The organism is Pseudoalteromonas sp. LC2018020214, from assembly GCF_016598755.1.
Lineage (GTDB): Bacteria > Pseudomonadota > Gammaproteobacteria > Enterobacterales > Alteromonadaceae > Pseudoalteromonas > Pseudoalteromonas distincta.
In genome coordinates this window covers 403,701-1,326,446 of the sequence record NZ_CP066804.1, presented here as the reverse complement: position 1 = coordinate 1,326,446, position 922,746 = coordinate 403,701, and the positions used below count along the sequence as shown (strand labels likewise).

The following is a 922,746-nucleotide window of genomic DNA, read 5'->3' as shown; positions in this document are numbered from 1 at the left end:
AGCAGCTTTTACTCCCTGCATGCCCCTAAATATTTTAATAATGTTTGCCGACGCTTGGAACCGACTCCATTTTTTCTTCTAGTAGTGATTGCGTACGTTGTTTTTTTTGGCGTTTATTACGATGCCCTGCAATTGCAAAACGATGAGATTCATCACGTATATGCTGTATTAAATGTAGCGCTGGTGCATCTGAATCCATAGGAATGGTTTTTCGACCACCGTCAATTAATAGTGTTTCAAGGCCAGCTTACGGCTAGTACCTTTAGCGACACCTACTAATAAAGGCATTTTTGTATGTGGCCAGTTAGAAAAGTACTGCTCCGCGCGCCCAAGTTGTCCCTTACCACCATCAATAAAGATAACGTCTGGAATTTTGTCTTCATCTACTAATTTGTTGTAACGCTTATTAAGTGCAAATTCCATTGCAGCATAATCATCACCACCGGTTATACCCGTTACATTATAGCGCCTATACTCTTTTGTATTTGGGCCTTGTGAGTCAAATACAACACAACTTGCAACAGTGTTCTCACCCATGGTGTGGCTTATATCAAAACACTCCATTCGGGTAATATCATCAAGTCGCAGTGTTGCTTTTAATTGTGCATAACGTTTATTAATAGAGTCTTGGGTACTTTGCTTAACTGCAATACTGTTTAATGCATTTTTATTAGCCAGTTGTAAGTATTGAGCACGCTCACCACGGGTAACTACTTTAAGTGTTACTTTGCGCTCACTTATTTGTGTGAGTGCTTCACCGAGTGCCCCGCTCTCTTCTATTTCAAACGGTAATATGATTTCTTTTGCAATACGCCCTGTTGCTCCTGGCGCTAAATAGTACTGTCCTAAAAATGAAGTTAATATTTCTTGTTCGCTTGAATCTCTAGGTACTTTTGGAAAATACGTTTTACTACCCAATACTTTGTGATCGCGGATCATTAATAAATGAATACCATTTAAACCATTTAAATGAGCAAAACCAACTACGTCCATTTCAGCAAAATTACCTGATATAGACTGTTGCTCCTGCATTTTACGAAGTAGCATTATTTGGTCGCGAACTTTTGCCGCCAGTTCAAAATTTAATTGTAGGCTGGCTGGCTTTCCATTTTTTTATTAAATCAGCAATAACTTCGTGAGATTTACCCGTTAAAAACTTACGGACATAGTCAACTTGCTCGCTGTAATCATCATCCGTAACTTTATTCACACACGGAGCTGAACAACGCTTAAGCTGATATTGCAGACACGGGCGACTTCTTGCGCGGTAATAAGCATCTTCACATTGACGAACAGGAAATATTTTTGCATTAACCGCAAGCTTTCAGATACCGCTCCCGCGCTCGGAAAAGGCCCAAAGTACTCACCTTTAATTTTACGACTGCCACGATGAAACGCTAAACGAGGGTGTTTATGGCTAGTTAATAAAATATAGGGATACGACTTATCGTCGCGTAATAATATGTTGTAGCGAGGCTGGTATTTTTTATTAGATTATTTTCAAGCAGCAGCGCTTCTGTTTCAGTATTAGTGAGTGTGACTTCGATGTCACAAATATTACTCACTAAAACGCGTGTTTTGCTATCGGTAATGTTACTTCTGAAGTAACTGCTCACACGCTTTTTTAAATGCTTAGCTTTACCAACATAAATAACTTGTTTGTCACTATCAAGCATGCGGTATACACCCGGCTCACTTGATAGCGTTTTGAGAAAATGTACGTGATCAAATTCAGACATAAATTATAGTTAGTACGAAACGTCTATATCAATCATTTTATGACGAATTGCTAAATGGGTAAGCTCAACATCACCACCTACATTTAGCTTTTCAAACATACGGTAGCGATAGCTATTTACTGTTTTTGAACTTAGGTTTAAACGCTCAGCTATATTTTGTGCTTTTTCACCTTTAGTGATCATAAGCATAATTTGCAGTTCGCGTTCAGATAAGCTCTGAAAAGGATTTTCGTCTGTGCGACCTGTCACTTGCGCAAGTGCTATTTGCTGTGCAATTTCAGGGCAATATAACGCTGACCGGCATGAACACAACGAATGGCACGCACCATTTCGTCAGAACCTGCACCTTTAGTTAAAGCCATGTGCACCAATTTGCATTACTTTACTCGGAAACGGGTCTTCACAGTTAACGGTAAGCACAATAATTTTTACATCAGGGCAGTAACGACAAATCTTTTTAGTCGCTTCTAATCCGCCCATGCCCGGCATATTCATATCCATTAATACTATGTTTGGCGCATGCTGACGACAAAACTGTACAGCCTCTTCGCCAGTTTTAGCTTCACCAATTACTTTAAACCCTCGTACATCATCAAGAATACGCTTTATTCCTGTTCGTACAAGTTCATGGTCATCAACTAAAAGTACATTAATCAATGGAACATCCTCACTTACCTAACAACATGCAATTTAATTAAATTAATTTGCCACAGTAACATACATAAAGCGAAACAATAACTAATATTATTGCCTCGCCCTAATAGTTTAAGATGACGATTTTTTTTCGCTAAATCTGTCAACCCATAACGCAATGATACCATCACCCGTTACATTACACGCAGTACCAAAGCTATCTTGTGCCAAATAAAGTGCAATCATTAATGCAACCGCGCCTTCATTAAACCCAAGCATGCTTGTTAATAGACCAAGCGCCGACATAACTGCGCCACCGAGCACCCGGTGCTGCAATCATTACTACACCTAACATCATAATAAACGGTAGCATACCCATTAATGAAGGGACTTCCATGCTTGGCGATAAAAACATAACAGCCATTGCACAGGTTACTATAGTGATAGTTGAGCCAGATAAATGAATGGTTGCACACAGTGGTACGGTAAAGTTTGCTACATCTTCTTTAACGTTATTTGCTTTACTTGATTGAAGCGATACTGGAATCGTTGCTGCACTTGACATAGTACCTAACGCTGTAAAGTAAGCTGGTAGCATATTTTTAACTAATTCGATTGGATTACGTTTTAATAGTACACCTGTCGCTATATATAAAACGCTTAACCATAACCAGTGCATAACAAGCGCTGCAATTAGTACTACGCCAAATGTTTGCAGTGTATCTACCACAGTACCTGCTACCGTCATTTCGGCAAATACACCTGCAATGTAAAATGGTAAAGCAGGGATAATTACTTTTGATAATAATCCGTCAATCACATCACGGCCCTGATCAGACACCTTTTTAAGCGTATCCAGCTCTAATTGGCTCATGCCTATACCAAATACAAAAGCAGTTACTAATGCGGTCATTACCCCCATCAGAGGTGGAATTTCTAAATCAATAAAGCTGCCAATTTCTGTAGCAACTTCTGCCTCGAATGTAATACCACCGCTTAAAAAAGGGATAACAGCACTTACTAATAAAAATGCAAGCGTACCTGCAATAATTGTAGAGCTATAAGCAAACCCAACTGTTTTACCAAGTAAGTGACCAGACCCTTTTGGTAGGCCTGCAATACCTGATGCAATAAAAAATAATATAATAAGTGGAATGGTAAAGGAGATAATTTGACCAATCAGCTCTTTTACTGTGAATAAAAAAGTTCAACACCAGTTATAGGTACATATAGTCCAACTAGGATACCGGCCAAATACCGGCAATTAATTTTAAGATTTAATTTCATTGTGATTGCTTAATTGAATTTAGATACGTGTTTTTATCATGTTTTAGACGCATTGTGTGATAAAACTATTCAAGTTACATTCATATGCACAAATATTGAACAAACACAGCTTCAATACTCTTTTTTTGAACATTTTTGACTAAACGAAGTTTTACTCTTTAAATTTTAAATTAAGCCCGCACCTATAATAACTAAAGCACCGCTAATAATTGATTTTTATTTCGACTGGTTATAAGCCCAATAGATATATGTTATAGCCAAACTTTACTTTAGTTTTTAAACTCACAGTAAAGTGTGTTTATATAGTTAGTAGCAAAGGCTATTAACACGTTGATCAGATTGCATCCAAAGGAACATTATGTCTACTATTTTTGAAGATAACTCACTAAGCATCGGTAATACACCGCTGGTAAAACTTAACCGTGTTACAGGTGGGAATGTATACGCTAAAGTTGAATCTCGTAATCCAAGCTTTAGTATCAAATGCCGCATTGTGCATCGATGATTTGGGAAGCTGAAAAGTCAGGTCAGCTTGTTGAAGGTAAAGAAACTTATTGAACCAACATCTGGGAACACCGGTATTGCACTTGCATTTGTTGCAGCAGCACGTGGTTACAAGTTAACGCTTACTATGCCAAACACCATGAGCCTAGAACGTCGCAAGCTATTAAAAGCATTAGGTGCAAATCTAGTACTTACCGACGGTGCAAAAGGTATGAATGGCGCAATTGAAAAAGCAAAAGAAATTCAAGCAACAGCACCTGATAAGTATATTTTATTACAACAATTCGAAAACCCTGCAAACCCAAAAATTCACTTTGAAACAACAGGCCCTGAAATTTATGATGCGCTTGACGGCAAAGTAGACTTTTTGTAGCCGGTGTAGGTACTGGTGGTACTATTACAGGTGTTAGCCGTTACCTCAAAACAGAAAAAGGTCTAAACGTTAAGTCTATTGCTGTTGAGCCAACTAACTCTCCAGTTATTAGCCAAACGCTAGCCGGTGAAGAAATTAAACCAGTCCTCATAAAATCCAAGGTATTGGTGCTGGCTTCATTCCCGGCAACTTAGATATGGACTTAATTGATGGCGCAGAGCTTGTATCTAACGAAGACGCAATTGCAATGGCGCATCAGTTAATGAAAAAGAAGGTATTTTAGTAGGTATTTCGTCAGGTGCAGCGGTTGTTGCAGCTAAGCGAATTGCTGAAAAACCTGAAAACGCAGATAAAAATATTGTTGTTATCCTACCTAGTGCAACTGAGCGTTACTTATCAAGCCCAATGTTTGATGAAGAGTTTAGTGAACAAGAACTAGTACAATAAGTAATTTTAAGATTTTTAGAAGGATGCTTTAGGCATCCTTTTTTATTATTTATTATCCAATTTTCTATTTATTGCCTGCCATACCTTTACATCTGCATAGATAAACCACACACTTTAAAAAAACTAATTAATAATAATTAATATGAAAAAATCACGAGTTTATTAAGTTTGGTCATCTGTTTATTTTTATCAGCCTGTGGTGACGATACCAAAACACTTGGCGACACTCCACGGCGATACAGCAACCGCTTATTTTGATGCGCTTTATAACCAGCAAGACCTTCAAAAAGCCAGCACCATGGCAACCCCAACCTTACGCGTATAATGAAATCCTACGGCACCGCTAAACAGTTTTCCCGTAACTTAGTAAATATGCAATACGATGAAGTCACCATTGAAGTTGATATGACCAACATGAGCGTCCGTGAACAATACGGCGATAACGCTAAAATAAACCTTATTTTTACCGGCTATTTAAATGGTGATAAAATTGATGAAATGCGCAGTGTAAAAATGCTTCGTAAAAAGGGAAAATGGTACATAGATAAAATTGTTGCCGACCCTTACGCTCGTTAAAAATAAATGAATTAAACATAAAAAGGCCTTACATTTGTAAGGCCTTTTTCGCTTTAGCTAGGGCGTGTTGATCTTTGTGGATTGAAGTTTGTTCAATCTAGGGGCGATTTAATCGCGGCGCGGGGTTTGTAACCTAGTGGGCTAAGTAAAAACCGAGCAACAAAGAGTTAATCGTCCCTAGAAAGAACAAAGGCAGCAGCGTTTTGGCATTTATGCTGCGTTATCGCCGATTTATGGGGAATAACCACACTACATAGGCTCTGCCTTGCCTAAAAACCAAACAGCCTGCTGCAAATTCAACCACGAAGGGTCAACACGCCCTAGTATTTAAAGTACTGCGCTACAGCTCACCAGTTGAAAGTTATCAACTGCAATGGCTTTCTTACGTAGCTTATTAGCATGATGCATTGCATCAGCATCCGTTTGCTCTAACAACTTATTTTCAAGCGCATAATTTATAGCACCTTCAATATCAAGCGTTGCAGGCACACTGCCCTTACGCTGCCATTGTTTTAAGTCTTTAAACTGCGCTTGCATATCATGCATAGCTAAAAATGCGCTTTCCATGACCCCTGTACCTGCATTTTCATCTACATAACATAAATGCGTTAAGCGGTTTCTAAATACACCAGTTGAGTCATACGCTCGCAAATACTTTGTGCTATTTCATCACTTGGTCTGTGGTAATGGTTTCCAAGCGGGAACACGATACGTTTAAGGATAAAATTAACAACCGGATTTGAAAAGTTTTTAAAGAAGCCATTAAACGCTTGGCCAATTTCAAATAATGAGTTCTCAATTGCATATTTTACAAATGGTAAATCAGCTTGTTGGCGCCCTTCATCTTCATAACGTTTTAAAACAGTTGATGCTAAGTACAAATGACTTAATACATCACCCAAACGCGCTGATATCATTTCTTTACGTTTGAGCTCACCGCCAAGCATTAACATTGCAACGTCTGTACAAATAGCTAAGCCTCGGCTCATTCTACTCAGTTGTTTATAATAAATAGCCGTTTCACCACCTACAGGCGCTTTAGCAAAATAACTACGTGTTAAGCCATGCACAAATGCCATACCTGCATTACTTGCTGCAAATATTATATGGTTCATTAATAAACCATCAAATTGTTCAAGTGCTGCGTCGTCATCTTCCATTGCAGCGGCTTCCATTTCTTTTAAAACAAATGGATGACAGCGTGTTGCACCTTGGCCAAATATCATTAAGTTACGCGTTAAAATATTCGCGCCTTCAACCGTAATTGATACTGGAATCCCCATATAGCCATGCGCCAAATAGTTATTAGGCCCTACTTGAATTCCTTTACCTGAATGAATATCCATTGCATCATTCATTACCGTACGACCCATTTCAGTCATATGGTATTTAGCAATCGCTGTTACAACCGACGGGCTTAATTTTAAATCAATCGCACCTGCGGTCATTAATCTGCACGACTCAAGTGTGTAAGTTAAACCACCAATACGTGCAAGTGCCTCTTGCACACCTTCAAACTGCCCTATAGATACACCAAACTGCTGGCGTACCATGGCGTATGCCGATGTCATTTTTGAAGCTAAATGTCCAGTTGCTGCACTTAATGCCGGTAGTGATATACCACGCCCTGCACTTAAACACTCAACAAGCATTCTCCAGCCACGCCCTGCACACTCTTGACCGCCAATGATCCAGTCCAGTGGTATAAATACATCTTTACCGTAAGTGGTACCATTCATAAAGGCCATATTAAGCGGATAGTGACGCTCACCCGTTTCAACACCCGGATGATCGGTTGGTATTAGAGCACATGTAATGCCTAGCTCTTTCTTATCACCTAATAAAGCATCTGGGTCATACATTTTAAATGCTAAGCCGAGTACAGTAGCCACTGGTGCAAGCGTAATGTAACGTTTTGACCAATTTAAACGCAGGCCCATTACTTGCTCGCCATTGTGCTCACCCATACACACAACGCCTGAATCAGGAATGCTGCCAGCATCAGAGCCCGCCTCTGGTCCCGTTAGTGCAAAACAAGGAACATCTGTACCATTAGCTAAACTTGGCAGCCAACGATCTTGCTGCTCTTTAGTACCATAGTGAAGAAGTAACTCGCCCGGACCTAAGCTATTAGGCACCATAACAGTGACTGCGGCTGTTAGCTTTTAGTCGAAATTTTTGACACTATCGTCGAATTAGCAATTGCTGAGAACTCACGACCGCCAAATTTTTCAGGAATGATCAGCGCAAAAAAACCTTCTGTTTTTAGGTAATCCCACACTTCTTTTGGTAAGTCTTTGTCTTTTTGTACAATTTGATAATCATCAAGCATCGCCAATAAGGTTTCTACTTGGTTAGCCATAAATGCGTTTTCTTTATCGCTAAGCTCTGGTTTTGGAAAGTGGTGCAGTTTTTGCCAGTCTGGGTTACCACTAAATAACTCACCATCCCACCAAACATCACCTGCTTCCATCGCCTCTCGCTCTGTTTGCGATAATGGCGGAAGCACCTTTTTGAACATTTTAAACGTAGGACGACTAATCAAGTTTAGGCGAATATCTTTAACCGCAAAAATAACCACCACCACGACCAGCAATATTATAAATATTAACATGCGCACATTCCTTACACATTGAATGAAAATAGTAACTTAATTATGACCCATCTTTAAATACAATCATTGCACGACGAGTCGTGAGCCTTAACGCATTCATTTTATTGTTTTAAACATCACTGCTATTATCAACGTTTTAATAACAATAAATTAAAGGAATAGCATGACCCCTTTCGATTTAAACTAAGTATGAGCGCCTTAATGGTAGCAAGTACTCTTGCTTTAACGGCCTGCGATGCGCAAGTATCTATCGACACTACCGATTTACCACACACTAAAAAAGCTGTAACAGCTAAAGATGCAAATACATTCATAACAAACACAGAAAAAGAACTGAGTGCACTTTATTTAGAATCGAGCCGTGCAGAGTGGATTTACGCAAACTTTATTACTCACGATACATCTGCTCTATCGGCTGAAGTTAACCGTAAAATGACCGAAACAGTCGTGCGTTTAGCAAATGAAGCTGCAAAATTCGACGAACTAGAGCTTGATTACGATGCTCGCCGTAAGCTTGATAAACTAAAACTAGCACTTACACTTCCTGCCCCACAAGACGCTGATAAAACAGCGAAGCTTTCACAAATTGTCGCAGAGCTTGGCGGGCTATACGGTAAGGGTAAATACTGTAAAGAAGATGGCAGCTGTTTAAGCCTTGGCGACATGACCTCAAAAATGGCCACCAGCCGAGATTACAACGAACTACTTGATTTATGGCAAGGCTGGCGTGAAATATCAAAACCCATGCGCCCACTTTACGAGCAACAAGTAGCACTTACCAACGAAGGTGCAAAGGAGCTTGGTTATGCCGATACGGGCGCTATGTGGCGCAGTAAATACGATATGCCTGCTGATGACTTCACCACTGAGCTTGACCGTATTTGGGGCCAAGTTAAACCACTTTATAACTCGCTACATTGCCATGTTCGCGCAAAGTTAGGTGAAAAGTACGGCACCGACAAAGTACCTCAAGATCAGCCAATACCAGCACACTTACTCGGTAATATGTGGGCGCAAGCATGGGGTAACATTTACGATGTTGTTGCACCAGAAAATGCCGATCCGGGTTACGATGTAACCGAGTTATTAGCTCAAAATAATTACGACGAACTTAAAATGGTCAAAGGGGCTGAAAACTTTTTTACCTCAATGGGTTTTGATGCGCTACCAGAGACATTTTACGAGCGTTCATTGTTTGTAAAACCAAAAGACAGAGATGTGCAGTGTCATGCATCAGCATGGAATATCGATAGCAAAGACGATTTACGCATTAAAATGTGTATTCAGCGCACAGGCGAAGAGTTTTCAGTTATTCACCATGAATTAGGTCATAACTTTTATCAACGCGCTTATAATAAACAACCTTTATTTTATCAAGAAAGTGCAAACGATGGTTTTCATGAAGCCATTGGAGACACCATTGCCTTATCGGTTACACCGGGTTACTTAAAAAATCGGCTTACTTGAACAAGTACCTGACGAATCTAAAGATATCGGTTTGTTGATGAAAATGGCACTTGATAAAGTAGCCTTTGTACCGTTTAGCTTAATGGTTGATCAGTGGCGTTGGCAGGTATTTTCAGGGAAGTAGCACCAGAAAATTACAATAAAGCATGGTGGGAACTACGTGAAAAATACCAAGGAGTACAAGCGCCTATCGCACGTAGCGAAAACGACTTTGATCCGGGTGCTAAGTACCACGTTCCGGTAACACGCCTTATACACGTTACTTTTTAGCGCATATTTTACAATTTGAGTTTCATCGCAGCTTATGTGAAATTGCCGGTAACGATAAAGCCATTCATCGCTGCTCTATTTATAATTCAAAAGAAGCAGGGGATAGGCTAAACGCTATGCTTGAAATGGGTTCATCTCGCCCCGGCAAGAAGCGCTTGAAACTGTAACAGGTAAGCCGCAAATGGATGCAACAGCAATGCTCGATTACTTTGCACCATTACAAACATATTTAGATAAACAAAACGAAGGCCGCAACTGCGGCTGGTAATATAATTAAGCTCAAACATTAAAAACAACAAAGCCCGCTCAATTGAGCGGGCTTTTTATTCATATTCTAATTTTTAGTTAAATTAGAACTGTAAGCTTAGATTTGCGAAGTAAGCATCGTAATCAGAATCATCCCAGTTATTGCCGTAACCTGCTTCTAAACCAACATTATTATTGAAAAAGTGTTGAGCACCAAAAGCGTAATCATCGTTCTTGTTAACTGTAACAAACACTGATGTTGCTTTGCTGAAATAGTAGTTAGATGCTAATTCCCAGTTACTTGAACCGCCATCAACATCTTCAAACTTACCTTCAACAGTTAAGTAGTTACCTTGCTGTAAATCAACAAAGTACTTAGCTGCTACTGCACGGTAGTCAAACTCATCATCTGCTGTTACTGTAAAGCCGATATAATCAGTGCTGTTTAACTGGTGGTTATATGCCAAATCAAACACAAACTGGTTGTCAGCATCTTCAACATCTACAAACGTTGCTTTTAATACAAGGTTTGGGTTAAAGAAGTAACCAGCTGAAAGTTCAATTACATCCGTGCTTGAGCCAAAATCACTATCGAAATTATTGTACTGTGCACCTAATACAAAATCTTCTACAAAATACTCACCGCCAATGCTAGTAATGTCTAAAAATCATTATCACTGTATGCACCATAAACATTTGTTTGCTTATTGATGTACTCAAATTGATCATAAGGACCTAACGTCGCTTTTGGAGAAAAATAATAAGTTGAGTCAACACTTACAGTGTCATCACCATCTACATCCACGTATCCTACATGGCTGATTGATTGGTAAGTATCTGCGGCAATTGCAGTGGTTGCAGCGCTTGATAATAAAATGCTCGAAATGATAACGGCTAATTTTTTCATTTTAAATTCCCTATAAATATTACTTTTTATGCCTCAGCTGTCTAGCCAAAGTCGGGGCGCATCCTAACAGCAAAAAATGAACAAAAACTGAATTGAAGGCCAAACTAAAAGCAAAAACAATCACTTAAATTATTAATTACTACGCTCAAATGTAAACATTAAGAAAACTTTAAATATACAGAATAATAATATGTCATTATATAAACTTAAAAAGTAACAAATAAGGTACAAACTGTCGTTAAATTGGTACAACTAAACTATTCGATAAACCTCACCAATGTGGTTTCCTTCAATTATATTTTTCTCATTTTTCAAAAATTTTTTACTTTTTAATTTTAAGAAAGCTACTTAGATGAGCAGAACAAAGACCGTAATCGCGGCTGGTAAAACTTTTTCCACGGTTAATTTAAGTTAAAAACAACAAAGCCCGCTAATTAAGCGGGCTTTTTAATACTCTTGTTTTAACTAAATCAGGGACTTAATTAAAACTGAAAACGCATGTTAGCAAAGTACGCATCGTTGTCAGAATCATCAGCGTTGTTTTCGTAACCCACCTTTACACCAATATTTTTATTGATGAAGTGCTGAGCACCAAAGCTGTAAGTGTCTTGCTTGTTGTAGTTAGCAAATACAGATGTTGCTTTTGAGAAGTAGTAGTTAGTTTCTACCCCCATTGGGTTTTCTGCGTCATCAATGCTTTCGTATTTACCTTCAAAAGTTAGGTAGTTACCTTGCTGTAAATCAATAAAGTATTTAGCAGCAACTGCACGGTAATCAAAATCGTCGTCTGATGTAAGTGTAACACCTACGTAATCTGTGCTGTTTAGCATGTAGTTGTAAGCTAAATCAAATAATGCGTAATCGTCGCCGTCTTTGTTTTCAACTAGTGTTACTTTTGCAAGTAAATCAGGGTTGAAAAAGTAACCACCCGTCAGTTTATAAAGCTCACTGTTAGAACCTGAATCTGGGTCTAGGTTTTCGTAAGATGCGCCAACAACAAATTCATTAATGAAGTATTCACCACCAACCGATGTTAAATCGCCAAAGTCGTCATCAGCGTAGCCACCATATACGTTAGTTTGTTTATTGATGTATTCAAACTGATCGTACGGACCTAAAGTTTTTTAGGAGATAAGTAGTAAATAGAATCTACAGCAACGGTGTCGTTGTTATCGCTATTTTTTTGTAGCTTAGGTTACTAATTGAATTATAGCTGTCTGCAGCAGCCGCAGTGCTAGATAATAAAATGCTCGAAATAATAACTGCTAATTTTTTCATTGTAAGACTTCCCTATGTACATTGCTTTTTATGCTCTAGCTGTATTGCTAAAGTCGAGGCACATGCTAACGTTAGGAAACTGAATGAAAACTTAACTAACCAGTTGTATTTATTAAGTTAATTGTAAGGAAGTGTTGTAAACTGTAAAATTAAAGTAGTTGCAACATCTAGTCAACAACTACTTAAAACATGTACCGTATTAAAGCGCGTGTTGGCTAATAATTCGGTAAACATCGTTAATATTATCGCCAGACTTAAACTCTTTACTAATTGGTGTTGGATCTGAGCCAACCCATATTTTTAGCTCGGCATCTAAGTCAAAGTGGCCTGCACTTTCTTTACTAAACTTGGTAATTTTAGAGTAAGCAATACTCACCATTTCCATTTTAGAACCGGTCATACCTTGCTTATCAATTAAGATTAAGCGCTTATTAGTAAAAATAAACATATCACGTACTACTTTATATGCTTTTTCTACTTGCTCGCCGTCAATTAATGTATTGGCAAGGATTTTTCTAAATCAGAATCGTCAACTTCGCTTGCATTACCCATAAGTCCGCTAAGTAAACCCATTATACTTTCTCCTGTTTAAATATTTGATTCTCTAACGTATGACCATTAACTAACTGCCGGTACTGCCAGTGTTGTTGATGACAAAAGCTCAGTAGTGCAATATCAAGTGGATCGCTCGTTGGCTGATACTCAACTACATATTCTTTATGTTGGCTCATATACACCCGGCTCACACCTGCAATTGCTTGAAGCTGTTGCTCAACATTTTGATAAGCCTCGCTTAGCATTAATGTATAAAAGTGTTTATCTGTATTATTAGTTTTTGTTTGATGCTCGCTTAGTACGCCTTTATCTAAATGAAGTACCTGTGAGCATAGTCGCTCAAGCTCAGTTAAGTCGAGAGCTTAAAATAAATGTAGCCTGTTCACTTAATTCTGATACCAGCTCACGTACTTCTCTGGCATGAATCGGATCAAGGCCTGCGGTTGCCTCATCAAGCATTACAATTTGTGGTGCGCCAATAAGTGCTTGCGCTATCGTAACGCGCTTGCGCATACCGTGCGATAAGTCCCCTGCACGCTGCTTTGCAATTTCTTTTAAGCCAACTAAATCAAGTACACGTAGCGCCTCAGTTTGGCTTTGCTTTGCCCCCATACCTTGTAGCTTTGCATAAAAGGCGAGTTGCTTATCTATATTAAAACGGGGGTCAAGTTGTGCATCTTGCGGTAATGCACTTACTTTATTAAATAAAGCAGCGCTACCAGGTTTGTGCCCTAATATTTCAAGGCTGCCTTTACTTGGCGCAATATAGCCGCACAACAAACTAAATAAGGTAGTTTTACCCGCACCATTTGGCCCAACAAGTGCCACTGGCGCGCCTTTGTTAATTTCAAAGTCCACATTATTAAGCGCAAGTTTTGCACCATACGATTTACTCAAACCGCTAGCTGTAATTAATGGTCTCATAGTGAGCTCCTTGCAAAAATACCTTGAGCAACGCTTAGTAATACCGCAGTTTGCACAAGGGGAATAGCCACAGCGCTCAATAATGGTAAATTTTGCCCCGCTAATAGCTCTATTTGCACACCCGGAAATAAATAATCAAGCAGGCCTAATGCGGGTATTTGCCATTGCAATAAACCAACTACAATACCGCCTGCTGCAAAATATAAAATTGCCAATACAATAGATAAACGTGATGAGCGAGCAAACGTATTAATTAACGTCATTAGTGCTACAAATGGGCACAGAATAACTAATAATAAAAAAATAGAAAGCGCACGGGCAAAACCAGCCAGTAAACTTGGCTCTCTAAAACCCAATACCGCGAGTGTAGCTACAAGCGTTATACCCACCAAACATGCTAATACTCCTAGCTGCCCTAAAAACGGCCAAACAGTATTTCAAAGCGAGTGGAGCGCAGTGATAAAAACCTTAGTGTGCCGCGCTCTCTATCGCCTACCGTTTGGTCGCTACAAATAAATAAACCAAAAACGGGAAAGCTATATAAGGCTATTAACCAGTACATAGCAAATTCGGCCTCAGGCCAATCAAGCAGCTTACTTAAACCAATGGAGCCTGATATATCACGGGCTATTTGCTCAAAATCGGGTGCACTTACAATGCCTACTGCCTGCCCTATTGGGTAGCGCAGTATTATTAGCCACCAATGCAAAGGCTGCTAATGCAATAAGTCCACGTTTTGTTAAAAACATACGTACAAGCTCAAATCCCGCTATTTGCGTTAATCGCCCTACGTTTATCGGTAATGGTGTTGCCATTGACTATCCTTAATGACTTTTTATTTTCTGTGTATTTATCCACACTAAGTGTAAACACCTTGAATTACCAGCAAAAAAAAAAAAGCCACCTATGGTGAGCTTTGTAACAATACATTTAAATGTAACAGCATAAATTGCGATATAAATTATAAATGCTGCTTATAAACCTCAAGTGCTTGGCTTAAATCGCTAATTAAATCTTCAACATCTTCAAGACCAATATGCAAGCGAATAACCGGGCCTAAATCCCAACCTGTATTTGAGCGCAACCCTTTCATGGTTAAATTAGCCGTTACCAAACTTTCAAAACCGCCCCACGAAAAGCCCATTTTAATATGCTCAAGGCTATCTAAAAATGCATCAATCGCTTTTTGATTGCCGGTTTTCATAACAAATGAAAACAATCCATTACTGCCATCAAAGTCACGTTTAAAGAACTCATGCCCCGGCAGCTTTCAAATGCAGGGTGTCGAATATGATCAACAAGCTCATGTTGCTCAAGCCATTTAGCTACTTCTATTGCTGCTTTTTCATGTTGATTTAAACGCACACCCATTGTACGCAGGCCTCTAAGTGCTAAATACGCATCATCAGCACTGGTACATTGCCCTAGTAAGTATGAGTTTTCGCGCAAGGTTGGCCAATACTTTTTATTAGCAACAGCCACCCCCATCATCACGTCTGAATGGCCAACAATATACTTTGTTGCAGCTTGAATACTAATATCAACACCGTGCTCTAACGGGCGATAATGCAGACCGTTACCGTAGGTATTATCAAGCATGGTCATTACGTTGTGCTCATTGGCTACTTTTACCATAGCGGGCACATCTTGCACTTCCATCGTAATAGAGCCGGAGATTCTAAAAACAACACTTTAGTATTTGGCTGAATGTAATCTTTAATACCTGCGCCAATGGTTGGCGGGTAATAGGTTGTTGTAATGCCCAGCCCCACTAAAATTTTATCGCAAAAATCGCGAGTTGGTTCGTACACGTTATCAACCATTAAAATATGATCACCGGTTTTTAAAAACGATAAAAATACTTGGCTGATCGCCGCAGCGCCACAAGGTACACAATGCACACCCTTCGCCGCCTTCAAGTTCTGTAATCGCTTCTTGTAGCGCAAAGTGTGTTGTTGTTCCTCGGCGCCCATAAAATAACGTTTTATCGCCACGGGTTTTAGCTGCTTCTTTTAAATCGGCTACAGTATCAAATACAATGGTAGATGCACGCTGTACAACGGGATTTACTACGCCATGTGTATAGGTTTTTTCGCCCTGATGATACCAGCTGAGTGTTTTATTACTTTTTTACTCGACATTGTTAATCCTTAAGGGTTTGTGCGCCAATGCTCAATTAAATAACGAGAGATAGAATCGGTTCTAGGCAGCTTTAAATGCTCGCCTTCTTCGTGCCAATTACCAAATTGCTCTAAGTCTTCACGACTAAACCATTTTGCATCGTCTAGCTCTTCTTTATCTACGTTAATTTGCTCAGATGTCGCCTGTGCAAAAAGCCAAGCATAATTGACGATGGGAACGGCCATGGCTGAGATGCAACATAACGTACGTTATCAACTTCTATGCCTGCCTCTTCTTTAACTTCACGCGCAACAGCTTGTTCTAGTGTCTCCCCGGGTCTACAAATCCAGCAAGCGATGAATACATACCAGTGGGCCACGCAGCTTGGCGACCTAATAAACAGCGTTCTACTCCGTCAGCAAAGACTTTAGTAACGACCATAATTACCGCAGGATCGGTGCGCGGGAATGTAGGATGCTTACAGTTTTCGTTTTCACATACACGAGAATGCCCGGCTTCCACTGAACGGTTTTTACTACCGCAGCGCCCACAAAAACGGTGCGTGGCATGCCAATAACATAGCCCTCTCGCAAGGGCGGCTATTGAGGCATATTTAATGGTTACTTGAGGCCCATATTGGCGAATATCAAAAAACTGAGCGCCCTCTATTAAAGGCGAAAGTACGCTTTCATCCAGATCAGAAACATCCAATGCAAACACACCATGTTTAGCATTGTTTAAACCAACAAAAATAGCACTCGTTAAATCTAAATGTGCCACTTGTTGATACGTTAAATAGCTTACTTTAGGGGTATCTTTAATAAATAGGGTTTGATTATTTTTAACTAAAACCCATTTACTTTGCGCCGACATTTGCGCTTTAAGCCACGATGGGTCTTTACGAAAATTTGAGCCTCTATCTAGTGGCATGTTGCTGTAATGAAGCATGTAAGTCCTTGGTAACTCGTTATGCTTTAAAATTACCATAATCATTTAGCAAACCCAATTGATTACAGTAATAAAAAAAGCCTATATAAGGCTTAATTCATCTATACGGCTTTTTATTAAAAATCTCTCATGTTGCAGGCACTTAGCTTGCACTTTTTAACTATTTTTACTGTTAAAGTAGCAAAGTATTATCAATTAAATGAAATTGCTCTGCGCTTTGTTTTAATACCTCAGCAGTTAACCTGTCAGCACCGTATACATCGCACGGTACATTATATTGATTTTTAAATGCCCAAGTAACAAAGCAAAGTCACCATCGCCAGAAAGCAAAATAACTTTATCAAGATTTTTACCCTGCTCTAACATGTCTATTGTTATGCCTACATCCCAATCGCCTTTAGCACTTCCATCACGGCGTTGAATAAATGGCTTTAGCTTTACGTCAAAACCAATCGCACGCAAAATATTTTGAAACTGATTTTGCTTTTCATCTCCTCGATAAATTGCATACGCAAAAGCACACTCAATATTGTATTGCGCCTCCATCATTCGCCAAAACGCATTGTAGTCAAAATTTTTCCCGTAACTCTCACGGCACGTGTAATAAATATTTTGCACATCAACAAAAATACCGACCCGTGGTTTCGTGCTTTGCTGCTCGTTTTGTAAAGTCATTTAGTGTCCTAGTGAGGATTAATAGCAATAGAAGTAACGTTATAAAATAAGTGTACCTTGCAATTTATATTTAAGTAACCTAAATTAGTTACATGCCCTTATGTAACCAATATTGGTTACATATTAAAAGTAACCATTTTGAGATTTTTATGATTGGTGTGATCAGCGGCGATATTATTAAATCGCAAACAATCCCTAAGCAGCAATACGATGCCATGCTTTATCAACTAGAGCAAAGTTTGCGAAACATTTCAGTGTGAGCAAACCCTTTGGAATATATACCGAGGCGATGCCTTTCAGTTACAAGTTAATAATCCTGAGCTCCTTTTTAAAATGCCATACTTGTATATTTACACCTTAAATCGTCAGGTTATGAACTACGGCAAAGCTTGGCGCTTGGGCAAATAGATAACCCACGCAGCGATATAAAAACAGCAACCGGTTCTGCTTTTACTCTTTCTGGGCAAGGCCTTGATAAAATAGGCAATCAACGCTTTGTTTTTAATATTAACGAGCAGCAGCTCGATGAAAGCTTAAATCTTAATTTAGCTTTTGCCGACGTATTGCTCACTAAAATCACACAAAAACAAGCAAATGCCCTGTACGTCTATTTAACATCACCAGACAACAGCCACGCGGCACTGGCTAAAGAGCTTAAAACAAGTCGCGAAAACGTAACCAAACTACTAAATTTAGCGCACTACCAACTTATAGAGCGCTTTATTAAGCACACACAACACGTTATAAAAATATAATTAAAGGAGGTGAATAATGGAATTTTCACTTTTACTGGTCGCGCTTATTATTGGCCACTTACTCGCTGATTTTTACTGGCAACCTATGAGTTGGGTAAACGACAGAAATACCCGTCACTTTAAAGCCAGTAAGCTTTATTTTCATGTACTAGTGCATGTAACAAACAAGCACTCATTATTACCCTGTGGGAATACACATTCGGGTGGCAGCAACTAAGCAGTGTTTTAATTGCCACGGCGAGCATTATGCTGAGCCATTACTTTATTGATATAGCTAAATCGTATTCTAATAAAGGCGTGGTGCCTTTTTACTAGATCAAATAGCGCACATACTCGTTATTATTGCGCTCAGTATTTGGCTAACTGATAACAGTAGCTTTATGGCTGCAATTAATAATATGCTCACTGATCCCAACATACTGTGGGTGGTATGCGGTTATTTAATTATTTTGAGTCCCAGCGCAGTATTTATAAGAATGATGTTAGAGCGTTTAACAAGTAACTTTTCAAGTACTGGTAGCTTACCACTTGCAGGGCAAACATAGGTATGTTGGAACGCGTACTTATGCTGAGCTTTATATTGCTTGACCAATTTGCAGGGCTGGGTTTTTTACTTGCCGCAAAGTCGGTATTTAGGTTTGGTGATTTAAGTGCAAGCAAAGATAAAAAACTTACCGAGTACGTTATGCTCGGCACACTACTTAGCGTAAGTGTGACTTTATTTGTCGGCTTGGTATTAACTATTTAATCAGCTAATGACAAATTACAGGCAATAAAAAACGCGCTACTTCTATTTATTCAAAAGAAGTAGCGCGTTTTTTGTATCAGCATTTAACTAAATTAATTAAACGCCAATATAATCATTAATAATGATTAATCGTTATTTGTGCGACGACGGCGTTGGCCATTACCGCCAACAGATTCACGCTTTGCCCATGGGTTTTGCGCGCTGTCATCTGTTTTAGCAGCTGGCTTTTTTTAGAACCACCACGGCGTGGGCCGGTACCATTACCACCATTGTTCGGTTTTTTACTGTTAGGGCTTGCTGCTATCAGATTTAGGCTTATTAAAAGGCTGCTTTTTCTTAGGCTTTTTAGCCGGCAGTGGGCGAGCATCTAATGCGCGTTCAGCTACTGGATTAATAGGCTCAAAACCGTCTTCTTCAGCACGTGGTATAAGCTCACCAATAAAGCGTTCAATACCGTATAAATCAACAGCATCATCAACCGTTACAAACGAAATCGCATGACCTGTTGCACCAGCGCGGCCTGTACGGCCAATACGATGAACATAATCTTCATATACGTTTGGTAAGTCGTAGTTAACAACATGCGGTAATTCAACAATGTCTAAACCACGTGCAACAATGTCTGTTGCTACTAATACGCGTACTTCACCACTTTTAAAACCATCAAGTGCTTTAACACGTGCGCCTTGTGATTTATTACCATGGATAGCCGCGCCTACAATGTCATCGCGTTCAAGTTTGTTTAACTAAGCGGTTAGCACCGTGCTTTGTACGGCTAAACACTAATACTTGTTGCCAATCGTTAGTGCGAATTAAGTGGCTTAGCAATGCTGTTTTACGTGTTTTATCTACCGCGTAAACGCACTGAGTAACACTTTTTGCAGTGGTATTTTTGCTGCAACTGAAATTTCAACTGGGTCATTAATTAACCCTTTTGCTAATGCTCGAATTTCATCTGAAAATGTAGCCGAAAACATCAAGTTTTGACGTTTAGCAGGCATTTTAGCAATTAAGCGTTTAATGTCGTGAATAAAGCCCATGTCTAACATGCGGTCAGCTTCATCGAGTACAAGCACTTCAACGCTATCAAATTTAACTGCATTTTGATTATGTAAGTCGATTAAACGACCCGGCGTTGCTACTAAAATATCAACACCTTTACGAAGACGCTGCATTTGTGGGTTAATTTTAACGCCACCGTAAACTACAAATGAGCTCACATCAGAATGCTTAGCGTACTCTTCAACGTTTTCGCTTACTTGCAAAGCAAGTTCACGTGTAGGCGTTAAAATAAGCGTACGTACGTGATTCTTTTAGCTTTAGGACCCGACGACAAGCGCTCAATAAGTGGTAATGTAAAACCCGCTGTTTTACCTGTACCTGTTTGCGCTGCTGCCATAACGTCACGGCGTTCAATAATTGCAGGAATTGCTTGAGCCTGAATCGGCGTTGGCGTTTCATAGCCCTTTTCTAAAACCGCATTAACCAAAGACTGTGATAAACCTAAACCTTCAAAACTCATATAAACTCTCTTTTAAATTAGGCTACGTTAGCCAGTTGCGCGCATTATACCTGTAGTAGCTAAGAATGCATGCCATTATTTACGTTGCGAGCAATTGAGCATAGCTTAATAAAATTAAACCTGTGCTCAAGTTGTTTAAAAATGCAAAAAACGGCCATAAGCCGTTTTTTGTTTATACTGAATTACTCTAAGTATTAGAGTTACTTAACACCTAACTCACGCAAACGTTCTTGCAAGTAGCTATCAGCCGTGTAGCGCTCTGAAAGCACAACATCTGGATGCGGGTGTAAAATAACGGTAATGAAATACGCGATTTAGTAGATGCTTTACCCGTTGGGTTAATTACACGGTGAATTGTCGATGGGAAATACCCGCCCGACGCTTCTTGTAGCATGTCGCCGATATTAATAATTAAGCTACCAAAATCACATGGCACGTCTAACCAACCGCCATCTGTTTTTTGAACTTGTAAACCAGGCTCATTAGAAGCTGGTAATACAGTTAATAAATTAATATCGCCATGGGCTGCTGCGCGAATAGCACTGTGCTCTTCATCACCCGTCATTGGTGGGTAATGTAGGATACGTAACAATGTTTGCTCAGAATCGGCAATCATGTCTTTTAAATCAATCGAAAACTTAGCACGTACATCAGCTGGTGCTTCAGCCTGAACCCAGCTTAATAATGTGCCAGCAAATTCACTTGCTAAACGGTAGTATTGACGTACATCAGCTTCAAGCTGGGCAGGAACGCGACCTTTAGGGTACACATGAAAGTACTCTTTAATGTCTTATTGTAAAGCCTTTCGCTACTTCAGATACTGAAGGCGGAAAGTAACCGTCTTGAGTTTCTTTAGAGAATAAAAAGTCGTGCTTTTGCTCTGAGTTAAAAAAGTCTTGCCAATTTTTGTAAATAGACTCAACTAAAGACTGTGGGATTGGGTGGTTTTTTAAAAACGCCAAATCCAGTATTTCTTAACGATTCAACAAATTGTGCAGCCGCATCGGGAGCTTTATAATCAACAGTAGGTAATTGCATTGTACGTTCCAGTGAATAGGTTGTGTGAAGTGAGTTGCTTTTAATAGTGCTAAATTACTTATATAAAGTAGCAAAGCCTTCATTATAGCGCTATGTGAGGATAGACAAATGACCTCAAAAACATAAGGACATATGTCCGCAAAACATAGTCACCGTCACTTTGCTTGATCAAGATCAACTAATAAAAAACGTTGAATTTGCAAGGTTTAGTAACTATCTCTGGTCTACTATTAGAATATATTTTATTTGTGTAAATAAGGCTCCCCATGCGACAAAAAGTATCTTTTAAAAGCGGCGATTTAGAACTTGCCGGCCAACTTGAACTTCCCTCTGGTGACGTTAAGTTTTACGCGCTATTTGCACACTGCTTCACATGCGGTAAAGACATTGCAGCAGCTACACGGATTAGCCGTGCACTCACACAACAAGGTATCGCCGTACTACGTTTCGACTTTACCGGTTTAGGTAATAGTGATGGCGACTTTGCTAACAGTAACTTTTCATCAAACATTCAAGATTTAGTATCTGCGGCAAATCATTTACGTGAGCATTTTGCTCCGCCGCAACTACTCATTGGCCACAGTTTAGGCGGGGCAGCCGTTCTTGCTGCTGCTGAGCATATTCCTGAAGTATCGGCTATTACAACCATTGGCGCACCGTCAGACGCGCAGCACGTAGCGCATAACTTTGAAGCACACCTTGATGAAATTAACGCAGCAGGTGAAGCTAAAGTTAACTTAGCTGGTCGTGAATTTACCATTAAAAAGCAATTTATTGACGATATAGCCAAGTACGATAAAAGCCATATTAGTAAACTTAAGCGCGCATTATTAGTAATGCACTCCCCTATTGATGCGACTGTAAATATTAGTGAAGCTGAAAAAATTTATGCATCAGCTAAGCATCCTAAAAGCTTTATTAGCCTAGATAACGCCGATCACCTTTTAACAAATAAAAACGATGATGCCGACTACGCTGCACAAATAATTGCAACGTGGGCAAACCGTTATGTTAAGTACGACAAAAAACTAAATACACGGCAAGTTTAACGGGTGGAAATGTACTTGTTGAAGAAAAAGACCATGTATTTACTCAGCACGTAAGTACAAAAGATCATACTTGGCTTGCAGATGAACCAATAAAAGTAGGCGGTAAAAACTTAGGCCCCGATCCGTATCATCACTTATTAGCGGGGCTTGGTGCCTGTACGGCCATGACACTACGTATGTACGCTACACGTAAAAACTACCACTGGAGCGATTTAAAGTAGAACTTGATCACACTCGCGATTACAACAAAGATTGCGACGATTGTGAGCAAACCGGTAACCTTGAAGCCATTACCCGTAAAATCACCTTACGTGGCGACTTAACTGAGCCAGAGCGTCAGCGTTTACTCGAAATAGCCGACAAATGCCCAGTGCATAAAACACTACACAATAACCCAGTTATTGTAAGTGAACTGGTAGAATAACTGCCGTGAAATTAATATAGCGCAGGTAACACTGCGCTGTGATTTAACTTTTATAAACCTAATTTTTACTATCTAAAAATCCCTCTACTTCTTTTTCATTCTATCCACCAGCCATTTTGGCCCGCCATCGTACATATCGTTATGATGCGATTTTTCTATCATTATTTGCGTAACAGGAAACTTATTCAGCTCTGAATCGTTTAACAGCACATTCGCATCAGCTGGGTAATCACTACCGCGTAGAGTAAGTACGCGAATGTTTTTATTGCGCGGGATCAACATGCGGCGATGATCAAGCGTAATAATTTGGCTAACTTCGTTTGGATAAATAGAGCCATATAATGCGGAAATATCCCCGCCGTTTGAGTGCCCAAATAAGGTGAGTTTTGTAAAGTCGTATGCTGGGTATTTACTCGATAGCTCATTAACTAAAAACTTAAGCGTTACTACGCCACGATGCCAGTTTTCCATGCGAGTTGTTAAGTAAGGCTGCTCACGATTAAGATCAGGGTCACTTTTTAGCTCATGTGCAACGGCTATTGTTAAATATCCACGCTGATTAAACGCATTACTGGCAAATGTATACCCGTTATGGCTAATCCCGTAACCTGCGTTAATAAACGCTACAGAGCATTTTGCTTGCGCTGTACACTTAGCATTGTTACTTGGCAATGTAATATTAATAGCAATAGTGCGATTGCGGCTTTCATCAGTTATAACGCCATCGTTTGCATAGCTTGTTGCGCTTATTGCTGATGTGCTTATAACTGATGCACTTAGAGCTAGTGCGCTTAAACATAAAAGCTTTTTAGGTGTTTTTTGCATATTTAAACTTATATAAATTATTGTTTTTAATTAAAAATAATTTTTACTTTATAGGTTTGCATTCTCTATTGTCAAACTATGCGATAATGGCCGCCATTGTTTAAATATATTTAGTAAAAGATCAATAAATGAAATCATACAATAGCATTCAAGAACGTATAGAAATTTTAGAAGACAAACTAACGGCAATACATGACGAAATCGAAACACTAAAAACCCCTGCTAAAAACAACAATGAACGTATTATTTTTAAGTTTATTGAAACAGGCAGCACAGGTAAAACGAAGGATTTTGTTCGTGAGTTAGGTATTAAATCACCACGTGACGGTTTGTTTTCATCAGGTGACGTTACAAAACTAATTAAAGATGGCGCTGAAGATATTTCACCTGCGTTATTAGAAATCGCAAGACAGCTTGCCAGTGCACGTAATAAAAATGGCCCTAGCCGTTAATTACATAGTCACGCAGTATCTAGAAGCCCAGCCAAGCTGCCGCTTCTAGATATGTAATCATATTAAACTAAATTAATCACATAGTTCTATATTAAGGCTGGTAAGCAAGTTTAGTGCTTCGAAGCGATCAAACTTAGCATTCGCTAAAATATTATTATTCAAATCTATATTAAATGCTGTAGCACCTACAAAATCACATTTTGTTAAGTTAGTTTGAAAAAACTCACTATCGCGAAAATCTGTTCCTGTAAATTCACTACCCCTTAAATCAGCGTGTCTAAAATCAACATTTTTGGCAAAACAGTGTGTTAATTTGAGGGCTTTGAGGGTTAATTCAAAAAAGAACTATTACTGAGCTCGCAATAATTAAAACTCACCGGTGCGTTAATACTAAGCGCTGGCCAATCCACGTCAGTCCATTGCAGACTATTTAATTTACAGTGGCTAAAAGTTACATTTTCAAGTGAACTGTAGTTCCATTTAAGTGACGATAAATTACAGTTTTTAAAACTGCATTCTATAAACCGGCAATTTTTAAACTGCCCGCCTGAAAAGTCGCAATCGGTAAATGTGCACTCTTCAAACTCAGAATTTTCAGTTAGTTGCTCTTCGTGCTGCAAAGCATTAAATTGCTCGTCGAAGTAGTGATTATTATTTGAAATTGACACTATTAACCTAGTTTTTAATGGGCATAGACGCTATTTTTAGGTAAATCTTTTTAAGCGCAAGCACTGCAATAAAAATCAAAGCAAATAGTGGAAATAGCGCTAAACAGCCACCCACAAAAGCTAAAACCCCGGCATAGTACTTTTACGCTTACCTATTTTGTAGCTAATTACAGCAAAAATAGGAATACTCAGCACAATAAAAAAACTAAGAACTCACCAAATAAGGTTGCATTGATCGACATAATAATTCCTTTTTCGTCTGTTCGGTTAAAATACACTCTGCTGCAAATTTAACCACAAAAAACCCTAAGCATATAACTTAAGGGTTTTTAAATTTAGCTCAATAAGCTAAATAAAAATTACTCTTCGCTAGGTGTATCGCTTTTTCAACAACACTAATTGCAAGCTCAGCTAACGAATCCATATTAGGCTTACTAGGCGCGTTAGTTAATAAACACGACGCTTGTGTTGTTTTAGGGAAAGCAATAACGTCACGAATGTTATCGGTACCACATAAAAGCATTGCTAAACGGTCAAGACCAAATGCTAAACCAGCATGTGGTGGTGTACCGTATTTAAGTGCATCAAGTAAAAAGCCAAACTTGTCTTGTTGCTCTTGCTCGTTAATACCTAAAATTCTAAATGCAGTTTCTTGCATATCTGCATTATGAATACGTACCGAACCGCCACCCACTTCGTAGCCGTTTAATACCATATCGTAGGCATCTGAAATAGCTGCAGCAGGGTTTGCTTCAAGCTCACTTGCAGTAATATCTTTTGGTGCAGTGAATGGATGATGCACAGCATGTAATGTGCCCTCGTCATCTTCTTCAAACATTGGGAAGTCTACAACCCAAAGTGGTGCCCAGCTATCAAGGTTAGTGATTTCTAAGTCAACACCAATCTTAACGCGCAGTGCGCCCATTGCTTCATTTACTGTGTTGCGCTTATCGGCACCAAATAAAATGATATCGCCAGACTGAGCATTAGTACGCTCAAGTAATTTAGTAATTACGTCTTCGCTTAAAAACTTAGCCACTGGTGATTGAACACCTTCAGCGCCTGCAGTGTGGTCATTTACTTTCATCCACGCCATACCTTTAGCGCCGTAAATACCAATAAACTTAGTGTAATCGTCAAGCTGTTTACGAGAAAGCTTAGCGCCACCCGGTACAGTTAATACAGCAACGCGACCTTTTTCGTCGTTAGCTGGACCTGAGAAAACATTAAACTCTACGTCTTTAACTAAATCTGCAACATCAACTAACTTCATTGGGTTACGTAAATCTGGCTTATCAGAACCGTAAAGGCTCATTGCCTCGCTGTAAGGCATGATTGGAAAATCGCCTAAATCAACGTTTAACAATGTTTGCCACATCTCGCGGATCATTTTTTCAGTCATACCACGTACTTGATCAGAGCTCATGAACGAGGTTTCTATATCTATTTGGGTAAATTCTGGTTGGCGATCGGCACGTAAATCTTCATCACGGAAACATTTAACAATTTGGTAGTAACGGTCAAAACCCGACATCATCAACAATTGCTTAAATAACTGTGGAGACTGTGGTAAAGCGTAAAAACTACCTTTATGAACGCGGCTTGGCACTAAGTAATCGCGTGCGCCTTCTGGCGTTGCTTTAGTTAGTACAGGTGTTTCGATGTCTAAAAAGCCGTTTTCATCTAAAAAGCGACGAACAAAGCTACTTGCTTTAGCACGTAATTTAATACGGTCACTCATTTCTAGACGACGTAGGTCTAAGTAGCGGTATTTTAAACGACGCTCTTCTGAGTTTACTTGGTTAAAATCAAGTGGAAGCGGTTCAGAGCGGTTAATAATTGTAAGCTCAGTACCTAAAACTTCAATTTCACCTGTTGCCATATCTTTATTTACTTGGCTATCAGGGCGTGCACGTACAGTACCTTTTAGCTGAACACAAAATTCTTGGCGAAGTGTGTTAGCAGAACTCATTAACTCTTCAATGTCAGAGTCGAATACAACTTGTACTAAACCTTCTCTATCGCGTAAATCGACAAAGATAAGTCCACCAAGGTCACGTCGTTTGTTGATCCAGCCACATAGTTCAACTTCTTGATCTACGTGAGTTTTATTTAGCTGTCCGCAATATATAGAGCGCATAGTTTTCCTGTCAGATAAAAGGCTTAAACGGTTATATTTATTTGTTTTAAGGCGTGTGATTTAAAAAACAGGTCACCACAATACAAATAAAGCCGCTAGCAATCTAAAAATAATCAAATTAAGCCCTGCATTATACCCAAGTAGTATCAAGATGCTAGGGCGTGTGCCGCTTTTGCCCCTGAATTTACAGCAGCTCGTTTTGTTATTTGCTACACTATCGCCACTTTATAATAAGGCGCTAGTTTGTATGTTATATATTGGATGCCCGCAGTGGTCGAGTAATGCATGGAAAGGCAATTTATTTTCAAGCCAATGTAAAAACGCCGATATGCTTAGCCAATACGCCCAGCATTTTAACTCAGTTGAAGGCAATACCAGCTTTTACGCTGACCCATCGCCAAGTACCGTATTGCGCTGGGCAAACAGCGTACCCGATGATTTTAAATTTACGTTTAAGTTTAATCGTCGCTTTAGCCACGAGCTGCATCTTACTAATGTTCAAACCGAGCTTACTGATTGGCTTAACTTGTTCTCCCCTATTTTAGGAAAAACCGGGCAAATCATGCTGCAATTACCTAAAGCATTTGGCCCCGTGACTTACCCAAACTCGCACAATTTATTAGCCTATTACCAAAAGAGGTTAATTACGGTGTAGAGGTACGTCATACTGCGTTTTTCCAAAAGGGCGAAGCCGAAATAGCACTTAATCAGTTATTAATGGCACATAACATAAATCGCATATCGATGGATACTCGCGCCCTATTTGCGGTAAAACCAACAACCGAGCACTAATAGATGCACAGCAAAAAAGCCCCATTTACCGGTACATGCAATAGCTACTGGCTCAGAGCCTATGGCGCGCTTTGTAATAGCCGATTTACAAAACGACTATAAACCCTTTTATAAACCGTGGCTGAGTAAAGTAAAACAATGGCTTGATGAAGGAAAAACCCCTTATTTGTTTTTTCATACGGCAGATAACCGAGAAGCGCCATTAGCAAGGCAGTTTTTGCAAAGACCTTGGTTATGATCACAAAGCATTAAACCCATTTACTGGCGAAAAAGAAGCCCACCAGCCAGCACTTTTTTAAAAGTAAAACGACAGAGAAACAATAATGAGTGAATACGCACGTTACTTTACCGGCTACCCAGCTAACATTGTTGAGCAAGTATTAAGCCTTATAGATAACAACAAGGTATGTGACTACTTACTTAAAAAGTATCCGCTAGCACATACCATTACTAGCGATAAACTACTTTATAGCTATGCAACCGAGCTTAAAAACAATATTTAAAAATGCACCACCGTTTGGTCGCACTGCTTTTAAAAAGCAAGGCGACATGGTCACCAATGCACTTGGTACACATACGTATCGAATGCAAGGTAAAACCCGTAAACACGATTTAGCGATAAACAGCGACTTGCTGCGCGCTCCCGAGCCATTATTAAAAGCGTTAGTGGTACATGAGCTCGCCCACTTTAAAGAAAAAAAAGATCACAACAAAGGCTTTTATCAGCTTTGCTGCCATATGGAGCCGAGTTACCACCAGCTAGAGTTAGATTTAAGAATTTTTTGTGTGTAGTCGCAATGGGTGAAAAATCCTTATTTAAAATAAGGATTTTAGCGTTATTTAACTGAGTGAAAATAAAGCCCATGCTTAAGTTAATGTTTCCTTCCATACCCAGTCTTTTATCCCCGTAAGCAGCTCACAACTTAACGCCAGCCCTTAATAAAAAAAGTTTAAAACTACATAATTGCCCTACATTTGAGAACTACACTCTTAAAAGTTAATTTAATCTTTGGAGTTTTTAAATGATGAAAAATACCCATGCCATTTTACTCAGTGCACTGTGCTGCTTAACCTTAAGTGCCTGCAACGAGCAAAACAGCCAATCACTTGAACAATCAAACCTCAATGATTTTACTCTAACCAGCTCAAAAGTAAGTGATGGCGGTAATTTGCCTATTACTTATACATGCGATGGGCAAAGCATTAGCCCCCACTTAACTGGAGTGGAGCACCTAAGGCAACCAAATATTATGCGTTAATTATGGATCATAAAGCGCCAGAGGGAATGCATTGGTATTGGACCATGTACAATATTGCCGCCGATAAAACACAAATTAAAGCGGGCGAAACTCTCGGTGAAGTGGGCTCTAATAGCATAAACGATTTAAACCAATACGCGCCGCCTTGCTCTAAAGGCCCAGTGAAAAAAGCTATACTTATACTGTGTACGCGTTATCTGCACCGGTTACCTTTAATAGCGATACAAAGGTGAGATCGCTCAGCATTACTCGCTGCTGTAAAAGATATTACGCTCGATACTGCAAGTATGACGGTTAAATACTCGCGAAGCGCCAGTAGCGCCGAACACAAACCTAATACAAGACCAAAACCAAATGAGCAACCAAAGCCTGATAAATCATATTTAACCGCTAACGTAAAATCACCTCGTTGCGATGCTATTACACAATCAGTGAGTAATGCAGGGTTTGATAAAAGCGTATCTGTTACGTGCGATGAGCAATATGCTTATATTGCCTCACCTACTTATCCTGATCATGAAGTAATGACTGGTATTACAGGTACTAACGAGCAAATACCCGTTCCAGCTAAAGACTACGTAGCACCTATAAAGCTAAACCCGAAAAAGCAAAAACAATAACAACAATTGATGCAGCCGTAGGTGTTGCCGTTAATGGCGTACCAATATACGACTATTCTTCGCAAGGTGAGTTGGACGTAAATAGCTACGATGAAAAACACGACACGTTAGCACTCGGACAGTTAGATATATGTGGCGGACACGCAGGACGAGGTGATGACTACCATTATCATGTATCGCCAACGTGTATGATTGACACAATGAAAAACCAAACAAGCGATGCCATTATTGGTTGGGCTTACGATGGTTACCCGCTGTATGGCAGTAAAAACCCAGACGGCAGTGCAATTGCCAAAGGTGACCTTGATGTATGTAACGGACAAACCGACGACACATTTGGCTATCGCTACTCGCATCAGCTACGCCGCCGTATATATTATTCAGTTTAGTAGGTGAAGTAGATACAGCTAAATTACCAAGAGTGGCACCACTGGTGGCGATACTCAATAAGAGCCGACTTGCGCCCGCCACAAGGCGGCGTTGAAAACCTAACGCACACAATCTCTGAAAACGGCAGCCGTACAATGAGCTACTCATACAAAGGCGAGAACTACTTTACCACCTACAGCCCTGCATCACAGGGAAAAGACTGCTATAGCTTTAAACAAAAAAAACCATCAGTAATGGTGGCAAAGTTCAAACAGGTACATTTTGTAGAGGTCCGCACCAAATCACCTTACTCCTACAGTCACTAAGCAAAATACAAATCCTGCCATTACAGGCAAGCATAACTTAAAGCTAGAAGCATGGGCTGATAACTGGTTTACAGCCTACATAGGCGAGCAGTTACTTGTTGAAGATTCTGTGCCTATAACTACAGAGCGTTCATTTAATGCCGAAAGTATTACGTTTTCTGCAAACTACCCTTGAGCTTAATTTAATAATTAAAGACTTTAAGCAAAACGACACTGGGCTTGAATACATCGGCGCTAAAAATCAGCAAATGGGTGATGGCGGTTTTATTATGCAACTTACCGACACCGATACAAATAAAGTAGTTGCCGTAAGCGATAAAAGCTTTAAATGCGAAATACTTCACAAAGCGCCGCTCAACAAATTATGCGAAAGCGAATCAAATCCAGTCGCGGGCGAAGGCGTTTGTACGTTTATGTCAAAAGAAGCGCCAACTAACTGGCTGCAAAGTAACTTTGACGATACTAATTGGGCTAATGCAGTAGAGCACAACTTTGCTGATGTAGGACCAAAAGACGGTTACGACGATATTAACTGGGATGAAAACGCAAAATTCATATGGGGCGAAGACTTAGAAACCGACAACACCCTTATTTGTAAAGCAACTATTGAGCAACCTCAATAAATAAAAGAGCACAAGTTACATTGAACAAAGGTAGTAATTATGTATTTTTAAAAAAATTAAAATGGCTAATGCTCGCGTGTATTTTAACAAGTATGAGCGCTCAAGTGAGCGCCCATGTATTAAAAAAAAACACAACAGCCCAAGTAATTTTAAGAGACGGGCAAGTTGAGGTTAAAGTATTAACTAATGCTGAGCATTTAATTTCAGCGCTGCAAAGCGAGCAAGCATGGCTTATGGGCGATATTGATAAGCTTATGCCTACAAACTTAAGTGCAGAGCAACAGGAAGAGTTTGTAAAAAATGCACTTAAACAAAAAACGAGCTTACGTGTAAATCAGCAAGTTATCGTGTTTGAACGCGTCGCTTTTACCACCAGCAACAACAACGAAGCGCACGACCTAGAAATTGTTTTTCAAGCGAAGCACACATTTACAACAGTAGATAAGCTTGCCATATCGTTCCCTAAAAGTTTAGGTGCAGTACACGCAAGCTTTGTAAAACCACAATATAAGTTACTGGGTGCTGGCGATACCGCAAAAATAAAGTTCTAGTCCAAATATCAACATATCTAAAAAGCTTACTTAAAAAGGATTTTAGTAAGCAACTCCCCAAATACGCTAATTGTAGGCACATAATCAATATGCAATACTGCTTGGTACGTTAACACATGATTTTTACTATTTGCCAATCAGTGAAATTAATACATAAATTCTTTTTAGCTTTTTTATCACTAATATCGCCCTAGTTGGGCTTATGTTTGTGTTTATATACATGACCTTTTCGTCAGGGTTTAACGACTTTGTTGAACAAGAAGAAACAAAGCATGTAGCAATGGTTAAGCAGCAACTTATTGAGCTTTATAGCGAATTAGGCAGTTGGCAACCTATTACGCAAAACACGCAATTATGGCGCTCTATTGTAGAGCCGCAAAAAAACCAGTGAACCTAAAACGAATAAACACACAAGCACCCCACCCAAACCAAATAGCAGTAAAGCAACGCCCTCTTTATTGTGGGTACACTTACCTGCGGGTTCCTTAAAACAGGGCAACGTATAAGTTTATATGATCAAAATAAAAAAAGTTGTTGTTGGTAGAGCGAATTTAAACGACAACCCACATATAGAGCCTATTTTATTAAACAATAACGTTATAGGCTGGATAGGTTTAGTCCCTTCAAAACTTGTGCAAAGTAGCCCAGCTAAAGCGTTTTTAGCAGCGCAATTTCATAACTATTTTATGATTACGTTACTCGTTATTGCGCTCGCATTTATTATGGCTATTGTGTTATCTCGCCATTTAATAAAACCAATAAAGCAAATAGTGACTGGCACCGATGAGTTAACAAACGGAAACTTTGCCAGCAGAATAACCTCCTCTAGTAAAGATGAGCTAGGTACCCTATCCAACAACTTTAATGCCTTAGCCCACACGCTTGAGCAAAAAAACAAATGCGGTTTCAATGGGTGTCAGACACATCCCACGAATTAAGAACCCCGCTTACCGTACTACGATCGCACTTGTTAGCTGTGCAAGATGGTGTATTTACAGCCGACACAAAGCGCATTAATTTACTCATAAACCAAGTAGATAACTTAAGTCACATTGTTGACGACCTAGCCCAACTAGCACAAACAGATAGTGTTAATTTAACCTATAACAATGCGCGCACTGATTTAATAAGCATTTTTGAGCAATCAATTGAAAACTACACCGCTCGCTTTAAAGAGCGTGAATTAAATGTAGACAGCAAAAGCTTAACCAAAGCCGGCAAATGTATAATAAATGGTGATGAAGAACGCCTTATACAATTATTTTCAAACCTGTTAGAAAATACCTGCAGATACACGCATAAAGGTAAAGGTGGGCAAATAATACTTGCCAACAAAAGACCCAATAACATTGAGCTTATTTTACAAGATTCAGCCCCAAGTGTTTTACCAAACGACTTACAAAAATTGTTTGAGCGTTTTTATCGCGTTGAAAAGTCTCGAAGCCGAGAGCACGGCGGCTCGGGCTTAGGACTTGCACTTTGCAAACAAATAGTAGAGGCACATGGCGGTCAAATATCGTTGCACAACTCACAACTCGGTGGGCTAGAAGTTAAAATAACGCTGACACTTTTAGGTTAAAATAATGGCATCACAAACAATACTTATCGTTGAAGACCAAGAAAACATTGCAGAGGTACTTATTGCCTATGCTAAGCAACAAAATTACGAAACTGAGCACTTTAATAGCGGCAAAGTGTAGTTAGTTTTGTAAAACAAAACGCTGTAGATTTAATACTTCTTGATTTAATGCTGCCAGATGTTGATGGCACAGAGCTATGTAAGCAAATTAGAGCCTTTTCAAGTGTGCCTATTATTATGCTTACCGCAAAAAGTGAAGAAATAGACCGCTTACTGGGTTTAGAGCTCGGCGCCGATGACTACATATGCAAACCCTTCAGCCCTAAAGAAGTTATAGCACGCATAAAAGCCGTACTAAGAAGAACCAGCCAGCCTAAAACCAACATCATCAATCATAATAATTTCCAATTGCACAAAGACGATTACGAAGCACGCCTAAACGGCAAAAGTATTAGCTTTACCGCCGTCGAGTTTAAAATATTTTTACTATTTATAAGCCACGTAGGGCGTGTTTTTACCGAAGATATTATTAATAACGTATACAGTGACACAACCGACATATCCGATCGCAACATTGATACACACATTAAAAACATACGAAAAAGATTAACGACGTTCAAGCAGGGCTAAACCCAATAGCTGCGGTTTATAGTGTGGGCTATAAATTTAAAGAGTAGGTTTACTTATTCAAATAAAGCTAACATGACGCAAAAGCGCGATATAAATCGCGCTTTTATTTTAATCACTAACCTGAACACTCATAACTAAAGATTAATAGCTGAGCAGTCGTTGGGTTTCGTTTCTCTCAACCCAACCTACGTAAATAGACTTACTTAAAGCCCTAGGCCTGCCATAAAATCATCATCGCCATCATCTTGTTCTACTGCTTTAGATGATTTTTCTTTGTCCGCTTTTTTACGTGCTTCGTTTTCAATTATGTCATCTGGGTCTAGAGCTTCAATATCAAAGTCATGTAATTTAATGAACTCTTTTTTATCCATCGCTAATTCCAAGTAAAAAATTTTGCTTACTTGTGGTGAATGTTACGCGGCGGGCTTGCGGGCGATCCATTGTGGTATCTACCGATATTTGAACTTGCTTATTTATTGCCATCATTTTTGGCTGGTTTTGCGTAATAGAGGTATGTAATTGCTCACGCACTTTAGACGTAAAGTCGCCAACAATTTGATTCATCAACTCGCCTAGTACGTTTGATACGTCGTCTGATAAATGGCTATGCGCTATTTCATCTTCTGGCATTCCCATATTGCGCATGTAATCGCCATAAATTTCCATCGCCGCTTGCGAGGTAAAGTTGGTAATTACGAGCCCTGTAAAACCGCCGTCAAATAAAACAAAACAACCAATATCTGGTCGCATACATGTACGTGTTATTTTTTTTGCACCATGGCTGAGTAGCTAATACCATTGCCGCTGGCTGATGTGAGTACACCTGTCACTGAATGACAAAGGGTTGCTAATATATCGTCTGTGCTGATGACCTTACTTTTGCTCATTTAATCTTCTCTTTTGTACTTATTATTCATAATTCTAGTCAAGCTACTGAATTTATCACTGACTATCCAGTATAAAATGTTAAAATAGCGCCATTATTTACAAAGAGACTGCCTTCGTGACCATAAAAGACAGTATTTATGCCTCTGAGCAACAAGTAAAAGATTTTAGCTTTGACCAAAATGTAGTCGAAGTTTTTCCAGATATGATCCAGCGCTCTGTACCGGGTATGCCACCATTGTAAGCACTATGGGTAAACTTGCGGGTGAATACGCACAAAGTAACTCAAATCTTTATGATTTAGGCTGCTCTCTTGGCGCAGTCACGCTTAGCATGCGCCGTAATATTCGCACCGATAACTGCCATATAATAGCGGTAGATAACTCTCAAGCTATGGTTGAGCGTTGTAAGGTACATTTACAAGGTTTTAAATCAGATGTGCCCGTTACTGTTACTTTGGGCGATATTAACGAGCTTGAGATTCAAAACGCCTCAGTAGTAGCAATGAACTTTACACTGCAATTTATTCCACACGCACAGCGCCAAGCCGTACTTGAGAAAATATACGCTAATTTAAAACCCGTGGTGTATTGCTGCTAAGCGAAAAATTAAAGCCGAAAACGAGCAATGCGATAACCTATTAATTGATTTGCACCACGACTTTAAACGTCACAATGGCTACTCTGAGCTTGAAATAAGCCAAAAACGTACCGCCATCGAAAACGTTATGCGCCCAGATACACTAAGCGCTCACTTTACTCGCTTACAAGATATTGGTTTTAGCCAAACTCAAGTGTGGTATCAATGTTTTAATTTTTGCTCAATGGTAGCAATTAAATAAAGAGAGTCATCCATGTCTCAATGGTTTAACCAATTTTACGCATCTATCGCACAAAGCCCACTTAGTCACTGGCTAGAAACCCTCCCTGCTCAATTAAAACATTGGCAAAACGAGGCTAGCCATGGTGATTTGCCTAAAAATGGCAAAAAAGTACTTAAAAACTTGCCTGAGGTGGCAACTTCCCATGTTGATATTTCTACTAAGGTAGAAATTGGCGCCCCAGAGAGATGAGTGATGGCGAGCAAAAGCAAGCCATGCATTTATTAAAACGCATGATGCCATGGCGCAAAGGCCCATTTAGTGTGCACGGTATTGAAATAGATACAGAGTGGCGCAGTGATTGGAAGTGGGACCGCCTGCTTCCTCATATTGAGCCACTAAAAGGCCGCACTGTTTTAGATATTGGTTGTGGCTCAGGGTATCATTTATGGCGTATGCGCGGTGAAGGCGCAGAGTTTGTAGTGGGTATGATCCGTCTGATTTATTTTTATGTCAGTTTCAGGCAATTAAACACTATAATCCAGACGAAAACGTACATTTACTGCCACTAGGCGTTGAAGCATTACCCGAGCTTAAAGCGTTTGATACGGTTTTTCGATGGGCGTACTTTATCATCGTCGCTCACCTATCGACTTTTTAGCGCAGTTAAAAGCGCAGCTTCGCCCGTGCGGCGAACTCGTACTTGAAACCCTAGTAATTGAAGGCGACGAAAACACGGTATTAGTCCCAACCGACCGCTACGCTAAAATGCGCAACGTTTGGTTTATTCCAAGTACTGCAGCATTAAAACTATGGATGGAACGCGTTGGCTTTAAAGATGTGCAAATAAAAGATTGCGCTATTACCACGCTTGAAGAGCAACGCAAAACCGACTGGATGGAAAACGAATCGTTAATCGACTTTTTAGATCCAAACGATACAAGTAAAACAATTGAAGGCTACCCCGCTCCACTTCGAGCCATATTAACCGCAAAAGCATAGCTGTTAATTTAACGCCTTTAATACTAAAAAGCGCCTACGGGCGTTTTTTGTTTATTTAAACAACAAACAGCGGACAAGTGTCCTTGTTAATTATTTCAAAATTACATTTGAGCTAGCCGCGACCTTGCAATTGTTGTAAAATACGCGCGTTTCTAAGCAACCCAAAACAACTATTTTGAGGAAAACCTGTGAGCGAACAAAAACAGTCTCTAAGCTATAAAGACGCGGGCGTAGATATCGACGCTGGTAATGCACTTGTTGAGCGTATTAAAGGCGTAGTTAAAAAAACTCGTCGTCCTGAAGTAATGGGCGGAATTGGTGGTTTTGGCGCACTTTGCGAAATTCCTGAAGGCTACAAGCAACCAGTATTAGTTGCAGGCACAGATGGCGTTGGTACTAAACTACGTTTAGCAATCGACTTAAAAAAACGATACTGTTGGTATTGATTTAGTTGCAATGTGTGTAAACGACTTAATTGTTCAAGGTGCTGAACCCTGTTTTTTTTAGATTACTTACTATGCAACTGGTAAACTAGATATAGACACAGCAGCTGACGTAGTTACAGGTATTGGCAAAGGTTGTGAAATTTCAGGTTGTGCCCTAATTGGTGGCGAAACAGCTGAAATGCCGGTATGTATGATGGTGAAGACTACGACATGGCAGGCTTTTGTACAGGCGTTGTAGAAAAATCAAAAATTATTGATGGCACAAAAGTAGCAGCAGGCGATCAGCTTATTGCACTTGCTTCAAGCGGCCCTCATTCAAATGGCTTCTCTTTAATTCGTAAAGTACTTGAAGTATCAAAAGCTGATACCAGCGCTGACTTTGAAGGTAAAACTTTAGGCGAAACTTTACTTGAGCCTACTCGTTTTTACGTAAAACTTTACTTGAGTTATTCAAAAACGTTGACGTACATGCGCTTTCGCATATTACTGGCGGCGGTTTTGGGAAAACATTCCACGTGTATTACCCGCTTCAGCAAAAGCTGTAGTTAAAGGTGATAGCTGGCAGTGGCCACCAATTTTTAATGGTTACAAGAAAACGGCAATATTACTTCACACGAAATGTACCGTACATTTAACTGTGGTGTAGGCATGGTTTTAGTAGTCCCTGCAGACAAACTTGAGCAAAGCTTAACAATGCTAAAAGACTTGGGCGAAAATGCATGGCACCTTGGTGAAATTCAAGATGCAGCAGCTGGCGAAGAGCAAGTTGAAATTGTAGGTGGTGCTAAGTAATGGCACCGACTCGTCTGGTAGTTTTAATCTCAGGTAGTGGCTCTAATTTACAAGCCATCATAGATGCCTGCGAACGTGTGGCGAGATAAACGGGCATATAGCGGCTGTTATTAGTAATAAAGCAGACGCTTATGGCCTAGAGCGTGCAAAACAAGCAGGTATTGCTACAAAAGTGCTCAGTCATAAAGATTTTGACTCGCGCGAAGCGTACGATGCGCAATTAATGAACGTTATCGACTCTTTTATGCCAAATCTAGTTGTATTAGCTGGGTTTATGCGTATTCTTACTCCCGGCTTAGTGCAAAAATATGTTGGAAAAATGTTGAACATTCATCCATCTTTGTTGCCTAAGTATCAGGGGCTGAATACCCACCAAAGAGCAATTGATGCAAAAGACGATGTTCATGGCGTAAGTGTTCACTTTGTTACTGAAGAGTTAGACGGCGGTCCCGTTATTCTTCAAGCGCAAATACCTGTACTCAAGGATGATACAGCAGAAACATTAGCAAAACGCGTGCATGAGCAAGAGCATATAATTTATCCTTTGGTGGTCAAGTGGTTCAGTGAACACAGACTTACTATGGAAGCAGATTATGCAGTTCTTGACAAAAACAACTTCCTGCACACGGCGCGCACTACCCACAATAAAAAAATAAGTGCCCTGTTGTTATGTGCGGGCGCTTTACTTCCAACTAGCCTAATTGCAGGCGAATTGACCCAGTATCAAGCTAATTACGATATTTTACGCAAAGGTAAAAATCATGGTGAGGCTGTTCGTGAGCTCAAAAAAACGGGCGACGATACTTATGAACTTACTTACATACCACAGCAATATTGAGTGGATGATTTTCTCTGACTCTCGTGAAGAAACATCAAAGTTTACCTTTAAAGATGGCAAGGTTACCCCGCATCATTACAACATGATTCGTACAGGGACAGGCCCAGATAAAGATTACAAAATTGATTTTGATACAACAAACAAAGTAGTGACTAGCAGCGCTAGTGAATACCCACTTAAATGCGAATGGACTGATGAATTTCAGGATGCTATTTCGTACCAAGTGCAAGTGCGCGAAGGATTGAAAAAAAAGCGAAACAAGCTTTTCATTCCCGCTCATAGACAAAAAGGTAACCGCCGCGACTACAACTTTGAAGTTGTTGAAAAAGAGATGATCTCCTTACCTATCGGTAATGTAGAAGCCATTAAAGTGAAGCGTTTATACGATAACGATAAACGCCAAGCAATTGCATGGTTTGCGCCAGAAATGGATTACATGCTGGTACGTATGTGGAAAGGCGAAAAAGGTATGGAGCAGTTTGAAGTTCAAATGAATTCATTTACTGTTACTGCGCCTACAGCTGTTGCGCCTGCAACAGCACAACAACCTCAAGAAGCTAACTAAATTTAATTAAACCAAAGTTAAGTTAAGTTAAGTTAGTATTTAAAATAGGTGGGCTAAATTAGCTCACCCATTTTAAACAATGCAAATTCCCAGTGCTCCATTTTTTGCCAACGTTCATCATTCGTCAAAGGCCTTGTAGCTATAACTGTTACTACATCGTTTGGTGTGGTCTCTTGTTGAAAATCAACCACCATGTCGGCATCAATCAACGTTGCTTTACCAAAAGCGCACGGCGCGTTATGTAGTGTAAGTTATTAGTGCAATACGCTAAAACAAACACCCCATCGGTCAATAACATATTAAACACCCCTTTTTCACGCAGAGTTTGCGAAAGCTTAGCCGCGTATCTAAAAACCGACGCCATATTACTTGGACGCTTTGGGTATTTTTCACGAATTTTATCAAGTAACCAACAAAAAGCGAGTTCGCTATCGGTGTTACCTACTGGGCGATAGTACTGCGGTTTTAAATCATGATAATTAGATAGCTGCCCGTTATGAGCGTAAGTAAGCTCGCGCCCCCATAACTCTCGCGTAAAAGGATGAGTATTTTCAAGGCATACTCTCCCGCGGTTACCTTGGCGAATATGGCTAATAACCGAGACACTTTTAATGGGGTATGCTTTGACGAGCTTTGCAATTTCTGACTGATAACTCGGCTCAGGATCTTTAAAGGTTCTACAGCCTTTACCTTCGTAAAATGTAATACCCCAACCATCTTTATGTGGACCTGTATTACCACCACGCTCTAAAAGGCCTGAAAAACTAAAACAAATATCGGTAGGCACATTGGCTGACATGCCAAGTAATTCACACATTAATAAAATAACCCTTAAAAACCATACATTAAAATAAATAGCGTTATATTTGTGTATTAAGCGTACACTAATTTGCAGCCCGCTATAACGGCTATACTTACTTAAAAGTGTCATTTTGCTATTAGATTTATTTATTTTTACGTTAACACTACTTACGGTTAATGCTTTGACTATACGATAGTTATTGAGCGTTCCTCTGTCGGGTAATCAAATATCGTATTTAAGTTACTTTCTACTACAATTTAACATCGTTATGTACTTGAAAATTACTGTTACTAGCGCTACTCTAAGTGAGGTGGTCTGACCTCTATTAAGGAATAAAAATGACACTCATATTTACACTGGTTCTAATCGCGTTGCTTTGCACTGCGGTTTACCACAGAGCAAGTTGGAACACAGCACTTGGTGTTTCGGCTATAACTTTATTAATTGGTACCTTTGCGGGTGCATTTGGTTTAATTAGCTGGTTGATCTTTTTGATCATCGCGGTTCCTCTTTCTGTTACTGGCCTTCGTCAGCAATATATCATCAAGCCTATTTTTGCTACGTTTAAAAAAGTAACGCCAAGCATGTCTGATACTGAAAAATCAGCTATTGATGCCGGTACGACGTGGTGGGAAGCTGACTTATTTTGCGGTAACCCAGATTGGAAAAAACTTCACCAATACCCAGTTCCTAAACTTACTATTGAAGAGCAAGCCTTTGTTGATGGCCCTGTTGAAGTAGTATGCAGCATGTTGGACGATTGGGAAGCAACGCACGAACTAACCGACCTTCCTCAAGATGTATGGCAATATCTAAAAGATAATAAATTCTTTGCCATGATCATCAAAAAGAATACGGCGGTTTAGAGTTTTCTGCATTTGCACAGTCTTGTGTACTTCAAAAACTAACAAGTAAATCAACATTACTTTCGTCAATTGTTGGTGTACCAAACTCTTTAGGCCCGTGTGAATTATTACAACACTATGGTACAAAAGAGCAAAAAGATCATTACTTACCGCGCCTAGCGAGCGGTCAAGAAATTCCATGTTTTGCATTAACTTCGCCAGAAGCGGGTTCTGATGCAAGCTCAATTCCAGACTACGGTGTGGTATGTAAAGGGCAATGGAATGGTGAGGAAGTTGTGGGTGTTAGTTTAACGTGGAATAAGCGTTACATTACACTTGCCCCAGTGGCTACCGTACTTGGTCTTGCGTTTAAGTTACAAGATCCAGATGGGCTAATTGGCGACAATAAAGAGCCGGGCATCACCTGTGCACTTATTCCAACGGACACTCCGGAGTTGAAATTGGTCGTCGACATTTCCCGCTTAACGTACCATTTCAAAATGGTCCTACTCGCGGTAAAGATATTTTCGTACCACTTGATTATATTATTGGTGGTCCAGATATGGCTGGTCAAGGCTGGCGCATGCTGGTTGAGTGTTTATCGGTTGGTCGTGCAATTACATTGCCGTCAAATTCTGCCGGTGGCATTAAAATGATTGCCGTTGCAACGGGTGCGTATAGCCGTATTCGTCGTCAGTTCCGTTTACCTATTGGTAAAATGGAAGGTGTTGAAGAGTCACTAGCAAAACTTGCTGGTTACGCTTACAGCTCTGATGCTGCGGTTAGTATGTCTACGGGTGCGGTTGATTTCGGCGAAAAGCCATCGGTAGTTTCTGCCATTATTAAATACCACCTTACAGAGCAAATGCGTGATGCAACTATTCATGCAATGGATGTACTTGGCGGTAAGGGCATCATGCTTGGGCCAAATAACTATTTAGGTCGTGGCTATCAAGGTGCACCTATTGCCATTACCGTTGAAGGTGCAAACATCTTGACCCGTAATATGATTATTTATGGTCAAGGTGCAATTCGCTGTCATCCATTTGTACTTACCGAGCTAGGTGCGTGCGAAATTGAAGACCGCGAAGAAGCGCTTAACGTATTTGATAAAGCGCTAATGGGTCACATTGGTTTTACTATGTCGAACCTTGTACGTACTAAATGGCTTGCACTTACCGGCGCTCGTTTTACAAGTGTGCCGTACAACGACGAAACTGCTGAATTTTACCGTATAGCGTCACGCTTTAGTGCATCACTTGCTCTTATGTCTGACATTAGCATGGCAGTATTTGGTGGTTCACTAAAACGTAAAGAACGTATTTCAGCACGTTTAGGTGACTTACTTAGTTACTTATATTTAGTGTCTGCAACGCTTAAGCGTTACAACGACGAAGGCCGTAAAAAGAAGATTTTGCTCTAGTAAAATGGAGTTGCCAAGATCACCTTTACCATTGCCAACGTGCACTTGCTGATTTAATTAATAACATGCCTTCGGTTCCACTACGTGCCGTGTTAAAAGTATTGTTATTCCCGTTTGGTCGCCCTGTTCGTAAACCAACTGACCAACTTGAGCATAAACTTGCGCAACTACTACAAGTACCTAGTGAAACGCGTAACCGTTTAGCAAGCTACGTATACTTAAAAAAATGAGCCGCTTAACCTTGTAGGTCGTCAAGAGCAAACGCTTAAAGACATCCTAGACGTTGAGCCATTATTTGAAAGAGTATGTAAAGAGAAAGGTCTTAAACTGCCATTCTTCCAGCTTGATAAAGTAGCGCAAATGGGGCTTGAAGCAGGCATATTAAGCCAAGCCAAGCAGAGGCTGATAAACTAGCTGCTGTTGAGCAATCTCGTTTAGATGTTATTAACGTTGATGACTTTGACCCTGCTGACTTACTTGCAGGTAAAGCCGCACGTAATAGCGTTAAAAAAGAAGCTGATGCTGCTTAACTAACTAAGCTAAGCATTTACAGACCAAAAGCCAGCATATAACATGCTGGCTTTTTTGTGCATAATAAAAAGTTTTAACAACGTGATGGAGTAGTTTAATTCGTTAGATTGTTTAAATAATTATACAGTTTGGTATAACAGGCAGCTCTGACATCTAACCAACCCTAAAAGCTCTGTATTGATTAAATACCCTTAATTCATCACTATACTCCTGTAAAACTTAAACCCTCTCAAGAGCTCTACAAGTACAACACTCTAAAGTTAATGACTATACCAATTAGCAATAATACTTAGAGCCTGCCTAGCAGTGTTAAAAGTCTCTGATATACGACTGCATGGATGCAGGAGATAGAGCAATGCAGGATCATTTGCCGAAACAACTAAATAACGAATTATTCCTTATTATCGACATGCTTTTCTTACATCAAAATAGATTACTTAATTAAGCGAACTGGGGTTAAAACTGGCGTTAAGTTAACTGCGGTAAAAGTTTCAAAGTTACGAGAGGAGGGATACAGCGCAATGCACAAGCACTTCCCAGAGCATCGGCAGATTGATATAGGTATTGATACGGATAATAAGGAATATAAGCAGGTTTGTACAAGGAATGTGTTTGATAGCTGATAGCTGATAGCTGATAGCTGATAGCCAAAGAATGTTTTACTAAATTATTTAATCAAGGATTTTATAAACTTGTTATTGAGGAAATAACAAGTGGCGGAGTGGACGGGACTCGAACCCGCGACCCCGGCGTGACAGGCCGGTATTCTAACCAACTGAACTACCACTCCGCAGTGGTATGTGCATGGGGTAATGCACTTACTAATTTTAATCATGATATCAAATGGCGGAGTGGACGGGACTCGAACCCGCGACCCCGGCGTGACAGGCCGGTATTCTAACCAACTGAACTACCACTCCGCAGAGATATCATTATACTTGTTATTACTTAATTTGTTGGCGGAGTGGACGGGACTCGAACCCGCGACCCCGGCGTGACAGGCCGGTATTCTAACCAACTGAACTACCACTCCAGCATACAAATTTTGTAATATAACATTGTTTAAATAGTTGGCGGAGTGGACGGGACTCGAACCCGCGACCCCGGCGTGACAGGCCGGTATTCTAACCAACTGAACTACCACTCCAGCGCATATTTAAACTGTTATTTTTTCTTATTGGCGGAGTGGACGGGACTCGAACCCGCGACCCCCGCGTGACAGGCCGGTATTCTAACCAACTGAACTACCACTCCATAATAAGAATATGTTTTACAACCATACGTTGTGTAAGTGTTGGCGGAGTGGACGGGACTCGAACCCGCGACCCCCGGCGTGACAGGCCGGTATTCTAACCAACTGAACTACCACTCCAGCTTTTACTTACAAGTTTTACGAAAATGGCGGAGTGGACGGGACTCGAACCCGCGACCCCCGGCGTGACAGGCCGGTATTCTAACCAACTGAACTACCACTCCATATTTTCGTTGCTGTTTAGGTCTCCCTGACAGCGGCGTGAATAATACGAACCAACCCCTATTTCGTCAAGGGCTTTTTGTTTTTTTATAGGTTTTTAGTCATCTGTCATCGAAAGGTTTAAAATTTCACCTGATCTGTCATTTTTGAGCCATTTTTACCGACTTGATTTTTTCAGTGTCGGCAACATCACCTTCACTTGTTTTCTTTTTCTTTAAAAAAGGCAGCTTAACTTTAAATTTAATCGGTTTTTTCTGAACAAATATACGAATTAACAACCATCCGAGTAATAAAATGAGCGTATTGCAGCCTACAATTAAACTAATAATTGTTGATGTGGCCATTTTTTCTTCAGCAGGTTCACTCTCAATCATTTTATCTGGTGTAATAATCGTTGCCGGATCAATTTCGGGCACCGCTTCTATGGGTCGTTCTATCTCAAATTTATACGTTGGCAGCGTTGCCATAAATTCACGACCATTAATATTAGTGCCAAAAACAGACAGTTCAACACTATATCTACCCCAATCATAATTTTTAACACTAAGCTGACGTGAGTCTTTAGCTGTAGCATCTATGGTAAACATCTGCTCTTCGTTATTGGGATAGTAGATTTTTCCCCGGATGATGACTGTTTCTGGCTTAACGATACTTGGGTCTATATTTATAGTTAACAGATGCTCGTCTGTGTCTTGCTCTGCTAACGCGACTTCGGTTACAAAAGGTGGCTCGTGCACTTCTTGTATTTTGCACAATGCGACGCTGCAGCAGAGGTGTTGCCACGTAAAGCTCTGGTGTCCATTCACCCGCAGGAAAATCTAAAGTAAACTCGCCGGTAAACACACCATCTTTTTAGGACGCTCATCAAATCCACGTCCATCGTCTTTAAATTCCGCTACTTCTTGAATGCCTGCACCAAAGTTAGCAAAGTTTTCATTGTTGGTACTTACAAAGTCAACATTAAGGCTCACAACATCCCTAAATAGGTTTGTGTTAATTGGCTCACCGTCGTTTAGTATTTTCCCAGTGATTTTTATTGTCTCCCCTAAACAACATTGAAGGAAGAGGCTCTGCCTCAAGAGATATTTCGCCTAATACAACTATTCTGCTATCGGGCAAAATACTGCCTATTACTTGCCAAGGACCTGCCATAGGTTTTTTATGGTAACTAAATCGTAGCTGAGTTCGTCAAACCAATCTAAGTTAGGGTTTTTAACTGAGTCAGTAGCAAAGTACTTACTGCCATCGGGCCGCACTAAAATAACAGCAGGTGCACCTGATTTTCTAAAAACAGCAGTGTTATTTCATCTATTTTGCTATCTATGCGAAAACGATTATCAAGTAAAGGGATCTCATTTTGATGCCCATCGCGCTTGAGCACTTCTACTTGTTTTACGCCATATGCATTGCCAGTAAATAAACTAGCGGCACATAACGCTGTTACAAAATACATCGTTTTCATTAAATCGCCTTATTCAGCGCGCCATATACATTGGCCGCCTTCTTTGTTTAAGATCTAATCGTGCTTCGTGTGCGCTTTGCTCAGCGTCGCTTGCTCGCAATACAACTAATGGGGCTCTATCACTATTTAAACGCTTTATACCGCCTTTCTGTTGCTCGCTGCCATCATCTTTGTTTTGATTCAAATTCAGCTTTGTTTGACCACCCGTCATGGCAAGGTAAACATCGGCTAAAATTTCAGAATCCAGTAGCGCACCGTGAAGTGTTCGCTTTGCGTTATCTACATCGTAACGACGACATAATGCATCAAGATTGTTCTTTTGACTGGATGCAAGTCACGCGCCATTTTAAGCGTGTCGAGAACTTGACAAAGTCTCTGTTTTAGGATAGCCCTGATTAAGTAGTGCAAATTCATTATCCATATGACCAACATCGAACGGTGCGTTATGAATAACTAACTCTGCCCCTTCAATATAGTCGAAAAACTCTTGGGCAATTTGATGAAATAACGGTTTATCACGTAAAAATTCGTTAGTGATACCGTGAACGTCGATTGCTTCTTTCTTCTTCACTTGGTCGTTGTGGGTTTATATAAACGTGAAAATTATTGCCTGTTAAACGGCGATTTACTAACTCCACACAACCAATTTCTATAATACGGTGCCCTTGTTTAGGTCGATGCCGGTGGTTTCTGTATCTAAAACTATTTGTCTACGTGCCATATCATATCGATTTAGCCTGATTCTGGTATCTTTCTATAATCACTTTATTGTACATAAGATCAAGGTAAAACAGTGCAAAAAACCGTAGAGATTTACACCGATGGCTCATGTTTAGGTAATCCAGGCCCCGGCGGTTATGGTATTTTTATGATTTATAACGGCCACGAAAAAGAAATGAGCCAAGGTTATAAACTCACAACAAATAACCGAATGGAAATGCTCGCGGCTATTGTAGCCCTAGAATCACTCACTCGAGAATGCGAAGTAAACCTAACAACCGATAGCCAATATGTTAAGCAAGGCATTGAATCGTGGATCACTAATTGGAAAAAGCGTGGCTGGTTAACATCAGCTAAAAACCGGTTAAAAACGTCGATTTATGGAAACGCTTAGATAAAGCCTGTAGCGAGCACAATGTAACTTGGAAGTGGGTTAAAGGGCATAGCGGCAATAAATACAACGAAATAGTTGACGATTTAGCGCGCGATGCCGCTGGCAGTAAAGATTTACTAGAAGATGTAGGCTACCAGCCTTAAATTTATTCTAAGCTAGTTGTTATACCAATTTTATTAAAAACATGTTCATTCTATCGCATTAAATAACTCACTAACTGCGTTAAAAATTATTCATATAGAACAACTACATGTCACAATTTTCGCCTTGTTAATGTGCTATTTTTTAGCGCTATAATAGATCACTTATTTAATGCAATTGGTATTATTTTTTTGCTCGCACGATTTAAAGTGTTGCTTTGACGTTTGTCTAAGCCCTGCCCCTTTACGGTGCAAACTGCGGCCTAGCATGCCACTTAGGTTTTATTGGCGTAAGTGGCGCAACTCTTTTCGTGCCACCAGCATATAAACACTGCCCATTGGTTTTAAATACTGTTTTGCAAAAGTCCGCCAAAACTCAAATCTTGATAACCTGTTACCTCTTGCCAGTGATGAATAAATAAAACGTTCGTCACTTACAATTTCAAAACCCAATAAATTTAGCCAATCTTTAACCCTCGCAGGGGTAAAAAGCGCCCCGTCCATGGTAATTTCTGACCACTAAAAGGCAGCATTTGTGCAAGCCCACACAAACTAAACGGGTTAAAACCAGTCACTAGTATATAACCGCCCGGAATAAGCGTGCGATGTGCTTCTCGTAAAATGTGATGTGGGTCGGAATGATACTCTAAGCAGTGGCTTAGTATACAAGCATCAATACTGTGCTCGTAAAATGGCAATTCATCTATGTCAGCAACTACCCCGGTGTAAGGCCCAGCTCTGCAACACACACACGTGTTTAATCGTACTTATACTTGTGTTTAATTCGCCACTTAAATTACCCAACTTAAGCATATGATAGCCAAACATACGCGGTAGCCATTGCTCCATTTTACGTTCAATATCTGTGCGTAAATAATCCCCATGAGGAAACTGCTGCCACGACAGTGGTTTGGGTCCTTCTTGAAAACTAAGGGCTGGTTTCATTTTTTGAGCTCGTTATACTATGCGATAAGTGTCACTTTATAGAGCAATTTACCATGGTGCAAGTCAAAGCAATTAAAGCCTTTTCTGATAATTACATTTGGTGTTTAACTACCGATAACAGTAACCAAGCATGGGTAGTCGATCCGTGCCAAGCACATCCCGTATTAACGTACTTAGCTGAGCACAAACTAACGCTTGGTGGCATTTTAATTACGCATCATCACTACGACCACACTGATGGCGTAGCTGAATTAGTTGACGCCTATCCAGATATATCGGTTTATGGCCCTGCAAATAGTCCATTTAAAGGCGTCACTCACGCACTCACTGATGGACAAAGCATCAGTGTACTTAATATTAACTTTACTATTTTAGCAACTCCACGGGCACACGCTTGATCATATTTGTTACACAAATGATGAACTTGCTTTTACAGGCGATACATTATTTAGCGGCGGATGTGGGCGCTTATTTGAAGGCACGCCAGAGCAAATGTGGATATCTTTTAAATAAACTAAGAGAGCTGCCTGCAAGCTGTGTTGTGTATTGCACGCACGAATACACGCAAGCTAATCTTGCCTTTGCCAAAGCAGTTGAACCACGCAATCCAGAACTCCTTGCGTACAGTAAAAAGTAGATGAATTACGCAGTAATAATCAAATTTCTCTACCTACCTCTATTGGACAGGAGCTAAAAATAAATCCATTTATGCGTAGCGATTTGCCAACCATTATAGAGTTAGTGCCCGAGAAATTTATCTCGGTTACAAAAAACAATGAACCTTGGAAAACTTTTTGCGAGTCTGAGACAGTTCAAAGACAATTTTTAATGCAAAAACTAATACTTTAATATTTATTTTATTAGAATCATTAACTTAAGATATAGTGATGATTCTATTTCTGCGTTTTAAAATGTCATTAAGTGGCAATGTTAACTCATAACAGGTAGTATTCGCCGAGTTTTTTACCCGATGTATTGGTATTTATGAATAAATCTCCCTATTAGTAGCCTTGGCGTTAGCGCTAAGTGGTTGTCAAACACTGACAACATTAGAGTCAGACTCTCAAGTTGCCACGCAAGCAAACCAACAACTCGAAGGCGCAAGTCCTAACGACATTAACAATGCATTGATGGTAAACGCACAATATCAGCAAGTTGACTCTGATGAGCAAGAAGCTCCCGTGTTTGATGATGTGTGGGAGCGAATTCGCTACCAACTTTCTATCGAAATACCGCAAAACCGCCCTGTTGTTACTGAACGTAACTATTACGCTCGCCACCAAGCCTATTTAGATCGTATTTCTAAACGTGCAGAACCTTACTTACACTTTATTGTTGAAGAAGTAGAAAAGCGCGAAATGCCAATCGAAATTGCACTACTGCCTATTGTAGAAAGCGCATTTGACCCGTTTGGTTATTCTAATCGCAGCGCATCGGGCATTTGGCAGTTTATGCCTGCAACAGGTGAGCGATTCGATTTGAAACAAAACTGGTGGTACGACGGTCGTCGCGACATAGTGCAGTCGACTCGCGCAGCACTTGACTACTTATCGTATTTACATAAAACACTTGAAGGCGATTGGCTTAACGCGATTGCTGCTTATAATTCAGGTGAAGGGCGCTTGATGCGCGCGATTAAAAAGAAATCGTAAAAAGCATTTACCTACCGATTTTTGGTCTCTTGATTTACCAAGCGAAACAACAGCCTACGTACCAAAGTTATTAGCACTTGCCGATTTATTAAAACGCTCAGATGATTTTAACGTTACATGGCAACCAGTAATTAATACAAGTGGTTGAAGTGGTTGATGTTGGCTCGCAAATAGATTTAGCACTTGCTGCTGATATGGCCGATATGACGCTTACTGAGCTATACAGATTAAACCCCGGTTTTAACCGCTGGGCAACTGATCCTAATGGCCCATTCTTTTATTACTGCCAGTAGATAAAGCAGAGCAATTTAGCCAAAAACTAGCAAACACTGATGTTAAAAACAGATTACGCTGGCAACGTTATATTGTGGCTCGAGGCGACAGCTTATCAGTAATTGCCAAAAAGTTTACAACGAGCTCAAGTGCAATCCGATCGCTTAATAAACTCAAATCAAATACGATTAAAGTAGGCCAAGAATTATTAGTCCCGCTTACTGATGGCGCTATAAATAGCGAGCATTTACCAAAGCAGATGCGTTTAGCTGCTAATAAAGCAACTCGCACAAAGCTTTCGCATACAGTTAAAAGTGGCGACACGTTATGGGACATTAGCCGCGAATATGACGTAACTATGGATGAGTTGGCTAAATGGAATAAGCTAAAGAAAAACTCTGTACTGCGCCTAAATCAAAAACTTACTGTGTATAAGTCAGCTAATAAACCACAAGCAACGGCAAGTACCAACCGTACTATTACATACAAAGTACGCCGTGGTGACTCACTTGCACGTATTGCGTCTAAGTTTAATCTAAGCGTTAACGAAATTATTAAGTGGAATAATTTAGCCGGTCAAAAATACTTACAACCCGCCAAAAGCTAAAACTTAAAGTAGATGTCAGAAGTAGTTAATTTATAAAACTATATTAAAAAAGTAAAAGGAGCGCATGCGCTCCTTTTTAATACTTTAAAATTAAAGTATTAGGCAGGTAATTTTTCCAGCCATGCTTTTAACCAAGGCTCGGCTACCGGCCATGGTTCAAAATCTTCGCATGCATCTATTTCTAGGCGGTTGCCCACAGGCTTTGCTTGTAAATCGCGTAGTAGCTCGTCAAAGCTTCGCCCTGCGCCACAAAATGTATCGCCGTAACATCTGTCACCCATTGCAATTACACCAAACGGTTTACCGGTAAGCATTGGGAAAGTGCTATTCATTGCAAAGTACAATCCGGCCAAATTACCCGGTACATCACCTTGGCCTGTTGTGGAGGTAACAATTAAAATATGCGATGCATTTTTTATATCATCAAGCGATGCTTCTGTAATTACTGTAGCAGTATGACCCGCTTGCTCTATTGTGGCTGCAACTTCATCGCTTAAACGCTCTGCACCGCCATTAACGCTGCCTACAAAAATACTAATATGTGCCATTAATAATCCTTTTCTTGCTCTGGCCAACCTAGCTGCTTACATATTTCAAGCATGTCTTCACCTAGTGGCGCTTTAATTGTTATTGATTCATTACTATAAGGGTGCACAAAACTAAGCTCTGTTGCAAATAACATTAAGCGTCTTAGTTCAAAATGCTCTCTAAAAAATTGATTATGCTGATTATCACCGTGATTTACATCACCAATGATAGGCAGTGATAAGTGTTTTAAGTGTCTGCGAATTTGATGCTTGCGCCCGGTTTTTGGAAAACACTCAACCAACGAGTAACGCACTGTTGGGTACTTACCAATAGGAATAGGCAATGCAACTTGGTGCAAGCAATTAAACTGGGTTTGCGCTTCTTGCGGTGCTTTATCTTGATCTGCAAACTTATCAGCTATTTTATCAAGTTCTTCTTTAAGCGGTTTATCTAAAAATACCGACTCTGGTGCAAAACCGCGCACTAAGGCTAAATAGCGCTTAGCAATGGTACCTTCAATAAATAGCTGGTTCATATCGCGAGCAGCTTCAGAGCTCAATGCAAACAGTAATACGCCCGACGTAGGTCTATCGAGCCTATGTACTGGAAATACATGTTGCCCTAGCTGGTCGCGCAACATTTGCATAGCAAACTGGGTTTCGTGTTTATCTAAAAACGAGCGATGCACTAATAAACCTGAAGGCTTATTTATAGCCACATAGTTTTCATCTTGATACAAAATAGTCAGCTCGCCATATTCAATAGGCGCTGGACGCTCACTCATTTGGTTCTCCTAAAAAGGTATCAAGGGCTGTTAGTAATTCAATTATTTCATCGCTTCCGGCTTTATTCACAAGTGTCATTTGCGCCATAGGGGCAATAGCAAAGTTACGCGGCAGTGGTTGCCTATGTGTTATTAATTGCTGTATTTTTTCAATAAATACAAACTGTAACCACTGCTCAAACGCCATTGTATCGTGACAAAAAGGAGTATTTGAAAGCAGTGCCTCAGCGTCTATTGGCTCACTTTGCCAAAGCGCGTGTTTTTGTAAAAGTGCCGTTAGCTGCACTAAATAAGTTTGGGTTTGCTGGTACATAACCACCCTCTTTTATATATGTAATGCAATTATACCCTGTTCCCTCATAGGCGGCTATGACGTATAATTAATGTAATTTTGCAGTAAAAACAGTTGAGAAAACAATGAGTGATCAAATAGCTACATTAGGTCAGCTTTTAGATGGTGCGGGTACTCAGTGGCGTGCTTTTGATATTGGCAGGCACATTACTAAGCTTGATAAAAAACAATTTTTAGCTATTGAACAAGCTCAAGTGCCTTACCCTTATCCACTTGCTGGTCATGCATGGCTCGCTATTCAATTTTGGGATACTAAAGCCAGTAAAGAACCGTATGTATGGTTTTTAAAATTTCCACTTGATGAGCAAAGTATGCTGGTAAGTGCTAGTCGCGATCACTTTGCTGATATGGTTATTCAAGCGCTAGGCACTGAAATTACAGGCGAACAAGCCGATGGAAAGCTTGATAATAACCCTTATGTTTTTACACCAAACGCAAATAAATTAGCAGCATTTAACGCCCAAGTAAAAGTACTATTAAAACAGCCTGCATCGCAGTATTACGAGCATGCACAACTGTACTTTAGCGGTAAAATTGGTTTTGATAATTGGCAAAGTGTTGCACTACAGGGTATTGCCGATTTTGCACTACGCTTAGACAGCGATACAAACTTAAGTAATCTGCAAAAAGCATGGGCGCATTTACCTATTGAAGTACTACAACCACTCAGTGCCATGCTTGAACACGTTGAAATACCAACATCAATGAGTGAATTACTTGTTGATTACACACAGACCGCAATTAGTAACAACGACACAGTGGCTATAACCGCAGCACTAAGATCAGCTTCAAAAGGTCAAGCTCAAGGGTTATGCGCTCAATTAGTCGATACTGTACTAAGCTCACCAGTGAGGCACGACTCTGACGTGTTACTAACAATAGCTGGGCGGTGTTTTAAGCAATTAGAGAACCCTGAACGCTTACATGTATTTATGGATAATTGCGCGCATCATCAAAAAATTGAAGAATTGTTTCCAAGTATTTTTGCTGACTTAGTTGCAATACCGACTATTCGCCCGCATTTATTAGGCTTATTACGTAAAGAAAATCGTAGCGAAACCCTCGCGCGTGCAATTGGAAGGTTATTCTCTTAAATGGCAAGTTTATGGACGTTCATACTTATTGGTAGTGTAATTTACTTATTTTGGCTTAACCGAAAGGTTGCTGAAGCGGCGAACGTTCATGCTAAACGTCAAAGTGAGCAATTGCAGGTGCAGTTGATGAGTGTTGCATGCACAAAACGCCGCTTTGGTTTTTTAAAAAACGGCAAGCCAGGCATCAAAAGTGAATTTATATTTGAATTTTCAAGCGATGGTGAAAATGCTTATCAAGGTGTGTTAATTATGGAAAATGAGTTTTTGAAAAGTGTGGTTGTTCCACCGCATAAAATATAAAACTGAATATACTTTAAGAGTATGTGTCTTAAATTAATAAATTTAATTCAACACAAAAAACTAAGGCGTAACTAAAGTTACGCCCCAATTGGACTGCATCCTGCTAGATATCCATTATCTTAAATCCGTATTATCATCCCCTGAACGAGTAAACAACCTTGTTTACCCTCACATTGCATCCTGCAATATCCATGGCCACCTTGGCAAACCCACGAAATCTATCGTTTGGCTACATCTGTAGCATCATCCTTGGTAATCCTTTTAAGTAGCTCCTGCCACTTTTGCATCCTGCAATATCCATAGCCATCTTGGCAAACCCACGAAATCTATCGTTTGGCTACGTCCCGTAGCATCATCCCTGGTAATCCTTTAAAGTAGCTCCTGCCACTTTTTGCATCCTGCAATGTCCACTTGCCATCTTGGCAGTCCTGCGTAAACTAACGCTCTTGCTACTTCCTGTAGCGTCATCCGTGATTATCCTAAAGTAACTCCTAGCTACTAAGTGCTTCATGCACTTCCTTATTCTTCCTTGTATCCGTTTTAGCTTGTCCTTTATGCTTCCTGCTAGCGTCTGCTATGTTGCCTATTCCGTATCCTTGGCAGTAACTCAATCATTGAGCTATGTCGTCTTGACAAAGAGAAGTTTAAAGCAATCAGGGGGGAGAAATAGGACTTAACATTAAATAAATAAACGTCACAAAAATGAAAAAACAAAATAAACAATGCAGAACAATAACTTAGAACAAAAAAGGCTACTTATTAGCAGCCTTTAAGTGACAATGCTTACGATGATGTGAGATATATCTCACGGTCTTATGTCCGTTTGGGCGCATTGGCTTACATTATAATTTTAAATAGTTGGCTCAATTATTGATTTAAACAGTAACTCGCCCTCTACTTGGTTAAAAGTAAGGTGTTTAAATGCTTCAAACTTTTCAGTTTTAAAAAATTCAATGTGCTCCTTACGTGTTACAAATACAGCCATCCCTGTTGACTCAGCGTTACATTTAACTAAGTCGTCAAGCCCGCGTAGTAAGTAACGACCAAAGCCTTGTCCATGAAAATGTGGATCTACGGCAATAAAAGCTAAAAAATAGTAATTGCCTTTTTGTTTAAGGGCGTCTCTAATTGTTTGTTCTTTATCTATTAATTGATTTGTTTGTAAGTAGCCCGCACTCAGCATTAATTTTAAACGCCAGTGCCAATAACGCTGCGCTTGTAATTGGCTATTAGATTCAAATACACACGCTACTGCTTTTAATTTATCGTTGCGGTATAAACCAATTAATGGCTGTTTTTCTTGCCAAAAACTACTGAGCTCTTCGCGAATTAATGATCGTAATTTTTTTTCGTAAACTGATTTATTTTCGTCATTGTAGCTAAGCATGTTTAGTAATACAGGATCGTCATGATAAGCCTGATAAATTAGGCTCGCTGCAGTACTAATATCTTCTGCAGCTAAATACTGTACGCTGAACGTATCAGCTGGTGTGGTTACACTCATTGTATTTCCTTTATTATTTTAGCTATAGGCTGTTTAACTTTAAACCTAACTATATACCTAAAATTATTAACCGTAAATTCAGCGAGAGTTTAACTAGCAGGAGGTACAGTTAGGTACTAGTATGAATTTTCATTCATTTAAAGGAGCAATATCATGGATACGACAAAACACGACATTAACACACTTTTTGCACAGCTTGGATTACCAAATAGTGATGAGCAAATAGATGCATTTATTGCCTCACATGAATTAGAAGACACAACACTACTCCAAGAAGCTTCTTTTTGGGATGAGGCACAACAGCACTTTTTAGCTGAATCCCTTGCACAAGACGGTGATTGGAGTGAAGTAATTGACGAGTTAGATGTACGCATTCGTCAAAGTAAGTAATTTTATTTAATGTACCCTCCCTTATTTATTGCTAACATAGCATCTGCGCAGCATTTATATGCTGCGTATTTATTTTATTAAAGAGTTATATATCTAATGAATTCAGTTGTATTTGATGCAATCAAAGCCCTTCTCGATGAAGGCAAAACCCCTACTGTAGCACTAACTAAAAGCCGTTTGGCGCAACCGGTTCCAATGCCGATGATTATTGCAGCAGTAAGCCAATATAAAAACAATCCTGATTCAATTAATAACTTCATGAGAAACCCACAGCAGCCAGATAATACTGAGCTTAAAACAAGTCAATTAGATAGAATTGAGCAAAAACTCGATAAACTTCTTGCGCTGCTAGAACAAAAATAATTTGAGACTATAAATGTTCGTTGTTGATTTAACTTTTGATTGCTACCAAGACACCACCCTAGAACAAGCCGAACACGCAATAAATCGCTTAGTAAATGCACTGCGTTTTAATGGTCAAATAATGGGAGAAGAATTTCCAACCGTTTTAAAAGATGGATTTTTTATTACCCGCGTAATGTGCCCTACTGAAGATGCAATGCACCCGCTAAATAACAGCCCGTTTGTTAAGCACAGTATCGAAAAGTTACATAGTGCTGGGCTACTTGCGCCAAAAGTAAAAGTGATCGGACAAGATATTCACTCCAACGGCGCTGATTGCTGTAAAGAACCATCAAGTTATATTTTATATACAACCTATGTGCACACGTGCAGCCCGCTTTATTGTGGTGATGACTTTTTGCCTGTGCCGCTATTTCGTATTCCGGCAATTGCTAATGGTGACTATAAAACGCTTATAAAATGGCAAGAAGATTGGCAAGCCTGCGATCAAATTCAAATTAATGGCGCAACCCGTTGTGAATTTCCGGCGCTTGAAGAAATATCGAGTATCCAAAGCGACTTATACAGACGCGGAAAAGACATAACAAAACGGATTAGTTTTTTAACTAAAAAACCAACCTATTATTATTTATACCGTGTAGGCGGGGTAGATAAAGCGTCTGAACTTGAACGAAAATGCCCTAGTTGTAATGGCGACTGGAAATTACCTGAATCGTGGTTTGGGTTATTCGACTTTAGGTGTGAGCCATGTGGCTTAGTGTCTAATATATCGTGGGATTTTCAGTAATTACACTAAATTAATGAGCAACAATAGCTTGGTGCTAACTGCACCGAGCTGATTGTTGAATAGACTCTAAACCTCTAATGCCTTTAAAAAAGCATTAATGTTAGGTGCAAGTACATGATGTGTTTTTTTGCCGACAAACTCTAAACATACTTCACCAGTGTGCAGCAATACACTTACTAGTAAATCATCTTGATCTGTTAAACCAATAAATACTGTTTCTGGCTGCTTGAGCTTGCGTTTCATTAAAACGTGGCCCGTTATATTTTGCTGTAGCAAATTAAAGTCTTCTTCGTTCCATGCTTGTAGTAATTCAACCCGATGCCCATCAATACTTGCTAAAATACTTCCACCGTACATATGTCCGTATAGCTCGCTAAGCTCTTTTGAAAACTCAAGCTCAAGTGCACTGGCTAAATCATTAAGCGAACCTGCAGGTTGCTGACGCGCCCCCTGCCATTGAATGTTTCCTTGCTCGTCAACCTCACCAACTTCACATGGGCTTGGCCATTGCTCGTCGTGCGCAATAAGTGGGTACTTTGTAGTGCTTTTAAGGGTATTTTCGCTAAATGTTTGATGAAGTTGTTCTATAAGCAATGCAACAGACATACTGTGAAACTCATTTAAATTAGATATAATGTCCCTATTGTAACTATTTAAGAGCAAACATGACAGATTACAGCAATTCTCCAGACCTTAAAGGTAGCGTATTAGGCCAATCTACTGAGTATGTAGATGTGTACACGCCAAGCTTGCTTTTCCCTATTGCGCGCAAACTAAATCGTGATGCTTTAAATATTGACGAAGCTGAGCTTCCATTTAAAGGCCAAGACATTTGGACAGGTTACGAGCTTTCATGGCTAAACAATAAAGGTAAACCGCAAGTTGCCGTAGCCTTATTTACCTTTGAATGCCAAAGCAGCCATATTATTGAGTCAAAGTCGTTTAAACTTTATTTAAATAGCTTTAACCAAACCCGATTTGAAAGCATTGATGTAGTAAAACAGCACTTAATTGATGACTTATCAAACGCGGTTAACAGCCCTGTCAAAGTGACTTTATATAATCCTGATGATTACAATTGCTTACCGTGTACAGCGCTGCCTGGTGAATGTATTGATGATTTAGATATTGAAATTAATAATTACGATATTGATGCTAATTCACTTAAAGCAAAAAGTGATGAAGTAGTTACTGAAACGCTCTACAGCCATTTACTTAAATCGAACTGTTTAATTACCTCCCAGCCTGACTGGGCAAGTGTAATTATACGATACACAGGCGAGCAAATATGCCGTGAGTCGTTATTGCGTTATTTAATTTCGTTCAGAACACATAACGAATTTCATGAGCAGTGTGTTGAACGTATTTATAGCGATTTAACAACACAACTTAATATTAAAGAGTTAGAGGTTTACGCGCGTTATACTCGTCGCGGCGGGCTTGATATAAACCCGTATCGCTCTACACATTATAACGATACGCCATTTGCAGTTAAAATTAATCGTCAGTAGGTTATTTTAAACTGGAATATGAGTATTAAAAAAAGGAGCCTAGGCTCCTTTTTATATTTTTTAATTAACTTCGCGCTTAGTGGGTATGGGCATACCACACACATCAACGTAGTTGTGTGCTTTAACAAACCATGGTTCAACACGGTTTTTACGAGCACTGATTAAGTTTTTAAACACCGATGAGTTTGTTTTCATCACTTTAAATATACTTTTATCACTTTGTACATCGCCAAGGACTTGTATATTAGTAATTGGGTTAAATGCTTTTCCTTCAGTTGGTGTGCGCGCTAAACGGTTAAAATGCTCTATACCTTCTAGCACTCGACCAAACACCGTAATATTTTTATCAAGGTAGCGCGGGCCTTGCCCTATTGTTACAAAAAACTCCGTGCTCGCACTATTTATATCGTTATCGCGCGCCATTGCAAACACGCCACTACAATGCACTTGCCATGTTTGCGTATGTGCTGAGTTTTGAGCTACTGCAAAGCCGTTTAAAAAGCCGGTAACTGGTGCATATCCGTCGCCATTTAGCTCAGTAATTAAAAGTGGTTTGTTTGTTGTTAAATAAAACTCAGCAGGGACTGTTTTATCTGCCGTTTTAATTAACTTTTTACCCGAGCTGTCGCCACCTTGCGCTACAAAACCCTCAACAAACCGATAAACGCTGGTATTTTTATAAAACCCTTCTCGTGCTAACTTTTTAATATTTTGAACGTGCTTTGGGGCAAGCTGTTCATTAAGCTCAATGTACGCATCGCCCGTTGGCAGCGTTATCTTTAAAATATTTTGAGCGTTCACTACTCGCCAGTCATTGTCTGTTGCACTCGCAATTACCTCACTCGCGCTCAATAAAGGTAGCTCTTGATTAGCAACATCATCACCGAGTTGTTGGGCACAACCGCTTAATAAAACACTAAGCAGAGCTGGCAATATAATTTTTTTCATCACTCATATCCTTATAATTATTATAGTTTTGGTTATTCCCAGTCAAACTTATATAGCACATCAACATTTTGGTATAGCCCGCTCGTTATTTCTATGTATAACTGTGAAAGTAACTGATATCGCACAGCCACTTCACTGAGCGAATCAAATACACCCACGCTATATTTAACTTGTAAGCTGGGTGCTACGTAACCTGATATTTCTACTTTGGTGCTATCGCCACTACCTGATGAGCTTAAACTTACATCTGATAACCCAAAGGTTTCACCTACCTTAGAAACAACCCCTTCGCTGCGGCTAACACCTTGAGAGAGCAATAACTGCGTAAGCATAGCATCGCTTGACGAACTTTCTCCATCACCTAAAGGTTGGCCATTAAGTAAATATGCGAGTGCTTGTGCTTGATCCATCGCAGGCTCAGAAAATATTTTAAGCGTTGGTTGTTCAACATTACCCGTGAGCGTAACCCCTGCAATCACACCGTTTGCAGTCGTATCTGGGTTACGTATTGCTTTAATATTTAAAAATGGTTGTTCAATTGAACCGCTAAAACCGACTTGCCCGGTGCTGATTATTAAATCTTGCCCAAAGGCTAAGTAAGTACCTTCAATTAAGTTAAGCTCACCTGTGGCTATAATTGGCGCACCTTGACTCATTTTTATCGCTAAATCACCCGCAACTTTTGATTCCAAGCCAAACGACTCTACTTTTACATCGTTTTTAACAATCACTTTTAAATCTATGTCGTAATCAAACGGGACTGTCTCGGTGGCCTCAGTTTTTTGATCAACAATAATTTCATCATCGCTAACTTGCACCGCGCCCTCTGGGAGCTCTTCAATCATTATACGACCGTAAGGCACAATTACCTCACCAGCAAGCTTGAGTGCATTATTAGCCAAGCCTATTTTTAAATCCGGCGATACTTTAAAAGTAACCCCTTGCTGCGCGCGTACATAAAACTGCTCGCCAACTACCGCAACATTTACAGCAGGTTGCGCACCTTGCCAATCAACGTCACCGGTGAGATTTATTTTACCGCCCTGATTGTCGTTTAAGTTGCCTTTTATTGTGGCTGTTGTTTTATCAAACAATACGTTTATATTTGATTTTTGCAGCGCTATAGGTAATTGCTCGCCCTCTAAACTAATATCGCTCACATTAAGCTCGCCATTTAATAAAGGATCTTTTAACGTACCAGCTAACGCGACTTTTCCGCTAATATCACCTTTTAACTGCTCGAGGGTTTCAAGAAATGGTTGTAAGTCTGAAAGGAGTATTTTATCAATATTAATAGTGCCGTTAAGCGCTTGCGTATTTTGTATGTCGTCAATATCAATTTGTGTGTTTATTTTACCAAGCACACTTGATTCTAAATTAGCTTCAAGCTTGCCAACTTGAGAGTCAGAAAATGCACTAACAGTTAGAGTTTCGATTGGTAATTTAAAACGATCTTCTTCCGAGGTAAGCACCGCTTCTAAGTCGCTAGAATCGATATTTGCGCGTAATGTTTTAAGCGCACCGCTTTGCCAATTAAGTGCAACATCGCCAGCTATATTACCGCGAGTACGAATGCTATTAGGTAAAAAGTGCTTAAGCTCCTCAAGAGCTAAATTGCTTAGTTTAGCATTTAGCTGACCGAGGTTTTTTGACTGCGCTAAGGTGTCTATGCACAATTTACTTTGCTCAGATGCCCAACAATGTGCACTTACATCAAAGTCGCCACTTTGCGTATTAACCATAATGGCAATATTTTTAGTATTACTAAAACTAAGCTTTTTATCGCTGAGCGTTACATTACTAAGCTCGCCATTCCAAGTGGTATTATTAATTTTGCCATTAACTTCAAGCTCTACACTGCCTTGCTCGGCATCTACAGATGCCGTAAGTTGATGATCTGTTTTATCCCCGCTAATATCAATTTTAACGCTATTAATTTGCTGTTCGGCCACAAGCGCCGAACCAACACTTACCGAAACATCGGTTTGCCAATCGGCTGCGGTATCTAACTGCCCTTTTACTGATAATTTATTAATGTTTATTTCATCAAAAATAAAGCGATCGAGTATTAGTGCTAAATCAACAGAGGGCGTTAACCTTTCCCCCCTTACTTTTAAATTTGCGTTGCCGTCAGCAGTAAATGGAATATTAGCTTTTTCATCACTTTTTAGCGTTACTTTGCCATCAACCTGCCAAGTATCACCAACTTGCCCGCTTAGTGATAATTTATTGGTGCCGCTACTTAAATAAAAGCTATCAATATTAGCTTTTAACGTGTTGTCGAGCTTAAAGTTCGAGGCAAATTCTAGTGGCACGTCGTTAAGTAATCCGTTTAACTTTGTATTATTCATTTGTAGCTGCCACTTGTCGTCAGCTGCACTAAACGAGCCTTTAAACTGTCCCGAAATATCACTGGTAACGGCATCAGTTAAGTACTGCGCTTTTAAGTTAGCAAGCGTGCCATTAAAGTTAGCCTGTATGCCTTTTTGCCAATCAACATTGGCTTTTATAGTTGCACTGCTTTCGTTTGCTTTAATGCTTAGCGCTTGTAAAGTTGCTTTGGTGAGACTGCCTTTTAATTGGGTATTTAAGTCAACAGCTGGGTACGCGCCTAATTGGCTATTCCCCTGCAGGCTAAGCTGATAATCGTCGGCGTTACCTTGTGCATTGAGGCTTACATTTCGCACTTTAAGCTCATTACTTTGTGCATCAATAAGCCACTGTTTAATTTTGCCATTTAACTCAAACGGATAGTTTTTTTGCTTTAAATTTGCCGTTGCCGTTAAACTAAGCGGATATTGTCCCTGCGTTTCTAAATTTAGGTTTAAGTTTGATAAGTCTCCATTCAACTGCAAATTAGCTTGGTGCTCATCACTTTGTAAAACAACATCCCCTTTTACGGGCAAATTTCCTGCAAGCTCAGCGTTAAGATGCGTATTAAGCTGCCACTGCTCATACTTTGCTGAGAATGACTCTAAATTAATAACCGCATCTTCCACACTTAATTGCAGCGAGATGTTTTCAATAACATGCTGGGCTTCGTTTTGCTCAATCGTAATGTTAGCAATTTCAAAGTCTTCAACAACTAAATCAAGTGGCGAAGTAAATTCTATATTAGGTAATGCGGGTAGGTGCGTTAAAGGCGCTTGAGTATTTTGCGCCGTTAGTGTTTTCGCATCTTGTTCTTGCTCTTTTAAAGCAACAAGTATGGTGGGAATATTCAGGCTTTTAACCGTCAGCTTTGAACCATCTGCTTTTGCTGAGAGTTTAAAGTTATTAACGCTTACGTTTGCACTTGGGTGCTCTAGAGTAAATTTATTGATCGCAATGTTTTTTACAGCAATATTAAAAGGTAAGCTGATTTTTTCAAGCGGCTCTGCAGCGGCTTCTTCTTGTGACTCTGTAGTTTTTGGTAATGTTAAATTTATAGATTTAGCACTTAAGTTATCTATACAAATTCCATCGCACTGCCACCAAAACAAATCAATTTTCAATTGTTGTGCATTAAAATCCAATCCGTTGCTAGTAAAGCGCACATTAAAGGCATCATTATAAATAAAACGGCCATCTTTAATTTCGATATGTAGTCCATCTACCGCTTTGTTTGCACTATAAGCAATAAATTGATTACCGGGTGCGGTAAATAACAAACAAAATAGTGCGACAACTAACGTGACAAACATAGCACTTACGGCGGCTGTTATCTTTTTTAATACTGACATTAAATTTCTGGCCCTATGGTAATACTTAAACGTGTGCTTTTACTTTCTTTTGTTAATCCCCAAGCGTGGTCTATACGCACTGGGCCAACGGGTGTTAAATAGCGAAAACCAAAACCAGCGCCTACTTCAAAATCATCAGAAAAATCATTCGTCGCAGTACCACCGTCAACAAATAAAGCTGCGCGCCAGTTTTGAGCAAACTGATAGTTGTACTCTATTGTACTGGTTAGTAAATATTTACCACCGATGAGGTCGCCATCATCATTTTTTGGCGATATTGATTGATACGCAAAACCGCGAACACTTTGATCGCCACCTGCGTAAAAACGCAGTGAGTAAGGTACGTTTTCAATATCATCAACAAGCATTGCACCAACATTTGCTTTTAAAAACACTAAATGCTTATCTAAGTATGTACGTAACCACGCATGTTGCATTTGCACCCTAATCAGATTAGTACTCGAAAGCACATCATCTAAACCAAACTCAGCAGATATAAGCCACTGCTCTCCCCAGTATGGAGTCGTGCCGCCTTTTGATTTTTTGCGGGCGTAGCTAATGCCCGGCATTAACATTTCGGTGCTTTCTTCCTCTTCATCACCGATGCGGTAGGTTTCTTGGTCGCGGCGTAAAAATGCTGTACGCACCCACTTATTTTCGGTTAACCATTGGCGCTGAATTTGCCCCGTGAGTATTTCACTGTAGGTATCGTTTGTTAGTTCATCCTCTAATTTATATCCAGCAGAAAAACGCCATAAATCATCATTCGGATCATCAACTGGAATGGTATAAGCCATGGAAATATCTTGCTGCTTTTGCGCCACATTTAAATTAGTTTCGAGATAATGGCCGTCTTCTGTGATCCACGGTTTACTCCATTTAAAACGCACTTTGGGCCCTAAGTCAGTACTAAAGCCGCCGCCAATTTCATAGCTATTTGCAGGCTTGTGCAACACATCTACCTTAATAGGTACTTGGCCATTTTTACGCGCAGCAATATCGGCGTAAACGCGAACGCTTGCAAAATAAGGGGTGCTTGATAAATCCAAATTATAGTCAGCAATATGTGTTGATTTATAAGGTTGACCTTGAGTAAAAGGCGCAAGCGAGCGTATGTATTTTTCAGCAGGCGTATTACTGGCAATTTTTATATCGCCAAACTGATATCTAACCCCAGTATCAATTACAAAAGTAATAACAGCACTATTTTTCTTAAGTGACACTTCTAATTTGCGCGCTGGCCACTTTGCATCAAAATAGCCAAGTTCCAATAGCATAGATTCTAGTTTTTTATGAGCAGAGTCGTATCTACCATGATTTAAAACATCACCTTGTTTTAAGTTGGTATTTTTAATTAATGCCTGTAATTGAGTATCATTTTGGCCATCGCCGTTTAGCGTAATATTAATTGCTTCTATGCGAGTTGCAGGACCTCGCTCAACTTTAACAATTAGCTCGCTGTCGTCTTTATCATAAATAACCTCGACGGTCGGGCTATAATAGCCAAGAGCTTTGATGCTATTTTGTACTTGTTTTTGAGCATAACGGCGAAGTGTACGGGTTGGTTTTTCACCAATTAATTGCTTGAGATAAAGGGCTACGTTATTTTCTAAATCGCCACTTAACCCTTTAATTTCGTAATCTTCTATGACTTTTTCTGCCGCATAGCTATTTGTCGCAATTAAAGCGCTCACAACACATATGCAACGTAAAAACTTAATAAACAAGTAAATATCCTTACTTTTAATATCTTACATAAAACTGGCTGATTACGCGCATATTAGCATAGCCATAATGAGCAACACATTAACTTAATGACAATCTAACGCGTAAATTTAACTTTGAATAAGTATCAGCATAATTAAAATTAGTACGCGTTAAGACAATATTTTAGTTACAATAGTGCCTACGAATAAAAAATTAATTTTAAATGAGTTTTTAATGCAATTCCCTGATGATGATAACGGCCAACTTTTAGCCGAAATAGCCGCTGCTGGCATTGATTTAAATAAAATGCACCAAGTCGATTTTTTTATTTTATTTGAACAAGAAGCCGATGCTGAAAAATTTGCTAAAGAAATAGTCTCTGATGCATTAGTTCAAAAGGCTGAGCTTGAAAAATGTAAAGACACTGGCGTTTGGGAAGTAATCACTCAAGTACAAATGGTGCCAGAGCACACCCTTTTAGGCCAAGCTGAGCAATACATTGAAAGCATTGCTAATAGCTTTAATGGATATGGTGACGGCTGGGGATTAATGGACGGTGACGAAGCTTAATTGCCTTTTAATTGTATTAGTCCAATGTACTCTATCAGTTAAGCTTAACGGCTTAACTGATTTGCCTTCCTAAAATTGCCTTTATAGTCAAATAGCTTATCAGCCACTTTCCAGCCATACTTTTTGCTTTTTCGTGCAATAACAAAATCTGGTGGTACTAATTCAAATTGTGCGCTTACTACTTGCGCTGCAGTTTTAAAATTAATAGGTGTTTGTCCAAGTCCTACTCGTAGACCAAATTGCTTATTAAATATAAATTGCCCGCCTTTATTTGCGAGGTTATACACCTCATCGCAACTTGCGCCATCTTCATCAAAATACGTTACTTTAATAAGTTCATCTTTAATTTGAGTTACCGATAACCCACTACATCGAAGCACAAGTGCGTCTTTTAAGTTTAATGCATTGCGTAACTTATCATCAGGGTCGGCCATTACCGCGCCGCAATCATGGCATTTACGTGCAGCAATATCATTTTGGGCGCCGCACTGCTCACATTCTTTAAACCTAAAACGATAATCGCACTGCTCTTTATGCCCATCATCATCTTCTAACAGGCCTTGGCAACGCCTGCCAAAGTGCTCTATTACTTTGCCAATGGAGTCTGTTTTACCCCAAAATATATTCGCAAACCCACAGCCTGGGCAAAGTACCTGCACAGGTTCATTATCACTATCGCCTTTTTTATCACCTACCTCTGGGTGAAATAAATTAAAACCATTGCCAGCATAATCTATTACTAAGCAATCCGTTTTCGATTCAGATAACCTTAAACCTCGCCCCACAATTTGTTGATATAAACTAACCGATTCTGTAGGTCTTAAAATAGCTATAAAGTCGACATGTGGCGAATCAAAGCCGGTTGTTAGTACCGATATATTAACTAGATACTTTAATTGCTTAGCTTTAAATTGCTTAATGATTTTATCGCGCTCAGTGTTTGGCGTATCACCTGTGATTAGTGCACTTTGATGAGCTGGCAAGTAGCTTAATATTTCCTGGGCATGCATTACCGTGGCGGCAAAAACCATAACACCTTCGCGCTCTTCACTGTATTGAATTACTTGCTGTAATATAGCCTGCGTTGCGCGCTCACTGTTTTTTAAAAGCGCATTCATGTCATCAGTCGCATATTGCCCAAATGCATTGCTATCTAAGGACGAAAAATCATAATGGCTAATTGCTGCATCAACTTCGTTAGGCGGCGTTAAATAATTATGTTTGATCATATACCTGAGCGGCAATTCAAAAATACAACTTTTAAACGGACTTTCTTGAGTACCCTTAACAAAACCATGATAATGGTGGTGGTATATCCACCCCATTCCTAACCGATAAGGTGTTGCTGTTAAACCCAATACTTTTAACTGAGGGTTATACTCTTTTAAACTGTTTATTACTTTACCGTACTGACTTTTTTTATCCCCATTTACCCTGTGGCATTCATCAATAATAAGTAATGAATAATGCTCATTTAATTTATTTAAATTACGAGAAAGTGATTGCACACTGGCAAAGGTTACTTGATGGTTTAATGATTTTTCTTTTAAGCCTGCTGAAAATATACTCGCCTCTAAACCAAAACTTTTATATTTTTGCGAATTTTGCTCTACCAGCTCTTTTACATGAGCAAGCACTAATATTTTTTGCTTAGCTATACGCGCAAGTTCAGCAATAACCAAACTCTTACCTGCGCCGGTTGGTAGTACAATAACGGCAGGATCATTACTCTTTCTAAAGTGTAAAACGGTGCGTTCTACGGCTTCTTGTTGGTAAGGTCTTAGTTTATAGCTCATGGGAAAACAAATAGGTTCGAGTGAAGAGATTTTAGCAAATAATAGCTGGGAGTTTTAAACTTTAATTATATTTTATTGAGGGGTAAACAAAAAAGAGAAGCCGAAGCTTCTCTTATATTTAGCTTTAAGCTAAAAACTTTTCAAGCTCAACACCTTCAAACGCTTTAGGACGACGGCCACGGCCAGTCCATTCAATAGTCTCACCATTAAGTTCCATGCGGTACTTAGGCTTAACTTTAGTGCGCTTGTCTGATGCTCCATCTTGTAAATCTTCTAGCGTAAGTCCTTTTTCTTTTAAAAGATCCAAAACTTCCTGTTTCGCTTTTTGCTGCTGGGTATATTTTGAAATTGCATCATTGATAAGCTGTTGAGCTTTTTCAAGCTCTGTTAATGATGCTGTTTTAATAAAAGATCGGACTTCTTTCATCTATATCTCGCTAAATTGTGTGATAGGAATTATTTAAATATTCCTACTTAGTATAATGCTAAGTAGTTATTTTTTCCATGAGCAATTTTACTCCTGAGTAAAAGGTATAAAAGAAAATACTTTAGCATGGGAAGTCAGCATAAAATAAGTATAGTAATAGATATTAAATTTATAAATTTAAAGTTTATTTATCTATTTTTACACTGCCACGGGTCATCTCCCTCATAGCCTCTTGGCTCATTTTTTCTTGATAAGCAATTTGCTCAGGTGTTCTGCACACTCTTGTTGCAATGTTGCTACCTGTTGTTTTTTCGAGTTTACATATTTTGCCATCACTTTCACTGGCCTTAAGTGCTGAAGCACTAGTGCAACCTGAAGCTAAAATTACTAATAATACGATATAGAGATGTTTCATTGTTTGTCCTTAATTTAAGTATGTTGAGGGAGTATGTCATAAGCAATTGTTACTCGTTCCATTTGACTAGTTAGGCTATTAGTACCATGCCAAAAATAGGATGGAAATTGAATAAGTTTGCCTTCCTCGGGTTTTAATGTTTTCTCAGGTAAAAGCTTAGTGTGCATATTAAACCCAGGCTCACCTAGCTTTAACCACCCTTCTTGATTGGTTGATTCAGATATCAGCGTCGGTATAGATACATAAAATGGTGAACTCATCCAGCCTTGGCTATGATAATGATTTTTATGAAAACCTTTACCCTTCAAAATTACCGACCATGAATCAGTCACTTTAAAATCACCAACATTTCTTTTTAAAAAAGGATGTTGGTTATCTTTTGGAAGCCTTGATAAAAAGCATGATGTTAACTCGTATAGCTCCTGCTTAAGTAATTTGAGTATCGGCAGTTGGTAGTCAAATAACTTTTCTGCCGTTTGAGAGCCATTCACTAAAGATTGCTCTAAAGGATGGTTTTGGTAATAATGATACTGCCTTAGTGTATCTGTAAGCTCACTTAAAAAATCGCCTATAGAAACAAAGCCAATAGGTGTTGATATTTTTTCCTGCATAACAAATAAGTCATAATTGCAGTGATATGAGTAAAGTTCGCTTTTTAGTAATCTCAGTGCTGTACTTCTAACACACAAGAACTCTTGGTTATATTCATCTTGTTTTAATAACTTATTTATAATATCCAATGCTTGAGCTGGTTTATCTATCGCTATATAGCTTTTGGCTAATTCTATATATGCGTGATTATTCTTAAACCTATTACTTGCAGCTAAATGGGTCTCTAAAGATTCATCAAAGAAGCTGTTTTCACGTTCGTAATCACCCACTATAGAAAACGCCTTTTGAGGGCAATTGCTTTGAGAGAGTATTTGTTTTGCTATTTTGTATGCTTCAGCTTGCTTACCTGATGTATAAAGCTTTTGTGCAAGCTCAGCTTCAAGTGCAGTATTTTTTCCTACTATTTTTAAAGCATGGCTATATGAGGATAGAAAACCAGAGTCTGCCGTTTCCCATAACATTTGGTTTAGCCAATGATGACTGTCTAAATCTAGCGGGTTGATGGTTGTTAGTTCTGTATATATTGCTTTGGCTTTTTTAAACTTACCGGCTAAGTGATAGCAACTGGCCATATTTTTTTTAGCTTCAACTAAACCTGGGCTTAATATTAAACTGTGCTCAAAAGTTATAATTGCTTTATCCCAAAAGCATAAAGCTTTTAAAGCTAACCCTTTACTATTGAGAATACTAGCATCAGCACCAAAATTGCGAATATAATCATCTGTAAGCCTATCGACCTCTGTAAACTTATCAAGCTTTAAGTATGTTTTTATTTTTGCACTGAGAATAACTGCATTTTGAGGTGATAGTGCAAATGCTTTATCAATGTATTCTTTTGCTTTAGTAAATTCATTATTTTTAAAGTACAAAACAGAGATATTATAAAGTGTTTCTATATCGCCACTATATATAGCCAATACATTTAAATATTGTTTTATTGACTTATCAGGTTCACCCAATAAGTTATATAACTTTGCTTTATTTACATTTAAATGAAAGTGACGTGGATTGAGTTTAATGCCTTTTTCAATCTCAGATAAACACAGTATATAATCTTTTTTCTTTTGATACGCTATAGATTTTAAGTGATGAAGGTGCGCTATAATACTTGATTCATTACTTTTAATCGAATTAGCAATTTTTAATGCCTTAAGGAAATTATTATTATTAATTTCCTTAAGGATTAAGTTACTTACATCTTGAAATGACATGCCTTCGCTTTGCATATGTTCTCTTAAATAATAAAAAGGCCGATAATATACCGGCCTTAGCATTAAAGCTTATGCTTAAAATGAAATAGTTGTACCTACAAAGAAGTTACGACCGATGTACTTATACAACGTAGTATCTGTATTGGCATCATCATAATCGCTGTAATATGGAGGTTCTTCATCTGTTAGGTTATCTATACCACCGCGTAAAGATACATGCTCGTTTAGTTGGTAAGTACCACTTAGTGTATGCGATACAAACGAGTCTGCTTCTGGTGAATAGTAATCCGCAGGGTCTCCATCAAATAATGCAACTGATTCCGTAACAAGCGAATCTACATACATCACTTTGTATGAAACAGTCCAATCATCACCGGCTGCACGTAAGCTTACATTATGTTTCCACTCAGGAATTGAGCCAGAACCACTTGATGCCACACCTACGTAATCTTGAATAGGCTCGCCAGCAAACTCTTGTACTTCCCATTTAGATATGTAAGAAGCTTCCCAATCAGCTCTCCACGCTAAGCCTGCAGCGTCAAAGCTATATTGAGCGTTGAAATCTACACCCGATAGATTCCAAGTAGAAAGGTTTTGATCAAGTGATGGAGTACCGTCAAAGTTACCCGTTGCATCACGTACAACACCTTCACAAAGTGCAAAAGAACCACCTTGTCCACCTTCTTCACCCGCGCTATAACACTTATCTAGCTTAGTCGTAATACCAACAGAGCTTATTACGTTATCTACTTCAATATCGTAGTAATCAACAGTAAAGCTTAGGCCTTCAATAGGCTCAACAACAAGGCCAACTGTAAATGTATCAGCAGTTTCAGGACCTAAGTCTGGGTTACCGCCAACAACCGCACGAAGTTGACCACTGTTTTGAGCAAACGTACCATTAGAAGGGATTAGGCCTGATGCTGCATCAGAAGCACAGGCTGTTTGGTATCTTGAATCAAAGCCAGCACCACCAAAACCAGTACAAGGGTCAGTGTAATTGGTGAAGCTATCTGATTGACCACCGTAAAGCTCACTTACACTTGGTGCACGAAATGCTGTTGATAATACAGAGCGAAGCATAACTTCGTCTGTCATACGCCAAGTTAGACCCAACTTGTAAGTAGTATCTGAGCCAAACGTATCGTAGTCAAAGTAGCGAAGCGCAGCTTCTAAATCTAAAGACTGAACCATTGGTAAGTCATCCAATAGCGGAACAACTAGCTCTACATATGCTTCATCAACTTTGTAGCCACCAGAAGTTGGCTGTACTGCATTACCTGAACCGATACCTGATGAAGAGAATGCATCTGGTTGATTAAATGCTGATTCTTCACGGTGCTCTAGACCAAATGCAAAGCCAACAACACCAGAAGGCATTTCAAATAAATCACCCGAAATTGAAGCGCCTAAGTGGTGCATTTCTGTACCTGAAGTACCCTGATCAGTGTAACGCAAGTAATCAGCATCTGACTGTGAAAGAGCACCTTCACCGAAGTAGTTAATACATGGAGCTGATGCATCGTTGCCTGTAACCGTATAGTCACTAGACGAACCTGTTACCGAGACACCTTCACAGTTTTCATTTACTGACGCTATCATTTTATCTACGTTGATGTAGTTTTTAGAACGGTCAATAGCGCTATTTCGACCATATGTATAGAACACATTCCAAGCGTATTGATCAGCGATAAAGCCTTCTAAACCAGTTGTAAATTGTGCAGTATTTACTTCTTGCTCAAATACACGGCCACCCATTTCTGACATACGGCGCAGTGGTAACATGTCAACATTGTCGCCAGGAGTTGCAAAATCATACAAACCTGAGAATGGGTAAACATCTGGATTTTGACTTAATACCCAACTACGACCATCAACACTGTATGTGTAGTTTATAGGTGCTGGCGCCATTTGTTGCGTTGAGGTACGGTTTGTATAGTACGCTTCTGCAAAAAAGTTTAAGTTATCTGCTAATTCATAATTACCTAACACGCTCACATTATAACGAGTTGCAGGCGTAGATAAGTATGAAGCTGAAGAGTAGTTATAGGTATCGTTGCCTTCGCCACTACCCACATATGTGTGATAACCAGTATCAGTTGATGAACCGTTACCGCCAGGCTCAAACTGAACTCTTCTGCCATCATCTAAGATCGCATTCATACCTAAAGAGTTACCAGAACCGGCACAAAAACGCTCACCGCCACTTTCAGCGTATGGACATGCTGAATAATCACGGTCGCTAGCACGCACTGTACCACGATCGTAAAAACCAACGTTTACAACAACATTCCCTTTATCACTACTCACACCAAAGGTGCTACTTAAACTAGCTTCGTCACCGTCACCTTCACCTGTTTCTGCGTAGCTGGCATCTAACTCAAAGCCTTCAAAATCATCACGCATGATAATATTAACTACACCAGCAAGAGCATCAGAGCCATAGACAGCTGATGCACCGTCTTTTAAAACTTCTATACGTTTTACAGCGCTAAAAGGAATGGCATTAAGATCCACGGTAGAAGATGCACCAGTACCAGAGGCAATCATACGACGTCCATTAACAAGTACCAGTGTACGTGAAGAACCCATACCTCTTAAGTTAACAGTTGCATTACCATTACCGCCATTATTTACAGCAGCAGTTAAACCGCCCGACTGGGCGGTAAGGTTTTGTAACGCATCGGAAATATTTGAAATACCCTGAACTTTCATATCTTCGGTAGTAATAATGCTCACTGGTGAAGCGCTTTCAAGATCTGCACGTTTAATTCGTGAACCGGTAACCTCTATACGCTCTACCTTATCAACGCCCTCTTCAGCAGCAATTGAACTTGCTGAAAATACAGCAGTAGATGCCGTACCAAAAGCAATCGCTAAGCGCACCGCTTTTGAAATTCGGTTATTTAACATTGGATTCTCCCTGAAATAATTTTATTTATATATTTATTATTTTAGCCATTAAATAAATAGCTTAAGAAGTGAAAGTATCGCTTCTTTTGTTAATGTTAGTATCAACATATAAACATAGTCAACACATTAAAAACCAATAATTCACATCAATTTAAATATAATTAATATTAGTTTATTTCGATAAAAGGGACAGAAGATAAAATATGAATATACCAACAATCGGAACAATGCATTTTTAAGAATAAAACCTAAAATACTGCTACTTATTAACATTTTTAAAGGTGCTAACAAGGTAATTTAAAATTTATAAATAACAAAGTGACCAAGAACAATGTTTAACAAGTCGACAAAAAGCAGGGGGAGCGGGAGCTGCAGCTCGCATGGCCTTTGGAGCACCATCAAAGCTGCTAGATTATTGATGCACAGAACAGAACAAACTTGAGTGATGGGGCTAGCTATTTGCGTCCTTTGTAAAGCGTTCCGATATATTCATTATTAGAGTCAACTAAAGCCTCTTTAAATGTTTTATCGCCTAACAATAACAACTGGCTAATATCCTTAGAGTTTAACGCCGCTTGCTTTAAGTCACTTAACCTAAAGATCAGCCCTTCGAGTTCTTGGGTAAATAATTGATAGGCGCGGTCTAAATCAATTTTCCTATTATTCAAAATAAACCGATAAAAGTCAGGATACCGTGTTCCATTAACCGCATGAGGGTGTACTTGTCTTTCAATCTGGATAAGGTTATTTATTGTTTTTATCAAGTTGTCGACCTGAACATTATCATCTTTTTTCAGCCCATCAATTAGCTGTTTTAAAGGAGTTAACAAGTCACTACGTACACGCACAGCGGACTCCAATATAAGCATATTTGGTTTAACTATATCTGAGTCTATTTCATGGCAAACAATCTGATATAACCCGCCAGGTTTTAATACCCTAAATAATTCAGGAATGCTTATCAAAAGCTCACTATATTCAATTGCAAATTGAGCCACTATCGCATCAAATTCATTATTTTCAAAAGGTAAGGACTCCGCACTGACATTTGATAAAAGACTAGATTTGGGCACGCCTGTAACGCTCTTTGCCACTGTTGCTTTATCAATACCAATAAAGCTCAGCTGATCTTTACTACTATCGTGTATAAGCTGTATCAGTGCACCATTGCCTGTGCCTATGTCTAGTATTTTACACTGTGAACTAAGCTCAGTAGCAAAACCTGTCCAGCTCTGCTTGAGCTTGCCTGTATAGTTTTTTTTAATATCCTGCCCAAATGAAGTTAAATACCCTTGAGACCAATACTCACTCCAATAATTTTCCATAAAAAATCCCCATAAAAAAAGGCTGAATAAATTCAGCCTTATATATCAACCTGTTTCTAATTAATATTAGAAGCTAATTGAGTAGTTTAGACGGTAATCACGTCCAAAGTTGTTGTAAAGGTCTTGGTTATCCCATGTACCAGCTGAAGAAAGTACAGGGTCTTCATCTGTTACGTTACTGACTGTAAGAGTTACAGCGCCGTATGGACCAGCGTTATAGCTATAAGTTAAGTTATGGATTAACCAGCTATCTAACGAACCTTCTGATTCGTATTTAGCGCCTTCAACAATATCTCCATTAGTATCTACTGGAGCTGTTTCAAACTCTGATGTACTAGCTGTATATGTTGAATTCCACGATACTGTATGATCTTCAAATGACCAAGAAATTGTTGCAACTGACTTAAGGTCAGGTTGGCCAGACCAACCAGAAGTGTCTTGTACAACACCACCAACCTCTGAATCGTAAGATAATGTTACGCTGTTAACGTTGCTAAAGCGGAAGTCACCAAATTCTGTTTCAAGGTTTGCATTAATTGTAAAGTCAAAACCTTCAATCTCAAAACCTGCACCATTGAAGTAAGAAGTACCAGCTTCAATTAGAGTGCCAGAAGCTGAGCGCTTAAGGTAGAAAGTTTCATTATCAGTATCAGCATCAACACCTACCGCAGTGATTAAGCCAGCTGCCTCATCAGATAATAGTCCTTGAAGAGATTTAGATTGAATTACATTGTCAATTGAAAGCTGGAAGTAATCTAACTTAAAGCTTAAGTTATCGTTTACATCCCAAGCGACACCTAAATTGACGTAATCAGACTCTTCCGCTTCAAGCTCTGAATTCTGCGTATAATATGTGTTGTACTGACGTGATGTAGTAGAACCATTATTGAAATCGATTGCAGATTCAGCAGAGAAAGTACGTGCAGCATTAAGTAAATCAAGACCCGGAGCACGGAATGACTCAGAGTAAGAAGCACGGATAACTACGTTATCAGCTACCTGCCAACGAGCAGACACTGCCGGAGCAACATTGTCGCCAAAGTCAGAGTAATCATCGTAGCGAGCTTTTAAGTTAACTTCTATTGTATCAGAAATTGGTAGTACTGATTCGAAGAAGATAGCCGTAACATCGCGATCTCCCATTGAAGAGTTACCAGCAGAGCCACCAATTAAGCCAGCTTCAGATTGACCGTCGTAAATGTCTTCGTAAGTTTGCTCAAAGTATTCAACACCTACATAGTGTGCAACTGCACCACCAGGTAATTCGAATAAATCAAAGCCTAAACCAGCGAAGTATTGGTCAAAAGTAGAGCCTGAATTTTGTGATGTAGTTGACTTCATGTTGGCTATGCCTTCATCAGAGCCTAAGTCAATATCATTAGCTTCGTTGTACGCTAAACCACTATAAGAAAGGTAGTATTCACCGATTGATTTGTTATCAGCTTTATTGTGGTGGTAATAAACTTCCCAAGAAGCATTATTCCAATCTAAATCACCACGTAAACCAGCAGTTAAATCTTGGTTGTAATCGTCTACATTACCATCACGTGTACCAATACCAACCCAGCGGAATAAACCGTATGCACCGTCTTCACCATATGGGTTATGAGGGTTATCAGCTGACATATTTTCCCATGCAGCTGCAGGAGGAGCGTAACGACCAAATGATGAGTTTTGTACAAACATAGTTTGAGCAAAAAATTCAATATCATCTGTTAATTCATAGTTAGCACTAACATATAAAGTGTTACGGTCGATTGATGCTGTATTGTAAGATACATTTGCAAACGCATACATACAGTAATCAGAACCTGGGCCCCAATCTTCGTTAGCATCAACACGACGGAATGTATCTTCACCGTACTCAGAGATTAAATCATCACATAGTAGTGAAGCTGACGCTGTAGCAAAATCTGGTGAAAGTACAGTTGCTCCAAAGTATGACCAACCTACAGTATCAGCAGTATATGCTTCAATATCGCCATCGCCATCTAAATCGCCTAATTGCGCTTTAGTGTAATCACGGTCAGCATCTGAAATACCTTTACGAGACTGGTGATCGAAAGAGAATGTAATATTACCTTTGTCATTTGAAACACCACCAGTTACAGAAAATTCTGTAGAAGTAGTACCTTCATCTTGATCTCGGTGGCCTGCGCCGATATTAAACGTTAAACCTTCAAAATTATCTTTTAAGATAACGTTAACAACACCCGCCATTGCATCAGAACCATAAATAGAAGATGCACCTTCAGTCATAATATCGATACGTTCAACAGCAGCCATTGGTATAGCATTAAGGTTAGCAGAAGCACCACCTAATGTTGGTGACCCTGGGAAACGACGGCCATTAAGAAGTACTAGAGTACGACGAGAACCAGCACCACGTAGGTTAATAGTTGCTTGAGATTGAGCAGAACTACCAGATCGTTCTGAAAACGAACCGAATGAATTTAATGAGCTTGAGCGAAGCGCATCAGCAACGGTGTAATCACCTTCTAATTTGATATCAGCAGAAGTAATAGATACTACAGGAGAAGCACCTTCAAGGTCTGTACGTTTGATACGTGAACCAGTTACTTGAATACGCTCAACCTTTTCTACAACTTCTTCTTCTGCAGCAAACGTATTTGCCGAAAATGCAGCAGTAGATACTGCACCAAATGCAATCGCTAAGCGAACTGCCTTTGAAACTTGATTATTTAACATTTGATTCTCCCTGGTGTTACAACTTTATAGAAGCAACTATTATTTAATTATTTTTTATTATCACATGCCATTAACAGTGACTAAAACAAATAGTAAACAAAAAAAGCTAAAAAGCCAACCTTTGTTAATCAAATATTAACCACTAAAAGGTTTTTTAATGATATTTTTAGTGAAATCGGGGCTGTCGTACGATTTATAAGCATAAAAGTGGATTATTTAATCAAAAACATCCAATTAAGAAACTAATTAGAATAATAAAAACTGATTCTTCTTCAAATCATTTACATTTTGATTAATTATCGGCTCTACCATATCCAAAAGCGGTACAATCTGTTTTTCTACATAAATTGCATAGTCATAGCTATGAAGGTCTTGATACAGCTCAACTCCAGCGGTTGTGTAAACAAATGTAACAAATTCACCTCTATTGACCGTAAATTCGCTATTTTTTTTCTGGTGTTTTTTAACTGCTTGAACATGAGGGGGGATATTTTTCTTATAATCGATTAAGTTTTGACCTAGTCTCTTCTTAAAAACGAGTAAATGATCAAAATCACCTTGGTATAACTTTGTTGTATAGTCTTTAACAAGGTCATTTATGCTCAAGTTTCCATCAAAAAGACTAGTAAATAGTTCGAACTGGAACTGTTGAGCAAGTTTAGTCCAATCACTTCTTACTGTTTCTAATCCTTTAAATACTAATTTTGACTCGTTTGGTTTAATTAATTTACCGACATAGCGCTTTTTAGAGCCAACTAGCTTCCCCCTTATGGTTGGCAAAAAGAAAGGGCTATAAAGAGATTCAAATTCTATTTCTAAATGACTTGTTAAGTTGTGCGTTTGTTTAATCTCGTTAACCCAATCTGTAGTTATCTTTTTAGCTAAAAACACGCCAATCTCATTACACTCGTCGTGAGTTAAATCATCGTCCAGCTTAATAAATGTAGAATCGGTATCACCATAAATAACGCTATAGCCAAGCTCTTCTATCCATTTTTTAGTTTGTAGCATTATTTCGTGCCCTCTTAATGTAATAGAGCTGGATAACCTGGGATCGTAAAACCTGCATCCTTTTGAGCCTAAAACACCATATAAGCTATTCATTATTATTTTAATTGCTTGAGAAAGCATTTGATCTTGATTGTCTTTGGCAAGCTGTCTTTGTGAGGCTAAGCTTTTAATTAATAAAGGTAAGTGATGTTTATCGCGCGAGAATAGGGCTTCATTAAAACCCTGCACACTCTGGTTCGGATTTTTTAAACCTTCTATCAGTCCGAGTGGATCAATATAGAAAGTTTGCATAATACTGGGATACAAGCTTTTAAAGTCTAAAACAATGACATTTTTATAAAGCCCAGGAATGGACTCCATTACATAACCGCCAGGACTTTCGAATGTAAGCCCATGATCGCCCATATTAGGAGCAACATAACCGCTGCGATGCAGCATTGGTAAATACATATTGATAAAAGCAGCGACAGAGCCGCCCTTTTTTTCAAGCTCTAATCCTGTGAGCTTTGTTCTTATAATAGAAAAATCGAGTAGCTTTAATTTATCAAAAATTTTATTTACCAAAATACAGTCTTGTCGATTATATTTTGCTAAAGAAAGCTTATCTTCATTAAATTGCCTAATAATTTCCTGCAGACTATTAGCCGTGTCGATTAATTTGGACTCACCCAACACTTGATTTGAAACATTAGCTAAAGAAAAACTCTCAAAGCTATATGTAGCATTTTTTAAAGTGTCTATTCCATCAACCACACATCGCCCAGGGATCGATACTCGAGTAAAGTGTCCTTTGCGAACATATAAAGGTTGATCTCCCCTACCCAGTAATAACTTAATGCCTAGTGCTTCAGCTCTTTCATGAATAACCGAAAAATCGAACTCAATTATATTCCACCCAATTATGACATCAGGATCGCTAAGCTTAATAAAATGCTCTACCCCCCTTAACAGCTCAGCCTCATCTACACACCAAATAATATCAAACTCTAGGTTTTCAGTTTCCCTATCTGGCTCGCCAATCATTAAAACACAATCTAAATTGCAGCCCACAAGTCCAACAGAAAACAAAACGCCACTTTCGTTACATTCAATGTCTAACGAGAGCTTATTAAGAGCTGGGGAATACTCATCATTTGCTTTTAATTTTGCCTCTGTTACTAATGTATAACCATTTTGATAAAAAACATTACCCGTTATCCAAGCTCCTCCTTTTATAAAGCGCTCCATTAAATAACGCTCTATTGGTCGAATATCTTCTTCAAATAATACAACTCCACGTTGCTTTAAAGCTTTAGCAGCAGAATAAAAATGTTTTAGTGAGTTGAAATAACAAGCCGACATTTCTTCTTGCTGAAAGTTTTTTAGTCCAAGACTTTTAACATTAAAGGTAAGTGATTCAGCGGCTAATATTTCATTCACTATTTCAGCATCTTTGCTTTTAATAAAAAACAGCGCATTCTCGTTAACTGATGTTGTTTTTATAGGCCCTTTATCACTGCAAAACCATGCTTCGTAACATATGCCGCTTGCAGTATCATACGCATGAGAAGAAACAATAAAACCGTCTGTTAAGTACACTATTACTAAACCTTATACATATATATGTAAGTTTTTACTTAATTCAAAATGCTTTAAAGCCATACATCCAACCTAAATAAACACTCAGATACTTTATTTGCTAAATTAATCTCATCACTTCTTGTAGTTACACTCTTATAACTCTAAAATCCATAGCACTGTAATTATATACATACTTTAGGTAAATCATCCCATGCTTTCTGACTCACTAAAAAAAACAATTAGGCAAGTACACCAGCATGTGGCTAGTAACCTAAAAGATTATCGCCCTCGTAGCAGTCAAAATTATCTTGTAGCCGAAATAGCAAAAACACTTGCTGGCGAATACCATAAAAAGCAGCGCATTTGCGTAATTGAAGCAGGCACTGGTACCGGTAAGTCTCTTGCCTATTGTTTAGGCGCGTTGCCTCTTGCCTTAGCGCAAAAAAAGAAGTTAGTTATTTCTACCGCAACCGTTGCACTGCAAGAACAATTAATAGCAAAAGAGCTCCCATTTTTTAAAAAGCATTCAGGCCTCGACTTTAAATTTGATTTAGTAAAAGGTCGCCATCGTTATATTTGCGCTCACAAATTACATAATGCTGTAAATGGCGATAGCCAAACACAAATGGACTTTATGCCAACACTTACTTCACCATTGAGCGCAATGGAAACCAAGTGTTTAAATGAGCTATATAACGCCTATGTGAATAAAAAATGGCAAGGCGATAGAGACAGTTGGGCCGATACCGTACCCGATAGAGTGTGGAACTTAATAGCGTGCGATAAACATTCGTGTCAGCGCCAAATGAAGGCTCATCAAACGTGTCCGTTTCAGCTTGCTCGTAATCAATTGATGCAAATGGACGTACTGGTAATTAATCACTCATTACTACTTGCTGATTTAGATTTAGGCGGCGGTAAAATTTTACCAGAGCCCGACAATACCATTTATGTAATTGATGAAGCGCACCATTTAGCACATATAACACGCGATTTTTCATCTGCTGCTGCCACAATCAAAGGCACAATAGAATGGCTTGATAAGCTCACTAAGTTTAGCGGGAAAATGGCGAAGGTTTTAGTAGGGCAAAGAGCCATTGGGCAAAACTTTAAACTTTGCGACAGTATTAACGACGCAAATAAAGACTTAAAAGTAGTTCGCGATATTCTTGATAATGCCGACTTTGAATACTCAAAAGACGATACTTATCGCTTTGAGCACGGTGAAATTCCAGAATCGCTGCACAGTAAAGCAAAAGACATAAGCGAAGCCACGCAAGATGCGCTGCGCTGTTTAAACAAAATGCACGACACCCTTACCCAAGATGTAAGCGACGGCGATATAAAACCTTACGTTGCCGACCCATTACTAGGCGAAAGCGGTCAATACATAAACCGCTTAGAGCAACTAAACAAACTATGGTTTAGTTACGCAAAAAAAGGCGAAGGTGCTCCCCATGCACGGTGGATAAAACGTCTTGAATATAAAAGCCATCACGATCACTTATTAAGCGACTGCCCTATCGAGGTCGGTTATTACTTAAAAGATAAATTGTGGCGAGAATGCGCGGGCGCTGTTTTGTGCTCTGCTACATTAAGTGCACTGGGCTCGTTTGATCACTTTGCTTACGAAACAGGGCTTGCTAAAGAAGAAGGCGTTAAATTTATTAAAGTACCTTCTCCTTTTGATTACCCAAAACAAGCCACTTTACGTATTCCGGTATCTAAAGTAGAACCTACCGATAAAGACTTTAGTGATCACCTAGCTAAAACTTTACCAGAGTACCTAAATGATAAAAAAGCGAACCTTGTACTATTCGCTTCTTACTGGCAAATGGACCACGTAACAAAGTTTCTTAGAACAAAAGGTTTTAACTTATTAGTACAAGGTGAGATGTCGCGAGAAGCGTTGCTTAAATTACACACTAAAAATGTAGACGAAGGCAAAGGCAGTATTTTATTTGGAACTCAGAGCCTTTCGGAAGGTCTTGATTTACCTGGTAAATATCTAGAGAACTTAATAATCACTAAAATTCCGTTTGCTGTACCTACTTCGCCGATAGAAGAAGCGCAAGCAGAATTTGTACAAAGCAAAGGTGGTAACCCGTTTTTAACGATTACCGTGCCAGACGCCGCAAAGAAATTGGTACAAAGCTGTGGTAGACTGCTGCGAAAAGAGAGTGATGAAGGCTGTATTACTATTCTCGATAGACGCTTAGTTACTAAGCGATACGGTAAAGCCATGCTCGACACCCTACCACCTTTTAAAAGACAAATAGATTATTAATGTTTGAACTCGCACTCGATCCAACAACCTGGGCTGTTTTATGTGCTGTTGCACTTGCCGCAGGTTTTATAGACGCTATCGCCGGTGGCGGTGGCATGTTAACTGTACCCGCTTTATTAACTGCTGGCTTACCTCCACATTTAACATTAGGCACCAATAAATTAGCGGCTAGCTTTGGCTCGTTAACGGCAAGCTATACATACTATAAAAAGAACTTATTTAGTCCTAAATTTTGGGCAGCCTCTATTATTGCCACTGCAATAGGTGCATTGATAGGTACTGTTATTGTTGATCATTTAAGTATCGATTTTTTAAACAAACTACTCCCGATTATTATTATTTTAGTTGCTGGCTATAGCTTATTTGGTAATTTAAGTACTACCGAAGGCGATGAACTTCCTAAACTAAACAAAGCGATGAAAATAAAACAATGGCTACAAGGTTTAGCATTAGGCTTTTTTGATGGTTTAGCAGGCCCAGGTACGGGTACATTTTGGACTGCTTCTAATGGCATGCTTTACAAAATGAACCTGCTACTTAACTGTGGTTTAGCGCGTTCAATGAACTTTGTGTCTAACTTTATATCTTTAATTACCTTTGTTGCACTCGGCCATGTAAACTTTTTACTTGGCATAACAATGGGCTTTTTTATTATGCTAGGCGCATGGTTTGGGGCGCATTCAGCAATACGTTTTGGTAGCAAATTTATTCGCCCAGTATTTAATACTATGGTTATACTTTTAGCATTAAAACTAATTTACGAGGCTTACTTTTAATATGCATTCAATGGCTTTAGATAAACTACGTCAACAAGTTGCAACGCTAAAACAACAAGCTGAGCAATTTGATAAAGCTAAACTTTTTTCTAAAAATCGTTACATGCAAGCACAACCTAGCTTGTTTGACCGCGCAGTTTTTAGTACCAAAAGCATGAACCTAGTCGATTACGTGATAGAAATAGAAGATGAAGTTTCAAGGTTACCGCCAAGCGAGCATCGCCATGCTTATACCTACGCGCTTGAACGTATTGCAGCTCAAATACAAGCTGTATTCAATGTTATTAAATCTACCCCTATTTGGGTTAAAGAAAACAAAAGCCATTATAAACCACGCCCTAAGCAAACCGTTTATAAGCAAGCTGTGCAAAAAATAATGCAATCATCCCATGAGCTTTACGACGAATTAAAACAAAACCATGAGTTTGAACGCCGTTTAGTGCTCATGATTGAAGAGCGAAAAATGCAAATGGATAAAGCCTCACCTGCTAAAGCACAAAAGCTTAACCTTGAAATATTAAGCACACACGCTCGATTAGGCCGCTGCAGAAAAGCAATTTCTGCCACCGAAGATAAAATTCAACAAGTAGAAAAACAGCAGCTGCGTTAAGGCGCACTTTACTATGCAGCTTTATTATCATCCATTGTATTCAGACCTTATACTCCCAGAACGTCATCGATTCCCTATTCAAAAGTATAAGTTACTTAAAACAGAAATAGAAAAACTAGGTGTTTCGGCTATTCACTTTCAAGAGCCTAAAAAAGCAACCAAATCTCAACTTTCACTATGTCATAATCAAACTTATATAAATAACTTTTTAAACGGCACGCTTAGCAATAAAGCCATAAAAAAAATGGGCTTTCCTTATTCAAATGAATTGGTAGAGCGCACATTACTATCAGTTGGGGCAAGCATCCAAAGTAGTGAACACGCGCTAAAACATGGTTTTTCGGCTAATTTAAGTGGTGGCTATCATCATGCATACAGTGATTACGGTAGCGGTTTTTGTATTTTTAACGATCTAGCTATTGCAGCAGCACATTTAATAAATACAGAGCAAGCCGACACTGTTTTAATTTTTGATTGCGACGTACACCAAGGCGATGGCACAGCACAAATCACTCAAAATCATGACCAAATTATTACCTGCTCAATTCATTGTGAGCAAAATTTCCCTCGTAATAAGCAAGAGTCCACCTACGATTTTGCATTGCCCGCTAAAACAACCGACGCTGAGTACCTTGCTACATTAGAGCAAGCACTCGATTTTTGCGTGCGTATTCATAACCCCGATATTATTTTGTATAATGCAGGTGCTGATATTTACACAAAAGACGAGTTAGGCTTGTTTGATGTATCGCTCAATGGCGTATATAAACGCGACTTTTTTACTCTCAACTTTTGTAAGCAACACCAAATCCCACTAATGTGCGGCCTAGGCGGAGGTTATCAGCGTAATTTGAGTTCACTAATTAATGTTCATAAACAACTATTTAAAGCCGCTATCGATTTATAGCAAGCCATAGTATAGACTCAGTTAAACGGATTATTTTAAAGCGGTGGGAATATGCGATTACACGAAGACATACACAACTATTACGAAAAGATTGTAGTCGAGGAAGTTATCAAACTTAAACTTGATGAAAAATATGATGAAGATGTAATGGCTGACTTTTGTTGTACGGTACTAAATCAGCTCCCGCCACGATATATTCGCTACGATGTAGATATGGCGTTTTATTTACCGCAATCAGAACGCATACATATGGAACAACGTGTACAAACCGCAATAAACGTTGCCATTAGCCAAATATCAAAAAAGAAAGAGTTAAATGACAAGTCCACTTGATCAAGCCCCTACACATATTAAACTTGCAGTAGATTTAATTATGATACTAGAGCAACACGATGTTGCTCCAGAAGAAGTACTTAAAGCACTTGAAATAGTTAAAAGCGACTTTGAAAAGAAGCTAGAAAAGTCATAACTCTATTCTATTATTTGTATGTCGTGCTCGGTAACGCTACCTTCGTGCTTAGTGCAATCAATTTTAACTTCACCAAATGTACGCCTAGGCGAAGCCGAACGCCGACAGGTCATATTTTGTGCTTTAACGCCAAATTGCGTTATATATAATTCAACTGTTTCGTCTATTTGTTGTTTTTGCTGCGTAGTCGCTGCACTGTAAAATGCATCATATTGCGCAGACCAATTCTCAACCCCCGCTTCTTTTGCAACACCTAGCCACCCCATCCCTAGTTTAGTAGATTGCTCCAAGTATTGGCCTTTTAAAAACATGAATGCCAACGTGTATTGTGCACTTTTATAGCCAAGTGCTGCCGGCTCTTTTAAATCATAAAAAGCTTGCTCGTAGAGCCCCTTTTTATAAGCTTTAATACCATTGTATTCTTTTTTCTTCATTGTATTGTCGCTGTATAGGCTAACAGGGGTCGACCCACACCCACCTAATAAACCTACAGCCAAAATTGCTGCAACCGATATACATTTAGCCATAACTAGTCCTTTATTATTTTTTATATGCGAGTACCGAATCTGGCTTACACTCTTTGCAAAGCCTGCTATTGTGTAATCCTGTTTGTATAATTAAAATACTATCATGAGCTTAGCAAGTTTACTTCGGTTATTTTTTCTGGCTGCAATTTGGGGCGCGTCATTTTTATTTATGCGAATGGCAGCTAACAGCTTAGGCCCAGCGGTGTTAATAGAATTTAGAGTTGGCTTTGCCGCACTCACCCTCTTTATTGTGGCGCTTTACTTAAAGCGCCGCTTAGCGTTTGTCCAACATAAAAAACACTTTTTTATTATAGGCGCGTTTAATTCTGCTCTGCCGTTTTTATTTTTTGCTTACGCAGCCCAAACTATCAGCGCATCCACACTCTCAATTTTAAATTCTACAACACCAATATGGGGTGTTGTTGTTGGAATTTTATGGACAAAAACAAAGCCCAATAAAAGTATGGTGATTGGTTTACTGCTGGGTTTAATTGGCGTAGTTATTTTGGTTGGGCAAAATCATTTTGTGTTAAATAGCCAATCAATTTGGGCCATAGTCGCAGCATTAAGCGCATCACTTTGCTATGCCATTGCATCGCATTACACTAAAAACGCGCCTAAACTGGCCCCATTCGATAACGCACATGGCTCAATGTGGGCTTCAAGCTTTATGGTATTGCCGCTTATCTTATTTATGCCAATGCGTGAAGTTCCAAGCACCAACGTTATGCTTGGTGTACTCGTATTAGGAGTAATGTGTACCGCACTTGCTTATATTTTATTTTTTAAATTAATCGAAGATATAGGCCCTACCTCGGCGTTAACAGTCACGTTTTTAATTCCGCTATTTGGCATTTTTTGGGGGCATTTAATTTTAGATGAGCAAATTGGGCCAAATACGTTACTCGGCGCATTATTTGTTATTGTGGGCACTATGCTGGTTACTGGTTTTTTACCACGAAAAAAGCACTTAGCTAAAGTAAGTTAAGTACTTAAAAGTGCATACTACTTTTTACGTAAGGCTGCTGTTTATTCACTAATTTGGGATTGCTGAATAAGTAATAATAACTCAGCAGTAGCCGTTGCATCGGCCAATGCGCGGTGATGGCTGGTTAAATTTAAATTAAAATGCTTGCTAAGGTTACCAAGCGAATACGACTTTAAGCCTTTAAACGCTTTGCGCGATTCAACCACGGTGCACATTTTTGGCATTTTAAAAAAGTGCCCTGCCATCTCGCATTCTTTTTTAATAAAGCCGTAGTCAAAATTAACGTTATGGGCTACAAAAATACTGCCTGCGAGTATATCTAATAGCGGCTTAACTATATCGACAAATACAGGCGCGTTGTAAACCATACTGTCGCTAATACCGGTTAATGACGTAATAAAGCCAGGTATATGGCGCTCGGGGTTAACTAAGCTTGTCCAAGTATCAATGACTTTACCGTGCTGCACTTTAACTATGCCAATTTCGGTAATTCGGTTGCCGCCTTTTAAGCCGCCCGTGGTTTCTATGTCAACTACGCTGTAAACACGGTTTGGATCTACAAACCACTTAACTGCGGCAATATGTACCGTAAAGCCCACATTTTTTAAATTATCTATGGTGGTAAGTTGGTTGCGCCTAAGCTTATCGCCTGGAGCTTTTACTTCTTCAAAATGTACTTGGCCATTATTAATGACCATTAAATCGGGGTAGCCGTCTTTTAGCTGTAAATAATGTTTACTCATAGCCGTTAAGTGCGCAATTAGTGCCTCAAGTGGGCTGTTTAAAATAAGCGCTTCTAGTGGCTCTAATAAATTGCTGCGCCATCTAAATAAGCCATTGGGCTGATCAAAGTATTGCGCTGCATTTTTGCATACTAAATTAAGTAATGCTTGCGACGTTTGGCACTGAGCTAAGCGCTCATTTATCTGTGTTTGCTGCGCTTCATAAAAATTACCAAGCCTTAATACTTGCGGATAAATATCAAACTCATTGCATGGCGGATAAGGCGACTCCACAAATAACTCATGCCAAAACACTAAACCAAACAAACTTTGCCAAAGCGTGTTTTCGGTATTAAATACCTGCATACCTTGGCGAGTATAATAATCGTTTACGCCCTGCTCTACTTCACCTCGGTACAGTTCATCTATTTTTAGCACGCATTGGGTGTCGGCAAGCATGGCACTTAAACGCGAACGTGTTTTTTTATTAAACTTACGCATTAAAAAATCGTCAGCAAAATAAAGTAAATCATCAGTAAGTGGGTTTTCGATAATGGCTTCTAATCGTGCTTTTACCCACTCTTTATTGCCAAGCCTGTATTGCTCTCTTATTTGAATTTCTTGTGCTTCGCTATCATCCGCGCACCCTTCAAGTAAACTAAAAGCAAGTTCGCTATCAACTGTTTTTAGCTGCCTATAAAGCCTAACTAATAGTTTGTTTTTTAATACAACGGCTATTGCACCATGTGCAGCTTGCTCTAAAACCTGCGACGCTAAAGCGACGTAATCGCTCTCATCTGTAATATTTTTAAATGCTAACCGGTAACGGTTTAATAAATAGTTTGATTGCGCTTCGTCAAGTGTTTCAAAGCGCGACAAGCTCTCGCTGTGTCCTTCGCGCGTAGCGGTTAAGCCTAAGTCTCGCATTACAAAACGGTTTTGATGATTTACATCACCACTGCTTAGTTTACCTGCAAATAAAAACTCAAAATACTCGTAGTAATCACTGCGGTTATTAATTACGTACTGGCTATAAAGTGGCGCAAGCTCTTGTGGGCATGCTTTAAAAAACTCATGCGCAATATCCACCAGCGCGCCTTTAGCGGCGCTTTTTTTAAAGCTAATTTGCTCACTGTAATTACTTAGCAACTCAACCAAAGAAGGTTTGGTTAAGTGCGCTAAAAGCTGCGAATAATGCTGCTCGTTTGGCTCAAATAAAATACCCGCTTTTTTTAGCGTATAAATAGCCTGATGCGGCGAGGTTATTTCTTCATAATTAAGCGATTGCGCCTGCACTAAATAAGGCTTTCGCGAATACACACGCGCCAACATGCACTGGCTTTGCTCATCTAGCTGGTTAATTTTACTAATAAATTCGCTGTGTTTGGGCTCAAGTAAATGCATACATTTACTAGTTACAAACTCAATAAGCTCTCTAAAATGCGCTAAATAGTATTTTGCTGGTAATTCTTTTTTCATAATATCGCCACAACTGTATATAAAAACAGTATCTAGCATTTGTGCTTATTATTCAATCTTAAACTTGTAACTAAAACACGCTATAGTGAGCTTATTAAAGCAAATTCATTAAAAATAAAGGACTTACCATGAGCGCGCATCCGTACGATGTTTTATCACTTAATAACGGCGCAAATATTATTTTTACGCCTTGCCCTGGTACAAAAACACAAAACCTAGCTGACTCAATCGCTACATTAAAAGCTGCTGGCGCTAACGTGCTGCTGTCGCTTATGCCACAAAAAGAACTTGAAAAAAACAACGTAGAAACAATTAATAGTGAGTGCAATAAGCACGATATAACCTGGTTTCATTTACCTATAAATGACGACGAAGCACCCAAACAGCCTTTTACATCAAGCTGGAACACCCACAAAACCGACATATTACAGGCCATACAACACAAACAAACCATTGCCATACATTGCAAAGGCGGTACAGGCCGCACAGGGTTGGTCGCTGCGCTTATTTTAAATTCGGCAGGTTACATAAAAGAAGAAGTATACAGCCTAGTACAAGGCATTCGCCCTAAAGCACTCACTATAGAATTGCAAAAAGAGTACTTTGAGAGTTTTAAGGGGTAGGCTGTGATTTAGGAGGGTTTAGCACTATGAATAGTGCTAAAAATATTCTTTTAAATGTCATTCTACGGCCTCAATCAATCGTCCAGTCATTGAGATACCAACAAGACTAATTGGTGTGTCAGCAGCGAAAACGTAAAACCAAACTATTTGCATTTGCTGGTCTATTAAACAAACTTGGCTCTTTAGGTGAACAAATGCAAATATCACGTCTTCAACACTGTATTTATCACGAAGAAATGACATAACTTTTTCTGTTGCATTACCAATTGATATTGGTGGTTCGCCATCACCTAAGTCCCAATTAGGACGGTTTAACAAATCATCTGGTGTAATAAATAGCTTTTTCCCATATCTCTCAAAAGTAGAGGACTCAAAGCAGCTGGGAAAGTAAGCATCAGCACTTATATTTATAGAAACTAAAATTAAAAGTAGATAAAGTGCTCTCATATCCATCCGTGCTTATAACGTCCCACGCAGCTGGAAACGCGAGCGCTCTGACGCAGCCAGCAAGTGTTTTTCCGATGACTTGCCTTGTTAGTTTTCAATTTTTTCGGCAATTTTACCATTAATAAATAGTACTCCATTTTTTACAAGTACATCTCCATTCCAGATAGAACCATAGTATGCATCATCAAGATACAAGTCCTTCTCATACTTCCCAACGATCTTTAGCGTATGCATATTTTCGGAAGTCCCAAATTTTATCGTATGGTTTAAGGGAGAGGGAGAACTTTTACCAATAGTTTCTATAGGAATTAATTTTTCACTATATGGTTCAATGATTGTTACACCCAAGCCCGGATGGATAATATTGTACTTAAAGGAGTTGCCGACTCTTTTTCCTTCATCAGCACCAGTAATCCCATAAATACTTGCACATCCAGATACGAACATGATTAAAATAAGACAAAATAACCTCAAAATTGACTCCATAAGTTTATTTGAAAACTAACGCTTAGATAACAGGCTAAGTAATGGTTGGCTAAACTGTGTAGCGAAGCGAAACGTAGCCAACTGTTACTTATTATGTTTACCTACCACCAGAATCTTGATTGTTATTAGGTATATCATTACATACAGCACAATTAATATTTTTGCGATAATTGTAGAAACGCCTAATAGCAAAAATGGTTACCGATACTAAGGCCCACAAAATACCGAATTCAATAGAGTATTCTAGACTTCTGCCTTTTAAGTATTGAACGCCTGTCAACAGAGAAAAAATAATTGGTAGAGCTATAGCGTATTGAAAAATCCATTTTTTTATTGGCATAAATATTCCATTAACACTCTGAGCTTGAAGTAAACATAACAACTTAATCGACGATATTTGTCGTTTTATAAACCGACAATGTTCCTATATTCAATGCATATACCTTAACCACCAAATAACCGCATGTAAACAATTACTAAACCTCATATCAGTTTATGCAATTGCAAAAACACACCTAAAGGTACAGATAAGTAAGATTGGAAAAAACAGCCACTTCCTATACAAAGCATATTATTTATTGAAATTCAGCATGTGTTATTTAAAAGGCGCTACTTAATTTCAAAGTATTGAATCTAACGTCTTTAAGCTAATACCTTTAAATTAAAGCCCTTAAACTAAAGCCTTTAAAAATGGCTTAATTTATACTCGCCAAACCCTTTATACCTGTACAAATGTATTCAGCCATAGCGCTTTACGATATTATGCTCCTTTAAATTTAATTTAACTTTCAGGGCATATAATGACAACGCACACACCGCCTTCCCACTCAGCCAACACAGCTGAAAACACCTCTCTTTGTTACGTAATATTTATATCGGCCGTTGCTGCTATTGGTGGCTTTTTATTTGGTTTTGACTCGGGCGTTATTAACGGCACGGTGTCGGCACTCGGTAATGCATTTAATTCAAGCAGTGTAGCTACGGGCTTTAATGTTGCCTCGGTATTATTAGGGTGCGCCCTAGGTGCACTTGCTGCGGGGCCGCTGGCTGATAAATTTGGTCGGCGTGCAATTATGATCATCACTGCTATTATTTTTGCCATTAGTGCACTTGGCTCAGGCATTAGCGAAAGCTCTGCGGAGTTTATTTTTTACCGTTTATTTGGTGGTTTAGGTATTGGTGCTGCATCGGTATTGGCGCCAGCTTATATTGCAGAAGTTGCGCCACCAGCACTACGTGGCCGTTTAGCTACACTACAACAACTCGCTATTGTATTGGGCTTGTTTGCTGCTTTTTTAAGTAACTATTTAATTGCTGATGCAGCAGGCAGCGCGCAAAATATTTTAATGCTTGATATAGCCGCTTGGCGCTGGATGTTTTGGGCTGAGCTTGTGCCTGCTGTACTGTTTTTAGTCGGTGTTTTGTTTATTCCGGAGTCGCCTCGTTATTTAGTGGCGCAAGGTAAAGTGGATGATGCAAAAGCGGTATTTAGTAAAATATCGAACGACAATGTTGATGCGCAAATAAGCGATGTTAAACGCTCATTGCATAGCGATAAAAAGCCAAGTATTCGCGATTTATTTATTGATAACAGTAAAAAAGTACACCCAATTGTTTGGGTGGGTGTTGCGCTGAGTGTATTTCAGCAATTTGTGGGTATTAACGTGGTGTTTTATTACGGCTCTGAGCTTTGGCAAGCCGCTGGGTTTGACGAGTCGCAATCGCTATTTATAAATGTACTCGCAGGTACTACTAATATTGTATCGACCTTTATTGCCATTGCCCTAGTTGACAAAATTGGCCGTAAACCACTGCTATTAGTAGGCAGTATTGGTATGTTTATCAGCTTAAGCGCGCTTACTTATATATTTGGTAGTGCAGGCCTTGATGAAGCAGGCAAACTTGCCCTTAGCGATAACATGGGTACGTTTGCGCTTATTATGGCTAACTTATTTGTGGTATTTTTTGGCTTAAGTTGGGGCCCTGTTGTATGGGTATTATTAGGCGAAATGTTCAATAATCGTATTCGTGGTGCAGCGCTTGCTGTTGCGGCTAGCGCACAATGGATTGCTAACTTTGCAATTACCATGACCTTCCCTATAATGCTGGCTAACATTGGACTTGCCGGTGCTTATGGCTTTTATGCGTTATCGGCACTTATAAGCATATTTTTTGTCGTTAAATACATAAAAGAAACACGCGGTAAAACGCTCGAATCTATGTGATTTTTAAAAGCGGTGATATTAATCGCCGCTTTGCTTTTACATACAATGGCGTTATTTAAGAGTGATTGTTTGGATGAGCTAAACGTTAATTAATAAATATATTTTAAACTGCTGTTAATACGTAAACGCTCCTTTTACCAGCAAGCTTTTACTACCAAAGTTTATAGCTACCGATTGCATACTTAAATATCACTACAGCTCAATACGTTAGCGAAACTTTTAACTTAAGTTAAGGCTGAATAGCAATCTACGCTCATTTATTTTAACTTTATAACCATTGCCGTATTACCTTTTATTATAACTAATCTATTTAAATTCCTTTTTAGAATATCAAAAATTAGCTATTGTCCGCCCATTCCAACTTTATGTATTTACTAAAATGAAAAAACAGTTAATTTCAGGCTTAGCTTTAACGTGTGCGTTAGGTTCGTTCAGTGCATTTGCTACTAATGGTTATTTTACTCACGGCTATGGCATGACCCACAAAGGCATGGCTGGCGCAGGTGTAGCGCTGTCAGAAGAGTTAATGTCTGGCGCTAATAATCCAGCAACCTTTTTACCTAACGGAACAGAGCTATCACTGGGCTTAGAGCTTTTTTCACCTGAACGAAAATATACTGCATCAAAAGTAGATACTTTTTACCCTGGCGCATTTTATCTTGAAGCAAAAACACAAAAAAGCGACAACACCGTATTTGCAATTCCAGAGTTTGCTATTGGCCATCAATTAAATGAAAAAGTAAATATTGGTTTATTAGTGTATGGCAACGGCGGTATGAATACCGAGTACGGCGCAGAATCCTCTCCTGAGGGGACTTTTTACGCTGGTACAACGGGCGTTGATTTAAAACAACTCTTTATTAGCCCAACAGTAAGCTATGAGTTGAATGAACAAACACGCCTTGGTGTATCCCCTATTTACGTGGTGCAACAGTTTGAAGCGCAAGGGCTTGGAAACTTTGCTCCTTTTTCGCAATCACCCCAAGCGCTTACAAATAATGGCACCGATACAAGCACAGGCTTAGGCATTCAACTAGGTATTAGCCAAGATATAAATTCGTCATTAAGCTGGGGAGCAAGTTACCGCTCATCAGTGTCTATGCAAGAATTTGATAGCTATAAAGGTTTGTTTGCAGAGCAAGGCGGATTTGATCTGCCAAGTTCGTTTCAACTTGGTGCAGCTTATAAGCTTACCCCAGCTAATCAGGTTGTATTTGATTGGCAAAAAATAAATTACAGCGAAGTAAAAAGTATTGCAAATCCAATCAGTAACTTGATGTCAGCACCTTTAGGGGCTGATGCCGGCGCTGGGTTTGGCTGGAACGATATGACTATTTATAAGCTTGGCTATCAGTGGCAACGTACATCGCAACAAAAAATTCGTTTTGGGGTATCTTATACCGAGCAACCTATTCCTTCATCAAACGTTTTGCTTAATATTTTAGCCCCGGGCGTTCAAGAGTGGCATTTTACTACTGGCTTTAGCCATTCTTTTACCAACAAGGTACAATTAAACGCTATGGCTTTTTATTCGCCAGCAAAAAAAGTAACGGGTGCTAACTACTTAGCGCCTAATCAACAATTATCAATCGAAATGAAACAAACCGGTTTAGGCGTTTCTATTGTTTGGGAAATTTAAAAATGATAACAGAATTCACCCCAGTATCGGCTGCAATAGGCGGGGCATTAATAGGTATAGCGTGTACGTTATTACTGGTTTTATACGGAAAAGTTGCGGGCATATCAGGCATTGTTAAGTCTGTATTCGCTAAAGCAAATTCAGACTCTCGTTGGCAGTTATACTTTATTTTAGGGCTATTGTTGGCAGGAGTCGCTGTAAGGGTATTTGCGCCATCTTTATTAGAAGGCGAATTGCAATTACCGTCTTGGCTTATTGTTGTTGCAGGGCTTTTAGTTGGCGCTGGTACAACGTTAGCTAATGGGTGCACAAGTGGCCATGGTGTGTGCGGCATGTCGCGCTTTTCTACTCGCTCTTGGGTTGCAACATGCACATTTATGCTTGTCGCCTTCATTACAGCAAACCTTGTAGGATAAATAATGAAAGCAATTATGATGGTTGTTATAGGCTTTATATTTGGCTTAGGACTTATTATTAGCGGGATGACAAACCCTGCTAAAGTGATTAACTTTCTTACGTATGGAAATCAATGGGACGCAAGCTTAATTATAGTGATGGCTGTTGCCATGCTAATAATGATGCTTACATGGTTATGGGTTGCAAAAAAAGAGAAGCCACTTCTTTCAGGAACGTTTAATTTAAGTAATTTAAAAAATATTGATGCGCGCTTAATTATCGGCTCGGTACTTTTTGGTTTAGGCTGGGGTTTAAGTGGTATATGCCCAGGCCCGGGCTTGGTTCAATTAGTATCTCTTAAAATGGAGTTTTTATTGTTTTTTGCAGCCGTGCTAGGCGGTATGTGGTTAGCCAAAAAAGTATAATATTTGCTGCCGACTAAACTCGGCAGCTACTTTTACCCAAACAAAGGTACATAACTTGCTGCAATATATATAAAACTATATTGAACAGGTTTAAGTTATGCTAAATAAAGCGCTGGAATTTTCTAACAGCACACCTTGGTTAGGCGCAGCGTCCTCCCTTTTACTTATAGCTATACTACTGTTTTTAATTCGTTTTTTTGTAATGTACTGGCTAAAAAAATGGACTTCAAAAACCACGTTTATATTCGATACATTACTAATAGAGTCAATATCTAAGCCGCTTACACTGTGCACAATTATTGTGCTACTCACCATTTTAGAGCACGACACCTTCATTATTAGTACTTCTATTTCTCAGCAGATCCCTTTTAATAGCATTAATATTGTATTAGCGCTGCTTGCACTTATTATGTTTTTAGACCGCTTTATTATTGGCACTATTAATTACTATGGTAAACAATCTGCCGTGGTTTTTAATTCAAAAAGCATAATTAAAGGCGTGATACGCGTTACATTATCGTCAGTGGGATTGCTGGTATTAATGGGCACGTTAGGTATTTCTATTACGCCCATTATTGCCTCATTAGGTATTACATCACTGGCTGTTGCCCTTGCTTTGCAACCTACCCTCGAAAACTTTTTTTCTGGCGTGCAGCTAGTAATAGATAAACCCATAAGAGTGGGTGATTTTATTGAGCTTGAATCTAAGGAGCAAGGCTTTGTTGATCATATAGGCTGGCGATCTACATGGGTTAAAATGCTACCTAACAATATGATTATTATACCTAATAGCCAATTATCTAAGTCGCGTATTATTAATTACTTTTACCCTGAAAAAGAGCTAAGCGTGCCTGTTGATATAAGTGTGCATTACGATTCAGATTTAGAATTTGTTGAACAAGTAACACTTGAAGTGGCTCGTGAAATACTTATTTCACACGAATGGGGCGTTGATGATTACAATACCTTTGTGGTTTTTCATACCTTTGATAGATCAAGCATTAACTTTACGGTGATGCTTAGAGCTAAAGAATACTTTAATCGCTTTTGGGTAAAATCTGCTTTTATAAAAGCCCTGCATAAACGCTATAAAAAAGAAGGTATTGTAATCCCCTTCCCTATTACGGCTATTAACACTACTCAAGAAACCGCTAAATTTAATAGTGGTAAAAAGGTGCAAGGCGACACTTAAAAAAAGCGCGAGTAACTCTCGCGCTAATAAGTATTAAAACTTGTAAGTTATTTGCCCAATAATTTCACGAGGGCTGCCAGGAAAGTGGCCATTTCGCTCACTAAATCCACTTACCGCGTATTCTTTATCAAACAGATTATTAATATTTACACTCAGCAATACGTCGTCAAAGCGACTCGTCCAGCTCATATCAAATACGGTAAATGGTTTTACTTTTTGACCACTTGTACTAAGTTGCTCACTTACGTAATTTGCACCAAATGCAATTGATGAGTCAATTGAATCAATAGCGTAGCGAGTCCATAAACCTGCCTGGTGGCGTGGTGCATTAGCAAAGCGCGAACCGTCTCCAAATGTATTTGAAAGCGTATCACCCGTTACGCCGTCTACCACTTGTGTATCGTTGTACGCGTAGTTAGCCGTTACGGTCCAGTGCGCTGACAAATCGCCAACTAAAGTTGTTTCAAATCCTCGGCTTTCTACTTCACCTATATTTAAAAGTGCAGCAATGCCATCCCCCGCTCCCGTATCGTCAGGGTTGCTCATTACCACGTTTTCTTTATTAATTTGGTAAATTGCAAAGGTGCTCATTATTTTGCCATCAAGCCATTGGTTTTTCATACCCAGCTCGGTTTGCTTACCGGTTTCTGGTTCTAAATTACCTTCGCCTTCTACATCTTCTTGGTCGGCTGACGATGTAGGGTTAAAGCTCTCTGAGTAATTAATATATACCGATGTGTTTTCTACTGGCTGATAAGTAACAGCAACGCGCGGCGTTATGTCGCTATCTGAGTAACTAAAACCAGTTTCTTGATTAAACTCTTTAAAATGGTCATAGCGCAAACCTGCAATTATTGTCCACTGCTCGCCTATGCTAATTACGTCTTGCGCGTATACACCAAATCGGTCGGTATCTACGCCATCGCGGTTCATGTCGGTAAGGTTATAAGTACTTGGATCGGTTTCACCGTAGTTTAAATTAAAAATATTTAAATTAGCGACGCCATCGGCCTCATATCGGGCGCGAAAGTAGTCATATTCGGTATCAACGGTGTGGTAATCACCACCAAATAAAAACTGATGTGTTAATTGTCCTTGTCCAAAGTTATAAACAAAGTCGGTGGTTACACTTGCCTCTTTATTGGCACGAAATTGCTTACGGTATTCACGCTTAATCGTTTCATCGTCAATATTGGCAACGCCATCACCGTTTACATCTACCCAGCTTTGCGACTCATGGTAGGCTTGGTCTCGCTCGTTATCCATGTAACGAAACGTAGTACTTAACGAAAAATCATCATTAAAGTAATGGCTAAGTTCTGCTTGAAGCACCAAAGCTTCCATATTTTGATAATCAAACGACTCATTGGCGTTATAACTTGGGTCAACTAAAAAGTTACCGTTGTCATCTACCGGTACGCCACGTAAGCGGTTTCCGCCTAGGTCTTGTTTAATGTAGTCAACACTTGTGGTTAGGGTTGTTGAATCACTTAAATCAAATAACAATCCACCTGTCAGCTCGGTGTTTTTTGAGTCTGCATTGTTACGAAAGCTGTCTTGCTCTTCATAGTAACCACCCAATCTATAAGCCATTGTATCGCTTAAACCGCCGGTCATATCAAGTGATGCACCACGGGTGTTGTAGTTACCTAAAGTAAGCTTTAGTTCGCGTTTTTGTGTGTAGCTTGGCTTTTTGGTTACGTAATTAATCATCCCACCAGGTTCGCCACCGCCATACAAAGCAGAGGCAGGCCCTTTTAAAACTTCAACACGTTCAACATTAAATAACTGCGGTACACCAAAGCCCGAATATGGGTCGCCACGTACGCCATCGTAAAATACATTGGCATCGTCTCTAAAACCACGAAAAGTTACACCTGAGTAACTGTATTCACTCACTCCCGCAATTGAGCGGTATAAATCGGTAATGTCGCGCGCGGCTTGGTCAATAATAAGTTGCTCGGTTAATACCTGAGCCGATTGCGGAAGCTTAATAAGATCTAAATTAGTTTTGGTACCAATTTTAGTTTCTGTTTCTAGGTAAAATTGCTGGGCACGGCCAGTTACTTCTATTTTTTCAATATCGTTATTTTGCTCTGCAAATGCCATATTAGAAAAAGCAGAAAAAGACGCAGCAATACTTAATGCCAAATAATTAGGGTTAAACATGATAATTCCTGGGAGAAGTGTAGATAGCCAACAAGCTAAATGATAACTCTTATCATTTTCATAATCAACACAGGAGCAACTTTAATACATCTAAATATTAGAACTAATATTACTTAAAACAGAGCGCTAGCCCTTTTATTGCAGTTAAAATAAAACCCCTACTGCACTAAATGCGGTAGGGGTTATTAAGTAGTTCTTAAATTAGTATTTAGCGTGTAATTTATCCCGCAATATTACTAATTTGAATTACTGGAGACACGTTAGTAAAGTTAACTAAATCAGCGGCTATTACCTCTTGATGAGGTGCAAAGGCTTGCTGAAAAGATTCTACCGATTCAAACACTAAATGCCCCATAGCAATATAAGTTGGCGCTTCGCCCGGTGCGCCACCTGCTAAACCTGCATCGGCACTACTTGATATAAGCGCTTTACCAACTAACTCTGCAACTAGGGGTAAATGTGTTTTACAGTAGTAGTCCATATCGAAAGTAGCACTTTCATTCTTTGGGTATAGTACGCTTACTTTAATCATTACATTCTCTCTTTTATTTACTAAAAATTTAAAGCGTCTTTTGAAACAGTATGAATCATACATAAGTAAAAAACGCATAAGTGAGCAGTCGCTCAATTATGTAGCATTCATACTCATAGCGCCAGTAATTTGATTGCAGTGCTTATTTTAATTAAGGTGATACTTCGCTAATTTACTTGAGTGCGGGTCGTTTTTTAAAAGGTTTGGGTAGTAAAGGTTCTACAAAGTTAACGCACGTATTTATTCAATATGCTAAATCAGACTCAAAACCTTCAGGCAAAATATAAACCAAGCCCTTAACTGGTTTTACTGTAAGGTCGCTCTTGTAATCCTCTATAAAATGCCATTTAGTACCTGTATTTTTAATAATCACATTACACACTTAATAATGGTAGTAGCACTTAAACCTAAGTGAATAAAATAACAGTAATGAAGGTGATTAAGAAAGGTATGCAAAGAGTAGGTATAAAATTATTTTGGACTTACAGTTTTTATTAAACCGCACTAATCAAAGCTGATTGAGCTGACACTAGTGCGGTTCAAAAGTAAGTATAAAACTAACTAATTCAATTTTAATAAACCAAAATGCTTATGCAGACAGTTGCACTGGAGCATCTGTTGCAGATATTTTTTTCATGCTGCCTTGTTGTTCAAGGCGAATATGCCAACTAAACGCTTCTTCGAGTAAATGAGGGGTATGCCCGCCACGCTCACATGCACGATTGTAGTAATCTAACATATCGTCACGGTAATCTGGGTGCACGCAGTGCTTAATAACTTGTACAGCACGCTCACGCGGCGCTAAACCGCGTAAATCAGCTAAGCCTTGCTCGGTTACTAAAATATCAACATCGTGTTCGTTATGATCAACATGGCTCGCCATAGGCACTACGCTTGAAATAGCCCCATTTTTAGCAATTGATTTAGTCACAAATATTGCTAAATGAGCATTACGTGCAAAATCACCAGAGCCGCCAATACCATTCATCATTCGCGTGCCACAAACATGTGTTGAATTTACGTTGCCATACATATCAAACTCAAGTGCAGTGTTTATGGCAATAATTCCTAAACGGCGGACTATTTCAGGGTGGTTCGAAATTTCTTGAGGGCGTAGCACTAGCTTGTCTTTGTATTGCTCTAAGTTATTAAATACTTGCGCGTTACAACGCTCAGACAACACAATTGAGCTGCCCGATGCAAAACTAAGCTTACCTGCGTCAATTAGGTCAAACGTCGAATCTTGTAGTACTTCAGAGTACATTGTTAGGTCTTTAAAGTCAGAGTCGAGTAGTCCCATCATCACAGCATTTGCAATGTTACCAATGCCTGCTTGTAGCGGTCCTAAATTAGCTGGCAATTTATTTTGAGCCACTTCTTCTTTAAAAAAGTTAACTAAATGGCGCGCAATAGATGCGGTGTCTTCATCAGGGTCGGTAACGGTAGAAAACGAGTCGCTTTGGTTAGTAAAAACAATACCAACAATTTTTGCAGGGTCGATAGGAATAGCAGTGCTACCAATACGGTCGTCTACTTTAACTAACGGCATTGGTTGGCGAGTAGGACGATACGAAGGAATGTATATATCGTGCAAACCTTCAAGATTCGGGTTATGCAGCATATTAATTTCAACAATGACTTGTTTGGCAAAAATAGCAAAACTGGCTGAGTTACCTACCGATGTCGTTGGCACAATATGCCCTTTTTCGGTAATAGCGACGGCTTCAATAACAGCCACATCAGGCATGGTTAATTGATGATTGCGTAGATGCTCAACCGTTTCAGATAAATGCTGATCAATAAACATAACTTCGCCGTTATTAATCGCTTTACGTAAAGTGCTATCTACTTGAAAAGGCATACGACGCGCTAAAATTCCCGCTTCCGTTAATAGCTTGTCGAGATCATTACCTAATGACGCACCCGTCATTAAGTTTATTTTGATTGGATTTTTTTTGACTTGCTCAATTAATGCTCTGGGTACTGCTTTAGCTTCTCCGGCACGAGTGAAACCACTCATCCCTACAGTCATTCCATCTTTAATAAACAGACTAGCCTGCTCAGCAGACATAACTTTATTGTGTAGATTACTATTGCGAATACGTTCCAAGTTCATTTTGAGCCCCTTTCTAAATTTCACATTATTCTAATCCTAACTTCGTACTACACAATCTAGACTTAAGTCGTATTTACGAATCGAGGATGAGCAACATGTTTAAAAGGGAGGTTAATTTACTTTTAATTAATATTATCATGTAGTTATTAGTAATATTTTTTACAAAAATAACACAATAATTTATAAAGGAATTTATAAAGTAATCTATAAATAAATAGTATTATTTAATTAGAGGAATTATTTTTGAGGAGATAAATTTATTAGTTTAAACACCCAAATGAGGAATTTGGGTGGCAGTCTTACCAGCCACATCTCGGCACACACGTCACAAACTGTGGCTGCTCCCTTCCGGGCCTGACCAGGTTCGCCTGCTAGTGTTGCGAGAGGACCAATAAGACTACCATTGAGGGCCTTGGTTGGCGCGGGAAGGATTATCTCTACTTTTGCTCTGTTATTCAAGGGATAATCTAAAAAGAAAGTGCGATTGCATACTTCATATACAATCGCGACGTATTTAGCTGTTTTAGTGCGTATTAATTGTTCTCTAACTGCGCTTTTATATTACGAAGTGCTGCTTTTACTTTTTTCATGTTTTCTGGACCCATACGTAAAAGCTGTTTTTGCGCAGCAGGTAATTGCTCCCACTCCGAAAACGCATACTGATACGTCACTGAGTCGCGAAGTAACGGCAAGTCACCTTCAGGCTCTGGCGTATCAAGTAATAAATCGATTGCATCGGTTAGCGTTTGATTAAACTCATCATCGCCGTAGCCAATTTCACTGTATGCATTATTAATAAGTGGCTTGTACTCTTCGTACATGCGAACGGCTTGCGCTGCACTCATACTGGTAAATATTTTCACATACGGGGTATAACGCTCGTAGCTGTTAGGGTTAATTGTGAGGATATCCCCTTCATTAACGCTAAATTTCTCTTCTGGCTGTACAACAGGCGTGTGCTTTTTAGCTACCTTACCTTTAGCTAGGTTATCTACAAATACAACACCACGGCGAATTACATCATCGGTTACCATTAGGCTCATTACTGAGTCGCTTAGGTACTCATCCATTTTAGCAACCACAACTGCATCACTTTCGTTAAGCGTTGGTAGTGGCTCTACTTCAGGCTCTGGCTCGCTCGGGCTTTGTGCTGGTACTTCAAGCTCGGCTGGTTTTTCTGGCATTACAGATGGCGCGTCTACCACTGGGTCGTTCTCGGGTTTGAGCTCCATCATAGGTTGCTCTTTAACTGTGGGCTCTACCTCAGTGCGTGTTTCTTGCTCGTCACTTGGTGTGAGCAATACGAAGGCGGCCGCACATGCTACGACTATTAAAATAATAACGGCGAAAAGAATATTGTTATTAGGTGGACGTTTTTGAACATCTGATGCTTCTGGTTTATCTGACATACGAACTCCATAAAAATTAAAATGCGATATCACTTAGAGTACGCTAAGTGGATTAAATTCATTCTTACACAAATACTATGACATTTTATATTACGGCAATTATAGCAAAGTAAGTTACCTACTAAATTGGGTGATTAAATAATGTAATAAGCATTAGGGCAGTTATCCTTTGATTCTTCTAGCTTAAAGACTTACAGTTAATAAATAAAGTAAAGACGTAGAACAGTTTAACCACCAATATGAAAATCAAGCAAGTTGATCCACAAAAACCTAAAACTGCCTTATTACTTACAGGTGGTGGCGCACGAGCTGCTTATCAAGTCGGTGTGCTAAAAGCGCTAGCTCATAGTATGCCTCGTACTGCTCCATTGCCATTTAGAGTAATAAATGGCACCTCCGCTGGCGCTATTAACTCAGCTGCATTGGCATGTTACGCTTCTTGTGCGCATTTGGCTGTACGAAAGCTCGAATCAGTTTGGAAAAACTTTTCAACCTCTATGGTCTATAAAAGTGACTTTTTAAGCGTGTTTGGTCATATTGCTCGCAATATCTTAACGAGCTTTCAGTCAGAGCATATTAACCACCCGCCAGCGAGCTTACTAAATAACCGCCCTCTGCGTAGTTTATTAAACGAGATTTTAGATTTACACCGCATTGAGCGCAATTTACACCGTAATTATTTAGATGCGCTGTCTATTACAGCCTCAAGTTATACAACGGGTGACTCGGTTGCATTTTTTCAATCTAATACGCAAACATCGTGGCAACGTGCTAAACGCGAAGGCCGCGCAACTCGTATTAATGTTGAGCACTTAATGGCATCAAGTGCCATTCCTATGGTGTTTCCAAGTGTAAATATTTATAACCATTACTTTGGGGATGGCTCTATACATCAACTTTCTCCGTTGAGTCCGTCGATTCATTTAGGCGCTGAAAAAATATTTATTATTGGGGTCGATCAACCTAAAGAATTACACCCGCCGGGTTATTCGCCACATTATCCTGGACTCTCAGCTGTTGCAGGGCATTTACTAGACAGTGTATTTACCGACACTATGCAATCGGATTTAGAGCGTTTGGCTCGTGTTAACCGAACATTAGGGCTATTACCCGCTCGTGACAAACATCAAGAACTTAAACAAATAGATACCTTTGTAATTAACCCATCGCAAAACTTTAATGCTATTGCAGCGCAGTATTACGACGATATGCCTTGGGCTATTAAAGTATTGCTACGTACCATAGGTGTTAAAAAGCATTCGCAATCGAGCTTAACCAGTTATCTATTGTTTGAAAAACGCTACACCCAGCATTTAATGCAAATTGGCTATGAAGACGGTATGAAAAAATTACCGGAGATACGCACGTTTTTAGAACTAGATTAAGCCCAAACAGAAACGTTATTCTATTCCGTCGAGCAGGTAGTGCTCTACCCGCTCAACACGCCTTGGTTTACCTTGTAACACTAAAACGTCATTAGCCAATAAGGTTGTTTGTGCTGATGGCGTGTCTATTTCGGCCCCTTCTCTGCGCAGTGCTTTTACCAGTACTCGACGCTTTTCTAAATTTAGATTTTCGATTGTTTTATTAACTGCATAAGCTTTATCAGGCAGAGCAACCACATGTAAGTACTCTAACCGGTCACTTGATGTATCTTCGTTATCTTTAAAATAGCCTGCATAAAAGCTTTGCATTAACGGATAACGATTACGACGCTCTTTACTTACTCTTCGCACAATACGCGTCATCGGTACTCCCGACATAGACAACACATGCGACACGAGCATTAAGCTTGCCTCTAACGACTCAGGTACTACTTCGGTTACACCTAGCTCTTTTAAATAATCTAGCTGGCTATCGTCACGGGTACGAATGAGTATTTTAACATTGGGTGCTATTTGCTTTATGGCATCAATAACAACTTGTGCATGATCAAACTCTGTAAAAGTAATAATAACCAAGCGAGCTCGTTCTACTCCTGCGCACTTTAAAATATCTTTTTGTTTAACATAGCCAAATATGACAGGCTCACCCGCCGCTTTGCCTTCTTGTACTAAAATTGGGTTACTTTCAATCGCAACATAGTCAATTGCTTCGGGCTTTAAAAAACGCGCTATAGTTTGCCCAACTCGCGAAAAACCACAAATAACAACATGGTCACTATAAAGCGTACTACTTTGTGGCTCACTCTCGAGCGCCAAACTTGGGCGATCGAGTATGCCTAAACGCTTTAAAATAAATGGCGTTTTATCAATCAAAAATGGGGTAAATGCCATTGAAAGCACACCAAGGGCAATTAAAAATGAAGCTTGCTCTGAATTTAATAATTGATGCTGGCCAGCAAGTGCAATAAGTACAAAGCCAAACTCCCCCATTTGCCACAGCATAATGCCACAGGCGAGTGAATCTTGGTTTCGCTCATGCATTAGCCGCGCGCTAAAGGCTACCACTGCAATTTTTAATACCAGTAAACCCAGCAAGGCACCAATAATTATTACGATATGCCCCAGTACAAATAAAATATCTAGCTGCATACCTACAGTAACAAAAAATAGCCCCATTAAAATATCGCGAAATGGGCGTATATCGGCCTCTAACTGATGCCTGTAATGGCTCTCACCTAACATCATTCCCGCTAAAAAAGCGCCCAATGCCATAGACAAGCCAAACATATACGTTAAAAAGCCTGCAAACAACGCGACTAATATGGTGGTAAGTACAAATAACTCATCGGTTCGTACTTGCGCTATTTCTTTAAACACAATGGGCAATACCCATTTACCAATTGCCCAAAGAAGCACACATACAAATGCGCCTTTACTTAGGGCAAACGCTAAAGCCCAGCCAATACTTTGAGAGTCACTTGATGCAAATAAAGGAAGTATTATTAATAGAGGAACAACAGCAATATCTTGAAAAAGTAGAACACCAACGGCTAATTGCCCACGGCGCTGATTAAGCTCACCCGTTTCTTTTAATAGCTTAACTACTACAGCGGTTGAAGAAAGCGCCATAATTGTGCCGATGGTAAAACTGGTGAGTAATGAAAAGTTTAAGCAATATAGAATAATAATGAAGAGTAAACTGGTTATACCTACTTGTAATGAGCCCAAACCAAATACTAGGTTTCGCATTGCCATTAGCCGAGAAATAGAAAATTCTAGCCCTAAACTAAATAACAAAAACACAATACCCAGTTCAGCTACAAACTCTATTTCGTGAGATTGTGCAAGCCAGCCAATACCATGACTACCGGCTAAAACCCCCGTTGCTAGGTACGCTAAAATAGGCGGCAAGCCAATGCGCTTAAAAAACCACACAAAAAGAACTGCCGCGACTAATAAGCCAAAAATTTGAGCATTAATACTTTGCAAATGCAGCCTCGCGTTTAAATTAAACTAGTAGCTTGTAAGTAAATATAACAACCATATGTTTTTCATGCAATTTTAAAATATGGCACAAAAATAGCTTAGTTATTGCAAAGTAACACCCTCGGGGGAGAATTTAATGGAAAACGTCCATATTTTGACGCAGCGTGTGTCTGGTCGCGGTGATTTTTTGCCGTTTTCGGCTGAACACTCACCTACAAATGAAATAACTGAAACGCATGAACTCGTCGCAGAGCTACAAACAAGCTTAGTGATCGAGGATGTTCTGGCTATTTACGCTAAATTTGCAAAACAATTGCTCAATTTTTCTGGATTGCAGTTTCAATCAACTTTAGGTACTGCTCAAACATCACAAAGTGATACAAATAGTACACCCTATATTTTTGATTTAGCGATTAATAAAGACCACTTAGGGCAGCTAATTTATTTTAGTAAATTCCCGCTTGGTCAAGCCATTGAGAAAAAGCTACATACTTTGCATACTGCGCTGGTTTATCCACTTCGTAATGCGATGATGTATAGCCGAGTACTAAAGCTTGCCACAAAGGATGCGTTAACCGGTTTAAATAATCGTAGTCAATTTAATGATTTTTTACTTCAAAAGCTTGAAAACTGTCGCCGTTATCAACGTCCATTTAGTTTAATGTTGCTTGATTTAGATAACTTTAAACAAGTTAACGACAACTTCGGCCATAAAATTGGTGACGATACACTTAAAGAATTTTCAAAAGTACTGTGTAGTAGTATACGCGGCACTGATTCGGTATTTAGATTTGGTGGTGATGAGTTTGCTTTACTTATTGAAGACCCTGAGTTTACAACTAATAAAGTGATTGCTGAGCGTATCATGTGCTTAGTAAGAAAATCGCCATTAATGTCTAAATACAAAGTAACAACCAGTATTGGTTTTACTTTAGCTAACAGCCAAGATTGCGAAACTGAGATATTTGCTCGAGCCGATAAAGGTTTATACAAAGCAAAGGCATCAGGTAGAAACTGCGCAAAAGCATACTAGCCTTTACTTAACTGCATTAAATAAAAAAGCCTAGCTTCCCCCGCTAGGCTTTGCACTTACCAATTTATAAATAAACAACGCAGCACAAAAACCAAAAAAGAATCCGCTAATTAAATTAAGTAATGCAGTAATAGTAGCAAGCGGTGTAAATAATACTAAAAGCAGTGGCAAGCTCACGCCTAAAATAAAAAACAATCCACCTTTACCTAACCAATAAGCTAATAAAAGTACTGCAGATGCAATCCCACCAGCGACTGCATAACCTAACGTGACTATATTTAACTCAAGTAAAACATTAGCGATAACAGCAATAAGCGCTGTTATTAGCATACCCATTGGCGCTTTTGTTACTAACGATAAGCCAACATGCGGCTGTTTACTCATTTATTTACACTCCCAAAAAATACCATTTTCATCAACATGCTTAGCACTTATAAAATAACCAACCACTTGAACTAATTCATCATTATAAAAAATAAGTGGCACACTGGCGCGTAGCCACGGCGCTATTTTTGCATCTTTAAACCAATGCTTAACTGTATTACTACCAGGCTTTTTAAATGGTTTAATACGTGCGCTATTGCAATTAAAGCGCACTATTACTTGCTCATTTGAGTGTGGAGGTCTTACTCCAAAACCAATGCTTTTAATTAATAAGCGCCCGTCTGCAAGTTTTAGCTGTGAATGATTTAGCTCAATATCTGTTAATACTTCATTTGGTGTTACAAAATACAAATAACCTTGATGACGACGTATTTGCCCATCGAGCAAATCAATACGCATTTGTGCGTCGTTTTTTGCGCACATTGCTTGATTAATAATTTGCTCAAGCTGCCTTTGCGATGGCATGACTTGTGTAAATAATGCAAGCCACGCACGTACTATATTTGCAATACGCGCTGAGCTGTATTCACTTATTTGGCTAATGCACAGTGCTTGGTGCTCGTTAATACACTTATTTAAATCAAGCTGAGTGTACTCATCAAGTAGTGTTTGCTGCTGTTGTAGTAGCTCAATACTTCGTGCTGTACATTGTTCAAACCCAGTAAAGCGCTCGGCTAACACAGGTACTATTTTTGAGCGTAAAAAGTTACGGTCAAAACTTTCATCTGTATTTGAGTCATCAGTTATGTGGTTAATACTAAAGCGCGCTGCAAACGCTTCTATATCGCTTCGCTTTACGTTTAACAATGGCCTAAAACATACACGGCTACTTTGCAGCAAACGCGCTTGGTGCATGGCGCCAAGCCCTTTTAAACCCGAGCCACGCTTTAAGCGCAGTAAAAACGTTTCTACTTGGTCGTTTAAATGTTGGCCCAATAAAACAATGCTGCCTTGTGAGCTTAGCTCATCAAGTGCTTTGTAACGTGCATCGCGAGCTTGGGCTTCAAGGCTCGTACGCGACTGCTGCTCAATTACAACTTTTGCGACTTTAAAAGGCACATCAAGCTCAATACATACATTTTTGCAAAAGCGTTGCCAGTCATCGGCATACTGGCTCAAGCCATGGTGAACATAAATAGCCGATACATCAATTGCAGGGTTATCGGCTCTTAAAGCACGCATTAAATGCAGCAACACCACAGAATCAACACCACCAGAAAGCGCCACAGTAAAAACAGTGTTACCTTGCTCAATATAGCTATTTAGTGATTTTTTTAATTGCTGATAAACTGCTGTTGTATGCATATGGCCGCACTTTTATATAAAAACTCTGAGCATTTTAAAGCAAAAAAGCCGCATAAGCGGCTTTTTTTTAACAATTAATGTGTTTAGCAATAACCAAACGACATTAAACGTTTGTAACGTTGATCAAGCATTTCTTCAAGCGTAAGTGCTTGTAAGTCTGCTAGGTCACGCTTAAGGCGTACTTTTAAGTTACGTGCCATAGCATCGTAATTACGATGTGCACCACCTAGTGGCTCATCAACTAAGTTGTTGATTAAGTCTAGCTCTTTAACGCGCTCTGCGGTTACACCCATTGCTTCTGCTGCAAGCGGTGCTTTGTCAGCGCTTTTCCAAAGAATAGACGCACAACCTTCAGGCGAAATTACAGAATAAGTGCTGTACTGCAACATGTTAACTCTGTCGCCAACACCAATCGCTAATGCACCACCTGAACCGCCTTCACCAATAACCGTACATATTGTCGGCACTTTAAGTGACGCCATTACTTTTAAGTTACGTGCGATTGCTTCAGATTGACCACGTTCTTCAGCGCCAACACCTGGGTATGCACCTGGTGTGTCAATAAAGGTCATGATTGGCATTTTAAAACGCTCAGCCATTTCCATTAAGCGTAATGCTTTACGGTAACCTTCTGGCTTTGGCATACCAAAGTTACGTTTAATTTTTTCAGCAGTATCACGACCTTTTTGTTGGCCAATAACCATTACCGGTTCGCCATCTAAACGCGCAATGCCACCTAAAATAGCTGGATCGTTAGCAAAAGTACGATCGCCAGCAAACTCGTCAAATTCCGTGAAAATGCGCTCGATATAATCTCGAGTGTAAGGACGCAACGGATGACGTGCTAACTGTGATACTTGCCAAGCGCCTAAATTAGAAAAAATCTCCTGTTTTTGTTTGGCACTTTTTTCTTTTAATTTGCTGACTTCCTCTTCTAACTCAAGGTCTAATTCGCCAGCGCGGCTGATACTTTGTAATTCTTCAATTTTTGCTTCTAATTCTGCAATTGGAAGCTCAAAATCAAGATAATTGAGGCTCATGCTCTAAACTACCTAATTAGTTAAATTCTAGTTCTACATCTTGCGCAGCCATTAGTGATAACTTATGGATTAAGTCGTCACTTGGCGTAACACACCATTCGATCCCAAGAGTTAATTGCGCCAACGCATCTGGACGTTGGTAATAAACCTTGATCGGACACGTTCCCATTTTATAGGGTTCGAGTACTTTTTGTAATTTATCGAAGAAACCTGCCTCGATTTGCACCATGTTCAGCGTCATTTTAATCGCTTTAATACGCTTTTCACGCGCTTGAGCAATGGTGTTTATTTCTCTGGCGGTCATTGTAATACCACCGGAGAAGTTATCAAAGCTGACCTGTCCAGATATTACCAAGATATTGTTAACTTGGAGCATATCTTGGTACTTTTCAAACTCGTCTGAATACAAGCGTACATCAATCCGTGCACTCTTGTCATCTAAAGTTACTAAGGCCCAACGATTTCCTTTTTTATTAATTAATACTCTAGAAGCAATCACCAAACCAGCGGCCGTTGCAAACACATCACGATTAGTTGGCTGTAAATCAACTATTTTTCCGCTAGTGTAATGCCTAAGCTCACGGCGGTACTGATTTATTGGATGCCCAGTTAAATAAAGGCCTAGCGTCTCTTTTTCGCCATCTAACCACTCGTTATCAGTAAGCCCTGTGGCTTTAATAAAAGCTTGTTCAACTTCATCAGGCTCAGTGGCTAATAAACCAAATAAGTCACTTTGTCCTAATTGCTCAGCTTTGTTGTGTTGATCGGCCGCACGCATAGCATCTTTTAAACTAGCTAGTAATGTAGCACGCCCAGATTGGGTTTTCTCTGGTCCTAATTGATCCAAAGCACCTGCGTAAATTAATTTTTCAGTAACACGTTTATTTAAGCGTTTTAAATCAACACGGGCACAAAAATCAAATAAATCTTTAAATGGGCCGCCTTTTGCACGCGCTTCTAAAATTGCTTCAACCGGTGCCTCACCTACGCCTTTTATCGCGCCAATGCCGTAAACAATTTCACCTTCAAGGTTTACTGTAAACTTAAACTCACCTGCATTTACGTCTGGTGGTAATAAGGTGAGCTTCATGTTTTCACATTCATCCACCAAAATAACTATTTTGTCGGTGTTATCCATATCGGCCGACATTACCGCAGCCATAAACTCTGCAGGATGATGCGTTTTCATCCACAATGTTTGATACGATACGAGTGCGTAAGCTGCTGAGTGAGATTTGTTAAAACCGTAACCTGCGAACTTTTCTACCAAGTCGAAGATTTTTATCGCAAGCTCGCCGTCAATGCCGTTATTTCTTGCGCCATCTTCAAATGTTGAACGCTGCTTTGCCATTTCTTCGGGTTTTTTCTTACCCATTGCACGACGCAGCATGTCGGCGCCACCTAGCGTGTAACCTGCTAGTACTTGCGCAATTTGCATTACTTGTTCTTGATACAAAATAATGCCGTAGGTTGGATCAAGTATTGGTTTTAAGCTTTCGTGCTGATACTGCGCATCTGGGTATGAGATTTCTTCGCGGCCCAGTTTTCGGTCGATAAAGTTATCTACCATGCCTGATTGCAGTGGACCTGGGCGGAACAAGGCCACAAGTGCAATCATATCTTCAAAGCAGTCGGGCTTAAGGCGGCGTACTAAGTCTTTCATACCACGCGACTCTAGCTGGAATACAGCAGTCGTTTCGGCGCGAAGTAGCAACTCAATACTTTTTTTATCATCCAGTGGAATGGTGTTTATATCAACGGGGTCTTTACCTTGGCGCTTCATGCGCACATTGGTCATATCGACCGCCCACTGCAATATAGTCAGTGTACGTAAACCCAAGAAATCGAACTTAACTAGGCCGGCTGTTTCTACATCGTTTTTATCAAACTGTGTTACTGGAAACTTACCTTCGTCGTCGCAATAAAGCGCAGCGAAGTCGGTAATAGTGGTTGGCGATATTACTACGCCACCCGCATGTTTACCGGCATTACGTGTACACCCTTCAAGGATGCGACACATGTCGATTAAGTCTTTTACCTCATTGTCGCCATCGTAGGCTTCTTGCAAGCGCGGTTCTACATCAAACGCTTTGGCAAGTGTCATACCGGGGTCACCCGGAATCAATTTTGAAATTCGATCAACAAACCCGTAAGGATGGCCAAGCACTCGCCCTACATCGCGTATTACCGCTTTTGCAGCCATGGTACCAAAGGTAATAATTTGCGAAACCGCATCCCGACCATACAAAGCCGACACGTGATCAATTACTTCGTCTCGTCTATCCATACAAAAATCGACGTCGAAATCGGGCATTGATACACGTTCAGGGTTTAAGAATCGCTCAAAGAGTAAGTCAAACTCAAGTGGATCAAGGTCGGTAATTTTAAGCGCGTACGCAACTAACGAACCCGCACCGGAACCACGACCAGGTCCAACTGGAATATTATTATCTTTACTCCACTGAATAAACTCCATTACGATTAAGAAGTAACCTGGGAATCCCATTTGGTTGATTACACCGAGCTCAATTGCAAGACGCTCATCGTATTCAACACGTTTTACTTTTCTATCTTCTTCGTCGGGGAATAAAAACTGTAGTCGCTCTTCTAGGCCGTCTTGTGACACTTTAACTAAAAAGTCTTCAATTTTAAGCAAGCCGGTTGGGTAATCAGGTAAAAAGTAAGTACCTAATTGCACAGTTACGTTACAACGCTTAGCGATTTCTACGGTATTTTGTAGGGCTTCTGGAATATCGCTAAACAACTCAGCCATTTGCTCAGGTGTTTTTAGATATTGTTCTTCAGAGAACCGTTTAGGGCGGCGCTTATCATCGAGCGTGTAACCATCAAAAATAGCAACACGAATTTCGTGCGCTTCAAAGTTTTCGGGCTTTAAAAACACCACTTCGTTGGTCGCTACAACCGGTAGCTGCTCTTTAGCAGCAAGCTCTACCGCCATGTGCAAGTAATCTTCTTCAAGCGGTCGATTGGTGCGAACAAGCTCTAGGTAGTAGTTATCGCTAAAATGCTGCTTATAAAAACTAACAACCGATTCAATTACAGTCGGATTATTTTTTAATAACGCTTTACCTAAGTCACCGTCTTTAGCGCCTGAGAGAATAATTAAGCCTGCTTTTAGCTCAACTAACCACTCGCGGTCAATCACAGGGCGATGAAATACATGCCCACGCTGATACGCTTTAGATATCAGCAAGGTAATATTTTTATAGCCGTCGTTGTCTTTGGCTAATATGGTTAAGCGGCTTGGCTCATCAGGAAACTCTGGGCTACGAACCCAAAAGTCAGCACCCACTATAGGTTTAATACCTGCATTATGCGTGGCGCCATAAAAACGCACTAAACCACAAAAATTCATTTGATCAGTAATTGCAATGGCTGGCATTTGCAGCTCTTGCGCTTTTGCGACTATTGGCTTTGTTTTAGCAAGGCCATCAACCATCGAAAAGTCTGAATGAACTCTTAAATGAACAAAATCAGGAGCAGCCATGCTTAGCCCTCACCATTGGCTTGCGCCAAAACGCGCTGCACAGGTTTAAAGCTTTTACGATGCTCGTCAATTGCACCGTATTGTTCAAGTGCTGCAAAGTGCGCTTTAGTGGGATACCCTTTGTGCCCTGCAAAACCATATTCTGGGTGGCGTGCATCAAGTTCAAGCATTTCGTCATCGCGTGCTACTTTAGCTAAAATAGACGCTGCTGAAATTTCGGCCACTAAGCTATCACCTTTAACAACAGCTTGTGCTGGCATAGTGAGTTTTGGCAATCGATTACCATCTATAAATACAAATTCAGGTTGTGTGCTTAATGCCTCTACTGCGCGAGTCATGGCAAGCATCGTTGCGTGTAGAATATTTAACTCATCAATTTCTGTTGGACTGCAGCGTCCATACGCGTAGCACAATGCTTTTTCTTTTATTTCAACTGCAAGTGCTTGGCGTTTTTTATCCGTTAATTTTTTAGAATCTGCTAAACCTGCAATTGGTTTAGTGGGATCTAAAATGACGGCGGCAGTGACTACATCACCAACAAGCGGGCCGCGCCCTACTTCATCTACACCAGCAATTAAGGATACATTGGGTCTATCAATTTGCATTTATTAACTCCGCCACAGCATTGGCTGCTTGTTCACTGGCATTTAATCTGATTTTTTCGTGAATAGCTAAAAAGCGTGCTTTTAGCTCTTTGTTATCTGTGTTGAGCATAGGGGTAAGTGCGTTTGTTAAGTTAGTCACATTACACTCGGTTTGTAAAAACTCAGGCACTAGCTCTTCGTCGGCTAATAAATTAGGCAGCGAAAAGTACTTAATATTAAACGTAAATAAAGTTTTAAAAATCCAATAGCTCAAAGGCTTTATTTTATAGCCCACAACCATTGGTTTTTTATAAAGCATACCTTCAAGTGTTGCTGTGCCCGAGGCTAATAAAATAGCATCAGCAGCTTGCATCGCTAATTTTGATTGCCCATCAAGCAGGTTAACATTAAGGTTTGGTGCGGTAGCGTTTAATATATCACTAAACTGCGCTTTGCGTTTTTCGTTAACCAACGGCACCACAATTTTAAGATTGGGGTTTTTAGCTTGCAACTGCGCGGCTGTTTTAATGTAAGTCTCGCTTAGCAAACCAACTTCAGAGCCTCGACTACCAGGTAGCAGCGCCAGTACTTTGTCATCAAGGCTTAAGCCGAGTTCTTCTCGTGCTTTAGTATCGTCGTGCTCAAGTGCTATGTCGTCAGCCAAGGTATGCCCCACAAATGTACATGGCACTTGGTGCTTATCGTAGAACTCTTTTTCAAATGGTAATAATGCTAACACTAAGTTAGTGGCTGCACTTATTGTATGAATGCGCTTTTCGCGCCACGCCCAAACAGACGGACTTACATACTGCACGGTTTTAATACCCGCATCTTTAAGTGGCTTTTCTACACGTAAGTTAAAATCCGGTGCATCAATACCTATAAATACATCAGGTGGGTTATCTACAAAATGCTGCACGAGTTGTTTACGTATTTTAAGCAAACGTGGTAAACGCCCTAGCACCTCAACAAGCCCCATAACCGAAAGCTCATCCATGTCGTAAAGTGTTTTACAGCCCTGCGCTTGCATTTTAGGTCCTGCTATTCCTTCAAAAATAGCGTCCGGAAAGTGTTTTTTAAGAGCTTTAATTAAGCCTTCACCTAAAATATCGCCCGACAGTTCACCTGCCACAATACCAATACGTAGTTGTTTTTTATCTTTATTCATTTGATTTTATTTCACAAGTAAACCAGGCGTTCATGCTTGTTAGTTTACCGTGTTTTACTGTTTGGTTAAACGCTTTAAATAACTGGTTTTTTATCACCTAAGTTAAGGCTTTATGTTGTTTGTTTTTAATACTGATGTAGCATAGGAAATATATATTAAGTTTTACTAATATGTATGTTGACAAAAATTGCACAAAAGTAAATACTATTACAAACTTTCAGTAATTACTGAAAGTTCATTAAACCTTAACTTTGCCAATTAAATGTTGCCCTGTTAATCCGTCACTCTCAAGGAGCCAATAATGATAGATGAAACCTTTGTGGATCTATCGCGATTACAGTTTGCTGTTACCGCTCTCTTTCATTTCTTATTCGTACCGTTAACGATAGGTATGACCTGGATTTTAGTTATTATGGAATCGGTTTATGTTATGACCGGTCGCGAAATTTATCGTGATATGACTAAGTTTTGGGGAAAATTGTTTGGTATTAACTTTGCTATTGGTGTGGCGACAGGCCTTACCATGGAATTTGAGTTTGGTACTAACTGGTCTTATTATTCCCATTACGTAGGTGATGTTTTTGGGGCCCCCCTGGCAATTGAAGGTTTAATGGCATTCTTTTTAGAATCGACCTTTGTAGGTATGTTCTTTTTAGGCTGGGACAGGCTTTCTAAACGCCAACATTTAGGCGCGACCTTTTTAATGGCCATTGGTACTAACATGTCGGCGCTGTGGATTTTAATTGCCAACGGTTGGATGCAAAACCCAGTAGGCGCTGAATTTAACTATCAAACCATGCGCATGGAAATGACCAGTTTTGCAGAGCTTGTGTTTAACCCTGTAGCCCAAGTTAAGTTTATTCATACCGTATCGGCAGGTTATGTAGCAGCGTCTATGTTTGTGCTTGGTATTAGTAGCTGGTACATATTGAAGGGTCGTGATTTAGCATTTGCTAAACGCTCTTTTTCAGTCGCATCAGGCTTTGGTTTAGCGTCAATTTTATGTGTAATTTTACTCGGTGACGAATCAGGCTACGAAGTAGGCGAAGTCCAAAAAGTAAAACTTGCCACAATTGAAGCCGAATGGCACACAGAAGAAGCTCCGGCTGCGTTTACCGCATTTGGTTTTCCTGATTCAGAAGAGCAAGTAACACATGCGGCGGTTAAAATACCTTACGCACTTGGGTTAATTGCTACGCGCTCACTAGATGAGCAAGTAACGGGTATTAACGACCTAGAAAAACAACATGAAGTACGTATTCGCAACGGTATGATTGCTTATGAATACCTTACAAAACTCAGAAACGGTGAAGATACGCCAGATAATATTGCCAAATTTAATACTCTAAAAGATGATTTAGGTTATGGCTTGCTACTTAAGCGCTACACACCAGATGTTGTAGATGCTACTGAAGAACAAATTCAAAAAGCAGTTAAAGACTCTTTTCCTAAAGTAGGCCCTATGTTTTGGTCATTTAGGATTATGGTTGCCTGTGGTGTGGCCATGCTAGGTGTATTTATATTGGCATTTTACTACAACGCACACCGTGTTATTGAGCAAAAACGCTGGTTGTTATGGGCTGCCGTATTGAGTATTCCACTACCTTGGATAGCGATTGAATTTGGCTGGATTGTTGCCGAGTATGGTCGCCAACCTTGGGCTATATCTGAAATACTGCCGACCTTTTTAGCCACGTCGTCACTAACAGTAAACGATATTTTAATAAGCTTAACTGGGTTTATTATTTTCTATACTGGTTTAGCCATTGTTGAAGGCTGGTTGATGATCCGCTTTGTTAAGCAAGGACCAAGCTCGCTACATACTGGTAAGTATCATTTTGAATTACCAAACAAAGCTGATAAAACTGAAGGAGAGCAATCATGATTTTTGATTATGAAACATTAAAAATGCTTTGGTGGTTGATCATTGGTGTACTGCTTATTGGTTTTGCTATTACCGATGGCATGGATATGGGCGTTGCTATGTTGCTCCGCCTCGTTGGTAAAACAGATTCAGAGCGCCGCACAGTAATAAACACAATTGGCCCGCATTGGGATGGTAACCAAGTATGGTTTATAACTGCAGGCGGCGCGTTATTTGCGGCGTGGCCTATGGTTTATGCAGCTGCATTTTCGGGCTTTTACTTTGCCATGATGCTAGTACTCTTTGCTTTGTTTTTTAGACCACTTGGATTTGATTACCGCAGTAAAGTAGACTCAAAACGCTGGCGCAATAACTGGGATTGGGGCTTGCTTGCAGGCAGCGCAATTCCAGCATTAGTATTTGGTGTTGCGTTTGGTAATTTATTTTTAGGCGTACCGTTTAATATTGATAACCTTATGCGTGTTAGCTACCAAGGATCATTTTTTGGCTTGCTTAACCCATTTGGATTACTTGCAGGTTTAGTGAGTATTACCATGTTAGTTGCGCATGCAGGTATGTGGTTACAACTTAGAACAGCAAGTGTGGTCGCAGAGCGTTCGGGTCAATATGGTCGCTATTCTCTTATTATGTTTATCGTGTTATTTGCTGCAGCTGGTTTTTGGGTGGCTAACTTAACGGGTTACCAAGTTGTATCTATGGCTGATACACAAAGTCATGCAGACCCTCTAGCTAAAGTAGTCACTACAGCGCAAGGTGCTTGGTTAAGTAATTACAGCGATCGTCCGTGGACAATGACCTTCCCTATTTTAGCCTTTGCAATGGCATTAAGTGCACTTGTGTTTTCTAAATTAAATAAGCCAGCACTTGGACTTATTTCAACAAGCTTAATGTTAATTGGCGTGATTATGACAGCAGGTGTTTCACTGTTCCCATTTATTATGCCATCAAGCAATAATCCAAATATTAGCTTAACAATTTGGGATGCGGTATCGAGCCATAAAACGCTCAATGTAATGTTTGTTGCAGTGTGTATTTTTGTTCCACTTATTTTAGCTTATACCACTTGGTGTTACGTAAAAATGTGGCGCAGAGTAACGGTTGAAGAAATTGAAAACAACACTCATGGTAGCTACTAAGGAGACTAAACAATGTGGTATTTCGCTTGGATTTTAGGTGTACTTTTGGCCTGTACCTTAGGTGTAATAAATGTAATGTGGTACGAATTTCATCAAAATAAAAACAGCATTGCTGATGATGAACAAGCCATGCACGATTTATTAAATGATGCTAACAACACAAAAGATGACGACTAACCCCCGACCAGATCGCGCGCAGCAGCAATCACTGCGCGCTTTTTTAAAGCGTCAAAGTAAACCCGCTGCAGTGTGGTTAAAGTTAAGCATTGCACTGGGTACTTTTAACGCATTACTGATGATTGCAGGTGCTTATTTACTGGCTCAAGCTATTCATAATGTAATGTTTGAAGGTAATAATTTAGCCCAAGTCACTCATTTATTATGGCCCTTAGCAGGCATTATTTTATTGCGCGCGGTGTTTTTAGCGTTAAGTGAGCGCTTAAGTGCATTTGCTGCGCTTAAAATAAAATCGGCTATGCGCCAAACACTTCTTCATAAGCTCAGCTTACTTGGGCCTAGTTATATAGAACAACACGGCCAAGGCGCTACATTAAATACCCTGCATAATGGCGTTGAAGCACTTCACGACTATTATGCTAAATACTTGCCAGGTGTTGCTTACAGCGCGCTTATTCCGCTGGCAATATTGGTAGTTATTTTTCCGACAGATTATAAAGCTGGGCTGATATTTTTATTAACCGCCCCACTTATTCCTTTTTTTATGATTTTAGTAGGCTCTAAAGCCGAAGCTTTAAACCAAAAACGCTGGAAGCAACTTGCTGTACTGGGCAATTACTTTTTTGACCGCGTGCAAGGTTTAACTCAGCTAAAACTATTTAATGCAACATGTACCGAGCTTAAACAAATAGCTAAAATTTCAGATGATTTTAGACACGCGACACTCGATGTTTTAAAAATCGCGTTTTTATCATCATTTGCACTTGAGTTTTTAGCCACTATTAGCGTGGCACTCGTTGCCGTAATTATTGGTTTTAGACTATTTTTTGGCACTCTTGATTTTGCCACTGGCTTTGTGGTGCTACTTTTAGCGCCTGAATTTTATTTACCACTGCGCCAACTAGGTAGTCATTACCATGCACGTTTACAAGGTATTAGTGCGGCGGCCGATATGGTTGCGATTTTAAATGCCCCACTGCCAAGTGACGAAAATGCGTCAGTAACTACAAGCGCACCTGAAAACAATTTAACTTTAAATACAATTAATTCAATAAGTATTACCGACCTTAATTTTATATACCCTGGTAGTAACGAAGGGATTAAAAATATAAATTTAACATTGCCAAATAAAGGCTTAATTGCAGTTGTGGGCAGTAGTGGCTCAGGTAAAAGTACGTTGTTTGATTGTCTATTAGGGTTTCACCCTGAGGTGATTAACAACCTATCTATTAATGATCAGAGTTTAAGTACAACCGATATTACTTACTTGCAAAATAATATTGCATGGATACCACAACAAGCGACGCTATTTTACGACACCATTGCTGCCAACATTAAATTGGCCAAACCCACTGCCACACAGCAAGAGCTTGAACACGCGGCAAAACAAGCTGGTGTGCTTGAATTTATTAATACCCTACCCGATGGTTTTTACACGCTGATAGGTGAGCAAGGTGAAGGGCTTTCTGGCGGTCAAAAACAACGTATTGCACTGGCTCGCGCATTTATAAAACAAGCACCAGTCTTAGTGCTTGATGAGCCCACTGCGCACCTTGATAGTCAAACAGAGCTGCTTATTCAAGATGCTATTAATGAGTACGCTAAAAACAACCTAGTGTTAGTTATTGCCCATAGATTAAATACGGTTAAACATGCCAGCAATATCATTGTGATGCACGATGGAAAAATAGCTGAGCAAGGTGACTTTGAAACACTTGCAGCACAAAATGGTGTATTTGCTAACTTACTAAAAACGGCCAAACAAGGGGTGGCGCATGCGTAATTTTATTCGCTTACTAAAGCTTTGTGCTCCTCATTATAAAGCTATGCTATTGGGTACATTTTTAGCGACGATTACGGTATTAGCTAATGTGGGCCTGTTGGCTATATCTGGCTGGTTTTTAGCATCAATGGCCGCTGCTGGTATTGCGGGCGTACAAATGAATTATTTTACTCCTGCCGGCACGATTCGTTTTTTAGCAATTGTGCGAACAGCATCGCGCTATGGCGAACGACTAGTTACTCATAACGCCACGTTTTTATTACTAAGTGAAATACGTACCAATGTATTTGCAACGTTAAGCAAGCTTAACAATGTTGATTTAGCAATGAGCCGCAGCGCTGATCTAGTTAACCGATTACAAAACGATGTAGACGCACTCGACAAATTTTATTTAAACGTTTTACTTCCTATGCTGGTCGCTCTTTTAAGTGTGCCAATCATCATGCTGTTTATGTCGGCCTATAATGGCAACGTCGCCCTTATTTGCTTTACTGGCATTATACTTATTGGTGTGGTTATACCTGCCCTACTCAGCATAAAGCTCACTAAAAACAGCCATAAAGAAACACAACTTAGTGCACAACTTCGCTCTGAGCTTTCAGATACACTTACAGGCCTTAGAGAGCTTAGTATTTATCAAGCCCGTTCGCAGCAACTTAATAAGTGCGACGAATTAAGCGAGCAGTACAATCAGCAATTATTTATTCGCCACAAAGCACTGGCAAACTCAGATGGATTAAGCTTGTTGGTTGTTCAATTAGCCATGCTTGCTAGCGTAGTAACCATTGTGCCGCTGGTTTACGCAAGCAGTATGGTAAATGTAGAACTTGCTATGTTAAGTTTATTTGTACTGGCAAGCTTTGAAAGCGTATTACTACTACCCAACGCGTTTATAGAGCTTCCGAGTGTTTTAAAAGCAGCAGAGCGATTGTTTACACTTGAAGATAAAGCAGCTAGTACGCAAATTGAAAGTAAACATGTAGACATTGATGAAAACTTTAGCGCGCAAAATCACAAGTTAGTACTTAACAATATTAGCTACCAATATGGTGAACAAACAGCGCTAACTAATATCAGTTTTGAACTAATGCCTCAGCAAAAAGTAGCGATTGTAGGTAGAAGCGGCAGCGGTAAAACGACGCTTGTAAATTTACTTACTGGTTTATGGCCTTTGCAACAAGGCAGCATAACGCTAAACAATCAAAATAGCGTTGTTGACTTACATTCGTTAAATAATGATATACGCGCAAATGTTATAAATATACTCGCCCAGCAGCACCATATTTTTGATGGCACATTAAGTGAAAACTTACGTTATGCCGCGCCAAATGCAACTAAAGAGCAAATGATTGAAGCGCTCGCATTAGCTCAATTGAGCCCATGGTTTAATGAGCTAAAAGAAGGTTTAAAAACACGTTTAGGCACTGGCGGGCGTAACGTGTCGCAAGGCCAATCTAGGCGTATAGCCATTGCCCAAGCATTACTTAAAAACCCTGCTATTTTAGTACTTGATGAACCAACTGAGGGTCTTGATAATCAATCTAAGCAAGGGGTAATGCAAGCAATAATGCATGTTATGGATAACGCGAGCGTGCTGACAATTACGCACGATCCCGCTCTACTTGCTCAAATGGATAATGTTGTATGGTTAGAAGGCGGTAAAGTAGTCGCACAAGGCTCTCATAAAGAGCTCAGTAACACTTATCCCGACTATGTTGCGCTAACTACCCGGTTTTAAAACCGTTACTGATACATCAATAACGCCGACTTTAGGGTCGGCTATCTTTTTAAACATACTCTTTGATAAATCAATAATACGACCTCGCACATACGGGCCTCTATCGTTAATTCTTACCGTGACTGATTTATTATTAGCGAGGTTGGTAACAACGACCTTAGTGCCAAAGTCGAACTCTAAATGGGCTGCTGTGGCGGCTTGTTGGCTAAAGCGCTCTCCGTTGGCAGTTGTTCTCCCGTGATATTTGTCAGCATAAAAAGATGCTTTACCAACTTGAGTAACCTCTCCAGTAGATGATTTAACAATAGGTTGGCTACTACAAGCGGCTAACGCTGAAGTAATAAAAAGAGTGACAACTAACTTAGGTAAACGCATAGGATGACTTTTATTATACAAATTAGATGCATACTAACTTGAGCTCGCTGAGTATTAACTGAATTAGGTCTAAACCGTGGGCAATAAAAAACCACCTTCGATTTATCATCTAGGGTGGTTTTTTTATGCTTAGAGCAAAACGCGCGAATTATCTTACAATGCCGCGCTCTGAGCTTTTAACAAAGTCGACCATCAATTTCACAGCAGGGTACTTTTCAGCATCTTCACTAAGCGATTCAATCGCTTCGTCTGCACCTAAGCTTTTACGGTAAAACGCTTTGTATGCACGTCGTACAGCCATAATTTCATCACTTTCGAAACCACGACGTTTCATGCCTTCTTTATTGATAGCGGCAGGACCTGCTGGCATACCAATGGTAGTAACAAAAGGTGGTACATCTTTGTTAACACCTGAATACATACCAATAAAGGCATGAGCACCAATTTTACAAAACTGATGAACTCCCGAATTACCACCTAAGATAACCCAGTCGCCTACATGTACATGGCCAGCCACACTTGCATTGTTAGCAAAAATTACGTTATCGCCAATTACTGCGTCATGTGCAACGTGTGTATAAGCCATAAATAAGTTATTACTACCAATTTTAGTAACGCCTTGGTCTTGAATTGTACCACGGTGAATAGTGGCACATTCACGGATAACATTGTTATCACCCATGATTAATGTGGTTGGCTCGTTGTTGTATTTTTTGTCTTGGCAGGCTTCGCCCACAGACGCAAACTGAAAAATATGATTGCCAGAGCCAATAGTTGATGGCCCTTTAACAACAACATGAGACTCAATAATACAGTTATCACCGATAACAACATCATTGCCAATATAACTATACGGACCAACTGAGACATTGTTACCTAGTTTAGCGCCAGGTTCGATTATTGCTGTAGAATGGATCACTATTAAAACTCTCTTCTCGCACACATAATTTCGGCACTACACACTACTTTGCCGTCGACTCTAGCTTCTGCTGCAAACTTCCAAATGTTGCGACGTTCTTTTAAAAACTCAACATGAAGGTGCATTGTATCACCTGGGATCACTGGCTGTTTAAAACGTGCGTTATCAACAGCAGCAAATAAATATAATTCGTTTTCACTACGATTTTCTACTGTTTTAAAACCTAATAAACCCGTGGCTTGCGCCATTGATTCTAATATTAGCACACCAGGAAAAATTGGCTGATTTGGGAAATGGCCAGTAAATATAGGTTCGTTTATAGAAACATTTTTAATAGCATGTAAAGATTTGCCAGGTGTAAAATCAATAACACGATCAATTAATAGCATCGGGTAACGGTGCGGTAATAAACTTAAAATTTCTTGAATATCAAGGCTATTTAATTCGTTTGCCAAAATAGCATCCTTATTAGTGTTCAACGTTATGACTTAGCCAATGCTTCCAGCGCTTTAAGACGAGATTTCATGTCTGAAAGGTTACGCAAGTGAGCTATTGATTTACGCCATTCTTTGTTTGTTGTATGGGGCATACCAGATGAGTAAATACCTGGTTCGGTGATTGATTTTGTCACCATACTCATGCCGGTAATTATAACACCATCACATACAGACATGTGACCATTAATTGCAACCATGCCACCAATTTGACAGTTTTTGCCAATGGTAACGCTTCCTGCAAGTACGGTGCAGCCCGCGATTGCGGTGCCTGAATTAACTTCAACGTTGTGCGCTATTTGACACTGATTATCGATAATAACATTGCTATGGATAATGGTATTGTCCAGTGCGCCACGATCAATTGTCGTGCTTGCACCAATTTCAACTTTGTTACCTATGACCACTGAACCAAGCTGAGGTATTTTTACCCATTGCCCGCGTTCGTTCGCATAGCCAAACCCATCACTACCTACAACACTATTTGCTTGAAACAAACAATCTGAACCAATTTCAACATCGTGATAAATAGTCACACTAGACCAAAGCTTAGTGCCAGAGCCTATTTTAACACGTTCTCCGATAAAACTGTTCGGACCAATTTGCGCATTGTCACCTATCACCGCATCAGCTTCAATGACTGCATTAGCCCCTATAGCGGCGCTGTCACTAACAATCGCTGTTGAATGAACCGTAGCACTTGGATGAATACCCGTCGAGGCTGAGCGTGGTGTTGTATCCATAAATTGCGCTAATTTTGCGTAACTTACATACGGGTTAGCAACAATAATTTTGCTACCACTAAAGTACTGAGCATCGGCTTGGCTTACTATTACAGCGCTAGCTTGAGTAGTTTCAAGTTGCGAGCGATATTTTGAGTTCGCTAAAAATGCAATATGCCCAGAATGGGCATTTGCAAGTGTCGCTATTTTTTTTATTTCTAAAGCGCCATCACCCTGAAGTTCGGCGCCTAGAAGTTCCGCAATTTGCGAAAGCGTATAATTTTGCATAGAGTGATTATTTCTTACTAACTGCAGCTACAACTTTAGACGAAAGATCAGTTACTTCTTTAGGGTTAAAGTAAATTGTTGTGTCTTTTACTTTAACTTCGTCGAAGTCGCCGTCTTTAGCAATTTCTTCAATTGTTTTGATTATCACACCTTGAACTTTAGCAAGCTCTTGGTTTTGGCGCGCTTTGATTTCTTGCTCTAAAGGACGACCTTGTTCAGCAAGATTTTTTTGCATGCCTTGAATTTTATCACGTAGTGCATCTTTTTGAGCTTGGCTCATAGTTGTACTTTCACGTTTAAATTTTTCAGCTTCAAAACGAATATCGCCTTGTAACTTTTCAAGCTCTTGACGACGTTCAGCAAACTCAGTTTGTAAAGACTGTTCAATTTTAGCCATTTGAGGAATTTGCTTGTAGATTTCCTGCATATCAACAATACCTACTTTGTGTGCAAATGCATTCACAGAAGTACCCATCATTAAAGTTGCTAAAACTGCTACAGCTGTTGATTTAAATAATTTTTTCACAAAAAACTCCTTTAGAAAGTGTTACTAATGTTAAAGCTGATGGTTTTCGTATCGTCATCTTCTTCTTTTTGCAATGGATACGCAAAACTGATCAGCATTGGACCCATTGGAGAGATCCATTGTAATGAAAGACCGGTTGAAACCCTAAAGCGCATTGGGTCTGAATAGTCATCTAATTTAGCACGTTCATCAACGCCTAAGTTTTGATAGCGGTCTACGTTAAACTCAGTATCCCATACGTTTGCAGCATCAACAAAGAAGCTAGTACGTACAGAGCTGGTATTTTCTTCATCTAAGAATGGCGTAGGAACAATTAGCTCCATACCTGCCACTGCTTTAGCATTACCACCAATACGGCCTTGTGGCACTAGAATATCAAATTCTGATGCGCCACCAATGCTACCGGTTGTAGTACCGTCTGCACCTGGCGTACCCGGAATAGACTGCGGTATACGCGATACAGCACGTGGTAATATTGTATTACGGTCAAAGCCACGAAGTTCCATTTCCGTTATACGGAAGTATTCTTGGAATGGCAGTGTTTGCTCATACCCGTTTGTAGAACCATAACCATTACCATAACCAAGCGCTGCACGCGTTGAGAATACCCAACGGTGGTCATTTGATATAGGCCAGTAAAAACGCGAATCGTAATTCAGTTTAAAGTACTGAAGATCTGAGTTAGGCGTTGTTGCTGTTAAGTTTAGAGTTTGGCGCGAACCCGCTGTTGGGAATAAACCACGGTTAACTGTAATACGCGACCAACCAACACTCAGCTCATACTTAGTAAAGTCAAAGCCTGCATCTGGGTTGTCTGGATCTAAGAATGTTTCACGAAGTACACGCGTTTGCTCGTACTCTGCAATATCCGAAAGCTCTTCTTTAATCCAACGGGCGCCAAAGTTAACACGATTTACAGCATCAATTGGAAAACCAATATTTGTGCCTAAACCATAACTTTTTGATTTGTACTCAACAAGGCTAAATTTACTTGCATCGTAGTTTCTGTAAAAAATGCTACTGCCTTGCGATACACCATCTGGCGTAAAGTATGGGTCTGTGTACGATAAGCTTAAGCTTTCAGAACCTGTAGACGTGTTAAGGTTTAAACCAATTTGGTTACCTGTGCCTAAAAAGTTAGATTCTGTTACACCAATATTAAACTGCAGACCTAAGTAAGAACCATAAGCAAGACCAGCATTAAAGCTACCCGCTGATTGCTCTTTTACAGTAAAATCTACATCTACTTGGTCATCCACACCTGGTACAGGCACTACGTTAAAATCAACAGTTTCCATGTAAGGCAAACGTTGAATTTGTAGTTTTGAACGCTCAAGGTTTTGATTAGATAACCAGGCGCCTTCAAGTTGTGTCATTTCACGGCGAAGTACTTCATCAGCTGTATTTTGGTTACCACCAACAATAATACGACGAACATATACACGCTTACCTGGATTAACCGATAGTGTTAGTTGTACTTCTTGCTTTTCGTCGTCAATTTCTGGAATTGTACGTACTTCAGCGTTAGCGTAACCAAAACGTGCTAAATAGCTTTTAATAAATTCTTCTGACGAAGTAACGACTGAGCCATTGTAAAGCTCACCCGCTCTAAGTGGGATAACACTTTTAATTAAGTCTTCACGGCCAAGCAAGTCACCAATAAAGTCAAAGCCTTTAACGGTATATTTTACGCCTTCAGTTAAGTTAGCTGTAACGTAAACTGATTCACGTTCAGGGCTCACTGATACTTGCGTTGAATCGATATTAAAACGTAGGTAACCACGGTCTAAATAATAACTACGAATTTTTTCTAAGTCGCCTTCAATGGTTTGCTTTTGGTAGCGATCGCTACCCATAAACTGCCACCAAGGTAAATCTTGCTGCGATTCAGCAAGTTTAAGAAGCTCTTCATTAGAAAAAAGTTCATTACCCACTAAGTTAATTTGTCGGATAGAAGCTGCATCACCTTCATCAAACTCTAATTTAAGTTTAACGCGGTTACGAGGCAATTTAGTAATGCTGATATCTACTTTAGCGTTGTATTTACCAATACTGTGGAAAAACTCAACTAAGCCCTTTTCGATACTATCGATAACGGTTTTATCAAGTGGTTCACCTTGGCGAATATCTTGCTGATCAAGAGACTCATTAAGCTGCTCGTCTTTAATGTCTTTATTGCCTTCAAACTCAATGAAGCTGATGGTAGGACGTTCCGTTACTTTAAAAATAACGTTGTTGCCATCACGAAGGGCTTTTATGTTATCAAAGTGCCCAGAACGATAAAGTGACTTTATTGTTTTTGAAATCGTATAGTCATCAACATTATCGCCTACGTTAATAGGAATATGTGTTAGCGCTGCACCAAGTGCTACACGCTGCAAACCTTCAACTTTCAGGTCTTCAACAATAAAGGAGTTTTGGCCTAGGGCTGCAAAACTTGCACCCAATAAACTTGTTACTGCCAAATGTTTTTTTATAGCCATTTTATTATCTTTATCCTTTACAACTGTATTACCGCATAACACCCTACTAAAGTGGTGCTTTACAATCGTGTTCTAATTAGTAATTTGCCACGCTGTAAAACTACAAACGCGATACATCATTGAACAAAGCGAAACATGTTAGAAAAATGAGCAACAGGGCGCCCACTTTAAAACCAAACTCTTGTGTCTTTTCAGAGACCGGCTTTTTACGAAAAAGTTCAATTATGTAATACATTAAGTGTCCACCATCAAGCACTGGTAAGGGTAATAAATTAAATACACCCAAGTTAACGCTTATTAAGGCTAAAAAGCTTAAAAAGGCCACTAACCCATAGCTTACGCTAGTTCCAGCGCCTACTGCAATGCCCACAGGGCCACTTAAATTCTTAACCGAAACCTGGCCTGTAATTAAATTACCAATCATGTCAAAACTGAGTGTAATTAAGCGCCACGTTTCTTTTGTGCCTCGCACGATACTATCGAGCGGGCCGTAATGTCTAGTCTCTACATAACCATCAGGCCATTGCTGTACAACAGGAGCAACGCCTAAAAAGCCTTGCTCAATACCGTTATTATCAATGCGCCCTTTAGGGGTTACTGTAATGGCTTTTATAGTATCTTGTCTTTTTACACTAAATTGTAAAGATTTGTTAGCTGATTGCGTAATAAGATTAACTAATTGCTGCCAATTGCTTATTGTTTCACCGTTTACAGCCAAAATTGTGTCATTAACTTGTAAATTAGCGTGTTCTGCAGCTGAGTCTTTAGTTACGGCGGCAATTGTTAAAGTTGCTTGAGGTCTAAACGGTACAATACCTAACGAGCTTAATGGTGGCACGTCTTGCTGATCTAGTTTCCACCCCTCTAAATTAAGCGTTTTAACACGTGGTTGAAGGTTTTTATCGCGCACTATCACTTCAACGCTTTCTTCACCTAAATTAGACATAAGTGCAAACGTGGCATCTTGCCAGGTCGCTATATCATCATCACCAATTTTTATAATATGTTGAGAAGGCATAATGCCCGCTTGCTCTGCCCGGCTACCCTCGGTAATACTACCTACCACAGGCTTTACCGACTGCACACCCACCATATACATTACAGCAAGAGCAAAAATGGCAAACAAAAAGTTGGCCATTGGACCCGCTGCAACTATGGCAATACGTGCTTGTACAGATTTAGCGTTAAACGATAAATGACGTTGGTTTGCCGGCACGTCATCAACACGCTCATCAAGCATTTTTACATAACCGCCTAATGGAATAGCCGCAATCACATATTCGGTATTATATTTATCGTGCCATTTTAATAGTGGCTTACCAAAGCCAATTGAAAAACGCAGCACTTTAACGCCCATTTTTCGTGCAACCCAAAAATGGCCATATTCATGTATGGCCACTAAAATACCAAGCGCTAAAATAAATGAGCCAAGATTCCAAAAAAAATCAAACATATTAATGCGCCACTTTTGTTATAAATTCTGAAGCGCTAATACGCGCTAATTTATCGCACTCTAAAATTTCATCTAAGCTTTGTACATTGGTATACGTTGCAGATTCAAGCGTTTGTGCATTTATTTTGTATATATCAGTAAAACCAATTTTACCGTTTAAGAATGCACTTACTGCTATCTCATTTGCAGCATTAACCGTTGTAGTCGCGCCCTGCCCTGCACTACACGCATCAATCGCTAATTGTAAATTTGGATAGCGAGAAAAGTCAGGCTTGGTGAATGAGAAATCACATATATCAGAGAAGTTTAACGGTTTAACGCCTGCATTAATTCGCTCCGGGTATGCAAGTGCATGGGCAATTGGCGTGCGCATATCAGGGTTACCCATTTGCGCTAAAATAGAACCGTCATGATATTGCACCATTGAGTGAATAATACTTTGTGGATGAATCACTACGTCTATATCACTGGTGTCGCAATTGAATAACCACTTAGCTTCAATAAACTCTAAGCCTTTATTCATCATAGTGGCCGAGTCTACTGATATTTTTTGACCCATCGACCAGTTAGGATGCGCCACGGCTTCACTTACAGTTACATCTTTTAGTGTGTTTATATCGCGCGTTAAAAACGGGCCACCAGAACCGGTAAGCAAAATTTTACTTACGCCATGTTGCTGTAAATTTTGATCGCCTTTGGCACTTTGTAACGAAGAAGGTAGACATTGAAAAATAGCATTATGTTCGCTATCAATTGGCAGCAAGGTCGCTTTATGTTGTTTAACTTTATCAATAAACAACTGACCTGACATAACTAACGATTCTTTATTAGCAAGGAGTACTTTTTTACCTGCTTCTACTGCACTTAATGTTGGCAGTAAACCAGCGGCACCTACAATTGCCGACATCACGACATCAACATCTGGGTGAGCACATAAGTCGCACATTGCTTGCTCGCCGTGCATAACAAGCGTTTGGCATGGTGTATTAGCTAAATAAGCAGATAACTGCTCAGCGGCTTGCTGGGTAGCCATAATCGCATAAAGTGGTTCGTGTTCAATACACAGCTCAGCCATTTTTTTTGCGTTTTGCCCTGCAGCTAAAACAAAAACATCAAATAACTCTTTATTGCGCGATACAACATCTAGTGTACTTAAACCAATTGAACCTGTTGCGCCTAAAATAACCAGCAATTGCTTTTGGCTCATAAACTAAGAGTCCACGCATAGCACATTACAAACATTGGAGCTGCAGCCGTTAAGCTGTCAATGCGATCTAAAATACCGCCGTGCCCAGGTAAACAACGGCCGCTATCTTTTAAACCGGCTTCACGTTTAAACATGCTTTCCAGTAAATCACCTACCGCAGAGAACAATGCAATAAATGCAGTCATTATCGCGTAGATAGGCCAAACACCTAAATCAACATCGGTAAAGTGACAAAATGCTAAAACAAAAATGATAGAAGCGACTACACCGCCTGCTAACCCTTCAATTGTTTTATTAGGGCTCACTTTTGGCATAAGTTTATGCTTACCAAAGCTCTTACCTGAAAAATAAGCACCAACGTCTGCACTCCAAACAATACCCAATACGACTAAAATAAGTACAGAGCCAAAATGTGTTGATTCAGCATATTGCGCACTGCGCAGCGTATTTAGTGCAAGCCATAACGGCACAAGTGTTAATAAACCTGCAATGCCGCGCATTACTAAACCTTCATTCCACGCTTTAGCCATTTCTGGATAGCGCCAAATTAAATAACTAGCAACAATCCACCAAGCAAACGAAAGCGTAAATAAGTAATTTGCATCACCTACTAGCTTGCCATTTTCCCATAGTGATTCAATAGGCCAATGTAAATTAAGCAGGCCAAGTAAGGCTGCAATCAATACAACAAAAGCACCACGTTTGAGCTTATCGCATAAACCCATAAACGCAGACCATTCCCATGCGCCTAATAATACTATTGCACCGGCAAAGTAACTAAATAACGTAAGCGGTGTATAAAAAACCAAAGCTAATGCCGATGGTGCAAGCACAAGTGAGGTTAAAATTCGTTGTTTTAACAAAATGTGACCCTTATTCTATTTAGGTTTGAGCGAGTAATTGTTTTATTTGTTCGCCCGTACAACCAAAACGTCGCTCTCTGGCAACGTAACACGCTATAGCCTCAGCAAATGCTGCTTCATTAAAATCAGGCCAAAGTGTCTCGGTAAAGTAAAGTTCTGCATAAGCAACTTGCCATAGTAAAAAATTACTAATACGAACATCGCCACCAGTGCGAATAAGTAAATCAGGTTCAGCCTGATCTGCCATGCTCATATGCTGTGCTAAGCGCTCTTCTGTAATATCTTCTGCGTTGAGTGTGCCTTGCGCAACTTGCAAAGCAAGTTGTTTAGCCGCGTTAGCCATATCCCAACGACCACCGTAATTAGCTGCAACATTTAAGCGCAATCCGGTATTATTTTCAGTCAGCTTATGCGCAGCGTCTACCTTGCTACGTAATCCTTCAGAAAATCGTGATAAGTCTCCAATAATGGTCAGTTTTACATTGTTTTTATGAAGCTTTTTAACTTCCTTTGTTAAAACAAATAAGAAAAGCTCCATTAAAGTTTTTACTTCGTCTTCAGGGCGGCGCCAGTTTTCACTACTAAAAGCAAATAAGGTTAACGATTGTATCCCTAATTTAGTACAAAACTGAACAGATTGACGAACTGCGTCTACGCCTTTTTTATGCCCATACACACGAGGTCTATTTCTAGCTTGTGCCCAACGTCCGTTCCCATCCATGATGATAGCAACATGTTTGGGTAAACATTGCTGTGAAATTGTGTCAGCATCTAGAACCATAAATATCGAGTATCCCATAAAAAAACGCCGCCTAGTATACCCTAGACGGCGTTTCAAAACTAATAATTTTAATAGGTCCTGTCGACCTTTCAGGATTGTAATTTATTCAATCTAGGCAGAACCCTTTGAGCAGCGCGTTTTTAGATTTTATGCATTGCTATCGCCTAATAATGGGAAATAACCACACTACGTAGGCTCTGCCTTGCCTTAAAACCAAACACACTACTGCAAATTCAACCTCAAAAGATAAACAGGCCCTACTTAGATTTCCATTAACTCTGCTTCTTTAGCAGCTAATAGAGTATCCATTTCTTTGATAAACCTATCTGTAAGTTTTTGAATCGCATCATCTGATTGACGCGCTTCATCTTCAGATATTTCTTTATCTTTTAATAAACCTTTTACATCGCCATTAGCATCACGACGAATGTTTCGAATAGCAACACGACCGCCTTCAACTTCGCCACGTACAATTTTGATTAGGTCTTTACGACGCTCTTCTGTAAGTGGAGGAAGTGGTACACGAATAACAGTACCTGCCGACATAGGGTTTAAACCTAAGTCAGACGCCATAATTGCTTTTTCAACAGCTTGCGCTAAAGACTTATCAAATACACCAATAGCAAGTGTACGAGAATCTTCAATTGTTACGTTAGCAACTTGGTTTAAAGGCGTTGGTGCACCGTAGTACGACACCATAATGCCATCTAGGATTGCAGGATGTGCACGGCCAGTACGAATTTTAGATAATTGGCTACCTAGTGCAGTTACACTTTTTTGCATGCGCGCTTGCGCGTCTTTTTGAATATCGTTAATCACGGTTTAATCCTAATTATTTGATTATTTCATCTGAGGCTTGTGAAGAAATAAGTGTTCCTTCTTCTTCACCCATAATTACGCGTTTTAGCGCGCCTGATTTATTCATATTAAATACGCTCAATGGCATATTGTGATCGCGGGCTAGAGTAAATGCCGCTAAATCCATAACTTTTAATTCTTTTTCAATGATTTCATTGTAGCTTAAGTGGCTGTAAAGCGTCGCTTCTGGGTTTTTAACAGGATCATCACTGTACACGCCATCCACTTTAGTCGCTTTAATTACTGTATCCGCTTCAATTTCGATACCGCGTAAACACGCTGCAGAATCGGTAGTAAAAAATGGGTTACCAGTGCCCGCTGCAAAAATAACAACGCGGCCAGTTTTCAATAAACTAATTGCTTCAGCCCAGTTATAAGCGTCACATACACCATTTAGCGGAATAGCCGACATTAAACGACAGTTTACAAATGCACGGTGTAGCGCATCACGCATTGCAAGGCCATTCATAACCGTTGCAAGCATACCCATGTGGTCGCCTACTACGCGGTTCATACCTGCTTCTGCAAGTGAACCACCACGTAAAAAGTTACCTCCACCAATAACTAAACCCACTTCTACGTCAAGCTCTACTAGCTCTTTAATTTCTTGTGCCATACGGTCTAAAACTTTAGGGTCGATGCCGAAGCCTTCGTCTCCCATTAAAGCTTCACCACTTAATTTGAGAAGAACACGTCTAAAAATAGGTTTGCGATTGATAGTCATAGTATAGGGGCCAACTTTTATTGAATTATGGATAAAAAATAACCGCGCTTATGTTAAACATAAAAGCGCGGTTATTTTAAAGAATTTCTAGCTGTGAAGCAAAACCAAATAGTACTTTAATTGCATCTAATTTCCTTTTGCATCACAAATAGTTAATCTTACTGACCTTTAGCAGCTGCAATTTGAGCAGCAACTTCAGCAGCAAAATCTTCTTCTTTCTTCTCGATACCTTCACCAACTTCTACACGTACAAAGCCAGTAACTGTTGCGTTTTTCTCTTTAAGAATATCGCCAACAGATTTTTTAGGTTCCATGATGAAAGCTTGACCAGTAAGAGAAACCTCACCAGTGAATTTTTTCATGCGACCAACAACCATCTTCTCAGCGATTTCAGCAGGCTTGCCTTCATTCATCGCGATTTCGATTTGTACTTGCTTTTCTTTTTCTACAACGTCAGCTGGTACGTCTGAAGGAGTTAAGTACTCTGGACGTGAAGCAGCAACGTGCATTGCAACGTGCTTAAGTGTTTCTTCATCAGCAACACCTGCAACAACAACACCGATACGGTCGCCATGACGGTACTCAACTAGGTTTTCACCAGCGATGTACTGCAGACGACGTACGTTGATGTTTTCGCCAATTTTAGTTACTAGCTCAACACGGTCTTCTTCAAACTTAGCTTGTAAGTCTTCGATAGTAAGAGTGTCAGCAATTGCAGCTTCAGCAACTTTATCAGCAAATGCTAAAAAGCTTACGTCTTTTGCAACGAAGTCTGTTTGACAGTTAACTTCTACTAGTACTGCAACACCAGCGTTTTGCTTGATGATGATAGTACCTTCAGCAGCAATGTTACCTGCTTTTTTAGCTGCTTTAGCAGCGCCACTTTTACGCATGTTTTCAATCGCTAACTCGATGTCGCCATCAGTCTCAGTTAACGCTTTTTTACAATCCATCATGCCAGCGCCTGTGCGCTCGCGTAATTCTTTAACTAGGGCAGTAGTTACAGCCATTAGTAAATCCTCAAATCTGAAATCTGAAATCTGGTTTAGATAAGCGGGTTACCCGCTCTACAAGAATAACAAGTCTTCACCTTAAAAAGATGAAGACTTGATGATAGCTAATTACTCAGCTTCAACGAAATCGTCTTTCTCAGCTTGAGCAACGATGTTATTCTCGCGACCTTCAGTGATAGCAGCTGCAACAGCGCTAGTGTAAAGGCTTACAGCACGGATAGCATCATCGTTACCAGGAACGATGTAATCAACGCCGTCTGGGTTAGAGTTAGTATCAACGATTGCAACAACAGGGATACCTAGGTTGTTTGCTTCACGGATAGCAATGTGCTCGTGGTCAGCATCGATAACGAAAAGCGCGTCTGGAAGACCGCCCATGTTTTTGATACCACCAAGGCTCTTTTCAAGCTTTTCCATTTCGCGGTTAAGCATTAACGTTTCTTTCTTAGTTAATTTCTCGAAAGTACCGTCTTGGCTTTGTGCTTCAAGGTCTTTAAGACGCTTGATTGATTGACGTACAGTTTTCCAGTTAGTCAACATACCACCTAACCAACGGTGATTTACGAAGAACTGATCGCTTTCTAAAGCAGCTGCTTTAACTGCGTCGCTTGCTGCGCGCTTAGTACCAACGAAAAGAACTTTACCTTTGTTTGCTGCAGCACTTGATAAAAACTTAAGTGCGTCGTTGAACATTGGTACAGTTTGCTCAAGGTTGATGATATGTACACGGTTACGTGTGCCGAAGATGAAAGGCTTCATCTTAGGGTTCCAGTAACGTGCTTGGTGACCAAAGTGAACACCAGCTTGAAGCATATCGCGCATTGAAACGTTTGCCATTTTATAGATCCTCTATAGTTGTTTAGGGTTAGGCCTCCACATATCCCATAGCACCAACACCGAAGTAATTAAACTTCAAATGCACCCAAGTGTATGTGACGATACGTGTGTGTGTTAAAATAAAATTGTGTTTGCCTTAAATACAAAAAATCATTTAAGAATTTATTTGTAAAAAGACGGCGCGCTTTATACCATATTAAAATTAAATACTCAACGTCGCGTGCAAAATTTGTTCGGCGATAAATGTTAGAAACTCAACTTTGGAGCCTCAATGAGCGCTATTATCAAGACCCCTGAAGAAATAGAGAAAATGCGCGTAGCTGGGCGCTTAGCGGCCGATGTACTTGAAATGATCGGCCCTCATGTAGTGCCGGGTGTTACCACCGATGAGCTAAATACACTTTGTCATGATTATATTGTTAATGTGCAACAAGCAATCCCTGCTCCGTTAAATTATCATGGCTTTCCAAAATCAGTTTGTACGTCAGTTAATCATGTTATTTGTCACGGAATTCCAAATGACAAAGCATTAAAAGAAGGCGACAGCGTAAATATTGACGTAACTGTCATTAAAGATGGCTACCACGGCGATACTTCTAAAATGTTCCACGTTGGTACACCAAACATCCAAGCTAAGCGTCTTGCAGAAGTAACACAAGAAAGCTTATACCTTGCTATTAAAATGGTAAAACCAGGTGTGCGCTTAGGTGATATCGGCTCTGCTATTCAAAAATATGCCGAAAGTTTTAATTACTCTATTGTTCGTGAATATTGCGGCCACGGTATTGGCGCAGGATTTCATGAAGAACCACAAGTAATGCACTACGGTAAAGCGGGTACTGGCGAAACTTTAAAAGCGGGCATGTGCTTAACAATTGAGCCAATGGTTAATGCGGGTAAACGCCAATGTAAGCTACTTAAAGATGATTGGACTGTAGTAACTCGCGACCGCAGCTTGTCTGCACAGTGGGAACATACTTTATTAGTGACTGAAAATGGTGTTGAAATTTTAACGCTACGATCAGATGATACTATCGACAGGATCATAGAACACTAATAATAAATAAGAAATTAGGAGCCAGCCCACGTGGCATTACCCAACAAAGTAAAAAAGTTGCTCAGCGATGCTGAGCAACTTAGTGATTATCGCGATTGTTCTAGCTATTTTTATAAATGGTTACATAACGAATTTTCTAAACAACCGGTTGGGAATTTAATTAATGCCCGGGCTGAGTTTATTGACCGCCTACTAATTAAGCTTTTTCATGTTTACGACTTAGCGCGCGAACCTGATTTAGCATTAATAGCAGTAGGCGGATACGGACGTGGCGAGCTACATCCCTACTCCGACATCGACTTTTTATTGCTTGTAACTAAACCGCCAAGCGAAGAAATATGCGAAAAAATAGGCCAGTTTGTCACCATGCTATGGGATCTCAACTTAGAGATTGGCCACAGCGTGCGCACGATAGAACAAGCCATCGAGCAAAAACGTGAAGACGTTACTTTTGCCACCAGCTTACTTGAAAGCCGCCTTATTTTTGGTAATCATATTGAGTTTGAAAAACTCAAAACGCATATTCTAGAAACACCCGTATGGCGCTCCGGTGAGTTTTTTACTGCCAAAGTTCAAGAACAGAACTTACGTCACAAAAAGTGCCACGGCACCGCGTATAATCTTGAGCCAAACATTAAAGAAAACCCCGGTGGCCTGCGCGACTTGCAAACTATTATTTGGGTTGCAAAAAAGCACTTTAGAACCGAAACCCTACAAGAGTTAATAAGTCACGGCTACTTAACCCATGAAGAGTTTCAAGAGCTTTCAGAGTGCCTAGAAAACCTATGGAATATTCGCTTTGCACTGCATCTAGCCGCAGGTCGAGCTGAAAACCGCTTATTGTTTGATCATCAACCACAAGCAGCCGAAATTTTAGGTTTTGGTAGCGACGGTAAAGCCTCTGTTGAGCGTATGATGAAGCGCTTGTTTAGAATAATGAGCCGCGTTCGTGAACTTAACCAAATGCTACTTTCATACTTTGAGCAAAGTATCATGCCCGAAAGTAGTGAAAAAACGGTGATAGTACTCGACAGAAACTTTGAGCAAGTGGGTCATCAAATACGCGTAAAAGATCCATCTGTATTTTTTAGACGTGACCAACTTTTTGTATTGTTTGAGCACATAGCAGACAACCCTGCAATAACGCATATTTACCCAAGCACTATACGTACAATCCGCCAAGTACGCCGCCGTTTATTGGGGGATTTACAAGATTATGCAGCCTGTCGTGAAGCCTTTTTACGCTTAGTTAAACACCCTAATGGTATGGGCCGCGCATTTACGCTTATGCACAAGCACGGCATGCTTGCCGCCTACTTACCGCAGTGGCGTAATATATTTGGACAAATGCAGTTCGATTTGTTTCACGCCTACACCGTAGATGAGCATACTCACAAATTAATCAAAAATATTTACGAATACTTTGATAAAACAGGCATTAGCGAGTTTCCTATTTGTAGTGAAATAGTCACTCGCATGGATAAACCAGAGCTACTTTATTTAGCCGGTATATTTCACGACATTGCTAAAGGACGAGGGGGAGATCACTCAGAACTTGGCGCTGTTGATGCTATAGCCTTTGCTAAATTACATGGCTTTTCATCCTCTGATGCAAAATTAGTTGCGTGGCTTGTAAGTAACCATTTACTTATGTCGGTTACCGCGCAGCGTAAAGATATTAACGACCCTGCTGTAATAAAAGACTTTGCAACACGTATTAAAACAGAACGCCAACTCGACTATTTATATTGTTTAACCGTTGCCGACATCCGTGCAACCAACGACAACTTATGGAACGATTGGAAAAACACCCTACTGCGTGAGTTGTACTTGCACACGCAACGCGCATTACGCTTAGGGCTTGAAAACCCAATGGATCAGCGCGACCAAATTCGCGATAAAAAGCACCAAGCTAAACAACGTCTACTCAACTTAGGTTACCCTGAAAATAAAATTGATTTAATTTGGAGCCGCTTTAAAGCCAACTACTTTACCGCCTTTAGCGAACAGCAAATATCGTGGCAAAGTGAGCATTTATTAACTAGCACCGATTTAAGCCAACCCAGTGTAATTGTATCTAACAAAGCAATGCATGGGGGTACACAAGTATTTGTATACAGCCCCTACTCTGGTGCGCTATTTGCGAGATTAGTGAGTGTAATTGGCTCTAAAAAAGCACAAATACAACACGCGCAAGTACTGACCACAAAAGACGGTTACGTCCTGTTTAGTTTTGTAATACTTGAAGTAAGTGGCGACCCTATTGCAAGTGGTCGAGCGCAGTCAATTAAACGCGGGCTTGAGCAAGCACTTAGCGATCCGCGTAAAAAAATTCGCTTTAAAAAGAGCCGTTCTCAACGCTTTAAAGATTTTAATATTAAACCTAAAATTGTATTGCGCCCACATGCACGCAAAGACCGTAGCTTAATAGAAATTCAAGCCGTCGATATACAAGGTTTACTAACCAAAATAGCCGAAGTTTTCCAAGCGCATTTACTACACATTCACGCTGCCCGTATTACCACGGTGGGTGAACGTGCAGAGGATTTCTTTGTCGTATCTAATAACGAATACCAAGCGCTGACTGATGAAGAGCAAGCAAAAATTCATCAGGCATTACGTAAAAAATTCAACGCCGAAACAGAATAGAGGACACACATGTCAGATTTAAAAACGATGATCGAAAACGCATGGGACAACCGCGATAGCATTAGCCCAAGCACAGTATCAAGCGACGTAAAACAAGCCATTATTGACGCACTTGATTTACTTGATAGCGGCGCAGCACGCGTTGCTGAAAAAATATCGGGTGAATGGGTTGTACACCAGTGGCTTAAAAAAGCAGTTTTACTGTCGTTTCGTATTCGCGACAACCAACCAATGAACGACGGCGTAAACCAGTTTTACGACAAAGTACCACTTAAATTTAGCGACTACACGCCAGAGCAATTTCAGCAAGGTGGTATGCGCGTAGTACCAAACGCAGTAGCGCGTAAAGGCAGCTTTGTAGGTAAAAACGTCGTACTCATGCCATCGTACGTAAACATTGGCGCATACGTTGACGACGGCACTATGGTTGATACATGGGCGACTGTAGGCTCGTGTGCACAAATAGGTAAGAACGTACATTTATCAGGTGGCGTAGGCATAGGCGGCGTTTTAGAGCCTCTACAAGCTAACCCAACTATCATTGAAGACAACTGTTTTATTGGCGCACGTTCTGAAATTGTGGAAGGCGTAATTGTTGAAGAAGGCGCGGTAATTTCAATGGGCGTTTACATCAGCCAAAGCACCCGTATTTACGACCGTGAAACTGGCGAAATTCACTACGGCCGCGTACCAGCAGGCGCAGTAGTTGTACCAGGCGCACTACCGTCAAAAGATGGCACCCACAGCCTTTACGCTGCAATCATCGTTAAAAAAGTAGATAAGCAAACACGTGAAAAAGTAGGCATTAACGCCCTACTTCGCTCAATTGATGAGTAACACGTAGGTTAAGTTGAGTGAAACGAAACCCAACGATACGTTGAAGTTAAGTGTTTTAGCTAAACTTTAATTGTATATAGAAAAGCTCTAAGCCCTTTGGGTCTAGAGCTTTTTAAATTCTTCTAAATGAAGTTTGAGTCCTGGACACCTCTACATTAAAATTCAATGAACTCAAAAAAGACTTTAAGCCTTTAACAGCTAACTCATTATTTTCTGATGGTCCTATTATAATTTCTTCAATTGAATTTTTAGGAAAAGGTATCGCTCTATATGGGGCTATAATGCCAGACTTTAGGGTTCTGTAGCATAAAGGAAAAAACTCTTTCACTCCATTTTCAAGCTTTATAAAATCAATATTAGAGGAGTCTATAAAATCAAAATAACCCTTTTCAGTATTTTCATTTAATGAGACTAAACCAGGGTAAAAAAGAGTAAAACGATACTCTTCTTCATATTCGAACGCTTGATCTTTTATGCTAGCAATCTTAAAAATCGCTTCATTAAAAATTTCAATTGCAGCAATAGCACATTTTTCATTTAGATCATTTCCATTTAAATTTGGATCTAACACATAACTTAAAACCTCAGGCAGATAGTGTTCTTCAATTAAAGAATGAAGCATTTCCTCAGTTGGTTGGTAATCAACATCATCATAGCCACTCAAAAGTTTTCTTTGCCTAAAGTACTCATCATCAAATAGATTTTCTTTATTAAACTTTATGCAATATGAAGTTTGCTCTGACCCGTAAGTTAGCCAGTGGTTTAGGCTATCACGCTTAGTTGTAAATGAAGTGGTATAAATTTCATCAATGGTATTATTATCAATTATATTCCATAGAAAATTTAAAAAACGATTTGCGAGATGCACGTCCTTACTTCGCATTTCTTTTTGGGTAACATCTAAAGGTATATTTTTGTGTTTGGCATAAATTTCTTCGAGTTTGATTTGTGAAAACTCAGACAAACTCCCTCTGAGTGATTTTATTCTATCAATACCTTGCTTTATTTCTCTAAAATCATTTAGATATTCTGCGTTAGTAGCCCATAAACTTTTGCTCTCTAAAATCCCCTTTAAACCATCTGCAGAAGTGTAGTGATAAACGTATTCCATATTTAAAATCCCAAGTAATGTTAATCTTTAGTTTAACCTTGATAAGTAGCAACAATAAAATTTGATAATCTTAAACAAGAGACTGAATTAGCCAACGCACCCAAGATATAATAAGGTAGTAAAGCATAATTGAAAGTTAGCAATCAATATTAAGGATTAATATGACAAAAACTGCTTTACGCTCAACTATTTTACTACCTGTATTTTTGCCTGCAGTGTTTATTATTCTGCTCTTGGTAATTGGTACAAGTAGCAATCCTGAACTTGCAGGGCAAGCATTTAGTATCACCCTCAAGTGGATAACAGAAACCTTTGGCTGGTTTTATATGTTATCAGTCGCGATTTTCTTAGTTTTCATCGTTTGTGTTGCAGTCTCAAGTTGGGGAAATATTAAGCTGGGCCCTGATCATGCGCAGCCACAATACAGCTTCGCCGAATGGTTTGCCATGCTATTTTCGGCCGGCTACGGAGTCGCATTACTATATTTTGGTGTAGCAGAGCCCGTACTCCATTATGCATCTCCGCCCGCGGGCGCAGCAGAAACCGTCGATGCTGCCAAGCAAGCTATGCAAATTGCATTTTTTCATTGGGGTTTTCACATATGGGCAATCTATGGGATTGTCGGCTTAGTCCTTGCTTATTTTGCATTTCGCCATGGCCTTCCACTGTCGATTCGCTCAGCGTTGTATCCACTTATTGGTGATAAAATATATGGCCCTATTGGTCACACTGTTGATGTGTTTGCCATATTAGGCACGCTCTTTGGTATTGCTACAACACTAGGACTTTCCGTTACCCAAATTAATGCAGGGCTGCATTATTTATGGCCAAGTATTCCTATTAATACCACTGTACAAATTACTGCTATTGCCATTATTACCGCAGCGGCTACTTTCTCTGTAGTGGCTGGTATGGATAAAGGTGTAAAGCGCTTATCTATTGTAAACATGACACTTGCAGTGTCATTAATGGCCTTTGTATTTTTTATTGGCCCTACTATTCATATCCTTGAATCGTTTTTACAAAATACCGGCAGCTACCTAAGCGGTATTGTTGAGCGTACTTTTAATTTACAAGCATATAGCCGTAGTGATTGGATTGGTAACTGGACACTATTTATATTTGGCTGGACTATTGCTTGGGCGCCATTTGTTGGCATGTTTATCGCCAAAATTAGCCGCGGCAGAACCATCAGGCAATTTGTTGTAGGAGTGATGTTAGTTCCGACTATTTTTACCTTTTTGTGGTTTTCTGTGTTTGGTGATACCGCGTTAAATCTAATAATGAATGAAGGGTTCAATACTTTAATTACTGATGTTCAAGCCAACCAAGCTGTTGCATTGTTTCAGTTATTTGAGGTGCTACCGCTATCATTTATTATTTCGCTACTCACCGTTATTCTAATCATTACCTTTTTTGTAACCTCGTCTGACTCAGGATCATTAGTTATTGATTCCCTCGCCTCTGGCGGTAATATTAATACGCCCGCATGGCAACGCGTGTTTTGGGCTGTGCTAGAGGGCGCTGTGGCTGCTGTTTTATTAGTGGCAGGAGGGTTAAGTGCGCTACAAACTATGACTATAGCCAGTGCCTTACCCTTTGCGATTATTATGCTTATTGCAACCGCTGGGCTTTGGCGAGCACTCATTATTGAAGGCCATCGCGATACTAGTTTACAAGCACATGCGCTCAATGGCCGTAATATCAACTTATCTCATTGGAAGCGCCGTTTAGCCGCCATGGTTAATTACCCCAATAAAGAAAAAGTACACACCTTCATTAGTAGTGTGGTGGTACAAGCAATGCAAGCCGTTCAGGCTGAATTAAAAGCTCGACAATGGCATGCAGAGGTTGATTTTGATACCGACTTAGGCCGTGCTCATTTAACTGTGCTACGCCATGAGCATGTTGATTTTGTATATGACATTCGTCTAACCGAACACCCAATGCCAAGCTTTGCCTATTCAGAGCTAAAGCCCAATATTGATAAGACCGAAATGCATTACAAGGCTGATGTTTTCTTACGTCGTGGTGGGCAATCTTACGATGTGTATGGTTACAGTGAAGATGATATTGTGAAGGATATTCTTGATCAATTTGAGAGTTACTTACACTTTTTAGATAACAGCCCAGGTGAGCTACCTTGGGATATGGCCGAGCACGATGACATGTTAAATAGCGATAAATCTTAAATAAGCATCGTATTTAATACACAATTAATGCAATAAAAAAGGCACTGAAAAGTGCCTTTTTAGTTTGCTCAATTAATTTTTAATTACAGCGTGTTAAATACGTCGTCTGTTTTAGCTGCGCAAATAAAGTCGTTTTTGTGTAGGCCTTTAATTGAATGGCTCCACCATGTAACCGTTACTTTGCCCCACTCGGTTAATAAACCTGGGTGATGGCCTTCGTCTTCTGCCATGTCGCCTACTTTGTTAGTAAACGCGATAGCTTGCTTAAAGTTTTTAAATTTATAAACACGTTCAAGCTGCATAATACCGTCGCGTACTTCTGGTACCCAGTCTGGGATTTTAGTAATTAATTGTGCTAACTCTTCGTCAGATACTTTTGGCGCATCTACATGACAGGCTTCGCATTTTTGTGCACTTAATGAAGACATTCTAAATCCTTACTTTTAGCTTTTGTAGCATTAATATTTAACTGGCTAATTTTTCTTTTGGTGGAAATTTTGGGTCGTGCAAACCAAGCTCTTTAGCTCGCTCAACCAAAGTCATAATATCCATTTGTGATATATCAAACAGATCATGAATCGAATTTATGGTGTAGTACTGTGGTTGCATAATATCAATACGGTACGGCGTACGCAGTACATCAAGCACATTTATTGGACTGATTTCTGGCGTATTTGAGTATACGTACTGAGTCTCTCCTGGGCTTGATAAAATACCGCCGCCGTAAATACGCAGGCCATGTTCGGTTTGCATTAAACCAAATTCGACTGTGAACCAGTATATACGCGCAAGGTATACACGGTCCTTTTTCTGCGCTGCGTAACCTAATTGCCCGTACTTATGCGTAAACTCGGCAAAGTCAGGGTTAGTTAGCATGGCGCAATGGCCAAATATTTCATGAAAAATATCTGGCTCTTGTAGGTAGTCAAATTCTTCGCGGCTACGAATAAATGTAGCTACCGGAAACTGCTTGTTTGCCAGTAATCTAAAAAACTCATCAAAGTCGATAAGCGCAGGTACTGGTGCAACTTGCCAACCGGTAGTGGCTAGTAACACTTCGTTTAGCTCGCTTAACTGCGGAATACGATCGTGCGGCAGGTTAATCTTTTTTAACCCTTGCATGTACTCATCGCAGGCTTTGCCTTCAATGCACGCAAGTTGGCGCGCTACAAGCTCAGACCAAATTTTATTTTCTTCATCACTCCAATGTATAACACCATTTTCGTCTGGTGTTTTGGATGTGTATTTACTTGCTTTAGCCATAAGTACCTTCTTGGGTGTGAGCCCTAAATCGGTGTCAGTGTGATACTCAAGTCTATTGAATATCGAATGACCCCATACTATGCAAAAGTGAAGAAAAGTTTAATAGATAGGCTAACATCAGTATTTAGCGCGATCAACTAGATCGTAAAGTTAAAATTACACACGTGGCACATTAGAAATACAGACCTTTAAATAAAGGCCTGCAGCTTATTTTTATGTGTATACAATTAAGTACATCTAACCAATTTTAGTAAAAGCTTGGTCTAAATCACTAATAATGTCGTTAACATCTTCAAGCCCAACCGAGAGCCTGATCAGCCCATCACTTATTCCAGCGGCGGCTCGCTCCTCTGGCGTATAAGGCGAGTGAGTCATAGATGCAGGATGCTGAATTAGTGTTTCAGCGTCGCCGAGGCTTACTGCAAGTGTACAAAGTTTCATACTATCAATAAATTGAGCGCCATTATGTAGCGTGCCTTTTATTTCAAACGCAATAACACCACCAGCGGCTTTCATTTGATTACCAATAAACTTATAACCTGGGTGCGATTTAAGCCCCGGGTAATATACGGTGCTTACTTGTGGGTGAGCTTCTAGATATTGCGCTATTGTTTGTGCGCTTTGACAATGGCGTTCTATTCTAATAGCGAGTGTTTTTAGGCCTCGATTAATTAGCCATGCATCGTGTGGGCTTATGGTTGCACCAATATCTTTTAATACGGTCATTTTAATGTGTGTTATGTGCTCAAGCGATCCACATACAATACCCGCTACTACGTCTCCGTGGCCGTTTAAGTACTTGGTCGCACTGTGCATTATAATGTCGATGCCGTATTTTTTAGGCGATTGCAGTAGCGGCGTTAAAAAGGTGTTGTCGACCACACTAATTAAATTGTGTTCTTTAGCAACTGCGCCAATCAGTGCCAAATCAATAACCGCCATAGTGGGATTAATTGGCGTTTCTACAAATATCATTTTTGAATTAGGTTTGATGGCAGCGCGTAGTTCGTCCTCGTTGGTCATATCAACAAAAGTGACTTCGATCCCCCAGCGCGGCAACATATGCGAGAAAAACGCAAAGGTACAACCATACAAAGCACTTGAGGCAACAAGGTGATCTCCCTGCGATAAAAAGCTCAGTACTGAGGCTGATACAGCCCCCATACCTGTTGCGGTTGCAGCAGCTGCTTCACAGCTCTCTAGTTGAGCAACTTTTTGCTCAAGCTCTGTGGTTGTAGGGTTTCCTAAGCGCGTATAAATATAGCCAGGTTCGTCGCCTGCAAAACGCGCAGCACCTTGTGCGGCATTTTCAAAATGAAAGGTAGAGGTTTGATACAAAGGAGAAGTGAGTGCGCCGTGCGGGTCGTTTGCTTTTTGTGGTCCGTGAATACACTGGGTGTTTATATGATGCTTGCTCATTGTAGGCTCATTTTTTGATTATTATGTTTTTGCGATTCAACAATCAAAACGTATGCGCTTACAAACAGCAAGCATGCCGGATGCTCAGATGGCTATTTGTGTAAAAACCATGCAGCGCACGTTTGTACACAAATATTGCCACCAGGGCGTGTTGACCTTTGCGGATTGAAATTTGTTCAATCTAGGGGCGATTAAATCGCGGCGCGAGGTTTGTAACCTAGTGGGCTAAGTAAAAACCGAGCAACAAAGAGTTTATCGTCCCTAGAAAGAACCCAACGGGCAGCGCATGTTTGTCATTTATGCTGCGTTATCGCCTATTTATTGGGAATAACCACACTTCATAGGCTCTGCCTTGCCTAAATACCAAACACACTGCTGCAAATTCAACCATCAAAGATCAACACGCCCTCGTATTTTACTGCGTTGGTTCCGCCTTTTTACGGCTCATAATTTTACCTGCGATGCTTTGCACAGTGCCTTTTAGTAAGCTGCGTTTGTTTTCAAGCCGTGGTAATGGGCGACTAAGCTCCATTGCTTTGTAACCAATACGCGCTGTAAAAATACCGGCGCTGACCCCTTGCGCTGCCCGCCCCGAAAGCTTACCTAAAAGCTCAGCACTTAGTGCAGTTGCAGCAAGGTCAGATACAAGCTCTGCACTGCCTACAAACATTACTTGTTTTATCAGCATACGGTACAGCTTTATACGGCTCGCGTAGCCAAAACCAATGCCATAAATTTTACCAATTTGTTCAATTAACTTAGTACCACGCCAAAGCACAGCCATCATATCCACCAGCGCAAGTGGGCTTAGGGCAACTAGCAGTGCAGATTCAGTCGCAAAACGATTTATAAGCTTTTTAGCTTTGGTGTCTTGGGTTATTAATAAACTGTTGGCGTACAGCGTCATTATTTCTTTGTCGCTGTGATGCATCGCTACTTGGTTTTTAAAGGTTTCAAAGTTATCAAGCTCCTGATGTTTATTAAGCTTTTCGAGCCAAGGTAATGCACCGCCTACTTGCTCGCTGTTTAAAAGCCTGTCGGCTTCCACTCGGTGCAATTGGTTACGCTTTAAACTGCGCAGCATTCGGTACTCTCGCCACAATAAGCGCCCAATTAGCAGCACGCCACTTACAACTGCGGTTAAATAAACACTGCCTAAAATAATTGACTGCTCGAAAGCAAATACTAACGAGTACGCAAACTCTAAAAGCACCAGCACTATAAAACTAATAGCAAAAACACCTTTAAGTGTTTGCCACTTTGACTTTTTGTATACAGGTTCTAGATCTATTTCTGGCTCTAGTGCTTCATCTTCAAGTTCTTCGTAATCACTTTGTCCGTGCTGAATAATTTTTGCAGGTTCTAAAACGGGTTCGTTTTGCTCAATGCTTTGCGTATCTATACGACGCCCTGTTTGAAATGGTTGGTTTGACTCACTCATGTTAATTTGTCTCCTAGCAGGTACTGCATGACATGATCTAATCGAATATGTTTTAGTTGTTTATCGGGGCTCGGCATTGGAGAAAACGATAAAAACTCAAATCCCTGTGCTGGCCACTCATTTTTATTAAGCATTCGCGAGGGAGGTTGCGGCGGTAAATACGTAAGCCAATCTGGCTCGTTTAGCGGTTTACCGTAAATGCAGTCAAGCGTTTGGCCTTTGTCGGTAATCTGGCGCGGCTGCGTTGCTGTAATTGACGACATAGCCATGGTTTCTATTTTTACACCATCAAACTTTAAATGATTACTTTGCTCATGCACGAGCGAATCAAGTAGTAGTGCTAAATCTTTATGGTGTTTTGCACTTATGTGATCTGATTTATTAGCTGCAAATAATATTTTGTCTATGTTTGGCTTAAATAAACGTTTAAAAAAGCCCGACTCACCGTAATTAAAGTGTGCGAGTAATTGGTTTATTACACTGCTTTGCTCTTGGAGTGTTTCGTGCCCTTCGTTTAACGCACTAAGTACATCTACAAGTACAATTTGGCGATCGAAGTGCCTAAAATGCTCATTATAAAATGGTTTTACGACTTCTTTTATATAGGCGTTAAAACGCTTAATTAAATGCGCTAAATTAGAACCCGCAACGACATCGTCACTGTTTATTTCACCCGATACCGGAAAAAACAATAACAATGGCGCGCCTTGTAAATCACCTGGCATTAGCATGCGCCCAGGTTGTAACATGGCAAGTTTGGTGTCTTTTTTAAGCCCGACTAACATGCTTTGATAAAGCTGAGCAATATGAGCAAGTGCGTTTTCATCAACGGGAGCGTTTAAGTCAAGTTGCTCAACGGCCATTAAAAAATCACTTGATGTGTTTACGCGCGAAGGCTGAGTTAATAACGGATATTGCTGCTCGCACCATTGAGAATAGCTTTGCTCAAGCATAGGTAAATCAAGGAGCCATTCACCCGGGTAGTCAATAATATCTAAATAAAGCGTTGATTGCGGTGAAAAGTGCCCACGCAGCCCTGCATTACTTTGATACTTTATTGCTAAGCGTAGCGTATTAATACGCTCGGTAGATGCAGGCCATGTAGGCACCCCATCGCTTGGTAATAATGAATTTAGCGCGCGGGTATAATTAAACGTAGGGACTTTTAACGCCTCTTGCGGCACAACTTTAGTGGCCACATGGCGGTGCTCGCGCATTACATCAAAAAAAGGTAAGTTTTTATCGTCCGCTTGGGTTGTTAAGTGTTTAACAAGCGCGGTAATAAAGGCAGTTTTACCACTACCACTTAGGCCAGTTACGGCAAGCTTTACGTGTTGGTCTAAACTGCGATGAAGGGCTTTTTGTGCTTTGCCTTTAATGCTTTTAAAGGTCTTTTTTGCAAATGATTGGCTCATAAAGTGTCTTGCACCTAATTTGCCGTAATTTATCACGCTGCAAATAAGGTGCTATTAAATCCTTTAAAGTTTGTTAATTTCACGGCTCACCGTAAACTCGCTTGAAGTTACATGGCGCTCCATATCTTGAAGGCGAGTATCTACACGCGTTAAACGCTCTTTTAAATCTTGCAATGCGCGGCGCGGCGGCTCGCCCTTTTGCCATACTTTAAATTTTACTTCTAGCGGATCGTCATGTTTAGTTGAGCTTTTTGTTTGCGCTGTTGCGGGCTCTTTTTTATCTAAAATGAACCAGGCTGCAATATACGCTACCACAAATAATGGGCCACCCGTTAGCAGTACCGCACTAACAAATATAATGCGAACTAACCATAACTCCATATTAAAGTAGTCACTTAATCCCGCACATACTCCAGCTATTTTACCGCGTTGTGGGTCTCTTAATAATTCGCGTTTGGCACTCATACTTTGCGTCTCCATTGTGGTGACTCTTGATCAAGCAATGCTTCTAGCGTTTCTACTCTATCAGCCATTTTTTCAGCTTTGTGCGCTAGTTCAAGTAACTGGCGGTGTTCGTGTTCACTTAACCCTTGGCTTACTTGTTTTTTGCTACGGTAGTGTAAAATTAACCACAGCGGGGCAACAAAAATCATAAACATAACAAATGGAACAATTATTACATCTGAATCAAACATAATCCTCTCCTGACAATCCGTTTTGATGTTTTTAAGCTGGGGCACAAGGGCCCCATATATTTTTATATGTAATTATTTATCAGCTAACTTCTTTTTAAGTTCGGCTAGCTCATCATCTATCTTTTCATTTTTTTGTAGGTTAGCAATTTCATCCGCTAACGTCTTTTTACCTAAATCGTACGACTCAATTTGAGATTCTAGTCCATCAATTTTGGTTTCGTAACGCTCAAAGCGGTTAAGTGCTTCTTCTACTTTTGAGCTATCAAGTGTCTTTTTCACTTCAAGGCGCGACTCAGCCGAACGTTGGCGAAGTATAATCGCTTTTTGACGAGATTTAGCATCTGCTAGCTTTTCTTGTAGCGTCGTTACTTCTTGCTGTAATTTCTCAATATGAGACTCTACATGTTCAAGCTCACTCGCTACTGAAGCAACGGCATCTGCCGACTTTTGCTTTTCAAGTAAGGCTGAACGCGCTAAATCGTCGCGATCTTTACTTAAAGCCAGTTCGGCTTTATCTTGCCAATCACTTACCTGCGCTTTAAGTGTATCTAAACGGCGTACAATTTCTTTTTTCTCAGCCAATGTTTTAGCTGATGTAGAACGTACTTCAACAAGCGTATCTTCCATTTCTTGAATAATCAGACGAACCATTTTTTCTGGGTCTTCTGCTTTATCTAAAATGGCGTTGATATTAGAATTAACAATATCTGCAAAACGTGAAAAAATTCCCATAACATTTACCTCTGTAATTAAAACTTAGTTAGTCTGCTATAACTAGTATCAATATGCTTGCCAACTTTTTAAAAGTTAAAATACACTTTATTTTCATTATGTTAAACTAAATATACAAATTTCTTTAGTTATCCCTAATTATGAAATACACTAACTGTTAGTAAAAATGACCAAGAGTTAGGAAATATGAGCCAATATCGCCAACAGGATAATTTACTCGGCCAATCAGATAGCTTTCTGTCTGTATTAGATCAGGTATCGCAACTGGCTAATTTAGATAAACCGGTACTTATTATTGGTGAACGCGGCACAGGTAAAGAGCTAATAGCAGCACGCTTACACTTTTTATCAAAACGCTGGGATCAAAACTATGTAAAGCTTAACTGTGCAGCGCTTAACGAAAACCTACTCGAAAGTGAGTTATTTGGCCACGAAAGCGGTGCTTTTACGGGGGCAAGTAAACGTCACGAAGGTCGTTTTGAACGCGCTAACAGCGGCACACTGTTTTTAGATGAATTAGCTAATACCTCAGCTATGGTACAAGAAAAACTGCTGCGCGTTATAGAATACGGTGAGTTTGAACGTGTTGGCGGCAAACAAACTGTAAAAGTAGATACCCGCTTAGTGTGTGCGACAAACGAAGATCTTCCTTATTTGGCCGAGCAAGGTGAATTTAGAAGTGATTTACTCGATCGCCTTGCCTTTGATGTAATTACCCTGCCACCACTGCGCGAACGCCAAGACGATATTATGCTTCTTGCTGAGCAGTTTGCGATGAATATGGCGCGCGATTTAGAGTGGGAACTGTTTAGCGGTTTTACCCGAAGCGCAACAGAAACACTGCTCAGTTATGATTGGCCTGGTAATATTCGTGAACTTAAAAATGTGGTTGAACGCAGTTTGTATCGCCACGGTAGTGAACATATTCCCGTTCACCAGATTATTTTAGACCCATTCGATAGCCCATTTAGACCAAAAGCGCGTATTAAAGCACCTGTAGCGGCTCAAACGGTTAATGCAGAGCCTATTGTTGTTGCGCCGCCGATTACTCAAACAAGCAATGATTCAGCCGTTGATATTCAATTTCCGTGCAGCTTAAAAGAGCGTTCAAACGACTTTGAAATAAACATGATTAATAAAGCACTCGAACATAGCCAATTTAATCAAAAGAAAACTGCAGAAGTACTTGGTTTAACGTATCATCAATTACGTGGTTATCTTAAAAAATACAACTTGTTGGATCAACAATAGTCAGAGGTTATGCGGGTGCATAAATTATTACTTGTTTTGCTTACCACCACTTTAGTTGGTTGCCTTGATAGCAAAGAAGAAATCATAGAAGAAAAAAACCAAGGCTTAGTTTATTGCGCTGAAGCTAACCCTGTGTCGTTTAATCCGCAAGTCACGACCACCGGTTCAACTATTGATATAATTGCTAACCAATTATACGACCGCTTAATTAGCATTGACCCTGTTACGGCAGAGTTTCAAAGTGAGCTGGCGACCGATTGGAAAATTAGCAAAGATGGTAAATCGATTACCTTTACCTTGCGTAAAGATGTAAAATTTCATACAACTTCTTATTTTACCCCATCGCGAGACTTTAACGCCGACGACGTTATATTCACCTTTAGCCGATTATTCGATGTCTATAATCCATATCACTTTGTGGGCGATGCTGATTACCCGTATTTTCAAAGTGTAGGAATTGATCAACTTATTCGCAAAATTGTGCGCGTGTCTGACTACCAAGTCCGTTTTGAATTGTTTAATCCTGAAAGTAGTTTTTTAGCTAATATGGCTACCGACTTTGCCGTAGTGCTTTCAGAAGAATACGCCATGAAACTTAAGAAAAATAATCAAAAAAACTTATTTGATCAGTACCCTATTGGCACCGGCCCGTATATTTATAAAGAATACCGCCGGGATCATCTTGTGCGCTTTTACCGTAACCCACTTTATTGGAAGCATGACGTTGCACTTGAGCAATTGGTTTACGATATAACCCCTAACGGCACTACGCGCATAGCAAAAATGCTGACTAAAGAGTGCGATGTAACGGCTCATCCAAGTAGTGCACAATTGAGCATTTTAGCGCAACGTGATGATATAAACGTCGAAAAAGAAACAAACTTAAACATAGGTTACTGGGCATTTAATACAGAGCGTGCCCCGTTTGACGACTTACGCGTACGCCAAGCGCTTGCGCACGCAATAGATGTAGATAAAATAATGCAGGCGGTTTATTACGGTAACGGTACTCGCGCACAATCTATTTTGCCGCCAACCTCTTGGGCATTTGAGCCACAAGAAGATATACCTACGTTTGATCCAGAACTTGCTAAAAAGTTACTTATTGAAGCAGGGTTGCCTAATGGCTTTGATATGACGATATGGGCTATGCCTGTGAGTCGTATTTATAATCCCAACGCACGTAAAATGGCTGAGCTTATGCAAAGTGATTTACGCAAAGTAGGCGTTAACGTCAGTATTGTAGAATATGAGTGGAATACGTTTATTCAACGTATTGGCGAACATCGACACGACAGTGTATTACTTGGTTGGGCCGCAGATACACCCGACCCTGATAACTTTTTTAGCCCGCTGCTGAGTTGCACCGCTACTTTTAGTGGTAAAAACCCTGCAAACTGGTGTAATCCCCAATTTGATTTATTGCTTACTAAAGCACTAGACACCACTGATTTAAACAAACGTAAAAAATACTACGAAGACGCACAAAGCTTAATTATTAAAGAGTTGCCGTTATTACCTATTGCTCATGGCTTGCGCTTTCAAGCAAGTAGCGCTGATGTGGAAGGCATAACACTTGGCCCGTTTGGTGCTATTTCGCTTGCTAATGCGAGGAAGAAATAATGATCTTAGATTATATTTTACGTCGCCTTGGCTTGTTCTTTTTTATGATACTAATGCTCAGCGTATTTACGTTTTCACTGGCGTATTTATTTCCCGGTGATCCGCTAAGTAATTTAAGTGGCATACCAAGTGGTAACTTTGCACAGCATAGTGAGCTTGAAGATAAATATTTATACAACAGCAATTACTTTATGCAATACATTGCCTTTTTAGGGAGAATATTTCAAGGCGATTGGGGGCTTTCATTTGCCTCTGGTAACAGCGTGTTTAGCCATATTATTGACTTACTACCGGCTACTTTAGAGCTAAGCGTATATGCATTAATTGTATCGGTTGTTATTGGTGTACCTACTGGCATTTTAGGCTCTGGCTATCATAAACGCTGGCCCGATAAACTTATAAACTCTGTCACTATGGTAGGTTATTCAATGCCTGTGTTTTGGCTCGCATTGTTGTTAATAATGGTTTTTTCATTAAAGCTTGGCTGGTTTCCTATGTCGGGCAGAATGGGCCTCCTTTACGAAATACCCGCCAGTACAGGGTTTATATTAATTGATATTGCTCTAGCTGGGTTTCCATATAAAGGAATGGCCTTTGTTGATGCGCTGCGCCATTTAACACTCCCTACTATTGTACTGGCCATGTATCCAACCACGGTATTAGTGCGCTTTACTCGCGAGTCTATGCTTAAGGTAATGGATCAAAACTTTATTAAAACAGCTAGGGCAAAAGGCCTTAACCGTCGTCAACTTATCATGCACCATGCACTGCGTAATGCACTACTACCGGTAATTAAGCAAATTGGTTTGCAATTTAGCACTTTGATAACACTTGCGATGATTACTGAAGTTATTTTTTCTTGGCCGGGTATTGGCCGATGGTTAATCGATAGTATTTATCAGCGTGACTTTCCTGCAATTCAAGGTGGATTAATGGCGGTGTCTTTATTTGTTATTTTAGCCTCTATTACAGCTGAGCTTACTTACACTTTATTCGATCCACTCTCGCGGAATCAGGCCCATGGCAAAGTTTAATTTATTTTCTGAAGAGTCGAATAAATCGCCACTTGCGCGATTTTGGCGCAAATTTAAAAACAATCACCCAGCTTTGGTTGGTTTATGGATATTTATGGCGTTTGCATTATTGGCCGCCACAGCTCCTTTTTTAGCGCCCTATGGCGTAAACCAACAGCATAGTGATGCACTACTCATACCGCCTTCATGGCGAGAAATGGGCGATGTACGCTTTATTTTAGGCACCGATGATTTAGGCCGTGATGTACTTTCGCGCTTAATGAATGGTGCAACATATACGTTTGGACTTTCTGTTGTAGCTGCCCTGATCACGACTCTGTTTGGTGTATTAGTGGGGACTTTTGCAGGGATCAGTAAAGGGTTGCGTTCAAGCTTTTTAAATCACTTACTTGATATTACACTTTCTATTCCTTCTTTGTTATTGGCCATAATAATAATCGCCATACTTGGCCCAGGTTTAATGAATACCGTATGGGCAATTATTTTAGCGTTACTACCGCAGTTTATTCACTCGGTGCGCAACCTAATTGTTGATGAATTAAGTAAAGATTACATTACTGCGTTTAGACTCGATGGCGCGTCTAACTGGCATATTATATCGCGCGGTATTTTCCCTAATATTTATGAGCATATTGTGGTTATATTCACGATGGCGCTTTCTACTGCGATATTAGATATTTCAGCACTGGGATTTTTAAAATTAGGGGCTCAACCACCAACGACCGAATGGGGCGCAATATTAGCCGAAAATCTAGGCCTTATTTATTTAGCGCCGTGGACTGTAGCGCTACCTGGTGTACTGTTATTTTTAGCCGTGTTATCTACTAATTTAGTAGGCGATGGCCTGCGACAAGTGCTAAAAGCACGTAAGGCTGATTAAATGCAATTACTCGATGTTCGTAACTTAACAATTGAACTACGTACCTCTGAAACTGTAATTAGAGCCGTAGACAGAGTGAGCTTTAGCTTAAAAGAAGGTGAAGTACATGCGCTTGTAGGCGAGTCTGGCTCTGGCAAAAGCTTAATAGCAAAAGCGATTATTGGTGTATTAAACGAACGCTGGGACATTACTGCCGACCGTATTCATTGGCGCGGCGTAGACCTAATGCGTTTAAGCCCAGAGAAACGCCGTAAAATAGTAAGCCAAGATATAGCGATGATCTATCAAGACCCAAGTCGCTGCCTTGACCCAACCGCTAAAATATTTGACCAAATTGCCGAAACACTCCCAGAGGTCGCAACTAAAGGTTTCTTTTTAAAACGCAACCGAGAGAGAAAAGACAGAGTAAAAGCGCTTATTCATAAGGTGGGTATTAAAAACCACGAAGCGGTACTAAGTAGTTACCCTCATGAGCTCTCAGAAGGCGTATGTCAAAAAGTAATGATTGCGATGGCCATTGCTCGAACGCCTAAGCTTTTAATCGCTGATGAGCCCACTACGGCACTTGAAAGCACAACTCGCGCACAAGTATTTAGGTTACTAAAAAGCTTAAACCAACTAAAAAACATGTCTATTTTGATGATCTCTCATGAACTTGAAGAGATTGCACATTGGTCGCATGGCATTCATGTTTTATATTGCGGGCAAATGGTTGAAGCAGGCCCAACCCATGAAATATTTAAACAGCCTCGCCATCCATACACGCAAGCATTACTAAAAAGCTTGCCAGACTACGAGCAAGGCTTAGCACATAAAGAACCTTTTTATGCGCTTAAAGGGACTATCCCTACTCTGCAACATTTGCCTATTGGCTGTCGCCTTGGGCCGCGCTGCCCACAAGCGCAAAAAGCCTGTGTGGTTACACCAGCCCTGACTAAACATCATGGGCATAGTTATGCGTGTCACTTCCCGTTAATTAAGGACATGAAGTAATGCAGCCACTGTTAAAAGTACAAGCACTTTGTAAAACCTTTAATGTGCGAGCTGGGCTTTTTTCACGTAAAAAGTTTGAAGTCCTTAAAAACATTTCATTTTGCGTAGGTAAAGGTGAAAGCATTGCCATAATTGGCGAAACAGGCGCAGGTAAAAGTACGTTAGCAAAACTACTTTCAGGAGCTGATAGCGCTGATAGCGGGCAAATTTTGCTCGAGAATAATATTATCGAAGATAATGGCGTACGCGATAATCAATGTCGCCATATTCGTATGATTTTTCAAGATTCAGCTGCATCGCTCAACCCGGGCTTAACCATTGGCGAAATGCTTGATGATTGCCTGCAATATAATACTGAGCTTGATGCTAGTGAACGCACTGAAAAGATTGATGCAACGCTTTCAAAGGTGGGTTTGTTAATCGATCATAAACACTACTACCCGCATATGTTTAGCGTGGGGCAGTTACAGCGTGTAGCGTTTTCTCGTGCATTAATTTTAGATCCTAAGGTGATTGTACTTGATGAAGCTGTTTCGTCTTTAGATCCCTCTATACGGGCGCAAATAGTAAACTTGTTACTTAAGCTGCAGAGCGATACAGGCCTTACGTATGTGATGATCACTCATCATTTAAGTTTAGTACGTCACATTAGTGATTTTGTAGTTGTACTTGATAAAGGCGAAGTGGTTGAATACGGTCCTACTGAAGATGTTTTTCAAAACCCTCAATCAAAAGTAACGCAGCGTTTATTAAGCTGCTAAAGCAGATTATAAATACCTAACTTTTTGTAAGATAACCGTATTTAACTAGGTCTTCTTGTTAATTGTATTTAATTAACAAGAGATCTCATGCTTAAACAAAAGTTACTACTTAGCCTTTCCTCATTACTCCTTCTATCTGCCTCAGCTATTGCTGATACAAATTGGGTTGGTGGCGTTGATCATTTAGGTTTAACCGTATCAAACTTAGATGCATCCAAAGCATTTTTTACTGATGTACTTGGCTTTAAAACGCTAGGGAATGACCCAGCCTATCCTGCTTATTTTTTATCAAACAATAAAATAACCATTACATTATGGCGCGTGAAAAACGATGCAAAACGTGTGGAGTTTAATCGTGCAGAAAATGTGGGCTTACACCATTTAGCACTCAGTGTTGAAAGTATCAAAAAGTTAAGCGAGCTACATGAACACTTAAAAATGCAAAATAATATTATTATAGAGTTTGCACCCGAAAACTTAGGTAGCGGCCCAACCCAACATATGATGATAAGAGAGCCTAGCGGCAATCGGATTGAGTTTATTGCCAGAGGTAATTAAAAGACAATAAAAAAGGCGCTTTAAAAGCGCCTTTCTTTATGAGCTAAAATTAATTACTCAACAGTTTGTGTAGCCGTTGGTAAGTTAAGCTCAGCATTGGCTTTAAGCGCTTCAATAAATACCATGTAGTTTTTATTAGCTTGCGCCATAGTAATGCTTTGTTTTGCTTGAGGGTCAATATTAGCTGCAACTTGTGCATCTGTTACCGACTTAAGCGCAACAATTGCTGCATCACCATTATTTAAATTAACGAGATCGACTACCGCAGAATCCGCTGGGTGAGCCATTTTAAAAGCTTGAGTCACAATAGCAGGTGAAACAGTATAGCTTTGACGTGTTAACTTAGCTTCTTGGCGAAGTGTTAAGCTTTGCTCGTTAGCAACATCGTTTAAGCTCTTACCTGCTTGTACTTCTGCAAATAAGCTACGTGCCTTTTCTTTAGCAAGCTCAGATGATTTTTCATTAACTAAACGCGCTTTAATTTCCTCGCTTACTTCGTCTAACGGCTTAGTAGCAGCAGCTTTGTGCTCGTTAATACGAACAATGATTGCATGCTCATCGCCAAGCTCAATAACTTCAGAATTTACTTTATCTTCAAGTAAATCAACTGATGTTAGTGCTGTGACAACTGCAGGGCTGTTTAACGGCTCTGGTAGAGCATTAAGTGCTAAAAGAGGTGTAGATTTAACTTCCACTTCAGCAACTTCTGCAGCATCATCTAAGCGGTCTGAAATTTCAAATGCAAGTGCACCCATTTCAGTTTGCTTTTCGTAAAATGCATCTATTTTTTCAGCTTGTTCTAATTCAGCACGTAAGTCAGCTTTAACATCGTCATACGCTTTAACTTGTTGTGGTTGAATGTCAGTAAGTTTAATTATGTGATAACCAAACTCAGAAGTGACAACGTCAGAAATATCACCTTTATTTTCAAGCGCGAAAGCCGCGTCTTCAAATGCAGGGTCCATTACGTCACGCTCAATCCACTCAAGATCGCCGCCCATTTCGCCACTAACAATATCGTCAGACGATGATTGTGCTAACTCAGCAAAGTCTGCACCTTGCTCTAGCTGTGCATGAAGAGCATTGGCTTTTTCTTTTGCTGCATCATCGTCTTCACTGTTATCAATTAAGATATGTGATACGCGACGCTTTTCTGGCTCAACGTATTGTGCTTTGTTTTGCTCATAATACGCTTTAACGTCATCCTCGGTTACCGATTCAACATTGATATCTGCTGCTTTAAGCTCAATGTAACTTACTGAGATAAGCTCTGGAGATAAAAATTGAGATGCGTTTAAGTCGTAGTAATCAGATACTTCTTGATCTGATACTTCAACATTCGCCGCAAGTGCCTCTTTGTTTACAACTACGTAATCAATACTACGAGTTTGCTGCTGAAGAGCAATTGCGCTTTTCAGCTCGCTCTCTAGGGCAAAGTCTGTACCTGCAACAGCAGATACTACCTGGCTGCGTGTCATATCTTTACGTAAATATTCACGAAAAGCATCTGGTTGAAAATTCATTTGACGAATTACTTGTAGGTAACGGTCGTTATTAAATTTTTCACCAATTTGAAAGTATGGTAATTCTAAAATTGTTTTACGTACACTTTCGTCGCTTACGCGAAGGCCTAAATCAGCCGCTAGCTGTGATTGCAATTCTTGTTGTACTAAGCGGTCAACTACACCTTGACGAATTTGTGCCATGTAATTTGGATCAGCTGCAATTTGTGTAAAGTATTCACCAAATTGTTGCTCTAAACGGCTACGTTCATTTTGGTAAGCACGGTTAAAATCGGTTTGACTAATTTTAATTCCATTTACTTCAGCAACGGGTTGTTCTGTGGTTTGACCTAAGTAACTACCGATCCCTGCTAAGGCAAAAGATAAAATCACCGCGCCTAAAATTATTTTGGCTACAGGTCCTTGCGAACCTTCTCTGATTTTCTCAAGCATTTGTTTATCTCTTTTTGATCAAGGTATTTTACCTTGTCACATGTAAAAAAAGCGTATCTTACCAGATACGCTTTTTCACTTGAAGTAACTGGCGGAAAAGTTACTTAACTCATCTGTTGTGGTGAATCAGTAACTTTACACTCGCCATAACTAATGTGTTTAAAACAGTGATTAGTTTACTGCGTCTTTAAGCGCTTTACCGGCTTTGAAAGCTGGAATAGTTGCAGCAGCAATTTGGATAGTTTCACCAGTTTGCGGGTTACGGCCTGAACGTGCAGCACGTTCACGTACTGAGAAAGTACCAAAACCTACAAGTGCAACTGAGTCGCCATCTTTTAGCGCGCCAGATACAGATTCGATGAATGAATCTAGTGCACGACCTGCAGCCGCTTTAGAAATGTCAGCATCAGCTGCGATTTGATCGATTAATTGAGATTTATTCACAATATCATCCTCTTTCATTGTTATTATCAAGAGCGATGGTTTTTTAAACTAACATCACTTTTTTGAAAATTTTAGAGCAAACTTTTAATGCCCACATGATTATATTTTTCTTAAGCCTAGGCCCCGTAAGGGCTAGGCTTGAAAACCAGTGCTTAACTTATCATACCGTTTAGATTTGAAAAGCCCTAAAAAGCACTTTTTTTATGTTTTTTCTTGGTTTTTAGGTGTTTCGACCGAAAAACTCTCAACAGGATGCACTAAAGCAAGCTTTAACACCTCGTCAATCCAAGTAACTGGGTGAATATCAAGACCTGCCAGCACGTTGTCTGGTATCTCTTTTAAGTCACGTTCGTTAATTTTTGGAATGATCACTGTTTTAATTCCACCACGATGCGCCGCTAATAACTTCTCTTTTAAGCCACCAATCGGAAGTACTTCACCGCGTAGTGTAATTTCACCAGTCATAGCAACATCTGCTCGTACAGGATTACCCGTTAAGCTAGATACAAGACCCGTTACCATTGCTGCGCCCGCACTAGGACCATCTTTTGGTGTTGCGCCTTCAGGTACGTGTACGTGAATATCACGTTTTTCGTAAAAGTCGCTGTTAATACGGAAAGTATCTGCTCGATTACGCACAACCGTCATTGCCGCTTGAATCGACTCTTGCATTACATCGCCAAGAGAACCGGTGTAACTTAACTTGCCTTTACCTGGCACTGCCGCACATTCAATTGTTAGCAAATCACCGCCAACTTCTGTCCATGCTAAACCTGTAACTTGACCAATACGGTCGCCATCTTCAGCTTTGCCATAGTCAAAGCGCTGCACACCTAAAAAGTCTTCTAGGTTATCTTGATTGATGGTCACTATTTTAGTGTCTTTTTCAAGTAAGATATTTTTAACGGCTTTACGACATAGTTTCGAAATTTCGCGCTCTAAGTTACGTACACCCGCTTCACGTGTGTAATAACGAATAATGCCAATAATTGCGCTGTCTTCGATAACTATTTCAGACTCTTTTAAGCCGTTACGTTTAACTTGTTTAGTAATTAAGTGCTCTTTTGCAATGTTTAGCTTTTCATCTTCGGTGTAACCCGACAAGCGAATAACTTCCATACGGTCCAATAATGGACCAGGAATGTTAAAGCTGTTTGATGTTGCTACAAACATAACGTCAGATAAATCGTAATCGACTTCAAGATAGTGATCGGCAAAATGACTGTTTTGCTCCGGATCAAGCACCTCTAACAATGCTGATGCTGGGTCGCCACGCATATCTGATGACATTTTATCGATTTCATCTAATAAGAATAATGGGTTTTTAACGCCCACTTTTGTCATGTTTTGAATTAGCTTACCTGGCATTGAACCTATGTATGTACGACGATGACCGCGAATCTCAGCTTCATCACGTACGCCGCCAAGCGCCATACGAACATACTTACGACCAGTAGAACGTGCAATAGATTGCCCTAGTGATGTTTTGCCAACACCTGGTGGTCCAACTAAACATAAAATTGGCCCTTTGAGCTTATTAGTACGCAGTTGTACTGCGAGGTACTCAATAATGCGTTCTTTTACTTTATCTAAGCCGTGGTGATCGCTATCGAGAATTTTTTGTGCGCCTGCTAAGTCTTTTTTCACTTTAGAGCGTTTTTTCCATGGCACATTAATTAATGTATCTATGTATGAACGCACTACAGTTGCTTCTGCAGACATTGGCGACATCATTTTAAGCTTATTGAGCTCTGTAGTTGCCTTTTCTTTAGCTTCATCAGGCATGCCAGAATCTTCAATACGCTTTTTAAGCGCTTCAAATTCATCAGGCACATCATCAAGCTCACCAAGTTCTTTTTGAATGGCTTTCATTTGCTCATTGAGGTAATACTCGCGCTGAGATTTTTCCATCTGCTTTTTAACGCGGGTACGAATTTTCTTCTCAACTTGCAATAAGTCTATTTCGCCTTCCATTAGTGCCATTAAATATTCAAGACGTTCTGTGACACTTGAAATTTCGAGCACTTTTTGTTTTTCAGGTACTTTAAGCGGCATATGCGCTGCCATTGTGTCGGCAAGACGTGCTGGCTCATCAATACCTGAAACCGAAGTTAGTACTTCAGGTGGAATTTTTTTATTTAGCTTTACATAGCCTTCAAACTGGCTAATTGCGCTTCGGATAAAAATATCTTGCTCTTGTTCATCTACAGAATCAGATTCAATAAATTGAGCATTAGCGACAAAAAAGTCATCGTTATCTACAAATTCTTCAATTTGTGCGCGCTGTGTACCTTCGACTAAAACTTTAACTGTACCGTCTGGTAATTTTAATAACTGAAGTACAGTGGCAATAGTACCGATACGATAAATATCATCTTGCTCTGGTTCATCTACAGTTGCATCTTTTTGTGCAACCAAGAAAATTTGTTTGTCTTTGTCCATTGCCGCTTCTAGGCATTTTATTGATTTTTCACGGCCAACAAAAAGCGGGATCACCATGTGCGGGTATACCACAACATCGCGCAGTGCAAGGACTGGGATTTCGACTCGGTCGGTTCTCTCAAGCGTCATTATAGTTTCTCTTCGCACTTCATTTATTTTAAAGATTACTCAAGTATATGGGGATAACCTAATTAAAGTTCAACAATTTTCCCTAACTCGATTAAATTAATTATAAAAAAAGGAGCCTAAGGCTCCTTTTTCCATTCAAATAGCTTAAAAACTATTCTGATGCAGCTTTATCTTGTTTATTATTTTCATAAATCAAGATTGGATCTGACTCACCTTTAATAACGGTTTCATCAATAACCACTTTGCTTACATCATCCATTGAAGGAAGTTCGTACATAGTATCAAGTAATACACCTTCAACAATCGAACGAAGACCACGTGCGCCTGTTTTACGCTCCATTGCTTTGTGGGCAATTGCAGCTAAGGCATCATCGCGAAACTCAAGTTCAACGTCTTCCATACCAAACAATACTGAAAACTGTTTAGTAATCGCGTTTTTAGGTTCACTCAATATTTGTACAAGAGCTGCTTCATCAAGTTCTGTTAACGTAGCCACTACCGGCAAACGGCCTATGAACTCAGGAATTAAGCCATATTTGACTAAATCTTCTGGCTCTACATCTTTAAATGTTTCACTTAAAGAACGACTCGCCGCAGACTCTTTTACGCTAACGCCAAAACCGATACCGGTGTTTTTATGGCTACGTTGCTCAATTACTTTATCTAGGCCTGAAAATGCACCACCACAAATAAACAAGATTTTAGATGTATCTACTTGTAAAAACTCTTGCTGTGGATGTTTACGACCACCTTGCGGTGGAACAGAAGCAACGGTGCCTTCAATCAGTTTAAGTAGCGCCTGTTGAACGCCCTCGCCTGATACGTCACGCGTAATTGAAGGGTTATCTGATTTACGAGAAATCTTGTCAATTTCATCGATGTAGACAATACCGCGCTGTGCTTTTTCAACATCGTAATCGCACTTTTGTAAAAGCTTTTGAATGATGTTTTCAACATCTTCACCTACATAACCTGCTTCGGTTAATGTAGTGGCATCGGCCATAGTAAACGGCACGTCAAGTAGGCGCGCTAATGTTTCTGCAAGTAATGTTTTACCACTACCTGTTGGGCCGATAAGCAAAATATTACTTTTACTTAATTCAATGTCTTGCTCAGTCGATTGGTTACGTAGGCGTTTATAATGATTATAAACGGCAACAGACAATACTTTTTTAGCATGGTCTTGACCAATAACATAATCGTCTAAGTGTTTACGAATTTCTTTTGGTACAGGTAGTTTGTCAGACGTATCATGCTTAGGAGCAATGTCTTTGATCTCTTCCCTGATAATATCGTTACACAACTCTACACATTCATCACAAACGTATACTGAAGGGCCTGCAATTAATTTACGCACTTCATGTTGGCTTTTGCCACAAAAAGAGCAGTATAACAATTTATTACTTTTGTCGCCGTCTGTAGGAGTGTCAGACATTCAGCTACCTCATTTTATTACGTTGGCCACCAAAATTATTGGCGGCTATTTCAATACGCTTTAACTATACCAAAATTTATTGGTTTTCGCATAGTAACTCAAAGTGGCAAACAGGTAGTCCTGTTTACCAAGCGCTTACTTTTTGTCGCGATTTGTAAACACAGAGTCTACCAAACCGTAATCTACAGCTTGCGAAGCACTCATGAAGTTATCACGATCTGTGTCTTTAGAGATAATATCCAATGGTTGGCCTGTATGCTCAGCCATTAAGCGGTTAAGCTTATCTTTAATAGACAGAATTTCTTTAGCGTGTATTTCAAAGTCAGATGCTTGACCTTGGAAACCACCTAATGGTTGGTGAATCATCACACGTGAGTTTGGTAGGCAAAAACGCTTACCTTTAGCACCAGCAGTAAGTAAAAAAGCACCCATGCTTGCAGCTTGACCTACACATATTGTACTTACATCTGGTTTGATGAAGTTCATTGTGTCGTAAATAGCCATACCCGCAGTTACTGAACCACCTGGTGAGTTGATATATAAAAAGATATCTTTATCAGGGTTCTCTGATTCTAAAAATAGCATTTGCGCTAAGATCAGATTTGCCATGTTGTCTTCAACTTGACCTGTTAAAAAGATAATACGCTCTTTTAATAATCTCGAATAAATATCATACGAGCGCTCGCCTTTTGGTGTTTGTTCAACAACCATTGGGACCAATGCATTTAGGGGATCTGTAATACCAGTATTCATACTTATTTAATTCCTTATGCGCTTATACTTATCCTTATTATAAGGAAGCATAGTTATCGTTTTTCGCAAATTTAGAGCCAAAAACTAAAATGGCCCGGGCACGCTGTATAAACAGAGTAACACGAGCCATTTAATCGTTAGCGAGAGCTTAAGTCAATGACTTATTAAGCACCTTGCTGTGGATTCATGATGTCATCAAATGCTTTTTCAACATCAGTAACAACTGCTTTAGCTAAAATAGCTTCAACAGCTTGCTCTTCCATTGCTACATTACGCATTTGCTGCATAAGTTGATCATTACCTTTGTAGTATTCTACTACTTCAGTTGGATCTTCGTATGCAGAAGCTACTGTTGCGATTAATGCTTCAACTTTAGCATCATCAACTTTGATGTCGTTAGCTTTAATCACTTCACCTAATAAAAGGCCAGTTTTAACACGTGTTACAGCTTGCTCGTGGAACAATTCAGCTGGAAGCTCTGGCATGTTTTGAGCGTCGCCGCCAAAACGTTGAGCTGCTTGCTGACGTAGAGCATCAACTTCTTGATCAACAAGTGCTTTAGGCACTTCGATTTCGTTGTTAGCTAAAAGACCTTTGATTGCTTGGTCTTTAACGCTTGCTTTAACCGCTTGGTCTAGCTCACGTGTCATGTTCTTTTTAACTTCTTCTTTAAGCGCGTCTACGCCGCCTTCGGTAACACCGAATTTAGTTGCAAACTCTTCGCTTAATTCTGGTAATTCTTGCGCTTCAACTTTTTTCACTGTGATAGTGAATTGAGCCGCTTTACCTTTTAAGTTTTCAGCGTGGTAATCATCAGGGAAAGTTACATCAGCAACTACTTCTTCGCCTGCTTTTTTACCTACGATGTTATCTTCAAAACCTGGGATCATACGACCTTGGCCAAGTTCTAATGGGAAGTCTTCAGCTTTGCCGCCTTCAAATACTTCACCGTCGATAGTACCTACGAAATCAACTGTTACACGGTCGTTTTCGCCAGCAGCTGCATCAACATCAGCCCACGCTGCGTGTTGCTTACGAAGTGTTTCTAGCATGTTAGCTAAATCTTCGTCAGTTACTGTTACTGCTGGTTTTTCAACAGTAATTTTATCTAAACCTTGAACTTCAACTTCAGGGTAAACTTCAAACGTTGCTGAGAATTCTAAATCTTTACCTGCTTCAAGTGATTTAGGAGCGAATGTAGGCGCGCCAGCTGGGTTGATTTTTTCAGAAACGATTGCTTCAATGTAATTACGTTGCATTACTTCGCCAGCAACTTCTTGACGAACTGCAGGGCCAAAACGCTTGTTAATTACAGATACTGGAACTTTACCAGCACGGAAACCATCTATACGCTGTGTTTTTGACAGTTGTTGTAGGCGTTTTTTTACTTCGGTCTCAACGTTCTCTGAAGGAACGGTGATAGTTATACGGCGCTCAAGGCCTTGGGTCGTCTCAACAGAAACTTGCATGATTTACCTCAATATTCAATTTTGGCGACTGTTCGCCTTCCTTTACAAACAAAGTGTTCTGCATGAGTCTTGATAAAGTTTAAGCGGTTTTTCACACTTAAAAGCATCCGTCGCTACCATGAGACACCATTGCTGCTTTGCCCTTCGGGCACTATGTTAAACAATAGACGCGGCATTATAACCTAATATTTATGATAGTCGAGTATAGGGGGCAATTATTTGGACTAGATAAGGGACTATAAAGACTAACTGAATAAAAAACAGGCTAACTACGGACTAAATAGAATAAAATAGAAATTATTTAATAGAATTATAGGCTAACAGATTTAGATTTATAACTTAGAGGAGTTTACTTATTGTTCTTATTGGATAAGAAAATGGTCGGCGATGCAGGATTTGAACCTGCGACCCCTTGGACCCAAACCAAGTGCGCTACCAAACTGCGCTAATCGCCGACATTGAAGAGTTAACTTCTTTTTTCATACTGAACACTTAAACTGAGAGTTTAAGACCATTTTAAGAAAATGGTCGGCGATGCAGGATTTGAACCTGCGACCCCTTGGACCCAAACCAAGTGCGCTACCAAACTGCGCTAATCGCCGATATTCGTTGTAAATGGGGTGACTGATGGGGCTCGAACCCACGACAACCGGAATCACAATCCGGGGCTCTACCAACTGAGCTACAATCACCGCTATATTTACATGTTTTCAAATGGTGCACCCAGAAGGATTCGAACCTTCGACCGACGCCTTAGAAGGGCGTTGCTCTATCCAGCTGAGCTATGGGCGCATCGAAAACTTCATAGTTTACCAATAAGCTATTCGATTATAAAAAATTATAAAAAAATGGTCGGCGATGCAGGATTTGAACCTGCGACCCCTTGGACCCAAACCAAGTGCGCTACCAAACTGCGCTAATCGCCGAAACTTATTATTGCTAGCGAGTGACCTCGTTGACAACGGGGTGCATAATAGTGATTTGACGGGGTTAGGTCAAACGTTTTTTTAAGAAAACCAATCAAGTGCTCATTTTTAGTGCACAATGGTTAAATATTACAATAGTCGGCTGAATTTTAAACTATTTAACAGCTCAAACGTTATATACCTTAAAAGCAACTTGGCGCTGCTATGCTTTTCTGCGAAAATAGTAGGCACATTATAAAACGAGTTAAATAAAGAGCGTATTTTTCTTTATTAGCATTTTTACCCCTATTTTATTATGCATTCGTTTTTAGAGTATCGGTATCTAGTTAATTAACCCCAATTAAAGGTCACCCATGACGGCAAACATCATTGATGGTAAGGCAATCGCAAAACAAGTACGTAGCGCTGTAGCAGAACGCGTAAGTGAACGTGTAGCAAATGGTTTACGTGCACCAGGACTTGCAGTAGTACTTGTAGGACTTGATCCAGCAAGCCAAGTTTATGTTGGTTCAAAACGTAAAGCCTGTGAAGAAGTAGGTTTTATCTCTAAATCATTTGATTTACCAGCAGACACACAAGAGCAAACTCTTTTAGATTTAATTGACGAGCTAAATAATGATGCCGAAGTTGATGGAATTTTAGTGCAGTTACCACTGCCAAAAGGTCTTGATGCTGAAAAGATTTTAGAACGTATTACCCCACATAAAGATGTTGATGGATTTCATCCATATAACATTGGTCGATTAGCACAGCGTATGCCTGCCCTTCGCCCATGTACGCCTAAAGGTATAATTACATTACTTGATTCAACGGGTGTACGTTATAAAGGGATGCATGCAGTTGTCGTTGGCGCGTCAAATATTGTTGGTCGTCCAATGTCGTTAGAGCTTTTATTAGCAGGTTGTACTACCACTGTGTGCCATAAATTTACTCAAGACTTAGAAACACATGTTCGCCGCGCTGACTTATTAGTTGTGGCTGTCGGTAAACCTGAATTTATACCGGGAGATTGGATAAAAGAGGGCGCTATTGTTATCGATGTGGGCATTAACCGCTTAGATACGGGTAAATTAGTCGGTGATGTTCAATACAGTGTGGCCGAACAAAAAGCGCATTTTATTACACCTGTACCAGGTGGCGTTGGCCCGATGACTGTCGCAAGCTTAATTGAAAACACACTTGAAGCGTGTGAAAAGTATCACAGCTAAGCTGTTAAATAATTAAAAAAGGGGTTGCCATTTGGCAACCCCTTTTTAGTTTGACCTGAATTACTTTAAACGCTTACGCTTTACGCCACGTTGTTTTACCAGCTGAATCTTCAAGTATTACACCTAATGCATTAAGTGCATCACGTGCTTCATCAGCAGCAGCCCAGTCCTTACTAGCACGTGCTTCATTACGTTTTACAATTAATGCTTCAATTGTCGCAACTTCGTCGTCATCTTGCCCACCTTGTAAAAAAGCTTCCGGTGCTTGTTGAGCAACGCCTAACACTTCACCAAGGCTACGCAGTATAAACGCTAACTTGCCAGCTTGACCTGCGTCACTTTCTTTTACGCGGTTTAATTCTTTAGCAAGTTCGAACAACACAGGTAGTGCTTCTGGTGTATTAAAGTCATCATTCATTGCTTTTCTAAATTTAGCAACAAACTCATTGCCTTCTAAATCGCATTCTACCGGTACGACATCACGAAGCGCTGTATAAATGCGTTCAAGTGATGAGCGCGCTTGGTCTAAATTTTCTTGTGAGTAATTTAATTGGCTGCGGTAATGCCCTGAAATTAAAAAGTAACGAACAGATTCGGCATCGTATGCTTTTAAAACTTCACGCACAGTAAAAAAGTTATCTAACGACTTAGACATTTTTTCTTTATTTACTTGCACCATGCCAGTATGTATCCATGTATTTACATACTTGCCGTTGTTTGCACAGCACGACTGGGCAATTTCGTTTTCATGATGTGGAAACTGTAAATCAGACCCGCCACCGTGAATATCAAAATGCTCTCCTAAGTGTTTTGAGCTCATTGCCGAACATTCAATATGCCAACCAGGACGCCCATCACCCCACGGTGATGACCATGATGGCTCACCTGCTTTGGCTTTTTTCCATAACACAAAATCAAGTGGATCGTCTTTATCTTGCGCTACTTCAACACGAGAACCTGATTGCAACATAGTTAAATCTTGCTGAGAAAGCGCACCGTATTGCTCAAACGTTGATACATCAAACAAAACATCGCCATCAGCTGCAACATAGGCATGGCCTTTTTCAATCAAGCGCTTAACCATAGCGATGATTTCATCCATATGGCTTGTAACTGTTGGTTCAATATCTGGGCGTAGCATATTTAGGCTATCAAAATCTTCATGCATCGCTTTAGTCATGCGCACAGTTAAGTCGTTTATTGACTCACCATTTTCATTTGCGCGTTTAATTATTTTATCGTCGATATCTGTAATGTTACGTACATACTTTAAATCGTAACCAATATGACGTAAATAGCGCACAATAACGTCAAAACCAACAAAAGTACGAGCGTGTCCAATATGGCAGTAATCATAAATGGTGATACCACACACATACATGTCGATTTTGCCTTCGACCATAGGTTTAAATTGCTCTTTTTGTCGCGTGAGTGTGTTGTATATATTTACCATTTACCTTGAGTCCTTGACTATTTACTTGAACAGTTATGTTACCACTTGAAAAGCCCCTGCTCTAGCGCTTTATAACAAACCAAACATCTACTTTGTTAATCTTAGCCAACTACGATAAAATAGCGCCAATATTTAAACCAGATATAGGAAAACACATGGTTGTTCTACACACCAATTTTGGTGACATCACCATTAAAATGTTTGAGCAAGAAGCTCCAAACACAGTTAAAAACTTTTTAGAGTATGCAAATGCTGATTTTTTCAACGGCACTATCTTTCATCGTGTAATCGATGGTTTTATGGTTCAAGGCGGTGGTTTTGTACCAGGTATGGAACAAAAAGAAGTTAACGACCCAATTAAAAATGAAGCTAATAATGGCCTATCTAACAAGATAGGTACTTTAGCAATGGCGCGTACGCCTGATCCTCATTCAGCTACAGCGCAGTTTTTCATTAACGTGAATAACAACGACTTTTTAAACCACAGCAGCGAAACATCGCAAGGCTGGGGTTACTGTGTTTTTGCTGAAGTAGTAGAAGGCATGGACGTAGTAAATAAGATAAAAGGCGTAGCAACAGGTAGTACTGGTTTTCACCAAGACGTGCCTCTTGAAGATGTGATCATCGAAAGCGTTACTGTTAGCTAATAGTAAGTTTACCCACGTAATGTGGAGTATCAGCGGGCATTTACGCAATGTGTATACGCCCGCTTTATTTATATCGAAAAGACTGACCTATGACTCGCCAAACTTACTTTATTGCAGATTTACACCTAAGCGAAAACCGCCCCGACATTAGCGCTGCATTTTTTGACTTTTTAAATACGCATATACTAAATAAAGATGTAGATGCACTTTATATTTTGGGTGATTTTTTTGAAGTATGGGTTGGAGATGACTACATTACAGCGCTGAGTGCCGATGTAGCAAAGTATTTAAGCGCCGTTAATGATGGTGGGACACCTGTTTATTTTATACATGGCAACCGTGATTTCATCATGCGCAAGCAATATGCAGACATGGCCGCAATGACTTTACTCGAAGAACAAACTGTCATTGATTTATATGGTACGCCTACCGTTATTTTACATGGCGACGAAATGTGTACTCAAGATACTGAGTATCAAAAATTTCGTAAAAAAAGCCGTGGTTGGTGGTGGCCAAAATTAATGCTTGCAATGCCACTTTGGTATCGTAAAAAAATAGCGCGTAATGCCCGCGAAAAAAGTAAGTTGAGCCAAGCTGATAAACCTATCGAAATTTTAGACGTTGTAGATGAAGCCGTGCTTGCTACCTTTGCCAAACATAACGTTACTAATATGATTCATGGTCATACTCACCGCCCTAATGTTCATACCTATAAAGTTAATGAACAAACGCTTACTCGTACAGTGCTAGGTGACTGGTATACCCAAGGCTCTTATTTAGTCGTTACCCCTCAATCACAAGAATTAATTAGCACGCCTTTCGCATAATTTAAAATCCTGACTATTATTTAACTATATATTTGAATAATAGTGAGAGGTTTAATGATTAAGCTGTTAATTTTCATCGTAGTAATTGCCATTCCTACCAAAGTATTTAGCGAGCAAACATGGCAAATTGTTACTGAAAACTACCCTCCCTATTTTAGCGAAAACCTTCCTGATAACGGTTGGTTATACGAAATCACTCAATCAGCCCTTAAAACTCAAGGCATTAATAGCGAAGCCGAGTTTACGACATGGGACCGCGCCCTAAAGCTATTAGAAAAAAAGAGAAAAACAGCTATTTTAGGCGCTTTTTATTCATTAAAAAGAAATGAAGTTTTTTACTACTCTCGCCCACTTGCAGTTGCTCATTCAGGAATTTTTAAACGCAAAGAGAGTGCTATTAATTTCGATGGTACAGTCCAATCATTAACACCTTATAGTATTGGTACAGAAGATAATGCCTTTGTAAGCCAAGAGTTTACAAGAAATACTGAGCTGGCAATAACATCTACTAAAAGCCTTCCTACAAGTTTATACCTGCTACAACAAGGTCGTATCGATTTGGTCGCAGGCACTAAAGAAGTAGGGAAGTATTGGCTTGAGCATAATAACGAAGTTGATTTAGATAAGAATAAAATTGAGTACTTATTGCCAGATCTTGCTTCTCATAAACTATATTTAGTTGTCTCTAAATCAAATTACAGAGCAAAAGAGTACTTACAAAAATTTAATAGAGGGATTGATATAATAATTGAAAACGGAAGCATTGCTGAAATCATGAAAAAACACAATTTCAGCAATCAAAAAACAGCTGAATACATTAATTTTTTAAAAGAAAATTAGCTTTATGCTATTGGCAGGCCACTATGAAACTTAAAATCTTCATCCTGTGATGAAATTAATTCGGCTTCAATCTCGCCAAATTCTTTAACTCGTTCGGTAATATCAAAATCAGCAATTTCTTGCGCTAAAGTTAGATAATCTTGGTAGTGACGGGCTTCAGAGCGCAGCAGCGAAATATAAAAATCACCTAAACGTTTGTCAACATGCGGCGCAAGCTTTGCGAAACGCTCACACGAACGCGCCTCAATGTAAGCGCCTACAATTAATTTATCAACAAGGGCGTTTGGCTCAAACGTTTTAACATGACGAAGCATGCCTTTTGCATAACGACATGGTGTAATGCTTTGGTACTCTACACCGTACTCGTCCATAATTTCGAGCACTTGGTAAAAATGATGCAACTCTTCTTTTATCAACAATACCATTTTATCAATTAAATCTTGTCCATATGGCGAATTAGATTTAGGAATTATTGATTTAGTTAGCTTATTTTTAGCAGCGAGATCACGCCAATTTCCTTCACGCTTATAAATAAGCGTTTCAAATGGCTTTAGCCACTCGAGTAAGGCATCACTGCCCTCTTTATCAACAGCGTATTTACGTATTAAAAACATCGCACTTTGAGCCGCTTTTAACTCACAAATTAAGTGATCGATTAAGATTACTGATAAGTTCTCTTTTTTAATTGCCTGCTCCACCCACTGCTGCGGGGTTGTACACACTAAAAAGTTATTGATCGGCTCTAAAAGTTGGCTATGTGGCACGTTGACTGCTCATTACTAAATAAATTTGATAGAGCATTATTTTAACACGAAATTTTGTTTGGGATAAATCAAAGCCCTAACCTGTGCAAAATGTTAATAGTGAGTTAACTTGACTTTGCAAAATAAGTGAACCATAACTGTACATAGACTGTATAAAAATAAACCAACCAAAACAGTAATACGTTCCTTTTATGGAGTAAGCACTATGATACTAAATCATCTCTGGGGCATTTATGCTCACCCACTTGAAGAATGGCAAACAATAGATAATCGCCATGAAAGTTTAACCTATAGTTTGTCGCATATTTTACTGATTGCTTTGTTTCCTTCAATAATGGGTTATTACTCATCTGTTTATTTAGGATGGAGTATAGGCGCAGGCAATCCTGTATTTTTAACGCACGATAGTGCGCTATTAATTGCAGTTGCAATGTATTTTGCTTTAATAGCGGGTGTTTTTGCATTGGCGTATTTGGCTCATTGGATGGCCGTTACATTTGGCTCTAAGCCTACATTTACACAAACACTTGAACTTGCAGCTTATACTGCAACACCTGTGTTTATGTCGGCGCTTGCCGCCTTTTGGCCTGTACTTTGGTTTGTAGTGTGTATTGGAATTATTGCACTAGCTTACTCGGTCTACTTACTTTATACCGGCGTACCAATACTTATGCATATTCCACAAGAGCGTGGCTTTATTTATGCCAGCTCGGTTGTAACGTGTGGATTAATATTACTAGTTATTATTTTAGCTGTAACAGCTATGCTTTGGACAAATGGGATTGTTAGTCCAATGTTTACTTAATAAAGTTTAGCTAATAAAGAGTCGTGTTTGATAGAAATGTTCCCTTTCTTTCCTTCGCAAAAAAGGAGCTAATTAGCTCCTTTTTTTATGTAACGACTTTTTATTAACTAATTATTAATCAGCTTCGTTTTCGTCTTGGTTGTGAATCTCTAAACTTGAAGACATCGCACTTTCGCGGGTGCTTTTTGCTGAATCGTTACGTAGCTCATCAATACGGTTTAAATAGTTTTGATCAATGTCGCCTGTAATATATTGCCCATCAAATACAGAGGTTTCGAACTTAGTAATTTCAGGATTTTCTTGGCTAACCGCAGCTATTAAATCTTTTAACGATTGAAAGATTAAACCATCAGAGCCAATACTTGCGTTAATATCTTCCACTTCACGGCCGTGAGCAATAAGCTCAGCTGCTGAAGGCATATCAATACCGTACACATTAGGGAAGCGTATTTCAGGCGCTGCGGATGCAAAGTAAACATTTTTAGCACCAGACTCTCGAGCCATTTCAACAATTTGTGCTGATGTTGTACCACGAACAATTGAGTCATCAACCAATAATACGTTTTTGCCTTTAAACTCGCGATCAATTGCATTTAGCTTTTGACGCACTGATTTTTTACGCATCTCTTGGCCAGGCATAATAAATGTACGACCAATATAACGGTTTTTAACAAAACCTTGGCGATACGGTAAATCAAGCACACGTGCAATTTCCAGTGCTACATCGCATGAAGTTTCTGGGATTGGAATAACTACATCAATGTCTTTATCAGCCCATTCGCGTGCAATTTTTTCGCCTAGTTTTGTGCCCATGTTTACGCGTGTTGCATAAACAGACATACGGTCTATTGTTGAATCAGGTCGAGCAAAATAAACAAATTCAAAAATACATGGCGAGTAAGATGCTTTATCTGCACAACTAAGTGAATGAAATTCACCTTCTTCTGTAACATATATAGCTTCACCAGGGGCAACATCACGTACAAACTCAAAGCCGTCCGGTTTTAACGCAACGCTTTCAGAGGCGAACATGTACTCAGTGCCTTTTGCAGTCTCACGTTTACCAAATACAAGTGGACGGATACCATTCGGGTCGCGAAAAGCAACAATACCGTGACCAATAATCATAGCAATTGTTGCATAACCACCGCTTACTTTATTATTTACCTCGGTTACCGCAGTAAATATATCTTCAGGGTCTAAATGCAACTTATCAGATTTACTTAGTTCATGTGCCATGATGTTGAGTAAGATTTCTGAATCAGATGTTGTATTTACATGACGACGTGCTTCTGAGAATAACTGCTCTTTTAAAGCTTCTGCATTAGTAAGGTTACCATTATGGGCAAGCGCTATACCAAACGGTGAGTTAACATAAAAAGGCTGTGCTTCAGATGAGCTTGAAGACCCTGCTGTAGGATAGCGCACATGGCCAAGACCAATCGTACCTTGTAGTCGTTTCATATGACGAGTGTGAAAGGCATCTTTCACTAAGCCATTTGCTTTGCGTAAGCTGAACGTATTATTCTCAATGGTAATGATACCCGCGGCATCTTGACCACGGTGCTGCAAAACAGTTAAGCCATCATAAATCGCCTGATTGACAGGGGATGTTCCGACTATTCCAACGATACCACACATGTAATTTATCCTCGCCGATTAACGGTTTACTGAATTTAAAAAGCTCGAGTTGTTTTCTAGGTACGAAAAGAACCATTCAACAACAAAGCCAAATTCTGGAATCAAAATAGAATTGCCCCACCAGTGCGTATTGGGTGCACCAGTAAAAGCATCAAGAAAGAAGAGTAACGCGCTCACGACCAACACGCCTCGTAGAGCACCAAACACTATGCCAAAGACACGGTCGGTACCCGATAAACCAGTACGATGTACGAGCTCACCTAAAATGTAGTTTAGTAAACCGCCTAACAGTAGCGTCGCAAAGAATAATATGGCTATGGCCGCCGCATTTCTTAAAAGGGGTTCAGAAATGGTTGTTAGGAAGGAAGCTAAATATTGGTAAAATAAGCTAGAGATGATAAAGGCGCCAGCCCATACCGCTAATGACATTGCTTCTTTTACAAAGCCGCGTATTAAACCGATGATGGTAGACAATACAATGATGCCAATAATGGCGTAATCAACCCAGATCATAAGAACCAATTAGTCGCTAATTTGGGGCGCATTCTATACCCAAACATCGTTAGTATGCAAGTTTAAACGGGAGATTACTGGGTTGTAGTTAATACAAAAAATTAACATTCTAGTCTAGGTATTGTGAGATAAAGATAATGATAAAAAAAATATAAATAAATAAAAAAAAGGCTTGTTATACAAGCCTTTTTAAAATTATTTTGTTACTTCGTACTGCGTAACTTTACCATTTAATTTAGTAAGCTCTTTGAGCTGGGGGAGCTGCTTTTGTAATTCACTTTTATCAAGCGAAGGACCAACAAATACTTTGGTTAGTGTCCCATTTGGGGTTTTAATCGGTTTAGTAAACGTTTTAAACCCTTCAGCCTTTAATTTAGCCTGTAATGCTTTAACGTTTGCAACATGTGAAAAACTACCTAATTGAATAACATAGGCCATACTCGTTAGGTTTTCATCACTTTTACGTGGTGCAATTGGCTCTGGCTTAGCTTGAACAGGCGCTTTTGTAATTGGTGTAGCTTTGGGTTCTATAGTTGCTTCAACAACTTTATCTTCCACAGCGTAATCACTCTCATCCATCGCGCTTTGCTGCTCAAAAGCTTCATCGTCAGCTTGAATGTGTTCAATTTCATCTTGCTTTAGTGGCTCAGCATTAGCCATATTTTCATCAATTGACTCTTGAAGATCGATTGTTTTGAACTCAGGGCGGTCTGGGATCGCTTTAAAGCCTTCTTTATAATGCACTTTTTCGCCATCGAGTATATTAGGGATAAACACAATTGCTGCGATCACCACTATACTTGTTCCGACTAAGCGATTAATAAAACTTGAGTTCACCGACATCCTCTCTATTTTTTAAAGTAATTAATAGCGCCAGCAACTGTAAAAAATGAACCAAATATAATCAACATAGTATCACTTTGTTGTTCTGGTAAAATTACATTCAGTGCTTGTGCCACACTATCATAGCTATTAATAGTATTATGATGAGACAATTCGTGCAGTGCATTTTGTAAATTACTTGCAGTGTCGCCTCGCGGGCCACTTAAGCTCGCTAATGACCACTCATCGACCAAGTGACTTACTTCTTTAAATACACCCGCTTTATCTTTATCAGCAAGCATAGCGGCTAATGCATGAATTTTAAAGCCTTTATCTTTATAGCTTGATAACTTATTGGCTAAATAACGCGCCGACTCAGGGTTGTGTGCTACGTCGGTAAAGACTAAAGGCTCAACACTTAACTGTTGAAAGCGCCCTTCGACAACTAAATTAGCTAAACAACTTCGTATAATTGATTCACTAGGTAATAAGTTTAAAACACTTAGCGTAGTTAATGCGGTAGCTGCATTTTGACACGGTATTGCAGGCTTATCTATTTCAAGATTATGTTCTTTATATTGCCAATTAAAGCTCTCAGCATTTTCTTTAAAAATAAAGTCACTGCCCGACAGCGTCATGTTGGCATTAATTTCTTTGCCGTAATCAGTCATTGTGTGAGGAATATTTAAATCCCCTATAATAGCGGGCGTATTTTCACGAAAAATACCGGCTTTATCATAAGCCACTAACTCACGGGTATCACCTAAGTACTCTTTATGGTCTAAGTCTATAGTGGTGATCACGCTTGCAAAGGGAGTGACTATATTTGTGGCGTCAAAGCGCCCACCTAAACCAACCTCTAGTAATACATAATCGACGTTACAGCGTTTAAAAATTGCCAACGCCCCCAAAGTACCATATTCAAAATAAGTCAGAGCAGTGTCTTTACGGCCTTGCTCAAGCTGGTGAAAAGCATCTATATGAAATTGGTCTGCCAATTCTTCCCCATTAACTCGTACACGCTCGTTATAACGAATTAAATGTGGAGATGCGTAAGTACCCACACTGAAACCTTGCGCTAGCAATAGCGACTCTAAGCAGCGTGCTGTGGTGCCCTTACCGTTTGTACCGGCAATAAGAATAATTTTACTTGGAGTGTTTAACAGGCCAATATTGTTAGCAACATTAGCAACTCGCTCTAAGCCCATAGCAATGTTAGCTGGGTGAACACTTTCTAAATAAAAAAGCCAATCATCAAGGCTTGATGATTGGCTAGGAATTTTTTTTGTCATAGCGTGTAATCAGTAAAGCTGAAATTTACGCTACTCTATGCTCTTGTTCCGTAGAAGGCAAGTTCATAAATTTAGCTAAAATGCGTGCAAGGGTATCGCGCATTTCACGGCGGTCAATAATCATGTCAATTGCACCGTGTTCAAGCAAAAATTCACTACGCTGAAAGCCTTCAGGTAATGTTTCGCGAACTGTTTGCTCAATAACACGAGGACCCGCAAAGCCAATTAACGCTTTAGGTTCTGCAACGTTAATATCGCCCAGCATAGCAAGTGATGCAGATACACCACCCATAGTTGGGTCAGTCATGACTGAAATAAACGGAAGACCTTTTTCAGTCATTTTTGCAAGTGCAGCACTTGTTTTAGCCATTTGCATAAGCGACATAAGCGCTTCTTGCATGCGTGCACCGCCTGATGCAGAAAAACAAATAAGCGGCATGTTATGCTCTAAACATTGATCAACAGCATCAACAAAGCGAGCGCCAACAACAGAAGCCATTGAGCCACCCATAAATGAGAACTCAAATGCTACTGCTGCAACTGGAATGCCTTTTAATCGGCCTTTCATAGCTACAAGTGCATCTTTTTCACCACTTGCTTTTTGGGCTGCACTGATACGATCAGAGTATTTTTTAGAATCTTTAAACTTAAGAATGTCTTTAGGCTCATGTTGTGTGCCAAGCTCTTGACGGTCACCTTCATCTAAAAAGTGCTCCAGGCGCTTACGGCCACTAACACGCATGTGGTGGTCACACTTAGGACATACGTTTAATGACTTTTCTAATTCAGCTTTATATAAAATTGAATCACACGATGTGCACTTAGCCCAAACACCTTCTGGGATTTCTTTACGACCTGATGATTTTGTCGTTTTAGGTAAGATTTTTTCTAGCCAACTCATTTGCAACTCTCTTAATGCTGTTCTGTGTCGCGAGCCTGCCAATAGCAATTAGCAGACAAATTTTTTCAATTAAAACATGAATTACACTAACGCGGTATAAAAAACTGGTCTTAGTAGTTAAAAGTGTTCATAAAAAGTACTAACGACAACCATAACTAAATTTCAGCGTCAGGTAAAAACAATGGACCTAAAGGCATTTTAGGAATATTAAACTCTTCAGGATAATCGACATCAACTAAGTATAAACCTGCAGCTTTAGCTGTAGCACTTGCTTTAGCACGCTCTTTACAATCAAGTAATTCTTTCAACCAAATAGGCTGTTGCTTATGTATGCCAATATCCATCAAGCTCCCCGTTATATTACGTACCATGTGATGTAAGAACGCATTCGCCTTAATATCAATAATAACGTAACACCCTTGGCGCTGTACCGATAAATGATGAATAGTGCGAGTCGGTGTATTCGCTTGACAATGGATCGCTCGAAAAGATGTAAAATCGTGTGTCCCGATCAAATACTGACAGGCTTCCTGCATTTTAACTTCATCTAATGGGTGATGAAAATGCGTAACCCCTTCGCTTAACACTGCTCCTCGAAAAGGAGAGTTATAAATAATATAGCGGTATCGGCGAGCGGTTGCACTAAAACGAGCATGAAAATCGACAGCAACTGGTTGTGCAAAGCGAATAGCAATATCTTTAGGCAATAAGGTATTCATACCCATTGTAAATGCGACCATGTCACGCGAAGCTTCAGTTTCAAAATGTATTATTTGACCTGTACCGTGCACACCCGCATCAGTTCGCCCCGCACATACTACTTCAACTGGGTGATTACAAATACGCGACAATGCCTTTTCTACTTCTTGTTGTACGCTATTTACATGTGATTGACGTTGCCACCCACTATAGCGTACGCCGTTGTATTCAACTCCAAGTGCTACTCGCATAATTACTGCTTTACCTACTGTGCTAATGAACACGGCATTTTATGCTATCTCTCGACGCAATAAAAGGAGGTGTGCGGTAATACCCTTTTTATTAAAAACATGATCATTTTAATGAATCAAATAACTTAATAATCACGATGTAAATTATTCTTTTATAACAATTACATACTATAAAATTCGCTTCATTAATGCGTTGCTTTTCCTTGTTATAATTAAACTAACTTCCATAAAAAAACCCTTAATTAGAATAACCAATTAAGGGTTTTTTAAAACAATTTGTTATTTTAGTTTCGCTTTTAAACTAAGTGCCTCTTCTTGAACTTCTTCTGGGCCTTTGTTGATGACATCCTCAATGACCTTGAGCGCAGAATCAAAATCATCAATTTCAATATAAGCACGCGCTAAATCTAGTTTAGCTGAGTAGCCACCACTTTCAGCATCAACATCGGTTGGGTTATCACCAGCAAGTAATGCATCAAACTCACTCAAACCGACATCCATATTAACGTCGGTGTAAGGTTCGTGTTCAAGTTCAGCCTCTTCACTTTCTTCTAATAATGAATCTATATCTACAAATTCATCATTATCAAGTTGCTCAATATCACTACTTTCAACAAGTGGCTCTTTTGTAGTTAATGTGTCATCTTCCTCTAAGTCTTCTTTTAGCAAGCTGTCAAAGTCGACATCAAATTCACTGCTATCCTCAGCACTTAATTCTTCAGGCTCCGCTAACTCACTAAGTAATGAATCAAAATCAGTTTGCGTCAAATTTGACATAAACTCTTCATCAAGTTCATCGTCAGAGCTAATATCAGTGCTACCTGCTTCATCTGAGTTTGTTAACTGTGCTTCGCGCTCTGCATTTGTTTGCTCTTGCTGCTCGTCTGATAACTCATCAGTTAGCGCTTGCTCTAAAGTATCTTCGTCAAACTCAACATCTAAGTCAGAAAAATCGTCTTCAATTAAAATTTCATCATCAAAATCGTCTTCTAAACTATCTAAATCAGTATTTTCAGAAAGCGCATTTGATAAGTCCTGCTCAGCTTGGCTGGAAGCGACTCCCTGCGCATCACCGTCTAAATCATCACCTTGTAATTCTTCGGGGGTAAATGGCAACTCACTTTCTAGTGTTTCTTGAACTTCATCAAGGTTAAGAGGTTTGGTATCCTCTTCTATACTAACTGGTTCAACAGAATCAATTCCGTCATTAATTTCTTGCAGTAAATCATCATCAAACGACTCGTCTTCAACCTTAGCTTCTGATTCAGAGAAGTCATTATCAATTAATAGTTCATCATCAAAATCATCTTCTAAGCTATCTAAGTTAGCATTTTCAGAAAGCGCATTTGCGAGATCTTTCTCTGTTTGACTAAGTGCTACTGCATTTTCTTCACTCGGTGCATTTTCTTTAGGTTCTTGCGGCTCAAACGAAGGTCCATTATCCAATAATGAATGATCATCATCTAATTCAAGTTCAGGATATTCATCTAACTCTTCACTTGGCGTTATAAGATCGCTATCTAGCTGCTCTTCAACTTTTGTAAGATCTGAGTCATCGTCGCCCGCTAACGGATCGTCACCAAGATCTACTTCTATTTCTTCAAGATCGTCGTCAAGCTCATCTAATGACCAATCTGGTGTTTCTATATAGTCATCATCCGTCGCTTGTTGTAGCTCATTTAAAAGCTCATCAACGCTCTTTAAAGTATCATCTGTATATTCTTCAAGCGCATCTTCTGGATCAAGAAGCGACTCTGATGTATCTGAAAAATCATCAACCGTTACATCTATAAGTTCAGGTTCTTCTTTTAGCTCAGGTTCTTCTTCAAGCACAGGTTCTTCTTCAAGCTCAGGTTCTTCTTCAAGCTCAGGCTCTTCTTCAACCTCAGGTTCTTCTACAAGCTCAGGCTCTTCTTCAAGCTCAGGTTCTTCTACAAGCTCAGGTTCTTCTTCAAGCTCAGGTTCATCGTCAAGCTCAGGGGCTTCTTCAAGCGCAGGCTCTTCTTTAAGCTCAGGTTCTTCTACAAGCTCTGGTTCTTCTACAAGCTCTGGTTCTTCTTCAAGTTCAGGTTCATCGTAAAGCTCGGGTTCTGCTAAAAGCTCAGGCTCATCGTCAAGCTCAGGCTCTTCTTCAAGCGCAGGCTCATCGTAAAGCTCAGGCTCTTCATTTAATGATGAAGCAAGCGACTCAATATCATCAACATTTAATTCTTCTTGAGCATCTGCTAAATCCTCAACTGAGTCTGCCAATGCATTATCAATTTCTGAATCTCTTACATCTGAATTTTTTACTTCATCATCAATTAAGTTATCTATGTCGTCTAAATCAAAATCATCGCTTTGTTCAACTAATGAATCATCTACAGTATCTACTGCAGCCTCATCAATTAAGCTATCTATGTCGTCTAAATCAAAGTCGTCACTTTCCTCAACTAATGAATCATTTGCAGTATCAACTGCTGCCTCATCAATTAAGCTATCTATATCGTCTAAATCAAAGTCGTCACTTTCCTCAACTAATGAATCATTTGCAGTATCAACCGCAGTCTCATCAATTAAGCTATCTATGTCGCCTAAATCAAAGTCGTCACTTTCCTCAACTAAAGAGTCATTCTCAGTATCAACCGCAGTCTCATCAATTAAGCTATCTATGTCGTCTAAATCAAAGTCGTCACTTTCCTCAACTAAAGAGTCATCTGCAGTATCGACTGCAGCCTCATCAATTAAGCTATCTATGTCGTCTAAATCAAAGTCGTCACTTTCCTCAACTAATGAGTCATCTGCAGTATCATCCGCTGCCTCATCAATTAAGCTATCTATGTCGTCTAAATCAAAGTCGTCACTTTCCTCAACTAATGAATCATTTGCAGTATCAACTGCTGCCTCATCAATTAAACTATCTATATCGTCTAAATCAAAATCGTCGCTTGTATCAAGTTCAGCTGAAGTGTTATTTGAGGTATCTAATTCTGTTGATGTTTGATCTAATAATTCATCTATATCAAAATTATCTTCATCTGCAAGCTCTTCACTTAAAGCCGCCATTTCATCATGAGATTCTAAGCTGTCATCCTCTACAGCTTCGCTTGTTTGCGGTGCATCAAATTCAGGTAGACTATCGTCTTCATCAAACAAGCTATCTAAATCGTCATTAGTTAGGATTTCATCATTGTTAATTGAGTCATCAGATAAGTCTAAATCTATATCTTCAGCGTTTTCATCTGAAGGTTGATCAAACCCTTGCTGCATAAAAATATCGAGCTCATCATCGTCATCGGTATTTTCATCATCAAAAACAATGTCATCGCTTAGCAAGCTTTCGAGCTCATCCTGATCAAGTAAATTTTCGTCGCCAGAAAAATCATCTAAGCCGTCGTCTAAATCATCATTAGGCAACATATCACTTTCGAGACTATCATCTAATTGAACACTCAAGTCATCTAAAGGGTCAGGTACAATTGGATCGTCATTTAAGCTTGGGCCTAAATCATCATCGCCAGCATAGGTTGGGGTTTGTGGTAAAAAGTCATCATCGTTTTGCGGCTCTTCTTGATTACTTGCTCGTTTGCGTAAAAACATAACGATTGCAAAAATAATCAGTAACCCAGGAATAAACATTAACAAGCCCAGTACTATGGGATTTGAAAATAATGAGCCAAAATCAAATGACTCTTTTGGTATTACTTCTTGTTTTTTTTGTTGGGCAATAATCTCGTTTTGTTTAACAATGAGTTCTTTTAACTGATTTTGAATTTCGCTGTCTTGTCCTAATTGCAAACGTAAGTTTTCGAGCTCTTTTGATATTCCTGATAACTGTTTTTTAAGATTATTATTTTCAACTAAAATCTCTTCTACATTACTAACTGAGCTTTTAAACTGTTGTTGTAACTCAACTAGCTTAGTACCTTGCTCTGTTTTTATTTCATTTAATTCTTTCTGTATCTCTTTTTTAGCATCGTCTACATCAATTTTACGCGCTTGAGTTACTTTTGTTTGCGCTGAGTTAATTTCGCTTTGTGTAAGCGTGCCATTTTTTTTCTTTTCCCATAATGCATCATCTTGCTCAGAGCGTTGCTTTGCGAGCTGCGTATTTACAGCTTTTATTTCGGCTAAGGTAGGGATTTTTAAATAGGCACCATTTTGAATGTGGTTAAGATTTTGTTCTAAAAATGAATCGGGATTTTTGTTATACAAAGCCTGCATAACTTGATAAATACTGACAGAATTGTCTGGGCGCACTTTAGCTGCTATACGCCAAAGCGTATCAGTTGGTTTAATTGGCCCAATTGATCGCCCTTGCGCACCATAGTCAACGCCTTTAGGCCCCTTTAATTGGGTACTGTCCTGAGAGTAAACTGGCGTTACTATCAATGCAGACGCTAATATAATAAGTGTAGCTAAACCGCGCATGCTGATCCTTTAATATTTAAATATTAATAAAACACCTAAAACTTAAGTGCATAAATATTGTTTATTATTGCTATTATCAGCCAAATGACTGACTCGCATTTATTATTACAATCTATTTTTATTGCAAGCTCTATTCCAATTACAAACTATAAACCAGTTAGAGCGTAATATCCATCGCAACACCTTGAAAATAAATGCCTTAAAACATCTTTATAAATATTAATTTATTGAGTGTTATCAATCAGTTTTTGTATTTTTAAAATTAAACGGCAAAAATTTGACAAGCCATATAAACAAAAAGCGGCAAACAACTACTGTTTACCGCTTTAAAAGCATGTTTAGCGCAATTAACTATTACATGTAATTGGCAATAAGCTCTTCTGCAATTTGAATGCTATTAGTTGCAGCACCTTTACGAGTGTTGTCACTTACAACCCACATGTTTAGTCCATGAGGATGAGAAATATCAGCACGTAATCGACCTATATACACAGTATCGTTACCACTAGCGTCAGACACTGCTGTTGGGTAGTCACCTTCATCATCAATTAGCTCGACACCAGGCGCGTCTTTTAAAAGTTGCTTAACGTGTTCAAAGTCATAAGGCATGCGCGTTTCAATATTAATTGATTCTGAGTGCCCAAAAAATACGGGAACACGTACACACGTTGGGTTCACTGCAATAGTGGTATCACCCAAAATTTTATGAGTCTCGTTTACCATTTTCATTTCTTCGCGCGTATAGCCATTATCTTCAAAGCTATCAATTTGAGGAATAACGTTAAATGCAATTTGCTTTGGAAATACTTTATTATCCATAGGGCGTGCATTCATCAAATTAGCTGTTTGCTTTGCAAGTTCATCAACCGCGTCTTTACCTGCACCCGATACAGCTTGGTATGTAGATACGTTAATACGGTCTATTCCGTAAGCATCATAAATTGGTTTAAGTGCTAACATCATCTGAATAGTTGAACAGTTAGGGTTAGCAATAATATTACGATTTCTAAAATCAGCTAGGCTTGAAGCATTAACTTCTGGCACCACGAGTGGGATTTCAAAATCATTTCTAAAGTGCGATGTATTATCGATTACAATACAGCCGGCATCAGCAGCAATAGGAGCATATTTTTCAGATACACTGCCACCAGCAGAAAACAAACCTATATGCGCTTGGCTAAAGTCAAAGCCTTCAACGTCAAGTACTTCAATGGTCTCACCACGAAACTTTATATCTTCACCTGCGCTGCGGCTGCTAGCAAGTAAAAAAAGCTGATCAACAGGAAACTTACGATCTGCTAGCGTTTCAATGATTTGACGGCCTACTAAACCAGTAGCGCCAAGTACGGCAACGTTATATTTTTGCGACATATTTCTTCCTCTATAAACGACATTAAAACAACATCGTTAGTTAAATAATTATTCAGCTATGCTAAAGCCAAGCTGGCTAAGTGCTGCTAGTTGTGGGCTATCACCTTGTAGAAATAAGGTGCTAAATTCTCGCCTTATAGGATAGTTTTTACGTAAACTATCAAAGCCGTCGCTCTCTAGACGACGAAGTAATATTCCGTCATCGCGGCGAACGTCATAAATTAAATGCACTAAACGGGCAATATCTTGCTCATTAAGGCTTTGCGTAACAGTTGCATTTGTAACGGCTGGTGTTGGTAAAAAATCATCCAACGATTTAATCGCCTCAACACCTTTGAGCTGACACAGTTTTTGATACAACATTTGTGTACCACGAGCTTTCCCCTCAAGTGTATGCCCTGCAATATGCACACTAGCGTAACGAACATGCTCTAGTAATTCAGTTAAAATATTGGGTTCTTTCTCCCATACATCAAGTACTAAATCTAAATCAGCCCCAGCTTCCATTACCTCAAGCAATGCTTGGTTATCAATTACATCGCCACGGCTTGCATTAATTAGCGTGCTTCCTGGCTTAAGTGCTTTTAAACGCTCTTTACCCATCATGTGCAGTGTTTTATGCTCGCCACTTTTAACAAGGGGAACGTGAAAAGTAACAACATCTGACTGCGCTAATAACTCATCAAGCGCTACATGCTCTTGTAATAAGCCTTGTTCGTGCTTAATCGGATCGCACAGCAGTACAACTACGTTTAATGCTTTTAATTTTTGCGCCAAACATGTACCAATGTTGCCCATCCCTACAATACCAATTGTTTGACCACACAATGGACGCGCATTTTCTTGGCTTAATGCAAATAAGCTACTAATTACATATTCAGCTACAGCAACAGCATTACAACCAGGTGCACTTGTAAAAGCAATATTTCTATCATGCAGTAATTGCGTATCAATATGGTCAATGCCGATTGTGGCAGTACCTACAAAGCTCAACTTGTTAGCTTGTACCAAAAGCTCATGATTAACATTTGTCACCGAACGAGTAAGAAGAACATCTACATCTATTAATTGTTCAGGCGTTAATTTACGACCATCAAAACGCTCAACCTCACCAAAGTCTGCAAAGTACTGCTCAACTAAAGGCATATTTTGATCGGCAAGAATTTTCATTACAGAGTCCGTTTGGCAATTAAGAGGCGCCATTGTAGCGAACAACCTAGCCTTTACACAAACTAAAAAGGCGCATTTTAGTTAATACAAACACTCAAAAATGGGGATGTGGATTGTTTTAAATCAGCAATTAAAATTAGGAATTTAAACGATGCAAATAATAACCTTACTATTGAATACACAAAGGCCGAATCACAGCATGATTCGGCCTTTATTATGCAAAATAAACTTCAATTACATTTACTTGATTTTAGTTTATAGCTCAAAATCTTTTTTGAATTTCAAACCAAATTCACTTCGATCATTACTGCGCATTACGCCAACAAAACCTGATTGTTGAAGACGACCAACATCGTAAACTTCGTTTAGAACGTTTTCACCATACAGTGTAACTTCCATATCGCCATATGGATTAGTGTAGGAAATATTAAAACCAACTAGTTCACGAGAATCTATTGTCTCACTTTGGTTATAAACTGATTGCCCTTGCATCTCGCTTCGGTACGAATAGTTAGCATTAAACGCAAGTGTTGCGCCGCTCTCTAAATCCATAAAGTAAGAAGGTGCAACCATGACAGTCCAGCGTGGTGTAAGTGCTGGTGAATCGCCTTTACCTATACCTTGTACACCCTCAGCCACTTCTGTTATTTCAGAATCTAAATAACCAACTGCACTGCGAATAGTAAAGTCATCAGTAATAGCGACTGTTGTTTCAAGCTCAATACCTTGTGCTTTAGACTGACCCGCATTTTCTACAATTGTAACGAAACCGCCACCTGCTGTTGGGTCTGAAAACGGTAATGCTAAATCAGTGTAATCAGTCACAAATACCGCAAGCATCATAGATACATTTTCGTGTACTTGGCCTTTTAGACCCATTTCGTAGTTAATCGCTTTCGTTTCGTCAAATGATACAAACTGGTCTGGTCCACCAAATGGGCGCGGTGGAAAACCACCTGTTTGGTAGCCTTTTTGAATCTGGCCATACACATTCATATTATTGCTAAGCTGATAAGATGCATTTACATCCCAGGTAACTGCATCAAAATCTGCACTTACATACTTACGAGTAGGAAATGATGGGAATGTAGCATTTGCATCTTTTTCATCTTTTGAATAACGAAGGCCACCACCTACCGCTAAATCGTCAGTTAAATCGTAGCTTGCATTAAAGTAGGCTGCGTAAGAATTAGTTTCTTGGTTAATTTCAAAATCGCCGTAACCACCAAATGATTCTGTCACTCCGTCATTCAATAAGCCATTGGGTGTATTAAATGGGCTGAATACAAATGGGCCTGAACGTGTAAAGCCATCTTCATTAAAAAAGTAAAGGCCTGACACAAAGTCCATATTATCAAATGTTGCATTTAGTTGAATTTCAAACGAGTACTGATCAGCTCCGCCCTCTTCTGGAAACTCAGATAAGTTTAAAGGTGATGCATCGTCATCTAGGCCACCTTCATACTCAGATGTACGGTAGCTTGAGATAAACTTAGTAGTATAAGTATCGTTAATTGCCCAATCAGCCGAGAACGATGTGCCCCAACCTGAGTAAGAAGTTGATTCAATACCTGCAACGGTTGTGCCTAAATCATCAGGGTCTGATGGAATTAAATCTTGAGTCAATAATGGGAAGTCGCCATTAAACACATCGTTTGCATCTAGCGGGTCAGTTAATTCAATTGTGTAAGGCGATTGACCTGACTCATTATCAACTCCATCTAAAGAAAAAGTGAATGCTAAATCGCCGTTAGCTTGCCATTTAAGGGCTACACGACCACTAAATTCTTCTTCCTCACCAATTTCTTTCTCTGGATTTGCTAAATTAACAGCTTCACCAACACCATCACGTGTTTTGTAGGATGCACTCGCAGACATGCTTAGTTCATCGTTTAGTGAGTTATTAAAATAAACATCACCAGCAATACGTCCACGACTTCCCAGCTTAGCTGAAGTAGTTACAATACCTTCATCACCAGGTTGCTTTGTAATTACATTTACAGCGCCACCTAACGTATTACGGCCATATAAAGTACCTTGTGGACCACGAAGCACTTCAACACGCTCAACATTAGGTAATGATAAATTAGAACCCATTTGACGACCTAAATAAACGCCATCTAAGTATACGCCTACACCTGGATCAGTAGTTATTATGTGATCTTGCAGACCAATACCACGAATGAACACAGACGCATGTGCTGCATTACCAACACCGTAACGGGTGATGTTTAAGTTTGGAACATATTTACCAATATCTTCAAGATTACTCATATTGGCTTTATCAATTAGGTTCGCCCCAATTGATGTGATAGCGGTTGGAGATTCAAATAAGCTCTCTGTACGTTTACGAGCTGTGACCTCGATTTTTTCAAACGCGTCTTGTTTTGCTGTTGTTTTGGCTTCTTCAGCATTTACTGAGGTAGATAGTGCAGCGACAATTGCTAGGCTTAACTGTGAGAGTGTGCGTAGTTTCAAAATATTCTCCAAAGGATACCGTGTGATTTTTGTTATGCTTTTATATTGATAATATAAATTTTAGGCATAAAAAAAGACGCTAAATAGCATCTTTCCTCTGGACAGGTATTATATGACATTATTGTGAATAAATGTATAAAATTATTTAAATAAATTCATAGAAAATGACAGTAATTTAAGCATTGTTAGCTTTAAATGAATTATCATAAATAAACCCCTTTGATATTTACCTCAGTAATAAACTGTTTTAAAACAAAAAATCGCATAAATACCATTTTAAAAAGCGCATAAAATATACTTATACATGTACTTAAGTGTATAAAAAAAGAGCTAAAACACATTCAGCAATCATTGAAATTAACTAAAAATAAGAATATAGTGCTAAAATGTAGTCTATGGATAGAATATTATGAATATTGAAAATACAGCCAATAAAAGCCCCACATGCTTCACCAGCCCAAATTACACGTCACTTTTTTGTGTTGCAGCTGACTTCAACGTCCTACTTGTTAATTATCAAGCTTTAAACGTTATTACAAACCATGAACTTATAAATCAGTTTATGCTAAAAAACGGTCATCAAGGCCTCGTTATTTTTGACGTGCCCAAAGACGGTGATGTTTTGGCATTAAAAGAGTGGCCTAATTTAAAAGGTTTGTTTTATGAAGGCACTGACGAAGTACTACTGCAGCAAGGATTAGAAGCAATAGAACAAGGAAAACTTTGGTTTCCACGTGCGGTAACTGATGGTTGGATGAGACAAATGCTAGCGAGTGAACAACAAACTACGCTGCAATCAAATAACTTAACCTGCAAAGAAATGAAAGTATTAAACTTATTATTTTCTGGCTTACATTCAAGCGCAATTGCAGACACTTTATTTATCAGTGAAGCTACAGTTCGTGTACATTTACACAAGGTGTATCAAAAAATCGCTGTAAAAAACAAGCAACAAGCATTGCTTTGGTGTCAAAAAAACTTAAATAAGATTAATAGTTAAAAACCGATTAAGCAAACTTGATAATAGCCATTGTAATTACCAGCAACATTCGTTCTAACTCCTTAACCAAAGAACGTAAAAAGAAAATTTAGTTATAATATTCCCGCCACTTTAAAAAAGCCTTATTAACTAGATTTAAAATTTATTCTAATAAAATCATACTATTCTGTTTTTAATACATACATAAAATATATATGTTACAAAATTAAAAAGCCGTTACTAAATTTATTTTTATTAACTCCCTAAATTTATTAGATAAAAAACACTATCACTTCTATAATCCTATTGAAATCAACATCTAAATAACAAATAGGAAATACATATGAAAAAGCTATCTGTAGCAGTAGCTGTATGTGCTGTACTTGCATCTAGCTATGCAAGCGCTGAAGTACGTATTAATGGTTTTGCATCTATCGTGGGTGGTAAAAGCCTAGACAGTGATCAAACCTTATACGGATATGACGACGATATCTCATTTAAAAATGAGAGTAAGTTCGCTTTACAACTATCTGCTGATCTTCAAGAGAAGCTAACGGCTACGGCTCAAATTATTGCGCGTGGAGAGGACGACTTTGACGCCACATTCGAATGGGCATATGTTACTTATGAATACAGCGATGAACTGCAATTTAGCGCTGGTAAAATGCGTGTTCCCTTCTATAAATACTCAGATTTCTTGGATGTTGGCTATGCTTATCGCTGGGTACGTCCACCTCGCTCAGTATACGGTATCCCATTTTCGACTTATGAAGGCTTGAGTGTTGTTTACAACAATCAATTAGGAGATTGGGACTCTACTTTGCAAGGGTTTTACGGCGCTTTTGATGGCGATATAGATGTATTTGGAGATAGCTTACCTGCTGAGTTAAATAATTTAGGCGGTATAAACTGGAGCCTATCATACGACTGGTTCAGTGCACGAGCTGCATATATTGTGGCCGACACTAGCATTTCTATTGATAGCAGTGACTCAAGTAACTTAAGTGCCTTAAATGGAATTATTGATGTACTCAATACTAACGGTTTAACCAGTACAGTAAATGATCTGATTACTGACGAAGATGAAACAACTTTTGTTGGTATTGGCTTCTCTATTGACTATGATAACTTCTTATTTGATGCTGAATATACACAGTTTGAAGTAGAGGGAAGTATTTTGGCTGAACAATCACAATACTATGCCTCTGCGGGTTATCGTATAGATGATGTTATTGTTCACTTCACCTATGAAAAAAATGATGATAAGCATGATTCGTCACGTTTTAATACTCTTGAATCAATTCCTTTATTAAATACTACTGTGAACTTTGCCCTCGAGAGCATGCGTGCAGAGAGTAACGTATACACAATTGGCGCACGTTATGACTTCCACCCTTCAGCTGCATTTAAAATTGACTTCAGTCGATTTGATGATGACATCACTGACACTGAAACGGATATAGTCGCCGTTGGTGTTGATTTAGTATTTTAATTGGAGCGGAATATGAAAAAATTAATCCTAGCTAGTGCGCTTTCATTATGTTCTTTCGGTGCTTTGGCTGAAGTTGCAGTAATTGTAAATCCTAGTAATGCAAATGCACTTGATGCAGAGACTATTAAGAAAATTTACTTAGGAAAGGCCAAGTCGTTTGATAACGGCAATAAAGTCAACCCAGCAACTCAAAACGGTACCGCTATTGCTGATGAATTCAATTCTAAAGTGGTAGGCAAATCGAGCAGCCAATTAAATGCCTATTGGTCAAAACTTGTTTTTACAGGTAAAGGAACACCGCCTGAAAAGTTTGATTCAGATCAAGCTGTCATTGACTTTGTTGCCGCTAATGGTGATTCAATCGGCTATATAGATAGCAGTAAAGCAACTGACAAAGTTAAAGTGATTGCTACCTTTTAATTGCTATTATTAAATTAAAAAAACCACCTAATCGGTGGTTTTTTTATAACTAAACTTTAATAACAATTCGCTCAATTAAGTAAGATATTTTGAGGGAGAAAAACTGTTCAATAGCAAGGCAAAAATTTCTTATTTAGTATTCTAAATAAGAAATTTTAACACAGCTAGCGTCTGACCTGCCCTCTCAAAATGAATAAGCATTACTGCGAATTGGTGTAGTTACATTACTCAACTTTAAATTTAGCCGTGGCATCTAATAGGTTATCTGAAAGGTAATGAAGGTTTTTAGCTACATCCCTCACAGCCGTTAGCGAGTCCATTGTATCTTCAAATGATACGTGCATATTTGTCACGTTTTCTACAACCATAGCAGCAACTGATGTTTGCTCTTCTGTGGCAGCAGCAATTTGTGAGTTCATCCCATTTATTTCTAGCATTTGCTCTGCAATTTTCTCTATAGAAATGCCCGTTTTTTCTGCTGCAGTTGCATTATCTGTAGCCATATCTCTTGCAGTCGTCATTGCAGTAACTGATTCGTTAGCCGCTTCAGTTAAAGTAGTCAACAGCTCTCGAATCTCATTTGTAGAGTGAGCAGTTCGCGATGCAAGCTCTCTAACTTCATCAGCGACAACAGCAAAGCCTCGGCCATGCTCACCAGCACGAGCAGCCTCAATGGCAGCGTTAAGTGCAAGTAAATTTGTTTGCTCCGCTATTGATGTAATAACATTTAATATTTGCGACACATTTTTTGTATCGTCTGCTAATTTATTGATAGTTGTAGCAGCGTGATTAATCTCATCACTTAACGTACGAGAAGCGGTTACTGATGTTCGTACTTGAGTTCGACTTTGCTCAACTTCTTTCTCTGCCGTTTGCGCTGCATGAGAAGCACTTGCAGCTGATTGAGAGATATCTCCTACACTCTGTTTCATCTCTTCCATCGATTGCTTTACAATCTCAGCATCAGTGGTTTGTTTGGTCGTTGCACGCTCCGCTTGTTCCATCCCCTGCACTAAACGAGTAGAGTTTTCCATTAACGGTTCGCAAACCGCGATAATTTCTAACACCGTTTTTTTCAATATGCCAATAAAAGAGTTGAAGTTTATAGATACTTGACCTATTTCATCTTCAGAGTTAACTGTCAATTTAGTGCTTAGCGAGCCTTTACCACTTGCTAATAAGCTTAAATTATTTGCCGCATCACTTGCCGAAGAAGCAATTCGCTTAGCTATCCAAATAGCCATAAAGAGTAATAAAATAAGCGATACAATAGAAACAACTAACATTAACGTAAGGGCGTAATCAGAACGGTCTTTTGTGCTTGCAACAAGTTCAAAAAAGCGATCGTCAGCTTTGACTTGTGCTGCCTTAAACTTTTCTAGGACATCGGTATAAAGCGCTGTTTTCCTCTGTGCTTGTTGTTGAATTTCACTAAAATCTGCTGTTCCATTTACCATGCCATTTGCGATAGTCGCTGATATTTTTTCGTAATTTGCGAGCTGCTCTTTAGTGTCACTGTGAATGTAAGAGGCATTTATTTTTTCTATCGCAATAATATTCAACTCAAGTTGCTTGTATGTGTCAGATGCTTTCTCGACTAAATCTTGCTCACCAAATGTTACGGCTTGGGTGTAAAGTTCGTCCAGCTTCTCTAAAATGCCAACATTAGCTGATGTTAACTTAACAACTTTGTAGGATGATTTTTCCATTTCATCAAGTGCAATTCTATTATCATTCATAGCAAAATAGTTGATCAGAACAATCACTAAAAATGCAACGACAGCAATACTCGTAATCGCATGTATTTTTTTACTTATGCTGAGATTTTGAAAAGAGAAGCCTGAAGCCATTGTGAATACCTTATTTTATTGTCTAAATCTATTATCGGCTTATTACTCATAAGTGTTAACTAAATTTGTAATATTTCTAGTTTTTTTTACAAATAATTCAAAATTTTACATAACTAATTGCTCTTTAAAAAAGAAAGTACAAATAACATTCAATTTAAATCGCAGGCACAAAAAAACCAGTAACATTTCTGTTACTGGTTTCTAAATTTGGTGCGGATGGGGGGACTTGAACCCCCACGCCCGAAAGCACCACCCCCTCAAGGTGGCGTGTCTACCAATTCCACCACATCCGCATTTTTAAGCTTTCGCTTATTTGTTAAACATATGATTTATTTGAGGAGTATAAATCGTTTAACGATAACATTACGCTAAATTAGTTCGGTACGTCAGAGCTTTGCTCTTTCGTAGATGTTACCGGAACATCTTCTTCAACAGGAACTACAGTTTCCACTGCAGGAGCAGCTTCTAGGTTTTCCCACTCATCAGTCTTTTTAATTTGACCTGCAGTTAGGTTACCTAGCACAATGCTTAAAACAAAAAATACTGTTGCTAAGCTTGTGGTTGTTTTTGTCATAAAGTTACCAGCACCTGACGAACCAAAAACCGTGCCTGATGCACCAGCACCAAATGAAGAACCCATATCTGCGCCTTTACCTTGTTGAATTAAAACCATTCCAACTAGAGCTAAAGCCACAACTAAATAAACTACTAATAAAATTTCGTACATCTTATACAGTCCCTTTTGCACTGTTACAGATTGCAGTAAAAGATTCTGCTTTTAGACTTGCGCCGCCAATTAAGCCGCCATCTATATCTGTTTGTGCAAATAATAATTCGCTATTTTTTTCATTAACGCTACCACCATATAAGATGGAAAGCCCTTGTGCTAAAGTGCTATCAAGTGCAGCAATTTTATCACGGATAAATTTATGAACAGTTTGTGCCTGCTCTGGCGATGCAGTCTTACCTGTGCCTATGGCCCAAACGGGCTCGTATGCTATCACAGAATCTTTCAGTGCTGCTACACCTAATTTTTCAATTACTGCATCAATTTGTGCAGCAACTACTTGTTCGGTTTGACCGTTTTCTTGCTCACTTTCACTTTCGCCAACACATAAAATTGGTGTTAACCCAACTTCTTGTGCTCTAGCAAACTTTTCAGCGACAGTTTCATTACTTTCGTTATAAATACTACGTCGTTCAGAGTGACCAACGAGTACGTAAGTTGCACCTAAATCTTTTAGAAGCTGTCCATCTACTTCACCGGTAAACGCACCAGGTGTATTTTCAGAAACAGTTTGAGCGCCTGTAGAAACACCACTAGCTATCATCGCTGGTACAAGTGGGAATGGAGGAAATAAAACAATGTCCATCTCTTGTGATTTTACATCGTTAATAGCATCAGACATTTGTTTAACTAGCTCTAACGAACCATTCATTTTCCAGTTGCCTGCGACCATCGCCTTGCGTATTGCCATTTTCCACTCCACATTAGAAAGCGGGCGAGATATTAACTTTTCTCGCCCAAAGTTACAAGAGGTTATTGTTATTAATCAGTCTGTTTGCTCATAGATTCTACAACAGCTGCAATTTTTTGAGCGCTGTCTATTACAATTTTTTCCTGCTCGGCTTCAACCATAACACGAACAACAGGTTCAGTGCCTGATTTGCGCAGTAAAACTCGTCCTTTTTCGCCTAAAGCAAGCTCAACTTCTGCTACAGCTGAAAGTACCTCTGGCGCTTTTGTCGGATCTGTTCCAGCGGTATAACGCACGTTAATCATTTTCATTGGATATTTAGTAAAACCAGCACCCAAATCTTGTAGTGTACGGTTTTGTGCAACCATAGCTGCAAGTACTTGCAAACTTGATATAATGCCATCACCCGTGCTAATTAAATCTAAATTTAATACATGGCCTGAGCTTTCACCGCCAATTTTCCAGCCTTTTTGCTGTAGTAATTCCATTACATAGCGGTCACCCACTTTACTGCGAGCAAACTCGATACCTTTCGCTTTTAAAGCATTTTCAAGACCCATGTTAGACATTACAGTGCCAACTACACCTCCACCCAACATATCATCTTCGGCAGCTTGGCAAGCAATAATATAAACTAGATCGTCACCATCAAATACACGACCATTATGATCAACCATCATTACACGATCGCCATCCCCATCGTATGCAATACCTACGTCAGCTTTAAATTCAAGCACTTTGCGCTTAAGAGTATCTACATGAGTAGCGCCACATTCATGATTTATATTAACGCCATTAGGCTCGCATGCATGTGTTATAACTTCAGCGCCAAGTTCACGCATGACAGAAGGAGCTATATGGTATGTAGCGCCATTTGCGCAATCGACAACAATTTTAAGACCTTCTAAAGATAACCCTTGGGGGAACTGGCTCTTACAAAACTCTATATAACGGCCGTCTGCACTAACTAAACGCGAAGCTTTACCTAGTTTATCTGAAGCAACACATGTCATTTGCTCATCAAGCATCGCTTCAATTTGAAGCTCTACTGCGTCATCAAGCTTTAAACCTTGACCATTGAAAAACTTAATACCATTATCGTAATAAGGGTTATGTGAGGCACTAATTACTATGCCTGCCTCTGCACGAAATGTTTGCGCTAAATACGCAACTGCAGGTGTCGGCATTGGACCCAGTAATACAACATCAATACCAGCGGCAATTAAACCAGCCTCAAGTGCAGTTTCAAGCATGTAGCCCGAAATACGCGTATCTTTACCTATAATTACTTTTTTAGTGCCACTTTGTGATAATACGCGTCCGGCAGCCCAACCCAACTTCATTGCAAACTCAGGATTAATTGGTGACGTTCCTACCAGACCACGTACGCCATCAGTACCAAAATATTTTCTTTCTTTCATTATACAAATCCTTTCTCGCAGGCTTGATATACACCAAGTACATCTGCGGTTTCTTTAACGTCATGTACACGAATAATTTTTGCGCCATTTTGCGCCGCGATTAACGCACCAGCTAAGCTGCCCGCTAATCGCTCATTTGTTTCTCTATTTAATAGATTACCTATCATCGACTTACGAGATAATCCGGCCAATAATGGCAAACCTAACTTATTAAAATCATCAAACTTAGCCAATATTTGATAGTTATGGCTAAGTGTTTTTCCAAATCCAAAACCAGGGTCTAGAATAAGTCGCTCAAACTTAATCCCTGCTGTTTCACATGCTTTAATACGTTCACTAAAAAACATATTTATATCTGCAAACAGATTGTCGTAATGAGGTGCGCACTGCATGCTGCGAGGTTGCCCTTGCATATGCATTAAACAAATTGCTACATCTTCATACTGCGCAACCGTTTCTAAGGCGTTTATTTCTTGTAGAGCTCTTACATCATTGACTATATCTGCCCCAGCGAGTATTGCTTGCTCCATAACTTGCGCTTTACTAGTATCAATTGAAATAACGCAATCACTGTACTCACGTATCGCTTTAATAGCAGGAATTACTCGGGAAAGTTCATCTTTTAAACTCACATCTGGCGCGCCGGGCCGGGTAGACTCCCCCCCAATATCTAAAATTTGCGCACCATCCTCTAACAATTGCATTGCGCGCTTTAGCGCTATTTTGGGGTCTAAAAACTGCCCGCCGTCAGAAAATGAGTCAGGCGTTACATTCAATATTCCCATAATAACAGGCTTTTCAATATTGAGCGTACGTCCTCTGGGAAGCTTTAATATATTAGTCATTGCCAACCTTTATTCTTTTTCTAAATAGCTGATACAAAAAAGCCCCGAAATTCGGGGCTTTCACTAGCTATTTTAACGATTACTCAGCTTTATCATCAAGGTTTGTTTCATCTTTTTTCGATGAATCATCCGCTTTTTGACTTTCATCAAGCACTGGCTCTTGCTCTTTTACCGGCTTAGCTTCATGGCGGTCATGAGCATCGCGCGGCTCACGCACTGGTTGGCGCGCCATTAAATCATCAATTTGCTTAGCGTCGATTGTTTCGTATTTCATTAACGCGTCTTTCATTGAGTGAAGAATATCAATATTTTCTTTTAATATTTCTTCTGCTCTTTGGTAGTTACGATCTGAAAACAAGCGTACTTCAGCATCAATTACTTTAGCTGTATCATCCGACATACTAGATGCACGGCTTCCGCCACCACCCATATACATCTCGTTTTGATCTTCAGCGTAAAGCAATGGACCTAGCTTTTCACTTAAACCCCAATGTGTAACCATTTTACGTGCAATATCAGTTGCGCGCTCAATATCGTTACTTGCACCCGTTGTTACTTTGTCAGCACCATAAATAAGCGCTTCAGCAATACGGCCACCATAAAGGCTTGAAATCATTGATTCTAAAAGCTCTTTTGAATGACTAACACGGTCTTGTTCAGGCAAGTACATTGTTACACCTAGCGCACGACCACGTGGGATAATAGATACTTTGTAAACTGGATCATGTTCAGGAACCATACGGCCCACAATTGCGTGGCCTGCTTCGTGATATGCTGTCATTTCTTTTTCTTGCTCGCTCATCACCATGGTTTTGCGCTCTGCGCCCATCATGATTTTATCTTTAGCAGCGTCAAATTCAGCCATACTTACAACACGTTTATTACCACGTGCAGCATAAAGTGCAGCTTCGTTTACTAAGTTCGCTAAATCAGCGCCAGAAAAACCAGGTGTTCCACGCGCTATAAGAGCCGCTTCTACGTTATCGCCTAATGGCACTTTACGCATGTGTACTTTAAGTATTTGCTCACGACCACGTATATCAGGTAAACCAACTTCTACTTGGCGGTCAAAACGACCTGGACGAAGTAATGCAGGGTCTAGAACATCTGGTCGGTTAGTTGCCGCAATAACGATAATACCTTCGTTACCACCAAAACCATCCATTTCTACTAGCATTTGGTTGAGTGTTTGCTCACGTTCATCGTTACCGCCGCCCATACCTGCGCCACGTTTACGACCAACCGCATCAATCTCATCTATAAAGATAATACAAGGTGCCGCTTTTTTAGCTTGTTCAAACATATCACGTACACGTGACGCACCCACACCGACAAACATTTCAACAAAATCTGAACCAGAAATTGTAAAAAACGGTACTTTCGCTTCACCCGCAACAGCCTTTGCAAGTAACGTTTTACCAGTACCAGGAGGACCAACCATTAGTACGCCTTTAGGAATACTACCGCCAAGCTTCTGAAACTTAGAAGGGTCACGTAAAAAGTCTACCAATTCGGTAACATCTTCTTTCGCTTCATCACAACCAGCAACATCTGCAAACGTTGTTTTAATTTGATCTTCGCTCATTAAACGAGCTTTACTCTTACCAAATGACATAGCGCCTTTACCGCCGCCGCCTTGCATTTGACGCATGAAGAATATCCATACACCAATAAGCAGTATCATCGGGAACCAAGAAATAAATATGCTCGCTAAGAATGATTGTTCTTCAGGTTGTACACCCTTCACATTTACATCATTTTTAAGTAAGTCATTTATTAAGTCTTCATCGTACATTGGCATCGTTGTTTGAAAACGCTCACCACTGCTTTTAGTACCAGTAATATTTCCTGTACCGCGGTCGATAATAACTTCTTGTAAAGAGCCACTGCGGACATCTTTAACAAATTGAGTGTAACTTGTTTGACGTTCAACTTGCTCGCCACCATTAAAGCTCTGAAAGACTGACATCAGCACAACTGCAATCACCAGCCATAGTATTAAATTTTTCGCCATATCGCTCAAGGGGTTAACCTCTTGTATCCAATTAATTTAAATTCAACTAAACGCCAAGCAACTGTACTACAGTTTGTATCCAGTCGCTACTATATATACTTCCCGAGAACGGGCACGTGAGGCATCAGGTTTGCGTATTTTCACTGCTTTAAAACTATTACGTACATCTTGCAAGTATTGATCAAAGCCTTCACCTTGGAAAACCTTAACAATAAATGCGCCATTTTTCTTTAGTACTTGACTACACATATCCAGCGCAAGTTCTACCAAATACATACTACCCGCTTGATCTACTGAGTTATTACCACTCATATTTGGTGCCATGTCAGAGAGTACCACATCAACATTTTTACCATCAATACGTTTTAGCAACGCATTTAACACAGCTTCTTCACGAAAGTCGCCTTGTAAAAAGTCAACACCCGCAAGTGAGTCCATAGGTAATATGTCACAGGCAATTACTTGACCTTTGTCACCTACTTTTTCTGCCAAATATTGTGACCAGCTTCCTGGAGCTGCTCCTAAATCAACAACGGTCATACCAGGGCGAAGTAACTTATCTCTATTTTGTACTTCATCTAATTTAAAAACCGCTCGGGAACGCCAGCCTTTTTTTTGCGCTTCTTGAACATATTTATCATCAAAATGTTCTTTCAGCCATCGCTGTGAACTGGCTGACTGTTTTTTATTTGTCATAAATTAACACGCAACTAATTAGTAATATTCTCTAGATGGCGTTAGAATACCCTTAATTCAAGCCATATTCAGCAAAATTTGTATAAACATGACATTATCAAACAAACAAAAGCAGTTTTTAAAAGGTCAGGCACATAGCCTCAAGCCTGTAGTTTTACTAGGTTCTAACGGTTTAACCGAAGGCGTAGTAGTCGAAATTCAAAGTGCATTAGAAATTCACGAATTAATCAAAGTTAAAGTTCCAACTGATGATCGTGAAACAAAAGCACTTATTTTTGAAGCAATCGTACGTGAAACTGGTGCGACTAAGCTACAAACGATAGGCCACACTATTGTGCTTTATCGTCAAAGTGTTGAGAAAAAAATACATTTACCACGTAACTAATTAATCCTATTTAAAGGATTTAGTACGTTTAAATTAAAAAACCAGCTCAATGCTGGTTTTTTGTTATATAACACTTTTTTATTTTAAAAGCTCATTGTATGGTGCGTTACATCATAATCAGTGCCATTACTTCTGGGCTTATTATGCAATATAAAATACTGAGTAAATTGTGTTTCACTCATAGCTGGCACTTTTTCATTGGAGAGTAGTTCAGCCAGTTGCGGCATCGTATTACTGTGCCCAATAACAACAACTACACCTTTTAGTTTGAGTAACTCATTTTTTAAATCACCTAGCTCACCTGCGTTATACACATTTAATTTGGTATTAAAATGTGCCTGCAAAGGTGCGGCTGTTTGCAACGTGCGTTTATAGTTGCTGCTAAAAAGATGTATATTTTGATGTTCTTTAAACAAAGTAACTAAATTATTTGCACGTGCCTTACCCTCTTCTGAGAGCGCTGGGTTTTTCCCAGTTAACTTTTCGCTATGACGAAACAAATATACCTCATCAGGTGCGGCAAATGCCAAACTACAATTAAATGACAAGGCTAAAAAAGTGATTGCTAATATTATTTTATTCATATTTTTTCACCTCGTTTGTATTCTAATAGCCTGTCGATAAATTCAGTTGTTAATTCATTTATTACGCCGGTTTCAGCATTAACGATTAAACTATAACCAACATTTAAGTGGGGAAACACAACCACATCGCTTCTATATCCTTGCACCCAGCCACTATGATAGTAAAGCGTTTCATCAGCGTAATTATAAACCCGCCAACCTAGTCCGTAATAAGCCTCATTAAGGTGTTTTTTCCACACCCTGCGATGCATTTCTTTTTTTGTATGTGTATAAGGACGCGTTTGCTTTGCGAGAGTATCCAATGACAAAACATCAGGGTATTGCCCTAGCTGGGCTTTTAACCAAATGGCCATGTCACTTGCACTTGCGTTTACACCCGCTGCAGGTCCCACTTTATAATAATTTTTTTTAAGCTTAGCGCTATACCAACGTTTTGTACCGCGCACGTGTGGTAATGCGTAATTTTCATCCTGAACCATAGATTCAAAACCTAAGCTGGCATCACTCATTTTTAAAGGCGCAAAAATAGTTTCTCGTAACCACTGCGCGTAACTTTTACCACTGCTTTGTAATATCACATTACCTATAAGGCTAAACATAACATTTTGATAACCATAACATTCGCCTGGTTTGCAAATAGGTTTAACACTAAGTAATTTTTCAACAATACTGGGGTAATCCATACGAGACTCTATCAAATTATCGTACGCATTAGGCACCAACCCACTTGCATGACTTAGAAGGTGAAATACCTTTAAATCATCTTGATAAACAGTCCCTTTGAACTCAGTTATGTAATCGCTAACAGCTTTATCTAATTTAAGTAAACCCTCATTGGCTAATTTAGCAGATAACGAGCCTGCAAATGTTTTAGAAACAGACGCGAGCCTAAACCGGGTATGCTTATTTACTTTTTGTCCATTTCGGGTTTTAGTTACACCCATGGTGTGGATGTAGTCTGAGTTGTTTGTACTTACAATCGAAAGTGCAGCGCCTGGTATGCCTTTATTTTTCAGTTTTTTTTGCGCATAACGGCCGTACTTTTTTACAAATGCATCCCAATCAGGATCTGCTTTTGCTGCAAAACTCACAGAGCTGAACAACAAACACAAAGCAGGTAGGCTATACAATAAAGATTTGAGATACTTCATTTTTATAAATTTTATCTTTTTAACTACATCTATGTAGATAATATCATGAAGTTTTGTTTGGACTAACGTACAATACGACGATTATTTGGTTTTTAGTGAGTGTTTAGTACTTATGCGTTTTTTAGTTGTGTCACTTTTTGTTATATTATCAACTGGTTGTACTCTTACAAAGCAGCCGGCCGAGCCACTGGCTATGCCATTAAAGCCAACATTAAAAAGTCAGACCTACCAGCTTGAGTACACCACAGAACACTCATCCCCAAAAGTTAAATCCGTTCAACTTCCTGCACATAAGGTAGTTAGAAACCAAACAGTAAAAATTATTACCGATAAGGCAAGTGTAACCGATAAACTTTTATCGCAAATTAGCCAAGCACTTAACGATAAACAGCTAAAAGTAACCACTAAAAATAACAGCGACTACACACTAACTATTCAGCAACTTGATTTAACTTTCACTGACGATGTTAAGTACGCAATAAAGCAACCTGAGAACCCTTTTACATTATATTCAGATATTGCTCAGCAATACCCAACTCAGGAATGTGCTGCAATATTCGCACAAGTAAGTATGCGCCTCACACACAAAGCATCGGGTGATGTTGTTTGGTTTGCTAAATCTTCTATTGATAGTGCAAGTTTTCATCGTGAGCCACTAGTTTATAGTTTCACCGAAGAGCAAAAAATAACTAATGAGCTTGAGGTTGTCGCTTTTGTCCATCAGCAAAACACTGATGAAGCCCGCATGGAAAGACTTGGAAAAGACATTCAAATTCCTCAGTACAAAACGTTGTCAAAGTTATCTAGCCTTGCCAAGCTTAGTGGTCCATGTAACAGAACAGAAGTAAGCGCATTAACGCCTATGATGCAGTTTTACTTAAGCAGTATATTAATCGATAAAATTAAAGTTCAGTAAATTAGGGTCTGTTGTTCTTTACGGATTAAAATTTGTTCAAACTAGGGGCTATTTAATCGCGGCGCGAGGTTTGTAACCTAGTGGGCTCGATAACTGCTCCTGCGTTATTCTAATGGCTTACATCCATGTAAGAATAAGTAAAAACCGAGCAACAAAGAGTAAATAGCCCCTAGGAAGAACCCTTTGGGCAGCGCCTGTTTGGCATTAATGCTACGTTATCGCCCATTTATGGGGAATAGCCACACTGCATAGGCTCTGCCTTGCCTAAATACCAAACAGACTGCTGCAAATTTAACTTTGAAAGTTCAACAGACCTAACACTTACTACATTTTTTTACAGATTAAAGGAACGAATTAACAATATACTACGCTTAATAACAAATAATAATTAGGCCCCATAGGGATGAGAAACACTTTGCTTAACCATACTTTACTGAGCATAACATTGCTTTTTTGCTTTATTTTTAGCACCACAAGTATGGCAAGTAATCGCTATTATGCAGACAATACGTTAGAACCAACCCAAGGCTTTGCGTGGGATTGGAGTGCCGGTGCGGGCTTTTATATTGAAGATTCTTACCTAATCGGTATCGAATCTTACGATAAGGGCGTTGAGCTTGATTTAAGTCTTGCTGTTTCTTACGATAAATTTTATCTTGATTTTGACCACAATCAACTCAGCGGTGGCCTTGTAATTGGTTACAGCCTTATAGATAAATTTGATTGGGGCTTAGATATACTTGGCACAAATACTCAAGCCGGGTTTGACGAAAAAGGCCTCGGGTTTTATAACCACGGTGTTATAAAAGAACTCCAAGGTATTAAAAAACGTAATTACGATTTTGATGTTGGTCTTAGGCTCTCGCGCCGATTTGAAAACTCACAATTCTCCTTTGAATACCTTCATGACATATCTGGTGCCCATAATGGCTGGGTTATAAATAGCTTTTTTAGCCACATTTTGCCATGGCGAAACTGGGAGTTTAGGTCTGGTGTTGGTTTAAGCGCCTACTCTGCTGACTTTACCAATTATTACTTTGGCATTGATAGCGATGAAGCCACCAGCCTTCGCCCGATTTATACCAGCAATACCAGTACTAGTATTATCTTTGAGTTCCATGCTGAATATCCAATAAGCCAAGATTGGGTGTTTTTATCCGGTTGGCTTACTACATGGTTTTCAAAAGAAATTGACGACAGCCCAATTATTTCCCAAGGATATCAACATAAAGCCAAGGTAGGCCTACGTTATGTATTTTAGATGGATCTGGGTATTACTGATCTTTCCCAGTACCTTTACTGTTAAAGCGCAGGACCCCCCTGAAGCACTCATAGCACTACCCGACACTTGCGTTGCACTGCGCGAAGGGCGTAATTGCTATGCCGATGTTACACTTACGTGGGAGCAACCTATCATTGGTAATTACTGCTTACGCGATGCAACTTCAAAGTACATTATGCAATGTTGGCTAAAGCAACAAAGTGGTACTTTTAATTATGCTTTTGACTCACAGCAAAGTATTTCATTTGAACTATTTGATAGCAATACATCCAAAGTCATCAGTACAGCAGAAGTAAAACTACAATGGGTTTATCAAAACAGACAAAAAAAACGCCGCTGGCGACTATTTTAATACCAATTGCATTAGGGATATTTTATGGATAACTACGGCACTATTTTACTTGTTGAAGACGATGCATCACTAGCGCAATGGGTTGCTGAATATTTAACAGAGCAAGGCTATACAACGCATGTTTGTCATCGTGGTGACGAAGTTGTTAGCCAGGTCAAAACGTTAAACCCAAATATTGTGCTCCTTGATATTATGCTCCCGGGGCAAGATGGTATAAGCGTATGTAGAGAGCTTCGTAGCTTTTATAATTCGCCTATTATAATGCTCACCGCACGCGATGAAGAGATGGATGAAGTTATTGGTTTAGAAGTTGGCGCAAGCGACTACATAATGAAACCGGTGCGTCCGCGTGCATTGCTAGCGCGCATAAAAGCAGCACTGCGTCAAAACAATGAGCCAAATAAGCCACAGGTTAGCCAAAGCGTTATTCAAGTTGGTGCACTTAGTATTAATACCGAATCTAGAAATGTGACCCTTAACGAGCAAGATATAAACATATCAAGCGCCGAATATCTATTATTACACTACCTTGCAAGCAATGCAGGTCAAGTTGTCTCACGCGATGCCGTATTTAAAGCGACGAAAGGTAGAGAGTACGACGGGCTTGATAGAAGTGTTGATGTACTTATTTCTGCACTTCGTAAAAAATTTAATGATGATCCACAAAACCCTGAAAAAATTAAAACTATTTGGGGCCGTGGATATTTACTTGTTTCTACCGCGTGGTAATAGAGCGATGAATAAATAAATGAAAAAGTTTTATATATCGCTTCTAGGCAGTGCACTTTTATCTATTGTGGTATTGGGCTGGCTTATTGATGCTTTTAGTCAACAAGCGCATACCCCACAAGATGAATTTAGTCAGCAAAGTAAAATGATCATGGGTTTTAATAAGCAGTTAGCTAACATACCTACATCTGAGCGCAGCGATTATGTAAAACAACTAGCCCGAGAGTTTGATGTTTTAATTGACTACAAGCCAAATGAGTCACTCGCTTTACCACCTTCTTTATTATTACAAATGCACACGCCAGGTGGGCTGATTTTAGAAGATCAGCAAGGCTTTTATATGCTTTATAGTAGCGACGTTTTAAATCCTTTTCACTTATCAATGCGTTTAGATAAAATTTTTGATAGCGAGCAGCATAACGACATTATATTAACTCTACTATTTTACGCAGGCCTATGTGTATTTATGGGGTTTATTATCGCGCCCTTAGCTAAACGGCTGACAGTCTTAAATGAAGCCGCTAAAAAGTTTGCCTCTGGTAATGTTCAAGCCCGAATAAAGGTATCGCACTTTACCTATATAAAAGATGTAGAACTTACTTTTAACCGCATGGCTAGCCAAATAGAGAAACTTGTCGCCGAAAACAAACTAATGGCCTCAAGTTTGTCTCACGACATCCGCACCCCTATCGCGTGCCTGCGATTTGGTTTAGATGCGGCATTAGATAGCCATGATGAGCAAAAAGTAAAACAGTATTTAACCCGTATGGAGAACGATTTAGATCATATGGAATCGATGCTTAGTAGCTATTTAGCATTTGCTACATTAGAGCAAAACGCGAATAAACTAACCTATTCATCAACCAATATTAAATCCTACCTTGAAGATATTTTAGTTCAACTTGCACCAAAACTTGAAATGCAAATGCTCAACGTACAACTCAATAGTACAGATAAAATAATAAATGCAGATCTTCACTGGCTGGCTCGTGCAATTACTAACTTATTAACTAATGCATGTGATTTTGCAAACCAACATATTTACCTCAGTGCAAAGTTACACGAGCAACAGCTTATAATAACGGTAGAAGATGACGGCCCTGGTATCGCACAAGAGAACTTTAGTAATGTATTTAGCCCATTTTTTAGAGAGGAAGATCACCGTAATAGAGCCGATAAGAGTTATGGCCTTGGCTTAGCCATTGTTACCAAAGTAGCTGATTGGCATCATGGCAGCGTTAAAGTAAGTAAAAGCACCCAGTTAGGTGGTGCGTGCTTTACTCTCACTATTGCACAGCACCATAATCCGTAAAGCAATAGTTACAGACTGTAATTAACAATTATTAAACAAAATCAACTCGTTATTTTAAACGACTTAATAACAACAATTAAAATCGATGGTTATAACATACACTTTACTTATTAATTTGTGCTAGATCAGCAAATAAGCACTTTTTATTTTTTTACATTTCCAGTAGATTGTCACCGCCGTCACACAATAGAGAAGTACAATAATATGAGCGCAGTTAGAGGCGAGTTTAGCTCTCGCTTTGGTTTTATTATGGCCGCCGCGGGTTCTGCCGTTGGTTTGGGCAATATTTGGGGATTCCCTACACAAACAGCAAGTAATGGCGGTGCTGCATTTTTAGTCGCATATTTAGTCCTTGCGTTCTTTTTAGCCTACCCCGCTTTAATGGCTGAACTTATGATTGGACGTCATGGCCAAGCAAACGCAGTGTCATCACTTCAAAAAATATCTAATAAGCCATGGCAAAAACACTTTGCCTTTGCTGTTGGTTTTGGCGGTATTTTATGCGCTGGCTTTATACTAAGCTTTTACGCCATTGTTGCCGGTTGGATGCTCAGCGCCACAGCTGAACCCATAGCCACTTTAGTTGGTGCCAACACAGCATCTACATGGTTAAGCGAGCAATCACTTACTCGAAATATTATATTTACTATGATTTTTATCGTACTAACTGTCGCTATTATAAGTAGAGGCGTTGAAAACGGTATTGAGAAGTGGTCTAAGCGTTTAATGCCTGCACTTTTAGGCATTTTATTTGCACTTATTGCCTACGTAATGACGCAAGATGGTGCTATGGAAGGCTTAAAAGCCTACTTAGTTCCTGACTTTTCATCTATTTTTGACGCAAAACTATTAGTAAGTGCACTAGGTCAAGCTTTCTTCTCTTTATCGCTTGGCACTAGCGTAATGATTATTTACGGATCGTACATTAGTAAAAAAGAAAACCTCGTTTCTTTAGGTGCCTATGTGACCCTTATTGATGTATTTATAGCCTTTGTTGCAGGTTTACTGATTATTCCGGCCATGTATGTAGCACAAGCTCAAGGCGTTGAAATATTCTCGGCCACAACGGGTAAGCTACTCTCTGAAGATACATTAGTGTTTCAGGTACTCCCTGCTTTATTTGATGGAATGGGCGAAGTTGGCTTATTTGTGGGCTTTTCATTTTTTGCGTTAATGAGTATTGCCGCTTTAACATCATCTATTTCAATGTTAGAGGCGCCAGTATCATACACCGTAGAGCGCTTTGGGATGAAACGCGTTCAAGCAACGTGGTTAATTGGGGCGCTAATCGCTGTCGTCAGCATTACAATTGTGTGTAACCTTAGCAGCTTATTTGGCTTAGTAATCACTCTCACTACAAAAGTAGCTCAGCCTTTACTTGGTCTTATGTGTTGTATATTTGTAGGCTGGATTTGGTATAGAGGCTCATTACTAAAAGCAATTCAAGAGGGTAACCCAGAGGTTCACAATACATTGTTTTGGAAAATATGGCCTTGGTATACTAAGTTTGTATGTCCACTTGCTATTGGCATGGTGTTTTTACATTCACTATTGAGCTAAATGATACCTTAGCCTTAAAATAGTTTTAAATAAAATAGCCCACATTAGTGGGCTTTTTTATAGCTACTTAAATTGGATTTATTGAGTGAGTTTTAAAATCATATCTTGATGAGGTATACCGTCTTCTAGATATTCACTTTTGTAATCTTCAAAGCCAAAGGAGCGGTAAAAATCAAGTAAGTAGGTTTGTGCGCCAATATAAATATCTCGTTCAGGCCACCGCTCTTTACAGCACTCTATAGCTTTACTTACAAGTAAAGTGGCGTCGCCTTTGCCACGCGCGCTTTTACTTACCAGCACGCGTCCTATTGCGCTGTATTGCTCATTTTTTTCATAGCATCGCGCATAAGTGTGTAGCCGCCCATTGTCTAATGTATATAAATGCTGTGTATTTAAATCAATATCTACATCATCAAGTTCAGGGTAAGGGCACGCCTGCTCTACAACAAATACGTCTACACGTCCTCGCATAATAGTAAAAAGAGTATGCGCATCTAAAGCATTAAACTGCTCACATTTAAATTGCATTTTAAATCCTATAAACAATAAACCCAGCCTAGGCCGGGTTTAATAAAATTATTCACTTGTTAGTTTATATTAAGCAAATAAGCGCTCTAGTTGGTCGCACAACTGCGATAAATTCACGTGGTCATGCTCTATGGTTAAATCTACATAACCATCGCCTCTAAAGGCCCTGTCTAGCTCTATAAGCACATGTGTTTTATGTGCCTCTGGTACAAATGACAACTCGATCTCTTGAATGCCAAATAAACTACGGCTATTTGGCTTATATTCAAGTTCCTGATAACAACCCGATAACGATTGAAATGTTGAAGCGCGCAAATGGCCTTTTTCTACATCAGCCTTCATTAAGCTAAAACCTAGCTTTTCCATCGCCTGCATGCACGTTTTAACAGCTTCATTAGGGTAAATATGTAAATGGTCTTTATCGCTCGGATCAAGTGCTAAATCAATATCTAAACCTGTTTCAAGCCACACATGAGATTGATTGTAACCTGCATTAATTTCTGTAATAGGTGTTTCAGAATGAAGGCGTGCTTCAAAAGGAATACTTTTAATTTCGCCCGGCTCAATTGTACCTATATCTGTAATTCGCCATTGGTCAATCACATGATTGGTAAAATAATCGCCATCATCACCTGCCACTTTAACACGGGTCATAAGTAATAAATCTAAGCCTGCAATATCTTGGCTAACATCACCTGCGGTAATGACTATTTGTGCGTTAAAAAGCTGACCAGGTTGTAGGTGTTCAGTCTCTAAAACAGTATCTACTTTTGCAGCACCAATACCTACCGACGCTAAAATCTTTTTAAACATATATTTCTCCTTAAGCTGAGCGGTTCTATTATTTGCTCTCGCTTAAACTTCTTCGTTATCGCATCTTAACCATATTTAAAAGCCAATGTCAGTGAAAAAATGTTATTTACATACTATTTACTATTAAATATATGTTTGATGCGCATTTTTTATACACAGATAGGCAAGTATCTGATTAGACGCGTTCATTTTTAGGTCTATTTTTATTTTCAATGGTATAAATTTTTCGTTACACTGCAACCCCAAATGAAGTGATATTAAGAATTATGGAACTAATCTATTTTGCCGCCGCGTTTGTGTGTGGTTTTGCTGTTTATCAGTTAAAGCTGCCTCCTCTTATTGGATTTTTATTAGCAGGTTTTGCTTTAAATTTATCGGGTTATAAAAGTACAGAGTTGCTCGATACAATAGCAGCACTTGGCGTAACCCTTCTTCTTTTTAGTATTGGTTTAAAGCTAAAGGTAAACAGTTTAATTAAACCCCAAGTGTGGGCGCCTGCAACATTGCATATTATTTTTAGCAGCGCGCTTTTTAGTGGCTTTATGTTATTGCTTGGTGTTTTCGCTATTCCACTGTTTATTGATTTAAGTTGGCAAAGTGCTTTATTAGTTGGGTTTGCGCTTAGCTTTTCAAGTACTGTCTTTGCAGTAAAAGTGCTTGAAGAACGCGGAGAAATGGCAAGCCTACACGGTAAAATAGCCATTGGTATACTAGTCATGCAAGATATCTTTGCTGTTATCTTTTTAGCGATTAGTACAGGTAAAATTCCAAATGTATGGGCAATTGCATTAATAATTGCTCTGCCTTTATTACGACCTGTCATGTATGGCGTATTAAATCGCTCTAAACATGGTGAACTATTACCACTATTTGGTTTTTTCTTTGCTTTAGTTGCTGGTTATCATGCATTTGAATTTGCAGGATTAAAAGGCGACCTAGGCGCACTCATAATTGGGATGATGTTTGCACCACATAAAAAAGCAGGAGAACTATCAAAATCTCTACTTAATTTAAAAGACATATTATTAGTCGGTTTTTTCTTAAGTATTGGCTTGAGCGCAGAGCTAACCACTAGCTCATTAATCGTCGCCATTATACTTGTTTTAGTTTTACCTATTAAAATAGCGCTTTATTACGTGTTCACAAATATATTCAAACTACGCGCGCGTACATCATTACTTACCGCCTTTAGTTTATCTAACTACAGTGAATTTGGGTTAATTGTATGTGCAGTAGCGGCTAGCACAGGCATGATCACTTCAGAGTGGCTGGCCGTAATGGCAATTGCTGTTTCTATTACCTTTGTAATTGCCTCGCCGTTAAATAAGCGCTCAAACGAGCTATACGTAAAAATAGAGCACTGGCTATTAAAGTTTGAAAGCAAAACTCGTTTAGCTGAAGAGCTACCCGTTAACCTAAACGATACTAAAATAGTCATTTTTGGTATGGGACGTATTGGTACTGGTGCTTATGAGACAATCAACGCGACTCACCCAAATGTTGTTGCAGGCATAGATATAAAACCTGAAGTGGTAGATAAACACGTTAACAGAGGCCGCAACGTATTAATTGCTGATGCAACAGATCCTGACTTTTGGCAACGAGTAAATCATTCGCAAGTAGAAATGGTCATGCTTGCAATGCCAAAGCATATGCAAAATATTTTTGCGCTAGAGCAACTACAAGCCTCAGGTTATAAAGGCCAAGTAACAGCTATTGCAAACTACCCTGATCAACAAAAAGAGCTAGAAGAAATGGGTGTTCATTCTACTTATAACTTTTACTTAGAGGCAGGTAGTGGTTTTGCTGAGCACGTTAAACAAGAGCTATTTAACGAATAATCACTTTTTATAACGTCTATAAATAACAAAGCCTTAAAATCATTAAGGCTTTGTTATTAGTTTTTAAATGAAAAGCAATTCTATTTACATTCCTTTACAAGCCATTTCACCACGACCATAAAAAACAGGTAGACTATCCATGTTGGTTAAATAAAACCCCATGTTCTAATAATAACTTAATTAGATCCCAGCTAATTAAAGTTCAACTAGGTTTATATTAATCAACAAAAAATTATTAAATCAGAGGGCCTACTCCCTCGCAAAATAGGCTGTTTCTTGCCCGTCACAGCCTATTTTATATTTCTAAAATCCCTTACACTTACGCAGACTTTAAAACCTAAGTAACTCTTATGGATCCAAAACAATTAAAAATAGCTGTGAATACAACGATGCCTTTTGGGAAATATGCTGGGCGCCCTTTATTACTACTACCAGAACCTTATTTGGTGTGGTTCAAACAGCAGGGATTTCCTGACTCAAAACTTGGTAGCCAACTAGCGATGATGTATGAGGTTAAACTAAATGGCCTTGAGCAAATGTTAATGCCATTACTTGAAAAAAATAAAAAATAATTGAGAACTTTTTTAAATACTTGCGGTCTATTATATTGCTACTTGTTGATTTTGGTTTTTAACCGCAAAAAAAGCGCCTTAGGCGCTTTTTTTATGTCTTAAATTTGATAGGTAAATATACAATAAATTTAGCACCACCTAAGCTTGAGCTTTCTGCTTTACACTCTCCTTGGTGCCACGACACAATTTTAGCCACTATAGCAAGCCCTAAACCAAAGCCACCAGTGTCCTTGCCTCTACTTTTATCTAATCGAGTAAAAGGCTTAAATACGTTTTCTCGCTCAACGGGGTCAATCCCTTCACCATCATCTTCAACAATCAATACTATGTGAGTTGCCTCTTGTAGCAATGAAATTTTGACTTGCTGATGAGTATATTTGAGCGCATTGCCAATTAAATTTTGAAATACTCGCGCCATAAAATGGCTATCACAGTAGTAATTTAAATGCTCAGGGAGGTTTATAGAGAGTGTTGTTCTAGCTTCAAAATTTAGCTTTTCAACAGTGGTTTTTACCAGCCCAGCTAAATCGCAGTTTATTGGCTGTAAACTTGGTTGTTGAGAGTCTAATCGCGCGTATTCAAGCATTTCAGAGACTAGTGACTCAAGCTCACTAATATCAGTTTGCATATTGGTTAGGTATTTTTCGCCTTTTTCATCAAGCATTTGATCTTGTAACATTACAATTGCAAACTTTAAACGTGCTAATGGCGTTCTAAACTCATGCGATACCGATGAGGTAAGTTCTTGCTGTGCACTAAGCAAAAACTCAATACGTTGCTGCATTACCTTTAGTGTATCAGTTATAGGTAAAAAGAAAGACTTAGAAGAGTCATTTAGTTGAAAGTCTTGCAAACCCTCTACCGCTTCACACGCTTTACGTAGCTTTGCAAAGTCACGCCAGAGTAAAAAGCTCCATAGCCCAACTGGTATACCTACAATAATAAGTAGTAATAAATACGGCCAAACTGAAGATGATTGCTGCGTTAATACACCTACCGGTCCTACTTGAAGTAATGAATCATTACCGAGATCTACATACCAAACAATGCGTTGTTGCTTATCATACAAATATAAGTAGTGGTTTTTATTTAGCTGCGATTGTTGTTTTTGAGGGAGTATTAAATCCCGTCGTTCAATCACTTTACTTTCAAAGTTATGCTTTAGCTTTTTAAGACCATTTGGGGTTTGCGAAAGCAACCAGAGTGATTGCCCAAACTCATCGTCTAAGAAGACCTGCTGCTGTGACTCTTCATAGGGCCACAGCTGCTCAATAACACCACTTACAACAAATAATGAAACAATGATATATAAGTATAAGCTGGTAAACAGTTTTCCCATTACAGCCGATTAACCTTAAATAGTTCTAGAGATCCCACGCATCAGAAACAAATAAATAGCCTTGTCCCCATACAGTTTTTATGCGATACGGCTTATCACTATTATCGCCTAATTTTTTACGAATTCGAGATACACGTACATCCACAGTTCTATCAAGTCCGTCGTATTGGCGGCCAATCATATGTTGGTGCACATGCTCTCTGCTTAGTACTTCACCCGCATTTGATGCTAGTAGCCATAGTAGTTCAAACTCGTGCGAAGTTAATACAATCTCTGAATCACTTAGTTTTACAATACGACTTGTTTTATCGATGACTAAATCACCAAACTGCAGTTCTTCACTAGATTTTACTATTGGTTGCCCACGTCGTAGTAATGCATTGATCCGCGCTAGTAATACACGCGGCTCTGCTGGTTTTATTACATAATCATCTGCACCAAGTTCTAAACCAAGTACTTGGTCGAAGTCTTCACCTTTAGCAGTCAACATTAAAATTGGTAGAGTAAATTTATCTCTTACTTGGCGGCAAACGCTAAAGCCATCTTTACCTGGCAGCATAACGTCTAGAATCATTAAATCGGGTGTATTGTTTTCTAGGTAATTAAACACTTCGTCACCACGCTCTAACACTTCGACTTCAAGGCCATTATGTTCAAGGTAATCTTTTGTTAGCTGTTGTAAACCGAGATCATCTTCAACAAGTAAAATTTTTGGCATTAGTTGCTCCTAAATTAAAAAAAGCTCCACGGAGAGCGAAGCCTACGCCTATTTTTTTTAGCATGGGCGCTTTGTACTTCAACCTGTGTTTTTGCTATTAACACACCCGTATGAGGATTGATTAAGGAGTATATGGTCTCCACCTGAACACGCGCTTTATAATTAAATTGCCCAGAACGCTGCTGCTGCCAGCATTGAAGTAGTTGTTCTTGTTGATACAAACAGACATCACTATAGGTGTTTAATAGCCATTTAAACTGTAAATCAAGATCGCAAAAATCCTGCTGTTCGGAAACCACGCAGACTTTAGGAGAAACACTAAAAACAGGGGTTTGTGCCACACTAAAACCACTAAAAAAAGTGGTAATAAACACAACTAATATTGAATACTTCATATTAAAAAGTACGATCGAATCCTATAAATGCAGTCATTGAATAAGTACGTTCAAAGAGCGGACTGCCATCCATAGCCGAATAGTCGTAATATGCTACATGAAAACGAAGAGAGTCAGCCTTACTCAGTGGCCAACGGGCGTCGATTTTAGCATAAGCTTGCCAACTACTACCAACGTCTATTTTGCCAAATTGAGTTTCACCCTCATTAAGTCCATAAAAATAGCTATTTAGTTCCGCAGATTTATAGTTTATTCCAAGTGTTGGCTTTATTTTAAGCTTTCCTAGCACAGTATGATATTGCCACTGCAATGCACCGCGTACACCTCGATAAACATCGGTTATATCATGCAGAGCCTGAACTGAAAAAACATGGTCTTCATTTACATAGTGATATGCAATACCCGCATCCAAGGCAATTTGCCGTTTATGCAAATTATCAATATCAGCGTAGCGAGAGGACGAGGCTTCATTTTGCATTGCAAACTGATTGTTAAGTACACTACTTTGCAATGCAAATACATTTTTAGGGTGCCAGTCTATAAAAAAGCGAGATTCAGAGTTGAGTTCACTAACTAGATTAAAGTGATGCTTTGGGGATTGTGAAAATGAATAGCCAAGGCGGCCATTATCAAAAAACCATTGCTCTGCATAAAACGCAATTTGTGGAATAAGCACAAGGGGAATATTATCTCCACCATGCAAAGGGTTGGTTATAACTCCAGCCCCCACGCTTAAACTCAAATGCAGACGATCGGTTGTTATATCTTGCTCTGTATAATCGTCAGCATGCTTGCTTGCCTGTGTTGCTTGCACCGAAAGGCAAGCAAACAAAGTGCTAAAACATAGAGCAGTTAATAAGGAGAAGGAATACCGCATCAGCGTACATCAAAGAATTAAATTAAGTAAGTTCCCCATACTAGCAAGGTCTTTTTAAACTAGCTCTAGCTGGTTACAATTATTCACAATTTGTATACACAAATGTTAACTTTTATGTTTTTAAAGTGACAAACCCTTCAAATTAGTTATGTGCGTTGGCTAAGCTAGTAGTGCTTTGAGAAACTTTGGAAATGAGGGATAACCTGGCAAATGCTTTAATTTAAATAAAATCTGCAGGAAGCCAACTCTAACAACTTTATTTTATTAACCTTACAGCCTACTAGGTTACCAAAGTTAATAGCGGCTTTAGCCGTAATAAATCAAGCATCTGATGCTTATTAAATATCAGGGGCTATTTCTATTCGGTTTCGTCCATGTGTTTTGGCAATGTATAAGGCTCTATCTGCACGCTCAACTAAAACTGAGCTATTAGTAAATGGACGTAAAATAGCTAAACCAAAACTTGCAGAAATAGCACGTTTAGCTGTTACATCATGCTTTTTACGAATCGCTAATTTCGCAATAGCTAAACGTATACAATCGGCAAACGCTATTATATCGTTAATAGTGTCAAAATAAGCTGTTATACAAAACTCTTCGCCACCGTATCTATATATATTTGCTGTTTCAGTTGTATTCTCTCTCACTTTTTTGGCAACTAACCTCAATACTTCATCACCCTTTTGATGACCAAAGTCATCGTTAAAACGTTTAAAGTGATCAATATCAAACATAATTAGTACGGCAAGAGAATCTTCCTGTGCTTTCTCTGAGTATTCAAAACAAAATTTTACGATATCTGAATCAAACTTACCTCGGTTATAAAACCCCGTAAGCGTGTCGGTATCAGCTGCTTCTTTTGAAATGTTAAGTGCTTCTTTTAAATCTTTTATTTCGTTGTAAGCAACAGCTAACTTAGTTTGAAATTCTCTAGCATAATCCTGCATAGCAATAGAATCGTCGGTTAAGCGCTCTACACAACCTAATATTTCATTATAAGAATTTACATCAGCAAGCATATTTAATTCATTTTGTGAATCAACTAAACTTGTTGTAAAGCTTTTGGAATGCTCAAGCGTGGTGCTTATATCTTGCTGGACTTGCTCCATAGTTGTATGGAACTTTTCAGTCATTTCTTGAAAGAAAGCCAGATCGTCTTGCGTTAAATGCTTATCAAAAATTTCTTTTGCTTTGTCTTGTGAGCATGTTTGTTGCTCAGCAATAACATGGTCTAATTCAGCATTTAATGAAGGGTTACTCCCTTGAATGTAACAGTACCAAATTGCATAGTTGATAGGCGTAACCGGCATGCGGTATTTTACCATCAAAGGAATCGCCTTTTTAAGGCATTGAGCAGAATGAGCAAGTGATACGGCGTGGTTCATAAATAAACTCTCAAGCGTCATTGTTTTTATTATTAGCACTCAATGTTAAGTAATAGTAAACTCATACGCAACCTATATTAATACTATTTAACTAATTTGCTTGCTCTGTGTGCATATTAAATTGCTTTTGCTTCTAAAGTTTGCGCAATATTCCACAACGCACTGATTGCAGGGTCATTTAACTCTTTTCTTAATACCGCCAAACCGATATCAAACCCTTCAGGTGCTTGCATTTTTGGTGTTAGTATTTGTACCTTATCCTGCAGCGGGCTATTATCTAGCACTATTTTAGGGACCATAGCGACACCTAACCCTAAGCTCACCATAGATACCATTGCTTCATGTCCTGCAACTTGAGCGTAGATTTTTCCGTGAATATTATTTTTGCGCCACCAGTGCTCTAACCTTTGGCGAGAAAAACCTTGTTCTGGGACAATAAACTCTAAATCAGACCAATTAATGCCATCACTATTTTGTGTAAGCTTTTGTGTGATCGGACATTGAATTTTTGGGCCAATTAATAAAAGTGGTGAGTGCCCAATATCAACAAAGGCAATTTGCGACGGTAATTTATTAGGCTTAGCTGCAATTGCCATTAATTCGTGGCCATCAAGCACACGATTTATAGCAAGTGCTGGGTCGCCTGTATTTAATGTTATTTCTATGTACTGATGCTGCGCACGAAGTTGTTCTAATATTTGATGTAAAAAACTATAAGATGCAGTTACAGAACAATAAATACTTACTTTGCCGTAAATATGCTGTTGTGGGTCTTTTACATTCGTTTTAAAACGTTGCCAATTAGCAAGCGTTGCCGTTGCGTAATCAATAAAGGACTCCCCCTCACGCGTTAATTTAACACTTCGGTTATCGCGGATAAACAATGCCACTCCAACTTCTTCTTCCAAATGTTTTATATTTCGGCTCAAAGTGGGTGCGCTTATGTGGCAAAGCTCACTTGCGCGCCCAAAGTGAAGTGTTTTAGCCAACGCTAAAAAGTAGTTTAAGTGCTTATGTTCCATCCAACCCCCTGTATTTCATATTATGAAACACTTTAATTCAAATATATCATTTTACGCAAGCAACGATTTTACATATGGTGTTTGTAAGCGCAGTAAACATTGCGCATCTAACAAACATGACTTTATAGGACACTAACAATGGCGAATTATTTCAATACCTTACCTTTACGCGAGCAATTAGCGCAATTAGCGCAATGTGAATTTATGGACGCAGGCGAATTTGCCGATGGCGTTGATGCACTTAAAGGTAAAAAACTAGTTATTGTAGGCTGTGGCGCACAAGGTTTAAACCAAGGCTTAAACTTACGTGACTCTGGTTTAGATGTTTCTTACACATTACGCGCATCAGCTATTTCTGAGCGTCGCCAATCATTTTTGAACGCATCTGAAAACGGCTTTACTGTTGGCACTTACGAAGAACTAATCCCAACAGCTGATGTAGTACTTAATTTAACACCAGATAAGCAACATACTGCTGTAGTAAGTGCAATTATGCCGCTTATGAAAAAAGGCTCTACACTTGCCTACTCTCATGGCTTTAATATTGTTGAAGAAGGCATGCAAGTACGTGAAGACATTACTGTAATCATGGTTGCGCCTAAGTGTCCTGGTTCTGAAGTACGTGAAGAATACAAACGCGGTTTTGGTGTACCAACTCTAATTGCTGTTCACCCAGAAAATGACCCTCAAGGTCATGGTTTAGCACAAGCTAAAGCGTATGCAGCAGGGACTGGCGGACACCGTGCAGGTGTACTTAAATCATCATTTATTGCTGAAGTTAAGTCAGACCTAATGGGCGAGCAAACCATTTTATGTGGCATGTTACAAACTGGCTCTATTTTATGTTTTGATAAAATGATAGAAAAAGGCGTTGATGCGGGTTATGCATCAAAGCTAATTCAATACGGCTGGGAAGTAATTACCGAAGCACTTAAGTACGGCGGCGTTACAAACATGCTTGACCGCCTTTCAAACCCTGCAAAAGTAAAAGCGTTCGAACTAAGCGAAGAGCTAAAACTAATTATGCGCCCGCTTTATAATAAGCATCAAGATGACATCATCGACGGCACTTTCTCACGCACTATGATGGAAGACTGGAATAACGATGACGTAAACTTACTTAAATGGCGCGCTGAAACAGCAGAGACTAACTTTGAAAAGACCCCTGCTGGCGATGTAGAAATCTCAGAACAGGAATTTTTTGATAACGGTATTTTAATGGTAGCAATGGTAAAAGCAGGTGTTGAACTTGCTTTTGAAACCATGACAGCAGCCGGTATTATTGAAGAGTCAGCTTACTACGAGTCTTTACATGAAACGCCATTAATTGCTAATACTATTGCACGCAAAAAGCTTTTTGAAATGAACCGTACAATTTCTGACACTGCAGAGTATGGATGTTACCTATATAACCATGCATGTTTGCCATTACTTGCAGATTTTATGAAAAAAATTGATACAGATGTTATTGGTAAAGGCCTTGGCGAGCACAGTAACCAAGTTGATAACCAAACATTAATTCAAATTAACGCCGCCCTTCGTGAACACCCAGTTGAAAAAGTAGGTGCTAAATTACGTGGCTACATGTCAGCAATGAAAAAGATTGTTTAACCCTAAACGATAAATGTTTCGCTTGTTAGAAACCAAGCCCATATGCTTTGCTTATGGGCTTTTTTATGCATATTCATAAAACTTTAACCATAACACGCTACCTTCTATTCATTTCACAGTAGGCAATATCTAGCTCTAAATAAATAATGTGCTAGTATAGTCCTCTACTCAGTTGTAAAATTAATTAATATCATGACGATACAAAACCTTTCTATTACTCAAAAAATCACAGCTTTAGGCAGTGTTATTGCTATATGCGTAGCGGCACTGATTGGCTTGACCTCTTTATACAGCTCTAAAGACATAATTGAGCAACGTATGATCGAGTCAGAGCTACCTAGTAAACTGCAAACAATCAGCAATCACATAGGCGGTGAAATCAACGAGTTACTTGGTGCTGCTCAGCAACTATCATCAAACGAATTTATTTTACAATGGGCTCAATCAAACAACCAAGACGATACATTACTATTAAAAGAATTAAATCGCGTTGCCCAGCAATACGATTTAGCCACAGCATCTTGGGCAAATAGAGACACTGCACAGTACTGGAACCAAAATGGGTTTTTGCGTGTGTTAAAAAATGATGCAGCCGATGGCTGGTTTTTTGCGTTCAAACAATCAAAACAACCTTACTCTATCAGTATTTATCAAGAGTCAGCCAATGATGTGAAAATGTTTGTAAATCATCAGCAGGCTAATGGTACTGGTTTAGCAGGTCTTGCAAAAAGCATCACTGATATGCAAAAGCTATTACAGCAATTTAAAATTGAGCAGACAGGTTTTGTATTTATTGCAGATAAAAATGGATTAATTCAACTTCATAAAGATGCCAATAAAGTAGCAAAAGCAAATATTGACGATTTATATACTGCAAATATCCACAACCAACTATTTAATAGTAATGGCTTTGCACTAGAAGAAATTAACTTAAATGGCGAACCTACTCTTATAGCTGCAACCCCAATTAAAAACACTGACTTATATGTTGTAGCTCAAGTACCAAAAAGTGAAGTATTCGCAAGTGTAAACACCCTACAATGGCAAATATTTACTTTTACAGTAATCACCGCGTTAGTTGCTAGCTTGATTAGTTACTTACTTGCTCGCTCTCTTTCATCTCCACTTTCTAAAATGGCTGAGTTATTTTCACGCTTAGGTTCTGGCGATGCAAACTTAGCGTACCGCTTACCAGAATCAAGCCAACCAGAGCTCAACAATCTAAGTAATGGCTTTAACCAGTTTATAAATAAAATAGAAACAGCTATTACTCAAGTTGCCAGTGAAAGCCACGATATTCGCCAAAGTTCTGATCATGTATTTGAACAGGCAAAACGAAACTCGCAAGCAATTGATAATCAAAAAGAGCAAACAATATCTGTCGCAGCAGCTATCAACGAAATGGGTGCTACAGTGCAAGAAATAGCACAAAGCGCAGCGAATACAGCTAAGTTAACCGATAACAGCCGTGAGAACACCATTCAAAGCCACAAACAAGTATTACAAAGCCAGGCAACTATATCAGCCCTAGCTAGCGATATTGATGGCATAACAGAGCAAGTTACTTTGCTTTCTAAAAAAACGGTTGATATAGCAAGTATTGTGGATTCAATTAGAGGGATATCGGATCAGACTAATCTACTTGCTTTAAACGCGGCAATTGAATCTGCTCGCGCAGGTGAGCACGGTCGAGGCTTTGCTGTTGTTGCTGATGAAGTACGCGCTCTGGCAAACCGTACATCGCAATCAACCACCGAAATTCAATCTATGATTGAAGAGCTTACAAGAATATCTGATGATGTAGTTAACGATATTAGCCAATCAAAAGATAAAGCGCAGCAAAGCGTTGGAGCCATGCAAAGCTCAGTAGAATTACTCGATGCGATAGCCGAAACAGCTAATCAAATAAACGATATGGCTACGCTTATTGCAACTGCAACTGAGCAGCAAAGTAATGTGGTTGCTGATGTAGGTCGTAACATAGAGCAAATAAGTGAAATTAGCGATAAAGCAATGAGCGAGCAAATCAATACAGAGCAAGCTATTAGTGACTTGGCAAACAGCGCTCAAACACTCGATGCACTTGTCGCTACCTTTGAAAAACATCGCTAAGCAGCTATAACTGCTATATTTCCTTTGTGAGCAAAAGCTATATTAAAAGCTAGCTTTTGCCCACAGCGAATACGGTTTAATCTAAGTAAATTAACTAAATGATTTTAGTGTCGCCGGTATTAAATGCTAAAACGTATGCTTCTTTTTTGGCTCTAGAAAGCTTTTTTAATTGATACTCAAGTTTACTTGCTTCACTTTTATTACCAACTTGTTGTTGATGGATAAGTAAAAGCGGCCCTTTCCCTCTAAGGTTTTTGGCCCCTTTGCCGGCTTGATGAGTTGCAAAGCGTTTTTCAACATTAGTCGTGATCCCTGTGTACCAATGACCAAATCGTGTCTCAACTATATATAAAAACCAAGTAGACTCCGTTTTTAAAATATTCGTTTCGATGTGCTGTAAACTTTTTTCATTATTAATGGTCAAAACATTACCTTAACGCCCTTAACAGAAAACAATTGCTTAAAAGGGTTTTACCTTCAGTGACTAATCGGTATCATGCAGATTATAAAAAATAAGGATCACAACTAACAATGCAGTCGTTAAAAACTTTTTCTCTTTGGCTTATCGTTGCTTTAACACTTAGCTCAGCAGCAGGTTGCTCTAGCTGGGTATACCGAATTAACATCCCACAAGGCAACTTTTTAGAGCAATCGGATGTTGAAAAACTTCGTGTAAATATGACTCGAGAGCAAGTTGTTTACGTATTAGGCAGACCTATTGCCGAGGACGCCTTTGATAACAATACTTGGCGTTATATTTACAGCTTTAATAAGGGCCGTAAAAACGAGCAAAATAAAGAGTTAGTAATTAACTTTGAAAATGAAAAGTTAGTTTCAATCTCAGGTGATTATGACCAACCTGAAAACTTTACTACACCGCTCGAGCAATAAATTTCTCAAGTGGTAAAAAAAGGTGAGCATGGCTCACCTTTTTTATTGGTTTATTTAAAAGCTTTTACCATTTTAAACAACGTTAGCGTGTGATTTAATCCGTTAAATTTTCCACGTTTATACCGATCTTCGTTACTTTTCGAGTGGGCGGCCACCCGTTATTTTATTTGCACGCCCCTCTTCTTTAGCTTTTTCTGCACGCTTTCTACGCGCATCTTTAGGGTCTGCAATTAATGGACGATATATTTCTATACGGTCACCGTCTTTTAACTCATAGTTAGCTTTTACAGTTCGATTCCACACACCTAAAGTTAGCGATGTAGCATCTATCTCAGGGCACTTTTGTATAATACCTGACTGAATAACAGCCTGTTCTACTGTAGTCCCTTGTGGCACTTCAATTGATAAACACGTTGCCGTGGTTGGTAACGCAAATACCACCTCAACATTAATCATGCTCTCGCTCCATAAACCTGTTTTGCACGTTGAGTAAATGCACTCACCATATTTTTTGCAACATCGTTAAAAATCTTACCAAAGGCAAGCTCTATTAACTTACTTGAAAATTCAAATTCTAGTTGCAAGTGAACTTTACATGCTTTGGCGTCAAGCTCTTGAAAGTGCCAGCGCCCTTTTAACGTCTTAAATGGTCCATCAACAAGGCTTAGCAACACGGTTTGCTCATCAACAAAGGTGTTTTCGGTGGTAAACCACTTTTTTATACCCGCCTTGGATATTTCTAAACTCGCGGTCATGTTATTATCATGCTGTGAAACAATTTTTGAGTCTGAGCAATTTGGTAAAAACTGCGAATAAGCTTCTACATCATTAACTAGATCAAACATCTCTTTAGTGCTGTACATAACCAGCGCACTTTTTTCTATTTGTGGCATACTCACTCCCAACTGTGTGGGCGAATTTTAGCAAGCTTTGCGCGTTTCCCCAAATTTTCATGCTGCTTAAATTAAAGCTTAATTTTTAAAAGCATTATTAAAAAATCGATGTAAAACATCTCACATTACGTATATTATAGGGCACTATGGCTAAGAAAAATTCATCAAAATCGACAAGTAATACCATCGCGCTAAACAAAAAAGCGCGACATGAGTATTTTTTACACGATAAGTTTGAAGCAGGTGTTGAATTACAAGGCTGGGAAGTAAAAAGTATCCGAGCAGGTAAGGTAAACATCACCGAAACTTATATTCATCTTAAAAATGGCGAAGCATTTTTGCTTGGCGCGCAAATCCAGCCACTTAATAGTGCATCAACCCATGTAATTTGCGATCCGTTGCGTTATCGTAAGTTACTATTAAGCAGACGCGAACTTGACCGTCTACTCGGTGCAACAGAGCGAGATGGCTATTCATTAATAGCTACAGCTATGTACTGGAAAAAATGTTGGGTGAAACTTGAATTTCATCTAGCAAAAGGTAAAAAGTTGCACGATAAACGTGACGACGGGAAAAATAAAGATTGGTCTCGCGAAAAAGAACGTTTAATGAAACACAAAGTATAAGCACAGCGCCTAACTAACAAGTTAGGCGTTTTTTTTATTAAAAAGCCAACTATTATTTGTTTTATTAATATACAATAAGATTACTATTCATTCAGATTATACATGTAAATAATTTACTACAATTTTATTGTGAATTAATTAATTTAATTATTACTCGCATTTAGGCTGTATTTGTTATTTCCAAAATAAAGCATGTGCGCCTATTTCAACCTCCTTCAGCGCATAACATCTGCTTTAAAATCATCCAAAAGCATACAAAAAACCATACTAAAATCACATTTCAGTCTAATTGCCAACGCTTAAGTTACATAATATTAACGTCGTCGCTTGTTATATCAATCCGCTTAAATATGGGATTTATTTAACAATTTAAAAAGGATTGGTATAGAGCAACTAAATTTATAACATATCAACAAGGACTTAAGGATGAAGCAATCAATTGCATTTACACCTAGCTTAATTGCAGGTGCTACAATCGCACTTTCAGCAGGTTTTACAACAACAACTTACGCTGCTGAAGAAGCTAAAAAAGTAGAGCGCATTGAAGTAACTGGCTCACGAACAAACGTTCAGATATCGAAGGACCTTCTCCGGTTCAATCAATCGCAAGAGCTGATATTGAGAACATGGGTTATGACAACCTACAACAACTCCTCGAAAGAATGCCTGTCGCGGGTAGCGGTACTTTCTCAACACGTGGTAACAACCAAGATTCAACTGCAAATGGTTCTGCTGCTGTTAGTTTACGTGGCTTAGGTGCTGATGCTACGCTCGTACTAATCAATGGCCGTCGTGTATCTATTAGTGCATTTGCCGAAGGTATCACAAACTCACTTGTAGATATTAACAGTATCCCAGTTTCTGCCATTGAGCGAATCGATATACTAAAAGATGGTGCTTCAGCTATCTACGGCTCAGACGCAGTGGCGGGTGTTGTAAACGTTATCTTGAAAAAAGACATTGACGGTGTTGAAGTTAATTTGGGCTACGGTGGTACTGATGGTCCCAATTATGAAGAAACAACAGCAAGTTTAGTATGGGGTACTACTAGCGAGAAAAGTAGCGCGTCAGTTATTATCGATTACTTCAAAAATACATCTCTTTCTTCTGATGAAATGGGCAGCTTAGGTACAGCAAATCAATCACCTTATGGTGGTGAAGATTTTCGCTCATCTCGTGGCTTCCCTGGATATTTTTATGTAGACGGTGTTAAAACAATTGATCCGGCTTGTCCTGCTGAAAATGCAACTTCAAGCGGCAGTTGTTTATTTGATTACGGCCCTTACGGTTATATCGCACCAGCGTCTGAACGCGTGGGTGCTATTTCTCAATTTGAATATAACTTTGATAATGGCATTACGGGCTTTTTAGAAATGGCAGTACAGCACAATACGTCTGTTGCGGCCGGAGCCCCTACTCCACTTGATGAAGATGCAGGCTTAACTGTCCCAGCTAGCCACCCTAACAATCCATTTGGTGAAGACATTCAAATTGGTCGTTACCGTACAGTTGATGCTGGCGCACGCCAATGGGATATTGAATCAGATACTCTTCGCTTTGTTGCAGGGCTTAGAGGTGAATTTAATGACTGGAGCTGGGAAACAGCTGTACAAAAAGGCCGAAGTAAATCTCTTCAAACAGGTGATAGAACACAAGGTTGGGTGCGTACTGATTTCTTACAACAAGAAATTGATGCAGGAAACTACAATCCATTTGGTGGCACATACAACGACCCTGCTGTAATTGATCGTATTACAACAAGTTTAGTGCGTCGTGGTGAGTCTCACATGACCTCCTTTGATGCAAACATTACAGGCGAAGCATTTAGTTTTGGCGATGATGTAGTAATGATGGCTGCAGGTATTGAGTACCGTGAAGAAGACGTTAATGACATTCCTGATGATCAATTTCAACGTGGTTTAATATTTGGCACAGAGTCTGTATCTGCATCTGCAGATCGTGAACAATACGCTGCCTATGTCGAGTTTTCTATCCCTCTTGCTGATAATTTAGAGCTACAACTTGCTGGCCGTTACGATGACTACAGTGACTTCGGTACAACAACAAACCCTAAAGTAGCTCTTCGCTGGGCGCCTACTGATAAAATCACAGTGCGTGGCTCTTGGGCACAAGGCTTTAGAGCGCCTTCCTTGGCACAAGTTGGTTTGGGTCCATCTCAAGAAAGCCAATTCTTTGTAGATACATACCGATGTGAGGCAACAGGCCTTGATTGTGATGCACTTGATTACAACATTGAATTTGCTGGTAACCCTGACCTTGAAGCTGAAGAATCAGAATCATGGAATGTCGGCTTTATTTGGGCGCCTTCTGCTGAGTTTGGTTTAAGTGTCGATGTGTGGAGCATCACTCAAGATAACAAAATTGATGAGCAAGAGTTTGGGCCAATTTATAACTCTGAGTGTAATAACCAAGATAGTACTGTATGTGTACGCTTAACACCTACAGGTGGCGATAGCTTAGGAACAATTCAAAAAATTTACAGCACATTTGAAAACGTTTCTTCGCAAGAAGTATCTGGGGTTGATGTTTCAGCTAACTACAATCACTCACTTGATGGCTTAGGTTTATTGAAATTTAATTTAGAATGGGCATACCAAGATAAATTTGAAAAAGATGGCCGCGATTACACCGGTGAGTATGGCTATCCAGAGCACCGCTGGATTTTCTCTACAAACTGGGAAATTGGCGAGTTTAATACAAACGTAAACATCAGTTATGTAGGTGAGTTTGAAGATACCCCAGATATTGATTTTGACGGTAATTTAGACTTTGATAGCAATACATCACGTATGATTGATTCGCAAACATTGGTAGATTTACAAACATCTTATCGTGTTACTGACTCAACTAAAGTATCGTTAGGTGTAAATAACTTATTTGATGAAGAGCCACCATTTGCAATTGGTGATGGCGACGCTGATCTATACGGTTATGCCTCAGGTGTACACAACCCTAGAGGCCGATACTTCTACACTAAAGTTAGTTTCTCGTTTTAACTTTGCGAGCTTATTTTAAAGTGAGCTAACGCTACAAATAAAAAAACCGCCAATTGGCGGTTTTTTTATTTAAAACTAAGGGCTAAATTATAGCTCGCCTTCGTTTTCAGATAAGAACTTAGCAACGCCTTCAGGGCTTGCGTCCATACCTTTTTTACCTTCAGTCCAACCAGCAGGACATACTTCACCGTGCTCAGTGTGGAACGCTAGCGCGTCAACCATGCGAAGCATTTCGTCGATGTTACGACCTAGTGGTAAATCGTTCACTACTTGATGGCGTACGTTACCTTCTTCATCAATTAAGAAAGAACCACGGAACGCAACACCCGCTTCTGGATGCTCAACGTCGTATGCTTTACAAATTTCGTGTTTAACGTCTGCAACTAGTGCGTATTGAACTTTACCAATACCGCCGTCAGCTACAGCAGTGTTACGCCATGCGTTATGTGAGAATTGTGAATCGATAGAAACACCAATTACTTCTACGCCACGCTTTTGAAACTCTTCAAAACGCTTATCAAATGCAATAAGTTCAGAAGGACATACAAACGTGAAATCTAGTGGGTAAAAGAAGATAACTGCTTTTTTACCTTTAATTGTTTCATGAAGGTTATAGCTATCTACAATTTCACCGTTACCAAGAACAGCTGCAGCGGTAAAGTCTGGTGCCTGGCGGCCTACTAATACACCCATTTTATTCTCCAAATATTTTGAGTTTGTTTTCAATTGCTTTCGCAATGCTGGTACTTATATGGGCGCTAAAAATTAAAAACCAATAGCGCATACATATAATTAATTGGCATTCTAAAGTTATTCACTACAAAAGAACAATCGCATTTAACGATGTGAGCAATCGAAAATAACGAACACTTGCAACTTGCACTAATCTGCTTAAATAATAGGTCTATTTTAAAGGGTAAGTTGCGTTGTAACTAAGTAGAAATTTTAAAAATATCGAAGTGGTTTATACATTAAACTTTTTAGAGTTTAATGTACGGTGGCGCTAAATTTTACAGATATAAAAAAACCTGCAAATACAGGTTTCTCGCTTAGACTTAGTCCATTATATCTGAGGGCATATCACCACGGATTTTTTGCCAAATCTCACCCGTTTGATGACCATATTTACGCATCATAGAAATAGCACCATCATGCTCTTTATTTTCTGCCAAAATGGTTAAATCTTTATAAAACTGACGAGCAAGTTCACGAGTTCCGGCATCAGAGAAGTAATGACAACCAATCTTTGAATAAAAGCCTCTAAAGCCATTAAGTATTAATACATAAATACGGTTATTACCCGCAACGGCTAATTCGTGATGCACTTTATAATCATAGTCAGCAAATGCTTGTGCGGTGTCTTCTAGCTCATGGCTTTGCGATAAAATTTCAATCACGCGTTCAGGATTTAACTTAATTGCAGCACGTGTATAAATAGCACTAATATTAGTACGTGCAGATAAAAGCTGATCTGTCAGCTCTGGCATCTTGTCTTCATCTAAGCGCGCTAATGTTTCAAGAATGTTTAAGCCTGACGTCTCCCAAAAGTTATTTACTTTTGTAGGTTTACCATGCTGGATTGTGAGCCAACCATCACGCGCTAAACGCTGTAACACTTCTCTCAAGGTTGTTCTTGTAACACCAATTAACTCTGAAAGTTCTCGCTCGGCAGGTAAAATTGAACCTGGAGGGAAATCGCCGTTCCAAATGGACTCAACTATATATTCTTCAGCAAATCCTGCTGGGCTTTTCGCTTTAAAAATTCTCATCCAGTTCCCACTCGAATTAATCAACACTCATCGTTTTACACGAATAACTGACTGATTGTACCAGACGAAGCACAACTAACAAGTAAAGTAATATATATTAATAAAGCAAATGGGTAGAAATTTAAAATTAATAAATAATTAAATTTGGGTTTCTCTAATTTAGCTACAATGCATGAATATCTAAAGCAATATTCATTGTAGGTACATTGTTATTATGGAGATATTTTTATTTACGCAGCGCCTGAGCTTAATTAACTTATCCCGCACTTGCCATAAGAAAAAGTACAACCATAAAAAATTCTTTAGATGATGCATCACCTTAGTATAAGTAAGCAATATAACTGAGCTTATGTATCGATGGGGAAATAATAGAACGTCTTTAACCTTTGCTAAGGCTGAATTGAGTAGTCATTAATTTCATCTTATAAAAAGCGACTTCGGTAGCTTTTTTTTCCTTTTTGTTGCTGCATACTTTATCCTACGTCATAATCTAACGTCCTATTAAAACGCGGAATTTTTATGAACTGGCTTGCACAATTACCTACCAAACGAACCCCGTGGCTTTTATTTACAGCTATCGTTTTTTTACTTGAAGTTACCGCTCTTTTCTTTCAATACAAAATGGGGTTAGCGCCTTGCATAATGTGTATATATCAACGCACTGCAGTATTGGGTTTATTAGGCGCAGGGATTGTAGGCTCGAGTAAACCACAAAGTAAAACTGTGCGTATGATAGCGTATGTTATTTGGGGGATATCGAGTGTTTGGGGATACTTAATTGCTCGCGAACATATTGATATGCAAACCACCACAGACCCTTTTGCATTTAGCTGCGAGTTTGAACCAAATTTCCCATCATTTATGCCACTACATGAATGGATACCTAGCTTTTTTCAAGCTACCGGAGATTGTGGAAATATAGATTGGCAGTTTGTTGGCATGAGCATGCCTGCTTGGATGGAAGTGATATTTGGGATTTTCTCACTAACGCTATTTATTATAATTATTGCCCGTTTGTTAATTAAAAAGTCGATTTGATATGTTTACATTTTTTTCAAGCCAATTAGACCAGCTTAAGCATTTAAAAGTACGCCAGCGTCAAGACGTAATTGCGCTTGCATTAAGCAAGCTATCGCCAACTGATAAAGTTCTATTGCGTATTATAAAGTTGCTATTACTTAGCCCACTATTTTTAATATTCACTGTATTTAAAGGTTGGATATTAATACCATTTTTGATACTTGGCGGATTGTGCTATCCACTATTAACTACACCTATTGAAATTAACTTTGCTAAAAAGCACTTAAGCGATGCACTAAAACAATTTAATCAGGGCGCCTAGCACCCTGATTACTATTTAGAAATATTAAAGTGAAAGTTTCCCCTCTAATTTAGCTAAAAGTTTTTTGCCAATCCCTTTAACTTGCGATAAATCACTAACGCTTTTAAATTTGCCATTTTCTTCACGATAATCCACAATTGCCTGCGCTTTTTTCTTACCTATACCTGGTAACTTAGCAAGCATCTCTGTATCAGCATTATTTATACTAATTGCCTCAGCTTGAGGCATTTGCTTAGTTACTTCTGATAATTGTGCGTACGCGGTAGTCGCGGGTAGTAAACATAATAAACTTATGATGAGTAAATTTTTTAACGTTTTCATTAAACTTGCCCTTATTCTTCTTTTCTTAATTTTGAGTATTGCTCAGGAAATCAATAAATAAGGAACTGTAGAGTTCATCACTTAAAGTGTACCTAAACGCATTATCACTATGATCCGAAATCCTGAAAATGCAGCTGGTACAACAAAGTGATTGCTTAACTAAAGTAAAGTTACCGTTTTTTGTCAAATTTAAGACACCTAAAAATTAATACTTCGCGCTTGCAAATTTACTTACAAACCATTACTGTACATAAAAACAGTAATCTAATGGTTTTTTAAAAACCACGGTGCCAAGCAATTTTGCAGGAGAAATCATGGCTGTTGTTGTTAAATATGTTGTAGAACGAAACGGAGTCGAGCGTATGACGTTTACTACCAAAAAAGAAGCGGATGCTTATGACAAGATGCTCGATATAGCAGAATCACTTGAGCTGATGCTAGAAAAGGTAGACGTACCGCTTAGTGAGCAACAAATTGAATCACTTGCTTTAGAAATAGCGAAAAGCAAAGATGATTTTATGACCATATTAAAAGGTGGCAAAGATCCAGCTGTTACCAAAGCGCCAGCAAAAAGTAAAAAGTCAGATAACGTTGCATCAATTGAAGATAACAACGATAAAAAAGTAAGTTAATTCATAGAATGTTCCCTCCTCGAACGGGACAAACTAAATAAAAAAGGGAGCAACTAAGTTGCTCCCTTTTTTTATTATACCAATTCGCTTAATTAAGTGATCTCTTTGAGGGTGGAAAAACGTGTTGGTAGCTAGGCAAAAATTCGATATTTAGTTATTCTAAATGAGAATTTTTTAACACCGATAGCAACACGTTTAGCCCCGCAAAATGATTAAGTATTATTGCAGATTGGTATTAATTACTACTCATTTTAAAATAAATAGTAATTGCTAATTAAAGCTCTTTTTCTACTTCATCAAATAAAGCAGTGATGTTTTGCTCAGGCTCTTTTGTTACTAAGCTAACAACAACAATTGCAATACTTGCTAAAATAAAGCCAGGTACTATTTCGTACATAAAGCTACTTAAGCTTTCACCATTGATAGTAAATGGTCCATATATCCAAATTAGCACAGTAAATGCGCCTACTAACATACCAGCTAACGCACCAGCAAAGTTCATGCGTTTCCAATAAAGGCTAAACAATACAAGTGGTCCAAACGCAGCACCAAAGCCAGCCCACGCATTACTTACTAGGTCTAAAATAGAGCTATCTCTGTCGTAAGCTAAATAAATAGCGAACATAGCAACTACGGCAACACTTATACGGCCAACAGCAACTAGCTCTTTATCACTGGCATCTTTACGTAAGAATGTTTTATAGAAATCTTCTGTTAATGAACTTGAACTAACCAATAATTGAGATGAGATAGTACTCATAATCGCAGCCAAAATTGCAGCAAGTAAAAAGCCAGCAATAAGTGGGTGGAACAGCAATTCAGAAAGAATTAAGAAAATTGTTTCAGGGTCTTCAACTACAATGTTGTTCTCATAAGTATAAGCTGCACCAAATATACCAGTACCAACAGCACCAATGGCAGCAACAATCATCCATGTCATACCAATACGGCGTGCTTTAGGCATATCTTTAACACTACGTACCGACATAAAACGAACAATGATATGTGGTTGGCCAAAATAACCTAAACCCCAAGCCATTGCAGAAATAATACCTAATGCAGAACCTGCACCAATCCAGTTAAGCATATCTGGATTTACGCTATGTAAAGTTGATTCTAAAGGTTGTTCAAGCAAAGAGTATGCAACCGTTGGTACTAGAATAAGTGCAATAAACATAATACAACCTTGCACAAAGTCAGTTAAGCTTACAGCTAAAAAACCACCAAACAAGGTATATAAAACAACTACGCCCGTTGTAATGTATAAACCCATCTCATAAGTTAAACCAAATGAACTTTCAAACAATTTACCACCAGCGACAACACCAGATGAAGTATAAAGAGTAAAGAAAACAATAATTACCACAGCTGATACAACACGTAATAGGTTGGATTTATCATTGAAGCGATTTGAAAAGTAATCTGGGATGGTTATAGAGTCATTTGCTTTTTCAGTGTAAACACGTAATCTCGGTGCAACTAACAGATAGTTTAACCAAGCACCAATCACCAAGCCAATTGCTATCCATGTACTACTAAAACCAGTAACAAACATCGCACCAGGTAGGCCCATTAAAATCCAGCCACTCATATCAGATGCACCTGCAGACAGTGCAGCTACACTTGGAGATAGATTTCGTCCACCTAACATGTAACCAGATACATCGTCAGTAGATTGCTTATATGCATATAGTCCGATACCTAACATTACAATAAAATATAATGCTAGTGAAATAATCATTCCTGTTTCCAAATTAGCCTCCGCATAATTAATAATAATAGGCTTTAATCCAAATAATGACTCTTAAAATTTTATAGTTAAGACACTATTGGGGTAAAAACCATTCTCGCTGACTATATCATGCTTGATAATAAAATCTCCAACTTGTTGCCCTCACCTGATACAAAAATACTCATGTTGAATAATTTTAAAGCGAATTGGTGAAATATAATAAATTAAATACTAGAAACACCTTAATTTTTAATGATAATTTATTAATCTAGCAAATATACGTAATGCTATTTTGAGTCTTTTGCCATATATTATTACAATACCTAATTAGATTACTCTTACGGAACTGTTTATGTATTTTTACGCTGCACGCCAACCTATTTTAGACAGAGATAAAAAGCTCATCGGATATGAACTTTTATTTCGCGATGGCGTTGATAACGTATTTCCCGATATAGACGGTGACGAGGCAACTACACGACTAATTGAAGGTAGTCAGTTTAATTTCGGCTTAGAAGATTTAACCGACAATAAACCCGCCTATATAAATTTCACCCTAGAAACGCTATCAAAGGGCTACCCAACACTATTGGGCAAAGATACTGTAGTTGTAGAAATCCTTGAAACTGTGCAACCTGGGAAGCGATTATTAGCCATAGTGAAAGATCTAAAAGATAAAGGTTACACTATTGCTCTTGATGACTATATTCATCAGCCTGTTTGGCGCCACTTTTATCCATTTATTGATATTATTAAAATAGACTTTTTAGCATCTGATATAGATACAATAAAAACGGTTCTTAATGATTTAAAACTGCACTCGCATATTAAGTTACTTGCCGAAAAAGTAGAAACCTATGAAATTTACCAACAAGCTCTAGAGCTTGGTTTTGATTATTTCCAAGGATTTTTCTTCTCCAAACCGGAAATGGTACAAAGTAAGGCTCTACCGCCTTCAGAAATGGCATTAGCTGAATTACTTTACGAAACATCAAGCGTTGATATGGATCTTAAAAAAATCACTGATGTGTTTGAGCGTGATGTAAACCTATCTTACAAATTACTTAGGTATTCAAATTCTGCTGCCTTTGCAAGGCGTGCTGAAATAAGTACCATTAAGCAAGCCCTTATAGTGCTTGGCGCTAACGAAATTAAAAAGCTACTATCATTATTATTTGCAGCGCAAGTATCAGCAGATAAACCTGTAGAGCTAATTAGGCTATCGCTTACGCGCGCTCGTTTTGGTGAGTTACTCGCTATATCCCATGGACAATTTAAAGATACCGGCATGGCATTTTTAACCGGTATGATGTCTCTTATGGATGCTATTTTAGATGAGAGTATGGAAAGCGTTATGAAAAAGCTTCCACTTTCGAATGACATAAAAGCAGCGTTATTAAACGATGAAGGCTTGCTAGCAAAATATTTAAACTTAGTTAAGTATTATGAACAAGCTAACTGGTCAGCCGCAAACGAATTAACGAAAGAGCTAAACCTAGGTGAAAAAGTTCCTGATGCCTATCATGAAGCACTCACTTGGGTTAATGAGCAAATGCAGTTAATAGTTAACGAAAAATAAGTAACCCGAACTCTGGTTAAGGTATTTACTAATATATTGAATTATAATGATACTTAAGTCTATTTTTCTCTAGCCAAAGTTCAGGTTCTATATAAACAGTAAATAAAAACGCCAGCATATAGCTGGCGTTTTTATCAGTGGCTTCAATTATAAACTTTCTAAAAAGTCTTCATCAAAATCAGTTGGCTCTTCTTTTATAGGTGGATTGCCATCGTACAGCTCATAAATTTGACGCTGGAAGTAAATATCTTTTACAAATAAGTACGGATCAAGTGAATCATTTAATAGCCCTTCTTGTGGGATTAATGATGCACGCGCCTCAACTGCTTTTAAAACAAATACTAAAATAGTTTGTGGAGTCGTTAGCGCAACTTCAGGTAATACAAAGTTGTCGACTACATCACCGGTCAGGTTACGTGCTGTTGTTGGCCCCATACCTGGTAGCATTAAATAGGCGCCATCACCTACGCCCCATACACCCAACGTTTGTCCAAAGTCTTCATCGACTATTTCAAGACCTAGTGAGCTTGCAACATCAAAGATACCAAACAGACCGACAGTAGAGTTAACTAAAAAGCGTGCTAAGCTCACACTTGCATTACCCGGTTTACCTTGCAAACCCGCATTGATCATATCTACAGGTGCGGTGATATTACCTGTAAAATTAACAATACCGTTTCTTACCGGTACAGGCGTTACTTCAACATAACCTACAGCAACTGGGCGCAATAAATAAGCATCCAGTACATCCATATTAAAGTCATATAATGGACGATTAATACTTTGCAGCGGATCTCTGTCATCTACTTTGCTTTGAGGTACTTGAGCACAGCCGGCTAGTATCAATAAACATAAAAAAGTAAAACTGTGTTTTAACATCTAACGTCCTTAAGGTATTAATGTATCAATTTGAAGTTGGTAGTCACTTACACTTTCACGCTTTAACGCCTGTGAATGACCTTCTAGCTCACCAGAGCTTGGCATAACAGAGTCATCGATAGAAATACGCGCCGAAATAATAATATTTTCTGCACTAGATAAGTTAAGCCCTGCAACCATTGCACTACTATCACTCAACTCAACTGTAATTGGAAATGAATATTTAGTCAGCTTAACAGCAGCCAATGGCATAGGTGAGCCAGTTGCAGCTTTTGCAAATATAAACAAAATACCGTCTTTTGGCTGTTTATCAATAAGCTCTTTTGCAATGTCGACTGTAACTGCAATAGCAGCCGTTGTAGTAGTCACTGGCATAACTGAGCCTTCACTTTGCATTTGCTGCTCAATATCAGCAATACGTTCTGAGATCATGTTATAACGTGAATCATTTTTTTCCATGCTCGCCAATAAAACTTCAAATGCAGTTTTAGCTTGCGGCCAATCTTTACGCTCATACGCTATCAGCGCTAGTAACGAAATAGCATCTAAATTAGTAGGCTCAACGTTAAGCACTTTTGAAAGCATACCTGCCGCACGAGTCATATTAGCTTCGCTACCTTCAAGTAATAAAACCTGACTGTAACTAATAAGAACCTGCATATTATCAGGGTTCATACGTAGTGCTTTATCAAATGACTGCTGCGCCATGTCAAATTCATTAAGCGACATAGCCACTCGACCAAGTAGCATCCAAGCAACTTCATCATCGCCAGAGCGGCTAAGTTTAGTACGAAGCGCCAATGCAAAAGCCTGCAGCTCATTTTGGCTAAGCGGCTCACCTTTTTGCATTACAGCACGCTCGCCATAATCAGCTAAATTATCCATTGCGTCATGCCAAGCCGAAATTTGCTGCTGACTGCCTGTAAAACTATAAAAAATCCCTGTAAGTGCAAGAACAAATGCACCGCCTGTTAAAGCAAAAATACGGTTATTACCTTTGCTGTTAAGTGATTTCTCTGGTGATAGCTCGTTCAATAAGCGACGTTTTAATTCAACAATTGATTCTGCGTGATTTACGCTATCAATGCGTTGATTATCTAAATCAGTTTGCAAATCGACTAAACGCTGCTCATAAATACTAATTAATTCAGCATTGGCGTTATGAGTAATCGTTTGAACACGCTCTTTTTTTAAAAAAGGTATCATAACAAAGCTAAGAGCAACCAGTGTGAGTAAGGCAAAACACGCCCACATTAAAATCATTTAGCTTTGCTCCTGACGTTTATTTTGTTCAATTAGCTTCGCTAGCAGCATTTCATCGTCGCTGCTCCATGTTTGTTTTACTGATGCTTTTCGTTGGCGAATAACAATAAAACCAAAGCCAACAATTACAATTAATACCGGTAGTACCCACAGCACTAAAGTCGCTGGTGTAACAGGTGGGTCGTAATGAACAAAATAGCCAAAGCGGTCAATCATATAATCAATCACTTCGTCTTTGCTTTTACCTTCTTTAACCAATACGAGCACTTTATCGCGCAAGTCTTTAGCAACAACAGCGTCGGAGTCCGCAATGTTTTGATTTTGACACTTAGGGCAACGTAGCTCTTTGGTTAACTCTTCAAACAATATTGCTTGTTTGTTGTTATCAAATTGATAGCGATCTTGCTGTGCAAACGCACCCATGCTTACAAAAAGGCTAAGCGTAAGTAGTAACCACTTCATTATTTAAGCTCCTGCATAATTGGCGCAAATTTAGCTCGCCATACTCGCGGATTTATATCACCGGTGTGATGTAACAAAATAGTGCCGTTCTTATCGACTAAAAAAGTTTCTGGCGCACCCGACACGCCTAAATCCAACGACAAAGTACGGTGTAAATCTAAAATATTAAATTGGTAAGGGTCACCTGCACGTTGCAGCATATCAGTGACTTCGCTGCGAAGTGATTGCATATCAAACGGGCCATCAAAATCAGCGTCGTAACCTTGTACGTAATATAGTCCAATAATTTTAACGCCTTGCTCACGTAACTTAGTTAAATAACCAAGCTCGACTAAACATGTTGGGCACCACGTACCCCATACATTTAATAAGTAAACTTCACCTTTTAACGACTCGTTGGTCCACTGCTTATTGTCTTGCATTAAATCAGGTAGATTAAATGCTGGCATTTCTTGACCTAACCGCCCTGTTTGAATTTCACGAGGGTTGGCAAAAAGACCTTGGTATAAAAATACACACACAAAAGCAAACACTAAAAGCGGCGCAATAGCTAAAATTTTACGGTTCATAAAACACTCTCCGGTACATCTTTACGGGCTGTTTTAGCTGATGTACGGTAACGTTTATCAAACAAAATCATGAAACCTGCAAATGACATAAGCACGCCACCAATCCATATCCAGCGTACAAATGGTTTATGATAAATGCGAAGTGACCATGCATCACCACTTAATTGCTCACCTAATGCTAAATATAAATCACGTTTAAAACCGGCATCTATTGCCGCCTCAGTCATAAACTGCATACCAATGTCATATTTACGTTTTTCGGCGTGTAAACGTGTTACTAGCTCATTATTTTTAAGCACAGATACAACGCCCGCATGACCGCTGTAGTTTGGCCCACGAATAGTTTTAACGCCATCAAAGCGATATTCATACTCATTAAGCTGTGCTATTTCACCCGGTTTCATCGATACATCACGCTCTACTGAATAAGCAGAGGTAAGTGTTACGCCCGCAATAATAAATGCAATACCAATATGCCCAAGTACCATAGCCCAGTAACTTACAGTAAAGCGTTTTAAGCCTTCTTTTAAGCTCCCGTGCACAGCTGCTTTGGTGTAAATATCAATCCCTGTTGATATTGCAATCCAAACCGCCAGTGTTGTCGCTAATAACGTAAGTGGTTTTACTAAATCGTAACTTGAGAACAACCAAGCGCAGGTAATCACAACACTTGCTAATACGCCCATTAATATTTTGTTTTGCAAAAAAGCCCATTTGTTTTGCTTCCAACGTAAAAGTGGTCCTATACCCATCAAAATAGCAAACGGTACTAAAATTATTGCAAACATCTTATTAAAAAACGGTTCGCCAATAGAAATGCTACCTAAGCCCATTTCTTTATGAACCATTGGCAACAATGTACCTAACATAACAATTAATGTAGCAACAACTAAAAATATATTATTGAGCCATAACGCCACTTCGCGCGATACCAGCTTGTATCGTCCTTCACTGTGAACTTGTGACACACGCATTGCATATAACGCCAAGCCACCACCGACAACTATGCCTAAAAAGGCGAGTATAAATAAGCCTCTATCAGGGTCTGTAGCAAACGCATGTACCGATACAATAATACCCGAGCGTACAATAAACGTACCTAGCAAACTTAAAGAGAATGCTGCAATTGCGAGTAATACTGTCCATGATTTAAATATACCGCGCTTTTCTGTCACACTTAATGAATGCAGTAATGCGGTTGCAACAAGCCAAGGCATAAGCGCTGCGTTTTCTACTGGATCCCAAAACCACCAGCCGCCCCAGCCTAGTTCTGAATACGCCCACCAGCTACCAATAGTAAGACCTAAACCTAAGAAACCCCATGCAGTCATCGTCCACGGGCGTGACCATTTAGCCCATGTGTTATCAAGTTTACCAGTTAACAATGCAGCTATAGCAAAAGAGAAAGCAACCGACAGCCCCACATAACCCATGTACAGTAATGGTGGATGAATAATCATACCTGGATCTTGAAGCAGCGGATTCAAATCACGCCCTTCTACCGGAAAATAAGGAAGTAGGCGCTCAAACGGGCTTGAAAGCAGTAAGGTGTACATCATAAAACCTACACCTAAAAAACCAAGTACACCCAGTACGCGAGCACGTAATACCCAAGGTAATGATTTAGAACGCGCTGCTACAGCAGCAGTCCAACCCGCTTGCATTACTAACCATAATAAAATAGCTCCTTCATGACCGCCCCACGTAGAGGTAATTTTATAGTACCAAGGCAGCGTACTACTTGAATGATACGCTACGTAAGATACGGTAAAGTCGTCTGTTAAACTTGCATAAATAAGTGCAGCAAATGAGATTAGTACAAAAGCAAACTGGCCTATTGCTAAAGATGGAGCCGCACGCATTAATCGAAGATTACCAGTATGCGCGCCCCAAAGAGGAAAAATACACAGTAAAACGCTTAGCACCATGGCAAGCGTTAAAGAAAAATAACCAATTTCTGGGATCATAGCTAATTACCACTATCTAAGTTGTATTTTGGTTTTTCGTGCTTAATACCTTTAACTGCCTCTGCAACTTCTGCTGGCATATATTCTTCGTCATGCTTTGCAAGCACTTCAAATGCTTCAATAACATTAGGCTCGACTAATACGCCCTGCGCTACAATGCCTTGCCCCTCACGAAACAAGTCTGGCAATATGCCTTGATAACGCACAGTCACTAATGGGCCTGTATCTATCAACTTAAAGCTTACTTGTAAGCTTTGTTCATTACGCTCAACCGTTCCTGGCACAACCATGCCGCCAATACGTAACTTTTGACCTATATGTGGTTTTTCTTTGTTAGGGCCTTTGCCATCAATTAATTCGCTTGGCGTATAAAAAAGATTAATATTTTCTTGCAGTGCATAAAGCACTAAACCAATTGACCCACCAATACCAAACAGTACGGCAATGATTACCAATAGGCGCTTTTTACGTCTTGGATTCATGAGATTTGTTCCTGCTTAGCTTTTTTAATTCGCGCTTCACGTATTATTTGTTGCTCAACTGAAGCCATAATACGTTTGGTGTCTCTCAAAGAGTTCACTAAAATACCGAGTAAAATAAGTGCGCATGTACCAAAAGAAAGCCAGACATAAAATCCATAACCTCCCATTGCAATAAAATCAGAAAAAGAGTCAAACTGCATAATTACCCCTTATTTAACAACGAGCGCACCCACGGTCGGTGCTTTTCTCGTTGTAAAATTTCATTTTTAAGACGAATTAAAGTCACTGTTCCAACAAAAGCAGCAAAGGCTAAAATATTAACCATAAGAGGCCAAAACATACTTGGATCTATTGCTTTTGTATCCAGCTTTGTAATGCTTGCACCTTGGTGTAACGTATTCCACCACTCAACAGAGTAATGAATAATAGGTAAATTAATTACGCCAACAATTGCTAAAATAGAAGCCGCACGCCCTGCTGACTTCTTATCTTCAAATGCATGGTAAAGCGAAAGCACGCCAAGATATAAAAATAATAAAATAAGCTCAGACGTTAAACGTGCATCCCATACCCACCAAGCACCCCACATAGGTTTGCCCCAAGCAGCGCCAGTAATTAGCGCTATAGCAGTAATACATGCACCAACAGGCGCAATAGCAATAACAGCAAGCTCGGCATTTCGTAGCTGCCATACAAGTGCAACAATGGCGGCAATAGCCATTGAGGAATAGGCGCCCATAGATAAAATGGCAGAAGGCACATGAATAAAAATGATACGGTAGCTGTCTTTTTGTTGGTAATCGGCAGGTGCAAAACCAAGCCCCCATACCCATCCAACAATCATACTAACTACGGTAACTACGGCAAAATATGGCAGTAACGTATTGCATAACTGGTATGCACGCTCTGCTTTAGCATAGGGATGTAACCACTTCCACATTAACTTACACTCACTTTTAAAGCTGACGATATGGCAATTGGTGCGCTAATAATAGCAATAAGTAACATTGCACCAAGGATGGCAAGCTGCCCACTATAATCCAGCGACATGGTGCTGGTATCGATAGCCGACGTTGCAAAAATCAAAACAGGAATATACAAAGGCAGTACGAGTAAACTCATCAAAATACCCCCTTTTTGTAATCCCACAGTAAGCCCAGCGCCTATTGCGCCAATAAAGCTCAATAATGGTGTGCCTAATAATAATGTTAAAACGGTTGCTGTTAACGCCGTACTTTCTAGGTTTAACAACAACGCAAACAACGGGGTCATTAATACAAGCGGTAAACCTGTTACCACCCAATGAGCAGCCACTTTAGCAAGTACGGTTAGCGATAATGGATAAGAGGATGCAATTAACTGCTCCAACGAGCCATCGTTAAAATCATCCCTAAACAACTTATCTAAACCCAACATGGTAGAGAGTAATGCGGCAACCCAAATAATACCTGGCGCCATTCTCGCAAGTAGACCGGGCTCAGGCCCTATTGCTAACGGAAATAATGAAATTACAATTAAGAAGAATAAAATAGGATTTACAATTTCGGCGCGCTGGCGAAACGCAAGTTTTACATCTTTGGTAAATACCGCACTAAATAGCAACCAATAAGAGTGTTGACGAGTCATTAGTGGCGATACTCCAATGTAACCGTTTGTAAGTTACTAAAGTGGGTCGTTAAGTCTTGGTGGGTCGTTAATAAAATGGCACCACCGCTTTGTAAGTGTTCAGTAAATCGCTGCTGTAAAAAGGCGACACCGCTTTTATCAAGCGCGGTAAATGGCTCATCAAGTACCCATAATTTAGCATCACTTAACCAAAGCCTAACTAGCGCTACACGTCTTTGTTGTCCAGCAGATAGCATTCTAACGGGTACATCTTCAAGTCCAACAAGGCCAAGTTGCGCTAAAATAGGATATAAATCAGGCTCATTTATGTAGCCATTGATTTGTAACCAGTGGCGAACATTTTCAACTGCACTAAGCTGAGTACTTACACCTGTTTTATGCCCTATAAAAAGCAGCTCTCTGGCATACTCTTCATAGTACTTAGATATAGGTTGTTCTTGGAACAGAACAGACCCTTCATCAGGCACAGAAAAGCCAGCAATAATACGCAATAGCGATGTTTTACCAGCCCCATTAGGACCCGCTAATTGCATGATTTGACCGCTATTAAGGCTAAAATTAAGATCCGCAAACAAACAACGATCTTGCTTGATGCAGGTGACGGACTTAATGTGTAACAAGATGACGATTCTCTCTGCCAAAAATTAGGCGTTAGTCTACCATAATGATAGGGTAATACGAATATTGCTTTATAATCGATTAACAAAAACTTGATTTAAAATAATGAATACACCAACGCAAATAACATTATCTAACTCATTGGTTATCAATCAATCTGCTCACAGCCAGACCAATGAGTTACCACAGTTACCTAGTGAGGTACTTGCGGCTAAAAACATCCAATTTTCGAAAGACTCGATTACGCTTGATGTATTTATTGATAAGCATTGGCAAACATTAAGGCTTGGCACTACAAGCACACCACAAAACCTGCAAAAAATAGTCAGTGCTAACATACAAATCAGCCCTGATGGTAAGCAGCTCAACATATCGCCAAACAGTACAACCCTTACTTTAAATCAGCCGGTACAATTGCAGCGCTTGTTAAATTATGTAAGCACGGGCACTGAGGTACAAAGCCAACCAATGGATGTAAAAGTTGCTGTATCCCCGTCTCCCAAGTTAGTTATTGATAAACTCAACGCAAGTATTGCCATAAATAAAGACGTAGCCCAGTTACTTACAACTGAACAGCCTTTAAAAGTAGTTGTTAGTACGACTAATAAAGGCGCACAGATTAATGTTATTAACCGCTTTGTTGATACGGTTCACTCGCAACCACTTAGCCAAACTAAACTTACTAATTTACTCGCGGCCTTATTACCCAGTGCGCAGCTTCAAGTAACACCAAAACTGGCTATTTTAACTCATCCTCAAAAGTCAGGTTCATTTACAACACCTATCACTAATCAACAACTTGCCGAACTACCGAATACACCTATTAAAGTAAATTTAGTGAACCAGGCAGATAAATTATTTATTAAAACCGATACAAACAATATAAAAGTAACGCTTAACAACTCATTCTCAAAACCATTCAACGAGTTACTTTTAGCGCAAAAAAGCAATGCACCTGAAGTAGCCGTTTCTGCAAGTAATGTAAAAGTAAATCCATTATTGACCCTAAATAGTCCAATAAAATCGTGGCTACAAAGTAGTTTTAGTGATTTAAAAACGCGAATTAATGATGCGGTTAAATATTTTGAAAATAAGCCTTTTGCTACAGTAAGTAAATCTGAGTTAACGCAGCTATCAACTTCGCCCGCGCAACAAAAAACGTCTTTAGCTATACAACTGAGTGAATCACCGCTAAATAGAGTTAACATTACTCAAAGTGTGAGTACTGCGTTAAATAACAATACGAGCAATATTTTGCCAGAGCACTTTTCAAGGCTCCCGCCGATTGTACAATTAACGCAACTAGTAAAAGGAAGTGTTAGTGTTTGGCAAACACCTGCAAACACAGCAACAACCTACACGCCAATAACAAATAATACTACCCCAGGTGAAGTGGCGAGCGCTAAGCCAAGTGATTTAAAAGCAAGCCAATTAAAACCCCTTATTACTAGTGAAAACAGTAAACCGAACGCCTTGGTTAACCTTACCAATGAAGTAGTCACTAAGGGACTTACCACCTCCTCAGCACAGCTTGCAATAAACGATAATAATCAAAACAACACAAGCACAGTGAACAGTAAAAGCATTACCTTGTTAACTGAGCCGTTATCTAATGCGCCCTCTCGTAGTCAAATGCTACAACCAATAGAAGCAAAACTATTAAGTACATTATTAAAGCTTCCTGATGCCACAACCCCTACAGATAGGCTGGCTTACAATAAACAACTTTTAAGCAGTCAAATTACTGATATTACAGATAAGGCAACAAAAGACACCCCTGATTTAACTCGCTTAATTAATCAGGCATTTAACCGTATGGTTTCAAGTAATAACATAAACCCTGCAACCATACAGCGTGAGATACTTGCTACTTTACAGCCCACTCAACTAGCGGGTGATATGCTACAAAGTAGTTTCACTAAAGGGCTTGAACAGGTGGCTGTGAGTATTTTAGCTGCGCCTCTGATTAGCCAATCAGTAACGCCTATCAGTTTTAATAATCAAACTGGCTTAGATGCTCTCTTACAAGTGCTTATACCTACTTTTAAAATGGGTAACACGGGAGCAAAAATGCTTGAACAGCTTCAACAAGCTCAAGTACAAGCTTTGGCCAGCGAAATCGTACACGTTAAAAACACACTTACCCAAGTAAGTGTCTCAACACCAAATCAACAGCCAGACACAAACCCGCTTGCACAATTTTTATTACCGATGAGATTACCTCCAGAAGCAGCCCAAACAGAAATAACACTTGGACAGTATAAAAAGCCAAGCGCCGGTAAATTAGAAGATAAAAATGTATGGTTTGTCAGATTAAACTTTGATTATGCCCAACTTGGGCAGCTACAAATTACTGCTGAGTTAATGGATAAAGCACTCGATTGCCAGCTATTAGCCTCGAGCCAAGAAGTAAGTGCAATTGCTCACCCTCACTTAGATAATTTAAGATCAAAACTAGCTAAACATGGCTTACAAGTTGGGGAGCTCAACTTAAAGAGAGGCGATGCCAACAATCAGGCATTCTATAAATCTCACGCAATTATTAATATTAAGGTTTAGCTATGAATGAAACACCGATTAATAAATCAGCCATTGGGCTTTTGTACGAAGCTGGAAACACACCCACTGTAAGTGTTAAAGGGTTTGGTGAATTAGCTGATGAAATAATTGCAGCGGCTAAACTAAAAGGAATTATGATCCACGAAGATGCAGCACTTGCTAAAACGTTGTCGCATTTAGAGTTAGGAGAAGAAATTCCTAAAGAGCTTTATTATGTTATTGCAGAGCTTATTGCGTTTTCGTATGTATTAAGAGGTCAATTTCCGCCAGGTTGGCAGGATTTTCAAGGTAAGTTAAATATTAAGGCTTGAGCCAATTTATCCGCACATAAAAAAAGGCGCTAAGCACCTTTTTGTTTATGTAATGAAAATAGTAATTCGGCTTCTGCTCGTGGTAGTTCGCACTCGCGTATTACTTCATCAAGGTCTGCACCTAACTCAACCATTTTTACAGCACGAGAGTAAATTTTAGCATCAGGGTCATCGTATTTTTGCGCCGCTTGCTGTTGCATTAAATCTTGGTTTTGTTGTTCGACTTCAAGCACTCGCTTACCAATACTTAAGAGCCCGGTTCTAATCTCCGAAATTTCACTGCGCAAAATATGAGTCTGCTCAGAGCTATCTTTAAGCTGCTGCGATACAGCATTAATTTCATTCGCGTGTTTATTTTTTAATGCAATAATTAACGCCAGCGATATAAGTCCTACCGCTAACGCTGATATAGCTATACTAAGTAACACCATAATTTATTTGGTAAAGCTTATATATCGCTTAACTCATCCCATTCGTCATCACTGAGTAACTTATTTAAATCAACCAAAATCAGTAATTCATTATCGCGGTTACAAACACCTTGAATAAACTTAGCGCTTTCTTCAGTACCAACATTTGGTGCACTGTCGATTTCAGAGCTGCGCAAGTAAACCACTTCCGATACACTGTCGGCTAAAATGCCAATAACTTGCTCTTCAGCTTCAATAATTAAGATGCGAGAGTTGTCAGTTGCATCAGCAGCTAGCAAACCAAAACGTGCGCGAGTATCAATAACGGTAACAACGTTGCCGCGTAAGTTAATAATACCAATCACATATGAAGGTGCACCTGGTACAGGAGCTATCTCTGTATAACGAAGTATTTCTTGTACTTGCATTACATTTACGCCGTAGGTTTCTTCCTCTAGCTTAAACGTAACCCACTGTAAAATTTCATCGTTATTATCTGCGTTTTTATTTGCTGACAGTAATTTATCTTGATTCATGCTATTACCCCGTAATGGTCATTACTACTGACGGCTATCTAAGCCTTTCTCTAATAATATATTTAAATTATCTACGTCTATCAAAGCACACATTTTTTCTTTTATAACGCCAGCAAGCCATGGGCGCTTGCTTTTATTTGTACGCCATTTTACATCTTCTTTACTCAATGTAATGTTATTTATCAACTTTTCAGCTAATAAACCCCACTGGCTATCACCTAGTGTAATCAAATATTGATAATCTAAAGATGCCTCTAATTTATCATCATATTTTTCTGGCATAACCCAACGCGCAGTATCAACAACATTAAGCTTTTCTTCTCTGTTGAGCATAACGCCTTTAAACCATTTCGGCTTACCAAACAAATGATTTACTTCACCTAATTGATGTATTCCGCCGAGTGCTTTTAATGGCACAGCCAAGGTCAAGCCAGCAACTTCAAAAAACAGTGCCTGAAATTCACCATCAAAATAGTCTGATTGGCTAGTAGTTACAATCTCCAGCTCTGGCTTTTCTATAGTAGTAATTGCAGGTGCTATTACTTCCTCGTCAACCACTTCATTAACTTTTTCAGTTTCAAACGCTGGCTCAGCTATTGGCTCAATTTCAACATTGAGCAAGTCATTATCAAATGTACTCTCTGCTGCTTTTAATTGTTCTTTAGGTTTTGAATGAATATGATGTTGTGAATCATCTGGGATTTGCTCAAGTAATTTTGCAACTGGCTCAAGGTTATCTACAGGCTCATCTTCACATAACAAAGCCCCTAGGTATTGTTTCATTACTTTTTCATTAGCAAACAATTGCTTACTCATTCATTAACCTTGTTCAATTAAATATTCTAGCAGTGCTTTATATGCGTATACACCGCGCGAGCGAGGACAATACTCTACAGGTACTTTTTGTGCAAAGCTTGCATCTCTAAATTTGGTATCCACCGGTATCACACCTGGCCAAACTTTATCACCATATGTACTTTGCAATGTTTTGTATGCTTCTAACGATGCTTTGGTACGTTTGTCGTACATGGTAGGAATTATAGTATATTGATAATCTTTTGCTTGAGAGGATTGCATCAAATCCATAGTACGCATCATTCTATCAAGCCCTTTGAGTGCTAAAAACTCCGTTTGCACTGGCACTAAAATTCGCTCACTTGCTGCAAGCGCATTGACCATTAACACCCCTAAAACTGGAGGGCAATCTAAAATGGCATAATCGTAATGTTCGCTAATTTTTGCAAGCGCTTTTTTTAGTATTAACCCCATCCCTGTTTTATTACCCATACTTCGATCAAGTGTAGCTATTGCCATAGTCGCAGGTAAAATATCCAGGTTTTGAAGTGTTGATGGACATAAAGCTTGGAGTATCTCTTCACTTTGCATACTTGTACCACGGGCAAAAATATCGTACACACTGACTTCTAAATCCTCTGAGTCAATGCCAAAGTAATAAGTGAGAGACGCATGAGGGTCTGTATCTATAAGCAATACACGTTTACCTTGTAATGCCAAAATACCGGCAAGGCTCACTGCGGTTGTTGTTTTACCAACCCCTCCTTTTTGATTAGCGACAGTCCAAATCTTCACATTACATCCTAATTACTGTTCATTGCGCGTTGTTATGCGAATACCGCCATGAGGCAAACGAATTATTTTTATTGTATCGTCATCTGAAGGAAGTTCAATTTCAGGTTCAATCACTGCAGGCTCATCAGCTTGCCCGTCACTTTTAACCTCTTGTTTTGGCGGTAATCCATACTTAGAAAGTGCGATAACAACTTTACGATTTTCTGCGCGCCCTTGTTCTGTATCGTTACTTGCAAAAGGTGAATATTGGCCATAACCTTCTATCGCCATTCTAGCTGAATTAATGCCTAGTGCTTCCAGCTCTACTAAAATTGACGTGGCTCTAGCTACCGACAGTTCCCAGTTCGAACGAAATATCTCATTACGAATACTTTCATCATCAGTATAACCTCGTACTCTTACATAGTTATCTACTGGTGCAATAATATCTTTAACAATCTTGACGACCTGTTTTGCTCGAGAGTGTGCAACTGAACTACCACTTGAAAATAACATACCTGAGCTTAGCTCTATAATCAGCCAATCTTGGTTAAGCTCTAAACTGGCTTCTCCATCACGGATTTCATCAATAAGCGCTGACTGTAATTTAATTAGTAAACTATCAAGAGGTTTGCCTAAATACTTTTGCTGGATGTTGCTTGTATCACTTTGGCCGTCGAGTAGCTCAGGACCTTGCTCTTCTTTTAATATACTTTCGCCATAAAGAACTTCTTGTTCAGGTGTCACTCTATCTGTCAATATTCCATTACCGTTGACACCTTCACCTTGCTGGGAGTATTGGCGAGCTGACTTATCAAAAACCTGTTCAAGGGAATCTGACAATATTTGGAATTGTTCTTCTTTATTAATCGCTATCGCATACAGAACCACAAAAAAAGCAAACATAATAGTCATGTAATCGGCATACGATACAAGCCAACGTTCGGTATGTTGACTTTTAGCAGCAGAGTGACGAAGTCGTCGGCGTAACATGTTATTCGTCCACTAAATTAGGGCGCTCTACACGATAGGCTTCAAGCTTTAATTCTATATTTACTGGGCTTTCACCTATGCTTATTGCAATAACGCCTTCAGCAAGCATTTCATGGTAAAGCATTTTTTGCTCTACACGCTGTTTTAACTTATTTGCCATAGGTAAAAACAATAAATTAGCTAAGCCAACACCATAAATGGTCGCAATAAATGCCGTTGCAACGCCGGCGCCAAGCATTTGTGGATCGGTAATAAACGACATTGCCTGTATTAAGCCAAGCACCGCACCTAAAATACCTATGGTAGGGCTGTAACCCCCCATTGCTTCATAAACACGCGCGGCTTCAAGCAAACGATCGCGCTCTAGCAGTAAATCAATTTCAAGTGTGTCACGTAGTTTTTGCTCTGAGCAGCCATCGACAAGTAAGCTTAAACCTTTTGCTGCATACGCATCTGGGTGAGCTAAGGCTTCATTCTCAAGCGCTAAGTAACCTTCTTGACGTGCTTTATGAGACCATCGTTTAACTTGCTCTATTGCGTCTTCAATATCGTATTGTGGTGCAACAAAAACCCACGAGCTCATATTTATCATTTTTTTGAATGTGCTAGCAGAGGTTTGCAACATAACAGCGCCAAGCGTGCCACCTAGTACAATAATAAGCGCAGGGCCATTAAATAAAGCTGAAACAACACCGCCTTCTAAAGAATAACCTAGACCTATTGCACTGAGTGCTACCAATAGTCCAAATATTGAGAGTTTATCCACAACCTACCTCTCTCATTATACGCGCTGCAACATCGCTCAATGCTAAGCTTTCACTTGAAAGCCCCGCATTAGCAATTGCTTGGGGCATTCCATAAACGACACAGCTTTTCTCATCTTGTGCCCAAATAGTTGCCCCCGTTTGTTTTAACATTCTTGCACCATCACGACCATCAGCGCCCATACCTGTTAAAACAATAGCAAGTACATCACCTTGGTACGCTTTAGCTGCACTAGCAAACGTTACATCTACGCTTGGTTTATAACTTATTCTCTCGCTATGATCTTCAAATACGCGCAGCGTTCTATTAGCTCCACGCCCCTCTACCATCATCTGCTGCCCGCCAGGCGCTAAATAAGCAGTTCCTGGTTGTAAGCGATCGCCCTGTTGTGCTTCTTTCACTTTTATTTGGCACAAACCATTTAAGCGCGCTGCAAACGCGGGTGTAAATGCAGCTGGCATGTGCTGAATAAGTAAAATAGGGTGAGGAAAATTAGCAGGCAATTGAGTCAATATAGTTTGCAAAGCAACAGGACCACCTGTAGAAGTACCAATAGCTAAAAGTTGATATTGTTTTCCACTTGCTCGCATTGAGGCAACATTTGAACTTGTCGATGCAGCAGGCGCAGCTCTTTGAAAGCTTCTATCAGGCTGCTTGATTTGAGTTGTTGATGTGCTTGCTCTTTGCGAAAGTGAACTTGTTGGTTTAGTTGAAATGGATGGTTTAACTGGTGTTGCCGCTCTAAATGTTCGCGGTAAACGTCTTCGCCCTATATCTTTTACTTTACTTTGCAAAAGCTTAATTGCATCTTCATTATTGCGTGCAATATCTTCAAATTTTTTCGGTAAAAAATCCATTGCGCCAGCATCTAACGCATCAAACGTTGCTGTTGCACCATCACGTGTAAGTGATGAAAACATTAAGATAGGAGTTGGGTTACTCGCCATTATCTCTTTAACTGCGCTAATACCATCAAGCACAGGCATTTCGACATCCATGGTGATCATGTCAGGACGCAATTGAGCTGCTTTCTCAACAGCCTCTCTGCCATTAACAGCAAAGCCTATAACTTGTATATCGCTATCTTGCTCAAGGATTTCGCTTACTCTACGGCGAAAAAAGCTTGAATCATCAACAACTAAAACTTTAACGGCCATTTAGCTCTCTTATTAAATTTATGCGTAGGTATATATTAAATATATACCTACTTTATTATTAGCCTGCGTAATGTTTTAACATGTTTGGAACGTCTAAAATCAGTGCAATGCCGCCATCTGAAGTTATTGTAGCCCCTGCCATACCTGGCGTTCCTTGAAGTAACGCATCAAGCGGCTTAATCACTACTTCTTCTTGGCCAATTAATGAGTCAACAACAAAACCAATTTGTTGCGTACCAATTTGTACAATAACGACGTGACCTTTAGATTTTCGCTGAGAACGATCTGAGCCTTTTACTAACCAATGCTCAAGGTAAAATAACGGTATCGCCTTTTTACGCACAATAATTGTTAATTGCCCATCAACTACATTCGTCTTCGTTAAATCTAAATTGAATATCTCACTAACACCAGCCAGTGGTAACGCAAATGTTTGTGCGCCAACAACGACCATTAATGTCGGTAATATAGCTAAGGTAAGTGGTACTTTTATTTCTAAAATAGTACCAACACCAAGTTCAGACTGAATGCTTACTGAGCCATTAAGTTGCGTGATCTTAGTTTTAACTACGTCCATTCCTACACCACGGCCTGAAATATCAGATATTTCTTCTTTTGTAGAAAAGCCAGGTGCAAAAATCAGGTTATATGCTTCGGTGTCAGAAAGTCGACTCGCTTGGTCATGATCGAGTACGCCTTTACTAATTGCAATTTTTTTCAGTTTTTCAGCATCCATACCTGCACCATCATCTTTGATGGTTAGCAAAATATGGTCGCCCTCTTGAGACGCTGATAAAGTAACATTACCTGTTCTAGACTTACCTGCAGCTTCACGAACAGCGGGCATTTCAATACCATGGTCAACTGAGTTTCTAACTAAATGCACAAGCGGATCGGCAAGTGCTTCAACTAAGTTTTTATCTAGATCGGTTTCTTCACCAATAAGTTTTAAATCAATATCTTTATTTAAGCTACGTGCTAAGTCGCGTACAACGCGAGGGAAGCGACCAAATACTTTCTTAATTGGTTGCATTCGCGTTTGCATAACCGCACCTTGAATATCCGCAGTCACTACATCTAAGTTAGAGATTGCTTTACCCATCGCTTCACTGTCTGAGTTAGTCGCTAAACTAACCAAACGATTTCGTACAAGAACTAACTCACCAACCATATTCATAATTTGATCGAGTCGTTTTGTATCTACGCGAACAGTGGTCTCTGCTGCTGGTGGCGCTGATTTTTTTGGAGCTGCTGGTGGTACTTTAGCTACTGGCTTCTCTGGCGCTTTTTCAACTGGTTTTGGAGTAGGAGCTTTAGCTGGCTCAGCTTTTTTTACTGGTTCACTCACTTGTTTAGCTGGCGGTGAAACAGGTTCAGGTTGTTTTGCAGCTGGCGCACTTTCTATCGATTTAGGAGCAGTGCCTTTACCATGAAGTTCGTCAAGAAGCGCTTCAAATTCGTCATCACTAATTTCATCATCTGATGAATTAACTGTATTTACAGCTGGTATAGCAGATTCTACAGGTGTTTTATTGGCATCATTTTGTTCAGGTTTGCTCGTAACTTCACCAAAACTGCCAACACCATGTAACTCGTCTAATAAGCTGTCAAATTCATCATCAGTAATATCACCACTAAAATCACTACTACTTGCTACTGGTTTTTCAACTGCAGGACCTTGTCCTTTACCGTGCAGCTCATCAAGTAAGCTTTCAAATTCGTCTTCAGTGATTTCATCTATTTCAGCATCGCTAACCGAAGGCGCTCCGCTAAATAGTTCATCAAATGCAAACGGATCTTCATCATCAGCTACCGGTGTATCCACCACTTCATTATGAGGTTGTTCAACCTCTGTTTGTGAAGAGGCTTCAGTGGCTTCGGCTTCTGTTGGAGGTAGACCTAAGATATGAAGAGTATGAAGTAATTCAGGATCTGCAGGTTCAGGCTTGTCTCTGTTTTGGATAGTCGCAAACATCTCATTAATGGTGTCTAGTGCTTGTAAAATAACATCCATTAACTCTGAGTTGACTGTTCGCACGCCTTGACGTAGTAAATCAAATACGTTTTCAGCACCGTGACAAGCATCTACAAGTTCTGTCATAGCTAAAAAGCCTGCACCACCTTTTACAGTATGAAAACCTCTAAATATAGCGTTTAGTAACTCGGTATCTTCTGGATTATTTTCCAGCTCAACTAACTGTTCAGATAAAAGCTCTAGGATTTCTCCAGCCTCTACAAGAAAGTCTTGTAAAATATCTTCATCGACTTCAAACATGCAGTTACTCTCCTCTTAGAAGCCCAAACTTGATAAAAGATCATCAACTTCATCTTGATCAGATACAACATCATTACGCGATTCTTTATCAATAATAGGGCCTTCAGGACCTGCTAAAGTTTGTGTGGCAACTGGTTCTTTTATTTTTTGTTGTTCTACTTTATTCGCGGTGCTGTTACTGTCGTCTTGTTCAGCAAACGCAGTTAAAAGATGAAGTAAACTTTCTTCTACTTCCCTAACAAGTTCAATAACACGGCGAATAACTTGACCTGTTAAGTCTTGATAGTCTTGAGCCATTAGTACATTTGTCATTAAGCTTTGAAGCTCATCAGTCTTATGATGAGAGTTGTTCATAAACTTATCGATGCTATGGCAAAGTTGCTTAAACTCACCAAGCTCAATCTCGCGGCTCATTAAACGATCCCATGTCGGTTTGATATGAGATATTTCGTCCGCTAACTGTTGGGCTATAGGAAGACTCGCTTCCACTGCATCCATTGTTTTATTAGCCGCATTTTCTGTCATTTCTATAACATAATTAAGCCGCTTTTTAGCATCTGGAATCGCATCTGTAGTTATGTCACTTAAGCGAGTATCAAGCTCAAAACTTTTAAGAGCTTCGTGAAGTTGACGAGTCAACTTTCCAACTTCAGCAAATAATTCAGACTGCTCTTTAGAAGCAGCCTCTAAAATCAACTGATTTGCTTTGTCTTGCTCATCATTTTCTAAAAAAACAACGAGCTGACGAGCTTGTTCTAACGTTATTTGAGGCGCAGCTGGTGCTGGCATAAGCCTCTCCCCCATCATTAGCCTAAGCGTTCAAATACTTTTTCTAATTTAGTTTTTAATGTTCCAGCCGTAAATGGCTTAACAATATAACCATTCACGCCAGCTTGCGCCGCAGCTATTATTTGTTCTTTTTTAGCTTCTGCCGTTACCATTAATACAGGGATATGTTTTAACTTCTCGTCTGCACGTATTGCTCTTAAAAGATCAATACCCTGCATTCCAGGCATATTCCAATCCGTAACTACAAAATCAAACACTTGATTTTGCAACATAGGCAAAGCTGTAGACCCATCATCAGCTTCTTGAACGTTAGTGAAACCTAAGTCACGTAACAGGTTTTTTATAATGCGTCTCATCGTTGAAAAATCATCAACTACAAGAATTTTCATGTTTTTATCCAAAACATCCCCCAGTGAGGTATTAACCTTTGTTTACTTACTACTAATTTATCCAGTCATTGATTTTAGCTTTAAGCTTAATCATCGCCTGACCATGTATCTGACTTACACGCGATTCACTTACATCGAGTATATGTCCTATTTCTTTTAAATTCATTTCATCGTTGTAGTACAAAGAAAGCACCATTGCATCACGCTCTGGTAATGACTTAATTGCACTTAGCAAAGACTCATTAAACCTATCATTTTTAACATTATTAAAAGGTTTATCTTGTGCTAAATCTTGGCCTACAGGAGTAATAACATCCTCATCTACACCAAGGTCTTCAATGCCTAATATTTTACTCGTATTCGCATCATTTAAAATATGATGGTACTCATTGAGCGAAATTTCAAGTTTTTCAGCAACTTCTATGTCCGTTGGTTCGCGGTTCAGACTACTTTCGAGCTCAGTAATTGCTTCTGCAACTTGCCTGTTTTTACGGTGAACTGAACGAGGAGCCCAATCACCACGGCGCATTTCATCAAGCATAGCACCGCGAATACGAATACCGGCAAAAGTTTCAAAGCTTGCGCCTTTTGTTGCATCAAAGTTTTTCGAAGCTTCTATTAAACCTATCATTCCTGATTGAATTAAATCATCAAGTTGAACGCTAGGTGGTAATCGAGCAATTAGATGACATGCCACTTTTTTAACAAGTGATGCATGCTTCTCAACAATCACATTTAAATTTTGTGTTGATTGATATCCCATAGCTCTATTCACCAGTGTTGTCATAATTAACCGTTTACTAGTTTCTCAATGAAAAACTCTAAATGCCCAGATGGTTGGTTGGGTATTGGCCATTTAACTGCTTTTGTTGCCAGCGTTTTAAACGCAAGAGCGGCTGGCGAATTTGGAAAGAGCTCTACTATTACTTTTTGACGACGTGTTGCTTTGCGCATATTTTCATCATAAGGAACCGTTGCTACTAGTTCCATTGATACATCTAAAAAGCGGTCGGTAACTTTAGATAGCTTTGCAAACAATTCAGTGCCTTCACGCATACTGCGCACCATATTGGCAACAATTTTAAATTTATAAACGCCGTGCTCACGACTTAATACTTTAATAAGTGCGTAAGCGTCGGTGATTGATGTAGGCTCATCGCATACAACAACCATTACATCTTGCGCTGCACGCGAGAAGCTCAGTACCATGTCTGAAATACCAGCAGCTGTATCTACAATTAAAATATCAAATTCGGTATTCAATTCGCTAAACGCACGAATTAGCCCAGCATGCTCAGATGGTGATAATTCAACCATACTTTGCGAACCCGATGTAGCGGGTACAATTTTAATTCCTGCAGGGCCTTCAACTAAAATTTCATCAAGCTCACATTCACCAGACAAGACGTGTGACAAGTTACGCTCTACACGTAAACCAAGCATCACATCACAGTTTGCTAAACCCAAGTCAGCATCCAGCACTAATACTCGATTACCTTGCTGCCCAAGTGCAATAGCTGTATTTAGAGAAACATTTGTTTTCCCTACTCCACCTTTACCACCGGTTACAGCGATAACTTTTACGCCGTTGTTATTGTTTTGACTCATTTTGCGCAGGCCGCTTGCTTGATCTAATACTGTGTTAATCATACATCCCTACTGTGCTTGGCGCCACTGCTTGGTGCCTTGAATGTTGTTCTTTTGTTCTTTTTAAATATAATTGCTCAGCCTTTTTAACTAGTTTCTCAGCATTTGCAACACGAATATCCTCTGGTACTCGTTGACCATTAGTAAGATACCCTATTGGAAGGCGATTTTGAATCGCAATACTAATAATCTCACCCAAACTTAATGATTCGTCTAACTTAGTGAAAATACAGCCACTTAACTGTACTTTTTTAAAGTGACGTACAGTTTCTTGCAATACATTAATTTGTGCTGTCGCGCTAAGTACTAAGTAGCTGCGAATATCTACACGTTGGTTACGCATTAACGTGTTTAATTGCTCAGTTAAACGTAAATCTCGCTGGCTCATACCTGCTGTGTCAATTAATACTAGACGTTTATTTCGTAAATGATATAAAACTTCAGCTAATTCATTAGCATCTTTAACTTGCTTAACACCACAACCAATAATACGACCATATGTTGCAAGTTGTTCATAAGCACCAATTCTGTATGTATCAGTGGTTATTAACGCCACTTTATCGGCACCATATTTTTGTGCGCCTAGAGCTGCAAGCTTAGCAACAGTCGTTGTTTTACCCACACCTGTTGGACCCACTAACGCATATACACCACCTTGGCGAAGTATTTCATTATTGGTTGTTTGCATTTGATCTTCGACCATAGTTAACAATGCTTTCCAACCTTGCTTACGAGACACATCATCAGGTACAAAACATGCCATTTGCTGTGCTACTTCTTTATCGATACCCATACCGACTAAACGGTCAACCATACAAGCGCGTGTTGGATCGCGACGCGCCATATCTTGTTGCATCAAGCCTGATACTTGATGCTCAAGTAATTGACGAATTGCGTTCATTTCTTCACGCATTGTTGTCATTTCTTCGCTTTCATTATTAGGTGCTTGTTGGCGAGTGGTTACTGGGCTATCTAAATCATCAAAGTCGCGGTCTAAATCATCAAAACCTAAGCTATCCGCTTGAGTTTGTGGACGAACTGGCGCAGCAGCTTCAGGAGCAAACATATTTTTAGTACGCTGCCCCATATCAGGTTCTTGATAGTTATCAGTAGTATCAATACCCGATTGTGAAAACATCGATGCAAGCTCAGGAGAACGAGGACGCGGTGATTGACGCTCTAATAATGCTTGTAGGCTGTCAGCAACTTTTGCTTGAGGCTCAGGCTTGGCACGCTGTGGCTCTGGTTTTACAAAGTTATGCATGCTTTGTTGTGGCGCCTGAGTACGCGGCTCTGCAGGGCGTTGTGGTTGCGCTGCTAATTTAGGGGCTGCTTTGTCATAATCAACTGCCGCTACAATTTCTACACCGTTAGCCAGTTTTTTATTTGACATAATAACCGCATCAACACCTAACTCATCTTTAACTTCTTTAAGTGCTGTGCGCATATCTTTAGCAAAAAAACGTTTAATTTTCATGATTCAACCCCTGTTAAAATCTTATTGTTGGCCTACCGAGCTTACAATTTTGATCTGTCTTTCGTCTGGTACCTCTTGATAAGACATCACTCTCAATCCTGGAATGGTGTACTTAACAAAACGAGATAACACAGTGCGTAACATTCCTGACGTTAGCAATATAGAAGGTTCGCCGGCCATTTCTTGATTTTGATGCGCTTGTGTCAATGACACTTGAAGTCGCTCTGCAAGTCCTGGCTCAATACCGGCACCTTCATCGCCTGCATTTTGTAATGACTGATGCAACATCTGTTCCAACTCAGGCGCCAAGGTTATGACAGGGATTTCTGATGACATTCCCACCGCATCTTGAACAATTAATCTACGTAGTGAAATACGCACTGCAGCCGTTAATACATCAGGGTCTTGACTACGTGGGCCATACTCAACAAGGGTTTGAACAATTGAGCGCATATCGCGAATAGCCACGCCTTCATTTAATAAATTTTGTAGTACTTTTACAATAGCAGTTAATGGCAATACATCAGGTACTAGTCCTTCCACTAAGCGAGGATGGCTTTTAGCAAGCATATCAAGTAGGTTTTGAACTTCTTCATGCCCTAGTAATAACGCTGCACTGTTAGTTAATAACTGGCTAATATGAGTGGCAACTACCGTGGCTGAATCTACTACGGTATAACCTAGTGATTGTGCTTCATCTTTTTGATCTGGCTTGATCCATACTGCATCAAGGCCAAACGCAGGATCTTTTGTTTCAACCCCTTTAATTGGACCAAATACTTGTCCTGGGTTAATCGCTAGCTCGTCGCCATGCTTAAGCTCGCTTTCACCGGTTGAAACACCCATTAGCGTTATTCTGTAAGCATTAGGGTCAAGCTCTAAGTTGTCGCGTATATGTACCGGAGGTACTAAAAAACCAAGCTCTTGAGAAAGCTTTTTACGCACACCCTTAATACGATTAAGTAGCTCACCACCTTGTGATTGGTCCACTAACGGAATTAATCTATAACCGACTTCTAAGCCAATTACATCAACCTGTTGAACGTCATCCCAGCCTAGTTCTTTTTGTTCTTGTTTATTAGCAACACCCGTTGCAACGCTTCCGCCATTAGCGGCCTCTTCAGCTTCTGCCGCAGCAGCTTTTAATTTACTTTGCTGTGTGTAGTAAGCTAAGTAACCCAGTAACGCACCTAAACTTAAAAAAGCAATATGCGGCATACCAGGCACTAAGCCCATGATGATCAAAATACCAGATGCAATAAAGAGTGACTTTTCGTTGCCTAGTTGTTTCTTAAATTGGTCCCCCATATTGAGCGACTCATTTTGGCGTGTTACAACAATCGCGGTACCAATTGAAAGCAGTAAAGAAGGGAGTTGAGCAACTAAGCCATCGCCAATGGTAAGTAATGTATATACTTCCATTGCATTGCCAAAACTCAAATTGTGCTGGATCATACCGACAAATAAACCACCAACAATATTGATGATTAGTATAACAATACCTGCAATCGCATCACCTTTTACAAATTTACTCGCACCATCCATTGAGCCGTAAAAATCAGCTTCGCGAGTTACTTCCTCGCGGCGGTCACGCGCTTGTTCTGCGCTGATAAAGCCTGCGTTCAAATCGGCGTCAATTGCCATTTGTTTACCCGGCATTGCATCAAGGGTAAAACGCGCAGATACCTCAGAAATACGACCAGCACCTTTAGTAATTACTACAAAGTTAATAATGATCAGGATTAAAAACACAACCAAACCAACAGCGTAGTTACCACCAATAACAACTGAGCCAAACGCTTCAATTACTTTACCGGCAGAATCACCACCATTATGGCCTTCAAGTAATACAACTCGAGTACTGGCAACGTTAAGTGCTAAGCGCATAATTGTAGCGATTAGTAATACAGAGGGGAAAATACCAAATTCAACTGGCTTCATCGTGTAAACAGTTACAAGTAAAACCACTAATGCGAGAGCAATATTAAACGAGAAAAGGATATCGAGTAAAAATGGCGGTAGTGGTAAAATCACCATTCCCAAGGCAGCAAGCACAAGCAAAGGTGTACCTACCCCTTTGGCATAGTCTTTTTTATCTCTGTTAAGTTGTTGTAATACCGCTTTAAAACTCATAATTCTACAATTTCAAAAAATTGACACTACGTAGAATTTGCAATAACTATTCCAAGTTACTCTGTTAACGGTTTAATACTTGTAGGCATCGGGGATTGGCAGCTTTTTATTGAGCTTAGTTGGACGTTTTCCGCGCCCTTTATTAAAGCGCTTAAGCTGAAATACATACGCTAAAACTTGCGCTACTGCGGTAAATAGCTGATCGGGTATTTGCTCTCCTACTTCAGCCGTATGATAAAGCGCTCGGGTCAACATGGGGGATTCTAATATAGGTACTTCATTCCCTATTGCTACTTTTCGAATTTGCATCGCCATTTCATCAATGCCTTTAGCAAGCACTATAGGCGCACCTGCGCGCTCCGTGTCGTATTTTAATGCTACAGAGTAGTGAGTTGGGTTGGTAACAATAACATCAGCGTCAGGAACATCTTGCATCATGCGGTTTTGCGACATTTGCCTTTGTGTTTGCCTAATGCGCGCTTTTATTTGTGGGTCACCTTCAGAATTTTTATACTCATCTTTAATTTCTTGCATTGTCATTTTAAGTTGTTTGTTATGGTTGTAACTTTGAAATGGTGCGTCAATGGCGGCAATAACAATTAAAGTGCACGAAAGGCCTAAAAACATCCACCCTAAAATCTCTAAGGCATGAATAATATTACCCGGTGCACTTTCTAAACTTAAATGCAGTATTTCATCAAAATAAGTATTAATTAAAAACACAGCAAAACTTGCAACCAAACCAAATTTTAAGAGTGACTTTACAAGCTCAATGGCCGCTTGTGGGCCAAACATCCGCTTAAAGCCCTTCATTGGCGACATTTTACTTGCTTTAGGTGCAGCAGCTTCCCAGCTAAAGTTAAAACCACCGAGTAACGTATTACCAATAAATGCAGCCAAAACGATAATTAATACAAACATAGCCATAGGAAACATTAACGCGTCTGCAACCTCTCCCCACACGGCAAACATTTTAGTGGTATCAAAGGCTTCGTTGCGGTTTAAGCTAAGGGTTCGGCCCATTACATTGTATAAACCTTTACCAATTTCAGGACCATACATCAAAAGCGATATAGCCGAAAAAATAAGCACAAACATGGTACCTAACTCTTTTGAGCGTGCTATTTGGCCTTTCTTTTTAGATTCTTCAAGCTTTTTGGATGTGGGTTCTTCTGTTTTTTCTTGTCCTGAGTCTTCAGACATGACTTTCTCCTAAGGTGAGCAACCAACTAAAGTACACATTAGCTCAACCATTTTTAACCATTGAAACTCAAACTGAGTAACAAAGTTACCTAGTGTCGCCCAAATAATAATAAGTCCCGCTACCAAGGTAAACGGAAAACCAATAGAGAAAATATTTAATTGCGGCGCTGCACGCGTCATAATCCCAAACGACATATTAATAACGAGCATTGCGGTAAGCGGTGCAAGTGAGAGTACCAGTGCGGTAGTAAACATCCAGCCGCCCCAGGTCACTATGTCCCAGTAATGATCTACAGACCACCATGTGCCATCAATAGGTAGCACTTGAAAGCTATGTACCACCATTTGAATCATCATTAAATGACCGTTAAAAGCAAAAAATAACAAGGTAGCCAAAATAAGGAAAAACTGGCCAACCGCTGGGACGCTTGCGCCATTAGAGGGGTCAATAACCGAAGCAAAACCTAAACCGGTTTGCATCGCAAGTATTTGCCCTGCTAACACAAAAGTATTTAATAAAAGTATAGATGCAAAACCAATAGCAACACCAATCAGCATTTGTTGAATAACGACTAAAATCATCTCAAACGAAAATAAATTAGTGAATGTAGCGGGCGGTAGAACAGGAACAACAAGAAAAGTTACAACAACTGATAACCCCATTTTTATACGCGTAGGGACATTTTTAGCACCTAAACCAGCCATAATCATAATCATTGAGCTAATGCGTACCAGGGGCAGCAAAAAATCGCTCAACCATTGAATAACGACAGCAAAGGGGTATTCCACGTTTAACCTGCAATTTCAGGAATAAGTAATACTAGGCGAGTAAAAAAATCCATCAGTTCTTGAGTAAGCCAGTGCCCACCTACAATTAGCGCACTAATGGTAATTAATAAACGAGGTAAAAAGCTCAACGTTTGTTCATTGATTGATGTTGCCGCCTGAAATACAGCAACCACTAAACCAATAATTAAGCCTGGGACTACAATTGCAGACACCAATTTAATAACTAAAAACAGCGCGTCACTTAGAATATCAACAAAAATTTCCGGTTCCATGTTGTACTCCTATTGTTGGGTCATGTTAATGCTTTGCATACTAAGTCCCTAAACCAAAGCTTTTAGCTAGAGTCCCCATCACTAAGCTCCAACCATCAACAAGTACAAACAGCATAATTTTAAACGGTAAGGACACTATCATGGGAGAAAGCATCATCATACCCATCGCCATTAAGACCGAAGCGACCACTAAATCAACAATTAAAAATGGGATAAAAAACATAAACCCAATTATAAATGCCGTTTGCAGTTCGCTGGTTACAAAGGCCGGTATTAACACTATTAATGGCGTATCTTGTGGCGAATTTAGCTGATCGTAACCAGCAATTTTAGCAAACGTTTCTAAATCTTTTAAACGCACCTGTGAAAGCATAAATGCTTTCATTGGCTCTTTAGCAAGCTCTAAAGCCTCTACTGATGTAACCTGCTCATTTAAGTAAGGCTCTATAGCTCGCTCGTTTACCTGCTGATAAATAGGCGCCATTATAAAAATACTTAAAAAAAGTGACATACCTAATAACACTTGGTTTGACGGTGTTTGCTGTAAGCCAATTGCTTGGCGCAAAATGGCGAGTACAACAATAATTCGTGTAAAAGAGGTCATCATAATTATGGCGGCCGGTATAAAACTCAGCGCCGTCATAATTGCTAAAACTTGTAACGTTACTGAGTAATCTTGTGTGCCATCAGCGTTTGTTGTAATAGTAAGGGCATCAATTCCTTCTGCACTTACATTTGGTACAAACACCATGGCAAAAATAATAAGCAGCCACTTTGTCATAGGTTTAATTCTTTTTATTTTGGTTTGATTGCGGGTTTAAAAGTTTACCAAATCGTTTAGCGAGTTCAGGCAGTTCTTTTTCACTTAATGGGGTTTCTAACTTGTGTAAATAATTAATACTGTGGGGAGTTACACCAAGCAAATGCTGAGCATTATCTATCTCAACAACCATTAAACGCTCGCGAGAACCTAAAGGTAGACTTCTAACTACTTTAAACTCATCACTATTTGCTAAATTAGGGTTAAGCTTTTTAACAAAAAATGCCAGTACAATAATCAGTACTAGCACCATTACAAGCGACAGCACCATAGAGAGTATATCCCCAGTGGGTGTTGCCACATCTGCTTTTGAAAAAACGGTAGTCGTTAAAGCAACTAATAAGCTCATCGTAATTTTTTGATCCGCTCTACTTGGCTTATCACGTCAGTTAAGCGAATACCAAATTTGTCGTTTACTACAACTACTTCGCCATGAGCGATTAAAGTACCATTAACTAGCACGTCTAGCGGCTCACCCGCAACACGGTCAAGCTCAACAACAGAGCCTTGATTAAGTTGCAGTAAGTTACGAATATTGATTTTAGAGCGCCCTACTTCCATTGAAATAGTAACGGGGATATCTAAAATAGTGTCGAGTTTTCGTTTTTCATCACCACTCATTTCGTGTTTTGAATCACTTAACTCATCAAGCTCTGCAACATGTGCTTCGCCACTATCATCTGGACCTTCGGCTTCTGCTAATGCTGCTGCCCATTCATCCATTGTGTCTTGATCATCGCTCATACTTTTAACCTTTTAATCAATTACCAGTCTAAGTCTACACCGTCAGAGAGGTGTAAATCATCTTCTAGTTCTGCTAATTCTGCATCTGAGTCAATTTTCTTGCCGCCTTTGGTAAATACATGCAGCTCAGATTTAACTGAATCAGGTCGTTTAATTTTTTCACTAATTTGAAGCGCAACATTATCGCGAGAGCGACCCATCTTGGCTCTAAATGTAGGGAGTTCCTCAACAAATACGGTTATATGCTCAGGCATTTCAACCGGAATAATATCACCCGCTTTTAATTCCATAATTTGCTTTAAGGTCAAATCAACTTCAAGTAACTGAGTCGACATATCAACCTCAACATCCATTATTTCATCGCGAAGTGCTTTGCTCCAACGTAAGTCGGTATCCTCTGTATCAGATTGAACACCCGCATCTAAAAGCTCTCGGATTGGCTCAAGCATCGAATACGGAAGTGCAATATGAAAATCGCCACCACCGCCATCAAGCTCAATATGAAAAGAGCTAATAACCACAACCTCTGTTGGACTTACAATATTCGCCATAGCTGGGTTTACTTCTGAATCGAGATATTCAAACGATACATCCATAACCGGTGCCCATGCTTCTTTATAATCTTCAAAGATTATTTTAAGGAGCATTTGTACAATCCGGCGCTCTGTTGGGGTGAACTCTCGGCCCTCTATTTTTGCATGATAACGCCCGTCACCACCAAAAAAGTTATCTACCAAAATAAACACAAGTCGTGCTTCCATGGTAATCAGGCCTGTGCCTTTTAAAGGCCTAAAACGGACCATATTTAAACTAGTTGGAACAAATAAAGTATGAATATACTCGCCAAACTTAATCATTTGCACGCCGTTAATAGACACCTCTGCGGTGCGACGCATCATGTTAAATAGGCTAATTCGCATATGACGAGCAAAGCGTTCGTTAACAATTTCCAGCGTCGGCATACGACCACGCACGATCCGATCTTGCGAAGAAAAATCGTACTGAAGCGTACTCCCCCCGCCATCTTCACCTTCGTGTATATCTTCCTCTTCAACGTCATCAACGCCGTGTAATAGAGCATCAATTTCGTCTTGGGATAATAAATCGCTCACGCTAACCCCTTATTGCATCACAAAGCCGGTAAACAATACCCGCTCAATTACTTTGCTGCCTTCAACATCATTTAAAGCCGCTTGGACTTTTTCAAGTGCAGAAAAACGAAGTGTTTCTTTACCCGTACTCGTACTTAACTCATCAGCAGTTGTAGTAGAAAATACACTCAATAGCGTACCTTCTATCAGTGGAATATGTTTTTTGGCTGTTTCCTCGTTTACTTCACCACGCACTAATAACTGCACTTTAATTTGTACAATTCTATCGCGACTTGAACCTGGCACATTAAATACAAATGGGCGTGGCATAGCCACATATAAAGCACTACCAATTTCAGCTGAATCAGTAGGCTCAGCTGAAGCTGCATCTGTTGATATTGCAGTCTCTTCATCTAAGCTTTCAACTGACGCACCCGAACCTGACATAAAGAAGTAACCCGCTGCACCACCTACAATAACTAGTACAGCTAATATGATTATTATTAGTTTCTTTTTACTTTTACCGGTTTCTTCGATTTCTAAACTTGCTTCTTCAGCCATCATGATTCCTTTAATCGCAAAGGTACTTGCTTGTTTTAACTATTATAATAGCAGTACTTAGGCATAGTAATCTATTGATGATGAAGTTTGTTGTCGAGAACTTTGTGCAGTGTTATTTGCTTGCTCGTCGTTTTCATCATTAACTGACTTATTATTAGCCAAATTACCTTGGGCTCCACTCTCACTTTGCTCAGCTGTTTCACCACCTGATTGCCCATAAGAAATAGTGCTTTCACCAAGCTCTAGTCCTTGTTGCGCTAACATTTCACGTAAGCGCGGCATTGATTGCTCAAGTGCTTCTTTTGCTTGCTGGTTTTGTACAACAAAGTTTATATGTGCTTGTTCTGCATCGCTACGAATACGTATTTGCATGCTGCCCATTTCTGGAGGATCGAGGCGAATTTCTGCTTCTTTATTATTAATGCTCAGCATTGAGCTAACGCGCTCTTGCAGTAATTTAGCTGCATCACTTTTAACAATATTAATTGCCTGCATTACACCTGGATCAATACTTACTTGCTTAACTTGTGATGTACTTTGTAATTGTTGAGTTTGTATTACTTGGGTATCAAGTAAGCTCTGCTCGTAATTTAATGAGTCGTATTGGCTTAATGTGCTCATTTGTTGAGTATTTATAGCGGCTGTAATTTGCGTAAATACTTGTGCTACGCGTGCAGGCGTTTGTTCTGCCGTTATTTTTCTAAGCCCATCTTTTTGTAACTCTTCAAATGATTTTAATAAATCATCACGCTTAGTTGGGGTTATTGCGGCTTTATTTAAATCCGCGCCTTCGTTTGTCGATGCCTTTAAGCTTAACTTTTGTGGATTATATACTGTATTAGGAGTCTCTGACGCCACAAACGTTTTTGAGTCTGATTTAGCGGTATCAGCAAGCCCTATTTCAATAGAAGCTTTTAACTCATTAACTGTTTGCTTAAGCACTGACAACTGCTCACCTTTAGGCTGCTCTGTTTTAATATAAGCGTTTAATTGCGTTAATAAACTTTGTTTTTCAGTTGTATTAAGTGAATTGATTTCTGCGCTAAAAGGATGTTTTGTTACCGTGCTTTGCGCTTTTTCGTTATCAGTAATAAATTGTGCAAGCATTTGCTTAAGATTTGAAGTACTACTAGCTACGCTATTTGTTGAATCAGTATTCTCTAATACCGTAACTTGCGCGTTAAGTTGTGAGCGTTGCTCAGGCGTTAAACTAGCAATAACGCTATTAGCTTTAATTAAGCTCGCATCTTTCGTCATTAGAGTATCTATTGCTACACCTTTTTCACTCTCAGATGTCTGTGAACTTGCTTGTGTCGTTTGTGATTCAGTTAAAGGAGGTGGCGATACAGATGGAGCTTCTGTAAGTATTGCTGTTGGCAGCACTATATTCTTTGCACTTTTACTGACAGGTTTATCTTGAGCTAATTGATCCTTTATATCCATTGAAACTAATTCAGTGTCATCAACTATAGGGCCTAGACTGTCATCGGGCTTTTTATTTATAGAATTTAATGGGCTTTCAATAGCTTTGGCAACATCACTTTTACGATGCTTGCCTTCATTTAATGGTAATGAATTCAAAGATGCTGAGCTTAAGCTATCACTTTTTGAATCAGTTAATTTAGCCGTTTTAGAGTCTACATTAGTGGCAATTAGATTTTGCACTACACTGGCTGTATTCGCTTCTTCAGGCGATACTTCATCACTTGTATTAGTGGATGCAATTACTCGTGTGCTTTGTAATTCTGAATTCTCTATTTCTGTGTTTTCTATGTCTGTATTCTCTGCTTGTGTAGCTTCTAACTCTGCATTTTCTGATTCTATACTTTTAGTTGCATCGAACGGCTTATTAATCGAGGTGCTCATTGCTTGTGCTGAATTAATTTGATCAAGCATCTCAACAGATACAAAAGTAACTTCGTCTGTTGTTATTTCATCTAGCTTTACGCTCAGATTTTCATTTTCTTCTGGCTGTTTATGCTTAGGTATGGCAATCGAGTTTTCGGCATCGGGATTTTTATTGCCCTTAAGCAAAGGCCCCATAGAGTTATGCGCTTCATTTAGCTGGCTTAAAAATTCCTCGCCTAAATTTCCTTCGCCATTAGCTAAGCTATTGTCTTTAAAAGCTAACAGTGAATCTTTTTCAGAAGAAACTAAAAACGAAATGTTGTTCATCGCCATAAATCACCTAATACCATTACGGCAATATGCCACCGCATACCGCCAAAAGTTAAATACCACTAAGTAACAAAGCAATTAACGTGCCTGAATTACAAAGCTTTCCGACGTTGAAAAAACTGATTAGCTGAAAACTCATCTAACATTTTTTGCTCGTTTTTAGCCATTAATGCATTTGCTTTGAGTTTTTGATTCTCGATTAATTTGGCAACTGCTTTAGCTTTAATTTGCTGCTTAAGCCATAGCGTTTTACGTTGAGTAACAACTTGCTTAGCGGTATTTACTGTACTTGCTTGTTGGCGAATTGCCTCTTCAATTTTAGCTATAAAAGCATGGTACTGACCAAACCCTGCACTAGATAAACCCGACTTACCTTTTAGGTGTAACTGCTGAGAGTATTCAAGTCTAAAGTTATTTAAACCTTGCAGTTTTTGTTGATTTGCTTGCAAATTTTGATTGGCTTGTAAGTAACTCATGCGCAAATTTTCTTCTTTATCATTTTCAATTTTGAGCAATAAATCGAGTTTATTTTTAGCCATTATGCTTGTCCTAGTAACTGAGCAAGACCTTGCAGACCATCATCGTAACTAATGACATCTCGCATACCTTGTTGTAAAAATGCATTTACTCTTGGCATCATATTTATGGCTTGGTCGAGCATTTGATCGGTCCCTTTTTGATAAGCACCTAAAGTAATCATATCTTTGTTTTGTTGGTACATTGAATAAACTTGCTTAAGTACACGGGCTTGTTGCATGTGTGGTTCAGAAACGACTTGAGGCATAACACGCGAAATCGATTTTTCTATATCTATGGCGGGATAGTGCCCGCTGTCGGCTAAATCACGCGATAATACAATGTGGCCATCTAAAATAGCTCGCGCTGCATCAGCAATAGGGTCTTGCATATCATCGCCTTCACTCAACACAGTAAAAAAGGCGGTAATTGAACCCTGCCCTTCACCGCCATTACCAGCACGTTCCACCAGCGCAGGTAATTTAGCAAACACCGAAGGCGGATAACCCTTTGTCGCAGGCGGCTCGCCTACAGCAAGTGCAATTTCACGTTGCGCCATTGCATAACGCGTTACCGAATCGAGTAACAATAATACGTTTAAACCCTGATCTCTAAAATACTCTGCAATAGTTACAGCGCTCTCACAGCCTTTTAAACGCATAAGCGGTGATGAATCAGCGGGCGCTGCAACTACAACTGAACGTTTGCGCCCCTCTACACCGAGTATTTCTTCAATAAATTCTTTTACTTCGCGACCACGCTCCCCCACTAAGCCAACAACAATTACATCGGCTTCGCTACCTCGGGTCATCATACCGAGAAGTACTGATTTACCCACACCAGAGCCTGCAAACAAGCCCATGCGCTGGCCTTGCCCTACTGTAATAACCGAGTTAATAGCACGCACACCTACATCCATAGGCTTAGTGATTGGTCTTCTTGAAAGCGGGTTTATAGTATTTTGTGCAAACTTTAAATGATGCTCAGCATTAATTTTACCAAGGCCATCTAGCGGTCGCCCTAAGCCATCAACCACGCGCCCTAGTAAACTCATCCCTACAGGTAAACCTAAGTTATTAACTTGAGGAATTACACGCGCACCAGGAAGTACACCAGAGATATGATCATTAGGCATTAAATACAGAGTTTGATCGTTAAAACCGACTATTTCGGCGTCTACAAAGCCGTTCATAGTTTCTATTTTACATTGGCTACCAACGGGAGCACGTAAACCTCTAGCCTCAAGGGTAAGGCCAACAACACGCGTTAAAATACCTGCCACAGCAGGCGCTGGGGTTTTAATATGTTGTTGATATTGAGATAAGCGTTCGCTTAAAGGTGCACGTTGAGTTGACATAACACGCCAATAAAATAGTTAGATACCACTATTATGCAAAAAACTATCCAACGTTTCTTTGACACGTGTTTTAAGGGTCATATCGAGTGATGATTGCGCTGTTTTAACTTCACAGCCACCGCGCTCAAGAGTGGGCTCTGCCATTAATTGCCAGTTATTATCAATAATGGTTTGTTCGCCGTAACTCTCTTTTATGAGCTCTAAATCTTCGGGGTTTAAATGAATTCGTACTTTTTCTTGCTCGGCATTAAGAGAATCTATACTTTGCTTTAACGTATGTAAAATCACACCTGGCGATGTTTTTACTTCTTGATAAATAACAGCTTCCGCTAACATGCTAGCAAGTTGTACTAATTGCCTTTCGGCTTGTTCATCTACTTTATCTAGCGGTGCAGTAAGTCCCTCTAAAATAGTTTTTAAACTTGTTAACTGCTCTTCAATTAATGGTTTTACGTCATCAAGGCCTTTGGTTTTGCCTTGCTCTAAGCCTTCTTTGTAGCCTGCCTCTTTGCCTTCGCCAACGCCTTTTTCAAAACCGTCTATGTAGCCTTGCTCATGACCTTGCTTAAGGCCTTCTTCGTAGGCGTCTTGCCTAATGCGTTCAAGCTCAACCATAGTAAGCGCAGGCAATTCTGGTTCTTGTGGCTCATCAATTGGCATTTCTTCAGCTAATTCTTTTTTATACAGATCACTAAGCGGTGTGCCGTAAGCCGTAGAGCGATTGCCAAAGCTGCTCTCATCTGGTGCTACATCTGGAATAGCCCAGTTTTTTAATAATTCATCTGCTTCATCAGCCCGAAGTGTGCGCCCTTTGAGTTTGCTCATGGCTTACAAGAACTCCTCGCCACCGCCGCCGCCCAGCTGAATTTCACCTGAGTCAGATAAACGACGCGCTGTTGATAAAATCTCTTTTTGCGCCGCTTCTACTTCACTTATACGAACAGGTGCCATAGCTTCTAAATCATCAGCTAGCATTTCGGCTGCACGCTTAGACATATTGCCCAGTATTTTATCTTTAAGGGCATCGTCTGTGCCTTTAATTGCTTTCATTAATACGTCTTGTTGTACTTCTCGTAGGATTGCTTGAATACCACGGTCTTCAACATCCATTAAGTTTTCAAACACAAACATTAAGTCTTGAATTTGCTGCGACATCTCTTCGTCATGCTCACGGATAGAGTCCATTAACTGCCCTTCTACATTGGTATCTAGGTAGTTCATAATATCTGCAGCTGCTTTTAAGCCACCCATTTTAGCGGCTTGTGCACCTGCTTGGCCGGCAAATTGTTTTTCCATAATTTCGTTTAGCTCTTGCAGTGCTGCTGGCTGAACTTCTTCAAGGTTTGCAATACGCATTGTTAAATCTAAACGCACTTTTTCAGGGAACTGAGCAATAATCTCAGCTGACTGTTCTGGCTCTAAATACGATAATACAATAGTTTGAATTTGCGGATGCTCATTACGAATAATGTTTGCTACCTGCTTAGAGTCCATCCATTTTAATGAATCCAAGCCTTTAGCACCTGAGCCCATAACAATTTGGTCAATAAGGCTAGCGGCTTTGTCTTCACCAAGTGCTGCTGTAAGCGCTTTTTTAATAAAGTCTTCTGACTGAAAACCAATGGTACTAAAGCTTTGAATTTGTTCTATAAACAAGTTGTGTACAGCGCTTATTTTAGCTTGAGATAAATCCTGTAGCCCAGCCATCGCCATACCCACTTTTTGCACCTGTTTAGGTTCTAAGTGTTTAAGGATTTGCGCGGCATCTTCTTCTGATAAACTCAAAAGTAATATAGCGGCTTTATCTACCCCATCTAGCTTATCAACATCAAAGGCTGGCGGGAGTTGTTTTTGTTCTTGATCAGTCATCTTCTGTTAACCACGCTTTCACTACTTGTGATGATAGTTCTGGTTCGTTAGCTACAAGGGCACGAATTGCTTTGAGTAAATCTTCGTCGCCATGTAAATCCGGTAACTGCAGTGTACCATCACTTGAGAAACCAACCGAAGCAGAATCAAAGTCTTTATTTAGCATATCAAGTGTATTGTCGCCAATATCTACGCCTGAACTTAATGCATCTTCGTCGTATTCTTCTAGTGTATCGTCTGGGTAAATTAAGCGCTTAAGCATTGGTTTTACTACTGCCATTATCAATACAATGATAACTAAGGCGCCTAGTACAAGGCGGGCTATTTTCATAAACCAGTCTTGTTCCCACAGTGGCACTTCTATTGCTAAATTTGTTGCTTCACGTACAAACGGCACTGTTACTACTTCAAGTGCATCACCACGTTGCATATCAAAACCTACACCACCTTGTAGTAAGCGACGAATATTTGACAATGCCTCTACCGAGCGCGGGGCCATTGTTGTTTCGCCGTTTTCTCCCACTTTAGGGACGTAATCAACAGCAACTGACACACTTATTCTGCGTATTACACCACTTTGCTGGCGCTTGTGAGAAATTGTTGTATCGAGTTCATAATTACGTGTTGCTTCTTTGTGGCTACGTGTTGGTGACGTAGCTGTGCCTGCGCCGCCCTGCCCCGCAACCTCAGGAATGTTTGAGTTTAGCGGTGGTTGATTTGTAAGCGCACCAGGAATACCAACAGCTAAACCACCAATGTTGTTTTCTTCAAATGTGGTTTCGCTTCTAACCGCTGGTAGGTCTGGGTTATAACGCTTTTGAGTTTCCTCAACTGAGCTAAAGTCCATGCTCAAATCAACTTGAGCTGTATAGTTTGCAAGCCCAACAACCGGTATTAAAATACTGTCTATTTTTTCAAGATACTCTTGTTCGCGCTTACGTTCTAAATCGTATTCTTTACGAGAGCGTGCTGCTAATGAGCTTTGCGAACCTGAGTTTAATAATCGACCATTTTGGTCAGTAACCGTAACACGTGCAGGCTCTAAGCCTTGTACTGCTGAAGCAATCATATCAACAACAGAGTCTACTTCTTCACGGTCAAGTGAGCGGCCACGCTTAAGTGTTAATACAACAGTAGCGGATGGTTTTTTCTCTCTGCGGGCAAATACGTTTTCTTTAGGGATGGCTAACAATACTTTGGCGCGAGTAATGTTATTTAGCTCTTCAATGGTGCGTGCTAATTGCTGTTCACGACCATGTTTTAAACGTTCACGCTCCAAGCGTTGGCTTACACCAAAGCCCATATCTTGCATAATTATGTCAGAGCCAGATGCAGGGCCTTGCTCTAACCCTTCGCGGGTCATTAGCAGTTTAATGTTTTGGTATTCGCTTTCATCAACCGATACAACATTGCCATCTAGTTGGTATTCAATTTTTTGAGCATCTAAAAAGTCTAATGTTTGAATAAGCTCTTCTGTTTGCATTTTGCCTAACGGGCGCATATCTGGCTGACGAGCCCAAATAATAATAAAAATCGCGATAGCTAAACAAATAGCCAATGCTATAACCAATGTTACTTGGCGCAATACATCAACACCATTTAAAGCACTTAAGTAGCCTGACTTTTGTTCTTGTTGATCATCACCACCACTTTGGTCAATACCGCCACCAGCAAGTGCTAGGTCTGTAGATTGGTTAGATTGCGCCACAATAATTCTCCACTACCTAATTAAACAGGCATGTTCATGATTTCTTTATAAGCTTCAACAAGTTTATTACGAACCTGTACTGTAGCCTCAAAAGCAACTGACGATTTTTGAGAAGCAATCATCGCCTCAGCAAGGGATACACTTCGATCCCCCATCTCAACTGCTGTTACTTTTTGCGCGGCATCTTGTTGTAATCCGTGCACTGAATTTATTGCATCACTTAGCATGTCGCCAAATTGTGCTGTAGAAGTAGACTGCACCTGAGTTGGCAGTTTATTAGTTTGATTATTACGGCCGGCTTCTAAAGCCATTGATTGCATTTCTTGAAATACAGCACTGTTTTGAATTTTCATAATTTATCTCTGACACGCAGTGAACTCTTATAAGTAATAAAGCACAAAGCATGCCAAATAATTAATCATTAAAATACAACGAGTTAACTTTAATTTGTGTGAGTCAGAGTTTTGACAACCCTAAGCTCACAGCGCAAACTTAGGGTTTATAGGAGGTTATGCAGGAAGTGAAATACCTAAATCGCGCATTTGCGCTAGTTTATAACGTAAAGTTCGTGGGCTTATGCCCAACGTTTCGGCAACGTCTTTACGCTTACCTTGGCAACGTGCAAGGGTTTCTAAAATAATGCGATGCTCTTTGTCTTTAAGCTCATCTTTATAGCTACCGGTATCTGCCGCTAGCAAACCTTGTTTAGGCTCATACTCTGCATGCGATTTTTCATCATAATATGCAGAGCTTAACGTGCTTTTATCAACACCTTTATCTGCGTGAGCTAATTCTGTTGGCGATACAGTTTGCGCCGGTGCCAATGAAGGCTCCATAACAAAGTTATTAGATACTAAGTTTTCAATAAAAATAGCATGCTCGTTTATTGTATCGCCACTTCGCAGTATAAGTGCACGCTGTATAACGTTATCAAGTTCGCGCACATTACCAGGCCACGCGTGAGCCAGTAACTTTTGCTCGGCAGCTTTATCTAAATACGCCATAGGCTCCTTGCTTTTACTTATATGGCGCTCAATTAAATGCTTAGCCAATACAATAATATCGCCAGGGCGTTGGCACAATGGTCGCCACATAAGTGGAAAAACATTAAGCCTGTAATATAAATCTTCTCTAAACTGATTTTCAGACACAGCTTCTTTTAAATCACGATTACTGGTTGCCAAAATACGTACATCAAGCTGAATTGTTTTACGCCCCCCTAAACGCTCTACTTCACGTTCTTGCAGTACGCGTAAAAGTTTAGCTTGTAGTCCTAAGTCCATCTCAGTAATTTCATCAAGTAAAATAGTACCGCCTTGTGCTTGCTCAAACTTACCCGGACATGCTTGAATCGCCCCCGTAAAAGCCCCTTTTTCGTAACCAAATAACGTGGCTTCGAGCATATTTTCAGGAATAGCCGCGCAGTTAATCGCTACAAATGGCTCATTACATCGGCTCGACTTATCATGAATATAACGCGCAAGTACTTCCTTACCTGAACCACTTGGACCAAGTACCATTACACTTGCATCAGAGCGTGCTACTTTACTTGCAAGCTCCAATAATTGAATACTAGTTGGATCAGCAATAATGGGGCCGTCGGTTTCTTTTTCTTTTTCAGGCAAATAACGGCTCACCATATTTAACAGCACTTCAGGTGCAAATGGTTTTGCCATGTAGTCAATTGCACCTAGGCGCATGGCCTCTACCGCATCGTCAATTGTGGCATAGGCCGTCATCATCAATACAGGTAAATCAGGGTGGTTTAATTTAATACTGCGTAGTAAATCCAGTCCACTCATTGCGCCCATTTGCACGTCGCTTACAACAAGCGAAAATTGATCCTTTTTAAGCAGTAACATTGCTTGCTCAGCACTGCTCGCTGCAACACATTCAATACCCGACATTTCAAGGGTATCTATTAAGGCTTCACGAAGCCCTGCGTCATCTTCGACAACTAAAATAGTGTTACTCATAATGACCCCTCTAATTTAGATGTTGCCTTAATAGGCAGTAACAAGCTAAAGCAGGCACCACCCTGCGTATTATTAGTCACATCAACACGGCCTTGGTGCGCACTAGCCACCGAACTCACTACAGCAAGCCCTAAACCTGTGCCCTGACTTTTTGTAGTAAAAAATGGTTCAAAAATTTTATCGCTTTGGCTTAAATCAACACCTGGGCCATTGTCGCTCACACTAATACGAACCATATCTAAATCTTTTAAATCTCTTTGTGCGCTAATTTTTACTTTTGCGCCGCCGCCAATAACTTGAATACTATTGTGCACAAGATTTTGAATAGCACTGGCCAATGCCGTTTTATTACCAACTATTTGTATATCGGGTTCTGGTAAGCTTACATCCAATTCACTTTCATTAAGTGCGACCATCGCATCAGCGCCCGCTTTAACTTCTGTTAAAAGCTGCTGCATTGAAACTTGCTCAACAACTTGCTGATCGCCACTTTTAGCAAATAACAGCATGTCGTTTACTTGAGTTTCTAAATCTTTTAAACGCGACATTAACTTTGTTTGAAAATTATCGCGAGATGCTTCGGGTAAGCGCTTAGACCCTAAATTAGCAGCGTACAGCATAGCGGCTGAGAGCGGCGTGCGTACTTGATGCGCTAATGATGCAACCATTTTACCCAGCGCGCTTAATCGCTGCATATGTGCAACACGTTTTTGTAAGCGGCGAGTTTCGGTTAAATCCGTCATTAAAATAAGTTGCCCAGGCTCTGGTGCTAAAGCAGTAATATCAAGCTTTATTAGGCGCCCGTCCTTTAAAGACACTTCATGGCCATCATCTTGATGTGGCCTAAAAGAGCGCTGAATAACATTAAACCAGCGTTCGCCTTCAAGTGGCTCGCCAAGCATATCAATCGCTATTTGATTCGCTTTTGCAATCAACCCTTTGCCATCAAGTACAACCACACCTGCTGGCATGGTATCAACCAAGTGCGAAAGCCAACTTGCTTGCTTGCGCAGATCGCTTAATTCACCAATGTACTCCTCTTGAAGTAAACATGGGTTATACTGATTTGCAGAAAAAAACTGTGGTTTTAGCACGCTAGCAAGGGCCATAATCAAATCTCGAATTGATGTAGATACATGTCTAAATGCACGATTTATACCAAAATTTATTTACATACTTATCATTAAGTTACATCAATAATTTGAGCGACATAAAAATGACGCACGCAAAAAGGAATAATAATGAGTGAGCAAATAAAGTGCCGTTGCCCGTGGCTCGACACCACTAAACCCGACTACGTTATTTACCATGATGAAGAATGGGGCGTCCCCCTTTATGATGATACAAAGCTGTTTGAATTTATCACTCTAGAATCAGCGCAAGCAGGCTTAAGCTGGTACACAATTTTAAAAAAGCGCAGCGGTTATAAAAAAGCATTTGCTAATTTTGATGTAGATAAAGTGGCACAATTCACACAAGATGACATTGAGAGATTAATGCTTGATGAGGGTATTGTGCGCAACCGATTAAAAATTGCGGCAACTGTTAACAACGCAAAGTGCTTTATAGAAATACAAAAAGAATTTGGAAGTTTTAGTAACTACCAATGGCAGTTTGTCGATAATAAACCGATTATAAGTAATTTAAATAACGCTGAGGATTATCCTGCAATTACAGAGGCATCAACTGCATTTGCTAAAGATTTAAAAAAACGGGGTTTTAAGTTTTTAGGCCCTACAACGGTTTACGCTCATATGCAGGCCTGCGGTATGGTTAACGATCATAGTAATGATTGTTTTAGAAAAGAAGAAATTATTAAGGCTTCTAGTGAGTAAGTGATTTATAACCATAAAAGTGATTAGTTCACAAAGAGGTTAAGAGACGCTGCGCTTTAGAGAAGTAAAGCGTAAGTTGACTATGGTTTCTCATTTACCTTCGTTTTTCTCTTTGTGAAATAACGTTTTATTTAAATGATTAAAAGCTTCGCTTTTCACGCGAGCAAGCTCAGCGTCTACCGCCAAGGTTTAAGTTTACGATTATCTTGTAGACGCCAAGCTTGCTTGCGTGACGGGCAAAGCCCGTAAAGTGATTGATCACAAATGAATAATAAATAACGAAAAGTATTTCACCATTTTCGTACTTCTAATCTCGTGAAAGATTATACTTTTTCATTTTCTCAACGAGTGTTGTTCTGCGAACCCCTAATATCTCTGCAGCGCGAGCTACAACGTAATCATAGCGCTCTAACGCTTGGGTAATTAAGCTAATTTCAAGCTCTGCTAAATAATCTTTAAGTTCAATACCATCATCAGGTAATAGCCCACTACCCGTTTGGCTAAACTCAGCGTCTGGCTCAGTTTCGTAATCACTAAAGCCTGTGCTAAATATGTCGTTAAAGGCGTCTTTTTCCATTAACTCTTCAGGGTATTCTGGCTCGTAGGCTTCAACTTCAATGTAACGATATTTGTTAGGTAAATCAGGAATATCGACCACTTTGTCAGGGAACATAATAACCATACGCTCCACCAAATTAGCAAGTTCACGAATATTACCAGGCCAAGCATGTTCTTTTAAGCTCTCAACTGCGCGCTCGGTAAACTTAGCGGTAGAACCAGTCTGGTCGTTAACACGGCGCATTAACTCCTTTAAAAGCAGCGGAATATCATCAGCACGTTCACTCAGTGATGGGTTTTCGATAGGAAATACATTTAAGCGGTAATATAAATCTTCCCTAAAACTGCCCTCTTCAATCATTGTTTCAAGATTACGATGCGTGGCTGCAATAACGCGTACATCAGCCTGAATAGCCTTTGTACCACCAACTCGTTCATAACTTCGTTCTTGCAATACTCGCAGCAACTTAACTTGCATTTGCAGTGGCATATCGCCTATTTCATCTAAAAATAGCGTCCCACCTTGAGCTAGTTCAAACCGCCCTTTACGCGCCGATATAGCACCAGTAAACGCGCCTTTTTCGTGGCCAAATAGTTCACTTTCGAGCAGCTCAGCCGGTATAGCACCACAGTTAACTGGTACAAACGGTCCATTAATACGCTTTGAAAGCAGGTGTACATTACGGGCAACCACTTCTTTACCAGTGCCTGATTCACCTAAAATTAAAACATTAGCGTCGGTTTTTGCCACTTGTTCAATTAAAAAGCGAACATCTTTTACGGCCTCTGTTTCACCAACAAGTCCATCAAAGATTTTATGCGGTTTAGTATGCTTATGCTCATTAGGCAGCATACGCTGATACTGCTGGCAATCGTGAAGTAACTGCGTTGTCACTTCGTGATTAAATGGCTCGCAAATAAGCCCCACTACATTAGCTATACTTAATAATGGTTTTAGCGTTTCGCCAATTAATAAAAACGGTAATGTTGGATAGCGTTTAATTAAGCTTTCGTGGTCAAGTGATTGCAACGCTCCTAAAATAATCATGCATTCTTGCTGCTGATATTTTTTGCATTCTTGTTCAAAGCAGTCTTCGCTTAATAGTTGAGCAGCTTCACCAATAAAGCCAAGTGAAGCATTTAATCCTATTGCGCGGTTGTTATTATTATCTAAAATCAAGATCATATTTAGCGAGCCGTACTTTCACTAATTTGTATAATTAGTTAAATTGTAAGCCAGTTCAGCATGGATGCAAGTGATAGCGGCAGTTTTTTGACATAAACGCCAAAAAACAGACGGGCTAGTTAAGTCAATCATACTTAATAGTTAATCATTAAGTATGGGTTATAGTTTTAACTTAGTTATTACCTAGCTATAACTTAGCTCTAAAAATTAATTTACTCGGCAATAAAAATGCTATTGTTAGTAAATAAACTCAATTATAAATTTAAGTTGAAGTTACAAATGCCGATACATAAATAAGTGAAAATGCTTGGCATTAATATTGCTTTGTTCTCATAAAAGTTTTATTACATTTTTATATTAGCTTTCACATAATTTTATTGTTTTAAATTTTAGGATCTTCCCATGGCTCATGTCTCAGTAAAAAAATACGGTCAAGTTCGTGCTAGTAGTATTGCCGAAATGGCTCCTTATGAACAAATAAACCTTATATTCAGTAATATAATCGGTCGCTTAGCAGCAACAAAAGGGTTTATTGAGCGCAAAGAAATACAAAAAAAAGGTGAAAATATTTCAGCCTGTGTTTTATTATTTGGCGCACTGCAAGACGCACTTAATTTAGAAGTAGAGCAAGACCCTAGTATTTCTAACAATTTATTGGCACTTTACGATTACTGCCAACGCCGTTTAACGCAAGCGAACATAAACAACGATATTGAAGCAATTGTGGAAGTATCAAGTATTGTTAAAGAAATTAAAGAAGGCTGGGATAACATTCCGCTAGATCAACGAAGTCCTGCGGTTTAATTTAAATTATGGACTCGCCAACATCTTCAGAGCAACTAACAAACAGCTCTGAGCTCATACAAACGTTGCTTAGTAAAATTGAAGTGTTAGTAAATGATGATAACGCAGACGAAGCTCAGCCTCTTTTAGACGCTTTAAATACTGAAATAAAGCAATGGTGCGAACGTAGCGAAGGTCCAAGTACAGAGCAATTAGAATTAATTCAGCTTCGTATAAATACTATTTTAGTAAAAGCGAATAGTGCTAAAAATGAATCGTCAAAAGCTATTATTAAACATAAAAAGTCAGGAAAAGCGATAAAAGCTTATAAAGCCATCTAGTAAATGGGTTTAATAAACTACCTTTATGCTAACTAAATACATGGCTATATCTTACTATTTGAACTAAAGAGCAATACACAATAAAAAACCGCTAAGTTTAAACTTAGCGGTTTTTTATTGACTCTGTAATACATTTAACTCAGCTATTAATTTGATTGCCTAACTACGCCTGGCATGTTCTCTAATTGAGCTTGAACATAACTACTGGTGTTATTAAGGCTCGCTACTAATAAATCCATCGCATTATATTGAGCGTATAATCGAGACGATAGCGACTCCATTTTACTAGCAAGGCTCACGCGCTGATCATCTATGTCATCGAGTTGATTTGTTTTACTATCAATTCGGTTTTGGATAATGCCGTCAGAATCTGTATAAAAGCTCATTAGCTCATCAAAAGACTGCGCAAAACCATCATCGTCATCACCTACAAAAAACTGCTGCACTAAATTTACATCTGCATCTATTTGCTCATCGAGTGTTTCTGTATTTAGCGTTAAAACACCGTAGCGATCTGTTTCAACACCTAATTGCGAAAGCGATAATGAATTACCATCGCCTAAATCAACTGATTCGGTGATTTCACTACGTAGTTTTGACATAACACCACGAAGTAATGAATCCCCAGCCATAACTCCAGCGCCAGCTTCACTTGAGGCACCCAAGTTATTACTAAGCTCCAATAATTCATTATAGCTTTCAATAAAACTATTTAAGCCTGTTTTAATATTATTGTTATTCTCAGTAACTGATATATCGCTTAAATCGTCATCGGTACTATGTAACTTTTTAACAGTCACATCTACACCGTCAATAACACTACTAAATTTGTTTGTATTGCTTGATACAGTTAACGTGCCATCAATTGTTATTTGTGCATTTTGAGCAGCGTTAACTTGCGTTATGTTAGTTGTATGATTAGCAGGGTCTGCGTCTGATACATCATAAGCTAATCGAGACAATCCACCTGTATCGGTATTACTGCCGTCATCGTCTTGTACGGTAATTGTTATTGCGTTGTCTTCGCCGGTTTCTTTACTAGTGAGCACTAAATGCTGACCGGTATCACTGGTTACTATAGTGGCAATAACAGAGTCATTGCTATCACTGCCAGTAAAAGGGCCGTTATTAATTTGGTCTCGTAAGTCTTCTAGTGTATTTGTAGCCGATAAAACCGTAGAAAAACTATTTGCACCAGAACCGATTGTAATCACGCCAGCTCCAATTGCCTCGTCTGCTGCAAATGCAGTGGAAGACAACTTATGCGCTTGTGCTAATGCGTCTACTTTTACATTGTAACTGCCTGGCTGAGCGTCTTTATCTGAGCTAATAGATATAAAATCATCATTGCCAGATGCAGTTCGCTTTTGGTAGTTATCACTATCGCCCAATGCTTCCATTGAGGTTTGTACTTTTTCAAGTGCTGACTTAAGTGCCCCAACAGCAGAAATATCCGTTGTTAACTTACTTTCTGTAGTATTTAAGCGAGCTTCAGCAGGTGCTTGTTCAGCATTAACTAGTGCATCAACAATATCTGACACCGCTAACCCAGAACCTAAGCCATTAAATGTAATAGACATACTTCACCTCTTAAATACTCAAAAATAAACTAACTCAATATTAGTAATGCAAACTACCGACTAAACTGTTTGATCAATTAAAATACCTGCCGACTCAGAGAGTTTAGACACCAAACTTAATACTTCCTCAGAAGGATATTGTTTAATAACCTCACCGCTGTCTTTATCGAGTACTTTAATAACATCGCGACCTGAATCTTCATCAACCTTAAATTGTAAACTTCGGTTCATTTCGCCCATAAAATCCTGCAATTGTTGCGCCATTTGTTCTAGTTGTTCGCGCTCTAACGGCTGAGCTTTTTCATCTTGGTTATTATTTTTGTATTGATTTTGCTGTAACTTTTGTTGATTGAGCACTTCCGTCTGCTTTACATCATCAATCGCTCGCTCAGTTAAAGTGTGAGCTGCTTGCCCTACTTGCTTATCATCACCAGCAACGGGAGTCGGTAATGTTGTAACCTCTGCGTTTGAAGAAATTGTATTCATAACAGATTCCTATTTTCACTTAATTAAACCAACAATAGCTTAGTTTATATTCTTAAACCACAAAAGGAGGTAGCTAAAGCCACCTCCTTTTTTAAAATACTAATACTGACTTTATGTATTAGTTAGCTAACCATTAAGCTATTACTTTTAACTTATTAACCTAATAAGCTAAGTGCTGTTTGTGGTAACTGATTCGCTTGCGATAATATTGATGTACCCGCTTGTTGCAAGATTTGGTTTTTAGTCATTTCTGCAGTTTCAGTTGCAAAATCAGTGTCTTGAATACGGCTGCGTGATGCAGATACGTTTTCAGAAATGTTTGCTAGGTTACTAATGGTGTGATCAAAACGGTTTTGAACCGCACCTAAATCAGCTCGCTGTGAATCTATTTCTGCAATTGCACTGTCAATTATAGATAGTGCGCTCTGAGAACCAGCTTGAGTAGAAATATCGAGTTTATCAATTGTTACTTTCGCAGCAGTTCCTGTTACAGTAGCAGCCGTAGTTACTCCACCAGTAACTTGAAATGACTTTTCTGATGAAAATTCTAGTGCAGAAGTAATGCTTGCTGCAGCATCTGTAGTTATTGCAGTACTGTTTGTGGTGTCACCTCTTGTATTAACTAGGACGCTATTTGTAGACGTATCATCTGTGTTAATGACTATGCCATCAACTCCTGACGCATTTAATTCCAAAATAGAGCCGTTCATTTCCGCGTCATAGCCTAAGTCTTTAAGCTTTGTTTGCAAAGTGGCTGTTGTATCACCATTTAGCTCTATCTCATGGTCGCCAATTGAAATCGTACCTGTTGTAGCTGTAGCTAGCGTAATGTCAATTTCAGCTACAGCTGCTGCCCGAACATCAGAGCCTGAGGCATTTATTTTATTTGCTGCCTCAGTCGCTGATGAACCAGCTGCAATTTGTACATCAACAGCCTTACCTGCAGCTGTTAGCTTTAGGGTCTCTGCGCTTGCTGTAGCTAATGTACCTGTTGCTGCACCCAAAGCGCCGAATGAGGATCCTGCAGCAGTAGCTTCCGCATAAGTACCGCCAATTTTGTCTGCAGAAATATCTTTGAGCGAAACATTAATAAGCTCGTTTGCATTCGCTCCGATTTGAAATGATTTAGTTCCAAAACTGCCGTCTAGCAATTGTTGACCACCAAACGAAGTCGTTTCGGCAATACGCGTTAACTCTGTTTGAAGTGCTGATACTTCTTTTTGCAGTGAGTCGCGGTCTTCTTTAGAGTTTGAGCCATTCGCAGATTGAAGCGCAAGTTCACGCATACGTTGAAGTATATTGGTTGACTCACTCATAGCGCCTTCAGCTGTTTGCGCCATTGAAATACCGTCATTAGCGTTACGCTGTGCTACTGCTAATCCGTTTACTTGTGACGTTAAACGGTTTGAAATTTGTAGGCCTGCCGCATCATCTTTTGCGCTGTTAATACGCATGCCTGATGATAAACGTTCCATTGATGTTGCAAGGTCTGAACCTGATTGAGACAAGTTACGTTGAGCATTTAGTGAAGATACATTTGTGTTTACTGAAATCATAATAAAACTCCTGATTACTTTCGTAATGTTGCTATTTTAATTTAACCAAGAGCTGTCACAAATGTATGCTCAGCTCCGTACTGATTAAGTTAACGGCAGGAGATAAATTATCTTTAGAAGTATTTTAAAAATAAATTAGTTTATTTACTTAGAAAAAGCTAACTGACTGTTTTAAATGATTAGTTATTTTAAATTGATTTAAAATACGGTTTGAATATTATGCTTTTAGTGGTTTTAACAACCTAAAAACAAAAAACGCACTTAATAAAGTGCGTTTATATATTTAGTTATTAGTTGAACTAATAATTAACCACCTAATAAACTAATGGCTGCTTGTGGTATTTGGTTTGCTTGCGAGAGTATTGACGTACCCGCTTGTTGTAAAATTTGGTTTTTAGTCATTTGTGCGGTTTCGGTTGCAAAGTCAGTATCTTGAATTCTGCTTCGTGATGCAGATACATTTTCAGATATATTAGCAAGATTACTTATAGTGTGGCCAAAGCGATTTTGAACCGCACCTAAATCAGAACGCTGGCTATCAATATCAGCTATTGCAGCATCAATAATTGAAATTGCCGTTTGTGACCCTGCTTGTGTAGAAATATCAATTTGATCTACATGAACATCTGTCGCAGTAACCGATATTGGACCAGCTGCAGTTAACTGCCCACTAGTATTAGCTACAGTGAAGCTTTTCTCTGATGAGAACTCAAGCGATGAAGTGAAGCTAGCAGCAGCATCAGCACCTGTTACAGCCCCAGCAGTCGGGGTTCCACCACGAGAAGTAATAGAGAAATCATTACTAGCGGAGTCGTCTCCTTGGATTATTATGCCATCAACTCCTCTAGCATCGAGTTCAATAGTAGTCCCATTCGAATTAACTGTATAACCCAATTCTTCAAGCTTAGAGGCCAAGCTATCAGTAGTTTCATTTGATAACGTTATCTCATGGTCGCCTATCGACATCGTTCCTGTTAGAGAAGCGTTAACCTCAATATCAACCATAGCAACAGCTTCTGCTCGAACATCAGCTCCGGTTGCATTAATGATAGAGGCGGTCTCTGTAACACTTGAGTTAGCACTTATAGTTACGCTTTCTGCTTTCCCCGCAGCCGTGATCGAGATTGATTGAGCTAAATTACCGGAGTCATTCAAAACAGCTCCAGCAGCATCAATGCCAAAAGAACTACCTGCATCATTCGAAGCAGCGTAAGTACCTCCAATTTGATCTGCAGAAATATCTTTAAGAGTCACATTTATGAGTTCATTAGCATTTGCGCCTACTTGGAATGATTTGGTGCCGTAACTACCATCTAACAACTGCTGTCCGCCAAACGAAGTGGTTTCTGCGATACGGGTTAATTCAGTTTGCAGCGCACTTACTTCTTTTTGTAATGCATCTCTGTCTTCTTTTGAATTTGAACCATTGGCTGATTGTAATGCAAGCTCTCGCATACGCTGTAATATATTGGTCGATTCGCCCATTGCACCTTCAGCGGTTTGCGCCATTGAGATACCATCGTTGGCATTACGTTGGGCTACAGCTAAACCATTTATTTGTGAAGTTAAACGGTTAGAAATTTGTAAGCCAGCCGCATCATCTTTTGCGCTATTGATACGCATACCTGATGATAAACGCTCCATTGAAGTAGCTAAGCCTTCACCTGATTTATTAAGGTTACGTTGTGCGTTTAGTGACGACACATTAGTATTTACTGTTAATGCCATTTTACCATCTCCTAGGTTTAAACAGAGTGTGGTTCAACACGATTTAACAGGAACCACTGTTCGATAATTTCTTACAATAAGAAAAGCATTTACTGTGCCAACTTTAATTTATTTTTAAGCGATTGTTTTTATAGACAAAAATAGGTTCTGCTGAATTGTAAATAATTAGTGAAGTTATTTAGAAGGGGGTGACATTTTTTTGCCGCGGTTTTGCAGCCAATTTTTGCCGCGATTTTGTAGATAGTTATTGCCGCTTTAAAGTAGGTAAAGCGGCAAGGTACTTCTGCTTACAATCTGCTTAAAACTTGCTTATAAGTAATCGAATAATGAAAGGTTAGTTAAACGGCCAAAAGTTGCTTGCGATGCTTGCAGTGCCGTTTCTTGTTTAGTGAGTTCGCTAATAGCTTCTGCCATATCAACTTCAACTAAGTTAGAGCGATTACTTTTATTTTGAATATCGAGTGCTAAGTTTGAATCGCTTACTCTTTCAAGCGCGTTCATACGACCGCCTAAACTTGCTTGGGTAAACACCACTTGCTCACTCGCATTTTGTAATTGCACTAAGCCATCAGCAAGTACTTGCTGAAAGTCATCACCTTCAAGTGTGCCATCGTTAAGGCCGGTAATAAGTGCTTGTAGTGTATTGAGTACGTTTTCTTTGCCTGGCTTTTCAAGGCTAAAATCTAGTTGACCAGGCGCACTACCCTCAAATTGAATTTTCATACCTGCAAATTCAATTGTATCATCTGTAACTTCACCAGTTTGAGGCGGGGTAAGCGACACGCCATCTTGTAAAACTTCGTATGTATCTGGATCGTTTGTTGTCGCACCAGCGGTTGTAACTACACTAAAAGTATTTGCTGTAGGTGAAACTGGAGTCGTTGGATCAGCATTGTATTGAGCTTGATGGAACTTATCGAACTCGGCTTGGCCATCAACATAAACAGTGCCACTAGTAATATTATTGGTCGGTGTTGTTGTTGGTATGTCTGCTTTATTATCGAGTACATTTAGTCTGGCATCTGTTTTTTCAAACGTATCAAAGCCGTTATCACTCGCTTTAATTGATACACCTTCAGCTATTGTAATTTGGTGCTGACCTTGGTCGCCTTTATAGCTATATTCACCTGATTCGAGCTGATAAGGCTGCGTGCTGTCTTGGTAACCTGAAAATATAAATTTGCCGTCTTCTGAACGGGTATTCATTAAGTTAGCTAACGTTTGTTGAATGCCACTAAGTTCTGATGCAATCGATTTTAAATCGTCTTTAGTATAAACACCATTACCTGCCTGAATAGTCAGCTCTTGCGCTTGTTGAATATTACTATTTATGCTTTGTAATACGCTTTCTTCAGTTTCTAGGCGCCCATTTAGCTGATCGATATTTTTAGTGTATTGCTCATTAGTTTGTATTTTATTTGAATACAACATAGCTTGCGAAATAGCAGCTGGCGCTTCTGAGGTGGTTAAATACTTTTCACCTGTTGTTACTCGCTCTTGCGCGCTGGCAACACCTTGTTGGTTGTCGAGTATTTTATTTATGTTGTTTTGGTACATTAAATTATTAGATAAACGCATAATTACCTCGCCGCATTTAATAAGGTGTCAAAAATTTCTTGAGCTGCTGCTAAAACTTGTGCTGATGCTGAATATGATTGTTGAAAACGCAGTAAATTTGCGGCCTCTTCATCAAGGTTTACACCCGATAGTGATTCATACCATGCCTCAGACTGCTCTGCTAATGCATTAAACGCACTACCGCTTGTGATTGCTTGGCCAGTTATAACACCTATATCACTCACTAATCCTGAATAAGCTTGGTTAAAGGTTTTATGGTTGTCGGCCGTTGCTGTTGTTTCTACATTTAAACGGACTAACTCGCCATTCTGTAAGTCAGCTAATTTTAAACCATTGCGGTTATCGTCAAAGCCACCTTCGTTAAACTCAAGTGTAAAGGTGTCGCCTGTTGCTGGTGTGCCTTCTATATCAAAGTCAAAACCATATGAATCATAAGGGGCACCAAGACCTGCTAAAACGTTTTTACCTGGGGGCGCTATAGTTACTGCCACATCAGTGCCACTACCATCGCTAATTAAATAATCATTGGTACCTGTAGCTTTAACAATTTTAATATCACCATTAGCAAGTACTGGTGGATTAACTGGTATAGGCGGTGTAGTGAGAGGTGTTTCTAAAGTAAATCCACCTGAAATAACGCTACTAACTGTACCCACTGAAATAGTTGCAGTACCTGTATTATCTATACTGTTAGATGTACGGATAGGTGAAGCTAATGCTAAATCTTCGCCGCGCCCTGTTGCAAGCGTGATGCTAGAAGCCGAGTCGGAATTAAGTTTAATTTGAAACTGATCTCCCACGTTACCTGTTTTGGTTGTATCTATATTTAATTGTAGTCCGAAGGAGTCTTTTACCGTTGCTAACACTTCTGATGTTGTAGCTGTTGCCGCTTGATAAGGGACTGCATTTCGAATATCGTCTGCATTTATGATCCCATCAGCTGGGATATCTGCAACTGATGGATCACCTAGCGGCTCGCCTTTATTATCTACTGGTTGAATAGAAACCGATGTCGCACTGGTATAAGTAATAATAAAGTCACTAGCAGGAAGTTCACTACCTTTACCGGGCTCTACAGTTGCAGTCATACCAGCATCACCAGTATTCGCTTGATACGCATAAGCGCCAACGGTAGGTATATTAAAAATATTACCCCCTAGCTGGCCCGTTGCATCCATACCCAATTTGTTTTGCTCGTTAAATGCATCAGCTATCGCTAAGCCCATTTGGCCAATTTGGTTTTGCGCAGGGACTAATATGTCATCTCTAAAAGCAAGTAAGCCGCCAATTTTGCCTTTAAGCTTACTTACATCAACTTCAAGCGGCACAGCTTTGCCACCATCAACATCAAGCGTGAATTCTTTAAAATTAGGATCAGGATCCCCTGTCATCGAAAATAAGTTAAATGCGCCATTTTGCATAACCACCGCTTCGCCTGTGCCCATAAAAACGAGTTTTTCGCCATTTGGACCATCAAGCGTTTCAATGTCTATTAGCTCTGATAAGTCGCGTATTGCTTTATCGCGTTCGTTATAGGTAGAGCTGGCATCTGCGGCGTTATTAGTGCCATTAACTGCTGCAATATTTTGATTTAGCGTGCTAATACTTTGAATGAGTGAGTTTGCTTCATCTGAAAATATTTCGAGCTGCTCGTTTACTATACTTTTTTGATCAAGCACGATGCCCGAAAGCCTATCCATTTGATCAATTAAGCTTTGCGCATCTGTCATTACTAATGAGCGAGCAACAGTAGATGAGGGCTGATTTAGCGCTTCTTGCACGTTATTAAATAAAGAGTTAATACCAGTCGAAAGGTTGTTCGACTCTTCAGAAAAAATAGTATCAACTCGATTAGCCTCAGTAATAAACTGATCGAAAAACGATTTATTAGAGGTGTCACGATTTAGCTGTGACTGAGCAAACTCGTTTAGTAATCGGTATGTTTCGCCTCGCCCTACTTGGTTGTCAACCATAGTAGTAAACTCTGTACGCTCACGCACATAGCCTTCGGTATTTACATTGGCGATATTTTTACTTGTCGTTTGCAGTAGCTCCGAGCTTGATCTAACCCCAGAACTGGCAATGTTTAATAAATTAAACGACATGTTACTCTACTCCTTGGCGGATCACGTTTGCCGCAATGTCTTTTAGCTGACTGCTATTGAGCACTTTTTTTATTTTGCTGGCGTAATTTGGATCGGTTGCATAACCTGCTTTTTGTAATGAATCTAAAAAGTCGTTTGGTTTAGCTGTATTTTGTAATGCTTCTTTGTAGCGTGGGTTTTGCGTTAAAAAATCAACGAAGTCGTTCACGCTGTCTTTAATTGAGTCGTAGGCTCTAAAGCTGGCTTGTTTTTTAACGGGTGTACCTTGCTCAAACTCAAGCGTTATTTTGCTTGCTTTATCGCCTTCCCAGCTTTTATCTGACTTAATATTAAATAAGTTATTTGAGCTGCCACCGTCACTTTTGTTAATAATGTGCTTACCCCAACCGGTTTCAAGTGCCGCTTGTGCAACCATTACCGCAGGATTTAAACCAATTTTTTGCGCTGCAGTTTTAGCGTGTTCCCACACTGAACTTACAAACTCTTCTGCATTTTTAAATGTTGGGCTATCGGTTTTAGACTCTGCAGTATCGACTTTAGGCTCAGCAATATCGGCTTTAGTACTCTTAACGATAAGATCGGGTTGCTTATTTTTTTGCTCATGAGGAAGAGCAGAACCGACTTGCGTATCGCTAAAAATATCGTTAGTTGTTCTAAGCACCGAGCCTGGCATAAAGTTTTTAGACTCAGGCGATAACTGCTGAACTATTAAATCGGCAAGGCCTAACGAGCCATTTGATGAAAGCTCTGTTGAAAGTTGCTGATCGTGCATTTCTTCAAAAAACTTTACGCCACTTGAATTAAATGGGCTGTCTTTGTCTTCAAATGCTTCGTTAGCTTTGCGCATTCCTTTGAGCAACATTTGCGTAAAAATAGCTTCAAATTGTGCGGCCGCTTTTTTGAGCGCAGCTTTAGAGGCATCAGTTGATGCATCGCCACTCGTTAAGGCTTCTTTACGAAGTGAATCTAAGTTGCCTAAATCAAAAAAGTTTTGTTTATCGAGATGATTAGTTTCCATCGGCTTTTTGACACAAAATGAATAATGCAGTTAAAAATGCAAAAATTAAGCCACTACCGATAAAACAAGGAAGATAAAAATAATAAACTTAAGTTGCTGTAAATAAAAAGCCCTAATTTCAAAAATATAGGGCTTAAGTAATACGTTATTTAATGGCCTGGGTTATTTATATAACAACTAACTGTCCGTTAATTGCGCCAGCTTCTTTTAGTGCTTCTAAAATAGCCATTAAGTCACCAGGCGCTGCGCCTACTTCGTTAATTGCGCGAACTAAATCGTCAAGGCTTACACCAGGGTTAAATACAAAGGCGCGCGAGTCGTCTTGGTTTACATCAATAATACTTTGCTGCGTGACAACTGTATCACCGTTTGCTAGCGGATTTGGTTGTGACACGTTTTGTTGTTCTGCAATTGTTACTGTTAAGCCACCATGAGTTATAGCCGCAGGCTGAAGCTTAACGTTTTTGCCAATGACAATTGTACCGGTGCGCGAGTTAACTATAATTTTAGCGGCCATGTCAGCTGGTTTAAATTCTAAGTTTTCAAGTGTCGATAAATACGATACACGCTGGGATGCATCGCGTGGTGCTATAACACGAATAGAAACAGAATCTATTGCTTGTGCGCTATTTGGGCCAACTAAGTCATTAATTGTTTTTTCTAGGCGTTTTGCCGTTGTAAAGTCTGGGCGGTTTAAGTTGAAGGTAATGTAATCGCCTTGCATAAATGGGCTTTCTACGGCGCGCTCAACTGTAGCGCCATTTGGTATACGGCCAACTGTAGGGGTGTTAATTACAACTCTACTGCCATCAAGGCCTTGTGCGCCTAAGCCACCGACAATTAAACTACCTTGTGCAATTGCATACACGTTACCATCTACACCTTTTAAAAAAGTTTGTAGTAAAGTACCGCCACGTAAACTGCCTGCACTACCAATAGAAGAAACCGTAATATCTATTGTTTGCCCGGGCTTTCTAAATGCGGGTAACTCTGCATGCACAGCAACAGCGGCAACATTTTTAATTTTAGGACTTTGAGTTGAAGGCAGCGTAATACCAAAGCTGTTCAACATGCCTCTAAAACTTTGTTGTGTGTATGAGTTTTGCTCGCCAGTGCCTGGTAAACCAACCACTAAGCCATAACCGACTAATTGGTTAGAGCGTACGCCTTCAACCATAGACACATCTTTTATGCGCTCAGCACTGGCAGTAAACTGCCAACCTAATAACACAACTAAACATAAAGCTTTAAGGCTATTCATGTTGTTACCCTCTAAAATGGAAACAGCGAACTGCTAAAGAAACGTGTAAGCCAACCAGGACTTTGCGCCTCTTGCGTTTGCCCTTTACCTGAGTATTGAATACGTGCATTAGCAATGCGGTTTGATTCAACCGTATTATCGGCGCTTACGTCTTGAGGGCGTACTAGCCCTTCTAAACGAATAAACTCTTCACCGGTATTAAGCGTTAGCCATTTTTCGCCGCGAATAACTAAATTACCGTTAGGTAAAACGCGCATTACATTAACCGAAATATCGCCCACTAAGCTGTTTGACTGGTTAGATTTTGAATCGCCCGTAAACGACGAATCACTACCAATACCAAACTGAATACTATCGCCACCTATATTTACAGGTAGACCACCTAAGCCAATCACTGGGTCTAAGCTTGCGTCAGTTTCTTTGTCTGTTTCTGTTTTAGCGGCTTTTGTTGCTTGAGTAGACTCTTGCAATTTAACCGTAATTATATCGCCAGTACGTAGCGCTTTTTTATCAGAATATAAGTCGTTTGATGTATGAGTATTAAACAATGAACCTGTGGCTACCAGCGGCTCTAGAATAGGCTCGGGGTACATAGGTGCGTAGTAAGGGTCGTCCTGCACTACCTCACTATTTTGCGTAGACATACAGCCACTTAAAAATAATGTGCCCGCTGCAAATAAAATAATATTACGCATAATTCCCCCTACTCTATTAAAGCTGTTGATTGATATAACTCATCATTTCGTCAACGGCCGAAATTACTTTTGAGTTCATTTCGTAAATACGCTGAGTTTCTATTAGATTTACCAGCTCTTCAGTCACATTTACGTTTGAAGTTTCGAGTGAGCCTTGAATAATACTACCTAACCCTTCAACACCAGGATTACCTTGTACAGGCGCACCACTTACAGCCGTTTCGGTATAAAGGTTTTGACCAATTGGCTCAAGACCCGATGGATTAATAAAGTCACTAATAGTCAGCTGACCAATTACAACGTTATCGGCTTGGCCTGCAACACGCACAGATACTTCGCCGTCTTGCGAAACCGTAATTGATTGCGCGTCATCAGGTACATTCATTTCTGGCTGAATAACGTAACCTGCGCCCGATGTTACAATTCGTCCATCGCCATCAGTAGTAAACTGACCATTGCGCGAGTAAGCAATATTGCCATCTGGTTGCAGTACTTCAAAAAAACCTTCGCCAGAAATCATCCAATCTAGTGAGTTTTCGGTGGTCAACATGTTGCCTTGCGTAAACTCTTTTTGGTTAGCTACAACTTTAGCACCCGCACCTAACATTAAGCCCGACGGCATTTCGGTATCTTGCGATGAACGACCACCCGGTTGATTAATATTTTGATAAAGTAAATCTTCAAATATAGCGCGGCTTTTTTTGTAACCTACGGTACTCGCATTCGCTAAATTATTTGAGATAACCGATATATCGGTTTGTTGAGCGTCTAGCCCAGTTTTACTGATCCACAATGCTGGATTCATAATCGTGTCCTCACTTTAAAGTTAAACTATGCGTAATAACTGATCTTGACGCTCGTCAATTTCTTCAGCTGTTTTCATTAATTTCACTTGTAATTCAAATTGGCGCTGGTGGCTTATCATGTCGACCATTTCGTGAACCGGATTCACATTCGACATTTCAAGCGAACCACTTAAAACTTTTACATTGGCAGAGGTATCTACTGTTACATTTGCTTTTGGTCTAAATAAACCGTCGTTACCTTTTTCGAGCTGTGAGCTATTTGCTTCTACCACTCTAAGCGTGTCGATTTCTTCTAAAAAGTTAGCGGGAGCGCCTTGTGGTCGAACTTGAATAGCGCCATCTTGGCTAAACCCTATTTTTTCGACTGGGACGGGTAAAATTACAGGTCCCCCTTCGCCAATAACTTGACGACCATGACTGGTTACAAGCATGCCTTGAGCAGTAACGTTTAACGTACCCACTTTTGTGTAAGCTTCATTACCGGAGGCATCTTGCACAGCAAGCCATGCGTTATCGCTCATTGCGATATCTAAGTCTCGCCCGGTTTGCACAATGCCACCCGATACCATGTTTGAACCCGGACGCTCTTGCATTGAAAATACACGTGTAGGCAAACCTTCGCCAAACGCTTGCATAGAACGCGCCTGGGCAAAGTCAGCTTTAAATCCTGTTGTATTTGCATTCGCCAAATTATTGGCTTTAAGCGCAAGCCCTTGTAGGCTTTGCTTAGCGCCAGAGGCCGCAATGTAGACCATTTTGTCCATAGTATCGACTCACATAAAAAATCTCTGAACTTATAAATGCAAAATAGGTGCCAGATTAAATTTGACGCAACATTGAGAGGTTTTTAGAAGGGCTTACAAAGAGGACTTACAAAAAAGGCTGCAAAAGTGCAGCCTAATATATTTAATGGGGTTTAGCTTATCGAATCTGCAAAATACTTTGCTGAATAGTTGAGTTAACTTCAAGCGCACGTGAGTTTGCTTGGTAATTACGCTGTGCAGTAATTAAGTCTACTAGTTCATTAGTAAGGTTTGTATTTGATTGCTCAAGCGCTGATGAATTGATCGATCCTAAAGTACCTGATCCTGGTTCGCCTGCAATTGGATCACCAGATGTTAAACTTTTTTTCCAAGCGGTATCACCGACTTGCTGTAAGCCTTGTGAGTTAGAAAAACGAACCATAGCGACTTGACCTAGAAAAGTTGAGTCACCATTACTGTAAGATGCAACTACTTTACCATCAGTACCAATATCAATACCGGCTAAACGGCCAACAGTAGCACCGTCTTGCTCAAGCGCTTTTACTTCAAAGTTACCTGCATACTGAGTGGGAACTTTATTACTGGTTCCCGCTTCATCACGCCAACTGACTGACACATCATCAGGAAAACTTGCACCATTAGTCAAAAGAGAAGTCAAACCTGTAGTCGCATCAGAAGATAAGTCTATATCATCAAAAGTTGTAGCCGGTGATGTTACATTAGGCAAACCTGCTGATGTAAATTCAAAAGTATCTATAGGAGTATGTGAACCTGCGACTGTTTCAACTCCATCTGTCCCAAAATTTTTCCCGTCTAAAGTTCCATAAACTTGCCATTGATTTGGTGTTGTCGTTGGGTCTTGCTTTACAAAGAAAAGCTGTAAAACATGTGGCTCACCTAATGAGTCATAAACTGTAGTTGATGTAGAACTATTATAAGAAGCACTCGTACTTGAATCAAAAGGAGTTACTGTAGGTTGAGTTTCTCGTGAATCTAAGTTAAATGATGAGTACACTTTACTTGTTGCGCGAGGAGAACCAGACGAATCCGGTATCTGTAATGGTGATGAAGTACTCAAACTTACTGATGTAGTGGCACCTGTAGCTTCATCAACAGGGAAACCTTGTAAAAAATTACCTTTGGCATCTACTACAAAATTATCTTCATTTAATTTGAATGCACCTGCACGAGTGTAAGAAAAATCTTGAGAACCTAAGTCTTCACTCATCGCGAAATAACCTTCACCAGTGATAGCCAAATCAAGTGAGTTATTTGTAAATTGCAGTGAGCCTTGATGAAACTGCTGTGCAACCATAGCGGTTTGAACACCATCACCATTTTTAGTCTTACCAGAGCTAAATACTGATGAAGCGTAAACATCGGCAAACTCAGCGCGTGACTCTTTAAAACCTGTTGTATTTACGTTTGCAATATTATTTGCAGTTACGTCTAAATCTTTTTGTGCGGCAGCTAGGCCGGTTAATGCAATATTGAAGCTCATAATTCACCTCTAACCTGTTAATCTGTGGCCTGCTGGCAGGCAAGAAATATTAAATTTGTTACGCGATTTCTGCAATGTCGGTTAACCTAACCGCACCTTCTTTGGTGTTCACAATGATGCCGCTTGAGCCGTTAATGTTTACACTTTCAATATTTTTGAAAGTTGCAATAGGCAAGCTAGAAAACTGGCCATTGGTACTACCTTGTGCCGATAATGTGTATTCCCCTTCAGGTAAACGCTCACCGCTTTCATTATTACCATCCCAAGCGAAGCGAACAGCGCCCGCAGGCTGAGAACCCATATCAATTGTTCTCACTAGCTGTCCTGAAGCGTCAGTTACACTAAGTGTTAAGCTTTCAACTGCACTTTCAGCAACGATAGACCCTTTAGCATCACCTGATTCATTTAAATCAACAGTATTTGACTCTAGTAAAGCCTGCTTGCCAACAAGCGTTGAAGCTTGCAGGGCTGAGTTTGATGTCATCGAAGTAGCCAACGTATCAAAATTTGAATTCAAATCACTGATACCTTGCGCCATCGTAAAGCTAGTCATTTGAGCAATCATTTGATCGTTATCCGCAGGGTTACTGGGATCTTGATACGATAATTGCTGAGTTAACAAAGAAAAAAAGTCTTCTTGCGTTAACGCATCACTCTCATTGTCGCTGGTCGCTACTTGCGATTCTTGCCAACGCAAAGAGTCTAAATAGGATGAAGATGTACTAATATCGTTACTCATAACCTACCCTCGGTTACCGCTGCCCTAGCAACAGTGTTTTACTTAGCATTTGCTTAGCTGCATCAGCAACTTGCACGTTTGTTTGGTAAGAACGAGAGGCAGAAATCATATTTGCCATCTCCTCTACAACATTAACGTTGGGTTTATAGATATAGCCATTTTCATCCGCACTTGGATGGTTTGGGTTATATTCAATTTGCAATGGCGCATCGCTTTCAACAATGCCCAAAACTTTAACACCAACTGCGGAGCCCTGCTGGTTACTTACTGATGCTGAAGCCTTTGTTAGCTCAGCCGCAAATACAGGTTGGCGCGCTCGGTACGTTTTGTCTTGAGATGAACTAATGGTATTAGCATTAGAAATATTACTAGCTGTCGTATTTAAGCGAACGTTTTGTGCGCTCATACCCGAACCTGCAATATCGAAAACATTATATAAACTCATAATTTTTATCCTTGACTACCGAGAGCTTTATTCAGGCCTTTAAATTTGCCGCTTAAGAACTGCAAGCTGGCCTGATACTCCATAGCATTCTGTGTATACAAGTTTCGTTCCACTTGTATATCAACCGAGTTACCATCACCAGTATCTGATTGATTTGGCAAACGAAATGATTCTGAACTGCCCATACTATGAGTACCTCCACCAATGTGTTTATCATTAGTTCTTACCATAGTATTGCCGCTTTGCTGGGTTGACCTTGCCGCTTTTAAAGCAGAGGCAAAATCAATATCTTTTGCTTTATAGCCAGGCGTATCAGCGTTAGCTATATTAGTTGCAATTAATTCTGCTCGCTGTGAACGGATCAACATGGCTTGCGGATGCACACCTAATGCTTTATCAAAACTGATAGCCATAACCTTCTCCAAAAAATTGACTTACCCATTAATAAAGCAAAAAATAAGCCATTAATATTAGAGCATGCTATATTTTTATAAGACTATGTATCTAAATAGAAAAACGACGCTAGGTGCGTCGTTTTAGGGAAGGGAGTTAGCTTAATTACTTCTTTTGGTAAATAATACCAGGGTTGCACCTAACCATATCAAATTCAGTACTTAGGCCAGTTAGGGACTCTGACGCGCCTAAAAATAGGTAACCGTTTGGATTTAACGCTTGTGCAAACTGGTTAATAATTTTAGCTTTTATTTCAGGCGCAAAATAAATTAGTACATTTCGGCAAAAAATAATATCAAACTTGCCCATTAACGCGTAAGAATCAAGCAGATTTAAATGCCTAAAACTAACTTGTTTTTTTATTGTATCGTTTACTTGTGCCATACCGTTGCCGCTGTCTTTAAAAAACTTTTTACGACGCTCTGCAGATAACCCTCTGGCAAGTGCCAACGCGTCATACTCTGCATTTTTACACATATCAAGCATGGTATTAGATATGTCGGTACCAATAATTTGTGCCCCCATACGAAGCACACCTGGTTGCTTAGCATTAAATTCAGCAACCGACATAGCTATTGAGTAAGGTTCTTGGCCTGACGAACTGGCAGCAGACCAAATTTTTAAAGGTCTTCTTAAATCTTTAAATTCTGGGAAAAGCTTGTTTTGGAGTAACTCAAATGGGTATTGATCTCTAAACCACAAAGTTTCGTTGGTGGTCATTGCATCAACCACAGCGGCTCTTAATTGCCGCTCATGAGGCCCGAGAGTTTTACTAACCAATTCCGATAAAGATCCCACATTAAATCGAGTCATTAACGGAGCAAGTCGGCTTTTAACTAAATACTGTTTATTTTCACCTAAAACAATGCCGCATTGCTGCTCTAAAAACGAACGAAACTGGTCGTATTCACTTTGCTGCAAATCTTTATTATTCAAGTTAGTAGCACCTATTTTTGTTAATCACAATGAACCCACTTTTTAACCGCTGTTGCTAATTCATCTGGGTTAAATTTAGCAATAAAGTCATCTGCCCCTACTTTTTCAATCATCGCTTGGTTAAAAACACCACTCAAAGAGGTATGCAAAATAACATGCAAAGGTGCAAGTTTGGGATCTGCTTTTATTTCAGCTGTTAAGGTATAGCCGTCCATTTCTGGCATTTCAACGTCTGAGATAAGTAATGCTACTCGCTCTGTAATATCATTTTTACAATCAAGCTCTGCTATTTCTTTAAGCCTAATTAAAGCTTCCTTACCATTTTTAGCAAGCTCTGTTTGAACACCTAGCGGCTCTAAGGCTCGTTTAACTTGATTACGGGCAACAGCAGAGTCATCTGCAATAAATACGATACGTTCGCCTAAATCTCTTTGAATATCGCCACTTTGTGCAACTTCAGCACTTACTTCTGTGTTTACTGGACAAATTTCGTTGAGAATTTTTTCTACATCGAGAATCTCGACTAATTCATTTTCGATTTCGGTCACTGCCGTTAAATATGAATAACGTCCGGCGCCTGATGGCGGTGGCATTATTTTTTCCCAATTCATATTTACAATGCGTTCAACTCCGCCCACTAAAAACCCTTGCACAGAGCGATTGTATTCAGCAATGATTATAAAGCTGTCTTTAATGTTGTCGATTGGGCGCCCACCTACAGCCATTGATAAATCAATAACCGAAATGGTTTGACCACGAATATGTGCAACACCACGAATATACGGATTAGATTTTGGCATGCTTGTTAGTGGAGGGCATTGCAGCACTTCTCTCACTTTAAATACATTAATACCAAAACGCTGACGCCCTCTGAGCTTAAATAAAAGTAATTCTAGGCGGTTCTGCCCAACCAACTGTGTGCGTTGGTTTACTGAGTCTAAAATGCCTGCCATTCAAATCTCCTAAAGAAAACAAATAATACGGAACGATAATTGCTTTCTATTTATAAAGCTACATAACATCGCGGGTGCGTCTACTTTTTGACGCAAAATATTTATACCCTGTTTGAAACCATAAGCATAGTCGAAACATTATGAGTTTGTTAAAAAAAATCAGAAGATACAGTGTTTTTTATTTTGTTACTAGCTTGTGCTTTGTATTCCCTTTGCAAGCTAAAGTGTTTAGTAAAGATTTATTACAAGACATGGCCGTTGCTTACATAGCTAAGCAAATTGGTACATTACAAAATACTAATACTCAATTAAGTGCTCTGCCTTTAGACAGTCGCATTCCTGATCGTGTCTGTAATACAGAGCTTGAATTATCAACATCCGATGAGCCACCATTTAACCGCCAAGTAACCTTACAAGCCAAGTGCAATGATGCGCCAACGTGGGCTCAATACGTTCATGTAAGAGTTGTTGAAATGGCCCCAGTTGTTGTTGCCACTGCTAATTTAACCCGCGGTGAAGTAATAACTAAATCGCATTTAAGTATTGAAATGAAACCAACTCACTTTGTACGAATACAGTACTTAGATGATCCCACAATGCTAATAGGTAGTAGAAGTAAACGAAATATTAGAAGTGGTATGCCAGTATTACTAAACCAAATTTGCATGGTGTGTAAAGGTGACTCTGTTAATATTTACGCAAACCTGAGGGGTCTTAGAATTAAAACCACAGGTATTGCTTTAGAAGACGGTACTTTGGGCGAACAGATACAAATAAAAAACAAAAAATCAGGTAAAGTTTTAAATGCGCGAGTAGATGGTGTAGAGTCTGTTCAGGTGAATATTTAATTTAGATTTATACTAAAGTATCCTACGTATATGCCGATAAGATGGCATAAGTTGGGTAATATACGGGTTTATTATTATGGTTAATCAAGTTAATGGCAGTAATCAACAAGCTAATGCGTTAACAAATGCAAAGCAGCAACAAGTTGATTTAAAAAAAGATAACGCAAATACACAAGCTGCTCAGGCCCCTTCGCCTAAAGCTGCAAGTGATTCTGTAAGTTTAACGCCGCAAGCGCAGCAATTAAAAACGCTTCAAGATAAAGCACAGCAATCGCCTGGCTTTGACAGCGATAAAGTTGCTGAGCTAAAAAAAGCAATAACTGAAGGTAAATACCAAGTGGACAGTGAAAAGCTTGCTAAAAACTTAGCTGATTTTGAGTTTAACGTGTATGGCTGATCATAATAGTTTAATTAGCGTAAAGCTAAACCAACAAGTAAGTTGTTTAGACTCTTTACACACGCTATTAAACGATGAGCTTACTGCTATTGCCTCACGACGTGGTGCTGGTCTAAAAGAAATTGCCCAACAAAAAATGTCTTTTTTAACTAAGCTAAGCACTCTAGATAAAGAGCTAAGTAAGCTAATTGCCAGTAACGATACACAAAGCCCTGAAATATCTGAGCTAATAAGCCAAGTTAAAACTCAACTTGCACAATGCCAAAAACAAAATAATGTTAATGCTCATGCTGCCCGTCAAGCGCAACTTAGTGTTAAACAATTAAAAGAGATATTAATTGGCGCACCAACGTCAATGACCTACGACCAAGCCGGTAAATCTGTAAATACCGAGAGTAAACTGGTTCGTAATCTAAAAGCGTAAGCCCAAAATTTTACATTAAAAAAGCCTTATTGATAAATCAATAAGGCTTTTTTAATGTCCTTTGTTCTTAAATTTCGTTATAAATAATATCAATTTGCTTAATAATGTAAGCCCCCTTAAAAAATAATTAAGAGGGCTTTATTAATATTAAATATCCGTTTGATTATTACTACCTTCAATTAAGTGTTTAATCATCTCTTCCGATTGATTTTGTACATCAACCGCAGGTGCTGCTGCATCAATGCTTCCCCCACTTTGAGCTGGAGTATAAGCAATTGCAGAGCCTTCATCCTCAACCAGTGTATTTAGCGCTATAAGCTGCTCTGCATCTTCGTTAATGATTACGTCATTAATGTTAAGTGGCTCCGCCGAACTCACTTGCACCGTTTGCTCAGGTGTTGATAGACCACTCAAGTTACCTAAATCAATCGTTTCAGTGCTTAATACGTTGTTGCTTGAAACTTCATTAGGGGTTGTATCGCCTAAAGCCGACTCCTCACTAAATGATTCAGGAATTGTGTCGCCGGAAGCAGCGCTTGCACTGCTTCCTGCGCTAGCAAGTTGTGGGTCGTTTCCTTGGTCAATAATATTGTCATTAATATCCTTAATTAAATAATTACCGGCTTCATCAACTGTGATAAAACGATAATCAGACCAAGAACCTAAATCAAGAACTGATAATAATGAACTCCAATTTCCATTCTCATCAGGTTGAATTTCTCTAGCGCTTTCTAGCACATTTAAGTTTAGGTTTAACACCTCAAGGCCAAGTAGGTTTGCTCCTACAACATATACACTATTTCCTTCTTCTACTGTGCCTTCTGCAGTTAAACCTATTCCTAGAAAGCCCCAGTAATAGTTAGACACTTCGAAGTCTACCGGCGTTGAGTCAATCACTAACCCAGATAAGCTTCCACTTGAAGTAACATTTCCAGATTCATCAGTAGCGGTAGCCGTTACAGTGTATGCTCCATCAAGTAAGTCATTGTCTGGTGATACGCTCCATACACCTGTCTCACCCGCTGTTGTATCCTTGGTTACCACAGTACCGCTTTCATCTATAAAGCTTACGGTAATATCTTCATTTGCTCCTGCGGTACCGGTGATCTTAGGTGTGCTATCGGCTGTTAATTCTAAACCAGAGTTAATTACTATGCCTGAATCAACTATGCTGCTTATTGATTGCTCGCCAATATTACCTGCATTATCAAGTACGCTTACATCAACGCTGTAATTCCCTTCACTAAGAGGCTGCGAAGCTGTAACAATCCACGACCCGTCTGTGTTTACTGTTGTTGAAACATTGTGTGTTTCACCTAGTGCGTCAGTAAACATCACCATAACTGCAGCTCCCGCAAAACTTCCGGTTACCGAGCCTGTAATAGTCGGTGTGGTATCTTGGCCTACTGCAATAGAGTCTATAAATACAATAGGTGCTGTGTAATCAGTACTTGAAACCATGGTATCGCTTGATGAGTTTCCTGCAGCATCACTAACTGTTGCAGTAGCAGTAAAACCGCCTTCACTAAGCGGCGTAACAGCTGTGACTGACCAAGTTCCGTTACCTGCCACTTGCGCAGTTAATGTTTGCGAATCACTATTAGCATCAGTAAGTACTACGCTTATGGTTGTACCTGCTGGAGCATCACTTGTACCTGTAATTGTTGGCAGTGAGTTATTCGTAACTGCAAGTTCATTAACTTCAATTGTGGGCGGTGTTAAATCAACTATGCCATCAAGGCTTGTAGAGCTTGTAAGGCCAAAGTTTTCGACTGTCGCATCAACTGTAAAAGCACCTTCAGCTAGTGGCGTGCTCGGTATTAATGTCCATACACCAGCAATAGCTTGAGTATTATAGGTTGTTGCATTACCACTGCTATCTGTAATAACAACTTCTACATTACCGTTTATTACATCGGTAGTACCACTAATAATAGGGGTTGTATCGCTTGTATCTATTATTGGATTGATTAGTAGGCTCGGTAAAGTGGTACTAACAGTGCCAGTTTGCGTTACTGTGGCTATATTTCCAGCATCATCAATACTAATAGCTTCTATGGTTAAATCGCCCTCAGCAAGTAAAGGGGTAACAACAAACCACGTGCCATCTCCTAATACCGTTGTGGTAACTTCATAAAGTGTGTTTGTAGAGTCGGTAACATTAACCGTAATTAAGCTACCTATTTCTTCGTCACTGGTGCCAGTAATAGTAGGCGTTAATGTATTAAGTACACCAAAGGCGTCTATTTCTAACGATGGCGGTATGGTATCAATCGTCACTTGCTCAGTAACAGACTGGCCTACATTACCCGCAGCATCAGTAATACTTGCGAATACACTATATATACCATCAGGTAGACTAGTGGTTACTAATGACCACGTGCCATCGCTACCAACAAGGGCATCAAATACTGTTGCGTTCCCGTTACTATCTATCAAAGTTACATCAATGTCTGTGCCTTGAGCTTCTTCAGAAGTACCAGAAATAGTTAGAATGTCAGTATTGCTGATGCTCAACGGTAAAATATCTACCACAGGCACTAACGTATCAACAACAAACTCGAGCGTTTGTGTTACTACATTGCCGGCATCATCAGTGATACTCACGTTGGCAACATGCTGTCCTTCAGTCAGCGCATCAACTTCCAGTGAAAATAGCCCTGCTGCATTCACTGTTGTTGTTAGTACTGAGCCTCCGTCCAGCTGAATCTCTACCACACCATTAATTAAATCGCTAGTCCCTTGAATAATTGGAGTAGAATCTGACGTTGTACCAATCACTTGCAAATTAAGCGTTGGCGAGATGGTATCTACTACACTGCTTAGCAGCTCTGTAGCTGTGATCCCTACTTCACTTAATACATTTACAGTTACAGTAAACACGCCCTCAGCAAGTGATTGAGGAACCTGTACAGCCCATGAATTATCTGCCTGCACTATTGCAACCAAATCTTGTGCTATGTTATCGCTATCTACCACTCTAACTAGCACTTCAGTGCCTGGTGCTTGGTCGGTCGTACCGCTAATTATCGGCAAATCTCCCTGGCCAGTTACAAAATCGACTACCGCATTAAGTAATGGCGTTGAGGCATCTACATCTGCAGTCGTTATAGTAGTGGTGTTACCCGCTTCATCGGTTGCAGAGGCTTCAACAACGGATAGGCCAATAATATTAACTGCCAGGCCTAATAACACCCAATCGCCATTGGCATCGGTGGTTACATCGTATGTTAAGTTAGCCAAATCACCTGCTAATTCTAAATTAACAGTGACTGTTTTACCTTCACCTAAATCAGAGGTGCCAGATAAAGATACAAGCTGCCCTAACAAGAACGAAGGCACAATAGTAAGCTCTGGCCCTACTGTATCTACTTCGCCACCCGTTTTACTATCAACAGAGGTATTTCCTGCGCTATCAGTAATCGTTGCCGAAACACTGTAAACACCTTCTGCTAATTCGTTGTCTGCAGCGGCTTGCCAGTCTCCATTAGCATCCGTTTGCACGGTAATTTGATGAGAAACTCCAGCAGAATCAGTAAAGGTAACAATAACGTTTGTATTTGCCTCGTTAGACGTACCTGTAATCAATGGAGTGCTATCTTGAGTTAGTATTAATGAACTTTGATCAATACTAATTTCGGGAGCAATTGTATCAATGGTTGCTGTATTTGTTGCGTCCCCGGTATTACCCGCGCTGTCAGTAACAAATACTTCAACTGAATAATCTCCTTGTGATAGAGAGCTAGTTGCCTCTACAGACCATATTCCACCAGTCTGAACTGTTGTATTTACAGTATGCTTATTCCCGAGTGCATCGGTAAATACCACAGCAACTGCATCACCTACCATGGCACCTGTCACATTCCCTGAAATACTTGGAGTTAGATCGGTACTTCCAGCAATATCGTTAATAGTCACAACAGGCGCTGTTATATCAACTTCCCCTGTAATACTTATGTTTACAGGATTCCCTGCAGTATCTGTTGTTGAAGCTAAAACCGTGTAAGTGCCCTCGCTCAACTCAGTACTTGCAGCGACTGACCATGTGCCATTTGCACCAACAGTAGCATTAACCGTTTGCTCTGCACCTAAGCTATCTGTAATTAAAATAGCGACTATGGCGCCTTGTGGAGCTGTAGTTGTGCCTGAAATTGTTGGCGTTGTATCATTTGAAATTGTAAGCGGTGTAATATTAAGGGCTGGTGGAGTTAAATCGATAACACCGCTACCTGTTGTATTACTCGTTAAGCCTCCTTCAGTTACACTTGCCGAAACAGTAAATTCACCTTCAGGTAGAATATCTGTCGCATCAACACTCCAGATCCCACCTACCACAGTTGTAGTTACAGTATGTGAAACGTTATTAACGTCAGTTATGACAACCGTGATTTCTATATTATCTGCCGCACTACTTGTGCCTGATATTGCTGGTGTTTGATCGTTTGTATCAACAATTGTATTAATATTAATTGTAGGCGCATTGGTATTTAACATTGCGGTACTATTTGCAACTGATTCATTCCCTGCGGCATCAGTAACACTTGCAGAAACTGTAACTTCACCATCAGTCAGTGCATCTGTAATATCTACAGTCCAAGCACCACCTGCACCAACAACAGTTGTATAAGTCTCGGTACTATCTCCATCGGTCACAGTTACTGTAATACTCGTGTTTTCAGGTTCATTGGATGTGCCTGAAATAGTTGGCGTGCTGTCATTAATTGTACCTAATGCGTTTATAGTAATACTTGGTGCTTGAGTATCAATAAAGCTAGAGCCTGTATCCACCCCTTGATTGCCAGCATCATCGGTAATACTTACCTCTACATCATAATTACCATCAGGCAAGCTTGGCGCCGTAACTTGCCAATCGCCGCTAGCATCAACTATTGCGGTTAAAGTATGTATATCACCGTTGCTATCTGTAATAACTATATCGACCACCGTATTCTGTGGTTCAGTTGAAGTACCACTTATAATTGGTGTATTAGTGTTAAATACAGTTGTGTCATTAAGTACAATAACAGGTACTTGGGTATCAATTGTTAAATCAATAGTCGTGCTGCTGGTATTATTAGCGTCATCGGTAATGCTTACTTGCGCCGTATAATCACCATCAACAAGTGCTACGGGGACATCTACTTGCCAATTGCCATCAGTACCCACAGTTGCTGTTAGTGTTTGACCACCAATAATAATGCTTACATCTGCACCTATCTCATTACTTGTGCCTGAAATTGTAGGTGTTGTATCTATTGTCGCGTTAACTTCGTTCACAATTAATGTAGGATCAACACTGTCTATTTCACCTTGAGCCTGCTGCGTTGTTAAATTACCAACACTGTCTCTAACCTCTGCAACAACAGTGTATTGACCTTGCGCTAGCTCTGCTGGTACATCTGCTGACCAACTGCCATCGGCTTGAACTGTCGCAGTAAACGCTTGGCTTTCTCCTTCACTATCAGTCACGGTTATATTAATTACAGTGCCTTGCCCCATATCGGTGGTGCCGCTAATTACTGGCGTACTGTCATTAGATAAAGCATCGACACTAACTGTTAGGTCTGGCGCTACGTTATCAAAATCAAGTGTATTGATTGTTCTGACATTACCAGCTGCATCCGTTGCACTGGCAGTCACATAGGCAAGGTTTAGTAAAGGTACTGTTATGTTTGCAAGCCCCCACGTGCCATCAGGATTTGTCGTGGCTGTATAAGTTGCGCCAACTAACCCACCAACTAGGTACTCTGTGATAGTGATCACAGAACCCCCTGGTAGATCAGAATCCCCCGAAAGAGAAACTAAATTACCTAATAAAAACGATGGAATAATTTCAAGATCCGGAGCGGTTATATCCACTTCGCCAGTGTCAGTACCCGTGCCTGTATTGCCCGCTGCATCAGTGATGCTGGCGCTAACACTGTAGTTGCCTTCTGATAAGTCTGTCGCTGGAGTGGCACTCCAGTTACCATTGGCATCGGTTTGTACATCAATGCTTTGAGTAGCATTTGCTGCATCTGTAAACGTAACCGTGATGGTGCTGTTAGGTGCATCACTGGTGCCTGTCACAGTTGGCGTGCTGTCGTTTGTTAATACTGGCGCATCTACACTCACACTTGGTGCTGTGGTATCAATGGTGCCGTTACCGGTAATATCGGTGCTGTTACCTGCCACATCGCTAATACTTGCTTCGATGCTATATGGTCCCTCTGCCAGTGCAGTCGGTACTTCTATAGAGAAGTTGCCATCGGCATCCACAGTGGTGGTGAACGTTTGTGTATTGCCTTGATCGTCCACCACCGTGAAGTTAATAACGGTGCCTTCAACCGCATCACTTGTTCCACTGAGTGTCGGGGTGATGTCATTACTTGAGCCTGGGCTGGTAAGTACAAGTGTCGGTGCAGTGGTATCTATTTCACCTGCGCCTGTGGCGGTGGTGTCGTTGCCTGCGGTATCTTCAACACTCGCGCTAATAGTGTATGTACCTTCTGCAAGTGCTACCGGTACAGGGATTGACCACGTGCCATTGGCTAGTACGGTGGCGCTCATTGTTTGCGCTGCGCCGCTGCTGTCGGTGACAACAATGGTTACTTCACTGCCTTGCGGTGCATCGCTGGTACCTGCAATCGTTGGCGTGGTGTCGTTCCCTACACCGTTGTCTGTAATAACAAGGCTCGGGCCAGTAAGGTCTATCTGACCTGTCTCGGTGGCGCTGCCGATATTACCTAGACCATCATCTACCTGTGCGGTGACAGTATATTCGCCTTCGGCTAAATCAGTTGGTGCATCGACACTCCATACTCCACCCGTTACGGTTGTATCAACAGTCGTAATATTCCCTGCACTGTCTTCAAACGTTAAGCTAATGGTGGTGTTATCTGCCGCATCGCTTGTACCATTAATGGTTGGGGTGGTGTCGTTGGTGTCAACCAGTGCATTAATACTGATACTTGGCGCAGTGGTATTGAGTGTCGCGGTTTCACTTAATGTAGTGGTATTACCGGCGTTATCACTAACGCTTGCTTCGATAGTGAGTGGACCATCAGTTAACGCGTTCGGTACATCTGCTGACCAGCTGCCATCGGCTTGCACTGTTCCGGTAAACGTTTCTGTATTATCTGCATCCGTGACGTTAATCGTTATAACCGTGCCTGCTGGCGCGTTCGATGTCCCGCTGATTGTCGGCGTGCTGTCGTTGGTTGCGCCGACTGTGTCTAACGTCAGTGTTGGCGCTAAGGTATCTAGGTTGCCTGTTTGTGTCGCACCGCCGGTGTTGCCTGCATCATCGGTGATACTGGCTTGCACGGTGTAGCTTCCATCCGGTAATTCAGGGCTGGTTGCTTGCCAATCACCGTTTGCATCCACGGTGGCGGTGATGGGGTGTTCATCACCGTTGCTGTCGGTAATAACAATGTTTACAACCGTGCCTTCAGGCTCTGTTGAAGTACCACTAATCACTGGGGTGCTGTCGTTACCCAAGCCCAGTGCATCAACGGTGACAACTGGCGTAATAGTATCCACATTACCACTGCTGTTTGCTGTGCTCTCGTTGCCTGCCGCATCGGTAATACTCGCGCTTACAGTAAAGTCACCTTGTGCAAGGGCACCTGGAATTTCAATGTTCCAGTGGCCATCGCTGCCAACTAGGGTCTCAATGGTTTGCACAGCGCCTGCGCTGTCGGTGATGGTGAGTGTAACAGTGCCACCAATTTCATTACTGGTGCCCTGAAGCTCTGGTGTTAAGTCGCTGACATCGCCTACGTTTTGAATGGTGAGTATTGGCGCTTGCGTGTCGATGGTACTGGTATCACTCACTGTAGTTTCATTGCCGACACTGTCGCGTACACTTACTTCAATGGTGCTTTGACCTTCACTTAATGATGTGGTTGGAGTGGCACTCCAATTACCATCCGCATCAACAAGGGCGGTGATGGTTTGTGGGTTGCCATCGCTGTCAGTCACCACAATAGTGACTTGCGCGCCTTCGCCCGCATCGCTCGTGCCGCTTATGATTGGCGTGTTGCTATTACTTTGTGCATCCACGTCAACCGTCAGCGTAGGCGGTGTATTATCAAAGTCATCTGAGCTAATTGTACGGGTATTACCTGCGGCATCGGTCGCTGTGGCGATCACTGAGCCAACATCAAGTAACGATACATCTAATCCGACTAATGACCAGTTGCCATCTGCATCTGTTGTGGTGGTGTATGTTGCACCAATACCACCGCCTACCAGTTGCTCGGTAATGGTAATTTCACTTCCTGCTGGCAAGTCAGACGTACCACTTAAAGTAACCAATAAACCAAGTTCAAACGTTGGCGTAAAGGCAAGCGCCGGTGGAGTAATATCCACTTCGCCACTGTCTGTGCCCGTGCCGGTATTGCCTGCTGCATCAGTAATGCTGGCGCTAACACTGTAGTTGCCTTCAGCTAAATCAGTCGTTGGTGTCGCACTCCAGTTACCATTGGCATCGGTTTGTACATCAATGCTTTGCACTGCATTCGCTGCATCTGTAAACGTAACCGTGATGGTGCTGTTAGGTGCATCACTGGTGCCTGTCACAGTTGGCGTGTTGTCGTTGGTGAGTACTGGCGCATCTACACTCACACTTGGTGCTGTGGTATCAATGGTGCCGTTGCCGGTAATATCGGTGCTGTTACCTGCCACATCGCTAATACTTGCTTCGATGCTATATGGTCCCTCTGCCAGTGCAGTCGGTACTTCTATAGAGAAGTTGCCATCGGCATCCACCGTGGTGGTGAACGTTTGTGTATTGCCTTGATCGTCCACTACCGTGAAGTTAATAACCGTGCCCTCAACGGCATCACTTGTGCCACTGAGTGTCGGGGTGATGTCATTACTTGAACCAGGATTCGTTAGGAGCAGTGTCGGTGCAGTCGTGTCAACTTCACCAGTGCCTGTGGCAGTGGCTTCGTTGCCTGCGGCATCGCTCACACTGGCGCTCACTGTAAAGGTGCCTTCAGCCAGCACTTGCGTGGCAGCTACGCTCCATGTGCCATTAACCCCTAATGTGGTCGTTACGGTATGAGTGATGTTATTACTGTCGGTGATTTCAACGCTCACGGTGCTGCCTTGTGGCGCATTCGCTGTGCCGGTGATCGTAGGTGTTGTGTCATCAGTCACTGTTACATCATTTACGGCAATATTAGGAATGGTCGTATCCACTACGCCATTTTCTGTTGCTATACTTGTATTGCCGCTTCCATCTGTAACACTCGCTTCAACTTCATAACTGCCTTCAGCCAAGTCAACAGGAGCTTCAACACTCCAGATACCGTCTGTAACAGTTGTTTGTACCGTGTTTGTTATGTCATTACTGTCCGTGAAACTGACGGTGATAATAGTGCCATTTGCTGCACTGCTGGTACCGCTCACATTCGGCGTTGTATCATTTGTATCCATTAATGCATCAATATTAATACTCGGTGCATTGGTATCCAATGTTGCGCCTTCACTTAACGTAGTGGTGTTGCCTGCACTGTCACTAACGCTTGCTTCAATAGTGAGTGGACCATCAGTTAACGCGTTCGGTACATCTGCTGACCAACTGCCATCGGCTTGTACTGTTGCAGTAAACGTTTCTGTATTATCTGCATCCGTGACGTTAATCGTTATAACCGTGCCTGCTGGCGCGTTCGATGTCCCGCTAATTGTTGGCGTGCTGTTATTCGTGGCGCCGACTGTGTCTAACGTCAGTGTTGGCGCTAAGGTATCTAGGTTGCCTGTTTGTGTCGCACCGCCGGTGTTGCCTGCATCATCGGTGATACTGGCTTGCACGGTGTAGCTTCCATCCGGTAATTCAGGGCTGGTTGCTTGCCAATCACCGTTTGCATCCACGGTGGCGGTGATGGGGTGTTCATCACCGTTGCTGTCAGTTATAACAATGTTTACAACCGTGCCTTCAGGCTCTGTTGAAGTACCACTAATCACTGGGGTGCTGTCGTTACCCAAGCCCAGTGCATCAACGGTGACAACTGGCGTAATAGTATCCACATTACCACTGCTGTTTGCTGTGCTCTCGTTGCCTGCCGCATCGGTAATACTCGCGCTTACAGTAAAGTCACCTTGTGCAAGGGCACCTGGAATTTCAATGTTCCAGTGGCCATCGCTGCCAACTAGGGTCTCAATGGTTTGCACAGCGCCTGCGCTGTCGGTGATGGTGAGTGTAACAGTGCCACCAATTTCATTACTGGTGCCCTGAAGCTCTGGTGTTAAGTCGCTGACATCGCCTACGTTTTGAATGGTGAGTATTGGCGCTTGCGTGTCGATGGTACTGGTATCACTCACTGTAGTTTCATTGCCGACACTGTCGCGTACACTCACTTCAATGGTGCTTTGACCTTCACTTAATGGTGTGGTTGGAGTGGCGCTCCAATTACCATCCGCATCAACAAGGGCGGTGATGGTTTGTGGGTTGCCGTTGCTGTCGGTAACGACTATCGTCACTTGTGCCCCCTCACCTGCATCACTTGTGCCGCTTATGATTGGCGTGTTGCTATTACTTTGTGCATCCACGTCAACCGTCAACGTAGGCGGTGTATTATCAAAGTCATCTGAGCTAATTGTACGGGTATTACCTGCGGCATCGGTCGCTGTGGCGATCACTGAGCCAACATCAAGTAACGATACATCTAATCCGACTAATGACCAGTTGCCATCCGCATCTGTTGTAGTGGTATATGTTGCACCAATACCACCGCCTACCAGTTGCTCGGTAATGGTAATTTCACTGCCTGCTGGCAAGTCAGACGTACCACTTAATGTGACTAATAAGCCAAGCTCAAAGGTCGGCGTAAAGGCAAGTGCCGGTGGAGTTACGTCTACTTCGCCGCTGTCTGTACCTGTACCTGTGTTGCCTGCGGCATCGGTGATGCTGGCGCTGACACTATAATTACCTTCGGCTAAATCAGTCGTTGGTGCCGCACTCCAGTTACCATTGGCATCGGTTTGTACATCAATGCTTTGAGTAGTATTTGCTGCATCTGTAAACGTCACCGTGATGGTGCTGTTAGGCGCATCACTGGTGCCTGTCACTGTGGGCGTGCTGTCGTTTGTTAATACTGGCGCATCTACACTCACACTTGGTGCTGTGGTATCAATGGTGCCGTTGCCGGTAATATCGGTGCTGTTTCCTGCCACATCGCTAATACTTGCTTCGATGCTATATGGTCCTTCTGCCAAGGCAGTCGGTACTTCCATTGAGAAGTTGCCATCAGCATCCACAGTGGTGGTAAAGGTTTGTCTATTGCCTTGATCGTCCATAACCGTGAAGTCAATAACCGTGCCTTCAACCGCATCGCTTGTGCCGCTGAGTGTCGGGGTGATGTCGCTACTTGAGCCTGGACTGGTAAGTACAAGGGTCGGTGCAATGGTATCTATTTCACCAGTGCCTGTGGCAGTGGCTTCGTTGCCTGCGGCATCGCTCACACTGGCGCTCACTGTAAAGGTGCCTTCAGCCAGCACTTGCGTGGCAGCTACGCTCCATGTGCCATTAACCCCTAATGTGGTCGTTACGGTATGAGTAATATTATTACTGTCGGTGATTTCAACGCTCACGGTGCTGCCTTGTGGCGCATTCGCTGTGCCGGTGATCGTAGGTGTTGTGTCATCAGTCACTGTTACATCATTTACGGCAATATTAGGAATGGTCGTATCCACTACGCCATTTTCTGTTGCTATACTTGTATTGCCGCTTCCATCTGTAACACTCGCTTCAACTTCATAACTGCCTTCAGCCAAGTCAACAGGAGCTTCAACACTCCAGATACCGTCTGTAACAGTTGTTTGTACCGTGTTTGTTATGTCATTACTGTCCGTGAAACTGACGGTGATAATAGTGCCATTTGCTGCACTGCTGGTACCGCTCACATTCGGCGTTGTATCATTTGTATCCATTAATGCATCAATATTAATACTCGGTGCATTGGTATCCAATGTTGCGCCTTCACTTAACGTAGTGGTGTTGCCTGCACTGTCACTAACGCTTGCTTCAATAGTGAGTGGACCATCAGTTAACGCGTTCGGTACATCTGCTGACCAACTGCCATCGGCTTGTACTGTTGCAGTAAACGTTTCTGTATTATCTGCATCCGTGACGTTAATCGTTATAACCGTGCCTGCTGGCGCGTTCGATGTCCCGCTAATTGTTGGCGTGCTGTTATTCGTGGCGCCGACTGTGTCTAACGTCAGTGTTGGCGCTAAGGTATCTAGGTTGCCTGTTTGTGTCGCACCGCCGGTGTTGCCTGCATCATCGGTGATACTGGCTTGCACGGTGTAGCTTCCATCCGGTAATTCAGGGCTGGTTGCTTGCCAATCACCGTTTGCATCCACGGTGGCGGTGATGGGGTGTTCATCACCGTTGCTGTCAGTTATAACAATGTTTACAACCGTGCCTTCAGGCTCTGTTGAAGTACCACTAATCACTGGGGTGCTGTCGTTACCCAAGCCCAGTGCATCAACGGTGACAACTGGCGTAATAGTATCCACATTACCACTGCTGTTTGCTGTGCTCTCGTTGCCTGCCGCATCGGTAATACTCGCGCTTACAGTAAAGTCACCTTGTGCAAGGGCACCTGGAATTTCAATGTTCCAGTGGCCATCGCTGCCAACTAGGGCCTCAATGGTTTGCACAGCGCCTGCGCTGTCGGTGATGGTGAGTGTAACAGTGCCACCAATTTCATTACTGGTGCCCTGAAGCTCTGGTGTTAAGTCGCTGACATCGCCTACGTTTTGAATGGTGAGTATTGGCGCTTGCGTGTCGATGGTACTGGTATCACTCACTGTAGTTTCATTGCCGACACTGTCGCGTACACTCACTTCAATGGTGCTTTGACCTTCACTTAATGGTGTGGTTGGAGTGGCACTCCAATTACCATCCGCATCAACAAGGGCGGTGATGGTTTGTGGGTTGCCGTTGCTGTCGGTAACGACTATCGTCACTTGTGCACCCTCACCTGCATCACTTGTGCCGCTTATGATTGGCGTGTTGCTATTACTTTGTGCATCCACGTCAACCGTCAGCGTAGGCGGTGTATTATCAAAGTCATCTGAGCTAATTGTACGGGTATTACCTGCGGCATCGGTCGCTGTGGCGATCACTGAGCCTAAGTTCAGTAATGAGATATCAATACCAGTCAGTGACCAGTTACCATTGGCGTCAGTGGTTGTGGTGTAACTTACGCCCACACCGCCGCCAACCAGTTGCTCAGTAATGGTAATTTCACTGCCAGCCGGTAAATCAGAGGTACCGTTTAATAACACCAATGAGCCTAATAAGAAGGTAGGTGTAAACGCTAAATCTGGTGGGGTAACATCTACTTCACCACTGTCAGTGCCGGTACCAGTGTTGCCTGCGGCATCGGTAATGCTGGCGCTGACGCTGTAATTACCTTCAGCTAATGTGTCTATTGGTGTCGCACTCCAGTTACCATTGGCATCGGTTTGTACATCAATGCTTTGCACTGCATTCGCTGCATCTGTAAAGGTCACCGTGATGGTGCTGTTAGGTGCATCACTGGTGCCTGTCACTGTGGGCGTGCTGTCATTTGTTAATACTGGCGCATCTACACTCACACTTGGTGCTGTGGTATCAATGGTGCCGTTGCCGGTAATATCGGTGCTGTTACCTGCCACATCGCTAATACTTGCTTCGATGCTATACGGCCCTTCTGCCAGTGCAGTCGGTACTTCTATAGAGAAGTTGCCGTCTGCATCAACCGTGGTGGTGAACGTTTGTGTATTGCCTTGATCGTCCACCACGATGAAGCTAATAACGGTGCCTTCAACCGCATCACTTGTGCCACTGAGTGTCGGGGTGATGTCATTACTTGAGCCTGGGCTGGTAAGTACAAGTGTCGGTGCAGTGGTATCTATTTCACCTGCGCCTGTGGCGGTGGTGTCGTTGCCTGCGGTATCTTCAACACTCGCGCTAATAGTGTATGTACCTTCTGCAAGTGCTACCGGTACAGGGATTGACCACGTGCCATTGGCTAGTACGGTGGCGCTCATTGTTTGCGCTGCGCCGCTGCTGTCGGTGACAACAATGGTTACTTCACTGCCTTGCGGTGCATCGCTGGTACCTGCAATCGTTGGCGTGGTGTCGTTCCCTACACCGTTGTCTGTAATAACAAGGCTCGGGCCAGTAAGGTCTATCTGACCTGTCTCGGTGGCGCTGCCGATATTACCTAGACCATCATCTACCTGTGCGGTGACAGTATATTCGCCTTCGGCTAAATCAGTTGGTGCATCGACACTCCATACTCCACCCGTTACGGTTGTATCAACAGTCGTAATATTCCCTGCACTGTCTTCAAACGTTAAGCTAATGGTGGTGTTATCTGCCGCATCGCTTGTACCATTAATGGTTGGGGTGGTGTCGTTGGTGTCAACCAGTGCATTAATACTGATACTTGGCGCAGTGGTATTGAGTGTCGCGGTTTCACTTAATGTAGTGGTATTACCGGCGTTATCACTAACGCTTGCTTCGATAGTGAGTGGACCATCAGTTAACGCGTTCGGTACATCTGCTGACCAGCTGCCATCGGCTTGCACTGTTCCGGTAAACGTTTCTGTATTATCTGCATCCGTGACGTTAATCGTTATAACCGTGCCTGCTGGCGCGTTCGATGTCCCGCTGATTGTCGGCGTGCTGTCGTTGGTTGCGCCGACTGTGTCTAACGTCAGTGTTGGCGCTAAGGTATCTAGGTTGCCTGTTTGTGTCGCACCGCCGGTGTTGCCTGCATCATCGGTGATACTGGCTTGCACGGTGTAGCTTCCATCCGGTAATTCAGGGCTGGTTGCTTGCCAATCACCGTTTGCATCCACGGTGGCGGTGATGGGGTGTTCATCACCGTTGCTGTCGGTAATAACAATGTTTACAACCGTGCCTTCAGGCTCTGTTGAAGTACCACTAATCACTGGGGTGCTGTCGTTACCCAAGCCCAGTGCATCAACGGTGACAACTGGCGTAATAGTATCCACATTACCACTGCTGTTTGCTGTGCTCTCGTTGCCTGCCGCATCGGTAATACTCGCGCTTACAGTAAAGTCACCTTGTGCAAGGGCACCTGGAATTTCAATGTTCCAGTGGCCATCGCTGCCAACTAGGGTCTCAATGGTTTGCACAGCGCCTGCGCTGTCGGTGATGGTGAGTGTAACAGTGCCACCAATTTCATTACTGGTGCCCTGAAGCTCTGGTGTTAAGTCGCTGACATCGCCTACGTTTTGAATGGTGAGTATTGGCGCTTGCGTGTCGATGGTACTGGTATCACTCACTGTAGTTTCATTGCCGACACTGTCGCGTACACTCACTTCAATGGTGCTTTGACCTTCACTTAATGGTGTGGTTGGAGTGGCGCTCCAATTACCATCCGCATCAACAAGGGCGGTGATGGTTTGTGGGTTGCCGTTGCTGTCGGTAACGACTATCGTCACTTCTGCACCCTCGCCCGCATCACTTGTGCCGCTTATGATTGGCGTGTTGCTATTACTTTGTGCATCCACGTCAACCGTCAGCGTAGGCGGTGTATTATCAAAGTCATCTGAGCTAATTGTACGGGTATTACCTGCGGCATCGGTCGCTGTTGCGATCACTGAGCCAACATCAAGTAACGATACATCTAATCCGACTAATGACCAGTTGCCATCCGCATCTGTTGTAGTGGTATATGTTGCACCAATACCACCGCCTACCAGTTGCTCGGTAATAGTAATTTCACTGCCTGCTGGCAAGTCAGACGTCCCACTTAGGGTAACCAATAAACCAAGTTCAAACGTTGGTGTAAAGGCAAGTGCCGGTGGAGTTACGTCTACTTCGCCGCTGTCTGTACCTGTACCTGTGTTGCCTGCGGCATCGATGATGCTGGCGCTGACACTATAATTACCTTCGGCTAAATCAGTCGTTGGTGCCGCACTCCAGTTACCATTGGCATCGGTTTGTACATCAATGCTTTGCACTGCATTCGCTGCATCTGTAAAGGTCACCGTGATGGTGCTGTTAGGTGCATCACTGGTGCCTGTCACTGTGGGCGTGCTGTCATTTGTTAATACTGGCGCATCTACACTCACACTTGGTGCTGTGGTATCAATGGTGCCGTTGCCGGTAATATCGGTGCTGTTTCCTGCCACATCGCTAATACTTGCTTCGATGCTATATGGTCCTTCTGCCAAGGCAGTCGGTACTTCCACCGAGAAGTTGCCATCAGCATCCACAGTGGTGGTAAAGGTTTGTGTATTGCCTTGATCGTCCACTACCGTGAAGTTAATAACGGTGCCTTCAACCGCATCGCTTGTGCCACTGAGTGTCGGGGTGATGTCATTACTTGAGCCTGGACTGGTAAGTACAAGTGTCGGTGCAGTGGTATCTATTTCACCTGCGCCTGTGGCGATGGTGTCGTTGCCTGCCACATCTTCAACACTCGCGCTAATGGTGTATGCACCTTCTGCGAGTGCTATCGGTACAGGGATTGACCACGTGCCATTGGCTAGTACGGTGGCGCTCATTGTTTGCGCTGCGCCGCTGCTGTCGGTGACAACAATGGTTACTTCACTGCCTTGCGGTGCATCGCTGGTACCTGCAATTGTTGGCGTGGTGTCGCTGCCTACACCGTTGTCTGTAATAACAAGGCTCGGGCCAGTAAGGTCTATCTGACCTGTTTCGGTGGCGCTGCCAATATTACCTAGACCATCATTTACCTGTGCGGTGACAGTATATTCGCCTTCGGCTAAATCAGTTGGTGCATCAACGCTCCATACCCCACCGGTGACGGTCGTATCAACAGTCGTAATATTCCCTGCACTGTCTTCAAACGTTAGGCTGATGGTGGTGTTATCTGCCGCATCGCTTGTACCATTAATGGTTGGGGTGGTGTCGTTCGTGTCAACCAATGCATTAATACTGATACTTGGGGCCGTGGTGTTGAGTGTTGCGGTTTCACTTAACGTGGTGGTGTTGCCTGCACTGTCACTGACGCTTGCTTCGATAGTGAGTGGACCATCAGTTAACGCGTTTGGTACATCTGCTGACCAACTGCCGTCGGCTTGCACTGTGGCGGTAAACGTTTCTGTATTATCTGCATCCGTGACGTTAATCGTTATAACCGTGCCTGCTGGCGCGTTCGATGTCCCGCTAATTGTTGGCGTGCTGTTATTCGTGGCACCGACTGTGTCTAACGTCAGTGTCGGCGCTAAGGTATCTAGGTTGCCCGTTTGTGTTGCGCCGCCGGTGTTGCCTGCATCATCGGTGATACTGGCTTGCACGGTGTAGCTTCCATCTGGTAATTCAGGGCTGGTTGCTTGCCAGTCACCGTTTGCATCCACGGTGGCGGTGATGGGGTGTTCATCACCGTTACTGTCGGTAATAACAATGTTTACAACGGTGCCTTCAGGCTCTGTTGAGGTACCACTAACAACTGGGGTGCTGTCGTTGCCAAGGCCCAGTGCATCAACGGTGACAACCGGTGTAATAGTATCCACATTACCACTGCTGTTTGCTGTGCTCTCGTTGCCTGCCGCATCGGTAATACTCGCGCTTACAGTAAAATCACCTTGTGCAAGGGCACCTGGAATCTCAATGTTCCAGTGGCCATCGCTGCCAACTAGGGTCTCAATGGTTTGCACAGCACCTGCGCTGTCGGTGATGGTGAGTGTAACAGTGCCACCAATTTCATTACTGGTGCCCTGAAGCTCTGGTGTTAAGTCGCTAACATCGCCTACGTTTTGAATGGTGAGTGTTGGCGCTTGCGTGTCTAACGTAATTGTATCTGTAACTGTTGTCGTATTTCCTGCTTCGTCAGATACACTCACTTCTATGGTGTTATCACCTTCATTTAAATCTGTTTGTGGCGTTACTTCCCAGTTACCATTTGCATCTACTGTGGTGCTAAGTGTTTGTTCAACTCCATTTTCATCTGTAATAACAACTGTGATACTGGTACCAACGTCTGCATCACTAGTGCCTGAAATAGTAGGTGTTGAGTCGTTAGTTACAGTATCAAAGTTAACGGTTAAGCTAGGTCCTGATGTATCTATAATGCCTGTAGCAGTATCTGAAGCGCTATTTCCTGCAGCATCAGATACTTCAGCTTCTACAGAGTAATCGCCCGAGGCCAACTCTTGGGAAAGTTCAACACTCCAATTACCATCGGCATCTGTTGTTGTGCTAAATGTGCGAACAACCCCTTGAGAATCAGTAACCGTTAAATTTATAACTGTGCCTGCAACTACGTCAGTTGTGTTACCAGAAATAACCGGTGTTGTATCATTACTTGTTTCTAGTTCATTTACTTGTATGGTTGGAGGCGTAATATCAATTACAGCATCAAGCTCTGCATTCGCAGTTCCACCACCTAGGTCTGTTACTGTTGCACTAATTAAAATTGTGCCCTCAGCCAAATCGGCAGGCGGAGTCACACTCCATAGCCCGTTTTCATCAACAGTTGTAGTTAAAGTAATTACTGCACCCGCAGAGTCAGTGATCTGAACTTCAACCGGCGAGCCAACTTGTGCATTAAAAGTATCACCATTTATTTGAGGGGTTTGATCGTTAGTTTCGCCGATAACATCAATGGTAATAGTCAATGCGCTTGTATCAATTGTGCCTGAAGCACTTGCTGTGCCTTCATTACCAGCGCTATCACTAATACTTGCATCTACAGAGTAGGTCCCTTCAGCTAAAGCCGCAGGTACTTCTACTGTCCAACTTCCGTCTGCAATTACTTGTGCTGAAATTGTTTGTACTGCACCATTAGCATCGGTCACTGTTAAAGTTATGGTTGAACCAGCAGGCTCCCCGCTAACCGTGCCTGAAATGGTCGGTGTTGTATCACTCGTATCGCCTAGTGCATTAATAGTAACTATTGGCGCTGTGGTATCAACCTCTCCCGTTGTTGTGGCTGTGGTTTCATTACCTGCGTTATCGGTAACCGATACTTCAACAGTAAATTCACCCTCACTTAATTCGTTCGGTACATCAACACTAAAGGTGCCATCGGCTTGTACTTCTGTGGTAATGATTTGTGGGTTACCTGCTTCATCAGTAACTGTAATAGTAACAACCGTGCCCTCTGGCTCCCCCGTTGCGGTGCCTGAAATAGTTGGGGTGGTGTCGTTACTATCAGCCAGTGCATCTATCGTGATCACCGGTGCTAAAGTATCAACCTCACCAGTCGTAGTTGCTGTGGTTTCATTGCCCGCAGTATCGGTAACCGATACTTCAACGGTAAATTCACCTTCACTTAATTCGTTTGGTACATCCACACTAAAGCTGCCATCGGCTTGTACTTCTGTGGTAATAGTTTGTGGATTACCTGCTTCATCAGTTACGGTAATAGTAACAACTGTGCCCTCTGGCTCACCCGTTGCGGTGCCTGAAATAGTTGGGGTGGTATTGTTAGTATCACCTACGGGGTCAATAATAACTGTTGGCGCGGCAGTATCGACTTCGCCTGTTGTTGTTGCGGTAGTTTCATTACCTGCAGTATCGGTAACCGATACTTCAACAGTAAATTCACCCTCACTTAATTCGTTCGGTACATCAACACTAAAGGTGCCATCGGCTTGTACTTCTGTGGTAATAGTTTGTGGATTACCTGCTTCATCCGTAACTATAATAGTAACAACCGTGCCTTCTGACTCACCCGTTGCGGTGCCTGAAATAGTTGGGGTGGTGTCGTTAGTATCACCTACTGGGTCAATAATAACTGTTGGCGCGGCAGTATCGACTTCGCCTGTTGTTGTTGCGGTAGTTTCATTACCTGCAGTATCGGTAACCGATACTTCAACAGTAAACTCACCTTCACTTAATTCATTTGGTACATCAACACTAAAGGTGCCATCGGCTTGTACTTCTGTGGTAATAGTTTGTGGATTACCAGCTTCATCAGTAACTGTAATAGTAACAACCGTGCCCTCTGGCTCCTCCGTTGCGGTGCCTGAAATAGTTGGGGTGGTATTGTTAGTATCACCTACGGGGTCAATAATAACTGTTGGCGCGGCAGTATCGACTTCTCCCGTTGTTGTTGCGGTAGTTTCATTACCTGCAGTATCGGTAACCGATACTTCAACAGTAAATTCACCCTCACTTAATTCGTTCGGTACATCCACACTAAAGCTGCCATCGGCTTGTACTTCTGTGGTAATAGTTTGTTGATTACCAGCTTCATCAGTAACTGTAATAGTAACAACCGTGCCCTCTGGCTCCTCCGTTGCGGTGCCTGAAATAGTTGGGGTGGTGTCGTTACTATCAGCCAGTGCATCTATCGTGATCACCGGTGCTAAAGTATCAACCTCGCCAGTCGTAGTTGCTGTGGTTTCATTGCCCGCAGTATCAGTAACCGATACTTCAACCGTAAACTCACCTTCACTTAATTCGTTTGGTACATCCACACTAAAGCTGCCATCAGCTTGTACTTCAGTGGTAATGATTTGTGGGTTACCAGAGTCATCAGTTACTGTAATAGTAACAACCGTGCCTTCTGGCTCCCCCGTTGCGGTGCCTGAAATAGTTGGGGTGGTGTCGTTAGTATCAGCCAGTGCATCTATCGTGATCACCGGTGCTAAAGTATCAACCTCACCAGTCGTAGTTGCTGTGGTTTCATTGCCCGCAGTATCGGTAACCGATACTTCAACAGTAAATTCGCCTTCACTTAATTCATTTGGTACATCAACACTAAATGTGCCGTCGGCTTGTACTTCTGTGGTTATGGTTTGTGGGTTACCTGCTTCATCCGTAACTATAATAGTAACAACCGTGCCTTCTGGTTCGCCCGTTGCGGTGCCTGAAATAGTTGGGGTAGTGTTGTTAGTATCAGCCAGTGCATCTATCGTGATCATTGGCGCTGTGGTATCGACTTCTCCCGTTGTTGTTGCGGTAGTTTCATTACCTGCGGTATCGGTAACCGATACTTCAACGGTAAATTCGCCTTCACTTAATTCATTTGGTACATCAACACTAAAGGTGCCATCGGCTTGTACTTCTGTGGTTATGGTTTGTGGGTTACCTGCTTCATCCGTAACTATAATAGTAACAACCGTGCCTTCTGGTTCGCCCGTTGCGGTGCCTGAAATAGTTGGTGTTGTATCGTTGCTATCCGCCAGTGCATCAATCGTAATATTTGGTGCGGTATTATCGATAGTTCCCTGTGCAGAAGCTTCACTTTGGTTACCTGCTTCATCACTAACGATGGCATTAACACTAAAGTCACCTTCAGCTAACTCATTAGTAGTATCGACTGTCCAGCTACCATCGGCTAGCGTTTGTGTTGTAATTGTTTGTGTATTACCACCAGCATCTGTAACGATTAACGTAACAGTTGTTCCGGCTGGTACATTTTGTACAGAACCTGAAATTGTTGGAGTAGTATCGGCGCTATCTGGGATTGTATTAATTGCTAAAATTGGAGCTGATAAATCAATTGTTCCACTAACAGTATCGCTTGCTTCATTACCCGCAGCGTCTGTTGCTGTTGCTGTAATTGTAAAATCGCCTTCAGCAACAGCTTGAGTTGCACCTACTTGCCAAGTTCCATCTTCTGAAACAACCGCCGTCAATGTTTGTGACTCACCATTTGCATCAGTAACTAAAACACTAACAAGACTACCCGGTGCTACATCACTCGTTGTTCCGCTAAATATAGGTGTTGTATCGTTTGAATCAGCAAAGTCATTTATTACAACTAAAGGAGGGGTGGTATCAACTGAGCCTAATTGTGAATCTTGAGCTGCGTTACCCGCATTATCAGATACATTAGCTGTTACTGTAAAATCTCCCTCGCTTAAAGCAGTTGGAATCTCAATACTCCAAGTACCATCAGCACTTATAGTAGTCACTAACTGTTGCTCTGCTCCTAAACTATCGGTAATAATTAAAGTTACTTCACTGCCCGATGCTAATCCTTGGGTAGAGCCTGTAAGAGTAGGTGTTGTATCGTTTGTATCTGCAATATTGTTAATAGTCACACTTGGTGCAGTTAAATCAACTGTACCTGTAACAGTTGCAGTACTGCTATTGCCAGCAGTATCACTAACACTCGCTGTTACTGTGAAATCTCCTTCACTGAGATCTGCAATAATATCCGCTGTATATGTACCATCGGCATTTGTAATTGTTGTGAGTGTTTGTTCATTGCCTTCGCTGTCAGTTATTACTAAGGTAACTTCTGTTCCTGCTGGTACATCAATTACGTTGCCACTTACTGATGGAGTTACATCATTCGTATCCTCAATAGGATTAATCCTGATTACAGGATCTGTTAAATCAATTTCTCCAGTTTCACTTGCAGAAGCTGTATTACCCGCAGCATCAGTTACAGTTGCAATAACACTAAACTGGCCTTCAACTAATTCATTACTTGCTTCAATTGACCAGCTTCCGTCAGCACCAGTAACTACTTGCACGGTTTCTGCTACACCATCGCTTCCTGTAAATGTAACGGTTACTACCGCACCAGGCTCTACGTCTTGGGTAGAGCCGCTAATTGTTGGCGTTGTATCGTTAGTATCTATAATAAAATTAATGCTTACAGTTAAATCAACATTACCTACTGCACTTGCTTGCGCCTCATTGCCCGAGTCATCTATAACCGCTGCAACTACAGTAAAGTCGCCCTCAGGCAGAGGGGTTGTTACTTGTGCAGACCACGAACCATCTTCTTGCGTCACTGCCAGTAATGTAAATGTGCTGCCATCGCTTGCAGTAATAGTTAAAGTGATGGTTGTACCTGCAGGCACATTACCGGTGTTACCACTTAAAAATGGAGTGGTATCGTTAGTATTAGCAATTGCATCGATTTGAATTGAGATAGGAGCAAACGTTATTTCGCCGTTTGTTTGCGCAGATGCCTCATTACCCGCAGCATCTGATACTGACGCAGTTGCGGTAAATTCACCACCTGGCAAGATGTCATTAGCATCAACACTCCATGTGCCATCTTCATTTAATAAAGTAGTTAAAGTTTGTACGTTACCGTTAATATCGGTTACTAATACTGTAATAACAGAGCCCGCAGGAGCGTCTTCCACCCTACCTACAAATGTTGGTGTAGTATCGTTAGTATCAGCAATTGCAGTCACGGTAATATCTGGGTTTGTTAAATCAACAACACCTTGGTTATTTGCTTGGGCTTGATTACCTGCAGCATCACTTACATTTGCATCAACCTCAAACTGCCCTTCAGCCAATGGCGTAGTTACGTCGATAGACCAATCCCCATCAGCGTTAGTTTGGGTTAATAATGTTTGAGTTTGACCATCAAAATCGGTAATAACCACACTAATAATAGAGCCTGCAGGTACATCTTGCGCGTTACCTGTAATCGTTGGCGTGGTGTCTTGAGTGTCGTTAATATTATTAATTTGTACCGAAGGCGCCGTTAAATCAATTACTCCTGAATCACTTGCTAATGCTAAGTTTCCTACACTGTCGCTTACTTGTGCATCAACAGTAAAATCACCTTCAGGTAAAGGAGTCCCTACTTCTACACTCCAGCTTCCATCAGCTTGGGTAACTGCAGTTAATGTTTGTATTTGTCCTGCACTATCTGTAACAGTAATTGTTACTTGCGTGCCCTCAGGAACACCATTTGTTGTTCCAACAAGTGGTGGTGTTGAGTTATTTGTTTCATCAGTTACATTTACGGTGATTACCGGAGCAGTTAAATCTACATTCGCTAAAGCTTGGTCTATAGCTTGATTTCCAGCTGCATCAATCGCAACAGCGCTTACGTTAAACTCCCCTTCAGATAAAGGTGAGGTGGTAGTAATTACCCAATTTCCTTGAGCATCAACTTGAGTAACTATTGTTTGTACCGTACCTGCACTATCCGTTAACGTGACTGATACATTATCCCCAGTATTCAAACCAGATACTGTCCCTGTCACTGTCACTGTTTGCGAAGCAGAATCGGCAACAGGATCAATAGCAATAAGTGGAGGTGTTGTATCAACCTCAATTGAAATAGTGTCGTTTATAGGATTACCAACAGGATCTGTCGCTTCAACAACAACCGTTACAGGGCCATCAGCAATTGGTGTTGGTAGGGTTATTTCAAAGGTACCATCAGGGCCAATTACAACACTAACTACTTGAGAGTTTCCATCAACATCAGTTACCGTTACATTAACCGTTTCGCCAATTAAGTTATCGCTCGTACCGGTGATTGTTGGTTGTGATGAGTTAGTAATACCTAGCTCATTAAGTGAAATAGAAGCAGTAGTTGAATCAGGCACAATACCGTCAGAGGTATCTCTTAAATTAAAAGCTTCAGTAGCGCCTTGATCAAAAGATGAATCAAAAGTAACACTACTAGGATCAACACTTTCAGAAATTCGGGTTAGCTGTACAAACGAACTGCCTCCATCTGCACCCGCAGCGTTACCGCCACCAGCGGCTGTTGCCTCTAAATTATCTAAAATGTCCCCATCACCTTCTAACGCATCTAAAAAATCTGTTACATCAGAATTAGCCGCTGTTGATGGGTCTTGCTCTGCCCCTAAATCTAAGCTTGCGATTGCTTCATCTAAACTTTCATCAAAAACAGTTGTTTCGCTAGAATCCCTGGCTTCTTTCGCTAATAAGTCTGGTGTTATTTTTACCTTTTGATTTGCGGGTATAGATAAGGTTTCACCTTGCACATCAATTTGTAGAGACGATTTAATAGCAGTAACAACTAAATCCCCCACTGTGATAGTGTCACCAACATTTAATGCTCTTACTGACCCATCATCCAACACCACACCTGCCGAACCTTGAATATCAATAACTACCAGTTGATTTGCTTCCATTTTGGTACCCTCAAACTTTTTAAAATAACAATCTAATAAGTTAAAGGTAGGACAAAAAAGCCACATAGATACTGTACTCAAGTACAGGTTTAGAAGAAAAATTCAAAAATAAAAAATCAACAAGAAAGTGGTAGAAATTTTTTTTTATGCTAACCAAAACGATTACTTGCAAAAATAGTATTCCTTTACTAAATACTTAAGGGAGTATTTTCGGTCTTAACAGGATCTAAGAGGAAGAAATGATTACAAAAAACACTTTTAAGAAACATCAAGGGACTATGTTAATCGGACTAACGATTACAGCCGCAACTCTACTAAACTATGTGCATGCAAATGAACAATCAGCAATGCCACTTACCTATGTCTCAAGTAAAGCGATTGAAAACAATCCTGAAGTACAAGAAGCATGGCATGCTTTTAAATCTTCGATTTATGGAGTAGATGCAGCCCGCTCAGGTTATTTACCAAGTGTTGATGTATCAGCAAGCGCGGGGTATGAAAGAAGAAATTACGGTGTTGAAGAAGAATATAACCGTAATACGGCCGAGTTAAGTGTTACTCAAATGCTTTACGACGGTTTTAGGACCTCTAATACTGTTGATCGCTTTAAACGCATTCAACTCATTAGGTACTTTGAGCTTATTTCTCAAACAGAACAAACAGCACTTGAAGCCTCAATAGCCTTGCTTGACGTACAAAAATTCAAAGAGTTAGTACAACTTGCAGAAGCAAATTTACAAGAGCACGAGTCTGTATATCAACAAATAGAACAAAGTGTAGGAGCTGGTGTAGCGCGCGCTGCCGACCTAGAACAAATTAGTGGGCGCTTATCTTTAGCACAATCTAACGTATTAACGGAGTACTCAAATTTACATGATGTAAGCGCTCGCTACTTAAGGGTTGTAGGAGAGCTTCCTATGAACGACATAAAGCAAGCTGACCTTGATGAAAAAAATATACCAATTTCAGTTAATCAAGCGCTAGACGTCGCTTACAAAAATAGCCCTTCGTTTTACGCCTCTTTGTATAATATTGAAGCACAAAAAGCGAACGCAAAAGCACAAAAAGCAGCGTTTCATCCTAACGTAGATTTATCTGCCCGCTACGGTAGCCAAGATAGAGATGAACTTGGTCAAAATGAAACCAGAACAGAAGCGCGAGTCGGCATCGATATTAGCTATAATTTATATAATGGTGGTCTTGATAATGCCAATTTAGAACAAGCCTATCAGGATATAAACATTGCAAAATATCAACGCGATCAGTCTTGTATTGATATTCGTCAGAGCCTGCAAATTGCTTATTACAACGTTACTATATTAGAGCAAAAGTTACCGGCGCTTGATCAACACCGCGAATCATCAACTAAAGTTAAAATTGCATATAAGGATCAATTCGATATAGGCCAACGAACTCTACTAGACGTACTTGATGCCGAAAACGAATCATTTCAATCAACACGTTCATACATAGTGGCGCTTTATGACCGTCAATCAGCTATTTTAACTATGCTAAAAGAAATGGGGAAATTACTGCCAGCACTTAACGTGATGTCAGATAAATACCCTACATTAAAAGAGCTAACTGACGACCCTATTGTTCATAACGCACAAAATATCTGTCCGAGTTACGATGTAGCAACCACCTTTAGCCGCAAGGCATTTCTTCAAAAAAAAGCTAAGCAAGATAATGCATACATGAGTGTAACGGCTATGCCAAGGTACTTAGATATACCGCTGGAAACCGACACGACAGCAAGCAGCTTTACCGATGATGATGGTGACGGTGTACCAAATGAGCAAGACACTTGCCCAAGCACACCTTTGAGTACAAATGTAGATTTATCTGGTTGCACAATTTATAGCGCATCAACCTCAAATATAGAAATTGGTATTCCTTTTTCTGCTGATTCAAGCGATGTAAGGTCTCAATATATTCAAGAAATTAGTCGGCTTGCAGATTTTTTAAAAGAGAACCCAACTAAACAGGTTGAAATACAAGGTCATGCCTCTTTAGATGGAGACCGTATATACAACCGTAAACTATCAGAAAAACGTGCGTTTGCCGTAGCTGAAATTCTGATTAAGCAATTCGATGTAGAACCTAAACGTGTTAAATCGTTTGGGTATGGCATCGATCAACCACGTGTAAACGAAATATCAGTAAGAGCAAATGCTGCGAATCGACGTATCGAAGCTGTAATTACTGATATCTAAGTCAATTAACGTTATGTAAATAACCTAGACTCGACTTGAAATATTTAAGTCGAGTTTAGGTTTACTAGTAACAATCGTATGCAGTTCTACATAACATTGGATGGTGTATGGAATTAAACGATGTACTTGATCATGGTGGCATCCTCGTTGACTGCCTAGCAGTTTTATGTCGTCATCATGGTAAAGAGTTTTCAAGAGAAGCACTATTAAATGGACTTCCTCTAACTGATGGAAATCTTACTCCATCAGGTTTTTCGCGCGCAGCAAAGCGCATTGGCTTTAAATCAAAAGTAGTTAATAAGCCACTACAAAAAATTAATACAGCACTGCTACCTGCCATCTTAATTTTAAAAGATAACCAAGCCTGTGTTATTAATTCTATTGATTACGATAAACAGTTGGTGAGTGTAATTTACCCAGAACTTACAGAATCAGTTATCGAACAAAGCATTGATGAGTTAGCTGCTAACAGTGTAGGTTTAGTTATTTATGCTCAACCAGAGTTTGCATTTGATGAGCGAACACCTGTACTTGAAAAACTATCAAAAGACGGATGGTTTTGGGGAGTAATTAAAGAATGCCGCTCACTTTATAAAGACGTAATTATTTCGGCTGTTGCTTTGGGCTTTTTGTCGGTTGCTATGCCTTTATTTGTAATGAACGTATATGACCGCGTAGTGCCCAACCACGCAACAGAAACCTTATGGGTACTTGCCATTGGCATTTTAATAGCACTCACTGCTGACTTTGTTTTGCGCTTAGTAAGAGGCTACTTTGTAGAGCTTGCTGCCAGTAGAATAGATGTCAAAGTATCGGCTGTAATAATGGAGCGGGTATTAGGTATGAAACTAAAAAACCGCCCATCATCCGCAGGCTCCTTTGCTAGCAACATTCAATCATTTGAAGCTGTACGTAACTTTTTTAGCTCCATAACACTTGTCGCATTAGTCGACTTACCATTCGTAGTTTTGTATTTAATTGTTATTGCCATTATTGGCGTACCTCTAAGTTTACCTATTATCGCGGGCGCACTTATATTATTAGCTTACGCTATAGCCGCACACCGCAAACTTGAGGCTCTTTCAGAACAAACAATGAAAGCAAGCTCAATGCGAAATGCAGTATTAGTCGAAAGCTTAACCAATATTGAAGATGTAAAGAGCTTTCACTCAGAGTGTAAAACACAGTCTATATGGGAAAAGTCGACCATTTACATTGCACAAGTAAACGCACATAGCCGACTCGTTTCAAGCTCCATATCAAATACAGCATCATGGATACAGCAATGCGTAGGCGTAATAATAATGATAATAGGCGTGCACCTCGTTATTGAAGGTGAGCTAACTCAAGGCGGGTTAATTGCAGCCTACCTATTATCGTCTCGTGCTATGGGCCCAATCGGGCAGTCGGCCGCTGTTTTAGCACAATATCATCATGCCGCAATAGCAATGCAATCACTGAACGAGATTATGGAAAAAGAGGTCGAGCGTCCACCTGGTAAGCATTGGTTAAGCCACCCTATTTTGAAAGGCGATATAGAATTTAAAGATGTATGTTTTAAATACTCTGACGAATCTCATAATGCGCTCAACGGCGTTAGTTTTAAAATTAAAGCCGGTGAAAAAGTCGCCATTTTAGGACGTAATGGCTCAGGTAAAAGTACATTAGAAAAGCTTATTTTAGGACTATACGACCCCTGTTCAGGATCAATTTTGATGGACAATAATGATATACATCAAATTGACCCAGCTGAGCTTCGTCATAATATTGGCTACCTACCACAAACCGTTGCTCTGTTTTATGGAACCTTGAAAGACAACCTCACCATGAGTGCTTGGCATGCCAAAGACGAGCAAATTATTGAAGCTTGTGAGCGAAGCCAATTATTTGATTTAATTAATTCGCACCCAGACGGATTTGATTTACAAGTAGGCGAGCAAGGTCGTCAATTATCAGGTGGGCAGCGCCAAGCTGTAGGTATGGCAAGAGCCATAATTAACGACCCTCCAATACTATTACTAGATGAGCCAACCTCATCACTAGATCATAATAGTGAAAGTAAAATTATTAATAATTTAAAGGGTTATTCTAAAGATAAAACCTTAATCGTGGTGACTCACCGCTCATCATTACTTGAGCTTGTTGACCGAATTATAGTTTTAGATAACGGAAAAGTAGTTGCTGATGGACCAAAACAAAAAGTAATTGCAGCGTTAAATAATAAGACAGTGGAGCAAGCCTCATGAGTGACAATAAAAAACCACTTGAACAGCGCTCCTTTGAATCTGTTAGCAGAGCAATAGAAGCAAGAAAACAAGGCAAGCAATCAATATTTAATAAACTATTTAAAGGATGGATTTCTCCGCCTAACAGCCAAGACTGGGTAGTCGATGCGCAGTGGGAAAAAATGCAACAGGAGCCAGCAAGCGCTAGGTTATTGCTCTATTTAATTTGTTTAACGTTTATATGCCTTATTGTGTGGTCTGGCTTTGCTAATTTAGATGAAGTTGCTCGTGGTGAGGGGCGTGTTATTCCCTCCAATAAATTACAACTTATTCAATCTTATGATGGTGGTATGGTCGAAAAAATAAATGTAAAAGAGGGGCAAATAGTAAATGAGGGTGATGTACTCATTAAAATAGACCCTACCCGCTTTATTTCTAGCTTTAGAGAAAACCAATCCAAAGTTGAGTCGTTAAGCGCAAAAGTAGCGAGACTCAGAGCACTCACTCAAAAAAAGGAGCTCGTATTTAGTGAATCTGTTATTAAAAATGCGCCTAGAGTTGTGCAACATGAACGTTCTCTTTATTTGAGTAACAGCCAAGAATTAGAGCAACAAGTAAGTATTCACAAACGCCAACTAGAGCAGCGACACCAAGATTATATTGAAGCCAAAGCGGCACTTGAGCAGCATACGAGCGCGCTGCGCTTAACAAACAGAGAGCTCTCTGTTACTCGCCCATTGTTACGCACGGGCGCTATCTCAGATATAGATATTATTCGTTTAGAGCGCCAAATAGTTGATCTAAACGGCGAGATAAACAGAACCAAGGCAGTTATAAATAGGAGCCTTTCGGCCATTAACGAAGCTAAAAATAAAGTAACCGAAGTTGAACTCGTTATGATTAACCGTTGGAACAATGAACTATCCGAAGCGCTACTTAGACTAGATTCAATTAAAGAAACTGAATCTGGCTTGGCCGATAAAGTAACTCAAACCGAAATACGTTCTCCTGTTAAAGGCACTGTACAGCGATTATTAGTTAATACTGTTGGCGGTATTTTACAGCCCGGTAGTGATGTTATGGAAATTGTCCCGCTTGACGATCAACTTGTAGTAGAGGCAAAAATTCCGCCTAAAGACATTGCATTTTTACGCCCTGGGCAATCTGCGATGATAAAATTTAGTGCCTACGACTTTGCCGTATATGGAGGCCTTGAGGCAGAGGTTTTACATATTAGCGCCGATACCATTACAGATGACCGTGAGAATACCTTTTATTTGGTGCAACTAAAAACCACCAAAAATAACTTTTCAAAAGAGCTGACTATTATTCCAGGAATGACCACTCAAGTGGATATTATTACCGGTAAAAAAACCGTACTTGAGTATCTTTTAAAACCAGTTCTTAGAGCTACATCGCAAGCAATGACAGAGCGTTAAGCATTTAATAAATGGAGAAATAATGCGCCAAAGTATTTTTATTACACAGCCTGAATTTGAATCGAAGCACTGGCGAGCAGCGTTTCCTGGTTGTTTAATATGCACAAAAGAACCAAACAGAGTAACGGCATCAAGTATTATTTGGGTTTTAGCCGGTACACCGAACTGGCTTGAGCTCGTTAAAAAGTATTCTCAACAACGTTTACTCGTTATTGTTATGACCAACGAACTTGAAATAAATCAACTTAGGAGTGCGCTTGAAGCAGGAGCTAAAGGATACGTAGAAGCACTCGCCACCAAAGTAATTATTGAACAAGTACTTGAGACAATTTGTTCTGGCGGAATATGGTTACCAGGACAATTACTATCTAATTTAGTGGGAGCTTTATCAAATACACCGTTTAAATATGCGAGCACATGCGAGCTTGATTTACTCACCAAAAGAGAACGCCAAGTAGTTGATATTGTTGTAACTGGCGCTACTAATAAACAGGCTGCAGAGTCTTTAAATATTACAGAGCGTACGATTAAAGAGCATATGGGTTCTATATTTAATAAGCTAAAAGTACGCGACCGCATCCAATTAATGTTAGTTGTAAAAGGGCATTAACCGCACGGTTAATGCCTACTACTTACTCTTTAATAACCCCATCAAAGCCTAAGTTAATAAGTGTATCGAGGTCATCTTGACTGGTAACACCTTGTGCGACCACTTTAATACCAATAGAGTGCGCTAACGTACACACCCCTCGCAGGAATGTTTGGTTATCTTGGCTGTAACTAATATTGTGCCCATAAACGCTATCAACCTTAATCATTTCAAGCCCAAACTCTTGAATTTTTTCAATTTTAGTAAACTCAGGGCCTACACGTTTTAACGCCACCTTAGCGCCCATACACCTTACATCTTCACAAAAGCCTTTAAATATTTTAATTTCGCTGACGGCAATACTTTCTCGTATATCAAAGCAAATTTTAGAGGCTAAATCAGGAAATGCTGATAGATAGGTAAGAATTGAAGCAAGCGCAGCATCATCAAGTAATGTTTGGGCAGATAACTCAACCGAAATCAGCTCACTTGGTGGCTCAATACTATACTGAGCAACCAACGCCTTAATTAATCCCCAATCTAAACGCGCTAATAACTTTAAGCGATTAGCCCATTGGTAATAATAACCTGCCCTATATACTTGCCCGCCAAGCTCTAGGCTCAGTCCTAATTGATTTTGCATCAACTGCCCCGTAAAACTCGTTACTGGGTATGTGTTAATTTCTAGCGCTTTGTTATCTAGAGCTTCTTCTATTGCATTTTGCCAACTTGTTGCATCATCAAATAACTCGCTTTTTTGTTTATTGTCACTTACTTTTGCTTGAACACCTGGTTTATTATCGGCTGATTTTAAAAGTTCATCGGCTCGTTTTAATACATCAAACCGCGTGTCATTCTTTTGTATGTAAGTGCAACTATGCGGTATAGCTAATTCAATATTTTTATACTCTTCAATAAAAGATTCATGAAGCCTAACTACTTTTTCACTCAATACCTCAATATCATCAGTATCACTAAACAGTACTGTAAAGTCATTATGTGATATTCGGGCTATGTAGTTTTCTGAAAAGTGTGCTTCATTTGATTCTAAAAACTCGATTAAAACCTGCGAAAAACGACGTAAGAAATTAACCATTTCTACACGGCTAATTTGTTCGCTCATTTTATCTAGGTTTACAACCCGAAATAAAAACAAGGCGCCATGGGCATGATCTTTCGATTTTTGTAAGTGGGCCTCAAGCGTTGCACCAAAGTATTCTCTATTTGCTAAACCAGTTAGCTCATCATGTTGTGATTTAAATCTAAGCTCTTCTAAACGTTTACTATCTTCTTTAATAATACGACTAAAACGGGTAGATAATTGGTTCATAGATTGCACTAAACGTGCAAACTCAAATGTACGAGGGACGGTGGATTTAATAAAACGTTTTTCACCAAATGCATTAGCCTGATACACAACATCATCTAGTGGTTTTAATATCCTACTTAAAAAGTAAGCACTAACTATACAAGCAAAAAAAGCGACAATTAAAAAACTAAAAAATAGTTTAAGCGCACTTTCCCATAAGGCTTGCTCAGCATATTGACTATGGCTTTCTATAAATAAAGTACCAAATTGCTGCCAACCATTATTTACTTGCCCAACCCCTGGTTGAACATTTAATCCATACATTGCCCTAAACCACTGTGGAGCCGTCGCTTTAAGCTCATCGGTAAATGTGCGTTTAACAATCACCTCACCATTAGGGTTTTGTAGTTCTATTCGCTTATAGTGACCGGTATCAAATGTGGCTGAAACTAATAATTCAAGCTCAACAGGGTCTTTGTCTAATTGACTGATCATCAACGCAAGTGAGCTGGCGTTATCTACATTTTTTAAGTACAGCTGGGTCGAAAAATAACTTTTAGCCGAATTAGTACTAATTAAAACACTACTTATAAAGCCCACAAAAATAACAATTAATAATGCAATCCATAGCTCTTGCCTGAGTGTTATTTTTCGTTTTTTAAGATACTTAGATAAGGAAAATGATGCCATTACCACATAACTCCTTCTTTGGTTGTCTGCTCCAAAATTTTACGCCAGCGTGAAAGTCTTGCTGTTGGGCTGGCTACACTTTTGGTTGAATTATTAGCCCATAAACCTTGGCTGTTAAAGCTAAAAACAGGGCTTAAATCTACACGTTTTGCAGCAGGTAAAACCTTTGTTATTAAACTGTCTAAAATAAGTGGCTGAGCGTTTGGTGTAGCAAAATAACCTAACACCATATGCGCTTGCGTTTTGTTAGTGCCCGCAATTTTTGCTTTTACATAAATAAGGCGTAACTTGTCGTCGCTCACACCTAACGCTCTTAAGCTTATATACTTTGCTATTGCGTAATCTTCACAATCACCGAGGCCTCTGCCTAATGTTTCTAAAGGGGTTGCCCAATAATCGTTTTGTTTCCAAAGCAAAATATCTGTTTGGTAGCGTAAATTACGCGCAAAAAAATCATTAACAATAAGAATTTGTTGTTGCTCTGGCTTGTTTTGAGTTTGCACCAACATGCTTTGCCAGTTGCGTGCAACCGCCGCTCGCGCAGGCCCGTATTTTTGACCCATGAGCTCTATAAAGGTATTAAATTGAATAGTTAGTCGGCTTGCAAGCACACCACTGGAGAGTACAAAAAACAGCAATAGGTAGCGCAAATTGGCTTTGCACCATATAAATAATTGAGGATTTAAATGACTTGGCTTAATCGCCATTTACAGAGCCACTGTTAATATAAGTGGCAATAAAATACATCTGTTGAGCACTACGCAATCTGCTTAAAATTAATCCTAACAACAGCATAGCACTCAATATAAGAGGATGAGATATTTTGAATAACTTTTTTAGTAGTACGTTACTTTTTTAACTTCGCGTGGTTTTACTTCACCTATGTATAAATCGTGCACACGCTTCATATTAAGCTCAAGCTCGGTCACGTAAGTATCATCTACTGCGTAAGTTTTAATTATTTGTGCACCTTTAATAAGCCCCTGCACTTTACTTTCTAAGTAATCGTCTTGAGCAATTGAGCCTTCCACCGTTGTTCCTGCGGTAATTTTTTGCCCATAGACTTGCTCAGTAAGCTCGCGGTAAGCTTCAAGCTTAGAAGCCTTAATGGCCATAAGTTGCTTTTGCGACGCGTTAGCGCCTTTTTGCAAGCTAATAGGCGCATACCCTATCGCTTTTAAGACGGGGTAATTATTTGGCTCTACATATTTATATTCAACATGCTTATCAAAAACGCTGCTACAACCACCTAAGGTTAAACACCCAAGTGTAATAAGTAATGAAATTGCTCGCATAGCATTTAGCCCTTGTATAGTAATTAGCAGTACATATGCACGTTTAATGCCATTTATGGCATTACTAATAATTACCAAATAACATTGGTACAGTCCTTGCTCTACCTAGTTAATAGCTAACGTTTAATTGGAGTAAAAGTATGAAGTCGTTTTTATCATTGGCATTTGCAGGATTAAGCGCAACGGCATTATTAACGTTCTCCCCTTTTACTAAAGCACAGTGGTATGAATCAACGGGTCACGCGAACGTCCAAAATGGTGATACAAGCGCGGCTAAATCTGCCGCTATAAAAGATGCGATTACACAGGCGTTAGTATTCTCTGGCGCACGGGTTAGCTCTGTGCAAACCTTGGTAGATGGCGTGTTGATGCAAGATCAGCTAAAAATTAGCAGCCACGGAGAAATTCAAAAAATTGAACTGGTCAGCGAAAATAAATACGACAATAAATTTGCCGTTACATTACGACTCGATATTTTTTCTCAAACAGAGCAATGCCCACAAAATAGTTTTAATAAGTTTGTGGCCGTTACACAAAGCCAACTTGTTCATCGTGAACACGCCAAAATGGGTCAAATATTTGACGTAAGCAAAGCGATTAGCAAAAATATTTTTACTTCCCTGCAAAAATCAAAAATGAGCGCAGTACCTATTGCTTACTATAATAATGCAATAAGCGTTGATAAGTACTTTTCGCAGCAGCACGACTATTCAAATGCCCAATTAGAAGAAATATCTTCGCGCAGTAACGCTCAATATGTACTGCTTAGCCAAATAACGAGCCTTTCAACTAGCGACAAACTCAATAACGATTATGCATTTTGGCAAGACGAGGCGTATGAGCGCAGTTACAACATTGAATTTGTATTATTTGATGGCACTACCTATGAGCAACTTTGGCAAAATAGTTACCATACTCAAGCAATATGGCCGTTTGAAAAAACAACCATAGTTGACGTTAATAGTGATAGGTTTTGGCAATCGCCTTATGGGCAAAGCATAACTGATATCAACCAATCAGTAAGTTATGACATTCAAGCAGCTATGGCGTGTTTACCTACTCAAGGTAAAATAATGCATATGGAAAATAGCAAAATCGTTATTAACTTAGGTAAAGCTCATGGGTTAAAAAAAGGCCAAATGCTAAGCATTGCGCACCATAACTATTTAACCGACGCGGCAGGTAATGTTATGCCGCACACCATCACCACGCTTAATAAAATTCGCGTAGAGCAGCTTTATCAGCAAACTGCAGTAGCAGTCAGTATTGATGATAAACCACTACCTGGCGTGCAAATTAACGATGTTGTAGAAATAATCAGCCAAAACCTTTAAATATTTAATTAACTTTTTTAGTTAATTTAGCTTTTAAATTAGGGTGAGTCGATAACCACTCGCCCAATTGTTCTACACCAGATAAATGCGGATAATGCTTTCTGCATGCAAACACCACATTACGCTGCTGATTAGGGAATATAGGCAAGTAATCAATCCCTACACGGTCGGTACATGCCAGTTTTGGTACAAATGTAATACCGTCATCCATGGCCACTAACGCTAATAATGTTTCTAAACTATTACCTTTATACTGGTTAGATACATCGACTCCCGCAGAAAAACAAAACTTTTGGGCTTGATCTTTAAAGCAATGACCATCACTTAACATTAGTAGGCTGCATCCTTGAAGGTCGCTCAACGCCACTTTTTTATGCTTAGAAAGCGCGTTATCTTGTGATACCGCCACTAAAAAATCTTCTTTGTATAAAGCAACCGTATGGTAATTAATAAGCTCTGGCACATCGGCTAAAATAGCAAAGTCGAGTTCGCCATTATTTAAAGCTTCTAAAATTGTTGCTGTTTGCATCTCAATAAACGAAAACTGACTATCAATAAATGCCGCTTTCATTGATGTTAATAACGCAGGCAACAAGTAAGGCGCAATGGTAGGAATAATACCAATAGTTAATTTACCTTGTAGAGGCTCATTAGAAGTAGCAGCAAGTTCTTTGAGTATTTGCGTTTGTTCTAAAATAATCTCTATTTGCGTCAACAAACGTTCACCTTTTGCTGTTAACGTAACTTGTTTAGTTGAGCGGTCAAATAAAGTAACGCCAAGCTCATGTTCGAGTTTTTTTACTTGGCCACTTAATGTAGGCTGACTTACAAAACATGCATCGGCAGCTTTGCGAAAGTGCTTGTATTGCGCTATTGCTTTTACATATTCAAAATCTTTTAAGTTCATATTCAGCTCTACGTGATAGTTTATAACTATCAGTTTAATACAAACAAACGATTGGAACTATATTTAATTGTTCGCCATAATGGCTATCAACAAATCAAGAGGAACAAAAACTATGTTAAACAATATCGAAGGTCAAACAGTCCCAAGTGTTACATTTGCAACTCGTCAAAATAACGAATGGAAATCAGTAACAACAGATGAAATTTTTAAAGGTAAAACGGTTGTAGTGTTTTCACTACCTGGTGCATTCACACCAACATGTTCATCAACTCACTTACCACGTTACAACGAATTAGCGGGCGTACTTAAGCAAAATGGCGTTGACGAAATTGTATGTTTATCAGTAAACGATACCTTTGTAATGAACGCATGGGCTGAACATCAAGAAGCGCAAAACATTACTTTATTACCAGACGGCAACGGCGAATTTACTGACGGCATGGGCATGTTAGTAGACAAAAACGACCTAGGCTTTGGTAAGCGCAGCTGGAGATACTCTATGCTGGTTAAAGACGGCGTGATTGACAAAATGTTCATCGAACCAGATTTACCAGGTGACCCGTTTGAAGTATCTGATGCAGACACAATGCTTGATTACATCAACCCTAAGCAAGCTAAACCAGAACCTGTAAGCATCTTTACTAAACCTGGCTGTCCTTTTTGTAAAAAAGCAAAAGAGCTTCTTGCAGAAAAAGGCTTCGCATATGAAGAGATTGTTATGGGTGCCGGCGCATCACTAACAAGTCTAAAAGCTGTATCTGGTCGTGACACTGTTCCACAAATATTCATTGGTGGTAAACACATCGGTGGTTCAGACGACTTAGAAAAATACTTTGCTTAATTAAGTAAAAAATAGCAGGGGCGTACGCGCCCCTCTATATCAATCTCATCGCTTAGATTGAAAATAATAAAGGATACCACTATGAAAGAATTGCAAACCGATGTTGTTGTTATAGGCGCTGGCACTGCCGGTTTAAGTGCTTATCGTAATGCTAAACAGTTCACACAAAATGTATTAATGATCGAATCAGGTCCATACGGCACCACATGTGCACGTGTTGGTTGTATGCCAAGCAAGTTATTGATTGCAGCCGCCGAAGCCGCACACGCAATTGAAATGGCACCTGCATTTGGTGTTCATAGCTCAAAGCCAGTCATTGATGGCAAAGCAGTTATGGCACGCGTTAAAAGTGAACGAGATCGTTTTGTAGGATTCGTAGTAGAAGCCGTAGATGAATTACCAGATGGTGATAAAATTCGTGGTTACGCTAAATTTTTAGACGCAAACCGCATACAAATAGACGACCATACAATTATAACAGCAAAACGCTTTGTAATTGCCACCGGTTCACGCCCTTCATACCCTGGCGTATTTAATAACTTTGGTGACAAACTTATTATAAACGACGATGTATTTGATTGGGATGACCTACCAGAATCAGTCGCTGTATTTGGCCCTGGTGTAATAGGTCTTGAAATTGGCCAAGCACTTAGCCGACTAGGCGTAAATGTAAAACTATTTGGTGTAGGCGGCGCAATTGGCCCACTTACAGATCCAGTAGTAAAAGACTACGCGAATACTGTTTTTGCTGAAGAATTTTTTGTAGATACCGACTCAAACGTATCTGACATGATGCAAGTTGGCGACAAAACACAGCTAACTTACACCGACAAACAAGGTGAAAAACACACCGAACAGTTTGACTACGTACTTGCAGCCACAGGCCGAGTACCTAACGTAGATAAACTAGGCCTTGAAAACACCGGCATTGAACTTGATGAACGCGGCGTACCGCACGCAGACACACATACAATGCAATGTGGTGAGTCGAACATATTTATAGCCGGCGATGCAAGTAACATGCTCCCATTGTTACACGAAGCATCTGACCAAGGTGCTATTGCAGGTCAAAATGCAGGGCGCTTCCCAGATGTACGTATAGGTCTGCGCAGAGCAAAAATTGCAGCTGTATTTAGCGACCCACAAATAGCCATGGTCGGCGAAAGCTACAAGCAAATTACTGACCGATTAGGCCCATGCGGTTGTTTTGAAGTAGGCGAAGTAAGCTTTGAAAACCAAGGCCGTAGCCGAGTAATGCTTAAAAACAAAGGTCATATGCGTGTATATGCAGAGCAAGGTACAGGCTTATTTTTAGGTGCAGAATTTATTGGCCCACAAGCCGAACACATCGCTCACTTATTAGCTTGGGCTGTACAAAACAAAATGACCGTACCAGAAATGCTTGATATGCCATTTTACCACCCAGTAATTGAAGAAGGGTTACGTACCGCCCTTCGCGACTTAAACGCCAAACTTAAATTTGGCCCAGACATTGTAAATTCATGTATGGAATGTGGCCCAGGCGCATAACCTATTTACCACACATACAAACTTGCTAAGCAAAAGCCAAAACTAACGTTTTGGCTTTTTTTTATAATTTTTTTAAGCTGACCTCTCAAAAAAAAATTTAGCTGTTACACTTAATTGATAATTCAATTAAAAAGATGGAATAGCTATGCCCAATAATAAATTTAGACTAGTCACTCGCAGCGATTTTGATGGCTTAGTTTGTGCCGTATTGCTCAAAGACTTAGACCTAATTGACGATATTTTATTTGTTCATCCAAAAGACATGCAAGATGACAAAATAGACATTACCGAAAACGACATTACGACCAACCTCCCCTACGTTGCAGGCTGTCATATAGCATTCGATCATCACCTTAGTGAAACCGTTCGCAACTCAAGCGACATAAAAAACCATATTATTGACCCAAAAGCACCATCAGCAGCTCGCGTAGTTTATGACTATTATGGCGGCGCTGAAAAACTTCCAAATATTTCTGTTGAAATGATGGACGCGGTAGACAAAGGCGATGCTGCTCAGTTTTCAAAAGACGAAATATTAAACCCAACTGATTGGGTATTAATGAACTTTATTATGGATGCACGAACTGGACTAGGCCGTTTTCGCGAGTTTAAAATTTCAAATTACCAATTAATGATGAAACTGATTGATGCGTGTAAAGATCAGAGCATCGAAGAAATCCTACAAATGGAAGACGTAGCCGAACGTGTTGCTTTATATAACGAGCATAACGAAAAAGCCAAAGAGCAAATTTCTCAATGCGCTACCGTCCATAAAAACTTAGTGGTCCTTGATTTAACTCAAGAAGAAACAATTTACGCCACAAACCGATTTGTTATTTATGCCATGTACCCCGACTGCAATATCTCGATTCATAAAATGTGGGGCCTTAAAAAGCAAAACGTAGTGTATGCCATAGGTAAATCAATCACTAACCGCAGTTCAAACACCAATGTTGGCGAACTGTGCCTTAAATACGGCGGCGGCGGCCATTTAAATGCAGGTACTTGCCAAGTAGAAACAAGTAAAGCTGAAGCCGTGCTTAGTGAGTTAATCGATAAAATTACTAGTGATGGTTAATATTAATTTACAATAACCAGAGTCATATCATAGCTCTGGTTATTTTATTTTAGTAAAGAGAGTTTTAATCACTCTCTTTTTCATATAAATTTCTGTAATCATAAAAGAAATAATGGCCTCATGTTAGATACTAAAAACTTCGAAAAAACACTTTATCAAGATACCAAAAAAGCATTTAAAAACATTATACAAAAATACGGTAACGATCTTTATGTAATGGGCTTTTACCACACAGGTAGCTACTCACTACTTCCAATGTTTAATACCTTATCGGGTTTAAAAAAAGTATTTGAAGAAGAGTACAGCAATGATGTAAGTAGTTTCTACTTGGCTAAATGGAATCCAGAAGACTACCCTACGCTTGAGGATTATTCCGAATACTTTGATGAAACAACTCTAGAGTGTCAAAAACTAGAAAACAGCATTGATTTGTTTCAATCAGATATAGAAGCAATGGATAATTGGCATCAATGGCTTACAACTATGGAGAAAGTACTCATACAATTAGATGCAGAAGGAATATTTTCAAATGGTATTGAACGCGAAAAAATCACTTTAGCAATACTCGCCTATGATGAAGAAGAAAGCATTCAATTTAAAAGAATCAAACGACTTAACCCACCAACCGTTCTAGCACAGATTCAAGCTGACTTTGAAGCCATGATTACAGAGCGTGAAGAATACGAAAAAGAAGCTTCAAGCGCCTTTAATTAAAAAAGCGCAACACGACTACATATACGCTATACACAAAGTATAAGGAAGGGAAGTGAAGATATAAATCATTGATTTAATTGGTAGCCCCTGCAAGAATCGAACTTGCAACTGCCCCTTAGGAGGGGGCCGTTATATCCATTTAACTAAGAGGCCACAAATAAGCTGTGTGCTTAGAGGTGTGAATTATAACGGCATCTGGTTTTTTATATCAAGCGACAACTGAACTTAATTACTTGATAAGTATATATCTTCTTTATTTAGTACATAAATTGGGATTAGTTTTCGACTACTCGCGACGATTTTTTTTGTATGCGCGTTAATTACACGTGTATTTACAACAACAGCATCACTGCGATAAATTAATGTACCCGCTAATACATGGCTCGCCATTTGCTCTTCGCTAAGCTTTTCAATATCACGCGAGAAAGCAAAATCACCACGGCTATTTACATCTATTGTTTGGGTTGTTTTAAAATCAACCACGCCATAACCAAACTTTTGTAACTGATGAATTAACGTTTCAGAAATTTGATTACCCAATTGGTTGCTTTTAGTAAGCGATGAATCAAGATCTACTAAGGTAGTAACGGCAATATTAATATTGGTGTCGGTATCACTTTCATACTCAAGCGTATCAACCAGATCAAGTGCCATTTGCTCTACATAGTTAGCAAGTGTTTTATGGTGCTTAAGTGGTGTGAACTGCTGAGATGGATCGTATTCAACTTGCGATTGTATCGCTTGATTATTATAAGCAATATTAAGCTGATCATTACCACCGTTTACTGTGTAATCTGTTCGTGTTGTGCTTTCGTTATGCTCATTATTATGCGTCATTGAGCAGCCTGTTAACCCAATTAAAGTAGTAAATCCAACGATAGTAATTAGTATATACGACATAGTTAGCCTCACTTGCTTGCTTGCTTAAGCATTATGCCATCAGTGCGGTAGTTACTATTAAGTGCATCAACAACTGACTGCGGAATAAAACCTTGCGCAGTGCCTACTACGGCTTTGCTTTGCAGCCCAATAATACGTGCATTTACAAGGACTCCTCCTTGACTACTCACTAATGTTCCAGCGAGTACGTATTTAAAGTTTTGATCTTGGTTAAGCTCTAAATAATCTCGACTAAATACAAAGTCTCCTTCAGCTGTAACACGCATGTAGTCGGTTGTTTTAAAGTCAATAACGGGTATACCAAAATTATGTAGCTCGTGCATAAAACTTTCTGATATTTGATTACCCAGTAAACTACTGTCATTAAAATCATCATCTAAAAATACAAAACTTGAAACAGCTAATGGTGTTTTTCCATTAACATATTGCAGATTTTCAACCATGTCTTGCATTATTCCGCGTACATAATGATTTATGTTCTTTCGCATTGGCGGAGTCGGCTTAGTATGACTATTTTTTTGAGCAAAGTCCGATTGAAATAAACGGTCATTGGATACTGGATCTGCAACATCACGCTGATTATTAACGAGTTGCATTGTTTGGTTATTATTTTGAACCTGGGCCTCGTCTGTACCTGTATTCATACCATTTAGTATATGCGAACAGCCAAAGCCCAAAGGTAAACAGAGGGTAATTAATAGGTTTCTCATTTTGTGCTCCTGATTAGTATTCGCTGCGGTATAAGTAGCCATCGCGTTGCTGTATTTTTTCATTGCCCCACATTACATTAATTGGGATCTCGGTACTTCCCGCAGAGAGCACTTGTTTATTTTCAATATTCACAAGCCGTGCATTAACTATGTATGCATGCTGCTGACGAGTCACTGTTCCTGTGATAACTAAGTCAATATTTTGGCGGTTTCGTAATTTACTTAAATCGCGACTTAAAATACTGTCTGAGTTTTCTGATAAAGAGAGGTTATTCCCAAGTCTGTACTCAACGGTGTGATAACCCAGTTGAGTAAATTGTGTAAGCAGACTTTCTTGGATCTGCTGACTTAAGCCTGAGGCCTGCCCTGTCACTAATTTTGTATCTAGTGCATCTGCATAAAAGAAGCTACTAACGCCAACACGTGCATTAGCATTTAACGCTCCATTTAGGTGGTTAAGTTGCGACGTTAAATTAACTACATAATCATTAACCGTAAAAGGAGCCATGGCCGCTTTAGGTGCATTTGTAGGCACACTTGGTTCTGGTGGTGGCACCAAGTTACAAGCAGCTAAATTTAAAAATAATAAAGGCAGTAAAAGGCGCATAATTGCCATCCTCTTCAAAACATACTGAGGATGAAGCAATTTGTATGCCTATATCGTACTTCTGTAAGGTTGTTGAACATAATAGCTAACAAAACATGTTACTTGTTGCTTTATAAGGGCTAAACAATCACTTTTTGCGTCCGCTGAATTACTATAAGCACCTAACTTCAATCGATAAAAAGTTGTGTTATTAACACTTACGGTTTCTACATTTATCTCAGTGGGTGAGATAATATTTTGTGGTATTTTTTCTTGGAATTCGCTGAGCTTCTTTTGCAATGCATTTTTATTTTTAAAAGCGGCAATTTGTAAAGCAAACAATGCCGTGTGGGTTTTTAATATACTTTCGTTATTAACTTCATCATTTACACGAGTATTTAGAGCATCAGAATCATTTAGTTGTTTTAGATTAGTAGCAAGCTGCGTTAATTTATTTTCTAACTTGAGTAGCTCCTCTACTTTTGGTTGAGAGCTTTCCCATTGTGCAGCAGAAATTTTGAGCTGCTCTAAATCAGACTTTTGAATAAGAATCGGTTGCGGGGTTGCTTGAGTCACTTTAACTTGTTGAGATGAGTTACATGCAGATAAAACAAGTACACCCATTAGCATCATGCATTCTAAACTCCATTTTAATAACATTTAACTTCCCTAAAATGACGTTGTTTAGGGGGTTGTTTATCCCCTAAACGTATTTAATTATGAAGGGTGTATTTTATGGATAAACAATTTTTAAGCAAGTTTCTTAACTACAGCCTTACTGGCTTATCGGTGTAGTTACTTACTATGCAATCGAGTTTATACAGCTTGAATACGTCACAGTCTGCTTTTGCATTTTTAAAGTTTTGGTAAGAGCCAAGTTTTAGCCTGTAAAACATTTTGTCGTTTATTTTGGCGGTTTCTACGTTAGTCAATATTTTGTCTCTAAACAACGGTGCTGCTTTAGTATTTAGCTCTTGCCATGCTTTAGCCACACCTTGCTCTGAGTCAACCGAAGCTACCTGCAAAGCAAATACATGTTTTGGTTTATTTAATTTTACAGCTTGTTTTTTATTACTGTAGTTTTGTTTAACTTGTTGGCGTGATTTAACATTACGTGTGTTTCGAGGTGAGCGTACAGACTTGCTGCTATACCCTTGATTAGACTGCGCAATAGCTTTGCTGTTTATAATATCAATATGATTTACGAGGTAAGTTATTTCTTTTTCTAATCTTAAAATTCGCTCTATACCTTCGCGTGCTTGTTGCCACTGCATTGCAGCATCTTTTAGTTGAGCAAGCTCCAAGGCTGTAATTGACACGTAGTCTGGCGAGTTACTTTGAGGTTGTTCGTCAATGGTTTTTATTTCAGGCGTAACGCTGCATGCTGTGCCAAATAAAAGCATTAGCAAGCTAAGTAAAAGCCCAATGTTATTTTTTTTATATATAAACATGTATTTGCTGTCCTGAAAGCAGTGTTTTTCACTACATTTCAGTTAAACATTCTCACAAGAAAGCGTTTAACTTTATTTAAGCTGTGAGCTATAAAACTTAGCTCTTCGCATGCTTGTCAGTGTTTTGTAAAACACAACGTTGCATACTCCCACCCTTCCTTGAGAGCATTATTTAATACAAATTCAATGCCAGTTAACACAAACTTTACAACATAAATAACAATATGTCTGTAATGACTTAAAAACTTTTATTTTAGAGCTATTCCTTTCCTTATTTTATTCTAGGGCCTGTTGACCTTTCAGAATTAAAATTTGTTCAATCTAGGGGCCATTTAATCGCGGCGCGAGGTTTGTAACCTAGTGGGCTCGATTACTGCTCCTGCGTTATTCTACTGACTTACATCCCTGTAAGAATAAGTAAAAACCGAGTAAAGCTTCCGCGTCCTGCTCACGCCACTTACCTACATCCATGTAGGCAACAAAGAGTAAATTGCCCCGAGGCAGAACCCTTCGGGCAGCGCATGTTTGACATCTATGCTACGTTATCGCCTATTTATGGGGAATAACCACACTACATAGGCTCTGCCTTGCCTAAATACCAAACAGCCTGTTGCAAATTCAACCTCGAAAGATGAACAGGCCCTGATAAAACTCATAAAAAAGGCGCCGATATAGGCGCCTTTCATGATTTACATTAACTGTTAAATCAGTTTTTTAATAAATGACTTTAATTCATCAGCAAATTCATCGCGACGAAGTGCAAATTCAATAGTCGCTTTTAAATAACCAATTTTACTTCCACAATCGTGGCTACGGCCTTTTATAGCGTATGCATCTACTTTTTCGTGTTCCATTAACATCGCAATTGCGTCAGTTAATTGAATTTCATTGCCTGCTCCTTGCGGAGTTTTTGCAAGTAACGGCCATATGTTTTCGCTTAATACGTATCGACCCACTACAGCTAAGTTAGATGGTGCTTCGTCTACTGGCGGTTTTTCTACCATATTAAAGATTGCTGAGCTTTCACCTTGCTTTAGGTCAACATCGCCTAAATCAACCACACCAAACTTATCTACTTCATCCATTGGTACTGGCTCAACCATTATTTGGCTATGCTTGTTTTGCTCAAAATTAGCGATCATTTCTGCTAAGTTATCTTTTTTAAGATCGCTCTCTACATCGTCAATAATTACATCCGGTAGAATAACTACAAACGGTTCGTTACCAATAATAGGCGCAGCACAACTTATAGCATGGCCTAAGCCTTTTGCTTCACCTTGGCGTACGTGAATAATGGTTACGTCTTTAGGGCAGATTGCTTGCACTTCGGCAAGTAGTTGCCGCTTTACACGCTTTTCTAAAGTAGCTTCTAGTTCAAAGCTCGTATCGAAATGATTTTCGATTGAATTTTTACTTGAGTGAGTTACTAACACTATTTCTTTAATGCCTGCAGCAACGGCTTCGTTTACTACATATTGAATTAAAGGACGGTCTACCACTGGCAGCATTTCTTTAGGAATTGCTTTAGTGGCTGGTAACATACGAGTACCAAGGCCTGCTACTGGGATCACTGCTTTCATTTTATGTTTTCCTTAATCTTTTATTATACTGAAAATGGGTATTGAATCGCTTCGTGGCATTGATAGCCTGTTACTTCAAAGTCGTCTCGTGTTACCCACGTTTCTATGTCTTCTAATGATTTAATTTCTGGATTAATTTTTAACTGAGGTGATGCAAATGGCTCACGCGTTAACTGCACATCACGCATCAGCTCAAGTTGGTTTTCGTAAATATGTGCATTAGCAATTTTATGATACGCCTTACCCGCTTTGTGGCCTGTAATTTGAGCCACTAGCGCAAGCAACACAAAACACTGAATTTGATTAAAATTAAGGCCAAGTGGCACATCACAGCTTCGCTGATATGATGTTAAATATAGCGTATCGCCAAGTAACGAAAAAGTGTGTGTATGCATACACGGGCGCAAGCAACCAAGCTCAAACTCACCTGGATTATAAAACGTGATTATTTCACCACGGTCATCAATGCCATTTTTTAAGTTATTAATAACTTTTGAAAGCTGATCAAGCGTTGAGCCATCTGGTCGTTGCCAACCACGGCCTTGTACGCCATAAACACGCCCCATGTCATCCTCACCTTTACGGTTAGGGTTATTAAGCCATGCATTGTTATCGTTTGCGTTAGCATCCCATGTTTTACAGCCAATTTCACGAAACTGCTCAGCGCTGTCGTACCCGCGTAAATATCCTAGCAATTCAGCAATCGCTGCTTTGTAGTAACTTTTGCGTGTAGTGATCATCGGAAACTGATTATTAGCCACATCGTATTCTAAATCAGCATTGATAACGGTTAAACAACGCGTACCTGTACGTTTATTTTCGACCCACTGCCCTTCGTCAACAATACGCTGACATAATTCTAAATATTGTTTCATGCTTTTCTTATTATGCCTTAGCTGGTGTAACGTGTTGTGGTTTCTTATATGCCCAAATTAACAAGCCTAAACCACCCACTATCATAGGTAACGAAAGTATTTGTCCCATTGAAATAAAGTCTGCAAATAAACCTAATTGTGCATCAGGTTGGCGGAAATATTCAATACAGAATCTAAACACGCCATAGCCTAATAAAAATACACCGGCTACACTGCCTGCTGGGCGTGGCTTTTTAATAAACCATTGCAGGATTAAAAACAGCACTAGGCCTTCAAAAAATGCTTCGTATAATTGCGATGGGTGACGCGCAAGCGGACCGCCCGTTGGAAATACCATTGCCCATGGCACGTCGGTAACTCGGCCCCATAATTCACCGTTTATAAAGTTACCAATACGTCCAGCTAAAAGCCCTACAGGAACCAGTGGTGCAACAAAGTCGCCCACTTGAAGAAGCGACTTTTTACGCGTCCACGAAAAAATTGCGACGGCAGTTATAACGCCAAGTGTTCCACCATGAAACGACATACCGCCCTGGTCTATTCTAAATAAATACAGTGGGTTTTCTATAAAGTAACTAAACTGGTAAAACAATACGTAGCCAATACGCCCGCCTAGTATTACCCCTAACATGCCGTAAAACAGTAAATCGCTTACTTGCTCTTTAGTCCAACCCGAATTTGGCTTTGATGCTTGACGATTTGCAAACCACATCGCAAATGCAAAACCTATTAAATACATTAAGCCATACCAACGTACGCTTAGCGGTCCAACAGAAAAAATAATTGGATCAATTTGAGGAAACTCAAGTGCCATAAAAAATAAACCTTTAGCTAAAAACCATTTTAATTGCGATAACTACAAGCAGCACCGCGAAAACTTTTTTAATTGTATTAACAGGTAAATAGTGAGTTGCTTTGGCGCCAATAGGCGCAACAAACCACGAGGTAATAACAATTCCAAATAATGCAGGTAAATAAACAAACCCAGCAAAACCATGCTCTAAATCGGTAACATGCCAACCTGCGCTGATGTAACCAATAGAGCCAAATAATGCTATAACAATTCCGCACGCGGCTGCGCAGCCAATTGCTTTTTTTATATCAACCGAGAAATAATTAAGCATAGGTACTATTAAAGCACCACCGCCAATACCAATTAAACCTGATAATCCGCCCATTATCGCAGAAAATCCACCTAAAATAGGACCTGCCGGTAACGGTTTATCTGACATCGGTTTATTACGCGCGGATAGCACCATTCTTGCTGCAATAAATACAACACTTATAGCAAACACTGTACGCAATATTTGTTCAGGGATTAAACTTGCTGCAAAGCCACTAATAAGTGCACCTAAAGCCACGCCCGACATAACCCATGGGGCTATATCCCAAGGTACATTATCATTTTTATGATGAGCCAACGCTGAAGACGTTGAAGTAAATAAAATAGAAGCGAGTGAGGTTGCAATAGCAATTACTAATACATGATCAGCTGACGTTACATTAAATGAGAGTAGCAGAGTGCTTAGAACTGGAACGATAATTAAACCGCCACCAATGCCTAGTAACCCAGCTAAAAACCCAACAATACAGCCTAGTAGTGCACAGCTTGCGACTAACAAACCTAAGTCATACATAGTAATCTCAAATACCCTTTTAAGGTTTATATATTAAAGGATTATAAAACTAATAGCATCTGTGTATTGCAATTAATTAGGCGTATAAGCTTATTTAGGAGTGTAAAACAAATCACCTAATTTATGCTCTAGCATAAAGCTTCGCGTTAAACGTAGTACTTGTTTGGCTGTAGATTGCGCTAAGCATTCACTTAATAGTTGTTCCATGTCACTAACATTTAAACGTCTAAGTACCCATTTAACTTTATTAAGCGATGATAAATTCATACTAAGGCGCCTGTAACCCATGGCAATAAGCAAAATAGCTCCTTCAGGATCGCCGCCTAGTTCACCACACAAACTAAATGGCAGTTCATATTGCTCACATTCGCGCGCTACTTTATTTAGTACCCTGAGTACGCCCGGGTGATAAGGGTTAAAAAGTTCGGCAACTCGTGCATTAGCCCTGTCTACTGCTAATAAATACTGTGTTAAATCGTTACTACCTACTGAGCAAAAATCGACTTTTTTTGACCACTCTGGAAGCATAAATACACTTGAAGGTACCTCTAGCATTATACCTATGTCGGGTCTTTCTATGGTTTGCTCTGGGTATTTTTCACTTAACTCAAAATAAGCCTGTTCAAATAACGCAAGTGACTCATCAACTTCTTCAGTGCCGCTGATCATAGGGAGCATTATTTTTAAATTACCCAAACCAATGTTTGCTTTAAGCATCGCTTTTAGTTGATCTAAAAATAACTCTGGATGATCAAGGCTAATACGAATGCCACGCCAACCTAAAAATGGGTTTTCTTCGGTAATGTTAAAGTAATCGAGTACCTTATCGCCCCCAATATCCAATGTACGCATAACCACAGGATTAGGATGATAGCTAGTTAGTACTTCTCGGTACCAGTTTTCTTGCTCTGATTGCGAAGGAAACTGACCTTTTTGCATAAACCACGCTTCGGTTCGATAAAGCCCCACACCGTCACAAATATGCGCGCTACTTTGCTCGGTATTAAGCTCAAGGCCTGCGTTTAATAATAAGCTAACATGTTCACCGTCAAGCGTAATTGATTCTGAGTCTTGCTCTGCTAAAAAGCGGTTATTAAGTAGGTTATCTTGATGCTGTAACTCTGTGTATTCATCCATCAACATTTGCGAAGGCGATATATATAAACGCCCAGCAAATGCATCTAAAATCATCGGTTTGCCATTAAACTGCAGTAGAGGTAAATCTTCTATACCCCAAATGGCAGGGATCCCCATCGCACGCGTTAATATAGAAGCATGGCTATTTGCAGAGCCATTTACGCTTACAACGCCTGTTAAGTGACCTTTTGGCACCTCAGCTAGCATGGCGGGTGTTAAGGTATTAGCAATTAAAATAGTGTTGGCCGGATAATTTTTAACAGCGTGCTCGGTATTTACAAGATGATGTAATACGCGAAGACCAATGTCTTTAACGTCAACAGCACGCTCTTTTATATAAGGGTCTTGCATGGCATTAAATTGAGATATTAAACGCTCTATTACAATTTTTAGGGCGCTTTTAGCACACCAGCCTTCTTGTAATTGCATTTCAACATTATGCCCTAAACTTTTAGCGTCAAGCAGTTGTTGATACACATCAAATACCGCAAGAGCTTCGTGCGGAATAGAATCGCTTAGCGTCATAGATAGGGTATTAAATTCTTTGCGTGTTGCAGCTACAGCTTGAGTAAACAAACGGCGCTGCTCAGTAACGTCACTGTCTTTTAAAAGCTCAATAGATTTAAAATCGAGTTTTGGTAATACAACAAATGCTTGCCCTATACCTATTCCAGGCGCGCTCGATACGCCTTTTAAAACAGACGTTTGATGAGATGACTCATCTTGGCGGAGTATTTCTTTAATTTCAGCATGCGCTAATTGTGAAGCAAGTTGAGCAGAAAGCGTTATTAAAAACGACTCTTCGTCTTGGCTAAATACACGTGCCATTTTTTGTTGAACAACAATAACACCCAGTACTTTTTTTTGATGAACAACGGGTACAGATAAAAAAGCGTTGTAGCCTTCTTCATTTACTTCGGGGGAAAGCTTAAAACGAGGATGCGATTTAGCAAATGCAATATTAATAGGCTCTTCGCGTTGCGCTACTAGGCCAACCAAACCTTCGGTAAAACCAATTCTAAACTTACCTACCGCATCGGGGTTTAGTCCTTCGGTTGCCATAAGTACAAAATTGTCTTGGCTGTAATCTGCAAAATAAATGGAGCAGCACTGGGTTTTCATGGCATCTTTAACCATTTGCACAAAGCACACTAATGCGCTGTCTAAATTCGCTTGTCGCGATACAGACTCCGCAATAGATCTCAGTGTAGCCAGCATACCCTGCTCCTTTATTGTATCGAGAAATTACTACCTTTTACTTCGCCAATGATCTTTATGTTGTTCTCTCTTATTAAAAGGCATAGCGAAAGGAGCAAACTCTTTCATTACTCGTCGATAAACATCCCGTTTAAACGATACAACCTGTCGTACAGGATACCAATAACTTACCCAGCGCCAATCATCAAACTCTGGATGATGGGTTTTAAGTAAATTTACATCTTCGTCTTTACAGCGTAATTTTAGTAAAAACCATTTTTGTTTTTGCCCAATACACACCGGACTAGAGTCTCGGCGGATTAATCGTTTGGGTAATTTATAGCGTAACCAATGTTTTGAGCTTGCGACTATTTCTACATCTTCTGGTCGCAACCCTACTTCTTCGTGTAATTCACGGTACATGGTTTGTTCTGCAGTTTCGCCATCATCAACACCACCTTGGGGAAATTGCCAAGAGTGTTGACCATAACGTCTGGCCCAAAAAACCTGTCCCTGATTATTGCAAATCACAATTCCGACATTGGCACGAAAACCTTCGGCATCAATCACCTTAGTGCCTCATTTGTAAGTCGATTTTTAATGATTGTTCCACATTAGCCGCAATACGGCAAATACTATTATACCCAAGCCAATTAGTGAGCTAAGTTTGAGCTTTTAGTATGTTGATAAATTAATAGAGAATAGGTAAATATTTAGAAAATAACTCAGCAAAGCTATTGCGGTTCTTGTTTTCCTCTAGTTACTCACAGTTTGTGCATAACTTTTGTAAAACACGCTCATTTTGCAAACAAATCCACAATATTAGATCTTAAAACTTAGCTTCTCCACAGATTCTGTGGATAAACATGTTCATATAGTTGTATTTATCCTTACAACTTTTAAATGGCTTAATCAAAACTGAACGTGCACATTTAAAAAAACCTGCAGAGTCAGTAACTTAAAGTAAAGTAGCTTAATTTCAATATGTGCAAAATTAACACAAACAACAGGCGGGCAAAAAACGTACAACCCTAAAGATATCCACGGCTTAGCCTATTTGCTATCATGGCTATGGTATTTATACAACCGAAATTAAGAATATGCGACCTACAAAACCACACTCAATAAACGACTTAATGCAGCGCGTTAACAGTATTGCCGGATTAACACTTGGGCAACTTGCAAACCAGTACCATTTTAAAACACCTGATGATTTACTACGCGAAAAAGGTTGGACTGGTCAGTTAATTGAATACGTACTAGGTGCTACTGCGGGCTCAAAACCCCTCCCCGATTTTGAAGATTTAGGAATTGAGCTAAAAACACTGCCTATTTCTTATAAAGGTAGGCCACTGGAAACTACGTTTGTATCGGTTACACCTTTAATGAACGTGACGGGAATGACGTGGCATACCAGCTCTGTGCGTAAAAAACTAAATCATGTTTTATGGCTGCCAATTTTAAGCGAACGTGATATTGCGCCGTTTGACAGAACCATCGGCAGCGGCTTTTTGTGGCAGCCTTCACCTGAACAAGACGCTTTGTTACAACGCGACTGGGAAGAGCAAATGGAGCTAATTGCGCTAGGTAGAGTCGACGAAATATCAGGCCATTTAGGCGATGCTATGCAAATACGCCCTAAAGCTGCTCATAGTAAAATAGTGACTGATGCTATTGGCCCAAATGGGCAAATAATTAAAACCCTACCCCGTGGTTTTTATTTAAAAACCAGTTTTACAGGTGATATTTTAAAGCAGCAGTTTCAACTATGAGTGCGTAAGAAATTAAAGTATGAATAAAGCGTTATACTTTTGTGTTCCACTCTTTAGTGCTGCGTACATCAACAAGCTTAAAGTCTACAATTTATTTTCATCTCTTTGGAAAAAGTATCAGGCATAAAAAATCCCCGCATAGGCGAGGATTTTATCATCTAAATTAAAAGTTAGATTCTATATTAAATAGAATTACTGACCTTTAACTTCTTTAAGACCGTTGTACGGTGCTTTATCACCTAATTGCTCTTCAATACGTAGCAATTGGTTGTACTTTGCAACACGGTCAGAACGGCTCAGTGAACCTGTTTTGATTTGACCTGCAGCAGTACCCACTGCTAAATCAGCAATTGTTGAATCTTCAGTTTCACCAGAACGGTGAGAAATAACAACAGTAAAACCAGCATCTTTAGCCATTTTGATTGCAGCTAAAGTTTCAGTTAAAGAACCGATTTGGTTAAACTTAATTAAGATTGAGTTAGCAATACCGTTATCGATACCACGTTTTAAAATCTTCGTGTTAGTTACAAATAAATCATCACCTACTAATTGGATTTTATCACCCATTAGTTTAGTTTGGTGTGCAAAGCCATCCCAATCAGACTCATCAAGACCATCTTCAATAGAAACGATTGGGTACTGATTAGTAAGATCTTGTAAGAAGAAGTTAAATTCTTCAGAAGTGAATTTTTTACCTTCACCTTTAAGATCGTAGATGTTTGCTTCTTTGTCGTAAAACTCAGATGCAGCACAATCCATCGCTAAAGTAATATCTTTACCTAGCTCGTAACCTGCGTTTGCAACAGCAACTTTGATTGCAGCAAGAGCCGCTTCGTTAGATGCAAGGTTAGGTGCAAAACCACCTTCATCGCCAACCGCTGTTGAGTGACCATCAGCTTTAAGCACTTTAGCAAGGCTGTGGAATACTTCAGCGCCCATACGTAGGCCTTCGCGGAAGTTTTTAGCGCCAACAGGTTGGATCATGAATTCTTGAATATCTACAGAGTTATCTGCGTGCTCACCACCATTGATGATGTTCATCATTGGAAGTGGCATAGAGTAAACACCTGGTGTGCCATTTAAGTCAGCAATATGTTCATAAAGCTCAACTTTTTTAGACTGTGCAGCTGCTTTCGCAGTTGCTAGTGATACAGCTAAGATTGCGTTTGCACCTAATTTTTCTTTATTTTCGGTACCATCTAAATCTAGCATCACTTTATCAACAGCGTTTTGATCTAATGCATTTTGACCAGCTAAAGCATCAGCAATTTCTTTATTAATATAACCAACTGCTTTTAATACGCCTTTACCTAAGTAACGTGATTTATCACCGTCGCGTAACTCTAATGCTTCACGAGTACCAGTAGATGCGCCTGAAGGTGCTGCTGCACGACCCCAAGAACCATCTGCTAAATGTACGTCTGCTTCAACAGTTGGGTTACCACGCGAGTCCATAATTTCGCGACCGATTACTTTTACGATTTCTGACATCTTGATTCCTCTATATTCCCAAAATGGTGAGTTCAGCTAACTTTACTACGTTTTATATAGCTTAGTCAGCCCTTAAAACAAAAAAGCCGTGCAATATGCACGGCTTTTAAAATTACGAATTCGCTTTTTGGTGGATGTGCGCAGCTGCTACAAACCCTTCAAATAACGGATGACCATCACGTGGCGTTGACGTGAATTCCGGGTGGAACTGCGCGGCAATAAACCATGGGTGATCTTTATTTTCGATAATTTCTACCAGTTTTTTATCTTCTGATAAACCAGTAAAGCTTAAGCCTGCTTTTTCAAGTATTTCTACGAAGTTATTATTTACTTCGTAGCGATGACGATGACGTTCAACAATTTCGTCGCTGCCATATACTCCATGTACTTTAGAACCAGGCGTTAAATGACATTTTTGTGCGCCTAAACGCATAGTGCCACCTAAATCAGATTTTTCGCTACGTGTTTCAACATTACCTTCAGCATCTAGCCATTCAGTAATTAAGCCAACTACCGGTGCTTCTGAATTTGCATTAAATTCTGTAGAGTTTGCATCCGTTAAACCTGCAACATTACGTGCATATTCAATTAATGCTACTTGCATTCCTAAACAAATACCTAAGTATGGTACTTTATTTTCACGTGCATATTTAGCTGCTAAAATTTTACCTTCAACACCACGTCCGCCAAATCCACCTGGCACTAAAATAGCATCTAAGTGTGAAAGTAATTCAACACCTTTGCTTTCTAAGTCTTGTGAATCTACGTATTCAATGTTGATTGTTAGGCGGTTTTTAAGACCTGCATGCTTTAATGCTTCGTTAACCGATTTGTACGCATCTGGTAATTCAATATATTTACCAACCATACCAATGGTCACTTCACCCGTTGGGTTAGACTCTTGATAAAGTACTTGTTCCCACTCAGCTAAATCAGCTTCTGGTGGATCTAAGTGAAAACGACGACATACAAAGTTATCTAATTCTTGTGTTTTTAATAACGCAGGAATTTTATAAATGCTGTCTACATCTGGTAGTGAAATAACCGCTTTTTCTTCTACGTTTGTGAATAATGAGATTTTTGCACGCTCATTATTAGGTAGTTTACGGTCTGAACGACAAATAAGAATATCTGGTTGAATACCTACTGAGCGCAACTCTTTAACAGAGTGCTGAGTTGGTTTCGTTTTCACTTCACCGGCAGGGCCTAAAAATGGCACTAGCGTTAAGTGAATAAATAGCGCGCGTTCGCGACCAATTTCAGTTCCCATCTGACGAATTGCTTCAATAAACGGTTGTGATTCAATATCACCTACAGTGCCGCCAATTTCTACAATAGCAATATCATAACCTTCAGCACCGTCGTATACACGTTGCTTAATATCGTTAGTGATATGTGGAATAACCTGAATAGTAGCACCTAGGTATTCACCACGGCGCTCACGACGTAATACGTCTTCATATACACGGCCTTGTGTGAAGTTATTACGACTAGTCATTTTGGTACGGATAAAACGCTCGTAGTGACCTAAATCAAGGTCAGTTTCTGCGCCGTCTTCTGTAACGTAAACTTCACCGTGTTGAATTGGGCTCATTGTGCCTGGGTCAACGTTGATGTAAGGATCCAGCTTTAAAATGGTAACATTTAAACCACGGGCTTCTAAAATAGCGGCCAGTGAAGCTGCGGCAATACCTTTACCCAACGAAGAAACAACTCCGCCAGTAACGAAGATAAATTTTGTACTCATGCGAACCCTAGAATATCAGGAATTAAAAGGAATATAACACCCAAAGAAGAGCCTAAGGGTATATCATCAAGACGGGGCGAAATTGTACCAAAACACTGCTTATCAATCCAGCTAAAATTAGCTAATACGCGCACAAAAAATGTGCACTATTTAACATTAAGCCTATTTTACTTTTTTAATCGCATCCCACGCACTATCCATCTCTTCAAAGGTTGCTGTATCTAAGCTTTTACCTTGCGCATGCAAATAAGCGTTTACCTTTTCAAAACGCGCTGAAAACTTATCATTAGCGCTACGAAGCAGTTGTTCGGGATCTCGTTTAACATGGCGTACAACATTAACAGTGGCAAAAAGTAAGTCGCCGAGCTCTTCCGCTGTATGATCAGATAGCGGGTCTTGCTCAATCGCTTCTTTTACTTCTAGCACTTCTTCACTCACTTTATCTAGTGCACCATGATACGTTGGCCAATCAAAGCCAAGGGAAGCCACGCGTTGTTGAATTTTTTTGGCTTTGCTTAAGCTTGGCATATTGCCAGGGATATCTTGCCAAAAAGAAGGGGATTCGGTTTGCGCTTTAGCACTTCGCTCCTGTGCTTTGATTGCTTGCCACTGCTGCGATAATTGATCGTCTGTTAACTCTTTTTTTTCACCAAACACATGCGGATGACGACGGGTAAGCTTATCGTTTAATTGCTCTACTAGATCATTAAAATCAAATAGATTTTGCTCTTGTGCAAGTTGCGCATAAAAAACTATTTGAAATAGCAAATCACCCAATTCACCTTTAAGCTCATCTAAGTTGCCTGATTCAATACAGTCGGCAACTTCGTACGCTTCTTCTAGCGTATGCGGCACAATAGATTTAAAATCTTGCTTGAGATCCCACGGACAACCGCTCTTGGGATCTCGCAGCGTTTTCATTATGCTAAGAAGTTGTGTAAGCGCTGTATTATCATTCATGATTAATGACCACGCTTGGCATCATGTACACCTTCAATTTGGTGTAATTTAGAAAGAACACGGTTAGTCCCCGATAAGTCATGTACTTCTATTTGCATTGTAAATATAGCTAACTGATTATCTTCAACCGTATTTACGTTCATGTTTAAAACATTTACTTTTTCGTTAGCAAGTACTGAGCTTATATCGCGTATCAGCCCTGAACGATCGGTGGCTTCTATTTTAATACTTAGTGCGTACGAGCCGTTAATATCATCAGACCAACTTACCGAAATAACACGCTCAGGATGCTGGTTTTTTAAGTTATTAAACGAATCACAGTCTTCCTTATGAACACCTATTCCTCGACCTTGCGTTATATAACCTATTATTTCATCGCCAGGTACTGGGCGACAGCACTTGGCTACATGGCTCATTAAGCTGCCAACACCATCAACCACAATGCCGTTTTTATCACCAGTTACTTTGCTAGGCGCTTTAATACGAATAACCGGCTCATCTTCAGTCCGATCACTTACAAAGTTAAGCATTTGATTGAGGCGAACATCGCCCGCACCAATTGCAACCATTAAGTCATCCAGCTCTTTAAAGTTAAAACGCTTAATGGCTGGCTCTAAATCTTTATATGTTAAATTGAGCTTTTGTAATTCACTGTCGAGAATTTCTTTCCCCGCACTTAAGTTTTTGTCGCGGTCGAGCTGTTTAAACCAGTGATGGATTTTAGCTCTAGCACGGGATGACTTAATGTATCCTAATGACGGGTTTAACCAATCACGACTTGGATTTGGTTGTTTTTGGGTGAGTATTTCTACCTGATCCCCTGTTGTAAGTTGATGCGTAAACGGCACTATTTTGCCGAATATTTTTGCACCAATACAACGATGCCCCACATTTGAGTGAATGTAGTAAGCAAAATCAAGCGGTGTAGCGCCTAGTGGTAAATCGATAATATCGCCGCTTGGGGTAAATATGTATACGCGATCTTCTACTACTTGGTTTTTAAGCTCTTCTGCTAAATCGCCACCATCAACAACTTCTTCTTGCCATTGGAGTAGCTTACGCAACCAGCTGATTTTTTGCTCATAACCCGAGCCGCGCCCTGGTAATGCACCTTCTTTGTACATCCAGTGTGCAGCCACTCCTAACTCAGCATCTTGATGCATGTCGCTGGTACGAATTTGTATCTCTACCGTTTTACCTTCAGGTCCAAATACCACGGTATGAATTGACTGATAGCCGTTTTGCTTTGGGGTTGCTACATAGTCGTCAAACTCTTTATTAAGATGACGCCAATTGGTGTGTACAATACCAAGCGCACCGTAGCAGTCTTGCAGGCGTTCAACGACGATACGCATAGCCCGAATATCAAAAAGCTGATCAAACTCGTAGTTTTTTTGCTGCATTTTTTTATAAATGCTGTAAATGTGCTTAGGACGACCATAAACTTGGGCTTCTATGCCCGCTTCACTTAAACGGCTTTTTACTTGCTCAACCATATCTTCCATGTAGGCTTCGCGTGTAAGGCGTTTGTCGTCAAGTTGTTTGGCTATGCTTTTATAGGTGCCTGGGTGCAAATATCTAAACGATAAATCTTCCAGTTCCCATTTTAATTGCCCTATTCCTAATCTGTTTGCCAATGGTGCAAAAATATCAGCAGTTTCTTTAGCGGCAATGACGCGGTCTTCTTCATCCGCATTTTTTACATTGCGTAAATGACATACCTGCTCTGCAAGCTTAATGACCACGGCGCGCACATCTTCAACCATGGTTAATAACATTTTTCGAATATTATCAACTTGCATAGTACCTTTACCTTGATGCGATAAAGTACTAATAGTGGCCATTTGTGCAACCCCAGTTAGCAGCATGGCAATGTTATTCCCAAGCTGCTCTTCGATGGTTTCAAGCGATATTAAGTCGTTTAAAAAATACGGGGTTAAATACGCAGTAGCTAACGATTCGGGGTCGAGATTTAGCTCAGCTAAAATTTCAACCATTTCGATTGCAGTAGTTTGCCTGCTTTCACTATCACATTTTACGCAGAGCGCTTGGGCTTTAGTAAGTAGCTCTGTTTTTTCTTCAGACAAGGCAAGAAATGAAAGCCGAGTGCTAAAATCTGTTGTCTCATCTTGTTGATGTGATTGTCGTGTAGCTACCATAATGCGTTCTACCTCCGTTGAAATAACGCCATAGTTTCAATATGCCCTGTATGAGGAAACATATTCATTAGCCCAATTTTATTAAGATCAAAGCCTGCTTGCGAAATAATTGCGCTGTCACGGGCTAAAGTAACAGGGTCACAAGAGACATATAAAATAGTTTTAAACTGCTTTAAAGGTAATTGCTCTAATACAGCCATAGCACCAGTCCTAGAAGGATCAAGTACAAGCACATCTAAGTTTTTGCTAAACCATGGGGCGCTCTGTATGCTTTGGGTTAAATCAAAGCAATGAAACTGCGCATTGGTAATAGAGTTAGTTTGCGCATTTTGAGCAGCCATTGCAACCGCTGAAGTCACACCTTCTACACCAATTACAGATTTTGCTTGTTTTGCTAACACTAATGAGAAATTACCAATACCACAAAATAAATCCAATAAATTTTCATCACCTTTTAAATCAAGCCAATTTGCAGCTTGCTTTAACATAGCTTCGTTAACTTGTGCATTTACCTGAATAAAATTACCTAAACCAAATTCAAATTTTAGATCAAATTCTTTAAGATAATAAAATGGCATGGCTAAGTGTGAATGTTCTATTGCATCGCTCTCGCTTTGCCATACAATTTCAAATTGCTGGCTTTTTGTTATGTGCTCAACCAAAGCCTTTGTATCATCATTAATTGCTTTAGTGTGACGAATAACAACAAAGTTTTGTTTATCACTTTGGCATAACTGTAAATGGCTTATACTGTGCAGTGCTTTGTGTTGATTAATTAAATCATCAAAAAGTGTAAAAACATCTGTAAATACTTCATCAAGTACTGCACATTTATTAATACTCACAATATTTTTTGAGCCACTTGCTCTGTAACCCACGCGCATTTTTTTAGCTGCTTTATCAAACATAACAGCTATACGAGCGCTGCGTCTGTAATGCACAGGTTTACTTAATAATGGGGTTTGCCAGTTTAAGCTGTTTAATTTAGCAAACTTACTAAATAACTGAGTAACTGCAGTTTGTTTTTCTACAACTTGTTGGCTTACTTCTAAATGCTGTAATTGGCAACCACCACACTGATTATAGTGCTCACAAAAAGCATCTACTCTTGATTCACTCGCTTGAATAACTTTAATTACTTTTGCACTGCTGTATTTAGCTTTATCTTCGACGAGTGTTGCTTTGACTGTTTCGTTTGGTAATGCACCGCTTACAAAACATACTTTATTGTTATGTTTAGCAATGCCACGCCCTTGATGATCCATTCCCGTTATAGTTAATTCTAGTGTTTGTTGCTTTAACGGTTTTTTTTTCGCTTTAAAAATTTGCGCCATTAGGCATTACCTTAACTTTATTTATGAAGCACCTATATTTAGATGCTTTAGAATGCGTGTTGAACCGTATATACTCAAGCCATACTAATAACGATAAAACGCTCTCATTATGACCAAATTAGGCTTACGCGATTCTGTTTTAACACTGACCCTGATCCCAACGGTGATCATAGGATTACTACTTGGTGGCTATTTTACAATAAATCGTTACATTGAGCTTGATGAAATTTTATATCAGCAAGGCACTACTATTTCTGAGCCCCTTGCTATTGCGCTTGAGCAACCCATGCTCGAAAAAAACAAACAGCTATTGAATCGCCTTATAAGCTACACACATAACAAGCACTCCCCTACAATTAAGTCGATTGCAATTTTTGATAAAAATAATGCGCTATTAATGACCAGTAATTATCACCGCTCATTTGAAAAGTTAATTAGTCAAAAAACGCTCATAAATTTAAAAACCACCCATGTGCAAAAGTCAGATGAGCTTGTTACATTTTTCACCCCCATTATTAACCATACAAGTCACGATTCTAAATGGGACCCGTCGGCTTTTCAGTCATCTCTAGGCACCGTTATTATACAGCTAAACAAAGACCAAGCTGTTATAGGGCAACAACGAGCTTTATTAATTAGCGGTATTGTAATTATTTTATCGTTGGTGTTTGCAGCTATTTTAGCTTTAAGGTTAAGCCGCATGTTTATGACGCCGCTTAATAAGTTAGTACTTGCAACCGACAAGTTAGTTGAAGGTAAAAGAAGTACTGGCCTTAACGACAACATGATTGGTGAGTTTGAGTTACTTCGAGAAGGCTTAAACACCATTGCTCACACTATGGTGATGCAAAAAGATGAAATGCAAAAAAATATTGATCAAGCAACAAGCGACTACCGCGAAACACTAGAGCAATACGAAACGTCAAATATAGAGCTCTCGTTTGCAAAAAAAGAAGCGCAAGATGCTAACCGTGTAAAATCAGACTTTTTAGCTAAAATGAGTCACGAGCTTCGTACTCCGTTAAACGGTGTTATTGGATTTACACGCCAGCTTTATAAAACACCGCTGAATAAACATCAAAAAGATTACCTCGACACTATTATGCTCTCAGCAAATAGTTTAATGACTATTATTAGCGACATTCTAGACTTCTCCAAACTAGAAGCCGGGGCAATGGAGCTTGAGTCGATTCAGTTTCAACTTCGTGATGCTGTAAATGAAGTAATGACACTACTCGCTCCTAGCGCACACGATAAGCAATTAGAGCTATCCATTTACATTAACCAACAAGTACCGGATGACTTAACAGGCGATCCCACTCGCTTTAAACAAGTCTTAATAAACCTATTAAGTAATGCGATTAAATTTACCGAAAAAGGCTCTATTAAGGTCGACATAAGCCATCGGTTACTCGACGACGAACGCACTTCTTTACTTGTGTCAGTAACAGATACTGGCGTGGGTATACCTATGGATAAGCAAGACTCTTTATTCACTCCATTTGGGCAAGCAGACTCAAGCATTACACGTAAGTTTGGTGGTACAGGCCTTGGTCTTATTATTACCAAGCATATTGTTGAAGCAATGAGTGGTCGTATAACGTTAAATTCTGCGCCTGGTAACGGTACCTGCTTTACATTCAATAGTGTGTTTAGTTTGCCAAATCACGTATTTACAAATGACTTACCGACTAAATCGCTCATTGGTAAGCGTATCTTATATTTAGAGCCACATGAGCATACGCACCATGCCGTACTTTCGTTATTAACCCAGTGGGAATCAAACGTTACGGCATGCTTTAACGAAACTAGCTTTTTAGACGCTATAAAAAATACTGAACATAAATATGACGTTTGCTTAATTGGCCATATGGCATCAGTTGATGATATGCAGCAACTAAAAAGCTATGTAAAAGCCGTGCGTGAATCTACTGATTACTTATATTTAATGCTTAATACTGTATCGCACAATATGCGAGAAGCCTTTATAGGCAGCGGAGCTGATGCATGTTTAAGTAAGCCACTTAATCACCGTAAGTTATGTGAAGTACTTGCAGCACCTTACAGACTTGACCACCCGACTCATAATATTGAACAAAACGATCAAGCTTTGCTGCCGTTAAAAGTATTGGTTGTTGATGATAACGATGCCAATTTAAAACTTCTCCATACTTTATTAAGTGAACAGATTGAAGTAATAGAAACGGCTCATAATGGTTCACAAGCATACAGCTTAAGTAAAAGTCATAAATACGACATAATTTTTATGGATATACAAATGCCAATTATGGACGGTATAACCGCATGTAAGCTTATACAAGAATCATCACTTAATGAAGATACACCCATTATCGCTGTAACGGCACATGCCCTTCAAAGCGAAAAAGAGCAACTACTAAAAGATGGCTTTAAAGGCTATTTAACTAAGCCTATTGATGAAGATATGCTTAAACAAATTATTAGCGACCATAGCCCACAGACTCCTGTTAATCGTGACAAAGCTAAAACAGATACACCGCAAAGTCCTGCACCCTTTCAAAGTAGTAGAATTGATTGGGCACAAGCCCTGCAGCGTGCTGGCGGAAAGAGCGAGTTAGCGCTAGAGATGCTTAACATGCTACTTTTAAGTGTCCCTGAGACCCTTACATTACTTGCTAAAGCAATAGAGAGTAACGATTGCCAGCAAGTGTTAAGTATTGTTCATAAATTTCATGGTGCATGTTGTTACACTGGTGTACCTAAACTTAAATCACTCGCAGAAACAATCGAAACATCGCTTAAAAATAAATGCTTGTTAGAGAATATTGAACCTGAATTATTTGAGTTACAAGATGAGCTTGAAAACCTACTTGCGGATGCAAGTGTGACCGAACTACAAAGATAAGCTTTGAATTTTAGATACAAAAAACGCGGTATTTACCGCGTTTTTTAATTAAGCTTTTTAAATGCTTATGTTTGCTTATCTTACATTCTTGCTTCAATCATTAATCGTTTCATGTCTCGTACGGCTTTATCGAGCCCATCTATCGCTGCACGAGCAATAATAGCGTGACCAATATTTAGCTCATAAATCTCAGGCATTGCAGCGATTGGTTTCACGTTATGATAATGAAGACCATGGCCAGCGTTAACAATCAAACCTAAGCTTGCTGCGTATTTAACACCTTCACGAATGTGCTCTAACTCTTTGTGTAAATCAGTATCATTTGTGGCATCAGCGTACGCGCCTGTGTGTATTTCTACATAAGGAGCACCACATTCTTTGGCTGCATCTAACTGTGCTTTATCTGCATCAATAAATAGCGATACTTTAATACCCGCTTCGGTAAGCGTTTTTGTTGCTGCTTTAATTTTATCTATATTACCGGCTACGTCTAAGCCACCTTCGGTTGTTAATTCTTCGCGCTTTTCAGGTACTAAACACACGTACTCAGGTTTTACTTCAAGCGCTATTTGTATCATTTCATCGGTAACAGCGGTTTCAAGATTCATACGAGTTTGAATGGTTTTAGCCATTACATAAACGTCGCGATCTTGAATATGGCGTCTGTCTTCACGTAAGTGAATCGTAATACCGTCTGCGCCTGCATGCTCTGCTACACTGGCTGCATGAGCGGGATCTGGATAGCTTGTTCCACGCGCTTGGCGAAGTGTTGCAATATGATCTACGTTTACACCCAAAAGAATATCTTTCATTTTCTTACCTGTAAAATTACGTTTATTGAGAGGCCATAAATAGCTCGCGGCTTTTTAATGGTTTACTACCTAATAAGGGTTTTAATAAATAGCGACTTAATTGCTTTGCCATATATAGCACATCACTTTGGCTAAAGTCATGATTTGCTATGGCGTTGAGTTGTTTGCCACTAAATCCAGAACGCGTATCTTCTTGTACTAAAAAACCAAGTTCGGGGAAATAACTATACGTCTTCTTTTCATCTATTGGTTCACCACTGGCGTCAAAACTAAAATCCACGCCATAACCGAGTAATTCCAATAGTTGAAACTCGTATGAGCGAAGCACTTCTTGTAAATTGGCCCCGCTGTTTAGGTTTGATAGATGAGTTTTATATAGCTCAAATACTTGTTCAATTGGCTCGTTAACAGGAACGATACGATTAGTAAGCTCATTTAAATAAAAACCACAATAAAGCTCATCATCTTTTAAAAAGTGCGAGTTCCCATGCAGTTCAAACTTATTGATATATTTTAAATCGTACTTGCCACTGTAATTAACAAGCAGTGCCTGAAACGGCTGAAGTTGTGCTTTATGTTTAGTGGCCTGGCGACCACTAATTCGGGCCAGCATTCTTAGCTGACCAACGCCTTCTACAAGCATATCTAACATTACTTGGGAGTCACTATAAGGACGCCGATGTAATAAATACGCGGTGTAGAAGTCGCTATCCATTCACTAAGCTACTGCTTGGTTTAGTCTTCACTGTAACCTAAGCTTCTTAGTGCACGTTCATCGTCAGCCCAACCCGACTTAACTTTAACCCAAAGCTCTAAAAATACTTTGTTATCAAGCATTTCTTCTATGTCTTTACGGGCTTCACGGCCAATGGTTTTTAGCTTTTCGCCTTTATTACCAATAACCATGCGTTTTTGTGTTTCGCGCTCAACAAGAATTAACCCGTTGATATGCCAAATACCGTTGTCTTGCCATTTAAACTGCTCAATTTCAACAGTTACAGAATACGGTAATTCTTCGCCCATAAAACGCATTAGTTTTTCACGAATTACTTCAGCTGCCATAAAGCGCATTGAACGGTCAGTTACATAATCTTCCGGAAAGTAAAATTCGCAAGGAGGTAAGCGTTTAGTTACTTCTGCTTTGATTAAATCAACATTTTTACCTTGCGTTGCCGATACTGGCATAATTCCAACAAAATCAAACTTGTCACTTAACCACTTCATATGAGGCAACACAAGGTCACGGTCTTTAACTTGGTCTATTTTATTAATAACCAATAATACCGGCTTACCACTTTGCGATACTTTATTAAGTACCATGTCGTCATCGGCATTCCAATGAGTGCCCTCAACTACAAAAATAATAAGCTCAACATCACCAATAGAACTAGACGCGGCACGGTTCATTAAACGGTTAATCGCACGCTTTTCTTCAACGTGTAGACCTGGTGTATCTATGTATACCGCTTGGTGTTTACCTTCGGTATGAATACCCATAATACGATGACGCGTGGTTTGTGGTTTACGTGAGGTAATACTCACTTTTTGCTCAATAATTTCATTAAGCAAAGTCGACTTACCTACGTTTGGGCGCCCTACAATAGCAACCATTCCACAAAACGTATCTACATCACCTTCATGAGGCTGTATTAGGGTATCAAGGTTCATTTTTAAGTATCTTCAATGCTTTTTCAGCAGCTTTTTGTTCGGCTTTACGGCGCGAGCTACCTACAGAAATTATGCTATCCATTCCATCAACAATACATTCGACCGTGAATGTTTGATTGTGTGCTTGGCCTTTAGTATCAACCACAGTGTAACCCGGTAAAGATAATTTACGGGCTTGTAAATACTCTTGCAGCAGGGTCTTCGGATCTTTTTGGTTAAGCCCTGGTGAAATAGCATCTAATCGTGATTCGTACCATGACAATATAAGATCGCCACAGCTATCAATACCTGAATCTAAAAATGCAGCGCCAATAATAGCTTCTACTGCATCAGCAAGCGTTGACTCGCGACGGAATCCGCCACTTTTAAGCTCGCCCGGCCCTAAGCGTAAATAATCGCCTAGGCCAAATTCAAGACCAAACTCGGCAAGTGTTTGACCACGCACAAGCGTTGAGCGCATGCGGCTTAAATCGCCTTCACGCGCTTTAGGAAATTTGGCATAAAGTGCATTGGCAATCACAAAGCTTAAAATAGAGTCGCCTAAAAATTCTAGTCGCTCATTATGCTGGCCTTTGTGGCTGCGGTGCGTCATTGCTTGCTCAAGTAAACCTTGATCGGCAAATTCATAGCCAATTTTTTTATATAATTCTGTTACATTTTTTTTCATCGTTACTGAATATTACCTAGGCGCTCAAAGCGAACACCAGTTGGAACCCATCCTGGTAAAATATCATCAGGGCCATTCTCAAATTCAAAACTCATCCATATAAAGACAGCTTTACCCACCAAGTTTTCTTTTGGTACAAAGCCCCAAAAGCGACCATCTTGGCTGTTGTCGCGGTTATCACCCATCATAAAATAATGATCAGCAGGAACAGTCCATTCATCAGAAGGCGTGCCCGGTTGCTGGTAGTAACGCCCTTTTCTCTCAGGCGCTTGTGGGTTGATTAATATATCATGCGTAACTGTTGTTAAATTTTCATTTACACGAGCTAGAGGCATTGGGCCTTGTTTAAATTCGTTATCATTAATTAGTTTAAAATCAATTTTATTGAATTCATTACATAAAAGCTCACCCTGCTGGGTTTCGCCTTCTTTACAATTTGGCTGAATATATAAACGTTTATCGCGATAAACAATTTTATCGCCAGGTAAACCAATTGTACGTTTAATATAGTCAACATTTTCATCTAAAGGGTATTTAAAAACAACAATATCACCACGCTCAGGCTGCCCAATATCAACTAATTGAGTACGCCAAACAGGGTCTTTTATTCCATATGAATACTTTTGCACTAAAATAAAATCACCTACTAATAGTGTAGGCATCATTGAACCGGATGGAATTTGAAACGGTTCAAAGATAAATGATCTAAAAATAGTAATTGCTGCAATCATCGGGAAAATCGACTTTGCTGTTTCTGTTAGTACTGGTTCTGGTGCAATTAATGCCGCCGTTTCTTCATCTAACGGAGCTCCAGCAGACGTTTGCGCTATCGCTAAGCGCTCCTGTCTTTTAGGTGCATACATTAAGTGATCTATTAACCATATTAAGCCTGAGCCTAAAGTTAATAACACCAATAAAACTGAAAAATAACCAGCCATTTATAATCCTTTGTTTTTATTTGCCAACTTTTAAAATAGCTAAAAACGCTTCTTGAGGCACTTCAACATTACCTACTTGCTTCATACGTTTTTTACCATCTTTTTGCTTTTTAAGTAGCTTTTTCTTACGGCTCACATCACCACCGTAACACTTAGCAATTACGTTTTTACGTAATTGTTTTACCGTGGTACGGGCAATAACATGTTGTCCGATAGCAGCTTGAATCGCTATATCAAACATTTGACGTGGGATAAGCTCTTTTAACGCATCAGCTAACTGGCGACCACGAGACTGTGCACCATCTCTGTGAACAATTATCGCAAGTGCGTCAACGCGCTCACCATTGATTAAAATATCAACACGCACCATATCTGATGTTTGAAAGTGTTTAAAGTTATAATCAAGCGACGCAAAACCACGGCTAGTTGATTTTAATTTATCAAAGAAATCCATCACCACTTCAGCCATAGGTAGCTCGTACGTTACAGCTACTTGCTTTCCGTGATAAGTCATTTTTGTTTGGCTACCACGTTTTTCAATACACAAAGTAATAACGTTACCTAGGTATTCTTGTGGTACCAAAATATTAGCTTCAACAATCGGCTCTCGAATCTCTACAATATCGTTTACTGCAGGCAAATCAGATGGATTATCAATCTGAAATGTACCTTCTTTAGTAACTATCTCATAGATTACCGTAGGTGCTGTTGTAATTAAATCAATATCGTATTCACGCTCTAAACGCTCTTGAATGATTTCCATGTGTAGCATACCTAAAAAGCCACAGCGGAAACCAAAACCTAGTGCAGTTGAATTCTCTGGTTCAAAGAATAACGACGCATCGTTTAAGCTTAATTTATTAAGTGCATCACGGAACGATTCATACTCATCGGATGCAATTGGGAACATACCCGCATAAACCTGAGGCTTAATTTTTTGAAAGCCAGGTAAGCGAAGTGGAGCTGCATTTTTTTGATGAGTAATAGTGTCACCTACTGGCGCACCATGTATCTCTTTAATACCAGCAATAACAAACCCTACTTCACCTGTTCTTAAAATACCGGTGTTGGTTTGCTTAGGTGTAAACACACCTACTTGGTCGGCAGTATGTATATGCTCGTTCGACATTATTTTTATTTTGTCGCCAGTGCGTAATTCACCGTGCTTAATACGCACTAGTGATACAACGCCTTGGTATGGGTCAAACCAAGAATCGATAATAAGTGCTTGTAAAGGTGCATCTTTGTCGCCTACTGGCGGCGGTACATCTTTAACGATCATTTCAAGAACTTCGGCAATACCTACACCTGTTTTAGCGCTACACTGCACTGCATCAAGGGCATCAATACCAATAATCTCTTCAATTTCTTCTGCAACACGTAAAGGATCCGCTTGCGGTAAATCGATTTTATTAAGTACTGGAATTACTTCTAATTCCATTTCAATAGCGGTGTAACAGTTAGCTAGAGTTTGTGCTTCAACGCCTTGGCCTGCATCAACAACAAGCAACGCGCCTTCACAAGCAGCTAAAGATCGTGAAACTTCATACGTAAAATCAACGTGTCCTGGAGTATCAATGAAATTAAGTTGGTAGGTTTCGCCGTCGTTCGCTTTGTAATTCAACGTTACACTTTGCGCTTTAATGGTAATACCACGTTCGCGCTCAATATCCATTGAATCCAAAACTTGTTTTTGCATTTCACGGTCGGTTAAACCGCCACAAACTTGGATCAAACGATCTGAAAGGGTCGATTTACCATGGTCAATATGGGCGATGATCGAAAAATTACGGATATGCTTCATAAACTGGATTCTATACTTCTATTTTAATGGACTAAATATGAATACCTAAGTGACTTGAAAATACTTGCTTTAGGATGCCATAAGCTAAATTTGTATATAACAAACTGTACTTACGCTTTTTAAGATGGGTTACAACCATTTTATGTATTGAATAACAATAAGTTATATTTACTTAACTTAAATAATTCAGCCAGATAAAATAATTTAAAAAACCACGATTCCCTGTATTTCCAAGTTACTTTGGTATAAAACGGCAATTTTACATTTAATTGGCGTCAATCACCATCTATTTGAGTTAAAGGGATACTAATTGGGTGAATTTTTATAACTTTTATATCGTGCTTTAGAGATTTCACGCGAGTTTTAGCTATAAAAAAGCCAGTAACACCACCTATAGCAGCAGCTAAAATCTGCCAGCCTTCGGAAGTCATAAACAATTGCGCCGTAACAAATGCAAAAACAAGACTCAAAAGGAGCGGTAGCATGTAAACCGCAAAAGCATGCTTAACAACATGACTATCATCTAGTGACAAAGTGACCTTTTGCCCTATTTCTACAGAGGATTCAAATTTATAAGGAAAGGTTTTTTTTGCAGTGCCAAATAATTTACTAAACACTTGTGAGCCGCAACGACCATTGCAGCCTTCACAAGCTTGTTTTTGCTGTGCTTCTAAATGAGCAATGTGGCCATCGAGGGCCACAACAGTGAGGGTTTGTTCAATCATAACAATCCTTACGGAATCGTCTATAGTGCGCGAGTAACTGACTCTGCAATCGCTTTTGCGGTCATACTCGGTACATTACCAACAACCGATACATCAAAATTACCGCCATTATGCACATATACTGTCGTTGCACCAGAAGTGAGTGCTCCACTTAAACGCTTACCTGGTAATGGGCGCTGAATAAATACAGACACCTCAACAAAACCATCAGAGAACAAGTAATAATCAGTTAATTCGTTATTTAAATCGAGCTTATGTCTGTCTGATTTTAGTAACTCAAAGCCATCTGGTAACCAGCTGATTTTCCAGTTTGTGGCAGTACTATCTTCATTTATAAGTGCATTGTTTGGCAAAGGCGTTGGAAAGTTTCGATTGAGCACTTCAACTAGCATACCGGCTGGCTGCTCTGTCACGCTAATGTGTGTAAGCTGTAACTGCTCTAAGGCTTCACCTTCATGGTTAACGTACGCGGCTTTTAGTAACAACGACGATTCCATATCCAACCAAATCCAGTAATTATATTTATACTCGTCTTTAGATTCAATTCGAACAAGTTGCGCTGCACGCCCTGCAATACGACCTTTTCCGCCTAGTACAAAATCATAATGCGCACTTAAGCGATCTATATCTTTAAAAAGTACTTCAGGGATTGGACCTGCTATTGAATCTGTTTTTAGAGAATATGGTTCAGACTGAGGTTCAAAATAAGTTACTTGATTATCGATACGGACCATTTCAAGCCCAGCACCGTTAAGTAAACTTAAATGCTCAAGTTCGGTGTCACCTTGTAAAGCATGCACCCATCGGTAGGGTTCCATTGTTTTACCTTTGACAACCACAAACGAGGCGTCAAAATTACGGGTGTGAACGGCATTAGCCATTTTGAGTAATAAATCTTTGGCAGGATTTGTGTCGTTGGCAAATGCATTAAAGCTTACTACCAACGACAGAACAAAAGTGATTACTTTCATTTAATTAGTTTTTTTCCTCAGACGCTTTGGTATTAGTTTGCGCTGTTTCTAAAGAATTCGCAACTCGTGCTTGGCGTTGATGCTCAAGAACTAACGCACCAATACGCTGTTGCTGTAGTTCACGTAAACCTTGCTCAGCATTTTCAAGCGCAGGCTCAGACGAATAACTTACTGGCGAGGCCATACCTGCTAGCGGTGTGGTTTGCAGTAATGGAATTTCACTTTGCTGCTCATTGTTACTTTGAGGAAGCGTATTAACGCCCACAATAGCAAACATCGCTACACTTGCTGCAATAGCTAATTGAGCAACTGGTTTGCGCCAATTAAAAGCGACTACTTTATTATCTTGTACTGTTTCAGTGATTGCTCGAGGCTGTGTTTTTGACTGACTAAAGTCAGCATAAACAGGCTCGCTTTCTAGTGCTAATGCAACGCGATCGCTAATATCAATATGTATGTCGTTATTATTTTTTTGAGCACGCATCGCATCACCAATTAACGCATAACGGCCAAACGTAGTTACATCTTGCTCTGCAATTTTTGCATCATTTAGATGTTGCTCGCCATCAAGTAATGCCGATAACGCTTCGTTATCTAACTTGTTAAGGTGTGCTTTTGTCATACTAAGACTCGCCTATTAATGGGTTTAATTTGTTATCTATTGCTTCACGGGCACGAAATATACGCGAACGCACAGTCCCGACTGGGCAATCCATTACCACTGCTATTTCTTCATAGCTCATCCCTTCTATTTCTCTAAGGGTGATTGCGGTTTTAAGATCTTCAGGCAAACTATCAATCGTATTAAAAATAACAGCGCGTACTTCTTCGCTTAAAAGTAGGTTTTCAGGAGATGCATTCGATCGCATTGAATCAGCACAATCATAAAACTCGGCATCTTCAGCGTCTATATCATTTGCTGGCGGCTTACGCCCCTGGGCTACTAAGTAATTTTTAGCACAATTAACGGCAATACGGTATAACCACGTGTAAAAGGCGCTGTCACCTCTAAAGTTAGGAAGTGCACGGTAAGCTTTAATAAAAGCTTCTTGAGCTACATCAGCAATATCGCCTTGGTTAGATACATAACGTGAGATCAAACCTGCAATTTTGTTTTGATACTTCTTTACTAATAGGTTGAAGGCGTTTTTATCTCCTTGCTGGACCCTTTTTACTAGCACTAAATCTAATTCCTGCTCGCTCATTCGAGCCGGTACTCCTATGTCTGATTTTTGCTTGTTATTCATATTGTCGTCATTGTTCACAAATACTCTGACCTCTTTATGAATAAAAAGTTCTGCTTAATATTATTTTTTTATAAAATAGATGATAATAACGGCGCTAAGCCTTTAAAATCACTACGTAGTAGTATGACAAATATGATACAACTACAGATATTAAAAACAAATATTGCTCTATATGAGCATTGTAACCGCAAAGTACCTCTGACATGAACCAAAATAAACATCACATTGCAGATGTCGCTATTATAGGTAGCGGCGCAGCAGGCTTATCACTTGCATTATCTCTAGCTAATTATTGTAACGTTACCGTGATCAGTAAAGGAGCGCTTACCGAAGGTTCTACTTTATATGCCCAAGGCGGTATAGCTGCTGTATTTGATAAACAAAACGACAGCATAGAATCTCATGTTGAAGATACACTCGATGCAGGCGGCGGTTTATGCGATAGAGACGCTGTTCATTATACCGCCAGCAATGCCCACGATTGCCTACAGTGGTTAATCGACCAAGGCGTACCCTTTGATATGGAGTTTGATAGCAAAGGAAAAGAGCGTTTTCATTTAACTCGTGAAGGTGGTCACAGCCATCGCCGTATATTGCATGCAGCCGATGCAACAGGCAAAGCGGTGCAAACAACACTTATCAGCCAAGTTAAAATTCATAAAAATATAACGCTTTTAGAGCAATACAACGCCATTGATTTAATCACAGATAAAAGCGCCGGAAAAACAGGTTCACACATTGAAGGCATGTATGTGTGGAACAAAAAAGCTAAAAAGGTAGAAACCATCTCAGCTAAATTTGTTGCTCTTGCAACCGGTGGTGCAAGTAAAGTGTATTTATATACATCCAATCCAGACGTATCAAGTGGTGATGGTATTGCAATGGCTTGGCGTGCAGGTTGTAAAGTTGCCAACATGGAATTTAATCAATTTCATCCAACAAGTCTTTACCATCCAGAGCTACAAAACTTTTTAATTACCGAAGCCATGCGCGGTGAAGGGGCTTATTTAAAGCGACCTGATGGCACTCGGTTTATGAAAGACTTTGATAGCCGTGAAGAGCTTGCTCCACGCGATATAGTGGCACGCGCAATCGATTTTGAAATGAAGCGCTTAGGCGCTAATTGTGTTTATTTAGATATTAGCCACAAAGATAAAGACTTTATTATTGAGCACTTTCCTACTATTTACGCAAAATGCTTAAGTGTAGGCCTCGATATAACGAAAGAAGCAATCCCAGTTGTGCCTGCTGCGCATTATACCTGTGGTGGTGTAATGACTGACTTTAACGGCAAAACAGATCTCGATAACTTATATGCTGTAGGTGAAGTTGCTTACACAGGCTTGCATGGTGCAAACCGTATGGCAAGTAATTCACTATTAGAGTGCATTGTATTTGCCCACGCTGCAGCTAAAGATATTTTAAGTAAAATTGAACATGCACCAGAGCCGATGGCGCTTCCTCATTGGGATGAGAGCCGTGTTAGTAACTCAGATGAAGAAATTGTTATTACCCATAACTGGCATGAACTACGTTTATTTATGTGGGATTATGTAGGTATTGTACGCTCTACTAAACGCTTAGAACGAGCGCTTCATAGAGTTGAGTTGCTACAGCAAGAAATACACGATTACTATGCAAACTTTAGAGTAAGTAACAACTTACTTGAGCTTCGTAATTTAGTGCAAGTATCAGAGCTAATTATTAGAAGTGCTATGGAGCGAAAAGAAAGCAGAGGCTTGCATTACACTATTGATTACCCTGAACAAAGTGAAAACCCAACGCCGACTATTTTGACTCCAAAACGCAATTAATTGCGCCGACAGTGGCACGTTTTAGACGCGCATAACTTTGCTCATTAACGCCATTGGCTGAAATTATAAGCCAATGGTTGTTACTAAAACCTTTAATATGAAGCCATATATTATTACCATAAAATCGGCTTTTGTTACTTATTTCACCCTGAATTTTTAAGCTCTCGCCCTCAAACCTAAATAACTTTGGTTCTAATATTATAATTCCCTCATTTGGGTGAATTGCTAATACTTTGCGCCACATTATCAAGCCAGCTAGTGCATTTAGTATTAAACAAAAAAGCATAGCTAATAGTGAATCTAAAAATAAACATAATATAAAACTGAGCATACAAAAAAAGACCACAATTGGTTTGTGGTCAGCTTTATTATTTGTAACCGTAAACCTATACACGAACTCGGTCTAAGATCAGCGAAACCATACCGTTTAACTGCTCGTCTTTACATTCTTCATGACCCATAAACCATGCAAATAAGTCAGGGTCTTCTTCTGTTAGCAAACGCTGAAAGATAGCCTGTTGCTCTGCGCTCAAAGAGTCGTATGCTTCTTCTACAAACGGCATAAACAAAACATCTAGCTCTAACATGCCACGACGACAAGCCCAACGAATACGTGCTTTACTATGAATTTCAACCATTTTAAACCTCATACTTAATTGACTCGAGTTTAACAAACACAAGCCTATTTAGCAGCTATTAATCTCTCATTAAATAATAAACCCGCACCAATAAGCGCTTGTCTGTACCATACGTAACAACTGCGTTATTATGTCACTTCATTTATATTGCAAAGAAGGTTTTTATGTCGAGCGTTTATGCATGTCCGTTATCTCATCAACTTATTAGCCTCTGCGGTGCTGATAAATTATCTTATTTGCACGGACAAATCACTCAAGATCTAAATAAATTAACCAGCAGTAATTATTTGTGGGCTGGCCATTGCAGCGCCAAAGGTAAACTTTGGGGTGTATTTAAATTATTTTCTTACCAAGATAGTTACTACCTTGCGGGTAGCCAAGCTGAAGTTGAAAAATCATTAGCTGAACTTAAAAAATACGCTGTATTTGCAAAAGTTGATATTACTGAATGCTCAAAGCGTTTAATTGGTTTAATTGGTGATGATTTATCTGATGTACTGGCACAACTTGATATTAGCTTTGAAGGCGATGCAAGCGCGTGTGATTTTACGAATGGTAAAGCGCTAAAATTAGCTGATAACCGTGTTTTAATAATGGTTGATAACCAATTTAGCATGCCTGATAACGTATCCACACTTGATAACGAAGCCCCTTGGCAACAAGCAGCGATGCTTGCCGGTGAGCCTCAGCTAAGTGCAGATGCAATTGGCGAGTACGTTCCTCAAATGGTAAACCTACATGCTATTGGCGGTATAAGTTTCAAAAAAGGGTGTTATACAGGTCAAGAAACCGTAGCCCGTATGAAGTACCTTGGTAAAAATAAACGTGCAATGTATATCGTTTCAGGGCAAAGCGAAGGGATTCTTTCAGAGCCTGATTTAGAAACCCAATTAGGCGAAAATTGGCGCCGTGCAGGTAAACTTATTGCACAAAGCTTTGATGAGCAAACAAATAAATTAACAGGCCTCGTTGTGTTGCCAAACGATACTGATGTAACTCAGGTACTTCGTGCAAAACACACACCTCAGGTGGAGCTAAGCATTCTGCCTCTACCCTACTCTCTTGAAGATGAATAAATAGGAATGACTATGATCGTTGCGGCAAACAAAGTGGTAAAAATGCATTATTCAGTAATGGATAATGATGGCAATAGCATTGATAACTCGTTCGGTGGTGAGCCACTACACTTTATCATTGGCACAGGCTATTTAATTTCAGGCCTGGAAAATGCTTTGCTGGGCAAGCAACCAGGCGACACGCTTAGCGTAAAGGTTGAACCTGAAGAAGGTTACGGCGAGCGCCACGAAAACCTAATGCAAGCAGTACCTAAATCAATGTTTGAAGGTATGGAAATTGAAGTTGGCATGCAATTTCGTGCATCAACAGATGATGGTGACCAATCAGTAATGATCATCGATATCCAAGATGAAGAAGTGATTGTAGATGGTAATAACCCACTTGCAGGTATAACACTTAACTTTGATGTAGAAATACTAGAAGTACGTGATGCGACAGAAGATGAATTAACTCACGGCCACGTACATGGCGAAGGTGGGTGTGGCCACGACCACTAATGCACTGCTAAACAGATAAAAAAGCGCCTAAGGCGCTTTTTTTATATCATATTGTTACGCTTAACCGTTTCAGCTTTTGGCTTACTAGGCAGCGCGATTGATACGTTTTTTTTCTTTTAAAGCAGCTAGTAAAGCTTTTTGATCGTTGGTACCAACTCTATACAAGGTGCCATCTTTGAGCGTTAACTGTATTGCACTAAAGCCAGATACTGTATACACCCAACCATCATGAGTAATTCGCATACCAATACCGTGCCTGTAAGAGTTTTGAACTGCTTTTGCTTCTGCTACTTCGCTAAGCTCAATACTTTGCCCAGCAACGCCTGGACCAAACGCCCAGCTAATATTTTTATCATCTACTTTTACTGTTAGGCCATGGAACAAAAAGCCCACCAGCACTAAAATCCCAGTAAATATTATTAAAGGTCCATCAGCGCCTAACAAGTTCCACGCAAGCGCCACAAAACCGCCAATCCACGCTAATACAAAAAAGATAAACACCGCATACTGTTTATGCTGATACATAATATTCTCTAAATTAAATAAATACTTAAAAGCTGTATACCAATGTAGCACTCAGCTCTGAGTCAAACTTGAGTTTATCATCTTCGGGTTTTGAATTATAACGATACATGTAGGTAAATTTGAGTGATACCGCGCCAATCACTTGGCTTATCAGTGCGGTTTCCGATTTTAAGCGAGAATTAAGACCTGAAAGCGACTGCTCTATACTCACATCTTGATTAAAACGAGTACGCTTAGAAACTAAGCGTTCCCACTGCATTGCTACACGTACTAAATAACCGGTTTTATCAATTTCATCTTCGCTCACATCCGAATCTTCATCGGCGACTGAACGGTATAAACCAGGTCCTATATCAATATCTACTTTGTTTTTAGAGCCTTGATATACACGCGCACCATAGCCTGTCGCCACCGTGCTTTTAAAATCAAGTCCACTAAACTCATCTTCTTCGTAATCACCGTAAATAAAAAATGAGGAGTTTTTAACACCTACTTTATAGTTACCTTGCGCTGATACAAAAATACGATTAGCTGTAACATCAGTGCCACCGCTTTCATCGTTCTCATCACGCTTATAAAGAGAGTCTATTTTGAATTGGTTACGCCACTTTTCAAAATCTTGGTATAAATTACCTTTGAGCTTAAAACTGGTCGAATTGGTGTTACCTTTACTTAGAATAAAACCAAATTCAGTATCACCGTAAAGCATATCACCTTTGTGTAACTCATGAATTTCTTCATCAGAGAGCTTGCCATATTCATGAAAATCTTCAAATGGATCAACAGCCCAACTTGGGCAGCTAATTATTAAAAAAATTAAAAATAAATACTTACGCACAACACTCTCTCTGCACACAATTATAAAAATAAGCGGTATTGCTTATTCACTCTCTTTCCATAAAATATGACAAAACGGAGCATCTTTATCACGACTAATCAAAATTTTAGCAAACAAAACATCATCATTTTCAAATTCTAAACCAACTAGCACCTGAATAAAGTGCTCAGGCTCTATCTCAAGGGCAACAAAATCTTGCCACTGATCGTCTGGCTCGTCTTCTTCAATAAAGCCTAGGTCTTCTCTAAACTCATTAAAGTCTTCAACATCTTTATCACTCAAGTTATTTGGCGCTAGCTCTAAAAAAATATCATAAGCTTGGTGAGTAGCTTCTTCTACCGTATATAAACGTGGACCCGACATATGTGCTTAACCTTAAGCTTTTAAGTTGCGCTATATTATCAAATCTCATCATCATTTTGATAAAAAAAAACGTAAAACACTGACTTTTTTGTAACTGAGTCATGCTTTATTCAGCATACAACTCAAACAATAAATAACAATTTAACTAACCCATTGAATATCAAGATTACTTTTTTAATTTAAGCTTAAAATAACAACGTAAAAAATTTTATTATCTCAAGTTCTAATTGCTTAGCTTTTTCTCATCTAAATCTAACCCTTTAAGACTACAGCTTTAGCAATAAATTCCATTTATTTATAAAATACCGTCACTTTACTTAATTCTTATAACAACATAAGCTCAACTAACAGGTCAGAGGAGTGTGTAATGATAAAACTAAAAAAACAAAATGGCATTGCAACCGTCACGCTTAGCAGAGCAAAAAAACAAAATGCATTAAGCTTTGAAATGTTTGTAGAGCTAAACAAAGCCATTAAAAACATAAAAAGAGATCGCAGTATTCGTGCTGTAGTAATAAAAGGCGATGGCGAGCATTTTTGTGCAGGCCTTGATATATCAGCCGTAATGGCGGAACCATTGAATATTATAAAATTATTACTTAAATGGTTACCTGGCAATCAAAATTTAGCGCAAAAAGTAGTATTAGGCTGGCAATCACTCAGCGTGCCCGTTATTGCACAAATTGATGGCAACTGTTTAGGCGGAGGATTACAAATAGCACTAGGTGCCGATTACAGGATTGTTCATATTGATGCCAAGCTTGCCATTATGGAAGCGCGTTGGGGGTTGTGCCCCGATATGGGCGCAAATGTAATGATGAGCGGTTTAGTTAAGCGTGACCAAGCCCTTTGGCTTGCAAGCCACGCAAACCTAATCACAGCACAACAAGCAAATGAGCTAGGTTTAGTTACTCAGCTTACCGATGATACTCAACAAGCCACGCAAAACATGCTCAATACATTACTTGAGCGCTCACCCGATACGCTTGCTGCTATTAAACGTGTTACACAACTTAGCTATAAACCAAACCAACGAAAAATACTCGCTAAAGAAACCTTTAGCCAAATTCGCTTATTGCTAAACCCAAACACTAAAAAAGCAATTGCTAAAGCAAAAGGAAAAGCGGATATAACCTACGCAAATACAAAGCACTGGTAGACTATTGCACAATGCATAAAAGAGTTTGATTTGTTAAAGTTAAGCTCTTATCTTTTCTGTGAGCCACTTTGATGAAATATCTGCTCAGTAGCGCTATTATTTTACTATGTTTAGCCTGCGCTAAACTCATTATGCACTTTATTGGTGGAAGCTTTCCTGCACCGTTACTCGCTATGGTTATTTTATTAGTTTTACTCTTGTCGGGTATTGTAAAAGAGCAACATATAAAACCATGCGCCTCCCCTATTTTAAATATTATGCCTATATTTTTCATTCCTGCTGGCGTGGGATTTATTGAACATCTCGGCCTTATAAAATCGCACTGGGCATTTTTAGCATCAGTTGTGGTGCTTGTCCCTATAACTACCTTATTGCTTGTTAGCAGTGTAATTGCGTACTTTAAGGGAAGAGAAAATAATGACTAATTTTACTTTTTCCGCTATTTCAGAGCTACAGCCTAATTTATGGTGGCTAAGTATTCCTTTTATTATTGTATTATTTTTAGCACTAAGGGCCGTAAACCAAAGTATAAAAAACAGCGTATTTAAATCGCTCACCAACCCCGTATTTTTAAGTATTAGTATTATCGCTTTACTACTCGTTAATCTAAATTTGCCTTATACGCAATTTGCCACGCACAGCAAATTACTAAGCTGGTTATTAGAGCCCGCAATTGTGGCTCTAGCGCTTCCTTTATATCAGCAGTTTACACACGTACGAAAAAATCTATTACTCATAGTCGCAACATGTAGCTTAGGCATTGTTAACGCAACCGTTGTGGCATTTTTGCTAAGCATATTATTTAACGCACCTGCACAGCTAAGTGCATCTGTTGCCGCACTCAGTGTGACGACCCCAATATCTTTAATTGTTACCGACTCGTTAGGAGGGATTAGCTCACTTGCTGCGGCTTTAGTTATTTTTATTGGTTTACTAGGCGCTTTATTTGGTTTTATGCTTTTTAAACTCATTAATATTTTTAATCACGAATCTCAAGGCGTTGCCATGGGCACAGCTTGCCATGCAATTGGGACCGCTGCTGCTATTGCTGAGCATCCAAAAGTAGGCGCTTACTCATCAGTTGCAATGGCACTAAGTGCTTTATTAACAGCGATTATAGTGCCGCTGTTATATCCATTTTTAGTCAACATTTTGCTATAGTTGGAAAAATACAACATAGCCCTAACATAGAGCGCTTTATGATCAGTTCTGAAATCGAACAGTTTGAAAAATATTACACCATGCTTACTGAGTATATGGTTACCTACAGTATGCAAATTGTTGGCGCTATTTTTATCGTCCTCATTGGTTTGTGGATAGCACAAAAGCTTGCCAAATTTGTAGCCGCGTTAATGACCCGTCATAACGTTGATATTACGCTCACAAACTTTGTCAGTAGCGTGGTAAAAGTACTGCTCATTGTAATGGTTATAATTATTGCACTTGGCAAAATAGGTATCAGCGTTACGCCATTTGTAGCAGCCATTGGTGCTGCATCTTTAGGTGCTGGTTTAGCGCTGCAAGGAATGCTTTCTAATTATGGTGCAGGCCTTGCCATTATAGCCACTCGACCTTTTGTTGTTGGTGATACTATTGAAGTTAAAAATGTAAGCGGCCAAGTTAAAACAATTGAGCTTGGCTACACTATTTTAATCAATGAAGAAAAAGTAGAAATTACTATTCCAAATAAGCACATAGTGGGTGAAATACTTCATAACTCATTTAGTTACTCATTGGTCAAAGGTGAAATAGATATAGCTTATAGTGCATGCTCTGATAACGCGATTAGCCTCATTGAAGACGTACTTAAAGCACATGAATTAGTCGCACAAAATCCGTTATCACAAGTGGGTATTGAACGCTTCGCCGATAGCGGTGTTACAATAAGCTACCGATATTGGGTGCCTACTACTAAAATTATCGAAACCAAACTGGCTATTAACGGTGGTGTTTATAAAGCAATTAATAACGCTGATATTGAAATTCCATTCCCTCAACGCGTCATTACAATTAACAAAGCCGACCTAGAAAGCTAATTTATTTTGAGCTTGCATATCTGCAAGCTCATCCTTTACTACCCCCCTCTGCTCAGAATAAACTCAAATAGTTGTGTTATAGATTTATTTGCCATATAAATAGTGTTAATAAATATCAATACGCACTTAATTTTAATAATAAAAAAACAATAATGAGTAATGATGATGCGCAACCCCTTCTACCTAGGCGATTGGCAAGTAACACCTTCAACTAACTCAATTCAACTCACTGGTAAAGCCAAACAGTTAGAGCCCAAAGCGATGGAAGTTTTATTGCATTTGTGTCAACAAAGTGGCGACATTGTAAGCAGCGATGAATTGCTCAATAAATGCTGGAAAAATACTGATATTGGCGATAATCCATTACATAAAACTATCACTCAGCTAAGAAAAGCGCTCGGTGACAAAGCCAATGAACCACATTACATTGAAACTATCCGTAAACGTGGCTACCGCATTATTGCAAAATTATCTTTTCCGTTAGCAGATCCTATCCCAAGCACTAAGAGTACATGGCAGGGAGGATCCCCTTTCTTAGGCCTGCGTGCATATAACCCAAATGATACCCACGTTTTTTTTGGCCGTACCCAATCTATAGCTACCCTACTGGAAAGGATATCTAGCCAAGTAAATTACGGTCGTGCTTTTTGCTTAATACTTGGCCCTAGCGGTACGGGTAAATCTTCGCTTGTTAATGCTGGGATTTTACCAAAACTGCTAGATGAGCGAGGCTATAATGGCATCGGGGTTATTTCCTACACCCAGATCGACTTTGCAGATGTGCATAAAAATAGACTTTTTCTAGACTTAGCTTCTGCATTACTTGATTGGGATATAAACGCCCAGCCTGTGTTTGAAGGATTAAGCGCGCAAACACTTGCAGAGCAACTAGAATTGGCAATAGATGGCGTAATTAACGCCATACAAGCCGCACTTAGTAAAGCCTCTACACAACTTAAAACACCCCAGTTATTTTTATTTATTGACCGCTTAGAAGTACTGCTTTCTTCTCCTATATTTAGTAGCGAAACACGCAGCCATTTTTTATCGGTTATTGAACGCTTAGCAATCTCTAAAGCTGTGATTGTATTTAGTGCGTGTCGTAACGACTTTTACCCTTTAGTGGTTGAACAACCAAGTTTAATGGCAGGCAAAGCTCATGGCGCGCACTACGATTTAACACCGCCAAACCGCCAAGAGCTTCAACAAATTATTCGCCTGCCAGCGTTAACCGCTAATTTAACGTTCTCCAATGACCCACAAACTCAAACACCACTGGATGAAATATTGTGCGCCGATACCGCCAATAACCCCGATGCATTGCCCATGCTGCAATACACATTGCAAGAGCTGTACTTACAGCGCAGTGATAATAACGAGCTACTGCACAGTGTTTACAAAAAACTCGGGGGTATTGAGGGCGCCATAGGCAAAAAAGCAGAAGATATATTTATTGACCTTAGTAATGAGCAACAGCAGCAACTAAAAAGCGTATTATCACAACTGATCACTTTAAACCCAGATGGTAAAACCATTACGAGCCGCGCTGCCCGCTGGCAAACATTAACAAACACAAGCCAAAAAGAGCTTGTGCAAGCCATGGTCGATAGCCGTTTATTTGTATCGCATTTACAAAACCAAGAAGCCTGTTTTAGTCTTGCTCACGAGGCATTATTGCGTCAATGGCCGCGCGCAAAACAATGGATTAATGATCATAAAGATGCCTTAGCAATAAGAAGTCGTTTACAACATCAAACACAAAATTGGTTAGATGAAGGTAAAAGTAGTGCTTACCTCCTAGCGCCAGGTAAACCGCTACAAGAAGCGCAGCTATTACTTAACGACAAACTGTTTAAATTAGATGATAACGAGCATGCTCTTATCAAAAGCTCTGTAAAAAAAACAAAAACAAAAATAAGAGCAAAACGAGTGACCGTTGCTTTATTGTGCTTACTTACATTTACCGCGTTATTAATGAGCTTCACTAGTTTTAAAGCCCAACAGCATGCGCAAAAAAAGCAGCTTGAGGCCGAAAGCTTACTAGGGTTTATGGTCGGCGACTTTGCCGATAAATTACGTAGCGTTGAACGTATGGACTTACTTGATGGTATTAGTAATAAAGCACTTGAGTATTTTACTGATCAAACTGACGATTCAAGTTCACTTTTTAGCTTTAGCGATAATAAAGCACAATTTAACAAGCGTTTTCAGTACGCACAAACCCTCGAAGCAATGGGTGAAGTAGCTTATTCGCGCGGTAAAACCGATGAAGCCTTTACCGCCTTTGAAAACGCCCGCACCCGCCTTGAGGCATTATTAAAAATACAGCCTAACAACTTAGAGCTACTAACGCTTGCAGGCGCCAATGCCTTTTGGCTAGGTCAATTAGCTTATGATCAAAATGATCATCAAGCTACTGAGCAAATGTTTAAAAAATACCACGCTTACAGTAAAAAAATGTATGCGCTGGCAGCCAATGATTTTAACTCCATTATGGAATTATCGTATTCATCTAATTCTTTAGGTTCTTTATACATAGAAAAATCCAACTACAGCGCTGCAAAAAAGAACTTTGCAGAGTCACTTTTACTTAAAAATAAAGCGCTTAAACTGAAACCTAATAACAAAGATTTACTTCGAGATAAATCCGATACGATTAGTTGGCTTGCAAAAACAGAAGAGAAGCTAAGTAACTTTAATGAAGCAGTTAATATATTGGAAGGTGCAGTTGGCGTAATCACAAAATTGATTGCTGACTACCCTAGTGATGCAAGCCTTTTTTACACGTCAGCAAACCTATATATGCAACAAAGTTATTTACTGAGCTATTTGAGTGATAAACGGATGGCCCATAAAAAAGCCAGCTTGGCTAATCAAGTTATCAATGAAGCTTTAGTACAAGATCCAAAAAACAATAAATTTCAGCTTATGTATTATCGCTCTTTAGCACATTCACTAATGCTATCTACTGATGAAGCTACTGACTCAACAATTGAAAAAATAATTAATTTTTCAAAATCTCAAAATTTTAAAAATACCAGCACTATTAATACACAAATTACACTGGTTCAATATTTTATAAATAGACAATCACCACTCAAAGCGCAGGAGTTATTAACTGAGCTTGAGAATAATGAAAACTACAAACATCAATTAGCCAACCTAACTAAAACTGGTGATTACTTAGTATATACAAGAATAAACTTAATCAAAGCAAACTTAGCTACAACTAATAAACAGCGAGAGCAATTTTGCTTAAGTGCTATCAAAGCTATTTCTGAAGCTGCAAAAATAAGTCAGAGCGTAAAAATAACATACCCACTAGTACAAGCTTATACCTGTTTAAACAGGGAAGACGAGATATCAGAAATAAAAACAAGCCTAGTTAAATTAGGTATTACGAACTTCCAACTATAATTACTCATAAAGGAAATGATATGAATAACACCCTAGAAAATGTCGACTTTCAAGTAAATATTAAACTTAACAACGGTAAAGCTATTTTTAGCTATACAAAAAATGGCGAACCCGCTACTGGCGGTGGTGTTGTAACAACTGAAACCGCTGGCAACTACAATTTAGACGATGCCACAATTCAAAATGGTTTCGTATTTACTGGCGCTACTATCACCGATATCGACACACAAAAACCATGCGCCCAAGACTTCAGCTATAAAGTAAGTGACAACGGCCACACAATTATCATTACCGACACAGATGAAAATAATGGCTCTGTATGCTTAATCTTTAACGTTGAGTGTAATGGCAATAAATATGAAAGCGCAGATCCTCAAGTTAAGAATGAAAAAGAACTCTAATTAGTAATGCTTATTTTTAAATTGCACAGGCATATTAATTGCGGTGCAATTTATTTAAAAACGCCCCTTAAATAAACATAAATAACAACAACTTAAATCAGAAGGTTACCGAAAGGTTTAAAAACGATAAATTGAATAAACTGCTAGACATAAAGTTTCATTAACAATAAAAATGAGCAACACCATGTCTAACAATAATGAAAATAGCAGAGCAAACAATACCGACAGCGCTGTATCTGCATTAATCAGCAGCATTTCTAATACCGTTAACAATGAAAAAATAAGCGCAATTATTAATGTCACTAATGTCATGGCCGATGCTATTTTTATTGTTAATGCAGATGGGGTGTTTGAATCAGTAAATCCCGTTGCAGCGCGTTTTTTCAATGTAACGTCTGATTCATTAATAGGTAAAAAATGGCAAGATTGTTTACAAGAACAGTATCGCGATGACTATAAATACATGTTTGAAAGTTGGAAAAACAACTATCAAACACCACTCAATCATGGTCCAAAAGAAGTTAAAATAAGAAAAAACAATGGTAACTGTTTAGATGTTGAGTTATCTATATCATGTTTACCCGAATCGGTAGTCGCAAGTACCCCACTTTTTATTTGTATAATGCATGATATTTCAAAGCACGTTAAAAAGTATAAAGTACTGGAAAACGTAGCCAAACTTGATCACCTCACTGGTATTGCTAATCGTTGTACTTTAGAAAAAACCATCATTAAAAATTGGCAAGAGTGCATAGTTAACAAGCAGCCTCTTAGCTTTATACTTATCGATATTGATTACTTTAAATTATTTAACGATAACTTTGGCCATGTAAAAGGTGATAAGTGCCTTCAAAAAGTCGCTCGTACAATTGAAGAGTGCTTACCATCTAAAGACAGTTTAGTAGCACGCTATGGTGGTGAGGAGTTTGCTGTTGTGCTGCCTCGTTCGCACATTTCAAATGCACAAATGATTGCTAAGCGTATTCAGGAAAAAATACTCAACATTAATTTTAGAGATCTCGGTTTACCAGCGAATGTAAAAATAAGTGTAAGTCAGGGTTTAGCGTGTGAATACAATAATCAATACAGAACATCTGAGGCATTAATATGCGCGGCGGATACTGCCTTATACAGGGCGAAGTCGGAAGGGCGTAATAAATTATGTATAAGATGATGTACTAACTATTTGGTATAGCATTTATCTACTAAAATAAAAAACCGCAATTGCGGTTTTTTTATTACTTGAGAAAAGCTTAAATATCGATTAGCAATCCTTCGTCCTTTTTAATCTTTTCGATCACCATATAAGTATGATGAGTACCCACGCCGGGAATATCTACTAAGTCGCCAAGAACTTGTCTGTATTCTTCCATATTAGAAACGCGAATTTTTAATAAGTAATCATAACCACCAGCAACCATGTCACATTCGACTACTTGTTCTATCCTTAATATGTGCTCTCTAAATACTTTAAATACAGCTGTATTTGAAGCAACAAGCGATACTTGAACATGCGCTACTAAGCTCTGATTAAGTTTAGCTTCGCTAAGCTTGGCATAATAGCCTTCAATATAGCCTTCTTGCTCTAATCGTTTAACCCGATCTAGGCACGGGCTGGCACTCAAATTAACCTGTTTTGCGAGGTTAACATTAGAAATTCTGCCGTTCTTTTGAAGAACGTCTAGTATGGCTAAATCAATACGATCTAGCATGCGTAATCTATTTGGAATTGTCATAACAGAATTTTATGCGGATAAGTTAAATTTATACCCTGTAAATTATCGTAAATCGCGAAATTTAACCAGCATATTCTGCTGAATTTTAATTAGAATGCACTCACAATATCACTGGTAATTTATTGGTAATTAATTTTACTTTAATTCTTAACATCCTGAGGGTTGCTTATGTTATTCAACGGCGATTTAACTACTACTTGTCCTATCAGACAAAGAATCCGTGACTTTTACCGCATAGATGAAAATGCAGTTATTGATCATATTTTACCGCTTGCAGAAGTAGGCGTAAAAGCACGAAGTCGTGCCTGGGAAAGAGCCCGCCAGATTGTTTTGAACATTCGTAAAGAGCAAGATGGGCAAGGCGGTGTTGATGCGCTTTTAAATGAATTTTCACTCTCTAGTGAAGAAGGCGTTGTATTAATGTGTTTGGCCGAAGCACTGCTTCGCGTACCAGATAAAGCAACTCAAGATGTACTTATTCGTGACAAGTTAGCCAAAGGTGATTGGAGCTCTCATTTAGGAAGCAGCGATTCTTTATTTGTAAACGCATCTTCTTGGGGATTATTAGTTACCGGTAAAATGGTTAACTACACAGACAAAACTAAAGAACAACAGTTCGGCATGCTTAAAAAGACCATTGGTCGTTTAGGTGAGCCAGTTATTCGTAAGTCTGTAAACTTTGCTATGAAAATTATGGGCAAGCAATTCGTAATGGGTCGTACCATTGACGAGGCAATTGAACGTGCTGCCGAAACCGAGCAAAAAGGTTATGTGTATTCTTACGATATGCTAGGCGAAGGCGCGCGCACAATGAAAGATGCGAAGCGTTACTTTGACAGCTACATGAATGCTATACACTCAATTGGTAAAGCGGCTAATGGTCGTGGTCCAATTAAGAGCCCTGGCATTTCAGTTAAGCTTTCTGCTATTCATCCACGCTATGAGTTCACTCATAAAGACCGTGTGATGGAAGAAATTGTACCAAAGTTAAAAGAACTTGCTCTTGCCGCTAAAAAATACGATATCGGCTTTACCGTTGATGCAGAAGAAGCAGACCGTTTAGATATTTCATTAGATGTAATTGAAGCGGTATTCAGTGATGAAGATCTTGGTGATTGGCAAGGATTTGGCTTAGCGGTTCAAGCGTATCAAAAACGCGCTATTTTTGTAATTGAATGGCTAACTGACCTTGCAACCCGCGTTGGTCGCAAGATGATGGTACGTCTAGTAAAAGGCGCATACTGGGATACTGAAATCAAAACCACACAGCAAGATGGTTTAGATCACTACCCTGTATTTACCCGTAAAGCAACAACAGACGTTTCTTACAAAGCGTGTGCTATTAAAATGCTTGAAGCGCGCGATGTGCTTTATCCGCAATTTGCTACACATAACGCTTATACTGCCGCAACTATTTTAGAAGTAGCCAAAGGCGACAATACAGGTTTTGAATTTCAACGTTTGCACGGCATGGGTGAGTCATTATTCGACCAAATCGTTAACGAAGAAAAAATTCAGTGCCGCGTGTATGCCCCAGTTGGTCAACATGAAGACCTCCTTGCGTACCTTGTTCGTCGTTTATTAGAAAATGGTGCTAACTCATCATTTGTAAACGCAATTGTTGATACAACAAAACCTGTTGAATCATTACTTCCAGACCCTGTAGAAACATTGCAAGGCTTGCGTAATAAGTACAATACGCAAATCAAAATGCCAATTGATTTATACGGTGAAGAACGTGCTAACTCAAAAGGCATGGATTTAACCGACATTAACGTTATTACCCCTTTCAAAGAGAATCTTGAAACATGGTTTAACGAGCACTTAATTGAGCAAAGCCAAGTACCTGAAGGCTCATTAGCTGTTAAAAACCCAGCAAATCACAAAGAAATCATCGGCCACGTTAAATTGCAAACTGGCGAAGAGATGAAAGTATTACTAGCTAACGCAGAAGCCGCACTTGAATCCTGGTCACAAACACCAGTAAGAGAGCGAGCTAACTTACTGCGTCGCGTTGCTGACATTTTAGAGCGTCATCACGACGAACTTGTTGCCATCTGTATTAAAGAAGCAGGTAAAGTAGCGCAAGATGGTATTGATGAAGTACGTGAAGCGGTTGATTTTTGCCGTTACTACGCGGCGCGCGCTGAGGAGCTATCGCAAGATGAGCGTTTTGAAGCCCGTGGCGTTATTTTATGTATTAGCCCGTGGAACTTCCCGCTTGCAATATTCTTAGGCCAAGTTGCCGCTGCGATTGTTACAGGTAACACTGTAATTGCAAAGCCTGCTGAGCAAACAAGTTTAATCGCCCTTCGTGCTATTGAACTAATGCTGTCTGTTGGTTTACCTGAGCATGTTGTTCAACCGGTTATTGCTCGTGGTTCTGAAGTAGGCAAAACAATTGTTCCTGATGAACGCATTCAAGCGGTTATGTTTACAGGCTCTACTGAAACAGGCACATTAATTTCTCAAACACTTGCTGCACGTAACGATATTCAAGTACCGTTAATTGCAGAAACAGGTGGCCAAAACTGTATGATTGTTGACTCAACGGCGCTTCCTGAGCAAGTAGTTGACGATGTGATCAGTTCTGGTTTTCAAAGTGCTGGGCAACGTTGTTCTGCTCTTCGTGTTTTATTCATTCAAGATGACGTAGCAGATGGCATTATCGAAATGCTTAAAGGGGCTCTAGCTGAGCTACACATTGGCGACCCATCGTTACTATCAACTGATGTTGGTCCGGTAATTGATGAAAAAGCACTTAAAAACTTAAACGAGCACGTTGAGTACTTAAAAGGTAATTCTATACTTCATTACGAGTGTAAAATCCCGGATAACACGCAAAATGGCGCATACTTTTTTGCACCTCGTTTATACGAAATCAAAGATTTATCAGTACTTAAACGTGAAGTATTTGGCCCATGTGTTCATATTGTGCGTTTTAAATCGAGCGAACTTGATGATGTGATGGATCAAATTAATAACACAGGTTATGGCTTAACAATGGGTGTACATTCACGTATTGAAGAGCGCTGTGAGTACCTTGCTAAAATGTCACGTGCAGGTAATGTTTACATTAACCGAAACATGATTGGTGCTATTGTTGGTGTGCAACCATTTGGTGGCCGTGGTTTATCAGGTACTGGCCCTAAAGCCGGTGGCCCTAACTACCTTCAACGTTTAGTAAAAGAAAAGGCATCACCAGATAACGTGCAAATGACAAACCTGACGCCAGATGAGCTTGATTTACACCACTATAGCGGTGCAAATGAGCAAGTTAAAAAGCTAATGGCTAACTCAATGCGCGATGAAAAAATCTGGCGTGCAACACCACTAAACGACCGTGTTTCAGCTGTGCGTCAGTTGCTTGCTAAAATCGCGACGGTAGAAATTATCGACGATTTAGCAGACGATTTAGCATTAACATTATCAGAAGCTCGTGCACAGCTTAACCGCCTTGAAAAGCACATGCGTAAATTTACTACCCTGCCAGGGCCAACGGGTGAGTCTAATACACTTCATCTAGAAGCGCGTGGTTGTGTAGTGTGTTATGCAGATAAGAGCACATCATTTAACTTCTGGGCATTGTCTATCATTACCGCTATTGCCGCAGGTAATACGGTAATTACTGTAGCGTCTGAGCTGTTTTACGATGAAGCTGTTGCCTTTAAAGATAAATTTATCTCTACAGGTGTTGCTGAAGGTGTTTTCCAAGTAGCTAAACCTAATCAGTTACAAGCTATCTTGGCTCACCCTCATTTAGCTGGTGCGGTAGTTGCTGCTCGCTCGTCTCGTTTAGGCTACTTTAGCCAACAGCTTGCACAGCGTAAAGGCGCAATTTTACCGGTAATTAGCTCTGAGTATTACGATACATTAATCAAGCGCTTAATTACTGAAAAAACAATTAGTATTGATACAACAGCATCAGGCGGTAATACCTCGCTAATGACGCTTGTTGAAGATGATGAATAATTAAGCTAATGCTTTTTTACTAAAAAATAAAATAAGGCACTGTAAAGTGCCTTTTTTATTTGGTCGTTACGTATAAGTTTGTTAGTTTAAAAGTAGATTAACAACTGAAGCCGTAAAATTGAAAACCATCCCTATTACTAAGTTAGTCCCAGGTATGTTTGTGCAAAGCGTTACCAAACAAACTGGCAGTATTAAAATTAAAAACCAAGGCTGGGTTAAAACTCAAGCTGGTATTAATAACCTGATAAAAGCAGGTATTTTAGAAGTAGAAATCGACCCAGATAAAACCCTCATTGATTCAGTCCCTGAAAAAGATCCTATCGCTACACCTACAACAAAAATAAAGCGTGATCCTTGGCAAAAAATAAACAGCGCTGAGCAAGAAATGGGAAAAGCAAAAAAGCTTTATGACGAAGCAAAAACACTGCAAATAAAAGCATTTAAAGATATAAAAGCTGGCCGTGATATAGATATAGCGCCGTTTAGAGAACTGGCAAGTGGCTTTATGGATTCTGTTTTTAGAAATCAAGATGCCCTAGCCTGCCTTACTCAAATGCGCCAAAAAGATGCCTACCTACTTGAGCACTCAATTAATGTATCAATATTAATGGGTATTTTTGCAAAACACTTAAATATAGAGAAAGATACTATTGTTGAGCTGACTACCGGCGCGCTATTACACGACATTGGTAAAATAAAAATCCCTGATGAAGTGCTAAACAAACCTGGGCGCTTTACAGACGACGAATTTAAAATAATGAAAATGCATTCGCTTTTCAGTAAAGAGATATTAGAAGACTCTGGCTTAACAGGAATCGCGGTAGATATTGCAGGTATGCACCACGAAAGACTCGATGGTAAAGGCTACCCGTTTGGTAAAAAAGGTGACGAGATAAGTCAGTATGTGCGTATGGCGTCAATTGTAGATGTTTATGATGCACTTACCGCAGAACGTGTTTATAAAGCAGGCATGGAGCCAATAAAGGCGTTTAAAATATTAAAAGACGGGTGCCCAGATAGCTTTGATCCTGTGCTGCTTAATAAATTTATTCAATGTATTGGCATCCATCCGGTAGGAACGCTTGTCAGGTTATCGAGCCAAAGAGTAGGTTTGGTCACCGAGAGTAATCCGGGGGCACCACTAAAACCTGTCGTTAAAACATTTTACAGCGCTAAGCATAGCCGCTACACCGAAGTAAAAGATATTGATTTATCTAATAAAAAAACTGTAGACACTCTTGAGTCAGCGGTTAAACCTAAAGAATATAATATTGATTTAGAACGCTTTTATAAAAATTCAATATTATCCTAAGCACTATTGAGAGCTCGGTATTCTACCGAGCTCTCAACATGATAACTAAGCGCTTACTGCGGCCAGTCTTGCAAAGCTTTTAAGCTAAACTCATAACCATCAAAATCTAGCACACTTTGCTCAGGTGTAATTTCTGTGACTGTTAGAGCACCTATGCTTTCTCCTTCGTGTAATTCTCGGCCATTTAGCTTGATCCAGCGTTTATCAGCACTCGATGAATATATATGCGCTTGATATTTAATACTAGGTAACATTGATTGCAAACCATCTGGTAGTAACTCTACAGGCTCAACACGTGATGACGTTTTTGACGCTTGAGTAACTTCATAATCTTGGTTTTTTTCGACATCTTGTATAGCTTGCGCAAATGCATTTTTAAGAGTTGTAGGCACGGCATCAAGCTCAGGGTCACTCGTCTGTTGGGATTGGGTGCTGCCATTAATTGGCTTACCCAATACTTTATATTTACTCATATCAAGTTGAGCCGATGCGGTATTTTGATTTTGCCCAAATACCGCAGTGTTTTGTGCATTGTTTGGATTGTTTGGATTGTAATTACTTTGTGGGTTAAACGCTGGCTGATTATAATTTTGAACAGGCATTACTTGTTGCATGTTTTGCTGATTATAACCTGCTGCGCTCGTGACCTGGCTCGACGGCATAGGAATATACTGACCATTTGGGGTTAATAACATTTGCTGTACACCATTGGGGGTTTGCACATGCACAAGTTGCCCTTCAATCGTTGCAGTATTTGTTGGAGCTACTTTAGCAGGCTCCAACTTAGCTACTTGCTGTTTTTCAGCTTCAGCTTCAGCATCTTCCTCTTTAACGTCTTTGTTAGGCGATGATTTTTCGCTTTCCACCACCTTAATTACAGCGGGTTCCGCTGCGTTTAATAAAGTCGTACTTTGAAACCACTTTCCGGCGGTAAAGCCACCCGCTACCGCAATAAAAGCAGCTAAGCTTGTACCAAATACTAATGCTAATCGTCTATAACGCTTAAGTGCTTGCTGTTGCTTTAACTGCTCAGATTGTAAGTCGTACTGTTCAGCACTCATATCTGATTGCTGCGACTGCTTTAGCGCATCTAATAAATAAGACATAACTTACCTAACTATAAAATAAATGAAAGCCCAATGCCTACGGCAAATAAAGCAGCGAATACAAGGCTATAGGGTACAAATGACGTTGCTTTGTTAGCTTCGCTAACCGGTGCTACAAAATCCATGGGTAATGACTCATGGGCTGATTTTTTTATTATATCGCTATCAACTATCAACTGCTGCTTTGCAAAAGTCCCAACTAAAGCACGCTCACAGACCAAGTTCATTAATCGTGGCACACCGCCAGTTAATTGATGAACAGCTTGCATGGCATCCATCGAAAAGATTCCTTTATCGCACCCTGCAATATGTAACCGATGCTTTATGTAAGCGACTGTTTGGCCTTGCGTAAGTGGTAATAAATGGTAACGAGCCGTTATCCTCTGGGCAAGTTGCCTTAATTCGTTGCGCTTCAAAAGGTCTTGCAGCTCAGGTTGACCAACCAACACTATTTGTAATAATTTTTTATGATCGGTTTCTATATTTGTCAGCAAACGTAATTGCTCAAGCACGTTAGGGGCAAGTAATTGTGCTTCGTCGATAATAAGTATAGTGTGCCCGCCCGATTTATTATTAGTCTCTAAATGCTTTTTTATAATATCGGTAAGACTTTTAAGCGTCGCATTATGAACATCGTAACTAATATTGAGCTCATCACAAATACTGGCTAATAACTCCAGCTCTGAAAGCGCTGGGTTATGGATCATCGCTACTTGAGTGTTTTCAGGAAGCTGCTCTAACATACTGCGGGTAATTGTAGTTTTACCTGTACCTACTTCACCTGTTAATAATACAAAACCACCGTCTTCACCTAATCCATAGGTAAGGTGTGCTAAGGCTTCTTTATGTCGTTCACTTAAAAATAAGTAATGAGGGTTGGGCGAGATCGAAAAAGGTTTTTCGTTCAGGCCAAAATAGCTTAAATACACCGTGATGTTCCTTCGTAATTAAATCACGGCCTATAATGGCAAAAAAATGCGCTGAGTGACAACGTTGTAAGCGCTTTATTATTGAAATAACGTAAATTTATGTAAAACAAAAAAAGTGCAGCTGTTTTAAGGCTGCACTTTTGTCTGTCTAATCTTAGTATGCATTTTACTCTTCGTAGCGCACTAACCGTAAATACACATTACTGGTTTTAGCATGTAAGCTATTCAACCCGCTATCAAATTGATAAACCCACGCTGAGCTCATCGTGCTTACACCCGATGTATTTGACCAATAGTTTTGAAGCTTAGTGCCCAAAAATACGTCTTCATTAATACTCGGCTCTGTGCAACTGTGCTCTAAAATACTCGCCAATTCTTTAATGTTAGGCATTTGCCAATCATCGTAATCTGCGGTTGTATCATTTTTAGCACCGCGTAGTGCCTCTTGCCAAGTAAGAGAAGGTGTTGAGCCTTCACAAAGTTGTGTCTCTGTATTATAAGTTTGCCCATAACTACAGCGTTGCCACATAAGGCCTGTTTCACTATCAGACACTGTGCCATCTGCATTTATGGTAAATCTATCTGTCGGTGTTGTGGTATCTGCACCGTCGTAGCACGTTTGCGACGCTGCAATATTAAAGCTCAAGCTTATAGTTGCTAGTGCATAGAGTAATTTTAATTTCATTATTTTCTCCTAACGACTTCTAACTAAACGTACATAAGCAGTATTTTCTTTTGGATAAGCAAGGTCGTTACCATCACTCATATCAATGATATACGCTTGAGATAAACTGGTACCATCAGCTGCTGTTTGAGAGGTCCAGTAACGTAAATGGCTTAATGCACTTTCACTTGGCATATTAGGAAAAAATGCCTCATCAATTAATATACTTTGCCCTTGTTTACCGTAATCAATTAAGCCCAAAAGCTCTGTATAAGTAGGTAATCGCCAGTTTGTACCACCACAAAAATCTAAATCATTAACTTCGTTTATATAACTTTGTACTCCACAACTTGTATTGTCCGGACACGTTGAATTGGCGGTACTGGTATCGGTAAAAGTCGTATTCCCTACATCCCAAAAGTAATGATTTTGACCATCACGTAACGAAGTATTTGGTACCGTGCCAGATGCCACACTTTTCACCTCCCATACAAGCCCAGTAACATTATCGCGTATACAGGTAAAGTCACTACTATCATCACCAACTTCATCAGCAAACTGATTAAGTTTAGTGTAATCAAACGCTAAATTACCTTTGCCAACTTTATCTAAGCGGTTTGCATAGCTATCGCGTCCAAGCTCTGCATCTTGCGCTGGAAAGTCATCACTCTCACAATTAATACGTTGAGTATTGTTATAACACTCACCAACACCACTATCGTTGATGAGTCCAAGTGCTTTGGGTGATACATCAACAAATAAAGAGTCTGTATCGGTGCGCCCCTTTGAATCGGTTACCGTGACTTCAAAGCTCAATGTAGACTCAGTATCAACATCTGAGGCAAAAAATGTCGTTATACATTGGTCGCTATTGCTTAATGTTTCGGTATTACCGGTAAGTTGTTGCCATTCACACTTATAGGTATCGGTAACGGTTTCGCTATTTGTAGCATCAAGCGTTACTTGCTCAAACTCTTCGACATTTTGATCTGCGCCTGCATTTGCATCCACTAACTCATTTGTTTTGTTGAGGGTCATTGAATATTGAGTGCTCGCCTCGCCACCTTCATCATCAGTGACAGTTAGCTGCCAAGATAAATTCACGTTACTTTCAAGTAGTGGATGAGAGAAACTAAGAGTCGATTCATTAAAACTCTCAATATCTAAATCAGGACCCGATAGCAATTGCCACAAATAACTATCAATTTGGCCATTATCATCAGGATCGCTCGACTCTAGGGCACTCAAAGTCACTGTATCTTTGTATACAGAGGGAAGTGTTTCAGGAGATGTTTGTGTAACAACAGCAAGAGGTAGTTGGTTATTAGAGCTCACTGAAATAGAAATGTCGTCACTAACAGCGCTACTACCTGTACTTTGATAGCTCACTCTTAATATTATTTCACTATCAGTTTTTACGTCAGGTGCAGTAAGTGTTTGCTCAGCGCCTTCAAGCGGAAAACCTTCTATGCTTGGGCCGCTAACTTGTTGCCATGAAAACGTACCATCAGCGGGGGAACCTTGTGCTGTGATGGTAAATTCAGATTTTTCGATAATTTGTAAATCGGCTCCAGCATTAACAGACGTTTCAACAACTGTATTATCGCTATCACCGCCACCGCCTCCACACGCACTCAGTAAACCACACGAAATGAGGGGGATTAAAGCAAACGCTTTCATACGCAGCACCTTATTATGTCAAATAATTACTATAGTGTAATCACTAGCAATAAAGATGCCATTAAAGTACTACATATATGTATCTTGATGAATGCGTACAAACAACTTTGTACCGATTTTACTGTAATCTATTTTGTATTCACGCCCGTCTAGAGCTTGAATAAACAGCAACTGCTTTTCTTCGCCAAATACATCAGCGCTACTTACATAAACCATTTCTAAATAACGCTCTTTTGCATCACGGCGGTTTTTAGGTAATTCTTCTTTAAATGGCTCCAGGCCATGTTGCGTTACTTTAATTCGAGGATGAATTTCAGAGTTTACAATCACTAAATCATGCTTTTTATCTTTATGTATTATGGTGTTTCGACCACTTTTTAAAAAGGCTCTGTCTTGACTCATTTTTCTTTCCTACAGTCGTAGCTTAATTACTAAGCTGCGACGCTATAAACTGACTAGGCTCGCGCTTCCACTTATTTAAGTTAGCACTAAATGCCCAAATATCTCTATCTAACACGCTGGCAGGCAATAATAAATCGTAACCTGTTAGCTGCTGAAGGTGCTTAGTTCTATTAGCAAACATGGCTATAAGCCCAGTATAGCTTATCCCTTTATGGGATGTGTAATGTGTATCTTCTATTAACCATTCTGATGGGCAATTGCCATTTTTGCAATGTTTTTGAACAACTTGCATAAATAAATTACGCTGCTCTATTAATAATTTCCCTGCTATTCTAGGCGCTATGCTTGATAAAAAGTCGTCTATATCATTTACCTTAACGCCAACCGCATTTAATTCTAAATAGTCAAAGCCATCTTCTACTTTGGGTATTCCACTGTGATGAAAGTTACTATGAGGCATACACCAAGCTCCGTACTTGTGGCAATAAACGAGCTCAGATTCGCTTAATATAAGGCTATGGTATGGTTCTTGAGATTTTAAAAATCCAATAAAAATAGCCACAAGGCACAAGCTCACTAAAAATATTTCAAGTATGCTAATCTCACCCGGCCTCAGTAAATTAAATAACATAATAAAGACTAAGCCTATAGCACCTACAACAATCACCTCAATTGCGTTTCGCGCGCCTTGTGCCCGAAACTTAATGACATTGTCAGATTTATCCATATCGGTAAAACACCATATAAAAAACAAACATAATAATGCCCCAAATTATGACCTTTCTTGTTGTTATACATAAGTTACAGCTAGTTTTAAATTTCATACATTACCGCTTTTTCCTCAACAAAATAGGAACAATGAATAAATCTTATTTACTTTTACGCTTAACGCACAAATTTATGAGATACATAACCGTCTTTTCACGGTCTTATTTCGTACAATACTTACAATTCATTTTCAGGTATGAAATCAATGTACTCAAGACAATCAGGTAAAGCACTTTTTCCATTTATTATTACGTTACTTTTAATATTTAGCGTTTATTTATATTTACCCGCTAGCCACGGCGAACAAGCTGATTCATCTCAAATGTCTACCCAGGTAACGGCTCATACTGTTACCTCTGAGGAAAACGCAGTGATGATAGAGGCCATCGGTAGTGCACGTGCAAACCAAGCTATTTATATAAAAAGTGCGCAAAACGATTATGTCACAGATATATATTTTAAAGATGGCGACTTAGTCAGTAAAGGACAAAAATTAGTACAGTTACAAAGCCAACAAGAGCAACTTGCAGTTAAAGAACTCGGTATTAACTTACGTGAGGAAAAACGTCAGTTAGATCGCCTTACCGAACTTTCACGCTCGCAATCAACGGCAAAGTCATTACTTGAAGAACAATTATCTCGTGTTGATGCCACTGAAGCTCAACTAGAAAGCGCTAAAACAAAGTTAAATGAAATGACTATTACCGCGCCATTTTCGGGCCTATTAGGTAAGCGTGAAATATCAGTTGGTGCCTACGTAAGCAACACAACAATAATCACCACACTTGATGATATTAGTATTATTAAAGTTGACTTCAAAGTACCTGAAAAATATTTAGCACAATTAAACATGGGTATGAAAGTACTTACCCAAAACGATGCCTACCCAGGGCAGACATTTAACGGCAAGGTAACGCATATTAGCTCGCGTATTGATTCGGTAACACGCAGTGTTGAAGTAACTGCAAGTTTTGCTAATAAATCAGGATTACTTCGCCCTGGTATGTTACTAAATACAGCACTTGAGCTAAGCAGTAACCAAGCTTTAATGGTGCCAGAAAAAGCAGTTATACCTTTACAAGACAAACACTTTGTTTTTCAAATTCAAGACGGAGTAGCCAATAAGGTTGAAGTGCATGTTGCTGGCAGAAATAATGGCTGGGTTGCTATCGATGAAGGTTTAAATGATGGCGAGCAAATTGTTACTGAAGGGCTAATAAAAATTCGCTCTGGTAGTAAAGTAAGCGTAAAGGGGTAATACGTGAAAATTACTGATACTAGCGTTAAACGCCCCGTTTTTGCCATAGTAATTAATTTACTACTTCTTACTTTTGGTCTGGTTGCATTTACTATGCTGCCACTTCGTGAGTACCCTGATATTGAAACGCCAATAGTAAATATCAGCACTGAATACACAGGTGCTTCTGCCGAAATTATAGAAACCAAAATAACGCAAATAATAGAAAATCGAATTTCCGGTATTGAAGGTATTAAAAGTATTAACTCTTCGAGCCGTAATGGGCGCTCAAACATTACCATTGAGTTTGATATTAACCGCGACATAGATGCTGCATCTAACGATGTACGTGAACGTGTAGCACGTGCACTTGATAGTTTACCCGATCAGGTACGCCCACCAGAAGTGTCTAAATCAAATAGTGATGAAAGCCCAATCGCCTGGTTTGTATTAAACAGTGAAACAATGGACTCGTTACAGCTCTCTGATTACGCGCAGCGCTTTATTGTTGACCGCTTAGCCGTAGTAGATGGTGTATCTAACGTGCGTATTGGTGGTGAGCGCCAATACGCTATGAAAATTTGGCTAAACCGCCAAGCAATGGCTGCACGCGGTATTACCTCAAGCGATATTGAAAATACACTGCGTACAGAAAACGTTGAATTACCTGCTGGCGAAATAGAATCAATAGATCGCGACTTTACCGTGCGTACCGCACGTAGTTATAAAGATCAGCGCGATTTTAAAAACCTTGTTATTAAACGTGGTGAAGAAGGTTATTTAGTGCGTTTAGGTGAAGTTGCCGACGTAAAATTAGAAGCTGCCGATGACGAAAGCTTATTTCGTGGTAACGGGCGCAACATGATTGGCCTAGGAATTGTAAAACAAGCTAAAGCAAACACGCTTACCGTAGTAGATAACGCACGCAGCGAACTTGAAAAAATCAAACGTAACCTACCTGAAGGCACCACAATTCAAGACAGCTACGATTCATCTGTATTTATTAAAGAATCAATTAATGAAGTTTACAGCACACTTGCCATCTCTATGGGTTTAGTCGTACTCGTTATATTTTTGTTTTTAGGCAATATACGAGCAACGCTTATTCCTGCGGTTACCGTACCGGTCGCACTTGTTGGTAGCTTTATGTTTTTATTAGCAATGGGTTACTCAATCAACTTACTAACTTTACTTGCCTTAGTACTGGCTATTGGTTTAGTAGTAGATGATGCCATTGTAATGCTTGAAAACATTCACCGTCGTATTGAACTAGGTGAGCCGCCATTACTAGCTGCATATAGAGGTGCGCGTGAAGTTGGTTTTGCCATTGTCGCAACCACGCTTGTACTAATATCGGTGTTTGTGCCATTGGTGTTTATGGATGGCCGTATAGGGGCATTATTTACTGAGTTTGCAATGGCGGTAAGTGCTGCCGTATTTTTCTCAAGTGTTACAGCGCTTACACTTGCACCAGCTTTGTGTTCTAAAGTACTTAAAGTATCAGACAAACCAAATAAATTTAGCCAATGGATGGACCGCCAGTTTACTAAAATTGAAGTAAGTTACCGTAATTCGCTCTCCACTAACATAACCCGTAAATGGGGCTTAATGGTGAGCTTATTATTAGCGGGCTTTGTTAGTTACTCATTGTTTTTACAAGTTCCCTCTGAGCTAACGCCAAAAGAAGACCGTGGCACGTTCTTTATTATGATGAGCGGCCCTGAGGGCGCAAGTTATGAAAATAATGCCGCTAATATGGCTAAAATTGAAGAACGCTTAATGCCTTACTCGCAAGCAGGTGAGCTAAGTCGCGTACTTGTTCGAGTACCTGGCTGGGGTGGCAGCGGCGGTGTTGCAATTGTTGGCATGGCCGATTGGGATAAGCGCAAACGCTCAACATGGGAAGTAATGGACGAAATAAGCGTTAAAATGCAAGAAGTTACCGATGTTCGTGCATTTGCCATTATGCGCCGTGGTATTGGCGGTGGTGGTTCATCTCGCCCTATTGAGTTTGTATTGCAAGGCAATGATTACGCTCAACTTGCCGATTGGCGTGACCGTATAATTAAGCGTGCTGAACAAAACCCAGGTTTAGTAAGAATCGATCATGATTATAAAGAAACCTTCCCGCAGTTTTTAGTCAGCATAGATAAAAACAAGGCCGCTGATTTAGGCGTTTCTGTATCTGATGTAGGCCGTACACTTGAAACAATGCTTGGCCAGCGCCGTGTTACAACCTTTATTGACCGTGGTGAAGAATACGATGTAATTTTAAAAGGGACTAAAGAAGACTTTACTAACCCTACTGACATTTCAAATATATACCTTAAATCACGAAGCGGTGAACTAGTCCCACTTGATAGCCTTATCAGCTTAAAAGAAGAAGCAACCGCATCGCGCTTAAACCGATATAACCGTATGCGCGCAATTACATTAAGCGCCAACTTAGCCGACGGTTATACGCTTGAGCAAGCGCTTAACTTTTTAAACGAAGTAGCCGCGCAAGAAAACGATATAGATGGCGCCGTAGATTACAAAGGCGAGTCGCAGCTTTATTACGAAGGCGCATCAGCGATGACCTACGTATTTATACTTGCACTCACCGTTACCTTTTTAGTACTGGCAGCGCAGTTTGAAAGCTTTATGCATCCGTTCGTCATTATGCTTACCGTACCACTTGGTTTAATGGGCGCTATGTTCGGACTTTGGGCTACAGGACTTACTTTAAATATTTACAGCCAAATAGGTATTGTCATGCTCATAGGGCTAAGTGCTAAAAACGGTATTTTGATTGTAGAATTTACTAACCAACTGCGCGATAAAGGCGTTGAATTTAGTGAAGCTATTTTGCAAGCAGCAACTCAGCGTTTGCGCCCTATTATTATGACCTCGCTGACTACGGTTATGAGTTCGGTACCTTTAGTACTTGCTTCAGGTCCGGGCGCTGAAAGCCGTATGGTGATAGGTGTAGTCGTGTTTACTGGGGTTATTGTATCGACCCTACTAACTCTTTTTGTTGTACCTGCTGCATATTATGCACTTGCACGTAACACTCAATCACCTGAGTTTTTACAGCAAAAATTAGACAAACAAGCTGCTGAAAAACCTTTCGAAGAGATCTAGCCTCTTAATTGCGCCGTAACCTTGTTGTTGCGGCGCATACAATTTATGCTCGCCCTTAAACCCCATATACATTTTAGGAATACTTATGAGCTCAACAACGCAAGTAGCAACATTTGGTGGCGGCTGTTTTTGGTGTATAGATGCTGCATTTAGACGTGTAAATGGCGTACTAACCGTAAGCTCTGGCTACACCGGCGGTGAAACAAATAACCCAACATATGATTCTGTATGCTCAGGCACAACCGGTCACGCTGAGGTTGTTAAAATTGAATTTGACGCGACTGTAGTTAGCTTTGAAACACTCTTAGCAATGTTTTTCACACTGCATGATGCAACACAATTGAATCGCCAAGGTAACGATATAGGCACACAATATAGAAGTGTGGTTTACTATCGCGATGAAGCTCAACTTAAGCAAACCAACGAAATGATAGCTCAACTGCAAAGCCATGTTGCTGAGCCAATCGTGACAGAAGTCAGCCCTGCCACTACGTATTACCCAGCAGAGCATTATCACCAAGATTACTATAACGAAAACCCACAGCAGGGTTACTGTAGTATTTTAATAGCACCTAAGTTACACAAGTTTGAAACCGTATTTAAAGAGTTCTTAGCTGACTAGCTAATTTGAGTAGTTAAACTTAGCTACACATTAAAAAGCCCGACATATGTCGGGCTTTTTAATATTAATAAATACCGTTAAAACTGGTAGCTTGCGCCTGCAAAAAAGCGACGCTCTGGCGTGTTGTAGTAATACACTTCACCCGTTGTAAAATCAGCGTTTGAATCAACAGCGTTATACTCTTTATCAAATAAGTTTTCTACACGAAGCGAAACTTCAATATGTTCATTTACTTGATAATTACCCGCTAAGTTCCAAAGTGTATAAGAGCCTAAGCGAGTCACAGCACCTTGTCGGTCGCTACGGTATTGCATGTCTAAGCTTGCATCAAAAGCACCAAACTGTTTTGCAAGTTCCCAGTTAAAAGTACGTTTAGCAACATTACGTAACTCTGCGCCCGTTTCTTCGTCTTCAGCGCTTAAGTAAGCAAAGTTAAGGTTGCTATCAAAACCAAAAAACTGCTGAGATAAGCTAAATTCAACCCCTTCGTAGCGTGCTTCATCGATATTAGCCAATGCAAAGTTTGCATCGTAATCAATCTTATCTTCTATATCGTTTCTAAATACTGCAATATCAACTTGCGCGATATCAAAATCTACACTCAAACCTAACTCACGGTTTACTGATTTTTCAGGTTGTAAATCAGGGTTACCATAAAGTGGATAATATAAATCGTTAAATGTAGGAGCTTTAAAGCCAGTACTTTGGCTTATACGAAATGTTGCATCTTCAGATAAATGATAACCCGCAGCGGCGGTATACGTTGTTTCATCGCCAAATTGCTCGTCGTCATCTTGGCGAACAGTTAAATTAGCCAATACTTTATCTGCATCGTAGTAAGCACCTACAAACACGGCAAGTACATCTCGGCTGTCTTCAACAAATAGTTGCGAACTATGAGATACATCATCGTTGTACCAATTAATACCACCACTAATGTTAAGTTCATTAGATAACAAGTACTGGCCGTTATAATCAATTTGTGTACGTTTAGTTATAAAGGTACTTGTTGTTGGCCCAACTAAAAAATCAACATAAGTGTTATCTGAATCATCTGTTGAAAGCGCTAAATCAATACTATGCGTTTGGTTAGTGTAGTTTTTACTCCAACCTGCAGAAAGTTGATAGTTTTTAAAATCATCTCGTTCAATCGTACTGTCTGCTGGGCTAAAGCTACTGTCGTAATCTGCATAGCCTTCACTGTATTGGCCTAATAACTTAAAGTCGCCGTAATGTGTATCGGTGTAGTTAACTTTAAAACCAAGGTTTTTATTTTCATAGCCATCTTCATCTGGTGCTACGCCTTGCAGTACATCAAAGTTATCTGTTTTTTCAAAGCCTGCGTTAAATGCTGTTGTTATATCATCTGATTTTACAGAGCCTGCAACTTGATAATTTTGATAAGAGTCAGAACCAAATGTAGCGCTTAGGGATAAGTTATCTGACTCACGCGTAATAATATTAATAACACCAGCGAGTGCATCAGAGCCATAAACAGCCGCGCGAGAGCCTTTAATAATTTCTATGCGTTCAATACTATTTAGAGGAACATTATTTAGTGCTTTTTGACCTAGTGTTGCTGAGCCTGTACGTACACCGTCAATTAAAATCAACGTATCGCCAGAGCCCGTACCACGAAGTGACACACCTGTATTTTGACCAAAACCACCGTTTGGATTAACCTGAAAGCCCACTCGCGTGCTTAAAAGTGTAGGTAAATCGCGTACGTTACTAGCTTCTATTTCAGCACGTTCAATAACATTTACACTCGCTAAAACGTCGTTAATTGATTGCTCGAACTTATTAGCTGTAACGGTTATTTTTTCAATTGATTGCTCTGCAGCAGACACAGAAAATGAAAGCGCAGCAGAAATTGCAACGCCTAGAGTTGTTTTGTTTAACATGAGGTCCCCTACCTTTGCCCACCGCAAAGATTTAAGTAAGTAAGATTGCATCAAGGCCGGTCTCCGGACTCAGTAAGCACATAAAAACATGCAATACTCTACCGTTGCGGGGGCAGTGTTGGGCTTGTAGTCATCATGAAAACGCACCAACTTCCCGATTATCCTGCTAAAAAAATCATTACATGAAGTGGCTAGCAAGCACCTTGAAAATATGCCGTCATTGTGAGCATTTTGTTTACAAATGTCAATGGACGTCTATATAGCTAAAAGCTATTTCAGTTCAGTGCTGTATTATTATAGCTTGACGGAATACCGTACTTATCAAGTAGCTTCTGAAGTTGCATTTGTGTAGTAGGTAAATTTAATATTTCATCCATTTTGCGACTAGATATTTTATTTGATTGTGAGTTAATCAAAAAATGTGTTTCATACACTGCATCTGGTACGTCACTCTTAAATAGTAAATCCATATTTAAGATATTCTGCTTTTTAAAATACTGATAAGCAATACTGTTTAAAACCCCGACTTCAGCGCGCCTTAATAGCAGCATTTTAACTACATTGAATTCATCGATTGTAAGGCTTACCTGGTGCTCTTCTCTCAAGTATTCGGCATTTGTATTAAATCCTGCAAATTGATACGAGTACCCTAAAACCCCAACTTTGGTTAATTTGTCCAGATTTTCAAAATAAGTTTGTTCTGATGCATTCTCTTTGAGTGTATAAATCTCGTTTTTGGTGATGGTATAAAATTCAGTTTTTTCAATATTCTCCTGCGATGCTTGTGGCAACCATTGCATTGCCATTAAAAATAAAACGTCGAAGTTATTTTTTTCAACAGACAAAGTAAGCCTTTTTACAGGTAAAGAAATAAGTATAAAGTTAAATTCCTCCTGTGCGTCGTTTAAAATATTAATAAACTCAGGAGCAAAGCCTTGCTTTTTTTGCGCGTTAATAATAATCGGAAAGTAGCCATCTTCGACCAATACATCAATATCAACTGGCTTTGATAAGCTTGGCTTGGTAAATATAAGCAAAACAAATAACAGAAATAATTGATGGGGTCTCATTTTAATACCTTCTAGGGTGAAATTTTTATTATATTCAATTAAATATAATAGCTTAAATATCAAAAAATGGATTAATACATGCAGAACTACGAGAGGATAAGGTGGGAAAGTTGTAAAAAATTAAGTAGCTTTAATCTGTCTGCAAATATAGACAAATTAAAGCTCTTTTATTAAAAACAGTTTATAAATTAGTCGCGAAAGTTTTTAAACTGAAAAGGCTGACCTAAATCGGCACTGCGCACTACCTGCATTGCTTCTTGAAGATCGTCACGCTTTTTACCTGTCACACGTACTTCTTCGCCTTGAATAGCAGCTTGTACTTTAACTTTTGAATCTTTAATGGCTTTAACCACTTTTTTGGCCATGTCTTTTTCGATACCTTGCTTTAACCCAACGTTACGAAATACATTTTTTCCTGCACGGCTAATATCTTGAAGTTCTAAACTAGCTACATCCATACCGCGCTTTGAAATTTTTCCCGCTAAAATATCGAACAACTGCATAACTTGAGAGTCAGCTTCTGCCTTAAGCTTAATTGTTTTATCGTTTAGCTCAATAGATGCATCAACGCCTCTAAAATCAAAGCGAGTCTCTAGTTCACGGTTTGCGTTATCAACCGCATTTTTAGCTTCGTTCATTTCTACTTCAGATACAATATCAAATGAAGGCATTAGTATACTCCTAACTATTTAATCTTAATTTTATGTGGCAATTATAACGCTAAAATTATAAATCTTTACATTTTTCTGCATCTTGTTCAGGTGCGATACTAAATTAGTTTGATATACTTGCGCCTCTTTTTTAAGCGATTTTAGGATTTGTCGTGACAAGGCGTGTTTATCAAGCAGTTTTTTTAATCAGCATAGTGGCTTTCACCTTTTTATTTGCTAAAGAAATAAAAGGTGGCGTTGTAAATTTATTCCCTCATGTTGATAAAGTCGCCCATTTTGGGATTTTTTTTATATTAGCCATAATAATGGATAAGGCTTTTAAGCTTCCTTTATATGCTCAAATACTCTTATTAGCAGGCTATGGCGCCTCGATAGAAATAATGCAAGACGCACTTCCTTATAGGCAAGCATCACTTGGTGATTTTTTTGCTGATTTTGCAGGTGCTGCAAGCTACTTTTTACTTAGAGTAATTTTTACACCTCGAAAAAAGAACCCACATGGCTAATATTTTAATCGTTGGCGATGGCGCTATTGGCTTATTGCTGAGCCACTTTTTGAGCGCATCGCATAATGTCAGTGTTTTGACTCGTAAAAACCCAACAAACACCCGCTTTTACAGCAGAGGTAAGGGTGCATCAAAAAAAGTTGACGCAAAATTTATTTCATTAAATCAGCTAGATAAAGCAACTGAATTTGATGTAATTTTATTTACCGTTAAAGCTTTTCAAGTGCTTGATGCGTTTTCTCAAATAAAGCCATTTTTACCAACACATTGCTCTGTTGTACTTTCGCATAACGGAATGGGTAATGTTGATGAGGTAAATAGCCAGCTAAGCACTCATCAAGCACTCTACTTTTTAACGACAAGCATAGCGGGCTTTAAATCAAACCAATATATTGTGCAACACACAGGTGAAGGACAAAGCGTTATTGGTGGCTGTAATGAGCTTGCACTTCAAAATAGTGCGCCAATAGCTGATATTTTTAAAGTAATACCCAACCTAAAGTTTACTAATAACATTCAGCAGCTTCGTTTTGAAAAGCTACTCGTCAACATTGCCATTAATCCATTAAGCGCTTTAAGTAATGTAAAAAATGGCGAATTACGTGCACCTAAGTACAATACAATAATTTTTAATGCACTCACTGAAGCATGCAATATTGCAAAGGCTCAAGGGCTTAATATCCCATTAATTAAAGCTCTCAATACCGCTTATAAAATAATGGAGTTAACCGCAAATAATTACTCATCAATGCAGCAAGATATAACTCACAATAGAGAAACTGAAATATCAGCTATATGTGGCTATATTAGCCAACAAGGTAAATTTCACGGTATTCCAACGCCTTACAACGATGAGTTGTTAGTCAAAATTCAGGCAAAAAAAAGCGTGGTATAAACCACGCTTATATAAGCTTTTAACTTTACGGGCGATAAACTTTTACAGTTTCGAAGCCCTGTTCGTGTAGCATAAGTGCCTGTAGTTGGCTCATTACGCCTCTGTCACAATATAAATAGTAGTCAGTGTCTTTTGGTAAATCACCAAACTTAGTAGCTAAACGGAAGAACGGCAAATGCACCACTTCAACACCATCGATTGCAAGCGGTGCAGCTTCTTCTTCTTCTGGTGAGCGAATATCAATTACTACAGAGCCTGCAGGTAAATCAGCAACCGACTCAGCCTCTTTTAGCTCTTGCTTGGCTTCTACGTCAATATCGCGTACATCCATTATGCGCGCGTTATTTACTACGGTATCTAGCACATCAAAATCGAACTTTTCTTCTTCGGCTTCTATTACTTCAATTTTGGCTTTAACTGTCGGCTTTTTAGAAATAACACCACAATATTCAGGCATCGTTTCAGCCATTTCAGCTGTACCAATTTGGCGAGCAAGATTAATAATTTCTTGTTTATCATTTTGAATTAGCGGGCGTAAAATAAGCGTTTCGGTAACGCGGTCAATCACGCTTAAGTTCGCTAATGTTTGACTAGATACTTGGCCAATACTTTCACCAGTGACAAGCGCCTGAATGTTTAACTTTTCAGCCACTACACTTCCTGCTCGCATCATCATACGTTTAAGCACAACACCCATTTGGCTGTTTTCAACGTTTTCTAAAATTTCAGCAACAACAGGTTCAAAATCAACCGTTATAAATTTCACTTTATGTGTTGAGCTGTATTTTTTCCATAAAAAATAGCTCGCTTGCTTAACACCAATCTCGTGCGCTGCGCCACCTAGATTAAAGAATAAAAAGTGCGTACGTGCGCCTTTACGAATCATTTGGTAACTTGCTACGCCAGAGTCAAAACCACCCGACATAAGCGAAAGCACGTCTTCTTGCGTTGGTAGTGGAAAGCCCGCCATACCAAAATGCGTTTGCGAAACAATGTAAGCTTTATCGTCTTTTACTTCTAAGCGTATTGTCACTTCTGGACGGCTAAGCTTAACGCTTGCGCCTTCAATATGTTGATTTAGCCCACCACCAACATAACGCTCTAAATCAGTCGAGGTAAAGTCGTGTTGGCCTATACGCTTAGCACGCACACAAAAAGTTTTACCCACAATTGTGTGACCCACTAACGCTATTGTTTTTTGATAGATATCATCGAGAGTTTCAAATTGCGTTTCAGTTACTTCAATAAACTGAACGATACCAGGTATGCGTTTAAGGCTGTCGATAAAATCAAGGCGAACTTGTGCATCTTCAAGCTTTGTAACAACTGAAATATTATCCCAGTTATTTCTTACTTGTACTTTTTCGTCAAGACGTCGCAATACAATTTTAATGTTATTTTCTAACACTTTAGTAAAGCGTTTACGGACCGAACGGCTTTTGATGGCTATTTCAGGATGTAGTTTGACGATAAATTTAAGCATAGTTCACTCTTAGACTGCGGGAATTCGCGCTCCCAGGCATTTGGCGCGCGATTATAGCAAAAAATTCAGCGTCTAGGAAACAGCCAAAGGACAACGGCTAAACAACAGTTGGGGCTTGTTGTGCTAATTCAGTGTATTTTTCGCGTAATAGGTTCATTTTATCAATACTTTTATCGGTACTGTACGCTCTAAATAATGTAAGTACTTTTAAAATACCGTGATATATATCTTGCTCAGCAAGGGTACCGCTTGGCCTACGAGCCTTAATATAAGGCGTCCAAAAGCTAACAGTTAACTTTAGTGTATGGGCTAAATCAATGACATCTTGCTCATCAATAGCAATCATTTCACTATCGCGAAGACCTAGAATAATTTTACGAACTTGCTCTAATAATTCTAACTGAAAATCAATGTAAGCTTGTTTTAGCTCAGTGTCTCTGGCGAGTATATCGCCAAGATTGTCGTAAAAAAAATGGTAACGCCACATCAATTCAAATAACGAATCTAAATAAGCCGTTAAATGATTAAATGCATCATCATCTTTATTAATAGGTTTAAAGTGAGTATTTAAATGATCGCGATACAACGCAAAAATATGACGGATAATGTCTTCTTTATTTTTAAAATGATAATAAAGATTACCCGGGCTCATCCCTAAGTTTGATGCAATATGATTTGTCGTTATTGCACGCTCACCATTTTCGTTAAACAACAAAATACTGGTGTGTATTATTTTATCCTTGGTATTCATATGCTAATACTCAAATTATCTATAGGCTACATTACACTCAAAAGAGGTAAACAGTATAAACAAATATGAATCATTAAAACACTCAAACCTTGGACTGACCTGTTCAAAGAAAGTAAGTGTTTATATGCTTTATTAGCTAGGCTGCTTTGTGGCATAAACACTGTTAAACTAGCGCTAAAATCATAAATAGTGAACATTATGAAAGTTATTGCAATTTACCCGGGCACCTTTGATCCACTAACCAATGGTCATACAGATCTTATTCAACGTGCAGCTAAAATGTTTGATACCGTATTAGTTGCGGTTGCGAACAACCCAAGTAAAAAACCCTGTTTTAACCTTGAAGAACGTGTTGAACTTGCAAACTCTATTTTAAGTCACTTAGATAATGTTAAGGTCATTGGTTTTTCTGGCTTATTGGCTGACCTTGCGCGCGATCACAATGCTAATGTGCTTATTCGTGGTATTAGGGCTGTATCTGATTTTGACTATGAATTTCAATTAGCTAACATGAACCGCCGCCTGAATCCTGATTTAGAAAGTGTATTTTTAACACCCGCAGAGCGAAATTCATTTATTTCATCAACGCTCGTTAAAGAAGTAGCACGTCACAATGGTGATGTAAGCGAGTTTGTAGATCCTGTAATTGTCGAAGCTCTAAAAACTAAACTGGGCTGTGGTGCCAGTTAATAATAAATAAGGCCTGTTAGCACTGAAATCCATTACTAATAGGCCCTTTTATTAAACACTTTATTTAGCTTTCCTTCTAACCAAGCAAGTTTTAAAACATCTTTACCTATAAAGAAAACTAAAACCATGGTCAAATCTGTAAAATTTATACCTACTATGTACACCCACCAGAACCACCAAAATTCATAATGGTGCATAACATCATTATCTATATACATTGCAAAAAATAATAAAGTGTTTATACCTAAACCAAATAATAAATAAATGTATACACCGCTAATTTTTATAAAAAAACCAGATAAAATAATAACAAATAGAGTAATACTATCGAATAAGAAAAAATCGAAGTAAGTTATCGAATCCATATCAATAAAAATACTAGAAGAGTAAGAAAGTGCCATGATGAAAGATAGCCAAACAATGCTTTTATCTGCGTTATTTATAGAGCTTACTAAAGAATATAGAAAAGCCATCAAAAAGCCCCACTGTACAAAAGCACCTATATAAAAAGAGATATTTGTATTTAAAAGTAGCTCAATCATCTCACCCCAACACTATATAAAACGTTATTGTACCGCTTAACATATAACGGCATCATAAAAAAATGCACAAAATCACTCTTCTTTTAAGTTGAGCTTTACTGCCTCAGCGATCTAAACTTAACCTTCCAACACACCTTAAAAGCTTGTTCAAGCCTAAAACATCCTTATTGATGATTAATACCAATGCCATTGTAAAGTCGACAAAATACATTCCAAAAATATAAACTGTCCAAAACCACCAATAGTAAAGAGTACCTGCAATTTCAATATCGTAATGCATACCTAAAAATAAACATGCATTAATAAAAAGCCCTACAATTAAATAGTCAAAAGCAATTGGTACTAATTTTTTATATATAAATCGCCAAAGTATCAGGGCGCTAATAGTAGCAAGATCATAATAGAAGTAATTTAGGTGAGGATTTTCAATCAGTGGATCCATAAAAAGACTAGATATATATGAAACCATCATTATAAATGAAAGATGCGCTCTACTTTTATCATTTTTATTAATACTCGCTGATAGGTTATATAAAAATGCGATTAGGAAGAACCATGTAAATAGTATTGCTACGTTATATCCTAAATCTACCAGTGCCCAAAGTATGTCAGCTACCACTATTATTCCTTTTCATAATACTATTGTGGAACCATATTTTAATTGCAGCTAAAGCTAAAAAATCTTTGTTTATAAAAAATATAGCTAGCATCATAAAGTCGGCTAAATTAATAACAATTGAATAAAAAAACCAAAACCACCAAGGTTCGTAATTATTAAAAACTGACACATCTATATACATACCAAGAAATAATGATGAGTTTATAATCAACCCTAACAACAAGTAGATCGATATAAGATTTTCAATAATGAACAACCTTAAAATAATAATGGCGAAAATAGTTGTTATATCAAACAAAAAGAGCTGAAGATACGATATGTGTTGTATATCTATAAACAGGCTTGAGGAGTAAGAAATTGACATAACAAATGATAACCATACAGCTTCTTTTCGAGGTTTGTTAATACTTATAACTAATGAGTACAAAAAAGCCATTAAAAAGCCCCACTGTACAAATGCACCTATGTAAAAAGAAATTGCTGGATTAACTAGAATATTATCCATTATTTTTGAGACTTTTGTTGAATACTAGTGACAAAATCATTAAAACATCGAACATATTTACACCAATAGAATAAACACTCCAATACCACCAAGGCTCATAGTTATACAAGACGTATAGATCGTAATGTAATATTAAGGTAAGCACAGCATTTATTATTAACGCAAAGATGATGAAGTGAAAAGCCATAGAGCGGTGAAGTACTTTAAAGTACTCTAAAATTAATAAAGCTAAAATAGTAACAAAATCGTAGAGCATCGAGTTTAAATATAAACCTTCTAATAAGTTTATATAACCACTAGAAATATATGAGCAGAGCATAAGCGCAGATAAATAAACAGGAGACTTATTTTCTTTATTTATCGTAGAGGTCAAACAATACAGGAAGGCCATTAAAAAGCCCCACTGAGTGAAGGCTTGTACATAAACCATTAGGGGTTCAGTAACGTACATTAAAACTAGATTACTTTGTGGGTATCGTTTGATTTGAAGTAGCTAAGGGTTTTGTTTTTTAACTTATGAAGACCTAGGAAATCTCGATCTACTATTAATGCAACAATCATAATAAAGTCAACGATATTAACTGTGAATGTATAAACATCCCAGAAGAACCAGGGTTCATTAGTTTCATTTATAAATATATCACCGTACATCAGCAAACTAAAAATTGAATTTATTATTAGTCCTGAAGTTATATACATCATAGACGGTGATGTTTTCTTTAATAGTTTGTATGCTAGAAACAAAGCAGTAACCGTGGCATAATCATAAAGAGCCCAGTCAAGATAAACAGTGCTTTTAAGTGACAACCAATTAAAAAAATAGTCTGATACAGTATAAGAAACCATCATAATAAAAGAACTGAGTAATAGTGTTGTTTCTCTTTTTAGGCCTATCGAGTAAATAAATACGTTAAAAAAGAAGGCCATCAAAAACCCCCACATAGTAAAGGCCGATAGAGAGAAAAAGCCAAAGAACTCAGTTAAAAACATTCATAACCTTTTATTATTTAGGTTTTATAGGAACTATAATTCCACCACGCTGTAAATCAGTACTCGCAGCAGTCATCGCCTCTTGAGAGAAACTCACTGTATCAGATTGTAGGGTTTTAGGGCTAGCAGTTTGTTCCATTGCAGGCTTTAATTGTTGTGTTTTGTTGTATGCTTGCATTTGTAATTGGCTATTAGCTGAAACTTGCATGTTATTGATCCTTATAAAAGTTTTAATTATATTTGGTGAAACTTTTAACCACATTATTATGTAGATAAATGCATTACCTGTTTTAAGCAGTGATAGCTATTTTGCTATCTATCTTATACAAAGCAACCAATGTGCCAACTTTTTTTGACGCATTAAAATTCACTCAAAAAATATAATCAAACTAAACAACTCCGACCAGTTTACTGCAAATATAAAAAAACGCACAGGGATAACCGTACGTTTTTTGTATCCAGGGAGTTTAAGCTACGTATTTACACGGGATCTCCGCACGTGTACTTAGCTTCAAAATATATTCCATTGCTACTTCGTCACAATTTTCTTTACGAAGGCAAAGTTCACAATCTTTCATTACTTTTTCAGGCAAAGAGTCTTTGCTACAAAAAGTAAAACGTTGCTGTTCAAAAAAATCGGGTACACGGGTCAATACAATAACTCGGTTAAGTGCCAATTTTTTGGCTTTAGCAAGTAGGTGCTCTACAAGCTGTCTACCCTGCCCCGTCACTTTACTTTTTGGGTCTATACCCAATGAGCGTATTTCAGCAAGGCCGGTATCGTAAATGTATAACGATGCACAACCTGACACTTTTCCATTTATTTCAGTAACTGCAAACTCGTTAATAGAGTGCACCATATCGCTTTTTGCACGAGGTAGGTTTTCGCCTACCGTTGCCCAGTGCTGTATAAGTGTGGCTATTGCCTCTACATCATCTAAATTTGCATCACGTACCGTTATTTGCTGTTTTTTTTTGGCTTCTTTAACAGCATTAGTTACTTGCTCAATAGACGTCCCACCAAGCGCTTGACGCGCTTTTATACACGCATCAATTTCAAGTACTGGGTAAACATCGTCTTCAAATACAGTGTTTACTGATTTGTACTGCTCAAGTGATAGCTCCTCAAGCGTTTTACCTTCGCTAATCGCAAGCTGTACAAGTACACCCACAATGTGATGCCCTTCTCTGAATGGCACACCTTTAGCAACTAAGTAATCAGCAAGCTCGGTGGCATTAGCGTGGCCGCCTTTTGCCGCTGCTAACGTTTTATCGCCATTTACTTTTACGCCTTTAATACATGCTTGCGCCATATGAATACATGCAAGCCATGTTGGCATAGCGTCAAACAGGCCTTCTTTGTCTTCTTGCATATCTTTATTGTATGCAAGTGGCAGTGCCTTTAATGTCATCATCATAGCGCTAAATGCACCAAATACACGTCCGGTTTTACCGCGAATAAGCTCGAGTGCATCAGGATTTTTTTTCTGAGGCATGAGCGATGAGCCTGACGTGACGTTATCAGCAAGCTCTATAAATCCGGCTTCACCCGAATTATAAAAAATCAGATCTTCAGACATACGAGATAAGTGAATCATCGAAATAGACGCACAACTTAAAAGATCTAACACGAAGTCACGATCAGATACGCCATCAAGGCTATTTTTTGTAGCCGCTGTAAAACCTAATCCGTGGGCTAATGCTTGGCGATCAATCGGATAAGCTGTACCTGCTAATGCACCACTGCCTAATGGGCAAAAATTCATGCGCGCTTTAGCATCTTGCAGGCGGCTTTCATCGCGCTCTAGCATTTCTACATACGCCATACACCAGTGGCTAAACAATACTGGTTGTGCGCGCTGTAAATGCGTGTAACCTGGTAATATTGTGCCAAGCTCTCGCTCTGCAAGCGCTACAAACTCGCCTTTTAGCTGTGCAATGGCATCTAGTAAATGATCGGCTGTATCACGGCACCATAGTCTAAAATCGGTGGCAACTTGGTCATTACGGCTTCGGCCTGTATGTAATTTTTTAGCTAAATCACCTACTTTTTCAATTAGAGCAGCTTCAACATGTGAATGAATGTCTTCTGCACCTGAAGTAGCAACTGATTGTGGATCAGCTTTAACTTCTTCAAGTAGCTCATTTAATGCAGCAACTAATTTTGTATGCTCATCACTTGAAAGTACATTTACCTGTTCAAGTGCACCAGCCCATGCCACAGAGCCAATAATATCTTGCTCTGCTAACTGGTAGTCAAAGGGAAGAGAGTCGTTAAATTGCTTAAACGCCTCATCTGGACCCGTAGAAAAACGTCCGCCCCATAATGCCATGAAATCTCTCCAAACCCTGTAGTGCCCCTTTTATAAGGGGCTATAAATAATTTACTTTTTAGCCAATGCTGAAATTCTGCTTGAAAGCGAGAATAAACGAATAAAGCCTTCAGCGTGTGACTGGTCATATACATCATCTTCGCCAAATGTAGCAAATGCTTCGCTGTATAAGCTATTTGGTGATTGCTTTTGAACCGCAGTTACTTGACCTTTATATAGCTTAAGTACCACTTCACCTGTTGCCACTTTAGAAAGTGCTTCTGCACCGGCTAATATAGAATCTTTAAGTGGTGTAAACCAACGTCCGTCGTACACTAAATGTGAAAATTCACCACCTAGTACTTCTTTCCATTTACGGCTTGCTTTATCAAGCACTAGCTCGTCAATGGCTTGAAGCGCAGCCATAATTACTGTGCCACCTGGTGTTTCATAACAACCGCGTGACTTCATACCTACTAAACGGTTTTCTACAATATCAACACGTCCAACGCCATGAGGCGATGCAATATCGTTTAATTTAACTAAACAGTCATATGGTTTAAGTTCTTCGCCATTTACAGCAACCACTTCGCCTTCAACAACTTTTAAAGTTACTAGTTCTGATTTATCTGGTGCTTGCTCTGGAGAGTTAGTCCAAGTCCATACTTGCTCAGTTGGTTGACACCATGGATCTTCAAGCTCACCACCTTCGTGCGAAATATGCCAAGCGTTAGCATCACGGCTATAAATTTTTGTAGCAGATGCTGAACACGGAATGTCACGCTCTGCTAAGTAATCAAGTAATGATTCACGACTCGATAAGTCCCACTCACGCCATGGCGCAATTACTTTTAAATCTGGAGCAAGGGCTGCAAAACATGATTCAAAACGAACTTGGTCATTACCTTTACCAGTACAACCATGAGAAAGTGCATCAGCACCTACTTTACGTGCAATTTCAACTTGTGCTTTAGCAATAATAGGACGCGCCATAGACGTACCTAGTAAATAAGTACCTTCGTAAATTGAGCCCGTTTTAAGTGTTGGGTAAATGTAATCACTTACCATTTCATCTTTTAAATCAACTACGTAACATTCTGAAGCACCTGAAGCGATTGCTTTAGCTTCTACGCCTTCAAGTTCTTCTGCGCCTTGGCCTACATCCGCTACAAACGCAACAACTTCACAACCGTAGTTTTCTTTTAACCATGGCACGATAGCCGATGTATCAAGACCACCTGAATAGGCTAAAACGACTTTTTTAATTGAACTCATAGGTGTTCCTTAACAAAATTTGGATTTAGTAATGTAACTAGCAAAGCATTTTGCGCGTGCATGCGATTCTCTGCTTGTTGAATAATTTTCGATGCTGGACCATCCATTACCTCAGAGGTAATTTCAAATTCACGGTGTGCCGGTTGGCAATGTAATACCGTAGTTGCACCTGTTTGATCTAGCAATGCCTGATTTAATTGATAAGGCATATATTTTTCTTTAACTTGCTCAAGCGGTGTTGTATCACCCATTGATACCCAAGTATCTGCATATACAACGTTTGCACCCACAGCCGCTTCAACACGGTCACTTACCATCACTGATGCGCCATTCATTGCCGCTATTTGCTCTGCCTTTTTAAGGATTTGCGAATCAGGCGAGCTGCCTTTTGGCGTTACAGCAACAAAATCAGTGCCAAGCGTTGCCGCTAAAAGCATTAATGAATGAGTTACATTGTTGCCCTCACCTAAGTAAGCCACTTTAAGCTCGCTCACATCGCCGTGAACTTCTTGAAGCGTTAAAAAATCAGCAAGAGCTTGGCATGGGTGGTATAAATCACACAAACTATTTACTACCGGTACTGATGCGTATTCACCTAATGTAGTTAATGTGCTGTGCTGATTTACGCGTGCAACAATACCATCAGCCCAAGTAGAAATATTAAGTGCGAAATCTTTAATTGATTCACGTGCCCCCATAGCGCCATTTTGCTGATCTAAATAAACTGCATGGCCACCAAGGCGGTTAATACCTATATCAAACGATAAGCGAGTACGTAAACTTTGTTTTTCAAACAATGTTACGATTGATTTTCCCGCTAATACGTTGCTGTATTTTTCTGGTTTTGCTTTTATATCTTGCGCTAACTTTAATAAATTAAGTGCGCCTTCTTGGTCTAACTCTAAACCCGTTAAAAAATTCTCAAACATAATAAACCTATGGTGTAATCTTAGTTCCGACATGCTCGCCTTGTAGCAGAGCAGTTAAATTTTCTGGCTTTTGCCAGCTGGAAATATACACACCGCGTCGTAAATGTTGGGCAGCGTGAAGGCTGGTCTTAACTTTGACCTCCATCCCGCCCACAATTACTCCATTTGTAATTAAAGTATCAATGTGTTTTGTGTCAAGTTGATGTAACGGCTGTTTATTTTCGTCAAGCACTGCTTCAACATCCGTCATAAAAATAAGCTCAGCATTTAAGTTACTAGCAATAGCCGCTGCTGCTTCATCTGCATTTACGTTGTACCAAAGCCCTTGCTCATCAAAGCCTATAGAGCTAACAATCGGTAGGCGACCGATTTTAAGTAAATCATTAACAATAGAATCGTCGTTGCTTTTACATTTACCCACTAAGCAAAGCGCTTTTAGCTTTTGAGTGGCAGTAACACCTGCCTCAAAAAGGCTTAAGCCCACAGGCTTGTGCCCAGCACTAATAGCTTGAGTCATTAATTGTTTATTAGCGCAACCTGCGAGTGCACCCACTATATAAGGCATTTGCTCTGCTGGGCTAATACGTAATCCTTGGTGTTTAGCACTGGCAAAACCCGCTTGTTTTAACCATGTATCAACTAAAGCGCCACCGCCATGTACAATGACAAATTCATCATTTGTTTGCTCACTTAATACATCAAACAACGCTTTTGCTGCATTTTCTGTATTAAGGACTGCACCACCTAGTTTAATTACCCACGTTTTTTTACTCATTTAAAACGCTCCTTTTAAACCAGTGGTATGATCTAAATTCATAGAAATATTAATACACTGCAAAGCTTGTCCAGCAGCGCCTTTTAATAAGTTATCAATAGCAGACATCACAATTAACTGCGTTCCTTGTTGCTGCCAGCCAATATCAACAAATGGCTGCTTAGCTACACCTTTAATTGAAGGTACTTTATCGCCTAATAAACGAATTAATGGCTCGCTCGAAAGTACTTGATAAGCCGATGCAACGTTTTCCTTGGTAACGTCTGGCTTAAGCTGTACATAAATAGTTTCTAAAATACCGCGCGGAAAATTACCTAAGTGCGGTGTAAACAACACTTTGTGGCCAAGGTGTTGTTCAATTTCAGGGCCGTGGCGATGGTTAAACAAACCATAAGGTGCAAGCGACACTTCACAAAAATGCGTTCCTACACTGGCTTTACGCCCTGCGCCTGTAACGCCCGAAACCGCATTAATAATAATACTTTCGCTGCTCAATAAGCCTGCTTGCTTAAGCGGTTTTAACGCATTAAGCGCTGCTGTTGGGTAACAACCTGCAACAGCAATTAGCTTTGCATTAGCGATAGCATCATGGTTCCACTCAGCTAGACCGTAAGCCGCTTCATTTAAAAGCTCTGGATGTTGATGCTCAAAACCATAGTAAGTAACGTAGTCGTCATTGTTTGCTAAACGATAGCCACCAGATAAATCAAATACCTTTTTACCCATAGCTAAAAATTGCGGCGCTAAATCAACACTTACTTTGTGATCGGTACATAAGCATACGTAATCAGCATCACTTTGAATGTCATCAAAAGCTGATACGCTAAGAGGAAGTAAAGGGCAGTCTAGTAAGCCAAGGTGCTCTGGGTATAAATCACTTAGCAATTTATTTTTATCTAAGCTACCCTCAGATACATAACAGCCTGTTAAAGTTAAGTTTGGATGCTTAGCAACTAAACTTGCTAACTCTGCGCCGCTGTATCCGCTTGCGCCAATAATCACTACATTCATTTGTTACTCGTTATCTTAAAATTAATTACTACTTATCTATAATGTTCGCTTAAACTAGCTTAGACGCTAATTAAGTCTTTTTTATTAATGAATTTTGATTATCGTCGCATTATTTTCATGGCGTTACTTTTAATATATTTATGCTTAAAAAGTGAATTGATATTCATCATAAATACTTTTATATTGTTATGCAATTAAATTGAATAATAATTTTGGATTTTTTTATGCCTTTGCCTTCGTTTATTTCCATGTACCAACAATTGATTGCAGCCCCTTCTATTAGTGCGATTGAAGACAACCTGTGTATGAGCAATAAAAACGTAATTGAACTCCTAGCCAGTTGGTGCGAAACAATCGGTTTTACGTGTGAAATTATAGAATTAGAAGGAGGTAAAGGGCGCTATAATTTATTAGCAAAACGCGGAGAAGGTGATGGCGGATTAATGCTAGCTGGTCATACCGACACAGTGCCTTTTGATGACAGTCGTTGGAACCATAATCCATTTAAACTTACCGAACTCGATAACAAATTGTATGGGCTAGGAAGTATTGATATGAAAGGCTTTTTTGCTTTTGTATTACAAGCGATTAGTGAACTTGATGAAAAGCAGCAAACTCAGCCTATTTTAATCCTTGCCACCGCCGACGAAGAAACAACGATGGCTGGTGCACAACAAATATGTAAGCACCCTAATTTAAAACCTGCGCGTTGTATAATAGGCGAACCTACTGATATGACGCCAGTATTTATGCACAAAGGCCATATGAGTACAGCAATAAGAGTAGTTGGTCGCTCTGGGCATAGCTCCGATCCCGAACGTGGTCTTAACGCCATTGAAGTAATGCATAAAGTGATTACAAAATTGATGATCTTAAAAGAACAATTAAAGCATAAGTATTCAATAAACCACTTCGAAATCCCTTATCCAACATTAAACTTAGGTAATATTCATGGCGGCGATAACGCGAATAGAATTTGTGGTTGCTGTGAAATGCATATAGATATGCGCCCATTACCAGGTTTAAGTGTACAAGAACTACAAGCATTAGTACTCGATGCAACGAAAGAGATAAATCAGCAATACCCAAATGCGGTGAGCGTTATTGATTTACATGAACCAATACCGGCATTTAGTGGGAGCACCGACAGTGCTTTAGTAAAAATGGCTGAAAAAATAGCGGGGCAAAAAGCGGTCGCGGTAAATTACTGCACTGAAGCGCCGTTTATCCAGCAACTCGGTTGTGAAACGATTGTAATGGGCCCAGGCTCAATTAACCAAGCACACCAGCCTGATGAATTTTTAGCGATGGAAAAAATAAAACCATCACAACAAATAATCACTGATCTTATAAAAGCAAATTGCTTTAACTAATAAGATTACAATAAAGGCGCCAATTGGCGCCTTTATTAATACAGAACTAAGGCCTAATCACCTTTAACTTCTAAGTTAATAAACTTAACTAGTTCTTCAGGTTGCCCTACTAGCATCATAACTTGTTGGTTAATTTCCATCATAGTTTTACCTTCAGGTAGCTTTGCAGACACACTGAATGAATTTAAACCTTTCGCAAAGCTGGTTAAAGCCTCTGCAATATCTTCAGTTACAGGAGCTTGTTGTAACTGTTGCTCTAGCGTCATTCCCATTTGCTCAAGCGTCATACCTTGCTTTTCAAGCTCGCTTGATAGTAAATCTTTTAATTTACCTTGGTTATTTAAGGCAAAGCTAACATTACGCGGCTCTAATTTACTCATTGCTTGCATAACAAGTGTTTGCTGCTGTAATTCTTGTTCATACGTCAGCGGTTGATCACCCGCTTCTTGCTGCGCCTTGCTAATAGCTAATGAAGCATCCATTAACGCTTTTGAATTAGCTAAACCCATATCCATATTAAAACTAACAATGTCTTTTGCATCAAGCTTAACTACTACATCACTATTGCCAGACTCTTCATCGTAATCAAGTGATGAATGTAAGTCGTAACTTGCCGACGCTAACATTTCGTTTGTATCAGCTGGTAATTTTGATACGAAGCTTTTATCAAACTGAAAGCTTTTTACATCAAATGATGTATGTGGTGATATTTTATCCGGCTCGTAACCAGTTATTTCAATGCTTTGAATATTAGCAACATTGTCACCTTCAGGGCTTATTACTTCCATGTTTGTTATTTCTACACTCTTTGAAATAACACTTGCCGATAAACCAGCGTATTTAAATGTAGCGCCAGTTTGCTCGCTTACTAAAGCAAGTTGCTTATCTACTTCTGCACGCACTTCTTGAGTTGCTACGTAGTTTGCGTAACTAACACCACCCACGCCTGCGGCCACAAGAGCTGCAACTATAACTAATTTTTTCATGTCATTTCCTTATTTAATTCTTTCTATAAAGTGTCTCAACTTAAGAGTAACACTGAAGAACATCACCGATAAGTGTTAATTAATCAAACTAAATAACTCATGTACGGTTTTTACAGGGGTAATTTTAGCGCCTAGCCCTTCCATCGATTTATGGTAATTGCGAAATGGAATATATATTTCTGTAAAACCATGTTGTGCAGCCTCTTTAACACGCGGTACACCACTGTCTATTGGGCGTACATCGCCGTTTAAGCTAAGTTCTCCCATAATACACGTGGTACGAGGTACAACAAATTCGTTTAAACTGCTAAGTAACGCGGTTACTAATGCTAAATCGATGCAGGTTTCTGTCTCATCAATTCTTAAACCACCCACAATATTAAAAAACGTATCGTGAAATATTTTAGTTTTAGTATGCTTACGTAATATACCGGTCAGCATTTTTATACGATTCATATTTAAACCAACACAAACACGCTGCGGAAATTCAGCTTCTGTTTCGGTAGTTAAACATTGAATCTCAAGCAATAAATTACGATTCCCTTTACGAATACAGGTAATAGTAGAGCCAGGTGAGTCGGTAGTTGAACCCGATAAAAATATTTCACTTGGATTATCAACGCTTAACATTCCACGTTCACACATTTTAAAAATGCCAACAGTATCAATATCACCAAAGCGGTTTTTATTTGCCCTAAGGGTTCGTATTTGCCCATCGTTGGTATCTATGTGTAAAAGCGCATCAACAATATGTACAAGTGTTTGAGGGCCTGCTATTTCGTTATTTTTATTTACGTGAGCAATAATGAACATGGTTACATCATTTTGCTTACAGTACTGAGTTAATGCTTGGGCGGCGCTTTTTACTTGCGAAGGCGAACCTGGGCTACCATTTGCCGTATCGGTTACAACAGCTTGAATAGAGTCAATAACAGCAAACTTAATTTTATTTCTCTCGAGCTCTTCGATGATGGTTTCAACGCTCGTTTCAGAAAGTAAATAAAGCTCGTCCGGGTTATAGTTTAACTTTAAACGATTTACCCTGTTTTTAAACTGCGATAAAGATTCTTCTGCCGTACAGTAAAGTGACGGCATCCGTTGTGACATTCTCGCCACTAAGTCAGATAGCAAAGTTGTCTTACCCGCCCCCGGATCGCCCGAAATTATATTAACAGAGCCAGTAGTCACCCCGCCGCTTAGTACGCGATCAAGCTCGCCGATTTCAGTTAGCTGCTTTTCAGCCTCTGATGTAGCAATATCATTGATTTTTTTAGAGCCACCACCAACACCACCAGCATAACCACCAACGTTCGCTCGTATTGATGCTTTTTTACTGTGCCCTGCTGAAGGCTTAAATTCCGCTAATGTGTTCCACGCACCGCAGCGACATTGACCCTGCCAACGTTGATAGTTCATGCCACATTCGGTACAAACAAATTCTACTTTTGCCGCTTTAGCCATTGATAACTTTACCTACTATTCTTTAATTAAAAAAATTCTTACTATTAAGCGCTTATTTTGCCATTTCAGGCATTTACTTAGCAACAAACTCTTGCCTGCTTAAAAATCTAGCGTCACAATCAATAAATACACATGGTGTTTCTTTTTAGCTATAATTTAGGGCATACTTTTTGCTTTGTAATAGTTTAAAGTAACTTGCCAATAAAATGGCAAATAACACATACATAACAAGAGCTAAACAGTAGTAACTCAAATAATTGTACCTATATTAATAACATAGAGCGATTTAACGTTTATTGAACTTCTAATAAATGGACTTAACAGTATACCTACTTTTTCAATTAGACGGTGATGGTTTTATAAATGGCTGATGACATAATGCTCAAACACGAAGACCTCGTGAATGAGTTAAAAACATATTTAGGCAACGCTAAATTTGATCTAATTTTCAAATCAAAAACCGCAGGGTTAACCAAACCTGAGCAATTTTTAATGAAAATGGAAATGTCGCGTTTATCTCAGCCAGTGGCACGTTTTGTTGATCTTCGTGGATTAGTGACAGGCCAAGTAAAACCATATGAGCATAACGGCAAGCAACACTTTATGGATGACACAGCCATTGAAGTGTTTGAAAAAGCGCTTAAACAACATGGTGAATACACCTTAGCTGTTTACGAAGCCGTAATGAATACAGAAAATAACCACCGCGTATTACAAAAACAAGCAGCCGAAAAATCAGAGTTACAAGAGCTAGAAAATAACTTAAACACTGAAGTAATTAAGTTTGCCTCTTACGAGAGCCGCCGTGAAGAACGGATGAATTACTCAATAAAAGTAACGATTGATTACAAAGATAAAAAGAACATTGCTGCTAGCACCTCAGATATATCTTTAAGCGGTTGTAAAGTTAAGCTTGCAACGCGCTACTCTATAAAAAAAGGCGAACTCATCGCAATGCGCTTAGTAGGCCTTGAGCAAGACTTTGAACTTGGCCTAAAAAACGGTATTCAATACGAAGTTGTTGCAGTAGAAAATATCTCTCGTGAATTTAATCACATCCGCTTAAAGCGCACTTATATAGAAAACAACGATGCCTTTAATGACTTTTTAGAAAGTTTTATTCATGGTAATAAGCGTCGTTATAAAGTAAATCTAGATAATACGCTCGATGCTGTAGTATCAAAGGGGTATGAGCAGTACTACATTCCTCGCGTAACGTCATTATATGTGTTTTTAAGTAAAAAAAAGGAGCAATATTACCCAAGCCTCAGCCTTACCACTGAAAATAATATTTTTATTCAGCGCTACTTTACCGATGAAAAAAAAGTACCGTGCTTGTACAATATTCTTAATCATCAGCGTATTACACAATTACTAACTCAAATTACCGCAGTAAAAGAAGATTACCTCTATACATTTACACATATATCATCAGGTAAAATTTATTACTACTCAGCGACGCGTACAGAGTTAAATAACAACCCTAAATTACGTGATCTATTTTTAGGTTTTGGTAGCCAAAAAGAGAGCTGGCAGTGCTTTAAAATACAAATAATGCCAAGTCATCCAGATGATTCTTTTATACCGCTTTCACTACCCAATAGTGCCGGTGAAAATATAGAAAAATTAAATAAGCCACCTTCACCTCGTGTAAAAGGCCTTATAAAAGATGTTAAGTATATTGTTGTACTTACAAATATTGGCAATAAAGCTGAGCAAGAAAATTATAAACAACTTACTTTTGATAAAGCATTAGTAAATCAGCTTAAGCACTTTGGCCACGCAAAACACAAAACACCACCCTACTTAGATATTGTGCCACTTGAATACGTAAATTTACGCTCGCATAAGCGCTATCTTTATAAAACACCAGTTAGTGTTACTATTAATGATGAGGTATTTAATGGCTATACACGTGACTTTTCGGTAATGGGTTTGCAGTTAGAGTGCGAACAACCTGCCACATTTAAAAAAGGCGATATAGTACTTTTAGCATTCCCTGAACTTCAAAAAATAACTAAAAAGCATAAGCTTAGTGAACTAAAGTACGAAGTAATGGCCATCAGTAAGTCATTTACTACTATTAACCTAAAAGCAAATCGTATTGCTGATTTACCCCATGCTGGCGTGACCTTTTTCACTCAGCTAATAGAAGGTAATAAAGACAAACTTAAAGTATCTGAAGAAGCACCTAAAGTAGAAGGCTTATCTACCGCACTTAGAAATATGGTTACAAAAAGCGTTTGCCAATTTCCGCTATATTTACACAAAGAAGCTGCACACTTTAAAACCGGCGCAATTGGATATGGGTTATACGCCAGCCCTATTCACGTAATTTTGCAAAACTTTGGTTTATTAAGTAACAAAACTGACTTTTCGAGCATTCTGACTGAAGAGCAAATTATTAATGTAATAACACCAAATATCAAAGATCGCAGCCGCCAAGATGCACCACTTGCTTTTACACTTGCTATTAACTTCGACCCTCGAAAAGGCAGTATTGAAGAGGCTATTGTTAGCCAATGCGCTTTAGGTGAAGACTACTCAAGCTTTTATAAACAAATTAGTAAAGGCATTACATCGCAACTTATATTCGTAATGCGTTTGTATATATCGCGCACAGGTCGCCCCGATACTGATTATCTTTCTAATGAGCTAAAATACGTAAGTCAGTACGCAATGCACAAAGCTAAAGATTTAGAAGAAGCCTTATGGGCCGTAGCTGGTGTGGGTGATGTAGTAGATATAACTGAAGAAGCGCTAAGCCATTTAGAACTTAAAAAAGAGCAAGTTGCACAAATGAGCCGCCGTAAGCTAATTTGGTTAAACCGCTTACGTTAAGCGGTTTAACTTAATTTATTTTAAAGTGTTGGTTGTTTTTCTAACGGAATAGCCAACATATACAACAATTGCAATAATGACCCTTCACAAATAGCCGCTTGTGCTTGCTCAACCACTTTAGGCTTACCATGCACGGCCACACCTAGGCCTGCTTTTGCCATCATCACTAAATCATTTGCGCCATCTCCAATAGCTACAGTTTGTGCTTTTTTAAGCCCTAGCTTTTGCTGAAGCACCTCTAATACGACCGCTTTTTGCTGCGCATCGACAATCGTACCCAGTACTTTACCTGTTAGCTTGTCGTCTTCAAATTCGAGCACATTAGCGTGCACTTCATCTAAATTAATCAGCTCTTGTACACGCTCTGCAAAAGGCACAAAACCACCTGAGGCAATCGCCAAATACCAGTTATGTTGCTTTAAAATTTGGCACAGTATTTTAATACCAGGCATCAATGGTAATGTACTTTTCAGTTCTTCAATTAAGCTTTTTTCAATACCTTCAAGCTTAGCTACACGCTGATATAAACTCTCACTAAAATCAAGTTTACCCGCCATTGCAAGTGCAGTTACAGAAGCAACTTCATCGTATACGTTCGCAAGGCGTGCTATTTCGTCTATGCACTCAATAGTTATTGCAGTTGAATCCATATCCATAACCAATAAACCAGGCTCATATAAATTAGGCGGCGTAGCAACTTGCACTAATTGACAATCAAGCGTGTTTGAAAATTCTCGTAGTACTAACGGGTTTATAGTTTTATCTGCATTTTGCGCGTAAAAACACAGTGCTGGTGCAAGCCCTAAATCAGGTTGGTATTGGCATATAGCGGTGACTTTTTGGTTATGTGTCGCTAAAAAGTCAACAATACTGGCAATGTGTTTTTCTGCAAAATCACCTGCAAATGCGATGCTAAATAACCCTAATGCTTTGTTTGGAATATAATCGAGAGGTGTAGATACACCACCACTATAGCTAAACCATTTATTTAGAGTTAAGTGTTGTAATGGTTGCTCAGCAGCTTGCTGTGCCATGTTGATTTGCGACATGGGATCTCCGTGTTTATTTTTATTTTCCTGATAGTTGGCATCTCAAAACTGCTATTCTCAACACTAAATTCGCCATCAGGTGGGGTTTAAGGTTATAGTTAGTGTAGTTGTAACATCAAATCAAAATGCTGTCAGTAGCATAAACGGTGACTATGAAAAATAACCATATTAAAAACCCTATAAGCGCATCCCAAAGAAAGCGACTCGTTCGCTTAATTCTTGCGGCTGGCTGTTTTGTATTACTAAGCTGGGTGGGTGTTAATAGTAGTTTTCAGAGTCACCAGTTACTGTACGATAGCGCCGACAGCACCGCAAAAAGCCTCACTCAGTTTATGGCTTTAAATGTTAAAACACCTTTAATCGAAAAAAACAAACCCCAGCTCAATGCAATTTGTAACGATATAAGTAAAGATGAGTTCGTGCTTTCGGCCACTATTTACGATCAACAGGGTATTTTATTAGCCAGTAGCGACAATTGGCAGTCGCATCATGTTTATGGTCAACTTTCTGATTCTACCCCCGGAATAAGTAAGTTAAAAACACCTTTTATGGAACCTGTTATAAGCGATGATGACCGCCCTATAGGTTTTGTATCTATTACTTATTTAACTCGCGCTGCAATATCCGACAGCCATAATCATTTTCATGACTTAGGCAGGCAGGTTTTACTAATGCTAGTGATTGCTTGTATATTTACGTGGCAGTTAGGCCGAGGGTTAAAACGTTGGCAGGTAAACCGCTATATGCAAAAAACATCTGAACAAGAATCATAAAGCTGCTTTGCAAGCGTCTCTCTTTCATTATGTGGCTTTAAACTACATAACGCGTCAAACACATCAGGTATATGTAATGGCGTGTTAACCTCCCCTTGGTAGCCACTTAACGGCATTGAAGGTGAATCTGTTTCAAGCACTAAGTACTCGGGCTCAATAGCGGCAATAACAGCACGGGTTTTAGTTGCACGTTCATAGGTAATAACACCGCCTACGCCAAGCTTAAAGCCCTGTTTGATATAGTACTTCGCTTGTTGGATTGAACCTGAAAATGCATGAATCACTCCCCCATTTTTTGGCTTACAACGTTTAAACGCTTGCGCAATTAAATCATGGCTTTGCCTGTGATGTACAATGAGCGGTAAGCTTAGCTCATTAGAAAGCTTTATTTGCTGTTCAAATAAATAAGTTTGTTTAGAGAGGTTTTCAATGCTTCTATCAAGCCCACACTCACCAATAGCCACCAGCTGATGCTTATTTGTAGTTGCAAAGTCAAATAACGCTTCTATGTGCGATTCTTTATGTTGCTCTAAGAAGTAAGGATGTAGCCCTGCCGCTATTTTTATACTTGGATAGGTTGCTTTGAGCTCTATAAGAGTATGCGATTGAGCAAGCGTAATACCCGGTACAACAAACTGATTAACTCCCTTTGCGACGCACTCGCCTATGAGCGATTCACGACTTGAATCAAACTCACTAAAATCGAGGTGGCAATGAGAGTCAATAAATTGCACGGTTACTTACTCATCTATTTATTAAGGATTTAAGCGTGTAATTTGCCAGCTATTATCTGCTTGGCGTTGATACATAAAACGATCATGTAAACGATGCGCCCCACCTTGCCAAAACTCAATTTTAGTGGGCACTACACAATAACCGCCCCAAAAATCAGGTAATGGAATTTCACCTTTAGCAAACTTATTTTTCATATTAGCAAAGGTTTCCATTAGTACTTTACGTGATGACACCGGACGACTTTGCGCTGATGCCCACGCTGCTAATTGGCTTTCTTTAGGACGAGATAAAAAGTACTTTGCCACAGCAGAAGTTGGTAATGGTTTAGCCTCGCCATAAACAATAACTTGGCGTTCCATGTGATGCCACGGAAAGTGCAAGGAAATTTTGTTATTGCCTTTAAGCTCCTGCGCTTTACGCGAACCTGTATTGGTAAAAAATACAAAGCCGTTATCATCCAGATGCTTTAAAAGCACTATACGCTGTGAAGGCTGACCGGTTTCATCAACAGTTGCTACAACCATCGCTGTTGGGTCGGGTAATTGGCTTGCTACAGCATGCTCAAGCCATGTTTCAAACTGCTTGAATGGGTCATCTTGCAAGTTATCTTCGCTTAACGCGTCTTGCAGGTATTCACGGCGGATATCTTCGAGTTTCATAACAAATCCTTTAAATAAAGACTTAGAAAAGAGCTTAGAGTAGCGCGCTTAAAACAATAGATATTGAGTAATAACAAATATTAAGATTCAGGTGTATACGATAGAAATAGCACCGAGTCTCGAGTGTATTCGATAGCAGTAAACATAGAGTCTCAGGTGTATCGTTGGGTTTCGTTTCACTCAACCCAACCTACAACGCAAACTACACATCTCTGCAAGTGTAGGAGTGCTAGCAAGGCGGTAAAACTATTTATGCCAAGTAGCATACGGTTTGTATGTGACTTAGGCTAAATAGTTTTACCAACGCAGCTAAAGCGAACTACACGCAGCAGACGGTTCACCTAAGTAGTTTAGCCTAAGACAAGGCATCCAACCCGACTTATCCCTATGAGCATACGGTTTGTATGTGATTAGGGTAAGTCGGGGTGGATAACGCAGTATTAGGTTAAAATACGACGGTGATTACATTTGCTCCATAACTTCAATGCCTAGCAAATCCAATCCCGTTTCTAGTGTTTTAGAAACCAAATTACACAACACTAAACGGCTATCGCGCACGCTTGGCTCTACGCCTTCTTTAAGTACTGGGCAAGCTTCGTAAAATGTCATGTATAAGCTTGCAAGCTCGTATAAGTAACCACATAGTACGTGCGGTGTTGCTTCGCTGATCATTAAATCAAGTACTTCTTCGAGCTGTAGTAGCTTAAGTGCAAGTGCTTTTTCTTGAGGCTCAACAATTGCAACGTCTGAATTTAATGTAGCAGCATCAACGCCTGATTTGCGGAAAATACTGCGTACACGTGTATAAGCATATTGTAAGTAAGGAGCTGTTGCGCCTTCAAAACTTAGCATGCTGTCCCAGTTAAAAATGTAATCACTGGTACGGTGCTTAGAAAGGTCGGCATATTTAACTGCGCCAATACCTACTTTACGTGCAATTTCGCTGCGATCGCTATCACTTAAATCAGACTCACGTTCAGCTAATTTTGCTGCTGCGCGGTTAATTGATTCTTCTAATAAATCAGCAAGTTTTACTGTGCCGCCAGTACGTGTTTTAAATGGTTTATTATCGGCGCCCATCATGGTGCCAAACGGGCAAAACTCGTAACTTGTTTCGTCTCTTAATAAACCAGCTTTACGCGCTGTTAGCTCTACTTGGTTAAAGTGTAGATTTTGACGTGCATCTACAAAAATTAAGATGCGATCAGCACCTAATTTGTTTGAACGATAGTCACATGCCGCTAAGTCTGTTGTTGCATATAAAAAACCACCGCCAGATTTTTGTACGATAAACGCTGATGGCTCGCCATCTTTATTAGCTAGCTCATCTAAAAACACCACTTGCGCGCCTTGCGACTCCACGGCAATGTTTTTATCTTTAAGTAGGCTAATAATATCGTTAAGCTCTGCATTGTATGCGCTTTCAGCCATAATATCGGCTTGAGTAAGCGTTACATTCAAACGCTTGTATACTTCTTCAGAGTGTTTAACTGAGGTGGCTATAAATAGTTTCCAAAGTTTTTCACAATGCGCATCGCCGCCTTGTAATTTAACAACGTAGTCACGTGCTTTATCTGCAAAGCCTTCTTCGTCGTCAAAGCGTTTTTTAGCATCGCGGTAAAAAGTTTCTAAATCAGCAAGCGCAACAGTATCTAAGTCAACGCCTTGGCTAATTTGATCTTCTAAATGCGCGATTAACATACCAAATTGCGTACCCCAATCACCCATGTGATTTTGACGCACAACCGTATCGCCTCTAAATTCAAGCGCACGTACAATTGAGTCACCAATAATAGTTGAACGTAAATGGCCTACGTGCATTTCTTTAGCTAGGTTTGGTGATGAATAATCAACAACAACTTTTTGTGGCTTAGCGTGCTCGTTTACAGCTAGTTTTGCATCATTGTTAGCCGCTTTAACGCTTTGCGCTAAAAACTCAGGCTTTAAATGGATATTAATAAAACCTGGGCCTGCAATTTCAGTCTTTTGTGCAATATCGCTTACATCAAGGTTATCAATAATTTTTTGTGCAAGCTCACGCGGGTTGCTTTTCATTTTTTTAGCTGCGCCCATGGCTGCATTAATTTGGTAATCACCAAATTGTGGACGCGTGCTTTGCGTTACTGCCGGGTTTGTGTCTTCAGGTAAGCCTGCACCGACCATAGCTGCAATGGCTTTTTCAATTAAAATAGTACGAATATTCATATTTTTTTACCTTTATAAACCCGCCAAAGCAGGTTTTCTTTTAATTCTTGTAAATGAGCTCTAGTTTTCGCGTGTATGGCTAAACGTTACTTCTGGGTAACGTTCTACCGATAAGTTAAGGTTTACACGGCTCGGTGCAATGTAAGTTAAGTTATCACCGCCATCGAGAGCTAAATTGCTTTCGCATTTACGTTTAAATTCTTCAAACTTTTTAACGTCATTACTGCTTACCCAGCGTGCCGTATTCACGTTTACGCCTTCATAAATAGCATCAACGTTATATTCTGCTTTTAAACGCGCTACAACCACATCAAACTGAAGTACGCCTACCGCGCCTACTATTAAGTCGTTATTAATAAGTGGTCTAAATACCTGTACAGCCCCTTCTTCAGAAAGCTGTACTAAACCTTTTAGCAATTGCTTTTGCTTAAGCGGATCGCGAAGGCGAATACGACGAAATAGTTCAGGGGCGAAGTTAGGAATACCACTAAATTTAAGTTTTTCGCCTTGCGTGAACGTATCACCAATTTGAATTGTACCGTGGTTATGCAAGCCAATAATGTCGCCAGCGAAAGCATCTGCGGCACGTTCACGATCGCCCGCCATAAAGGTTACCGCATCAGAAATGCTCACTTGCTTGCCAATTCGCACGTGATTCATTTTCATGCCTTGGCTGTACTTACCCGATACAATACGCATAAATGCAATACGGTCACGGTGTTTAGGGTCCATGTTGGCCTGAATTTTAAATACAAACCCGGTAAAGTTTTCTTCAGTTGCAACAATTAGTCTGTCTTCGGTTTCACGTGGTAATGGCGTTGGCGCCCACTTAGTTAAACCATCTAACACGTGATCAACACCAAAGTTACCAAGTGCGGTACCGTAATAAACTGGCGAAAGCTCACCGGCTAAAAACAGATCTAAATCAAATTCGTTTGATGCACCAATAACAAGCTCAAGCTCATCACGTAACTGCGCAGCTAAGTCTTCACCAATGGCAATATCTAACTCTGGATTATCAAGGCCTTTAATTGTGCGAACATCTTGAATTTTATGACCTTGGCCCGTTTTATATAAAACAGCTTCATCATTATGAATGTGATAAACACCTTTGAACTCTTTACCACAACCAATTGGCCAAGTAATGGGTGCACAGGCAATATTTAGCTCGGTTTCAACTTCGTCCAGCACTTCCATTGGGTCGCGAATATCACGGTCACATTTGTTCATAAACGTAACAATAGGTGTGGTACGCAGGCGTGTAACTTCCATTAGCTTACGGGTACGGTCTTCTACACCTTTAGCTGCATCAATAACCATTAAGCACGAATCTACTGCCGTTAATGTACGGTACGTATCTTCAGAGAAGTCTTCGTGTCCTGGCGTATCAAGTAAATTAACAAGTGCGTCGTTATATGGAAATTGCATTACAGACGTAGTAACTGATATACCACGCTCTTTTTCCATTTCCATCCAGTCAGATTTAGCATGCTGGTTAGAGCCGCGACCTTTTACAGTACCAGCTCTTTGAATAGCTTGTCCGAATAACAATACTTTTTCGGTAATCGTTGTTTTACCAGCATCCGGGTGAGAGATGATAGCAAAGGTCCTTCGCTTGCTGATTTCATTGATAATAGTCTGGTCTGCCATTGATAAATTCTTTTAGTTTATATGCGGGGTTGAATGCATTTTAATAAGCGTCTGCGAGTAAACCCGTTATGTTGATCGTAATTAACTACTATTCTCGCTGATTTTCACGTTGCAAACAGCTGATAATAAAGCGTCAATAGTTGATTTTTTAATAATGGCAATTGTAACAGGAGTCGGTATAAAAGTGTGCTATCTACTTAAAAATATCTTAGCTTTAAAATAAATGTGTACAGCAAGCGATATTTAAACGACCTACAATTTGCTCGTAGATCGCTTAAATAAAAATGAGTAGTTACTTAACAACATCAATAGTAGGTACAACCGACATTCCAACACGTAGTTGACTAAGTAAAGGCTGCTTAGCATCTAAACTAATCTTTACCGGTAGGCGCTGCGCTATTTTAGTAAAGTTGCCTGTTGCATTATGTGCACCAATAGTGGAGTAACTTACACCACTTGCTGGACTTAGACTGTCAACGTGTCCTTTTAATGTCACGCCTGGCAATGCATCAACTTTAATTTCAACCTGTTGACCAACTTTTACATTAGCTAGTTGTGTTTCTCTATAATTTGCACTTATAAACACTTTATCCAGTGGCACAATAACGAGAAGTGGCTTACCTGGGCTTACAAAGCCACCTACACGCACAGCCTTTTGACCAACAATACCGCTAACAGGTGCTTTAATTTTTGTGTAAGAGAGCTTTAATAATGCTTCTTCTAATGAGGCATTTGACTGAGCTAATAATGCTTTTGCTTTATCTTGATCAGCATTTAAAATAGCTGTTTGCTGCTTTGCTGCAACTAGTGCTGCTTCTTTTTTATGTAAGTTAGCCTTTTGAATTGCTAGCTTTGCTTGTGCTTCTTGAAGCGCTTGAACAGTGCCCGAGCCATCAGACGCTAAATTACTGTATCGAGTTAGATTTACATTTGCTAATTCAAGCCCTGCTTTTTCAGCTTCAATACCGGCCTCTGCTTGTAATATTACAGACTCCTGATAAATAATTTTTGCTTTTAGGCTTTTAATATTTGCCTGTGCACTATTAACCCGTGCTTTAGCTGCGTCAATAGCAACTACATAATCGCGGTCATCAATCGTTGCTAACACATCGCCTTTTTCTACACGCTGATTATCTTTAATTAATACCTCATTTATGACACCTGATATTTTAGGCGATACAAACGTAAAGTCGGCTTGTATATATGCGTCATCTGTTGTTTGCGTTGAAGCCGATGACTCTGGTGTATTTAAATAAACAATACTACCTGCAACAACAGCAAATAAGGTTGCTACCACGGTAAATTTAACTGCTTTTGATAATGCCATAATTTATTACTCAATTTTAAAAATAAGGTTTAAGATTTATTTAGATTCGGTGCAGGTACAAAGTCCATGCACAGTGCCAACGGAATTAAGACAAGGGCTATAATTCCCAACACTAAATACGCATCAGCAATAGATAAAACTAAAGACTGCTGAGCAATAACACTACCAAGCTCCGTAGGTGTTGCGCTTTGTGGTAGAGAGTTACCAGCTAGTGAAGCATGATCTAATAACATTTCGTTATGAAAACGACTTCGAACAACGATCAACTGTCCAACAACTGCACCACCAATTAGCGATCCAAAAACACGTAAGGTATTTATAGTTCCCGAAAAGTACGGGCCCTCACTTGGGTCTAACACGCTAGTCATTAAGAATAATATAGGGACAACGGCCATTGGCTGGCCAAATGCCTGCAATAACTGGGCTGTTAAAAATTGATCGCCATGCCATTGCGGCGTTATTTGAGTACCACTAAAACAAGCAAGAGAAATTAAGAACAGGCCTATTGCCATAACAAATCGTGCATCAACCCATTTTTTATATAAAAAAAGTGCAACAACAGATCCCAGCACTAACTGCGGTAAAGCAATAAGCAACCCAATAGGCGCTAACTGTAATGCTCGATAGTTATGTAAATTTGTTAAATGAACTGAAGGAAGCATTGAACCCGACATAAAAACCACCAACAATAACGTTAGTATCACCGCGCCAATACCTAAATTACGTTTACCGATTAGCTGAGGCTTCATAAATGGGGTTTTATGATGCCACTCCGTAAACAAATAACATCCAAACAAAACAATTCCAGCACTAAAGCATACGGTAATAAGTGATGAATTAAACCAGTCAAGCCGAACTCCTTGATCGAGAGCTGTAGCAATTAACGCAAGTGATGAAACCCCGCATATTAGACCTAACCAGTTACCTTCTTTAAAGCGAGCATACTTAACACCTTCTTTTGGTAAGCCCCATGCTGTTAGAGAGCCGGCTACAAGACACAATGGAATAACTTGCCAGTAAATTAAGCGCCAATCAGATAACCCATCAACCCATTGGCCACTTAACCAAATAGCTAAATTAGGTGCAAATGTAGCAGTCATTGCATATAAAGCTAAACCATGTAAACGAATATGAGGAGGTAGAAACTTAAGTGCGGCCATCATTAAAATAGGGATTAACGCGCCACTGCTTACACCTTGGATAAAGCGTAAAGCGATCAGTAAATCTAAGTTGTGAATAAACGGCAATATTGCGGCTATAAAACCACATACTGTCACCATACTAATATGAAAACGCCTAACCGATAACGTAATAGCAAACCATGAAGCAAACGGCATTGCTATTAATTCTCCTACGGTGTAAGCGCTCGATAGCCACGATGCATCATCAAGGCTTGCGCCCAACACGCCACGAATATCAACAAGACCTAAAGAACCGACACGATTATTTAAACCAGCCATCATTGCCGCAATAAAAATACCTAAGAGCCCGGCAATTGCTTGTTTAGAAGGTCCTGCGGGTCTTACAATGGGATCCGCGTTTTGTATGGGCACATTAATTGTGGCTGCATTCATTACTCCCCCTCCGCAACTATTTCATTTCTCGCTGATGTTTTTTTAGGCAAAACATCAGGATTCCAGCCTCCACCTAGTGATTTATATAAGCTAACCACCGCAAGTGATGCATTAGTGGCGCTATTGTTTAAATTAGTTTGGCTTGCCAGTAAGTGGCGCTGTGCAGTGAGTACACTAAGATAATCTGCAGCACCTTGCTGGTAAGCTCGCTCAACGCTATGTAGTGCTTTTTTATTAAAGTTATATGCTATTTCTACTTTATCGTGGTGGTTTTGCTGTGCCGCCCAGCCATCTACTGCGTTATCTACTTCATGCCATGCTTTGAGTACTGTTTGGCGATAATTTAATGCCGCATTTTTCTCGCGTTCTTTTGTTAATTTAAGTTGTGACTTTAAGCGTCCACCTTGAAAAATAGGCAAATATACATTGGGCCCAACAGAAAATACGCGTGAGTCCCACGTTGATAAATCGTGCTGCGCATAACCTTCAACACCTAATGTACCCGTTAACGTAATACGCGGGTAAAAATCTGCTTGTGCTGCACCAATAGCGGCTACGGCACTGTGTAAATTTGCCTGAGCTTGTAAAATATCTGGGCGACGTTTTACAAATTCAGATGGGATCACCTTAGGTATGCCAGTAGGAATATGTGGCTGTGGTATACGTGCTGCTAATAAAGCATTTAATGCACGCGGTTGCTCCCCAATTAATAATGCAAGTGCATTCATTAAAGCATTACGACGCTGTGTTACCTCTGGTAATCCCGCATTAATTGTTGCGAGTTCTGCCTGGGCGCTAATAGTTTCAAAGCGCGTGCTTACGCCATTTCTTTCACGACTTTGCACAAGGGTTAATACACGCTCTGCAATGCTTTTGTTTTCATGTGTGATTTCTAATTGTGTTTGTGCACTTCGCAGCAACAAGTAGGTTTTAGCAACTTCGCCCGCGAGGCTGACCCGCACAGCTTCACGTTCAAATAATGACGCTTGCAACATAGCGATTGCGCCCTCTTCTATTCGTTTATTACGACCCCATAAATCCAGCTCCCAACTGGCATCAAACCCTAGCTGCCAAAAGTTATCAGCATCTGGTGGCGCACCAAGTGCGACAAATTTACCGTTTTCGCTAAGACCTTCACGTTTGTAATCAAATCCAGCAGATACGTTTGGCAAACGCTCTGATGATGCTATACCCAACGCAGCTCGACTTTGTGCAATTCGACTTGAAGCCATTTGTAAGTCAAGATTACCCAGCTGCGCTTTTTGCTCTAATTCAGTTAAAATAGGGTCGTTTAATATAGTCCACCAGTTCCATACTAATTCAGCTTTGTTGCTTTGCTCGCCTTGGCCAAAGTCGGCTGTAGGCGTTACAACCGTGTTATTTATGTTTGCATTAGGCTCTTCAAATGTAGGACCTACAACACACCCCGATAAAATAGCAATTGACGTAAGTGCTATGGCTGTGTGCCGTGAATAGTTAAAAAGCCTTTTATTAAAACGCAGAATTGCCATTTCGATATCCCAAATTTAACAATGCAACAAACATGTACTGTACCGCTCGGTTTGACTTATTAACAGAAAAATTCAACAAATCAATATTAGCAAGCTCACAATCATGAATGTATTTTAGAAACAATTAGCTAAGTTATATTAGCGTTACTGAAGTGGACTAGTTACAGAAAACTCAAAGCTTAAATTGAACTGTACCGCTCGGTTTGGTATGCTATTCGTAATTTAATATCATGTCAAGGTGAAATGTAATGACAAAAGAGCTTACTAATTCCCAAAGCACTACGCCTCCTAGTGAGCTAGAGCTTGGCGCAAAAGCAAGGACAGTATTACAAGCAGCTCGTAAAATATTTTTAACTCATGGGTTTAACGGTGCAACTACTGATATGATCCAACGTGAAGCAGGGGTATCAAAATCGACGGTTTACGCTCACTTTGCAAATAAAGAAACATTATTTTTAGCAGTCATAAAAAGTGAATGCGAAGTATTTACGGCTTCAATTCATAATATTACTTTTAAACCGGGCAACTTAACTGAAAACTTACGCCACTTAGGGTATGCCTACTTACAAGTCGCCTTGGCGGAATCTGCAATGGCGCTATACCGCGTCGTAATAGCTGAAGCTCCCCGCTTTCCTGCTCTTGGTCATATGTTTTACAACTCAGGTCCGCTTGTAGTTAAAGGTAAAGTTTCTAAGTACTTAACAGATGCAGTCGCTTCAAACGAGCTTAACTTTGAAACTATTAGCATTGAAGAAGCTACCGATGTATTTGTTGCGTTAATGCGCAGCGAACTGCATTTGTTATATCTAACTCATCCGGATAAACCAATAACTAAAGATGCGATTGATCGATGGGTTGAAATAACCATCGACTTTTTAGTACGCTCATACGGCTGTTAAATATGTAATTATTTAATAGGTAATAACATTATTACGAATGCGTATTTCTTACACGTGTTCGTTTTAAACAAACACTCAAAATCATCGTATTAAACCTTGCTATGCCTTCTCAGCCTCACAGCCTTATTTCACCTATGCATCAATATATAAACTCGTGGCAGTAAATCGACTATGGAGAGCAGCTTGGCAAAAATATAAAAGCATGTGGAGTGTTTTGTGTGCAAATTTCGCTCTACAAAAGATGCTTCCCAATTTGGCAATAAATTCGTAACTTTAAAAAATGTAAAACTATGTAAGTTTTTTAAACACTGAATTGATATTATTCAGTGTAATTTGTTAAATTTAAATAACTTAAACATAAAAAAAAGAGCTAAAGATCATGCAACTAATGATTGTAATTTAGCCACCAAGACCGCTATAAGCTTGTGTAATCAGGTCGTAACGCATATTATTGGCAGATTGCATGGAGGATAAGTCGTTTGGTCATGAAAACCAGTAAGTTAAGTATAAGATTATTATGGTATATAACACCTCTTGTTATTCTACCACTGCTATTTTTAGGTGGCTTTACGCTCACCAATGTCACTAATTCAACACAAAAACAAGCTGATTTAATAATGAGCCGTTTTGTTGAGCAACAACAGCAAAAAATATTCAACTATATCGACTCTTTTCACTCTACTGCAAAACTACTTTCAAATTCGCCAGTACTTAGTGACTTTTTAGCAAACGATATTAGCGCCAACGGTAATTACACCCGAAAACTTGGCGCGCTTATGGATGTATTTGCCAGTTACAGCGAAGCTTATCCAGATATAATTAGCATTAATTTAGTTTCAGCAAGTGGGAAAAGTGATGCCTACTACTCTAATAACCTAACAACAGCGCCTAAAAGCTATCCATTTTTTAATCGAGTATTGCAAAGTAATTTAAGTACACAGCAATTTATGATTCAAAAGGACGATGGCACCACGAGCTTATATTTCATTCAACGAATTGACAGCGTTGATTACTACTTGAAACGTCCACAGCAGCTTGGTTTTATTGTAATACATATAGAGCCTTCAATACTCAACTCCAGTATTTTAGAAGCGCCATATAACAACACACTTAATTTAATGTTGACCAAAGACGGGAAAATTTTATTTAGCTCCGACTACAACATGCGCGGCCAATACATAAGCGAATATGAACTTAACCAAGTACACGATCTTGCCGATATAGGCATGCTTTCTACCATTGAACTCTCAAGCATAGATAAAATAGAGCGAATGATTTTTGCCGTACAAATGCCCGGTGGATATTATTACGTTTCAACCATTCCCAAAGGTGTGCTTTATCAATCAGGTAAAGCCATAAGCTTAATAACAGGCTTAATTGTTATTATTTCGATAATCACCCTGCCAATATTAATTTTTATAGTGGTACGTAATTTATTACTTAACCCAATTGAATTATTAGGTGCTGCAAGCCACCGTGTTGGTGATGGCGATTTGTCGGTGCACTTACCAGCTCATACAAATGACGAAGTGGGTGTTTTGTTTAACGACTTTAACCACATGGTTAATCAAATTAGACACTACCAGCAGCAGCTTGAAGAATATAAACACCACCTTGAAGATAAAGTAGAAAGTCGTACTAAAGCACTTGAAGCCATGAACAGCCAACTAGAGCTTGCAATTGGCCAAGCCGAGCAAGCTAATCAGCTTAAAAGTCGTTTTTTAGCTAATATGAGTCACGAAATACGAACGCCACTTACGGCTATTATGGGCTTTACAGAGCAATTACTCCACAACGACAAAGTAGCCAACGACAAACAACATCTAAGCACTATTTTACGTAATTCAAAACACTTACTAGAGTTAATAAATAACATACTCGACTTATCTAAAATTGAAGCTGAAAAGCTAGCTGTCGATTTGTCTGCGTTAAACGTAGTGCAGCTTGTGCATGACATTGAATCGATTATTCAACCACTGGCACAAGAAAAACAATTAACCCTTAATATTGATTACCAACTGCCGCTACCTCGCACCATTTATAGTGATGTGACCCGCTTAAAACAAATACTTATAAATATTGCAAATAACGCTGTTAAATTTACCGAAAATGGCAGTGTGTCTATTTGCGTGCATTATTTACAAGCAAGTCAAAAGCTAGAATTTGTAATTAAAGATACCGGCATTGGTATGTCTGAGCATCAAATAGAGCGTGTGTTTAAACCGTTTGAGCAAGCCGATGCCACAACCACACGTCGTTTTGGTGGTACAGGCCTTGGGTTGTGTATTTCTAAAAATTTAGCACTGTTACTTGGTGGCGATGTAACGCTTGAAAGTGAAGTTGGCGTTGGTAGCCGCTTTACAATTAGGGTGTCGTGTCAGTTATCTGATGATCAACCCATGCTTGAGTTTTTAACGCAAGAAAGCCAGTTAATACCAGAGAAAGACCCTCTCTTATCGTTTGCGACCAATAACTTTGAGGCTAATATTTTAGTCGCTGAGGATAACCCTGATAACCAACTATTAATTAAATTATTACTGCAAACTTGGGGCCTTGAACCCGATATTGCTAGTAATGGCGCACAAGCTGTAGAAATGGCACTCGTTAATGACTATCAGCTTATTATAATGGATATGCAAATGCCTGTAATGGGCGGATTAGAAGCGACTAAAATGCTTCGTCATGCAGCATACGATGGCCCTATTATTGCCCTTACTGCTAATGTAATGAACCACGACATAGGTACTTACCTAGAAGCTGGCTGCAACAAAGCACTCGCTAAACCCATTGATAAAGATGCTCTGGAAAATGTACTCGTAAGCTACCTACATCTTGAAAAGGATAATCAAAATAAGTGGGACAGCTTATTAAAAAGCGAAAAGTTTCAGCAAATTACTGATAACTATTTAGCCAACTTACCTACTTATTTAGAAGAAGTTAAAACTCTGCAACATTGTAATGACTGGGAAGCATTAAGAAGTATAGCGCACAGTATTAAAGGTAGTTCTGGGTGCTTTAATTTTGATGAAATTTATCACAGCGCTGCGGCACTTGAAGAAAATTTAAAAAGTAACAATAAAGTGCCAAGAGACGAGCTAGTAAATAAATTAATAGCAGCCATTGAGCAAGCAATTAGTGGCAAAGTAACCTAAAAGAAAACTTACAAAATAGTACAAGTTCGGTGCGTTAGTGCTCTATGATTAAAACGCTAACCACCGACTTAAACTATGAAAAGTTTAAACCTAATGCCATGCCCATTAAAATAGCGTCTTCAAAGCCATTTTTGGCCGGATTATCACTTGGATAGTAGTTTTTACGCACTGACATCTCTGTAAAGCCAGCGTTCTCGTATAGCGCAATAGCCCGCGTATTAGATTCGCGTACTTCTAAAAAGAGGTTTTCAGCATTTTGCTGTTCACCATATTCAATAAACTGGGCTAACAACTGCCTTGCAATACCCTTACCCTGGTGGCTTGGTGTTACACAAATATCCATAAGCGTAAAATCAGGCCCTGCTTTTTCACCAATATAAAAACCAATCATGCTCACCTCATCAAATGCGGCAACATTAAAATAGCGCCCGCCTATACATGAACTCATTGTATTTAAAGTCCACGGATGGCTATGACATGCTGTTTCGATGGCCATTAATTGAGGTATTGCAGTTTCATCTACTGATTTAAAGTTTATCAAGGTGTTCACTCATTAAAGCCCATAAAGCGCGCTTCTCAGAGGCGTTGAGCTGTGGGGTTGGCAATGTAAGCTGATTGTCGTTTAATTGCATCTCACTGCCCTGTACAACGCTATTTATAATAATAGGTTCTGCACTGAGTTTAATGTCTGCAAGTAGTTGCTCATTTAGCGTTAAAGAACTAGCTATCGTGCTTTGCGATAAAGTATTAGCTTGGTCATTTGCTTGAGGACAATAATGCTGATTGAGTTCAAGATTTTCTATATCAAAAATAGCTGCGTAACGTGGATGCATAACAACTCAGTAGATTAGACATTTGAACAATATAAGAAGTAATAAAAACGATGTAAAGAAGAAATGGCAGGGGCGGAGAGATTCGAACTCCCAACCATCGGTTTTGGAGACCGCTGTTCTACCAATTGGAACTACGCCCCTGCAATGACGACGAATTATAGAGAAGTTTCGCCAAAGGTAAAGAGAAAAATCACTCTTTTAGTTTAACTGCTTTTTAAATAAACAAAACGGCGGATTAGCATGCTAATTCGCCGTTTTTTAATCACTTAAAATTAGTTAATTAAAACTAAAATCAATTATTCCCATTCGATAGTTGCAGGTGGTTTACCTGAAATATCGTAAACTACACGAGAAATACCATCAATTTCGTTAATGATACGGTTTGAAACCACACCTAAAAATTCATATGGTAAATGTGACCAGCGTGCTGTCATAAAGTCGATTGTTTCTACACAACGAAGTGATACAACCCAATCGTACTTACGTGCATCGCCCATAACCCCTACCGATTTAACTGGTAAGAATACAGTAAACGCTTGGCTTACTTTATGGTAAAGCTCAGCTTTGTGTAGCTCTTCGATGAAAATCGCATCTGCGCGGCGTAGTAAATCACAGTACTCTTTTTTGATTTCGCCAAGTACACGTACACCTAAGCCTGGTCCAGGGAAAGGATGACGGTAAAGCATGTCGTACGGTAAACCAAGTTCTAGACCAATTTTACGCACTTCATCTTTGAATAATTCACGCAATGGCTCAACAAGGCCCATTTTCATGTCATCTGGTAATCCGCCCACATTGTGGTGAGATTTAATAACATGCGCTTTACCTGTGGCAGATGCCGCAGATTCAATAACGTCAGGGTAAATTGTACCTTGCGCTAACCATTTCGCATTTTTAAGCTTTTTGGCTTGCTCATCAAATACATTAATAAACGTGTGACCAATGGCTTTACGTTTATCTTCTGGGTCTGACTTACCAGCTAAATCATTTAAAAACTGCTCTTCAGCTTCAACTTTTACAATGTTTAAGCCAAATTTATTACCAAACATGTCCATCACTTGCTGACCTTCGTTTAAACGAAGTAAACCATTATCAACAAATACACATGTTAGCTTTGCGCCAATTGCACGGTGAATAAGCATAGCCACAACTGATGAATCAACACCACCAGAGAGACCTAAAATAACTTCGTCATCACCTACAGTTTCTTTAATACGCTCAATAGCATCATCAATGATTTTTGCAGGAGTCCATAATTTTTCACAGCCACAAATATCAATAGCGAAACGCTCAAGCAAACGTAACCCTTGATGAGTATGCGTTACTTCTGGGTGAAATTGTACGCCGTAAAAACGCTTTTCTTCGTTAGACATTGCAGCATGTGGACAAGTAGATGTTTTAGCTGTTGTTGTAAAATCAGCTGGAATGTCCATTACTTTATCGCCATGACTCATCCATACGTCAAGTACGCCGTTGCCGCCATCAGTAATATGGTCTTCAATTGCATCAAATAATGCACAGCTGCCTACTTTTTCAACTTGTGCGTAGCCAAACTCTTTTTTATCAGAGCTGTGTACACTTCCACCAAGTTGAGCTGCCATTGTTTGCATACCGTAGCAAATACCTAGCACAGGAACGCCTGCATTAAATACATACTCAGGAGCGCGCGGGCTGTTTTCAAGTGTTGTTGATTCTGGACCACCAGAAAGAATAATACCTTGTGGGTTGAACTCGCGGATTTGCTCTTCAGTCACATCCCATGCCCAAAGTTCACAGTAAACACCAATTTCACGCACACGACGGGCGATTAATTGAGTGTATTGTGAACCAAAGTCTAAAATGAGAATTCGTGAATCGTGAATATCTTTGCTCATGGAGTATCTCGTAAAGTCTGATGCTAAATGCCGTTTGTTAATGTAAACGACTAAAAAGAGGGCTTGCAAAGCAAGCCCAGTATATTAAATTAATTACGCTGCTTAACCTAAGCGGTAATTTGGTGCTTCTTTAGTGATTTGCACATCATGAACGTGCGACTCACCCATACCCGCTGAAGTAACACGTACAAATTGTGGTTTTGTATTAAGCTCTTCAATTGTTGCACAACCCGTTAAGCCCATAGCACTACGTAAGCCACCTACTTGCTGATGAATAATCGTTGCAATAGGACCTTTGTAAGCTACGCGACCTTCAATACCTTCAGGTACTAACTTGTCAGCTTCATTTGATTTTTGGAAGTAACGATCTGATGAACCTTCTTTTTGATCCATCGCGCCCAATGAGCCCATACCACGGTAAGATTTGTAATAACGGCCTTGGTACAATTCAACTTCACCTGGTGCTTCTTCTGTACCAGCAAGAAGAGAACCCACCATTACACACGATGCACCAGCAACAAGTGCTTTAACAATATCACCAGAAAAACGAATGCCACCATCAGCAATAACAGGAATGCCGCGACCTTTTAAGCCTTCAACAGCATCTGAAATAGCGGTAATTTGTGGAACGCCACAACCGGTAACAATACGTGTAGTACAGATAGAACCAGGGCCGATACCTACTTTAACTGCATCCGCTCCGGCATCAGCTAGTGCAATCGCACCTTCAGCTGTTGCAATGTTACCTGCAATAATTTGTAAGTCTGGGTACTCTTTGCGAGTTTTAGTAACACGGTCAATAACGCCTTGAGAGTGACCATGCGATGTATCGATAAGTAAAACATCAATACCCGCTTCTACTAATGCAGCAATGCGCTCATCAGTACCTGCGCCAACACTTACAGCAGCACCTACACGTAAACGACCTTGGTCATCTTTACATGCGTCAGGTTTGTCTTGGGCTTTTTGGTAATCTTTTACTGTGATCATGCCTTTGAGTTTAAATTCATCATCAACAACTAAGATTTTTTCAATGCGGTGTTCGTGCATTAAGCCTAAAATCTCTTCGCGTGCTGCGCCCTCTTTAACGGTAACAAGCTTTTCTTTTTTAGTCATAACGGTAGAAACAGGCTGTTCAAGCTTAGTTTCAAAACGCATATCACGACTAGTAACAATGCCTACAAGCACATTATTGCTGTCGGTAACCGGAAAGCCTGAAAAACCTTTTTCGTGCGAAAGCTCAATTGCATCTGCAATTGTTAAATCGGCAGTAACCGTTACAGGGTATGAAACAATACCTGCTTCGTAGGTTTTAACTTTACGTACGTTTTTCGCTTGTTCTTCAATAGTCATGTTTTTATGAATAAAACCAAGACCACCTTCTTGCGCAAGGGCAATAGCTAAACGAGCTTCTGTAACAGTATCCATAGATGCTGAAATAAGCGGCAAGTTAAGTTTGATACCACGCGTTAAGCGAGTTGAAATATTTGCCGTGTGTGGCAAAACAGTAGAATGACCAGGTACTAAAAGTACGTCATCAAAGGTAAGAGCTTCTTTAGCGATTCTAAGCATTTTGGCAACTTCTCACATGTGGATCTAAGATAAGGAATTGCGGCCAAATTTTAACAGCGTTGTTGGCATGAGTAAATAATATTTCGCAAATATTTATGATAAAGTAGTGCAATAAATAGTTTTAGGTTGTTTTTTATGTTTTCGAAGCCTTCGCAAACGGTTTACACCGTGTCGCGCCTTAATAGAGAAATTCGCACAATCCTTGAGCAAGGTTTTGCATCTTTAGTGCTCACGGGCGAAATTTCTAACTTTATTACCCCTGCATCTGGACATTGGTACTTTTCGTTAAAAGACGATAAAGCACAAATTAAAGCCGCTATGTGGCGCGGGAATAATCGCAACCAAAGCTATCGCCCTACAAATGGCGCGCAAGTTACAGTAAAAGCACGTGTATCACTTTATGAACCTCGCGGTGACTACCAGCTTATTGTTGAGCATATGGAACCGGCCGGCGAAGGTCAGCTAAAACAAGAATTCGATGCGCTTAAAATGCGTTTGGCCGCCGAAGGATTATTTAGCTCTGCGTATAAAAAACCACTTCCGCAAAATATTAATCGTATTGGTGTTATTACCTCAGCAACCGGCGCTGCTATAAAAGATATTTTAACGGTACTTAAACGCCGTGCGCCGCAGTTAGAAGTAATCATTTACCCTGCTATGGTACAAGGCAAAGAAGCACACCTACATTTAATTAATCAAATTGAATTAGCTAATGCTCGTGATGAAGTAGACGTACTTATTTTAGGACGAGGCGGCGGATCACTTGAAGATTTATGGTGCTTTAATCACGAACAGCTCGCACGGGCTATTTTTGAAAGTGAATTACCTATAGTAAGTGCAGTAGGCCATGAAATAGATACAACCATTAGCGATTACGTTGCTGATGTTCGTGCAGCAACTCCATCAGCCGCAGCTGAGCTTGTAAGCCCAAATACGCAAGAGTTACACAACAAAGTAACACAATTAGTTAATCGTTTATCTAACGCGTTTAAGCACGGTATTGCCGATAAACGCGCATTAGCAACGCAGTTACAACACCGCCTTAATTTGTGTCATCCGCGTAATCAGCTGAGTCAAAAATCACAACGTTTGGATGAGCTAAGCATTGCGCTGCAACAAGCTATGCGTAATCGTTTATACCAACAAGAACGCACACTCAATAACTTAACGCCGCGTTTGATGCGCCAATCACCTGATAAAAAACTCACTTCAGCAAGCCATCAACTCTCGCAATTACAAGCTAGGCTACACCAAGCTATACAGCATCAGTTACAACAAGCGAATAATAGCTTAGCACTGCAAGCAAGCAGGTTAGACTCGGTAAGTCCGCTTAATGTTTTAGCGCGCGGTTATAGCATCACTAAAACACAGCAAGGGAAAGTAGTTAAATCTGTGGGGCAAATTAAAACAGGCGATGTTTTAGTCACAGAGTTAGTCGATGGCTCTATAGAATCACAAATTATTTAAAGCTCTGTACTTAGCAACATTTTAAGTTCGCTATCGCTCGATGTGGAGGTAGTGCTTTTAAATTGTTGCCAAAACTCTTGTTCCATCAACTTATCGTTTAACTCTCGCCATTGAGCATTACCAAATCTGTCGTTATCAGTAGGAGCGGCAAGTTCAAATTCACATACTGTTTTTTTACATTTTGCACTAACAACGTCAGGAATAATTGATAAATCAGCTGTTAATAAAAAATCTTGTAATGCCATTTCAGTACGATAAGCCCATTCTTCGTCGCGCGTTTGCTTTTCAAATTTATCACGTAAAATCTGCTCAAAATCTGAAGGGCTCCTCATTTTCTTTAAAACACTTTTGAGCGCCGCTTTCTGTTCGGCGAGTTGCTGCTTAAGCTGAGTTACTTGCTCTTCTAAAGGTAGTTCATCAAGCATTTGGGTTTCTGAATTGGTTGTAGGCGTGTCTTCAGCGGGCTCTATACTAGCGACTTGCTCAGGTACTACAGAGTCTGCATTACTTAATACCTCATTACTTTGTTGTTCAGTATGAAGCTTTTGCTGTTTTTCATAACTTGGCTGCGACTTAACAGATTCTGGATGACTTGAAGCTGCGTTAAAGTAGCTCCAAGTTAAACCTACACCCGCAATAAACCCAATCCCTAGAGCCAATAAACTATTCTTGTTCATGTTAATTCCTTTTAAGTTTTATTATTTTTAATTACTTATAACATTGCACTCGTGTGCGATTCGTTTTCAGGCTCAGGATTTGCTAAAAAATTTTGGTTCATACTTTGCGCCGGACACTCACAATCCGGTCGACCAATAATTTTAGCGGGTACGCCAACAGCGGTTGTGTGTGGTGGAACATTGCTAAGTACAACTGAGCCCGCACCAATTCGTGCGCCCTCACCTACTTCAATATTACCCAGTACTTTAGCGCCGGCGCCAATTAATACGCCCGCTCTAATTTTGGGATGACGATCGCCCTGCTCATTGCCTGTACCGCCAAGCGTTACAGATTGCAAAATTGATACGTTATCTTCAATTACCGCTGTTTCACCAATAACAATACCGGTTGCGTGGTCAAACATAATGCCTTTACCCACTTTACATGCAGGGTGAATATCGACCCCAAACACTTCAGAATTACGGCTTTGAATAAAGCGCGCTAACTCTTTGCGGTTTTGTTGCCACAAGCAATTAGCCAAACGGTGCGCCTGAATAGCATGAAAACCTTTTAGATTTAATATAACCGTAAGATAGGTTTCTGATGCAGGGTCGCGGTCTTTTACAGCTTTAATGTCCTCAGCAACAAAAGATAGCATACGGTCACATTTTACAAATGCTTGGTCAAACAGCTCTCGGATAGTGAATGCAGATACCACCGCATCAGCCAACTTATTAGCAACAATAAAGCTCAATGCCGAACCTAAACAATCATGATTTAAAACACATGAATAAACATGACTTGCTAATAATGGTTCACGTTTTACTACATCGTTAGCTTCGTCGCGAAGCTGTTGCCAAATTGCATGACGCATAATACTGCACTGCCTTAAGTTGATATAAAATAGCCTTTTCCCAAGTCTAACGGATTTAACCACTAAGGTGTTAATCCCTTAGTTATTTGTTCTGGTTATTAGGTATAACTGTTTATTGAGTTTCATTATTAAATAATAAAAATGCCTCGATGCTTATAGCACCGAGGCATTATTTTAACGCTTAAAAAACACTTAAATTATTGAAATACTTTATCGACTTTCATCACTTCAATATTTTTTGCAGGAATTGCTAATTTATAATCAGCAATCACTTTATCTTCAGCCACTAATTCGGCAGGTTTATTAGTGTTGTAAATCATTGGCGATGTTTGCTGCGATGCTAAACGTTTTTGCATATCAGCGCCGTCACCAGTAATAAATACATAGTGAACATTGTCTGTTTGTAAGTTTTCTTTAATAACGCGATTTACATCAGCAAGCGTTAGCGTTTTAAGTTTATTAGTTACGTAACTTACAAAGCTATCTGTGTTGTAAAATTCGCTATCAAGTGCGTAACCTAATTGGCGATTTTGACTTGCCACCATTTGCGGCACAAAGTTAATTAAAAAGTTACGCGTAGCTTCAAAGTCATCTTCGCTCATACCATTTTTAATTAGCTTATCTAGCTCAAACAAGGCGGTACGTGTTGCAAAGTGCGCATCGTTATTAGAGCGAAGTGGGCGTAACCACACTTGAAATATTTGCTCAGAGCGCCCTAGGTTTGCATCTGGCTTGGTTTGAAACATACCACGTGGAAAGTATTCAATGTATGCGTAATCGCCATAGTTCATGCCGCGAGTTTCACGAATGCGCTCATATAAAAAGCTGTTAGAACTACGGTGCTCACCAAAGTACGAACGCACAAGCCAAAGGGCTGTCCAGTCTTCGCTACTTCTAATTGTATCAATAGGGAAACCAAACGATACCGCCGTCGATTGCGCTGACTTTTCTACAATAGTTGCATGATGACCTTTAAGCGCTGGCGCATCAGGAATACTTAAACGGCTTTGCTCACCCTTTGGTAGCGTTGCAAAATCGCTCATCATTTTAGCTTTAAGGTTTGCAGGCACAGCCCCAATTAAGCCAACCGTGAGTTTAGATTGCGTAAGCTCGCTGTTATAAAATGCTTTAACATCATCCAGCGTCAACGCTTCTAAATCCGAAATATCACCGTAGTTGTAACTTTCGTAAGGGTGATTTTTGTAAAGCGCACTGTATAGCACTTCTTTGCCTAGCTCTTCATCGTTAGATGCTTTTAAGCCTGATTTAATACCATCGATCATTTCTTTTTTAAGGCGTTTAAAGTCGTCATCTCTAAAGCCTGGGTTTAATAATTGATCGCTCACAAGTGAATACCACTGCGCTACATTGTCTTTATGAATACGTCCTTGAAACGACAGCATTTCTTTATCTATTTGATAACCAAAGCTACCTGCAAGCGGATAAAGTGCTTTTTGAATATCTTTATAGCTTGTCGCCTCTGAGCCACCTTGTGCAAGCATAGCCGCAGTTAACGCAGCAACACCTTTTTTGCCTTGAGGGTCGGCAGCCGCGCCGGTATTGAATAAAAAGTTAACATCGATTAATGGCGAGCTATTGGTTTTATCAAGTACTTTAAATGCAGGCTTCGCAGGTGCTTGTTCAAGCTTTGCAGTAAGCGCATTTAAATCAACTTCTTGCTCGAAACCTGGGGCTTTATCAAGTGCCGACATCGTTAAAGTGGTACGTGCGTTATCAGTAAAGTATTTATTAGCAACGGCTTTAATATCTGCGCTGGTAATGTTATCTGCCGATTTATACAGCTGGTTTATAACCTCAGGATCGCGCTCAAAATGCATGTAGCTTGCAAGGGTTGATGCAATCGCTTGCGACGAATCTAAGCCATTAATAAAGCTGTACTTAAGGTTCGATTTTAAATCACTCAACTTTTGCTCATCAACAAGCTCAGTGCGTGCTTTTGCATAAGTTCGGTTAATGGCATCGCGCGCAGTGGCTAAATCGTCTGCGTTTTCTACTTTAACAAATACGTGTAATAAACCCGGATCTTTGGTCTCTGGGTTATAGGTAAACATTTGGCTAGCAATTTGTTTGTCGACCACTAGCTCTTGATATAAATCTGAATTACTAGAAAAATAAAGCTGTGAGATTAAATCGAGTGCCGCTCTGTCTTTTTTAGCAGGCTCCCACGCAGCGCCTTTGTACGATACAAGTAACCAGTGTCCTGGTAGCGCTTCATCTTGCTGGTGCAAATATTTTGGTGCTTGTTGAACAGGTTCTGCTTTAATGTCAGCAACATAGTTACCCTTTTTCCAGCTGCCCCAATGCTTTTTAACCATTGCCATTGTTGCTTGTGGGTCTACATCGCCCACAATAACAAGTGACACATACTCAGGCTTATAAAACTTAGCAAAAAATTCTTTACCATAGGCCATTTGATCAGGCATGGCTTCTATGTCTTTAAAAAAGCCCATAGTGGTGTGTTTATACGTGTGCTTATCAAACGCTTCTTCGCGTACAGCGCTTAATAATTTACGAATTGGGCTCGCGTTGTTTTTTAAGTACTCACCTTTTACCGTTTGTGCTTCGGTTCTAAATTGCTCTTCGGTGTAGGTTAAGTTTTGAAAAATATCAGCTTCAAGCTCAAGTACTTTATCAAGGTGCTGCTTCGAAAAGTTTAAATGGTAATTTGTGTAATCGTTTGTTGTATAAGCGCGGTTATCAACACCTGAATTTTTTAATATGTCTGAGTACACATCTTCAGGGTATTTTTGTGAGCCTTTAAACATCATGTGTTCAAAAAAGTGAGCAAAGCCTGTTTTACCCTCTTCAACTTCGTTACGCGACCCAACCGATACCGGAATTTGCAGCGACACTACATCAGGGTAATCGGTTTTAACAACCATGACACGTAAGCCGTTTTCTAGCTCTTCAATTAAGTAATCTTGCGAAAAAACACGGTCATCAGCTTTATTTACTTGTTCTTTTTGTGCTGTTGTTTGCGTGCTTTGGTTTTGTTGCATGGCGCAACCTGTTAACGCCAGCGATACCGCTAAGCTGGTTGCTAATAATTTAAATTTCATTGTTGTCCCTTTTTAAATTGAGCAAATTTGTTGTCAGATTTAACTCTTTAATTATGCCCCAAAGCCAATAAATATAAGAGCCCCAAGGGAATTTATTATGTAAACAACTGTGTCAATTATAAATTATGGGAACAAGCACTATGAATAAACATCATGTTAATTGAAAAACTTTCATTAAATAAATCTATCTAGACGTCTAAATGGCTGCTATATTAAATCCATCAAAACAAACTTAGCTGGAATGAGGATTATGGCTTTATCACTAAAAGAGAAGATAGTGGACACCAACCAAGGTGTTTATCTTATTGGTACTACCCCGCCTAAAATTGGCACCGATAAAGCGCAATTAAAAACCATTGCAGAAAAGCTATTAGGTCGCTTACACGAAATTGAATACGACGGCGTGATAATTTACGACATTCAAGACGAAAGCAGCCGAACTAATCAAGACCGTCCATTTGCGTTTAAACAAACCGTTGATCCGCGTGAATACAGCCATTTACTTCGTAATTTATCTGCACAAGATGTAATTACTTATAAAAGTGTGGCGCAGCGTGGCGTAGGCGAATTTAAAGATTGGCTAAGTGAAACTAAAAACGACTACGATTTACAAAATGTTGTTTTAGTAGGTAGCCCATCATCGATAGGCGATATAAAGCTAAGCCTGCCAGATGCGTATAAAGCAATGGCTGAGCAATCAGATGATTTCTTTTTAGGTGGCGTTACTATTGCCGAGCGCCATTCAAGTAAACGAAATGAGCACGAACGATTAATAGAAAAAACAGCACAAGGTTGTCAGTTTTTTATATCGCAAGCTGTTTACGATGCACAAGCGACTATAGAGCTAATCACTAGCTACGCACGTACATGTAAAGCACAGGGTATTACACCTCAACGTATTATATTAACGTTTACCCCGTGCGGCGGCGAAAAAACCTTAGAGTTTATGCAATGGTTGGGTATATCAGTGCCAGAGGCAACTAAATGGCGCATGCTCGATGCAGACAATACATTAAGCGAATCCGTCCGTATTTGCCGCGAAAACCTCGACTTAATACTTAAAAGCTGTGCGCACCTAGACGTGCCACTGGGCTTAAATATTGAAAGCTTAACAAACCGTAAAGAAGAAATTGACGCATCAATTAACTTATACCGTTTATTAAAAGCTATTATGGAATTAAACCTTGCTGAAAAATTAATAGCTTAAAGGCTAGGTAAGAGCTAATTAACACCCTTCTTGGCAAGCCTCATGGCTTGCTTTTTTATGTCCGTACTTTGAAAAATAAATTAATAAGTACAAGTAAAAATTTGCAGCTTAAGCTATCCATGAAAGCTATTTTTGGTTATTACTCTCAAGCCTTTTTAAGGCAAACCCCATCGATGAGCACATAACACCAAAAATAATTCCCTCATCAGATATAAATCTAATGCTAGGAAGCGCTTCAAATAAGCTTATTATTGCTAATGAAAAAATAAAACCTATCGCAGAAAAAACCAGCCAAGTTTTTGTGGCATGAGTCATGACGAACTTCCTTTTATTATTGTTCTTTTTTAGCGAGCCTATACGCTTGTTTATTTTTATACATTGCGTGGTCTGCATCATTCAATAGCGCTTCAAAGGGCTGCTTTTGTTTATTAGTAAAACTATAACCTATGCTGAGCGATAAATCGCAAACGTCTTCTTTGAGTAAAGCTTTTGAATACTCAGAGGATATTTTATCCATGATGTAATTAATTTTACTCTTATCGCTTAATTGCATTACTGCAACAAACTCATCGCCACCTAAGCGCCCTACTATATCGGCATCTCTTAAATGCGTTTTTAGCGTATCTGCCAAAATAATTAAGGCTTTGTCACCTACTTCATGACCAAAGGTGTCGTTTAATTTTTTAAAGTCGTTTATATCTATAAACAAGCAACATACGTCGAATCCTAAACGCAGTGCTAAATTTAGCTTTTGCTGAGCGAGTAAGCTAAGTGCCCGGCGGTTATAAATATCTGTTAATGAGTCTAACATGGCTATTTCGCGCATTTGCTCATAGCTATACACAAGCGCTAGGTCGTCTTCAATTAAATCGCGTAGTTGCTCTATGAGCTCAAAGTATTCATCGGTATAGCTTGTTTTTTTAGTATCTTTTAAACACAACGTGCCAAATACTTCGCCTTCAGGCCAATGAATAGGTAAGCCTAGGTAGGATTCAACGCCATCCTCAACTACTTCTGGGAGAGTGTTCCATGCATCGTTATTGCTTGCATCATTAACATATAAAATATTATTAGTTTCAGCGACGTGCCGACAAAAAAGAGGAGTTTGAGGGGGAAGTATCGGGTTGGTTTCAAAGCTTGAGCCACCTTCGTTATTTCTAATAACAACGCGATAGCCTTTGCTTGTTGCCTGAACTATATAACCAGACGGGGCTGAAAAAAGCCCCGTGATAAGGTCCATTGTTTTTTGCCATTTATGCAAAGATATTTGGCCATCAACACCAGAGAATGCCCATTTATCAGTTTCAAACATTAACTTTACCTCGGCTATTTAATAGCTCCAGTATAGGCAAAAAAGTAAAGTAAAAGCTATTATTTACGACGTCTACTTGGCTCTCTTTTACCTGTAATGCGTTTTTTATCGCGATCTTTTCGAGATTTATTAGTATTTTTACGATTATCTTTGGGCTTTTTATTTAAGTCAGGCTCGTAACCTTCTAACCACTGCGGCGTTAAACGCGTATCGAGTAATACTTCAATTTCTTCTAGCAGCCATTGCTCATCAAGACTTACCAATGACATAGCAAGCCCTTGTTCACCAGCGCGACCTGTACGGCCAATACGGTGTACGTAATCCTCAGCAATGTAAGGCAGCTCAAAATTAATTACGTATCTAAGTGTAGAAATATCTAAACCACGCGCAGCGACGTCGGTTGCAACAAGTACGCGTGTAATACCCTCTTTAAAGTTTTGCAATGCACGGTCACGTGCGCCTTGCGATTTATCGCCATGGATTGATTCGGTTTTTAACCCATCTTTACACATTTCTTTAGCAAGCTGATCGGCCATTTGTTTTGTGCGAGTAAAAATAAGCACTTGGCGCCAGTTTTTCATGCCAATCATGTGCGATACAAGTTCGCGCTTACGATCCTCATCTACAGCGTAAATAACTTGCTCTACTTCAACCGCAGCTGAGTTACGTTTATCAACTTCAATTAGCTCTGGGTTTTTAAGTAGTTTTTTACTGAGTTCAAACACGCTGTCATCAAACGTAGCTGAAAAGAGTAAAGTTTGGCGATCGCCCGGTATATGTCGCAATATACGTCTAATTTCATCAATAAAACCCATATCAAGCATGCGGTCGGCTTCGTCAAACACTAAAGAGTCTACGCTTGAAAGTACCACACTGCCTTTAACTATATGATCAAGCAAACGCCCTGGTGTGGCCACTATAACTTGCGCTGTTTTAAGTGCTTTAATTTGAGGGCCAATACTTGCACCACCATAGGCTAAAGCACCATTGATATTGGTACCTTGTGCGTACTTTTCAAAGCTGGCAAATACTTGCTGAGCAAGCTCTCGTGTTGGCGTTAAAATTACAACGCGGACAAGGCCTTGCTCATCTTTTTTAGGGGTATTTAAAAGCTTATGCAATAGAGGTAAAACAAAGGCGGCGGTTTTACCCGTACCTGTTTGCGCGCTGCCCATTACATCACTTCCGGCTAAAATAGGCGGAATAGTTTTAATCTGAATTGCGGTAGGCTGAGTGTAATTATTTTGCTCAATCGCTGTTAATAATAACGGGTCGAGATTAAGTGATGAGAACGTAGTGGCAGACATAGGCTTAGCTTTAAAATAACAAAGAGCGCTATTGTACGCATATTACTGTACTGCGTAAATTAACCAGTCCAGAAAAGTATTTAATCGTGATTGCTCTCTTTCGCTTTAGCGCAAAAACAATAAAAAAGGCGCTAAATAACCGTTGTATTTAGCGCCTTTTATAATTTACTGTAGCTTTAAGCTGGCTTTAGTGTCGCTTTACGTTCGTTGTAAAACGCTATTAAATCGTCAACTGTTGCTTGGCAGTATTCGCGAATACCCGAAACCACCATGTGCTTTTCACCACTACCCACTTTAACGCCGTTTTCTAACAGGTTAAAACGTAGTGTAATTTTTCCGCGCTTACCGGCGTACTCAAAACTAGGCTCTGCAAATTCAAGTGTCGGCGCTGTAATATCAAGGTTATCAAGATTGATAAGCATTGATTCGTAAATTACCATTGGGCGCGCAGGGTTTATCATTACCTCTTGCTTGCCCATTAATGGAATAATTACATGCGGAAAAGTTGTACCAGAAAACTCAACATAATTTTTTATTAGACTATTAGTTAGTGCTGGGCATTGGCTGGTTTTACCGCTGCGCTTTACCTTTAAAATTACTTTTTCGCCATTGGTAACATCAAACTCATCGGCTCCCTCAGGGAAATGTAGTTTGGTGTTTTCATCAACCATACCGGCAAAAGTAAATTCCATTTGTTCACTAATACCGTAGCGGTCTAGTACCAATGAAAAAAGTAAGTCTCCTGGCGCGCAAAACTTTTTGGCATCTTTGTCATGAAGTGGATTAAAATCGTCAGCAACGCATTTAGCGAAGCGACAACCCTGCTCACGAGAGATAGAAACATAATCAGCATGCTGCTGAAAAAAAGGACTTAACATAGTTTGTTCACTGCTTAAACTGCTTATAACCTATCTATATTACCAGAAAAAAAATATTGAGAGGTCGAATCTGTTAGATTAATGGCTAAATAAAACAGAGTAATAAAAAACAATGACCTTTTATTTATTAGCACTATCAATTATATGTGTTTTTCCGCACTACAAAATATCAATAATGCGGCAACCCCTTTGGCACTACTTAATGGCTTTAAGTGTAGTAAGTGGGTATTTTCAAGGTTATATAAATTTGTATGCTCTGCTCAGCACTGGGCTTTACGTTGTTTTATACTACTGTGTGCTAAATGCAAAGCGGGCAATAATACGCGCTATTTTAGGTACTGTTTTTATAATTTCCTCACTGGTATTAGCACTTCATTGGGTGCCTGGTTTTAATAACCTCCCTATTGTTATAGATGAGCGTATTACAAACGATGCGATTACTTTTACCCTTTATGCTAATTTTGATAAAGCTATGGCTGGGTTATTCCTTTGTGCTTACTTTTATTCGAATAAAAAAGCTTTAAAAGCAGACTCTAATAAAGCAGGCCCATTAAACGTTAAACAACCTATTTTTATAATTATTGCTACTGTTTTAGCTTCGCTCACTGCGGCTTTAACACTTGGACTTGTAAGCTTTCACCCAAAAGTGCCCAACTTTTGGTTAGCCTTTATTGCTATTAATCTTTTATTTACCTGTGTAGCTGAGGAAGCTTTGTTTAGAGGTTTATTACAAACCAAACTTAGCCAAATAATCACATCTACTCGCCTAGCGCTACTTGCCCCAATAATGACAGCAGCAGTGTTTGCTTTGGCGCATTTTGCTGGAGGATTTAACTATGTATTGGTTTCATTTATTGCAGGCTTAGGATATAGCTATATTTTTTATAAAACGCAGCGCTTAGCGTGGGCTATTATATGTCATTGGTTAGTTAATGTTTGCCACTTCTTTTTGTTTACTTACCCTATGCTCAGTAAAATCTAAATACATTTACAAATGCTAACAATTTACCCGTTAGCAAACATTGCCAGCATTTGATTTTGTTAGTAATTTACTACTTTAAATAATAAATTAAAGGACTAATAAATATGCTACGTTTTATAATGGCAATAACAGTGCTGGCCACAATAACTGGTTGTTCAGGAATGACTTATCATACAAATATAGACAACGGTGTTTTATCTCAAGAAATTGGCACCTACGTTAATAAAAGAGATTTACAGCAATTTTATAGCGACCAAGAAGCACACGAAAGTGGCGCAACACTCCTAGGCCGAATAGAAGGTGAAAGCTGTGATGGCGACGGTATGGGCAGCAATAATGTAAGTTACAATCGCTCTAAATCAAACGCGATTGATTTACTTAAAGCTGATGCTATGCGCAGGGGCGGGAATGCTTTTACTATTAATTCTTGTAGTGAAACGTCTGTATCGTACTGCGACTTATCTGTTTTATGCACCGGACAGGCCTACGACTATTAATAAGTAAAAGTGCAAATTATATATTAAGCGCAAAGCTCAGTAGCACACGCTTTCCAGACTCGATTTTAGATACGCTGTGTTCGTACTTATCGGGTCTGAACAAATACACGCGATTAAATAAATTTATAATGCATTTTGAGCATTTAAATACCCCACCCGCTTTAGGTTTCTCTAATACAAAATTAAGCTTGTAATAGCGCCCTTGCTGCACAGGGTCAATATGGTTCATTACGCTATGATTGGTTGGGTAAGTAACAAGGTTTATCGAAAATGTGTTACTGCTAAAAATGGCTTTGTTTTTTACAGGTGCAATCATACTGCCTCCTATGAGTTTATATTCCCTATTGTATCATTGGGCTAAGTACTAATACTTTAGTTAAACAATATCAAAATACGATGTCATATAGCTAAACAGCCTGAAACAAAAAAGCCGAACTTATTTTACTAAGCTCGGCTTTTAAAAGTACATTGTTTAGCAATTATGCACTTGGGTATTCGCGGTACGCACGCTCTATATTTTTAGCCTGCTTTTTAGAAATACCTAAATGAGCAAGCGCTACACGTAAACGAGCACGTGATAAGTCAGAGCCTAATATTTCCATTGCATCAAGCACTGACGTACTTGATGTTTTGCCTGTAATTGCGACAAAAATTGGCTCTAAAAAGTCTTTAATTTTAAGCTCGTGAAATGTAGCCACTTCTTTTGCAATTGCAAAAATAGCGGGCTTATCAAAGCTACGTAAGCCTTCAAGCTGCCATACAAAAAATTGTAGGGCTTGGCGTATTACGTTTTCGTCTGCTTTACCAGCTGTTAATAGCGCAGGATCGTAAGTTGGAATACCACCTACAAAGTGCCCTGCCAGCTCAACCATATCCGAAAGGGTATTAATACGCGTTTTAGCCTCTGGTAATACTTTAGCTAACATTTCACCGTTAAACTTCCAATCAACAAAGCGCTGAATTAACTGCTCGTCGGTTAGATTTTCACGGATCCACATGCCGTTTAACCAGCTTAATTTATCCACGTCGAATACTGGGCCACCAAGCGATACGCGCTTCATGTCAAAGTTTTCAATCATTTCATTAAGTGTGAACTTTTCACGCTCATCTGGCATTGACCAACCCATACGACCTAAGTAGTTAAGCACGGCTTCTGGTAGGTAACCCATTTCTTTATAGTAGTTAATAGACGTTGGATTTTTACGCTTAGATAGCTTTGATTTATCTGGGTTACGTAGTAATGGTAAATGACCAAGTACCGGCGCTTCCCAACCAAAATCTTCGTAAAGTTTTAATAACTTAGGTGCTGAGTTAATCCACTCTTCGCCACGGAAAATATGACTAATTTGCATATGGTGGTCATCAACTACGTTCGCTAAAAAGTACGTTGGGAAACCATCCGCTTTTAAAAGAACTTGCATGTCTACGTTTTCCCACGGGATCTCAATTTCATCTCGTAGGTAGTCGTTAAACTTAAATGTGCCTTCGCTTGGGATTTTCATACGTATAACGTAAGGTTTGCCTGCCGCTAAGTTTGCTTTAATTTCTTCATCTGTATGGTTTAAACCACGACCGTCGTATTTAGGGCGCAAGCCTTCTGCCATTTGCTCTTCACGCATTTGATCAAGCTCTTCGCTTGTTGCAAAGCAGTAAAACGCTTTACCATCGTCAACTAACTGATGCGCGTATTTTTTATATAAATCGCTACGCTCAGATTGACGGTAAGGACCAAATTCGCCACCCACATCAGGACCATGATCCCACTCAAGCCCTAACCAGCGTAAGCTATCCATAATCGCAAGTTCAGACTCTGGCGTGCTACGTACTTGGTCTGTATCTTCTATACGAAGTACAAATTCACCGCCTTGTTGTTTAGCAAAACAGTAGTTAAATAAGGCGATATAAGCGGTGCCAAGATGCGGGTCACCAGTTGGCGACGGGGCAACACGGGTGCGAATTGTCATGGTAAATTCTCTTTAAATAAGTGAGATAATAAAAGTGGTTTATGCAGCTACTTTGTTTAAGTAAGCAATAATATCGTTTGATTCATACAGCCATTGTACTTGGCCATTTTTCTCTATACGCAGACAAGGCACTTTAACTTTGCCGCCTTGCTCAAGAAGCTCTTGACGATATTGCTCATTATTTTTTGCATCACGCGTTTCTATGTTTAAGCCTTCGCGCTTAATAGCGCGGCGTACTTTTACACAAAACGGGCATGCTTTAAATTGGTACAGTTTAAATTGTGAGGTTTGCTGATCAAGCTGTGCTTGCTCGTCGCTTGCACGCTTTTTACTGCGAGGAGTAAATACAAAATTAAAGAATAAGATTATACAACCTAAAAACCAACGAACTAATTTCATGTTCTGTGCTCTGCTTACAACAATTTAAGGAGCCAGATTTTAGCACAAATTTACAATCAAAAAAGTGTAATACTGCGAGAATTACACTCACGTAATTTAATTTACTAAAAGTGCTGCTATAGCAATACCATATCATCCCTATGAAGTACTTCTGCGCCACTATCGTAATCGAGTAATTGGCCTATTTGACTAGAATGCGCACCCTTTATTTTATTTACCTCGGTGCTACTAAAACGCGTTAAGCCACGTGCAATCACTTGATTTTTAGTATCTATTAAATCAATTAAATCGCCTCTTTCAAAACGTCCAAATGCATTAGTAACGCCTTTAGCAAGTAAGCTTGCACCTTTATTTTGAAGGGCACTAATAGCACCTGCATCTATAACAATTTGGCCGGTACTTTTAGGCCCAGCGAGTAGCCATTTTTTACGGCCATCTTTTGGGGCGGTGAGTTTTAAAAAGCGTGTACCAGGTAACTCGTCACTCATACATTTTAAAATAACGTTTTTACCTGCGCCTTTAGCAATAATAACTTCAACACCTGCGCGCCTTGCAATGTCAGCGGCTTGCAGTTTAGTCGCCATGCCGCCAGTACCTAAATTTGTGCCACTGCCACCAGCAAGTTGGCGCAGCTCATCGTTTATATGTGTTACTTCGCCAATGAGGGTGGCATCGGCGTTTGTGCGCGGATCGCTGGTAAATAACCCTTCTTGATCGGTAAGTAGCAGTAACTTATTAGCATTAGCCAAAATAGCGACAAGTGCCGATAAATTATCGTTGTCGCCTACTTTTATTTCGCTGGTTGCGACTGCGTCATTTTCGTTAATGATGGGTACAACGTCGTAATTTAATAACGCATTGAGTGTATCGCGGGCATTAAGGTAGCGCTCTCTGTCGTCTACATCGGCGCGAGTAAGTAGCATTTGCCCTACGTTTACACCGTATAAAGCAAATAGGCTCTGCCAAATATGAATAAGTTGACCTTGTCCAATTGCAGCAAGCATTTGTTTATCAATTAAGCTTCTGCCACAGGGTTTTAATAGTTGTTCGCGCCCAGCAGCAACCGCGCCGCTCGATACTAAAATAACGTGATGACCCTGCTTTTTAAGCTCGCAGCATTGGCGTACTAATTCAACCATATGTGCTTTGTCTAGCTTATCGGTGCCGCCAGTGAGTACGCTTGTACCAAGCTTTGCAACTATTACCTGTTCCCTTTGCATGTGCTTTTTACTACTGATTAATTAAAGATGAATTAATTTATACCAGCTCGGTATTTTTGAACAAGTTAAAAATATTCATGCTAGGATCTGATTTTATTAAATTATGTAAATTACTCTCTATGCCTGCCAGTTTATGTTTAATTATTGCCACCTTTTTATGGGGCAGCTCTTTTATTGCGCTCAAATACGCCATTGCCATTTACGACCCTGCATTGGTGATATTTTTACGCATGCTCACTACGTTAGTTTTGTCGCTTTGTTTATGGCGCTACGTTATTCGGTTTGAGTACTTAAAAGGTGACTGGAAGTATTTAGTGGGTATGTCGCTTGCTGAGCCTTGCTTGTACTTTTTATTTGAAGGCCATGCAATGGAATACACATCAGCCTCGCAGGCCGGTGTTATTGTCTCTTGCTTGCCTATTATTATTGCGCTGCTTGCCTTTGTATTACTTAAAGAACATATAAGCAAAGCCATTGTTGTCGGCTTTACGCTGTGTATTGGCGGCAGTATTTTACTTACGCTTCTTTCACCAAGTACCGACCAAGCACCTAATCCGTTACTAGGTAACTTTTTAGAGCTTATGGCTATGGTGTGCGCTGCATTTTATACCGTAAGTATTAAACATTTAGCTAATCGCTACTCGCCCCTGACTTTAATTGCGTTGCAAGGTATTAGCGGCAGCTTGTTTTTTGCGCCGTTTTTGTTTTTTATCGACCTACCAAGCGAAAACCAACACGACTTAACCGCGCTTATGAGCATTTTGTATTTAGGTTCGTGTGTAACCCTTGGCGGGTATGGCATGTACAACTATGCAATTAGCAAGGTATCGGTATTAACCGCTGCTGCGTACTCTAATTTAATTCCTATTTTTACACTTATTTTGTCAGCTATTATTTTGGGCGAAGTGCTCAACGTTTGGCAATGGCTGAGCATATTTGTGGTATTTATTGGCGTAATGGTAAGCCAGCGCCATCAAGAACTTATGGTTGATATACCGCTTAGTGAATCGGGCGAAGACATTTGCGCAGATATAAGCAATCTTAAATCAGTACCCGAGGCAAGCGAATCAAAAGGGTAACAGGTAAGCAAATACAGCCCGGGTGTTTGTAAAAATGTGTTTTGGGATTGATGAATAACCTCAATCCCCGTTACCTTATAATTTTGAATCACCCCACTTTGCAGTTGCAAAGTAAACGCCTCCCCCACTTTGGCGTTTTGTAAAAATGCAAAGTGGGTGTCGTTATGCCCGGCTATTAGCGCGCCCTTTTCGTTTCCAAACTCTTTTCCGCCAAGCTCCCCTGCGGGTAAAAATTGGCTAGGCGCAAACGCTAAGTTACGGCCACTCGCTCCAGCCAATACACTTAATGTTTTATTATGACTTGGCCAATCAAGCTTTGCAGTAACGTAGCTGTCGGCGTAATACCACGGTTTTACTTTAGTGCCGGGTGATTTAAGCGCCTCTTGCCATGCTTGCTCAATTAATACTTGAGCAAGCCACGCTTTTGCCTGCATATAAGCGCCGTGACCAAATAATCCAAGCCCAGCTATTAGTAAGCCCACGCTTAGCCACTTTTTCATTTACGTGCCCTGCTTAATTTAAGCCCTCGATTTATTTTAAGCACGCTAAATCCCAATAATAAAATACAGCCTAGTAATATATGTAACCTGCTTTGCCCATCGGTTTGCGGTAAACGCATTGCCATACCTTGTGGTAATGCATTAGTAGCTTGCGCCGTTTGCTCTGCCACTTCTTTTATTTGAGTTTGTTCAATCGCTATAAAAGCAGTAAACGGACTAAGTAATTGATGAGTAAGCGCAAGATCCTGTACTTCATCTTTAACTGTACTTTGCTCGTTGTATAAAAGTAATGACTTGATTTTTTGGCGCGCCCACAGTTTTGCTATACCTTGAGCGCTTGAGCTATTTTGTGTACTTAATTTAATACTTAAAGGCCCTTGTGCTGTTTGCCCAGCAAGTACCACATTTTTAGCATTATTAAGTTTTATAGCGACCATGATAGGCTCGCCAAAATATAAATCAGGAAGTGGTGATGGCCAAAAATCTAAGCTATTACCGCTTTCATCGCTTAGCGCCAAGCTAGTAATAGCCGGATGTGCAAGCTTATCAAACAACTGCTGCATTTTAGGTTGCACCTCGCTTGTGCTGCCTATAAACGTAAATGAGCCTTTGCCTATATCTGCCGCTCGGCGCATAAAAAAGCTATTCGGTGCGCTGCCAATACCCACTGTGAATAAGCGGCTATCGCCTAACTTACTTTGAATATTTTTAAATAATGCATCTTCGTTGCTTACGCTGCCATCAGTTAAAAATACAACTTGGCGCACAAAACCATCAAACTCGCTACCATCAAGTACGGCATTAAGCGCACCTTGTATTTCAGTGCCACCGTCGGCCTCTAGGCTATAAATAAATCGCTCTGCACGGCGTAAATTAAAGTCACTGGCTATAAGTGGTTTATCGCTCATTGGAGTTACTATGTTGTCAAAACCAATAATGTTAAAGCTGTCGTCGCTATCAAGTAATGACAGTGCATAAAACAACGCTTTTTTAGCTTGCTCCATAGATTGCCCGTGCATAGAGCCTGACGTATCAACTACAAATACCATTTCGCGAGGTAAGCGCTGTGTTTGTGTAAAGTGATCCCCTGGTGGCATTAGCATAGCAAGCCCGTATCGGTCACCATTTTCAAACTGCTGAGTAAAAAAAGCGGCCTGAGCTTGCTCTTTTTGCAGCGGTTTAAACTCAAGTACAAAGTCGCGATTAACTGCATTTGTCTCATTTAACGCTATTTTATATTGTCCAAACGCAGTGTTTTGCACATCAACATTATGAAATTTAGAACTGATATCCACCAGCTCTAAGCCTACGTCTATATCAATGTTTAAGCTAAATTGGCTGCTTGGTACGTTATCATTTTGAGTACTATTTTGAGTGATGCTTTGAATGCTGTAAACAGGGCTTAACCATCCCGTTGGGAGTGAGTTAACGTGCTCTTGATTTTGAGTACTAACCTCAACCTCACCACTAATCGCGTGATAACGCGGTGTAATGGTAGTAGGAAACCTAATAGCGAATGTACCGCTGCTGTAGTCAATTATTTCTTGATACTCAAGCTCAATAATCACTTGCTCCCCAGGGCCAATATTAGCCACATTCGTAATAAACATATTCGCACGTTGTTGGCGTACAAGGGCCGCTTGCTTGCCTGCTTTTTTAGCCTCCTCGTATTTTTTTTCGGCTTCCACTTTTTTATCAATTTGGCCTTTAATGACTCGCTCACCTATACGCATTGTCATGGCGTGCACAGCGCTTTCATCTGGCAATGGAAAAACGTAGCGCGCGTTAACTGCAAACGGGTTTTCGTTTTGATAGGTTTGCGTAACTACAACATGATTAATTAGGCCAGTTAAGGTCATATTGGCGTCGCTTTTTAATATTATTGCGGGGCCTGCTGGCGCACCATTGCTATCAAAAAGCTCTAACTTGGGTGATTGCGCATGGCTTTTAAAGCTAGCTAACAGCACAATCGCTATGAATATAAAAATGCTTACTTTAGTAAGCATTTTGGTCGGTTTACTCAACATAAAATCACTCCATCGAACGCTTTGTTTTACTTAGATTCAGTTAGATTTAGTTACTCGCCGTTTGGCCATTTACAGGGTTCATTGAGCGAGTGGTAAGCGTTACGCGTCTATCAAAAAAGTTATCTTCCACCGAGTTGCTGTTAGCCAATGTTTGCTGCTCGCCAAATGCCTGCGTACTTAAGCGTTTGTGGCTCACACCGTGTTTTATTAAGTAGCTTTGCACGGCATTTACACGCGCTTTAGAAAGTAAAAGATTAGCTTGCTCATCGCCGCGTTGATCGGCAAAGCCACTTAAATCAAGTGCGAGTTGTGGTTGGTTGTTTAACAAGGTAACCAGTTGGTCTAACTGCAGTGCAAAATGCGGGGCAATAACACTTGAACCTGTTTTAAATTGCACCGTCATCGCCAATAAGTTATTAATTTGAACTTGAGTTAACTGCTCATTTTGATTGGCAAGCACTTCTAGCTGTTGCTCTAACATATTATTGTGGTTAAGCACGTGTTGGTAATCGCTGGTTTTTTCTTTCATAACCGTAATTGCACGCTCTTGCTCTGCAATTTTGTTATCAGCTACTTTTGAATCACCTATTAAACCACCGGCAAATGCCCCAATAAACGCACCAATTGGCCCGCCCACTACGCCGCCAATAATAGCGCCTGCACCTAGCCCAATAGCCGTTTCTTTATGGGCTTCTTTTGATGGCGTGTTAGATGTTGAGGCAATTGCTGGAGTACAAAAACTAGCAACGAGTGTTAACGCAATTAATGTCTTCTTCATGATTTGATCCTTAAACTTACTTTTTAATTTGTGATGTTTTGTTTTGATGGGTGTATTAAAACAAGCTCAAGTGGCAGCAAAGGGGATCAAAAATGGCAAACTGCTGAGCAATTGTGGCAAAAAAATGGCAATTGCCTTTTTAACCTTACTTAGCTTAAAAACTTCGATATAGTGCACAACAGAGCCGATAGGATAATGATTAAAATGAAAAAAATAGCCATCGTTGAAGATGAACCCGCAATCCGCGAAAACTACATAGAAATGCTGAGCGCACAGGGCTACCAAGTAAGTGGCTTTGAAAATCGCGCCAGCGCTGAAGCTGCATTTAAAAACGCCCTGCCCGATTTAGCCATTGTTGATATTGGCCTAGGCCATGAAATAGATGGTGGTTTTTTACTGTGCCAAACATTGCGTTCGCTTTCTAAAACACTGCCTATTATTTTTTTAACCGCCCGCGATAGCGAAATAGATACTGTATGCGGCCTGCGCATGGGCGCCGACGACTACCTAACAAAAGACATAAGCTTGGCTCACTTAGCTGCACGTATTGGTGCGCTGTTTCGCCGAATGGAAGCACTTGAACAACCCGCTGATGCAAACGCCCTCATAACACGCGGGCAGTTAACGCTCGACACGCAACGTATGCAGGTATTTTGGCAGCAACAATTAGTTGATTTAACCGTAACCGAATTTTGGATGCTGCATTCACTCGCCCAGCGACCAGGCCATGTTAAAAGCCGTAACGATTTAATGAGCGATGCAAAAATTTATGTAGACGACAGCACTATTACTTCACACGTAAAACGTATTCGTAAAAAGTTTATAGCACTCGATAGCACCTTTGATTGTATAGATACCGTGTATGGCATGGGCTATCGGTGGGAACAACAGTAATGCTACGATTTGGTCTGCGCAGTAAATTTATATTACTTTCATGTTTTTTGTTTTTGCTACCGTGGCTTGGCTACGAGTACGTATGGGAAATGGAAAAGTTTTTACGCCAAGGCCAAGAAAAAACCCTCGTAGGCACCACTCGCGCACTTGCTACTGCATTACATGAGCGCCCTGCATTATTTGACGAGCAAACTAACTTTTTAGACCAAGTAGTAAAAGGCCGCGATTTATACGCTTATAATCTTAAAAACCCTATTCAGCTCGACGGTAAACTTAACGATTGGGACAGCTATCAACCGCTATTTTGGCATTACGATAAGCGCTACTTACAAAAAACAGATAACAAACATCAAGCCAGTGACTTATCGTTTGATCATATGGTGGGAAAGTTTGATAACTACTTATACGCCGTATTTAAAGTAACCGACAATACCCTTATTTATCGCGCTAAAAATAGCTTAAGTATTACCAATAACGATTATTTACAAATTGGCTTAAAAACACCTGACGGCCAATTTAATACCTATATAATTGCGCCACGCCAAGATGGCTGGGTTAATGCGTTTGATGCAAATACCAAAGCCCCTTTTACAAAAATTCAGGGCTATTTTGAAAGCACCGAATCAGGTTATAACGTAGAGCTGCGCTTTCCTATTAGCATGCTAGGCAACAAACTTGGCTTTGCTATTGTTGACGTAGATAGTAAAGAGGCATTGTTAGAACCTAAAATAATGTCGACCTCAAATTTAAATAACCCAAACGATTTAGGCTCAGTATTAGTCCCTTCTCCAGAAATTAGCCGTATTTTAAAAGGCATGGGCCACAGTGGTAGCCGCATTTGGGTGGTTGATAACCATCATCGCGTACTTGCGCAATCGGGTACTATTCAAAATGCAGATGGCGTATGGGCTGATGGGCTTGCTAATAAAGCACCTGAAACTTGGTGGCAGCGCTTTGAGCAAAATTACTTACACCCTATTTACTATAAAATATTAACGCGCCCCGAAAATGAGTTTTTAGATACCCTGCACGATGTAGCCTCTATGCAGGGCACACATTTAGCGAAAGCATTAAAAGGACAACCAGCATCGTCTTGGCGATTAACACCCGACAGTAAAGCCGTTATTTTATCGGCCGCTTACCCTATTTGGATTCAAGACCAAGTAATTGGCGCGGTAATAGCAGAGGAAACCACAAACGGCGTACGTACGCTGCGTAACAAATCGCTCGAAAAGCTCTTTAACGTTATTTTAGCTGTGATGCTAATTGGTACTGTGACTTTATTCTTTTTTGCCTCACGTATATCGAACCGAATTAGGCGGCTGCGCGATACCGCTGAGCAAGCAATTGATGCACAAGGGCGTGTTACCGGCAGTATTAATTACAGTGATGCTAACGATGAAATTGGCGACCTATCACGTAGTTTTTCAAATATTGTAAGCCGACTTGGCGGCTATACCGATTACTTAGAAAATATGTCGTCACGGTTGTCGCATGAGCTGCGCACGCCAGTTGCCGTAGTGCGCTCATCACTCGAAAACTTACAAAGCTTGCCACAAAACGAGCTGAGTCAAAAATACCTCGACCGCGCCAGTGAAGGCGTTGAACGCTTAGGTAAAATAATAACCACCATGAGCGAAGCCACCCGCCTTGAGCAGAGTATTCAAAGCAACGAGCCTGAGCCTTTTGATTTACAAAAAGTAATAAATGGCTGTATGCAAGGCTATCAGCTTACTTACCCAAACCAGTTATTTACGCTTGATGTATGCCAAAGCAAATTACCAATGCAAGGTGCACCGGAGTTTATAGCTCAGCTGCTTGATAAACTTATTAATAACGCGCTGGAGTTTAGTGAAGCCAATACGGCTATTAATGTAGGCCTTAAGCAGAGCGAAAATAAAGCAACATTAACAGTGAGTAATACTGGTCCCGCTTTACCTGAAGGATTAACTGAGCATATTTTTGACTCTATGGTTTCGGTACGTAGCCAGCAAATGCAGCAACAGCCACATTTGGGGTTAGGTCTTTATATTGTAAGGCTGGTGTGCGACTACCATAAAGGCAGTGTAACCGCGCAAAACAACGAACAAGGTGATGGTGTCGTGTTTACCGTAACACTGCCGTTAGCTAATAGTTAGGGCTGTATTTATACCGTTATATTTGTACCGTTATATTTATAGCCACAGCATTATATGCAAATAGTAAGTACGTAATAAATTAAGCTGTATATTTTTAGTTAAAAAGAGTTACTTTAATTTATCTTAACTCTATATAATTTAACAAATAACCCCCTCTCATCCCTTAAAAGCTGCCGGTTACAATTTAGTACAACTTCAAATGTAACTATTCACTTTTTATTCAGTCGAATGACCATACCCTACATCATATTAAAGTATTAAATTGAAGGAATACTCATGAAACCATCACTAGAGCGTGAAGAACTAGACTTTATTTTCGACTTATACAGGCCCTCTAAAAAGCCCAAGTCTGAAGAGGTAAAACCAAAAAACACCAATTACAAAGAGCTAAGAAAGCACGACGCGACTAAAAACCAAGGCGTATCGCACTACTTAGTCTAATTTTATTACGCTTGGGACTTCTCATGTTCTAAAAATGCTTTAATGCAGTTTATTTCTGCAAGTTTTACTTCTTCGCCTATTTCAGGGCCTTTTTTGCCATTTTTAAGTGCATCTTGCACTACTTGTTTCTTATCCATTTTTTGCAGTTCAGTATGAATTGCTCGCAGCTTAGCTGCTTGCGGGTATGGCTTATCGACCAGTGTTTCACCACGCCCTTGTGCATCGCATTGGCATGCTTGGGTAAACGCTATAAAACGTTCTGGGTGTACCAACGCATTTAGGTTAGTCACTATTAGCTTGTGAATGGTTTGCGGCCTTAACTGATCAATCGTGTGGCAAAGGGTGTGATTATCACTGGTGAGTACACCAACATCGCGAAAACGGTTAGGCACTTTTAAGCGCTCACAAAACGCCTCAATAACTGCAACACCTTCGCGTTCGTGCCCACGTAGGTTTCCATGCTTTTTAAAACTAAGCGCTTTTCCAAAATCATGGGTAAGTGCAGCAAAACGTGCTTCTAAGTTAAAATTCAAATCCGCTGCACGTCTAAGTACCAACATAGTATGCACAAATACATCCCCTTCAGGATGATGGTTTGCCGGTTGCGGTACATTAACCATGCGCTCAAGTTCTGGAAAAATACCCAAGCCTTGCAATGCTTCAAAATAAAGCTCAGGGTGCTTTTCACCCAGTGCTTTTTCGGTTTCAAGCCACACGCGCTCAGGTACTAAATGATTTAGCTCACCTTTATTTTTAAGCTCGCGCATTAATGCATAGGTACTTGGGTGAATACGCCAATCACTGCCATAGCGCGCTAAAAAACGGGCAATACGCAGTACTCGAACAGGGTCTTCTACAAATGCCTCAGTGGTGTGGCGCAGTGTTTTATTTTGTAAGTCAGTTTGGCCATTAAACGGGTCAATAATATTACCGTGTTCATCAAGCGCCATTGAATTTATGGTCAAATCACGCCTTGCTAAATCTTCTTCGAGCGTTACCGTTGGGCTGGCATCAACTACAAAGCCAGTATAGCCTTTGCCACTTTTACGCTCTGTGCGCCCTAGTGCATATTCTTCTTTTGTTTTTGGGTGTAAGTAAACCGGAAAGTCACTACCTATTGGCACAAAACCAAGCGATTCCATCGTTTTTGGTGTTTCCCCAATCACTACATAGTCGTTATCTTTTGATTTTATATTTAGCAGTTTGTCGCGCACTGCACCGCCAACGAGGTAAACTTGTTTTAAGTTACTTTTCACTTTATTCCCAATAACACTTGCCCAATTGTTTGACGCTAATCATATCATTAATTAAAAAATTCTGCGGTATTTGCCAAGCTTAAGTAAGCTCATTACAATGGCGCATTATTTTTAGCTATAGCCTCATAATTAATGAAAAACCATTCATCAAAAAAAGAACTCATGTTACTACCCATTTTATTAGTGGTTATTTTGATGTGTGTGGCGGGTCACTTTTTACTACAAGCAAATTTTCAAGACAGTAATGTGGTTGAATACATGTTGGCAGCACTGCCGTTTGCTATGTTTGGGTTGGTTATTGTGGCGTTTAAAATGGCGGCTAAAAGCGAAAAAGATGAGCAAAACGAGCAGGATTCTTAATCCTGCTTTATATTTTTAGAGCGCTCTCTTTATTTAAAGTACGTGGTACCCAAACCAATCTGGTTTAATTGCTTGAGCTTGCCCACTAGGCGTGAGCTTAATGTTTAGCTGGCTGTCGAGTAAATCAATGGCAAAGCAATCGTCCACATCATGTAAATCATCGTTATGAATATGACTAAGCCCTGCGAGCAAATCGTTTTTAGCTCGCTCTTTAGCTTCATGGCTACTGCTTGCAACATACAGCGCAAAGTCATGTTGCTCAGCCATTGAATCACTTCTGTAAGCGCCTAAATTTACAAAATAGAGTTGTTTATTTTGCTCCACATAGCTATCAACAACTTCTACTTTAAAGCCATCAATATGATTAATTGCCATGTAGCTATCCATGTGAACACTACTTCTGTCGCCTACCCATTGGCTTTTTAACTTTGAATAGGTTTGCTCTATATTCTCCCCTACTACAAAACGAATATCATGCATTTCAATGTGGCAACCTTGAATCCGGCCACCTAAATACACCATAAATAACTGCATGCTTTTCCTTAACCTAAATTATCAACATCAATATTATGCTTTTTAATCAACTTATAAAAATCTGAGCGGTTGCGCTTGGCAAGCTTAGCGCCTTCAGCTACGTTACCACCTGCCATTTTTAAAGTGTTAATTACATAGTCGCGCTCAAACTCTTTTTTAGCGTCGTTTAGTGATAATGGTTCTACGTTTGTTTCGTTACTATTTAGCGCAGCTAACACTAAATGCTCTGAAATAACATCGCTCGGTGTTAATGCTACAACCTGCTCTACTACGTTTTGTAATTGGCGAATATTACCTGGCCAGTCGTAACGCACAAGTGCATGCATAGCATCGCTTGCAAAGTGTTTTTCAGTCTGGTTCATGCGCTTAGCAATGCTTGCACTAAAGTGCTGTGCTAATAAGCTTATATCTTCGCGGCGCTCACACAGTGGCGGTAATTTTAAATTAACTACGTTTAAGCGATAGTATAAATCTTCTCTAAATTGCTGGTTTAAAATAGCTTCAGGAAGATTTTTATGTGTTGCCGACACTATGCGTACATCAATTGCTATCTCTTCTTGAAAACCTACTGGGCGAATTGTTTTTTCTTGTAATACGCGCAGTAACTTAACCTGTAAGTTAAGCGGCATATCGCCAATTTCGTCTAAAAATAACGTGCCACCCTGTGCTTGTTGAAACAAACCTTGGTGATCTTTAATTGCACCCGTAAACGAGCCTTTTTTATGACCAAACAATTCAGACTCTAAAAGCTCCCCAGGTACAGCACCGCAGTTAATTGCAACAAAAGGGCCACTGCTTACATGGCTATGCTGATGAATCGCCTGTGCGAGTAGCTCTTTACCAGTACCACTAGCCCCCGAAATAAGTACATTAACTTGCGTTGGCCCAAGTAGTTTTACTTGCTCTAACAAGTGCAGCATTGCACCACTGCGCGTAACTATATTACTTTTAGGTGCAGCTTCATCGGCGTTAACACCATGAATTTCTATCGCTTTAGCAAGGCTGTCAAATAGCTCATCTTTATCCACTGGTTTAGTTATAAATGCAAAAATGCCCTGCTTAGTTGCCTCTACGGCATCAGGAATTGAGCCGTGCGCTGTCATCATAATGACAGGTAATGCTGGGTAGCGGCTTTGCAGCTGACGATGCAGTGCCATACCATCCATTTCATCCATGCGTAAGTCGGTTATTACGGCGTCAAACACTTGGCTTTTAAGTATTTGTAGTGCGGTTAAGCCGCTTTCGCAGGTTGTTACTTCGTATCCTTTTGATTCGATACGAATAGCGAGCAGTTTTAATAAGCTAGCGTCGTCGTCTACGAGTAATACTTTTGCACCTTGTACTTTAGTTGCGGCCATCGTTACTGCTCCTTCGTTTCTTCTCGTAGTAAAAGTTGCTGCTCAATCGTTGCTAACGATGAGAGGGTTTCTTGCATTTTATTATTAAGTGCTTGCTGCTCTTTTTTAGCATTTATTTGCATAGTTACTTGCTGCTTTTGAAGCCATAAATATTGCTTTATGTCATCAGGCCAAAAGTAAGCAAGATCGAGCTTTAACAACTGAGTCATTACCGTATTTGGATCATCATTTATGTTTAAGCACATGAACTTAAAAAAGCGTTTAAGCTCGTTTTCGCCTGTAAAAACATCTTTGCTAGGTACCAATTTGAATCCACCACACTGATTAGCATGCCATGCAATAACCTGCTCTGCAGGAGGATAGCTTGGCTCAATTTTTGGTCTAGGCTTTGGACTAGGGTTACTGTTTTTATCGTTCGCTTTTTTTGTATCGACCACAGGTGCAGGTGTAATTGACACACGCTCTTCTTGCCCATTATTAATTTCACAACCTGATATAACCATGCTGCTACTGAGCACACATAAAATAGCGATTAAACGCAAGCGCATGTTAATTAACTCCTAGATTTTTTGTTATGGGAATTTTAATTGAAAACCGGCAACCATGTGGCTCGTTATGCTCAACACTAAGTGTACCTCTTAGCTGTTCAACAGACTCTTTTACAATAGTTAAACCCAGTCCACTGCCTTGCAGCGTAACATTTTTACTGTGTTTACCTTGATAAAATGCGCTGAAAATTTGAGTTTTTTCTTGCTCTTTAATACCGCAGCCTTTATCAATCACAACGATACAAAGCTGGTTTTGCTCAAGCGCTAAATTAATAGTAACGCTTTGCTTATCCTCTGAAAATTTTAAGCCATTTGAAATAAGCTGAATTAAAATCATCTCAATAAGCTCACTAGGTAAAGCAAGCGGTTTGTTAGGTAAAGTATTTTGCCACTGCAGAGCTTGCTGACGCGCAGTTAAGCGATGCTCAAAATGGCTATTAATTTTATTAATAAGAAGACTAAATTCAACTTCGCTTAAGCTGTCTTTACTGGTGCGAATCGCATTATAACTCAGCAAACTGTCAATCATTGTACGAAGGCGCACCATAGATTGGCTAATGAGCTCAAGCACCGCTTTTTGCTCAGCGGTAATTGGGCCTACTATTTCATCAGTTAATAAATCAGTGCCTTCAACCATTGAAGCAAGCGGCGTTTTTAGCTCATGAGTTACATGGCGTAAAAAAGTATCTTTTTGCTGCTCAAGCATATGAAGCTGCTCTTGTACCCATTGGAGTTTTTCTCCTAGCTCAACAAGCTCAGCTGAACCTTTCACAGATATTTTTTGCTGCCAATGCCCCTGCCCAAGCTTATCAATAACCGTAGTTAACCCTTTTAGCCGCCCACTTATGCGCCATAAAAAACCTCCCCCAACAATTAAAGTCAGTGGAATAAGTGCCACCAGCCAGTTTATAAATGACGCTTGCAGGCTTGTAAGCTCATTTTGGTTATTGGTAATTTGCGCTTCGTTTTTATCACGTAACCATAAAGTAAGCTCAGCAACTAAATCGCTCACTGGCACAAATAGCTCAGCTTGTTGTTGTTTTTGCTCAACGAGTTTTACATGCGCGGTTTGTAAGGTGGTATATAAGCGTTGCCATTGGTGAATATACTCCTTATTCGTGTTTACAAATTTGAGTTCATCAATGCTTTGTAGGGATGATTGCCATTTATCGACAATGAGCTTATCTAGCGATTCACTTTTTAATACCCAGTTTTGCCTAGTGGCGCGCTCAAGGCTGTTGAGCTCTTGCTTTAAAGTGTTAAACGATTTGGTAACTTGGTAGTTGCTACTCACAATACTTTGAGTAACCGCTAATTGCTTATTAAGCGCATTTAAAAATACGATCACCACTATAGAAAGCGGCAGTAACGAAAGCAGCATACTCATTGCAAATTGCCCAATTAAATTAGGCCGCCAGTTAAGCATTGCTTGGTATTTTTTAGCTATGGTTGCTGGCATTTCGTTTAGTCCTTTTAAGTTAAGCGTTCTATTATTAAGTGCTTACCTTATACACTAGCTGAACCAGCAATTATATTTAATACGATTAACAGCCAGCACTACAAAACAATGTGTCGCCAAATAGAGACAACGTAACTCTTTGATTTTAATAAACTCCCTTTCAACCTCACTAAATAGTGTTGCAAAAGGCGCACAAAAATTACAATAAACCCAGTAAAAACTTCTCACTGGCTTAAAGCTAAAACAATAACCAGTTGAAAAATAACAACAATTATTATTGGCACCATTTTTGTAATAGGAGTAATAACTTTAATCAATAAGGAAATAATTATGAACAAACGCATTTTAGTAATTTCATCATTACTGGCTTTAGGCTTTTTAGGCGCTAATGCACACGCAATGGACGTTCACGCGACTTTTAACGAACTTGATAAAGACAGTAACGGCACATTAAGTGAAGCCGAAGCAGGTGAAGATGCTGTGTTACACGAGAATTTTTCTCAAATTGATACTAATCAAGATGGGCAATTGTCGCTAGATGAATTCAAAAAATTTATTCAATAAACTCATTTAATAAGGAACGTGATTATGAAACAACTTATAGCCGCTTTTTCATTAATGTTTTTAGCAATTAGTGCCACCGTAATTGCATCGCCAACAAATGTGCGTTTTGCCCACTTAGATAAAGACATGGACGGACAAATATCAATTGCAGAAGCAAAGGAAGACAAGGAAGTAATGAGACAATTTGCCGACTTAGATGAAGACGGTGATGAAAAAGTCTCAAAAAAAGAATTTGAAAGCTTTAAACCTTAATGAGTAATTACTGATTAAGCTTTACTTAAGCTTGTTATAGGTAAACTGGAATTAAAAGCATTTGCCATAATCCCTGAGGGAGTGTGTAAAAGGATTTAATGTTGGGAGTTAAATTACGGCAAGTGCTTTTCCTTTTCACTTTATTTTAGCCACAAACTTTAAATACATCTTTTGGAAGGAACACCATGAAGATATTTCCCCTTATTATAAGCATCTTAATGCTATTAAGCTTTGATGCCGCTGCACTTGATGTAAAGCAACGCTTTGATCACCTCGATAGCGACAAAAGTGGCTATTTAACGCATGACGAACTTGATCCCCAACCACAACTATTAAACACATTTGTAAAATGGGACAAAAACCAAGATAACCAAATTTCGTTAATCGAATTTAAAAATTACCTTACCAATAACCTCTACTGAGTATTTTTCATGAAAAAAACAAGCTATATAGCGCTTTTTGCGTTTAGTATTTTTAGCACATTAGGCTTTGCTGCAAGCAACAATGTTGCAGAGCAATTTGAAAAACTTGATAGAAACCAGGATGGTTTTTTAACACGTTCAGAAACCGCTGTAGACCCCGCTTTGTGGTCTCGGTTTTCAAGCTACGATCAAGACAAAGACGGCAAGCTAACGCTAAGTGAATACAGTTTATACGCTAGTAAATAAACCCTTTCAAAAGCTAGATATTTTATGTTCTAGCTTTACTGCTTTTTTCTTCATCATAATTTGTCTCACATATTGGTATTATAAAGTTGGGTTTGCTAGTGTTAACGCACTAACAATAAAAAATAATGCCTTATGTCGCTCAAAAAAATAATCAAACCACTCATACTAGCCAGCCTTTGCGCTAGTTCTAGTTACACTCTTGCACAAACAAAAGTAATTTATAACGCCAATGGTTATACCCCTTTATATCAAGGTGAAGTACAGCAGTTTACTACCCTCGTTATTAAAAATGGCAAGGTAGTAAAACTAGGTAGCGATACACTTAAAGATAGCTACCCAGATGCCAAGCTAATTGACGCGCACGGTAATACCTTATTACCAGGCTTAATTGATGCTCATGGGCACGTTATTGGCCTTGGCGATAATTTATCGCAACTTGATGTACGCGGTGCAAAATCGGTTGATGAAGTAACGAATAAACTAAAAGTATTTGCCGATAACAAACAAGGTTGGATTATAGGACGAGGCTGGAACCAAGAGCTTTGGGCTGATACACGCTTTCCTACGGCTAAAGATTTAGACAAAGTAGTTAACGATCGACCTGTGGTGCTTTCTCGAGTTGATAGCCACGCCATTTGGGTTAATTCAAAAGCGCTCGAACTTGCTGGTATTACCGCCCAAACAAAAGCACCTGAAGGCGGTGAGATAATTAAAGACGAATTTGGCAATCCTACGGGTATATTTGTAGACAAAGCAGAATCGCTAATTACCCAGCATATGCCAGCCCCTTCAAAACAAGATATAAGTGACTCACTTGATGCAGCAGGTAAACATTTATTAAGTTTAGGTATTACCTCTACTCACGATGCAGGTATTGATAAAACCACATGGGAGGTTTACAAAGAGCGCGGCGACCTTGGTAATTTACCACTACGTATTGTGGCAATGTTAAGTGGTGCAAGCCCTGATTTAGACACAATGTTAAAGGCAGGCCGGTACCACGACAAAAATGACTTTATGGAAATTCGCAGTGTTAAAGTTTACGCCGATGGCGCATTGGGCTCTCGTGGTGCAGCACTTATTGAAGAATATGCAGACAGACCTGGTCACCATGGTTTAATGCTTGAAACACAAGAGAAACTCGAAGCACTCTTTACACAAAGCTTTAAAAGCGGCTTTAGCGCAAATACTCACGCCATTGGCGACAAAGCAAATAAAGTAGTACTTGATGCCTATCAAAATGTGTTTAAAAAAACGGGCGGTATATTACTACGAAACCGAATAGAGCACGCCCAAATTGTAACCACTGATGATATCCCTCGCTTTAAAGCGTTAAAAATAATCCCTTCAATGCAGCCGGTGCATGCCACTTCAGATATGCATATGGCAGAGCAGCGTTTAACTGAAAAACAACTAAGCGGCGCCTACGCGTGGCAAACATTTTTACAGCAAGGTTCGGTTGTTGCAGCAGGCTCTGATTACCCTGTAGAGCTTGCAAATCCATTTGATGGTTTGTATTCAGCCATTACACGCATGGATCATAACAAACTACCGGAAAACGGCTGGCGCGCAAGTGAAGTACTAAGCCGCGAAGATGCATTACGTGCATTTACTCTTGGTGGCGCCTATGCAGCTCATCAAGAATTTAAGGTGGGTAGTTTAGAAAAAGGTAAATGGGCCGACTTTATTTTAATTGATAAAGACTACTTTAAAGTACCTGTTGAGGAGATATACAAAACAAACGTACTGCAAACATGGGTAGCAGGTAAGCTTCGCTATAAAAAAGAAGAGGTTACAAAGGCACCATAATTAAAAATAAACAAATTAATTATTAAATTTAATTAAAGTAATCAAAAAGTGTGTCGATAAGGAGGGGTATTTATAAAATCCCCTTATGTTTCAGGAAGAAAACATGTTATCAAAAAAAATAACTCTTACTTTATCGGCACTTTTTACACTATCACTCTCAGCTTGCTCTACCCATCCTGTTTACAATGGACATGCACCACATAACAATATTGGCTATAATCATGCCCATAATCGCTATGCTGAAAATAATCAGCCGCGCGTGAGTAATTGGCAATTTCCAGAAAATAATTACCGCCCAATTAACAGCAGTAAGTTACTAAGTAATTACACAGAGCAATTAGCAATGAAGCTAATTGAAAATATGAATTACATAAATAGTAGCACGCCTATCGCTATAACTTCGTTTGTAAATTTAGACGACAACCTGCAAACTACTAATATTTTTGGCAATCATTTAGCTGAAAGCTTTATTACTGAATTACAAGAGTTTGGTTTGTCTGTTGTTGATTATAAGCACACAGGCACAGTGCACGTGACGCCGATGGGTGATTTTTCATTTAGCCGTAATGGCAAAGATATTAAAGGCTACCCACATATTGAATACACTTTAACTGGGACGCTTACATACACCAACCGCGGTGTTATTGTTAATGCTCGTATTATTGGCGCTAAATCTAAAGTAGTGGTGTCATCAGCTAAAGGGTTTATTCCCAGCTTTGTGGTTGAATCGCTATACCCTACTCGCAGAACCGATGGAATAGTACTAGACGCTATTCAATAGAAATAAAAAGGGTTAACGCAAGTTAACCCTTTTTGTTTGTGTAATAAAACATGTTTAGCTAAACATGTTTAGCTAAACATGTTTTTCACATCTTTTAGCATGTCGTTGTACTCATCACTTGTGAATAGCTGCATAGACGGTATAACGCCTTTGTCTATATACGTTTGCAGCGCTGCAGACTTATCAGAAACCTGTAACGTGCCCTCTAAAATAGCCCCTACTCGAATAAAATCCACGTAACTTACTTTTTCAGGTTTGTAACTTGGGTCAGCCCAGCTCTGAGCTACATCAACAAACTCTTTAGGGAATTCCCACGCTTGCATAATAGATGAGCCAATTTTTCCACTCAGCTTTTGAATTGCATGAGCCAAAAAGCTTGGATTAGCAAATACCTCTGGGTGGCGCTCAGCTTCGGTTAAAATTGGTAATACACCAATATTATAAACAAGTGCGGCGAGTGTAATAGAATCGCGGTTTAGTGACGTGTGCTTACTATTTTTTAAATAAAATTCCATGAGTGATATTGAATGGCTAGCAACAGTTAATGTTTTTTGCCATGCCTTACCCATGTAGCCTTTAATTAGCTCATTATTTGATACAAATAATTGTTCCATAGCCATAGCTGTAGCAATGTTTTTAATTTGACGTAATCCAATACGAGTCACTGCTTGTTGTAAATTAGATACTTTTACAGAACGTCCCATAATCGCACTATTAGCTACTTTTATCATACGAGCTGAAAGCGCTGGGTCTTGTGAGATTACATCTGACATTTGGATTAAATTCACATCTGGGTTATCTGCAGCTTGGCGAACCTTAATCGCTACTTCAGGTAGCGTTGGTAAAACCAACGTATCGTTATTTATTCTATCGACTAGAATCGTTAATAAAGCGTTTTCTGTAGACATAAAGCTGCCATCCTTTTGTGTTCAGCCTGTAAAGTAACTGCAAACTCAGGCAGTTAATTTTCGTATTAGTAATATAATTAGTATTGTCTAACTTACCGATAAAGTTAAGAAAATTATAGAAGTTTATTTTTATTTATAATGCTTTACCGCTCATGCTTGCCTTACAACGCCAAATACTTGCTATTTACCATTTAGTTTTGCTTTAATGCACTCACAATAAGGAAGCGTTTGTACATACTTAATATTTAACTAAAGCAGTACAAATTATTAAACTTACTTTTTAACAGGCAATATAATGATCTTAAATAAAATTAGCCAAGCAATTATGCTCTCTGGTGTTGTTTTTCTTAGCGCATGTTCTGAACAAGCGCCGTCTTCTACCGACAACACAGCCGTAGAGCTTGCTCAAAAAAGCAGTGCACAGTCAGGCCCTAAGCTTATTAATGCAGATACACAACGTTTAGATATTTACACCGACTTTAGCTTACAAAGTGATTTATCGCACTTAAGCGATAATCAACGAGCAATGGTTGCAAAGCTTATTGACGCTTCAAAAATAATGGATGAGTTATTTTGGAAGCAAGCATTTGGTGAAAATAAAGATGCTTTTTTAGCAAAACTAAACGATGAAAAAGTACGTAAATTTGCTGATATTAACTATGGTCCATGGGATCGTTTAAATGGTGATGAAGCATTTTTATCCAGCTATAAAGAAAAACCTCTTGGCGCACAGTTTTACCCTGCTGATATAACCAAAGAAGAGTTAAACAATGCAGACGTTGAAGATAAAACAGGGCTTTATTCTGTAATTAAGCGTGATGAGCAAGGTAAGCTTTACAGCGTGCCTTATTCAAAAGAATACGCTGATGAGCTTGCAAAAGCCGCTGATATTTTACGTGAAGCAAGCAAACTTGCTGACGATAAAGAATTTGCTAACTATCTAAACTTGCGTGCCGATGCTCTACAAAAAGATGACTTCCAAGTATCTGACTTTGCTTGGATGGATATGAAAAATAACCCAGTAGATGTGGTTATTGGTCCAATTGAAACTTATGAAGATCAATTATTTGGTTACCGCGCAGCTTATGAATCTTACGTACTTATCAAAGATTTAAAATGGAGCGAACGCTTAGCTAAGTTTGCAGCATTTTTACCTGAGCTTCAAAAAGGCTTACCTGTAGATGCTAAGTACAAACAAGAAGTACCAGGCTCTGACGCCGACCTAAATGCATATGATGTTGTTTACTACGCTGGGCATTCAAACGCGGGTAGTAAAACAATTGCAATTAACTTACCAAACGATGAGCAAGTACAGCTAGAAAAAGGAACTCGTCGTCTGCAACTTAAAAACGCAATGCGTGCTAAATTTGATAAAATTTTAGTGCCAATTTCAGAGCAGTTAATTGTACCAGAGCAGCGTAAACACATTACTTTTGACGCATTTTTTGCCAATACGATGTTCCATGAAGTGGCTCACGGTTTAGGTATTAAAAATACAATCACAGGTAAAGGTACTGTTCGTCAATCACTACAGGAACACGCAAGTGCCCTTGAAGAAGGTAAAGCCGATATTTTAGGTCTATACATGATTGAACAGTTACTTAAAAAAGGCGAAATTACTGAAGGCACTCTTGAAGATTATTACACGACCTTCATGGCAGGTATATTCCGCTCAGTTCGTTTTGGCGCATCAAGCGCGCATGGTAAAGCAAATATGATCCGCTTTAACTTTTTTGCTCAAGAAGGTGCTTTTTCTAAAAATGAAGAAGGCTTATACCGCGTTAATATGGAAAAAATGAGCATTGCAATGGCTAAGCTTTCTCGCTTAATTTTAACCTTACAAGGCGATGGCGATTATGAAAAAGTAGATCAACTAATTGCAACGCATGGCGACATTAAAGAAGAACTTGCTAAAGACTTAGAAAAACTAAGCAAAGCTAATATCCCTGTAGATGTAACATTTAAACAAGGTAAGAAAGTACTAGGGCTTAAATAAGTTTAATTAAACTTAGTTAAACCCTAAAAAAGCGTTGCAGCTTATAAATGCAGCGCTTTTTTTAGCTCTGTGATTTGTAGATCTGTATAAGGCACTGCTGGGTGTTTACCCCATATTGGCGCAGGCCATGCAGCATCACTCGTAAAACGCGCAATATGATGAATATGCAATTGCGGCACCATATTACCTAAAGCCGCTATGTTTAATTTATCAGGTTTAAATACATCCATTAATAATTTACTTAGCTTGGCTGACTCTTTTAAATAAACAATTTGATCATCCTCAGATAAATCAATTATCTCTTTTAAGTTAGCCTGCCTAGGCACTAATACAAACCACGGATACAAGCTGTCGTTCAATAAAAGTACTTTACACAACGGCCAATCGGCAAGTTCTATACAGTCGCGTTTAAGTTCTGGCGCTAGTTTAAATTCAGGGTGAGTCATTGCTATGTCCTACTTTGTCTTTGATAATCGCCACTTTATAGCATTTAGTTGCAGTTGCACACGCTTGGCTTTACCATCAAAGCAATATTTATAATAAGCTAAGGCAACCTTGTGCTAAAAAAAATAAAACACCTCTCACTAGCTATACCGTTAATGGTTGGCGCTATTAGTGTTCAAGCAAAACCTTTATCGCTGGAGCGAATTTTTGACGATCCGAGCCTTTCTGGTAAATCACCTGTACAACTTAAATTTTCGCCTGACGGCAGCCGTGTAACTTACCTACAAGGCAAAAGCGATGACTACAACCGCTACGATTTATGGGAATACAATCTAAAAGATAACACCAACCGTGTGCTAGTTGATTCGGCAAAGTTATTTTCAGGCCCAGAAAACCTATCAGATGAAGAAAAAGCACGCCGCGAACGCCAACGTATTTTTGGTAAAGGCATACTTGAATACAAATGGTCTAAAGATGGCAAAGCACTTTTATTCCCACTCAATGGAGACCTTTATTATTACGATTTAGCCTCAGCTAAAAGTAAAAAACTAACCGACACTGAAGCATTTGAAACCGATGCACGCTTTTCACCTAAAGGTAACTACGTATCGTTTATTCGAGAGCAAAACCTTTATGCTTTAGAGCTTGAATCAGGTAAAGAGATTCAGCTTAGTAAAGATGGCGGCGGCGTAATTAAAAATGGTATGGCCGAATTTGTTGCTCAAGAAGAAATGAGCCGTATGACAGGTTACTGGTGGTCAGGTGATGAAACTAAAATTGCCTATACCCGCGTTGACGAAACCCCTGTAAAAGAAGCTATCCGTAACGAAATTTACGCTGACGAAGTTAAATTATTTAACCAGCGCTACCCGTTTACAGGTACCGATAATGTTAAAATTCAACTTGGTGTGGTTAAGCTAAACGACCAAAAAGTAGATTGGATTGATTTAGGTAAAGATGAAGACATTTACATTGCACGCGCTAAATGGCTAAAAGACGGCAATACACTGTCGTACCAATGGCAAAATCGCTCGCAACATAAATTAGAACTGCGTTTTTATAACAGCGAAACTAAAGTCCAAAAAGTAGCGCTGACCGAAAACAGCGAAACGTGGATTAACCTACATTTTGATCTTGAGTTTTTAAAAGACAAAAAACATTTTGTATGGGCATCTGAGCGCGACGGTTTTAAACACTTATATCTGTATCGCACAAACGGTCAACTTGTTCGTCAAATCACCTCTGGTGATTGGGCTGTTGATAGCTTAAAAGGTATTGATGAGAAAAAAGGCATTGTTTACTTTGCCGGTCGAAAAGATACACCGCTTGAAAGCCATTTATACAGCGCGCCTTTATTTAAAAAAGGCGATTCTAAACGTATTACCGAAAAAGGTCAGTACCACAATGTTGTGCTAGCAAAAGACAATAAAACCTTTATCGATAATAGCTCTTCTGATAATAAACCAAACTCAGCAGCGCTTCGTAAAGTAAACGGTGAATTCATTACCTGGCTTGAAGAAAATAAGCTTGATAGTAGCCACCCCCTTACTCCTTATTTAAGCGACTTAACAAAACCAGAATACGGCACAATTAAAGCCGATGATGGTCAAGTTATGCATTACCGTTTATTTAAGCCTAGCACCATTGCTGATGGCAAAAAGCACCCTGTTATTGTTAACGTATACGGCGGCCCGCATGCTCAACGAGTGACGAATAGCTGGCGCAGCAAAAACTTGTACTTTCAGTACATGGCGCAACAAGGTTATGTGATTTTTCAACTGGATAACCGTGGTTCGTACAACCGTGGTAAAAAGTTTGAAGATGCTATTTATAAACATTTAGGTGTGGTTGAAGTTGCCGATCAAATTAAAGGCGTAGAGTTTTTACGTACACTTGATTACGTTGACCCACAACGTATCGGTGTTTATGGCCACAGCTACGGCGGCTACATGGCGCTTATGACTATGTTTAAAGCGGGCGATTACTTTCAAGCCGGCGTATCAGGTGCTCCAGTAACCGATTGGGCTCTATACGATACACATTACACAGAGCGTTATTTAGGTCACCCTGATACAAATGCTAAAGGCTATGAAGACAGCGCAGTATTTCCATATGCTGATGGCTTAAAAGGCCCATTAATGATTTACCATGGAATGGCTGATGACAACGTATTGTTTACGCATTCAACTAAGTTATTTAAACAACTGCAAGATAACGAAAAACAGTTTGAAATGATGACCTACCCAGGATCTAAGCACAGCCTACGCGGTAAACAAGTGCAAACACACTTACATCAAACAATTACAAACTTCTTTAATCGTCATTTTGACGTTAAATAAGCAAGTAAAGTAATAACAGACTAAAGGCTGATTGATAAATCAGCCTTTTTTTTGCATTAATAGGCGTTAAGCCTAGATTAAACTCTTTTTTTAGCTACGCTTATTCTATGCGCTAAAGCGCACACTTTTTGAGGATAAATGTATGCCTAATCTACGAAGTTTTAGTATATCCCAGCGTTTTTCACTGTTAATAGCCATCGTTGTATTTGGACTAATAATACTTAGTATATCAAGCCTAACTCATCAATATAGTTCGCTAAAAGACGAGCAATACATAAAAACACAAAATGTAGTAGAAACGGCGTACAGTATAATCGAACACTATTATGCGCTTGAACAAGATAACACTCTCACTCAACAACAAGCTCAATCACAAGCACTTAATGCAATAAAAGCACTGCGCTACGACAAAACCAATTACTTTTGGATTAACAATTATCAGCCAACAATGGTTATGCACCCTATAAAACCTGCGCTTGATGGAAAAGATTTAACTAATAACAAGGACCCTGACGGCAAAGCATTGTTTGTTGATATGGTAAATATAGTTAAACGCTCTGGCGAGGGATTTATCCCTTATAAATGGCCAAAACCAGGTAAAGATAAACCGGTTGAAAAAATCGCATTTGTTAAAGGTTTTAATCAATGGCAGTGGATTATTGGCTCGGGTGTTTACCTTGATTCAATTGACGAAGCATTTAGTGAGCAACGTAACCTTATAGTCATCAGTGCAATAATTATGATTATTGCTGTTATTTTACTTAGTTACTTTATAGGTAAGAGTATTTTAATACCGACTCGCTTAGCGGCCGATATGATGAAAGATATTTCACAAGGCGAAGGCGATTTAACCCGTAAATTAAATGAATCCGGTAATGATGAAATATCTGAACTATCACGTTCATTTAATTTATTTGCTCTAAAAATGCGAGAGTCACTTGTTCATGTAGCACAAAGTGCAAACGATGTAAGCGAACATGCGCATACAGTTGACGACTCAAGTAGAACAAGCCACTCATTTATTGAGCTTCAAAACGATAGTTCAACCCAAGTTGCAGCTGCCATGGAGCAAATGACTCACCAAATACACGATGTGAGCCGTAACGCTGAAGCAGCAGAGCAAGCAGCTAAGGATGCAGCACAAAACGCATCAACGGGTAAAAATGTGGTTGCGCAAACAATTACAGCAATAGAAACACTCTCAAGCAACATTGAAACAGTCAGCCGTGTAACAGAAGATTTAGCCAACGAGAGCCATAATATAGGCTCTGTGCTTGATGTAATAAGAAGTATATCGGAGCAGACAAACTTACTGGCATTAAACGCTGCCATTGAAGCTGCTCGCGCAGGAGAGCATGGTCGAGGATTTGCTGTTGTTGCAGATGAAGTAAGAACACTGGCCAGTCGTACAGGGCAAAGTACTGACGAAATTCAAACCATGATCACTAAACTACAAGAAGGTGCAAAAGCAGCAGTAGAAGCAGTTAAATCAAGCCAAGCACTTTCAGTTTCTACCGTGGAGCAGGCGTCATCAGCCAATACTTCACTTAATGAAATAGAACGACTTGTTTCAATTATTACCGAAATGAACAGCCAAATAGCACGTGCCACAGAGCAACAAACGCAAGCTGCCGACGAGGTTAATTTGCGTATTAATGAGCTATCTCAATCAACTGAGCAATCATTAAATAATACTAAGCAGCTTACCGATGCCAGTGATAACCTTAAACAAAGTAGCGAAGGTCTTTCGAGCGTAGTTAATCGTTTTAAATTAGATTAATCGATAGCGTTCTCATAAAATGCAAAAGCCCTGAATTAACAGGGCTTTTTTATTACATGTAATTTTTTAGCTTACAAACAATAACGTGCAAACAAGCTCGTTACTGATGCAGCTGTTGGCTTACCATGCTGCCAATCACCGCCTTCAACACCGCTACCTGCAATATCCATATGCACATAAGGTAGAGGTTGTGCAGAGTCGTTACCGTGCTTATCAAGCCCACCAACAATAGCCATAAACGCCATAGGGAACTGATGTCCACGAGCAGTAACGGCAGATGCTGCGTTATTGCTAGATAAAACATCGTCAGCTAGCGTACGTGGTTTAATAAAGTCGTAGTCTTCACGGCGTGAACGCGATACTTCAGCGCCATCGGCCCACAAATCTCCAAGGTCAGCTATTTGACGTGAAACACCAGCACTACGAGCTGGACCATTTTCAACATACGCACCGTATGGACCCATTGCGCGAGCTGCATGACCCGTTAATGTAGCTACAGTAAATAACGTTGGATTAACCTCACCTTTAGCTAAATCTTTCATTTCGCTAAGCAGGTCGCCCATTGCTAAACGCCCTTCTGCATCGGTATTACCAATACGTACACGAACACCTTCACGGCTAGTAATAATTTCATCTGGCACAAAACAATCTGAGCCAATAGAGTTGCGAACAACAGCTAAGTACGATACCACTTTAACGCCTTTAGGCTGATAATCAGCAACGGCTTTCATAAAGCCCGCAACAGAAGCTGCGCCGCCTTTATCACGGCTCATGCCTGCCATATGGCCGCCTACTTTTAAATCTGCACCGCCTGTATCGTATACAAGGCCCTTACCTACAAACATAAGTGTGCGAGTAATTTCGCCCTCTGGTACATATTCAAGCTTAACAACACGTGGGTGATGGCGCTCAACTGCATACGATGCGCGAGCAACTGTACTTAGCATTGGATAGTTTTTATCAATAGCTGCAATATCATCAATTACGTCAACTGCAATGTTTGAGCCTTTAAACAATTCAACGCAGTAATCAGCAAAACGTGGAGGAGCCATACGCTCAGGTTCAGTACCACACAGGTCACGCGCTGCATATTGGCCAGCTGCAATGGCATTAACAGCTTTAATCGTTTGCTCGCTTGCGCCAACTAAACCAATCTGTGTAATAGGTTCAATGCTTTCACCGTGATATTCACGCGCTTCTAATGGCTGCCATAAGGCTTGGCAAGCGCCTAAATAAGCAACTTCTAAAGCATGCTGATAACGGCTATCGCCATTTAAATTTGGTAAAAATAATGCAGGGTTAACACTGCCCGACGCTTTTGCTTCGTTAATTGCTAATTTAGCAGCATCAAAATAACGACGCACGTCGTCGTAATCTCTATTTAACGGACCGGTTGGAGCAAGTACAACGCGCTTGTTTTCAATTACTAATAAAGTAACTTGCTTACCGATGCGAGAATCTACGTTTGCTTGAGCTAAAATAGCATCACGTAATGAGTTATTTGGTAATAGAGAAAAGTCATCACTAATAATAATAAGCGCATCATGAGATGTGCATTCAAGGCTTGCACTAACCGCTTGAGGGTATGCCATAAATAAGGTCCTGTTAGAAAACATAAGCCCCTATTATCGTCGATTTAAATATTGAAGACCAGTAAGGAGCGATGAGCTAATCACATAACCTGTCAATAAATGGCAACTTGGAGTTACAGGCTTTACAGCTTAATCGAGAATACTAAGTTGAAAGTTTTGTTCTGGCTCGTTTTTAATCCCAACGCCTATGCCAAGTAATCTTACAGGCTGTTGTAGCCCTCGCTGGTAGGCCTTAGTAAGTAGTTGAACAAATATTTCTGTATTTAGCTCGTGATATACCTGATCGGCAGAGGTCACTACAAAATTTGCAAACTTCACCTTAACACTCAATTTATTAATACGATTTTGTAACTGCTGTTTATTAAGCCTTAAAATTAATTCCTCTAACAACCTTGGCAGCTCATCTAAGCACTCCTGTAAACTCGTTTTGTTGTACTCGTAGGTATGTTCAACACTCAGCGATTTTCTTATGCGATCTGTGGATACTTTACCAACATACTCACCTGCACATTTTTGATATAGCGACACACCAAAATTACCCACATGTTGCTGCATCCAGTTAACGCCTTTTTCACGTACATCCTTGCCGGTATATAAGCCTTTTAAATTTAGCTTTTCGAGCGTTACTTTGCCCACTCCTGGAATTTTCCCCAGCGGTAATTGCGCTAAAAAGTCATCGACCTCATCAGGCAAAACGACAAATTGACCATTCGGTTTGTTTTCGTCACTGGCTATTTTGGCAATAAATTTAATCGGTGCAATACCTGCTGATGCAGTGAGCCCTGTAGCATTGTAAATATCGGCTCTTATTTGCTGTGCAATAAGTGTGGCACTGCCTTTACAAGCGGTGCTGTCTGTTACATCTAGATAGGCTTCGTCTAAAGACAGGGGTTCAATTAAGTCTGTGTAGCGGCTAAATACTTCACGTATTTGGTTTGAAGCTTCTTTGTATACAGCCATGCGCCCTGGGACAATAACTAAATCGGGGCATAATTGTTTAGCATGATAGTTCGACATAGCCGATCGTACGCCATACTCTCTAGCTATATAGTTAGCGGTCGAGAGCACGCCTCGTCGGCTATTGCCTCCAATAGCAAGCGGTACACATGCAAGTTTTGGATTATCTCGCATTTCTACTGCTGCATAAAAGCAATCCATGTCTATGTGAATAAACTTCTTCATCACCACAACAACAACTGGTTATTTATACAGTCATTATTATAGAATCACATGCGATAAGCAAGCCTAGGGCCTGTTTATCTTTCGAGGTTAAATTTGCAGCAGTATGTTTGGTATTTAGGCAAGGCAGAGCCTATGTAGTGTGGTTATTCCCCATAAATAGGCGATAACGTAGCATAAATGCCAAACATGCGCTGCCCGAAGGGTTCTGCCTAGGGGCAATTTACTCTTTGTTGCCTACATGGATGTAGGTAAGGGGCGTGAGCAGGACGCGGAAGCTTTGCTCGGTTTTTACTTATTCTTACAGGGATGTAAGTCAGTAGAATAACGCAGGAGCAGTTATCGAGCCCACTAGGTTACAAACCTCGCGCCGCGATTAAATAGCCCCTAGATTGAACAAATTTTAATCCTGAAAGGTCAACAGGCCCTAGTTAACGATTAAAAAAAGTGTTTATTATCCTCCGTTCTCTTATAACCACGTAGCCAATACATAACCTCAAATAAAAATCCTGCCAACATTAAAATAATAGCGCCAGATTCATTCCCCATCGCGTAACAGGTAAAAGAAGCTATAAAAACCAAACAAGCTAAGGACCAATTAATTATATTCTGCATATTTTTACCTTTGTGTGTTTTTGTGTTTGTCTGTGTAATTTAACTGTAGACCTAAAATTAAACAGGTACAATCATCTTATAAAAAAAACATGCCATTAATTACCTTGAGCTCGTAACACCATGTTGATAATCTAAGTACTTTGAAAATCAAGGGCCAATAAATAATGCAAACGTTTAAAGATCAGCACCCTATTCATACCGATATCACCGTAGCATGGGCTGATATGGATGCGCTACAACACGTAAATAATGTAGTGTATTTACGTTACTTTGAAATAGCCCGAATCGACTTTTTAAATAAAATAAATCTGTTCGACACAATAAGCCCAAACGGTGTGGGCCCAGTAATAAGCGAAAATAACGTTCGCTATAAACGCCCAGTAACTTTTCCCGACACACTCACTGTAGGCGTTACAATTACAGATCTTAAAACAGATCGCTTTACCATGAACTACACCGTTTACAGCCATGCACAAAAAGCAATAACGACTACGGGTGCATCTAAAGTTGTAATGTTTGATTTTACTACAGGGCAAAAAGCCCCAATCTCCGAGCCTCTTTTATCGGCTTTAATCAGCCATGCTCAAAACTAATTTAGTTAAGGAGTTTTTATGCAATACAACCCACTAGGTAGCAGTGGCGTAAACGTATCTCGAGTGTGCCTAGGGAGTATGACTTGGGGTAAACAAAATACTCAAAGCGACGCTGATGAACAAATAGCCTACGCGCTAGAGCAAGGCGTAAACTTTATTGATACAGCCGAAATGTATGCTGTGCCTCCTTCGCCAGAGACCTATGGTAAAACCGAGGAAATTATTGGCAATTGGCTATCGCGTAATCAGCAAAAGCGCAGCGAAGTGGTACTAGCTACAAAAATTGCAGGCAATGGATTATCGTGGGTACGTGATGGCGGCAATATTACTCGCCAAACAGTAATAGAAGCCGTGGATGATTCACTTAAGCGACTTCAAACAGACTACATCGATTTATATCAACTACATTGGCCAAACCGCTCTACCCCTCACTTTGGCAGACAATGGCCCGGCACTCTTAAATTTACCGACGTAAATACACAAGAGCAACAAGCTAGTATGCTTGATATTCTAGAAGGCCTTAATGAATGTGTTAAAGCAGGTAAAATTAAGCACTGCGGTTTATCTGACGATACGCCATGGGGTATAAGCCAGTTTTTAAGTTTGGCCAAAGAGCATAACTTACCGCGTATGGTATCTATTCAAAATGAGTTTAGCTTAGCGCACGCTAAAGACTGGCCGTATTTAATAGAACAATGTGTACACGAAGATATTGCCTACTTACCGTGGTCGCCTTTAGCAGCCGGTTTATTAACGGGTAAATACCTAAACGGTGCTCGCCCTGAAGGTTCTCGTTGGACCTTCATGCAGCGTAACGGTATTTTTAGAAATACACCCAATGCAGAGCAAGCAACTAAGCAATATGTTGAGCTGGCTCATGCAAACAATATTACTCCAGCACAACTAGCCTTAGCATGGTGTAACCAAGTAGATGGCGTAACTTCTTCAATTATTGGAGCAACATCTATAGCTCAATTAAAGGAAGATATAGACGCATTTAGCATAACGCTAAACGACGAAATTCTTAGTGAGATTAACACTATATTTAGAAACCACCCGATGCCTTATTAAGCATGTATGAGTTAAAAGCAGCCTTGAATGAGGTTGCTTTTGACTAAAATATTTGACCCTACTACAACCAACACTATACTTTTATTAGGTTTTCTTAATTCAACGAACACTTATCAATGCTGAAAAACGGATACTATGCATTTTGCTTATTAATTGTATTTAACGCGTACGCTGTTGAGCAAAAAGTACAGCCTCTAGAAGAAATTATTTGGCTGCAAAGTTACACGCCCCCTTTTCATATAGCTAAAAGCGAAAGTGCACCACAAGGTGGAATTTGCGACAACCTAACCGAGCAACTCATCAGAACCATAACTGATGTAAAACATACCCGCTTAATTGTTCCTCAGCAGCGTATAAATAAATATTTAAATGAAGGAAAAAATGTATGTTTTCCGTGTGTTATTTATAAAAAAAATAATAACCAACAGCTTAACTACTCAAATCCAACAACGGTATATCCCCCATTTTCAATTATCACGACTAAAGAGCTAAAGCCGCAATTAGAAGAAAAGCACGGCTCGCCTATTCACCTTATTAATTTATTAACCGACCCGCAATATGTATACGGGCAAGCGGCTGCTCGTAAATTTACAACTAAAATTAATACAATTATTGAAAATACAAAACGAGATAAAGAGTCTTCGTTAAGTTGGAGTAGCGAAAATGAAAGTCAGGCTGTTATAGCACGCTTGAGTCACGGCTTTTTAGACTACTCAATTGATTACCCGTTTATGGCTGATTACTTTAATAAACAAGGGGAGTATACGAATATAGAAAGTGTGCCAATTGCAGAAAATGACATTCAATTTATAAGAGGAGCAATAGGCTGTGCGGCTAAAGCACCTAATAATTTTGCAGAGCAAGCCCTTAAAAAAATTAACCGCGCATTAAAAAATAATGTACTTCAATCGCCTGAGTATCAACAAAGTCAGCATAATTGGCTTAAAACCACCTTTACTGACTTTGATAAACACTACCAACAGCAAGTCATTAATTTTTACTTACTTGCCACTGATGCTCAAGCAAACACTGATCATTAGCATAAAGCGCCACTGCAAAAATACTTTTAGCTGTTACCTCACCTACGCCCGACGGTGTACCTGTCATTATTACATCACCGTCTTCTAAGCTCATAAATTCACTAATTTCTTGTAAAATTGAGTCAGGGTTGTGCAGCATAAAATGAGTATCACCTCGCTGAATCACTTCATTATTAATTTTAAGTTCAAAGGTAAAGTGCTTCATTGCATCAGTTAGCGCTACAAAATCAGTTAAAATTACAGAGCCGTCGAACGCTTTAGCGCGCTCCCATGGAAGCCCTTTATTTTTTAATTTACTTTGCACAGTACGCTTAGTTAAATCAAGGCCTAGTCCAACACCTACAAATTTTTTATTTTTAACTACAAAACATAGCTCGGTTTCATAATGCAGCGTATCGCCGTTGTGAGCTGCAAATAACGTATTAGTAATTGCGCTATTTGGCTTATTAAATAAAACCATTTGATCTGGCGTTTCGTTATTTAGCTCTGCAATGTGTGCTGTATAATTACGACCAACACACACTACTTTTGATGGTGTTAATTCTTCAGATACTAACTTTATTGAATGCATATAAATAATGTCTCAGTTATTGGACCTGTTGACCTTTCAGGATTAAAATTTGTTCAATCTAGGGGCTATTTAATCGCGGCGCGAGGTTTGTAACCTAGTGGGCTCGATAACTGCTCCTGCGTTATTCTACTGACTTACATCCCTGTAAGAATAAGTAAAAACCGAGCAAAGCTTCCGCGTCCTGCTCACGCCCCTTACCTACATCCATGTAGGCAACAAAGAGTAAATAGTCCCTAGCTAATAAGCGTTTCAAGTAAGCTCAAATTAATAGGTTTAAGTAAAACTCGGTCAATATTTAAATCTTTTATTTCTCTTGGATCTGGCTCTGCGCCACTTACAATCACTAAACGTAGATCTGGATATCGTTCATTAATTTGCTGACCTAAGTCAACGCCACGACCATCAGGTAAATGCATATCTAACAATACCTTATTAAATTGCTGGTCGTGATTAAGTATTTGCAAACATTGTGCGCAGCTAGACGCAATGACGGTTTCAACGCCTAAACTTTCTAAAAGTAGTTGCGTAATTTGCGCTGCATCGTGATCGTCTTCCACAAGTAAAAAGCGCTGCTTTTTCTCGGTTAAGCCATTACTACAATTTATATCTTTCGCTTGCGGTGCATGCTCTGGCGCTACCAAGTAATCTTGCAAACATTGATATAAAGCCGCGCTATCAACAGGCTTTGGTATTACATCGTTAAAACCAAGTGCAGCAAGCTCCTCATGTATGCCTTTCATCGTAGCGGCAGTGAGCGCAATTATTGGGCCTTTGTAGCCCATTTTTCTAAGCTCTATGGTAGCTTCCTTGCCGCCCATCACAGGCATATGAATATCAATAAAAATAATATCGTAAGGCGCTTTATACGCATCTGCTATGCGTACTTTTTCAAGTGCTTGCTGGCCATGTTCGGCATAATCTACGCGCGCACCACAGGTACTGATCATATGACCAACTAGCATGCGTAAATCACGTAAATCATCAACCACTAACACTCGCCCATGCACTTTGCATGGAGCCGATTTACTTTGTAATTGTGGGGCACTACTAAAATTAAGTACTTGTCGTTCTACTTCGCTAATATCACCTGGATATACCGAAATCGTAAATGTAGAACCTTTGCCTATTTCAGAGTGCAAACTAATATCACCGTGCATACGCGCTAACAATTCAGCACATATTGCCAAACCTAAGCCTGCGCCACCTACAGAGCGTGATTCTACATCGGCTATTTGTTCAAATGGCTTAAATATAAGTTCTTGTTTTTCAGGGGCAATGCCCATACCTGAATCTTTAATGCTAAAAAATAGCATTTCGCGATCATCAACCCATTGCGTCCACGCATTAACAACAATTTCGCCTTTATCGGTAAATTTAACCGCATTGTTTATTAGATTTATTAAAATTTGACGAACTCTTGTTGCATCAAGTCGTGCAACCAAAGGTAATGGCTGATGAGATTCAAAGCGCAGCGTAAGACCTTTATCAAGCACCGATACGCGCATTAGCGTGTATACATCGGCAAGCATGCTATCAAGGTTAACTTCGCTTAGGGTAAGTTCCAGTTTATCGGCTGCTATTTTAGATAAGTCGAGCACGTCGTTTAACAAGCTCAATAAGTGTTTACCATTTCGATAAATAACACCCAATTCATTTTCAGCTTGCTGACTAAAATCGCTCTGCATTAACAGTTCGGTGTAGCCTAAAATAGACGATAGAGGAGTACGTAACTCATGGCTCAAATGAGCTAAAAATCGATCTTTTGAACGGTTTTCGGCTTCAGCTTTTAAGCGCTCTACTCTCTCGCCTTCAACATCTTTACGTGCCAAAGCATAACGAATAGCACGTGCAAAGCGGCTCGAACTCATTTCTGTTTTAATTAAGTAATCTACTGCACCGGCATCAAGCGCCGCCGAGTCTAACTCGTCGTTTGACTGCCCGGTAAGCATAATAATGGGTCCGCTAAAGCCATTGGCAATTGCTTCTTTTAATACATCTAAACCATTCGATGCACCCAAGCGGTAATCAAGCAGGCAAATGTCGTGCTCATTTTTGCTAAGCGTTGCAATTGCCTGCTCAGGGGAGCTTATCCATTGAATGTTAAACGTGTGTGAATCCAATTGGTCCAGATAGTCGCAGGTGAGTATGTAATCATCTTCATCGTCTTCTACAAGCAGCAACTGAGTCACTTTATCTAACATACAATCTCCATTAATCGTTAAATGTTGTCGGTAGCTCTACAAATTCTACCCAGTATTTTCCTAGCGTTTTCATCAAATCAACCAAACCATCAAACGTTACTGGTTTTGTAATGTAAGATGCAGCACCTAAGTTATACCCTTTAACCATGTCTTCTTCTTGTTTAGACGTAGTTAATATAACAACCGGAATTCCCTTTAAGTTAGGGTTTCCTTTTATAGCTTCAAGCGCTTCACGGCCATCCATTCTAGGCATATTTAAATCAAGTAATATAAGTCCAGGACGCGGCGAAACTGCTTTGTCTTCAAACTTACCTTTACGCTCTAAATACTCAAGCAACTCAACGCCATCTTCAACAAAATGAAGCTCGTTAAGTACACGACTTTCAGCAAGGGCATCTTGTGTTAACAAACGATCATCTTCATCGTCGTCTGCCATTAAAATAGTAATCGGTTTTACTTTTGAATAGGGCATTTAAGCCTCTCCTTGCAATGTGAAAAGCTCAGCTTCCACAGGTAGTTTTATAATAAAGGTTGCACCTTCACCGTCTTTACTTTGGGCTGTAATTGTTCCGCCGTGGCGCTCCACAATACGCCTACATACAGAAAGGCCAATACCCGTGCCTTTATATTGTGAGCGTCCATGCAAGCGCTGAAACGGTACAAATATTTTATCGGCATAGTCTTGTGAAAAACCAATACCGTTATCTTCTATGGTAATAACTTGAAAACTTAAATGAGTATTATGATCAGAGCTGAAAATATCTTCATCTTGATAACTAATTTTTATGTGTGGGTTTACGTTGGGACGCCTAAATTTAACAGCGTTCGACAACAAATTTAAAAACAGCTGCTGCATTTGGCTTTTATCTGCCTGAATAACTGGCAAATCATCTACATCAATTTGTGCTTCAGACTCTTTTATCGCTATCTCTAAATCACTTAATATATCAGCTACAACTTCATTTAAATTCGTGTCATCAAAATCTTTACCACGCGTTGTAATTCGCGAAAACTCTAATAAGTCGTTTATTAAATTAGACATACGCTGCGCTGCATTTTTCATGCGCCCAATGTAATCCATCCCCTTTTCACCCAATTCATCTTTAAACATGGTTTCAAGACGGTCGCTAAAGGCTTGGATTTTTCTAAGAGGTTCTTGTAAATCATGGCTTGCTACAAAAGCAAACTCTTCAAGCTCTCGGTTACTACGGCTCAATTCATCTGAATATAATGTTAGCTCTTGTGTCCGTTCAGAAACCTTCATTGCTAATGTTTCGTTTTGTTTTTCAAGCTCAAAACGATATTGTGCTGCATTTCTTAAATTAAGGCGCGTCATAATAAACATACCAATAATCAGTAACGCACTCGTTATTGCTGTTATAGCGAATGTAATTTTAGCTTCATTTTTAATCTGTGCTAATTTAGAAAAATGGCTTACTTTAAAGAGTAATTCGCGGTCTTGAATTTCATTAACATACTCTCTAATTTGCTTATAAAGCTTTCTTCCTTTATGCGTATTTAATACATACAACGCACGTCTTTCTTTGTCATCTAGCGCAAGGTTTACAGTTTGTTTTAATTCTTTAATTTTACTATCTACAAGAACTAACAACTGGGCTATACGCTCAGCTTGACCGTCAATCTCAGAGTGAAGCGACTTGACATGACCTGTTTGCGCTTCAATTTGGCCTACAGCATCGTAGTACGGCGTTAAATAATCAGACTCTTCTGTCAATAAATAACCACGCTGTCCTGACTCAGCCTGCACTATGGATAGATGCAGCTTCTCAATTGCAGTGGTTAGCATGCTAGTGTTGTCTAAACTTTTTTGGGTTTGTGTTAAGCCTTGAATCGTATTCAATGCTAAAAATGCGTTGCCCACAATAATACCTAGCACAACCACCATAAATGTTGCCCAAGTGATATTCGCCTTACTTTGCTGTTTTTTCTTGCTCATTTAGCTTCCCGAATTAAAGTTTATACAACACTTAATATTTATTGAGAGTCTGATATTTTTTGCAAACTTTCGCTGCACTGTTGGCAATTATTGATAATTTTATCAAGTGCATCTAACGCTTTTTCTTTTGGCATATCGTTTTCAAGTACCAATTTAATCAGCTCAGCATTCATCGAAATACGATTTAGCGGCCCTCTTGCATCGTGTACTAATTTATTGAGTTGCTCTGTTTGGTTATCGGATGTCATGCCCTTCCTCAAATCTATTTATATTCGCCAATACCGCCATATGCATTAAGGCGGTTATAAAGTGTTTTAGTACTAATACCCAGCATTTGTGCAGCAAGCGTTTTATTACCTTGCACCTTATCAAGCGTTGCATGAATAAGTTCTTTTTCAACTTCTTCAATTGTTTGCCCTGCTGATACAGGCTTTTCGGCAGCTTGATTATTAACGCGCGAAAAAGGTGACTCTAAGTTATCAGGTAAAGTAATGTCGCTAGTTTGTGGGTCGCTCATAATAAATGCACGGTGTATAGCATGGCGGAGCTCTCGCACATTACCCGGCCATTCATAGCTTTGCAGCTCTTTGAGCTGTGCGGCAGTCCAACTAAAGGCAGTGCCGTTTTCGTCATTAAGTTGATCTAAAAAGGCTTTTGCTAATAAAGGTACATCTTCTTTTCTATCGCGAAGTGGCGGTATATCAATAGGAAAAACAGCCAACCTAAAGTAAATATCTTCACGAATAACATTATTTTGTGCTAAATCGGTAAGCGAGCGGTTAGTAGCTGAAATAACACGGCAATTGGTTGGTATTTCTCTGTTACCACCTACGCGTGTTACCTTTTTAGTTTCAAGCACTCGCAGTAAATTTGGCTGCATATCAATTGGCATTTCAGTTACTTCGTCTAAAAACAAAGTACCGTTATTTGATTGCTCAAATACACCTTCTTTACGTGCAATTGCGCCTGTAAATGCGCCTTTTTCGTGGCCAAATAACTCACTACCAATTAACTCTTTTGAAAGTGCGCCACAGTTGCTAGCAACTAATGGCCCTTCGCACTGGCTTGCGTTATGAATAGCTTGAGCCACTACTTCTTTACCTGCACCACTTTCACCCATAAGCATCACGTTAGCATTTGTTTTAGCTACGCGTTCAATCATGTTGTAAAGCTTTTGCATTGGCTCAGATTCACCAATTAAACCGCCAAAGTGGCGTACAATACCGCTCGACTTTGCTTTTTTAACTGCTTTTTTAGGGCCATTTAAAACGAGTTCTAAATCTTCACGTTGTAATGGTTTTAATAAATGCCCTACATTTGGCTCACACATATCAGCTAAAATACCTTTAACTGAAGGGTGGCCCGAAATAAGTGTAATTTTTGGAGATTGCCCAATCGTTTTTAAGTGATCAAGTAAGTGCAAACCGCTACCATCAGGCAGCATAAAATCAAGCAGCACATGATCAAAGGCATTATTTTCAAACCATTGATGTGCTTCTTTTAAACTGGTAGCTGTGCTTATATTGTGGCCGAGGAATTCGACTATGTGGCAAACAACGTCACTAAATTCAACGTCGTCATCTACTAAAAGTATGTCTAACATGATAAATCCCTATGCTTTTTTCTTATTCTACGCATCCTTGATATTAATTTAAAGGTGCGCCCAGAATCTAATTTTTAAAATAAACTTAAGCGATTAAATGCTATTAATGTTACCAACCTAATATTTACGTATGCTGAAAAAAATCGATCACAAATTATGATTAATAATTAAAATCGTTTCTATTTATAGAATGGTAGCAACTATTATTATTAAAAACCTAAAAAAGGAGACGAAATGCAGCAATTAAAAACCTTAATACATTCAGGTATTAATATTGACCAAGGTACTCAATTTACACGCTTAACAGCTCGCGCCATTGTAATTAAAAATAATAAAATACTTTTAATGTATACAAACCGTTATGAAGACTACAGCCTGCCCGGCGGTGGAGTAGATGACGGCGAAAGTATTGAGCAAGGCTTAATTCGCGAACTAAGCGAGGAAACCGGTGCACAACAAATAAGTGTAGTTAAAGCTTTTGGACTCTATGAAGAGTATCGCCCTTGGTATAAAGACGATTTTGATATTATTCATATTAAATCGTATTGCTTTGTATGCAGTATTGCCGACGAGTTTGGCAAAGCGCAGTTAGAGCATTACGAGCAGCAAAATGGCATGACAGCCAAATGGGTTGATATTAACGACGCAATTGCACATAACGAGCGCACCATTGCTAACAGTGAAAAACAAGGGCTTTCTATTTTACGAGAAACTTACTTATTAAAGCGTATTGCAAAGGAGCTAATATAAAGCTCTGTGTTTGCCCCAGAGGGTGTTGTAAATTTTGCAACGCCCAGAATATTTTACTGCCTCGAGCACTTCAATTTTTATATTTAAAAAATACCCCCTTCAACAAAAATATAAATTTAACTAATAAAATCAGATGGATAAAAACAAAATCAACTTATGATAAAAACTGGCTCTAGCCTTGCACCTTTTAAATAACTAAATTTGTAAGGAGATAGAAATGAGTAACAAAGTTAAAACGATTAATCCCGCAACTGAGCAAACCATTGAAACCTATACACTACTTTCTCAAAAGGAAGCAGAACAGGTAATCGAAAAATCTCACGAAACATATTTAAAATGGCGATTAACGTCATTCACTGAACGTGCAAAATGCCTTAATAAGTTAGCCTCACTCTTTGAAGATCAAAAAGAAGCTATTGCAAAACTCATGACCGAAGAAATGGGTAAAGTTTATGAGCAAGGCTTTCAAGAAGTTGAACTATGTGCAGGAATTTGTCGTTATACAGCCGAACAAGGCCCACAAGTACTTGCTGACGAAGAACGTGATATGGACGGCGGCCGCGCAATTATCAGCTACCAACCAACAGGTGTACTATTAGGTATTCAACCGTGGAACTTTCCGCTTTATCAGGTAATTCGCTACAGTGCTGCTAACATCATGGCGGGTAACACAACCGTATTAAAGCATGCTGGTAATGTATTTGGCATGGCTGAAAAAATAGAAGAGCTATTTAAACAAGCTGGTTTCCCAGAGTATTGCTTTAACAATTTACTTATCGACGGCAAAACAGCCAGTTCTTTAATTTCGCACAAAGCAATTAGCGGCGTAACCTTTACCGGTAGTGATGCGACAGGTAAAAAAGTAGCAGAAGAAGCTGGTAAACACGTTAAGAAAACAGTGTTAGAGCTTGGTAGTAACGACGCTTACTTAGTACTTGATGACGCAGACCTAGAGCTTGCAGTTAAAACCTGTGTAACCGGGCGCATGATCAATAACGGTGAAACGTGTGTTTCAGCTAAACGTTTCGTTGTTGTAGAGTCACTTTACGATGACTTTAAAGCGCAAATTAAAGAGCAATTTGAAGCCATGAAAATGGGCGACCCAATGGCTGATGACACAGACTTAGGTCCAATGGCACGTGAAGATTTACGCGACGGGATTCACGACCAAGTCATGGAATCAGTTAAAGCAGGTGCAAACATAGTTACGGGCGGCGAAATACCTTCGCAAACAGGCTATTACTACCCACCTACTCTATTAGATAACTTAGCCCCTGGTATGCCAGCCTATGACGACGAATTATTTGGCCCAGTAGCTTCGCTTATTAAAGCCAAAGACAACGACGATGCAATGCGCATCGCTAACGACTCTCGCTACGGTTTAGGCGGCGGTATTTTCTCTAAAGATGAGAAAAAAGCCATTGAACTAGCTAAAAAATACTTTGACACAGGCATGATCAATATTAACGGCTACGGTTTAGCACAACCTAACCTACCGTTTGGTGGTGTTAAAGAAAGTGGCTACGGCCGAGAGCACGGAGGCTTTGGTATGCGCGAATTTGTGAATATCAAATGTATTATGATCAATAGCTAATTTAGCCCTAATACATTAAAAAACCTAAAAGCGGGTAACCGCTTTTAGGTTTTTTTTTAACTTTAAATGAGCAGTTTGCTTTTTAATCATTATCAACATAAAAGAATAATATAATAAATTCAGAGGCACTAATTGCAGCTAGCTGCATTATCAGCAAAAACATAATACCAATCCCAGCCTGAGGGTCAGGTTCAATACCAAAGACAAGTACTGGCGCTAAAATAATAGTGCATAATGCAGCTATAATTCTAATAAAAATGAGCCGTTTATTTTTATAGTTTTTAGCGTTAGCTAAAAAATATAGAAGCAAATAAGGCAACAGCATAAACGCAAAGCCAATTTCAGTTGGCATCCAGTACTTAATAGCAACAGCAACTAAAGATAAAACAGCAAGCGCCTTAACTGGGTAGTACATTTTTTTATAATTCACATGCTTTCCTTTGCACGCAGTGCTTTATTAGCACCCAATAAAATATTGCCGAACAATATAAAAACTTTAACTATGCAATGCAATCTATTTCACTAGACTTAACCTGACAGGCAACAATGAGCGCTAACCGGACAATGAAAAAGTTAAGTTTATTCCTGTGTTTTGAGTAGAATCTAATTTTGTCCAATAACATTATTAAACGCCGTTTTGGGGCAAAATAACATGCCTAATTCCGAGCTGTTTTAATCACATGTTTACAAAAGTAATTATTGGTGAAATTATCAGGATATGTAATATACGCCGTTTTGGTGTGTTATAAACCACCAAAATGGTGTTCAATAAGCCGTTATGTTTCAAATGGAATCTATGAATTTAACCGATTTTCAAAAAAAAGTACTTAAAGAAGCTAGTTCCACTTCTGGTTATGGTGGCTTTGCAGTGAAATCTAGCATCCGACACATGGAACGCTCCGTATTGTTGCGTGAAAGTATGCCAGAAATAGCAGCTTTTGTTGCAATTACCGCAGAGGAAGAGTCAGCAACGGCAATATTTGCAGCGTTAAAAAAGCGACGATATGCTAATGCTAATAAATTGAAATCTTGGGATCACAAACACAAATCAGGTATTTCACCATTCTTTGATTTAATTGGTGGCGCGCTGGGTATTTTAAAAAATGAAATTCCATTGGAGCTTTTTTTTGACTCTTTAAACGGAAACAAAAAAGAAAAACTGTGGGTTAGAATGCCAATTGGTGAAGATGGAGACAAAAAGATATGCATTGTTCCACAGCCACCACTAAATCTTGTCTCTGTAGAGCCTAACGGAAAAGCAACCGATTATTTACTGAAAGTTCGTGAAATAGCATCTGATCGTGGCATTGACTCGATATTCAAATACATTCAAGAAATTGCAAATGAAAGAAATAAAATGCTTTATGCATCAAATTCCTCAGTTTCTAAAGTTACTAACATCGATGAAGTCCTTACAAAGCACTTGAGTTCTGCATACCGTAATCATCTTATTTATTTACTCATTGATCAGCATGCACATCAAAATTTGGTTCAAGAAGCTTTAGATGTATTTCTAATTATTCTCAAAAGAATCGACGAAAAAGAAACATAATCGAGGTGCTAATTGTGGGCCTGCACCTGGTAAACTATCAAAGACTATACATGGCACTTTCTAGCCACTCGACAACATAAACGTGGTAGTCGTGTTGTTGCTAGCCAATTCATTATTTTTGTCGGATGGCGTGGCTTCGCCACTTATCCGACCTACACTGCCTAATAGCTATAACTCTTCCTCAAACCTCGGCACTTTTCGCTTATCTGCATTATTCATAGCAAGCTCTTGAATTTCTTCTTGCTTAAGCTCATCGGATTTATCTTCTAATGATTGCTGATTAGCGTTTTCGTAAGAAAGCTCAGTCAGTAGCGCAAAGTGATCAGAGCCATACTTAGCTAAGCGCTTAATACGCTTTACTTTAAATCCTTCGCTGTGAAATAAGTGATCGAGCGGCCAACGCATAAAAAAGTAACTTGCATGAAAGGTGTTATAAAAACCACGGCCTTTTCGAGGGTCTAAAAAGCCACTTATCTGCATAAACAAACGGGTGCTACGCGACCATGCTACGTCGTTTAAATCTCCGGCAACTATGGTAGGTCGTGTTGGGCTTTTAAGTGCTTTAGCCACCATTATTAGCTCAGAGTCGCGCGGACGTGATGAGTCTTCCTCTGTCGGGCTTGGTGGTGCGGGGTGAATAAAGTGACCTTGCATTTGCAGGCCTTCATTGTTTTCAAACAGAATATGAATTGAAGGAATATCTTCTTCTATTAGCTCACATATTTGTGCATCGAGTATTTTAAACTTGCTGTATAAGTGCATGCCGTAACGATTATCTTTAGGGCATTCTATGTAATACGGGTAATTTTTTTTAATGACTGATAATTTATTTTCCCACCAGCTATCACTCTCAAGTGTAATAAGTAGGTCGGGTTGGTGCTCATCTACAAGGCTAATTAGCTGCTCGCTTTTATGGTTCGACATCAGTACATTTGCCGACATAATTCGTACGCTGTGGTCTATATGCTTTGGTGCGCTTTGCACTTCTTTTTTAGCAAGCCACGTATACGGGTAAATCCATTTACCTTGTAAAATCATTATAAGTAATGAGGTTAAGGCTATAAATACATAACCTATTGCGCTACTTTGCCATAATAAAAACAACGATGTAACGGCTACAAAACTGGCAATATAAAATACTTGTAAGCGCACAAAGTCGCAGCTACGCACTAAGTAATGCTGGCTGTACGACATAGGCAACAAGGTAACCAATAAAAAAAAGCCAATAATTATAGCCAGCGCAATGAGCATTTTAATATCCTTATAAAGTTAGTTTAGCGACTTAAAATTGAAAGTATTTCTCGGGTGTCGTGCACCATGTGAATAACTGTACGGTCTATTTCAATACTCACTGTACCATTATCTCTAGAGCGTTCAATCACTCTACCTCGTTTATATAATTTACGATCTAAATAGTCGCCTCGGTGGTAGCTTTTACTTAGCCCTGGTGGCGTCCAACCTGCGCGAATTAACTGCTTTGCCTCTTTTTTAGAAAGGTAGTCATTGTCATTGTGTTTATGTGAATGATGCTTATTATGGCCGTGTTTATGACCATGCTTATCTTTATGCGGTTTTGCGTCTGCGCTTATTGAACATAAAGCCAATGCTATTAGTGCTGTGTATGTTAGTGCTGTGTATGTTAGTGCTCTCATAAATAATCTCTAGCATAATTAATAGCTAAAGATTAACAAACACGGCTGAACATCATATGAAACAGCTTACACTTATTTAACGTTGTTTATATTGTGTTTTACAGTGGCTTCGCATAATAGCGGGATCGCGTAATTTTAAGTGTTTTGTTTTACGACCAGCATGGCGTTTACGCCACACTTTAAAACTGCCTTTTGAAATATGTTCGCGCATAAATACCACCAGCTGTGGGTATTTTAATCCGTATAACTGCTCTATTGCCTCAAAAGGGGTTCTATCTTCCCACGCCATTTCGATAATGCGTGACTCCTGCTCTGCGTTAAACATGGTATATCTCACAAAATTTAACTTATACGCTAAGTAAAAATACTTAGATCAATGCAATTAAGCTCAGTAACTGTATAATTGGCGTTCAATATATGTATTTTAAAAGATATCGAATTTTTATTTATGCGCGCAATATTTCTGTTTTTAGCTTTAACTTTACCTTCATTATTACTTGCAGCGCCAAGTAATACTTTGCGCTGCGTAACAACTCACTACCCGCCTTTTACTATATTTGATGAGAAAAGCGATACGTTCACAGGTTTAGATATTGAATATTTAACCTTTATTGAGCGTAATTTAAATCTTAAAATTGACGTAATTCATCTGCCATGGGCGCGCGTAAAAAAAGAAATGGCGCTGGGCTACTACGACTGCTATTTCTCTTTGGCCAATACAAAAGAGCGAGCAAAGTATTTAGATTTTACAAGCGTGCCCTTGCATACTACTAAGTATGGTTTATTTGCTTTAAACAAAGATAAATTGCTCACTGATGATTTATCAAATACCCCAATAGCGATGCTACGCGGCGTTGCTTTGCCTGAGGTTATTGCTAAAAAGTACAGCCTTGATGAGAATAATCTGCTTCGTTCACTTTCAACTAAAGACACTTTTGAGCTGCTAGAAAAAAAACGCGTTGAATACGCAATAACTAACTATCAAGCGGGTTTGTGGTACTCAAAGGAATTTAAAAACGTATACGCTAGGCAGTTCAATGAGTTTACGTTTCCTACTTACATTGCTTTTAAGCGTGGCGTAATAGATACAAAATTAGTTGATGAGCAAATAAAGCGTTTTAAAGCACAAACTCAATAATTAACACTGCACACGTTAAGAGATAACCAATGTTTACAAAACTACCAAAGTGGGTTGAATATGGCGCGTTTACGCTCGCATTTATAGCGGGCATAGTAAACGCTGTAGGCTTATTAGGGTTTGAGCACCAGGCTATTTCGCATGTATCTGGCTCTGTTACTTTACTTGGTATTAAAGCAATAACTAATCCCAGTACTGCCTTATTGTTACTTTCAATAATTGTTAGCTTTATGTTGGGTTCGGCACTGTCGGGCTTTTTGCTCTCTGGTGGCTCATTAAAACTTGGTCGTCATTACGACACTTTGCTTTTTATTGAAGGATTGCTACTACTTGCGAGTGCTTATTTACTCAAAAACACATTCGTATACGCCATTGTTTTAACGTCTGCTGCGTGTGGGTTACAAAATGCGCTAGCAACTAATTACAGTGGTGCAGTTATACGTACGACACATTTAACCGGTATTTTTACTGACCTTGGTTTAATGCTAGGCAAAGCGCTTAAAGGTGAGCAATTTGATATCCGTAAAGGCGTTATGTTTTTACTCATTATTGCAGGCTTTTTACTAGGCGGTATAACCGGCTACGTTTTATTTAAGCATTACTTAGTGCTGGCTTTGGTGGTTCCTGCTGTGGCTTGTTTTGTTTTATCAATTACGTATCGGATTTATAGGCTGCGTACGCTTTAACGCAACAAGTTTAAATGCATATTAAAACCGCATATTATAGAGGCAATGCAATATAGATTACTTTCAAGGAATGTATGAAACCTTATTTTTTGCCGCTGATATTACCCTTTAGCCACGCTGCGTTTGCTGATAATCAAAACAACGATGCAATAGAAACCATAACAACTACGGCATCACGTATTGAAGCGCTATCTACCCCACTCCCTTTATCAATAAGTACACTCAGCGAAGCGCAGCTAAATAGCATAGCGCCTACCCATATTGAAGAAGCCCTGCAACGTGTAGCAGGAGCTAATATTCAACGCGGAAATGGCCAAGAATACTTACCCGCACTTCGCTCTCCGGTACTTTCGGGCGCTGGCGCTTGTGGTGGCATATTGACTTTGGAGGATAGCATACCACTGAGAGCCGCTGGGTTTTGTAACATAAACGAGCTATTTGAGGCGCACAGCGAAATGGCGCAGCGCATTGAAGTACTAAAAGGCCCTGGCTCTGCACTTTATGGCTCAAACGCCGTGCATGGTGTTATTAATGTAATAACGCCCGACACCACACAAGGCGGTGGCTTAGTAGGCTTAGATTATGGCTCATACGGTTATGCTCGCTACAAATTACGCGCAGGACAAGATTACGGCAACAGCGGTATCGGCATTAACGCAAGTGTTACCGACGATAGCGGTTACCGCGACGACGAAAGCGTAGAGCAACAAAAAGTAAATATTCGCCATCGCTATTCAAATAATAATTTATTACTTACCTCAGGCCTTACTTATACAAATCTTGATCAGCAAACGGCTGGATTTATTACAGGCTTTGAAAGCTATAAAAACGAAGACCTCGCGCAAAAAAACTTTGACCCTGACGCATTTAGAAAAGCACGCGCATTTAGAGCATGGAGCAATGCAACATGGCAATTAAATAACAATGATGTACTCTCTACTACGTTATATTTTCGCGACCAAAACATGGACTTTTTTAAGCACTTTTTACCCGGCACACCGCTTGAAACAAACAGCCAAACCGGCTTTGGTGTGCAATCGCTTTATCAACATAATTTACAAAGTAATATAAAAATAAACCTAGGGCTTGATGGCGAATACACGCAAGCCGACTTTACTCAAAGCCAAAATGAGCCCACTCAAGGTTCTGCATTTTTAGTTGCTACAGTGCCACAAGGTAAGCATTACGATTACGATGTAAACGCCACACTTTATGCCCCTTTTGCATCGGTTGATTGGCAATTAAATAAGTGGTTACTTACCGTAGGTGTGCGCTACGAGCATATGCAGTACGACTACACCAATAATATGCTAGCAGGTAGAACAAAAGACGATGGCACAGAATGCGGCTTTGGTGGCTGCCGATACAGCCGCCCTGAAAGTGGAAAAAATAGTTTTAGTAATCTATCGCCAAAGCTTGGGGTTAGTTATCAGTACAATACAAATAACACGCTTTATGCAAACTTTTCTCGCGGTTACAGAGCGCCACAAGCGGCTGAGCTATACCAATTACAACGCGAGCAAACCACTGCAAATTTAAGCGCCGAAATAGCGAATAACGCAGAGCTGGGTATTAAAGGGATTTACGAAAAACTACGTTATGGCGTGTCGGTTTACGCTATGAGTAAACACAATACGATTTACCGCGATAGCGACTTTTTTACGGTAAATAATGGCAGCTCTCGTCATCGTGGTATTGAGCTTGAGCTTAACTACCAGCTCACCAAGTCGCTTGCGCTTAACTTTGCAGGCACTCACGCAAAGCATACTTATACTAACAACCAAATACTTAACGGTTTAAATATAAACGGCAACGACATAGATACCGCGCCGCGTAATATTGCTAATATCGATTTAACATGGCAGGCATTAAACAACGCGCAATTTGCTTTGCAGTGGCACCGCGTTGGTAACTACTACACCGACCCAGAAAACTTAAATAAATACCAAGGGCATGATGTTTTAAGCCTGCGCGCTCAGTGGCAAGTTACTAATAATCTTGAGCTACTTGCTCGTATTATTAACTTAACTGATGAGGCTTATGCGGAGCGCGCCGATTACACCAGTTTCACCGGTGACAGATACTTCCCTGGCAAACCACGTAACGCGATGCTTTCGGCAACTTATACGTGGTAGTGCTTATTTAAGGACTAAACTTATTTAAGAGCTAAGCTAATTTAGCTGATTTAAGTCGCTCATGTATTTCATGGGCGACTTTTTCATTACCTTTTTAAACATAGTAATAAATGCACTCACCGACTCATACCCTAATAACTCCGACACCTGCTGCACACTTTGCTTATCAGAAAGCGCTTTTAAGGCTGTAATTATATGCAATTGCGTACGCCATTTTCCAAATGTCATGCCTGTTTCTTTTTTAATTAACCGCGCTAATGTACGCTCTGTTAATGCAAACTGCTTAGCCCATTGTGGTAGTGTTTTTCGGTTATTTGGCTTGTTTATAAGCTGATCGCTCATAGTTTGAATTACCTCGTTTTTAGATAATACAAAATCAAGTGGTTGTACGGGCATATCAATAAGTTGATCAAATAACACCTGAGCTAAACGCGCTGTTTTACTATTTAAAGTATAGTGCTGATTATGCCCAGCCAACTCGCACATTAGCTCTTTAACCAGCGGCGTAATGGCTAACGTGCAGGTATTTAACGGCATACCGTTTTTACTACTATCAATAAATAAATGACAAAGCTGCGCGTTATCAGACGCCCTATTACTATGCACCTTTTGTGCTGGGATCCAAATTGCACTGTGCGTAGGCACCATCCACATTTTTGCCGACACTTCACACGTTACATAACCATGTAGCGCTAAAATTAATTGCCCTTTTGGATGAGTATGTAGTGGTATTTCGTGACTTGCATGGGCATGCTCTATTTTGGCTATTATGGGCTGCGCCATAGTTTCAAAATTTTTAATGTCGTCCCAACCAATTGCATCAAACATAGTTTTGTCTGTTTTTAGTTATTTAATGTCATTATCTCTAAATTATAGTTTTTGCTAAGCCTTTATACTAGCGCCCATTAAGTATTAGCTTTAATGGTCTTCCCTTTTGTTAAATAACACACCTAAATCACGCTTTGCTGGCATATTACTTGTGCTTGGCATATTACTTATTGCCGCAAATTTACGCGCCACATTTACAGGTATTGCACCTGTGCTTGAACAAATTATTAATCACTTTGGGCTTAGCGCATCGCAAGCTGGTTTTTTAACAACATTGCCACTCATTGCCTTTGCGGTTGTATCGCCAATGGCCGCAACTCTTGCTAAAAAGCAAGGGTTAGAGCGCACCTTGTTTGTGGCTTTGTTATTTATACTTGCAGGGGTTGCAGCGCGGGTAATAAATACCTCAGCTATGCTTTTTGTAGGCACCGCTATTATTGGTGTGGGCATTGCCATCGCAAACGTATTATTACCAAGTTTAATTAAGCGCGACTTCCCTGCAAAGGTTGCGTTAATGACCTCAGCCTACGTGCTTACTATGGGCGTGGTATCGGGTGGGTTTTCTACTTTAGTATTTCCGCTTAGTCAGTTAAACGGATTAGGATGGCAACTTGCGCTGGGCTCATCAGCTCTTATTACTTTGGCGAGTATTATTGTATGGATGTCGCAATTAAGTAAGCACACAAAACCTGTCAGTATTGCTCAACACACCGACACGTCAAAAAGTGTATGGCGTTATTTACTAGCATGGCAAATTACCCTACTGCTGGGCTTAAACTCGTTTTTAAATTATATAATTATTACGTGGTTACCAAGCATATTAACCGAAACCGGTCACTCAGCTACTCAAGCAGGTGCTTATCATGGGGCTTTTCAAATAGCGACTGCATTACCGGGTTTAATATTAATTCCGTTACTTGCCAAATTAAAAGATCAAAGCGCGCTTAGCTTTATTTTAGCCATGTTGAGTGCACTCAGTGCTTTGGGGCTGCTTTACATGCCTAGCTTTGCTTTTGTTTGGACCCTAATGCTGGGTTTTTGCTCTGGAGCGTGTTTTATATTGGGGCTGTCGTTTATTAGTTTACGAACCGATGATTCGCAACAAGCAGCGTCGCTTTCAGGTATGTCGCAAAGCGTAGGTTATTTGCTCGCGGCTATTGGTCCTATGCTAGCTGGTGCATTACACACTACAACAGGCAGTTGGAGTGCGCCATTGTGGTTGTGCGCTATTGCCGGAGTACTGTGTGCTTTATGTGGTTTGGGCAGTGGTAAAAACACTACTTTAGCTAAATCAGCTAACTAGCTGCTGTAACCACGAAAATAAACCAGACGAAGGTTTACTACTCGCGTGCTTTTGCTCATAGCGTTTATTAGTTGCTTCGCGCTGTTCACGGCGCTCTTGTGCTAAATTAGCTTTTGCAGCAAAACGCAAGCGCTGCTCTTGAGTAAGCTCATCATTAAAACTAATGGCTGTTTTTTTCACTGCTCGGCTGCTTTTAGGTGAACTACACATATTATTCTCCAAATGACTGACTTATAAGTAGACAGTCATTTGGTTAAATAAATTTCAAACCGCTTACTAAAAAAGTAATACTGATAACCCCAACTAACTAGTTTTGTGGGGTTGTATCAAACGCAGGCACTTCGTGTAAGCCGCTCAACCAGCTCAATGTTGACTTAGCCCAAATTTGTGCTGTTGGCGTAAACTGATCACGCTGATCAACTGCACCAATACGCAAGCCATATACACGGTCAGTTTTAGCTTCGTTAGTTGCATAAAGTGTTGTACCACATGTGCCACAAAAACCTTGCGCACGCTTGTTACCGCTTTGCGCTGTTTTAACAAACTCTTTTGGCTCACCTTGGGTAAACACGACCGAATTTGGCTCTGCAATTATAACTGCTCTAAATGGGCCGCTCGACATACGTTGGCAATCGCTACAATGGCAAACAAGTGCGTTGTTATTTTGAGACTTTGCTTGGTATTTAATTTCACCACAGTAACAGCTTCCAGTAATTTCCATTATTTAAATCCTTAATGCTTATGAAGATTGAATCGAGATATAAGACCGGCAATATCGATTCATTATTTTTAAAATATAAAAAAACTGCTCGCCGGTTCATGTGTATGTTCGGTTAGATTTTTAATTTTTGAGAGTGATTTTTTAAAAGTTGAGCAAGTGCTAAAAACATGATCCGATGTTTTAAATCAAACAGCAATACCACGTTAAGCTAATAGCGTAACGTGGTGTGTTTAAGCTATCTTTTATGTGCGTTTAAATAATCAACAGCTAACAGGCTAAGCGCCTTAGTGCCTACTTTAAACGATGATTCGTCGGCATAAAAATAAGGTGAGTGATTACTAGCCACTGTATTTAAATCTTGCTCACTTGGTGTGCCGCCTAAAAATACAAACACACTCGGCACTTCTAATGCGTAAAACGAAAAGTCTTCTGCGCCGGTTATTTTTCCCATTTCAACTACGTTTCCATTACCTGCTGCTTTTTTAAGGCTAGGTAACATTTGCGCAGTTAACTTTGGGTTATTAATCGTTACCGGATAACCTTCGTGAATGTGTACCTCTGCAGTAGCACCTGACGATTTAGCAATGTGCGTGGCTGTGGTTTTTATTTTTTCAAATATTTGTGCTCGGTTATCCATATCAAAGTTACGAATTGTGCCTACCATTTCGACTTCTTCAGGAATAATATTATTACGTACCCCACCCGCTATCTTACCAAACGAGACAATAGCGGGCTCTTTGGTAATGTTGATTTGACGACTAACAATATGATTTACGCCTGTTACTATTTGCGCAGCTGCGGCAATGGGGTCAACCCCAGTCCACGGTGCAGAGCCATGTGCCTGCTTGCCATGTACAGTTATTTCAAATCGGTCTGCACTGGCCATTGCAGGGCCACTTCTATAACCAATTTTACCGCTGTGCAAACTAGATGTTATGTGTAACCCAAAAGCAGCCTCTGGTTTGTATTGTTTAAATATGCCTTCTTTAAGCATTAACTCAGCGCCACCCTCTTCCCCCTCAGGTGCGCCTTCTTCTGCAGGCTGAAATACAAACATAATATTACCGTGTAGCTCATCTTTCATGTTTGCAAGCACTTGTGCAGCGCCCATTAGCATAGCAACGTGCGTGTCGTGCCCACAAGCATGCATTATGCCTACATCTACACCACGGTAATTAGTGGTTTTAGTTGATTTAAAATCAACATCTGCTTTTTCAGTAACTGGCAGCGCGTCCATATCTGCGCGTAGCATTACTGTCGGGCCAGGCTTTGCACCTTTTAATAGCCCCACAACACCTGTATAAGCAATCCCTGTTTGTACTTCCATACCCAGCGACTTTAAGTGCTTAGCGACAATACCTGCTGTGCGGGTTTCGCGATTTCCAAGCTCGGGGTTTTGATGAAAATCACGTCGCCAATCAATAACCTGTTGCTCTACCTTTTTCACTTGCTGATCAATGTTTGCATTGGCATTAAACGCACTAAGGGCAGCAAAGCCCAACGCTATTGAAATTAGTGATTTTTTCATCCTGTTTGTCCTTATTATATTTATTGGTTTTATAATATTGATGAGCACGAGCCCTTATGTATTATTGAGAACATAATTAGTTTGCTCTATAACCACTATTACTGAAGGCTCTACAATAATCAATCCCATTTAAGCTAGATGCCCAACTATGAAGGGCCACTTCACTTTTCACTGGTTTTATCTATTTTTAGTTTGAAGTTTTAGCGCTAATTAAGCCTACCACTTTTGCTTTTGTTGATTTAAAAATGGCACTAAATAGTCCACCAAAGCGCGGACAGTTGGGCTTAATAAACGTTGCGATGGATAGAGTAAATTCACGGGTAATGGGCTTGGCACATAATCGCTTAATATTTCTATTAACTCACCGGATTGAATTGCCGCATCAACGTAAAAACTAGGCAGCTGAGCAATACCTTGATTAGCTATAGCAAAGGCTTTTAAGCTTTGAGAATCGTTAACTTCAAGGCTACCAGCTACTTTTATTACTGTGCTTTTTCCGTCAATTAAGTACGACCATCGCTTGGCATTAGTTACTGCGGTATTTATTAAACATTGATGGTTTTTAAGATCTTTAGGCGTACTGGGCATGCCGTGAGTGTTAATATAGTGAGGGCTTGCTACCGTTTTAAAGTGCATATTACCAATATTACGCGCGACCATTGTTGAGTCGTTTAAGTGCCCTACGCGTATAGCTAAATCAAAGCCTTCTTCCACCAGCTCTACTTTACGATTCATAAGTGAAATTGCTAAATCAACGCCCTGATGCAGATCTTTAAATTCAGCTAATGCAACCGGCAGCATATATTGCCCAATCATTATGGGAGCTGTAATTTTTATAAGCCCTTTGATTTGTTGTAGCTGTGTTTTGGAGCGGCGAAGTTCGGTGACTTGTGCACGAATATCACTGAGCTTAAGTAAATATGCTTTACCGTCTTCGGTTAAACTTAATGAGCGTGTAGTACGGTTTATTAACCTAATATCGAGCCATTTTTCAAGCTCGTTAATTTGCCTGCTAACGGCTGAGGGCACTAAATTTAAACTCTCGGCAGCGCGGCTAAAGCTTTGCTGCTGGGCTACTTGCTCAAATACCTGAATTGATTTTAATAAATCCATTACTTACTCGCTAAATTACACTTGGCTATTATTCTAAAAATATCACAAATAATATTATTTATTTGTTATTTTTCACCTTTACTGATGAGTTTATTATTACCTTACATTCACAAAATACATTGTTAAAGGTAATAAAAATGAAAGTATTATTAATAGGCGCATCAGGCATAGTCGGGGCAGCAATAGCGGCAGACCTTCATGATCATCAAGTTATTAAAGCGAGCTTTAAAAACAGCGAACACACGGTAGACATTCAAGATAAAGCCTCTATAGAAGCATTATTTAAAAAAGTAGGAAATGTTGATGCGGTTATATCTACTGCAGGTTTAATTGCCTTCGCACCTATAAACGAGATAAGTGAGCAAGATTACACAACAACTGTAGGTAATAAATTAATGGGTAATATTACACTATTTCATGTGGCAACTAAGTACATTAATCAAGGCGGTAGTTTTACTTTTACTTCAGGCTTTTTAGCACAAAATCCTGCGCCTGGTTCAGCAGCTGTAAGCATGGTAAATGCAGCGCTAGATTCATTCGCTAAAGCGGCGGCATTAGAACTTGAAGGCATATTACGCGTAAATACCGTAAGTCCTCATTTTGTAAAGGAAACGATGGAGATAATGGGTATGGATAGCACCAATGGTATAACCGCAGCTGATACCGCTAAAGCATTTAGACACGCAATTGACAGTAACCAAACAGGTAAAGCTTTTGATGTAGTCGACTATATTTAGAGCTAAAGCAGATTGCTTGATGTAACAATTCAACCAGGTTATTAATTGAAGCCCTGTTATCAAAATAGCTGCTCTAAGCAGCTATTTAAATTAGTAACTTTAAACAGCTAGCAATCTGTTATTTAAGCTTAATTACCGATAAAGTATGTGGATTGTCAGCTTTTTTGTTAACCATATTAGGACTGTCGAACACGGCGTCAAAATTCATAATAATAATATCTTTACCACGAACAATTAATTCAGATGGAGCATCAAGCTCCCCATGAAGTCCTGTGGTATTGCCATTTTGTGCCAGTAACTCTAATTTACCTTGCATATCAATACTATAAATAGCGTTAGCAAATAAGTCTGTAATATAAATTTTGTTAGTACGCTTGTCCCACTTTAAACCGTCGGTTGCAACTAGGCCTTTTGCAAATAGCTCTGTTTTAACTTTTTCATTGCGCTCGTTCATAGTGGTTTTAATTACGCTGCCATCTTCCATAATGCTAGTGTATAAATTACCTTCTCCATCAAATGTTAGGCCGTTAGCGCCAAACTTAAGTGTCGCGTTAGAGGCAAATGTATCAAACAGATGTGAGTCATGATTTTGAGTACTTAAAAAAGGTTTTATATGCGCTGGTTTTTGATCATTTAACTCACTCATGCCAACCTTATACACACCACTTAACTGCTTAGTACCTTCAAGCTTTAATACTGTTTCTGAAATAAACAGATCATCGCCTTTAAATACCACTGCATTAGGAAATAATAACCCTGTTACAACAACATCCGTGCTTACAGCTTTTCCATTTACGACATTAATACGTAGTATTCGCGATTTATAACTGCCATCAAACCACATTTGCATATCAGCTACGTAAGCATTGCCATCTGGGCCGAATGCAATTCCCATAGGTGCAATTTTACCTGTTGATGGCGCCATATCTTGTTTAGTAAAAGTATACCAATTACTAAAATTGTTATTTTTATCAAGCATGCCTATACGGGGCGCAGCAGGTGTTTGCATCTCGCCAATTTTAATCAGTGCATCGTTATGAAAGTTTGGCGAGGTAATATATACATTGCCCTCTTTATCCATATCGCTACTGGCTGGCGAATTAAAGGTATTAGGTAAATCGACTAATAACTCAGGCGTTAATAATTCTGGTTTTGTAGGCTCAGCTAATGCGCTATTAAAAAACCCTGTTGCTAGCAGCGCTGCTGCAAAATAAAGTGGTTTCATTGTGTTGTATCCTGTTAGTTTAATTTGATACAACCAGTATATTGTTTACTTTAAGGTTTGATAATCAGGGTAAATAGCAAATCACTTTATACATTTCATATATAATTAACGTTGTTTTTCATTTTTAAGAGTCATGTTTAAATTCCTAAAAATAAAAGACCTATACGTACTTCTCAAATATAAATGCTAGGATAACAGCTTGTAATACAGGCTAATTATAAAACCAAATTATGAATTTAAATCAGCTCGACCTAAACCTACTCATTATTTTAAAACAGCTATTAAACGAAAAACACATTAGTAATACTGCGTTGACGTTAGGTATGAGCCAACCTTCAATTAGTCGGTCTTTAAGTAAGTTACGTAGTTTATTTGACGACCCATTACTAATTAGAATGGCCGGTGGATATGAACTAACGCCTAAAGCACAGTCGATTCAGCAAGATTTAAACTCTATTTTGAATATGGTCGAAACACTGGTTAATAAGCAAACCTTTGATGCTAAAACCAGCCAAGCCATTATTAAGTTATTTGGCTTGCCACCACAAATGCACTTACTAATAGAAACCATTATTAAAGATGTGCGCGAACAAGCACCTAATATCACTCTTGAAATAGACACGTTACCAAAACCGCAATTTTCAGATTTACTAAAAGGCGAAACTCATTTTGTAATAACAGGGCACAAGCCTACAAGCTCTGAGGACAAACTGTATCGCCAAGCGTTGTTTGAACGCGACTTTAAATTAATAATGGCAAGTACTCATCCACTAGCTAATACAAAGCTGAATATTGAATTATTACGTAACTGTAACTTTGGACAAATATCGATTCAGGGAGAAAAGTCACTTTCTATTGCCCACTGCTTTGCAGCACTTGGGATTGATAATGTTAATACGCCAATACGCTTAAAAAACTTTTATAGTATTGGCACCATTGCACAAAATACCGATTTAATATTTTTTGTACCGGACCATTTTGCTAATGATATTTGTCGCCATCATGATGTAGTTGCAAGAGTGGTCCCTCCAGAACTAGATTTAGAGCACGATGAAGTCTATTTATATTGGCATCAACGCCATCATAATGATCCTGTTTGCCAATGGTTTAGAGAGCTAGTTAAAAGCAAAGTATTTAAAATATAAATAACCGCTATTCATTATGAGCATATTCTTTGAATTGCCATTCACCATTACGATCTATTTAATACGAATCATTCTTAATAATGTTAAAAATTAAATAAAAGATCAACAATGATAAATATGCTCCCATTTAATAAAAAGTCTCTCCCTCTTATTGTCAGTACTTTATGCGCCAGTATGTCATTCGCTAGCTTGGCCGAACAGACTCCCAACACATCAGAAACAATCGAAGTATGGGGCACAACTATTACTAACAATTCGTTATTACAAGACGACATTGAAAGAAAACAAGCAAATCACTTAAGCGACTTATTACGCGACCAAGCTGGTATTGATGTGGGTGGCTCGCATTCAATAGTGCAAGGCATTAATATTCGTGGCGTTGACGACCTAGATTTAAATATTACCGTTGATGGAATTAGCCAAAACAACAACATGTTTCATCACTCGGGTAACTTATTAATTAACGCTGATATTTTAAAAGCGGTTGATATAAAAGTAGGTACTAACTCAGTGCTTACCGGAGGCCTTTCAGGCGGTGTTGCCTTTGAAACCAAAGACGCTAAAGATTTACTAGAGCCAGGGCAAGGTTTTGGTGCTCGTTTATATACAAATTTAGGCACTAACGACTATGCTGGAGGCTCTGCCGCATTATATGGCCAACTAACTGATAATGTTGATGCCTTAGCCTACTACACCTCAACAGACAGAAATAATTTTGAAAACGGCAATGGCAAAGAAGTAACCGGTAACGAAGGTCGTACAATTGACGGAATATTCAAACTTGGTTGGGATGTAAACGAAAGCAATCGTTTAGTATTTTCTTACGATAGATATAACGACGAAGGCGATTACTACGTAAAAACTAACTTTGGTGCTGGCTTTGCTGAAGACTCAAACGCTAAAACAGAAGATATTGACTACACTCGCACAAGTACATCACTTGCTTATGAGCTAAATAAAGGCGATGCAATTACTCTGCGTGCCAGCGTTTACCGTAACGAATTGAGCTATATTGCATTAGGCACAGAAGGCAACTCTGAGCATACAGGTTACACAGCGCTTGCCACTTCAAAAATTGCTCTTGCTGGCTTTAACCATACATTGCGCTACGGCGGTGAAGGCTATGAGCAAGTATCAAAACGTATTGCAAACCACGTTCAAACTAACAAAGACACAGCTGACTCTCATGCTATTTATATTGAAGACGAAATAGCCCTAACCGAACAGTTATTTGTGACCCCAGGCGTGCGCTACAACTATTTTAAAGTAGATATGTACTCTGCTGGTACTAACGATTCATTAAATAAATCGTGGAACGAACTAACGTTTGGTTTAGCTGCTAAATACCTTGTTAATGATAACTGGAGCATAAGCGTAAGCTCTACTGAGTTATTTCAAGGGCCTGGCCTTCGTGAAAGTTACGTTGATTACAGCACTAACTTTGATAAAAACCTAAAAGCAGAAACAGGTGTAAATAACGCCATCGGATTTGCCTTCAAAGAACGTAATGTATTGGGCTTAGATTCTTTAGGCTTTTCACTTAATGTGTTTAAAACCCGCATTGAAGATTACATAGATAACTGGGCTATAGGTAAAGGTCGCCCAATTGGTACGTACGCAAATTCAGGCGATTACGATATTGATGGCTTTGAATCCACGTTTTCACTTCGTAAAGCGCTCTTTAGTGCGCGTTTAAGCTACTCGAAATCTGATTCAGAACAGTTAGAAACGCATGAACAATTACGCTACGAAGTAGGCGATAGTATTTCATTAAATTTAGGCTACGAAGTCCCGCAGTATGATTTAAAGTTTAACTGGACCAGCCTAATTAACAGAACGGATGATTCGGTATCAAGCGGTGCTGATATCCATAAAGTAGGCTATCAAGTTCATAACATCAGCATGCAGTGGCTACCAAGTCAGCTTGAAGCACTTAGCATGACCTTAGGTATTGAAAATATTTTTGACAAAACCTATTACTCACACGCGTCATACTCAAGCGACACCGTGCAAGATTACGAAGCAGGTCGCAATGTAAAGTTAAGCGCGTCGTACGTTTTTTAATTTAAAAGCTCAGTAATAATTTAAGGCTCAATATTTTATTGAGCCTTTTACTGTTTAAGGAGGGTGTACCTTAAATAGTGGCAATCAAAAAGTAATTAAAAATTAGGGTCATATTACAATGTCTAACTGGAAGCAAAACTTACAAAAATTCCGCTATGTAATGGATGCACTACTCCTTATAAGCTTTATGCTAGTAAGCGCACCACAAGCGACGGGCGTACCTTTACATGAATGGCTTAGTTTGTTTTTTATAGTGCCATTTTCAATTCACTTATTACTACATTGGGATTGGATACAGCGCAGCTTTAAGCGCTTATTATCTAAATTAAGTGCTCGAGAACGTTTTAACATAGTGTGGGATTACCTACTTTATATAATGATGTTACTGGTATTTGTGAGTGGTTTTTTAGTGTCGGTTGCTTTACTACCTGCGCTTGATATTAGTTTAAATATTCAAGACTTTTGGTCAAAGATACATCATGATTCGGCCACTTTTATTATGCCAATGCTAGGTGTTCATTTAGCTCTTAATTTGGGGTGGATTGTAAAACTAACCAAACGTATGTTTGCAAAGGAGGCTAAATAATGAAGCACTTAAAACAACAGTGGAAAACCCGCACCAGCATCGTTTTAATTGTATCTGTTTTAGTAAGCCTGATATTGGTGACTTTGGAGCGAACAGATTGGGCTATGCAAATAAACCTACAAGGTTATAGCCACGGCTCACCTGAAGGAGAAAAGCCAAATATAGCACCGATATTGATGTATATTTTACCTTTTGTAAAAGAGCTTATTTTAATAGGCGTACCGATGTTACTTACTTTAGGGGTAGCCAAACTAGCAGGCTTAATAAAAGGAATGTTTAAAAACAAAGCCTGAATACGAATGCAACATATATCAAAATCCGGCGTTTATAGATACATTGAAAAATTAGTATGTCTATAAGCGCAGCTTTTTATGAATTATAAACCAAGTATTAACACACACCAATACACCTATTTTATATTTATCGCGTTCATAATGTGGACGGCTTTAATTAGTTTTAAAGCCAATGCTGAAACGCTCATTCCTTTTCAGTCGCAGTGGTTAAAAAACCACTATGGCGAGCGCACAGCGCACTTTAAGCTGCAACCTTTACGTAAAGGCGATATTGTATTTGTTGGTGATAGCATTACTGAGCAGGGATTAAATTGGGCCATTAGGTTTAACGACCTACGCGTAAGAAACCGCGGTATTAGTGGCGATATGACCTACGGTGTTTTAGCGCGTTTAAACGAATTAAAAGCAGCCCCTCCTAAAGCTATATTTTTAAAAATTGGCGTAAACGATATTTTTAATTTTCACTATATAAAGCAAGTAAAAAACCTATCGTCGATAAGTGAAAATATCGAAAAAGTAGTGACTCAGCTCAATGAGGCGCTACCTAATACACAAATTTATGTACAAAGTATTTTGCCAGATCATCGCGATTTTATAACTCAAATGGCGCAAACGGTTAACAAGCAAATTAAAGCAATTAAGCACGCACGATTTACCTACATAGACTTACACCCAGCATTTTTAGGCGCACAAGGCACGCTTAATGAAGCGCTCACTACCGATGGTACCCATTTAAACGAGGCAGGCTATGCCCTCTGGGTTAAGCAACTTGCACCTATAATGAAGACATTAAAATGAAGTACTTATTAATTGGTATGTTAATGGCGGTAAGCTTTACTTGTACAGCCAATAAAGTGCCTGCAAAAAGCTACCCTAACGGCGCGACTAAAGCCGTTATTTTTAGTTACGACGATGGCGTTACACAAGACAGAAAGCTCGTGGCGCTATTTAATAAATACCAGGTTGTTGGCACATTTAATTTAAACTCAGGATTATTTGCTAAAAAGCTACCATGGATGAAAGCCTTTACCGGTAAAGAAGGCGAATATATTAAACAAAGTGAAGTAAAAGCACTTTATAAAGGTCATGAAATAGCAAGCCATAGTTACTCACACCCCGGCTTTGCGGACTTAGATACAGCAGAGCTGAAATTACAATTAGCCCGTGATAAGCAAATTTTATCGCCAATTAAAGGCAGCCCTTTGCAATCATTTGCGTACCCTTTAGGCTCGTACGATAAAGCTGCGATGAAATTAGTAAAGCAAGCTGGCTTTACTAATGCCCGAACAGTAAACGACACCCTTAATTTTGAACTCCCTACTAACTACATGGCGTGGCACCCAACCGTTCACCACTCAAACGCAATGCCATTAATAGAGCAATACTTAGCGCTAAACAGCAATAAACTCACTGTGATGATGATTTGGGGCCATTCGTGGGAGTTTGATAAAAATACAAAAAACAATAACTGGGATTACGCCGAGCAGCTTATTCAGACACTCTCAAATAAAGATGATATTTGGTATGTATTGGCTGGAGAGTTCATCGCGTTTTTAGAGGGTAAGTAAGCGTACGGAGCTTTTAGTGCTAAGTAAAGCTCACATAAGCACATTCAAATGTAGTAAGAGTAATTAATTCATCCAGCGGGCAGGCTCGCACCGACACACCTTTCGCTAGGGGGTTTTGAATTCCCCACGCCTACCACTTTCATCACGCTGGCGTCATTTTGCTTTAACTTTCTAAACACGAGAAGATAAAGACAAACCACTTTAGAGCTAAGGATTATTTATATGCCTTCGTCTCTATGCCAAGAATTATACAAACAATGGCGTCAGCAGAAAGCCTTTTATAACATTAGCAATTAAACCACTCATGTAATAATGTTTGTCTGTTTTCACTGCGTTAATTGCACTTAGCTTTATCTAGGCTTTATAAGCATTCGCATTTTTAATGCTATCAAAATCGTTAAAGCGCACGTTATGCTGCGCCATTACTTTAAGTATTTTTTTACTTAGCATTTGGCGTAAATAAAACGGCTGATTTGGCACAAAATGATGAATGGTATGTGTTTTACCAAAGTTAAAACAAAATAAGTGAAACGGCATAAATAAACGACTCGTTAGTACATGAGTTTGCTCAAGCATGTTATTAACGCCGCCATAGTAATGCATGCTTGAGGTAACAAAATTAAGCGAACTTGAACGAATAATATTAGGCACAATGAGCACGACCATTAAAAATTCAAACACGTTCATTATACTTAGTACCCAGCTAGGCGAATTAAGCGAAAGTGGTATAAATAAATCAACAATATGAAATACAATAACGCTATATAAAATAGCAAAATACGCAGTCGCTATCGGAAACCCCGCATTAAAAACACTCGAAAAACTAAAGCCATTAATTTCTTTTCTAAAACGTTTAGTAGAAATAATTAGCCCTAATAACCCATCTACAATAACTAGCGCACGTAAAAATGGATTTTTAATACCGTTTCCCACCAAGCGTTCTTCTAGGTCTTGTTGTGTGCCTGAGGCTTTGTGATGGTGTAAATGCATTTTACGTCGGTACCATGGGCTAATAGTATTTGGCCGCATTAACCATACTGTTAGCATCATAAAATTATGCATAAACGGCTGATTGCTAAAGTATTGTTTATGTATAAGGTCGTGCTCTAACTCATGGGAAATAGACGCAGCAATAGCCGCAAGCACTATACACACCCAAGCGGGTATTAGGGCCAAATAATATAAAACCCCAACGCCAATTAATGCACTAAGCGACAGCAATAAAATGATCAACCCTAAGGTATTTTGATGTACAAGTAATGGATGCTTTTGGCGAAGTGATGCTTCTTCCGCTTTTATGGCTTTCACAATCGCTTGAATATTTTGCTTGGCACTTAATTGAGTCATATTTAATGTCTTAAAAACCTTGTTGTACAAATAATACCTGAATCAAGCGCAAAATCGGCATAAAGCAGGAATAATTATTATAATACGATTCACTATTATCAATAGTTCAATTGCTTATTTATTCAATCGCATAACAGTTTAATAGCACTCATAAACCAAGATATTCGCTTTATATATCAGCCCAAAAAGACTTAAAAAATTTACCGGTGGAGTCTCCTTGCTATAAACGATTAATTATCAACCAGTTGTTTATACAAATAAAAGAAAAGGCTTGCCGCCCCCTCTTTTGTTTGTATAATGCGGATACAGAATAAGAGGTATACAAGTATCCTTTTTATTTTAAGTGGTTTTTCTTTATCTTTTTATGCTTAAAAGATTAAAGAAAAATTATGCCAGCGTGATGAAATTGGTAGACATGGGGGATTCAAAATCCCCTTCCGAAAGGAGTGCCGGTTCGAGTCCGGCCGCTGGTACCACTTTTTGAACCTCAGCTAATTATTGGCTGAGGTTTTTTTATGCCTAAAATTTAACTAGTAATCTATACCAATTCGCTTTACTAAGTGAGCTACTTTTAGGTAAGAAAACCGTGTCGATAACAAGGTAAAACCTAGTTAAGTTGAAGCAAAAGCCACAAGCCTTCCATTAAAGCCATCAATGTAATTAGAAAGGTACATAAATCTAATTAGCATGCGAATTATGCGTCTTGCTCTTGATTTGTTATATTCCCAATTCGATTATTTAACTCTTCGTCACTAACATCTTCTTTGTGTGTACCAATGATCCATATATGACCAAATGGGTCTTGTAGTGTGCCGGTCCTATCACCATAAAACTGATCATGTACGGGTCTTATTAGTGTTGCACCAAGCTCAATTGCTTTTTTAAATACGGTATCAACATCTTCAACATAAAGCATAAGGCTTAGCGCTGTACCACCGAGCTCTTTTGGGTTTTTTAAATGCTCTTCAGAACCATTATCTGAAAGCATAATATGCGAATCACCAATTATTATTTCTGCATGGGCTATTCCACCATCAGGTAAAGGCATCTGCATTACGTGTTCAGCATTAAATGCATCACAATAAAAATCTATCGCTTTTTGTGCGTCATTCATAATTAAATAAGGTGTAACTGAATGAAACCCTTTTGGTATTGCTGAGACTGCCATAATATTCTCCTTTACTTACGCGGTGATTTTTAATATTTAATTAACTAAATATGCGTTTAATTGCCCCTAAATTTAAGCTTAGCTCATACAAAAAATTGCGTTACTTTTCGAGGTTTAAACGCTTATGCCAAGCAGCAATACTTTCATCAGGGTATTCTTCAAACTGCTTGTCACCTTTATTAATGGGCGCATTTACCCAATTTGCTTTACTACCAAGCATTAAATGAGTGCGCTCTGGCGGTATGGGTAACTCACTATCTATTGCACCTGCAAAGGGATGAACTTGCTCAGGCCAACGTGCATCGTATAACCACAAGTTAGCACTACAATGCTTACAAAAATGACGCTCTGCAGGGCTGATTTTATCGCCTATTTTTGCATGATAAATAGTTATGTGTTCAAGCCCTGTAACCTCAAGCGTGCTGTATTGCGCGTTTAAATTAATAACAAACCCGCCGCTCCCTGCGGTTTTACGGCATATAGAGCAGTAACATAAATTGTAAGGATAAGGGTGTTTTGAGTTGACCGTAAATACCACTTTGCCACAGTGACAAGCGCCATTAAGCTTCATAATATATCCAATTTTTTATTGTTGGCTTGAACTAATACCTTAACTAGGTGAGCTAAAAAAAACCACAACAATTACATGCTGTGGTTTTTTTAATTATTGAGCTTACTAACGCTCCCAATATCTTAAATTACGCAATGTATTTATAAATTTATCGGCTGAATGTGCCGCTAAATCTATCCAACCATCATCTACTTTTCCATCAAGGCCTGCCGCTTTAAATAAAGGCTTAGCCTCATTTGTAAAGCCTATAAATTTCATATGTGCGTACGCATCACTTACAAAGTCTTTAGCTTCTGCTATGGCAGCTAGTTTTTCAGCTCCATCTTCGGTGGTGAGTACAAGTACCGCATCGTATAAAACCGATGGACCACCATTAATAACCTGATCAGCTTTAAAGTGCTTACCTTTACTGCATTCAGCACCGCCAACTTGCGGGGCAATAATTTCAAAGTTTGCACCTTCACTTTTAAGTGCATTGGTAACCGATTCAAAAATTTCTGCATCAAAGCCATCACTTACTAAAATACCTAATTTACGGCCTTTGAAGGTGTTGGGCGCATTTTTCAAAATACTTAACGCATCAGATACAGGTAAGTCTTTACGAGTTGGCATTGCTGCTTCAGCTGGGCCTGGCATTTCTTGCAAGCCAAGTCCTTCGGCAACTTTATTTGCGAGGGTTTCGTCAATATTTAACAAGTGCGATACCAAACGTTCTCGTATTGGCAAATGCTCAACTTTAGACAGCTCAAACACGTACGCAGATTGAATATGCGCCTGCTCTACCTCTGTTTGACTTAAATAAAATTGACGAGCTTGACTGTAATGATCGCTGAATGTTTCTGAGCGATAACGCAGTTTGTCACCGCCGCTTACTTCAGGTTCCTTTGAGCTTTTAAAGCCATGTACTGGGCATTCGCGCGGGTTGTTTTCGCCTGCGCTCCATGAGTTTGGCTCATAATTAACACGCCCTTTTGGATTGTGCATTGCCATGTGGCCATCTTGCTGAAAATGACGCATTGGACATTTAGGCGCATTGACCGGAATATGCGTAAAGTTAGGACCACCTAAACGCTTGGTTTGAGTATCTAAGTATGAAAAGTTACGACCTTGCAGTAGCGGGTCGGGAGTAAAGTCGAGCCCCGGTACAATGTTTTGAGTACAAAATGCTACTTGCTCTGTTTCTGCAAAAAAGTTGTCTACAACACGGTCAAGCACCATACGGCCAACAATTTGCACTGGTACTTGCTCTTCAGGTATAAGCTTGGTGGCATCAAAAACATCAAATTCAAATTCATCAGCAAATTGCTGATCAAACACCTGTACACCTAACTCCCACTCAGGGAAGTCGCCGTTGCCAATAGATTCCCACATGTCTCTGCGATGAAAATCAGGGTCCGCGCCGTTTAGCTTAAGTGCTTCGTTCCATACTACAGATTGCATTCCGCCTTTTGGTTTCCAATGAAATTTAACAAATTTCTCATCACCTTTGGCATTAATAAATTTAAAGGTATGAACACCAAAACCTTCCATAAAGCGCAAAGAGCGTGGAATAGCTCTATCAGACATTGCCCACATAACCATGTGCATTGACTCAGGCGATAAGCTCACAAAATCCCAAAAGTTATCATGTGCTGTTTGCGCTTGTGGAAAACCACGATCAGGCTCGGCTTTAGCTGAATGAACTAAGTCTGGAAACTTCATCGCATCTTGAATAAAGAATACCGGTATATTGTTACCCACTAAATCCCAGTTTCCTTCTTGGGTATAAAATTTTACCGCAAAACCACGTACATCACGTGCTAAATCTGGAGACCCTTTATTACCTGCAACCGTAGAAAAGCGAGTAAATACTGGGGTTTTTTCACCTTTTCGCTGAAAAATATCTGCACAGGTTAAATCTTCAAGCGTGTCGTAAGTTTCAAAATATCCGTGTGCACCATAGCCTCTGGCGTGCACTACACGCTCAGGAATGCGTTCGTGATCAAAGTGAAAGATCTTCTCGCGCATTATGTGATCTTCTAATAATCCGGGGCCACGCTTGCCTGCACGTAATGAATTTTGATCGTCACTTACAGGGCAGCCCTGCGCGGTGGTCATGGTAGGGTGTTCATCCGACGCTTTTTGATGCAATTCACCGCCATGCCCTTTATTACCTGAGTATTTAAATGATTCAGCCATGTTTAGTCCTTCATACAGTTTGATTTAATGGGTCAATAGTTTTTATGAGCTTTAAAGCTAAAAGCGACTATGCAAATGCAAAATAAAGACCAGCCATCCAACCTAGCAAAAAAGGGCTGTACAGATAACAATGTAGTATTTGAGGTGATTTATAAAAGAAAAGGTTACACAGGTATGTAACTTTTTCACACAAAAAAAGAGCACTTAAAAGTGCTCTTAGGTTTAAACCGTTTTAAATTTAGTTAATCTTTGCTTTCGTTAACTAAAATAACTTTACGATGTGGGAAAGGTATTTCGATGTTGTTTTCATCAAGTGCTTTTTTAATTAACTCTGGCACCGTGTAAAGAATATCGAAGTAATGCTCGCCCTTACAAAAAGGTCTTACTAAAAAGTCTACTGAGCTGTTGTTAAGTGTTTCTACTTCAACAAAAGGCGCTGGATCTTTTAATATGTGTGGGTGCGCTGCAAGTACGGCATCTATAACTTTACGTACAGCCGTTGTATCTTCACCGTAAGCAACACCAAAATGCATATCCACACCACGAATTGGATGATGTGAATGGTTTATAATTTGCGCGCCCCAAATTTGACTATTTGGAATAATAACCTGTTGGTTATCGAACGTTTGTAAAATAGTAGTAAACATATCTACTTCTGTTACTTTACCAAAACGCCCTGCAGCCTCAATAAAGTCATTTACTTTATAAGGTCTAAATATTAGCAACATAACGCCTGCGGCAAGGTTCGACATTGCACCTTGTAACGCCAAGCCTATAGCAAGCCCCGCAGCACCTAGCAAAGCAATAATAGAGGCTGTTTGTACACCAAAGCGATTTAACACAGCAATAATAACGAACGCTAATATTATGTAGCGAGCCATGCTGCCTAAAAAGCGAAAAAGCGTGTCATCAAGATGAGTGTATTTATGACACAAGCCAATAATTAAATTGCGTACTTTGCCCGCTAACCATAAGCCCGCAAGCAAAATTGCAATTGCTAGTAATATGTTGGTTGCCCACGTAATTGCAGCGGGTAAATATTGATTAATATCAATGTTGTTTATTATGTCTTCCATTATTTTTCCTGTTTTAAAAACTTTTAACTAATTTTAGCTAGTTTTGCTATACCAAGCGCAACAGTTTAACAAAAAATTAACCAAAGTACGAATATAGGTTCAGTTTTACATGTATAAGCACTTTGAAGGAGGGATTTCTTAACTACTGCTTTTAAAACGATGGATTAATAAAATATAATTTTAAGCCCTATTTAGCACCAATATTTAATTAAAGATTATACCCAGTAATATCTTGCTATAACGCAGTTTGACTCATATAGTCAGCAAATTATCACACCTTATTTTTAACATCTTTGTTTATGAAATCTTCTGCTCCTGTTAGTGATTTTGGTACTTTATTAGGTTATGCACCTGGTAATGTTGCTGTTTACTCATCTGATTATGATACGGCTGACGAAAGCATTTATCCTAATCGTAGCGCCTATCGTAGTTACCTAGACGGTATTTACATGGGCTATAAATGGCAATGCGTTGAGTTTGCCCGTAGATGGATGTACCTCAACCATGGTTATATTTTTGATGACATAGCCATGGCTTACGATATTTTTGAGCTGCGTTCAGTACGCGATGTAAATAGCCAAAATAGACTGCCACTAAACGCGTTTAAAAATGGTGCTAAACATCACCCTCAAGTAGGTAGTTTACTTATATGGGAAGAAGGCGGCGAGTTTGAAGAAACAGGCCATGTTGCTGTCGTTGTTGAAGTGCATGAAGATAAAATACGCCTTGCTGAGCAAAATGTAGGACATCAAATATGGCCAACAAATCAAAACTGGTGCCGAGAACTAAAAGCAAAAGTAACTAAAGATGGCGACTATTGGATTGAGTGCTCTTACAGCGACGCCACTATTTTAGGCTGGATGACACAAACTGATGAAACAGAATATGCTGAGCCAACGTCTGAGCTAAACACTGATTTATTTATTATAGAAGCCCATAAAGCAGTAGATACAGGCCAAGCAAACAAGTCATGGTTAAATATTGCGAATGACGATGAAGCTGCCTACGTAGAAATGATGCAAGGCCATAAACTTACATCAGTAGATGAAGAACAGCATAATTACTTTGCGATATCTCAAACGGCGCAGCAAAGCATTGAGCATGCAACAAATGAGCTGCATGGCTTATTTATGCATGCAACCGACTATGTATTGCAGCACCCTGAGTTATTAAAAAAGTTTAATTTACCCGATGTTGTGCTTAATAAAATTCGCCAATCGTGGGATAACCGCTTAAACCAATTAATAACCAGCCGGTTTGACTTTGCCTTAACAGCAGCAGGTTTAAAAGTTTACGAATACAATTGCGATTCGGCATCGTGTTACATGGAAAGCGGCAAAGTTCAGGGAAAGTGGGCAAAACACTTTAGTGTTAAAACAGGTGTAGATGCAGGCCAAAATTTATTTAAAGACCTCGTAAAAGCATGGCGTAAAAGTGAAGTAAAAGGTCTTGTTCATATTCTGCAAGATGATGAACCAGAAGAACATTACCACGCATTATTTATGAAAGAAGCTATTGAAGCCGCTGGCTTTGAATGTAAGTTAGTAATTGGCTTAAGCAAACTTAGCTGGAATGAGTCAGGCAACATAGTAGATGCAGATGGCGCACAACTGAGTTATGTATGGAAAACCTGGTCGTGGGAAACCGCACTTGATCAAATTCGTGAAGAGTGTGAAGCCGACCAATCATTAGGTGATAACTTTGAACCACAATTCAAAGCTGGTGAAACGCCGCGCTTAGTCGATGTACTACTGCGTAAAAACGTGATGGTGTTTGAACCGCTGTGGACATTAATTCCAAGTAACAAAGCTATTTTGCCAATACTATGGAGCTTATTCCCTAATCATAAATATTTACTTAATACCGCGTTTGAGCTTAACGACGAGTTATTACAAACCGGTTATGTAGTTAAACCAATAGTAGGACGCTGTGGCGCTAATATTCAACTTGTTGATGAACAGCAACAAGTTATAGAAAAAACAATGGGGCACTTTGCAGAGCAAGACCAAATATACCAACAACTATTTGCACTGCCTAAAGTAGACGACTACTTTGTACAAATATGTAGTTTTACAGCCGCCGGTAAATACTCTGGTGGTGGCGTGCGTGTTGATAAAAGCATGATCATAAACGGTCATAGCGATTGTATGGCGCTGCGTATTAAATAATAAACAATACTAAGCCCGCAATTTGCTGCGGCTTAAGTTTGTGTAGTCCTTCCCTCTTTTAAGTTTTATAGCTATCTCAAGCGAGTTACTCCTGATAGAGTAAATTTATTAAACACCACAAATTAAGGTATTTCATGGCGAATCAATTTAATGTACTCGGCACACGCTTAAAACTATGTTGCGGTAATGGTGGCTACACACGTGAAGGGTTTTGTTATGTACCAGAATCAGATCTTGGCAATCACAGTGTGTGTGCAATTATGACTGATGAGTTTTTACAATTTTCAAAATCACAAGGTAACGATTTAATAACCCCGAACCCTCTTTACGATTTTGAAGGTTTAAAAGCCGGTGATAAATGGTGCTTGTGTGCGCTAAGATGGCTTCATGCTATTTCAGCAAACGTTGCGCCACCGGTGGTACTTGAATCCACAAATAAAAAATCATTAGAAATAGTGCCGCTCGATGTTTTAAAAGTGCACGAATATAAAGCCAACGTTTAAATACACTTAAGCGTTATTAAATTAAAGTCTGCATATTTTACAAATATATGCAGGCTTTTCAAAAATCCAATCTCCTCTGCAGCCTTAAAAACCTTAACTAAAAACATAACCACCTGTTTTTTAATCACTTTTAAAATAAAGCAACTTACGGCATAGCAGTTGCTTTATTAAGTTTAAGTCACGCTCATCACGCAACATATTATATGAGCAACACATTACTTAATGTAGGAGAAATTATGAGTAACAATAACGAATCAAACAAAACAACTAAATTTACCGCGCCAGGTATGAGTGACGAATCAGCTCAAAAAACAATAGCTACCCTCGATAACCGCATGGTTGCATTGATAGATTTACAGCTTACTCTAAAGCATATTCACTGGAACGTAGTGGGACCTAACTTCATTGGCGTACATGAAATGATAGACCCGCAAGTAGACATTGTACGCGAAATGACAGATACAATTGCAGAGCGAATTGCGACACTTGGTGCAGTACCTGTTGGCACACCAAAATCAATTGTAGATCGCCGTACTTGGGACGAATACCCTGTAGGCAAAGGCCTAGTCACCGAGCATTTGGCTGCGCTTGATAAAGTATATAACGGCGTTAATGCCGATCACCGCAAAGCAATTGAGACTCTTTCTGAGCTAGATCCGGTCTCTGAAGATATGATCACCAGCCAACTAGCCGATTTAGAGCAATTTCAGTGGTTCATACGAGCACATTTAGAATCATCTACAGGCGAATTACAGAGCTAATACATCTAAAGTAAGAAAGCCCAGCATTATTATGCTGGGCTTTTTTTTGCGTAAAAATCTATTTATCACTACCTAGCTTATCGCCCCCACCCCAGCTAGTACAAAATCAATATAAAAACAATAGAAAATTGGTATTACCAAAATGATTTTTAATTATTTTAACCTCTCCACTATTTCGCAAATTTATAAATCATTTCGAACTTTTAATGGTCGCTCTTCCAATTCAATATCACTTAAAAAGTAAACTAAACACGTATAAAAGTACGGCATAAAATTTAAAAATAGTACTAACAAATGTATTAAATAGTACAAATAATATATAAAAATGCCTTTGGTAAAGATACTTCAATAAAATCCATTCAAAATACAAAAAATAAAAACATGCTATAAGCCATTAAATTTATTAAATATAAGCAAAATAAAAGAGGTTTTTGTAATACGCATTGTGAAATTTTGGTAAACAAAGGTTGTAAATAAAGTTGAATTGGATTAATTTCAACCATACCACCTGTATGACACACTACAGGAAAGCAACAGTTAAATTGGTTAACCAAACCAAGTAACAACACACACACAATGACGCAAGTCGTACCCAAACGGGAGAGATACATGAAACTCAATCAAATTACTTCAACATTAATTAATAAACATAAAAGAAGTAGCTCTACAGCAATCAGTGCCGCAGCCCTTTTACTAATGGCTTCTTCAAATATTGCAGCGCAAGAGGCTCCCGCAGCTTCAGAAACGGCAGCTGCAGACATCGAAGTAATTGAAGTAAAAGGCATGCTAGGTAGTATGAAAGCCGCCGCTATGCTTAAGCGTACTGACGGACGTATTGTAGATGCAATTGTTGCTGAAGACATTGGTAAGTTACCTGATAATAATATTGCAGAAGCACTGCAACGTATTACTGGCGTATCTATTAATACCGATTTTGGTGTGGGTGACAGTGTTTCTATTCGTGGCTTACCTCAAAACCGTGTTGAATTAAATGGTCGCTCTACTATTGGTGACTCTCGTGACGGCATTAGCTTGCAAGATTACCCATCAAGCTTCTTAAAAACAGTAGAAGTAGTTAAGTCTCCTACTGCCGATATGATTGAGGGTGCATTAGGCGGAACAGTTAGTTTAAAGACAGTTCGCCCATTAGAGTTAGATAAATTAACAGGCGCAGTTTCATTAGATGGCGAATACGCTGATAAAACAGAAAAAGTAGCACCTATTTTTAGTGGTTCAATTGGTAACAACTGGGACTTTGACGAAATGGGTACCTTTGGTGCCATTGCTATGTTTTCATTCCAAGATCGCGAAATTCGCCAAGATGAAACATCTAGCCGTGTTAAACCTCAAGATATCGAAATTAATGGCCAAGAAGGTAATACACCTAGTGGCAACGCTATCGTAAGAGACGAGCACAGTGTTGAACAATATGTAGAACAACGTAAACGAACTGCTGTAAATTTATCTCTTCAATGGGCACCACAATCTGGTAATGGCATGGTGTATCTTGATTTAAGCGGCACAAAGCGCTCAGGTGAACAAGCTGGTAACTCTATTTTAGGTGTCGCAGGTTCGTTATCAACAGATGCAAATACAACTCAAGATGCTAACGGCGTAAATAATTACACGTTAACAAACGAGTTTGGTATTCCTAAAACATACAGTGACTTTCGTGAAACTGACTCGTTTTCAAATGCACTTGGTGCAGAGTGGAACCTTACTGACAGCATCAAAATCTCTGGTGAAATTGCGGTAGCATCATCAGAAAGCGTAAGACCTGACTCTGAATTTACACTTCGCCCAATCGAAAAATCAACATTTGAAGCAAGTGGCGGAACTCAGCTAACAAATCATTTATATGATGGTGCATTCTCGCAAGACGGTAATAAATTACCAAGCATCATTCATTCAGATCCTAATGCATTTACTGACCCACAAAACTTAGCACTTCGTACGTTTAAAAGTGAAGATAGAAGAACAGACAATGACGAAACAGCTATTCGTTTTGATGTTGAAATGTTTGAGCCACTCAGCAGCTTAAGCTGGGTATCTAAAGTAAAAGCGGGTGTACGTGTTACTAACCGCGATTACGAATATGAGCAATACAAAGTAGAAATTAAAGACATTTATAAAAATGCATTTAACGACTCAGACGGTTCGTTAGCCACTTTATGGGTTGATGACTACAACGCTGCTTTTTCAAATAGCTTTACAACAGTTAGCCACGACAACTCTTTTGACCAACTAGGTCATTCGGGACAAAACGACCTACTAACCTTTTTAAGCTACAACGGTTTATCTAACCCGGCCAATACTTACGCTCAGCTTCAGCAGTTACTTGCAGGTACTAACTTGGCGTCAACAGGTAGCCTTTCAGATAACCAAGAGTTCCAAGAAAGCGCATACCGCAACGTAGTTGAAGATACAGCTGCCGTGTATATATCAGCCTACTTAGACTTTGATAACATCACTGCAATTGTGGGTGGTCGTTATGTAACTACAGATTTAGAATCAAGCGTATTTCTTAATGGCGAAAAAGTAACTGGCGACAATGACTACAGCGACTTTTTACCAAGCTTAAACGTAACGTATAACTACTCAGACGAAACATTATTCCGCTTTGCTGCTGCAAAAGTTATGCGCCGCGCTGACTTTAGCGAACTAAGCCCTGCATTTGACGTTAATAACGACATTACAGGTGCAACGCAAGGCTCTATTGATTTAGAACCATATCGTGCAACGCAATACGACTTATCTGTAGAGCATTACTTTGACCAAGGTAACGTAATTTCTTTCGCAGTATTTTATAAAGATGTTGAATCTTTCTTAAGTAACGAAAGTAGCTGTGTAGCGGCATCAAGCACTTCAACAGGCCAAAACGTAACTCAATGGAACCAAGTATGTCAGCTTGAAGTTGCAGGTGTTTCACAAGATAACCTAGTTTACTCGGATGCAACTGACTTCCCAGTAGATGCTGATGGCTTCAACCATGTTGCAGGCTTACGTGACGCAGGACTAACGGGTATCGATACTGTTAAAAATGTAAATGGTGAAAACGGCTCAGTACAAGGCTTTGAAGTTGGTTATCAACAGTTCTTTACAGACCTACCTGGTGCATTTTCTGGCTTAGGCATTAACGCAAACTACACATACGCAGACAGCGAGCAACCAAACGGTAACCCGTTATTAGATATTTCTAAAAATACGTATAACTTACAAGTATTTTGGGAATACGAAGGTTTCTCTACTCGTCTAGCTTATAACTACCGTGACAGTTTCTTAGATACTGAAAACGAGAAACGTGTAGAAAATATTAACTCAGACGGCAGTATTTCAGCAGAAGGTACTGTTTACGGTAATAACTACCGTGACGACCGCGGCCAGTTAGACTTCTCAGCAAGTTGGGATATTAACGAAAACGTGACCTTAGTAGGTAATGCGACCAACTTAACGGGCGAGCCTTCTATTTACCTATCTGAACTAGGTGGTGCTTGGAAGTACACTGAAGCGGATCGCCGTTACAGCTTTGGTATTCGCGCTAAATTTTAATTTTCCCTAGAAACTAAAGCCTGCTTTTATGCAGGCTTTTTTACGTCTATAAAAAAGTGGCTTTATATTACGTAAAAAACACACCCACCTAGCTATACTTATTTGAATATTAAATTTACTATCAAAACGTTGTAACTATTAGCAGGAAAACTAAAGTGCTGTCGCGTTTATATAATTTTATGCCCGGTTTAAATACATTGCTGCACTATGAACGCCAATGGTTTGCTGATGATGTAAGGGCAGCGCTATCAGTAGCTGCAGTGGCTTTACCTGTTGCCATTGCTTACGCACAACTAACCGGTGTTAACGCCGCCGTAGGGTTATACTCTTGCATACTGCCAATGATGCTATATGCACTTTTTGGTACTTCAAAACAATTAATAGTCGGCCCTGATGCCGCAACTTGCGCCGTTATTGCCGCTGTAGTAACACCTCTTGCTGCAGGTGACAGCTTTAAGCATTGGCAACTTGTTGTCACCATGACCGCTATGACCGGCTTTTGGTGCTTTATAGCCAGTAAATTTAAGTTAGGTGTATTAGCCGACTTTTTATCTAAACCTATTTTAATGGGCTTACTAAACGGCGTAGCTATCACTATTATTGTTGGTCAATTTTCTAAAGTATTTGGTTTTACTTTTGATGAGCGCTACTTACTTGAACGCCTCGGTGGTGTGCCCACGTACCTAGCGCAAACACACGTTCCAACCTTATTAATGGCTTTGTTTACACTGGTGGTCTATTTTGCCATGAAACGGATAAAGCCCACGTGGCCTGCATCTATGTTTGCTATTGCTTTTGGTGCGCTTTTGGTATGGATTTTTGATTTAAAACAATTTGATATAAAAACCATTGGCACCGTAACTGGCGGGCTTCCCGTTTTTAATACCCCTGTTTTTGATTTAGGGATTATTCGTGAGCTGGTGGTACCCGCACTTAACTTAGCCATCGTGAGCTTTGTTAGTATGATGCTAACTGCCCGCAGCTTTGCTGCTAAAAATGGCTACGACATAGACGCCGATAAAGAATTTAGAGCGTTAGGTATTGCCAATATAGCGTCAGCTCTTTCGCAAGGTTTTGCAGTCAGTGGCGCCGACTCACGCACCGCTGTTAACGATGCAACAGGTGGTAAAACACAGTTAGTATCAATAATAGCAGCAGCTATTATTGCGCTCATAGCTGTATTTTTAACAGCCCCACTTGAATTTATTCCAAGCGCAGCGCTAGGTATTGTACTTATTATTGCCTCTGTTCATTTACTCGATTTAAAAGCGGTTTGGCAATTAAAACGAAAAGACAAACACGCATTTTATCTCGCCTCAGCCACCTTACTTGCTGTGTTATTTATTGGCGTTATACCAGGGATCACACTTGCTGTATTACTGGGGTTATTTCAATTTATTCGCACTGTTATGCGCCCAACAGACAACATATTAGGCGTAGATGTTAACGGTGTAGTAAGAAGCTTAGACGCCACAGATAAAGCAAAATCGGTGCAAGGCGTGTTTATCTATCGCTTTAATTCACCTTTAACTTACTTTAATGCCAGCTACTTTAAACGCAGATTACTTGAGCAATACGCAAGGCAAAAAGACGACACTCAATGTGTAATAATTGACGCTGTGCCCTGCTTTACTCATTTAGATTTAAGTGTAATGGCCATGCTTGCAGATCTCGACGTTATATTTAAAAAGCGCGATATAAGGCTTGAGCTTGCAGGTAGAAAACGTCAGTTACTTTCGTGGTTTGATATTGCAGGAATGAAGTCAGGAAAAGAAGGTATATATATTCATTCAGATTTATACATCGCCCTAAAAAGAAATAGCGTAAGCAAGCACACGCAAGAGGTTAGCTTGTTTGAGTCAGACGAAAATAAAGAACCGCTCACACAGCAATAAAATACAATAAGCAGATCAGCTAACTGATCTGCTGTTTAGTATTAATTACTTTTTATACTTTTGGGTAGTTTGAAGGAAAAAACGCTTTTTTAGCGTCTTCATCAAACTCTTTTTTAAAGGCTATATCAGTACCAATTGCGCGTGCGCGTGCAACCGCTGGGCGGCTATCAATGCTTTCAAACCAACGCTTAAGATTTGGGTACGGTGCTAAACCCTCTTTACCTAATACAACCGTTGCTTTATCAATCCAGCCCCATGCAGATACATCAGCAATGGTATATGTATCACCCACAATAAAGTCACGACCTTCAAGGTGAGTATCAAGTACTTCGTAATGGCGCTGCGCTTCACGTAAATAACGATTAACCGCGTAATCAAGCCCTTCTGGCGCCATGTGTCTAAAGTGTACACTTTGCCCTGAATACGGACCTAAACCCGATGCGATAAACATTAACCACGACAGCATTTCAGCGCGGTCATCGCCCTTGCCTTCAAGCTTCCCATATTTTTCAGAAAGGTACATTAAAATAGCATTCGAATCGAACACACGCGTTTCACCATCAACAATTGCTGGCGCTTTAGCGTTTGGATTAATTGCTTTAAATTCAGGTGTATGTTGCTCACCTTTTAAAGTATCAAGAGGAACAAGTTCAAACGGTAAGCCTGTTTCTTCTAAAAAGAGCGCAACCTTCATTGGGTTAGGAGTATGGTGAAAATAAAATTTAATCATGTAAAGTTCCTCAATAATTGAGCAATGATTAAACCACAACTTGAGCGGGTGTTCAAATTAAGTTTTAACTAAGTAAAATACACAGTTAAAACGTGATCTAATTGTGAGTACTTCGTGATACTTCAATCGTAAAAATCACTTATGCTAAAGAAAAAATAAACTTTTGTAAGAAGTAATATGCTAAAAATCAATTGCAGAAGCAACAAACTAAAAGCATGGCAAGTATTAGCACTACTCATATTTGGCCCATTAAATAAAAAGCCGATATTGAGCAACGCTCAATATCGGCTTTATTAATCATTTAATTTTGTCTAAATTAATCGGCTAAAGTTGGAACTGTAATAGGAATTACAACCCTTCTTACAACTGCGCTACCATCACCTCTTATCCAAAGTATCACTTCGTAATTTAATTCCTCAAGAGAGGCATTTTTAATCCCTTTCAAATTAATTTCAAAGGTCACTTCTTCATTTGGTTTAACGTTCTCAATTAATACAGGGGTAACAGTTTCAACCCACTGCTCTCCTGAAATCACTTCAATTGAGAGATCGATTTCTTTTAAAGCCTCATCAAGAGCTGAAGAAATAGCCGCTGCAATTTCGTTACTATCATACGACAATAAAAATGTTTGTCCTTTGGTAGCTAACACAATTGAATCTAAATCATCTGTAGCTAAGCCAATTGAGCCGCTTTGCAATCCAAATACAGTCACACCTTTTTCTTGTAATACATTGATGACCTCAGTTTTGCCCGCACCCGGGTAATTCTCATCTATATCTGAATCATGAAATGGCGCGTCTGTCGCTAATAAAATAACTTTTAAAGCACCTTCACGCCAACCAATATTCATAGGTTCAATATCACCTAAACTAGTATAATTTCCATCGTTGTCTATATCTCTACCAGCTCCAGTTACAGCTTGGTACAAACCTTCTAACTGTGATTCTTGATAATCATTACCTGAATAAATGGTTAAATTATTGATTCCTGTTTTTGCGGCATCTATATCTGTAGTCACCGACTGTAATAAATAGAACGCTTCATCACCATCGTATTCATGGCCGTATCCATCAATAGGAAAGTCTGAGAAAGCAGAAACCCCAAAAGCAACATTAATTCCACGACCAGATAAGTTTTCTAATATATTGTCAGCTTGCTCTTTTAAGCTGGCTATATCATCAGTATAACTACCGCTAACATCAATTAAAAACATGACATCAATTGCTGTCACAGTAGTTTCAGGTAAGGTAAAGCTTAACTGCGAAGTAGTTTTATCCCCTTTAGATAAAGCAATTGGTGCCTTAACATCTAAAACAGAATCAACAGTTAAATCGGCTGTTTGTATTGCAGAGTGAATATTTAGTAACTGCGTAGGACCGGTTGTGCCTAGAGCTTTTGACTCTTCAGAAAGCGTTAAATTAGAAGATGTAGCAACTAAAATATCTTTAATCTCCGCTGCTTTTAATGAACTATTAATTCCTTTCACAATCCCTGCAGAGCCTGTTACTAAAGCGGCTGAAAATGATGTACCTACGCCTAAGCTACCATCAGTATTCCCCCACCCCATTTGATCACCAGGAGCCGCAATATTTACGACGTTACCCATACGTGTAAAATCAGTTTCTTTATCATCTGCATCTGTTGCCGCTACAATCAATGTATTTGTTTGCCAAGCATCTTGGGCGATATCATTGATATCAACTAAAAGTTGATCATCATTTTTTTCACAGTTATTACCAGCCGAATAAACTAGTAATACATCTTTTTCTTTTGCGTATTCCACTAAGTTAGTTTGTTGTAGACGCCAATTTCTATTACTTTTTAATCTAACTTGTGAGTCGTCAGCACAAGTGCTTGTATCACCCCAAGATATATTTACAATGCTCGCACCGCTATCTATAGTCGCCTTAGTTCCTGCTATTAAATCTGTTATATAAGTTTTAATAGGAGATTCAGATGAACACTCTTCAGTAGTTGATCCATCCTTACAACGCTTAACATAAATATCGGTATGTATTAAGTTGGCACTGTGATCAACACCATACACAGCACTGCCTTCACTCGTGTTATGTCCTGCAATAAAGCTAGATACCCACAACCCATGAGAACTATCAGTTTCTGTATCATCACCTTCAACAACACCAAATTGGCCATTCTCTTGTGCGCGTAGACGAGTTAAGCGAGAGCTTTCAATGCTAATTTGTCCTGCACCTATACCGGTATCAACAACACCTAATGTCACTGGCGCTAAAGTACGTTCTTGTAATGCATCCCATGCTTTATCTGCGGCTACAGCTTTAACCCAATAATCTCCAGAAAAAAGAGACTCATCAGTGCTTTCCTCTGCAATATATTGTATTACAGTGTTTTTATTTTTGATTACATGATTATAATTACTAATCAGACTTAAGTTTTTTGACTCTATAACAGTATTTAAACCTGCATGCCTAACGCCACCCATTTCCCCAATTTTTGTTATCAAGCTATTTTCAGAAGCGCCTTCTCTAACTCTTATCTGTAATACTTTTAATGCATCATCAAAACTTGCGATTCCAGCATCATTATTACTAATCTCATCAAAAACAGCTTCTAATTCAGCTTCTGTAACATCATCGTTTAAATGTACTAATACTTCATTCAGCGCTGCTTCAACGGTTTGCCCATCTATAACAATATTTTCACTACCACCAGGTATAGACATAACACTTGCGGCAACATTAGTCACATCAACAAAAACACTACTTGTAGCTGTTTGACCATCATTATCTGTCACTGTTAAGTCAAAAGTTAACGTTGTATCAAAATCAACTTCTGGAGCAATAAATTTTAAAGAATCATTAGTTAAGTTATCAATTTCAATGATAATGCCGTCAGTTTGTTGCCAAGCATACGACACTATTGAGCCATTAGAATCCTCTGCTATGCTTGTAATTTCTACTTCTGTATTTTCTTCAACAGTGACTCTTTCGTTTAAGCTCAATGTTGGTTCTACTAGTACATTTTTAATAGTAATTGAAATAGAGTCAGATGCAGTCAAACCACCATCATCAGTAGCAACTAATTCAAATACAACAACTTGCTCTTCATCTACTTCTGGCGCTGTAAAAGAAAGGGTGCTTGTATCTAAGCCGCTAAGCTCTAAATCAATCCCAGAGGTTTGCTGCCATGCATAGCTTACTATTGTACCGGTTGAGTCTTCAGCTGTTCCTGTAAATGAAATAGATTGATTTTCATCTACGATAAGATCAGCTCCTGCATTTACTGAAGGTGCTGTATTGGCTACTACTTTAGGTGTTTCACTAGTACTAGATGGGTCTTTATCACTGCCACACGCAGTTAAAATAGAGGTTGCGATTAAACACAATGCAAAGCACTTTGTCTTTTTCATTTAATAAATCCTTTTGAAATTTACTGATTTTTAGTAAATCAAACATCCGTTTAAAACTAAAATCGGGTGTTTTGACCCAATAAAAAGTTATACTGAAACCTTATTTTAACTAAATGACACTTAAAGGCAACAATTAAAAGTCAAATAAAACAACAGGATAGCAACTTAAGCAACACAATACCGTACCACTTATCAGAACAATAAAAAAATAAAACACAAATAATTAACTTAATTAAAATAATAAAACGAAGCGATACTTCCTAAAACAACTCACTCCCCCCTTATTTCTAGATAAAAAGGCTAAAAAACTAATTAGCATAATATTTATTAGGTAAATATAACCTTGATAAATATCGCAACTTTTATTGCCAATAACTAAATAAAAACTCAAAATTTGATAACCTCTATATAAAAAAAACACTTACACACTAAAGGTTGACGCTTTCAACTAACAAACCATCAAATTAAGTATAATATTTCCTAAAAATAAAATTTAGTCATGTAAAGTATTTCAATAATTGAGCAGCTAAATAAAATACACAGTTAAAACGTGATTTAATTGTGAGTATTTCGTGATACTTCATTCGTAAATATCATTTAGGCTGAATGCAATATCAGCCTTTGCGAGAAGTAACATGCCTTTTAAAGCAATATCCCGTCCATTTTTAATCTCACTTGTTGGGTTAATAATTTTTTGCTTTCAAAGCCAAGCTGCTGAGCAAGTAACTATTTCCAGTACAGCTAATCCGACTACCTTTTTAGAGCTTTACACATCGCAAGGTTGCAGTAGCTGCCCACCAGCAGAGCGCTGGATTTCAACGTTTACAGATGATGAAAAACTATGGACTGATTTAATCCCTATTAATTTTCATGTTACTTATTGGGATTATTTAGGATGGAAAGACCCGTTTGCCTCTGCTGTTTTTAGTAAAAGACAACGCACGTATAAGGCACTCGGTAAAAGTAGGATTGTAGCTACTCCAGGATTTATGGTTAACGGCAAAGGGTGGCAAGGTTGGTTTTATAAACAAGCTATTCCTGTAGCTAAAGCCCGTTATTTAGGTAATTTAAAAGCGACTATAAACAACAGTAAAATTAATCTCGAATACGATACTGTTAATACCGAAGATAATACTAACCAAAACTTAATAGCCCATGTAGCTCTGTTAGGCTTTGGCATAGAAACACAAATACACAGCGGCGAAAACGCAGGCCATAAGTTAAAACACGACTTTGTTGTTATTGGCTACGAGCAAAATAACATGCAGACCAAGCAGCAATTATCATTAACTGACTTAACCATGCCTCGCGCTAAAAAAATATCGCCAACAAAGCAAGCCTTAGTGTTTTGGGTATCTAAAAAAGGCAACCCTACTCCACTACAAGTTGCAGCCGATTGGTTTTAAAAATTAAAGTTAATTGAATAAATTTACTAATTAATAACTCAGCGCGCAATAAATGTCCCTGTATATCAACTATAGAAAAAGGCTTTCAATAATTTAAAAACTAATGAATTAGCATTGTTATTACAAAGAATTTATTCTTTTTTATTGTGTGCATCTGTATAAAACATAAATAACATTGTATTTACATCGACTTTTGTTTATAAAGTAAGTTGAATGGACTCTTGAAATAAGTAATTGACTTATAAGTATAAAAATCAAGCGCCTATCAATAAAAATTTCTGCAATTATCTATATGGACAAAAATTTATGCGAATTAACCAAAGCCACATTAAAACAATTGTAATCGCTGCAATTACAGCTTCGTCTTTAGCTGGGTGTGCTACAACATCATCAAAAGTAGTAGAAACACCAACTGTTGCTAGCTATAACACAACCTACTCAGGTACAAAAAGCAAACTAGTCGTAGGTCAGTTTGTAAACCGTTCGAGCTTTCAAAATGGTATATTTTCATCAGGCCAAGACCGTTTAGGCAGCCAAGCAAAAACAACACTAATGAGCCACTTACAACAAACAAATCGCTTTAGTGTGCTTGATCGCGACAATATGGCAGCCCTTGCGGAAGAGGCAAAGTTAACAGGTACAAAACAAGTTCTTAGCGGTGCTAAATTTGTTGTAACTGGTGATGTAACAGAGTTTGGCCGTAAAGCCATTGGCGATCGCCAGCTTTTTGGTTTATTGGGTAAAGGTAAATCGCAAATTGCTTATGCTAAAGTAACGCTAAATGTTGTTGATGTTACTACATCAGAAGTTATTTATTCAGTGCAAGGTGCTGGTGAATACAGCCTATCAGAACGTGAAGTTATTGGTTTTGGTAGCACAGCTTCATACGATGCCACATTAAATGGCAAAGTACTTGACCTAGCTATTCGCGAAGTCGTTAACAAGTTAGTTACTGGTCTTGAAGCTGGCCAATGGGGCAATAAATAATGAAAAAGCTAATTACCTTAGCATTTGTTTGTATAGCCCTAACGGGTTGTAACTCAACGAAAGAACCTATTTACTATTACGGCGACTATAGCACTGCCGTATACGCCTATTTAAAAGCAGATGACGTAACAGCCGAAGAGCAAATTAGTATGCTTGAGCAAATTATTGCCGATGCCGCAAACAAAAGTAAGAATGTTGCACCTGGCCTACATGCTCACCTAGGTATGCTGTACTTTGAAACGGGTAATCCTTCATTAGGCACTACTCACTTCGAAACTGAGAAATCACTTTTCCCAGAATCAGTTCATTACATCGACTTCCTTCTAAAATCTGCGAAAGGCGCTTAATATGCTTAATTTAAAATCATACACAGCGATCGCATTACTCGCATTACTCGCTGGTTGTGTTTCACCTCCACCAGCACATAACTACACAGCATTTAAACAAGCAGACCCTCACTCAGTTATTATTTTACCTCCGCTAAATAATACACCTGAAGTAATTGCACCATACAGTGTGATGACTCAAATGGTCGCGCCTATAGCTGAGTCGGGTTTTTATGTTTTTCCTGTAGCTTTAGTTGATCAAACCTTTAAAGGTAATGGCCTCACTGTTGCAAGCGACGTACACCAAGTACCGGTGAATAAATTACATGAAATTTTTGGTGCAGACTCTGCGCTTTACATCACTATTGAAGAATACGGCACTAGCTATGTTGTAATTTCTAGCGAAACAGCTGTAACTGTGTCAGCCTCACTAGTTGATTTACGCACTGGCGAGCAATTATGGCAAGGCAAAGCAAGAGCCTCTTCAGCTGAACAACAAAGTAATGGCGGTGGTGGCCTTGTAGGTATGCTTGTTATTGCAGCAATCAATCAAATTGCTGAAACGGTAACCGATAAAGGCTTTGAAATCGCAGCAATGACTTCAACACGCTTACTTTCTTCAGATGTTTACAACGGCTTATTATATGGACCTCGTTCACCTAATTATGGCCAACCAGCACCAAGCGAAAAGAAAAAATAACTCTTATTGTTATTAACCTAAATATTAAAAAGGCCGAATCATTAAATGGGATTCGGCCTTTTTAATAAAAGCTTACCTAGCTAAAAACCTTAGCAAAGTTACTTTTAAGTATTTAGAGCAGATTTTAAAATACGAGTTTAAAAACCAATATTAGTCACAATAGAAAAAACATTTCAAAAAATAATAATAGAGTAGCAAAATGCAATGTCTTTTTTTTAGCCGGTTCTACATGTTAAAGTTGTCATTATCACTAAATTACTCTTATAGTGAATCTATATAAATATTGAGCAATACTATGATAAAAGCACAAATACCAGCTGACGAAGAATCTAGATTAAAGGCCCTTTACGAGTATGAAATATTAGATACTGAAGCCGAAAAAGTATTTGATGATTTAACTCAACTTGCTTCTGATATTTGTGAAGCCCCCATATCACTTATAAGCTTAGTTGATCCACAAAGGCAGTGGTTTAAATCAAAGTATGGTATCGATGTAGACTCCACCGAAAGAGATATCGCATTTTGCTCTCATACAATACTGCAAGACCAAGTATTTGAAATACAAAACGCTCTACTTGATGAACGTTTTTATGATAACCCTCTAGTAACCAGCGATCCAAACATTCGGTTTTATGCGGGCACACCGCTAGTTACACCTAGTGGCAGCACAATTGGTACATTATGTGTTATCAGCGACCAGCCTAAAAAGCTAACTCAAACACAAATTAACGCACTGAAAATACTTGGCAAAGAAGTTATCGCGCAACTTGAGCTCAGGTTAAACAACAGAAAGCTGGCCACTGCATTAAAACAGCAACAAATACATAATAAAAATCTTGAAGAACTAAAAAAAGAAGCTGACACAGCTAACACTCTAAAAGGTCGATTTTTAGCAAATATGTCGCACGAGCTAAGAACCCCGCTGCACGGCATTTTAAATTTAGCTGAGTTTGGACTAGCAGAAACTTCAAATATAGAAAAAGATAACGCCCTAAAAAGTATTTTAAGCTCCGCGAATATACTCTCAAATATTGTAAATGACATTTTAGACTTTTCAAAAATTGAAGCGGGTAAATTAAATATTGAGAATATTAACTTTAACTTGAGCGAAGTCATTAACAATGTAATTAATCCACTAATGAAACAAGCCACAGATAAAGGCATAAAATTTATTCCATCTATAGATAAAAATATCGCCACAACCTTAAAAGGCGACCCTGTCAGAGTTTCTCAAATTTTAAATAACTTATGTTCAAATGCGATTAAATTTACACAACAAGGCCAGGTAGAGTTTAAAGTCACTGTAAAAGAGAACTCCTTAAACACGCAAAATATTGTATTTGAAATAACCGATACGGGTATTGGTATTAGTAAAGCTGCGCAGCAAAATTTATTTCAAGAGTTTCATCAGGCTGATTCATCTACATCTAGAAAGTACGGGGGCACGGGCCTTGGCCTCTCCATTTGCACCAAGCTAAGTGATTTAATGAATGGCAAAATCAACTTCACGAGTAAAGAAGATAAAGGTTCTGTATTTACTTACCAACAAAGCTTTGAAACATCAGAACTCGATGAATTATTAAAACCAAATAAAGAAATAACCGATTTACAAGGGTGCACTATTTTGGTTGCCGAAGACAATAAAGTAAATCAAGTTGTCGTAAGTAAAATGCTACAAGCTCATAATGCGAAAGTAATATTTACCGAAAATGGCAAAGAATGCGTTGATTACTTTTTTGCCAACCATGTTGATTTAATTTTTATGGACATTCAAATGCCAGTGATGGATGGAGTGCAAGCCACTAAGATAATTAGAGAGCAACAAACAGGTAAAACAACGCCAATTATTGCCATGACAGCCAACACCATGAAACCAGATATTAAACACTATTTAGACATTGGTATGGATGGCTATTTAACGAAGCCATTTAATAAAGATCATTTAAATAGCTTGCTCAATGTTTATAATCCAAAAAACTCAAATCTCAAAAATTTAGCAGTTAAAGTTAGTAACCCAAACATTACGAGTGAACGTAAGCTAAAACAGATATGCAATGAGCTAAAAAAGTTAATTTCAAATGCCGACAGAGTCAGTCTATGGTTGTTTAATCACGACTATACTGCCATTAATAGCTTAATTTTCCTTGATGAAAAAAATGAGATAGTAAGTAATGCAGTTTTAAAAGCTGAAGACTTTCCTGCATACTTTGACTATATTTTAGAGCATAAAGTATTAGACGCATCAGATGCGAGAAACCACGAAATCACTAAAAACTTAACCAAGGTTTATTTTGAACCATCAAACATTTACTCCTTGCTTGATTACATCTACTTTATTGATAACAAACCGCTAGGTGTTATTTGTTGTGAAAGTGTTGGCTCAAAAATTTCATGGAGCCATGCAGATAAACTGTCACTTATTAAAGTAGCTGATGTAACAACCTTGTTTTTATCCAAACAGTTGAAATCATAGTAGCTACTTTGATTTACTAAGCATCGCTTTTAAATCGGTAAATGGAGAATGTGTTGCAGCCTCAACTTTTCGCTCTGTAGTCGACCCGCCATACATAATATGTTCGTGGTATTTATTGTGCTCATTGTCGTGGCAATAAATACACAATAACTCCCAGTTACTGCCATCCTCTGGATTATTACTATGGTTATGATCTATATGATGCACCGTTAACTCTCGTAAATTAGAGTACTCAAACTCACGGGCACAACGCCCGCATACCCAAGGGTATAATCTTAAGGCTTTAATTCGGTAACCTTCCTCTTGCTTCACATAAGCCTGAGGTACTGCGTTATTCTTACTCATAGTATTCCTGGTAAATTTACTATTTCGGTGATCAATACTAAAAAAACTTAATTACTGACAAATCACCAAAAGAAGTATCTATATGCCGGCCTGTTTGCTCCCACGCGCGTAGTACGACCATAAGTTTTTTATTGTCGGAAGTCCAAGAAATTCCACCGCCGTATGCTTCAACTTTTTCGGCGCCCGAATCTTTTAACCCCAACCCAGGGTTTGTGTTTTGAATATGCCCTTTACCTACTTTGTATTCAGCAAATACGTGAACATTATGCGGTAACGAAAATGATAAAAGCGAGCCAATACTCGCCCCGTACGAATTAGAAATTAACTTAGTGACCTGTGGTGCAGACGAATTTAAAAAATCAGCCTGAAACACAATATTATCTTTATTCTCAAGAGATACATGCTTGAAAGACCACGCGCCAACAATACTTAACGACATATCAAATTTGTTACTTAGCTTTGGCCTATTAAGAAAAAAATGCTCAAACAAAGACGCTTTATTATTGAAGGTATAAAAGTTGTGTTGGCCAGATAGCTCAAACTTGGTTGAACGTGTATTTTGCGAGAAAATTTGATCCGTTTGATTGCCGCTTAAATTGCTAGCCGTGCTTTGCAGCCCTTCAAGCGTTTGATAGTTAAATGTGATTTTAGAATTTTTAAATTTTCTATACGAGAGCAGTATATCTTGTGTTTTTGTTTCAACATCATCTTCAAAAATATCGGCAGAGTAGCCAATTTCAATATCGTTAATATCAAAAAACACACCCACACGCTGGTTATTTATGGGCTCTAACGAAAACAGTGTTTTTTGATTACTCTGCGCCAAGTCATCGTTTATTAGCGCGTGGCTAGTGCTTGGGTTTGAAATAGTGGTTCGTACCGATTTTAAGTCGAAGTCAAAAGCTAATACAGAACCAGATAGAAATGCCGATAAAACGGCAAAGCCCACAATAACTAAATAATTGCGATTCATTAAAAACACTCAAAGATTAATTTGTATTAGAGTAGCGTTTTTTTCACCTTAACTTATCACAAAAGATTAACAATTTATGAAAACTTTAAATAAAGTTCTTTATCTAACTTTTTTAAGTGCTTTCAAGGTCAAACTCATTCACATGCTTAACCAGCTCCGGAAAAAACGTTAAAAACACGTTTTCTAATTCATTGTAGTTACGCTTTATATCATCAGCCGCGCCCGCAAAAGTGTTCGTAAAACGAATGCGTTTGGCTATGTTATCGAGCGCAAGCCCTACTCCCTCAACGGTTTCGTACTCTTTAAACCAATCGTTTTTAGTCATACTTGTTACAACGTGCTGCATTCGCGCTGGCATAACAGGTATGCGATTATTCAAAAGCTGATAGCTGGTGTACTTAAAATCACTTAAAGGTTGCTTGCTAAATCGCTGCCAATGCACAATTAAAAAATGATCAAACACCACATCAATAGCCACACCAGCAAAGCGTTTACGCTCAGGTGAAAAGTATTGTTTAGCGTGTTTTACTTCGCGGTGAGAGTCGGTAAATTTATCAACTAAATAATGGTTATCGAGGCCATTTTTAACTGTGTTTGGTAAGTGTTTTACATATCTTTTTCCACCAAAGTCACCCAACAGGTTCCCAAAGTGAGAATCGGCTGTGGGCTGCGCTAAATAAAGATGAGCTAAATAATTCAAAGTGTTCTCTGATTGGCCAATACAAATAAATAATAACGCAAGTTTAAACTAAACTCACATTCGTGTTTAAAGCAGTACTTATGGTTTTGCTTACCAATTTCACTCAAACACGCCGTAAAGTATTGTTTAAACAGGTAAATATAAAACGAGTATATAAAAAACCGTTAAATCAGCTGTAGCGGCTTTTTAATACTTCAGCCTTGTTGTTAGTTTGATCAAAACTAATTACTCGACTTTACCCAATTTCCATTATCATTTTTGCTATAACTATTTTTAACCGCCGACCAAGCTACTTTGTGCGCTGTTGTTTCGCGGTCATCATCGTTTTTTCTATCGCTAGGGTCCTTATAGGTATCCCACGCACTATTAAACGCCTCTTGATATATCTCTTGAGCATGTTTAGGTAAGTTACTTTTTACCGACTCAGGTAATTCATCACGATTTTTATATGGCATAACTTTCTCCTTATATTTACTCAATTACGCCACAAGCAACACGTTTGCCACCGCCACCTAATGGCTTTGGCTTATCTGCATAGTTATCACTTCCTTCGTGAATCATTACTGCGTGTTGTTTAAGTTTTTCAAGCGTGAGCCTTGGTGCTAAAACAGGCGATTTAGCTTGGCCACTTTCATTTACATACAACGCCGGTAAGTCGCCTAAATGGCCATCCCCCCAAGGAGCATCATGATGCTCGCTAGCTTTTGGATCGAAATGCCCACCAGCGGCGCCTCCCAGCACAACTTTATCGCCTTTTTCCTTGGGTTCACAACTAGCAAATTGGTGAACATGAAAACCATGCTGCCCCGGTGTTAAACCTTTTAAACTTGGTGTAAAAACAACGCCGTTATCATTTTCTGTTAGTGTAATAGTACCTAGTGATTGCCCTTGGCCTGACTTAGTTACTTGGTGCATTTGAACTTTTACATTAGCCAGTGCGCTATTTTGTAGTAACACACCGGTAAGTAGTATCGCAAAAGCTGGTTTTAAAACACGGGTTGAAGGTCTTTTAGCGTTTGAATCAAACTGCAAACAATTCATCGTCATCTCCTCGTTTAGTATCAAATTAATAAAGCAATAACGCTAAATTAAGCGACTATTAAACAAGTAGTTTCAATGTATATACCAGCCCTACGCGTAAACATGATTTTATGTATTATTTATTTTTAATTTATTGATTAAAAAGTAAATTTATAGTTTTTATTACGTTTAAATAAATAGCTAATTAATTAAAAAAACTGACTTTCACCCAAAAGTTAAGCAAAAACCAAGGCATATTTACAAACAGAATGGCAACTTTACAAAACTCATAAAAGAAGATTACCGACGATCCAACCCAAAAAGACAAGCCAAGTTAAAAAGTAGCTATTAAAAAGGCCGTTATTATATAGGCGGTAGTCTCGAGAGTTGGTGTTGTTAGGGAGGCCTTACGACATGTAATAAAAAGCGCCTATCTAAATAAGTCTTTTCTATAATCAAAGCATGTTTAAAACCAATTTACTTATATATGGAGTTTATTTAATGACAAAAAATTACGTTAATATTTATAATTGCTCCGCCGTTAAAAACGAAAAAAAGGTGAAACTAAGTTTCACCTTTTTAATTAATTTTGAAACTAATTAGTTAGCATTAAGCCGTAGAAACGTTACTTGCGCCTGCATTGTTAAGTATTTCTTCAATAGCGTTTTTGTTGTCACTATCGTACTTAACACCAATTAATATAGAGCCCTTTTCAATGGCATCTTCATAATACTTAATTTCGTGCTCAGGAATAAATGCACCAATTGCAGCACCTAAAGTACCACCTACTGCGGCGCCTGCGCCACCAGCAGCAAATGCTGCGACTAATGGTCCGGCAACTAATAAGCCCGTACCACCTGTTGCTACAGTACCTACTGCAGTAAAACCGCCAATAATTGCAGCAAGAATACCACCTGAAGCCGCGCCTACAAGGCCACCTTCAGCGGCTTTTGTACCTTCGTCTACAGCAAAATCTTCCTTTGCGTATGAGTCGTTGGCTACAATGCTTATGTCAGCTTCATTAATACCTAAAGCTTCTAATCTATAAATTGCGAGTGTTGCTTGTGATGCACTTTCGAATAACCCAGTAATAACGGTACTCATAATAACTCCTTTATTTTATTTAAGAAAATACACTTACTACAAAGCAAAACCCGAACCAAAAATTTAACTATTAAAAATCAGTGCCTTACATAAATTATTGTATCAATTTACTTATTTAAAAGGTAAAAGTTGCTAAGCTTTGTAAAAAACTCCTACCTAATATAAGAAAACTTACTAGTAAGCAGTACGCAGCTTTAACATAAAATAAATTATTACTTACTCCACGTAATTTCAGCTAATTGGTTGGTCGCTGTTTGATGAATGATCAACCCATTATTCCCCATGCGCATATGCCTAATTAAGCCAGAGTAGACTCCTTCTTTACTCGGAATTTGCCAGCTTTGCATGGTTTCGGTATTAAGGTCGAACCTTACTAAGGTTTCAGGACGCTTGGCTGACTCGTTAAACCAAATGGCGTTATCTGCATATTCAATTGCATACGGGTGGCTGTTTTCACCACTGGGATTATCCCACTGCGTTATTTTACCGTTTTTGGGGTTATAGCGGCCAAGTTTACCCATACCAGAGTTAACATAAAAAACCATATCGTCAGGTGTAATGGCTAATCGCCTAGTATGCGTTTTAGCGCCTGGGAGTTTAATCTCACTAAGCTCCATGGTATTTTTATCAACTTTAACCAAACAGTTACTACCATTACACGACACCCACGGCGTGCCTTTTGAATCGAGCTTAATACCATATGGGCGTGAGCCTTTAGTGGGTAAAGTAGCCAATTGAATATCGCCAGTTGTAGGGTCTAGCTTGCCAATCATATTGCTATGCTGGAGGGTAAACCAAAATATTCCGGCTTCATCAAATACACCAGTATGCGGGTCGCGGGCATTTTTATTTGGCATTTTAAACACTTTAAATTTTTCGGTTTTTAAGTCTAAATATCCAACCGTGCCATTTTTATTGCCTAAAAACCAAGGGGTTTGATTTTTATCAAGCGACACACTGTGCGCATAGGTGCCACTTGGCAGTGTGTACTCTTTCATATCGCCGGTTTGAGGGTCTAACCTGCCTAAAATATTACCCCACTGGCCAACCCACCAAATAATGCCATTTTTGCCTTGCACCGGATCGCGAGCCCGTTGCCCAAGCGTTGGCACTTGCCAGTACTTAAAATTGAGCTTTAAATCGCCCGTAACAACCTTAGACTCGCGCTTAGTGTTAACAGGATAATGCTCAGCTAAATAAGCACTTATATCTTTATTAAGCGCGGTATCTGCGCCCGCATCAACCATATAGCTTATTAATGTTTGCCAGTCCTGCTGGCTATAACCCGCGCTGCGCTCAAGGTTAGTTAAACTATGGCAACTAGCACAAAGCTGCTCAACTACTGGCCCCTTATCGTTGCTCAGCACTGGTAGCGGTGCAAACAAAGTGCCCGACACAGCCATTACCAAAACGTATTTATTAAATAAAAATCGATTTTTACTCATAACGCCCTCCCTTGTTTTTTAATATTAAAGCATAGGGTGAAAGTGTTTACTATCTGTACAGCAATGAGTGCGATAAGCCGCCTAGAAGGTAAGTTAAATTGCAGAGTTAATATCTAAAAAGAAGATTTTGAGCAGAGTTGCGCACGCTCTACAATGGTTATTTAGCTTGTGTGTAAATGTGGTGAAAGTGTGATGTGAGTGTGGTTTTAAACGACTAATTTGCATAAAACAAGAACGCCCTGATTTAAAAGCGCCTCAGCCTATCGGTACATAAATTGCTGTTATAAATATTCTTACTTAAAGAGTTATACATAAATAACGCTGCCGTTAATTATAAAAAGGAGAACATTATGAGTAATAAACAACTAATTACGACAATAGGTATAGGTCTCGCCGCTGCATCAGCAGGTATGTTAACAAGGAAAACTTTACAAAAATCGTGGGAAAAGGTTACCAACGAACCAGCTCCAAAAGATAGACCAAGCGAAGAAACAGATCTTAAAGAGGCCGTTACATGGGCAGTAGTCTCAGGTATTGGTGCGGGTGTTGCAAGAATGGCCGTACGTTATGTACTAGACAAGCGCCGATCCAAATAAACCTTCCCTATTAATACCTCTTATAAGTATTAAGCGTAATGTGGTGAGGCGCTAAAGGCGCCTTGCGACAACCACTCCCCAGTTGTCGCAAGCAACTTAAAAAGACCTCAAACAAGGTTATTTAACCATAGAGTTAAATGTCCAAATTAAGGCTCTGTAATAAAATTTGAAATGTCGGATGGCACGGCTACGAAGCTTATCCGACCTACGCAAGTTGTAAAAGCCAAAGTCGCCTTCCAACATGCACTCCTAAATTTTAAGCAAATACACTCTATTGAACATTAACTCCCTTTCAAAGTTGTTGCCTGCCTACAAGCTTGCGTATAATGCCCATATTCCGGCTGCACTTTTTAGCCGCTAACTTGGATTTTAATAATGAAAAAACTCTCTGCAGTGCAAATAAAACAGCAAGCGCTTGTACTTAATACTGCTGAAAAATTAGAAGAGCAAGGCCGCACTGAGCTACCTGGTATGTTGCAATGCTGGTTTGATGTGGAATATCACTTATTTCCAAGTTCACTACTGTTGTGTTTTCAGTTTGAAAACGAGCAAGCCTTAGCAGCCGCAGAGCCTGATTTATTAAAATGGCAAAAACGCTTAAGCGGCGCAATGCTTAAAAAAGGCGTGATTTTAAAAGATATGCGTAAACATTTAGTGTTTACCTTAAAAGGGCCAGATGATTAAACTAAGCTTAAGTAATAGCAGGTAACCCTTAACTAATATCCACAGTAAAAAAACGTGGATACTACCGCGCTCGTTTATAAATCGATATTTGAGTCTGTAATACGAGCAAAATCTGCTTGAGCTTATATAGCGGCAATTAATTACTCAATTTCTCATATTGTCCTAAGATCAACTGCTGATCTTTTTGTTCAGCAACCACAAACGAAAACACATAGTTGCCCTCTCCCCCATTCTTAAATCACTAATAACAACCTGTTTATTTTGTTGATAAACACCGTATAGTCCTTTGGTAAATCGTTTTAATAACACGGCTCGCTTTGTATCATTGAGCTTAGTTAGCAACGCGTTTTCTGTAGGTAAAATTGAATATCAATGTTTTAACTTCATCAAACACAGATACATAAACCTCAAGGTGGCATTTTGGCGATACATTTTAAGTAGTAATATTTACCTCGTTTAAATTTGTAAGCCCTGAATACGTATGTAGTGGGTATCTATCGCACCACCTGAGCAGTAACATAATTATAACGTATATTTAACGATAGATGACTCTGCCTATGTCTTCACATATTTATCATTTACAAGCCTTTAGAGGCATTGCGATCTTAAGTATTGTCGCAGCTCATGCGTGGTCATTTGCTATTTTTTGGACTGGCGATTTAGATTCTCTCGGTTTAAAAGCGCTGTTTTACTCAACTGAATTATTGTTTCACGGCAGCACACTATACTTCGCCATTATCTCGGGATTACTTTTCAGCAAAGTTTTACAGAATAAAGGATGGATTTCATTTTATAAGAGTAAAGCACTAAATGTTGTTTTACCCTATGTTGTCGCAAGCACAATAGCGACAGCTGTGTACTGGCAATATTACCTTGCTGATGGTGCAGCAACCGATATATCGTTTATTACCACTGTCGCCACAAATCTAGTATCCGCAACCGCAGCTATTCAATTTTGGTACATACCGATTTTATTGGTACTTTTTATATTGACACCATTGCTAAATTTTGTGAATAAACGCGCGCCAAAGCTTATGCTTCTTTTTGCATGTGTGCCCTTAATTATATCTCGCAGCGCCTTTCCTGATTTTTTAAGCATGCAGAGTTTGGTGTATTTCTGTGGTGCATATTGTTTCGGAATGATAATAGGGAGTCATTACGAAAAGACAATGGCTACGGTCAATCAATATAAAACGTGGTTAATCGCTTTTACTGCCTTAATCAGCGCAGCCATCCTTATCCAATATATTAATGAATATAAAGTAGATGGATGGTATTCATCCCGACAAACTCTTTTCTACATTCAAAAAATCTTAGCTTGTTTACTAATCTTAAAGTGGCTTCAAAATATTGAAACACGTCTCCCCAAAGCCATATGCAACATTGGTGAATATTCGTTTTCTATTTACTTTTACCATGTGTTATTCGTTGGCTTTCTAATTATGGGCCTGCAAGACTATATTCAAAGTCATCGAGATGCTTTCATTATCGGCTTATTAGGTATTGCAAATATGATTGTTGGAGTCGGTACAACGATGGCCCTCGCATGGCTAATAAAGAAACCAGTAGGGCGACACTCACGAAAGCTAATCGGCTCCTAACGTATTGGTATATATACTTTCATAGTGCTATTTGCCTAATCCAAAGTGCATATTCACACCAATCGACGCCATTACTAGGTGCGTAGTCATATTTAAATTGAGTTTAAATAATAAGAACACTTGGTTTTTGAATAAAAAGATCAAGAAAACACAGCTGCCTGCTTAACCGGAACTTTCTAATGGGTGCCCCTTTGATTTTTCTATCGGCTAAAGTAATTATTCACAAAATAATATAGGTAAAAAAATTAAAAGTACGCAAAGCATAAAAATTACAAAATACACTTTAAATAGTATGGAGACTTGAGCTGGTACCTTGTTTCTATCATTTAATAAATTATAACGTTTTGCATAACAATCAAATAAAAATACACTGCCTAATGAAGTAAACCATGAAGCGCTATAAAAATATTTAGAGAATAATAGCGGTTTCCTGACTCTAAAATATCTTCAACTGTTCTGAGCTTTTTCCCTTTTAAATAAAAGGCTAACGGTAAAAGAATGATAAAAATGACACTTAGACCAATCCCAAATAAAAGTAAGCCAAAAAGTTCGATATCAATAGTCACTTTTCAACCTTTTCATATAAAACCCCTTCCAATTTATCTCCTTTTTATGAGAAATATTTTCCACCTAAATACCCGCTACCTTCTCCAACAACAATACCACTACAGTACGCAATTAAGTTAAAAGTGCAATTGTATAACAAACAACAAAAGCAAATTTCAGTCGATTCAACGTTAATTGGTTGCCCTAAGTTAGCAATAGTAGGATAGTAAATTACACATAAAACAATAGCTTTATCTTAGGAGTATTATGATCAAAGTATTATTAGCGACCAGCTTAATTGCCTCTTCATTCGCTGCTTTAAGTAATCCTTTAACTGTTGAAGAACAGCGTATCAACAAAGCCCAATCAGCAATGCCAAATGTTTTAAATGCATTTACCCCACAAGTATCAAGTTTTGAGCAACAATTTAAAGATTTAAACGACTTTAAAAGTGCAAAAATATTAGTACAAAGCTTTAGCTTTGAACTGTGGGAAAACGCCAAGCAACGTATAGTAAAAACTAATAATTACGACGACCGAGAGCTCTACTGGGCGCGCCTGCTTTCAAGTAAAGTAATACGCACAACATCACCTAAATTTTTAATTACGCAGGCTCAACTAAATACTTTATTAACCCTACTTGAGGAAGGCAGCAGAGGACGTACCGACCTTGATTTTTCATCAGGCAGCACTAAAAAAATATTACTTACAGGCTTTGACCCTTTTTTACTCGATAGAAATATAAACCAAAGTAACCCCTCAGGTGTTGCGGCGTTATTACTCGACGGGCAAGTTATTAATTACAACGGCGTGAGTGCAGAAATTAACACCGTTATGGTGCCTGTACGCTACGAAGACTTCGATCAAGGTATAATAGAATCACTACTTGCCCCCTACTACGCACTTAATAATGTAGACATGGTAGTAACCGTAAGTATGGGCAGAACAGAATTTGATTTAGAACACTTCCCGGGTAAACGCCGCAGCGTAACCGCCCCCGATAATGCCAATATTGTGTATGGTGGAACGCAAACAAGCCCAGTAATACCAAAACTTAATGGCCGACCACTCCCGGGCAACGAGTTTGTAAAATTTAGCTTGCCTGTAACTTACATGCAACAAGCCAAAGGCCCTTATAAAATTATCGACAATCACGAAGTCACCACGCTTGAAAAAACCTATAAAGCGGGTTCGTACGGCGAGCTTAAAAATAGTATTGCGGTAAATGGCGGCGGCGGTGGTTACTTGTCTAACGAAATATCGTACCGAAGTATTCGCCTGCGCGATGCGCTTAATTCAAGTATACCTACAGGGCATATTCATACCCCACGTATACAACAATTCGAACCTGAAACAGAAGCTAAAATAGTAAAACAAATAAAGGCAATGCTAGAGCAAAGCTTAGTAGCGCTATAGTTTATAAAAACAAATTTAAGCGCATAAAAAAGGGCAATAACATTGCCCTTTTATAAATGGGGTTACTAGGGGCAGGTTTTGCATTTTTCCTTAATTTCAAAAGGCAAAAAGAAAGAGCTGGTCCTGCCGACTTTACTGCTTAGGTTCTCTAGAGGAATTATAGCTTTGCCGCATTTATGAAGTATTTATCAACTCGGCCGAAAGATTCAATTAAAGGCTGAGCGGCCTTGATTGCAAGGCTAATATCATCCACGGATGTGTCATCTACATTTACCAGCTTTTCTCGAAGAAGTTTGAGTGTTTGATGTGGCACACCCATTTCATGTATAGCTGCATAACCCGCAGTAAGCTTCTGATGTTCCATGTCACTAATTATGTGGCTGTAATCAAAGGTCAAGCCTGTAATGTTTTTCTTATTCAAGTAATACAAAATATCCGCAAATAATGACAAAAAGTTAGGGAAACTAAACCCATAAACATTTGAGATGATTTTGAGCTCATCATCAATTACACCTGACATTTGCTCATCAAACTCATTTTGAGAATAATCACCTTCTAGAAGCTGCTCGTGTTTCCATTCCATCTGTTGTTTGAGATAACCTTCAACAGAGTCCGCCGCTAAAAATGCTCGAAATTTCCCACAAATGGATGTTACAGGATCTTTTCCGTCTTTTGGCGTTACTGAAAAGCCATTTCTTGTCAGTACTTTTTTTCTAGCTTCGACAAATTGTTCCATAATAAAATATAGTGCTTCTGTGGTTGGCATCTTAAAAAAATTCAACCGCTTATATAATTCAAAATCAAAGAGCTGAACATTCTCTAATGTCTTTAACAAACAGCCTATCTTTTCTACCTCAAATGAAGAGTTATTGCGGATTATCTCTATAGGTATATCAGTCTCTTGACTGAAATTTTCCCATGCCTCTAAACCTCCTGAAGATAAATGCTCACTATCTATAGAGCCCAATAAGTTCAAAGGGCACTTACTGTCTTCATCTCCTATTGGAATAACCAACTCATCAGAGGCGTCATCTTCAGGTTGAGATTGCAGGCAATATACTCTACCAACAAAGTGCTTATACATCCTCCCAGCTCTGCCTTTTATGTTGTTATGCGTAAATTTATCTATGCTTTCAATCCCGTTATAATTTTCGTATATAACAACATTCTTAGCTCGGGTGTTTACTCCTTCTATAATTGTAGACGTACAGATTAAGACATTGTGTCTCCTTGACCTATTAAAGATATCAACAGAGAAATGCTGAAACGCTCGTGGCAATACACCATGATGCAATACAACCCCATGCTTCAAAGCTTTACAATAGTTCCATCTAGGGTCGTAGGTTTTCGACAACCAATCGATAAACTCACCTTTATACTGCTCTTCAAACTCACCTTCAGTCATCAATAACTGAGCTAGTTTATTAGCGGATTTTGGAGAACGGCAGTAAACAATCGTCTTTTCTCCCTCGCACTCTTTTAAAATTTTTAGCAGGGTTTTTTTCTTCATTTCTGCATCGGTTGGAGCAATATCATAATCCTTAATATCGACTGATACAGTCCGAAAGTCGCTACAAATAAAATTAAAGTCTCCAACTAAACGTGATAAGCCCTTTACGTTCGTTATACTGGGTCCAATAAAGAACCACTGCTTAGACTTCTTAAGTAGCTGAGACAAGGAAATATTTAGAGATATAGCTCGTTCGTCATACTTCAGTAGGCCTTCATTGTTGTACTTAAAACCCAGCTTATAGAATTCGTCAATAATGAAAAGGTCCACACTCTCAATATCACTTCTTTGGTTGGCTCTCTCCTGAGTTAGAACGAAAATTGTGGGTACGATATCATCATAGTGTTGACTGTTATGGTGAATTATCCGATATAAGCCATCTAATGAGGTTGCCAACTTTTTTCTTGTCTCATCAATGAGCGCTATAGTAGGGACTATTAGGACAACCGTATGATATCTATCTACACTAAGTATATTTGCTAGTATTTCACTTTTACCCATACTAGTAGGGGCACTCAGTACTACGTTTTTGCTATCACGTAACTGGTTAAAAACCCGCGTCTGAGTAGCATGAAACACAATATCATGACCTGCCACAGGTTTGTTTGCTTCAATCGTTACAATGTCTTCAAAATCATGCTCATCAAATTCACTCTGAAGGTAAGGAAACAATCCAGCCTTCTTAACTAAATGTTTCAGAATTGATTCGTAGCGATAGTATCTACTCCTCTCATCTAACGCCCGTATAACCATATCACGCCCACTTGCAGCACTTATTGGGTTAGATAGAAGCTCTGAAGCAGTTTTTAGGTAAACAATTGGATTAATACTATCTTTAACGTCAATACTCATGAAGATATCTTGCCTTTCAATTTACTTAATATCGTATCGTTACATGGGGTTGGAAAAACATAGAACCCTAGCCGAATTTGATTGAAGAAAGAACTCTTAGTAATCATTAAATCATACATATATTTGATTTTATCTTTTATTTCTTGGGTTAAAACATCCTCACTAGTTTTGTAGTCATATGAAGGTAGCCTGTAAGAAATAAAAACAACAAACTTGAATCGTTCTAGGTGAGAAGAAAAACTATTTGAAGTATCTAGGATGGTATCAATATCATGCTTAAACAGATACTTATCATCTTTACCTTCCAGAATTATTTGTCGATCTTTGTCCATGTCAATAAATACTAGTTCACTCATCTTTTCACACAAACGTTCGATGACCTCAATAATGTCATCGCTATTCTCTATAAATTCAGTTACGCCAACCCACAATTCATGGTTATCATCATTTCCACGCACTATGTGTACAGAATCAAACTTCAGGCATTTATCACTATTTGCAGCAAACATAACCATTGGTATTGGCTGTGCAACATGCTGCTTTCTTATAATGCTGTTCAAGATTGTTCTAGATACAACTACTTTTAAATCAAACTGCGTAATTCTAGAACGAAGATCCGTCGACTTGCTTATTACTTGAGAATTTGCCGTAAGTTCCGACGGCCTAAGAAATACTTCATCAACCCAATCGACGAGCATGTCTATCACATGATCATACCTATATGCATTAAAATTAAATCCTTGTACGAACCCTTGTTTTCTCCGGTTCTCTACACGTTCATCAAACAACGGAGTAACTATATCTGCTAAGTCAACGACGGGATAAGCTTTGGGTAGTAAAGTATTCTTCAGAGCAAAGTCGCGTAACAGGTCTATAGCCTCGTTTCGAGATAGAGTTTTATCTTGAGCTGAATACGTTTTCTTACATAATTGACTCTTTCGATAAATTCTATTGCATAAAATTTCACCGAGTTGTTTCACTGATTCATTTGTAAGTACGCAATTTAATAACTCTTCGCTTGCAGCTCGTAAATTGTGCTCAACTTGAAGGATAACTAGCTCTATAGAACAGAATACTCGCCATAATGTGTTATCAACCCAATAATCTCCTCTATTGCCATTCTTAGAGATAAAGTTTTTCCCTAATGCCGAGTTGATAGAGTTAACTAATTTCTTCCGCCCAGTTTTGGTCACTCGGTTCCCTAAAGGTATCTCTAAAAAGCATAAAGGCCCTTTTACTGAACGATCAGTAACCATCATAAACTTGCTTGTCAGATTCGTATCTTTGTCTAGCTCCAAGCTTTTGTGTAATATAGATGAGTAACTTTTTGGTTTCTTATCTTGAGTTAAATTGCGACTCTTTTTTAACTCCGTCAAATTCCAGTCCTTGTCTACAGTACCTGTTTTTACCTGTACGTGCGTAACGACTTTCTTTGGGTGAAAAAGATCTATGTCATCTCCGATTTCACAGCCCACTCCACTGATTCGATTATCAAGAAGCATCTCTGAGGCAAATAGCGTTGCAACGTAGTCTTGAAAGAAAAAACCTTTCTTTGCTCCTACTCCGCCGCCATTATTCTCATCCATTTGATACATTCATAGTTCCTTAATAAAAATCGATAAAAAATACCTTACACTAGCTAATAATTAAAAAGTATACAAATAAAGAAAGATCTATATATAAATATTACAAAATCACTAGAGTTGTGACCTTACTTTTCATCCAGAACTCAATAACCTCTGTATTTTATAGTTCTGCGTAAAATAAAATACAGAGGGTCAGGACTTGTTTCATGCCAAGACCAAGCACCAATATCACGTCTAATACCCCTCCCCATCATCACGCCCTGAAAATAAGCAATTGATGAGTAATTCATTTCATGGATGAAATGAAAGCCATGCTTGCACATGGATGTGCTTTCATGGCGTTTACGTTCACATCAATTGTGGTTTTAAGGAAGCAGCGTGATGCTCGGGTGCGCTGAGAGGTGACGAATAACCGAAGCGCAGCTTCGCAGTATGAGGAAGTGAAGGCATGGATGCCGACAGTAACCCAGCTTCAGGGATGAATTACTTGCAGCAGCGTTAAGTTTGAAAATCTATAGCCCCTCTTTCGCTGCCGTCGCCAGCGCGACAAAACCTTGAATAAGGTTTCTAATTTCTAGAAGTACCAAACGTATTCGCGTTATCTGTAATAGTAACCTCAAACACCTATTCAAATACTTATTCGGGCTGCCGCCCGCGCGTCAGCAAGCTAAACGCCTACAACTAATAACATATACTCTTGCCTTTTGAGCGAGTGAGTATATTTGTGATTCGTTGGGTTTCGTTTCACTCAACCTAGAGGAAATACAGAGGGTCAGTCTTGCTTCTTGCCAAGACCAAACACTAACCTCACGTTTAACACCCTTCCCCGTCATCACGCCCGAAAATAAGCAATTGATGAGTAATATCGCGCATGGATGCGCGATAAGGCGAAACTAGGCCATGGATGGCCTATCTTCGCCGTTTACGTTCACATCAATTGTGGTTTGAAGGATTAAGCGTGATGTTCGGGTGCGCTGAGAGGTGACGAATAACCGAAGCGCAGCTTCGCAGTATGAGGAAGTGGAGGCATGGATGCCGACAGTAACCCAGATTCAAGGATGAATTACTTGCAGCAGAGTAAAATTTGAAAATCTATAGACCCGCGTTGGCTCACCAAGCCAGCGCGACAAAACCTTGAATAAGGTTTCTAATCTTTAGAAAGTACCAAACGTATTCGCGTTATCTGTGATGATAACCTCAAACACCTATTTAAATATTTATTCGGGCTGCCGCCCGCGCGCCAGCAAGCTGTACGCCTACAATAAATAACACATACTCTTGGTTTTTGAGGGAGTAAGTATATTTTTGATTGGTTAGGTTTCGTTTCACTCTACCTAGCCTATGCTACTTGTGTTGTAAGGCGAAAATTAAGTGCTTTCATCACTTTAAAAATAGTTTCCCAACGTGGTTTAGTTTTACCGTTAACTGCTTTATATAAGCTTTCACGGTTTAACCCCGTTGCTTTAGCAATATCACTCACGCCATGTTTTTTAACTAATAAGCCAAGTGCTTCAATAAAGGTATTTGGATCATCATCAGCTAAACACTCTTCTAAAAATGTATTAATTTCTTGCTGTGTTTCCATATAGTCAAACGGGTTAAAATCTGATGTTTGTAGCGTCATAGTAATTACTCCAATTTATTCAACTTGCTAAATAAATGTAGCCTAAAGGCTACGAGTGCACAATGTTATTTATAACTTTTGGGCTGCCACCCGCGCGTCAGCAAGTTAAGCGCCTACAACTAATAACACATACTCTTGGCTTTTAAGCGAGTAAGTATATTTGTGATTTGTTGGATTTCGTTTCTCTCTATCCTACCTACGCCATACTATTTATGGCGAATCACCACACACAAAAAAGCCGTTGCATTGCTGCAACGGCTTTTTTAATTTTGATAAATCCCCAAACTATAATGGAACTTACTACCCATTAAAGTTCAAAAATTAGTCTGTCTCTTAGTCGCGATAAGTCTCTACCGCAGGGCATGAACACACTAAGTTACGGTCGCCGTACACGTCATCAATACGTGTAACGGTTGGCCAAAACTTGTTTTTAGCCACTGCAGGCACTGGGAATGCAGCGTAAAAACGGTCGTATGCGCGGTCCCATTCGTTACCTAATACGTCGCCTTGTGTATGCGGTGCAAACACTAGCGGGTTGTTTTCGATTGACCATTCGCCAGAGATTACTTTTTCAATTTCGCCTTTAATTGACACCATTGCTTCGATAAAGCGGTCAATCTCACCTTTTGATTCAGACTCTGTTGGCTCAATCATTAATGTGCCAGCTACTGGGAACGACATAGTTGGTGAATGGAAGCCGTAGTCTTGCAAGCGCTTAGCTACGTCCATTTCAGTAATGCCTGATTGCTCTTTAAGCGGGCGTAAGTCAACAATACATTCGTGAGCAACACGGTTGTTACGACCACGGTATAAAATTGGGAAGTGCTTGCTTAGCTCATGCGTTAAGTAGTTAGCATTAACAATGGCCATTTCAGTAGCTTGTTTTAAGCCCTCTGAACCCATCATGGTAATGTAAGCCCATGAAATAGGTAAAATAGCAGCTGAGCCATAAGGCGCTGCCGAAACCGCACCGTTACCAATGTTAGTACCTGGTACGTTAATTACGCTGTGGTTTGGCATAAATGGCGCAAGGTGCGATTTAACACCAATTGGGCCAACACCTGGACCACCGCCGCCGTGTGGAATACAAAACGTTTTATGCAAGTTTAAGTGCGATACGTCTGAGCCAATAAAGCCTGGGCTTGTTACGCCAACTTGCGCGTTCATGTTAGCGCCGTCCATGTAAACTTGGCCGCCGTGCTCATGAATAATGTCACAAATTTCACGAATTGTTTCTTCGTAAACACCGTGCGTAGACGGGTATGTGATCATGATGCACGATAAGTTTTCAGACACTTCCTCAGCTTTCGTTTTAAGGTCTGCCATGTCTACGTTACCGTTTTTGTCGCAGTTAACTACCACAATTTTCATGCTCGCCATTTGGGCTGATGCAGGGTTAGTACCGTGCGCAGAGCTTGGGATTAAACATACATTACGGTGTGCATCGCCGCGTGACTCGTGGTATTTACGAATCGCGATTAAGCCTGCGTATTCACCTTGTGCACCAGAGTTTGGCTGAAGTGATACTGCATCGTAACCGGTAATGTTTACAAGCCAGTCGTGTAGCTCGCCAATCATTATTTGGTAACCCTCTGCTTGATCCAGCGGGCAGAATGGGTGAAGGTTTGCAAACTCAGGCCACGTAATTGGGATCATCTCAGCAGTCGCGTTTAGTTTCATGGTACATGAGCCTAACGAGATCATTGAGTGATTAAGCGATAAGTCTTTGCTTTCTAGTCGCTTAATGTAGCGAAGCATGTCTGTTTCGCTGTGGTAGCTGTTAAAGTTTGGATGCGTTAGTACTTCGTCATCACGTACTAAACTTGCAGGAATTGACTCGCTGCCATTTGCTTCAACGTCTGCTGCAATAGCGTCAACACTTAGGCCATGGCCTTCGCCTAAAATAATATCGAATAACTCAGTAATATCGGCGCGTGTTGTTGTCTCTGATACCGAAATTGAGTACTCGCCTTCGTGGTTTGTTGCAAAGTTTACGCCTTTTGCAATTGCACGCGCTATTACGTCGTCTTTGTTGTCGCTTACTACTGTTAGCGTATCAAACCAAGTGCTGTGCTTAAGTGCGATGCCTTTAGCTTTTAGGCCACTTGCTAAAATATCAGCAAAGCGATGTATACGCTGCGCGATAGTTTTTAAGCCTTGTGGGCCGTGGTACACCGCGTAAAACGCTGCCATGTTGGCAAGTAATACTTGTGCTGTACAAATGTTTGAGTTGGCTTTGTCGCGGCGAATGTGTTGTTCGCGCGTTTGCATTGCCATACGTAGTGCGTCGTTACCTAAACGGTCTTTAGATACACCAATAATACGACCTGGTAATGAACGTTTGTATGCGTCACGTGTTGCAAAAAATGCAGCGTGTGGGCCGCCGTAACCCATAGGTACGCCAAAACGTTGAGCCGAACCAAGTACTACGTCTGCGCCTAGTTTACCCGGTGCTTTTAATAGTAATAAGCTCATTATGTCGGCAGCAACACAGGCAATGGCCTTTTTGCTTTGTACGCCAGCAATTAGGTCAGTTATGTCTACCACTTCGCCTGATGTAGTTGGGTATTGGAACAATGCGCCAAAAATGTCGTGGTTTACGGCATCTTCTGCTTTACCTACAATTATTTCAAAACCAAACTGCTCGGCACGCGTTGTTACTACGTCGATTGTTTGTGTATGTACGTCGTCGGCAATAAAAAAGGCATTTGCTTTTTTAGCTTTTGATACGCGTTTTGCAAGGCCCATAGCCTCTGCAGCGGCTGTTGATTCGTCAAGTAGTGATGCACTTGCTAAATCAAGACCAGTTAAATCTAGGGTCATAGTCTGGAAGTTTAATAATGATTCTAAACGCCCTTGTGCAATCTCTGGCTGATACGGTGTGTACGCTGTATACCAACCTGGATTTTCTAGTACGTTACGTAAAATTACGTGCGGTACGTTAGTTGGGTGGTAGCCTTGGCCAATGTACGATTTGAAAACTTTATTTTTGCTTGCTACTGATTTTAAGTAGCTTAGTGTTTCAACTTCAGTACGGCTTTGTCCAACTGTTAGCGGTTGCTCTAGACGAATGCTAGCCGGTACAGTTTGGTCAATGAGCTCTTGCACACTCGATACTTCTAAAGCACTTAGCATATCGCTTACTTGTGCTGGGCTTGGCCCAATATGGCGGCGAATAAAATCTTGCTTTTGCTCTAGTTCTTCAAGAGATTTGGCGTTTGACATGTGTCCAGATTCCTATGATCCAAAAAATGTGGCTACTGCTGATGGGTAAACAGCAATAACTTAAAGTTCTTATGATTTAACAGCCCACTTTGTATGGAAAAGTTAACTGTAAAATCATAAAAGCCCCGATATCTAAATAAAACACGCGGGGCTTTTAGTTATCTACAAAGAATAATTATTCTTCGTCGATAGTGTGCGAGTAACCTTCAGCGTCTAATAAGTTGTCTAGCTCAGACTCGTCAGATGCTTTAATACGGAATAACCAACCGTCGCCGTAAGCGTCGTTGTTTACTGTTTCAGGTGAGTCTTCAAGTTCTTCGTTAATAGCAACAATTTCGCCACTGATAGGTGCGTAAATGTCTGATGCTGCTTTAACTGACTCTGCTACTGCACAGTCTTCGCCAGCGTCTACTTCGTCGCCAACTTCTGGCAATTCAACAAATACCATGTCGCCAAGAAGTTCTTGTGCATGCTCAGAAATACCAACAGTAAATGTACCGTCGCCTTCGTTACGAACCCACTCGTGTGAAGGTGCGTATTTTAACTCGCTAGGAATGTTGCTCATTTTATTTGTCCTTTGGTTTATATTGGGAGGATATCAATCACTGTAATTACACTGATTGATATAACCAAATTATTTAAATTATTGATTTACCGTTACGTACAAAGCTAGGCTTTACTACTTTAACGTTTACTAATTTTTTACGCATTTCTACTTGAGCTGTATCGCCTGTTGAACGTGGTACACGTGCAAGGGCTACACTAAAACCAAGTGTTGGTGAGAAAGTACCTGAGGTAATAACCCCTACCCCACCGTCAACAATTACTTTAGAACCGCTACGCAAAACGCCTTTTTCTTCAAACACTAAGCCAACGAGTTTGTCAGTGCTTTTTTCTGCGCGTTGCTTAACAAGTACGTCACGGCCAATAAAGTCGCGATCTTCTGGTTCCCATGCAATGGTCCATGCCATGTTAGCTGCAAGTGGTGATACGCTTTCGTCCATATCTAGGCCGTAAAGGTTCATACCTGCTTCTAAACGTAGCGTGTCGCGTGCACCTAAACCAGCAGGCTTAACACCTGCGTCTAGCAGTTGTTGCCATAAATCGGCTGCTTGGTCGTTCGGTACTACTATTTCGTAACCGTCTTCGCCAGTATAACCCGTTGTGGCAATAAATAAATCACCTACTTGAACACCAAAAAACGGCTTCATACCTTCAACAGCGGCTTGTTGCTCAGCATTTAAAAGAGTGGCTGTTTTTGCTTTAGCGTTAGGGCCTTGTACTGCAATCATTGCAAACTCTGGGCGCTCTGTAACAGTTACGTCAAAGTCGCTCGATACGTTAGCTAAATGCGCTAGGTCTTTTTCGCGCGTTGCTGAGTTAACAACTAGGCGGTAAAACGTTTCACTAAAGAAATAAATAATTAAGTCGTCTATTACACCGCCTTGCTCGTTAAGCATGCCTGTGTAAAGCGCTTTGCCTGGTACGGTTAATTTTGCAACGTCGTTAGCTACTAGCTTACGTAAAAATGCTTTTGCTTGAGGCCCTTCAATATCAACAATAGTCATGTGTGATACGTCAAACATACCAGCGTCGGTACGTACGCTATTGTGTTCTTCTATTTGTGAGCCGTAGTTGATTGGCATTTCCCAGCCATGAAAATCAACCATTTTTGCGCCCGCTTCTAGGTGCTTAGCATGTAGTACAGTTTTAGAAGTCATAACATTCCTTCACGTTTAAATTAACCCTGTTTAGGGCGTGGCTTAAATAGATATAAAAACAGGTAAACATTGTTATGCTCGCCTGTTGTTTTTATTCGTTATGCGGCTTCACTATGCATAAGTGCAAAGCCTTGCGCTTGCATGTAGCTTTGCCATTTTTGTAATTCTTGTTGTTTAGCTACTAATACAAAGTGTTGTTCGTCGTTTTTATCAATGGCGGTAATAAATACATCACCGCTTTGTGCACCGTAGCAAAGTTGCGCGTCAGAAAGGCGCAAACCTGGTGTTAATTTAAAAGCATTAACTAGGGTATCAAATGCGTTGTCGCCACTTAAAATAAAGCTTGCTAGGTCGGTGCGTACTACATAATCAATATCAAAACGTAATTGCTGCTCGTTTATAAGCGCTTGTAGTTGAAGGCTTGCGTTGTGTGGTAGTACGAATCTAAAGGCGGTTTCGCTAAAGTAATAAACAGCAAAACTGTAGTCAGAATTATAGTCGCCATCAAGCGTGCCTTTTAAGCCTAAACCGCTGGCGGTAAGCTTAGTTAAATCAAGGCCTAAAATAGTGCTTAAAAATACACTGGTTTCGGTGCCGCTAAAATCCATTACAACGTGATTGTTGTTAGTTTGCAAAGCGTTAGTAACCGCACTACTTGCGTTGCTGTGGCGGGCAAACATTATTGGGTTAAAAGTCATAACAAACACCTGTGTATTTTCGATTACAAAAGTATATTGCCCACGCCTATCAACAACAAATTGTAATTATTTATCAATTGATAAATAATACTTATATATATGGCTATATAAATTGTAATTTTAAATATGAAAAACATATCAACAGACGGTTTACGTACTTTTGTAATGGTAGTTGAAATAGGTGGCTTTGCTAAAGCAGGCGATTTACTTGGCCTGTCGCAACCTGCTGTAAGTTTGCAAATCAAGCGTTTAGAAGACGTGCTTGGCTATAAACTATTTAAAAAACAAGGGCAGCGCCAAGTATTAAACCAATACGGCGAGCTATTATTGCCTATGGCAAAACAAATGATGCAACACAACGATGCTATTTTGCAGCAGTTCACCTCAGAAAACATCGCAGGTAAAGTGCGCTTGGGTATTCCGAGCGAATTTGCAGCGCGCATACTACCTTCTATTATTGGCGACTTTGTGGCGCTCTACCCTGAGGTGTCGTTAGAGGTTAAGTCGCGTTTAAGTAAGCATTTGCTTTCGGCCTCAAGGCAAGATCAGTTTGATTTAGTACTTGCGCTAAATGAGCGACTCAACTCTGATAAGTTTCCTATTTTTATGCAAGACGAACTAGTGTGGGTGGGCGACCTGTCACTTGCGCATAATGAGGTGGTTACCCTAGTTACCGCACCAGAGGGGTGTATTTATCGTCGCCGTGCTACTGATGCATTAAAAAGTGCAGGCATTAAATACCGAATAGTTTATAGCAACGCCGATTTAACCGGCCTTATAGCAGCATTAAAAGAAGGCTTAGGTATTACGGTACTTGCCAAAAGTACAGTACCGAGTGAGCTTAACTATCAAGTTCAAACCAAGCATTTACCAGCTCTTGGTAATATTGGTATTAGCTTGGTTAAAAGTTCGGGTGAGTCGGAAAATGCGGTAGATAAACTCGCTGAATTTATAGCTCTACGCTTGGGCTAGCGCTTACGTAGCACATATAAATCGTTCAGCCTTTATAGTTAGTAAAACAATTACAAAATAATACAAAAGAAATAATTTAGTTAATTAAGTTGCATAAGCAGGTGTTTTTAGTTCTATTAAACTGAATAATTAAATAGTTAATAACATTGATTCGTATTCGTTAACGTGTTCAAATTACGCCAATTAAGATAATTGACATGATTAGGAACACAATGAACCCTAAGTTTTTAGTATCTACTTTGGCAACTGCGGTTGCTTTGTCTTTTAGTGCTACTGCAATAGCAAAAGACACCAGCAATAAAGAACAACGCTTTGAACAAATTACTGTTATTGGCTCTCAGCAAGCAATTAACGATATTCCTGGTTCGGCTACGTTTATTTCTGAAGAAGAGCTTCAAAAATTCCAGTTTACCGATATTTCTCGCGTTTTAGCGTCTGTTCCGGGCGTTTACGTGCAAGAAGAAGACGGTTATGGCCTTCGTCCTAATATTGGTATGCGCGGTACAGGTACTGGCCGTAACGATAAAATATCAGTAATGGAAGACGGTGTATTAGTTGCACCAGCACCATATTCAGCACCTTCTGCATACTACTTCCCTACTATGGGTCGTATGGAATCTATTGAAGTATTAAAAGGCGCAGCCTCAGTTAAGTACGGCCCGCGTACTACGGGTGGTGTTTTAAACTTACTTTCGCGCAGCTTACCAACTGAGCCAAATAGCTCAAAAGGTATGGTAGATGCAGCCCTTGGTAGCGACGGTTACTACAAAGGCCACGCTTACTTTGGTAAAGAAAAAAATAACACAGCAGGTTTAATTGAAGTATTTACTTACGGCGCAGACGGCTTTAAAGAGCTGCCAGTAGGCAATGACAACACCGGCTTTGAAAAAACAGATTTACTATTAAAGTTTGGCCATACGTTTGGTCAAAACGATGCGCATAATCTTGAGCTAAAAATTAAGTACTCTGACGAAACATCAGACGAAACATACATGGGCTTAACTGACGAAGACTATCAAGAAAGTCCTTATCGTCGTTATGCTGCATCGCAAAACGATGAAATGAATACGCGCCACAACGCATACCAACTTAACTATGCGTACCGTTTTGGTGATGGCTATGAGTTTTTAGCTACGGCTTACTTAAACGATTTTCATCGTAACTGGTATAAAGCCAGCAAAGTAAGCGAAAGCTACCTTGAGCAATACAGTGAATTTGAAGCAAACCCAACAAGCGAAGGCATTGAAGGTATTGGCGTTAAAGCTAATAACCGCGACTACCAAGCTAAAGGTATTCAGTCTGAATTACATATTCCTGCAGGCGATCACTATGTGACTGTTGGCGTACGTTACCACGAAGACGAAATGGATCGTTTTCAATGGGAAGACAAATACACACTTAATCAAGACCTAAGCTTAACACTTACAGAGCAAGGCGTTCCGGGCTCTGATAGCAACCGCGTAGATAGCGCAGAAGCAAGTACCTTGTTTATTCAAGACGAGTGGACAATTGATACATTAGTAGTAAGTGCAGGTCTTCGTTATGAAGACATTACTATTACGCGTGAAGAGTGGTCTAAATCAGATCCAACACGCAGCAACGGTTTAACTAAAGATGTGTCGAACGACACTGAAATTTTAGTGCCGTCACTAGGTGCTACTTACACACTTAACGAAAACGTAACGCTACTTGCGGGCATTCAAAAAGGTTATGCACCAGCAGCACCTGGTAATGCTGACCAAGAAGAAGAAGAAAGTGTAAACATTGAGTTTGGCTCTCGCTTCAATATGGATGGCTTTAGCGGTGAAGTAATTGCCTTTTACTCAGATTACGACAACATGCACGGTAACTGTACTGCAGCGGTTGGTTGTAGCGACGACAACATTGGCGACCAATACAACTACGGTGAAGTAGAAGTAGCGGGCTTTGAATTTAGTGCAGCACGTACTTTTGCAACTGATACAGCTATGTTCCCAGTTAAATTAACGTACACCTACACAGACTCTGAGTTTAAAAACGATTTTGATTCAGAAATTTGGGGCGCGGTAGAAAAAGGCGATGCAATGCCTTACGTACCAGAAAACCAAGTAGCGTTATCGTTAGGTGCTGAGTTTTCTGCGTTTGTAGTTAACAGCCAAATACGTTACGTATCTGACGCGCATGCTAACTTAACTGAGGCGGGCTTAAACGCAATTGATAGCCGCGTAGTATGGGATTTAGCTGCTAAATACTTAATCGATGAAAATCAAAAAGTATACCTAAGCGTTGATAACTTGTTTGATAAAACATACGTTGCTAACCGCTCAAACGGTGGCATTCAGCCAGGTAAGCCACGTACTGTACAGATGGGCTACACTTACTCATTCTAAATTGAAAGCTGGTTAAACGGTTCACTAACAGCGTTAATAATTTTTTATGTAAGACCACTACACATCTAAATTATTGCCTTGTTATTAAACCGTTTACCAAAGCTTACAAAGTTAAAGCGTAAATTACAGACACAAAAAAGCCGAGATTGAATTTCAATCTCGGCTTTTTAATACATAAAACTTATCGTTTTATATATTAGTTATTTGCGTTACGTTGGCGTAATACTTCAAACAAACAAATACCCGTGGCTACCGATACGTTTAAGCTTGAAACAGTACCCGCCATTGGAATTTTAACAAGCATATCGCAATGCTCACGCGTTAAGCGTCGCATGCCCTCGCCTTCTGCGCCCATAACAATAGCCATTGGCCCCGTTAAGCTTGCATCAAATACGTGGTTATCAGTTTCGCCAGCGGTACCTACAACCCATACGCCTGCATCTTTAATTTCGCGAAGCGTACGTGCAAGGTTAGTCACTTGAATAAGCGGTACTGTTTCGGCTGCGCCACAGGCCACTTTACGTGCAGTACCGTTAAGCTTAGCAGACTTATCTTTAGGTACAATCACAGCGTGAACACCTGCCGCGTCTGCACTACGTAGGCATGCACCTAAGTTATGCGGATCGGTAATACCATCAAGCACAAGTAAAAACGGTGTGTCTTCACGAGCGATTATCGCATCAAGATCTTTTTCATTAAACGTTGGCGCTGCTTTTACGTTGGCAATAATACCTTGATGCTGCTCACCCTTTGATTTGCTATCAAGGGCTTTACGCTGCATAAACTGTACTGAAATACCAAATTTACGTGCTTCATCAATAATCGGAGTTGAGCGTTTGTCGTCACGACCTTTAAGGGCGTAAATTTCTACAAAGCGCTCTGGTTCGCTTTCTAAAATTGCTTCAACAGAATGAAAGCCAAAAATTAATTCATTACTCACGTATTGTCTGCTCCTGGGCTAGTACGTTTGCGGGCATTTTTGCCTGCTCTTTTAGGCTTTTTAACGGCCTTCTTCTTCGGTTTTTTCTTTACGGCAGTGTCTGCTGCTTTTTTATCTGCAGATTTTGTTGCAGACTTATTTGCAGGCTTGCCTTTATCTTTATTTGCTGGCTTTTTTTTACCTTTTGGTTTGTCATCGCTGTGCGACTTTTTACCTGGTACTTTGCCTGCTTTTAATTGCGAACGCACACTTGCTGGCGCATGCTCAGACTTACCTGAACCTTTTTTTGGTGCTCGACGACGTGAGTATCTGTCTTGTGCAACATCGCCTTTAAGCGTTAAATTTATACGGCGATCGTCTAAACTAACCGACGCAACTTTAACTGTTACTTTATCGCCAAGGCGATAAACTTTGTGAGAGTGCTCACCTATTAGGGTGTGTTTTGCAGCATCATGCGCAAAAAACTCGTCGCCTAAATTAGTAACGTGAATAAGCCCATCAATTTGTAAATCGTCTAAACGAATAAACAAACCAAAATTGGTAACCGATGAAATAACACCATCAAACTCTTCACCTACATGGTCTTGCATAAACTCACATTTAAGCCAATCAGCTACTTCGCGAGTTGCATCATCGGCGCGGCGCTCTGTTGTAGAACACTGCTCACCTAGTTGATCAACTTCATCGTCGGTATAAGCGTATTCGCCAGACGTTTGCTGACCTTGTGCTTTTATTACTGCTTTAATAGCACGATGTACTACTAAATCTGGGTAACGACGTATTGGCGATGTAAAATGCGCGTAAGCCGATAACGCTAAACCAAAGTGACCAATGTTATCTGGCTGATATACAGCTTGTTTCATTGAACGCAGTAACATAGTTTGAATAAGTTCAGCTTCTGGGCGGTCACCTAGTCGCGCTAATACTTGCGTTATTTCTTTTGGTGTTGGCTCGTCGCTTAATGTGCTTTCAATACCTAACTCGCCTAAAAACTTAGTAAAGTTACCTAGTTTTTCTTGATCTGGTTCGTCATGCACACGATAAAGCGCGCTTGCTTCGTGCTTTTCAAGAATTTTAGCCGCTGATACGTTGGCTAAAATCATACATTCTTCAATGAGTTTGTGCGCGTCGTTACGAATAACAGGCACTATTGATTCTATTTTACGCTGAGCGTTAAATACAAAACGTGTTTCTAGGGTTTCAAACTCTATGGCACCACGGTCTTGGCGTGCAGCTTTAAGTGCCATGTACATTTGCTGTAAGTCAGTTAAATGTGGCACAACCGCTGAGTATTCTTCGCGTAGTTTTTCGTCGTTTTGTAAAATGGCATTTACTTTGGTGTAAGTTAAACGTGCGTGCGAGTTCATTATCGCTTCGTAAAACTTATAACCCGAAAGTTTACCCGCGCTCGACACGGTCATTTCGGCAACCATACATAAGCGATCTACTTTTGGATTAAGCGAACATAATCCGTTAGAAAGCACTTTTGGTAGCATCGGAATAACTTGCTCAGGAAAATACACTGAGTTACCACGCAAAATTGCTTCTTTGTTAAGCGGCGTGTTCATTCCTACGTAATGCGATACATCGGCAATAGCAACCCATAAGCGCCAGCCACCTGATTTTTTAGGTTCACAATATACGGCGTCATCAAAGTCGCGTGCATCTTCGCCATCAATAGTTACAAGTGGTAAATCACGTAAATCTACACGACCTTGTTTGTCAGCTTCTTCAACAAATTCACCTAGGTGAGCAACTTGTGCTTCAACTTCTTCTGGCCATACATGTGGAATATCGTGATTGCGCAGTGCAACTTCAATTTCCATACCTGGGGCTAAATGCTCACCAAGTACATCTATAACTTTACCTACCGCGTTCATGTTACGGCTTGGATTTTGCGTAATTTTAACCTGCACCATTTGGTTATGGCGGGCACCGTTTTCGTTGCCTGGTAAAATCATTATATCTTGCGTTATGCGCGGGTCTTCAGCGACTACAACAGCAACACCGTGCTCAACAAAGTAACGGCCAACAATTGGCGCGCGCTCGTTAGTAAGCACTTTTATAATACGTGCATCGCATTTTGAGCCAGAACCACGTTTAGTGCCTTTAGCTAGTACAATGTCGCCATGTAACACCATATTCATTTGGTGCTTAGCAATAAACCAATCTTTACTCTCGCCTTCAACTTCTAAAAAGCCGAAACCGTCTCTGTGGCCTATTACTTTGCCTTTGGTTAAACCGGCTTCGTCAATTAGGGCGTAGCATTTAAATTTATTGAAATACAGCTGTCCGTCACGCTCCATAGCGCGAAGGCGGCGTTTAAATGCTATTTGGCGTTCGTCATCGTTTACTGCTAGTTCTTCACATAATTGCGCGTAGTTAGCAGGCTTTGAACGCTCTTGAAGGTGAGTAAGTATAAACTCACGACTAGGGACTGGGTTTTCGTACTTTTCTTGTTCTCGACTGAGATTTGGATCTTGGTTTGACATTCACTATCTTGTTAGTTGGTTATGTAGGTATTTTAACCCATATAGTTATAATGAGACAGGTAAAAGCTATTAAACTTTTAAGAAAGCACTTTTACCTTACTGTATAGTTTAAAAATCTAGCGCAATGGGACTTAACGATCCCTTAACTGCATAGTGTTTAGTCATCTCGTAGCAATGCTAAAACCTATACTATTTTTTTTGTAGGTTTTTCCACAGCAGTTTACTTATATTATCAATAAAGCTTGGATCTTCTTCTTTCATCGTAAGTAAAATCTGCTTATTCATTTGTGTTTTATTTTGAGCGTAAATCCAACGATTTTTATTAAATTGCTGGGCAAACTCAAGTACACCCGCTTGTAGTTCGTCGTTATTTGTAAACACAGCTTCAACTACTTTGTTCTCTAGTAACTGCTGTGCCCCAACCCGCTCTCCTGACATAGCTAGACGATTAAAGAAGGTTTGCGAAATAGCTTTATTAATTATAGGAAACATCGACGGAACAAATGGCACCATTACATCCACTTCAGGAAAACAAAAAAAGCCTTTGTCTGATTTCATAAATCTAAAGTCGCACGCACACGCAAGTACAGAACCATTACCATAGGTATGCCCGTTTAACGCAGCAATAATAGGCATAGGAAAAGTAACTATGCGTTTAAATAAGTCACTTATTTGAATCATAAAGTCTGAAATTGCTGCAGGTAAAATACTTGGATTAGACATCCATTGAAGGTCGATACCCAATGACCAGTTTTTATCACTTGAAGACGTTAAAATAACTGACTTAATATTTTGTTCTGCTTCAATGTGGTCTAGGTGTAAATTAAACTCAGCCAAAAACGCTGGGTTGTGGCGGTTTTCAGCGGTATTCATGGTGAGTATAGCGATATTATTTTTAGTTGTTAGTTCTATTAAATTTGCCATTAAAACCTCTTTTAGCGCTTTTTAAGCTAATTTTAAGCGCTGTTCGTTACTTTTACATATCATAGTAATACTTTGCTTATAATTTATAAACCCACTAATTAAAGCCACCCTTTTTGTTTAGCTATACGTGCAGCATCTATGCGGTTAGTGGCGTTTAATTTTGCAATGGCATCCGATAGGTAGTTACGCGTAGTCCCTTCGCTAATAAATAACTGCTTGGCTATGTCGCTTGTTTTAAGGCCATCGCTTGCAAGTTTAAGAGCTTTGCGTTCTTTATCGGTAAGTGGATCTGCATCGTCCAATGCATTAATAGCAAGCTCTGGGTCAATTACCTTTTGTCCCTGCATTACTTTTTTAAGCGCATTTATTAACTCTTCACTTGGTGCTTCTTTTAAAATAAAACCTTTAACGCCTGTCGTAAGCGCTCGCCTAATATAACCCGCACGAGAAAATGTAGTCATAATAACCATTTTTATAGCAGGAAATTTAGCGGCTATTTTTTCGCTAAGCTCTATACCATTCATGGTTGGCATTTCTATATCGGTTAAAATTATATCGGGATGTAAATCACTATCAAGTGCCTCAATTGCATTAAGTGCATCCTGCCCGTTACTTGCTTGCCCAATAATCTCAATATTAAAATCAAGCCCTAACAATGCTGCTACTGCGTCGCGCACAAGCGCCTGATCTTCCACTAAATATACTCTGATCATTATAAATCCTTAGCTGTAATTGGCAGCACTACTTTTAAAGTAAAATTATCGCCACAGGTAAATGCTGCACTGCCATTTAGTTGCTCTGCTCGCTCTTTAATACCATTTAGGCCATTGCCCGAATTCAATGTACTACACGGACCATGATCAATTACGGTTATAAATAACTGCTGCGCTGTTTGTTCTATGTTTATTTCGCAATTTTTTGTGTTGCTATGGCGTAATAAGTTAGTAACTGCCTCTTTAATTATAAGGCCTGCTATACCCTCTACTTTAGCGGGCAGAGCATTTAAAACCACATTAAATGATACGTTAAATCCTTGCTCTATTAACCTTTGCTTTAACTGTGCTACTTGGCTGACAAGATTAAGCTGTTTTAAATCACTTACGGCGCTTCTTACATCGCTAAGTAACTGCCTTGCCAAATCGGCCACTTGTGCAATTTCGCTATTTGCTTGAGCGTAGCGCTCTCCTTGGTTTAATTTATTAGCAAGCTCAGCTTTTAAAGCAATAGATGAAAGTGAATGGCCTAAAATATCATGTAAGTCGCGAGCTATTCGTTCTCGCTCTGCAATAGCTGCTAATTGCTCTAGTTGGTTAGCGCTTTCTTGTTCGCGCTTTTTGTATAAGCTTTCTCTTTTTGCTGCAATACCGTAACTAAATAATGTGGCGCATAGAATCAAAGCAACGCCTAAAAAGTATTGAACCTTACCTATATCTCCAATATATGTGCTTAATAAAACCGTGAATATAATTGCGATCGCAGCATAAATTCTTTGACGGGAGCTGTAAGAGTAGCCTGCTATATAAGCTACGAAACCAAATAAAGTAGGCGTACCTGTGGTGTAAAAAGTAGCGCAAAAACAAATTAAGAGCATGGCTAAAAATAACTTAGTCACCCCTGCACTTTTACAGTTTATTGCTTTTATATACAAAAGAATAAAAGCAACATAGAAGGCTAAAGACATAACAATTTGGTTAACTGTAAAGCTCGCAAAATTAATTATTAGCGGGAGTAAATAAAAGCCGGTAAAAATTAAATGCCCATATTTCCAAAAACCTTTATCGCTTTGTTGAGAAAAGCTGCTTAACGAGCTCATACTAATACCTCAGGCATATTATTTTTACTTATAGCACTATTTTTATTAATTAATATAAATAACATAAAAATGCATACCAGCATAAAGCAATCTGCGTACGTAATCGTAAAACTTAACGCCTCTAGCACTTCATTAATAGTTAAGCTGATTAAAATTAAAGAATTCATAATTATCTCCTGTTGAGTAAGGTAACTATGCCCGCGTACAAAAATAATAAGAGTGTGAAGTGTCATCAACTTTAATGACTTTTGTCATGCGGTAAAAAATTCATCTTAAGAATTTTTAAGCAATGTTAATATATTCAAAAAGTACAACAAGGAAACTAAATGCAGCCTCAGCAACAAAGTTTAATTTATTTACACATAGCGGTATTACTTTTTGGCGGGACCGCTCTATTTGCCAAACTTATTGGGTTAAATGCTTTAGATATTACCGTTTACAGAACTGCAATTGCAGGAATGGCTATTTTAGCCATGCTTTATTTTCAAAAAAAACAAATTAAACTCAACAAACCTAAAGACTATCTTATTGCATTATTTTTAGGTGTTGCGGTGGGTATTCACTGGGTTACCTATTTTGCTGGTATGCAAATGGCCGGTATAACTATTGGAATGCTGGCATTTTTTAGCTATCCCGTAATGACGGTGTTTTTAGAACCCTTATTTAATAAAAGCAGGCCAAAAGCAAAAGATATAATAAGTGCAGCGGTGGTTGTTTTAGGTATTTACTTATTAGTACCAAGTGCAAACTTAGGCGATGATGTAACCCTAGGTGTAATAACAGGTGTGATATCGGCATTGTTTTTTTCAATAAGAAACATTACTCATAAGCGCTACTTTAGCCAATATGGCGGGCCGCAAACGATGTTTTATCAAACCTTAGTGGCAAGCATTATGTTGTGTGCATTTATAGAAGTACCAGTGTATGAGGTTAGTAATCACGACCTGATTTTAATTGCTGTAGCGGGTGTTATATTTACAGCTACACCGCACTCGTTATTTGCAGCAAGTTTAAAGCATTTATCAGCGGCAACTGCGGGGTTAATTTCTTGCTTGCAGCCACTTTATGGCACCATACTGGCTATAGTAATTATTCATGAACGTCCTACTGTTATGACGTTAGTTGGTGGAGCACTCATAGTTAGTGCCGCTTGTTTTGAAACGTGGTCAATCACTAAAAAGGCTCGACAATGAAAGTATTTGCACACCGTGGTGCCAGTGGGGATTTTCCTGAAAACACCAAAAGCGCTATTTTAGAAGCGTTAAAAGTAGGTGTTGATGGTATTGAAGTAGATATTCAAAGTTCCTTCGATGATTACATGGTAATACACGACTCATGGCTTGATAGAACCACCAGCGGTAAAGGCCGGGTGAGTAACTTTACCGCTCATGAGCTCTCTAAGCTTGATGCTGGAAATGGTGAAAAAATCCCTACTCTTCAGCAGCTGTTTGATTGGAATAACAATAAATCTTTATTAAATATTGAGCTTAAACACACGTTTGCACTAGAAAGGTTTGTGGCTCAATTAGAACAAAACATTGAAGCTAAAAAAATATCGAAAGCCAATATTTTAGTATCATCGTTTGATCACCATCAACTACAGTGGCTTAAAAAAAGACTACCATGGCTTAAAATAGGCGCCCTTACTTCTTCTATTCCAATTAACTATGCAAAGTTTGCTAGTGATTTAAACGCTTATAGCGTACATGCAGATAAAACCTTTATAAATAAGGCTTTTGCCGACGATGCAAAAAAAAGAGGCCTAAAGATTTATGCTTATACAGTCGATAGGGAAGAAGATATAGCGCTAATGCTTGAGTATGGCATAGACGGAATTTTTACAAATTACCCAGCGCGAACCAAAGCTTACTTGTTGTCGTTACAAAAAGGCTAACTTACATTCCCCTCACTTAAATAACAATCGTAGGGCTTGAGCATAATGAGTGGTTTTATGAAAATTTATAACTATATAGAGCAAACATTCTTTTTTACGTTAACCCGTAAAATAGTCGGTAATTTAAGTTTTGTATTATTGTTCCAAGCAATTACGTTATTTTGGCTGCATCAGAGTTTAAGCGAACAACAGCAAAGTACAGGGCTATTTTGGCTGCTTACGCTTGTGATTATATCTGGTTTTATTTTTACTCTTTTTTATATGCGTTTTTTAATTGTTCGCCCTGTTACTGCTATGCGCGATACTTTGATAGAAATAAACCAACAAGATGCAAATTTAGCAGCAAAACTTCCCCACTTTTCGTATGACGAATTTAAAGATTTAAGTTCACAATACAATATATTTACTGCCCATTTAAGTGAGTTACTCAGCACAACATATAACAGTGCTCAAGCTAGTGCACACAGCAATACACAAGTCACTGAATCGATGAAAAATACTGAGCAATCAAGTGAGCAACAAATACAGTTAAGCCACAGTATTATTAATGCCAGTATGCAAATAACCCAAAGCTTACAAGACATAGTAAATAATACAGATAGCGTACATAACGTTAATAATGAACACCTTAACTTTGTAAAACTATCTGCGTCAGAACTCGCTGCTTTAGTAGAGCAGGTAAAACTTATTACTAATATGCTAGGTAGCTTTTCAAATACAATTGCGGGACTGAAAGAAAACAGTGAAAACATTCGTAGTATTTTAAAAATGGTTGAAGAGTTTTCTGATCAAACTAATTTGTTAGCCCTCAACGCCGCAATAGAAGCAGCTAGAGCGGGTGAAGCTGGCAGAGGATTTGCCGTAGTTGCAGACGAAGTACGCACGCTTTCAATAAAGGTAAGTGGCGCAACTAGGCAAATTAGCGACTTTATAAGTCAGATGAATGATTTGGTAAACGAGACAAATAAAGAGTCAGAGCAATTAATGACTCACTCTAATAACGCACAAAGCTCAATTAGTGCAACCTGTGATGGCTTTACTAAAATGCTTAGTGAGTTTGAGCACAACCAGCAGCAGCTGCAACAAATAGCCAGTGCTGTACATTTGCTTGAGGGCACCCAAAGTACGACTCACCAATCGGTAGAGCAAATCGTAGCTTTAGGGGAGCAAGCTAAACAACAAATAGATACGGCATTAGCCGATAGCGAGCAATCTCAACAGCTAAGCTTACAAACCCAACAACAGTTAAAGCGCTTTGTGCACTAAGAACCGTTTTCGGGCTCAGAGAAATATGGTAAATTACGCAGCTATTAATTTAAGTGTGTAAAGCGTGTGAGCAACCCTACCCCAGACTATGAAAAACTAACCCTGCAAATAAAAAACTGGGGGCAAGAGCTTGGCTTTAGCGAAGTGGGCATTACTGATATTGACTTATCTAAGCACGAAGCCCAATTGCAACGTTGGCTTGATGCAGGCTACCACGGCTCGATGGATTATATGGCTGCCCACGGTATGAAACGCGCCCGCCCTGCTGAATTAGTGCCTGGTACACAGCGTGTTATATCTGTAAAAATGAATTATCTGCCTCCCGATGCTGGCTTTGCAAAAACCTTAAAAAATAAAGAAAAAGCATATATAAGCCGCTATGCATTAGGTCGTGATTACCATAAATTAATGCGTAATCGTTTAAAAAAACTCGGCCAAAAAATAGAGCAAGAAGTTGGCGAGTATGGCTTTAGACCCTTTGTAGATTCAGCCCCTGTACTTGAGCGTCAACTTGCCGAAAAAGCCGGTTTAGGGTGGCGTGGTAAGCATTCTTTATTAATTAACCAAGAAGCTGGGTCGTGGTTTTTTTTAGGCGAGCTATTTATTGATTTACCTCTACCAATTGATGCAGAAAACACCTTTGAAGGCTGCGGTAAATGCGTTGCTTGTATTACTCTTTGCCCAACAGGTGCAATTGTAGAGCCCTACGTTGTTGATGCACGTAAATGTATATCGTATTTAACCATAGAACACCAAGGGCCAATACCAGAGCAATACCGAACTTTATTAGGCAATCGTGTTTATGGTTGTGATGATTGTCAGTTAGTATGCCCTTGGAATCGTTATGGACAAATAACTGACGAAAATGACTTTCATCCTCGCACTCAATTAAAAGATAAAGATTTACTTGAGCTGTTTGCCTGGGATGAGCCTACATTTTTAAAAAACACCGAAGGCAGCCCTATTCGTCGCATTGGTCACGAACGTTGGTTACGTAATTTAGCAGTTGGTTTAGGTAATGCAGAGTTCAGCCCCGCTATTATTAATGCCCTACAAGATAAAAGCCAAATATGCAGCGAACTTGTTTTAGAGCATATTGAATGGGCACTTGCTCAGCAAAACGATAAACAACGATTACAAATTCGTAAAACAGCTAGGTTAATTAGAATTGTAGAAAAAGGCTTACCAAGGGATGCATAGCACCGCTTAAGTAAACCTTTATATTGCGAAGTAACTAGTTTTTCAAAAGTAACGATAGATCTTGTTCTATCTCTGTAAAGGCTGCTTTGACTTGTTTAACAGACTCTTCTCTTGCTACTGAGTTTTGGATAGTTTCATCTACTTTTTTATAAATAAACACCTCCTGATCTTCATCCAGTCCCATTGATGGGATACGTTCTTCGAGCTCTTCTTGTAACTGTTTAAACACTTTTTCGTTGTTTTGACGGTTTTCATTCAACAAGCTAATTAAGCTATGAAACTTACTATGAACAGTACTTGCTACGGCATTAAGTTTCGCTCGTTGTGATTCAAGCATTTTCTTGGTCATGATGGCGCGTAGCTGCTGCTCGGTAACACTGACAATAAAACATACGTGGTCGCGTATACGGCCATGCTTATCAGGATCATGATCGGGCATATTTAAAATAAGTAAGCTAATCAATTCATAGTTAACTAAAATTCGGTGCGAAAACTCATGTAAGCGCCCTTTGTTTTTCAGCATTTCAAACAGCTCCACCACAATAGGTGAACACACGCCGTTTAGTGCAAAGTGGCTAATTTCATTATTTTCTCTAAATTCTACATTGCTTTGTAAATCAAAAGACTGAAGGCAATCTACAAGCGCTTTACCTAACTCTTGAGGATCGTTAATAAAGCCAATGTTTTCAACGTAGTTAACTATTTGCCCCATTTCACTGCTATTGGCCATTGCATTAAATGCAGTTGATGTTGCATCTTCAACTTGCTTTTCTAGGCTTTGCTTTTCAACGAGTACTTGATTTAAATTTTTAAGCTTAGATTTAAGTTCGTCATGGCCAAAAGGTTTTACAATATAGTCTTCTGCGCCAACAGAATAGCCTTCCATGCGTTCTTCAACAGTGCCGCGAGCAGAAACAAACATAACAATAATGTGTGCGGTATTTGGATTTGCTTTAAGTGCTTTACATACTTCATAGCCGTTCATTTGCGGCATACTTACGTCGAGTAATATAACCTGAGGCATATAACCTTCAACCATGTTTAAACACTCAGGACCACTTGTTGCTACTTGTAATTCAAAATCAAGCTCCTCTAAAATTTCCTCAATAATTTCAAGGTTAAAGGGTTCGTCATCAACGGCAAGTATTTTAGTTAAGGCCATAATTTATCATCCATTCAAATTCTTTAAAAAGTTACTTGGTATGCCAAAAAACAATTAATTACTGTGTTGTATTAACTGATCTTCAGCTAAATGCTCGTCTAAGTTTATTTCTAATGGCACTTGTATAGATATAGTTGCACCACCATTTTCGTTGTTACGTGCAGAGATTTCACCTTGGTGTAAAGATACAAACTCTCTACACAATGCAAGGCCTAACCCTGTACCACCGGCACCACTATTTGTTTTACTGCTTTGCACAAACTTAGTAAAAATATGCTCCAACTCATCTTCTGGTATACCGACCCCATTATCGGTAACCTCTATAGTAGCAAGCTTATTATCTGACTCTAAATTTACCCGTATTTTACTTTTAGGCTCGCTAAATTTAAGTGCGTTACCTAGTACGTTTCGAAGTAACTGGTTTATTTGCTCTTCATCACATTGTGCAATTACAGGTAATGGCTGTGCGGTAAATATAATCTCAATTTCTTTTTCCATTGCCGTACCAGACACATCATCAATACTTGTTTTAATAATATTCGCTAAATTATAGGGACGAGGGTTAAATGGAAACTTACCTACATCTAGCTTAGATAGGTCGAGTAAATTATTTAGTAACGACAGTAAACGCTCACCACTACTCTCTATTCGCGATAAATACTTAATGAGTTTTTCTTTTGCAAAATCTCCAGTTTCTAATTTGCTTAAACCAAAACGCGAAAAGCTTAAAATAGAGTGCATAGGAGTACGCAGTTCATGCGACATGTTTGCTAAAAATTCTGATTTACTTAAGTTTGCAGCCTCAGCCACATTTTTAGCATGCTCGAGTTGTGAAGTACGCGCTCTTACTTGCTCTTCAAGAACATCTTTTGCTTCAAGTAATAAATCCTCTTTTTGCTTAAGATGAGTTACATTTTTAAATATGACCGCAAGTGCTATTTCGCCATGGTGATCTATCTCATTAAAAGAGCCAACTAAGGGTATATAACCTCCTGCTGTTTTAGATAAACGTAAATCGCAGCTAAATTGTCGATTACTATTTAATGTCGAAATCTTATCTTTAATACCTAAAATTGAATCATCGTCTAAAAAATCAAATACTGATTTACCTTCGAGTTCATTAAACGGTAAATTAAATAGTCTCAAGCAAGCATCATTAGCTTCTATCACTCTACCGCACTTTTCAAATAACATAATTGCATCGGGCGTATGTTTATAAATAACCTGAAGTAGGCTGTCTTTTTCAATCAGGGCATCAACCGTATCTTGTAGCCTTTCTACAAGCTCTGCGTTATGACGTTTTAATAACTCTGTTTGCCATAATTTATGTATTGATTGTAATAGTGAGCTATCGTTTAAAGGTTTAATGAGTACATCTTCTACGCCTTGACGAATTGCTTCGATCATTGAAACTTGATCAGGGCGTGAGGTAAATAACAAACAACGACAATGCGGTTGGGTTACTTTTAAATTTGAAAAAATTCCTAAACCTGTTCCGTCATCTAAAACAAAATCGCTTATCAGTATATCTATTTGCTTTTCTTTACTAATTTCTAAAGCTTCTGCGGAGGTTGTTGCAGTATGAGTCTCGATATGAGCACCGATTAAGCTATTTTTCATTTTTTCGAGACGTTCAGGAACATGGTCGACGAGTAAAATAGTAGGTAATTGCAAAATATGGTTAGAGCCTAATTCTAATAGGCTCTCTAAAAGAGAAGTAATTTCTTTATTAGAAAAAAATGGGTAGACCACGGTTGCGTCAGGCGCAATATGATTTAGCTCGCTAAACGCAGTTAGTTGTTCACCGCTTTGTGCTTTTGGCGCAAGCAGCATAAAGCGCTCTTGCGCTACTTCGCTTACAAGCGGTTTTATAGAATCAACAGGCACACCATGGGCAACAACAACTAAGTCGTAATCGCCTATATTGGTATACATGTCTAGCATGCTGAAATGAATTAATTCGACCTCACACCCTATTAATTCTAAAAGCACTTTCACACGCATCGCGATGACACTACTACTATCAATAATTAATATTTTTCGAATCATCAAGCCACACTTCAAATTAATAAACTTAATATCCTAATAGCGTAGTCTATTTTTATTTAATTGGCATAAAGCCCTATCGTTATTTTGTAAAAAAATATTACAAGCTTTCAAAAAACAGTTTATTTAAGATGCTTTCCAAAAATAGTCAGGCTGTAGGGCTTGTTATCCATTATGGCAACGCTTGGCAACTCGCCCCATATTTCAAAATCAAAATGCTTAAATAATTTAACACTGGGTAAATTATGACTAAAAATAAAACCAAGCAATACTTTAATATTTAATTGCTTAGCTTGTGTTTGAGCAAATATCATTAGCTTTTTACCAAGCCCTTTACCTTGTGCTTTACGGGTAATGTAAATGCTCATCTCTACTGTGCCATCGTAAGCAGGACGCCCATAAAACGATTTATAACTTACCCAAGCAAGTACTTGGTTATTTTCGCAGTAAACATAAATAGGCCTTTTATCGTTATGGCTATTAAACCAGTCACGCTTTTCGTCAACAGTAACTTCTTCGGTATCTGCAGTTACCATTCGCCCTGCAATGGTTTCGTTATAAATGGCTACAATTTCATTAAGATCATCAATAGTTGCTAAACGGGTTGTCATAGGTCATTCAAAGGTTGATCAATTTGTTTCATATTAGCGTATGATTATCCAATCAAACAATTGAAAAGTTTAGGTAATGTAATGCTAAAAAAAATTATAATAGGATTAATGGCTTTATTTATTAATGCCCCACTCCACGCTGAAACATCATCAACTATCAACCAAACCTCTACCCAAGACTGTCAAGATTTTACCAATGTCGATATTCGAAAGCTTCGCTCAAAAGAATCTATTGATTTATGCCAATTTAAAAATAAGCCTTTATTAATAGTAAACACGGCAAGCAACTGTGGTTTTACACCCCAATTTAAAGGCCTTGAAGCGCTATATCAACGATACAAAGAACAAGGTTTAGTCGTATTAGGGTTCCCTTCTGATGATTTTTTTCAAGAAGAGGATAGTGAAAAAGAAACTGCAAAAGTATGCTTTGTAAATTATGGTGTAACCTTCCCTATGTTTGCTACAAGCGAAGTGCGTGGTAGTAAAGCGAATCCAATTTTTAAATATTTGAATAAGCAAACTAGCTCTCCAAATTGGAACTTTTATAAGTACTTAGTGTCTGCTGATCGTGAGACGGTTTTACGGTTTAACAGCAAAGCAGCACCTGATTCAGAACAAATGATTGCTGCAATTGAAACTGTGCTTTCTGATAAATAAGTTTATACTGGTACAATTAGTTGAAACTAACTAGAATGATATTTTAATTCGGTTAAAAAAACACCACACTATACTCGGGAGATTTTATGACAGTAGCAAGCGCACGACATATACTTGTAGACAGTGAAGCACAATGCTTAGACTTAAAAACAAAAATTGAGCAAGGCGAAGACTTTGCTGAATTAGCCAAAGCGCATTCAAACTGCCCATCAGGTCAAGATGGCGGTGCTCTTGGTGAGTTTGGTCCTGGTATGATGGTTCCAGAGTTTGATAAAGTTGTGTTTTCAGCTCCAATTAACCAAGTACAAGGCCCTGTGCAAACTCAATTTGGTTATCATTTACTTGAAGTTACTAGCCGTTCAGAATAAATTTAACTGTATCGTAAGTAACGTTTTATAAAAGCCGCTTATGCGGCTTTTTTATGGAGTAATTATGCAATTAATTGGTTCTGTACCTTCACCTTACGTGCGCCGAATTAGAATTTGGGCACAACAAAACAACTGTAAACTAGAGCTTGTGAGTCTTGATATATTTTCTGAGCAAGATCGCCCTACTATGGCCAGTAAAAATCCAGCTCGAAAGATTCCCATTCTGGTAGATGGCAACTTAACACTTAGTGACTCTAATTCTATATTGCGCTATTTACTTGAAAAAACAGGTCAACCAAAACTAACGTGGCCGCAAGAGCACTTACTTACGACTATAAATGCCTGTAACGATTCGCTAGTAGAAATGCTGCTATGTGAACGCTCTGGATTTGACACCAAAAGCGATAAACTCTTTTTTAATTTGCAAAACGAACGAATTGAACAAACATTAAGCTTTTTAAATACCCATTTAAGCGATGAAGAATTTAAAAGCTGTGAATACCTCAACATCAGTTTATACTGCCTGCTTGATTGGATTTGCTTTCGTGAATTAACTGACTTTAGTCAGTATTCAGAGCTTGTTGCTTTTCATAAGCAATATGGCAAGCGTCAAGCAGCAATAGATACTAATCCTCGTCACTAATTTAAAAAGGTAAACACATGAGCGATATCGAAATTGAATCACAACTAGTTAACTTTGTAGAAAAAGTACGTGTTAGCGAAGTAATTTGGGCACTTGGTGCAGAAGATAATGGCTTTGTAGTGTGCGATTCTAACCAATTTGACGAAACTGACGTACTACTGCTTTGGGAAAGTGAAGAAGCAGCTAAAGCGCAATGTAAAGAAGAGTGGAAAGACTACAGCCCTGTAGAAATAAATCTTGATGAATTTTTAGATGCATGGGTTGAAGATTTAAATGAAGATAACGCACTTGTTGGCATTAACTGGAATGATGACCAAGTATGTACAGAGATTGAACCTACTGGTTTAGCTCGCGCTTTAAGTGAGTAATACTTTATACGCTTTATTTTAAGAGCGGATAAAACCCGACTAGCATCTACTGCTAGTTGGGTATAAAATAAAACACATCATTATTTTCAAGGTATTACGTTGAAAACCCATCTTGGTCGCCGGCCCTTTTCAGCCATGGAACTGCACACTCTTTATAATGGATATATATACGGTGATTTTAAAGTTGCACGTGAGCAACCAAAACACTGGCATTTTTGGCTTCCTCTAATTGCATATTACAGTGGTGCATATAGCGATGAAATTGGCTATCTAACGCTTGATGATCTGTCTCTTGAAAAAGATGTCTTATGTTTTAATTTTCATACTCACGGTAAGATAAAACCTCGCTTAGTTCCTGTGCATCAGGCACTTATAGATGCCGGGTTTAATGAATATTTAGCATTCATAAAATCACAAAATCAACAACGATTAATGTTCGACTTACCCGCTAAAACTGGCAGATACAGTGAAAAAGTCCGTATTTGGTTTTCAGGTGAAGGTGAGCGAGCCGGCTATTTACAAAAGTGTGATATACCAAACGTTGATCAACTCGGTATGAAAACAGCAATAAGCAGCCTTCGTCTTAACTTTGAGCAACAAGTGCGTATACATGCTCTGCAAGCCAACTCTAAAGACGCCTTTAATTACCTCATGGGATTTAACGAATACCCACATAATGAATTTAAGGACGTGCTTTTATTAAATAACGTGATCCAAAAAATACGTATTATTAACTCACACCTGCATTGGCAGCGTTTTATAACACGCGAAAGCCACTGACAAACTTTGTTACTATTTCCCCTTAAAGTCATCGTTATAATCAATTACTCTATTAAAAAAAACTGTTAGGATATCTAACCCCCTAATAATATGAGCATAAAAAAGCCTATTTAGGGTAGTTTCTAACAACAACAATCTAGGGATCACTATGTTTCTTAAAAGCCTCTTAACAGTGAGCGTTGCTTTGGCAATGGGTGCTGCAAACGCTAACGAATTCGTTATTGAAAAACTCGCAAAACCAAGTTCACAACAGGTATCGTTAACACTCGATCCGAGCCAAGATACATTCACAGGGATGACTGAGATTTCCCTAGAAGTACTAAAACCAACAAAATACATTGAATTAAATGGCGTAGCTTACGCTGTTAAAATGGCGCAACTGCTTGGCGACGAAAACTGTGACTTAAACAACGAAATGCTTAAAACAGGTAAAGTTAAATTTAGCTGTGATGAGCAAATTCAACCAGGTAAATACACCCTTAAAGTTGATTTTTCAGCGCCATATAACCGTCAAAGTGTTGGTTTATACAAAACGTTAGACCAAGGCACACCTTATTTATTTACTCAATTTGAAATGAGTGATGCACGCCGTGCATTTCCTGTTTTTGATGAGCCAAGTTACAAAATTCCATTTCAGTTAACGATTACTGCGCCTACATCACAAAAAGTATATTCAAATACGCCTGAGCTTAAAGCAATCGTTAATGGCGATATGACCACACACTACTTTGATAAAACGCCGCCAATTCCTTCATACCTAGTCGCGATGGCTGTTGGCCCGTTTGAAGAATTAGATATTAAAGGCATGCCAATTCCTGGCCGTGTAATTACCCCTCAAGGTAAAATCCACTTAGCCCAATACGCAAAAGAAAACATGCCAAAAGTACTGGGTGCACTTGAAGCGTATTTTGGTATTCCTTACGTTTACAAAAAATTAGACTCAGTAGCGGTACCAGAGTTTCCATTTGGCGCAATGGAAAACTCCGGCTTAGTAACCTACCGAGAAGATATTTTATTAGTTGATTTAGCTGCAGCAACACGCAGTAAAAAACAGCGTAATGTATCAATTATTGCTCACGAACTTGCTCACCAATGGTACGGTAATTTAGTAACCATGAAATGGTGGAACGACTTATGGTTAAACGAAGCGTTTGCTAGCTGGATGGCTGCAAAAATTACTAAGCAGCTTAACCCTGAGTTTGAATCGCACTTAGACCTGCCACAAAACAACGTAATGGCACTTGATGCACGCCTAAGCACCAAGCCTATTCGTAAGCCAATTAAAACTGAAGCCGACATTATGGACGGTTTAGGTCTTGCTTACAGTAAAGGCAGCTCAGTACTTGCTATGGTTGAAAACTGGATTGGCGAAGATGCATTTCAAAAAGGTATTCAAAGCTACTTAAAAGAGTTTTCATATAAAAATGCTGAAGCAGCCGACTTATGGGAAGCACTTGGTAAAGCGTCAAATAAAGACGTAGCGAGTGTTTTAAAATCGTTTATTGAGCAATCTTCTTTCCCACTAGTTAAAGTAACTCAACAAGGTAGCAAAGTAACTATTTCACAAAGCCGCTTTGTAAACGCAGGCGTTGATGCGCCAGAGCAGTTATGGAATGTACCAGTTGCAATTAAATATGGTGCCGGCGATAAAGTAAAAACAGCAAACGTTTTACTTAATAAACAAAGCCAAACACTAGATTTAGACTTTGAACCAGAGTGGATTTATCCTGACCAAGGTGCATTAGGCTACTACCGCTGGGTAATGGATGATGCACAATTTAGCGCACTTGTTAAAAAGGCGCCAAGCGTACTGAGTGACCGTGAACGCTTAGCGTTACTATCGGCTACTGATGCGCTACTTGATGCTGGTGTTATATCTGCTGCTAAGTTAATGCAAACACTTGAAGTGTTCGTAAGCGATAGCCACCCTCGCGTAGCAAATACCGCGCTAGGTTACTTAGTATCGCAACAACGTACTTTTAAAGACGATAGCAATAAAGACCTATGGCCTGAATTTATTCGCGGTGCAGTAACGCCTGCAGCTAAAAAATATGGTTTAGAAGCAAAAGCGGGTGAAGACGGAGCTATTGCACAACTTCGTGCAGCCGTTGTATCACGCTTAGGTTTTGATGGTGAAGATCAAAACGTCATCAATAAAGCCAAAGAACAAACGCAAGTTTATTTAAATGATCCACAAAAAGTAGACCCATACTTAGCGGGTACGTACTTAACTCTTGCTGCTTTTCATGGTGACAAAGCGCTACTTGATCAGTTTATGACGACGTTCAAAACGACTAAAGATCCGCAAGTACGCACAAACATGCTTGCAGCTATGGGCTTTTTTGGTAAACCTGAGTTACAAAAAGCGGTATTAGCTTATAGCTTAACGGATGAAGTAACGGCATCTGACATGCGTACTATTTTGTCAGGTCAAAGTTACACAGATGAGCGCCAGGCATTATTTATTGATTGGGTTTACAGTAACTACGATAAAGTAACAGCAAGTTTACCGCCTTTCTTTATTCCTAACTTGCCGTACTTTACAACTGCAAGCTGTGATGCAGAAAGCTTAGCGACAACAAAAACCTTCTTTAACGAAAAAGTAGCTGATGTAGCTGGTTACGCTCGTACACTAAGTAAGCTTGAAGAAAGCACAAACGATTGTATCGCGCTTAAAACACGTGAACTTGAATCGGTTAATAGCTTTTTAAAAAGTAAGTAATTATTAGGTTTATTGAGCTATAAAAATACAAAAGCCGCTGAATATAAATTCAGCGGCTTTTTACTTTTTATATAAAATTAATTACCAATAATCATAGTTAGCTTGGCTATAAAATCTTTGGCTGCTTGCTCAGAATTTATTTTAAACGCAACACCGTAGTGAATAGGTTGGGCGCTTTTAAAAATGCGCGTAGGAAAGCGTGTCATCTCACTGCTATGGAAGTACCCTTGCGCACGTGTTACGCCACCTATATCATTAAAATCATCGCTAAATACTTCAAATGCTGGGCGAATTACTATTTTACCCTTGCCGCTTTCGCTGTGGGTATAAAATGCTTCTTTAGAGTTTACTAACATGTACTCTGCAATATTTTTAATCTTAAAATTACTTCTGCACTGTAATTTAATGAGCTGTTCTGTCAGCTCGTCTGCACTATAAGCCACGTGTAATCCCTATTAGTTAATTTGCGTATTAGATTAACGCATACACACAATAAAATCTGAATTTATTTGCCTGCTTTACTTTGTTATATCACATACAAAAGCGAGTTTTTCATTGTTGTAACTCATTCTTGTTATATTTGTTTCGCAGTAGGTGCTTAAATTAAGCCATTGCGATACTTCATCACTTCCATCAAGTTTACGCTGATAAACGCGGTTTTTAATAGCATAAGCAATGGTCGTATTATCTTTTAAAATAAAATCTTGAACTTGAGCCGGTAACCTTAATAGGTCTTCAACTTGTTTATCTTGTGGATTAAAACTCGCTAAAATGTGTTGCTCGTTTTTAGTGTAACTAAATAAAAATGCAGCCATTGAGTTGTTATAAATAAGCGTTCGGCCAATATTACTGGCAGCTATTTCCCCCTTCGCTTGTGCAACAGAAGTATATTGAAGAGTGTGAGGCTTTCCTAAAATAAACATCACTAAATCATTTTGGACACCCCATGCATGGTATCCAACAGGTTCAATCCAATCAAAAATACGACTTGGCGCATCTTGATTTTTGAGTGGGTATTGCCACAATTTTTGCTTACCGTCAGCTTCTACAACAATCGCTGATATCGCACCACCACTTGGCATAACCGTTGGTGAATATTCGCTTACAGGAGAGTTAGTTATATTGGTAACTTTTTTTGACGTGAAATCATAATAAGCAATATCAGTTTGGCTTTGCCCTTTATTAATTACTTCATGAGTAAAGTATAAACCTGTACTTGTTAAGTGCGGTTGGTTGTTATAACTATTTTTATCGCTCACTATACTAACTTGTACCCCGAAAGGTGTATTTAAATCAGCAAGTAATACTTGGCTTTTTGGCATGCTAGCCTGCACCACTATTGGGCTCAGCGCTGCTACAGAAAATAATCCAAGTAATGGTTTAATAAGTTTCATGCTTTCTCTCGTTTTAATTTTAAGCACCTCATGATAACGTTATTTGCTGATGGCGTCACTTGAGCTAAGTCAGTCAACTCTTAAGATACCCAAACGACTTAAAATAATGTTAAGTTTAGTCTGGTTATAAAACCTGGTCCTAAAAAAGAGAATTAACATGTCAGCTAAAAATCCTATTATTGCGATTACGGGTTCATCTGGTGCGGGTACAACCACCACAACGAATGCAATTAAACATATTTTCCGTAGCCTTAATATTCAAGCGGCTTTTGTCGAAGGAGATAGCTTTCATCGTTACACTCGCCCCGAAATGGATAAAAAAGTTCGAGAAGCACAACAAGAAGGTAAACATATTAGTTACTTTGGCCGAGAGGCCAATGACTTTGGCGCTTTAAAAACGTTGTTTGAAAACTATAGCGAAACAGGTCAAGGAAAGTTACGCCGCTACTTACACACCTTTGATGAAGCCGTTCCGTACAATCAATTACCAGGTACATTTACACCTTGGCAAGATCTTGACCATAATACTGACATTTTGTTTTATGAAGGATTACACGGTGGTGTAGTTGATCAAGATGTAGACGTTGCAAAGCATGTCGATTTATTAATAGGCATGGTTCCAATTATTAACCTTGAGTGGATTCAAAAATTAATACGCGATACATCCGAACGAGGCCATTCTCGCGAAGCGGTTATGGGCTCTATTGTGCGCAGTATGGATGACTATATAAATCATATTACCCCGCAGTTTTCTCGTACCCATATTAATTTCCAACGCGTGCCGACCGTTGATACATCAAACCCATTTAGCGCCAAAGATATTCCATCTCTTGATGAAAGCTTTGTAGTTATTCGCTTTAGGGGTATTGATGATGTTGATTTTCCTTATTATTTACGGATGATCGAAGGCAGTTTTATGTCTCGTATTAATACGCTTGTAGTACCAGGGGGCAAAATGGGCTTAGCTATGGAGCTGGTTCTTACTCCACTTATTAAAGATATTATTTTGAAAAAGCGTGCACTGGAAAACTTAGCACCTTTGGATATACCTATTTAACTCCTCTTCTAAGATTGAGCTCTCTCACGTACACTGCTGATTTTAGTAACAATAAGGGACATTGTGTTGTACTCATTAAAAATTATTGTGGGTTCTAAAAACCCTGTAAAAATTAACGCTGCTAAACATATTTTTGCAATGTATTTCCCTGAACATGAAATTGATTGCCAAGGTGTTGATGCTCCATCCAATGTGCCAGATCAACCTATTGGCGAAGAAGAAACACGTGTTGGCGCACAAAACCGTGTTAATTATTGCAAAGAGCATTACCAAGCTCACTACTACGTGGCAATGGAAGGTGGTGCAGAGCAATTTAGCTATGGTGCAGCAACCTTTGCTTACGTAGTTATTGATAATGCCTTAAATCAGGTTGTAGGGCGCAGCAGCAACCTCCCCTTGCCTCAAGTGCTTTATAACGCATTACTTAATGGCGAAGAGCTTGGCGATGTAATGGACAAAGCATTTAATACCACCAACGTTAAACAAAAAGGGGGCGCTATTGGGTTACTTACAAACAATTACGCCACGCGCGAAAGCACCTATACACAAGCACTCACTTTAGCTATGGCGCCCTTTCTACACGTAGATCTCTACAGCCAAACAAATTAATTTAGGAAGTTTAATGAAATACAACTATGTATTGTTTGATGCAGACGAAACCTTATTTAGGTTTGATATTTTAGCGGGCATGACTCGCATGTTTAAAGCTTACAACGTAGATTTTAGCCAAGACGATTATGTTCATTATCAAAAAACCAATAAGCAGCTGTGGGTTGATTATCAAAATGGCACTATTAGCGCAGATTACTTACAAGTAACACGCTTTAATGAATGGGCTTCAAAACTTAATGTACCCGCAAAAGAGCTAAACGATGCTTTTTTAGATGCTATGGCGCAAATTTGCGAGCCATTACCTGGTGCTATTGAGCTTTTAAATAAACTTAAGCCAAATGCTCGATTAGGTATTATTACTAACGGATTTGCCCGCTTACAAACCGTACGCCTTGAGCATACTGGCTTAAAAGATATGTTTGAATGGTTAGTAATATCTGAACTTGTGGGTATAGCAAAACCAAACAAAGCGATTTTTGAGCACACATTTGAGCTAATGGGTAACCCTGATAAAAGCGAGATACTTATGGTGGGTGATACTGCTGCAAGCGACATACTTGGCGGCAACAATGCAGGTATTGATACTTGCTGGTTACAACACCCTGGTGAGCAATTAGCCGATGGAATAAAACCAACCTATTCAGTAACTCATTTAAATCAGTTACAAGATCTTTTAGAGTTATAATAGAGTAAATTTTACGCAAAAAAATGACGCTAATTAGCGTCATTTTTTATAACTGTTTGCGAGCTGTTCTTTTACTGCTTTTAGGCTGGAGCTAACTCAAGACCGGGTGCAGGCATCGTCACAGGCGTTTCAAATGTTGCCCACTCCCATGCTGACTCTGTAGCCATAATTTTACGTAGTAATTTATTATTTAAATCATGACCCGATTTAAATGCTGTTACTTTACCTAAAAGATTATGACCTGTCATAAACATGTCACCAACACAGTCTAATATCTTGTGCTTAACAAACTCATCGCTATAACGTAAGCCATTAGGATTTAAAACTTTGAATTCATCAAGTACCACAGCACTATCCATGCTACCACCTAGCGCTAGGTTGTTTGCATGCATGTATTCAATATCTTTCATAAATCCAAAAGTACGCGCACGGCTAATTTCTTCAATAAAGCTTTGCGTTGTTATATCCAACCCAATACGTTGGCGACTTTCATTGATAGCTGGGTGGTTAAATGCAATCTCAAAGTCGATATGAAAACCATCATATGGTTCAACTTCAGCCCACTTACCATCTTCTTCAATGCGTACTTTTTCTTTAATACGGATAAAGCGTTTAGCAACGTTTTGTTCTTCAATTCCGCCTTTTTGTAACAGATATATGAATGGTAATGCACTACCATCCATAATAGGCACTTCTGAGCTATCTAATTCTACAATTAGATTATCAATCCCCATTGCAGCAACAGCTGCAATAAGATGCTCAGTAGTTGATAAGCGAACACCATCTTTGTTAATTAAACAGGTACACAACTGCGTATCACCAACGGCTTCAGGTGTTGTTTCAAAATCAACAACCGGATCAAGGTCGACACGACGAAATACAATCCCAGTATTTGCGCTCGCAGGTCGGAGAGTTATTGTGACCTTCTCACCTTTATGAAGTCCAATTCCTATGGCTTTGACTACTTGTGCAATCGTACGCTGTTTAATCATAGGTATGCTCACTTTTAAATCAGTTACAGTTAGACGGCGGAGTTTAACATAAATCCTTTTGCCTTTCAATATTTGTACATATTTCAAACAAAAGTATTATTAAATGTTAATCTGCCTGCTTACGTAAAAAAGCGGGAATATCAAAATAATCACCACCTTCTGATTTATCTGCTTTTTTACTATTTTGCGCTGAAGAACTTGAACTACTTGAACTCGTTGAAGGCGCTTTTTCTTTGCTTTGCGCTTGCTCTTTAGTCGTGTTTTCTTCAGCGTTTGTATCTTGGCTTGCAAAGCTTGGTACGTACATGCTGCTCGTTTGGTTTGATGTGCTTGCAACATCAGAACCTGATGCTTTTTTAAAGCCGTTATCAACAATACCAAACTGTGGACGACGATCGCCGCCTAAACCAGTTGCAACAACCGTTACACGTAGCTCATCAGTCATTTCTGGGTCGATTACCGCACCAACAACAACCGTTGCGTTTTCTGACGCAAGTGCTTTAACGTGATTACCAACAATTTCAAATTCTTCAATCGCAATGTCCATACCAGCGGTAATATTAACTAAGATACCTTTAGCACCTGTTAAATCAACGTCTTCTAGTAGTGGGCTTGAGATAGCGGCTTCTGCAGCTTCTTGTGCACGATCAGGACCTGACGCAGACGCCGTTCCCATCATTGCAGTACCCATTGCAGACATTACAGTTCTAACATCGGCGAAATCCACGTTAATTAAACCAGAACGTGTAATTAGCTCTGCTATACCTTGTACCGCACCAAATAATACGTCATTAGCTTTAGCGAAGGCATCTAGAAGTGTAGTCCCTTTCCCTAAAACTTTAAGCAATTTATTGTTAGGAATTGTAATAAGTGAATCTACAATTTCTGACAATTCATTAATGCCTTGTTCAGCGGCTGCTGCACGTTTTTTACCTTCAAAATCAAAAGGACGTGTTACAACTGCAACAGTTAAAATACCGAGTTCTTTAGCAATTTTAGCAACTACCGGTGCTGCACCAGTACCTGTACCACCGCCCATACCGGCTGCAATAAATACCATATCGGCGCCTTCAAGGCTGGCACGAATTGTATCTGCATCTTCTTCAGCCGACTTACGGCCTACTTCAGGGTTTGCGCCCGCACCCAACCCAGAGGTTATTTGCGTGCCTAGTTGAACTGTAATATCGGCAGCAGAGTTACGTAATGCTTGCGCATCCGTATTAGCGGCTATAAAACGCACGCCTTCTATTTGTTGTTTTACCATGTGCTCAACAGCGTTACCGCCACCACCGCCCACGCCGATTACTTTTATTACAGCTTCTTCGCTGTGTTGTTCCATTATATCAAACATGTTTACTCTCCGACTTGAGTCTTAAAACTCGCCTTGGAACCATTTAGTAATGCGGTTCCACCAATTATTGTTATCCTCTGCTTTCGACTTTTGTGCATTCATCGATTGCATGGTACGCCCGTATTGTAACAAACCAACAGCGGTTGCGTACGAAGGATCATCTACATAGTCTGTCAAACCAACCATCCCGATTGGTTTGCCTATTCTTACTGGCATTTGGAAGATGTCTTCTGCCACTTCCATAGCGCCAGTCATTTTAGCAGTTCCGCCTGTTATAACGAGACCTGCCGCAATTTGGTCTTCTAAGCCTGAACGACGAATTTCTTCCATCGCAAGCTCAAATAATTCTCTAAAACGAGGCTCTACCACCTCAGATAATGTATGGCGCGACATTAATCTTGCTGGTCGCCCGCCTACACTTGGTACTTCAATTGTGTCTTCGCTACTTGCCATTTGGCTACTAGCACATGCGTATTGTACTTTGAGTGACTCAGCATGTGATATAGGTGTGCGAAATATTTTTGCAATATCACCAGTAACTTGGTTACCCGCTACAGGTATAACCGCAGAGTGACGAAGTGCGCCATTGATATAAATGGTGATATCCATAGTGCCGCCACCAATATCAAGTACTGCAACACCTAGCTCTTTTTCGTCATCTGTTAGTACAGAATAACATGACGCAAGTGCAGTAAAGATAAGTTGATCGACTTCAAGACCACAGCGTTCTACACATTTTTCGATATTTTTTGCCATGTCGTTTGAGCACGTAATGATATGTGCACGCGCTTCCATACGAACGCCGCTCATGCCTAGTGGGTTTTTAATGCCCTCTTGCATATCGATGCTGTATTCTTGCGGCAATGCATGCAGCATTTTACGCTCTGCTGAAATAGGCACAGAACGCGCAATATGTATTACGTTTTCAATATCTTCGTCAGTGACTTCGGTGTTATTGATTGCCACCACACCACTTTCGTTTTGACACTGTATATGTTTGCCAGAAATCCCCAAATACACAGAGCTTATACGACAATCAGCCATTAACTCGGCCTCGTCTATTGCTCGTCGAATAGACTCAGACACTAAGTTTAAATCGTTAACGCCGCCTTTATCCATACCATGAGATACTTGGCTGCCCACACCAACAATGCTGAGCTTGTTATCTGCGGTGATTTCACCTACCGTGGCAACCACTTTCGAGGTGCCAACGTCTAATCCTATTACTAGGTTTCTTTCTGCTGACTTAGTCATGCCTTACTCTTATTTTGTAATTGTTCTTCTTGCATTGGCTTAAAGCTTACTGCAAGGCCGGTATCATACCGTAAATCGATTGTATCTACTTGTGCATCTGCACGTTGTTCCATTCGTGGATAAACGTCTATAAAACGTTGTACACGCTTGGCTTTATCTTTACGCCCTAAATTTAAGCGAATCCCGTTATCTAGCCAAAGTTGCCACGAAAAACGCTCCGATAATGCCAAACTTGTTAATGTTAAACCATTAACTCTGAGCATTTCATCAAATTGCTTAAAAGCAACCCACGCCTCTTCTTCACTACCTTCTGGGCCATATAACTGCGGTAAGTTATCATCTAACTTATCGCTGCTGGCTTGAAATGCTTGGCCACTTTGGTTGAGCAACAAGTCGCTATTCCAGTGGGCAACTACTTCATGTTCAACTACATACACCTGTATAGTATCAGGCCATTGTTTACGTACCGAAGCGGTAGCAACCCAAGGCAAGTCTTGAACTAGCTGCTGCACGTGCTTAACATCAAGTTCAAAAAAACTACTTAAATCGGCTTTTTTAATTGCTTTTATAATTGCCGTTTCATCTGTGTATTTGGGATGCCCTTGCACTGTAAGGTGCTTAATTTGAGCATCTTTATTTTCAACTAACCAATCAGATACACCTGTGGTTATTTGTACTAAGCCTATAACCACAACCAGAAAAAAACTCACTCCAAAAATCAGCGACCAATTAAAGTTAAGTTGCTGTTTTAGTTGTTGAGCTTTTTCTAAAAGGGGATGCATATTAAAGCGTTTGCTCTAAAATGCGAACAACTAATTGCTCAAAAGTTGCCCCGTTCGCTTTTGCAGCCATCGGTACTAGTGACTTTTCAGTCATGCCTGGTACTGTATTTACTTCAAGCAGGTAAAAATTCCCTTGCTCGTCTTGCATAGCATCAACACGACCCCAACCACTTGCACCCACTAAATCAAACGCATCTAGCGATATGGCTTGTAAGTACTTAGTATCTTGCTCTGATAAATCTGCAGGGCAATGATACTGGGTTGTATTTGATTGATACTTAGCTTGGTAATCGTAAAAACCATTAGGTGTCGTCATCTCAATGACTGGTTGTACATCGTCGCCAAGTACCGTAATTGTAAACTCACGACCAGTGATCCACTGCTCTACAAGTACTTGGTTATCAAACTTAAATGCATTAGCTAGTGCATCTTCAAGCTCTTGTGTTGTACTTGCTTGCGCCATACCTATGCTTGAACCTTCATGCGATGGCTTAACCATTACCTTTTTAAACTCATCCATAATGGCTGCAGCATCAAAACCTTTTTTAGCATCAACTACGGTATAAGGTGCAGTACTTAAACCCGCTGATTTAAATAAGTGCTTACAACGTACTTTATCCATAGCAAGTGCTGAACCGAGTACATTACTGCCCGTGTAAGGCAAGTTCATAAATTCAAGTGCACCCTGCACTGTGCCGTCTTCGCCACCACGGCCATGCAAAGCGATAAAAACGCGATCTACATTTAATTCTTTTAACTCCCACAAAGAACGACTTTGTGGGTCAAATGCAATTGCATCAATACCACTATTTTGCAGCGCATTTAAAACAGCCTGACCCGATCGTAAAGACACTTCACGCTCTGCTGAGTTACCACCTAGCAGTACCGCTACTTTACCAAATTGTGTGTTTACCTGAGTCATACTTCACCTTGCTTAAGTTTTTCTATCGACATACCCGTTGCAGCTAATGTTTTAACTAACTGACCTATATTACCAGCGCCTTGGGTTAATACTAAATCATTGTTTTGTAAATTTGCGGCCAAAACACCTGCAAGCTCAGCATTTGTTGCTACGTGAAGCGGCTCTTTGCCACGTTGGCGAAGGCTACGGCATAAGCTTTTGCTGTCGGCCCCTACAATAGGATCTTCACCAGCGCTATACACATCAAGCAATAGTAACTGATCTACATCAGCAAGAACTTTTACAAAATCTTCGTATAAGTCGCGTGTACGAGAAAACCTATGAGGTTGATAAACCATTACTAAACGCTTATCAGGCCAACCTTCACGCACTGCTGCAATTGTTGCTGCAACTTCTGAAGGGTGATGCCCGTAATCATCAACTAACATCACGTTGCCCCGCTCGTTTTCAAATTCACCATAGTGCTGAAAACGACGACCAATGCCTTCAAACTTCTGCAGCGCTTCTAAAATTGCATGATTCGCAATGTTTTGATCTTTTGCAACAGCAATCGCAGCGGTTGCATTAAGTGCGTTGTGTCTACCTGGCATATTCAATGTGGCAGTTAAACACTCACCTTGTTTGTTAGTTACTGTAAATGTGCACGTATTAGCTGATTGGCTAAAGTCGCTCATGCGATAATCAGCATCCTTCGATTCACCATACGTAATAACTGGGCGACCAAAGCGCGGAATAAGCTCAGCTGCAACTTCAGAATCAATACATACAACAGCTAAACCATAAAACGGCAAGTTATGAATGAAATCGACATAAGTGTCTTTCATTTTTTCAAGACTGCCGCCATAAGTATCCATGTGATCTTCTTCAATATTTGTGATCACCGAGACCATTGGCTGCAAGTGTAAAAACGACGCATCGCTTTCATCAGCTTCTGCTATTAAAAAATCACTTTTGCCTACTTTTGCGTTACTACCTGCGCTATTTAACAAGCCACCAATAATAAAAGTTGGATCGAGCCCTGCTTGTCCATAAATACTCGCAATTAGGCTTGTTGTCGTTGTTTTACCATGCGTACCCGCAATGGCTATACCGTGGCGAAAACGCATTAGTTCTGCGAGCATTTCTGCGCGGCGCACAACAGGGATTCTTGCGGCTTTAGCTGCAATAATTTCAGGATTTGTTTCATCAATCGCGCTTGAAACAACCACTACATTGGCATCTTTCACGTTATTTTCATGATGGCCAATAAATACCTCAGCACCGGCTTTAATTAAGCGATCTGTCATAGCGCTATGAGCAATGTCAGAACCTGTAATACGGTAGCCTTCAAAAGCGAGTACTTCAGCAATACCGCCCATACCGGCTCCACCAATACCAATAAAGTGAATGGTTTCTATTCGGCGCATTGCTGGGCGCGTGTGTTTTTCTTGTACTGACGTTTCTTTCACTTATTTTCTCTTATTTGTTACTTGCTCACAGTGCGTTGCTACGCTTGCTGTGGCATCTAAAATGGCTTGTTTTTTTGCATTTGTAGCCATTTCAGTAATTAATGAAGGTTGGGCTAAATATGGGCTTAATAGTTCAACAATTGATTGTTTATTAAACTGCCCTTGTGGCATTAATAATGCGCCATTAGCCATCACTAAATATTGTGCGTTTGCTGTTTGATGGTCATCCACGGCATGTGGAAAAGGAACAAAAACAGCCATTTTACCTGCCGCTGCAATTTCGCTAACAGTTAATGCACCAGCGCGGCAAACAACAATATCAGCCCAGCTATACGCCGCGTCCATATCATCAATAAATTCAGCTATTTTTGTATTACCATCCGTAAAGCCCTGCATTTTATAAGCTGTTTCTACAGTAGATAAATGACCTTTACCTGTTTGATGCCATACGCTTATAGGAGCTGAATTATTTAGTACTTTAAATGCTTCAGGTAATGTTTGATTAAGCACTTGTGCACCGAGCGAGCCCCCTACCACTAAAATATTAATAGGGCTTGATACATCGCGTTTGGCTATATTCATAACGCTTTGGCGAACTGGGTTACCTACTAGCTCGGCTTGACCCTGTGCAAAAGCACTTGGAAATGCTGCTAATACACGTGTAGCCACCTTAGCTAGCAGTTTATTGCTCATACCCGCTACAGCGTTTTGCTCGTGAATAACTAACGGAATACCTAAACTCTTTGCGGCAATTCCCGTGGGTCCCGTAACATAACCGCCCATTGCGAGTACTACATCAGGACGCTGTTCTTTCAATACCTTACGCGCTTGCAATACTGCATTAACTACCATGAATGGGGCTTTAATAAGACGTTTTAATCCGTTACCACGAACACCTTTTACATTAATAAAATCAATATCTATATTATGCTTAGGTACAACGCTTGCTTCCATTCGATCTGGTGTGCCAATCCAGCTTACTTGCCAGCCCTGCTGTTTTAAATAATCAGCCACTGCAATGCCAGGAAAAATGTGTCCGCCAGTTCCACCAGCCACTACTACTAATTTTTTACTCATCGCTTGCCTCCACGTGAGGTGGCTTGTTTGGTTGCCATTTTGGTTTCAAAATCAACGCGCAATAAAATGCCCGTGGCAATGGTCATAATTAACAAGCTTGAACCACCATAAGAAATAAATGGCAGGGTTAAACCCTTAGTTGGCAAAATACCCGCGCTCGCACCTACATTCACCATGGTTTGAAATGCAAACCAAATACCAATGGCAAACGAAAAATAGCCTTCGTATTCTTTGCCACACTTAAGCGCTTGTTGGCCTATTAATAACGCTCTAAATACTAAAGTAGCTAATACCATTAAAATACTTACAACGCCTATTAAACCAAGTTCTTCACCTATTACAGCAAAAATAAAATCGTTATGCGCTTCAGGTAAATATTGTAGTTTTTGTACACTGTTACCTAAGCCTTGGCCAAACCAACCACCTTGGCTATAAGCCATTAGCGATTGAACCAACTGATAACCTTTACCAAAAGGATCATCCCAAGGGTCTAAAAAGCCAACAACACGCGCCATTCGATATGGTTCAACAATAATCAGTAATACAACCAAACCGACGCCAGTTAGAATAAGTACAAAAAACTGCCATAATTTAGCGCCAGCTAAAAACAGTAAACCAACCGTTGTTACAAACATAACAACCACTGTGCCTAAGTCGGGTTGCAGCAAAATAAGCAGCGCATACACTGCAAATACAGCTATTGGCTTTGCAAAGCCTTTAATATTTTCTTGTACTTCTTCGCGTTTTCTTACCAAATAACCCGCAATATAACTAAAAAAGTATAATTTAGCGGCCTCAGCAACCTGAAAACCAACAGGACCAATAGGTATCCATCGTTTAGCACCATTCACTTCACGCCCAACAATCAATACCGCAATTAACAGCACCATGCCTAGTATTAATAAATAAGGGTTGGATCGTTTCCACCAATCCATTGGCACACAAACACTTATCCAAAAAAGCACAAAAGACATTGCCAAAAACATGCTGTGGCGAATAGTAATATGGTATGGGTCATCAAATAACCGCTCAGCGGTCGGCATTGAAGCGCTGGTTACCATGATAAAACCAACACCAATTAACATAATTACGCAGTATAGCAGCGGTACATCATACAACTGACCTGAAGGTTTTGGTGTTAATGCATCTCTTATATCGGCAAAAGCAATCATAGTTGCCCTGCCATAACACATTGAATAAAGTCATCACCGCGCTGCATATAGTTGTTATACATATCAATGCTGGCACATGCAGGTGCTAACAAAACAATATTGCCTGTACTACTCAGTACGTTGGCCAAAGCAACGGCTTCTTCCATGTTGTTAGTTAAATAGCTCTTATTGGTAATCGCAGCTAAGTCACTTGCATCTTTACCAAAACAAATTAATGCTTTTACATGCTGTTCTATGTAGGGTTTAAGTGCATTTAAATCAGCGCCTTTAGCATCGCCACCTGCAATAACAATCAGGTTTTCACCATCACTAGCCAAGCTATCTATTGCAGCAATGGTCGCTCCAACATTCGTTGCCTTTGAATCGTTAAAATACTTTACACCGTTAAGCTCAGCTACAAATTGGCAGCGATGAGCCAACCCATTAAATTGACCTAACGCGTTCTTATATTGATCTTTACTTACTTCAAACGAACTTAAAAGCGCCATTACTGCAAGCGTATTTAAATAATTGTGCTTACCCACTACCGCAAGCGTATCAACAGGTAAAAAGGCATCGCCTTTAAGCATAAAATGAGTTTCGCCATTATGCTGCGCTAAATGGTAATCACCTTGTTGAGCACCAAAGCTGATTAGGGGAGTTGTACCGCGCTCAACTGGATGTGTTTGAATATCGTCTGCATTGACAACAATAAGCTCTGCACCGTCATAAATACATAGCTTTGAGTCTATATAAGCTTGGTAACTGTCGTATCGGTCAAGGTGATCTTCTGACACATTTAATACCGTTGCACTTACAGGTTTTAAACTCGTTGTGGTATCTAGCTGAAAACTAGATAACTCAAGTACATACACATCAAAATCATCGTTGAGTAAATCAAGCACCGCTGTGCCAATATTTCCACCCAAAGCAACTTTATAGCCGGCTTCTTTTAATACTTCATAAGCGAGCGTAACCACGGTTGATTTACCGTTAGAGCCCGTAATAGCAACAACTGGTTTTGTATTAATACGAGCAAATAACTCAACGTCGCCAATCACTTCAACACCTGCGTTAATTGCATTTGCAACAGCTGGTATTTTTAAGCTAAGCCCAGGGCTTATAATAATCATATTGCTTGAACAAAGCTCAGCATCATCTAAATTACCAAAGTGGGTATCTAGATTTGGCGCATGCTCTTTTAACCAATCAATCCCCGGCGGGGTTGCTCGGCTATCAACGACCTTGGGGGCGAGGCCATGAGATAATAGAAAACGCACAATGCCCAGACCGGTTACACCGAGTCCGAGCACTGTTATTTGTTTGTTTTTTATCTCGTTTAAATACTGCATTTATCGAATCTTTAAAGTAGCTAAGCCAGCAAGCACTAGCACAACAGAAATAATCCAAAAGCGCACAATAACGCGAGGCTCTGGCCAACCTTTTAATTCATAATGATGATGAATCGGCGCCATTCTAAAAATACGTTGACCGCGCAATTTATACGACCCCACTTGTAATATTACCGATAGTGCTTCCATTACAAATACACCGCCCATAATAATAAGCAGTAATTCTTGGCGTACTAAAACAGCAATAATACCTAATGCACCACCAAGTGCTAATGAGCCAACATCGCCCATAAATACTTGTGCTGGGTAAGTGTTAAACCATAAAAAGCCAAGCCCTGCGCCCACAATGGCAGTACACACAACTACAAGCTCACTCGCTAGCGGTAAATGTGGGATATGTAAGTAAGCCGAAAAGTTAATATTACCTGTTAAGTAAGCAATAATTGCCAATGCTGCAGCCACCAAAATAATTGGCACAATCGCCAAGCCATCTAAACCATCTGTCAGGTTTACCGCGTTTGATGTACCTACTATCGCAAAGTACGTGAGCACAATATAAAACAAACCTAATTGCGGTAATACGTCTTTAAAAAATGGAACAACAAGAGATGTCTCAGATGCTTGAGCACTGGTAAAGTACAAAGCAGTAGCTACAACTAATGCAATGACCGATTGCCAAAAGTACTTCCACTTAGCAATTAAACCTTTTGGGTCTTTACGAATAACTTTACGGTAATCATCAACAAAGCCAACAATACCTAATGAACCAATTACAAACAGTGTTGCCCACACATATTTATTTGATAAATCGGCCCAAAGTAGCGTGCTGGTAAAAATAGCCGCTAAAATAAGTAAGCCACCCATAGTCGGTGTACCCGACTTAGACAAATGCGATTGCGGACCATCGTCGCGAACTGTTTGACCTATTTGCATACGTTGCAAACCACGAATTAACTTAGGCCCTAAATAAAGAGACATAATTAGCGCAGTTAAAATACCTAAAATGGCACGTAGCGTTAAATACGAAAAAACATGAAAACCACTAAAATACTGTGTTAAATACTCTGCCAGCCAAACTAACATTATGATACTCCATTGATGGCTTGTTGCTGGCCATTAACTAAATCGGTTACTAATAATTCCATGCGAGAACTGCGCGATCCTTTCACTACTATTGTTGTTTTTTTATTCACTTTATTAATGCTTTCTTGAATTTTTTGCTGCATCTGTTCGCGGCTCGAAAAGTGACGATTAGGGAGTTCAAACACATCACTTGCGTATTTACTTAACACGCCTAATGTAAATAACTCATCAATCCCTTGTTCAAGTGCATACTCGCCAACTTCTTGATGGTACTTACGTGCATCTTCACCAAGCTCACCCATATCTCCGAGTGCTAAAATGCGGTGACCTTGCATATCACTTAACAAGTCAATCGCAGCCTTTACCGACTTAACATTGGCATTATAGGTGTCATCAACCACGGTAAGTAAATCAGACACTTCAATTAAATTAACGCGCCCTTTTACATCACCCATTGTGGCAAGTGCATTGGCTATTTCTTCAAGGGTTACATCAAATTCACTGGTCAGCGCCGCAGCGATAAGTGCATTACTAATATTATGCTTACCAGGTAGTGCCAAAGTAACAGGCACTTGCTTGTTTTTAGTGCAAAGCTTAAAGCTTGCACGTGCATTGGCATCAAGCGTGATGTTCTCTGCCCAAATATCTAGTTTTTCGGTTGTAGAAAAGCGTTTAACATTACGCCCTTCAAGTTTATCTAACCAATACTGGCTAAATTCACTATCGCAATTAACAATGGCAACACCGTCATCTTTTAGGCCATCAAAAATCTCACCTTTAGCTATTGCAACGCCCATTAAGCTACCAAAACCTTCTAAGTGAGCTGCTGCGACATTGCATACAACGGCCACATCAGGCTTTGTCATTGCAGTAGTGTAAGCAATTTCACCTAAGTGATTTGCACCTAGCTCAATAACAGCAAAACGATGTTGAGGCTCTAAGCGCAATAACGTAAGTGGGACGCCAATATCGTTGTTAAAATTACCTTTAGTAGCTAATACATCACCGTGAACCGACAAAATTGCCGCACACATTTCTTTTACGGTGGTTTTGCCTACACTCCCTGTAATTGCAATTGTTTTAGGCGCCACTTGTGCCATAACAGCGGTGCCAATTGTACCTAGTGCAATACGTGTATCGCTTACTATAAATTGTGGAATATCTACATCAACTTTGTGCTGAACAATAACGCCTATAGCGCCTTTTTGTTTAGCCTCAGCTATAAATTTATGGCCATCAAAATTTGGCCCTTTAAGTGCTAAAAACACTTCGCCATCGCACACTGTACGAGTATCAGTATTTATATTAAGCACCTGTTGATTATCACCTTGATAATCGGTTGTTAGCACATTAGCTAACCAATCAAAATCCATTGGGATCATTGTGTTATCCCTCTTACTGCTTTTTTTAGTTGTTCTTGTACATAGCGGCGATCGCAAAAGTCGATTCGCTTACCGCCTATAATTTGATAATCTTCGTGGCCTTTACCTGCAATCAAAATAACATCATCAGCTGTAGCGTTTTCTATAGCAAAACGAATTGCAGCTGCTCTATCAGCCTCTAAATGTGCATTTTGAGGATGGGTTAGACCGCCTGCTACATCTGCAATAATGTCATCAGGATTTTCAGATCGAGGGTTATCGCTGGTAATAATCACTTTATTAGCGTTTTGCTCTGCAGCTTGCGCCATTAATGCGCGCTTACCTTTGTCTCTGTCGCCACCGCAACCAAATACACAACTTACACCACCTGGCACATGCAACTGCAATGCTTGTAATGCAAGTGCAAGTGCATCGGGTGTATGGGCGTAATCAACAACACACGTTGGCATGCCAGCTTGACTAAATGCTTGCATTCGACCAGCGACTGGCTGTAACTGCGCACAACCAGCAACTAGTTGCTCAAGCGGATAACCTAGCCCTAGTAATGTAGCGAGCGCTGCCGTTAAGTTATATAAGTTGAATTCGCCAAACAGAGGCGATTTAATTGAAATATCACCCCAACTTGTCGACAACTGCGCTGAAATACCTTCACTTGAATATTCAACATCAGAAAAATAAACGTATCGGGCATTCTTAGGAGCTAAGTTTTTGCGGCCATAACAAATTAGGTTATTAAAATCATACTTTTCAAGCCATTGCTCAGCTTGAAAGTCATCTTGATTGAGCACTACAACTTGCGGTTCAAAATCACGGAAAAGCATTAATTTCGCATCACCGTAACTTGCCATATCACCATGGTAATCTAAGTGATCGCGCGAAAGATTAGTAAACACAGCCGCTTTAAACTGACATTTAGCAACGCGTTGTTGCACTAACCCATGAGATGATACTTCCATGGCTACCAGCTTTTTATGCTGCGAATTTAAATCGCTTAAAATATGCTGTAAATCAACTGTTGAAGGCGTAGTGTTTATCAGTGGAATTAAGTTATCAGGATGGCCATAACCTAAAGTGCCTATAATAGCCGACTCAGTACTACAAAATTGTGCTAAGTGGGCAATCATTGCTGTGGTGGTAGATTTACCATTTGTACCTGTCACACCAATTAAATCAAGAGTCTGACTTGGTTGGCTATAAAAGCGACTAGCTAATTCTGGAAGCTTTTTATCAAGCTCTGAGACTAAATACAGTGGCTCAAAACTGCTTTCAAATTCACATAATCTGTCAGCAATGATAGCTATTGCGCCATTTTCAATTGCTTTAGCAATAAATTGTCCGCCATCAAGTGTATGGCCTTTAATAGCAACAAATACATCACCTGGAGTTACTTCACGGCTATCAAGGCGTAAATGCTTAACCAATTGCGAGGGCGCATCTATTTCGATGTATTTTAAAATATCCTTTAAATCACGCATCGTTATCTTTACCTTGTACGTACGCAACCTCTTCCTTGTCAGGCGCTACGTTTAATATTCTTAATGCGTTAGAGATGATTTCTGCAAATGCAGGGCCAGCGGTGGCACCTCCATAGTACACATCACCACCTGGTTCATTAATCATAACTACCACGGCTAAACGAGGATTACTTGCCGGTGCTACACCTGCAAAATAACCTACATATTCATCACCATAACCACCTGCTACGGCTTTTTTAGATGTACCTGTTTTACCGGCAGCACGATACCCATCAACTTTTATGTTGCGAGCAGTACCGTCTTTTTCAAATACACTTTCCATCATGTGGACTACGGCTTCTACGTCTTTTTGTTTAAAAATACGTTCGCCTTCAGGTATATTATCTTGCTTTAAAATAGTCAGTGGTCGATTAACACCACCGGCGCCTAACATGGTATAAAAGCGCGCCATTTGCGCAGTACTTACCGAAATTGCATAACCAAATGATAAAGTTGCAATTTCAAAGTCAGACCAACGACGATTTGGATAAAACAAACCGCTGCTTTCACCTACCATTCCAGTACCGGTGTCACTGCCAAAGCCTACTTTTTGATATAAGCCAACAAGGTAATCTTTAGGCACTAACTGAGTAACCTTCGCAACCCCCATATTTGAGGAGTACTTTAGTATTTCGCGCAGTGTTAGTTCGCCGTGATTACGAGTATCTCTAACTAAACTACCACCTAAACGCATCCAACCTGGGTAGGTATCAATCGTGTCATCTGCCTGAATGGCGCCGTAGTCTAGCCCAGCCAAAATGGCTAGAGGCTTAACAGTTGAGCCTGGTTCAAACAAATCTGTAATTGCGCGATTACGACGCTTATGAGGTGCAGCATCGCTTAAGTTATTTGGATTAAATGAAGGACTATTTACCATTGCCAGCACTTCACCGGTTTTAACATCAACTACCATAGCTGAGCCCGATGTGGCTTTGTAAGTCAGTACAGCTGATTTTACAGCTTTGTAGGCAATAGCTTGAATTCGTTGGTCAATACTTAGTTCTATACTTTCTGGCTCTACGCGCTCACGCTCGTCAAGCACTTCTACTTCACGCCCTTGTGCGTCTTTACGTATAGTGCGGCGGCCTTCCTCGCCCGTTAAAGCGTTTTCGTATAGCTTTTCAATGCCTTCAATGCCTTTACCGTCTATATTAGTAAAACCAATAACATGCGCGGTAACTTCCCCTGCAGGGTAATAGCGTTTAGATTCATCTAGTAAATGAATACCTGGTAGGCGTAAATCGCCAATATAATTTGCTACAGCAGGAGTAACTTGGCGCTTTAAATAAACAAAGCGACGCGAGGGATCGTTTAATAGTCGAGAGTTAATCTTCTTAGGATCAATGCGCAATACATCAGCAAGCTCACGCCAGCGTAAATCGTTTTTATAATAAAGTGCAGTACGCTTATCAAGCTCAGCGGTATTTTCAGCTAAAGATAAATGATCTTCGCCGCTTTTACGTGCTTGTTTAATTACTTTAGAAACAAGCGACTTGTGCAATGCTTTAGGATCAGCATATACACTTACCACAGGCACACTTACCGCTAACTCTTTACCATTACGGTCAAAAATCATCCCGCGTTGCACATGTAGTTTTTCAACGCGCACGGTACGTTTGTCACTTTCTGAACGTGCTTTATCAGGTTCTATTACTTGTAAATAAGCAGCGCGAGATACGAGTGTTACAAACACCATAAACACAACTGCACACACCAGCATAAAGCGCCATGTGATTAAATTAGTGACTGGTTTTTTGCCTCTATTTCTCATTGTACTATTATTACCTGCTCATCTTGACTCGTAGGTCTTTTCATTTTCAATTGTGATGTAGCTACTTCTTCAATGCGTGCATGTTGCGAATAAAATTCTTCTTCAACAAGTAAGTAGCGCCACTCTAAATCGAGCTCATCGCGTTCTTGTAATAATTGATCTTGCTGTATAAGTTGGCCACGAGCTAAGTGGGTTGTTTGCACAACAGCTAAACTAGAAGCGAATATCACAACCAACAAGGCCGAGGTTAGCTTATTAGCTCCTAGGCCTTTTAATATTTCAAAGAATAAATTAGGTTGCCGATAGCTCGCTTTTTTACTCATCCCAACCTCTGTGCAATCCTAAGTACAGAACTACGAGAACGTGGATTACGCTCTACTTCTGCAGCACTTGGCTTAATAGCTTTACCCACTGCTTTTAACGTCAGATTTTTATTTATTTGTGCATCAGTTAAAGGCAGACCTCTGGGTAATGCTTCTCCCTTACTCTGTTTTCTAATAAACTGTTTTACAATACGGTCTTCTAAAGAATGAAACGAAATCACCACTAAACGTCCGCCTGGCTTTAGCACTTTAACTGCAGACTGTAGCGCAGTTTGAATCTCTTCAAGCTCACTATTAATGTAAATACGAATAGCCTGAAAAGTACGGGTAGCTGGGTGTTTAAACTTATCTTTTACCGGTACAGCTTCATCAACAAGGTCAGCAAGCTGCTTGGTAGTTGTGATTGGCGTGTGCTCACGAACTTCAAGTACTTTGTGTGCAATGCGTTTACCAAACTTTTCTTCGCCCAATTTTTTAATTACGTGGGTAATATCATCCAACTCAGCCTCTGCTAACCACTGTGCTGCACTGCGACCTGTTGTAGGGTCCATACGCATATCGAGTGGGCCGTCTTTCATAAAACTAAAGCCACGCTCAGCGTCATCTAGTTGTGGTGACGAAACACCAATGTCTAATAAAATGCCATCCACTTTACCAATTAGATCGTTTTGCTGTGCTACTTCGTATAAGTTTGAAAAGCGAGTATGTGCAATTGCAAAACGTGGGTCATCAGCAAATTTTTCAGCTGATTGTATTGCTTGTGGATCTTGGTCAATTGCTTGCAGGCGACCTTCATCACCAAGGCGTGCTAAAATTTGCCCAGAGTGGCCACCACGTCCAAATGTACCATCCATGTATATACCGTCTGGCTTAATTGCAAGGGCATCGATGGTCTCATCCATTAATACGGATACGTGTTCAAATTGCGCTGTCATTAGCTATTGTGTGCCTTTTTTTGTGCCGTTAGAGTGTAAAATTATCTAAATCTTGGTTAGGTTCAAAATCACCAAGCCTTTCAAGCTCAGTATCTTGCTGCATTTGCTCGTGCCAACGCGCCTCGTCCCAAATTTCAAACTTATTCATCAAACCAACCAGCATGATTTTTTTGCCAAGAGATGCATGGGCACGTAATGACGGCGCAAGCAAAATTCGACCATTTTTATCAAGTTGATACTCTGTAGCGTTACCTAGCAACATACGTTGCATTCGTCGAGCTCGTGGATTCATATTAGATATTTTCGCTAAACGGCTTTCTATTTCGAGCCACTCAGCCAATGGATATAACCATAAACACGGTTCATTTAATGCGACGGTACAAATAACTGTCCCCTGATCTTCAGACAACAGAGATTCTCGGTACTTTGTCGGTACCGCAAAACGCCCCTTATCATCCAAACTCAGTGAACTCGCGCCACGAAACATAAAAAACCTACTTTGAAATTGTTTTATTCAATTTTTTGTTTATTTTATCCAATGAGATCCACTAAAAACCACTTTTTACCACAGTGCTCCAGTTTAGGGCTTGACAAGCCATTTTGTCAAGTAAGCTGACCAGCTTTAGTGAGTCTCAAAGCTAGAAAAAATAAGGGCTCAAGCGAAGCGTTTGAATTACGTGGGAAAAAGTGGGATTGAGGTAAAGAAAAATATCAGCTTTGCTTTTATAACTTTCTGTTTACATGCATTGCTTACTGAATAACCAATGAATATTTACAATTTTTAAGGCGTTTTTATCCTCTTTGTAAAATTTACCTAGCCGTGTAGTAATAGTTACTGTTTATTTTAAAATACTAATTATTAAAAATTAAAAAATACAAACAAAACCCATCAAATTCAGTCAGTTAAAATAAATAACAAGTTTGGTTTAATCATTGCATCATCTAAATCACTATTTAAATTTTTAACTTATTAAGGATTGATTATGGCTACTGCAACGAATACGAAACCAAATACAACTTCAGATGTTAAGCCTGACGTTAAACTAACAAATACTGAATCTCCTCTTACAGAGAAAGCAACATCAGCGGCGCACGATGCTGTAGATGCACTTTCTAGTAAAGCTGCAACAGCTGAAAGCAGTGTGCGTAAAGGAGCTTCTAGCTCAGCAGATGCATTAAGCGAAAAACAACTTATTGCACGTGAAAAATTAAGTGAATGTACTGCAAAAACTCGTGCTTTTGCTTCTGAAAACCCATTAGCAACGGCGGGTATTGCTTTTGCTGCGGGTATGCTAATCACATCACTACTTCGTCGTAAGTAATTAGTGATGAATAACCCACAAACAACAGCAACCAAGGATGGTAATGCGCAAGACCAAACTACTGAGCAACATAGCCAAAAGGACGATTGGCAAGATCATGTTGCAATGCTTTTAGAGTATTCTAAGCAGCTCAAGGATGATTACCAAACTCAAGGAAAGATCACCCACCAGCTTGCTAAAGCTGAATGGCGGTTATCGCTTAGATCGCTTGCATTGATTACTATATTTTTAGGATGCTTTGCCAGTGGTTTGGTTTTGTTGTGGGCAGGATTTCTAGGTGCTGTTGGATACGGTGTATACGATGTTTTTGGGTCGGTATGGCTAAGTATTGCAACAGCTACTTTGCTACAAGTTGCTTGTTTAATATGGCTTTGGAAAAATACAGTTTACTTAAGCAATAAAATTGGCTTTAGTAAAACACTTAAAAGTTTAAAGCAGCTATTTAACTTACAAGGAAATTAGTATGTTAGTTAACTACTTAATTAAAGCACCTAATGAAAACGTTGATGCTCTAAGTAAGCAAATGGATACGCGCAGTGAATTGAAACGCCAACATCATGCAGCGTTCCAATATAGACTAAAGCGTTTTGCCGTAACCAAAGTTGGGCTTTCAAGTGCCTTTATCGCAGGTGCAGCAGTACAAGCGGGTAAAAGCGAAACCAGCTTCGTAAGAAAATACGGCTGGCTAGTGAACTTGATAGCTTAAGCGCTAAACATTTCTACCGTGATCAGATAAGTAATCAATACTTGGACCACTTGGCACAACTTGTGTTGGGTTGATCATTGTGTGACTAAAATAGTAATGACGCTTAATATGATAAAAATCAACTGTTTCAGCCACTCCTTTAACTTGATATAGCTCTCTGAGGTATCCACTTAATGCAGGATAGCTTTCAATTGTGCGTAAATTACATTTAAAATGGCCAACGTACACACTATCAAACCGAATGAGTGTAGTGAATAATCGCCAATCTGCCTCGGTGAGCCTATTACCTGTTAAATAACGCTGCTTGCTCAGTATCCCTTCTACTTTATCGAGTGCTTTGAATAAATCGTTAAACGCCTCTTCGTATGCATCTTGAGTTGTTGCGAATCCCGTACGATAAACACCATTATTTATATTTGGATAAATCAACGCATTTAATTCATCAATTTTTGGTCGTAGTGCCTCTGGGTAGTAATCATCGTTATTACCTGTTAATTCATTAAATGCACTATTGAACATACGTATAATATCGGCAGACTCATTACTGACAATTTTATTTAGCTTTTTATCCCACAATACGGGTACGGTGACTCGCCCGGAATACTTAGGATTATTTTTTGTATACACTTGATGTAAGTAGTTACTATTAAATAAAGCATCACCAGTACTGTGGTTTTGCGTATCAAAAGCCCAACCACTATCAAGCATATCAGGGCTAACAACCGACACCGTAATTAAATCCTGCAACCCTTTTAATGCTCTAAATATAAGCGTTCGATGCGCCCAAGGACACGCAAGTGATACATATAAATGATACCTGTTCGCTTGTGCTTTAAAACCGGCCTCGCCCGTTATTCCAGCGCTACCATCAACAGTTACCCAGTGACGTAACTGCGCCGTTTCACGTTCAAACTTACCGTTACTTGAATCTGTGTCGTACCATTTATCTTGCCATTGGCCGTTAACTAATAATCCCATAAAACTCTCCTAAAAATACCGTTATATTTTGCCAAACTCGCCGTTTTGATAATCACGCACTGCTTGCTGTACTTCAGCTTGCGTCGTCATTACAAACGGCCCCATATGAGCAATTGGCTGATTAAGCGGATCGCCTGCTAAAACCAAAACACCAGCGCCGTGCTCAGAGCTAATATTAATATCACTGCCTGGCTCTAAAATAAGTAGTTTACCCGCTGGTATTATTTGATTGTCGCTCATTATTAGTGAGCCGCTATGAATATAAAGCATTACTTTTTGTTGGCTAAGAGGCTCTAAATAAGTGCTTTTACCAGCAGGTAATGTAATATCAGCGAGCGCCGCATTAGCAGCTAAACTTTGCAGCTCGCTTGCAAGCGTTTCACTTTCGAACTGCCACGATCCCGCAAGTGCTTTTAACGTCACGCCTTGCGTATTTGTAAAACTAGGGGCTGGGTTTTTAGTCGTATCTTGATAACGCGAATCACGCATTTTTTCTGCGCTTGGCATGTTTATCCAAATTTGAAAGCCATGCAAACCGTCAACAGCATCAGCGAGTGGCATTTCACTGTGCATGACGCCGCGCCCTGTGCTCATCCATTGCACATCGCCTGCTTTAATTGCTTCTTTGTTACCCATTTGGTCACGATGTTCAAAGCCACCTTTTAGAATATAAGTAAACGTTTCAATTCCTCGGTGCGGATGCTCAGGAAAGCCTCCCATATAATCTTTTTTGTCGTCTGACTTGAGTTCATCAATCATCAAAAATGGATCTAAATATTTACCATCAAACCCAGGTATACGGCTAATGCTCACGCCATCGCCATCTTGAGTTGCATAAGCTGTAAGTATTTTTGATATTTTCATTTTTTAATTCACTCTAAAGAATAAGTTTATGAGGCTATTAAATCATTCATTAAACAAAACAACTATGTCTTTAAATCGAGCTTAAAGTTCTAAAAAACAGAATAACATTGATTCATTGGTTACATTTTCAACCTTATAATTATTATGGTTATTTGGAGTGAATTTGGCTACAATTGTTATTGCAAAATACAAAACTAAGGAATGGTTATTTTTACTTACTCTCTCAAACATCAGCTTTATCGTTTACTTATATTGCTAAGTATTCCAGGCACAGCTGTAATTATTTTTACCCTGCTGCTTGAACGCCACCATTCTATTGAGCAAAGTGAAAAAAAAGTAGAGAACATTGCTAAGCAATTAATTTTGCAGCAAAAGTATTTAGTCGATGATATTGACCGTTTAGCGCGTTATTTGGCTAAAGAGGAAAGTAAAAAAGAAAATCTAGCAACGTCCTGCCCTAATTATTTCAAACAATTTAGAGCTATTTACGCGCATGTTGCCAATATCGGGATTATAGATCCAAATGGCATTGTTATATGTACAACAAGCGGATTAGCCAAAACAATAAATATTGCAGATCGTGCGTATTTTCAAAATGCCTTAAAAAGTAACCAATTGTCGGTAGGTTATTTTCAGCACGACCGAAGCCTGCAAAAAAACACCCTTAACTTTGCGTTGCCTATCATTAATAAAAAAAATGTAATTCAGGGCGTTGTAGTTATCGTTGTTGCGCTTGACTGGTGGAACAATGCTTTTAATAATATTGAACTGCCGACTGGCTCTATTGCTGCAATCGCTGATTCTAATGGAAAAATTTTAGCGCGCTACCCACCAACAACTGCAGCCCTTGGCGATAATATTGCAAAGACTTTATTAGCAAGTGATTCTTCGATTGATAATGAGGCATCAACAAAAATAAAATCGATTGAGGGTGAAGATCGAATGCTTCATCACTCTACTATTTATAAAGATCCGAGTAATAACAGCTTAAATATACATATTGCACTTCCTATTACGCATGCTTTAAAGCAAATAAATAATAATTTTTTTATAGCGATTGGTGTGTTTATTTTATCACTGCTAGTGCTATGTTTAATTGCACGTAAGCTGCTTAAAACCAGCATTATCGACCCAATTAATAATCTAACAAACGCAACAAACGTGTTGGCTAAGGGCGAAATGCCGTCACAAAAAACACAGCCAAATAATCCAGAGCTAAATACTCTCTATCAGCGCTTTAAATCAATGGCGCAAACTAGGTTAACAGCTGAAGCTAATTTAAAAAACAAGCACGATGAGCTTACCAGCTTGCTTAATACTCTACCCGACAGTTACGTTAGAATTAACATCCATGGCGATATTCTCAACATAACGGGGCAATTTAAGCCTCAAGTAAACCCAAACAGCACTGCAGCACCTCATTTATCATCAATACTTTCTCACAACAATGTGCAGCTTTTGTTATCGCAGTTATCTAAGCTTGATGTTTCGAGTAATTTAGAATTTACACTCGAAAAATCAGATCCTAAACGCAGCTTTGAAGCGCGTATTAGTGCAATGCAAAGTAAAAATGAATACGTTGTTGTGCTAAGAGATATAACACAAAGAAAAATAAATGAAGAAGCACTTCACCTTGCCTCGCTAGTATATAACAACAGTAGTGAAGGCATGGCAATCACCGATCCAGCGGGTATAATATTTGATGTAAACCCTGCGTTTTGCAAAACGACTTTATATAATAAAGAAGAAGTTATTGGGCGCTCCTCTTCAATTCTTTCATCAGGAAAACATGATAAGAATTTTTACAATAAAATGTGGTCTGAATTACAGCAAACAGGCCGCTGGCAAGGCGAGGTTATTAACCGCAAAAAGAACGGGCAGCTTTACTCTGAGTGGCTCACAATCGATACGGTTTATGATACAAACAACGCACCTATTCGTCGAATCGCGATATTCACAGACCTCACTGAGAAAAAACAAGCCGATGAAACAATTTGGCGACAAGCTCACTATGATCACCTAACTGACTTACCAAATCGTTTAGAGTTAAAGGAGCGATTAAGTCAACGATTTTCAAGCATTGTTACTCCCGACAATCAATTGGTTGTCATGCTTTTAGATATAGATCACTTTAAAGATATTAATGACACATTAGGCCACCACTATGGCGATAACTTATTAAAACTCGTATCGCAACGCATAGTTCAGTCGGCAAAAAATGCTGAGTTTGTGGCACGTATTGGTGGTGATGAGTTTGTTATTGTATTTAATCGTATAAAAAGTACGCGTCATATTAATCAAATTGCCAGTAATATTTTGCTTAGCCTATCGTCGGCTTTTCATCTTGAAAACGAAGAGTTATTTATTAGCGCCAGCATGGGCATAGCATGCGCCCCTAATGATGGTGAAAATACTGAACAGCTTTTAAAAGCAGCCGATCAGGCTATGTATAAAGCAAAAAGTAATGGGCGTAACTGTTTTGAATTTTTCTCTGCTGACATGCGCGAATATGCACACGCACGCATGGTGCTATTAAAAGACTTACGAAGTGCCATAGAACTTGAACAGTTTGAGTTATTTTATCAGCCCATAGTTGCTTTGAATGATTTACATATTCATAAAGCTGAAGCACTTATTCGTTGGCAACATCCCGAAAAAGGCCTAATTAGCCCTGTCGCATTTATTTCACTTGCTGAAGAAACCAGGCAAATAAATGCAATTGGCCAATTTGTATTTGCTCAAACCTTGCAAACGCTTAACGATATAAAAACCCTAACCGATGATACTTTTCAAATAAGTGTAAACGTGTCGCCAGTACAGTTATCCACGCCAGAAAGTGGTATAGATGAATGGTACGATATGCTAAAAGCTGCAAAATTACCTGCATCCTCAATTGTGGCAGAAATAACTGAAGGCCTAATGATTAACCCCGAAGCATTAACGCAACGTCGCTTAAAAGAAATAGTAAAATCAGGTATGCAGCTTGCCCTTGATGATTTTGGTACAGGATATTCGTCACTCGCTTACTTACAAGAAATGGATACCGATTATTTAAAAATAGATAAACGTTTTGTTGATAATATCCAAGTAGGCAGTCAAGAACTTGCACTGTGTGAAGCAATAATTGTTATGGCGCATCAACTGGGCTTAAAAGTAATCGCCGAAGGAATTGAAACTGAATTACAAATGCAGCTATTACTTGAAGCCGGATGTGATTACGGACAAGGTTATTTATTTTCAAGACCTTTAAATAAAAGCAGCTTTATGGCACTTCTAGCTGATAAAAAAGTCGCTTTATTAAAATAAATAAACAAAAAATTACTGTTACGCAATAAATAATGCGTCTGCGCGGTCAAGTTAAGCAATCAGATATAAGTAGTAACAGGATTTAAAAATGGCAAAAGCAACATTAGAGCAATGGCGAATGTTTAAAGCGGTTGTGGATCACGGCGGATTTGCAGGCGCAAGTGCGGCTGTACATAAAAGTCAGTCAACCGTACACCATGCTGTTCAAAAACTTGAAGCCGCCTTGCAAATTAAGTTGCTTGAAGTAAAAGGTCGTAAAGCATTTTTAACCGATAGCGGTAAACTAATTTTACGCAGAGCTGAATTTTTAATTGAAGAAGCAACTAAAATAGAATCGGTAGCGAGCACACTAAGCGAAGGCGTAGAAAGCACGTTAAAAATAGCTGTTGATGAAGTTTTTCCACACACCATTTTATACCAGGCACTTGCTAAAACGAGTGAACTTTACCCGCTTTTAAAGATTGATTTAGTAGAAAGCGTGCTAACCGGTGCAAACGAATTACTACATAACTCAGTGGTTGATTTAGCCATTTCATCAATTCCTATCTATGGAATTAGTTGCAGTACGTTATGCGATATAGAGTTTATAGCCGTTGCGCATAAAGACCATGTATTACACCAACAGACTGAACAGCTCAACTTTCGTGATTTAAAGCTACACCGGCAAATAGTAGTTCGCGACTCAGCAACCCACACCAGTCACAATGATGGCTGGTTAGGTGCTGATATGCGCTGGACAGTCAGCCATTTACGCAACTCTATTGATATGGTTAGTCAAAATTTGGGTTACGCTTGGCTACCAAAAACACAAATAGCACATTTAATTGAAAATAAAACGCTCATCCCACTTAATTTAGACCAAGGTACAACCCGTACTCTTAATTTATATTTAATGTGCAACGACAACGACAGGCTTGGTCCTGCAGCACAAGAGTTTAAAGAGCAGCTTACGGCTCTCACTAACTTAGCTAGCTAATAGCTATTCATTTTTTACATCGAGGTGATCTGCTACATAGGCGCCTCGCTGTCCACGCTCTTTAGCCGGTCCTACAGTGCTATCTTTACCTGTTTGCTGCTCAGTAGCTGCATTAATTACAGCACCTAATGTGATTATATAAGCGCTGATATACAACCACATCAGCATGATCACTACACCACCTAGTGAGCCATACGTTTCGTTATAACTAGAAAAACGCGACACATAAAAAGAAAAACCTATAGATGCCAAAATCCAAAGCACGGTAGCAATAGACGACCCCATTGTGATCCAACGCCATTTAGCCGGTTTACGATGTGGGGCATAACGATATAAAAGTACCAATGCGAAATTAAAGGTAAAAGCCAATAATGGCCAAGAAATGAGTTTAATTAATAAATCTATACTTTCTTTTAGTCCCACTAAATTAAGTACAATAGGTAAAATACCAATAATTAATAGCGCAAAAATTGCGACTACAATCGCTCCTACCGAAAATAAAAAGCGTACTAATTGAGCTTTAAAAAATGAACGCTTTTCATATTCACGATAACTAATATTACACGCAGTAATAAGTGCTTGGCTGCCCTTAGAACTACTCCAAATAGTAAGTATAAGCGTACCGATTGCACTTAAGCTCAAGCTTGCACTTGATGTTTTTGCAAGGCTAGAAACCTGAGATAAAATTAGTTCACTGGTACTTGGTGGGAGCAAAGTAACTATTTTACTTAAATGATCACTTATATCTGCAGGGGATGAAAAGTACGCATACACAGATACCATCGCCGCAATGGCCGGAAAAATAGCAAGTAACGCATAAAATGCCACACCCGCTGCCACTATAGATAAGTTATCTTCACTCATTTGCTTAAAAATGCGCTTAACAATATCCCACCAACCTATAAAAGGGATATGACCAGGCTGCTCAGCTTGCTGTCCTCGTTTAGCTTCTTTCATTCTAAACCTCAATATTTGTATTACATTACTACAGCAAAATGTTTGCCAAGTTAAATAAAATATTTGGTACTAAACTTGCTGTTACCTAATATTAACGATTATAAAAACCAAACACGGACGATAAGCCATGCCTAGTAGCCAATCAAACATTATAGCTTTAAACAATACGCCTCCCAGCACGCAAAGTTTTCAAGGCGATGTGTTTACGTGGCAGTTTTTTCATGAACAAGCTGTGCAATTACTTCATGCAACAGCGCAAATATTACCCACACTATTACTCGGTATAATACTTTTAGCATTAAGCTATTTAATTGCAGGGCCACTTTCTCGATTGCTTATAAAGCCTATTGACTACATGACTGACAGTAAACTAGTTCATCTAGTTGTAAGGCGCAGCATAAGCACTTTAATTATTTTATTTGGCGTGTACTTATTCCTGCGCTTAGCAGGGCTTACCGAGTTTGCTGTTGCCATTATGAGTGGCACGGGACTAATAGGACTTATATTAGGTTTTGCCTTTAGAGACATAGCTGAGAATTTTATCGCTAGTTTATTACTGAGCATACAAAGGCCTTTCAAAATCGACGATGTAATTGAAGTAGACAATCGTTTAGGTGTTGTTAAAAAAGTAACCGCAAGAGCAACCACACTTGTTGATTACGATGGCAATCATATTCAAATACCCAATGCGACGGTATATAAAAATACCATTAAAAACCTGACTGCCAATCCAAAAATGCGCGGAAAAGTAGAAATTGGTATTGGCTATGATAACGATATACGCAGCACACAAACCCTCGCCCTAGATATTGCCAATCAACAAAATGCGGTGCTTAGCGATCCACCCGCGCAAGTTTTAATAAAAAACTTAGGCTCATCTACTATTAACTTCGTTTTGTATTTTTGGGTTAATAGCGAGCAACACAGTCCATTAAAAGTAGCTTCCCAGCTTATGCGCGAATTAGTCAATGAATTCACAAAACAAAACATCAGTATGCCTGATGACGCACGAGAAAGAATTATACTCACCGACCCTAGTGAAAATGTTTCTAGCTTAGAGGAAAAACAACCATCGCAAATACAAAGCGAAAAAAATGAAACTGTTGATCAAACTAAAACGCTTGATGATGTGAGCAGTGATACCGACGAAATACGTGAACAAGCAGAGCAATCAAGAGACCCAGAACAAGGTAAAAATATTATTTAAAGATGCTTAAATTGTATTAACTAAAATTTAGACACAAAAAAGCCCGCAGCGTTAACTGCGGGCTTTTTATTGAATGAGTGAGTCAGCCTATAAGCCGGGTTTTGTCCTTTCCGAAGAAAGTGATAATCATTCGTCTAGGCCATAAATCGCTCTATGGCTCAAGCAACCTACCCGGTTCTCACGTGGGCCACGCGTTCATTATTTAAAATGATAGAACCCTATTTGGTCTTGCTCCGAGTGGAGTTTACCTTGCAACCGACTATTACTAGCGGCCCGGTGCGCTCTTACCGCACCCTTTCACCCTTACCAACCGAAGTTGGCGGTCTCCTCTCTGCTGCACTTGTCGTGGGCTCACGCCCCCCAGCCGTTAGCTGGCACTCTGCCCTATGGAGCCCGGACTTTCCTCCCCCTGATCATTTTCGTCACAGGCAGCGATCATCTTGGCTGACTCGGCGCGCAGTATACATGAGGCTAATACCAAGCGCAGTAAAATTTACTCTTTTTCTTCAATAATTGTTTTGTATAAAGCGTTTTTCTTCATACCAAAGTATTCGGCTACAACGCCACAGGCTTTTTTCATTGGCATTTCACTTTCAAGAAGTGCCAACATTTTGCGCGCTTCAGGCGGAACATCGTCTATTTGCTTTGGTTTGCCCGCAAGCATCAGCACTATCTCGCCGCGCTGCTTGGTAGGATCATCAGTTAAAAACTGTTTAAGCTCACTTACACTACCATTAAAAAATGTTTCAAAGGTTTTGGTTAGCTCTTTAGCAAACACAACGTGTTGATCGTCGCCAAGTGCTAGTGCTAAATCATCAAGGCTTGCCATAATACGGTGCGTACTTTCGTACATTATGCTGGTAATGCCTGAGTTAACAGCTTCGGTAAAAAAGTCTTGGCGAGCTTTGCTTTTAGCTGGCGTAAAACCAATAAACTGAAAACGGTCGGTTGGTAAGCCTGAACAACATACGGCTGTAATTGCAGCACATGCACCTGGAACAGGTGTAACATGAGCGCCTTGTTCGCGACATAGATTTACAACCGCGTAGCCTGGATCACTAATTAGTGGCGTACCAGCGTCAGATACTAAAGCAATATTTAAACCTTGATTAAGTTGATCAATAATTTGTTGTGCTTTTTGCTTTTCGTTGTGGTCGTGTAATGCAAACGTTTTTGCCTTAATTCCAAAGTGGCTAAGTAGCTTGCCGGTATGGCGAGTGTCTTCAGCAGCTATTAAGTCAACTTGCGATAATGTCGCAATGGCACGGTGACTTAAGTCGTCATAATTGCCAATTGGGGTGGCAACAATGTAAAGAGTGCCAATTTTCTGTGAATTCTCCTCATTTAACATTGAGGTCTCCTGCGTCAGTCAGTAATATAAGCAAATCGCGTTAACGTATTGGGAAATCATTGTGCGACTTAAACTAGTTAGTCTATTAATTATATTGTCAGGGTTATCGGCGTGTAGCACAACCGAAAAACCAACTAAAAACAGCGATAACGTAAGTAACCGCACTAATGCACTGCAAAATCAGGCAACCAGTGCGCAATCTATCTATCAATTGGCGCAAAACCGCCAAGGTGCCGATAAAATACAGTTATTGTATAGCGCCCGTGATGCAGCAATTAGTGAGCAAAACTGGCCTTTATTAGAGATAATTGGGAATGAGCTTGAATTAACCGCAAGTGTTGATCAAATCCAGAACCGTCTTTATATTGCATTTGCACAAAAACAACAGAATAAAAATGATCAAGCTTTGGTTATTTTACAGTCGCTAGACGGACAACTTACTCAACCTGAGCATTTTGCTTGGCATCAGTTTTTAACGGCCAGCATTTACGCATCGCAAAATTTTCCTAAAAAAGCTGCACCCTACTTTTTTAGAGCCTCTGAAACAGCCACAAAAAACAATATAGAAATCCCTCAGCTCAATCAAAATTTGTGGGATAACTTAAAACAGCTCTCTTCATATGCGCTTGAACGTTTTAACCGTGGTTCGGTTATCCAGCAAGGCTGGGTAAACCTTGGTCTATACTATCAAGTATATGCAAGTAGCGGCGTGGAGCTAGACCAAGCAATTAATAATTGGCGCAGGCGCTATATTGGGCATCCGGCTTTTTCTGTTTTACCTGAACAAGACGAAATGCTTACTGAGCTCGCCCCTATTAATATAGAGCGTTTAGTTGTGTTGTTTCCACAATCAGGCCCTAACGAACGCTTAGGTGATGCGCTTAAAGCGGGTGTGTTAGCTGCACTTGATACGCAAACTATCAACGACACTATTTTTATTGATGAAAACCTAAGCACTGAGGAAATCGCAGCGCAACTTGAAGAAATAAAGCCTGATTTTGTAATTGGTCCTCTACTTAAAGCAAATATTGATAAACTAGCCAATGCACAAACTCTTATTGATACTCCGGTACTGCATTTAAACACCTTTGATGGTGAGCGCATTTCGCTTCAGCATTATTACTTTGCATTGAACCCTGAGCACGAAGTACAACAAGCTCTGGAACACTTTTTAACTAAGGGCTATCAAAAGCCTATGCTGCTTGCGCCAAATAATGCAAATGGCCAACGTTTAGTTGATTATTTTAACCTACAGTGGCAACGCTACAGCGAAACCAAACCACAAATCGGTTTTTATAACGATAAAAAAGATATGCCAAACACAATTACCAGCTTATTAGAAGTTGATAAGTCAAAAGATCGCATACAAACAGTTAAAGCATTATTTAAGCAAGAAGTAGAAAACGAAACGCGTTCACGCAGTGATATAGACGTTATTTATATTTTGGGTGATGCCATAGAAACTCGCTTAATTAAACCTTACCTTGATGTAAACGTCAGTACATTTGCTGATCGTATCCCACTTTATGCAAGCTCTAAAAGTCATAGTAAACAAATTGACAGTACAGACAAAGGCGACTTAGACGGCCTATACTTCACTGAATTACCGTGGATGCTTGATTCACAAATTAAACAACATAATTTACGCCTGCAGTACAACTCTCTATGGCCAGAGCAAATTGATATTAGCCAACGCTTATTTGCAATGGCATACGATGCAGTATCAATATTACATGACATTAGACAGTTAAGCGTAATGCCAGGCAATCAATATAGTGGCTTAAGCGGTAAGCTATCTGTTAATACCAGCGGCCATATAGAACGTATGCTCGACTGGGCTCAATATACAAACCGTCGCATTAAGCCGGTGCAATTAGAAACACAACGCCCGGTACCATTGTTTATGCAATCAGCGGGTGATATACAAACTATAAATTAAACTTTATTAAGTTAAGGGGGCGGCATGTCGTGGTTTAAAGAGCTGTGGCACAATAGTCGCGAAAAAGGCCAGTATTATGAGCTTGAAGCGCAAAAATACTTAGTTACTCAGGGCTTAACACCCATTGAACGTAATTATTACTGCCCCTTTGGCGAGCTTGATGTCATTATGAAAGAAGGCGACACCCTTGTATTCATTGAGGTCAAGTTTCGCAAAAATAATGCCCGTGGCGGTGCCAACTATGCACTTAGCCCACAAAAACAAGCTCGATTAAAACGTAGTATTTATCATTACTTAGCAGCTAAAAATTTAACTAACCAAGCACTAAGAATTGATTATGTAGCCATTACAGGAGAAGCATCTCCTAATATTAATTGGCTTAAAAATGTATTTTAAACGCAAATACAAAGATAAATTATTGGTAGGCTATGCAAGACACAATTAAAGAAATTTTTACAGAAAGCATTCAAGTTCAAATCGCTGCTGGTGAAGTGCTACCTAGTGCGCTTGAGTCAGCTGCATTTACTATTGCACAAAGTCTGATCAACGGAAATAAACTCATTTGCTGCGGTACTGCAAATTGCCACATGCTCGCCCAGCACATGGCGGGTGTATTGGTTAATCACTATGAAACCGAGCGTCCTTGTTTACCCGCAATTGCTCTATCGCAAGAAAACGTTAACCTTGGACAAAGTACTCAGGTAGACGATCACGATACATTTGCTCGTCAAGTCCGCGCTTTTGCTCAGCAAGGTGATTTATTGCTTGTACTGGCTATTAACGGTAACGAAAAACATGTTATTTCTGCCGTTGAAGCTGCACTAACTAAAGATATGAAGGTCATAGTTATGGTTGGTGATGATGGTGGCGAGTTGGTTGGCCTACTTGGCCCTAACGATGTTGAAATTAGATCCCCATCTAAACGCCCTAGCCGCATTATCGAATCCCATTTAGTTAACTTACATTGTTTAAGCGAACTGGTTGATTTAACGCTTTTCCCTCAGGATGAAAATTATGTTTAAACGCTCTCTTATTGTTTTAGGTACTGTTGTATTACTACAAGGCTGCGCAGCTGCTGTTGTTGCAGGTACAGCCAGTGCAGTAACTGCAGCGAACGATCGCCGTACCATTGGCTCTCAAATTGACGATAACAATATTGAAATAAAAGCGAGTATTGCACTTAGCGAAATAGAACGCCTTGAAAAGTTTGCCAATATAAGCGCTGTAAGCGTTAACGGTATTGTTTTACTTGTAGGCCAAGTATCTAATGAAGAAATGAGAAACGAAGCACAGCGTACCATTGAGGGCGTTTCAGGTATTCGTAAGATACATAACCAAATTCGTATTGGCTCAAATATTGGTATTACTACACAAACGCATGACTCTTGGTTGACTTCTAAAGTAAAAGCTCAGCTACTAACAGCAAAAGACATTAGCAGTAATAACATTAAAGTAGTTACTGAAAACGCTGAAGTATTTCTAATGGGTTTAGTATCTGACTCTGAGTCTACTCAAGCTGTAAACATTGCCCGAAATGTATCTGGCGTAGAGCGGGTAATTAAAGTATTTGAATATATGTAAACACAAAATACAGACATAAAAAAACCGCTTATTAAGCGGTTTTTTTTTGCATTTACTTATTATTTAATAACGCGTAAATGAGAGCCTTTTTTCTTCTGTGGCTTTTCTGGTGGTGTTTCATCAATAAATTCAGCTGATGAATCAACACTTTCAAGCTCAGGCACAAAATCGTCTTCGTCCTCTAAAAACTCATCTGCAGTAAAGACTGTTCCTTCGCCATTTTCACGCGCGTATATTGCAAGCACAGCACCTAGAGGCACATACACTTGCATTGGCTGACCACCAAAGCGCGCATTGAAGCTAAGTTGGGTTAAGTCTAACGAAAACTGTGTGACCGCTGATGGACTTATGTTTAAAACAATTTGTCCGTCTTGAACAAACTGTGTTGGCACTTGTACATTTGCAAACCCAGCGTCTACCACTAAATGCGGTGTACACTCGTTATCGACTATCCAATCAAAAAAAGCACGTAATAAATAAGGACGATTAGGCGTCATTATAAACGGATCTCACGCTCAGCTTCAGTTAAAGAGGCTTGGAATGACTCACGTTCAAATAAACGGATCATGTACTCTTTAAGCTCTTTAGAACCTGCACCATTAAGCTCAATACCAAACTCTGGTAAACGCCATAATAGTGGAGCTAAATAACAATCTACTAAGCTAAACTCTTCACTCATAAAGTAAGGTGCTTCGCTAAAAATAGGTGCTACAGCAAGTAATGCTTCTGTTAGCTCTTTACGAGCTTGAGCAGCATCTGACGTGTTGTTACTGATTTTGTCAGCTAGGCTGTACCAATCAGTATCAATACGATGCATCATTAAGCGGCTACGACCACGCATTACCGGGTAAACAGGCATTAGTGGAGGATGAGGAAAACGCTCATCAAGGTATTCCATGATGATGTTTGCCTGGTATAAACCAAGCTCACGGTCAATCAGTGTTGGCACTGTGCCGTAAGGGTTAATTTCGTGAAGTGCTTCTGGCAAGTTATCTTTTTCAGCCAAATGAATATCTACACTTACACCTTTTTCCGCAAGTACAATACGTACTTGGTGGCTATACATACAGTTAGCACCAGAAAAAAGGGTCATTACAGGGCGCTTATTGGCAGCTACGGCCATGCCTATACCTCCATTAAATAACTAAAACAGCAAAAGGGGCTTAAGCCCCTATTGCAAAATTACCTTTAAAAATGTTCAACTTAATGAACATCTCTCCAGTATTCTTTCTTAAGCATAAATGCCAAGATAAATAGAATTATTAAGAATCCTATTACCTTAATACCTAGCGCTTCCGATTCAAGACGTGAAGGTTCACCCACGTACTCAAGGAAGTTTGTTAAATCACGAGCCGCTTGGTCGTATTCATCTACGCTTAATTCACCCGTACCATCAGTTTCAGTAGCAATAACTTTGGTCACAGTGTGGCCATGTTCTTCTACTTCTTTAGTGATAGGCGTTGGTAAACCTTGTAGTTCTTGAAGAACATGAGGCATACCTACCGATGGAAAAACAATATTGTTAACTCCAAACGGGCGAGATTCATCTTTATAAAACGATTTTAGGTACGTGTAAATATAATCTGGTGATTTTACACGTGCAATTAGAGTTAAATCCGGCGGAGCCGCACCAAACCATTTTGCTGCATCGTCTTTTGTAATTGCGTTGGTGATATGGCTACCTACTTTAGAGCCGTCAAAAATTAACTGCTCTAAACCAACTTCTGTTGGGATACCGATATCACGAAAAGTACGTTCATAACGTTGATACTGCATTTGGTGACAACCAAGACAGTAGTTCATGAACAACTTTGCACCGCGTTGTAAAGATGGTTGATCAGTAAGGTCGTTATTCGCTTCCATTAAAGGAACCGACGGACCTGCTGCCATAACCATGTTAGGCAACAAGTTTACTGATAAAGCAAATAAACCAATAATAAGCTTCTTCATCATTTCGTTAACCTCTCTGGCAATGGCTTAGTTTTTTCGTTCTTACTGTATACAAACAACAGCACGAAGAACATAAAGTAAGTCACAGTACAGATTTGAGAAATAATCGTTTTCATATCAGTTTGTGGAGTTGCACCCACCCAACCAAGAAGAACGAAAGTTACAACAAAGCCTGCAATGTTCCATTTATGGAAACCACAACGGTAACGAACCGATTTAACTCTACCACGGTCTATCCAAGGTAGTAATGCAAGTACTACAATCGATGCACCCATCGCCGCAACACCAATTAACTTATCAGGGATTGCACGTAAGATTGCATAGAATGGCGTAAAGTACCAAACCGGGAAAATATGCTCAGGTGTTTTAAGTGGGTTAGCTGCCTCGAAGTTTGGACCTTCTAAAAAGAAGCCATTCATCGCCGGCATAAAGAACACAACCCAACAAAACAGTATTAAGAAACCAACCACACCCACAATATCTTTAACTGTGTAGTAAGGGTGGAACGGTATCGCATCAACAATGTCTTTTTTGTTAGTGTAATACTCATGGAATTTAAATTTAGGCTTATCTTCTTCAGCTACTGAGCCTTTCTTACGTTTAATCTCAATACCTTCAGGGTTATTTGAACCCACTTCGTGTAGAGCAACAATGTGTAAGAAAACTAAGATTACAATAACCAGTGGTAGTGCAATTACATGTAATGCAAAGAAGCGATTAAGCGTTGCACCTGATATTACGTAGTCACCACGGATCCAAAGTGTTAAGTCATCACCAATAACCGGAATAGCACCGAATAATGAAATGATTACTTGTGCGCCCCAGAACGACATTTGGCCCCATGGTAATAAGTATCCCATGAATGCTTCAGCCATTAGCGCTAAGAAAATGAACATACCAAATAACCACAGTAATTCACGCGGTTTTTGGTAAGAACCGTAGATCATGCCACGGAACATATGCATATATACAACGATGAAAAACGCTGATGCACCTGTTGAGTGCAAGTAACGTAGTAACCAGCCATATTCTACATCACGCATGATGTACTCTACCGAAGCAAAAGCACCTTCAGCAGACGGAACAAAGTTCATCGTTAACCAAATACCTGTTAGGATTTGGTTTACTAGTACTAACATGGCTAGTGAGCCAAAAAAGTACCAGAAGTTAAAGTTTTTAGGTGCTGGATACTGTGCAATGTGCATGTTCCAAACACGTGTCATTGGGATTCGGTCGTCTATCCAACCAATAATCTTACCAAACATTAGGCTACCCCTCTTTCTTCGCCCACTAAAATAGTGGTGTCATCTAGAAAAGTATAAGGTGGTATTTCTAAGTTTAATGGTGCAGGTACCGATTGAAATACTCGACCAGCCATATCAAATTTAGAACCGTGGCACGGGCAGTAGAAACCGTCATCAGTCCCTTCTACTTTCTCACCAAAATTACCTTGTAAAAAGCCTGGTGAACATCCTAAATGCGTACAAATACCTACAGCCAAAAATATTTCTGGACGTAATGAACGGTAATCATTTGTTGATGATTCTAATTGTTGTGGCTCTTGCGATTGCGGATCACGAAGTTGACCTTCATGTTCTTTCATCTGCTCAAGCATTTTTGGGGTACGTGATACAACCCATACAGGTTTACCACGCCACTCGACACGTATTAATTGTCCAGGCTCAAGTTTGCTGATATCTACTTCTACAGGCGCACCCGCAGATTTAGCTCGCTCACTTGGATTCCAAGACGCAATAAAAGGAACAGCAGCCCCAGCCGCACCAACACCACCTACAACAGAGGTAGCTATGGTTAAAAAGCGACGTCGGCCATTGTCTACAGGCGCATTGCTCATCCACTTATCTCCACTATGATTCTCAACACTTGCTATATTGAGAACATCAGTTACAGCAGGTTAATTATTCGAAATTTTTAAAATAGAAGCGATCATAATTAAAACCCTTGATTAAAACAAGGTTATTCAAAGCCCCATGCTCGAATAAACCTGACTTGATCAAAAATTTGATTAAGCTAGCTCGAGAATAAAGCCGAACGACTATAATAACGCTTCTGTAAAAACAATATACTGACCGAGATCAACACCACTAAGAGGAAACAGTAAAAACTGTACATAGTGTCGTTAAACTCACTCATTTTACTTCCACGCCAATTGTAGCAAAAAATTCCACCAATTAACTGATGGATTTAAACTAATTACGATAATTATTTAACTTTTTTGCAGCTATCTGAGTGTTTTTTAACTTTCGTTCGATTAATACGCAGTTATTGATAAATTTGATCATCATTAATTACAGCAATACCAAGTATGGCGACCGCTATAAACAAATTTAAATTAAGTAGCAAATGTAAACTTTTTGATTTGAAAACAAAAAACCCAGCATAAGCTGGGTTTTTGAATTCTTGATAACGTATAGATTAACGTTTTGAGAACTGTGGACGCTTACGCGCTTTCTTAAGACCCACTTTCTTACGTTCAACTTTACGTGCATCACGTGTAACAAAACCTGCTTTACGAAGTTGTGGACGTAGTGACTCGTCAAACTCCATAAGTGCACGAGTGATACCGTGACGGATAGCACCAGCTTGACCAGTTGTACCACCACCAGAAACGGTGATGTAAAGGTCAAATTTTTCAGTCATATCAACTAGCTCAAGAGCTTGATGAACAACCATGCGTGCTGTTTCGCGACCAAAATACTCTTCTAGAGAGCGTTTGTTGATTACGATGTTACCAGTGCCTGGGCGTAAGAATACGCGAGCACTTGAACTTTTACGACGACCTGTACCGTAGTATTGATTTGCCATGATGGTGCTCCTTAAATGTCTAGAACCTGAGGCTGTTGTGCAGCATGGTTATGCTCAGTACCTGCGTAAACTTTAAGTTTACGGTACATAGCGCGGCCTAAAGGACCACGTGGCAACATGCCTTTTACAGCTTTCTCGATGATCATTTCAGGCTTTGCAGCTTGAAGTTTATCAAAAGTAGTAGACTTAAGGCCACCTGGAAAACCAGAGTGAGCGTAGTACACTTTATCTTTGAATTTGTTACCAGTTACAGTAACTTTTTCAGCGTTGATAACGATGATGTAATCACCAGTATCTACGTGAGGAGTGTATTCAGCTTTATGCTTACCGCGTAGGCGGTGAGCGATTTCAGTAGCGATGCGACCTAAAGTTTTACCTTCAGCGTCAACTACGTACCAGTCACGTTTTACTGTTTCTGGTTTAGCAACAAACGTTTTCATTTATAAAAATCCAATGTTTTTCAATTAAAACCACAAGTAGTTAATATTAACTACTGCTCTAAGTTTGCTATAACCCCTTCGAGTTTTAGACTTTTGCGCCGCTCACAAGTGGCTAGACTATATGAGGACATAGAACGCAACGTGGCAGACGCGGGAGTATACCAGCACTTAAAACACATTGCTACTCGCCGGTTGTTTTTTCCACAAGAAATTTCAGAAATAAGAAGTACTATATATGTACCTTTTTTTTTATAGTTGCCCTATTACACATTTACTTACTTATTTAAACTAAATGCTCTCTAGCTAAATATTCTAAGGATTGCATTTCTTGTAAACGACTAATACAACGCTTAAATTCAAAGTTTAAATTACCTTGGGTATAAAGTTCGGTAATAGGTTTTTCAGCCGATATAATTAAAGTTACATGGCGCTCATAAAATTCATCCACTAAAGCAATAAAGCGTCTAGCAGCATCATCATTAGTTTGCCCTAGCTGTTTTACGTTAGAAATAATCACCGTATTGTATAAGCGGCTAATCTCCATGTAATCGACCTGGCTACGTGCTGTTTCGCACAATTCACTAAACTCAAACATCACAACGCATTTAGCTACTTTACGCGTTTTGATTTTTCGCCCTTCTATTTCTATCGGCTCATCTAATTGCCCTGGCTCTGGCGATAACTTATCGAAGTACTCAAATAGGTTCTTATCCGCATCTTCATCTAACGGACTATGAAAAATTTCAGCTTGCTCTAAAGTACGTAATCGGTAATCGATACCTGAATCTACATTAACTATCTCGGTATTTTTTTTAACAAGCTCAATGGCTGGCATAAAACGCGCTCGCTGTAAGCCATTTCTGTAAAGCTCATCTGGCACTATATTAGAGGTTGCTACAAGTACTATGCCCCGTGCAAATAGCGCTTCCATTAAGCCACCTAATAGCATGGCATCAGTAATGTCTTGTACAAAAAACTCATCAAAGCAAATAATGTCTGTTTCTGCTTTAAAAGTGTCAGCAATTTTTTCTAATGGATTAGCCGTATTATTTAGCTTTTTAAGCTCGTTATGCACTCGGTGCATAAATCGATGAAAGTGCACACGCATTTTACGTGTGCCCGGTAATGATTCGTAAAAAGTGTCAACTAAATAAGTTTTACCACGCCCCACTCCCCCCCAAAAGTACAAACCTTTTACAGGCGCAGGTTCTTCTTTACTAAATAACTTAGCAAAAAAGCCTTTTTGTTTTGGCTTTGTCTGAGTTAGGTCATCGTATAGACGTTGTAAATGGCGCACAGCATTTTCTTGTGCTGCGTCGTGTACAAAGTCATCTCGCTTTAAGTCTTGTTGGTATGTTTGCCAAGGAGTCATATCTATTTACAGTTAAAACACAGTTTAATTTGCAAAGCATATTAACACGCATCATAACTCGGGGTATATTACACTTAGTATGATTTATAATTGAATCGGCATTCGTTAGTTATTTTCCCAAAGGGGTAGTTTTTATGGGCACAGTTATGTGGGTAGGTTTGATTGTTATTGTTGCTGTTGTAGCATTTTTTATTGGCGCATTTGTTACTAAAAAACAGTTCAAACAAGATGAATTAAAAGAGCAAGCAGAGCAAGCTGAAAATGCGTTAGAGCAGTATCGCCAAGATGTAGCTGATCATTTAGCGAATACTGGTAAGCTCGTAAATAAAATGAAAGAAAACTATGATCAACTGCTTAGTCACGTTGAAGAAACAAACCAGCTTCTTCTAGAAGATAGAAATAAAGCACCAGCTGAACCATTCTTTTCAAAAGAAACAACAGAACAACTGCAGGCTTCATTAAAAGAGCGTCAATGCGATCGTTCTACAGCCGCAGCACAACCAGCTGATTATGTATCAGGTGAATCAGGTTTATTTGCTGGTCAAAATAAAGTTTCAGAACATTCTAAAGCATCTTGATGAACTTTTTTTTGACCCCATAGTCTTTAGATATAACAGCTTTGTTGTTTTATCTTAATAAACCGAAAAGGGCTGCTGTAAAGTAGCCCTTTTTGTTTTGCTTTATCTTAAGTGGAGTTACCCCTGACTATGAAAATGAAATTATCACTTATCAGCGCAGCTATTCTATCTACAAGCTTGTTAATGAGCCCTGTAGCGTCTTATGCAAAAATGCCAATTGCAGTAAATGGTCAACAACTACCAACTCTTGCCCCCATGCTAGAGAAAATATCTCCAGGTGTTGTAAGTATCCAAGTTTCAGGCTCAAAAGAAGTACGCCGCCGTGCAGATCCGCTTGAATACTTTTTTGGACAGCAACAGCCTCGCAGTCAAAAGCGTCAATTTAGTGGATTAGGCTCTGGGGTAATTATTGATGCTGATGAGGGTTATGTAGTCACTAATAATCACGTAATCCAAGATGCCGAAAAAATGGTAGTAACCCTCGAAGATGGCCGTGAATTTGAAGCAACTAAAATTGGTACTGATACAGAATCAGACATCGCTCTTTTACAAATAGACGCTGATGACTTAACTGAAATAAAACTCGCAAATTCAGATAGTTTACGAGTGGGCGACTTTGCTGTCGCTATTGGTAACCCATTTGGACTTAGCCACACAGTTACATCTGGTATTGTTAGTGCTCTTGGCCGTAGTGGTCTAAATATTGAGGGCTACGAAGATTTCATTCAAACCGATGCTGCTATTAACCAAGGCAACTCTGGTGGTGCATTAGTTAACTTAAACGGTGAATTGATTGGTATCAACACTGCTATTTTAGGTGCTTCTGGCGGTAACGTGGGTATTGGTTTTGCCATTCCATCAAACATGATGAAAAACTTAGTTGATCAAATTGTTGAACACGGTGAAGTACGCCGAGGTTCGCTGGGTATTTCTGGCCGCCCACTTGATGCAGGCCTTGCTAAAGCGCAGCAACTTGACGTTAAACAAGGTGCTTATGTAATGCAAGTAATGGACGACACTGCTGCAAGTAAAGCAGGTATAAAAGCAGGTGACGTAATTGTTAGCATTAATGGCGGCGATATTAGTGGCTTTCATGAACTGCGCAGCAAAATTGCTACGCTAGGTGAAGGCCGCGAAATAAAACTAGGTATTTACCGCGATGGTAAAATTAAAACGGTAAAAGTAACTCTTGATGGTGCATCAGGTGTTACAGCGACAGGCGAAGAGCTGCATCCTGCGTTCCAAGGCGCGACACTTGAAAACGTGCAAAAAAACAGTAATAAAGGTGTTGAGGTTACGTCTGTAGACCCTCGCTCACCTTCTGCCCGTGTTGGCCTTGAAGAAGGTGATATTATTATGCAAGTGAATCGTCAACGAGTAGAGACTATTCGTGATATGAACAAGATTATCGAAAACACCAAAGGTAATATCGTACTTGGCGTGCAACGTGGTCGTGAGTCTATATTTATTTTAATTCAGTAATAAATAGCACTATTAATGTAATAAAAATAACAGTGGCACTTGCCGCTGTTATTTTTTTTATGTCATCATAAAGAGATTGCTCACTTACATAATAAGAAAACTGTGCTGAAATTAATAAAATTTATTCTTCCCCCTTTATTTGCAGGTCTAAGTATTGCTTTTTTAGTGGTTTTTTTCAGCCCTAATATGCGAGCCGCCTTACTTCCTAATGTTCCCCTTCCAAGCGCGATGAGTGCGAGTCATCTGAGTTTTTCTGATGCAGTTAAACGAGCAGCTCCTTCTGTAGTTACTATTTTTTCAGAAAGCATTTCCAAAGAACCTCGTTATAAAAGAAAAAACACGGTACAAGAGCTAGGCTCTGGCGTCATTATGTCGCAAGATGGTTATATTCTTACTAACTACCATGTTGTGAATAATGCAGACCAAATTATGGTTATCTTAACCGATGGCCGACGCTTTTTTGATGTGCAACTAATTGGTTTTGATACCATTACTGACTTAGCCTTACTTAAAATCAATGCAGATCACCTCCCGGTGATTCCCGTAAACGATAGCTATGTATCAAATGTAGGCGATGTTGTACTTGCTATAGGCAACCCGCTTAACTTAGGGCAAACAATCACTCAAGGCATTATTAGTGCAACGGGTAAGCAAAAAATTACAGATAGCCCTTACAATAACTTATTGCAAATGGATGCAGCTATTAACGTGGGCAACTCCGGCGGCGCATTAGTTAACTCCAATGGTGATTTAGTCGGCATTACTTCTGCACAATTTAAAACGCGTGAGAACTTGAATATTCAAGGAATATTTTTTGCGGTTCCTTACTCACTTGCTAAAAAAGTGATGGGTAAACTCATTCGTCACGGTCGCGTTGTACGCGGCTATTTAGGCTTTGAAGGCACAGCAGTAGATAGTACAGGTAAAGAAGTAAACGACAGCCTAACGCCGGTTACCGGCATGCGCATTACTAATTTAGACCCTTTGGGGCCAGCATGGCAAGCAGGCATTGAAGAGCAAGATATCGTCATTAAAATTGCAGGGCTTTCGGTAGCAAACCCGCAAAAAGTGCTTGAAAAAATAGGTAATACGGAGCCCGGTAAAGAAATAGAATTTGAGCTATACAGAGATGGGAAAATAGAAAAAATCATGGTGGTGGTAGCTGAGCTTGAAACAAAGCTTTAATAAAGAGTAATACCAATCGTCAATAAAAAGGTCGGATAGCAATTTGCGTATCCGACCTTTTTAAAATAGCTTAACTAGTTATCTACTTAGCTACTTCTACGTTTAATGTTTGCGCCTAATGCACTTAGTTTATCTTCAATGCGCTGATAACCTCTATCAACGTGATAAATACGGTCAACAACCGTTTCACCTTGTGCCACTATACCCGTTAAAATTAAACTAGCTGAAGCGCGTAAATCGGTTGCCATCACTTGCGCACCCGTTAAACTTTCAGTCTCACCACAAATTGCGGTATGCCCTTCTAAACGAATATTAGCGCCCATACGCTGCAACTCTGGTACATGCATAAAACGGTTTTCAAAAATCGTTTCTGTGATCGTTGCACTACCATTTGCTACTACATTCAATGCTGTAAACTGAGCTTGCATATCCGTAGGAAAACCTGGGTGTGGAGCTGTTTTAATATTCACGGCTTTAAGTTCTCGGCCGCGCATATCAAGATAAATACTATCGTTATGTACTTCTAGGTGTGCATTCGTAGCACGTAGCTTTTCAATCACAGGCTCAAGAGAATGAAAGTCTGTATTTTTACAAAGTACTTCACCGCCAGCCATTGCTGCTGCGACTAAAAACGTCCCAGTTTCAATTCGGTCAGGTAAAATACTGTGTTCACAGCCTGCTAAACGCTCAACGCCCTCAACTTCAATGCGGCTAGTACCTGCACCTGTGATTTTAGCGCCCATAGCAATTAGGCAGTTAGCTAAATCAATTATTTCAGGCTCGCGTGCCGCATTATCAAGTATGGTTTTACCATCAGCGAGGGCCGCTGCCATTAATAGGTTTTCGGTAGCGCCTACGCTTACCATTTCCATAAAAATTTCAGCGCCCTTTAAGCGACCATTTACCTTGGCATTAATATAACCATTTTCAACGTTTATTTGTGCGCCCATGCGCTCCAAACCTTGAATATGAATATCAACTGGGCGAGCACCAATGGCGCACCCACCAGGTAAAGAGACTTGAGCTTCACCAAAACGTGCAACTAAAGGGCCTAATGCAAGCACAGAGGCGCGCATTTGCTTTACTAAGTCGTAAGGCGCTAATGTTTTATTAACCGTTGCACCGTCAATTACTAGCGTATCGCCCTGCCAATTAACATCTGCACCTAAAGTTTTTAATAAAGCTTCAGTGGTCACTATGTCGCGAAGACGCGGTACATTAGTAAATATACTTTTACCATCAGCTAATAGTGAAGCAAATAAAATAGGAAGTGCGGCATTTTTAGCGCCCGAAATAGTCACTTCACCAGCAAGTGAAGTGCCACCTTGAATTACAAATTGATCCATTAGGAGGCCCTAGTTATTGCGGTAAAATGAATTTTTGTTCACGCTTCCACTCTACAGGAGTAAATGCACGAATAGATACTGCGTGAATTGTCCCATCTGAAATTGTATTCATTAATGGACCATAAACTAGCTGCTGCTTTTTAACTCGGCTTAAACCGTCAAAGCATTCGCCTACCGCAACAACTTCATAATGACTACCATTGGCTTTTACATGTACTTCAGCTAATTGAAGTTCTTCGCGTAATAATGTTTCGACTTGGCTAGTTTCCATAACTCTCACTCAAATAGGGTTGTAACCTGACCCAATTGCATTAAATTTTGCAATTGCTCAGGTAGGTTTTGCAATTCAAGGCGAATGCCTTGCTGCTTTAATTCTGCAAAAGAGTGAATTAACCAAGCTAAGCCTGCTGTGTCAACCCTTGATACTCCACTTAGGTCGAAATAGATGATTTTATGCTTAGTTAATAACTTATTGTTCAGAAGCTGTTCATCGCCAATTGAATTTCGAGTAAGCTCACCGCTTACTCCAAAATGTTGTCCATCAACTTGGCTTATTGCCAATTTAGTCATTCGAGTTACTGCCTCTAAACTGAACTGGTAGCTGACTCTTTTGCTCTAAAAGGTTACTTACATTATCAATACCTTGCTGGCGCAAAATACCTTGCAGCTCGCTTTGCTTTGCGTCCAGTAAACTAATACCTTCGGCAATCATATCGTACGCGCGCCACTCACCGTCGCGGTCTTCGCGTACTTTAAAATCGATTCTGATATCAGGTTTACCGTCTTCAATAATTTTAGTCTTAACAACAACAACGTCTTTGCCTTTAAACGCTTGCTCTGCACCAAACTCAACTTTCTGGTTTGTGTATTGAGTAAATACACCTGCATAAGTAGCAACTAAGTACTCTCTAAATACACCAATAAAGCGTTGAATTTCTTTAATTGCTTTGGCCTTTTCAGCCTCGTCGGTAATTGCACGTACTTTAGATACTTCACTGCCAAGTACACGAAGTGCTGCATATTTATAGTCGATATAAGGCATTAATTCCTCTTCGACTATTACGCGAAGGTATTCTTGATCTTTAACAATTAATGGCTGATCTTTTTTAATGCGCGCAAATGTATTATCGGCAACTTGGCGTACCATTTTATTAGGATCGACTAATTTCACATCTGCTGCACTTACGCTTTGAGTTAGCGTCATTGTGCCAATTGCTACAATAGCTAAAAACTTTTTCAACATAATAATTACTCACTACCTTGGTTGAATAAAAACTGCCCGATTAATTCTTCAAGTACAATGGCAGACTTAGTATCAGTGATTGAATCGCCATCACCTAGTGCTTTACTTTCCACACCAAATAAATCGTCAATTGCTTCATCTTGCTTGTTTTCTGTCACTGTTTCGCCTAAACAACGTTGCTTAGCAGAATCTGGAGAAATTACAGGGTGAATACCCAAGTACTGCTCACCTAAAATACCCGACGTTAAAATAGAGATTGAGCTTGTGTCTGAAAAACGACATAAGTACTGTGCGTCAATGGTCATATTAACGACTGGTAAAAACTCTTGTGGGTGAACATAAATTGATTCAACACGACCAATTACAACACCACCTACTTTTACCGGCGCACGCGCTTTTAACGAGCCGATGTTTTCAAACTTGGCATTAAGCGTATATGTTTCGCCAGAGCCACTAATACCTGAATTGGCAACTTTAAGTGCAAGCATCGCAAAAGCTAAAATGCCAAGTGCTACAAAAAAACCAACTAAAATTTCTAATTTCCGTGAATTCATTATCTATACCCTATTAGCTGGTAAACATTACCGCTGTCAAAATAAAGTCAAAACCTAAAACTGCTAATGACGAATGAACAACCGTTTCGGTGGTTGCTTTGCTGATCCCTTCTGAGGTCGGCACACAGTCATATCCTTTATAAAGCGCAATCCAGGTCACCACTATGGCAAATACAAAGCTTTTAATAATACCGTTTAGTATGTCTTGCTGAAACGACACTTGCGATTGCATGATTGACCAAAAACTACCTGTATCAACCCCCAGCCAATCTACGCCCACTAAATGAGCGCCTATAATTGCTACAGCTGAAAATATCAATGCAAGCAATGGCATGCTTATAAAACCCGCCCAAAAGCGCGGTGCAATAATACGTTTTAGCGGATCGATTGCCATCATCTCAAGTGATGAAAGTTGCTCTGTTGCTTTCATTAAGCCAATTTCAGCTGTCAAAGCGCTACCTGCACGTCCTGCAAATAGTAATGCAGTAACAACCGGGCCCAGTTCTCGCAATAAACTCAGTGCCACTAACGGCCCTAAACTATCCTCAGCGCCATAACCAACCAATACGGTGTAACCTTGTAAAGCCAACACCATGCCGATAAACAAACCCGACACCATAATAATGAGTAACGATTGCGAACCAACCATATAGAGCTGGCGAACAAGTAACGGTGTGCCTTTTTTAAAATTAGGAACATGCGCTAATGCACTAAACAGCATATAAGCAGAACGACCAAGGGCCGCAAAGCGTCCTAGCGTTTTATGTCCTAGCTTTTGAAATAAATCCAACATTATGCTTTTTCTCCAAGTAGTTCGTCTGCATAAGCCTGAGCCGGAAAATGAAATGGTACTGGACCATCCGACAAGCCTTTTAAAAACTGTTGAACTAAAGGAGATTCATGATTACGCATTTCATCTGGAGTACCAGAACCAATTACCCCTTGATCGGCGATAATTATAACGTGTTCGGCAATACTCATTACCTCTGTTACATCGTGCGTCACGATTAAAGACGATAAACCTAATACTTCGTTAAGCGACTTAATTAGCTTAACCAATACGCCCATCGAAATAGGATCTTGCCCTGCAAATGGTTCATCGTACATGATTAGCTCTGGATCAAGTGCTATAGCGCGTGCAAGTGCAGCACGCCTTGCCATACCGCCGGATAACTCAGAGGGCATTAAATCTTTAGCGCCACGTAGTCCAACCGCTTGCAATTTCATTAACACAACTAATCGAATCAGGTCTTCACTTAGCTTTGTGTGCTCTCTTATAGGAAACGCGATATTGTCAAATACCGACATATCAGTAAACAACGCACCACTTTGAAAAAGCATACTCATTTTAGTACGTGCTTCGTATAACTCTTTACGAGACATTTTAGGAATGCTGCCACCTTCAAATAAAATATCACCTGAATCTGGTTTAAGCTGACCACCAATTAAACGCAACATAGTGGTTTTGCCAATTCCGCTTGGCCCCATAATCGCAGTAATTTTACCTTTAGGAACGCTAAAACTCATATTTTTATATATGGTTCTATTGCCTCTCGAAAAGCTAACATCCTTGACTTCTACTATTGATTGCGACAAGTCGCTCTCCATAAAAATGTTCACTAGTGCCCCTATTTTAAAGCTTTTTTGTCAAAGATGGAAAAAACAATTCGTAAGATTTTGTAATACACCCATGAAAAGGATTATAAGACTCGCTTAAAACAGCTTAACCCCGGCTTAAATTTTTAAATTAGCTGTTTAAAAGCAACATTGTTACCTAGTTGACCTTACTCTTTTATTTATACTTTCATCTTGGCTTTTGTTACTATTCGCGCCATCCGTATTTTGTATAACTGGCTTAACACAATGGTTACCTCGTTTGTTATTTTAATTCTTGGTTTTGCAGCTCTTGTTTGGAGTGCCGATAGGTTTGTTTATGGGGCTGCGGCTCTTGCTAAAAACTTTGGTGTACCTACACTTATTGTTGGTTTGACCGTTGTAGCCATGGGCTCTTCAGCCCCTGAAATGATGGTTTCAGCCTCTGCCGCTCTAGCTAACAAAACCGACACAGCGGTTGGCAATGCTGTTGGCTCTAATATTACAAACATTTTACTTGTGTTAGGTATCACGGCTCTATTTCGCCCTCTTTCAGTTTCATCTAGTACGTTAAAACGTGAAATGCCATTAGTGATGCTCGTATCTTTAGCTACTTGGTATGTGTTCTCAGATAACTACTTTTCATTTAGTGAAGGTGTTGCGCTTTTAGTTGGCTTTATCGTATTCATCGGTGGGTTAATCATTGTATCTATGCGTGCAAAAAACCAAGATGACCCATTTGTCTCAGAAGCCTGCGACGATGTACCAAACGATGTACCTACTAAAAAAGCGGTATTTTGGTTAATTGTCGGCATGATACTCCTGCCGGTTAGTTCTCATTTTTTAATCGGCTCAGCTGTTGATATTGCTAAATACTTCGGCTTAAGCGACTTAGTCATTGGTTTAACAATTATTGCCATTGGTACTAGCTTGCCTGAACTTGCCGCCTCGGTTGCAGGTGTACTTAAAAATGAAGATGATTTAGCACTAGGTAATATTGTTGGCTCAAACATATTTAATATTTTAGCTGTATTACCTCTAGCAGGTATTATTAATCCTTCAGCAATTGATCCATCGTTAGTAAGCCGAGATATACTAATTATGATTGGTGCAACACTTGCTCTTATTATTATGTCATTGAACTTTAGAGGCACCCAGCGTATCAATAGGGTAGAAGGCGGCTTATTGCTAATAGCGTTTTTGGGTTACCAAGGGTATATTTTTAGTCAAGTAGGGTAAATGATGGCAACGCTAAACTTTATTGAACAAGGCCTTCGCGTTTTAGATGTTGAGCGCCAAGCACTTAGTGATATTGCACAATATGTAGATGAAAATTTTCATAATGCGTGCCAATTAATGTACGATTGTGAAGGCCGTATTATTGTCATTGGCATGGGAAAATCAGGCCATATTGGCAATAAAATAGCGGCAACCCTTGCAAGTACTGGCAGCCCAGCGTTTTTTGTTCACCCTGGTGAAGCAAGTCATGGTGATTTAGGTATGATCACTAAAAATGACGTGGTTATGCTTATTTCTAATTCAGGGGAAACCAGCGAAGTTTTAAATATCATTCCGGTTTTAAAACGACTTGGTGCCAAAATGATAGCAATGACTGGCAATACACAATCAACCATGGCGACCCTTGCTAATGTACATGTGTGTATTAAAGTAGAAAAAGAAGCCTGTTCATTGGGTCTAGCCCCTACATCAAGTACCACTGCAACGCTTGCGATGGGCGATGCCATGGCAGTTGCATTATTAGAAGCTCGCGGCTTTACAGCTGATGACTTCGCGCTATCTCACCCAGGTGGTAGTTTAGGCAAGCGCTTATTACTTACTTTAAAAGATGTTATGCACAGCGGCGCAAATACACCTATTATTGATGTTTCACAAACAGTTAAAGATGCCCTAATAGAAATGTCAGCTAAAGGGTTAGGTATGACAGCCATTGTTGATGAAAATCAGCAACTCGTAGGGTTATTTACCGATGGTGACTTACGTCGCATTTTAGAGCAAAGAATTGACATTCATACAACACAAATAGATGTTGTTATGACTAAGTCATGCACTACAGCTACACAAGATATTTTAGCCGCTGAAGCGCTCAATATTATGGAACGTAAACGTATAAATGGCCTAATCGTCGTCAATGAGAAAAACCAACCTATTGGCGCATTAAATATGCAAGACCTATTAAAAGCAGGAGTGTTATAAATGCAATTTGAAGAACTCTATCAACCGCTGAGCGATGATGCAAAAGCACGCGCTAAAAAAGTAAAACTACTTATATGCGATATTGATGGTGTATTTTCTGATGGCCGTATTTACCTTGGCAATCAAGGTGAAGAGCTAAAAGCATTTAATACAAAAGATGGTTTTGGCATTAAAGCACTTATAAACAGTGGCTTTGAAGTAGCTGTTATTACTGGTCGTCATTCACAGATAGTACAACAACGTATGAGCAGCTTAACCGTACAGCATATTTATCAAGGCCAAGAAAATAAGCTCATTGCCTATCAAGAATTAAAAGATAAACTCAACCTTAGCGATGAACAAATTGCTTATATTGGTGATGACGGTCCTGACATGCCTGTTATGGAGTTAGTAGGCTTTGCCGTTGCAGTAAATGATGCCCACCCACTTATTAAGCGTTTGTCACATTATGTAACGCAAATGCCTGGCGGTTTTGGTGCTGTGAGAGAACTCACCGATTTGCTCATGCTTGAAAATGGTAAAACATTGACTACACAAGGCACTAGTTCATGAATGCAGCGCGCATAATATTAAGCGTTTTATTCATTAGCTGTATGGTTTGGCTTTGGTACCCTTATTTTACACAAACAAATATTGTGCCTCAGGCTGAGCCTGAAGTTGTTGCTAAGCCTGATTACATAGCTATTGAGCTCAAACAGACAGCCTATGATGAGCAAGGTAAAATTAGCCACAAAGTCACTGCGGCTAAAATGGAGCTATACCAGCAATTAGGTTTCACGTTTTTCGAAAAACCCATTTTTACTTTATATAACGAACAACAAACGTGGCAAATAAATGCAGACGAAGCAACATTATACGAAGATAAACAATTAATTTTAGAAGGTAATGTGGTTGCCAAAAATTTAACCGATAACGCCATGATAGACAAAATCAATGCTGATAATATTCAGGTAGATATAAAGCTATTAACAATGCGTTCGGAGCAACCCGTCATTATCACTGGACCGAATTTAAAAATCACCGGTAAAGGCCTAGAAGCCGACTTGAAAACCGAAGTGATAAAACTAATTAACCATACGCGAACCATATATTATGACCAATAAAATATTAAAATCACTTATAATTCCTACACTTATACTAGCGTTTAATAGTAGTGCTGCAGAACAAAACACGCAACCTGCTGCCAATCAAATTTCAATAAGTGCCGACAAGCAAGAAGGTCAATTAAAAGCTAATGTGGGTATTTTTGAGAAAAACGTTGAGATTATTCACGGTAATCGCCGCATTACAGCCGATCGCCTAGAAGTACACAAACGTGATGAACTTGGTGATAATAAACAATTATTAATTGCCACAGGTAGCCCTGCGCACTTTGAAGAAAAGCAATCAGATGGCACGACTATGAGCGCCAGTGCTGACGAAGTGCGTTATGATGTATCTAAGCGTTTTTTAACGCTTGTTGGTAATGCACAAGTATCGCAAGCGGGACAAAAAATAAATGCTAAAAGCATTACCTACGATATAGAGCAGCAGCTAATCAGTGCCGAAAAAGATGAAAACTCAACTGACCGCGTTCACACAATTTTAGTACCGATCGAAACTAAAAAAAGTAAAAAAGGCGATAAAGGTCAACCATGAGCACATTAAAAGCAGAACTATTGGCAAAAAGCTATAAAGGTCGTGAAGTTGTAAAAAACGTCGGCCTTGAAGTACAAGCTGGCAGTATAGTTGGCTTACTTGGCCCTAACGGTGCTGGTAAAACAACGACTTTTTATATGATTGTAGGGCTTGTTCCTAGCGACAAAGGTAAAATATCTATTGATGATAACGATATTACTCTTTTACCTATGCATAGTCGTGCTAGATTAGGCATAGGCTACTTACCACAAGAGTCATCGATTTTTAGAAAGCTGACTGTTTATCAAAACTTAATGGCCATTTTAGAAACGCGCAAAGAACTAAATAAACAAGCCAGAGAAGACACGCTCAATAACTTATTAGATGAATTTAGCATACAACACATTCGTGATAGCCAAGGTATGGCATTATCGGGTGGAGAACGTCGTCGTGTAGAAATAGCACGAGCGCTGGCAGCAGATCCTAAATTTATACTACTGGATGAACCGTTTGCCGGTGTTGACCCTATTTCGGTATTAGATATAAAGAAAATAATAGAACATCTTAAAAATCGTGGGATTGGTGTCTTAATTACCGACCATAACGTAAGAGAGACCCTTGATGTTTGTGAAAAAGCCTACATTGTTTCTCATGGGGAGCTGATTGCATCAGGTACTCCAGAACACGTATTAAATGATAAAACAGTACGCGATGTTTACTTAGGCGAGCAATTTAGGCTGTAACATTTACGCCATGTCTTTAAGCATCTGCTAGTATTAATTATAACAACATAAAAGGATTGTTAGAGATACATGAGGCAATCACTACAGCTGCGCATGGGCCAGCAACTTACAATGACTCCACAGTTGCAACAAGCTATTCGTTTGTTGCAACTCAGTACATTGGATCTCCAGCAAGAAATACAAGAAGCTCTCGACAGTAATCCACTATTAGAGGTTGAAGAGGCAGACTATTCTGAAGACGCTGCTGGTAAAAACGAGCAAAAAGCTGATACCGATGACATAACTGTTAGCGCATCTGCTGATGATGCTCCGAGCGAATACGAACAAGATACTGGTGAAGCACTTGCAAAAGACACGCTAAGTGACGACATGGCTATGGATGTTAGTTGGGATGAGTACATGAGTGCCGCCCCAGCAGCCTCATCAGGTCCAATGCCTGAAGACGAATCAATATACCAAGGCGCCTCTACTGAAACGCTCCATGAGTATTTAATGTGGCAATTACAACTAACGCCATTTAGCCCTACCGATGAAGCCATCGCTATTGCGATTGTAGAGGCCGTCGATGATTCAGGTATTTTAACACTAAGCTGCGAAGAGATTTTAGAAAGCTTTAATCAAGAAAACGAAGATGATAACGAAGATGATAACGAAGTTGAACTTGATGAAATTGAAGCGGTATTAAAACGCATCCAACTGTTTGATCCTGTTGGTATTGCTGCACGTAGTTTACAAGAGTGTTTGTGTATTCAGCTTAATCAATTTGATAAAGAAACACCTTACATTAATGAAACGAAAATGATTTTAACCGAGCATATTGATCTATTAGCAGCTCGCGACTATCGTACATTAATGAAAAAAACTAAGCTCAAAGAAGAAGAGCTTAAAGAAGTAATGACACTAATACATACTCTCAACCCAAAACCTGCAGATACTATTGTAAGGGAAGAATCTGAGTATGTTATTCCTGATGTGTCAGTTAAAAAAATTAAAGGCCGCTGGGTTGTCGAATTAAACCCAGATAGCATGCCTAAAATTCGTGTTAATAGCCAATACGCGGCAATGTCTCGCACTGTAAAATCAAGTGGTGACAGCCAGTTTATTCGCTCACATTTACAAGAAGCTAAATGGTTTATTAAAAGCTTAGAAAGTAGAAACGACACGCTATTGAAAGTTACTAATTGTATTGTTAAGCAACAACAAGGCTTTTTTGAACATGGCCCTGAAGCCATGAAACCAATGGTTTTAAATGATGTCGCTGAAATGGTAGAAATGCACGAATCGACAATTTCACGCGTAACTACTCAAAAGTACATGCATACACCCCGTGGTATATTTGAGCTTAAATACTTTTTCTCAAGCCATGTAAGTACTGAAAACGGTGGTGAATGTTCATCTACAGCAATACGTGCGCTTATCCGAAAATTAATCGCAGCAGAAAACTCAGCAAAACCATTGAGTGATAGCAAAATAGCGGATATATTGGCTGAGCAAGGAATTAAAGTAGCAAGACGTACAATCGCAAAATACCGCGAATCTCTTGCTATTCCACCGTCAAATCAGCGTAAAAGTCTGATTTAAGACGCTAAACTAAGAGGGTAATGCTTATGCAACTAAACTTAACTGGTCGTCACGTAGAATTAACCGATTCACTAAGAGACTATATTAATACTAAATTTGCGAAGCTTGAAAGACACTCTGATCATATAAATAATGTTCATGTCATTCTCGATGTAGAAAAATTAAATCAAAAAGCAGAAGCCACAATACACGTAAGCGGTGCTGAGCTATTTGCCTCTACAGAACATCAAGATATGTATGCCGCTATTGACTCGTTGATCGACAAGCTCGATCGCCAAGTAATCAAACACAAAGAGAAGCTTGCTCGACACTAATATGATGAAATTAAGTTCACTTATATGCCAGGACTGCAGCAAAGCTGCGGTCCTTTTTAATAGCAAAAAAAGAATTTTAGAGTTCATTAGCGAACTTGCTCACGACAAACTTCCGTATTTACCGCAACAAGATATTCTTAATGCTTTAATGAGCAGAGAGAAATTAGGTAGTACAGGTATAGGGCGTGGCATTGCTATTCCTCATGGAAGAATGAGCGGTGCAGAAGAGCCTTTGGCTTTAGTGCTCGTTAGCGAAACTCCAATAAACTTTGATGCAATCGATAATCGCCCTGTTGATATTTTTGTCGCACTCATCGTACCAGATGGCGATAACCAGCAGCACTTAAAGACTCTAGCAACCATTGCTGATAAACTAAACAACAAAGATTTTTGTAAACAGTTACGCAGTGCAAAATCTGATACTGAGCTTTACCAAGTTATTGTCGATCAATCATAGTTTTATAAAGGGTGTTAAATGGAGTTAATTATCATAAGCGGTCGTTCTGGTTCTGGAAAGTCGGTTGCTTTGCGCGTTGTAGAAGATTTAGGTTATTATTGCGTTGATAATATTCCAGTAAACCTACTACCTTCATTAGTTCGCAGTGTGTCTGATAGCTACGATAAAATTGCTGTTAGCATTGATGTGCGCAACATCCCTAAAGAACAAGATGAATTTAACGATATTCTTGAATACTTGCCTGGCTTTGCAAACCCTACGTTGTTTTATTTAGATAGCGACGATCAGACATTGATCAAACGCTTTTCAGAAACACGCAGATTACACCCACTATCAATAGACTCGTTGCCGCTTGATTTAGCCATCAAAAAAGAAAAAGAATTACTTGATGTATTAACCACTCGCGCCGACTTTATGATAGATACGACTGATTTAAGTGTTCATCAACTCGCTGAATCTATTCGTGAAAAGATTTTAGGTAAAAAAGATAAGCAACTGATTGTCACATTTGAATCATTTGGTTTTAAACACGGTATACCAAAAGAAGCAGACTACGTATTTGATGCACGCTTTTTACCAAATCCACACTGGGAACCAGAGTTGAAGCCTTTAAATGGGTTAGATCAACCGGTTAAAGACTATTTAGCTAATCACAGCATAGTGCAAAAATTCACATGGCAAATTCAAACATTTGTACAAACGTGGTTACCGCATTTAGAAAGAAATAACCGCAGTTATTTAACCATTGCTATTGGGTGTACAGGCGGGCAACATCGCTCTGTGTATTTAGCGCAAACTATCGGTGAAAGTTTTGCAATGACACATCCCAATGTAAAAATTCGCCATCGCGAGCAAGAAAAATAATATAGCTGAATAATCACCTGTTCAGCTTAGGTAGAGTAAGTTATGCATTGTGAAGATACCTTTTTAATAAAAAACAAATTAGGCTTACACGCCAGAGCAGCTACTGTGCTTGCGCAATTAGCAGTACAATTTGATGCGACAATCACATTATTCCAAGATGACAAAGAAGCCGCAGGCGATAGCGTACTTGCATTAATGTTACTTGAAAGTAGCCAAGGAAAAGAAGTTAAAGTTGTTTGTAAAGGCCCTGATTCTGAGCAAGCTTTACACGCTGTTGGAGAATTAATAGCACAACGCTTTAATGAACAAGAATAACCTGTTTTATAAAAACAATATTCGCATTACTAATGCTTCAATTAAAACAGACATATAAAATAAATAGGTTAGTAACGCCAGTTAACTCACCTCCCCCCATAAAGTAATATAACAATTTATAAAGGACGCCAATGCCAGAAGCTTTTGAACAAGATTACCCACTACAGCAACTAAAACAGGTGACGAAGTCACTCAATAGTGGTCAGTTTGTTCAAGTTAGGCGCATGCTCGCAAAAACGGCTCCTTGTGATACCGCATTATTATTAGAATCATCACCGCATAAAATTCGCCGACTGCTTTGGCAATTGGTCGATCCTGATGTGCAGGGTGATGTTCTTGAAGAATTATCTGAAGATGTTCGTTTAGGCATTATTGCCCAAATGGAACCTAAGCACATTGCCGCCGCAACTGAAGATATGGGCCACGATGACTTAGGTGAAGTATTACGTAGCCTGCCAGATACCGTCTATAAAGACGTTGTTAGCGCGATGGACATTCAAGACCGTGAACGTGCCACGCAAGCACTGTCATATCAAGAGCGTTCAGCTGGTGCACTAATGAACACCGATACGGTGACCATTCGCCCTGATGTAACACTCGATGTTGTACTTCGTTATATTAGACTGCGTGGTGAGCTACCAGAGGGTACAGATGATTTATATGTTGTTGATAAACATAACTGCTTTATAGGCGCTTTATCGCTGAGTACATTATTAACTAATCCGCCAGAAAAAATTGTCCGCGATTTAATGGATGAAGATTGTGAGTCTATCCCAATCTCTATGGATGAAAGTGAAGTAGCGCAATTATTTGAGCGTCATAATTGGATATCGGCCCCTGTAGTGGACGATAACGACCAACTCCTCGGTCGTGTTACTATCGATGACATCGTTGATGTAATCCGAGAAGATGCCGAGCATAGCTTATTAAGCCTAGCCGGTCTTGATGATGAAGAGGATACATTCGCGCCTGTACTAAAAAGCTCTAAAAAACGCTCAGTTTGGCTAGGAGTTAATTTACTAACCGCACTTGCAGCTGCTTTTGTAGCTAGCTTTTTTGAAGGCACTTTAGATGTGCTCCCTATTTTGGCTGTGCTTAACGGTATTGTCCCTTCTATGGGTGGTGTTGCTGGTAGCCAATCATTAACGCTTGTTATCCGCGGTATTGCAGTAGGTCATATAAACCAAACAAACCAACGTTTCTTGATGATGAAAGAACTGGCCATTGGCGCGCTAAACGGTATTTTGTGGTCACTATTAATTGCGGGTGTTATTGCGCTATGGCAGTGGGACTTTATGCTTGGTGGCGTACTCGCCTTCGCTATGTTTATGAACTTAGTGGTGGCAGGTGTTGCTGGTGCAAGTATTCCAATAATTCTTAAGAGAATGAATATAGACCCTGCTCTTGCAGGGAGTGTGGTGCTAACCACGGTGACTGATATTGTTGGCATATTCGCCTTTTTAGGTACTGCTACATGGCTGCTGATATAAATTAAACGCTTTAAATGTAAAGAACTACAGCAAAAATACTTAGGGTAAATCAGTAGCTATGGCAACGGATACCAAACATAAAAATGACATACCTAAAAAAACGCTAAAACAAAAAAGCGTATCCATATTAAAAAGTGTATTGGTATATGGCTCTATATTTTTCGTCATTTATACCGCCGTCAATTGGTGGCGGCAACCTGTCATGCCAGCAAATCCTCAATTACAATTAATCGATTATAAAGCGCAAAACATTGATTTAGCAGCAATGAGCCAAGATAAACCCACGCTTGTGTATTTTTGGGGAACTTGGTGTCCTATTTGTACTATTACCTCCCCTGCCATAAACGAACTCGCAAACGAGAATAAATACCCTGTTGTGAGCATCGCGATAAAATCAGGCTCTGATCAAGAGCTGCATGATTATTTAAATGAGCAAGGCTACAGCTTCAGTACTGTTAACGATCAACACGGGGAGATATTTTCCGATTGGCAGGGACAAGTCACGCCATCTTATATAATCTTAAAAGATAATAAAATGACGCAAGGACTCACCGGCATTCAGCCGTTATGGTCACTTAAATTGCGTTTGTGGTTATCATCAATGCTTTAAAAAAAAGCTAAACTTAGCACAGGATATCTAAAGAGAGGGGCTCTAAAACCTCACCCTTTATCACCTACAATAATATAGATAATAAAGAGCAAAGCTGACTTAATTTACATATAAAAAAGCTAAAAAACGCGTACCGCAATTAGCCTTATCTATTAGCAAATAAAGTTACTAACGTGTGCTTTGACGATTACCGCCTACTTTTGGCTTAGTGTTTGCCTTTTTAAATTGGCTAAAACCGGTATGTCGCGTTAGTGCCGGACGCCCACCTTTTTTACCACCTTTACCTGATTTTTCATCGCGCCCTTCTTCTGGCACTAAACAGTTAGGCCCTTTACCAATTAAATTAGCTTTACCCATTTTACGTAGAGCTTCACGTATCATTGGCCAACCAGCTGCATCGTGGTAGCGTAAAATAGCTTTATGTAATCTACGTTGGCGTGCGCCTTTAGGTACTGGAACAACTTCTGAGTTGTTTTTTATATTACGTAAAGAGTTCATCTCTGTATGGTAAATAGTCGTCGCATTAGCCATAGGTGATGGGTAAAAATTTTGTACCTGATCAAGCTTAAAGTCGTTTGATTTAAGCCATAAAGCCATGTTTACCATGTCTTCATCTTTTGTACCTGGGTGAGCAGATATAAAGTAAGGAATTAAATACTGCTTTTTACCGGCTTCTTTAGAGTACTTATCAAATAGTTCTTTAAATTGATCGTACGCTCCCATACCTGGTTTCATCATTTTTGATAATGGACCATCCTCTGTATGCTCTGGCGCTATTTTTAAGTAACCGCCTACATGGTGCGTTACTAATTCTTTAACGTAACGCGGGTCGCGTACAGCTAAATCGTAACGTACACCTGAAGCAATCAATACCTTTTTAATACCCTTAACTTCACGTGCTTTTTTATACAAATCTATTGTTGGCGTATGATCTGTATCCATGTGTTTACAAATATCTGGATACACACATGATAAGCGTCTACAGGTACTCTCGGCCTTTTTGCTCGTACAGCGCAGCTTATACATATTCGCCGTTGGGCCACCTAAATCAGAAATAACACCAGTAAAGCCGGGAACTTTATCTCTAATTTGTTCAATTTCTTCAATAATAGATTCTTGTGAACGACTTTGAATAATGCGCCCTTCATGCTCTGTAATTGAGCAAAACGAACAACCACCAAAACAGCCACGCATAATATTAACAGACGTTTTAATCATATCGTAAGCAGGGATTTTAGCATCACCATAACTTGGGTGAGGAATACGCTGATACGGCAAACCAAATACAGCATCCATTTCATGTGTTTCTAATGGATATGCTGGCGGGTTTACCCAAATAGAGCGATCGCCATGTCGTTGGTAAAGCGCCCTTGCACAACCAGGGTTTGTTTCTTGATGTAAAATTCGCGAGGCATGGGCGTATAAAGGTTTGTTAACACTTACTTGCTCATAAGCAGGTAACTTAACATAGGTTTTTTCCCACGGCTTAGGACGTGCAGGCTGAACCATGATTGGTTTTGCCGCTTCTGCTTTTAAATCAATACCCGCTTGTTTAAATTCAGATTTACTACAGCCAACATCATCCGCGCCATATGGGTTTGGAATAGGGTCTATTTTACCAATTTTATCAATAGCGGTAGAATCACTGCCACGCCAACCAGGTAGAGGCTCTTTTCGAATAACAGCGGTGCCGCGAATATCCTGAATCGTATCCATCGTTTCACCCGCCGCAATACGGTGTGCAACTTCAACTAGCGGGCGCTCTGCGTTACCGTAAATTAAAATATCGGCTTTTGCATCAAACAAAATACTACGACGTACTTTTTCCTGCCAATAGTCGTAATGAGCAATACGGCGAAGGCTGGCTTCAATACCGCCAATAACAATTGGGATACCTTTGTATGCTTCACGGCATTTTTGCGAGTAAATCATCACGGCGCGATCTGGGCGCTTACCGCCAACGTTATTAGGCGTGTAAGCATCATCGTGGCGCATGCGTTTTTCCGCTGTATAGCGGTTGATCATCGAATCCATGTTGCCGGCTGTTACACCAAAAAATAAATTCGGTCTGCCGAGCTCCATAAATGCATCTTTAGAGTCCCATGCAGGTTGGGCAATAATACCCACTCTAAAGCCTTGCGCTTCAAGTACACGGCCGATTACCGCCATACCAAAACTAGGATGGTCAACATACGCATCGCCACTAATTATTATTATGTCGCAACTATCCCAGCCAAGTGCATCCATTTCTTCACGTGTAGTTGGTAAAAATGGCGCGGTGCCATAACATTCAGCCCAGTATTTAGGGTATGAAAATAAGGCGCGCTTAGCTTTGAGTGTGCTCATAATTGTGGCCGTAGAATAACAAAAGGCGCGAATTATACCCTACTAAATTCTTTATATATACAAAGTAGTCAAAGCATATCGCGCTTTAAATTCTAAATCGTTCATTAGCTTAAATAATAAGTTAATCTTTTTTAGCGTTTATTTATAAATTCTATCAATTCATGCTCAGGCATGGGTTTAGCATACATAAAACCTTGTACCTCATCACAGCCTAAGTTTTTTAAGAACTGGGCTTGTTCTTGTGTTTCAACGCCTTCAGCAATCGTTTTTAAACCCAACTTAGCACCAAGAGAAATAACTAAGGCAGCAATAGCGCCAGTGTCATCATTTGGCAGATCTTTAATAAATGCACGATCTATTTTCAATCTATCCAAGGGTAAACTTTGTATATAACTAAGCGATGAAAAGCCAGTCCCAAAGTCATCAATAGCAACTTCCATCCCTAGCTCTTGAAGCTCTCTAAGTGTATTAATAACAGTTTCGAGTTCATCCATTACTACGCTTTCAGTGACTTCTAATTCTATGTTTTTTGGCTTAACACCATATTTTAATAATGTATTTTTAACGTTTTGAGCATAACCTTTTACTTTAAACTGCGGAACAGACACATTAACCGCAATACAAATTTCGGTACCCATATTTTCTAGGCGCTTTTGTTGTTGGCAAGCTTGCTCTAAAACCCACTGCCCTATATCAACAATCAAACCCGCATCTTCTGCAAGAGGAACAAATACCGCTGGCGATATATATGATCCATTACCAGTGGGCCACCTAAGTAATGCCTCACACCCAATTAAAGACAAGTCTCCTAATGAAAGTTGAGGTTGATACCATACCTCTAACTTGTTTCGAGCAAAATCATGGCGTAATTGTCTAATAATTCCTATGCGCCAAGCCATTTTATCTTGCATGTCTACACTGTAATAAATTCCCTCTTTGTGTTTTGTTTTTTTAGCTTGATTAAGTGCAATATAAGCAACTTTAAGTGTATCAATCCCGCTACTTTGAAAGTCTTGCTGTTGGCATAAACCCAATCTAAAATCGATAGGCAATGTATGCTCTTCTGCGCAAAATGGAACACCTAACTGCTCATTCAATTTTTTTAAGTCGAGTTCGCCTTGACGAATAATAAAACCAAAAACATCAGCACCAATACGAGATAGTAATTTAGCTGTTGGGTAGTTTTCTTTTAACCTTTGCACAATGCCAATTAATACTTTATTGCCGACCTCTTGCCCTAAGCCGTTATTAATATCTGCAAAATTAACTATATCAAGTAGTACAAATACATAATCATTCACGTGCGGTTTTTGATAACGCTCTACCCGTTCAATAAAATTGGTACGATTTGAAATACCTGTAAGCACATCTTTATAAGCTGCATCCCTTAACTTTACAAACAGCCTTATATTATCCAGGGCCACACTCACATTTGTTAAAAAGATTTCAGCAAACTGCAACTGCGCTGGCAAAGGAACATGGTCACATTCTATATATAAAGCCGCTTTTCTATGCTTACTTTTTAATACAAATGTTGCACTTGAGTCTGTATGTTGATGCTTTGATAAATCAAAACACGACTCGACTTGTTTAAATACTTTGCTATCAACATTAATTAATTTTTCACCAAAGTAGTTTTCGTAATGCCCACAACCACCTAAGACTTGAATAAAGTCATCGCCATCTAATTTGCTGCACACAAGCCCTCGAGGTGAACACTTTAAAATAATACTCATGTGCTTGATGATTTCTTTGCATAGTTGCTTAATATCAGTAAGCCCTAAAATAGACTTTGATGCAGAAACAATCGTGTTCATTGCATCACTTTGATATTCAAGCTGGCATACCTGCTCGTAAGAGCGAATAGCGGTTATGAGCGATGTTACTAATTTAGAGCGAGTGAGTTCTGTTTTAGTTTTATAATCATTTATGTCGTACTCACGTATTACTTTTTCCTCTGGTGTATTACCAGCTTGCCCTGTTCTTAAAATAATTCTTACATGTTGATTATTTAATTCGTCACGCACCCTTTTTACAACCTGTAAGCCAGCATCGTCAGTTTCCATAACAACATCTAAAAAAATAACTGAAATATTGTTATTTTTAGCTAAAATCTCTATTGCTTCAGCGCCCGAATAGGCATCATGAAATCGCAAGCCTGCCCCCCAGAACTCAACCCCAGACAAAGCCAACTTTGTTACAGAGTGGATCTCAGGTTCGTCATCAACAATTAAAATATCCCAAAACTTAGTCGGCTCAATTACTGCATCATCTTCATAGTCTTGTTCAAAAAATAAAAAATCGTTTTGATCTGACGACATTCGCTCTCCTAGGTAGCAATTTATAAATTATTTTTGGTTTATAATCTAATTCATACTATAGTCGATTAATAAAAAGTTGTTGTATTTCAACTCAAAAAATTAATAAAAGGTGTGCTTATTAAACCATTAAAAATATTAATCAAAGGCGTACTGTTATTGTTATTGGTATTAGTGCTGGTAGGGCTGATACTTCCCCAAAGTTATAATGTAAATAAAACAATAGAAATCAATGCAAATATTGACGCAGTAAAACCGCTTATTACTGACTTTAATCAATGGCAAAAATGGTCTCCATGGGAAAAAGTAGACCCCAGTATACGTTTTACCTTGGGCGAACCGAGCTCTGGTCTGGGTGCTCATCAGTCTTGGAAGGGCAAATGGGGATATGGTGAAATGATCATAACTTCGGTGAGTCAAAATAAGGTCAGCTTTAATATACTTTTAAATGCTGAGCATATTATTAGGGGGACTTTTAATTTTAGTGAGCAAAACGGTATCGTCACTTTAATATGTAAGATTAACGGACAAACAACCGCCCCTTTAATATCGGGTTACACCGCAATTTTGAGCGAATATGTGCTCCGTAATACAGTTTCAATGGGGTTAAATAACCTTAAAACTGTTGCTCAGCTTAGTCATTCACAAAGGACAATGCACAGCCATGCCAGTCAAGACAGCACAAGCGAGAATTAACCTTGCTAACATTATCGAATCCTTACTTGGTTACCCTATAACAAAAATAGGCAGTAACGGAATATTGCCTACCCCCGAACAAAATTACGATATTAAAGGCCAAGTTAAGCCGCTTTATCATATCAACAGTGAAAACTCTGTTTTAGCTCGTGCCCAAAAGCGCCAAGATTTACTACTAATAAAACAACAACAAAATATAGAGTCAATTTTAGCAATGGCTATGGGGTTTTGCCCCGATGTAGCAAGTACTAAACAACCCGATGCTGACTGGGTAGAGCATTTTATCGCACTGTGCGAAGATACTTCAAATGCGTCAATGCAAACTTTATGGGCCAAAATTTTAACGGGAGAAACACTCAACCCTGGTACGTTTTCAATTAAAAGCCTGCAAACGTTAAAGCATATGACACAGCGAGAAGCTGACTCTTTGCAAAAATGTGTGTCGCTCTCAGGCTATAACGAAAAAGACGACAGCCACTTTATATTACTCGGCTTTTACAAAAAGCCGTCATTGTTTGATTTGCTACGAAAAGGCAATAAAGTGTCTCTAAATTTAGGTAAAACAGGTATTAGTTTTCCTGATATTTTAACACTTATGGATCTTAATTTACTGTATAGAAAAGAAATTGAATCTGCAGTGCTTAAAGCGGGACAAGAACTTACCCTTTCATTTTTATCGCAAAAAGTAACGTTAAAAGCAAAAAGCAGTGACTTGGTATTAAGCTATTATAAATTCACGCAAACAGGTGATGAGTTATCTAAACTCATTAATTTTCCTGTAAATAAAATTTATAAGCAGTTAATTAATAATGCGCTGGAGGGAGAGTTTGATTTAGCGTGGCACGCAATAAAATAATATGCCACGCTTTGTTTAATTAGAAAATACTAATTAAAAGTGAACCTGAATACCCGCAAATGGGCCAGATGCATCAATATCAGTAGTAATATCATCTACATCATCAAGTTCTAATACCATAGAGCGGTAACCTGCTTTAACAGCAACATCTACTGCTAGGTTATCAATAAGTTCCCACGCTACGCCTACTTGGTAATCTTGTACTTTGCTATCGTCAATAGCCAAAAAGCTACCTTCAAAAAATACACTTAAGCCAGTAAATGGTAAGCCAGCTTCGGCACGGCCGTATGCAAGAGGAACAAAACCAGAGAAGTCTTTTGTTTCGGTAAAGTTAGTACCACCATTTTGAGTAGTACCATTTACAACAATATCACCATCAAACTGCTTAGCATTTAAACCTAGGTCTATTGAAATTAAGTCATTATCAAAAATTTCATAATAAAAAATATAATCAATATGCGTTAAATCACTTACCGTATTTACAGTAGAACCAACAACATAATCAGAACCATTGAAGCTAAATGTATCTGTAAGCAGCGCAGAACCATTTAACTCAAGCTCTGTATACTTTAATTTAATATTTGGAACTAATGGTACAGGGTGCTCAAGGGCTGCGTAGTAACTTACAAAAGTCTCATCTTCAAAATTAAAATCTTGAGATGCATTATTTTTATAAGAAAATTGACCATCGTTATCTGACTTCCACCCATCAACACCTACGTATAAACCTAGTAGAGTGTCAGCTTGCGCTGCTGGTGCTAAACATGCCATTGAAAGGGCTGCTGCTAAACAATACTTTTTCATTTTTTATCCTTGAGCTAGTAGTTCGCTGAGTTCGATTAAAGCCGCATTGGCTCTAGAAATATAATTTGCCATAACTAAAGAATGGTTTGCCACATAGCCAAAACCATTGCCGTTTAAAATAAGTGGGCTCCATACTGTTTCTTGAGTCGCCTCAAGTTCACGTATGATTTGTTGTAAGCTTACACGTGCATTTTTCTTTTCAAGTACGTCATTAAAGTCATACTCTATCGCTTGTAAAAAATGCAGTAATGCCCAAGTTGCACCGCGCGACTCGTAAAACACATCGTCAATTTCTAACCATGGTGTTCTTACTTGCTGCTGCAGTGGCGCAAGAGTTGCTTGTTTATTAGATGAATTACCCGCTAAATCGGTGTTCACTTTTTCTTGGCCTACACTGGCACTTAAACGTTGGCTTAAGCTACCTAAACGTTTTTCAGCTTCTTTAAGCCAACTACGTAAGTTATCTGCTCGTGCGTAAAATTGGCTATCGCGCTCATGCTCATTAGCAATTTGTCCACGATATACCATTAAGTAGTCAATACCTTTTTGGTACTCACCTTCGGCACTTGGCCATGCCCATGCCTCAGAGCTTATATTAAACTGCGGCTGCGCCTTTTTAAGGGCTTCATGTTCCGTTGATTGTGATTGAGAACGGCTAAAATCTTTTCGCATAGAAAGCGATAAATCACGTACCATTTCTAGTGCGCCATATTCCCACGCTGGCATATCATCCATAATAATACTTGGTGGTATTACATCATTTGATAAGTAGCCACCCGGTTTATCTAGTAAGGTATTGGCTACCGTAATTAATGTAGAAGTAGTTACATAACCCGTTACTATTTTTTCATTACGAAGCTGCGCTTGCTCTTTCGCGTTTGCAACAACGTCAAAACGTGAAGGTTCTGTGCTCCAATAAACAGCAATTGCGTAAAAAATGATAAGCAGTAAAACAATTATTCCTGCTATTTTTCCTTTATGTTGCGACATGTGTACTCCTAATGATGAGCGTGTTGAGTAGATGGTTTTGACTGCTTAGCTTGCGCTTCAAGCGACACGACTTGAGCATTAGTAAATAAGCGATTACCGTCACTAAAATATAGTGTGAGTTTACGTTCTTGTCCTACTTTTAATGGCTCTTGTGGTTCAAATGCCATTAAATGATAACCGCCAGGCTGAAAGCTGACACTTTCGTGCGCCTTAATTTCAACCGATTCAACTTGTTGCATTTTCATCATGCCGTCTACATGTGAATGCTCGTGTATTTCAACACGCCCTAAGCCATCAATAGTTGCCTTAGTTAAAGTTGCTGCGGCTCCACTGTGATTAATAAGGGTTAAATAACCTACAGTTGAAGTACTGCCAGGTAAAAACTCTCTAACTTGCGCGTTAGTTACTTCGAGCACAGCCACATCAGAACCATGATCATGCCCTGAGTGCGCCGCCAACGATGACGAAAAAAAACTAAATATTAATGCAGAAGCCATCGAAAAACATAGTTTCGTCATCATTCTTATCCTTATGAAAACTTTAAATTACAGGCTAAATTTAACATAGTTAACCTATAATAGTCAGTCAAATTAAGGATTAAGAGGCTACTTTTTTGTTATCGGCAACAAGCCAACACAACACTGCAACAAATAGTAACGGCCATGCAATCATTATAGATCCGAATAAAAGCGCTAAAACAGTCCCTGCTAATGCCACTACACCCGCACCAACTAATCCCATAGTAATTAAAGCCACTACCGCAACTACAACAATAATTGCGGCCAAAGCACCTACAAGCTCGAGCCCAGCCCAACTAATGTCAGCAATCCATAACGGCAACTGCCAAGAATCAATCTGCACAAACGTTATTAAATCAGTAAACAGTAATAAATAGATAAATACACATACTGCCAAAGCTTTCATAGTAATTCTCCTTATACCAACCGGCTTATATATGAGGCCTATTTAACGATAAGAAAATTGCGCTATAACTAGGCAAATATTTTTATACCTAGTTGTTCTATATAAAATTTTAACAACGTTATAGAGTGATTTAATTCGTTAAATTATTCAAATATTTATGCCTGTTGGTATTAATACTCTTTATTTTCAAGGCAGCAATGCGCTATAAAATAGCCGAGTGAAACTGCAAACGGAAAACTCAAAAACAACAAGATAGTAACTAGGCGGGTTGCCCAAACCGGAAAGTCCAATCTATGGGCTAAACCACTACAAACACCCGATATTTTTTTATTCAGAGTATCTTTATACCAACCTTGTTGACGATTAAAGCTGTTCATAGCAATCTCCTAAGCAGTGTGTTTTAAATTAGTATTTAAGTTCGCCTTTAAGCGAGCCAACTCAGCATCAATTTTTTCATTTTTAACTAACGACTCAATTTGGGCACTGGTAGAGCTTGCTGTATCAGTCAGCTCATAAGCCTCTACTTGAGCTTCAATACCTTCAACACGCTGCTCTATTTGTTCAAAACGAGACAACGCATGAGCTACTTTATCGCTTTGTAGTTGCGTACTGATCCGCCCTCTAGCAATAGCAACATTATGGCGTTGCATTAACTGAGCTTGCTTAGTTTTAGCCATAGCCATTTTTTGCTGCAAGCGTTCACAATCAGACTTAATTTTTGCAATAGACTCTTGCAATGTTTCTAGTTGAGTTTGCTTATTTTCAATGCTTTCGTTAACGCGTTGCTTCTCAAGTAAAGCTGATTTAGCAAGGTCATCACTGCCCTTCTCAACCGCACGTTCTGCTTTCATTTGCCAAGCTGCTAATTCTGTTTTTTTAGTATCAATTTGGCGATTAATTACTTTCTCTTCACACAATAAAGCGGCTGCTGTACTACGACACTCATTCAATGCATCTTGCATCTCGGTAAGCATCAGGTTTAAAAGTTTTTCTGGATCTTCTGCTTTATCAAGCATGGCGACAATGTTTGATTGAATTACATCATTTACGCGGTTAAATATTCCCATGGTATTCTCCTGTTAATTTTTAATTAATTTCAACAAGAAGATTCCAAGAGTTGTGCCAAGTCCATCAAAAAGAAAATAAAGCATTTAAAATCATAATGGTAAGTAACAAATACTCTAAACTTTAGTGACTTTAAGCTGAACAACATAGAGTGGAATTGGCCAATAAATTATGATTTTGACTAATTTTTAGGATCAAAAAAGCCACTCGAAAGTGGCTTAAATTTAGAATTTTTAAAGCTTAGTTTTATTCTGGTACAAAGCTTAATGCTTTATCCATTACCGATAAATCAGCTTGCTTACCGTGACCACTTTCAGAAAGGTGGCGTCTAAAACCTCGCGCACCAGGCTGCCCCTGAAAAATACCGAGCATGTGACGTGCAATATGCCAAAAATTAGCACCCAAACGCATTTCTTCTTCAATGTAGTCATACATTGAACGCACTACGTCGTGGCGTGACTGCGTGTTTGCAGCATCACCATAAATTTTCTCATCAACGTCATTGAGCATAAATGGGTTGCTGTAAGCCTCACGCCCAATCATTACGCCATCAATATGTTGCAAATGTTCTAGGCTCTGCTCAATTGTTTTAACACCGCCATTTAGGCTTAAGTCTAGCTGCGGATAATCTTTTTTAAGTTGATAAACACGTGGGTAATCAAGCGGTGGAACTTCACGATTTTCTTTTGGACTTAAACCATTAAGCCATGCTTTACGAGCATGAATAATAAAATCATCACACCCTACTTTATGCGACGCTTCAATAAGCGCACATAAAAACTCATACGAATCTTGCTCATCAATACCAATACGCGTTTTAACGGTAACAGGAATGCTTACTTCGTTTTTCATTGCTGCAACACACTCAGCAACTAATTGAGGCTCAGCCATTAAACATGCGCCAAATCGACCATTTTGAACTCTGTCTGACGGACAACCTACATTTAAATTTATTTCGTCATAGCCACGCTCACCTGCGAGCTTTGCACATTGCGCAAGCGCTTTAGGATCAGAGCCACCAAGTTGCAGTGCAACTGGGCCTTCGTGTTTATTAAAATGTAAGTAGTCGCCGCGACCAAATAAAATAGCCCCTGTGGTTATCATTTCAGTATAAAGCACAGTATGTTTAGTCATTTTGCGATGAAAAGTACGACAATGGCGATCAGTCCAATCAAGCATTGGGGCCACAGAAAAGCGTCTATCCAAAGTACATTTATTCAAAGCAAACCTCAGGGTATTAAAGTTATTAAGCACAGCTTAAAAGGCGCTGCATTTTACACAAAAGCCTAGCGAGCATCAATGTTAAGAGAAAACCTGCAAGCCAAAATAATGGGCTATGCCATTTAAAATATTGGTAACCGCAACCGAGCTTAAAATAAGCCCCATAATTCTACTTATTATACTTGCACCACTGTCACCAATTAATTTATGTACATGCGTTGCAAGCAGTAACAAAACCAGTACAACAGCCAATACAGCAAGCATCATCGAAGACGTTAGTAACTGCTCAACCCAAGTATATTCTTCATTACGAGTCATTAATACTGCGCCTAACATAGCGCCAGGGCTCGCGATAGAGGGAATCGCAAGCGGAAAAATAGCGGTTTCAGTGCTGTCGCGTACACTTTTAATTTCGGCTTCTGGTTTACTTTCACCAAATATCATTGAGAGCGCGAAAATAAGTAATATGATACCGCCGGCTATTTGAAAAGCCGAAAGCGGAATTTCAATTGCGTTAAGTAATTGCTCACCTGCAAGTACAAAAAATAAGAGCACTAATGCAGATACGCCTACCGCTTTATATATAACTTTACGTTTAAATCTCTCATCATCACCACGTGTGACTGCAATAAATACAGGTACAGTACCAATGGGGTCAATAACCGCAAAAAAGAAAATAAATATAGCTAATAGTTCGTGCATTACTGGGTTTCCTAGGTAAAAAGCGCTTAATAAAAACGCTGCAACTACAACACAGTATGTTAGTATATCACGGTAGCATAAGGATAAGAGTAATGATGAATATAGAATCACTCGTAAGTAAAGCAAAACAAGTTTGTGACAACCGTGGCGCGCGTTTTACGCCTATCCGCGAGAAAGTATTTCGCCTATTAGCCAGCGCACAAGGTGGTGTTGGTGCATACGATTTGCTTGAGCAATTAAAAATAACTGAAACGGGTGCTAAACCTGCAACTATTTATCGTGCATTAGACTTTTTAGCTGAGCTAGGTTTTATTCATAAAATTGAAAGCACAAATGCATTTATGCTGTGTCATCATTTTGATCATATACACCCAGTACAATTGTTAATTTGCGATACCTGTGGTTTTGTCAAAGAATTACACTCGAGTGTAATTTCGCATGAGCTAAATAATTTAGCTGCCGAAGGTGGCTTTGTTGTATCAGGGCAAACAATAGAAGCACATGGTAAATGTGAATCTTGCAGAGCATCATAATCCTTCAAAGTTATCCTTAGTGACTATACTCAAACTATATAGTCATTTCACAGAACAAATTTAAGAGTAGCCACTATGAATGTAGAATTCATCAATCCCTTTTTATCTTCTTTAATTAATGTTTTGAGCACTATGGCTCAAACTCAATTGAAGCCAGGTAAACCTCGCATTAAAACTGATGAGATAGCCTGTGGTGATGTATCAGGTTTGATTGGGATGGTTGGCCCGCAAACGCGAGGATCATTTTCAATTACATTCGACGAAGAATTAGCACTCACCATCATGGAGCGTATGCTTGGCGAACGCCCTGATGCTATAGATGAAGAAGTTACCGATATGGTTGGCGAAATAACCAACATGGTGACAGGTGGTGCTAAAAATTTACTTGGCGAGAAAGGCTTCGACTTTGATATGGCAACGCCTATTGTGGTATCTGGTAAGGGTCATACAATTACTCACAAAAGCCAAGGTAAAAAAATCATCATGCCATTTAGCTGTGATGCTGGTAATGCAAACATTGAAGTTAGTTTCGATAAATTATGAGTTGGCAGCAAAAGCAAATTACATTAAAGCCTCGCCCGCGAGGTTTTCATATAATAGATGACGAAATATTGTCTCAGCTTCCAGAACTGGCGAGTTACAAAATAGGCTTGTTGCACTTATTTATTCAGCATACCTCAGCGAGCCTTACAATAAACGAAAATGCAGACCCCACTGTTCGTATGGACATGGAGAGCCATTTCAATAAATTCGTTCCTGAGCGTCAACCTTATTATCGCCACGATTATGAAGGTGACGACGACATGCCTGCACACATAAAAACCAGCACGTTAGGCTGCGAGTTAAATATTCCTATTTCAAATGGTTATTTAGCGTTAGGTACATGGCAAGGTATTTATTTAGGTGAACATCGCGATTCTGGTGGTTCTAGACGAGTTATAGCAACTATTCAGGGGGAGCTATTCTAATAAAAGCTCTCGGTTTCAAAGTATTGACTCTTTACCTCACTCATACCTCATAACTTCAAAGTACAACACCTTTATTGTAGGCGTATAGCTCGCGCGAGAAACCATAGCTTCTAACAACCAAAACTTTAATGCTGAATATTGCACAAAGAATAAAGTAGATAAGAGAGATTTTAAATTATAATTTTATTTATAATTTTTAATACAGAGAATTTTGAAAGGATATAAAAAGATTGGAGCGGTACACGAGGCTCGAACTCGTGACCTCGACCTTGGCAAGGTCGCGCTCTACCAACTGAGCTAGTACCGCATTACATTTTCATTCAACACTACAATTTCTTTTGGTTAGAAATTGGAGCGGTACACGAGGCTCGAACTCGTGACCTCGACCTTGGCAAGGTCGCGCTCTACCAACTGAGCTAGTACCGCATTATATTTTCATTCAAACACTACAATTTCTTTTGGTTAGAAATTGGAGCGGTACACGAGGCTCGAACTCGTGACCTCGACCTTGGCAAGGTCGCGCTCTACCAACTGAGCTAGTACCGCATTTTAATTATGGATGTAAAACGACCACAATAAAAACAACTCAAACACACTAACCCCGCGAGGGTTATCGTCTTGAGCGGGGCAGGATTCTACAATAATCCGATGTGTTTGCAAGTGTTTTTTACAAATTAAAGAAATTTTCTCTATAGACTTTTAATTCCATAATCGAATCTTTAATATCATCCAAAGCAAGGTGCGAACCTTTTTTGTTCACTTTTGCAAGCACTTCGGGTTTCCAGCGACGTGCTAATTCTTTAATAGTACTCACGTCAAGATTGCGATAATGAAAAAAATCTTCAAGTTCACGCATGTATTTATTCATAAAGCGGCGGTCTTGCCCAATTGAATTACCACACATTGGTGATACACCTGCAGGCACCCACTGTTTTAAAAAATCTAACGTTTGTGCCACGGCATACTCTTCATCGAATGTACTTGCTTTACAGCGCGCTGTTAAACCCGACTTACCATGCTGCGTAGTACACCACTCGTCCATACCATTTAGTAATTCATCACTTTGATGAATAGCTATGGTTGGCCCTTCAGCTAATATATTCAGGTCTGCGTCAGTGACAACCGTCGCAATTTCGAGTATTTTATCGGTCTCTGGTTCGAGTCCTGTCATTTCAAGATCGAGCCAAATTAAATTTGATTTATTAATAGTCATAATTACCTAAGCGGTGCTTTCCTTTAGATCCAACGCATTTCGATATATCATATTAGCATCAACCGTCGAGCTAAAGCTTTTTTTAGGAAAAGCGACATTTAACTAAGGTTATAGGCCTCCAGTGGCAAAACAGAAAAAATTAAGTAAAGGCCAATCGCGTCAGATCAAGGCCAACCACCAAAAGCGCATTAATAGCGCAGACTCAAGACCAGCTAAAAAAGGCGCGCAAGAGTGGCAAACCGATAATTTAGGTCAGGTCGAGAGCGCAATTGTGATCAGTCGTTTTGGCCAACACGCCGATGTCGAAACTGAAAATGGCGATGTACTTCGTTGTAATATACGACGTACCGTGTCAAATTTAGTGTGTGGTGATGAGGTATTGTTTCGCCGTGCCAAAGTAAGTGAAGGTGATTTAGCCGGAGTAATTGAAGCCACGCAAGAGCGTCGCTCGCAACTTACCCGCCCTGACTTTTACGACGGCGTAAAAGTTATTGCAGCTAACATTGATCAAATACTCATGGTATCGGCGGTATTACCTGAGTTTACCCCAAGTATTATCGACCGCTATTTAATAGCCTGTGAAGATATGGGTATTGAGCCAATTTTAGTACTCAATAAAATAGATTTAATTGATGACGCAGGTCTTAGCGAAATACAAAAAGTTCTCGATATCTATCGTAAACTTGATTACCAAGTACTCCTTGTTAGTAATATATCGGGTAATGGTATTGATGAATTAAAAGAAGTGCTTGTTGGTAAAAATAACATTTTTGTTGGCCAAAGTGGTGTGGGTAAATCAACCCTCGTTAATACTGTATTACCTAACGCTGAAATATTAACTAAAGAAGTATCTGAAAACAGCGGCTTAGGACAGCACACAACAACTGTTTCACGCCTTCACCATTTACCAAGTGGCGGTAACCTAATCGACTCACCAGGAATTCGTGAGTTTGGTTTATGGCATTTAGATGTTGAGCGTGTAACCTGGTGCTTTAAAGAGTTTAGAGAATTTATAGGCGGATGCCGCTTTAGAGACTGTAAACATTTAAACGATCCGGGCTGTATAGTTAAAGAAGCTGTAGCAGATGGCAAAATTTCTCAATTGCGCTTTGACAGCTACCACCGAATTTTAGAAACAATGGCCGATGGCCGTGCAGGCGCCCGTGCGCCTCGCGTATAATTTAGGATAAATACTGTGAGTTTAGACAAATTTAAAATCGCAATGCAGTACGCAATGCCAAAACATTTTATTTCACGCGTAGTCGGTAAATTAGCCGCAGCTAAAGCAGGCGCTTTAACAACGACTTTAATTAAACTATTTATTAAGCAATATAAAGTAGATATGAGCGAAGCCCAATACCCAGATCCGGCTCATTATAAAAGCTTTAATGAATTTTTTACTCGCCCTTTAAAAGACGGCATGCGCCCAATGGTAGAAGATAGCGATATCATCATTCATCCAGTGGATGGCGCAATCAGCCAGCTAGGCGATATTGTTGACGGACAGCTAATACAAGCTAAAGGTCACGATTACAGCTTACAAGCGCTACTAGGCGGCTCACAAGATGATACAACACCATTTTTAGGCGGTAAGTTTGCCACTATTTATTTAGCACCTAAAGATTACCATCGTATTCATATGCCAATTGATGGCACACTAAGCAAAATGATTTACGTGCCAGGTGATTTATTTTCAGTAAACCCACTTACCGCGCAAAACGTACCTAACTTGTTTGCGCGTAATGAACGAGTAGTAGCAATTTTTGAAACTGAGATTGGTCCGCTTGCTATGGTACTCGTTGGCGCAACAATTGTAGCCAGCATAGAAACTATTTGGGCAGGTACTGTCACGCCACCAGCAGGTAGCGATGTATTTAGTTGGAAATACCCAACCACTGGCGATAACGCCATCACGCTTAAAAAGGGTGAAGAAATGGGTCGCTTTAAATTAGGCTCTACTGTAGTACTAGCATGGGGTGCTGATAAAGCTGAAATACTGGATGACCAACTACCAGAAGTGGTTACTCGCTTAGGTACTGCGTTTGCAAAAATTAACGACTAAATCAATCGTTAATTAGAAATCAAAAAAACGCGTTATTTAAACGCGGTTTTTTATTTTTGAAGGGGTAAAGCCTGCACACGCGTAAAGCGCCGCTTTTAATATTTATAACTGATACTTTACTTACTTATTGGCTTCTCTAAAGCGAAGCACCCTCTCAACCTCTTTGTGAATAAATCACTTAAGGTCTTATTGCACAAAGAGAAGCAAAAGAGGAGTAAATGAGAAGACATAAAACATAGTAATTATTTATTTTTACTTCTCTAAAGCATAGCGCCCTCTTAACCTCTTTGTGAATAAATCACTTAAGATCTTATTGCACTAAGAGAAGCAAAAGAGATGTAAATGAGAAGACATCTGGCATAGAAATTACGAGCTTTGCTCGTCACGCCAGCAAGCTGTGCGTATACAAGTTTGGTGTAAGAATTTTGATGTACTGTAGGCGTGAAGCTTGCTCACGCGAAAAGCGCAGCTTTTAATTCTTTAACGCTACATTTAATAAAAGGCACAACTCCCTCAAAAACCTATTTACCACACTCTTTACACTCTGAATCTTTAATCACTTTGAAATGCTGCTGCTTTAAAGTAAGCGCATCAAAGGTTATAAATTCACACCCCTCTGCATGCCCTAGCAATAAGTTAAGCGTAAGTTGCGCCTGCATAGAGCCTATTACACCAAGTAGCGGGCTAATTACTCCTGCGTTACTGCAATTTATAACTGGTGTAGCTTCGCTTTGTGGAAAAACACAGCCATAACATGGGCTATCACTTTGCCTAAAATCAAAGCCCATTAACTGCCCTTTAGTTGCGAGTGCAGCACCCGAAATTAACGGTGTTTTGTTGCTAATACAATAACGATTAACGCAATAGCGAGTGCTAAAGTTATCAGAGCAATCAAGTACGATGTCAGCACCTTTTAGCATGTTAGCTGCATTACTCTCATCTAACTTTTGGCAATGCGTTGCTATGTCTATTTGATTATTAAGGCTCGCTAATACTTTACCTGCGGCGGCGACCTTGTTTTGCCCTAAGTGATTTATTTTATAAAGCACTTGGCGCTGTAAATTTGAAAGCTCAACCTCGTCATCGTCAATTAAAATAAGCGTTCCAACACCCGCAGCGGCTAAATATAAAAGCGCGGGGCTACCTAAACCACCAGCCCCCACTACTGCAACCGTTGAGGATTTAAGTGCTAATTGCCCTTCAAGCCCAACTTCTTTAAGCAATAAATGGCGGCTGTAACGCAGGGTTTCCTTATCGCTTAGCTCACTCACGTTTATCAGCCTTATTAGTATTACCCTTGTTAGTTTTAATTGGCACTGCTTATGGCCACTTGCAGAGCGCTTATAGCCTCTACGTAATTATCAGCTTCGGTAATCGCACGCACTACGGCAACACTGCCCACGCCTGTTTTAGCTACCTGCTCAGCACGGCTTAAATCAATGCCGCCTATTGCTACTGTTGGGTAGCTTTGCATAAGTGGTACAAACTTAATCAGCTTTTCAAGGCCTTGTATTTGCCCTGTCATGTCTTTAGTGGTGGTTGGGTAAATAGCACCAAATGCCATATAACTAGGGCGATAATTATGCGCACGTAGCATTTCATAAAAACCATGAGTAGAAAGCCCAAGCCTTAATCCAGCGTCTTTAATTGCCGCTAAATTAGCAATGTCTAAATCCTCTTGCCCTAAATGCACACCATACGCACCATGTTTAATAGCTAACTGCCAGTAGTCGTTTATAAATACCTGTGCGTTGTATTGCTTGCCCAGCTCAACAGCATGCTTAATGAGCCCATCAAGCTCATCTTGCGTTTTATTTTTAACGCGTAACTGCGCTGTTTTAATGCCTTGTTGTAAGCACTTTTCTAACCAATCGGTACTATCTACAACTGCATATAAGCCCAGTGATTTACTTTCACAAGGTGAAAAATCAGCAGCCATATTAAAATCAAGCGGTACATCAAAATCAAGCTCATCACCCAGCCAACTACCAGGCTCAATCACTTGTGGGTAGTCAGCTAAATTAGTGGGGAACGATGTATGAGCAACCGGTCCAATCCCTTCGCCGTAGCGTACCGACTGTTTTAGCCCTTGGTTTATATACGCTTTAGCTAAAATAAAGGCATCTTTTAATGGATAGTCTTTAGCTAAACACGCTGCAATTACCGAAGCCATGCTACATCCGGTGCCGTGGTTATGCGGGGTTTGTATTTTTTGATTACCTAACCAGTATTCTTCACCATTTTGCATATTACTATCAATACAATAATCAATGCAGTAGCCACTTGGGTAATCCCAATGTCCGCCTTTAATAACAACGGCTTTTGCGCCCCAGCTTAATAGCTTATTAGCCGCTTCTTTTATTGCAGCCGGGCCAATTAAATACACACCGGTTAATAACTGTGTTTCATGGGTGTTTGGGGTTATTACATCCACCAGCGGCAGTAAACATTCTTTTATTGCACTTACCGTGTCCTCTTCTGTTAGTAAGTCACCGCTTGAAGCAATCGCAACAGGGTCATATACAATAACGGGAGGCACAGTCCACTTAGCTTTATAATGACTTATATGTTCGCTGATCAACTGAATTTGCTGCACATTGGCTAACATGCCAATTTTTATTACTTTGGCTTTCATGTCTTTTTCAAGCGCAAGTAACTGCGATTCAATAATATCGGTAGACACCGCATTAATAGCTTCTACGCCTAAACTATTTTGTGCAGTAAGCGCCGTAATTGCCGTGCAGCCATGTACACCAAAACTTTGCATTGCTTTTATATCAGCTTGAATACCTGCACCGCCGCCCGAATCAGATCCGGCAATTGTCCACACTACGTTATTCATATTCTTTCCTTCACTGCTGATGCCAAAATGGCATACCCATTGTAGGGGTTGATGGGGCTGCAACGTCTTTTTCAGGCATTGCTTTTGCTTGATATGCAAAGCGCCCTGCTTCAACTGCGGCTTTAAATGCGCGGCTCATAGTAATTGGGCAGCCCGCCCCTGCAATGGCTGAATTTAATAATACCGCATCATACCCCATTTCGAGTGCTTGGCAGGCATGCGATGGCAAACCTAAACCTGCATCTACTATTAATGTGGTATCGGGTAAACGCTCTCGGATAGTTTTTAAATTATAGCTATTTAACAAGCCTTTACCTGTGCCTATTGGCGCCCCCCACGGCATAAGCACCTCACACCCTAGCTCATTTAAGCGCTGGCAAAGTACTAAGTCGTCGGTGCAATAAGGCAATACTTTAAAGCCATCATCAATTAATATTTTTGTAGCTTCAAGTAACGCAAAAGGGTCTGGTTGTAAATTGTAATCATCGCCAATCAGCTCCAGCTTAATCCAGTCGGTGGCAAATACCTCTCGGCACATTTTTGCAAGTGTAATCGCCTCTTTTACACTGTGGCACCCTGCAGTATTAGGTAGTATTTTTAAGCCTGTATTTTTTATTAACTGCCAAAAGTCATCACCGGCTGCTGCACTTTGTTGGCGCCTAAGCGACACGGTTACAATTTCAGCACCAGAGGCGACTATCGATTGGGTCATAATATCAGGCGACGGATAAAGCGCAGAGCCTATTAATAAACGGCTATTTACTTGCTCACCATAAATAGTTAAACAGTCTTTAGTTTGCATGAGCTTTATCCGCCTTGAATGGGTGACAGCAACTCAACACTGTCGCCTTCATTAAGTACATAGTTACTGTGCCGACTTTGTGGAATAAATTCGCCATTAACAGCCACAGCAAAAGGCGCAACTGCACCAAAACTTTGAAGTACCTCAACGAGCGCTTTGCTATTAACATTAAGTAGCTCGCCATTAATTGTAATGTTCATTTTATTCTCACTCTATTCGTGAAACTGCTTGCGCCACTAATGCCGGTGCCAGCATATAACCGTGGCGATATAAGCCGTTAATGCTAATTACATTGCCAACTTGTGATACTTCTGGGCGGTTATCGCTAAATGCAGGGCGTAATCCGGCTTGAATATTAAGTAGTCGTGCTTCGGCAAATCCGCTGTGTACGGTATAAGCCGCTGAAAGTAACTCAAGAGTTGATCGCACTGTTGCGGCGCCGCTATCTTGCGATTCTATTTCGGTCGCACCAATTACATATTCATGATTAGGTTTAGGCGCTATATAAATTGGGTAACGCGGATGCATTAAACGTACAGGTCGCGTTAAATTTACTTCAGGTGCATATAGTCTTGCTACTTCACCGCGCACACCTCTAAGCGGTTTATCGCTTTTAGCACCAAGCCCACGACAATCTATAATATAGTCAAATGGCCGATTATTTATTTCGCCGTTTTTAATGGTTACGCGCTGGTTAAACACACACTTAACTTTGCGCTTGTTGAGCATGGTAAAACTTGCTTTATAAAAGGCTTGGTTATCTATTTGCCCCTCGCAGGGTAAAAATAGACCTTGATTAAACCGATTAGCAAGCTCTGGCTCTAACAGCGCTATTTGCTGAGCATTCAATGCCTGAGCGCTTTGCCCTGCTATAGGCTTTATTCTCTGGGTAAAGCTTTGTAAATCGCCTTTATCTTGCTGATGCGCAACGACCAATGTGCCTTGCTGCTGAAAAAACACATCCCCCTCAAGTCCACTCACTATTTCTGGCCAGCGCTTCATTGAATCAAGCCCCATTAAAGCTAAATCAGCCTCGCATAACACCGACTCAGCCAGCGGTGCCAGCATGGCTGCTGCCACTTTACCGGCGCTATTTGGGGTTTGCTCATCGTCTGCTTCAAACACCGTTACATGATGTAACTTACTTAGCTCAAGGGCAGCTAAGCGCCCAGCTAAACCAAAACCCACCACAGCAATGTTATAAAACATAAAACCTCCAAAAGCAGTTATTAGTAGGTGCGAATTCACTCGCACTTCTTCAATATTTAAAGAAGCGAGGTATAAAACCTCACCTACATCTGTATCTAACTTCTTGCTATACCGCTTTGTGGTAAATTTCTGAGCCTGTTTGCTTAAACTGGGCAGATTTAGCTTTCATTTCGGCTTCTACATCAATCATTTTTATTTCAATAGCGTCGCCAGCGTCATTTGGATCAATACCGCGTGTTTCTAAATCTTTAGCGTAATCGCGTACTTCTTGGCTAATTTTCATAGAGCAAAATTTAGGGCCACACATAGAGCAAAAGTGAGCCACTTTGCCTGATTCTTGTGGAAGGGTTTCGTCGTGATACTCGCGAGCTCGGTCTGGATCTAAACCAATATTAAATTGGTCATGCCATCTAAACTCAAAGCGTGCTTTTGATAGCGCGTTATCGCGCTCTTGCGCGCCGGGGTGACCTTTTGCTAAATCGGCGGCATGTGCAGCTATTTTGTAGGTAATTAAGCCTTCTTTAACATCTTCTTTATTTGGCAGACCTAAATGCTCTTTAGGTGTTACATAGCAAAGCATTGCACAGCCGTACCATGCTATTTGAGCGGCACCAATACCAGAAGTAATATGGTCGTACCCTGGTGCAATATCGGTCGTTAACGGGCCTAAAGTATAAAATGGCGCTTCGTCACAATGTTTTAATTGCTCGTCCATATTGGCTTTAATCATGTGCATTGGCACATGCCCTGGGCCTTCAATAAATACTTGTACGTCGTGCTTCCACGCAATTTTAGTCAGTTCACCTAATGTGCGCAGCTCACTAAACTGTGCTTCATCGTTGGCATCAGCAATCGAGCCTGGACGAAGTCCATCACCGAGTGAAAAACACACATCGTATTGTTTTAAAATTTCGCAAATGTCTTCAAAGTGCGTGTATAAAAAGTTTTCTTTATGATGCGCTAAACACCACTTAGCCATAATTGAGCCACCGCGCGACACAATACCGGTTACACGTTTAGCCGTCATTGGTACGTAACGAAGCAGTACACCGGCATGAATAGTAAAGTAATCAACACCCTGCTCGGCTTGTTCAATAAGCGTATCGCGGAAAATCTCCCACGTTAAATCCTCAGCCACACCATTTACTTTTTCAAGCGCTTGATAAATCGGTACTGTGCCAATAGGTACAGGCGAGTTACGTACAACCCATTCACGCGTTTCGTGAATGTAACGTCCCGTTGATAAGTCCATCACGGTGTCTGCGCCCCAGCGGGTAGACCACACCATTTTTTCTACTTCTTCTTCAATAGATGAGCTTACTGATGAGTTACCAATGTTGGCGTTAACTTTTACTAAAAAGTTACGGCCTACAATCATAGGTTCTGTTTCTGGATGGTTTATATTATTTGGTAAAATAGCGCGACCACGGGCTATTTCATCGCGTACAAATTCTGGGGTAATAAATTCAGGAATACTCGCGCCAAACGACTCGCCTTTATGCTGCGCTGCTAATAATTCTTTACGAATTTCTGCACGTCCCATATTTTCACGAACAGCTACGTATTCCATTTCAGGGGTAATAATCCCTTGGCGTGCGTAGTGCATTTGCGTTACGTTTTTACCAGCGACACCACGGCGAATTTTTGGAAGGTGATCAAAGCGAATATGATCCAACCCTTCATCTGCCATGCGCTGCTGCGAAAACTGCGACGTCACTGATTCTAAAATTTCAGTGTCACCACGGTTTTCAATCCATTGCTCACGAAATTTTGGTAAGCCTTTGCGCACGTCTAGTTCAAAATTAGGATCGGTATACGGGCCCGACGTATCGTAAACACGTAGCGGATCGTTTGACTCATAAACAGGGTTTTCATCTGTACCGCCAATAAACGTATCACTTAACGTGATTTCACGCATACCAACGCGCACGCCTGGTTGAGTACCTTCAACGTATACTTTATGAGAATTTGGGAACGGTTGACCCGTTAAGTTATAAATATATTCAGACGCGGCAGCACGAGTTTCTCGGCGTGACGCTTTATTTGTAGTATTTGACATGACTTGCCTCATTGCTTAAGGGTTGTCTTGTCAGATATTCCGAGGAATAGAGAAAGATCGTAAAGTAGCGTACATGCTACTTTGCAGCCTAAAAAATAAATCACTTTATTGTGCGCATAAAAAAAGACGCACAAGCGTCCCATTTTAGGCAGCTTGTTCCCTACGCAGGTATTAACCTGATCAGGTTCACGGATCCCGCTTTCGCGATCTCAGCCAAAAACTAATTACTTAGCTTTGGCACTCCGACAAGTATTGATATATAAATTTTGTTCGTCGATTCGAAGATATTATTCAACAAATCTGCGCTGAGTGTACGTCAGTTAAAAACTGCCCGCAAGGGGCTGTTTTTCAAAAACTTAAAATTATTTAGGGATAAACACAAATGTTTGCTCGCCTTGCATGACTAATTGCTGGTCTTGCATTTTAAGCTCGGCACCTTGCTTTAAGGCTTGTAATAACTGCTGCTCAAACTCATCAAGCTCTTCGCCGCACGACTTGCGCGTCATTCCTAATTTACTTACGGTAAGGTTACTTTCTTCAAGCGAGCCTTCACCAAAAAATTTGTTACAGCCAGCAAAACCGTTTACTTGCAGTGCTTCAATAAAGCTCATTGATGCATTAAACGAAGGTGGAATTGCTAAACCATCAACACGTGATAATTGCCATTGGGTGTATTTAAGCTGCTCACTGGTAACCGTCCCTGTTGATGCGCAACCAACACATAAACCGACTATAAGCATCGGTATTGCTGCTAATTTCATGCTACTACTAACTAATTGTCTAATTAATGTAATTGTAACAATATTTATGCCCTTTATCCGTTAAAAATGCATGTTTTAAATGTAAATTTTTGTTCTATGATAGTTCAAAAGTTATGCGTTTAAGTACTAAGTTGTAGTTTTAAATACGTTATCTATTTGCTCAGGTAAAAACGGTCTACCTTTTTCATTAACAGACGTTCCTATAACCAGTGCATTGAGCATTACTTTTTCATCACTTTTACGTATAACCGTTTGCTTAAACGCAAATTTTAAACGACTAATACGCTGCGGCTCCACAGCCACATAAAATTCATCACCTGGTAATAGTGAATGTTTATAGTCCATTTCGCTGCGCGTCACGACTAGGTTAATTTTATCTTTCGCTAATTGAGCAAAATCAATACCGTGTGCGTACAAGAACTCATGTCGAGCATGCTCTAAATAATTAAAATAAACACTGTTATTTACGATACCTTGTAAGTCACATTCGTAATCACGTACTTTGAAGTCAACTTTAAAGGTCATATTAGTAATCCTGATTATTTAACGTATAATTGCCGCGTTTATAGCACATGTGTTTAAATAATTGCTACCATACGAGTCCCTAAAATGGAGTTAAGTAACCCAATGAACTTACGTTTGTCTTTAATTACTGCCGCACTTTTACCGCTGCTTGGTGCACCGATTGCAGCTAACGCTGATGATAGCGACCTAGAAAGAATTGTTGTAACTGGCGATTTTCAGCGCGAAAGCATTCAAACTTTAAGCGCGAGTGCGAGCTTATTCAGCGAAGATGAAATTAATCAACGTGGTGCAAGTTACTTAGACGAAATGTTAGGCAGTACCGCCAATGTAAATTTTGCATCTGGTGCATCACGTGGTCGTTATATTCAAATTCGTGGCGTGGGACTTCGTTCACAATTTGTAGACCCTATTAATCCATCTGTAGGCTTAGTTATTGATGGTATTAACTATTCTGGCCTTGGTGGCAGCTCATTATTATTTGATATAGACCAAGTAGAAATTTATCGTGGCCCACAAGGTACACGCTTTGGCGCAGACGGTATGGCCGGTATGATCCAAATGGGTTCAGCTAAAGCCACAAGCGATCCAAGCTTAAAATTACAAGTAGGTGCTGGCACATACAACACCCGCGAAGCAGGCATTGCAGCAAGCACAGGCTTAACAGATGACACTAGCGCACGCGTTAGCTACTTTCGCAGAAAGTCAGACGGTTACGTAGATAACTTGTACTTAAATGACGAAACACAAAATCAAGACGAACAAGTAGCCCGCTTTAAATTAAACAGCCAGCTTACAAAGCATTTAAATACTGAGTTAAACCTTCACTATATTGATATAAACAACGGCTATGATGCGTTTACGCTTGATAACAGCCGCAATAGTGTTGCCGATGAACCAGGACAAGATAATCAACAAAGCTACGCAATAGGCGTTAATAATACTTACACGGGTTTTGACGCTTTTGATGTAAATTTAAACCTGTCGGCTATTGATACCGAATTACTTTACAGCTTTGACGAAGACTGGGTATGTAACGATACAAGTGAGCCAAAGTTATGTGCTGCAGGTTTACATCCTGATGGATACAGCTCAACCGACCTTTACAGCCGCGATCGCGACGATCAGTCTGTAGATTTACAATTTAACTCTAAAACAGGTAACTGGGTTGCGGGTATTTATTACCAAAACCGTGACGTTGATTTAGAGCGCCAATACACATGGTTAGCAAGCCCATTTTCTTCAACTTACGAAACGAGTAATGTTGCAGTATATGGTCAAGTAGCGACACCAATTGGTCCTAAAACAACATTAATTACAGGTTTACGTGTAGAGCAATACCAAGGCGACTACACCGATAGCAATGGCTTTATACAAGATACTGACGATGTAATGGTTGGCGGTAAAATAGCGCTTGAATATCAAGTAATTGATCGCACTATGATCTACACCAGCATAACCCGTGGCTACAAAGCCGGCGGTATTAATTCAGAAGCCCTCGCTAAAGCAAAAGATGAAGGCTTAAACCTAAGCGCTGATTTTTTCCAACAGCACACCAGTTTTGACCCTGAATATTTATGGAGCGGCGAATTTGGTGTTAAAGGTTCATCACTTGATGACAAATTTACACTTCGCTTAGCTGCATTTTACATGCACCGCGACGATATTCAGTTAAAAGCATGGCAAGTAGAAGGTCAGCAATTTACCGGTTATGTTGATAACGCAAGTTCTGGTAGCAACTACGGACTTGAAGTTGAAGGTAGTTACCAACTAACTGATAATCTATTTTTAACAGGTAGTGCTGGTTACTTAAACACTGAAATAGACGACTTTGTGACACAGTCAGGCTTAAATCAAGACGGTCGTGAGCAAGCACAGTCACCTAAATACCAGTATGCGTTTACTGCTCGCTATAACTTTACTAATGCATTTTACGGTATGGTTGGTATTGAAGGTAAGGACGATTACTACTTCTCAGATAGTCATAACTCACAGGCACCAAGCAGCAACTTAGTTAATTTAAGCTTTGGCTACGAAGCTGACATGTGGGCAGTACGCGCATGGGCTCGTAATGTGTTTGACGAAACAGTCCCTACACGTGGTTTTGAATTTGGTAATGACCCACAAGATGGTTACACAACGCATACCTATACACAATTAGGTGAGCCTCGCGTAGCAGGTGTTACGTTTACACTTAATCTGTAAAGCATAGCCGTTGGCTTTCAAATGAAAGCTACAGCAAGCAATAAAAAACACCGCGTTTAATTTAAACGCGGTGTTTTTATTTGTAGGGGAGGTTTTATACCTCGCTTATTTATAAAGTTAAATTACATGAGCGCGAAATAAATTCGCACCTACAGGTTTGCCGTAGGTTGTTGGGGTTGATGTTTATTGTAGGTGAGGTTTTATACCTCGCTTATTTATAAAGTTAATTTACATGAGCGCGAAATAAATTCGCACCTACAGGTTTTCCACCTACGCCTACAAGTCAAGCATCAGGCTCTTTGCACATCAAACGCGATTACGTCTTTAATTTTTTCTTTATTTGTAGCGAGCATTACAAGCCTATCTATACCCAAAGCCACCCCTGCGCACTGAGGTAATCCATGCTCCAGCGCTTTAATTAAACGCGTATCCATTGGCACTTGCTTTAAACCGTTTTCAGCACGGTATGCGTTATCTTCATTAAAACGCTTAGCTTGCTCGCTGGCATTTGTGAGTTCGTTAAAGCCATTCGCCAATTCCATATTTTTATAATAAAGCTCAAAGCGCCCTGCTACGCGTGTATCGTGTTCACAAATTTGTGCAAGTGCCGCTTGAGAAGCTGGAAAATGATACACAAAACATGGCTTATCTTGTCCTATTGTGGGCTCCACTTTCATACAAAATAATAATTGCAGTAAAGTATCTTTATGCGTTTCATTTTGGGCTATATCAGCAAATCCATGCTCACACGCTAGTTGCTTTAATTGCTCTATGTTCGCTGTTAGCGGATCGAGCCCAAGTGCTTGTTCAAACGCTTGCTGATAGGTAAGTCTAGTTGCAGGCTCGACACCTAAAACAAGTTGCATTAGCTCATCCATTTCATCCATAAGTGCAAATTCATCAAAGCCTGGGCGATACCATTCAAGCATTGTAAATTCGGGATTGTGATGGCTACCCGCTTCTTCATTTCTAAATGCTTTACAAAGCTGAAAAATAGCGCCTGAGCCTGCCGCTAACAAGCGTTTCATAGCAAACTCTGGAGATGTTTGTAAAAAAAGAGGGAGCCCACCTGCGTGCCCTGGACCTACAAATGTGGTGTTAAAACTGGCCAAATGCACATCGGTTACACTGGCACTGCTTAAGCTCGGCGTTTCTACTTCCATTACATCACGCGTATAAAAAAACTCACGAATGCTACGTAATATCGCTGCACGTTGTTTTAGTGTTTCAATGCTTGCGCTTGGGGCCCAAAGATCTGCTGACATATTTTCTCCAAAAAAAATCCCAGCTTAAGCTGGGATTTTATAAACAATGTTAAAGCTTACTTAACACGGCTTACGTATTCACCGTTACGAGTGTCTACTTTAATTACTTCGCCAATTTGTACGAATAATGGAACTCGTACCACAGCGCCTGTGCTAAGCGTTGCTGGTTTACCACCAGTACCCGCTGTATCACCCTTAAGGCCAGGATCTGTTTCTGTGATCTCAAGCTCAACAAAGTTAGGTGGTGTAACAGCAATAGGGCTGCCGTTCCATAATGTGATTGTACATAAATCATTTTCAACTAACCATTTAACTGCATCGCCTAGTGCTTTTTCGTCAGCAGCAATTTGCTCAAATGTTTCGTTGTTCATGAAATGCCAAAATTCGCCGTCTGTGTATAGATACGCTAAATCTGTATCCATTACATCAGCACCTTCAACTGATTCACCCGATTTAAAGGTTTTTTCAAGCACCTTACCAGAGATAAGTTTACGGATACGAACACGGTTGAACGCCTGGCCTTTACCAGGTTTTACCATTTCATTTTCTAAGATACTGCAAGGCTCGCCGTCCATCATAATTTTTAGGCCGCCCTTGAACTCGTTGGTGCTATAATTCGCCATCGTTTCCTCTATTTATATTTTTTCGAGTAATCTACATGCCAATGATACAAAGAAATGAAGCAAATTTGCATAAAAACTGGCAAAAAGAATTAGCAAATGTAGTTACCTGCCCAAAAACCTTGCTTGAAATGGTCGGTTTATCGAGCCAAGTCCATGAAAACGACCTAAAAGCCCGCAGTTTATTTCCGGTACGCGTGCCTATCCCTTTTATAAAAAAAATACGCAAAGGCGATCCAAACGATCCTCTTTTGCTACAAGTCATGCCACGCCATCAAGAATTTTTAAGTAAGTCGGGCTTTAATAAAGATCCCCTACTTGAGCAAGATAACGAACAACCCGGCCTTTTACATAAGTATAAATCACGTGTTTTAGTAATGTTTAAAACCGGCTGTGCAGTCAATTGTCGTTACTGCTTTAGAAGGCATTTTCCGTATCAAGAAAACCAACTTAATAAAAAAAGCCTGCTTGAAACACTAAGCTACATAAAATCAGATGCCAATATAAACGAAGTGATTTTAAGTGGTGGCGATCCGCTGATGGCCAAAGACGATGCAATAAGTTGGTTTTTAGATGAGCTTGAGCAATTACCACAAATTAAACGAATGCGAATTCATAGCCGTTTACCAGTAGTTATACCGACGCGAGTTACCGATGAGTTATGTGAGCGATTAGCAAAATCGCCATTAAAAATTATTTTTATTAATCACATAAACCACGCCAACGAAATAGACGCTGACTTTAAAGCAGCTATGCAAAAGCTTAAACAAGCAAACGTAACGCTTTTAAACCAAGCTGTAATTTTAAAAGATGTGAACGATACGCTCGATGCGCAAATAAATTTAAGCGAAGCGTTATTTGATGCAGACGTATTACCGTATTATTTGTATTTGCTCGATAAAGTTGAAGGGGCAAGCCACTTTGATATTAACGAAGAAGACGCAATAAAAATAATGGCAGAGCTATTAAAAGCCCTGCCTGGATTTTTAGTGCCTAAGTTAGTGAGAGAAATAGGTGGTCAAAAAAGCAAAACACCTATCGATCTTAAACTAATTTAAACATATATATTTACGTTGTTACCCAATGATGCAGTTACCGACTTAGCCGGTGTTTGTGCACTTGACGATTGTGCAGCACCTTCAATAAGTGCAAGTGCTGCTGCGCCATCTGCTAGTTGCTGCTTTTTAGATAAAGCAGCGCTATAAAGCTCACTGCCTTGGCCTGAGCCAGAAACAGCGGGTAAACTTGTGCCTGATATATTCATATAACAAACCTGACTTTTAAATGTAATCCAAGTATTATGTCGGCCATGCAGTACAAAGCTTTAGGAAAACCATGGATTCAATTATTGAACAACTCAATACTAATTTAAAAATTGTTTATCGTCAGGCGCTTGATGCCGACAAAAAACTCGATGAACTACAACAGCAAGGCCATGGCAAATTTAAAGCCTTATTTGCACAAGATGCTGGTTTTAGCTTTGAAGCTAAACGTTTTAAGCCGTATGTTCTTGACGTAGCCGCTGACGTTGAAAGCTTATCTAACGATGGTTTTGATGAAGAAAAACTTAAAACAACCGTTATTAAGTTACAACAAATACTCACGCTGTTAGCTACTTTTAAGTAAAGATTAAAAAGCAAAAATGCCGCTATTTAGCGGCATTTTTATTTTAAGTTAATCTAAACTTGGTAATATTTGCTCACCAAACCACTCTGTTAATAAGCGTTTTTCGTAATATAGTGATTCTTCGCGGCCCATTTTAATTTTATCCATAAAGCCCATATCTTTGAGCTCCACATCAGTATCTTTACTAAGCACTGTACCGTCGTTATCGGTTAACGAATAATTAAGCTTAATGCGTGGAAAGTATATTGGTTTTACTACACGAATTTCCTCCATACCACCATAACGCACATCTCCCGCTAAATCTAAATCAGTAAACTCTACGTTTAACTTATAATCTTTTGGTAGTTGCTCAGCTAATTTAGACATATGTTTTTCAAAACTTGCCGCAATACTTTTGTGATACGAGCCCTTAGCTTGGTTAGACGCTCGCACATCACGATAATCATTAAAGTCATTCCATTTAACAACAGACTCACCAGCATGGGCAAGCGCAGGTAATGCGATACACATTGTTGTTGCTATTTTTTTAACTAAATTCATATCTTTCTCCAAAGAGGTAACCAATCACAAAAGTGTGGATTGGAGTAAACCTAGTATTAGCTATTACTAGAGCTATTTTAGCACTTGTTTATTAACTATAACTTAATCTTACAAATCAAGTGTTACTTGTTTTGCACAAAATGCAATCAAAAGTATTTAATGTGCTGATATAAAAAAATACGATTAAAATCATATAAATTACAGATAAAACATGTAAATCACCTCTATTTATGGTGAAATTAACTTAATTGATAAAAGGTACCCACGGAGCTTTCATGACTATTTTAGTAACCGGTGGCGCAGGCTATATTGGCTCGCACACTGTTTTAGAACTTTTACAGCAAGGTAACGATGTTGTTGTTATTGATAATTTAAGTAACTCATCACAAGAATCACTTGCGCGCGTAAAAAATATAACAGGTAAAGAAGCCACTTTTTACCAAGGCGATATTCTCGATAAACCCTTTTTAGATTCTGTATTTGCAAAACATACGGTTGATAGTGTTATACATTTTGCGGGTTTAAAATCAGTAGGCGAGTCGGTTGCAAAGCCAGTTGAGTACTATCAAAACAACGTTCAAGGTACGCTTACACTTGTTGATGCGATGCGCGATGCGGGTGTATTTAAATTGGTATTTAGCTCGTCAGCCACGGTTTACGGCGACCCAGCAAGCTTACCAATCAAAGAAGACTTTCCTGTAGGCGGGACTACCAACCCTTACGGCACATCGAAGTTAATGGTTGAAATGATGCTACAAGATATCGCTAAATCAGATGAGCGCTTTGCGTTTGCTATTTTGCGTTACTTTAACCCAGTGGGTGCACATGAGTCGGGCTTAATTGGTGAAGATCCTAATGGTATTCCAAACAACCTTTTACCTTTTATCGCACAAGTTGCGGTAGGTAAATTAAAGCAACTCGCTGTATTTGGTGATGACTACGACACAGTTGATGGCACTGGTGTGCGCGACTATATACATGTTGTAGATTTAGCGATTGGCCACTTAAAAGCGCTTGATAAAATTGCCAGCAGCACGGGGGCATTAGTTTATAACCTAGGTACTGGTAATGGTTACTCTGTACTACAAATGGTTAATGCATTTATTAAAGCAAGCGATCAGGCTGTACCCTATCAGGTTTCACCTCGCCGCCCTGGTGATATTGCAGCGTGTTATGCAGCGCCAGAAAAAGCACTTAATGAACTTGGCTGGGAAGCAGTGCGCGGTATTGATGAAATGATGCAAGATACCTGGCGCTGGCAGTCAAATAACCCTAACGGTTATAAGGGTTAAGTAAAAAGCGCAAGTGAGAAAACATAGAAATTACGAGCTTCGCTCGTCACGCCAGCAAGCTGCGCGTCTACAGGTAATTTAACCACAGCGTTAAGTTTTGGCTGTAGGCGTAGCGCTTGCTCTCGCGAAAAGCGCAGCTTTTAAAATTGATTGTTACTTACTTTTTACTTCTCTAAAGCGCAGCGCCCTCTTAGCCTTTTTGTGAATAAATCACTTAAAACCTTATTGCACAAAGAGAAGAAAAAGAGGAATAAATGAGAAGAAACCAAAACCTAGAAATTACGAGCTTCGCGCGTCACGCCAGCAAGCTGCGCGCCTACAGGTAATTAAACCATAGCGTTAAGTTTTGGCTGTAGGCGTAGCGCTTGCTCTCGCGAAAAGCGCAGCTTTTAATTACTTATATTTAAATACTTATATCCAGTATTTAATAACGAGTATATTCGTTATGTCTGTGCCCACTGTCTTAGTAAGTTATGGTACACACCTGTTAATTGAATAATCTCTGGGCTATCTTCTACTTTGCTGCGCAAACTTTGAATCGACATATCTAAATCAAATAACAAACCACGTTTTTCGTCGCTGTTTACCATGCTTTGCAGCCAAAAAAATGAGGCTAATCTGCGCCCACTCGTTACAGGCATTACACGATGTAAACTCGTTGAAGGGTACAACACCATACTGCCTGCGGGCAGCTTTACACTGTGTGAGCCATAAGTGTCTTCAATAACAAGTTCACCGCCCTCATAGTCTTCAGGGTCGTTAATAAATAACGTCATTGATACATCTGTACGAATTTTTACTGGCGTACCCGGCACTTGTCTAATTGCATTATCTACATGCACACCAAACGATTGCCCGCCTTGATAGCAATTAAATAACGGAGGAAAAATTTTTGCAGGAAGTGCAGCCGACATAAACAAATTACTACGCGCAAGTGCTGCCATAATAATATCTCCAAGCTCTTGGCATTCAGGACTATTTTCAGGTAGCTGTAAGTTATTTTTTGCTTTGGTTGATTGATGACCTGCGGTAATACTGCCATCGGCCCACTGCGCTTTAAGCAAAACCTCATGGCAATACGCCACTTCTTCTTTCGTTAATAGCTCTGGAATTTTAACTATCATGTGCGCCCTCTCACATTTTCATCAAATAATTAAGGGCAGGTAATAGGCCTGCCCTTATGCTTACTTTTATTTTTTAATTTGTTTTAAAATTAAAAAGAGTAGCTCGCTGTTAAACTAAACTTACGACCATCACCTGGTACAAAGTGTCCACCACCTAACTGATCAACGTAATCTTTATCACCTAGGTTTTCACCATTAAGCTGCAGGCTCAAATCTTTTGATATGTCATACGCAACCATCAGGTCAAAAATAGTATAACCTGGCGCACGAGAGCGTGTTGACGTAGTGCCGTTGTAACGCTCACCTACATACTGCGCACCTAAACCAAACGATAACTTATCCGACATATCGTACGTAGTCCAAACACTCGCGCTATTTTTAGGCGTACGTGCAAGCTCGTTACCGATTTGAGTTGCGTCGTCGCCTAATGCTTCTGTTACTTCGCTATCTTGGTAAGTGTATGAAGCAATTACAGTCCACTCTTTAGTAATTAGGCCCGTTGCTGAAAGCTCTAAACCTTGAACGCGCTGTTCACCACCAAGTATTTCGTCACTTGAGCTATCTGCAAATGGGTCATCAGTACGGGCATTGGTTTTTTCAGTACGGAAAAGTGCAGCATTAGTTTGCAGGCGGCCATCCATTAGGCTCCATTTAGTTCCTAATTCATAACTGCGACTTTCTTCTGCGTCTAAATCAGCTGCATTTGAACGCGTAGATACCGTTAGGCTTTCCGCCGATGGGTTAAATGAATTCCCCGCGCCTAAATATACACTGCCGTTTTCTGTAGGTTTATAAACTACAGCTGCATTCCAGCTAAATAAATCGTCACTTGTAGAAATTAAAGCGCTTGGATTATTGTAATCGTTGTGATAATCCGTAGTGAAGCTATCAAAGCGAATTCCACCTGTAACTTCCCATTGCTTGTTAAGCGTCACTGTATCAAATGCATAAATAGCTTGGTTTTTAGCTTTAGCTTCAATGCTTGTACCGTCACGGCCGTACACACCCGTAAATGCAATTGTTGCATCAGGGTTGTATAAGTCGTTACGTATTCCATCTTCAATTAGGTTATCAGGCGTAGTTGCAACAAAGTTATGGCGTGTAAACGTTTCATTTGCAAGTTCAACACCCACTACAACATCGTGAGTAAAGCCAGCAAACTCATAGTTACCAATTAAATCAACTTGAAGTGCAGCAAGTGAATTTTCAGTATCACGTGTTTTTTCATCTGCAAAGGTAATATCAGTGTCTGTTGTAACCGAGAAATAACGCGGTGCAGTTGTTACTGATTCACGCTTAACTTTACCTAAACGACCTTGCACACGTAACGTAGTATTTTGAGAAAAATCATACTCATAACGAGCTGTTGTTGAGTAAGCTTCAATATCTTCGTAATCACGGTAAATATTACCGTAAAAGTTATCAAAGTCGACAGGAGAAGGTGAGCGTGCACTATCTGCTAGTTCAGCTACTGGCGTATCACTGTAAACCCAAGGAATACCATAATCTGGTAAATTGTCTTGGCGTTGATACTCTAGGTTTAAATCAAAACGGCTGTTTGTACCAAGCCCTGTTGCAAATGCAAACGCAACAGCATTTGTTTCGTTTTCAACATGATCACGACCTGCAACATCACCTTTATCAGTAAGAAGATTAATACGTAGTGCGCTTGTGTCGTTTACTTGGATGTTAGTATCAAAACGACCACGGTAATCGTTTTCTGTACCTAAACGTAGAGAAACGTCGTTAAAGTTGTCTAACTTCGCTTTTTTACTTTCTAAATTAACACTACCACCTGTTGCGCCACGACCAGAAACTGCAGAGCCTGGGCCTTTTGCAACTTCAACGGCTTCAATGTTGTAAATATCACGTGTGTAACCTGCAACATCGCGAATACCATCAACAAAAATATCATTTGTTGCACTAAAACCACGAATCGACATGCTATCGCCAGTAGGTGAGCCACCCTCACCTGCTGCTAAAGAAATACCTGAAACATTACGCAAAGCATCACGTAGGCTATCTACGTTTCTGTCTTTCATTACCGCTTGGTTGATTACTGTTACCGTTTTAGCTGTATCGAGTAGCGGTTGAGTGTATTTATGCGACGTTGATTTTTCTACAACATAACTAGACTCAGTTTTAGTTTCTGCTTTGGTTACCGATAGTTCTTGAACATCCTGTGCACTTGCCCAAGTTGAAAGCGTAGCTGTAACAACCGCTGCAATTGGCTTCACGTACGCATTTCCTTTATTCGATGGCTTACTCATGGTTACTCCGTAGTTTTTATTAAGCACTTAACTATTGTTAATTTAAGGTACATATTTAATTTCGGCGAAATCCTACCACTCAAACAACGCAATGTAAACGATAACTGTTATCAATTGCATTGTTATGTAAATTCCTATATTGTATACACACTCAAAAATTAACAGTAATTACGTCCCTGTAATTGCTCGTCGTAACTTTCAGGATTGTTGTTAAGTAATGCGAAGCTTAATTAAACCAATTAGCGTAGTTATCGCGCTTTGTAGCACTATGGCAGTAAAAGCCGACACTGTTAGTGAGCTAGAACAACTCGTTAATAAATGGCTACAAATAGAAAATCAAAACACAGAATTAAATACTCATTGGCTTGAACAAAAAAGCAGTATGGAGCAAACCTTAACGCTTCTTAATGCCGAGCAGCAGCAACTTAGCGAGCTTAATCAGCGTAGAAAAAAAAGCACCAGTGAACTTGCCCAAAAACGCGAACAGCTTGTAACTCAGCAATCAGCACTTGAAAATGATCAACAGCAATTAAATGATCAACTAGCACTTATTTCTGGGCAATTACTTTCATTACAAGTGCAATTACCCCCGCCACTTTTGAGTAGTTGGAAAAACGTCGGTGATTTAAGCGATTCAAAACTCAGTACAACTGACAAATTACAAACAGCACTAAAAATGCTGACTCTACTTAATGATTTTCAACAACGTATTTCTATTCACGAAATGGCTATTAAACATCCTGACGGGCAAGAAGTATGGGTTAAGCAGCTTTATTTAGGTGCAGCTCAAGCATGGTTTGTAAGTGAAGACTTAAGTTATGTAGGTATTGGTTTTCCAAGTGATTTAGGTTGGCAGTGGGAGTTTGATTCAAGCATTAATGCAGAACAAGTTGCACTGGGTATTGCTGTACAGCAAAAAAAGCGCGCTGCTGATTGGGTAACACTCCCAATATTAAGTTATGTAAATAAAAACCAGCAAGGGGCTAAATAATGGCGACTAACAGCATAATTAAAGTATTTAGCGCCACGGTTTTACTTTTTAGTGCAAACATATCTTTTGCAGCTAGCAGTGATGATGCTAAGCAAAGTATTTTAAGTGATATTAAAACAGCGCAGCGTACTCTAAGTAAAACTCAAAATAGCATTTCAAAAGAGCAAGCGACCCTTGCAAAGCAAATTTTTACCAAGCAGCAATCGCTCAGTAAATTACGCGAACAAGCCGCCGTTAATCGCCGCCTAGCTGACGAAAACACATTAAGCCTTGATCAGTTACAAACCCGATTAGACACTTGGCAACAGCAGCAGCAATATCAATTAAACTTACTTAGCCGTTTTGTACGCCAAAACACCAGCAATAGTGCTAGCAGTAACGAGTCGGCTAATAGCCAAAACGAGTTATTAAACCGTGTTGTATCGCAAATTAATAATCAAGAGCAGGCACTTTATCCACAGTTTAAAAAACAATCGGTTGTGCTAAGTAATGGCGAATTAAGCCAAGCTAATACCCTTCAAATCGGGCCTGTTGCATGGTTTAGTACGCAAACACCTAAACTTATGGGTTTATTAAATTTAGATGATGAATCTAATGCATTAAAAGTAGTGTTAGTACAATCAACAAGTGACGACAACCCACTCGATAATACTTTAAAGCAAAACGGTGTAGGCTCTACATTACTTACTTTTGATCCTAGTTTAACGCACTTAGTAACTAGCCAAGCCCAACAAGAAAGTCCGCTTGAACACCTAGAAAAAGGCGGTTTGTGGGCTATCCCTATTATTTTATTTGCCTGCTTTGCACTTACCATTGCGCTATTAAAAGCCGCACAGCTACTGCGTTTAAGTAAAATTAAAATGCACTCTCAAATGCAATTACAGCAATTTTTTAAAGCTGAAAATAGCAGTGAATTTGCAGGCATGCAGCAGCAGCTATTTAACTTAACGCTGCAAAGCGAAAAAGGCCAAGTACGAGACGATCAATTATTTAATCAGTTAATTCATGATAAGCATAAACTCGATAACTTTATTGGCGCTATTGCAGTTACTGCAGCAGTAGCCCCACTACTCGGGTTATTAGGCACTGTTAGTGGCATGATCGAAACTTTTAAAATGATGACCTTGTTTGGCTCAGGCGACCCAGAAGTTGTATCGGGCGGTATTGCACAAGCACTTATAACAACCGAACTGGGTTTAGTCGTGGCCATACCAGCACTCGTTTTAAATGCGCTGTTATCGCGTAAAGCAAAAGCGTATTACAGCCAACTAGAAGGCTTTGCATTACAGCTAAGCCAACTAGAAAAAGGAGATAACAATGTTTGAAAAAATAGTTAGTAACCCTATTTGCTGGTGTATTCTTTTACTCGCTTTATTTGTATACCAGCTGATTTTTCATGACTTACTGCACCTTAAACAATACCAAGCGCAGCGCAAAGGTTATTGGCAAGAAGTTAGCTCTATTTTAACTGCAGCGCTTCCGCTACTTGGTTTATTAGGCACCATTGTTGGTTTGCTTGATACATTTAAAGTAATGGCGCTGGGCCATAACGAGTTAATGAGCGACGCCATTGGTGACGCATTGCTAACAACTCAATTGGGCCTTGTGTGCGCTATTCCTGCGTGGTTAATGCAAGCTTACTTAGCATATTCGCAGCGTAATCCTAAATTACATACGTTAAGTAAACAGTTAGGGTAACACTATGCAATCACGATTAAAGCACAAGCTAGAGCAAGAAGCGGGGCAACATATTGATATGTCGCCGCTACTTGATGTGGTATTTATATTGCTAATATTTTTTATTGTTACAACCGTATTTGTACGCGAAAGCGGCGTTGAGGTTGATAAACCACAAGCCGTATCGGCCAGTCGTCTTGAGCAGCAAGTTATATTTTTAGCAATAACCGACAACCAACAAGTATTTTTTGATGGCAGCCAAATTGGTGTGGCTGGCGTACGTAGTAGTGTCGAGCAAATGTTAAAGCAGCAACAACGCCCTGTGGTTATTCAAGCTGATAAAACAGTACCTACTGAGTTACTTGTTCAAGTAATTGACGAAGCAAAGCTGGCAGGCGCAGCGCAAGTTAACTTAGCTACGAAACAATAATATGCACACGATTAACCCGCTTCAAAAAACAAAAAACAATCGCCATCCGCTGTTTGCATTTGGCCTTAGCCTCATTGTGCTTAGTGCTGCATTACTGCTTTTATGGCTTGGGCAACTTGCTGAACACCATATACAAGACAAAGTGGTTGTACGTGAGATTGCCATGGTGGCACTGCCACCTCCCCCTCCTCCATCAATATCGCAACAGCAAACAAGTGAGCCAATGCAAAGCTTAGCGGTAGAAGGTGCAGGCGCGTCAATCCAAGCCGTAAAAATTAAGATAAAGAGTGATTTAAGTATTGTAAAACCCGATACACCCAACGTAAAAGTAAGCGCGCCACAATGGCAATCAATGAGTGTAAATTGGGATGCATTTAGCTTAAATCAACTCGATGGTCTCCCCACTTTACTTACTCCCGTCAAGGCCGTTTTACCAAAAAGCTTAACCCGCCGAGGTGTTGATGTATTTACTGTAAAACTCGATGTATTTATTGATGAAAGTGGCAAGTTAAGTTTAATTGAGGTAGTCCAAAACCCATACCCTGAACTTAAACCAGCTATCAACAAAATTATTAAACAAAGCCGCTTTAGTGCACCTAAAAAAGAAGGTGAAACCGTACGCGCTCGCTTTATTTGGCCAATCGAATTTAAACCTTAAGCCTATTAAAATGAAAAATATGAATATATTTAAAACGCTAAAACCATTAACTTTCGCACTGTTTACGACTGTAATGTGCTCACTCCCTTTATTAGGTGTAAGTAGCGTGCATGCAAGCGCTGCTAGTACGCCATTAAAAAGTGCGCCACTAAAAGTAACGTTATCGCCTAGCGATCCAACATGGCAGTTGGCTATAAATAATAAATTACTAGGCCCCACAGAGGTTCTTATTGAGCCGACCGAGCGCGGTTTTGCTCGCCAAGTACAACCACTATTACAAGCCGGTAATTACAGTGAAGTTGCGGCGCTATTTAAAGGCCGTGATATAAGCCAAGATAGCACTGCTTTAAACTTATTACGTGCACAAGTTTTGCTTTCAACAAAAGACTTTAATAACGCTGAACTAGCTTACTTAGCGTGTTTAAAAGCTTCATCTGATTTAGTAAAAGCACACCAAGGTTTGAGCCTTTTATACATGCAACAAGCAAAGTATGACAAAGCACAAACACACTTAGTACGCACTATTGAACTTGGTCAGGCTGACGCACAAAGTTATGCGCAACTTGCTTATATACACGTGCAGCATAGCCAACCTTGGAGCGCAGTAGCGGCGTACCGCCAGGCGCTAATGCTAGCGCCAGAAACAAGCCAATATCAACAAGGGCTATTGTTTGCGTTAATTGAATCGGGTGATTTAAGTCAGGCAAGTGCATTACTAAAAGAATTACTTAATAAAAGCCCTGATAAAGCTGAACTTTGGCTGCAACGTGCACAAATAGCGTTACAGCTTGATCAAAAAAAGCAAGCGCTTGCTGCTATTGAAGTGACCTTAAAACTCAACCCTAAAGATACCAGTAACCAGCTTTTAGCAGCCCAGCTGCATTTAACTGAAGGCAGCACTGAACGCGCAGTGAGTTTATTAAAGCAAGGTTTAAAACACGCCACTAAACAGCAGCAAGTTGAAGTTATTAATACCACGATGCAAACTTTAGGCTGGCTTGTATCTCAACAAAAATGGGATTTAGCTAAAGATCTAATAGGCAGCGCAAAAAGATTAACTAAGCAGCTACCCCGTGATGAACAAGCGCAGTTTTCAGTATACAGCGCACAAATTGCTATGCAACAAGGTAATACTAAACGTGCTCTTAAAAGCTTAAATAATGCACTTAAAATAAACCCGAATTTAGGTGATGCCCTACTTAGTTTAGCAAGTATATATCGTAGTAAAGGCCAACTCACCCAAGCTAAACTTATGTATGTTCGTGCACAAGCTCTACCTGATTACCAACTATCGGCATGGCTTGGATTATCGCAAATAGCGATCGATTCTAAAGACTACCCGAGCGCGCTAAAGCATCTTAGAAAAGCATTACAAGCCAACCCACAACGCCAGGACTTAATTACTAATATTCGCGCCCTTGAGAATATAGTGCGCCAAGAAGGGTAAGTTTGACGCCGTGGTTAAACTGACTTGTAGACGCACAGCTTGCTGGCGTGATGGGCAAAGCCCATAAAAAAACAAACGGTGCAGCTCGTAAGTAGAATAAATTAAAAGCTGCACTTCTCACTTGAGCAAGCTCGTTTACAATGTATATTAAAGCGTTACCAATTTTGCATTTCGACTATACGTGATTGCGTGCGTGCATATTTAAAGCTCAACTTTTTACCTTTATATAAATGCTCAATGTCGGTTTGCGCATTTATTACCAGCAATTTATGGCAATCGTAAAACTCATCGACTAAGGCAATAAAGCGCCGTGCTTCGTCGTCAAAAGTATGCTCATCAAGCGTTTGTTTTTCGCGTTGGTAACTATCTTCTATACCGTGAACAATAACTTTACCCGTTGCTTTAGCCCCCATTTGCGGCACGTTCGATACATATAACACATCAAATTTGGTTGCTAAAAACATATAATCGTTAGCACTGCGTGGGCCTGAACATAGCGCCATAAAATCAATCATCAAGGCATTATCGGCTCTTAATAAATAAGGTAAATCGCGCCCATGCACACTAACTGTATTGCTGCATGTTACAGCCGGATACAAAGCTAAAAACTCATTTTGAAAATCGCGTTTAGGTAAATTAATAAAATAGTGACGACTGTTTTTACCATATCTAAAGCGGTGATCATCCTCCCCTGCAACGTTAATTATATGACAATGGTTATTAATTAAATCGATAGTAGGTAAAAATCGCGCTCGTTGCAGGCCGTTGTAATAAAGCTGCTCTGGCTTTGCGTTCGATGTGGCCACCAGCACAACACCTTGTTCAAACAACGCATTGAACAATCTGGCCATAATCATGGCATCGCCAATGTCGCTCACAAAAAACTCGTCAAAACACAGTACTCGAATATTTTTAGCCCACTGTTTTGCAATTAGAATAAGTGGATTTTTTTGACCTTGTAGCTGTGAAAGTTGGGTATGCACTTGTGCTATAAAATGATGAAAATGCAGCCGTTGCTTTTGCTCAATAGGTAGGTTTTTATAAAATAAATCCATTAACATGGATTTACCGCGTCCTACGGGTCCATATAAATAAATGCCTTTTATTAAGGGCGCTTTTTGCCACCATGATGTGTGAGCTTGAAGTTGCTCGCTTAGCGTATTTAAAGCTTCCACCGCATTTTGCTGCGCTGCATCAAAACACAGTTCACCTGTGTCTATTTTTGCTTGGTAAAGGCTTAAAATTTGTGTGCTGTGCACTGTCATGGTATTTCACTATCGGCTATAATCGCGCCCATTGTAGCCGACTAAAAATGTGAACCAAAATGAAATTCCCTTGCCGCTTAGATAAATTTATTAGCCACTTAGCTGAAATACCGCGCACCCAAGCTCGCGCTAGTATTAAGCGAAAAGAAGTAAGCGTTAATGGCGAAGTAATCACATCACATAATTTTCAGCTAGCCCAGCAAGATGAAGTACTGCACCAAGGTGCGCCTTTGGTATTTTTAGGTAAGCGCTATTACATGCTAAATAAACCTGTTGGCTATGTATGCGCTAACAGCGATGAGCTTCATAAAACTGTTTTTGACTTACTTGATGAGCCAAATATGAGCGACTTTCACGTGGCAGGTCGTCTTGATATAGATACCACCGGGTTAGTTATTATTACTAATGATGGCGATTGGTCACATAAAATTACGTCGCCTAAAAACAATAAATTTAAAACCTACCTAGTAGAAACTCAAGAGCCTATTACCGATGAAGCACTTGAGCAATTACGTACAGGTGTCATGCTGCATAACGAAAAAGATTTAACCCGCCCAGCTATTGCCGAACGACTTGCTAATTACGGACTGCGTTTATCAATAAGTGAAGGAAAGTATCATCAAGTTAAGCGTATGCTTTACGCGGTAGATAACAAAGTGGTTGAGTTACATCGCGAGCAGATTGCGGGGATTACCCTAGATGAAAACTTGGCTAGTGGTGAATATCGATTATTAACACCCGAAGAAATTAAGTTATAAAAGCGCTTCAAAGGAGCTAAGGCTTGGACTATTAGTTAAAACAATATAGCCAAACTTTTACTTGAGCCTGTTGGCTTGCTCTACTAAAATAGCGCCCTTCAAAATTACTAAGGTCGGCCGTGTTAGTTAACTACAATCCCCCTATGAGTCCGTATTTAACGATACTTTTTCAGGATGACGACTTACTGATAGTTAATAAACCAAGTGAGTTATTAACTGTCCCAGGTAAAGATCCTAAACATGCCGACAGCTTAATTAATCGTGTTAATCGTGTTTTTCCAACCGCAAGAATAGTGCACCGCTTAGATATGGCGACTTCTGGCATACTGTGCCTTGCCATGAATAAAGCAGCGCACAGACATTTAAGTATGCAGTTTCAAGAGCGCGAAACAGCGAAACGTTATATCGCACGTATATACGGACACCTTGAAGCTGAAACAGGATCAGTAGATTTACCCCTTATTTGTGATTGGCCTAATCGCCCTAAACAAATGGTTGATCACGACAGAGGTAAACCTTCACTTACGCATTTTAAAATACTTGAGCGTGAAGAAAATGCAACCCGTGTAGAGCTAACTCCCATCACTGGTCGCTCGCATCAGTTACGTGTGCATATGTTAAGCTTGGGTCACCCTATTTTAGGTGACAGGCTTTACGCCCATAAAGAGGCACTTGCTGCGGCTCCTCGCTTGCAATTACATGCACAAATGCTGAAGTTAAAGCATCCCGTAACTGAGCAAGTACTTACTTTTGAAGCTGAGCCAGAATTTTAACCGGCGCAAATACTTCGTAAATTATTAAACTTTTAGATAACCTTGCCGATACCTAACTAATTGTCATTAGTTAGGTGCGTTATGCTATTTTCACGGTTTTTAAAGGCAGCTTTTTATATACAGCTCAGCTGTGCGCTACTTTTAGCTAACCCAGCCTGCGCGGCTGAACATATTGCCCCACCTAGTCTATCAAGTATTGAAAATAGCGACATTGAGCGACTACTGCCAAGTGATGAAATAAAGCCAATATTAGCGGGTGAAACGGAATTTTTAAGCCTTTACAGCGAGTATATGAGTAGTAATTTTAGAGGTATCGTAATACTTATACCCGACTGGCATTCTTCACCTACCAATAACTCCGGTATGGGCTACTTGCGCAAAGAGCTTAATAATTTAGGCTACAGCACCTACGCAATGACAGTGCCCGACATTGACTGGCAAGCAAGTAAAATGGCCGAAGCAATGCCCAGCGAAACCGAAGCTGCGCCTAGTAAAGCCGATGAACCTGCATCACCCGACACAGCAACAAACGCACAATCACAGCCTGCAAAAATCAAAGATGAGCCTCATTACGTAAATGCAATTGAAAAAGTAACTGACGACATACTTGATGACTATAAAATAAATCTCATTTCTCGGTTTAATGCGCTGTATCAAACCGCTATGGAAGATTCGAGTAATATAGTGGTTATTGCACAAGGTACAAGTGCGGGTGTGTTGTTGGAGTACTATGCAGATTTTCCAGATGAGAGACTAGATGCGTTTATAAGTTTGAGCAGTTACTTACCTAATACTAAACGTAACGAAAGTTTGAGCCAAACAGCGTCACTTGTTACACCCGCCTTACTTGATATTTACTACGCAAATGACAGCACAGACATTTTAATGAGCCTTAAAAGTCGTCAGCGCTGGGTTAACCGAAATGCAAAATTTGATTACCGCCAACGCCAATTGTTTGGCCTGCGCGATCAACCTGGTCAACACGCACGCCTAACAAAAGAAATAGACGGGTTTTTACGCCGACTTTTTTAAATACTCATAAGCGGCTTGAATATCTTGGCTCTTTTTAACTGCCAATTCCATCATGTGCTTTGGTAAACCTTGCGATACTAATTTATCTGGATGATGTTGCGACATAAGTTTACGGTACGCTACTTTTATATCACGTTGCGTTGCATCGCTATTTAAGCCTAATAACGCCAATGCTTGCGCACGGTTCATATTATTATTTGGCGGTACATGATGGCCAGAACCCTCACGGTAACTACTACTTTGACCTTGGCTTTGTTGCTGCTGATTAAAGCGCTGTTGTTGCTTTCTAAAGTTAAACTCAGCTTGATAACGTTTTAATACAAATGCAAAGTGTGTTTTAGAAATGCCTAGCTGTTTACTTACTTCTGCTAATAATTGCTTTTCTTGTTCGGCTAATACCCCGTCAGAAAACGCCATTTGTATTTGTATTTCTAAAAACAACTGTATTAGATCGCTTCGTTTAGCAAAGCGTTCTTTAAAATCGTGTACTGTTTCTTTAAGTGAAAAGTCGCTCTCTTTACCTGACTGAAATGCATGTTGTGCTTCGCGGCGTTCTTCGCCCTTTAAGCCCATTTCGTCCATGAACAAGTTAGCCGCTTTTATATGTATTTCGCTCACTCGGCCATTCGATTTTGCAATGTGCCCCATAACAGCAAAGCAACTTGAAAAGAATAAAGCTTGGCGCTCGTGAACATCGTCACCACTAAATAAGCTAGAAAAACCGCCTGCTTTATCAAAGTTATTTTTTAAGCTTTTATCAAATAAATGACCTAGGTATAAACCTAAAATAGCACCAAATATTTTGCCAAACATAAAGCCAAAACAAAAACCGAGAATTTTTCCCCACATCTATAATACTGCCTTCTTAAAAATTGAGTTGTTACGCCTCAAGGCGCGTGTTTAATTGGTTTAAACGCTCTGGTGTACCAATGTCATCCCACTGCCCTATGTAGAGCTCAGTAGAGACTAAATGTTCATTTAGCTTTTCACGTAAAATAGGCCCTAAAGGGCGAATACCTTGCGTTAATCCTTTAAAAAAATCAGCCTTATAGCGGCCAATCCCTGAAAATGTATATTTTTGACTCTCAGCCGGCAAATGGCTCAACGCAAAGTCGCCATCTGGATTGTGTGGCGGGTTTTCTATAAGCACTATGTGCGCCTCACCGGGTTGTAAATGAAGTTGCATTAGCGCACTTACATCATAGTCGGTGTATACATCGCCATTTATTACAATGAACGAGTCGCCCAACAACGGTAACGCTTCAATAATACCGCCGGCAGTTTCAAGGCCACCTTCAACTTCTTGGCTATAAAGTATATTTACGCCAAATTGTCTGCCATCTTTAAAGTAGTCTTTTATTTTATCCCCCTGCCACGCAAGGTTTATTACAATATCGGTAATGCCGGCTGCTTTAAGGTTATTTATATGGTGCTCAATAAGTGGTTTTTCTGCCACTTTTAACATTGGCTTTGGCATATTTTGCGTTAGCGGCATCATTCTTTGCCCGCGCCCTGCAGCTAAAATCATCGCTTTCATGAGCGCTCCTTTGCTAACTTTTCAGTCACTTTTGGTACTATGGTATTTTTTGTCCACTCACTCAATGCTTTAAGCTCTGGGTAAATTGCTGCTACTTCAATAATGTAATCAAGCGTCGGTAAAATATTATCTAAATAACCTGTTTTACCATCGCGTAAATACAATCGACAAAATATACCCGCAGCCTTTAAGTGGCGCTGTAATCCGGTTAAATCAAACCAATATTTAAACTCATCGAATGAAGTGTTAGCCAGTAAATTTTGAACTGTAAATTCTTGATAAGCAAAATCAAGTAAACTTGTTAACTCTTGCTCTGGCAATTTAAAGTAGCAATCGCGCAGTAGCGATACTAAGTCGTAGCAAAGCGGCCCGCGTACAGCATCTTGATAATCTATAATGGCCCACTGGCCGTCACTATTCATAATATTACGGCTATGGTAATCACGATGAACGGTAACCGTAGGTTGCTCAAGCATCGCCTTTATTAATAGCTCTGAACTTGTTTGCCACATTATTTTTTGTTCGGTACTGAGTGACTCATTAATAAAGTCGCTTACTAACCACTGGCTAAATATATCAAGCTCTAGCTTTATAAAATCTTCGTTATACGCTTGCATAGCAGAAGCTGTGGGCGTTTTTGCCCACTGAGCACTTAAATTAATTAATGCTTGGTAATGCTCGGTGCGATTTGCATCATCAAGCATGTCAGCTAGGTGCGTACTGCCTAAATCACTGAGAATAAAAAAGCCCTGTTTCTCATCGCTTGCAATAATAGTGGGAAGTAAAAAACCTTGCTCAACAAACACCTGGTTTAGCGAAATGTAAGGTTCGTTATTCACTTTTTTTGGATCTGAGTCCATCACTATTAAATGTTTATTATCGTGATTTAAACGATAATAACGGCGAAAGCTAGCATCACCCGTGATCGCGTTTAAAGTATGCGACTTGGCATTAAGGTGTGTGTTTATAAATTGTTGTAAATTCTCAAAGCGTGTCATTTTATTAGATATCTATTTTTATAGGTCAATTACTGTAATTGCCATTATTTTCCTTTATTATGTGTATATTATATTAAACACAAAGTATTAAGGTCGATAAATGAGCAAAACCTGGGGCATATTGATGCTAAGCGTAGTTAGCGCACCATCGCTTGCCGAAACTGAACTGGCACACAACCTTTGTGGCATTTCAATGCAAACCAGAGCTTGGCAACCACTTGAAGGCCTTAACCTTGGTGAAGTTGATATCCAAGCTGATGATGTTGAGCTACTTGGCACTCAAAGCGCTGAATTTACCGGCAATGTTGATATTAACACCCTTAAGATGAGTTTGTCCGCACAAACTGCGTTGATAGACAAACAGCGTGGTTTATTAAATGCAACGGGGCCAATTACTTATCAAGACTACGTAAGTAAAGTAAACAGCACCGGATTAAATGCCGATTTAAATAATTCAGAAGTCAGTTTGTTAGGCGCCGACTACAGCCTAACCGAACAACAAGGTAAAGGCGGCGCTGAAAAGCTCACTGTTAATCAGTCTGGCCTATTACTCATGAATGCAAGCTTTACTACTTGCCCAAGTGACACCCCAGCATGGGAAATTGAAGCTGACGAAATAAACCTTTCACGCGAAGAAGGCTGGGGCGAAACATATAACGCCGTATTGCGTATTTTAGATACACCAGTTCTATATTTACCTTATTTTACATTCCCGCTAGATGAACGCCGTAAATCGGGCTTACTTACCCCGACCATTTCAAGCTCTGACAAATACGGCCTTGAAACAATTACGCCGTACTATTTAAATATTGCACCTAACTTTGATGCCACTATTACGCCTCGTTATATGTCTAACAAAGGGCTGCAATTACAAACAGAGTTTAGATACCTAACAGAGCAACACGAAGGCTTAGTAGGGATTGAATACTTAGATAGTGATGATTCTGAGCCTGATTTGAATGAACGCTACATGTTTCATTGGCAACAGCAAAGCTACCTAGGTGAAAACTGGCGCGCAAACGTTGATGTAACCAATGTGAGCGATGATAACTACATCACCGACTTAACTTCAAACTACGCAAGTAAAACCGATACTCAATTGTATCGTACTGGTTCACTTACCCATTTAGGTGATACATGGCGCACCGATATTAAAGTGCAAAACTTTGAAGTACTCGGCGATCACTTAGAGTCATACACTGCAATACCACAAGTTAATTTTACGCAAACAGCGCCTTGGCGTTTTGATAATTTTGACTTTAGTGTGTCGGGCGAGATTAGTCATTTTACTAATGATTCATCAGAAGTGGCCATAGACAGCGCAACTCGTGTACACGTAGAGCCAAAAGCACGCTACAACTACGCTACGCATGCGTGGTCTTTTTTGTCTGAAGTGAGCTTATTACAAACAAATTATAAGCAAAGCGGAAACTTAACCGGCACGCAATATAGCGATACCGTATCGCGTACTATCCCAAAAGTACGTTTGTACTCTCAGCTTAACTTTGAGCGTGACGCATCTTACTTTTTTGAAGATGGTATACAAACACTAGAGCCGCAAATTCAGTATTTATATACACCTAATAAAGATCAGTCAGATATTGGCTTGTTTGATACAACCAAACTGCAAGATGATTATTATGGTTTATTTAGAGACGTGCGCTTTTCGGGTGTTGACCGTATAGCAGCTGCTAATCAGTTTACTTTAGGTGCTACAACGCGCTTATTTGATAAAAAACAAGAAGAAGTGTTTAACTTTAGTGCGGGCCAAATATTTTATTTAAGTGACGATGCTAAGCCAACAGAGCAAGGCTTAAACTCAGACACTAATTATAATGCACTATTTGCAGCTCAAACCATGTTACATTGGCACCGCCGTTGGTACCTCGCTGGAGGTATTCAATACGATACAGATGGCAAGCAAATGGTACAGTCAAATGTAACGCTTGATTATAAAGGTGATAATAATCAGCTAGTACAATTGAACCATCGCTATGCAAATGATGTCTCAGGAAATACAATCGAGCAAGCAGGTGTATTTACAAGTATTCCTATTAGCGACGAATGGCAATTTATTGCGAGCTATCATCGAGATCTTGAAAACAACAGAAGTATCGAAGTATTGAGCGGATTACAGTATGAATCATGCTGTTGGGCTATCCAAATTACTGGCCATCGCCAAATTGAAACTGATTTAAATCAGTCAATAGGACAAGAACAAGCAACTTTTGATTCAGGTATTAGTTTGAATTTTGTATTAAAAGGACTTGGCAGTAAAAGCCGTTATGATGCACAAAAATTATTACAACAAGGTATTTTTGGCTATCGTAGACCGTATTTTCTTAGTAACTAGAGTACTATCAGCAAGAGTAGTAAAAAGAATATGAATTTAAAAAAATTATTAACATCAGCAGTTTTAAGTGCCAGCCTTTGTCAAAGTGTAATGGCTGCACCAGTAGAAATAGATAAAGTTATTGGCGTTGTAAACCAAGGCGTAATTTTAAAAAGCGAAGTAGACACCATAATTGATCGTGTTAAAAAGCAAGCACAAGAACAAGGCCAGCAATTACCAAAAGATGAAACACTTCGTGTACAAGCTGTAGAGCGTTTAGTTAATCAAGCGCTTATGATGCAAATGGCTGAGCGTATGGGGTTACAAATCTCAGACAGCCAACTCGATCAAACTCTCGCTAACATGGCAAAAGAGCAAGGCGGAACAATTGCCGACTTACGCCGCACTATTGAAGGTTCGGGCGAAAGCTTTCAAGCTTACCGTGAAGAAATTCGTAAAGAAATCACAACGCAGCAAGTAACACGTGCAAGCGTTGATCGTCGTATTTATATTAGCGAACAAGAAGTTGATAACCTTTTAAAAATTATGGAAACCCAAGGTCAAAGTGCTGAAGAGTACGACATTGGTCATATTTTAATAGATATCCCTAACGATGCGACAGCTGACGAAATTGCTGATGCAAAAACACGTGCAGATAAAGTTATTGAGCTATTAAACGATGGCCAAGAATTTAAGCGTATTGCTATTTCATCATCAAGCGGCTCTAAAGCACTTGAAGGTGGACAACTTGGTTACATGGGCATTAACGAAATGCCATCGCTTTTTGCTGAAGCAGTAAAAGGCCAAAAGAAAGGCGCTATTGTTGGCCCACTTCGCTCTGGTGCTGGTTTTCATATCATTAAAGTACAAGACGTTCGTGGTCTACAAGTTGTAGAAACAACTGAAGTACGTTCACGCCATATACTTATTAAACCTTCAATTATTTTAAGTGAAGAAAAAGCACGCTCAATGCTTGCAGGCTTTGCAAAAGACTTACGTGCAGGAACAGCCGACTTTGGTGAACTTGCTAAAGAGTACTCAGAAGATCCAGGCTCTGCACTTAAAGGTGGCGAGTACGATTGGACAGATCCAACTACCTACGTACCTGCGTTTAAAGATACATTACTTTCTCTTAAAGAAAATGAAATAAGCGAACCGTTTAGAACACAGTTTGGTTGGCATATCGTGCAGTTACTTGGCAAACGTGTAGCTGATAAAACTGAACTAGCTAAACGTAACCGTGCTCACGGTATGTTGTTTAACCGTAAATTTAAGGAAGAAAGTTTTAACTGGCAGCAAGAAATGCGCGAGCAAGCTCACGTTGAAATTTTCCCTATAGACCAATAAATATGACTCTAAGAATTGCTATTACACCGGGTGAACCAGCCGGTATTGGCCCAGATTTACTACTCACGCTTGCTCAGCAAGCGTGGGACGCTCAACTAATAGCGATTGCTGATGGCAAACTATTAAAAGAGCGTGCAAAGCATTTAGGCTTAACAATAAACTTAATTGAATTTGATGATAATGCCCCTGCCATAGCAGCACCTGCGGGCAGTTTGTATATTCATCAGGTTGATTTAGGTGCGGATGTAGAGCTTGGCGTACTAAACGACGGTAATGGCCAATACGTGTTAGATACCTTGCGTATAGCAAGTGAAAAAAACATGGATGGCACGTTCGATGCGGTTGTTACGGGTCCTGTTCACAAAGGTATTATTAACAAAGCGGGCATTTCATTTAGCGGACACACTGAGTATTTTGCGCAGCAATCAAATACTGCAGATGTAGTTATGATGCTTGCAACTGAAGGTTTACGCGTTGCACTTGTAACCACGCATATTCCACTTGCGTATGTATCGCGTGCCATTACTCCTGAGCGCTTAACTAAAGTAGCGGGTATTTTAAATCACGACCTACAAACTAAGTTTGGGATAGAAAAACCACGTATTTTAGTGTGTGGCTTAAACCCACATGCAGGTGAAGATGGCCATTTAGGCCGTGAAGAAATAGAAACAATCACCCCAACGCTTGAAATACTTAGAAGCGAAGGGATGAATTTAATTGGCCCACTACCCGCCGACACCTTATTTCAACATAAATACCTATCTGAAGCAGATGCAGTACTTGCTATGTATCACGATCAGGGATTACCTGTGCTAAAATACAAAGGATTTGGTAAATCGGTAAATATTACCCTTGGCTTACCATTTATTCGCACCTCAGTTGACCACGGTACTGCTCTCGATTTAGCAGGGACTGGTACAGCTGACGTTGGCAGTTTTGAATTAGCGATCCGCGAAGCAATTAAGCTCGCCCAAGAAAAAGCACAAAATCAATGACCGATAAAGTACATTTAGGACACCGCGCTCGTAAGCGTTTTGGGCAAAACTTTTTATTTGATGAATCTATCATCGATAAAATAGTCTCTGCGATTGATCCTAAACCAGAAGACAACTTAGTAGAAATTGGCCCCGGCCTTGGCGCAATTACTGAGCCAGTAGCCGACTTAAGCGGCCATTTAACGGTTGTTGAATTAGATAAAGACTTAGCACAACGATTAATTGAACATCCATTTTTGGGTCCTAAATTAACGGTTAACCAAGGCGATGCAATGACGTTTGACTTTGCAAGCTTGGTTCGCGATGACAAAAAATTAAAAGTGTTTGGTAACTTACCTTACAATATTTCGACACCGTTATTGTTTCACCTTTTTGAATTTTCAGATCATATTGAGCACATGCACTTTATGCTTCAAAAAGAAGTAGTAAAACGCATGGTAGCAGGCCCAGGTAGTAAAACATTTGGCCGCTTAAGCGTAATGACTCAATACTACTGTAATGCAATGCCGGTTGTTGAAGTGCCACCTGAGTGCTTTAAACCAGCGCCAAAAGTTGACTCTGCTGTTATTCGTTTAATACCTAAAAAGCCAGAGCAACGTACAGCAAAAAGCGTTAAAATTTTAAACACCGTGTGTTTAGAAGCATTTAACCAGCGCCGTAAAACGCTACGTAATAGTTTAGGTAACTTACTTACCGCAGAAGAACTAACTAGCATTGGCATTGATATAACGCTGCGTGCTGAGCGCTTATCTTTACAACAATTTATTGATATAGCTAACTGGATTTATGACAACAAGCAGTAACATTGGATCGCCTGTAAAGGTATCTGTAGAAACATTTTACGTAGAAGGCCAATCTCAACCTGAGCTTGAAAAATACGTATTTGCTTACTCGGTAACAATTAAAAACCATAGTTTATGCAGTGCAAAATTACTGAGCCGCTATTGGTTAATTACCGATGCAAATGGCAAACAAGTAGAAGTTGAAGGCGAAGGCGTTGTTGGCGAAATGCCAGATATTGGCCCAGGCGAAAGCTATAAATACACCAGCGGTGCAATTTTAGATACACCTGTAGGCACTATGCAAGGCCATTACACGTTACGCAACGAGTTTGGCTCTGAGTTTCAGGCGCCTATTAATGTGTTTCGTTTGGCTTGCCCTAACATTTTGCATTAAGCACTTAGATGGCAGATTATGCGATAGGTGATTTACAAGGGTGTTTTAGTGAATTTAACACCCTTTTACAACGGGTTGATTTTAACCCAAGTAAAGATCACCTATATTTAGTTGGCGACATAGTTGCTCGCGGGCCAGACTCCCTAGCCTGCTTAGACTATATTTACCAACACCAAAATAGTATGACCATCACTTTAGGCAATCACGACCTTCACATGATTGCCTGCTACTTTCTTAACAAACCCACTAATCCAAAAGATAAATTAAACTCAATATTTGAAAGCCCTAAATTGGCTAACTACATCGCTTTTTTACAAACCCAGCCATTGGCTTTAGAGCTTATAAAACATAACTGTTTTATATCTCACGCGGGGTTAAACCCTGATTGGTCTGTTGAAGATGCGCTAAAACAAGCTCAATTTGCACAAAGCTGTTATCAATCAAGTAACGCAAAAGCGTTTTTTGAACACATGTACCAGGCTCACCCCGCTAGGTGGTCTAACACCCTTGATGACTTTGCAAAGTTTAGATACATAGTTAATTACTTTACCCGCATGCGTTTTTTAACAAGTGATAACAAACTCGAGCTTAATGCAAAGGGTGCAATAACCGACAGCGAAACTCTCATTCCTTGGTTTAACCACCCCAATATAGCTAAATCTAAACACGATATTATTTTTGGCCACTGGGCCGCACTTGAAGGTAGAACAGGTAATTCACGGGTTCACGCCCTAGATACAGGCTGCGTATGGGGTAACACCATGACCCTAATGGAGCTGAGTACTAAAAAAGTAATTGTAGAAAAATCCCACCTTTCGTCTAAATAAACTGAAAAAAAACAATACATCTGTTAGATTTATCAATTAATAGTTAAAATTAATTAAAGTAATTGATTTTAATTACTTAACTTATTGGTACAAACGCCGATAAGTCTTAATTGAAGTACTTTTTGAGTGGAAATCTTATGAACCTGACAGTAAGCCAGCGTATTTGGGGTGGTTTTATATTTATCACACTATTATTATTAATAATTGGTGGTAATTCCCTGATAAAAATTGCAAATATTGACCGTTCCACTCAAAAAGTGAACCAACTATCACTCCCAGCATTAAATAAAAGCTCTGAGCTACAAGCCGAATTTATTTTAATGAGTAAATCAGCTCAAGCGAGCTTTTACACGACATCAGCCAATGAGCTTGCGCCAATAAAAGCGCAGGTCTTTGAGCAAAAACAGCAATTCAACACGCTGCACCGTGAGCTTCAAGACGTAGTAAAAAACGATGCTGCACTTAATCAAAGCAGCCAAAATGTAGAAAAAACTTATTTAAGCTTTTTAAGCACCGTTGAAAATTTATTAGAAGACAAAGGCAAGCAACTAGCATTAAATAAAACATTAAAAGCACAATTAGAAAACATAGAGCTAAGTGCAGAAGATGCTAACTCTGTTGTACTCGATATTATCGACATTGACGGGTTTGAACAAAACCACCCTCGCGCTTATCAAGCTGCAAATAATTTAGAAAACAACTTTATGTCGGTAGTTAGTAACAGCACCGACATGCTAACCGTTAAAACGCTTAACACTCTCGATATTGTTAAAAACGAGCAAACGTATTACCTTGAAGAAGTAATACGTACCGTTGATTTAATTAAGCCAGCAATAGAGCAAACGCATAGCGACTTATATTCAAGCCTAAAAGAGTATGTTGATGTTTTAGAAAATAACATAAAGGGCAGTAACAGCTTAGCAGCAAACAAAAAACGTTTAATTGATTCGATTACGCTTACGCAATCAGAGCTTGCACAGTCAGAGCAAGCCACCAAAATGGCACTTAACCAAATTGACGAGCTAGTTAATCAAGCAAGTGACGTTGCGTTTAAATTGCAACAAGGTGTGCGCAGCGATGTAGACTCAGCTAATTTATGGACCTGGGTTGGTATGGTTATAGCCACTCTTTTAGCTATTGTGATTGCCATTATTACTGTTAGCCGCATTACTAAACCACTTGCCGAAGTTAATCGCATTTTAGATATTGTTGCCAGTGGCGACATGACACAACGTTTAGACGACAGCGCTAAAGACGAGTTTGGCGAACTATCTAAAAGTTGTAACACGCTAATTGACAGCCTGCGCAGCCTAATTAAAGGTATTATTTCGCGCTCTACTCAGCTTGCAGCAGCATCAGAGCAAACATCAGCCATTACCTCAGAATCAAGCCAAGCAATTCGTAACCAGCAAGCACAAGTTGAACAAGCAGCCACTGCAACAACCGAAATGAGTAGTACATCGCAAACGGTTAGTAACAGCGCTCAACAAGCACTTAGCGAAATTAAAAATGCTGATAAAGAAGCTGAACGCGTTAAAGGTATTTCGAATAACAACAAAGCAACGATTGAACAGCTAGCACGTGAAGTAGACGACGCCTCACAAGTAATTAATAAACTGCATCAAGATAGCGCATCAATAGGCAGCATTTTAGATGTAATACGCGGAATAGCGGATCAAACGAACCTACTTGCTCTAAATGCCGCAATTGAAGCTGCACGAGCTGGTGAATATGGCAGAGGCTTTGCTGTTGTAGCTGACGAAGTACGCTCTCTAGCGAGTAAAACTCAAGAGTCGACCCAAGAGATACAATCAATGATTGAGTCGCTACAAACAGGCGCAGAGGCTGCGGTAACGGCTATGAGCAAAGGTAAGCAACGTGCGGTATCGTGTGTTGAACAAACCGACCTAGCAAGTAGCGCACTTGATTCGATTACATTTGCAGTTTCGCAAGCCCACGACGTAAGTGAAGAAATTTCGACTGCCGCACTTGAGCAACAACAAGTAGCACAAGAAATTAGCGAACGCCTTGAGTCGATTGTAGCCATCGCAGAGCAAACAGCCGAAGGCGCAAACCAAACCAACATCTCAAGTTCAGAAGTAGCAAAACTTGCTGAAGAGCTTCGCTTGTCGGTAGACGAATTTAAAGTTTAAATTTATTAAAACAATTAAAAAACCCCGATGGTACACAGTACCATCGGGTTTTTTGTTTATAAGACCTTTAGAAATGAGATGTAAAACCTCACCTACAACATACACACACCCTGCAGATGCGAATTTACTTCGCGCTCATCTAACCTAACTTTACCAAAGCGAGGTATAAAACTAAAACCTCACCTACAACATGCACACACCCTGTAGGTGCGAATTTACTTCGCGCTCATCTAACCTAACTTTACCAAAGCGAGGTATAAAACCTCACCTACAACATACACACACACCGTAGGTGCGAATTTATTTCGCGCTCATCTACTTTACCAAAGCGAGGTATAAAAGCTCACCTACAATATATGCCACCTGTAGGTGCGAATTTACTTCGCGATCATCTACCTTAACTTTACCAAAGCGAGGTATAAAACCTCACCTACAACATCCCCCCTGTAGGTGCGAATTTACTTCGCGCTCATCCAACTTAACTTTACCAAAGCGAGGTGTAAAACCTCACCTACAATATGCAAGCCCTGCAGATGCGAATTTACTTCGCGCTCATCTAACTTAACTTTACCAAAGCGAGGTATAAAACCTCACCTACAACATGCACACACCCTGTAGGTGCGAATTTACTTCGCGCTCATCTAACCTGACTTTACTTCGCGCCCTCTTAATTTGAAACCTCTGCTACCTTTAATAAAAAGTATTGAAAGACTGTAAAAATGTATCGTTCTGATTTATTGCGAAAAGGCAGAGTATCATTAACAAATCGATTTTACTCAATCACACTAGTGGCACACAAAAGAGAAAACATATTTATTTCTATGGATATTAATCGTTTGATAATCACAGAAATGAAAAAGATAGAAACGCAAGAAGCAGCTAAAACAATAGCATTTGTAATTATGCCAAATCATATACATTGGCTAATTCAATTAGGAACTAAGAAAACGCTGTCTGATGTAATTAAGTTATTTAAAGGCCGTTGCTCTAAAGTAACCCGTGACGACTTAGGTATGAATAAATTATGGCAACGTAACTACTATGATCACATGATTAGAAATGAAAATGATTTACTAAACAATGCTAGATATATTATTGCTAACCCTTTGCGGGCTAAAATCGTAGATAAAATTGCTTTATACCCTTACTGGGATTGTATTTATATAAAATAAAAAGCGAGGTATAAAACCTCACCTACAATATATGCTTCCTGTAGGTGCGAATTTACTTCGCGCTCTTATAATTTAACTTTAAAAAAGCGAGGTATAGAACCTCACCTACAATATATGCCCCCTGTAGGTGCGAATTCACTTCGCGCTTATGTAATTTAATTTTACCAAAGCCAGATAATAAAACCTCATCTACAATTTATATACATCAATTACTAACTACTAATATATCGCTTTTTTCTTCCTTACTTAGGCGTTTATTGCTAACCTCGCGTTAACGTTTTTACTTAAACAATTTTTTGCTAACGGAATAATTATGCTCAAAAAAATATCACTGTTTATCGGGATGGCAATCAGTGCAAATGCTGTTGCTAAAGGTGGCGTATCACCCTACTTACCTTTAAATCAAGCCCCGGAACTTGAGCACCAAGTACAACGACTTTTAGCCGTAAGTAAAAACACACACATTATGAGTAAACCTTATAAGTCTCACGACATTTATCGAATATTACAAACCATAAGGTATGACTACCCTGAGCTTTACCACACACTTACTTATCAAATTAATCCTTATATACAATCAAGCGCAACCACTCTTGCTAAAGTAACTTTATCAGCAGGCACGAATGAAAAGAACATACCAAATCAACGCGGCCAAACAACAAAAACAAACTTAATAGTTGAAGGTGGTGCTTATTCTAATTTTGGTGATTACTTCGGTATGAGTGCTGTGGGTATAGCCAACGAGGATGAAATATTACTAACGCAAAGTATCATGTACTTAGGCTTCAAATATGCACAACTTGATATCGGTTATAGAGAGCATTGGTATTCACCTTTTAACAACAGCGCAATGTTACTCAGCACACAAGCCGAAACAACTCCATCTATATCCATAAGTAATGTAGCCCCCATAACTAGCTTTAATATTCGATACGATATGTTTATTACTCAACTCTCTGAGCAAAGAGGTATCTTAAAAAACAAAAGAGTCGAAAACGCAGAAGATCGAGAGTATGAACCCGGAAAACCTTACTTATTCGGCCTGCATACTAGCTTAGCAATAACTGACAATCTGACTGTCAGTTTAAGCCGTCTCATGCAGTTCGGTGGGGGACCAAGAGATGTATCATTAAAAGATTTTGCTGAAGGCTTTTTTAGCCCCGGAAGCAAAGATAATGTTGGCGAAGATGACACAAACGATGTTAACTTTGAATTAGGTGATCAACTAGGTGCTATTGCTTTTGAGTATTCAAACACACTCTATAATACACCTTATGAACTATATGCAGAAATAGCATTAGAAGACACCCTTGGAGGGGATCGCAATAATGCATATAGCTTTGGTTTATTTCTTCCATTTATCAGCGACAAACACAGCTTACGTATCGAACACAGTAACTGGCAAGACCTTTGGTATGCCAATGGTATATATCTAGATGGAAATAGAAATAACGGCAATGTAATTGGCCACTGGGCTGGTGATGAGCATATCTACGACGACTATGTTGCAGCTAAGGCCGTTAGCTTAAATTGGAACTGGCAATTGAATCGAAAAGAGAGTCTACAAACTACATTTAGCAGTTTAAAAAACAAAAGTGATGTTTATACGACCAGCTATGAGTTACAAATAACTTATAATAGAAAGCTTTCTAGAGCAGCTTGGGGAGTTAAAAGCTGGGGTGTAGATTTTTATGGCGGTGAGGATGTATACGGTGACTCATTTGCTAAATTAGGTGTTACGGCCAATTTTAATTAGTAATAGCTGTTTTGTGCTTACATTTAAATTATATCAATTCGCTTAATTAGGTGATCTATTTTGAGGTAATAAAATCGTGTTGGTAACAAGACAAAAATTTCGTTATTTATTTGTTATATATCGGAATTTTTAACACAGTTAGCGTCAGATTTAACCCCTCAAATTTATTAAGTATTATTGTTATTAAGCCAAATAAAATGTATAGCACTTAATGTTATAGACCTTCACACTATATAGATATAAAAAACCCCGTGATTACCACAGGGTTACATACGTATTAAACAATAAGAAGCGAATAGCTTGTTAGTAGTTTAATCACTACCAAATAAATCGCGTGTATAAACTTTGTCTGCAATATCACTGAGTTCTTCAACCATACGGTTAGACACAACAACGTCAGATATTTGCTTAAACTCATTTAAGTCTTTAATTACGCGAGAGTGGTAAAATTCGCTTTCTTCAAGTACTGGTTCGTAAACTACTACCTCAATACCTTTAGCTTTAATGCGCTTCATAATACCTTGTATAGCAGAAGCTCTGAAGTTATCAGACCCTGTTTTCATTACTAAACGATACACGCCAACCACTTTTGGGCTACGCTTAATTATTGAGTCCGCAATAAAGTCTTTACGTGTCGTATTAGCATCAACAATCGCACCAATAATGTTGTTTGGTACATTTGCATAATTTGCACGTAACTGCTTAGTGTCTTTTGGTAAGCAGTAACCGCCATATCCAAACGATGGATTATTGTAATGATCACCAATACGTGGGTCTAAACTAACACCCTGTATAATTTGCTTAGAGTTTAAGCCATGTGCTTCAGCGTAGCTATCAAGCTCATTAAAGTAAGCTACACGCATTGCTAAATAAGTGTTTGAGAACAACTTAATAGCTTCGGCTTCAGTTGAGTCAGTAAAAAGTACTTCAATATCTTCTTTGATAGCGCCTTGCTTAAGTAAGTTAGCAAATACACTGGCGCGCTCACTTTGCTCACCAACAACAATACGCGATGGGTATAGGTTATCGTGTAGCGCTTTACCTTCACGTAAAAACTCTGGTGAAAATATTAAATTACTAATACCCAACGTCTCTTTAATATTTTGCGTAAAACCAACCGGTATAGTCGACTTAATCACCATAACTGCATTTGGGTTATGCGCTATTGCATCTTTAATTACAGCCTCTACAGAGTTTGTATTAAAGTAGTTATTTTCAACATCGTAATCGGTTGGAGTCGCAATAATTACAAAATCGGCATTTTTGTATGCGGCTACTTTATCAGTTGTGGCTGTAAAATTTAAATCACTGCGCGTTAAAAACTCACTAATTTCAGTATCAACAATAGGCGATTGCTTATTGTTTAAAAGCGCAATTTTGTGGTCATCTATATCTAATGCAACCACTTCATTGTGCTGCGCTAACAACATAGCATTAGAAAGGCCTACATAGCCTGTACCAACAACGGCTATTTTCATTTTATTCCCTTAAAGTTTATAATTTTAATCATTTGATTTTACCAGATATCTAAAGTAAAACGAATAAACAACTCGTTCAATTAATTTGTTCTCAGCTAAACATTAATAAACATTTATACTCATCTTAGAAACAACTAAAATGAGGCTATGTACCTACAACTTATAGTTAGTAAGTAATTTACTAAACGTATCAATTTTAGCTTTTCACTTGGCTTAAAAACTTATTGAAGTCTGTACCTAACTTGTCATCACGCATTGCATATTCAACAATAGCTTTAAGATAGCCAAGCTTATCGCCACAATCATGCGAACGCCCACTCATATGAAATGCTTCTACAGTTTCTTTCATCATTAACGCATCAATCGAATCAGTTAGCTGGATTTCACCGCCAGCTCCAACTGGTGTTTTAGCTAGTAAAGGCCATATATTTTTACTTAAAACATAACGCCCTACAACAGCGAGGTTGGAAGGTGCGGCATCTTCATCCGGCTTTTCAACCATCGTCTTAATTGCAGCACTGTGTCCTGGAGTAAGCTCAACACCTCCAATATCAGCGATACCATATTTACTAACATCCTCACGGGCAACTGGCTCAAGCATAATTTGGCTAGCGCGAGTCTCATCAAAACGCTTAATCATCGCAGCTAGGTTTTCAGTCTTTTGATCCGCGGTATAAGCGTCTAAAATAACGTCAGGGAGCAATACTATAAAGTCATTATTACCAACTATAGGCTTAGCGCACAAAATTGCATGCCCTAACCCTTTCGCTTCACCTTGACGTACACTCATAACCGTTACATCAGATGGACAGATTGAACGCACTTCATCAAGTAATGCACGCTTTACACGCTTTTCAAGCGTTGCTTCAAGTTCATAGCTTGTATCAAAGTGGTTTTCGATAGCATTTTTAGAGCTATGTGTAACCAATACAATATCTTTTATACCCGCAGAAACACATTCATTGACGATATATTGAATCAATGGCTTATCTACAATTGGAAGCATTTCCTTAGGAATTGCTTTGGTCATAGGTAACATACGTGTACCAAGGCCGGCAACCGGTATAACAGCTTTCATGGGTAGTCCTTTATTATATTTAGTATTTTAACTTAGCAATTTGAACTTATATCTAAACTGAATCACAATAGTAGTTGAGTAATAAAAGTGAATATAAAGAAAACGCGTATTTTGCTTTTTAATTACTTAAAAAGTAGATATTGAACATCAAAAATTTATGTTTATACCCTTTAAGATAATTTTCATCACGAACTGGGTGCACCGAGGATACGGAAACGCTTCACGCTACACCGAGGAGTAATGAGCTCTTCTCTTTCACTTCTCTGTATTCTCTGTGGTGATAACAATCTCTTAATCACTTTATGAGCATTTAGCCCAAAACAATTTTACCACCGAGAGCACAGAGGCGCCTCCCGCTACACAGAGAAGTTATTAGATCTTCTCCTTCACTTCTCAGTGGTAATAATAATGCCTTAATTACTTTATGAGCATTTAGCCCAAAACAATTTTACCACCGAGAACACCGAGGCGCTGCGCGCTACACTGAGAAGTTATTAGATCTTCTCCTTCACTTCTCGGTGGTGATAATAATGTCTTAATTACTTTATGAGCGAGGTATAAAACCTCACCTACATAACAATTTTACCACCGAGGGCACAGAGGCGCTGCACGCTGCACTGAGAAGTTATTAGATCTTCTCCTTCACTTCTCTGTCCCCTCCATGTTGATAACTATTACTTATTCACTTTGTGAATTCACTTAATAAATAAGATTTAGAACTCATCTAAATACATTACTTATAGTAACCTACTAGTTCAGTTATAAAGTTCGAAAGTTGCGACTCAGGCAGCTCATTAATTCCAGCAGCTGCCGCACGCCCACCACCTGTTGCAAACTTACTACATATATCAACAGCCCCCTGCTTATTACTAAGCGGAGCGCGTACGCTAACAGTGTAACTTCCTTTATTATTACTTGTAACAACACCATGCGCTTTCGTTGAAGCTTGGTTAGCTAAATCATTACCTAATACACCACTAACACGACGCGCCCAAGGCTCATCATCTAATAAAATAACTTTGGCAGTATCACAATCATGCAGAACTTTGGCCCCTGCAGCTTTTTTCATATCAGCTTTATAAGCACGCTCTAAAGTATAGTAAGCTGAGCTTTCATCGTTTATGGCATCAAGCGGCGATTTATATTGCAAAAGTTGCTCGTAAAGATCTTCTGGAGGAAAATGTAAATCAGCAACTTCACTACCGTAACCGTTATAATTAATATACGTACCAAATGCTTTTAGCTGCGATTTTTGTAATTCAGACAGTTTTAACTTATCAGCTTCTGCATCAGCCTTTGCAAATAAATTATCACCATATGCAGCCGTAATTGCCCATAAGTGAAATTGCTTATCAAGTAAATCACTCACAATTAAACTGGTGCACATATTTGCATCCAGATCTATATGAGGAAATAAATTTGCGTGATTAGGAATGTCACCTGCTTTGTGATGGTCAACATACATAACTTTTGCGCCAGCCGTTAATGCATCATGAAGAGCTGACATATTTTTTTCCATTGAAATATCAAGCACACGAATGCAGTCGCCTGATTGTGGTGTTACTTTTTTTAGTAACTGAATATCACGCTTAACCCCAGTTACTTTAACTGTCTCTGTAGGGTTAGCAAGTTGTAACTGAAGCAATGCGATAATACCATCAGCATCACCATTAAAAACATCATATTTCATAGTAGTCTCAAAGTCAGAAATCAAAGTACTTTGCTTAACTAAGCAGTTAATCTTTAAATTATTCTGGTATCAAAATCTGAATACCTATAATTTTATAACTTCTTTTTCCTTTAAATACTGAATAATTTGCTCAACACTTTGTTCAATACTTTGCTGTGCTGTTTTAACATGTATCTCTGGTGATATTGGTACATCAAAAGCAGAGCTAATCCCAGTAAAGTTAGGTATTTCACCAGCTCTCGCTTTTTTATACAAACCTTTAGGATCGCGGCTTTCGCATACTTCTATTGGGGTATCAATAAACACCTCAATAAACTCACCTTTAGCCATAATACTGCGAGCCTGGGCACGATCTGTAGCAAATGGAGAAATAAATGCAGTCGATACTATTAATCCTGCATCCACAAATAACTTAGCAACTTCGCTAATACGACGAATATTTTCAATACGGTCTTCATCGCTAAATGTAAGCCCTTTATTTAGGCCCATACGAACATTGTCACCATCTAACAAATAAGTATGACAACCTAATTCAAATAATTTTGATTCTACCGCATTAGCAATAGTAGACTTACCTGAGCCACTTAATCCCGTATACCAAAGCAAAACAGGCTTATGTCCTTTGTGAACTTGCTTTTTCTCTCGTGACACCGTTTGTGTGTGCCATACTATATTTTCATCCTGGCTCATTAATATACCTTACTCTAATTCTTATACAGTGCGAGATAACCCCACACTGGCGTAATATAATTTTAAATGCGACACTAAAGTGCATTAAATACTTACTTAAACGGAAAAAATACCGGAATACAAACTAAAACTACCACAGCATAAACAACACTGACAGGTAAGCCCATTTTAACAAAGTCATTTAATCTATAGTTACCGGCATTAAAAACCATTAAATTAGTTTGATAACCATAAGGGCTTATAAAACTTCCACTTGCAGCAAAAGCAACTGTCATAACAAATGGCAATACATCTACTCCAAACCCAAGTGCAATGGTATAACCTATAGGAAACATTAATGCAGCTGCCGCGTTATTGGTCACAAACTCAGTCATTAACCAAGTTGCTATATAAACAAAAATTAAAGCAATATATACATAACTCGGATCGTTATACTGGCCAATAAAATCGCCTAATGTAACTACTACACCAGAATTAACTAATGCATTTGAAAGCAAAATTGCCGACGAAACAACTAACCAAATATCAACTGGAAAGCGTCTAACCAGCTCATTCGTAGTTAAACTATGAGTGAATAACAACGCTCCGAGTAATAATACCAAACCTTCTAATAAATCAAGAATACCAAAAGCGGCCAGTACAATGATTGAAATAAACCCACCAATAGATAGCCAAGCACGCCACCCATTTATTCTTGATTCAGGCTCAACGCCAGAAAGTACTAAAAAGTTTTTATTAATATTGGTTCTTGTTTTGTAATCTTTACCCACCGCTAAGACTAAAAAGTCACCAGAACGAATTACAACATCCCCTAACTTTCCAGAGACCTGCTCACCATCGCGTCTAATTGCAACTACAGCGGCATCAAATAAAGCCCTAAAACCTGTTGTTTTTAAGGTCTTACCAACAAGAATACTTTCTTGTCTAACTACTACTTCAGTTAAATTGCTATTTAACGTACCGTTTTTTTCAGCAAAAATCTCTAAGCCTGTAAATTGTCCAAGCTGAAGTAACTTAGTAACTTCGCCACAAAATATAAGCCTATCAGAGCACTGTATAACCTCCGAAGGAGACACAGGACTAATTAAGTGCCCCTTTCTCACTATTTCCACCAGAAACAATGACTCTAAATGCCTCAAGCCATTAGCTTCAACGGAACGCCCGATAAGCTCAGAGTTTTCAGCAACCTTAGCATCAATAAAATACCCTTCAGAGATCGCCTTTTTTTGCTCAATACTCGGTAACATATTCGTGCAAAAATACATAACAACACCACAACTAACGACCAAAATAGCCCCTATCGCTGTGAACGAAAAAAACGACAGTGAACGTCCAGAAGCCTCAATATACATTGAGTTAACAATCAAATTAGTTGACGTTCCTATAAGTGTTAAAGTACCACCTAAAATAGAAGCGTAGGAAAGAGGTAAAAGTAGTTTGCTCGAAAAGTGGTGAGGATTATTACGTATAGGAGAAAGTAACGTAGCGACAACAGCTGTATTATTTAAGATAGACGAAAAAAGTGTAGTAACTCCAAATAATCTAAACCAAGTAGAATGGTAGCTACTCACAATTATTTTAGATGCTACAACCCTTAACAAACGTGTTTTTTCAAGTGCTAAAGAACACAATACAAGTAAAATTAAAGTCACTAAACCAGGGTTTGCAATGCTTGTTAAAAATTGTTCTTTAGTGACCAAATCAAAAGCTATCAAAGCAACGAGCGTCGCCCCAAAAACAGCGACTGGCCTTCCTTGAATAACAATTAATCCAGTAACCGTAAGTGCAAAAATAAAAAGCGTTAGATAAGCATCTAATGGCATAATTATAGTAGCCATCCATAGTTAATAAAACAAAAGTGCGGGCTTAAAAAGCCCGCAATGCTTAGCATGAGTAATCTAACGAATTACTTTTGCATCCCAATGAGGAAAATGTTTACGAACCAACGCATTAAACTCAACTTCAAAAACAGAATGTTGGCTTTGCGATTTATTCGTTTTAGCATCCAGAGGCTTACGTATCATCCCAGCACCAACAGTTACGTTAGTTAAGCGATCAATAACAATAAACGCACCAGTGTGCTTATTCAGATCATAAGCATCAAATTGTACCGGTGCCGTTAAAGCAAACTGACAATTACCAATCTCATTTAAGTTTAGCTGCGACGCTTCTTTTTGCTCTAGCGTATTCACGTCAACTTTATAGTTAACAGCTTCTACGTGGCCAAAAACAGACTTACTGCCAACTTTTATTTCATATTCACGGTCAACTTGTAACGCTTCTTCAGTCATCCACACCACATCAGCTTCTAAATTAGCAGATGAATGAGGTTTTTGATGAGGGCGCACTAGCATATCGCCACGACTTACATCAATTTCATCTTCAAGCGTTAGCGTAATAGCCATACCTGCAGAAGCTTTTCCAAGGTTGCCGTCAAAAGTAACTATTGATTTAACTTTACTTTCTTTACCTGAAGGTAATGACGCAACAGTATCCCCCACTCTAATATCGCCAGCAGCTATAGTGCCACTAAAGCCACGAAAATCTAAATTAGGGCGGTTAACATATTGTACTTGCAGTCTAAATTCATCATTTTTAGCATGTGTCACTGAAACCGTGTTTAAAAGCTTCATTAGCGTAGAGCCAGGGTACCAAGACATCGCTTCACTTTCATTTACTACGTTATCACCACGCAGTGCCGAAATTGGTACAAAACGTATATCATCAAAAGATAATTTTTCAGCAAACTCTCGGTAATCTTTTTTAATGTTTTGATAAACAGATTGCTCGTAACCGACTGCATCCATTTTATTAATAGCAATAACTACATTTTTAATTCCTAACAAAGAACAGATATAGCTATGGCGACGTGTTTGAACTTGCACACCATGGCGAGCATCAATCAAAATAATTGCTAAATCACATGTTGAAGCGCCCGTTGCCATATTACGAGTATATTGCTCATGTCCTGGCGTATCGGCAATAATAAATTTACGTTGTTCCGTTGCAAAGTATCGATATGCAACATCAATTGTAATACCTTGCTCACGCTCCGACTGAAGACCATCAACTAAAAGCGCTAAGTCAAAATCGTTGTCCGTAGTGTTAAAGCGTTTTGAATCTTTTTCGATAGCCGCCATCTGATCTTCAAAGATCATTTTACTATCGTAAAGTAAGCGACCAATTAAAGTTGATTTACCATCATCTACACTACCGCATGTTAAAATACGTAGCATATCTTTGTTTTCGTGAACTTTTAAGTAAGCTTCAATATCGGTTGCAAGTAAGTTTGTATCTTGTGACATAATTTTCTCTGAAATTTGGTTCGTAATAGGTTAATAACAAGCAGTTATCTATACTTTATTTATAACTTAGTGATAACTTGTCTCTTAAAATCTCTAACGTATGGTTAGAAATAACCTTCCATTTTTTTCTTTTCCATAGAACCAGCTGAATCGTTATCGATTACTCTGCCTTGGCGCTCTGAAGTAGTACAAAGCAGCATTTCTTGGATAATTTCAGGTAATGTTTGAGCCACAGACTCAACAGCTCCCGTTAATGGATAACAACCTAACGTTCTAAAACGAACCATTTTTTGCTGAACTTCTTCGCCTTTTTCAAGCTCCATTCGTTCATCATCAACCATAATTAATGTGCCATCACGCTCAACAACTGGACGCTCTTGTGCAAAATACAATGACGGAATTTCAATACCTTCAAGGTAAATGTATTGCCAAATATCTAACTCAGTCCAGTTACTAAGTGGAAATACGCGAATGCTTTCACCTTTATCTACTTTGCTGTTATAGACATTCCAAAGTTCTGGACGTTGATTTTTAGGATCCCAACGATGATTCTTATCACGAAATGAATAAACACGCTCTTTAGCGCGAGATTTTTCTTCATCGCGACGAGCACCACCGAATGCAGCATCAAAACCGTTCATATCAAGTGCCTGCTTTAAACCTTGAGTTTTCATAATGTCAGTGTGTTTAGCACTTCCATGAACAAATGGGCTAATCCCCATCTCTAAACCTTCAGGGTTTTTATGAACAATTAAATCGAAACCATGCTTTTCAGCCATCTGGTCTCTAAACTGAATCATTTCTTTAAATTTCCAGTTTGTATCTACATGCATTAACGGAAAAGGGATTTTACCAGGATAAAAAGCTTTACGGGCTAGGTGTAATAGCACCGAAGAATCTTTACCTACAGAGTAAAGCATTACCGGATTATCGAATTCTGCGGCAACTTCACGCATTATATGTATTGACTCTGCTTCGAGCGCTTTAAGGTGAGTTAACTTTTCTTCATGCATAACGTTTGTTTATATCCTAAATTATCAAAATCCATCCAAGCCAATTATTAAATTATTATTTGGCTAAACTAAAACTATTATGCGTACTAGTTTAAATATTATAAACACCGCATTCAATGCGCAAGTATGCGTTCATAGTACTATATTCTTCACTAAGGTGCTGAGTGCTTCATCAAGAAAGTAAATAATCCCTATTTACTCTATGAGCCAGATATAAAACCTCACCTACAACCTATGCCACCTTGTAGGTGCGAATTTGCTTCGCGCTCATCTAAATTAACTTTGTTAAAAACAAGGTATAAAACCTTACCTACAAAACAATTTCACCACCGAGGGCACAGAGGCGCTTCGCGCTACACAAAGAAATTATTAGGTTTTCTCCTTTACTTCTCTTTGTCTTCTCGGTGGTGATAATAATGTCTTAATCACTTACTCTATAAGCGAGCTATAAAACCTCACCTACAAAACAATTTTACCACCGAGGGCACAGAAGCGCTTCGCGCTACACTGAGAAGTTATTAGATCTTCTCCTTCACTTCTCCTTGTCTTCTCGGTGGTGATAATAATGTCTTAATCACTTTATGAGCATTTAGCCCAAAACAATTTTACCACCGAGGCGCTTCGCGCTACACTGAGAAGTTATTAGATCTTCTCTTTCACTTCTCCTTGCCTTCTCGGTGGTGGTGATAATGTCTTAATTACTTACTCTATAAGCGAGGTATAAAACCTCACCTACAAAACATTTTTACCACCGAGAGCACAGAGGCGCTGCGCGCTACACAGAGAAGGTAAATCACTTCTCCCTTTCTTCTCTATAGTGATAGTCACTCATTTTATGAGTGATTACAAAACCTATATATTCGCTCTTTTTATACTATTTCCAATGTTTATCATAGGGGCCTTTTTTTCCTAGTAATCCATCGTAAATACCTTTGAGCATAAACCCAAGGCGCTTACGTCTATTTTTTTGCATAACAGAATTTAAAAAAAAGCGTATCGGCATAAAAAACAAACACCTTACTTTCCAATAATTAGGGACGTACGCTCTGCGGCTCAGCAATAGAATATTTCTAAACTGATAATACAACCTAATTGGGGCACCGACTTTATAAGTTATCCCCACAAATTTACTACGGGAGTCGCCTAAACGATGAATCATTTCAATATTTTTAGCCTTAGCGATATCAAAACCCATACTACGGGCTCGCCAACACCACTCATGATCAACGCCATCAATAAATAAGGACTCGTCTTTTAAACCGATTTCATCAAGAGCACTTAAATCTATCATCATCCCGGATGCAATAATTTGAGTAACTCCTACCAGTTCATCATATTCAAAAACTTCTTTTTGAACTTTAGGGTTTACTTTTTTGTCTGAAAAGCTACAACGAATCCTAGGCCCAATAGCAACTACATTTTGCTTCATTTTATTAGATGCTTTAAGTAAGCTACTTAGGTTAAACACCATATCGCTGGGTATTAGGCTGTCTTGATCAAGTAAAATCGCATATTCACAACCCGCTTCTAATAAATAGATTAAACCTGCGTTATGAGCTGACGCAATACCTGAATTAGAAGAGAGGTGTATATAATGGTAGTGAGTAATAATTTTACTAAAATCGTGAGGGGTTGGGCTATTATCAACTATAACCACTTCTTCTGTTTGCCCATATAAACGCGTTAATAATCGTTCTGTTAACGCTAGGTCGGGCTTATAAACAACTAAAACTGCACCAATCATAATTAATTGTGTTTATTTAAGCCCAATATAAAGCGGTCGGCTTTATATGCAACTTTTATAATCCATGAAGGCATCATTCGTAATACTAATACAAATAACGCATAACAATAATTTTGCAACGACTTTTGCTTAAGGGAATCCATAGCTAAAAGCCTAGCTTTAAATTCATTTACCGACTTACCTCTGCCACGCCTTTTATAAAAACCATTTATGCGCCTAAAATGAAGTAATGGCTCTTTTACATTCGCAAATTTGCATCCATCTTTTGCCAACGCTATCCATAAAAAATAGTCTTGAGTGTTAAGCATGTTAGTTAAATACCGATGCCCACGTGCAAATACACTATACCTAATAGCTACCGTAGGATGATTTATAGGGCAACGACGCGAAAAAGCGCAAATTAATTTAGAATGAGTAAGGGGTAACCTACGTATACCAGCTCTGTTACCTTGTTCGTCTACTTCCCACAAAGCAGAGCCAAGCACATCAACATCTTGATGCTTATTTAGTAAAGTAACTTGTTTTTCAAAACGGTGAGGTACGCAAATATCATCGGCATCCATTCTAAAAAAGTATTCTGGATTTAATGGCAAGGTTGAGTCGATAATATAGTTCATGCATGTGCTTAACCCTTTATTTTTTAGACCATGCACTAACGCTAAATTTGGGTGTTGTTTTTCTATTTTAGTTAAGTAAATAGCAATATCGTCTGCTACTTCACCATCGAGCACAATCATAAATAAATCAGCAGGTAAAGTTTGGTTTAAAACACTTTCAACTGCTTGTTTTACCCACTCTAGCCGGTCGTTGATATAAACAGACATACCGCAAACAACACTTACGCTACTTGCAATTGGGTAAGTAGACTGCAATATAAACTGATTATTAGTTGCCGAAATTGGGATCATACTCTCTCTATAAAAAGATAAAACAACTCAAATAAACAGTCATTTACAAACTAAAAGCAATTCTAGCTTACTTTAATTAAGCACACAAAAAAACATAACGAATAATAACGCTAGTTTTACTTTTTATTAACTACCTAAAAGACTTAATCGCAAAGTTTTCACGTTTGCGAGTTAAATTAGGATTATATGCAGGGTCGTTAGCAATAAAATCACACCAGGTAGTTTGCAGATAATTAAGCTCAGCATTAAAACGTCGCACCTTTTCAGGCGTATCTTCGTGTCCGCGCGATACAGACTCATGATGGTATAAAACAGCCTCTGCACAATATAGGTTTCGCCTACCTAATTGTAGTACCTTTAAACAAAAATCAACATCATTAAAAGCTATTGCTAGCTTTTCTTCGTTCAAACCACCCACAGCCCAAAAGTCATCTGTCTTAACAAGCAAGCATGCAGCGGTAACCGCACTGTAATTTTGACTCGCAACCAAGCGGTTCATATAACCATAATGATCGCTTGGGAAATACTTATGTCCATGCCCGGCGCCGCCCCCATAACCCATAATAACACCTGCATGTTGGATACGATTATCTGAATACAACAGCTTTGCGCCAACACAGCCTATATCTTCACGCATAACATGGCTAACCATATTCAATAGCCAATCAGGTTCGATTACTTCAATATCATTATTAACTAGCGCCAACACATCGCCATTTGCTTTTCTAGCTGCAAAGTTATTTATTGCCGAATAGTTAAATTCTGACGGATAATTAAACACCTTTATTTTTGAATGCTTGCTTAACTCATTGAAATATTTAATGCAGTCAGGATCATCTGAAGCATTATCAATAAGCAAAACTTCATAGTTATCATAAGTAGTTTTACTTAAAATAGAGTCAATGCAGTTTTTTACTAATTCCAAACCATTACGCGTAGGAATAATAATCGACACTAATGGTTTTTTATCTAAATGCCATCGCAAATAAACACTTGGTAGCCTTGATGGCACAATACTCGCGAATGAGTCATATAAAACGCTTAATTGGCTTTTAGCATCACTAAAATCAGGTAGTGTAGGCTCTCTTGAAAGTAATACCTGAGCTATATGTCCAACCTTTAAACTAGGATTTTTAAGATGACGAGTACATACATACATACTCAGCATAAATTTATTGATAGGAAGCTTTTCAGCATCAAAGCCTCTTAGCTGTTTAACCCAAATACCCGAACTAATATAACCGTTAGTCAGCTGTAAATCTGGATTCCAACTAGGTTTAAAATCAGCAAACTCTCTTTTTTTACCCTTGGTACTTAATAAATCAGTATCAACATAAGTCAGCTCGGTTGATTGCGACAACTCTGTAGCAAGTACAAACCCTAAATACGGGTGTAATACATCACCAGCATATACAAAAAAGCACGGCTCGTTAATTATTTTACTAGCCCCCCCCTGTTCACTTAACGAACAAACAACATTTAAATTTAATTTGCTATTTAAGTTTAAAAAATCACTAATATCGTTTTTATTATTATTGTGGCAATACACAACGATATTTACAAATGGGGTATGCTGCTCACTTATACTGTTAAAGGTATCAAGTAATTTACTAGGACTGTAATCGGTTACGCAAACTATTAACGAGCAACCACTATTATTTACATTGGAAAAGCAATCAACTTGCTTTGTAAGATAGCTACTATGTTGATGAATATAATCAGCGTAAGAACGATCCAGCTCATCTAAAGTTTGTAATTGATAGAGCAAACCACTTTTGTGCAAATTGCGACTATAAGCAGCTACTAAGCTCGGGTGTTGCTTTGCTTTATCGATAATACTAAGAGGTAAAATACCGATGAATGCTTTTAGCGTTTTTACTAAAGCCTTTCTTAATATTTTCACTTGAGGATCTGCTTTTCTGTATTGGCGCTATCTATCTTGCGCTCATACAATTTAATTTTTTTGTTAATTAACGGCCCATTAGGCCTTAACTTTTGTGCTCTTTTCATAAACATATAAGCTAACCCAATATCATGATTTTTTTCTGCAACAAAGGCCAGCTCTCTTAATATATCTACATCACTAACATCATCACCTAATCGAAGTGTATTTCTTAGTCTACTAATATCACCTGAATTTGGAAGCATAAAAGGAAGCTCTTCAGCATTCGTAGTTTTACCTAGTAAGCGCTTTATAAAATTTATCACTTGTGTTTTATACATATATTTATCCGAAATATCAGACAGCTTATATTTTTTAATAAAAGCCTGCCCATATGTGCCAGTGTAACAAGAACGATAACTAGAAAGGTAAAGTGCATTACAAATAGATTTATAAACCTCTGGTGCTTTGTGATCTATATAGTTCGCCACCTGATTAAAATCTTCTTCGCTTAACTTTTGATTTTTGTATAATTTTTGCTTCGCATTATGGACATCATCTAATAAGCCTTCAAACCCAAAAATACAGTGCTTACTTTGCAGCTTATTTAAAAAACACACAGCTTGCTCTTTATATAGCTCATATGTTTTTGGCTCAATAAGAGAAAAAGGCCCTAAATCACTTTTAAAGTTTTGTAAAATTTTATCAGCTTTTAATGCTAAGCTATGAGAGCAAAACTGGTTTATCCATCGCTTAAACTCTAAAGCTTCAAAGCTATAAGAAGGATTAATACTTTTACTCGTTATCAGTGGTGGAGTAACATTTAAAATACTATAAAAATCATCAATAATACTCCCTCCTACAAATGCACTTTTGCTATATGCACGTAAAATAAAATGGCTAGCGCCAATTTCATCTAAAATAGCCTCAAGTTTAGTCAAATAAAATTTAGGCAACTTGGGGAGGTTTTTAATAGGATCGACTTTATGATGCCTTTTTACCGACTGGTTATATAAAGACTCAAAACTATCTAGTGGGTTACGAATATAAGCTATAAATATCGCATTAGGGAACGCACAACTAACCTCTTTCATATTTTCAAAGAAAAACTCTGAACTTAAAAGTAAGGTATGCATGCTCAGCTTTTCACAAAGGTTGATTAGCTTATCAACTTTACCTTTATTAATAGAGCGGCCTAAACTAGCTGTAACGTCATATATACTATTTAAATTACCTGAACTGATCCCATTTACATCAGTAGTATGCTTTGGATAATAAATCCCATTTTCAGCTAAGCGTTGCCTATCATGCTGTAAACAATACTGTATTGCAGAGGTCCCTGTTTTAGGAGGACCTATATGTATAACTACCTTAACTGACATTAATAAACCTTAAACATAAATTAAAAGCTAAATAGGTTAGCTCTTAACTCTTTTTTATCTTTGCTAATTAAATTCGAGATAATTTTTTCTTCTCTACCAACAATATAACTTTATAAGCACTGCATAATTGGCTTTTTAATGACTCAACAACATGATGAACACTATTAATACGCTCCCCATAAGAGGTTAACGATACAGTCAAGTTACTCACTTTCTTCCCTGCAACTACTTATTCGTTGACTGTTGCTTAATCTGTAAAAGTTGCTCTAATTTTTTATTAATTAGCGGTCCCTTAGGCCTTACTTTTTTAGCCAATAGAATAATTTCAATTGCTTCATCAATATCTTGCTTTTGCGCATCATTCGATAAGTTAATAAGTAAATCAACATTTTTAGGGTCTGCCTTAATAAGCTCTGCTCTATAGCTTTTAAAAGCCCCCATTACTTTATCGTCAAAAACCCCTGAAAAAAGCCTTACCATTAACGGGTAGTCTTGCAATAAATGTTTATTCAAGTTATCAATTGACGCTTTATAGCGCTCACTAACAAACTGCTCAGCGACTTTACTTAACTTACCAATCGCCATGGCATCAACAAACTCTTCAAAGCTAGCTTGATACTCTGTATAAACTTTTTCATTTAGCAGTACAGAACTGGATTTGCTTGTAAGCTGAGGATAACCTCTTCGATTGCTTTTATATGCAAACGTATCACCAGGACGCCCTCGATAAAGTAAAGAGATATACTCATATTGAGAGCGATGAGCTCTATGATAAATAAAGCTTGATTTCAACGAATTAACACTTGAATCTAAAGCTTGTTTAACCTTTTTCTGTGGTTTAAATAGCGATTCATCAACTAGCATAGTATTAACCTGCTCTTTAAAAAGCGGTAAATGGTGACGAAACTCTTTTATAGCAATATTCACAGGTAGTAAGGTCTTAACTAGCGGCGATAGATTACCAGTTAATGTTTGTGGTATTTTACTAAAAGCTTTAGCCATTGGCGTGCAATCATTAAGCCACTCAAATGCAATAGGAGTATCAGCAGGAAATCGTTTAATTAAATCATGAATAGACGAAGTTAATTTATCAAGTATTAAAAACTCATCAATATCTAAAAAGAAAATATGGCTATACTCACCTTCTTTTTGACATTGATATTTAGCATTAGCATAAGTAATAAACTGAATATGTTTATGGGCTTCTACCGGACAACTATCAATCCAATCAGCATAATCCCATGTAACATTTGGATATTTTGCATTAATTGCATTTAATACTTGCTCGCTGTTGTCCGACGTACGATTGATAAAAATTTCAATTTCATCAAAGCCAACAAATAGATGATGATGAACCCATTCAGGAATATAAGCGGCTTCATCCTTAGCAATTGCTACTAATTTAACTTTATGACTCTTATTGTGATTAGAAGTTAAACTTCGCATTTTTTTGAGATTATTTTTATAAACTGTTATTGCACGATTTACGCTATCAAGTGAGACATTTTTAAAAACTTTATTAATTGTATCCAGCTCAGCTCTAGGAGCACTTTCAAGGCTTGCAAGTGATTTATAGTATCGCTGCTCTACAAATAAGCGAGCCTTAGCCAAAATATCTGCTAGCTGATATTTACTTAAAAAACTATCATATTTAGATCTATAATCTATCAAAGTAGTTTTACCTACTAAAAAGCTTACGTTTATTTGTGCATTTCTATAGTACCCATTACGGTTATCTTTATATATGGAGCCTGAACCCAACTTGGCCCCGCGTCCAGATAAAAGTAAAGAAACGTATTCCATCTCGCTTCTATACATTCTGTGTGTTATGAAAAAAGGTTTTAATTTTTCACTTGGGTTAACTCTGTGGCTTTGACCTATTTTGAATTCAAAAACAGAACCATCGGCGAGTCTATAGTCTGCATTTTTAATATTTACATTATGTGGATTCAAAGCTCTCAATTGCTTGTTAGTTTTAACCAATGACTTTACTAAAAAACCCTTTCTCCCTTTAACTTGCTCTTGAAAGCTAAAGGAAAAAGAATCTTTTTCGTTCATATGGATAAACCATTCAAATGATATAACGTCTGCATTAATCTCAGACAGACATTCATGCACTGTCGTTTTAAAATCAAATGGAGTCCAAAATTCATCGATATCTAAATATATTAAGTGTGTATATTCAGAGTTTCGAGCCCCATCATATGCTGCTATATATGCATCGCGTTGAGGCGTTTCAGAGGAGCCATCAAAAAACTGACTCCCATCTAAAAAATTAACAGATTCAAGGTTTTTTAAAGCAGCAGCTAATTCCTCAGTATTGTCTGAAGTATTATTTACATAAATATCTATTGCATCAAAACCAAAGTGCAAATGATGAAATATCCATTCGGGCAAATACGCTGCTTCATCTTTAGCTATAGCAACTAATTTAACCTTAAAGTCATTAGCCATTTAATTTCCCTTTTTCAATAACTGTAAAATCATATCCATTTGAATTGAATTAAGATCTTCTAGTTTTTCAATTTTTCTTTTAAGCAATAATAACTCTTGATCAGAATCGTTTTCCTCACACCTTAAGGACATCACTTCAAAGGGGAGAGTTGGAAAGAAAGACTTATGTAATTTAACATTTGAAGTTTCAAACTTTTCAAATAATTTTATCTTAGATTCATCAGATAAATCGTTTTTATATTTTTTAGTTAAGAGTGAAGCAGAATTGGGGGCCGCATTAATTAAAGTGTTTTTTACATTCTGATCGTGCTTAGTTTCATAAATATCATAAATCTTAGCAAGCGAGTCACATAAAGCTGAGCTAATACCTGTATTACTTACATCAATATTGAAGTTTAAATTAGTTTTATCAATCAAAGCACGAGAGCAAAAATCTATTAGTAAATTATTATCAATGAAGTAATCACGTGCCATAGGGAATACTTTAAACTTCGCTTTTGGATAATACTTTTTTAATTGCTCTGATATAAAGTAAAAATCAGCAAAACGTGTTTTACTCATTTTTTCAATATATGCATCGAGGTTGAGGCCATCTTTATGTCCCCATTGTTGCCATGCGGCCTGCATTAATGAGTCTTGTCGTCTTACATAATAAACAATCCGAATATTATTAAACCTATCAGCAAATAATTGATGGATTGCTTTTGTATTTTTTGAAGCAATACCATTAATTAAGTTTTCGGCAGAAATAATTACTCTTCTACAGCCCAACTCCTTAGCACTTTTAATTAAATCATCTAACTTTTTAGATAGCTCATCTATCGATATACTGCCACTTTGTACCTGCGCGAAATAATCTCGAGAGGTATGAGTAAAAGTAAAGTTATATTCATCATGACAAGGAAAATTAAAGTTTAGGTCGGGTAAAAAAACTCCACGTTTTTTAAATATCTCTCTATTAGCATAAAGAAAATCTTGTATTGTGGTCGAACCACACTTTGAATGCCCTGGATGTAAAACTAAATCAACCATTTACTACTCACCTAAAAACGGAAAACGGCCAAAATTACTGACCAGCGGCCCCCACTTGAGGATCTGCGCTTCATCTAAACTTGAATCACCCACAAATGGATTTTTAAACCCGCCTGCGTGCCATTTATCTAATGGGTTAAGAATATGCAAGTTTTGCAATCCAAAATCGCCCGGTATTTGTGCATCAGCAACAGCGTTATCACCAACGTGAATAAAACTTTGTTTTGCTGGTAGGCTCTCTTTTATATGCTGCCAAAGAGTACCGTTGTCTTTACGCTTACCCAAGTTACTTGACACCAATAACTCAAACCCAACACTGACCCCAACTTTAGCAAGCATTAGCGACACCTGGTCTTGCGTATAGTAAGTATCAGAGGCAACAGTTACCCGTTTGCCACCTATTATAAGCTCATTAAATAGATCTATCATTTCGTCTTTAGGCACAATCATATCTAAATCATAGGCGAATTCTTGTTCGGCATACTGTACAGCTTGCTCTTTAGTCCAGCCTAGTTGGTTTGCCAAGTATTGATATGTTTCAAAAATATCAACGTCGCCAATAAAGTTTTTTTCTTTTCTAACTTCAAACTCAGCGTTATTGCGTGCTTTAACAAAGCTATGGGCATCACTTACTGTTTTACTTTTTACAAGAGACTTCCCGAGTAATAACTTAGCATAATCTGGGGCGTGATACTTGCGCCTCACTAACGTATCAAATACGTCAAAGCTAATATGATCAAATGCACCAAGTTGGTGGCGTAAATTCTCTTGAGTGTTGACGTATTGGGCTAAAATAAAGCTATTATCAAACGTTAACTGTCCCGACTTTGGATAGTAATATAGTTGTTTAAAGCCGTTTTTCTCTACCAGTAGACCAAGCATTCGCTCAAGCGCATGAAGTTCTGAACCATCATTAGGGAGCGGCTCGGCAGGGAAGTCATCATACTTATAACTTTTATCTAAAAGCTGCTTTAATGCATCAGGCCTTGCCCAAAACATACCACCGGCAGGGTAAGATAAAAAGTCATCACTTAACTCTATATCCCACTCTTTTGCTATTGTTTGTGCATGAGGCTTGTTTTTTAGCCAATGATTAACCCAATCAGGCATCATCCAAAACGAGGTTGGGTAATACATACCACTTTCAGGGTTATCGTTAAAATGGTTAAGTACTTGCTTAATAACATGCTGGTCTTTTAACAAATACTCACCTAAGTAATCTGCCCATTGCGTTTGAGCTCGACCTGAGTACAGGGACTTTTTAGAGTGCATATGGCAAAACAAATCATAGCTTTGTAGCTCGCTTGCAAACTCAACAAGCATAGGTCCAAAATTTCGACCATGGTTAGGCACTACTTTTACCGTCACGTTATTTACTTTTGCACAAGCTTCGAAATCATTTGTTGCTTTTTTAGCAAGTTCATCACTAGCCACACTCACAAAAACATCTACTGATTGTGGAAATTTAGCCAAAGCATCACAGTAGTAGTCAATAAATTCACCATAAAAAACATGAAAGCACATTGCTATTTTTAATGAGGTAGCCTCACCATCGGCAGTGCTTTGTATTGCTTTTGGATGCCATTTTTGAGTAGCGGGTAGTGATGTGCGCCCTTCTTGCTGGCCGTGATTTAAATAATGGACTAAAGCATGTTCGCCTTGTAAATAAATGTCTGTATTACATTTGTAATAAAGCTCTGTATCAAAATTTGGGCTTGGGTTTACACAGCTAAACTTTCCTTTATGTAAATAATCTTCAAACGCTTCAAGCTCACAGCTAAATGTACGACACTGCTGCGCGCTATACCAAGCGTAATCAAATAAACCGGCCTGCTTAGCTCTACTTAGCAAATATGAAATATCTTTAGTTGTGTACCCTTTATCATTAACGTTTAACTTAGCATACTCACGTGTTTGTATACGCTCATCTACTCGCTTTGCTAATTTAAATAGTTGAGGCTGGCTTTTAACAAAGCTAAATACACCCGGCATCGTTTTTTTTATAAGTTGTTTATTTATCATTATGCTAAACCAAAAAATTGTAGTGCATTGACGGTACCATTACCTGTCACGTCATCGTCAATATCAAAAATATGCTTAGTGCTTCTAGGAATCATATTAGGTTTGCTTAAATAATTATTTAGTAGCAGCTCTAACTCATCACTATTAAACTCTATTTGATGCTTACCTGTATGGTGACAATACTCAAGTGCTCCAGCCATAACTTGCTCTAATTCATAAAAGTAACGTTGTGATGACACCTTGCGCCCATAGTAAAAATCAAACGTATTTTTATCAAATGTATTAAACCTAATACCTCTAAACTGCCCGAAAGGCGCTGTTAACAAAGATTCCAAAAACATAGAACGATCCAATGGCAGGTATCCCTCGCCTAACTTCACCCCTTCTTTTAAATAGCCTTTCATTGTTGCTGTGTTATCGGCTATGCGATGTTCTCCAGGCTTAGAAGATATTAGATAATGACCAACCGTGTCTTTATTCAATAAAATAGTCAGTAATGACTGAATAGTACCTGAGTAACCTAAATCGACTAAATGAAGTGTACTTTGAGCAGTAACACCTAATGATGCTAAATAAGCTAAATAGGGTTTTTTAATATAAGAGATAACATTATCTAGTAACTCTTGGTGCTGATTTAAAACAGCTATTATTTTTTTTCTGTCGTGAGGTAAATATACAAGTTCCTGGGTGATATCTTTACTAAATACTTGCTGTATTTCTGCATTTGAAAGTAAAAAACGCGTGCGCATTAAGTCAAAAAAAGAGCCATTAAAGTCGCCTTTTAAAGAATACTCATAGCTTCTGCTATCACTCAAAAGTAATTTAAATAAGAAGGCGCGTGATGCTAGTAAATAACAACTATTACCTTGTTTGTCACTACCCGATAAATACTGTTGGTAAGCTTTTTCGAGCCAATACCCTTCCCTAGCAAGAAAGAAAAGTGGGGTGTTTTTAGATGTACTTGTTGCTAAGTTTTTCGAAAAAAAGCTCAGTGTAGGGCCCATAAACGAAGTGCCAAAAGACGAAAAACGAGCTTGTGAAATTTGCAGGTCTGCAATACTTTCCATTTTGATTAATACCATGATAGTTAAAACTAAAATATATTCATCGGAATTCAATAGCCACTTTAATTACAGCAACTTTTCATCCTTGAGTCGAGGGAGCTATTTTATGTTGTGTACTACAAATAGTAAACCACAACTTAAACCAGCCAACGGTTTACTTATACCCTTTTAAAAATAATGTATAAATAATTTTAATAAAATCAAACTGTGTTAAAAAAGGTGTTGATACAGTTTCTCTAAATGGATTTAACTTTACTTCGTCCATAAATAACACTTGCCTATTAGGCATATATTTCTGGCACATTCTAGCATTAGAACTTTCGTAATAAGCCATAACTTCGTTGTATTGCTCGATAGTCATTAAATGTGATGGCTGCGGCTTTAACTCAATATCAATTATCTCTTGGGCAAATGTTAAAAAATCTAGCCTCTGTTGACCAGTAATATGCGTCATTCTTGCATTAGCTAATCGAGCAAACTCTAACATTGGATTGCTCCATTTTTCGTTAAGCTTTGCCTTAGCTAGGTCAAGCCCAGAAAGCTCTGTAACTCCAATAGCCGATAGAAAATTTAGCCTTATATCGTCACCAATGGATGATTTTTCGTAGGGAATAATGTTAATTGAGTCTTTATTAAAAAAGCTTGCCCAAAGATCAATAAGCTGTTCATAGTCATATCGCAGAGACTGTGACTGATACTGCTCCATAACCTTTTTAAAAACCTTGGGGCTACCTGCTTTAATTTCAGTTGAATATGATGATTCTATATAGTCAGCTTGGGGTCTAAGATATATTATTATCTGTGGCGTAATACTTAACTTTTCAAAAAAATCTCTTATGTATTTTAGTGCATGCTCTCTTAGCCTTGAACTAAAGTGCTCAGCACTCAAAACGATAGTTTTATTTGGGTGCTCATTAATACACTCTTCTAGTTTATTCCATAAAAAGTCAACCGGTTGAGTTACAGGCCCTAAAAACTCCATATGACGCCCTCCATTATCAAGAGGATGTACTGAATTAACCAGGTCAAAATGAGCATCTTTCCTAGAGCCTAAGTTAGGATATACGATACCCTTGGCAAGTAAGGCCTGTCTATTTTGTGACATAAAGTGCTGAATACTGGTTGTGCCTGTTTTTTCAGTACCTATATGTAAAACTACTTTACTCATTAAACTCTTCCTGCTGACTGCGATTTTTATAATATGAATTACTATAACTATAGTTTTGTAATGTCATTTCCTTATCGCAATACTCTCTAAGCTCTAGCAACTGTGTTTGACTCCAATTAAACTCTTCTAAAGACTTTACTTTCGAAGTAGATATAGACGTTTTCTCTGGCCTATCTGAAGAAGCTAGCTGGGTAAAAAGGCGCTTTTTCTCGCCCTCCGTCAATGTTAAAAAATTACGAAGTTTACCTACTACTTGCTCAGGGCTATTGGCCATATCAAACTGATCAACTTCAACGAACCAGTCATTACGTTTTAATAATTGGTTTATTATTTGACGAGATTGGCGCCATGCTACAAATGTTTGACGCCACTGTTTTACATGCTGTAAAAAACTAACTTTAGGGAATTTAATAATTCGAGACTGAATATTTTCCATTGCTCTTCTTTTACAAAAAATAATTTTGGCATTAGGCCAAGCCATTAACGCAAAAGGTAAACTTTGCAGCATTGGTATTCCTGGCGTTTTGTCTAAATGTATACTGTTACCGTAATACAGCTTATATATTCTTCGGAGCATATTCAAATGCTCTGCAAGCAATACGGTTTTAGGCACAGCGTTTACCAAGTTCCCCTTAATACCTGCTGTAATTGACTGCTCAAAAAACACATCCGTTCCTTGTAAGGCTTTAGAAATACCCTCTATTACATGTGATTCCCCATGTGCATGGGCTTTCAATGCTTTACGGCATGCCTTACCTAATGCAGAGGTACCTGAACGAGGTGAACCTACAATAAGTAAAACCTTATCAGGCAGTTCTATTGGTTGTATAAAACCACGAAATCTCAGAGTCTCTTTTGAGTTATTACTTACATGCACGCTAAAGTGATAATCTGTTGTTATAGCTTTATTGATTAGGTTAATATCAAATCTAAATACGCTTTTATAAGCAGCCAAACCTAACTCTTCATGTAACTTAGGTGCCAAGGTAGATAATATCTCTACTTCGCTCTCAAGCTCTCCCTGTAAGTTTCTAACAACTAAAGCATCAAAATTTTCGTCTACAACTATGCGCCCACCAAAGGCCAAACTTGCATGCTCTAAAATACCAACTTTAGAACCTCTTATATGACCAACTTCAGGGTTGCATTCTTCAATATAATAACTGTGCATATATTAGCTAATAATCTTATTTATTTTTATATAGCTCTCAGAAAGAGTTAGAGGTGCGTTTATATTTTTAGCTAAAGCGCTACCTAAATCGGGGTCATTTAATATTTTTTGTAATGCATCAGCTAACGATACCGGGCTACCAGCCCTAAAATGCAAACCTGTTTTATTGTGCTTTATTTTTTCAGCCATACCACCAATATCACTAACGATCACTGGCTTTTGATGATTTAAAGCCTCTTGTATTACCATAGGTGAATTTTCCCACCAAATTGATGGCACCACAACCCAGCTAGTAACTCCTAAAATATTAGTAAGCTCTGAAGGTTCATAAGAGCCGTGCATTCTTACAACACCCTTCAACCTTTTTAGTTGAGCATGTACTTTTTCTTGAAAGTCTGTTGGTTGCGAATCAAAGTTTGCGCCATGTATATCAATACAAAGTTGCTGCCTTAACTCTTTAGGTATTAATAGTAACGCGTCAAGTAGCACATCAACGCCCTTAAAGAGATTAATTTGCCCTATATAAACAATACTTACTTTATCAGTGTTATTTAGCTTTACGGTTGGAGCGACATTTTCTAACTGCCCGTTTTCAACAACGTGTATAGCTTCAGAAGAGATGCCCCAGTCGATATAACGCTGCCTTAAAAAAGCCGATGGGGCAATAAATGTGTCAACCATCTCAAAACAGCTCATGATATATTCTTTTCGCAAAAAGAAATCACCCGGTGACTTATCAGGAAAACATCCATTACACTCGCGCGTACCAGATTCAAAACAAAGCTTATTTTGTCCACCTGTTTTAATCATCAAACCTGAGTTGTTACATATTGCATAATATTCGTGCAAAGTAAGTACTAACTTTGCATTTGGTAACTTTTGTTTAATGATTTTCATCATCTCTACACCAAGTAGAAAGTAATGGTGACAGTAAATGATATCAGGTGCTATTTGCTCTAATAGGTCAGCGAAATCGCCCCATAAGTGGCGAGTTTTAATATTAGAAAACAAAAAGAAATCGTCATGCGTAGTATGAAATAAAATTTCACGCTTGTTTTTTATAGTAGAAAAAGCGGCTCCACCGTGCGGGGTAACAGAGGTTCTAGCTAAAAAGTAAGCATCGTCACCTTGTTTTAAGCATTCTTTATAAAATTGATAAGCAGCTTGTTCTCCACCGCCTTTGTTAAACTCAGGATGGCCATGAGCAATTATGAGAACTTTTTTAGACATTTTGTTGTTTAACCTCTTCAATTGCATCGCCCCATTTATCTTTTTGATACAAACCATTGAGGAGAGTTAATTTGTACTTCCAATCACCACTGTCAACCAGGTTTTGAGAAAGCCTTTCTAAATGATACAAAGACTCTTTAGTATCAATGTATATTTTCTTATTGTGTTGATAAGCCTTTAGGCACAGATCGGAGTCCTCAAAATCACCTAAAATATAGCGAGTGTCAAACCCTCCAACACTCATAAAGAACTCTTTTTCCATTAACATGCATGCACCAGTAACTAGCTCTGTTAATTCAGTTTCTTTTTTATTTATTAAATGCGATGGCATTCCCTTGTGAGGGTGATAGTTCATCCAGATGCCAGGGTAATAGGCATCATCTTGAAAAGCCATGCCTATATGTTGGATAGTTTCATCTTCGTAAACCAGCTTAGTTCCTAAAATACCAGGAGAGTCAAGGGACGCAAACTTTTCAGCTAATCGACCTAGCCATCCTTTATTACTTGGCATTACATCTGAATTTAGTGCAAGTATATATTTACCAGTGGCAATACTCGCACCTAAATTATTTGCCCCTGCAAACCCTAAATTTTTACCTGCGTGTATAGTTTTAAAGGGGTGCTTAAAGGTATTAAACACACCGTGGCACGTAATATTAAATTCTCGCTCAATACGCGGATCATCCAAAACATAAATAATTTCATGATTTTGCATATCTGCATCACTTGAAAACGCGAGTAGCTGGTGTTGTAAAAAGTCATAGCGACCGTAGATAGGAATAATCACAGATACAGTGGGCTCAAAAGTAACTTCACCATACATACCAACTTCTGGTAAAAGGTTATCCATAATAGACTCAGCCTGCCAAATATCAGCTAAATGCCTCAATATCGCAGGCTGGCCATTATCAAAAAAACGAGCTTTATGAACATTAATAAATGCTAAATAATCTTTTAGTATTTTTATCTTTGATAATTGATTACTACCACTGCAGTCAACATCAGAAATCATGATACGATTTTCAGAAACGTTTATAATCAGTTTTTCTGGTAAAAAGTCATTAGGTAACCTACACGCACAAACCATACCCGCATTGTAATCATCGGCTAAGCTAAACTTAGTATTTATATCTGTACGTAAGTAACGAAAACACTCTGTGACTTGATAGCTATTCCCCTCATTATCTTGAACTACAATATCGCTTAAAGCGTCATTAGCTAGGGCCCAGCCATTAAAGTAAAGTAAGTTTGAATCAGTAAAAACACATAAATCAAAGTAGTGGCTAATTGATCTAGGCTCTACTAATTTATCGCTGGCATCAAGGCTGTTATTGAGCCCTTCTTGCACTTGGCGCATAAAAGATGTTTTTTTAGTTCCAAGAGCTGACAAAACAACATCAGGAGAGTCTATTATCAATGGCTCTAATGCAGAAGCTAACACCTCTTTATTCTGAAGTTTAAATACTAATTTATTAAAAACTGGCTCACTTTGCTCTGCCACAAGAGTAAATCCATATGCATTAACAGTATCGGGTAAATTAAGTGCTGTTATTAAATCATCTCTTTCAAAAAATTCATAAAACACTTTAGCTAGTGCATTGTCTTCATCTTCAATAGATACAGAGATAACAGGTATATCGGCTTCACTAACAAGCCAACCTGACATATACCAAGCACCATCTAAATATGATGCGTAATCAATATGCATAACTTTATAATTATTATTTAACTCGCTAGACACTTAAAATCCTTTATTTATTTTTGGCTCAATTAACGTTACATGTATAAAACTAAATCATTAGCTCAATATCAATCTAAAGTATTTGGTATAGTGCATTTTACCTGAAACGATGACTTTCTCATAACATTGATACTTTAAGTTAATATTCGCAAGTAGCGTGTTATAACACCAATTTATAACACGCCATCAAGCACTAGCCTTTAATGATATGATTCATCAAGCTTTTTATTCATACTACTCAAGTCAAGCCAACTTTTGAATACCATTTAGTGCTTAATGTTGCTAAAGTTAAAACTTTACTACACTTACACTAAGGAAATGCAGTACAAAATAGTTATCCATAACTGAAGTGATTAATTAAAGCTTATTTATATTGTAACTTTTTTCTCTGTGAATATACTGGGCTTTAAATAATATTTTCTAGGCTCCAACTTGATTATTCATGCTTATTTGCTTTGTTACAACGAAGAAAAAATAATAAAAAACACCCTCGACTATTATAGTAAATTTTGCTCCAAGATTTTCGTCCTAGATAATATGTCGACCGATAAGAGCTGCGAAATAGCCTCACAATACGAGAATGTAATAATTATAAAGTGGCAAAATAATGGTTTTATTGATGAATCTCTTTATGTGACGTTAAAAACTCAGACATATAAAAACTACAGCCGTAAAGGCGGTGAATTTACAAGCGAAGTTGCTGACTGGATAATTTCATGTGATATGGATGAAATTTTATATCACCCTAATCTTATTTGGGCGATAAAAGAATATGATAAATTGGACGTTACTGTTCCATGTATTACTGGTTTTAACGTTTTAGGTGACAACGAATTGGACCCTGAACGAGATATAATTCAACAATACAGTAAAGCAATCCGGGCTAAACCTTTTGATAAGCGCATATTATTTAGGTGTGATTTTGATATGACTTATTCGTTTGGGTGCCACCCAAAAGGCAATGGGTTTGAACACATGAAGCAAACCTACCTATATAAATCTTCAGATGAATTCCCCCTAGCACTATTACATTATAAACATATTGGTCAGCGCTTTTACGAAGCGGGAGAAAAGAATAGTCCAAGGGTCGACCCTAAAAAAATTTGGCTATCTGAAAAAAATACACAACTTGGTCCTGGCTCACATTACTTAAATATAAAGTCCGGCGCGTTAAAAAAAATCACCGTAGATCAAGGTTCTCAACTCTTTGATGAAAAGTACAATATATGTTTTAAAAACTTTCCTCGTTGCACTAAAGATAAAGGACTACATGTCGATCAACCTAAATCAGCGCTAGCTAAAACTGAAGTAGACTTTTTGCGAGATTTAGCGGTTAAACTTGAGCGAGAAAAGGCTAAATATAAGGATGAAAGAATTAAATTATTAGAATTAGCCTTGAGGTTGAGGCCCGAGGGGCAATTCATAAAAAACAAATTAAAACAATATCTCAAAAGGACAAACTAATATCAATGAGTTAGCTTTTTAAGAAATAGAGCATCTTTTGCTGGCACAATTATTTGAGTTTGTTTTTTATCAAAGTAAGGAGCCAACGCTCTCGCTTTATCTAACGCTATTTTTTGCTTTTTTCTAGAAGGGTTTGCAATCACCACCCCTTCTTCAAATTCTCTGTAAATTAATTCAGCCCCTCTAACAAGTTTTATGTCATTTAGAGTAAGTTCAATAGCGTCTGTTTCAAATGTAAGAGTATTCTTACCCTTTGCTATATCTTTAAAATAAAAATGGCCTGCAAAAGGGATATCGTCAGCCCACGTCATATTCTGCTGAGGCTTGCTATTATTTGGGGTTATAGAAATAAAGCTAGCTTTATTAATTAAATTGGATCGCGCAATAGCCGTAAACTCCAATGATAAATCACTAACTTTAGTTAACTCAAAGGTTAAGCTAAACTTTAAAGCCTTATTTTTAGTCTTTCGAATGTGAATATCACTTCCTTTGTAGCTAATATTTTTCTCATTCTTTCCAAAAGTGTAATTAACCGGTGCTGGGTCACTAATTGAATAATAGCTAATTTCAGATGAAGCTTTCCCTAACCAATTTTTGTATTCGCGAGATTGCCCTGTCAATTCTGGCCATTTATCAACCCCTTTCCCTTTTACTCTATGCGCAGGAGAAATAATAGAATCAGTAAATAAGGCGCCAGCGACTCTTAAGCGGCGTAAATTAGCTAAAGGTACAGTAGAAGGTCCATTTTTACTAGGTAGTTTACCTATTTTGATATAATTTAAAGAGGGTGAAAAACTTCTTTCCTTCCAAAATAAGTGGCGATTAATACCTGATGACCATTGTTCAACATTGGGGTCCCAATGACTGGGCCAAGTTTCACTTTCAATACCATTTAGAATACCAAATGCACGCTGTTGATTTAATTCATTACCGTCCGCTAATATTAATTTTTCAGAACCTAAAGCTTTTCTTAAGTAAGTTAAAAATCGATATACTCCTATACGGTATTGATGCTGGAAGTTCTTATCTAATTTTGAAGCCATACCATCAAAATTATAATCGATAGGTGTTTTTCGTGACGGATGATTCAATCCTCGAACATCCGCTAACACGTCAAATTCCACACCATCGAATAAACTAAGCATGCCACCCTCGCCTAAATAGCGAATAAGGTTTTCCGCTAGTCTTTCGGGCATTCCATCTTTATTCGATGTATTTGAGAAATTATATCGCCATAACGCCTGACTACTACCCGGAGCAATTGCTGGTTGTGATACATGGGCAGCTAAATACGCTTTATTTTTTTTATATGATCTAGCTTTAGTACTAAATACACCTCTTTCTACTGTAATAGTACTTTCGTTTTTTATGCTTAATAACTTAACCTGTTCTGATTTATGCCAGTCCAACTCTCCCATATTATTAACCGGCACAATTACAATATCATCTGAGTTTTTGAAAACCTGAGTGTCGTTGACGGTAATAACAGTATCTAAAGGATCGATTGCCCCCTCTGAATACGTGCCAACAAAATAAGTCCAGTCTTCGCCGTGAAATGCATCAAAGTCAAAATTAGGATCTCGCGCATTTCCATTAAAATGAAGCAACATAAGCTTAGAAGGATTATCTTTTTTATATTGGATAAACTTTTTTTGCGCTTCTTTAGATCTACCAGGGATCTCCTCATCTAATGCTTTAACCACCATTCCATCTAACTTAGACCACCGCTTAGCCCACTTCTCGTAACTAATAGAGGTATTTGCTGCGCTATTTTCAACATTACGAAAATAGATTGCTTTAGGGTATTGTTCATCAAATATCTTTAAATCACTTAATTCAGTGCAAGTTGATTGACCACTATAAAGCGCCAAGCTTATAACCATAACTAATAAAGTCTTAATAAAACTCTCCAAAACCCAATCAACGAATAAAAAAAGCCTCAATAAATTGAGGCTTTCTATCTTATAACATTTTTAATTTATTATCTGACTGTCAAGCAAAGTTAAACCTTTACCATTCAAGCTTGTTAAAACTAGCGCTTGTTGTGTTTGGCTTATACCACTAATTACAATATCTTCAACACCATCGTTGTTTGTATCGTAATGCGACAATGAAATACCCTCCCACTTACCTGGTAATGTATAACGCCCATACTCAGTTGTTAATCTGCCATCTTTAACAACAACCTGAACCGCTCTATTTGTTTTTGTATAACCTAATAAAGCAAACTCGTTAAACCCGTCGTTGTTTAAATCACCTAGCTCAACTACTTGCGTATCTTCCCAATTACCTGGCCAGCTAAAATTAGTAATACGCTGATTAGCTAAGCGGCCATCGTTTATACGTAAAAACACCTTATCTGTTGTTGGATGGGTTCCAACAATAGCAACATCTCGTATGCCATCACCGGTTCTATCACTTACTAGCAAAGGTTTTACATTTATAAGGTCATTTGGCCAACTAAACGTACGTATAACGCCACGCTTGTCATTACCTTTCTTAACTAACCATTGGTAACGACCATCATCTTTACGCTTACCAAACTGGCCCCAATCCGTTGTGCCATCACCATCAAGGTCGTCCATTTGATGCAAACTAATATCATCCCAAAGTGGATTCCAGTTATATACATCAAGTTTACTATTCGCGTTTGCCCCGTCGTACATAAACAATTGGCCTTTATCTAAACGCTCATGTTTACCATGCATTGCAACTTCAGGGATTCCATCTGACGTAATATCTGTCATTACAACAAATTTAGGTGAATCCCATTGATTAGGCCATTTAAAGGTTTGGTAATTACCACGTGTCATACCGTCTTTTACAACCAGTTGCCTTGTACCATTACTTAAATGGACACCGCTAATTGCATATTCTTCTACGCCATCGCCTGTTAAATCAGACAACACTTCAAACGATACATCACTAAGTGTAGCTGGCCAATTCCAAGCGCCTAACTTAGCGCCATTTGACCCAGAATGAACTAATAATTGGTAACGATTTTTACTGCTATCGAACCCAAATACACCAAGTTCTTCTACGTCATCAAAGTCTCTATCTTGTAGGGTATAAAAAACTACGCTATCAAATGGGTAAGTAATAGTGAACTCATTGAGTAAATCAAAGTTATCGCCACTGTAGAGTTTAACTATGGTATGTTGCTCATCTTCTTTATAGCTAATCCAATCATGTACACCATCAGCGTTAGTATCATTAAACAGCGACAGTACACCCAACGGGCCTACAATACTATTTGAGTCTAATGGATCGCTGCCATTAGCTATTTCAACATTATCGTTTACACCATCACCATCAGAATCTGCAGCATTTAAGTTCGTGCCTAATGCAATTTCTTCTGCATTAGTTAAACCATCATTGTCAAAATCATCATTAGCGTCATTAGGATTTAATGGGTCTAAGCCATTAGCAATCTCTATAAAGTTCGACAAACCATCTCCATCAACATCAGTGTCAGGGTCTGAATTATCGCCAATACCATCTAAGTCTGTATCGGCTGATTCTGATGCATCAAGAGGAAAGTAGTCTTCGTTATCAAGTACCTGGTCACCATCATAATCAACAAAAACATTTTCATCACCTTGAAGTACAAATGGATTCTGATTGTGATTAAATAATGAAGTGACCTCAACGTTGCTCGAAAATAAAGTTTCTACCGTATTATTTAACTCAAGTTCAGAAAAGTAAGAATAGCTATAATCAGTAAAGAAAACTGTTTGCTGGTCATCACCCGATAATATCACTTTAAAATCGTCTGAAGGGACTAAGTTGTAGCGTCTTAAAACTGACAAGTTACCTTTAATTTCGAGGGTACCTTTATTTAAAGTATCAGAAGAAGAGTACTTACTAGAATCGGTAATGAAATCACCAGCAACAACTACGCTATCTTCAGCACTTTGCATAATTAAAGTACCATACGAATACGTAAATTCGTTTGCCGTGTTGGTAGGTGTTTGAATTCGGTAATTCCCACCTACTTTAAGACTACCTTTAGCAATATTTAAATTACCAGCTGATTGGGTAAGGTTTCCCTCTATACTAAGCGCATAACCGTTCAAATTAATTTCTGCGCCTGCTAAGTTAACATCACCTTTAATAGTTTGATCACGCGAAAGGACCCAAGTGCTACTTGCATTATCAACTGATAGGCTGTCTTTCCAAAAATCACCTTCTATAGCAGCAAACCCACTTAGGACAATATTTGAAGAGTTTAGAATAGACGTTTCTGTACTATAAAGTAATGATGAAACAACAGACTGCGTTTCGAATTCAACGCCCTCTAGGCTACTATTTAAAATTTGCAGTTCGCTAAAATGAGAGTACCTGTAACTAGGATCTTCAAAATGAACTATTTGTTGCTCAGAACCAGATAAGATTACTTTATGAGTTCCAGTAGCTTTAAAGCTATATCTATTATAATTAGATAGCTGCCTAAAGTCGCCTTTCACCTCTAAAACACCTGCGCTTAAGTAGCTTTCATTAGAAGAGTAATTATTTGTATCAATAACAAAATCACCACTTACCAATACTTTATCTGTAGGGTTTTGCATTAACAATGCCCCCCTAGAGTAAGTGTATTGATTAGGAATAGTCGTAGGTGTCTGTACACGATAAGCACCGCCTACAATTAAACTCCCTTTCGCGATATTTAGCTCTCCGTCCGAGTGAGTTAAGCTTCCTTCAACCTTAAGTTCTTTAGCGTTTAAATTAACCTCAGAGCCTTTAATATAAAAGTCACCCTTTATTAATATATCTGATGATAATACCCACGCATTACTATCACTATTAACAGAAAGGTTATACGGCCATGTATTTCCTTCAATAACAGCCTGACCACTTAACACAATATTTTCTGAGTTAATAACTGCGGTAGTTGTAGCATATAGCTTTGAAGAAACTATCGCAGGTGCATCAAAACTTACACCTGATTCACTACTATTTGTAATTAGTAATTCATTAAATCTAGAGCTATCAAATTTGGTATCATCAAAATGTACTGTTTGATACTTACTACCTGATAGAGTTACTTTATGTGTACCGCTCGTTTTAAAGCTATAGCTGCCTAATGACATAAAGTCACCTTTGACCTCTAATATACCTGCACTTAAGTCACTATCATTACTTACATTGTAATTTGAATTTATATAAAAGTTACCATTTACTAAAACTCTATCTTCAGTACTTTGCATTAAAAGTACACCAGTTGAACCTTTGTATTCTCCTACAATATTATCTGGTGTTTGAATACGGTAATCAGCTTCAATAATTAATGTACCTTGGTTAATATTTAAGTCACCATCTGAGTGAATTAAACTCCCTTTAACAGTCAGAGTATGGGTATTCAAACTAACCTCAGACCCAGTAATATTTAAATTACCCTGAATAACTAAATCATTGCTCAAAAACCATGGACTACTATTATCATTGATAGTCAAATTATGGTGCCAAGTACCACCATCAACTACTGCTCTTCCAGTCAGTACGATATTTGAAGAGTTAGAAATAGGCGTATTAGTACTGTATAGCGTTGCAGCAATTAAAGTTGCTGTTTCAAAGTTAACCCCTTGCATACTGCTATTAGTAATTTGAAGTTGATTAAATTGTGAGTAGTTAGATTTTGGGTCATCAAAATGCACAGATTGTGGCGTATTCCCAGATAAAATAACCTTGTGGGTGCCACTTGCTCTAAAGTTATAATAACCAGAAGAAGTTGATAATTGAGTAAAATCACCTTTAAGCTCTAAAGTACCAGCGCTTAAATAGCTTCCATCCTGAGCCCCTTTGTATGAATCCATAACAAAATCGCCACCAACAAATACGCTATCTTCAGCGTTTTGCATTAATAGTATTCCCGATGAGTAGGTATACTCGCCAGGCACATCTGTAGGTTTTTGAATTAAGTAATCACCATTAACAACTAAGCTACCCTGAGCAATGTCCATTTCACCATCGGTATGAACTAAATTCCCCTCAACGGTAAGCTTTTTACCATTCAGGTTTACTTCAGAACCACTAACAAATAAGTTTCCTTTTATTACTTGGTCGTTTGTAAGTACCCAAGGGCTACTGCTTGTATTTACAGTTAAATTATTTGGCCAAGTATTTCCGTCAATAACAGCTTGCCCACTCAACACTATATTTTCTGAATTAATAATAGGTGTTGTCGTTGAGTAAAGTTTAGACGCTACAAGAACATCTGTCTGAACATTAATGCCAAGAACGCTTGTATTAGTAACAAGAAGCTCATTTAATACTGATTCATTGTACTTTGTTCTTTCAAGAGAAATTTTCTGCAGCTCAGTTCCTGATAAAACCACTTTATGCGTACCACTAGCTATAAAGCTATAACGCCCTAAAGAGATAAAATCACCTTTAACTTCTAACGTTCCTGCAACTAAATCTTTATTATATGAATTACTAGGGTTAGAAAAAGTAATAAAATCGCCGCCAACTAGTACGCTATCTTCAGTCGCTTTCATTACTAGAGCGCCTGAAGAAGCAACATATTCACTTGGGATATCTGTTGGTTTTTGAATTCGATAGTCACCATTAACGATTAAATGACCTTCTGCAATCGTTAGTTCGCCTCCCGCTTGAATAATTTGCCCCTCAACAGTAAGAGTAAAACCATTAAGGTTAATATCTGAGCCACTTAAATAGAGGTTACCTTTAATTGTTTGATCCGCATTAAGTACCCATGCGCTACTGTTAGCGTTTACGGTAATATTGCCAGTCCATGCTCCACCATTAATAACAGCAGGGCCTGATAGCACAATATTTTCACTATGGGTAATAGCCGACGTAGTGGGTGAAAGAGCTGAGCCAACAAGTGCTTCTGATTCAAAAACAACACCAGCATCACTATTATTAGCAATTTCTAAATGATTAAACTGAGAGTATTTATAAGAAGGGTCATCAAAGTGAACAATTTGTTGTTCATTACCAGACAATATAACCTTGTGCGTTCCTGTCGCTCTAAAATTATACTGACCAGAGTTGGTACTTAATTGGCTAAAATCGCCCTTAATTTCTAATATACCGGCACTAAGATTACTATTATTAGAAGAGCTTCTTGCGTCGGTTACAAAATCGCCATTAACTAAGACTCTATCACTATCATTTTTCATTAATAAACTACCGTTTGAATACGTATACTCACCCGGTATAGCTGTTAGTTTCTGTAAGCGATAATCGCCCTTCACAACTAAACTACCTTGCGCTATGTTTAATGCACCATCTGATTGTATTAAGTTACCTTCAACAGTAAGTGCAAAGCCATTTAAATTAACTTCAGAACCATTCACGTAAAAGTTACCATTAATAGTTTGGTCTGCGGATAGTAGCCAAGTAGCATCGTTATTACTTATTGTTATATCATTATTCCACACCCCACCATTAATAATAGCACTTCCAACTAACGCTATATTTTTAGAGTTAACGATAGGAGTAGTCGTATTAAAAAGAACTGATGAAACAGCAATCAAGGTATCAAAATTCACACCTTCTAAGCTTGTATTTTTAATTTCTAGCTGACTAAATAATGAAGAGTTATTATATGTATCGTCAAAGTGTACTGTTTGTTGCTTATCACCCGATAATATAACTTTATGAGTACCACTTGCTTTAAAATTATAAGCACCTGAGTAAGAAGACAGCTGGGTAAAATCCCCTTTAACCTCTAAAGTACCCGCACTTAAATACAAACCATCACGTGAGCTAAATCGTGAATCCATAGTAAAACTACCATAGACCAAAACACTTGCGTTAGCGTCTTGCATTAATAATATGCCGCTAGAGTAAGTATATTCTCCTAAAACAGCATTAACAGGCTTTTGAACACGGTAATTACCTTTAACAATTAAACTACCTTTATTTATATTTAAATTACCATCTGAGTGAATCAAATCACCTTCAACTGTCAGCTTAAAATCAGTCAAGTTTACGCCTGCCCCAGCAATATAAAAGTTACCTTTAATTAGCTGATCACGCGATAAAACCCAAGAGGTACTATAAGTATCAATACTAAGATCACTCTCCCAAACCCCGCCTTCAATAATAGCTTGGCCAGATAAGGTTAAATTTTCTGAGTTATGTATAGGGGTACTAGTTTTATACAAAATTGAAGAGACATATGCCTTAGTTTTAAAATCAACACCAGCTGAACTGCTATTTTCTATCAATAACTGATTAAAGAGCGAATAGCTATTTCCTGGATTATCAAAGTACACGGTTTGCTGTTCTGTGCCTGATAAAATAACCTTGTGTGTTCCACTTGTTTTAAAGCTGTAATTACCACTTGCTCGAGAGTAAGTTGATAACTGATTAAAATGCCCTTTTACTTCTAAGGTGCCAGCAATTAGATTATTTGATGAGTTAATAGTTGAGTCATTTACAAAGTCCCCATACACCAAAACTGATTCATCATCACTTTGCATTAATAATTTACCAAACGAATAGGTGTATAAACCAACCTCATCGGTTGGCTTTTGAATTCGATAGTCCCCTTTAACGATCAAAGAACCACCATTTAGAGCAACTGTTCCACCGGCTTGTATAAAATCGCCTTCGATAACAAGCGTAGTACCTTGTAAATCAAGCGTGCCGTCTTGAAGAATTAAATTTTGTTCGATTTTAGAGGGAAGCTTAGCAATATAGGTTGTATGAGTATTGTTATCACTATCTTTGTAGGTACATTCCACACCTGAAGGTTTAAATTCACCAATATTAACACGTGATGTGCCCCCACAGGACGCATAGTGTTTTTCTAGTATTTTTGTAGAGCTAAGAGAATAGCCTGAGGATACTTCATTTTCTTGAACTAAATTTGCGTATATTTCTGAAGAAAATAAGCAAAAAACAATCAATAACAGCTTTAAGTGCATAAAAACACTCCTTTGTTTTTAGTAACTAAATCACAACCTTTTATTGACTGCAATTTACATATGTAATTAAAATTATAATACATTAGGGTACATACAAACAATCCTTTAGTCTTTTTATTCAAAAGTTTTCTCATTACAAAAGAGGGTTTTGAATACTAAAACGATAAATGCACTACTTACTAAAAAGCCACGGTGCTATTAACACCGTGGCTTTGTTTTTACCTATTTAAATATCCGCTTAATGAATAGTTGTACTTAGTAATCCTAAGTCGTTACCGCCGTATACAGTTATTGTGCGCGTCAATGTACTTGCATCAACACCGTTAACAATAATGTCAGCCTGCCCATCGCTATTAACATCGTATGAGCTAATGGTTAAATCAGCCCAGTCGCCTTCTAGCGTTATACGTCCGTACTCAGTAAGTGCTTGTCCGTCTTTTATAACAAGCTGGTATTTACCTGAATTAACATTAACACCTAATAACGCTACTTCCTGTGTGCCGTCACTATTTAAGTCACCTAGCTCCATTACTTGCTCATTTGACCATACCGCTGGCCAGCTGTAATTCGCTATGCGGGTATTTGCTAAGCGTCCGTCGTTTACACGTAAGAACATTTTGCCACTGCCGTTTTTACCAAACATTGAAACCTCTTTTACACCATCTCCTGTTCGGTCACTTAACAATAGCGGCTGCGCTGCTGTTAAGTCATTTGGCCAACTAAACGTGCGTATTACACCGCGCTTGTCATGGCCTTTTTTAACTACCCATTGGTAACGACCGTCATCTTTACGCTGACCAAATTGCCCCCAATCAATAGTGCCTTCACCATCTAGGTCGTCCATTTCATGTAGGCTTATGTCATTCCACAGTTTGTTCCAGTTATACACATCTAATTTGTTATTGGCATTGGTGCCGTCGTAAACAAATAGTTGCCCTTTATCTAAACGCTCATGGCGTCCGTATAACGCAACTTCAGGTATACCGTCGTTAGTTACATCACTCATTATAACTATACGTGCGTCTAACCATTGGTTTGGCCATTTAAACGTTTTATACGTTTGCTTGGTCGCGCCATTTTTTACAAACAACTGTTTTGTGCCATTGGTTAAATGAATACCGCTAATCGCGTACTCTTCAACACCGTCGTTAGTTAAATCACCCACTAATTCAAAGGCAACCTCACCTAAGGTGTTAACCCAGTTCCATGTGCCCATGCCTTGACCTGTGTAGCCATTATAAACCGCTAACTGGTAACGCCCTACAGCACTATTAAAACCAAATAAGCCCATTTCTTTTATGCCGTCGTTATTACGGTCACCCAACAGTTGAATACTTGTTGAGTCAAACCCATCACTTAGCTCATACGCAGCTAACTCGGTAAAGTCACGCCCATCAATAATACTAAACAAAGCATTACCATTAATAAGTGAATACTTCAGCCAGTCGGCTGTACCGTCACCATTGGTGTCGCTAAACTGTACTAAGTTAGCAGGTGCTAAATTAGCATCTGTTGGGTCTAACGGGTCCAGGCCTAACTTAAGTTCATCTTCATCAGATATGCCGTCGTTATCATCATCTAAATCAGCGTTGTTACCTATACCATCGTTATCGGTATCAACTGACTCAGTCGCATCAAGCGGGAACGTATCTAAATTATCTGTAACTCCATCATTATCTGTATCATCTAAAAGTGGGTTAGTTTCAAGTAACATTTCTTCAAGGTTCGTTAAACCGTCACTATCAAAGTCACTATTTGCATCATCAGAATTTAATGGATCGAAGCCATATAACAGCTCATATTCATCACTCATCCCATCGTTGTCATCATCGTCATCTATGGCATCTGCAATACCATCACCATCAGAGTCTATTTGACTTGCTGGCTCACCGTAATACTCAACCCCCAACTCTGTTAATGTAGTTAACTGCTCTAAATCCGATAATGGAATATCATAAATTCGTAACCATAACCCAACACCCGAAAAATCAAATAATGGAGATAAATCAGAGACCTGAGTATTAGAAATATCAAAACCATAGTGGTTATCACCGAGAGTTAGTAGGCTCAAGTCAGAAAATGATGTTCCTGCAGCATAGAAATAACGTAACCCTTCAAAGTCACTAATTGGCTCCCAATTCGTTACTGATGTATTGCTTAGGTCTAAACTATACAGAGGTAGATTATTTACAAGAGTTAAATCACTAAAGCTTGTGTTTGAAAGCTCTAAACGATCTAATGAAGTAAACCCAGTAATATTTGTCCAATCTGTAATTTGTTGTGCACCAGATAAATCTAACGTCCTTAAATTAGAAGCATTTATTAAGCTTAAATCTGTAAAGTTAGTATCATTTAAATATAAATGCTCAAGCTGAGATAAAGAGCTTAAAAATGACCAATCATCAACTTCTGTGCCCCATAAACGAAACCCTCTAAGCTGAGGTAGTGAGCTCAAGCCAAAAAAATCAGAAACCTCTGCATTACCTAAATAAAAATAATTTACTGATTCGCTAATTAATGATGTGTCGGTAAAATTCCCGCCTTGTATCCATAAGTGATAAATCGAAAGGTCATTTAACGCCTGCCAATCCTCAATTATTAAATTATTAAAATCTAGAGATGATAAATTAGGTAAACTCATCAAAGGCGCTAAATTAGAAAGCTGCGAGTTGTACAAAACAATAGTTTCTAGATTTTCTAAACTAGTCATTGATGAAAGAGCTGTGTCAGTTATATTTGCACCAGCAAAACGTCTTAAATTAATAAACGCTTCCAAACCATCCCAATTATTTACTAGTATGTCATTCAGTTGTAAATCAGACAAAAACTTAAAGTGCGCTAAGTCGTTAATGTTTTCAATTTCAGCGTTATCATTAGACCAACAGTAAAAATAATCCACACTATATACCGACTCTTCAAGTGCATAATCATTTCTAATACATTGCTCAATTACAGCATTTTCGAACTCAAGCTCACCAATTGTTTTCACATGTGCAGTTACATTAGAGTTATTAGGTTCAGCATCTTCATAGTCAGATACACCATCGTTATCAGAATCGCTAAGTGCTGGATTAGTGCCTAAGGTTATTTCTTGACCGTCGGTTAGACCATCCCCATCAGTATCAGACGACTGAGGGTTAGTTCCTAAAGTCATTTCCTCAAGGTTTGTCAAACCATCACCATCATAGTCATAACCTGCATCATATGCATTTAATGGATCAAGCCCATTTTCAAGCTCATATTCATCACTCATTCCATCATTATCGTCATCATTATCTAAAGCATCTCTAATACCATCACCGTCGGAGTCCTCTAAACCCGAAGGAGTACCGTAATACTCAACTCCTAAGTTAGTTAAGGTATCTAATTGTGCAGGGTCAGTTAACGGAATTCCGTCAATTCCAACTCGTAAATAACTTGTCGTAAAATCAAATAATGGCGATAGGTCTTCCACATGCGTATATGCAATATCAATGTTTAAGCTACCTGAGCTGAAATCTATTAAACTTAAATCTGAAAAGGATGTACTTCTTACATAAAGGTTATATAAGTTTGTAAAACCACTGATTGGCTCCCAATTAGATATCTGAGTTTCCGAAACATCTAAAGTTTCAACTGATGCCCCTTCTAGTAAAGATAAGTCACTAAAACTTGTTTGCCCTGCATTAAATTGCTTAAGTGATTTAAACTCGCTAACACTACTCCAATCCGTAATTTGTGTATAATTCAAGTATAAACTTGTTAAATTACGACTATTTATAGAGCTCAAATCAGCGAAGTTTGAATTACCTAAATATAGTTCTTCTAACTGAGTTAGCGAGCTTAAAAATGACCAATCATCTGCATTAACACCCCATAGATACAAGCGGTTTAACTGATTTAACGAGCTTAATAACGGTAAATTAGCAATCTCAGTATCCGATCCATCAAAAAATCTAGCTGATGTATTAATTAAAGATGCATCAGTAAAGTTAGTACCCTGAACTGATAGGTTTGTCAGCTCAATATTGATTAAATCTTGCCAGTCATTCACTGTAGTTTGGTACAACTCAAGAGTTGCCAGATTAGGAAGCTCAGTTAATGGCTGCAAGTTAGAAAAAACAGAGTTGCGAATATCAACATGTTCTATACGGGTTTTATTTGCCAGTAAATTAAGCTCGTCATCTGTTAATTTTGCGCCTCTAAATGTGGTTAAATATTCAAGTTTTTCTAGAGTCTCCCAGCTTGTAACTTCCACATATGGCAAACTTAACTCTCTTAAAAATTTAAAGTTAGCTAAGTCAGAAATATTTTCAATTGCCGTATCACTTTGTGCCCAACAACTAAAATAAATTACATCGTATACCGATTGCTCTAATGAATAACTGTCAGTGATGCACTGTTTGATAATTTCACTTTCAAACTCAATCTCACCAATTTTTTTAACTAATGTAGTTACACTGGAGTTATTAGGTTCAGAATCTTCATAGTCAGATACACCATCACCGTCAGTATCGCTTAGTAATGGGTTTGAACCTAAAGCAACTTCGTGTCCATCCATTAAGCCATCATTATCTGAATCATAATTATGAATAGATGTACCAGCAGCATACTCTTCGGCATTAGTTAAACCATCATTGTCAAAGTCTTGGTGTGCATCAGCCACAGCAGGATCCGTTCCTAAGAACTCCTCTATTAAGTCGTTTAAGCCATCGCCATCTGTGTCAGGGAGCTCTGAAAGCAACTTACGAACATAAAAATCTCGTCTATTGTTGTAGCTAAATAATGTGTCGCCGCTTGTAAATAATTGTTCTATATTATTAAAACGTTGAGGGGTTATTTCGCGGGTAACATTGCCATTTTCAGTTTTAATTAATTGCGAATAATTTACATAATTATAAGTCGCATTTTGAAAATAAAATGAGTCTAATCTGTAAATATCACCAACAAAATCGAGTGTAAAATCTCTTAACAGCTGAACAACAGTATCGTAAACTAATACCTGAAATTGTCCGTTTTCATCATAGGTTTTTAGTAGTAACTCAGTTTCACTAAAAGAAAGTAACTCTGCATATTGGAAAGACGTCTCTAAAACCACCCAACTAGTTAAATCATCCGACGAAATTAAGCCTCTTGTTCCGTCAGAAAGATTGCTCATTGCATAATAAGCACCATTAACGTAATACATGTCCTCTATTCGGCTTACAAATAAGTCTTCGTCATCAAAGGTAACTTCTAAAGGTTCAAGACTTTCTAAATTAGTACCTAAATACAATCCGTTATAACTTTCTAAAAGTATTTCACCATTACTTAAAGTTTTAACACTATTAAAAAATAATAAATCATCTAAGCCATAACTTGTTTCTATCCAATTATTTCCATCAATTGAGCTGAAAAATGATGAGTCACCTAACAAATGGATCATACCGTCACGTACAAGCAAGCTTCTCGCAGTATTATTTTGTTGCTCTAGCAATACCCTGGTGGTGCTTGTTTCAATGTTATAAGCTTCTAATCTAGTGGTTGTATTATAACTAATATCAATCTCATATTTTAAACTTAAAATTTCATCGTTAAATACGTTTACATCAGCTAGATAAACCTCGTTTTTTATAATTTCAGCTTCCGATAAATCAACGTTAACTTTTCCTACCCTGCCATTGTATGCAATAAAATACTGCTCGGCGTTAAAACTAAAAAAATACGAAGTATTAATAAGACCTAATACACTCTCTCCAAAAACAAGAGAGCTTGCGTCAGAAGTAAGTGGTGCAACACGGCCGTTTCTATCAATTACAAAATGGTTATCACCTTGCGCTAAAAAGTTGAATTCATCGTAAAAAATAGAATCGTATATTTTAATAAGTTGGTTATCTGCAGCTAACTTATAAACCCCATTGCCATTTCCGCTTAGTGAAATATAAACTACCTCGTTAATAGTTATCACATCGTCAAACTGCCCATTACCTGCAGGCAAGTTAATAACTTCAGAACCTATAAAACTTTGTGTTTTTAAAAGGTATTCTACATTTTCACCACTATCGTAGTCGTATTCTGAAACAGAAATAAAAGCAATATCTTCATAAAATACTATATCTCTAATATGATAGCTTTTATTTTCAAAATCATAAGATGGAAATAAATTAAACATATCTGAAACAACGGCTTCGGTTACAAAATCATTTGTTTTCATCAAAGTTTGTTGGTTGTTTCGATATCCCCAAAAGTAAAAGCTTTCTTTATCACTCCATAAACCGTAGTCACCAAAAGACAGGTCGGATTTTTTCCATTCGATACCATCAAGGCTATATACAAGTTCGCTGTAATTTCCTTGAAACGCAATTGCAGTTCCCGATGAGCTAAAATTATCGAATATGTCACTTTTTAAACTAAGATGACTTAAGTCTATTGGCGCCCACTCTTTACCATCAGCAGACACTGACACCTGGTCTTCATTTAAAGTGTATAAAGCATCTTTAAATACAACAATATTACTATCGTAGCCCATTATTTCTTTAGGTTTTTTAACCATTTCCCAGCCGTACTCAGTAGCATTTAAAACACTACTGAGTAAGGCAAGGAGGCAAAAAAACATGACATTCAAAACTTTCATAACCCTAGTCCTTAAGTTTATAAATTAATATTATTAAATATTTTAATTAATTAAATATCAGCTAGTTAACCATTAACATTCAAGCTGGAAACATAGCTTAAATTCAGTTTTATTAGCCGCTACATACAAAAAATCACATAATTTAAGTGAATAACCTTTTACTTTATTTCTAAGTTAGTTTTACCTCTAAAAGAAAACTAAAAATTTATTATTTTAAATTAACTAAACTACTTTTTTATTCAGTACCGGCCCTACTAAAGATGCATTTTGACTAAAGGTGAGTTTGAAAATAAAAATCGCGCTAATAAAGAAGACTTTAAAGTAAAAAAAATTCGAGATGTTTTATATCTATAAACACTGAATAAATGAGAAGAAACTAAGTCACCTGGGGAGGTTAGTGACTCTTTTTTAGATAACCATACTAAATAAAAGCATAACGTCATCATGTTTAATTGCTGTTTGACCATTTAAGCACTCCTTTGCTTTAAAACTTAAAATAATAAACCATTCATTTACATTTTACACAAATGTAATTATAGCAATTGAACAAAATTTAACAATCAGAAACATTATTTTGCGAGTACTTTTTAACTTGTTAGATGGCGCTAAGTGCTAGCGCTATGTCCTTACAAAAAAGCCACGGTGCTATTAACACCGTGGCTTCTGTTTTTACCTATTTAAATATCAGCTTAGTGAATGGTTGTGCTTAGCAATCCTAAACCCTCGCCACTATAAATAACACTGATGCGGCTTAATGTTCCAGCATTAACACTATTTACTATAACGTCAGCCTGCCCATCGCTGTTTGCATCGTATGAGCTTATGGTTAAATCAGCGAAGTTACCCTCTAGTGTTAAACGTCCATATTCTGTGGTTGCACGTCCATCTTTTATTACTAGCTGGTATTTGCCTGAGTTAATATTTACACCCAATAAAGCAACTTCATTTATACCATCGCTGTTTAAGTCACCCAGCTCCATTACTTGCTCTTCTGTCCAAGTCGCTGGCCAGCTAAAGTTCGCAATACGGGTATTGGCTAAGCGTCCATCGTTTACACGTAAAAATACTTTTCCACTGCTATTTTTACCATATAAAGCAACTTCGCTTACGTTATCCCCTGTTGTATCTGCAAGTAATAGGGGTTTAACGTCACTTAAGTCATTAGGCCAACTAAACGTGCGTATTACGCCTTGTTTATCGTGCCCTTTTTTAACAACCCATTGGTAACGGCCATCATCTTTACGTTGACCAAATTGTCCCCAGTCTGTGGTGCCGTCGCCATCTAAGTCGTCCATTTTATGTAGGCTTAGGTTATTCCACAGTTTGTTCCAGTTATACACGTCTAGTTTGTTGTTGCTATTTGCGCCATCAAAAACAAACAGTTGGCCTTTATCTAAACGCTCATGGCGACCATATAACGCCACTTCTGGTACGCCGTCGTTGGTTATATCGCTCATTTGTACTATTTGCGCGTTTAACCATTGGTTTGTCCATTTAAACGTTTTATAGGTTTGTTTACTCACACCGTCTTTTACAAACAGCTGTTTAGTGCCGTTAGTTAAATGAATACCCGTTATCGCGTACTCTTGCACGCCATCTAAAGTTAAATCATCAAGTAGTTTAAACTCTACATCTTTTAACGTTTCAGGCCAGTTCCATGTGCCCATGCTTTGCCCTGTGTAACCGTTATAAACCGCTAACTGATAGCGCCCTACTGCGTTATTAAAGCCAAATAAGCCCAGCTCTTTTATGCCGTCGTTATTTCTATCGCCAAGCAGTTCCACACTTAAGTTTTCTAACTCGCTGCTAATGTTAAAAAAGCTAAAGGCTGAGAAGTCGCGGCCATCTAATACAGTTAACCATACGGCATCACCCACTACAGAATGCTTAAGCCAATCAATAACACCATCACCATTGTAGTCTGTAAATTTCACTAAATCAGAAGGCGCATTGGCTATATCATTAGGGTCAAGCGGGTTTAAACCTAACTGTATTTCATCCCCATCAGATACACCATCACCATCTGTATCAGCATTATTAATATCGGTCCCGAATAACAACTCATCCAAATTGGATAGGCCATCGTTGTCAGCATCTGCAGTGGCGTCTGTTGCATCTAGTGGGCTTAGGCCATTATTGACTTCATCAAAGTCAGACATGCCATCAAAGTCGCTATCAGCATTATAAATATCAGTACCTAAATCAGCTTCTTGGTAATCATTTAAACGATCGCCATCAGAATCAGGTAGGTCAAACCACTCGCTGTAGCTACTTAAGTCAAATAGCTCAACTGAATTCATTCGTGGTGCAATAAATACACCGCGCTCATCATTACTTATTACACCATCATTATTCACATCATAGTCATAGGTTGAGCGCTCAAATACCAATGCACGCCCATTACTATCAACAGATATAACATCCCATATTCTTTCACGTTCCGCAAAATCATCGCTATATGACATAGTTATACGATCGCCATCTACTGCGTAGCGCCACTCTTCACCCATGAATAAACTTGAAGAGCCTTCACCATTATAATAATTAAAAACACCACTTAAGCCGCGACGTAAAGTACCATCTTCACGAAAGTGATAGCCAAAGACACCCTCAATATTTAAAGTGTTATTATCCCAATTAAAAGGCATATAGGCATTAATACTGGATAACTGCATTTGGGGTAGTTGCGTTGCTAAATTGGATGTTAATTTAATATATGTATTATCAAACTTGGCCAGTGGCGCTATATACACCTCTGTTAAACCTTCCGCTTGGTACACTTCATAAAACGCAAGTAACTTATTGCCTTCTTGTTTATAAGGCATCACCTCAATGCGCTCAACTGAGTTTGTAATTACGAGCTTTTCTTCGTCAACAACCCATTGATATTGAACACCAAAATGGTGCGATTCTGCAAATCTATTGCTATTTAACGTCATCATATCTGCATATATACCATTAATAGTATCAAGGCCCCTTGTAGGCCCATAGGTCACCTTAAGTGGTAAAAACAGACTCCACTTACCTAACATGTCTGAACTACTAAAGCCGCTAAATAAATTAGCGGGGTTTACTTCCCAATCACGAATTGATTCATCTATATATTCGTATATTGGAAGCTCACCTTCATAGTTCCACTCACTAGGTAATACTAAAGTAACTTGATTAGCTGTCGATACAATAACCTCTTGTAGGCCACTGCCTTCACCATAAGGAGTAATAACTGTTTTTACTCGCACATCTGAATGCTCAAACTGCATATCATAAGGAATTTCATTACTATCGGCTTTACTTATTAACCAATCAGCAACCTCAGCGCCAAAGTTATCTCTTACTTCATCAAATGGATAACCATAATTATTAAAGTAAGTATTAGTAATATTTTGATTAGTTAGATTGATCTGGCCATTTATCACTTCCCATGTAAATGAGCTAGATTTATAAGTATCTAACCAACCATTACCAATATTTCCAGTTGTATTGTCGTTAAATTTAAGTGCAATACCGCTATGGGCTAACCAGCCAGCCTGAGCTGCATCAGTCATTGCTACACGCTTACCCTCGAGGTCATCGACATCAAATTGCAATGTACTTGAACCAGGAGTAGAGCCTGCATTTAATGCATCACTGCCTTGTTCAATTTCAAAGCCGTCAGTAAAACCATCGCCATCAGAGTCCATAGATAAAGGGTTTAGCCCTAATGCCACTTCCTCACTATCAGATAAACCATCAAAATCAGAGTCGCTTTGCGTTTTACTTGTACCTAAATCATCTTCTTGGTAGTCATTTAAACCATCACCATCACCATCAGGTAATGCGTCCCACTCACTTTCCCAGTTACTTAAATCTAGGGTTTCAAGCGTGTTAACTCTAGGCGCAATAAAAGCACCTCGCTCATCATCACTAATAACACCATCATTATTTGTATCTAAATCAAAGCGAGAGCGCTCGTAAACCAAAGCTCGTCCGTTTTCATCTACCGATATCACATCCCATATTCTTTCACGTGCTGAATAAGCATTACTGTAATTCATAATTATTCGATTACCATTTAAGGTATAAGTCCACTCTTGACCCATGCCAAAGCTAGTAGATTGACTGTTATAATCTCTATAGCCACTTACACCACGGCGTAATGTTCCATCATTGCGAAATTGATAACCAAAAATATTTTCAATATATAACTGTTCGCCATCCCACTGTTCTGGAAGATGCGCATTAATACCTGCAAATTGAATTTGTGGTAATGAAGTAACTAAGTTATTAGTAATTTGTGTAAAAGAATTATCAAATTTGGCAAGCGGCGCAATATATACCTCACTCAGCTGATCACCATCAAATACTTGATAAAATGCTAAGTGTGTTTTTCCCTGTTGCTTAAATGGCGTAACAATAATTTCTTCATTATCAGAATTAAGCGTTAATATTCCATTTGAAAACGTCCAATTAAGTACTTTATTAGAATTTACAGTACTAACGCCACCACCACTTTGTAAAGCTAACGTATCTGCATAAATACCCGATTGAGTACCTAAACCGCGAGCAGCACCAAACGTTACATCGTAATTTAAAAATGCTAACCACTTACCTTGAACATCGCTGCTTGAAGAGCTAAGTGTGCTAGTTAAAACATTATCCCATTGCACTACTTCTTCTGTAATTGTCTCATTAATGTTAACACTGCCCGTATAACCCCAAGCTTCAGGAATAATTAAAGAATTGTTAGCTTTTAAAACAGAAATTACATTAAGTTCATCGTTTATTTGTGAATGCTTAATTAACTTGCGTTCAATAACCTCGTAATTTTGTTCTAAAAATTGATCATGGGTAAGAGCACCCGCATCAACTTGTTCTCTAAGCCACTGTGCAACGTCATAACCAAAACGCTGTTCAATATCGTTAAACGGGTAGTAATAATAACCACCACTTAATGTCGTGTTACCACCACCATTTATCGTAATAACACCATCATCAATTTGCCAACTCGTCGTAATTTTACTGTAAGAACTAAGCCATTGTTCACCCAATACAACCTGGCCATTACTATTAAAATCAATAGCCAAGCCTGACTTTTGAATCCAGCCTTCTTTAACGTTACTTAATAATGCCACTCGCTGATTATTAACTTCTGAATTAATAAAGCTGAGAGAGGTTGAACCTGGGGTTGAATTTGCAGAAAGAGGGTCACTACTTTGTTCTATTTCAAAGCTATCAGTAAAGCCGTCATTATCGCTGTCTTGATCTAAAGGGTTAGTACCATTTAATACTTCCTCACCATCATTTAAGCCATCAAAGTCCGAATCTGAGTTATTTATATCTGTACCTAACTCTTCCTCTTTAATATCTTTTAAACCATCATCGTCAGAATCAGGTAAATAATTCCACGCATCATAAGTGCTTAAATCAACTTTAAGCATAGAATTTAAGCGCGGAGGTATAAATGGCTGTATTTCGTCATCGCTTACAACACCATCTAAATTATTGTCATAACCAATATATGAATATTCAAAGACTAATGCTGTACCATTGCCATCTACAGATAGTACTTCCCAATGGCGTTCGCGTTTATAATCATCTGTTGTATAACTTGTAACAACATCATTATCATTAATGTTGTACTCCCATTTTTGTCCAAATTGCAGCATACCGTTGTTTTCATAATCTTGACTAATACCACGGTAAAATGTCCCATCTGATAAAAACTTATAAGCGAACAAATTGTCAAAGTTAACTATTGAACTACTTGGTTCCTGAAAATATAAGTTAATGCCAGCAGACCATACATAAGGATATTTCGTTATTAAACTATCCGTAAACTGATTATAAGAATTATCAAACTTAGCCATTTGTGAGTTGAATGTGCGTACAAACACGTTATTTTTATATTCTTTAATGCTTGCTAAGTAACCTTTTTCTACCTCAATAAACGGCGTAATTTCAAAGCGCGTATCGCCACTTACTAAGCTAAACACACCACTAGTTGCAGACCAAGTAAATTCATTCTGCGAAAAAGCATCTGTTACAGAACCATCCGCATTTAACGTCAATCTATCACTATAAATACCAGGTAGACCTTCAGGTGAAAAATAATCAATAACATTACTCGGTAATCCAATAAGCCACTTACCAGCTAGCTCAACTTGGCTTTGCTCACTTAAAAGGCTACTTTTCACTTCGTAGAGTTTACTTTCTCGATCAAAAGTTTCACTCGAAGATATTGATGAAACTAGCCAATCCCACTCATCTGGAACATCCAGTTCAGTGTAGTTAGTTCCATGCATCCTAATATCAACATGGTCATTATCTGCGGTTAATTTACTCAAATTAACGTCAAAGCTAACCTGTTCTGTATATGTTAAAGGAGAATAAAGCTCCCCGGCATCAACTTTTGTAGTTAAATGATCGGCGAATTCCTGACCATACTTTCTGGCAATATCTTCAAACGGCGGGAAATCATTAAAGGTTTCAGCGCGAGGCTCAGCTTTTATATTTAATATGCCGTTATTAACAGCCCAGTTTATATTCTGCTCATAAAAAAACGAACTACCATCAAAACCTGCTACACCGGTTTTATCGTCATTTAAATACAAGGCAGTACTAAAATAAGGTAATGCAGCCTCATTACCATTTTCAAGAATTGTAAACTGTGCTTTTGCTACGCTGTCAAAAGTAAAATCATTGCTATTAACATGTAAGCTATTAGCACTCATTATTTGTAAGCTTTTAGCTAATACAGAGCGTGAAGAGATATACTTATTTTCAGAAAAATAATTAGCTATTTTATACTCATCGTTAACATTTTTTAGTTGTTGCAGGTCAATATATGGAGAGGTTTCGGATGCAATCAAAGAAATGGGCGCAATCAAAAATGCGCCAATTGCTAAATTAGCAATTTTCATAACTAAGTCCTTTTAATTAGGGGAATTTATCAAAGCATAATAGTAGTACAATTTACAAAAAGTAAACAAGCTTTATCAAAAATAATGTATAAAAAATGTAAATTAAATTACTTCCTAATATTTATTATTGATTCATAAGCCACAAACCAAAGACCGTTGCAGTGACTATATTGCTACTACTCATAACACTTGGCTTGTTGCTTCTATTAGCATCAACTAAGTAAAACATTTGATCATTAGTCGCTAGAACACTATAAATTAAATCATCCACTTCTGAATTATGTGATAGCTTAATAACTAATTGGCCTAGTTCATTTATATCCCATGGAGCCGAGTAAAACATCCCTTCAAAATTGATCACAGCATTATTTGCATCTACAAAACCAACACTGTTTACCATTAATTTATTAGAATTTGAGCTACCGTTAGTTCCATAACTTAAAAAATCAAACTGCTTATCTATAAGATCTAATTCATCCCATACATTCAATATGGTGCTAGAGCTTGGCTTTATAGATGAATACATTGAAAGTTGCCCTTGCTCATCCGTGGCGATAGCAAAATCATCTGCTACATAGAGAAAATCATAAACACTTTTATCATCACCCGAAAAAACCGAAAGCAAACTATTTTCAATTTCGTATGGAGCTAAACTACCCGCATTATTAATGTTATTTCCGTCAAATAAAAGTTGCTCCGCCCCTTTTTCGGTACGTAAAGCATCGTTAAAATAAGTTGCATATCTAAAATCATCATTTGCCTGTGCACTCGCAAACTCAGTTAAAGAGCTTAAAGAGTCGTCTAAAATTTTATCAAAAATAACTTCGTGATTCAGCCCATCAATAACCGAAACTCTAGAGTTTAATGTGTGCTGTTTTACTCCAATGAGTGCTATATCTAAAACACCATCCTTATTGGCATCAACTGACTCAATATGATAAGCATTCCATTGATGGTCCCATTCATACAAAGCAAGCTGCTTGCCCGTTACAATACTTTTTACACTTAATGTAATACGGTTGGACGTGCGAGCAGCCCCTACTAAACCAATTTCTTTAACACCATCACCATCAAAGTCATGCAACTCAATTACCACTGAGCCAAGATGCCACTGACCTTGTGGCCAACTAATATTTTTAAGTCTTGTATTAGGCAAACGCCCATCGTTTATAAGCGCTTTAAATTTAGCATCACTGTAATCCATTCCAGCAATGGCAACTTCTTTAACGCCATCACCAGTAAAGTCACTTAGTATTAAAGGCGTGTTAATTTTTATGTTTGTGTTCCAAGTTAAAGTGCGCACAGTACCAACTTTAGTACTACCATGCTTGATAATCATTTGATAACGGTTATCATCATACCTTCGCCCAAACTGACCTAAATCAAATGTACCATCCCCATTTAAATCATCTAATACATATAAACTAGTTACATCCCAATTTTTAACCCAGTTATATACATCAAGTTTATTAGTTGGATTAACACCATCAAAAACAAATAACTGACCATTATTGCGGCGTAGATGTTTACCATATACAGCAATTTCTGAAATACCATCCCCTGTTACATCACTTAAACTCACAACTTTAGGATCTTTCCAATTATTAGGCCATTTAAAAGTATTAACTAAGTTTCTAGATTTGCCATCTCTTATTTGCAGCTGTAACGTACCATTTTGAAGATGTTCTCCAAAAATACCAAAATCACTTATGCCGTCACCGGTAACATCTGTAAGTTCAATAAACTCAGCACTACTCAACGATTTATTCCAAACCCAGGATTTAATCGTTTCACCCGTTTTGCCATTTTTAAGAATAAAAATATACTTGTTAGTTATAAGATCTTCACCAAAAAAACCTAAATCATTTACGCCATCATTATTGCGATCATCAAGCCAATGAGCTTGGGTCCATGACAAGTTATCGGGTACATCAAATTCTTTAATTAATGAACCATCATCCCCCGAAAAAACCTCATATTTAGGGTAAAAGCTATCTACATTGTAGCTAGCGTAGTCAGCAACACCATCTTGGTTTATATCGTCAATTAAGCGTGCCCCAAGACCGTTATTTGGTGCTCCGGCAAAGTTAGCCTGAGTAAAAAAAGGAATAAATGCTGTAACAACAGCTAAATTAAATAATAGTTTCATATAAATCATCCATGAATAAAAGAGGTACAAAATATTAGCACAGCTGCACAAAAAAACATCATGACTTAGATTCTTTTTGAACTTTTTTACATAAAAAAGCCACGGTGCTATTAACACCGTGGCTTCTGTTTTTACCTATTTAAATATCAGCTTAGTGAATGGTTGTGCTTAGCAATCCTAAACCCTCGCCACTATAAATAACACTGATGCGGCTTAATGTTCCAGCATTAACACTATTTACTATAACGTCAGCCTGCCCATCGCTGTTTGCATCGTATGAGCTTATGGTTAAATCAGCGAAGTTACCCTCTAGTGTTAAACGTCCATATTCTGTGGTTGCACGTCCATCTTTTATTACTAGCTGGTATTTGCCTGAGTTAATATTTACACCCAATAAAGCAACTTCATTTATACCATCGCTGTTTAAGTCACCCAGCTCCATTACTTGCTCTTCTGTCCAAGTCGCTGGCCAGCTAAAGTTCGCAATACGGGTATTGGCTAAGCGTCCATCGTTTACACGTAAAAATACTTTTCCACTGCTATTTTTACCATATAAAGCAACTTCGCTTACGTTATCCCCTGTTGTATCTGCAAGTAATAGGGGTTTAACGTCGCTTAAGTCATTCGGCCAACTAAACGTGCGTATTACGCCTTGTTTATCGTGGCCTTTTTTAACTACCCATTGGTAACGGCCGTCATCCTTACGTTGACCAAACTGACCCCAGTCTGTGGTGCCATCGCCATCTAAGTCGTCCATTTTATGCAGGCTTATGTCATTCCACAGTTTGTTCCAGTTATACACGTCTAGTTTGTTGTTGCTATTTGCGCCATCAAACACAAACAGTTGACCTTTATCTAAACGCTCATGACGACCATATAGCGCGACTTCTGGTACGCCATCGTTGGTCATATCGCTCATTTGTACTATTTGCGCGTTTAACCATTGGTTTGTCCATTTAAACGTTTTATAGGTTTGTTTACTCACACCGTCTTTTACAAACAGCTGTTTAGTGCCGTTAGTTAAATGAATACCCGTTATCGCGTACTCTTGCACGCCATCTAAAGTTAAATCATCAAGTAGTTTAAACTCTACATCTTTTAACGTTTCAGGCCAGTTCCATGTGCCCATGCTTTGCCCTGTGTAACCGTTATAAACCGCTAACTGATAGCGCCCTACTGCGTTATTAAAGCCAAATAAGCCTATTTCTTTTATACCGTCGTTATTTCTATCGCCAAGCAGTTCTATACTTAAGTTTTCTAACTCGCTACTAATGTTAAAAAAGCTAAAGGCTGAGAAGTCGCGGCCATCAATAATGTATATATTCGCAACACCTTCAACAAGGGAGTATTTAAGCCAATCTTTAACTCCGTCGTCATTAATATCTATAAATAACAACATATGAGAAGGCGCATTATTAGCATCATTTGGCTCGAGTGGATTTAAACCAAACTTAATTTCATCCTTGTCTGAAATGCCATCGTTATCATCATCTAAATCTTTATTATTCCCTATTCCGTCTAGATCAGTATCTAATGTTTCCGTAATATCATATGGAAAGGCATCTTGAATATCAGGTACACCATCATTGTCGTCATCTACGTCTGATTCATTATTTACGCCATCCCCATCAATATCTGCAGCAGGAAATAACACAAAGTTTGACTCCCAATCCTGTTCAACACTTGAATCGCTTGGCACTAAAAACACACTCAAACCAATATCAGAACCGCGACTTATTACTTTTGCATTTAAATATTCATAAACCCCAAAAGCACTAAACGAACATTTTATTTTCCCTGAATTAATAGCACATCTATTTGATAATCCCTCAGCGCCAGAAAACTCAATATTAGTTAGTGTGGTGTTATCACTAGCAATTACCCATAAGTCGTAGGGGATAGAGTCATCAATCGTTAATGCAAACTCACTTACCTGGCTATCTAAAGTTAACGATTTAAAATCAGTTATTGCCTCCACTTTTGAATCAATTAAAGTGGCTTGGTTATTTATTGAAATATATGGGTTTAAGCGTTGTTCAATAATATCGTTTGTATCAATATCAACCCTATTACCAATACTATCCGTAATACTAAGCACACTCGAAAGCTCCCAGCTCCCGCCTACGCTGGTTTCATCAAAAATATACGTAAATGTCGCATCATAGGTATTAGTAATTTCGTTATATACCCAGTCAACGCTTTCTTCTGGTTGTTTGTATAAACTTAGCTCTGGGTATCTAAACCAAAAACGCGCACTACTAATCCCACTTTCGTCTTGTAACGATACATCTACGGTAATCGTTTGCTGACCATCCGTAACATTAACCGTATTTTCACTCATATTAAGCAACACAAGTTGAGGCGCAGTAGTATCTACATAATTACTATTAACTACCTCTAAAATAGGATCAAAGCCTAATTCAGTAATGTCAGCTGTATTAATATCAACCCTATTACCAATACTATCCGTAATACTAAGCACACTCGAAAGCTCCCAGCTCCCGCCTACGCTGGTTTCATCAAAAATATACGTAAATGTCGCATCATAGGTATTAGTAATTTCGTTATATACCCAGTCAACGCTTTCTTCTGGTTGTTTGTATAAACTTAGCTCTGGGTATCTAAACCAAAAACGCGCACTACCAATCCCACTTTCGTCTTGTAACGATACATCTACGGTAATCGTTTGCTGACCATCCGTAACATTAACTGTATTTTCACTCATATTAAGCGACACAAGTTGAGGCGCAGTAGTATCTACATAATTACTATTAACTACCTCTAAAATAGGATTAAAGCCTAATTCAGTAATGTCAGCTGTATTAATATCAACCCTATTACCAATACTATCCGAAATACTAAGCACACTCGAAAGCTCCCAGCTCCCGCCTACGCTGGTTTCATCAAAAATATACGTGAATGTCGCATCATAGATATTAGTAATTTCGTTATATACCCAGTCAACGCTTTCTTCTGGTTGTTTGTATAAACTTAGCTCTGGGTATCTAAACCAAAAACGCGCATCATTTATTCCACTTTCATCGTAAAGCGATACGTCAACTGTAATAGTTTGCTGGCCATTTGAAACATCAATACTATGCGAACTCATTTTGAGTCCCACTAGTTTAGGTGGTGTGGTATCTACATTGCTATTGTTAATGTTCTGAGAGGCAACAAAGCTTCTCAATGCTATTGGCACGTCTCCACGTAAACTATTTGTAGCGGCTTTATTAATTAGAGAAGAGGATTGGGTATTGTTTAGAATGTATTGGCTGTCAAAAAAGCGGTCTTCCCCACAAGCTTCCATATAAACATGCAGCATATTGGCTCTTTCTGCATCTGAAATATTAGCCTCGGTGATAGCATTAAAATAAATATTACACTGCTGGTTCTCATTCGCATGTAGGAAAAAAGGCACGCTCAGTAAAAAGCATAAAATAGAAATAGTATATTTATACATACAAATCCTTTTGTAAAAATTAAACTTATTTTGCTAATTTTAACCAATCTAAAGCCTTTATGACTATCTAATTTTGTTTTATGGCCAATTACAACCACCGAGGCGCTTCGCGCTACACCGAGGAGTTATTTGATCTTCACCTTCACTTCTCTGTGTTCTCGGTGTTCTCTGTGGTGATAATTACTTTATGAGCTTTAGCCAAAAACAATTTACCACCGAGGAGTTATTGGCTCTTCTCCTTCACTTCTCTGTGCACTCTGTGTTCTCTGTGGTGATAACAATGTCTTAATCACTTTATAAAAACAAATCTACCACCGAGGGCACAGAGGCGCTGGGCGCTACACCGAGGAGTTATTAAATGATGCTATACGCTAATTCGTTTAATGCCATCTAACAATTTAACTTGATTGAAGTTTATTAATAGCCCGGTTTTAATACCAGACAACTTTAAATATGTAATTAGTTGAGCGGAGTGGATTGGTAGTAGTTTATCAACAGCCTTCAATTCTATGATTAATTCACCTGGTATTAAAATATCTAGCCGGTAAGCAGCATCTATTGCTCTACCTTTATAATTTATTGGAAGAAGCACTTGGTTTTTAACTAGTAAGCCTGCATCGTGAAGCTCATACATAAAACAGCGTTCATAGGTAGACTCTAGGAGCCCAGGCCCCAGTGCTCGATGCACTTCTATTGCGCAACCAATTACTTTTTTAGTTAATAAGTCTTCCATAACTACCTTTTAATTTAGTATTGAAGCTATTTGTATTAATTCAGAAGATATAGATTAACTATTTGTTTTTAGCAATTTTTACTGTTACGAGGTTTTAAAATCTAACTTAGTAAAAAAGCTAGCTCTAACAGTTACACCGACGAGTAATTGGATCTTCTCTTTCACTCTCGGTGAGCTCTGTGTTCTCTGTGGTGATAACAATGTCTTAATTACTTTAAGAACTTTTAGCCCAAGACAATTTTACCACCGAGGACACAGAGGCGCTGCGCGCTACACCGAGGAGTTATTAGCTCTTCTCCTTCACTTCTCTGTGCACTCTGTGTTCTCTGTGGTGATAACAATGTCTTAATCACTTTATAAAAATAAATCTACCATCGAGGGCACAGAGGCGCTGCGCACTACACCGAGGAGTAATTAGAGCTTCTCCTTCACTTCTCTTTGCACTCTGTGTTCTCTGTGGTGATAACAATGTCTTAATCACTTTATAAAAACAAATCTACCACCGAGGGCACAGAGGCGCTGCGCGCTACACCGAGGAGTTATTGGCTCTTCTCTTTCACTTCTCTGTGCACTCTGTGTTCTCTGTGGTGATAAAATCACTTTAGTTTTTTACTTAAAAATAAATCTACCACCGAGGGCACAGAGGCGCTGCGCGCTACACCGAGGAGTTATTGGCTCTTCTCTTTCACTTCTCTGTGCACTCTGTGTTCTCTGTGTTCTCTGTGGTGATAAAATCACTTTAGTTTTTTACTTAAAAAAATAAATCTACCATCGAGGGCACAGAGGCGCTGCGCACTACACCGAGGAGTAATTAGAGCTTCTCCTTCACTTCTATTTGCACTCTGTGTTCTCTGTGGTGATAACAATGTCTTAATCACTTTATAAAAACAAATCTACCACCGAAGGCACAGAGGCGCTGCGCGCTACACCGAGGAGTTATTGGCTCTTCTCTTTCACTTCTCTGCGTTCTCGGTGTTCTCTGTGGTGATAAAATCACTTTAGTTTTTTACTTAAAAAAATAAATCTACCATCGAGGGCACAGAGGCGCTTCGCGCTACACCGAGGAGTTATAAAATCTTTACGTCATCATGATGATACATATAGAATACGCCCATAAAAAAGCTTTATGAAAAAGGAGTCTGTAGTACTTCTGTTCATACATAAAAAATATAATTGAACGTAAAGGGAGATACCGTGAAAATATTGGAAGTGCTAAAAAATGCTGATTTAAGTACAGTACAAAATGGCCAAGATACTGTCGCAGACATGTATTACAGATACAAAATAAAAGACTTAAATAAGCCAATTGTAATCACCTTTCCCCCTAACAGAGAAAAAATCAATAACAATCCGAACATCGCCCCTTTTAATTTTAACTTTTTATGTCGATACGATATAAATATTTTATGTTTTGGTGTACTAGGTGCCCATAAAAATAACTATTTTATGCATCCAGAATTTTCAGCATTTATAGAAAAGTTAGGGGTTGCATTAAAGCCATTTAAAATACGATTAGGGTACGCAAATAGTAAGGGAGGATTTGGAATTGGGGCTTATGCTAACGCGCTAAAATTAGATCATGCAATTTTATTTCATCCTGTCAGTACAAAAAATATAGCGCTAGTTCCATGGGACAACCAAGCTACAACTAAAGCTTCACAGCACCTAGATTGGTCAGGCCCTTACGGAGACGTAAATATGGGGGAGTGCAAGGGTTTTGTAATATATGACCCCCTCAATCCAATTGACGTAAAACATGCAAATAGATTCCCTAATTTAAAACATATAAAAATGTATGGATACGGGCATAGCCAAGGATATTATTTTTTAGCACAGCATTCCGATCTAATTAAAGAAATGTTAAATGGCTTCATAAATAAACAAGAAGTAGATATAACAAACCTAAGAAAAAAAGGTAAATTGCTCAGAACAACTAGCTATTACTACACCAAACTTTTAGAAAAGAAGCCGCAAAATAAAACACTACTAAAAAGCCGAGAAAAACTTGAAAAACTGGTCACTTCACCACAAGTAAAACCCATAAAAAAGCAATCAGAAAAGAATATTAATACAATTAGAGATTCAGCTTTAGCTTTAGAAAAAATAAGTGTCGAAAAGGCACTAAACCTGATGAAAATTGCATTAGAGCTAAGCCCTAAAGACTCATTTATTATTAATAAAGTCAATGAATACACTCTAGGTTTTATGGAGTTATCACTAAAAAATAATTTAAAAGAAGAAAAATGTAAGCAAATAAAAAGTAAAGCTGGGAAAGGATTATATTTTGATCATATTAAAAATAAATGTATTACGGCTAGTGAATCCAAAGCCCATACCGACAACCTCTCATTAGTTGCATTGAATATATCCGCTTCAAACCAAGTTTCGTTTTTTACTATAAAAAACAAGACTGATCTAGTTCCTTTATTTTTATCAAAAAAAGGTCTTACAAAAAGTGCTAATAATAACTTTAAAAGTCTTTCCGAATTAATTAAGACTAATGACGGCTACTACCTAATAAAAACTGAAGAATGTTACTTGTGTGCAGAGCCTTCTGGTAAAGTTTTATCTAATCGTAAAGTCGCTAATAATTGGGAGCGTTTCAGTATTAGTAATTTACCTAAAAACATTTTGGACCCTTTGGTAAATTAATCCAAAGCTGCTACTAGCTCTTCAAATAATTATATAAGATTTAGTAGAGATGGTTTATGCACCTGTTAATCTGGTGCAAACCGATGCTTATACTTTGTTCCACTACCCTTGTATTGCCTTTGTAGTAATTTAAAGTATTGTTACCATCTAAGCGCTACACCGAGGAGTAATTAGAGCCTCTCTTTTTCTTCTCGGTGAGCTCTGTGTTCTCTGTGGTGATAACAATGTCTTAATTACTTTAAGAGCTTTTAGCCCAAGACAAATCTACCACCGAGGGCTCAGAGGCGCTGCGCGCTACATCGAGGAGTAATTGGAGCTTCTCTTTTACTTCTCTGTGCACTCGGTGTTCTCTGTGGTGATAACAATGTTTTAATTACTTTATGAACTTTAGCCAAAAACAATCTACCACCGAGGGCACAGAGGCGCTGCGCACTACACCGAGAAGTTATTAGAGCTTCTCTTTTACTTCTCTGTGCACTCGGTGTTCTCTGTGGTGATAACAATGTCTTAATTACTTTAAGAACTTTTAGCCCAAGACAAATCTACCACCGAGGGCACAGAGGCGCTTCGCGCTACACCGAGGAGTTATTAGCTCTTCTCCTTCACTTATCGGTGAGCTCTGTGGTCTCTGTGGTGATAACAATGTCTTAATCACTTTTGAAAAAATCTACCACCGAGGACACAGAGGCGCTGCGCGCTACACCGAGGAGTTATTAGCTCTTCTCTTTTACTTCTCTGTGCACTCTGTGTTCTCGGTGGTGATAACAATGTATTAATCACTTTAAGAACTTTAGCCCAAGACAATTCTACCACCGAGGGCACAGAGGCGCTGCGCGCTACACCGAGGAGTTATTAGATCTTCTCCTTCACTTCTCTGTGTTCTCTGTGGTGATAATAATCTCTTATTTTCTTGTTTATAGGGTAAAAAACAAATATGTTATTAGTTGGTGGTGGCTAGCTTGGCTTGGTAGGTCTTCACTTTATTATTAATTACCTTACCATGAGGGCGGGCTTGTTGGGCGAGTAGCATTAAGCTTAATGCTTTTTCTAAGTCTGTATTCTCAAGCTTTATAGCTTCATCGCGAATAAAATCAATGTTCGAAGGGATAGCCAAGTCATCTATAGTAATATTGTTGATATCTAAAGGCGCAGGCTCTACAGGCTGTTTAGATTTTAAGTTTAAAAACGAAAATAAATGATTCGATAAACTCTTTAATCGCTTTTCATCAAGTGCATGTAAGTTATTGGCTATTGTCTCAACCAGTGCAGGCTCACCAATAAGCTTTATATCACCATTATTTAAAGCACCTACAATATCAACTTTATTATGAACTTTAATAACTATGGCAAACTTCGTTTTAAGCTCAACATCTGCTTTGCGCTGAGCTGTTCCTGTAAAGCCTTGCTCAGTGTAAGTTAAAAGCCAGCTCTTTTTTAAATCACTTACATTTAGCTTAACTACCTTATTATTTAAATCGCTTAAATCGTGGTGCTCAAATAAGTAATTTAACGCCTTGCATAAAGCTTTATTTTGAAACGTTTTTGGTATTAACCTAAGTGAGGTCGTAATCAGAGTTTTTTTCATTTTTTAATTACTTAAATAAATTAATAAGAGGAAAGTTTAAGAGTTGCATAAAGTGCTTTATTAAATTAATAAAACACTTTAATTAAAGCAGGTAAGAAATTTGAATTAGCTAAACAAAAGGTCGTTTTCATCACAATATTTGCTATAGAGCGCAATATCATCAGCATAAAGTTTTTTAACTAACTGTATTAGCTCTTCGGTATACAGTGCTTTATGGCTTGGGCACTTTCCAGCACGTTTTAAAACTGCAATATCAAAGGCTGATGTTCGGCTAAAATTATCATCATTTAACATTTCAAATTTGTCCGTACCATGGCCCGTTAAACTGCGTGCATCAACAACATCAAAATCAATCTTTTCTTTAAGAGTCGTTGTGGCCTTATCAAAATGCTCTAGTGCAAAATAATCATCGTACTCTTTATATAACAAAAATAAATTTTGTGGTTTCCAATGTATATTAGCACCTTTCATAGGCGGTACAGCAAGCGATTTAACAAATTGCTCAAACGTCAAATCGTCAAGGTTAACCTCGCGTTTTAGTAAATCGCGATACTGCCAAGCCTCTGGCTCTTTGGCCACAAACTTATCTAAAAACACACTCGCTAACCGCCTAAATGGGCAGCGTAATACAACAAACTTGTAGTTTGCCGTCGCCGCATCTTTTAACGTAGGCTTAAATGTTTGGTTATTGGCGTGTATCCAATGACCTTGCTCAACCCCACTTATACAACCATTAGCGATTGCTACTGATAAACGCAGCGTAGAACAGCCATTCTTAGGAATAAAGCTGTAAATAGCGTTACTGCTAAACACCTGCATTGCATAACTCATACAAAACTGGTGCTGAGTATTTTGGTTTAAATTGTTGAGGATGCTCGCACTAAAATTAAACATTACTAGCCCCGCTTTTTATTACACTAACTCAAATAAAACAGATAACTTTAATCACTACCAAACAAGTCTCGTGTATAAACTTTGTCTGCAATATCGCTTAGCTCTTCAACCATACGGTTAGACACAACAACGTCAGATATTTGCTTAAACTCATTTAAGTCTTTAATTACGCGAGAGTGGTAAAATTCGCTTTCTTCAAGTACTGGTTCGTAAACTACTACCTCAATACCTTTAGCTTTAATGCGCTTCATAATACCTTGTATAGCAGAAGCTCTGAAGTTATCAGACCCTGTTTTCATTACTAAACGATACACGCCAACCACTTTTGGGCTACGCTTAATTATTGAGTCCGCAATAAAGTCTTTACGTGTCGTATTAGCATCAACAATCGCACCAATAATGTTGTTTGGTACATTTGCATAATTTGCACGTAACTGCTTAGTGTCTTTTGGTAAGCAGTAACCGCCATATCCAAACGATGGATTATTGTAATGATCACCAATACGTGGGTCTAAACTAACACCCTGTATAATTTGCTTAGAGTTTAAGCCATGTGCTTCAGCGTAGCTATCAAGCTCATTAAAGTAAGCTACACGCATTGCTAAATAAGTGTTTGAGAACAACTTAATAGCTTCGGCTTCAGTTGAGTCAGTAAAAAGTACTTCAATATCTTCTTTGATAGCGCCTTGCTTAAGTAAGTTAGCAAATACACTGGCGCGCTCACTTTGCTCACCAACAACAATACGCGATGGGTATAGGTTATCGTGTAGCGCTTTACCTTCACGTAAAAACTCTGGTGAAAATATTAAATTACTAATACCCAACGTCTCTTTAATATTTTGCGTAAAACCAACCGGTATAGTCGACTTAATCACCATAACTGCATTTGGGTTATGCGCTATTGCATCTTTAATTACAGCCTCTACAGAGTTTGTATTAAAGTAGTTATTTTCAACATCGTAATCGGTTGGAGTCGCAATAATTACAAAATCGGCATTTTTGTATGCGGCTACTTTATCAGTTGTGGCTGTAAAATTTAAATCACTGCGCGTTAAAAACTCACTAATTTCAGTATCAACAATAGGCGATTGCTTATTGTTTAAAAGCGCAATTTTGTGGTCATCTATATCTAATGCAACCACTTCATTGTGCTGCGCTAACAACATAGCATTAGAAAGGCCTACATAGCCTGTACCAACAACGGCTATTTTCATTTTATTCCCTTAAAGTTTATAATTTTAATCATTTGATTTTACCAGATATATAAAGTAAAACGAATGAACAACTCGTTCAATTAATTTGTTCTTAGCTAAACATTAATCCTCATCTTAGAAACAACTAAAATGAGGCTATGTACCTACAACTTATAGTTAGTAAGTAATTTACTAAACATATCAATTTTAGCTTTTCACTTGGCTTAAAAACTTATTGAAGTCTGTACCTAACTTGTCATCACGCATTGCATATTCAACAATAGCTTTAAGATAGCCAAGCTTATCGCCACAATCAAGCGAACGCCCACATGCTTCTACAGTTTCTTTCATCATTAACGCATCAATCAAATCGGTTGGCAGTAGCTATCTGCATAGTTTTCAGCCTCTCTCATTCAATAAACTATTATAGCTTTATAGACAATTCGTATTGTTGATTAACAGAGATATTTAGAGGCATACAATGAAAAATTATACACAATACAATCCTATTTTTAGCCATTATCTTTAGTTAAAGCTCTTTTTTAGCTAAAAGAGCAACTAAATAACTAAAATATATTAACTAAGCCCATTCATTAATAATTTCCGTAATATAAAAGCACTGGACTAAGTTAAGAACAGCTGCTACAACCATTTACCGTAATAGGTAAGCGCTTGATTTATAATTTATTTCTGTTGTGAAACTTAATAACATTTTTAGCATATTCATAATTATTAGCCTCTGCAATTCCCTGTATCTCATTTAAACATTCATCAACATTAAAGCAGTTGTAGAAGTTAATTTTAACTTGCTGATATCGAACTTTATACCAATCTCCTTTATCCTGATTTGCTCTATAATATTCAAGAGCTAGCTCATTAAAACCATGATATTCCTCAGTTCTGTTTAAGTACCCTTTACCATTTTTTATCATACTACAAATTGCAAAGTATGCACCTTCACCACCATTACTTGCTTGAATCAATAAGTTTGAGAATTTAATTTGCTCATGTAACAAAGAAGAAGTGCAGTTATGTATATCAAAAACACGTTTATCACCATTTATCAGAGAAGCTGTTTTATACGGTATTGTGGCTATTTCTAGAGGTGCTAAGTTAGGATTTTGGTGTGTGTCACAGTCATGCCAAAAATCTTGCTCCCTGACATTAAAGCCACTTATAGATGCATCAACATTCTCTCTCAATGTATAAGAATCCAAAATTTCTAAAACTCTATCACTGAAGTCAATCATACCAGAATCCAAAGCTCCTGGGGCGAAAGTAAACTCTCCAAAAACTGGGCCTTCAAGTGAATCGAAAAGATCTATACTTGTAAATTTTGTTTGGGCTTCAATGGATAACTTCCTAGCCATATGTAACATTTCTGAAAAATTCACAGGAATTAAATGATTTCCGTAAACCCAGCGTTTACCGTCTAAAAAGTAGTCTACATTGGGTTTTAAAGGAGTAAATGTACCGTCAAAAACGGAAACCTTTGCTGGGTAACTATTCCTATCAATTTGTATTATTAAAGCAACTCTCTTTCCAAAACAGTAAAACTTATAATCTAAGGGTATATCTTTACCCAAGATATAGGAGTTTACAAGAGTTTCAGCAACCCAATAAGTGGGTTGCCTTCCATGTATATTTTTGCCAATATCTTCAGATGCATATATCTCCTTAGTCATAAGGTCTATATATTTTTCTTCTTCCAATCTTCTTAAAAGGTATACTCCTTTGGAAGAGTGTAAATCTCCGCCTTTAATGACAAAAGTAGTCCCTAAAACCTCTTCGGCCCACTCAACAGCCTTCTCCACCTTATCAAAGCTGTTCAGTAGAGGAGTTTTAAAACCTAAACCACGAACAAAGTTATTCGCATTGACTTTATTGTCTAATTCCCATGGAACATTATTATCTTTCCCTTCAAACCTTAATCTCAACAAAGATTTAAATGAAGATTTTATTTCAGCCATAACCTTAATAATCCTTTAGTTATTTGATGAACAATAAAGCTGATCAAATATCTGTATCATTAGTTATACTAACGATACATTTACATACTAGCTTACTGTTGCCTAGATTAGATAAAGCATTTCATCCAATCCTACATCATTAAAAATTAATCACTACCTACTAATATATTGTATATCCATATATTAAAAGTCCCAAATAGGGGTCAGTTTATTATCTTCCCATGTATTTTTGACAAACATTACCTCAAACTCACTATCATCTTTTTTCTTTAAGTGAGCTGTCGACTGTTGGTGTAAGTGATACAACTTAGATTTTGGTGTGAAGTATATCTTCTTTTTAGCATTATAGAGCGTACTGTAGCAATAGAGTCTATCAGAACGATAATGCCTTCCTAGCTTTTCATCAAGCAAACCAATTTTATCCAAAGTTTCACGAGTTATGTAAACACAGAAGAAGGGTATAAAATTAACCTCAAATTCTGGGTTTACACTCTCTAACTGTGATAGTTCCAAGTTTTTATGGTGGGCCGATACTGTTACATCAATCTCACGTGAGCTATCCGCATAAGGTACATGTGTATTAATTGTTTTTGTATTAGGCAGTAAGACTTGCTGAGGAGATACAATGCCAGCATCACTATGCTTAATTGTTACGTCTTCCATTGCGGTTAGCCAGCCATGTGTAGCAATAGCGTCATTATTAATTAAAACAATATTATAATCAGGGTTAGCTATTGCTATACCTTGGTTAACCGCAGCTGTAAAGCCGTCATTACTTTTATTATATATCGCTTTTATATTACTGTATTTTTTGTCTAAATCTTCAACCATTGTAACCGTTTCGAATTCAGAACAATTATCAATTATAATTAATTCAGTAATACTCGCATCTGTCGTGCTAATAATACTTTCGACACAAGCTTCAAGTATTTTTGGAATATTGTAGCTAACTAATATTATACTTGCCCCTAGCTTCTGCTCTTTTTTAACTGTCAGCTCGTCTACACTAATTAAAGGTTCAGACGTACTTTCACCATCAGAAATAAAATCTATTGAATCAAAGTCAAGATTTTTTTGAACTTTGTTTTTTGAACGATACTCTAGTAACCCATCCAAAGCGTCTTGATAGTTTTCTGACACGGTTATTGTTTCTTCACCGTCATTATAAAAATAATGACTAAGTATATTTTTAACCGCTAACGGCTTTTTATCTTCTGTATATCTTAGTATTAGGTCCCAATCAACCAACCTACGTAAATCTTGATTAAAGCCACCTTTAGATTTATATAGTGAAGCTCTATGAACAAATGCATTCATGTCTATATAGTTTCTATTTTCTAAAAGGGTTCTATTAAATAAACCGAACCGTATTCCGTAAGGCGTGTCATTTTTTTTGTACAAATATTGAGCACAATAAGCACTATCGTAAGCTTTAGCTTCTTCTAAGTTACCTATCATTATAGTTAAAAAATGCTCTTTCCATGTATTGTCACTATCAAGGTATGCTATGTATTTACCTTTACATAATGTTAGCGCTTTATTTCTAGCTGCAGATACGCCACCATTAGAGCTCATTTTATAAAGCTTTATTCTTTTATCAGAAAACGAATTAACTTTTTCAACTGTACTGTCAGAGCTGCCATCGTCAACAACTATTAACTCCCAATTACTATAGCTTTGATCCAGAACAGACTTTATTGCAGTCTCAATAATAAGCTCTCTGTTATAAGCTGGCATAACTATAGAAATTAAAGGCTTTTTCTTCTTAGGAGCAAATAACTCTAAATACTTTTTACTATCAAACTTTTCTAACCAGTCCATATAAGCAAAACAACGCTTATCTTCTTCTCTAAAAGGTGCTCTTACCTCTCGATGAAAAAACGACCACTTTAAATAACCATCAAAATCGGTAAAATCTCTATTTATAGAAAATGTAAGTTCTCTTTCAGAAATCAAATATTTTCCGGTTTCGTCTCGTAGCTGATAATTCCTTTTCTTTCCATCCATAAAAGAAAGCGGTAAAGGAAACTCAAACCCTCCAAAACCTTTATTAATGTTTAATTTATCTAAATCAGCTCTAAAAATTTTTGCCGTAATAGGTGAAACGCGCTTACCATCAACAAATAAAGTAACCAAACTTCCATTTTTGCCTGCCTCACTAGAGGTGGAAGCCCAGCCTTTGAGGATTCCATTTGAAGATGTTTGTTCAATATTCCCTTTGTAATCAGGGTGCCTATTTATACTTGAGCTTTCTTTTTGTTTAGGCTTACTTAGCACTAATTTAGAGGTATATTCTTTTTTAGGAAATGAAAAGCTTGATACACCTTGAACTTGCGCTATTACTGAGTGCTTTTTTCCATCTTTAAACATTAGTGGAATAGGAAATTCGAATCCACAATCACCTGAGTTTTTTAGGTTATTTTGCACATCTTTCCTGTGTAAATTTGCTGGCAAAGAGCCAATTTGAATATTGTCAATGAACAAATCTACTGTAGGTTTTAAGTTTTCCTTGCCTATTACTTCTACCCACCCTCTTATTTTACTTTCCAAAGGTGTATCAAGATTCCCTCGAAGCTTATCATTCTCAGCTAAAGCGAGATCCAAAATCATATTTTTTTCGGCTATAAACTCCTGCTTACCATTAATATCTGCATATACACTTATTAGGTGGCTTTCACCATCACTAACAAATAGATTCAAAGGGAACTCAAAAGAACAAAAACCATTCATATAGCCTGCAGCGTCTAAATCTTCCCTATATTGGTCAGCAAGTATGGTTTCGACTTCCTGTCCGTCACAATAAATTACTACTTTTACGGGCGATTCTTTATTTGCTAAATTAATAGCCCAACCCGCAATGATGTCGGGCTTAAACCTATCAACATATGCTGTATGTTTTACTGTATCAAACTCACTTTTCGCTACATCAGTACCACCGATAGGAAAGTCAGTTCCATTAGTAAAGTTAAAAAATAACTCTTTAGGTTCTGATTTAGCTACTAAAGTAATACTTGAATTAAACTCAATTTCTTTTAACGAAATTTCAAATGCGCACAAACCATCATTGTATCCAACCTGCTTTAAATCTTCTCTAAATTGCTCTGCAATTGCTGTCTTTACTTCTTCACCATTAATTAATACTTTAATTTCAAGTGCTTTATTGCTTTCTGGATCATGAGCCCAACCAAATATTGTGTTGCCATCGAAATAATCAACGAAGCCTATAATACTTGTATTTTTATTTAACATTTCCATATCACTCATTTTAAACCTACAACCCTTTACTGCTTAAAGTACTTTCAGACTGTAATAAATCCATCCACCACGTTTCATTATCAAGATACCAATCAAGTGTTTTTGCAAAGCCTGTTTCAAAGCTCTCGGCTGGCACATAACCTAGTTCGTTGTTTGTTTTAGTTGCGTCAATTGCATAACGGCGGTCATGCCCTGCTCGATCTGTTACATAAGTAATTAGCTGTTCAACATTATTAGTAATCGCCGATTTTGCATTAGGGAAGCGCTTAGCTAGCTCTGGATTTGTTGCAAATTTTTCGCCCATTACTTTACATACTAGTTTTACTATGTCGATATTGGCCCATTCGTTGTTGCCGCCAATGTTATAGTTTTCGCCTATACGGCCTTTTTTAAGTACTAGCTCTATACCACGTGCGTGATCTTCTACGTATAACCAGTCACGAATTTGTTGGCCATCGCCATACACAGGCAGTGGCTTGTCGTTCAAAATATTTGTAACAATAAGCGGTATTAATTTTTCAGGAAAATGGAACGGCCCATAGTTGTTTGAACAGTTTGATGTTGTAACCTCAAGCCCGTACGTATGGTGATACGCACGTACTAAGTGGTCGCTCGCTGCTTTTGACGCAGAATAAGGTGAGTTTGGTGCGTACGCTGTTTCTTCGGTAAAAGCAGGATCGGTTGCGCTAAGAGTACCGTATACTTCGTCGGTACTTACATGATGAAAGCGATGCTCTAATGGCTCATTGCCTGCAGCTTTTGGCTCGTCTATCCACTTCTTTTTAGCTGCTTTTAATAAGCTGTATGTACCGAGTATATTTGTTTCAATAAAGGCGTCTGGCCCTGTAATTGAGCGGTCTACATGCGACTCTGCTGCAAAGTGTACTATGGTATTTAACTGATGACTGTCGATTAGGTTTTCAATTAGGGTCGTATCGCAAATATCGCCGTGTACAAATGTCATATTTGGGTTGTTTGATACGCTATCTAGATTGGCTTTATTGCCTGCGTAGGTCAGTGCGTCTAGCACTATTACTTTATCTTGTGGGTTTTGCGCTAACCAATAGTGCACAAAGTTTGCACCTATAAAACCTGCACCGCCTGTTACTAATAAGTTTTTAACTGTCATCTGTTATTCCATTTTACAAATTTTGGCTTTAAGTCTTATGTCACCGGGACGAGTCATAAGCTGTAAACCGTAAGACTACAAATTTTACAAAAGAGTAAAACCGTAAAGGTAATTTATTTTTACCTTTAATGCGCTCTCTTTAATACTGATAATTACTTTACTTACTTTTAAAGCGAGGTATAAACCCCCACCTAAAAAACAATTTTACCACAGAGCCGCTTCGCGCTACACCGAGAAAAAGATCTTCTCCTTCACTTCTCTGTGTCCTCTGTGTTCTCTGTGGTGATAACAATGTCTTAATCACTTTATGAGCTTTAGCCCAAGACAATTTTACCACCGAGGACACCGAGGCGCTGCGCGCTACACCGAGGAGTAATTAGATCTTCTCCTTCACTTCTCTGTGTTCTCTGTGGTGATAACAATCTCTTTATGAGCGAGGTATAAAACCTCACCTACAAAACAATTTTACCACCGAGGGCACCGAGGCGCTGCGCGCTACACCGAGAAAAAGAGCTTCTCCTTCACTTCTCTGTGTCCTCTGTGTTCTCTGTGGTGATTATAATGTCTTAATCACTTTATAACCTTTAGCCCAATACAATTTTACCACCGAGGGCACCGAGGCGCTGCGCGCTACACCGAGAAGTAATTAGATCTTCTCCTTCACTTCTCTGTGAATTCTGTGTTCTCTGTGGTGATAACAATGTCTTAATCACTTTATGAGCTTTAGCCCAAGACAATTTTACCACCGAGGACACCGAGGCGCTGCGCGCTACACCGAGGAGTAATTAGATCTTCTCCTTCACTTCTCTGTGTTCTCTGTGGTGATAACAATCTCTTTATGAGCGAGGTATAAAACCTCACCTACAAAACAATTTTACCACCGAGGGCACCGAGGCGCTGCGCGCTACACCGAGAAGTAATTAGATCTTTTCCTTCACTTCTCTGTGAATTCTGTGTTCTCTGTGGTGATAAAATCACTTTGGTTTTTTACTTAAAAATAAATCTACCACCGAGGGCACAGAGGCGCTTCGCGCTACACCGAGAAAAAGATCTTCTCCTTCACTTCTCGGTGTCCTCTGTGTTCTCGGTGGTGATAACAATGTCTTAATCACTTTATGAGCTTTAGCCCAAGACAATTTTACCACCGAGGGCACCGAGGCGCTTCGCGCTGCACCGAGAAGTAATTAGCTCTTCTCTTTCACTTCTCTGTGTTCTCTGTGGTGATAGCAATGTCTTATTCACTTTATGAGCCTTAGCACAAGACAATTTCGCCACAGAGGCGCTGCTCGCCTATATATGTAATTTAAGCTTGCGCTTTTAACTCTGTTAGCATTGCTTTTAACTGTGCACGCCAGTGCACCGTTTTTACACCGCTCAGCTCTTCTGCTTGTGCTTTATTAAGCACACTAAATGCCGGGCGTTTAGCCGGTGTTGGGTAGCTTGCCGCAGGTATTGCACTAATAGGTATCGCTTTACTTAATAACCCTTGCTCTACCGCGAGCTCTTGAATTGCTACAGCAAAGTCGTACCACGAGGCTACACCTGCATCGGTCCAATTAAGTATTAACGAATTATTAGCGCTGCTGTGCTGCTCATTAATTGTATTATCACTTGTTTTAGCAACTAATGCCCAAAGCATATTAGCCAAACCAGCGGCCCATGTTGGTGTACCAACTTGGTCACCTACTATACCTAATTGCTCTTTTTCGCTCATTAAACGCAGCATCGTTTTTACAAAGTTATTACCAAAAACTGAGTACACCCATGCTGTACGCACTATTATTGCTTGCGACCCTAAAGCCTCGTTAATAGCTTGTTCACCAGCTAGTTTAGACGCACCATAAACACCCAATGGGTTTGTTGCATCGCTTGCGGTATAAGGCAAAGTGCTCGTGCCATCAAACACAAAGTCAGTCGATATGTGTATAAGCTTAGCGTTAATATGCTTACACACATTTGCTAAATTAGCTGCACCTTGCTTATTTACTGCGTAAGCTTGGTCAACATCAGTTTCCGCTTTATCAACCGCAGTATATGCTGCAGCATTAATAACTATATCTGGTGAATTGCTTATTAATAGCTCGTTTACTTGCTCAACATTACTAATATCGAGCTCTTTAGAGCCAAAGCAAATTAGCTCTACATTGCTTGGGCAGGTTTTTTGTAACTCTGAGCCTAATTGGCCATTTTTACCTGTTATTAATACTTTCATGGTGACTACTTAATTGATTGAATTTTAAAATGTTGGGGCGTTATTAAAGCTAAGACCAGCTTCGTCTTTGGCAGACAGCTGTGGTAACTTACCTTCCACTAATGGCCAGTCAATATTTAGAGTTGGGTCATCCCATTTTATTGATACTTCAACATTTGGGTTATAAACGTCAGTACATTTATATACAAACTCAGCGCTCTCGGTGGTTACATAAAAACCATGTGCAAAACCTTCTGGTACCCAAAGTTGGCGTTTATTTTCAGCCGACAGTAACACTCCTACCCACTGCCCAAATGTTGGTGAGTTTTTACGCATGTCTACTGCAACATCAAACACCTCACCTTGTGTTACGCGTACTAACTTACCTTGAGTGTTTTGTGTTTGGTAATGTAAGCCACGCAATATACCGTGCGCCGATTTACTGTGGTTTTCTTGCACAAAGGTGCGCTCGCCGCAATGCTGGTTAAATAGCTCTGTACGAAAGGTTTCCATAAAAAAACCACGCTCGTCACCAAACACTTGAGGCTCTATTATTTTTACATCGGGGATGCTAGTTTCAATAAATTTCATTATTATTGCCTATTAAAATACAGTTTGATCTAAAAGCGATAGCAAATACTTACCATAACCCGACTTTTTAAGTGGCTTAGCTAGCTTTTTAAGTTGCTCAGCATTTATGTAACCCATGCGGTAAGCTATTTCTTCTGGGCAGTTAATTTTTAGGCCTTGGCGTTTTTCTATCGCGCGGATAAAGTTAGCCGCGTCTAGTAAATCATCTAGTGTGCCTGTATCTAACCAAGCAGTACCGCGCCCCATTATTTCAACGCTTAGTTCTTTTTTAGCTAGGTATTGTTCTATTACGTCGGTAATTTCAAGCTCACCACGCTCTGATGGTTTTACGTTTTTAGCAAATTCGACCACACGGCTATCAAAAAAGTATAACCCTGGTACAGCATAGTTTGATTTAGGTTTGTCTGGCTTTTCTTCTATTGAAATGGCTTTACCGCTCTCGTCAAATTCAACCACACCATACGACTTAGGGTTTGATACGTGATAACCAAACACAGTAGCGCCTTGCTCACAACTTGTTGCATTTTGAAGTGAAATAGATAAATCATGACCATAAAACAGGTTATCACCCAGTACTAACGCAGCGCATTGACCTTGTAAAAAGTCTTCAGCTAATAAAAATGCTTGTGCTAGCCCATCTGGACTTGGTTGCTCTTTATATTCAAAGCTCATTCCCCATTCACTACCATCACCAAGTAGTTCTTTAAAACGTGGTAGCTCTTGAGGGGTCGATATAATTAGTATTTCGGTAATACCCGCCATCATTAAGGTAGACACCGGGTAAAATATCATTGGTTTGTCATATACCGGCATCAATTGCTTACTTACTACTTTAGTAAGTGGATACAAACGTGTTCCTGATCCACCGGCTAAAATGATCCCTTTGCGCGCTGACTTGTTTACTGGGGCTTTTAATGAATACATGTAGAGTCCTATCTATCAATTTTAATTAAATAATTTTTAAGCTGTGTAACTTTTATACATTTATCTCAGCTCTTTTACTGTGGCTAAAACTATTCTGCCAATACCAAACAGCATCAGCTGTAACACTGCGAATAATAAAATATTATATAAAGTGGCTGGGTATTTGTTGTCTTGCGGTAATGTTGCTGATTCTACAACAACTAAGTATTTTAACTGTCTATAAGCTTCTATTCTAGCTTTATCTAAAGAAACTTCCGATGATGTATAGCCTTTCAGTGCCAACTCTAACTCTATTTTTAAATCAGAAAATTGCGCAAGCACTTCACTTACTGAGGTTCCATTGTTTTTAACATTATTGTTAGTGCCCTGCTGAGTAGATAGCCTGTCTCTCTCCAGTTCTAGTTGCTTTTTAAGCGCACTAAGCTCAGAGGCTAGCATAACTACTTGCGGGGCTTTTTCGGTCATAGTTGAACGCAAGCCTTTTAGCTGCGCACTTTTAGTCGCTATTTGCCCTTCAAGCCCGTAGGTTATTTGCTGAAGAGCTAAGCCTTCGGCTTCTGGGTCGAGTAAGTTATTTTTTTGCTGAAAAGCGAGAGTGTTTTTTTGCGCATCGCGTAAGCGCTGCTCAACTTTTGCATGCTCTAACCTTATAAACTGTAACTGCGCGTCAGCTAATTGGTGGCCTATCGAGTTTATATACCACTCTGCGCGGTTAACAATTGCTTGCGTTAAGGTGTTGGCAAATTCGGGGGTAAAGCCCTGTACTAAAATTTTAATTACACCAGACGCTTCGTCAATCTCTACTGTGGTGTGATCTATATAAAACTTTAGTAAATCTTCTATGCTGGCGTCGCTGCTTAAACGTGAAAATACATCGCCACCATTTTGGTAATGTTCTTTTAAGTTATTGTGTGTTTGTAAGTAATTTAGCATGTCTTCTGAGTGAATATACGCTTTTGCTATTTCGGTATCAGCTGTTGAGTTACCGCCTACACCCAAACCGCTCAGTAGCGCCATTGACGGGTCCATTGTTGCCATGCCATCTGGCTGCTGAATTATTAATTGCGCACGGCTTTCAAACCGTGGTGCAGCCCAAACTAGCTGGTAAAATGCAAATAGCACAAACGGTACAGCTAGTAACAAAACCCAAGGCTGGGCCCACTTTTTTGAGCTGAAATTATTATTTAATTTACTGAAAAAGTTATCCAATTTATTATTTTTTACTTCGCTGTTTTTTTTATTTTCACTTTGCTTTGTACTTGGCTCAGTAGAAGTGCTGGTTTGCGTTTGCTTTGCATGTAAGGCCACTTCGTCGCTTAATCGCTTTAAATGTATTTTTATTTTTGGTCTATCTGGCTGTAAAGTGCGCACACGTTGCATAACTCTACGAGCTAGATAAATGTCTGTTTTCTCTAATTGTTGAGAAAGTTTAAAAAGCTCATCGGCGTTATTCCAAACCTCTGGGCTCGTTTTTTTGTGTAGTTCGCTAAAGCGTTGCTCTATTGTATTAACTGCTTGTTGACTCATAATTATAATGCCTGGTAATGAGCAATTCCTTGCTCTAAATCGTTGTAAAAAGTGAGTTCACCTTTGTGTAATACAATGGCGCTGTCGCAAAAATGTCTTAACTCATCCATTTCGTGACTAACCATTATAACATTGGCATTTTTACTCTTTTGTGTAAGCGCTCGACGAGTTTTATTTCTAAATTTTGCATCGCCCACTGAGGTAACTTCATCTATAAGATACACATCAAAATCTATACCTATTGAGCACGCAAATGCTAAACGCGGCTTCATACCGCTTGAGTATGTATTTACTGGCAGGTCGAACTTACGGCCTAACTCTGCAAATTTACGAACACGTTGTACATATGTGTCTAAATCAGCCACACCATTAATTGTACCAATAAAACGGGCGTTTTCGGCGCCACTCATTTGTGGGTGAATCCCCGTAGTTAATGCCACCGGCCACGACAAATGAAGATCAGTTATAATTTTACCTTTGTTTGGGTACTCACTGCCAGCCAACATCCTAAATAACGTAGACTTACCCGCACCATTAGAGCCTAAAATAGCAATATTGTGGCCTGATGGAATTTCAAAATTTAAGTTTTTAAAAATATACTGATTCCCCAATGCTGAGGGGTAGTATTTTGTGACGTTTTGTAGTTTTATCAACGCTATATTCCTTGTTGCATTTACTTACCTGCTTATAGCCTGTTTCCACGAGATGTGGTAAATACTTGCTGCAAAAAACAGGGCAACTAAGGCTGAAAAAAACAGATAAAACTCGCTTACAGCCTCTGTGCTGTAAGTGTTATAAGCTGCATGGCGGGTTAGCTCTATTGCGTGTAAAATAGGATTCCAGTCGAGGTATGGCCAATACTCTTTAGGTACATCTTGCATAGAAAAAAACACTGCCGATATAAAAAACATTGGCCGAGATAACACACTTTGTATTTTACTTATCTCAGGTACGTAGCACTGGGCTATTGCAAACATTAGCCCAAGCGATAAGGCAAACATCCAAAGTGTAACTATGTTTAGTAGTATAAATAGTGGATCGTCTAATTTAAAATCCATTTTTAAAAAGTACATAATCAAAAATATTAATACAAAAACCGATAGTTTAATTAATAAACTAAATAAGGCAGATGCTAAAACACTACTTATTGGTTGCACTTGCCTAAAAGCAAATAACGATTTATTTTTTTTAATAGCAGCGGCACAGTTTGTGAGTGTTTCTAAAAACAGCTGTATTAGCAACATGCCATACATCATAAATTCGAATGTTGGGATTGTATGCGTATCACCACCATCCATTCTGCCACGTAAAAAAGACAGCAAAAAAATGAAGCTTAACGGCTGAAATATAGCCCATGCCAGCCCTAACCTATCGTTAAAGCCGGTGCGAATTTCACGAACAAAAAGGGCAAATATAACGTCGCGCCATATTGCCCAATTACTACGTTTAAGTACGGTAGTCATAATTAAGTTGCTACATTTGCCGCAATAGCAATTTGGTAAATTATTTGCGTAATATCTTTAACCGATTGCAAAAACTTAGTGTCAACTTTTGGTAATACTAATATTTGATCCCCTGGTTTTAAGTTGCCGTAGGCGTCTACGTCTATCATGCCGTTAGGGTGTATTACCATTATTTGCTCATAATTAGCGCGTTCGCTATAACCCCCAGCCCATGCTATGTAGTCATCTATTGTTGCATTTGGGTTATACACTAGTGCTTGTGGCATAAGTACTTCGCCGCCTATGTGTATTAGGTCTGTTTTGGCTGGTATGTAAACTACATCACCCTGCTCTAAACGAATATTAGCTACTTGGCCTTGATCTGAAATTACAACCTTGCCAAGCGGAATCGCTTTGCGGGCACGTTCTGTAAATTCTAAAATCATTTTGCCTTCTTCGGCTCTTATTTTGGCTTCTCCGTCGGAAGATGCAGGTGCTGTAAATATGCTGCGTTCTAATCGGTCCAACGCTTGGTCAATCATCTCTTTTTGTTTTTTAGCTACGCTTTTACGCTGAATATAAATTGATTGATAATCGGCAAGATCTTTATCTATTTGTATGTTGGCAAGTAGGTCGTGCAAGCGGGTGTTGTTTTTTACCGCAAAGTACGATGGCCCTAAGTAACTACCCGCAACTTGAATATCGAGCACTTGTGCACGTATATCGTCGTTAAAAATAAGGCGGTCGCCGTCTTTAAGTGTAAAGCTTTTAAACTCATTGTAAGGTAAGTAAACCGAAAATGGGCCTGTTTTACGATCGCCTACAATTCCTACGTGGCTTACTTTAGCAAGTGGCAAAGCAAACTTTGCGAGTTGTTCACCCGTTGCTTGATTCTCTTTAAACTCAAACCTAAACGGTGCTCTTACACTTCCTGATACAACAACTGTTGCCTTTTGGCGCTCAACTAAAATTACGTCGTTATCTTTAAAGTTAAATTTAGGGAGGTAGCCACTTAAAATAAAGTCGTATAGGTCTATATTTTGAATTACTTTGTCGTCACGCAATACTTTTATAGAGCGATAGCTGCCTCGCTCAGAGTCAATTCCGCCGGCACGCTTTAGGTAATACAAAATACTGTCGGAAGCTATACCTGCATATTGCCCTGGGCGAACAATACTGCCACTTATGTAGATACTCACTGGTGTTGCTGTCAGTAAGTTTACGTATATTTGTACACTACTTTTGTACACTTCTTTTATTTTATTACTTACATAGCTGTTTAGCTGGCTTGCTTTAACATCGGCCACGTATACAGGGCCTACATTCGTTATAAATAAATTTCCTTGGTTATCAACAGTAATAACTTCTGACTGATTTATTGCTCCCCATAACCAAATAGAAACTTTGTCGCCGGGGGCTATTGTGTAATCGTCGTTTAAGCCGTCTTGACGCTCGCTTTCGTAGCCGCCTGCAAATAAGTTTGCACCATACGGTGGTGGTAAACCTAACTCTGAAGTAGGCAGCAATTCGGCTGCTGACATTTCGCCTGGTAATAGTGTTCCTGAACGCCCTTGTTTATTGTATGTCCCATTTTGTAATGAAGCATTAGGTAGTTGCGTTTGGGTTGTACCTGCGTTTTCAAGCTGGCTTAAAGATATTTGCTCTGCAGCGATAGCGCTATTACTAAATGAGCTTACTGCAAAACAGGTTAATATTAAAAATACTTTAAATGTGTTGCTTAACATGTTCATAAAAGGCTTAAGCTCCAAAGCTAATTTGGTTGTTTTTATTTTCAATTACCTGAGGCGTAATTACCCATTGTTGATTAGCATTTTTACATGCAGCTCTGCGCTCTTGTTTGGCTAATTGCTCTGATTTTTTTAGGTATACTACTGTGCATAATTCACCGAGTGCTGACGTATATTGCTGGCCTAATATAAACTCAATATTATTATATTGCCCTGTATAGCCTTGTTGCTGAGTTTCTAATACTTCGCTTAGTTGTTGTGGTACTACGCTCGTATCAGCAGACTTTATTGGCCCGTCTATTAAAGCCCGTGTTGCATGAAGAACTGGAGGTGCTGTAGCACAGCCTGTTAAAATAAGAAAAGGGACAAGTGATAGTATAACTTTATTTTTTTTCATTATTTATTTTCTAATCTATTGGTAAGTAACAAAATAAAATTCCTTTGATGCAGCTAAATTTGCGTTAACTTTTTCCATGCATGTCTAGTAAGTGCCGAATAGCACATAAAAAACAATAAAAAAGACACTAGCATTATCCACTCAGCTACAGCATAAACTTCAGCTAGACAACCTAGTGCGGCTAGTATACTTGCACCAGCAGAAATAACAATAAGCGAAAAACGATGGCTGTAACCAGCAGATTCAAACAAATGATGCAAATGCTGTCTGTCAGCCTGAAAAGGGGATGTTCCTGATTTAACTCTACGCATTATTACTGTTGCCATGTCCATTAAAGGCACTGCAATTATGTACAAAGCGGTTACAGGTCTTAATGCTGGCGCATCTAATTCTATTCCTATTACCATGAGCCAAACTAGAGTTAAGCCTATGAGCATATTGCCAGAGTCACCCATAAATATTTTTGTGACTGAACTATGCAGCTTGAGATTAAATATTAAATAACCCAATAAGGCGGCAATAAATAAAAAAGGTAGCAAATACCATGCATTAGTAACTCGACTTAGTAAAAAAGCTAAAGCAGTAAATGCGACTAAGCTGAGTAAACCGACTAACCCGTCCATGCCATCCATCATGTTAATAGCATTTATTCCCGCTATTATTGCAATGATCGTTAATATTACCCCAAACCCTGCTAGTTTTAGTTCAAACCAACCTAAAATATACCCTAAGCTGTGTAAATATATCTCTGTTCCAAATATAACTAACGAGGCTACAAGTACCTGTGCAACAAGGCGAATTTTTACCGAGAGTTGGTAACGGTCATCTAGAGTACCTAAAAAAAGTACCAACGCTGATGCAACTAAATAAATATTTAAGTTTCGGCTGTGCTCTATAAATAACATTGAAGTAATTAGTACAGCTAAATAAATTGCAATTCCGCCAACTAAAGGAATGTTTCCTTTATGTATTTTTCGATCGCAAGGGAAATCAACCAACCCTGTTTTTATAGCTATGGGGTTAATCACTTTTATGGCAACAAGTGAGATAGTGAATGTAATTAAGAGAGGGAACCAAAAGTCCATTATTTATCCATCAATGTAAATAGGGGGAAATACTTAGGCATACTTATCATCCATAACCATGCAAAAACCTTATATTTATATGCAGTTAATTATAACTATGTTCCCAATAAATAAATACCAAAAAAAACTTAGAATAATTTATTGCGCCAAAAAGGGTATCACAAATAATAGCTCAATGCGCGATACACGCTAATCTGATCATTACCAGCACATAAGATAGATAAGCATACTTAAACACAACCTGAACACTATGTAATTCTAGTTATACCTATACTTTACCTTTATCGTAAGATAACAGCGCTGTAACTTACCTTGAATATTTATACTTTAGCTCCTACCTTAAATGCCAATATAATAAATACGTGTCAATGAGGAAAATAATGCAAATACTTCATCACGGAGCGGTTAGTGGGGTTACAGGTTCGTGTCACGAGCTGGTAATTGACGAGCAAACAAGTGTACTTATTGACTGCGGATTATTTCAGGGTGAGGATTCTAAAGCAGATCTTTCAATTGAATTTGATATTACCCATGTAACTGCGCTTATTGTTACCCATTGCCATATTGACCATGTTGGTCGAATTCCTTACTTATTAGCAGCCGGTTTTAAAGGACCTATTTTTACAAGTATTGCATCGGCCAGTTTATTACCTTTGGTAATTGAAGATGCTTTAAAAGTGGGTGTAACTCGCGACCCTAAAATTATAGCTGCCTGCTTAAGCTTATTAAATAAACGCGTAGTTGCTGTTGATTATAAAACGTGGTTTGAACTGCCTTGCAAAGGGCTCAATAAAGCTAAGGCGAGATTACAGCGTGCTGGGCATATATTAGGTTCTGCCTACGTTGAAATTGACGTTATAAATAATGATGATAACAAACATCGCGTTGTGTTTTCAGGAGACTTAGGCGCACCGTATACCCCGCTACTTCCTTCACCTAAAGCGCCTTATAAAGCCGACACCCTCGTTATTGAATCAACCTACGGCGATAAAAACCATCAAGGCCGTAAAGAGCGTACACAAACGCTAAAAAACATTATTGAACGCGCCGTAGTCGACAATGGCGTTGTTTTAGTTCCTGCTTTTAGTATTGGCCGCACACAAGAGCTACTATATGAGCTTGAGCAACTCATACATAGCTCATCTAAAAAGTCTAAGTGGCGAGACATTCACGTAATACTCGACTCCCCCATGGCAGCTAATTTTACTGAGCAATACAAAAGCTTTAAACACTTATGGGATAGCGAAGCTAAACGCAAAGTTGCAAACGGTAGGCACCCGCTCGATTTTAAAAACCTAACCACGGTTGATTCACACAAAGAGCACTTGGCTGTTATTAACTATTTAAGTACGCGGCAAACGCCAGCCATAATATTAGCGGCAAGTGGTATGTGTACTGGTGGGCGGATAGTTAATTATCTTGAGCGATTTTTAAATGACAAAACCACCGATGTATTGTTTGTAGGTTACCAAGGTAATAAAACATTAGGCCGTGAAATTCAAAAGTATGGCCCACGTAATGGATATGTTTTTATAAATGATGCCCGCATTACTATAAACGCCAAAGTACATACAATTAGTGGCTATAGCGCCCACGCCGATCAAAACGGATTAGTTAAGTTTGTAACGGGTATGCATAAAAAGCCAAGTCATATAAAAATTGTGCATGGCGATGATGATGCAAAAAGCGCGTTAGCAGCAAAGTACAAGGAAGTGTTAAGTAGTGAAGTTAAAATTGAGATAGGAAGGTAATATCAGTTAATTAGCACTTAATTCAACAGTGCAATAAGATAAAAATGAGCCTTATCAACAGCCTTTTTATTTTTTGCCAAAACAATCTCCTAATTCCTATAGGGAGATACACCCTACCTTAGTCTAAGTAACTTTCAAAATCCTTCATCTTTTTTCCTTTTACTTGTATTGAGTCAACATAATTAAATTGGAACTCCATATCACCTGAAAAATACTTTTGAAATTCATTTATAAGTAATTTTTGGACAGCGGGATTTGGTGAGCACTCCAAAAAAACATCCAATTTACCAATAGCTCTTTGTTCGCATCTATAAGCTAACTCAATATTAAAATTTACAGCTAAGTTTTTAAATACATAGTATAAAGTTAGCGATGGAAATTTTTTATTACTGATGCCTATAAGATTTTTACCTATTCTACCGGTGACCTCTTTGAGTATTCGATGTTGTCTTCCACAAACACATTTACCATCGCTTAACTCAATGTAATCACCTAAAGCATAGCGTAATGTTGGAAAAGAGCGCGCAACAAGATTAGTTACGACTGCTTGACCATCGATACATTCAACATAACAAGTTTCTTCATTTAGATGCATATTGCCAGCTGGACACTCAAAAGCAATAATACCCGACTCCGCAGAGCCATACTCGCTCACTATTTTACATCCAAATGCCTTTAAGGTTTCTTTATGGAAATAGGGGTAAATTTTTTCCGAAGTACCTTTAACCAACTTTAAATTAGTAATACTTATTTTTTTTTCATTAGCTAGTTTAGCTACTTCGTATATCATAGAGCTGTAGCCTTCAACATACTGAGCTTTTTTACATTTATTCAGAAAAAGATCTAATTCTTTTGACGAGTATGAAAAAAGCCTAAACCTATTAACAAGAAAATCTAAAAGCTTTGTTTTAAGGACTTTGGCTTTGCTAAAATTGAACCCCCAGAAGTAGCCATTCTTATCCCATGGAAAAACACCATACCAGCTTAGTCCCCTTTCAATAGAGGCGCGGTTAAAAGAGTCCCACTCTTCATTTCTATAAAACGTAAGCGCTTGGCCTGTTGAGCCAGACGTTTCACAGTAAAAAACCTTTTTAAAATCAAATTTATTTAACGTATGTAGCTCTTTATTTTTTGAAATTAATGTGCTCTTTTCTAAAATTGGTAACTTTTGAAGTTGCTCTATTCCAAATGGTTTTTTAGTTGGATTTACATTAATAGTGTCAAAAATACTTTTATAATAATCAGAGTACTGGTAACAAAAAGCAGCTAACTCTTCGAGTTTTTTATTCTGTAAATCCTTTAACTCAGATTCGCTTGCAAACTCAGTACTTTTTAAAGAGTTGTATGCAATATTTAAAGTAGGGTTCCGTAATTTACTTCCTAGCAAGTAAATTAATTTGTTTAAAAAGCTTTTTTTATTCATAAGACAACCTGAGCAGTAATTTATTAAATATATAAAGGTATGATTATTTTAGTAGCGTATTTAAAAAATTAGCCCAATAATCTTGACTTGAATACACAGCCATTTTTTTTGCTTCAGTTTGAAGTTCAGTATAAAGGCGTTCATCACTCAATAGCTTGTTCACAACCTCATATAATTCCTTTTGACTACCTGGAGTAAATATTAAACCATTTACATTATGTTTAACAAAAGCTTTAACGCCCCCTGTATTTGAAACTATAACCGGCTTATTGAAGGCCCAACCTTCCATAATTACCCTAGGAAAGCCTTCATAATGATTATTAGAAGGCACGACTACAACATCTGTTTGGTTGTAGTATTCGCTAAGTTCACTATTGGGTAATAACCCTGTAAACGTAACAGTTTCTTGTAGTGAAAGTGAATCAACTAATTGCTTAGCCTCATTTAAATCAACGCCATCACCTATAATCGTCACCTGCACTTTATCTTTTAATTGACGGGCGACTTCGATCAAGTCAAATACGCCTTTGTCTTCGACTATACGACCAAGAAATAGCATTTTAAATAAATTATTAGTTTTTACAGGTTGATGAATATTTTTAGGTTTTTTTGCCATTAAATCAACAAACTGATATGTATTTTTAGGTGAGTATTTTGCGCTAAACCTCTCTAAAACATCACCTGTACATAAATTTACGGTATTTTTATGCGCACATATTTTCTTTAGCTTGATACTTAAATATTTTGAAAAAAGAAAACCAAGAATTTTTTCTGGAAATGAATACTTTGGATCTTTCCAAGTACTAGAAGAATCAGCACACATATGGTGTAAAACTTTTTCGCCTGCTTTTAAAGCTTGAATGCCAAAAAGTAAGCTTCCCATTGATGGTGACCTAATCCAAAAGTATGCGCCACTATGCTCTGCTATCACTTTATCAGCATTTAGTTTGTAGCTTTTAATATAACCTCGTTGAAAAAGCCCCTTAATAGCAAAGTCTTTCGTAGAAGAATAGCTTGGAAATGGATAAAAATGACTTTCATTAACCTCTGTACTATAACTGAGTGGCAATGAATCAACTTCTTTTACCGGTGAGCATACATATACAGACTCAGTGCCTATCGCATCTTGTAAAAACGCGGCAGATGTTTGTTTGGTATAATAATTACCATTATACGAATCGAAGGGTTCTCCTACGAATGCAACTATTTTCATGAAATTTTAAACCTTGAAATTAACGGTAATCAGCTTTATGTAACAAATCACGCAGTAAAGAATAAAGATAGGAAAGAAGTACTTTTTCTTACCTATATTTTGATAGAAGTAATACAAAACAAATGGCTCGAGCATTGTGTAAACTAAAGTAAAACGTCCCGAAATAACTGACGATTTCGAAAAAATCAAGCTAAAGACCACTATAACAAAACCAAAGTAGATATACTCAGAATATTGAGCGTTGCTTTTTCTACATAATAAAAAAAGCAGTAAAAGCATGGATATAAAAAGGTAAATCAGAGATGAGATTGACTTGCCTTCTTGATATTTTGTACCGACATAATAATAGTAACCAGTGGCCATAAGAATATGATTCATTAATATACTTATACCTACTGATGCAACAATAAAAATCCCTAGCCAAAATAGGTTATTTTTCAAAAATATCTTTCTTTTGTCATTCAATAAATACCTAACCGAATTAGATAAAAAATAAACAACAATTATCGCATTGTGAAATAAAATGGTAAAAAGTGAAATCAACCAGAAATGTTTTTTCTTATAAAAAAAAGAAAAAACGACTAAAAATAGTGATATAGCCAAACCGAATCTGATTTGTGTACCCAAAAAACCTTGAGATATGAAAATGAGGTTTGGGAAGGCAAACAAAAATATTGCGTTATTTCTATATAAAAACGCAATTAATATAAGCTCTAGAACTAAAATAAAGATCCAAAAGCTCAAAAATTCAGATTTAAATACTTTAAAAGGATAGGCTATAAACTCGAAACCTAATTCAAATTGCCACCAATCGTTTTTATAATTTGCTAGATAATTTGGATAATCAACATTCAATGCTTTGTCGAAATTCATAAATAAAAATAAAACGATCAATAAAACTAATTTTAGAGAAAATAAGTAAAAGTCTCTTTTTTTTATATGCCAGCTCATTGTTATTTAATTACTCTAAATGTTTTAAGTAATTGTTTCGCAAATTTTAAACATATCGCTTTAATAAACTTAGTCAAAATTTTGTGTTTTAAGGAAAAGACTAACGCTCTTTTATAATGCTTATGGGATATCATTGAACGTAAAATAACTAAATAATAAAAACCTGTTGTGGCCTCATTACTTAATAAATTCTTATACATATTTAGCCATTCCAATGAAAAATTATAATCATTTAATTTAGGAATTTGTATAAACTCATATGCAACGCTTTCTAGCAGAACGAACTTTGCACCACACCCCTCTAGTGATAAACAAAATTGATAATCTTGATGCCTTTTTAAGTTATGAAATGGTGCTATTTTTGCTAAAGTTTTAGGAAGTAATATGCCACTAGTTTGGATTATTTGTTGTGCTTTAAATAAGTATTCACCAACAGTTTCACCTTCTTGAATTTTACGTGTAGGGCGGATTATTTCTCGAGATCCATCAATAATCTTACATGTAGAATAAATAACAATATCTTTCCCTAGATCAACTGACTTTTGTTCGTATAACTCTAACTGCTTTTCTAATTTGGTTGGGTACCAAATATCGTCATAATCCAAAAACGCAACAAATTGCCCTTCAGCATTTATTACACCTACATTTCTCGATAGCCCGCCATGTAGGTTATATTCATTGCGTATAATTTTTAGTCGAGGGTCAGTAATAGATTTGAGTTCACATTTAGCTTCAAGTGGAGAGCAATCATCAACAACTATGACCTGAATGTTATTAATTGTCTGCTTAAGCGCACTCTGCACTGCTTTTATTAATAACCCAGGAATAGTTGAGTAAAAAGGTATTACTACTGTCACTTGAAGCATCGGTAATCCTAAGTATTAATCACTTTAAAAACCTGATCCCACATGGTTTCAGATAATATTTTTAATTTTTTTGACGATGCGTTAATTCTTGATAAGCAATCAGTTCTATAAGTTTCATCTTCAATAATTTTTGAAGTTAAGGTATTAACACTCTCTGTATCTACTTCAACTAATAACTCTCTTACACCATACTCTTGTAAAAGCATTTCATATTTATGACTCCACCCCATAGCTATTACAGGTACACCTGTAGATAAAGCACTCACAATACCGTGAAACCTCGAGCCAATTAAAATTGAGGCTTGGCTTATAATACTTTTTATTTCTAGTGCATCTTGCGGATCTATTATTTCAACGGGCGTTTTTAGCAATTTATTTACACTCTGAGCTAGTTCTAAATCACGCGCACCTTCATGAATAAGTAAGTAAGGCTTATTATTCAATAACTCTAGATTTTCAATCGCTGCAGCTAAGGTCTTTGTGTATTTCTCACCAGCACTACCACGTTTGATCATTTGGAAGTTTGGAATAACACAAGCTCTACCTTTTAGGTGTTCATACTTAGGTACTTCTACTGGTTTTACTAGATTTGTAAAATCCGGGAACTGGGTTAGATTCTCAAAGTTACCTAACTCTTTTACGTATTTAAATGAAACATCATCGCGAGCCATCAAAACATCAACTTTTTCAAATATTTTCTTTGATACTTGTGCTACAGATTTATTTTCAAATGAGCCAAATGCTTGAGGTAATAAAATCACTTTTACGTTCTTACTCTTAAAGTAATCTATTTCTTTACCCAAACGATCGTTGATAAGCTTGGCGCCCCATTTATCACCATATGCAAAGCCAGATGCATCGATAACCAAATCAATCTCATCTTTATTTACTATGCCATACTTTTCACGAATAATTTTAGGGAATAAAGAAAATGGCCATCCAAAGTTGTAACCTTTACCAAAAAAACGAGACTTTTGGAAAAGGTTATATTTTGTTCGGGTTTTATAATCACCTAGAGGCTCTACTACAAAGTTGGCGTCAATACCGCGGCTTTTAAATTGTTCTACTAATGCAAGTAACATCAACTCTGCACCACGGTTTGGTAAACCGATACCTTTAACTTCAACCATCATATGCTTATAAATCCTTAATTAATAAATCATTCGTTTTCTTTTGAGAGAAAGCTATTCCCCCCTCAAGCTCTGGATAACCCACAGCCATTAACATTACAACACGCTCTTGATAAGCAAGGTCTAACTTTTTGCTAATGAGCTTTTCTCGTTCTTCTACATCAGGCCAATTAATTGGACAAGTACTTAGGCCTAGCGTTTCGAAAGCTAACATTAGTTGCATTGCAGCTAATGATGCATCTATATATATTACGTGCCTATCCCGCTCGGCTGGATAAGCACTCAAATCACCAACAACAGCGATTAAACAAGGTATGTTTTTCGCAAAACCAGCTGTTCCCATTGCATACTCAGCAACATGGGTTGCTTCATTCGAATCTCTGATCACTAAAAACCTGTAAGGCTGCCTATTACATGCAGAAGGAGCTAAAGTAGCGGCATCGACAGCTTGGTTAATTAGCGCAACGGGAACACTTTGCTCATCAAACCAACGAACTGACCTTCTTCGTTTAAATAAACTTAATAATTCATTATATGAAGTACTTAATTCTGGTCGCTCATTTTGCTTGTATGGAATAAACTTGTTATCTTTAGTTTGTGAAGATAATTTGAACGCTGAAAATTTATCTTTCGCTAATGATATCTTTTTAGTTTCTTTTACTGAAGAAAAGTAAAGAGTTAGAACATCGTTTGCCCATTTTAGCTCATTTTCTCCTGCACATTTACTAATACTGCAGTCTAACAAGCAGTTTACAGTCTCTTCTATGTAAGCTTCTGCAAAAGTTGGCTTACGAGGCTGCATAATTAAACCTTTTTCTAATCTGTGTGTATTTCTTCTTAGCAAAGCTACTGAGCCTTGTTGTTTTTTGAGAGAAGATTTATACGCAGCTCTGCCAATTAAAACAGCTCTGTGTTCACGGTCAAATTCCCTACTAAAAACTAAATAGTATAACGACGCTAAAAAACCACTTTTAGAAAAAAAGTTTATAAGTTTAAAATCAAAGTTTATTTTGAAGTTATATATAAAAATAACCAGACTATCTGGCAATAATTTCTTTATTAAAGAACGCATTTATTTCCCACTAATTATGTACCAATAACGCTTTCCTAACGTAAATGGTAAAAGTATTGATTGCAGCATAATCATAGCTATAACTCTTGTAGACTTACTTATGAAGAAAGCTAAAAAGGACGCTGTTAAATATGAGAAAACGGTTGCAATTGCAGCCCCTTCTCCTTGGTATATCGGTATTAAGAAATAGTTTGCAATTATATTGATTACAGCTCCAATACCATGAGAAAGCAGTGAAAACTTCAATAAACCTTCTGCAATTAGCCACTTACTTGCCAGTGCTCTCATAAATACAAATAAAGACGCCCATATATGCAATTGTAAAATAAAGCCTGATTTTTGGTAAGCTTCACCAAATAATATATCGATAAAAAAGTCACCAAATATAGTGACAAATATGGCTAAAAATAATGCTGAAATAAATAATGCATCACATATACTCTGTAATTTTTTTAGATAATTAGCGTTATCACTTTTTAATTTTAAAAGCGTTGGAAATAATGTAATAACTAAAGCATTAGCAAAAAAATACCAGACCTCAGATAATCTTGACGCTACTGCATATGTTCCAACTGATTCAGGCCCAATCATATAATTAAGCATTAACTGATCAATTTTTAGATATATTATTGAGGCTATCCCTGACAATATTAACCAACCAGATTGCTTTAATAATTTTTTAGCGTAAATAAAGTCAACAAATTTAAAATTAAAAATAGATGATTTAGCTGAATTTAAGTAAATATAAATAAATCCAAAAGCTGTAAATATAATTTCTAATGCGTATATAGCAGCTACATATAAAATATCTTGATAAATAACAGCCACAATGATCTTTAAAAAAGCACTAAAAATAGTAATTAAAAATTTCATTTTTGTTACATTTTTAGCAAGTACTTTAGCCTGAAACCAAAAGTCCAAAACTTGGACTGATGTAAAGATATTACCTATAGCTAAAATAGATAAAGTTAAAGCTTGACGTTTATCTGGAAAGAAATCTGAAACTAATATCAAAGTAATGAAAAATAGGCTTACGAATAAAGCAGCACTCAATCGTAAAAACAAAGTTGTAGATATAATTTTATTTAACCAAGTTGGCTCGTTAACAATCTCACGTGTAACTATTGCATTTAAACCAAGCGCTGATATTGGAGCTGAAATAGCTACTATTGCTAATATATAACTAAATGTACCATAGTCTTCTGGACCAAAGGACCTTGCTAGAAAGATCGTCACAAGTAAATTAGCGACCATTAAAACTATCTTGTCTGCAATAAGCCAAGAGGTATTTGATATAATTTTGTTTAGATTCAACTTTTGCTCGCTAATACTTTTTACTTTTTACTAATCCGTTTATCGCATAGAAAAGAAAGTAGTAAGAAGCTTTTAAAATATTAAATTTTAAAACATCTCTATAAAAAACCCACTGCCATTTCAGTATCTTGAATTTATTTTTCGTCATACCTGAATCATGCCGATATGACGCTAAAACATCAGAAAGACTCTCAGCATGTGGTATGTCTTTTAGGATATCAAGCCAAAGCCCCATATCTTGACGCTTTCTTATTGTAGGCATATATTTTTTACCTACAATTGCGGTGTCGTAAATTGCAGTTAAACAACCAATTACATTCCCATATAATAATTTAGAATACGTGGTTTGCTTTGGAGGGGTAATAATACCTTGAGAATTCCCCTGGCTGTCTATCTTTTGATAGGCCGTATAGGATAGACCTATTTTATTAGCTTTCATGAATTCAATTTGTAATTCTAATTTTTTAGGTGCCCACATATCGTCGGAATCTAGAAAAGCTATAAAGCGTCCTTTAGCCTCTGCAATTGAGTTATTTCTAGCACAACCAGCACCACCATTAACCTTACTCGTAAATAATTTTATTCTTGAATCTATTTGCTGAAATTGCTTAATTAATTCACGTGTATTGTCTTGTGAGCAATCATCTGTAATTAATAACTCCCAGTGTAGATATGTTTGCCGCCTTACAGACTCGATACTCTGAGTAATATGCCGACTAGAATTATAAGTCGGCATAATAATAGAAACCATTGGGCCCATTTAACGCCCCAGACCAAACAAAACTACTTTAATCGTTTTAAACATTATTTTTAAATCACCAAAAGTACTATGATGTTTAATATAGTGAATATCGTATTTATGTTTCCATATAGCATCTTCTACTGAAGCACCATAAGGATAACTTATCTGCGCAAGCCCAGTTACGCCCGGCTTTACCGCGTGTCTAAACCTATAATACGGTATTTCTTTTTCGAGCTCTGTAATGAACACTTCCCGTTCAGGTCTAGGTCCTACCATTGACATTTCACCACGCAGTACATTGATAAACTGTGGTAGCTCATCGATTCTTGTCTTCCTAATAAACCTACCAACTTTGGTTACTCTTGAATCATTTGCTTGAGCCCACTGAGCTCCATCGGCTTCGGCATCACGAGACATCGAACGAAATTTTATTACTTCAAACTCTTCATTATATTGCCCTGTTCTGGTTTGCTTATAAAAAATAGGACCTCTACTCTCTAATTTTATTAAAATCGCAAATAAGATACCAATAGGTAATGTAAGTAAAATTAATAGTATTGCACTCAGCACATCAATAAATCGTTTTGCTACCTGCGTTTTTTTCACTGATAAGATAGAAAATGCTTTTTGATGTAAAAAATAGTTACTTTGGAGAAGCTGTACCTCAGTAAAACCAAGCCTATTATCTAAATAACTAACTAATGGCTCTACCCACGCACCAAGCTCAGTTGCTTTAACTAAATAATCTTTTTGAGTTTTACTCAAATTTGTACTTTCAAAGTGACAAATAACTTTTAAACTAAAGTCTTTTATTGAATAATCATTAAAAACCAGCTCAAATTCATATTCTTCAAGTATGCTTTGAAGCTCTTCAGTTCTATTTTCGGGACAAAAAATGAAAATAGTATTTTGTTTTAAAACTTCTTTTTTTGATTTAAATCGTTTCACTGAAAAGTTACCCATTAGTGTGTTCATTAATAGATTCTTCTGGATTAGAACTTAAGTACATAACTGAAACGATAAATAGCGATAATAATAGTCCAGCTAAAAATCCCAAAATGCATATTAAAGATCGTCTTGGTTTAAATTTTTTTTCGGGAACGATCGCGGGATCGACCGTTTTAAATACATATTCAGTTCTAACGTTTGCAAACATTATTATTTTTGCTTGCTCTTCTAATAGGGTAAATAAAATTGATTTCATATTTGATATTTCAGTGTTTTGAATCTGTTGGGTTAAAAACAAGGTGCTTTTTTGTGCTTCATCAACATCTCTAATTCGCATAACCTCATTTATATCTGTCACTAACCAGTCAACCCAATTCTTAGCAATATATGGCGAGTAATGCTCTACAGATAGTTTAATCATGCCTGTATCAGGATCTAACTCCACACTCATGGCTTCTTGTAATTTGATATATGCTTCTTGCATAGATGGCTTAGCTTTAAAAGGGAGCTTAACTTCTCTTACCCACTCTTGAGTCTCGCTATTAAATATTTCTTTATCGTATGTAATTTTATTTTGATATAAGTCCCATTCTTTAACTGCCATCAAGTCTTTAAGAATGTCGTGCTGCTCTATAAATTTACTACTGAACTTTCTTGATTTTAAAACTTCAATTGCCAAACCTGTTTTACTCGAACTACTCGAACCACCTAAATCTACTCCAGCAAGGTTAGCGATACCACCAAACTGTCCAGCTAAGGAAGCTAAACCGTTATTTTGTTGCTGCTCAGCTGGAGATAATAGAGCCTCAGCCTTATAGATATTTGGCAACTGTAGTGCGTATATAACTACTGCAATACTAATTATTGAAGTTATTAATGCTATTAATAGCTTTTTAGACCATATAAAGATGAAGAGCTCTCTGAGATCAACTTCATCATTTTTAACTAAGCCTTCCTTGGACTGAATATAGCTGCTATTTTCCATGACTTAATGAAACCTTTTTAGTATTGCTACGTAATTTAAAGTATTTGTAATGTAAAAATACATATCACAAACTTCCAATAGCAGCGACAGCCACACCTAACTGATAAAGAATCTGCGTTGCTGTGCTCCAAAGCGTTAGCTTATCCATGTGCCCTGCATCCATTGGTATTACTATTGTGTCACCGGGTTCTAACTGTTCAGCATTATTAGCTGCAAACCAGCCACCTGTACTTGGTATTTTCACTGAACCATTGGCTTTAATAATGTAAATTCTATCTTCAGCAGCACGCTCTTTAAGGCCACCACTTAGCGCAATATAATCATCAACACTAACACCTGATTTATAAAGATGTGATGTTGAGTAGTTAACTTCACCTATTACACTGATTGAATCGCGCTTGCTTGGTACATAAAGTGTATCGCCATCTTGTAATACTAAGTTTTGTTGATTATTTACAATTAAAGGTAAGTCAATTACTAAACGCCCTACAGCTTCAACACTTGCGAGGTCGTTTAACAGCATGTTCATTTCTTCATAAGAAAGTGTGCTGCTACTCACCGAGTTTTGGAAGCTTTTAGAAGCTATATCGCGGCGAAGCTCTGTAGATAAACGCGCTAGTTGTTTTTGTTCTTGTTCTTTAATTGATGTACGGGTAAATACAGCTGCTTTTTGCTCTGCAAATTGTGAAAAACCACCCGCGCGTTCCAGTAATTCAGTTAGCGTTTCACCTCGGCGTATCGTGTACGTACCTGGAAATTTAAGCTCACCTTTTAATTCTACTTTTACGTTTTCTTGCCAGTTTGGAATAGCGAAAACGTTTATGCTGTCTTTACTTTGTAACGTAATATTACTTTGAAGATCGCCCTTCATGGCGCTTTCAAGATCAAATCGTAAGTGTTCTATTTTAGAACCATCGCTGGCTACAATACGTGTAATTTCAGCTTGTTTTACGTAGGCAGACTCCAATAAACCACCGGCTGCAGTTATTAAGTCTTTTACCTCACCACCAATCATTAGTGGATAAATACCAGGGAAAGTTACATTCCCGCTGATTTCAACTAATTGCATTGCTTGTTGCACTGATGCTTGCTGTTTAAATTTAGCAATAATCGGCGCTAATAAGTTATGGCGGCTAAATAATGCGTAATCTTCAGGTTTGAGTTCTTGGTCTTCTTCTTCTTTTGCTTTGCGTTTAGAAATTTCAGCAATTGTTAGTATTTTATTGTCTTCAAGAACAAGCTCTTCGTCTTCTTGATTAACACCAATATATTTTTCGAACTCTTTTTGCTCAAACTTGTGCCATTGCTCTGCTTTTTGTTGCTGCTCTTGTTGCTCTTGGCTAAGGGCCATATTTGCTAGAGCTGATTGTTCTGCTTCTTTTTCTTCAAAACGACTAAATACAACTATCTTGTCATTAGCTTTAAGTTGTAAGTTGTTTTCAGGATTTTTAATAATCGCTTGAGCAACGTCGAACTGATGCGCTTCTATATCACCGTTTACATTTATTTCGCGGATTACGAGGCCGTAGCTTAAATCGGCTTGCGGTAGTAGGTCACCGCGTATAGATTTAAGTACATCTGAAATACGCTTGCCTTGGTGCCATTGATAATTACCTGGGCGTGCTACTGCACCAATTAAGCTAATTGAATTTTGATATTGCGAGCTAACTGAATTAAAGCGAATACGGTCGCCATCTTGCGGGATATAGTTAATTTGTGGTTTTGAAAAATCGACCGAGAGTACTTCTTTACGGTCGAAGTTGAAGCGCTCTACCACTGCATTTTTAGCATAGGCATTTGGTTTGAGGCCTCCGGCCATTGCTAATAACTGCTTAGCAGATTCACCTTTTTTAAGTTCAAAAATAGCGGGACGTTTAACTGCACCTTCAACTTTTACTTGAGCGCCAACTGATGGTATAAATACGACATCACCCGGCTTTAATACGATATCGTTGCTGCTATCGCCTTTAATAAGTAAGTCATAAAGGTCAAAATTTGCTACAACCTTGCCTGCGCGTTTAACTTGAATATTACGTAGAGAAGCAATATCAGACACACCACCACTTACAAATAATGCGTGCGAAACGGTTGTTAATGATGAAACACTGTAGCTACCAGGCTTGTAAGCCTCACCTAGCACTAAAATACGCATGCTACGAAGCTGACCAAGTGATACAAACGCTTTTACACCTATTACCTCTTGCTCTACTTTTACTTTTATTAGTTCTTTAATTTCAGCAAAGGTTAAACCAGCCACTTCTACAGGGCTTAAGTCTGGAATACTAATACGTCCTTCACGGTCAACTATAACTTCAAAACTTTCACTTTCTTTACCGTAAAAGTTTATTTTTAATTGATCGCCAGGGCCCACAATATATGTATCTGGTACTGCGGCATTTTCGCTTGGCATAAACGTAGTAGGTTCACCTGCAAACAACTCATAGCCATATGGCTTAAGTTCGTCTATTTTTGGTTTAAAGCGCTCTTCATCTGTAAGCTCTTCTTTTCCAGGCTCGGTACGCTCACCAATACTACTTTGCTGCTGTGTATTATTTTGAGTATTAGATTGGTTTGTACCAGTGATCGTTGCTATATCAACACCGTACTGTTTTGCTAGCGCTTCTTGTTGAGCTTTTGGTAGCTTTTTAAACTGCTCAAGTTGAGACGCTGTTGGCGTAAAAGCCAAAGTACTAAAACTACAAAGTAGAATAAAAGCACTAATAAATTGTGTAAAAACTTTCACGAGTAGGCATATCCCTAGGTCTACAACCAAAATTGGCCGCTATAATACCTTAATTATAAGCAAATAAAAAAGGGACTTTCGTCCCTTTTGTCACTTAAATGTCATTAACTTAACTACATTGGTTAAAAACTGTAAACCAACGTGAATGACGTTTCTGTGTCAGTGCTTTCTTTGTCGTCAGCAACATCTGAGTTGTTAGTGACATTAAAAGCGACTTTCATTTGTAACGAGCCGTTTATTTTTGCAAGTAATGCAGTTTCAGAACGGGTTTTAGTGTTTGTATCACCGTACTCAACAGCAACTAATTGAGTAAAACGTGCATTCTCAGAAATTTGCCAGTTGTAATCTAGCTTACCTAAGGCAATTACTTCGCCTTCAAATTCACCAGCAAGAGAGTTACCGTTGTCATCAACTTCAGTGCTGTCATCTGGGTATTCAAAGTATTTATAACCAGGACCAATTTCAGCACTTAACCACATAGTTTTTTCGTTTAATAAACGTAAACCGTAACCTGCAGAAATTACTGACTCACTTCTATACGCTCCAAAATAATCTGAAACGTGTGAACCATAAATGAATAAATGAGAATGATCTTCATTTAATTTGTAATTACCTTGTGCAGAAATTGAATACTTTTCGTTAGTTCGCTGCTTGTTTTTGTCACCATTAGCATCTTCAACTTCATCTTCTTTGTAGATGCCGTCTAGCTTGTATTCGTTGTTCCAGTTTTCAAGGTTGTGCTGAACTTTGATGCCACCTTTAAGTGTGGTCGTTTCTGTATTACCACTTGTGACAATAGCACCTAGTTCACTGGTAACTTCCCATGTTCTTTGTTCTGCGTCTGCAGCAAATGCGTTTGTTGCAGCAGAAGCCGCAACTAAAACTGATAAAAGCTTTAATTTCATTAAAAAATAACCTTTGTATAAATGTACATCTATTTTATTAAAGCATTACTTGTTAGAGCAAGCTAAACAGCTAAGTAATAATGTAAAAAATTTTCATGCGGCAGATCCCGCATGAAAATTTTATGTTTAATAGCTTTTTAGCACTACAACAATTAAAGATAACTTTAATTAAATAACTATTTAAAATTAGTCTTGCTTGTGAAAGTGAACATCCATTTGTGGAAATGGGATAGTAATATCTGCATCATCTAATGCAATTTTAATATTTTCCATTAATGACCAGTAAGTAGGCCAATAATCAGCAGCGTTAACCCAAGGGCGAACAATAAAGTTAACACTTGAATCGCCTAACTCATTTACAGATACATTGTAAGCTGGATCTTTAAGTATGCGTGTTTCTGCATCTAATACAGATTTTAATACTTCTTTTGCGTGACGTAAATCAGCATCGTAGCCAACACCAATAACTAAATCGATACGACGAGTAGACTCTCGTGAGAAGTTAGTAATAGCACCAGACATTATTTGAGAGTTTGGCACGATAATTACTTTGTTATCTGGAGTACGTAGTTCAGTTGAGAATATTTCGATTTTTTTAACCGTACCCATTTTATTACCTGCTTCAACAAAGTCACCAGACTTAAATGGACGAAGTAAAATAATTAGTACGCCTGATGCGAAGTTAGATAATGAACCTTGCAATGCTAAACCAACAGCTAAACCGGCAGCACCTAAAATAGCAATGAACGAAGTTGTTTCAATGCCAATTTGCGAAAGTGCCATTAAAATAGTTACAGCAAATACAAGTGTGTACACAATACTTGAAACAAATGAACCGACAGCTTTATCTACTTTCTTTTTAGCAAAACCTTTTTCAGTTAAGTTAGAACAAAACTTAGCAACACGACTACCAAGTAAAAAGATAACAAGCGCAACAACTGCTTGAATACCATAGTGTAAAATTAGGCCTGAGTTATCGTTAAGCCAATTAAGTACTGAATCCATATTTACTCCAAATGTTTTTTATTAAGCGTTTTCGGGCATTATTATACATTAATTTACAATTTATTCTCATGAAATAATGAATTAATACTATTAAATGCAAGTATATTCGATTTTTTAGAGGCAATTATCCGATAAAATGTAGCCTACTTTGGAAAAATATTAACGACTAAATACTAATTATACTTGCCTGATTTAAATTATTTTAATTTATTTCACTTTTAGGCTTCACAACAATTATTATTTTATGTATTATGCGCGCCACACCAAACGAGGTGTGTAGTGGCGGTTGTAGCTCAGTTGGTAGAGCCCCGGATTGTGATTCCGGTTGTCGCGGGTTCAAGCCCCGTCAATCGCCCCACTTTTTTCCTAGTAAGCCTCATATTTATACCCTATTAATTATCCTATTATATAAATTCTAAAACCTCTTACTATATTAAGATTACAACACAATTATTCATACTCTAGTTAAACCCACTAATTTGTAAATCTCACGCAGCGATTAAATCATCCCTAGATTAAAAAATTTCAACCCACAAAGCTCAACACCCCCTAATTAGTAATAATATTTAATAAACAAGTATTTATACCAATTCGCTTAATTAAGTGTTCTATTTTGAGGATGGAAAAACATGTTGATAGCTAGGCAAAAAATTCGCTATTTCATTGTTCTCGGCAATTGCTCCTGCATTGCTCTACCTTCTGCATCCATGCAGTCGTATATGAGAATTTTTTAACACAGGTAGCGACACGTTTAGCCCCGCAAAATGACTAAGTATTATCGCGGATTGGTATAACTCATTACTTATCTACAATTAATTAACCAATGTGACTGTATTAACTATACTTAGCTACAAAAAGTGGTAGGTTTCTAATGTTGGCATCACTTTTTACAAAACATCAAACTTCTACTGGGATATAAAATTAAGCATGATTAAACAGGTTTTAGGAAATTTACTGTGTAGTTGTTTAGCTGTAATGAGCTTTAACTCATTGGCTCAAAGCAATGATGAATTCAATAAGCTATTGATTGAGCTTCAAAAATTAGTTTCTGAAAAAAAATACACTCAGGCTTATCAAAAAAGTAATAGCGAATATCAGTACCTAGGCGAACCCGTATACGACTTTTTATTAGGGGTCAGTGCACTTAAAACAGGGCATGCGGCGCCAGCTGTATTTGCCTTTGAACGCGTGGTTGAAAATAATCCTAGATGGTATGAAGCTCGCTTGTACTTAGTTCGCGCTTATTTAACAGTTAATAATTTACCTGCTGCCGATACTCAAGCTTTAATACTAATCAACTCACCTGACACACCTAATAATATAAAGTCTTCAGCACAGTCATTGCTAGAAACTGCAGCACTTAAGCAACAAGAAGCTGGACGCTCTTATAAACAAAATATTGAGCTTGCCCTTGGCGTAGATGGCAACGTAAACGCAGGTACTGCAGAAAATACGATTATAATTCCTAATATTGGTGAGTTTTTGTTATCGCCAGAAAGTAAAAGTACGCAGGACAACTATGCACGGCTTAATTACAGAGGAAAGTACTCTCACCCTATTGACCAAAAAAGCTTAATCACTTTAAGTATTGATACTGGGTGGTACAAGTTTGAAGAACTCAGTCAATACGATCGTATAAATGCTCATATTAATGCCGCCTATCAATATAAACAAAATGACATAAGTTGGTTTGCACGAGTTGCTACCACTCCGTTGATGCTTGATGGTGAACTTTATCGTACTGAATCAGCTTTAACGGCCGGAGCTAATTTTACGCTAAATAAACAAGTTAATTTATTTAGCTCTTTGACTGCGGGTGTTTTAAACAATAGATTTGATGAAAAGCTCGATAACTCATTTTATGCGATAAATGCAGGTGCTAGCTATGCAGCTCGAAATTGGTTTCAAAGCTTAAGCATTAACGCTAAAAGCGAGGAAGCTGACATTACAGAGGGTGAATTTAATAGCCGTAATATTACGAGCGTGTACTACCAAGTGAACACTCAGTTGGCTCAACATTGGCAGTTGTTATCTCTTGCTGGATACCAATGGATTAATTATAAAGATGATCACCCTTTATTTTTACAAGAACGTGCCGATAACCTCTTTATGTTCTCAACTTCTGTTCGCTACTTAGTTAATCGCGATTTAGCCATACAGTTGGCTGCCAACTATCAAGATAAATCCAGTAATATTTCTTTATTCGAATATGACCGTTTAGATATAAATTTAAGCGCTTCTTACTCATTTTAATTTAAGGTATTTATGAAACATTTACTCCCTGTAATTACCACTTTACTTTGTGTAAGTTTTTATACACAAGCAAACGACCCTGCTGGTAAAACTATTTTAGCACGAGGCTCTGTACTCGCGGTTGATGGAAGCAATGAACAACAACGACAGTTGCAGCGCAGAGATACTGTTTTTGGCGTAGATCGCATTACGACTGGAGAGAAAAGCAAAGCGCAATTTTCGATGTTGGATGGTGGTTTAATAGCCTTAAAAGAAAACTCAGAATTAAATATTGCTAACTACGAATTTAATGACAATACCCAACAGGGCTCTGCTTCTATTGAGTTACTTAAAGGCGGTTTGCGCTCTATTTCCGGCGTAATTAAAAAAAATGGCGGCTCTTATAGTGTAAAAACTCCCGTAGGCTCTATTGGCATACGCGGAACGCATTTTGAAGTTCAGCTGGTTAAAGGCGATGTATTTTTAGCGGTATGGGATGGCGCAATAGATTTAACGTTAGAAAATAATAACGTGGTTTCTTTGGGTGATAACGAGGCATTTTCGTTTGCACAAATTACAGCCACTGGTGAAGTATTTAAAACGACACGTGCGGCACGTGTGTTTGATCAAAATATAGTAGCAATTGATCCTAAAGGCGACAACGAAGAAGAAACTGAGCAAGCATCGGTAACTGAAGTTGAAGTAAATGCTTTTGAAGCAGATACAGGTGTTATGGATATATATTCTGAACAACAATTTCAAACTGTTAGCAGCGCATCTTTAGTCGATCAAATAGCTCAGCGCCAAGGTGTATTTAACTATGAGGCATCAAGCTTTAATGTAAATTCGAGTGTGGGTGCTGTTACTGACTTTGCTATGACTATGGCAGTTGATTTTGATAATGGCACCGTGCCTGATGGCGAAATTAGTTTTAATGACGCCGGTGGAAATTGGTATGCAGCTTACAGCGGCTTAATAAATTTAAGCGAACTTGAGCTGGCCGTTACATTTGCATCCCATGGTAACAATAAAGCCGAGGGCGATGTTGATGCAATATTTTTGAATGACTTGGACAACATTACTGGCAACTTTAATCTTAACGAAATAAATAATCCTGATGTAAATGCTAGCGGTTCTTTTAAATTAGAACCATAAACACATTGGATACAAAGCTTTTATTATGGAGTATTTAAAATGACAGCAAAAAATATATTTTTGCTTGGTTCTATGGTGTTTTTGTTAAGTGCCTGTGGAGGCTCAGAAGAAAGCCCCACTCAAGAGGCAATACAATCACCTACGGCTGAAGTAATACCGCCAACGGTGACTAGCTATATTAATTTGGCTGGTGTTATAGCGAGTAATCAAACCAAGAGTACAAAAGTTTTAGGTGCTGTCACTTCAAGTAGAGGAGTTGTTGGAGCAAGTTTAGCTAATACTCGCGCTAATATTGTTTTTTCACAAACAAACGACACCGTACAAGGTAATGTTTCTTTTTTGCTTGAAGCTTCGGATACTGATGGCATTGCTGAAGTTAATTTAGTACTCCCTAGCGTTAATAAAAGCATATCACTTTGTTCTTCTGATTGTGGTGTTGACTACGAAAAGTCAATTATAGGCCTCAGTCCTGCGCTTTATGGCGTAACTCCAGGGGAAATACGCCTTGAAATATGGATAACTGACACTTTAAATAATCAAGTACTTGCTGATGCAATCACTTTTAACTGGCAACCATATCAAATTGAAGGTGTTATAGCACAACGAGACGAAGATAATATTAATCTTTCGTGGCAGGCCAACCCCGAACTTAATCGTTACAACGTTTATATTGCAACTCAAGCTGGAGTCTCACCTACTAATATTAATGAATTAGAGAATGGGCAACAATTTTTAAGTATTCAAGATACTGCATTAAGCATTACCGAGTCACTTACTAATAAAAGTTACCAAGTACTTATTACCGGTGTTGATGGCAGTGGTGAAAGTGGTTTTGCTAATATAATAAACATAGCACCAGTGGGTGGAGAGCTTGCATTTGCACCAAAGGCAAATGCCGATCAGTTTCAGATAAGTGAAGATCAAACTCTGCAAGGTAACGTGCTAACGAATGATACGAATCAATACAGTGGTGATTTAAGTGTAAATGCAGATGCATTAATTCTACCGCAGCATGGCACTCTTAATATAAATGAAAATGGGGATTTTACTTATATCCCTATTGCAAACTTTAATGGTGAAGATGCCTTTAGCTATCAAGTTGCTAACGAGCTAGGTATGACAGATACCGCAGTTGTAGAGATAACCATTTTAGCTGTTAACGACGCTCCTATTGCGCTGGATAATACTTACAGCATTACAAACAATGGAACCTTAGTTGTCCTATCGCCAGGCTTACTTATAAACGATAGCGATATAGACTTAGATGACTTAACTGTTGATACAACGCCGGTTAGCGAACCAACAAGAGGACAATTAACCCTTTTTGATAATGGTGGCTTTGAATACCAAGGCGAGCAAAATATGCAAGGCCAAGACAGCTTTCAGTATAGAGTTGTTGATGCACAAGGTGCTCAGGCTATTGCAAATGTAACCATTGTAAGTTCAAACACTAACGTAGCCCCTGTAACAAAAAATGACAGCTATAGTTTAAGCGAAGATGAAACACTTGTGGTTACAGCAGCCAATGGTGTGCTTAGTAACGATACTGACCCAAATAATGACAGTTTTTCAGTTGATGAAACGTTTATGGTGGCACCCACACATGGCCAACTATTATTAGCAACTGATGGCAGCTTTAGTTATGTGCCGGATGCTAATTTTAATGGTGTTGATCAATTTCAATATCAAGCTATAGACTCATTAGGTGCAACCTCTACAGCCACAGTAACTTTAGTAATAAACAGCGAACCCGATAACCCTGTTGCACAAAATGATGCCTATCAATTTAGCAAAAATAAACTATTTGAAGTAACAGTACAAAATGGCTTATTAATTAACGACTTTAATATTGAGGCTGGTGATTTATCAGTTAATACCACGGCAATTAATGCAACTCAAAATGGCGAACTTACATTAAATGCTGATGGCTCATTTACCTATCAACCAGACTTAGGTTTTATTGGTGTAGATAGCTTTACCTATTCAATTTCAAATGAGCAAGGCTTAACTGCAACAGCCCAAGTAACTTTAAGTGAAAGCGGCGTTAATACTTTTCCAGAAGCCAATGACGATCAATATACGTTAGACGAAGACAGCTCTGCATCTTTATTAGATGTGCTAGCTAACGACACTGATGCAGATGGCGATACAATAAGTATTTCTAATATAGAAAATACTGCTGGAGAAGCGACTATTGTCGCCGGAAAAATACAGTTTACTCCACCAGCAAATTTTTCAGGTGAAATAGTATTAACTTACACCATTACTGATGGTTATAGCACTGGTAATGAAGGTATAAACGACAGAACAGCAAGTGTGACGATTACTGTTACACCCGTTAATGATGCCCCTACTGCAAATGCTGACTCAGCAACGATGAGCGAAGATGCTCCTGCGTTATTAGTTAACGTATTAGCTAACGACTCCGACATTGACGGCGATACTCTTGTGATAACAGCTGCTACTGCAGATAGAGGTTCTGCATCTGTTGTTGATAATAAAATCCAATATACGCCTGCTGCTAATACAAATGGAACAGCAATTATTAACTACACAATAAGTGATGGTAACGGCGGTACTGCAACTACTAACTTAACTATCACTATTATTCCCGTAAACGATGCTCCAATAGCAAACGCAGACTCAGCTACAATAGATGAAGATGCAGCGCCAATACTAATAAATGTATTAGCCAATGACTCAGATGAGGAAGGCGACAGCCTTGCCATAAGCGCAGTCTCAGCTGATATTGGCTCAGTCTCAGTGGTTGGCAATCAAATTCAATATACACCGGCAGCCAACGACAACGGCGTAGCAACAGTTACTTATACTGTAAGCGATAGCAGCGGTGGTGCCAGTACAACAACGTTAACTATCACTATTACCTCCGTAAACGATGCTCCAATAGCAAACGCCGATTCGGCTACCATGGCTGAAGATGCAGCGCCAATACTGATAAACGTATTAGCCAATGACTCAGACGTGGATGGCGACAGCCTTTCCATAAGCGCAGCCTCAGCTGATATTGGCTCAGTCTCAGTGGTTGGCAATCAAATTCAATACACACCGGCAGCCGACGACAACGGCTTAGCAACAGTTACTTATACTGTAAGCGATAACAACGGTGGCGCCAGTACAGCAACGTTAACTATCACTATTACACCTGTAAATGATGCTCCAATAGCAAATGCTGACACGGCAACTATGGATGAAGATGCAGCACCGTTACTCATTGATGTGTTGATTAATGATATAGACACTGATAGTGATAACCTAAGCATAACAGCAGCGTCAGCCGATAGCGGTTCAGTATCCGTTGTTGATAACAAACTACAGTACACACCGGCTGCAAATACCAACGGTATTGTTGTTGTCAGTTATATTGTTGATGATGGGAATAACGCTACAGATACTGGTAGTTTGTCAATTACGATTGCTCCTATTAACGATGCTCCAGTTGCGTCAAACCAAGGTTTTAATATTAGCGAAAACGCAACCGATGGCGACACTATTGGGACTGTTAGTGCCTCAGACATTGAGAACCAAAATTTAAGTTACACCCTACTCAGTGGTGCCCCCATATTCGAAATAAATAATGATTCTGGCTTATTAACTGTAAAAGGTGAAAGCCCGTTTGATTTTGAAACAACTCCTCAGTACATATTGAGCCTAGCTATTACTGATGATGGTACGCCTAACGAAACAACTACTATTAATATAATAATTGATATCACTGATGATACAGAGCCTCTAGTTCCTGTTGAAGATGAAACATTTGGTCACCCTATAACAGGTGAACTTGATCTTTCTGGAGTTTTTTCAAGCGGTGAATTTAATGACAGTATTGAGCTAAATAATAACCTTTACTTTGTAGGTTTTAGTAATAACAGCGACAAAGATATTGTTATTGCATCGTATACAACGAGTGGTGTGATAAATACAGCATTTAATGGTGATGGCGTTAAAGTATTAGATTTAGAAAATGATGAACAAGCAACAGCTATCATCTCTGATGGTACAAGCCTCTTTGTTGCTTACACTAGTTTTGATGGCACAAATACCGAAGCATGTTTGTTGAAAATGAATACCGCTGGCGTATTAAGTAATAACTCTGGAGATAATAATTCAGGTATTCACTGTACCGCATTAGCAAGCACCCTCGTGATTAATGACCTTGAATTTAGCGACAATAAAATTCAGGCTGTTGGTAAGTCATTTAATGGTAACGACAGCGATAGCTTATGGATAAAATACGATATATCTACGCTCGCTTATGAAGCCGGAAGCCCTAAAATTGTCGATGTGAGCGGCGCTAGTAGAGATGACGAAGCGTTTGCTATTAAAAACTTTAATAGCTCTGATCTTATGGTTGTTGGCAGTGTCACAAGTGCAACTGGTGATAAAGACGTACTTATTCGTTATTTAATTTCTGATGGTGAAAACAATGGAAGTTTTAATGGTAGCGCAGCATTATCGCTCGACTTGTCCAAGAATAATAAAGATGACGAACTATTTGCAATTGGCGGCGCTAAAAACACCGACTTTACAGCTTTTGTAGGTGGTTACATAACTCGTAATAGTGGTGAAAAAGAAGCCGTGGTTTTGGCTATTGATAAAACGGGTACTCTTATAACGAGTTTTGGTGATGCAGGTACTGCTATTTACGATATTGATAGTGATAGTGGTAGTGGTGATGGTGGCGCGAGTGTAACCGGCGTAAAATATGAGCAAATTAAAAATGGAATTACGTTATCTGGCACTACTGGAGTTTCTGCTAGTGAAAAACTATTTTCTGCCCGTATTTTAATGTCTGATGGTTCACTTGATAGTACTTATGGTGCATCAGGTATTAATATTATTTCAGGTATCAATGGTAAGCAATTTGCCAAATCGGCAACTATAGATGCGAATGATACAGTATGGGTATCAGGTGTTATTGACGACTCAACCACTAAACCATTTGTTGCAGCAATTGACGAGCAAGCCACATTATTCAGTAACTTTGCAGACGTTGGTTATCTTGCTTTTGATACTATAAGCGCAGAATCTGACGATCAATCAATGCACGTTTTACAACTGAGCAATGGCCCTCAGGTCGGTAAGTATATTCTTGCATCAACGGCTAAATCGAACTCAATTACTAAGTTAGTATTAACACGCTTTACGAGTACGGGTGCTATAGATACTAGCTTTAGCGAAAGTGGTCATAAAGAAATTGCCATAGATTTGAGCGTACCTAATATAGCGTTGGTTGAACACAATAGCGGCAGCTTATTTATTGCGGGATCTAAAAGCAAAACTGACGGTGAAGAGGGCTTTATAGCTAAAGTTGATCAAAATGGTGATTTAGATACCTCATTCGCCAGTGATGGTATTTACTCTACTTCTATTTCAGGTGCTGAAAAGCTTAACTTAACTGATTTAGCACTACATGATGGCAACGTTGTAGCAGTTGGCTCTGTAGTTATAGCCGATACTCCTAGTTCGTTTATCATGATGCTAGATTCTGACGGTACACTTGACGATGACTTTGGTAGCAATGGAAAAATTATAGGAACACCTTTTGAATATTATGAAAGTGTTTTTATCAGTGATGATAGTATTTTTATTGGTGGTAAATCTGTATCAGGTGCCAGTTCAGAATTAATAGCATTAAAGCTCGACTCTGACGGTGAGCAAACCTACAAATACATAGGTGAAACAACCATTGATTCCGAGAATAAAATGGTAAAAGTATTAGTCGACGAATCAAATAAATTATATTTAATTGCAAACGTTGTAGATACGCCTAATAAAGCTAGTATTACGCGATTACTCGCATCTGGAGTAATTGATGACAGCTACCCTTTAGACCAATATACATTAGCTTCAACGGGAGATACCGAAGTAAAAAGTGCCGTTTTTGATACCAACAACAATATTGTTTTAGTTGGTATGGGCAACAATAAAGGCATGTTAGCGCGCATTTTAACTGACGGTACTTTGGATAATACGTTTGGAGCCAGTGGTGCCGGCTTTTATGAAGCAAGCCAATGTGTCAGTACACATGTGTTTACTTCAATCATCCTGCAAAATGATACCCAAGTTGTTGTAAGTAGCACTTGTAATGACACTAACTCTAACAATGTTAGTATTTCTAAATTCAATTTTGAAGCAGATGGAGCTTAGCCTTAAATTATGAAAGTTGAATTTTTTGGTGTTAGAGGCTCGATGCCTTCAGCTGGAAGTAATACACACATTTTTGGGGGAAATACCTCGTGTGTGTACATTGAACAAAACAACGGTAAAGATCTTATTTTAGACTCTGGTACCGGTATTGTAGAACTCGGTGCACGTTTACTAGAAACACAAAGTCCTATCAATATTTTACTAACGCATAATCATTGGGATCATATTCAAGGGTTTCCTTTTTTTAAACCTATCTACCAACCCAACCGCAATATAACCATTGTAGCTGGCAACGTTGATGATAAAAAAAGCCAAGATGCCATATTACAGCAAATGAGTGGTTCGTACTTTCCTGTGTGTTATCAGGATTTACCTGCCAGCATTACGCTTAATACTGATTTATCGTCTCAAAAGCAATTTACACTTAACGGTTTTTTGGTTTCGACTGCTCCACTTAATCACCCTGGTGGCGGTACTGCTTATTGCATTAAAGCAGATGAAAAAAAGATAGCCTACGTTACCGACAATGAGCTAAACCCACCAGACAAGCTAAACACAAGTATTTGCGAATGGAGTAACTTTATTGAAGGCGCTGATTTACTAATTCATGATGCTCAATTTATAGATGCAGACTTGCCTCTTAAGCATGGTTGGGGTCATAGCACCATAGATCAGGTTGCTGAGCTTGCTATAAAAGCGAGTATTAAAAATGTAATTATTATTAGCCACGATCCATCAAGAACCGATGAACAGTTGTTGGCTATAGAAAAATATTTACACACGCAGTACGCTCAACAGGTAAAAATAGAATGCGGCCGAGAAGGACGAGTTTTTGATTTTTAGTCTATCAAGGAGCGTTACTCATTAGCTTCTTAAAACCCATTACCTCAAAGCACTTTTTTATTGGCGCTGTTATTACATTATTAATTGCATCAATAGAGTTATTTTCAACTGGGTCGCTTGCAAAGTTAGTTAACCGTGTAGAAGGTATAATATACGACTCTCGGTTATTACTGACGCTTTCAGAGACGCCTAGGCGTATTGATGAAACCGTTGTAATAATTGATATCGATGAAAAGAGCATGCAAGAACAAGGACGCTTTCCTTGGAGTCGCTCAAAATTAGCAGACCTTGTTACAAAGCTTAGTGATGCAGGTGTTATTGTTATTGCATTCGATATATTTTTTTCTGAACAGGAAGAAAACCCTGTTACAAAAATTATGTCTGAAATTCCTGATTTATCAAAAAAGTACACTATCCCCTTTGCTGAAATTACTAAACAAGTCGATGCAGACACAAAACTAGCAAGCGCATTATCTAAAAATGATACTGTTCTTGGTTTTTTACTAATTGATGAACAACTGACTAATCAAAACTTGCCAGCTAAAAACAGTGTTGTATGGGCAAGCGAAGAACACACTAATTCACAAATAAACCAGTTTCCTGGTGCTATTGTAAATATTCCACAGTTACAAAATGCTGCAACGGGCACCGGCTTTATTAATGCACATATTGACGAAGATGGCTTTATACGTAAAGCAGCTCTTATAAATCGAGTTGGCGATAAGCTTTATCCTTCTTTAGCACTTGAAGTTGCTCGACTTTATACCCTTGCTGAAAACATAGAAACCCGCTCCAATAGGTTAGATGGTATAACCTTATTCGAAGGTATAAAGTTTCAAGATAAGTGGATTCAAACTGATGAGTATGGGCAAATATTAATTCCTTACAAAGGGCGTGCACATAGCTTCCCCTATTATTCGGCTACCGATATTTTGACCAAAAAAATTGGTTTAGAGGAATTAGAAGGCACTGTAGCCTTTATTGGTACCTCCGCCGTAGGGCTTGCTGATTTAAGATCAACACCTGTTGGTTTGCAGTACCCCGGTGTGGAGGTTCATGCCAATATATTTGAAGGGTTAATGCACCCAGAGCTACTTCCCTCTAAACCTAATTGGTCACAGGGAGCAAGCTTACTCATCATTGCATTAACGGGTTGCGTACTGTCGTTTTTTAGCCACGCTAAGAGCGCACGTTTTATTATTGTTTTGTCTCTTACAGTCACAAGTGTCGTTATATTTTTAAACGTTTATTTATGGTCAGTACAAAAAATTAGTTTACCTTTATTAATGCCTCTTTTACTTATGATTATTTTAGCCGGCTATTACATCATTGTAGGCTCTATCGCTGAAATGAAACACAGCCGAAAAATAAAATCTATGTTTGACCAATATGTTCCTCCTGAGCGTATAAACCAAATGATACTTCAAGGTAAAAGTTTATCTCAAAAAAGTGAGCGAAAAAATATGACGGTGTTGTTTGCCGACATACGTAGCTTCACTTCACTATCAGAAAGTATGTCGCCTCATCAGTTAAGTGAATATTTAAACGAATATCTTACAGCTATTACCAAAATCATATTTGATCATCACGGAACTATTGATAAGTACGTAGGCGATATGGTGATGGCATTTTGGAATGCTCCACTAAAAGATGAAAACCACGCTCGTCATGGTGTTGAAGCCGCAATGTCTATGATCAACGGGTTAACGCAAATAAATCAGTTATTTGCAGAAAACAACCAGCCTGCCATAAAAATAGGTATCGGTTTAAGTACTGGCGACATGAATGTAGGTGATATGGGTTCGGTTTATCGTAAAGCCTATACAGTTCTTGGTGATGCTGTTAATTTAGGTGCTAGAGTAGAAAGCTTGACCAAATTTTATGGCGTAGCTATTCTTGTTACAGAAGAAACGATGAAGGAATGCCCTAATATTTCATTTCGTTTAATAGATAAAGTGCAAGTTGTTGGTAAAACAGCTGCTGTACAGTTGTTTGAACCTATAAACTTTACAGATAAGCTCAATGAAGAGCAGTTAAATGAAGTTAAAAAGTCGCAGCAGGCCATGACGCTTTTTTATAATAAAAACTGGCCACAAGCACTTAGCTTATTTAAAGAACTACACAGTACAACCGTATTTAGCCCCAACATTTATGCCATTTTTATTGAACGTATTAAGGGCTCTGATTTGCAAACACTAGCTAAGGATTGGAATGGTGCCTTCAAACATACTCAAAAGTAGTAAACATATGCGACAGCACATTAAAGACAAAACAAATCTTCAACACTTTATCGATATTAGCATTAGACTAACAACCGAAAAAAACTCGTCTAAGTTACTTGATGAAATACTGCAAGTTGTAATGTCGATAGCAAATTCTGATGCTGGCAGCATTTACTCTATTACCTCAAACAAACAGCTAAAGTTTGAAACAGTAATAAACAAATCATTGAATCTTTATTTAGGCGGCACATTAGGTGGTCCTGTTGATTTTCCTAATATAGATCTTTTTATTGATGGCAAACCAAATGACACCGCTATTGTTGCGCATTCTGTTAATACAGGGGAAGTAATAAATATTCCTGACGTGTATGATGCCTTGCCTTTTGATATGAGCGCTGCACGCAAAATGGATGCTCGCACGGGTTATCGTTCTGAGTCCATGCTAACAATTCCTTTAAAAGATCATGAAGATGACATTATTGGTGTAATCCAGCTTATAAATGTAAAAGATGCGCAAAATAAAAACATTCCTTTTAGTGAAGAGCTCGTCACTCTAATTCGATCTTTTGCCTCTTTAGGCGCTATTTCACTAACTAACTCTACTTTAGTTAAAGATATGGAAGTGCTTTTTTCAACGTTTGCCGAAGCTATCGCAATGGCAATAGATGAAAAGTCTCCTCACACGGGCGGCCACTGTAAGCGGGTACCAGCACTGACGTTAATGCTTGCTGATGCAGTGCATAAAATAGATAAAGGTCCACTAGCAGATTTTATAATGAGCCCAGAGGATCGCCATGAACTAAGTGTTGCGGGATGGCTACATGACTGTGGGAAAATTGCTACTCCTGATCATATTATGGAAAAGTCGACCAAGTTAGAGACTATTTTCGATCGCATAGAGTTTATTGATGCTAAGTTTGAAATAATTAGTCGAGATTTAGAACTCTCTTATCAGCAGCAAATTATTTCAGCAATAAAACAGAACAAGTCGGTTGAGGTTTTACAATTTGAACGATTGCTTGAAACTGAGCTTAAACAACTAGCCCTCGACCGTGCATTATTACAGCGGGTGAATATTGGCGGTGAGTTTTTGGGCGAAGAAGAACAAGCCCATATACTGAGAATATCAAAACAGTATTCGCTTAAAATAAACGGCGAAGAAACACCTCTACTGACTGATGATGAAGTAGAAAACCTCATGATACGACGCGGCACACTTACCCAAGGTGAGCGCGAAATCATGAAACGCCATATGGATATAACTAAAAATATATTAGATATTTTGCCGTTCCCTAAACATCTTAGTAATGTAGCTGAATATGCATTAGGTCATCATGAAAAACTTGACGGTACTGGTTACCCAAGAGGTTTAACCAAAGAACAAATGTCGGTGCCTGCAAGGTTAATGGCTATTACGGATATTTTTGAAGCACTATCTGCCGTAGACAGGCCCTATAAAAAAGCAAAACCGGTAAGTGAATGTTTGAATATTCTAGGGAACATGGTTAGTAATAATCACCTTGATCCTGATATTTTTGCTATTTTTATTGAGTCAGAAGTCTATAAAAATTATATCAACGAATATGCTAACCCAGAGCAGCTAGATGAGGTAGATTTTGATAACTTACCTGGTTATACACCTATAAGTTAGCACTTATAAAGTAATATCTTTATTCAAAATGTGCTTATTACAGTCTATGACTATTCAAACAAAAAAATGCCACCTGACGGTGGCATTTACACACGGGGTTATTTCTACTTATAGAAATACTTTTACTTTTTATTTGTTTTTTTGTGTTGTTTTATTAACAAAAAACATGTGCCCAAAGGTAGCATTTAGTGCTTTGTGTAGCAACAGTAAAAGATAAAGTTCATATATCTGCCATATTAACGTCATAAAAAAGCGCGAAGTAAATTCGCGCTCATAAACTTAACGGGCGTTATATTTTAATACACACGTACTTTTCTTCTAAGTACTCATCAAGCCCTTGATGACCGCCTTCTCGACCCAAACCAGATTGCTTAACACCACCAAATGGCGCTACTGGGTTTGATATAACACCTTCATTTACGCCGACCATACCAAATTCAAGCCCTTCACTAACTCGGTAGACTTGCTTAATGTTTTGGCTGTAAAAATAAGCTGCTAAACCAAATGGTACATCGTTGGCAAGCGCAAGTACTTCACTTTCTTCATCAAAAGGAATAACCGTTAACACTGGGCCAAATACCTCTTCGTGGTAAATATCCATCTCTGTCGTGACGTTGTTTACTATTAATGGGTTTTGAAAGCTGCCACCTAAGTCACTATTATCACCAATCAGCGTCGCGCCTTTATCGAGTGCGTCTTGTACAAGCTGCTGCACTTTCTCTTTGGCTTTAGGGTAAATAAGCGGACCAATATCAACCCCGTCTTCAAAACCATTTGCCACTTTTAACGCTGCAACCTTAGGCGTGATTTTTGAAAGTACTTTGTCGAGAATATTACGCTGTATAAAAATACGGTTTGCAGCAACACATGCCTGCCCACTGTTTCTAAATTTAGCCGCCATTAGCCCTTCAACAGCTTCATCTAAGTCGGCATTATCAAAAATAATAAAAGGTGCATTACCGCCAAGCTCCATCGAGGTGCGTTTAATTGTGTCAGCACATTGCGATAGCAACTGCTTACCTACACCGGTAGAACCGGTAAATGTAAACTTACGCACAACTTCTGAGTCAGTCAGCATTTTGCCTACTGTTTTGGCATCTTGAGAAACCAGTACATTAAATGCACCTTTTACAAAACCAGCTTGATCAGCTAAGTAAGCAAGCGCAATAGCACAAAGTGGCGTGTGTTCAGAAGGTTTAAGTATAAAGCTACAGCCCGCAGCGTAAGCTGGCGCTACTTTACGAGTAACCATAGCAATAGGAAAGTTCCACGGCGTTATACCAGCTACAACACCGACAGGCTGCTTAAAGCTGGTTAAACGGTGCGAGTCATCTGTTGGCGGAATTACATCTCCGTAACTACGTTTGGCTTCTTCTGCAAACCATTTGATAAAACCTGCACCGTAATCAATCTCACCAAGGGATTCTTTGAGTGGTTTGCCTTGCTCTTTGGTCATTAGCTCTGCAAGTGTTTGCTTGTGCTTTATTACTAGCTCATACCAGCGCATCAAGGTTTCGCTTCGCTCAGTGGCATTTGTCGTTTTTAACTTAACAAAAGCTCCTTGAGCTGCGGTTATTGCGCTATTTACACCCTGCTCGTCAATATCGCTTACTTCAACAATACTTTTTTCGGTAGCGGGATCGTTAACGCTAAAGCGCGTATCAGTTTTGTAAAATTCGCCGTTAATAAATGAGTCAGAAAAAATAAGATTACTCAAAATAAACCTCCAAAATTACGTTTTAAGGTGTTAGCTTTTAATGCGTGGCATAGAGCCAAGGCTAACATTTTAGGATCTTTGCTCACGTGAGAAGCGCAGCTTCTATATTTATAATCTAGAGTTAAAACACATCACGCCAGCAAGCTTTGCGTCTACAAAATAAATATATAATTTAAAATTTGCTGTAGACGTTGAGCTTGCTCACGTGAGAAGCGCAGCTTCTATATTTATAATCTAGAGTTAAAACACATCACACAAGCAAGCTTTGCGTCTACAAAATAAATATATAATTTAAAATTTGCTGTAGACGTTGAGCTTGCTCACGTGAGAAGCGCAGCTTCTATATTTATAACTTAGAGTTAAAACACATAACACCAGCAAGCTTTGCGTCTACAAAATAACATACGAGCTTTGCTCGTCACGCCAGCAATTCACAAACAAAAAAGCCGCTGTATCAAACAGCGGCTTTTAATATATACATCGTTAAAAACTAGTGCTCTTCATTAACGATATTGAGATTGTACTTAGGTATTTCAACCACTAGGTCTTCATCTCTTATAATTGCTTGGCAACCAAGGCGTGACTCAGGCTCTAAGCCCCATGCTTTATCTAGCATGTCGTCTTCTAGCTCATCACTTTCTTCAAGTGAATCAAATCCTTCACGAATCACTAAATGACACGTAGTACATGCACACGATTTTTCACAAGCATGCGCAATGCTAATACCATTTTTAAGCGCAGCGTCGAGTACCGTTTGACCTGTAGGAGCTTCAATTGCAGCGCCGTCAGGACATAATTCAGGATGTGGAAGAAAAACAATTTGTGGCATTCTAATCTCTCTTAAATGTTGTCTACTGACTGCCCTGTAAGGGCCTTTTTAATTGATGCATCCATTCTACGCGATGCAAAGTCGCTACTCGCATTATCGACTTTTTCGATAGCTGCTTTAATTTCGCCAGGCTCTTGTGCATTTTCGCGCACTTTTACCAGTTCTGCAATTTCAGCGCGTAAGTTAGCTAGTTGCATATCGTCAAGTAATGCACCATCGGCTTCAAGTGATGCGTTAAGCGCTTCTATTACGCGCAACGCTTCTACTTGTTGCTCTTTAAGCATACGCGCTTGCATGTCGCCTTTAGCGTTGCTCATTGATTCTTTTAGCATGTTAGCTACTTGGTCATCAGATAAACCAAACGAAGGCTTAACTTGAATCTCAGCTTGTACACCTGTTGATTTTTCCATAGCTGAAACACTTAATAGGCCATCAGCGTCAACTTTAAAGGTTACACGAATATGCGCAGCGCCTGCCGCCATTGGTGGAATACCTTTTAAGCTAAACTTAGCAAGCGATCGACAATCATCAACAAGCTCACGCTCACCTTGCAGCACATGTAATGACATGGCTGTTTGACCGTCTTTAAACGTTGTAAATTCTTGTGCGCGTGCTACCGGAATCGTTGTATTACGCGGAATGATTTTTTCAACCAAACCACCCATAGTTTCAAGCCCAAGCGATAACGGTAATACATCAAGCAATAACATGTCAGAATCGGGCTTATTGCCAATTAACACGTCGGCTTGAAGCGCGGCACCTAAGGCTACAACACGATCAGGATCGATTGAAGTTAGCGGCTCTTTATCAAAAAAGCTTTGTACTTGGCTACGTACCAATGGCATACGGGTTGAACCACCTACCATAATAACTTGCAGCACTTCTTCGTTTTCAATGCCAGCATCTTTTACAGCACGACGACACGAGCGCAGCGTTTTTTTAATTAGTGGCATAGCCATTTCATCAAACGTTTCGCGCGTTACTTCAACGGTGTATTTTTGATCGTCAAACTCAAGACCCACGTTTACTTTAGCGTATTGGCTTAATGCTTCTTTACACGCTTTTGCTTTATTGATGAATAAACGCAAAACTGAAGGTGATAATGCTGACACACCTGTTTGCTGCTTAAAGTAATCAACAAGGAGCGAATCAAAGTCATCGCCGCCGAGGCTAGAGTCGCCACCGGTTGCCATTACTTCAAATACACCTTGGTGTAATCTAAGTACTGATATATCAAACGTACCACCACCTAAATCGTAAACAGCAATAATACCTTCTTGGCCTGAATCTAAACCATAAGCGACTGCTGCTGCTGTTGGTTCATTTAATAAACGTAGTACGTTAATACCAGCCAGCTCTGCGGCATCTTTAGTACTTTGGCGCTGCGCGTCATCAAAGTACGCTGGTACTGTGATTACAGCCCCTAAAATTTCTTGGTTACCAAAACTTTGCTCAGCTCGTGCTTTTAATGCAGCTAAAATATGGCTTGATGCTTTAATTGGACTAATTTTACCTGCCGCAGTTTCTATTGCTAGCGCACCATTGTGCTCACAGAACTCATACGGTAGTTGCCCATAACTTTGCTCTATTTCAGCCTGAGTTTTACCTAAAAAACGCTTAACCGAAATAAGTGTGTTAGCAGGGTCTTGCGTTGCTGCTTGTGCAGCTTCTGCGCCAACAGTAATACCGCCTGCTTGATAACGAACAACCGACGGTAACATAGCCGCGCCAAGATCATCAGTTAACGTGCGGGCTTCGCCACTTTGCACTGTTGCAACTAAAGAATTAGTTGTACCAAGGTCAATACCAATCGCTAGTTTATGTTCGTGTGGTGCCGCGCTTTGCCCCGGCTCAGCAATTTGCAATAATGCCATAATGCTCTTTAAACTCGTGTTGCTCGCTTTGCAGCAAGTAATTAATCGTCAAATAAACTGTCTTCGATACGCTCTAGTTCTTCACGTAACTTATAAACAAACTTCAGTTTACGAATATTATCTGCGGCAAGTTGATATTGCTGCTCATCGTTACTTGCTAATTGCTCAGCAAGTTGTGCACTGTATTGCGCGTTTAATTGCTTAATTTGTTTTTCAAAATTTGCAATGGCGGTATCAGGATCGCTAGCTGATGTTAGCTCTTCAAGTTCTTCGCGAAGTTCCATTTGCTGCATTAAAAACATTGGATCTTGCAAGGTTTGCTGCTCTGCACGAATATCAACGCCTAGCTCGCTCAACATATATTCGGCACGTTTTACTGGGTGCTTTAACGTTTGTAGCGCATCGTTAATTTCGGCAGTGCTTTGCACAGCCATTAACTTATCGCGGCTGCTCGCATTCGCGTGGCGATCGGGATGTACAGTACGCTGTAATTCCAAGTAGTGCTTGTTAACCGTTGCTAAATCAATATTGTAATCAACGGGGACTGCAAATAATTCAAAGTAACGCATAACTTCAACCAATAATATTCAGAAATAACAAAGCCCTACATTAACTGGCAGGGCTTATTTATACTACAAAGATATTTAAAGCTTAAACGGTAAAGCTTTCGCCACAACCACACTCATCTGCTTGATTCGGGTTATTAAATTTAAACCCTTCATTTAAGCCTTCTTTAGTGTAGTCGAGCTCTGTGCCGTCAATGTAAACTAAGCTTTTAGCGTCAACAATTAATGTAACACCTTTAGCCGCAAAAGTTTCATCGTCTTCGTTTAAATCGTCAACAAACTCAAGTACATAAGCAAGACCTGAACAGCCCGTCGTTTTAATGCCAACGCGCAGGCCTAAACCTTTACCGCGGTTTGCTAAAAATGATTGTACGCGGTTTGCTGCCGCATCTGTCAATGTCACTGCCATGAGTTTCTCTTCTTACTTCGCTTGTTTGCTTTTGTAGTCTGCAATTGCTGCTTGAATTGCGTCTTCGGCTAAAATTGAACAGTGAATTTTCACTGGTGGCAACTCAAGCTCTGCACTGATATCAGTGTTTTTAATTGTCGCTGCTTCGTCTAGCGTTTTGCCTTTAACCCACTCTGTTACAAGTGAAGAAGAAGCAATTGCGCTACCACAACCGTAGGTTTTGAATTTTGCATCTTCAATAACGCCAGTGGCAGATACTTTAATTTGCAGTTTCATTACGTCACCACAAGCTGGTGCGCCTACCATACCCGTTGCCACTGACGGATCGTTCTTATCTAGAGTACCTACGTTACGTGGGTTTTCTACGTGGTCGATTACTTTATCACTATAAGCCATTATTCTATCCTCATTACCTGCTAGGGTATGTGCTCACACTATTAGTGGTGAGCCCATTCAACTGAATCTAAATCAATACCTTCTTGATGCATCTCCCAAAGTGGAGACATCTCACGTAGGCGACCGATAGAGTTTTTCATTAATTCGACGGTGTAATCAATCTCTTCTTCGGTAGTAAAGCGACCAATACTAAAACGAATTGAGCTATGTGCTAATTCGTCGTTACGGCCAAGTGCACGTAATACATAAGAAGGCTCTAAGCTTGCAGATGTACAGGCTGAACCTGACGATACTGCAATGTCTTTTACTGCCATAAGTAACGACTCACCTTCAACAAAGTTAAAGCTGATATTTACAATACCAGGTACTGATTGGTCTTGTGTGCCGTTAAAGTATACTTCGTCCATATCAGCCATAATGCCGTCGATTAAACGATTACGTAGTGCGCTGATGTGTGCGTGATCTTTTTCGAAATCTTGCTTAGCAATTTTAAACGCAGTACCCATACCCACTAATTGGTGAGTTGCTAGTGTACCAGAGCGCATACCGCGTTCATGTCCGCCACCGTGCATTTGCGCTTCAAGGCGAGCACGTGGTTTACGACGAACGTAAAGTGCACCAACACCTTTAGGGCCATACACTTTATGTGCAGAGAACGACATAAAATCAACTTTAAGCTGTTGCACGTCGATTAATACTTTGCCCGCGCTTTGCGCTGCATCTACGTGGAACATAATTTTACGTTCGCGACACATTTCGCCAATAGTCGCGATATCTTGAATTACACCTAGCTCGTTATTAACGTGCATGATGCTTACAAGTACTGTGTCGTCACGCATTGTGTCGGCAAGTTTTTGTAAATCAAGTAGGCCGTTTTCTTCAACGTCCATGTAAGTTACTTCAAAACCTTGGCGCTCAAGCTCACGACATGTGTCGATTACAGCTTTATGCTCAGTTTTAGCGGTAATAACGTGCTTACCTTTTTTCTTGTAAAACTGTGCTGCACCTTTAATAGCAAGGTTATTTGATTCTGTTGCACCCGATGTGAAAACAATTTCACGTGGGTCTGCATTAATTAAATCAGCAATATCTGTACGCGCTTGGTCAACAGCTTCTTCTGCTTGCCAACCAAAACGGTGTGAGCGTGACGCAGGATTACCAAACTTACCGTCCATTGTCAGGCACTGCATCATTTCTTTAGCAACACGTTCATCAACAGGCGTGGTCGCTGCGTAATCTAAATAAATCGGTAACTTCATTTCTCTCTCCGCTGCAGGTCAACCTTAAAGTTGACAGCTTACTTGAATGTTTTCCAACTGCTTAATTGCATTATTGATACTGTTATCTTGGCGCGATGCTATTTCTTTCACATCTGATTTTTCCACCAATTCAGCAAGGGTAATATTATTCAAAAATTCTTCTATGCGTGCGCTTAAGTCTGACCACAAATTATGTGTTAAACAACGCATACCACTCTGACAGCCGGTATCGGCACCTTGGCAACGTGTTGCATCGACCGATTCGTCTACGGCGCTAATAATATCGCCAACAGAGATAACGCCCGCTTCACGCCCTAGTAAATAACCACCACCAGGTCCACGAACAGAACTTACTAGGCCATTTTTACGTAAACGAGCAAATAATTGTTCAAGGTAAGACAAAGAAATTTCTTGTCTTTGTGAAATATCAGCAAGGGCTACAGGACCTACACCTGTGTGTAGTGCAACATCCAGCATAGCTGTAACGGCATATCTGCCTTTTGATGTTAACTTCATAACGCCCCCTGCACAAAAGAGTGCAAATTTTAATTACCAGAGTAAATTAGTCAAGTATTATCACTTGATAAAAATTTGATTTATAAACTCTTACTTTTTAAATAGTAGAGTTAACAAACTTTCAATACTTGACCTCTTTGGTCAAGTATTACAGCCATTGTAATTACCTGAGTATTTTAGTCAAGTATTAGCTAGTTATTTACCCATTGGTTTTTATAACTAATAGCTATACCTAAGTTACTTAGGGATAGACTTATTAATTGAAGTGAGAATACCGCGTAAAATATTCATTTCGGCATCTTCAGGGTGAGCTCGGTTAAATAAACGACGTAATTTAGTCATAACTAAACCAGGGTGCTGTTTGATAATAAAGCCTGTTTTGAAAAGCGTCTCTTCAAGGTGCTCATAAAACAGTTCTGTTTGTTTTGAGCTTGGGTAAACAGCATCGTCTTCTTCAACCTTTTTAGGTTGTTGATTTACAAACGCCATGCGTGTTTCGTAACTAAGTGTTTGTACGGCCATAGCTAAATTAAGCGAGCTGTACTCTGGATTAGCAGGAATACATACGTGGTAATTACAAAGCTGTAACTCTTCATTAGTTAAGCCACTGTTTTCACGACCAAATACTAGCGCTACAGGACCATTTACAGCTTCAGCAACGAGTTTTTCACCACATTCACGTGGTTCAACCATTGGCCACGAAAGCGTACGAGAACGCGCACTTGTGCCAATTGTTAATGTACAGTCAGCGATAGCTTCTTCAACAGTACCTACAATAACTGCATTGCCTAAAACATCAGTTGCGCCTGCAGCTAAAGCACTTGCTTGGCTGTCTATTTCACAAGCAGGATCAACTAAATAAAGCTTTGATAAACCCATGGTTTTCATGGCGCGAGCCGCCGAACCAATATTGCCCGAATGTGACGTGTTAACTAAAACAATGCGAATATCATCTAAGATCATTACTGTGCTACTTTGCTATGCCAAAAAATTGCGCAAATTCTAACATGAAAATGTAATAAGATCCTAGATTCAAAAGGCTAGATCCTAAGATCCAAGCCAATATAACGATTCTTACATAGATAAATTCTAGGGATAAACCACCAATTTGTTTTGATGTTTAAACCATTGCCGCCTTTACATAAACATCAAAACGGTTCTTTTTGGTTTTGATCTGCATACTTGGGGTTTTTTCGTTTAAGAATGGGGCGTAATCAGGGCGTTTTACAACGACACGCTTACTGGCAAGTGGATAAGCAAAATCAAGTAAATCGTCAGCGTCGTTGTCTGCACCAACTAGCTCTTGAAATACGCGCATTTCTTTTTTAACTAATGCTGATTTTTCGCGATGCGGAAACATAGGATCTAAATAAACAACATCGGGCATGCTTTCGCACTGAGAGAGCAAGGTATGGCTTGAGCCAAATATTAGGCTCATGTTTTCTTTCATCCACACACCAATTTCAATATCGCTATAGGCTCGCTTTAACCCATCGTATAAAAGGGCTGCAACAACCGGATGACGTTCATGTAATATAACTTTGCACCCTAGCGAGGCAAGTACAAAGCCGTCTCGCCCAAGGCCTGCGGTAGCATCAAGTACAACAGGCGTTGCACCTTTATTTAAACCAACCGCTTTGGCAATAGCTTGCCCTTTACCACCGCCAAACTTGCGCCTATGGGCAGCAGCACCGGTTACAAAATCAACATTAATTGCACCTAGTTTAGGCTCATCGGTTTTAAATAGGCTTAACCCTTTATCGTCGTAATGTAAGCTAAAGCCACTGCAATTTTGCGCCCATTGGGCTAAACCAAAGCGTGTTTCTAATTCATTTAAATAAGGGCGTAACTCTTTAAAAGCACACTGAATAACCACAATAAACTCCGACGATAAAATACGCCTGTAGTATATCAACCGCTTTACTTTAAAGCACTAAAATAGCTCTATATCACTGTGATGATTAGTATTGACCTTTGCGGCTTCCGCTTTAGTGCGTAAATTAGATATAAGTTCATTGCGGCTTTCGGCAACTTGTTTAAGCTGATATTTGATAAAAGCTAAATCACTATTAGCCGATACAAATAACTGCATTGTTTGATCTAATTGAGATATATATAAGGTGAGATCTGCAGGATTTGCTTGTGTTTGTTGTAGCTTAATGGCGCAGTCAAGCTCATGTAGCTGCTCTATAAACACTTTAGTACTTTTGTTTTGCTCTATATTTTGAGTAGTTAACTGCTTAACAATATCTTGAAGGGCTGTACTTATTTGAGCTGCCTGCTCATAACTGCTTTCGCTTCTTTCCATGGTAATAACCTTCTCGTTGGTTACTTCTAATATATGCGGGAACAGATCTTTATAGCGTCCGTACAAAGCATCGTTATCAACTGGCATATTTTTTATCAAAAGGGATACTTTGGGGTAATTAATTATAGTACTACTACCAATATCAACAAATCGTTGAGCTTGTCTGTGTTGCTCCAGCAGCTCTTGCTCTAACGGGCATACACCGCTTTGCTGACTGTAAAAAACACCTGTTCCTTGATACCAAAACACAACCACAACATCTAAATTTAAAGGAGCAAAAAAGGCAAAAAAGTGTTCACTCAACGATTGAAAGTTATTAGCGTGATAGCTTTGTCCAACGTAGCGCATTATACGCCCCATATCGCCCGACTCTGTCATCGCTATTTCCGCTGTTTTATTCGCTTTTGCTATATCCAGTTTTAGCTTTGCACATTGCTGTCGATATTCGTAAAGCACTTTTATACGCGCTATTAACTCTTCTGCGTTAAAGGGTTTAGTAATGTAATCAGATGCGCCAACACTATAACCTTTTACCCGATCGCTTAACTCTATTTTAGATGAGAGAAACATAACGGGAATATCTTGAGTGCTTTCACTGTGCTTTATCGCTTTACATACGTCATAGCCTGACATACCTGGCATTTCAATATCGAGTAAAATAATATCAGGGTTATATTTATTGGTTAGCCTTAATCCTTCATCGCCATCTTTTGCATGAATTATTTTACAAAACCCTGCTAAAGACTCTTCAATTATATGATGAACATATTTGTCGTCATCAATTGCTAATACCAACTTTGCCATGCCTTAATCCATTTTAATAGGTGTGCTAAAAGCATAGTACGACAGGATGAAATTACTAAAAATTATTAGATAATAATTTACAAATAATAAAAAAGCGCCATTTAGGCGCTTTAATTTGGTTTGTGCTAAATATTAGATTTTTAAGCTGCAATACCGCTGTGGCGTAGTAACGCGTCAACATTAGGCTCACGACCACGGAACTTTTTAAATAATTCCATTGGCTCTTCACTGCCGCCTTTTTCTAAAATATTTTGCATGAAAGCTTGCCCGGTTTGCGGGTTAAAAATACCTTCTTCTTCAAATTTAGAATAAGCATCAGCAGAGAGTACTTCAGCCCATTTATATGAGTAATAACCAGCGCTGTAACCGCCTGCAAAAATGTGGCTAAAGCCATGTTGAAAACGGTTAAACTCAGGAGGCTTAACGACCGAGGTACGGCTGCGTACGTCATCAAGTACTGCTTGAATTTGACACTCTTCACCTGCTTTATAATCATTGTGGATTTTAAAGTCGAATAACGAGAACTCAATTTGACGTAGCATTTGCATGCCTGAGTTATAGTTTTTAGCCGCTAGTAGCTTATCAAGTAGCTCTTTAGGTAACGGCTCGCCCGTTTCATAATGGCCTGAAATAAAGCTCAATGCTTCTTCTTCATAACACCAGTTTTCTAAAAACTGACTAGGAAGCTCTACCGCATCCCACGCCACGCCATTAATACCCGCAACAGGAGCAGCATCAACTTGTGTAAGCATGTGGTGAATACCATGACCAAACTCGTGGAATAAGGTTGTCACTTCGTCATGAGTAAACAATGCAGGTTTATCGCCAACCGCTTTATTAAAGTTACACACTAAATAAGCCACTGGAGTTTGTAGTTCGCCGTTAGCACGTACTTTACGGCCCATACAGTCGTCCATCCACGCCCCACCGCGTTTACGGTCGCGTGCATATAAATCGAGATAAAAACGTCCACGTAAGGTATTGCTGCTATCTACAATTTCAAAAAAGCGTACATCTTTGTGATAAGTATCAAAGTCAGTAACTTCTTTTACGCTAATACCAAATAAGCGGTTAACGGTTTCGAATAAGCCACTTAATACTTTATTTGCAGGGAAGTAAGGACGTAGTACTTCATCTGAAATAGCGTATTTTTCTTGCTTAAGTTTTTCGCTGTAGTAACCAAAATCCCATGCCTGTAATTCAGAAATACCATGTTTTTGCTCAGCATAGGCTTTTAACTCTGCCACTTCTTGTTCTGCTTGTGGTTTTGATTTAGCAGCAAGGTCTTCTAAAAACGAGAATACTTGCGCTGGTGTTTCGGCCATTTTAGTTGCCAGTGACTTTTCAGCGTAGCTGTTGAATCCTAGTAACTGTGCAAGTTCATGGCGAAGCGCAAGCTCCTCACTCATAATCTCTGAGTTATCAAATTCACCAGCATTAGGGCCTTGATCTGATGCGCGCGTAGAAAACGCGGTGTAAGTTTCTCTGCGAAGTTCGCGGTTATCTGCATAGGTCATAATTGGTAAATACGACGGGAAATCAAGGGTAAATACCCAACCGTCTAACTCTTTACTTTTTGCAGTATCAGCTGCAAGCGCTAAAGCAGATTCTGGCAAGCCAGCTAAGTCGCTTTCATCAGTAATATGTTTGTGCCAAGCAAGTGTGGCATCCATTACGTTGTTGCCAAATTTTGAGGCAAGTTCTGATAAACGCGCGCTAATTTCGCCGTAGCGTTTTTGCTGCTTCGGCGCTAATGCAATACCCGATAATTTAAAGTCACGAAGCGCATTAGTAATTGTTTTTTGCTGTGCTGTAGTCAGCGTTTTAAATTCGTCGCTGTTATAAAGCGTATTATACGCGTTGTATAATCCTTGATGCTGACCTACAAATGTTGAATATTCAGATATTAACGGTAAGCACTGCTCGTAAGCTTCACGTAATTCGTCGTTATTCATTACTGAATTTAAATGCGATACAGGGGAGAACATGCGCGATAATTTATCGTCCGCTTCTTCAAGGGGTAATACTAAGTCATCCCACGTGTACGAGCCTTTCGCTAGCACGTCATCAATGGCTTTACGACAAAGCTCAATACCGTCTTTTAGTGCTGGTACTACGTACTCAGGCTTTATTTTTGAAAATGGTGGTAAGCCTTCAAGGCCAATTAGTGGGTTGCTCATAAATACTCTCTTTGCGTTAATGCATTACGTTTTAAATTGGGTCTAAAAGTAAAAAAACAACTCAGCCGCTTTTAAGTTGTTTAATTTTAATAAGGTTGCTCTAAAGCAAAACACAAATAACCCATTAATGAGTCGGCCACTTTATAACGTTCTAGTACCGTATCAACTAGGTTATTACTGCATATTTGCTTTTGAGTAAGTGGGCTAATGGCTATAAAGTCTTTTCGTTTGAGCTCATCTATTAAGGGATGATCTTTTTCAAAACCCCTTGGTGGGCGTTTTAGCGACTCTCCTGACATTTCAAATATAGATTTAAATTGCTCATCATAAATTGCTTTTTTATAGCTATTTGGGTTTTCATCTATGCAGGTTCTAATTGCATTAAGCGCCTTTGATTCTGGGCGCCAAATACCAGCACCTACAAAACATTCGTCATTTGCTAAGTGAAAATAAAAACCAGGGGCGTGTACGTCTTTTCCCATAAAATGGCGAAATTGAATCCCTACATTAATTTTATATGGGGTTTTATCTTTACTAAAACGCGCGTCTTTATGGATTCTCATTAAACTACCGCCGACTTTTTTATCTGATGCGACAAAATGGCTAGAAACCTCAGCAAGTGGTGCTTGCATTTGCCTAATGAAATCTAAAGCGGGCTCTCTTACGTATTCCTCATACTGTGATTTATGGTCGTTAAACCAGTCTCTATTATTGTTTTGATCAAGCTGAGCAAGAAATTCGAATGTTTTTTTACTAAACATAGGTCACCTAAACACTCTTTATTTTTAAAACTTAATGTTATGCTAATGCGCATAAAACTCAACGCCTAAGGACATAAAATGACACAACACTTTGATTATATTGCAATCGGTGGTGGCAGTGGTGGTATTGCCTCTGCAAATAGAGCGGCAATGCGTGGCGCTAAAGTAGCACTTATAGAAGCAAAACACATGGGCGGCACGTGTGTAAACGTGGGCTGTGTACCTAAAAAAGTAATGTGGCACGGTGCTCAGGTTGCTGAAGCAATTAATTTATATGCCCCAGATTACGGCTTTAATGTTGAAGTTAAAGGCTTTGATTGGAGCAAGTTAGTAGAAAGCCGTGAAGCCTACATAGGTCGAATTCATAAAGGTTACGACAGTGGCCTTGCTAGCAATGGCGTTACTGTAATTAAAGGTTTTGCTAAATTTGTAGATAATAAAACAGTTGAAGTAAACGGCGAGCACTACACAGCCGACCATATATTAATTGCAGTAGGCGGCCGCCCAAGCATTCCGCATATTGAAGGTGCTGAACACGGTATCGATTCAAATGGCTTTTTTGAACTAAAAGAGCAGCCTAAGCGCGTTGCAGTTATTGGCGCAGGCTACATAGCCGTCGAGCTTGCTGGTGTATTACATGGTTTAGGTACTGAAACACATTTATTTGTTCGTAAGCATTCTCCACTTCGTAACTTTGACCCATACATAGTTGAAACACTTGTTGATGTTATGGCTGCTGAAGGCCCTACTCTTCATACAGAATCTGTACCTCATAAATTAGTTAAAGAAGATGATGGCTCTGTAACGCTACATTTAGATAATGGCAAAACTCATAACGTTGACCAAGTAATTTGGGCCATTGGCCGCCAGCCAACAACAGATGCAATTAATGTAGCCGCTGCCGGCGTAGAAGTTAACAGCGATGGTTTTGTTAAAGTTGATGAGTTTCAAAATACCACAGCTAAAAATGTATACGCGGTTGGCGATATTATCGAAAACGGTATTGAACTTACGCCTGTAGCAGTTAAAGCAGGGCGTACTTTATCAGAACGCTTATTTAATAAAGAACTACCTGATGATTTAAAAATGGATTACAGCCTAGTTCCTACTGTTGTATTTAGTCACCCACCAATTGGTACTATTGGCCTTACTGAACAAGAAGCTATTTCTCAGTATGGCGAAGAAAACGTTAAGATTTACCAATCTGGTTTTACAGCTATGTACACAGCGGTAACTAAACATCGCCAGCCTTGTAAAATGAAACTTGTATGTGCCGGCCCAGACGAAAAAGTAGTTGGCCTACATGGTATTGGTTTTGCGGTTGATGAAATGATTCAAGGTTTTGCAGTTGCCATGAAAATGGGCGCAACTAAAGCTGACTTTGATGCCGTTGTTGCGATTCACCCAACAGGTTCTGAAGAGTTTGTTACTATGCGCTAGGCGCTAGGCGCTAAACTCTAAGCGCTCAATTATAAAAAGCCCTTGTTAAGTAATTAGTAAGGGCTTTTTAATGCTTGTTATATTTTGCACAATAAACCACTTAAAACGTCATATTAAAAACATCCATTCAACATTAAAAAAACAACTAAGCTATTATTTTAACAGCAAAAATTTTAGACAGATAAAAAGGTTAAAAGTTTAAATTTTGTTTTGGCTTTAAAGCATTTTAACGATTAGAATCCCGCGCATTTATAGTTTCTCTTGGTTATTTATGTTTTTACTACGATCTTTTATTTATTTATTATGCCTAGCGGGTGTTGCTCATTTAATTCAACTTGAAGGGTTTGAATTAAAACAGGATGCACTTTACAGTGAAGAAACTCTTACCGAACATATGCAAGATGTTTTAACTTTTTTAAGCTGTATTTTATTTTTTTACGCTTCGCGAATTAACTTTCAACTCAAAATACCGGCTGTATTACTAGCTGCGTTATCGGCAATGATGTTTGTGAGAGAGTTTGATACCTACCTCGACTTATACTTTTTTGATGGCGCTTGGCAAAGTATCGTCTATTCAATTTTAGCTGGCGTTTTTGTTTATTTAATAACAAACAGAGGAAGTATTTTTAACTCTTTAAAAGCCTATAGCCTCACTCCTAGTTATGGAATTTGCTTATCAGGCATGGTTACTTTACTCGCATTTTCGCGAATGATGGGCAAAGGCGCATTTTGGCATTCAGTAATGGGTGATGACTATGTACGTGCGGTAAAAAACATTGTTGAAGAAGGTATAGAAACGCTTGGCTATACTTTGATTTTTATTTCAGCCATTGAGCTTGTACTCATATGCCGAAAAAGAATGGCTAAAAATCACAAGCATTGCACTGATCAAGTAACTCAATAACGTAGCTACATTTTTTATTGGTTACTTTTTTTACACTAAATTTGCTAATTGGTTTAATAAATCAATATACTGAGCCTGTTTTTATCAACTCACGTTTAATTGGATACCATGACTAAAGATATATTGCTGCATCCGTTTCTTCTTTCAATTGTAATGATCACAATTGCATTTGTACTAAAAGTGCTTGTTGATAAGCTCGCTAAAAGTCGCGCAGAAAAAAAAGAAAAAGACATCCGTTACATCGCACACAATATTAAGCACTTTATTAATTTTGTAATGATGATATCGCTGCTATTTGTGTGGTCTACTGAAATTCAAAACTTTGCACTTTCTATTGCTGCTTTTGCTGTGGCGATTGTACTTGCAACGCGTGAGTTTATTCAGTGTGTAATAGGCTTTTTTTACCTCGTAACAACTCGCCCGTTTAGAGTGGGTGATTGGATACAAGTAGGTGATTACTTTGGTGAAGTAGCTGAAACGGATTGGATAAAAACAACCATGCATGAAATTGATATACATACTTATCAATTTTCTAGAAAAACCATATACATACCTAATAATAAGCTGATTACCAGCTCTATTAAAAACTTAAACTTTGTAAAACGCTTTGTTACACATCATTTTATTATTGTCCGAAGAGAGAGCTTTAACCCGTACCCTATTCACGACACACTCACTGAGCAAGCTAAACTGTACTGCGAAGAGTTTCAAGAAGTAGCAAGCCGTTATAATTCGATGATTGAGCGTAAACTTGATGCAAAAATATCTGGTCCAGAGCCGGTAATTCACTTTGGTACAACCGATTTAGGTGAATTTAAAGCAAGCTTTACCTTGTTTTGCCCGACAGAAAAAGCGCTTGAGATAGAGCACAAATTAACAGAGTGCTTTTTTGCGTTATGGTACAAAGAGGCTGAAAAAAATAAAGAAAGTGAAGGAGAGGCATAAACCTCGCCTACACAAAGTAAAAATACAAATCGTAGGTGCGAGTTTATTTCGCGCTCTATTTCTAAGTCTGTATTTAAAAAGCGAGGTGTAAAACCTCACCTACCCAAAGTAAGAATGCAAATCGTAGGTGCGAATTTATTTCGCGCTCTATTTCTAAGTCTGTATTTAAAAAGCGAGGTGTAAAACCTCACCTACCCAAAGTAAGAATGCAAATCGTAGGTGCGAATTTATTTCGCGCTCTATTGCGTGAGCGTATATTTAAAAGGCGAGGTGTAAAACCTCACCTACAATAAACGTCAAGCACGTAGGTACGAATTCACTTCGCGCTTGAGTAATATTTAAGCTGTACCACCGACCGTTAACTGATCAATTTTAAGGCTTGGTTGGCCTACGCCTACCGGTACGCTTTGACCATCTTTACCACAAACACCAACACCTTTATCAAGTGCTAAGTCGTTACCAACCATAGATATTTGCTGCATTACTTCTGGTCCATTACCAATAAGCGTTGCGCCTTTAATTGGCTGGGTAATTTTACCATTTTCGATTAAATACGCTTCTGATGCGCTAAATACAAACTTACCTGAGGTTATATCAACTTGTCCGCCGCCAAAGTTAGGCGCGAATACCCCTTTTTTAACTGAGCTGATAATATCGGCTTGGCTGTGCTCACCACCTAACATGTAGGTGTTAGTCATGCGAGGCATTGGTAAATGCGCATAAGACTCACGACGTGCGTTACCGGTAGGATTTACACCCATTAAACGCGCGTTTAGCTTATCTTGCATATAGCCTTTTAAAATACCATTTTCGATAAGTACGTTGTAAGCAGCTGGTGTGCCTTCATCATCAACATTAAGTGACCCACGGCGATCGGCCATGGTGCCATCATCAACAACAGTACACAGCTCAGATGCTACTTTTTGGCCCACTTTACCACTAAACGCAGACGCGCCTTTGCGGTTAAAGTCGCCTTCAAGTCCATGTCCTACTGCTTCGTGTAAAAGCACGCCAGGCCAACCATTACCAAGTACAACTTCCATAGTGCCGGCAGGTGCATCAATAGCTTCAAGATTTACTTTAGCTTGGCGTACCGCTTCTTCTGCAAATTCCATCCAACGTGGTTTACCATCAACAAGCTCTTTAAAGTAACCATAATCTAAACGTGCACCACCACCTGCGCCACCGCGTTCACGGCGACCATTTTTTTCAAGCAGCACTGAGCAGTTTAAACGAATAAGCGGGCGAATATCGGTGGCAAACGTACCGTCACTAGCTGCGATTAATACTTCTTCGTATACCGCTGACATTGAGCTAATTACTTGCTCTGCATCGGGTGCTAGTTCACGAATATAGTTTTCAAGTTCGCGTAATAAACTCACCTTGTCGGTATCGCTCATACTCGAAATTGGCTGATGCGCTGCAAACTGCTCTTTAGCTTTAACATCACTAAATACTTTAATCGCTCTATCTTCGCCAGCATCTGCGATGCTACGAGCCGCTGTAGCCGCCTTATTAAGTGCTTCAAGATTTATTGCATCAGAGTAAGAAAAACCTGTTTTTTCGCCGCTTACAGCACGTACACCAACGCCACGTTCAACGTTATAAGAGCCTTCTTTAACTAAGCCGTCTTCAAGCACCCATGATTCGTGGTGGCTTGATTGAAAATATAAATCGGCGTAATCCACTTTATGCTGATGTATGTAAGCGAGCGTTTTTTCGAGCTCTTCTCTATTTAGCTGGCTGTCTTGTAGTAAATGCTGTTCAACCGAATTCATAATAAATGCTCTCTAAATCGTTGATGAGACTGCACGGGCATATCTCGTCTAATTTTTTGTAACTGGTCTAAATCTGCGTTGCAGCTTATAAAACCGGTGCCTGTTGGCAATTCACTCAGGGTATTGCCCCAAGGCGAAATAATAATACTGTGGCCATATGTTTGTCGGCCATTTTCATGTGTACCGTACTGAGCAGCTGCAACTACATAACATTGTGTTTCTATTGCGCGAGCTGCTAATAGCGGTTGCCAATGCGCTTGCCCTGTAGGGACTGTAAATGCACTGGGTACTAAAATAATATCGGCGCCTTGGCGTACTAGTTCGTTAAATAAGCCACTAAAGCGCAGATCATAACATACTGTTAAGCCAATTTTACCAAAGGGAGAATCAACAACCACTACATCGCGACCTGCTTGGGTAAAATCTGACTCTCGATAGCTACCTGTTTTATCATCAACGGTTACATCAAATAAATGTATTTTGTTATACGTTGCAACCAGCTCGCCTTGATTATTATATAAGTGCGATGCTGCGTAATACTTATGTTCGTTAAATGGCTCAGGCATTGTGCCTGCATTTAACCAAATATTATGGTGTTGGCACAATTCACTAAGTTGTAATTTGTATTGCTCAACTTGCTTAGCAACACGTAACGTATCGTTACCACTTTTACTAAACACTAAAAAAGCTTCTGGTAAGCAAACAAGTAATGGTCTTGTTGCTGGCAGAGTTTTAAGTGCGCGCTTTAAGCTTGTTATGTTCTCATCAGGGCTTAGCCCTGAACACATTTGTAGGGCGACTATTGTGGGTGTGCTTATGCTTGCTGTTTTGTTCATTGCGTTACTGTTACTTGAGCATCTTTAAGTTTTAAATCGACTGATGCTTGTGGCTGATTTTGCGCAGCTTGAGGTAGTGTAACTTCACGACTTTTTCTGTCGAGTTCTTGAACAATAGGATCGTTCATTTTACCCGTTACTTTAAAATTGATCTCTGAGATGACGCGCGCAGAATGAATAACTTTATCAAGTGCTAAAGCAGCAAGCCCTGTTACTGGATTAACCATCCACGCCACTATAACCGGAATGCTTGAGGTTACTTGTGGCGCTACAGCAAGGTCGTAATCTATATCTAGCGTATTTAAGTTTGCGTAGCCTTTAATAGTTAAATCGGCAGGCACACCATCCATTTTAGTATCTTTAGTGTAAGCGATACCGTTTTCTAACTGCATAGAGCCTTGCATGCTGTTATAAAAAAAGCCCTTTGAAAATACATCTCTAAAATCAAGTTTCAGTTTGCGTACGAGTGAATCAAGGCTCAACAGCGAAAATACGCGTGCACCACCATCACTGATTTCAGTTAAGTGACCTTCCCCTAAATCCCAAGTAACTTCACCACTTAAAGTTTTCACATCAAAATCATAAGGTGCAGCTTGCCAAGTAAGATCATAATTTAGATCAGCTTTAGAATCTTTAATTGCAGAGGTAATATCAAACTCGCCAAACAATGCGCCTATATCATCACTTTTAAGCTCACCTCTTAGCGTTGTTAAACCATTTTGCCACTGCCCTTTAGTGCGCAGTACATGATCTCCTTTATCGATTACAAGTTCTGATATCGATAAGCGCTCGCCATCACCTAATAATGACGCACTCACTTTATCAAGCTGATAGCGATCAATTTTGCAGTCACTACATTCAAACTCAATGGCAGGTATTTTAGTAAGCCAGCTCAAGTCTTCCTCAGGAAGTACATCTGTTATTTCGATTAATTGCTCGCTAGGCTGTGCAAAGTTAAGCCTTAAGTAATCGGCATTAATTCGTATAGGCTGGCTAGGTTGTGATGTAGGAATAAAAACCCCAGCTCTAAGTTCTTTAGCATTTAACTTTAGGTATAAATCGTCTTTTGATGGTGCTAAACGCATTTCAAAATCATTAAAGATGATGTTACTTGCATCAAGCATACCTATATTTGCGACCGCCTCATTAAGCGGTGGCATAATCCCTTTTGATTCTTTATCTGGGTTTGATTTACCTGCTTTAATTATTTGATCAATCAGATCAAACCAAGGCACTAATTCACTCTGCTCAAGATTTATATTTACGCTTAAGTCTTTTTGGTTTAATCCTAAATCTTGTTTTCCGAGCACAAAATGGACATTACTAAACTGTGACTTTCCATTTTCTAAAATAGCATTAAAGTAAAACTGTTGATTAGCGTTTGCTGTAATGAGATTAGAAATATCATCACCTTGAACTACTGCATCAAGCGCCCACGCTTGTTCGCTATTTTTATTATAAGGTGCGGGTAAGTTGCTCGTTAAGCCAAGTAGCTCTGAGTTTACCTGTGCACGGTAATTAAAGCCTTGTTCGGTAAAATTAAGTACCAAACCAATATCAACATCGCTTTGCCCACTTAAATAATTTTTTAATATACCTTGTCCACTATCGATTAGTGTATCGGCGTCAATTTTGGCGTTTACATCTATGTTTGCTTGGTAATTTTTAGCATCACTTTTACTGCTGTAATTAATATTTAGCGGCATGCCCAACCACTTCGCAGTCGCATTTTCAAGTGTGATGTTGTCGTTTTTAAAATTAAGCTCGCCAGTTAAGTTTTTAAGCTCAATGCCTGGCGTTGCTATAAATACTGGCAAGTCATTTAAATTAACTTTGCCGCTAACACTGGCTCCGCCTTTAAACTTAGAGCCTACTAAAAGCTCAATACTGGCATCGGCTTCGCCTTTGCCCTGTACAACTTTAAAAATTTCAGCAAGAGGTTTGGCAATAGGTGTCGCTGCAAAAAAGTCATGTAACTTTTCCATCTCTGCTTTTTTATCAATTTGCACAATAAGTTCATCAGCATTCATTAAATCTGCAATGCTCACCTGTACACTATTACCAATATCTAAATTAACCAACTTGCCTTGCTGGCTATATATGTCCATTCGCTCATTAGCAAAATGTAGCTGTACATCAGCATTAGTGACCGCTGGCCAACTAGGGTCAAACTCATAGGTTGCATTGTCTATTTGTGCTAATACATCAAACTGACCACTACCATCAGTAAATGGGAAACCAGACAAAGGCCCTGCAAATAAGACCTGTGCTTTAGATACTTCTCCGCCTTTAATTGCACCATTTAAATAGCTAACAAGTTCAGGGCTCATCGCTTTTAATGGGAAGTAATGACCTGCAATATTGGCATCTGGAGCGAACGCTTCTGCGTAAAGATCTAATCGAGGATCATCTGTTAGACTAATTTGTAATTCTGCAGCAAGAGTAACTTCATCATTATCAAACCAGATATTGTCACTACTTATATGCCAGCCATCATCTCGCTTAGCTAAATCTAGCTCAACATTTAGCTGATTATAATTTATGTCGTTACTAAAGCTTTCGCCTGTAACTAATGTGCCATTTTCACCAAATAAATTTATTCGACCACTACTTTGGGTAAGTAAACCATTTACTCTAAGTCCTTGCGCTGCTGGTACCGATCTTAATTCTTGCCAGCCAATATTGTTAGCCTCAAACCATAATTGCCATTGCTGTGCATTAGAAAAACTTAAATAAGCTTGATCTATTTGCCCACTAGGTTGGCGTTCTAAAAATGGTTCAAGTGCATTAAAATTACTTAGCCCGGCTAGGTTACTCAGTAATTCAAAATCAACTTGATGCAGCCACACCTTATTTTGCAGCCCTAGTTGGGCTTCAAACTCTAAACTTGGCCATGCTTTATCATTACTATTAAATGTTAAACCGGTGCTTTTTAAGTGCCAGCTATTTTGTTCTGGATATAGATGGAATCCACCTTCACTCAAACTAACTTGGTGGTTTTGCTCTTCTCGCTGCCAGCGTACAAAGCTTGGTAACCACTGCATTTTCACATCGCTTACAAAACCTTTATCTAGTTTTAGCCATGCTTGTAAATTAATATCGCTATGTAGTTGTTGTTTTTGCGTATTTATATATTGCGCTAACCAGTTAGATACATCGACCTTATTAGCCTGCACATAGATGTCGCCCGCAACCTGCTCTAGAGTATCTCCGGTAAGTGCTATGCGTGCGTCAAAGTCTCCGACCGAAATTCCCGGTAGTGCTAAGCTTCCACTGCCAAGGTGCTGCTCATCTTCATTTTGCCAAACAATGTTTTGAAGAAGTAATTTACGTTCTTTACCATCTTCTAAAATAAAGTTAATACTGGAATTTTCTATTGCAAAATGACCCGTTTTACCCAAAAATAGTTCTTCAATTAGCTCTTTTTGCTCAAAAGAAACTTCGTCGTTGTCACCGGTTTTAAATAAGTTGGTGATATTTACACTGGTATGAAAACCATTAATAACAAAATAATTAGATCTAAGTTGCAGTGCTTTTAAGCTTTCCCATAGGTTTAGCTCTAAGCTGGTTTTAGCAATGGTGAGTGATATTGGCGCGGTTTCGTTATCTTTAAACGATAAATTTTCTAGCACTAATGCAGGACCACTGCCCTGCCAACTAGCTGATATTTCGCCAATAGATAAGCTTATTTCAAACTTTTCGTGTAAATAGCTTTCTATGTCACCTTTGTATTCGTTTGCATACGGGAGGGTATATTTTAAAATTGAAACAATAACGGCCAGTAATACCAAAATTATGGCGCAGGTCTGCCATAACTTTCTAAAACAAAAAAAACAGACCGCTTTTGCTTTCATTACATCATTACCACATCAAACTGTTCTTGGCTGTATAAGCTCTCGGTTTGAATATTGACTTGCTTACCAATAAATAGTTCAAGCTCAGCAAGGTTATGATACTCATCGTTTAGTAGGGCCTCACTTACAGCAGGTGCTGCGTACACCATAAACTTGTCCGCTGCGTATGCTCGGTTAACACGCACTATTTCACGTAGTATTTCGTAGCAAACCGTTTCAACTGTTTTTTGTGAACCACGACCGGAGCATGCAGGGCATACATCACATAAAATATGCTCTAAGCTTTCGCGTGTACGTTTACGCGTCATTTCAACAAGGCCAAGCGCTGAAAGGCCATTAATATTCGTTTTAGTGCGATCTTTTGCAAGGGCTGATTCAAGTGAATGAAGCACCCGCCTTTTATGATCCTCACTTACCATATCGATAAAGTCGATAATGATAATACCGCCTAAGTTACGCAGCCTGAGCTGGCGGGCAATTGCAGAGGTTGCTTCTACGTTGGTATTAAAAATGGTTTCTTCTAAATTACGATGCCCTACAAATGCGCCAGTATTAACATCAACAGTCGTCATTGCTTCTGTTTGGTCAATAATTATATAACCACCAGATTTTAGCGTAACTTTACGATGTAGTGCTTTTTGAATTTCGTTTTCAACGTCAAACAAGTCAAATATAGGCCGCTCGCCTGGGTAGTATTCAAGCACTTGAGAAAGCTGTGGAACAAACTCTTCAGTAAATAACTTTAGTTCTTCATAGCTGAGTTTAGAGTCAACGCGAATGCGCTCCATATCTTCGCCTACGTAGTCACGCAGGGTTCTAAAGGCAAGCGTTAAATCTTCGTGTAGGATACTAGCTTTACTCGTTTTTCTACGACGTGATGTTATTTTTTCCCATAATTTTCTTAAAAAGCCGGCATCGTGTCGTAATTCAGCTTCGCTAGCACCTTCGGCAGCTGTACGTACGATAAAGCTGCCATTTTCATCGCCATATTCTGCGACTATTTTTTTAAGACGTGAGCGCTCTTCTTCAGTTTCTATACGCTGACTAACCCCTACATGGGTCGCATCAGGCATAAACACTAAATAGCGAGAAGGAATAGTTATATCAGTGGTGAGCCTTGCGCCTTTAGTGCCTAGCGGATCTTTTACCACTTGCACCATAATGTATTGGCCTTGACGAACTAACTCTCTAATATCTTGTACTTTTTTTATTGGAACGTCGTCTACGCCTTCAACAATAGAGGCACTATTTACAATATCGGATGCATGCAAAAATGCAGCTTTTTCAAGGCCGATATCAACAAAAGCAGCCTGCATACCCGGAAGTACACGGCTTATTTTTCCTAAGTAAATATTGCCTACAATACCTAGATTACCGATTCGCTCTAGCTGTATTTCTTGCAGTACACCGTTTTCTATTAGGGCAACACGGCTTTCGCTCGGTGTGACATTGATCAGTAATTCTGTACTCATGTTACCTTCTTAAGAATGTTTTTAATAATTGTTCGGTTTCATATAAAGGTAAGCCTACAACAGAAAAATAGCTACCCGCAATGTGAGTTACAAAGCGACCACCTAAACCTTGGATACCGTAGCCACCGGCTTTATCTTGTGGCTCACCTGACTCCCAATAAGTATTAATTTCTTCATCTGTTAAGGTTTTAAAAGTAACATCTGTGCTTACAACACAGCTAAGCACATCATTTTGCGTCGCAAATGCAACTGCGGTAAGAACTTGATGCGTGTTACCCGATAGGCGTTTTAACGTGTGTGTAAAATCATTCTTATCGCGAGGTTTACCCAATGACTCGTTGTCTATAACAACCACGGTATCACTACCAAGTACAGGGCGATCGGTATATCCAAGCTCTACACCGCTTTGGGCTTTCAAGCGCGCTAAACGCTCAACAAGTGCTCTAGGTTGCTCGTTTGAAAGTGGGCTTTCATCTGCATCAACACTAAATTGTGTAAATTCGACACCTAATTGGCTTAATAACTCTTTACGACGGGGAGAGGCTGATGCCAAATATACTGCGGTAGTCATTACCTGATCCTAAAATGTCTGCGATATTTACGAAGTAGTAAAAAGACCCAAAACCAGCTAACCATTCCGGTTGCTACTGGCCATAAGTACTGTGGATTAAAATAAACCCCTAACAAAAAGTGATTTAGCCAAAACTGCATTAAGTGATACAGCGTTAAAAATAAACCAATTAGTAGGCTTTGTTGCCAAAGCGAAAAGTTACGAATTTTTTGAAAGTTGCTCGCGGTTACAAAAATACATACCGAGAATGTAAGCGAGTTCACGCCCAGAGGTGAGCCAGACGCTAAATCTATTAATAAACCAACAACCCAAGCAGTACCAATATTTAAACGATGCGGTACTGCTAGCGACCAATACATAAGTACAAGTAAAACCCAGTCAGGTCTAAATGGTTCAAACGAAAATGGAAGTGGCATTAGTGCCATTATTAACGCAAAAAAGATGCTTAGCGCAATTAACAATGAATAACGGTTAATCATCGCTGATTTGCTCCTGTTGATTACGCCATAAAATAACCAGCAAACGAATGCGATCTAGTTGCGCAATAGGTTCTGCAAAAACTTGTGCAAACGGTCGGCCTTCATCACGATTTATTTCAGTTACTACTGCCACCGGGTATCCTTCGGGGAATGTGCCCCCTAAACCCGATGTAACAAGTACATCGCCAATTCGCACATCTAAACTATGTGGAACGTGAGAGAGCTTAACGACGTTAATTTTACCTATGCCTTCAACAACCGTTCGTACATCGTTACGAAGTATACGCACAGGTGTGGCATGTGTGGTGTCGGTCATTAGTAGCACGCGTGAAGTTGTTGAACCAACCTTTGTAAGCTGCCCTACTACACCCATTTCATCAATTACAGCTTGGCCTTCACTAAGCCCGTCAGTTGTACCACGGTTAATAACAACCTGATGACTATACGGGTTTGAATGTACAGAAAGTACTTGAGCAATAATTTTACGATTTGATTGCTTTGCAGATGAGCCTAATAAGGCGCGCAGTTTTTGATTTTCTCTGGCTAGAAATTGATACTGCTGAAGTTGCTCGCTTTGTAGCATTTGCTTTTTTTTCAGCGCTTCGTTTTCGGTAAGAAGTTGATCCCGCGTATGCAGGCTTTTAGCACTTAAGCTAAATAATTCGTAGGGTAAATTAGCAACATAGATTAGTGGGCTAACTAGAGTATTAAGGCTGGTACGAACAACGGTACCACCTTGCGTATATCTGTCTCCAACTATGAGTACGATACTCAAAAGCACTGCGACAAAAAGTCGCAGTTGCAAAGAGACTGTGCGTCCAAACATTAATTTCATTAGTCGTAACTAAAAACGTCACCACCATGAACATCGATCATTTCTAATGCTTTACCACCACCACGCGCAACACACGTAAGTGGATCATCAGCTACAACAACCGGAATACCCGTTTCTTCCATTAATAAACGGTCTAAATCTTTTAACAATGCACCACCGCCAGTAAGTACCATGCCGTGCGCAGAGATATCTGATGCCAGCTCTGGTGGTGATTGCTCAAGCGCAACCATTACTGCACTCACAATACCCATTAACGGCTCTTGTAGAGCTTCTAGGATTTCGTGTGAGTTAAGCGTGAATGAACGCGGAACACCTTCGGCAAGGTTACGACCGCGCACTTCAATTTCGATTGGCTCATCAGTTTTGAACGCAGAGCCAATTTGATGTTTAATATTTTCAGCTGTCGCTTCACCAATTAAGCTACCAAAGTTACGGCGTACATAATTAATAATAGCTTCGTCAAACTTATCACCACCAATACGAACAGATGATGAGTAAACAACACCGTTAAGTGAAATAATAGCCACTTCAGTTGTACCACCACCAATATCAACAACCATAGAACCTGTTGCTTCTGATACTGGTAAACCTGCACCAATAGCTGCTGCCATTGGTTCTTCAATTAAGTAAACTTCACGAGCACCAGCACCCATTGCAGATTCACGTATTGCACGCTTTTCTACTTGAGTAGCACCACACGGTACACAAATTAGTACACGCGGGCTTGGGCGCATAAAGTTGTTGTTATGCACTTGCTTAATGAAGTGTTGTAACATTTTTTCAGTTACATAAAAATCAGCAATTACACCGTCTTTCATTGGACGGATTGCTTTAATATTTCCCGGTGTACGACCTAGCATTTGTTTTGCTTCTGTACCTACAGATGCAACACTTTTAGGTCCACCAGCGCGTTCTTGGCGAATAGCAACAACAGAAGGTTCGTTTAATACAATACCTTCTTCTTTTACATAAATTAGGGTATTGGCTGTACCCAAGTCGATCGATAGATCGTTAGAAAAAATACCACGGAGTTTTTTAAACATGAGGCTGGATGACCTTTGAAATACGTTCTTATATTAGCTGCCTCACTTTAACATGCTCAACTATATGAGCAATATAAAGCGCAGCGCCTTTGTGAATTTGTGAAAAAAGGAAGCAAAGCTTCCTTAATTGAGTTTATCGTTCGCGAACTAAGCGAAAACCAATGTAGTTAGATCTAAAATCAGGCGCTAAAATTAAACGCGTAGATGCACGAGCAAGACTTGGTGCAAAATTCCACGCTCCGCCTCTTACTGCTACATCAGACTCACCTGATTCTTTATCGGTCCATTCCCATACATTGCCTACGGTATCGTATAATCCAAATGCATTTGGAGAAAAAGAACCTACTGGTGATGCACGTCTATTTGACCATTCACTACCACACCAACCACAGTTAGCTAGGTTTTTACCAATTTCGTTACCCCAAGGGTATTCTGTTTCGGTTCCTGCACGTGCTGCGTATTCCCACTCAACTTCGTTAGGTAAACGAAATTGCTGCCCTGTTTGACCCGATAACCACTCAGCGTAAGCTTTTGCATCGTTATAAGTTAAACATACAGCAGGAAAGTCACTGCCTTGCTCAAAACCAGGATTACGCCAATTTAAATTTGCTTCCCATACTGGTTCGCCATTTAAATAATACGCACACCCTTTATTTTTTTCCGCTTGAGTTTTATAACCTGTATTTGCTACAAATTTTTCGTAGGCACCTACGGTTACTTCTTTACTTTGCATAGCGAAAGAATTTGCTATTACTTTTTCAATTACTGGACGTTCATTAGCTAAACCATTGCCATTGATATCGCCCATTTTAAATTTGCCTGCAGGAATAACGACAACCGGCGTTTCAACGTTTGCATTTAATACATTAACGTTTTCATTAACCTGGCGTGTTGTTACTTCTGGTTGCTCTCGAGTATAGGTCGGTGCAGCAATCGACTTAGGCTTTTTTACCAAATTTGCATTAATTGTTTGTGCTTTATTCAAATCAACACGAACTTGATAAGGCTTATAGCCAAGTTTACGGATTTCAATGTTGTGAATACCCGGCGGTAAACGTGTGATCAAGCGTGTTGAGCCAAAGCTTACACCATCGATAAACACTTCATCGTCGTATACGTTTGATCGTAATGTCAGCTCTATTGATTGATCCTTCTTCTTATTAAGGATAGAAGGGTAATCTTTTTTCACCGATGCAGGTTTAACTGAATAATCACGTACTGGCTGCTTTTCTAAACGAGAAACCGATACCGTGTTGCTATTATCCGCGCTATTACTGAATGTTAACTGACTATCAGTAAATGTATTGTTATACGCGGGTTGATAAGCAGCAGTAAGTGGCGTGCCGTACTCAGAACAATAACGGTTATCAATGCTTAATAAGCTACATAAACGGCTACTGTTTACTTCGCCGCGCATGGTTACGCTTAAGTTAACGTTGTAGTTACCTTGGCCGCTAAATGCACTGTTAACTACATGGCTACTTAATATTTGTACTTGAGCGCCCGCCAAATTACGTTTTGGCTCAACAATGCGCTCTTCTGTTAAGTTTGCAAATATTTGATCTACAAAGCGTTTAGTTGCTTTTTGTAGCCCCATTTGCTGACCGCGTTGCTCACACGCTGCTAGCGTTTCTGTTCGCTTACAGTTAATCGTATGGTTAACTTCAAGCGTGCCTTCACGTGTAAACTCGTTACGTAAACGCTCTACTCTGGCTGTAGTTAACTGCTCTTTTAAACTTTCTAAAGTATTTAAAAGCGTATGCTTAGCAACACGAATTTGCTCTATATCTTTACGGTGGGATGCAATTGCCGCCAACTGCATAGAAATATCATCTTTGTTTTGCTTATGATCAATCACCGCTTTTTGATAGCGTGATTGAGCCGCACTAATATTAATAGTGGGATCGTCAATTAAACGACGGTACATTTCGTTCATCGCATCGAGCGCTTGGTTTTTTTCTTTATCTAGCTCTGTAGAACGAGAACGAAGTAGCTCTAGTTGATTTTGTAACTGACTTTCTTCTTTAAGATGTTTTTCAAGTATTCTTGTCGAGTTATCGTATTCTGTCTGTTTAACACTAATCTCTGACTCAATTCCAGTTACTGTAGCTGTGTCTTGTGCAAATGCACTACTAGCTAACAAACTAGCTGAAATTAACAGAGATAAAGGAGTAATTCGCATATATTCCAGTCCCAAAAAGCGGCAATTATTTGGTCGTTATTATTTTTTATAATTAAAGCCTTATGCTATGTACTTGCAGCACAAAACACAAGCTTTGTTCAATTATTATCTTAGTTTACAACTATTCGCGTGTTTCACGCCAGTAAATAACCCGATCATTTCCTCGAAAGCGTCCAAATTGTAAAATAGTACGAGGATCAAGCTGTGTTTCATCCCCCTGCCAATCCCACTTTAACCAATCATAAGTATTATATTCTAAGGTAAATTCACCAAAACCATTTGGCTGTGCATAAATACCATTGTTTGCCGGATACACTCCCGCCTCTAACTGGCCAGATACACCCGTTCCATATTCATAGGCTAACTGCGGGCTGTTAGGTGATATTTGAGTGATTTGGGTATGATCAAATACACTACAGTTATCTTCTGCGTTATTTACAAATCCACTGCCGTTGTAATACTGAGCCTGCATAGGAATAAGTAAAGGGTCGAGATCGGAGCCTGCGTTATTACCAAGGACTAAGCGTCCAAATTTAAACTCTATTGGTAATGTATTTAGTCGTACGCTATTACAGCCACCCGAGCATGCTGCTTGTGTATTAGGTTTATCATTTGCGTCAATGAGCGTTGCTCCTTCTATGTTAGAAAGCGTTGCCATTAAACTCACCATAGCAAACGGTCCATCTGCTTGCCCTACACCTAATCTTTGAAGTGTGGTGTTTATTTGGCTCATTTGCCATTGGCCGTCGCTTATATCTCCCCAGTTATTACTCCCTAGGTTTACTAAGCGGCTAGCAAAATTAGTTGCGGGTACATAGTTGGCTACTTCATTATTTTCGGCATTAATGGCTACACTGGACTTATCAAAGCCCTCTTTATAATTAGCCATTAGCTCACCATTTTGATTTAGTGCTTGTACTGTAAAGCCAAGTTCAAAAGGTTGATCAAGGTAAGTTAAATTACTGCCGTATTGCGTGCATTGTGCGGCAGCTTGAACCCCCACTACCTGAAACTGCGAAGGTGCAAAACGACCAACGTTATATAATTCACCTTTTACATCTCCCGCGCCAAAGTAATCGGCATCTTGAAGACCTGCTGTTAAATCAATGATGCCAACTTGGTCGTAATTATACTGCGATATAGATTCACTCAAACTGCCTGTGTCACTAAAGACAACAGTGCTCATCGCTTCAAGCGTACCTTGAACGCCTGGCGTAGGCGCTTTAAGTAATGCCTCTACAAGCGGTTGCTCTGTAATAAAATGCTTGGCAATGGTATTATTTGTAATATTGCTGTAGTTATCTGGGTAACCATCGTTGTTAGTGTCTTGACCTGTTTGCCATTGCACCGCATTCATTTTTAAATCGAATGCTTCGCCCGTTAGTCTAAATAAACTCCCATCAGCGTCTGCTGCATAACCATCACTTGCAACTTCCATCGCTAATCCAAATGGCTTTACAACATACTCATTTGAACTACCCGTTAGATTTACTGATAAATTAGTGACTGGGTCTAAAATTAAATTGGTATTTACATTTAAACTCAACTTTCCTGCGTCGGGATAATTTATAACAATCGGGGCTTTAGACTCACTATCAAAGTTTAGTATGAACGATTTAGAAGCTTGCTCTACCGCAAAGGTATTATTGTTGTTGCTAAGTGAAACCGTATCAGAGCAACTTGCACCCGCGCTGCATGTATACGATAAATCTAAGCTTACATCGCCACCAGCAGGAAATGCAGCTTCGCATACGCCCGTAGTGGTATTAGTTTTTACCGCTTGAATAGATAGCTCTTTTGCATTAAATCCAGTATTTGAAGGCTTTGCTGATAACTGAGTAGGAATGGTAGTATTTACATCTGTATCATTATTAAAAATAAATCCGGCATCAGAAAATGTAACTTTACAGCCGCTTAATCCAACATTATTACCTGCAATATAACAACGCAGAGGGGCAGAAGGCTCTGCAGTGTTATATCCAAATGTAACACTGCCTGTGGTGCGTTTAGCAAATTCGACAACCGCTGATCCTGTAAAATTAATATTCTCTCCTGTAACCCAGCTTTGTTGCCCACTATTATCTGGAGAAAGGTTTAAACTAGACGGCTCAGCAAATAATAAATCGCAGGCATCATTAGCGCAGGCTGTGAGTGTCATCTCTTTAGCTTCACACGTTAGAGCATTGTTATCGCTTATTGTTAAACGATAATGATCTAGGGTTTGTGGTGTATAAATACCACAAAAACCAGGGATACTTTCGGGTACTGGTAGAGCGTCAAACGTTGAGCTCCCTTCGGTAATAATTTGAGTAGCCGATGTAATTGACCCCTGATACGTTACATTTTGTGCGATTCTTACCTCACCAGTGGCAACAATATAGGCCGCAATATTGGCATCGGCTGCAATAGCAATCGCACCATCAACATAAATCGCTAAATACGCGCCAGTTTCGACCACTATCTTTGTTTTACCGATATTCAAAAATGAAGTTGATAATAGTGAGGTTGTGTCTTTTAAAAAAATACGTGTAGGCGCTGTTACTCTGTACTCTGTTTCCAGCATACTTAACTGCAACTCATCGTAAAAATAGTCGCCAGCTAAAGAAGTAGGTACGGGCCCTGTTGAGCTACCATCGTTTGTAACCGTTGGCACCTGCGCTGCTTGATTTGGCTCTAAAGAGTTATAGCCACCAGCAACACACGCCTGACCATTACACAAAGGAGGGCTCGTCAGCGCTGTAGAAATTAAGTTTGTAGTGGTGACAAACTGCGCATTGCCATCTGTTATTTCTACCCCCTGAACTAACTGCACCTCACCATTGTTATAGGTAGAAATAGCGCCAGGGAACAAGGTATCACAATCTAAAATATCACCGTTAAATACAAAGGTACTGGTCATGGCGAGTATTGATGCTTCCTCGTTTACGTGACGGCGCTCGTTATCGCCATCACGATCTTCGTCAACAACAAGCCCTAGCCTGTCAGTCCTTAGGTTACAGCTACGTAGCCATCCGCCATCATCTTCTTGGCGTGAGTTTTTACTTGCTACAACTAACGGAGCAACACTAAAATTATTAGTAAAACTAAAGTAATTACAGCCATTGCTCCAGCCGTCGACTTCAAAGCCGGTAAAAAAGGTTTCCCATGATACCTCAACGCCATTATCGTCAGAAAATGTGCGATTACTTCCAGGCTCTACAGCCATATAAGCAACAGTTTCGGTTTTTATAACCCCAAGTGCTGTTTCAGATGCTTCTAAAGCAATATTAACGCCGCTGGCAGATAGAGAATTACTTTCTACTGCAACTGTTAAAAATGGTATTAATGCTTGCGTTGGTGGATTGCTGTCTATGCTATTGAGTGTTTGTAATGAATGGAAAAAGTTTGGCCTTTGAGTAAACGGTTCAGCAAATGTCAGTGATTTATATCCCTTAGGTGTCAGTGGAGCAAAACCAGATTTAGAGCCATACTGTAATTCGAGCAATAGATCAGTATTACCTACTTCCATAATTGTGCCGTCTGGAAATTGATGCACACCATACTCAACAGCTAAATAGTGCGCCCCCATACTAATATGTCCACCATCCTCTCCTGAAGGTTCAAGCGGTAAGGCCTCAAAGCTAGTTGTGGTTATATTACGTATTCTTATTATTGCAGGGTTTCCGCCTTGGTTTGTTGAGAGCATAAAAACAGCAGGAGGCGTTATATATTGCTGTTGAAAATTAACTTTTGTCCAAACAGGCGATGTATATGTATCTTGCAGTTCTATATAACGGCCCTCGATTTTTGGAGGCACTGCATTTGCGTAATTACAAAGTAACACGCAGCTAAAAAATATAATGACCAATGCGTTTTTCATCATGGTAAAGTTTTAGCCTCCACACTGAGCGTTCTTTGTGTTTGCCAATAATCTTTTCTGCAGCTACTCCCTGCAGGGCAATCAATTGCGGCGCACGTTGCACTGCTTTGTAAGTAATATATATTCACAAGCCCGTTTGTTGTACTGCTATCAGGTAAGTCTATATATTCATCGCAACTCACCACTACTTTACAGTTAGCTAAATATGCAGTTTGGAAGGTTAAATCAGTAGTAACTGATGTACAGCTTTTAACTGAGCTATTTATTGGAAATAGTTGTGTTAAGCCACTTTCTAATCCACTTTGCGCCGCCATAAAAGCGCGAGCGCCGTAATACTCAATGGTATTTTGTTGAGATGCACCAGAAAGCACTTTAACTAATGCTAATCCTAGTGCTAATAAAACAACAATAATAACCAAAGAAACTATTATTAAGTTTCCTTTTTGCTTACTGGGTAAGGCTTTTCCGTGAAGGTTTTTTTTAAGGTACATTAGGAATATGTACCTCATGGTTAAAGCTCATTACTTCAGTATTGTTAAATTGCATTTGCGCATTCACATTAAGCACTGCGTTTCTTTGTAAAGAAAGCGCATCAAGAGTAAAAAATAAATCGCTCGCTAAATTGTTAGCAATGTAAATACCTAATAAATCACGTTTAACACCACTGCTTATTTGTAAGCTCACGGCATCTAATTGATTAACAGTAAAACCGTAATTGGTATATCTATATAAATACTGCCCTTCAACGCAAAAACTTACAGGTTGAGAGAGTAAATAAAGGCGCTTACTTGGCGACTCTTGGGCAAACGCTTTACTGAATTGCCACTCATCAATTGCACTAGTGGCGGAGCTATTAAATACTGATATTTTTAAACGCTTATTATTATTATCATCGTATATATCAGCGCTGCTTAACGGGTAAATAGTTGCCCAATCTCCAGCTTGCGACTGCGTTAAATTATTAAGTTCAAAATCGACAGCGCTAACATTAAAAGGCGCTACAGTTGGTAAGTAATTTGTATAGTGAGTGGCCGATAAAAACGGCGTAAACTCTAAGCACTGCTGAGCACCACATGCTCCGCTAGTACTGTTATCGCAAGAAAGCCTTAATGAATTTGGTGTGGCGTGGCGAAGTTCTTTACTAAGTCGCGTTATTAAAAAGCGGGCCTGGGCTACAGCTTCTTGGCGTTCAACCCCTTGCGAATAAATACTGACTCCAGCACCAATAAACGAAAATGCACTTACGGCTAAAATACCAATAATAACCATAACAAGTAATAGCTCTATAAGGGTAAATGCATTTTGATATTTGGCTCTTTGCATTAGTAATTCCCTTTATATGCACTAAATCCGTAAACTTCGCCTAAGGGTGATGTTACTTCTATAGTAATACGCTTAAAGGTTGTGCCATCGTTAATAGTCAATTCGTTAAAGTCGCTATCGTACTGGACTGTAATAACTAAGTTAAAGTCACTGTATTGGCTTAACACCTCACCTAGGCTATTAGTAATAGGCTGGTTAGACAGTGCAATATAGTCATCTACATCGTTATAACTGGTTCTGGTTTCTGAGTTATCTACTCCTAAGTCAGCAGGTGCGGTACAAGCCTCAGCACCTATAGATATTTCGCCACACCGCTTAAAAGGAGAGCTTCTGTCACTGTGTTCATCAAATGATTTACTTTGAATTTCGTTCATTAGTGATTGACCAAATTCAGAGGCTCTTAAAGCCACAATCGGCTCTGCACTTTTTTTGGCTTGTGGGGCAATTAAAGCTGTAATAATGCTCAATGCAATCGCAAACATGACTATGCCAATAATAAGCTCAATTAAGGTAAAACCTTTTACTTTAAGGGCAAGCATATATTAGCCCTTCTCCACTTATGCATACACCAGCTAATCCAACATCGATTCGACATTGCGTAGTGCAGGTTTGATTTGATTTGCCTAATGGATCAAAACTAATTTGGGTAAATATATTCGCGTTACTATCTAAAGCACTAAATGTTATATCACTTCTTTGTGTGTCTATTTGCACCACTAAATGATCGGTGTTGTTTACATCAGCGCCACCGTTACATGTATCAGGTGTGGGGGGAGCAATAAGTGTGGAGGTTATATAAAGGGTATGGCAACTTGTTGTTGCTGTGTTTTGCATTGCACGTAGCTGCACTGTCCTAAGTGCATTTAAAGTACGGTCTCGATACGAATAGGCGTCTTCTGTTGAGCTGCCCAGAAATTTGGGAACTGCCGTTACCGACAGTATTCCCAATATCACTAGAGTAATAATTAACTCAATGAGTGTGAAGCCACGCAATCGTTGCCTACTACTGCTTATCATTTATGTAATTAACAGCCCGTAGTAACAAGTGTAATCACTGGAGGAGTTACAACTACAGGGCCTGTCGTCGCAGTAGCTTGCTTATAATCAATACGGCAATCATCTCCTTTTACATAACTGTTAGGGTAAATGATTAAAGTACCATCGGTTGCTGAATCATCTAGATTAAAATCCGCAGAATCATCAGTAGCGAAACTAACATCTAAAAATGCTTCAAAGGCTTCTTCGGTTGCTGCAGGGTACCCATAAACGGTAGGCACACCAACATCAATCTCACCACCACTAGCGTCAGTATCAGTACCTAAAACAACTGTAGCTGTTGCCTTTTTGTGATCACTAGCAATAATAGATTTACCATTCACAATATTCATACCACTGCGAATAGAGCCCTGTAAGCCTTCAAGTGTTGAAGCATTGGCATCACCTTGCAAGTTTAAAAAGCGAGGTGCTGCGGTAACAGCTAAAATGCCTAAAATAACAATTACGATGATCAATTCAACAAGTGTAAAACCTGCTTGTTTATTTATTGGTAAACTTTTTAACGATTGCGTTTTCATAAATAAGCCTCTTTTTAATTACTTAGTTTTTAAATATTTTTACTTTGCCTGTTTTAGCAAAGTATGAAAAACCTGTTAGACCTGATATTTCCCCTGTATTGGTAGGTATACTTTTAACATCAATGGTGTGAGTTAAATAATAGACGCATTGCGAATTTTCTGCATTGTACCTAACTAAAAAACTTACACTTTTTATTATCGATAATTCATTACTTAATGTACTACTGGGTGCATCTTGTAAAATTATATTTAAAACTTGGCGGCATTTATTCGCATTTATAACTTCTGCACGAGTATCTTTTTTTTCTGTTTCATCGCTTGTTGGTGTACCTAACGTCCCATCAACACCAACTATTACCCCTGCATAGTTAACAAATGTTTTGTTTGACCTGCTGTTTGGCCTACCTTCTAACTCCCATTGTCCTCTAACCATGCCAACAGCTGATGAGAAACTACCTGCTATAGCGTCAACGCTTGCATTATGCGCTTGATTTTTAATACCTATATATTGAGGTATAGCAAAGCTCAAAATTACTGCCAGTAAAATAACAACAATAACTAACTCAAATAATGAAAAACCTTTTGAGTAACTTATTGTTGTGTTCACTTTAATTACCTTTGATTGCCGACATCATGTTCCACATAGGCATAAAAATACCCAATGCTAAAATCAGCACCATAATGGCAACAAACACAGTTAAAATAGGTTCTATTTTTGCGGTTAAACTTCGTAAGTCATAATCAACTTCACGCTCATAATAATCAGCAGCTTCTTGAAGTAGCTCATCAACCCGGCCCGTTTCTTCACCTACCGCTACCATCTGTAATACAAGCTGAGAAAACAGCTGAGAACTTTTTGAGGCTCTGAGTAAACTATCGCCTTTTTCTATATCTTGGCGCATAGTAATAATCGCTTTTTCCATATAGCTGTTATCTACGGCATGCGCTGTTAGTGATAAACCAGTGGTCATAGGCACACCGGAGCGCAATACCATAGCTAAACTTTGACTGTAGCGCGCAAGCAATGTCCGTTTTAAAATATCCCCAATAAATGGAATTTTTAATTTATATTGATCCCACTTAAAGCGTCCAAGCTCTGTATTTAAATAACGCCTCCAAGCAAAAACAGAACCAATCCCCATTACCAACAATAACCACCAGTAGTTAACAAAAAAGCTGCTAGTGCCAATTAATATTTGAGTCATTAATGGCAATTCAGCATCAAATTTTTCGAACATACTGGCAAAGGTAGGAATAACAAAAATATTCAAAATAATCATAGCCGCTACTAGAGCCAAAATAACAAAAGTAGGGTAGCGCATAGCTGCTTTTATACGCTTTCGGGTTTCTTGTTCTTTCTCAAAATAAATAGCGAGTTGATAAAACGCATCTTCTAATCGTCCAGAGCCTTCACCAACCATTACCATTGATACTGTTAAACGGCTAAATACCTCGTTATGTATCGCCATTGCACTGGATAAGTCGCGGCCTTGCTCAAGCTGCTTGGTAACTTCTATTAGTACATTTTTAAATTTGTTATTTTGCGTTGTATCTGCCAGCCCAACCATTGCTCGTATAATTGGTATACCCGCTTTTAATAGCGAATACATTTGCCTAGAAAACATAATCATGTCGTCTAGCGTTATTTTTTCGACAAATAAATTATCAAAAATTTTGATGTTATTTTTTGTTTCAACTAAAGAGATTGATATTGGTATAAATTGACGCTTCATTAAACTATCAGCTACGCCAGCTTGGTTACTCGCTTCTAATTGCCCTTTAACCAACATACCTTTGCTGTCTTTAGCTTTGTAGCTATATAGTTGCATCAATATCCCCTACTATTTCTGGGATATATTCAGCCACTTTAAATACTTCATCTAAAGAGGTAACACCTTGCTTGGCGTAGTTTAATGCCATTGTTGAGAGCGGCGAAAAATTCGCGCTATTTTTAGCGGCTTTTGCAAAACCTTGCGTGTCGTTAACTCGTAATGCATCCATCATTGCATCATCCATTTCGAGCAACTCAAAAATACCTACACGCCCTTTATAACCACTATGGTTACATGCTGTGCAACCTTGCCCCTTAGAAAATTGAGCTTCAGTAACATCTTCGCCTAAATATTTTAGCCAGCTTATTTCTTGATGATCTGGCAAGTACGGTACTCTACAGTCATTACATACTCGCCTTACTAATCGCTGGGCAATAATAGCGCGCAGTGAACTTGCCACTAAGTAAGCCGGTGCCCCCATATCAATTAGCCGCATAGCACTAGTGATTGCATCATTAGTATGTAGAGTTGATAACACAAGATGACCTGTTAAAGCAGCTCTTAAGCCAATATCTACGGTTTCTTGGTCCCGCATTTCGCCAACCATTATAATGTCAGGATCTTGCCTTAAAGCGGTCCGTAAAATACTGGCAAAGCTCAGCCCTATTTTATTATTTATTTGTACCTGGTTAATACGACCGATACGATACTCAACAGGATCCTCTACTGTAATAATTTTACTTTCTTGTTGATTCAGCTCACTTAGTGCACCGTATAGTGTGGTTGTTTTACCCGAACCTGTTGGCCCGGTAACTAAAACCATCCCATGGGGACGTTTTATAATGCTGCGCACACGTTTTAATATGTGTACAGGCATACCCGTTTCATCTAATGATAGTAATCCTGCGGATTGGTCAAGCAGGCGCATTACAACTGATTCACCATGCTGAACCGGCATGGTAGATAAACGCACATCAATACTATGGCTGCGCACTTTTATATTAAACCGGCCATCTTGAGGGAGGCGTTTTTCAGATATATCTAATCCCGACATAAGCTTTAAACGTAGCACTAATGCCGATGCTATTTTTACTTGGTTAAGAGTGTGCTCTTGTAATATGCCATCTACACGTTGACGAATGCGAAGCAAACCTTCATCTGGCTCAATGTGAATATCGGATGCACGAACTTGTACAGCATCCTCAAATATTGATTGCAGTAACTTTACAACGGTTGCATCTGATGTCTCATCACCTAAAGAATTTAAATCAAACTCTTCTACGTCTTGATATTCTTCATGAAGTTGTGCTGCAAAGTTGGTAATTTCATCTGTACGGCGATACACGTTGTCAAACGCAGCCATAATTTGGCTTTCTTGAACAACAGCTAAATCTATTCGTTTAGGAGCAAGCATAGTCGCAAGTTGATCAAGGCTCCTTAAATCAGCAGGATCGCTCATCGCGACTAAAACAGAGTCACCATTATCTTCAATTACTAATGCTCTGTAACGACGCGCATATACTTCAGATAAAAGCTTAGATACATCATGTGATATTTTTCGCTGTGATATATCTAAAAAAGGTACCTGTAATTGCTGCGCTAAAAAGCGTAACAGTTGTGGCTCACTAATAAACTCAAGGCTAATAAGTGTCGAACCTAATTTACGACCTGTCGCTGCTTGAACATTTAATGCTTCACTTAGTTGCGCTTCGGTGATCATGTGTTCATGAACAAGTAAATCGCCTAAGCGCATTTTTAAACTAGGTCTCATACGGCCTCCTTTAGCGCAACTAAACGCTGTAATGCATGCTGAGTCATAGCAGTATTTAATCCACCTAAATCTAGAGCTACTTTGTAAAGTTGTTTAGCATCCAGATATTCTCCCAGTGCATCTTTTGAGGTTGCAAGTGCAAGCCACCACTTGGCTTGACTAGGCTGAAGCTTTGTAAGATGTTTAAAGCTTTCAAGTGCTTTATGGTGCTTACTTGCACTTTGCGCGGCAGTCCCTTGCAGCACCCAAAAATCAAGATTCGCTTGAGGCTCAAATTCATCACTTAAAAGCAGCAATACCCCTTCATACTGTTGTTGCATAATAAGAATTTTGCTTAGCATTACACGCCATTCAAGTACGTTAGGATTTTGGCGAATACCCGCTTGCAAAACCTGCTGTGCAGAATTTATATCTTGTTGTTTAAAGTAAGTTGCAGCCAGTAAGTTTCGAGCCTCAACATGTAAAGGCGATTGCGCTAAAATCACGTTTAAATCACTTATAGCTTCGTTGTATAAGCCAAACTGTATTGCCTGCTTAGCTGCCGCTAATTGCTCAACCAATAAAGCCTGTGGCGACTTAGCTTCTGCCACGCTTTTAATCATAGTATTTTGAGGCTTAGCTTTAGTCATTAGCGTAATTTTTGGCTTACTCACAGTAACTTCGCTAGCGGCTAACTCTTTATTATTAGCTAGTGCAGAGCTTTGTTTAACCTCGGCAATTACAACCGGCTCAACTACTGGCTGAGAAACCAATAATGTAGCTTCACTCAACTTGGGTTCAGCTAAATCATTCACTTTTGGTTTTATCTGCTCAATTGGTATAACTGCCTTCACAGCTTCTTGCTCAACCATAGGTTCTGCAGTGCTTTTTTTATCTTGGGAGTCAGATAAATTAGAGGTTATAACCGCAACCATTTTTTGCTGTGGTAATACAGGCTCACGTTGGGTCTCTTTTTTGTCGGCGGTAGGTAAATACAGGTATGCTAAAAAAATAACACTTAGCATAATAAGTAAAATTACGGCTTTAAATACAATGTTTCTTACATCATATATTGGCTTTACGCTTACACCTTCTTGAATACTTACTTGCTTAGCTTCACGTTGCTCAATATTTTTAAGCATATTATTTATAACGCTCATAACCACTGCCTCCAAACCCATATAGCAGCAATAGCTAAAACACTAAACATTAACGCGCTGTAACTCCAATATTGGCCTGTCCGGTATTTTGCACAGTCTTCAGTATCTTTTATGGCAAGCTGAATATGGCGATTTGTTATTGTATTTAATCCTTCACCGTACGCTTGTAATAGTGCTTTGTGGCATAAAATATTAACTAATCTAGGAATACCACGGCTTGCTCTGGCAATCTTAAGCCCCATACTATTATTAAATAAAGGAGGCCGATTGTACCCTGCAACTTGTAAGCGATGATTAATATAATAAACAACCTCTGCGCCAGTCATCGCCCTTAATTTATACGAAAAACTGATACGTTGGCGTAACTGCCTTACTTTATTATTTGCCAGTTTTTCATCAAGTTCTGGTTGTCCAAATAGCACTACTTGAATCAGCTTTTCGCTTTCTGTTTCTAAGTTTGTAAATAATCTAAGCGCTTCTAGAGTCTCCCAGCTCAAGCATTGCGCTTCATCTATCAAAAGTACTACGCGCTCATTGTCTTCTTGTAAGTCGAGTAAATGATGATTTATAAGTTGCCCTAGTGCTTGTTGATCCAATGCTTTATCTACATCCATGCCCAGCTCAACTGCAATCGCCCATCTAAGCTCTTCTGGGCTTAAATAAGAGTTAGGTAAATAAGCCACAATGTAATCTGGCTCAAGTTGGTTTAATAACTTTCTACAAAGCAATGTTTTACCAGTCCCAACTTCACCGGTAACCTTAATAAACCCCTCCCCCATTTCAATGGCAGTTGTTAACACTTGCATCGCTTCGTGGTGCGGCTCAAGCGCACAAAAAAATTGTGTGTTAGGGGTTAACGTGAAAGGCATTTCACTTAAATTAAAAAAGCTTAAATACATAGTTAGTTTTCATACCATGTTTTTAAAAGCTGACGGCTTTCACCTTGTTGTTTTTTCCAAGTGTCGGGCATAACAACGGTTGGTTTGATTAAGATAATCAGTTCTTTTTTCTCTTGGCGTTTACGAATACTTTTGAATAAATTGCCAAATAGCGGGATATCACCCAACACCGGTGTTTTAGATTCTTCATCCTGAGTTGACGTTTGCATCAAGCCACCAATAACCACTATTTCGCCACTTTGAGCGCGAATAACGGTATCTGACTCTCGAATGTTGCTTTGCGCTAGAGGTAACTCAAAACGTTGATCGTCTAAAGTAATTACCTTTAGTTGCTCCTCTGTCTCAGTTACTGAAGGGTGAACATGCAAAATGACTGAGCCATACTTATCAATCTGCGGCGTTACATCAAGGGCAATACCAGAAAAGAACGGTGTTAAATCTATCTCAGGCGAGGTAGTTGTAGCAGTACCTGTTACCGTCGTACTTGATACGTTAGTAACAAAATATTCGTCCTGCCCTACTTTTATAACTGCTTTTTGATTGTTTGTAGCCGTAACCCGAGGGTTGGATAACATTTGCACATCGCCTTGGGTTTCTAGCAAATTAATAACCCCGTTAAAGTCACCTTTTTGAATGGTTAGCGATGACGCTCCGCCAATTGCAGCCGAAATACTATTACTAATTGTAGAACCCGCTGTTGTAGCAAACGAAATCCCACCTTCTAAACCACTGGCTATACGCTCCCAGTTAACTCCTTGTTGATACTCATCTTTTAAAGTTACTTCTATTATTTTTGCTTCTAGAATAACTTGGCGTTGCAGGTTTTCTTGGCTTTGACGTAAAAACTCTTTGAGCTGACTAATTTCACTGGGCAATGCATTTACTGTAACCAAACTAGCTTGTGGGCTTGCAACAACATAGCGCCCATCGCTTGCGCCAATTAAGGACTTAAGAGCAACTTCTAATTCTTGCCAAAAATCATTTTTATTAATTGTTTGGATTCGAGAGCCATTTAAATCTAAGCTTTGGTTGTCACCACCAGAGCTACTATTTTGTTGGTTACCACTGCCTGAATTTGAACTACTCGATCCATTGCCACTTTGTGCAAACTGACTAACCCCACCAGCAACAACACTCACTGTAGATTGACCATGACGTTGCATCATCAAATAATTTACAGGTATCGTTTCTGTGCGCATTTTGGCTGGTAATACTTGTACAATTCGCCCTTCATTTACAATATCTAAAGGGTACATACGCTTAATAACAGCAATGACTTCGTTAAACGTAACGCTTTTTAGGTTTAAACTAATTGTGCCATTTACTTCTGGGTGTACAGCAACACTAAAAGGAGTATCGTCTGTTAAGCCTGCAAAAAAAGCGCCTATTTCAACATCATTTGCAGCAACATCAAAACGCTTGATAGATAAATCATCACTTATAGTTTGCTCATTATTTATAGATGACAATAAGCTTTGTGTAAGTTCGCTTGGCATTTGTAGAGGCGCAATGACTTTAGGCTTTGTTGGTTTTTCTGCTAACTCTTGCTTTATATGCGTTTTAATCTCTTTACCTGGTTTAAAGCTATGGCAAGCCGTTAAAAACGTAGGTAGCAATAAGAGAACAAGCCACGGGTGAGATAAATTATTTTTTAATTTCATAGTCATATAATTCTAATTTTATTTGTTTATCATCATTTGCTAGCACAACGTGTTTTGAGTTAATGCTTAGCACCCGAAAATCGTCTACAACATCACCCACTCGATAAATATGGCCAGAAATAATAGCCTTAAATGCTGTACTGTTTTTAATAATAGATTGCAATTTAAGTTCTGTACTTTGCTTAGTGGGACTATTGTTACTCACGAACATATTTGGCTGAGTCGGATCGCGAAGTTGCGCAAGCGCACTCGGCGCAATAATGTAAAGAGCCAAAGTACAAATACTATAACGCGATAAATTTTTCATTAGCGCTCACTGTAGCAATTTGTAAAGTTAATTCAGCCTGAGGGTACTCTAGTACCTGATAACTAAACTCTTGTATTAATAACTTATTTTGATTGTTTTTTAATGCAGCTAAATATTTTTGTAAGTTGAAATAACTGCCTTGTAAAGTAACCACCATTTGATGCTCAAAAAATAATGTTTGCGTATCATGCTCACCGAGCTTTTCTACATCGATAGCTCGTGCTGGTTTGACATTAAAGCTACTTACTTTCACATCGCTACTATCTACGAGCAAATCTTTTAAAACGGCAGGTACATTTTTAGCAGCAACAAAGCCTTGGCTAAAACTACTAAGTTGATTATTTATTTCGGCTAATTCGTCTCTAGTTTGTGCAATTTGCCCGCGTAAAACCTTAGTGTAGTCGTAGTTTAGTGCTTGATTTAACATAGAAAGTTGTGTGTTTATCTGCTGCAACTCTTGCAGCGTTATATTGTGCTTTGAACGTATATTGGCAACTTCATCTTGCTGTGGAAAAATAACAAACCAGAGACCGAGGTAAATCACTATAAACAGACCAACAAATAAGGTGGAATACTTCTCACGTTTTTGTAGCGATGCAAACTGTGTTTTATATTTGACCCACAATGGCCAACCTTTGCTTTTATTATTCGGGCTAATTGCTTCTTGGCTCATGGTCTATCGCCCTCATCACTAAGGTCTGTCGCTACGTTAAATTTACTCACACCGCCTTGCGTCGAAAGCTCTAAAACTGAAAACTCTTTATCAATAAAAAATGACGATTGTTTTAAATTACTAAACCAAATAGGTAAAAATTTTGACTGCGATACTTGCCCTTGAAGCGTCACACTTTTCCCTGCAAACTTAATGTGGGTCAACCAAATGTTAGGTTCGTGATACTTTGCCAAATCTTGCATTACCTGAGCGTAATCGGTTGCAGATTGATCTGTGCTTAGCTCTAAATAGGTAAATATTTGCTGCTTATGCAAAACCTCTTGCTGAAGTGTTTTTAGCTCATTAATAAATAGTGCTTTATTTTGCTTCTCTGCTAACTGCTGTTTTACAACTTCTAACTGAGCTTTTCCTTGCTTGAGGTATTCCTTATTTTGTTCTAAATCAAGCTTATTAGAATATGTTTTATAACTATAAAAAGCCCACGTGATCGCAATGATTAATAGCGCACCTAACCACAACGTAATCATTCCCGATAAAGGGACTGGGTCTCGCCGCACTCGAAGGGTTTTATGATAAAAGTTAATCCGGGTTTTCATAGCACAGACTCAGGATCTGTTAATTGATAGGCTGCACCGAGTGCATAATAAAAATTTGGCTCTAATTGCTGCGCTAGTTCTAAGTTAGGCTCAAAATCTACAACCTTTACTTGTAAAAACTCTGCAAGGCCAGCTCTAAGAGTTAATGACGATAAATCGTCGCACTGTAACTGAATGCTGCGAATTGGTGGTTGCTTGAGCTGGCTTTCAAAAAAGTCCATCGAACGCTGAATTTCTAACCCTAACGCATCTACTAACTCTTGGTTTTGATCTTTATCAGCAATACCTAAAAAACCGTTTAATCGCCTAGCTAAAACTAATTGCCCATCACGAATAATTAAGATTCGAGGCTCATGACTAGCATGCTGCACAATCAGCATGTGTGCCTCTTTATGCGTACCAAACAAGGTGACTAACACCATCTCCTCAGAGGTCATTGCACGTAAAACGGGCTTGGTCTGTCCAAAGCTGTCTATAAACGGAAGCAGCTGCAGCTTATTAGTAATAAATACATTCATTTTGCTGCTTTGCATTGTGAGTGTTATTGGGTAATCAATAAAATCAGCCACAATATTTTCAGGGGCTATATCAACTAAATCTTTTGTAGTCCAAGGGAGTGACTGAATTATTTCTTCATCGCTGAGATTTGGTTTATCCATTTGCACTATTTGATAAAAATAGTGCGGTATAACTAAATTAACGGCACAAATATCAGTAGAAACCTCATTTGTACAAGCAACAATTGCAGCGGTATAATCAGTTTGCTCAGACACATTAACACTGTGAGAACTGTGAACCATCCATTGGTCGCTTTGTTTTTTTAAACATACTGCGTTAACAGTATCTGCGTAAGTTGCAACACCAATAGCTGTATTTGGATCTAAACTACGATTTAACCACGAAAACAGCTTTTCTTTCATATAGCTACTAATGTTAATTATGTATGAAATAAGTGTCGTACATTTTAACTACTTTGCCAAATTGAAAACCAAAAAAATGCATGAAACATTCAAAATAGATGAAAATAGCCAAATACAACAAATAGATAGCTCGTTTCTAAAAAAGAGAAATATTTATTTAGGTATAAAACGTGATGATTTGCTTCATCCGTTAATAAGTGGCAATAAATGGCGTAAATTAAAATATAATTTAGCGTACATGCAAAAGATAAATAAGACAGAACTTCTGACTTTTGGTGGTGCATTTTCAAACCATATTCACGCCTGCGCAGCTGCGGGAAAAGAATTTAATATAAAAACTCACGCGATTATCCGCGGACCAGAACTTGATAACAACAATCCAACAATTCAGTTTGCAAAACATTGTGGTATGAACCTACATGTTGTTAATCGTATAGAATATCGAAAACGTCACGACACCGAATACCTTTATGTTCTGCAAGAGCGTTTTCCAAACGCTTATATCATCCCTGAAGGTGGTACAAATGAACATGCTTTATTAGGGTGTCAAGAGTTAGTACAAAGCTTACCCGAACATAACTACTTAGTTTGTCCTACAGGTAGTGGTGGCACGCTTGCTGGACTAATAGAAGGCAGTGCTTCAACAACACAAGTTATTGGTATAGCGGTATTAAAACAAGCTGAATACTTAAGTGAAGAAATAAAAAAGCTGAGCGCTAGAGCTAATAACCAAACTAACTGGCAGTTACTCACAGAGTTTCATGATGGGGGTTATGGTAAGTTTTCACCTGAGTTATGGCAGTTTTGCCAAGATATGGGCCGCACTTATAATCTGCCACTTGAGCCTATTTATAGCGGAAAAATGATGTATGCATTGTGGCAGCTTATTGAGCAAGATTATTTCCCATCTGGGAGTAAAATTATTGCTGTTCATACCGGCGGGCTTCAAGGATTAAATGGGCTTAAATATAGAGGGTTAATCTAGATCTTAATTAAATACCGCTTGCGTAAACTCTTGAAGCGGCTCTGAAAAGTAAAAACCTTGAGCTCCTACCACCCCCAATTTGGTAAGCGTAAGTAGCTCTTTTTGAGTCTCTACGCCCACCGCGTATACGGGTAGACTTAAAAGACTAGCGGCTTCGACTATCCTTTTTATTTTCTTTTGATTTTGAGTTTTTTCATCTAATAAATGAACCAGTTCGTAAGATAACTTAAGCCCACATACTTGGTTATAGTCAACTAGCATGGCTACTTTCTCACTGCTTTTTACATTATCAATCACAATATGTGAATGCCCTTTTTTAATAACATTAAATGCATGAGTTATCGACTCTCTATGAGTAAAAAATTCTGCCTCACTTATTTCAAATTGTAATTTAGTATTTAACTTAAGCTCTGCCATTTGATTGGCTAACCACTCCCAAAATACAGTATTAAACCAATTTTTAGGGTGTAGATTTACACTAACTGTTAAAGCCGAAGACTCACTGAGCATTAGCTTTTTGACTTGTGTTATTACAGCTTTATCTAATATTAAAGCGTCTTGATCACTATAAACCTGCTTAATAAAATAACGAGCGGCCAGTAAACCAAGTTGGCTATGCCTAACCCGAATAAGAGCTTCATGCTGCAGGATATCTCCACTAGAGAGTTCAAATACAGGCTGAAAGAATAATATAAATTTATTCTTTTTAATGTTTTCTATAACCTGTTTGCTAGAGAGGTGTTTTTCTTGGCAGTGATTTAACGTTAAACGGTGGCAATGCTGCAATAGGCTGCTTTGTGATAGCGCGAGTGCTGATTTTGCTAACTTATAAACCGCCACTTGATCAGCGCCTAATTGATAATCACACGCACCTATTTTAATATTTTTATGAGTAATATTTTTTTGATGATTTTGACATATTAAAAACACATTTTTATGAAGCTTTTCAACGTAGCTATTCAACTCGCTAATAGAAATGTTTGGTAAGGTAACCGCTAAGTAATTAGAGTTTAGTATTTTTACCGACACACCTTTAAGTTCGGCTAATTTTTTAGTAATTAAGACTTTAAAATTGGCTTCTATATCCGTTTTTTTATCAAAGCTACAATCACACTCAATAAGTAAAAATAAGTTATGTGATGCAGTATTAACTCCATACAAAGAACTTAAATCACATTTTTTTGCCTGTTCGATTAGTTGAGTATTTTTATGCCTTTGTTGAATAATTTTAGTCGGCTGTATAACTGTATTTTTAAGCATTACTTTACGGTTTACTTTTAACAGGCTCCACCAGCGATAAGACCAATTAGCAGCGCCTAATATAATCAGATTCAAAAATATAAATAAGTAGCTTTGTGTTACCCACACTGGATAGTGATAAAGGCTCAAACTTAACGTTTTAAAAGTAAAAACTTCGCGTTCTAAATTTACTAAGTTCCTAAAGTGATCTGAAGAATTTTGCACCTCTAACTTAAAGCCTTCATTTTTAGCTAATGCGACCAACACTTCGTTATTTATAGAGGGAGATAAATTTAATTCATAAACGCGTTTAACAAACTGCTGCCCAGAAACATGTGCTTTTTGATGTAATGCATCATTTAAAATGAAATTAAAACTAATAAGTATCACCAAAAACAAAACAAAAGAGATACCTTTGAAGTACTTTAAAAGCCAGAGTTTACTCTTTTGCATAGCCTGCCACTCGTTATATTAATAACTAAAGTGTTGTTCAATATCTATAGAAGCACAAGGCTGCAAACTAAGTTTAAACGTTTATTAATAGCACTAAACAAAAAACACTCAGATAAACGAGAGCTTACAAAAATAAACAGCTATGCCCTTCATTCTATAAATAGATGAAAGCCATCGACAGATCATTTTAAAAAGTATGCCAGCAGAGATTATGCTGCATACCGCCTTAATTAAACCAATGGCGGGTTTTATTTGCAAAGTATACCAAGCTTAGCATTACAGGGACCTCTACCAACACACCCACCACAGTGGCAAGCGCAGCCCCAGAATGTAAACCAAATAATGAAATAGCAACCGCAACAGCTAGCTCAAAAAAGTTTGAAGTGGCAATCATACATGCAGGCGCCGCTATATTATGTGCAAGCCCCATTTTTTTAGCTGCAATATAAGCAATCGCAAAAATACCGTAAGTTTGAATTAAAAGCGGGATTGCAATAAGAACTATTGCCTCTGGTTTTTCTATTAATGTCTGCGATTGGAAACCAAACAATAGCGCTACTGTCGCGAGTAAGCCAATAATAGAATAAGGTTTCATTACCTTTAAAAAGTTATTTAAACACGTATGGTCATCTTCTTTATCAAGCTTTTTACGGGTAGCAGCACCGGCTACCAGCGGGATAAGTACATACAATACCACCGATAATAACAGTGTATCCCAAGGTACAGTAATATCAGTCACACCAAGTAATAGCCCTGCAATAGGTGCGAAGGCAAAAATCATAATTATGTCATTTATTGATACCTGCACTAAGGTGTAATTAGCATCGCCTTTTGTCAATTGACTCCACACAAACACCATAGCGGTACATGGCGCAACACCCAACAAAATCATACCAGCTATATATTCTGTAGCTGTTTGTGGGTCAACAAAATCGGCAAAAATACCCTTAAAAAATAACCAGCCTAGTAGCGCCATAGTAAAGGGCTTTATAAGCCAATTAATAACGATAGTGAGCACTAACCCTTTTGGTTTTTTACCTACATATTTAATTGATGAAAAATCAATTTGCACCATCATTGGATAAATCATCAACCAAATAAGTACTGCGATTACAATATTTACATGGGCATATTCAAAACCAGCAATTAAGCTAAATGCACTTGGCATTATAGAACCAGCTACAATACCAACAGTAATAGCTAAGGCTACCCACACAGAAAGATAACGTTCAAATAATCCCATTGTTCTGTCCTAAATAGAGCTTTGATTAACGCGTTGGCTAAGCTCTTCTGCAGATTCCACACGTTCAGAATAACGATCTACAAAGTAATCTTTTTGATCTCGTAATAACAAAGTAAATTTTATCAACTCCTCCATAACATCAACAATCCGATTATAAAGTGGAGAGGGTTTCATGCGCCCATTTTCTTCAAATTCTAAATGAGCTTGTGGCACTGAGGACTGATTTGGTATTGTTACCATACGCATCCAACGCCCTAATACTCGTAGTTGATTCACTACATTAAATGATTGCGATCCACCACAAACTTGCAGCACTGCGAGTGTTTTACCTTGCGTTGGCCTTACACCACCTAAATTGAGTGGTATCCAATCAATTTGGTTTTTGAATATACTCGTCATTGACCCATGACGTTCTGGAGAGCACCATACTTGCCCTTCTGACCAAAGCATTAAATCTCGTAACTCTTGTACTTTAGGGTGTGATTCATCTTCACTATCGGTTTGAGGTAAACCTTCAGGATTAAAAATTTTAACCTCAGCACCAAAATACGTTAATAAACGTGCACTCTCCTCTATTACCAACTTGCTATAAGAACGCGCTCTTAATGATCCATATAACAATAAAATTTTAGGTTTGTGCTCAGAAAAACTAACGTTAAAATTTTTAGTGTGTGGAACAACGCTATGTGTTTTATTTGTATTTGGTAACCCATTAACTTCTGACATTTATAACTCAACCTTTACCAAGTGAATATACGAAAAATCGAATATATGGAATTTCACATACAAATACACGTGAGTCAAATTCTATTTTATAAATTTTTTTAAGTTATTAAAAAATCGGCTCAAGCCAATGGAAGGGATTGCGGTAGGTATTTGATAAAAATATTAAATTATATGTCTAGCGCAACTATTTATTTAAACAGCGAATTATAGTTTCACGTAGTTTTTGTGTTTTAATGGGTTTTGCAACATGAGCATTCATGCCAATAGATAAGTATCGTGTAATATCATTTTTCATAACATTAGCTGTTAAGGCAATTATTGGAATATTTGCGATAGTTTCATCACTATCATTACGAATAATTTGAGTCGCCTCAACACCGTCCATGATAGGCATATGAATATCCATTAAAATTATATCAAACGGCTCTAATTTTACTGTTTGGATGCACTCTAATCCATTATCAACTAAGTAAACCTGAGCGCCGCTATTTTCTAGTATGTTGGTAACTATTAGCCGATTGATTGAATTGTCTTCCACAACTAATACTTTAATACCCGCCAGCGACTGTTCACTCACAGTATTTACTTTAGGCACTTCATTAAAAAAACCTAACACTCTACTGCTCACCTCCTTATACAAGACACTCGAATAAACAGGTTTTTGCAAAATTGTGTTTATATTTATTTTGTTAGCCACATCATTAAGTAAAACCTCATGATCCCTTGTAAGTACAATTATATTATTGCAAAGCTGGGGATTAATATTATAAATACGCGTTAAAAATGTTTCACTACTCATCGCTGGCATTATCCAATCGACAATAATGACTTTAAATTTTTCTTTATTCTGTTCAATAATATCAATAGCTTGCTTAGCAGACGAGCACGCAGTACATGCTAAACCCATAGCTGTAAGCTGATTTTCAATTACTTTAAGGTCCTCTTCATTATCATCTATAATTAATACATCAAACGGATCAGTAAAGATTAGGTTAGGCGTATCATCAATCAACGCTTGGTTGTTCAATTTAACTTCCACCGAAGCTACAAACTCACTACCCACACCTTGAGTGCTGTGTACCGTTATATCACCACCCATCAATTGGCATAAACGCTTACTAATAGTTAAACCTAACCCTGTACCACCAAACTTCCTAGTTGTAGAACTATCTGCCTGAGTAAATGATTCAAATAAATTGGTAAGATTATCCTCAGCGATGCCAATACCTGAGTCTTTAACTGTAAAATATAAGCAAACACTTTGCGGATCGTCTAATAACTTTCTTGACTCAATTAAAACCGATACAGTGCCGTGAGGGGTGAATTTAATTGCGTTAGAGCATAAATTTAACAGCACCTGATTTATTCGCACTACATCGCCGATTAAGTCCAGTTTAACTGCCTCATCAATGACAATATCAAATGTGACCCCTTTACTTTGGGCCAATTCATTGAAGGTTGCTTTGATGTAATCAACAATCGAATTTACAGAAAAAGGAAATTCTTCAAGATTAATGTTTCCAGACTCAATTTTTGAAAAGTCTAAAATATCGTTAATAACCACAAGAAGTTGATCTGAGGAATATTTAATTTTATTTAAATAATACTCATACTCACCAGGTAAACCTTTTTCGAGCAAAATATTAGTCAAACCAATAATCCCACTCATAGGGGTTCTAATTTCATGACTCATATTTGCTAAAAACTCAGACTTAGCGGATGTCAGATGCTCTGCTTCTTCCTTGGCGTGCAAAAGCTCTTCAGTGCGCTCTTCAACGCGCGACTCTAATCTTTGCTTTTCTTCATCAAGCTCTTTTAAAAGTTGAATGCGGCGTTGGTTTAAAAACAAAACAAAAACTAAAAAACTGCTAAGAATAAAAATAATTACAGTAGCGCTGTAAATTAATATTTTATTTTTCTCAAAGTAAGTTGGCTCGTAATAAGAGATAATTGACTCTTCCGGCAAGCTCTGCGGAGCAATATTAAACTTACTTAATTGTCGCCAATCATATGAGTATGTACTAAGCCCTTCGCCACTAATTTCATTTAAAGCTTTATTTTCATTATAAAAAACTATTGAATCGGCAATACGTTTACCTATTTTTTCACCCGACAGAACATACCCACCAACAACACCCGAGCCTAATAGTACTTCCCAATAGCTAAACACTGGCGCCGGACTTTCTTCAGTTAATCGCTCTACTAGCTGATAAGGGCTAAGTGATTTATTATCGTAACGCCTAAAAATGGGGGTAAATAAAATAATTGAATCTGCTGGGGCATTTCTTACTCTGGTGAGTAATTCTGGTAATGGAAGATCAAACCACTTTTCTACATTTAAATACGAAAAATCACGGTTAATAACCGAAAATAGTCCTCGATGAAAGCTCATACCAATATCGTTTTTTGTATCTAAAATCACGATCAATTTTTTAGGCTTCATTAAATTAACAGCATTTGCTGTTGCTTGCGCATAATCTAATTTAGCTTGGATCACAGCTCCGCTGGTCTTTTTTGGTAGATTAAACTGGGCGCCTGGCTCTAAGTATATTCGTGGAGCATTTATAAAAAAATCATCTAATTGAGATAGTAACGTCGCTGCAGATGGCGACTGAGTAACGATGATATCGATGTGCTTATTTTTATATTTTTGTTTGAGGTAGTCTTTCATTAACTGTTTTTGATTAACTTCATCAAAGCGATTTACATCCATATTTTCGACAAATAGTTCATAACTAAAAGAACGTTTTGTAAGCTCTGTACGCAGTCCAAGCTCAACACTTTTATACCAAGGCATATCTTGATTTGTTGAATTTATAAATAAAATATGAGTAACATTTGAAGGAGTTTGAGCGTGTGAACTAGGGCTCAAGAATTGAAAAACAAGAAATAAAAATAAGATATTAGTTTTCATGTTTCTCATTGTGTAATCAGGGGAAAGTAGTTTAATGGTAAGTGTTAACGATATATATATCAATTAAATACAAGATAAAATTTACTGTAATTTAACATTACCAACAATACTATTTCACTTTACAGCCTAATGAGGTCTTATATTGATAGTTTTTTGATTATCATCACAGCGCAATACGCATAAAAAACCCAGTACGAATACTGGGTTTAGAGTAAAAAGTGTAAAGAATCTAATTATCTTTACACTGTAAAGGTTGGGACACTAAAACGGGATATCGTCATCAAAATCAATGGTTGGTTCCATTGGGTTTGATGCACCACCTTGCGGAGCACTTTGTGGTTTAGGAGCGAAACCACCTTGCTGCTGCGGTGCACTATTTTGTTGTGGTGCAAAGCCGCCTTGCGGTTGTTGGTATTGATTATTTTGTTGTGGTGCTGGCGCTGACTGAGGTTGCGCTGCAGGTGCTGCTTGCTGTTGTGGAGCATAACCACCTTGTTGCTGGTTATTTTGGCCTTGATTATTTTGGCCGTAACCACCGCTTTGTTGAGCACTTTGCGCTTGATTACCTTGGTAACCACCACCTTGTTGCCCACCTTGTGATTGATTACCTTGGTAACCACCACTTTGTTGATCGCCACCACGTGCGCCCAACATTTGCATTTGACCAGTAAAGCCATCTACGACTATTTCTGTAGTGTACTTTTCTTGGCCTTGTTGATCGGTCCACTTACGTGTTTGAAGTTTACCTTCAACATAAATTTGTGAACCTTTACGACAATATTCACCAACAATTTCAGCTAACTTGCCAAAAAATACAACACGGTGCCACTCAGTTTTATCAACCATTTGGCCAGTGTTCTTATCTTTATAGCTATCCGAAGTTGCTAGGGTAATATTTGCTACACCGTTGCCGTTAGGCATATAACGAACTTCAGGATCTTGCCCTAAATTACCAACCAAAATTACTTTGTTCACCCCACGACTCATATACTTCTCCTCAACCTTTTAAATTCAATGTATGCAGCGATTATACCACTACTCTTACTATACTACTGCTTGCACTATACTATTTATCTACTAGATTAGGGAAAATAGTATAGTGTTTAATGTCCGCAACGACTCTATCAATCCTCTGACTTAAATAAGATAAGTGGTGGGTACTACGAAACTTCAATTCATAACTTTGTATAGAGCCAATAAAACCTTTGTATCTTGGATTCAATCTCGTTAATATACTTTGAAGAACAAAAACCTCACCTTCAAACGAGCTTACCATCTCGCTTTCCAAATCACTTTGCCTAAGAGATGATATTATTCTGCTTTCTTGAGATACAACTTGATCGACCAATCTCTTATTTTCTTTATTGAGTTTAGCTATTTCATTCTTTAGATCAGAAATTTTATCATTATAGGAAGGCTTTCCTAAGCTTTTTTTTTGTGATGCAATCGCAACATCTATCTCCTGCAATAAGGCTGCATGCACAAATTCATTTGAACTATTTTTTTTATAAAGTGTACTTTTACCAACATGTGAGCCGTTATTTAGCTTTGCGTTACTAATTACTGCCGTTTTTGTAATTACTTCTCCCTTTGCGATTAAGCCAGATATAGATTCTCGGATCGCAATTTTGAATTCCTCTGAGCTAGCTCTTTTCATATTATTGAACCTCAAACATTTTAATTACACTTTCAGCCCTTTTAACGCCTTCAGAAGCAGCTTTGAATAATAATTGATCTTTAGTATTTTTACTCACGTTTAGGTGGGCCTCTTTTCTTCTTTCCCAATAACTAACATTAGCTTCCGACACTCCAAAATTTTGGCATGTGAAGCAATGCTTTTCGCTACGATTTGTATAATCTGCATCTCTACCATTTGTCGAACACTTAGCTCTCGAACTACGGCTGTCACTCATAAAACAATATCCATCAGCATTAGGTGTAACTTGGTAATTGAATTTACTCAGGAGTTTTTTTATAAATATGTCGAGGGTGTTTGCATCTAACACTTGAACTTTATGAGCTAATAACTGTTGATATTTACTTATCAATTTTCCAGCTGCGCCTTTAATTATAGTTTTACCAGATAAAGCTTGTTCAAAAATTTCATGAGTGTATTGCTGAGTCTGCTCAGGTAAGAATTTATACGTGTCAGCATCCTCAATGTATGCTTTTGTAAATTCATAGCTATTATGAAAAAGAAATTTAGATAGATATTCGAGATCCCCAATCTCATATCTCCAACACCAAATCATAGCGAATGCTTTTCGAAGCATGTGGGGCCTAAGTTTATAATCAAGACCAAGGTGATTTACTAAATTGTCGTACAATTTATACAGAACATTGGTAGTTAGATAATTATGTGAATTATTTAGTGGAGAGACACTATGTTTATAGGGAAGTCTTAGAAGAAGCCTTTCATCATCCTGATCTTTAGCTCTTGTATATTTTGAAAGCTCACAAATAACATGGAGAGCATTTCTTCCTTCTTCCGGAAGGGGTCTTTTCGTTTCTTTGCCAGTTTCTGTTTTAGATGTTTTATGGACTCTGCCAACTAGATCAGAATCATTTTCCAGCATATACAATACATCGTCATACCTTAATACTGTGGCTTCATGCTTGCGCATAGCAGTCAATGAGAAAAGGACTACAATTGCAGATGCATAAATAACTTCTATTTTTTTTAAAAGAATATTAGATGATTCGCTATATCTCTTCATATAAGCTCTAGACACTTTATTTGGATATTTAGCCTTCATTTGAATATACGAATCTAGCTTTAATAACCAAGGTTTAGAGTTTTCAACTTCTGATATTGAACAATCCAATATTCGAAAAAATTCCTTGGGTGGAATTGTCTCGGTATGTTTCCCCCTCTTTCCTAGTTTTTTACTAATTTTTTTTATTGTGCCAGCATGATAGGGAAGAAAATTTAATCCAGTGCCAACATCTTCATTCAGAATCCACATTAAGTTTAAAATATAAAGCTTAGTTTCAATTGATGAAGAGTTAATTTTTAAACCTAAAATGTACTGCTCATAGCTCTCAACATGGACTTTCTTTACATCTTGAATGTTATGTAACCTATTTACAAAACAAAAATACTCGCATATCTCACGTACCTGCCGTCCATAGGTACATAGTGTGATGGGCTTAAGATCATTTGTTTTATCTGATTCCATAATGGTTATAACTAATTTCTGAGCGTATAATTTCCAATAGAACCAACTAGAAATATCCTGCCCTGCTGCAAAAAACGTTTGAGGCTCCCAATTGAGAGTAAATGAAGATGGTGCAGTATGATTATCTTTTCTCAAATACCAAACATGTTCGTTATTACTCTCTATCCACCAAAAATTGAGCTTTCCAGTTAACTCTACCCCAGTATTAAATCCTTGATTCGATTGTTCACTTGTATTCTTTTTTAATAGCTTCATACTCAATCCATAAAAGGTAAAATTATAGTTTTAGCTCTTTCTTTCGCTAATCGTAACTCCGCTTTTGTACACTTCGAGAGTAAGTCCTCATATTCAACTAACCTATACACCCAATAGCTTTCCCAACGCTGCGGGTTATTAAATTTTAATCGGAGTTCATTCGCTTTTATAAAATCTGAATATGCTATCCATTCGGCAATCAACTTTAGGTCTTTAAGTACAACTTTTTTGGCGTCACACTGAAAGCATAAATCAAGCCCTTCACATTTAACTTTTGGTTTTTGTACTTTTCCACATTGATAACCATTTCCTGTATCAGGAAGCTCTGGACTTCTACTTTTCAATAAGAAGGTTTGGAAATTTTTCAATTTCTCACTTAACAAAGCCTGAGTTTCTACTCTAATGCCATAGCTATCCGTAGTGGAAAGGTTCTTATGATTTAATGTTTTACTTAACTCCCCTAAAGAACTCCCTGATAACATTTCAATTGCAGCAATCGTTGGCCTAAAGCATTCACCAGTTAGTTTTTTGACAAAGATTAAAAACTCTGGAGATTCTTTTGCTAGTTCTTTAGTAACTCTTCTGACCATATCTGAAGTACTTGACCTATCGAAAGTTCTAATAGTATGAGCACCTGCTTTGGGTGCCTTTGTATAGTGAATAAACAACTCACATTGCTCTTTATTCAACCACAAATCACCATTAGGTACTTCTTGTAATAACCTCTTTAATCGTTCCTGATACGCAAAAAGAACTCTGCATAGATGATCTTTTCTAGATAAAACTTTATTGATCGAAGCGCCTCTCTTTTTCCCAAAGTGGATATTAACTTTTCCTCTATCAGTAGCTGGTTTTACAGTGTCTAAATAACTGTAAAATGCAACGCTATCAACATTAGGGGCAAGAGTTTTATGTGATAAAGCTGCTACTAAAAAGTATTGTAAATTATAAGCGCTAGTAAAAAATGCTGACTGGATACGTTGTGAGCCCCAACCTCGGGATTTGCAAAAATCCGAAATCCCAGAAGGCCATGAAGGTGATCCGGGAATTAATCTCCCAAATTTTGAATATAAAATCTGAAATGCAAGTTCAATCGTTCTTTTATTTTCACCAATTTCTCTCCATTCGTTGGAGCCTTCTTTAAAACTATCAATTGTTTTAAGCTGCTTTAATTTTCTTACTGATATTGAATCTAATATTTTATCAACCATCCCACAATCAGAGGACCAACTTTCAATTTTCCCTAATGAGAATTCGTGATAACGGCCAATGATAAAGTTTCCATATGCAAGTGCTGAAGCCTCTAAACGCTCTAGAGAATACTTCCGCATTACAGATTCTATTTCATCTGGATGGCTCAAGGCATACTTATTAACTTCCTCACCTGCAAGAGCCATAATAGTAGGCTTCGCAGATGCTTCTGAGCTTATAAAGTTTTTAGGCAGTGCTTCTGTTGGAATTGCTTCTGAAGACATCATGTAACTTACAAAGTTTTTACACGAGCTAAAGACTTGAGATTTAGTATTAACTGACGAAGTATTTGATGTATTGAGCTCTATCTTAAAATCACTAAGTGATTTAGCGCCAACAGCACCATTGCAATATGCTAAAAACTTTAAATATCGTAAAATATTATTCGCTGTAGTTCTCTTGGCTCTTTTTGGCCGCAAATAAATTACTAATTGCTCTAAAACCATTTCGCCTTTATAAATGTGTGATAAGTAACTGGCATCAATAGGTTCACCTGAGTCCAAGTGAAGACACCATTCTATAGGTCTTGCGAAATGCTGTATTGAAGCTTCAGGAAGAACTACGACCTTCCTCCTCAGTAGTTTTTTAGCCATATTACTGAAAACCTTTATTATATCGTTCGCTTAAATAAGGTTTCATCGAATCAACTGTGCTATGCCGAGTACTTTGAATTGCGAGTTGTTCAGGGTTTTTTTGCCCATGCTCATCTAAGGCCTGAAGTAGCACCGTTACGAAATGATGCCTAAGCCCATGAGCCCAAACTTTTTCATCAACTGTAAGTTCACCAGCATTTACAGATTTCAAAAAAGCAGACCTTATGCTGTTAGAAAAAGATCTTCTATTTATACTTGAGCCCGTCTGACTCGATAAAAATATTTCCTGAGGACTCTGGAAAGTACTATACTTTTTTTTTATCTTCTTTTTATGCTGGGCAATGATAACAACTCTATATAATTCAATGTAATCCCAAGTTTTGATAATTAATGTTGGAGACAAAAAAATCCTTTGTGGCTTACCGCTTTTATTTATAATTAGATCAAAGGGTATATTTCTTCCTATAGCTAATGCTTTTTCTGCAGTTTCTCTTAGAGGTAGTTGTCCTATCGTTAAATTACATATTTCGTGTACTCTTAAACCTGTATTACAAGCCCAATCGATCATTAACTCAAACCTTTGTGCCAAATCAACCCTTACTGGTCCATAAGCTTTTATGACTTCAATCCAGTCTTTGCGTGGCACAATAATAGGCCTTTTATCTTTGGCTCTATTTTTGAAAGTAGAATGTTGTAACTTTCCTTTATTGGTAAGTGTCACTTGTACTTTATGCAATTTAGATGTCCCGCAGAGATATGGCTCAAAATTATTATCTGTTAACCAATGACAATAAGACACGACACTTCTTAATAACTGACAAGCATAGTTTTCAGTATTATTTGATTCGTATCCCCTTTGTATTACTTCATTTTTATATGCCACCAACCAATCATCGGTAACTTCATGAACTTGCTTTCTCTCAACTTCTAACTGGCTAATAAAATCTAAAATGTGCAGTGCATATGTCGAAATTGATGAAACAGTATTTAGTTTTAACAGCTCTAAAAAATAGTGTAACGACATCCAATGGACACTGAAGTCAGAGTTAATAATTAATGGGAACCCACTGACCTCTGAAAGACCTCCTACATCAGCACTATTAGTTTTTTTTAAGTAAGCCAATTTTTTTCCTATTGAAACAAGAGATTTGGGTAAAAATAGTACAACCACACAACCCATTAAAATTTTATTGCAGTATTGACATACCGCAATTGCAGTATAGGCATAATGCAATTTAAACTTCAAATATCTTTTTCTGTATTAATATGGTTAAATCGCTTTTACTTAACTAATTGATGCATGCTTTTGCATCACATAAGTGGTTTATATTATTTAAAAGGTTACAACCCAATGTTTACAATGCTTTACGAGGTTGCTGACGTGCTTTCAGGCTACCCTTTTAGAGGGGCTATTACTGCTGAAGAACAAGGAGATGTTCATGTTGTTCAAGTTAGGGATGCAAAATCTACAGGACAGATTTCTATTAATGGAATGGTTAAAACAACACTTCCGGGTAAAAAAAACCCAAACTGGCTACGCTCTGGTGATGTACTGTTTATTGCAAAAGGCGTAAAACATTTTTCTGCTTTGGTAGATAATTTGCCAAGCAAAACCGTCTGTACCCCACATTTTTTTATGATTCGGATAAAGCCTGAGTATCAGGATAAAGTTAAACCGGAGTTTATTTGTTGGCAGTTAAATCAAATTCCTGCCCAACGCTATTTCAGTATTACAGCTGAAGGTTCACTGCATTTAATTATACGTAGGCAAGTTTTAGAAAACGTGCCCATCAAATTATTAGATATTAATGAACAAAAATTGATATCTAATATGCATAACTGCGCTATTGAAAAACAAACAAAACTACAACAACTTATTGAATGCGATAAAAAAGAACAAGATGCAATTGCATTAAATTTACTGAATTAAGACGTTTATGATTAACTAAATTAAGGTATTAGATAACTATGGCAACAACTATAAATCAAATCAATCAGGACGATATTAACAAAGCGGTGTGGAATGCCTGCGACACCTTTCGTGGTGTTATTAGTGCCGATACTTATAAAGACTTCATCCTCACTATGTTGTTTTTAAAATACATCTCTGATGTATACAAAGACGAATACAACAAGCTTATTACTCAGTATGGCGATAACCCAGATTTAATTCACGCCATGATGTCGAAGCAGCGCTTTGTATTACCTGAAGGCGCGAGCTTTTGGGATTTATACGAAAAACGTTATGAAGCAGGTAACGGTGAGCGTATCGATAAAGCCCTACACGCACTAGAAGAAGCCAACGGCAGCAAGCTTAAAAACGTATTCCAAGACATAAGCTTTAACACCGACCGCTTAGGTCAAGAAAAACAAAAGAACGATTTATTGCGCCACTTGTTAGAAGACTTTGGTAAAGACATTTTAAACCTAAGCACAGAGCGTGTAGGCAGTTTAGATATTATCGGTAACGCCTATGAATACCTTATTAAACACTTTGCCGCTGGCAGTGGTGCTACCGCTGGCGAATACTATACCCCACCAGAGGTCTCAACTCTTTTAGCAACCGTTTTAGAGCCTGTAGAGGGCGACCAAATATGCGATCCATGTACAGGCAGTGGCTCGCTGCTATTAAAATGTGGCGCGATGGTGCGTAAAAACTCTGGCTCAAAAAAATACGCATTATTTGGGCAAGAAGCCATTGGCTCTACATGGGCACTCGCCAAAATGAACATGTTCCTACACGGTGAAGATAACCACCGTATTGAATGGGGCGACACCATACGCAACCCACTACTACTTGATAAAGGCGGCGACGGCTTATTGCACTTTGATGTAGTAACAGCCAACCCACCGTTCAGCCTCGATAAATGGGGGCATGACGATGCCAGTAGTGATCCTTATGGTCGTTTCCGCCGTGGTGTACCGCCTAAAACTAAAGGCGATTATGCGTTTATTAGTCACATGGTTGAAACGCTAAAACCAGACACTGGCCGTATGGCGGTTGTAGTGCCACATGGTGTGTTATTTAGAGCTTCATCAGAAGGCAAAATCCGCCAACAACTGATTGAAGAAAACTTGCTAGATACCGTTATTGGTCTGCCAGAAAAGCTATTTTTTGGTACAGGCATACCCGCTGCCATTTTAATATTTAAAAAGCAAAAAAACGACAACAACGTACTATTTATTGATGCCAGCCGCGAGTTCAAATCTGGTAAAAACCAAAACCAGTTAACACCTGAGAACATTCAAAAAGTTATCGACACCTACAAAGCGCGTGAAACCACCGATAAATATTCATACCTTGCCAGCTTTGATGAAATTGCCGAAAACGACTTTAACCTCAACATTCCACGTTACGTTGATACCTTTGAAGAAGAAGCAGAAATTGATTTAGTGGCAGTACGAACAGAGCGTGTTCAACTTAAAAATGAACTGCAAACCCTTGAAGCAGAGATGGAAGGCTATTTGAAGGAGCTGGGTTATGGTGCCTAATAAATTTTTACCATCGCAGTTAGGTGAAATCCCTACTGGCTGGAGTAGAGTCAAGTTTTCTGATGTTATGAGTGTTCGACAAGGTCTGCAAATTTCCATATCGAAACGTTTAAAAGTACCGACAAAAACGTCGAAAGAATATATTACTATTCAATCTATCAAAAAAACTGAACAGGTTAGAGAATACGTAGAAGCTCCTACCAAAAGAGTTACTTGCTCCAAAGAAGATGTTCTGATGACCCGAACTGGTAATACAGGAATCGTAGTCACAGATGTCGAGGGAGCCTTCCATAATAACTTTTTCTTAATGGATTTTGACAGACAACAAGTAGATAGAAATTTTTTAGTCAACTACTTACGTTCAAATAGAGTCCAACATCTAATTTTAACTAAAGCTGGTGCAAGCACAATACCTGATTTGAATCACAAAGACTTTTACTCGATTGAGTTCCCGCTAGCACCTCTTTCAGAACAACGCAAAATCGCCAAAATCCTCTCCACTTGGGATAAAGCGATTAGCGCTACCGAGCGCCTAATCGACAACAGTAAACAGCAGAAAAAAGCCCTCATGCAACAACTGCTCACTGGCAAAAAGCGACTACTTGATGATTCTGGTAAACCGTTTGAGGGTGAGTGGGAAGAAATAGCGGTTGGTGACCTTGGAACAATTTATTCAGGTGGTACACCAAGTACCACAAATAAAGCATATTGGGATGGCGGCATAGATTGGATTACACCGACTGATATAACAAAACAAGATAGTGTTTATATCAAATCTAGCGTGAGGAAAATTTCATATGAAGGGCTTAAAAACAGTTCAGCCAAACTTGTACCAAAAGGCTCTTTGTTGGTATGTACTCGTGCCACTATAGGTGAAATGGCTATTACCGCTCATGAAATGTGCACAAATCAAGGTTTTAAAAATATCATTCCTAATAAGAAAACAAACATTGAATTCTTGTTTTATCTACTGACATATCAAAAATATAAGCTAGTAAGCAAAGCAAGTGGTTCAACATTTTTAGAGTTGTCAAAAAGTGCCTTTGAAAGTATGAAGTTTAGAGTGCCTATTATTGATGAACAACAAAAAATTGCATCTGTTCTTAATAACGCTGACCAAGAAATCGAGCTATTAGAACAACAACTTGCTGACTTAAAAAAAGAGAAAAAAGCGCTAATGCAGCAATTGTTAACAGGCAAGCGTAGAGTCAAAGTGGACGACAAGGAGGTAGCATGATCACGCAAAAGCGACCTCGCACCATTCAAATTTTCTTACCTACAGGCGATCCTGCGGGTATTCGCATTGCAGAACAAACCACGTCTATTATTCGCTTAATTGAAGTGCCTCGTAGTGATATTGCTGAATTTGTAAAAATGCCAGAAGCCAAGCAAGTGGGTTTGTATTTTTTAGTGTCGGGCGATAACACTTATACAGATAATGACGAGCTATATATTGGTCAGTCGGGCGATGTGGGTAGCCGATTGATGCAGCATTACAAAGACGAAAAGAAAGATTGGGAGCGTGCACTTGTATTAGTGTCGCTCACCAATAACTTAACGCAAACCCATGTGCTGTATTTAGAATCACTGTCGATAGAAAAAGCCAAACACTGCCAACGCTACGAACTGCTTAATGGTAACGGTGGGCAAAAGCCTTACACACCTATTCCGCTTAAAGCCGATTGTGATGAAATTCATGAAATTGGTAGCTTGTTGTTAGCCACCCTTGGCTACCCCATTTTTGAACCACTAACAGAGGCATCACCTACCAAAGCCGAACAAGTTTTTTTATGCAGTCGAACTGGCGTTGATGCCAAAGGCATTTACACCAACGAGGGTATGGTAGTACTAAAAGGTTCTTCCGCTCCGATGACCACCAAGCGCAAAACTGAACAACGGTTTTATGATAAGCGTGACCAGTTATTAACCAAAGGCGTTATAGCAGAGAAAAACGGCCGCTTTGTATTTCAACGTGATTATTTATTCCCTACACCGAGTGGTGCTTCGATGTTATTGCTATTAGCCAGTTCTAATGGTTGGGTTGACTGGAAAACAGAGCTAGGCATTACACTCCATGATCATCAAGGTCGTACACTAGAATCAGCCAATGAGCAGGCAAGTAATATTAATTAGGCAGTAAAGGATTAAGAATTAATGAATAAAATATTAATGACAGGCCACTTAGGATTGATTGGCCGTCATTTAACTCCCCTATTATCTCAACTAGGTTATGAAGTAGTTGGTTTTGATATTGCTGATGGAACAGGCGATATTTGTAATACATGGCAGTTAACCCAAGCATTAAATGAATGCTGTGGAGTAATACATTTAGCGGCTGTTTCACGCGTTGTATGGGCGCAGAACGAACCTGAAAAGTGCTGGCAAACTAATGCATTGGCTAGTGAACAACTTCTTAAATTAGCGGCAAATAGTACACATAAACCTTGGGTACTGGTTGCCAGTAGCCGCGAGGTTTATGGCGAGCCAAAGACTTTACCCGTCACAGAAACAATGCCTTTAGTACCCGTTAACATTTATGGCCGCTCTAAGCTTTACATGGAAGATGCCGCTTTAAGCGCACGAAGTGCAGGTATTAATACCGCCATTGTGAGGTTAGCGAATGTGTATGGCTGCACGCTTGATCATGAAGATAGAGTATTACCTGCATTTAGCAAAAACGCCGCCTTAGGCGTTGATTTACGGGTGGATGGCTTTGAGCATTTATTTGATTTTACCCATGTAGATGACACCGTAGCGGGTTTAGTAAAAGCCATAACATTGCTGAGTGAAGGTGAAAAACAATTACCACCTATTCATTTATTACCCGGATATGGCACAACCTTAAAACAAGCGGCACAAATGGCTATTAAGGCTGCCGATAGCTCTTCAACTATTGTTGAGGCTGCGTCTCGTGCTTACGATGTAGCTCGCTTTATTGGTGACCCGTCTCGTGCTAAATCGCTACTAGGTTGGCACGCGAGTGTTTTGCCAGAACAAGGGATTGCAAGGTTAGTTGACGCATATAATAAAAAATTAAAATTAGGAGCGCATTCGTGAAAATATTAAAAGTAATACATGGCTATCCTATGTTGTATAACGCGGGTTCTGAAGTTTATTCTCAAACTATTTGTCATGGATTGGTTAAAAAAGGGCATGAAGTTCGTGTATTCACCCGCGAAGAAGATGCATTTAGACCAGATGGCGATATAAGAATTAGCCACGATGCTGATGTGCCTGAAATTGCATTACACCTTGTTAATAACCCACGCCATAGAGATAGATATCGTTTAGCGATTATTGACCAAAAATTTGCTGAGTTATTAGATGAGTATTGCCCAGATATTGTGCATATTGGTCATTTGAATCATTTATCAACCTCTTTGGTGTTTGAAGCCAAAAAGCGCAATATTCCTGTTGTTTATACGTTGCACGATTACTGGTTAATGTGCCCTCGTGGGCAGTTTATGCAAATGCACTCTGCTGACGATAATCTGTGGGCTGCATGTGATGGGCAAGAAAATAAAAAATGTGCCACACAATGTTATGCCCGTTACTTTTCGGGTGATAAAGAAGAGTTAGACCAAGACATTGCTTATTGGGAGAACTGGGTTGAACGCAGGATGCGCCACGTAAAAGAGGTTGTTGAGCATGTTGACTTGTTTATTTCTCCTGCAAAATATTTAAAAAACCGATACGAAAAAGAATTTGGTTTACCAACCGATAAAAGCATTTACTTAGATTACGGTTTTGATCGTTCTCGTATGTTAGGCCGTGTACGTAATGAAGGTGAACCTTTTACCTTTGGCTATATTGGTACGCATATTCCGGCTAAGGGTATTCACCAGTTAATTGAGGCATTTGGCAAGATAAAAGGCGATGCCATTTTACGTATTTGGGGCCGAGATAGAGGTCAAGATTCACGTGCATTGCGTGCTATAGCGGCGACATTACCACCAGAAAAACAAAACAGTATTCAATGGATGCCAGAGTATAAAAACCAGCACATTGCTGTTGATGTATTTAGCAAAACCGATGCGATTGTAACGCCTTCAGTTTGGGTTGAGAACTCTCCGCTTGTGATACATGAAGCGCAACAGTCTAGAGTACCTGTGATTACAGCTAACGATGGCGGCATGGGTGAGTACGTTATAGATGGCGTAAATGGCCTGACCTATGAGCATAGAAATGTTGATGCTCTAGCTGAAAAAATGCAGGTGTTTGTTGATGACCCACAGTATGCAAGACAACTTGGTGAAAAGGGTTATGCATTTAGTGACAATGGCGAAATTCCATGTATAGACCAGCATATTATTGATTTAGAGGCTTGCTACAAGGAGTTAATGCAGTGAGGGAAATTGATTTTTGGCGTATTACCTTAGACACTAACCCTGATACCTGTAATTTAAACTGTGTTATGTGTGAAGATCATTCGCCTTATTCTGATAGCCCTAAATTGCGTAAGCAGCAAGGACGATTGCGCCCTAATATGGATAGTGTGATGCTTGAGCAGGTGATCCGCGATGCGGCGGCAATGGGCATTAAAGAAGTGATCCCCTCAACAATGGGAGAACCTTTACTATACCCGCATTTTGATGTGTTTTTAGATTTATGCCATGAGTTGGGGTTATCGTTAAATTTAACGACTAATGGCACCTTTCCAAGCCCCGATAAACACCACAATGTTGAATACTGGGCTAATCGTATTGTGCCTATTGGTAGTGATGTAAAAATTTCGTGGAATGGGGCAACCGACGCCACTCACAGTAACATTATGCTTGGTGCTCAATTAAGCGAACATATTGAAAATGCAAAACGCTTTATTGCTGTTAGAGACAACTGGGCCGAGCGTCATTATTGTTCAATAACAATGCAGTTAACGTTCTTACGCAGCAACTTAGAGGAAATTCCTCAAATGGTTGACCTTGCTATTGCACTAGGATTTGACCGTATAAAAGGTCACCAGTTATGGGCGCACTTTGATGAAATAGCGACTGAAAATTTACGTAACGATATTGTATTTGCAGAGCGTTGGAATCAAATAGTTAAGTATTGCCATGAGCGCGTGGAATTACATAATAAAACCGCAATCAGACCTTTTAAACTGGATAACTTTTCTGAGCTACACATAGATAATTTAGACGATATAGCACCAAATGGCCGCTGCCCGTTTTTAGGTAAAGAAATTTGGATTGATCCATCGGGTCGTTTTAATGTGTGTTGTGCGCCTGATCAAGAGCGTAAATCATTAGGGGAATTTGGCTCGGTTGCCGAGTCGTCACTCTCAGAGTTAGCACAGAGTGAGCAGTATGTTGAGTTGATGAATACATATCAAGATCACCCTTTGTGTAAGCAGTGTACTATGAGGCGCGTGTAATGAGTATAGTAACTAAACTCTCTGTTTCGGATGATGGTAGATACCACACTCTTGATGATGGCACCCCAGCTTACCCTGCACGCTTTGATGAAGTTTTATCATTTCATGGCATAGACAACGCCTATCAAGTTGCGCCTGTTTGTTTAAATAGCCAAGCGTGGCACATAAACGAAACAGGCGAAGCAATTTACCCGCACAAATTTAATCGTACTTTTGGTTTTTACTGTGGCTTAGCCGCTGTAGTAGAAAACCATGATTGGTTTCATATATTGCCAAATGGTTTTGCTGCTTATGCACAGCGTTATGCCTTTGTTGGTAATTATCAACAAAACATTGCTGTTGTATGTGATAAAGACGGCTTTTACTTTCATATTGATAAATTAGGCCAGCCTCTTTATGAAAATAAGTGGTTGTACTGTGGCGATTTTAGAGAAGGTATTGCCGTTGCTCAGGCTGAAAATGGCCTGAGTACGCACATTGATAAGCAAGGTCAGTATATTCATTCATACTGGTTTTTAGACTTGGATGTTTTTCATAAGGGATTTGCAAGAGCCAAAAGCGATGATGGTTGGCATCACATTGGTAAAAGTGGCAAACCTATTTACGCACAGCGCTACACAAGTGTTGAACCGTTTTATAATGGTTTTTCTCGCGTTGAAACGCATTTTGGCGCACTGCAAATAATTAACGAACAAGGCGATGTGGTTAGAGAGCTTAGAGCTGCAAATAACGATGACTTTGGAGCTTTATCTGCTGATATGGTTGGTTACTGGCGAACTTTTACTATTGCGGCCGCCGCTGATTTAAAAGTATTTGACTACTTACCTAACAACACAGCTCAATTAGCCATACAAACAAACACATTAGAAAAACGGTTAACTCGCCTGCTTAATGCCCTAGGTGAGTTGGGGTTGGTAAAATGTGAACAACACATTTGGCATGTATTACCCAAAGGAGCTTTTTTAAATACAAACCATGCTATGTCGCTTACCAGTGCTGCGGTAGAGTATCGTGGCGAGTTACTGCAAAGATGGCATAACCTCACGCAATTAATGCAAGAAGACATTAAAACTAATGACATTTTTAAACAAGTGAGTTTGTCAGAAGAACATACTGAAAGGCATCACAATATGCTGCGCAGCTACGCATTGAAAGACTATAAAGAACTTGTTTGTTATTTAGATATTGAAAGAGGCGATGTTGTTTTTGATGCTGCGGGAGGCAATGGTTTATTAGCACAGCTTGTTCTTGATAAGTTCCCCTCTTCAAATGTGATTTTGGGTGATCTTGAAGGTGTTGTTGATTCTAGTAACTTCGGTAATAAGATAGCCTTTGACCTTTTTAAAACATGGCCCACTAAAGTAGACAAAATAATATTGGCGCGTGTGCTTCATGACTGGAACGATACCGATGCTTTGCAAATTCTTTTAAATGCAGCGGACACATTACAAAATAATGGTGCAATTTATGTGTTTGAAATGCTACTTAATGAGTACAGTTTTGGTGGCTCTCTCTGCGATTTACATTTACTCACAGTGACAGGTGGACAAGAAAGGACGCAAAGCCAATTTGAAGCGCTATTTAAAAAAGCAGGCCTTTGCATTGATTCAGTTATTAAAAAAGATGGCTTAGTTACTGTAATGAAGTTAATACGGACATAAATAAATGAAAAGAATACTCATTGTAAGACATGCTGCTCGGCCCGATATTTTACCGAACACCGTGGGTAATGATGTAATGCTGACTGATGAAGGTATTAAGCAGAGTAAATTATTTGCTTCTCTAATAAGCGGTCAAGTATTGAGTATTAGAACCAGCCCTATTGGCCGATGTGTTCAAACTGCCGAATTAATAGCTCAGGCAACTCATTTTAAACCTGATGATATAGAGCAGTGTCGCTTATTAGGCGATCCTGGTTTTATTATTAAAGATGGTGACTTAGCTTGGCAACATTGGCTGAAAAAAGGTCATGAAGCTGTAAATTTACATTTGCTTTCGGGTACTGAATCATGGGATGGTTTTTATGATTTAAATGATTCGGTTGCACGTATTTTTAGTGATATAAAAATACTGTTAAGTAACTCAGCAGATGGAGTGCATTTATGGGTTACTCACGACACCATATTAGCCACCTTAGCGGCTCGTATTGGAGACAAGCGATTAACGCTTCAAGATTGGCCTAACTTTTTGGGTTACTTGGAAATAACGTTAAGTGATGACCAAATACATGTAAGTTATTCGCAAAAACCTAACTTAATAGGCGATGTAATTTAAGGATGATTAGGCACAATGACAACCATTAAGTTTCAAGAAGAATTCAGCGCAAAAATTCCCGCGCTTACGCTGCTAACTAACTTAGGCTACACGTTTATTTCACCGGGTGACTGTGAAGCGCTACGTGGTAATACCTTAGCAAGCCATAAAAAAAGTACCCATCAGGTGGTGTTGTTACCTGTGATGCGTGCCTTTTTAGCCAAACAGACGTTTTCGTTTGCAGGTAAGCAACATAGGCTCTCAGAAGCGGCCATTGATAAGGTGATGCATGAGCTAAACCCTGCCATGAACCTTGGGTTAAAAGCCGCTAACGAAAAAATTTATGATGCACTAATGTATGGCGTGAGTGTGACTGAATTTATTGATGGTAAAAAAGCATCCCCCACTATTAAGCTGATTGATTGGCATAATATTGATAACAATGCGTTTCATTGTACCGAAGAATTAGTAGTACAAAATGCCGAGAGTACAGGCAACCGCAGACCGGACATTGTGTGTTTTGTAAATGGGTTGCCATTAGTGGTGATTGAGGCAAAACGTCCCGACTCAAACAAAGAGGGTAAATCGACCAATGCTGAGGCAATTTCTCAGCATATTCGTAATCAAAAGCAGGATGAAATACCGCATTTATATGCCTACAGCCAGTTACTGTTGGCCATAAACGGGCATGAGGGCTTGTATGCAACGTGCGGCACAAAAGATAAGTTTTGGGCGAAGTGGAAAGAAGAGCAAATACCGGAAGCGGAATTTGTAAGGCTTAAAAACCACACTCTTGCTGATGAGCAATTAAATGCATTGTTTAATCATCGCCCCGCAAAAGATAAAGCAGATTACCAGTCACTTATTGCTGCCGGAGAGCTGACGGTAACCGACCAAGACAGGTTGATTGTAAGTTTATTGCGCCCTGAACGCTTATTAGATATGACCCGACTGTTTACGCTGTTTGATAAAAAAGCAGGCAAGATTGTCGCACGTTATCAGCAAGTGTTTGGCATTAAGGCGCTAATAGAGCGTATTAATACGTTTGATGACACTGGTGCCCGTGAAGGTGGAGTTATTTGGCATACTACGGGCAGTGGTAAGTCGTTTACGATGGTGTTTTTATCAAAGGCACTTATTTGGCTTGAAGAGCTTGCGCAGTGCCGCGTAATTATTGTGACTGACCGCGTGGATTTAGAAGACCAGCTAAGCCGTACCTTTGCCTCGGGTGGTGTACTTACCGACCGTGATAAAAAAGATGCAATGGCAACCACAGGTAAGCGCTTGGCCGAGCAAATTGGTCAAGGTAACGAGCGCGTTATTTTTTCGATTATTAATAAGTTTGGCTCTGCAATAAAACACAAAAACTGCTACAACGATAGCCCAAATATAATTGTGTTAGTGGATGAAGGCCACCGCAGCCAAAACGGTGAAAATAATATCCGTATGCAGCAAACCCTGCCTAAAGCTGCCTTTATCGCCTTTACAGGTACGCCGCTATTAAAAGACGATAAGACCGAAAACAAGTTCGGTAAAATCATTCACTCTTACACTATGCAGCAAGCGGTTGAAGATAAAACAGTGACCCCATTGCTTTATGAAGAACGTATTCCTGAGCTAAACGTTAACGATAAGGCGATTGATGCATGGTTTGATCGTAGTACCAGTAAGCTGAGCGACAAACAAAAAACCGATTTAAAAAGAAAGTTTTCACAAAAAGGTCAAATATATCAAACTGCCGATCGCATTATGTTGATTGCCTATGATATTGCCGACCATTTTCAAAACTTTAAGCATCAAGGTTTAAAAGGTCAGTTAGCTTGTGACTCTAAAGCCTCTGCAATACGTTATAAAGAGGCTTTAGATAAAATTGGCACCGTGACATCAGTTGTGGCAATGTCGGCTCCTGACACACGTGAGGGGCATGATGTAGTTGATCAAGAAAGCAAAGACATTGTACAAAATTGGTGGAAAGCCAATGTTGATAAAATGGATGAAAAAGCCTACACCAAAGCCATTATTGAAGACTTTGGCAGAGATGACGGCCCTGACATCATGATCGTAGTAGATAAGCTCCTGACAGGCTTTGACGAGCCAAAGAACACTGTGCTTTATATCGATAAGCCCCTTAAAGAGCACAACCTAATACAAGCGATTGCCCGTGTTAACCGACTGCATAGTAAAAAGCAGTTTGGCTACTTAATTGATTATCGGGGCATATTAAAAGAACTTGATACCACTATAGAAAAGTACCAAGACCTTGCGGAGCGTACTCAAGGCGGTTTTGATATAGATGACCTAAAAGGTTTATATAACCGCATGGACACCGAGTATAAAAAGCTTCCGGGGTTGCACAGCGATTTGTGGGCGATATTTGAAGGTGTAAAAAACAAACAAGATGGCCCCGCTTTACGCCAAGCACTAGCACCGAAAGTGCATGAGGTTGATGGTAAGCTTACCGACACCAACCTTAAAAAGCGTGATGATTTTTACTCAATACTCACGGCATTTTCAAACTGTATGAAAGTAGCGCTGCAATCTGCCACCTACTTTGAAGATAAGTCGTTTGATAACAAGCGCGACCTATACAAACGAGACTTAAAAGCCTTTGTAGATTTACGTAAACAAGTACGTGAAGATGCCGACGAAACCATTAACTATGATGAATACGCTGAAGATATCCGTAGCTTGCTCGATAAACACATAGCGGGTATTGAAGTAAAAGAGCCAGATGGCGCATATTTAGTGGGTAACTTGGGCAAAGACGTTAAGCCGCAGGATATGAGCGATGACGAAGCTCGTAACCAAACGGACAAAATTACAGGCCGAATCACCAAGATGATTGAGCAAGATTTAGCTGATGATCCTTATGCACAAGAATATTTTTCTAAGATGCTTAAAAAGGCCATTGACGATGCTAGAGCCATGTTTGATGCCCCTGTTAAGCAGTACATATTATTCGCTGATTTTGAGCAAGAAGTAAAAGACCGTAAAATGGCTGATGTTCCTAATGACTTTATGGATGACGTAGGCAAGTTAAACAAACATGCCCAAGCCTACTTTGGTTTGTTCAAACATCTATTCGATAGTGAGCTTTTAACTGAAAAGGCACTGGATAATGAGAAATTGGTAGCGCTTGCTTTTGATATTGATGCCGTCGTGAATGATGCTGTTGCTGAGTACTCCATTAACCCTGCGGAAATTGAAAACGCCATTCACATGAAGTTATTACCCATACTGTTTGCTGAGCTTGGCCTTGATAACGCACAAAAGCTGATTGAAGAAGTGTTAAAGATAACCCGATTAGGCATAGCTAGAGGCTAATGTAAGTGACACAAAAAACGGTAGCCGCTGCTATTCATTCTGAAGAAAGCAGCGCAACAACCAAAGAACACGGAGTTTTTACTTATGGTAACGACACCATTCGCTATGACGTTATTCGTAAAACAAAGCCTAGTGATACCGCTAAAAAAGTAGCACGTAAGGTCGTTATTAAGGTTCACCCTGATCAGCGTGTTGTTGCGACTGTGCCTCATGATGCAAGCGAAGACGCTATTGTTGATGCCATGCACAAGCGTGCAAGATGGATATGGCAAAGTATTAATGACTTTGCAAAGCAAAAAGACACGGTATTGCATAAGCGTTATGTAAGTGGCGAAACCCAATTTTATTTAGGTAAGCGCTATGTACTCAAGGTAATTGTTGATGCTGAGCAAGTGCCCAGTGTGAAGCTCAGCCGAGGCAAATTAAACGTCACACTCAAGTATGAAATAAGCAAAGATACTGCCCCGGATAGTCAAGGTAGCCGCGCTGCGAAAATTAAACCGCTAATCGATAAATGGTATCAGCATAAAGCAAAAGCTATTTTCCATGAGCGACTAGCCGAACTACTTCCTAAGACCACATGGGTAACAGGCATTCCATCTTTTCGTGTAATAGCAATGAGAAAGCAATGGGGAAGCTGCTCGACCAAAGGTAACTTGATGCTCAACCCCCACCTTGTTAAAGCCCCGAAAGAATGTATTGATTACGTGATACTGCACGAGCTTTGCCATATTGCAGAACACAACCACAGCGAGCGTTTCTGGCGCTTACTCACACAAGTAATGCCCAATTGGAAAGAAGTAAAAGCCAAATTAGATGATATGGCAGAGATGTATTTGAATGAATAGAATAAATTCAGCATAGTAATAAGTTCAAAAGCCTCTATAAACTATACAAAATAAGATAGAGCTTCTTAAAAGTATTTCTTACTATTTTCGAAGTCGATTATCCCAACTCACATATCGCGTTTAAGGCTCAGCTATAGGAAGTAATATTAGTTACAGATAATCAAAAATACGATGAGCCGAACAGTTCTAGTATTATAATTTTGCGACAATGCTATTTTTTTATTTGGGATACAGAAGGGAATAGATCGTTTGCCTCACAGTTTAATAGCACCATTATTTCATATACCTTTTCACAAGATATAGCTATAGATCCAGTTTCAACTCTACTAATGTAACTTTGCTCTACGTTTAAATTATGGGCCAACTCTGCTTGGCTCCACTCTTTTTTTACACGAGCTAATTTTATATTTTTACCAATTATTTCTATAACCGATCGCATTTCAACAATACCGGGATTCTAAAAATAGAATGATCCCATATTGATAGCAATCCACATATGTAATATATTACATAAAATATACACTATAATACATAAAAGGTATGGCTATGCAATTAGAACTAGACTCATTCTTTGAGACAGTTATTGCTATGAAAAATATAGACTGCTTTACATCGAAAGAGATAGCCGTAGGTATTTGTTGTTTGACTAAAAATAAGTGCTATGAACTTGCCAATATAGAAAATAAAGTAATTGAGCTAACGAGAAAATTTACTAAAACTGGTTTATTGAAAGAGATGAGAGCTGAAGGGAGTCAATATTCTACCTATAAAAAAACAGACTTATTTTATGAAGTACATAAGTGCTCGAATACAGTGGCCCAATTAAAAGCTAACTATTTACTAGATTTACAAGCGCAACGCTACAAGTGCAGCTTTGAAGTATTAGAATATGAATCTCAACGTGAAAAGTATTATGAGCTATATGAATATCACCATAATTTAAAGGAGATTATGGCACCCGCTTCAAAAAATTTAGAAAAGCGTTATACCAGCCTACTGCACAAGCTAAACCTAATGGATCAACTTATAGAGATATACCAAATAGAATTAAATATAGAAGAGGCCCAAGTCTAAGCGATAATAATTGAAGACGCGTTATATTTATGGGTTTTTTAGATACATATATAAGGGGTTAATAGCCTAATTTTTAGTAGCTCATATGCGAACTTACAGTTTAAAAGAACGGTTCTAGACTTCACCTGATAAGCGGCTTTGGGCGGAAGCAGACGGTCGGTTAAACTCGTTTTTGGACAAAGATGAGTAGAGCCAAAGGACGGCTTTGTGCCAATTGCAGTTGTTGAGCAGAAATTCTCTGACGGTCTGCTTTGAGCCTATAAGCGGACAGTCGAACGTTAGACCTGACTGTTAAATTTGTGTCATTTGCAGATCATCATTCGACCTTGATTGAATTGGTGGTAATTGTAGTATTCCGGACAATCAGCTTCTTATTGGTGAATATACAGTTCAGTAATCATTTTCAGTTGTTTTAAATTTCCAGACGAAGAGCACCGTATTTTCTGCAATACGGTGCCCAACATTCACTCCTTAGTTAATTTCGAGTGCATCATCCGATATAAAATAGGCAAAACGACCAATGTTAGGATGGTGGACGAGATGATCCCGCCAATCACTACCGTTGCAAGCGGTCTTTGCACTTCAGCGCCAGTCCCGACATTCAGTGCCATGGGGATGAAACCTAAACTTGCTACCAGTGCCGTCATCAGAACCGGACGCAATCTTGTGATAGCTCCATCAACGATTGAGTTAATCAAGTCACCTGTTTCTAGTACTCGCTGTTTAATAAATGACAACATCACTAAGCCGTTTAGTACCGCAATACCAGAGAGCGCAATAAACCCGACTCCGGCAGATATAGACAGTGGCATGTCACGCATCCAGAGTGCGAAAACACCTCCTGTTAAGGCTAAAGGCACACCAGTGAAGATGATCAAGGCATCACGAAATGAGCCAAACACCACCACTAGTAACACAAGTATCAGGAAAAGCGTGGCCGGCACCACGATAGACAGTCGCTGACTGGCACTTTCAAGCTGTTCAAACGTGCCGCCATAATCCAGCCAGTAGCCTGCTGGTAGAGCTACCTGTTCGGTTATTTTGATTTTGGCTTCGTCAACAAAACTCCCCAAGTCGCGCTCTCTGACATTGGCGGTAACCACGACTCTGCGCTTACCGTTTTCTCGACTGATTTGATTGGGAACAGACGAATAACCCAGCGTAGCGACTTCTGATAACGGCACAAATTCCCCATCGGACGTAATAATAGGAGTGCTGTCAATGGCATCTAAGTTTGTGCGGATACCTTCATCAAATCGCACAAGCAACTCGAATCGTCTATCTCCCTCAAAAATTAAGCCTGCGGTATTACCCCCGATAGCTGACGCCAACCACTCCTGTAAATCGGCGACGTCCAATCCATAACGTGCCAACTCGACTGGCTTGGGGTTAATAGTGAAGATAGGGATATCATCGACCTGTTCAAGTCGTGCATCCGCCACGCCGTCAATTGATTGCAAAACTGTTAAGATGTCGTTTGCAGAGGCAACAAGCGTGGTTAAATCATCTCCGAAGACTTTTATACCAAGATCAGCCCTTACCCCACTAATCAACTCGTTAAAGCGCATTTGGATAGGTTGGGTAAACTCATAGTTATTACCTGTCACCGCTTGTAAGTCTCGCTCAAGGGTTTCCACGAATTCAGCTTTTGATAGGTCAGGATCAGGCCATTGCGCTCGTGGTTTTAGCATCACAAAGGTATCGGTTACGTTGGGCGGCATCGCATCGGTAGCTACTTCTGCGGTACCGGTTTTCGCAAACACTGTGAGTACCTGTTCGTATTCCATCAAGGTAGATTCAAGTGTTTTTTGCATTGCGACGGCTTGTTCAATACCTGTGCCCGGTATTCGCATGGCGTGCAGTGCGATGTCTCCTTCGTCAAGCTGGGGAACAAACTCAGAGCCTAATCGCGTTGCCAACCATAAGCTGCCCACTACCAGCACGACTGAGCCGAAAAGCACTATCCAGCGTAATTTCAGTGCAAGATTAATGATAGGACGATAGGCGGATTTAGCTGCAACAATAATGAAGCTTTCTTTCTCACTGACTTTACCTGCCATAAACATCGCGACTGCCGCCGGTACAATGGTAATGGAGAACAGCATCGCTGCTATCAGCGCCATGATGACCGTTGCCGCCATTGGTTGGAACATCTTGCCCTCAACGCCTGTCAATGAGAACAGCGGGATATACACGACAGTAATAATCAATACACCGAATAAGCTAGGACGAATGACTTCGTTGGTCGCTTGAAAAACCAGTTCTAGCCGCCCTTTTAGTGGCAAGACTCCACCTGTGCGTTTCTGAGACTCGGATAACCGCCTGATACAGTTCTCTACGATGATCACCGCACCATCGACAATTAATCCAAAATCCAATGCCCCAAGGCTCATTAGGTTGGCAGACACACCGGTATTGACCATCCCAGTGATGGTCGCCAACATCGCTAGCGGTATAACTGCCGCAGTGATGAGCGCGGCGCGAATATTGCCAAGCAATATGAACAAGATCACTATGACTAATAACGCACCTTCCACTAAATTCTTCTGAACCGTTTCGATAGCTTTATCGACCAGTAGGGTACGGTCGTAGACTGGCTCAATGACAATACCATCAGGCAAGCTGGATTGAATGTCCTTCACCTTTTTGGCTACGGATTGAGCAACGGCTCGTGAGTTTTCGCCGACTAGCATCATTGCTGTACCTAAAACGGTCTCTTCACCCTCCTGCGTTGCCGCACCAGTTCTCAGCTCCTTACCAATAGCCACACTGCCAATGTCTTTCACCGCAACGGGGACAGTATTAATGCGTTTTATTACCACATTTTCGATATCGCTAAGTGTTTGAAGTTGACCTTGTGAGCGCACCAGTATTTGTTGCCCATTTCGCTCAACAAACCCCGCCCCCTGATTGGTGTTGTTTCGCTCCAGAGCACGATGGATATCGCTTAGACTAATGTCAAAATTCAGCATAAGCTGTGGTTCAGGATTCACATGGTATTGCTTAACATAGCCTCCAATGGCGTTGACTTCAGTGATCCCCTTAACCAGTGCGAGCTGCGGTTTTACAATCCAGTCGTGTATCTCGCGAAGCGCCATTGCATTGTAAGGCTCACCATTTTTTTGCATCGCATTTTGCTTGGCTCGCAAGGTATACATGTAGATTTCGCCCAACCCAGTAGCGATAGGCCCCATTTCAGGCGCTAACCCTTCTGGTAGCTGACTTTTGATTGCGCCTAATCGCGTATTGATGAGATTACGCGCAAAATACAGATCAGTGCCTTCATCAAATACCGCTGTTACCTGAGACAGGCCGTAGCGTGATAAAGAGCGGGTGTAGGACAGGTCAGGTAATCCCGCCAGTGCTGTTTCTACTACGAATGTGATCCGCTGCTCGGTTTCCAAAGGCGAATAGCCCGGTGCTTGTGTATTGATTTGCACTTGCACGTTAGTGATATCGGGTACCGCATCGATAGGTAATTTTTGATAACTGAATATCCCCATGCCCAGCACAAGGAAGATCAACATCAGCATTATCCCTCGTCGCTCTATGGATAAACGTAATATGGATTCAATCATGTGTTCGTCCCCCAATAACTGAGACGCATGACCAAGTAAATAGCATTGAGTTATTAGTGGTCATGACCGGCCTCCGACTTTTCTAAATCGGCTTTAAACAGGTAGCCGTTCTGGCTGACAATCACATCTGCAATGTGCAGACCTGATAACACTTCAATATTGTAGTTATCTTGTTGACCTAAGGTAACGGGCACGGGACGGTATTCATCACCTTCTTTGACAAACACGACAGAAGCCCCTTCAAACTCTTGAATCGACGCTTTAGGCACCATCATGGCGACATCAAGTTTGTTGATTGTGACAAGCCCTTTGATAGCCGCGCCAACCGGCCACTGACCTGAGGTATTAGCTATTTTGGCATACGCCAATACATACGGTTTTTCATCTGGCGAGGGTAAGATATGCTGGATAGTGGTTTCTAACGATGAGCCTGCCACACTAAGTTGAACACTTTGCTGCTCTGCAATATCAGAGAGCTGTTGTGGGAAGACTTTAAGCTGTGCCCACACGTCATCATAGTTTGCGATTGAAAATAACACTTGGCCATTAGATAACTCGCCTTCATTGGCATGTCTGGCAATCACGGTGCCTGAAAACGGCGCGGCAACGGGATAACTTTTCAGGCTTTCGTTGGATTCAACTACCGCCAGTGTCTCGCCTTTTTTAACTTTTTTACCTAAATTTGCATTGACCTTGGTCACCATACCGTCGAATCGTGCACGCACATGACTCAGTGAAGCAGGGTCGGTCACGATATTTCCGTAGACAGTGGTGGTAATATTGAGACTACCCGTTTGCACACTTTGCGTCATTACGCCCATTTTTTGCGCCATGCTATCTGACATGAATACGCGTTCATCCTTATGGGCTTCCTCTTTACCATGTTCGCCTTCTGATGCTTGTATTGTGGTGCTTGAAAAAAATCCCAACGCACTGCAAACAATGAAAACTAACAGAGCGTTTTGCTTCTCATTTAATATATTTTTGTTCATTTTGTTTTTCTCGAAAAAGAGGTGTTGATCGTATCCACAAGTGGCTGTGCAGTCAGTGATTCGATATCTGCACCGCGCTGATGAGCTTGCTTCGCTGATTGAATTAAGGCTTGTTTGGCATTGAGTAGTTCTTGACGTGTACTCACCCATTCAAGGTAGCTGAATCGACCGTTGATATAGGCTTGTTCTACTAATTCCAGCGCTTGAACTAAGGGTGGGATAATAGAGTTTTGCAGTGTATGTACATTGAGCAACGCATTGTTTCTGACCATCAAGGCCATATTTAGCTGATGGTATAGGTTTTGCGTCGCTGACTCTTTTTGTTGTTCCAGCTGTGCCTGAATTGCTCGCTGCTTTTGGTACTCGCCAAGATTTCGGTCACCGGCAAACAGAGGCATACTCACGCCTGCTACAAAGGCTGTTTCATCTATGCCATTCATGCGCCTGATACCGGCCGTCCAGCTTAAATCCGATTGATTAGCTGCTTGAGTAAGGCGGACTTGGGAAGCCTGCAATCTCGAACCTTGCGTATAGACCTCAAGATTGGGACTGTCCAATAGAGTGGTGAAAAGCGCGGTTAACGAAGGAGACGATTGCAGCGCAAATAAGTCACCCTCCACATCAGTAAAAGTGGGATCTTTTTCCCCCCACATAATAGCCAGACTATTTATCATGCCTTGCTTAGTTTGCTGTGCCGTCACCACATCCAGTCTAGCTCTTGCTAGCGCTGCTTCAGCGCGTTTCTGTTCAAATGCAGGGGAAGCACCTGCATCCACGCGTCTTGTGACAGCCTGATAGGTATATCGAGCAAGTGTTTCTGCCTCTTGTTGCGCGTCAATTAACGCTTGTTGCGCCAATACATCGATGTAGCGACGTGTCACTTCAGCCAGTACATCCAAGGTGTGCACTTGTTTTTGCGCTTCGACTAAGGTGGATTGCGCCTTAGCAAACGCCTTACGTGAGTTGAGTTTATTGCCCAATTCAATGACCGACGACAATGTGAGAGTCAACTCGGTGTCCTTAATGCCAGAGACCTCGCCTGTTCCTAAGAAGTTTTCCATTTCAATGCCTACGTTGAGGGCTGGTTTGAGAGAAGCAGTTTTAATTTCTCCCTCAATCGCTTGTTGCCTATATGTGAACTCATGCAACTCGGGTGAATTCGCTAATGTTCGCTGTATGGCGCTTTGCAAGGTCATTTCGCGATTGGTGATACTGTTTGTTTGTGCTACTACCACGGTGTGTGTTGTCAAAAGAACAAGCATCGTGAAAATCACCCAAGCGTGCACACGCATAGGGCGACTCAATGAAAAATGCATCATTGTTTTATTCCTAAATTATCAAAAAAATATATATCGCCAAACTGTTGGCGAACGGTGTTTGATTAGTTCAGGGTTATGCTTTAGGTGGGCGTAGTAATTGCGTGATCGGTGCATCTATTACTTTTGATAAGTAATAGAAATTGTGATGGGTGGCAACAGAATCGAGTTCGATACCATTGGTGCTTACAATCCATTGGGCATGGGTTCCGTGACAATGGCCACAGTGGTGGCAATCAGCAGGATTGTGAGATTTATCTACGGGGACGTTATCAGCATCAGGTTGTTCGCTAGATTTTAGTTGAACCTGCGCATGTTCAGTAGCGATGTTATCGCCCAATTGATGTTCGTGTATTTCATTTAGATGTTGTGAGTCGACAGTATGAGAATCCAATGTATTGGCGACAGCAGAAAACGACTGAAACAAAATCAGCGAAATCAGCAGGTAACTTGTCACCCTTACACTAAACATATCTATCTACTCTCATCTTTTTCATATTAACAGGTAATCGAACTAAGACCAATCGACCAACCTAAACAAAGTATTTCAATCATTACATTACTCATCACGACAATCTTCATTGGCAAATTCAATTTCAATGGTAGTGTGCACAAAATCAAACTCATCAAGACCTTGGCGAAGTTCGTCTTTAAGCGTTCTCAATTGAGAAACCGAAACATCTTGTTTCAACTCCACATGTGCCGTCATGACGCTATGTTCACCGTCCAAAGACCAGATATGAAAATGATGTATATCCGCCACATCATCAAATGACATGAGTACTTTACGCACTTCCTCCATCTGCTTAGCATCGGGCGTGGCTTGCAGGAATAACAATAAGGTTTCTTTTAGATTTCTAACTACATTGAATAAAATGAATAACGTGAAGCCAATGGATAAGATAGGATCTAAAATTGGCCATGGCTTAAACATCAGCACGATCGATACGATCAGCACTGCCACCCAACCCAAAACATCTTCAAGCAAATGCCAGTTTAAAATACGTTCGTTTAAGGAATTCCCTTCGCTAAGTTTATACGCAGCAAATCCATTAACGGCGATGCCAAAAATTGACAGGAGTATCATGCCTTCGACTTGCGGCATTTCGGGTGCAGAAAGCCTTGGGATAGCTTCGAATAAGATCCATATTGAGCCAGTCGTTAACACTAACCCGTTAATCAATGCACCAAGAAGTGAAAAGCGTTTATAGCCATAGGAAAATGTATTGGTTGCTTGTTTATCACTGAGTTTATTTAAGCCCCAAGCGGTGCCAATGGATAAACTATCGCCCAAATCATGCACTGCGTCGGCCATAATAGCCGTGCTGTTTGTCAGCCACCCGCCGATAAATTCAATGATAGTGAACACGACATTCAAGAAAAATGCCCAGCCAATACGTTTTGATGCGCTGTTATCACTGTGACTGTGGTTATGATTATGCATGGTTGATTTTGTCCAATATCGCTTGATTTTCAGCACTGATTGGCAGTCGCTTAAAGGGGCTGATGTCAGTGCCACCTGTATTCCCTTTAGGTACAAGGCCGATAGCTGTTTTGGTTGCAGCACCAACTATTCTTATTACTTGTCCAAAAACGGCTCTCCAATCTTTGTTTAGAAGACCGTGTCGCAGCATTTTACAATGAATTAAACAATGATAATAAGTAGAGTGCTGACCAATTACATGCGCATCCTCCAGCGCTGCAAATGCCTGCCTCTCATTATTGTTAGACATTGCATCTGAGTAATCTGTTAATTTGGAATCGATATGTGGCTTAACCGCTTTGTTGTATGTCATAGTGGATCACCCGCTTTACCTTTCTGTACTTCGCTATTAAGTACTTCCTGCTTGGCATCTTTGAGGATCATCCACGCTCCGCGCAGCACGACAATCGACACAATACAGCCGATAACCAAATCCGGTACTCTGCTATCAAGCCATACCACTAAAACTCCGGCGATAATGACACCCATGTTGGCGATGACATCGTTGGCCGAAAAAATCCAGCTGGCTCGCATATGTACTTCGTCGTTTTTATGATTACGAATGATCACCAAGCAAACGACGTTTGCAATTAGTGCAATGAACCCCATTCCTATCATTAGTGATGAGATAGGCTCACTGCCCAAGAATAACCTTCTGGTAATATCAATAAGAATAATTACGCCCAGCAATAGCTGAAAGTAACCACTGATTTTCGCAGCTTTGGCTTTGTGAAGTATAGATTTGCCCACAGCATAAATACCTATGCCGTATACAACGGCATCCGCTAGCATGTCCATAGAGTCTGCTATTAAAGCAGTAGAGTCAGCCAAAATACCCACGGTCATCTCAACGAAAAACATCGTCGCATTGATGCCGAGCAGCCAATACAGAACCCGTTTTTGTGAGGCATCTTTGATTTCCACTTCACAGCCGCAACCACTCATTGTTCAACTCTTATTCCCAAAACTATAGGTACAGTGTAAAGTCTATACCTAGTATAGAGTCAACAACACAAAGGCACGTTTATGAAAATAGGTGAGCTATCAAAAAAAAGTGGGTGTTCTATTCAGACGATCCGTTTTTATGAAAAACAGGATTTGTTTGAGGCTTGCAATCGCAGTGAAGGCAACTACAGAATTTACGACGCATCATCGTTGAGAGCACTGCGATTCATTAAACAATGTCGCTCATTAGATTTGACCATAATAGAAATTAAACAGCTGTTGGATACAAAAAATAATCCCGATAAAAGTTGTTCTAGTGTGAACAATTTGATCCATCAACATATGGTTGACGTCACGCATCGCATTGCAGAGCTTGAGGAGCTAAAGGCTACCCTATCTGAGATAGCCTCGGCATGCACAGATGATAGAAAAGTTAAAGAATGTGGGGTATTGCAGTTGCTTGAAGAGTGATACTTATATCTACAAGTCTTGTAGTTTACGTTTGCCTAAGGTTTCATAATTGTACATGGTTCGCTAATTGATATTAGATAAAGAATAAATAGCTATGTCCGCATTTTTGGGCTAAGCAGTCGTTCGACTGAGGTAGGTCGAATGTCCGTTGATCGCTCAAAGGCGACCTTAGAGAATTACGTTAACTCATAAAGGGGCAGAAACGAGTTACGCTTGAATGACTATACATGGCACTTAGCCGAACTTCGGTAGCAATACGTATATTTGATCTATATTGCTTTCATTAATTCAATTGACTGTTCAGATATATACATACCTTATGTAATTGACTGAGACATCCCGAGGATAAAAAACTTAATGCGGAAGCTCCTCCAAATGCCCTATTTGGCTTGTGCACCCATTCATTAGCTTGCTCCCTTTTTGGAAATAAGAGTCCTAGGTTTTTATACATAATTATGAAACAGGAAATACGCTCGAGTGTCTCCGTGCTGAGAGATGAAGATTCATTGCGTTGCCAGTCTTTGAAAATTTCAGGGCGAGGACTTCCTAAAAAAGCTATTTGGTGAGCTTCTGTAACATTCCATTCGAACATAATATTAAAAAAAGTTTTTAATGCCACTTGAGCGACTTGTTCTGATTTTATATCTAATTGATTAGGTTTAAGTGGCATAGCTTTCTAAATTATTCTTAATCAGTATTGAATAAGTTTAATCTAAGGGGAAATTAATGAAAAGCAATGTTTTACCAATACATACAAGTCTAACTTTCCATAGAAAGGTTAATTTTAGTTAAACCGTAACCTACTTAAAGTTTATAGATAATATGTCATTTATTGATAGTAATAACTACTTTATGGAAGTTGTGTTTAGTATTGCCTTATAGTTTCTGATTTATTTAAAAGTATAGAACTCTAAGTATGACTAAACACATATAGTGTAAATTAAAGTATAGTTTTTTGAGTATGAATAAAAATTACTTTGTTCACACCGCGTGCCATGGAACCATCTCCTATAAATGTTAGATTAAACCAGCGACTTTACGCGCTTGGTCTAGGTCAAATTCTTTATCATTAATCTTTAAATAGCTGCGACTTTCATCGCGAACTACAGTTGCTTCTATTACACCTGGTAAAGCAACTAACTGAGAAGCAAGTACTTGAGCATGCTCTTCAGAATCTAATTTGGTCATTAAACTAATAACTTTACTTTTGGGTGGGACTTGCATTTTCCACGCAATAATAAGCCATATTAACCCAACAAGTGCCGCTGCCGCAAACACAGCTTGCGTCGTTGTAGTTTGTGCTACATAGCCACCTAACATACCGCCTAAAAAGGCGCCTAAAAACTGACTAGATGAGTAGCCTCCCATTGCTGAACCTTTTTGGCTTGCAGGTGCTATTCGCGATACAAGCGCAGGCATAGTGGCTTCTAAAAAGTTAAACGCCACAAAATAAAGCAGCATACACACAGCAATGCCTACTACACTATTAACCCATACCGACATTGCTAACATACTAATAGTTAACAAGGCTACCGAGCCAATAAATGCTTGTTTTTCTTTCTCTTTTTTAATGGCCACAATCATTATTGGTACCATTAATAAAAATGCTAAAAATAGCACTGGAATATACAAATACCAGTGATGGTCGGCAACCAAGCCATCTTTAATTAATTGACTCGGCAGTACCACAAAAATTGTGGTTAGCGTTAAATGCAATAACAATACACCTGCATTTAATCGTGCTAACTGAGGGTGTTTAATTAATTTTTTAATGTCGCTGAAGCTTGCTAATGTATCGCCTTTGGGCGCTTTATTTACCGCCTTTGGCACTAGCATGGTCACTATAAATATACCAAAGACAGCTAAAATAGCAGTCAACCAAAATACACCAGCAATACCCCACGAAGCGGCGACAATTGGCCCAAGTAACATAGCAAAGGCAAAGCTCATTCCTATGCTCATACCAATAACGGCCATTACTTTTGGTCGTTGCTCATCACGGCTTAAATCTGAAGCAAACGCGAGTAGCGCACTGGCTATTGCGCCCATACCTTGTAAAGCACGGCCTACGGTAACCATTTGGATAGAGTCAGCTAATGCAGCAACTACAGAGCCTATAGCAAATACAACTAAGCCACCAACAATAACCTTTTTACGACCAATCTTATCGGATAATCGACCCATAGGTATTTGTAATACAGCTTGCGTTAAACCATACGCACCAATGGCAAAACCAATCCAAATAGGCGAAAAACCTTCAAGCGATTGTCCATAGATAGCCAATACAGGCATCAGCATAAACAAGCCGAGCATTCTAAATGCAAACACACTCGCCAGTGATACAGCGGCGCGTTTTTCTCGTGAATTAAGTGAAGATGCGGTCATTATCTGCGTGATCTTACTCTATGAAAAATTGAGGTTGGGATTCTACCATAAGCTTGGCAATAATTAATCGCCTATAAGTAAGGATTTTTCATTGATCAAGGATTAATATTGCTTCGTATTATGCGATACTGAGTAAATAACTTTGGTAATAAACGAGATAGCATGGAAAACATTGAAGTCCGAGGCGCCCGAACGCACAATTTAAAAGACATCAGCCTAACCATCCCACGTGATAAATTAATAGTTATTACGGGTCTATCTGGTTCGGGGAAGTCATCACTTGCATTTGATACGCTTTATGCAGAAGGACAACGCCGATATGTTGAATCACTCTCTGCGTACGCAAGACAATTTTTATCGCTCATGGAAAAGCCTGATGTGGATCACATCGAAGGCCTCTCTCCTGCCATTTCTATTGAGCAAAAGTCAACGTCTCATAACCCGCGTTCAACCGTAGGTACTATTACCGAAATTTACGATTATTTACGACTTATGTTTGCCCGCGTTGGCGAACCACGATGCCCTACACATGATTTACCACTTGCTGCGCAAACAGTTAGCCAAATGGTAGATACTGTTTTGGCTCTACCTGAGGGCAGTAAATTAATGCTGCTTGCGCCAATAGTAAAAGAGCGTAAAGGTGAGCATGTTAAGTTATTAGAACAGCTATCTAGCCAAGGTTATATTCGCGCCCGTATAGACGGTGAAGTATGTGACTTATCCGATCCTCCAACGCTTGAGCTTCATAAAAAACATACAATAGAAGTTGTTGTAGACAGGTTTAAAGTAAAAGATGGCTTACAACAACGCTTAGCAGAATCGTTCGAAACTGCACTTGAAATGTCTAATGGTGTTGCACATGTAGCATACATGGACGATAGCAGCGCTGAAGAGATTCTATTTTCAGCAAATTTTGCCTGCCCTACTTGTGGCTATGCAATGACTGAACTTGAGCCGCGTTTGTTTTCGTTTAATAACCCTGCTGGTGCGTGCCAAACCTGTGATGGTTTAGGTATACGTCAATATTTTGATCCTAATCGCGTAGTGCATAACCCAGAGTTAAGCCTTGCTGGCGGTGCAATTAAAGGCTGGGATAAACGCAGCTTTTATTACTATCAAATGCTGCAAGCGGTTGCGGATCATTACAATTTTGATTTAGATGTGCCTTATCAAGATTTAGACAGCGAATCGAAAAAAATTATTTTAGATGGCTCTGGTAGCACTAAAATTGCGTTTAATTACCGTAACGACCGTGGCGATTTAATTACGCGTAACCATGAGTTTGAAGGCGTTTTAAATAACATGAATCGGCGCTACCGCGAGACCGAGTCAAACTCTGTACGCGAAGAACTTGCTAAATACCAAACAAGCCAAGCGTGTCCTAGCTGTCATGGCTCGCGCTTACGCGAAGAATCTCGAAATGTATTTATTGGACAAACCAACTTACCTGCAATCACATGCATGAGTATTGGTGAAGCCATGGAATTTTTTGAAGGTTTAGAATTAACCGGACAAAAAGGCCAAATAGCTGAAAAAATATTAAAAGAAATTCGCGACCGCTTATCGTTTTTAATTAACGTTGGCCTAAATTATTTATCACTTGAACGTAGCGCCGATACATTATCAGGTGGTGAGGCTCAACGCATCCGCTTAGCCAGTCAAATTGGTGCCGGTCTTGTAGGTGTAATGTACGTACTAGATGAGCCATCAATTGGATTACATCAACGCGATAACGACCGCTTACTACAAACACTAATCCATTTACGCGACTTAGGTAACACCGTTATTGTGGTAGAGCACGATGAAGATGCTATTCGTGCTGCAGATCATATTATTGATATTGGTCCAGGTGCGGGTGTTCATGGTGGGCATATTATTGCTCAAGGTACGCGCGACGATATTTTAGCAAGCAAAGAGTCTGTTACGGGCCAATTTTTATCAGGCGTACGTAGAATAGAAATACCAAAAGAACGTCACCCAACGAACGATAAATGGCTAGAGCTATTTGGCGCAACGGGTAATAACCTTAAAAATGTGGATTTAAAAATCCCATTTGGTTTAATGACCTGTGTGACAGGTGTATCGGGCTCAGGTAAATCAACGCTAATAAACGATACTTTATTTAAACTTGCTCATACAGAGCTAAATGGCGCAACCACTGCCGAAGCGGCACCGTATAAATCAATTAGCGGTTTAGATCATTTTGATAAAGTGATCGATATTGATCAAAGCCCAATTGGTCGTACTCCTCGTTCAAATCCGGCAACCTACACAGGTATATTTACCGGTATTCGTGAGTTATTTGCAGGCACACAAGAAGCGCGTTCACGTGGCTACAAAGTAGGTCGCTTTAGCTTTAACGTTAAAGGTGGACGCTGTGAAGCGTGCCAAGGTGACGGCTTAATTAAAGTTGAAATGCACTTTTTACCTGATGTGTATGTACCGTGTGATGTATGTAAGAGCAAACGCTATAACCGTGAAACGCTCGAAGTCCAATACAAAGGTAAAAACATACACCAAGTACTTGAAATGACTGTTGAAGACGCGCATGAGTATTTTGACAAAATACCGGCTATTGCCCGCAAGCTTAAAACCTTAATGGACGTTGGTTTATCGTATGTCCGCTTAGGTCAAGCCGCTACCACGCTTTCAGGTGGTGAGGCGCAACGTGTAAAACTAGCACGCGAGCTATCAAAGCGTGATACTGGTAAAACACTCTACATATTAGATGAGCCAACAACAGGCTTACACTTTGCTGATATTGAACAGCTGCTTGTTGTACTTCATCGCTTGCGCGACCACGGAAATACAATTGTTGTTATTGAGCACAACCTCGATGTTATTAAAACAGCAGATTGGGTGATAGATTTAGGACCTGAAGGCGGAGCTGGCGGTGGTGAAATACTCATTGCTGGTACGCCAGAAGAAGTGGCCGAATGTGAGCGTTCGCACACAGGTCATTACCTAAAGCCATTGCTTTAATACCAATAAAAAACACCAAGTAGTTTAACTACTTGGTGTTTTTTATATTTAGCTCCCGACTGTTAGTCCTTGATAAACTTTTTATTCATCCCAACTAATTTGTATAATTTGCATATCTTTGTATTTAGCACCCGTGAATAAAATTTCGTTATCTGAACTCACTTCAAAGCCAATAGGTCGAAAGTCCACGTGAATATCTTGTATAGTTTGATCGTGTAAATTTAGTCTAGCGACTCTAGAAATAGAATCTGAATAATAGAAATAGTCTTTGCTAACTCCATACGCAACTGACTTTTTGGCGTTTTTAGGTAATTCCCAGCTTTGCCTATCTGAAAGGCGAATTAACTGATTATCATTGGTTACGTACCCGTTACCTTTACTATCTGAAATGAGTTTATTAGCTTTTATACCTTCTATTACACGTGTATCACGTGTTACTAAATTAAATTCTGCCAATATATTTTTTGAACCAAGTCGCTTAACATAAATAATGCTGTCGCTATTTTTTGACCAAATATAGCTTACTATTTTATGCTTATTAAATTCTTCAAATGGATAAAATTTTTGAGCGTTTACGTCATAAAGTGAAAAACCTTTATTTTTCATGAATATCATGCGTTGCTTATTAGGAGAGGCTCTTAGTCCTCCTAATAAAAAAGTTGATGAGCCATCATCGTAATTAAAAAAGCTAAGTTGCTTTGTAAGACCATTTTGAGAGAGCCACAATTGACTGCTGCCAGAACGCTCGGATACAAAAACATGTGCTGTCCCTTCCTTATTAATTATTTCAGCAATGTTGTACTCGTCTTTATCACTTTTATAAAGTGCTTCATACTCAGGATTATCACCAAAAGGGTCTGTAGCTTTAATAAGCGAGTATGCCTGTGTCATATTTTCCGAGTAAAATAGGCTGTTAGCAGATTGAACTGCAATATAATAAGGTGAGATTGCTGGGGTAACCGTTAGTGTGCGTTTAATAATATTATTTTCATCAAACACAATGGTTGAAAGGTCAGAGTCTTCAAAAACAATCACGCCTTTATCGTCTGCAAGCCAGTCAAACGCGAAGCTAATTATGCTTTTCTTTGCTTTAAATAACCGCTTGGTTTCATGGGTCTCAAAGTTGTAGCTAAATACAGAAAAAGGCTTACCCTTTTGACTAAGTACATATGCTATTTTACTACCAGAATGAGATAAACGAGGCATGATTACGCCATACATGACGCCTGGTGGTGGGATCACTATGAATTCTTTTTTAAGTTCTAAATCATATTTATATAAACCTGAACCCTCATGCTCATTTTTATATTCGGTGTAATAAATATGCTCACCACGTTCGTCTACTTGCGCATAACCTGTGTATCTAAGGTCGCACTTTTTAATTAAAGTAGCCTCTCCTATAACAGGAAACTGGCTTAAATCAACGAGAACCATTTCACACTTTTGCTGCTTTAAGTTGGTCGCTTGTAACAACACAGAGTGCTGATTTAACTGCCACGATAAAATAGATACTTGAAAGCCAGGATAGGTAATTTCAACTTCCCTTTGATCAGATAGTCGCTTTACAAATGCATGCATTATGTCATTTTCAGGTTCAACATTTGTATAAGCTAAATATTGTTTATCTGAGGACATCTCAGGGTGAACCTCACTGCCTATATTCCACGTGCTTGCTACCTTATTAACCGTGATCTGTTTAATCTTTTCGCTAGAAGGTGCATTAATAAAAAACAACCCAAACCATACTAAAGAGCACAGGCAAATAATGACGAATAAAGAATAAATCAAAAACTTTTTACTATTCTTTTTTTGAACTGGTTGAGAAGTAGTTGCAGTAGCTATCTCTTCATTTTTGGCTGAAATACCCGGTGAATCAGGCAAAATGTTTACAGGCTCATTAGAAACGTTTGCTTGCGTTAAACGCTCAGGTATTACTGTTAGGCTATATCCTTTACGGTAATGCGTTTTTAAAAGCGGTGATTTTTCAATTGGGTGGGCAAGCTGCTTTCTTAACTCTGAGATTGCACGGTTAATCGCATTATCATCAACAAAGCTCTGTTGCCAAACACACTCAATAAGCTCTTGGCGGGAAACAATTTGTTGAGGCTTGTCTATAAAGTGAAGTAATAGCTTTACTAAGAGTGGATCTAATTCCCTTTCTAAATGGTTTGAAGTAATCACACAGCGATTACTAATAAATTGCCAAGGTCCGATTTGATAATTCATAGTCTTTACGTATTTTTATTTTTATAAACCGTATCACACCTACACTTTCTTTTATAGAAAAAGCATTTTAAACCTTATATTAGCATTATAAGGTTTAAGGCTAACCCTCTAAATTAAAACAATTATTTAATTTAAAAACCTTATCTATTAATTGCTCATAACTAGATAAGCGACTCTCAATAAATTCAGCGATATTCTTTAAACCGTCATCAACAAGCAGCTTAGTAAAAAATCATTTGTGATTCTAAATTGGCTGCAATTAAAAATATAAAAGGTTTAATTATGAATAGCACAATGAAAAAAGTACTACCGGCTTTACTACTAACAACTGCTTTTAATACAACTTCAGTTATTGCAGCTGACGCTAAACAACACACCGTTCAAAGTAATTTTAATCAATGCATAATTGGTGAAAGCGTAGAAGCGATTAACCCAGTTAATAAAAAGCAGCAAGAAACAAACAACATAGACGCCACTGAGTCTTTAAAAAGTAATGTTGATACACAAACGTTACTTTCTTCGATAGATGAAAAAATATCAGCTGAGCTTGACTCTTCAATGAGCAAAATAAACTCGCAAATTGATAAAAACCTTTCAAAGGTAACATCCTCAATCACTGCATATTTCAGCACTGTGTTATCGAACTAAAAACAATAAAATTAAAAGTTACATAAAGGAATTATCATGAAAAAATTCACAAAAAAATTAGTATCTGCCAGCGTATTACTTAGCTGTAGTCTTTTAGCAAATACAGCACAGGCTCAAAGCTCTGTATGGCAAGTAAGCAATGGTAATGACTCACTATTTATTGGCGGTACAGTTCACATACTACCTAAAGCTGAAATGCCACTACCCGCTGAGTTTAACCATGCTTATGAACAAGCAGATACGATTATTTTAGAAGCACCGATAACTGACCCAGCCGACACCAATGCACAAATGCAAATGTTAGGCGCACTATCGTATACAAATAACGAAACGTTAAGTCAAAAACTAGAACCCGAGATTAAGGCATCACTTGAAAATAAGCTTAGCGAGTTTGGCGCTAACCTCGCTAAGTTAGATGGTTTTCGCCCTGCTATGGTTAGTATTGTCTTAATGTCGATGGAGCTTCAAAAGCAAAATTTAATGGGTGAAGGGGTTGATGCTTACTTTACTAAAAAAGCGACTGAAGATAACAAAACAAAAAATTACTTAGAAACAATCGAATTTCAGTTAGAGCTTTTTAAAACAATGGGTCAAGGCAACGAAAACGATTTCATTAAACGTAACTTAGCCGAGCTTCACAACTATGGCGATATGTTTAAAGGACTTTTAGCTGCCTGGCGCAAAGGTGATACAGACACACTGAATAAAGTGGCACTTGAAGATATGCAGAAAAATGATCCGAATAGTTACAAACAAATCATTACAGATAGAAATAATGATTGGTTACCAAAAGTAGAAGCCATGTTTAACAACGACAAAAATGAGTTTGTACTTGTTGGAGTTGCCCATCTTGCAGGACAAGATAGTTTACTTACCTTACTTGAAAACAAGGGCTATAAAGTTTCTTTAGTTGATATTGATAGCACGGCAGATATAACAGTAAGAGGGGCTGAATAATGGATAAAACAGACAAACTAGCTATATCGCTACTGTTTCTATTTGGGTCTATCATGTTGATATGTGCTATATAAAAAATGCCGCTAACAAGCGGCATTTTTTATTTTAGTAAACTTACCCGCGAGGAATAAAACCAAGCGCATCGTATACCGATTTCAATGTTTTCTCAGCACGTACACTTGCTTTTTCAGCACCTGACTTCATTATGCCATCAAGTAGGTTTTGATCTTCTCTGATCTCTTTAAAGCGTGCTTGAATTGGCTCAATCATATTTACAACTGCATCTGCTGTATCTTTCTTTAAATGGCCATACATTTTATCTTCATACTCAGGAACTAGGTCTTCAATTGAGCGCTTAGTTGCAACACTCAATAAAGTAAGCAAGTTTGATACGCCAGGCTTTTCTGTGCGATCAAAATATATACGTGCTTGTTCATCTGAATCAGTTACTGCTTTTTTAAGCTTTTTCACAATTTGCTTAGGCTCATCTAATAACATGATGTAACCATTTGGGTTTTCGTCAGACTTAGACATTTTTTTAAGTGGATCTTGCAAGCTCATTACGCGTGCACCAAACTCAGGGATATACGGCTCTGGTAATTTAAATACGTCGCCATATAAATTATTAAAGCGTGTGGCTATATCGCGAGTCAGCTCTAAGTGTTGCTTTTGATCATCCCCTACTGGCACTTGATCAGCTTGGTATAATAAAATATCTGCAGCTTGCAATACCGGATATGAAAATAAGCCCACGTTTACGTTATTTGCGTGCTTAGATGACTTGTCTTTAAACTGAGTCATTCGATTAAGCTCACCCATTTGCGCGTAACAATTTAATACCCACGCTAATTGTGCGTGCTCAGGTACTTGCGATTGTACAAATAACGCAGATTTTTCAGGATCAATGCCACATGCCGCGTAAAGAGCAATACCATCTAACACTCGAGAGCGCAGTAATTCAGGCTCTTGGCGAACCGTAATAGCGTGTAAGTCTACTAACATAAAGAAACTTTCGTGGTCTTCCTGTAACTTTAGCCACTGGTTAATAGCGCCAACATAGTTGCCTATTGTCATACCACCGGTTGGCTGAATGCCGCTTAAAACTACTGGTTTACTCATGATTTTCCTTTATTTTGCTTAATGAATAATATTTAACGCTGCGTTAGAACAGGTATTATATCTAAGAAGTTATCGCATAGGTACTGCGGATTATAATCCTCAAGACTTTCACCTTGGTTATAGCCATAACTAAGTGCAATTACGTCTATATTAGCGGCTTTAGCTGCAAGTATATCGCTTTTAGAATCACCTATCATTATTGCTTTATTAGGCTGCGCATTTAGCTTTTTGCAGGCAAATAGCAATGGTTCTGGCGATGGTTTTTTTGCCATGTCGTCACCGCATACAACCACATCAAAATGACTCGTTAGTGCCAATTTTTCGAGTAGTTTCTCTGTAAAAATTCGAGACTTATTAGTGATTAATGCTTTAGGCATACCGCGAAGTGCTGCAAGCCCTGTTTCTACATGTTGGTACAAAACACTATACTCACCAACTTGTTGTTCATAATACTTATAGAACTGTAATATTGCTTTACCACTAAGTGACTCATCTAGATTTTCACTCACTTGCATATCGCCACTCAAAGCGCGTTTTACAAGGACTTCAACACCATTACCAATCCAACTTTCAACCAAGCGTTGACTAACAATAGGAAAAGCAAAATCGCTCAAGGTTAAATTAATAGCGATATACAAGTCGTAAACGCTATCAACCAAAGTACCATCTAAATCAAATAAGGCGACATCGTACTTCATTACTTAACACTTCCAAGCTGCTCACGCATTTGATCAATCACCACTTTGTAATCAGGTTGATTAAAAATAGCTGAGCCTGCAACAAACATATCAGCACCCGCTCGAGCCGCTGCTGCAATATTATCGACTTTAATACCACCATCAACCTCTAAGCGAATATCTCGGCCTGATTCAATAATACGCTGTTTTGCTTGGCGTAATTTTTCAAGCGTATGAGGGATAAAGCTTTGCCCGCCAAACCCAGGATTTACCGACATTAGTAAAATGGTATCTAGCTTATCAATAACATGATCTAAATAACTTAGGCTTGTTGCTGGATTAAACACTAAGCCTGCTTTACAACCGTGATCTTTAATTAACTGTATTGTACGATCGACGTGCTCACTGGCTTCAGGATGAAAAGTAATAATAGAAGCACCAGCCTCAGCAAATAAAGGTATTATGCTATCTACAGGCTTAACCATTAAATGTACGTCGATAGGTGCTGTAATACCGTAATCTCTTAGTGCTTTACACACCATAGGACCAATTGTGAGATTAGGTACATAGTGATTATCCATTACATCAAAGTGAACCACGTCAGCACCCGCTTCGAGAACTTTATCAACATCTTCGCCTAGCTTTGCAAAATCAGCAGACAAAATAGAAGGGGCTATTAAATATTTTTGCTCTGGGTTAAACATGATTAACTCCATCAATAAATAGTGTATTGCGTTAATGTAACTTAATTGAAGATGTTACCCAAGTAATATGGCGTGATAGCCCCCATTTTAGGTAACTTTAAGTTTGATATTTAACCAATATTTGCTATGATTAAAAAAGTAACAAATTATTGGATTTCATCATGCGTGCTTTTAAAATTGGGATATTAATTGCGTCGGCATTACTGCTTATCGGGGCGTTTAGCTTTGGTTCAAGCTCTGAGCAAGAATTAAGCTCAGTGAGTAATTGTCATAATACACAACTGATAAGTGCTCAAAACACTTTAACTGCGTGTATTAAAGCTGAAGAAGAGTCATCATGGTTTTCGTGGTTAACTGGCGATAGCCGTAGTGCTCAGTTTCATTACCTTGATTTACTGGAACTACTTACTAGTTCTGAAGATTCTAAAAACGCTCCTTCTTTAAAACCTTTATTTTAAATAATGCTACAATTTTTTAGCGCGTTGCAAAGTGTGCTAGCTGCATTTTTTGGTGTTCAGTCTGAAAATAAACGCCAAGTCGATTTTAAACAACACTCTCCTTTATCCATCATTTTAATTGCGATTGTACTATTTGTTGCTTTTGTTATCGCAATTTACGCAGTGGTTGCTTGGGTGCTAAATACATAGCCATCAACTCGTCAACTTTATTTCTAGAGCCTCCTTTGGGGCTAATAGTGCGCTTTACTTGAATTTGTTCAAGCGATGCTTGGCTATAAATTTTACGCGTCCACACGGTATCGTGGTTTGAAATAAGCACAGGTGTGTTATTTTCAAATGCGGCTTGTTCTGCCAAATTAGCTAAGTTAGCCTGATCATCTAAATTAAACCCCCCTTTAGCGTAAGACGTAAAAGAAGCCGTTTTACTTAATGGTACATAAGGTGGGTCGCAATAAATAACAGCATTGTTAGGCACTAACTTAAAAACGTCATCGTAATCTAAACAAGTGAACGTTGCTTTTTGTGCTTTTTCAGCAAAAAAATACATTTCTTTTTCAGGAAAGTAAGGCTTTTTATACTTACCAAAAGGCACATTAAAAATGCCTTTTAAATTATACCTACACAGTCCGTTGTAACCATGGCGGTTCATGTATAAAAACAAGATTGAACGTTCGTATACATCACGACTTTGATTAAACTGCACACGATATTCGTAATACGCATCTGCGTGATTATTCAAATCAACAAATAGCTTTTTAGCGTCACTAATAAGCTCATCTGGAGAGCTTTTAAGCTCTTTATATAAGTTAATTAAGTCTGCATTGATATCGTTGAGGATATAGTGCTTAAAGTCACTATTTAAAAACACAGAGCCTGCACCAACAAAAGGTTCAACCAAAGTATCAGCATGCTTGCTAGCTTGGTTTAATCGCGCATTAATGTTTTCAACTAGGCTGTATTTTCCGCCGGCCCATTTAAGGAAGGCTCTACTTTTTTGCTGCATTGGCTCTTTACTTCAATCTGGTGTTGCGCGATTTTACACTAAAGCAGTGTGTTTTACTGATCAACGACTGCTATTTCTTGCTTTATTTTACTAATTTTTTTATAGAAAGGTTTATTTTTTCTAACCCCTGGGGGTAAAGTATCCATTGCTGATTTTGCTTCGTTTATACTCTCAAAGCTGCCAAATGTAACAACCCACCATATTTGATTATTTCGCTTCGTTTGGTAAGTGTGTGCTTGCTGCTGTAGATTGAATTGAGCAATGAAATTATCGCGAACTTCCTGCTGAGTTACCGCTAATAATTGAATTACACTATTTGTATCTGCTTGCTGCATATACCAAATATTATCTTGGCTGATCTGAGTTTGCTCTGCTGTATTTACTTTCTCTACTTTTAGAGCTTTAGATACAACGTCACCTGCTTCACTGCTTTTGTTTTTAACGCTATTATCAATAGCATTGTCTAATACCTTAACGGTATTTGCAGGTTCGGTAAGACTTTGCATGATAGCAGGCACATCATTAATGTGTACGCTCTCAAGCTCAATATCTGGCTCAACTACTTCAGGGTCATTTAAGGTAACTACTGAGTCATTTTGCTTTATAACCGGCTCACTTACTTGCTCTACAGATATTGCTGTATTTAGGACTTGTGTTTCTTCCTGCTGATAATATTGTTGCCACCACTGCGTCATATCAGACTTATAAAGCAGACCAATAATTAAAAGCATAATTAACAACATCAAAATCAATAAGTGCAATCGCCAAGATACTTTATCTTTAACGATAATATCGGCTATGTGCTCACTAGGTTGCCAAGCAAGCAATAAACTGGGGTTACCATGAGCCTCGGCTAAAAAAGTACTAAAAACAGGGTCTTCATCATAAGGTAAATCAGTAAAGTACCACTGCAATAGCATCTTGCTTTCTCGAAGCGTCAGTGGCTCCAAGTAAATTTCGACAGCGTCATTTAAAGCAAGTTTAGACTGTGATGCAATTATGATATACAACGTATTAGGGCTATTTTTAGAAAGCAGCTCAAGCTCAATTAGTATCTCTTCAGATAGTTGCCTACCGCCATCAAGCACCCATAAACAAGGTCCGCACTGCTGTTGCTCAAGCAGCTGGTAATAGTTTTCAGGTAAACTTAAATTATGATCAACCAAAGGGGAATTAAAGCTTTGCTCTAATAAATCGCTCATTAGCTGAGCGTCAGTCATTTGTGCACTTACTTGCACAAACGCTTTATTAAAGTCATTGTATTTATCTGTAATGAAGGTTTCGAGCATATAACTTTTACCTAGCCCCGATGTGCCAAGTAAAACTATTAAATTTTGTCCGTACTCAAATTGCAGTGCGATTCTATCCACCAAAGCCGCACGGCTTGGTAAAATTTGTGACTGCATTTACTGCTCGATTAAGTCTCTAACTTGGTCATCAGAGACATCATCAACTAATGCACACTGGCCAAATTGGGTAGGTAGAATAAAGCGTATAGTGCCTCTTTTATTCTTTTTGTCCTTACGCATATGCGTTAGGAACTGCTCGCTAGTCATTTGCTTTGGAATTTCTGTTGGTAAATTATATAGCTCAAGCAGCTTAATAATTCGATCAACTTCACTTGCGCTCAAATCTTGGCGTGTCTTGGCAAGTTTAGCTGCTAATACCATGCCTGTTGCAACAGCTTCGCCATGTAACCAAACGCCGTAGCCCATTTCTGCCTCAATTGCATGGGCAAATGTATGACCTAAGTTTAATAAAGCACGTAAGCCATGCTCTTTTTCATCTTGCGCAACTATAAGTGCTTTTATTTCACAACATCTAAAAATAATATGCTGTAAGCACGTTTCATCTAGTTGCTGCAAATTAGCTACGTTTCGCTCTAAGTATGCAAATAATTCGGTATCGTAAATCAGACCATACTTAATTACTTCAGCCATACCTGCTGCAAACTCTCTTGCTGGTAGGGTGTGTAATGTTTGTGTATCAATAAAAACCGCTTGAGGCTGATAAAATGCCCCTATCATATTTTTACCTAAAGGATGATTTACTGCCGTTTTACCACCTACCGATGAATCAACCTGTGAAAGCACTGTCGTTGGTATTTGAATAAACGGTACGCCGCGCTGATAACACGCCGCTACAAAACCAGTTAGATCACCTATAACACCGCCACCTAACGCAATTAAGCACGTATCTCGGCCACAGTTATTTTGGAGTAAAAATGCTGATATTTTTTCAAACCATTCAAGTGATTTATATTGTTCACCGTCAGGAATAATAAAAGATAGCGGATTTTGATCTGCTAATGAGTCAAGTAACGCTTGTAAATATAAAGGCGCTATTGTGTCATTAGTAATGATGATAGGCCGACAATCACCAATATGGTGAACCAGGCGGCCATTATCTTGAAGTGCAGATTGCCCAATATAAATAGGATAACTTCGCTCGTCCAAATTAACTGTTAATTTAAGCATGCTTAGTTATTTCCTTATTATTGGTTTTTAAAAATCTAATTTCTCGATGATTTGGTTAGCAACAACTTTAGCGCTTTGCTCATCGGTACGTACAACAAAATCGGCAACTTCTTTGTATAGGGGCTCGCGTTCTTCTGCTAAGCGCTCTAGTACGTTACGAGGTGCTTCTTCAGTTTGCAGTAATGGGCGACGCTTGTCGCGTTGCGTGCGTGCAACTTGCTTTTCTATAGGTGTCTCTAGGTATACAACGATACCTCGAGCCGAAAGCTTGTTTCGAACTTCTTTGCTCATTACTGAACCACCACCGGTAGCAAGTACAATACCTTGCATCTCGGTTAAATCGCCAATAACAGACTCTTCTCGAAGTCTAAAGCCTTCTTCACCTTCAAGATCGAATACCCATGCAATATCTGCACCTGTGCGGCGTTCGATTTCTTGATCAGAATCAACAAATTCAAGGTGTAATTGGTCAGCGATGTGACGACCAATCGTGCTTTTGCCAGCCCCCATGGGGCCAACTAGAAATATATTACGTTTCTCAGCCATATCTTTTAGTACAAACAAACTCTAAAATTTGAAATAAAACCCCGCCTAACGACCTGGCCCCAAAATTAAGGAGGGGATTATCTCAGTAATTGCAGGGGTATTTCAAGTCAATTAGAATAAAAAGCCATATAACGAGCAATTAATCTAAATAATCACCCGTTGGTTAACATAAAACCACTGTATTTTAATCAATTTGTATTTTCGGTGTCACGAAAATAAGTAATTCACGCTTTTCATTAAACTCACTTGTGGTTTTAAATAGTCTTCCTACGTAAGGAATGTCACCTAAAATTGGCACTTTACTCGTAGTATTAATGATCTGCTGTTGGAAAATACCACCGAGTACTACGGTTTGGCCATTCTCGACTAACACTTGTGTTTGAATTTCTTGAGTATCAATAGACACAGCTTCACCAGTACCTGTTTGTACGGTATCACCACGTGTATCTTGAGTAATAATTAAATCTAGAATTACTTTATTATCAGGTGTGATATGAGGTGTAACTTCTAAGCTCAGTACCGCTTTTTTAAAGCTTACGGTAGTAGCACCGCTTGAAGCTGACTCAGTATAAGGAATTTCAGTACCTTGCTCTATTCGGGCTTTTTGCTGATTAGCCGCTATGATACGTGGACTAGCAATAATCTCGCCTTTATTCTCTTCCTCAAGCGCACTTAGTTCTAAATCAATCAGCGTACCGTTAGCCAGTTTTGCTATGTGTAAGCCAATGCTAGCCGCAGGGTTAGTGATAGGTAAATTTACATTTAATCGGTCTGAAATACTTGGTGCATTTGAAGT

754 protein-coding genes, 20 tRNA genes, 2 other RNA genes, 41 pseudogenes and 2 riboswitches (2 of these 819 running past the window's edge) are annotated in these 922,746 nt (G+C 39.2%); of the genes and pseudogenes, 288 read left to right on the top strand and 529 right to left on the bottom strand.

All coding sequences use genetic code 11. From position 1 onward, the window contains the following. The 3 pseudogenes from uvrC to JG479_RS05820 form a co-directional block, all read right to left on the bottom strand. A pseudogene (gene uvrC / locus JG479_RS05830) lies at positions 1 to 1,739 on the bottom strand (excinuclease ABC subunit UvrC); it reaches 83 nt to the left of the window's first position. 9 nt (positions 1,740 to 1,748) lie between these two features. After that, positions 1,749 to 2,396: pseudogene (uvrY, locus tag JG479_RS05825) on the bottom strand (UvrY/SirA/GacA family response regulator transcription factor). Positions 2,397 to 2,504: 108 nt separating this feature from the next. Then, positions 2,505 to 3,659: pseudogene (locus JG479_RS05820) on the bottom strand (dicarboxylate/amino acid:cation symporter). A gap of 358 nt (positions 3,660 to 4,017) precedes the next feature. On the opposite strand from JG479_RS05820, the pseudogene cysK reads away from it, so the two are divergent. Next, positions 4,018 to 4,983: pseudogene (gene cysK, locus JG479_RS05815) on the top strand (cysteine synthase A). Positions 4,984 to 5,151: 168 nt separating this feature from the next. Further along, positions 5,152 to 5,559: pseudogene (locus tag JG479_RS05810) on the top strand (hypothetical protein). Between the two features lie 327 nt (positions 5,560 to 5,886). On the opposite strand, the pseudogene JG479_RS05805 reads toward JG479_RS05810, so the two are convergent. Beyond that, a pseudogene (locus JG479_RS05805) lies at positions 5,887 to 8,173 on the bottom strand (acyl-CoA dehydrogenase). 312 nt (positions 8,174 to 8,485) lie between these two features. Here JG479_RS05805 and JG479_RS05800 point away from each other — a divergent pair. Then, a pseudogene (locus JG479_RS05800) lies at positions 8,486 to 10,178 on the top strand (M2 family metallopeptidase). Between the two features lie 82 nt (positions 10,179 to 10,260). Here JG479_RS05800 and JG479_RS05795 read toward each other — a convergent pair. From JG479_RS05795 to JG479_RS05760, 8 pseudogenes are all read right to left on the bottom strand, one after another. Further along, a pseudogene (locus JG479_RS05795) lies at positions 10,261 to 11,063 on the bottom strand (putative porin). Positions 11,064 to 11,545: 482 nt separating this feature from the next. Next, positions 11,546 to 12,341: pseudogene (locus JG479_RS05790) on the bottom strand (putative porin). Positions 12,342 to 12,540: 199 nt separating this feature from the next. Further along, positions 12,541 to 12,914: pseudogene (locus tag JG479_RS05785) on the bottom strand (PH domain-containing protein). Continuing rightward, positions 12,914 to 13,820 (bottom strand): annotated as a pseudogene (locus JG479_RS05780) (ABC transporter ATP-binding protein). The pseudogenes JG479_RS05785 and JG479_RS05780 overlap by 1 nt, the downstream one beginning before the upstream one ends. After that, positions 13,817 to 14,635: pseudogene (locus JG479_RS05775) on the bottom strand (ABC transporter permease). Before JG479_RS05775 ends, JG479_RS05780 begins: the two co-directional pseudogenes overlap by 4 nt. 146 nt (positions 14,636 to 14,781) lie before the next feature. Then, positions 14,782 to 15,930, bottom strand: a pseudogene (locus JG479_RS05770) (cystathionine beta-lyase). A gap of 40 nt (positions 15,931 to 15,970) precedes the next feature. Beyond that, positions 15,971 to 16,889: pseudogene (gene nudC / locus JG479_RS05765) on the bottom strand (NAD(+) diphosphatase). Between the two features lie 172 nt (positions 16,890 to 17,061). Further along, positions 17,062 to 17,564 (bottom strand): annotated as a pseudogene (locus tag JG479_RS05760) (LabA-like NYN domain-containing protein). Between the two features lie 149 nt (positions 17,565 to 17,713). Here JG479_RS05760 and JG479_RS05755 point away from each other — a divergent pair. Both JG479_RS05755 and JG479_RS20215 read left to right on the top strand, forming a co-directional pair. Continuing rightward, positions 17,714 to 18,319, top strand: a pseudogene (locus JG479_RS05755) (hypothetical protein). A 16-nt stretch (positions 18,320 to 18,335) separates the two neighbouring features. Beyond that, positions 18,336 to 19,075 (top strand): annotated as a pseudogene (locus tag JG479_RS20215) (DUF3307 domain-containing protein). A 117-nt stretch (positions 19,076 to 19,192) separates the two neighbouring features. On the opposite strand, the pseudogene JG479_RS05745 reads toward JG479_RS20215, so the two are convergent. Together JG479_RS05745 and JG479_RS05740 are read right to left on the bottom strand one after the other, a co-directional pair. After that, positions 19,193 to 20,589, bottom strand: a pseudogene (locus JG479_RS05745) (DEAD/DEAH box helicase). A 200-nt stretch (positions 20,590 to 20,789) separates the two neighbouring features. Continuing rightward, a pseudogene (locus tag JG479_RS05740) lies at positions 20,790 to 21,627 on the bottom strand (isopenicillin N synthase family dioxygenase). Between the two features lie 266 nt (positions 21,628 to 21,893). Between JG479_RS05740 and JG479_RS20210 the strand changes: the two are divergent. Further along, positions 21,894 to 23,100: pseudogene (locus JG479_RS20210) on the top strand (bifunctional alpha/beta hydrolase/OsmC family protein). A 58-nt stretch (positions 23,101 to 23,158) separates the two neighbouring features. Here the strand turns inward: JG479_RS20210 and JG479_RS05725 are convergent. After that, positions 23,159 to 23,925: pseudogene (locus JG479_RS05725) on the bottom strand (alpha/beta hydrolase). A 128-nt stretch (positions 23,926 to 24,053) separates the two neighbouring features. Between JG479_RS05725 and JG479_RS05720 the strand changes: the two are divergent. Then, positions 24,054 to 24,377, top strand: a complete 324-nt coding sequence (locus tag JG479_RS05720; protein WP_002959968.1) for a hypothetical protein — start codon at positions 24,054 to 24,056, stop codon at positions 24,375 to 24,377. Positions 24,378 to 24,449: 72 nt separating this feature from the next. On the opposite strand, the pseudogene JG479_RS05715 reads toward JG479_RS05720, so the two are convergent. The 3 genes and pseudogenes from JG479_RS05715 to aspS form a co-directional block, all read right to left on the bottom strand. Next, positions 24,450 to 25,045, bottom strand: a pseudogene (locus JG479_RS05715) (pentapeptide repeat-containing protein). A 14-nt stretch (positions 25,046 to 25,059) separates the two neighbouring features. Further along, positions 25,060 to 25,287: pseudogene (locus JG479_RS20205) on the bottom strand (hypothetical protein). 98 nt (positions 25,288 to 25,385) lie between these two features. After that, positions 25,386 to 27,185 (bottom strand): aspartate--tRNA ligase, encoded by a 1,800-nt coding sequence (gene aspS / locus JG479_RS05710; protein WP_200220114.1) that lies wholly within the window; start codon positions 27,183 to 27,185, stop codon positions 25,386 to 25,388. Positions 27,186 to 27,432: 247 nt separating this feature from the next. Here aspS and JG479_RS05705 point away from each other — a divergent pair. From JG479_RS05705 to JG479_RS05680, 13 genes and pseudogenes are all read left to right on the top strand, one after another. Further along, a pseudogene (locus JG479_RS05705) lies at positions 27,433 to 28,276 on the top strand (DUF72 domain-containing protein). Between the two features lie 24 nt (positions 28,277 to 28,300). Next, positions 28,301 to 28,802 (top strand): annotated as a pseudogene (locus JG479_RS05700) (M48 metallopeptidase family protein). A gap of 197 nt (positions 28,803 to 28,999) precedes the next feature. Continuing rightward, the gene (locus JG479_RS20080; protein ID WP_234047886.1) at positions 29,000 to 29,236 is read left to right on the top strand and encodes a hypothetical protein; all 237 of its coding nucleotides are present in this window, start codon (positions 29,000 to 29,002) and stop codon (positions 29,234 to 29,236) included. Between the two features lie 2 nt (positions 29,237 to 29,238). Next, on the top strand, positions 29,239 to 29,469 hold the full coding sequence (locus JG479_RS20075; protein ID WP_234047885.1) for a hypothetical protein: 231 nt from the start codon (positions 29,239 to 29,241) through the stop codon (positions 29,467 to 29,469). A gap of 54 nt (positions 29,470 to 29,523) precedes the next feature. Further along, positions 29,524 to 29,856, top strand: a complete 333-nt coding sequence (locus tag JG479_RS20070; protein WP_234047884.1) for a hypothetical protein — start codon at positions 29,524 to 29,526, stop codon at positions 29,854 to 29,856. After that, positions 29,853 to 30,245 (top strand): YHYH protein, encoded by a 393-nt coding sequence (locus JG479_RS20065; RefSeq protein WP_325101149.1) that lies wholly within the window; start codon positions 29,853 to 29,855, stop codon positions 30,243 to 30,245. Before JG479_RS20070 ends, JG479_RS20065 begins: the two co-directional genes overlap by 4 nt. Positions 30,246 to 30,314: 69 nt before the next feature. Further along, a complete protein-coding gene (locus JG479_RS20060) occupies positions 30,315 to 30,551 on the top strand; it encodes a hypothetical protein (protein ID WP_234047883.1) in 237 nt (78 codons plus the stop codon). 137 nt (positions 30,552 to 30,688) lie between these two features. Continuing rightward, positions 30,689 to 31,174 (top strand): hypothetical protein, encoded by a 486-nt coding sequence (locus JG479_RS20055; protein WP_234047882.1) that lies wholly within the window; start codon positions 30,689 to 30,691, stop codon positions 31,172 to 31,174. A gap of 104 nt (positions 31,175 to 31,278) precedes the next feature. Next, positions 31,279 to 31,725, top strand: a complete 447-nt coding sequence (locus JG479_RS05690; protein ID WP_234047881.1) for a hypothetical protein — start codon at positions 31,279 to 31,281, stop codon at positions 31,723 to 31,725. 202 nt (positions 31,726 to 31,927) lie between these two features. Next, on the top strand, positions 31,928 to 32,116 hold the full coding sequence (locus JG479_RS20050) for a hypothetical protein (RefSeq protein WP_234047880.1): 189 nt from the start codon (positions 31,928 to 31,930) through the stop codon (positions 32,114 to 32,116). A 121-nt stretch (positions 32,117 to 32,237) separates the two neighbouring features. Beyond that, on the top strand, positions 32,238 to 32,663 hold the full coding sequence (locus JG479_RS20045; protein WP_234047879.1) for a HAMP domain-containing protein: 426 nt from the start codon (positions 32,238 to 32,240) through the stop codon (positions 32,661 to 32,663). Then, positions 32,639 to 33,304: an ATP-binding protein gene (locus JG479_RS20040; RefSeq protein ID WP_234047878.1), complete on the top strand. Its 666-nt coding sequence runs from the start codon at positions 32,639 to 32,641 to the stop codon at positions 33,302 to 33,304. Before JG479_RS20045 ends, JG479_RS20040 begins: the two co-directional genes overlap by 25 nt. A 168-nt stretch (positions 33,305 to 33,472) precedes the next feature. Beyond that, positions 33,473 to 33,934, top strand: a complete 462-nt coding sequence (locus tag JG479_RS05680; RefSeq protein WP_234047877.1) for a response regulator — start codon at positions 33,473 to 33,475, stop codon at positions 33,932 to 33,934. Between the two features lie 203 nt (positions 33,935 to 34,137). Here JG479_RS05680 and JG479_RS05675 read toward each other — a convergent pair. Beyond that, positions 34,138 to 34,821 (bottom strand): annotated as a pseudogene (locus JG479_RS05675) (DUF3334 family protein). A 116-nt stretch (positions 34,822 to 34,937) separates the two neighbouring features. Here JG479_RS05675 and cmoA point away from each other — a divergent pair. The 6 genes and pseudogenes from cmoA to JG479_RS05650 all read left to right on the top strand — a co-directional run bounded on the left by cmoA (position 34,938) and on the right by JG479_RS05650 (position 39,282). Beyond that, a pseudogene (gene cmoA, locus JG479_RS05670) lies at positions 34,938 to 35,660 on the top strand (carboxy-S-adenosyl-L-methionine synthase CmoA). A 12-nt stretch (positions 35,661 to 35,672) separates the two neighbouring features. Further along, positions 35,673 to 35,891: a DUF1698 domain-containing protein gene (locus tag JG479_RS20275; protein WP_442793202.1), complete on the top strand. Its 219-nt coding sequence runs from the start codon at positions 35,673 to 35,675 to the stop codon at positions 35,889 to 35,891. Continuing rightward, positions 35,888 to 36,641 (top strand): annotated as a pseudogene (gene cmoB / locus JG479_RS05665) (tRNA 5-methoxyuridine(34)/uridine 5-oxyacetic acid(34) synthase CmoB). The gene JG479_RS20275 and the pseudogene cmoB overlap by 4 nt, the downstream one beginning before the upstream one ends. A 188-nt stretch (positions 36,642 to 36,829) precedes the next feature. After that, positions 36,830 to 37,879, top strand: a pseudogene (gene purM / locus JG479_RS05660) (phosphoribosylformylglycinamidine cyclo-ligase). Beyond that, positions 37,879 to 38,527, top strand: a pseudogene (gene purN, locus JG479_RS05655) (phosphoribosylglycinamide formyltransferase). The pseudogenes purM and purN overlap by 1 nt, the downstream one beginning before the upstream one ends. Positions 38,528 to 38,685: 158 nt before the next feature. Beyond that, positions 38,686 to 39,282: a DUF3108 domain-containing protein gene (locus tag JG479_RS05650; RefSeq protein ID WP_442793201.1), complete on the top strand. Its 597-nt coding sequence runs from the start codon at positions 38,686 to 38,688 to the stop codon at positions 39,280 to 39,282. A 53-nt stretch (positions 39,283 to 39,335) separates the two neighbouring features. On the opposite strand, the pseudogene JG479_RS05645 reads toward JG479_RS05650, so the two are convergent. Continuing rightward, positions 39,336 to 40,099: pseudogene (locus JG479_RS05645) on the bottom strand (class II glutamine amidotransferase). Positions 40,100 to 40,422: 323 nt separating this feature from the next. On the opposite strand from JG479_RS05645, the pseudogene fadE reads away from it, so the two are divergent. Further along, positions 40,423 to 42,882 (top strand): annotated as a pseudogene (gene fadE / locus JG479_RS05640) (acyl-CoA dehydrogenase FadE). 715 nt (positions 42,883 to 43,597) lie between these two features. Here fadE and JG479_RS05635 read toward each other — a convergent pair. The 9 genes and pseudogenes from JG479_RS05635 to dnaQ form a co-directional block, all read right to left on the bottom strand. Beyond that, positions 43,598 to 43,673: transfer RNA gene (locus JG479_RS05635), tRNA-Asp, on the bottom strand. A gap of 54 nt (positions 43,674 to 43,727) precedes the next feature. Beyond that, a tRNA-Asp gene (locus tag JG479_RS05630) sits at positions 43,728 to 43,803 on the bottom strand. A 37-nt stretch (positions 43,804 to 43,840) separates the two neighbouring features. Further along, positions 43,841 to 43,916, bottom strand: a tRNA-Asp gene (locus JG479_RS05625). A gap of 38 nt (positions 43,917 to 43,954) precedes the next feature. Beyond that, positions 43,955 to 44,030, bottom strand: a tRNA-Asp gene (locus tag JG479_RS05620). A 31-nt stretch (positions 44,031 to 44,061) separates the two neighbouring features. Continuing rightward, positions 44,062 to 44,137: transfer RNA gene (locus tag JG479_RS05615), tRNA-Asp, on the bottom strand. Positions 44,138 to 44,178: 41 nt separating this feature from the next. Further along, positions 44,179 to 44,255 (bottom strand) — tRNA-Asp (locus tag JG479_RS05610). A gap of 27 nt (positions 44,256 to 44,282) precedes the next feature. After that, positions 44,283 to 44,359, bottom strand: a tRNA-Asp gene (locus tag JG479_RS05605). A 95-nt stretch (positions 44,360 to 44,454) separates the two neighbouring features. Beyond that, a pseudogene (locus JG479_RS20270) lies at positions 44,455 to 45,819 on the bottom strand (TIGR03503 family protein). A gap of 9 nt (positions 45,820 to 45,828) precedes the next feature. Next, positions 45,829 to 46,540, bottom strand: a pseudogene (dnaQ, locus tag JG479_RS05595) (DNA polymerase III subunit epsilon). A 72-nt stretch (positions 46,541 to 46,612) separates the two neighbouring features. Here dnaQ and rnhA point away from each other — a divergent pair. Continuing rightward, positions 46,613 to 47,076: pseudogene (gene rnhA / locus JG479_RS05590) on the top strand (ribonuclease HI). 162 nt (positions 47,077 to 47,238) lie between these two features. On the opposite strand, the pseudogene JG479_RS05585 reads toward rnhA, so the two are convergent. Continuing rightward, positions 47,239 to 48,018: pseudogene (locus JG479_RS05585) on the bottom strand (class I SAM-dependent methyltransferase). Between the two features lie 53 nt (positions 48,019 to 48,071). On the opposite strand from JG479_RS05585, the pseudogene gloB reads away from it, so the two are divergent. Together gloB and JG479_RS05575 are read left to right on the top strand one after the other, a co-directional pair. Further along, positions 48,072 to 48,847 (top strand): annotated as a pseudogene (gloB, locus tag JG479_RS05580) (hydroxyacylglutathione hydrolase). Positions 48,848 to 49,002: 155 nt separating this feature from the next. Beyond that, positions 49,003 to 50,579: pseudogene (locus tag JG479_RS05575) on the top strand (LysM peptidoglycan-binding domain-containing protein). 69 nt (positions 50,580 to 50,648) lie between these two features. Here the strand turns inward: JG479_RS05575 and JG479_RS05570 are convergent. The 3 genes from JG479_RS05570 to JG479_RS05560 are packed head-to-tail and all read right to left on the bottom strand — an operon-like array spanning position 50,649 to position 52,175. Then, complete coding sequence (locus tag JG479_RS05570; protein WP_200220113.1) at positions 50,649 to 51,098, bottom strand: flavodoxin; 450 nt, start codon at positions 51,096 to 51,098, stop codon at positions 50,649 to 50,651. Then, positions 51,098 to 51,862, bottom strand: coding sequence for a tRNA pseudouridine(65) synthase TruC (gene truC, locus JG479_RS05565; protein ID WP_024593675.1), 765 nt, complete (start codon positions 51,860 to 51,862; stop codon positions 51,098 to 51,100). Before truC ends, JG479_RS05570 begins: the two co-directional genes overlap by 1 nt. Beyond that, positions 51,855 to 52,175: a YqcC family protein gene (locus JG479_RS05560; RefSeq protein WP_002963030.1), complete on the bottom strand. Its 321-nt coding sequence runs from the start codon at positions 52,173 to 52,175 to the stop codon at positions 51,855 to 51,857. Before JG479_RS05560 ends, truC begins: the two co-directional genes overlap by 8 nt. A gap of 104 nt (positions 52,176 to 52,279) precedes the next feature. Here JG479_RS05560 and JG479_RS05555 point away from each other — a divergent pair, with 104 nt between their 5' ends. Beyond that, positions 52,280 to 53,308 (top strand): DUF3549 family protein, encoded by a 1,029-nt coding sequence (locus JG479_RS05555; protein ID WP_200220112.1) that lies wholly within the window; start codon positions 52,280 to 52,282, stop codon positions 53,306 to 53,308. Further along, entirely contained in the window at positions 53,309 to 53,608 is a 300-nt protein-coding gene (locus JG479_RS05550; protein WP_002963032.1) for a DUF3301 domain-containing protein, read from the top strand. A gap of 850 nt (positions 53,609 to 54,458) precedes the next feature. Here JG479_RS05550 and JG479_RS05545 read toward each other — a convergent pair. Continuing rightward, the gene (locus tag JG479_RS05545) at positions 54,459 to 55,112 is read right to left on the bottom strand and encodes a GNAT family N-acetyltransferase (RefSeq protein WP_024597670.1); all 654 of its coding nucleotides are present in this window, start codon (positions 55,110 to 55,112) and stop codon (positions 54,459 to 54,461) included. Positions 55,113 to 55,265: 153 nt separating this feature from the next. On the opposite strand from JG479_RS05545, the gene JG479_RS05540 reads away from it, so the two are divergent. The 3 genes from JG479_RS05540 (at position 55,266) to JG479_RS05530 (ending at position 56,652) form a co-directional block, all read left to right on the top strand. Continuing rightward, a complete protein-coding gene (locus JG479_RS05540) occupies positions 55,266 to 55,502 on the top strand; it encodes a DUF2789 domain-containing protein (protein ID WP_002958240.1) in 237 nt (78 codons plus the stop codon). Between the two features lie 96 nt (positions 55,503 to 55,598). Beyond that, entirely contained in the window at positions 55,599 to 55,865 is a 267-nt protein-coding gene (locus tag JG479_RS05535; protein WP_002958241.1) for a hypothetical protein, read from the top strand. Between the two features lie 13 nt (positions 55,866 to 55,878). Next, positions 55,879 to 56,652 (top strand): Zn-ribbon-containing protein, encoded by a 774-nt coding sequence (locus JG479_RS05530; protein WP_200220111.1) that lies wholly within the window; start codon positions 55,879 to 55,881, stop codon positions 56,650 to 56,652. A gap of 66 nt (positions 56,653 to 56,718) precedes the next feature. Here JG479_RS05530 and syd read toward each other — a convergent pair whose 3' ends face one another. Next, complete coding sequence (gene syd, locus JG479_RS05525) at positions 56,719 to 57,258, bottom strand: SecY-interacting protein (RefSeq protein WP_200220110.1); 540 nt, start codon at positions 57,256 to 57,258, stop codon at positions 56,719 to 56,721. A 59-nt stretch (positions 57,259 to 57,317) separates the two neighbouring features. Between syd and queF the strand changes: the two genes are divergently transcribed. Further along, entirely contained in the window at positions 57,318 to 58,163 is an 846-nt protein-coding gene (gene queF / locus JG479_RS05520; protein WP_039488544.1) for an NADPH-dependent 7-cyano-7-deazaguanine reductase QueF, read from the top strand. Between the two features lie 60 nt (positions 58,164 to 58,223). Here queF and JG479_RS05515 read toward each other — a convergent pair whose 3' ends face one another. Genes JG479_RS05515 through JG479_RS05505 form a run of 3 tightly spaced genes read right to left on the bottom strand, consistent with a single transcriptional unit; the run spans position 58,224 to position 64,560 of the window. Beyond that, positions 58,224 to 59,111 carry a peptidylprolyl isomerase gene (locus JG479_RS05515; protein WP_200220109.1) on the bottom strand — a complete coding sequence of 296 codons (888 nt, stop codon included), beginning with the start codon at positions 59,109 to 59,111 and terminating at the stop codon, positions 58,224 to 58,226. A gap of 32 nt (positions 59,112 to 59,143) precedes the next feature. Beyond that, positions 59,144 to 62,833 carry an autotransporter assembly complex protein TamB gene (gene tamB, locus JG479_RS05510; protein WP_200220108.1) on the bottom strand — a complete coding sequence of 1,230 codons (3,690 nt, stop codon included), beginning with the start codon at positions 62,831 to 62,833 and terminating at the stop codon, positions 59,144 to 59,146. Further along, positions 62,833 to 64,560 (bottom strand): autotransporter assembly complex protein TamA, encoded by a 1,728-nt coding sequence (locus tag JG479_RS05505; RefSeq protein ID WP_200220107.1) that lies wholly within the window; start codon positions 64,558 to 64,560, stop codon positions 62,833 to 62,835. Before JG479_RS05505 ends, tamB begins: the two co-directional genes overlap by 1 nt. A 214-nt stretch (positions 64,561 to 64,774) precedes the next feature. Here JG479_RS05505 and JG479_RS05500 point away from each other — a divergent pair, with 214 nt between their 5' ends. Then, positions 64,775 to 65,110: a ribonuclease E inhibitor RraB gene (locus JG479_RS05500; RefSeq protein WP_002958248.1), complete on the top strand. Its 336-nt coding sequence runs from the start codon at positions 64,775 to 64,777 to the stop codon at positions 65,108 to 65,110. 44 nt (positions 65,111 to 65,154) lie between these two features. On the opposite strand, the gene JG479_RS05495 is transcribed toward JG479_RS05500, so the two are convergent. From JG479_RS05495 to JG479_RS05460, 8 genes are all read right to left on the bottom strand, one after another. Further along, complete coding sequence (locus JG479_RS05495) at positions 65,155 to 66,906, bottom strand: DEAD/DEAH box helicase (protein ID WP_200220106.1); 1,752 nt, start codon at positions 66,904 to 66,906, stop codon at positions 65,155 to 65,157. 124 nt (positions 66,907 to 67,030) lie between these two features. After that, positions 67,031 to 67,333, bottom strand: a complete 303-nt coding sequence (locus tag JG479_RS05490; RefSeq protein WP_002958250.1) for an H-NS histone family protein — start codon at positions 67,331 to 67,333, stop codon at positions 67,031 to 67,033. Between the two features lie 184 nt (positions 67,334 to 67,517). After that, the gene (locus JG479_RS05485; protein WP_200220105.1) at positions 67,518 to 67,748 is read right to left on the bottom strand and encodes a hypothetical protein; all 231 of its coding nucleotides are present in this window, start codon (positions 67,746 to 67,748) and stop codon (positions 67,518 to 67,520) included. A 14-nt stretch (positions 67,749 to 67,762) separates the two neighbouring features. Beyond that, complete coding sequence (locus JG479_RS05480) at positions 67,763 to 69,586, bottom strand: putative 2OG-Fe(II) oxygenase (RefSeq protein ID WP_200220104.1); 1,824 nt, start codon at positions 69,584 to 69,586, stop codon at positions 67,763 to 67,765. Positions 69,587 to 69,646: 60 nt separating this feature from the next. Then, complete coding sequence (locus JG479_RS05475; RefSeq protein WP_200220103.1) at positions 69,647 to 72,484, bottom strand: TonB-dependent receptor; 2,838 nt, start codon at positions 72,482 to 72,484, stop codon at positions 69,647 to 69,649. 455 nt (positions 72,485 to 72,939) lie between these two features. After that, a complete protein-coding gene (locus JG479_RS05470; protein ID WP_200220102.1) occupies positions 72,940 to 73,809 on the bottom strand; it encodes a class I SAM-dependent methyltransferase in 870 nt (289 codons plus the stop codon). A 66-nt stretch (positions 73,810 to 73,875) separates the two neighbouring features. Next, complete coding sequence (locus JG479_RS05465; RefSeq protein WP_200220101.1) at positions 73,876 to 76,518, bottom strand: TonB-dependent receptor domain-containing protein; 2,643 nt, start codon at positions 76,516 to 76,518, stop codon at positions 73,876 to 73,878. 246 nt (positions 76,519 to 76,764) lie between these two features. Next, positions 76,765 to 79,107, bottom strand: coding sequence for a DNA polymerase II (locus JG479_RS05460; RefSeq protein ID WP_200220100.1), 2,343 nt, complete (start codon positions 79,105 to 79,107; stop codon positions 76,765 to 76,767). 193 nt (positions 79,108 to 79,300) lie between these two features. Here JG479_RS05460 and dinG point away from each other — a divergent pair, with 193 nt between their 5' ends. From dinG to JG479_RS05430, 6 genes are read left to right on the top strand one after another with little or no spacing between them, the layout of a single operon-like run. After that, the gene (gene dinG, locus JG479_RS05455) at positions 79,301 to 81,376 is read left to right on the top strand and encodes an ATP-dependent DNA helicase DinG (RefSeq protein WP_138488786.1); all 2,076 of its coding nucleotides are present in this window, start codon (positions 79,301 to 79,303) and stop codon (positions 81,374 to 81,376) included. Next, the gene (locus JG479_RS05450; RefSeq protein ID WP_002958254.1) at positions 81,376 to 82,152 is read left to right on the top strand and encodes a sulfite exporter TauE/SafE family protein; all 777 of its coding nucleotides are present in this window, start codon (positions 81,376 to 81,378) and stop codon (positions 82,150 to 82,152) included. Before dinG ends, JG479_RS05450 begins: the two co-directional genes overlap by 1 nt. A 1-nt stretch (position 82,153) precedes the next feature. After that, positions 82,154 to 82,762 carry a primosomal replication protein gene (locus tag JG479_RS05445; RefSeq protein ID WP_002958255.1) on the top strand — a complete coding sequence of 203 codons (609 nt, stop codon included), beginning with the start codon at positions 82,154 to 82,156 and terminating at the stop codon, positions 82,760 to 82,762. 13 nt (positions 82,763 to 82,775) lie between these two features. After that, on the top strand, positions 82,776 to 83,669 hold the full coding sequence (locus JG479_RS05440) for a histone deacetylase family protein (RefSeq protein ID WP_200220099.1): 894 nt from the start codon (positions 82,776 to 82,778) through the stop codon (positions 83,667 to 83,669). 51 nt (positions 83,670 to 83,720) lie between these two features. Continuing rightward, positions 83,721 to 84,002, top strand: a complete 282-nt coding sequence (locus tag JG479_RS05435) for a late competence development ComFB family protein (protein ID WP_002958257.1) — start codon at positions 83,721 to 83,723, stop codon at positions 84,000 to 84,002. Continuing rightward, positions 83,986 to 84,138, top strand: coding sequence for a DUF2496 domain-containing protein (locus JG479_RS05430; RefSeq protein ID WP_076915489.1), 153 nt, complete (start codon positions 83,986 to 83,988; stop codon positions 84,136 to 84,138). Before JG479_RS05435 ends, JG479_RS05430 begins: the two co-directional genes overlap by 17 nt. A 2-nt stretch (positions 84,139 to 84,140) precedes the next feature. Here JG479_RS05430 and JG479_RS05425 read toward each other — a convergent pair whose 3' ends face one another. Beyond that, positions 84,141 to 84,665 carry a sel1 repeat family protein gene (locus JG479_RS05425; RefSeq protein WP_182672041.1) on the bottom strand — a complete coding sequence of 175 codons (525 nt, stop codon included), beginning with the start codon at positions 84,663 to 84,665 and terminating at the stop codon, positions 84,141 to 84,143. Between the two features lie 103 nt (positions 84,666 to 84,768). On the opposite strand from JG479_RS05425, the gene JG479_RS05420 reads away from it, so the two are divergent. Next, on the top strand, positions 84,769 to 85,653 hold the full coding sequence (locus JG479_RS05420) for a DMT family transporter (RefSeq protein ID WP_200220098.1): 885 nt from the start codon (positions 84,769 to 84,771) through the stop codon (positions 85,651 to 85,653). Between the two features lie 41 nt (positions 85,654 to 85,694). Here JG479_RS05420 and JG479_RS05415 read toward each other — a convergent pair whose 3' ends face one another. Continuing rightward, positions 85,695 to 87,893, bottom strand: a complete 2,199-nt coding sequence (locus tag JG479_RS05415; RefSeq protein ID WP_200220097.1) for an exonuclease domain-containing protein — start codon at positions 87,891 to 87,893, stop codon at positions 85,695 to 85,697. 89 nt (positions 87,894 to 87,982) lie between these two features. On the opposite strand from JG479_RS05415, the gene JG479_RS05410 reads away from it, so the two are divergent. Continuing rightward, entirely contained in the window at positions 87,983 to 88,477 is a 495-nt protein-coding gene (locus tag JG479_RS05410) for a phosphatase domain-containing putative toxin (RefSeq protein ID WP_200220096.1), read from the top strand. Positions 88,478 to 88,534: 57 nt separating this feature from the next. Here the strand turns inward: JG479_RS05410 and JG479_RS05405 are convergent, their stop codons facing one another. The 3 genes from JG479_RS05405 to JG479_RS05395 all read right to left on the bottom strand — a co-directional run bounded on the left by JG479_RS05405 (position 88,535) and on the right by JG479_RS05395 (position 89,750). Beyond that, positions 88,535 to 88,924, bottom strand: a complete 390-nt coding sequence (locus JG479_RS05405) for a hypothetical protein (RefSeq protein ID WP_157600354.1) — start codon at positions 88,922 to 88,924, stop codon at positions 88,535 to 88,537. A gap of 87 nt (positions 88,925 to 89,011) precedes the next feature. Next, entirely contained in the window at positions 89,012 to 89,398 is a 387-nt protein-coding gene (locus JG479_RS05400) for a hypothetical protein (RefSeq protein ID WP_226929071.1), read from the bottom strand. A gap of 109 nt (positions 89,399 to 89,507) precedes the next feature. Next, positions 89,508 to 89,750, bottom strand: a complete 243-nt coding sequence (locus JG479_RS05395; protein ID WP_193226673.1) for a hypothetical protein — start codon at positions 89,748 to 89,750, stop codon at positions 89,508 to 89,510. A 460-nt stretch (positions 89,751 to 90,210) separates the two neighbouring features. On the opposite strand from JG479_RS05395, the gene JG479_RS05390 reads away from it, so the two are divergent. The 5 genes from JG479_RS05390 to JG479_RS05370 all read left to right on the top strand — a co-directional run bounded on the left by JG479_RS05390 (position 90,211) and on the right by JG479_RS05370 (position 95,287). Next, positions 90,211 to 91,635, top strand: coding sequence for a sugar porter family MFS transporter (locus JG479_RS05390; RefSeq protein WP_200220095.1), 1,425 nt, complete (start codon positions 90,211 to 90,213; stop codon positions 91,633 to 91,635). 379 nt (positions 91,636 to 92,014) lie between these two features. Then, positions 92,015 to 93,274 carry an OmpP1/FadL family transporter gene (locus JG479_RS05385; protein WP_200220094.1) on the top strand — a complete coding sequence of 420 codons (1,260 nt, stop codon included), beginning with the start codon at positions 92,015 to 92,017 and terminating at the stop codon, positions 93,272 to 93,274. Between the two features lie 2 nt (positions 93,275 to 93,276). Continuing rightward, a complete protein-coding gene (locus JG479_RS05380) occupies positions 93,277 to 93,690 on the top strand; it encodes a YeeE/YedE family protein (protein WP_197120687.1) in 414 nt (137 codons plus the stop codon). Between the two features lie 3 nt (positions 93,691 to 93,693). Beyond that, positions 93,694 to 94,095 (top strand): DUF6691 family protein, encoded by a 402-nt coding sequence (locus tag JG479_RS05375; RefSeq protein WP_200220093.1) that lies wholly within the window; start codon positions 93,694 to 93,696, stop codon positions 94,093 to 94,095. Positions 94,096 to 94,192: 97 nt separating this feature from the next. Next, positions 94,193 to 95,287, top strand: a complete 1,095-nt coding sequence (locus tag JG479_RS05370) for a mechanosensitive ion channel family protein (protein ID WP_200220092.1) — start codon at positions 94,193 to 94,195, stop codon at positions 95,285 to 95,287. A 33-nt stretch (positions 95,288 to 95,320) separates the two neighbouring features. Here JG479_RS05370 and JG479_RS05365 read toward each other — a convergent pair whose 3' ends face one another. The 5 genes from JG479_RS05365 to JG479_RS05345 form a co-directional block, all read right to left on the bottom strand. Continuing rightward, entirely contained in the window at positions 95,321 to 97,456 is a 2,136-nt protein-coding gene (locus tag JG479_RS05365) for a TonB-dependent siderophore receptor (protein ID WP_200220091.1), read from the bottom strand. Positions 97,457 to 97,676: 220 nt separating this feature from the next. Next, a complete protein-coding gene (locus JG479_RS05360; RefSeq protein WP_200220090.1) occupies positions 97,677 to 97,988 on the bottom strand; it encodes an EthD family reductase in 312 nt (103 codons plus the stop codon). Positions 97,989 to 98,577: 589 nt separating this feature from the next. Beyond that, positions 98,578 to 100,104 carry an acetyl-CoA hydrolase/transferase family protein gene (locus JG479_RS05355; RefSeq protein ID WP_200220089.1) on the bottom strand — a complete coding sequence of 509 codons (1,527 nt, stop codon included), beginning with the start codon at positions 100,102 to 100,104 and terminating at the stop codon, positions 98,578 to 98,580. 297 nt (positions 100,105 to 100,401) lie between these two features. After that, an RNA gene (ffs, locus tag JG479_RS05350) (signal recognition particle sRNA small type) lies at positions 100,402 to 100,498 on the bottom strand. A gap of 139 nt (positions 100,499 to 100,637) precedes the next feature. Then, positions 100,638 to 101,513: a DUF3014 domain-containing protein gene (locus tag JG479_RS05345; protein WP_197120690.1), complete on the bottom strand. Its 876-nt coding sequence runs from the start codon at positions 101,511 to 101,513 to the stop codon at positions 100,638 to 100,640. A 239-nt stretch (positions 101,514 to 101,752) separates the two neighbouring features. Between JG479_RS05345 and JG479_RS05340 the strand changes: the two genes are divergently transcribed. Then, the gene (locus JG479_RS05340) at positions 101,753 to 102,898 is read left to right on the top strand and encodes a patatin-like phospholipase family protein (protein ID WP_039484320.1); all 1,146 of its coding nucleotides are present in this window, start codon (positions 101,753 to 101,755) and stop codon (positions 102,896 to 102,898) included. Positions 102,899 to 102,913: 15 nt separating this feature from the next. On the opposite strand, the gene JG479_RS05335 is transcribed toward JG479_RS05340, so the two are convergent. Then, positions 102,914 to 104,887 (bottom strand): monovalent cation:proton antiporter-2 (CPA2) family protein, encoded by a 1,974-nt coding sequence (locus JG479_RS05335; RefSeq protein ID WP_024596261.1) that lies wholly within the window; start codon positions 104,885 to 104,887, stop codon positions 102,914 to 102,916. Between the two features lie 133 nt (positions 104,888 to 105,020). On the opposite strand from JG479_RS05335, the gene JG479_RS05330 reads away from it, so the two are divergent. Then, a complete protein-coding gene (locus tag JG479_RS05330; protein WP_002958294.1) occupies positions 105,021 to 105,917 on the top strand; it encodes a GGDEF domain-containing protein in 897 nt (298 codons plus the stop codon). A gap of 30 nt (positions 105,918 to 105,947) precedes the next feature. Here the strand turns inward: JG479_RS05330 and JG479_RS05325 are convergent, their stop codons facing one another. The 6 genes from JG479_RS05325 to lpxB all read right to left on the bottom strand — a co-directional run bounded on the left by JG479_RS05325 (position 105,948) and on the right by lpxB (position 113,906). Beyond that, the gene (locus JG479_RS05325) at positions 105,948 to 106,301 is read right to left on the bottom strand and encodes a hypothetical protein (protein WP_024606283.1); all 354 of its coding nucleotides are present in this window, start codon (positions 106,299 to 106,301) and stop codon (positions 105,948 to 105,950) included. Continuing rightward, complete coding sequence (tilS, locus tag JG479_RS05320) at positions 106,302 to 107,606, bottom strand: tRNA lysidine(34) synthetase TilS (RefSeq protein WP_200220088.1); 1,305 nt, start codon at positions 107,604 to 107,606, stop codon at positions 106,302 to 106,304. It lies immediately after the preceding gene. Between the two features lie 83 nt (positions 107,607 to 107,689). Further along, positions 107,690 to 108,646 (bottom strand): acetyl-CoA carboxylase carboxyl transferase subunit alpha, encoded by a 957-nt coding sequence (gene accA / locus JG479_RS05315; RefSeq protein ID WP_002958297.1) that lies wholly within the window; start codon positions 108,644 to 108,646, stop codon positions 107,690 to 107,692. Between the two features lie 16 nt (positions 108,647 to 108,662). After that, positions 108,663 to 112,154, bottom strand: a complete 3,492-nt coding sequence (gene dnaE / locus JG479_RS05310) for a DNA polymerase III subunit alpha (protein WP_200220087.1) — start codon at positions 112,152 to 112,154, stop codon at positions 108,663 to 108,665. A 2-nt stretch (positions 112,155 to 112,156) separates the two neighbouring features. After that, complete coding sequence (gene rnhB, locus JG479_RS05305; protein WP_165723758.1) at positions 112,157 to 112,759, bottom strand: ribonuclease HII; 603 nt, start codon at positions 112,757 to 112,759, stop codon at positions 112,157 to 112,159. After that, positions 112,749 to 113,906 carry a lipid-A-disaccharide synthase gene (gene lpxB / locus JG479_RS05300; protein WP_182716205.1) on the bottom strand — a complete coding sequence of 386 codons (1,158 nt, stop codon included), beginning with the start codon at positions 113,904 to 113,906 and terminating at the stop codon, positions 112,749 to 112,751. Before lpxB ends, rnhB begins: the two co-directional genes overlap by 11 nt. A gap of 301 nt (positions 113,907 to 114,207) precedes the next feature. On the opposite strand from lpxB, the gene JG479_RS05295 reads away from it, so the two are divergent. From JG479_RS05295 to cydC, 5 genes are read left to right on the top strand one after another with little or no spacing between them, the layout of a single operon-like run. Next, entirely contained in the window at positions 114,208 to 115,791 is a 1,584-nt protein-coding gene (locus JG479_RS05295) for a cytochrome ubiquinol oxidase subunit I (protein WP_149602339.1), read from the top strand. Further along, positions 115,788 to 116,927 carry a cytochrome d ubiquinol oxidase subunit II gene (gene cydB / locus JG479_RS05290; protein WP_325101148.1) on the top strand — a complete coding sequence of 380 codons (1,140 nt, stop codon included), beginning with the start codon at positions 115,788 to 115,790 and terminating at the stop codon, positions 116,925 to 116,927. The genes JG479_RS05295 and cydB overlap by 4 nt, the downstream gene beginning before the upstream one ends. 12 nt (positions 116,928 to 116,939) lie before the next feature. Then, a complete protein-coding gene (gene cydX, locus JG479_RS05285; RefSeq protein ID WP_002958303.1) occupies positions 116,940 to 117,104 on the top strand; it encodes a cytochrome bd-I oxidase subunit CydX in 165 nt (54 codons plus the stop codon). Then, positions 117,094 to 118,887 (top strand): thiol reductant ABC exporter subunit CydD, encoded by a 1,794-nt coding sequence (gene cydD, locus JG479_RS05280; RefSeq protein WP_200220318.1) that lies wholly within the window; start codon positions 117,094 to 117,096, stop codon positions 118,885 to 118,887. Before cydX ends, cydD begins: the two co-directional genes overlap by 11 nt. Then, on the top strand, positions 118,880 to 120,625 hold the full coding sequence (gene cydC, locus JG479_RS05275) for a thiol reductant ABC exporter subunit CydC (RefSeq protein ID WP_200220086.1): 1,746 nt from the start codon (positions 118,880 to 118,882) through the stop codon (positions 120,623 to 120,625). Before cydD ends, cydC begins: the two co-directional genes overlap by 8 nt. Here cydC and JG479_RS05270 read toward each other — a convergent pair. The 14 genes from JG479_RS05270 to rpsB form a co-directional block, all read right to left on the bottom strand. Next, positions 120,608 to 121,000, bottom strand: coding sequence for a septal ring lytic transglycosylase RlpA family protein (locus tag JG479_RS05270; protein ID WP_149602336.1), 393 nt, complete (start codon positions 120,998 to 121,000; stop codon positions 120,608 to 120,610). The genes cydC and JG479_RS05270 overlap by 18 nt on opposite strands. 148 nt (positions 121,001 to 121,148) lie before the next feature. Further along, positions 121,149 to 121,919: an acyl-ACP--UDP-N-acetylglucosamine O-acyltransferase gene (gene lpxA / locus JG479_RS05265; protein WP_165742989.1), complete on the bottom strand. Its 771-nt coding sequence runs from the start codon at positions 121,917 to 121,919 to the stop codon at positions 121,149 to 121,151. Between the two features lie 2 nt (positions 121,920 to 121,921). After that, entirely contained in the window at positions 121,922 to 122,374 is a 453-nt protein-coding gene (gene fabZ / locus JG479_RS05260) for a 3-hydroxyacyl-ACP dehydratase FabZ (protein ID WP_002958310.1), read from the bottom strand. A gap of 26 nt (positions 122,375 to 122,400) precedes the next feature. Further along, positions 122,401 to 123,423 carry a UDP-3-O-(3-hydroxymyristoyl)glucosamine N-acyltransferase gene (gene lpxD, locus JG479_RS05255; protein ID WP_200220085.1) on the bottom strand — a complete coding sequence of 341 codons (1,023 nt, stop codon included), beginning with the start codon at positions 123,421 to 123,423 and terminating at the stop codon, positions 122,401 to 122,403. A 7-nt stretch (positions 123,424 to 123,430) separates the two neighbouring features. Next, on the bottom strand, positions 123,431 to 123,949 hold the full coding sequence (locus JG479_RS05250; protein WP_002958312.1) for an OmpH family outer membrane protein: 519 nt from the start codon (positions 123,947 to 123,949) through the stop codon (positions 123,431 to 123,433). An 11-nt stretch (positions 123,950 to 123,960) separates the two neighbouring features. After that, positions 123,961 to 126,432 (bottom strand): outer membrane protein assembly factor BamA, encoded by a 2,472-nt coding sequence (gene bamA, locus JG479_RS05245; protein ID WP_024596248.1) that lies wholly within the window; start codon positions 126,430 to 126,432, stop codon positions 123,961 to 123,963. Between the two features lie 100 nt (positions 126,433 to 126,532). Continuing rightward, positions 126,533 to 127,885, bottom strand: a complete 1,353-nt coding sequence (gene rseP, locus JG479_RS05240) for a sigma E protease regulator RseP (protein WP_200220084.1) — start codon at positions 127,883 to 127,885, stop codon at positions 126,533 to 126,535. Between the two features lies 1 nt (position 127,886). Further along, positions 127,887 to 129,092: a 1-deoxy-D-xylulose-5-phosphate reductoisomerase gene (ispC, locus tag JG479_RS05235; RefSeq protein ID WP_154903577.1), complete on the bottom strand. Its 1,206-nt coding sequence runs from the start codon at positions 129,090 to 129,092 to the stop codon at positions 127,887 to 127,889. Beyond that, positions 129,089 to 129,955: a phosphatidate cytidylyltransferase gene (locus tag JG479_RS05230; protein WP_039484373.1), complete on the bottom strand. Its 867-nt coding sequence runs from the start codon at positions 129,953 to 129,955 to the stop codon at positions 129,089 to 129,091. The genes ispC and JG479_RS05230 overlap by 4 nt, the downstream gene beginning before the upstream one ends. Positions 129,956 to 129,974: 19 nt before the next feature. Continuing rightward, positions 129,975 to 130,754, bottom strand: a complete 780-nt coding sequence (locus tag JG479_RS05225) for an isoprenyl transferase (RefSeq protein ID WP_200220083.1) — start codon at positions 130,752 to 130,754, stop codon at positions 129,975 to 129,977. A gap of 243 nt (positions 130,755 to 130,997) precedes the next feature. After that, a complete protein-coding gene (gene frr / locus JG479_RS05220) occupies positions 130,998 to 131,519 on the bottom strand; it encodes a ribosome recycling factor (protein ID WP_442793208.1) in 522 nt (173 codons plus the stop codon). 49 nt (positions 131,520 to 131,568) lie between these two features. Beyond that, a complete protein-coding gene (pyrH, locus tag JG479_RS05215; protein ID WP_024596498.1) occupies positions 131,569 to 132,318 on the bottom strand; it encodes a UMP kinase in 750 nt (249 codons plus the stop codon). A gap of 158 nt (positions 132,319 to 132,476) precedes the next feature. Beyond that, on the bottom strand, positions 132,477 to 133,328 hold the full coding sequence (gene tsf / locus JG479_RS05210) for a translation elongation factor Ts (protein ID WP_002958320.1): 852 nt from the start codon (positions 133,326 to 133,328) through the stop codon (positions 132,477 to 132,479). A 111-nt stretch (positions 133,329 to 133,439) separates the two neighbouring features. Beyond that, positions 133,440 to 134,168 (bottom strand): 30S ribosomal protein S2, encoded by a 729-nt coding sequence (gene rpsB / locus JG479_RS05205; protein WP_002958321.1) that lies wholly within the window; start codon positions 134,166 to 134,168, stop codon positions 133,440 to 133,442. 271 nt (positions 134,169 to 134,439) lie between these two features. On the opposite strand from rpsB, the gene map reads away from it, so the two are divergent. The 3 genes from map to dapD are packed head-to-tail and all read left to right on the top strand — an operon-like array spanning position 134,440 to position 138,711. Beyond that, the gene (map, locus tag JG479_RS05200; RefSeq protein WP_002958322.1) at positions 134,440 to 135,225 is read left to right on the top strand and encodes a type I methionyl aminopeptidase; all 786 of its coding nucleotides are present in this window, start codon (positions 134,440 to 134,442) and stop codon (positions 135,223 to 135,225) included. A gap of 30 nt (positions 135,226 to 135,255) precedes the next feature. Beyond that, positions 135,256 to 137,874 carry a [protein-PII] uridylyltransferase gene (glnD, locus tag JG479_RS05195; RefSeq protein ID WP_002958323.1) on the top strand — a complete coding sequence of 873 codons (2,619 nt, stop codon included), beginning with the start codon at positions 135,256 to 135,258 and terminating at the stop codon, positions 137,872 to 137,874. Between the two features lie 9 nt (positions 137,875 to 137,883). Further along, positions 137,884 to 138,711 (top strand): 2,3,4,5-tetrahydropyridine-2,6-dicarboxylate N-succinyltransferase, encoded by an 828-nt coding sequence (gene dapD / locus JG479_RS05190; protein ID WP_002958324.1) that lies wholly within the window; start codon positions 137,884 to 137,886, stop codon positions 138,709 to 138,711. A 112-nt stretch (positions 138,712 to 138,823) separates the two neighbouring features. On the opposite strand, the gene JG479_RS05185 is transcribed toward dapD, so the two are convergent. Continuing rightward, a complete protein-coding gene (locus tag JG479_RS05185) occupies positions 138,824 to 139,822 on the bottom strand; it encodes a DUF2971 domain-containing protein (protein ID WP_138488755.1) in 999 nt (332 codons plus the stop codon). A 161-nt stretch (positions 139,823 to 139,983) separates the two neighbouring features. Between JG479_RS05185 and JG479_RS05180 the strand changes: the two genes are divergently transcribed. Then, positions 139,984 to 142,014 (top strand): BCCT family transporter, encoded by a 2,031-nt coding sequence (locus JG479_RS05180; protein ID WP_200220081.1) that lies wholly within the window; start codon positions 139,984 to 139,986, stop codon positions 142,012 to 142,014. 83 nt (positions 142,015 to 142,097) lie between these two features. On the opposite strand, the gene JG479_RS05175 is transcribed toward JG479_RS05180, so the two are convergent. The 8 genes from JG479_RS05175 to pspA form a co-directional block, all read right to left on the bottom strand. Further along, complete coding sequence (locus JG479_RS05175) at positions 142,098 to 142,442, bottom strand: 4a-hydroxytetrahydrobiopterin dehydratase (protein WP_197184173.1); 345 nt, start codon at positions 142,440 to 142,442, stop codon at positions 142,098 to 142,100. A gap of 37 nt (positions 142,443 to 142,479) precedes the next feature. Beyond that, positions 142,480 to 143,277 carry a phenylalanine 4-monooxygenase gene (gene phhA, locus JG479_RS05170; protein WP_200220080.1) on the bottom strand — a complete coding sequence of 266 codons (798 nt, stop codon included), beginning with the start codon at positions 143,275 to 143,277 and terminating at the stop codon, positions 142,480 to 142,482. 237 nt (positions 143,278 to 143,514) lie between these two features. Beyond that, the gene (gene megL, locus JG479_RS05165) at positions 143,515 to 144,696 is read right to left on the bottom strand and encodes a methionine gamma-lyase (protein WP_200220079.1); all 1,182 of its coding nucleotides are present in this window, start codon (positions 144,694 to 144,696) and stop codon (positions 143,515 to 143,517) included. A 415-nt stretch (positions 144,697 to 145,111) separates the two neighbouring features. Next, on the bottom strand, positions 145,112 to 146,137 hold the full coding sequence (locus JG479_RS05160) for a TIGR01620 family protein (RefSeq protein WP_200220078.1): 1,026 nt from the start codon (positions 146,135 to 146,137) through the stop codon (positions 145,112 to 145,114). Next, the gene (locus JG479_RS05155; protein WP_200220077.1) at positions 146,134 to 147,552 is read right to left on the bottom strand and encodes a YcjX family protein; all 1,419 of its coding nucleotides are present in this window, start codon (positions 147,550 to 147,552) and stop codon (positions 146,134 to 146,136) included. The genes JG479_RS05160 and JG479_RS05155 overlap by 4 nt, the downstream gene beginning before the upstream one ends. A gap of 63 nt (positions 147,553 to 147,615) precedes the next feature. Continuing rightward, positions 147,616 to 148,017, bottom strand: coding sequence for an envelope stress response membrane protein PspC (gene pspC, locus JG479_RS05150; protein WP_024590986.1), 402 nt, complete (start codon positions 148,015 to 148,017; stop codon positions 147,616 to 147,618). Continuing rightward, on the bottom strand, positions 148,014 to 148,247 hold the full coding sequence (gene pspB, locus JG479_RS05145; protein WP_008168589.1) for an envelope stress response membrane protein PspB: 234 nt from the start codon (positions 148,245 to 148,247) through the stop codon (positions 148,014 to 148,016). Before pspB ends, pspC begins: the two co-directional genes overlap by 4 nt. 72 nt (positions 148,248 to 148,319) lie before the next feature. Beyond that, a complete protein-coding gene (gene pspA, locus JG479_RS05140) occupies positions 148,320 to 148,979 on the bottom strand; it encodes a phage shock protein PspA (RefSeq protein WP_007376832.1) in 660 nt (219 codons plus the stop codon). Between the two features lie 186 nt (positions 148,980 to 149,165). Between pspA and pspF the strand changes: the two genes are divergently transcribed. The 7 genes from pspF (at position 149,166) to JG479_RS05105 (ending at position 156,079) form a co-directional block, all read left to right on the top strand. Next, positions 149,166 to 150,230, top strand: coding sequence for a phage shock protein operon transcriptional activator (pspF, locus tag JG479_RS05135; protein WP_138488751.1), 1,065 nt, complete (start codon positions 149,166 to 149,168; stop codon positions 150,228 to 150,230). Positions 150,231 to 150,245: 15 nt separating this feature from the next. Continuing rightward, a complete protein-coding gene (locus JG479_RS05130; protein ID WP_193226656.1) occupies positions 150,246 to 151,853 on the top strand; it encodes an ABC transporter substrate-binding protein in 1,608 nt (535 codons plus the stop codon). Continuing rightward, a complete protein-coding gene (locus tag JG479_RS05125) occupies positions 151,853 to 152,887 on the top strand; it encodes an ABC transporter permease (RefSeq protein ID WP_002958336.1) in 1,035 nt (344 codons plus the stop codon). Before JG479_RS05130 ends, JG479_RS05125 begins: the two co-directional genes overlap by 1 nt. Next, positions 152,874 to 153,767 carry an ABC transporter permease subunit gene (locus tag JG479_RS05120; RefSeq protein WP_002958337.1) on the top strand — a complete coding sequence of 298 codons (894 nt, stop codon included), beginning with the start codon at positions 152,874 to 152,876 and terminating at the stop codon, positions 153,765 to 153,767. Before JG479_RS05125 ends, JG479_RS05120 begins: the two co-directional genes overlap by 14 nt. Continuing rightward, on the top strand, positions 153,768 to 154,760 hold the full coding sequence (locus JG479_RS05115) for a peptide ABC transporter ATP-binding protein (RefSeq protein WP_002958338.1): 993 nt from the start codon (positions 153,768 to 153,770) through the stop codon (positions 154,758 to 154,760). Then, positions 154,760 to 155,521, top strand: a complete 762-nt coding sequence (locus JG479_RS05110; RefSeq protein ID WP_200220076.1) for an ATP-binding cassette domain-containing protein — start codon at positions 154,760 to 154,762, stop codon at positions 155,519 to 155,521. Before JG479_RS05115 ends, JG479_RS05110 begins: the two co-directional genes overlap by 1 nt. Positions 155,522 to 155,608: 87 nt before the next feature. Further along, positions 155,609 to 156,079, top strand: coding sequence for a VOC family protein (locus tag JG479_RS05105; RefSeq protein ID WP_138488749.1), 471 nt, complete (start codon positions 155,609 to 155,611; stop codon positions 156,077 to 156,079). A 53-nt stretch (positions 156,080 to 156,132) separates the two neighbouring features. Here JG479_RS05105 and JG479_RS05100 read toward each other — a convergent pair whose 3' ends face one another. From JG479_RS05100 to JG479_RS05050, 11 genes are all read right to left on the bottom strand, one after another. After that, positions 156,133 to 158,034 (bottom strand): SurA N-terminal domain-containing protein, encoded by a 1,902-nt coding sequence (locus JG479_RS05100; protein ID WP_024606161.1) that lies wholly within the window; start codon positions 158,032 to 158,034, stop codon positions 156,133 to 156,135. Positions 158,035 to 158,205: 171 nt separating this feature from the next. After that, positions 158,206 to 158,496, bottom strand: a complete 291-nt coding sequence (locus JG479_RS05095; protein WP_158000827.1) for an HU family DNA-binding protein — start codon at positions 158,494 to 158,496, stop codon at positions 158,206 to 158,208. 183 nt (positions 158,497 to 158,679) lie between these two features. Continuing rightward, positions 158,680 to 161,049 carry an endopeptidase La gene (gene lon, locus JG479_RS05090; RefSeq protein WP_200220075.1) on the bottom strand — a complete coding sequence of 790 codons (2,370 nt, stop codon included), beginning with the start codon at positions 161,047 to 161,049 and terminating at the stop codon, positions 158,680 to 158,682. Positions 161,050 to 161,200: 151 nt separating this feature from the next. Then, a complete protein-coding gene (clpX, locus tag JG479_RS05085) occupies positions 161,201 to 162,484 on the bottom strand; it encodes an ATP-dependent protease ATP-binding subunit ClpX (RefSeq protein ID WP_200220074.1) in 1,284 nt (427 codons plus the stop codon). Between the two features lie 135 nt (positions 162,485 to 162,619). Beyond that, entirely contained in the window at positions 162,620 to 163,237 is a 618-nt protein-coding gene (gene clpP, locus JG479_RS05080; RefSeq protein ID WP_002958346.1) for an ATP-dependent Clp endopeptidase proteolytic subunit ClpP, read from the bottom strand. A 164-nt stretch (positions 163,238 to 163,401) separates the two neighbouring features. Continuing rightward, positions 163,402 to 164,706 (bottom strand): trigger factor, encoded by a 1,305-nt coding sequence (gene tig / locus JG479_RS05075; RefSeq protein ID WP_002958347.1) that lies wholly within the window; start codon positions 164,704 to 164,706, stop codon positions 163,402 to 163,404. Positions 164,707 to 165,084: 378 nt separating this feature from the next. Continuing rightward, a tRNA-Pro gene (locus tag JG479_RS05070) sits at positions 165,085 to 165,161 on the bottom strand. A gap of 70 nt (positions 165,162 to 165,231) precedes the next feature. After that, a tRNA-Pro gene (locus JG479_RS05065) sits at positions 165,232 to 165,308 on the bottom strand. A gap of 14 nt (positions 165,309 to 165,322) precedes the next feature. Next, positions 165,323 to 165,398, bottom strand: a tRNA-His gene (locus JG479_RS05060). Between the two features lie 23 nt (positions 165,399 to 165,421). After that, a tRNA-Arg gene (locus JG479_RS05055) sits at positions 165,422 to 165,498 on the bottom strand. A 57-nt stretch (positions 165,499 to 165,555) separates the two neighbouring features. After that, positions 165,556 to 165,632 (bottom strand) — tRNA-Pro (locus tag JG479_RS05050). A gap of 353 nt (positions 165,633 to 165,985) precedes the next feature. On the opposite strand from JG479_RS05050, the gene folD reads away from it, so the two are divergent. Further along, positions 165,986 to 166,840 (top strand): bifunctional methylenetetrahydrofolate dehydrogenase/methenyltetrahydrofolate cyclohydrolase FolD, encoded by an 855-nt coding sequence (folD, locus tag JG479_RS05045; RefSeq protein WP_002958348.1) that lies wholly within the window; start codon positions 165,986 to 165,988, stop codon positions 166,838 to 166,840. Between the two features lie 73 nt (positions 166,841 to 166,913). Here folD and cysS read toward each other — a convergent pair whose 3' ends face one another. Beyond that, the gene (gene cysS / locus JG479_RS05040; RefSeq protein ID WP_182732700.1) at positions 166,914 to 168,293 is read right to left on the bottom strand and encodes a cysteine--tRNA ligase; all 1,380 of its coding nucleotides are present in this window, start codon (positions 168,291 to 168,293) and stop codon (positions 166,914 to 166,916) included. A gap of 155 nt (positions 168,294 to 168,448) precedes the next feature. On the opposite strand from cysS, the gene JG479_RS05035 reads away from it, so the two are divergent. From JG479_RS05035 to JG479_RS05025, 3 genes are all read left to right on the top strand, one after another. Further along, on the top strand, positions 168,449 to 168,940 hold the full coding sequence (locus JG479_RS05035) for a peptidylprolyl isomerase (protein ID WP_002958350.1): 492 nt from the start codon (positions 168,449 to 168,451) through the stop codon (positions 168,938 to 168,940). Positions 168,941 to 169,029: 89 nt separating this feature from the next. Beyond that, positions 169,030 to 169,767: a UDP-2,3-diacylglucosamine diphosphatase gene (locus JG479_RS05030; RefSeq protein WP_149602324.1), complete on the top strand. Its 738-nt coding sequence runs from the start codon at positions 169,030 to 169,032 to the stop codon at positions 169,765 to 169,767. A 54-nt stretch (positions 169,768 to 169,821) separates the two neighbouring features. Then, entirely contained in the window at positions 169,822 to 170,607 is a 786-nt protein-coding gene (locus tag JG479_RS05025) for a transporter substrate-binding domain-containing protein (RefSeq protein ID WP_002958352.1), read from the top strand. A gap of 2 nt (positions 170,608 to 170,609) precedes the next feature. On the opposite strand, the gene miaE is transcribed toward JG479_RS05025, so the two are convergent. Beyond that, positions 170,610 to 171,371 (bottom strand): tRNA isopentenyl-2-thiomethyl-A-37 hydroxylase MiaE, encoded by a 762-nt coding sequence (gene miaE, locus JG479_RS05020; RefSeq protein ID WP_029752263.1) that lies wholly within the window; start codon positions 171,369 to 171,371, stop codon positions 170,610 to 170,612. A gap of 205 nt (positions 171,372 to 171,576) precedes the next feature. Between miaE and JG479_RS05015 the strand changes: the two genes are divergently transcribed. Next, positions 171,577 to 172,176, top strand: a complete 600-nt coding sequence (locus JG479_RS05015) for a Yip1 family protein (RefSeq protein WP_193226651.1) — start codon at positions 171,577 to 171,579, stop codon at positions 172,174 to 172,176. 114 nt (positions 172,177 to 172,290) lie between these two features. Here JG479_RS05015 and purF read toward each other — a convergent pair whose 3' ends face one another. From purF to JG479_RS04965, 10 genes are all read right to left on the bottom strand, one after another. Continuing rightward, positions 172,291 to 173,817, bottom strand: a complete 1,527-nt coding sequence (gene purF / locus JG479_RS05010) for an amidophosphoribosyltransferase (RefSeq protein WP_024596369.1) — start codon at positions 173,815 to 173,817, stop codon at positions 172,291 to 172,293. A gap of 18 nt (positions 173,818 to 173,835) precedes the next feature. Beyond that, positions 173,836 to 174,330 (bottom strand): CvpA family protein, encoded by a 495-nt coding sequence (locus tag JG479_RS05005; protein ID WP_002958356.1) that lies wholly within the window; start codon positions 174,328 to 174,330, stop codon positions 173,836 to 173,838. Between the two features lie 195 nt (positions 174,331 to 174,525). Continuing rightward, positions 174,526 to 175,167 carry an SPOR domain-containing protein gene (locus JG479_RS05000; RefSeq protein ID WP_200220073.1) on the bottom strand — a complete coding sequence of 214 codons (642 nt, stop codon included), beginning with the start codon at positions 175,165 to 175,167 and terminating at the stop codon, positions 174,526 to 174,528. Between the two features lie 11 nt (positions 175,168 to 175,178). Beyond that, a complete protein-coding gene (gene folC / locus JG479_RS04995; protein ID WP_002958358.1) occupies positions 175,179 to 176,444 on the bottom strand; it encodes a bifunctional tetrahydrofolate synthase/dihydrofolate synthase in 1,266 nt (421 codons plus the stop codon). 25 nt (positions 176,445 to 176,469) lie between these two features. Further along, positions 176,470 to 177,345, bottom strand: coding sequence for an acetyl-CoA carboxylase, carboxyltransferase subunit beta (accD, locus tag JG479_RS04990; RefSeq protein ID WP_007376856.1), 876 nt, complete (start codon positions 177,343 to 177,345; stop codon positions 176,470 to 176,472). Between the two features lie 155 nt (positions 177,346 to 177,500). Further along, complete coding sequence (truA, locus tag JG479_RS04985; RefSeq protein WP_002958360.1) at positions 177,501 to 178,295, bottom strand: tRNA pseudouridine(38-40) synthase TruA; 795 nt, start codon at positions 178,293 to 178,295, stop codon at positions 177,501 to 177,503. Positions 178,296 to 178,574: 279 nt separating this feature from the next. Continuing rightward, positions 178,575 to 182,705 carry a FimV/HubP family polar landmark protein gene (locus JG479_RS04980; RefSeq protein WP_200220072.1) on the bottom strand — a complete coding sequence of 1,377 codons (4,131 nt, stop codon included), beginning with the start codon at positions 182,703 to 182,705 and terminating at the stop codon, positions 178,575 to 178,577. Between the two features lie 354 nt (positions 182,706 to 183,059). Next, a complete protein-coding gene (locus JG479_RS04975; protein WP_002962779.1) occupies positions 183,060 to 184,076 on the bottom strand; it encodes an aspartate-semialdehyde dehydrogenase in 1,017 nt (338 codons plus the stop codon). Between the two features lie 48 nt (positions 184,077 to 184,124). After that, complete coding sequence (locus JG479_RS04970; RefSeq protein ID WP_200220071.1) at positions 184,125 to 185,246, bottom strand: 4-phosphoerythronate dehydrogenase; 1,122 nt, start codon at positions 185,244 to 185,246, stop codon at positions 184,125 to 184,127. 255 nt (positions 185,247 to 185,501) lie between these two features. After that, a complete protein-coding gene (locus tag JG479_RS04965) occupies positions 185,502 to 187,724 on the bottom strand; it encodes a TonB-dependent receptor (RefSeq protein ID WP_200220070.1) in 2,223 nt (740 codons plus the stop codon). A 409-nt stretch (positions 187,725 to 188,133) separates the two neighbouring features. On the opposite strand from JG479_RS04965, the gene JG479_RS04960 reads away from it, so the two are divergent. The 3 genes from JG479_RS04960 to JG479_RS04950 all read left to right on the top strand — a co-directional run bounded on the left by JG479_RS04960 (position 188,134) and on the right by JG479_RS04950 (position 190,615). Continuing rightward, a complete protein-coding gene (locus JG479_RS04960; RefSeq protein WP_039484468.1) occupies positions 188,134 to 188,724 on the top strand; it encodes a LuxR C-terminal-related transcriptional regulator in 591 nt (196 codons plus the stop codon). 322 nt (positions 188,725 to 189,046) lie between these two features. Next, positions 189,047 to 190,195 (top strand): porin, encoded by a 1,149-nt coding sequence (locus JG479_RS04955; RefSeq protein WP_039484471.1) that lies wholly within the window; start codon positions 189,047 to 189,049, stop codon positions 190,193 to 190,195. Positions 190,196 to 190,207: 12 nt separating this feature from the next. Beyond that, positions 190,208 to 190,615, top strand: a complete 408-nt coding sequence (locus JG479_RS04950; RefSeq protein ID WP_039484474.1) for a phosphate ABC transporter substrate-binding protein — start codon at positions 190,208 to 190,210, stop codon at positions 190,613 to 190,615. Positions 190,616 to 190,839: 224 nt separating this feature from the next. On the opposite strand, the gene JG479_RS04945 is transcribed toward JG479_RS04950, so the two are convergent. From JG479_RS04945 to rlmE, 8 genes are all read right to left on the bottom strand, one after another. Further along, the gene (locus tag JG479_RS04945; RefSeq protein WP_138488740.1) at positions 190,840 to 192,465 is read right to left on the bottom strand and encodes a methyl-accepting chemotaxis protein; all 1,626 of its coding nucleotides are present in this window, start codon (positions 192,463 to 192,465) and stop codon (positions 190,840 to 190,842) included. Between the two features lie 208 nt (positions 192,466 to 192,673). Further along, positions 192,674 to 192,758: transfer RNA gene (locus JG479_RS04940), tRNA-Leu, on the bottom strand. Positions 192,759 to 192,838: 80 nt separating this feature from the next. Continuing rightward, on the bottom strand, positions 192,839 to 193,192 hold the full coding sequence (gene secG, locus JG479_RS04935) for a preprotein translocase subunit SecG (RefSeq protein WP_002962769.1): 354 nt from the start codon (positions 193,190 to 193,192) through the stop codon (positions 192,839 to 192,841). 1 nt (position 193,193) lies between these two features. Beyond that, positions 193,194 to 193,943 carry a triose-phosphate isomerase gene (gene tpiA / locus JG479_RS04930; protein WP_039484482.1) on the bottom strand — a complete coding sequence of 250 codons (750 nt, stop codon included), beginning with the start codon at positions 193,941 to 193,943 and terminating at the stop codon, positions 193,194 to 193,196. A gap of 71 nt (positions 193,944 to 194,014) precedes the next feature. Then, on the bottom strand, positions 194,015 to 195,364 hold the full coding sequence (gene glmM, locus JG479_RS04925; RefSeq protein WP_200220069.1) for a phosphoglucosamine mutase: 1,350 nt from the start codon (positions 195,362 to 195,364) through the stop codon (positions 194,015 to 194,017). Continuing rightward, positions 195,364 to 196,209 (bottom strand): dihydropteroate synthase, encoded by an 846-nt coding sequence (folP, locus tag JG479_RS04920; RefSeq protein WP_197120724.1) that lies wholly within the window; start codon positions 196,207 to 196,209, stop codon positions 195,364 to 195,366. The genes glmM and folP overlap by 1 nt, the downstream gene beginning before the upstream one ends. Positions 196,210 to 196,288: 79 nt before the next feature. Further along, the gene (gene ftsH / locus JG479_RS04915) at positions 196,289 to 198,223 is read right to left on the bottom strand and encodes an ATP-dependent zinc metalloprotease FtsH (protein WP_234047873.1); all 1,935 of its coding nucleotides are present in this window, start codon (positions 198,221 to 198,223) and stop codon (positions 196,289 to 196,291) included. Between the two features lie 66 nt (positions 198,224 to 198,289). Then, on the bottom strand, positions 198,290 to 198,919 hold the full coding sequence (rlmE, locus tag JG479_RS04910; protein WP_002963155.1) for a 23S rRNA (uridine(2552)-2'-O)-methyltransferase RlmE: 630 nt from the start codon (positions 198,917 to 198,919) through the stop codon (positions 198,290 to 198,292). An 88-nt stretch (positions 198,920 to 199,007) separates the two neighbouring features. On the opposite strand from rlmE, the gene yhbY reads away from it, so the two are divergent. Then, positions 199,008 to 199,304 carry a ribosome assembly RNA-binding protein YhbY gene (gene yhbY / locus JG479_RS04905; protein WP_002963153.1) on the top strand — a complete coding sequence of 99 codons (297 nt, stop codon included), beginning with the start codon at positions 199,008 to 199,010 and terminating at the stop codon, positions 199,302 to 199,304. Positions 199,305 to 199,387: 83 nt separating this feature from the next. Here the strand turns inward: yhbY and JG479_RS04900 are convergent, their stop codons facing one another. Beyond that, a complete protein-coding gene (locus JG479_RS04900) occupies positions 199,388 to 199,888 on the bottom strand; it encodes a SixA phosphatase family protein (protein WP_200220067.1) in 501 nt (166 codons plus the stop codon). After that, complete coding sequence (locus tag JG479_RS04895; protein ID WP_200220066.1) at positions 199,885 to 201,039, bottom strand: serine hydrolase domain-containing protein; 1,155 nt, start codon at positions 201,037 to 201,039, stop codon at positions 199,885 to 199,887. The genes JG479_RS04900 and JG479_RS04895 overlap by 4 nt, the downstream gene beginning before the upstream one ends. A 112-nt stretch (positions 201,040 to 201,151) precedes the next feature. Here JG479_RS04895 and JG479_RS04890 point away from each other — a divergent pair, with 112 nt between their 5' ends. The 6 genes from JG479_RS04890 (at position 201,152) to JG479_RS04865 (ending at position 207,190) form a co-directional block, all read left to right on the top strand. Then, on the top strand, positions 201,152 to 201,955 hold the full coding sequence (locus JG479_RS04890; RefSeq protein ID WP_002963149.1) for a hypothetical protein: 804 nt from the start codon (positions 201,152 to 201,154) through the stop codon (positions 201,953 to 201,955). Positions 201,956 to 202,433: 478 nt separating this feature from the next. Further along, positions 202,434 to 203,216: a MipA/OmpV family protein gene (locus JG479_RS04885; protein ID WP_234047872.1), complete on the top strand. Its 783-nt coding sequence runs from the start codon at positions 202,434 to 202,436 to the stop codon at positions 203,214 to 203,216. Further along, complete coding sequence (locus JG479_RS04880; protein ID WP_024597091.1) at positions 203,206 to 203,589, top strand: DUF3019 domain-containing protein; 384 nt, start codon at positions 203,206 to 203,208, stop codon at positions 203,587 to 203,589. Before JG479_RS04885 ends, JG479_RS04880 begins: the two co-directional genes overlap by 11 nt. Positions 203,590 to 203,613: 24 nt before the next feature. Continuing rightward, positions 203,614 to 204,318, top strand: a complete 705-nt coding sequence (locus JG479_RS04875) for a response regulator transcription factor (RefSeq protein ID WP_024597092.1) — start codon at positions 203,614 to 203,616, stop codon at positions 204,316 to 204,318. A 19-nt stretch (positions 204,319 to 204,337) separates the two neighbouring features. Next, positions 204,338 to 205,630, top strand: a complete 1,293-nt coding sequence (locus JG479_RS04870) for a sensor histidine kinase (RefSeq protein WP_182682682.1) — start codon at positions 204,338 to 204,340, stop codon at positions 205,628 to 205,630. A gap of 204 nt (positions 205,631 to 205,834) precedes the next feature. Then, positions 205,835 to 207,190, top strand: coding sequence for a sodium-dependent transporter (locus JG479_RS04865; protein WP_182720957.1), 1,356 nt, complete (start codon positions 205,835 to 205,837; stop codon positions 207,188 to 207,190). Between the two features lie 78 nt (positions 207,191 to 207,268). Here the strand turns inward: JG479_RS04865 and JG479_RS04860 are convergent, their stop codons facing one another. After that, a complete protein-coding gene (locus JG479_RS04860) occupies positions 207,269 to 207,718 on the bottom strand; it encodes a GNAT family N-acetyltransferase (protein ID WP_193226640.1) in 450 nt (149 codons plus the stop codon). 69 nt (positions 207,719 to 207,787) lie between these two features. Next, entirely contained in the window at positions 207,788 to 208,531 is a 744-nt protein-coding gene (locus tag JG479_RS04855) for a sporulation protein (RefSeq protein ID WP_182720956.1), read from the bottom strand. A 266-nt stretch (positions 208,532 to 208,797) separates the two neighbouring features. Between JG479_RS04855 and JG479_RS04850 the strand changes: the two genes are divergently transcribed. Both JG479_RS04850 and JG479_RS04845 read left to right on the top strand, forming a co-directional pair. Further along, entirely contained in the window at positions 208,798 to 210,372 is a 1,575-nt protein-coding gene (locus tag JG479_RS04850) for a cation:proton antiporter family protein (protein WP_004335737.1), read from the top strand. Positions 210,373 to 210,722: 350 nt separating this feature from the next. Further along, entirely contained in the window at positions 210,723 to 210,944 is a 222-nt protein-coding gene (locus JG479_RS04845; protein ID WP_024606183.1) for a DUF3820 family protein, read from the top strand. Between the two features lie 91 nt (positions 210,945 to 211,035). Here the strand turns inward: JG479_RS04845 and JG479_RS04840 are convergent, their stop codons facing one another. The 6 genes from JG479_RS04840 to ilvY form a co-directional block, all read right to left on the bottom strand. After that, positions 211,036 to 212,283 (bottom strand): ATP-binding protein, encoded by a 1,248-nt coding sequence (locus tag JG479_RS04840; RefSeq protein ID WP_200220064.1) that lies wholly within the window; start codon positions 212,281 to 212,283, stop codon positions 211,036 to 211,038. Positions 212,284 to 212,308: 25 nt separating this feature from the next. Beyond that, entirely contained in the window at positions 212,309 to 213,001 is a 693-nt protein-coding gene (locus tag JG479_RS04835) for a response regulator (RefSeq protein WP_024589922.1), read from the bottom strand. Positions 213,002 to 213,015: 14 nt separating this feature from the next. Beyond that, on the bottom strand, positions 213,016 to 213,396 hold the full coding sequence (locus tag JG479_RS04830) for a DUF3019 domain-containing protein (protein ID WP_024594944.1): 381 nt from the start codon (positions 213,394 to 213,396) through the stop codon (positions 213,016 to 213,018). Between the two features lies 1 nt (position 213,397). Continuing rightward, the gene (locus tag JG479_RS04825) at positions 213,398 to 214,210 is read right to left on the bottom strand and encodes a MipA/OmpV family protein (RefSeq protein WP_200220063.1); all 813 of its coding nucleotides are present in this window, start codon (positions 214,208 to 214,210) and stop codon (positions 213,398 to 213,400) included. A 401-nt stretch (positions 214,211 to 214,611) separates the two neighbouring features. Further along, complete coding sequence (locus JG479_RS04820) at positions 214,612 to 215,658, bottom strand: GGDEF domain-containing protein (protein ID WP_175413886.1); 1,047 nt, start codon at positions 215,656 to 215,658, stop codon at positions 214,612 to 214,614. A 116-nt stretch (positions 215,659 to 215,774) separates the two neighbouring features. Beyond that, positions 215,775 to 216,680 carry an HTH-type transcriptional activator IlvY gene (gene ilvY, locus JG479_RS04815; protein WP_004335717.1) on the bottom strand — a complete coding sequence of 302 codons (906 nt, stop codon included), beginning with the start codon at positions 216,678 to 216,680 and terminating at the stop codon, positions 215,775 to 215,777. Positions 216,681 to 216,818: 138 nt separating this feature from the next. On the opposite strand from ilvY, the gene ilvC reads away from it, so the two are divergent. Then, a complete protein-coding gene (gene ilvC, locus JG479_RS04810; protein WP_004335714.1) occupies positions 216,819 to 218,291 on the top strand; it encodes a ketol-acid reductoisomerase in 1,473 nt (490 codons plus the stop codon). Between the two features lie 192 nt (positions 218,292 to 218,483). Beyond that, a complete protein-coding gene (locus JG479_RS04805; RefSeq protein WP_200220062.1) occupies positions 218,484 to 220,403 on the top strand; it encodes a methyl-accepting chemotaxis protein in 1,920 nt (639 codons plus the stop codon). Positions 220,404 to 220,497: 94 nt separating this feature from the next. On the opposite strand, the gene JG479_RS04800 is transcribed toward JG479_RS04805, so the two are convergent. Next, the gene (locus tag JG479_RS04800; RefSeq protein WP_004335709.1) at positions 220,498 to 220,827 is read right to left on the bottom strand and encodes a GIY-YIG nuclease family protein; all 330 of its coding nucleotides are present in this window, start codon (positions 220,825 to 220,827) and stop codon (positions 220,498 to 220,500) included. Between the two features lie 107 nt (positions 220,828 to 220,934). Between JG479_RS04800 and JG479_RS04795 the strand changes: the two genes are divergently transcribed. Further along, the gene (locus tag JG479_RS04795; RefSeq protein WP_004335706.1) at positions 220,935 to 221,294 is read left to right on the top strand and encodes an outer membrane protein assembly factor BamE; all 360 of its coding nucleotides are present in this window, start codon (positions 220,935 to 220,937) and stop codon (positions 221,292 to 221,294) included. Between the two features lie 132 nt (positions 221,295 to 221,426). Here the strand turns inward: JG479_RS04795 and JG479_RS04790 are convergent, their stop codons facing one another. Continuing rightward, positions 221,427 to 221,750 (bottom strand): RnfH family protein, encoded by a 324-nt coding sequence (locus tag JG479_RS04790; RefSeq protein WP_004335703.1) that lies wholly within the window; start codon positions 221,748 to 221,750, stop codon positions 221,427 to 221,429. After that, a complete protein-coding gene (locus JG479_RS04785) occupies positions 221,747 to 222,187 on the bottom strand; it encodes a type II toxin-antitoxin system RatA family toxin (RefSeq protein ID WP_004335701.1) in 441 nt (146 codons plus the stop codon). The genes JG479_RS04790 and JG479_RS04785 overlap by 4 nt, the downstream gene beginning before the upstream one ends. A 146-nt stretch (positions 222,188 to 222,333) precedes the next feature. On the opposite strand from JG479_RS04785, the gene smpB reads away from it, so the two are divergent. Together smpB and JG479_RS04775 are read left to right on the top strand one after the other, a co-directional pair. Continuing rightward, positions 222,334 to 222,813, top strand: a complete 480-nt coding sequence (smpB, locus tag JG479_RS04780) for an SsrA-binding protein SmpB (RefSeq protein ID WP_004335699.1) — start codon at positions 222,334 to 222,336, stop codon at positions 222,811 to 222,813. Positions 222,814 to 223,239: 426 nt separating this feature from the next. Next, positions 223,240 to 225,830: pseudogene (locus JG479_RS04775) on the top strand (TonB-dependent receptor). An 87-nt stretch (positions 225,831 to 225,917) separates the two neighbouring features. Here JG479_RS04775 and JG479_RS04770 read toward each other — a convergent pair. Together JG479_RS04770 and fadR are read right to left on the bottom strand one after the other, a co-directional pair. Then, complete coding sequence (locus JG479_RS04770) at positions 225,918 to 226,523, bottom strand: peroxiredoxin (protein WP_007378637.1); 606 nt, start codon at positions 226,521 to 226,523, stop codon at positions 225,918 to 225,920. Positions 226,524 to 226,885: 362 nt separating this feature from the next. Continuing rightward, positions 226,886 to 227,599: a fatty acid metabolism transcriptional regulator FadR gene (fadR, locus tag JG479_RS04765; RefSeq protein WP_004335692.1), complete on the bottom strand. Its 714-nt coding sequence runs from the start codon at positions 227,597 to 227,599 to the stop codon at positions 226,886 to 226,888. A gap of 519 nt (positions 227,600 to 228,118) precedes the next feature. Here fadR and dsbB point away from each other — a divergent pair. Together dsbB and JG479_RS04755 are read left to right on the top strand one after the other, a co-directional pair. After that, a complete protein-coding gene (gene dsbB / locus JG479_RS04760; RefSeq protein ID WP_200220061.1) occupies positions 228,119 to 228,637 on the top strand; it encodes a disulfide bond formation protein DsbB in 519 nt (172 codons plus the stop codon). A gap of 1 nt (position 228,638) precedes the next feature. Continuing rightward, positions 228,639 to 228,941 carry a DUF6170 family protein gene (locus tag JG479_RS04755; protein WP_039484549.1) on the top strand — a complete coding sequence of 101 codons (303 nt, stop codon included), beginning with the start codon at positions 228,639 to 228,641 and terminating at the stop codon, positions 228,939 to 228,941. Positions 228,942 to 228,965: 24 nt separating this feature from the next. Here JG479_RS04755 and JG479_RS04750 read toward each other — a convergent pair whose 3' ends face one another. After that, a complete protein-coding gene (locus tag JG479_RS04750; RefSeq protein WP_200220060.1) occupies positions 228,966 to 229,262 on the bottom strand; it encodes a ComEA family DNA-binding protein in 297 nt (98 codons plus the stop codon). Positions 229,263 to 229,576: 314 nt separating this feature from the next. On the opposite strand from JG479_RS04750, the gene JG479_RS04745 reads away from it, so the two are divergent. Beyond that, the gene (locus tag JG479_RS04745; RefSeq protein ID WP_004335683.1) at positions 229,577 to 229,894 is read left to right on the top strand and encodes a YebG family protein; all 318 of its coding nucleotides are present in this window, start codon (positions 229,577 to 229,579) and stop codon (positions 229,892 to 229,894) included. 274 nt (positions 229,895 to 230,168) lie between these two features. On the opposite strand, the gene putP is transcribed toward JG479_RS04745, so the two are convergent. Next, positions 230,169 to 231,647 carry a sodium/proline symporter PutP gene (putP, locus tag JG479_RS04740; RefSeq protein ID WP_149602304.1) on the bottom strand — a complete coding sequence of 493 codons (1,479 nt, stop codon included), beginning with the start codon at positions 231,645 to 231,647 and terminating at the stop codon, positions 230,169 to 230,171. Between the two features lie 331 nt (positions 231,648 to 231,978). On the opposite strand from putP, the gene JG479_RS04735 reads away from it, so the two are divergent. Beyond that, positions 231,979 to 233,205, top strand: coding sequence for an EAL and HDOD domain-containing protein (locus JG479_RS04735; RefSeq protein WP_004335679.1), 1,227 nt, complete (start codon positions 231,979 to 231,981; stop codon positions 233,203 to 233,205). A 147-nt stretch (positions 233,206 to 233,352) separates the two neighbouring features. Here JG479_RS04735 and JG479_RS04730 read toward each other — a convergent pair whose 3' ends face one another. Genes JG479_RS04730 through ccmA form a run of 10 tightly spaced genes read right to left on the bottom strand, consistent with a single transcriptional unit; the run spans position 233,353 to position 241,073 of the window. Then, positions 233,353 to 234,084 carry an MlaA family lipoprotein gene (locus JG479_RS04730; protein WP_039484557.1) on the bottom strand — a complete coding sequence of 244 codons (732 nt, stop codon included), beginning with the start codon at positions 234,082 to 234,084 and terminating at the stop codon, positions 233,353 to 233,355. 9 nt (positions 234,085 to 234,093) lie between these two features. Continuing rightward, positions 234,094 to 235,347: a c-type cytochrome biogenesis protein CcmI gene (gene ccmI / locus JG479_RS04725; RefSeq protein WP_197120736.1), complete on the bottom strand. Its 1,254-nt coding sequence runs from the start codon at positions 235,345 to 235,347 to the stop codon at positions 234,094 to 234,096. Continuing rightward, positions 235,348 to 235,809, bottom strand: coding sequence for a cytochrome c-type biogenesis protein (locus JG479_RS04720; protein ID WP_002959280.1), 462 nt, complete (start codon positions 235,807 to 235,809; stop codon positions 235,348 to 235,350). Beyond that, positions 235,809 to 236,378: a redoxin family protein gene (locus tag JG479_RS04715; RefSeq protein WP_002959281.1), complete on the bottom strand. Its 570-nt coding sequence runs from the start codon at positions 236,376 to 236,378 to the stop codon at positions 235,809 to 235,811. Before JG479_RS04715 ends, JG479_RS04720 begins: the two co-directional genes overlap by 1 nt. Further along, positions 236,375 to 238,345, bottom strand: coding sequence for a heme lyase CcmF/NrfE family subunit (locus JG479_RS04710; RefSeq protein WP_002959282.1), 1,971 nt, complete (start codon positions 238,343 to 238,345; stop codon positions 236,375 to 236,377). Before JG479_RS04710 ends, JG479_RS04715 begins: the two co-directional genes overlap by 4 nt. 2 nt (positions 238,346 to 238,347) lie before the next feature. Further along, positions 238,348 to 238,827: a cytochrome c maturation protein CcmE gene (ccmE, locus tag JG479_RS04705; RefSeq protein ID WP_002959283.1), complete on the bottom strand. Its 480-nt coding sequence runs from the start codon at positions 238,825 to 238,827 to the stop codon at positions 238,348 to 238,350. Next, positions 238,824 to 239,027: a heme exporter protein CcmD gene (gene ccmD / locus JG479_RS04700; protein ID WP_002959284.1), complete on the bottom strand. Its 204-nt coding sequence runs from the start codon at positions 239,025 to 239,027 to the stop codon at positions 238,824 to 238,826. Before ccmD ends, ccmE begins: the two co-directional genes overlap by 4 nt. Positions 239,028 to 239,029: 2 nt before the next feature. After that, a complete protein-coding gene (locus tag JG479_RS04695; protein ID WP_002959285.1) occupies positions 239,030 to 239,767 on the bottom strand; it encodes a heme ABC transporter permease in 738 nt (245 codons plus the stop codon). Beyond that, a complete protein-coding gene (gene ccmB, locus JG479_RS04690) occupies positions 239,767 to 240,453 on the bottom strand; it encodes a heme exporter protein CcmB (protein ID WP_002959286.1) in 687 nt (228 codons plus the stop codon). The genes JG479_RS04695 and ccmB overlap by 1 nt, the downstream gene beginning before the upstream one ends. Beyond that, positions 240,453 to 241,073, bottom strand: a complete 621-nt coding sequence (gene ccmA / locus JG479_RS04685; RefSeq protein ID WP_100218342.1) for a cytochrome c biogenesis heme-transporting ATPase CcmA — start codon at positions 241,071 to 241,073, stop codon at positions 240,453 to 240,455. Before ccmA ends, ccmB begins: the two co-directional genes overlap by 1 nt. Positions 241,074 to 241,176: 103 nt before the next feature. On the opposite strand from ccmA, the gene fliK reads away from it, so the two are divergent. Both fliK and JG479_RS04675 read left to right on the top strand, forming a co-directional pair. After that, complete coding sequence (gene fliK / locus JG479_RS04680; RefSeq protein WP_200220059.1) at positions 241,177 to 243,630, top strand: flagellar hook-length control protein FliK; 2,454 nt, start codon at positions 241,177 to 241,179, stop codon at positions 243,628 to 243,630. Positions 243,631 to 243,632: 2 nt separating this feature from the next. Next, positions 243,633 to 243,941, top strand: coding sequence for an EscU/YscU/HrcU family type III secretion system export apparatus switch protein (locus JG479_RS04675; RefSeq protein WP_182737869.1), 309 nt, complete (start codon positions 243,633 to 243,635; stop codon positions 243,939 to 243,941). A 29-nt stretch (positions 243,942 to 243,970) separates the two neighbouring features. Here JG479_RS04675 and JG479_RS04670 read toward each other — a convergent pair whose 3' ends face one another. The 31 genes from JG479_RS04670 to JG479_RS04520 all read right to left on the bottom strand — a co-directional run bounded on the left by JG479_RS04670 (position 243,971) and on the right by JG479_RS04520 (position 274,274). Continuing rightward, positions 243,971 to 244,372, bottom strand: a complete 402-nt coding sequence (locus JG479_RS04670; RefSeq protein WP_024595394.1) for a DUF2802 domain-containing protein — start codon at positions 244,370 to 244,372, stop codon at positions 243,971 to 243,973. Positions 244,373 to 244,389: 17 nt separating this feature from the next. After that, positions 244,390 to 244,887 (bottom strand): chemotaxis protein CheW, encoded by a 498-nt coding sequence (locus JG479_RS04665; RefSeq protein ID WP_002959294.1) that lies wholly within the window; start codon positions 244,885 to 244,887, stop codon positions 244,390 to 244,392. Between the two features lie 24 nt (positions 244,888 to 244,911). Further along, on the bottom strand, positions 244,912 to 245,703 hold the full coding sequence (locus JG479_RS04660) for a chemotaxis protein CheW (protein WP_002959296.1): 792 nt from the start codon (positions 245,701 to 245,703) through the stop codon (positions 244,912 to 244,914). A 3-nt stretch (positions 245,704 to 245,706) separates the two neighbouring features. Next, positions 245,707 to 246,477, bottom strand: coding sequence for a ParA family protein (locus JG479_RS04655; protein WP_002959298.1), 771 nt, complete (start codon positions 246,475 to 246,477; stop codon positions 245,707 to 245,709). 12 nt (positions 246,478 to 246,489) lie between these two features. Further along, positions 246,490 to 247,449: a flagellar motor protein MotB gene (locus tag JG479_RS04650; protein ID WP_024595392.1), complete on the bottom strand. Its 960-nt coding sequence runs from the start codon at positions 247,447 to 247,449 to the stop codon at positions 246,490 to 246,492. 1 nt (position 247,450) lies between these two features. After that, positions 247,451 to 248,215 carry a flagellar motor protein gene (locus JG479_RS04645; RefSeq protein WP_002959300.1) on the bottom strand — a complete coding sequence of 255 codons (765 nt, stop codon included), beginning with the start codon at positions 248,213 to 248,215 and terminating at the stop codon, positions 247,451 to 247,453. After that, on the bottom strand, positions 248,208 to 249,371 hold the full coding sequence (locus tag JG479_RS04640) for a protein-glutamate methylesterase/protein-glutamine glutaminase (protein WP_002959301.1): 1,164 nt from the start codon (positions 249,369 to 249,371) through the stop codon (positions 248,208 to 248,210). The genes JG479_RS04645 and JG479_RS04640 overlap by 8 nt, the downstream gene beginning before the upstream one ends. A gap of 58 nt (positions 249,372 to 249,429) precedes the next feature. Further along, complete coding sequence (locus tag JG479_RS04635; protein ID WP_200220058.1) at positions 249,430 to 251,646, bottom strand: chemotaxis protein CheA; 2,217 nt, start codon at positions 251,644 to 251,646, stop codon at positions 249,430 to 249,432. Positions 251,647 to 251,661: 15 nt separating this feature from the next. Beyond that, on the bottom strand, positions 251,662 to 252,435 hold the full coding sequence (locus JG479_RS04630; protein WP_200220057.1) for a protein phosphatase CheZ: 774 nt from the start codon (positions 252,433 to 252,435) through the stop codon (positions 251,662 to 251,664). Between the two features lie 17 nt (positions 252,436 to 252,452). Further along, positions 252,453 to 252,836 (bottom strand): chemotaxis response regulator CheY, encoded by a 384-nt coding sequence (gene cheY, locus JG479_RS04625; RefSeq protein WP_004588308.1) that lies wholly within the window; start codon positions 252,834 to 252,836, stop codon positions 252,453 to 252,455. A 40-nt stretch (positions 252,837 to 252,876) separates the two neighbouring features. Next, positions 252,877 to 253,587: an RNA polymerase sigma factor FliA gene (locus JG479_RS04620; RefSeq protein WP_002959310.1), complete on the bottom strand. Its 711-nt coding sequence runs from the start codon at positions 253,585 to 253,587 to the stop codon at positions 252,877 to 252,879. 26 nt (positions 253,588 to 253,613) lie between these two features. After that, positions 253,614 to 254,474: a MinD/ParA family ATP-binding protein gene (locus JG479_RS04615; protein WP_002959312.1), complete on the bottom strand. Its 861-nt coding sequence runs from the start codon at positions 254,472 to 254,474 to the stop codon at positions 253,614 to 253,616. Next, on the bottom strand, positions 254,467 to 255,948 hold the full coding sequence (flhF, locus tag JG479_RS04610) for a flagellar biosynthesis protein FlhF (protein ID WP_200220056.1): 1,482 nt from the start codon (positions 255,946 to 255,948) through the stop codon (positions 254,467 to 254,469). Before flhF ends, JG479_RS04615 begins: the two co-directional genes overlap by 8 nt. Before the next feature lie 21 nt (positions 255,949 to 255,969). After that, positions 255,970 to 258,081, bottom strand: a complete 2,112-nt coding sequence (flhA, locus tag JG479_RS04605) for a flagellar biosynthesis protein FlhA (RefSeq protein ID WP_039484610.1) — start codon at positions 258,079 to 258,081, stop codon at positions 255,970 to 255,972. 72 nt (positions 258,082 to 258,153) lie between these two features. After that, complete coding sequence (gene flhB / locus JG479_RS04600) at positions 258,154 to 259,284, bottom strand: flagellar biosynthesis protein FlhB (protein WP_024596365.1); 1,131 nt, start codon at positions 259,282 to 259,284, stop codon at positions 258,154 to 258,156. 9 nt (positions 259,285 to 259,293) lie between these two features. Further along, on the bottom strand, positions 259,294 to 260,073 hold the full coding sequence (gene fliR / locus JG479_RS04595) for a flagellar biosynthetic protein FliR (RefSeq protein WP_024596364.1): 780 nt from the start codon (positions 260,071 to 260,073) through the stop codon (positions 259,294 to 259,296). A 2-nt stretch (positions 260,074 to 260,075) separates the two neighbouring features. After that, positions 260,076 to 260,345: a flagellar biosynthesis protein FliQ gene (gene fliQ, locus JG479_RS04590; RefSeq protein WP_002959325.1), complete on the bottom strand. Its 270-nt coding sequence runs from the start codon at positions 260,343 to 260,345 to the stop codon at positions 260,076 to 260,078. Between the two features lie 40 nt (positions 260,346 to 260,385). Then, complete coding sequence (gene fliP, locus JG479_RS04585; RefSeq protein WP_002959327.1) at positions 260,386 to 261,126, bottom strand: flagellar type III secretion system pore protein FliP; 741 nt, start codon at positions 261,124 to 261,126, stop codon at positions 260,386 to 260,388. 4 nt (positions 261,127 to 261,130) lie between these two features. Further along, entirely contained in the window at positions 261,131 to 261,514 is a 384-nt protein-coding gene (fliO, locus tag JG479_RS04580) for a flagellar biosynthetic protein FliO (protein ID WP_002959331.1), read from the bottom strand. Further along, the gene (gene fliN / locus JG479_RS04575) at positions 261,511 to 261,909 is read right to left on the bottom strand and encodes a flagellar motor switch protein FliN (RefSeq protein ID WP_002959332.1); all 399 of its coding nucleotides are present in this window, start codon (positions 261,907 to 261,909) and stop codon (positions 261,511 to 261,513) included. The genes fliO and fliN overlap by 4 nt, the downstream gene beginning before the upstream one ends. Positions 261,910 to 261,929: 20 nt before the next feature. After that, on the bottom strand, positions 261,930 to 263,021 hold the full coding sequence (fliM, locus tag JG479_RS04570; RefSeq protein WP_002959334.1) for a flagellar motor switch protein FliM: 1,092 nt from the start codon (positions 263,019 to 263,021) through the stop codon (positions 261,930 to 261,932). A 9-nt stretch (positions 263,022 to 263,030) separates the two neighbouring features. Continuing rightward, complete coding sequence (gene fliL / locus JG479_RS04565) at positions 263,031 to 263,561, bottom strand: flagellar basal body-associated protein FliL (RefSeq protein ID WP_039484617.1); 531 nt, start codon at positions 263,559 to 263,561, stop codon at positions 263,031 to 263,033. Between the two features lie 57 nt (positions 263,562 to 263,618). Further along, on the bottom strand, positions 263,619 to 265,742 hold the full coding sequence (locus tag JG479_RS04560; protein WP_200220055.1) for a flagellar hook-length control protein FliK: 2,124 nt from the start codon (positions 265,740 to 265,742) through the stop codon (positions 263,619 to 263,621). A gap of 89 nt (positions 265,743 to 265,831) precedes the next feature. Continuing rightward, a complete protein-coding gene (gene fliJ / locus JG479_RS04555; protein ID WP_002959337.1) occupies positions 265,832 to 266,278 on the bottom strand; it encodes a flagellar export protein FliJ in 447 nt (148 codons plus the stop codon). Beyond that, positions 266,278 to 267,612: a flagellar protein export ATPase FliI gene (gene fliI, locus JG479_RS04550; protein WP_002959338.1), complete on the bottom strand. Its 1,335-nt coding sequence runs from the start codon at positions 267,610 to 267,612 to the stop codon at positions 266,278 to 266,280. The genes fliJ and fliI overlap by 1 nt, the downstream gene beginning before the upstream one ends. An 18-nt stretch (positions 267,613 to 267,630) precedes the next feature. Then, positions 267,631 to 268,437, bottom strand: a complete 807-nt coding sequence (fliH, locus tag JG479_RS04545) for a flagellar assembly protein FliH (protein WP_200220054.1) — start codon at positions 268,435 to 268,437, stop codon at positions 267,631 to 267,633. Positions 268,438 to 268,440: 3 nt separating this feature from the next. Next, positions 268,441 to 269,481: a flagellar motor switch protein FliG gene (fliG, locus tag JG479_RS04540; RefSeq protein ID WP_007581881.1), complete on the bottom strand. Its 1,041-nt coding sequence runs from the start codon at positions 269,479 to 269,481 to the stop codon at positions 268,441 to 268,443. Then, positions 269,474 to 271,189: a flagellar basal-body MS-ring/collar protein FliF gene (fliF, locus tag JG479_RS04535; protein WP_039484629.1), complete on the bottom strand. Its 1,716-nt coding sequence runs from the start codon at positions 271,187 to 271,189 to the stop codon at positions 269,474 to 269,476. The genes fliG and fliF overlap by 8 nt, the downstream gene beginning before the upstream one ends. Before the next feature lie 20 nt (positions 271,190 to 271,209). Next, entirely contained in the window at positions 271,210 to 271,542 is a 333-nt protein-coding gene (fliE, locus tag JG479_RS04530; protein ID WP_039484631.1) for a flagellar hook-basal body complex protein FliE, read from the bottom strand. A gap of 156 nt (positions 271,543 to 271,698) precedes the next feature. Further along, on the bottom strand, positions 271,699 to 273,165 hold the full coding sequence (locus JG479_RS04525; RefSeq protein ID WP_200220053.1) for a sigma-54-dependent transcriptional regulator: 1,467 nt from the start codon (positions 273,163 to 273,165) through the stop codon (positions 271,699 to 271,701). Further along, on the bottom strand, positions 273,162 to 274,274 hold the full coding sequence (locus tag JG479_RS04520; protein WP_007581877.1) for a sensor histidine kinase: 1,113 nt from the start codon (positions 274,272 to 274,274) through the stop codon (positions 273,162 to 273,164). Before JG479_RS04520 ends, JG479_RS04525 begins: the two co-directional genes overlap by 4 nt. A 132-nt stretch (positions 274,275 to 274,406) precedes the next feature. Here JG479_RS04520 and JG479_RS04515 point away from each other — a divergent pair, with 132 nt between their 5' ends. Beyond that, positions 274,407 to 275,000 carry a DNA-3-methyladenine glycosylase I gene (locus tag JG479_RS04515; RefSeq protein WP_200220052.1) on the top strand — a complete coding sequence of 198 codons (594 nt, stop codon included), beginning with the start codon at positions 274,407 to 274,409 and terminating at the stop codon, positions 274,998 to 275,000. A 307-nt stretch (positions 275,001 to 275,307) separates the two neighbouring features. Here the strand turns inward: JG479_RS04515 and JG479_RS04510 are convergent, their stop codons facing one another. Further along, positions 275,308 to 276,744, bottom strand: a complete 1,437-nt coding sequence (locus JG479_RS04510; RefSeq protein ID WP_200220051.1) for a sigma-54 dependent transcriptional regulator — start codon at positions 276,742 to 276,744, stop codon at positions 275,308 to 275,310. A 402-nt stretch (positions 276,745 to 277,146) separates the two neighbouring features. On the opposite strand from JG479_RS04510, the gene fliS reads away from it, so the two are divergent. Together fliS and JG479_RS04500 are read left to right on the top strand one after the other, a co-directional pair. Beyond that, complete coding sequence (fliS, locus tag JG479_RS04505; RefSeq protein WP_024592736.1) at positions 277,147 to 277,548, top strand: flagellar export chaperone FliS; 402 nt, start codon at positions 277,147 to 277,149, stop codon at positions 277,546 to 277,548. 8 nt (positions 277,549 to 277,556) lie between these two features. Further along, positions 277,557 to 277,868 (top strand): hypothetical protein, encoded by a 312-nt coding sequence (locus tag JG479_RS04500; protein ID WP_200220050.1) that lies wholly within the window; start codon positions 277,557 to 277,559, stop codon positions 277,866 to 277,868. 146 nt (positions 277,869 to 278,014) lie between these two features. On the opposite strand, the gene fliD is transcribed toward JG479_RS04500, so the two are convergent. From fliD to JG479_RS04415, 18 genes and pseudogenes are all read right to left on the bottom strand, one after another. Beyond that, on the bottom strand, positions 278,015 to 279,448 hold the full coding sequence (fliD, locus tag JG479_RS04495; protein WP_200220049.1) for a flagellar filament capping protein FliD: 1,434 nt from the start codon (positions 279,446 to 279,448) through the stop codon (positions 278,015 to 278,017). Positions 279,449 to 279,508: 60 nt separating this feature from the next. Next, a complete protein-coding gene (locus JG479_RS04490) occupies positions 279,509 to 279,934 on the bottom strand; it encodes a flagellar protein FlaG (RefSeq protein ID WP_200220048.1) in 426 nt (141 codons plus the stop codon). Positions 279,935 to 280,089: 155 nt separating this feature from the next. Continuing rightward, entirely contained in the window at positions 280,090 to 280,644 is a 555-nt protein-coding gene (locus JG479_RS20265) for a flagellin (RefSeq protein ID WP_442793207.1), read from the bottom strand. A gap of 438 nt (positions 280,645 to 281,082) precedes the next feature. Then, positions 281,083 to 281,490, bottom strand: a pseudogene (locus tag JG479_RS20260) (flagellin N-terminal helical domain-containing protein); the annotation flags it as partial. Between the two features lie 306 nt (positions 281,491 to 281,796). Further along, a complete protein-coding gene (locus JG479_RS04480; protein WP_200220046.1) occupies positions 281,797 to 283,218 on the bottom strand; it encodes a flagellin in 1,422 nt (473 codons plus the stop codon). A 309-nt stretch (positions 283,219 to 283,527) separates the two neighbouring features. Beyond that, the gene (flgL, locus tag JG479_RS04475; RefSeq protein ID WP_200220045.1) at positions 283,528 to 284,796 is read right to left on the bottom strand and encodes a flagellar hook-associated protein FlgL; all 1,269 of its coding nucleotides are present in this window, start codon (positions 284,794 to 284,796) and stop codon (positions 283,528 to 283,530) included. Positions 284,797 to 284,798: 2 nt separating this feature from the next. Beyond that, positions 284,799 to 286,901, bottom strand: coding sequence for a flagellar hook-associated protein FlgK (gene flgK / locus JG479_RS04470; RefSeq protein ID WP_200220044.1), 2,103 nt, complete (start codon positions 286,899 to 286,901; stop codon positions 284,799 to 284,801). A gap of 1 nt (position 286,902) precedes the next feature. After that, positions 286,903 to 287,919, bottom strand: a complete 1,017-nt coding sequence (flgJ, locus tag JG479_RS04465) for a flagellar assembly peptidoglycan hydrolase FlgJ (RefSeq protein WP_182712644.1) — start codon at positions 287,917 to 287,919, stop codon at positions 286,903 to 286,905. Between the two features lie 166 nt (positions 287,920 to 288,085). Beyond that, positions 288,086 to 289,180, bottom strand: a complete 1,095-nt coding sequence (locus JG479_RS04460) for a flagellar basal body P-ring protein FlgI (protein WP_039484677.1) — start codon at positions 289,178 to 289,180, stop codon at positions 288,086 to 288,088. 11 nt (positions 289,181 to 289,191) lie between these two features. Then, entirely contained in the window at positions 289,192 to 289,875 is a 684-nt protein-coding gene (flgH, locus tag JG479_RS04455; RefSeq protein WP_002959418.1) for a flagellar basal body L-ring protein FlgH, read from the bottom strand. 16 nt (positions 289,876 to 289,891) lie between these two features. Then, the gene (flgG, locus tag JG479_RS04450) at positions 289,892 to 290,680 is read right to left on the bottom strand and encodes a flagellar basal-body rod protein FlgG (protein WP_002959420.1); all 789 of its coding nucleotides are present in this window, start codon (positions 290,678 to 290,680) and stop codon (positions 289,892 to 289,894) included. A 21-nt stretch (positions 290,681 to 290,701) separates the two neighbouring features. Beyond that, a complete protein-coding gene (locus tag JG479_RS04445; protein WP_007581863.1) occupies positions 290,702 to 291,445 on the bottom strand; it encodes a flagellar basal body rod protein FlgF in 744 nt (247 codons plus the stop codon). Positions 291,446 to 291,602: 157 nt separating this feature from the next. Further along, positions 291,603 to 292,946 (bottom strand): flagellar hook protein FlgE, encoded by a 1,344-nt coding sequence (gene flgE / locus JG479_RS04440; protein ID WP_138488697.1) that lies wholly within the window; start codon positions 292,944 to 292,946, stop codon positions 291,603 to 291,605. A 58-nt stretch (positions 292,947 to 293,004) separates the two neighbouring features. Then, positions 293,005 to 293,685, bottom strand: a complete 681-nt coding sequence (locus tag JG479_RS04435; RefSeq protein WP_039484684.1) for a flagellar hook assembly protein FlgD — start codon at positions 293,683 to 293,685, stop codon at positions 293,005 to 293,007. Positions 293,686 to 293,698: 13 nt separating this feature from the next. Continuing rightward, complete coding sequence (flgC, locus tag JG479_RS04430) at positions 293,699 to 294,130, bottom strand: flagellar basal body rod protein FlgC (protein ID WP_002959429.1); 432 nt, start codon at positions 294,128 to 294,130, stop codon at positions 293,699 to 293,701. Positions 294,131 to 294,135: 5 nt separating this feature from the next. Continuing rightward, on the bottom strand, positions 294,136 to 294,543 hold the full coding sequence (gene flgB / locus JG479_RS04425) for a flagellar basal body rod protein FlgB (RefSeq protein ID WP_002959431.1): 408 nt from the start codon (positions 294,541 to 294,543) through the stop codon (positions 294,136 to 294,138). A gap of 145 nt (positions 294,544 to 294,688) precedes the next feature. Then, a complete protein-coding gene (locus JG479_RS04420; protein ID WP_138488696.1) occupies positions 294,689 to 295,519 on the bottom strand; it encodes a CheR family methyltransferase in 831 nt (276 codons plus the stop codon). Positions 295,520 to 295,539: 20 nt separating this feature from the next. After that, on the bottom strand, positions 295,540 to 296,472 hold the full coding sequence (locus JG479_RS04415) for a chemotaxis protein CheV (protein ID WP_002959434.1): 933 nt from the start codon (positions 296,470 to 296,472) through the stop codon (positions 295,540 to 295,542). A 140-nt stretch (positions 296,473 to 296,612) separates the two neighbouring features. Between JG479_RS04415 and flgA the strand changes: the two genes are divergently transcribed. The 3 genes from flgA to flgN all read left to right on the top strand — a co-directional run bounded on the left by flgA (position 296,613) and on the right by flgN (position 298,141). Further along, positions 296,613 to 297,320, top strand: coding sequence for a flagellar basal body P-ring formation chaperone FlgA (flgA, locus tag JG479_RS04410; protein WP_149602281.1), 708 nt, complete (start codon positions 296,613 to 296,615; stop codon positions 297,318 to 297,320). A 76-nt stretch (positions 297,321 to 297,396) separates the two neighbouring features. Continuing rightward, a complete protein-coding gene (flgM, locus tag JG479_RS04405) occupies positions 297,397 to 297,717 on the top strand; it encodes a flagellar biosynthesis anti-sigma factor FlgM (RefSeq protein WP_002959436.1) in 321 nt (106 codons plus the stop codon). Beyond that, positions 297,710 to 298,141: a flagellar protein FlgN gene (flgN, locus tag JG479_RS04400; RefSeq protein ID WP_039484691.1), complete on the top strand. Its 432-nt coding sequence runs from the start codon at positions 297,710 to 297,712 to the stop codon at positions 298,139 to 298,141. Before flgM ends, flgN begins: the two co-directional genes overlap by 8 nt. 147 nt (positions 298,142 to 298,288) lie before the next feature. Here the strand turns inward: flgN and JG479_RS04395 are convergent, their stop codons facing one another. Further along, a complete protein-coding gene (locus JG479_RS04395) occupies positions 298,289 to 322,939 on the bottom strand; it encodes an Ig-like domain-containing protein (RefSeq protein WP_200220043.1) in 24,651 nt (8,216 codons plus the stop codon). Positions 322,940 to 323,178: 239 nt separating this feature from the next. On the opposite strand from JG479_RS04395, the gene JG479_RS04390 reads away from it, so the two are divergent. The 4 genes from JG479_RS04390 to JG479_RS04375 all read left to right on the top strand — a co-directional run bounded on the left by JG479_RS04390 (position 323,179) and on the right by JG479_RS04375 (position 329,429). Further along, positions 323,179 to 325,155, top strand: a complete 1,977-nt coding sequence (locus JG479_RS04390; protein WP_039484695.1) for a TolC family outer membrane protein — start codon at positions 323,179 to 323,181, stop codon at positions 325,153 to 325,155. Between the two features lie 107 nt (positions 325,156 to 325,262). Next, positions 325,263 to 327,401, top strand: coding sequence for a type I secretion system permease/ATPase (locus tag JG479_RS04385; RefSeq protein ID WP_200220042.1), 2,139 nt, complete (start codon positions 325,263 to 325,265; stop codon positions 327,399 to 327,401). Beyond that, positions 327,398 to 328,819: an HlyD family type I secretion periplasmic adaptor subunit gene (locus JG479_RS04380; RefSeq protein WP_200220041.1), complete on the top strand. Its 1,422-nt coding sequence runs from the start codon at positions 327,398 to 327,400 to the stop codon at positions 328,817 to 328,819. Before JG479_RS04385 ends, JG479_RS04380 begins: the two co-directional genes overlap by 4 nt. 22 nt (positions 328,820 to 328,841) lie before the next feature. Next, a complete protein-coding gene (locus JG479_RS04375; protein WP_200220040.1) occupies positions 328,842 to 329,429 on the top strand; it encodes a response regulator transcription factor in 588 nt (195 codons plus the stop codon). 22 nt (positions 329,430 to 329,451) lie between these two features. Here the strand turns inward: JG479_RS04375 and JG479_RS04370 are convergent, their stop codons facing one another. From JG479_RS04370 to JG479_RS04360, 3 genes are all read right to left on the bottom strand, one after another. Beyond that, on the bottom strand, positions 329,452 to 331,407 hold the full coding sequence (locus tag JG479_RS04370) for a bifunctional diguanylate cyclase/phosphodiesterase (protein ID WP_200220039.1): 1,956 nt from the start codon (positions 331,405 to 331,407) through the stop codon (positions 329,452 to 329,454). Then, positions 331,407 to 332,114 (bottom strand): transglutaminase-like cysteine peptidase, encoded by a 708-nt coding sequence (locus JG479_RS04365; RefSeq protein ID WP_002961331.1) that lies wholly within the window; start codon positions 332,112 to 332,114, stop codon positions 331,407 to 331,409. The genes JG479_RS04370 and JG479_RS04365 overlap by 1 nt, the downstream gene beginning before the upstream one ends. Positions 332,115 to 332,243: 129 nt before the next feature. After that, complete coding sequence (locus tag JG479_RS04360) at positions 332,244 to 332,702, bottom strand: LPP20 family lipoprotein (protein WP_008168853.1); 459 nt, start codon at positions 332,700 to 332,702, stop codon at positions 332,244 to 332,246. Between the two features lie 140 nt (positions 332,703 to 332,842). Here JG479_RS04360 and JG479_RS04355 point away from each other — a divergent pair, with 140 nt between their 5' ends. Next, positions 332,843 to 334,036 carry a flagellar assembly protein FlgT gene (locus JG479_RS04355; RefSeq protein WP_200220038.1) on the top strand — a complete coding sequence of 398 codons (1,194 nt, stop codon included), beginning with the start codon at positions 332,843 to 332,845 and terminating at the stop codon, positions 334,034 to 334,036. A gap of 4 nt (positions 334,037 to 334,040) precedes the next feature. On the opposite strand, the gene JG479_RS04350 is transcribed toward JG479_RS04355, so the two are convergent. After that, positions 334,041 to 334,943, bottom strand: a complete 903-nt coding sequence (locus JG479_RS04350) for a LysR substrate-binding domain-containing protein (RefSeq protein WP_200220037.1) — start codon at positions 334,941 to 334,943, stop codon at positions 334,041 to 334,043. Positions 334,944 to 335,055: 112 nt separating this feature from the next. On the opposite strand from JG479_RS04350, the gene JG479_RS04345 reads away from it, so the two are divergent. The 4 genes from JG479_RS04345 to JG479_RS04330 all read left to right on the top strand — a co-directional run bounded on the left by JG479_RS04345 (position 335,056) and on the right by JG479_RS04330 (position 339,106). Continuing rightward, complete coding sequence (locus JG479_RS04345) at positions 335,056 to 335,784, top strand: glutathione peroxidase (RefSeq protein WP_002961336.1); 729 nt, start codon at positions 335,056 to 335,058, stop codon at positions 335,782 to 335,784. Between the two features lie 81 nt (positions 335,785 to 335,865). Next, positions 335,866 to 337,314: a dihydrolipoyl dehydrogenase gene (locus JG479_RS04340; protein WP_200220036.1), complete on the top strand. Its 1,449-nt coding sequence runs from the start codon at positions 335,866 to 335,868 to the stop codon at positions 337,312 to 337,314. A 145-nt stretch (positions 337,315 to 337,459) separates the two neighbouring features. After that, positions 337,460 to 338,392: an exopolyphosphatase gene (locus JG479_RS04335; RefSeq protein WP_200220035.1), complete on the top strand. Its 933-nt coding sequence runs from the start codon at positions 337,460 to 337,462 to the stop codon at positions 338,390 to 338,392. 120 nt (positions 338,393 to 338,512) lie between these two features. Continuing rightward, positions 338,513 to 339,106 (top strand): DUF4303 domain-containing protein, encoded by a 594-nt coding sequence (locus tag JG479_RS04330; RefSeq protein WP_149602264.1) that lies wholly within the window; start codon positions 338,513 to 338,515, stop codon positions 339,104 to 339,106. Positions 339,107 to 339,184: 78 nt separating this feature from the next. Here the strand turns inward: JG479_RS04330 and JG479_RS04325 are convergent. The 12 genes from JG479_RS04325 to rppH all read right to left on the bottom strand — a co-directional run bounded on the left by JG479_RS04325 (position 339,185) and on the right by rppH (position 349,749). Further along, a tRNA-Arg gene (locus JG479_RS04325) sits at positions 339,185 to 339,259 on the bottom strand. 72 nt (positions 339,260 to 339,331) lie between these two features. Next, positions 339,332 to 340,006 (bottom strand): FlgO family outer membrane protein, encoded by a 675-nt coding sequence (locus JG479_RS04320; RefSeq protein ID WP_138488676.1) that lies wholly within the window; start codon positions 340,004 to 340,006, stop codon positions 339,332 to 339,334. Between the two features lie 8 nt (positions 340,007 to 340,014). After that, complete coding sequence (locus tag JG479_RS04315; protein ID WP_200220034.1) at positions 340,015 to 340,716, bottom strand: FlgO family outer membrane protein; 702 nt, start codon at positions 340,714 to 340,716, stop codon at positions 340,015 to 340,017. Between the two features lie 13 nt (positions 340,717 to 340,729). Continuing rightward, the gene (locus JG479_RS04310) at positions 340,730 to 341,323 is read right to left on the bottom strand and encodes a FlgO family outer membrane protein (protein ID WP_193225695.1); all 594 of its coding nucleotides are present in this window, start codon (positions 341,321 to 341,323) and stop codon (positions 340,730 to 340,732) included. Positions 341,324 to 341,371: 48 nt separating this feature from the next. Further along, positions 341,372 to 341,962, bottom strand: a complete 591-nt coding sequence (locus tag JG479_RS04305; RefSeq protein ID WP_039484757.1) for an SPOR domain-containing protein — start codon at positions 341,960 to 341,962, stop codon at positions 341,372 to 341,374. Between the two features lie 107 nt (positions 341,963 to 342,069). Continuing rightward, positions 342,070 to 342,753, bottom strand: a complete 684-nt coding sequence (locus JG479_RS04300; protein WP_024594911.1) for an SPOR domain-containing protein — start codon at positions 342,751 to 342,753, stop codon at positions 342,070 to 342,072. Positions 342,754 to 343,454: 701 nt separating this feature from the next. Then, positions 343,455 to 344,333 (bottom strand): UTP--glucose-1-phosphate uridylyltransferase GalU, encoded by an 879-nt coding sequence (galU, locus tag JG479_RS04295; protein ID WP_024594910.1) that lies wholly within the window; start codon positions 344,331 to 344,333, stop codon positions 343,455 to 343,457. 23 nt (positions 344,334 to 344,356) lie between these two features. After that, positions 344,357 to 345,208, bottom strand: coding sequence for a thymidylate synthase (locus JG479_RS04290; protein WP_149602248.1), 852 nt, complete (start codon positions 345,206 to 345,208; stop codon positions 344,357 to 344,359). Positions 345,209 to 345,218: 10 nt separating this feature from the next. Beyond that, positions 345,219 to 346,022, bottom strand: coding sequence for a prolipoprotein diacylglyceryl transferase (gene lgt, locus JG479_RS04285; protein WP_039484768.1), 804 nt, complete (start codon positions 346,020 to 346,022; stop codon positions 345,219 to 345,221). Positions 346,023 to 346,035: 13 nt separating this feature from the next. Then, a complete protein-coding gene (locus JG479_RS04280; protein ID WP_002958702.1) occupies positions 346,036 to 346,845 on the bottom strand; it encodes a sulfite exporter TauE/SafE family protein in 810 nt (269 codons plus the stop codon). A 90-nt stretch (positions 346,846 to 346,935) separates the two neighbouring features. Next, positions 346,936 to 349,200, bottom strand: coding sequence for a phosphoenolpyruvate--protein phosphotransferase (gene ptsP, locus JG479_RS04275; RefSeq protein ID WP_002958703.1), 2,265 nt, complete (start codon positions 349,198 to 349,200; stop codon positions 346,936 to 346,938). Positions 349,201 to 349,230: 30 nt separating this feature from the next. Further along, entirely contained in the window at positions 349,231 to 349,749 is a 519-nt protein-coding gene (gene rppH / locus JG479_RS04270; RefSeq protein WP_002958704.1) for an RNA pyrophosphohydrolase, read from the bottom strand. 530 nt (positions 349,750 to 350,279) lie between these two features. On the opposite strand from rppH, the gene mutH reads away from it, so the two are divergent. Further along, complete coding sequence (mutH, locus tag JG479_RS04265) at positions 350,280 to 350,951, top strand: DNA mismatch repair endonuclease MutH (protein WP_002958705.1); 672 nt, start codon at positions 350,280 to 350,282, stop codon at positions 350,949 to 350,951. Positions 350,952 to 351,143: 192 nt separating this feature from the next. Here the strand turns inward: mutH and eno are convergent, their stop codons facing one another. The 5 genes from eno to rlmD all read right to left on the bottom strand — a co-directional run bounded on the left by eno (position 351,144) and on the right by rlmD (position 358,642). Then, positions 351,144 to 352,442: a phosphopyruvate hydratase gene (gene eno / locus JG479_RS04260; protein WP_002958706.1), complete on the bottom strand. Its 1,299-nt coding sequence runs from the start codon at positions 352,440 to 352,442 to the stop codon at positions 351,144 to 351,146. Positions 352,443 to 352,554: 112 nt separating this feature from the next. Then, positions 352,555 to 354,189 carry a CTP synthase gene (locus JG479_RS04255; RefSeq protein ID WP_033020682.1) on the bottom strand — a complete coding sequence of 545 codons (1,635 nt, stop codon included), beginning with the start codon at positions 354,187 to 354,189 and terminating at the stop codon, positions 352,555 to 352,557. Positions 354,190 to 354,351: 162 nt separating this feature from the next. Beyond that, complete coding sequence (gene mazG / locus JG479_RS04250) at positions 354,352 to 355,149, bottom strand: nucleoside triphosphate pyrophosphohydrolase (RefSeq protein WP_138488671.1); 798 nt, start codon at positions 355,147 to 355,149, stop codon at positions 354,352 to 354,354. 2 nt (positions 355,150 to 355,151) lie between these two features. Next, complete coding sequence (gene relA, locus JG479_RS04245; protein ID WP_138488670.1) at positions 355,152 to 357,308, bottom strand: GTP diphosphokinase; 2,157 nt, start codon at positions 357,306 to 357,308, stop codon at positions 355,152 to 355,154. Positions 357,309 to 357,316: 8 nt separating this feature from the next. Further along, on the bottom strand, positions 357,317 to 358,642 hold the full coding sequence (gene rlmD / locus JG479_RS04240) for a 23S rRNA (uracil(1939)-C(5))-methyltransferase RlmD (RefSeq protein ID WP_138488669.1): 1,326 nt from the start codon (positions 358,640 to 358,642) through the stop codon (positions 357,317 to 357,319). Positions 358,643 to 358,751: 109 nt separating this feature from the next. Here rlmD and barA point away from each other — a divergent pair, with 109 nt between their 5' ends. Then, entirely contained in the window at positions 358,752 to 361,526 is a 2,775-nt protein-coding gene (gene barA, locus JG479_RS04235) for a two-component sensor histidine kinase BarA (RefSeq protein ID WP_002958711.1), read from the top strand. Positions 361,527 to 361,606: 80 nt separating this feature from the next. Here barA and pdxJ read toward each other — a convergent pair whose 3' ends face one another. From pdxJ to rpoE, 10 genes are all read right to left on the bottom strand, one after another. Further along, positions 361,607 to 362,338: a pyridoxine 5'-phosphate synthase gene (pdxJ, locus tag JG479_RS04230; RefSeq protein ID WP_200220033.1), complete on the bottom strand. Its 732-nt coding sequence runs from the start codon at positions 362,336 to 362,338 to the stop codon at positions 361,607 to 361,609. Positions 362,339 to 362,360: 22 nt separating this feature from the next. Next, positions 362,361 to 363,053: a DNA repair protein RecO gene (gene recO, locus JG479_RS04225; protein WP_200220032.1), complete on the bottom strand. Its 693-nt coding sequence runs from the start codon at positions 363,051 to 363,053 to the stop codon at positions 362,361 to 362,363. A gap of 20 nt (positions 363,054 to 363,073) precedes the next feature. After that, a complete protein-coding gene (era, locus tag JG479_RS04220) occupies positions 363,074 to 364,006 on the bottom strand; it encodes a GTPase Era (protein ID WP_002958714.1) in 933 nt (310 codons plus the stop codon). After that, positions 363,996 to 364,673: a ribonuclease III gene (gene rnc / locus JG479_RS04215; protein WP_002958715.1), complete on the bottom strand. Its 678-nt coding sequence runs from the start codon at positions 364,671 to 364,673 to the stop codon at positions 363,996 to 363,998. The genes era and rnc overlap by 11 nt, the downstream gene beginning before the upstream one ends. Before the next feature lie 2 nt (positions 364,674 to 364,675). Beyond that, on the bottom strand, positions 364,676 to 365,611 hold the full coding sequence (gene lepB, locus JG479_RS04210) for a signal peptidase I (RefSeq protein WP_002958716.1): 936 nt from the start codon (positions 365,609 to 365,611) through the stop codon (positions 364,676 to 364,678). 16 nt (positions 365,612 to 365,627) lie between these two features. Next, complete coding sequence (lepA, locus tag JG479_RS04205) at positions 365,628 to 367,415, bottom strand: translation elongation factor 4 (protein ID WP_002958717.1); 1,788 nt, start codon at positions 367,413 to 367,415, stop codon at positions 365,628 to 365,630. A 275-nt stretch (positions 367,416 to 367,690) separates the two neighbouring features. Beyond that, positions 367,691 to 368,140, bottom strand: coding sequence for a SoxR reducing system RseC family protein (locus JG479_RS04200; RefSeq protein ID WP_200220031.1), 450 nt, complete (start codon positions 368,138 to 368,140; stop codon positions 367,691 to 367,693). Between the two features lie 20 nt (positions 368,141 to 368,160). Continuing rightward, positions 368,161 to 369,111 carry a MucB/RseB C-terminal domain-containing protein gene (locus tag JG479_RS04195; protein WP_024594972.1) on the bottom strand — a complete coding sequence of 317 codons (951 nt, stop codon included), beginning with the start codon at positions 369,109 to 369,111 and terminating at the stop codon, positions 368,161 to 368,163. 4 nt (positions 369,112 to 369,115) lie between these two features. Further along, complete coding sequence (locus JG479_RS04190) at positions 369,116 to 369,733, bottom strand: sigma-E factor negative regulatory protein (protein ID WP_200220030.1); 618 nt, start codon at positions 369,731 to 369,733, stop codon at positions 369,116 to 369,118. Position 369,734: 1 nt separating this feature from the next. Further along, positions 369,735 to 370,316 carry an RNA polymerase sigma factor RpoE gene (gene rpoE / locus JG479_RS04185; protein WP_002958721.1) on the bottom strand — a complete coding sequence of 194 codons (582 nt, stop codon included), beginning with the start codon at positions 370,314 to 370,316 and terminating at the stop codon, positions 369,735 to 369,737. A gap of 245 nt (positions 370,317 to 370,561) precedes the next feature. Between rpoE and nadB the strand changes: the two genes are divergently transcribed. Next, positions 370,562 to 372,172 carry an L-aspartate oxidase gene (gene nadB / locus JG479_RS04180; protein WP_002958722.1) on the top strand — a complete coding sequence of 537 codons (1,611 nt, stop codon included), beginning with the start codon at positions 370,562 to 370,564 and terminating at the stop codon, positions 372,170 to 372,172. Here the strand turns inward: nadB and JG479_RS20020 are convergent. Beyond that, positions 372,147 to 372,503 carry a hypothetical protein gene (locus tag JG479_RS20020; protein ID WP_024597157.1) on the bottom strand — a complete coding sequence of 119 codons (357 nt, stop codon included), beginning with the start codon at positions 372,501 to 372,503 and terminating at the stop codon, positions 372,147 to 372,149. The genes nadB and JG479_RS20020 overlap by 26 nt on opposite strands. Before the next feature lie 55 nt (positions 372,504 to 372,558). Continuing rightward, entirely contained in the window at positions 372,559 to 372,810 is a 252-nt protein-coding gene (locus JG479_RS04175) for an FAD assembly factor SdhE (protein WP_002958724.1), read from the bottom strand. A gap of 164 nt (positions 372,811 to 372,974) precedes the next feature. On the opposite strand from JG479_RS04175, the gene ygfZ reads away from it, so the two are divergent. Next, positions 372,975 to 373,886, top strand: a complete 912-nt coding sequence (gene ygfZ / locus JG479_RS04170) for a CAF17-like 4Fe-4S cluster assembly/insertion protein YgfZ (RefSeq protein ID WP_002958725.1) — start codon at positions 372,975 to 372,977, stop codon at positions 373,884 to 373,886. A 12-nt stretch (positions 373,887 to 373,898) separates the two neighbouring features. Beyond that, entirely contained in the window at positions 373,899 to 374,384 is a 486-nt protein-coding gene (locus JG479_RS04165) for an FKBP-type peptidyl-prolyl cis-trans isomerase (RefSeq protein ID WP_002958726.1), read from the top strand. 84 nt (positions 374,385 to 374,468) lie between these two features. Here the strand turns inward: JG479_RS04165 and JG479_RS04160 are convergent, their stop codons facing one another. Genes JG479_RS04160 through JG479_RS04150 form a run of 3 tightly spaced genes read right to left on the bottom strand, consistent with a single transcriptional unit; the run spans position 374,469 to position 376,110 of the window. Then, complete coding sequence (locus tag JG479_RS04160; protein ID WP_200220029.1) at positions 374,469 to 374,909, bottom strand: hypothetical protein; 441 nt, start codon at positions 374,907 to 374,909, stop codon at positions 374,469 to 374,471. Between the two features lie 25 nt (positions 374,910 to 374,934). Continuing rightward, positions 374,935 to 375,747, bottom strand: coding sequence for a DUF481 domain-containing protein (locus JG479_RS04155; protein ID WP_024597159.1), 813 nt, complete (start codon positions 375,745 to 375,747; stop codon positions 374,935 to 374,937). Between the two features lie 42 nt (positions 375,748 to 375,789). Next, positions 375,790 to 376,110, bottom strand: a complete 321-nt coding sequence (locus JG479_RS04150) for an HI1450 family dsDNA-mimic protein (protein ID WP_002958729.1) — start codon at positions 376,108 to 376,110, stop codon at positions 375,790 to 375,792. A 367-nt stretch (positions 376,111 to 376,477) separates the two neighbouring features. On the opposite strand from JG479_RS04150, the gene JG479_RS04145 reads away from it, so the two are divergent. The 7 genes from JG479_RS04145 (at position 376,478) to JG479_RS04115 (ending at position 384,297) form a co-directional block, all read left to right on the top strand. Continuing rightward, positions 376,478 to 377,269, top strand: coding sequence for a crotonase/enoyl-CoA hydratase family protein (locus tag JG479_RS04145; protein WP_200220028.1), 792 nt, complete (start codon positions 376,478 to 376,480; stop codon positions 377,267 to 377,269). 71 nt (positions 377,270 to 377,340) lie between these two features. Beyond that, a complete protein-coding gene (locus JG479_RS04140) occupies positions 377,341 to 377,694 on the top strand; it encodes a CidA/LrgA family protein (RefSeq protein WP_002958731.1) in 354 nt (117 codons plus the stop codon). Continuing rightward, positions 377,687 to 378,430 carry an LrgB family protein gene (locus JG479_RS04135; protein ID WP_169059746.1) on the top strand — a complete coding sequence of 248 codons (744 nt, stop codon included), beginning with the start codon at positions 377,687 to 377,689 and terminating at the stop codon, positions 378,428 to 378,430. The genes JG479_RS04140 and JG479_RS04135 overlap by 8 nt, the downstream gene beginning before the upstream one ends. Before the next feature lie 38 nt (positions 378,431 to 378,468). Further along, positions 378,469 to 379,305 carry a mechanosensitive ion channel family protein gene (locus JG479_RS04130; RefSeq protein ID WP_002958733.1) on the top strand — a complete coding sequence of 279 codons (837 nt, stop codon included), beginning with the start codon at positions 378,469 to 378,471 and terminating at the stop codon, positions 379,303 to 379,305. A 162-nt stretch (positions 379,306 to 379,467) separates the two neighbouring features. Beyond that, positions 379,468 to 382,722: an nSTAND1 domain-containing NTPase gene (locus tag JG479_RS04125; protein WP_200220317.1), complete on the top strand. Its 3,255-nt coding sequence runs from the start codon at positions 379,468 to 379,470 to the stop codon at positions 382,720 to 382,722. A 20-nt stretch (positions 382,723 to 382,742) separates the two neighbouring features. Beyond that, positions 382,743 to 383,123 (top strand): DP-EP family protein, encoded by a 381-nt coding sequence (locus tag JG479_RS04120; RefSeq protein ID WP_200220027.1) that lies wholly within the window; start codon positions 382,743 to 382,745, stop codon positions 383,121 to 383,123. A 184-nt stretch (positions 383,124 to 383,307) separates the two neighbouring features. Next, complete coding sequence (locus JG479_RS04115) at positions 383,308 to 384,297, top strand: sensor domain-containing diguanylate cyclase (RefSeq protein ID WP_039484818.1); 990 nt, start codon at positions 383,308 to 383,310, stop codon at positions 384,295 to 384,297. Positions 384,298 to 384,376: 79 nt separating this feature from the next. Here JG479_RS04115 and JG479_RS04110 read toward each other — a convergent pair whose 3' ends face one another. Further along, positions 384,377 to 384,859, bottom strand: a complete 483-nt coding sequence (locus JG479_RS04110) for a winged helix-turn-helix transcriptional regulator (protein WP_024596882.1) — start codon at positions 384,857 to 384,859, stop codon at positions 384,377 to 384,379. 168 nt (positions 384,860 to 385,027) lie between these two features. On the opposite strand from JG479_RS04110, the gene putA reads away from it, so the two are divergent. Together putA and JG479_RS04100 are read left to right on the top strand one after the other, a co-directional pair. Next, positions 385,028 to 388,831, top strand: a complete 3,804-nt coding sequence (putA, locus tag JG479_RS04105; protein WP_024596881.1) for a bifunctional proline dehydrogenase/L-glutamate gamma-semialdehyde dehydrogenase PutA — start codon at positions 385,028 to 385,030, stop codon at positions 388,829 to 388,831. A 118-nt stretch (positions 388,832 to 388,949) separates the two neighbouring features. Continuing rightward, positions 388,950 to 390,143, top strand: a complete 1,194-nt coding sequence (locus JG479_RS04100) for an HD-GYP domain-containing protein (protein WP_002958741.1) — start codon at positions 388,950 to 388,952, stop codon at positions 390,141 to 390,143. Positions 390,144 to 390,196: 53 nt separating this feature from the next. Here the strand turns inward: JG479_RS04100 and JG479_RS04095 are convergent, their stop codons facing one another. From JG479_RS04095 to JG479_RS04070, 6 genes are all read right to left on the bottom strand, one after another. Continuing rightward, the gene (locus tag JG479_RS04095; RefSeq protein WP_200220026.1) at positions 390,197 to 391,249 is read right to left on the bottom strand and encodes a general secretion pathway protein GspB; all 1,053 of its coding nucleotides are present in this window, start codon (positions 391,247 to 391,249) and stop codon (positions 390,197 to 390,199) included. 11 nt (positions 391,250 to 391,260) lie between these two features. Then, positions 391,261 to 392,178, bottom strand: a complete 918-nt coding sequence (locus JG479_RS04090; RefSeq protein ID WP_200220025.1) for an ExeA family protein — start codon at positions 392,176 to 392,178, stop codon at positions 391,261 to 391,263. 166 nt (positions 392,179 to 392,344) lie between these two features. After that, a complete protein-coding gene (locus JG479_RS04085; RefSeq protein ID WP_200220024.1) occupies positions 392,345 to 392,863 on the bottom strand; it encodes an Lcl C-terminal domain-containing protein in 519 nt (172 codons plus the stop codon). A gap of 9 nt (positions 392,864 to 392,872) precedes the next feature. Then, positions 392,873 to 394,522 (bottom strand): Lcl C-terminal domain-containing protein, encoded by a 1,650-nt coding sequence (locus JG479_RS04080; RefSeq protein ID WP_200220023.1) that lies wholly within the window; start codon positions 394,520 to 394,522, stop codon positions 392,873 to 392,875. Positions 394,523 to 394,591: 69 nt separating this feature from the next. Continuing rightward, positions 394,592 to 394,924, bottom strand: coding sequence for a hypothetical protein (locus JG479_RS04075; protein WP_002958746.1), 333 nt, complete (start codon positions 394,922 to 394,924; stop codon positions 394,592 to 394,594). 22 nt (positions 394,925 to 394,946) lie between these two features. Continuing rightward, on the bottom strand, positions 394,947 to 395,651 hold the full coding sequence (locus JG479_RS04070; protein ID WP_002958747.1) for a DUF2982 domain-containing protein: 705 nt from the start codon (positions 395,649 to 395,651) through the stop codon (positions 394,947 to 394,949). Positions 395,652 to 395,897: 246 nt separating this feature from the next. Between JG479_RS04070 and JG479_RS04065 the strand changes: the two genes are divergently transcribed. From JG479_RS04065 to msrA, 3 genes are all read left to right on the top strand, one after another. Beyond that, positions 395,898 to 396,950 (top strand): efflux RND transporter periplasmic adaptor subunit, encoded by a 1,053-nt coding sequence (locus JG479_RS04065; RefSeq protein ID WP_039484841.1) that lies wholly within the window; start codon positions 395,898 to 395,900, stop codon positions 396,948 to 396,950. Positions 396,951 to 396,953: 3 nt separating this feature from the next. Then, positions 396,954 to 400,052 carry an efflux RND transporter permease subunit gene (locus JG479_RS04060; RefSeq protein WP_200220022.1) on the top strand — a complete coding sequence of 1,033 codons (3,099 nt, stop codon included), beginning with the start codon at positions 396,954 to 396,956 and terminating at the stop codon, positions 400,050 to 400,052. An 85-nt stretch (positions 400,053 to 400,137) separates the two neighbouring features. Beyond that, positions 400,138 to 400,674, top strand: coding sequence for a peptide-methionine (S)-S-oxide reductase MsrA (msrA, locus tag JG479_RS04055; protein ID WP_033040061.1), 537 nt, complete (start codon positions 400,138 to 400,140; stop codon positions 400,672 to 400,674). A 77-nt stretch (positions 400,675 to 400,751) separates the two neighbouring features. On the opposite strand, the gene JG479_RS04050 is transcribed toward msrA, so the two are convergent. From JG479_RS04050 to JG479_RS04040, 3 genes are all read right to left on the bottom strand, one after another. Beyond that, positions 400,752 to 402,578: a TonB-dependent receptor domain-containing protein gene (locus JG479_RS04050; RefSeq protein WP_200220021.1), complete on the bottom strand. Its 1,827-nt coding sequence runs from the start codon at positions 402,576 to 402,578 to the stop codon at positions 400,752 to 400,754. Between the two features lie 37 nt (positions 402,579 to 402,615). After that, a riboswitch (cobalamin riboswitch) is annotated at positions 402,616 to 402,799 on the bottom strand. Positions 402,800 to 402,853: 54 nt separating this feature from the next. Next, positions 402,854 to 403,648, bottom strand: a complete 795-nt coding sequence (locus JG479_RS04045; RefSeq protein WP_200220020.1) for an ABC transporter substrate-binding protein — start codon at positions 403,646 to 403,648, stop codon at positions 402,854 to 402,856. Between the two features lie 188 nt (positions 403,649 to 403,836). After that, complete coding sequence (locus tag JG479_RS04040; RefSeq protein WP_002958753.1) at positions 403,837 to 404,319, bottom strand: YajQ family cyclic di-GMP-binding protein; 483 nt, start codon at positions 404,317 to 404,319, stop codon at positions 403,837 to 403,839. 152 nt (positions 404,320 to 404,471) lie between these two features. On the opposite strand from JG479_RS04040, the gene JG479_RS04035 reads away from it, so the two are divergent. Then, the gene (locus tag JG479_RS04035; RefSeq protein ID WP_002958754.1) at positions 404,472 to 404,825 is read left to right on the top strand and encodes a VanZ family protein; all 354 of its coding nucleotides are present in this window, start codon (positions 404,472 to 404,474) and stop codon (positions 404,823 to 404,825) included. Then, complete coding sequence (locus JG479_RS04030; protein WP_200220019.1) at positions 404,818 to 405,720, top strand: ketopantoate reductase family protein; 903 nt, start codon at positions 404,818 to 404,820, stop codon at positions 405,718 to 405,720. Before JG479_RS04035 ends, JG479_RS04030 begins: the two co-directional genes overlap by 8 nt. Positions 405,721 to 405,745: 25 nt before the next feature. On the opposite strand, the gene thiI is transcribed toward JG479_RS04030, so the two are convergent. Together thiI and JG479_RS04020 are read right to left on the bottom strand one after the other, a co-directional pair. After that, positions 405,746 to 407,203 (bottom strand): tRNA uracil 4-sulfurtransferase ThiI, encoded by a 1,458-nt coding sequence (gene thiI / locus JG479_RS04025; RefSeq protein ID WP_149602230.1) that lies wholly within the window; start codon positions 407,201 to 407,203, stop codon positions 405,746 to 405,748. Positions 407,204 to 407,300: 97 nt separating this feature from the next. Further along, a complete protein-coding gene (locus tag JG479_RS04020) occupies positions 407,301 to 407,954 on the bottom strand; it encodes a TetR/AcrR family transcriptional regulator (RefSeq protein WP_002958757.1) in 654 nt (217 codons plus the stop codon). Positions 407,955 to 408,152: 198 nt separating this feature from the next. Between JG479_RS04020 and coaD the strand changes: the two genes are divergently transcribed. Next, complete coding sequence (coaD, locus tag JG479_RS04015) at positions 408,153 to 408,644, top strand: pantetheine-phosphate adenylyltransferase (RefSeq protein WP_200220018.1); 492 nt, start codon at positions 408,153 to 408,155, stop codon at positions 408,642 to 408,644. Between the two features lie 35 nt (positions 408,645 to 408,679). Here the strand turns inward: coaD and JG479_RS04010 are convergent, their stop codons facing one another. The 9 genes from JG479_RS04010 to argC form a co-directional block, all read right to left on the bottom strand. Further along, positions 408,680 to 409,186 carry a hypothetical protein gene (locus JG479_RS04010; protein ID WP_002958759.1) on the bottom strand — a complete coding sequence of 169 codons (507 nt, stop codon included), beginning with the start codon at positions 409,184 to 409,186 and terminating at the stop codon, positions 408,680 to 408,682. 103 nt (positions 409,187 to 409,289) lie between these two features. Continuing rightward, on the bottom strand, positions 409,290 to 409,805 hold the full coding sequence (locus JG479_RS04005) for a hypothetical protein (RefSeq protein ID WP_200220017.1): 516 nt from the start codon (positions 409,803 to 409,805) through the stop codon (positions 409,290 to 409,292). Positions 409,806 to 410,766: 961 nt separating this feature from the next. Then, positions 410,767 to 411,300 (bottom strand): hypothetical protein, encoded by a 534-nt coding sequence (locus JG479_RS04000; protein ID WP_138488648.1) that lies wholly within the window; start codon positions 411,298 to 411,300, stop codon positions 410,767 to 410,769. A gap of 13 nt (positions 411,301 to 411,313) precedes the next feature. Then, a complete protein-coding gene (locus JG479_RS03995; protein WP_138488647.1) occupies positions 411,314 to 411,508 on the bottom strand; it encodes a hypothetical protein in 195 nt (64 codons plus the stop codon). A 259-nt stretch (positions 411,509 to 411,767) separates the two neighbouring features. After that, positions 411,768 to 413,633 carry an argininosuccinate lyase gene (argH, locus tag JG479_RS03990; protein WP_149602222.1) on the bottom strand — a complete coding sequence of 622 codons (1,866 nt, stop codon included), beginning with the start codon at positions 413,631 to 413,633 and terminating at the stop codon, positions 411,768 to 411,770. Positions 413,634 to 413,684: 51 nt separating this feature from the next. Next, entirely contained in the window at positions 413,685 to 414,887 is a 1,203-nt protein-coding gene (locus tag JG479_RS03985) for an argininosuccinate synthase (RefSeq protein ID WP_007377844.1), read from the bottom strand. Next, positions 414,884 to 415,816: an ornithine carbamoyltransferase gene (locus JG479_RS03980; RefSeq protein WP_002958764.1), complete on the bottom strand. Its 933-nt coding sequence runs from the start codon at positions 415,814 to 415,816 to the stop codon at positions 414,884 to 414,886. Before JG479_RS03980 ends, JG479_RS03985 begins: the two co-directional genes overlap by 4 nt. Before the next feature lie 7 nt (positions 415,817 to 415,823). Then, positions 415,824 to 416,591 (bottom strand): acetylglutamate kinase, encoded by a 768-nt coding sequence (gene argB / locus JG479_RS03975; protein WP_200220016.1) that lies wholly within the window; start codon positions 416,589 to 416,591, stop codon positions 415,824 to 415,826. Then, a complete protein-coding gene (gene argC / locus JG479_RS03970; protein WP_200220015.1) occupies positions 416,592 to 417,602 on the bottom strand; it encodes an N-acetyl-gamma-glutamyl-phosphate reductase in 1,011 nt (336 codons plus the stop codon). Between the two features lie 224 nt (positions 417,603 to 417,826). Between argC and argE the strand changes: the two genes are divergently transcribed. Next, on the top strand, positions 417,827 to 418,975 hold the full coding sequence (gene argE / locus JG479_RS03965; RefSeq protein ID WP_039484904.1) for an acetylornithine deacetylase: 1,149 nt from the start codon (positions 417,827 to 417,829) through the stop codon (positions 418,973 to 418,975). A 53-nt stretch (positions 418,976 to 419,028) separates the two neighbouring features. Here the strand turns inward: argE and JG479_RS03960 are convergent, their stop codons facing one another. Continuing rightward, on the bottom strand, positions 419,029 to 419,961 hold the full coding sequence (locus tag JG479_RS03960; protein WP_200220014.1) for a hypothetical protein: 933 nt from the start codon (positions 419,959 to 419,961) through the stop codon (positions 419,029 to 419,031). Positions 419,962 to 420,036: 75 nt separating this feature from the next. Further along, positions 420,037 to 421,422, bottom strand: a complete 1,386-nt coding sequence (gene radA, locus JG479_RS03955; RefSeq protein ID WP_200220013.1) for a DNA repair protein RadA — start codon at positions 421,420 to 421,422, stop codon at positions 420,037 to 420,039. A gap of 363 nt (positions 421,423 to 421,785) precedes the next feature. Here radA and JG479_RS03950 point away from each other — a divergent pair, with 363 nt between their 5' ends. Continuing rightward, on the top strand, positions 421,786 to 424,263 hold the full coding sequence (locus tag JG479_RS03950; protein ID WP_138488642.1) for a PilZ domain-containing protein: 2,478 nt from the start codon (positions 421,786 to 421,788) through the stop codon (positions 424,261 to 424,263). A gap of 20 nt (positions 424,264 to 424,283) precedes the next feature. Here JG479_RS03950 and serB read toward each other — a convergent pair whose 3' ends face one another. Further along, positions 424,284 to 425,312: a phosphoserine phosphatase SerB gene (gene serB, locus JG479_RS03945; protein WP_200220012.1), complete on the bottom strand. Its 1,029-nt coding sequence runs from the start codon at positions 425,310 to 425,312 to the stop codon at positions 424,284 to 424,286. 152 nt (positions 425,313 to 425,464) lie between these two features. On the opposite strand from serB, the gene JG479_RS03940 reads away from it, so the two are divergent. Next, complete coding sequence (locus tag JG479_RS03940; RefSeq protein ID WP_002958772.1) at positions 425,465 to 426,085, top strand: AhpA/YtjB family protein; 621 nt, start codon at positions 425,465 to 425,467, stop codon at positions 426,083 to 426,085. Here the strand turns inward: JG479_RS03940 and JG479_RS03935 are convergent. From JG479_RS03935 to JG479_RS03905, 7 genes are all read right to left on the bottom strand, one after another. Further along, positions 426,052 to 426,819, bottom strand: coding sequence for a TatD family hydrolase (locus tag JG479_RS03935; protein ID WP_200220011.1), 768 nt, complete (start codon positions 426,817 to 426,819; stop codon positions 426,052 to 426,054). The two genes, JG479_RS03940 and JG479_RS03935, sit on opposite strands and share 34 nt — an antisense overlap. A gap of 21 nt (positions 426,820 to 426,840) precedes the next feature. Further along, positions 426,841 to 427,479, bottom strand: coding sequence for a pyridoxamine 5'-phosphate oxidase (gene pdxH, locus JG479_RS03930; protein WP_002958774.1), 639 nt, complete (start codon positions 427,477 to 427,479; stop codon positions 426,841 to 426,843). A 462-nt stretch (positions 427,480 to 427,941) separates the two neighbouring features. After that, positions 427,942 to 429,684, bottom strand: a complete 1,743-nt coding sequence (gene argS / locus JG479_RS03925) for an arginine--tRNA ligase (protein ID WP_024596080.1) — start codon at positions 429,682 to 429,684, stop codon at positions 427,942 to 427,944. A gap of 60 nt (positions 429,685 to 429,744) precedes the next feature. Further along, complete coding sequence (gene prfC / locus JG479_RS03920) at positions 429,745 to 431,334, bottom strand: peptide chain release factor 3 (protein WP_200220010.1); 1,590 nt, start codon at positions 431,332 to 431,334, stop codon at positions 429,745 to 429,747. Between the two features lie 292 nt (positions 431,335 to 431,626). Beyond that, complete coding sequence (locus tag JG479_RS03915) at positions 431,627 to 432,661, bottom strand: HlyD family secretion protein (RefSeq protein ID WP_182753899.1); 1,035 nt, start codon at positions 432,659 to 432,661, stop codon at positions 431,627 to 431,629. 29 nt (positions 432,662 to 432,690) lie between these two features. Further along, complete coding sequence (locus JG479_RS03910; RefSeq protein WP_200220009.1) at positions 432,691 to 434,235, bottom strand: MFS transporter; 1,545 nt, start codon at positions 434,233 to 434,235, stop codon at positions 432,691 to 432,693. Then, positions 434,235 to 435,746: an efflux transporter outer membrane subunit gene (locus tag JG479_RS03905; protein WP_200220008.1), complete on the bottom strand. Its 1,512-nt coding sequence runs from the start codon at positions 435,744 to 435,746 to the stop codon at positions 434,235 to 434,237. Before JG479_RS03905 ends, JG479_RS03910 begins: the two co-directional genes overlap by 1 nt. A 248-nt stretch (positions 435,747 to 435,994) precedes the next feature. Between JG479_RS03905 and JG479_RS03900 the strand changes: the two genes are divergently transcribed. Further along, the gene (locus JG479_RS03900) at positions 435,995 to 436,645 is read left to right on the top strand and encodes a TetR/AcrR family transcriptional regulator (protein ID WP_200220007.1); all 651 of its coding nucleotides are present in this window, start codon (positions 435,995 to 435,997) and stop codon (positions 436,643 to 436,645) included. 485 nt (positions 436,646 to 437,130) lie between these two features. Continuing rightward, on the top strand, positions 437,131 to 439,797 hold the full coding sequence (locus tag JG479_RS03895; RefSeq protein WP_024596082.1) for an ATP-binding protein: 2,667 nt from the start codon (positions 437,131 to 437,133) through the stop codon (positions 439,795 to 439,797). A gap of 73 nt (positions 439,798 to 439,870) precedes the next feature. Here the strand turns inward: JG479_RS03895 and rimI are convergent, their stop codons facing one another. The 5 genes from rimI to guaB form a co-directional block, all read right to left on the bottom strand. Beyond that, entirely contained in the window at positions 439,871 to 440,338 is a 468-nt protein-coding gene (gene rimI / locus JG479_RS03890) for a ribosomal protein S18-alanine N-acetyltransferase (RefSeq protein WP_002958780.1), read from the bottom strand. Next, the gene (locus JG479_RS03885; protein ID WP_039484938.1) at positions 440,325 to 440,630 is read right to left on the bottom strand and encodes a hypothetical protein; all 306 of its coding nucleotides are present in this window, start codon (positions 440,628 to 440,630) and stop codon (positions 440,325 to 440,327) included. The genes rimI and JG479_RS03885 overlap by 14 nt, the downstream gene beginning before the upstream one ends. Positions 440,631 to 440,694: 64 nt before the next feature. Continuing rightward, positions 440,695 to 440,771, bottom strand: a tRNA-Trp gene (locus JG479_RS03880). A 155-nt stretch (positions 440,772 to 440,926) separates the two neighbouring features. Then, positions 440,927 to 442,504 carry a glutamine-hydrolyzing GMP synthase gene (gene guaA / locus JG479_RS03875; RefSeq protein ID WP_149602215.1) on the bottom strand — a complete coding sequence of 526 codons (1,578 nt, stop codon included), beginning with the start codon at positions 442,502 to 442,504 and terminating at the stop codon, positions 440,927 to 440,929. 102 nt (positions 442,505 to 442,606) lie between these two features. Beyond that, positions 442,607 to 444,076 carry an IMP dehydrogenase gene (gene guaB / locus JG479_RS03870; protein ID WP_200220006.1) on the bottom strand — a complete coding sequence of 490 codons (1,470 nt, stop codon included), beginning with the start codon at positions 444,074 to 444,076 and terminating at the stop codon, positions 442,607 to 442,609. A 135-nt stretch (positions 444,077 to 444,211) separates the two neighbouring features. Between guaB and xseA the strand changes: the two genes are divergently transcribed. Then, complete coding sequence (xseA, locus tag JG479_RS03865) at positions 444,212 to 445,543, top strand: exodeoxyribonuclease VII large subunit (protein WP_200220005.1); 1,332 nt, start codon at positions 444,212 to 444,214, stop codon at positions 445,541 to 445,543. Here the strand turns inward: xseA and JG479_RS03860 are convergent. The 3 genes from JG479_RS03860 to JG479_RS03850 all read right to left on the bottom strand — a co-directional run bounded on the left by JG479_RS03860 (position 445,540) and on the right by JG479_RS03850 (position 450,154). Further along, positions 445,540 to 446,220, bottom strand: a complete 681-nt coding sequence (locus tag JG479_RS03860; protein ID WP_200220004.1) for a hypothetical protein — start codon at positions 446,218 to 446,220, stop codon at positions 445,540 to 445,542. The two genes, xseA and JG479_RS03860, sit on opposite strands and share 4 nt — an antisense overlap. A gap of 35 nt (positions 446,221 to 446,255) precedes the next feature. Next, complete coding sequence (gene cysE / locus JG479_RS03855; protein WP_002958786.1) at positions 446,256 to 447,074, bottom strand: serine O-acetyltransferase; 819 nt, start codon at positions 447,072 to 447,074, stop codon at positions 446,256 to 446,258. Positions 447,075 to 447,271: 197 nt separating this feature from the next. Further along, positions 447,272 to 450,154 carry a M16 family metallopeptidase gene (locus JG479_RS03850; protein WP_200220003.1) on the bottom strand — a complete coding sequence of 961 codons (2,883 nt, stop codon included), beginning with the start codon at positions 450,152 to 450,154 and terminating at the stop codon, positions 447,272 to 447,274. A 250-nt stretch (positions 450,155 to 450,404) separates the two neighbouring features. Between JG479_RS03850 and JG479_RS03845 the strand changes: the two genes are divergently transcribed. Further along, complete coding sequence (locus JG479_RS03845) at positions 450,405 to 451,361, top strand: methylenetetrahydrofolate reductase (RefSeq protein WP_021032136.1); 957 nt, start codon at positions 450,405 to 450,407, stop codon at positions 451,359 to 451,361. 126 nt (positions 451,362 to 451,487) lie between these two features. Here JG479_RS03845 and JG479_RS03840 read toward each other — a convergent pair whose 3' ends face one another. The 4 genes from JG479_RS03840 to JG479_RS03825 form a co-directional block, all read right to left on the bottom strand. Next, a complete protein-coding gene (locus JG479_RS03840) occupies positions 451,488 to 451,676 on the bottom strand; it encodes a hypothetical protein (protein ID WP_039484956.1) in 189 nt (62 codons plus the stop codon). 16 nt (positions 451,677 to 451,692) lie between these two features. Beyond that, positions 451,693 to 452,673 carry a sensor domain-containing diguanylate cyclase gene (locus JG479_RS03835; RefSeq protein ID WP_200220002.1) on the bottom strand — a complete coding sequence of 327 codons (981 nt, stop codon included), beginning with the start codon at positions 452,671 to 452,673 and terminating at the stop codon, positions 451,693 to 451,695. Between the two features lie 59 nt (positions 452,674 to 452,732). Beyond that, positions 452,733 to 453,980, bottom strand: a complete 1,248-nt coding sequence (locus JG479_RS03830) for a DEAD/DEAH box helicase (protein ID WP_200220001.1) — start codon at positions 453,978 to 453,980, stop codon at positions 452,733 to 452,735. A gap of 176 nt (positions 453,981 to 454,156) precedes the next feature. Next, on the bottom strand, positions 454,157 to 454,858 hold the full coding sequence (locus JG479_RS03825; RefSeq protein WP_200220000.1) for a DUF3581 domain-containing protein: 702 nt from the start codon (positions 454,856 to 454,858) through the stop codon (positions 454,157 to 454,159). A 112-nt stretch (positions 454,859 to 454,970) separates the two neighbouring features. Between JG479_RS03825 and JG479_RS03820 the strand changes: the two genes are divergently transcribed. Together JG479_RS03820 and JG479_RS03815 are read left to right on the top strand one after the other, a co-directional pair. Further along, positions 454,971 to 455,840 carry a CPBP family intramembrane glutamic endopeptidase gene (locus JG479_RS03820; RefSeq protein WP_200219999.1) on the top strand — a complete coding sequence of 290 codons (870 nt, stop codon included), beginning with the start codon at positions 454,971 to 454,973 and terminating at the stop codon, positions 455,838 to 455,840. Between the two features lie 104 nt (positions 455,841 to 455,944). After that, positions 455,945 to 456,337 (top strand): hypothetical protein, encoded by a 393-nt coding sequence (locus tag JG479_RS03815; RefSeq protein WP_033020692.1) that lies wholly within the window; start codon positions 455,945 to 455,947, stop codon positions 456,335 to 456,337. 16 nt (positions 456,338 to 456,353) lie between these two features. Here JG479_RS03815 and JG479_RS03810 read toward each other — a convergent pair whose 3' ends face one another. The 4 genes from JG479_RS03810 to proB all read right to left on the bottom strand — a co-directional run bounded on the left by JG479_RS03810 (position 456,354) and on the right by proB (position 459,920). Next, the gene (locus tag JG479_RS03810) at positions 456,354 to 456,653 is read right to left on the bottom strand and encodes a hypothetical protein (protein WP_002958795.1); all 300 of its coding nucleotides are present in this window, start codon (positions 456,651 to 456,653) and stop codon (positions 456,354 to 456,356) included. A 163-nt stretch (positions 456,654 to 456,816) separates the two neighbouring features. Next, the gene (gltX, locus tag JG479_RS03805; RefSeq protein ID WP_002961608.1) at positions 456,817 to 458,301 is read right to left on the bottom strand and encodes a glutamate--tRNA ligase; all 1,485 of its coding nucleotides are present in this window, start codon (positions 458,299 to 458,301) and stop codon (positions 456,817 to 456,819) included. Between the two features lie 39 nt (positions 458,302 to 458,340). Beyond that, positions 458,341 to 458,700 carry a glutaredoxin family protein gene (locus tag JG479_RS03800; protein WP_002961611.1) on the bottom strand — a complete coding sequence of 120 codons (360 nt, stop codon included), beginning with the start codon at positions 458,698 to 458,700 and terminating at the stop codon, positions 458,341 to 458,343. Positions 458,701 to 458,816: 116 nt separating this feature from the next. Then, positions 458,817 to 459,920, bottom strand: a complete 1,104-nt coding sequence (gene proB, locus JG479_RS03795) for a glutamate 5-kinase (RefSeq protein ID WP_200219998.1) — start codon at positions 459,918 to 459,920, stop codon at positions 458,817 to 458,819. 119 nt (positions 459,921 to 460,039) lie between these two features. Here proB and JG479_RS03790 point away from each other — a divergent pair, with 119 nt between their 5' ends. Continuing rightward, positions 460,040 to 460,999 (top strand): DMT family transporter, encoded by a 960-nt coding sequence (locus tag JG479_RS03790; protein WP_200220316.1) that lies wholly within the window; start codon positions 460,040 to 460,042, stop codon positions 460,997 to 460,999. Here the strand turns inward: JG479_RS03790 and JG479_RS03785 are convergent. Genes JG479_RS03785 through pdsO form a run of 3 tightly spaced genes read right to left on the bottom strand, consistent with a single transcriptional unit; the run spans position 460,894 to position 464,304 of the window. Continuing rightward, positions 460,894 to 461,499, bottom strand: coding sequence for a class GN sortase (locus JG479_RS03785; protein ID WP_200219997.1), 606 nt, complete (start codon positions 461,497 to 461,499; stop codon positions 460,894 to 460,896). The two genes, JG479_RS03790 and JG479_RS03785, sit on opposite strands and share 106 nt — an antisense overlap. Then, positions 461,496 to 463,526: a marine proteobacterial sortase target protein gene (locus JG479_RS03780; protein ID WP_200219996.1), complete on the bottom strand. Its 2,031-nt coding sequence runs from the start codon at positions 463,524 to 463,526 to the stop codon at positions 461,496 to 461,498. Before JG479_RS03780 ends, JG479_RS03785 begins: the two co-directional genes overlap by 4 nt. A gap of 46 nt (positions 463,527 to 463,572) precedes the next feature. Next, on the bottom strand, positions 463,573 to 464,304 hold the full coding sequence (gene pdsO, locus JG479_RS03775) for a sortase-associated OmpA-like protein PdsO (RefSeq protein ID WP_200219995.1): 732 nt from the start codon (positions 464,302 to 464,304) through the stop codon (positions 463,573 to 463,575). Positions 464,305 to 464,508: 204 nt separating this feature from the next. Between pdsO and pdsR the strand changes: the two genes are divergently transcribed. From pdsR to JG479_RS03760, 3 genes are all read left to right on the top strand, one after another. Then, the gene (pdsR, locus tag JG479_RS03770; protein ID WP_200219994.1) at positions 464,509 to 465,198 is read left to right on the top strand and encodes a proteobacterial dedicated sortase system response regulator; all 690 of its coding nucleotides are present in this window, start codon (positions 464,509 to 464,511) and stop codon (positions 465,196 to 465,198) included. Then, entirely contained in the window at positions 465,198 to 467,336 is a 2,139-nt protein-coding gene (gene pdsS / locus JG479_RS03765) for a proteobacterial dedicated sortase system histidine kinase (RefSeq protein WP_200219993.1), read from the top strand. Before pdsR ends, pdsS begins: the two co-directional genes overlap by 1 nt. 276 nt (positions 467,337 to 467,612) lie before the next feature. Beyond that, positions 467,613 to 467,777, top strand: coding sequence for a hypothetical protein (locus tag JG479_RS03760; RefSeq protein WP_182196201.1), 165 nt, complete (start codon positions 467,613 to 467,615; stop codon positions 467,775 to 467,777). A 5-nt stretch (positions 467,778 to 467,782) separates the two neighbouring features. Here JG479_RS03760 and JG479_RS03755 read toward each other — a convergent pair whose 3' ends face one another. Continuing rightward, positions 467,783 to 469,033 (bottom strand): multifunctional CCA addition/repair protein, encoded by a 1,251-nt coding sequence (locus tag JG479_RS03755; protein WP_039485010.1) that lies wholly within the window; start codon positions 469,031 to 469,033, stop codon positions 467,783 to 467,785. 132 nt (positions 469,034 to 469,165) lie between these two features. On the opposite strand from JG479_RS03755, the gene JG479_RS03750 reads away from it, so the two are divergent. Next, entirely contained in the window at positions 469,166 to 469,393 is a 228-nt protein-coding gene (locus JG479_RS03750) for a hypothetical protein (RefSeq protein WP_007581571.1), read from the top strand. A 33-nt stretch (positions 469,394 to 469,426) separates the two neighbouring features. On the opposite strand, the gene JG479_RS03745 is transcribed toward JG479_RS03750, so the two are convergent. The 4 genes from JG479_RS03745 to JG479_RS03730 are packed head-to-tail and all read right to left on the bottom strand — an operon-like array spanning position 469,427 to position 473,292. Further along, complete coding sequence (locus JG479_RS03745) at positions 469,427 to 469,927, bottom strand: DUF1543 domain-containing protein (protein WP_200219992.1); 501 nt, start codon at positions 469,925 to 469,927, stop codon at positions 469,427 to 469,429. A gap of 8 nt (positions 469,928 to 469,935) precedes the next feature. Next, positions 469,936 to 471,285 (bottom strand): sigma 54-interacting transcriptional regulator, encoded by a 1,350-nt coding sequence (locus JG479_RS03740; RefSeq protein ID WP_138488616.1) that lies wholly within the window; start codon positions 471,283 to 471,285, stop codon positions 469,936 to 469,938. Between the two features lie 2 nt (positions 471,286 to 471,287). Then, positions 471,288 to 471,833 (bottom strand): hypothetical protein, encoded by a 546-nt coding sequence (locus JG479_RS03735; RefSeq protein WP_200219991.1) that lies wholly within the window; start codon positions 471,831 to 471,833, stop codon positions 471,288 to 471,290. Between the two features lies 1 nt (position 471,834). Further along, positions 471,835 to 473,292, bottom strand: a complete 1,458-nt coding sequence (locus JG479_RS03730) for a sensor histidine kinase (RefSeq protein WP_200219990.1) — start codon at positions 473,290 to 473,292, stop codon at positions 471,835 to 471,837. A gap of 330 nt (positions 473,293 to 473,622) precedes the next feature. Between JG479_RS03730 and JG479_RS03725 the strand changes: the two genes are divergently transcribed. From JG479_RS03725 to JG479_RS03700, 6 genes are all read left to right on the top strand, one after another. Further along, positions 473,623 to 473,856, top strand: coding sequence for an EF-hand domain-containing protein (locus JG479_RS03725; RefSeq protein WP_002961641.1), 234 nt, complete (start codon positions 473,623 to 473,625; stop codon positions 473,854 to 473,856). A gap of 24 nt (positions 473,857 to 473,880) precedes the next feature. Beyond that, positions 473,881 to 474,108 (top strand): hypothetical protein, encoded by a 228-nt coding sequence (locus JG479_RS03720; protein WP_024597597.1) that lies wholly within the window; start codon positions 473,881 to 473,883, stop codon positions 474,106 to 474,108. 185 nt (positions 474,109 to 474,293) lie between these two features. Then, positions 474,294 to 474,530 (top strand): EF-hand domain-containing protein, encoded by a 237-nt coding sequence (locus tag JG479_RS03715; RefSeq protein WP_200219989.1) that lies wholly within the window; start codon positions 474,294 to 474,296, stop codon positions 474,528 to 474,530. 9 nt (positions 474,531 to 474,539) lie between these two features. Further along, positions 474,540 to 474,776, top strand: a complete 237-nt coding sequence (locus JG479_RS03710; protein ID WP_002961647.1) for a calcium-binding protein — start codon at positions 474,540 to 474,542, stop codon at positions 474,774 to 474,776. A 132-nt stretch (positions 474,777 to 474,908) separates the two neighbouring features. Beyond that, positions 474,909 to 476,585, top strand: coding sequence for an amidohydrolase (locus JG479_RS03705; RefSeq protein ID WP_200219988.1), 1,677 nt, complete (start codon positions 474,909 to 474,911; stop codon positions 476,583 to 476,585). A gap of 103 nt (positions 476,586 to 476,688) precedes the next feature. Further along, positions 476,689 to 477,366, top strand: coding sequence for a FlgO family outer membrane protein (locus tag JG479_RS03700; protein WP_149602197.1), 678 nt, complete (start codon positions 476,689 to 476,691; stop codon positions 477,364 to 477,366). A gap of 68 nt (positions 477,367 to 477,434) precedes the next feature. On the opposite strand, the gene JG479_RS03695 is transcribed toward JG479_RS03700, so the two are convergent. Beyond that, positions 477,435 to 478,274: an HDOD domain-containing protein gene (locus JG479_RS03695; RefSeq protein WP_002961652.1), complete on the bottom strand. Its 840-nt coding sequence runs from the start codon at positions 478,272 to 478,274 to the stop codon at positions 477,435 to 477,437. Positions 478,275 to 478,569: 295 nt separating this feature from the next. Between JG479_RS03695 and JG479_RS03690 the strand changes: the two genes are divergently transcribed. After that, entirely contained in the window at positions 478,570 to 480,270 is a 1,701-nt protein-coding gene (locus tag JG479_RS03690; RefSeq protein WP_200219987.1) for a dipeptidyl-peptidase 3 family protein, read from the top strand. A 41-nt stretch (positions 480,271 to 480,311) separates the two neighbouring features. On the opposite strand, the gene JG479_RS03685 is transcribed toward JG479_RS03690, so the two are convergent. Beyond that, on the bottom strand, positions 480,312 to 480,716 hold the full coding sequence (locus JG479_RS03685) for an HIT domain-containing protein (RefSeq protein WP_182673319.1): 405 nt from the start codon (positions 480,714 to 480,716) through the stop codon (positions 480,312 to 480,314). Between the two features lie 111 nt (positions 480,717 to 480,827). Here JG479_RS03685 and JG479_RS03680 point away from each other — a divergent pair, with 111 nt between their 5' ends. Together JG479_RS03680 and JG479_RS03675 are read left to right on the top strand one after the other, a co-directional pair. Next, a complete protein-coding gene (locus tag JG479_RS03680) occupies positions 480,828 to 483,053 on the top strand; it encodes a S9 family peptidase (RefSeq protein WP_200219986.1) in 2,226 nt (741 codons plus the stop codon). A gap of 142 nt (positions 483,054 to 483,195) precedes the next feature. Continuing rightward, positions 483,196 to 484,833: a methyl-accepting chemotaxis protein gene (locus JG479_RS03675; protein ID WP_154903475.1), complete on the top strand. Its 1,638-nt coding sequence runs from the start codon at positions 483,196 to 483,198 to the stop codon at positions 484,831 to 484,833. Between the two features lie 71 nt (positions 484,834 to 484,904). Here the strand turns inward: JG479_RS03675 and JG479_RS03670 are convergent, their stop codons facing one another. Next, entirely contained in the window at positions 484,905 to 486,425 is a 1,521-nt protein-coding gene (locus tag JG479_RS03670; RefSeq protein WP_200219985.1) for a M17 family metallopeptidase, read from the bottom strand. 129 nt (positions 486,426 to 486,554) lie between these two features. After that, entirely contained in the window at positions 486,555 to 487,607 is a 1,053-nt protein-coding gene (gene dinB, locus JG479_RS03665) for a DNA polymerase IV (RefSeq protein ID WP_200219984.1), read from the bottom strand. Positions 487,608 to 488,383: 776 nt separating this feature from the next. Here dinB and JG479_RS03660 point away from each other — a divergent pair. The 3 genes from JG479_RS03660 (at position 488,384) to JG479_RS03650 (ending at position 490,923) form a co-directional block, all read left to right on the top strand. Further along, entirely contained in the window at positions 488,384 to 488,812 is a 429-nt protein-coding gene (locus JG479_RS03660) for an acyl-CoA thioesterase (protein ID WP_002958095.1), read from the top strand. Between the two features lie 18 nt (positions 488,813 to 488,830). Then, positions 488,831 to 489,883 (top strand): aldo/keto reductase, encoded by a 1,053-nt coding sequence (locus JG479_RS03655; protein WP_200219983.1) that lies wholly within the window; start codon positions 488,831 to 488,833, stop codon positions 489,881 to 489,883. A 116-nt stretch (positions 489,884 to 489,999) separates the two neighbouring features. Beyond that, positions 490,000 to 490,923 carry a hypothetical protein gene (locus tag JG479_RS03650; RefSeq protein WP_007581531.1) on the top strand — a complete coding sequence of 308 codons (924 nt, stop codon included), beginning with the start codon at positions 490,000 to 490,002 and terminating at the stop codon, positions 490,921 to 490,923. Here JG479_RS03650 and JG479_RS03645 read toward each other — a convergent pair. From JG479_RS03645 to JG479_RS03620, 6 genes are all read right to left on the bottom strand, one after another. Continuing rightward, a complete protein-coding gene (locus JG479_RS03645) occupies positions 490,874 to 491,494 on the bottom strand; it encodes a fumarylacetoacetate hydrolase family protein (protein ID WP_007581529.1) in 621 nt (206 codons plus the stop codon). The genes JG479_RS03650 and JG479_RS03645 overlap by 50 nt on opposite strands. Before the next feature lie 233 nt (positions 491,495 to 491,727). Beyond that, entirely contained in the window at positions 491,728 to 493,695 is a 1,968-nt protein-coding gene (locus tag JG479_RS03640) for a hybrid sensor histidine kinase/response regulator (protein WP_149602189.1), read from the bottom strand. 10 nt (positions 493,696 to 493,705) lie between these two features. After that, complete coding sequence (locus JG479_RS03635; RefSeq protein WP_039485075.1) at positions 493,706 to 494,167, bottom strand: response regulator; 462 nt, start codon at positions 494,165 to 494,167, stop codon at positions 493,706 to 493,708. Further along, positions 494,168 to 495,652, bottom strand: coding sequence for a sensor histidine kinase (locus tag JG479_RS03630; RefSeq protein ID WP_200219982.1), 1,485 nt, complete (start codon positions 495,650 to 495,652; stop codon positions 494,168 to 494,170). A 38-nt stretch (positions 495,653 to 495,690) separates the two neighbouring features. Then, positions 495,691 to 495,900: a histidine kinase gene (locus JG479_RS03625; RefSeq protein ID WP_039485081.1), complete on the bottom strand. Its 210-nt coding sequence runs from the start codon at positions 495,898 to 495,900 to the stop codon at positions 495,691 to 495,693. Between the two features lie 14 nt (positions 495,901 to 495,914). After that, complete coding sequence (locus JG479_RS03620) at positions 495,915 to 497,255, bottom strand: sigma-54-dependent transcriptional regulator (RefSeq protein WP_200219981.1); 1,341 nt, start codon at positions 497,253 to 497,255, stop codon at positions 495,915 to 495,917. A 234-nt stretch (positions 497,256 to 497,489) separates the two neighbouring features. Between JG479_RS03620 and JG479_RS03615 the strand changes: the two genes are divergently transcribed. Together JG479_RS03615 and JG479_RS03610 are read left to right on the top strand one after the other, a co-directional pair. After that, positions 497,490 to 498,005: an NUDIX hydrolase gene (locus tag JG479_RS03615; protein ID WP_039485087.1), complete on the top strand. Its 516-nt coding sequence runs from the start codon at positions 497,490 to 497,492 to the stop codon at positions 498,003 to 498,005. 217 nt (positions 498,006 to 498,222) lie between these two features. Then, positions 498,223 to 499,599: an NAD-dependent succinate-semialdehyde dehydrogenase gene (locus tag JG479_RS03610; RefSeq protein WP_200219980.1), complete on the top strand. Its 1,377-nt coding sequence runs from the start codon at positions 498,223 to 498,225 to the stop codon at positions 499,597 to 499,599. Positions 499,600 to 499,681: 82 nt separating this feature from the next. Here JG479_RS03610 and JG479_RS03605 read toward each other — a convergent pair whose 3' ends face one another. Next, positions 499,682 to 500,029 (bottom strand): hypothetical protein, encoded by a 348-nt coding sequence (locus JG479_RS03605; protein ID WP_200219979.1) that lies wholly within the window; start codon positions 500,027 to 500,029, stop codon positions 499,682 to 499,684. 366 nt (positions 500,030 to 500,395) lie between these two features. On the opposite strand from JG479_RS03605, the gene JG479_RS03600 reads away from it, so the two are divergent. Further along, positions 500,396 to 501,151 carry a hypothetical protein gene (locus JG479_RS03600; RefSeq protein WP_200219978.1) on the top strand — a complete coding sequence of 252 codons (756 nt, stop codon included), beginning with the start codon at positions 500,396 to 500,398 and terminating at the stop codon, positions 501,149 to 501,151. Between the two features lie 168 nt (positions 501,152 to 501,319). Here the strand turns inward: JG479_RS03600 and JG479_RS03595 are convergent, their stop codons facing one another. The 3 genes from JG479_RS03595 to JG479_RS03585 form a co-directional block, all read right to left on the bottom strand. Then, positions 501,320 to 502,402, bottom strand: a complete 1,083-nt coding sequence (locus JG479_RS03595; RefSeq protein ID WP_200219977.1) for an endonuclease/exonuclease/phosphatase family protein — start codon at positions 502,400 to 502,402, stop codon at positions 501,320 to 501,322. Between the two features lie 23 nt (positions 502,403 to 502,425). Beyond that, the gene (locus JG479_RS03590) at positions 502,426 to 502,803 is read right to left on the bottom strand and encodes a hypothetical protein (RefSeq protein ID WP_200219976.1); all 378 of its coding nucleotides are present in this window, start codon (positions 502,801 to 502,803) and stop codon (positions 502,426 to 502,428) included. A 76-nt stretch (positions 502,804 to 502,879) separates the two neighbouring features. Beyond that, positions 502,880 to 503,128 (bottom strand): TIGR03643 family protein, encoded by a 249-nt coding sequence (locus tag JG479_RS03585; RefSeq protein ID WP_149602184.1) that lies wholly within the window; start codon positions 503,126 to 503,128, stop codon positions 502,880 to 502,882. Between the two features lie 123 nt (positions 503,129 to 503,251). Here JG479_RS03585 and JG479_RS03580 point away from each other — a divergent pair, with 123 nt between their 5' ends. The 3 genes from JG479_RS03580 to JG479_RS03570 all read left to right on the top strand — a co-directional run bounded on the left by JG479_RS03580 (position 503,252) and on the right by JG479_RS03570 (position 506,762). Then, complete coding sequence (locus tag JG479_RS03580; RefSeq protein WP_200219975.1) at positions 503,252 to 503,941, top strand: substrate-binding periplasmic protein; 690 nt, start codon at positions 503,252 to 503,254, stop codon at positions 503,939 to 503,941. Positions 503,942 to 503,970: 29 nt separating this feature from the next. Next, positions 503,971 to 504,627, top strand: coding sequence for a YoaK family protein (locus JG479_RS03575; RefSeq protein ID WP_200219974.1), 657 nt, complete (start codon positions 503,971 to 503,973; stop codon positions 504,625 to 504,627). Positions 504,628 to 504,701: 74 nt separating this feature from the next. After that, a complete protein-coding gene (locus JG479_RS03570; protein ID WP_200219973.1) occupies positions 504,702 to 506,762 on the top strand; it encodes a TonB-dependent receptor in 2,061 nt (686 codons plus the stop codon). A gap of 36 nt (positions 506,763 to 506,798) precedes the next feature. On the opposite strand, the gene JG479_RS03565 is transcribed toward JG479_RS03570, so the two are convergent. Then, on the bottom strand, positions 506,799 to 507,590 hold the full coding sequence (locus JG479_RS03565; protein ID WP_039485120.1) for an AraC family transcriptional regulator: 792 nt from the start codon (positions 507,588 to 507,590) through the stop codon (positions 506,799 to 506,801). A gap of 106 nt (positions 507,591 to 507,696) precedes the next feature. On the opposite strand from JG479_RS03565, the gene JG479_RS03560 reads away from it, so the two are divergent. Continuing rightward, a complete protein-coding gene (locus JG479_RS03560; protein ID WP_149614744.1) occupies positions 507,697 to 508,893 on the top strand; it encodes an MFS transporter in 1,197 nt (398 codons plus the stop codon). On the opposite strand, the gene JG479_RS03555 is transcribed toward JG479_RS03560, so the two are convergent. The 4 genes from JG479_RS03555 to JG479_RS03540 form a co-directional block, all read right to left on the bottom strand. Next, on the bottom strand, positions 508,882 to 509,103 hold the full coding sequence (locus tag JG479_RS03555) for a hypothetical protein (RefSeq protein ID WP_024605837.1): 222 nt from the start codon (positions 509,101 to 509,103) through the stop codon (positions 508,882 to 508,884). The genes JG479_RS03560 and JG479_RS03555 overlap by 12 nt on opposite strands. Before the next feature lie 97 nt (positions 509,104 to 509,200). Beyond that, positions 509,201 to 509,614, bottom strand: coding sequence for a GFA family protein (locus tag JG479_RS03550; RefSeq protein WP_002958070.1), 414 nt, complete (start codon positions 509,612 to 509,614; stop codon positions 509,201 to 509,203). A 235-nt stretch (positions 509,615 to 509,849) separates the two neighbouring features. After that, positions 509,850 to 511,142 (bottom strand): amidohydrolase, encoded by a 1,293-nt coding sequence (locus JG479_RS03545; protein ID WP_010553117.1) that lies wholly within the window; start codon positions 511,140 to 511,142, stop codon positions 509,850 to 509,852. Between the two features lie 216 nt (positions 511,143 to 511,358). Further along, entirely contained in the window at positions 511,359 to 512,255 is an 897-nt protein-coding gene (locus tag JG479_RS03540; protein WP_200219972.1) for a LysR family transcriptional regulator, read from the bottom strand. 137 nt (positions 512,256 to 512,392) lie between these two features. Here JG479_RS03540 and JG479_RS03535 point away from each other — a divergent pair, with 137 nt between their 5' ends. Continuing rightward, a complete protein-coding gene (locus tag JG479_RS03535) occupies positions 512,393 to 512,992 on the top strand; it encodes a short chain dehydrogenase (protein ID WP_200219971.1) in 600 nt (199 codons plus the stop codon). 118 nt (positions 512,993 to 513,110) lie between these two features. Here the strand turns inward: JG479_RS03535 and JG479_RS03530 are convergent, their stop codons facing one another. Continuing rightward, positions 513,111 to 514,217: a hypothetical protein gene (locus tag JG479_RS03530; RefSeq protein ID WP_200219970.1), complete on the bottom strand. Its 1,107-nt coding sequence runs from the start codon at positions 514,215 to 514,217 to the stop codon at positions 513,111 to 513,113. 230 nt (positions 514,218 to 514,447) lie between these two features. On the opposite strand from JG479_RS03530, the gene JG479_RS03525 reads away from it, so the two are divergent. From JG479_RS03525 to JG479_RS03500, 6 genes are all read left to right on the top strand, one after another. Further along, positions 514,448 to 515,362, top strand: a complete 915-nt coding sequence (locus tag JG479_RS03525) for a LysR family transcriptional regulator (RefSeq protein WP_039485164.1) — start codon at positions 514,448 to 514,450, stop codon at positions 515,360 to 515,362. Positions 515,363 to 515,470: 108 nt separating this feature from the next. Continuing rightward, positions 515,471 to 517,426, top strand: coding sequence for a TonB-dependent receptor domain-containing protein (locus JG479_RS03520; protein ID WP_200219969.1), 1,956 nt, complete (start codon positions 515,471 to 515,473; stop codon positions 517,424 to 517,426). 118 nt (positions 517,427 to 517,544) lie between these two features. After that, positions 517,545 to 518,012, top strand: coding sequence for a DUF4405 domain-containing protein (locus tag JG479_RS03515; RefSeq protein WP_200219968.1), 468 nt, complete (start codon positions 517,545 to 517,547; stop codon positions 518,010 to 518,012). Next, complete coding sequence (locus tag JG479_RS03510; protein WP_138489996.1) at positions 518,012 to 518,305, top strand: hypothetical protein; 294 nt, start codon at positions 518,012 to 518,014, stop codon at positions 518,303 to 518,305. The genes JG479_RS03515 and JG479_RS03510 overlap by 1 nt, the downstream gene beginning before the upstream one ends. 78 nt (positions 518,306 to 518,383) lie before the next feature. Then, positions 518,384 to 519,103, top strand: coding sequence for a GDSL-type esterase/lipase family protein (locus JG479_RS03505; protein ID WP_200219967.1), 720 nt, complete (start codon positions 518,384 to 518,386; stop codon positions 519,101 to 519,103). Further along, a complete protein-coding gene (locus JG479_RS03500; RefSeq protein WP_200219966.1) occupies positions 519,100 to 519,873 on the top strand; it encodes a polysaccharide deacetylase family protein in 774 nt (257 codons plus the stop codon). The genes JG479_RS03505 and JG479_RS03500 overlap by 4 nt, the downstream gene beginning before the upstream one ends. Before the next feature lie 354 nt (positions 519,874 to 520,227). Here the strand turns inward: JG479_RS03500 and JG479_RS03495 are convergent, their stop codons facing one another. Continuing rightward, entirely contained in the window at positions 520,228 to 521,220 is a 993-nt protein-coding gene (locus JG479_RS03495) for a fatty acid desaturase (RefSeq protein ID WP_200219965.1), read from the bottom strand. Between the two features lie 391 nt (positions 521,221 to 521,611). On the opposite strand from JG479_RS03495, the gene JG479_RS03490 reads away from it, so the two are divergent. Next, positions 521,612 to 521,696, top strand: a tRNA-Leu gene (locus JG479_RS03490). A 218-nt stretch (positions 521,697 to 521,914) separates the two neighbouring features. Here JG479_RS03490 and JG479_RS03485 read toward each other — a convergent pair. From JG479_RS03485 to JG479_RS03470, 4 genes are all read right to left on the bottom strand, one after another. After that, positions 521,915 to 522,388 carry a VOC family protein gene (locus tag JG479_RS03485; RefSeq protein ID WP_039485178.1) on the bottom strand — a complete coding sequence of 158 codons (474 nt, stop codon included), beginning with the start codon at positions 522,386 to 522,388 and terminating at the stop codon, positions 521,915 to 521,917. Between the two features lie 100 nt (positions 522,389 to 522,488). Further along, entirely contained in the window at positions 522,489 to 522,959 is a 471-nt protein-coding gene (locus JG479_RS03480; protein WP_200219964.1) for a GFA family protein, read from the bottom strand. A gap of 105 nt (positions 522,960 to 523,064) precedes the next feature. Beyond that, positions 523,065 to 525,137, bottom strand: coding sequence for a catalase (locus JG479_RS03475; protein ID WP_200219963.1), 2,073 nt, complete (start codon positions 525,135 to 525,137; stop codon positions 523,065 to 523,067). 242 nt (positions 525,138 to 525,379) lie between these two features. Beyond that, positions 525,380 to 526,213, bottom strand: coding sequence for a mechanosensitive ion channel family protein (locus tag JG479_RS03470; RefSeq protein ID WP_024590253.1), 834 nt, complete (start codon positions 526,211 to 526,213; stop codon positions 525,380 to 525,382). A 299-nt stretch (positions 526,214 to 526,512) separates the two neighbouring features. Here JG479_RS03470 and gss point away from each other — a divergent pair, with 299 nt between their 5' ends. The 5 genes from gss (at position 526,513) to JG479_RS03445 (ending at position 535,089) form a co-directional block, all read left to right on the top strand. Beyond that, positions 526,513 to 528,381 (top strand): bifunctional glutathionylspermidine amidase/synthase, encoded by a 1,869-nt coding sequence (gene gss / locus JG479_RS03465; protein WP_200219962.1) that lies wholly within the window; start codon positions 526,513 to 526,515, stop codon positions 528,379 to 528,381. Positions 528,382 to 528,515: 134 nt separating this feature from the next. Beyond that, a complete protein-coding gene (locus JG479_RS03460) occupies positions 528,516 to 528,884 on the top strand; it encodes a DUF2237 family protein (RefSeq protein WP_200219961.1) in 369 nt (122 codons plus the stop codon). A gap of 236 nt (positions 528,885 to 529,120) precedes the next feature. Beyond that, on the top strand, positions 529,121 to 529,645 hold the full coding sequence (gene dps, locus JG479_RS03455) for a DNA starvation/stationary phase protection protein Dps (RefSeq protein ID WP_200219960.1): 525 nt from the start codon (positions 529,121 to 529,123) through the stop codon (positions 529,643 to 529,645). Between the two features lie 609 nt (positions 529,646 to 530,254). After that, the gene (locus tag JG479_RS03450; RefSeq protein ID WP_200219959.1) at positions 530,255 to 533,194 is read left to right on the top strand and encodes a TonB-dependent receptor; all 2,940 of its coding nucleotides are present in this window, start codon (positions 530,255 to 530,257) and stop codon (positions 533,192 to 533,194) included. A 155-nt stretch (positions 533,195 to 533,349) separates the two neighbouring features. Beyond that, complete coding sequence (locus JG479_RS03445) at positions 533,350 to 535,089, top strand: SulP family inorganic anion transporter (protein ID WP_200219958.1); 1,740 nt, start codon at positions 533,350 to 533,352, stop codon at positions 535,087 to 535,089. Positions 535,090 to 535,141: 52 nt separating this feature from the next. On the opposite strand, the gene JG479_RS03440 is transcribed toward JG479_RS03445, so the two are convergent. Together JG479_RS03440 and JG479_RS03435 are read right to left on the bottom strand one after the other, a co-directional pair. After that, the gene (locus JG479_RS03440) at positions 535,142 to 535,819 is read right to left on the bottom strand and encodes a glutathione S-transferase family protein (protein WP_200219957.1); all 678 of its coding nucleotides are present in this window, start codon (positions 535,817 to 535,819) and stop codon (positions 535,142 to 535,144) included. Between the two features lie 316 nt (positions 535,820 to 536,135). Beyond that, a complete protein-coding gene (locus JG479_RS03435; protein ID WP_200219956.1) occupies positions 536,136 to 539,207 on the bottom strand; it encodes a PKD domain-containing protein in 3,072 nt (1,023 codons plus the stop codon). 635 nt (positions 539,208 to 539,842) lie between these two features. On the opposite strand from JG479_RS03435, the gene JG479_RS03430 reads away from it, so the two are divergent. The 5 genes from JG479_RS03430 to JG479_RS03410 all read left to right on the top strand — a co-directional run bounded on the left by JG479_RS03430 (position 539,843) and on the right by JG479_RS03410 (position 545,099). Further along, positions 539,843 to 540,613 carry a DUF1223 domain-containing protein gene (locus JG479_RS03430; protein WP_200219955.1) on the top strand — a complete coding sequence of 257 codons (771 nt, stop codon included), beginning with the start codon at positions 539,843 to 539,845 and terminating at the stop codon, positions 540,611 to 540,613. A 306-nt stretch (positions 540,614 to 540,919) separates the two neighbouring features. Next, a complete protein-coding gene (locus JG479_RS03425) occupies positions 540,920 to 541,600 on the top strand; it encodes a CsgG/HfaB family protein (RefSeq protein WP_008165259.1) in 681 nt (226 codons plus the stop codon). Further along, positions 541,600 to 541,947: a DUF4810 domain-containing protein gene (locus JG479_RS03420; RefSeq protein ID WP_008165258.1), complete on the top strand. Its 348-nt coding sequence runs from the start codon at positions 541,600 to 541,602 to the stop codon at positions 541,945 to 541,947. The genes JG479_RS03425 and JG479_RS03420 overlap by 1 nt, the downstream gene beginning before the upstream one ends. Before the next feature lies 1 nt (position 541,948). Beyond that, complete coding sequence (locus JG479_RS03415; RefSeq protein ID WP_200219954.1) at positions 541,949 to 542,626, top strand: DUF799 domain-containing protein; 678 nt, start codon at positions 541,949 to 541,951, stop codon at positions 542,624 to 542,626. Positions 542,627 to 542,921: 295 nt separating this feature from the next. Further along, positions 542,922 to 545,099 carry a GAF domain-containing hybrid sensor histidine kinase/response regulator gene (locus JG479_RS03410; RefSeq protein ID WP_200219953.1) on the top strand — a complete coding sequence of 726 codons (2,178 nt, stop codon included), beginning with the start codon at positions 542,922 to 542,924 and terminating at the stop codon, positions 545,097 to 545,099. A gap of 3 nt (positions 545,100 to 545,102) precedes the next feature. Here the strand turns inward: JG479_RS03410 and JG479_RS03405 are convergent, their stop codons facing one another. From JG479_RS03405 to JG479_RS03375, 7 genes are all read right to left on the bottom strand, one after another. Further along, positions 545,103 to 545,444 (bottom strand): YajD family HNH nuclease, encoded by a 342-nt coding sequence (locus JG479_RS03405; protein ID WP_138488583.1) that lies wholly within the window; start codon positions 545,442 to 545,444, stop codon positions 545,103 to 545,105. A 37-nt stretch (positions 545,445 to 545,481) separates the two neighbouring features. Continuing rightward, positions 545,482 to 546,417 carry a hypothetical protein gene (locus tag JG479_RS03400; protein WP_182694688.1) on the bottom strand — a complete coding sequence of 312 codons (936 nt, stop codon included), beginning with the start codon at positions 546,415 to 546,417 and terminating at the stop codon, positions 545,482 to 545,484. A 112-nt stretch (positions 546,418 to 546,529) separates the two neighbouring features. Further along, a complete protein-coding gene (locus tag JG479_RS03395; RefSeq protein ID WP_200219952.1) occupies positions 546,530 to 547,117 on the bottom strand; it encodes an acyl carrier protein phosphodiesterase in 588 nt (195 codons plus the stop codon). 221 nt (positions 547,118 to 547,338) lie between these two features. Further along, positions 547,339 to 547,572 (bottom strand): ChaB family protein, encoded by a 234-nt coding sequence (locus JG479_RS03390; protein ID WP_039485228.1) that lies wholly within the window; start codon positions 547,570 to 547,572, stop codon positions 547,339 to 547,341. 16 nt (positions 547,573 to 547,588) lie between these two features. Beyond that, positions 547,589 to 548,158, bottom strand: coding sequence for a superoxide dismutase family protein (gene sodC, locus JG479_RS03385; protein ID WP_200219951.1), 570 nt, complete (start codon positions 548,156 to 548,158; stop codon positions 547,589 to 547,591). Positions 548,159 to 548,746: 588 nt separating this feature from the next. Next, complete coding sequence (locus JG479_RS03380; RefSeq protein WP_002958042.1) at positions 548,747 to 549,241, bottom strand: general stress protein; 495 nt, start codon at positions 549,239 to 549,241, stop codon at positions 548,747 to 548,749. A 212-nt stretch (positions 549,242 to 549,453) separates the two neighbouring features. Beyond that, positions 549,454 to 550,686: a Vgb family protein gene (locus tag JG479_RS03375; RefSeq protein ID WP_200219950.1), complete on the bottom strand. Its 1,233-nt coding sequence runs from the start codon at positions 550,684 to 550,686 to the stop codon at positions 549,454 to 549,456. Between the two features lie 350 nt (positions 550,687 to 551,036). Between JG479_RS03375 and JG479_RS03370 the strand changes: the two genes are divergently transcribed. From JG479_RS03370 to JG479_RS03360, 3 genes are all read left to right on the top strand, one after another. Continuing rightward, on the top strand, positions 551,037 to 551,282 hold the full coding sequence (locus tag JG479_RS03370) for a DUF4235 domain-containing protein (protein ID WP_002958040.1): 246 nt from the start codon (positions 551,037 to 551,039) through the stop codon (positions 551,280 to 551,282). 375 nt (positions 551,283 to 551,657) lie between these two features. Next, a complete protein-coding gene (locus tag JG479_RS03365; RefSeq protein ID WP_138488578.1) occupies positions 551,658 to 551,966 on the top strand; it encodes a hypothetical protein in 309 nt (102 codons plus the stop codon). A gap of 557 nt (positions 551,967 to 552,523) precedes the next feature. Further along, entirely contained in the window at positions 552,524 to 553,567 is a 1,044-nt protein-coding gene (locus JG479_RS03360; protein WP_200219949.1) for an acyltransferase family protein, read from the top strand. A gap of 374 nt (positions 553,568 to 553,941) precedes the next feature. On the opposite strand, the gene JG479_RS20010 is transcribed toward JG479_RS03360, so the two are convergent. After that, complete coding sequence (locus JG479_RS20010) at positions 553,942 to 554,133, bottom strand: hypothetical protein (protein ID WP_234047869.1); 192 nt, start codon at positions 554,131 to 554,133, stop codon at positions 553,942 to 553,944. 247 nt (positions 554,134 to 554,380) lie between these two features. On the opposite strand from JG479_RS20010, the gene JG479_RS03350 reads away from it, so the two are divergent. Next, on the top strand, positions 554,381 to 555,529 hold the full coding sequence (locus tag JG479_RS03350; RefSeq protein WP_200219948.1) for a hypothetical protein: 1,149 nt from the start codon (positions 554,381 to 554,383) through the stop codon (positions 555,527 to 555,529). Positions 555,530 to 555,686: 157 nt separating this feature from the next. Here the strand turns inward: JG479_RS03350 and JG479_RS03345 are convergent, their stop codons facing one another. The 7 genes from JG479_RS03345 to JG479_RS03315 all read right to left on the bottom strand — a co-directional run bounded on the left by JG479_RS03345 (position 555,687) and on the right by JG479_RS03315 (position 566,745). Continuing rightward, the gene (locus tag JG479_RS03345) at positions 555,687 to 557,891 is read right to left on the bottom strand and encodes a DEAD/DEAH box helicase (RefSeq protein ID WP_200219947.1); all 2,205 of its coding nucleotides are present in this window, start codon (positions 557,889 to 557,891) and stop codon (positions 555,687 to 555,689) included. After that, the gene (locus JG479_RS03340; protein ID WP_200219946.1) at positions 557,888 to 559,486 is read right to left on the bottom strand and encodes a dsDNA nuclease domain-containing protein; all 1,599 of its coding nucleotides are present in this window, start codon (positions 559,484 to 559,486) and stop codon (positions 557,888 to 557,890) included. Before JG479_RS03340 ends, JG479_RS03345 begins: the two co-directional genes overlap by 4 nt. Positions 559,487 to 560,816: 1,330 nt before the next feature. Then, entirely contained in the window at positions 560,817 to 561,101 is a 285-nt protein-coding gene (locus JG479_RS03335; protein WP_096793685.1) for an addiction module antidote protein, read from the bottom strand. Between the two features lie 333 nt (positions 561,102 to 561,434). Beyond that, a complete protein-coding gene (gene gcvP, locus JG479_RS03330; protein WP_200219945.1) occupies positions 561,435 to 564,326 on the bottom strand; it encodes an aminomethyl-transferring glycine dehydrogenase in 2,892 nt (963 codons plus the stop codon). Positions 564,327 to 564,501: 175 nt separating this feature from the next. After that, the gene (gcvH, locus tag JG479_RS03325; RefSeq protein WP_002958029.1) at positions 564,502 to 564,891 is read right to left on the bottom strand and encodes a glycine cleavage system protein GcvH; all 390 of its coding nucleotides are present in this window, start codon (positions 564,889 to 564,891) and stop codon (positions 564,502 to 564,504) included. Between the two features lie 73 nt (positions 564,892 to 564,964). After that, the gene (gene gcvT, locus JG479_RS03320; RefSeq protein ID WP_200219944.1) at positions 564,965 to 566,047 is read right to left on the bottom strand and encodes a glycine cleavage system aminomethyltransferase GcvT; all 1,083 of its coding nucleotides are present in this window, start codon (positions 566,045 to 566,047) and stop codon (positions 564,965 to 564,967) included. Between the two features lie 98 nt (positions 566,048 to 566,145). Then, entirely contained in the window at positions 566,146 to 566,745 is a 600-nt protein-coding gene (locus tag JG479_RS03315; protein ID WP_002958026.1) for a hypothetical protein, read from the bottom strand. 126 nt (positions 566,746 to 566,871) lie between these two features. Here JG479_RS03315 and JG479_RS03310 point away from each other — a divergent pair, with 126 nt between their 5' ends. Next, entirely contained in the window at positions 566,872 to 567,717 is an 846-nt protein-coding gene (locus JG479_RS03310) for a LysR family transcriptional regulator (RefSeq protein ID WP_002958025.1), read from the top strand. A gap of 212 nt (positions 567,718 to 567,929) precedes the next feature. Then, positions 567,930 to 570,086, top strand: coding sequence for a TonB-dependent receptor family protein (locus JG479_RS03305; RefSeq protein ID WP_200219943.1), 2,157 nt, complete (start codon positions 567,930 to 567,932; stop codon positions 570,084 to 570,086). Between the two features lie 196 nt (positions 570,087 to 570,282). On the opposite strand, the gene rlmB is transcribed toward JG479_RS03305, so the two are convergent. The 6 genes from rlmB to JG479_RS03275 form a co-directional block, all read right to left on the bottom strand. After that, positions 570,283 to 571,026, bottom strand: coding sequence for a 23S rRNA (guanosine(2251)-2'-O)-methyltransferase RlmB (gene rlmB / locus JG479_RS03300; RefSeq protein WP_002958023.1), 744 nt, complete (start codon positions 571,024 to 571,026; stop codon positions 570,283 to 570,285). Continuing rightward, on the bottom strand, positions 571,023 to 573,518 hold the full coding sequence (gene rnr / locus JG479_RS03295; RefSeq protein WP_002958022.1) for a ribonuclease R: 2,496 nt from the start codon (positions 573,516 to 573,518) through the stop codon (positions 571,023 to 571,025). The genes rlmB and rnr overlap by 4 nt, the downstream gene beginning before the upstream one ends. Before the next feature lie 189 nt (positions 573,519 to 573,707). Further along, positions 573,708 to 574,442: an enoyl-CoA hydratase/isomerase family protein gene (locus tag JG479_RS03290; protein ID WP_188161605.1), complete on the bottom strand. Its 735-nt coding sequence runs from the start codon at positions 574,440 to 574,442 to the stop codon at positions 573,708 to 573,710. Positions 574,443 to 574,540: 98 nt separating this feature from the next. Further along, entirely contained in the window at positions 574,541 to 575,155 is a 615-nt protein-coding gene (locus JG479_RS03285) for a response regulator transcription factor (RefSeq protein WP_024599310.1), read from the bottom strand. Further along, positions 575,155 to 576,255 (bottom strand): sensor histidine kinase, encoded by a 1,101-nt coding sequence (locus JG479_RS03280; protein ID WP_200219942.1) that lies wholly within the window; start codon positions 576,253 to 576,255, stop codon positions 575,155 to 575,157. The genes JG479_RS03285 and JG479_RS03280 overlap by 1 nt, the downstream gene beginning before the upstream one ends. Further along, positions 576,252 to 576,422: a hypothetical protein gene (locus JG479_RS03275; protein WP_200219941.1), complete on the bottom strand. Its 171-nt coding sequence runs from the start codon at positions 576,420 to 576,422 to the stop codon at positions 576,252 to 576,254. The genes JG479_RS03280 and JG479_RS03275 overlap by 4 nt, the downstream gene beginning before the upstream one ends. Positions 576,423 to 576,581: 159 nt before the next feature. Here JG479_RS03275 and JG479_RS03270 point away from each other — a divergent pair, with 159 nt between their 5' ends. The 4 genes from JG479_RS03270 to queG all read left to right on the top strand — a co-directional run bounded on the left by JG479_RS03270 (position 576,582) and on the right by queG (position 580,615). Next, positions 576,582 to 577,448, top strand: coding sequence for a DMT family transporter (locus JG479_RS03270; protein ID WP_024594632.1), 867 nt, complete (start codon positions 576,582 to 576,584; stop codon positions 577,446 to 577,448). Then, positions 577,445 to 578,149 (top strand): glycerophosphodiester phosphodiesterase, encoded by a 705-nt coding sequence (locus JG479_RS03265; RefSeq protein ID WP_200219940.1) that lies wholly within the window; start codon positions 577,445 to 577,447, stop codon positions 578,147 to 578,149. The genes JG479_RS03270 and JG479_RS03265 overlap by 4 nt, the downstream gene beginning before the upstream one ends. Before the next feature lie 45 nt (positions 578,150 to 578,194). Further along, entirely contained in the window at positions 578,195 to 579,415 is a 1,221-nt protein-coding gene (locus JG479_RS03260) for a methyl-accepting chemotaxis protein (protein ID WP_002958016.1), read from the top strand. 66 nt (positions 579,416 to 579,481) lie between these two features. Further along, positions 579,482 to 580,615 (top strand): tRNA epoxyqueuosine(34) reductase QueG, encoded by a 1,134-nt coding sequence (gene queG, locus JG479_RS03255; protein WP_200219939.1) that lies wholly within the window; start codon positions 579,482 to 579,484, stop codon positions 580,613 to 580,615. Positions 580,616 to 580,649: 34 nt separating this feature from the next. Here queG and JG479_RS03250 read toward each other — a convergent pair whose 3' ends face one another. The 3 genes from JG479_RS03250 to JG479_RS03240 all read right to left on the bottom strand — a co-directional run bounded on the left by JG479_RS03250 (position 580,650) and on the right by JG479_RS03240 (position 584,434). Beyond that, positions 580,650 to 581,777 carry a response regulator gene (locus tag JG479_RS03250; protein ID WP_002958014.1) on the bottom strand — a complete coding sequence of 376 codons (1,128 nt, stop codon included), beginning with the start codon at positions 581,775 to 581,777 and terminating at the stop codon, positions 580,650 to 580,652. Between the two features lie 54 nt (positions 581,778 to 581,831). Beyond that, positions 581,832 to 583,826 (bottom strand): hybrid sensor histidine kinase/response regulator, encoded by a 1,995-nt coding sequence (locus JG479_RS03245; RefSeq protein ID WP_200219938.1) that lies wholly within the window; start codon positions 583,824 to 583,826, stop codon positions 581,832 to 581,834. 119 nt (positions 583,827 to 583,945) lie between these two features. Continuing rightward, the gene (locus JG479_RS03240) at positions 583,946 to 584,434 is read right to left on the bottom strand and encodes a GNAT family N-acetyltransferase (protein WP_039485299.1); all 489 of its coding nucleotides are present in this window, start codon (positions 584,432 to 584,434) and stop codon (positions 583,946 to 583,948) included. 81 nt (positions 584,435 to 584,515) lie between these two features. Here JG479_RS03240 and JG479_RS03235 point away from each other — a divergent pair, with 81 nt between their 5' ends. The 6 genes from JG479_RS03235 (at position 584,516) to JG479_RS03210 (ending at position 589,972) form a co-directional block, all read left to right on the top strand. Further along, positions 584,516 to 585,091, top strand: a complete 576-nt coding sequence (locus JG479_RS03235; RefSeq protein WP_200219937.1) for a glutathione peroxidase — start codon at positions 584,516 to 584,518, stop codon at positions 585,089 to 585,091. A gap of 86 nt (positions 585,092 to 585,177) precedes the next feature. Next, on the top strand, positions 585,178 to 585,459 hold the full coding sequence (locus JG479_RS03230; protein WP_002958009.1) for a peptidylprolyl isomerase: 282 nt from the start codon (positions 585,178 to 585,180) through the stop codon (positions 585,457 to 585,459). 64 nt (positions 585,460 to 585,523) lie between these two features. Further along, positions 585,524 to 586,102 carry a glutathione S-transferase family protein gene (locus JG479_RS03225; RefSeq protein WP_039485301.1) on the top strand — a complete coding sequence of 193 codons (579 nt, stop codon included), beginning with the start codon at positions 585,524 to 585,526 and terminating at the stop codon, positions 586,100 to 586,102. Between the two features lie 17 nt (positions 586,103 to 586,119). After that, a complete protein-coding gene (locus JG479_RS03220; RefSeq protein ID WP_002958007.1) occupies positions 586,120 to 586,470 on the top strand; it encodes a DUF2750 domain-containing protein in 351 nt (116 codons plus the stop codon). 99 nt (positions 586,471 to 586,569) lie between these two features. Continuing rightward, the gene (locus JG479_RS03215; RefSeq protein WP_138488564.1) at positions 586,570 to 587,250 is read left to right on the top strand and encodes a hypothetical protein; all 681 of its coding nucleotides are present in this window, start codon (positions 586,570 to 586,572) and stop codon (positions 587,248 to 587,250) included. Positions 587,251 to 587,398: 148 nt separating this feature from the next. Beyond that, positions 587,399 to 589,972 carry a M1 family metallopeptidase gene (locus JG479_RS03210; RefSeq protein ID WP_149602141.1) on the top strand — a complete coding sequence of 858 codons (2,574 nt, stop codon included), beginning with the start codon at positions 587,399 to 587,401 and terminating at the stop codon, positions 589,970 to 589,972. Positions 589,973 to 590,049: 77 nt separating this feature from the next. On the opposite strand, the gene JG479_RS03205 is transcribed toward JG479_RS03210, so the two are convergent. Together JG479_RS03205 and JG479_RS03200 are read right to left on the bottom strand one after the other, a co-directional pair. Next, positions 590,050 to 590,415, bottom strand: a complete 366-nt coding sequence (locus tag JG479_RS03205; RefSeq protein ID WP_200219936.1) for a hypothetical protein — start codon at positions 590,413 to 590,415, stop codon at positions 590,050 to 590,052. Between the two features lie 75 nt (positions 590,416 to 590,490). Continuing rightward, on the bottom strand, positions 590,491 to 591,366 hold the full coding sequence (locus JG479_RS03200; RefSeq protein WP_200219935.1) for a hypothetical protein: 876 nt from the start codon (positions 591,364 to 591,366) through the stop codon (positions 590,491 to 590,493). Between the two features lie 157 nt (positions 591,367 to 591,523). Between JG479_RS03200 and JG479_RS03195 the strand changes: the two genes are divergently transcribed. The 3 genes from JG479_RS03195 to yjjG all read left to right on the top strand — a co-directional run bounded on the left by JG479_RS03195 (position 591,524) and on the right by yjjG (position 593,720). Continuing rightward, positions 591,524 to 592,423 carry a phosphoribulokinase gene (locus tag JG479_RS03195; protein WP_002958002.1) on the top strand — a complete coding sequence of 300 codons (900 nt, stop codon included), beginning with the start codon at positions 591,524 to 591,526 and terminating at the stop codon, positions 592,421 to 592,423. Positions 592,424 to 592,486: 63 nt separating this feature from the next. Beyond that, positions 592,487 to 593,032 carry an inosine/xanthosine triphosphatase gene (gene yjjX / locus JG479_RS03190; protein WP_200219934.1) on the top strand — a complete coding sequence of 182 codons (546 nt, stop codon included), beginning with the start codon at positions 592,487 to 592,489 and terminating at the stop codon, positions 593,030 to 593,032. Between the two features lie 13 nt (positions 593,033 to 593,045). Next, on the top strand, positions 593,046 to 593,720 hold the full coding sequence (yjjG, locus tag JG479_RS03185) for a pyrimidine 5'-nucleotidase (protein ID WP_200219933.1): 675 nt from the start codon (positions 593,046 to 593,048) through the stop codon (positions 593,718 to 593,720). Positions 593,721 to 593,800: 80 nt separating this feature from the next. Here the strand turns inward: yjjG and lpxC are convergent, their stop codons facing one another. The 16 genes from lpxC to mraZ form a co-directional block, all read right to left on the bottom strand. After that, positions 593,801 to 594,712: a UDP-3-O-acyl-N-acetylglucosamine deacetylase gene (lpxC, locus tag JG479_RS03180; protein ID WP_002957999.1), complete on the bottom strand. Its 912-nt coding sequence runs from the start codon at positions 594,710 to 594,712 to the stop codon at positions 593,801 to 593,803. A gap of 106 nt (positions 594,713 to 594,818) precedes the next feature. Next, positions 594,819 to 596,063, bottom strand: a complete 1,245-nt coding sequence (gene ftsZ / locus JG479_RS03175) for a cell division protein FtsZ (protein ID WP_058154155.1) — start codon at positions 596,061 to 596,063, stop codon at positions 594,819 to 594,821. Positions 596,064 to 596,084: 21 nt separating this feature from the next. Further along, positions 596,085 to 597,317, bottom strand: a complete 1,233-nt coding sequence (gene ftsA / locus JG479_RS03170; RefSeq protein WP_007582937.1) for a cell division protein FtsA — start codon at positions 597,315 to 597,317, stop codon at positions 596,085 to 596,087. Then, positions 597,314 to 598,099 (bottom strand): cell division protein FtsQ/DivIB, encoded by a 786-nt coding sequence (locus tag JG479_RS03165; protein ID WP_002957996.1) that lies wholly within the window; start codon positions 598,097 to 598,099, stop codon positions 597,314 to 597,316. The genes ftsA and JG479_RS03165 overlap by 4 nt, the downstream gene beginning before the upstream one ends. A gap of 1 nt (position 598,100) precedes the next feature. After that, positions 598,101 to 599,021: a D-alanine--D-alanine ligase gene (locus tag JG479_RS03160; RefSeq protein WP_149602139.1), complete on the bottom strand. Its 921-nt coding sequence runs from the start codon at positions 599,019 to 599,021 to the stop codon at positions 598,101 to 598,103. Then, entirely contained in the window at positions 599,018 to 600,469 is a 1,452-nt protein-coding gene (murC, locus tag JG479_RS03155; RefSeq protein ID WP_039485322.1) for a UDP-N-acetylmuramate--L-alanine ligase, read from the bottom strand. The genes JG479_RS03160 and murC overlap by 4 nt, the downstream gene beginning before the upstream one ends. Further along, positions 600,470 to 601,546, bottom strand: coding sequence for an undecaprenyldiphospho-muramoylpentapeptide beta-N-acetylglucosaminyltransferase (gene murG, locus JG479_RS03150; protein WP_200219932.1), 1,077 nt, complete (start codon positions 601,544 to 601,546; stop codon positions 600,470 to 600,472). It abuts the gene before it with no gap. Beyond that, positions 601,543 to 602,718: a cell division protein FtsW gene (gene ftsW, locus JG479_RS03145; RefSeq protein WP_024606332.1), complete on the bottom strand. Its 1,176-nt coding sequence runs from the start codon at positions 602,716 to 602,718 to the stop codon at positions 601,543 to 601,545. The genes murG and ftsW overlap by 4 nt, the downstream gene beginning before the upstream one ends. Beyond that, entirely contained in the window at positions 602,715 to 604,049 is a 1,335-nt protein-coding gene (gene murD, locus JG479_RS03140; RefSeq protein ID WP_200219931.1) for a UDP-N-acetylmuramoyl-L-alanine--D-glutamate ligase, read from the bottom strand. Before murD ends, ftsW begins: the two co-directional genes overlap by 4 nt. Then, the gene (gene mraY, locus JG479_RS03135) at positions 604,050 to 605,132 is read right to left on the bottom strand and encodes a phospho-N-acetylmuramoyl-pentapeptide-transferase (protein WP_002957990.1); all 1,083 of its coding nucleotides are present in this window, start codon (positions 605,130 to 605,132) and stop codon (positions 604,050 to 604,052) included. It abuts the gene before it with no gap. Then, a complete protein-coding gene (locus JG479_RS03130) occupies positions 605,132 to 606,514 on the bottom strand; it encodes a UDP-N-acetylmuramoyl-tripeptide--D-alanyl-D-alanine ligase (RefSeq protein WP_200219930.1) in 1,383 nt (460 codons plus the stop codon). Before JG479_RS03130 ends, mraY begins: the two co-directional genes overlap by 1 nt. Continuing rightward, complete coding sequence (murE, locus tag JG479_RS03125) at positions 606,511 to 607,989, bottom strand: UDP-N-acetylmuramoyl-L-alanyl-D-glutamate--2,6-diaminopimelate ligase (protein WP_200219929.1); 1,479 nt, start codon at positions 607,987 to 607,989, stop codon at positions 606,511 to 606,513. The genes JG479_RS03130 and murE overlap by 4 nt, the downstream gene beginning before the upstream one ends. After that, entirely contained in the window at positions 607,982 to 609,799 is a 1,818-nt protein-coding gene (locus tag JG479_RS03120) for a peptidoglycan glycosyltransferase FtsI (protein WP_002957987.1), read from the bottom strand. Before JG479_RS03120 ends, murE begins: the two co-directional genes overlap by 8 nt. Further along, positions 609,796 to 610,122, bottom strand: a complete 327-nt coding sequence (ftsL, locus tag JG479_RS03115; RefSeq protein ID WP_002957986.1) for a cell division protein FtsL — start codon at positions 610,120 to 610,122, stop codon at positions 609,796 to 609,798. Before ftsL ends, JG479_RS03120 begins: the two co-directional genes overlap by 4 nt. Continuing rightward, positions 610,119 to 611,057 (bottom strand): 16S rRNA (cytosine(1402)-N(4))-methyltransferase RsmH, encoded by a 939-nt coding sequence (gene rsmH / locus JG479_RS03110; RefSeq protein WP_024606338.1) that lies wholly within the window; start codon positions 611,055 to 611,057, stop codon positions 610,119 to 610,121. The genes ftsL and rsmH overlap by 4 nt, the downstream gene beginning before the upstream one ends. A gap of 28 nt (positions 611,058 to 611,085) precedes the next feature. Beyond that, on the bottom strand, positions 611,086 to 611,544 hold the full coding sequence (gene mraZ, locus JG479_RS03105; protein WP_007582904.1) for a division/cell wall cluster transcriptional repressor MraZ: 459 nt from the start codon (positions 611,542 to 611,544) through the stop codon (positions 611,086 to 611,088). A 496-nt stretch (positions 611,545 to 612,040) separates the two neighbouring features. Between mraZ and JG479_RS03100 the strand changes: the two genes are divergently transcribed. The 3 genes from JG479_RS03100 to JG479_RS03090 are packed head-to-tail and all read left to right on the top strand — an operon-like array spanning position 612,041 to position 613,085. Next, complete coding sequence (locus JG479_RS03100) at positions 612,041 to 612,379, top strand: hypothetical protein (protein ID WP_002957982.1); 339 nt, start codon at positions 612,041 to 612,043, stop codon at positions 612,377 to 612,379. Positions 612,380 to 612,385: 6 nt separating this feature from the next. Further along, the gene (locus JG479_RS03095) at positions 612,386 to 612,841 is read left to right on the top strand and encodes a hypothetical protein (RefSeq protein ID WP_024596382.1); all 456 of its coding nucleotides are present in this window, start codon (positions 612,386 to 612,388) and stop codon (positions 612,839 to 612,841) included. A 1-nt stretch (position 612,842) separates the two neighbouring features. Beyond that, entirely contained in the window at positions 612,843 to 613,085 is a 243-nt protein-coding gene (locus JG479_RS03090; protein WP_024596383.1) for a hypothetical protein, read from the top strand. A gap of 3 nt (positions 613,086 to 613,088) precedes the next feature. Here the strand turns inward: JG479_RS03090 and JG479_RS03085 are convergent, their stop codons facing one another. Together JG479_RS03085 and JG479_RS03080 are read right to left on the bottom strand one after the other, a co-directional pair. Next, a complete protein-coding gene (locus JG479_RS03085) occupies positions 613,089 to 614,063 on the bottom strand; it encodes a glutathione S-transferase family protein (RefSeq protein ID WP_138488553.1) in 975 nt (324 codons plus the stop codon). Between the two features lie 21 nt (positions 614,064 to 614,084). Next, positions 614,085 to 614,927 (bottom strand): pirin family protein, encoded by an 843-nt coding sequence (locus JG479_RS03080; RefSeq protein ID WP_200219928.1) that lies wholly within the window; start codon positions 614,925 to 614,927, stop codon positions 614,085 to 614,087. Between the two features lie 201 nt (positions 614,928 to 615,128). Here JG479_RS03080 and JG479_RS03075 point away from each other — a divergent pair, with 201 nt between their 5' ends. Beyond that, positions 615,129 to 618,233: a bifunctional diguanylate cyclase/phosphodiesterase gene (locus JG479_RS03075; RefSeq protein ID WP_200219927.1), complete on the top strand. Its 3,105-nt coding sequence runs from the start codon at positions 615,129 to 615,131 to the stop codon at positions 618,231 to 618,233. A gap of 88 nt (positions 618,234 to 618,321) precedes the next feature. After that, on the top strand, positions 618,322 to 619,209 hold the full coding sequence (locus JG479_RS03070; protein ID WP_138488550.1) for a LysR family transcriptional regulator: 888 nt from the start codon (positions 618,322 to 618,324) through the stop codon (positions 619,207 to 619,209). A gap of 3 nt (positions 619,210 to 619,212) precedes the next feature. Here the strand turns inward: JG479_RS03070 and JG479_RS03065 are convergent, their stop codons facing one another. Then, on the bottom strand, positions 619,213 to 620,166 hold the full coding sequence (locus JG479_RS03065; protein ID WP_138488549.1) for a YihY/virulence factor BrkB family protein: 954 nt from the start codon (positions 620,164 to 620,166) through the stop codon (positions 619,213 to 619,215). 127 nt (positions 620,167 to 620,293) lie between these two features. Between JG479_RS03065 and JG479_RS03060 the strand changes: the two genes are divergently transcribed. Next, complete coding sequence (locus JG479_RS03060; RefSeq protein WP_200219926.1) at positions 620,294 to 621,373, top strand: mechanosensitive ion channel family protein; 1,080 nt, start codon at positions 620,294 to 620,296, stop codon at positions 621,371 to 621,373. 74 nt (positions 621,374 to 621,447) lie between these two features. Here the strand turns inward: JG479_RS03060 and rnpB are convergent. Together rnpB and rsmI are read right to left on the bottom strand one after the other, a co-directional pair. After that, an RNA gene (gene rnpB / locus JG479_RS03055) (RNase P RNA component class A) lies at positions 621,448 to 621,825 on the bottom strand. A gap of 41 nt (positions 621,826 to 621,866) precedes the next feature. Further along, positions 621,867 to 622,724 (bottom strand): 16S rRNA (cytidine(1402)-2'-O)-methyltransferase, encoded by an 858-nt coding sequence (gene rsmI, locus JG479_RS03050; RefSeq protein WP_002957972.1) that lies wholly within the window; start codon positions 622,722 to 622,724, stop codon positions 621,867 to 621,869. Positions 622,725 to 622,785: 61 nt separating this feature from the next. On the opposite strand from rsmI, the gene JG479_RS03045 reads away from it, so the two are divergent. The 4 genes from JG479_RS03045 to dolP are packed head-to-tail and all read left to right on the top strand — an operon-like array spanning position 622,786 to position 626,244. Continuing rightward, entirely contained in the window at positions 622,786 to 624,663 is a 1,878-nt protein-coding gene (locus JG479_RS03045; protein WP_200219925.1) for a penicillin-binding protein activator, read from the top strand. A gap of 24 nt (positions 624,664 to 624,687) precedes the next feature. Next, positions 624,688 to 625,059, top strand: coding sequence for a YraN family protein (locus JG479_RS03040; RefSeq protein WP_002957970.1), 372 nt, complete (start codon positions 624,688 to 624,690; stop codon positions 625,057 to 625,059). Positions 625,060 to 625,091: 32 nt separating this feature from the next. After that, positions 625,092 to 625,685: an SIS domain-containing protein gene (locus tag JG479_RS03035; RefSeq protein ID WP_002957968.1), complete on the top strand. Its 594-nt coding sequence runs from the start codon at positions 625,092 to 625,094 to the stop codon at positions 625,683 to 625,685. After that, positions 625,678 to 626,244: a division/outer membrane stress-associated lipid-binding lipoprotein gene (gene dolP / locus JG479_RS03030; RefSeq protein WP_200219924.1), complete on the top strand. Its 567-nt coding sequence runs from the start codon at positions 625,678 to 625,680 to the stop codon at positions 626,242 to 626,244. The genes JG479_RS03035 and dolP overlap by 8 nt, the downstream gene beginning before the upstream one ends. Positions 626,245 to 626,303: 59 nt before the next feature. Here the strand turns inward: dolP and JG479_RS03025 are convergent, their stop codons facing one another. The 8 genes from JG479_RS03025 to zapE (JG479_RS02990) all read right to left on the bottom strand — a co-directional run bounded on the left by JG479_RS03025 (position 626,304) and on the right by zapE (JG479_RS02990) (position 632,832). Next, entirely contained in the window at positions 626,304 to 626,741 is a 438-nt protein-coding gene (locus JG479_RS03025; protein WP_002957966.1) for a ClpXP protease specificity-enhancing factor, read from the bottom strand. Further along, on the bottom strand, positions 626,741 to 627,367 hold the full coding sequence (gene sspA, locus JG479_RS03020; RefSeq protein ID WP_002957965.1) for a stringent starvation protein SspA: 627 nt from the start codon (positions 627,365 to 627,367) through the stop codon (positions 626,741 to 626,743). The genes JG479_RS03025 and sspA overlap by 1 nt, the downstream gene beginning before the upstream one ends. A gap of 80 nt (positions 627,368 to 627,447) precedes the next feature. Further along, positions 627,448 to 628,197, bottom strand: coding sequence for a cytochrome c1 (locus JG479_RS03015; protein WP_002957964.1), 750 nt, complete (start codon positions 628,195 to 628,197; stop codon positions 627,448 to 627,450). Then, positions 628,194 to 629,459, bottom strand: a complete 1,266-nt coding sequence (locus JG479_RS03010; protein WP_002957963.1) for a cytochrome b — start codon at positions 629,457 to 629,459, stop codon at positions 628,194 to 628,196. The genes JG479_RS03015 and JG479_RS03010 overlap by 4 nt, the downstream gene beginning before the upstream one ends. Further along, on the bottom strand, positions 629,459 to 630,049 hold the full coding sequence (petA, locus tag JG479_RS03005) for a ubiquinol-cytochrome c reductase iron-sulfur subunit (protein ID WP_002957962.1): 591 nt from the start codon (positions 630,047 to 630,049) through the stop codon (positions 629,459 to 629,461). Before petA ends, JG479_RS03010 begins: the two co-directional genes overlap by 1 nt. A gap of 581 nt (positions 630,050 to 630,630) precedes the next feature. Next, on the bottom strand, positions 630,631 to 631,023 hold the full coding sequence (gene rpsI / locus JG479_RS03000) for a 30S ribosomal protein S9 (protein ID WP_024595789.1): 393 nt from the start codon (positions 631,021 to 631,023) through the stop codon (positions 630,631 to 630,633). Between the two features lie 8 nt (positions 631,024 to 631,031). Beyond that, positions 631,032 to 631,460 carry a 50S ribosomal protein L13 gene (gene rplM / locus JG479_RS02995; protein WP_002957960.1) on the bottom strand — a complete coding sequence of 143 codons (429 nt, stop codon included), beginning with the start codon at positions 631,458 to 631,460 and terminating at the stop codon, positions 631,032 to 631,034. A gap of 283 nt (positions 631,461 to 631,743) precedes the next feature. Continuing rightward, positions 631,744 to 632,832, bottom strand: a complete 1,089-nt coding sequence (zapE, locus tag JG479_RS02990; protein WP_002957958.1) for a cell division protein ZapE — start codon at positions 632,830 to 632,832, stop codon at positions 631,744 to 631,746. A 134-nt stretch (positions 632,833 to 632,966) separates the two neighbouring features. On the opposite strand from zapE (JG479_RS02990), the gene JG479_RS02985 reads away from it, so the two are divergent. From JG479_RS02985 to JG479_RS02975, 3 genes are all read left to right on the top strand, one after another. Continuing rightward, positions 632,967 to 633,410, top strand: coding sequence for a YhcB family protein (locus JG479_RS02985; RefSeq protein ID WP_002957957.1), 444 nt, complete (start codon positions 632,967 to 632,969; stop codon positions 633,408 to 633,410). A 129-nt stretch (positions 633,411 to 633,539) separates the two neighbouring features. Further along, positions 633,540 to 634,892, top strand: coding sequence for a Do family serine endopeptidase (locus tag JG479_RS02980; protein ID WP_024606350.1), 1,353 nt, complete (start codon positions 633,540 to 633,542; stop codon positions 634,890 to 634,892). Positions 634,893 to 634,994: 102 nt separating this feature from the next. Next, the gene (locus tag JG479_RS02975; RefSeq protein ID WP_024595792.1) at positions 634,995 to 636,077 is read left to right on the top strand and encodes a trypsin-like peptidase domain-containing protein; all 1,083 of its coding nucleotides are present in this window, start codon (positions 634,995 to 634,997) and stop codon (positions 636,075 to 636,077) included. Between the two features lie 86 nt (positions 636,078 to 636,163). Here the strand turns inward: JG479_RS02975 and murA are convergent, their stop codons facing one another. Genes murA through JG479_RS02940 form a run of 7 tightly spaced genes read right to left on the bottom strand, consistent with a single transcriptional unit; the run spans position 636,164 to position 640,828 of the window. After that, positions 636,164 to 637,423 (bottom strand): UDP-N-acetylglucosamine 1-carboxyvinyltransferase, encoded by a 1,260-nt coding sequence (gene murA, locus JG479_RS02970; RefSeq protein ID WP_002957954.1) that lies wholly within the window; start codon positions 637,421 to 637,423, stop codon positions 636,164 to 636,166. 13 nt (positions 637,424 to 637,436) lie between these two features. Next, positions 637,437 to 637,694 carry a BolA family protein gene (locus JG479_RS02965; protein ID WP_002957953.1) on the bottom strand — a complete coding sequence of 86 codons (258 nt, stop codon included), beginning with the start codon at positions 637,692 to 637,694 and terminating at the stop codon, positions 637,437 to 637,439. Between the two features lie 5 nt (positions 637,695 to 637,699). Beyond that, positions 637,700 to 637,993 (bottom strand): STAS domain-containing protein, encoded by a 294-nt coding sequence (locus JG479_RS02960; RefSeq protein WP_002957952.1) that lies wholly within the window; start codon positions 637,991 to 637,993, stop codon positions 637,700 to 637,702. Then, positions 637,986 to 638,666, bottom strand: coding sequence for an MlaC/ttg2D family ABC transporter substrate-binding protein (locus tag JG479_RS02955; RefSeq protein ID WP_039485391.1), 681 nt, complete (start codon positions 638,664 to 638,666; stop codon positions 637,986 to 637,988). Before JG479_RS02955 ends, JG479_RS02960 begins: the two co-directional genes overlap by 8 nt. 5 nt (positions 638,667 to 638,671) lie before the next feature. Next, positions 638,672 to 639,220, bottom strand: coding sequence for an outer membrane lipid asymmetry maintenance protein MlaD (mlaD, locus tag JG479_RS02950; RefSeq protein WP_002957950.1), 549 nt, complete (start codon positions 639,218 to 639,220; stop codon positions 638,672 to 638,674). A 13-nt stretch (positions 639,221 to 639,233) separates the two neighbouring features. After that, positions 639,234 to 640,013, bottom strand: coding sequence for a lipid asymmetry maintenance ABC transporter permease subunit MlaE (mlaE, locus tag JG479_RS02945; protein ID WP_002957949.1), 780 nt, complete (start codon positions 640,011 to 640,013; stop codon positions 639,234 to 639,236). Next, positions 640,013 to 640,828, bottom strand: coding sequence for an ATP-binding cassette domain-containing protein (locus JG479_RS02940; RefSeq protein WP_080945050.1), 816 nt, complete (start codon positions 640,826 to 640,828; stop codon positions 640,013 to 640,015). The genes mlaE and JG479_RS02940 overlap by 1 nt, the downstream gene beginning before the upstream one ends. A gap of 255 nt (positions 640,829 to 641,083) precedes the next feature. On the opposite strand from JG479_RS02940, the gene JG479_RS02935 reads away from it, so the two are divergent. From JG479_RS02935 to JG479_RS02875, 13 genes are all read left to right on the top strand, one after another. Further along, positions 641,084 to 642,052 carry a calcium/sodium antiporter gene (locus JG479_RS02935; RefSeq protein WP_002957947.1) on the top strand — a complete coding sequence of 323 codons (969 nt, stop codon included), beginning with the start codon at positions 641,084 to 641,086 and terminating at the stop codon, positions 642,050 to 642,052. A 3-nt stretch (positions 642,053 to 642,055) separates the two neighbouring features. Further along, positions 642,056 to 643,027 carry a KpsF/GutQ family sugar-phosphate isomerase gene (locus JG479_RS02930; RefSeq protein WP_002957946.1) on the top strand — a complete coding sequence of 324 codons (972 nt, stop codon included), beginning with the start codon at positions 642,056 to 642,058 and terminating at the stop codon, positions 643,025 to 643,027. Beyond that, positions 643,028 to 643,579, top strand: a complete 552-nt coding sequence (gene kdsC, locus JG479_RS02925; RefSeq protein ID WP_002957945.1) for a 3-deoxy-manno-octulosonate-8-phosphatase KdsC — start codon at positions 643,028 to 643,030, stop codon at positions 643,577 to 643,579. Beyond that, positions 643,576 to 644,130, top strand: coding sequence for an LPS export ABC transporter periplasmic protein LptC (gene lptC, locus JG479_RS02920; RefSeq protein WP_002957944.1), 555 nt, complete (start codon positions 643,576 to 643,578; stop codon positions 644,128 to 644,130). Before kdsC ends, lptC begins: the two co-directional genes overlap by 4 nt. Then, the gene (lptA, locus tag JG479_RS02915) at positions 644,120 to 644,665 is read left to right on the top strand and encodes a lipopolysaccharide transport periplasmic protein LptA (RefSeq protein WP_002957943.1); all 546 of its coding nucleotides are present in this window, start codon (positions 644,120 to 644,122) and stop codon (positions 644,663 to 644,665) included. Before lptC ends, lptA begins: the two co-directional genes overlap by 11 nt. Then, positions 644,662 to 645,387 (top strand): LPS export ABC transporter ATP-binding protein, encoded by a 726-nt coding sequence (gene lptB / locus JG479_RS02910; RefSeq protein WP_002957942.1) that lies wholly within the window; start codon positions 644,662 to 644,664, stop codon positions 645,385 to 645,387. The genes lptA and lptB overlap by 4 nt, the downstream gene beginning before the upstream one ends. A 69-nt stretch (positions 645,388 to 645,456) precedes the next feature. Continuing rightward, positions 645,457 to 646,968 carry an RNA polymerase factor sigma-54 gene (locus JG479_RS02905; protein WP_200219923.1) on the top strand — a complete coding sequence of 504 codons (1,512 nt, stop codon included), beginning with the start codon at positions 645,457 to 645,459 and terminating at the stop codon, positions 646,966 to 646,968. Positions 646,969 to 646,994: 26 nt separating this feature from the next. After that, positions 646,995 to 647,282, top strand: a complete 288-nt coding sequence (hpf, locus tag JG479_RS02900; protein ID WP_007580301.1) for a ribosome hibernation promoting factor — start codon at positions 646,995 to 646,997, stop codon at positions 647,280 to 647,282. Positions 647,283 to 647,286: 4 nt separating this feature from the next. Next, positions 647,287 to 647,739 (top strand): PTS IIA-like nitrogen regulatory protein PtsN, encoded by a 453-nt coding sequence (gene ptsN / locus JG479_RS02895; protein ID WP_024595797.1) that lies wholly within the window; start codon positions 647,287 to 647,289, stop codon positions 647,737 to 647,739. Positions 647,740 to 647,757: 18 nt separating this feature from the next. Then, positions 647,758 to 648,603, top strand: a complete 846-nt coding sequence (rapZ, locus tag JG479_RS02890) for an RNase adapter RapZ (protein WP_002957938.1) — start codon at positions 647,758 to 647,760, stop codon at positions 648,601 to 648,603. A 42-nt stretch (positions 648,604 to 648,645) separates the two neighbouring features. Beyond that, positions 648,646 to 648,918 (top strand): HPr family phosphocarrier protein, encoded by a 273-nt coding sequence (locus tag JG479_RS02885; RefSeq protein WP_002957937.1) that lies wholly within the window; start codon positions 648,646 to 648,648, stop codon positions 648,916 to 648,918. 131 nt (positions 648,919 to 649,049) lie between these two features. Beyond that, positions 649,050 to 650,408, top strand: coding sequence for a magnesium transporter (mgtE, locus tag JG479_RS02880; RefSeq protein ID WP_002957935.1), 1,359 nt, complete (start codon positions 649,050 to 649,052; stop codon positions 650,406 to 650,408). Between the two features lie 202 nt (positions 650,409 to 650,610). After that, complete coding sequence (locus tag JG479_RS02875; RefSeq protein ID WP_234047868.1) at positions 650,611 to 651,018, top strand: protein disulfide oxidoreductase; 408 nt, start codon at positions 650,611 to 650,613, stop codon at positions 651,016 to 651,018. A 168-nt stretch (positions 651,019 to 651,186) separates the two neighbouring features. On the opposite strand, the gene JG479_RS02870 is transcribed toward JG479_RS02875, so the two are convergent. Together JG479_RS02870 and JG479_RS02865 are read right to left on the bottom strand one after the other, a co-directional pair. Next, positions 651,187 to 653,364 (bottom strand): YgiQ family radical SAM protein, encoded by a 2,178-nt coding sequence (locus JG479_RS02870; RefSeq protein ID WP_182694728.1) that lies wholly within the window; start codon positions 653,362 to 653,364, stop codon positions 651,187 to 651,189. Positions 653,365 to 653,495: 131 nt separating this feature from the next. After that, on the bottom strand, positions 653,496 to 655,685 hold the full coding sequence (locus JG479_RS02865; RefSeq protein ID WP_200219921.1) for a bifunctional diguanylate cyclase/phosphodiesterase: 2,190 nt from the start codon (positions 655,683 to 655,685) through the stop codon (positions 653,496 to 653,498). A 111-nt stretch (positions 655,686 to 655,796) separates the two neighbouring features. Here JG479_RS02865 and JG479_RS02860 point away from each other — a divergent pair, with 111 nt between their 5' ends. Both JG479_RS02860 and JG479_RS02855 read left to right on the top strand, forming a co-directional pair. Beyond that, positions 655,797 to 656,378 carry an SRPBCC family protein gene (locus tag JG479_RS02860; RefSeq protein WP_080945049.1) on the top strand — a complete coding sequence of 194 codons (582 nt, stop codon included), beginning with the start codon at positions 655,797 to 655,799 and terminating at the stop codon, positions 656,376 to 656,378. Then, on the top strand, positions 656,347 to 657,234 hold the full coding sequence (locus JG479_RS02855; protein WP_039485422.1) for a TIGR03899 family protein: 888 nt from the start codon (positions 656,347 to 656,349) through the stop codon (positions 657,232 to 657,234). Before JG479_RS02860 ends, JG479_RS02855 begins: the two co-directional genes overlap by 32 nt. A 33-nt stretch (positions 657,235 to 657,267) precedes the next feature. Here the strand turns inward: JG479_RS02855 and JG479_RS02850 are convergent, their stop codons facing one another. From JG479_RS02850 to JG479_RS02815, 8 genes are all read right to left on the bottom strand, one after another. After that, positions 657,268 to 658,038, bottom strand: a complete 771-nt coding sequence (locus tag JG479_RS02850) for a TIGR04219 family outer membrane beta-barrel protein (protein ID WP_002957929.1) — start codon at positions 658,036 to 658,038, stop codon at positions 657,268 to 657,270. A gap of 3 nt (positions 658,039 to 658,041) precedes the next feature. Then, entirely contained in the window at positions 658,042 to 659,028 is a 987-nt protein-coding gene (locus JG479_RS02845; protein WP_024603343.1) for a DUF2333 family protein, read from the bottom strand. Between the two features lie 8 nt (positions 659,029 to 659,036). Continuing rightward, positions 659,037 to 659,546, bottom strand: coding sequence for a copper chaperone PCu(A)C (locus JG479_RS02840; protein ID WP_024595803.1), 510 nt, complete (start codon positions 659,544 to 659,546; stop codon positions 659,037 to 659,039). Positions 659,547 to 659,625: 79 nt separating this feature from the next. Continuing rightward, positions 659,626 to 659,952 carry a hypothetical protein gene (locus tag JG479_RS02835; protein WP_200219920.1) on the bottom strand — a complete coding sequence of 109 codons (327 nt, stop codon included), beginning with the start codon at positions 659,950 to 659,952 and terminating at the stop codon, positions 659,626 to 659,628. 170 nt (positions 659,953 to 660,122) lie between these two features. Continuing rightward, positions 660,123 to 660,329, bottom strand: coding sequence for a PspC domain-containing protein (locus JG479_RS02830; protein WP_200219919.1), 207 nt, complete (start codon positions 660,327 to 660,329; stop codon positions 660,123 to 660,125). A 9-nt stretch (positions 660,330 to 660,338) separates the two neighbouring features. Next, entirely contained in the window at positions 660,339 to 661,019 is a 681-nt protein-coding gene (locus tag JG479_RS02825) for a PspA/IM30 family protein (protein ID WP_039485436.1), read from the bottom strand. A 244-nt stretch (positions 661,020 to 661,263) separates the two neighbouring features. Next, positions 661,264 to 662,196, bottom strand: coding sequence for a tRNA dihydrouridine(20/20a) synthase DusA (gene dusA, locus JG479_RS02820; RefSeq protein WP_039485439.1), 933 nt, complete (start codon positions 662,194 to 662,196; stop codon positions 661,264 to 661,266). 123 nt (positions 662,197 to 662,319) lie between these two features. Then, on the bottom strand, positions 662,320 to 662,940 hold the full coding sequence (locus JG479_RS02815; RefSeq protein WP_039485441.1) for a MarC family protein: 621 nt from the start codon (positions 662,938 to 662,940) through the stop codon (positions 662,320 to 662,322). A gap of 95 nt (positions 662,941 to 663,035) precedes the next feature. Between JG479_RS02815 and JG479_RS02810 the strand changes: the two genes are divergently transcribed. From JG479_RS02810 to JG479_RS02800, 3 genes are all read left to right on the top strand, one after another. Next, entirely contained in the window at positions 663,036 to 663,473 is a 438-nt protein-coding gene (locus JG479_RS02810; protein WP_002957918.1) for a transcriptional repressor, read from the top strand. 75 nt (positions 663,474 to 663,548) lie between these two features. Continuing rightward, entirely contained in the window at positions 663,549 to 664,016 is a 468-nt protein-coding gene (locus tag JG479_RS02805) for a chemotaxis protein CheX (protein ID WP_024595807.1), read from the top strand. Beyond that, on the top strand, positions 664,013 to 664,441 hold the full coding sequence (locus JG479_RS02800) for a secondary thiamine-phosphate synthase enzyme YjbQ (protein WP_138488530.1): 429 nt from the start codon (positions 664,013 to 664,015) through the stop codon (positions 664,439 to 664,441). The genes JG479_RS02805 and JG479_RS02800 overlap by 4 nt, the downstream gene beginning before the upstream one ends. Positions 664,442 to 664,672: 231 nt before the next feature. Here JG479_RS02800 and JG479_RS02795 read toward each other — a convergent pair. The 4 genes from JG479_RS02795 to orn form a co-directional block, all read right to left on the bottom strand. After that, a tRNA-Gly gene (locus tag JG479_RS02795) sits at positions 664,673 to 664,748 on the bottom strand. A 43-nt stretch (positions 664,749 to 664,791) separates the two neighbouring features. Further along, positions 664,792 to 664,867 (bottom strand) — tRNA-Gly (locus JG479_RS02790). Positions 664,868 to 664,911: 44 nt separating this feature from the next. Further along, positions 664,912 to 664,987: transfer RNA gene (locus JG479_RS02785), tRNA-Gly, on the bottom strand. A gap of 121 nt (positions 664,988 to 665,108) precedes the next feature. Further along, positions 665,109 to 665,654, bottom strand: a complete 546-nt coding sequence (orn, locus tag JG479_RS02780; protein WP_004336052.1) for an oligoribonuclease — start codon at positions 665,652 to 665,654, stop codon at positions 665,109 to 665,111. A gap of 121 nt (positions 665,655 to 665,775) precedes the next feature. Between orn and rsgA the strand changes: the two genes are divergently transcribed. Together rsgA and asd are read left to right on the top strand one after the other, a co-directional pair. Next, positions 665,776 to 666,834, top strand: a complete 1,059-nt coding sequence (gene rsgA / locus JG479_RS02775) for a small ribosomal subunit biogenesis GTPase RsgA (RefSeq protein ID WP_004336055.1) — start codon at positions 665,776 to 665,778, stop codon at positions 666,832 to 666,834. A gap of 15 nt (positions 666,835 to 666,849) precedes the next feature. After that, positions 666,850 to 667,716 (top strand): archaetidylserine decarboxylase, encoded by an 867-nt coding sequence (gene asd / locus JG479_RS02770; RefSeq protein WP_200219918.1) that lies wholly within the window; start codon positions 666,850 to 666,852, stop codon positions 667,714 to 667,716. 521 nt (positions 667,717 to 668,237) lie between these two features. Here asd and JG479_RS02765 read toward each other — a convergent pair. From JG479_RS02765 to JG479_RS02730, 8 genes are all read right to left on the bottom strand, one after another. Continuing rightward, positions 668,238 to 668,987 carry a HesA/MoeB/ThiF family protein gene (locus JG479_RS02765; protein ID WP_200219917.1) on the bottom strand — a complete coding sequence of 250 codons (750 nt, stop codon included), beginning with the start codon at positions 668,985 to 668,987 and terminating at the stop codon, positions 668,238 to 668,240. A gap of 35 nt (positions 668,988 to 669,022) precedes the next feature. Next, entirely contained in the window at positions 669,023 to 670,558 is a 1,536-nt protein-coding gene (gene thiE, locus JG479_RS02760) for a thiamine phosphate synthase (protein ID WP_200219916.1), read from the bottom strand. 10 nt (positions 670,559 to 670,568) lie between these two features. Beyond that, complete coding sequence (locus tag JG479_RS02755; RefSeq protein ID WP_200219915.1) at positions 670,569 to 671,360, bottom strand: thiazole synthase; 792 nt, start codon at positions 671,358 to 671,360, stop codon at positions 670,569 to 670,571. 5 nt (positions 671,361 to 671,365) lie between these two features. Next, the gene (thiS, locus tag JG479_RS02750; protein WP_002960781.1) at positions 671,366 to 671,560 is read right to left on the bottom strand and encodes a sulfur carrier protein ThiS; all 195 of its coding nucleotides are present in this window, start codon (positions 671,558 to 671,560) and stop codon (positions 671,366 to 671,368) included. A 7-nt stretch (positions 671,561 to 671,567) separates the two neighbouring features. Continuing rightward, a complete protein-coding gene (locus JG479_RS02745) occupies positions 671,568 to 672,569 on the bottom strand; it encodes an FAD-dependent oxidoreductase (protein ID WP_200219914.1) in 1,002 nt (333 codons plus the stop codon). 106 nt (positions 672,570 to 672,675) lie between these two features. Beyond that, positions 672,676 to 674,628, bottom strand: a complete 1,953-nt coding sequence (gene thiC, locus JG479_RS02740) for a phosphomethylpyrimidine synthase ThiC (RefSeq protein WP_234047867.1) — start codon at positions 674,626 to 674,628, stop codon at positions 672,676 to 672,678. Between the two features lie 140 nt (positions 674,629 to 674,768). Continuing rightward, positions 674,769 to 674,883, bottom strand: a riboswitch (TPP riboswitch). A gap of 107 nt (positions 674,884 to 674,990) precedes the next feature. Next, positions 674,991 to 675,389 (bottom strand): META domain-containing protein, encoded by a 399-nt coding sequence (locus tag JG479_RS02735; protein WP_032826923.1) that lies wholly within the window; start codon positions 675,387 to 675,389, stop codon positions 674,991 to 674,993. Positions 675,390 to 675,515: 126 nt separating this feature from the next. Then, complete coding sequence (locus JG479_RS02730; protein ID WP_200219913.1) at positions 675,516 to 675,914, bottom strand: acyl-CoA thioesterase; 399 nt, start codon at positions 675,912 to 675,914, stop codon at positions 675,516 to 675,518. Between the two features lie 84 nt (positions 675,915 to 675,998). On the opposite strand from JG479_RS02730, the gene JG479_RS02725 reads away from it, so the two are divergent. Beyond that, entirely contained in the window at positions 675,999 to 678,116 is a 2,118-nt protein-coding gene (locus JG479_RS02725) for a TonB-dependent receptor (RefSeq protein WP_200219912.1), read from the top strand. A 290-nt stretch (positions 678,117 to 678,406) separates the two neighbouring features. Here JG479_RS02725 and epmA read toward each other — a convergent pair whose 3' ends face one another. Then, entirely contained in the window at positions 678,407 to 679,381 is a 975-nt protein-coding gene (epmA, locus tag JG479_RS02720; protein ID WP_200219911.1) for an elongation factor P--(R)-beta-lysine ligase, read from the bottom strand. Between the two features lie 56 nt (positions 679,382 to 679,437). Next, the gene (gene efp, locus JG479_RS02715) at positions 679,438 to 680,004 is read right to left on the bottom strand and encodes an elongation factor P (RefSeq protein WP_024596699.1); all 567 of its coding nucleotides are present in this window, start codon (positions 680,002 to 680,004) and stop codon (positions 679,438 to 679,440) included. Between the two features lie 41 nt (positions 680,005 to 680,045). Between efp and epmB the strand changes: the two genes are divergently transcribed. After that, entirely contained in the window at positions 680,046 to 681,059 is a 1,014-nt protein-coding gene (gene epmB, locus JG479_RS02710; RefSeq protein ID WP_182694026.1) for an EF-P beta-lysylation protein EpmB, read from the top strand. On the opposite strand, the gene JG479_RS02705 is transcribed toward epmB, so the two are convergent. Then, positions 681,056 to 681,265 carry a hypothetical protein gene (locus JG479_RS02705; RefSeq protein ID WP_002960797.1) on the bottom strand — a complete coding sequence of 70 codons (210 nt, stop codon included), beginning with the start codon at positions 681,263 to 681,265 and terminating at the stop codon, positions 681,056 to 681,058. The two genes, epmB and JG479_RS02705, sit on opposite strands and share 4 nt — an antisense overlap. A 71-nt stretch (positions 681,266 to 681,336) precedes the next feature. Between JG479_RS02705 and JG479_RS02700 the strand changes: the two genes are divergently transcribed. Continuing rightward, a complete protein-coding gene (locus tag JG479_RS02700) occupies positions 681,337 to 681,627 on the top strand; it encodes a hypothetical protein (protein ID WP_002960798.1) in 291 nt (96 codons plus the stop codon). A 48-nt stretch (positions 681,628 to 681,675) separates the two neighbouring features. Here the strand turns inward: JG479_RS02700 and JG479_RS02695 are convergent, their stop codons facing one another. Next, positions 681,676 to 682,167 (bottom strand): DUF3016 domain-containing protein, encoded by a 492-nt coding sequence (locus tag JG479_RS02695; RefSeq protein ID WP_138488524.1) that lies wholly within the window; start codon positions 682,165 to 682,167, stop codon positions 681,676 to 681,678. 275 nt (positions 682,168 to 682,442) lie between these two features. Between JG479_RS02695 and galE the strand changes: the two genes are divergently transcribed. After that, on the top strand, positions 682,443 to 683,459 hold the full coding sequence (gene galE, locus JG479_RS02690; RefSeq protein ID WP_002960801.1) for a UDP-glucose 4-epimerase GalE: 1,017 nt from the start codon (positions 682,443 to 682,445) through the stop codon (positions 683,457 to 683,459). A 443-nt stretch (positions 683,460 to 683,902) separates the two neighbouring features. On the opposite strand, the gene JG479_RS02685 is transcribed toward galE, so the two are convergent. Beyond that, positions 683,903 to 684,583 (bottom strand): Fe2+-dependent dioxygenase, encoded by a 681-nt coding sequence (locus tag JG479_RS02685; protein ID WP_002960803.1) that lies wholly within the window; start codon positions 684,581 to 684,583, stop codon positions 683,903 to 683,905. An 89-nt stretch (positions 684,584 to 684,672) separates the two neighbouring features. Beyond that, positions 684,673 to 686,853 (bottom strand): TonB-dependent receptor, encoded by a 2,181-nt coding sequence (locus JG479_RS02680; protein WP_200219910.1) that lies wholly within the window; start codon positions 686,851 to 686,853, stop codon positions 684,673 to 684,675. Positions 686,854 to 687,070: 217 nt separating this feature from the next. Here JG479_RS02680 and JG479_RS02675 point away from each other — a divergent pair, with 217 nt between their 5' ends. The 6 genes from JG479_RS02675 to JG479_RS02650 are packed head-to-tail and all read left to right on the top strand — an operon-like array spanning position 687,071 to position 692,056. Next, positions 687,071 to 687,844, top strand: coding sequence for a DUF3450 family protein (locus JG479_RS02675; RefSeq protein ID WP_002960808.1), 774 nt, complete (start codon positions 687,071 to 687,073; stop codon positions 687,842 to 687,844). Further along, a complete protein-coding gene (locus JG479_RS02670; RefSeq protein ID WP_200219909.1) occupies positions 687,844 to 689,169 on the top strand; it encodes a MotA/TolQ/ExbB proton channel family protein in 1,326 nt (441 codons plus the stop codon). The genes JG479_RS02675 and JG479_RS02670 overlap by 1 nt, the downstream gene beginning before the upstream one ends. Continuing rightward, entirely contained in the window at positions 689,162 to 689,542 is a 381-nt protein-coding gene (locus JG479_RS02665) for a MotA/TolQ/ExbB proton channel family protein (RefSeq protein WP_002960812.1), read from the top strand. The genes JG479_RS02670 and JG479_RS02665 overlap by 8 nt, the downstream gene beginning before the upstream one ends. Before the next feature lie 4 nt (positions 689,543 to 689,546). After that, positions 689,547 to 689,951 carry an ExbD/TolR family protein gene (locus tag JG479_RS02660; RefSeq protein WP_036981164.1) on the top strand — a complete coding sequence of 135 codons (405 nt, stop codon included), beginning with the start codon at positions 689,547 to 689,549 and terminating at the stop codon, positions 689,949 to 689,951. A gap of 1 nt (position 689,952) precedes the next feature. Further along, the gene (locus JG479_RS02655; RefSeq protein WP_200219908.1) at positions 689,953 to 690,609 is read left to right on the top strand and encodes an energy transducer TonB; all 657 of its coding nucleotides are present in this window, start codon (positions 689,953 to 689,955) and stop codon (positions 690,607 to 690,609) included. Between the two features lie 19 nt (positions 690,610 to 690,628). Then, complete coding sequence (locus JG479_RS02650) at positions 690,629 to 692,056, top strand: tetratricopeptide repeat protein (protein ID WP_200219907.1); 1,428 nt, start codon at positions 690,629 to 690,631, stop codon at positions 692,054 to 692,056. A gap of 155 nt (positions 692,057 to 692,211) precedes the next feature. On the opposite strand, the gene zapE (JG479_RS02645) is transcribed toward JG479_RS02650, so the two are convergent. After that, complete coding sequence (gene zapE / locus JG479_RS02645; RefSeq protein ID WP_200219906.1) at positions 692,212 to 693,321, bottom strand: cell division protein ZapE; 1,110 nt, start codon at positions 693,319 to 693,321, stop codon at positions 692,212 to 692,214. Positions 693,322 to 693,380: 59 nt separating this feature from the next. On the opposite strand from zapE (JG479_RS02645), the gene rsuA reads away from it, so the two are divergent. The 3 genes from rsuA to JG479_RS02630 all read left to right on the top strand — a co-directional run bounded on the left by rsuA (position 693,381) and on the right by JG479_RS02630 (position 695,884). Beyond that, positions 693,381 to 694,079: a 16S rRNA pseudouridine(516) synthase RsuA gene (gene rsuA, locus JG479_RS02640; RefSeq protein WP_200219905.1), complete on the top strand. Its 699-nt coding sequence runs from the start codon at positions 693,381 to 693,383 to the stop codon at positions 694,077 to 694,079. Between the two features lie 119 nt (positions 694,080 to 694,198). After that, the gene (rluA, locus tag JG479_RS02635; protein WP_200219904.1) at positions 694,199 to 694,852 is read left to right on the top strand and encodes a bifunctional tRNA pseudouridine(32) synthase/23S rRNA pseudouridine(746) synthase RluA; all 654 of its coding nucleotides are present in this window, start codon (positions 694,199 to 694,201) and stop codon (positions 694,850 to 694,852) included. A gap of 81 nt (positions 694,853 to 694,933) precedes the next feature. Next, positions 694,934 to 695,884 (top strand): DUF3530 family protein, encoded by a 951-nt coding sequence (locus tag JG479_RS02630; RefSeq protein WP_200219903.1) that lies wholly within the window; start codon positions 694,934 to 694,936, stop codon positions 695,882 to 695,884. Here the strand turns inward: JG479_RS02630 and djlA are convergent. Genes djlA through JG479_RS02615 form a run of 3 tightly spaced genes read right to left on the bottom strand, consistent with a single transcriptional unit; the run spans position 695,867 to position 698,419 of the window. Then, on the bottom strand, positions 695,867 to 696,733 hold the full coding sequence (djlA, locus tag JG479_RS02625; protein WP_200219902.1) for a co-chaperone DjlA: 867 nt from the start codon (positions 696,731 to 696,733) through the stop codon (positions 695,867 to 695,869). The two genes, JG479_RS02630 and djlA, sit on opposite strands and share 18 nt — an antisense overlap. 31 nt (positions 696,734 to 696,764) lie before the next feature. Then, entirely contained in the window at positions 696,765 to 697,421 is a 657-nt protein-coding gene (murU, locus tag JG479_RS02620; RefSeq protein ID WP_200219901.1) for an N-acetylmuramate alpha-1-phosphate uridylyltransferase MurU, read from the bottom strand. Continuing rightward, a complete protein-coding gene (locus tag JG479_RS02615; RefSeq protein ID WP_200219900.1) occupies positions 697,418 to 698,419 on the bottom strand; it encodes an aminoglycoside phosphotransferase family protein in 1,002 nt (333 codons plus the stop codon). Before JG479_RS02615 ends, murU begins: the two co-directional genes overlap by 4 nt. Before the next feature lie 100 nt (positions 698,420 to 698,519). Between JG479_RS02615 and lptD the strand changes: the two genes are divergently transcribed. From lptD to JG479_RS02570, 9 genes are all read left to right on the top strand, one after another. Next, on the top strand, positions 698,520 to 700,772 hold the full coding sequence (gene lptD / locus JG479_RS02610) for an LPS assembly protein LptD (protein ID WP_039485527.1): 2,253 nt from the start codon (positions 698,520 to 698,522) through the stop codon (positions 700,770 to 700,772). Positions 700,773 to 700,802: 30 nt separating this feature from the next. After that, positions 700,803 to 702,098 carry a peptidylprolyl isomerase SurA gene (gene surA, locus JG479_RS02605; protein WP_002960833.1) on the top strand — a complete coding sequence of 432 codons (1,296 nt, stop codon included), beginning with the start codon at positions 700,803 to 700,805 and terminating at the stop codon, positions 702,096 to 702,098. 2 nt (positions 702,099 to 702,100) lie between these two features. Next, positions 702,101 to 703,093: a 4-hydroxythreonine-4-phosphate dehydrogenase PdxA gene (gene pdxA / locus JG479_RS02600; RefSeq protein ID WP_024589800.1), complete on the top strand. Its 993-nt coding sequence runs from the start codon at positions 702,101 to 702,103 to the stop codon at positions 703,091 to 703,093. Further along, entirely contained in the window at positions 703,090 to 703,896 is an 807-nt protein-coding gene (gene rsmA, locus JG479_RS02595) for a 16S rRNA (adenine(1518)-N(6)/adenine(1519)-N(6))-dimethyltransferase RsmA (RefSeq protein ID WP_002960838.1), read from the top strand. The genes pdxA and rsmA overlap by 4 nt, the downstream gene beginning before the upstream one ends. Continuing rightward, on the top strand, positions 703,880 to 704,269 hold the full coding sequence (gene apaG / locus JG479_RS02590; RefSeq protein ID WP_002960839.1) for a Co2+/Mg2+ efflux protein ApaG: 390 nt from the start codon (positions 703,880 to 703,882) through the stop codon (positions 704,267 to 704,269). The genes rsmA and apaG overlap by 17 nt, the downstream gene beginning before the upstream one ends. 8 nt (positions 704,270 to 704,277) lie before the next feature. Beyond that, positions 704,278 to 705,096 carry a symmetrical bis(5'-nucleosyl)-tetraphosphatase gene (locus tag JG479_RS02585; RefSeq protein WP_200219899.1) on the top strand — a complete coding sequence of 273 codons (819 nt, stop codon included), beginning with the start codon at positions 704,278 to 704,280 and terminating at the stop codon, positions 705,094 to 705,096. Positions 705,097 to 705,233: 137 nt separating this feature from the next. Continuing rightward, on the top strand, positions 705,234 to 707,249 hold the full coding sequence (locus JG479_RS02580; RefSeq protein ID WP_200219898.1) for a methyl-accepting chemotaxis protein: 2,016 nt from the start codon (positions 705,234 to 705,236) through the stop codon (positions 707,247 to 707,249). A 719-nt stretch (positions 707,250 to 707,968) separates the two neighbouring features. After that, positions 707,969 to 708,421, top strand: coding sequence for an REP-associated tyrosine transposase (locus JG479_RS02575; protein WP_200219897.1), 453 nt, complete (start codon positions 707,969 to 707,971; stop codon positions 708,419 to 708,421). Between the two features lie 313 nt (positions 708,422 to 708,734). After that, positions 708,735 to 710,177, top strand: a complete 1,443-nt coding sequence (locus JG479_RS02570; protein WP_200219896.1) for a capsule assembly Wzi family protein — start codon at positions 708,735 to 708,737, stop codon at positions 710,175 to 710,177. 311 nt (positions 710,178 to 710,488) lie between these two features. On the opposite strand, the gene JG479_RS02565 is transcribed toward JG479_RS02570, so the two are convergent. The 20 genes from JG479_RS02565 to JG479_RS02470 form a co-directional block, all read right to left on the bottom strand. After that, positions 710,489 to 711,655, bottom strand: a complete 1,167-nt coding sequence (locus JG479_RS02565; RefSeq protein WP_039485550.1) for a nucleotide sugar dehydrogenase — start codon at positions 711,653 to 711,655, stop codon at positions 710,489 to 710,491. Positions 711,656 to 711,851: 196 nt separating this feature from the next. Then, positions 711,852 to 712,733 (bottom strand): UTP--glucose-1-phosphate uridylyltransferase GalU, encoded by an 882-nt coding sequence (galU, locus tag JG479_RS02560; RefSeq protein ID WP_200219895.1) that lies wholly within the window; start codon positions 712,731 to 712,733, stop codon positions 711,852 to 711,854. A 733-nt stretch (positions 712,734 to 713,466) separates the two neighbouring features. Next, complete coding sequence (locus tag JG479_RS02555; RefSeq protein ID WP_200219894.1) at positions 713,467 to 714,423, bottom strand: DHH family phosphoesterase; 957 nt, start codon at positions 714,421 to 714,423, stop codon at positions 713,467 to 713,469. A gap of 84 nt (positions 714,424 to 714,507) precedes the next feature. Continuing rightward, positions 714,508 to 715,113 (bottom strand): adenylyl-sulfate kinase, encoded by a 606-nt coding sequence (cysC, locus tag JG479_RS02550; protein WP_039485560.1) that lies wholly within the window; start codon positions 715,111 to 715,113, stop codon positions 714,508 to 714,510. A 92-nt stretch (positions 715,114 to 715,205) separates the two neighbouring features. Beyond that, positions 715,206 to 716,936: an SLC13 family permease gene (locus JG479_RS02545; RefSeq protein ID WP_200219893.1), complete on the bottom strand. Its 1,731-nt coding sequence runs from the start codon at positions 716,934 to 716,936 to the stop codon at positions 715,206 to 715,208. Between the two features lie 75 nt (positions 716,937 to 717,011). After that, positions 717,012 to 718,418 carry a sulfate adenylyltransferase subunit CysN gene (gene cysN, locus JG479_RS02540; RefSeq protein ID WP_200219892.1) on the bottom strand — a complete coding sequence of 469 codons (1,407 nt, stop codon included), beginning with the start codon at positions 718,416 to 718,418 and terminating at the stop codon, positions 717,012 to 717,014. 104 nt (positions 718,419 to 718,522) lie between these two features. Beyond that, entirely contained in the window at positions 718,523 to 719,431 is a 909-nt protein-coding gene (gene cysD / locus JG479_RS02535; protein WP_200219891.1) for a sulfate adenylyltransferase subunit CysD, read from the bottom strand. A gap of 874 nt (positions 719,432 to 720,305) precedes the next feature. Continuing rightward, positions 720,306 to 721,175 (bottom strand): glycosyltransferase family 2 protein, encoded by an 870-nt coding sequence (locus tag JG479_RS02530; RefSeq protein ID WP_200219890.1) that lies wholly within the window; start codon positions 721,173 to 721,175, stop codon positions 720,306 to 720,308. A 2-nt stretch (positions 721,176 to 721,177) separates the two neighbouring features. Next, positions 721,178 to 722,083, bottom strand: a complete 906-nt coding sequence (locus JG479_RS02525) for a glycosyltransferase (protein WP_002962427.1) — start codon at positions 722,081 to 722,083, stop codon at positions 721,178 to 721,180. Positions 722,084 to 722,213: 130 nt separating this feature from the next. Further along, a complete protein-coding gene (locus JG479_RS02520) occupies positions 722,214 to 723,986 on the bottom strand; it encodes a glycosyltransferase family 2 protein (protein ID WP_200219889.1) in 1,773 nt (590 codons plus the stop codon). Continuing rightward, complete coding sequence (locus JG479_RS02515) at positions 723,983 to 725,347, bottom strand: hypothetical protein (protein ID WP_200219888.1); 1,365 nt, start codon at positions 725,345 to 725,347, stop codon at positions 723,983 to 723,985. The genes JG479_RS02520 and JG479_RS02515 overlap by 4 nt, the downstream gene beginning before the upstream one ends. Positions 725,348 to 725,414: 67 nt before the next feature. Next, positions 725,415 to 725,558 carry a hypothetical protein gene (locus tag JG479_RS02510; protein WP_200219887.1) on the bottom strand — a complete coding sequence of 48 codons (144 nt, stop codon included), beginning with the start codon at positions 725,556 to 725,558 and terminating at the stop codon, positions 725,415 to 725,417. A gap of 14 nt (positions 725,559 to 725,572) precedes the next feature. Further along, entirely contained in the window at positions 725,573 to 727,801 is a 2,229-nt protein-coding gene (locus JG479_RS02505) for a glycosyltransferase family 2 protein (RefSeq protein WP_200219886.1), read from the bottom strand. Beyond that, positions 727,802 to 728,833, bottom strand: coding sequence for a hypothetical protein (locus tag JG479_RS02500; RefSeq protein WP_200219885.1), 1,032 nt, complete (start codon positions 728,831 to 728,833; stop codon positions 727,802 to 727,804). Positions 728,834 to 728,836: 3 nt separating this feature from the next. After that, on the bottom strand, positions 728,837 to 730,855 hold the full coding sequence (locus tag JG479_RS02495) for a rhamnan synthesis F family protein (protein ID WP_200219884.1): 2,019 nt from the start codon (positions 730,853 to 730,855) through the stop codon (positions 728,837 to 728,839). Next, the gene (locus JG479_RS02490) at positions 730,855 to 731,922 is read right to left on the bottom strand and encodes an HAD family hydrolase (protein ID WP_234047866.1); all 1,068 of its coding nucleotides are present in this window, start codon (positions 731,920 to 731,922) and stop codon (positions 730,855 to 730,857) included. The genes JG479_RS02495 and JG479_RS02490 overlap by 1 nt, the downstream gene beginning before the upstream one ends. A 151-nt stretch (positions 731,923 to 732,073) precedes the next feature. Further along, on the bottom strand, positions 732,074 to 733,087 hold the full coding sequence (locus JG479_RS02485; RefSeq protein WP_200219883.1) for a hypothetical protein: 1,014 nt from the start codon (positions 733,085 to 733,087) through the stop codon (positions 732,074 to 732,076). Then, a complete protein-coding gene (locus JG479_RS02480; RefSeq protein WP_200219882.1) occupies positions 733,080 to 734,258 on the bottom strand; it encodes a sulfotransferase in 1,179 nt (392 codons plus the stop codon). Before JG479_RS02480 ends, JG479_RS02485 begins: the two co-directional genes overlap by 8 nt. A 3-nt stretch (positions 734,259 to 734,261) precedes the next feature. After that, positions 734,262 to 735,488 (bottom strand): glycosyltransferase, encoded by a 1,227-nt coding sequence (locus tag JG479_RS02475; RefSeq protein ID WP_200219881.1) that lies wholly within the window; start codon positions 735,486 to 735,488, stop codon positions 734,262 to 734,264. Continuing rightward, positions 735,481 to 737,229: a glycosyltransferase family 2 protein gene (locus JG479_RS02470; protein ID WP_200219880.1), complete on the bottom strand. Its 1,749-nt coding sequence runs from the start codon at positions 737,227 to 737,229 to the stop codon at positions 735,481 to 735,483. Before JG479_RS02470 ends, JG479_RS02475 begins: the two co-directional genes overlap by 8 nt. 432 nt (positions 737,230 to 737,661) lie before the next feature. On the opposite strand from JG479_RS02470, the gene JG479_RS02465 reads away from it, so the two are divergent. Beyond that, on the top strand, positions 737,662 to 738,693 hold the full coding sequence (locus tag JG479_RS02465; protein WP_200219879.1) for a glycosyltransferase family 2 protein: 1,032 nt from the start codon (positions 737,662 to 737,664) through the stop codon (positions 738,691 to 738,693). Between the two features lie 2 nt (positions 738,694 to 738,695). On the opposite strand, the gene JG479_RS02460 is transcribed toward JG479_RS02465, so the two are convergent. From JG479_RS02460 to JG479_RS02430, 7 genes are all read right to left on the bottom strand, one after another. Continuing rightward, entirely contained in the window at positions 738,696 to 740,564 is a 1,869-nt protein-coding gene (locus tag JG479_RS02460; protein ID WP_200219878.1) for a hypothetical protein, read from the bottom strand. Between the two features lie 102 nt (positions 740,565 to 740,666). Further along, a complete protein-coding gene (locus JG479_RS02455; RefSeq protein WP_200219877.1) occupies positions 740,667 to 747,593 on the bottom strand; it encodes a thrombospondin type 3 repeat-containing protein in 6,927 nt (2,308 codons plus the stop codon). A 238-nt stretch (positions 747,594 to 747,831) separates the two neighbouring features. Next, positions 747,832 to 754,185 carry a hypothetical protein gene (locus JG479_RS02450; RefSeq protein ID WP_200219875.1) on the bottom strand — a complete coding sequence of 2,118 codons (6,354 nt, stop codon included), beginning with the start codon at positions 754,183 to 754,185 and terminating at the stop codon, positions 747,832 to 747,834. Positions 754,186 to 754,874: 689 nt separating this feature from the next. Beyond that, positions 754,875 to 761,084 carry a thrombospondin type 3 repeat-containing protein gene (locus JG479_RS02445; RefSeq protein ID WP_200219874.1) on the bottom strand — a complete coding sequence of 2,070 codons (6,210 nt, stop codon included), beginning with the start codon at positions 761,082 to 761,084 and terminating at the stop codon, positions 754,875 to 754,877. 124 nt (positions 761,085 to 761,208) lie between these two features. Then, a complete protein-coding gene (locus JG479_RS02440) occupies positions 761,209 to 763,233 on the bottom strand; it encodes a hypothetical protein (RefSeq protein WP_200219873.1) in 2,025 nt (674 codons plus the stop codon). A gap of 151 nt (positions 763,234 to 763,384) precedes the next feature. Further along, positions 763,385 to 766,693: a thrombospondin type 3 repeat-containing protein gene (locus JG479_RS02435; protein ID WP_200219872.1), complete on the bottom strand. Its 3,309-nt coding sequence runs from the start codon at positions 766,691 to 766,693 to the stop codon at positions 763,385 to 763,387. A 364-nt stretch (positions 766,694 to 767,057) separates the two neighbouring features. Continuing rightward, the gene (locus JG479_RS02430; RefSeq protein ID WP_200219871.1) at positions 767,058 to 767,426 is read right to left on the bottom strand and encodes a GxxExxY protein; all 369 of its coding nucleotides are present in this window, start codon (positions 767,424 to 767,426) and stop codon (positions 767,058 to 767,060) included. Between the two features lie 1,194 nt (positions 767,427 to 768,620). On the opposite strand from JG479_RS02430, the gene JG479_RS02425 reads away from it, so the two are divergent. Next, the gene (locus JG479_RS02425) at positions 768,621 to 770,078 is read left to right on the top strand and encodes a hypothetical protein (RefSeq protein WP_200219870.1); all 1,458 of its coding nucleotides are present in this window, start codon (positions 768,621 to 768,623) and stop codon (positions 770,076 to 770,078) included. A 940-nt stretch (positions 770,079 to 771,018) separates the two neighbouring features. Here the strand turns inward: JG479_RS02425 and JG479_RS02420 are convergent. From JG479_RS02420 to wecA, 16 genes and pseudogenes are all read right to left on the bottom strand, one after another. Continuing rightward, a complete protein-coding gene (locus tag JG479_RS02420) occupies positions 771,019 to 771,663 on the bottom strand; it encodes an SCP2 sterol-binding domain-containing protein (RefSeq protein ID WP_200219869.1) in 645 nt (214 codons plus the stop codon). 105 nt (positions 771,664 to 771,768) lie between these two features. After that, the gene (locus tag JG479_RS02415) at positions 771,769 to 772,557 is read right to left on the bottom strand and encodes a sulfotransferase family 2 domain-containing protein (protein WP_200219868.1); all 789 of its coding nucleotides are present in this window, start codon (positions 772,555 to 772,557) and stop codon (positions 771,769 to 771,771) included. Positions 772,558 to 772,604: 47 nt separating this feature from the next. Beyond that, entirely contained in the window at positions 772,605 to 773,771 is a 1,167-nt protein-coding gene (locus tag JG479_RS02410; protein ID WP_039485550.1) for a nucleotide sugar dehydrogenase, read from the bottom strand. A gap of 186 nt (positions 773,772 to 773,957) precedes the next feature. Beyond that, positions 773,958 to 774,125 (bottom strand): annotated as a pseudogene (locus tag JG479_RS02405) (UTP--glucose-1-phosphate uridylyltransferase); the annotation flags it as partial. Between the two features lie 302 nt (positions 774,126 to 774,427). Then, on the bottom strand, positions 774,428 to 775,720 hold the full coding sequence (locus JG479_RS02400) for an ATP-grasp fold amidoligase family protein (protein ID WP_200219867.1): 1,293 nt from the start codon (positions 775,718 to 775,720) through the stop codon (positions 774,428 to 774,430). Between the two features lie 183 nt (positions 775,721 to 775,903). Next, positions 775,904 to 778,984, bottom strand: a complete 3,081-nt coding sequence (locus tag JG479_RS02395; protein WP_200219866.1) for a glycosyltransferase — start codon at positions 778,982 to 778,984, stop codon at positions 775,904 to 775,906. Between the two features lie 7 nt (positions 778,985 to 778,991). After that, entirely contained in the window at positions 778,992 to 780,104 is a 1,113-nt protein-coding gene (gene rfbB, locus JG479_RS02390; protein ID WP_200219865.1) for a dTDP-glucose 4,6-dehydratase, read from the bottom strand. A 1,303-nt stretch (positions 780,105 to 781,407) separates the two neighbouring features. Beyond that, positions 781,408 to 782,316 carry a dTDP-4-dehydrorhamnose reductase gene (rfbD, locus tag JG479_RS02385; RefSeq protein WP_200219864.1) on the bottom strand — a complete coding sequence of 303 codons (909 nt, stop codon included), beginning with the start codon at positions 782,314 to 782,316 and terminating at the stop codon, positions 781,408 to 781,410. A gap of 24 nt (positions 782,317 to 782,340) precedes the next feature. Further along, positions 782,341 to 782,886, bottom strand: coding sequence for a dTDP-4-dehydrorhamnose 3,5-epimerase (gene rfbC, locus JG479_RS02380; RefSeq protein WP_200219863.1), 546 nt, complete (start codon positions 782,884 to 782,886; stop codon positions 782,341 to 782,343). Between the two features lie 12 nt (positions 782,887 to 782,898). Next, positions 782,899 to 783,810, bottom strand: a complete 912-nt coding sequence (rfbA, locus tag JG479_RS02375) for a glucose-1-phosphate thymidylyltransferase RfbA (protein WP_200219862.1) — start codon at positions 783,808 to 783,810, stop codon at positions 782,899 to 782,901. Between the two features lie 60 nt (positions 783,811 to 783,870). Beyond that, complete coding sequence (locus tag JG479_RS02370) at positions 783,871 to 785,337, bottom strand: lipopolysaccharide biosynthesis protein (RefSeq protein ID WP_200219861.1); 1,467 nt, start codon at positions 785,335 to 785,337, stop codon at positions 783,871 to 783,873. Between the two features lie 2 nt (positions 785,338 to 785,339). Further along, positions 785,340 to 785,990 (bottom strand): ABC transporter ATP-binding protein, encoded by a 651-nt coding sequence (locus JG479_RS02365; protein ID WP_039485636.1) that lies wholly within the window; start codon positions 785,988 to 785,990, stop codon positions 785,340 to 785,342. 24 nt (positions 785,991 to 786,014) lie between these two features. Next, on the bottom strand, positions 786,015 to 786,800 hold the full coding sequence (locus JG479_RS02360; protein ID WP_200219860.1) for an ABC transporter permease: 786 nt from the start codon (positions 786,798 to 786,800) through the stop codon (positions 786,015 to 786,017). Between the two features lie 2 nt (positions 786,801 to 786,802). Next, complete coding sequence (locus JG479_RS02355) at positions 786,803 to 788,530, bottom strand: polysaccharide biosynthesis/export family protein (protein ID WP_200219859.1); 1,728 nt, start codon at positions 788,528 to 788,530, stop codon at positions 786,803 to 786,805. Between the two features lie 7 nt (positions 788,531 to 788,537). Next, the gene (locus JG479_RS02350; RefSeq protein WP_200219858.1) at positions 788,538 to 788,924 is read right to left on the bottom strand and encodes a hypothetical protein; all 387 of its coding nucleotides are present in this window, start codon (positions 788,922 to 788,924) and stop codon (positions 788,538 to 788,540) included. Between the two features lie 53 nt (positions 788,925 to 788,977). Next, positions 788,978 to 790,009: a UDP-N-acetylglucosamine--undecaprenyl-phosphate N-acetylglucosaminephosphotransferase gene (gene wecA, locus JG479_RS02345; RefSeq protein WP_039485641.1), complete on the bottom strand. Its 1,032-nt coding sequence runs from the start codon at positions 790,007 to 790,009 to the stop codon at positions 788,978 to 788,980. 380 nt (positions 790,010 to 790,389) lie between these two features. Here wecA and JG479_RS02340 point away from each other — a divergent pair, with 380 nt between their 5' ends. Then, positions 790,390 to 791,760 carry an MBL fold metallo-hydrolase RNA specificity domain-containing protein gene (locus JG479_RS02340; protein WP_200219857.1) on the top strand — a complete coding sequence of 457 codons (1,371 nt, stop codon included), beginning with the start codon at positions 790,390 to 790,392 and terminating at the stop codon, positions 791,758 to 791,760. A 118-nt stretch (positions 791,761 to 791,878) separates the two neighbouring features. Here JG479_RS02340 and JG479_RS02335 read toward each other — a convergent pair whose 3' ends face one another. The 13 genes from JG479_RS02335 to JG479_RS02275 form a co-directional block, all read right to left on the bottom strand. Continuing rightward, positions 791,879 to 793,183 carry a phenylacetate--CoA ligase family protein gene (locus JG479_RS02335; protein WP_200219856.1) on the bottom strand — a complete coding sequence of 435 codons (1,305 nt, stop codon included), beginning with the start codon at positions 793,181 to 793,183 and terminating at the stop codon, positions 791,879 to 791,881. 43 nt (positions 793,184 to 793,226) lie between these two features. Next, the gene (locus JG479_RS02330) at positions 793,227 to 794,396 is read right to left on the bottom strand and encodes a glycosyltransferase (protein ID WP_200219855.1); all 1,170 of its coding nucleotides are present in this window, start codon (positions 794,394 to 794,396) and stop codon (positions 793,227 to 793,229) included. Between the two features lie 6 nt (positions 794,397 to 794,402). Beyond that, the gene (locus JG479_RS20255; RefSeq protein ID WP_200219854.1) at positions 794,403 to 795,347 is read right to left on the bottom strand and encodes an EpsG family protein; all 945 of its coding nucleotides are present in this window, start codon (positions 795,345 to 795,347) and stop codon (positions 794,403 to 794,405) included. A 2-nt stretch (positions 795,348 to 795,349) separates the two neighbouring features. Then, entirely contained in the window at positions 795,350 to 796,213 is an 864-nt protein-coding gene (locus JG479_RS02320; RefSeq protein WP_200219853.1) for a glycosyltransferase family 2 protein, read from the bottom strand. Between the two features lie 8 nt (positions 796,214 to 796,221). Further along, positions 796,222 to 797,346, bottom strand: a complete 1,125-nt coding sequence (locus tag JG479_RS02315) for a polysaccharide pyruvyl transferase family protein (RefSeq protein WP_200219852.1) — start codon at positions 797,344 to 797,346, stop codon at positions 796,222 to 796,224. Positions 797,347 to 797,350: 4 nt separating this feature from the next. Beyond that, positions 797,351 to 798,415: a nitroreductase family protein gene (locus tag JG479_RS02310; protein ID WP_200219851.1), complete on the bottom strand. Its 1,065-nt coding sequence runs from the start codon at positions 798,413 to 798,415 to the stop codon at positions 797,351 to 797,353. Next, a complete protein-coding gene (locus tag JG479_RS02305) occupies positions 798,416 to 799,729 on the bottom strand; it encodes a flippase (RefSeq protein WP_267908466.1) in 1,314 nt (437 codons plus the stop codon). Positions 799,730 to 799,739: 10 nt separating this feature from the next. Beyond that, positions 799,740 to 800,489 carry a glycosyltransferase family 2 protein gene (locus JG479_RS02300; RefSeq protein WP_200219849.1) on the bottom strand — a complete coding sequence of 250 codons (750 nt, stop codon included), beginning with the start codon at positions 800,487 to 800,489 and terminating at the stop codon, positions 799,740 to 799,742. Next, positions 800,490 to 801,446: an exopolysaccharide biosynthesis polyprenyl glycosylphosphotransferase gene (locus tag JG479_RS02295; RefSeq protein ID WP_200219848.1), complete on the bottom strand. Its 957-nt coding sequence runs from the start codon at positions 801,444 to 801,446 to the stop codon at positions 800,490 to 800,492. Continuing rightward, a complete protein-coding gene (locus JG479_RS02290) occupies positions 801,427 to 802,404 on the bottom strand; it encodes a Wzz/FepE/Etk N-terminal domain-containing protein (protein WP_200219847.1) in 978 nt (325 codons plus the stop codon). The genes JG479_RS02295 and JG479_RS02290 overlap by 20 nt, the downstream gene beginning before the upstream one ends. A gap of 64 nt (positions 802,405 to 802,468) precedes the next feature. Next, positions 802,469 to 805,147 carry an SLBB domain-containing protein gene (locus JG479_RS02285; protein WP_200219846.1) on the bottom strand — a complete coding sequence of 893 codons (2,679 nt, stop codon included), beginning with the start codon at positions 805,145 to 805,147 and terminating at the stop codon, positions 802,469 to 802,471. Between the two features lie 122 nt (positions 805,148 to 805,269). Continuing rightward, positions 805,270 to 806,052, bottom strand: coding sequence for a DUF481 domain-containing protein (locus tag JG479_RS02280; protein WP_002958439.1), 783 nt, complete (start codon positions 806,050 to 806,052; stop codon positions 805,270 to 805,272). A gap of 186 nt (positions 806,053 to 806,238) precedes the next feature. Continuing rightward, positions 806,239 to 807,057 carry a mechanosensitive ion channel family protein gene (locus JG479_RS02275; protein WP_002958438.1) on the bottom strand — a complete coding sequence of 273 codons (819 nt, stop codon included), beginning with the start codon at positions 807,055 to 807,057 and terminating at the stop codon, positions 806,239 to 806,241. 282 nt (positions 807,058 to 807,339) lie between these two features. Here JG479_RS02275 and JG479_RS02270 point away from each other — a divergent pair. The 7 genes from JG479_RS02270 (at position 807,340) to JG479_RS02240 (ending at position 821,328) form a co-directional block, all read left to right on the top strand. Continuing rightward, positions 807,340 to 807,415 (top strand) — tRNA-His (locus tag JG479_RS02270). 569 nt (positions 807,416 to 807,984) lie between these two features. Next, entirely contained in the window at positions 807,985 to 809,310 is a 1,326-nt protein-coding gene (locus JG479_RS02265) for a surface lipoprotein assembly modifier (RefSeq protein ID WP_200219845.1), read from the top strand. Positions 809,311 to 809,322: 12 nt separating this feature from the next. Then, complete coding sequence (locus tag JG479_RS02260) at positions 809,323 to 810,444, top strand: FecR family protein (RefSeq protein ID WP_200219844.1); 1,122 nt, start codon at positions 809,323 to 809,325, stop codon at positions 810,442 to 810,444. 39 nt (positions 810,445 to 810,483) lie between these two features. Next, on the top strand, positions 810,484 to 816,612 hold the full coding sequence (locus JG479_RS02255; RefSeq protein WP_200219843.1) for an Ig-like domain-containing protein: 6,129 nt from the start codon (positions 810,484 to 810,486) through the stop codon (positions 816,610 to 816,612). A gap of 9 nt (positions 816,613 to 816,621) precedes the next feature. Next, a complete protein-coding gene (locus JG479_RS02250; protein WP_200219842.1) occupies positions 816,622 to 817,455 on the top strand; it encodes an MBL fold metallo-hydrolase in 834 nt (277 codons plus the stop codon). Between the two features lie 20 nt (positions 817,456 to 817,475). Next, a complete protein-coding gene (locus tag JG479_RS02245; RefSeq protein WP_234047893.1) occupies positions 817,476 to 819,695 on the top strand; it encodes a CHASE2 domain-containing protein in 2,220 nt (739 codons plus the stop codon). Next, positions 819,667 to 821,328 (top strand): HD-GYP domain-containing protein, encoded by a 1,662-nt coding sequence (locus JG479_RS02240; protein ID WP_039485693.1) that lies wholly within the window; start codon positions 819,667 to 819,669, stop codon positions 821,326 to 821,328. Before JG479_RS02245 ends, JG479_RS02240 begins: the two co-directional genes overlap by 29 nt. A gap of 289 nt (positions 821,329 to 821,617) precedes the next feature. On the opposite strand, the gene JG479_RS02235 is transcribed toward JG479_RS02240, so the two are convergent. The 13 genes from JG479_RS02235 to JG479_RS02175 form a co-directional block, all read right to left on the bottom strand. Further along, entirely contained in the window at positions 821,618 to 823,045 is a 1,428-nt protein-coding gene (locus JG479_RS02235; RefSeq protein WP_149602059.1) for an NAD-dependent succinate-semialdehyde dehydrogenase, read from the bottom strand. Between the two features lie 490 nt (positions 823,046 to 823,535). Continuing rightward, a complete protein-coding gene (gene fdx / locus JG479_RS02230; RefSeq protein WP_002958430.1) occupies positions 823,536 to 823,874 on the bottom strand; it encodes an ISC system 2Fe-2S type ferredoxin in 339 nt (112 codons plus the stop codon). 11 nt (positions 823,875 to 823,885) lie between these two features. Continuing rightward, entirely contained in the window at positions 823,886 to 825,748 is a 1,863-nt protein-coding gene (gene hscA / locus JG479_RS02225; protein WP_002958429.1) for a Fe-S protein assembly chaperone HscA, read from the bottom strand. Between the two features lie 41 nt (positions 825,749 to 825,789). Then, positions 825,790 to 826,317, bottom strand: a complete 528-nt coding sequence (gene hscB, locus JG479_RS02220; RefSeq protein ID WP_002958428.1) for a co-chaperone HscB — start codon at positions 826,315 to 826,317, stop codon at positions 825,790 to 825,792. Positions 826,318 to 826,399: 82 nt separating this feature from the next. Then, on the bottom strand, positions 826,400 to 826,723 hold the full coding sequence (gene iscA / locus JG479_RS02215) for an iron-sulfur cluster assembly protein IscA (RefSeq protein WP_002958427.1): 324 nt from the start codon (positions 826,721 to 826,723) through the stop codon (positions 826,400 to 826,402). 12 nt (positions 826,724 to 826,735) lie between these two features. Further along, a complete protein-coding gene (iscU, locus tag JG479_RS02210) occupies positions 826,736 to 827,119 on the bottom strand; it encodes a Fe-S cluster assembly scaffold IscU (RefSeq protein ID WP_002958426.1) in 384 nt (127 codons plus the stop codon). 41 nt (positions 827,120 to 827,160) lie between these two features. Next, positions 827,161 to 828,378 (bottom strand): IscS subfamily cysteine desulfurase, encoded by a 1,218-nt coding sequence (locus JG479_RS02205; protein ID WP_002958425.1) that lies wholly within the window; start codon positions 828,376 to 828,378, stop codon positions 827,161 to 827,163. Positions 828,379 to 828,402: 24 nt separating this feature from the next. Further along, positions 828,403 to 828,894: a Fe-S cluster assembly transcriptional regulator IscR gene (iscR, locus tag JG479_RS02200; RefSeq protein ID WP_002958424.1), complete on the bottom strand. Its 492-nt coding sequence runs from the start codon at positions 828,892 to 828,894 to the stop codon at positions 828,403 to 828,405. Between the two features lie 237 nt (positions 828,895 to 829,131). After that, the gene (trmJ, locus tag JG479_RS02195; protein WP_200219841.1) at positions 829,132 to 829,857 is read right to left on the bottom strand and encodes a tRNA (cytosine(32)/uridine(32)-2'-O)-methyltransferase TrmJ; all 726 of its coding nucleotides are present in this window, start codon (positions 829,855 to 829,857) and stop codon (positions 829,132 to 829,134) included. 157 nt (positions 829,858 to 830,014) lie between these two features. Beyond that, complete coding sequence (locus JG479_RS02190; protein WP_182671023.1) at positions 830,015 to 830,770, bottom strand: class I SAM-dependent methyltransferase; 756 nt, start codon at positions 830,768 to 830,770, stop codon at positions 830,015 to 830,017. 57 nt (positions 830,771 to 830,827) lie between these two features. Beyond that, complete coding sequence (locus tag JG479_RS02185) at positions 830,828 to 832,006, bottom strand: response regulator transcription factor (RefSeq protein ID WP_002958415.1); 1,179 nt, start codon at positions 832,004 to 832,006, stop codon at positions 830,828 to 830,830. Between the two features lie 140 nt (positions 832,007 to 832,146). Then, complete coding sequence (gene prlC / locus JG479_RS02180; RefSeq protein WP_149602058.1) at positions 832,147 to 834,186, bottom strand: oligopeptidase A; 2,040 nt, start codon at positions 834,184 to 834,186, stop codon at positions 832,147 to 832,149. A gap of 86 nt (positions 834,187 to 834,272) precedes the next feature. Next, positions 834,273 to 834,947: a DUF2461 domain-containing protein gene (locus JG479_RS02175; RefSeq protein WP_138488457.1), complete on the bottom strand. Its 675-nt coding sequence runs from the start codon at positions 834,945 to 834,947 to the stop codon at positions 834,273 to 834,275. Positions 834,948 to 835,025: 78 nt separating this feature from the next. Between JG479_RS02175 and gorA the strand changes: the two genes are divergently transcribed. The 3 genes from gorA (at position 835,026) to JG479_RS02160 (ending at position 838,236) form a co-directional block, all read left to right on the top strand. Next, positions 835,026 to 836,387: a glutathione-disulfide reductase gene (gorA, locus tag JG479_RS02170; protein ID WP_039485720.1), complete on the top strand. Its 1,362-nt coding sequence runs from the start codon at positions 835,026 to 835,028 to the stop codon at positions 836,385 to 836,387. Between the two features lie 271 nt (positions 836,388 to 836,658). Continuing rightward, positions 836,659 to 837,291: a hypothetical protein gene (locus JG479_RS02165; RefSeq protein WP_138488456.1), complete on the top strand. Its 633-nt coding sequence runs from the start codon at positions 836,659 to 836,661 to the stop codon at positions 837,289 to 837,291. A 108-nt stretch (positions 837,292 to 837,399) separates the two neighbouring features. Further along, positions 837,400 to 838,236, top strand: coding sequence for a mechanosensitive ion channel family protein (locus tag JG479_RS02160; protein WP_138488455.1), 837 nt, complete (start codon positions 837,400 to 837,402; stop codon positions 838,234 to 838,236). A 338-nt stretch (positions 838,237 to 838,574) separates the two neighbouring features. Here the strand turns inward: JG479_RS02160 and tldD are convergent, their stop codons facing one another. From tldD to JG479_RS02035, 25 genes are all read right to left on the bottom strand, one after another. Then, complete coding sequence (tldD, locus tag JG479_RS02155) at positions 838,575 to 840,014, bottom strand: metalloprotease TldD (protein ID WP_024597409.1); 1,440 nt, start codon at positions 840,012 to 840,014, stop codon at positions 838,575 to 838,577. Beyond that, positions 840,011 to 840,850, bottom strand: coding sequence for a carbon-nitrogen hydrolase family protein (locus JG479_RS02150; RefSeq protein ID WP_200219840.1), 840 nt, complete (start codon positions 840,848 to 840,850; stop codon positions 840,011 to 840,013). Before JG479_RS02150 ends, tldD begins: the two co-directional genes overlap by 4 nt. Continuing rightward, the gene (locus tag JG479_RS02145; protein ID WP_200219839.1) at positions 840,847 to 844,704 is read right to left on the bottom strand and encodes a YhdP family protein; all 3,858 of its coding nucleotides are present in this window, start codon (positions 844,702 to 844,704) and stop codon (positions 840,847 to 840,849) included. Before JG479_RS02145 ends, JG479_RS02150 begins: the two co-directional genes overlap by 4 nt. After that, entirely contained in the window at positions 844,704 to 846,176 is a 1,473-nt protein-coding gene (rng, locus tag JG479_RS02140) for a ribonuclease G (protein ID WP_002958405.1), read from the bottom strand. The genes JG479_RS02145 and rng overlap by 1 nt, the downstream gene beginning before the upstream one ends. Position 846,177: 1 nt before the next feature. Next, entirely contained in the window at positions 846,178 to 846,747 is a 570-nt protein-coding gene (locus JG479_RS02135) for a Maf family protein (protein ID WP_200219838.1), read from the bottom strand. Next, on the bottom strand, positions 846,747 to 847,226 hold the full coding sequence (gene mreD, locus JG479_RS02130) for a rod shape-determining protein MreD (RefSeq protein WP_002958403.1): 480 nt from the start codon (positions 847,224 to 847,226) through the stop codon (positions 846,747 to 846,749). The genes JG479_RS02135 and mreD overlap by 1 nt, the downstream gene beginning before the upstream one ends. After that, positions 847,219 to 848,061: a rod shape-determining protein MreC gene (mreC, locus tag JG479_RS02125; RefSeq protein WP_173400216.1), complete on the bottom strand. Its 843-nt coding sequence runs from the start codon at positions 848,059 to 848,061 to the stop codon at positions 847,219 to 847,221. Before mreC ends, mreD begins: the two co-directional genes overlap by 8 nt. After that, positions 848,061 to 849,104, bottom strand: a complete 1,044-nt coding sequence (locus JG479_RS02120; RefSeq protein WP_002958401.1) for a rod shape-determining protein — start codon at positions 849,102 to 849,104, stop codon at positions 848,061 to 848,063. The genes mreC and JG479_RS02120 overlap by 1 nt, the downstream gene beginning before the upstream one ends. Before the next feature lie 133 nt (positions 849,105 to 849,237). Beyond that, on the bottom strand, positions 849,238 to 851,286 hold the full coding sequence (locus JG479_RS02115; RefSeq protein WP_039485749.1) for an SUMF1/EgtB/PvdO family nonheme iron enzyme: 2,049 nt from the start codon (positions 851,284 to 851,286) through the stop codon (positions 849,238 to 849,240). Between the two features lie 121 nt (positions 851,287 to 851,407). Then, positions 851,408 to 855,148, bottom strand: coding sequence for an H-type lectin domain-containing protein (locus tag JG479_RS02110; RefSeq protein WP_200219837.1), 3,741 nt, complete (start codon positions 855,146 to 855,148; stop codon positions 851,408 to 851,410). Further along, positions 855,145 to 855,636 carry an agglutinin biogenesis protein MshP gene (locus JG479_RS02105; RefSeq protein WP_200219836.1) on the bottom strand — a complete coding sequence of 164 codons (492 nt, stop codon included), beginning with the start codon at positions 855,634 to 855,636 and terminating at the stop codon, positions 855,145 to 855,147. Before JG479_RS02105 ends, JG479_RS02110 begins: the two co-directional genes overlap by 4 nt. Then, positions 855,626 to 856,468, bottom strand: coding sequence for a PulJ/GspJ family protein (locus JG479_RS02100; protein ID WP_200219835.1), 843 nt, complete (start codon positions 856,466 to 856,468; stop codon positions 855,626 to 855,628). The genes JG479_RS02105 and JG479_RS02100 overlap by 11 nt, the downstream gene beginning before the upstream one ends. Further along, on the bottom strand, positions 856,468 to 857,007 hold the full coding sequence (locus JG479_RS02095; RefSeq protein ID WP_200219834.1) for a type IV pilus modification PilV family protein: 540 nt from the start codon (positions 857,005 to 857,007) through the stop codon (positions 856,468 to 856,470). The genes JG479_RS02100 and JG479_RS02095 overlap by 1 nt, the downstream gene beginning before the upstream one ends. After that, positions 856,994 to 857,461 (bottom strand): type II secretion system protein, encoded by a 468-nt coding sequence (locus tag JG479_RS02090; protein WP_234047865.1) that lies wholly within the window; start codon positions 857,459 to 857,461, stop codon positions 856,994 to 856,996. Before JG479_RS02090 ends, JG479_RS02095 begins: the two co-directional genes overlap by 14 nt. Positions 857,462 to 857,493: 32 nt before the next feature. After that, a complete protein-coding gene (locus JG479_RS02085; RefSeq protein WP_200219833.1) occupies positions 857,494 to 858,042 on the bottom strand; it encodes a prepilin-type N-terminal cleavage/methylation domain-containing protein in 549 nt (182 codons plus the stop codon). A 22-nt stretch (positions 858,043 to 858,064) separates the two neighbouring features. After that, positions 858,065 to 858,649 (bottom strand): pilus assembly FimT family protein, encoded by a 585-nt coding sequence (locus JG479_RS02080; RefSeq protein WP_200219832.1) that lies wholly within the window; start codon positions 858,647 to 858,649, stop codon positions 858,065 to 858,067. Between the two features lies 1 nt (position 858,650). Further along, positions 858,651 to 859,871: a type II secretion system F family protein gene (locus JG479_RS02075; protein WP_200219831.1), complete on the bottom strand. Its 1,221-nt coding sequence runs from the start codon at positions 859,869 to 859,871 to the stop codon at positions 858,651 to 858,653. Next, complete coding sequence (locus JG479_RS02070; protein WP_200219830.1) at positions 859,858 to 861,585, bottom strand: GspE/PulE family protein; 1,728 nt, start codon at positions 861,583 to 861,585, stop codon at positions 859,858 to 859,860. Before JG479_RS02070 ends, JG479_RS02075 begins: the two co-directional genes overlap by 14 nt. Further along, complete coding sequence (locus JG479_RS02065; protein ID WP_200219829.1) at positions 861,582 to 862,724, bottom strand: tetratricopeptide repeat protein; 1,143 nt, start codon at positions 862,722 to 862,724, stop codon at positions 861,582 to 861,584. The genes JG479_RS02070 and JG479_RS02065 overlap by 4 nt, the downstream gene beginning before the upstream one ends. Further along, positions 862,721 to 863,623 carry an ExeA family protein gene (locus tag JG479_RS02060; RefSeq protein WP_200219828.1) on the bottom strand — a complete coding sequence of 301 codons (903 nt, stop codon included), beginning with the start codon at positions 863,621 to 863,623 and terminating at the stop codon, positions 862,721 to 862,723. The genes JG479_RS02065 and JG479_RS02060 overlap by 4 nt, the downstream gene beginning before the upstream one ends. A gap of 2 nt (positions 863,624 to 863,625) precedes the next feature. Continuing rightward, complete coding sequence (gene mshL, locus JG479_RS02055) at positions 863,626 to 865,284, bottom strand: pilus (MSHA type) biogenesis protein MshL (protein WP_200220312.1); 1,659 nt, start codon at positions 865,282 to 865,284, stop codon at positions 863,626 to 863,628. After that, on the bottom strand, positions 865,268 to 865,591 hold the full coding sequence (locus tag JG479_RS02050) for an agglutinin biogenesis protein MshK (protein WP_039485790.1): 324 nt from the start codon (positions 865,589 to 865,591) through the stop codon (positions 865,268 to 865,270). Before JG479_RS02050 ends, mshL begins: the two co-directional genes overlap by 17 nt. Then, a complete protein-coding gene (locus JG479_RS02045; RefSeq protein ID WP_200219827.1) occupies positions 865,569 to 866,264 on the bottom strand; it encodes an agglutinin biogenesis protein MshJ in 696 nt (231 codons plus the stop codon). The genes JG479_RS02050 and JG479_RS02045 overlap by 23 nt, the downstream gene beginning before the upstream one ends. Beyond that, positions 866,261 to 866,860, bottom strand: a complete 600-nt coding sequence (locus tag JG479_RS02040) for a PilN domain-containing protein (protein WP_234047864.1) — start codon at positions 866,858 to 866,860, stop codon at positions 866,261 to 866,263. Before JG479_RS02040 ends, JG479_RS02045 begins: the two co-directional genes overlap by 4 nt. Beyond that, complete coding sequence (locus tag JG479_RS02035; RefSeq protein WP_039485798.1) at positions 866,857 to 867,780, bottom strand: hypothetical protein; 924 nt, start codon at positions 867,778 to 867,780, stop codon at positions 866,857 to 866,859. Before JG479_RS02035 ends, JG479_RS02040 begins: the two co-directional genes overlap by 4 nt. 76 nt (positions 867,781 to 867,856) lie before the next feature. On the opposite strand from JG479_RS02035, the gene JG479_RS02030 reads away from it, so the two are divergent. Beyond that, entirely contained in the window at positions 867,857 to 868,765 is a 909-nt protein-coding gene (locus JG479_RS02030; protein ID WP_200219826.1) for a 1-aminocyclopropane-1-carboxylate deaminase/D-cysteine desulfhydrase, read from the top strand. 3 nt (positions 868,766 to 868,768) lie between these two features. On the opposite strand, the gene JG479_RS02025 is transcribed toward JG479_RS02030, so the two are convergent. The 9 genes from JG479_RS02025 to JG479_RS01985 all read right to left on the bottom strand — a co-directional run bounded on the left by JG479_RS02025 (position 868,769) and on the right by JG479_RS01985 (position 881,864). Then, complete coding sequence (locus JG479_RS02025; RefSeq protein ID WP_200219825.1) at positions 868,769 to 870,457, bottom strand: EAL domain-containing protein; 1,689 nt, start codon at positions 870,455 to 870,457, stop codon at positions 868,769 to 868,771. A 226-nt stretch (positions 870,458 to 870,683) separates the two neighbouring features. Next, complete coding sequence (arsB, locus tag JG479_RS02020) at positions 870,684 to 871,700, bottom strand: ACR3 family arsenite efflux transporter (protein WP_200219824.1); 1,017 nt, start codon at positions 871,698 to 871,700, stop codon at positions 870,684 to 870,686. 9 nt (positions 871,701 to 871,709) lie between these two features. Then, positions 871,710 to 872,426: an arsenical resistance protein ArsH gene (arsH, locus tag JG479_RS02015; RefSeq protein ID WP_039485802.1), complete on the bottom strand. Its 717-nt coding sequence runs from the start codon at positions 872,424 to 872,426 to the stop codon at positions 871,710 to 871,712. A 184-nt stretch (positions 872,427 to 872,610) separates the two neighbouring features. Further along, positions 872,611 to 875,340, bottom strand: a complete 2,730-nt coding sequence (locus tag JG479_RS02010) for a response regulator (protein ID WP_200219823.1) — start codon at positions 875,338 to 875,340, stop codon at positions 872,611 to 872,613. Between the two features lie 261 nt (positions 875,341 to 875,601). Beyond that, entirely contained in the window at positions 875,602 to 876,327 is a 726-nt protein-coding gene (gene ssb, locus JG479_RS02005; RefSeq protein WP_200219822.1) for a single-stranded DNA-binding protein, read from the bottom strand. A gap of 79 nt (positions 876,328 to 876,406) precedes the next feature. Beyond that, complete coding sequence (locus tag JG479_RS02000) at positions 876,407 to 876,997, bottom strand: hypothetical protein (RefSeq protein ID WP_182694820.1); 591 nt, start codon at positions 876,995 to 876,997, stop codon at positions 876,407 to 876,409. Position 876,998: 1 nt separating this feature from the next. Beyond that, on the bottom strand, positions 876,999 to 878,774 hold the full coding sequence (locus JG479_RS01995; protein WP_182694821.1) for a tyrosine-type recombinase/integrase: 1,776 nt from the start codon (positions 878,772 to 878,774) through the stop codon (positions 876,999 to 877,001). 2 nt (positions 878,775 to 878,776) lie between these two features. After that, the gene (locus tag JG479_RS01990) at positions 878,777 to 880,618 is read right to left on the bottom strand and encodes a hypothetical protein (protein WP_200219821.1); all 1,842 of its coding nucleotides are present in this window, start codon (positions 880,616 to 880,618) and stop codon (positions 878,777 to 878,779) included. Position 880,619: 1 nt separating this feature from the next. Continuing rightward, positions 880,620 to 881,864: a site-specific integrase gene (locus JG479_RS01985; protein WP_200219820.1), complete on the bottom strand. Its 1,245-nt coding sequence runs from the start codon at positions 881,862 to 881,864 to the stop codon at positions 880,620 to 880,622. 105 nt (positions 881,865 to 881,969) lie between these two features. Here JG479_RS01985 and JG479_RS01980 point away from each other — a divergent pair, with 105 nt between their 5' ends. From JG479_RS01980 to JG479_RS01930, 11 genes are read left to right on the top strand one after another with little or no spacing between them, the layout of a single operon-like run. Then, a complete protein-coding gene (locus tag JG479_RS01980) occupies positions 881,970 to 882,548 on the top strand; it encodes a restriction endonuclease subunit S (protein WP_200219819.1) in 579 nt (192 codons plus the stop codon). Positions 882,549 to 882,586: 38 nt separating this feature from the next. Then, the gene (locus JG479_RS01975; protein WP_200219818.1) at positions 882,587 to 884,110 is read left to right on the top strand and encodes a type I restriction-modification system subunit M; all 1,524 of its coding nucleotides are present in this window, start codon (positions 882,587 to 882,589) and stop codon (positions 884,108 to 884,110) included. Beyond that, entirely contained in the window at positions 884,100 to 885,347 is a 1,248-nt protein-coding gene (locus tag JG479_RS01970) for a restriction endonuclease subunit S (protein ID WP_200219817.1), read from the top strand. Before JG479_RS01975 ends, JG479_RS01970 begins: the two co-directional genes overlap by 11 nt. Then, a complete protein-coding gene (locus JG479_RS01965) occupies positions 885,344 to 886,243 on the top strand; it encodes a GIY-YIG nuclease family protein (protein WP_200219816.1) in 900 nt (299 codons plus the stop codon). Before JG479_RS01970 ends, JG479_RS01965 begins: the two co-directional genes overlap by 4 nt. 21 nt (positions 886,244 to 886,264) lie before the next feature. Further along, positions 886,265 to 887,167, top strand: a complete 903-nt coding sequence (locus JG479_RS01960) for an NAD-dependent epimerase/dehydratase family protein (protein ID WP_200219815.1) — start codon at positions 886,265 to 886,267, stop codon at positions 887,165 to 887,167. Beyond that, positions 887,164 to 888,459 (top strand): glycosyltransferase, encoded by a 1,296-nt coding sequence (locus JG479_RS01955; protein WP_200219814.1) that lies wholly within the window; start codon positions 887,164 to 887,166, stop codon positions 888,457 to 888,459. The genes JG479_RS01960 and JG479_RS01955 overlap by 4 nt, the downstream gene beginning before the upstream one ends. After that, entirely contained in the window at positions 888,456 to 889,484 is a 1,029-nt protein-coding gene (locus JG479_RS01950; protein ID WP_200219813.1) for a radical SAM protein, read from the top strand. The genes JG479_RS01955 and JG479_RS01950 overlap by 4 nt, the downstream gene beginning before the upstream one ends. Continuing rightward, entirely contained in the window at positions 889,484 to 891,145 is a 1,662-nt protein-coding gene (locus JG479_RS01945) for a methyltransferase (RefSeq protein WP_200219812.1), read from the top strand. The genes JG479_RS01950 and JG479_RS01945 overlap by 1 nt, the downstream gene beginning before the upstream one ends. 4 nt (positions 891,146 to 891,149) lie before the next feature. Beyond that, positions 891,150 to 891,758, top strand: coding sequence for a histidine phosphatase family protein (locus JG479_RS01940; protein WP_200219811.1), 609 nt, complete (start codon positions 891,150 to 891,152; stop codon positions 891,756 to 891,758). 15 nt (positions 891,759 to 891,773) lie between these two features. Next, entirely contained in the window at positions 891,774 to 895,061 is a 3,288-nt protein-coding gene (locus JG479_RS01935) for a type I restriction endonuclease subunit R (RefSeq protein WP_200219810.1), read from the top strand. A gap of 5 nt (positions 895,062 to 895,066) precedes the next feature. Beyond that, on the top strand, positions 895,067 to 895,909 hold the full coding sequence (locus JG479_RS01930) for a M48 family metallopeptidase (protein ID WP_200219809.1): 843 nt from the start codon (positions 895,067 to 895,069) through the stop codon (positions 895,907 to 895,909). A gap of 211 nt (positions 895,910 to 896,120) precedes the next feature. Here the strand turns inward: JG479_RS01930 and JG479_RS20250 are convergent, their stop codons facing one another. After that, positions 896,121 to 896,348 (bottom strand): helix-turn-helix domain-containing protein, encoded by a 228-nt coding sequence (locus tag JG479_RS20250; protein WP_128583447.1) that lies wholly within the window; start codon positions 896,346 to 896,348, stop codon positions 896,121 to 896,123. Between the two features lie 107 nt (positions 896,349 to 896,455). Here JG479_RS20250 and JG479_RS01920 point away from each other — a divergent pair, with 107 nt between their 5' ends. Further along, positions 896,456 to 896,983, top strand: coding sequence for a hypothetical protein (locus tag JG479_RS01920; RefSeq protein WP_200219808.1), 528 nt, complete (start codon positions 896,456 to 896,458; stop codon positions 896,981 to 896,983). Between the two features lie 464 nt (positions 896,984 to 897,447). On the opposite strand, the gene JG479_RS01915 is transcribed toward JG479_RS01920, so the two are convergent. From JG479_RS01915 to JG479_RS01885, 7 genes are all read right to left on the bottom strand, one after another. Further along, positions 897,448 to 900,561, bottom strand: coding sequence for an efflux RND transporter permease subunit (locus JG479_RS01915; RefSeq protein ID WP_182671364.1), 3,114 nt, complete (start codon positions 900,559 to 900,561; stop codon positions 897,448 to 897,450). Positions 900,562 to 900,614: 53 nt separating this feature from the next. Further along, complete coding sequence (locus tag JG479_RS01910) at positions 900,615 to 901,553, bottom strand: efflux RND transporter periplasmic adaptor subunit (RefSeq protein WP_200219807.1); 939 nt, start codon at positions 901,551 to 901,553, stop codon at positions 900,615 to 900,617. Continuing rightward, positions 901,550 to 902,872 carry a TolC family protein gene (locus JG479_RS01905; protein ID WP_182671362.1) on the bottom strand — a complete coding sequence of 441 codons (1,323 nt, stop codon included), beginning with the start codon at positions 902,870 to 902,872 and terminating at the stop codon, positions 901,550 to 901,552. Before JG479_RS01905 ends, JG479_RS01910 begins: the two co-directional genes overlap by 4 nt. A 73-nt stretch (positions 902,873 to 902,945) precedes the next feature. Continuing rightward, positions 902,946 to 903,341, bottom strand: coding sequence for a hypothetical protein (locus tag JG479_RS01900; RefSeq protein WP_182671361.1), 396 nt, complete (start codon positions 903,339 to 903,341; stop codon positions 902,946 to 902,948). An 87-nt stretch (positions 903,342 to 903,428) separates the two neighbouring features. Continuing rightward, positions 903,429 to 904,313: a cation diffusion facilitator family transporter gene (locus JG479_RS01895; RefSeq protein WP_058549644.1), complete on the bottom strand. Its 885-nt coding sequence runs from the start codon at positions 904,311 to 904,313 to the stop codon at positions 903,429 to 903,431. Next, complete coding sequence (locus JG479_RS01890) at positions 904,306 to 904,665, bottom strand: DUF3703 domain-containing protein (protein ID WP_058549645.1); 360 nt, start codon at positions 904,663 to 904,665, stop codon at positions 904,306 to 904,308. The genes JG479_RS01895 and JG479_RS01890 overlap by 8 nt, the downstream gene beginning before the upstream one ends. Further along, positions 904,662 to 905,297, bottom strand: coding sequence for a cation transporter (locus tag JG479_RS01885; protein WP_182671358.1), 636 nt, complete (start codon positions 905,295 to 905,297; stop codon positions 904,662 to 904,664). The genes JG479_RS01890 and JG479_RS01885 overlap by 4 nt, the downstream gene beginning before the upstream one ends. Positions 905,298 to 905,378: 81 nt before the next feature. On the opposite strand from JG479_RS01885, the gene cadR reads away from it, so the two are divergent. Beyond that, positions 905,379 to 905,768, top strand: coding sequence for a Cd(II)/Pb(II)-responsive transcriptional regulator (cadR, locus tag JG479_RS01880; protein WP_182671357.1), 390 nt, complete (start codon positions 905,379 to 905,381; stop codon positions 905,766 to 905,768). 283 nt (positions 905,769 to 906,051) lie between these two features. On the opposite strand, the gene JG479_RS01875 is transcribed toward cadR, so the two are convergent. Both JG479_RS01875 and JG479_RS01870 read right to left on the bottom strand, forming a co-directional pair. Then, positions 906,052 to 906,438 (bottom strand): MbcA/ParS/Xre antitoxin family protein, encoded by a 387-nt coding sequence (locus JG479_RS01875; RefSeq protein WP_200219806.1) that lies wholly within the window; start codon positions 906,436 to 906,438, stop codon positions 906,052 to 906,054. Positions 906,439 to 906,785: 347 nt separating this feature from the next. Beyond that, positions 906,786 to 908,153 (bottom strand): MFS transporter, encoded by a 1,368-nt coding sequence (locus JG479_RS01870; RefSeq protein ID WP_149602041.1) that lies wholly within the window; start codon positions 908,151 to 908,153, stop codon positions 906,786 to 906,788. Between the two features lie 162 nt (positions 908,154 to 908,315). On the opposite strand from JG479_RS01870, the gene uvrA reads away from it, so the two are divergent. Further along, positions 908,316 to 911,135 carry an excinuclease ABC subunit UvrA gene (uvrA, locus tag JG479_RS01865; protein WP_200219805.1) on the top strand — a complete coding sequence of 940 codons (2,820 nt, stop codon included), beginning with the start codon at positions 908,316 to 908,318 and terminating at the stop codon, positions 911,133 to 911,135. An 81-nt stretch (positions 911,136 to 911,216) separates the two neighbouring features. On the opposite strand, the gene JG479_RS01860 is transcribed toward uvrA, so the two are convergent. Continuing rightward, on the bottom strand, positions 911,217 to 913,361 hold the full coding sequence (locus JG479_RS01860; RefSeq protein ID WP_200219804.1) for a transcriptional regulator: 2,145 nt from the start codon (positions 913,359 to 913,361) through the stop codon (positions 911,217 to 911,219). Between the two features lie 282 nt (positions 913,362 to 913,643). Between JG479_RS01860 and JG479_RS01855 the strand changes: the two genes are divergently transcribed. Then, positions 913,644 to 914,009 carry a hypothetical protein gene (locus JG479_RS01855; protein ID WP_200219803.1) on the top strand — a complete coding sequence of 122 codons (366 nt, stop codon included), beginning with the start codon at positions 913,644 to 913,646 and terminating at the stop codon, positions 914,007 to 914,009. A gap of 36 nt (positions 914,010 to 914,045) precedes the next feature. Then, the gene (locus tag JG479_RS01850; protein ID WP_200219802.1) at positions 914,046 to 914,966 is read left to right on the top strand and encodes a TraB/GumN family protein; all 921 of its coding nucleotides are present in this window, start codon (positions 914,046 to 914,048) and stop codon (positions 914,964 to 914,966) included. 114 nt (positions 914,967 to 915,080) lie between these two features. Here JG479_RS01850 and trpS read toward each other — a convergent pair whose 3' ends face one another. Genes trpS through rpe form a run of 3 tightly spaced genes read right to left on the bottom strand, consistent with a single transcriptional unit; the run spans position 915,081 to position 917,466 of the window. Further along, entirely contained in the window at positions 915,081 to 916,085 is a 1,005-nt protein-coding gene (gene trpS / locus JG479_RS01845; protein WP_002958388.1) for a tryptophan--tRNA ligase, read from the bottom strand. A 32-nt stretch (positions 916,086 to 916,117) separates the two neighbouring features. Continuing rightward, complete coding sequence (locus tag JG479_RS01840) at positions 916,118 to 916,783, bottom strand: phosphoglycolate phosphatase (RefSeq protein ID WP_200219801.1); 666 nt, start codon at positions 916,781 to 916,783, stop codon at positions 916,118 to 916,120. Continuing rightward, complete coding sequence (gene rpe / locus JG479_RS01835; protein WP_002958386.1) at positions 916,783 to 917,466, bottom strand: ribulose-phosphate 3-epimerase; 684 nt, start codon at positions 917,464 to 917,466, stop codon at positions 916,783 to 916,785. The genes JG479_RS01840 and rpe overlap by 1 nt, the downstream gene beginning before the upstream one ends. A gap of 161 nt (positions 917,467 to 917,627) precedes the next feature. Here rpe and JG479_RS01830 point away from each other — a divergent pair, with 161 nt between their 5' ends. Next, a complete protein-coding gene (locus JG479_RS01830; protein WP_200219800.1) occupies positions 917,628 to 917,924 on the top strand; it encodes a hypothetical protein in 297 nt (98 codons plus the stop codon). A gap of 3 nt (positions 917,925 to 917,927) precedes the next feature. Next, positions 917,928 to 918,113: a DUF2970 domain-containing protein gene (locus JG479_RS01825; protein WP_002958384.1), complete on the top strand. Its 186-nt coding sequence runs from the start codon at positions 917,928 to 917,930 to the stop codon at positions 918,111 to 918,113. Here JG479_RS01825 and JG479_RS01820 read toward each other — a convergent pair. The 5 genes from JG479_RS01820 to JG479_RS01800 all read right to left on the bottom strand — a co-directional run. Then, positions 918,070 to 918,927, bottom strand: a complete 858-nt coding sequence (locus tag JG479_RS01820) for a Dam family site-specific DNA-(adenine-N6)-methyltransferase (protein WP_002958383.1) — start codon at positions 918,925 to 918,927, stop codon at positions 918,070 to 918,072. The genes JG479_RS01825 and JG479_RS01820 overlap by 44 nt on opposite strands. 53 nt (positions 918,928 to 918,980) lie before the next feature. Next, on the bottom strand, positions 918,981 to 920,333 hold the full coding sequence (locus JG479_RS01815) for an SPOR domain-containing protein (RefSeq protein WP_197121765.1): 1,353 nt from the start codon (positions 920,331 to 920,333) through the stop codon (positions 918,981 to 918,983). Continuing rightward, the gene (gene aroB / locus JG479_RS01810) at positions 920,334 to 921,404 is read right to left on the bottom strand and encodes a 3-dehydroquinate synthase (protein ID WP_024596026.1); all 1,071 of its coding nucleotides are present in this window, start codon (positions 921,402 to 921,404) and stop codon (positions 920,334 to 920,336) included. A gap of 27 nt (positions 921,405 to 921,431) precedes the next feature. Then, positions 921,432 to 921,950 (bottom strand): shikimate kinase AroK, encoded by a 519-nt coding sequence (aroK, locus tag JG479_RS01805; RefSeq protein WP_004589350.1) that lies wholly within the window; start codon positions 921,948 to 921,950, stop codon positions 921,432 to 921,434. Between the two features lie 184 nt (positions 921,951 to 922,134). Next, positions 922,135 to 922,746, bottom strand: the end of a protein-coding gene (locus JG479_RS01800; RefSeq protein ID WP_200219799.1) for a type IV pilus secretin PilQ. Its footprint extends 1,494 nt past the window's final position; 612 of the gene's 2,106 nt are visible here — the last part of the coding sequence; the start codon falls outside the window, past its right edge — the gene reads right to left on this strand; its stop codon occupies positions 922,135 to 922,137.

Coding starts and splice junctions, on each gene's coding strand:
- JG479_RS03695 (WP_002961652.1), bottom strand. CDS start 478,274: ATGTCTACAGAAAACGCTTTATTAACGATTCTAGTCGATAGAATAAAT.
- JG479_RS02585 (WP_200219899.1), top strand. CDS start 704,278: ATGGCAGATTATGCGATAGGTGATTTACAAGGGTGTTTTAGTGAATTT.
- JG479_RS03230 (WP_002958009.1), top strand. CDS start 585,178: ATGACAGTAGCAAGCGCACGACATATACTTGTAGACAGTGAAGCACAA.
- JG479_RS05225 (WP_200220083.1), bottom strand. CDS start 130,754: ATGGGATACTCGATATTTATGGTTCTAGATGCTGACACAATTTCACAG.
- epmB (WP_182694026.1), top strand. CDS start 680,046: ATGATACAAAGAAATGAAGCAAATTTGCATAAAAACTGGCAAAAAGAA.
- JG479_RS02630 (WP_200219903.1), top strand. CDS start 694,934: ATGCTATTTTCACGGTTTTTAAAGGCAGCTTTTTATATACAGCTCAGC.
- JG479_RS03565 (WP_039485120.1), bottom strand. CDS start 507,590: ATGTTTGATGCAATTGGTTGGGACGACATTAAAAATTTTGAAACTATG.
- pdxJ (WP_200220033.1), bottom strand. CDS start 362,338: ATGAAAGATATTCTTTTGGGTGTAAACGTAGATCATATTGCAACACTT.
- iscR (WP_002958424.1), bottom strand. CDS start 828,894: ATGAAGTTAACATCAAAAGGCAGATATGCCGTTACAGCTATGCTGGAT.
- JG479_RS01870 (WP_149602041.1), bottom strand. CDS start 908,153: ATGACCGCATCTTCACTTAATTCACGAGAAAAACGCGCCGCTGTATCA.
- JG479_RS05405 (WP_157600354.1), bottom strand. CDS start 88,924: ATGAGAGCACTTTATCTACTTTTAATTTTAGTTTCTATAAATATAAGT.
- JG479_RS05570 (WP_200220113.1), bottom strand. CDS start 51,098: ATGGCACATATTAGTATTTTTGTAGGCAGCGTTAATGGCGGTGCAGAG.
- JG479_RS03700 (WP_149602197.1), top strand. CDS start 476,689: ATGTTATCAAAAAAAATAACTCTTACTTTATCGGCACTTTTTACACTA.
- JG479_RS03815 (WP_033020692.1), top strand. CDS start 455,945: ATGCTACGTTTTATAATGGCAATAACAGTGCTGGCCACAATAACTGGT.
- JG479_RS02320 (WP_200219853.1), bottom strand. CDS start 796,213: ATGCTTCAAGTGACAGTAGTAATACCTTTTTACTCAACTATTCCTGGG.
- JG479_RS04950 (WP_039484474.1), top strand. CDS start 190,208: ATGAAAAAATTAATCCTAGCTAGTGCGCTTTCATTATGTTCTTTCGGT.
- JG479_RS04195 (WP_024594972.1), bottom strand. CDS start 369,111: ATGAAAGTAATCACTTTTGTTCTGTCGTTGGTAGTAAGCTTTAATGCA.
- JG479_RS02555 (WP_200219894.1), bottom strand. CDS start 714,423: ATGAAATATGATGTTTTTAATGGTGATGCTGATGGTATTATCGCATTG.
- JG479_RS05330 (WP_002958294.1), top strand. CDS start 105,021: ATGGAAAACGTCCATATTTTGACGCAGCGTGTGTCTGGTCGCGGTGAT.
- lepB (WP_002958716.1), bottom strand. CDS start 365,611: ATGGCTGGTTATTTTTCAGTTTTATTGGTGTTATTAACTTTAGGCTCA.
- JG479_RS02330 (WP_200219855.1), bottom strand. CDS start 794,396: ATGAAAATAGTTGCATTCGTAGGAGAACCCTTCGATTCGTATAATGGT.
- JG479_RS02730 (WP_200219913.1), bottom strand. CDS start 675,914: ATGACCTTTAAAGTTGACTTCAAAGTACGTGATTACGAATGTGACTTA.
- JG479_RS02165 (WP_138488456.1), top strand. CDS start 836,659: ATGTTTTTACTACGATCTTTTATTTATTTATTATGCCTAGCGGGTGTT.
- eno (WP_002958706.1), bottom strand. CDS start 352,442: ATGTCAGAAATCGTAAAAGTAATCGGTCGCGAAATTATGGACTCGCGT.
- JG479_RS04385 (WP_200220042.1), top strand. CDS start 325,263: ATGGAATTAAACGATGTACTTGATCATGGTGGCATCCTCGTTGACTGC.
- JG479_RS03525 (WP_039485164.1), top strand. CDS start 514,448: ATGAATTTAAATCAGCTCGACCTAAACCTACTCATTATTTTAAAACAG.
- coaD (WP_200220018.1), top strand. CDS start 408,153: ATGAAAGTTATTGCAATTTACCCGGGCACCTTTGATCCACTAACCAAT.
- JG479_RS04085 (WP_200220024.1), bottom strand. CDS start 392,863: ATGAAATTAAAATTACTCTATGCACTAGCAACTATAAGCTTGAGCTTT.
- JG479_RS03710 (WP_002961647.1), top strand. CDS start 474,540: ATGAAAAAAACAAGCTATATAGCGCTTTTTGCGTTTAGTATTTTTAGC.
- JG479_RS04790 (WP_004335703.1), bottom strand. CDS start 221,750: ATGATTAATGTTGAGGTGGTATTTGCGTTACCAACCACGGCAACGTGT.
- JG479_RS05450 (WP_002958254.1), top strand. CDS start 81,376: ATGTTTGAACTCGCACTCGATCCAACAACCTGGGCTGTTTTATGTGCT.
- JG479_RS03675 (WP_154903475.1), top strand. CDS start 483,196: ATGCCTAATCTACGAAGTTTTAGTATATCCCAGCGTTTTTCACTGTTA.
- JG479_RS02290 (WP_200219847.1), bottom strand. CDS start 802,404: ATGGAAAATAGCAGCTATATTCAGTCCAAGGAAGGCTTAGTTAAAAAT.
- JG479_RS02065 (WP_200219829.1), bottom strand. CDS start 862,724: ATGAGCGTTATAAATAATATGCTTAAAAATATTGAGCAACGTGAAGCT.
- JG479_RS03270 (WP_024594632.1), top strand. CDS start 576,582: ATGCAGCCTCAGCAACAAAGTTTAATTTATTTACACATAGCGGTATTA.
- rfbB (WP_200219865.1), bottom strand. CDS start 780,104: ATGACAGTTAAAAACTTATTAGTAACAGGCGGTGCAGGTTTTATAGGT.
- JG479_RS03370 (WP_002958040.1), top strand. CDS start 551,037: ATGAGTAATAAACAACTAATTACGACAATAGGTATAGGTCTCGCCGCT.
- murA (WP_002957954.1), bottom strand. CDS start 637,423: ATGGATCAATTTGTAATTCAAGGTGGCACTTCACTTGCTGGTGAAGTG.
- purF (WP_024596369.1), bottom strand. CDS start 173,817: ATGTGTGGTATCGTTGGAATAGTCGGAACATCCCCTGTCAATCAGGCG.
- JG479_RS02850 (WP_002957929.1), bottom strand. CDS start 658,038: ATGAAAAAGTATTGTTTAGCAGCAGCCCTTTCAATGGCATGTTTAGCA.
- JG479_RS04735 (WP_004335679.1), top strand. CDS start 231,979: ATGTATTTTTACGCTGCACGCCAACCTATTTTAGACAGAGATAAAAAG.
- JG479_RS03305 (WP_200219943.1), top strand. CDS start 567,930: ATGAACCCTAAGTTTTTAGTATCTACTTTGGCAACTGCGGTTGCTTTG.
- JG479_RS02570 (WP_200219896.1), top strand. CDS start 708,735: ATGCTCAAAAAAATATCACTGTTTATCGGGATGGCAATCAGTGCAAAT.
- JG479_RS05500 (WP_002958248.1), top strand. CDS start 64,775: ATGCAATTCCCTGATGATGATAACGGCCAACTTTTAGCCGAAATAGCC.
- thiC (WP_234047867.1), bottom strand. CDS start 674,628: ATGTCAAATACTACAAATAAAGCGTCACGCCGAGAAACTCGTGCTGCC.
- truC (WP_024593675.1), bottom strand. CDS start 51,862: ATGAGTGAGCGTCCAGCGCCTATTGAATATGGCGAGCTGACTATTTTG.
- JG479_RS02695 (WP_138488524.1), bottom strand. CDS start 682,167: ATGAATTTAGTTAAAAAAATAGCAACAACAATGTGTATCGCATTACCT.
- JG479_RS03195 (WP_002958002.1), top strand. CDS start 591,524: ATGTCAGCTAAAAATCCTATTATTGCGATTACGGGTTCATCTGGTGCG.
- galU (WP_200219895.1), bottom strand. CDS start 712,733: ATGAAAGCTGTTATACCGGTTGCCGGCCTTGGTACACGTATGTTACCT.
- JG479_RS03800 (WP_002961611.1), bottom strand. CDS start 458,700: ATGAAATTAGTTCGTTGGTTTTTAGGTTGTATAATCTTATTCTTTAAT.
- JG479_RS04340 (WP_200220036.1), top strand. CDS start 335,866: ATGAAAGAATTGCAAACCGATGTTGTTGTTATAGGCGCTGGCACTGCC.
- JG479_RS02280 (WP_002958439.1), bottom strand. CDS start 806,052: ATGAAATTAAAGCTTTTATCAGTTTTAGTTGCGGCTTCTGCTGCAACA.
- gss (WP_200219962.1), top strand. CDS start 526,513: ATGAAATCTTCTGCTCCTGTTAGTGATTTTGGTACTTTATTAGGTTAT.
- JG479_RS02430 (WP_200219871.1), bottom strand. CDS start 767,426: ATGGAAGACTTATTAACTAAAAAAGTAATTGGTTGCGCAATAGAAGTG.
- flhB (WP_024596365.1), bottom strand. CDS start 259,284: ATGTCTGAAGACTCAGGACAAGAAAAAACAGAAGAACCCACATCCAAA.
- JG479_RS02335 (WP_200219856.1), bottom strand. CDS start 793,183: ATGAATAAAAAAAGCTTTTTAAACAAATTAATTTACTTGCTAGGAAGT.
- cadR (WP_182671357.1), top strand. CDS start 905,379: ATGAAAATAGGTGAGCTATCAAAAAAAAGTGGGTGTTCTATTCAGACG.
- glmM (WP_200220069.1), bottom strand. CDS start 195,364: ATGAAAGAAAGAAAATATTTTGGTACTGATGGCGTACGTGGTCTGGTA.
- JG479_RS02840 (WP_024595803.1), bottom strand. CDS start 659,546: ATGACGAAACTATGTTTTTCGATGGCTTCTGCATTAATATTTAGTTTT.
- surA (WP_002960833.1), top strand. CDS start 700,803: ATGAATTTAAAAAAATTATTAACATCAGCAGTTTTAAGTGCCAGCCTT.
- JG479_RS05480 (WP_200220104.1), bottom strand. CDS start 69,586: ATGCAAAGCGAAGGCATGTCATTTCAAGATGTAAGTAACTTAATCCTT.
- JG479_RS02175 (WP_138488457.1), bottom strand. CDS start 834,947: ATGTTTAGTAAAAAAACATTCGAATTTCTTGCTCAGCTTGATCAAAAC.
- JG479_RS04065 (WP_039484841.1), top strand. CDS start 395,898: ATGTACTCAAGACAATCAGGTAAAGCACTTTTTCCATTTATTATTACG.
- JG479_RS04620 (WP_002959310.1), bottom strand. CDS start 253,587: ATGGGATATCAATCAACACAAAATTTAAATGTGATTGTTGAGAAGCAT.
- JG479_RS05720 (WP_002959968.1), top strand. CDS start 24,054: ATGAAATCATACAATAGCATTCAAGAACGTATAGAAATTTTAGAAGAC.
- orn (WP_004336052.1), bottom strand. CDS start 665,654: ATGACTATTAATAAATCAAATTTAATTTGGCTCGATCTTGAAATGACA.
- JG479_RS03940 (WP_002958772.1), top strand. CDS start 425,465: ATGAAAAATAACCATATTAAAAACCCTATAAGCGCATCCCAAAGAAAG.
- JG479_RS05125 (WP_002958336.1), top strand. CDS start 151,853: ATGATCTTAGATTATATTTTACGTCGCCTTGGCTTGTTCTTTTTTATG.
- JG479_RS03090 (WP_024596383.1), top strand. CDS start 612,843: ATGTTAGTTAACTACTTAATTAAAGCACCTAATGAAAACGTTGATGCT.
- rlmE (WP_002963155.1), bottom strand. CDS start 198,919: ATGACAAATAAAAAACAGTCAGCCAGTTCACAGCGATGGCTGAAAGAA.
- JG479_RS02145 (WP_200219839.1), bottom strand. CDS start 844,704: ATGAAAGCAAAAGCGGTCTGTTTTTTTTGTTTTAGAAAGTTATGGCAG.
- JG479_RS02515 (WP_200219888.1), bottom strand. CDS start 725,347: ATGTCAGTTAAGGTAGTTATACATATAGGTCCTCCTAAAACAGGGACC.
- lptD (WP_039485527.1), top strand. CDS start 698,520: ATGAGCAAAACCTGGGGCATATTGATGCTAAGCGTAGTTAGCGCACCA.
- JG479_RS03825 (WP_200220000.1), bottom strand. CDS start 454,858: ATGTTAAGTCCTTTTTTTCAGCAGCATGCTGATTATGTTTCTATCTCT.
- JG479_RS03600 (WP_200219978.1), top strand. CDS start 500,396: ATGAATTTAACCGATTTTCAAAAAAAAGTACTTAAAGAAGCTAGTTCC.
- JG479_RS04290 (WP_149602248.1), bottom strand. CDS start 345,208: ATGAAACAATATTTAGAATTATGTCAGCGTATTGTTGACGAAGGGCAG.
- folC (WP_002958358.1), bottom strand. CDS start 176,444: ATGACAAAAAAAATTCCTAGCCAATCATCAAGCCTTGATGATTGGCTT.
- JG479_RS03245 (WP_200219938.1), bottom strand. CDS start 583,826: ATGATTCGAAAAATATTAATTATTGATAGTAGTAGTGTCATCGCGATG.
- galE (WP_002960801.1), top strand. CDS start 682,443: ATGACTATTTTAGTAACCGGTGGCGCAGGCTATATTGGCTCGCACACT.
- JG479_RS01920 (WP_200219808.1), top strand. CDS start 896,456: ATGCAATTAGAACTAGACTCATTCTTTGAGACAGTTATTGCTATGAAA.
- dsbB (WP_200220061.1), top strand. CDS start 228,119: ATGAACTGGCTTGCACAATTACCTACCAAACGAACCCCGTGGCTTTTA.
- JG479_RS02110 (WP_200219837.1), bottom strand. CDS start 855,148: ATGATGAAAAACGCATTGGTCATTATATTTTTTAGCTGCGTGTTACTT.
- JG479_RS05490 (WP_002958250.1), bottom strand. CDS start 67,333: ATGAAAGAAGTCCGATCTTTTATTAAAACAGCATCATTAACAGAGCTT.
- JG479_RS02315 (WP_200219852.1), bottom strand. CDS start 797,346: ATGATGGTTGAAGTTAAAGGTATCGGTTTACCAAACCGTGGTGCAGAG.
- rpoE (WP_002958721.1), bottom strand. CDS start 370,316: ATGAGCGAGCAGGAATTAGATTTAGTGCTAGTAAAAAGGGTCCAGCAA.
- tsf (WP_002958320.1), bottom strand. CDS start 133,328: ATGGCTGTAACTACTGCCCTAGTTAAAGAATTACGCGAGCGCACAGGC.
- JG479_RS04855 (WP_182720956.1), bottom strand. CDS start 208,531: ATGTTTAAAAAGATTTTAGCGTCGGTAGGTATTGGTGCTGCAAAAGTA.
- murD (WP_200219931.1), bottom strand. CDS start 604,049: ATGCAGTATTTAAACGAGATAAAAAACAAACAAATAACAGTGCTCGGA.
- JG479_RS20045 (WP_234047879.1), top strand. CDS start 32,238: ATGATCAAAATAAAAAAAGTTGTTGTTGGTAGAGCGAATTTAAACGAC.
- JG479_RS01830 (WP_200219800.1), top strand. CDS start 917,628: ATGCGTGCTTTTAAAATTGGGATATTAATTGCGTCGGCATTACTGCTT.
- JG479_RS01990 (WP_200219821.1), bottom strand. CDS start 880,618: ATGGCTAAAAAACTACTGAGGAGGAAGGTCGTAGTTCTTCCTGAAGCT.
- JG479_RS04525 (WP_200220053.1), bottom strand. CDS start 273,165: ATGAGTAACACTATTTTAGTTGTCGAAGATGACGCAGGGCTTCGTGAA.
- fliG (WP_007581881.1), bottom strand. CDS start 269,481: ATGACTGATCAAGAACAAAAACAACTCCCGCCAGCCTTTGATGTTGAT.
- JG479_RS02580 (WP_200219898.1), top strand. CDS start 705,234: ATGAACCTGACAGTAAGCCAGCGTATTTGGGGTGGTTTTATATTTATC.
- JG479_RS04050 (WP_200220021.1), bottom strand. CDS start 402,578: ATGTTAAACAAAACAACTCTAGGCGTTGCAATTTCTGCTGCGCTTTCA.
- JG479_RS02940 (WP_080945050.1), bottom strand. CDS start 640,828: ATGGAGAGCGACTTGTCGCAATCAATAGTAGAAGTCAAGGATGTTAGC.
- JG479_RS02420 (WP_200219869.1), bottom strand. CDS start 771,663: ATGAAAAAAACTCTGATTACGACCTCACTTAGGTTAATACCAAAAACG.
- JG479_RS05180 (WP_200220081.1), top strand. CDS start 139,984: ATGACAAAAACTGCTTTACGCTCAACTATTTTACTACCTGTATTTTTG.
- hscB (WP_002958428.1), bottom strand. CDS start 826,317: ATGCGTTACTTTGAATTATTTGCAGTCCCCGTTGATTACAATATTGAT.
- flgL (WP_200220045.1), bottom strand. CDS start 284,796: ATGCGTTTATCTAATAATTTAATGTACCAAAACAACATAAATAAAATA.
- JG479_RS02435 (WP_200219872.1), bottom strand. CDS start 766,693: ATGTATAAATATACTATTTCTATTTTATGCTTTTTACTGAGCGTGCCT.
- dapD (WP_002958324.1), top strand. CDS start 137,884: ATGTCAGATTTAAAAACGATGATCGAAAACGCATGGGACAACCGCGAT.
- JG479_RS04650 (WP_024595392.1), bottom strand. CDS start 247,449: ATGTTACGCCGACGACTTCGTCACTCTGCTGCTAAAAGTCAACATACC.
- rseP (WP_200220084.1), bottom strand. CDS start 127,885: ATGTTTGATTTTTTTTGGAATCTTGGCTCATTTATTTTAGCGCTTGGT.
- JG479_RS03450 (WP_200219959.1), top strand. CDS start 530,255: ATGAAACTCAATCAAATTACTTCAACATTAATTAATAAACATAAAAGA.
- ftsZ (WP_058154155.1), bottom strand. CDS start 596,063: ATGTTTGATATAATGGAACAACACAGCGAAGAAGCTGTAATAAAAGTA.
- JG479_RS04165 (WP_002958726.1), top strand. CDS start 373,899: ATGATCGTTGCGGCAAACAAAGTGGTAAAAATGCATTATTCAGTAATG.
- JG479_RS05390 (WP_200220095.1), top strand. CDS start 90,211: ATGACAACGCACACACCGCCTTCCCACTCAGCCAACACAGCTGAAAAC.
- ccmI (WP_197120736.1), bottom strand. CDS start 235,347: ATGATTTTAATGTGGGCGTGTTTTGCCTTACTCACACTGGTTGCTCTT.
- ftsH (WP_234047873.1), bottom strand. CDS start 198,223: ATGGCGAAAAATTTAATACTATGGCTGGTGATTGCAGTTGTGCTGATG.
- arsH (WP_039485802.1), bottom strand. CDS start 872,426: ATGTCAGAAGTTAATGGGTTACCAAATACAAATAAAACACATAGCGTT.
- flhF (WP_200220056.1), bottom strand. CDS start 255,948: ATGAAAATTAAACGTTTTTTTGCTAAAGATATGCGCACAGCACTTAAA.
- JG479_RS03540 (WP_200219972.1), bottom strand. CDS start 512,255: ATGGATTTATTAAAATCAATTCAGGTATTTGAGCAAGTAGCCCAGCAG.
- JG479_RS03760 (WP_182196201.1), top strand. CDS start 467,613: ATGAAACCATCACTAGAGCGTGAAGAACTAGACTTTATTTTCGACTTA.
- JG479_RS02370 (WP_200219861.1), bottom strand. CDS start 785,337: ATGAGTCAACAAGCAGTTAATACAATAGAGCAACGCTTTAGCGAACTA.
- fliP (WP_002959327.1), bottom strand. CDS start 261,126: ATGACAAAGTGGCTGCTTATTATTTTTGCCATGGTGTTTGTACCAAAT.
- JG479_RS05355 (WP_200220089.1), bottom strand. CDS start 100,104: ATGAACTTGGAACGTATTCGCAATAGTAATCTACACAATAAAGTTATG.
- JG479_RS05325 (WP_024606283.1), bottom strand. CDS start 106,301: ATGAGTAAACAGCCGCATGTTGGCTTATCGTTAGTAACAAAAGCGCCA.
- JG479_RS03905 (WP_200220008.1), bottom strand. CDS start 435,746: ATGGCAATTCTGCGTTTTAATAAAAGGCTTTTTAACTATTCACGGCAC.
- JG479_RS02045 (WP_200219827.1), bottom strand. CDS start 866,264: ATGAGCCAAGAAGCAATTAGCCCGAATAATAAAAGCAAAGGTTGGCCA.
- JG479_RS03575 (WP_200219974.1), top strand. CDS start 503,971: ATGTTTACAAAACTACCAAAGTGGGTTGAATATGGCGCGTTTACGCTC.
- JG479_RS04115 (WP_039484818.1), top strand. CDS start 383,308: ATGTCTAACAATAATGAAAATAGCAGAGCAAACAATACCGACAGCGCT.
- serB (WP_200220012.1), bottom strand. CDS start 425,312: ATGTCGCAAATCAACATGGCACAGCAAGCTGCTGAGCAACCATTACAA.
- gltX (WP_002961608.1), bottom strand. CDS start 458,301: ATGACAATTCGCACCCGTGTTGCCCCGTCGCCAACTGGTGACCCGCAT.
- JG479_RS01980 (WP_200219819.1), top strand. CDS start 881,970: ATGTTTACAATGCTTTACGAGGTTGCTGACGTGCTTTCAGGCTACCCT.
- cysD (WP_200219891.1), bottom strand. CDS start 719,431: ATGCATGAAGAAAAGTTAACTCACCTTAAAGCGCTCGAAGCAGAGTCA.
- JG479_RS03735 (WP_200219991.1), bottom strand. CDS start 471,833: ATGCGCTTGCGTTTAATCGCTATTTTATGTGTGCTCAGTAGCAGCATG.
- JG479_RS05395 (WP_193226673.1), bottom strand. CDS start 89,750: ATGCCAATAAAAAAATGGATTTTTCAATACGCTATAGCTCTACCAATT.
- JG479_RS05555 (WP_200220112.1), top strand. CDS start 52,280: ATGAGTGATCAAATAGCTACATTAGGTCAGCTTTTAGATGGTGCGGGT.
- JG479_RS04045 (WP_200220020.1), bottom strand. CDS start 403,648: ATGAGACCCCATCAATTATTTCTGTTATTTGTTTTGCTTATATTTACC.
- argE (WP_039484904.1), top strand. CDS start 417,827: ATGCCTTTGCCTTCGTTTATTTCCATGTACCAACAATTGATTGCAGCC.
- JG479_RS03470 (WP_024590253.1), bottom strand. CDS start 526,213: ATGGAAGACATAATAAACAACATTGATATTAATCAATATTTACCCGCT.
- msrA (WP_033040061.1), top strand. CDS start 400,138: ATGAGCTCAACAACGCAAGTAGCAACATTTGGTGGCGGCTGTTTTTGG.
- JG479_RS05110 (WP_200220076.1), top strand. CDS start 154,760: ATGCAGCCACTGTTAAAAGTACAAGCACTTTGTAAAACCTTTAATGTG.
- JG479_RS03885 (WP_039484938.1), bottom strand. CDS start 440,630: ATGCATCCACGTTACGCAGCTATTTTTGATATAGAAAATCTTGAACTC.
- sspA (WP_002957965.1), bottom strand. CDS start 627,367: ATGGCCGTAGCTGCCAATAAGCGCCCTGTAATGACCCTTTTTTCTGGT.
- lpxB (WP_182716205.1), bottom strand. CDS start 113,906: ATGAATAAAGATAAAAAACAACTACGTATTGGTATTGTGGCAGGTGAA.
- flgK (WP_200220044.1), bottom strand. CDS start 286,901: ATGTCGTTTAATTTATTAAACATTGCCAGTTCTGGGGTTAGATCAAGC.
- JG479_RS04515 (WP_200220052.1), top strand. CDS start 274,407: ATGAGTGAGCAAATAAAGTGCCGTTGCCCGTGGCTCGACACCACTAAA.
- JG479_RS04875 (WP_024597092.1), top strand. CDS start 203,614: ATGGATAACTACGGCACTATTTTACTTGTTGAAGACGATGCATCACTA.
- JG479_RS04750 (WP_200220060.1), bottom strand. CDS start 229,262: ATGAAAACGTTAAAAAATTTACTCATCATAAGTTTATTATGTTTACTA.
- JG479_RS02480 (WP_200219882.1), bottom strand. CDS start 734,258: ATGCACAGTTATTATATTGAAGAATGCAACCCTGAAGTTGGTCATATA.
- rfbC (WP_200219863.1), bottom strand. CDS start 782,886: ATGAAATTTATTGAAACTAGCATCCCCGATGTAAAAATAATAGAGCCT.
- JG479_RS05385 (WP_200220094.1), top strand. CDS start 92,015: ATGAAAAAACAGTTAATTTCAGGCTTAGCTTTAACGTGTGCGTTAGGT.
- JG479_RS02815 (WP_039485441.1), bottom strand. CDS start 662,940: ATGCACGAACTATTAGCTATATTTATTTTCTTTTTTGCGGTTATTGAC.
- pspF (WP_138488751.1), top strand. CDS start 149,166: ATGAGCCAATATCGCCAACAGGATAATTTACTCGGCCAATCAGATAGC.
- JG479_RS03510 (WP_138489996.1), top strand. CDS start 518,012: ATGAAGCACTTAAAACAACAGTGGAAAACCCGCACCAGCATCGTTTTA.
- JG479_RS03720 (WP_024597597.1), top strand. CDS start 473,881: ATGAAACAACTTATAGCCGCTTTTTCATTAATGTTTTTAGCAATTAGT.
- JG479_RS03630 (WP_200219982.1), bottom strand. CDS start 495,652: ATGAGCAAGAAAAAACAGCAAAGTAAGGCGAATATCACTTGGGCAACA.
- pdsS (WP_200219993.1), top strand. CDS start 465,198: ATGCTACGATTTGGTCTGCGCAGTAAATTTATATTACTTTCATGTTTT.
- JG479_RS04305 (WP_039484757.1), bottom strand. CDS start 341,962: ATGTTATTAAAATGGAGTTTAGAATGCATGATGCTAATGGGTGTACTT.
- JG479_RS04835 (WP_024589922.1), bottom strand. CDS start 213,001: ATGCCAAAAATTTTACTTGTTGAAGATGATCTCGGTTTACAACAGCTA.
- JG479_RS04795 (WP_004335706.1), top strand. CDS start 220,935: ATGCAGTCGTTAAAAACTTTTTCTCTTTGGCTTATCGTTGCTTTAACA.
- JG479_RS04730 (WP_039484557.1), bottom strand. CDS start 234,084: ATGTTAAAACACAGTTTTACTTTTTTATGTTTATTGATACTAGCCGGC.
- JG479_RS01900 (WP_182671361.1), bottom strand. CDS start 903,341: ATGTTTAGTGTAAGGGTGACAAGTTACCTGCTGATTTCGCTGATTTTG.
- JG479_RS03915 (WP_182753899.1), bottom strand. CDS start 432,661: ATGGCATTATCAAAAGCAGTTAAATTTACCGTGGTAGCAACCTTATTT.
- JG479_RS04900 (WP_200220067.1), bottom strand. CDS start 199,888: ATGAATAAAATAATATTAGCAATCACTTTTTTAGCCTTGTCATTTAAT.
- JG479_RS02340 (WP_200219857.1), top strand. CDS start 790,390: ATGCAAATACTTCATCACGGAGCGGTTAGTGGGGTTACAGGTTCGTGT.
- JG479_RS02575 (WP_200219897.1), top strand. CDS start 707,969: ATGTATCGTTCTGATTTATTGCGAAAAGGCAGAGTATCATTAACAAAT.
- JG479_RS05095 (WP_158000827.1), bottom strand. CDS start 158,496: ATGAAAGAGGATGATATTGTGAATAAATCTCAATTAATCGATCAAATC.
- rsuA (WP_200219905.1), top strand. CDS start 693,381: ATGAAATTCCCTTGCCGCTTAGATAAATTTATTAGCCACTTAGCTGAA.
- JG479_RS02485 (WP_200219883.1), bottom strand. CDS start 733,087: ATGAGTAAAGTAGTTTTACATATAGGTACTGAAAAAACAGGCACAACC.
- JG479_RS05270 (WP_149602336.1), bottom strand. CDS start 121,000: ATGCGTTTACCTAAGTTAGTTGTCACTCTTTTTATTACTTCAGCGTTA.
- JG479_RS03210 (WP_149602141.1), top strand. CDS start 587,399: ATGTTTCTTAAAAGCCTCTTAACAGTGAGCGTTGCTTTGGCAATGGGT.
- JG479_RS03535 (WP_200219971.1), top strand. CDS start 512,393: ATGAAAGTATTATTAATAGGCGCATCAGGCATAGTCGGGGCAGCAATA.
- relA (WP_138488670.1), bottom strand. CDS start 357,308: ATGGTAGCTACACGACAATCACATCAACAAGATGAGACAACAGATTTT.
- JG479_RS05425 (WP_182672041.1), bottom strand. CDS start 84,665: ATGGCTAAATGTATATCGGTTGCAGCAATTTTGGCTGTAGGTTTATTA.
- JG479_RS03820 (WP_200219999.1), top strand. CDS start 454,971: ATGACCTTTTATTTATTAGCACTATCAATTATATGTGTTTTTCCGCAC.
- JG479_RS03745 (WP_200219992.1), bottom strand. CDS start 469,927: ATGCAGTTATTTATGGTGTATTTAGGTGGCCGGATTCAAGGTTGCCAC.
- JG479_RS03850 (WP_200220003.1), bottom strand. CDS start 450,154: ATGAAATTTAAATTATTAGCAACCAGCTTAGCGGTATCGCTGGCGTTA.
- fliK (WP_200220059.1), top strand. CDS start 241,177: ATGAATACACCAACGCAAATAACATTATCTAACTCATTGGTTATCAAT.
- xseA (WP_200220005.1), top strand. CDS start 444,212: ATGTTTTCGAAGCCTTCGCAAACGGTTTACACCGTGTCGCGCCTTAAT.
- JG479_RS20075 (WP_234047885.1), top strand. CDS start 29,239: ATGGATCATAAAGCGCCAGAGGGAATGCATTGGTATTGGACCATGTAC.
- JG479_RS04175 (WP_002958724.1), bottom strand. CDS start 372,810: ATGGTTGAAATTCATAGTAAAGCACGTATTCGTTGGGCTTGTCGTCGT.
- rfbD (WP_200219864.1), bottom strand. CDS start 782,316: ATGAAAGTATTAATAACAGGTAAAAATGGCCAATTAGGCTCAGAGTTA.
- murE (WP_200219929.1), bottom strand. CDS start 607,989: ATGCGTGATTTAAAGGATATTTTAAAATACATCGAAATAGATGCGCCC.
- pdsO (WP_200219995.1), bottom strand. CDS start 464,304: ATGAAGAAGACATTAATTGCGTTAACACTCGTTGCTAGTTTTTGTACT.
- JG479_RS02445 (WP_200219874.1), bottom strand. CDS start 761,084: ATGAAAATTGCTAATTTAGCAATTGGCGCATTTTTGATTGCGCCCATT.
- JG479_RS03670 (WP_200219985.1), bottom strand. CDS start 486,425: ATGGCATACCCTCAAGCGGTTAGTGCAAGCCTTGAATGCACATCTCAT.
- JG479_RS01895 (WP_058549644.1), bottom strand. CDS start 904,313: ATGCATAATCATAACCACAGTCACAGTGATAACAGCGCATCAAAACGT.
- ilvY (WP_004335717.1), bottom strand. CDS start 216,680: ATGGAACATAAGCACTTAAACTACTTTTTAGCGTTGGCTAAAACACTT.
- lpxD (WP_200220085.1), bottom strand. CDS start 123,423: ATGCAAAATTATACGCTTTCGCAAATTGCGGAACTTCTAGGCGCCGAA.
- JG479_RS03260 (WP_002958016.1), top strand. CDS start 578,195: ATGAGTGGTTTTATGAAAATTTATAACTATATAGAGCAAACATTCTTT.
- JG479_RS05440 (WP_200220099.1), top strand. CDS start 82,776: ATGCAGCTTTATTATCATCCATTGTATTCAGACCTTATACTCCCAGAA.
- JG479_RS01825 (WP_002958384.1), top strand. CDS start 917,928: ATGCTACAATTTTTTAGCGCGTTGCAAAGTGTGCTAGCTGCATTTTTT.
- arsB (WP_200219824.1), bottom strand. CDS start 871,700: ATGGGATTATTTGAACGTTATCTTTCTGTGTGGGTAGCCTTAGCTATT.
- frr (WP_442793208.1), bottom strand. CDS start 131,519: ATGCAAAAAAGTGTAACTGCACTAGGTAGCCAATTATCTAAAATTCGT.
- JG479_RS03430 (WP_200219955.1), top strand. CDS start 539,843: ATGCCTTTTAAAGCAATATCCCGTCCATTTTTAATCTCACTTGTTGGG.
- hpf (WP_007580301.1), top strand. CDS start 646,995: ATGCAACTAAACTTAACTGGTCGTCACGTAGAATTAACCGATTCACTA.
- tpiA (WP_039484482.1), bottom strand. CDS start 193,943: ATGGCAATACGCAAGGCGATGGTCGCAGGCAACTGGAAAATGAATGGT.
- murG (WP_200219932.1), bottom strand. CDS start 601,546: ATGAGTAAAAAATTAGTAGTAGTGGCTGGTGGAACTGGCGGACACATT.
- JG479_RS03610 (WP_200219980.1), top strand. CDS start 498,223: ATGAGTAACAAAGTTAAAACGATTAATCCCGCAACTGAGCAAACCATT.
- mlaD (WP_002957950.1), bottom strand. CDS start 639,220: ATGAATTCACGGAAATTAGAAATTTTAGTTGGTTTTTTTGTAGCACTT.
- zapE (WP_002957958.1), bottom strand. CDS start 632,832: ATGACTCCTTGGCAAACATACCAACAAGACTTAAAGCGAGATGACTTT.
- JG479_RS04395 (WP_200220043.1), bottom strand. CDS start 322,939: ATGGAAGCAAATCAACTGGTAGTTATTGATATTCAAGGTTCGGCAGGT.
- JG479_RS04665 (WP_002959294.1), bottom strand. CDS start 244,887: ATGAATCAAGATAAATTACTGTCAGCAAATAAAAACGCAGATAATAAC.
- ptsN (WP_024595797.1), top strand. CDS start 647,287: ATGAAATTAAGTTCACTTATATGCCAGGACTGCAGCAAAGCTGCGGTC.
- JG479_RS03840 (WP_039484956.1), bottom strand. CDS start 451,676: ATGACTCATGCCACAAAAACTTGGCTGGTTTTTTCTGCGATAGGTTTT.
- JG479_RS03570 (WP_200219973.1), top strand. CDS start 504,702: ATGAAACCTTATTTTTTGCCGCTGATATTACCCTTTAGCCACGCTGCG.
- JG479_RS02665 (WP_002960812.1), top strand. CDS start 689,162: ATGTTTGAAAAAATAGTTAGTAACCCTATTTGCTGGTGTATTCTTTTA.
- JG479_RS04390 (WP_039484695.1), top strand. CDS start 323,179: ATGATTACAAAAAACACTTTTAAGAAACATCAAGGGACTATGTTAATC.
- JG479_RS05105 (WP_138488749.1), top strand. CDS start 155,609: ATGCTTAAACAAAAGTTACTACTTAGCCTTTCCTCATTACTCCTTCTA.
- thiS (WP_002960781.1), bottom strand. CDS start 671,560: ATGAACATTACAATTAATGGCGAGCTACTTAATGTTAATAGCAAAGCG.
- lpxC (WP_002957999.1), bottom strand. CDS start 594,712: ATGATTAAACAGCGTACGATTGCACAAGTAGTCAAAGCCATAGGAATT.
- JG479_RS02500 (WP_200219885.1), bottom strand. CDS start 728,833: ATGGTTGATTTAGTTTTACATCCAGGGCATTCAAAGTGTGGTTCGACC.
- JG479_RS20275 (WP_442793202.1), top strand. CDS start 35,673: ATGTCTCAATGGTTTAACCAATTTTACGCATCTATCGCACAAAGCCCA.
- pspA (WP_007376832.1), bottom strand. CDS start 148,979: ATGGGAATTTTTTCACGTTTTGCAGATATTGTTAATTCTAATATCAAC.
- JG479_RS02660 (WP_036981164.1), top strand. CDS start 689,547: ATGCAATCACGATTAAAGCACAAGCTAGAGCAAGAAGCGGGGCAACAT.
- JG479_RS03750 (WP_007581571.1), top strand. CDS start 469,166: ATGAAAAACCATTCATCAAAAAAAGAACTCATGTTACTACCCATTTTA.
- JG479_RS20055 (WP_234047882.1), top strand. CDS start 30,689: ATGCCGAAAGTATTACGTTTTCTGCAAACTACCCTTGAGCTTAATTTA.
- JG479_RS02495 (WP_200219884.1), bottom strand. CDS start 730,855: ATGATAAATAAACAACTTATAAAAAAAACGATGCCGGGTGTATTTAGC.
- proB (WP_200219998.1), bottom strand. CDS start 459,920: ATGCAAAGGGAACAGGTAATAGTTGCAAAGCTTGGTACAAGCGTACTC.
- JG479_RS02505 (WP_200219886.1), bottom strand. CDS start 727,801: ATGGCTAATGACTTTAAGGTTAAATTAGTTGCTATAGCTAAAGATGAA.
- JG479_RS03520 (WP_200219969.1), top strand. CDS start 515,471: ATGATAAATATGCTCCCATTTAATAAAAAGTCTCTCCCTCTTATTGTC.
- JG479_RS02160 (WP_138488455.1), top strand. CDS start 837,400: ATGACTAAAGATATATTGCTGCATCCGTTTCTTCTTTCAATTGTAATG.
- JG479_RS02800 (WP_138488530.1), top strand. CDS start 664,013: ATGAGTTGGCAGCAAAAGCAAATTACATTAAAGCCTCGCCCGCGAGGT.
- JG479_RS02240 (WP_039485693.1), top strand. CDS start 819,667: ATGGTGCCTTCAAACATACTCAAAAGTAGTAAACATATGCGACAGCAC.
- JG479_RS03740 (WP_138488616.1), bottom strand. CDS start 471,285: ATGGCCGCAACTAAAGTACAAGGTGCAAAAGTATTACTCGTAGACGAC.
- JG479_RS04895 (WP_200220066.1), bottom strand. CDS start 201,039: ATGAAGTATCTCAAATCTTTATTGTATAGCCTACCTGCTTTGTGTTTG.
- JG479_RS05430 (WP_076915489.1), top strand. CDS start 83,986: ATGACAAGTCCACTTGATCAAGCCCCTACACATATTAAACTTGCAGTA.
- ftsA (WP_007582937.1), bottom strand. CDS start 597,317: ATGACTAAGTCAGCAGAAAGAAACCTAGTAATAGGATTAGACGTTGGC.
- djlA (WP_200219902.1), bottom strand. CDS start 696,733: ATGTGGGGAAAAATTCTCGGTTTTTGTTTTGGCTTTATGTTTGGCAAA.
- JG479_RS02830 (WP_200219919.1), bottom strand. CDS start 660,329: ATGAACAGCTTTAATCGTCAACAAGGTTGGTATAAAGATACTCTGAAT.
- JG479_RS03785 (WP_200219997.1), bottom strand. CDS start 461,499: ATGAAAAAGTGGCTAAGCGTGGGCTTACTAATAGCTGGGCTTGGATTA.
- folP (WP_197120724.1), bottom strand. CDS start 196,209: ATGACTAATATATTAAAGCTTCCCAGAGGACGTACGCTCAATATTGAA.
- sodC (WP_200219951.1), bottom strand. CDS start 548,158: ATGAATTGTTTGCAGTTTGATTCAAACGCTAAAAGACCTTCAACCCGT.
- JG479_RS03645 (WP_007581529.1), bottom strand. CDS start 491,494: ATGCATTCAATAAAGTTAGTATCTGAAGAATTAACACCATCAAAAGTA.
- JG479_RS03360 (WP_200219949.1), top strand. CDS start 552,524: ATGTCTTCACATATTTATCATTTACAAGCCTTTAGAGGCATTGCGATC.
- JG479_RS02725 (WP_200219912.1), top strand. CDS start 675,999: ATGGAGTTAAGTAACCCAATGAACTTACGTTTGTCTTTAATTACTGCC.
- JG479_RS01910 (WP_200219807.1), bottom strand. CDS start 901,553: ATGAACAAAAATATATTAAATGAGAAGCAAAACGCTCTGTTAGTTTTC.
- ilvC (WP_004335714.1), top strand. CDS start 216,819: ATGGCGAATTATTTCAATACCTTACCTTTACGCGAGCAATTAGCGCAA.
- JG479_RS02085 (WP_200219833.1), bottom strand. CDS start 858,042: ATGAAAACGCAATCGTTAAAAAGTTTACCAATAAATAAACAAGCAGGT.
- JG479_RS03120 (WP_002957987.1), bottom strand. CDS start 609,799: ATGAGAAATAGAGGCAAAAAACCAGTCACTAATTTAATCACATGGCGC.
- JG479_RS04320 (WP_138488676.1), bottom strand. CDS start 340,006: ATGTCGTATATACTAATTACTATCGTTGGATTTACTACTTTAATTGGG.
- JG479_RS03725 (WP_002961641.1), top strand. CDS start 473,623: ATGAACAAACGCATTTTAGTAATTTCATCATTACTGGCTTTAGGCTTT.
- JG479_RS03225 (WP_039485301.1), top strand. CDS start 585,524: ATGCAATTAATTGGTTCTGTACCTTCACCTTACGTGCGCCGAATTAGA.
- JG479_RS03165 (WP_002957996.1), bottom strand. CDS start 598,099: ATGCATCCCCTTTTAGAAAAAGCTCAACAACTAAAACAGCAACTTAAC.
- JG479_RS05550 (WP_002963032.1), top strand. CDS start 53,309: ATGGCAAGTTTATGGACGTTCATACTTATTGGTAGTGTAATTTACTTA.
- fliO (WP_002959331.1), bottom strand. CDS start 261,514: ATGAGCTTATTAGTTGCTTTAACGACTACCGTTTTTTCAAAAGCAGAT.
- JG479_RS03985 (WP_007377844.1), bottom strand. CDS start 414,887: ATGAGTTCAATTAAAAAAGTCGTTTTAGCCTATTCAGGTGGTCTTGAT.
- JG479_RS02870 (WP_182694728.1), bottom strand. CDS start 653,364: ATGAGCACACTCAAAGCTAAGCGCGCCTTATTTTCATACCCTAAATAC.
- JG479_RS04635 (WP_200220058.1), bottom strand. CDS start 251,646: ATGTTTGAAGTCGATGAAGATATTTTACAAGACTTTCTTGTAGAGGCT.
- JG479_RS02865 (WP_200219921.1), bottom strand. CDS start 655,685: ATGTCGTCAGATCAAAACGATTTTTTATTTTTTGAACAAGACTATGAA.
- fliS (WP_024592736.1), top strand. CDS start 277,147: ATGGCTCATGTCTCAGTAAAAAAATACGGTCAAGTTCGTGCTAGTAGT.
- JG479_RS04040 (WP_002958753.1), bottom strand. CDS start 404,319: ATGCCTTCATTTGATATTGTATCTGAAGTAGAAATGAACGAAGCTAAA.
- JG479_RS01940 (WP_200219811.1), top strand. CDS start 891,150: ATGAAAAGAATACTCATTGTAAGACATGCTGCTCGGCCCGATATTTTA.
- JG479_RS03485 (WP_039485178.1), bottom strand. CDS start 522,388: ATGGCAGTCTCAGCAATACCAAAAGGGTTTCATTCAGTTACACCTTAT.
- JG479_RS05410 (WP_200220096.1), top strand. CDS start 87,983: ATGAGCGCGCATCCGTACGATGTTTTATCACTTAATAACGGCGCAAAT.
- JG479_RS05540 (WP_002958240.1), top strand. CDS start 55,266: ATGGATACGACAAAACACGACATTAACACACTTTTTGCACAGCTTGGA.
- syd (WP_200220110.1), bottom strand. CDS start 57,258: ATGTCTGTTGCATTGCTTATAGAACAACTTCATCAAACATTTAGCGAA.
- trpS (WP_002958388.1), bottom strand. CDS start 916,085: ATGAGTAAACCAGTAGTTTTAAGCGGCATTCAGCCAACCGGTGGTATG.
- JG479_RS03065 (WP_138488549.1), bottom strand. CDS start 620,166: ATGAAAGAAGCTAAACGAGGACAGCAAGCTGAGCAGCCTGGTCATATC.
- JG479_RS02075 (WP_200219831.1), bottom strand. CDS start 859,871: ATGCAACTATATAGCTACAAAGCTAAAGACAGCAAAGGTATGTTGGTT.
- JG479_RS20020 (WP_024597157.1), bottom strand. CDS start 372,503: ATGCTCAGTTTTATATTATGTTTATTTTTAGATTCACTATTAGCTATG.
- dps (WP_200219960.1), top strand. CDS start 529,121: ATGAGTAACAATAACGAATCAAACAAAACAACTAAATTTACCGCGCCA.
- cydD (WP_200220318.1), top strand. CDS start 117,094: ATGACGACTAACCCCCGACCAGATCGCGCGCAGCAGCAATCACTGCGC.
- JG479_RS03910 (WP_200220009.1), bottom strand. CDS start 434,235: ATGAATGCAGCCACAATTAATGTGCCCATACAAAACGCGGATCCCATT.
- argB (WP_200220016.1), bottom strand. CDS start 416,591: ATGAGTAAAAAAACGTGGGTAATTAAACTAGGTGGTGCAGTCCTTAAT.
- clpP (WP_002958346.1), bottom strand. CDS start 163,237: ATGAATACTGGTATTACAGATCCCCTAAATGCATTGGTCCCAATGGTT.
- JG479_RS01945 (WP_200219812.1), top strand. CDS start 889,484: ATGAGTATAGTAACTAAACTCTCTGTTTCGGATGATGGTAGATACCAC.
- JG479_RS03375 (WP_200219950.1), bottom strand. CDS start 550,686: ATGAGTAAAAATCGATTTTTATTTAATAAATACGTTTTGGTAATGGCT.
- thiI (WP_149602230.1), bottom strand. CDS start 407,203: ATGCTTAAATTTATCGTCAAACTACATCCTGAAATAGCCATCAAAAGC.
- JG479_RS03715 (WP_200219989.1), top strand. CDS start 474,294: ATGAAGATATTTCCCCTTATTATAAGCATCTTAATGCTATTAAGCTTT.
- truA (WP_002958360.1), bottom strand. CDS start 178,295: ATGCGAGTAGCACTTGGAGTTGAATACAACGGCGTACGCTATAGTGGG.
- JG479_RS02450 (WP_200219875.1), bottom strand. CDS start 754,185: ATGAAAGTTTTGAATGTCATGTTTTTTTGCCTCCTTGCCTTACTCAGT.
- JG479_RS04355 (WP_200220038.1), top strand. CDS start 332,843: ATGAAGTCGTTTTTATCATTGGCATTTGCAGGATTAAGCGCAACGGCA.
- fadR (WP_004335692.1), bottom strand. CDS start 227,599: ATGAGAATTTTTAAAGCGAAAAGCCCAGCAGGATTTGCTGAAGAATAT.
- JG479_RS05120 (WP_002958337.1), top strand. CDS start 152,874: ATGGCAAAGTTTAATTTATTTTCTGAAGAGTCGAATAAATCGCCACTT.
- JG479_RS20255 (WP_200219854.1), bottom strand. CDS start 795,347: ATGAGCTGGCATATAAAAAAAAGAGACTTTTACTTATTTTCTCTAAAA.
- JG479_RS03085 (WP_138488553.1), bottom strand. CDS start 614,063: ATGGGATTATTAGTTAACGGCCAATGGCAAGATAAATGGTACGACACA.
- petA (WP_002957962.1), bottom strand. CDS start 630,049: ATGAGCAATGCGCCTGTAGACAATGGCCGACGTCGCTTTTTAACCATA.
- cysS (WP_182732700.1), bottom strand. CDS start 168,293: ATGGTAAATATATACAACACACTCACGCGACAAAAAGAGCAATTTAAA.
- rnhB (WP_165723758.1), bottom strand. CDS start 112,759: ATGCAAATTGATAGACCCAATGTATCCTTAATTGCTGGTGTAGATGAA.
- flgH (WP_002959418.1), bottom strand. CDS start 289,875: ATGCGTAATATTATTTTATTTGCAGCGGGCACATTATTTTTAAGTGGC.
- ccmB (WP_002959286.1), bottom strand. CDS start 240,453: ATGACTCGTCAACACTCTTATTGGTTGCTATTTAGTGCGGTATTTACC.
- fliD (WP_200220049.1), bottom strand. CDS start 279,448: ATGTCTATTACATTTAATGGCTTAGGTTCTGGGTTAGCGGTGTCAGAT.
- JG479_RS03075 (WP_200219927.1), top strand. CDS start 615,129: ATGGTTATTTTTACTTACTCTCTCAAACATCAGCTTTATCGTTTACTT.
- JG479_RS02030 (WP_200219826.1), top strand. CDS start 867,857: ATGCATGAAACATTCAAAATAGATGAAAATAGCCAAATACAACAAATA.
- JG479_RS05115 (WP_002958338.1), top strand. CDS start 153,768: ATGCAATTACTCGATGTTCGTAACTTAACAATTGAACTACGTACCTCT.
- JG479_RS03390 (WP_039485228.1), bottom strand. CDS start 547,572: ATGCCATATAAAAATCGTGATGAATTACCTGAGTCGGTAAAAAGTAAC.
- JG479_RS02965 (WP_002957953.1), bottom strand. CDS start 637,694: ATGGAAACTAGCCAAGTCGAAACATTATTACGCGAAGAACTTCAATTA.
- JG479_RS02490 (WP_234047866.1), bottom strand. CDS start 731,922: ATGGAAAGTATTGCAGACCTGCAAATTTCACAAGCTCGTTTTTCGTCT.
- JG479_RS03705 (WP_200219988.1), top strand. CDS start 474,909: ATGTCGCTCAAAAAAATAATCAAACCACTCATACTAGCCAGCCTTTGC.
- rsmI (WP_002957972.1), bottom strand. CDS start 622,724: ATGTTAAATGAGGAGAATTCACAGAAAATTGGCACTCTTTACATTGTT.
- JG479_RS03070 (WP_138488550.1), top strand. CDS start 618,322: ATGGCAAAAGCAACATTAGAGCAATGGCGAATGTTTAAAGCGGTTGTG.
- JG479_RS04710 (WP_002959282.1), bottom strand. CDS start 238,345: ATGATCCCAGAAATTGGTTATTTTTCTTTAACGCTTGCCATGGTGCTA.
- JG479_RS03595 (WP_200219977.1), bottom strand. CDS start 502,402: ATGCTCATTGCGCTGGCTATAATTATTGGCTTTTTTTTATTGGTTACC.
- JG479_RS03980 (WP_002958764.1), bottom strand. CDS start 415,816: ATGTTTGAGAATTTTTTAACGGGTTTAGAGTTAGACCAAGAAGGCGCA.
- JG479_RS03810 (WP_002958795.1), bottom strand. CDS start 456,653: ATGATTGCACCTGTAAAAAACAAAGCCATTTTTAGCAGTAACACATTT.
- JG479_RS03545 (WP_010553117.1), bottom strand. CDS start 511,142: ATGAAAAAATCACTAATTTCAATAGCGTTGGGCTTTGCTGCCCTTAGT.
- rsmH (WP_024606338.1), bottom strand. CDS start 611,057: ATGACAGCGCAATTTGAACACGTATCCGTATTAATGGATGAGACCATC.
- pdxH (WP_002958774.1), bottom strand. CDS start 427,479: ATGAAACTCGAAGATATCCGCCGTGAATACCTGCAAGACGCGTTAAGC.
- mlaE (WP_002957949.1), bottom strand. CDS start 640,013: ATGTTGGATTTATTTCAAAAGCTAGGACATAAAACGCTAGGACGCTTT.
- zapE (WP_200219906.1), bottom strand. CDS start 693,321: ATGACAGTGCACAGCACACAAATTTTAAGCCTTTACCAAGCAAAAATA.
- JG479_RS03835 (WP_200220002.1), bottom strand. CDS start 452,673: ATGTTTGAAACTGATAAATGGGCATTCTCTGGTGTTGATGGCCAAATA.
- aroK (WP_004589350.1), bottom strand. CDS start 921,950: ATGGCTGAGAAACGTAATATATTTCTAGTTGGCCCCATGGGGGCTGGC.
- trmJ (WP_200219841.1), bottom strand. CDS start 829,857: ATGATCTTAGATGATATTCGCATTGTTTTAGTTAACACGTCACATTCG.
- pyrH (WP_024596498.1), bottom strand. CDS start 132,318: ATGACTATCAATCGCAAACCTATTTTTAGACGTGTTCTTCTCAAATTA.
- thiE (WP_200219916.1), bottom strand. CDS start 670,558: ATGAATAACGTAGTGTGGACAATTGCCGGATCTGATTCGGGCGGCGGT.
- JG479_RS02705 (WP_002960797.1), bottom strand. CDS start 681,265: ATGAATATATCAGGCACAAGTTTACCCGCTGTTTCTGGCTCAGGCCAA.
- guaB (WP_200220006.1), bottom strand. CDS start 444,076: ATGCTTAGAATCGCTAAAGAAGCTCTTACCTTTGATGACGTACTTTTA.
- fliJ (WP_002959337.1), bottom strand. CDS start 266,278: ATGGCTAAAAATAAACTCGATTTATTGCTCAAAATTGAAAATGATAAA.
- cysE (WP_002958786.1), bottom strand. CDS start 447,074: ATGCGTCATGCAATTTGGCAACAGCTTCGCGACGAAGCTAACGATGTA.
- JG479_RS02475 (WP_200219881.1), bottom strand. CDS start 735,488: ATGTCTAAAAAAGTTCTCATAATTGCTCATGGCCATCCTGAGTTTAAC.
- ygfZ (WP_002958725.1), top strand. CDS start 372,975: ATGTCGAGCGTTTATGCATGTCCGTTATCTCATCAACTTATTAGCCTC.
- JG479_RS02755 (WP_200219915.1), bottom strand. CDS start 671,360: ATGCAAACTAAAGACTGTTTAACTATTTATGGTGAGCAAGTAAATAGC.
- pspB (WP_008168589.1), bottom strand. CDS start 148,247: ATGTTTGATTCAGATGTAATAATTGTTCCATTTGTTATGTTTATGATT.
- JG479_RS03400 (WP_182694688.1), bottom strand. CDS start 546,417: ATGAATCGCAATTATTTAGTTATTGTGGGCTTTGCCGTTTTATCGGCA.
- flgG (WP_002959420.1), bottom strand. CDS start 290,680: ATGAATCCAGCATTGTGGATCAGTAAAACTGGGCTAGACGCTCAACAA.
- JG479_RS03480 (WP_200219964.1), bottom strand. CDS start 522,959: ATGAAGCTTAATGGCGCTTGTCACTGTGGCAAAGTGGTATTTACGGTC.
- rplM (WP_002957960.1), bottom strand. CDS start 631,460: ATGAAAACGTTTGTTGCTAAACCAGAAACAGTAAAACGTGACTGGTAC.
- JG479_RS04280 (WP_002958702.1), bottom strand. CDS start 346,845: ATGTATGACTTAGGTTTGTTAGTCGCAAGCTGTGCACTACTAGGCTGT.
- JG479_RS02205 (WP_002958425.1), bottom strand. CDS start 828,378: ATGAAGTTACCGATTTATTTAGATTACGCAGCGACCACGCCTGTTGAT.
- JG479_RS05445 (WP_002958255.1), top strand. CDS start 82,154: ATGCATTCAATGGCTTTAGATAAACTACGTCAACAAGTTGCAACGCTA.
- JG479_RS20250 (WP_128583447.1), bottom strand. CDS start 896,348: ATGCGATCGGTTATAGAAATAATTGGTAAAAATATAAAATTAGCTCGT.
- JG479_RS03555 (WP_024605837.1), bottom strand. CDS start 509,103: ATGTGTAGTTCACCTAAAAGCAGCCGAGCAGTGAAAAAAACAGCCATT.
- prlC (WP_149602058.1), bottom strand. CDS start 834,186: ATGAGCAACCCACTAATTGGCCTTGAAGGCTTACCACCATTTTCAAAA.
- JG479_RS01850 (WP_200219802.1), top strand. CDS start 914,046: ATGAAAAAATTCACAAAAAAATTAGTATCTGCCAGCGTATTACTTAGC.
- JG479_RS02980 (WP_024606350.1), top strand. CDS start 633,540: ATGAAAATGAAATTATCACTTATCAGCGCAGCTATTCTATCTACAAGC.
- JG479_RS05340 (WP_039484320.1), top strand. CDS start 101,753: ATGAAAATCAAGCAAGTTGATCCACAAAAACCTAAAACTGCCTTATTA.
- JG479_RS02050 (WP_039485790.1), bottom strand. CDS start 865,591: ATGAAAAATTTATCGCGTTATAGTATTTGTACTTTGGCTCTTTACATT.
- ispC (WP_154903577.1), bottom strand. CDS start 129,092: ATGAGCCAAAAGCAATTGCTGGTTATTTTAGGCGCAACAGGTTCAATT.
- JG479_RS04890 (WP_002963149.1), top strand. CDS start 201,152: ATGCGTTTTTTAGTTGTGTCACTTTTTGTTATATTATCAACTGGTTGT.
- JG479_RS02810 (WP_002957918.1), top strand. CDS start 663,036: ATGAATATAGAATCACTCGTAAGTAAAGCAAAACAAGTTTGTGACAAC.
- galU (WP_024594910.1), bottom strand. CDS start 344,333: ATGAAAGCAGTGATCCCAGTAGCAGGCCTTGGTACTCGTATGTTACCA.
- JG479_RS04860 (WP_193226640.1), bottom strand. CDS start 207,718: ATGCAATTTAAATGTGAGCAGTTTAATGCTTTAGATGCGCATACTCTT.
- radA (WP_200220013.1), bottom strand. CDS start 421,422: ATGGCTAAAGCGGCAAAAGTAGAATTTGTTTGTACCGAATGTGGCATG.
- JG479_RS02455 (WP_200219877.1), bottom strand. CDS start 747,593: ATGCACTTAAAGCTGTTATTGATTGTTTTTTGCTTATTTTCTTCAGAA.
- JG479_RS04095 (WP_200220026.1), bottom strand. CDS start 391,249: ATGTCTTATTTATTAGATGCGCTAAAGCAGTCGCAGCAATCAGATATG.
- JG479_RS03440 (WP_200219957.1), bottom strand. CDS start 535,819: ATGATTAAATTTTATTTTCACCATACTCCTAACCCAATGAAGGTTGCG.
- JG479_RS04520 (WP_007581877.1), bottom strand. CDS start 274,274: ATGGCCCTTGCTAGCGTGCTAAAACCACAGTTTTTTTCTGCAAATCAG.
- smpB (WP_004335699.1), top strand. CDS start 222,334: ATGGCTAAGAAAAATTCATCAAAATCGACAAGTAATACCATCGCGCTA.
- tilS (WP_200220088.1), bottom strand. CDS start 107,606: ATGCATACAACAGCAGTTTATCAGCAATTAAAAAAATCACTAAATAGC.
- JG479_RS03415 (WP_200219954.1), top strand. CDS start 541,949: ATGCTTAATTTAAAATCATACACAGCGATCGCATTACTCGCATTACTC.
- JG479_RS03435 (WP_200219956.1), bottom strand. CDS start 539,207: ATGAAAAAGACAAAGTGCTTTGCATTGTGTTTAATCGCAACCTCTATT.
- lptB (WP_002957942.1), top strand. CDS start 644,662: ATGAGCACATTAAAAGCAGAACTATTGGCAAAAAGCTATAAAGGTCGT.
- tamB (WP_200220108.1), bottom strand. CDS start 62,833: ATGTCAGTATTAAAAAAGATAACAGCCGCCGTAAGTGCTATGTTTGTC.
- flgB (WP_002959431.1), bottom strand. CDS start 294,543: ATGGCTATCAGTTTTGATAAAGCATTAGGTGTGCATCCGCAAGCCATG.
- JG479_RS05435 (WP_002958257.1), top strand. CDS start 83,721: ATGCGATTACACGAAGACATACACAACTATTACGAAAAGATTGTAGTC.
- JG479_RS03590 (WP_200219976.1), bottom strand. CDS start 502,803: ATGAGAGCACTAACATACACAGCACTAACATACACAGCACTAATAGCA.
- rapZ (WP_002957938.1), top strand. CDS start 647,758: ATGGAGTTAATTATCATAAGCGGTCGTTCTGGTTCTGGAAAGTCGGTT.
- JG479_RS02100 (WP_200219835.1), bottom strand. CDS start 856,468: ATGCAAAGAGCCAAATATCAAAATGCATTTACCCTTATAGAGCTATTA.
- JG479_RS02060 (WP_200219828.1), bottom strand. CDS start 863,623: ATGTATTTAAGCTTTTTTAATTTAAGTGAAATGCCTTTCACGTTAACC.
- uvrA (WP_200219805.1), top strand. CDS start 908,316: ATGGAAAACATTGAAGTCCGAGGCGCCCGAACGCACAATTTAAAAGAC.
- JG479_RS03200 (WP_200219935.1), bottom strand. CDS start 591,366: ATGAAACTTATTAAACCATTACTTGGATTATTTTCTGTAGCAGCGCTG.
- JG479_RS04125 (WP_200220317.1), top strand. CDS start 379,468: ATGATGCGCAACCCCTTCTACCTAGGCGATTGGCAAGTAACACCTTCA.
- JG479_RS04255 (WP_033020682.1), bottom strand. CDS start 354,189: ATGAGTACAAAATTTATCTTCGTTACTGGCGGAGTTGTTTCTTCGTTG.
- JG479_RS03900 (WP_200220007.1), top strand. CDS start 435,995: ATGACAAAAGAGCTTACTAATTCCCAAAGCACTACGCCTCCTAGTGAG.
- JG479_RS03950 (WP_138488642.1), top strand. CDS start 421,786: ATGGCTGATGACATAATGCTCAAACACGAAGACCTCGTGAATGAGTTA.
- JG479_RS03640 (WP_149602189.1), bottom strand. CDS start 493,695: ATGTTAGATAAAGTGACTCAGTTGCTGCTTGTAGAAGACGATGAAGAT.
- JG479_RS02675 (WP_002960808.1), top strand. CDS start 687,071: ATGCGAAGCTTAATTAAACCAATTAGCGTAGTTATCGCGCTTTGTAGC.
- JG479_RS02930 (WP_002957946.1), top strand. CDS start 642,056: ATGGCAACGCTAAACTTTATTGAACAAGGCCTTCGCGTTTTAGATGTT.
- JG479_RS05465 (WP_200220101.1), bottom strand. CDS start 76,518: ATGTTAAATAATCAAGTTTCAAAGGCAGTTCGCTTAGCGATTGCATTT.
- iscU (WP_002958426.1), bottom strand. CDS start 827,119: ATGGCTTATAGTGATAAAGTAATCGACCACGTAGAAAACCCACGTAAC.
- JG479_RS03995 (WP_138488647.1), bottom strand. CDS start 411,508: ATGCAAGTTTCAGCTAATAGCCAATTACAAATGCAAGCATACAACAAA.
- JG479_RS03635 (WP_039485075.1), bottom strand. CDS start 494,167: ATGCCCTATTCAAAAGTAAAACCGATTACTATTTTAATGGCAGACGAC.
- JG479_RS02655 (WP_200219908.1), top strand. CDS start 689,953: ATGCACACGATTAACCCGCTTCAAAAAACAAAAAACAATCGCCATCCG.
- JG479_RS03365 (WP_138488578.1), top strand. CDS start 551,658: ATGAAAAAACTCTCTGCAGTGCAAATAAAACAGCAAGCGCTTGTACTT.
- JG479_RS03845 (WP_021032136.1), top strand. CDS start 450,405: ATGGCTTTATCACTAAAAGAGAAGATAGTGGACACCAACCAAGGTGTT.
- JG479_RS04510 (WP_200220051.1), bottom strand. CDS start 276,744: ATGATCTTGATTTTAGATAATAATAACAACCGCGCAATAGGATTAAAT.
- JG479_RS03410 (WP_200219953.1), top strand. CDS start 542,922: ATGATAAAAGCACAAATACCAGCTGACGAAGAATCTAGATTAAAGGCC.
- JG479_RS02395 (WP_200219866.1), bottom strand. CDS start 778,984: ATGAGTGATATGGAAATGTTAAATAAAAATACAAGTATTATAGGCTTC.
- JG479_RS03550 (WP_002958070.1), bottom strand. CDS start 509,614: ATGGAAATTACTGGAAGCTGTTACTGTGGTGAAATTAAATACCAAGCA.
- JG479_RS03730 (WP_200219990.1), bottom strand. CDS start 473,292: ATGCCAGCAACCATAGCTAAAAAATACCAAGCAATGCTTAACTGGCGG.
- dusA (WP_039485439.1), bottom strand. CDS start 662,196: ATGCTTGATTGGACTGATCGCCATTGTCGTACTTTTCATCGCAAAATG.
- JG479_RS01855 (WP_200219803.1), top strand. CDS start 913,644: ATGAATAGCACAATGAAAAAAGTACTACCGGCTTTACTACTAACAACT.
- JG479_RS02955 (WP_039485391.1), bottom strand. CDS start 638,666: ATGTTGAAAAAGTTTTTAGCTATTGTAGCAATTGGCACAATGACGCTA.
- flgM (WP_002959436.1), top strand. CDS start 297,397: ATGGTTAATCAAGTTAATGGCAGTAATCAACAAGCTAATGCGTTAACA.
- recO (WP_200220032.1), bottom strand. CDS start 363,053: ATGGATAGCGACTTCTACACCGCGTATTTATTACATCGGCGTCCTTAT.
- JG479_RS04785 (WP_004335701.1), bottom strand. CDS start 222,187: ATGCCACAAATAGAAAAAAGTGCGCTGGTTATGTACAGCACTAAAGAG.
- JG479_RS03500 (WP_200219966.1), top strand. CDS start 519,100: ATGAAGTACTTATTAATTGGTATGTTAATGGCGGTAAGCTTTACTTGT.
- pdxA (WP_024589800.1), top strand. CDS start 702,101: ATGACTCTAAGAATTGCTATTACACCGGGTGAACCAGCCGGTATTGGC.
- JG479_RS03285 (WP_024599310.1), bottom strand. CDS start 575,155: ATGATCAGAGTATATTTAGTGGAAGATCAGGCGCTTGTGCGCGACGCA.
- rnc (WP_002958715.1), bottom strand. CDS start 364,673: ATGAAAAAAAATGTAACAGAATTATATAAAAAAATTGGCTATGAATTT.
- JG479_RS04370 (WP_200220039.1), bottom strand. CDS start 331,407: ATGGCATCATTTTCCTTATCTAAGTATCTTAAAAAACGAAAAATAACA.
- dolP (WP_200219924.1), top strand. CDS start 625,678: ATGTTTAAACGCTCTCTTATTGTTTTAGGTACTGTTGTATTACTACAA.
- JG479_RS04870 (WP_182682682.1), top strand. CDS start 204,338: ATGAAAAAGTTTTATATATCGCTTCTAGGCAGTGCACTTTTATCTATT.
- flgN (WP_039484691.1), top strand. CDS start 297,710: ATGGCTGATCATAATAGTTTAATTAGCGTAAAGCTAAACCAACAAGTA.
- JG479_RS01995 (WP_182694821.1), bottom strand. CDS start 878,774: ATGAAGCTATTAAAAAAGAATACAAGTGAACAATCGAATCAAGGATTT.
- JG479_RS05185 (WP_138488755.1), bottom strand. CDS start 139,822: ATGGAATACGTTTATCACTACACTTCTGCAGATGGTTTAAAGGGGATT.
- JG479_RS04190 (WP_200220030.1), bottom strand. CDS start 369,733: ATGACAAAAGCACACCTTAACAAGTTAGATAACGAAGCGTTATCGGCA.
- cydC (WP_200220086.1), top strand. CDS start 118,880: ATGCGTAATTTTATTCGCTTACTAAAGCTTTGTGCTCCTCATTATAAA.
- JG479_RS03650 (WP_007581531.1), top strand. CDS start 490,000: ATGCTGAAAAACGGATACTATGCATTTTGCTTATTAATTGTATTTAAC.
- JG479_RS01935 (WP_200219810.1), top strand. CDS start 891,774: ATGACAACCATTAAGTTTCAAGAAGAATTCAGCGCAAAAATTCCCGCG.
- JG479_RS04145 (WP_200220028.1), top strand. CDS start 376,478: ATGATAAAACTAAAAAAACAAAATGGCATTGCAACCGTCACGCTTAGC.
- JG479_RS04160 (WP_200220029.1), bottom strand. CDS start 374,909: ATGTATCAGCATAAACAGTATGCGGTGTTTATCTTTTTTGTATTAGCG.
- fliL (WP_039484617.1), bottom strand. CDS start 263,561: ATGGCTGAAGAAGCAAGTTTAGAAATCGAAGAAACCGGTAAAAGTAAA.
- JG479_RS04140 (WP_002958731.1), top strand. CDS start 377,341: ATGAAATATCTGCTCAGTAGCGCTATTATTTTACTATGTTTAGCCTGC.
- tig (WP_002958347.1), bottom strand. CDS start 164,706: ATGCAAGTTTCTGTTGAGACGACCCAAGGCCTTGAGCGCCGTATAACT.
- JG479_RS02525 (WP_002962427.1), bottom strand. CDS start 722,083: ATGATCCCAATTTCGGCAACTAATAATCAGTTTATATTGCAGTCTACT.
- JG479_RS04330 (WP_149602264.1), top strand. CDS start 338,513: ATGTTAGATACTAAAAACTTCGAAAAAACACTTTATCAAGATACCAAA.
- JG479_RS03425 (WP_008165259.1), top strand. CDS start 540,920: ATGCGAATTAACCAAAGCCACATTAAAACAATTGTAATCGCTGCAATT.
- JG479_RS03380 (WP_002958042.1), bottom strand. CDS start 549,241: ATGAGTACCGTTATTACTGGGTTATTCGAAAGTGCATCACAAGCAACA.
- JG479_RS03280 (WP_200219942.1), bottom strand. CDS start 576,255: ATGAGCTCGTTAAGCAGCTTTTCTCAACAAAGCGATAAAGGTTTTTGG.
- JG479_RS03060 (WP_200219926.1), top strand. CDS start 620,294: ATGCCTAGTAGCCAATCAAACATTATAGCTTTAAACAATACGCCTCCC.
- JG479_RS03130 (WP_200219930.1), bottom strand. CDS start 606,514: ATGATCCCAATGGATTTTGATTGGTTAGCTAATGTGCTAACAACCGAT.
- JG479_RS02355 (WP_200219859.1), bottom strand. CDS start 788,530: ATGAACATGTTAAGCAACACATTTAAAGTATTTTTAATATTAACCTGT.
- JG479_RS04020 (WP_002958757.1), bottom strand. CDS start 407,954: ATGAATACCAAGGATAAAATAATACACACCAGTATTTTGTTGTTTAAC.
- rfbA (WP_200219862.1), bottom strand. CDS start 783,810: ATGTATTCATTAAAAGCCCCAGTAAACAAGTCAGCGCGCAAAGGGATC.
- JG479_RS03580 (WP_200219975.1), top strand. CDS start 503,252: ATGCGCGCAATATTTCTGTTTTTAGCTTTAACTTTACCTTCATTATTA.
- JG479_RS04345 (WP_002961336.1), top strand. CDS start 335,056: ATGTTAAACAATATCGAAGGTCAAACAGTCCCAAGTGTTACATTTGCA.
- efp (WP_024596699.1), bottom strand. CDS start 680,004: ATGGCGAATTATAGCACCAACGAGTTCAAGGGCGGCCTAAAAATTATG.
- JG479_RS02905 (WP_200219923.1), top strand. CDS start 645,457: ATGAGGCAATCACTACAGCTGCGCATGGGCCAGCAACTTACAATGACT.
- cysN (WP_200219892.1), bottom strand. CDS start 718,418: ATGTCACAAGATACAAACTTACTTGCAACCGATATTGAAGCTTACTTA.
- JG479_RS03530 (WP_200219970.1), bottom strand. CDS start 514,217: ATGAAACCACTTTATTTTGCAGCAGCGCTGCTAGCAACAGGGTTTTTT.
- rpsB (WP_002958321.1), bottom strand. CDS start 134,168: ATGGCAAACGTTTCAATGCGCGATATGCTTCAAGCTGGTGTTCACTTT.
- JG479_RS04310 (WP_193225695.1), bottom strand. CDS start 341,323: ATGCGCCTTTTACTGCCTTTATTATTTTTAAATTTAGCTGCTTGTAAC.
- JG479_RS01965 (WP_200219816.1), top strand. CDS start 885,344: ATGATCACGCAAAAGCGACCTCGCACCATTCAAATTTTCTTACCTACA.
- rnr (WP_002958022.1), bottom strand. CDS start 573,518: ATGTCAAACCAAGATCCAAATCTCAGTCGAGAACAAGAAAAGTACGAA.
- JG479_RS01815 (WP_197121765.1), bottom strand. CDS start 920,333: ATGCAGTCACAAATTTTACCAAGCCGTGCGGCTTTGGTGGATAGAATC.
- argS (WP_024596080.1), bottom strand. CDS start 429,684: ATGAATATTCGTACTATTTTAATTGAAAAAGCCATTGCAGCTATGGTC.
- JG479_RS04770 (WP_007378637.1), bottom strand. CDS start 226,523: ATGGGTGTATTAGTAGGCCGCCAGGCACCAGACTTTACCGCTGCAGCT.
- JG479_RS02410 (WP_039485550.1), bottom strand. CDS start 773,771: ATGAAAATAGCCGTTGTTGGTACAGGCTATGTAGGCCTTTCTAATGCT.
- JG479_RS03685 (WP_182673319.1), bottom strand. CDS start 480,716: ATGACTCACCCTGAATTTAAACTAGCGCCAGAACTTAAACGCGACTGT.
- JG479_RS03340 (WP_200219946.1), bottom strand. CDS start 559,486: ATGTATCAAATGGATGAGAATAATGGCGGCGGAGTAGGAGCAAAGAAA.
- JG479_RS03350 (WP_200219948.1), top strand. CDS start 554,381: ATGATCAAAGTATTATTAGCGACCAGCTTAATTGCCTCTTCATTCGCT.
- JG479_RS04695 (WP_002959285.1), bottom strand. CDS start 239,767: ATGTGGAAGTGGTTACATCCCTATGCTAAAGCAGAGCGTGCATACCAG.
- JG479_RS04445 (WP_007581863.1), bottom strand. CDS start 291,445: ATGGACAAAATGGTCTACATTGCGGCCTCTGGCGCTAAGCAAAGCCTA.
- JG479_RS04975 (WP_002962779.1), bottom strand. CDS start 184,076: ATGTCGCAAAAATATAACGTTGCCGTACTTGGCGCTACTGGTTTAGTA.
- JG479_RS04130 (WP_002958733.1), top strand. CDS start 378,469: ATGATCAGTTCTGAAATCGAACAGTTTGAAAAATATTACACCATGCTT.
- JG479_RS03860 (WP_200220004.1), bottom strand. CDS start 446,220: ATGAACAAGAATAGTTTATTGGCTCTAGGGATTGGGTTTATTGCGGGT.
- JG479_RS04660 (WP_002959296.1), bottom strand. CDS start 245,703: ATGAGTAAGCAATTGTTTGCTAATGAAAAAGTAATGAAACAATACCTA.
- aroB (WP_024596026.1), bottom strand. CDS start 921,404: ATGCTTAAATTAACAGTTAATTTGGACGAGCGAAGTTATCCTATTTAT.
- yjjG (WP_200219933.1), top strand. CDS start 593,046: ATGAAATACAACTATGTATTGTTTGATGCAGACGAAACCTTATTTAGG.
- gcvH (WP_002958029.1), bottom strand. CDS start 564,891: ATGAGCAACATTCCTAGCGAGTTAAAATACGCACCTTCACACGAGTGG.
- JG479_RS04490 (WP_200220048.1), bottom strand. CDS start 279,934: ATGAATACAATTTCTTCAAACGCAGAGGTTACAACATTACCGACTCCC.
- lgt (WP_039484768.1), bottom strand. CDS start 346,022: ATGGCACTTGAGTTTCCTCAAATTGATCCAATTATTTTTTCTGTTGGA.
- JG479_RS03095 (WP_024596382.1), top strand. CDS start 612,386: ATGAATAACCCACAAACAACAGCAACCAAGGATGGTAATGCGCAAGAC.
- mazG (WP_138488671.1), bottom strand. CDS start 355,149: ATGAATGATAATACAGCGCTTACACAACTTCTTAGCATAATGAAAACG.
- JG479_RS04380 (WP_200220041.1), top strand. CDS start 327,398: ATGAGTGACAATAAAAAACCACTTGAACAGCGCTCCTTTGAATCTGTT.
- JG479_RS02845 (WP_024603343.1), bottom strand. CDS start 659,028: ATGTCGCAACATAAAGGAAAAATAGCAGGAATAATTGTTTTACTGCTT.
- JG479_RS05530 (WP_200220111.1), top strand. CDS start 55,879: ATGTTCGTTGTTGATTTAACTTTTGATTGCTACCAAGACACCACCCTA.
- JG479_RS02985 (WP_002957957.1), top strand. CDS start 632,967: ATGGGCACAGTTATGTGGGTAGGTTTGATTGTTATTGTTGCTGTTGTA.
- JG479_RS02295 (WP_200219848.1), bottom strand. CDS start 801,446: ATGAACACACTAATGGGTAACTTTTCAGTGAAACGATTTAAATCAAAA.
- folD (WP_002958348.1), top strand. CDS start 165,986: ATGACGGCAAACATCATTGATGGTAAGGCAATCGCAAAACAAGTACGT.
- JG479_RS04365 (WP_002961331.1), bottom strand. CDS start 332,114: ATGGCGATTAAGCCAAGTCATTTAAATCCTCAATTATTTATATGGTGC.
- JG479_RS03830 (WP_200220001.1), bottom strand. CDS start 453,980: ATGTCTGCCACTACGTTCTCATCACTTAATCTCGACCCGTTATTATTA.
- argH (WP_149602222.1), bottom strand. CDS start 413,633: ATGGCATTATGGGGCGGACGTTTTTCTACGGGTCCAGATGAGGCGTTT.
- JG479_RS03420 (WP_008165258.1), top strand. CDS start 541,600: ATGAAAAAGCTAATTACCTTAGCATTTGTTTGTATAGCCCTAACGGGT.
- JG479_RS05100 (WP_024606161.1), bottom strand. CDS start 158,034: ATGCTTGAGAAAATCAGAGAAGGTTCGCAAGGACCTGTAGCCAAAATA.
- JG479_RS05360 (WP_200220090.1), bottom strand. CDS start 97,988: ATGATTAAAGTAAGCGTACTATACCCAAAGAATGAAAGTGCTACTTTC.
- phhA (WP_200220080.1), bottom strand. CDS start 143,277: ATGGCTAAAGCAAGTAAATACACATCCAAAACACCAGACGAAAATGGT.
- JG479_RS02040 (WP_234047864.1), bottom strand. CDS start 866,860: ATGAAAACCCGGATTAACTTTTATCATAAAACCCTTCGAGTGCGGCGA.
- JG479_RS04135 (WP_169059746.1), top strand. CDS start 377,687: ATGACTAATTTTACTTTTTCCGCTATTTCAGAGCTACAGCCTAATTTA.
- flgE (WP_138488697.1), bottom strand. CDS start 292,946: ATGAGCTTCAATATTGCATTAACCGGCCTAGCTGCCGCACAAAAAGAT.
- JG479_RS05345 (WP_197120690.1), bottom strand. CDS start 101,513: ATGTCAGATAAACCAGAAGCATCAGATGTTCAAAAACGTCCACCTAAT.
- JG479_RS04460 (WP_039484677.1), bottom strand. CDS start 289,180: ATGAATAGCCTTAAAGCTTTATGTTTAGTTGTGTTATTAGGTTGGCAG.
- secG (WP_002962769.1), bottom strand. CDS start 193,192: ATGTACGAAATTTTATTAGTAGTTTATTTAGTTGTGGCTTTAGCTCTA.
- fliQ (WP_002959325.1), bottom strand. CDS start 260,345: ATGGAACCGGAAATTTTTGTTGATATTCTAAGTGACGCGCTGTTTTTA.
- JG479_RS04630 (WP_200220057.1), bottom strand. CDS start 252,435: ATGCCAGCACCAGCTGCGCCTCAAATAACGTTAGAACAAGCTCGTCAG.
- JG479_RS04830 (WP_024594944.1), bottom strand. CDS start 213,396: ATGAAGTATTCAATATTAGTTGTGTTTATTACCACTTTTTTTAGTGGT.
- queF (WP_039488544.1), top strand. CDS start 57,318: ATGACAGATTACAGCAATTCTCCAGACCTTAAAGGTAGCGTATTAGGC.
- JG479_RS04350 (WP_200220037.1), bottom strand. CDS start 334,943: ATGAACTTAAAAGATTTTGAATATGTAAAAGCAATAGCGCAATACAAG.
- JG479_RS02825 (WP_039485436.1), bottom strand. CDS start 661,019: ATGGGAATATTTAACCGCGTAAATGATGTAATTCAATCAAACATTGTC.
- JG479_RS03310 (WP_002958025.1), top strand. CDS start 566,872: ATGAAAAACATATCAACAGACGGTTTACGTACTTTTGTAATGGTAGTT.
- JG479_RS01885 (WP_182671358.1), bottom strand. CDS start 905,297: ATGAGTGGTTGCGGCTGTGAAGTGGAAATCAAAGATGCCTCACAAAAA.
- JG479_RS04885 (WP_234047872.1), top strand. CDS start 202,434: ATGGCAAGTAATCGCTATTATGCAGACAATACGTTAGAACCAACCCAA.
- kdsC (WP_002957945.1), top strand. CDS start 643,028: ATGCAATTTGAAGAACTCTATCAACCGCTGAGCGATGATGCAAAAGCA.
- JG479_RS04955 (WP_039484471.1), top strand. CDS start 189,047: ATGAAAAAGCTATCTGTAGCAGTAGCTGTATGTGCTGTACTTGCATCT.
- JG479_RS02275 (WP_002958438.1), bottom strand. CDS start 807,057: ATGGATTCAGTACTTAATTGGCTTAACGATAACTCAGGCCTAATTTTA.
- JG479_RS03495 (WP_200219965.1), bottom strand. CDS start 521,220: ATGACTCAATTAAGTGCCAAGCAAAATATTCAAGCGATTGTGAAAGCC.
- JG479_RS01905 (WP_182671362.1), bottom strand. CDS start 902,872: ATGATGCATTTTTCATTGAGTCGCCCTATGCGTGTGCACGCTTGGGTG.
- JG479_RS02025 (WP_200219825.1), bottom strand. CDS start 870,457: ATGCAAAAGAGTAAACTCTGGCTTTTAAAGTACTTCAAAGGTATCTCT.
- JG479_RS04640 (WP_002959301.1), bottom strand. CDS start 249,371: ATGGCCGTTAAAGTTTTAGTTGTTGATGATTCAAGCTTTTTTCGCCGT.
- cydB (WP_325101148.1), top strand. CDS start 115,788: ATGATTTTTGATTATGAAACATTAAAAATGCTTTGGTGGTTGATCATT.
- rsmA (WP_002960838.1), top strand. CDS start 703,090: ATGACCGATAAAGTACATTTAGGACACCGCGCTCGTAAGCGTTTTGGG.
- JG479_RS02300 (WP_200219849.1), bottom strand. CDS start 800,489: ATGGGCCCAATGGTTTCTATTATTATGCCGACTTATAATTCTAGTCGG.
- JG479_RS02875 (WP_234047868.1), top strand. CDS start 650,611: ATGCCAGCAAATCCTCAATTACAATTAATCGATTATAAAGCGCAAAAC.
- JG479_RS20070 (WP_234047884.1), top strand. CDS start 29,524: ATGACGGTTAAATACTCGCGAAGCGCCAGTAGCGCCGAACACAAACCT.
- JG479_RS02250 (WP_200219842.1), top strand. CDS start 816,622: ATGAAAGTTGAATTTTTTGGTGTTAGAGGCTCGATGCCTTCAGCTGGA.
- JG479_RS04675 (WP_182737869.1), top strand. CDS start 243,633: ATGAATGAAACACCGATTAATAAATCAGCCATTGGGCTTTTGTACGAA.
- JG479_RS02805 (WP_024595807.1), top strand. CDS start 663,549: ATGAATGTAGAATTCATCAATCCCTTTTTATCTTCTTTAATTAATGTT.
- JG479_RS04300 (WP_024594911.1), bottom strand. CDS start 342,753: ATGTTTATATATAAAAAAAATAACATTGGGCTTTTACTTAGCTTGCTA.
- JG479_RS02350 (WP_200219858.1), bottom strand. CDS start 788,924: ATGAAAAAAAATAAAGTTATACTATCACTTGTCCCTTTTCTTATTTTA.
- JG479_RS03250 (WP_002958014.1), bottom strand. CDS start 581,777: ATGGCCTTAACTAAAATACTTGCCGTTGATGACGAACCCTTTAACCTT.
- JG479_RS01915 (WP_182671364.1), bottom strand. CDS start 900,561: ATGATTGAATCCATATTACGTTTATCCATAGAGCGACGAGGGATAATG.
- JG479_RS01840 (WP_200219801.1), bottom strand. CDS start 916,783: ATGAAGTACGATGTCGCCTTATTTGATTTAGATGGTACTTTGGTTGAT.
- yhbY (WP_002963153.1), top strand. CDS start 199,008: ATGACATTATCAAACAAACAAAAGCAGTTTTTAAAAGGTCAGGCACAT.
- JG479_RS03040 (WP_002957970.1), top strand. CDS start 624,688: ATGTCGTGGTTTAAAGAGCTGTGGCACAATAGTCGCGAAAAAGGCCAG.
- JG479_RS04415 (WP_002959434.1), bottom strand. CDS start 296,472: ATGGCAGGCATTTTAGACTCAGTAAACCAACGCACACAGTTGGTTGGG.
- JG479_RS04110 (WP_024596882.1), bottom strand. CDS start 384,859: ATGACAATTCCAAATAGATTACGCATGCTAGATCGTATTGATTTAGCC.
- map (WP_002958322.1), top strand. CDS start 134,440: ATGAGCGCTATTATCAAGACCCCTGAAGAAATAGAGAAAATGCGCGTA.
- JG479_RS05375 (WP_200220093.1), top strand. CDS start 93,694: ATGAAAGCAATTATGATGGTTGTTATAGGCTTTATATTTGGCTTAGGA.
- JG479_RS02135 (WP_200219838.1), bottom strand. CDS start 846,747: ATGACTACCGCAGTATATTTGGCATCAGCCTCTCCCCGTCGTAAAGAG.
- JG479_RS04335 (WP_200220035.1), top strand. CDS start 337,460: ATGCCCAATAATAAATTTAGACTAGTCACTCGCAGCGATTTTGATGGC.
- JG479_RS01970 (WP_200219817.1), top strand. CDS start 884,100: ATGGTGCCTAATAAATTTTTACCATCGCAGTTAGGTGAAATCCCTACT.
- JG479_RS05650 (WP_442793201.1), top strand. CDS start 38,686: ATGAACTTACTTACATACCACAGCAATATTGAGTGGATGATTTTCTCT.
- mutH (WP_002958705.1), top strand. CDS start 350,280: ATGCGACCTACAAAACCACACTCAATAAACGACTTAATGCAGCGCGTT.
- JG479_RS02685 (WP_002960803.1), bottom strand. CDS start 684,583: ATGATAGTTAAAATTCCAGAGCTATTAACGAAAGAAGAAGTGGCGTAT.
- JG479_RS04980 (WP_200220072.1), bottom strand. CDS start 182,705: ATGCGCGGTTTAGCTACACTTATTATATTAGCGTCTGCATTGATAGTA.
- JG479_RS04030 (WP_200220019.1), top strand. CDS start 404,818: ATGGCTAATATTTTAATCGTTGGCGATGGCGCTATTGGCTTATTGCTG.
- guaA (WP_149602215.1), bottom strand. CDS start 442,504: ATGAGCAAAGATATTCACGATTCACGAATTCTCATTTTAGACTTTGGT.
- JG479_RS02650 (WP_200219907.1), top strand. CDS start 690,629: ATGAATATATTTAAAACGCTAAAACCATTAACTTTCGCACTGTTTACG.
- JG479_RS03660 (WP_002958095.1), top strand. CDS start 488,384: ATGCAAACGTTTAAAGATCAGCACCCTATTCATACCGATATCACCGTA.
- JG479_RS02255 (WP_200219843.1), top strand. CDS start 810,484: ATGACAGCAAAAAATATATTTTTGCTTGGTTCTATGGTGTTTTTGTTA.
- JG479_RS01890 (WP_058549645.1), bottom strand. CDS start 904,665: ATGACATACAACAAAGCGGTTAAGCCACATATCGATTCCAAATTAACA.
- JG479_RS05485 (WP_200220105.1), bottom strand. CDS start 67,748: ATGAAACATCTCTATATCGTATTATTAGTAATTTTAGCTTCAGGTTGC.
- JG479_RS02310 (WP_200219851.1), bottom strand. CDS start 798,415: ATGCGTTCTTTAATAAAGAAATTATTGCCAGATAGTCTGGTTATTTTT.
- ssb (WP_200219822.1), bottom strand. CDS start 876,327: ATGAGTCGTGGGGTGAACAAAGTAATTTTGGTTGGTAATTTAGGGCAA.
- JG479_RS05420 (WP_200220098.1), top strand. CDS start 84,769: ATGAGCTTAGCAAGTTTACTTCGGTTATTTTTTCTGGCTGCAATTTGG.
- JG479_RS02070 (WP_200219830.1), bottom strand. CDS start 861,585: ATGAGACCTAGTTTAAAAATGCGCTTAGGCGATTTACTTGTTCATGAA.
- rpe (WP_002958386.1), bottom strand. CDS start 917,466: ATGTTTAACCCAGAGCAAAAATATTTAATAGCCCCTTCTATTTTGTCT.
- aspS (WP_200220114.1), bottom strand. CDS start 27,185: ATGCGCTCTATATATTGCGGACAGCTAAATAAAACTCACGTAGATCAA.
- JG479_RS02265 (WP_200219845.1), top strand. CDS start 807,985: ATGATTAAACAGGTTTTAGGAAATTTACTGTGTAGTTGTTTAGCTGTA.
- ccmE (WP_002959283.1), bottom strand. CDS start 238,827: ATGAATCCAAGACGTAAAAAGCGCCTATTGGTAATCATTGCCGTACTG.
- gcvT (WP_200219944.1), bottom strand. CDS start 566,047: ATGACTTCTAAAACTGTACTACATGCTAAGCACCTAGAAGCGGGCGCA.
- JG479_RS01975 (WP_200219818.1), top strand. CDS start 882,587: ATGGCAACAACTATAAATCAAATCAATCAGGACGATATTAACAAAGCG.
- JG479_RS03790 (WP_200220316.1), top strand. CDS start 460,040: ATGCCTGCCAGTTTATGTTTAATTATTGCCACCTTTTTATGGGGCAGC.
- JG479_RS02680 (WP_200219910.1), bottom strand. CDS start 686,853: ATGAGTAAGCCATCGAATAAAGGAAATGCGTACGTGAAGCCAATTGCA.
- JG479_RS04500 (WP_200220050.1), top strand. CDS start 277,557: ATGGACTCGCCAACATCTTCAGAGCAACTAACAAACAGCTCTGAGCTC.
- dinB (WP_200219984.1), bottom strand. CDS start 487,607: ATGAAGAAGTTTATTCACATAGACATGGATTGCTTTTATGCAGCAGTA.
- accA (WP_002958297.1), bottom strand. CDS start 108,646: ATGAGCCTCAATTATCTTGATTTTGAGCTTCCAATTGCAGAATTAGAA.
- JG479_RS04715 (WP_002959281.1), bottom strand. CDS start 236,378: ATGAACCGTAAAATTTTAGCTATTGCGCCGCTTTTAGTGTTTGCTTTT.
- JG479_RS02115 (WP_039485749.1), bottom strand. CDS start 851,286: ATGCGAATTACTCCTTTATCTCTGTTAATTTCAGCTAGTTTGTTAGCT.
- JG479_RS02400 (WP_200219867.1), bottom strand. CDS start 775,720: ATGGCTGAAATAAAATCTTCATTTAAATCTTTGTTGAGATTAAGGTTT.
- JG479_RS03290 (WP_188161605.1), bottom strand. CDS start 574,442: ATGGCAAATTTAATAGAACTAACAACTAAAAATAATATCGCTATACTC.
- cydX (WP_002958303.1), top strand. CDS start 116,940: ATGTGGTATTTCGCTTGGATTTTAGGTGTACTTTTGGCCTGTACCTTA.
- JG479_RS03160 (WP_149602139.1), bottom strand. CDS start 599,021: ATGACTCAGGTAAACACACAATTTGGTAAAGTAGCGGTACTGCTAGGT.
- JG479_RS04865 (WP_182720957.1), top strand. CDS start 205,835: ATGAGCGCAGTTAGAGGCGAGTTTAGCTCTCGCTTTGGTTTTATTATG.
- JG479_RS04755 (WP_039484549.1), top strand. CDS start 228,639: ATGTTTACATTTTTTTCAAGCCAATTAGACCAGCTTAAGCATTTAAAA.
- pdsR (WP_200219994.1), top strand. CDS start 464,509: ATGAAAAAAATAGCCATCGTTGAAGATGAACCCGCAATCCGCGAAAAC.
- JG479_RS04150 (WP_002958729.1), bottom strand. CDS start 376,110: ATGTCGGGTCCACGTTTATATACGGTAGAAGAAGCTACTCACCAAGCT.
- JG479_RS02000 (WP_182694820.1), bottom strand. CDS start 876,997: ATGAAAAGAGCTAGCTCAGAGGAATTCAAAATTGCGATCCGAGAATCT.
- iscA (WP_002958427.1), bottom strand. CDS start 826,723: ATGGCAGTGACATTGACAGATGCGGCAGCAAACCGCGTACAATCATTT.
- JG479_RS03035 (WP_002957968.1), top strand. CDS start 625,092: ATGCAAGACACAATTAAAGAAATTTTTACAGAAAGCATTCAAGTTCAA.
- JG479_RS02615 (WP_200219900.1), bottom strand. CDS start 698,419: ATGACACGCTTTGAGAATTTACAACAATTTATAAACACACACCTTAAT.
- JG479_RS05155 (WP_200220077.1), bottom strand. CDS start 147,552: ATGAGCCAATCATTTGCAAAAAAGACCTTTAAAAGCATTAAAGGCAAA.
- JG479_RS20050 (WP_234047880.1), top strand. CDS start 31,928: ATGTTTGTGTTTATATACATGACCTTTTCGTCAGGGTTTAACGACTTT.
- fliI (WP_002959338.1), bottom strand. CDS start 267,612: ATGTCAACTCAACGTGCACCTTTAAGCGAACGCTTATCTCAATATCAA.
- JG479_RS03100 (WP_002957982.1), top strand. CDS start 612,041: ATGGCTACTGCAACGAATACGAAACCAAATACAACTTCAGATGTTAAG.
- JG479_RS02885 (WP_002957937.1), top strand. CDS start 648,646: ATGCATTGTGAAGATACCTTTTTAATAAAAAACAAATTAGGCTTACAC.
- fliE (WP_039484631.1), bottom strand. CDS start 271,542: ATGAAAATTCAAAACAGTGCTGTATTTCAAGAAATGCAATCAATGGCT.
- JG479_RS03275 (WP_200219941.1), bottom strand. CDS start 576,422: ATGAATTCTTTAATTTTAATCAGCTTAACTATTAATGAAGTGCTAGAG.
- flgA (WP_149602281.1), top strand. CDS start 296,613: ATGAGTTTGTTAAAAAAAATCAGAAGATACAGTGTTTTTTATTTTGTT.
- JG479_RS05535 (WP_002958241.1), top strand. CDS start 55,599: ATGAATTCAGTTGTATTTGATGCAATCAAAGCCCTTCTCGATGAAGGC.
- rlmD (WP_138488669.1), bottom strand. CDS start 358,642: ATGGCGCAAATTTTTAAAGCGAAAAAAAAACCGTTAAAGCAACAAACA.
- lptA (WP_002957943.1), top strand. CDS start 644,120: ATGACCAATAAAATATTAAAATCACTTATAATTCCTACACTTATACTA.
- dinG (WP_138488786.1), top strand. CDS start 79,301: ATGCTTTCTGACTCACTAAAAAAAACAATTAGGCAAGTACACCAGCAT.
- JG479_RS04845 (WP_024606183.1), top strand. CDS start 210,723: ATGGATCCAAAACAATTAAAAATAGCTGTGAATACAACGATGCCTTTT.
- clpX (WP_200220074.1), bottom strand. CDS start 162,484: ATGTCTGACACTCCTACAGACGGCGACAAAAGTAATAAATTGTTATAC.
- JG479_RS03335 (WP_096793685.1), bottom strand. CDS start 561,101: ATGACGCTACAAACATCAGATTTTAACCCGTTTGACTATATGGAAACA.
- mreD (WP_002958403.1), bottom strand. CDS start 847,226: ATGATTAACCGTTATTCATTGTTAATTGCGCTAAGCATCTTTTTTGCG.
- lepA (WP_002958717.1), bottom strand. CDS start 367,415: ATGAAGCATATCCGTAATTTTTCGATCATCGCCCATATTGACCATGGT.
- JG479_RS02105 (WP_200219836.1), bottom strand. CDS start 855,636: ATGTACCTTAAAAAAAACCTTCACGGAAAAGCCTTACCCAGTAAGCAA.
- bamA (WP_024596248.1), bottom strand. CDS start 126,432: ATGGCTATAAAAAAACATTTGGCAGTAACAAGTTTATTGGGTGCAAGT.
- JG479_RS05545 (WP_024597670.1), bottom strand. CDS start 55,112: ATGAGTGTAACCACACCAGCTGATACGTTCAGCGTACAGTATTTAGCT.
- JG479_RS05175 (WP_197184173.1), bottom strand. CDS start 142,442: ATGTCTTCATTAAGTGCACAAAAATGCGAAGCCTGTCATGTAGATGCG.
- JG479_RS02935 (WP_002957947.1), top strand. CDS start 641,084: ATGGTTACCTCGTTTGTTATTTTAATTCTTGGTTTTGCAGCTCTTGTT.
- JG479_RS05415 (WP_200220097.1), bottom strand. CDS start 87,893: ATGCTAGATACTGTTTTTATATACAGTTGTGGCGATATTATGAAAAAA.
- murU (WP_200219901.1), bottom strand. CDS start 697,421: ATGAAAGCGATGATTTTAGCTGCAGGGCGCGGGCAAAGAATGATGCCG.
- dnaE (WP_200220087.1), bottom strand. CDS start 112,154: ATGGCTGCTCCTGATTTTGTTCATTTAAGAGTTCATTCAGACTTTTCG.
- JG479_RS03780 (WP_200219996.1), bottom strand. CDS start 463,526: ATGTTGAGTAAACCGACCAAAATGCTTACTAAAGTAAGCATTTTTATA.
- JG479_RS03025 (WP_002957966.1), bottom strand. CDS start 626,741: ATGACGCCTAATCGTCCTTATTTATTACGTGCTTTTTTTGATTGGATA.
- JG479_RS03505 (WP_200219967.1), top strand. CDS start 518,384: ATGAATTATAAACCAAGTATTAACACACACCAATACACCTATTTTATA.
- JG479_RS02035 (WP_039485798.1), bottom strand. CDS start 867,780: ATGAAAGAAAAGCTGTTTTCGTGGTTAAATCGTAGTTTAGATCCAAAT.
- JG479_RS03615 (WP_039485087.1), top strand. CDS start 497,490: ATGCAGCAATTAAAAACCTTAATACATTCAGGTATTAATATTGACCAA.
- JG479_RS01875 (WP_200219806.1), bottom strand. CDS start 906,438: ATGCCACTTAAACCTAATCAATTAGATATAAAATCAGAACAAGTCGCT.
- ccmD (WP_002959284.1), bottom strand. CDS start 239,027: ATGCAGTTTGACTCTTTTTCTGATTTTATTGCAATGGGAGGTTATGGA.
- tldD (WP_024597409.1), bottom strand. CDS start 840,014: ATGAATTCGGTTGAACAGCATTTACTACAAGACAGCCAGCTAAATAGA.
- JG479_RS03235 (WP_200219937.1), top strand. CDS start 584,516: ATGCTAAAAAAAATTATAATAGGATTAATGGCTTTATTTATTAATGCC.
- JG479_RS05035 (WP_002958350.1), top strand. CDS start 168,449: ATGGTTGTTCTACACACCAATTTTGGTGACATCACCATTAAAATGTTT.
- JG479_RS05005 (WP_002958356.1), bottom strand. CDS start 174,330: ATGATCTGGGTTGATTACGCCATTATTGGCATCATTGTATTGTCTACC.
- JG479_RS05680 (WP_234047877.1), top strand. CDS start 33,473: ATGCTGCCAGATGTTGATGGCACAGAGCTATGTAAGCAAATTAGAGCC.
- JG479_RS04840 (WP_200220064.1), bottom strand. CDS start 212,283: ATGGGAAAACTGTTTACCAGCTTATACTTATATATCATTGTTTCATTA.
- wecA (WP_039485641.1), bottom strand. CDS start 790,009: ATGGACTTTTGGTTCCCTCTCTTAATTACATTCACTATCTCACTTGTT.
- JG479_RS04850 (WP_004335737.1), top strand. CDS start 208,798: ATGGAACTAATCTATTTTGCCGCCGCGTTTGTGTGTGGTTTTGCTGTT.
- JG479_RS03515 (WP_200219968.1), top strand. CDS start 517,545: ATGTCTAACTGGAAGCAAAACTTACAAAAATTCCGCTATGTAATGGAT.
- epmA (WP_200219911.1), bottom strand. CDS start 679,381: ATGTCAGCAGATCTTTGGGCCCCAAGCGCAAGCATTGAAACACTAAAA.
- JG479_RS04960 (WP_039484468.1), top strand. CDS start 188,134: ATGAATATTGAAAATACAGCCAATAAAAGCCCCACATGCTTCACCAGC.
- JG479_RS02260 (WP_200219844.1), top strand. CDS start 809,323: ATGAAACATTTACTCCCTGTAATTACCACTTTACTTTGTGTAAGTTTT.
- apaG (WP_002960839.1), top strand. CDS start 703,880: ATGACAACAAGCAGTAACATTGGATCGCCTGTAAAGGTATCTGTAGAA.
- JG479_RS03895 (WP_024596082.1), top strand. CDS start 437,131: ATGAAAACCAGTAAGTTAAGTATAAGATTATTATGGTATATAACACCT.
- JG479_RS04880 (WP_024597091.1), top strand. CDS start 203,206: ATGTATTTTAGATGGATCTGGGTATTACTGATCTTTCCCAGTACCTTT.
- gcvP (WP_200219945.1), bottom strand. CDS start 564,326: ATGTCAAACGCCAAATCTCTTGAAGAACTAGAGCAAAAGCAAGATTTT.
- JG479_RS01860 (WP_200219804.1), bottom strand. CDS start 913,361: ATGAATTATCAAATCGGACCTTGGCAATTTATTAGTAATCGCTGTGTG.
- JG479_RS03265 (WP_200219940.1), top strand. CDS start 577,445: ATGAAAGTATTTGCACACCGTGGTGCCAGTGGGGATTTTCCTGAAAAC.
- fliH (WP_200220054.1), bottom strand. CDS start 268,437: ATGAGCAAACTCAAAGGGCGCACACTTCGGGCTGATGAAGCAGATGAA.
- JG479_RS05380 (WP_197120687.1), top strand. CDS start 93,277: ATGATAACAGAATTCACCCCAGTATCGGCTGCAATAGGCGGGGCATTA.
- lptC (WP_002957944.1), top strand. CDS start 643,576: ATGAATGCAGCGCGCATAATATTAAGCGTTTTATTCATTAGCTGTATG.
- ptsP (WP_002958703.1), bottom strand. CDS start 349,200: ATGCTGGCTACACTGAGATCTATTGCGGAGTCTGTATCGCGACAAGCG.
- mshL (WP_200220312.1), bottom strand. CDS start 865,284: ATGAAATTAAAAAATAATTTATCTCACCCGTGGCTTGTTCTCTTATTG.
- JG479_RS04480 (WP_200220046.1), bottom strand. CDS start 283,218: ATGGCATTAACAGTAAATACTAATGTGTCGTCACTAAACGCACAACGT.
- JG479_RS03960 (WP_200220014.1), bottom strand. CDS start 419,961: ATGAAAAAATTAGTTATAGTTGCAGCTCTTGTGGCCGCAGGCGTGGGT.
- JG479_RS02360 (WP_200219860.1), bottom strand. CDS start 786,800: ATGACTACCGTACTTAAACGTAGTAATTGGGCAATATGGCGCGACGTT.
- JG479_RS03690 (WP_200219987.1), top strand. CDS start 478,570: ATGATCTTAAATAAAATTAGCCAAGCAATTATGCTCTCTGGTGTTGTT.
- JG479_RS02150 (WP_200219840.1), bottom strand. CDS start 840,850: ATGAACAAAACAGCAAGCATAAGCACACCCACAATAGTCGCCCTACAA.
- JG479_RS03475 (WP_200219963.1), bottom strand. CDS start 525,137: ATGGCTGAATCATTTAAATACTCAGGTAATAAAGGGCATGGCGGTGAA.
- JG479_RS05160 (WP_200220078.1), bottom strand. CDS start 146,137: ATGAGTGAGTCAAACCAACCATTTCAAACAGGGCGTCGTATAGATACG.
- JG479_RS02565 (WP_039485550.1), bottom strand. CDS start 711,655: ATGAAAATAGCCGTTGTTGGTACAGGCTATGTAGGCCTTTCTAATGCT.
- JG479_RS05470 (WP_200220102.1), bottom strand. CDS start 73,809: ATGGAAAATTATTGGAGTGAGTATTGGTCTCAAGGGTATTTAACTTCA.
- JG479_RS02440 (WP_200219873.1), bottom strand. CDS start 763,233: ATGAAACTATTATTTAATTTAGCTGTTGTTACAGCATTTATTCCTTTT.
- rng (WP_002958405.1), bottom strand. CDS start 846,176: ATGAGTACAGAATTACTGATCAATGTCACACCGAGCGAAAGCCGTGTT.
- era (WP_002958714.1), bottom strand. CDS start 364,006: ATGAACCTTGATACCCTAATACAGCCTCATGAAGGTGATGTAGATACG.
- flgJ (WP_182712644.1), bottom strand. CDS start 287,919: ATGGAAACTAATCATCTCGATAAACAAAACTTTTTTGATTTAGGCAAC.
- JG479_RS05030 (WP_149602324.1), top strand. CDS start 169,030: ATGACTCGCCAAACTTACTTTATTGCAGATTTACACCTAAGCGAAAAC.
- prfC (WP_200220010.1), bottom strand. CDS start 431,334: ATGGCAGACCAGACTATTATCAATGAAATCAGCAAGCGAAGGACCTTT.
- JG479_RS04820 (WP_175413886.1), bottom strand. CDS start 215,658: ATGAACCACGCCGTATCACTTGCTCATTCTGCTCAATGCCTTAAAAAG.
- JG479_RS03655 (WP_200219983.1), top strand. CDS start 488,831: ATGCAATACAACCCACTAGGTAGCAGTGGCGTAAACGTATCTCGAGTG.
- fdx (WP_002958430.1), bottom strand. CDS start 823,874: ATGCCACAAATTGTTTTTCTTCCACATCCTGAATTATGTCCTGACGGC.
- hscA (WP_002958429.1), bottom strand. CDS start 825,748: ATGGCATTATTGCAAATTGCTGAGCCGGGGCAAAGCGCGGCACCACAC.
- gorA (WP_039485720.1), top strand. CDS start 835,026: ATGACACAACACTTTGATTATATTGCAATCGGTGGTGGCAGTGGTGGT.
- flhA (WP_039484610.1), bottom strand. CDS start 258,081: ATGAGTTTTAAAGCGGTATTACAACAACTTAACAGAGATAAAAAAGAC.
- flgC (WP_002959429.1), bottom strand. CDS start 294,130: ATGAGTTTATATAATGTTTTCGATATTGCAGGTTCGGGTATGAGCGCA.
- JG479_RS02670 (WP_200219909.1), top strand. CDS start 687,844: ATGGCGACTAACAGCATAATTAAAGTATTTAGCGCCACGGTTTTACTT.
- barA (WP_002958711.1), top strand. CDS start 358,752: ATGACCAAATTAGGCTTACGCGATTCTGTTTTAACACTGACCCTGATC.
- JG479_RS04560 (WP_200220055.1), bottom strand. CDS start 265,742: ATGGCGATGAACAACATTTCGTTTTTAGTTTCTTCTGAAAAAGATTCA.
- putA (WP_024596881.1), top strand. CDS start 385,028: ATGTTATTCAACGGCGATTTAACTACTACTTGTCCTATCAGACAAAGA.
- mraY (WP_002957990.1), bottom strand. CDS start 605,132: ATGTTAGTTTGGCTGGCAGAGTATTTAACACAGTATTTTAGTGGTTTT.
- JG479_RS02735 (WP_032826923.1), bottom strand. CDS start 675,389: ATGAAATTAGCAGCAATACCGATGCTTATAGTCGGTTTATGTGTTGGT.
- JG479_RS04360 (WP_008168853.1), bottom strand. CDS start 332,702: ATGCGAGCAATTTCATTACTTATTACACTTGGGTGTTTAACCTTAGGT.
- JG479_RS04615 (WP_002959312.1), bottom strand. CDS start 254,474: ATGATTAACACAGTATTAGATCAAGCAAGCGGCCTGCGCAAAATGAGT.
- JG479_RS04120 (WP_200220027.1), top strand. CDS start 382,743: ATGAATAACACCCTAGAAAATGTCGACTTTCAAGTAAATATTAAACTT.
- nadB (WP_002958722.1), top strand. CDS start 370,562: ATGAACCAAAATAAACATCACATTGCAGATGTCGCTATTATAGGTAGC.
- JG479_RS02835 (WP_200219920.1), bottom strand. CDS start 659,952: ATGAAAGCTTTGGCAGTATGTGTATTTATCTATTTATTACTGTTTACT.
- JG479_RS03585 (WP_149602184.1), bottom strand. CDS start 503,128: ATGTTTAACGCAGAGCAGGAGTCACGCATTATCGAAATGGCGTGGGAA.
- ftsW (WP_024606332.1), bottom strand. CDS start 602,718: ATGATTGCTTTTGCCGATATAAGAGATGCATTAACACCAAAACCTTCA.
- JG479_RS04080 (WP_200220023.1), bottom strand. CDS start 394,522: ATGAAAGCGTTTGCTTTAATCCCCCTCATTTCGTGTGGTTTACTGAGT.
- argC (WP_200220015.1), bottom strand. CDS start 417,602: ATGAATGTAGTGATTATTGGCGCAAGCGGATACAGCGGCGCAGAGTTA.
- JG479_RS02530 (WP_200219890.1), bottom strand. CDS start 721,175: ATGATTGGTGCAGTTTTAGTTGTTTATAAGCCCGACCTAGCGTTAACA.
- JG479_RS04435 (WP_039484684.1), bottom strand. CDS start 293,685: ATGAGTAACGATATTAGTACATCTTCATCCTATTTAGACTCTTTGCGT.
- JG479_RS05365 (WP_200220091.1), bottom strand. CDS start 97,456: ATGTTTAACCCTAATTATTTGGCATTAAGTATTGCTGCGTCTTTTTCT.
- JG479_RS05495 (WP_200220106.1), bottom strand. CDS start 66,906: ATGAGCTATAAACTAAGACCTTACCAACAAGAAGCCGTAGAACGCACC.
- JG479_RS05025 (WP_002958352.1), top strand. CDS start 169,822: ATGATTAAGCTGTTAATTTTCATCGTAGTAATTGCCATTCCTACCAAA.
- JG479_RS02185 (WP_002958415.1), bottom strand. CDS start 832,006: ATGGCAAAGTTGGTATTAGCAATTGATGACGACAAATATGTTCATCAT.
- JG479_RS04200 (WP_200220031.1), bottom strand. CDS start 368,140: ATGATTGAACAAACCCTCACTGTTGTGGCCCTCGATGGCCACATTGCT.
- JG479_RS05295 (WP_149602339.1), top strand. CDS start 114,208: ATGATAGATGAAACCTTTGTGGATCTATCGCGATTACAGTTTGCTGTT.
- pspC (WP_024590986.1), bottom strand. CDS start 148,017: ATGAGTGCCAAACGCGAATTATTAAGAGACCCACAACGCGGTAAAATA.
- JG479_RS02415 (WP_200219868.1), bottom strand. CDS start 772,557: ATGTTTAATTTTAGTGCGAGCATCCTCAACAATTTAAACCAAAATACT.
- JG479_RS05560 (WP_002963030.1), bottom strand. CDS start 52,175: ATGTACCAGCAAACCCAAACTTATTTAGTGCAGCTAACGGCACTTTTA.
- JG479_RS04970 (WP_200220071.1), bottom strand. CDS start 185,246: ATGAAAATTCTTGCCGATCAAAATATGCCTTTAGTTGAGCAGTACTTT.
- JG479_RS02745 (WP_200219914.1), bottom strand. CDS start 672,569: ATGTTTTATAACATTGCTGTGGTGGGTTTTGGTTTAGCTGGGCGCTTA.
- JG479_RS04010 (WP_002958759.1), bottom strand. CDS start 409,186: ATGATTGAGCTACTTTTAAATACAAATATCTCTTTTTATATAGGTGCT.
- megL (WP_200220079.1), bottom strand. CDS start 144,696: ATGAGCAAGCATCATATAAACACCCAGTGTATTCACGGACCACAAAAA.
- accD (WP_007376856.1), bottom strand. CDS start 177,345: ATGAGTTGGCTAGAAAAAATCTTACCTAAAACGACAAAATCATCAGGT.
- JG479_RS02960 (WP_002957952.1), bottom strand. CDS start 637,993: ATGACTAAATTGGCAATAAGCCAAGTTGATGGACAACATTTTGGAGTA.
- JG479_RS04075 (WP_002958746.1), bottom strand. CDS start 394,924: ATGAGTCAAGACAGAGCCTTTTTAAAAAGTGGTCGAAACACCATAATA.
- JG479_RS03620 (WP_200219981.1), bottom strand. CDS start 497,255: ATGTTAGACATACTTTTAGTAGATGACGACGTTGAATTTAGTGACGTT.
- JG479_RS02120 (WP_002958401.1), bottom strand. CDS start 849,104: ATGTTTAAAAAACTCCGTGGTATTTTTTCTAACGATCTATCGATCGAC.
- JG479_RS04315 (WP_200220034.1), bottom strand. CDS start 340,716: ATGAGAAACCTATTAATTACCCTCTGTTTACCTTTGGGCTTTGGCTGT.
- JG479_RS03015 (WP_002957964.1), bottom strand. CDS start 628,197: ATGATGAAGAAGCTTATTATTGGTTTATTTGCTTTATCAGTAAACTTG.
- JG479_RS05515 (WP_200220109.1), bottom strand. CDS start 59,111: ATGAAAAAAATTATATTGCCAGCTCTGCTTAGTGTTTTATTAAGCGGT.
- fliN (WP_002959332.1), bottom strand. CDS start 261,909: ATGAGCGATGATCAAGACACAATGGATGAATGGGCAGCAGCATTAGCA.
- cysC (WP_039485560.1), bottom strand. CDS start 715,113: ATGAGCCAGGATGAAAATATAGTATGGCACACACAAACGGTGTCACGA.
- JG479_RS02700 (WP_002960798.1), top strand. CDS start 681,337: ATGGATTCAATTATTGAACAACTCAATACTAATTTAAAAATTGTTTAT.
- JG479_RS04375 (WP_200220040.1), top strand. CDS start 328,842: ATGCGCCAAAGTATTTTTATTACACAGCCTGAATTTGAATCGAAGCAC.
- JG479_RS03345 (WP_200219947.1), bottom strand. CDS start 557,891: ATGAGTATTGACGTTAAAGATAGTATTAATCCAATTGTTTACCTAAAA.
- JG479_RS03405 (WP_138488583.1), bottom strand. CDS start 545,444: ATGAGTAAGAATAACGCAGTACCTCAGGCTTATGTGAAGCAAGAGGAA.
- lon (WP_200220075.1), bottom strand. CDS start 161,049: ATGACGCTTGAGAGAACCGACCGAGTCGAAATCCCAGTCCTTGCACTG.
- JG479_RS03625 (WP_039485081.1), bottom strand. CDS start 495,900: ATGACATCCGATAACCAAACAGAGCAACTCAATAAATTAGTACACGAT.
- JG479_RS04745 (WP_004335683.1), top strand. CDS start 229,577: ATGGCTGTTGTTGTTAAATATGTTGTAGAACGAAACGGAGTCGAGCGT.
- JG479_RS01820 (WP_002958383.1), bottom strand. CDS start 918,927: ATGCAGCAAAAAAGTAGAGCCTTCCTTAAATGGGCCGGCGGAAAATAC.
- JG479_RS04000 (WP_138488648.1), bottom strand. CDS start 411,300: ATGTTTTTAACTGAGTTCTTTGGCTTTTTCTCTCTATCGGCCTTTACT.
- JG479_RS02095 (WP_200219834.1), bottom strand. CDS start 857,007: ATGCTTGCCCTTAAAGTAAAAGGTTTTACCTTAATTGAGCTTATTATT.
- JG479_RS03010 (WP_002957963.1), bottom strand. CDS start 629,459: ATGTTTGGTAAGATTATTGGTTGGATAGACGACCGAATCCCAATGACA.
- JG479_RS05475 (WP_200220103.1), bottom strand. CDS start 72,484: ATGTTAAATAACCGAATTTCAAAAGCGGTGCGCTTAGCGATTGCTTTT.
- mgtE (WP_002957935.1), top strand. CDS start 649,050: ATGCCAGAAGCTTTTGAACAAGATTACCCACTACAGCAACTAAAACAG.
- JG479_RS03240 (WP_039485299.1), bottom strand. CDS start 584,434: ATGACAACCCGTTTAGCAACTATTGATGATCTTAATGAAATTGTAGCC.
- JG479_RS05015 (WP_193226651.1), top strand. CDS start 171,577: ATGATACTAAATCATCTCTGGGGCATTTATGCTCACCCACTTGAAGAA.
- JG479_RS04670 (WP_024595394.1), bottom strand. CDS start 244,372: ATGGTGTTACTTAGTATAGCTATATCAGCGTTAGCGGTAGGACTTATA.
- JG479_RS03315 (WP_002958026.1), bottom strand. CDS start 566,745: ATGACTTTTAACCCAATAATGTTTGCCCGCCACAGCAACGCAAGTAGT.
- JG479_RS01960 (WP_200219815.1), top strand. CDS start 886,265: ATGAATAAAATATTAATGACAGGCCACTTAGGATTGATTGGCCGTCAT.
- JG479_RS20080 (WP_234047886.1), top strand. CDS start 29,000: ATGATGAAAAATACCCATGCCATTTTACTCAGTGCACTGTGCTGCTTA.
- mreC (WP_173400216.1), bottom strand. CDS start 848,061: ATGAAATTAATGTTTGGACGCACAGTCTCTTTGCAACTGCGACTTTTT.
- JG479_RS02545 (WP_200219893.1), bottom strand. CDS start 716,936: ATGCCATTAGATGCTTATCTAACGCTTTTTATTTTTGCACTTACGGTT.
- JG479_RS04945 (WP_138488740.1), bottom strand. CDS start 192,465: ATGGCTTCAGGCTTCTCTTTTCAAAATCTCAGCATAAGTAAAAAAATA.
- JG479_RS04720 (WP_002959280.1), bottom strand. CDS start 235,809: ATGAAGTGGTTACTACTTACGCTTAGCCTTTTTGTAAGCATGGGTGCG.
- JG479_RS03080 (WP_200219928.1), bottom strand. CDS start 614,927: ATGAAAATATCAAAAATACTTACAGCTTATGCAACTCAAGATGGCGAT.
- JG479_RS03460 (WP_200219961.1), top strand. CDS start 528,516: ATGGCGAATCAATTTAATGTACTCGGCACACGCTTAAAACTATGTTGC.
- JG479_RS03220 (WP_002958007.1), top strand. CDS start 586,120: ATGAGCGATATCGAAATTGAATCACAACTAGTTAACTTTGTAGAAAAA.
- JG479_RS05370 (WP_200220092.1), top strand. CDS start 94,193: ATGCTAAATAAAGCGCTGGAATTTTCTAACAGCACACCTTGGTTAGGC.
- ftsL (WP_002957986.1), bottom strand. CDS start 610,122: ATGAGTAAAAAAGCGAGCTATCGGCAACCTAATTTATTCTTTGAAATA.
- mraZ (WP_007582904.1), bottom strand. CDS start 611,544: ATGTTTCGTGGCGCGAGTTCACTGAGTTTGGATGATAAGGGGCGTTTT.
- JG479_RS02855 (WP_039485422.1), top strand. CDS start 656,347: ATGCCAGTCAAGACAGCACAAGCGAGAATTAACCTTGCTAACATTATC.
- JG479_RS04805 (WP_200220062.1), top strand. CDS start 218,484: ATGACGATACAAAACCTTTCTATTACTCAAAAAATCACAGCTTTAGGC.
- JG479_RS02010 (WP_200219823.1), bottom strand. CDS start 875,340: ATGAAAACTAATATCTTATTTTTATTTCTTGTTTTTCAATTCTTGAGC.
- JG479_RS20265 (WP_442793207.1), bottom strand. CDS start 280,644: ATGAACGGCTCTATTTTGGAATTAAATGCGTCAGGAGTTGATGGCATA.
- JG479_RS04070 (WP_002958747.1), bottom strand. CDS start 395,651: ATGGATAAATCTGACAATGTCATTAAGTTTCGGGCACAAGGCGCGCGA.